Source organism: Streptomyces sp. GDS52 (genome assembly GCF_052246875.1).
Classification (GTDB): domain Bacteria; phylum Actinomycetota; class Actinomycetes; order Streptomycetales; family Streptomycetaceae; genus Streptomyces; species Streptomyces cathayae.
On the sequence record NZ_CM125966.1, the window covers coordinates 1,932,511 to 2,843,946 of the forward strand.

A 911,436-nucleotide genomic window follows, 5' to 3' on the forward strand; every position below is an offset into this window, starting at 1 on the left:
GAAGCTGCGCCGCATGGCGGCCGTCTGGGCCGGGGAGAGGCGGTCGGGCTCGTACTGCTCCATGCGCGTGGTGCCCTTTCGGGAGAGGGGCCGCGGGTCGGGCGGCCCGGCTGCTATCGGTCCCCGAAGATCGTGCGGTGCCAGTCCTTGCGGACCACCGCCGTGTTGTCGAACATGACGTGCTTGATCTGGGTGTACTCCTCGAACGAGTACGCGGACATGTCCTTGCCGAAGCCGGACGCCTTGGAGCCGCCGTGCGGCATCTCGCTGATGATCGGGATGTGGTCGTTGATCCACACGCAGCCCGCCTTGATCTCGCGGGTGGCACGGCCCGTCCGGTACACGTCGCGGCTCCACGCGGAGGCGGCGAGCCCGTACGGCGTGTCGTTGGCCAGGGCGATGCCCTCGTCATCGGTGTCGAAGGGCAGGACGACGAGCACCGGCCCGAAGATCTCGGACTGCACGACCTCGCTGTCCTGCGGCGCGTCGGCGATCAGGGTGGGGCGGTAGTACGCGCCGTGCTTCAGGTCCCCCTCCGGGGCCTCACCGCCGGTCACCACCCGCGCGCAGGCGCGTGCCCGGTCGACGAATCCGGCCACGCGGTCGCGGTGGGCGTGCGAGATCAGCGGGCCGAGATCGGTGCCGGGAGCGAAGGGGTCGCCGAGCCGCACGGTCTCCATCAGCGCGGCCGTGCGCTCGACGAACGCCTCGTAGAGGGGCCGTTGCACGTACGCGCGGGTGGCGGCCGTGCAGTCCTGGCCGGTGTTGATGAGCGCGCCCGCGACCGCACCGTTGACGGCGGCGTCGAGGTCGGCGTCGTCGAAGACGACGAAGGGGGCCTTGCCGCCGAGTTCGAGGTGGATGCGCTTGACGGTGGCGGTGGCGATCTCGGCGACCCGCCTGCCCACGGCGGTCGAGCCGGTGAAGGAGGTCATGGCGACGTCGGGATGACCGACGAGGTGTTGGCCCGCCTCCTTGCCGGTGCCGGTGACGATGTTGATCACGCCGTCCGGGATGCCCGCGTCGGTGGCGGCCCGCGCGAACAGGAGGGAGGTCAGCGGGGTGAGCTCGGCGGGCTTGAGGACGACGGTGTTGCCCGCCGCGATCGCCGGGAGGATCTTCCACGCGGCCATCTGGAGGGGGTAGTTCCAGGGCGCGACGGAGCCGACGACGCCGAGGGGCTCGCGGCGGACGTAGGAGGTGTGGTCGCCGGAGTACTCGCCGGCCGACTGGCCCTGCAGTTGCCGTGCGGCACCGGCGAAGAAGGCGATGTTGTCGACCGTCCCCGGGACGTCGAACTCACGGCTCAGCTTGAGCGGCTTGCCGCACTGCAGGGACTCGGCGCGGGCGAAGTCCTCGGCGCGCTCGGCGACGACGGCTGCGAACCGGTGCAGGGCGTCGGAGCGCTCCCCGGGGGTGGCGCCGGCCCACGCCGGGAACGCCTCGCGCGCCGCGGCGACGGCCGCGTCCACGTCGTCGGTGCCGGCGAGCGCGTAGGTGTGGACCTCCTGCCCGGTGGCGGGGTCGACGACCGTGTGCGTACGGCCCGAGGTGCCCTTCGCCGGGCGTCCCGCGATGAACTGCGCCCCGTCCGCGAACCGGTCCTGGGCCGGGAATCGTTCCGGGGTGGCGTTGCCCGGGTTGTGCATGTCGCTCTCCTCCGTCTCCCCGAGGGGGCGGCGTGGCTCCAGCTCGATTTGAGTGCCGATCCTGACAGAGCAATGGGACTCCAACAAGTGATTCCGTTGTTGCCTTTTGGTTACGCGACGGAATCTGTCGACCGGGCGTCGAGGGGCGGCGGAAAAGACAGGACGGGGTGTCAGTGATGCGTGCCAGACTCGCGCGGGCAGGAAGGGTTCACGGGGGGTGGCGATGAACGGGACGGCGGGAACCATCGGTTCCAGGGAGACTCTGGTCGAGGCGCTGCGGGCCGACCGGCGGGTCAAGTACCTGTACTTCTGGGGGCACCGGCCGCTGCCCGACGGCCGGATCGGGGCGAGCTGCCTGAGCCAGTGGTGGCCGTCGCCGTTCACGGTGGACGGGGCGCGGTACGCGACCGCCGAGCACTGGATGATGGCGGCCAAGGCCCGGCTGTTCGCGGACCCGGAGGCCGAGCGGCGGGTGCTGGCCGCGGGCCATCCCTCTCAGGCGAAGGAGGCGGGGCGGCTGGTGCGGGGCTTCGACGAGGAGACATGGCGACGGGAGCGGTTCCGTGTCGTCGTCGAGGGCAGCGTGCACAAGTTCGCGGCCCACGCCGACCTGCGCGCCTTTCTGCTGGGCACAGGCGAGAGGGTGCTGGTCGAGGCGAGTCCGGTGGACCGGGTGTGGGGCATCGGGCTCGCGGCCACCGACGAGCGGGCGACGGACCCCGAGCAGTGGCGCGGCCCGAACCTCCTGGGCTTCGCCCTGATGCGGGCCCGCACCCGCCTCCGGGAGGGGTCCGGGCCGGGGCTCCGAAGCGGTGTCCGGGGTCAGTAGGAGGACGTGAACAGGACGAGCGCGCCGAAGCCGGTACCCAGGAGGATGCCGACCGCGCCGCAGATGAGGCCGGCCAGGGCGTGTCCCGGGTTCGTGGCCTCGCCGCGGGACGCCTTGCCCCGGCCCAGCGCGCTGAAGATCACGGCCATGACGCCGAGCCCGATGGCCAGCGGCCAGAAGCAGAAGAGCACGGCCGAGATGATGCCGAGCACGAGTCCGGTGATGCCCATGCCGTTGCTCGGCAGGGGCGCCATGCCGGTCCAGCCGTGGTAGCCCGGGTCGGGGGCGCCGTAACCGGGGGTGCCGTAACCGGATGGCTGCGGGGCCGGGTGGCTGTAGCCGCTCTGGGGGCCGCCCGGGTAGCCGTACGGAACCTGGCCGGGGCCGTCGGGGGCGATGGGCGGCGGCGGGAGCGGGTCGGCGGCCGGGGGCGCGAAGGGGTTGGGGACCGCCGCGCCGGGGCCGACGGGCGGTACCGGCGCCTGGGGGGTGCCGGGGCCGGCCCAGGGCCGGGCGGGCGGCACCGGGGTGGCGGTGGGGTCGCCCTGCGCGGGGAAGGACGTCATCGTCTGCTGCTCGTGCACGGAGGAGGCGCCGGGGGGCGAGCCGGCGGCCGGCGCACCGGCCGGGCCCGCTCCGGAGACGGGCGGGTCGAACTCCGGGAGCGCCCACGGGTCGACGGCTCCGGTGGAGTCCGGCGGGCCGGGTGCGACCTGTCCGCCCAGGTCGATCTGCGTCATCGGGGGCGCCACGTCCCGCGGCGGGGCCTGGGGCGGCTGCGCCCGAGCGGCCCCGCTGTCGGCCGGTGCCGCCCACACGTCGTCATGGTCGTGCGGGTTGTGGGGCGGTGTGCCGCCCGCCGTGCTCCCCGGCGCCTCCGGCACCTGCGCGTCGTCGGACATGCGCTGGACCCCCTCCGTCGAACGTCCCGCCATGTTACGACCCCGGCGCCCCGTCGGACGCATCCGTCCTACGATGATCCCCGATCCACCGATCAGCCGATCACCCGCGTTCCGCCGCACACCGGCCGAGGACGCCGCTTGGGGGAGGAACCATGACCGACCACCTCGTCACGGCCACCGCAGCACCGGGCCGTGATCCGCGTGCCTTCATCGCCGGACTGCCCAAGGCCGAACTGCACGTGCACCACGTCGGCTCCGCCTCCCCCCGCATCGTCTCGGAGCTGGCCGCCCGCCACCCCGACTCCAAGGTCCCCTCCGACCCCGAGGCGCTCGCCGACTACTTCACCTTCACGGACTTCGCGCACTTCATCGACGTGTACCTGTCCGTCGTCGATCTGGTCCGCACGCCCGAGGACGTCCGGCTGCTCACCTTCGAGGTGGCCCGCGAACTGGCCCGGCAGCAGGTGCGGTACGCCGAGCTGACCATCACCCCGTTCTCGTCGACCCGCCGCGGGATCGACGAGCGTGCCTTCATGGACGCGATCGAGGACGCCCGCAAGGCGGCCGAGTCCGAGTTCGGGACGGTGCTGCGCTGGTGCTTCGACATCCCCGGCGAGGCGGGTCTGGAGTCCGCCGAGGAGACGGTGCGGCTCGCCACCGACGACCGGCTGCGCCCGGAGGGCCTGGTCTCCTTCGGCCTGGGCGGTCCCGAGATCGGGGTGCCCCGGCCGCAGTTCAAACCGTACTTCGACCGTGCCATCGCCGCGGGCCTGCGCTCGGTGCCGCACGCCGGTGAGACCACCGGTCCGGAAACGGTGTGGCACGCCCTGCGCGACCTGCGCGCCGAGCGGATCGGGCACGGCACCAGCGCCGCCCGGGACCCCGAGTTGCTCGCGCATCTCGCCGAGCGGCGCATCGCGCTGGAGGTGTGCCCCACCTCCAACATCGCCACCCGCGCGGTCACCACCCTCGACGAGCACCCCATCAAGGAGTTCGTCCGGGCCGGTGTCCTGGTGACCGTCAACTCCGACGACCCGCCGATGTTCGGCACCGACCTCAACCACGAGTACCTGATCGCCGCGCGACTGCTGGACCTCGACGAACGGGGCCTGGCCGAGCTGGCGAAGAACGCGGTGGAGGCGTCCTTCCTGGACCGGCCCGCCAAGGCCCGGCTGGCCACCGAGATCGACACCTACACCACGTCCTGGCTCGCCCGCTGACCGCCCGGCGAACCGGCCACCCCGTGACGAACCGACTGTACGAAGGGCCGCCATGCACCACGTGACCGCCGTGGCCCACCGCGGCGACCCCTACCGCGTCCGCGAGAACACGCTCGCCTCGCTGCGTTCCGCGCTGCACCGGGGCGCGGACGCGGTCGAGTTCGACGTACGCCTCACCCGGGACGGCCTGCCGGTCCTGCTGCACGACGAGACGCTGAAGCGGCTCTGGGAGCACGACCGCCCGTTGCGGTCGCTGTCCTGGGAGGAGGTGCGCGGCCTGACCGACGGCGGCGTGCCGCCCCTGTCGGACGCGCTGTCGGCGACCGAGGGCAGCAGGGTCCTGCTGGACCTGCCGGGCGCCCCGCACCCGCGGGCGGTGCGCCGGATCGTGGACGTCGTGCGGGAGCACGGGGCCCGGGACCGCGTGTACTACTGCGCGGGCGCCGCCACCATGCTCGCCGTGCGCGCGGCGGACCCGTCCGCCGAGATCGCCCTCACCCTCACGACGCTGGCCCCGCCGCGCGCCGGCCTCCTGGAGGCGATCCGCCCGCGCTGGCTGAACTACCGCTTCAGCCTGGTCGACCGGGCCCTGGCCGACCGCGTCCACCGCGACGGCTACCTGCTGTCCGTGTGGACCCCGGACACCCGCCGTTCCATGCGCCGCCTGCTGGCGCTGGGCACCGACTCGATCACGACCAACCGCATCGACATCCTGCACACCCTGCGCGCCGGGCCACCCACGGCCATGAACACCCAGCCGTGACAGTTCCCGCGCCCCTGAAAGGGGCGCGGGGAAGTGTCGATATGCGACTCCGTCGCGTGGTCGCGACCAGCCACGAACGACCCGCAGCCTCCGTCCGACGGAACCCGAACGGTGCCCAGGAGCCATTTCCTTCGGCTCCCCCAGCGGAGCGCTAAGCGTCCAGCGACGTCATCACGTGCTTGATCCGCGTGTAGTCCTCGAAGCCGTACCCCGACAGGTCCTTGCCGTAGCCCGACTTCTTGAAGCCGCCGTGCGGCATCTCCGCGACCAGCGGGATGTGGGTGTTGATCCACACGCAGCCGAAGTCGAGCTTCTTGGACATGCGCATCGCGCGGGAGTGGTCCTTGGTCCACACCGAGGAGGCCAGCGCGTACTCGACGCCGTTGGCGTACTCGACGGCCTGGTCCTCGTCGGTGAAGGTCTGGACGGTGATGACCGGGCCGAAGACCTCCTTCTGGATGATCTCGTCGTCCTGCCTCAGGCCCGAGACGACGGTCGGCGCGTAGAAGAAGCCCTGGTCGCCGACGCGCTTGCCGCCGGCCTCCACGCGCGCGTGCGCGGGCAGTCGCTCGATGAAGCCCTCGACCTGCTGGAGCTGGTGGGGGTTGTTGAGCGGGCCGAACAGCACGTCCTCGTCGTCCGGCAGGCCGGTCTTGGTGTCGGCGGCGGCCTGGGCGAGCGCGGAGACGAACTCGTCGTGGATCGACTCGTGGACGAGGACGCGGGTGGCGGCCGTGCAGTCCTGGCCGGCGTTGAAGAAGCCCGCGACGGAGATGTCCTCGACGGCCTTGGCGATGTCGGTGTCCTCGAAGACCACCACCGGAGCCTTGCCGCCCAACTCCAGGTGGACGCGCTTGAGGTCCTTGGACGCGGCCTCGGCGACCTGCATGCCGGCGCGCACCGAACCGGTGATGGACGCCATCGCCGGGGTCTCGTGCTCGACCATCATGCGGCCGGTGTCGCGGTCGCCGCAGATGACGTTGAAGACGCCCTTGGGCAGGACCGAGCCGAGGATCTCGGCGAGCAGGACGGTGGAGGCCGGCGTGGTGTCGGACGGCTTCAGGACGACCGTGTTGCCCGCCGCAATCGCCGGGGCGAACTTCCACACGGCCATCATCATCGGGTAGTTCCAGGGGGCGACCTGGGCGCAGACGCCGACCGGTTCGCGGCGCACGATGGAGGTCAGGCCCTCCATGTACTCGCCGGCCGAGCGCCCCTCCAGCATCCGCGCCGCACCCGCGAAGAAGCGGATCTGGTCGACCATCGGCGGGATCTCCTCGGTGCGGGTCAGCCCGATGGGCTTGCCCGTGTTCTCCACCTCGGCCGCGATCAGTTCCTCGGCGCGCTCCTCGAAGGCGTCCGCGACCTTCAGCAGGGCCTTCTGCCGCTCGGCCGGCGTGGTGTCGCGCCAGCCGGGGAAGGCCTCGGCGGCGGCCGCCATCGCGGCGTCCACATCCGCCTGTCCGGACAGCGGCGCGGTCGCGTACGCCTCACCGGTCACGGGGTTGACCACCTCGGTGGTCCGTCCGTCGGCGGCGTCGCGGAACTCACCGCCGATGTAGTTGCGCAGACGACGCAGCTCGGTACTCACTGCAGGCCCTCCTGGTGTTCCTCGCGGGTGTCCGAGGTGTCCAACCTCTGAGACACCCACCCTAGACGGGCCGCTGCTGTTTTCAACACCCCCACCCGCCTCATGCCTGCGAAATCCGCACACTGAAACCTTCGAGACAACGGATTTCATCGAATATGCCTTGCTAAACAGTCGAGACGTCGTGCACAGTGACCGTGTGGCCAGTCGAAGCGCAGAACCGAGGGACTCCCGCGAGTCCAAGCACGGCGGCGGTCCCCACCTGGACGCCGTCTCCCTCGCCATCATCGAGCAGCTCCAGGAGGACGGCCGCCGGCCCTACGCCGCGATCGGCAAGGCCGTCGGCTTGTCTGAGGCGGCCGTGCGCCAGCGCGTCCAGAAACTGCTCGACCAGGGTGTGATGCAGATCGTCGCCGTCACGGACCCGCTCACCGTGGGCTTCCGCCGGCAGGCGATGGTCGGCGTCAACGTCGAGGGGGACGTGGAGTCCGTCGCCGACGCGCTGAGCGCCATGGACGAGTGCGAGTACGTGGTGATGACCGCGGGCTCCTTCGACCTCATGGTCGAGATCGTCTGCGAGGACGACGACCACCTTCTGGAAGTCATCAACCGACGCATCAGGGCCGTGCCCGGGGTGCGCTCCACCGAGAGTTTCGTCTACCTCAAGCTCAAGAAGCAGACCTACATGTGGGGAACCCGATGATCGTGAGCACCGACAGCTCCAAGGAACCCAGCGACCTCAGCAGGTCCGCGTACGACCACCTGTGGATGCACTTCACCCGCATGTCCTCGTACGAGAACTCCCCCGTCCCCACCATCGTCCGCGGCGAGGGCACCCACATCTACGACGACAAGGGCAAGCGGTACCTCGACGGTCTCGCCGGCCTGTTCGTGGTCCAGGCGGGACACGGCCGCGTCGAACTCGCCGAGGCTGCCTTCAAGCAGGCACAGGAACTGTCCTTCTTCCCCGTCTGGTCCTACGCCCACCCCAAGGCCGTGGAGCTGGCCGAGCGGCTCGCCGACGAGGCCCCGGGCGACCTGAACAAGGTCTTCTTCACCACGGGCGGCGGTGAGGCGGTGGAGACCGCCTGGAAGCTCGCCAAGCAGTACTTCAAGCTGATCGGCAAGCCGACCAAGTACAAGGTCATCTCCCGCGCGGTGGCCTACCACGGCACCCCGCAGGGCGCCCTGTCGATCACCGGACTGCCGGCTCTGAAGGCCCCGTTCGAGCCGCTGGTGCCGGGCGCGCACAAGGTGCCGAACACCAACATCTACCGGGCGCCGGTCCACGGCGACGACCCGGAGGCGTTCGGCCGCTGGGCCGCCGACCAGATCGAGCAGCAGATCCTCTTCGAGGGCCCGGACACGGTCGCCGCGGTCTTCCTGGAGCCGGTGCAGAACGCGGGCGGCTGCTTCCCGCCGCCGCCCGGCTACTTCCAGCGGGTCCGGGAGATCTGCGACCAGTACGACGTGCTCCTCGTCTCCGACGAGGTCATCTGCGCCTTCGGCCGTCTGGGCACGACGTTCGCCTGCGACAAGTTCGGCTACGTCCCGGACATGATCACCTGTGCCAAGGGCATGACCTCGGGCTACTCGCCCATCGGCGCGTGCATCGTCTCGGACCGCCTCGCCGAACCGTTCTACCGGGGCGACAACGTCTTCCTGCACGGCTACACCTTCGGCGGCCACCCCGTCTCGGCCGCGGTGGCCGTGGCCAACCTCGACCTGTTCGCGCGCGAGGGCCTCAACCAGCACGTCCTGGACAACGAGGGCGCCTTCCGCTCGACGCTGGAGAAGCTGTACGACCTGCCGATCGTCGGCGACGTCCGCGGCAACGGCTTCTTCTACGGCATCGAACTGGTCAAGGACAAGCACACCAAGGAGACCTTCGACGACGAGGAGACCGAGCGCGTCCTGTACGGCTTCCTGTCCAAGAAGCTGTACGAGAACGGCCTGTACTGCCGTGCCGACGACCGCGGCGACCCGGTCGTCCAGCTCGCCCCGCCGCTGATCTCCGACCAGGGGACCTTCGACGAGATCGAGCAGATCCTGCGCGCCACGCTGTCGGAGGCATGGACGAAGCTGTGACCCACCGCTGCGATCCGCCGCTGTGATCCACCGCTGTGATCTTCGGCTGGAATGATCAATTACGGCCCCGGTGCCGCCCGTTCGAGTGAGAAACGGCGCTCCGGGGCCGCGTGCTGTCCGGCCTCCCGCCGCGTCCTGCCTAGCGTGCCCAGTGACCGATCGGCCTTGCCTTCGTTCCCCCGCATGGGGGGTCTCACAGATCTCGCACGGCATTCCTGATCCGAACCGAGGTGTACGCCATGGTGGCCCCACCGGACAACGACGTGCTCTGGGCACGCGCCCTGCACTTCCGGCACAAGGACGGTTCCCCCGGGCTGAGCGGGGTCTCGCTCGGCGTCAGGGAGGGCGAGATCCTCGCCGTCGGGGGCCCGCGCGGCAGTGGAAAAACGACCCTGCTGCGGTGTCTCTCCGGACTGGTGCCCGTGCGCGGCGGCGAGGTCTGGTTCAACAGCACGCCCGTGCACACGATGACCCCCGCCGCTCGCGAGCGGCTGCGCCGGGAGCGCTTCGGCTGGATCGATCCGGAACCGGTGCTCGTCCCCGAGCTGAACGTCTGGGAGAACACCGCTCTCCCCCTGATGCTGCGCGGCACCGCCCGGCGCCGGGCCAAGTCGACGGCCATGGAGTGGCTGAAGCGCCTCGACATCGGCGACCAGGCCCGCAAGCACCCCGCGGACCTGGTGCACGCGGAGCGCCAGCGGGTCTGCATCGCCCGCGCCCTCGCCCCGGCCCCCACGGTGCTGTTCGCCGACGAGCCGACCGCGCCGCTGCACCGCATCGACCGCCGGCACGTCCTGCGCACGCTCACCACGGCGGCCCGTTCGCACGGCATCACGGTGCTCCTCGCGACCGCCGACTCGGACATCGCGGCCCTCGCCGACCGCACCGTCTCGCTGCTCGACGGGCGTCAGGTGCGCACCGTACATCTGCCCCCGGTCTCCGAGACCGTCGAGACGAAGGGCCGGGCCACGTGCTCGCTCTCCGTCTGACCCGAGGCGCCCGTCCCGCCGTGTGGCTGCGCCGCCTTCTGGTCGCCGCCGCCTCCGCGGGCACGGGCTTTCTGTTCCTGTGCACTCTCGGCCACGCGCTCGGCCACCCGGACACGCCGTCGGTCTCACTGCTCCGGCTGGCCTGGTGCGCGGCCCCGCTGGCGGCCACGGTGTACCTCGCCGTCGCGGTGGCCCGGACCGACCCGGCGACCAGACCCCGGCCCGGGCTCTCGGCGATCGGCCTCGGCCCCGTCCGGCTGATGGCCGTCTCCGCGACGACCACGGCCCTGGCCTGCACCCTGGGGTCGCTGGTCGCCCTCCTCGTCTTCCTCCAACTGCGCGGCGACCTCACCTCGATGCCCTTCACCGGGGCCGGGTCCGCCACCGAGTTCCTGGCCACGGGCAGGCCCCTGCCGCTCCCGGCGGCCCTGACGCTGCTGGCGCTGCTGCCGGTGAACGCGTCGGCGGCGGTGGCCTGGGCGCTGCGGCCACGCGAGCAGGCCGCGGACGCGTCCCCCGCGGGGCGGGCCGCGGACGCGTCCCCCGCGGGGCGGGCGTACGGCCGCTTCGGTGCGTACCGGAGCACCGCGGAGCGGGAGACGTTCGGGGCGTACGGACGCTTCGGCAGGCACCTGGCGACGGCGTCCCACGGCCGGGGGCCGGGACCGGAGGCCGCCCCGGAGGAGACGCGGGCGCCGGCACACGGGCCGGACGGTGCGGGCGACGGCCCCGCGCCGGCCGCCGGGGAGTCGGCCGCCGGGGAACCGGCTACTGGGGAACCGGCCGGCGCCCGCTCAGCACCGTCCGGTCTGCCCTGGGGCATCGCCGCGCTGGCCGCGGGACTGGCCGCGGGACTGGCCGTGGAGACCTACGCGAGCGGTGGCGGTAGCGGTGTCGCCGCCTCCCCCGGGGACCGGCCCGGGGCCCTGGCCGCACTGGCGCTGACCGTCGTCGGCCTCACCCTGATCGGCCCCGGTCTCACCCATCTGTGCGGCCGTCTGCTGCAGTCGGTCCGCCCGGGTGCCCTGCGGCTGCTGGCCGGCCGGGTCCTCATGACGGAGGCCACCCGGATCGGCCGTCCGCTGGGTGTGGTCTGCGCCGTGCTGTCGGCCGTGTACGCCATGGGCCGGCACTCCTACGCCGACGGCCTGTCGGCAGGGCCGCTCACCCTGCTCGGGGTGCTGGTGGTGACGGGGTGCACCGTGGCGACCCTGCTGACGGCCGCCGTCGAGGCCAAGCACGCGCACGCCGCCACCACGGCCGCGCTGCTGCGCCTGGGCGCTCCCGCCTCGACCCCGCGCCGGGCCGCGATGCTCAGGGCCGGCGCGCTCCTCGCCCTGTTCGGGCCGCTGACCGTGACCGCGGCCGGGCTGTCGGCGCTTCCCCTGTCCGTCTGAGAGGCGGGAGAACCCGAAGGGGATCTCCCGCCGGGCGATGAGTTCCGGGCCGGCCCCCGGTCCACCCGTCGAACGCCACAGAACCCGGCACCACTCGGCTACCGGGTTTCGTTCGCAGTGCTCCGGCCTTCAGGCCGGGGGTGAAGCGAATCGTGTGACTGCGGCGCGGAGCGTCGCGGTGGCGTTCCGGCGGAGCCGGACAGTGCGGCCACCGAGGGTGAGGCGGGGAACGGATGTTCCCGGCGACATCCGGTGTGGATCGTTCGTACGCTCCTCGCATGCAGCTTCGGTACGCCTTCAGGTTGTACCCGCAGCCCGGTCAGCGCGCCGCGTTGGCGAAGGCGTTCGGGTGCGCCCGCGTCGTGTTCAACGACGTGGTGCGTGCCCGTGAGGACGCCCGCACGGCGGGCGGGATGTTCCCGACGATCGGCGAGCTGTCCCGGAAGCTGATCACCGAGGCCAAGCGGACAGCCGGGCGGTCCTGGCTGGGCGAGGTCTCCGCGGTGGTGCTGCAGCAGTCCCTGCGGGACGCCGAGAGCGCGTACCGCAACTTCTTCGCCTCCCTCAACGGCACCCGCAAGGGACCGAGGCTGGGCCCGCCCCGCTTCAAGTCCCGCAGGGACGCCCGGCAGTCGATCCGGTTCACCGCCAACGCCCGCTGGAACATCACCGACAGCGGCCGGCTGCACCTGCCGAAGATCGGCGCGGTGAAGGTGAAGTGGTCCCGCACGCTGCCCACCACCCCCACCTCCGTCACCGTCATCAAGGACGCGGCCGGACGGTACTTCGCCTCCTTCGTCATCGACACCGACCCCGCCGCCGACACGGCCCGGATGCCTCAGACCGACCGCACCATCGGCATCGATCTCGGCCTGACCCACTTCGCCGTCCTGTCCGACGGCACGAAGATCGACTCCCCGCGCTTCCTTCGGCGCGCGGAGAAGAAGCTGAAGAAGGCCCAGCGGGAGCTGTCCCGCAAGCAGAGGGGAAGCAAGAACCGCGCCAAGGCCCGCCTCAAGGTCGCCCGCGCCCACGCCAGGGTCGCCGACGCGCGCCGCGAGTTCCACCACCGGCTCTCCACGAAACTGATCTCCGAGAACCAAGGGATCGCCGTGGAGGACCTGCCGGTGGCGGGACTGGCCCGCACCAGGCTGGCCAAGTCGGTGCACGACGCCGGATGGTCATCGTTCATCAGCATGCTGGAGTACAAAGCAGAACGGTACGGCCGGACCCTGGTCAAGATCGGCCGGTTCGAGCCGACCTCCCAGACCTGCTCCACCTGCGGCGTCAAGGACGGACCCAAACCCCTGAACGTGCGGGAATGGACCTGTCGCGCCTGCGGCACGCTCCACGACCGGGACCACAATGCAGCGATCAACGTCAAGACGGCCGCCGGACTGGCGGTATCGGCCTGCGGAGCGCCGGTAAGACCAGGAGCAATCCCGGCACGGCGCGAAGAAACAGGAAGCCACGGAAGCCCGCCCGACGCCCGTGCCGCGTAGCGGCACAGCACCGAGCGAGCAGGCCAGAATCTCCCTCCTTCAGGACGGAGAGCAAGTCAAGCGGAGTTCACGAAGAAGGAGATCGCCGACTCCGTGAGGACCAGTGAGGTGCTGCTGGCCCTGAGTGCCGAGAGCCGCGAGAAGGTCGACGAACTGGTCGAGAAGGCCGTCGCGGCGGGCGGCTCGGTCAGCGGCGAGACCCAGGACCAGGGCTTCATGTACGGCCGCGCCTTCGACGACCTGGACGGCCACACCTGGGAGATCGTCTGGACGGATTCGTCCTCCGTGGAGGGCTGAGGCGGCTTCAGGGACGTTGAAACGCCCGGGTGGGCAATAAATGGGCAAAGCCCTGCCCTGCCGTCGGCATATGCGTTGACACTACTTATGCGCCGCTTATAGACCTGGGATCCTCACAGGAGGGCTGATGTTCCGTCAGCCCTCCCTCAACCCCCCGCACTTGAGTATCCCGTAAAGGACAAACGTGCCAGTTCTGTCCGTATCACGCCGTACGGCCTCGCACCGTACCGTCGCACGCACCGTGCGCGCTCTCGGCATCGCCTCCGCGTCGGCCGCGCTCACCGTCGGTCTCGCAGGCAGCGCGGCCGCCTGCGAGATCAAGGATTTCTCGGCCGAGGCCAAGTGCGTCGGTGACAACGGTGTCATCACCGTCACCGATGTGGACCCGGCCGGTGTTCCCGCCACCGTCACCGTGTTCCTGGAGAACAACGGCGCCGACGAGAGGAAGGTCGGCGAGCAGGTGGTCAGGGGCTCCCGCAAGGGCGTCACCATCACCTTCGAGGAGGACTGGAAGCCCGACGCCGAGTACCGCGTCCACGTCAAGGCCGCGCCCTACGTGGACGAGGACATCACGCCGAACCTGACCACCCCGGCCGCGGCCTGCCAGAAGGAAGAAGAAACCCCGGCTCCGGAGGAGCCCACCCCGTCGGCCTCCGCCCCGACCCCGACCCCGGCCGAGGACTCCGAGGACTCCGAGGAACCCGAGGAGCCCGGCGCGCCGAATCCGTCGGAGTCGGCGTCCGAGTCCGAGGGCGCCGCCCCGGCGGACACCTCGGACAACGCTCCGTCGCCCGCCGTCGGTGACTCGAACCTCGCCGAGACCGGCGCGGACTCCCACACCGCTCTGATCGCCGGTGTCGCGGTGGCCCTGGTCGCCGTCGGCGGCGGTGCGGTCTTCCTCGGCATGCGCCGTCGCGGGACGGGCAAGGACAGCTGACGCCCCACGCACAGCAGGACGGCCCTCCCCCGGACTCCGTCCGGGGGAGGGCCGTCGCGCGTCCGCCGCGGGTCAGTCCAGTACGACGACCTCGGCCGCGTCGAACTCCACCCCGACCTCGTCCCCGACCTCCGGTGCCGTGCGGAGCGCGCAGGCGGCCTCCAGCCGGGGCGCCTGCTCGGGCTGGAGGCGGACCGCGACATGGGTGCCCCGGAAGGTGCGCGCGGTCACCGTGCAGCGCAGGCCCGTCTCGGCCGGGACCAGCCGGACCCCGGTGGGCCGGACGAGCAGGGTCCGCGTGCCCTGCGGGGCGTCCGCCGGCACCGGGACCTTGCCCCACGGCGTCACCGCGACGTCCGCGCCGACCGTCGCCCCGACCACGTTCTCGAACCCCAGGAAGCGGGCCACGAACGCGTCGGCCGGACGCTGCCACACCTCAAGGGGCGTACCGGACTGGGCGATCCGTCCGTCCCGCATCACCACGACCCGGTCGGCCAGCGCGAACGCCTCGCCCTGGTCGTGCGTCACGGCGAGCACGGTGGTGCCCAACCGGCCGAACAGCTCACGCAGTTCGACGACCAGCCGCTCCCTGAGCGTCCGGTCGAGCTGGCCGAGCGGTTCGTCGAGCATCAGCAGCCTCGGGCTGGGCGCCAGCGCGCGGGCCAGGGCGACCCGTTGCTGCTCTCCGCCGGACAGCGCCGCCACCGCCCGCCCGGCCGCCCCGGGCAGTCCGACGAGGTCCAGCAACTCCTTCACACGGTCGGCCTGTTCGGCCCGTGACGTGCCGCGCATCCGCAGCCCGAAGGCCACGTTGCCGCCCACGTCCCGCTGCGGGAACAGCTGGTGGTCCTGGAACATCAGCCCGACCCCGCGCCGGTGCGCGGGCACGTCCGCCTGGTCACGTCCGGCCAGCGAGATCCGCCCGGCGTCGAGGGGCTGCAGCCCGGCCACCGCCCGCAGCAGCGTGGACTTGCCGCTGCCGCTGGGCCCGAGCACACACACGATCTCGTGCTCGGCGACCTCCAGGTCGACGGCGTCCAGCACCGCCCGGCCGCCGAAGCGGACGGTGGCGGCCTCCAGGCTCAACAGCATCTAGAACTCCCCGGATCGGTCGGTCCGCAGCCGCTCCAGCGCCAGCAGCGCCACCGCGCACACGATCATCAGAATCGTCGACAGGGCCATCGCCTGACCGTAGTTGAGGTCCCCCGGCCGGCCGAGCAGCCGCGCCACGGCCACCGGCAGGGTCGGATGGTCCGGCCGCGCGATGAACACCGTCGCACCGAACTCGCCCAGCGACACCGCGAAGGCGAACCCGGCCGCGATGAGCATCGCCCGCCGCACCATCGGCAGGTCCACCTCGCGCCAGGCCCGCCACGGCGACGCCCCGAGCACCGCCGCCGCCTCCCGCAGCCGCGCGTCCACGGCCCGCAGCACGGGCAGCATGGTCCGTACGACGAACGGGACACCGACCAGTGCCTGGGCGAGCGGCACCAGGATCCAGGAGGACCTCAGGTCCAGTGGCGGCTCGTCGAGAGCGATCAGGAACCCGAAGCCGACGGTCACCGCGGACACCCCGAGCGGCAGCATCAGCAGGGCGTCGAAGCCGCGCACCAGCCGTCCCGCGTCCCGCCGGGTGAGCGCGACGGCCGCCAGGGAGCCGATCACCACGGCGATGACGGTGGCCGCGGCCGCGTACTGCAGGGAGTTGCCGACCGCCTCGATCGGCGCGACCAGGAACACTCCCCCGTCGTCCCGGGTCAGCGCCCGGTAGTAGCCGGCCCCGACGTCGCCGAAGGAGCGTTCCACCAGCACCGCGAGGGGCAGGAGCAGCAGCACGACGACGGTGGCGACGACCCCGGCGAGCAGCGCCCACTGCCCGGCACCGCGCGGCCGGCGTGCGGTCGTGGAGGCGTCCACCAGGCGCAGCGCGGTCTCCCGCCGCCGTACGGTCCAGGCGTGCAGGGCGAGGATCGCGCCCACCGCGGCGAACTGGATCATCGTCAGGACGGCGGCGGTGGACAGGTCGAAGATCTCCGAGGTCTGCCGGTAGATCTCCACTTCGAGGGTGGCGAAGGTGGGCCCGCCGAGGATCTGCACCACGCCGAAGGAGGTGAAGGTGAACAGGAAGACCATCAGCGCCGCGGCGGCCACGGCGGGCGCGAGCGCGGGCAGGGTGACGGTCCGCCAGGCCGTGAACCGGGAGGCGCCGAGCATCCGCGCGGCCTCCTCCTGCCGCGGGTCGAGCTGCCCCCACAGTCCGCCGACGGTCCGCACGACGACGGCGTAGTTGAAGAACACGTGCGCGAGCAGGATCGCCCACACGGTGGTGTCCAGCCGGACGCCCCACAGCTCGTCGAGGAGGCCGCCGCGCCCGACGAGCGCCATGAACGCCGTGCCGACGACGACGGTCGGCAGCACGAAGGGGACGGTGACCACCGCCCGCAGCAGGTGTCTGCCGGGGAAGTCGAAGCGGGCGAGGACGTACGCGCCGGGCAGGGCGATCAGCAGGGTGAGGGCGGTGGAGACCAGCGCCTGCCAGGTGGTGAACCACAGCACCTGGCGGACGTCGGACTGCGCCAGTACGTCCCCGATCCGCCCGAGCTGCCAGACCCCGTCGGCCTTCAGGCCGCGCGCGACGATCGCGGTGACGGGGTAGGCGAAGAAGACGGCGAAGAACGCGACGGGCACGGCCATCAGGCCGAGCCGCGCCGCGGTTCCGCGCCACCGCCGCCGTCCGTTCCCTCGCACGGCGGCGGTCCGGCTCACCTCGGTCCGGCTCACTTCAGTACGAGCGAGGTCCACGACTTGACCCACTGGTCACGGTTGTCGGCGATCCTCGCCGGGTCCATCGTCTCCGGGTCCTTCGCCTGCGGCCCGTACTGCGCGAACTCCTCGGGCACCTGGGCGCCCTCCCGCACCGGGTAGACGAACATGTTGAGCGGCATGTCCTCCTGGAACTCCTTGGTGAGCAGGAAGTCGAGCAGTGCCTTGCCGCCCTCGGGGTTCTTCGCGTTGCTGAGCAGCCCCGCGTACTCGACCTGACGGAAGCAGGTGCCGTCGGCGACACCGGTGGGAGCGGTCGTCGGCTTCGGGTCGGCGTAGATCACCTCGGCGGGCGGGGAGGAGGCGTAGGACACCACCAGCGGCCGGTCCCCCTTGGCCTGCTTGCCGCCGGCCGAGCCGGAGAACTCCTCGTTGTAGGCCTGCTCCCAGCCGTCGACCACCTTCACGCCGTTGGCCTTGAGCTTCTTCCAGTAGTCCTGCCAGCCTCCCCCACTCTCGGCTTCGCTCGAGCGGGAGGTACCCCCACCGCCGTACTTCGCGGCGGTGCCGAGGAGGAAGCCGAGGCCGGGCGAGGAGGTGGAGGCGTTCTCCACGACGAGGAGGTTCTTGTACTCGGGCTCGACCAGGTCGTCGAAGGTCTTCGGCGGGGTCAGGTCGCGCTCGCTGAACCACTCCTTGTCGTAGTTGACGCAGACGTCACCGGTGTCGACCGGCGTGACCCGGTGCTTGCCCTCGTCGACGCGGTACTCGGGAAGGACCAGGTCGGAGCCCTCGGCCTGGTACGGCTGGAACAGCCCGTTGTCGAGAGCGCGGGACAGCAGGGTGTTGTCGACGCCGAAGAAGACGTCGCCCTGCGGGTTGTCCTTGGTCAGGATCGCCTTGTTCACGGCCGATCCGGCGTCGCCGTCCTCCAGGACCTTGACCTGGTAGCCGGACTTCTTCTCGAAGGCGGCGATGACGTCCTTCGAGGCGGCCCACGAGTTGTGGCTGACGAGAGTCACGGTCTTGGACCCGCCGGACCCGGACCCGGACTCCTCGGTGCCGCCGCCGGACGAGCCGCAGGCGGACAGGGTGACCAGGCCCAGCCCGACGGCCAGGGTCGTGACCTTCTTGGTGATGTTCAACGGATTCCTCCTGGGGGTGACCAGGAAGAGACGCGGCCCTGTCCGGGACCCCTCACGGGTGTCCCGGACAGGGCACAACAGCTCGAGTGATGACCGATCTCCCTACCCAGAATGACCTGGGCGAGGTTCGGAGGGTCTGCGGCCGATGCCGCACTCTCAGCGCTGTGGCGCTCCCCTGTCGGAATATGAACGTGTGTGGTGACCGGATATGAAGTTGTTGTCCTTGCAACGTCCTCTACGGCGGCCAGGCTACCTCTCGCTCGCGGCGAGCTGGCCACAGGCCCCGTCGATCTCCTGTCCACGGGTGTCCCGGACCGTCACCGGCACACCGTGCGCGGCGATCGCCTCCACGAACGCCTTCTCGTCCTCGGGCCGCGAGGCGGTCCACCGGGAGCCGGGCGTCGGGTTGAGCGGGATGAGGTTGACGTGCACGGGCCTGCCCTTCAGCAGCCGCCCGAGCCGGTCACCACGCCACGCCTGGTCGTTGATGTCCCGGATCAGCGCGTACTCGATGGACAGCCGCCGCCCCGACCTGGCCGCGTACTCGAAACCGGCGTCGAGGACCTCGCGCACCTTCCACCGCGTGTTCACGGGGACGAGGGTGTCGCGCAGCTCGTCGTCGGGCGCGTGCAGGGAGATGGCGAGGCGGCACTTGAAGCCCTCGTCGGAGAACCGGTGGATCGCCGGCACCAGCCCGACGGTCGAGACGGTGATCCCGCGCTGCGACAGCCCGAGCCCGTCGGGCTCCGGGTCGGTCAGGCGGCGGATCGAACCCACCACCCGGTTGTAGTTGGCGAGCGGCTCGCCCATCCCCATGAAGACGATGTTGCTCAGCCGGGCGGGCCCTCCGGGAACCTCGCCGTCCCGCAGCGCCCGCATGCCGTCCACGATCTGGTGCACGATCTCCGCCGTGGACAGGTTCCGGTCGAGCCCGGCCTGCCCGGTCGCGCAGAAGGGGCAGTTCATGCCGCAGCCGGCCTGCGAGCTGATGCACATCGTCACCCGGTCCGGGTACCGCATGAGCACCGACTCGACGAGGGTTCCGTCGAACAGCCTCCACAGCGTCTTGCGGGTGGTGCCCTGGTCGGTCGACAGATGCCGGACCACCGTCATCAGCTCGGGAAGCAGCGCCTCCTGGAGCTTGGCGCGGGAACCGGCGGGGATGTCGGTCCACTGCTCCGGGTCGTGCGCGTACCGGGCGAAGTAGTGCTGTGAGAGCTGCTTGGCGCGGAACGGCTTCTCACCGGCCGCTGCGACCGCCTCCTTGCGCTCGGCCGGTGTGAGGTCGGCAAGGTGCCGCGGCGGCTTCTTGGCTCCGCGCGGCGCGACAAAGGTGAGTTCTCCGGGCTTAGGCATGGCGGTACCAGTGTCGCAGATCCAATCGGGTGACCTGGGACTGTCGCTCGCGACGACTGTCGTGAGGAGTCGTCACCGGTCGTCACTGAGCGGCCTCGGACGGCCCAGAGACGGCCCAGAGCTGATCACGAGGGACCGGCCGGTTGACCGACGGCAGCCTGCATCACTCGTCTGCACTGCGGGGATCGACAGCGAACGGTTGCCCGCTGAGGCTGGGAGTGGCACGGGGCCGTCCCGTCGCCTGTTCGAGAGCCAGCCAGAGGTGACTGTGGCGCGACAGGTTCCCCGGCCCTGAATGAAGGAGAAGGTGCCCTCGCATGTCACACCGCACTGCCGTGGTGCCGGAAGCCACCTGGGTGGCCCGGTGGGCGGGATCTCTGCTGTGCCTTGTGGTGGCCGGTATCCACGTGGTGGACCAAGGCGGCATCACGGCAACGAGGGACCCCTCCTACATAGGCATCGCCTACCACGTCCTGGAGATCGCGGCTGTGGTCGCGGCGGTACTGCTTCTCCTCGGCCTCGTACGACTGGGATGGCTGCTGGCGGTCGGGGTCGCCCTCGGCCCCCTGGTGGGTTACATCCTCTCCAGAGGGCCAGGACTGCCCGACTACAGCGATGACATCGGCGATTGGACAGAGCCGCTCGGGCTGGTCAGCCTGGCCGTCGAAGGAGCCCTGCTCCTGTTGTCGGTGCCGCTCTTCGTGCGGAGCTTGCGCCCGGAACCAAGAGCTTCGGGAAGCATCGGAGACTAGTTGGGAAGATCGCGTACGCGGGTTGGCGTTGACCTGGAGAGACGGTGACCTGCGCGTCCCTGGGATGCTCACCGCCGTTCCCCGGTGTTCCCCGCCGGTCGCCGGTGTTCCCCGCCGGTCGCCGCTCGGTCGGGCACGCAAGGGGCACGGTGCCCACCTCCCACGCTTGTGGCGATCCGGAGCCGCCCCTGGGCCTGAATGAGCCCCCGTCGGCGCTTTCCTGGGCGATGAGGTCACCGGAGGCGATGTTCGTGTGCCCCGATGCCGCCGGGAGGGGCGATGAGCTACGTGGTCCTGTTGGCGTTGACGGCCAGCGCTCTGGGCGTGGTGGGATGTGGCGTGGCGGGGCTCGCCACCGGCTGGATCCACCCATGGGAGCGAGGCCGGGTCCTGCGCCCCGGAGCCCACGGGCTCGGCCACATCCTTTCGGGAAGTGGCTTCTTCTGTGTCTGCGTGTTCTTCCTCATGGCGTCGGACGGTGGCTCGCTGTGGGGAGGCGTCTCGCTGGAACTGCTCCTGGTGGGGATCGTCCTCTTCTTGATCGGAACCGTCCTGCGCGGCGTGGCTGCCTTCCCGGACCGCCAGGTCGGATCGCGAGTGGCCGCAGACTCCCGTCCAGATGGCACCCTGAGGTCGGCGGAGTCTCAAGGGCCGAGTCAAGCCGGTGGGTCGCCGCCCATCGGGTGAGGGCGGCGACCACCCGGGACAGGTTCGAGCCGCATCCTTGTCAGGTCGATCACGGGAAGCCGGCGATCCTGGTTGCTCCGGCCTACGCCTGGACTCGTCGTCCACTGGGCTCCGGCATCGACCGCCTCTGTTCGCACCTGTCGGTGTCAGACGTCGATGTCAGAGCATCGGGACGCCCTTGCCAGATCCAACGACGTTGCTATGGCAAGGCAACCACGGCGTAGGCCATGCCGATGACGACAACCAGGCAGACGACAACGGCGGCCATCACGGCGATACCCAGCAGCCCCGCCATACCTGCGATCACTCTCCAACCGATCCGGGCCATCCGCTCGGCCTGCTCGACTGCGTCCTCGTAGTCGCTGTCGTCGTACCAGTCCCGATGGGTCATGACACCCCCGGCCTCGAAGCATAGAAGGCACAGCCGAACCCCTTCCCCCGCCCACCACTCACCCCGGCTCCCCTCCCCTCCGCCGTCGACCCACACACCGTGGAACGGGCGTGGTTCCTGGCGTCCAGGTGGAGCGCACCACCGTACGAACGACCTCGACGCCCCTGGACCGCGTCTGCTCGGCTCTGCCTGGGGGGGACGGCGGACGGGAGGGGAGCATCCCGCTTCCACTACAGGCCCGCAGTCGGCGACGGTGCCCCCTCCATCCCGGTGCCGGCCGATCCCCCGCCGGAGGCATCATCTGCCGGCTCTCCGGGCTCAGGCATGGCGGTACCGGTGCCGCAGAGCCAACCGGGTGGCCGCGCGAGGCGTCCGAGGGCACCCGGAAGCCCTCAGGGCAGCCCTCTCCCGGGCCAGAGCCACGGCTCAGGAGCCCGTAGGCAGCCGGGCCCTTCCTTCGACACGGGTCGAGCCCCCGTGTCCGGCGGGACGCGGGGGCTCGACGAGGGCCGGGATCGGCGGGGTCAGCTGCCGACGAACAGGACCAGCAGCAGCCACACCACCGGGGCCGTGGGCAGCAGGGAGTCCAGGCGGTCCATGATGCCGCCGTGGCCGGGGAGCAGGGTGCCCATGTCCTTGATGCCCAGGTCCCGCTTGATCATGGACTCGCCCAGGTCGCCGAGGGTGGCGCTGACGGCGACCGCGAGGCCGAGCAGCAGCCCCTGCCACCAGGTGCCGTCGTCGATCAGGAACTGCATGCACAGCGCGCCCGCCGCCATCGCGAACCCGACCGCGCCCAGCAGGCCCTCACGGGTCTTGCCGGGGCTGATGCGCGGGGCGAGCTTGTGCGTGCCGAAGCGCCAGCCGACGGCGTACGCACCGGTGTCACTGATGACCGTGAGCAGCAGGAACACCAGGACCCGCCAGTGCCCGTCGTCCGCGGCCAGCATCATCGTGACGAAGGTCGCCAGGAACGGCACGTAGAACGCGGCGAAGACCCCCGCCGTGACGTCCCTGAGATAGTTCTCGGGCGGTTGGGTCATCCGCCAGACCAGCACCGCCAGCGCGGTGAACGCCATGGCGACCCACGCGCCCTCGGCTCCCCGGACGTACCCGGCGACGACCATGGCGGCACCGCCGAGCGCCAGCGGCACGAGCGGCGCCAGGATCCCCTTGCGTTCCTCCAGCCGCTTGGTCAGCTCCCACAGGCCCACCACGACGGCGGCCGCGACGACACCGACGAAGGCCGCCTTGACGACGAACAGCGACACGGCGATCAGCGCGCCGAGCCCGATACCGACCCCTATCGCGGCACCCAGGTCGCGTCCCGCGCTCTTCTTCTGCGGCGGGGGTGCCGGCTGCGGGGCGTCGGGCATGGGCTCCGGATTCTGCGGCATCTCCCCCGGATGGGGGCGCGCCCGCGTCGTCTCGTCTGGGAACAGAGGGCCGCTCAGCCGAGCGGTCTCCCGGTCCATGTCCTGATCGGCGCCGTGTTCGGGCAGGTCGGGCACGATGGGCATGGGGCGAGTCTGCTGCGCGTAGTGCGCATCGTACGGGGGACCCGCCGGGACAGCTCCCTGGACGGGCCCCTGCTCGGGCGGCCCCCAGTACCCGGCCTGCGGCGGCGCCCCCCAGGAAGAGTCGTTCATCAGACTTCGAGCAGTTCCGCTTCCTTGTGCTTCAGGAGCTCGTCCACCTGCGCGACGTACTTCGCGGTGGTGTCGTCGAGCTCCTTCTCCGCACGGCGGCCCTCGTCCTCGCCGACCTCGCCGTCCTTGATCATCTTGTCGACGCCGTCCTTGGCCTTGCGGCGCACGGCGCGGATGGAGACCTTGGCGTCCTCGGCCTTGGCCTTGGCCACCTTGATGTAGTCGCGGCGGCGCTCCTCGGTGAGCTCGGGGAACACCACGCGGATGATGTTGCCGTCGTTGCTCGGGTTGACGCCCAGGTCGGAGTCGCGGATGGCCTGTTCGATGTTGCGCAGGGCGCTCTTGTCGAACGGCGTCACCACGGCCATGCGCGGCTCGGGCACGGAGAACGAGGCCAGCTGGTTGATCGGCGTCAGCGCGCCGTAGTAGTCGGCCACGATCTTGTTGAACATCGCCGGGTGCGCACGACCGGTGCGGATCGCGGCGAAGTCCTCCTTGGCGACCACGACGGCCTTCTCCATTTTCTCCTCGGCCTCGAGGAGGGTCTCTTCGATCACCACTTGCTCCTGCGTGTCTTGAGTAGGCCCGGCCGCGGTTCCCTGGCGGGGCGGCGGCCTGCTGCGTCGCGTCTTCTTCCTGCACGGTTCCCGACCGGCGGGACATTGTCCATCCCCCGGCCCGGTCCGTCCCGTCCGTCCCCAGGAGTGTCCTGGTGCGGGCGGGTGGTTCTGGTCCGGTCAGTTCCGGTCCGTCTGGTCACCCACAAGTGTGCCGATCTTCTCACCCTTGACGGCGCGCGCGATATTGCCCTCCGTCAGCAGCTCGAAGACGACGATCGGGAGCTTGTTGTCGCGGCACAGGGTGACGGCCGTGGCGTCGGCGACCTTCAGGTCACGCGTGATGACCTCCCCGTACCCGAGGTGGTCGAACTTCACCGCGTCGGGGTTGGTCTTCGGGTCGGAGTCGTAGACCCCGTCCACGCCGTTCTTGCCCATCAGCAGCGCCTCGGCGTCGATCTCCAGGGCGCGCTGGGCGGCGGTGGTGTCGGTGGAGAAGTACGGCATGCCCATACCGGCGCCGAAGATGACCACGCGGCCCTTCTCCAGGTGCCGTACGGCTCGCAGGGGGATGTAGGGTTCCGCGACCTGGCCCATGGTGATGGCGGTCTGCACCCTGCAGTCCACGCCCTCCTTCTCCAGGAAGTCCTGGAGCGCCAGGCAGTTCATCACGGTGCCCAGCATGCCCATGTAGTCGGAGCGGGCCCGGTCCATGCCGCGCTGCTGCAGTTCCGCGCCGCGGAAGAAGTTGCCGCCGCCGATGACGGCGGCGATCTGCGCGCCGTCCCGGACGACCGCCGCGATTTCGCGTGCCACGGCGTGCACCACGTCGGGATCGACGCCAAGGCCGCCGCCACCGGAGAATGCCTCTCCGGACAGCTTCAGCAGAAACCGGCCGCGTACTTTGCCGTCGTCGCTCTTCTCGGCCCTGGTGGTCATGGGGATCCCGCCTCTTTCACCTGTTGCACATACGAAGGAGGCCACTGCCGGCGGGGTGTGCTTCGCATCCCATGCGGCAATGGCCTCCTCGTCAGATCTGCTGTCACCCGGCACGCGCACGTGCGTGACGGCGTGTCCGGACGACTGCTGACGACCCTATCGGGGTCGCGCGCCCGTCGCGGTACGGACTCAGACGCCGACCTTGATGCGCGTGAAGCGCTTCAGGGTGACACCGGCCTCGTCCAGAACCTGCTGGACGGACTTCTTGTTGTCCAGCGCGTAGGGCTGGCCGAGCAGCGTGGCGTCCTTGAAGAAGCCGTTGAGGCGACCCTCGACGATCTTCGGCAGGGCGGCCTCGGGCTTGCCCTCGGCGCGGGTGGTCTCCTCGGCGACACGGCGCTCGGTCGCGATGACCTCGGCCGGCACGTCCTCCTTGGAGAGGTACTGCGGCGCGAACGCGGCGATGTGCTGGGCGACGCCCTTGGCGACCGCGGCGATCTCGTCGGTCTGCTTGTCGAACTCGACGAGGACACCGATCTGCGGGGGCAGGTCGGGCATCGTGCGGTGCATGTACGCCGCCACGTAGCCGTCGGCGAACAGGGCGAAGCGGTCCAGGACGATCTTCTCGCCCAGGTTGGCGTTGGCCTCGTCCACGAACGCCTGGACGGTCTTGCCGGCCTCGATCTCGGAGGCGAGCAGGGCCTCGATGTCGGCCGGGGAGGTCTTGGCGACGTGCTCGACGATGGTGGTGGCCACGCCCTGGAACTTCTCGCCCTTGGCGACGAAGTCCGTCTCGCACTTCAGCTCGACGAGGACGCCGGAGGAGTTGTCGTCGGCGATGATCGAGACCACGGCGCCGTTCTCGGCGGAGCGGCCCTCGCGCTTGGCGACGCCCTTCTGGCCCTTGATACGGAGGGCCTCGACGGCCTTCTCGACGTTGCCCTCGGCCTCGTCCAGCGCCTTCTTGCAGTCCATCATGCCGGCGCCGGTGAGCTCCCGGAGCTTCTTGACGTCGGCGGCGGTGTAGTTCGCCATGAGTCTGTGAGTCTTTCTCGAAGTCTGGAGGTTCGGAGATCCGCGGGTCCGCGATCTACGGGTGGACGCAGATCGCGGACTCAGCGCTGACCTACGGGTGTACGGCGGGAGCGGACTTCAGATGGCCCGCTCCCGCCGTATCCGCACGGACGGGCCGGTCAGGCCTGGTCGGCCTCGGCGACCGGGGCGGCGTCGGCCGCGGGGGCCTCGGCAGCAGGAGCCTCAGCCGCGGGGGCCTCGGCAGCGGGGGCCTCGGCGGCGGGAGCCTCAGCCGCGGGGGCCTCGGCAGCCTCGGCCGGCTTCTCGGCCTCGGCGGCGGCCGGGGTCTCGTCGGCCTTCTTCTCACCCTCGAGCAGGTCGCGCTCCCACGCGGCGAGGGGCTCGCCGGCGGCCTTCTCACCCTTGCCCTCGGTCGCGACACCGGAGCGGGAGATGAGGCCCTCGGCCACGGCGTCGGCGATCACGCGGGTGAGCAGGGTGACGGAGCGGATCGCGTCGTCGTTGCCCGGGATCTTGTAGTCGACCTCGTCGGGGTCGCAGTTGGTGTCGAGGATGGCGACGACCGGAATGTTGAGCTTCCGGGCCTCGCCGACCGCGATGTGCTCCTTCTTGGTGTCCACGATCCAGACGGCGCTGGGCACCTTCTGCATCTCGCGGATACCGCCGAGGGTCTTCTCCAGCTTGGCCTTCTCGCGGGAGAGGACCAGCAGCTCCTTCTTGGTGAGGCCGGAGGCGGCCACGTCCTCGAAGTCGATCTGCTCGAGTTCCTTGAGGCGCTGCAGACGCTTGTAGACGGTCGAGAAGTTGGTGAGCATGCCGCCCAGCCAGCGCTGGTTGACGTAGGGCATGCCGACGCGGGTGGCCTGCTCCGCGATGGCCTCCTGCGCCTGCTTCTTCGTACCGACGAACATGACCGTGCCGCCGTGGGCGACGGTCTCCTTGACGAACTCGTAGGCGCGGTCGATGTACGACAGCGACTGGAGCAGGTCGATGATGTAGATGCCGTTGCGCTCGGTGAAGATGAAGCGCTTCATCTTCGGGTTCCAACGGCGGGTCTGGTGACCGAAGTGGACGCCGCTCTCCAGCAGCTCCCGCATCGTGACGACGGCCATGGCCGTATCTCCTTGTGTTTCTCGGTTGTGCCGCGGGGACCGGCGGTTCCCGCGCCTGACGCCCACGACGCGCCGTTGCCACAGAGGACCGAGGGGCGCTGACACCCGGAGCGATCTCGACCGTGCGGTCGTGACCGGACCTGATGTCGGGGCGTGCGAAGTCGACCCGGTGACCCGGATCGCCACCCAGAAGTGTACGGGACCCGCAGGGCACCGGGTGACGTCGTTGTCCACAACCGGCCGGTGATCCACAGGTCCCGGCGGTGATCACGGATCTCGGGGAGGCTCCCCGCATGCGAGTGAGCCGTTTTCCGGGGACGTGTGCGCGCCTGGCCGTCCTGCTGGTCCTGACGCCTACGGTGCTGCTGTCACCACCGCCGCCTTCGCTTCCGTCGCTCGTGGCTCGGACGGGTGACACGGCTCCGCCGGATGCCGACGCCGATGCCTCTGGTGCCGGCCGTACCACCGGTACCACTGACACCGCCGGTACCGGTTCCGGTGCCGGTTCCGGTGCGGCGGCCCCCGGGCCCGGAGTGCCGGCCGTCGGGCGGGTCTGGCCCGTGGGGGTACGACCACGGGTGCTGCGCGGCTGGGAACCACCGGAGACCAGGTACGGGCGCGGACACCGCGGTGTGGACCTGGCTGCGGCTCCGGGGACACCGGTGCGGGCGGTGGCGGCGGGCCGGGTCTCCTACGCCGGCCGGGTGGCCGGCCGGGGCGTCGTCTCGGTGGAGCTGTCCGGCACGGGCGCCCCGCCTCTGCGTACGACCTACGAGCCGGTCCTGCCATCGGTGGAGGAAGGAACCGAGGTGGCGCCGGGCGAGGTGATCGGCACGGTGGCGGCCACGGGCTCCCACTGCACGGCCCCCTGCCTGCACTGGGGCCTGCTGAGGGCGGACCTCTACCTCAACCCGCTCGACCTGCTCCCTCCCCACCTGCTCGGCGGCCCCTCAAGACTCCTCCCGGTGCTCGGCGTACCGCTGCCGGAGTGACCGGGACACCGGAGAGCGGGGGCCGGGGCCGGAGGGGCCGGAGCCGGGCTGGTCAGGGCCGCACTGGTCAGGGCCGGACGCCCCGGAGGGTCATGGCGACCGCCGCCTCTGTGATCGTCTCCGGGTTCTCCGCTGCGCCCAGTTCGATCCGGCGCACGGCGGCGTCGACCACGCCCTGGAGCAGCATCGCCGCGAGCCGGGGCTGTTCGTGGCCCAGTTCGCCCAGCGCCTCGACGATCATCGCGACGAGTCCGCCGTGCGCCGCGCGGATCTTCTCCCGGGCGCCCGCGTCGAGTTCACTCGCGGAGATGGCCACCACCGCACGGTGACGCCGGTCCCCCACCAGTGCCAGCTGCTTGCGGACGTACGCCTCGATCTTGGCCTCGGCGCCGTCGGCCGCGGCCATCGCGAACTCGACCTCGGCCGCCCAGACCGGGAAGTCGACCTCGCACAACTCCTCGACCACGGCCGCCCGGGAGCGGAAGTACTCGTACACGGACGAGCGCGCCAGGCCGGTGCGCTCGGCGAGGGCGGGGAAGGTCAGCGCCTCCGTACCGCCCTCGGACAGCAGGGAGCGTGCCGCGTCCAGCAGGGCGGCTCGCTGCATCGACCGGTGCTCGGCCACGGAGGCCGCTCGAATCCTTGGCACGCCCACCACTTTACGGACGCCCCGCGCGAGGGGGGAGCCCTCGGGCCGAAACCGCAGGTGGCGCGGGTGCACCCGCAACCCGCCGGGCGGTCGGCTCAACCGCCGAAGCTCGCCAGCTTCGCCCTCAGCTGGAGTACGGACTTGGTGTGGATCTGGCTGACCCTGCTCTCCGTGACCCCCAGCACATGGCCGATCTCGGCCAGGGTGAGCCCTTCGTAGTAGTACAGCGTGACCACGGTCTTCTCGCGTTCGGGAAGCGTGTTGATCGCCCGCGCGAGGAACCGTCGCAGCTCCCGGTCCTCGGCCACCTCCACCGGGTTGTCGGCGGCGGTGTCCTCCAGGGTGTCCATCAGGCTGAGCCGGTCGCCGCTGTCGCCTCCGGCGTGCAGCAGCTCCTCCAGGGCGACGACGTTCGCGAGGGACAGCTGGCTGAAAACCGCGTGCAGTTCCTCCACGGCGATCCCCATCTCGCCGGCGACCTCGCTCTCCGTCGGCGTACGCCTGAGCCGGGCCTCCAGCGTCGCGTACGCCCGCTCGACGTTGCGTGCCTTCTGCCGCACCGAGCGCGGAATCCAGTCCAGGGCCCGCAGCTCGTCGATCATCGCGCCCCTGATGCGGGTGATCGCGTAGGTCTCGAACTTGATCTCCCGGTCGACGTCGAACTTCTCGATCGCGTCGATCAGCCCGAACACCCCGGAGGAGACGAAGTCCGCCTGATCCACATTGGGCGGCAGCCCCACGCTGACCCGGCCCGCGACGTACTTCACCAACGGCGAGTAGTGCAGGATCAGCTGTTCCCGCAGCCGCTCGTCCCCCGTCGCCTTGTACGACCGCCACAGCTCGTCGAGCGTCGAGGGAGCGGGCGGCCGCACGCTGCCACCGTCACGGGCGGCTGGGGGGATCGCCGCCCGGTCGGACCCGGAGGTGTGCTGGGGCATTCGTCGCCTTGTGCCGTTCTGCGGCGGACCGTTGCCGCCTGCGTGAGCTGTCCGTCCGATGCCGAGCCGCCCGTCTGTGCCTGCCCGGATCGCCTGCCGTGGTGCCCTTCCGTGCTGTCTTTCCGTATCGGGACGCCTGTGAGCGTAGCGTGACTGAGGGGTCGCGGTGCGCGAAGAAGTGAGGTCGGGGCGCGCGTGGAGGTGCCCCGACCCAGGCCCCGCCGGGTCGTACTCGTCGCTCTGCGTGTTCACCCGGGTGTCCCAACTGACGTATTTTCCAAGGTGCGTGGACGTTCCCCCGGACGGCCGAACACACTCCGTCAGTGGTCATCGGAGCCACCCCCGACCGGAATCACCGCCTGGCGTGTCAACTTCCAGTCGTCGCCGTGTCGTTCGACGTATCCAAGTGCTCGCAGTTCGTACAGTCTCGCGATCGCGTCGTCGCGGGTGGTGCGCGCGCCGCACGCGATGCCGTCCACGCCGGCCGCCGCCCGCGCCGGCAGCGCGTCGAGGACCTGGCGGGCGGCCGGATCCAGCAGGTCGCGGGGCAGTACCGGGCCGCGCCGGTCCGGTGCCAGTTCGCCCATGTCTCCGACCAGTTCGATGACCTCCGCGGCGTCGGTGACCAGCACCGCCTCCTGCCGCAGCAGTTCGTGCACCCCGGCGGAGCGCCCGCTGGTGGCCGGCCCGGGCACCCCCATCGTGTGGCGTCCCAGGCGCCGGGCCGCCCTGGCGGTCACCAGGGAGCCGCTGCGGTGGGCGGCCTCGACGACCACGGTGCCCCGGGTGAGCGCGGCGATGACCCGGTTGCGGAGGATGAATCTGCTCGCCGTCGGGTGATCACCGGGCGGCAGCTCGCCGATCACCAGCCCCTGTTCCGCGATCCTGGTGATCAGTCCGGTGTGTCCGCGCGGGTAGGGCCGGTCGACCCCGCAGGCGAGGACGGCGACGGTGGCGCCGCCCGAGCCGAGCGCACCGCGGTGGGCGGCGCCGTCGACCCCGTAGGCGCCGCCGGAGACCACGACCCAGCCGCGTTCGGCGAGTTCGGCGGAGAGGGTGGCGGCCATGTGGGCCCCGTAGTCGGTGCAGGCGCGGGCACCGACTACGGCGACCGAGCGCAGCGCCCACATCCGCAGGTCGGCGGGGCCGCGCACCCACAGCCCGAGGGGCCGGCCGTCCCCCAGGTCGTCGAGCTGCCGGGGCCACTCGGCCGTCCCGGGGCACACGAACCGCGCCCCGGCGTCCCGCGCGACGGCGAGATCCCGGTCCGGTACGGCCCGCTCGGCCCGCGCCAGCAGTCCGGCCCACCGCCGGCCGCTCACCCCCGGCAGCGGCTCGGCTCCGTCCTGCAGCCGTGACACCACTTGCCGTGCGCCCAGTTCCCGCACCCACCGCCCACCGGTCTCGTCGCCGGGTTCCAGGACGCGGGTGAGGAAGATCCGGGCGAGGAACTCGTCACCGCGGCCGCCGGCCGGTTCACGGCCGGGCCGCCCGTCCGCGGGCTCGCCGGCGCGGCTCATGTCAGCGCTCCGATGGCCATCGGCACGCCGCGGGGGACGCCGGTGCGCAGTTGCAGCGCGAGGGCGACGTCCCTGGCGTCGGGCCGGTCGTGGCCGACCAGGTCGGCGACGGTCCAGGCGACCCGCAGCACCCGGTCGAGCCCGCGGGCACTGAGCACACCGCGCTCCAGGCTCCGCTCGGCGTCCTCCAGCGCGCCGGGTGCCGCGTGCCAGCGGCGGCGCAGCTCCCGTCCGGGGACGTCGCCGTTGGTGCGCCACGGGGTGCCGGTGAGCCGCGCGGCGGCGCGTTCGCGGGCCGCGCGCACCCGGTCGGCGACCGTGGCGGTGGATTCACCGCGGGCTCCGTCGGCGGTCAGTTCGGCACGTGTGACGCGCTCGGCCTCGACCCGCAGGTCGACCCGGTCGAGCAGCGGGCCGGACAGCCGGGCCTGGTAGCGGCGGATCAACGAGGGCGGACACTCGCACAGGGCCTCCTTCGTCGAGAAGCGGCCGCAGGGGCAGGGGTTGGCGGCGAGCACCATCAGGAACCTCGCCGGGAAGCGCACCACGCCGGAACTGCGCGCGATGACCACGTGCCCGGCCTCCAGCGGCTGGCGCAGGGCGTCCAGGGCACGGCCGCCGAACTCGGGGGTCTCGTCCAGAAAGAGCACGCCCCGGTGCGCGAGGGACACCGCTCCGGGCCGGGCGGTTCCGGGGCCGCCGCCGACGAGCGCCTGCATCGTGGCCGAGTGGTGCGGGGCGCAGTAGGGAGCGGTGTCGATCAGGGGCTTGCCCGGGGGCAGCAGGCCGGCCACCGAGTGCACCGCCGTGACCTCCAGCGACTCCTGCCGGCCGAGCGGGGGCAGGAGCGAGGGCAGCCGCTCCGCAAGCATCGTTTTGCCCGCGCCCGGTGGTCCTTCCAAGAAAAGGTGGTGCCCGCCGGCCGCCGCCACCTCCACCCCGGTCCGCGCCGGAAGCTGGCCGACGACGTCGGCGAGGTCGGCGAGGTCGCAGCCGGGGCCGTAGTGGGCCGCGCCGACGCTGTGCATGCCGGTGGCCGCGCCGGTGCCGGGGACCCGCAGCCCTGCCAGGAGCGGATCGGGCCGCCCCTGGCCGCCCTGTTCCTCCTCGGGCACGGGTTCGTCGGTGAGGAGGGCGATCAGCTGGCGCAGGCTGCGGACGCCCAGGACCGACACGCCCGGCACCAGCGAGGCCTCGGCGGCGGCGCACTCGGGCACCACCACCTGCTCGTACCCCGCGTCGGCCGCCGCGATGACCGCGGGCAGCGTGCCCCGGACCGGTCGCACCCTGCCGTCCAGTCCCAGCTCACCGACCATCACAAGGTCGGCGAGCACCCGCGGATCGATCCGCTCGGCGGCGCCCAGGACGGCGCTGGCGACGGCCAGGTCGAAGCCGCTGCCGGCCTTCGGCACCGATGCCGGGCTGAGCCCCACGGTGAGCTTCTTCTGCGGCCACTCCGCACCGGAGTTGACCACGGCGGCCCTGACCCGGTCCCGGCTCTCCGTCAGGCTCTTGTCCGGCAGCCCCACCAGGGTGAACGCCGCCACTCCCGGTTCCAGGTCGGCCTGGACCTCCACGACCACGCCCTCGACGCCCACCAGCGCCACCGAGCAGGTACGGGCGAACCCCATCTCAGGCCACCCCCCGGACGTGCTCGACCCGGGGCGCGCCCCGCTCCGGCAGCAGGACGCCGATCAGGTCGATGCGGACGCCACCGGGCGGTGCTCCCCCGTGTACCTGGAGCCAGCGCTGTGCCAGGTCCCGCAGGCGGCTCGCCTTGGCGGCGTCGACGGCCGCCATGGGGTGCTGGAAGGACACGGCCCTGCGGGTCTTCACCTCGCAGACGACGAGGACGTCTCCGTCCCTGGCCACGATGTCGATCTCGCCGGTTCTGCCGCAGCGCCAGTTGCGTTCCAAAACCGTCATTCCGGCCTGCGCCAGCCGCCGCGCGGCCAGCGCCTCGCCGTACCTGCCGAGTGCGCTGCGTGCCTGCTGGGTGTTCATGTCGGCACCACCTCCGGCGCCAACCGTCACGCAGTCGGCCGCCCGAAGTGGATCTTGGTGGACAACCCGGCGGTTGTGGACAACTCCGTCACCCGCCAGGGGCCCCCGTCACCCGCCCAGAGCTCCTGTCACCCGCCGGGCAGCTCCAGATCGCTCTTGTTGAGCTCCTCGATGTTCACGTCCTTGAAGGTGAGGACGCGCACCTGTTTCACGAACCTGGCCGGCCGGTACATGTCCCAGACCCAGGCATCCGCCATGGACACCTCGAAGAACACCTCGCCCTGGACCGAGTGCACCTGCATCTCGTAGTCGTTGGTCAGGTAGAAGCGACGCTCGGTCTCGATCACGTATTTGAACAGACCGACGACGTCGCGGTACTCCCGGTAGAGCTTGAGCTCCATCTCGGTCTCGTACTTCTCGAGGTCCTCGGCGCTCATGGCATGTTCCCCTTCACCCGTGCGATCCCACCATTGTGCGCCAGCCCCAGGGGCCCCCGTTCCCCGAAGCCGGTCTGCCCTGCCGGACAGGTCTTGGGGCCTTTCGCTAGACGATCTCGGTGTCGAGGGTCACGGGTCCGGCCGGAGGGCCCTCCTCGAGCAGCGTGCGCAGCAGTTCGGCGAGTCTGGTCGGATACACCGTCTCATGTGCCCGCGCCAGTTCCGGGTACGTCCACCAGCGCACTCCGGCGACACTGCGCCGCTCCAGTTCGGTCAGCGCCGTGGCTCCGGTGGCCGTCCGGGTGGTACGGGCGAGGTAGTACCACTCGTCCTGGTGCCAGCGGCGGCCCGCGAACGGGAAGGAGCACTGCCGCCGCCACAGCACGGGCCCCAGCTCCACCTCGGTGATGCCGGTCTCCTCCGCGAGTTCCCGCAGCGCGGCCTGTTCCCGGGTCTCGTCGCCCTCCAGGCCGCCACCGGGTGTGAACCACCAGTCGTCGGCCGGGTCGTCCGGCTCGTGGCCGTGCAGCAGCAGGATGCGGTCCCGCGGGTCGAGCAGCACCACGCGGGCGACCCTGCGCGGCCCGCCGTCGTGGGAGTCCCCGGCCGGGCGGGCCGGCTCAGCGGCCACCGGACACCCCCGCGTCCGCCTTCCGCGCCCGGGAGGCTCCGGCCCGCCCGGCGAGGGGGCCGTACGCGGCACCGCCGAAGATGAGTACCGTGCCGGCGATCACCAGGGCGACGACCGTCCGCAGCGGCCCCGGCGAAGAGAGGGCGCCGAGCTCCTCGAAGCCGGTGGGGGCCTTCAGCATGCCCTCCATCGGCCAGACCACGGCGTCGACCCTGGCCTGGACGGCTCCGCGGGAGACGGTGCCGTGCGCGGCGTCGGTGAGACGGGAGGTGGAGTCCACGGAACCGGCGCGCTCGTCACCGAGCAGGAACAGCCGGCCCTCCGGCACGGTCACCTCCGGGAAGCCGCCGAACCCGGCCACCTCGTCCTCGGAGAGGTACGGTTCGTCGATCTTCGTGCCGTTGACCTTCAGCCGACCGTCCTCACAGCAGGAGACGGTGTCCCCGCCGACGGCGACCACCCGCTTGAGGACCGGTACGTCCGCCCAGTTCGTGTCCTGGAAGACCACGACGTCACCGCGGCGGACGTCACCGCTGTCGATGCGCTGGGCCAGCACCCGGTCACCGGCGCCGATCGTCGGCGCCATCGAGGTGGTGGGCACGGTGTACGGCCGGTACACGACCGCTCCCCAGGCGAACCCGCCGAGGAAGAGCACCATGCCCAGCGCCACGGCCAGCGAGGACAGCCGCTGCCCGGTCCGGCCGCCCGCCGGGCCCCGGCCCGCACCGCCGCCCCGCGAAGCCGTACGCGTCGTGCTCCGACCAGTCATGGACGGCACCCTACCCGGCGGTACCGAGCCGGGTCAGCCCTCTTCTCGGCGGCGCTCAGCGCTCGCCGCCACCACCGGACCTGCGCCGCCACAGCACCAGTGGCACGGCGCCCACCAGCGCGACCCCCTGGGGCGCCACCGACAGGGCCGCCCCGGCCGACGCCTCGTTGTTCAGCGCGGGCTGGTCGAAGGTGTCCGGGACCTCGAGGTAGTCCCAGCGGTTGACCGGCCAGCCGATGACGACGGCACGGCCGACGACTTCCCGCACCGGGACCATGCCCTTGTTCTTGTCGGCCTGGTTGTACCGGGAGTCCCGGGAGTTCTGCCGGTGGTCGCCCATGACCCAGATGTGGCCCTCGGGCACCTCGACCCTGAACTGGCCGCCCTGGTCGTCCTGGCTGCACGGGGTGTTGCCCGGGTAGACGTACGCCGCCTCGTTCAGGGCGACGCCGTTGACCGTCAGCGGCCCGGTGCCCTTGCACTCGACGATGTCCCCGCCGACCCCGACGACCCGCTTGATCAGGTCCTTCTCCTCCGCGGACGGCATCAGACCGATCCAGCTGAGGACCTTCTGCAGCGCGTTGGGGTCCGGCGTCGGCTCGCCCGCCAGCCAGTTGTCGGGGTCGTGGAAGACCACCACCTCGCCGCGCTCGGGCTCGGAACCGAACCAGGGGGTGAGCTTGTCGACCATGACGCGGTCACCCTGCTGGAGGGTGTTCTGCATCGAGTCCGACGGAATCGAGAACGCCTGCAGCAGGAACGTCTTGATCAGCAGCGCCAGCACCAGCGCGATACCGATCAGGATGGGCAGTTCCTTCCAGAAGGAGCGTGGCTTCTTCTCCTGGCGGGGCGGTTCGCCCGGCCCCTGGTCCCCGTTCCTCGTGCGGTAGTCACTCACGCTGTCCTCCTCGGCCGCCGGGGAGTCATTCCCGAGGGCCGCGGCGCTGTCCTCGGCCGGGACGTCCGGCCCCGCGGACCGATCGCGGTGCTCCTCGCCGTCGGCTCCGGATCGTGCGCCAACCGCCACATCCCCCACGCCAGCTCCTCACGCTGTGCCGCCGCCTGCCCCATGCGCGGCGCAGGCCCACCACTCCCATAACGAGCGGGAGTTCCGCAGGAGTCGGGAGCTGGATCATTCCGTTCGAATGGTCCTGGGCAACCCTATGCGACAGCGGAGCGGCAGTGGTCGACCCGCGTGTCGGGTCCGCCACGGACGCATAGGTTTTCGGCTCGTCCAGAGTGTTCCAGTGAGCGAACGGCCAGGCGATGACCATGGCCCGGCCCACCACCTCCTCCTCGGAGACGGTACCGCCGTAGTCGGTGTCCTGGTGGGAACGGGAGTCGGCGGAGTTGGACCGGTGGTCGCCCATCACCCACAGGCGCCCCTCGGGCACGGTGACCTCGAACGGCGTCGTGGACGGGGCGTTGCCCGGGTAGAGGTAGTCGCCCTCCTCCAGGGGTACGCCGTTGACGGTGACCCGGCCCTGTGTGTCGCAGCACTTGACCTGGTCGCCGCCGACTCCGACGACCCGCTTGATGAGGTCCTTCTCGTTCTCCGACGGCAGCAGCCCGATGAAGGTGAGCCCGTCCTTGACCTGCTTGACGCCGACCGGGTCGTCCCTCGTGGGAGTGGTCTGCTCGTCCTCCAGCCAGCCGCCGGGGTCCTTGAACACGACGACGTCCCCGCGCTGCGGCTTGGAGCCGAACCACGGGGTGAGCTTGTCGACCAGGACGCGGTCGCCGATCTGGATCGTCTGCTCCATGGAGCCGGACGGGATGACGAAGGCCTGGACGAGGAACGTCTTCAGCACCAGCGCGATCACGACGGCGACCCCGATCAGCAGCGGTATCTCCTTGACCGCGCTCTGCCTGCGCCGCCGCTTGACCTTCCGCTGGAGCTTGCGCCGGTCGGCCCGGCTCCGCCCGTCGGCCGCGCTGACCGTGCGGCGTACGCCGGTGGGCAGCAGGTTCTCCGCGGCGCTCACCGGGCCGCCGCGAGGTTTGCCGCGGTTACCCATGGGCCCCCTCCCCGAGGTGCGCAGCGTTCGTCCCCGGTGCCGGCACGCGCGCGTAGGCGTCGGGGCGGTGCAGCCGGGTGGTGCGGTCGAAGGGCGAGACGATCCAGTCGGCGCGGCCGATCACCGCGCTCACCGGGACCATGCCGCCGCCGGGCGATCCGAGACGGTCGCGGGAGTCGCTGGAGTCGCCGCGGTGATCGCCGAGGACGAACAGACGTCCCTCGGGCACGACGACGTCGAAGGGTACGGTGGACGCGCTCTCGCCGGGGAACAGGAAGCCCGACTCGTCGACCGACCGGCCGTTCACCCGGATCCTCCCCTCCCTGTCGCAGCAGACCACACGGTCTCCGCCCACACCGACAACGCGCTTGATGTAGTCGGTGTCCCCGAAATACCCGGTGCCGTCGAACACCACCACGTCGCCGCGTTGCGGCCCGGCTCCGAAACGGTATGCCAACTTCAGTACGAGAACGCGGTCCCCGTCCCTCAACGAGGGTTCCATCGATCCGCTGGGGATCTGGAACGGCCGCGCCACGAACGTGCTGAGCACGAACAGGAGCAGCAGCACCGACAGCAGGGTCGCGGTGATCCACCCTCCGGGGAGCCCGCCCACGAGACGCGGCGCCAACGAGGAACGCGACCGTTCCTCCTGACCCGGGGCCTCCGAGGTGTCCTCGGGTCCGGCCGGGTGGGAGGAGCGGTCGCGCTCTGTCGGCTGTGCTTCGGTGTCCATCGAGGCCAGATGTTATCCGGCCCCGGGCTCACCTCGGAAAAACGCTCAGTTCTCGCGCTTCTCCTTGATCTTCGCCGCCTTGCCGCGCAGCTCGCGCAGGTAGTACAGCTTGGCGCGACGGACGTCACCCTTGGTGACGAGCTCGATCTTCTCCACGATCGGGGTGTGCACCGGGAAGGTGCGCTCGACGCCGACGGAGAAGGAGACCTTGCGGACCGTGAAGGTCTCGCGCACGCCGGCACCCTGGCGGCGGATCACCACGCCCTTGAACTGCTGCACACGAGTGCGGTTGCCCTCGATGACGCGCACGTGGACGTTGACGGTGTCACCGGGACGGAAGGCCGGGATGTCGCTGCGCAGCGACGCGGAGTCGACGGAGTCGAGCAGGTGAGACATTTCGTCTGCTTTCTTCGCTGATGCCGCAGGTCATCAACGGCAACTAGAGGTTCGGATCTCGGGTGTGCGGTGCGGGGCGGGCGTCGTGTCCCCCTGCGGCAGGGGCGCACGCCGGACGGCGCACAACAGCGGCCTATTGTTCCACGCCGCCGGTCCTGCGCCAAAATCGTCCGTGGGGTTCCCCCTCCGGGTCCGGTTCCCAGCCCAGGATGGAGAGCATCTCGCGGTCCTTCTTGTCGAAGGCCCCCGGATCGCAGCGCTCGATGAGGTCGGGCCGGTGCGCGGTGGTGCGCCTGAGCGCCTCGTCGCGCCGCCAGCGGGCGATCTTCCCGTGGTGCCCGCTGAGCAGCACCTCGGGGATCCCCCGGCCCCGCCAGACGGGCGGCTTGGTGTGGACGGGCCCTTCCAGGAGGCTCGCCATCGCGCCCGGGGCGAAGGAGTCGTCCCGGTGGGACTCGGCGTTGCCCAGGACACCGGGCAGCAGCCGGGCCACCGCCTCGGTGATCACGAGGACGGCCGCCTCGCCGCCGGCCAGGACGTAGTCGCCGATGGACACCTCGTGGACGGGCACACGGGTCGCGTACTCGTCGACGACGCGCCGGTCGATGCCCTCGTAACGGGCCGGGGTGAAGATCAGCCAGGGGCACTCGGAGAGCTGGACAGCGAGTTCCTGGGTGAAGGGACGGCCGCTGGGAGTGGGGACGATCAGGGCGGGTTCGTGGGCACCGGCCTCATAGCCGTCCGCCAGGACCTCGTCGAGCGCCTCGCCCCACGGTTCGGTCTTCATGACCATGCCGGGGCCGCCGCCGTACGGGGTGTCGTCGACGGTGTGGTGCCGGTCGTGGGTCCACGAGCGGAGGTCGTGCACCTGGACGTCCAGCTGTCCCCGTGCGCGTGCCTTGCCCACGAGGGAGACGTTCAGCGGTTCGAGGTACTCGGGGAAGATGGTGACGACGTCGAGCCGCATCATGCCTCGTCCCGCGACGAGACGCCGTGGTCAGCACCCTGTTCAGCGCCGTGGTCAGCGCCGTGGTCATCAGCGAACTCGTCCTCGGCACCCCGGTCGTCGATCAGGCCCGGCGGCGGGTCGATGACCGCGCGCTGCTCCTCGAGGTCGATCCCGGTGACGATCTGCTCCACGAACGGCACGAACACCTCACTGCCGTCGGGGCGTTCCACCACGAACAGGTCCTGCGTCGGCAGGTGGGAGATCTCGGTGATCCGGCCGACGTGCTGCCCGTCCTCGGTGACGACGTCCAGGTCGATCAGCTGATGGTCGTAGTACTCGTCCTCGTCCTCGGGCTGCTCGTCCGGGTCGACCTCGGCGATGAGCAGGGTGTTGCGCAGCGCCTCGGCACCGGTGCGGTCGCGGACGCCCTCGAAACGCAGCAGGAGACGACCGCTGTGCACCCGGCCGGTCTCGATGGTGAGCGGACCGGCGGTGGCGGGATCGGTGGCCAGGACGGCGCCGGGCCCGAGCCGCAGCTCCGGCTCGTCGGTGCGGACCTCCACGGTGACCTCGCCCTTGATGCCGTGAGCACGGCCGATGCGAGCGACTACCAGCTGCACTGTGCTTGATCTCCTGTCGTACGACGACGGGCCGGGGACGGCCCTGAGGCCCTCCCCGGCCCGAGCCGGTTGCGCTGAGCGTCAGCGGACGTGGTCCACGTCGACGAGGTCGACACGGACACCGCGGCCGCCGATGGCGCCCACGACGGTCCGCAGAGCGCGTGCGGTGCGGCCGTTGCGGCCGATCACCTTGCCGAGGTCGTCCGGGTGGACCCGGACCTCGAGCACCCGCCCGCGGCGCAGGTCGCGCGAGGCGACCTGCACATCGTCAGGATGGTCGACGATGCCCTTCACGAGGTGCTCGAGAGCCTCCTCGAGCATGCTCAGGCCTCGGTCGACGCAGACGAGGAGGACTCAGCGGCGGCCTCGTCCTTCTTCTCCGCCTTCTTCTTCTGGGTGATCGCCTCACCCTTGCCCTCGTCCTCGCCGCCGAACGCGTCGAACGACGGGCGCTCGGCCTTCTCGGCCGGCTGCAGCAGCGGGGCCGGGGCGGGCTCGCCCTTGAACTTCTGCCAGTCGCCGGTCTTCTTGAGGATGGCCATCACGGGCTCGGTCGGCTGGGCGCCGACACCGAGCCAGTACGCCACACGCTCGGCGTCGACCTCCATCACCGACGGGTTGTACGTCGGGTGGTACTTGCCGATCTCCTCGATGGCCCGGCCGTCACGGCGGGTACGGGAGTCGGCGACGATGATGCGGTAGTGAGGCGAACGGATCTTGCCCAGACGCTTCAGCTTGATCTTGACTGCCACGGGAGTGAGTTCTCCTGGATTGACGTGGTGGGGCACGGCGGGACGGCCGCGTGGGGTTGCGGTACCCGAGTGCCCGATGGACGCGTCAGCCGGAGGCGAGAGGGTTCCTGTGCGGCTGTCGAGTACAGCTAGTCATTGTGCCACACCCCGCGGGGCGCCCGGGACCGCGGGCCCGCACGCGGGCAGCCCTCGGCCCCGCCCGGCGCGACGCGGTGGCGCCGTCACGCCGGGCGGGGCCGCCCTGCGGCACGACCGGCCCCGAAGCGGCGTGCGGAACGACACCCGCACGCCCCCGGAGCCCGTCCCGACGCGGCCGGCACCCACGAGATGCCGGGTCGTCGTCAGCTCGCCGCCGAGGCCACCGCCTCAGGGATCCTGAACGGCTTGCCGCAGCCGCCGCAGACGATGGGGGCCTGGGCCAGCACCGACGGGACGACGCGCACATTGCGACCGCAGTCGCAGACGGCCTTGACGCGCACACCACCGCCGGACGAACCGTGCCGTGCCGCCGGACCTCGGAAGCTGCGGGCGGTGTCGCCCGCGGTCGCGGCGGAATGTGCCTTCAGGGCGCGCTGGAGACGCTCCGTCGTCGGGCGGTAGCGGCGCTTCGCCTCCGGGGTGAGTGCGACCAGCGAGAAGCCGCTGCTGGGATGTGGCTCGTCGGGATGGTCCAGGCCCAGTTCCTCGGCGATCGCGAGGAAACGACGGTTGTGGTAGCGGCCGGCGCGGGAGGTGTCGCGTACGCCGCGCGCGGCGGCGACGCCATGGACTGCCTCATGCAGCAGTCGTTCGAAGGAGAGTTCGTGACCGCACGCGGACGACGACTCCCCGATCAGGGACTCGGGCGCGGCAAGATCGGGCAGCTCGGAGTGGTACCGCTGAATATCGGCCCACGCCTGCGCCAGTTCTGCGGCGAGTACAGGTGGTGTCTGTGTCGTGCTCACGTAATGACAACGAGCCGGGGTGCCTCTGTGTTCCGATTCCGGGGCATCCCAAATATTTTGCCCTTACCCGTCAGTACCCGCTCATGCGTCCCGACCACGGGCGGGTGCGCTGATCTGCGGAGAAGCCTCGCAGCTCACCTCAAGGTGGTGCGTAGGCCGACGTACAGCGCCCTCCGGCCCGGCGCGTACGCGGGGCCCGCGCGCCGGTGCGTCTGCGGTCCACGGGTACGCAAGGGGCGTTTCGGCCGCTCTCCCGCGGCGGAGCACCCCGGTCCGGTGGACGGGTGCCACGACGCCCGGTGGACGGGTGCCACGACCGTGACGTTACCGGGTCCGCCGGCGGCACCCGACACCGGCCCGGACCTTATGGGCGGACGCGACCGGACACGGCCGGACACGACCTCGATCAGGGGTTTGCGGACCTTGGCCGGAACCGGCTCATCGCCCCGTGATTGCCGGAATGTGAGTTCTTGCCACTGGCACGAGCGACTCCCAAACCACCGCCCCGTTCCACTGGACGCCGGGGCGGGGGCGGAGTTTCCTGGCATACGGGGGAACGCTGGCGCACTGCACGGGGGTCACGTAGTCAGGCATGGCGGCAACTCTCGGCTGATTGGGGCGCTCACCTATGACACCTACGCTCGTGGGGCAGCACCTTCCTCGTACGGGACACGGTCCTGTCGGACACGGTCCTACGGGGCACGGTCCTCGCGTGGACCGGCGGGCACGCGCGCGCGACTGGTCCGAGATACAGGAGAGGATGCTCGTACCGCTCTACGAGGCCGTCTACCGGCGGCTGGACGTGGGGCCCGCGACACGGCTGCTCGGCCTCGGCTGCGGTTCGGGGCTCGCCCTGCTGATGGCGGCCTCCCGGGGCGCCGCGGTCACCGGTGTCGACACCTCGTCCGACCGGCTGGCCCACGCGCGCGAACGGCTGCGGCCCGCCGGGCGGAAGCCACGCGCACCTGGGCGCGCGGACACCCGGATCGTTGACGGCTCCCCCGGGGCGGCCCGGACGGACACCACCGGGTACACCGTGGTGACCGCCTTCGAACCGATCGGCTGCCGCGCCGGCGACGCGGAGGAACTGGGGGCGCTGCTCGCCGAGGCAACGCCGCTCGCCGGACGCGGAGCGGCCGTGGTCCTCACCGGCTGGGGCCCGCCGGAGCGGTGCGCCACGGCGTCCGTGCTCCGGGTCGCCACCCGGCTGGCGGAACCGGTGCGCGGCACGGGCACCTGGCGCCCCGCGCACCGCGACGATCTGGAGCAGGTCGCCCAGCGCGCGGGCCTTCGGCCGGACGGCTCGGGAAGGGTGGCATGCCCCTTCGGGTACGCCGACGTGAACAGTGCCGTACGGGGACTGCTCTCGACGGGACTGTTCGACCCGGCGATCACCGCGACGGACCAGGTGCAGGTGCACAAGGAACTCGCCGAGGCACTGCACCCGTACCAGCGGCAGGACGGCACCGTGTGGATGCCGAACGTGTTCCGGTACCTGATCGCACGGACGCCCTGACACCGGCACGGGGCCGCCGGCCGCGGACTTCTCAGCCCATGAACTTCTTGAACTCGTCGGGCAGCTCGAAGTCCTGGCCGCCCTGCTGCGGCAGCCCGAAGGCGTTGCCGCCCTCCGCGGCCGCCGCGCGGCGCTCGGCCTCCTCCTGCTCCTGCTGCTTGCGCTTCATCGGGTTGCCGGAGCGCTGCTTGCCCTTGGCCTGCTTCTGCTTCTTCTTCTGCCGGCCGGGACCGCCGCCCATGCCCGGCATCCCGGGCATCCCCGGCATGCCGCCGCCCTGGGCCATGCGGGACATCATCTTCCGCGCCTCGAAGAACCGCTCGACCAGATTCTTCACGGCGCTGACCTCGACACCGGAGCCCTTGGCGATACGGGCACGGCGCGAGCCGTTGATGATCGTCGGCTCCTGGCGCTCGGCCGGGGTCATCGACTTGATGATCGCGGCGGTGCGGTCGACGTCCCGCTCGTCCAGGTTGTTGATCTGGTCCTTGATCTGCCCCATGCCGGGCAGCATGCCGAGCAGCTTCGAGATGCTGCCCATTTTCCTGACCTGCTCCATCTGGGCCAGGAAGTCGTCCAGGGTGAAGTCCTGGCCCTTCTTGGACGCCAGCTTGGAGGCCATCTGGGCGGCCTCTTCCTGGCTGAAGGTCTTCTCCGCCTGCTCGATCAGGGTGAGCAGGTCACCCATGTCGAGGATGCGGGAGGCCATCCGGTCCGGGTGGAAGGCGTCGAATTCGTCGAGCTTCTCACCGTTCGACGCGAACATGATCGGCTTGCCGGTGACCTGACGGATCGACAGCGCCGCACCACCGCGGGCGTCACCGTCGAGCTTGGAGAGCACCACGCCGTCGAAGCCGACGCCGTCGCGGAACGCCTCGGCGGTGTTGACGGCGTCCTGACCGATCATCGCGTCGACGACGAACAGGATCTCGTCGGGGCTGACGGCGTCCCTGATGTCCGCGGCCTGCTGCATCATCTCCTGGTCGACGCCCAGGCGGCCGGCGGTGTCCACGATCACGATGTCGTGGACCTTGGTCTTCGCGAACTCGATGGAGTCCTTGGCGACCTTCACCGGGTCGCCCACGCCGTTGCCCGGCTCGGGCGCGTAGACGGCGACACCCGCGCGCTCGGCGACGACGCTCAGCTGGTTGACGGCGTTGGGGCGCTGGAGGTCGGCGGCGACCAGCACCGGCGAGTGCCCCTGGTCCTTGAGCCACTTGCCGAGCTTGCCCGCGAGGGTGGTCTTACCGGCACCCTGCAGACCGGCCAGCATGATCACGGTCGGCGGCTGCTTGGCGAAGCGCAGCCGACGGGTCTCGCCGCCGAGCACGTGGACGAGCTCGTCATTGACGATCTTGAGGACCTGCTGGGCGGGATTCAGCGCCTTGGAGACCTCGGCGCCGAGCGAGCGCTCCTTGACGTTCTTGATGAACGTACGGACGACCGGCAGGGCCACGTCCGCTTCCAGCAGAGCGATGCGGATCTCACGCGCCGTGGCGTCGATGTCCGCTTCGCTCAGCCGGCCTTTTCCGCGGAGGTTTTTGAAGGTCGCGCTGAGGCGGTCGGAGAGAGTATCGAACACGGCGGCGTCGGTCCTCGGGGTCGGGAGCGGAACTGGGCTGCCCTCCAGAGTATCCGGCCCGGCAAGCAAATCGTCCCTGCCCGCTACGGAGAGCGGTCAGGGACGAAATCCCCGCATCGGCGGGGAGCAGAGAATTCCGAGCAGGTTGGACATCGAACCCATCGGACCATCCCCGCGTCGGCGGGGAGCACATCCGGTGAACGCATGACCTGACCAGAAGGTCACGCCCGCAACGTCTCCTCCAGCTTCCGGGCCACGGCCACCGCCTCCTCGCCGGGCAGGGGCGTGCCCTCCGGGCAGGTCACGTAGAAAGCGTCCACCGCGTTCGCCCCCAGCGTGCTCGCGTGCGCGCTACGCACCCGTACCCCCGTGTCCTCCAGCGCCCGCCCGATCCGGAACAGCAGTCCGGGGGCGTCCTGCGCCCGGACCTCGATCACCGTGGCGTGCCGGGAGGCGGCCGGGGCGACCGTCACCCGGGCCGGGGGCGCGACCACGCCCCGCCGCCTCGGGTACGCGGCGTCCCGTTCGGCGAGCCGGCCGGCGATGTCGAGGGTGCCGTCCAGGGCCCGGACCAGGTCGGCGCGGAGCCGGGTGGCCTGGGGCAGGGAGCCGTACTCGGCGGCGACCCGCCAGTCCAGCAGCAGCACCGAGCCGTCGACACCGGCCGGGAGGTCCAGCGCCCGCAGCTCCGCGGTCCGTACGGTCAGCCGGTGCAGGGCGAGCACCCCGGCCACCGCGGGCAGCACGCCCTCCTGGTCGGGCACGGCGATGCGCAGTTCCACGCCCAGCGGTTCGGGGTCGCCGGAGGGCTCGGTGGGCGGTTCGGTCCGGGCCCGCAGGGACAGCACCGGCCCGCCCGTGGCGACCGCCTCGACGGCGAGGCGTTCCTGTTCCGCGGTGGGCGTGGTCTCCTCGGGGCCGGCCGAGAGGTCCCCGGACAGCACGGCGGCGACCCGTTCCGCGAGGTCGGCGACGAGTGAGGCGCGCCAGGACGACCAGGCGGCGGGTCCGGTGGCGAGGGCGTCCGCCTCGGTGAGGGCGTGCAGCAGTTCGAGAGTGCTCCGGGAGCCGACGGCCTCGGCGACCGCGCGCACGGCGGCCGGGTCCTCCAGATCGCGCCGGGTGGCGGTCTCGACGAGCAGCAGGTGGTGGCGTACGAGGGCGGCGATCACCGTGACGTCGTGCTGGTCGAAGCCGATGCGGGCGGCCACGTCCCTGGCGATGACCTCGCCGCCCGTCGCGTGGTCGCCGGGCCACCCCTTGCCGATGTCGTGCAGCAGCGCGGCGACCAGGAGCAGGTCGGGCCGGTGCACGCGTCGGGTGAACTCGGAGGCGCGGACGGCGGTCTCGATGAGGTGCCGGTCCACGGTCCACAGGTGCACGGCGTTGCGCTGGGGGCGGCAGCGGACCCGTTCCCAGTCCGGGAGCAGGCTGTCGACCAGGCCCTCCGCCTCCAGCGCCTCCCAGACCTGGACCGTGGGCCGGCCGGAGCCCAGCAGGGTCACCAGCTGTTCCCGCGCCTCGGCGGGCCAGGGGATGGGCAGGGGGTGCGCGGTGGCCGCCATGCGCCGTACGGCGTGCAGGGAGAGCGGCAGCCCGGCCTGGGCGGCGGCGGCCGCGGCGCGCAGCGGGAGCACGGGGTCGCGTTCGGGGCGTGCGGTGCGGGCGAGCACCACCTCGCCGTCCTGTTCCACGACCCCTTCGGCCAGCGGGGACCGCTCGGGCGCCGCTTTCCCGCCGCCCAGGAGGGCGCGCAGTCTGGGCCGTACCGCGCGGGAGCGCAGCACGCGCGCCACTTCGCGCCAGGTGACGTCACTGGCGTACGCGATGACGCGCGCGGCCTCGTAGACCTGCCGCAGCAGCACGTCCGCGTCGAGCATGCCGAGTTCGGCCGCGACCTGGTCCTGTTCCTGCAGCGCGAGCCGGTCGGTGGCGCGCCCGGTGGCCAGGTGCAGGGCGTCCCGTACGTCGAGGAGGCGGCGGCGGGCGTCGGCCAGGCCCTCGCGCGGGGCGTCGGCGAGCCAGGAGGCGGCGACGGCGCGCAGGGCGGTGGCGTCGCGGAGCCCGCCGTGGGCCTCCTTGAGGTCGGGTTCCAGGAGGTACTGCAACTCACCTGTGCGTTGGGCGCGTTCGGCGCACAGCTCCTGGAGGGCGGGGAGCCGCTTCGGTGCCTGGTTGCGCCAGTCGGCGAGCACCGCCGTGCGCAGTGCGGTGGTGAGGCCGAGGTCGCCGGCGATGTGCCGGGCGTCCAGCAGGCCGAGCTGGACCTTCAGGTCCTCGCCCGCGGTCCTGCGGGCCCCGGCCGGGGTGCGGACGGAGTGGTCGAGGTCCAGGCCCAGGTCCCAGACGGGGTACCAGAGGCGGTCGGCGAGGGCGGTGACCGCCTCGGGGTCGCCGCCGTCGTGCAGCAGGAGCAGGTCGAGGTCGCTGCGCGGGGAGAGTTCCGCGCGCCCGTAGCCGCCCACGGCGACCAGGGAGACCCCGCGCGCCCCCTGGGCACCCGCCGCGAAGAGCCCGGCGAGCCAGTCGTCCGTGAGGTGCGCGAGGGCGGCGCGGCGCGGCGGCCCGGACCGCGTCTCCCCGGTGAGGAGGTGCAGCCGGGCCGCCGCGTAGCCGCCGGGCCCCGAGTCCTTCGTCCCGTCGTCCGTGCCCGTCCCCGTCATCCGGTGGCTCCTGTTCCGTTCGCCCTGCTCAGAGCGCGTCCGGGCCGCGTTCACCGGTGCGGACCCGGACGGCGGTCCCGACCGGGACCGACCAGACCTTGCCGTCGCCGATCTTGCCGGTGCGGGCCGCCTTGACGATCACGTCGATGAGCTGTTCGGCGTCCTCGTCCTCGACCAGCACCTCGATGCGGATCTTGGGCACCAGGTCGACGGTGTACTCGGCACCGCGGTAGACCTCGGTGTGGCCGCGCTGGCGGCCGTAGCCGCTGGCCTCGGTGACGGTCAGGCCGTGCACCCCGAAGGTCTGCAGGGCCTCCTTGATCTCGTCGAGCCGGTGCGGCTTGACGACGGCGGTGATGAGCTTCACGCGTCCACCTTCTTGTTCTCGGCCGGGGCGAGGGGCGCCTGGGCGGCGTTGCGGGCGGCACCGCCGCCGGCGCCGCTGAAGTCGTACGCGGTCTCGGCGTGTTCGGCCCGGTCGATGCCGGCCACCTCGTCGTCCTCGGAGACGCGCATGCCGATCGTCCGGTCCAGGAGGAGGGCGAGGACCGCGGAGACGACCAGGGAGTAGGCGAGGACGCCGAAGACTCCGGCGCACTGCTTCCAGAACTGGTCGAGGCCGCCGCCGTAGAAGAGTCCCTGGACGTCCGACTGGCCCTTGCCGCTGGCGAGGAGGCCGACGAGCAGGGAGCCGATGACGCCGCCGACCAGGTGGACGCCGACGACGTCCAGGGAGTCGTCGTAGCCGAACCGGTACTTCAGGCCGACGGCCATGGCGCACAGCACACCGGCGACGGCGCCGACCGCGATCGCGCCGAGCGGGGAGACCGCGCCGCCGGCCGGTGTGATGGCGACCAGACCCGAGACCGCGCCGGAGGCGGCGCCCAGCGTGGTGAACGCGCCGTGGCGGATCTTCTCGTAGGCGAGCCAGCCGAGTACGGCGGCGGCGGTGGCGACCTGGGTGTTGACGAACATCAGCGCGCCGACGCCGTCGTCGTTGCCGAGCCAGGAGCCGGCGTTGAAGCCGAACCAGCCGAACCACAGCAGCGCGGCGCCGAGCATGACCAGCGGCAGGCTGTGCGGACGCATCGGGTCCTTCTTGAAGCCGATGCGCTTGCCGATCACCAGGATCACGCCGAGGGCGGCGGCACCGGCGTTGATGTGGACGGCCGTCCCGCCGGCGAAGTCGATGACGCCCAGTTCGAAGGCCCAGCCGCCGGCGCCCCAGACCCAGTGGGCGACCGGGAAGTAGACGAGGGTGGCCCACAGGGTGATGAACAGCGCCCACGCGGTGAACTTCACGCGGTCCGCGAGCGCTCCGCTGATCAGGGCGGGGGTGAGGACGGCGAACATCAGCTGGAAGACCAGGAAGACGAGGACGGGGATGGTGTAGCCGTCCCAGAGTTCGGTCAGGCCGATGCCGGTCAGGCCGATCCAGTCGGAGTTCCAGCCGATGACGCCGCCGGAGTCGGTGCCGAACGCCATGGAGAAGCCGTACAGCACCCACAGGACGGTGACGATCCCCAGGCTGATGAAGCTCATCATCAGCATGTTCAGGGTGCTCTTGACGCGGACCATGCCTCCGTAGAAGAAGGCCAGGCCCGGGGTCATGAGCATCACCAGGGCGGAGCAGATGAGCATGAACCCTGTGTTGGCGGCAGAGAGCGTGGGCGTCTCCGCGGCAAGGGTGATGGCTGCTGCCATCGGCGTCTCCTCGTCGTCGGTACGGCCCCGTGCGGGTGGAACCCGAGCGGGTCGTGAGGGGCGGGCCGGTTCTGCGCCACGAGACTCGCGCAGCGCCGTTTCGGTGGAGGCCCCTCGCTGTTTCGCCGCCGTGACGAAGGCACCCGGTGTGTTACGGACCGATGAACCGCCGGATCCGGGGAGTGCCGGTCCTGGCCGTGACCCGGTCTTCGCCACAGGGCACCGCAACCATCAATTGAGCAACCCCGACGGCGAGCACCACATCCGCGAGAGCGGCGCCGGTTTAGGCGCAAAGGGGGGTACCGACCGCGGCGGGCCTTCCGATGACCTGGCATGGGGGAGCCGAGTCGGGCAGTTCGGGAGGGCCGGCCGCGGCCGGGGTCTGGGGTTTTCCCGGAGGTCCCTGCGGTCCTTCGGGGGTTCCTGGCGGGTTTTAGGGGTCAGACCGCTTCGGGGGTCAGACCGCTTCGGCGGTCTCCGGCAACTCGATGGCGAGCCGCTCGGTGAGGTCGACGACCTCGGCGAGGTCGCCGAAGTCACGGACGGCCGTGTCGACCGTCTTTCGGATACGTGTGTTGACCCGCTCGGAGCGGACCTTCTTGGCCGCTCCGATGGCCTCGGTGGCGAGGACCGCGCCCCGCTCGGGCTCACGCTGCAGGAGGTGCACGGTGGCCATGCCGATCAGGTTGAGCGCGTACGACCGCTGGTAGTCGGCGCGCTCCTGGGCGAACAGCTCCACGGCCCGCTCCATCAGCGGCTCGGCGAGGGAGGCGTACGTGGGGCTGCGGCCAGCGACGTAGGCGAGGTCGCGGAAGGAGTGGGAGTTCTCGCCGTACAGCTCGGCCTCGGAGAAGAAGCGGATCCAGTCGGGGTCCGGTTCGTCCCACTCGCCGACCTCGGCGAAGGTGTCCTCGGCCATCCTGACCGCGCGCTTGCACCGGCCGGGCTGGCCCATGTTGGCGTAGGCGCGGGCCTCCATCGCGTACAGCATCGACTGGGTGCGCGGGCTCGCGCAGTCACGGCTGCCGTACTGCGCGAGGTGGATGAGTTCCAGGGCGTCCTCGGGCCGGCCGAGGTGGATCATCTGACGGCTCAGGTTCGACAGGATGTACGAGCCCAGCGGCCGGTCCCCCGCCTCCTTGGCCGCGTGCAGGGCGAGCACGAGGTACTTCTGCGCGGTGGGCTGGAGCCCGACGTCGTACGACATCCAGCCGGCCAGTTCGGCGAGTTCGGCGGCGACCTTGAACAGCCGCCGCCGGATCGGGTCGGGCTGGGGTTCCTGGAGCAGGTCCGTCACCTCGTGCAGCTGCCCGACGACGGCCTTGCGGCGCAGGCCGCCGCCGCACTGGGCGTCCCACTGCCGGAACATCACGGTGGTGGTCTCCAGCAGGTCCAGCTCCGGCTGGGACAGCCGGCCGCGGGTGTGCCCCGGGACGGCCGGCTCCGACTCCGGACGGGGCTGGGCGGCGGACGGTGTGGGGACGAGCCAGCGCTGCATGGGCTCGATGAGGGACGGGCCCGCGGAGAGGGCCAGCGAGCTCCCGAGGAAGCCGCGCCGCGCGAGCATGAGGTCGCTGCGCGAGAACTCGCTGAGCAGGGCCACGGTCTGCGGGCCCGTCCAGGGCAGGTCGACGCCGGTCGCGGAGGGCGAGGGCCGGCTGGTGCGCAGCCCCAGGTCCTCGACGGACACCACGACGCCGAAGCGCTCGGAGAACAGCTCGGACAGGATGCGCGGGATGGGCTCGCGCGGGTTCTCGCCGTCCAGCCAGCGGCGCACCCGCGAGGTGTCGGTGGAGATGTGGTTGGCGCCCAGTTGGCGGGCTCTGCGGTTGACCTGGCGGGCGAGTTCGCCCTTGGACCAGCCGCTGCGGAGGAACCACGAGGTGAGCAGCTCGTTCGGACGCTTCTCCGTACCCGCAGCGCTCGTCCCGCCACCGCCGTTGCCGCTCACTGGAACGCCCCCATCCCTGAAACCACTCGCCGCTGAGTGCGCCAAGCCCTATCAGAATGCCGGTTGCCGGGGCCGCCGTCCGGCGGATGCCACCCACCGAACGGAAAGCCGAGTTGCCTCCGGCATACCCGTGTGTGCATGTGCCCCAAGAAGCCGTGCACACAACGTAGCGCTACGATCACCCGTCCAGCCATGGCGAACCGGTAATCGCCACCATTCGCCACCCCATCGAATGAACTCACGGTGGCCGACTCACGATTCACTTGACACAGGGCGGCCGCAGTGGATGCGGCGATGCACTCGGGAGCGCGGGCCACCCCGCACACCACCCCGGGTGCTTCCGGGCGCCGACTCGGGTCGCGCGGCACGGGGAAGTCGAGAACAGAGAGTCACGCGTCGCGCCCGCTGCGTAACCACCGGTGCGTCGGACCCGTTGGAGGGGGCATGGGCTTCACGATCGGCATCAGCCGGGGCATCCGCGACATCCGGTCCGGCTCACGCCGCCGGGGCCGCGCGTCGGACGGCACCGTGGTGGCGGAGTACACCGGGCTCTGGGGCTGGGACGTGGTGCCGGGCGCCCGCGCCGCGGCCGGCGCCTGCTCCTGCGGCCGGGCGGGATGCCGGGCCCCGGGGGCGCATCCGCTCGACCTCGCCCCGGAGATCCCCGCCGGGGCTCCGCTGGACGACGTGACGGAGATCTGGGCCGGTTACCCGGGTGCCGCGATGATGCTGCCGGTCGGGCGGGCGTTCGACGTGATCGAGGTGGCCGAGCCCGCCGGGTGCCGCGCCCTGGCCCGGCTGGAGCGCATGGGCCTGCCCGTCGGCCCGGTCGCCGCCACCCCGGACGGCCGGGCCCAGTTCTTCGTCGCCCCCGGCGCCGCCGCCGCGCTCCCCGAGCTGCTCTACCGCATGGGCTGGGACGACCCGGCCGCCCTCGATCTGCGCGGCCTCGGCCCCGGTACGCACATCACGGCACCGGCCTCGGACCGGGGCGGCCTCGGCCCGGTGCGCTGGCTGCGCTCCCCCGCCCTCGACTCGGTTCCCCGCCCGCCCGAGGCCCGTCTGGTCCTGGGCACGCTGGCGTACGTCGTGCACCGGTCGCAGGCGTAGACACCGGGGCCGGGGCCGCAGGTACGGGCCCCGAAGCCGTACGCGGGGTGGCACGGCGAAGCGCCCGTTTCCGGCTTTCCGGAAGCGGGCGCTTCTTCGCGTCGGTGCGGATGCCGTCCGGCGGCCGCCTCGGGGTCACTCCCCGATGAGCGCGTCCACGAACGCCTCGGGCTCGAACGGTGCCAGGTCGTCCGCGCCCTCGCCGAGACCGATCAGCTTGACCGGGACGCCCAGTTCGCGCTGGACGGCGATCACGATGCCGCCCTTGGCCGTTCCGTCCAGCTTGGTGAGCACGATGCCGGTGATGTCGACGACCTCGGCGAAGACCCGGGCCTGGACCAGGCCGTTCTGACCGGTGGTGGCGTCGAGCACGAGCAGCACCTCGTCCAGCGGGGCCTGCTTCTCCACGACCCGCTTGACCTTGCCGAGCTCGTCCATCAGGCCGGTCTTGGTGTGCAGTCGGCCGGCGGTGTCGATGAGCACGACGCCCGCACCCATCTCCTTGCCCTCCTTGACCGCGTCGAACGCGACGGAGGCCGGGTCGCCGCCCTCCGGGCCGCGCACGGTGTGGGCACCGACGCGCTCGCCCCAGGTCTGGAGCTGGTCGGCGGCGGCGGCGCGGAACGTGTCCGCGGCGCCGAGGACGACGGTGTTGCCGTCGGCGACCAGCACACGGGCGAGCTTGCCGGTGGTGGTGGTCTTGCCGGTGCCGTTGACCCCCACGACCATCACGACGCCCGGACCACCGGTCTCGGTCTCGGTGCGCACGATGCGGTCCATCGTGGGATCGACCAGGGTGATCAGCTCCTCGCGGAGCAGCCCGCGCAGTTCGACGGGGGTGCGGGTGCCGAGCACCTTCACGCGCTCACGCAGCCGCTCGACCAGCTCCTGGGTGGGCCGCACGCCGACATCGGCGGTGAGCAGGGTGTCCTCGACCTCCTCCCAGGTGTCCTCGTCGAGGTGCTCTCGGGAGAGCAGGACGAGCAGGCCCTTGCCCAGGGCGTTCTGTGAACGGGAGAGACGGGCTCGCAGCCGGACGAGACGGCCGGCGGTGGGCTCCGGGATCTCGATCGCGGGAGCCTCGGCGAGCGGCTCCTCGACGACGACCGGGGCGGAGCCGTCCGGAAGATCAACCTCCTCGATGGTGCGCCGCGGTTCCTCCCGCGGCGTCTCGGCCTCGTCGCCGACGTGCGGCTCGGCCGGGGGGGCGGTGATGTCGGGCGTGGTGGGCGGCGGCGGGGGCGGCTGCTTCTTGCGGCGGCTGCCGACGATGAGCCCGCCGAGCACACCGAACACGACCACGGCGATGACTACAGCAAGGATGACGATGTCCATAACGGGTCCAGTATCAGTCATGGGCGGCCCGGTCCAGCCGATGTCGGCCCCCGCAGAACGGTCCGTGCCGTCCCGGGCCGTCGGCCCGGTGGCCGGCGGCCGGCGACGCACCGGTCAGGACGTGCGGCACACGGTACGGACACACCACCGCCCCGGCCCGGACGGTCGTCCGGAGCGGGGCGGCGATGTACGAGGAGAGGGGCAGCGGGGACTTGAACCCCTCTCCTCGGGCTCGGGCGGGACGGGTCCGTGGACCGTCGGTCCCGCGGGCGCGGTCAGCCCATTTCCTCCAGGGCCTTGCCCTTCGTCTCCTTGACGAACTTCAGGACGAACGGGATGGAGAGCGCCGCGAAGAACGTGTAGATCATGTAGGTGGTCGACAGGTTCCACTCGGCCAGCGACGGGAAGCTCGCGGTGATGGCCCAGTTGGCGATCCACTGCGCGGCGGCGGCCACGCCCAGCGCGGCGGCGCGGATCCGGTTCGGGAACATCTCGCCGAGCATGACCCAGACGACCACACCCCACGACAGGGCGAAGAAGAGCACGAACATGTGGGCGGCGACCAGCGCGACCCAGCCCTGGGTGGCGGGCAGCTTGCCGTCGACGAGGTCGAAGGAGAACGCCCAGGCCTCCAGCGCGAGGCCGATCACCATGCCGGAGGAGCCGATGATCGCGAGCGGCCTGCGGCCGATGCGGTCGACGAAGATCATCGCGATGACGGTGCCGACGATGTTGATGATCGACGTGGTGAAGGAGTAGAAGAACGAGTCCGCCGGGTCGACGCCGACCGACTGCCACAGCGTCGCCGAGTAGTAGAACGCGACGTTGATGCCGACGAACTGCTGGAAGACCGACAGGCCGATACCGACCCAGACGATCGGCTTGAAGAAGAAGCTGCCGCCGAGGAGGTCCTTGAAGCGGGACTTCTCCTCGCTGTGCATCGCCGTCTCGATCTCGCGGACGCGGGTGTCCAGGTCGACGTTCTTGCCCTCGACCTCTTCGAGGATCTTCCGGGCGCGCTCGTGCTTGCCGACCGAGATCAGGTAGCGGGGGGACTCGGGGATGGCGAAGGAGAGCAGTCCGTACAGCACGGCCGGGACGACCATGACGCCGAGCATCAGCTGCCAGGCCTCCAGGCCCAGCAGCTTGCCGCGCTGGTCGCCGCCGGCGGCGTTCAGGATGCCCCAGTTGACCAGCTGCGACACGGCGATGCCGACGACGATCGCGGCCTGCTGGAAGGAGCCGAGCCGGCCGCGGTAGGCGGGCGGGGCGACCTCGGCGATGTAGGCCGGGCCGATCACCGAGGCCATACCGATGGCGACACCGCCGACGATCCGCCAGAAGGCGAGGTCGTAGAGGGAGAAGGGAACGGCGGAACCGATGGCGCTGACGGTGAACAGGACCGCGGCGATCTGCATGACCCGGATGCGGCCGACACGGTCGGCTATGCGGCCGGCGGTCGCGGCACCGATGGCACAGCCGATCAGCGCGACGGCGATGACCTGGGCGAGCGTGGCCGAGCCGATGTCGTAGCGGTCCCGGATGGCCTCGACGGCGCCGTTGATCACGGAGCTGTCGTAACCGAAGAGGAAGCCGCCCATGGCAGCTGCCGCTGTGATGAAGATGACGTGCCCGAGATGCTCGGGGTGAGCCGTCCCGGCTCCTGACGTCTGTGCCTGCGCTGGGCTGGTCACGTGTAACTCCTCGGGCCACCGGCAACATCACCGGATGGGGGGTCAGCCCTTCGAGGTCCACCTGAAGGTACCTGAAGGTAAAAGCAACATGGCGAAGACTATGCGTTCAAGTTCTGAAGTCAACAGAGGGTTATGAAACAGATGCCGACAGATTCACGTGAAGCTGGCTTCAAGAGTCGAAGGTACGCACGCGGGACGCAGATGGACGATCATGAATGCGTACAGGGTGCGCCGGCCTGGCGGAGGCGCTGGCTGATGACCTTGGAGACGCCGTCGCCCTGCATGGAGACGCCGTAGAGCGCGTCGGCGACCTCCATCGTGCGCTTCTGGTGGGTGATCACGATCAGCTGCGATGCCTCCTGCAGTTCCCGCATGAGGCCGATCAGCCGTTGGAGGTTGGTGTCGTCGAGAGCGGCCTCGACCTCGTCCATGACGTAGAACGGACTCGGCCGCGCCTTGAAGATCGACACCAGCAGCGCCACGGCGGTCAGGGACCGCTCACCGCCCGAGAGCAGCGACAGCCGTTTGACCTTCTTGCCCGGCGGACGCGCCTCGACGTCCACGCCCGTGGTGAGCATGTTGTCGGGGTCGGTCAGCACCAGCCGCCCCTCACCGCCCGGGAACAGCCGGGAGAAGACGCCCTCGAACTCCCGGGCCGTGTCCCGGTAGGCCTCGCTGAAGACCTGCTCGACGCGCTCGTCGACCTCCTTGACGACCTGGAGCAGATCCGCGCGGGTCTTCTTCAGGTCCTCCAGCTGCTCGCCGAGGAACTGGTGGCGTTCCTCCAGTGCCGAGAACTCCTCCAGCGCGAGCGGGTTCACCTTGCCGAGCTGCTGGTAGGCCCGCTCGGCGGCCTTCAACCGCTTCTCCTGCTCCGCCCGTACGAAGGGGCGAGGCGCGTTGCGCGGGTGCTCGGGGTCGTCCGGGAGGTCCTCCCCGGCGGCGGGGGGCGAGGGCGGCACCAGTCGGTGCGGTCCGTACTCCGCCACCAGCCCGGCCGGTTCGACACCCAGTTCCTCCAACGCCTTGGTCTCCAGCTGCTCCACCCGCAGCCGCTTCTCGGCGCCGAGTACCTCGCCCCGGTGAACTGAATCCGTCAACTTGTCGAGTTCCGCCTTGAGATCGCGTCCCTCGGTGCGTGCCCGGGCGAGCTCCTGCTCGCTGCGGGCCTTCGCGGCCTCGGCGGCGGTGCGCTCCTCCTCGGCGCGCGCGAGGGACACCTCGACGTGCGCGAGCAACTGCCGGGCGCCGCCCGCGACGGCCTCGGCGACGGCTGCCTCGTGCCGCAGCCGGGCCCGCCGCTGCTCGACGCGCGCGCGTGCCTCGCGTTCCGCGCGGGCGGCCCGGTCGAGGGAGTCGGCCCGCCCCGCGAGCCCCTTGACCCGCTCCTCGTGCGTACGCACCTGGAGCCGGGCCTCCATCTCGGTCTGGCGGGCGTTGGCCCCGTCGGCGGCGAGCCGGTCCCGCACGGAGGAGTCGGGCTCCTCTCCCTCCCCGAAGGGGACGCTCTCCTCGGCGACGGCGAGCCGTTCGGCGAGTTCCTCCACATCGGTGAGCGCCTTGTCCAGGGAGTCCTGCGCCCTGGCGGCCGCGGCGGCGGAGCGCTCGGCCTCCCCGGCCGCACCCCGTGCCTGCCCGGCGAGCCGGCCCAGTTGCTGGGCGACGGAGGACTTCTCCCGGTCGGCGGCCCGGCGCCGCTCCCCCAGCTCCTCGACGAGGGCCGCGCACCGGCCGCGCTCCTCGGCCGCCGTGTGCTGGGCCAGGGTCAGCTCCTCGCACCGCACGCCGAGCTCTTCCAGCTCGGCTGCGGCCTCGTCCACGGAGGCCCGCACCTCGAGCAGGCTCGGGGCTCCCGCCGAGCCGCCGTGCGCGAAGTGCGCGCCCAGCAGGTCCCCCTCGGCGGTCACGGCGGTCAGCTCGGGCCGCGCGTGCACCAGTTCCTCGGCGTCCTCCAGGGTGCCGACGACGACGACGTCCCGCAGCAACCGGCGCACGGCGGGCAGGAGTTCGGCGGGTCCGCGCACCAGGTCGGCGGCGTACGGGGGGCGGTCGGGAGCATTCGCGGGCTGCTCGTGCGGTGCGTCGGCGGGTGCTTCTCGCGGTCCGTCGTCGAAGGCGCCGGTGAGCAGCAGGGTGGCGCGGCCCGCTTCCTGTTTGCGCAGCAGGCGGATCGCGTCGGCGGCGGTGGCGGGGCCGGTGACGGCGAGGGCGTCGGCGGCGGCCCCGAGGGCGGCGGCGAGGGCGGCCTCGTGACCCGGGGGCACGGTGAGCAGTTCGGCGGCGGGGCCGAGCAGTCCGGCGAGCCGGTCCCGCGCCGCGAGCAGCGCGCCGGTGCCGTCCTTGCGGCGCAGGCCGAGAGCGAGGGCATCGTGGCGGGCCCGGGTCGCGGCGCGCTCGCGTTCGACGGCGGTGACCGCCTCGCGGGCGGCGGTGAGGGCGGCCTCGGCCCCGGCGAGCCGCTGTGCGGCCTCCGTGTGCCGTCCGGCGAGTTCCGCGTCGCCGGCGTCGAGGCCGTCGACCTCGGCCTGCAGGGCCTCGTACTCCTCCTGGGCGGCGACGGCCCGTTCCTGGGCCTCGTCGCGGGCCGCGGCCAGGCGCTCGATCTCGGCCTGGGCCGCCGCGGCACGCGAACGGGCCGCGCCCACCTGGCCCGTGAGCCGGGCTAGCCCCTCGCGCCGGTCGGCGAGGGCACGTGCGGCGTCCTTCAGCCGCCGTTCCTCCAGGGCGAGCTCGCGTTCCAGCTCGGCGCGGTGCGCGACCGTGTTCTCCAGGGCGTGTTCGGCGGCCTCGAGGGCGGCCTCCAGCTCGGCCTCCTGCTCGCGGACGCGGGCGGCCTCACGCTCCATATCCTCCGGGTCGCGTCCGCGGCGCTCCTCGGGCGGCGCGGAGGTGGCGCTCTTCACCCGTGCTTCGGCCAGCGAGACGGTGCCGCGCACCCGTTCGGCGAGCTGGGAGAGCTCGTACCAGGTCTGCTGGGCGCCGTGCAGACGCGGAGTGAGCCGGCGCACCTCGTCCTCGAGGGCCGCCTCCCGCTGGAGCGCCGTGCGCAGTTCCTGCTCGGCGGCGCCCTTGCGCTCCTTGAGGGTGGCCTCGTCGGCGATCTCCGCCGCGACCGCGTCGCGCAGCCGCACGAGGTCGTCGGCGAGGAGGCGCAGGCGGACGTCGCGCAGGTCGGCCTGGATGACGGCGGCCCTTCTGGCGACCGCGGCCTGTCGGCCGAGGGGCTTGAGCTGGCGGCGCAGTTCGTCGGTGAGGTCCTGTACGCGCGCGAGGTTGGCCTGCATCGCGTCCAGCTTGCGCAGCGCCTTCTCCTTGCGCTTGCGGTGTTTGAGGACACCGGCCGCCTCCTCGATGAAGGCGCGGCGGCCCATCGGGTCGGCGTGCAGCACGGAGTCCAGTTGGCCCTGACCGACGATGACGTGCATCTCCCGGCCGATGCCGGAGTCGGAGAGCAGTTCCTGGATGTCGAGGAGGCGGCAGGTGTCGCCGTTGATCTGGTACTCGCTGCCGCCGTTGCGGAACATGATCCGCGTGATGGTGACCTCGGCGTACTCGATGGGAAGGGCCCCGTCGGCGTTGTCGATGGTCAGCGACACCTCGGCGCGGCCGAGCGGCGGGCGGCCGGTGGTGCCGGCGAAGATGACGTCCTCCATCTTGCCGCCGCGCAGCGACTTGGCACCCTGCTCTCCCATGACCCAGCTGAGCGCGTCCACGACATTGGACTTGCCCGAGCCGTTGGGACCGACGACGCACGTGATGCCCGGTTCGAACCGGAGCGTGGTCGCCGAGGCGAAGGACTTGAAGCCTCGGAGGGTCAGGGCCTTGAGATGCACGTGGCCGGACTTTACCTGTCCGGGATGTCCCACTCCATGAACCGGCGGTTTCACAGGTGAACGCGCAGGGCACACCAAACGTTAAAGACGGTGAAAGGATGCGCGAGTCAAGGAACCGGGGGGAACCGGGCGGCGCAGGGGGTGCCAGGGGGACGCAGGCAGGGGGAGGCAAGAAAGAAGGGACGCCGGGGCGTCCCTTGCACTTCTGACGACGTGGCGGTGGTGACGGGCGAACCGACCGCTGCCCTGCCGGGGTGGAGCGGTACAGCGATCAGGTCAGCGCAGGCTCCGCCTGGTGTGCGTCAACGCTCTCCATGATCCTGTCCTGAGAAGCGGCAGCCGCGAGCTCGTCGTTCTCCGCCTGGATCCGTACGAGTTCGGATTCCAGGTCCTGGACGCGCCGCTGAAGCCGTCGCATCTCGGCGAGGAGTCGAGGGTCGGAGCCGCCGACGTAACCGAGAAGCGCCTTTGCCATGATGGATGGTCCTCCACAATGCGTGACCGACCTGTGCGGTGTGGGTCGTGAGGGATGAGCACCCGCGATGCTTGGCAGACCTGGAGTTGTGCTGCCGTTCAGCCATGCCAAACAGCTAAGGTGCGCGGGGCTTTCAGCGTCTCACCAAAAAGTTTGACGGTCAACACGATCACGCCCCGTATCGGCGGATGGCCGAGCGTGCACGGCCGTCGGGCGAGGGCGGCGCTTCTCGTGCCGACCCTCGGGGTGTGGTGGACCGGATGCGCGGGGAAGCCTCCCATGACGGGGGGTTCTTGGCAATCACCAGGAGCTTTCCGCGTTTTCGGACCGACCGGGACGCGCTCCCCGGGTCCCCGGGGATCCGGGAGCACGGCGGGATCAGCGGATGGCGAAGCCCTCGTAGCCGCCACGGGGTGTGTCCCATATCTCGGTGACCCCGTCCACATGCCCGGGCGTGTCGCCGTCCTGGAGCCAGTCGAGCAGGCCCTCGCAGCGTTCCCGGGAGCCCTCCGCGACCACTTGGACCCTCCCGTCCCCCAAATTGAGAGCAAAGCCACTCAGGCCGCCGATCTCCAGCGCCTTGGCCCGGGTGAACCAGCGGAAACCCACACCTTGGACCCTCCCCCGCACCCAGGCGACCAGTCGCACATCCTCACTCATGACTGCAACCTAACCGGACAATGTCACTCGGGGCACTCCCTCCCCTTGCGCCATGCGGTACCGTCCCGATCGAACGAATCTCATATGAAACTCACTCGATCGTGTGAGTTTCGTGTTGATCGCGAGGACGAGTCGACCGCAAGGATCAGGAAGGCCAGGACATGGGACGCCACCGACGCTCCGACGCCGGCCGCGCCGCCACGGGCCGCGCCGCCACAGAGGTCACTCAGCACGACGGCCGCTACGACGAGAGCCACGGCCCGCTGAGCGCACACGCGGCGGACGCCCCGACGATGGGTATCGCCCCCTACCTGAATCCGGAGGCGTACGCCGAGACGTCCGCGAGGAGCGAGGCCTACCTCTTCGCGACGGAGGACGGCCTCGGCGACGGTCACCCCGCCGGCGACTTCGCGCAGGACGGCTTCGCACAGAACGACTTCGCTCAGGGCGACTTCGCTCAGGACGGCTTCGCGCAGGGCGACCACTCCGGAACCGCCTTCCGGGCACACCACGGGAACGACCACCCCGGCGGCTTCCCGGCCGGTCCCGACCGCTCCATGGCCGCCGCCGAGACGGCTGTCTTCGCGAGCGACGGCCTCCCGCCCAGGGACGCCCCGCGGGGCGGTTTCCCCGACGACGGCTTCACGCCCGGCGGGGGCGAGCGGCACTCGGGCGGCTCGGGCGGGCGGCGCCGGAAGAAGAAGGCCGCGACGCCGGTGCGCACCGGACTGCTCGGGGTCTCCGCCGCGGTGGCCCTCGGCACGGTCGCGGTGGCCACGGGCGCGGTGCCGGGCCTCGAGAACTACAAGCTCGGCGGCGACAGCTCCCCCGGCGAGACGGTGGAGGCCGCGGGCACCCCGACCAACACGCCCGGCGAGCAGGGCGGCACCTCGGGCAGCCTCGAGAGCCAGAGCCGTGAGGCCGGCGCCCCCGCCAGCCGCGACGGCGAGCGCTCCACCTCGCCGAAGCCCTCTCCGTCGGCCCCCTCGGCCGAGCAGTCGAAGACGCCGGAGACGAAGGCGCCGGAGAAGGCGCCGGAGAAGCAGAAGCCGGCGGTGACGCCGAGCGAGAAGACCGAGACGACGACACCGCCCCGCAAGACCGTCCCGGAGCCGGAGAAGCCGGCGCCGAGCAGCCCGGTGGACATCTCCGAGGAGGCCGCCGTAGGAGCCCAGGTGCTCCAGCTGGTCAACCAGGAGCGGGCCAAGGTGGGCTGCAGCCCGGTCGCCGCGAACAGTGCGCTGACGGGTCTGGCCGCGGCGTTCAGCCAGGACATGGCCGAGCGCAACTTCTTCGACCACACCGACCCCGACGGCGACACCCCGTGGGACAGGGCGAAGGCCGCCGGGATAGCCGACCTCGGCGGGGAGAACATCGCCCGTGGCCAGGCGACCGCCGCGGCCGTGATGGAAGCCTGGATGGACAGCCCCGGCCACAAGGCGAACATACTGAACTGCGACTTCAAGACGCTGGGCGTGGGCGTGCACTTCGGGCAGGGCGGCCCGTGGTGGACCCAGAACTTCGGCTACTAGCCGGACATCGGCGGTACGCACCGCGTGTGGCGTGGACGGCGGTCCGGGGCTTCCCGGGCCGCCGTCCGTGTTTCTCGGTGCCCCTTGGCACGTCTCGGCACTAACTTCCGGTGAGCGCATTCTGCTGGTAAGCGCTGCGCTGAAGTACGCTGACCGTATGACGACCACGCGGCGGTACCCGGGGGATCCGGAGGATTCGGGTCTTCCCTACAACGCGTTCGCCAAGGAGTGCCCCTCACGCGGCACGCTGGAGCATGTGACGGGGCGCTGGGGCGCGCTGACGCTCGGGGCGCTGTCCGGGGGTTCGCTGCGCTTCAACGAGCTGCGCCGCCGCGTCGGCGGGGTGAGCGAGAAGATGCTGTCCCAGACACTGCACGCGCTGGAACGCGACGGCCTGGTGCACCGCGAGGCGCAGCCGACCAACCCGCCCCGGGTGGACTACGAACTCACCCCGCTGGGCCACGAGGCCGCGCGGCGCGTGCTGTCCCTCATCCACTTCCTGGAGGACAGCATGGACGACGTGCTCCTGGCGCGGGAGAGTTACGACGCGCGCGGAGCCCGCTGACACCTCGGGCAGAAGTAGCTGGACCGGTTCATCCAGGGCCGCCGGCGTATCGGCGTACCGCAGCGACGGCAGGGCAGCTCCTCCCGCCCGTAGGCGTCGAGGGACCGGTCGAAGTAGCCCGACTCGCCGTTGACGTCGACGTAGAGGCTGTCGAAGCTGGTGCCGCCCACCGCGAGGGCGGCGTTCATCACGTCCCGCACATGGTCCAGGAGGAGCTGGGAGCGCGGGCGGGTGAAGGTCTCCGTCGGGCGCTCGTAGTGGACGCGGGCCCGCCACAGCGCCTCGTCCGCGTAGATGTTGCCGACGCCGCTGATCAGCGACTGGTCCAGCAGGGCCCGCTTGACTGTGGTGCGCTTGCGGCGCAGTGCCCGGTGGAAGGCGTCGTCGTCGAAGAGCGGGTCGAGCGGGTCGCGGGCGATGTGCGCGATGACGTCGGGCAGGCCCTCGGAAGTGTTCTCGTGCAACGACAGCCCGCCGAAGGTGCGTTGGTCGACGAAGCGGAGCTCGGTGTCCAGGGCGTCCGTGAAGCGGACCCGGACCCGCAGATGCTTCTCGTCCACCGCCGTGTGCGGCTGGACCAGCAGCTGGCCGCTCATGCCGAGGTGGGCCAGGACGGACTGGTCCGTGCCCTCCAGGGGCAGCCACAGGTACTTGCCGCGGCGGCTGGGGACACCGACACGACGGCCCTTCAGACGGTGTGTGAAGTCCTCGGCGCCGGCGACGTGGCGGCGTACCGCACGCGGGTGCAGCACCTCGGCCTCGGCGACGGTCCGGTGGGCGACCCACCGCTCCAGTCCCCGCCGTACGACCTCGACCTCGGGCAGCTCGGGCATCGTTCCCCCTCCGAGGATCGGTCCACGAGTGCGACCCGAGCGCCCGCCCCCGGCGGGGTGGGTACTCGGGTCGCGCTCGGCGTGTGTGGCGTCAGGCGGAGGCCGACGGTGCGCCGGCGGCCGGTTCGGCATCCGCGTCGACGGCGACGTCGGCGGCGACGTCAGCAGCCGGCTCGTCCGTCTCGGCCTTGGCCGCCGCCGCAGCGGTGCGCTCGTCGGCCGCGGTCCGGATGGACCGCCAGGCGGACTCGGCGGCCTGCTGCTCCGCTTCCTTCTTGCTGCGGCCGGTGCCGGTGCCGTACGAGACGCCTCCGACGCGGGCGGCAGCAGTGAAGGTCTTCTCATGGTCGGGGCCGGTCTCCGTGACCAGGTACTCGGGCACGCCGAGCCCTTCGGTCGCGGTGAGCTCCTGGAGGCTGGTCTTCCAGTCCAGGCCGGCACCGAGGTTCGAGGACTTCTCGATCAGCGGGTCGAACAGGCGGTGCACCAGTTCGGAGGCCGCCTCGAGGCCCTGGTCGAGATAGACCGCGCCGATCACCGCTTCGAGGGTGTCGGCGAGGATGGACGCCTTGTCCCGGCCACCTGTGCCCTCTTCACCGCGGCCGAGCCGGATGAAGGAACCGAGATCGAGCCCGCGGCCCACCTCCGCCAGCGCACGCGAGTTGACCACCGCGGCCCGCAACTTGGCCAGCTGGCCCTCGGGCAGGTCGGGGTGGGTGCGGTACAGCGTGTCCGTGACGACGAGGCCGAGCACGGAGTCCCCGAGGAACTCCAGCCGCTCGTTCGTCGGCAGACCGCCGTTCTCGTACGCGTAGGAACGGTGGGTCAGCGCACGCACCAGAAGGGCGGTCTCGAGCCGGTAGCCGAGCCGCCCTTCCAGAAGCGTGTGGGACGAGGCCTGGTTGTTGTCCGCCGATTCGCTCCCGCTCACACGGGACGACTGCTTCTTGGGCGTGGACACAGTGCCTCTCACCAGCCGCTCAGACCTCGAGGACCTGGCGCTTGTTGTAAGTGCCGCAAGACGGGCACGCGATGTGCTGCTGCTTGGGCTCGTGGCAGCGCTCGCACGCAACCAGGGTGGGGACCGCAGCCTTCCACTGCGACCGGCGGTGGCGCGTGTTGCTGCGCGACATCTTCCGCTTCGGAACAGCCACGGCTACTTCTCCTGCTTCTCGGCGGCGTCCGCAGGTCCTGGCCCGTCGCCGCTCATCTCGTCCTTCTCGCCATCTTCGAGTGAACCGGCGAGTCCCTGCAGTGCCGCCCAACGGATGTCGACGGCGTCATGGTGGTGGTCCGGGTCGTCCGCGAGCCGGGCTCCGCATGCGGAACACAGGCCGGGGCAGTCGTCCTGGCACACCGGCTGCATCGGCAGTGCGAGCACCACCGCGTCACGCAGCACGGTCTCGAGGTCGAACATGCCGTCCTCGAGGAAGAACCTGTCCTCGTCGTCCTCGGCGTCGTCGCCCGGCTCCGCAGTCACACGGCCCCGGTCGTCGGCGTCAGGGTACGAGAACATCTCCTGGAAATCCGCCACGAGCTCCAGCTCGAGCGGCTCCAGACACCTTACGCACTCCCCCTCGGCCGTCGCACGGGCGGTGCCCGTGACGAGCACCCCTTCCATGACCGACTCGAGCCGGAGCTCGAGCTCCACCGGGGCGCCTTCCGGCACTCCGACGACTCCCTGGATACCGAGGTCCCTGGGCGCCTCGACCGTGCGGGTCAGCCGCTGCAGCGCGCCCGGCCTCCGTCCCAGCTCGTGCGTGTCGAACACGAGGGGATTGCGGTGGTCGAGGCGGGCGTTCAGAGCCATTCCTGCTTTCGATCTTCGAGCTTGGGGGAACGCCGACCCGTGAAGTTCGCGGGCAGCGCGGATCGCGGATGTCCACACGACCGAGGAGCCAGGATACTGGACCTTCGGCTCTCCGCCCAATCCGGTGCCGCGACGGCCGGCGACGGGCCGGTCAGCCGTTGCCGCGGCCCTGCTCGTAGGCCCGCAGCTGTTCGGCACTGATCATGCTGGTGTCGAAGAGGCTGGTCTCGTCGAGGGTGCCCGGGGTCTGCTCCTGCGGGACGTAGCCCTGCTGGGCCTGGCCGGGGTCGTACGCCGGCTGCTGCGGGGCCTCGTAGCCCTGGTAGGCGGCGTACGGGTCCTGCTGGGCGGCCTGCTGCTGGTAGCCGTACGGGTCCTGCCCGCCACCGTACTGCTGCTGGTAGCCGCCGTACGGGTCGGGCTGCTGGTAGCCGTACGGGTCGGACTGCTGGGCGTAGTCCTGCTGCTGCGGGTCCCGCAGGGGGGCCTGCGGAGCCTCCTGCGGCGGCTGCGGGGCCCGCTGGGCCGGGAGGTCCGGCATGGCCGCGAGGTCGGCGAGGTAGTCGGCGTCGCTGGAGTGCTGGATCGTGGTGGGGTCCTCGGCGAGGGCACCGAGGTCGTCACTGGCGATCCGGCCGTGCAGGGTCTGACGGCCCCGGCCCACCGCCTCCAGGGTCTTGGCGAGGACCGCCTCGAAGGCACCGAGCTTGACGTCGACGTACTCGTCGGCGCTGCGGCGCAGGGTCTCCGGGTCGTGGCTGCGCTCGGGGGCGTCGTCATCCTCGTAGCCCTGCTCGTCGAGGCCGGGCCCGGTGCCGAGCAGCTTCTCGCGGCCGCGGCCGACGGAGCCGAGTGTCTTGGTGAGGACGACCTCGAAGTTGGCGAGCTTGGAGTCGACGTAGTCGTCGGCCTCCGCCCGGACCTCCTCGGCCTCCTTGCGGGCCTCGTCGAGGATCCGGTCGGCCTCGGACTGGGAGCGGCGGGCGACCTCCGTGCCGGAGATCAGGGAGCCGCGCTCGGCGTGCGCGCCCTCGATGATCCGCTCGGCCTCCTGGCGGGCCTGCTCGACCATCTGCTCGCGGTCGCCGATGAGTTCCCGGGCCTGGGCCAGGGAGTCGGGCAGCGCCGCGCGCACCTCTTCGAGCATCGAGAGCAGTTCTGCGCGGTTGATCACGCACGAGGCCGACATGGGCATCGACCGGGCACCGGAGACCGCGGCGACGATCTCGTCCAGTTTCTTCTGCACGTCCACCGTGTGCTCGCCACTCTCTACAGCTGTGTTGGAGACGGACGCAACGACTGTACGGCCCTGGGCCGGGCGGGGAACACCGGCCGTCGGATTGCCGGGGTCCCCGAGGCCGCGGCGGCGCTCAGTCCCTGCGCAGCCGCTCGGAGAGGGCGGAGAGGACTTCCGGGGGCACCAGGTGCGAGACGTCACCGCCCCAGGTGGCGACCTCCTTGACCAGGGAGGACGACAGGAAGCTGTAGGTGGGATTGGTGGGGATGAAGAGGGTCTCCACACCCGAGAGGCCGTTGTTCATCTGGGCCATCTGCAGCTCGTAGTCGAAGTCGCTGACCGCGCGCAGGCCCTTGACGATCGCGGGGATCTCACGCTGCTTGCAGAAGTCGACGAGGAGGCCGTGGAAGGCTTCGACCCGTACGTTCCCGTACTCGGCGGTGACCCGGCCGATCAGGTCGATCCGTTCCTCGACCTCGAACAGGCCCTTCTTGGACTGGTTGATCATCACCGCGACGTAGACCTCGTCGTAGAGGCTGGAGGCGCGGCCGATGATGTCGAGATGTCCATTGGTGATCGGGTCGAACGACCCGGGGCATACGGCGCGGCGCACTGGCGCTCCCTCGCTCTCCGGTCCGGTCATCGTGCGGCTTCGCACGTAGAGGCGGCGCGACCGTACCAAAACGTTCCCTCGCCGTAGCGACGGGCCCGGATCGCGTCGAAACCGGGCGGCCACCCGAACTCACCGCCTCTGGTGCTGCGCTCCACGGTGACGACGGCTTCCTCCGCGAGCCACCCCCCGGAGCGGAGTGTGAGCAGGATCTCGCGGAGATCGTCGTCGGAGACGTTGTACGGGGGGTCGAGGAAGACGAGGTCGTACGGCCCGGCCGCCGGCGGGGGTGTGCGGACGATCTGTTCCGCTTTGCCCGGTCTGATGTCGGCGCCGGGCAGTCCCAGCGCCCTGATGTTGTCCCGGACCGTGCGGACGGCCCTGGCGTCGGCCTCGACGAGGAGGGTGTGCCCCGCTCCCCGGGACAGGGCCTCCAGGCCCACGGCGCCGGAACCGGCGTACAGGTCGAGGACTCGCTCGCCGTCCAGCGGGCCGCCGAGGAGGGCCTGCCAGGTGGAGAACAGGCCTTCGCGTGCACGGTCGGAGGTGGGTCGGGTGCCGTTGCCCGGCGGTACGCCCAGGCGGCGCCCGCCGGCCCGGCCGGCGATCACGCGGGTCATGTCCTGGTCCTCGTCACTTGTCGGTGTGCTCGGGATGTGGGTCGGTGCGTTCGGGGTGCGTTCCCGTCCGTGGCCGGGTACCGCGGGCCCGAAGGGGGTTCCAGTCTGTCAGCCCTTCTCCAGGTACTGCTCCCGCTCGTCGTCCAGCAGGGCGGCCAGGGCCGTGCGCAGCCCCGGCAGGCGCTCCAGGTCGGGGTCGGCCGCGACGACCGCGGCCGCCTCCTCGCGGGCCTCGGCGATGATCTCCTCGTCCTCGATGACGGCGAGCATGCGCAGGCTGGAGCGGGTGCCGGACTGGGCCTGGCCCAGGACGTCGCCCTCGCGGCGCTGCTCGAGATCGATGCGGGAGAGCTCGAAGCCGTCCAGGGTGGCGGCGACCGCGACCAGCCGCTGCCGGGCCGGGCTCGCCTCGGGCATCTCGGTGACCAGCAGGCAGAGGCCGGGGGCCGAGCCGCGCCCGACCCGGCCGCGCAGCTGGTGGAGCTGGGAGACACCGAAGCGGTCCGCGTCCATGATCACCATCGCGGTCGCGTTGGGGACGTTGACCCCGACCTCGATGACGGTGGTGGCGACCAGGACGTCGGTCTCGCCCGCGGCGAAGCGGCGCATGACGGCGTCCTTGTCGTCGGGCTGCATCCTGCCGTGCAGGACCTCCACCCGGAGGCCCCGCAGCGGGCCCTTCGCCAGGTGGTCGGCGACGTCGAGGACGGCGAGCGGCGGACGCTTCTCGGCGTCGGCCTCCCCCGCGGCCGCCGGGGACTTCCTCTTCCCGGCCTTCGGGTCGTCCTCCTCGTCGCCGATGCGCGGGCAGACCACGTACGCCTGGTGGCCGCCCTCGGCCTCCTCGCGCACCCGCTCCCAGGCGCGGGCCAGGAAGTGGGGCTTGTCGGCGGCGGGGACGACATGGCTGGCGATGGGCGAGCGGCCGGCCGGGAGCTGGTCGAGGACGGAGGTCTCCAGATCGCCGAAGACGGTCATCGCGACCGTGCGCGGGATGGGGGTGGCGGTCATGACGAGCAGGTGCGGGGGCTGCTTGCCCTTGCCGCGCAGGGCGTCGCGCTGTTCCACGCCGAACCGGTGCTGCTCGTCGACGACCACCAGGCCCAGGTCGTGGAACTGGACCTTGTCCTCGATCAGCGCATGGGTGCCGATCACCAGGCCGGCCTCGCCGGTGGCCAGGTCGAGCAGGGCCTGGCGGCGGGCCGCCGCGCCCATGGAGCCGGTGAGCAGCACCACCTTGGTGGCGTTCTCCGCCCCGCCCAGCATTCCTCCCTCGGCCAGCTCGCCCATCATCTCGGTGACCGACCGGTGGTGCTGCTGGGCGAGCACCTCGGTGGGCGCGAGCATGGCCGCCTGCCCCCCGGCGTCGACGACGGCGAGCATGGCGCGCAGGGCGACCAGGGTCTTTCCGCTGCCCACCTCGCCCTGGAGCAGCCGGTGCATCGGGTGCTCCGTCGCCAGGTCGTCGAAGATCTCCTTCGAGACCTTCTGCTGGCCCTCGGTGAGCGTGAAGGGCAGGCGGTCGTCGAACGCCGTGAGCAGGCCGTCCGGCCTCGGTCTGCGGGCGACGGCGGGAAGCAGGGCGTCGGCATGGCGGCGGCGGGCGAGGGCGACCTGGAGGACGAAGGCCTCGTCCCATTTGAGGCGGGCGCGGGCCTCCTCGATGTCGGCCCTGGTCTGCGGACGGTGGATCTTCAGCAGGGCCTCGGGCAGCGGGACCATGCCGCGCCCCTCGCGCAGTGCGCCGGGGAGGGGGTCCACGGCGTCCCGGGCGCCGGGCAGGACGGTCTGGAGCGCCTTGCCGATCTTCCAGGACTCCAGCTTGGCGGTGGCGGGGTAGATCGGGATCAGCGCGCCGGCCCAGGTCTCCACGCTCTCCTCCGCACCACCGTGCAGCAACTCATAAGCGGGGTGGGCGAGTTGGAGACGGCGGTTGAAGACGGAGACCCTGCCGGCGAACATCGCGCGGGTGCCCGGCAGGAGCTCCTTGTGCGGTTTGTGGACGCCGTTACCGAAGAAGACCAGTTGGAGCCGGCCGCTGCCGTCCGTGATGGTGACCTCCAGGCGCTGGCCCTTGCCGCGCGGGGCCTTGGAGGAGGCGAAGGTGTGCAGGCGGGCGTCGGCGACCTGGGCGACCACGGTGACGTGCTCGTCCATGGGGAGGTCGGCGAGGTGCGTGAGCTGGCCGCGCTCCTCGTACCTGCGGGGATAGTGGTGGAGGAGGTCGCCGACCGTGTGCAGGCCGAGGTGCTCGGCCATCACCTTCGCGGTGGGAGGGCCGAGCACCGACTTCAGCGGCTGTTCCAGTGGTTCTCGCAGTGCGGGCACGAGATCCATTGCACACCAAGGCGCTGACAAAGCGGGAACGCGGGAGCCGAGACACTCCTGGCCGTCTCGGGAAATCCCTGGTCAAGGAAGTCACCGGGGCTTCGGGACGACGTGCCCCGGCACGCGCCGGGCATGCGGGCCGGTCCACGGCGGCCGCGCTCACGACGACGGGAGGGACCCGGTGTTCACTCCACGCCGATGAGGAGCAGGGCGCCCTGCCTGCCGCCGTGGTAGAGCACCGTGTCGACGGCCAGGTGGTTCTCACGGACCCGGGCCTCCAGGTGGGCGGCGAGGGCCTGGGGGGTCTCGTCGCCGAGGACCAGGGTGACCATCTCTCCGCCCGCGGCGAGCATCCGGTCCAGGACGGCCGCGGCGGTGGCCGTGACATCGTCGCCGATCACGGCCACATCACCCTCGATGAGGCCGAGGACGTCGCCGGCCTGGCAGATGCCGGCCATGGTCCAGGACTGCCGTTCGGCGACGGTGACCTCGGCGTACCGGGTCGCGCCGGCCGCCGAGGTCATCTCCACCACGTCCTCGTCGAAGCGGCGCTCCGGCTCGTGCACCGCGAGCGCCGCGATGCCCTGGACCGCGGAACGGGTCGGGATGAGCGCCACCCGGAGCCCTTCGGCGCGGGCCTGTTCGGCCGCCGCGGCGGCGGTGTGACGCAGCTCCTCGTCGTTGGGCAGCAGCACCACCTCACGCGCGTGCGCCCGCCGCACGGCCTCGACGAGCTCACCGCTGGCCGGCGGCTCACCGGGCCGGGCGAGCACCGTGGTCGCACCGGCCTCGGTGTACAGGCCGGCCAGCCCCTCTCCGGGCACCACGGCCACCACGGCCCGCTGGGCGCGTTCCTGGAGCGGACGCCCGGCACCGGGGGCGTGTGCGTCACCGGCGCCGAAGTGCGTGATCCGGATACGATGCGGACGCCCGGCCTCGACCCCCGCCTCCACGGCGGCTCCGGCGTCGTCGACATGGACGTGGACGTTCCACAGCCCGTCGCCGCCGACGACGACGAGCGAGTCCCCGAGACCGTCGAGCCGCTGCCGCAGCCGCTCCACGGCAGCGTCCGAGGCCTCCAGGAGGTAGATCACCTCGAAGGCGGGCCCGACGGGCCCCGTCGCGCCCTCACCGTCGGCGCACTCCGCGGACCCTGCGGACGGGCCGTGCTCCTCGCGCGCCCGGCGCACGGGACCGGGCGCCGGGCTTCTCGGTGTCTCCCCCGTGAACGTCTCCACCAGCGCTCCGAGCACCGCCACCAGTCCCCGGCCGCCCGCGTCCACCACTCCCGCCTGCCGGAGCACGGCCAGCTGGCCCGGTGTCGCGGCGAGGGCCGCGCCGGCTCCCTCGTAGGCCGCCCGCGCGACCGCCCCGCAGTCGCCCTCCGTGCCGTCGGCCGCATCGGCGGCGGCCGCGGCGACGGTGAGCACGGTGCCCTCGACGGGGTGGGCCACGGCCTGACGCGCGGAGTCGGCCGCGGTGCGCAGGGCCTGCCGCAGCCCCCGGCCGTCGGCGTGGGCCTCCGTCTCGTCCCCGGCCAGCACCTGTGCCATCCCCCGCAGCAGCTGCGCCAGGATCGTCCCGGAGTTGCCGCGGGCACCGATCAGCGCACCGTGTGCCATCGCCCGTGCCGCGTCGGCCAGCGTGGGCCCCTGGGTCCCGTCGTGGCCTTCGCCGTCATGAGCCCTGTCGATCCGCTCGGCCGCGTGCCCCGCGAACACCGCCTCGACCGCCGTGGCGGCGGACTCGACCGTCAGATAGAGATTCGTACCGGTGTCGCCGTCCGCCACGGGGTAGACATTGATCGCGTCGATCTCCTCACGCGCCCGGCCGAGGGCGTCGAGCGCGAGTCCGCACCAGGCACGCACCGCGAGAGCATCGAAGAATGTCTGCGGCACCTGCGCCACCTGCGCCTCCCTGAGCTGCCGGCCGTGGCTCGCAGCGTAGACCTTGGGGTGCCGGGTGGCGGAAGCGGGCCGGGACGGGCCCCTGAGCTGGCATGGTAGTTTCGTTCTGCTGGTGCAGCCGTTGTATGCTGCTCCGGTTGCCCGATCCGAATCGGGCCTCTCCCTGGCAAAGCCACTCAGATTCCCAAGGGCTCCTGGAGCCCCGGCATCCTGATCCCGGCCGTGCCGGGATCAACCGTAAGTGCATCTGAAGTCTTTGGAGTGACCCGTGGCTGCCAACTGCGACGTCTGCGGCAAGGGGCCGGGCTTCGGCAACAACATCTCGCACTCGCACCGCCGTACGCCCCGTCGCTGGAACCCGAACATCCAGCGCGTGCGTACCGTGGTGGGCGGGACGCCGAAGCGCGTGAACGCTTGCACCTCGTGCATCAAGGCCGGCAAGGTCTCGCGCTGACGCTCTCACTGAGCGCGCGGCCACAGCTGGTCCACCGCACTGAGCCGGTCCACCTTGGGTGGACCGGCTTTTTGCCGTGCCCGTACGCACGCCTGCCGCACGTACATCTGCCGCACGCACACCTACAGGTCGCACGCCTGCCGGCCGGACGCCCTCAGCTCCCGTCGGACCGCGTCAGCGCCCATCCGTGATCCACCGGCCCGATTCCGCCACCCAGCGCGAATCCGGCCGCGATCGCCCCCGTGACGTACTCCTTGGCGGCCGTCACCGCCGCCGGCACCGGCCTGCCCTGTGCCAGGTGTGCGGCGATCGCCGAGGCCAGCGTGCAGCCCGTGCCGTGGGTGTGCCGGTTGTCGTACCTCGGGGCGCGCAGCCAGTGCTCCTGCGAACCGTCCGTCAGCAGGTCGACGGCCTCGCCCATGTCCCCGGCGAGGTGACCGCCCTTGATCACGACCCAGCGCGGCCCGAACTCCAGCAGCGCCTCCGCGGCCCGGCGGAAGTCCTGTTCCGACTCCACCCGCACACCGGTGAGTTGCGCCACTTCGTCCAGGTTCGGCGTGGCCACGGTGGCGACCGGCAGCAGTCTCGTCCGTACGGAGTCCAGTGCGGAGGGCGCCAGCAGCGCGTCCCCGTGCTTGGAGACTCCGACCGGGTCGACGACCACCGGCGCCCGGGTCCCGGAGAGCAGGTCGGCCACCGCGTCGACGAGTTCGGCGGAGGCCAGCATGCCGGTCTTGACCGCCTGGACGCCGATGTCGTCGACGACGCTGCGGTACTGGGCCCGTACCGCCTCCACCGGCAGCGGCCAGGCGCCCTGTACCCCCAGGGAGTTCTGCGCGGTCACCGCGGTGACCACGCTCATGCCGTGCGTGCCCAGCGCGAGCATCGTCTTCAGGTCGGCCTGGATTCCCGCGCCCCCGCCGGAGTCCGAGCCGGCCACGGTCAGCACCCTCGGTGGAGCCGTCCCGGCGCTCATGACTCGATACCCCCGAAGTGGTCCCAGCCGGCCTGAGCGGTCCAGGGGGCCCCGTCGACCGTCACCTGGGGCAGCGCCGAGAGGTTGAGCACCTCGCCTATCACCTTCCAGCGGGCGGGCAGTTTCACGTCCGGCGGGAAGGTGGCCACGATCGCGTGGTCCTCTCCCCCGGTCAGCACCCACTGCATGGGGTCGACACCGACGGCCTGACCGATGTCGTTCATCTGGGAGGGGATGTCGATCGCCCCGGAACGGATGTCGATGCGCACCTTGCTGGCCTCGGCGATGTGCCCGAGGTCGGCGATCAGCCCGTCGCTCACGTCGCACATCGCCGTCGCGCCCAGCCCCGCGGCCGCCGGGCCCGCGTGGTAGGGCGGTTCGGGGCGGCGGTGCGCCTCGACGAAGGCGCGCGGCGAGCGGAAGCCGCGCGAGAGCACCGCGTGCCCGGCCGCGGACCAGCCGAGCCAGCCGGTCACCGCGACGAGGTCGCCGGGCCGTGCGCCGCCCCGGGTCACCGCCTCCTGGTTGCGCAGGTCACCGAGCGCGGTGATCGACACCATGATCGTGTCACCGCGGACGACGTCTCCGCCGACCACCGCGGCGCCCGCGACCTGGCACTCGTCGCGCAGGCCGTCCATCAGCTCCGAGGGCCAGGTCACCGGCAGTTCCGCGGGGACGACCAGGCCGAGCAGCAGCGCGGTCGGTACGGCGCCCATGGCGGCGATGTCGGCGAGGTTCTGGGCGGCGGCCTTGCGGCCGACGTCGTAGGCCGTGGACCAGTCGCGGCGGAAGTGGCGGCCCTCCAGCAGGATGTCGGTGCTGGCCACGACCCTGCGGTCGGGTGCGGCGACCACCGCGGCGTCGTCGCCGGGGCCGACCCGGACCGCCGGTGTGGTGGTGAGACGGGAGGTGAGCTCCCTGATGAGCCCGAACTCCCCGAGCTCACCAACAGTGCCCTTCATTTCCCCAGCTCCCCTTCTTTCCCTGTCCGTTCCCGGTTCCGTTCCTGGTTCCGTTCCCGGTCGCGAGGCGTCTGTGTCCTCGCTGCGGTCGAAGCGACCGTCGGCTTCCGCCCGGTCCGGGCCCCGGCGCGCGGAGTCCGGGTCCCGCAGGTCTCCCCGCGAAGAGCGGCGACGCGATACCGTGGCGTTCCTTTTCCCCACATGATCCTCGTGGCCGCTCTGGAGGTTTCGTGGTACAGGCGTACATCCTGATCCAGACGGAGGTCGGCAAGGCGTCGACCGTCGCCGATCTGATCGGCAAGATCCCTGGAGTCATCCAGGCCGAGGACGTGACCGGACCCTATGACGTCATCGTGCGCGCCCAGGCCGACACCGTCGACGACCTGGGACGCATGGTGGTCGCGAAAGTCCAGCAGGTGGACGGCATCACCCGTACTCTGACCTGCCCGGTCGTCCATCTGTAGCCCCCGTCTACCCTGTGCCGGTGAGTTCCTTCCGTCACCGTCACGCAGTCCTGTCCGCACTCGCCGCCACCGTGCTGGTCGCCACCGCGGGCTGTTCCTCGGCAGACGACAGCGCGTCGACGGCGGTTCCCAGCCCGGACGCGAAGACCACCGGGCTGTGCCGGAACCTGGACGAGGCCCTGCCGGCGACGGTGGACGGTGAGGATCGCGACGATCCCGAACCCGCGTCCGAACTGACCGCGGGCTGGGGCGGCGTGGCGATCATACTGCGGTGCGGTGTCGGGCAGCCGCCGAAGATGATCGACCCCAAGGTGGCGAACGGCAACGACCCGGGCGCGATGGCGGGGGGCGTGGACGGCGTCGACTGGCTGATGGAACAGCAGGACGACGAGACGTACCGCTTCACGACCGCCAACCGAGAGGCCTACGTCGAGGTGCGGGTGACCGACGGACGGGACAGCACGGGCGTACTGATCGACCTCGCCCCGGCCGTCAAGAAGGCGATCCCCAAGGGGATCGCCTCTTAGGGCCTGCCGTCGCCTTCCCGGGTGCCGGCCGGGGCTCAGCGCAGTCCGGTCGGGCGGCGGAGCGCCGCCTGCACCAGCCGGTCCACCAGCTCCGGGTACTCGACACCGGTGGCCTGCCACATCTTCGGGTACATCGAGATGGGTGTGAAGCCGGGCATCGTGTTGATCTCGTTGATCACGAACTCGCCGTCCTCGGTGAGGAAGAAGTCCGCGCGCACCAGTCCCTCGCAGCCGGCCGCCTCGAACGCCTCCACCGCCAGCCTGCGCACCTCGGCCGTCTCCTCCTCGGTCAGCGGTGCGGGCACCAGGCCGGGCGTGGAGTCGATGTACTTGGCCTCGAAGTCGTAGTAGGCGTGTGCGTCGGGCGGCGGGATCTCGGCGGGGACCGAGGCACGCGGGCCGTCCTCGAACTCCAGTACGCCGCACTCGATCTCACGGCCGCGCAGGGCCGCCTCCACCAGGATCTTCGGGTCGTGCCGCTGGGCCTCGGCGATCGCCTCGTCCAGGCCGGAGAGGTCGTCGACCTTGGTGATGCCGATCGAGGAGCCCGCCCGTGCGGGCTTCACGAACAACGGCCAGCCGTGCTCACCGGCGAAGTCGATGATCTGCTTGCGGGCGGCGGACTCGTCGCGCTCCCATGCGCGCGGCCGGATCACCACGTACGGGCCGACCTTCAGCCCGAAGGAGGTGAACACCCGCTTCATGTACTCCTTGTCCTGGCCGACGGCCGAGGCCAGCACCCCGGAGCCCACGTAGGGGACGCCGGAGAGCTCCAGGAGACCCTGCAGGGTGCCGTCCTCCCCGTAGGGGCCGTGCAGCACCGGGAAGACGACGTCGACCTCGCCGAGCGCCTTGGGCACCGAACCGGGCTCGCTGTAGACGACTTCACGGTTGCCGGGATCGAGGGGGAGCAGCACCGCGCCCTCGGTCGAGTCGGCGAGCTGGTCCACGCTGGGCTGCCGACGGTCGACGATGGCCATGCGGTCCGGCTCGTCGGCGGTGAGCGCCCACCGGCCGTCCTGGGTGATGCCGATCGGCAGGACCTCGTACTTGGTCCGGTCGATGGCCTTGAGGACGGCGCCGGCGGTGACCACGGAGATCCCGTGCTCGGAGCTGCGCCCGCCGAACACAACGGCCACACGCGGCTTGCGCGGCGGCTGCTCGGGGCTCTGGGGAAGGTTCTCGGTGCTCATATGGCGATGAGAGTACCCGGTGGTACAGCCACGTTGAAGCGCCCGTGACGTGGCAAACGGAGGGTCGCCCGCGCTGCCGTCGCGCCGCGGTCGCACGGACGCCGCTCCTGGTCGCTCAACGTCGCTCGGGTTTCGCGCTGCGCGACATCAGCTCCTTGACGGCGACCACCGGCGACTTGCCCTCGTGCACGATGCTGACGACCGTCTCGGTGAGCGGCATGTCGACGCCGTGCCGGCGGGCCAGGTCCAGCACCGACTCGCAGGACTTGACGCCCTCGGCGGTCTGCTTGGTGACCGCGACGGTCTCCTCGAGGGTCATGCCCTTGCCGAGGTTGGTGCCGAAGGTGTGGTTACGCGAGAGTGGTGAGGAGCAGGTGGCCACCAGGTCGCCCAGGCCGGCGAGTCCGGCGAAGGTCAGCGGGTCCGCGCCGAGCGCCACACCGAGCCGGGTGGTCTCGGCGAGCCCGCGGGTGATGAGCGAGCCCTTGGCGTTGTCGCCGAGCCCCATGCCGTCCGCGATGCCGACGGCCAGCCCGATCACGTTCTTCACCGCGCCGCCCAGTTCGCAGCCGACGACGTCGGTGTTGGTGTACGGGCGGAAGTACGGCGTGTGGCAGGCGGCCTGGAGCCGCTGGGCCACGGCCTCGTCGGTGCAGGCGACGACGGCGGCAGCCGGCATCCGGGCGGCGATCTCCCGGGCGAGGTTGGGTCCGGTGACCACGGCGATCCGGTCGGCGCCGGCTCCGGCGACCTGCTCGATCACCTCGCTCATCCGCATGGCGGAGCCGAGTTCGACGCCCTTCATCAGCGACACCAGGACCGTGTCCGGGGCGAGCAGCGGTTTCCACCCGGCGAGGTTGCCGCGCAGCGTCTGCGAGGGGACCGCGAGGACGGTGAAGTCGGCGTCGCGGGCGGCGTCGGCGGCGTCGGTGGTGGCCCGCAGGTTCTCCGGGAGTTCGACTCCGGGCAGGTAGTCGGGGTTGGTGCGGGTGGAGTTGACCGCTTCCACGAGTTCGGGGCGCCGTGCCCACAGCACGACGTCGCATCCCGCGTCGGCGAGCACCATGCCGAAGGCCGTGCCCCACGATCCGGTGCCGAAGACGGCGGCCTTGACCGGTTTGCTCACGTGCCCAACCCCTCTTCCCGCGCGGCGGCCCGTTCGCCGGGCCTGCGCTCCTCCTGCCGCCGGTCCTCCGGCGATCCGTGCTCAGGCGATCCCTGCTCCGGCAACCCGTGCTCCGGCGCCCCCTCCCGTCGCCTCGGCCGGGTCTGGGCCCGGGTCTTGCGGCCCTGCTCCGAGCGCTCGCGGCGCGGGTCGTAGGGCACCTCGGGGGCCTTCTCCCCGCGGATCTCCTCCAGCAGCCGGGTCACCGCCGCCATGATGACCTCGGTTGCCTCCTTGAGCAGTTCCGGGGTCATCTCCCGGTCGTAGAAGCGGTCCAGGTCCACGGGCGGTCCGGCCAGCACCCGGTGGGTCTTGCGCGGGAAGAAGCGGGGCCTGCCGGCGTACGGCGGCAGCACCTCGTTGGCGCCCCACTGCGCGACCGGGACGACGGGGCACTTGGTCTGCAGGGCCACTCGCGCGGCACCGGTCTTGCCGGTCATGGGCCAGCCGTGCGGGTCACGGGTGAGGGTGCCCTCGGGATAGAAGGCGACGCACTCGCCGCGCTCCACGGCGTCGATCGCGGCCCGGAAGGCGCTGAGCGCGTCCGTGCTTTCCCGGTAGACGGGAATCTGCCCGGTGCCCCGCATCGCGGCACCGACGAATCCCTTACTGAAAAGCCCGCTCTTCGCCAGGAAGCGCGGAACGCGACCGGTGTTGTATTGAAAGTGCCCATAAGCGAAGGGGTCGATGTGCGAATTGTGGTTCACCGCGGTGATAAATCCGCCCTCGGCCGGAATGTTCTCCATTCCGCGCCAGTCCCGCTTGAGCAGAACCACCAGCGGTGGTTTACAGAGAACCGCGGCGAAGCGGTACCAAAAGCCGATTCTGCGGCGCGGCACAGGGACACCTTCCTCTAAGTCCTGGAACCGGGGGCCAGGCGGGCCGCACAAGTGTCGCCCCGGGCCGCCGGTCTGTCGAGAACACCGTACGCCCCGCCCCCCTGGCCACCGGGTGCCACGGGGGACAATGGCGACGACAAGAGAGGGACGTAACACGCGTGCAGTGGACCCTGGTGGTACCCCTGAAACCACTGGCCGAGGCCAAGAGCAGGCTCGCGGACACCGCGGACGACGCGGTGCGTCCGGGGCTGGCCCTGGCCTTCGCGCAGGACACGGTCGCGGCCGCGCTGTCCTGCCGCGCCGTGCGCGACGTGGTGGTCGTCACGGGCGACGCCCTGGCCGGCCGCGAGCTGGCCGCGCTCGGGGCCCACATCGTCTCCGACGAACCGGGCGGCGGCCTGAACGCGGCACTCGCGCACGCGGCCGTCGCCGCACGGGCCCTCCGGGGCGCGGGGCCCGTGGCGGCCCTCAACGCCGATCTCCCGGCGCTGCGCCCGGCCGAACTGGCCCGCGTCCTCGAGAGGGCCGCCGTATTCCCGCGCGCGTTCCTCTCCGATGCCGCGGCCGTCGGCACCACGCTGCTCTCCGCGGCACCGGACGAGGAATTGCGTCCTTCCTTCGGCCCCGGCTCCCGGGCCCGGCACCGGGCGTTCGGAGCCGTGGAACTCCACCTCGACGCGGTGGATTCCGTACGGCAGGACGTGGACACGGGCGACGATCTGCGGGCGGCGCTGGCGCTGGGCGTGGGGCCCCGCACGACGGCCGCCGTCGCGCGGCTGCTGATCGCGGAGCAGTAGGCTGCCGACATGCAGGCGACCGCGTACACCTACGACCCCGAAAGCCGCAGCGGCCAGGTGCTGCTGGACGACGGCACACCGGTGCCCTTCGACGCGCGGGCTTTCGACGCCGGGGGCCTGAGGCTGCTGCGCCCCGGGCAGCGGGTGCGCGTCGAGACCCAGGGCGAGGGCGAGGCCCGGCGGATCACGCTGGTGACGCTGCACACGTTCTGACTCGCCGCGGCGCACGTTCTGACCTGCCGCGGCGCGCGGCGGGGACGCCGGGCACACCGCGGGCCGGGCTCCGTGACGGAGTCCGGCCCGGCGCGTGAGTACCGTTCGGCCGCCGTTACTTCTTGCGGGCGGTGGTCTTCTTGGCGGTGGTCTTGCGGGCGGTCGACTTCTTCGCGGGCGCCTTGGTGGCCGTGGCCTTCTTCGCCGGGGCCTTCTTGGCGGTCGTCTTCTTCGCCGCGGCGGTCTTGGCGGCCGGCGCGGCCTGCTTGGCGGTGGTCTTCTTCGCCGCGGTGGTCTTGGCGGTGGTCTTCTTCGCCGTCGTCTTCTTGGTGACGGCCTTCTTCGCGGCGGCCGACTTCGCGGTCTTCTTGGCCGCGGCCTTCTTCACCGTCGCCGAAGCCCCGCCGGACAGGCTGCCCTTGGGCGCCTTCTTGACGGCGACCTCGCCCCCGCGCGGAAGCTTCTTCGAGCCGCTCACCAGGTCCTTGAACCCCTGTCCCGCGCGAAAGCGCGGCACCGACGTCTTCTTGACCCGGACCCGCTCGCCGGTCTGGGGGTTGCGGGCGTAGCGGGCCGGACGGTCGACCTTCTCGAACGAACCGAAACCGGTGACGGAGACCCGGTCCCCCGCGACCACGGCGCGGACGATGGCATCGAGGACCGCGTCGACGGCGTCGGCGGCCTGCTGTCGACCGCCCATCTTGTCGGCAATCGCTTCTACGAGCTGCGCCTTGTTCACGTCTTCCCCTTCGGAGACATCGCCCGAACGAATCCGTTCAAGCGTTTTCGCACGTTAGGCAGATATATACCGCAAATCAAACACGAAACGGGCTTATCACCCTTGTGCCGCAATGAACTCGGCTGCCGTGACCGATTCAGCGTTCCTCGTCGGGGAATCGCCCCTCGTCGAGATCCGTGATGAACAGTTCCAGCCGCCTTGCCGCGTTGGCGAGATCGTGCTTGGCCGCGGCCGTAATGACCAGCAGCTTCCGGGTCAGCGCCATCCGTACGCCCTCCGGTACTTGCAGTGCGCGCACTTCTGCATGCGCTTCTTTGAGCCGGGCCGCGACCAGCGTGTAGAGCTCGAGTTGGCCGTCGCGTTCCATGCACAGATTGTGCCATCTGGGGCGAGTTGTCGCCTGCGCAGGGGGCAACTACCGCCTCGGACGGCGGTCCGAGCACATTCGGAGACCACGCGCACGTGACACGTGTACCCCGGCAACCACCTTCATAACGTGGGAAGTTGCAAGGCCTCAAGAGGGCGCGCAGAGCCGAACGGGTGCAGAGACGGCCGTACCCCCGATCAGTCCGATCGGGGGTACGGAAGGGGGTTCGGTGTGGCCGAAAGTCGACCTGCCGCGAGGACTTCGCGTCAGGCGGCCGGGGCCGGGATCGTCTGCGGCTTGTACGACGGGCGCTTGGCCTCATACGCGGCGATGTCCGCCTCGCTCTGCAGCGTGATGGAGATGTCGTCGAGACCGTTCAGCAGCCGCCAGCGGGAGTTCTCGTCGAGCTCGAAGGGCGCGGTGATGCTCCCGGCGCGCACCTCGCGGGCCTGGAGGTCGACGGTGATCTCGGCGGTGGGGTCGGCTTCCGTCAGCTCCCACAGCGCGTCCACGGTCTGCTGGTCGAGGACCACGGTGAGCAGGCCGTTCTTCAGCGAGTTACCGCGGAAGATGTCGGCGAAGCGGGAGGAGATCACGGTTTTGAAGCCGTAGTTCTGCAGCGCCCAGACGGCGTGCTCGCGGGAGGATCCGGTGCCGAAGTCGGGGCCGGCGACCAGCACGGTGGCGCCCTCGCGCTCGGGGCGGTTGAGGACGAACTCCGGGTCCTTGCGCCAGGCCTCGAACAGCCCGTCCTCGAACCCGTCCCGGGTCACCTTCTTGAGCCAGTGGGCGGGGATGATCTGGTCGGTGTCGACGTTGCTGCGGCGCAGCGGGACGGCCCGGCCGGTGTGGGTGGTGAATGCTTCCATGACTGATCAGACTCCAGCGGGCGTGGGGGCGTCGGCGTCGAGGTCGGCCGGGGAGGCCAGGTGGCCGAGGAGCGCGGTGGCGGCGGCGACCTGGGGGGAGACCAGGTGGGTACGGCCGCCCTTGCCCTGCCGGCCCTCGAAGTTGCGGTTGGAGGTGGAGGCGCAGCGCTCACCGGGGGCGAGCTGGTCGGGGTTCATGCCCAGGCACATCGAGCAGCCCGCGTGCCGCCACTCGGCGCCCGCCTCCTTGAAGACCACGTCCAGGCCCTCGGAGACGGCCTGCAGGCCCACCCGGGCGGAGCCGGGGACGACCAGCATCCGTACGCCGTCGGCGACTTTGCGGCCCCTGACGATGTCGGCGGCGGCGCGCAGGTCCTCGATCCGGCCGTTGGTGCAGGAACCTACGAACACGGTGTCCACACCGATGGAGCGCAGCGGCTGGCCGGCCGTCAACCCCATGTATTCCAGGGCCTTTTCGGCGGCCAGGCGCTCCGAGGCGTCTTCGTAGGCGGCGGGGTCGGGCACGTCGGCCGACAGCGGAGCGCCCTGGCCGGGGTTGGTGCCCCAGGTGACGAACGGCGACAGCGCGGCGGCGTCGATGACGACCTCGGCGTCGAACTCGGCGTCCTGGTCGGTGCGCAACGTCTTCCAGTAGGCCACGGCCGCGTCCCAGTCCTCGCCCCGCGGGGCGTGCGGGCGGCCCTCGAGGTAGGCGAACGTGGTCTCGTCGGGGGCGATCATGCCCGCGCGGGCGCCGGCCTCGATCGACATGTTGCAGATGGTCATCCGGGCCTCCATCGAGAGCTTCTCGATGGCCTCGCCGCGGTACTCCAGGACGTAGCCCTGGCCGCCGCCGGTGCCGATCCGCGCGATGACCGCCAGGATCAGGTCCTTGGCCGTGACCCCGTCGGGCAGTTCGCCCTCGACAGTGATCGCCATGGTCTTGGGGCGGGTCATCGGCAGGGTCTGGGTGGCCAGCACGTGCTCGACCTGGGAGGTGCCGATACCGAAGGCCAGGCCGCCGAACGCGCCGTGCGTGGAGGTGTGCGAGTCCCCGCAGACCACGGTCATGCCGGGCTGGGTCAGCCCCAGCTGTGGCCCCACCACGTGCACGACGCCCTGCTCGACGTCGCCCAGCGAGTGCAGCCGGACACCGAACTCCGCGCAGTTCGCCCGCAGCGTCTCCAGCTGGACCCGGGAGACCGGGTCGGCGATGGGCTTGTCGATGTCCAGGGTCGGGGTGTTGTGGTCCTCGGTCGCGATGGTCAGGTCGAGCCGGCGCACCCCGCGGCCGCTCTTGCGCAGGCCGTCGAAGGCCTGCGGGCTGGTCACCTCGTGCAGCAGGTGCAGATCGATGAAGAGGAGGTCGGGCTCGCCCTCGGCGCGCCGGACGACATGGTCGTCCCAGACCTTCTCCGCCAGTGTCCTACCCATCGCTTTCCCCTTTTTTGGTGCGCTCGCCTCCGGGGCGGCCCTCCGGCTCGCTCACCACTGTTCTCGGGCTTCTGTGCCGGCCCCGTGGATTACGGGCCGTGTTCCACCCAGGGTGGCGCGTTCCCCCGAAAATTGAACTTGCGTTTCACAGAGTGAGACGCAAGTATCGTTGCATGGACAACAGTAGCGGCGTCGGCGTTCTGGACAAGGCGGCCCTCGTCCTGAGCGCTCTGGAGTCCGGCCCGGCCACCCTCGCGGGGTTGGTCGGTGCGACCGGACTGGCACGACCCACGGCCCACCGCCTGGCCGTGGCACTGGAACACCACCGCCTGGTGGCGCGCGACATGCAGGGCCGGTTCATCCTCGGCCCGCGCATGGCCGAACTGGCCGCGGCGGCGGGCGAGGACCGGCTGCTCGCCACGGCGGGCCCGGTGCTCACCCATCTCCGCGACGTGACCGGCGAGAGCGCCCAGCTCTATCGCCGGCAGGGTGACATGCGCATCTGCGTCGCCGCGGCGGAGCGCCTGTCGGGTCTGCGGGACACGGTCCCGGTGGGCTCCACGCTCACGATGAAGGCCGGCTCCTCCGCGCAGATCCTGATGGCCTGGGAGGAGCCGGAGCGCCTGCACCGCGGCCTGCAGGGCGCCCGCTTCACGGCGACGGCCCTGTCGGGTGTCAGGCGCCGTGGCTGGGCGCAGTCGATCGGGGAGCGGGAGCCCGGCGTCGCCTCCGTCTCCGCGCCGGTGCGCGGCCCCTCGAACCGCGTGGTGGCCGCCGTCTCGGTGTCGGGGCCCATCGAGCGCCTGAGCCGTCACCCGGGCCGTATGCACGCCCAGGCCGTCATCGACTCCGCGGCCCGCCTCTCCGAGGCACTGCGCCGCTCCTGACCCCATTCCCGCCCCTCGGGGACGGGCCCGCCTCAACGCCGCGGCAGGCCCTCCCCCGGGCTCCTGTCCCCGCACCTCGGTACCCCGTGCCGGGACACGAAGAAGCCCCCCACCGAGGTGGAGGGCTTTTCTTCTTCCTGCCTGTGTACCCCCGACCGGATTCGAACCGGCGCTACCGCCTTGAGAGGGCGGCGTGCTAGGCCGCTACACAACGGGGGCGTGGACACTGCGTTTCCGCAGGTCCGAGCTGGTCTACCTGGACTCGAACCAAGACTAACTGAACCAGAATCAGTCGTGCTGCCAATTACACCATAGACCAATGATGGTTTAGACCAGTTCAGTACCCCCGACCGGATTCGAACCGGCGCTACCGCCTTGAGAGGGCGGCGTGCTAGGCCGCTACACAACGGGGGCCCTGGCGATCCTCACCCGGCCGGAGCCGGATGGTTTCACCGTGAGGACAGTGGGCGCTACCCGGCCGCCCTCGCGGGATGGATCTGTACCCCCGACCGGATTCGAACCGGCGCTACTGCCTTGAGAGGGCAGCGTGCTAGGCCGCTACACAACGGGGGCTTCGCGGATGAGATCCGCAGGTGCAGATGAGCTCTGCGAGCTGGCCTACCTGGACTCGAACCAAGACTAACTGAACCAGAATCAGTCGTGCTGCCAATTACACCATAGGCCACTGGAACGCAATCCCCGGAGGGTCATTGTTCTAGCAGTGCGCTTGAGGTTGGTGGCCTTCCGGCCCGGTCCCCCGCGGCGCAGGAAGAACATTACCCGATGCCGGACCCGGCTCCAAAACGGGTATCCGTGCCGAGGATCGCGGGGAGTTCACCGAGGGAGGCGATCCGGCGCGGCCCGACGGGCGGCTCCAGGGTCGCGTACGCGCCGCCCCGGTCGATCCACACCGACAGCAGACCGGCCTCCGCCGCGCCCCGGCCGTCGATCTCCGGATGGTCCCCCACGTACGCGACCTGGGCGGGAGGGAGCGCCAGGGCCTCGCAGGCCGCCAGGAAGGCGCCGGCCTCGGGTTTGGAGACGCCCAGCTCGGCGGCGCACAGGATGGCCTCGAAGCGGTCGTGGACGCCGAGGACACGCAGCTTGCGGTCCTGGAGGTGGATGCTGGAGTTGGACAGCACCGCGTGCCGGTGGCTGGCGGCGAGCGCGTCGAGGACCGGCAGGACGTCCGGGAACAGCGACCAGGCCGCCTCGTAGTGCACGACGTAGCGCCGGAACCAGGCGTCGGCCTCGTCGTCGGTCAGCTCACGCCCCAGGAAGACCCGGGTGCGGTCGCGCCGCTGCGTCTCGAAGTCGACCTCGCCGGCGGCGAACCGGGCCCACTGGAGGTCGGTCACCTCCCGCCACCGCACCAGCGCCTCCTCCACGGAGGCGTGCCCGACCGGCAGCTCCTCGGCCAGCAGATGCGCCCGCATCCCCTCGCGGTCGGCGGAGGTGTAGTCGAAGAGGGTGTCGTCCACGTCCCAGACGACGGCTCGGATCGCCATGGGACCGACCGTACCCAAGAACAGCGAGGGGCGGCGCCCGAATACTCCGGGTGCCGCCCCTCACCTGTGGTCGGACCGGGTCACCCGGCGAGCTTCGCCAGGGCCGCGTCGATGCGGGTCAGGGTCCGGTCCTTGCCCAGGACCTCGAGGGACTCGAAGAGGGGCAGGCCGACCGTGCGGCCGGTGACGGCGACGCGGACCGGGGCCTGGGCCTTGCCGAGCTTGAGGCCGTGGGCCTCGCCGGCGGCCAGGACGGCCTCCTTCAGGGACTCGGGGGAGGTCCAGTCGGCCGCGTCCAGCTTCTCGCGGGCGGTGCGCAGCAGGGCGTCACTGCCCTCCTTCATCGCCTTGTTCCAGCTCGCCTCGTCGAAGACCGGCTCCGGGAGGAACAAGAAGTCGACGTTGTCGGTGATCTCGGAGAGCACCTTCAGGCGGGTCTGCGCGTGCGGGGCGATGGCCTGCCACTTGGCCTCGTCGAAGGCCTCCGGGGCCCAGGGGGCGACGGGCGCCTTCAGCCAGGGGCGGCAGCGCTCGGTGAAGTCCTTCACCTCCAGCAGGCGGATGTGGTCGGCGTTGATCGCCTCGCACTTCTTCAGGTCGAAGCGGGCCGGGTTCGGCTGCACGTCGGCGACGTCGAAGGCGGCGACCATCTCCTCCATCGTGAAGATGTCCTGGTCCGCGGAGAGCGACCAGCCCAGCAGGGAGAGGTAGTTGAGCAGTCCCTCGGGGAGGAAGCCGCGCTCACGGTAGAGGTTGAGCGAGGCCTGGGGGTCGCGCTTGGAGAGCTTCTTGTTGCCCTCGCCCATCACGTAGGGCAGATGGCCGAAGGCCGGGGTCTGCTTCGCGATGCCGAGTTCGGTCAGCGCCTTGTACAGGGCGATCTGGCGCGGGGTGGAGGAGAGCAGGTCCTCGCCGCGCAGGACGTGGGTGATCTCCATCAGGGCGTCGTCGACCGGGTTGACCAGCGTGTACAGCGGGGCGCCGTTGGCGCGGACGATGCCGTAGTCCGGGACGTTCTCCGGGGTGAAGGTCAGCTCGCCGCGGACCAGGTCGGTGAAGGTGATCGTCTCGTCGGGCATGCGGAAGCGGACGATCGGCTCGCGGCCCTGGGCCGTGTACTCCTCGACCTGCGCGTCGGTGAGGTCGCGGCAGTGTCCGTCGTAGCCGGAGGGCTTGCCGGCGGCGCGGGCGGCCTCGCGGCGGGTGTCCAGCTCCTCCTGGGAGCAGTAGCAGCGGTAGGCGTGGCCGGCCTCGAGGAGCTGGGCGGCGACGTCCTTGTAGATGTCCATGCGCTGCGACTGGCGGTACGGCGCGTGCGGGCCGCCGATCTCGGGGCCCTCGTCCCAGTCGAAGCCGAGCCAGCGCATCGAGTCCAGCAGCTGGGCGTAGGACTCCTCGGAGTCGCGGGCCGCGTCGGTGTCCTCGATGCGGAAGACCAACGTGCCCTGGTGGTGCTTGGCGAACGCCCAGTTGAACAGGGCGGTGCGGACCAGGCCCACGTGGGGGTTGCCGGTCGGAGAGGGACAGAAACGGACGCGTACGGGGGATCCGGGTGCGCTAGCCACGCTTGACAACCTTGTTGGTGAGAGTGCCGATGCCTTCGATGGTGACGGCGACCTCGTCGCCGACGGTGAGGGGGCCGACGCCGGCCGGGGTGCCCGTGAGGATCACGTCGCCCGGGAGCAGCGTCATCGCCTCGGAGATGTTGACGATCAGGTCCTCGATGGAGTGGATCATCTCGCTGGTACGGCCGAGTTGGCGCTGCTCGCCGTTGACCGTGAGCTGGACGGTGAGGTCGCCGGCGGCGGCGAGGTCCAGGTCCGTCTCCACCCAGGGGCCGAGCGGGCAGGAGGTGTCGAAGCCCTTGGCCCGCGCCCACTGCGTCTCCCGCCGCTGGACGTCGCGGGCGGTGACGTCGTTGGCGCAGGTGTAGCCGAAGATCACGTCCTTGACCCGGTCGCGCGGGACCTCACGGCACATCCTGCCGATCACCACGGCCAGTTCGGCCTCGTGGTGCACCTCCTGGGAGAAGGAGGGGTACTGGATGTCGTCGCCGGGGCCGATCACCGAGGTGGCGGGCTTGAAGAAGGCGAACGGGGCGTCGGGCACCTCGTTGCCCGTCTCCCTCGCGTGTTCGGCGTAGTTGCGGCCGAAGGCCACCACCTTGTTGGGGAGCACCGGGGGCAGCAGCCTGACCTTGTTCACCGGGACCTTGGTGCCGGAGAGTTCGAAGTCCGTGAACGGGATGCCCTTGATGATGTCCAGGACGAGCTCGTCCTGCTGGTCGCCCTCGACCGCGCCGAAGGCGACGTTCCCGTCGATGGAGAATCTGGCGATGCGCACGGGATTCTTGGCCCCTTGACCTTGACTGAACTGGCTGGAGTCTGACGCTCCAGGCTAGCGCGGCAGGGCACGCACGCCTCGCGCACGACCGGCGGCGCCCCCTGGAAGAGGGGGCGCCGCCGGTGAGCGCGGGACCGGCACAGGACCGGCCGGGCCCGTGCGCCTTGAGCGTTTCGGGGCCGGCGCGCGTACTGGTCCGTACTGGTACCGGGAAAGAGACTGGGGAGGGTGCTAGTTCGCGGCGGCGGCCGCGACCGGGATCTCCATGAGGACGGTGCGCCTGGGGTTGGCAGTCTGGGCCGGGAGTTCGACGGTGTGCTCCTGCTGGACCGGCGTCTGCAGTTCGGCAGCGCCGTCGAGGTGCGCCAGCGTCGTGCGTCGCGGGTTGGCGATCTTGTGGAACATCATCGTCGTCTTCACTGTTTGCTCGAACCTGTCCTGTTCATGGGGCGTCCGACGGGGTCCGGGGACCGTCCGTCGGACGCGGGTTGTCTGTTTCGCCATCCCTGTAAAGCGTCAGGCTAAACATCTGATTCCCCGCGGACCTCGGCGAGGAGCCACGATCACCGTGTGAGTTTGCTCACGAACCGACAGTCAAACAGGGTAAACCGGACCGGCGCGCCAACCCGCCGAAACGGACATTGCACACCTGAATGGATCATTCCGCTCCTGATCATCGCGACTGGGACACCCCTCGAGCCCCCTCGAATCAGACCCATTCGCCCCCTTTGCGTGAGATCACTTTCTACGCCGGGTGACCCCGCACTCACTCGCCGTCATGTAAGTCACGGCATGACCCGTGGGCCTTGTTGGGGCATCCCGCACTGTGCTGGAATTCCCCGGACCGCCGCAGTTATCGATCCGGCGCACAGGGGGCGCACAAACGCGCCATCGTGGCGGTGAGCAAGGGGGAACCCACGCCGGTCACTCACGACCACCACGGGGGCGTATTCAGGGCGCCCCTATGACGCCGACACCGTGTCCCGCCGTTCGCGCGGAGGGGCGCCTGGTCCAGAGGTTGCGACGCTAGTGCAGGGACGTTTCAAGAGGGATGGCAGCGCTTCGGCCGAGCCGGAGCAGCACGGCGGGACTGGCCCCCGGGCCGTCGGCTCCTCGCCCCAGCACGCCCAGAACCAGAACCCGGCCGCGAACGGTGACGGCGGCGAACGACCCGGCCGCCCCGGAGCCGCACCCGCGGGAACGGCGGACACGCCCCCCGTTCCGCCGAAGCCCCCGAAGGGTCCCGACGGCCCGGGATCGCGCATGGCGCTGCGCAACTGGCGTATCTCCACCCGCCTGGTGTCGCTGCTCGCGCTCCCGGTGGTCGCGGCCACCTCGCTGGGCGGTCTGCGTATCAGCCAGTCGATGGACGACATCCAGCAGCTCGACAACATGAAGCTGCTGACGGACATCACCCAGGAGGCCACCGAGCTCGCCGCCGCGCTCCAGGAGGAGCGCGACCAGTCGGCCGGCCCGCTGGCGCACGGCGGCAAGGCCACCGACTTCGGAGTCAAGGGTCACCGCGAGAAGACCGACCGCGCCCGGAAGAACTTCCTCGACAGCTCCGAGGAGATCAACAGCGCGAGCCAGGACGGCGACCTCAAGGGCATCCGCGACAACCTGGTCCAGCTCGCCGGCGACCTGGGTGACCTCGAGAAGATCCGCAACACGGCCTATGTCTCGAAGGACAACTCCACCCAGACCGTCGAGGGCTACCACCGTCTGATCGAGAACCTGATCGACCTCTCCCAGGACATGGCCGAGGCGACCAGCAACCCCGAGATGATCCAGCGCACCCGCGCCCTGGCCTCCTTCTCCGCCGCCAAGGAGTACGCATCGATCCAGCGCGCGGTCCTCGCGGCGGCGCTGCCCGCCGGCAACAGCACCTACGGCAACCTCTCCGAGAACGACCGGCTCTACGCCGAGTCGGCGCTGGAGAGCCAGAAGTCCGAGCTGCGCAGCTTCCGGAGCATCTACGGCGAGGACAAGGCCACCGAGCTGCTGCTGCCCATCGAGGACGGCAACGCCATCATCAAGGCCGCCGACAAGTACGCGAGCCGTGCCCTGGTGTCGGACGACGGCCTGGAGTCGATGGCCAAGCGGTCCTACCGGGACTGGCTGGACGACAGCTCCACCAAGATCCAGCAGATGAAGAACGTCGAGCTCCGGCTGCTCGAGGAGATGGAACAGAAGGCCCGTGAGCTGCGCAGCGCCACCGAGCGCGACGCGATCATCTCCGGTGCGCTGATCCTGCTCGTGCTCGGTGTGTCGCTGGTCGGCGCCTTCGTCGTGGCCCGCTCCATGATCCGCTCGCTGCGCCGGCTCGAGGACACCGCGACCAAGGTCGCCCAGGAACGCCTGCCCGAGCTGGTCAAGCAGCTGTCCGAGTCCGACCCGCAGGACGTCGACACGTCCGTGGAGTCGGTCGGTGTGCACTCCCGGGACGAGATCGGCCGGGTGGCCGCGGCCTTCGACGACGTGCACCGCGAGGCGGTCCGTCTCGCCGCCGAGCAGGCCCTGCTGCGGGGCAACGTCAACGCGATGTTCACCAACCTCTCGCGCCGCTCCCAGGGTCTGATCCAGCGCCAGCTGTCGCTGATCTCCGAACTGGAGTCCCGCGAGGCCGACCCGGACCAGCTGTCCTCGCTGTTCAAGCTGGACCACCTCGCCACCCGCATGCGCCGTAACGGTGAGAACCTCCTCGTCCTCGCGGGTGAGGAGCCCGGCCGGCGGTGGACCCGCCCGGTCCCGCTGGTCGACGTGCTCCGTGCCGCCGCGTCCGAGGTGGAGCAGTACGAGCGCATCGAGCTGACCGCCGTGCCGACCACCCAGGTCGCCGGCCGCGTCGTCAACGACCTCGTGCACCTGCTCGCCGAGCTGCTGGAGAACGCGACCTCGTTCTCCTCCCCGCAGACCAAGGTCAAGGTCACCGGTCACGCGCTGCCCGACGGCCGCGTGCTGATCGAGATCCACGACACCGGTATCGGTCTGTCGCCGGAGGACCTGGCGGCGATCAACGAGCGGCTCGCCTCGCCGCCCACCGTGGACGTCTCCGTCTCCCGCCGCATGGGTCTGTTCGTGGTCGGCCGGCTGTCGCAGCGGCACGGCATCCGCATCCAGCTGCGCCCGTCCGACTCCGGTGGTACGACCGCGCTGGTCATGCTGCCCGTCGATGTCGCCCAGGGCAACAAGAAGCCCCAGGGCCAGCCCGGTCAGCCGGGTGTCGGCGGCCCCGCCGCCGCGCAGGCCGCGGCCGGTGCCTCGGCGGCCCGCCGGTCCGCCGAGGGCGGTCAGTCCGGTGGCGGTGCCCTCGGTGGCGGTGCTCCCGGTGGTGGCAGGCTCGCCGCCGGCCAGGGTCCGCGGGCCGCGCTGCCCGGGCGGGACGGGCAGGGCCGGCCGGGTGCCCCGGGCGGGGCACGTGGTCCGCAGGGCCAGCCGGGCAGGTCTTCGGCACCGTCGCTGTTCGAGCAGGGCGGTCCTCCCTCCGCGCAGGGCCAGGGCCGTCCGGCCCCCGCGGGCGCGGGTGCCGGCTACGGCGGTCAGGCTCCGGGCGCCCCGCAGGGGCTGCAGTCCTCGGGCCAGGGCGGAGCGCAGGGCCAGGACCTGTTCGGCGGCCGGGGTTCCGTGCCGCCGCAGCGGGGCAACGGCAACGCCGAGCGCGGCCGTCGTCCCCAGCTGCCGCCGCGCGGTGGTCCGCGCGCCGAGCTGCCCGGTGGCGACCAGCAGCAGCCGCGGGTGCCCAGCTGGAGCGACGAGAACGCCCAGCCGCCGGTGCCCCGTGCCCCGCTGGACGCTCCGCGCGGCCACGAGGAGCCGGACGTCTCCCGCACCAGCCCCATGCCGCGGTTCGACAACCACCAGGCTCCCGACGCGACGGCCGAGATGCCCCGCTTCGACGACCGGCAGAACCCCGGCTCACCCGCCGCCTACGGCACCCCCGGTGCCGGCGCTCCGCAGAACACCGGCCAGTACGCCCGGCCCGACGCGAACAACGCCCAGTTCGCCCGCGGCGACGTCTACGGCACGCCCTCGGACCAGTACAACGGACAGAACCCGTCCGGCACCGGCCAGTTCGCCGCCCCGCAGGGCTACGACAACGGCTCCGCCGGCCGGTACCCGGCTCCGGAGCGGAACGGCGGCGCTCCCGCACGGCACGCCCTCCCGGAGCGCCCGAACCTCGCGGACCCGGCCTCCACCGGCCAGTTCGAGCGTCCGCAGCCGAACGGACCGCAGGGAAGGGCGGGCGCCGACTTCGGTGCCCAGCGCCCCGCGGCGCCGCAGCGGCCCGGTGACGGCCGCGCGCCGAGCGACGCCTGGGCACTGCCGCCGGCGTCCGGCCCCGGTGACGGGCGCACCCCCCTCTACGACACCCTGGAGACCAACTGGTTCCACGGTGCCCGGGAACAGGAGCAGGGCAATCCCCCGGCTCCTGCCCAGCAGCAACAGCAGCCGCAATCTCAGCAGCAGCCGCAGCAGCAACCTCAGCAGCCGCAGGGGCCCACCGGCCCGCAGCGGGCCGTCACCTCCACCTGGCGCAGCTCACCCAACGACGAGCTGGTCCGGCAGGCCGAACGCGTCCGGCAGCCGGCCGCGGGCGGCGTCACCACTTCCGGCCTTCCGCGCCGGGTGCCCAAGGCGAACCTCGTCCCGGGCACAGCACAGGAGCAGACCCACCAGAGTGGCCCGCAGGTCTCACGTGCGCCCGACGACGTGCGTGGACGGCTGACCAATCTCCGTCGGGGTATCGCACAGGGTCGTCAGGCCGGGTCCAACCAGACCGGCAGCTTCCCTCGACCCACTCACCAGCAGGAGCGTTAGTTGAGCCCGATGAGCCAGGCGGCACAGAACCTCAACTGGTTGATCACCAACTTCGTGGACAACACCCCCGGGGTGTCCCACACCGTCGTCGTGTCCGCCGACGGTCTCCTTCTGGCGATGTCCGAGGGCTTCCCGCGCGACCGCGCGGACCAGCTCGCGGCCGTGGCCTCGGGACTGACCTCCCTGACGGCCGGCGCCTCCCGCATCTTCGAAGGCGGCAAGGTCGCACAGACGGTCGTCGAGATGGAGCGGGGTTTCCTCTTCCTCATGTCCGTCTCGGACGGCTCCTCGCTGGCCGTCCTCGCGCACCCCGAGTGCGACATCGGCCTCGTCGGCTACGAGATGGCACTCCTGGTCGACCGTGCGGGAGCGGTCCTCACCCCGGATCTGCGCGCCGAACTACAGGGAAGTCTGCTCCACTGACCGGCCCCGGCACCACCCGTCTCACCAAATCACCGTCCGGCCGCCACAATCCCCCCACCGGCCCTGTCAGACGGCTTGACTGACCGACTTGCTGTCCCGTCCGGAGGACCCATGACCCCGCCCACCGCCTCTCATGATCCGTACGCGGAGCCGTACGAGGACGAGGGCGACCAGCCACTGGTACGTCCGTATGCGATGACCGGTGGCCGGACCCGGCCCCGCTATCAGCTGGCCATCGAGGCACTGATCAGTACGACGGCCGACCCGGCAGCGCTCATGGGGCTCCTCCCGGAGCACCAGCGCATCTGCCATCTGTGCCGTGAGGTGAAGTCGGTCGCCGAGGTGTCGGCGCTTTTGAACATGCCGCTGGGCGTGGCCCGGATTTTGGTGGCGGACCTCGCCGAGGCGGGTCTCGTCGCCGTTCACCAGCCGGGCGGCGACGAGACCACCGGCGCACCGGACGTGACACTGCTCGAAAGGGTGCTCAGTGGACTTCGCAACCTCTAGCGGCGAGGCGGTCTCCGAAAGCCGCGCCACCACCTCCGCGAAGATCGTGGTGGCGGGCGGCTTCGGCGTGGGCAAGACCACGTTCGTCGGCGCTGTCTCGGAGATCAATCCCCTGCGCACCGAGGCCGTCATGACGTCCGCTTCGGCGGGTATCGACGACCTGACCCACACCGGGGGCAAGACCACCACCACGGTGGCCATGGACTTCGGCCGTATCACCCTGGACCAGGACCTGATCCTGTACCTCTTCGGTACACCCGGCCAGGACCGCTTCTGGTTCATGTGGGACGACCTGGTCCGCGGCGCCATCGGCGCGATCGTGCTGGTGGACACCCGCCGGCTCGCCGACTGCTTCCCCGCGGTCGACTACTTCGAGAACAGCGGCCTGCCGTTCGTGGTCGCCCTCAACGGCTTCGAAGGACAGCAGCCGTACCAGCCGGAGGAAGTGCGCGAAGCGCTGCAGATCGGACCCGACACCCCGATCATCACCACCGACGCCCGGCACCGTTCGGACGCCAAGAGCGCGCTGATCACCCTGGTCGAGCACGCGCTGATGGCGCGGCTCCGGTAGTCAATGTCGTAGCTGCATACGGCAGTTGCTGTAGATATGCCGACGCCGGCTGTGTCCTTGGACACGGCCGGCCTCGGCGTTCATAACGTTTCGGCAGAGGAATCGAGCCATGCCGACACGCGACGCGTTCGGACCGTTCCCCTATGCGCACAAAGGCCACGCCTTTTGGCGGGGCTCACTCCTTTTGCCCCTTTTATCTGCGGCTTACATCACGCCGGAACCTCCCCGTCCGCTGTTTGGAAGAGCACTGCTCGGCATGCTGGAATGCCTGAACTGCCCATTGGTCAAAGACGCACTCAGTAGTCGTTGGCATGCCGGGCTCTGAGAAACCGCGGCACAGCGTTGGTGCCGACCGCCGAGAGGTTGTTGGTCGAGTGAGGCGAAGCACGAACAGTCCCGAGCCATCGGCCCGGGGCAACTTCACCCCGCCGCCGCGCGCAGCGGCGCCCACCCCCGGGCACGACGCGGAACCGACGGCCCCGCCCGCTCCGAGCGGCGGGCGCTTCTCCCCGCGCAACTGGCGGGTGGCGACCAGGCTGAACGCGATCCTGCTCGTGCCCGTGATGGTCGGCCTGGTCATGGGCGGCTTCCAGGTGAAGGGCTCGATCGACACCTGGCAGGAGGCCGAGGACGCGGAGAACACCGCGCGTCTGGTGCAGGCCTCCCTCACTTACGCCAACGCCCTCTATCTGGAGCGGGACCTCACCGCGGCCCCGCTGCTGCAGGGCAAGGGCGAGGACGACCCGACCGTCGTCAAGGCCCGTGCCGCCACGGACGAGGCGGCCGACGCGTTCGACGCGGCCGCGCAGAACGTGCCGGCCAAGCCGGGCCTGCAGCGTCGGCTGGAGGTGCTGCGCGAGGCCGAGCCCAAGCTCACGGCGCTGCGCACCGCCGCGTACACCTCCAAGCTCAAGGGTGTGGAGACCGAAGAGGGCTACGTCGAGGTCGCCAACCCTCTGATGCAGTTCGCCAACGAGCTCGGTCTGGGCACCGGCAACATCACCAGCTACGGCCGTACGGTCTACGCGATCTCGCTGACCAAGGCGGCGGTGTCGCTGCAGCGGTCCATCGGCACGCACCTGCTGGTGAAGCCCGGTCCCACCGACAGTCAGCTCGCCAGCCAGCGCGTCGCGCTCTCCTCCTACGCCTACCTCGAGGGCATCGCCGTCCAGGAGTACATCGGCGGTGGCACCGCGGCCGACGCGGCCAAGCTGGACCAGCTCGAGCAGGAGATCAAGGCCGACGGGGCGGAGCAGGCCAAGGAGGCGGCGTCCCAGGATCCGGACTACGTCCCGCCGCCCTCCGACCCGCGCACGATGGTCTCCGAGGTCGCACGTCTCGGCTCCACCGATCCGGCCGCCCGCGCCGAGATAGCCGGCCGCGGCGTCACCCCCGAGAACTGGTGGGCGGTCAACACCCTCAAGTTCGACGGCTACCGCCAGATCGAGTCGGACCTCGCCGACAGCGCGGTGGAGGAGGCCGCCACCATCGCCGGCGACGCGCAGCGCGACGCCTTCGTCACCGGCAGCGCCGTCGTGCTCGCCCTGCTCGCCGCGTTCATCCTGGCCGGCATGGTGGCCCGCCAGATGAGCCGCTCCATGCGCAAGCTGCGCCACGCCGCCTTCGGTATCGCCGAGCAGCGGCTGCCGACGCTGGTCGACCAGCTCTCCCGTACCGACCCCGGCCGGGTCGACACCCGGGTCACCCCGATCCCGATCACCTCGACGGACGAGATCGGCGAGGTCGCCCGCGCCTTCGACCAGGTCCACCGCGAGGCCGTCCGGCTCGCCTCCGAGCAGGCACTGCTGCGGGGCAACATCAACGCGATCTTCACCAACCTCTCGCGCCGCAACCAGTCGCTGATCGAGGGTCAGCTGACCCTGCTCACCGGCCTGGAGAACAACGAGGCCGACCCGGACCAGCTGGAGAACCTCTTCAAGCTGGACCACCTGGCCACCCGTATGCGCCGTAACGGCGAGAACCTCCTCGTCCTCGCCGGCGAGGAGCCCGGCCGCCGCTGGGACCAGCCGGTGCCGCTGGTCGACGTGATCCGCGCCGCCTCCTCCGAGGTGGAGCAGTACGAGCGTGTCGAGCTGTCCGGTGTCCCCGAGGCCGAGATCCACGGCCGTGCGGTGACCGACCTCGTGCACCTGCTGGCCGAGCTCCTGGAGAACGCCACCACGTTCTCCTCCCCGCAGACCAAGGTCCGTGTCACCGCGACCCGTCTCCCCGACGGCCGCGTGATGATCGAGATCCACGACAAGGGCATCGGCCTGACCGCCGAGGACTTCGCGGACATCAACCACAAGCTGGCCAACCCGCCGACCGTGGACGCCGCGATCTCGCAGCGCATGGGTCTGTTCGTGGTCGGCCGGCTGTCCGACCGGCACGGCATCCGCGTCCAGCTGCGCCCCTCGGGCGAGCAGGCCGGTACGACCTCGCTGGTCATGCTGCCGGACGCGATCACCCACGGTGGTGGTGGCGAGGTACAGGCCGGCCCCGACGAGTTCACCGTCTCCCAGATCATCCCGGAGCAGGACTACCCGGGCGAGGACTTCAGCCAACAGCAGCAGCAGCCGATGCGCACCGCTGCGGAACTCGGCTTCGACGACAGCCGTTACGAGGTCCCGGACGACATCCGCGGCCTGAACCCGATCGGCCGTACCCGGATGCGCGAGGAGCGGCGGGCGGCCCTGGACCCGCAGAGCCCGCAGCCCGCGCTGTCCGGCCCGGAGCAGCAGCCCGGCGCCGACGAGTTCGCCGCCCCGCAGGGCTACGACAACGGCCAGGGCTTCGACGGCGGTCCGGCCGGTTACCCGGACCAGACGCAGCCCGCCGGATACGACCAGCAGGCGTACGGCGACGGACAGCAGTCCGCGTACGAGGGACAGCAGCAGCCGGCGTACGACGAGTCGTACTACCAGCCGAACGGCGGGCTGCCGCAGGGGGACGGCTTCTCGTCGAACGGCGGCTACCCGGACCCCTCCTACGCCCAGCCGGCCCAGGACGACTGGCCTCAGCAGGGCGGTTACCAGAACGGCTACCCGGCGCAGTACCCCGCGACCGCCCCGGAGCCGGAGCCCGCCCCGACCGCTGACGCGAGCGCGCAGGACAGCGTAGGCTTCGACCGTCCGGGACCGGCCCCCACCGCCTCCCACGCACTCACCGACGCCGGACTTCCGCGGCGCGGGTCCACCCCGAGCGACACCGGTGGAGCGCGGCGGGCGAACCAGGAACCGACGGTCCCGGCACCCTCTTCCGCTGCGGCGCCGGCTCCGGCTCCGCAGGGCGACGGCGACAACTGGCGTTCGGCGAACGACGAGCGCTGGCAGCAGGCGTCCTCGCTGCGGAAGCCCAAGGCGGGCGGGGTGACCTCATCCGGTCTGCCGCGGCGGGTACCCAAGGCCAACCTGGTCGAGGGCGTCGCCGAGACCACCCCTCAGGGAGGCCCTCAGGTCTCCCGCGCCCCGGAGGACATCCGGGGCAGGCTGAGCAACCTGCGGCGCGGCGTCCAGCAAGGCCGCAACGCAGGCAGTGAATCGAACGGCCAGGCCACCGGTAATCACCGCAGTGGGCCTGACAGCACCTACAACCAGGAGCGTTAGTGTGAGCCCGATGAGCCAGGCGGCGCAGAACCTGAACTGGTTGATCACCAACTTCGTGGACAACACCCCGGGGGTGTCCCACACGGTGGTGGTCTCCGCCGACGGACTCCTTCTGGCGATGTCCGACGGATTCCCCCGCGACCGCGCGGACCAGCTCGCGGCCGTGGCCTCCGGTCTGACGTCGCTGACGGCAGGCGCTTCCCGGATCTTCGAGGGTGGCAGCGTGAACCAGACGGTTGTGGAGATGGAGCGGGGATTCCTGTTCCTCATGTCCATCTCCGACGGTTCCTCCCTCGCGGTTCTCGCACATCCCGATGCGGACATCGGTCTCATCGGCTACGAGATGGCCCTTCTGGTCGACCGAGCCGGTACGGTCCTGACTCCGGACCTTCGTGCGGAACTCCAAGGGAGCCTGCTCAACTGACGAACGGACGGTGCGGTTCGGCGTCCCGTGGCCGTAAGGTTTCGGGACGCGGCTACCACGCGATGGGTGCCAGGCACAGTCGGAGGAGGAGAAAGTGGTAACACCACCGGGCGGATCGTCTTCGGGCAACTGGTCGTACGACCCTGCGCAGGGTCACAACGACGGTTCCCAGAACCGATACGGCTACTCCTCCCCACCGGACCACCGGCAGCCGTACGCGCCGCAGGGCCCCGGCCCTTCGCCGTACGACCAGCCGCGCACCCAGCCCGTGCAGCCGCAGCGCCGTGCCCCCGAGCCGACGCCCGCCGGGGCGTCGAACAATCCCCTGGTGCGCCCGTACGCGATGACGGGCGGCCGCACCAGGCCGCGGTACCAGCTCGCCATCGAGGCGCTGGTGCACACCACCGCGCAGCCGCACCAGATGCAGGGCCAGTTGCCCGAGCATCAGCGGATCTGCCACCTCTGCCGGGAGATCAAGTCGGTGGCCGAGATCTCGGCCCTGCTGACCATCCCTCTCGGTGTGGCCAGGATTCTCGTCGCCGACTTGGCGGAGGCAGGACTGGTCGCCATCCATCAGCCCGGCGGCGACGAGAGCGCCGGCGGCCAGCCAGACGTGACACTGCTCGAAAGGGTGCTCAGTGGACTTCGCAAGCTCTAGCGGCGGTCCTTCCCGCTCCACCACTTCCGCGAAGATCGTGGTGGCGGGCGGTTTCGGCGTGGGCAAGACCACGTTCGTCGGCGCTGTCTCGGAGATCAATCCCCTGCGCACCGAGGCCGTCATGACGTCCGCTTCCGCGGGTATCGACGACCTGACCCACACCGGGGACAAGACCACCACCACGGTGGCCATGGACTTCGGCCGTATCACCCTGGACCAGGACCTGATCCTGTACCTCTTCGGTACACCCGGCCAGGACCGCTTCTGGTTCATGTGGGACGACCTGGTCCGCGGCGCCATCGGCGCGATCGTGCTGGTGGACACCCGCCGGCTCGCCGACTGCTTCCCCGCGGTCGACTACTTCGAGAACAGCGGCCTGCCGTTCGTCATCGCGCTGAACGGCTTCGACGGCAACCAGCCGTACAACCCGGACGAGGTGCGGGAGGCGCTGCAGATCGGGCCCGACGCCCCGATCATCACCACCGACGCCCGGCACCGTTCGGACGCCAAGAGCGCGCTGATCACCCTGGTCGAGCACGCGCTGATGGCGCGGCTGCGGTAGCTGCTCCGCGCCGGATCGCGCACTGCCCCCTGCGGCCATCGGGCTGCCGGGGGCTGTTGTGTGCCCGGGTGCGGGTGTCACCCCGACGGTGCCGACGGTGCCACGAAAAGAGGCCCCTCCTTCACAAGGAGGGGCCTCTTCGCGTGTGAGGTCAGCGCCAGCTGTGCGGGGCGCGGAAACCCGGCTCGCGTTCGAGGCGGCGCCAGCCGGCCCTGGCGCGGCCGCGGTGGGCCCGGGCGTCGGAGGTGGGGCGGGTGGCCGCGCGGGCCAGGAGGATCGCCGTGATGGCGGCGACCTCCTCGGGCTCCGCGTGGCCCTTCTCGACACGGATGTCAGATGTGCTCATGGGTGTCAGTCTCCCTGGGAGAGAGGTCCGCGGGGTTGCCGCGATGGGTCCGCCCGGTTACTGCGGCGGGTTGCCGTGCTTACGGGAGGGCAGGTCGGCGTGCTTGTTCTGGAGCATCGCCAGGGACCGGATCAGCACCTCGCGGGTCTCGGCGGGGTCGATGACGTCGTCGACCAGACCGCGTTCGGCCGCGTAGTAGGGGTGCATCAGCTCGGACTTGTACTCCTTGACCATGCGCGCCCGCATGGCGTCCGGGTCCTCGGCCTCGGCGATCTGGCGGCGGAAGATGACGTTGGCCGCGCCCTCCGCGCCCATCACGGCGATCTCGTTGGTGGGCCAGGCGTAGGTGAGGTCGGCGCCGATGGACTGGCTGTCCATGACGATGTACGCGCCGCCGTACGCCTTGCGCAGGATCAGCGAGATGCGCGGCACGGTGGCGTTGCAGTACGCGTACAGCAGCTTCGCGCCGTGGCGGATGATGCCGCCGTGCTCCTGGTCGACGCCCGGGAGGAAGCCGGGGACGTCCAGGAAGGTGAGGATCGGGATGTTGAAGGCGTCGCACATCTGCACGAAGCGGGCGGCCTTCTCGGACGCCTCGATGTCGAGCACGCCCGCCAGTGTCTGGGGCTGGTTGGCGACGATGCCGACGACCTGGCCGTCCATCCGGGCCAGCGCGCAGATGATGTTGCGCGCCCAGCGCTCGTGGACCTCGAGGTACTCGCCGTCGTCGACGATCTCCTCGATGACCTTGGCCATGTCGTACGGGCGGTTGCCGTCGGCCGGGACCAGGTCCAGCAGGGTCTCGCCGCGGCGCTCCGCGGGGTCGGTGCTCTCGACCCGCGGGGGGTTCTCGCGGTTGTTCTGCGGGAGCAGCGAGAGGAGGTAGCGCACCTCGGCGATGCACGTCTCCTCGTCGTCGTAGGCGAAGTGACTGACACCGCTGGTCCCGGCATGCACGTCCGCGCCGCCCAGGCCGTTCTGGGTGATCTCCTCACCGGTGACGGCCTTGACCACGTCCGGGCCGGTGATGAACATCTGCGAGGTCTCGCGGACCATGAACACGAAGTCCGTCAGGGCGGGGCTGTAGGCGGCGCCGCCCGCACACGGGCCGAGCATCACGCTGATCTGCGGGATGACACCGGACGCCTTGGTGTTGCGCTGGAAGATGCCGCCGTAGCCGGCGAGCGCCGAGACGCCCTCCTGGATCCGGGCGCCCGCGCCGTCGTTGAGGGAGACCAGCGGCGCACCCGCCGCGATGGCCATGTCCATGATCTTGTGGATCTTGGCGGCGTGGGCCTCGCCCAGCGCACCGCCGAAGATCCGGAAGTCATGGGCGTAGACGAAGACCGTACGGTCCTCCACCGTGCCCCAGCCGGTGATCACACCGTCGGAGTAGGGCTTCTTGGTCTCCAGGCCGAAGCCGGTCGCCCGGTGCCGGCGCAGCTGCTCGACCTCGCGGAAGGAGCCCGGGTCGAGCAGCAGTTCGATGCGCTCCCGTGCGGTCAGCTTGCCCTTGGCGTGCTGCGCCTGGGTGGCCTTCTCGCTCGGGCCGGCCAGCGCCTGTGCGCGAATCTCGTGCAGTTCGGCCACGCGTCCGCGCGCGTCGGCCGGCTCACCCGGCGCCTCATCCAAAACGGTCATGTAGTGACCTTACGAAGCTCACCCGGGAATGCGAGCCGTCGACTCCTCACAGTCTCCGGGGCGTTTTCCTGGTGCCACTGAACAGAACCGAGGCGACATGCAGGCGTTCCGACTGCCTGGAGGGCCTGAAGCTTGTAGGGTTTCCATAAAAATGGAAGCCGAGGCACCCCTCACGCCCCCGCATGGCGCACACCTCCCCGAGAGTGCGGCCCGACTGCGGCCGGGGCGCCCCGCATCCGGGGATCCGGCGGGCCGACGGCGGTTGCCCGTCCGCACTCCGGGGCGTTCCCGGATGTTCTCCCGGGGTTCGCCCGTTCGGGTCGTTCCGCCCCGCAGAGAGTAGCGGTTCGGGAGGGCGGACGGGCACGGGGCATGAAGGACGGGGCCGGAGGGGACTCGTCTCGGGCACTTTCGAGAAGACCCCCGAAAGATGTTGAACATTAAAGGGAATGTGTCTACAGTAGGCCTTGTTGAAAGTGATTGAACGTTCAACGGGATCAGCCGATCCCCTGTCCCCAGGAGGAACGCACCATGGGCATCTTCAGCCGCAAGAGCAACCAGACCGCCACCGCGACCGCCCCGGCCGCCGTGAACCCGGACCTGGCCGCCCTGACCGGTGACTACACGATCGACCCCGCGCACACCACCCTCGGCTTCGTCGCCCGGCACGCGATGGTCACCAACGTCAAGGGCAGCTTCCAGGACTTCACCGGCACGCTGCACCTGGACGGCTCCGACCCGTCCCGCTCCACCGCCACCCTCGACGTGGTGATGGAGAGCATCGAGACGGGCAGCGCCGACCGTGACGGTCACCTGAAGAGCTCGGACTTCTTCAAGATCGAAGAGTTCCCGAAGATGACGTTCCGCTCCACCAAGGCCGAGGCCCTCGGCGGGGACGACTACCGCATCACCGGTGACCTGACGATCCTCGGCACCACCAAGCCGCTCACCATCGACCTGGAGTTCAACGGCGCCGCCACCGACCCGTTCGGCAACCAGCGCGTCGGCTTCGAGGGCAAGGCCGAGATCCTGCGCTCCGAGTGGGGCCTGACCTGGAACGCGGCGCTGGAGACGGGCGGCGTCCTGGTCTCCGACAAGATCAAGCTGAACTTCGACATCTCGGCGATCCGCAACGTCTGATCAGCCGACGGCGCGGCCCTGACCGCCGCCACCCCTGAGCGCGCCCGCCCCCCGTCACCCCCGTACGGGAGGGCGGGCGCTCGGCGTCCTCGGGCCTGACCTCGAACCCGGCCGTGGGCACGGACCCGGTGTCCGGAGTTTCCCCGGGGCCCGGCGTTCAGAACCCTCCGCCGAAGTCCCCGCCGCCGAAGCCGCCGCCACCGCCGAAGTCTCCCCCGCCGAAGCCGCCGCCGAAGTCCCCGCTGTCGAAGTCGGCGCCGGAGACGTCTCCGCCCGTGTAACCGCCGAAGTCTCCGTAGCCGGAGCCGTAGTCGGCCGCGTAGGAGGGGCCGGCCATCATGCCGCCGAGCACCGTGCCGACCAGCAGACCGGGCAGCAGGCCGCCGCCGAAGTAGCCGCCCGCCCAGGGGCCGTAGGCCGGGCCCGCCTCCCAGTAGGGGCGGCGGCCCAGGTCGGTGTCGACCTCGCGGACGGCCGGCTCGTGGCCGTCGGCCAGGCGGGCCCGGTCCGCCGCACAGACCGGGACCTCCCGCTCGGTGCCGCCGGCGGGCCTCCAGAGGGCGTCGGCGACCGAGGGGCCGTGGCGCGGGTCGAAGAAGCAGGGCGGCCTGCGCTCCGGCAGCGGCCGGCCCGCACGGCGGGCGTCGAGCCGTGCCAGCGCGAAGCGGCCGTCCTCCACGGCCTGGGTGACCGCGCGGACGTCCTCCGGCCTGCCGGCCGCGTCCATCAGTTGCTTGGACTGCTCGTAGGAGTCCAGCGCGCGCCCGTAGTCGGCGCGCATGGCGTCGTCGGCGCCGGGCTCACCGGGGCGGAAGTCGAGCCGGTCGAGTTCCTCGCCGAACGCGGTGATGTCCTCGTCGACCACCACCCGCAGCTTCTCCAGCGCGGCCCGCTGCTCCTCCTCATGACGGCGCCGGTTGCGCCGGGACACCGCGTACACGCCCGCGCCGCCGGCGGCCAGCAGGGTGCCGACGGTGATCAGCCCGCCGACGGGGGCGCCGTCGGACCCGCCGCTCCAGGAACTCGGCGCCGAACCGCCGACGTTGCGCAGCGCGTCGTCGACGAAGTCGTTCAGCTGGGCCTTGGCGTCGCCCGCGTCCTGCGTGGCCGTGACCAGGTTCTGCACGCCCTGGCGGCTCAGCACGCCGCTGTCGGCGCGCGCGTCGAACGCGTCGCCGAGCCGGATGCCGTACAGGCCGGTGACGCCGGTCTCGGTACGCAGGTTCCGGAAGAGGTTCCCGGTGGGGTAGCCGGCCGGGAGGACCGCCACGAGGACGGGTTTGTCCGCGTCCTCGATCTTGTTCGCGAGGGCCTCGGCGTCCGCCTCGGACAGGATGTCCCTCGCCGCGGGGTCGACGTAGACGGGACTCTCGCGCAGAGCCTGGGCCACGGTGGAGAGGTCGGTGGCCGCGTGCGCACCCGGCGCCCCGGCCATCAGGACCGCCAACGCGGCGGCCACGGGCACGATCAGCAGGCGTACGAGGGTACGCGTCAGCGCGTCCTTCATATGTTCGAAGCTACCCGAACCGGCCCGGAAACGGGCATCCGGGCCCGGCAGGGATTCCTCCGCGACGGCGCGAAGTCCCTGCCGGGCCCGGTCCGCTCAGGCCGCCGGTTCGACCCCGGCCCGCAGCAGGCCGTAGGTGTACGCGTCCTCCAGTGCCTGCCAGGACGCGGCGATGACGTTGTCCCCGACGCCCAGGGTCGACCACTCCCCCGCGCCGTCGGACGTGGAGATCAGGACCCGGGTGGTGGAGTGCGTGCCGTGCTTGCCCTCGAGGATGCGGACCTTGTAGTCGACCAGTTCCAGCTTGGCGAGCTGCGGGTAGATCCGCTCCAGGGCGACGCGCAGGGCCCGGTCCAGGGCGTTGACCGGGCCGTTGCCCTCCGCCGTGGCGACGATGCGCTCGTTCTCGGCCCACAGCTTCACCGTGGCCTCGTTGGCGTGGGTGCCGTCGGGGCGGTCCTCGACGATCGCGCGCCAGGACTCGACCTCGAAGTACTTCAGCTGCCGGCCCTCGACCTCCGCGCGCAGCAGCAGTTCGAAGCTGGCGTCGGCGGCCTCGTACGTGTAGCCCTTGAGCTCGCGTTCCTTGACCCGCTCCACGACCCGGCCGACCAGTTCGCGGTCGTCTCCCAGGTCGATGCCGAGTTCCTTGCCCTTGAGCTCGATGGAGGCGCGGCCGGCCATGTCGGACACCAGCATCCGCATGGTGTTGCCGACCCGCTCCGGGTCGATGTGCTGGTACAGGTCCGGGTCGACCTTGATGGCGGAGGCGTGCAGGCCGGCCTTGTGGGCGAAGGCGGAGACACCCACGTAGGGCTGGTGGGTGGAGGGGGTGAGGTTGACGACCTCGGCGATGGCGTGCGAGATGCGCGTCATCTCCCGGAGCCGGCCCTCGGGCAGGACCTTCTTGCCGTACTTGAGCTCCAGCGCCGCCACCACCGGGAACAGGTTGGAGTTGCCGACCCGCTCGCCGTAGCCGTTGGCCGTGCACTGGACGTGGGTGGCGCCCGCGTCGACGGCGGCGAGGGTGTTGGCGACCGCGCACCCGGTGTCGTCCTGGGCGTGGATGCCGAGCCGGGCGCCGGTGTCGGCGAGCACCGTGGAGACCACGGCCTGGATCTGGGCGGGGAGCATGCCGCCGTTGGTGTCGCACAGGACGACGACGTCGGCACCGGCCTGTGCGGCCGCGCGGACGACCGACTTGGCGTACTCGGGGTTGGCGCGGTAGCCGTCGAAGAAGTGCTCGCAGTCGACGAACACCCGGCGGCCCTCGGCTTTGAGGAAGGCGACGGTGTCGCGGACCATCTCCAGGTTCTCGTCCAGGGTGGTGCGCAGGGCGAGCTCGACATGCCGGTCGTGGGACTTGGCTACCAGCGTGATCACCTGCGCGCCGGAGGCGAGCAGCGCCCTGACCTGCGGATCCTCGGCGGCGGTGGTGCCGGCGCGACGGGTGGCGCCGAAGGCGACCAACTGGGCGTGCCGGAACTCGATCTCCTGCTGGGCACGGGCGAAGAACTCGGTGTCCCTCGGGTTCGCGCCCGGCCAGCCGCCCTCGATGAAGCCCACACCGAAGTCGTCCAGGTGCCGTGCAATGGCCAGCTTGTCGGCGACCGTGAGGTTGATGCCCTCGCGCTGGGCGCCGTCGCGCAGGGTGGTGTCGAAGACGTGGAACGAGTCGTCGGGCTCGCTGGTTGCGGTCATGGTCTGAAGGCTCCTGATGTTGGATCTCGGTCTACCGGAATGACCGGTTCCACCGTCCCCCCATGGTCCCTCGCGCCGGCTCCCCGGCTTCTGGTGGGCCAGGAAACAGAAAAACCTCTCGCGGGTGCGAGAGGTCTGCGCGCGGGTCGAGGACGACGATGTCCGCCCGTACGTTGTCGTACGGACGGTCACTGCGGACCGGCGCGCCTGCTGCCAATAATCGTGGCGAACGAGAGCACGGGGGCAGTGTGGCACAAACCGGCCCGACGATCACCGTCCGTCTCAGGATACGGGCGCCGGGTGTCCGCTCTGCAGCGCCCTGACCTCACCGCCCCCGCCGCCCCCGCCGGACGGGCCGCCGCGGACGTGGGGTCCGGGCGGCCCTGACGGCCCTGACGGCCCTGACGGGGCGGACGGGGCGGACGGGGTCAGCCCAGGGGGTGCATCCAGCCCTGCTTGTCCTCGGCCGTGCCGCGCTGGATGTCGAGCAGGGCCTGACGCAGGCGCATGGTGACCTCGCCGGGCTCACCGCCGCTGTGCTGCCACTCGGCGCCGGCCCGCTTGACGGTGCCGACGGGCGTGATGACGGCCGCGGTACCGCAGGCGAACACCTCGGCGAGGGTGCCGTTCTCGGCGTCGCGCTGCCACTGGTCGACGGAGACCCGCTCCTCGACGGCCTCGTAGCCGAGGTCGCGGGCGACGCTCAGCAGGGAGTCACGGGTGACGCCCTCCAGGATGGAGCCGGTGAGGGTCGGCGTGACGATCTTGTTGCCGTACACGAAGTACAGGTTCATGCCTCCGAGCTCCTCGACCCAGGTGTGCTCCACGGCGTCGAGGTAGCAGACCTGGTCGCAGCCCTTGGCCGCGGCCTCGGCCTGGGCGAGCAGCGAGGCGGCGTAGTTGCCGCCGGTCTTCGCGTCGCCCATCCCGCCGGGGACGGCGCGGACGCGGTCCTCGGAGACCCAGATGGAGACCGGCTTCACACCGCCGGGGAAGTAGGCGCCGGCCGGGGAGGCGATCACCAGGAACAGGTACTCGTTGGCGGGCTTGACGCCCAGCCCGACCTCGGTGGCGATCATGAAGGGGCGCAGGTAGAGGGATTCCTCACCGCCGTGCGCCGGCACCCACGCCTTGTCCTGGCCGACCAGCGCGTCGCACGCCTCGATGAACGTCTCCACCGGCAGCTCGGGCATCGCGAGGCGGCGGGCGGAGCGCTGGAAACGTTCGGCGTTCTTCTCGGGGCGGAAGGTGGCGACGGACCCGTCGGGCCTGCGGTAGGCCTTCAGGCCCTCGAAGATCTCCTGCGCGTAGTGCAGGACGTGGGTCGCCGGGTCGAGGGGGATCGGCGCGTACGGGACGAGCTGTCCGTCGTGCCAGCCGCGGCCCTCGGTCCACTTGATCGTCACCATGTGGTCGGTGAAGTGGCGGCCGAACCCCGGATTGGCCAGGATCGCCTCCCGCTCGGTGTCCGAGAGGGGGTGGGCGGAAGGCTTGAGCTCGATCGTGGGCGTCGTCATGAGTGGTTGTCCTTCACCGGTTGTAGTGACGGGCCGCGCTCACGCCCGTACGGCCGTGGCCAGTGGTAGGACGTCCGAGCATTCCCTCATTCCGCGGCTCCGCGTTCGATTATCGCCCGGAGGCGGCGGCGGAGGGAATACGGGGTGAATGCGGCCCGGTGGTCGATGGTGGCACCCGGCGGGGACAGGGGGAAGCCGCCGGGCGGTTGCGACCGGCGGCTTCGAGTGGTGTCGAGTGTGCGCGCCCGGTCAGCCGGCTACGCGTACGGCGAGCGCGTCGCCGATCTCGGAGGTGCTGCGCGCGGGCAGCCCGCCGCGCTCCGCGAGGTCGGCGGAGACGGCCTCCTCGATGCGGGCCGCCTCGGCTTCGTGGCCGAGGTGGCGCAGCAGGAGGGCGACGGAGAGAACCGTGGCGCTCGGGTCCGCCTTGCCCTGGCCGGCGATGTCCGGGGCCGAGCCGTGCACCGGCTCGAACATCGACGGGAACGCGCCGGACGGGTTGATGTTCCCGCTCGCGGCGACGCCGATGCCGCCGGAGACGGCCGCGGCGAGGTCGGTGATGATGTCACCGAAGAGGTTGTCGGTGACGATCACGTCGAACCGGGCCGGGTCGGTGACCAGGTAGATCGTCGCGGCGTCGACGTGGATGTAGTCGGTGGTGACCTCGGGGAACTCCGCGGCCACCTTGTGGAAGACGTTCGTCCACAGGTGTCCGGCGAAGGTCAGCACGTTGTTCTTGTGGACCAGCGTGAGCTTCTTGCGCGGGCGGGCCTGGGCGCGGGCGAAGGCGTCACGGACCACGCGCTCGACACCGAAGGCCGTGTTGACGGAGACCTCGGTGGCGACCTCGTGCTCGGTGCCCTTGCGGATGGTGCCGCCGTTGCCGGTGTACGGGCCCTCGGTGCCCTCGCGGACGACGAGGAAGTCGATCTCCGGTTGCCCCGCGAGCGGCGTGGCCACGCCCGGCAGGAGCTTCGACGGCCGCAGGTTGACGTGGTGGTCGAAGGCGAAGCGGAGCTTGAGCAGGAAGCCGCGCTCCAGGACGCCGGAGGGGACGCTCGGGTCGCCGATCGCGCCGAGCAGGATGGCGTCGTGCTGCTTCAGCGCGTCGAGGTCGGCGTCGGTGAGGGTCTCACCGGTGGCGTGGTAGCGCCGCGCGCCGAAGTCGAACTCCTTGGTCTCCAGCTTCACATCCTGCGGAAGGACGGCGGAGAGGACCTTGAGACCTTCGGTCACGACCTCCTGGCCGATGCCGTCACCGGGAATCACTGCGAGATTGATGCTGCGAGACATGCGGGCACCCTACTCCTCGTCCCATGCTCTGACACGAGCCGTCCGGGATGCGGACACCCGCATGGGGGAACCGTCGGCCGGCACCGCGCGGAGCGGCTCAGTGGCCGGTCGACCCGCCGTTGTCCCGGCGGTCGAGGGCCCGCTGGAGGGCGGCTGCGGCGTTCTTGCGGTCGGACTCGCTCGTACGGGAGGCGTGACGGACGCGGCGGCGGACAGCGGTCTCGGGCATGGGGATCGACTCCTTCGACAAGCCTGGTGCGACGGGAACGGCGGGAAGCCCGGGAACCATGGGACCCATGGAAACCACAGGAACCACAGGAACCACGGAAATACCGTGAGGAAAACGCGTCACCGGAAGGGGCGGGGAGCGGGGGCCGCAGGGATTGCCTGCACGGGGCCCGGCTCACGACCGCCGTTCGCTTGATCGAGCGAGACGTTCGGCTCCTACAAAAATAAGGGCGCGCGGGGCATCTGTCTGCACAATTACTCGGACTTCCTACTATCTGAGACGGTGGACCGCGTCACACCGCCACGACCTGCGAAAACGTCGGACGGGCCAGGTCCCTGCGACCTGGCCCGTCCGACGGGGCAGCGGCAGCGGGTACGAAGGTCCCGCTGCCGGGGGGCGTCAGCCCATGTGCGGGTACGGGTAGTCGGTCGGCGGGACCAGCGTCTCCTTGATGGCACGGGTCAGGGTCCAGCGCATCAGGTTCTGCGGGGCGCCGGCCTTGTCGTTGGTGCCGGAGGCGCGACCGCCGCCGAAGGGCTGCTGGCCGACGACGGCACCGGTCGACTTGTCGTTGATGTAGAAGTTGCCGGCCGCGTAGCGCAGCTTCTCCATCGTGTACGCGGCGGCCGCGCGGTCGTTCGCGATGACCGAGCCGGTCAGCGCGTAGTCGGACACCGACTCCATCTGGGTCAGCATCTCGTCGTACTTCTCGGCGGAGCTGTCGTCGTAGACGTGCACGGCGAGGAACGGGCCGAAGTACTCGGTGCGGAAGACCTCGTTGTCCGGGTCGTCGCACTCGACGACGGTCGGACGGACGAAGTAGCCGACGGAGTCGTCGTAGCTGCCGCCCGCGACGATCGTGCAGGACGGGTCCGCCTCGGCGCGGTCGATCGCGGCCTTGTTCTTGGCGAAGGCCCGCTCGTCGATGACGGCGCCGATGAAGTTGGACAGGTCGGTGACGTCACCCATCTTGATGCCGTCGATCTCGGCGGCGAACTCCTCCTTGAACCCGGAGTTCCAGATGGACGCCGGGATGTACGCGCGGGAGGTCGCCGAGCACTTCTGGCCCTGGTACTCGAAGGCACCGCGGGTCAGGGCCGTCTTGAGGATCGCGCGGTCGGCCGACGGGTGGGCGACGACGAAGTCCTTGCCGCCGGTCTCACCGACCAGCCGCGGGTAGGTGCGGTACTTCTCGATGTTGTTGCCGACCGTCTTCCACAGGTGCTGGAAGGTCTTGGTCGAGCCCGTGAAGTGGATGCCCGCCAGGTCCCGGTGCTCGAGCGCGACCTCGGAGACCTCGATGCCGTCACCGGTGACGAGGTTGATGACGCCCTTGGGCAGTCCGGCCTCCTCCAGCAGCCGCATCAGCAGCACGGCGGCGTGGGTCTGGGTCGGGGACGGCTTCCAGACCACGACGTTGCCCATCAGCGCGGGCGCGGTGGGCAGGTTGGCGGCGATCGCGCTGAAGTTGAACGGCGTGATCGCGTAGACGAAGCCCTCCAGCGGGCGGTGGTCCATGCGGTTCCACACGCCCGGCGAGTTGGCCGGGGGCTGCTCGGCCAGGATGCCGCGCGCGTAGTGGACGTTGAACCGCCAGAAGTCGATCAGCTCGCAGGGGCTGTCGATCTCGGCCTGCTGGGCGGTCTTGGACTGACCCAGCATGGTGGAGGCGGCGATGGTCTCGCGCCAGGGGCCCGAGAGCAGTTCGGCGGCGCGCAGGATGATCGCCGCACGGTCGTCGAAGGACATCGCGCGCCAGGCGGGGGCGGCGGCCAGGGCGGCGTCGATCGCGTCCTGGGCGTCCTGCCGGGTGGCGTTGGCGTAGGTGCCCAGGCGCGCCTTGTGGTTGTGCGGCTGCACGACGTCGAAGCGCTCGCCGCCGCCCATCCGCTTCTCGCCGCCGATGGTGCAGGGCAGGTCGACCGGGTTGTCGGCCAGCTCCTTGAGCTTGGTCTCCAGTCGGGCCCGCTCGGGCGTGCCGGGGGCGTAGCCGTGCACCGGCTCGTTGACGGGCGTGGGGACCTGGGTCACAGCGTCCATTGTGTGCGTACTCCTTGACTTGAGCGGTGAGTGGGTGAGCGGTGCCGCTCGGGCTCAGCCCTTGCTGACCATCGAGCGCAGGAAGAAGCGCAGGTTCGCCGGCTTCTCCGCCAGACGGCGCATGAAGTAGCCGTACCAGTCGGTGCCGTAGGCCGTGTAGACCCGCATGCGGTGGCCTTCGGCGGCCAGGCGCAGGTGCTCGTCGCCGCGGATGCCGTAGAGCATCTGGAACTCGTACTCGCCGATCTTGCGTCCGGCGGTGCGGGCGAGTTCCTGGGTGATGGAGATCAGACGAGGATCGTGGGACCCGATCATCGGGTACCCCTCGCCCTCCATCAGCGTCCGCAGGATGCGCACGTACGCCTTGTCGATCTCGTGCTTCTGCTGGTGGGCGACCTCGGCGGGTTCCTTGTAGGCGCCCTTCACCAACCGTACGCGGCTGCCGTCGGCGGCGAGGCGGCGCGCGTCGGCCTCGGTGCGGAAGAGGTAGGCCTGGATGACGCAGCCGGTCTGCGGGAAGTCCTTCCGCAGCTCCTCGTGGATGGCGAACATCGAGTCGAGGGTGGTGTGGTCCTCGGCGTCGAGGGTGACGGTGGTGCCGATCGCGGCGGCGGCCTCGACGACCGGGCGGACGTTGGCGAGCGCCCGTTCGTGGCCGCCGGGGAGCGCCTGGCCGAACATCGACAGCTTCACCGACATCTCGGCGCGGGTGCCGAGCGCCAGCGGCCCCAGCCGGTCGATCAGCTCCAGGTACGCGTCGCGTGCGGCGGCGGCCTGCTCGGGGGTGGTGATGTCCTCGCCGACGACGTCCATGGTCAGTTCCAGGCCGCTGCCGGTGAGTTCCCGGACGATCGGCAGGACCTCGTCGACGGTCTCACCGGGGATGAAGCGGTCGACGACCTGCTTGGTCACCGGGGCCGCCGAGACCAGGCGTCGCATCCGGTCGCTGCGCGACGCGGCGAGAATCACGGGACCCAGCACGGGGCACCTCCACAAGCTGCGAAACGGCCGTCACCCGACGTTTCGGGTACGGCACGGAGAACCACCGTGAAACCTAGGGATTCCTCCGAGCGTGGGCCATCGACAGCTGTCACGCATCCGCGCCGCCGATCTCAGACAGGTGTATGAAGGCCGCGCGGTTCTGCGGGACAATGCGGGGGTGACGTCGGAACGCAGGGGCGACTACCAGGAGCTGGTGGACGAGATCTCGGAGCTGCTGGGCGCTCCGGCGACCCTGGAGAACCGCGACTTCGAGCTGATCGCGTTCGGGGCGTACGACAGCGAGGGCGACCTCGATCCGTCCGCGCTGGACCCGGTGCGCACCCGCTCGATCCTGACCCGCCGTTCGACGGTCGCCGTCCGCACCTGGTTCGAGGGTTTCGGCATCACCCGCGCGACCGGTCCGGTGCGCATCCCGCGCACCCCGGAGGCGGGTGTGCACCGCGGACGCATCTGCCTGCCGGTACGCCACAAGGGTGTCGTCCTCGGCTATGTCTGGCTGCTGGACTACGACCCGGGCCCCTCCGAGGTGCAGCTGAGCGCGGCCATGGGAGTGGCGGCCCGGATCGGGGCGCTGCTCGCCGACGAGGCGCAGCACGGCGCGGACCTGACCCGCGAGCTGCGGGCCGTCCTCGGTGCGGAACGCGACTGGCAGCGCGGCATGGCGGTCGCCGAACTCCGTACCGCCCTCGGTGGCCGCGCCGACGGCCCGCACGTCATGGTCTGTGTGGCCCCGTGGCCCTCCGCCGATCCCGACGACGCCCCGTCGGTCCGTACGGTGCCGGGCGCGACGGCGCTGTGCACCCTGCCGTGGGGGGCCGCGGACGTGTCGCTGGCGCTGCTGCTGCGGCTGCGCGCGTCCGACGTGCTGGCCCCGGCGACGGCGGCCGCCTCGCGGCTCCTGGAGCGGGCGCACGGCAGCGGCTCCGGGCCCCGGGGCGGGGCGGTCGGCGCGCGGGAGGGCTCGGGCGGCCGTTCCGGTCCCGCCGTGGCCGCCGGGATCGCCGCGCCCCGCGCCGGCCTCGCCGAACTCGACGTCGCCTGGGGCGAGGCGTCGGCGGCGGCCCGCGCCGCCCTGGCCGAGCCCCGGTTCGGCCCGGCGGCCCGGTGGACCTCGATCGGCCCCTACCGGCTCCTGACCGCACTCCCCGCGCGGGCCGCCCACGACCCCGTCGTCGGCCCGCTGCTCGCCCCGGCGCACCGGGAACTCGCCCGCACCGCCGAGACCTACCTCGACTGCGCGGGCCGGGCCGGCCGCACGGCCGGCGAGCTGGGCGTCCACCGTCAGACCCTGTACTACCGCCTGTCCCGCATCGAGCAGCTGACCGGCCTCGACCTGGACGACGGCGAGGACCGGCTCCTGCTGCACATGGCGCTGAAGGCGCACCGCCTGTGATCTGATCACCGGGAGCCGCGTCGGCGCCGGGGACGGCCTTGCTCTCCCGGCCGACGAAAAAGACAGGAAAGACGGGCAGGACGGGTAAGGCGCCGGGCAGCCGAGACGGTTCTCGGCCGCCCGGCGCCTTTCAGTCCGGACGGGGGCCCGGGGGCGGGGCTCCCGGGGACGGCGGGATCAGACCAGCTCCACCGACCGGGCCGACGTCGCCCCGATCTCCGCCGAGAGCTCACCCAGCACCGCGGGGGACACCGTGTCGTCGACCGTCAGCACGGCGAGCGCCTCGCCGCCGACCGTCGCACGGGCGACCTGCATGCCGGCGATGTTGATGCCCGCCTCGCCCAGGATGCGGCCCACGGTGCCGACGACACCCGGACGGTCCTCGTAGCGCAGGACAACCATGTGGTCGGCGAGCGCGAGGTCCACGTCGTAGTCGCCGACCGCGACGATCTTCTGGACGTTCTTGTGCCCGGCCAGCGTGCCGGAGACCGCGATCTCCTCGCCGTCGGCGAGGGTGCCGCGCACGGTGACCACGTTGCGGTGGTCGGCCGACTCGGAGCTGGTGGTCAGCCGCACCTCGACGCCCCGCTCCTGGGCGAACAGGGGCGCGTTCACATAGGACACCGTCTCGTCGACGACGTCCTCGAAGACGCCCTTGAGCGCCGAGAGCTCCAGCACCTTCACGTCGTGCTGGGTGATCTCGCCGTACACCTCGACGTCGAGGCGGACCGCGACCTCACCGGCGAGCGCGGTGAAGATCCGGCCGAGGCGCTCGGCGAGCGGCAGGCCCGGCTTGACGTCCTCGGCGATGACCCCGCCCTGCACGTTCACCGCGTCCGGGACCAGCTCACCGGCGAGCGCGAGGCGCACCGAACGGGCGACGGCGATGCCGGCCTTCTCCTGGGCCTCGTCGGTGGAGGCACCGAGGTGCGGGGTGCAGACGACCTGGTCGAACTCGAACAGCGGGGAGTCCGTGCACGGCTCCTTCGCGTACACGTCGAGGCCCGCGCCGGCGACGCGGCCCTCCTTGAGCGCCGCGTACAGCGCCTCCTCATCGACGATGCCGCCGCGCGCGGCGTTGATGACGCGCACGCTCGGCTTGACCTTGCGCAGCGCCTCGTCGCCGATCAGGCCGAGCGTCTCGGGGGTCTTGGGCAGGTGGACGGTGATGAAGTCGGAGACCTCGAGCAGCTCGTCCAGCGTCAGCACCTTCACCCCCATCTGCGCGGCCCGCGCGGGCTGCACATAGGGGTCGTAGGCGACGATCTTCATGCCGAAGGCGGACATGCGCTGCGCGACGAGGGCGCCGATCCGCCCCAGACCCACGACGCCGAGGGTCTTCTCGGCGAGCTCGACGCCCGTGTACTTGCTGCGCTTCCACTCGTGGTTCTTCAGCGCGGCGTTGGCCTGCGGGATGTTGCGCGCGGTGGCGACGATCAGTCCGCAGGCGAGTTCCGCGGCGGTCACGATGTTCGAGGTGGGGGCGTTGACCACCATCACGCCCGCCTTGGTGGCGGCGGAGACGTCGACGTTGTCCAGGCCGACTCCGGCCCGCGCGACGACCTTGAGCTTCTTCGCGGCGGCGATGGCCTCGGCGTCGACCTTGGTGGCGGAGCGGATCAGGATCGCGTCCACGTCGGCGATGGCGGGCAGGAGCTCCGCCCGGTCCGCGCCGTTGCAGTGGCGGATCTCGAAGTCCGGGCCGAGCGCGTCCACGGTCGCGGGCGACAGTTCTTCGGCGATGAGTACGACAGGTTTCGAGCTCACGTGAGTCCTCACATGTCCATGGGGGCTACCACCCGTGCACGGGTGGCGCCACGAGGGAGGACGGCCGTCCCGACGGCCGCATGCGGTGGAGGGGAGCGGCGCCGGGGTGGCCTGCATTCCTCGGTGTCGCTCAGCCGCGTGGAAGACGCACGACGCTGTGGGCCTGACGCGTATGTCTCAGCAGTGTAGTGGCGCCGGGGCCCCGTCCTGCGTCACCGCAAAAGGATCATCCGGAAGTGGCCGGGCAGGCCTGTCGGCGAAGAATCCAGCCCCTGTGGCGTGGGAGATACGGGGGTGTGGGGCGAAGCCTCCGCGACGGCGCCGGCGGGGCCGGGGCGGCCCGGGCGCGGCACCGTCGCGGAGTGCTCGGCTCACGCGTCTTCGTCGACCCAGCTCATGAGCTTGCGCAGCTCCTTGCCGGTGGTCTCCAGGAGGTGCTCGGAGTCCTGCTTCTTGTACTCGTTGTACTTCTTCAGACCGCCGTGGTACTCGTCCATCCACTGCTGGGCGAAGGTGCCGTCCTGGATCTCGGCGAGGACCTTCCTCATCTCGGCCTTGGTGGCGTCGGTGATGATCCGCGGGCCGGTGACGTAGTCGCCCCACTCGGCGGTCTCGGAGATCGACCAGCGCATCTTCTCCAGGCCGCCCTCGTACATGAGGTCGACGATCAGCTTCAGCTCGTGCAGGCACTCGAAGTAGGCGATCTCCGGCTGGTAGCCCGCCTCGGTCAGGGTCTCGAAGCCCGCCTTGACCAGCGCCGCGGTGCCACCGCACAGGACGGCCTGCTCACCGAACAGGTCGGTCTCGGTCTCCTCGGTGAAGGTGGTCTTGATGACGCCGGCGCGGGTGCCGCCGATGCCCTTGGCGTACGACAGGGCCAGCGCGAAGGCGTTGCCCGTGGCGTCCTGCTCGACGGCCGCGATGCAGGGAACGCCGCGGCCCTCCTCGTACTGGCGGCGCACCAGGTGGCCCGGGCCCTTGGGGGCGACCATGCAGACGTCCACGCCGGCCGGCGGCTTGATGAAGCCGTAGCGGATGTTCAGGCCGTGACCGAAGAACAGGGCGTCGCCGTCCTTCAGGTTGCCCTTGATGTGCTCCTCGTAGACCTGGGCCTGGATCGGGTCCGGGACGAGGATCATGATGACGTCGGCCTCGGCCGCGGCCTCGGACGGGGTCACCACGCGCAGGCCCTGCTCCTCGGCCTTGGCCTTGGACGTGGAGCCCTCGTGCAGACCGACGCGCACGTCGACGCCGGAGTCGCGCAGCGACAGGGCGTGGGCGTGGCCCTGGCTGCCGTAACCGATGACCGCGACCTTGCGGCCCTGGATGATGGACAGGTCGGCGTCGGCGTCGTAGAACAGCTCGGCCACTTTGGGTTCTCTCCTTGTGTGCGGGTGTCGCGTCCCACCGTATGACGGCGAGGGGGCGGGAAGTTTTGGAGTCTCGGAATACGGGCGGCCGGGAGTGTCGCCGACCGCCCGGTCCGTCTTACGCCGATCGGTCGAGAGCGCGCAGCGACCGGTCGGTGATCGAACGGGCACCGCGCCCGATCGCGATCGTCCCGGACTGGACCAGCTCCTTGATGCCGAACGGTTCCAGCATCTTGAGCATGGCGGACAGTTTGTCGCTGCTGCCGGTGGCCTCGATGGTGACGGCCTCCGGGGAGACGTCCACCGTCTTGGCGCGGAACAGCTGGACGATCTCGACGATCTGGGAACGCGTCTCGTTGTCGGCGCGCACCTTCACCAGAACGAGCTCGCGCTGAACGGCCTGGGCCGGCTCGAGTTCGACGATCTTCAGCACGTTGACGAGCTTGTTGAGCTGCTTGGTCACCTGCTCCAGCGGGAACTCCTCGACGCTCACCACGATGGTGATACGGGAGATGTCGGGGTGCTCGGTGACACCGACGGCGAGCGAGTCGATGTTGAAGCCGCGGCGGGAGAACAGCGCGGCGATCCGGGCCAGGATGCCGGGGGTGTTCTCCACCAGGACGGAGAGCGTGTGCTTGGACATGATCTCTTGGGTCTCTCTCGCTCAGTCGTCTTCGTTGTCGCCGAAGTCGGGTCGGACGTCGCGGGCGGCCATGATCTCGTCGTTGGAGGTGCCGGCGGCGACCATCGGCCACACCATGGCGTCCTGGTGGACGATGAAGTCGATGACGACCGGGCGGTCGTTGATCGAGTTCGCCTCCTCGATGACCTTGTCGAGGTCCGCCGGGTCCTCGCAGCGGATCGCGTGGCAGCCCATGGCCTCCGACAGCTTGACGAAGTCGGGGACGCGGGTGCCGGCGCTCCGCTGCGTGGCCGGTCCCACGGCGGAGCCGCCGTTCAGGCCGGTGGGGGCGCCGTTCGTCTCGACGGGGCCGGAGCCCAGCACGGTGTTGGAGTACCGCTGGTTGTAGAACAGGGTCTGCCACTGGCGGACCATCCCGAGAGCGCCGTTGTTGATGACGGCGACCTTGATCGGGATGTTGTTCAGGGCGCAGGTGGTGAGTTCCTGGTTGGTCATCTGGAAGCAGCCGTCGCCGTCGATCGCCCAGACGGCCCGGCCGGGCTGTCCGGCCTTGGCGCCCATGGCCGCCGGGACGGCGTAGCCCATGGTTCCGGCGCCGCCGGAGTTCAGCCAGGTGGCGGGCTTCTCGTACTGGATGAAGTGCGCGGCCCACATCTGGTGCTGGCCGACGCCCGCGGTGAAGATCGTGCCCTCGGGCGCCAGCTGTCCGATGCGCTCGATGACCTGCTGCGGGGAGAGCGAACCGTCCTCGGGCTGGTCGTAGCCCAGCGGGTAGGTGTCGCGCCAGCGGCTCAGGTCCTTCCACCAGGCCGCGTACTTCGACCTGGCGGCCTCGCCCCAGTGCTCCTCGGCGTGCTCCTTCTGGACGGCCTGGACGAGGTCGGCGAGGACCTCGCGGGCGTCACCGACGATCGGCACGTCGGCGGCGCGGTTCTTGCCGATCTCGGCCGGGTCGATGTCGGCGTGCACGATCTTGGCGTACGGGGCGAAACTGTCCAGCTTGCCGGTGACGCGGTCGTCGAAGCGGGCTCCGAGGGCGACGATCAGGTCGGCCTTCTGCAGCGCGGTGACGGCGGTGACCGAACCGTGCATGCCCGGCATTCCCACGTGCAGCGGGTGGCTGTCGGGGAATGCGCCGAGTCCCATCAGGGTGGTGGTGACGGGAGCACCGGTGAGTTCCGCGAGGACCTTCAGCTCGGCCGTGGCGCGGGCCTTGATGACGCCCCCGCCGACGTAGAGGACCGGCCGCTTCGCGGCGGTGATCAGCTTGGCCGCCTCACGGATCTGCTTGGCGTGCGGCTTGGTGACGGGCCGGTAGCCGGGCAGGTCCATGATGGGCGGCCAGGAGAAGGTGGTCTTCGCCTGGAGGGCGTCCTTGGCGATGTCCACCAGCACCGGGCCGGGGCGGCCGGTGGAGGCGATGTGGAAGGCCTGCGCGATCACCCGGGGGATGTCCTCGGCCCTGGTGACCAGGAAGTTGTGCTTGGTGATCGGCATGGTGATGCCGACGATGTCCGCTTCCTGGAAGGCGTCCGTGCCGATCGCCTTGGAGGCGACCTGGCCGGTGATCGCGACCAGCGGCACGGAGTCCATGTGCGCGTCGGCGATCGGGGTGACCAGGTTGGTGGCACCGGGGCCCGAGGTCGCCATGCAGACGCCCACCTTGCCGGTGGCCTGCGCGTACCCCGTGGCCGCGTGGCCGGCGCCCTGCTCGTGCCGGACCAGGACGTGACGCACCCGGGTGGAGTCCATCAGCGGGTCGTAGGCGGGAAGGATCGCACCGCCGGGGATGCCGAATACCGTGTCGGCGCCGACCTCCTCGAGAGAGCGAATGAGGGACTGCGCGCCCGTGACGCTCTCGGGGGCGGACTGCTGTCCTCCGGATCGGGGCCGCGGCTGCGGATGGGCCCCGGTGGCCTGCTCGGTCATCGGCTTCTCTTCTCGATGCTGAGGGTTCTTGCGAGGTTTGTGCGGTGTGTGCGGGCGGTGCGGCAGGTGCTGGTGCAACAAAAAACCCCTCGTGCCAGAAGGCAAGCGAGGGGAGCGCGCCGGGCGGGGGCGCCGAGCAGTCGTTGCTCAGCGTCAGCCGACGCGCTTTCCAAGTACGAGAATTCGGGTGCGCATGGCATTGACCCTCCCCCCGGCGTGCATCGACTGTCAAGTGGGTGGGACAGGCGTCTCACCATGTGAGCGCAGAGCCGTGCCACCTCTGAGCATGGTGGCCACCCCCGACGCGTACCCGCCGGAGCCGCCGCCCGCGAACACGGGCTCGGCCGGTCCGTGCGGCATCGGACAGCGGCCGGCGCCGAGCGCCCTGCGCAGCCGGTACTCGTCCAGGGGTCCGGAGAAGGCCACACCCTGCCCGTGCGTGCACCCCATCGCGCGGAGGGCGACGACCTGCTCGGGCAGGTCCACCCCGTCGGCCACGGACTGCATCCCGAGGTCGCCGGCGATCCGCAGCAGCCCGCTGGTGATCTTGTGCAGCCGCGCGGACTCGACCACGCCCTCGACCAGGCTGCGGTCGAGTTTGAGCACGTCCACGGGGAGCCGCCGGAGAGCGGTGATCGCCGCGTAGCCGTCGCCGAAGCCGTCCAGGGCGATGCGGACGCCGACGCGCCTGAGGGCGGCCAGGCGGCGCTCCAGCTCGTCCAGGCAGACCCGCGGGTCGGTTTCGGCCACCTCGACGACCAGCGAGCCGGAGGGCAGTCCGTACCGGGTGAGCAGGGCCTCGATCGAGCTGAGCGGCAGCGAGCGGTCCAGCAGCCGACGGGCACCGAGCCGGACGGTCACGGGCACCGACACCCCCGTCGCCTGCCGTTCGGCGGCCTGTTCGACCGCCTCCTCCAGCAGCCAGCGGTCCAGCTCGGCGGTCTTCTCGCTGTCCTCGGCGACGCGCAGGAACTCCGCGGGGGTGAACAGCACACCCTGCGCGGAACGCCAGCGCGCCTGCGCGCAGACCGAGGTGATCCTGCCGTCCTCCAGGGACACCACCGGCTGGTGCAGCAGCGCGAACTCCCCGTGGTGCAGCGCGGCGCGCAGCCGGGTGGCCAGCTCCGCCCTGCGGACGACGTCCTGCTGCATCTGCGGCCGGTACAGCTCCACCCGGCCCTTGCCGCCGGCTTTGGCCCGGTACATGGCGAGGTCCGCGTTGCGCAGCAGTTCACCCGCGCCGAGGGCCGGTTCGGCGAAGGCGACACCGATGGAGGCGTTGACCCGGACATCGTTGCCGTCGATGAGGTAGGGCTGGGACAGGGTCACTCTGAGACGGTCGGCGAGCTCCAGGATGTGCCGCTCGCGGGCCTCCCGGTCACGGGCACCGTCGCCCACGATCAGGGCGGCGAACTCGTCGCCGCCCAGCCGGGAGGCGGTGTCGCCCTTGCGGACCGCGTCCCGGAGTCTGCGGGCGGCGTGGATGAGCAGCTCGTCCCCGGCCTGGTGGCCGATGGTGTCGTTGACCGCCTTGAAGCCGTCGAGGTCGATGAAGAGCACGGCCGTGCCCCTGAGGGCGGCACCCCGGTCGGAGGCCCGGCGGCCGGACAGGGCCTGCTGGACGCGCCGGGTGAACAGGGAGCGGTTGGGCAGGTCGGTCAGCGGGTCGTGTTCGGCGTTGTGCTGGAGCTGCGCCTGCAGGCGCACTCTCTCGGTGACGTCCCGGCTGTTGAAGATGAGACCGCCGTAATGCCGGTTGACGGTCGACTCCACGTTCAGCCAGCCTCCCCCGCTCTCGGCTTCGCCCGAGCGGGAGGACCCCCCTGAGCGGGAGGTGCCCCCACCGCCGGAGCGGAAACGGCACTCGATGCGCGTGGTGGGCTCCTCCACGGGGCTGGCGGCGAGGAAACGGCGCACCTCGTGCACGACGCAGCCCAGGTCCTCCGGGTGGATGAGCTGGGCCAGTTCCGTACCCACCAGCTCCTCCGCGGGACGGCCGTACACCCCGGCGGCGGCCGGGGAGACGTAGCGGAGCATGCCGCTGGGCGCGGCGATCATGATGACGTCGCTGGAGCCCTGCACCAGGGAGCGGAAGTGGTTCTCCTTGTGCGCCAGTTCCTGGGTGAGGGTGAGGTTGTCGAGCAGCATGATGCCCTGGCGCACGACGAGTGCGAGGACCACGGTGCCACCGGTGAGCAGGACCACGCGGTCGACGCTGCGGCCGTTGAGGACGGTGTAGAGGATGCCCAGGGTGCACACGGCCGCGGCGAGGTACGGGGTGAGCGCGGCGAGGGAACCGGCTATGGGCCGGGAGACCGGATAACGGCCGCGCTCACCACCGGGCCCGGGGAGATGGTGGTGGCCGGGCCCGGGGAGATGGTGGTCGGGTCCGCCGCGCTGGCCGGGCAGGTGCTCGTGCACCACGCGCGGGTGCCCCTCGTCCTCGGACCGGTCGCTCCTCGGTCCGGTCCAGGGGGCGTACGCCAGGAGCAGCGAGCCGGCGAACCAGCCCGCGTCGAGCAGTTGCCCCGAGCGGTAGGTGTCGTGCAGCAGCGGGGAGGTGAACACGGCGTCGCACATCACGGTGAGCGCGAGCGCGCCGATCGCGGTGTTGACCGCGGAGCGGTTCACCGCCGACCGCCGGAAGTGCAGGGCGAGCACCATGCTGACCAGGGCGATGTCGAGCAGCGGATAGGCCAGGGACAGCGCGGTACGCGCCACGTCCTCACCGCCGGCCTGCGCGGCCTGGGCGAGCGCGAGGCTCCAGGCGAGGGTGAGCAGGGAGCCGCCGATCAGCCAGGCGTCCAGCCCGAGACAGACCCAGCCGGCCTTGGTCACGGGCCGTTTGGCGAGCACCAGCAGTCCGACGATGGCGGGGGGCGCGAAGCACAGGAAGAACAGGTCCGCGTAGCTGGGGCTGGGCACGGGAACGCCGAGAACGACCTCGTACCACCCCCAGACCAGGTTGCCCAGGGACGCCATGGCGGAGGAGATGCCGAACAGCATCCAGGCGGGCCGGAAGCCGACACGGCGGCCGCGCGCGTGGAGGAAGCAGGAAACGGCCGCCGCGGCCGCGGCCGCGCTCAGCCCGAAGTCACCCATGATCAGAGCGAGCCGGTCCGATCCCCAACCGAGCGCGGCCCCGATGGCATAGGCCGCGCAGACGAAGGCCAGGACGAGTTGCGGGACCAGACCCGTCCGGCGGTCCACGGCCGCCGGACGGGCCGGTGCCGCTCCGGGGGCGGACTGTGCCCGCACCGCTTCCTCGAGCGTGGACGTGGAGGCCGGCGCGCTCACCGGTCCCTCCCGGTCCGCGCTGCCTCCACGTCCCTCGGGTACCGCGACACCCCCGCGCCCTCCGGGTTGCGGGGCTCGGGGCAAAGCGGCCACTCGCCGCGGCGCCCCCGGCTGCGCGCAGTCGTGCGCCAGGGTCGCCGACGGTGGCTCCGTCGCGTCGGATCGCTCGTCCATAGGCCGTGCATCGCCCGTCGCCCCCCTCACAGTCCGCAATGTCAAACCCCCGCGCCGATCGGTCAGCGGCGCAGCCCCTGTCGGGACGATACACCAGTATCGTCACTCAGGGACATAGCTTCTCTACGCTCCGTAACGATCACTTGGTGCGCGGGCACTCATCGCATCCGAACGGTAGCGGACCGTACTCGAAGTGGACTACGTGCTTGCCGCCCCCGTCACCAGGATCACGTTCCGGAGCTCCTCCTGGTTCAGGAAACGGTTCAACTGGTCCACCAGCAACCGCTCGGCACGCGGCCGGAAGGCGGAGGTGGGCCCGCCGGCGTGCGGGCTGATGAGGACGCCCGGCGTCCGCCACAGGGGGTGCTCCGCGGGGAGGGGCTCGGGATCGGTGACGTCGAGGGCCGCGGTGATGCGGCCGCTCTGCACCTCGGTGAGCAGGGCCGAGGTGTCGACGACGGGCCCTCGCGCCATGTTCACGAGCAGGGCGCCGTCCTTCATCCGGGCCAGGAAGCCGGCGTCCACGAGGTGCCGGGTGGAGTCGGTCAGCGGGGTGGCGAGGACGACGACGTCCGCCTCCGGCAGCAGCGAGGGCAGTTCGGTGAACGGGTGCACCGGGCCGCGCGCCGTGGTGCGCTCGGAGCGCGCAACGCGCGCCACCCGCGCGAGCTCGAACGGAGCGAGCCGGTCCTCGATCGCCGCGCCGATCGACCCGTACCCCACGATGAGCACGCTCCGGTCGGCGAGCGCGGGCCGGAACCCCCCGAGCCACTCCCCCTTGTCCTGCGCCCGCACGAAATCGGGCAGGCCGCGCAGCGAGGCCAGGATCAGGGCGAGCGTCAGCTCCGCCGTGCTCGCCTCGTGCACACCGCGCGCGTTGCACAGCCGCACACCGGGGCGCAGGTGCCGCAGACCCGGCTGCACGTGGTCGATGCCGGCGGACAGGGTCTGCACGACCCGGACGGAGCTCATCAGCGGCAGCGGGCGCACCCCGACCTCGCTGGGCTTCATGTACGGCACGACGTAGAACACGCAGTCGGCCGGATCGGCGGGGAAGTCCTCGTCGCCGTCCCAGAAGCGGTACGCGGGCCCCTCGGGAAGGCCCTCGATCTCGTCCGGCGGAAGGGGAAGCCATACGTCAGCAGTCATGGCCAGGAGGCTATGTCAGGGGCGTACGGCGGCAGAGGTTAGGTTGGTGGCCGGGAGAGGGAGGGTCACGACCAGGTGGAGCGCAGGACGATCGGCGCGACGGCACTCGCGGTGGGGGCCGTCGGACTCGGGTGCATGCCGATGAGCTGGGCCTACAGCACCTCGCGGCAGCGCGGCGAGGACTCGCTCAGGGCGGTGCACCGGGCACTCGACCTGGGTTCGACGCTGCTGGACACGGCCGACATGTACGGCCCGTTCACCAACGAGCTGCTGCTGGGGCGGGTGTTGAGGCAGCGGCGCGGTGACGCCTTCGTGTCGACGAAGGTCGGTCTGCTGGTGGGCGATCAGCACATCGTGGCCAACGGCCGCCCCGGGTACGTGAGAAGAGCCTGTGACGCGTCCCTGCGGCGGCTCCAGACGGACGTCATCGACCTCTACCAGCTGCACCGCGCGGACCCGGAGGTGCCGGTCGAGGAGACCTGGGGCGCGATGGCCGAACTCGTCCAGGCCGGAAAGGTACGGGCGTTGGGGCTCTGCGCGGTCGGCGCGCGGTCGGCGCGGCGGCCGGGGGCGCGGCTGCATGACATGACGATCCGGCAGTTGGAGCGGGTGCAGCAGGTCTTCCCGGTGAGCGCGGTGCAGGCGGAACTGTCGGTGTGGTCGCCGGAGGCGGTGGAGGCGCTGTTGCCGTGGTGCGGGGCACGCGGCGTGGGTTTCCTGGCCGCGATGCCGCTCGGCAACGGCTTCCTGACCGGCACGCTGACGCCGGGGGAGGGATTCGAGGCGGACGACCTGCGCGCCCGGCACCCGCGCTTCACGGCCGAGATGATGGCCGCGAACCAGCCGATCGTGGTCGGCCTGCGCCGTATCGCCCGCCGGCACGGCGCGGACGTCACCCCGGCGCAGGTGGCCCTGGCCTGGGTGTTGTCCCTGGGCGGGCAGGTGGTCCCGGTGCCGGGCGCCAAGCGGGAGCGGTGGGTCGCCGAGAACGCCGGGGCGGCGGAGCTGCGCCTGACGGAGACCGACCTGGCGGAGATCGCGGCACTGCCCGCGGCACAGGGATCGTGGGACTGAGGCAGGTCTGGGGCAGGGGCTGAAACCGGACTGGGGCAGGGGCCGAGCCCGGACCGCGCGGTGATCGGCGGTTCGGACCCGCGTGATCGGGAACCTGTGGGGCGCGAGCGGGGTATGACTGGGAGAACCTGCCGCGTCGAAGGGACAAGATCGTGCATCATCGAGCCGTTACGGCTGTGCTGACCGCCGCGCTTCTGCTGACGGCCGGATGTTCCTCCGGCGACGGAGGGGCGCCGGAGGGAGGCGACAGCCCGTCGAGCCGTGCGACGGGGCAGTCCTCGCCCGCGGAGCGCGGCGCCGAGGAGACACCGCCGGCGAAGGGCTCGGTGAAGGTGCTCCGCACGGTCACCGAGGACCTGAACACCCCCTGGGGTCTCGCGCCCCTGGCCGACGGCGATCTGCTGGTGTCCTCCCGGGACGAGGCGACGATCACCCGGGTCGACACGGAGACGGGCGAGAAGTCCGAGCTGGGCGAGGTGCCGGGGGTGGCGCCGGGCGGCGAGGGGGGCCTGCTCGGCATCGCGCTCTCCCCCGAGTTCGCCTCGGACCACATGGTCTACGCCTACTTCACCTCGGCCTCGGACAACCGCATCGTCCGGATGATCTACGACGAGAAGAAGCCCGCGGGCAAGCAGCTGGGCGCACCCGACACCGTCTTCCGCGGCATCCCCAAGGGGATGGTCCACAACGGCGGCCGGATCGCGTTCGGCCCGGACAAGATGCTGTACGTGGGCACGGGCGAGAGCGGGGACACCGGGCTCTCCCAGGACAAGGAGTCCCCGGGCGGCAAGATCCTTCGGCTGACCCCGGAGGGTGAGCCGGCACCGGGCAACCCGTTCCCCGACTCCCCGGTGTACTCGTACGGCCACCGCAATGTGCAGGGCCTGGCCTGGGACGGCAAACAGCGCCTGTTCGCCTCGGAGTTCGGCCAGAACACCTGGGACGAACTGAACGCGATCAAGCCCGGTGACAACTACGGCTGGCCCGAGGCCGAAGGCTCGTCCGACGACGGCTTCCACGATCCGGTGGCCCAGTGGAGGACGGACGAGGCATCCCCCAGCGGCATCGCGTACGCCGAGGGGTCGATCTGGATGGCGGGCCTGCGCGGCGAGCGTTTGTGGCGGATCCCGCTCAAGGGCACGGAGGTCTCGGCGGAACCGCAGGCCTTCCTCGAGGGTGAGTACGGCCGGCTGCGCACGGTGGCGTCGGCCGGCGGCGACAAGCTGTGGCTGGTCACCAGCAACACGGACGGCCACCTCACCCCGAAGAAGGGCGACGACCGCATCCTGGAGGTACGGGTGAGCTAGGGGCCCTCGTCCGGTTCCGGTTCCTGTTGCGGTTCGGCCGGTGACGGGCGGACGACGACCTTTCCGGACGCGAGGTCTATCGGGCCGCGTCCGGGGTCGGCGTCACCGACGTCCTCCCGGGACAGCTCCAGCCGCTTCTGCTCGTCGCGGGTGTGTGTGCGGCCGGGTGCGAACAGTTCCTCGAAGGCGTTGAACATCGCTCCCCTTTCCAGGGCCGCGTGGGCATGGCACCCATCATCCCGCGGCCTGCCTCTTCCCTGCCGAGGCCGGGAAGAGGCCCAGCCGATGGGCCAGCGCCGCCGCCTCGCCCCGGCCGGAGACGCCCAGTTTGGCGAGGATGTTGGACACGTGGACGCTGGCCGTCTTCGGCGAGATGAAGAGCTGCTCGGCGATACGGCGGTTGGTGTGGCCGGCGGCCACCAGGCGCAGGACGTCGCGTTCCCGGCCGGTGAGGCCGAGGGCGTCGGCCGGATCCGTGGACGCCGGGGCGGGCTCCCGAGCGGCGGTGGCCGGGGCGAGGCGGGCGCGCCGGGCCAGCTGGGCGACCGACCGGGCCAGCGGGGCGGCTCCGAGGTGCTCGGCGACGGCTCCGGACAGCCGCAGCAGCTCCGTGGCGCGGGCACGCTCGTCCTCGCCCGCCCCGGAGGCGAGCAGCGCCTCGGCGAGCCGGAAGCGGGCCCGCGCGAGGTCGTAGGGCCGCTCCAGCGGTTCCAGCGCGGCGACGACGGCGGCCCACTCCTCCGGCGCCGGCCGGCCCTCGGCGCGCAGCAGTTCGGCGCGCAGCCATATGTCGTACGCCTGCCATACGGGGACGCCGGTTGCCAGGGTCTTGGCCGCCGTACGGAGGTGTTCGAGGATCTGGGGGCGGTCCGGTTCAGTCGCCGGGTTGCCGTAGGCGTCGGCTTCGGCGGTCGTGGCGGCGAGCAGAAGCGGCCAGCCGTAGCGCTGGGTGCCGGGCGGCAGGCCGGTGTCGAGGGCGGTGAGCAGTTCGGCCCGGGCGTCGGGGAGGCGGCCCTCGGCGGCGGCGATGCCGATGGCGACCGAGGCCATCGGCAGGGAGTACTGCGGCATGGGGTCATGGGTGCCGAAGGAGGCACGGGCGGTGCTCAGATGGCGTTCGGCCGCAGCCATCTCGCCCCGGCCGAGGGCGAGATGAGCCAGGAGCATCCAGGCTCCGGCCCGCGGTTTGGCGCTCTGTTCCAGGTGCTGGGCGTTGGCCACGGCCTCGGCTGCCTCGTCCCAGCGGCCGAGGGAGTGGAGGGATTCGGCGAGGTTGCACCACACCCAGCCCTCGGTGTCCAGCAGTCCGAGCCTGCGGGTCAGCCGGACGCCTTCGCGGAGCAGGCCCACCGCCTCCTCCGAGCGGCCGACGCCTTCGAGGACGGACGGCAGGTTCACATGGCTGCGGCACACCACCGTGATCACGTCCAGTTCGGTCGCCCGGTCTTTGACGCCGTACAGCTCGGCGAGGCCGCGGTCGATGTCGCCGGCGTCGACCATGAGGCCGCCGAGGGTGAGCCGGGCGTTGAGCTCGATGTCGTGGGCACCGACCATGCGCGCGTACTCGACAGCCCGTTCGGCGGCGGCCATGGCTTCCGGGCCCGGTTCGTGCAGCATCCACCAGCCGGCGGCCACGGCGAGGACGTCGGCGTGCACCTCGGAGGGAGGCAGGCCGCGCACCAGGTCCTGTGCGGTGCTGAGTTCGGCCCAGCCGTCACCGCGGGCGAGGGACTGGGTCAGCCGGGAGCGCTGCACCCAGAACCAGGCGGCGCGCAGGGGGTCCGGATCCTCGTCCAGGAGGCGCAGGGCGCGCTTGGTGATCTTCATGGCGCGTTCGCGTTCCCCGCAGAACCGTCCGGCGACGGCGGCCTCGGCCATCAGGTCGAGGTAGCGCAGGGGGGTGGTCTCGGGGTCGCAGCCGCAGGGAGGGTAGACCTCGGCGTAGTCGAGGGGGCGCAGGGTGGCCCGTATGTCGTCGGGGACGGCGTCCCAGAGCTCCATCGCCCGCTCCAGCAGGCCCAGTTGCTCGGAGTAGGCATGGCGTCGGCGGGCCTCGACGGAGGCGTCGAGGACGGCGGGCAGCGCTTTGGCCGCGTCGTGGGCGTGGTACCAGTAGCTGGCCAGGCGCGTCACCCGCTCGTCGGCGGGCACCGGCGTGGGGTCGGCCTCCAGGGCCTCGGCGTAGCGGCGGTTGAGGCGGGAGCGTTCGCCGGGCAGCAGGTCGTCGCTGACGGCCTCGCGGACCAGGGAGTGGCGGAAGCGGTAGCCGTCGCGCTCGGGCGCGGGCGTGAGGATGCCGGCGTTCACCGTCGAGCGCAGCGCGTCGAGGAGGTCGTCCTCGGCGAGCCGGGCGACGGCGGACAGCAGCCGGTACTCGACCGTGGAGCCGCCCTCGGCGACGAACCGGACCACCTGCTGGGCGCTCTCCGGCAGGCGCTCGACCCTGACCAGGAGCAGATCGCGCAGGGAGTCGGTGAGACCGGTGCGGTGGCCCTCGCGGGAGGCGACGGCGAGTTCCTCGACGAAGAAGGCGTTGCCGTCGGAGCGTTCGAAGATCTCGTCGACGCGGTCCGGTTCGGGTTCCCGGGCGAGGATGCCGGCGATCTGACGGCCGACCTCCTCGCGGTTGAAGCGGGGGAGTTCGATGCGGTGGACCGTGCGGAGCCGGTCGAGTTCGGCGAGGAGGGGGCGCAGCGGGTGGCGTCGGTGGATGTCGTCGGAGCGGTAGGTGGCGAGGACGACGAGACGGCCGGTGCGCAGGGTGCGGAAGAGGTAGGAGAGCAGATGCCGGGTGGAGGCGTCCGCCCAGTGCAGGTCCTCCAGGGCGAGGACGACGGTGTGCTCGGCAGCGACGCGCTCCAGCAGGCGGGCGGTGAGTTCGAAGAGGCGGGCCATGCCCTGTTCGTCGCGCCGGGCCTCGGGAGCGACGGTGCCGAGTTCGGGCAGCAGGCGGGCCAGTTCCTCCTCCTGTCCGGCGGCCGCGGCGGCGAGCCGGCCGGGCAGTTCGCGGCGCAGCCCGCGCAGGGCGGTGGAGAAGGGGGCGAAGGGCAGCCCGTCGGCGCCGATCTCGACGCAGCCGCCGGGCGCGACGACCGCGCCCCGGCGGCGGGCCTCGGCGGCGAACTCCTCGACGAGGCGGGTCTTCCCGACGCCGGCCTCTCCTCCGATGAGCAGCGCCTGCGGCTCGCCCGCGCCTGCGGTGGCGCGGGCGAGCGCGGTGTTCAACGCGTCGAGTTCACCGGCACGGCCGACGAACACGGGACTGACGGTCCTGGTCTCCACAGCCCCGAGCATCGCACGGGGGTCCGACATCGCGGCACCGGTTTTCACCGAGCGGGGCACCACCGGACGGCGCCCGTCGGCAGCGGGAGCAGGCCGGAGTCCTCTGTTCCGCTCGGTGTTCACACGGCTCGGGTGAACCGGTGCCGGCGTGGGCCGCGGCTATGGCTCCCGGGTTCGGCGCCCCGCGCCGCTGCTTTGCGGCGGGCGGCGCGCTCGAGGCGGACGGCCTCGCGGGCCTGATGCTCCTGCTCGGCCTCGCGGATGAGCTCGGCGGAACGGTACGTGTGGATCTCGTACTCGTACATGGTGTGTTCCCTCGGAGAGTGGGTGTCGGACATCGCTTTCCGCGATGCCTCCACCTTCGTCTCCCAGGCGGGCCGGCCACATCGGAAGAGTTCCGCATCTTCGGCGGCCGTCGGGGCCTTAGACATGCGGCGGGACACGGGTGAGGGGCCTTAGGCCGCCCATGGGGCCCGTGAACGGCCTAAGGCCCCGTGATCGCGGTGCGTCCCGGATCCATCCCGGATGCGGCCCGGACGACTCCGGGGCGCGGGCGCTATCGGTCCGCACGGGCGCGGGTCCGCCGCCATTCGGGGGCCAGGACCGACCACACCTCCAGGTCGTGCCGTACGCCGTGGTGGAGATGGGCCTCGCGGCGCACCCCGTCCCGGGTCATGCCGAGCCGGCGGGCGGTGTTGAGGCTGGACTCGTTGCCGGCGGCGGCGACCCACTCCACGCGGTGGATGCCGCGCTGTTCGACCGCCCAGTCGATCAGCACCCGCATCGCGCGGGTGACGAGCCCGCGTCCGGTGGCGGCGGGCTCGAGCCAGCAGCCCACCTCACAGGTGCCGTTCTCGGCGTCGAAGTGGAGGGTGAGCACCCCGCCCACGAGCCTGCCGTCCAGCCACAGGCCGTGCAGCGAGGCCGTGTCGGCGGCGCGGAGGTCGGCGTACCGCTGGAGCGCCTCCCGCGCGGTGGGCACGTCGGTGGCCCGGGAGCCGAAGGGGACGTACTGGTTGATGAACTCCCGGCCCCGCTCCAGATGGGCGAGGAACTCCTCCGCGTGCCAGGGCTCCAGGGGGCGCAGTTCGGCTCCGTCGTCACCCAGTCGTATCGCGTACATCCCGGTTCCGCCCCTCCTGCTGCGCGGGCACGGTCGCCACCCCGGCGTCCGTGGTCGTGGCCGTGGCCGTGATCAGCTTTTCATGGGCGGCGCGGGCCTCGGGAGGCTCGATGCTGATGCGCGGCAGGATCCGGTCCAGCGAGCGCGGCAGCCACCAGTTGGCCCCGCCGAGCAGATGCATGAGCGCGGGGACCAGCAGGGTCCGCAGCACGAAGGCGTCGATGGCGACGGCCACGGCGAGCGCGATGCCGAACATGGCGATCACGCGGTCGCCGGTCAGGACGAAGGCGAGGAAGACCGAGATCATGATCACGGCCGCGGAGTTGATCACCCTGCTGGTCTCCGCGAGGCCGACCCGTACCGCGCGCCGGTTGTCACCGGTCTCCAGCCATTCCTCGTACATGCGGCTGAGGAGGAAGACCTGGTAGTCCATGGAGAGCCCGAAGAGGACCGACACCATGATCACGGGAAGGAAGGGTTCTATGGGGCCCGCGCTGCCGAGGCCGAGCAGTTCGCTGCCCCAGCCCCACTGGAAGATCGCCACGACCACGCCGAAGGCGCCGGCGACGGCGGCCACGTTCATCGCGGCGGCCTTGAGCGGGATGGCGATGGACCGGAAGGCGAGCAGGAGCAGCAGACAGCCCAGGCCGACGACGACGCCCACGAACACGGGCAGCTTGCCGACGATGACGTCGGCGAAGTCGTCGTAGCCGGCCGTCACCCCACCGACCTGTACATCGAGGGTGGTACCGGTCTCGGCGCGCGGCAGCACGTCCTGGCGCAGCCGGTCGACGAGGTCGCTGGTCTGCTTCGACTGCGGGGAGGACTCGGGCACCACGGTGAGGTACGCGGTGTCACCGCCGGAGCTGTGGACCACCGGTCCCACGGACGCGATGCCCTCGGTCGCGTTCAGCGTGGGGCCGAGCCGGTCCAGGGCGAGCCGGTCGGCGGCGCCGTCGACCTCGGTGACGAGGGTGAGGGGGCCGTTGACCCCGGGCCCGAAGCCGTCGGCAAGGAGGTCGTAGGCCTGGCGGGTGGTGGACGTCTTGGGTGCGTTGCCCTGGTCGGAGGTGCCGAGGTGCAGGGAGAGGGTGGGCAGCGCCAGTACCGCCATCACGACCAGTGCGAGCGCGCCGAGCAGCCTGGGGTGGCGCTCGACGAAGACCGACCAGCGGGCGGCGAAGCCGGTCGGCAGGTCGGGCTGGGGGCCGAGTTCCGCCAGTCGGCGCCGCTCGCGGCGGTTGAGCGCGCGCATGCCGATGAACGACAGCAGGGCGGGCAGCAGGGTGATGGAGGCGGCCACGGTCAGCACGACGGTGAGTGAGGCCGCGACGGCGACGCCGTTGAGGAAGTTCAGCCGGAGGATCAGCATGCCCAGCAGGGCTATGCACACGGTGGCACCCGCGAACACGACCGCGCGTCCGGTGGTGGCGACGGCCTCGGTGGCGGCCTCGGTGACGGACAGCCCGCGCTTCAGTCCGCGCCGGTGCCTGGTCACGATGAACAGCGCGTAGTCGATGCCGACGCCCAGTCCGATCAGCATGCCGAGCATGGGCGCGAAGTCGGCGACGGTCATCACGTGCCCGAGCAGCACGATTCCGGCGTAGGCGGTGCCGACCCCGACCAGCGCGGTGGCGATGGGGAGCAGCGAGGCGGCGAGCGAGCCGAAGGCGAGGAAGAGCACGACGGCGGCGACGGCCACACCGACGACCTCGGCGAGGTGCCCCTCGGGGGCCTCGGTCAGTGCGGCGGCGCTGCCGCCCACCTCGACCTGGAGTCCGTCGCTCTCCGCGGTCTGGGCCGCCTCGAGCACGACGGCCGCCTCGGCCGGGTCGATGTCCTTGGCCGGGTCGTCGAAGGTGACGGTGGCGTAGGCGGTGCGGCCGTCGGCACTGATCCGGCCGGGGCCCTGGGCGTCGTACGGGCCGGTCACGGCGGTGACGCCGGGCAGTTCCTCGATCCGGTCCAGGGTGCGGGTCATGGTCTGTTCGACGCCGGGGTCCCGGACGCTGCCGGACGGGGTGTGCCAGACGAGGGTGTCGCTGTCACCCCCCAGGGCCGGGAAGCCCTCGTGCAGCAGTGTGGCGGCGTGTCCGGACTCGGTGCCGGGCACGTCGTAGTCGTTCGAGTACGTGGATCCGGTAGCGAAGGCCCCCGCCGCGACCCCGCCGAAGGCGAGGAGCCACAGCAGGACCGTGATCAGACGGCGTCGGACACACCAGCGTGCGAGGGCTGCCACGAAACGTGCTCCCATGGTGACGGTGTGGATCTTTGACCGGGAGCAGTCGATATGACCGGAACAACCCGCAAAGAACGCATGAGCAATGCAATGCAACTGTTACAGGCAAAAGTGATCGATAGTCGCTTTCGTGTCCTTATTCACAGCGCTGAGGAACGACTCACCGGACAGACACACCGCCTCCGCCGTCGGACATGACCCGGCTCACCCTTCACCCACCCGCTTCGACCCGCGGCTCAGCCGAACCAACCGCATCAGACGCATCAGACGCATCAGACGCATCAGACGCATCAGACGCATCAGACGCATCAATCGAATTGATCCCCCAGCGCCATCACCATCAGCCCCGCGACCAACAGCCACAGCGCCCTGCGGGTCCGGCCGCGTGAGCCCAGTACGGCGGCGAGGGCGCAGCCGCCGGCCCCGCAGGCGTAGGCCGCCGGGACGAGGAGCGGAGCGGAGCCGGTGAGCCGGAGCAGGGCGGCGGCCAGTCCCGCGAGGGCGAGCACCGCGCCGGTGCAGACCGCGGCCCACCGTGCCCTGCGCGCCTCCCGCTCGTCGGCTTCGGCGTCCTCTTCCTCGGTGTCCTCATCCTCGACGGTCTCGGCGTCCTCGCCGGGACCGTCGACCCCGGCGGTCCCGGCGGCGCTCGTCTCCTCGTCGGCATCGGCGTCCTGCGGCGCTTCGGCCGGCTCCCCCCGGGTCTTCAGGGGTATGTCGGAATCTGCGCGTCCACTCATGCCGCGGGAGCGTATCGCCTCGGCCTCGGAAACCCTGATGCGGGGGCGGCGCCCACCTGTTACCGTCCGTCGGTCCGACGTTCCGCGGCAGCCCGCCGCCGACCGAAGCAGGTGCTTTGATGCCGGTCCGCCCGGTTCCCGACGCAGTACTTTCCCCTTACACGGACCCGAGGAGCCCGTTCACCCATGTCGGACATCACATCGCACCCCCCGCACGACGACCTCACTGACCGCCTGGCCCTCCCCCACTACCCCCGCAGCAGCGCCTACGACGTCCGCTGGACCATCGAGAACCAGATGGGCCCGCACGCGCTGTGGCTGCTGGAATGGCTGGCCCCGGCCCTCGGCCTCGACACCCTGCGCCCCGGCGCCCGCGTGCTCGACCTGGGCTGCGGACGGGCGATGACGTCCGTCTTCCTGGCCCGGGAGTACGACGTTCAGGTCACCGCCGCCGACCTGTGGATCAAGCCCGACGAGAACGCGCGCCGCATCGCCGAGGCGGGCGTCGCCGACCGGGTGCTGCCGGTTCTCGCCGAGGCGCACGACCTGCCCTTCGGGGAGGAGAGCTTCGACGCGATCGTCTCCATCGACGCGTACCACTACTTCGGCACCGACGATCTGTACCTGCCGACGCTGACCCGGCTGCTCAGGCCGGGTGGGCGGATCGGTGTCGTCGTCCCCGCGACCCGCGAGGAGCTCGAGGGCACCGAGCCGCCGGAGCATCTGAAGCCCTTCTGGGAGCCCGCCTTCTGGTCCTTCCACTCCCCCGGCTGGTGGCACCGCCACTGGTCCCGCAGCGGGGCGGTGGCGGTCGAGGCGGCCGACTGGCAGCCGGACGGCTGGCGGGACTGGCTGCTGTGGAGCGAGGTGTGTGCCGAGGAGAGCTCCAGCGACTTCATGGCGGACATGGCCCGGACCTCGGCGGAGATGGTGCGCGCGGACCGCGGGCAGACACTGGGCTTCACCCGCGTGGTGGGCCGGCGCGTCTGACCGGCCGCCGCCGACCGCATGCCGAGGGGGTGCACCGGAGACCGGTGCACCCCCTGGCCGCTGTGCGGGATCAGCCCTCGACGCCCAGCTGCTGAAGGATCAGCTCCTTCACGCGGGCCGCGTCCGCCTGGCCGCGGGTGGCCTTCATGACGGCACCGACCAGCGCGCCGGCCGCGGCGACCTTGCCGCCGCGGATCTTGTCCGCGATGGCCGGGTTGCCGGCGATGGCCTCCTCCACGGCCTTGGTGAGCGCGCCCTCGTCGGAGACGACCTTCAGACCGCGCTTCTCGACGACCTCGTCCGGCGTGCCCTCGCCCGCGAGGACGCCCTCGATGACCTGACGGGCCAGCTTGTCGTTGAGGTCCCCGGCGTTCACCAGCTCGGTGAGGCGGGCGACCTGCTCCGGCGTGATCGCCAGCTCGTCGAGCGCCTTGGCGGACTCGTTGGCGGCGCGGGCCAGCTCGCCCATCCACCACTTGCGGGCGGAGGCCGCGTCCGCGCCGGCGTCGATCGTGGCGACGATCAGGTCCAGCGCACCCGCGTTGAGGATCGACTGCATGTCGGTGCCGGAGACCGCCCACTCCTCGCGGAGCCGGTTGCGACGCACCAGCGGCAGCTCGGGCAGCCCGGCGCGCAGTTCCTCGACCCACTCGCGGGACGGCGCCACCGGGACCAGGTCGGGCTCCGGGAAGTACCGGTAGTCCTCGGCCTCCTCCTTCACGCGGCCGGAGGTCGTCGACCCCGTGTCCTCGTGGAAGTGCCGGGTCTCCTGGATGATCGTCCCGCCGTCGTTCAGCACGGCGGCGTGCCGCTGGATCTCGAAGCGGGCCGCGCGCTCCACGGACCGCAGCGAGTTGACGTTCTTCGTCTCCGAGCGGGTGCCGAACTTCTCCCGCCCGTGCGGGCGCAGCGACAGGTTGACGTCGCAGCGCATCTGGCCCATCTCCATCCGGGCCTCGGACACGCCGAGCGCCCGGATGAGCTCGCGCAGCTCACGCACGTAGGCGCGCGCGACCTCGGGGGCACGCTCGCCCGCTCCCTCGATCGGCTTGGTGACGATCTCGATGAGCGGGATGCCGGCGCGGTTGTAGTCGAGCAGGGAGTGGGACGCGCCGTGGATACGGCCGGTGGCGCCGCCGACGTGCGTCGACTTGCCGGTGTCCTCCTCCATGTGGGCGCGCTCGATGTCCACGCGGAAGGTCTCGCCGTCCTCCAGCTGCACGTCGAGGTAGCCGTCGAAGGCGATCGGCTCGTCGTACTGGGAGGTCTGGAAGTTCTTCGGCATGTCCGGATAGAAGTAGTTCTTCCGGGCGAAGCGGCACCACTCGGCGATCTCGCAGTTCAGCGCGAGGCCGATCTTGACGGCGGACTCGACGCCGATCGCGTTGACGACGGGGAGCGCGCCCGGCATGCCGAGACAGGTGGGGCAGGTCTGGGTGTTCGGATCGGCGCCCAGGGTGGTCGAGCAGCCGCAGAACATCTTGGTCCTGGTGCCGAGCTCGACATGGACCTCGAGGCCCATGACGGGGTCGTACGACGCCAGCGCGTCCTCGTACGACACCAGGTCGATCGTGGTGGTCACGGTGAAACTTCCCTCTCAGCCCAGCAGGACGTCGTCGTCGCCCAGCCGCTTCAGCTCGCGGTAGAGGAGGGCGAGGTTGGTGACGACCGCGGTGGCGGTGACGACGGCGTCGATCAGCCGCAGCGTGTCGTTGTCGCCACGCGCCTTCTTGATCTGCTTGTAGACACCCACGGCGCCGAACGCCGAGGTGGCCATCGAGACGTACAGACCCGACTTGGACTTCTTGAAGCCCTTGGCCTTGGACAGTGCGCTCACAGCGACGGAGCCTCCTCGATCAGCGGGTGGCCCCACTTTTCCACGAAGGCGGCCTCGACGGCAGCACCCACCTTGTAGAGGCGGTCGTCCTTCATGACCGGGGCGATGATCTGCAGTCCGACCGGCAGGTTGTCCTCGGGCGCGAGGCCGCAGGGCAGCGACATGGCCGCGTTGCCCGCCAGGTTGGTCGGGATGGTGCACAGGTCGGCCAGGTACATCGCCATCGGGTCGTCGGCACGCTCACCGATCGCGAAGGCGGTGGTGGGGGTCGTCGGCGAGACGATCACGTCGACCTGCTCGAACGCCTTGTCGAAGTCCTGCTTGATGAGCGTACGGACCTTCTGGGCGCTGCCGTAGTACGCGTCGTAGTAGCCGCTCGACAGGGCGTACGTGCCGAGCATGATGCGGCGCTTGACCTCCGGGCCGAAGCCGGCCTCGCGGGTCAGCGAGGTGACCTCCTCGGCGGAGTGCGTACCGTCGTCGCCGGTCCGCAGGCCGTAGCGCAGGCCGTCGAAGCGGGCGAGGTTGGAGGAGCACTCGGAGGGGGCGATCAGGTAGTACGCCGACAGCGCGAGGTCGAAGGACGGGCAGTCCAGCTCGACGATCTCGGCGCCCAGTTCCCTGAGCAGTTCGACGGACTCGTCGAACCGCTGGATGACGCCGGCCTGGTAGCCCTCGCCGCGGAACTGCTTGACCACGCCGACGCGCATGCCCTGGACCGAGCCGTTGCGGGCGGCCTCGACGACCGGCGGGACCGGGGCGTCGATGGAGGTGGAGTCGAGCGGGTCGTGTCCGGCGATCACCTCGTGCAGCAGGGCCGCGTCCAGGACCGTGCGGGCACAGGGGCCGCCCTGGTCCAGGGAGGAGGAGAACGCCACCATGCCGTAGCGGGAGACCGCGCCGTAGGTCGGCTTCACACCGACCGTTCCGGTGACGGAGGCCGGCTGGCGGATGGAGCCGCCGGTGTCGGTGCCGATGGCCAGGGGGGCCTGGAAGGAGGCGAGCGCGGCGCTCGAGCCGCCGCCGGAGCCACCGGGGATCTTGGTGAGGTCCCAGGGGTTGCCGGTCGGGCCGTAGGCACTGTTCTCGGTCGACGACCCCATGGCGAACTCGTCCATGTTGGTCTTGCCGAGGATGACGACGTCGGCGGCCTTGAGCCGCTGGGTGAGCGTCGCGTCGTACGGCGGGATCCAGCCCTCGAGGAGCTTGGAGCCGACGGTGGTCGGGATGCCCTCGGTGGTGAAGATGTCCTTGAGCGCGAGGGGCACGCCGGCCAGCGGGCCGAGCTTCTCCCCCTTGGCGCGCTTCTCGTCGACGGCACGGGCCTGGGCGAGGGCGCCCTCGCGGTCGACGTGCAGGAAGGCGTGCACCTTCTCGTCGACGGCCTCGATCCGGGCCAGGTGTGCCTCGGTGACCTGGACGGCCGTGAGCTCGCCGGAGGCGATCTTCGCGGCGGTGTCGGCGGCCGTGAGCTTGATGATGTCCGTCATGGGATTCAGTCCTCCCCCAGGATCTGCGGCACCTTGAAACGCTGCTGCTCCTGGGCCGGGGCGCCGGAGAGCGCCTGCTCGGGGGTGAGCGAGGGACGGACCTCGTCCGGGCGCATGACGTTCGTCAGCGGCAGCGGGTGCGAGGTCGGCGGTACGTCTTGGTCGGCGACCTCGCTGACGCGGGCCACCGCGCCGATGATGTCGTCGAGCTGGCCTGCGAAGTGGTCGAGTTCTTCGGGCTTCAGCTCCAGACGCGCCAGCCGGGCGAGGTGGGCGACCTCCTCGCGCGTAATGCCAGGCATGCAGCGATCCTCTGGGGTGAGTGTGCGGTTCGGGACTAGGCCGTCGCGATCCGGGCCAGGCGTGGAGCGGCGGGCGGGAAGGTGACGACAGGCCCCAATCCTATGGGGCACCGCCCCGTACCCGTGAAACGGTTTCCCCCGCCACCGGAATCACGGCACACCGGTGCCGTGATCGACACGCCGGAACCCGGGCCGGCACCGCCCCCGACACCGCACCGGCCGCACCCGCACGGCCGGCCCGGGGCGGTGTCAGGCCGGGCGGGTCGAGTCGTCGGACGCCGCCACCGGGAGGGCCGCCGGGCGCTGCCAGCCTCGGGAGCCGCGGGCGAGGAGCCAGGCCGTGGTCTCCTCGGGCGGCATCGCGGCCGCGACCAGCCAGCCCTGGACGGCGTCGCAGCCGAGGTCGCGCAGGCGTTCCCAGGTCTCGTCGTCCTCGACGCCCTCGGCGACGACGAGCAGGCCGAGCGAGTGGGCGAGGTCGACGGTGCAGCGCACGATCTCGGCGTCCTCGGTGTCGACGGCCAGCCGGGCCACGAAGGAGCGGTCGATCTTCAGTTCGCTGACGGGCAGCCGCCGCAGGTGCACGAGGGAGGAGTAGCCGGTGCCGAAGTCGTCCAGGGACATCTTCACGCCGTGGCCGGTCAGCGCGTTGAGGGTGTCGGCGGCGCGCTGCGGGTCCTCCAGGAGGACGTGCTCGGTGATCTCCAGCTGGAGCGCCCCCGCCGGCACGCCGTGCCGGGCCAGTCGCGCCGCGACGGAGCCGGCGAAGCCGGGGCTGTGGACGTCGCGCGGGGAGACGTTGACCGCGACCGGCACGAACAGGCCCTGGGAACGCCACCGGGCGACCTGCCCGAGGGCGGTCTCCAGCACGTACTCGGTGAGGTGCGGCATCAGACCGGAGGACTCGGCGATCGCTATGAACTCGTCCGGCGGGACCCGGCCGCGCTCCGGGTGCACCCAGCGGACCAGGGCCTCCAGGCCCGCCACCTGTCCGTCGAAACGGACCTTGGGCTGGTAGTGGAGCTGGACCTCGTGGGCGTCCAGGGCCCGGCGCAGGTCGCCCAGGAGCCCCAGCCGGTCGGGGGTGTTGGAGTCCCGCTTGGACTCGTAGACCTCGACGCCGGTACGGCCCCGTTTGGCCTGGTACATCGCCACGTCCGCCCGCCGCAGCAGCCCCTCGGCGTCGAGGGCGTGGTCGGGGAAGACGGCGACGCCCGCGCTGGCCTCCAGCACGAGGGTGAGCCCGTCGAGGTCGAGCGGCGAGCTGAGCGCGGAGACCAGACCGCGGGCGACCCGGGTCGCGGACGTCGTGGAGCCGGCGACCGGCAGTAACACGGCGAACTCGTCGCCACCGAGCCGCGCGGCCTCCGCCCCGCGCGGCAGGGCCAGCCTCAGCCGGTCGGCGATCTGCAGCAGCAGCCGGTCACCGGCGAGGTGACCGAGAGTGTCATTGACCGATCGGAAACGGTCGAGGTCGATCAGCATCAGGGCGGCACGGGCGCCGACGCGCTCGGCGTCGTCCAGCGCGGTCCAGATACGTTCCAGCAGCCACTGGCGGTTGGGCAGCCCGGTCAGCGGATCGCGCAGCTGCTCCTCCGCCCGGGCCCTGGCTATCCACAGGGTGGAGTCGAGCGCGATCAGCGGGATGGCGAACAGCGGCAGCAGGATCGGCCGGGCGTACGCGACCACGCAGATCAGCGGCGCTATGCCGAGCAGCGCGACCGCGACCAGGCCTTGTCTGACCAGGTCGGTGCGGGCGACGGTGGGCAGTCCGGCGCGCGGGGTGCGCAGGTACCACAGGAGGGTGCGGGTGACCACGAGGTACGCGGCGGCGGCCAGCACCACCTCGGCAGCGGTGTGCAGGCCCCAGGTGTCCGGGGTCGAGGGGGACTCGACGGACGGTACGGACCCGAAGAGGGCCGGCACCAGCGCGCCGGCGCTGATGCCGAGCAGGTCCACCGCGCCGTGCAGGATGCCCTGGCGCCAGCGGCCCCGCCTGGCTACGCCGACCAGTACGACCACGGTGAGGCTGACCAGGCCGGCCGGGACCCAGCCGTAGAGCAGCAGCACCGCGAGGGTGAGGGCGCTGCCCGAGCCGGTGCCGCCCCACCACCGGGAGCGGCCCAGCATCACCAGGTGACCGACGATGATCCCGGTCAGCACGGCCAGCGACCAGCCGACCCGGCCGGACGGGAAGAGCGCGTGACCGCCGGTGAACGCCCGCAGGAAGCCGACGCCCAGGACGAACGCCGCCGCCCCGACGACCGCGGTGGGCAACGCGGGCCAGGACGGGTGGCGTTCGGCGTCCGCTCCGGGCAGTCCGGTGCGGTGCGGGGGCAGCCCGGTGCCCGGCGAGGACGCCCGGGGACCGCGCGGCGACCGTCCCGAACCCCGCGGGGGCCGCCCGGGAGTGCGTCCGGCCCCAGGCCGCCCGCCGGCCGCCTGCCCGGCGACCGGCTGCCCCACGGCCGGCGGTCCGGCGCCCCGCGCGTCCACGGTGTACGCCACCGGGCGCCCCTGGGCGGCCGGGTGCCCCGCGGACCGCCCGTCCCCCCGTCTGCATCGCCCTACGGCCGCCATGCGGCGCAGGCCCAGGCGCAGCCGTGAGCCCGGGGCGGCCCTCTCGGTGGGTTCCATTCCCGTCCCTCTCACAGCCGGCGGTGCCCACGCCACACGGCTCGATACCCGACTGTCCTCAGCGCTCCGTGACAGAAAGCCCTTCCACGGCCCCGTCATGAATACAGGGATGCCCCGACCGCAACTGGGCACGGCAGGCGCACATCCCAACACTAGGCCGCAGAGGGCTGTCAGGGGCACCGGTCGCCGACGGTTGCCCGAATGCGCCCCAGCCACCCGTATGCATCTGATATGCACCGATCGGGTGGCCTCCCACCCCTACTCCTCGGCCTGAAGTGCCATGTCGGAGGCTGCTTCCGGCCCTTCCTCGAGAAGGACGGTGAAGCCCTCCTCGTTCAGAACCGGCACCTTGAGCTGCATCGCCTTGTCGTGTTTCGACCCGGGGTTGTCTCCCACGACCACGAAGGACGTCTTCTTCGAGACCGAACCGGTCACCTTCGCTCCCCGGGCCTGCAGCTCCTCCTTCGCGCCGTCCCGGGTGTGGTGCTCCAGGGTGCCGGTCACCACGACCGTCAGTCCCGCCAGCGGACGCGGGCCCTCGTCCTCGCCGGACCCCTCGTCCTCCATGCGGACACCGGCCGCCCGCCACTTGCGGATGATCTCGCGGTGCCACTCCTCGGCGAACCACTGCTTGAGGGAGGTGGCGATGATGCCGCCGACGCCCTCGGTACCGGCCAACTCCTCCTCGGTGGCCTGCTCGATCCGGTCGATGGACCGGAACTCCCGGGCCAGCGCCTCGGCCGCGACCGGGCCGACGTGCCGGATGGACAGGCTGGTGAGGACGCGTGCGAGCGGGCGCTCCTTGGCCGCCTCGATGTTCGCCAGCATCGCGACCGCGTTCTTCCTCGGCTCGCCCTCCTGGTTGGCGAAGACCGTGGCGATCTTCTCCTCGCCCGTCTTCGGGTCCCGCTTGGGCAGACCGCTGTCCTGGTCGAGGACGTACGCCTTGATGGGCAGCAACTGCTCGACGGTGAGGTCGAACAGGTCGCCCTCGTCCCTCAGCGGCGGGTCCTCGGGCTCCAGCGGCCTGGTGAGCGCCGCCGCGGCGACATAGCCGAAGTGCTCGATGTCCAGCGCCCTGCGGCCCGCGAGGTAGAACAGCCGTTCCCTCAACTGGGCTGGGCAGGCCCGGGCGTTGGGGCAGCGCAGGTCGACGTCGCCCTCCTTCATCGCGCGCAGCGGCGTGCCGCACTCCGGGCACTCGGCCGGCATCACGAACTCACGCTCGCTGCCGTCCCGCAGGTCGGCGACCGGGCCGAGGATCTCCGGGATGACGTCACCGGCCTTGCGCAGCACCACCGTGTCACCGATGAGGACGCCCTTGGCCTTGACCACGTCCTGGTTGTGCAGCGTGGCGAACTCCACCTCGGAACCGGCCACGGTGACCGGCTCGACCTGCGCGTACGGCGTGACCCTGCCCGTACGGCCCACCCCCACGCGGATGTTGACCAGCCTGGTGTTGACCTCCTCGGGCGCGTACTTGTACGCGATGGCCCAGCGCGGGGCGCGCGAGGTGGAGCCGAGACGGCCCTGGAGCGGGATCTCGTCGAGCTTGACCACCACTCCGTCGATCTCGTGCGCCACGGAGTGCCGGTTCTCGCCGTAGTACGCGATGAACTCCCGTACGCCGGCGAGACCGTCGACGACCCTGTTGTGCGGGGAGGTGGGCAGGCCCCAGGTCTTCAGCAGGTCGTACGCCTCGGAGAGCCGGGTCGGTCCGGTGAACCCCTCCAGGGCACCGATGCCATGGACGACCATGTGCAGCGGACGGCCGGCGGTGACCCGCGGGTCCTTCTGGCGCAGCGAACCCGCCGCCGCGTTGCGGGGGTTGGCGAAGGGCTTGTCACCGGCCTCCACCAGACGGGCGTTGAGCCCCTGGAACTTCTCCATCGGGAAGAAGACCTCGCCGCGGATCTCCACGAGGCCGGGGACCTCGTCGCCCTCCAGCCGGTCCGGGATCTCGGCGATGGTACGGACGTTGGGCGTGATGTCCTCGCCGGTGCGGCCGTCGCCCCGGGTCGCCGCGCGGACCAGCCGGCCCCGCTCGTAGGTGAGGTTGACGGCGAGGCCGTCGACCTTCAGCTCGCACAGGAAGTGGAACCTCTGCTCGCCCAGCTCCTTGTGGATGCGCTCGACCCAGGCGGCGAGGTCGTCGTCGTTGAAGGTGTTGTCGAGGGAGAGCATCCGCGAGACGTGCTGCACGGAGGTGAACTCCGTCTCGTACGCCCCGGCGACCTTCTGGGTCGGCGAGTCGGGCGTGCGCAGCTCCGGATACGCCTCCTCCAGCGCCTCCAGCTCCCGCAGCAGCCGGTCGAACTCGGCGTCGCTGACGACGGGCGCGTCGTTCACGTAGTACCGGAAGCGGTGCTCCTCGATCTGCTCAGCGAGCTTGGCGTGCCGCTCCCGTGCCTCGGCCGGCACGCTCGTCGTCTCCGCCTGCTTGTCACCCGCCACCGTGTGTCCTCCCGTTACTCTGGGTTGTCCGCCAGGGATCTCGCCGCCCGGACGCAGTGCGCGTAGGCCTTGCGCGCGTACTCCGGGGAGACCCCCGCGAGTCCGCACGCCGGGGTGACCGTGACCGCCTCCGGGAGAAGGTCCGGCCGCAGCCCCAGCCTGCGCCACAGCGTTCTGACCCCCATGACGCTACCGGCAGGGTCTGACAACGGGCCGTCCGTGCCCGGCACGACGCCGGTGAACAGCCGGGTGCCGCTCTCCACCGCCTCCCCGATCGTGTCGTCGTCACGTTCGGTGAGGAGCGAGAAGTCGAAGGAGATCGCCTGTGCGCCCGCCCGGCGCAGCAGGGCGAACGGCACGTCCGGCGCGCACGAGTGGACCACGACGGGTCCGCCGTCGTGCATCCCGACCACGTCCCGGAGCGCGGCCTCGACCAGCTGCCGGTCCACCGCGCGGTGGGTGCGGTAGCCGCTGGCGCTGCGCACCCGGCCGTGCAGGACGTCGGTGAGGGACGGCTCGTCGAGCTGGAGGACGAGCCGCGCGCCGGGCACCCGGCGCCGCATCTCGTCGAGGTGCAGACGCAGCCCCTCGGCGAGCGAGGCCGTGAGGTCACGGCAGGCGCCGGGGTCGGAGAGGGCGACCTCCCCGTTCTTCAGCTCCAGCTGGGCGGCGAGCGTCCACGGGCCCACGGCCTGCACCTTCAGCGGGCCCTGGTACCCCTGGGTGAACTCCTCCAGGGCGTCGAGGTCCTCACCGAGCCAGGAGCGGGCCCGCCTGGTGTCCCGCCCCGGCCGGTCCCCGATCCGCCAGCCGCTGGGCTCCACGCGCGCGTACAGCTCGACGAGCATCCCGGCGGTCCGTCCGATCATGTCCGCGCCGGGCCCCCGGGCGGGCAGTTCGGGCAGGAACGGAAAGTCCTCGAAGCTTCCGGTGACGGTCTTGACGGCCTCGCGGGCGTCCCCGCCCGGCATCGACCCGATACCGGTCGCGGCCCCGAACCTGAACTGGCTGTTATCGCTCACCGGAGAAGCGTACGGAACGGGCCGGGCGTCCCGCGTCCCGGTCCGTACGCCTGGGGGGTCAGCGTCCCGGTCGTACCGTCAGATCGTTGACCTCCGCGTCCCTGGGCAGGTCGAGGGCCATCAGGATGGTCGTGGCGACCGACTCGGGGTCGATCCACCGGTCGGGGTCGTACTCCTTGCCCTCCTGCTGGTGGACCTTGGCCTGCATGGGGCTGGCGGTGCGGCCGGGGTAGACCGAGGTGACGCGGACGCCGTTCTCGTGCTCCTCCCCGCGCAGCGAGTCGGCGAGCGCCTTCAGGCCGTGCTTGGAGGCCGCGTAGGCGCCCCACCGGGCGTGGGCGTTCAGGCCGGCGCCGGAGTTGACGAAGACCACGTGGCCCCGGCTCGCGCGGAGCTGGGGCAGGAAGTGGCGGGTGAGTTCGGCGGGGGCGACGAGGTTGACGTCGAGCTGGTGACGCCAGGTCTTCGGGGTCAGCTCGCCGACCGTGCCGAGGTCGACGACGCCGGCGATGTGCAGCAGGGAGTCCACCCGGTCCGGGAGCGACTGGTGGGAGAAGGCCCAGCTGAGCCTCTCGGGGTCCGCCAGGTCGCCGACGAGGGTCCGCGCCCCGGGGAACGCGGCCGCCAGTTCCTTCGCCCGCCCCGCCTCACGCGCGTGCAGCACGATTTCGTCACCGCGCGCGTGCAGCCTGCGGGCGACGGCCGCGCCGATGCCGGAGCCCGCTCCGGTGATCACATGTGTAGCCATGCCGCCATGCTCGCATCACCGGTGGATCACTCGATGCCCTGGCTCTCCTCCAGGTACGCCAGGGCCCCGACGGGCTCCTCGGCGAAGAACACCAGGTCGGTGAGGGCGCGGGGCAGGAAGCCCTCGTCCTCCATCCGCCGGAACTGCGTCTTGAGGCCGTCGTAGAAGCCCGCGGTGTTCAGCAGGACCACCGGTTTGTCCGTGTGCCCGTGCTTCTTCAGCTCCAGGATCTCGGTGGCCTCGTCCAGGGTGCCGGTGCCGCCCACCATGATCACCACCGCGTCGGCCTTCTCGAGGAGCAGGCGCTTGCGCTCCGCCAGGTCGGGGGCGATCACCATCTCGTCGGCATCCCGGCGCGCCTTCGCCGCCAGGAACTCCACCGAGACGCCGAGGAGCCGCCCGCCCTCCTCCTGCACCCCGTCGGCGACGACCTTCATCAGGCCGACGTCGGAGCCGCCCCACACCAGGGTGTGGCCGCCCTTGCCCAGCAGCCGGGCGAACTCCCGCGCGGGGCCCGTGTAGCGCTCGTCGAGGTCGGCCGCGGAGAGGAAGACACAGATGTTCACGGGCCCACAGTACGGGCCCGGCCCGGCGCCCCTGCCGAGCCCCCGGGGGGAAGAACCCGGGGCCGGTGTGCGCTGTACCGGCAACAGGCGAACGGCCGAGGAGGAGCGATCGTGACCCGAGAACCCCGAGAACCCCGAGGGCACCGCATCACCGTAGAGCGGAGCGACCGGCCCGTGCGCGTGGTGCACGGCGGAGAGGTCCTGGCCGAGAGCGACCGGGCGCTGGTGCTGCGCGAGACGGGTTGTCCCGCGCGGTACTACATCCCGCCCGAGGACGTACGGCTCGACCTGCTGACTCCATCCGAGAGCCACACCCACTGCCCCTTCAAGGGCACCGCGTCCTACTGGTCCCGCCCGGACGCGGCCGATCTCGTCTGGGCCTACCCGGACCCGAAGCCCGCCGTCGGCGACATCAAGGACCACCTGTGTTTCTACGACGTGGAAGTCCGATGATCGGATAGAAGGGTTGCGATCGGCGGACGCGCGGCCCGCCTCACCCAGGATCGGGCCGCGGTGCGGCAGTCTGCGGGGATATGGACAAGAACATCGTTTCGCGTGACGGCACCCTCATCGCCCACGAGAGCGCCGGACGGGGTTCCGTGGTCGTCCTCGTCAGCGGCGCGATGTCGACGGGCGCCACGGTGGCGCCGCTGGCCGCACCGCTCTCGGAGCGGTTCCGGGTCGTCGTCTACGACCGCCGGGGCCGCGGGGCGAGCGGGGACACCCCGCCGTACGCGGTGGAACGCGAGGTCGAGGACCTGGCGGCGCTGATCGCCGCGATGGGCGGGGAGGCGTCGCTGTACGGCGTCTCCTCGGGCGGCGCGCTGGCGCTGCGCGCGGCGGCGAGCGGGCTGCCGGTGCACCATGTCGCCGTGTACGAGACGCCGTACGCGACGTCCGAGGAGGACCTGCGCGAGCGCGCGCAGTACACCGAGCGCCTGGCGCGGGCACTCGCCGAGGGGCGCCGCGGGGACGCGGTGGAGCTCTTCCTCCGTCTCACCGGGCTCGGCGAGGCGGTGATCCAGAGCGCCCGGCAGTCCCCCCTGTGGGCCGGTATGGAGTCGATGGCGCCGAGCCTCGCCCACGACGACGCCGTCATGGGCGACGGTGGTGTCCCCGTGAAGCTGCTGGCGTCGATCCCCGTGCCGGTGCTGTCCATCGCGGGCGACGCGAGCCCGGCCTGGATGCGCGAGGCCGCCCGGGCCATCGCGGACACCGTCCCCCGGGGCACCTGCCGCACCCTGGCCGGCCAGACCCACATGGTCGAGCCGGACGTCCTGGCCCCGGTCCTGACGGAGTTCTTCGCCCGCTGAGTCCCCGGAGGCACGGGCTCGCGCCGTGGAGCCCCACGGCGCGGATGCGCTCACGGGGCTCCACGGCACCTGGGGGAGACGAGAGGCCGCGGGGTCAGCGCTGGGTGCGGAAGCTCGACTCGAAGCGGTGGAAGGCCCCTTCCTGCTCCCACTGTGCGGCGGCCTTCGGGCTGGACTCCAGCAGGTCCCGGCAGTCCGCACCGGGGCCGGCGGCACCGAGGTCGACGTCCTGGCAGGCGGCGGCCGGACGGTAGCCGTCACGGGTGGGGTTGCCCTGCCAGAGGCTCGCGCCCGGGAGGAAGGCGTACTCCAGGGAGGCGCGGGCGAGCTCCTTCAGCTCCGGGTAGGACAGGCCGTAGGTGTCTGCGGCGTACCGGTACTCGTGGCTGATGTCGATGCGGCTGACCCCGGGGTCGTCGGTGGCCAGTACGACGGGCACGCCGTGGGCGCGGTAGGTCTCGAAGGGGTGGTCGTCGCCGCGCACACCGAGGATCTGGGCGTTGCTGGTGAAGGGGACCTCGACGGCGGTCTCGCGGGCGGCCATGGTGCGGGCGGTGCGCTGCCAGTCGTCCTCGTGTACGAGGTCGACTCCGTGACCGATGCGGTCGGCGCGGGCGACGTCCACGGCCTCCTTGATGTGGAACGCGAGGTCGGCGGGCTTGACCAGGCCGGGCCACAACTCGCCCGCGTGCAGGGTGACGTGCGCTGCGGGGTAGACACCGCGGAGGTACTGCACCATGCGCATCTGCAGGCTGTAGTCGCGCAGCGCGCCCTCCGAGTCCTCGGGCTGGACCAGGTTGACCGCGACGAACCGTGGATCGCGTTCGGCCAGGCGCATGCCGAGGGCCATCTGTGTGAAGACCCGTTCCGGTGAACTGCCGCGCGAGACCTGGGAGATCCAGCGCACCGGGAGACGGCAGGCGGGCTGGGGGGCACCGGTGTCGCAGCCTGCGGCGGCACGGAATTCGACGTCGGCGTCGTCGGATTCCTTCCGGGCCTCGGTGACCAGCCCGTCCAGCCTGCCCCCGGCCGTCAGCTTCTCGTGCAGCCGGGCAAGGTCCGCGTCCCAGCCGACCTCCGCCGCGAGGTTCTTCGCCCCGTCGGAGGCGGGGGTGACCATGGTCTCGAGGTAGAACTGGTTCTGCGCGGCGACGTCGTTCGCGACCTCGGCGAGCAGTTTCCCGCGGTGGCGCCACGTCACCTCGCCGAACTTGCCGAAGGTGTCGAAGAAGTGGTCGTGGCCGTTGCCGTCGGCCGGGAAGTCCTGCATGGACCAGGCGCGCACGATCGCGTCGTGGAAGGCGCGGTCGGTGCGGGCGTCCGCGGCAGGGCGGGTGCCCGCACCGCACGGGGGCGGGACGGCGGTCATCGTCGAGGTGTCGACGCACAGCCCGTCCTCGGCGGCCAGTTCGACGAGGTACTCGGTGGAGACCGCGCCGGAGAGGTGGTTGTGCAGATCGCCGCCCTTGGGCAGCCGGCGGAAGAAGTCCGCGGCCAGGCGCGGGTCGTCGCGGATCGCGTCCAGCCGGGCGGCCGTGTCCGCCTCGGTGGCGGTCGCCGGGCGGGGCGGCGGTGCCGTCGTCCTGGCCGGAGCGGACGCGTGCGGGTCGGCGTGGGCGGCGGGCAGGACCGCCGGGGAGGACAGCAGTGCCAGGGCGCTGAGGCCGGTGGCAGCCACGGTGCGGGTGCGGCGTGAGAGGCCGGGGATCCGATGAGTCACACCCGGTGATCGTCGCAGCGGGCGTCCGGGACACGGGTCCGGGGCGTTGTGCGCCGCGTGATCACCCGGATGGAGGAATCACGTGTCCCCGGGCGCGTGCCGCCGGCCGCCGTCCCGCCGGGACCGGCACCGGATCCCACGGGACGGGTCGCGGGAACGACCGCCACAGGCTCCGGCCGCATGCCCCCGCGATCGCTCCGCCGCTGCTGGAACCGGCCGACGGCCTTCACTGTGCGGGAGCCGTGCCGGTTCCCTCGGGTGTTCCGGGGTCAGACGGTCGTGGGGGTTCTCGTCGTGCGGGAGGTCGTGGCGATGGTGGCGGAGCCGACGACTCGGGTGCCCGCGTAGAGGACGACGGCCTGGCCGGGGGCGACGCCGCGGACCGGTTCCGTGAACGACACCTGCAGGGTGCCCTCGACGAGTTCGGCGGTGACCTCGGTCTCGTCGCCGTGGGCGCGGAGCTGGGCGGTGTAGGTGCCGGGGCCGGTCGGGGCGGTGCCGCACCAGCGGGGGTTGACCGCGGTGAGGGCGCCGACGTCGAGGGCGTCCGCGGGGCCGACGGTGACGGTGTTGGTCACCGGGGAGATGTCGAGGACGTAGCGGGGCTTGCCGTCGGGGGCGGGGGTGCCGATCCGCAGGCCCTTGCGCTGGCCGATGGTGAAGCCGTACGCGCCCTCGTGCGTGCCGAGCCGGGTGCCGGACTCGTCGACGATGTCGCCCTCGGCCCGGCCCAGGCGGTTCGCGAGGAAGCCCTGGGTGTCGCCGTCGGCGATGAAGCAGATGTCGTGCGAGTCGGGCTTCTTGGCGACCGCGAGTCCACGCCGCTCGGCCTCCGCGCGGATCTCCTCCTTGGTGGTGACCGTGTCGCCGAGCGGGAACATCGCGTGGGCGAGCTGCCGGTCGTCCAGCACGCCCAGGACGTACGACTGGTCCTTGGCCATGTCGGAGGCGCGGTGCAGCTCGCGGGTGCCGTCCTCGCGCAGGATCACCTGGGCGTAGTGGCCGGTGCAGACCGCGTCGAAGCCGAGCGCGAGGGCCTTGTCGAGGAGGGCGGCGAACTTGATCTTCTCGTTGCAGCGCAGGCACGGGTTGGGGGTGCGGCCGGCCTCGTACTCGGCGACGAAGTCCTCCACCACGTCCTCGCGGAAGCGGTCGGCGAGGTCCCACACGTAGAACGGGATGCCGATGACGTCGGCGGCGCGGCGGGCGTCGCGTGAGTCCTCGATGGTGCAACAGCCCCGCGCGCCCGTGCGGAAGGACTGGGGGTTCGCGGAGAGCGCGAGGTGGACGCCGGTCACGTCGTGTCCCGCCTCGGCGGCACGGGCGGCGGCCACGGCGGAGTCGACTCCGCCGGACATGGCGGCCAGTACCCGGAGGGGGCGGGGGCGGGAGGGCTGCGGGATTTCAGTCATAACCCCTCCAGGGTACGGGGCACGGGAACCGGAGCCACCGGATATCCGTTGTTGTGGGCATGGGGGAAAGAAGAGCTTCCAAGGACGGCGACCGGCGCATCGGGCGGCGCGCTCTGCTCGTCGGCGGGGTGGCGGCCGCCGCGGGCACCGCCGTGCTGGCGCGGGACGAGTTGGGCCGCCTGTGGTGGCGTGTGCCCGGCATCGAGAAGCCGCGCGAGCCGGGTGTGGTCGACTTCTCGGGCGCCCGCTGGGTAGCGGCCTCGGACGCCAACTGGCGGCGCGCGGACCGGCCCGACGACTTCACCGTCGACATGGTGATCGTCCACGTCACCCAGGGCAGCTTCGACAGCGCGGTGCGGGCGTTCCAGGACCCCGGGCACCGGGCCGCCACGCACTACATCGTCGGACAGGACGGGCGGATCACCCAGATGATCCGCGAGCTCGACGTGGCGTACCACGCGGGGAACCGCGACTACAACGAGCGCAGCATCGGCATCGAGCACGAGGGCTTCGTGGACCGGCCGCAGGACCTCACGGACGAGATGTACGAGGCCTCGGCCCGGCTCACGGCCCGGATCTGCGCGCGCTACGACATACCCGTCGACCGGAAGCACATCATCGGCCACATCGAGGTGCCGGGGACGGATCACACCGACCCGGGTCCGCACTGGGACTGGGACCGCTACATGAAGCTCGTACGTCAGGCGCGCACGGCGACGGCCTGACCCCATCACTCGAAAAAGTGGACAAAAACCTCCATACCCACTTCCCCTTCCCGCGAGGGCGTTCTAACCTGGGAACAGGCCTACGAGACGAGTGAGGGAGTTCGACCGGAGTAGCCGACTTCAGCGTGAGGTTGCGGCTTCCGCTGGTGCCGACGTCGACGGTCGGGCTGAGAGGCCGGAAGGTCGCATTTTGGACCGGAAGGCGACCCCTAGTCACCTGATCCGGGTCATACCGGCGAAGGGAACCCGCCTCGTAGGTCGTTGTCGTGCCCGGCCTGATCCGAACGAGAAGCCCTAGCTGAGCCCCGCCGCCCGGGCCCGTTCGACCGCCGGGCCGATGGTCTTGGCCAGGGCTTCGACGTCGGCCCGGGTGGAGGTGTGGCCGAGGGAGAAGCGCAGGGTGCCGCGGGCCAGGTCCGGGTCGGTGCCGGTGGCCAGGAGGACGTGGCTGGGCTGGGCGATGCCCGCCGTGCAGGCGGAACCGGTGGAGCACTCGATGCCCTGGGCGTCGAGCAGGAGCAGCAGGGAGTCGCCCTCGCAGCCGGGGAACGCGAAGTGGGCGTTGGCCGGGAGCCGCCCCCCGGGTGCGGGGTCGCCGCCGAGAAGCGCGTCCGGGACGGCCTCGCGGACCGCGGCGACCAGGTCGTCGCGGAGGGCTCCGACCTCGCGGGCGAACCACTCCTGCCGCCCGGTGGCCAGCTGGCCGGCCACCGCGAAGGAGGCGATCGCGGGCACGTCGAGCGTGCCGGAGCGCACATGGCGCTCCTGGCCGCCGCCGTGCAGCACGGGCACGGGGGTGTGCTCGCGGCCCAGGACCAGCGCCCCGATGCCGTACGGGCCGCCGATCTTGTGGCCGGACACGGTCATCGCGGCGAGCCCCGAGGAGGCGAAGTCCACCGGCACCTGGCCGAAGGCCTGGACCGCGTCGGAGTGCAGCGGAACGCCGAACTCGGCGGCGACCTCGGCGAGTTCACGGACCGGCAGCAGCGTGCCGATCTCGTTGTTCGCCCACATCACGGTGGCCAGGGCCACGTCGTCGGGGTTGCGGGCGATCGCCTCGCGCAGCGCGTCCGGGTGGACCCGGCCGTAGGGGTCGACCGGCAGGTACTCGACGGTGGCGCCCTCGTGTTCGCCCAGCCAGTGCACGGCGTCGAGGACGGCGTGGTGCTCGACGGGGCTCGCGAGGACGCGGGTGCGGGCCGGTTCCGCGTTCCGGCGGGCCCAGTACAGGCCCTTCACCGCGAGGTTGTCGGCCTCGGTCCCGCCGGCGGTGAGGACCACCTCGCTGGGGCGGGCGCCGAGGGCTTCGGCGAGGGTTTCGCGGGCCTCCTCGACGCTCCGGCGGGCGCGCCGGCCGGCTGCGTGCAGGGAGGAGGCGTTGCCGGTGAGGCTCAGGTGCGCGGTGAGTGCCTCGACTGCCTCGGGAAGCATCGGGGTGGTCGCGGCGTGGTCGAGGTATGCCATGGTGAGCCCGATTCTACGGGCCCCGTCCGACGGGCCCGGGGGCGCGGTCGGCCGGAAAACGACGCCGGTTCGAGCGTCCCGGCCCACAGGCTCCCCCGAGCGGCGTCGCTCACCTGCGGGAACGCCGGCCGGGCCGGCGGATGCGGGTCGCCGGGGCCGGCGGTCACATTGAGGACAAGCGGACCCGGCGGGCCCGGCACGGTGCCGGCCGGGCCCCTCAGGGCAGCCGTACGCGGGCGAGCTGGCGGGACTGGGCCACCAGTCGGTCCGCGCTGTCCCAGACCTCGGCGTCCTCCTCCAGGAAGCCGCCGGCGAGGTTGCGGGTGGTGATCGACACCCGCAGCGGGCCGGGCGCCGGGCGGGAGCGGACGTGCGCCGTCAGCTCGACCGTGGGGACCCAGCCGGTGAGCCCGATCTCGAAGGCGGTGGGCGGCAGCGCGTCCACGGCGAGCAGCAGGGAGAACGGATCGGCGTCCCGGCCGTCGGCGAGCCCGAACCAGGCCCGCATCTCCCCCTTGCCGGAGGGCTGCCCGAGGGCCCAGCCGAGGGTCGACGGGTCGAGCTTGAGCATCAGCCGCTCGGTGATGGCGGAGCTGCCGTCGACGGGGGCCGGACCGTCCTCGGGGCCGAAGCACTGCTCCATGGGCGGCAGCGCGGGCGGGCGGGCCGCCGTGCGGACGTCGTCGGGGAGGGTGTCCAGGTCGCCGTAGGAGGCCAGCACGCGGATGCGTTCGACCTCGCGGCCCTCGTCGTCGTATTGGAGGAGGGACGCCTGACCGGTCGACAGGGTGCGCCCGGTGCGCACGGTCTCGGTGCGGACGACCGCCGGGCCCGGCTGGGAGGCGGTCAGGTAGTGCGCGGAGATGGTGAAGGGGTCCGGGTGCGGCAGGGTGTCGGCGAGGGCGCGGCCCAGGACGGCCAGCAGATAGCCGCCGTTGACGGCGTTGATGATCGTCCAGCCGGCGGAGAGGCCGATGTCGTAGACGCCCGGCGTGCGGAGCGTCACCGCGGTGTCGCGGTCGAACTCGCTGTCGCCGACGGTGGCCCGGGTCGCGACCTGGGCGGAGGCTGCTTCTGGCATGGATGAAGAGTACAAGAAGTGGCTACTAAGCGGTAGCTTTGCCGAATCCCCTCCCCGTCTCCCTCCCCCGCGCCGGCCCGCCCTACTCCTCCTCGCGGGCCGTCGAGCGCCGCTGCCACGCGCGGGGCGCCCGCCAGTGGTACCGCAGCGCCAGCAGCCGCAGCGCGAACGCCGTGAGCACGGCAAGGGTGCCGGTGAACGCGTTCAGCACGTCCAAGCGTATGCACAGCGCCACCATGGTCGCGCCGACCATCGCCGGTACCGCGTAGAGATCGCGGTCCCAGCGCAGCAGCGAGGGCACCTCGTTGGCGAGCACGTCCCGCACCACGCCGCCGCCCACCGCGGTGACCAGGCCCAGGCAGGCGGAGGCGACCGGGCTGAGCCCGTAGTCGTACGCCTTGGCGGTGCCGACGACGCAGAACAGACCGAGCCCCGCGGCGTCGAAGAAGTTGACGGCGTTCTGGATGCGCTCGACCTGCGGGTGGAGGAAGAAGACCAGTGCCACGGCGAGCAGCGGGGTGACGAAGTACCCCAGGTCGGTGAAGGCGGCGGGCGGCACGGCGCCGATCACCACGTCACGGAAGAGTCCGCCGCCGAGGGCGGTGGCCTCCGCGAGGACCGCGATGCCGAAGACGTCGAGGTTCTTGCGCACGGCCAGCAGGGCGCCCGAGATCGCGAAGACGAAGATGCCGATCAGGTCGAGCGCGTGCAGGAGCGACGGGCTGAAGAGTTGCTGGAGCACTTTCACATTCTTACTCAGCAGGAACCCCTCGCCTTGTAAAGCAAGGCGAGGGGTGGCACGGACGTGCGGCCCGAGGAGCTCTCGGAACACCGGACGGTTCCGCTCCGTCCGGTGCTCCGGGATTCCGAGGGGCGCGACGGACCGTCAGTCGGTCGTGGCCGGACCCTTGTCGGACGCGTCCGGCGCCGCGGTGTCCTGGTCCTTCGCGACGGCGTCGGCCGTCGGGTCGCTCGGGACCTCGACCGCTGCGGGGACCTTCTCCTTGACCGCCGTGGCGTCCGGCTTGGTCGTCGAGTCGGCCGGCAGGAGCGCGGCGGGGACCTCCGCCTCGCCCTCGGTCTGCTCCAGCACCGCGTCCTCGGTGGCCTCGGTCTCCGTGACGGCCTCGATGCCCGTCGGCCGGGTCGGCTCCAGCTCTCCCGACGCGATCTCGGCGGCGTAGTGGCAGGCCACCCGGTGACCGCCGCCGACGTCCTTCAGTTCCGGCCGTTCGGTCGCGCACCGCTCGGCCTGCGCCCAGGGGCAGCGGGTGTGGAAGCGGCAGCCGCTGGGCGGGTTCGCCGGGGAGGGCAGGTCGCCGGTGAGCAGGATGCGCTCGCGCTTGTCCTCCACCTCCGGGTCCGGCACCGGCACGGCCGACATCAGGGCCTTGGTGTACGGGTGCTTGGGCTCGGCGTACAGCACGTCGCTCGGCGCCTCCTCGACCAGCGAGCCCAGGTACATCACGCCGATCGTGTCGGAGATGTGCCGGACCACCGCGAGGTCGTGGGCGATCACCAGGTAGGTCAGGCCGAGTTCCTCCTGGAGGTCCTCCAGCAGGTTGATGACCTGGGCCTGGACCGACACGTCGAGCGCGGAGACCGGCTCGTCGCAGATGATCACGTCGGGTTCGAGGACCAGGGCGCGGGCGATGCCGATGCGCTGGCGCTGACCGCCGGAGAACTCGTGCGGGTAGCGGGCGAGCGCGTTGGAGGGCAGGCCGACCTTGTCCAGGATCGACTTGATCTTCTCCCGGCGCTCCTCCTGGTCCTTGCCGATGCCGTGGGCGACCATGCCCTCGGACAGGATCGACTCGATGTTCTGCCGGGGGTTGAGCGAGCCCAGCGGGTCCTGGAAGACCATCTGGAGCCGGCGCCGGAAGCGGCGCATCTCCTCGCTCGGCAGCTTCGCGAGGTCGGTGCCGTCGAGGACGACGGACCCCTCGGTGATGTCCACCAGCCGCAGCACGGACCGCCCGAGGGTGGTCTTGCCGCAACCGGACTCGCCGACCAGTCCGTAGGTCTCGCCGGCCTCGACCTTCAGGGACACCCCGTCCACGGCGTAGACGTGGCCGACCGTACGGTCGAACAGCACGCCCTTCTTGATGGGGAAGTGGACCTTGACGCCGTCCAGTTCGAGCAGGCTCATGCGGGGACCTCCTCGGCCTTCGCGTCGTCGAGCACGGGGTTGACGCACCGCGCCTGGTGACCGGCGGTGCGGGGCTCGGTGAGCTGCGGGGTGCCGGTCAGGCAGCCCATCTCGTACCGGTCGCAGCGGGGCGCGAAGGCGCAGCCGTCGGCCCAGGCGATGCGGTCGTTGATGGAACCGCGGATGGGCTTGAGGGTCTCGCCCCGGGGCGAGTCCAGACGCGGGATGGAGCCCAGCAGTCCGTGCGCGTAGGGGTGGGTGGGGTGGGCGAACAGCTCGCGGCGCCCGGCGGACTCCACGACCTTGCCCGCGTAGAGCACGTTGACCTGGTCGCAGAGGCCGGCGACCACACCGAGGTCGTGGGTGATCATCAGCAGGGCGGTGCCCTCCTGGTCCACGAGCTCCTTGAGCAGCTCCAGGATCTGCGCCTGGATCGTCACGTCGAGGGCCGTGGTGGGCTCGTCGGCGATGAGCATGCGCGGAGCGCAGGCCACCGCCATGGCGATCAGCGCGCGCTGGCGCATGCCGCCGGAGAGCTGGTGCGGGTACTCCTTGAGCCGCCGGGTCGGGTCGGGGATGCCGACCCGGTCCAGCAGGTGGGCGGCCTCCTTGCGGGCGGCCTCCCCCTTCATCCCGCGGTGGCGCTCCAGGATCTCGGTGACCTGCACGCCGACCGGAACGACCGGGTTGAGCGAGGACAGCGGGTCCTGGAAGATCATCGCCATTTCGCTGCCGCGCAGGTCGCGACGGGCGGACGGGTTCATGGTGAACAGGTCCGTGCCGTCGAACAGGGCGCGGCCGCCGACCGTGAGGCCCTTGGCCGGCAGCAGGCCCATCAGGGCCAGGGAGGTGACGGACTTTCCGCAGCCGGACTCACCGACCAGGCCCACGACCTGGCCCTGGTCGACCTCGAAGGAGACGCCGTCGACCACCCGGGACTCCTTGCGGCCGCGGCCGCCGAAGGTGACGGTCAGTTCGTCGACAGTGAGCAGAGACATGGTGGTTCAGCCCCTCAGCTTCGGGTCGAGGGCTTCCCGCATGGCCTCACCGAGGAGGGTGAAACCGAGGGCGGTGATGATGATGCCGACGGCGGGGTAGACCGCCATCATCGGCGCGTTGTCGAAGAAGCGCTGCGCCTGGGCGAGCATGACGCCCCACTCGGGGACGGCCGGGTCGGGGTTGCCCAGGCCCAGGTAGGACAGGGCGGCCGCCTCGATGATCGCGGTGGCCAGGGAGAGCGTGGCCTGCACGATCACCGGGCTGAGCGAGTTGGGGATGATCTGCGAGATCACGATGCGCCGCTTGCGCACGCCCAGGGACTGGGCCGCGAGCACGTATTCCGCGCCGCCCTGCACCAGCATGGAGCCGCGCAGCAACCGGGCGAACACCGGGATCTGGACCACACCCACGGCGATCATCACGGTGGTCAGCGACTGGCCCATGATGGCCGCGATGGACACGGCCAGCAGCAGCGAGGGCATCGCCAGCATCATGTCGATGAAGCGCATGATGACGGAGTCGACGCGCTTGCCGGCGTCGCCGCCGAGGGTGGCGGCCGCTCCGGAGACGCCGCCGATCAGGAAGCCGACGGTCAGGCCGATGAGCGTGGCGACGACACCGACGAGCAGCGTCTGACGGGCGCCGACCATCATGCGGGAGAACATGTCCCGGCCGAGGTTGTCGAGCCCGAACCAGTTGCCGCCGCGCGGGCCGACGAACTCGCCCCGGTTGGGGAAGACTTCACCGCGCCAGGTCTGGGCGGTCGGCCCGTAGGGCGCGAGGTAGGGTCCGACGACCGCGAGGACGACGAACAGGGCGATGATGATCGCGCCGATGATCGCCATCTTGCTGTGCCGGAGGCGGCGGAAGGCTTCCTTCCACAGGCTGGCGCCGGTGCTGGTCTCCCTGGTCGCGGTCAGTTCCGCGAGCCGCTGGATCTTCTCGGTCTTGGTGGCGACACTCATGTCAGTGCACCCGCACTCTCGGGTCGATGAGGCTGTACGCCACGTCCACCAACAGGTTGATCAGGACGTACACCATCGCGATGAACATGATGAACCCGACGAGCACGGGGTAGTCGCGTCCGTCGATCGCCTGCCGGATGAAGGAACCGATGCCGCCGAAGGAGAACACGGACTCGGTCAGGACCGCCCCGGACAGCAGGGAGCCGGTGAGCAGGCCGACCGCGGTCACCACGGGGAGCATCGCGTTGCGCAGCACGTGCCGGCTGCGGACGACGCTCCGCTTGAGGCCCTTGGCCTCGGCGGTGCGGACGTAGTCCTCGTCCTGCACCTCGAGGACGCTGGCGCGGGTCATGCGCACGATGACCGCGAGCGGGATGGAGGACAGGGCGAGGGCGGGCAGGATCAAGTGCATGATCGCGTCCCAGGCCGCGTCGAGCTCCCCGGTGAGGACGCCGTCCAGGACGGCGAAGCCGGTCACGCTGGTGGCGTCGATGCCGGTCTCCTGGCGTCCGTAACTGGGGAAGATCCCGAGTTCGACGGCGAAGATCTGCTTGAGGATCAGGGCCAGGAAGAAGACCGGGATGCAGATGCCGACGAGCGAGCCGGAGACCGCGGTGACGTCGAGCCAGCCGCCGCGGTGGCGGGCGGCGAGGTAGCCGAGCGGGATGCCGACGGCCACGGCGATCAGGATCCCGAGAAGGGACAGCTCCACGGTGGCGGGGAAGCGCAGGACGAACTCGTCCCACACCGGCTGTCCGGTCTGGGTGCTGGTCCCCAGGTCGAGTTCGGCGATGCGCTTGAGGAAGCGCCAGTACTGGACGTACACGGGCTGGTCCAGCCCGAGCGCGCGGTTGATGCGAATTACTTCGGCCTCGGTGGCCTTTTCCCCCAGGATCGCTGAGGCGGGTCCGCCGGGCAGCCGGTCGAGCCACAGGAAGAGCAGTACCGACAGGCCGAGCAGCGTGGGTATGAGCTGGAGAAGTCTTCGTACGACGAGACGCAGCACCCCGCATGCCCCTTTCTTGCGTGATGTCCTACATGAATGGGCCCGTCCGGCCGCCGAGTTCCGACGGCCGGACGGGCCCCCCGTTTTTTGTTTCTTCGTTTTCTGCCGACTGCTCGCTTACTTGAACGAGGCCTCGGAGAAGACTTCCTGCGTCAGCGGGGAGACATTCGGCGGGTTCACGTTCTTGGCGAAGGCGATGGCCGGCGGGGAGGACGAGACCGGGACACCCGGCAGGTAGTCCATGACGACCTCGTTGGCCTTCGTGTACGCGGCGATGCGCTCGTCGTGGTTGCCGAGCTTCGAGCCGGCGTTCACGGCGTCGAAGACCTTCTTGTCCTTGAAGCCCCACTGCTTGTCGTACCCGGAGAACCAGGTGCCGATGAAGTTGAAGCCGTCGTTGAAGTCACCGGTCCAGCCGAGCATGTGCAGGTCGCAGGAGCCCGACTCGGTGGCGTCCAGGTAGTCCGGGGCCCACTTCATCGCCTTCGGCGTGACGGTGATGCCGGACTTCTCCAGGTCGGCCTTCATCAGCTCGAACAGGTCCTGCGGGGCAGGCATGTACGGGCGGGTGACCTCGGTCGGGTAGCAGAAGTCGACCTTCAGCTTCTCCTGACCGGCCTTCTTCAGGAGCGCCTTGGCGGCGTCCGTGTCGAAGGGGTACTGCTTGACGCCCTTGGAGTAGCCCTCGATCGTGTCGGGCATGAACTGGTCGGCGACCTTGCCGCCCTCGGGCAGCTGGGTCTTGACCAGGTTCTCCTTGTCGATCGACTGCGCGATCGCCTGGCGGACTTCCTTCTTCTTGAGCGCGGGGTTGGCCTCCTGGCTCATGCCCACGTAGAAGAGGTTGAAGACGCCACGGGTCGGGACGACGTAGCCCTGGTCCTCGAGGGTCTTGACGTCGGCCGGGGCGACGAGGTCGTAGCCGTCGATGTCACCGGCCTGGAGCGCCTGGCGGCGGCCCTCTTCGGTGTCGATGGTACGGAAGACCAGGTTCTTGACCTTGGCCTTCTCACCCCAGTAGTCGTCGAAGCGCTCGAGGGCAACTTCCTTGTTGCCCTTGTTCCACTTCGTGATCTTGTACGGGCCGGTACCGGCGACCGTGCCGGCCTCCTGGCTGTACTTGGGGTACGTGATGGCGTCGCCCTTGGCGGAGGCGTCCTGCTTCTTGTACTCCTCGATCGCCTTCGGCGAGTGGATCGCCAGGGCGTTGAGGGAGAAGCCGCCGGGGAGGTTCGCGGAGGGCTCCTTGACCTCGATGACGGCGGTGCTCTCGTCCTTCGCGGTGCAGGACTTGTAGTTCGCCTCGGGCGTCTCCTTGTCCTCGTTCTTCGCGAAGCCGCCCATGATGGTCTGCCAGTAGTAGGAGACCGCGCTGGACTGGTAGGTACCCGTCCAGTTGAACCAGTGGTCGTAGTTCGCGCAGACGGCCTCGGCGTTGAGCGCCTCGCCGTCGTGGAACTTCACGTTCTTGCGGAGGTCGAAGGTCCAGACGGTGCCCTCGTCGTTGCTCGACCACTTCTCGGCGAGGCCGCCGACGAGCTCGCTGCCGCCGGACTCGTGCTCGAGGAGAGCCTCGAACGCCTGCCGCGTCACACGGAAGGTTTCACCGTCACTCGCGAGGGAAGGGTCCAGGGAGCCAGGGTCACCGGCGCCGGCGAAGACGAAGGTGTCCTTCTTGCCGTCGCTCTTGTTGTCACTGTCCCGGTCGCTGGAGCAGCCCGTGGCGATCAGAGCGACCGCCACCGCGGCCGTGATCGCCCGAGCCGCTCGGGACTTGGTTATGCGCATATTGGGGCCACTCCGGGTCCGCTATGTGGATGCATCTTGACCGGCCGAACACTACAGATGTTCACAGCGAGTCGAGAACAGTCCGGATACCGGTGATACCTACCTGAGATCTGAACAGTTGACATAAGGGACGCATCAGGCGGCCCCCCGCCGGGAAGTGACCGTCCCGAGACCTCCGGCACCTCCCCGGCGGCTGTCCGAGAAACACCGGACGGTGTGAAGATCAGGTGAAACCGCAGGTGACAGGCGGTCAATCGGCCATAGCTGAGCGCGCACGGCCGAAAAACTGACGTGACATCAGTCTCGCCGACGGCACGGACGTTCACCATCGGCACTCACGTCCACCATCCGGACACCGTCACACTGAGTCAGGAACCTCGGGCACGAGGGCCCCGGCCGCCCCGGTCTCCCGCGGATACGGCCCGGTCAGCGCTGGTGCGCCGGCGGGTAGCCGGAGCCGGCGACGGGGGGCGGAACGGCCCCGTGGGCCTCACGGTCGTAGAACGGGCGGGCGTTGGCCCGCAGCCACATGGCGACCGGGTCGTGCTCGTCGGTCATCGCGACGGTCGACACCGGGAGCCCGTCCGGGACGGCGCTGATGGACTGCTGCATCATCGCGCGCACCGCGTCGACGGCCGGCGGCGAGGTGTCGTACACGTCCAGCCCGATGGCGAGGTACGGCGCGCCCAGCGCCGGCTGCACCCAGGCGCGGCGCAGCGCGCGCACGGCGGGCGTACGGTGCGCGTTCTGCGTGAGCAGGGCGTAGAACTGGGGGATCTCGATGGCGGGTTCGGACAGCCGCAGGGGCCCGGCGGGCTGCCGGTCGAGGCCGGTGGCGAGCCGGCGCAGATCGAGCCACGGGATGCCGAGGCCGCCGCCGGGGGCGTGCGGGTTGAGCCAGAGGCCGTAGCGGTCGGGGTAGAGCGCGCGGGCCGCCTCGAGGCCGTCGACCACCTCGTACGACCGGTTCCAGCCACTGGCGGACAGCTCCTGGGCGGAGGTCACACAGGGCGCGTAACCGAAGCCGTCGACCTCCATGTTCCCGTACTGGGCGTCCGGGGAGCCGGCCTGACCGTGCCACAGCAGCATCCAGACATGACCGGAGGAAGGGGTCGCGAGCGCGCGAAGCAACGCCTCATAGGCGTCGTAACGCCCGGGGGTCACCTGGCGCAGCATGTGCTCGACCTGCCCGGCCGCCGCGGTGCCAGCGCTCACTTTGTATCGCCCCTCCGTACAACACCCTCGCCCCAGCCAACGAACCTAGCTTAAGCCGCCCGCGGCCCGGAGGGCTCCGCCCGTCCGCCGGGCACCGGCGGGCCGACGAAGGGGCGGCTTCCCGCTCGCTCCGCCGGGCGGGTCAGCCCTCGCGCTGATAGAAGGGGCGGACGCGGTCGCGCATCCATTGGCCGACCGGGTCCTGGGCCACGTCCAGGAGGACCAGGTTGACGGGCCACTTCACCGGCCGGAGGCCCAGCGCGCGGCCCAGGGCGTCGCCGGGCAGGGTCCGCAGATCGCCCTCCCACTGGGACAGTTCGACCCCGACGAACAGCACCGGGTCCGCGGTCTCGATCTCGGCGAGGCAGCGGCGGGCGGTGCTGACGACACCGATCGACTCGAACTCCGCGCCCGCGGCGGCGAGGAAGTCCACCGGATCGTCCTGCCAGTCCGGCTCGAACAGCTTGACCCGGCCGCCGCCCGCCGGATCCTCCAGCGGGCCGCGGCCGGCGCGGCACAGTTCGGCCACGGCGGGCGGCGGCAGCGGGACGCCGACCACGCCGCCGGGGTTCACCACGATCCCGGCCTGCGGCGGCAGACCCCGCGCGAACTCCACCGCGGGCGCGACGGTGAACGACATGTGGGGGCCGACGACCCGGCGGAACTGTTCCTCGGAGCTGAAGACCGGGACGTACGCCTGCCCCTCGATCTCCAGGGTGGGCAGGTCCAGCGGGCCGCTGTGCGGGCCGCCGCCGTTCGGCAGCGGGACCCAGAGCGGGCTCCTGCCCAGCACCTCGATGATCCGGCCGTCCGCCGAGGGGACGCCGAGGGAGGCGGAGAGCACCTCCTCCAACTCGTTGCCGGGCCATCCTCCGTGCGGATGGGGGTGAGTCTGTGCCGGGAAGTCCGCGGAGAAGCCCGCCGGGAAGTCCATCTGCCTACCGCCTGCCTGGAACCACTGCTGTGGCTGAAAAGGCTAACCGCTGCCGCGCCGCGGCCGGCAGCCCGTGTCACCGACCGCCCGTGCGGCCGTCAGCCGGTGAAGTCGATGCGGCGCAGCCTGTCCGCCGCGTCCCGGTCGACCAGGACCGCCGAACCGCAGCCCGCGGGCAGGTCGCCGCGCTCCACGGACCGCAGCAGCCGGTCGACGGCGGTGCGGTGCCGCAGGAAGGCGTACCGGGAGACGCCGCGGCCGCGCTCACGCTGACCGTCCAGCGCCTGCTCCGGGGGGACGTCGAGCAGCAGCAGATGCAGCCCCGTGCCCCGGCGGCGGGCCTCGCGGGCCAGCCAGCGGCGCACCCAGGCGTGGGTACCGCAGTCGTGCACGACGACCCCCTCGCCGGTGCGCAGGGCGCGGCGCAGCCCGGCGTAGTGGTCGAGGCGGACCAGGGGCCGGTACAGCGCGTACGGCAGGAGGCGCGGCATGCGGCGGTCCCAGCGGTCGCGGGTGTCCTGGGAGTCGATCCGGGTGCCGCGCACCGCGCGCCGCATCAGGGTGGACTTGCCGCTGCCGGGCAGTCCGGTGACCACGACGAGGTCGCGGGGGCCGAAGAGCAGGACGTGCGGACCGCGGCCGGCGCACTCGCGCAGGTCGCGGACGACGGGCGCCGGCAGCACGCCGTGGGCCTCCCTGTCCGAAGGGGCCTGCCGCCCCGGCGGCGCGACACCCGTGGTGGCGTACGCCGTGGTCCTGTTCACCGTGAGTCCTCCCCTGGGGCAGACGCCCGAGCGCCGTCCCCGCCGAGTGTAAAGAGACGGTAACGGCGGACGCCTCTTCATTCGGTCCGTTTCCCGATACAGACCTGTCACAGCCCTCCGTACAGACCTGAGCACCCTGTGCGTACGAAGGTAAGGTCCCCCTGCCGAAGCCTCACAATGCGTGCAATGATGAGCGCGCCAACTGCATACCGGCCGTTTGAATCCGCGCGGGAGAGTCCCTGGCACGTTTCGCCGGGGCGCCGAAGGAGCAAGTCCCTCCCTTGAATCTCTCAGGCACCGTTACCGCGCGGGCCAGGCACATCTGAAAAGCGGGCCGCCGTGCGAGTTCCCGGTGGCTCCACCCAAGGTGCAAGCCGTGACGTCCCCTGCGCGGACGGTCATGGCGAACCTCTCAGGTTCCGATGACAGATGGGGAGGAACGTCCTCACCCTCCCCGTGCCCGGCCCCGGCCGACGGGGGACCCCATCGCCCTGGGAGACCGACCGATGAGCAGTACCGAACTCCGCCGGACAGCGCTCGACGCCCTGCATCGTTCGCTCGGCGCCACGATGACCGACTTCGCCGGCTGGGACATGCCCCTGCGCTACGGCTCCGAGCGCGACGAGCACAACGCCGTGCGCACGAAGGCGGGCCTCTTCGACCTCTCGCACATGGGCGAGATCACCGTCACCGGCCCGCAGGCGGCGCGGTTCCTGGACTACGCCCTGATCGGCAACATCGGGACCGTCAAGCCCGGCCGCGCCCGCTACACCATGATCTGCGACGAGGACGGCGGCATCCTGGACGACCTGATCGTCTACCGGCTCGGTGCGGCCGAGGCCCCCGAGTACCTGGTCGTCGCCAACGCCTCCAACGCCCAGGTGGTGCTGGACGCCCTCGTGGAGCGGTCGGCGGGCTTCGACGCCGAGGTCCGCGACGACCGCGACGCCTACGCGCTGATCGCGGTGCAGGGCCCCGAGGCCGCCGGCATCCTCAAGTCCCTCACCGATGCCGACCTGGACGGCCTGAAGTACTACGCCGGCCTGCCCGGCACGGTCGCCGGCGTCCCCGCGCTCATCGCCCGTACCGGCTACACCGGCGAGGACGGCTTCGAGCTGTTCGTCGCGCCGGAGCACGCGGTCGGGGTGTGGCAGGCGCTGACCGGGGCGGGCGAGGGCGTGGGGGTGACCCCGTGCGGGCTGGCCTGCCGGGACACGCTGCGCCTGGAGGCCGGCATGCCGCTGTACGGCAATGAGCTGAGCGCCTCGCTGACGCCGTTCGACGCCGGGTTCGGCCGGGTCGTGAAGTTCGAGAAGGAGGGCGACTTCGTGGGCCGTGCCGCCCTGACCGAGGCCGCCGCCCGCGCCGAGCGGACCCCGCCCCGCGCCCTGGTGGGCCTGGTCGCCGAGGGCCGCCGGGTCCCGCGCGCCGGGTACCCGGTGGTGGCCGGCGGCGAGGTGATCGGCGAGGTCACCTCCGGCGCGCCCTCACCGACGCTGGGCAAGCCGATCGCGATGGCGTACGTCGACGTGGCGCACTCGGCGCCGGGTACCCCGGGCGTGGGGGTGGACATCCGCGGCAGCCACGAGCCCTACGAGGTCGTGGCCCTGCCGTTCTACCAGCGGCAGAAGTGACACCGTCGTAGGACGTGGGCCGTGTCCGCGGCCACGGCCGCACCGGCCGGTCCCGTGCCCCCGGACTCTTCCCACCCCTCCCTTTCATCCCCTTCATCTCCTTCGTCCCCCCCCTTTCCTCGCCGTCGATCCCGGCGGTCCCTCGCACACAGGAGGATCCAGATCATGAGCAACCCCCAGCAGCTGCGTTACAGCAAGGAACACGAGTGGCTGACGGCCGCCGAGGACGGCGTGTCGACGATCGGCATCACGGAGCACGCGGCCAACGCGCTCGGCGACATCGTGTTCGTCCAGCTCCCCGGGGTCGGCGACACCGTGACCGCGGGTGAGACCTGCGGCGAGCTGGAGTCGACCAAGTCGGTCAGCGACCTGTACTGCCCGGTCACCGGTGAGGTCACCGAGGTCAACGAGGACGTGGTGAGCGACCCGTCGCTGGTGAACTCGGCCCCCTTCGAGGGCGGCTGGCTGTTCAAGGTGCGGGTGAGCGACGAGCCGGCCGACCTGCTCTCGGCCGCCGAGTACGACGCCTTCATCCAGGGCTGAGGAGGCCTGAACCCCATGTCGCTTCTGAACACCCCGCTGCACGAGCTCGACCCGGCCGTCGCGGCGGCGGTCGACGCCGAGCTGCACCGTCAGCAGTCCACCCTCGAGATGATCGCCTCGGAGAACTTCGCCCCGGTCGCGGTCATGGAGGCCCAGGGCACGGTCCTCACCAACAAGTACGCCGAGGGCTACCCCGGCCGCCGCTACTACGGCGGCTGCGAGCACGTCGACGTGATCGAGCAGATCGCCATCGACCGGGTCAAGGAGCTCTTCGGCGCCGAGCACGCCAACGTGCAGCCGCACTCGGGTGCGCAGGCCAACGCGGCCGCGATGTTCGCGCTGCTCAAGCCCGGCGACACGATCATGGGCCTGAACCTCGCGCACGGCGGGCACCTGACCCACGGCATGAAGATCAACTTCTCCGGCAAGCTCTACGACGTGGTCGCGTACCACGTCGGCGACGACGGCCAGGTCGACATGGCCGAGGTCGAACGGCTGGCCAAGGAGAGGAAGCCGAAGCTGATCGTCGCCGGCTGGTCGGCGTACCCGCGTCAGCTGGACTTCGCCGCGTTCCGCCGGATCGCGGACGAGGTCGGCGCGTACCTCATGGTCGACATGGCGCACTTCGCCGGTCTGGTCGCGGCGGGCCTGCACCCGAACCCGGTCCCGCACGCCCACGTCGTCACCACGACCACGCACAAAACCCTCGGCGGTCCGCGCGGCGGGGTGATCCTCTCCACGGCCGAGCTGGCCAAGAAGATCAACTCCGCGGTCTTCCCCGGCCAGCAGGGCGGCCCGCTGGAGCACGTGATCGCGGCCAAGGCGGTGGCCTTCAAGGTCGCCGCGTCCGAGGACTTCAAGGACCGGCAGCGCCGCACCCTGGAGGGTGCCCGCATCCTGGCCGAGCGCCTGGTCGAGGACGACGTCAAGGCCGCGGGCGTGGACGTGCTGTCCGGCGGCACGGACGTGCACCTGGTCTTGGTCGACCTGCGCGACTCCGCGCTGGACGGGCAGCAGGCCGAGGACCGTCTCCACGAGGTCGGCATCACCGTCAACCGCAACGCGATCCCGAACGACCCGCGTCCCCCGATGGTCACCTCGGGTCTGCGGATCGGCACGCCCGCCCTGGCCACCCGCGGCTTCACGGCCGAGGACTTCGCCGAGGTGGCGGACGTGATCGCCGAGACGCTGAAGGCGCCCTCCCCCTTCGAGGCCGCCCACGTCGACGCGCTCCGGGCCCGGGTGACGGCGCTCGCCGAGAAGTACCCCCTGTACCCCGGTCTGAAGTAATTCCGCACGCTCTGCGCCGCACGACCGTACGGGGCATCACGCACACTGGGAAGTGAGCGTGATGCCCCGCGTCGTGGCGGCCCGCTCCGAACCACCCCCGCCGGCGGACAGCGGCGTCCGTCAACCCCTAGGAGTCCTCCCGTGGCCCTCTCGGTCTTCGACCTCTTCTCGATCGGCATCGGCCCGTCCAGCTCGCACACGGTCGGCCCGATGCGGGCCGCCCGCATGTTCGCCCGGCGGCTGGACCACGAGGGCCTGCTGGACTCGGTCGCCTCGGTCCGGGCGGAGCTGTACGGCTCGCTGGGCGCCACCGGCCACGGCCACGGCACCCCCAAGGCGGTGCTGCTCGGCCTGGAGGGCGACTCGCCCCGCACGGTGGACGTGGAGACGGCCGACGAGCGGGTGGAGAGGATCAGGGAATCGGGCCGCCTGCGGCTGCTCGGCGACCACGGGATCGCGTTCTCCTTCGACGACGACCTGGTGCTGCACCGCCGCAAGGCACTCCCCTACCACGCGAACGGCATGACCCTCCAGGCCTTCGACGCGGCCGGCGCCGAGGTGCTGTCGAAGACGTACTACTCGGTGGGCGGCGGCTTCGTCGTCGACGAGGAGGCGGTGGGCGCGGACCGCATCAAGCTCAACGACACGGTCCTGAAGTACCCCTTCCGCACGGGCGACGAGCTGCTGCGCCTGACCGGGGAGACGGGCCTGTCCATCTCCGCCCTGATGCTGGAGAACGAACGCGCCTGGCGGACGGAGGAGGAGGTCCGCGAAGGGCTGCTGGAGATCTGGCGGGTGATGCAGGCGTGCGTGGCGCGCGGCATGTCCCGCGAGGGCATCCTGCCGGGCGGGCTGAAGGTGCGCCGCCGCGCCGCGAACACGGCGCGCAAGCTGCGCTCCGAGGGCGACCCGCAGGCCCTCGCCATGGAGTGGATCACGCTCTACGCCATGGCCGTGAACGAGGAGAACGCCGGCGGCGGCCGCGTCGTCACCGCCCCGACCAACGGCGCGGCCGGCATCATCCCCGCCGTCCTGCACTACTACATGAACTTCGTCCCCGGTGCCGACGAGGAGGGCGTGGTCCGCTTCCTGCTCGCGGCCGGCGCGATCGGCATGCTCTTCAAGGAGAACGCCTCCATCTCCGGCGCCGAGGTCGGCTGCCAGGGCGAGGTCGGCTCCGCCTGCTCGATGGCGGCGGGCGCCCTCGCCGAGGTGATGGGCGGCTCGCCGGAACAGGTGGAGAACGCCGCGGAGATCGGCATGGAGCACAACCTCGGCCTGACCTGCGACCCGGTCGGCGGCCTCGTCCAGATCCCGTGCATCGAGCGCAACGGCATGGCGGCGGTGAAGGCGGTCACCGCCGCGCGCATGGCCCTGCGCGGCGACGGCTCGCACAAGGTCTCCCTCGACCAGGTCATCAAGACGATGAAGGAGACCGGCGCGGACATGTCCGTCAAGTACAAGGAGACGGCCCGGGGCGGGCTGGCGGTCAACATCATCGAGTGCTGAGGGAACGGGCGCCCGGCCCGAAGACCGCGGGCCGGGCGCCCGTTCCGTCCGGAGTTCTACGGCGCGCGCACGGCCGCGGCGAGGGCCTCGCCGACGGCCCGGGCCCCCGGGGCGTTGGGGTGCAGCGGCGCGGCCGCACGGGTGGGGATCAGGCCCTCGATGTAGCGGTCGCCGGGAGCGGCGCAGATGTCGTGTCCGATGCTCAGGGTGCGGGTGCCGACGAAGGTGGCGCCGTGCTTCTCGGCCGTCCGCCTCAGTACGGCGTCGAGGTGGTCGATGGCGCCCTGGAGGTGGTTGGCGTCCTGCTTCCAGAAGGGCTGGGCGGGGTGGCAGCCGTCGGGGCGGAAGTAGGTGCCGTAGCCGACGACGAAGACCTCTGCGTGCGGTGCCCGGCGGGCGATCTCGTCCAGGACGGCGGCGGAGGCCGGCGCCCAGGCGTCGATGCGCGCCCGGACCTTGTCGGTGCCGCCGGCGGTGTTCTCCTTCGCGCAGCTGGTGCCGTAGGGCGGGGGCAGGATGTTGACGCAGCCCAGCACCTCGTCGAAGAGACCGGTGTCGTTGCCGCCGATGGTGACGCTGACGAGGTCGGTGTCGGGCGTGAGCGCGTCGTACTGGGGCGCGGTTCCCGGGTGCTGGGCGGTGCTCAGATGCTTGCTGGTGGCGCCGGAGCAGCTGACGTCGGTGAGTTCCGCTCCGAGGGCCTTGGCCGCGATGTGGGGATAGTCGGACAGGGAGCGCAGGCACCTCAGGTCGGCCGGGTCGACGGGCGGTACCAGCGGTGCGGCCGCGTAGGAGTCGCCGAGCGCGACGTACCGCGGTGGTTCGGCCGCGGCCGGCGCGGCCTGGGCCGATGCCGTGGCCCCTACGGTCCCGGCGGACAGGACGGTGGCCAGGGCCAGGCGCAGGGCTGTTCTCAAGGATGCCTCCATTCGGCACGTGCGCGGACGGGGTCCCACCCCGCCATGAGCTTGCTCGAGTGGACGGGGCCCCGCACGGCGGCCCGCGGGAACCGGTTTTTCCGGGGGCAGGACGCCGCAGGACCCCTGTCCACCGGACTTCCCCGGCGTGCAGGAGGTTCCGGTCGGCCGGTCAGGGCGGCGGCGAAGCCTCCGGTTCACCTGTTCGGCCGCCGCCTGTTCGGCGTACTCTTGACTGCCGGGACTCCGGTCCGGGCATGGGGTCCGGGCAGGGGACCCGAGTACGGGGTCCGGTGTTCTGCTGGGGGTTGGAATCATGGTTGCTGGTCGTGTGGTGCGGTTCGACGCCGTACGGGGTTACGGGTTCATCGCTCCCGAGCACGGCGGGGAGGACGTCTTCCTCCACGTCAACGACGTACGGATCCCGGAGCACCAGCTGCGTCCCGGGATCGCCGTGGAGTTCGAGATCGAGGAGGGCGACCGGGGCCTCAAGGCCTCGGGCGTACGGCTGGCCCAGGGGGCCGGCGGGGTGTCCTCCGCCGTGGGCAGGCATCCCGACGGGGACGGCGACGACTCGCTGTGCGATGTGCTCACCGCCGAGGAGTACCTCCAGGAGGTCACGGAGGTCCTGCTGTCCGCCGCTCCCACGCTGACCGGCGAACAGATCCTCCAGGCGCGCCGCGGACTGCTGCAGTTCGGCAAGACCCACGGCTGGTGCGACGGCTGAGCCCGGGCGCACCGCCCGGGCAGGCGCGGTGCGCCCGGACATCCGGTCGAGACGGAGTGGCCGGGCGGACCGCAGCAGCCGGTGAGGACCGGGCGGGCGTCGAGGATCCCTACGCCCGGAACTCCGGCTTGCGTTCCGGGGACGCCTCGGCCAGAGCCTTGGCGACGGACTCGGTGTCCCCCCGCAGGCCGTAGACCGGGGTGTCGGGCTGCTGGCGCCAGGAGTCGTCGATGCCGCCCGCGTCCACGGTGTCGAAGCCGAGCTCCTCGATCAGGGCCCGGACCTTCCGCTTGGCCGCCTCGTCGTCACCGGCGACGGGCAGGGCCATCCGGTCGGAGGCGCCGGCGGGGCGGTGGCGGTCCAGGATGTCCTGGGCGTACGTGCCGTTGAAGGCCTTGATCACGGGGTGGCCGATCTGCCGTTCCGTCCAGCGGCTCTCCGTGAGGCCCTCGTCCTCGATGCCCTCGATTTTCCCGTCGCGCTGCCGGGGATAGTAGTTCCCGGTGTCGATGACGGCCACGTCCTCCGCGGCCTCGTCGAACAGGCCGGACGGCAGGTCCGGTACGGCCTTCAGCGGGACGGTGACGACGACGACCTCGGCGCCGCGCGCCGCGTCCTCGGCCCGTACCGGGGTCGCGCCGGTCTCCTCGGCCAGACCGCCGAGCGTGTGGGGGCCACGGGAATTGGCGACGGAGACGTCGTGGCCGAGGGCGGTGAGCCGCCGTGTGAGGTTGCCCCCGATGTTGCCCGCTCCGATGATGCCGATCTTCATGTCCGCTCGCCTCGCCCTTCCGGGGGTCGGTGTCCGCTTCGGTTCCCTTCGGGAACCACCATGGTCGACACCAACCGCCCGGGGCGGGCGGGCTATTCCCCGTTTGTCCGTCAACGGTCCGACACGCGCATTTCGAACCAGGTCGTCTTGCCCCGCGGGAGCAGGTCGACGCCCCAGCGGTCGGCGAGGGTGTCGACGAGGAAGAGGCCGCGTCCGCTGACGTCCAGTCCCTGGACCGGCATGAGACAGGGCAGGCCGCGGGACGGGTCGCGGACCTCGACGCGGATCCAGCGGGGGCGGCGGCGCAGCCGGAGGCCGAAGACGCGGGCACCGGTGTGGCGTACCGCGTTGCCGACGAGCTCGGAGACGAGCAGAACGGCGTCCTCGGTGGTCGCGGCGGTGAGACCCCACTGGCGCAGGAGCACGATCTGGGTGAGCCGGCGTGCGGTGGCGGCGGACTCGGGGAGGGACGGCAACGGAACCTCCGCCTCCGTCGGGTTGCCGAATAACTCCAGCGCCTTCCGGGCGTGTTCGTCCTCGACCGTCGGCGACCAGCGCGACGCGGTCGCACGTCCGTCTCCCCGCGGCTGTTCCATCCCATCCAGCCCCGCCATGGCCCCATCATGGCCGCCCGGTGGGGCGCCCGGGGAGGTTCCGGGGGAATGCGCCCCCTGCACGCCCCCGCTCCGGGCCGGGCCACCGGCATATGCCTCAGGCACCTCGGGGTGGTCAGCGGACCCTGCTACCTGCGGCAACGGCTCGCTGTGCGGCAATCGACGGACTCCCTCGACGCGGCAGACTTAAGGGCCCGTTAAGGCTCCCATAAACCGCCCCGCCGAGGGACTCGAATCAGACATCGTGTCAATTGCAATACTCCGAAAGAGGGTTCAGAGGAACTTTGCCTTGCCGGGGCCGTCCTCCACGAAGCTGCGCATCCCCCGTTCACGGTCCTCGGTGGCGAACAGGCCCGCGAACCAGTTGCGCTCGACGGCGAGGCCGGTGTCGATGTCGGTCTCCAGACCGGTGTCGATCGACTCCTTGGCCGCGCGCAGCGCGATCGCCGGCCCCTTGGCGAGCCGCGCGGCCCACGCGTGTGCCTGCTCGTAGACCTCGGCGGCGGGGACCACGCGGTCCACCAGACCCAGTGCGAGCGCCTCGTCGGCCTTCACCTGACGGCCCGTGAAGATGAGGTCCTTCGCCCTCGACGGGCCGATGAGGCGGGCCAGGCGCTGCGTACCGCCGGCCCCCGGGATCAGCCCGAGCAGGATCTCCGGCTGGCCCAGCTTGGCGTTCTCCCCGACGATGCGGAAGTCGGCGCAGAGCGCGAGTTCGCAGCCGCCGCCGAGCGCGTAACCGGTCACCGCGGCCACCACCGGCTTGGGGATGCGGGCCACGGCGGTGAAGGAGTCCTGCAGGGCGCGGGCGCGCAGGACCATCGCGGCGTGGTCCATCGCCTGCATCTCCTTGATGTCCGCGCCCGCCGCGAACACCTTCTCGCCGCCGTGGATCACGACGGCGCGTACGTCCTCGCGGCGCGTGATCTCCTCGGCGAGTTCCTTCAGCCGGTCCTGCGTGGCGACGTCCAGTGCGTTCATGGGAGGGCGGTCCAGGCGCAGCGTGCCGACGCCCTCGGCGACTTCGAGATGTACGGTCATGCCAGCAGGTTAACGGCGACTAACGGCAACTGGGCCGGTGCGGTCGATCACACCCGGCCGACGGCAGCGGCCCCGGTGCCCTGTCGGGCGCCGGGGCCGCGTGTGCCGTGACGGGCTGGGCCGGTCGGGTCGGACCTGACCTGACCTACGCCTTCCACTCCTCCCAGGACATGTTCCAGCCGTTGAGGCCGTTGTCCGGGGCGATGGTGGCGTCGTTGGAGTTCTTCACGACGACCACGTCGCCGAGCATGGTGTTCTCGTAGAACCAGGCGCCCGGGGCCTTCTTGTCCCAGCCGCCCCGGGTGTCGCGCAGCCCGATGCAGCCGTGGCTGGCGTTGTAGTTGCCGAAGGCGCCGCCGCCCCAGTAGTTGCCGTGGATGAAGGTGCCGGAGGTGCTCAGCCGCATGGCGTGCGGCACGTCCTTGATGTCGTACTCGCCCTTGCCGTCGGCGTCGGTGAAGCCGACGGTCGCACCGTTCATCCGGGTGACCTTGAGCCGCTCGCTGACGACCATCTTGCCGTTCCAGGTCTCGGTGCCGGGGGCGCCGGCGGTGATCGGGATGGTCTTGATGACCTTGCCGTCCCGCTCGACCTTCATGGTGTGCTTCTTGGCGTCGACGACGGAGACCTGGCTGCGTCCGATGGTGAAGGAGACGGTCTTGGACTGCTTGCCGTAGACGCCGGGGCGGCCCTCGACGCCGTCGAGGTCGAGGTCGACGGTGACCTTGGTGCCGGCCTTCCAGTACTTCTCGGGCCGGAAGTCGAGCCGGTCGTTGCCGAACCAGTGGCCCTCGACCTCGACGGGCGGTTCGGTCGTGATGCGGATGGCCTTCTCGACGTCGTCCGGCTCGGTGATGCCCCGGGTGAAGCGGAGCGAGAACGGCATGCCGACGCCGACCTTGGAGCCGTCCTCGGGCGTGAAGGTGCCGGCGAAGGTGTTCTTCGGCGTCAGGGTGGTGAAGCTGGAGTCCTCGGCGGCGGTGCGGCCGGCGGAGTCCTTGGCGACCGCGTGCACCGTGTACTTGGTGGCGGCGGCCAGGTGGGCCGACGGCGTCCAACTGGCGCCGTCACCGGATATCTCCCCGTCGACCTTCTTGCCGTCCGGGGCCTTGACGACGACCTCGGTCAATTTCCCCTTGGCCGCGTCGACCTTCAACGCGCCGCTGGTCTTCACGGACTTGGCGCCGTCCTCGGGCGCTATGCCGATGACCGCCTCGGACTGCTTGCTCTGCGCCGCGACGGAGTCCTTGCCCTTGCCCCCGGCCGACCCGGAGCCCGGGCCCGTCTCCCCGCCGCCGCACGCGGTGACCGCCAGCACCACTCCGAGTGCCAGCGCCGCCGGCTTCCTGCCGCCATACCTCCGCGCGTCAACCGACGCCCCCGGAATCGGCCCCACGTTCACTTGTTTCTCCCCTCGGCGGGCCTGGCCGGACCCGCGCCCCGCGCGCCCCTCGCGCGCTTCGGCGCATAGTAACCACAGGCCAGGGGCGTTGAACGCGGCAGGTTTGTCACCGTTCCGTTCCAACTTCAATGGCCTGCGGCGTACAACCGGGAGGCCCTCCCGGCGGTCCGCGCGAGGGGGTCACTACGAGGAGTCACCTCAAGGAAACACTGCGAAGGGGAACCTCGAAGAGACACCGCGAAGAGACACCGCGAAGGGACACCGCGGGAGGTCACTTCACGGCGCTGCCCTGCGTCCACTCCCTCCAGCCCATGTTCCAGCCGCCGAGGCCGTTGTCGGGGGCGACCGTCGTGTCCTTGCTGTTGACCACCTCGACGACGTCACCGATGAGGCTGCGGTCGAAGAACCAGCCCGCCGGGGTGTCCGCGCCGCCGCCCTTCACGTCGTGCAGTCCCACACACCCGTGGCTGACGTTGGTGTCGCCGAAGATGTCCTTCTCGGCCCAGTAGTTGCCGTGCAGGAAGGTGCCGGACGCGGTCAGGCGGATGGCGTGCGGGACGTCGGGGATGTCGTACTCGCCCTTGCCGTCGGCGTCGGTGAAGCCGACGGTCGCACCGTTCATCCGGGTGACCTCGAGCATCTCGCTGATCACCATCTTCCCGTTGTACGTGGGGGTCTTCGGCGCCCCCGCCGTGATCGGCACCGTGGCCAGTTCCTCACCGTCCCGGCTCACCTTCATGGTGTGCCGGCCCGCGTCGACCACCGAGACCTGGCTGCGGCCGACGGTGAAGGAGAACGTGCGGTGCTGGAGTCCGTACACGCCGGGCGCGCCCTCGACGTCCCGCAGGTCCAGCTCGACGGTGACCTCGGTGCCGGGCCGCCAGTACGTCTCGGGCCGGAAGTCGAGCCGGTCCTTGCCGAACCAGTGCGGGCGGACGTCGACGGCCGGGCGGGAGGTGACCCGGACGGCCCGTTCGACCGCCGCGCGGTGGACGATCTCACGGTTGAACGCCAGGGAGACGATCATCCCGGTGCCGACGACGGTGCGGTGTTCCGGGGTGACGTAGCCGATGAAGCGTTCCTCGGGGACGTATGTCGTGAACGTGGTGCGGCGGGAGGAGCGGCGGCCGGCGTCGTCCCGGGCCACGGTGTCGACCGTGTACTTCGCGGCGAGTGCCAGCCGTTCGTCGTCGGGCTTCCAGCTCCGTCCGTCGGCGGAGATGCGCCCGGGGACCGGGGACTCCCGCGCGTCCTGCGATCTGACGACCTCCACCGACTCCAGCCGCCCCTCGGACGCCCGCACCCGCAGCATGTCGCCGGGGCGCACCTCCTTGCTGCCGTCGGCGGGCGCGACCCGGATGACCTCCTCGGGCACCGGAGGGCCGAACGCCCCTCCGATCGCGCCGTCCGAGGTACAGCCGACGGCTCCGGTCAGCAACAACCCTGTCCATGTCAGTACGGCGGCCAGTGCGGCCCTCGCGCGCCGTGCGCGCCCTTGTACGTGGCTCACGCGGTACCCAACGACGGTGCGCGCCGTCGGGAAACGACCATGCGCCCCCTCGGGGCACGCGAGGGTACGCCTTCTGGAGGAATCCGCGGGTGCGCCCCCGCTCCGGGTGTGCTGTCACGCGGGCGGGTCGTGCTCTCGGCCGCACGTGAGTGCGCGGCATGCTCTGGGCAGAACTGTGGGGAGGACGACGCGCCGGGGAGCCGCGGCCACTCTCCCTGCCCGCCGTCGTCCCACGAGCCGCGGGAGGCTGACAGGTGTCCAGCGCAGCCGAGCAGGAGGCGGTGGCCGGGGAACGGGCCACCGGCGACGGGCGCCCGGTCGTCGCCGTGAACGGCGCGCGGGCGGCGGTACCGCCGCCGGCGACCGTGCCCGTGCGGCCCGGCCCGCCGGCCCCCCTGGGCGCCCGCTTCCGGGCCGGCCCGGACGGGGTGGCGGGGACCGACTTCGCCCTGTGGGCGGGCGGCGCGGAGGGGGTCGAGGTGTGCCTGTTCGACGAGGGCGGCGGCGGGGAGGTCCGGGCCCGGCTCACCGAACTGACCGACGGCGTCTGGCACGGCTTCGTCCCCGGCGTCCTGCCCGGCCGGCGCTACGGCTACCGGGTCCACGGCCGCTGGGATCCGTGGACCGGCGCCCGCTGGAACCCGGCGAAGCTGCTGCTCGACCCGTACGCCCGCGCGGTGGACGGCGACTACGCCACGCACGGGCTGTCGCCCGAGGTGTACGGGCACGTCCGGGACTGGCCGGAGCAGCATGTCGCGGACACCGTGCGCGACGACCGGGACTCCGCCCCGTACGTGCCCAAGGCCGTCGTCGTCCACGATCCCGACGACGGCACCGGCACCGGCACCACCGCCGCGGCGGCGGCCGACCGCCGGCCCCGCACCCCGTGGGCGGACACGGTCCTCTACGAGCTGCACGTCAAGGGGTTCACCCGACGCCACCCCGGCGTCCCCGAGGAGCTGCGCGGCACCTACGCGGGGCTCGCGCATCCCGCCGCGATCGAGCACCTGGTGAAGCTGGGCGTGACGGCCGTGGAGCTGCTGCCGGTGCACCAGTTCGCACACGAGGACCATCTGCTGCGGCACGGACTGCGCAACCACTGGGGGTACAACTCCATCGGCTACTTCGCCCCGCACGCCGGCTACGCGGCCTCGGGGACGGCCGGCCAGCAGGTCGGCGAGTTCCGGCGGATGGTGCGCGCCCTGCACGCGGCGGGCATCGAGGTCGTCCTCGACGTGGTCTACAACCACACCGCCGAGTCGAACGAGCTGGGCCCCACGCTGTCCCTGAAGGGCGTCGACAACCGCGGCCACTACCGGCTCCAGGCCGACGCCCGCCGGTACGCCGACTACACCGGCTGCGGGAACACCCTGGACCTCGTCCAACCGCACGTCCTGCGCCTGATCACGGACTCCCTGCGCTACTGGGTGACCGAGATGGGCGTGGACGGCTTCCGCTTCGACCTGGCGGCGGCGCTGGCCCGCTCCGCGCACGAGGTCGACATGAACTCCCCGTTCCTCTCGGTGATCGCCCAGGACCCGGTGCTGCGCGGGGTGAAACTGATCGCCGAACCGTGGGACGTGGGCCCCGGGGGCTACCGGGTGGGGTCGTTCCCCCCGCTGTGGTCGGAGTGGAACGACCGGTACCGCGACGCCGTGCGGGACTTCTGGCGGCCCGCGGCGGCGGACCTGCGGGAGATCGGCTACCGGCTCTCCGGTTCGAGCGACCTCTACGACTGGGGCGGGCGGCGCCCGTACGCCTCGGTCAACCACGTCACCGCGCACGACGGGTTCACGCTGCGCGACCTCGTCTCGTACGACCGCAAGCACAACGAGGCCAACGGCGAGGGCAACCGGGACGGCACCGACGACAACCGTTCCTGGAACTGCGGCACCGAGGGCGAGACCGACGACCCGGACGTCCTGGCCCTGCGACGGCGGCAGCTGCGCAACCTGCTGACCACGCTGCTGCTGTCGACGGGGGTGCCGATGCTGGTCGCCGGTGACGAGATGGGGCGCACCCAGCGCGGCAACAACAACGCCTACTGCCAGGACAACGAGACCGGCTGGGTGGACTGGGAGCTGCTGGCGGAACCGGGGTGGAAGGCCCTGTTCGACCTCACGTCCCGGCTGATCGCCCTGCGCCGCCGCCATCCGGTGCTGCGCCGCCGGACGTTCTTCTCCGGACGGGCGCACGGCGCCGACGGCCTGCGCGACCTGGCCTGGTTCACCGCGCGGGGCACGGAGATGACCGAGGAGGACTGGTACGCGCCCGCCGCCACGCTCGGCATGTACCTCTCCGGGCGGGACATCCCGGACCACGACGAACTCGGGGAGCCGCTACGCGACGACAGCTTCCTCACCGTGCTGCACGCCGGTGACGCACCGGTGGACGTGCTGCTGCCGGGGCCTCCGTGGGCCCGGCGCTACGAGGTGGTCCTGGACACCGGCCGGGAGGACCAGTCGGCCGCACCGGCCACGGTCCACCCGGCGGACACGACGCTCACGGTGCCGGGGCGGACGGTGCTGCTGCTGCGGGCGGTCGGCTGACGGCCCGGTCAGCCGAGGATGCCGCGGTCGTAGGATCTCGCCACGGCCGCGGCACGGTCCCTGACGCCCAGTTTGGCGTACAGGTGGGTGAGGTGGGTCTTCACGGTCGCCTCGCTGATGAAGAGCTCACGGGCGATCTCCCGGTTGGAGGTGCCCCGGGCGACCAGCCCGAGGACCTCGCGCTCCCGCGCGGACAGCGGTTCGCCGCCGGCCGAGCGGGGGGAGCGGACCGCGGAGACCAGGCGGGAGGCCACCGCCGGGGAGAGGACCGTACGGCCTTCGGCCGCCGCCCGCACGGCCGTGAACAGCTCCTCGCGCGGCGCGTCCTTCAGCAGATAGCCGGTCGCGCCCGCCTCGATCGCGGGCAGGGTGTCGGAGTCGGTGTCGTAGGTGGTCAGGACGAGCACCTTGGCCCGCGCGCCCCGGCGGGACAGCTCCCGGATGGCGTCCACGCCCGAACCGCCCGGCATGCGCAGGTCCATGAGCACCACGTCCGGGTCCAGAGCGGCGGCCCGCTCCAGTGCCTCGACGCCGTTCGCCGCCTCGCCGAGGACGCGGAAGCCGGGCGCGGACTCGAACATGCCGCGCAGGCCGTCCCGTACGACGGGGTGGTCGTCGACGATCAGCACGGAGACGGCCGGGGGCTCCGTCGCGGCCGGGTGGTCCGTCGAGGCCGGGGTGTCAGTCATGGCGGACCAACGGTACGCGAGCCGACACCGCCGTGCCGTGGCCGGGCTCGGACTCCACGGCGAGGGAGCCGGCGATGCGCTCCGCGCGGGCGCGCATCCCGTCGAGGCCGAAGCCGCCGCTGCCGGTGCGGGCGGGGCGCACCCGCGGGTCGAAGCCGCGGCCGTCGTCGCGGATGTCGAGGGTGACCTCGTCCCCGATGTAGGAGAGCGTGACGCCGACGCGGGTGGCGCGGGCGTGCCGGGATGTGTTGGACAGGGCCTCCTGGGCGATCCGCAGCAGGGTGGCGGCGACCTCCTCGTGGAGGGGCTCGACGGTGCCGGTGACCGTGCAGTCGGCGCGGGCTCCGGTGCGTTCGCCCCACTCCGCGACCGTCTTCTCCAGGGCCTGCGGCAGTCCGTCCCGGTCGAGGGCGACCGGGGCGAGGTTGTGCACCGAGCGGCGGGCCTCGCCGAGGTTCTCGCGGGCCAGGTCGGTGGCCCGCACCACGTGGACGCGCGCCAGCTCCGGGTCGCGGGTGTTCGCGACGACCTGGAGCTGGGCGATGATGCCGGTCAGGCCCTGGGCGAGGGTGTCGTGGATCTCGGCGGCCAGCCGCCTGCGTTCGTCGGCGACCCCCGCCTCCCGTGCCTGGACCAGGAGTTGGGTGTGCAGGGCGGCGTTCTCGTCGAGGGCCTGCTGCAACGCGGCGTTGGTGCGCTCCAGTTCGGCGATGGTGACGGCCTGCGCGCGGGTGCGCTCCTCCTCCAGTTCGCCGAAGTGGGCGAACAGGGCTACCAGCAGGCCGTTGACCAGGAGGACCGCGCCGAAGAACACCCAACCCTGGCCGTCGCGCGGCGGCAGCCCGCCCGACTGCGAGCCCGCCGTGGTCACCGCGGTGGCGAGCAGGCCCCATCGGACCAGCCGTCTCGGGAGCTGGCGCCCGACGCCGAAGTAGCCGATGACCGCGTAGAAGGCGAACAGCGGGCTCATCCAGGTGAGCGCGAACCCGATACCCCAGCGGACGGCGTAGTAGCAGACACTCTCGGTGGACGGCCCGGGGCGCCTGCGCTCCGCGCTGCCCCAGGCCAGTTGCAGGGCGGCGGCCGCGACGACCAGCACACCGCTCGCCCACCGCTCACCGCGGGTCATGCCGACCTCGTCGGCGACCGACACCGAGAGCAGGGTGCCGGCCGCGAGCAGCACGTACGGCCCCCAGCGGTGGAACACCGCCCAGCGCTGCTCGACCACCGCCCCGTCCGGCACGGTGCCCTCTCCGGTCGCACGCGCGGACGCCCGGGGCTTGATCCCCCACGTGGACGCCCCGCCCGCGGACCGGCGCGCGCCCGTCCCCGCCCCGTCCGACATGGCTCCATTCTCGGTGGTCCCGGTGGTCTCGGTCACCCGTCCGGTCATCCGCTCACTCCCAGCGGAACCAGCGTGCGGAGGCGGCCGTCAGCAGCAGGGTCCAGGCCGCCAGGACGGCCAGGTGGGTCCAGTCGGGCCAGGCTCCGGCGGCGGCCTGGTTCAGCGCCTCGGCGGCGGCGCCGAACGGAGTCCAGCCGACGATGTCGGCGAGCAGGTCCGGCATGGCCTGCACCGGCAGCCACACCCCCGCGCAGAACATCGCCGGGAACAGCGCGGCGGAGCCCACCGCCCCCGCGATCTTCGTCGTGCGGGACAGCGCGGAGAGCACGGCGCCCAGGGCGAGGGCGACGAGCACGGCGAGGACCAGGGCGAGGAGGTAGCCGAGGGGCTGGCGCGGCAACCGCACGCCGAAGGCCAGCCGGCCCACGGCGAGCGAGAGCAGCGCCGAGAGCAGGGCGGCCCCGCCGTACACCAGCATCTGCGCGCCGAGCAGGGCCGTGGCCCGTACCGGGGTGGTGGCCATCCGGCGCAGGATGCCGTGTTCGCGGTAGCCGGTGAGGGTCTGCGGCATGCCCTGCAGGCCGCCGAAGAGCAGGCCGAGCAGCACGGCGACCGGGACGTACGCGTCCACCGGGCGCAGTCCGCCGAAGGACGGGTCGGCCTCGCGGAAGGACGGGATGGAGCCGAGGACCGCCAGCAGGAGGGTGGGGAAGAGCAGGATCCAGAAGATCCCGCCGGGCTCACGGCGGAAGAGGCGGATCTCGCTGCGCAGGACGGCTGCGTTGAGGACAGGGGTGAGGACGGAAGTGGTCACGCCGGGACCTCCTCGGTGGGGCCGGGCCCGGGCATGGGGTCGTACTCGGGCATGGCGTCGGACTGCCCGGTCAGGTCCAGGAACGCGTCGTCCAGGGTGGCGTCGGTGACCCGGAGCTGGTGGGCGGTGACCCGGGCGCGGGCGAGGAGGGTGATGACCGCGTTGACGGTCTCGTCCGTGCCGGACAGGGTGACGCGGCCGTTCCGGTGCTCGATCGAGGCGAGGCCGGGCAGGCCGTTCAGGTCATGTTCGTCCAGGGGCACGGAGGGCGTGAAGCTGATGACCGTGGCGCCCGCCGAGCGGCGGATCAGCCCGGCCGGGGTGTCCAGGGCAGCCACCCTGCCCTTGTCGATCACCGCGATCCGGTCGCAGAGGCGCTGGGCCTCCTCCATGAAGTGGGTGACGAGCAGGACGGTGACGCCGTCCGCGCGGATGTCCTCGATGAGCTGCCAGGTGTCGCGGCGGGCGCGGGGGTCCAGTCCGGTGGTGAGTTCGTCGAGGACGACGATCCGGGGGTCGCCGATGAGGGCGAGCGCGATGGACAGGCGCTGTTGTTGCCCTCCCGAGAGCTTGCCGAAGCGACTGTTCAGGTGGGGGGTCAGTCCGAGGCGTTCGGCCAGGGGCCACCAGTCGGCGGGCCGCGGGTGGAAGGCGGCGTACAGCTCCAGGGCCTCGCGGACGGTGAGTTTGGCCTGGAGCCGGCTCTGCTGGAGCTGGGCGCCGAGGACCTGGGCGACCTGTCCGTGGTCGGCGACCGGGTCGAGGCCGGTGACGCGGACGCGGCCCGTGTCGGGGACGCGCAGGCCCTCGACGCATTCGACGGTGGTCGTCTTGCCGGCGCCGTTGGGGCCGAGGACGCCGAAGATCTCGCCCTCCTCGACCGTGAAGGAGACGCCGTCCACGGCGGGCCGGCCCCCGTAGGACTTGCGCAGATCGGTGACTTCGATGACAGGCATGGCACCAAGCGTCCCGGTGGGCGGGGTGCCCGTACATCGACCGTCACGCTCGAGACGCATCAACCGATCGGCTGATGGGGAGGTACGACTCGGTGCCGGTACGGTCCCGCGACTTCCGCGTACGGCCGGTCGGAGCCGCAGGTCGTAGGTCCGAGGACCGAGTCCGGTCCGGCCTAAACTCGGTGGGCAGCGTCAGTGGCGTTCCGTAGGCTCACTGCTGATGGCCATCACACCCCCGCTCCTCGAAAAGCGCGAAGCACGCGAAGCGTCCGAAGTGCCCGAAGCGCGATCCACGGTCCGTACGTTGCTGCGTCTGTGGCCGTACGTGCGGCCCGTGCGGGCGCGGCTGTTCACCGCCGCCTTCATCGCGATCCTCGCCTCGTGCATCGGCCTGGTCATCCCGCTGGTCCTGAAGTGGATGGTGGACGGCCCGATCGCCGACCGGGACCCGGCGGGCGTGTGGCTCGGCGCGCTGTACCTGCTGCTGCTCGGGCTCGCGGAGGCCCTGCTGTTCGGGTTCCGGCGGTGGCTGGTGGCGCGCCCGCTGGCGGGGGTCGAGGCGGGGATGCGGGCGGACCTGTACCGGCGTCTGCAGCGGCTGCCGGTGGCGTTCCACGACCGGTGGCCGTCGGGGCAGTTGCTGTCCCGGGGGACCACGGACCTGATGCTGCTGCGCATGTTCCTGGCCTTCCCCCTGACGTTCCTGCTGGTCAACGGGGTGACGATCCTTGTCGGTGTGATCATCATGCTGGTCCAGGACTGGGCTCTGGGACTGGTGGTCCTGATTCCGGCCGTGCCGGTGATGGTCATCTGCGTGGCCTTCGAGAAGCGGTACTCCAAGGCGTCCCGGCTCGCCCAGGACCAGGTCGGCGACCTGACGACGGTCGTCGAGGAGAGCGTGCTCGGCATCCGCGTCATCAAGGGGTTCGGCCGCCACCGCAGCCAGGCGCGGGCGTTCCGGGAGCTGTCGAAGGGGCTGCGCGGGACGGAGCTGTACAAGGCCCGGCTGCTGGCCTCCATCATGAGCGTCATCGTGACGCTCCCGGAGCTGGCCATCGGCACGACACTGGTGCTGGGGACCATGCGGGTGGCCGACGGGGACCTGTCCGCGGGCACCCTGGTGGCGTTCCTGTCGACGGCCCTGGCGCTGCGCTGGCCGGTGGACTCGATCGGCTTCCTGCTGGCGATGAGCCAGGAGGCGGCGACCGCGACCGAGCGGTACTTCGAGGTGATGGACGCCGAGGAGGAGTCCCCGGGCCCCGACGACGACGCGCGGGCGCCGGCCGCTCCCCAAAACGACGGCTACGGCGACGGCGGGCTGCGCTTCCACGGCGTCACCTTCCGCTACCCCGACGCCCCCTCCGGCTCCCCGCCCGTCCTGGACCGTGTCGACCTGCACATCCGGCCCGGTGAGTCGATGGCCCTGGTCGGCGCGACCGGCAGCGGCAAGACCACGCTCACCGCCCTGGTCCCGCGGCTGCACGAGGCGACCTCGGGGCGGATCACCTTGAACGGCACGGACATCACCGCGCTCTCCCGCGAGGAGCTGCGCAGCAGGGTCTCCGTCGCCTTCGAGGAGCCCACCCTGTTCTCGGCCGCGGTCGGGGAGAACGTGCTGATGGGCGCGGGGCCCGGGGCCGGGGAGGCCGAGCTGGAGCGGGCGCTGGGCGTGGCGCAGGCCGGCTTCGTGGACGCGCTGCCCCAGGGCACCGGCACCCAGGTCGGCGAGCAGGGGCTCAGCCTCTCCGGCGGGCAGCGGCAGCGTCTCGCACTGGCCCGCGCGGTGGTCGGGCAGCCCGAGTTCCTGGTGCTGGACGATCCGCTGTCCGCGCTCGACGTGCACACGGAGGCCGCGGTCGAGGCCGCCCTGCGCCGGGTACTCGCCGACACCACCGCCCTGATCGTGGCGCACCGCCCGTCCACGGTGCTGCTGGCCGACCGCGTCGCCCTGCTCTCCGGCGGCCGGATCACGGCGGTCGGCACCCACCACGAACTGCTGCGCACCCACCCCGAGTACGCCCACCTCATGGCCGGCGACCCGGCGGGGGAACAGGAGGACCAACGATGACGGCGGCCCCCACCGCGCCCGCGCAGGACAAGGGCGGCGAGCACGGCAAGGACGGCGAGCACGGCGAGCCGCATCCCGGCGACCCCTTCGACCGGGACGTACTGCCCACTCCCCCGGGTGCCACCGGTGTCCTGCTGCGTTCCCTGCTGACCCCGATGCGGGGCAGGGTCGCCCTCACCGCGCTCCTGCTGCTGCTCCAGCAGGCGGCGGTGCAGGCGGGTCCGCTGCTGGTGGCGTACGCGATCGACCGGGGCGTGCCCGCGTTCCGGGCCGCCGACCACGGGCCGCTGATCGCGGTCGCGGTGGGCTACCTGCTGTGCGCGGCGTCGGGCGGGGTGCTGCAGTACGCGTTCATCGTCACCGCCGCCCGGGTCAGCCAGGACGTGCTGCTGGATCTGCGCGGCCGGATCTTCCGGCACGCGCAGGCGCTCAGCGTCGACTTCCACGAGCGCTACACCTCGGGCCGGCTCATCTCCCGCTCCACCACGGACGTCGAGTCGCTGCGGGAGCTGCTGGAGGAGGGCCTGCAGGAGCTGGTCACGGTCATCGTGTCCTGCGTCTACGTCGCGGGGCTGCTGCTCTGGCTGGACCTCGGGCTCGGCGCGCTGGCGGTGGCGTCCTTCGTCCCTCTGTACGCACTCGTACGGTCGTACCGGCGGCGCGTCACGGAGGTGTACCGGCAGCGGTCGACGGCGATCGCCGCGGTGATCGTGAAGTTCGTCGAGACGATGAACGGCATCCGCCCGGTGCGCGCCTTCCGCCGCGAGGCCGCCAACGACGCCGACTTCCGCGCGCTGAACCGGCGGCACGAGCGGACCAACGGGAACGCGCTGCTGGAGATGGCCCGCTATGTCGTCGGTTCCCGGGTGGTGGCCAACACGACGGTCGCGCTGATCGTGCTGTGGGGTGCCTACCGGGTCGCGGACGGGACGCTCGCGCTCGGTGTGCTGGCGGCGGCGGTGCTGTACCTGCGGCGGCTGTACGACCCGATCGACCGGCTGGGCATGTTCCTCAACGCGTACCAGTCGGCGGCCGCCTCGCTGGAGAAGATCGCCGGACTCCTGGCACAGGTCCCGTCCGTGCCGGAGCCCGCGGCCCCCCGGGAGCTTCCGAAGGCGCCGTCGCACCACCCGGGGCGCGAGGTCGTCTTCGACGCGGTCCGTTTCGCGTACCGCACCGGCGGCGAGGTGCTGCCCCGCTTCGACCTCACCCTCCCGGCCGGGCAGACCGTCGCCGTCGTCGGCTCGACCGGCGCCGGCAAGTCGACGCTGGCCAAACTGCTCGCCCGCTTCTACGACCCCACCGACGGCCGGGTCCTGCTGGACGGCGTCGACCTGCGCGACCTCGCGGGACCCGAACTGCGGCGCGGGGTGGTCATGGTGACGCAGGAGGCGTTCCTGTTCTCCGGCACGGTCGCCGAGAACATCGCCATCGGCCGCCCGGACGCCACCCGTGCGGAGATCGAGCGGGCCGCGAAGGAGATCGGCGCGCACGACTTCATCGCCGCCCTGCCCGACGGCTACGACACCGACGTGCGCAAGCGCGGCGGCCGCATCTCGGCCGGCCAGCGCCAACTCGTCGCCTTCGCCCGGGCCCTGCTCGCCGACCCGGCGGTACTGATCCTGGACGAGGCGACCAGTTCCCTGGACATCCCCGGCGAGCGGGCGGTGCAGCGGGCGATGGCGACGGTCCTGCGGGGGCGCACGGCGGTGGTGATCGCCCACCGCCTGTCCACCGTGGAGATCGCCGACCGCGTCCTGGTGATGGAACACGGCCGCATCGTGGAGGACGGCACCCCGGCCGACCTCATCGCGGGCACCGGCCGCTTCGCCGACCTCCACCGCGCCTGGCGGGACAGCCTGGCGTAGGGCCTGTCCGGCGGTCCAGGGCCTGTCCGGCGGAGCGGGCCGCCGGACAGGCCCTGGACCGCAGCAGACACACGCGAAGTCACCACCGCCGTCGCCGTCACCGCCGCCATCACGGTCATCGCGGCCATCGCCGCCATCGCCGCCATCGCCGTCACACCGGCGAAACGCTCCGTTTATCGAACGTGAACTCCCGGACAACGGACTGTTTTCGGCCAATGTATTGACGCGCTCCTGACAGAAACCGCGATCTCCTGCGACTCTTCCCAAGGCCGTCGCGCGGCAACCCCACAGCGCCGTCGAACCGTCGTGCCCGGCCACCGCTCCAGCACAGCAGCACGTGGTACCGCGTACCGCCCTGTTCTGCCCGGCCGGCTCACCAGCCGGCCGGTCTCCCCTGGCCGCACAACCCGCGGCCGCGCAGAAGGAGTCAGTGTTGAGAAGCAGGTCCTCCCACAGACGCACCCCCCACACCGCACGCCGTCGCACCGCCGCCGTCGCCCTCGCCGGGGTCGCCGCGCTGGTCGCCACGGCCGTGCAGTCCGGCAGCGCCACCGCCGCGCCGGACGACACCCCGTCGGCCGCGAGCCGGGCGAACCCGGCCGCCGAGTCGGTCCGGCTCACCCCCGCCCAGCGCGCCGAGCTGATCCGCGAGGCGAACGCCACCAAGGCGGACACCGCCGAGGCCCTCGGCCTGGACGAGAAGGAGCAGCTCGTCGTCCGCGACGTCCTCAAGGACCGCGACGGCACCGTCCACGTCCGCTACGAGCGCACCTACGACGGCCTGCCCGTCCTCGGCGGCGACCTCGTCGTGCAGGGCGAGAAGCCCGGCGGGACCGAGTCGGTCGTCAAGGCCACCCGGACCACGGTCAAGCCCGCCACCACCAAGGCCGCGGTGCCCGCCGCCAAGGCGGAGCAGCAGGCCCTCGGCGCCGCGAAGGCCGAGGACGCCAAGAACCCCGACGTCGAGAACGCCCCGCGCAAGGTCGTCTGGGCCGCGGACGGCAAGCCGACCCTCGCCTACGAGACCGTCGTCGGCGGGCTCCAGCACGACGGCACCCCGCAGGAGCTGCACGTCGTCACCGACGCCACCACGGGCGAGAAGCTGTACGAGTGGCAGGCCGTCCACACCGGAACCGGCCACACCGTCTACAGCGGCACCGTCGACCTGACCACCACCCGGTCCGGGTCGTCGTACAACCTCACCGACGGAGCGCGCGGCAACCACAGGACGTACAACCTGAACCGCGGCACCTCCGGCACCGGCACGCTGTTCTCCGGCGCCGACGACGTCTGGGGCAACGGCAGCTCCTCCAACACGGAGTCGGCCGCCGCCGACGCCCACTACGGGGCCGCGCTGACCTGGGACTACTACAAGAACGTGCACGGCCGCAACGGCATCCGCGGGGACGGTGTGGGCGCCTACTCCCGGGTCCACTACGGCAACAACTACGTCAACGCCTTCTGGTCGGACAGCTGCTTCTGCATGACCTACGGCGACGGATCGGGCAACGCCAACCCGCTGACCTCGATCGACGTGGCCGCGCACGAGATGACCCACGGCCTCACCTCGAACACCGCCGGCCTGCGCTACAGCGGGGAGTCCGGCGGCCTCAACGAGGCGACCAGCGACATCTTCGGCGCGACGGTCGAGTTCTACGCCGGCAACTCCTCCGACGTCGGCGACTACCTCATAGGCGAGAAGATCAACATCCGCGGCAACGGCACCCCGCTGCGCTACATGGACCGGCCGAGCAAGGACGGCTCGTCCAAGGACTCCTGGTACTCCGGGCTCGGCTCGATCGACGTGCACTACTCCTCGGGCCCCGCGAACCACTTCTTCTACCTGCTGAGCGAGGGCAGCGGCGCCAAGACCGTCAACGGCGTCAGCTACAACTCGCCCACCTCGGACGGGCTGCCGGTCACCGGCATCGGCCGGGCCAAGGCGGAGAAGATCTGGTTCCGCGCGCTGACCACCAAGTTCACCTCGACCACCAACTACGCCGGCGCCCGCACCGGCACCCTGGCGGCGACCGGTGAGCTGTACGGCACGAGCAGCGCCGAGTACAAGGCGGTGCAGAACGCCTGGGCCGCCGTCAACGTCGGCGCCCGCGCCACTGGCTGAGGGCGCGGCACGGTGAAGGGGCGCCCGCACCGGAGGATCGGACTCCGGTGCGGGCGCCCCCGTGCCACCGGGTGCGCGGGGCCGCCCTACCCTTGGGTCCCATGTCTTCGGCGGACTTCACCTACGACCACGTCGGCGCGACCCGTGAGCCGGGTTTCTGCCCTCCCGGGTTCCATCCCCTGCACGTGCGCACCCGTCTCGGCGAGGGCCAGGCGGTCTTCCGCCAGGGCGCGGAGGCGGTGCTCACCTGGGAGCTGCACCGGGCCCTGGGCGTCGGCCTCGACACCACCGCCGACCGCGCGGCGCCCGGTGTCGACGTCACCGTCACGCTCGCCGGGGTGGTCAGGGCGCCGTGCCGGGTGGTCTGGACGCTGGAGGAGGAGCGCAGGGCCGGCTGGGCGTACGGCACCCTGCCCGGTCACCCGGAGTGCGGCGAGGAGGCCTTCGTCGTGAACCGCACCGGTGACGGAACGGTGTGGCTGACCGTCTCCGCGTTCAGCAGGGCGGCCCGGTGGTACGCCCGGGCGGCCGGTCCGGCGGCCCGCGGAATGCAGCACGCCTACGCCCGCCGCTGCGGCACGGTGCTGCGGCGCCTGGCCACGAAGGGCCTCGAGGAGTTCTGAGGCCCTTCGCGTCACCCGACGTCCGTCCGGCCGACATCCGTCCGGCCGACATCCGTCCGGCCGACATCCGTGGCCGGCGTCCGTCCGCCGGACCACCGGCCTATCGCATCAGCGGCCCCGCCGCCTCGGAGACCTCCTCCGAGGGCACCGCGACCAGGCCCATCTCGGTGCCGTGCGCCAGCAGCGGATGGCCGGGCAGGATACGGACCGTGTAGCCGAAGGGCCCGGTGCGGTCGAGGGAGAGCGGGCCCTCGTACACCCAGCGGCCCTCCAGGTCGGCGGCCCCCACCGGTTTCAGCGGGACGGGCGTCGCGCCGGTGATGCGGTCCTCCTCGTCCACCCGCCCGGAGACCGCCTGGACCTCGACGTCGTCCGGGTCGAGGTCGCCGAGGCCGACGCGCACCCGCAGCGCGAGGGTGGTGCCGAGTTCCGCGGTGGCCGTCGTCGTCCCGGACGTCTCGACGTGGTCGACGCTCACTCCGTGCCAGGCGGCGCGCACCCGGGCCTTCCACCGGGCGAGGTCGCGCGCCCGGTCGGGTCCCATCGCCCGGTGGGCGCGCGCGGCAGGCGCGTACAGGCGCTCGACGTACTCGCGGACCATGCGGCCGGCCAGCACCTTCGGACCGAGCAGGCTCAGGGTGTGCCGGACCATCTCCAGCCACCGGTCGGGCAGCCCGCTCTCACCGCGCTCGTAGAAGCGCGGCGTGATCCGCTGCTCCAGCAGGTCGTACAGCGCGGCGGCCTCCAAGGCGTCGCGCCGGTCCGGGTCGTCCCCCGCCGCCGAGAGCGTGGAGGCGCCCCCGCCCGCCCCGTCCGCGGTGGGGACGGCCCAGCCGAAGTCGGGCTGGAACCACTCGTCCCACCAGCCGTCCAGCACCGAGAGGTTGAGGCAGCCGTTGAGGGCGGCCTTCATGCCGCTGGTCCCGCACGCCTCCAGCGGCCGCAGCGGGTTGTTCAGCCAGATGTCACAGCCGGGGTAGAGCTTCTGCGCCATCGCCATGCCGTAGTCGGGCAGGAAGACGATCCGGTGCCGCACCCGCGGGTCGTCGGCGAACCGGACCAGTTCCTGGATGAGCCGTTTGCCGCTCTCGTCCGCCGGGTGCGCCTTGCCCGCGACCACGATCTGCACCGGCCGCTCGGGGTGCAGCAGCAGGTCCGTCAGCCGGTCCCGGTCCTGCAGCATCAGCGTCAGCCGCTTGTACGAGGGGACCCGCCGGGCGAACCCGATGGTCAGCACGTCCGGGTCGAGCACCCGGTCGATCCAGCCGAGCTCCGCCGTCCCCGCGCCGCGCTGCCGCCACGAGGCGCGCAGCCGCTCCCGCACCTCCGTCACCAGTTGCGAGCGCAGGGAGCGGCGCAGCTCCCAGATGTCCTCGTCGGGGATGTCCCCGACAGATTTCCAGTGGTCCGAGCGGTCCGAGCGGTCCGAGCCGCCGACGGTCAGCGCCTCCTCGGCGCGCTCGGCGCCGATCTGGCGGGCGCCGAGCCGGAACACCTCGGGGGCGACCCAGGTCGGCGCGTGCACCCCGTTGGTGACGGAGGTGATGGGCACCTCCTCGGGGTCGAATCCGGGCCAGAGCCCGGAGAACATCTCCCGGCTGACCCTGCCGTGCAGCAGGGAGACGCCGTTGGCGCGCTGGGCCAGCCGCAGGCCCATGACGGCCATGTTGAAGAGGTCGGGCTCACCGCCGGGATACGTCTCCATGCCGAGCCGGAGGATGCGGTCGACCTCGATGCCCGGCAGTTCGGCGTCGGGGCCGAAGTGACGGGCGACCAGCCCGCGGTCGAAACGGTCGATGCCGGCCGGTACGGGGGTGTGCGTGGTGAACACGGTCCCCGCCCGGACCGTCTCCAGCGCGGGGCCGAACTCCATTCCGTCGGAACGCAGTTCGGCGATGCGCTCCAGGCCGAGGAAACCGGCGTGGCCCTCGTTGGTGTGGAACACCTCGGGCGGTGCGTGCCCGGTCAGCCTGCAGTACGCGCGCACCGCCCTGACCCCTCCTATGCCGAGCAGCATCTCCTGGAGCAGGCGGTGCTCGCTGCCGCCGCCGTAGAGCCGGTCGGTGACGCCGCGTTCGCCGAGGTCGTTCTCCTCGACGTCGGAGTCCAGCAGGAGCAACGGCACCCTGCCCACCTGGGCCAGCCAGATCCGGGCGCGCAGCGAGCGGCCGCCGGGCAGCGCGAGGATCACCAGGGCGGGGGTGCCGTCGGGCTCCTTGAGCTGGGTGAGGGGCAGTTCGTTGGGGTCGAGGACGGGGTAGTGCTCCTGCTGCCAGCCGTCCCGGGACAGCGACTGGCGGAAGTAGCCGTGCCGGTAGAGCAGACCGACGCCGATCAGCGGGACGCCGAGGTCGCTGGCGGCCTTGAGGTGGTCGCCGGCGAGGATGCCGAGCCCGCCGGAGTACTGCGGCAGGGCGGCCGTGATGCCGAACTCCGGGGAGAAGTAGGCGACGGCGGCGGGCAGCCGGTCACCCTGCGCCCGGGGGCCGGACTGCTCCTGGTACCAGCGGTCGCCGGTCATGTACGTGTGCAGGTCGCCCGCGACGGCGTCGAGACGGTCCAGGAACGGGCGGTCCCCGGCCAGTTCCTGGAGCCGGTCGGGCGGCACACTGCCCAGCAGCCGTACGGGGTCTCGGCCACCGGCCGCCCAGCGTTCGGGGTCGACGGACCGGAACAGGTCGCCGGTCGGCGTGTGCCAGGACCAGCGCAGGTTCCGGGCCAGTTCGCTCAGGGGCCGGAGGGGGTCGGGGAGCACGGGTCGGACGGTGAATCGACGGATCGCCTTCAAGTTCCACCTCGGCGCGAGTCGCGGTGCGGAAGGACGGCTGTGTGCGTCCGGTCGTCGCGCACGACAGTACCGGCGGCAACGGCCTCCACGGTGGAAGCCGGGCAATCCGGCCCCGCTGCACCCTCACCCAAACGATTCACCTCATGGCGGATATGGCCGATTCCCCACCCACAGGCGTTCTTGTGGCACTTCGTTCCGCACGAGACGCTGCCACGGTGGCGTACCGGCCCGCGCCGGGTGCAACCCCGGCCCACGATGCCGTACGCCGATTCGCCGTACGCGGATTCGCCGTACGCGGATTCGCCGTACGCGGAGTGAGGGAGGGGAACTCGGACCATGGCACGGACGCGAACGCGGCGTCTGCGCCGGGCGGGGGTCATGACGGCGGTCCTGTGCGCCGCGACGGTTTCGACCGCGACCCTGCCCGCGCACGCCGCGCCTGAGGGGCGGATATCCGGCGCCGGGGCACCCGGCTCCGTGACCGGCAGCTACCTGGTGACACTGGAGAAGGGGACCGCGGCACGCTCGGCGGCCGGCCGGGATCTCGTGCGGCGCTACGGGGCGAGAATCAGCCATACCTACGGCACCGTGCTCAACGGCTACGCCGTCCGGGCCGGCGCGAGAGCGGCCGCGCGGCTCGCGGCCGACCCCCGGGTCGCCTCGGTCGCCCAGGACACCCGGGTGACACCGGCCCGGACACCGGAGAAGCCGAACCACGCGCAGCAGAACCCGCCGTCCTGGGGACTGGACCGCCTGGACCAGCGGAACCTGCCGATGGACGGGCGGTACACCGCTCCGGCCACGGCGGGCGCGGGGGTGACGGTCTACGTCATCGACACCGGCGTACGGATATCGCACCGCGACTTCGGCGGGCGGGCCCGGCACGGCTGGGACTTCGTCCAGAACGACCGGACCGCCCAGGACGGCAACGGTCACGGCACTCATGTGGCCGGCATCATCGCGGGCAAGGGTCACGGCGTCGCGAAGCGGGCCGACATCGTCTCCGTCCGCGTGCTCGACGACAACGGGTCGGGCACCACGGCCCAGGTGATCGCGGGCATCGACTGGGTGACCCGGAACGCGGTCGGGCCCGCGGTCGCCAATCTCAGCCTCAGCGGCTTCCACAACGCGCAACTGAACGCCGCCGTACGGAAGTCCATCGCGTCCGGCGTCAGCTACACGGTCGCCGCGGGAAACGAGGGAACGGCGGCGGCGCTGTACTCGCCCGCGGGTGTGCAGCAGGCGATCACGGTGGGTGCGACCGACCGGCAGGACAAGAAACCGGCCTTTTCCAACCACGGTTCCGCCCTCGATCTGTTCGCCCCGGGGGTGTCCATCACCTCGGCGTCGGCCGCGAGCGACACCGGGCACGTCACCGCCTCGGGTACGTCGATGGCCTCCCCGCACGCGGCGGGCGCGGCGGCGCTGTACCTCGCCGAGCATCGGCGGGCCACCCCGGCGCAGGTGGCGAACGCCCTGGTCAAGGGGGCGACGGGCGGGAAGGTGAGCGGTCGCGGGCTCGGTTCGCCGGACCGGCTGCTCCGGACGCCACCGCGGTAGTGCGCACCCGCCGGGCCCCCGCGCCACGATCACCCGGGCACCCGCGGGGAAGCGGGAGGGGGCCGGGAACGGGCTCGTCGAGGACCGGCTCCGTCCCTCACGGACGGGGCCGGTCTTGTATGTCGACATACGCACGAGTAGTTAGCAAAGCGCCGGATTGCCCACCCGAACAGTGTGGGAAGGCTCCTGCGGTACACCCCTCAGGAACCCCACGCAGCGTCAAGCAGGACCCACCTCCCCACAGTCATCCGCCCACCCACGTTGACGCGGACAGGAGCGGTCATGCCCGCCACACATCATTCGTCGTCGGCCCCTTCGACGCCTTCTCCACAGCCCGCCGCCGGAACGCCCCCACCGGCCGCGGCGAACTCGACCTCCCTGGGGCGCATTCCCGTCCTCGACGTCCGGCCGATGGTCCATCAGGGGCGCCGGCCGGCGAAGGCCGTCGTCGGTGAGACGTTCGAGGTGACGGCCACCGTGTTCCGTGAGGGGCACGAGGCGGTGGCCGCCCATGTCGTCCTGACGGATCCCGAGGGCCGGCCGGGGCCCCTCGTCCCGATGCGGGAGCTGGCGCCGGGCACGGACCGGTGGGGGGCGACCGTCTGCGCCCGTGCGACGGGGCGTTGGACGTACACCGTCGAGGCGTGGAGCGATCCCGTCACGACCTGGCGCCGCCACGCACGGATCAAGATCCCGGCGGGCACGGACACGGAACTGGTGCTGGAGGAGGGCGCCCTGCTCCACGAGCGGGCGGCGGCCGGAGTGCCGGAACCGGACCGACGGGGCGTACTCCTCGCCGCGGTGGACGCGCTGCGCGACGAACGACGGCCGACGGCCTCCCGGTTGGCGGCGGCACTGACGCCGGAGGTGGACGCGGTCCTGGCCCGCCACCCCCTGCGCGAACTGCTCACCACCGGCGACCCGATGCCCCTGCTCGTGGAACGCGAACGCGCCCTGTACGGCTCCTGGTACGAGTTCTTCCCCCGCTCCGAGGGCACCCCCCAACAGCCGCACGGCACCTTCACCACCGCCGCCCGCCGGCTGCCCGCCATCGCCGCCATGGGCTTCGACGTCGTCTACCTCCCCCCCATCCACCCCATCGGCACCACCCACCGCAAGGGCCGCGACAACACCCTCACCGCCACCCCCGACGACGTCGGCGTGCCCTGGGCCATCGGCTCCCCCGAGGGCGGCCACGACACCGTCCACCCCCAACTGGGCACCCTGGCCGACTTCACCCGCTTCGTCACCCGGGCCGGCGAACTCGGCCTGGAGGTCGCCCTCGACCTCGCCCTGCAGTGCTCCCCCGACCACCCCTGGGTGCACAAACACCCCCAGTGGTTCCACCACCGCCCCGACGGCACCATCGCCCATGCGGAGAACCCGCCCAAGAAGTACCAGGACATCTACCCGCTCGCCTTCGACACCGACCCGGACGGCCTGACCGCCGAAACCGTGCGGCTGCTGCGGCACTGGATGACCGCCGGCGTGCGGATCTTCCGGGTGGACAACCCGCACACCAAACCGGTGGCCTTCTGGGAACGGGTGATCGCCGACATCAACCGCACCGACCCCGACGTCATCTTCCTGGCGGAGGCCTTCACCCGCCCGGCGATGATGCACACCCTGGCGGCCGTCGGCTTCCAGCAGTCCTACACCTACTTCACCTGGCGCACCACCAAACGGGAACTGACCGACTACCTCACCGAACTGTCGGGGGAGGCGGCCTGCTCCATGCGGCCCAACCTGTTCACCAACACCCCCGACATCCTGCACGCCTACCTGCAGCACGGCGGCCGGCCCGCCTTCGAGGTCCGCGCCGTGCTGGCCGCCACCCTCTCGCCGTCCTGGGGCATCTACAGCGGCTACGAACTGTGTGAGAACACCCCGCTGCGGGAGGGCTCGGAGGAGTACCTGCACTCGGAGAAGTACCAGCTCACCGCCCGCGACTGGGAGGGCGCCGAACGCCGGGGCGAGACCATCACCCCCCTGATCACCCGGCTCAACACCATCCGACGGGAGAATCCGGCGCTGCGCCAGCTGCGGGACCTCCACTTCCACCGGGCGGACCAGGAGCCGGTGATCGTCTACTCGAAGCGGAAGGGGTCGAACACGGTCCTGGTGGTCGCCAACCTCGACCCGCACCACACCCAGGAGGCCACCGTCTCGTTGGACATGCCGCAACTCGGCCTGGAACGGCACGAGTCGGTGCCGGTGCACGACGAGCTCACCGGCGAGACCTATCACTGGGGCAGCACCAACTACGTGCGTCTGGGACCGGGCGGCGCGCATGTGCTCGTCGTCGGCCGGGAAGCCGACGGCCGCACGGCACCGACCACCACCGCCGCGGCCCCGGATGAGCACGGCACGACTCTGCGACCGTCCACCCCGCAGATCGGAGGGTCACCCGCATCATGATCGTCAACGAGCCCGTACCGGACACCTTCGAGGACACACCGGCGAAAGACCGCGACCCGGACTGGTTCAAACGGGCCGTCTTCTACGAGGTCCTGGTCCGTTCCTTCCAGGACAGCAACGGCGACGGCATCGGCGACCTGAAGGGGCTGACCGCCAAACTCGACTATCTGCAGTGGCTCGGCGTCGACTGCCTGTGGCTGCCCCCCTTCTTCAAGTCACCCCTGCGCGACGGCGGTTACGACGTCTCCGACTACACCGCCGTACTGCCCGACTTCGGTGACCTCGCCGACTTCGTCGAGTTCGCCGACGCCGCGCACCAGCGCGGCATGCGCGTGATCATCGACTTCGTCATGAACCACACCAGCGACCAGCACCCCTGGTTCCAGGAGTCCCGCAAGGACCCGGACGGCCCCTACGGCGACTACTACGTCTGGGCGGACGACGACAAGCAGTTCCAGGACGCGCGGATCATCTTCGTCGACACCGAGGCGTCCAACTGGACCTACGACCCGGTGCGCGGACAGTACTACTGGCACCGGTTCTTCTCCCACCAGCCGGACCTCAACTACGAGAACCCGGCCGTGCAGGAGGAGATGATCTCCGCGTTGAAGTTCTGGCTGGACCTGGGGATCGACGGTTTCCGGCTGGACGCGGTGCCCTATCTCTACCAGGAGGAAGGCACCAACTGCGAGAACCTGCCCGCGACGCACGCGTTCCTCAAGCGGGTGCGCAAGGAGATCGACAGCCAGTACCCGGACACCGTGCTGCTGGCCGAGGCGAACCAGTGGCCCGAGGACGTGGTCGACTACTTCGGCGACTACACCGCCGGCGGCGACGAATGCCACATGGCCTTCCACTTCCCCGTCATGCCCCGCATCTTCATGGCCGTACGCCGCGAATCGCGCCACCCGGTCTCCGAGATCCTCGCCAAGACCCCCGCCATCCCCGCCGGCTGCCAGTGGGGCATCTTCCTGCGCAACCACGACGAACTGACCCTGGAGATGGTCACCGACGAGGAACGCGACTACATGTGGGCCGAGTACGCCAAGGACCCCCGCATGCGCGCCAACATCGGCATCCGCCGCCGGCTCGCCCCGCTGCTGGACAACGACCGCAACCAGATCGAACTCTTCACCGCCCTGCTGCTGTCCCTGCCCGGCTCGCCGATCCTCTACTACGGCGACGAGATCGGCATGGGCGACAACATCTGGCTCGGCGACCGCGACGCGGTGCGCACCCCGATGCAGTGGACCCCCGACCGCAACGCCGGCTTCTCCTCCTGCGACCCGGGCCGGCTGTTCCTGCCCACCATCATGGACCCGGTCCACGGCTACCAGGTCAGCAACGTCGAGGCGTCCATGGCCTCCCCGTCCTCGCTGCTGCACTGGACCCGCCGCATGATCGAGATCCGCAAGCAGAACCCCGCCTTCGGCCTGGGCACCTACACCGAGCTGCCCTCCTCCAACCCCGCGGTCCTCGCCTTCCTGCGGGAGGCCCCCCCGAACGGGGAAAACGGAGACGACCTGGTGCTCTGCGTCAACAACTTCTCCCGCTTCGCCCAGCCCACCGAACTCGACCTGAGCGCCTTCGCGGGCCGCCATCCGGTCGAGCTGTTCGGCGGGGTGCGCTTCCCCGCCGTCGGTGAACTGCCGTACCTGCTGACCCTGGGGGGCCACGGCTTCTACTGGTTCCGGCTGCGCGGGGACGCCGCGTAGCACCCGTCTCTCCCCCCGGGCGGGGCGGTTTCCCCCGCGCCGCCCGGGGCACGCATCAGTAACACCCCGACGATCCGGGGAAAGGACGCGACTGAAATGTCGGAAACCGTCATACGCACGGTCGCACCGCCGCCCGGCCTCCTTGCGTCACTGGATCCGCTGCTGAGGGAATGGCTGCCACGACAGCGCTGGTTCGCGGGCAAGGGGCGCCCGGTCACCGGGTTCACTCTGGTCGCGGCCACCGAGTTACTTCCGCCCAGCGCCAGGCTGGGCCTGTACCACCTGCTCGTCCGCGCCCACCAGCCCGCCCTGTCCGCCCGGGGCGGCGCCGACCGCCCCGGTGACTGCTACCAGCTGCTGCTGGGGGTGCGCGAGGCACTGCCGCCCAGGCTCGCGCCCGCGCTGATCGGTCACCCGAGTCAGGGCCCGCTGGCCGGGCGGACGGTGTACGAGGCCCTGTACGACACCCGGCCCGCCGAACTGCTCCTGGAAGCCCTGCGCGCCCGGGCCCGGATCGGCGGGCTGCGCTTCGAGCGGGACCCGGGGCAGGAGATCGGGTCCGGTCTGGTGCCGCGGCTGATGACCGTCGAGCAGTCGAACTCGTCCGTCGTCTACGGAGATACGTTCATTCTGAAGCTGTTGCGCCGGATCGTGCCCGGTACCAACCCCGATCTGGAGCTGCCGCTGGCGCTGGCCCGCGAGGGCTGCCCCCGGGTGCCCCCGCCCACGGCCTGGCTGCTGGCAGACCCTGACGAGACCGGCGCCACCGACGGCACCGGCGCTCATGGTGCCGCCGGGGCGCCGACCGCATCCGAGCCGTATGTGCTGGGTGTGCTCCAGCCCTTCGTGCGGGGCGCTGCGGACGGCTGGGAGCTGGCGCTGCGGGAGCTGGCCAAGGGCGAGGACTTCGTCGCCGAGGCGCGGGCGCTGGGGCGGACCACCGCCGAGGTGCACACCGCGCTGGCCCGCGCGCTGCCGACGGTCACCCTGGGCCGGAGCCGACTGCGGCACATGGTCGCCGGTATGGCCGAGCGGCTGGAGGCGGCGGCGCAGGCGGTGCCCGCGCTGCGGCCGTACGCGGACGGGCTGGGCTCGGCGTACACGGCGCTGGCCGACCTGGCCGCCGAGGGGCAGACCTGGACCGCTCAGCGCGTGCACGGCGATCTGCATCTCGGCCAGTGCCTGCGGTCCCCGGCCGGGGGCCCCTCCCACGCTTTCGGCAGTGGGGGACAGTGGTCGCTGATCGACTTCGAGGGCGAACCGGCACGGCCGCTGGCCGAGCGGCGGATGCCGCAGCCCGTGGTGCGGGACGTGGCCGGGATGCTGCGCTCCTTCGACTACGCGGCACGTTCCGCGGACCCGCCGCAGCCGGACTGGGCCGTGCGGTGCCGGGCGGCGTACTGCTCCGGCTACGCGGAGACCGCGGGCCGGGACCCGCGCACCGATCCGGTGCTGCTGCGCGCGTACGAGACGGACAAGGCCGTCTACGAGGTGCTGTACGAGGCCCGGCACCGCCCCGAGTGGCTGCAGGTCCCGATGGCCGCCGTCCGCCGGCTCGCCGCATCCGGGCCAGGGTGATCCGGTGATCCACACGATCCACTCCCGTCTGCCCCGCACGTCGACCAGGAGGCTCCGTCCGTGACCCCCCGTCCCGAGTCCAGCGGTTCGCGTCCGGAGCAGCCGGCCGAGCAGATGTCCCGGAAGGCCACGGCGGAGAAGACCGCCGTGAAGAAGGACGCGGCGGTGAAGCGGACCGCCGCCGCGAAGACGACCACCGAGAAGACGACCGCCGCCGAGACGACCGGGGCCGAGAAAGACGGGGCGGCGAAGGCCGCCGAGAAGAAACCCGGGACGAGGGAACCCGGGACGAGGAAGGCCGCAACGAAGAAGGCCAGGGCGCGGAAAGCCAGGGAACGGAAGGCCGGAGCGCGGAAGGCCAGGACGCAACAGGCCGTCGGCAGGCCCTCCGCCGTCGGGCGGCCCGCGCCGCCCGAGGCGGAGACCGCGGTCTCCCCCGCCGTGGGCCCCGACGACCGGGAGCGGCTGCTGAACGGCACGCACCACGCCCCGCACTCCGTGCTCGGCGCGCACCCGGTGCCCTGCGGGGTCGTGTTCCGGACGTTCAAGCCGTACGCCCGGGCCGTGTCCGTGGTCTCCGGGGGCCTCACCGCCGACCTGCACGACGACGGGGACGGGTTCTTCTCGGCACTGCTTCCGTTCCGGGAGGTCCCGGCGTACCGGCTGCTGGTGACGTACGAGGAGGCGGTGCGGGAGATCGAGGACGCGTACCGTCTGCTGCCCGCGCTGGGCGAGTTCGACCTGCATCTGATCGGCGAGGGCCGCCACGAGGAGCTGTGGACCGCGCTCGGCGCGCACCCCATGACCCACCAGGGCGTGAGCGGCACCCGCTTCACCGTGTGGGCGCCGAACGCGCGCGGGGTGCGGGTGGCGGGCGGCTTCGACTTCTGGGACGGCACCGGGCATCCGATGCGGTCGCTGGGCTCGTCCGGGGTGTGGGAGCTGTTCGTGCCGGGGATCGGCGAGGGCGAGCTGTACAAGTTCGAGATCACCCGTCCCGACGGTTCGCGGACCCTGCGCGCCGATCCGATGGCGCGCCGCACGGAGGTCCCGCCGGCCACCTCGTCCGTCGTCACGTCCTCGCGGTACGAGTGGGACGACGCCGAGTGGCTGGAGCGCCGCGCCGAAGCACCCGCGCACCGCAGCCCGTTCTCGGTGTACGAGGTGCATCTGCCGTCCTGGCGACCCGGACTGACGTACCGTCAACTGGCTGATCAGCTCCCCGCGTACGTGAAGGACCTCGGGTTCACCCATGTCGAGCTGATGCCGGTCGCCGAGCATCCCTACGGTCCGTCCTGGGGCTACCAGGTCACCGGGTTCTACGCGCCCACGGCCCGGCTCGGCACCCCGGACGACTTCAGGTACCTGGTGGACGCGCTGCACCGGGCGGGCATCGGGGTGCTGATGGACTGGGTGCCGGCGCACTTCCCGCGCGACGAGTGGGCGCTGGCCGAGTTCGACGGCCGGCCGCTGTACGAGCACGAGGATCCGCTGCGGGCGGCCCATCCCGACTGGGGGACCCTGGAGTTCGACTTCGGGCGGCGCGAGGTGCGCAACTTCCTGGTCGCCAACGCCGTGTACTGGTGCGAGGAGTTCCACATCGACGGACTGCGCGTGGACGCCGTCGCCTCCATGCTCTACCTCGACTACTCGCGCGAGCCCGGCCGGTGGACGCCGAACGAGCACGGCGGCCGGGAGAACCTGGACGCGGTGGCGTTCCTGCAGGAGATGAACGCGACGGTGTACCGCAGGGTGCCGGGGGTGGTGACGATCGCGGAGGAGTCCACGGCCTGGGACGGGGTCACCCGGGCCACCCATCACGGGGGCCCGAGCGGTTTCGGCGGGCTCGGTTTCGGCCTGAAGTGGAACATGGGCTGGATGCACGACTCGCTCCGGTACATGAGCCACGAACCGGTCCACCGCAAGTACCACCACGGCGAGATGACGTTCTCGATGGTGTACGCCTACAGCGAGAACTACGTCCTGCCGATCTCGCACGACGAGGTGGTGCACGGCAAGCGGTCCCTGGTGTCGAAGATGCCCGGCGACTGGTGGCGGCAGCGCGCCGACCTGCGCGCCTATCTCGGCTTCATGTGGGCCCACCCGGGCAAGCAACTGCTGTTCATGGGGCAGGAGTTCGCGCAGGGCGCCGAGTGGTCGGAGGCGCACGGCCCGGACTGGTGGCTGCTGGACCCGGCCTACGGCGCGGAGGCCGACCACCGCGGGGTGCGCGATCTGGTGCGCGACCTCAACACCGAGTACCGGCGCACTCCCGCGCTGTGGCGGTGCGACACCGAGCCGTCCGGCTTCCGCTGGGTGACCGGGGAGGCCGCCGACGACAACGTGCTGGCGTTCCTGCGGTACGACTCCGACGGCTCACCGCTGCTCGCGGTGTCCCACTTCGCCCCCGTCGTCCGGCACGAGTACCGCATCGGTGTCCCCGACGACGTGCCCGCCTGGCACGAGGTCCTGAACACCGACACGGCCCGCTACGGCGGCAGCGGCGTGGGCCGGCCGGACCCGGTCAAGCCGGAGCCGCAGGGGTGGCACGGCCTGCCGGCGAGCATCCGGCTGACCCTGCCGCCCCTGGCGACGGTGTGGCTGCGCCCGGCCTGAGAGCCTGGGGGCGGGCTCTGCGCCCCGGCGGGTGCGCTACTGCGCCAGGGCGTCGGCCAGCGGCTTCGGCAGCGGCCCGGTGTGCAGGACGCCGAGCCGCTGGGTGGCGCGGGTCAGTGCCACGTACAGGTCGCTGGTGCCGTAGCGCCCCGGCTCGACCACCAGGACGGAGTCGAACTCCAGCCCCTTGGCCTGGCGCGGGTCGAGCAGGACCACGCCCTGCGTCAGATCGGGTTCGGCGCCGGCCGTCACCCCGTCCAGCCGGGCGGCCAGCGCGCGGTGCAGGTCGCGCGGGGCGACGACGGCGAGCCGGCCCTCCTGCGGCACGCCGAGTTCCGCGACGGCCTCGGCGACGGCGCCGGGCAGGTCGTCGGTGGCGCGGGCCCAGGGGCGTACGCCGGTGGAGCGGACCGACCCGGGCGGCTCGAAGCCGGGGTGCTCGGCGCGGACCACGGCCGCCGCGACGTCCATGATCTCGGCCGGGGTGCGGTAGTTGACGCCGAGCCGGGTGTGCTCCCAGCGGTCCTCGACGTACGGGGCGAGGATGTCCTCCCAGGAGCCGACACCGCCCGCCTCCGAGGTCTGCGCGGGGTCGCCGACCAGGGTCATCGAGCGGGTCGGGCTGCGCCGCATCAGCAGCCGCCAGGCCATCGGCGACAGCTCCTGCGCCTCGTCGACGACGATGTGCCCGAACGCCCAGGTGCGGTCGGCGGCGGCCCGTTCGGCGGCGCTGCGGTGGTCGTCCTCCTCGTGCCGTTCGGCGAAGCGTTCGGCGTCGATGATGTCGTGCGCGGACAGCACCTCGGAGGACTCGGGGTCGTCCTCCTCCTTGTCCTCGAACTCGTAGGTCCGGGAGGCGTACGACACGTCCAGGACGCCCTGCGCGTAGGCGATCTGCGTGCGCCGCTCGCGGTCGGCCCGTTCCCGGGCCGGCCGGTCGTCCTCGCCGAGGAGTTCGGCGGCCTCGTCGAGCAGCGGTACGTCGGCGACGGTCCAGTGCCTGGTCACCGGGCGGCGGACCGCGGCGGCGTCCTCGGCGGGCAGGAAGTCCTCGGGCTCGGCGAGGAAGTCGGCGACCAGCCGCTGCGGGGTGAGCAGGGGCCACAGCCGGTCGACGGCGGACCACACCTCGGGGTTCTCGGCGAGTTCGTCGCGGATCTGGGTGATGTCGCTGGGATCGAGCAGATTGGAGCCGTCGTAGGGGTCGGTGCCGATGCGTTCGGCGACCATGTCGGTGAGCGTGTTGAGGATGTGCCCCTCGAAGTACTCGCGGGACACGTTGTGCGGCAGCTTGGCGGCGCGGGTGCGTTCCCGGGCGACCCGGACCAGACCGTCGTCGAGCATCAGGATCTCGCGGTCGTGCTCGATGGTGATCACCGGGTCGGGCAGCGCCTGCCGGCCGCGGACGACCTCGGCGAGGACGTCCGCCATGTCCGCCCGCCCCTTCACGGCGGCGGCCTCGGGGGTGTCCGCCCGGGTGGCCCGCACACCGGGGAACAGTTCGCCGACGGTCGCCAGGAGCACCCCGGTCTCGCCGAGGCTGGGCAGCACCTCGCCGATGTAGCCGAGGAACGCCGGGTTGGGTCCGACGATCAGGACGGCGCGGCGGGCCAGCAGTTCGCGGTACTCGTAGAGGAGGTAGGCGGCGCGGTGCAGGGCGACCGCGGTCTTGCCGGTGCCGGGGCCGCCCTCGACCACCAGCACGCCCCGGTGCGGGGCGCGGATGATGCGGTCCTGGTCGGCCTGGATGGTGCGCACGATGTCGCCCATGCGGCCGGTGCGCGCGGAGTTGAGCGCGGCGAGCAGCACGGCGTCGCCGGTCGGGTCCTCGTGGCCGGTGCGGGTCTCGTCGCCGAGGTCGAGGATCTCGTCGTGCAGGGCGGTGACCGTGCGCCCCTCGGAGGTGATGTGCCGGCGGCGCCTGAGGCCCATCGGGGTGTGGCCGGTGGCCAGGTAGAAGGGGCGGGCGACGTCGGCGCGCCAGTCGATCAGGACGGGGGTGCGCTCGGCGTCGTCGGCGCGTAGACCGATCCGGCCGATGTGGTGGGTGCGGCCCGAGGAGAGGTCGATCCGGCCGAAGCACAGCGAGCCGTCCACCGCGTTCAGCGCGGCGAGCAGCCCGGACCGCTCGGCGACGAGGATGTCCCGCTCCAGCCTGGCCTGCATGGGCGTGTTGCCCTGCTCGAGGGCGTCCGTGAGAGACACCTCGGTGTCACCGCGCAGGGCGTCCACCCGTGCGTACAGTCCGTCGATGAATTCCTGTTCCTGCCGGAATTCATGGTCCGGAAATTCGCTGTTTGACAATTCCGCTCCCGCCCGGATACACTACGCCCAGTGAACTTTACTTGCGACTTGCCATAATCGAAGTCGCAAGTCAATGAATATACGCAGTGAAAACCCCCGGGCGCAATTACCCGGGGGTTTTCTTGTGTCTGCGGCCAAAAGTGCCGGAAAGGTCAGGAGGACCGGAAGGGCCGAGCGGCCGGGCTCACGGGGGAAGGAGTCCGGCCGCTCGGCGGCGGGGGAAGCCCGGGGGGGCTGGGTGCGTCAGGCCTTGGCGAGTTCCTTCTCGCTGCCCGCTGCTGCGGGGGCCTCGGCGGGGCCGGTGTCGTCGTGGTCGTCCAGCAGGGTGGTCTCGTCGAAGGGGAGGGCCCCGGAGAGGACCTGGTTCACCCGCTCCTTGTCGATCTCCTTGGTCCAGGTGCCGATCAGCACCGTGGCGACCGCGTTGCCCGCGAAGTTGGTCAGGGCGCGGGCCTCGCTCATCAGGCGGTCGATGCCGACGATCAGGCCGATGCCGTCCACCAGGGCCGGCTTGTGCGACTGCAGACCGCCGGCCAGTGTCGCCAGGCCGGCACCGGAGACACCGGCGGCGCCCTTGGAGGCGATCAGCAGGAAGAGCAGCAGCGTGATCTGCTCGCCCACCGACATCGGCGTGCCCAGGGCGTCGGCGATGAACAGCGAGGCCATGGTCATGTAGATCATGGTGCCGTCGAGGTTGAAGGAGTAGCCGGTCGGGACGGTGATGCCGACCACCGGCTTGCTGACGCCCACGTGCTCCATCTTCGCGATGAGCCGCGGCAGCGCCGACTCGGACGAGGAGGTGGACAGGATCAGCAGGAACTCGCGGCCCAGGTACCTGAACAGGCTCCAGACGTTCAGCCCCGCGACGATCCGCAGCAGCGCGCCGAGCACCACGAAGATGAACAGCGCACAGGTGATGTAGAAGCCGAGCATCAGCACCGCGAGGCTCTTCAGCGCGTCCAGGCCCGCCGAGCCGGTGACCGCGGCCATGGCGCCGAACGCACCGACCGGGGCGGCCCACATGATCATGGCGAGGACCCGGAAGACCAGCCGCTGGATGTGCTCGATACCGCGCAGGACCGGCTGGCCGGCGTTGCCCATGGCCTGCAGCGCGAAGCCGCACAGCAGGGCGATCAGCAGGGTCTGCAGGACCTCGCCCTGGGTGAAGGCGGACACGATCGTGGTCGGGATGATGCCGAGCAGGAACTCGGTGGTGTCCTTGGCCTCCGCGTCGACCTGGGCCTGACCGGTCTCCTTGACCGCGTCGGTGACCGCGAGACCCGTCCCGGGGTCCAGGATGTTGCCGACGATCAGGCCGATGCCGAGCGCGACCAGCGACATGATCAGGAAGTAGACCATGGCGATACCGCCGACGGCGCCGACCTTGGCGGCCTTCCGCACGGAGCCGATGCCCAGCACGATGGTGCAGAAGATGATCGGCGAGATCATCATCTTGATCAGGCTCACGAAGCCCGTGCCGATCGGCTTCAGCTCGACCGCGAAGTCGGGGGCCAACAGACCGACGGCGATACCGAGGGCGACCGCGATGATCACCGCGATGTAGAGATAGTGCGTGCGGTCCCGCTTCACTTGGGGAGCGGCAGGTGCCGTATCGGGGGTGCTGGTCACGGCGGCCTCCTTGATGACGTCGTCGGCATCGACCGGCGTGCGGCTCACGTCCGGGGGATGAGAATTCGGGGAACGCCGTGACTATGTCCCGTCTTGTGAGCGTGGTCACCCTTCCGTTCATTTAGTTCACGCCCGTGCGGCGGGCACACTGTCGGGATGCGCATCGCCCTCCCCCGGCCCCGCAGCCTCGCGGGCCAGCTCTTCGCCATGCAGGCGGTGCTGGTGGCGGTCCTCGTGGTGGGATACGCCCTGTTCAGCTACTTCAGCGACCGCAGCCAGGCCGAGGAGGCGGCGAGCCACCAGACACGGGCCGTGGCCCTCTCGGTGGCCGACTCCCCCTCGGTACGCGAGGCGATCCGTACCCCCGACCCCTCGGCCACGCTCCAGCCGTACGCGCTGGCGGTGGTGCGCGACACCGACATCGACTTCGTCACGATCATGGATCCGCGGGGCATCCGCTGGACCCACCCCGACCCGGACCAGCTCGGCCTGCCCTTCCGCGGCCACACCGGGCCCGCCCTTCAGGGCCGGACGTTCACCGAGACCTACACCGGCACCCTCGGCCCGTCCGTCCGCGCGGTCACCCCGGTCCGGGACGGCGACCGGATCGTCGGCCTGGTCAGCGCGGGCATCCGGGTCGAGGAGATAAGCCAGCGCGCGCAGGCCCGGCTGACGGCCCTGCTCGCGGTCGCGACCGGCGCGCTCGGACTGGGCGCGATCGGCACGTACGTCATCAACGCCCGCCTGCGCCGGCACACCCACGGGATGAACGCGAGGCAGCTCAGCCACATGCACGACTACCATCAGGCCGCGCTGCACGCCGTGCGCGAGGGGCTGCTGATGCTGGACGGGCAGTACAGGGTGGCGCTGATCAACGACGGTGGCAGGGAGCTGCTGGGGGTGGCCCCGGAGGAGGACGTGGTGGGCAGGTCGGTCGCGGAGCTCAGTCTCCCGGCACCGCTGACGGGCGCGCTGCTCGCCTCGGAGCCCCGGGTGGACGAGGTGCATCTCACGGCGGACCGGGTGCTGGTGGTGAACACCTCACCGGTGTCGGGCGGTGAGCGGCGCGGTTCCGTGGTGACCCTGCGCGACGTGACCGAGCTCCAGTCGCTGATGGGCGAGCTGGACTCGGAGCGGGGCTTCACACAGGCCCTGCGCTCGCAGGCGCACGAGGCGGCGAACCGGCTGCACACCGTCGTCTCGCTGATCGAGCTGGGCCGGGCCGAGGAGGCGGTGGACTTCGCGACCGCCGAGCTGGAGCTCGCCCAGGCGCTCACCGACCAGGTGGTGGCGGCGGTGGGCGAGCCGGTGCTGGCCGCACTGCTGCTGGGCAAGACGGCCCAGGCCCACGAGCGGGGCGTGGAGCTGGTGGTCTCACCGGCCAGCCGACTGGACGACGGGCTGCTGCCGGAGAGCCTGCCCGCCCGCGACCTGGTCACCATCCTGGGCAACCTGATCGACAACGCGGTGGACGCGGCGCAGGGCGGCCTCAGTGCCCGGGTGACGGTCACGGCCCTCACCGACGCCGGTACGGAGCTGATCCTGCAGGTGTCCGACACCGGCCCGGGCGTGGCCCCGGACCACACCGAGGCGGTCTTCCAGCGCGGCTTCACGACCAAGCCGTCGGGGCCGGACGGCCGGGGGCTGGGTCTGGCGCTGGTACGGCAGACGGCGCACCGGCACGGCGGCACGCTGACGGTGACCTCGGCGCAGGAGGGCGGCGCCCACTTCGAGGTACGGCTCCCGCTGCGGGCCGTCGGCGCGGTCACGGCCGGCAGCGGTGCGGACGCCGAGGGCGTCGGCTCCGGCGCGGGAGGCGGGGCATGACCGACAGACCCATCCGCGTCCTGGTGGTGGAGGACGACCCGGTCGCCGCCGACGCCCATGTGATGTACGTCGGCCGGGTGCCCGGGTTCGTCGTGGTCGGCAAGGCGACCACGGGCGCCGAGGCCCGCCGGGCGCTGGAGCGCACCCCCGTCGACCTGCTCCTCCTCGATCTGCACCTGCCCGATGTGCACGGACTGCAGCTGGCCCGCTCGCTGCGGACGGCCGGACACCACGCGGACGTCGTCGCGGTGACCTCGGCACGGGACCTCGCGGTGGTGCGCGAGGGGGTGTCGCTGGGCGTCGTCCAGTACGTGCTGAAACCGTTCACCTTCGCGACGCTGCGGGACCGCCTGGTGCGGTACGCCGAGTTCCGCGCGTCCGTGGGCGAGGCCAGCGGCCAGGCCGAGGTGGACCGCGCGCTGGCCGCTCTGCGCGCCCCCGGACCGGCCGCCCTGCCCAAGGGCCTGAGCGCGCCGACCCTGGAGCGGGTGACCGTGGTCCTGCGGGACGCCGGGGAGGGCCTGACCGCGAGCGGGGTGGCGGAGGCGGTGGGCATCTCCCGCATCACCGCCCGCCGCTACCTGGAGCACCTGGTGGACGCGGGCCGCGCGGCCCGGCACCCGCAGTACGGGACCGTGGGACGGCCGGAGTTGCAGTACCGGTGGGTGACGGGGCGGTGAGGTGCTGAGGCGCCGAAGCCTTCACCGGGTACGGCGCCCTGCCCCGCGCCTCGCACCGCGCGTCCCGCCGGCCCGGGTGGTACGGGCGTCTGCGGCCTGCCCGCTCTCCCGTTTCCGCTCCCCCTGGACCGGCTCGACCGGATCGACCGGCCGTCCCCGCTGACGGTCCTCTTCGCGCCGAGTCAGCCGACCACCGCGTTCACGGTGCCGGTTTCGACGCCGGGCGGGGCGGCCGGGGCCGGCGCGGGCGGGCCCGCGCGCGTCTCCTCCCCGGCCGCCGGGGCCGGTCAGAAGACCGACTCGGCCTCGTCCATGCGGTTCTGCGGGACCGTCTTCAGTTCGGTGACGGCCTCCGCGAGCGGGACCATCACGATGTCGGTGCCGCGCAGCGCCGTCATCTTCCCGAACTCCCCGCGGTGCGCGGCCTCCACCGCGTGCCAGCCGAAGCGGGTGGCGAGCACCCTGTCGTACGCGGTCGGCGTGCCACCGCGCTGGGTGTGGCCGAGGATGACCGGCCTGGCCTCCTTGCCGAGGCGGCGCTCCAGTTCAGCGGCGAGCGCCGTGCCGATGCCCTGGAAGCGCTCGTGGCCGAACTTGTCGATCTCGCCCTTGCCGTAGTCCATGGTGCCCTCGGCGGGGTGGGCGCCCTCGGCGACGCTGATCACCGCGAACTTCTTGCCGCGGGCGAAGCGCGCCTCGATCATCTTGACCAGCTGGGCCGGGTCGAAGGCCCGCTCGGGCAGGCAGATGCCGTGGGCGCCGGCGGCCATGCCGGACTCCAGGGCGATCCAGCCCGCGTGCCGGCCCATGACCTCGACGACCATCACCCGCTGGTGGGACTCGGCGGTGGTCTTCAGCCGGTCCATCGCCTCGGTGGCGACGCCGACGGCGGTGTCGAAGCCGAAGGTGCGGTCGGTGGAGGAGATGTCGTTGTCGATCGTCTTCGGGACGCCGACCACCGGCAGTCCCGCGTCCGACAGCATGCGGGCGGCGGTGAGCGTGCCCTCCCCGCCGATCGGGATGAGCACGTCGATACCGAAGTCGCGGATCATGTCCGAGGCGTTCTCGCAGGCCTCGCGGAGCCGGTCGCGCTCCAGCCGGGAGGAACCGAGGATGGTGCCGCCGCGGGCCAGGATGCCGCTGACCGCGTTGAGGTCGAGGGTCCGGTAGTTGCCGTCGAGCAGGCCCGCGTAGCCGTCCTCGAAGCCGATGACCTCGTCGCCGTAGTTGTCGACCGCTCGGTGCACAACCGACCGGATCACGGCGTTCAGGCCGGGGCAGTCGCCGCCTGCGGTGAGAACTCCGATGCGCATCGTGTTGTCGTCTCCTGGTCGCTGTGGATACCGGTGAGCCAGCTCCGATTGTTCCATGCCGCCCGGCCCCGCCGGGCCCCCCGTCCCGGCCGCCCACCGGTTCCCCGCCCCGGCCGCTCGTCGGGTCCCCGGTCCGGCCGCTCGCCCGGCCCTGTCCGAAAACCGCCCCGGCCCCGCGCCCCGGGCCCGGGGCCGCATCCCACAGGCGGGCCCCCCACCAGCGCCGGAGGTACTGTCGAGGGGGATCAGCCCGCTCCGGCGAGCGCGGCGTCCGGGCCGGATCCCGCAGGGCCGACAAGCGCCGCGAGACCCCCGACGAAACGGAGCACGCGTGACCCGCAGTGTGTACGTGACCAGCATCGACCGAGGCGACGGCCGCCAGGTCGTCGAACTGGGGGTCATGGAACTCCTGACCCGGCAGGTCGACCGGGTGGGCGTCTTCCGTCCCCTGGTGCACGAAGGCCCCGACCGCCTCTTCGAACTGCTGCGCGCCCGCTACCGGCTCACCCAGGACCCGGCGACCGTCTACGGCATGGACTACCAGGAGGCGTCCGCCCTCCAGGCCGAACGCGGCTCCGACGAACTGGTGTCGACGCTGGTCGACCGGTTCCACGCCGTCGCCCGCGACTACGACGTCGTCCTCGTCCTCGGCACCGACTACGCCGACACCCAGTTCCCGGACGAGCTGTTCCTCAACGCCCGCCTCGCCAACGAGTTCGGCGCCTCGGTGATCCCGGTCGTGGGCGGCCGCAGGCAGAGCTCCGAGTCGGTGCGCGACGAGACCCGCAACGCCTTCCGCGCCTACCAGACGCTGGGCTGCGACGTACTCGCCATGGTGGTCAACCGGGTGGCCGTCGAGGACCGGGACGAGATCGCCGAGCGGCTCGCCTCCCGGCTGCCGGTGCCCTGCTACGTCCTGCCCGACGAGCCCGCGCTGGCCGCCCCCACCGTGGCCCAGATCGCCCACACCCTGGGCGCGAAGGTGGTGCTCGGCGACGACTCCGGGCTGGCCCGCGACGCCCTGGACTTCGTCTTCGGCGGCGCCATGCTGCCCAATCTCCTCGCCGCTCTGACCCCGGGCTGCCTGGTCATCGCTCCGGGCGACCGCGCCGACCTGGTCGTCGGCACGCTGGCCGCGCACAGCACCAACACCCCGCCGATAGCCGGGGTGCTGCTGACCCTGGACGAGGTGCCCGACGACCGCATCCTCACCCTCGCCGCCCGCCTCGCCCCCGGCACCCCGGTCCTGTCGGTGCCCGGCAACAGCTTCCCCACCGCCGAGCAGCTGTTCTCCCTGGAGGGGAAGCTGAACGCGGCCACCCCGCGCAAGGCGGAGACCGCGCTCGGCCTCTTCGAGCGGTACGCCGACACCGCCGACCTCACCCGGCGGGTCTCCGCGCCCAGCAGCGACCGCGTCACGCCGATGATGTTCGAGCACAAACTGCTCGAACAGGCCCGCTCCGCCCTCAAGCGGGTCGTCCTGCCCGAGGGCGGCGAGGAGCGGGTGCTGCACGCGGCCGAGGTACTGCTGCGCCGAGGCGTGTGCGAGCTCACCCTGCTGGGGCCGGTCGACCACATCCGCAAGAAGGCCGCCGACCTCGGCATCGCCCTCGGCGACACCCAGCTGATCGACCCGGCCACCTCCGAGCTGCGCGACGCCTTCGCCGAGAAGTACGCCTCCCTGCGCGCCCACCGCGGGGTCAGTGTCGAGTTGGCCTACGACGTCGTCTCGGACCCGAACTACTTCGGCACGCTGATGGTGGAGGAAGGTTTCGCCGACGGCATGGTGTCCGGCTCGGTGCACTCCACGGCCGCGACCATCCGGCCGGCCTTCGAGATCATCAAGACCCGGCAGGACTCCTCCATCGTGTCCTCCGTCTTCTTCATGTGCCTGGCCGACCGGGTCCTGGTGTACGGCGACTGTGCGGTCAACCCCGACCCCGACGCCGAGCAGCTCGCCGACATCGCCGTGCAGTCGGCGGCCACGGCCGCGCGGTTCGGGGTGGAGCCGCGGATCGCGATGCTGTCGTACTCGACGGGCACCTCCGGCTCCGGCGCCGACGTCGACAAGGTGCGCGAGGCGACCGAGCTGGTGCGGGCCCGCCGCCCCGACCTCCGGATCGAGGGGCCGATCCAGTACGACGCGGCCGTGGAGCCGTCGGTCGCGGCGACCAAGCTGCCGGACTCCGAGGTCGCCGGGCAGGCGACCGTGCTGATCTTCCCCGACCTGAACACCGGCAACAACACCTACAAGGCCGTGCAGCGCTCGGCCGGCGCGATCGCGGTCGGCCCGGTGCTGCAGGGTCTGCGCAAGCCGGTCAACGACCTGTCCCGGGGCGCCCTCGTCCAGGACATCGTCAACACCGTCGCCATCACGGCGATCCAGGCCCAGTCCGTCGCCGGGTCCCCGGCCCCGAACGAGAAGGCAGCCACCCAGTGAGCGCCCGTCCGTCCCCCACCACCGCCCTGCCCGACGAGCCGCACTCGGCCGCCCCCTCCCGGGTCCTCGTCCTCAACTCCGGCTCCTCGTCGGTGAAGTACCAGCTGCTGGACATGCGGGACCGCAGCCGGCTCGCGTCCGGCCTGGTCGAGCGGATCGGCGAGCAAACCTCGCTGGTCCGGCACACGCCGCTGGCGTCGGGCGGGAGAACACGCGAGCGGACCGGCCCGGTCGCCGGCCACGACGCCGCCCTGAAGGCGATGGCCGAGGAACTGGCCCTCGACGGGCTGGGGCTCGACTCCCCCGAACTGGCCGCGATCGGGCACCGGGTGGTGCACGGCGGGATGCACTTCACCGAGCCGACCGTCGTGGACGACGCGGTGCTCGCCGAGATCGAGCGGCTCATCCCGGTCGCCCCGCTGCACAATCCGGCCAACCTGACGGGCATCCGTACCGCCATGGCGCTGCGCCCGGACCTGCCGCAGGTCGCCGTCTTCGACACCGCCTTCCACACCACGATGCCGGAGTCGGCCGCCCGCTACGCGATCGACGTAGAGACCGCCGACCGGCACCGCGTCCGCCGCTACGGCTTCCACGGCACCTCGCACGCGTATGTGTCCCGGGAGACGGCCCGGCTGCTGGGGAAGGCACCCGAGGACGTGAACGTGATCGTGCTGCACCTGGGCAACGGGGCGTCCGCCTCGGCGGTGCGGGGCGGACGGTGCGTGGACACCTCCATGGGGCTGACGCCCTTGGAAGGGCTGGTGATGGGTACCCGGTCCGGAGACATGGACCCGGCCGTCATCTTCCATTTGATGCGTGTGGGCGACATGTCCGCCGACGAGATCGACACTCTCCTCAACAAGAAGAGCGGACTGGTCGGCCTGTGCGGTGACAACGACATGCGGGAGATCCGCCGCCGGGTCGACGCGGGCGACGAACAGGCGAAGCTCGCGTTCGACATCTACATTCACCGTCTGAAGAAGTACATCGGCGCCTATTACGCCGTTCTCGGACGAGTGGACGCGGTGGCGTTCACCGCCGGGGTCGGCGAGAACGCCGCTCCGGTACGGGAGGCGGCCGTGGCGGGCCTGACGGAACTGGGTCTGGCGGTCGACGCCGAGCGCAACGGCGCGCGCGGTGACGGGCCGCGGCTGATCTCGCCCGCGGGTGCGCGGGTCGCGGTCGCCGTGGTACCGACGGATGAGGAAATGGAGATCGCCACACAGACCTACGCACTGGCCGGAAAGCGCAACTGAGCAGCGACTTTCTCATATGTATCTTCCGCCAGACGGAATATTCCGGAGCGAAACAAACCGATAGGATCGCCCCATGCGCCGTTCCAAAATCGTCTGTACTCTCGGCCCCGCGGTCGACTCCCACGAGCAGCTCGTCGCCCTGATCGAAGCCGGCATGAACGTGGCCCGCTTCAACTTCAGCCACGGCTCGCACGCCGAGCACCAGGGCAGGTACGAGAGGGTCCGTGCCGCCGCCAAGGAGACCGGCAGGGCCATCGGCGTCCTCGCCGACCTCCAGGGCCCGAAGATCCGTCTGGAGACCTTCGCCGAGGGCCCCGTCGAGCTGGTGCGCGGTGACGAGTTCACCATCACCACCGAGGACGTCCCCGGCGACCGGACCATCTGCGGAACGACCTACAAGGGCCTGCCGGGCGACGTCTCCCGCGGCGACCAGGTCCTGATCAACGACGGCAACGTCGAACTGAAGGTGCTGGACGTCGAGGGCACCCGGGTGCGGACGATCGTCATCGAGGGCGGTGTCATCTCCGACCACAAGGGCATCAACCTGCCCGGCGCGGCCGTGAACGTGCCCGCGCTGTCCGAGAAGGACATCGAGGACCTGCGGTTCGCGCTGCGCATGGGCTGCGACATGGTCGCGCTGTCCTTCGTCCGGGACGCCAAGGACGTGGCCGACGTCCACCGCGTGATGGACGAGGAGGGCCGCCGGGTGCCCGTCATCGCCAAGGTGGAGAAGCCGCAGGCGGTGGCGAACATGGAGGACGTCGTGATGGCGTTCGACGGTGTGATGGTCGCCCGCGGCGACCTGGCCGTCGAGTACCCGCTCGAGAAGGTCCCCATGGTGCAGAAGCGCCTGATCGAGCTGTGCCGGCGCAACGCCAAGCCGGTGATCGTGGCGACCCAGATGATGGAGTCGATGATCACCAACTCCCGTCCGACCCGCGCCGAGGCCTCCGACGTGGCCAACGCGATCCTGGACGGCGCCGACGCGGTCATGCTGTCGGCCGAGTCGAGCGTGGGCGCGTACCCGGTCGAGACCGTGCGGACGATGTCGAAGATCGTCCAGGCGGCCGAGCAGGAGCTGATGTCCAAGGGCCTGCAGCCGCTGGTGCCCGGCAAGAAGCCGCGTACCCAGGGCGGTTCGGTGGCGCGTGCCGCCGCCGAGATCGCCGACTTCCTCGGCGGCAAGGGCCTGGTGGCCTTCACCCAGTCCGGCGACACGGCCCGGCGGCTGTCCCGCTACCGCACCGGCCAGCCGATCCTGGCGTTCACCACGGACGAGTCCACCCGCAACCAGCTCGCGCTCAGCTGGGGTGTGGAGCCGCACGTCGTGCCGTTCGTGAACAGCACCGACGAGATGGTCGACCTGGTCCAGCAGGAGCTGGTCCGGCTCCACCGCTTCGACGAGGGCGACATCGTGGTGATCACCGCCGGCTCGCCGCCCGGCGTCCCCGGCACCACCAACATGGTCCGCGTCCACCACATGGGCGGACCCCACAGCTGACCCACCCGCGTGCACGACGTCGAGGGCGCCCTCTCTCCAGGGGGCGCCCTCGGCGGTGTGCGGCTCCCGGAAGCCGGAAGGGGCCGACGCCGGTACTCAGGTGACGTACTGCCGCAGTCCCGGTACGTGCAGGGTGCCGCCGAACTGGCCGGCCTGCTGGACCGTCACATCGGTGAAGTAGATCAGGGGGATGTTGAGCGGCGGCGGGTTCTCGGGGTCGAAGGTGACGGGGATCAGCCCGAGCAGCTTGCCGGAGATGCGCTCCGTGTACATCACGGTGTCGCCGTCGCGGATGGTGGACATCGACCCCTTGGCCGCCTGCACGTGGTGGGTCTTGCCGATCGACCTGTCCTCGACCGTCTGGTGCAGGTCGCCGATGTCGGTGCCGTCGGAGACCACGTACTTCAGGACCTTCTTGACCTTGCCGCTCGCGGTCCGGACCTCGACGATGCCCCGGTAGTCGGCGCCCCTCAGCAGCAGCGAACTGGCGTTCAGGAACCAGGGGTCCTCGGGCAGCGGGACCCTGTTGTCGACCCCGCCCTCGGCGTCGGTGGCGATCGGACAGCCGTCGAGGTCGGTCGCGGCACTCCCGGACGGTGCGGGCGGTGCGGCCGACGCGGAGGGGCTCGGCGAGGTGGTGACGGGATCCGTCGGGTCCGGGGCCGCCGGGGTTTCCGGAGCCTCCGGGGCCGCCGGGGTCTCGGCCGCCTCCCCCGCGCCCTCCGCCGCCCCGGCCGCCGTGTCGGCGGCTTCCCCGGCGGTGTCCTTCGCGGCTTCGGTGGCCTTCTCGACGGCTTCGACGGCGGAGGCCGACGGGGTGGGGCTCGGGCTCTCCTCGGCCTTCCTGTCCTGGGGGGTGAGGACGTCCTTGACGGCGTCCCCGATGTCCTCCAGGAGGTTGCGCCCGGTCTCCGAGGGCGTGGGCGCGGGTTCGCTCTGCCCTCCGGAACCCCGCGCGCCCGAGGCCGCGGACGGAGCGGGCGCGGGCTCCTCCTCGTCGCCGGAGTCACCGGAACCCGGACCCGGACCCGAACCCGGACCCGGCCCCGACGAAGGAGGTGAAGAGGACGAGCCGTTGTCCGTGCCCTCGCCCGTGCCCGGGTTCGCGGTCCTGCCGTCCCCGGCGGAGGCCGAGGGGCTCGGCTCCGTGGTGGCGTCGGCGCCGGGGGACGGAGCCGCCGTGTCGCTCGCCGGGGAGGACGCGTCGTCCTCGGACTCCTCCAGGGCCTTCAGGCAGTCCTTGTACTCGTCTGCGGTCAGGTTCTTCGCCTGCGGCCGGTCCTCGGCCTGGGCGAGCGTCGGCGTGAACCCCATTCCCATGAGGACCGCGGTCGGCATCGCCGCGAGGGCGATCGCTTTCCCGGCAGGCATGTGGAGTCTGGTGAACAGCGGCTTCTTGGGTGCCGCGTGGCGCGGCCCGGTTCTCACACGGAACGTCTCCCCATCGGTCCCGCGGGTCACCTCGTCAGCCGGCACTGTGCCTCCCGTTCGCCCCGTTCGCCGGGCTCGTTCCTGACAGATCGTTCTCGCCCTGTGCCTCAGGAGCCCGGGAGGGACCCCCGTCCTCCCTTGCCGTGGTGTCCTTCACGCGTCCCGTGGCCGTGGTGCCGGGTTCCGCGCTCTGCGGAAAGCCGCCCCGGCCCGGGGGAGCCGTCTGCACCTCCTGCTCGGGCGGGACGCCCGGCGCCCACGCGACGGCCATCGCCCCGCCGACCAGCGCGAGCAGGAAGCCGATGCCGAGGCCACCGAAGTTGGACACCGGAATGGAGACGAGCCCCAGCAGGATCGCCGCGACACCCGCGAAGACCCGGATGTGCTCCTGGACCCACAGACTGACGCCGAGGACCACCAGCAGCACCCCGATGATCAGAGACCCCGCGCCCGCGGTGGTCGCCATGGTCAGCGTCAGATGGCCGACCCGGAGATTCGCATACGGGAAGTACATGATCGGAAAGCCGCCGAGCGCGACGAACAGGCCGGCCCAGAACGGCCGTGCGCCTCGCCAGGCACGGAACTGCTGCCTGCGGCGGGTGAACTGGCCGGAGGCGGCAGGAGTCTCGGCGCTCATGGAAAACAGCTCCCTGGTACGGCTTTGCTGTGGTCGTGATGTGCACCGCGTGTGAAGACGCGGCAAGAAGGTGGACGGGCGGGGGCGCCACCGGCTCCCCCGCCCGTCAGCGAGTGCTTAGTAGCACTCCTTGACACCCGTGGACAGCGACATCTTCAGCCCGCTGAGCTTGAAGGTTCCGGCGGTGGTGGCCCACGCCGTCTGCTTCACCTTCTTCAGCGTGGCCGAGTCGGCCTGCTGCGCGAAGCCGTACGGGTTCGCCTGCTCGTTGCCGCCCTTCATGCCCGGACCCTTGTTGGCGTCCTTGGCTGCCACACCGATGTCGATGTTGTGGAAGGTGGCGTCGGCCTCGAGGTTCGCGACGTCGATGTACAGGTTCTCCGCACGGACCGGGGTGCCGCCACCGCCGGCCCTCAGTATCAGACTGACCGAGCCGAGCCCCGGGATGCCCGGGGTCACCACGGACTGGCACATGTTCGTGATCTCCGCGGTCCGGAACGCCGAGACCGCGACGGGGTGAGCCGTCTTCTCGCCCTTGAGGGTGTGCCCCTCGTCGAGCGCTCCGTACTGGGCGAAGCCCGTCCCGTCGAGCTGGTCCGCCGTCACCTTGAACGACTGGCCGGAGACACTGAACGACGCGGCGAGAGCACCCTGCGCCATCGCGATGCCTATACAAGCCGTGGCGGCCACACTGGGCACCATCACCACGGCGAACCGCTTCCATCTGGTCCCGCCACGCACCTGGGACTCCATATTTCCTCCTTCTCGGACGTACATCTCCTGCTCCGACGCACCGTCAACAGGCGGGCAGCCGGGCAGGGATGGGAGAAGTGCTACGTCCTCGGGAAGGGGAGCGCCGTGCTCGGCAGCGCACGAAGCGTCCGAATCACCGGCGATCACCCCCGAGCGACAACCACTGGTCGCGCCTGACACGCATCACGCACAACCTGCCGGACAGGCTTCGCCGGGTGGGCGAAGACCCCCCTGTCCGAGAACCGGCTCCACTGCCGCCGGTCCTGCCCGGTGGGGACCCAGGGCGCCCGCGGCCCCGACCGGCTGTCGGAGGACGGGCGATGGACCGAGCGTCGCCGATCGTGGTGCATTCTCGCCGCCCGCACAAGGGGCTTCATTACTCGCTGGTAACGGCTGGACAACCGGAGAGCGACCCACCGGCGCCGGACGGCGACCCTCGGTGCCCCGCAGGGGATGGACAAAACAGTTGACACCCGGACGGGGTCCGACAGATCAACGTGCGCGACTTACTCGCAGTAACAGCGGCCGCGATTGCCAAGTTTCGGCAAAGCGCGGCCGCACAGGCCTTCGGTCGGCCAACCTTCCACTCGGGCACCACCGGCCCGGAAACCGCCTCGGGCGGCCGGACAAGGTACCCCCGATCCACTCAGAACAGGGCACGCGCCAGCGCTCTGCGCGCGGCGATCACACGCGGATCCTCGGCCCCGACCACCTCGAACAGCTCGAGCAGGCGCACCCGCACGGCCTCGCGGTCGTCGCCGGCCGTGCGCCCCACCGTCTCGATGAGCCGGCCGAAGGCGTCCTCGACATGACCGCCCACCAGATCCAGGTCGGCGGCGGTGATCTGCGCCTCGATGTCCTGCGGCTTCCCGGCGGCGTCAGCGCGCACCCGCTGCGGGTCCAGACCCTCCACCCGCCGGAGCAACTCGGCCTGGGCGAGGCCCAGCTGGGCCTCCGGGTTGCCCGGGTCGTCGGCGAGCACGTTCTTGTACGCCTGGATCGCGCCGCCCAGGTCACCGGCGTCCAGCGCCTGCACGGCGGCCTCCAGCAGGGCGTCGTACGGGCCGACGGGCACCTCGGCGTCCGACGCGGCACCGCCGCCGCCCGGCACGGCGTCGGGGTCGACGGTGAGCCCGGTCAGACCGAAGCGCTCCTCGGCCACCTGCACCAGCTGGTCCAGGGTCTGGCGGATCTGCGTCTCGCCCGCGGCCCCCTGGAAGAGCGGCAGCGCCTGCCCGGCCACCACCGCGAACACCGCGGGAATTCCCTGGATGCCGAACTGCTGCATCAGCATCTGGTTGGCGTCGACGTCGATCTTGGCGAGCAGGAAGCGCCCGTCGTACTCGACGGCGAGCCGCTCCAGGACGGGGCTCAGCTGCTTGCAGGGCTCACACCATTCGGCCCAGAAGTCGATGACGACCGGGACCTCGGCGGACCGCTGCAGGATGTCGCTCTCGAAGCCGGCCTCGTCGACGTCGATGACGAGGTCGGCCGGGGAGATCGCGCCCCCGCCGCCCTGCCGGACCGCCTCCGCGCGGGCCTGCTCCGCCTTCGTCTTGGCCTCCTGGGCCGCCTTCACCGCGCCGAGGTCGACGACTCCGCTCATGGACATGTTCCGTGGCTGCATACGTCTATCCTCCCCCGTACCCCGCGTGTCTGTGAAAACGCCGGGAAACCCGGGCGCCCGCGTCCTCTTCGGCGCGGGGTCCCCACCCGCGCCCGTGGTCGTCGCTCGAGCGGGCCGGCCGTTCCGTGCGGGCCACCCCACTTTCGCTACGGGTCGTAGCGTAACGCCCGGCATCACGCACGAGCCGGGCCACTCCGGTGATCTCCCTCACGCTCCCCGCACGGCGGCACGGGAACCGGCGGATAGGGTCGTGTCCATGCAGAGCAGTACCGGTCGGCCCCCCGCCACACGCACCGGACGCCCGCGCAGCGCGGCGGCGGACACCGCGATCCTGGCCGCGACACGGGAGGCCCTGGTCGAACTGGGATGGTCCGGGCTCACCCTGGGGGACGTCGCGAGCCGCGCGGGCGTCGCCAAGACCACCCTCTACCGGCGCTGGGCGGGCAAGAACGAGCTGGTCGTGGACGCGGTCGCCGAACTCTTCGACGCACTCGAACTCCCCGACCGCGGCAGCCTCGCCGCGGACATCGAGGACGTGGTCCTCCAGCTCGCGGTGCTGCTGTCCCGCCCGGAGGCCAGGTGCGGGCTGATGGCGGTGGTCGCCGAATCCACCCTCGACGAGGCCCTGCGCGAACGCATCCGCACCTCGATCGTCCAACGGCAGAAACGCCTGGTCCACACCGGCCGCGTCCGCGCCCAGAGACGCGGCGAACTGCCGCCCGACCCCGACCCGGCCGAGGCGGCCCGCACCGTGGACCTGACCTTCGACATGGTCGCCGGCGCGGTCCTGCACCGCACGCTGGTCAGCGGGCGCCCGGCGGACGAGGAATGGGTCCACGACCTCACCCGCGTCCTCCTCACCGGCCTCACCACCCCCGGCCCCACCCCGTAGCCGGGGCGGGGTGGGGGCGGGGCCGGGCCGGGGCGGCGGTCAGAAGCCCGCGGGCTCGGTGTACACCCCCCACTCGTCCCGCAGCGCGTCGCAGATCTCACCGAGGGTCGCCTCGGCGCGTACGGCGTCCAGCATCGGCCCGATCATGTTGGCGCCGGAGCGGGCCGCGTCGAGCATGGCGGCCAGGGCGGCCCGTACCGCCGCGTCGTCGCGGGCGGCCTTGCGCTCACCCAGCGCCCTCACCTGCTCGCGTTCCACCTCGTGGCTGACCCGGAGGATCTCCAGGTCACCGGTGACCGAGCCGGTGTGGACGTTGACCCCGACGACCTTCTTGTCACCCTTCTCCAGCGCCTGCTGGTAGCGGAACGCCGACTCGGCGATCTCGCCGGTGAACCAGCCGTCCTCGATACCGCGCAGGATGCCGGAGGTGATCGGCCCGATGGGGTGCTGCCCGTCGGGGTGCGCGCGCAGTCCCCGTTCCTTGATCTGCTCGAAGATCTTCTCCGCGTCCGCCTCGATCCGGTCCGTCAGCTGCTCCACGAACCAGGAACCGCCCAGCGGGTCGGCCACGTTGGCGACGCCGGTCTCCTCCATGAGCACCTGCTGGGTGCGCAGGGCGATCTCGGCGGCCTGCTCGCTGGGCAGGGCGAGCGTCTCGTCCAGGGCGTTGGTGTGCAGGGAGTTGGTCCCGCCGAGGACGGCGGCGAGCGCCTCCACGGCCGTCCGTACGACGTTGTTGTACGGCTGCTGCGCGGTCAGCGAGACGCCCGCGGTCTGCGTGTGGAACCGCAGCCACTGCGCCTTCTCGCTCTGCGCGCCGTACACGTCCCGCATCCAGCGGGCCCAGATGCGGCGCGCGGCGCGGAACTTGGCGATCTCCTCGAAGAAGTCGAGGTGCGCGTCGAAGAAGAAGGACAGGCCGGGCGCGAACACGTCCACGTCGAGCCCGCGGCTGAGCCCCAGCTCCACGTACCCGAAGCCGTCCGCCAGCGTGTACGCCAGCTCCTGGGCGGCCGTCGAGCCGGCCTCGCGGATGTGGTAGCCGGAGACGGAGAGCGGCTTGTAGGCGGGGATGCCGGCCGCGCAGTGCTCCATCAGGTCGCCGATCAGGCGCAGATGCGGCTCGGGCGTGAAGAGCCACTCCTTCTGCGCGATGTACTCCTTGAAGATGTCCGTCTGCAGCGTGCCGTTGAGCACGGCGGGGTCCACGCCCTGGCGCTCGGCGGCGACGAGGTACATGCAGAAGACGGGCACGGCGGGCCCGCTGATCGTCATGGAGGTCGTCACGTCCCCGAGCGGGATGTCGTCGAACAGGACCTCCATGTCGGCGGCCGAGTCGATGGCCACCCCGCAGTGCCCGACCTCGCCCAGGGAGCGCGGGTCGTCGGAGTCGCGGCCCATGAGCGTCGGCATGTCGAAGGCGACGGAGAGCCCGCCGCCGCCGTTGCCCAGGATCATCTTGTAGCGCTCGTTGGTCTGCTCGGCGTTGCCGAACCCGGCGAACTGCCGGATCGTCCACGTGCGCCCCCGGTAGCCGGTCGGATACAGGCCGCGGGTGAAGGGGTACTCCCCCGGCCAGCCGATCCGCTCGAACCCCTCGTAGGCGTCCCCGGGCCGCGGCCCGTACACCGGCTCCACGGGATCGCCGGAGAGCGTGGTGAAGTCTGCGTCGCGCTTGCGCGCGGCGTCGTACCGGGCCTGCCAGCGACGGCGGCCTTCCTCGATGGCGTCAGCGTCCATACCTTCGAATTTACTAGGACGTCCTAGTAAATGATAGTGGTGCAGGCCAGGACGGGGGCACGGGACGTCACAGCGGACCGGATACCCTCGACGGCATGAAGAAGAGCGTCTTGACCCGGTACCGGGTGTTGGCACATGTCACCGCAGTCCTTCTGGTTCTGCTGACCGTCGGCGTGATCGGCAAGCGCGTACTGGGCATGGACGGCTTCGACGGCTTCGTCTCGGTGGTCGGCATCGCTCACGGCTGGCTCTACGTGCTGTACCTGGTCTTCGCGTTCGACCTCGGCAGCAAGATGAAGATGCCCGTGGGACGGCAGCTGTGGGTGCTGCTCGCCGGAACCGTCCCGACGGCGGCCTTCTTCGTCGAACGCCGGGTGACCCGCGAGGCGGAACCGCTCATCGCGAAGGACGCCGACACCACGCCCGCGACAGCCTGACCACCGGCGCGGGGCGCCACCTCACTTCGTGATGTAGTGGCACTGCGTGGCACGCAGCCTGCCGTTGACGAACAGCTTCGCGCAGGCCTTGCCGTAGGCCGGCAGCGTCCGGGCGCCGGCCCGGCGCAGCGGGGCACCGTCGCACTCGGCGTGCGTGGCGCCCCGCGCGGTCCGGTACGCCCTGCCGGCCGTGTCGGCGTAGGCGAAGTCGATGCGCCAGTTGCAGAACCGCGAGAAGGTCGCGGCGGCACCGACGCAGTCGACGCCCGCGAGCTGGCCGGAGACCCGTTTCCCGGAGCCGTCGATCCGGTGGGTCAGGAAGCATCCGACAGGGACCTTCACCGCGGCGCCCCGCACCTCGTAGGTGAAAGTACCGATGGCGGTGGACCCCAAGGCGCCGGCGTGCGCCGGCCCCGCCACGCCCATGGGGCCGACTGCGGCGAAACCCAGCACAGCGGCGGCGACCAGCACGCCACGGACAGAACGACGAAGACTCACGCGCGAGCCCCCACCCGAAGAAAACGGACGCCGACCCTCCGCATGAGGGCCGATCGGCAGGATCTCAGCCGGAGATGAGTGCCTGAGCGTTTCTGCGGGCCGCCGGAGAGAAAACCACCGTCACGTGGTAACCCCTGGCCCGGTGCTGACGGGCTTCACTCCCCCTGGAAGTCCCCCGCCGCGAGCCGGAGGGGGCGAAGGACGGCGAAGAGTTCGGCGCATTCCTCGGCGTCGTAGGCGCTGAGGCCGAAGTCCATGGCCATCAGGTCGCGGGTGGCCGCCTCGACGACCTCGCGTCCCTTGTCGGTGATGCTCGCGAGGGTGCCGCGGCCGTCGTTGGGGTTGGGGCGCTTGGCCACCAGGCCGGAGCGCACCAGCCGGTCCACGGTGTTCGTCACCGAGGTGGGGTGCACCATGAGGCGCTCGCCGATCTTGGACATCGGCAGCTCGCCGGACTTCGAGAAGGTGAGCAGCACCAGTGCCTCGTACCGGGCGAAGGTGAGCCCGTACGGCTTGACCACCGCGTCGACCTCGGCCAGCAGGATCTGGTGGGCGCGCATGACCGAGGTGATCGCGGCCATGGACGGCACGTTTCCCCAGCGCTGCTTCCAGAGTTCGTCGGCGCGGGCGATGGGATCGAACGAGAGACTGAGCGGCTTCGGCACGCAGCCGACCCTACCGGCCGGTCATATGGTGGTCAGCCCCGTCTCGCCCTTCGGTCCGCGCCGGTACGTCGCCGCCCGCGCCGGACGGCGGTGCCGTCCGGCGGTCGGGCGGTCTACTGCCGCGCGTTCTGCGCCAGGTGCCGTTCGACGGTGTCGACCTTGGCGGTGAGGCCGTCCTCGACTCCGGGGCGGAGGTCCGCCTTGAGGACGAGCGAGACCCGCGGGGCGCGTGCCTCGACCGCGGCCACGGCACGCTTCACGACGTCCATCACCTCGTCCCAGTCCCCCTCGACCGAGGTGAACATGGCGTCGGTGCGGTTCGGCAGTCCGGACTCGCGGACCACCCGCACGGCGTCGGCGACGTACTCCCCCACGTCCTCGCCGACGCCCAGCGGCGTCACGGAGAAGGCGACGATCACGCGCCCACCACTCCCTCGGCGCGAGCCCGGGAGGCGATGACCGCGTCCTCGGCCTCGGCCTTCAGACGGCGCTCGGCGAAGAAGCCGCCGGTGGGCAGCACCGACATCAGGAAGTAGAAGGCGGCGGTCTTCAGCGACCACTTGGCGCGGTTCCAGGCGTCGGCCCAGAAGAGCACGTACACGACGAAGAGGAACCCGTGGATCGCGCCCAGCGCCGGGACGGCGTTGAACTCCGTGGTCCGCTTCAGGACCGAGGCGACGAGCAGCAGCAGGAACGAGATCGCCTCGGGGGCCGATACCAGGCGGAGGCGGCGGAGGGCACTGGCGGTCTTGAGGTCCACGGATCACCTTCGGGTGGGAGAGACGTTTGTGAATGCACGCACAAGCGTTTGTCCATTGTGACAAACCCCGTCCGCGATCACTGGAGCGGGTCAGCCCCTAAGGGGATCTTCCGGGTGCGACTCACCCCACAGGGCCTGTCGGCGGGGCGGGGCGGCGGTTAACGTCGCAGATGTGGCGATGTTCCGACTTCAAAGCAGCAAGGTGCTCGTCGTCGACATGACCGGGGATGCCGTGAAGGCGAAGAACGGCTCGATGGTCGCGTACGACGGCGAGATGGCGTTCAAGAAGCTCACGGGCGGTGGGGACGGCATCCGGGGGATGGTGACCCGGCGGCTGACCGGTGAGCAGATGACGATGACGGAGGTGAAGGGGCGCGGGACCTGCTGGTTCGCCGATCGTGCCGCCGACATCAACCTCATCGGTCTCCAGGGGGACAAGCTCCATGTGGAGTCGAGCAACCTGCTGGCGACCGACGGCGGCCTGCGCACCGGGACCACTTTCACGGGCCTGCGCGGGGCCTCACAGGGCAACGGGCTGTTCACGACCACCGTCGAGGGGCACGGCCAGGCGGCGGTCATGTCGGACGGGCCGGCCGTGGTGCTCCGGGTCGGTCCGCAGTACCCGCTGACCGTCGACCCCGGTGCCTACGTCGCCCACCAGGGGAATCTGCGGCAGTCCCTGCAGTCCGGGGTGACGTTCCGCACACTGCTCGGGGAGGGCGGCGGCGAGGCGTTCCAGATGAGGTTCGAGGGCGACGGGCTGGTCTACGTGCAGCCCAGTGAGCGGAACACGATCGCGGGGGATGTCTGACATGGGCTTCCGGGAGATCAACTCGAAGGTGGTCGAGGCGACCGTGGTGCCCGGCCGGCGGCTGTTCAGCCAGCGCGGCGCGATGCTCGCGTACCGGGGGGAGGTCGGCTTCACCCCCAACATGACGGGTGGTCAGGGCGGCCTGCGGTCGATGATCGGCCGGCGGGTGGCCGGGGAGGCCACGCCCCTGATGAGCGTCGAGGGCGACGGCACGGTCCTGTTCGGGCACGGCGGCCACCACATCCAGGTGATCAACCTCTCCGGGGACACCCTGTACGTCGAGGCGGACCGCCTGCTGGCGTTCGAGGGCACGCTGGAGCAGGGCACGGTGTTCCTGGGCTCGCAGGGCGGGGTGATGGGCATGGTCCGGGGCCAGGTCTCCGGGCAGGGCCTGTTCACCACCACGCTCAGGGGGCACGGTTCCGTGGCCGTCATGGCGCACGGGGGCGTGATCGAGCTCCCGATCACCCCGCAGCGCCCGGTGCACGTCGACCCGCAGGCCTATGTCGCCCACCACGGCGACGTCCGCAACAGGCTGTCCACCGCGCTCGGCTGGCGGGACATGGTGGGGCGCGGCTCCGGTGAGGCGTTCCAGCTGGAGCTCAGCGGCAGCGGTGCGGTGTACGTCCAGGCCTCGGAGGAGAAGCTGTGAGCCCCTACGGATTTCAGGGCGGCGGCCCCGGGCCCGCCGTCACGGTCTTCGACCCGACGACGCTGCCGTCCGACGACAACGTCGACGCCTACACCTTCTGCGTGGAGCTCCGGGGGAGCCGGTGGTTCCTGCAGAAGGGGAAGATGATCGCCTACTACGGCACGATCGAGTTCAACGGCATCGGGCACGGCCGACTCGACCGGCTTGTCCGTACGTCGTTCCATTCGCCACTGCACGCGAGCGACTGGGTCGTGGCGGAGGGCTCGGGCAAGATGCTCCTCGCCGACCGGGCCTTCGATGTGAATTCGTACGACCTCGAGGACGGCAATCTGACCATTCGCTCGGGCAACTTGCTCGCTTTTCAGCCAAGTCTGTCGCTGAAGCAGTCGATCGTGCCGGGTTTCCTGACCCTCATCGGAACCGGAAAGTTCGTGGCCGCGTCGAACGGTCCGGTGGTGTTCATGGAACCCCCGCTCCGGGTGGACCCGCAGGCGCTGGTGGGGTGGGCCGACTGCCCCTCCCCGTGCCACCACTACGACCATGGCTACATGACCGGTGTCCTGGGCGGTCTACGTGCGATGACGGGCTTCGGCGGGGCTTCCGGCGAGGAGCACCAGTTCGAGTTCGTGGGGGCGGGCACCGTGCTGCTGCAGTCCTCCGAGAGCCTGATGGCGGAGCAGGCCACGGGGGCCGTTCCGCAGGCGCCGGGGGTCCCCGGCGGCGGGGCTTCCGGAGCGCCCGGGCAGGCCGCGGGGGCACCGCGCCTTCCCGGACAGCTGGGAGACCTCCAGCGTCGCTTCGGGCTGTGAGCGGTAGTCTGCGGAGTGTGACGTCGAACGCGTGCACGCCGCCACTGTCACGGAAACCATCACTAGTTCGCCTTTCAACTTTTTAGGTAGACTTCATTCATGGAGACCGAGACGGCCACACGCTGGCTGACCAATGCGGAGCAGTGCGCCTGGCGTACCCACCTGGAGGTCAACAGGCTGTTGACGTACCAGCTCGAGAAGGACCTGCAGCCCTTCGGCCTGACAATGAACGACTACGAGATCCTGGTGAACCTGTCCGAGTCGGACGACCGCCGGATGCGGATGAGCGACCTCGCCTCCGCCACCATGCAGTCCAAGAGCCGGCTCTCGCACCAGGTCACCCGGATGGAGAACGCGGGCCTGGTCCGGCGGGAGCACTGCGAGTCCGACCGGCGCGGCCTCTTCGCCGTCCTCACCGACCACGGCATGGAGACCATGCAGAAGGTCTCGCCCCATCACGTGGCGTCGGTGCGACGGCACTTCATCGACCTGCTCTCCCCCGAGAACCTCGGTGAGCTGGAGAAGGCCCTCAAGCCCATCGCGGAGCACCTGCGCGGCCAGCGCGGGCGCCTCTGACCCACCGGTCCCCCTCCCGCGAGCGGGACCACCGGTTCACCTCAGGCGAGCGGCAGGCGGAGTTCGAACAGGGCTCCGCCTGCCGGCGCCGCACCGGCTGTGAGCGTCCCGCCGTGCCGTGCGGCGACGTCCCGCGCGATGGCGAGGCCCAGGCCGGCCCCGCCGTCGTCGCGGCTGCGGGCGTCGTCCAGCCGCACGAACCGCTGGAAGATCCGCTCCCGGTCGGCCTCGGGCACCCCGTCGCCGTCGTCGGCCACGCCGAGCACCGCCCAGTCGCCCTCGCGCCGCACGGTCACCGAGACCGTCTCGCGGGCGTGCCGGCGGCCGTTGTCCAGCAGGTTGCCGAGCACCCGGCCCAGCTGCCCCCGCGACCCGGCCACCTCCGCCGTCTCCGCGTCCACCGTCACACCCGTCCGTCCCGCCGCTTCCTCGCGGGCCAGCGCGGCCAGGTCCACCCTGCCCTCGACGGGCCGCTCCCCCGCGTCCAGCCGGGCGAGCAGCAGCAGGTCGGCGGCGAGGTGCTGGAGCCGCACGGTGTCCTGGACGGCGCCGTCCAGGTCCAGCAGCTCGGGGTGGGCGGCAGCCACCTCCAGCTGGGTGCGCAGGGAGGCGATCGGGCTGCGCAGTTCGTGCGAGGCGTCGGCGACGAAGCTCCGCTGCCGCTCCACGGACGTCTCCAGGGCGGCGAGGGTCTCGTTGGTGGTGCGGGCGAGCCGCGCGACCTCGTCGTGGGTCGCCGGTTCCGGGACGCGGCGCGTGAGGTCCTCGGACGCGGTGATCGCGGCCATCTCCTCACGGATCGCGGCGACCGGACGCAGGGCACGCCCGGTGAGCACCCAGGTCATGCCGGCGACGAGCGCCGCCAGCAGCGGAAAACCGATCAGCATCACGGTCAGCGCGGTCCGTACGGCACTGTGCTCGGCGGCCAGCGGAGCACCGGCGTAGACGGTGAGCAGGCCCCGCTCGTGGGTCCGCACGTCGACGGCCGCGAAGCGGTAGTCGGCGGTGTCGTCGCCGATCGTCGCGGCGCCGCTGCCGTAGGTGGCCTGCCGACTGGTCTCGCCGGGGGCGAGGGAGGGGGCGTCGTCGTCGGCGTCCTGCGACTCCTCCGCCTTGTCCGAGTCGCCGGCGCCCTCCGTTTCGTCCGCCTCGTCCTCGTCTTCCTCGTCCTCGTCCTCGCCGTCCTCGCCGTCGTCGTCATCGTCGTCGTCCTCACGGGTCGAGGGCGAGGGTGCGACCGAGACGGAGGGGGAGGGTGAGGGCGACGGTCTGGGTGTCACCTCGTCGGTGGCCGTGCCGTTGATCCACCGCAGGCCCGCGGCGGCCTTGACCAGGTTCCCGTCCTCGTCGACGATCTGCACCGGTCCGGCCTCGCCGTCCAGCCCCGACAGCTCCTCGTACGGGGTCCGCGCGGCGAGCTCGGAGGCGACCGACCGCGCCTTGCGCTCCGCCTCGGTGCCCGCCTCGGCGGTCAGGTTGGAGCGCAGCGCCTGCAGGACCGCGGTGCCGGTCATGACCAGCGCGACCACGACCACGAGCGTGGCACCGAGCGTCGCCCGGGAACGGACCGAGCCGAACAGCCGCCTCATGGCGCCGTCTCCAGCCGGTAACCGGCGCCGCGCACCGTCCGGATCAGCGTGGCGCGGAGCTTGCGGCGCAGGGCGCTGATGTAGACCTCGACGATGTTCGGGTCGCCCTCGTAGGCGAAGTCCCAGACGTGCTCCAGGATCTCCGCCTTGGAGACCACCTCACCGGCCCGCAGCACCAGCTGCTCCAGCACGGAGAACTCCTTGGCGGTGAGCGTCACCTCGTCCTCGCCGAGGAAGACCCGGCGAGCCGCGGTGTCCACCTTGAGGTCCCCGTGCACATGCACCGGGGAGGCCCCGGCGCCCTGGCCCCGGCGGCGCAGCAACGCCTTCACCCGGGCGACGAGGACGACGTAGGAGAACGGCTTGGTGAGGTAGTCGTCGGCGCCGGTGTCCAGCCCCTCGGCCTCGTCGTACTCACCGTCCTTGGCGGTGAGCATCAGGATCGGCACCTCGTGGCCGGCGGCGCGCAGGGCGGCGCAGACCCGGTAGCCGTTGAGGCCCGGCAGCATGATGTCGAGGATCACGAGGTCGTAGGTGCCCTCGGTGGCCCGGTGCAGGCCCTCCCGGCCGTCGTGGACGACGTCCACGGCGTACCCCTCGGCGGTCAGACCCTTGGCGAGGGACAGGGCCAGGCGTTTTTCGTCCTCGACTATCAAGATCCTGAAGGTGCGGCGCGCAGCGCCTCCTGCAGGGTGGTGGTGAGTGACAGGTGGGTGCATGCGCACAAGGGTCGCAGAGCGAACGTCAACTACCCGGGACTGAAGTCCCGGGCTTGCTGCTCGGTTCCGTCGATGGCTTCGACGGAACCGGCCGCGTCCAGCTCTTCCCCCTGTGCGTGTCGCGGTGCGTCAGGCGATGAGGGGGAGAGCGGGGGCCTGTGACTCGGCCCCGCGAACCCACACGTACCAGCCACGGTGGCTGATGTTGTGGGACGCGTTGTGGTCTGCGTGCTCAGCGAAGCCGCACGACCCGCAGGTGAACACGGCCTGGGAGGGCCGGTTGGCTCTGGCGATGTGATGACAGCGGGAGCATTCCTGGCTGGTGTGGGCCGGGTCGACGTGGACCACCGGCACCCCGGCGCGTCTCGCCTTGTAGGCGATGAACGAGCCGAGCTGGTGGAACGACCAGGAGTGCAGCGTGACGCGCTGGGGCTTCCTCAGCCGTGCCCGCTCACGGATACCGCCCAGGTCCTCCAGGGCGATGCCGCGACCGGTGCGTTGAGCCTCCGCCACGATCTGTTTGCTGATCTTGTGGTTGATGTCGCGGGCCCGTCTGGCTTCCCTGCCCGCGTGTTTCCTCGCCCGCCGCTTCGCCGACTTCGTGCCCTTCTTCTGCAGCTTGGCCCGCAGGGCCCGGTCGGCCGCGCGGCGGCGGTTGAGGTGCCGGCCACTGTGCCGGATTCCGGTGGAGGTGGTGGCGATGTTGACGATCCCCAGATCCACCCCGACGAACCCGGCCGGATGCGTGTCCGGTTCGGCCTCGGCGATGTCGCAGGTCACCAGCAGGAACCACTGTCCGTCCCGGCACAGCAGATCGGACTCGCCCCGCCGGTGTGCGGCCACCACCGTCAGCTGACCGGCCTGGCCGGTGAACGCCACCTTCTTCATCCGCCCGGACGTCGTCCAGATCGACACCGTCTGGTCCTCGTGCTGCCAGGACAGCATCCGGTCGTCGTACGGCTGCGCCGCCCGCTGACGGAAGGCGACGGGCTTGCCCGAGGCCCTCTCGTACCGCTTCGAACCCGGCCTGCCGTGGTGGCCCGCCCGGAGGTTGGCGCGCAGCGTGGTGTACGCGTCGCAGGTCTTCTTGATCGCATGCTGGGCGGCCTGCGCCCCGAGTCCCCACCGTGTCTTGATCTGCTGGTAGGTGTGCTTGCGCAGGGCCAGCGGTTTCATCGCCTTCTCGGCGAAGGCGACCCCGGCCGCCCAGGAGGCTGCCTCATTGCAGGCGCGCAGGGTCGCCTCCAGCGCCGCCGCCTGCTCGGGCGTCGGCAGGAGTTTGACCCGCACGACCAGCTTCACGATCACCGAGCGTAGACACCCGCACGACGCCGCACCACGCGTTCCCCACCGGCCACCCCATCGAGTGAAACCGTCACTCCTGGGGCCTACCCGCCCTGCCCTGTGAGCGAGACCCGGACACTGTGTAGCCGGACGGCCACAGCGGCAGCGCGGCGCTGCACGAGGATGAGATTCCTCCCGGGGCTGAAACCCCGGGGTTCCTCACAAGAACCCGCTGAAGATCACTTCAGGTCGTTTCAGGTTCTCCTCAGGATCGATCAGCGAGATTGAAGACGTCGAAAACGAAGCGACCGGGGAGGAACCACCATGAAGCGCAACATCGTGATCGCCGTCGTCACCGCCGCGGCACTGATCGGGGGAGGCACCGCGACGGCCATCGCGATCTCGGGGGACGACGAAACGCCGACGACGACGCACCCGGCGGAGGCGCTGGGCTCGGACGACGACCGCGACGACCGGCGTGACGACGACCGGGACGACGACGGTGACGACCGGGACGACCTCGATGACGACGACGCTCTGGCGCTCGCCGCGAAGGTGAACGCGGCCGACGCCGTCGCCGCCGCCCTGGAGCACCGGCCGGGCACCGCGGTCTCCGTCGAGATGGACGATGACGACGGCGACGACGACCGGAACCACCGCTCCAAGGCGGCCTGGGAGGTCGACATCCTCGGCAAGGGCGACACCCGGTACAGCGTGTGGATCGACCCGAACACCGGCAAGGTGCTGGGTTCGGAGGTCGACAACGACGATGACGACGACGCCGGCGAGGTGCGGGCGGCGCTGAAGGGCACGTCGGTGACGGCCGGGCAGGCCGCGCAGGCGGCCGCCGCCAAGGGCACGGTGACCTCGGTGGACCTGGACGACGACGACCGCGACGACCGGGGCTGGGAGGTCGAGACGGTCACCGCCGGCGACGACGACCGGGAATGGCTGGTCGACCTGAACAGCGGCAAGGTCACGGCGGACGATGACGACGACCGCGGTGACGACGAGGACGACCGGGACGACCGCGGCGACCGCTGAACGGACCGGTGAGCGAAGGGGCGGTGCGGGCGAACTCGCCCGCACCGCCCCTTCCCGTCAGCTCTCCGTCAGCCCTCGGTCAGCCCCGCCACCAGTTCGTCCGCCGCGCGGTACGGGTCCAGCTCGCCGCCGACGATCCGGTCCGCCAGCGCGCCCAGCCGGCGGTCGCCGTGCAGGTCGCCGATGCGCTGCCGCAGGGCCGTGACGGCGATCGTCTCGATCTCGCGGGCGGCACGGGCCCGCCGGCGCTCCGCCAGGACCCCGTGCTCCTCCATCCACGCGCGGTGCTTCTCCAGGGCCTCGACGACCTCGTCGACGCCCTCCGCGCGCGAGGCGACCGTCTTGACGATCGGCGGGCGCCAGTCACCGGGGGCCCGGGCCTCGCCCAGGCCCAGCATGTGGTTCAGGTCACGGGCGGTGGCGTCCGCGCCGTCGCGGTCGGCCTTGTTGACGACGTAGACGTCGCCGATCTCCAGGATTCCGGCCTTGGCCGCCTGGATCCCGTCGCCCATGCCAGGCGCCAGCAGCACCACCGAGGTGTCGGCCTGGGAGGCGATCTCCACCTCCGACTGGCCGACGCCGACCGTCTCCACCAGGACCACCTCGCAGCCCGCCGCGTCCAGGACGCGGATGGCCTGCGGCGCGGCCCAGGCGAGGCCGCCCAGGTGGCCGCGGGTCGCCATGGAGCGGATGTAGACGCCGGGATCGGAGGCGTGCTCCGACATCCGGACCCGGTCGCCGAGCAGCGCGCCGCCGGAGAAGGGCGAGGACGGGTCGACGGCCAGGACACCGACCCGCTTGCCCCGCTTGCGGTACGCGGTCACCAGCGCCGAGGTGGACGTCGACTTGCCGACGCCCGGTGATCCCGTCAGCCCGACCACGTACGCGTTGCCGGTCAGCGGTGCCAGGGCCGCCATGACCTCCCGCAACTGCGGGGACGCCCCCTCCACCAAGGAGATCAGCCGGGCCACGGCCCGCGGCCTGCCGTCCCTGGCCTGGGCCACCAGAGTGGAGACGTCCTGCATCACAGCTCCGTTCACGAGAGAGAAACCGGTCGGCCGTCCGAGCCGGGTCAGGCCTTGGCCACCCGCACGATCAGGGCGTCGCCCTGGCCGCCGCCGCCGCACAGCGCCGCCGCGCCGACGCCGCCGCCGCGCCGCTTCAGCTCCAGCGCCAGGTGCAGCACCAGCCGGGCGCCGGACATCCCGATCGGGTGGCCGAGGGCGATGGCACCGCCGTTGACGTTCACCTTTTCCGTGGACACCCCGAGATCCTTCATCGACTGCACGGCCACCGCGGCGAAGGCCTCGTTGATCTCGATCAGGTCGAGGTCGGAGACCTCCAGGCCCTCCTTCTTGAGGGCGTGGGCGATCGCCTGGGACGGCTGCGACTGGAGGGAGTTGTCGGGGCCGGCCACATTGCCGTGGGCGCCGATCTCGGCGATCCACTCCAGGCCCAGCTCCTGCGCCTTGGCCTTGCTCATCACGACCACGGCCGCCGCGCCGTCCGAGATCTGCGAGGAGGTGCCGGCGGTGATCGTGCCGTCCTTGGCGAAGGCGGGGCGCAGCTTGCCGAGCGACTCGGCGGTGGTGTCGCCGCGGATGCCCTCGTCCTGGTTGAAGAGGACCGGGTCGCCCTTGCGCTGGGGGACCTCGACGGGGGTGATCTCCGCCGCGAAGACGCCGTTCTTCTGCGCGGTGGCGGCCCGCTGGTGGGACAGGGCGGCGATCTCGTCCTGCTCGGCGCGGCCGATGCCGAGGCGCGTGTTGTGCTTCTCCGTGGACTCGCCCATGGCGACGTTCTCGAAGGAGTCCGTCAGACCGTCGTGCGCCATGGCGTCGATCATCTGGACCGCACCGTACTTGAAGCCCTCGCGGGACTTCGGCAGCAGGTGCGGGGCGTTGGTCATGGACTCCTGGCCGCCGGCGACGACCACGTCGAACTCCCCGGCCCGGATCAGCTGGTCGGCCAGCGCGATCGCGTCGAGACCGGACAGGCACACCTTGTTGATCGTGAGCGCCGGGACGTTCATCGGGATGCCGGCCTTGACGGCGGCCTGACGTGCCGGGATCTGCCCCGCCCCGGCCTGGAGCACCTGCCCCATGATCACATACTGGACCTGGTCGCCGCCGATCCCCGCACGGTCGAGGGCGGCCTTGATCGCGAAACCGCCGAGGTCGGCCGCGGAGAAGGACTTCAGCGAGCCGAGCAGCCGGCCCATCGGGGTCCGGGCGCCCGCGACGATGACGGACGTCGTGCCGTTTGTGCCGTTCGTGACGGAAGGCGCTGATGATGCGGTGGATTCAGAAGCTGCGGAAGTCATGAGCTGCGATCCCCTTCCGGCTGCACAGCCGAGGAGTGAACGAGGGTTTACTTCGAATGTACTGAGCTGCGGTCCGCCCCGTCACCGGGCGTACGGTGTGATCGCGCGCACGTTGCGTAACCGCCCCGGTGGCGCTCCACTGATTCCATGCTGACGCGAATCGACCACATCGGGATCGCCTGCCACAACCTCGACGCGACCGTGGAGTTCTACCGGTCCACGTACGGCTTCGAGGTGTTCCACTCCGAGGTCAACGAGGAGCAGGGAGTGCGGGAGGCGATGCTCAGGATCAACGGGACCTCGGACGGAGGCGCCTCCTACCTCCAGTTGCTCGAGCCGACCCGGGAGGACTCCACCGTCGCGAAGTGGCTCGCGAAGAACGGGGAGGGGGTCCATCACATCGCCTTCGGTACGGCGGACGTCGACGCCGAGGCCGCCGGCATCAGGGACAAGGGCGTACGCGTGCTGTACGAAGAGCCCCGGCGCGGCTCCATGGGGTCACGGATCACCTTCCTGCACCCCAAGGACTGCCACGGCGTACTGACCGAACTGGTCACTTCGGCGCCCGTTGAGTCACCTGAGCACTGACCCACGTACATAAGGGCCGGTAGGGTTGGGTGCGGTCGCCGCTCGATGAAGGGCGATCAGGTCCTGCCGTCAAAAAGGTGACGATTTCCTCCGTTCGGGTGAACGTCGTCCTTCTTGACTGCAGGATTTACCGGGGTCCGGGTTTCGGGGGCGAGCGCGGGGGCAGGAGCGCATGCTCCCCCGACGATCTGACACCATTCCCCGGGGGCCCCGTTCGGCGGATGGGCGGGGCTCGGCCAGAGTTGCGACCAGGGGACGGATGGGACCGCGCAGTGCGGGGCTACGAGAGCCAGGAGCGAGAGCCGGCGGCTGACGTCGACCACCTCTCTCGGTTCGAAGCCGAGATGAAGCGGCTGAAGACCGAGCGGGAAAAGGCGATCCAGCACGCCGATGACCTCGGCTACCAGGTCGAGGTGCTGCGCGCCAAGCTGCACGAGGCGCGGCGCACCATCATGTCCCGCCCCACCTACGAGGGCGGCGACATCGGCTATCAGGCCGAGCAGTTGCTGCGTAACGCGCAGGTGCAGGCCGACCAGCTCCGCGCGGACGCCGAGCGTGAGCTGAGCCAGGTGCGGGCGCAGACCCAGCGGATCCTCCAGGAGCACGCCGAGCAGGCGGCCCGGCTCCAGTCGGAGCTGCACCAGGAGGCCGTGACGCGGCGCCAGCAGCTCGACCAGGAGCTGGCGGAGCGCCGGCAGACCGTCGAGTCGCACGTCAACGAGAACGTGGCGTGGGCGGAGCAGGTGCGGGCCCGCTCCGAGCAGCAGGCCCGCCGGCTGCTCGACGAGTCTCGCGCGGAGGCCGAACAGGCCCTGGCCGCCGCCCGCGCGGAGGCCGAACGGGTGACCGCCGAGGCCCGCCAGCGGCTGCGCAGCGAGGCCGAGGCGGCGCGCACGGAGGCCGACCAGGCCCTGCGCCGGGCCCGCGCGGACGCCGAGCGGCTGCTGAACGCCGCCTCCGCGCAGGCGCAGGAGGCCACCGACCACGCCGAGCAGCTGCGGACGTCGACGGCCAGTGAGTCGGAGTCCGCCCGCCGCGAGGCCCAGGAGCTCGCCAGGGCGGCCGAGCAGCGCATGGCGGACGCCGAGGCGGCGCTGCGCGAGGCCCGTGCCGAGGCGGACAAGGTGCTCGCCGAGGCGAAGGAGGCCGCGTCGAAGGCGCTCTCCTCCGCCGAGGCCGCCAACGAGACCCGTACCCGCACGGCCAAGGAGCAGGTCGCCCGGCTGGTCAGCGAGGCCACCAAGGAGGCCGAGTCCACCAAGGCGGACGCCGAGCAGGTCGTCGCGGACGCCCGTGCGGAGGCCGAGAAGATCGTCGCGGAGGCCTCCGAGAAGGCCCGCACGATCACCGCCGAGGAGAGCGCCACCCAGCTGTCCAAGGCGGCCAAGACCGCCGAGGACGTGCTCAACAAGGCGTCGGAGGACGCCAAGCGGACCACCAGGGCGGCGGCCGAGGAGGCCGAGCGGATCCGTGGGGAGGCCGAGGCCGAGGCGGACCGGCTGCGGGCCGAGGCGCACGACATCGCCACCCAGCTCAAGGGCGCGGCGAAGGACGACACCAAGGAGTACCGCGCCAAGACGGTCGAGCTGCAGGAGGAGGCCCGCCGGCTGCGCGGCGAGGCCGAGCACCTGCGTGCCGACGCGGTCGCCGAGGGCGAGAAGATCCGCGCGGAGGCCCGCAAGGAGGCCGTGGCGCAGATCGAGGAGGCGGCCCGGTCCGCCGAGGAACTGCTGGCCAAGGCGAAGGCGGACGCGGACGCGCTGCGTTCCACCGCGCAGACGGACAGCGAGAAGGTCCGCACCGAGGCCATCGAGCGCGCCACGACGCTGCGCCGGCAGGCCGAGGAGACCCTGGAGCGCACCCGCAAGGAGGCCGAGCGGCACCGCGCGGAGGCCACCGAGCAGGCCGACGCGCTCAAGGAGGACGCCGAGCGGGCCGCGCGCGAGCTGCACGAGGAGACCGAGCGGGCCGTCGCGGCACGCCGCGCGGAGGCCGCCGAGGAGCTGACCCGGCTGCACACGGAGGCCGAGGAGCGGCTGGCCTCGGCCGAACAGGCGCTGAGCGAGGCCCGCGAGGAGGCGGGCCGCATCCGCCGGGAGGCCTCGGACGAGGCCGAGCGGCTGCGCGCCGAGGCGGCGGAGCGGGCTCGCACGCTCCGTGGGCAGGCGGAGGCGGAGGCCGAGCGGCTGCGGACCGAGGCCGCGGCGGACGCGGCGGCGTCCCGCGCGGAGGGCGAGTCGGTCGCCGTGCGGCTGCGTTCGGAGGCCGCGGCGGAGGCGGAGCGGCTCAAGACGGAGGCGCAGGACAGCGCCGACCGGATGCGGGCCGAGGCACTGGCTGCCGCCGAGCGGCTCGGCGCGGAGGCGTCCCAGGCGCTGGCCGGCGCGCAGGAGGAGGCTGCCCGGCGGCGCCGCGAGGCCGAGGAACTGCTGGGCTCGGCCCGCCAGGAGGCCGACCAGGAGCGCGAGCGGGCCCGGGAGCAGAGCGAGGAGCTGCTGGCCGCGGCGCGTACCCGCGTGGAGGAGGCGCAGGCCGAGGCCGTACGGCTGGTCGAGGAGGCCGACCGGCGTGCCACCGAGATGGTGTCGGCGGCCGAGCAGCACGCGCAGCAGGTCCGGGATGCGGTCGCGGACCTGCACGAGCAGGCGCAGGAGGAGATCACCGGGCTGCGCAGCGCCGCCGAGCACGCGGCGGACCGTACCCGGCGCGAGGCCGAGGAGGAGGCGGACCGGGTCCGGGGCGACGCCTACGCGGAGCGGGAGCGGGCGAGCGAGGACGCGAGCCGGCTGCGGCGCGAGGCGCAGGAGGAGACGGAGGCCGCCAAGTCGCTCGCCGAGCGCACGGTGTCCGAGGCGATCAGCGAGGCGGAGCGGGTCCGTTCGGAGGTCTCCGAGCAGGCCCAGCGGATGCGTACGGAGGCGTCGGACACGGTCGCCGAGGCCGAGCAGAGCGCCGCGCGCACCCGGGCCGAGGCCCGTCAGGACGCCAACCGGATCCGTTCGGAGGCGGCGACGCAGGCGGACACCCTCATCACCGAGGCGCGGAGCGAGGCCGAGCGGCTCACCACGGAGACGGTCGTGGAGACCGACCGGCAGCGCGCGGAGTCGGTCGCCAAGGCCGAGAAGCTGATCGCGGACGCGACCGGCGACGCGGAGCGGCTGCGGGCCGAGGCGTCCCGGGCGGTCGGCTCGGCGCAGCAGCACGCGCAGCAGGTCCGGGGCGAGAGCGAGCGGCTGCGGGCCGACGCGGAGCAGACGGCCGAGCGGCTGGTGACCTCGGCGCGCGAGGAGGCCGAGCGTGCCCTGGACGAGGCCCGCAAGGACGCCAACAAGCGGCGTTCCGAGGCGGCCGAGCAGGTGGACACGCTCATCACGGAGACCGCCGCCGAGGCGGACAAGCTGCTCGCCGAGGCGCAGCAGCAGGCGCAGAAGACCACCGCGGACGCGGAGGCCCAGGCCGACTCGATGGTGGGCGCGGCCCGCACCGAGGCCGACCGGCTCGTCTCCGAGGCGACCGTCGAGGGCAACTCGCGGGTGGAGAAGTCCCGTACGGACGCGGACGAGTTGCTGATCGAGGCCCGCCAGGACGCGACCCGGATCCGGGAGCGCGCCGAGGAGCTGCGGGACCGCATCACCGGCGAGATCGAGGAGCTGCACGAGCGGGCCCGCCGTGAGGCGGCCGAGACGATGAAGTCCACCGGTGACCGCTGCGACGCGCTCATCAAGGCGGCCGAGGAGCAGCTCGCCAAGGCCCAGGCGAAGGCCAAGGAACTCGTGTCCGAGGCCAACTCCGAGGCGGGCAAGGTGCGTATCGCCGCGGTGAAGAAGGCCGAGGGGCTGCTGAAGGAGGCCGAGCAGAAGAAGGCCACGCTCGTCAAGGAGGCCGAGGAGCTCAAGGCCGAGGCGATCCGCGAGGCACGGGCCACGGTCGAGGAGGGCAAGCGCGAGCTGGAGGTCCTGGTGCGGCGGCGCGCGGACATCAACGTCGAGATCTCCCGAGTGCAGGACGTCCTGGAGGCGCTGGAGTCGTTCGAGGCTCCGGGCGGCGGCAAGGACAACGGGGTGAAGGCCGCCGCGGCGGCCGGTCCGCCGGGCCAGCGGAGCAAGTCTTCGGACAGTTAGGGCGCCGTATAACGAACCGGTCAAACTCTTCGAGGGCGCGGAAAACCCCTTGTCGGCATGGCAAATCCCGTGCCTACAAGGGGGTTTGAGTACCCACTTGGCAAGCGCTCCAGGTACCGGCCACCCAAAAGGGGTGTCATTCTCCGTATCAAACGTGCATCCACTCGATGACACAGCGCTTCGACGCCTAGGATTCCCCCTATCACCTCACCGGTCCTCATTCGACAGGAATCCCATGAGCGACACTTCCCCCTACGGCTTCGAGCTTGTGCGGCGTGGATACGACCGCGCTCAGGTGGACGAACGCATCTCCAAGCTCGTCTCCGACCGTGACAGCGCTCTCGCCCGCATCACCGCTCTGGAAAAGCGCATCGAGGAGCTCCACCTCGAGACGCAGAACGCCCAGTCCCAGGTCACCGACGCCGAGCCGTCGTACGCGGGGCTCGGCGCGCGCGTGGAGAAGATCCTGCGGCTGGCCGAGGAGGAGGCGAAGGACCTCCGTGAGGAGGCCCGGCGCGCGGCCGAGCAGCACCGTGAACTCGCCGAGTCGGCCGCCCAGCAGGTGCGCAACGACGCGGAGTCGTACTCCGCCGAGCGCAAGGCGAAGGCCGAGGACGAGGGCGTCCGGATCGTCGAGAAGGCCCAGGGCGAGGCCTCTCAGCTGCGGTCGGACGCGCAGAAGGACGCGCAGTCCAAGCGCGAGGAGGCGGACGCCCTCTTCGAGGAGACCCGCGCGAAGGCCGCACAGGCCGCCGCCGACTTCGAGACGAACCTGGCCAAGCGGCGCGAGCAGTCCGAGCGCGACCTGGCCTCGCGTCAGGCCAAGGCCGAGAAGCGCCTCGCCGAGATCGAGCACCGCGCGGAGCAGCTGCGCCTGGAGGCGGAGAAGCTGCGCACCGACGCCGAGCGCCGGGCCCGCCAGACGGTGGAGACCGCTCAGCGCCAGGCCGAGGACATCGTGGCCGACGCCAACGCCAAGGCCGACCGGATCCGTTCGGAGTCCGAGCGGGAGCTGGCGGCGCTCACCAACCGCCGCGACTCCATCAACGCCCAGCTGACCAACGTCCGCGAGATGCTGGCGACGCTCACGGGTGCCGCGGTGGCCGCGGCCGGTTCGCCGGCCGAGGACGAGTCCGCCTCCCGCGGGGTTCCGGCCCAGCAGACCCGGTAACCGGCCGGGATACAGGGACCGAACATCGGTGAAGCCCTCTGCCACGGAGTTGGCAGAGGGCTTCGTCCCGTTCTAGCGTGGCGGCATGATCGAGCTCGAGGGGCTGACCAAGCGGTACGGCGAGAAGATGGCGGTCAACAACCTGACCTTCACGGTCAGGCCGGGCATCGTCACGGGGTTCCTCGGTCCCAACGGCGCGGGCAAGTCCACCACCATGCGGATGATGCTGGGCCTGGACCGGCCCACGGCCGGCGACGTCCGCATCGACGGCCGGCACTACGACCGGCTCAAGGACCCGTTGAAACACATCGGCGCGCTGCTGGACGCCAAGGCCGCGCACGGCGGCCGCAGCGCCTTCAACCATCTGCTGTGTCTCGCCCAGAGCAACGGCATCCCCCGGCAGCGGGTGCACGAGGTGCTGGACACGGTGGGGCTGACCTCCGTCGCGAGGAAGAAGACCAAGGGGTTCTCGCTCGGCATGGGCCAGCGGCTCGGCATCGCCGGCGCGCTGCTCGGCGATCCGCGCATCCTGATGTTCGACGAGCCGGTCAACGGTCTCGACCCCGAGGGCATCCACTGGATCCGCACCCTGATGAAGTCGCTCGCCGCGCAGGGCCGTACGGTCTTCGTCTCCTCCCACCTGATGAGCGAGATGGCGCTGACCGCCGACCACCTCGTCGTCATCGGGCAGGGCCGGCTGCTCGCCGACACCTCCATGGCCGACTTCATCGAGCACAACTCCCGTTCGTACGTCCGGATCCGCTGCCCGCAGCGGGAACGGCTGCTGGACGTGCTGCACGAGGCCGGGATCACGGCCGTCGAGAGCGGCGAGGTGCTGGAGGTGGACGGCGCCAAGGCCGAGCAGGTCGGGGAACTGGCGGCCGCCCACCAGCTGGTGCTGCACGAACTGAGCCCGCAGCAGGCCTCCCTGGAGGAGGCGTTCATGCGGCTGACCGCGGAGTCGGTGGAGTACCACGCGCACTCCGGTACGTCCGCGCCCCCGCAGCAGTGGGGCGACGGCTGGAAGAGGGGCTGAGCATGGCGGCGGCACAGGTCGTCCGGTCCGAGTGGACCAAGATCCGGTCGGTGGCGTCCACGGTGTGGACGCTCTCCCTGGCGGTGGTCGTCACCATCGCGCTCGGCATGCTGATCTCGGCACTGTCGGCGCGCGAGTTCGACACCATGAGCCCGCGGAGCCGGCTCTCCTTCGATCCGACGTTCATCAGCTTCGCCGGGATGAGCCTCGGCCAGCTCGCGATGATCGTGTTCGGGGTGCTGGTGGTGTCGAACGAGTACAGCACCGGCATGATCCGCACCTCGCTGGCCGCGGTACCGCAGCGCGGTGCCTTCCTGGCCGGCAAGCTCGGCGTGGCCACCGCGCTCGCGCTCGTCGTCTCCATGGTCACCAGCTTCGCCGCCTTCTTCCTCGGGCAGGCGATGCTCGGCGAGCACAGCGCGTCCCTCGGGGACGAGGGGGTGCTGCGGGCCGTCCTCGGCGGCGGTCTCTACATGACCCTGATCGCGGTGTTCTCGATGGGCGTCGCCACCATGCTGCGCTCCCCGATGCTGTCGCTGGGCATCCTGATGCCGTTCTTCTTCCTGATCTCCAGCATCCTGGCCAACGTCGACGCGACGAAGAAGATCGGCTGGTTCCTGCCCGACCAGGCGGGCAGCAGGATCATGCAGGTGGTCGCACCGCTCGACGACGACATCCCGTACGGGCCCTGGGGCGGCCTCGGCATCATGGCGCTGTGGGTGGTCGCGGTGCTCGCCGGCGGATACCTGGTGCTGAGGAAACGCGACGCGTAGGGCCTGTCCGGCGGATCAGGTCGCAGGAAATCGACGGTGCCTCGTCGGCGCGGGTGAGCGGGGCGCCGGGGCCCCTGCTCGAAGAGCTCGGGGGAGGGCGTGCCGGCCCCCGCGTCTGCGGCGTGATCCTCCGGACAGGCCCCAGGGGCAGGACTCGGGCGGGCGAAGGGGGCGCCCGGCCCGGTCCGGAAGGTGGGGTGGGGCGGGGCCGGTTTTCCACCGTCTTTACCTCCCCTTGGGTGGAACCGTCAGCCTCTCGATATCCTCCTAACCCTTACGGGGGGCGTGTGCCCTCGTTGTCCTGAACCTCTCGATGGGCGGAGCATGATCGAGGCAGTCGGCCTGACCAAGCGGTATGGCGACAAGACCGCTGTGTACAACCTTTCCTTCCAGGTGCGCCCCGGTGCCGTCACCGGCTTCCTCGGCCCCAACGGTTCGGGCAAGTCCACGACGATGCGGATGATCCTCGGCCTGGACAACCCCACCGCGGGCCACGTCACGATCGGCGGCTACCCCTACCGCAGGCTGCCCAACGCCGCCCGGCAGGTCGGCGCGCTGCTGGACGCCAAGGCCGTGCACGGCGGCCGGTCCGCCCGCAACCACCTGCTGAGCCTGGCCCAGCTGTCCGGCATCCCGGCCCGGCGGGTGGACGAGGTGCTCGGTGTGGTCGGGCTGCACGAGGTGGCCGGGCGGCGCTCCAAGGGCTTCTCCCTGGGCATGGGCCAGCGGCTCGGCATCGCCGCCGCGCTGCTCGGCGACCCCCAGGTGCTGCTGTTCGACGAGCCGGTCAACGGCCTCGACCCCGAGGGCATCCTCTGGGTGCGCACCCTGATGAAGTCGCTCGCCGCGGAGGGCCGTACGGTCTTCGTCTCGTCCCACCTGATGAGCGAGATGGCGCTGACCGCCGACCACCTCATCGTGATCGGCCGGGGACAGCTCCTGTCCGACATGAGCGTGAAGGACTTCATCTCGGCCAACTCCGCCGACTTCGCACGGGTGCGCACGCCCGACACCGAGCCGCAGCAGCGCGAGAAGCTGTCCGCCGCGCTCAGCGAGGCCGGCGGCCAGGTGCTGCCCGAGCAGGACGGCGCGCTGCGGGTGATGGGACTGCCGCTGCCGCGCGTCAGTGAGATCGCCCACGAGGCCGGCGTACGGCTGTGGGAGCTGTCACCGCACCAGGCCTCGCTGGAGGAGGCGTACATGCGGATGACGCAGGGGGCGGTCGACTACCGCTCGACCGACGACCAGAAGGCAGGGCTCCAGCAGCCGCTGCCGCCGGGCATGCAGCCGCCGGTGCCGGTGCCGGGCCAGGGTCAGCCCGGCTGGTACGCCCCGCCGCCGCCCCAGCAGGGCGCCCAGCAGTTCGGGGCGGCCCCGGGCGCACCGCAGGCTCCCGCGGGCCCGTACGGCGCTCCGGGCGCCCCCGGAGCCGCCCCGGCGGCCCCTCCGGCCAACCCGTACGCCCAGCCCGTCCCGGCAGCCGCTCCCCCGGCGGCCGCGCCGCCCGCCGCCCAGCCCAGCCCGCCCAGCCCGTCCAGCTCCGACGTGGCCAAGCCCGAGGACGCCCGATGAGCACGCCCCAGCCCCCGACCCAGCAGGCCGCGCCCGTGTGGCAGGCGGCGGAGCCCGGCTACCACTCGCCGATCCCGGTGGTGCGCACGCACCTGGGGCACGCGCTCGCCTCCGAGTGGACGAAGATCCGGTCGCTGCGCTCCACGATGTGGACGCTGGGCGTGTTCGTGCTGCTCGTCGTCGGCATCGGACTGCTGACCGGTGTGGTGGTGGCGAGCACCGACACGGACCTGAACGGTGAGAGCGCCCTGTCCCTGGGCTTCTTCGGACTGCTCCTGGGCAGCATGTGCCTCGTCTCGCTGGGCGTGCTGACCACGGCCACGGAGTACGGCACCGGCATGATCCGCACCACCATGGTGGCCTGCCCCTCGCGCGGGCGGGTGCTCGCGGCGAAGGCCCTGGTGTTCTTCCTGATCGCCTTCACGGTGACGCTGCTGTCCGCGACGGCCGTCGCGTTCCTGCACATGGTGATGCTGGAGGGCAACAACGCGGGACAGCCCACCGGCGACGAGTGGCTGAAGGCCACCGTCGGCATCTCGCTCCACCTCGCCCTGCTCGGCACGCTCTCGCTGGCCGTCGGCTCGATCGTCCGGCACTCGGCGGGCGCCATCACCCTCATGATCGGCGCCCTGCTCGCCCCGCTGGTGATCGCGATGTTCATGTTCGCCTCCTCGCTGGAGGGCGTGCGCGACGCCCTGTTCGAGTACTCCATCCCGAACCAGTTGAGCGTCTTCTACTCCAACTCCCTGAGCACGTCCGGACCGTCCGGCTGGGACCCGCTGTGGATCATGCTCGGGGTCACGGCCGCGGCGCTCGGCGGCGCCTTCCTCCTGCTGGGGGAGCGGGACGTGTAGGGGCCGGCCGGAACAGCGACCGCCGGGCTCAGAACCTCGGCGCGTTACGGGACCGCTGCACCCGCGTGGTGCGGCGGTCCTTCGCGTTCCAGCAGGCCTTGTGCCAGTGCCGGCGGTCGTCGGCCCCCGCGTGCGCCGGCCAGGCCACCACGTGCGGCACCCCGTCCGGGATCAGCTGGTCGCAGCCGGGGCAGCGGTACGCCTTGCCCTGGGCACTGGAGCCCGCCACGTGCCGCACGCTCCATTCCTCGCCCTGCCAGTTCTCGGTGGACTGCCAGCCGCCGTACCGCCCGGAACGGTCGTCCCCGGCGCTCCGGCCGGACGAACCGGCTCCCTTGGGTCGGTTGCGACGCGGGGACACAGAACACCTCACGGGGCTATACAGGATGCGGGACCGCTTCCAGCCTACGCGGCGCCGACCGGGGTACGCGTAGGGAACCAAACATCACAAGCTTCCCTTCACAAGAGCGCAACACTCGTTCCAGAACCGCCCATTCTGCAGACAATCCGTAAAATTCCCCTCCCAGCCGTGTCCTCGGCACGTGTCAGACGGTTATGCCCTGTGGGGGAGCTCCGCGTCGGAGCCAAGGAAGCAGGAAAGCAATGCGCGTGGGAAGTTTCGTGTTGGCCGCCCGGTTCCCCGGGCAGGGCGAAGGGGAGGCACTGCACCGAGCGGTCCGTTCGGCCGAGGTGGCCGAGGAGGCCGGGCTGGACGCGGTCTGGCTGGGCGAGCACCACTTCGTGCCGTACGGCACCTGCCCGTCGGCGGTCACCCTGGCGGCGTTGCTGCTGGGCCGCACCCGCCGCATCCGGGTCGGTACGGCGGTCAGCGTGCTGCCCACCGTCCACCCGGTGGCGCTCGGCGAGCAGGCCGCGCTGCTGCACGTCACCAGCGGCGGGCGGTTCTCGCTGGGCGTCGGGCGCGGCGGACCGTGGGTCGACCTGGAGGTCTTCGGGTCCGGCCTCGAGGCGTACGAGAAGGGGTTCCCCGAATCACTCGATCTCCTGACGCGCTGGCTGCGCGACCCCTCGGTCGCGGCCGCCGGGGAGCGCTTCCGGTTCCGTGAAGTGCCCGTCGTCCCGCGCCCCTCGGAGTGCCTCACCGAGGTGGAGGGCCCCGAGGTCGTGGTCGCCTGCACCTCCCCGGCGAGCGTGCGGCTCGCGGCCGAGCGCGGGCTGCCGATGCTGCTCGGCATGCACGTGGGGGACGAGGAGAAGGGCGAGATGGTCGCCCTGTGGCAGCGGCACGCGCGTGCCTGCGGACGGCCGGCGGCGGAGGTCCACCGCGCGGCCCATGTGTCGGCCGGCGTCGTGCAGATCGCCGACCGGCGCACCGACGCGGCGGAGACGCTGCTCAAGGCGCTGCCCGGCTGGCTGCGGCAGGGACTCGAGGCCCATGTCACGGTGGACGGCCGGGAGCGGCGGATGCGCGACCCGCTGGCCTACACCGAACTGCTCTGCGGGCTGCACCCGGTGGGCTCCCCGCGGCTGTGCGCGGACCGGCTCGCCGCGACCAGCGAGCGGACCGGCATCTCCCGGTTCGCCCTGCTCGTCGAGGGGTCCGGCGACCTCGCGGCGACCGAGGAGAACGTACGGCGGCTCGGTGCCGAGGTGATCCCCCAACTCGTCTGAACGAGCGGGGGATTCCGGTGAGACTTGCCGCCCCGGTACAGAGCGCACCTCCCGCGTACGGAGCGGCAAGCTACGTGGCGCGTCAGCAGTCGCGCAGTTCCGGCGACTGGTTCAGCAACTGCCCGCGGACCGAGGTGAACTTGGTCAGCCTCTCGTCGACCGAGGAGTCGAGCGGGAACACGGCCACCCGGTGGCAGTTCTGGAAGGCCAGCCGGACGCCGAAGTGCCGCTGCAGCGCGCCGCGTATCGCGTCACTCGCGAGCGCACGCAGCAGCTGACCGCGAGCCTGCTCGTCCGGCGGAGGCGTCTGGTTGTCGGCGAACTCTCCGCCGTCCACCTTCAACTGGGCCACCAGGGAGCTGATCATCTCCCACGCGTAGGGCAGGGAGGTCCGGACGCAGTCGACGAAGTCTGCTTCGTCGACCTCGCCTCGCTCGGCCTGTTCGAGTAGGGCCGGTGAGACGTCGAGCGACATGGGTTCTCCTCTCGCACCCCCGCCGGGCGGGGGTTGCCTGACAGATACGGGAGTTCGCAGAATCCGACACGCTGCGTGCACACGTCGCGACCTCCCGTTCACTACCGTAAGCAACTGACCGGGGCCGCACCAGGAGAATCCCAGGATGGGGGACTTGCTGTGGGCCGGGAATCGGCCATCGCCGAACACGCGCTTTCCAGGAGATACAGGACACGCCTCGAGGGTCTGGAGTGGCTCCTGCGACCTGGTTCCGAGTCGTTCGCGGGAGCGGGCGAATCGCCTCGACCGCGGCCCGTCGAGTAGCGTTGCCGACCATGCGTCTCGTCATTGCCCGCTGCTCCGTGGACTACGCCGGGCGGCTCACCGCGCACCTGCCCTCGGCACCCCGCCTGATCCTGGTCAAGGCGGACGGAAGTGTCTCGATCCACGCCGACGACCGGGCCTACAAGCCCCTGAACTGGATGTCGCCGCCCTGCACGCTCAAAGAGGGCAGCGGTGACGAGGAGGGGATCTGGACCGTCGTCAACAAGGCGGGCGAGAAACTCATCATCACGATGGAGGAGGTCCTGCACGACTCCTCGCACGAACTGGGCGTCGACCCCGGCCTGATCAAGGACGGCGTGGAAGCGCACCTCCAGGAACTGCTCGCGGACCGCATCGAGACCCTCGGCGAGGGCTACACCCTCATCCGCCGCGAGTACATGACCGCCATCGGCCCCGTCGACATCCTCTGCCGCGACGCCGAGGGACAGACCGTCGCGGTGGAGATCAAGCGGCGCGGTGAGATCGACGGCGTGGAGCAACTCACCCGCTATCTGGAGCTGTTGAACCGCGATCCGCATCTCGCCCCGGTGCGCGGCGTGTTCGCGGCCCAGGAGATCAAGCCGCAGGCCCGGGTGCTCGCCGCCGACCGGGGCATCGGCTGCCAGGTGCTCGACTACAACGCCATGCGGGGCATCGAGGACGACAAACTGCGCCTGTTCTGAGCGGCGTCACGGCATGTGTGGAGGGCCGGCCCCCCCGTCGGGGAGCCGGCCCTCCACACATGCCCGAAAGTGTTCCCGGGCGTCCGCGGACGCCCGGGGTGTCAGATCACCGCTGTTCCGGAGCTGCTCGGTGTGCCCGCCTCGCTGCTCTGCGGGGCGCTCGCCGAACTGCTCGCCCCCGACTCCGTCTGGGCCGGGGTGGAGGAGGTGGGGCCGCTCGCCGAGTCGGACGTCTCCGGCGGCGGCGGGGTGTAGTCCTCCGTCGGGCCCGTCGTCGGGGCGGGCGGATCCGGCGTCGAGGTGGTCGGGGCCGGCTCCGGATCGGTCGTCTCGTCGACGGGATCGCTCGGCTCGGTCGTCTTCGGCGGCTTCGCGGACGAGGACGACGCCGACGGCGTGGAGGGCGTGGTCGTCGAGTCGTCCGGCTTGTCGGTGTCGCCCGGGTCGGCCGAGGCCTCGCCCGACTCCGTGGCCGTCGGCGTCGGGTCGTCGGAGGTGCCGAGGGTGCCGTCCGGGCCGGGGTCGGCGGGCCGGCTGGTGGCGTCACCGGTGTCACCGCCCTCCTCGGTCCGCCGGTCCGCACCCAGGCTGCCGTCGTCGGCCCCCTGGCTCGCGGACGGGTTGACGCCGACGTTCTCCGACGGGGTGCCGGGCTCGTTCTCCGAGGTCGCTCCGAGGGTGACCACCGTGCCCAGCACGGCGACGAGCAGCGCGCCCGCGCCGGCCGCCACGAGGTTGCGCCGGGCCAGGCCCTTCAGCCCGACGCCGGCCTTGGGCGTGGCCTTGGGCGCGAACACCGGCACGGGCGCGGTGTGGTGGACGACCAGGCCGGTGTCGGTGGGCGGCTGCAGCTCCGGGAAGGCCATCGGCACCCCGCGGGGCGGCGAGGCCGACTCCTCGTACCGGGCCTCCGGCACCTCCTCCCCCGCGGTCGGCGCGAGCGCCGCCGGGATGCCGGAGCGGTCGCTGACCAGGGCCAGCGCCCGGCGTCCGGCGATGGCGCCGCGCTTGTCGGCGACGGCCCCGCGCAGGCCGACGGAGGCCTCCAGTTCGGCACGGGCGCGGTCCAGCTCCCCCACGCACAGGGCGTGGATGCCGAGCTCGTGGCGGAAGTAGGCCTCCTCCGCCACGTCTCCGGCGAGCCGGGCGGCCTCCGCGCCGGCCCGCAGGGCCCGCTCCCAGGCGTTCCAGTGCAGGCCCGCGGCGAACGCGGGGGCGGCGGTGCGGGCCAGCTGCACCGCCACGTCCTCCTCGCCCTCGTCGGCGGCCGAGGCGAGCGGCGCCACCACGGCGAGCGCGGCGAGCACCGCGTCGGCCTCGGCGCAGACCCGTTCCGGGGTGACCGAGGGGTGCCCGGCCCACCAGGCGTAGTGCTGGGCGGCGGTGCGGGCCTGCGCCTGCGCCCCGTCGGCGTACCCGGCGGCCTCCAGCTGGGCCGGTACGCCGGCGGCGAGCCGGTAGCGGGAGCCGGCCGGGGCGGCCAGCCCGCAGGCGGCCAGCTCACCGAGCGCGGCGTCGGCGTGGGTGTCGCCGACCAGCGCGGGCAGGTGCGCCTGGTGCGGGAGTTCACCGCCGAGCGCGACGGCGAACCGCAGGGTGGCGCGGGCGGAGGCGCTGAGCCGTGCCGCGAGCAGCGGGGCGGGAGCGGCCGCCTCGCCGAGCGAGGGCAGCGGGACCTCGTCACCGTCGACGGCGTCGACGGCGTCGGCGGGCAGTTCGTCGGACGGGTCGCCGGGCCAGACGTCCTCGAAGACGCCGAACTCGTCGACGGCGCTGGTGCCGGCGCGCAGCCGGTCGCGCTGTCGCAGCAGGGCACCGGCCTGGACGAAGCGCAGCGGCAGGCCCTCGGACTCGAACCAGAGGTCACCGGCCCAGTTCGACTCGTCCTCGGTGAGGTCCCGGTCGACGGCGCGCGCCAGCAGGTCGAGACCGGCCGCGCGGTCGAGTCCGTCGAGGACGACCTCCTCCACGGCGGAGTCGGCCGACGGGGCGGGCACGTCCGGGGTGGCGCCGAGCAGGAAGGCGCACTCGGGTGTCGCGTCGAGCAGTTCGTCGAGGGCGGCGCCGCCGAACCCGAGGTCGTCGATGACGACGACCGCGCCGACCTCACGGAGACAGTCGGCGAGTTCGTCCCGGCCGGGGCGGTACAGCGGCGCGCTGTGCACGGCGTGGAAGAGGTCGTACAGCAGATCGTCGGCGCTGCGGCGGTGGCCGTCCAGGCGGACCACGCCGTCGGGGGCGAGGTCCGCGCAGTCCTCGGCGACGACGTCGAGCAGCCGGGTACGGCCGGCGCCCGCGGGGCCGGTGAGGCGCACGGAGCGGCCGCGGGCGAGCAGCCGGAGCAGCTTCTCCCGCTCGTCCTGGCGGGCCGTCAGCGGCAGCTCCGGCCGGGACGGGCCGGGCGGGACGGGCGGCCGGGCGGCCTGCTCGGCCTCGGCGCGCTCGGCCTCCGTCAGCTTCACGGGGCGTGCGGGCCGCTCGGCGGGCGGGCAGGGTTCTATCTCACTGCCGTCGACGGGATTGACGGTCAGCAGGAAGTCGCCGGAGACGAGCTGCACCGTGCGGGCGAGCACGGGCGTGGGCTGCCCGAAGTCGGATGTGAGGGATTCCCTGGGCGGGCGCTGGCGCGGCGCGTGTCCGTCGCCGTCACGACCGTACTCCTCGGGTCCCGGGTTGTTCGGGTCCATAAGGTCCTAGCCCCCCAAAAGCGTCGTGTGCCTGGGTCCAAGCCCCTCCCGGCCTTGCTGCACACCGCGCTGTCGCTCTTGGCCCGGGCCCGCTCGAGGGTGGATGAGGCAGCGGGCAGCCGAACCCTAAACCTTCTCCCAGTATCTACGACAGTCCGGGGTGGCGTCCGGTCCGGGACATCACAGTCTCGTGAGGATTCTGCGCACGTCGCACGGGTCGCCGGGGGCTCTCACCGGGCCGGCCGGATCCTGCCGGCCGTCGGGTCCGTCCGGCGCATCCGGTTCACCCCGTGCATCCGGTTCGTCCGGCGCGTCCCCCGTACGGACCTCACACACGGGGCGGCGTGTCCACCCCGATGCCCCCCTCGATCGCCAGGATCCGGTGCAGCCGGGTGGCCACCAGCAGGCGCTGCAGCTGTGGCGGTACGTCGCGCAGCACCAGCCGCCGGCCGCAGCGGCCGGCCCGTCGGTGGACCCCCATGATCACGCCGAGTCCGGTGGCGTCCCAGGAGTCCAGCTCGGACAGGTCCAACAGCAGATCACCGACTCCGTCGTCGACGGCCGAGTGCAGGACCGTACGGGCGTCCGCCGCGTTGCGGACATCGAGGCGGCCCCCGACGACCAGTTCGGCGTGGTCGCCCCTGATATGCATATGCGCTCCCGTGCGTGCCGTGCTCCGTTTTTAAGGTGTACAGGTTCTTGAGGTGTTCGGGCTTCTCACGTTTTTGGCGACGGTGATGCACCCTCTGACTGCGTGGAGCCCGCAGAGGTTGCTCCGTGTGAGCGAACCGACACCGAATTCACCCCGGTGCGTGATGAGCACCGAGGTGTTCGGGGTGATCAGTACGCGTAGAAGCCCTGCCCGCTCTTCCGGCCGATGTCACCGGCGTCAACCATCCGGCGCATCAGCTCGGGCGGGGCGAACTTCTCGTCCTGGGACTCGGTGTAGATGTTCCCGGTGGCGTGCAGCAGGATGTCGACGCCGGTCAGGTCGGCGGTGGCCAGCGGCCCCATGGCGTGACCGAAGCCCAGCTTGCAGGCCAGGTCGATGTCCTCGGCGCTCGCCACACCCGACTCGTGGAGCTTGGCGGCCTCGACGACGAGGGCGCTGATCAGGCGGGTGGTCACGAAGCCGGCCACATCGCGGTTGACGACGATGCAGGTCTTGCCGACCGACTCGGCGAACTCGCGCGCGGTGGCGAGGGTCTCGTCGCTGGTCTTGTAGCCGCGGACCAGTTCGCACAGCTGCATCATCGGCACCGGCGAGAAGAAGTGCGCGCCGACGACCCGCTCCGGGCGCTCCGTCACGGCCGCGATCTTGGTGATCGGGATGGCCGAGGTGTTGGAGGCGAGCACGGTGTCCTCGCGCACGATCCCGTCGAGGGCGCGGAAGATCTCGTGCTTGACCTCGAGCTTCTCGAAGACCGCCTCGACCACGACGTCCGCGTCCGCGCAGGCGTCCAGGTCGGTGGTCGTGGTGATCCGGGCGAGGGCCGCGTCGGCGTCGTGGGCCTCGAGCCTGCCCTTGCCCACGAACCTGTCGTACGACGACTTGATCCCGTCGACACCTCGCGTGAGCGCCTCGTCGGTGACGTCGCGCAGGACGACGTCCCAGCCCGCCTGAGCGGAGACCTGGGCGATTCCGGACCCCATGAGGCCGGCCCCGATGACGGCGAGCTTCCGTGCCACTGTGCGACTCCCCTTCGAAACACTCACACACTGTTCCTGTACGTCACTCGCGGACACTAGCGCCCGCGGGCGAATGTGTGAGGGGTTAGTAATGCGTGTCACGTCTCACGCAGTGAGACACCCATCACTCCCGCCGCCTCCGAGGTTCCTCAGGTTCGGCCACCAACCCTCCTGACCGTCAACTCCAGTCATTCACCCACTGATTGTTGACGCGCGTAGCACCGTGCCGCACGCTGGTCGGCGGGCGCCGTCCGGGCGGGCGGCACCCCTCCATCCAGCGACGGACGGTCGGGAGGCCGGAATGCTGAGACGCGCGACACGCACCCTCCTCTCATTTGTCATGATCATGGCGGGTATGGCCCTCGGGGTGGGCGCCACCGCCGGCACGGCGCACGCCGACTCGTGCTACACCTGGAACCGCACCCTGTCCCAGGGCACCTCCGGCAGCGATGTGACACAGCTGCAGATCCGGGTCGCCGGCTGGGTGACCTCGGGCGAGCGGCTCTCCTACGACGGCCAGTACGGTGCCCGCACCACCGCCGCCGTCAAGAAGTTCCAGTCGGCGTACGGACTGCCCGCCGACGGTGTCGCCGGTCCGCAGACCTTCAGCAAGATCTACGCGCTCCAGGACGCCGACTGCACGCCCGTCCACTTCAGCTACGCCGAACTCAACAAGTGCAACTCCACCTGGTCGGGCGGCGCGGTGTCGGCCGCCACCGCCAAGGCGAACGCGCTGAAGACCATGTGGAAGCTGGAGGCACTGCGGCACGCGCTCGGTGACGTGCCGATCACCATCTCCAGCGGCTTCCGCTCCTACGCCTGCAACAGCGCGGTCGGCGGCTCGTCGACCAGCCGTCACCTCTACGGCGACGCGGCCGACCTCGTCGGCTCGCCGAGCTTCTGCACCCTCGCCCGCCAGTCCCGGGTCCACGGCTTCTCCGAGATCCTCGGCCCCGGCTACCCCGGCCACAACGACCACACCCATGTGGCCTTCGACCCGTCACCGTACTGGTCGGCACCCAGCTGCGGGATCTGACCGGCGCTCCACCCCACGCGAGACCGACCGTCACGGCGGGCCGTGACGGTCGGCACACCGGTGTCCGGAAAGCCTGGGCGTCACTAGGCTGGCCGCATGGTCAATCTGACACGCATCTACACGAAGACCGGCGACAAGGGCACCACCAACCTCGGTGACATGAGCCGGGTCGCCAAGACCGACCTGCGCATCGCCGCCTACGCCGACGCCAACGAGGCGAACGCGGTGATCGGCACCGCGATCGCGCTGGGTGCCCTGGACGAGGAGGTCGTCACGGTCCTCACCCGCGTGCAGAACGACCTGTTCGACGTGGGCGCGGACCTGTCGACGCCGGTGGTGGAGAACCCCGAGTTCCCGCCGCTGCGGGTCGAGCAGTTCTACGTGGACCGGCTGGAGACGGACTGCGACCACTTCAACGAGCGGCTGGAGAAGCTGCGCTCCTTCATCCTCCCGGCAGGCACGGCGGGCGCCGCCCTCCTCCACCAGGCCTGCACGGTGGTCCGCCGCGCGGAGCGCTCCACCTGGGCGGCCATGGAGGCGCACGGCGACACCATGAACCCCCTCACCGCCACCTACCTCAACCGCCTCTCCGACCTCCTCTTCATCCTGGCCCGCATCGCCAACAAGGAGACCGGCGACGTGCTGTGGGTACCGGGCGGGGAGCGCTAGCACCCGCCGGCCTTCTCCCCGGGGAGCGGCACGGAAGCCGTCACCGCCGTCAGCCCGTGTGCCCGGAACCGATTGGTCCCTGATCACACGGGCCGACGGCGGCACCCGCCGTTCAGCCCTCCGCACCTCCGAGGAAAGCACCCCAGGCGGAAGGGGAGACCGCGAACCGGGGCCCGTCCTGCTGCTTGGAGTCGCGTACGTGCACGACTCCGGGGGCGAGCGCGACCTCCACACAGTCGTCGCCCTCGGATCCGCTGTAGCTGCTCTTGAACCAGTCCAGCTCGTTGACGGTGTTCATAGCGCTCCTCGCATCCTCTGCAACAACTCCACCGAGTCCGCCGGGGACAGGGCCTGCGAGCGCATCTTGGCATAGCGCATCTGCATCACGCTCACTGCTTCCCGGTCAGAAACCAGCTGTCCGGTCTTCTGACCCTCCGCGTACCCGACCCACTGGCGTTCCGGGGTCTCCAAAAGACGCATGGGCCCATCCGTGCCCGCGTGGTACGGCTGCCGCTGCGGCATGATCTGCAGCTCCACGTTCCACGGTTCCGTGCAGGCGAGGAGATGGCCGAGCAGCTCCCGGGTGACCTCCTCGCCTCCCGTGTGCCGCAGCAGCACCGACTCCTCGACGATGAAGCTGAACGCGATCGGCGGTGTACGCCTGAGCAGGTCCTGCCGCGCCCGCCGCGCGGCGATCCGCTGCTCCAACTGCTCCTCGGTGGGCGGGGGCGGCACGTTGAGCATCACCGCCCGGGTGTACGCCTCGGTCTGGAGCAGCCCGGGCACCACCCGGCACTCGTACGTGCATAGACCGACCGCGGACTCCTCCAACTGAGCCCACTCCCGGAACCAGACCGCCAGTCCCCGCTGCCGCCCGAGGTGCCGGACCATGGCCCGCAGCACCCCGAACGCCTCCAGCGCCTCCTCCGCCCGCTCGACGAAGGCGGCGGTCGGCATCCGTCTTCCCTGCTCGACCGAGGCGACCGACGCGTGCGAGTAGTTGAGCCGCTCGGCGAGCTGCTCCTGGGTGAGCAGGGCCCGTTCCCTGAACGTCTTCAGGGCCGCGCCGAACGCCTTGAGACTGTCGGACGACTCGACTGCTGTACTGCTGCTGTTCGCCATGGACGACCCCCTTGTCGCGCTTGCGGCACACCGTGCAGCCGCACAACGGCAAGACGGCCGGAAGTGGTTACGCGCAAGTCCCAGCCGGACCCCGTACAGGACGACGTGTACGGGGCTCGGCACCGAGGGCTTCTGTGGGAACCGGTACCCGGTTGCTGGTCGATCCGGCGCCGGGGCAAGGCATCGATCCCCAGGGCGTTCAGGCCGGGCGACCGGGTCGTAAGGGATCTGGAGGTGGCGTCACGGGTCGGGGACGGTCGTGCTGCCCGGCGGGCGTGAGGTCGAGTGATGGCGCATCGGGTCTCGCCGGGGGCGGCCGGCTGCTCGTGCGGGTGGTGTTCCCCCCATCGTCCGGCGGGCCGGCGGCCTCGACGTGTGCGCTGCCGGGGCACTCGACCACGTCCCGGGGACGACACACCGCCCCAAAGCCGTGAGCACTTCGGCCATATCTGTCCTGATGCCGCTCATCTGAGGGCTTACGTGACACTTTCCCGTCGACTGCTCACGTTTTTCGGCAAGGCACCCGCCTCCGGCCCCCTTTCAGTGGCGGAGGTTCTCCTTCGCGGTGACGGGCTCTTTCGCCTGCGTGCCCGCCGGGGCCTTCTTCGGCCAGAGCCAGTAGGTCAGGGCGATCAGGCCGTGGATGCCGGTCACCTGCCAGGCGGTGGTGCGCCAGCTCTCCAGGGAGCCCACCCGGCTCGCGTCGCCGACGTACCGGATGGCGAGCTGGAGCAGGACGGTGGCCACGGCGGCCCCCGCCAGCGTGCCCAGCCACACCCTGGCCTCGTGCCGGGCGCGGGCCGTGCCGTAGCGGGGCGGGCCGGCCGGCTTCGGGGCACCGCCGAACCGGTGGGCGGCGTGGCCGTCGAGCCACTTCACGGTGCGGTGGCCGTGGCCCACGGTGTAGCCGATGTAGAGCGCGGCCAGACCGTGCGCCCAGCCCGGCTCGGCACCGTTCTTCAGGTCCAGCGCGGTGGCGACCAGCAGGACGACCTCCAGCAGCGGCTCGCACAGCAGCAGCGCCAGGCCGGTGCGCGGCATCTTCAGCAGGTAGCGGAAGGCCAGTCCGGCGGCCAGCAGCACCCAGAAGCCGATCTCGCATGCGGCGATCAAGGCGACGATCACGGTTCGCTCCTCTCGGTCACCCTTCCAGGCTCCCGTGCGGGGCGGCCCGGGGCGTCGTCGCCACCGATGAACTCGCGGTACATCGAAAGATGCAGTCCAGGACCGTCCGCGGGGATCAGGCGCCGGGTGTGCGCACCGTGTTGGATGGTGCCATGGCCCTGCGACCGTCCCGCCCGCCCCGCTTCGACGTGGGGGTCGCGCTCGCCGGACTCGCCGGCGGGCTGCTGCTGTGGGGCTTCGGGCTGGGCGTCCGGCCGGGCGACGACCCGACCGTGCTCTTCGACGGCCGCGGGCCGCTCCTCGTGCCGCTCGCCGTGATCGCCGGCTGCGAACTGCTGCGCCGCACCGCCCCGCGCACCGCCCTGGCCGTCGGCACGCTGGCGCTGGCCGCGGACGTCATGACGCAGGGCAGCATCGCCACGATCGTGATGTACACGGACCTGATGTACGCCGCCGTCGTGTACGGCACGTCCGCCACCGCCCGCCGTCTGCCGTGGATCACCGGCATGTTCACGATCGCGGCGACGCTGGTTCCCTACGCCGTGTGGCGGGTGCCGGAGGCCCTGCTCCTCGGGCTCGTCGTCGGCGCCGTGACGTTCACGCCCGCCTCGACCGGCCTCATCGTGCGCAACCACCGCGACGCCGCCGAGGCCGCCCGGCTGCGGGCCGAACAGACCGCGCTGCTCGCGGAGATGGACCGCGTCCAGGCTGTGACCGCGGAACGTTCCCGCATGGCCCGCGAGTTGCACGACATGGTCGCCAACCACCTCTCCGCGATCGCCATCCACTCCACGGCCGCCCTCTCCCTGGACGACCCCGGTACCTCCAAGGAGGCACTCGGCGTGATCCGGGAGAACAGCGTGCAGGGACTGTCCGAGATGCGACGGCTCATCGGCATCCTGCGCGACGGGGAGGACGACCGGGAACCGGCGGCGACCCCCACGCTCGACGGCCTCGGCACCCTGGTGGAGGGCGCCCGCGCCAACGGCCTGGACGTCACCCTCGACGCCACGTACAGCGACGTCCCCACACCGGTGGAACTCGCCGCGTACAGGATCGTGCAGGAGTCGCTGACGAACGCGTTGAAGCATGCCGCGCCGGGCAGGGTCACCGTGTGCCTGCGCCGGCCGGCCGACGCCCTCGACATCCGGGTGACCAGTCCCCACGGCGGCCGGGACGCCCCGCGCGCGCCGGGTTCGGGGGCCGGTCTCGTCGGCATGCGGGAGCGGGCCGCCCTGCTGGACGGCACGTTCGAGGCCGGTCCGCAGAACGGTCCGGAGGGCAAGCTGTGGGAGGTGCGCGCCACCCTCCCCGTCACCGACGTCGTGCGAGGAGACACCTGTTGACTTCCTCCCCCTCGTGAACGAGGGGAGTCCTACGGCTCGCGCCGTGGGGTTTTCTGCTTCGTCGCCGACCGCCCGCCCGGAGAACTCCGTTGAGGTCTTACACCGGCTCCACAGACAGACACGGCCAGCCCGGCCGCCAGAAGGTTCTTCGCCGCGTTCACGTCCCGGTCGTGGACCGTGCCGCAGTCGCAGGTCCAGGTGCGGACGTGCAGCGGCATCTTCTTCTGCAAGGTGCCGCAGGCGGAGCACAGCCTGGAGGAGGGGAAGAAGCGGTCGACCGCGATCACTTCCCGCCCGTACCAGGTGGCCTTGTACTCCAGCATGGAGCGGAACTCGCTCCAGCTCGCGTCCGAGATGGCCCGGGCGAGCGTGTGGTTCTTGACCATGTTGCGCACGGTCAGATCCTCGATCACAAGCGTTTGGTTCTCACGCACGAGTCGAGTGGTCAGCTTGTGCAGCAGGTCCCGGCGCCGGTCGGCGATCCGGGCGTAGATCTTCGCGACCCTGATCCGGGCCTTGCGCCGGTTGGCTCCGTCCCCTCTGCCCTTCTTCGCCAGAGCCCGCTGGGCCTTGGCAAGACGGGTACGGTCGCGGCGCTCGTGCCTCGGGTTGGTGATCTTCTCGCCGGTGGACAGGGTCAGCAGGTGCTCCAGGCCCACATCGATGCCGACCGCCGTATCCGTGGCGGGCAGCGGCTGCACGGTCGGATCCTCGCACAGCATCGACACGAACCAGCGCCCGGCCGCGTCCTGCGACACGGTCACCGTGGAGGGCGTCGCCCCCTCGGGGAGCGGACGGGACCACACGAGGTCCAGCGGCTCGGTCATCTTCGCCAGCGTCAGCCTCCCCTCGCGGAAGCGGAAACCGCTGGTGGTGTACTCGGCGGACCTGCGGGACTTCTTCCGGCTCTTGAAGCGGGGGTACTGGGACCGCTTGCCGAAGAAGTTGGTGAACGCGTTCTGCAGGTGGCGCAGCGTCTGCTGCAGCGGCACGGAGGACACGTCGTTGAGGTAGGCGAGTTCCTCGGTCTTCTTCCACGCGGTCAGCATCGCCGAGGTGGCGTTGTAGTTGACTCGCTCCTGTCGCGCCCATGCCTCGGTGCGGGCGGCGAGGGCGAGGTTGTAGACCTTGCGCACGCAGCCGAACGTGCGCGACAGCTCGGCCGCCTGCGCATCGGTCGGATGGAAGCGGTACTTGAACGCCCGCTTCACACACGTCGTGGTCACGCTCACAAACTAGCGCCACCGTGCCTTAAGCCCAAATCCGCGGGTCAGAGCACCGCGATCCGCCCTGACGGCGCATCACAGCCCGTTGCCCTGCTCCGCAGGAACTTCATTTCTCCCCCGCAAGCGGGCGGTACCCCCACCCCCGGCTGAAGCCGGGGGTATCCACGAAGGAGGCCAAATGATCCGCGTCCTGGTCGCCGAGGACCAGTCCGCCGTCCGCGCCGGGCTGGTGCTCATCCTGCGCAGCGCTCCCGACATCGGGGTGGTGGGTGAGGCGGCGGACGGTGAGCAGGCGGTGGCGCTCGCCCGTGAACTGCGCCCGGACGTGGTGCTGATGGACGTGCAGATGCCACGCCTGGACGGGGTGTCGGCCACCCGGCAGGTCGTCGCGGAGGGGCTCGCCGACGTGCTGGTGCTGACCACCTTCGACCTCGACGAGTACGTCTTCGGGGCGCTGCGGGCCGGGGCCTCGGGGTTCCTGCTGAAGAACGCGGAGGCGAAGGACCTCCTCGAGGCCGTGCGCACGGTGGCGCGCGGGGAGGGGATCGTCGCCCCGGCCGTGACCCGGCGGCTGATCGCCGAGTTCGCCGCGAAGCCCGTCCGCGGGTCCACGGCCGATCCGGCGGTGCTGGACTCCCTCACCCGGCGCGAGCGGGAGGTGCTGTCCTGTCTGGGCGAGGGCCTGTCCAACGCCGCCGTCGCGAAGCGCCTCGACATGGCGGAGGCCACGGTGAAGACCCACGTCAGCCGCCTGCTGGGGAAGCTGGGGCTGCGCAGCCGGGTGCAAGCCGCGGTCCTGGCGCAGGAATGGGGGATCTGACCGGAACGAGTGGGTGGTCCAGACCTATTGACCCGTGGTCCAGACCTTTCTATCCTCGCGGCACCGTGGGTGTGAAGGCTCAGTCATACCCACGGCGACATCCCTCACCCCACGAAGGAGGCGCGGTATGCGCTTCAGACACAGAGCCGTGGCAGGGTTCTCCACCCTGCTCCTCCCCCTCTCCGCTCTCGTCGCCCTCGCCACTCCCGCCCAGGCCGCGACCTCGGCGACCGCCACCTACGCCAAGACCCAGGACTGGGGCTCCGGCTTCGAGGGCAAGTGGACGGTGAAGAACACCGGCACCACGACGATCAACTCCTGGACCGTCGAGTGGGACTTCCCCTCCGGTACCAAGGTCACCTCCGCCTGGGACGCCGATGTGACGTCCTCGGGGAACCACTGGACCGCCAAGAACAAGTCCTGGAACGGCACCCTCGCCCCGGGCTCCTCCATCAGCTTCGGCTTCAACGGCAGCGGCTCCGGCTCCCCCACCGGCTGCAAGCTCAACGGCGGCGGCTGCGACGGCACCTCCGTCCCCGGCGACGCGCCACCCTCCGCCCCCGGCACCCCCAGTGCCTCGGGCGTCACCGACACCTCCGTGCGGCTGTCCTGGTCCGCGGCCACCGACGACAAGGGCGTCAAGAACTACGACGTGCTGCGCGACGGCGCCAGGGTCGCCACCGTGACCGGCACCTCGTACACGGACACCGGTCTGGCCAAGGGCACCGACTACTCGTACACCGTCCAGGCCCGTGACACCGCCGACCAGACCGGTCCGGTCAGCGGCGCGGTGCGGGTCCGCACCACCGGCAACACCGAGGAACCGCCGCCCACCGGCGGCAAGATCAACCTCGGCTACTTCACCGAGTGGGGCGTCTACGGCCGCAACTACCACGTCAAGGACCTGGTGACGTCCGGCTCCGCCGCCAAGATCACGCACATCAACTACGCGTTCGGCAACGTCGTGGGCGGCCAGTGCAAGCTCGACGACGCCTACGCCGCCACCGACAAGGCCTACACCGCCGACCAGTCCGTCAGCGGCACCGCCGACGCCTGGGACCAGCCGCTGCGCGGCAACTTCAACCAGCTGCGCCAGCTCAAGGCCAAGTACCCGCACATCAAGGTGCTGTACTCGTTCGGCGGCTGGACCTACTCCGGCGGCTTCGGCCAGGCCGCGCAGAACCCGGCCGCGTTCGCCAAGTCCTGCAAGGGCGTCGTGGAGGACCCGCGCTGGGCCGATGTCTTCGACGGCATCGACATCGACTGGGAGTACCCGAACGCCTGCGGCCTCACCTGCGACACCAGTGGTCCGGCGGCCTTCAAGAACCTCTCCCAGGCCCTGCGCGCCGAGTTCGGCAAGGACTACCTGGTCACCGCCGCCATCACCGCGGACGGCTCGAACGGCGGCAAGATCGACGCGGCCGACTACGGCGGCGCCGCCCAGTACCTCGACTGGTACAACGTGATGACGTACGACTACTTCGGCGCCTTCGACAAGGACGGCCCCACCGCCCCGCACTCGCCGCTGACCGCGTACAACGGCATCCCGCAGGACGGCTTCAACTCGGCCGCCGCCATCGCCAAGCTGAAGGCCAAGGGCGTCCCGGCGGGCAAGCTGCTGCTCGGCATCGGCTTCTACGGCCGCGGCTGGACCGGCGTCACCCAGGCCGCACCCGGCGGCACCGCCACCGGCCCGGCGCCCGGCACCTACGAGGCCGGCATCGAGGACTACAAGATCCTCAAGAACAGCTGTCCGGCCACCGGCACCATCGCCGGCACGGCGTACGCCCACTGCGGCAACAACTGGTGGTCCTACGACACCCCCACCACCATCAACAGCAAGATGGCCTGGGCCAAGGGCCAGGGCCTGGGCGGGGCGTTCTTCTGGGAGTTCAGCGGTGACACCACCAACGGTGAACTGGTCGGCGCCATCCACAACGGCCTGAAGTAGGCCACCGGCACCCGACCGCGAGCAACGAGACGAAAAATGCGCCCCCGGACGTTCGTCCGGGGGCGCACCCGCGTCTCCACACGTCTACGCGACGTTCACCCTCCCCCAACAGCTCCGCTGTCGGGGGGACCCCCATCCAGCGGGGCCCTGAACGTCGCTCTACGCGACGTTCACCCGCTGGCCGGGCGGTGCCGCCTCCAGCCAGGCGAGGAAACCGGTCAGCGCGTCGTCGCTCATCGCCAGCTCCAGCCGCCTGCCCCGGTGCAGGCAGGCCAGGATCACCGCGTCCGACAGCAGCGCCAGCTCCTCCTCGCCCTCGGGCACCCGGCGGCCGGCCACCTCGATCGACGCACGCTCCAGGACGCGGCGCGGACGCAGCGCGTAGGAGAAGACGCGGAACCACTCCACCCGGTCGCCGTTGTAGCGGGCCACCCCGTACGCCCAGCCCTTGCCGCCGGTGTCGCCCTCCTCCGGGACGTCCCAGCGCAGGCTGCAGTCGAAGGTTCCGCCGGAACGCTGGAGGAGGCGGCGGCGCAGGCCGAACACGAAGAGGCCCACCACCACGAGCGCCACGACACTTCCGCACACAGTCAGAGCGAGGACCATCGACACCGACCTCCTCGTCTCCTAGGTAACGGAACGGAAAAATCATCCAGATCTGCCTCAGCCGCGACCGGGTCCGGATCGCTCCGGTCCCAGCCGCGGCTGAGTCACGTCATTGCACGGCTCCCCCAGAGCCTAGACGGCCTGGAGGGCTCCTCGGGTCGTTCAGTGCCCCGCCGCCGCGCGCAGTCGTACGTCCGCGCGCCGCTCCGCCGAGGCGTCCGCCTCCGACTTCGCACGGTCCCGCGCCCGCTCCGCGCGCTTGACGTCGATCTCGTCCGACAGCTCGGCGATCTCGGCCAGCAGCGACAGCTTGTCGTCCGCGAACGAGATGAAACCGCCGTGCACCGCGGCGACGACCGTCCCGCCGTCGTTCGTACGGATGGTCACCGGTCCCGACTCCAGCACACCGAGCAGCGGCTGGTGACCGGGCATGACGCCGATGTCGCCGGACGTGGTGCGCGCGACGACCAGAGTGGCCTCGCCCGACCAGACCTCTCGGTCGGCCGCGACCAGCGCGACGTGCAGCTCAGCAGCCAAGATGGCTCCTCGGGTCACCACCCGGCAGGTCCGCCGGGTGTGGGGTACAAGTCTAATGGGCGGGGGTCAGGGGGCGGGACGGTGCCCGCCCCCCGACTCGAGCGCGAGGCTCAGGAGACGCCCAGCTCCTTCGCGTTCTTCTTCAGGTCCTCGATGCCACCGCACAGGAAGAACGCCTGCTCCGGGAAGTGGTCGTACTCGCCGTCGCAGATCGCGTTGAACGCGGTGATCGACTCGTCCAGCGACACGTCCGAACCGTCCACGCCGGTGAACTGCTTGGCGACGTGGGTGTTCTGGGACAGGAAGCGCTCCACGCGACGGGCGCGGTGGACGGCGAGCTTGTCCTCCTCGCCGAGCTCGTCGATGCCGAGGATCGCGATGATGTCCTGCAGGTCCTTGTACTTCTGCAGGATGTTCTTCACGCGCATGGCCGTGTCGTAGTGGTCCTGCGCGATGTAGCGCGGGTCCAGGATGCGGGACGTGGAGTCCAGCGGGTCCACGGCCGGGTAGATGCCCTTCTCGGAGATCGGACGGGAGAGCACCGTCGTTGCGTCGAGGTGGGCGAAGGTGGTGGCCGGGGCCGGGTCGGTCAGGTCGTCCGCGGGGACGTAGATCGCCTGCATCGAGGTGATCGAGTGACCGCGGGTCGAGGTGATGCGCTCCTGGAGGAGACCCATCTCGTCGGCCAGGTTCGGCTGGTAGCCCACCGCGGAGGGCATCCGGCCGAGCAGGGTCGACACCTCGGAACCGGCCTGCGTGAAGCGGAAGATGTTGTCGATGAAGAACAGCACGTCCTGCTTCTGGACGTCACGGAAGTACTCGGCCATGGTGAGGCCGGCCAGCGCGACGCGCAGACGGGTGCCCGGGGGCTCGTCCATCTGACCGAAGACCAGGGCGGTCTTGTCGATGACGCCCGACTCGCTCATCTCGTCGATGAGGTCGTTGCCCTCACGGGTGCGCTCACCGACGCCGGCGAACACGGACACACCGTCGTGGTTGTTGGCGACGCGGTAGATCATCTCCTGGATGAGCACCGTCTTGCCGACACCGGCACCGCCGAACAGGCCGATCTTGCCACCCTTGACGTACGGGGTGAGCAGGTCGATGACCTTGACGCCGGTCTCGAACATCTCGGTCTTCGACTCGAGCTCGTCGAAGTTCGGCGCCTTGCGGTGGATCGGCCAGCGCTCGCCCGTGTAGGACTCGTCGCTGTTCAGCACCTCACCGAGGGTGTTGAACACCTTGCCCTTGGTGAAGTCACCGACGGGGACGGAGATGGCCGAGCCCGTGTCGGTCACCGCGGCCTGGCGGACCAGGCCGTCGGTGGGCTGCATGGAGATGGTGCGCACCAGGCCGCTGCCCAGGTGCTGGGCCACCTCGAGCGTCAGCGTCTTGAGCTCGCCCGCGGTCGCCGGGTCGGCGACCTCGACGTGCAGGGCGTTGTAGATGTCCGGCATCGCGTCGACGGGGAACTCCACGTCGACGACCGGGCCGATGACCCGGGCGACACGGCCCGTGGCCGTCGCGGTCTCAACAGTGGTGGTCATTAATTGTCACTCCCCGCGTTTGCGTCGGCCAGAGCGCCTGCGCCACCGACGATCTCGCTGATTTCCTGGGTGATTTCGGCCTGGCGGGCCGCGTTGGCAAGACGGGAGAGCGTGTTGATCAGCTCACCCGCGTTGTCGGTGGCCGACTTCATCGCGCGCCGCGTGGCGGCGTGCTTCGAAGCGGCCGACTGGAGCAGCGCGTTGTAGATGCGGCTCTCCACGTAGCGCGGCAGCAGGGCGTCGAGGACGTCCTCCGCCGAGGGCTCGAAGTCGTACAGCGGAAGGACCTCGTCCTTGGCGGACGCGGTCTCCTCCGCGACCTCTTCGAGACGCAGCGGAAGCAGCCGGGAGTCGACCGCGGACTGCGTCATCATCGAGACGAACTCGGTGTAGACGATGTGGAGTTCGTCCACTCCGCCGTCCGCCGTCTCCTTCTCGATGGCCTCGATCAGCGGCGCCGCGACCGTCTTGGCGTCCGCGTACGAGGGCTCGTCGGTGAAGCCCGAGAACGACTCCGCGACCGTGCGCTCACGGAAGTTGTAGTGCGCCAGACCGCGGCGGCCGACGATGTACGTGTCGACCTCCACGCCCTGGCCCTCCAGGCGCGCGGTCAGCTGCTCCGCCGCCTTGATCGCGTTGGCGTTGAAGGCGCCGGCCAGGCCGCGGTCGCTCGTGAGGAGCAGGACCGCGGCACGGGTCGGGTTCTCCGCTTCCGTGGTCAGCGGGTGCTTGGCGTCCGAACCGGTGCCGACGGCCGTGACCGCACGGGTCAGTTCCTCGGCGTACGGCGTGGAGGACCGCACCTTGCGCTGCGCCTTGACGACGCGCGAGGCGGCGATCATCTCCATCGCCTTGGTGATCTTCTTGGTCGCGGTGACGGATCGGATGCGACGCTTGTAGACCCGGAGCTGGGCTCCCATGAGTCAGGTCCCTTCCTTGAACGTCACTTGGCGGCAGCGGCCGGAGCGTCCTCGCCGAGCAGCTTGCCGTCGCCCGTCTCGAACTGCTTCTTGAACTCCGCGATCGCGTCGCCCACGGCCTGGAGGGTGTCGTCCGACATCTTGCCGCCCTCACGGATGGAGGTCATGAGGCCCTGCTCACTGCGGTGCAGGTACTCCAGCAGCTCCTTCTCGAAGCGGCGGATGTCGGCGACCGGTACCTCGTCCATCTTGCCGGTGGTGCCGGCCCAGACGGAGACGACCTGGTCCTCGGTGGCCAGCGGCTGGTACTGCTCCTGCTTCAGCAGCTCGACCAGACGCTGACCGCGCTCCAGCTGCGCCTTCGACGCGGCGTCCAGGTCGGAACCGAAGGCGGCGAACGCCTCCAGCTCACGGTACTGGGCGAGGTCCAGGCGCAGACGGCCGGAGACCTGCTTCATCGCCTTGTGCTGGGCGGAGCCACCGACGCGGGAGACCGAGATACCGACGTTCAGGGCCGGACGCTGACCGGCGTTGAACAGGTCGGACTCCAGGAAGCACTGGCCGTCGGTGATGGAGATGACGTTGGTCGGGATGAACGCCGACACGTCGTTCGCCTTGGTCTCGACGATCGGCAGACCCGTCATCGAGCCGGCACCCATCTCGTCGGAGAGCTTGGCGCAACGCTCCAGCAGACGGGAGTGCAGGTAGAAGACGTCGCCGGGGTAGGCCTCGCGGCCCGGCGGGCGGCGCAGCAGCAGGGACACGGCGCGGTAGGCGTCGGCCTGCTTCGACAGGTCGTCGAAGATGATCAGGACGTGCTTGCCCTCGTACATCCACTGCTGGCCGATGGCCGAACCGGTGTACGGCGCCAGGTACTTGAAGCCGGCCGGGTCGGACGCTGGGGAGGCGACGATGGTCGTGTACTCCAGGGCGCCGTTCTCCTCCAGCGCGCGGCGGACCGACGCGATGGTGGAGCCCTTCTGGCCGATGGCGACGTAGATGCAGCGGACCTGCTTGTTCACGTCGCCCGAGCGCCAGTTGTCACGCTGGTTGATGATCGTGTCCACGGCCAGCGCGGTCTTGCCGGTGCCGCGGTCGCCGATGATCAGCTGACGCTGGCCGCGGCCGACCGGGGTCATGGCGTCGACGGCCTTGTAGCCCGTCTCCATCGGCTCGTGCACCGACTTGCGGTCCATGACCGTGGGGGCCTGCAGTTCGAGGGCGCGGCGGCCCTGGGTCTCGATCTCGCCGAGGCCGTCGATCGGGTTGCCGAGCGGGTCGACCACGCGGCCGAGGTAGCCCTCGCCCACGGCGACGGACAGGACCTCGCCGGTGCGGGAGACCGGCTGGCCCTCTTCGATGCCGCTGAACTCACCGAGGACGACGGCACCGATCTCGCGCTCCTCGAGGTTGAGGGCGAGGCCGAGGGTGCCGTCCTCGAACTTCAGCAGCTCGTTGGCCATGGCCGAGGGAAGACCCTCGACCTTGGCGATACCGTCGCCGGCGACGGTGACCGTGCCGACTTCCTCGCGCGAGGCCGCGTCCGGCTTGTACGACTGGACGAAGTTCTCCAGTGCGTCCCGGATCTCCTCCGGCCGGATCGTGAGCTCCGCCATCTGAGTTCCCTGCTCTCCTTGTTGGGCCCGAAGTTTCACTTGGGGGGTATTCCACGAGTCGGGACTCCCCCCGGAAGAGGTGAATCCTCTGCACGGCCCAACCAGGGCCGCAAGTACGTTCTTGGTGTTCAGTTGCTGCGTCGGTCGCGTCCGTCGCGCCGTGCGCGACCGCCGCGTCGGCGCTAGCTCGCCAGCCGGCGGCTCGCGTCCTCCAGCCGGTCCGCGATCGAGCCGTTGATGATCTCGTCACCGACCTGCACCCGGATTCCGCCGACGACCTCGGGGTCCACGGCGAGGTTGAGGTGCATGCGGCGGCCGTAGAGCTTCGCGAGGCCGGCGCCGAGGCGCTGCTTCTGCGCGTCGCTGAGCGGCACCGCGGAGGTGACGACGGCCACCATGCGGTTGCGGCGCTCGGCGGCGAGCTTGGACAGGGACTCGAGTCCCGCTTCCAGGCTACGTCCCCGCGGCGCGGTCACCAGACGCGTCACCAGACGCTCGGTGGTCGCGTTCGCCCTGCGTCCGAGCAGGCTGTGCAGCAGCTCGCTCTTGGCCGGGGCGGTGGCCTTGCGGTCGGTCAGCGCGGCACGCAGCTCGTTGTTCGCGGAGACGATCCGGCCGAACCGGAACAGCTCGTCCTCGACGGTGTCGAGCGTGCCCGCCTTCTGCGCGGCGGTGAGGTCGGCGAGGTCGGCCAGCTGTTCCAGTGCGTCCACCAGGTCGCGGGACTGCGACCAGCGGGAGCGCACCATGCCGGACACCAGGTCGGCGGCGCTGCCGCTGAGCTGGCTTCCGAGCAGTCGCTGGACCAGTTCCGCCTTGGTCTCGCCGGCCTGCGCCGGGTCGGTGAGGACCCGGCGCAACGACACCTCGCGGTGGAGCAGCGCGGTGACGGCGGCCAGCTCTTCGGCGAGCGAGCCGGCGTCGACGGACGTGGAGTCCGTCAGCGCGTCGAGACGCTCACGTGCGGCTGCCAGGGCCTCGCGGCTCGCTCCGTTCATCGTGCGGCCTCGGCCTTCTGGTCGAGGTCGTCGAGGAACCGGTCGATCACTCGGCTCTGCCGGGCGTGGTCCTCGAGGGACTCGCCGACGAGCTTGCCGGCCAGGTCGGTGGCGAGCTTGCCCACGTCCTGACGCAGCACCGACGCGGCGACCTTGCGGTCCGCCTCGATCTGCGAGTGACCGGCGGCGATGATCTCCTCACGCTGCCGCTGGCCTTCCGCGCGCATCTCGGCGATGAGCGTGGCGCCCTGCTCCTGCGCCTCCTGGCGCAGGCGCGCGGCCTCGTGCCGGGCCTCGGCGAGCTGGGCCTTGTACTGCTCGAGAACGCTCTGTGCCTCGGTCTGAGCGGCCTCGGCCTTCTCGATACCGCCCTCGATGGCCTCGCGACGCTGTTCCAGAACCTTGTTGATGTTCGGGAGGAGCTTCTTGGCGAGGAAACCGAAGACGATGACGAAGGCGAGCAGGCCGATGACGAGCTCGGGAATCGGCGGGACGAGGGGGTTCTGAAGCTCCTCGGCCGCGATATGAAGCATGGGGCTCATATCAGAGTGCCTTTCGTCTGGTGAGCCGGTCGCGGATCAGACGATCAGAGGCCGTAGACGAACGGCATGACCAGACCGATCAGGGCGAGCGCCTCACAGAAGGCGAAGCCCAGGATCTGGTTGGCGCGGATCAGACCGGCGGCCTCGGGCTGACGGGCGAGGGCCTCGGTGCCCTTGCCGAAGATGATGCCGACGCCGATGCCGGGACCGAGCGCGGCGATGCCGTAGCCGATGGAAGCAATCGAGCCGTGGACGGCAGCAAGGGTCTGGGACATTCCGGTTCTTCCTTTTCTTCACGGGCCGGTGGGGGTGGGCCACCGGTCGAATGGGGGCGGTGCGGGACGCTCAGTGCTGCTCGGCGAGCGCGCCCTGGATGTAGGTCACGGTCAGCAGGACGAAGACGTACGCCTGCAGGGCCTGGATGAAGAGCTCGAAGACGGTCATCACCAGGACCATCAGGAACGAGACGCTGGCGTAGGCGATCCCGATGCCGTTCAGCAGGTACCAGCTGGCGATGGTGAACAGCACCAGCAGGATGTGACCCGCGAACATGTTCGCGAAGAGTCGCACGGCGTGGGTGAAGGGCCGCACGAGCAGGTTCGAGAAGGCCTCGATCAGCATGACGACCGGCAGCGCGGCGCCGAGCGACTTGTCGTAGCCGGTGAAGTTCTTCAGGGCGCCGACGAAGCCTTGCCGCTTGAAGGTCAGCGAGATCCAGACGATGTAGACGAGCAGCGCGAGCCCCAGCGGGTAGGCGAAGATCGACGTCACCGGCATCTGGGCGAACGGGATGATGGACCAGAGGTTCATCATCCAGACGAAGAAGAACAGCGCGACGACGAACGGGACGTACTTCTCGCCCTCGCGCTTGCCCATCGTCTCGTAGACGACACCCCGACGGACGAAGTCGTAGCCGGCCTCGGCGACCATCTGGAGCTTGCCGGGGACGACCTGGGGCCGGCGGAAGGCCGCCCAGAAGAAGCCGATGATGATGATCGAGCCGAGCAGCGCCAGCAGCATTGTCTTGTTGAAGTACACGCTGCTGTCGCCGTCGCCCCACAGGGGCTCGAACAGGAACGAGTGCAGCCCGGGAGACGGGAAGCCACAGCCGTCGAAGATGTGGCAGTCGGTCTCGAAGGCGAGCACCTGTGTCGGGTCAGCACTCACCGCGGGCTCCTTCAGCGTGGCGCATGGATTCGGCAACCTCGTGGTGTCGGCGCGGCACGGGGCCGCGGTTCGGCACGGGACTGGTGTTACGGATGTGGGGGCGGCAGTGGGGCATCTCGCCTCGCGATGTGACAGGCGTCAGCTTGGATGCCCGCGCCCGCGATGCCGCAGTTGGCACCGGACGATAGCAGGGTCCGTCATGCGCCCTTATCCCGGCCCTACGCCTCACGACGGCCGCTCCGCGGAATCCTTCTTCCCCGCCGCGTTCCCGGCCGGCGTCGGCTCGGGATCCACGTAGAAGGTCTTGGCCTTCATCGTGGCCCGCGCCTGCGCGGCGACCCAGGTGAGGGTGGAGACGAGCAGCGAGAGGGCGAAGACCTTCGGGTGGAACAGGGTCGTGTCCTTGAAGAGCGCGATGAAGACGAAGATCAGCAGGATCTGCGTCATGTACATCATCAGCCCCATCGCCTGGAACAGATGCGGTATCGACCTGGCGATCCACTGCAGGACGTACAGCCCCGTGCCCATGAGCAGGATCACGAGCAGCGCCCCGATGACCGCTCCGATCACCCCCTGGCCGCCTTCGACGGCACCACCGACCGCAACCGCGACCGCACCGACGACAGCGGTGGGTACGGCGGACTGAATCAGGATCCGGACGTCGTTGGACGGCATGGCGGAACTCCGCATGTTTGTAACAGGGGGCAAAGGGCGGTCGTCGAGGACGAGCGTAGTCCCCCGGATGGAGTGTGATTTCCCCCCACCGACGAACCGTCGCACTGCGGTTCCCCGGCTCTCTCCGGCGAGACTCGTGAACGGTATCACAAACTATTTGATGGAGTCTTTACCTAATGGACGTGCGGAACATCACGCACGAGAGTGAAGCGGCGCACCTGAGCGCGCGCGGGGATGACTTGTCTGGTATTGGGGTGCTTCGCACCCCCAAGAGTGCCCCATCGCAGCCCCACGACTTGGCAATGCTCTAGTCGGATTCTTACCTTGACCGTGATATGCGCCCGGCACCCGTCGTGACGTCCCGTCAGCGGGAGCTGCCGGCCTTCCCCCGGTCGCCCAGACGTGCGTGGTGGCCGAGGGCCGTCGCGCCGTTGACGCCCGAGACACCGGCGGTGACCGGGGCACGGTGGCCGTCAGCGGCCTCTTCGGGGCCGTCGGGGGCGCCGGCGGCCCGTGACGACGCCGGGACGGGGTCGCCGGACGCCTCAGGTGCCCTTGCCGCCACCCGGGCCCTGCGGCGGCGGTAGCGCGGCGGGACGACCGCCTCCGCCCAGCGCGGGGCGCGCGGGGTGAACCGGGGCAGCAGGAGCAGCAGCAGGCCGAGGGCGCTCAGGATGACGACGCCCAGCACGATCCACATGGACGCCGAGTTGACCGAGTAGGCGAGCGCGCCGAAGGCGATCAGCGCCGACCAGAAGTACATGATCAGCACCGCCCTGCTGTGCGAGTGGCCGATCTCCAGCAGACGGTGGTGCAGATGGCCCCGGTCCGCCGCGAACGGCGACTGGCCGCGCCAGGTACGCCGCACGATGGCCAGCACCAGGTCGGCCACGGGCACCGCGATGATCGTCAGCGGCATGATCAGCGGGATGAAGACGGGCAGCATCGCATGGGTCGCCTCCCGGGTGCCGCCCAGGTCGACGTTGAGCGCCTCGACGTCCAGCTGGCCCGTGACGGACACGGCGCTCGCCGCGAGGACCAGACCGATCAGCATCGACCCGGAGTCCCCCATGAAGATGCGGGCGGGGTGCATGTTGTGCGGCAGGAAACCGATGCACATGCCGATCAGCACGGCGGAGAACAGGGTGGCGGGGGCCGCCGCCTCGGCACCGTAGCCGTACCAGATCCGGTAGCTGTACAGGAAGAACGCCGTGGCCGCGATGCCCACCATGCCGGCCGCGAGGCCGTCCAGTCCGTCCACGAAATTGACCGCGTTGATGGTGATGACGACCAGCGCCACGGTGATCAGGTTCCCCTGCCACGGGGTCACGGAGACCATGCCGACACCGGGGATGGGGAGCCACAGGATGGTCAGACCCTGAAGGATCATGACGCCGGCGGCGATCATCTGGGCGCCCAGTTTGATCAGGGCGTCGATCTCGAACTTGTCGTCCAGGACGCCGAGCAGCCAGATCAGGGCGGCCCCCGACAGCAGGGCGCGCGGTTCGTTGGACCTCTCGAAGACATCGTTCAGGTTCGTCAGGTGGCTGGCCACCAGCAGGCCCGCGCACAGGCCGAAGAACATGGCGATACCGCCGAGCCGCGGAGTGGGTTCCCGGTGCACGTCACGTGCCCGGATCTCCGGCATCGCCCCCGCCACGATCGCGAACTTCCGCACCGGCCCTGTCAGCAGATACGTCACCGCGGCCGTGATGCAGAGCGTCAGCAGGTATTCACGCACGGGCTTCCCCACAGATCTCGCTGGCCATCACAGCCCCACACCCTAGCGAGGCATGCATACGGGTGAGGACTTCCGGGTAGCGACGATGGTTGCACGAGTGACGGTGCGGCCGGTCCGGCATACGGGCGCGCCTACCCCGCATGCGCGCCGATACGGGTGCGAAACCCCGGCCGGAGTGACACGTCTCAGCCGGGATATGGCGGAAAGGCCGCGGTCAGTTCCCGTACGTCCTGGCGGGCCCGGGCGGGCTCGGTGCCGCCCCGCAGGACGCTCGCCAGCAGGCCCGCGATCAGCGTCATCTCCGGCTCCCCCATGCCCTGCGTGGTCACCGCGGCGGTGCCCAGGCGCAGCCCGCGGTCGTCGGCGTGCGGCAGCGCGCAGCAGTCCAGGACGATCCCGGCCCCCGCCAGCAGACCGCGGGCCGCGCGCCCGTCGACGCCGAGCGGGGCGGGGTCGGCGGTGATCAGATGGGTGTCGGTGCCGCCGGTGGTGACGGCCAGTCCCTCGTCGGCCAGTGCGGCGGCGAGCGCCCGCGCGTTGGCGACCACCCGGTGGGCGTACACGGTGAACGCCGGTGTCGCCGCCTCCCCGAACGCGACCGCCTTGGCGGCGATCGTGTGCATCTGCGCCCCGCCCTGGGTGAAGGGGAAGACGGCGCGGTCGACGCGCTCGGCCAGTTCCGCGCCGCACAGGATCATGCCGCCGCGCGGTCCGCGCAGCACCTTGTGCGTGGTGGCGCAGACGATGTCCGCGTACGGGACCGGGTTCGGGGCCGCTCCCCCGGCGACCAGGCCGATGGGGTGCGCGGCGTCCGCGATGAGGTAGGCGCCGGTCTCGTCGGCCACCTCCCGGAAGAAGGCGTGGTCGAGGTGGCGCGGGTAGGCGATGGAGCCGCACACGATCGCCTTGGGCCGGTGCGTACGGGCCAGGGTGCGGACCTGGTCGTGGTCGATGAGCCCGGTCTCCGCGTCCACGCCGTAGCCGATGAAGTCGAACCAGCGGCCGGAGAAGTTCGCGGGCGAGCCGTGGGTGAGGTGGCCGCCGTGGGGCAGGCCGAGGGCCAGGACGGTCTCTCCGGGGCGCAGCAGGGCGGCGTAGGCGGCCAGCACGGCCGACGAGCCGGAGTGCGCCTGGACGTTGGCGTGGTCGGCGCCGAACAGCGCCTTGGCGCGCTCCACGGCGAGGCGTTCGGCGGCGTCGGCGAACTCGCAGCCGCCGTGGTGGCGGGCGCCCGGATACCCTTCCGCGTACTTGTTGGCCAGCGGGGAGCCGAGGGCGGCCAGCACGGCGGGCGAGGTGAAGTTCTCGGCGGCGATCAGCTGGAGCGTGGTCGCCTGCCGCTCACGCTCGCCGAGCAGGATCTCGGCGAGTTCGGGGTCCTGCCGGCGCAGGACCCCGAACTCGCTCCCGAGGGCATGGGTGACCGTCATGGTGGACTCCCGCACGTCGACGCCGGCGTACGACCAATGTAGGCCCGCCGTCCCCGGGCCGCCCGGCGCCGCACCCTTCCGGGGCTGCCGGACGCCACCCGGAGGCCGGCGGGCGGACTCCTCGCAGCCACCACCCGACAGCTCGTACGGAGCCCGCCCGGACGCCCGGACGGCCCGCCGCACGGCGGCGCGGTGCGAACGGCCCGGACCGCGGCGCCCAGGCCGGGGAAGCCCCGGCGCCCCGGGCGGGGCGGTCGGGCGCGCGGCCCGGGCAAAGCGGTCAGGCCCGGGTCGGGACGCCGGTGAGGGCGGTGACGACCGGGTCCAGGGCCTGGTGTATCTCGTCGCCGATGGAGCGGAAGAGGGGCAGGGGCGCCCCGTACGGGTCGAAGACCTCGTCCGCCTCGGCGGTCGGGGCCAGCAGCCAGCCGCGCAGCGCGGCGGCGGCACGGACCAGGGCGCGGGCGCGCATGACCAGGCCGTCGTCCAGCGGGGGCAGCGTCGCCGGGTCGATCGCGTTCACCAGGCGCGTGAACTCCTTCAGGGTGAAGGTGCGCAGGCCCGCCGAGTGGCCCATGGAGATGACCTGGGCGCGGTGGTCCCGGGTCGCGGTCAGGACCAGGTCGGCGCGGATGACGTGCTCGTCCAGCAGCTCACGGCCGACGAAGCCGGAGGCGTCCGCGCCGAACTCGGCCAGCACGGTCTCCGCGTGCGTCTCCATCGGCGCGCCCTCGTGACCCCAGGTGCCCGCGCTCTCCACGATCAGGCCGCAGCCCAGGATGCCCAGCCGCTGGTTCACGAAATGCCGGGTCAGCCGCTCGGTGATGGGCGAGCGGCAGACGTTTCCGGTGCTGACGTGGAGGATGCGGAAGCTGTCGCGCGGGAACCCGAAGGTGGTCGTCTCCTCCGCGCCGCTCTCCCCGTCGCCTATGCCGCGCCCCGACTCGGGCGCCGTCAATTCGCCACCTCGAGGTCGGGTACCACTTTGCGCAGCTCCTCCGGGGAGACGGCGCCTTCGCGCAGCAGTACGGGCACGGGGCGCGTGACGTCGACGATCGACGAGGGGACGATGCCCGGGGTGGGCCCGCCGTCGAGGTAGACGGAGACGGAGTCGCCGAGCATGTCCTGCGCCGCGTCGCAGTTCTCCGGCGCGGGGTGCCCGGTCAGGTTGGCCGAGGAGACGGCCATCGGGCCGACCTCGGTGAGCAGTTCGATGGCGACCGGGTGCAGCGGCATCCGCACGGCGACCGTGCCCCGGGTGTCGCCGAGGTCCCACTGGAGGGACGGCTGGTGCCGGGCGATCAGGGTCAGCGCGCCCGGCCAGAAGGCGTCGACCAGTTCCCAGGCCTGTTCGGAGAAGTCGGTGACCAGCCCGTGCAGGGTGTTCGGCGAGCCGATGAGCACCGGCGTGGGCATGTTGCGGCCGCGTCCCTTGGCCTCCAGGAGGTCGGCGACGGCCTCCCCGGTGAACGCGTCCGCGCCGATGCCGTAGACCGTGTCCGTCGGCAGCACCACGAGTTCGCCACGGCGGACGGCGGACGCGGCTTCACGCAGACCGGTCGCGCGATCGGTCGCGTCGTTGGTGTCGTATCGCCGAGCCATCTGGCGGGCCTCCTCGTACACGTGCGGCTGGGGGTGGATGAAGTCTGCGGGGGGCTCACGGGACCGCCTTGCGGGCGGTGGCGAACCGGGGCCGGTTGTTCAGGTCCGGGTGGTCGGCGGCGTCGGTCCAGCCGCGGTCCTCGGCGAAGATCCACGGCACCTGGCCGCCCTGGGTGTCGGCGTGCTCGACGACGACCACCCCGCCGGGGCGCAGCAGCCGGTGCGCGGTGCGTTCCAGGCCGCGGATGAGGTCGAGGCCGTCCTCGCCGGAGAACAGCGCCATCTCGGGGTCGTGGTCCCGCGCCTCGGGGGCGACGTACTCCCATTCGGTGAGCGGGATGTACGGCGGGTTGGAGATCACCAGGTCGACCTGGCCGTCGAGGTCCGGGAAGGCCGTCAGGGCGTTCCCCTGGCGCAGTTCGACCCGTGACCCCTCCATGTTCTTGCGGGTCCACACCAGGGCGTCCTCGGACATCTCCACGGCGTACACCCTCGACCGCGGGACCTCCTGGGCGAGCGCGAGCGCGATCGCGCCCGAACCGGTGCACAGGTCGACGACGCACGGCTCGACGACGTCCATGGCCCGTACCGCGTCTATGGCCCAGCCGACGACCGACTCGGTCTCCGGGCGCGGCACGAACACCCCGGGCCCCACCTGGAGTTCGAGGTAGCGGAAATAGGCGTGCCCGGTGATGTGCTGGAGCGGTTCGCGCGCCTCGCGGCGGGCGACGACCTCCCAGTACCGGGCGTCGAAGTCCGAGTCCTTCACCTGGTGCAGCTCGCCGCGCTTGACTCCGTGCACGAACGCGGCGAGCTCCTCCGCGTCGGTGCGCGGCGAGGGCACGCCGGCGTCGGCGAGCCGCTGGGTGGCCTGGGCCACCTCGGTGAGCAGCACGCTGCGGGGGTTCGGGGGGCGCCCCCCAAATGGTTGCTGCACGCTGGTCCTCCGGACTGTCTACGAGAGTTACGCCGCGGCGAGCTTGGCAGCCGAGTCCGCGTCGACGCAGGCCTGGATCACCGCGTCCAGTTCGCCGTCCAGGACCTGGTCCAGGTTGTACGCCTTGAACCCGACGCGGTGGTCCGAGATGCGGTTCTCCGGGAAGTTGTAGGTACGGATCTTCTCGGAGCGGTCGACGGTACGGACCTGGCTGCGACGGACGTCGGAGGCCTCCCGCTCCGCCTCCTCCTGTGCCATCGCGAGCAGCCTGGAGCGCAGGATACGCAGTGCCTGCTCCTTGTTCTGCAACTGGCTCTTCTCGTTCTGGCAGGAGGCGACGACTCCGGTCGGCACGTGCGTGATGCGCACGGCGGAGTCGGTGGTGTTGACGGACTGGCCGCCGGGGCCGGAGGACCGGTAGACGTCGATCCGCAGATCGTTCGGGTTGATCTCGACGTCGATCTCCTCCGCCTCGGGCGTCACCAGGACGCCCGCCGCGGAGGTGTGGATGCGGCCCTGCGACTCGGTGGCCGGCACCCGCTGCACGCGGTGCACGCCGCCCTCGTACTTCAGCCGGGCCCACACGCCCTGTCCGGGCTCGGTGGCGCCCTGGCCGCCCTTGGTCTTCACGGCGACCTGGACGTCCTTGTAGCCGCCCAGCTCCGACTCGGTGGCGTCGATGATCTCGGTCTTCCAGCCGACGCGCTCGGCGTAGCGCAGGTACATGCGCAGCAGGTCCCCCGCGAACAGGGCGGACTCGTCGCCGCCCGCGCCCGCCTTGACCTCGAGGATGACGTCCTTGTCGTCGCTGGGGTCGCGCGGGACCAGCAGGAGCCGCAGCTTCTCGGTCAGCTCTGTCTGCTGCCGTTCCAGGTCCTTGACCTCGGCGGCGAAGTCCGGGTCGTCGGCGGCCAGTTCACGCGCGGTCCCGATGTCGTCGCCCGTCTGCTTCCAGGAGCGGTACGTGGCGACGATCGGGGTGAGCTCGGCGTACCGCTTGTTCAGCCTGCGCGCGTTGGCCTGGTCGGCGTGGACCGACGGGTCGGCGAGCTTCGTCTCCAGGTCGGCGTGTTCGGTGACGAGTTCCTCGACGGCCTCGAACATCTTGGGCTCCTGCTGCTGCGTGGGAAGGGGAAGGCGGGCGACCAAAAACGCCGGTCCCGGCGGGCGCCTCCGAAAGGAGACGCTGCCGCGGACCGGCGATAGGGCCTGCCTCGCGTTTCCGACAGGATCCGTCGGGCAGGCCCTGGGTGGCTCGCTACTTCTTGGAGCCGGAGGCCTTGCCGAAGCGGGCCTCGAAGCGGGCCACACGGCCACCGGTGTCGAGGATCTTCTGCTTGCCCGTGTAGAACGGGTGGCACTCGGAGCAGACCTCGGCCCGGACGGTGCCGGAGTCGATGGTGCTGCGGGTCGTGAACGACGCGCCGCAGGTGCAGCTGACCTGCGTCTCGACGTACGCGGGGTGGATGTCGCGCTTCAAGGTGTCTCCTAGATCGGGAGGGCGCCGGGTCGCCACCACGGGATGCGGGAGCGTGAACCGGAACCGACGTACCAGTCTGCCAGGACTGGGGCCATCCCCCCAAACCGAGGGTGGCCGTCGTTTGTTCCCGGGGTTTCCCCGAGGCGGGCCCGGCTCGGGGCGGCGGGGCCCGAGGGGGCCGCTCGAGGCGTGCTCACGAGGCGCTGACGACGTCCTTGGCCCCGCCCGTGGCCGTGCCCACCGTCGCCGCGCGCGGGATCGGCTCGTCGTTCCTCAGGGCCTCCCAGACCAGCCCCGCCTTCTCCTTCCACGGCAGGACGCGGTGGGGGGCGGCGGGGTCGTAACGCACCGGCATGGTCACCATGTGCATGCCGCCAGGCTCGATGCCCTTCAGGCCGTCGGCGAAGGACATCAGGGAGTTCACCGAGCCCAGGCCGGAGTCGGTGGTGACGGTCCGGGTGACCGTGTCGGCGACGTCGTAGAGCTTCTTGGGGTCGGTGAGGAGACCGAGGTCCTTCACCTGCCGGACCAGGGCCCTGAAAAAGGCCTGCTGGAGCTGTATGCGGCCCAGGTCGGAGCCGTCGCCGACGCCGTGCCGGGTGCGCACCAGGCCGAGGGCCTGCGCGCCGTCGAGCCGGTGGGTGCCGGCCGCCAGTTCGAGGTGGCTGTCGGGGTCGTCGATGTCCTCGGTGGTGGTGACCTCGACGCCGCCCAGTTCGTCCACGAGTTTCCGGAAGCCGGTGAAGTCGACCTCCAGGTAGTGGTCCATGCGCAGGCCGGTCATCGACTCGACGGTCTTCACCACGCAGGCGGCCCCACCGGTGGCGTACGTGGAGTTGAACATCACACCGTTCGCGGCGGGGCGGGTGCCGCCCCCGGGGTGGGCGCACTCGGGCCGGTCGACGACGGTGTCCCGCGGGACGGACACCACGGACGCCTTCTCGCGGCCCTCGTGGAGGTGCACGATCATCGCGGTGTCGGCGCGGGCGCCGCCGCCGTCGGCGCCGCCGCCGAGCTTCCGGTTGCCCCCGGAGCGGCTGTCGGAACCGAGGACGAGGACGTTCTCGGAGCCGTCAGCGGCCTTCTCGGGCCGGTCGGTGCCGAGGAGACGGTCGATGTCGACGCTCGTGAGGTTGCCGTCGAGTCCCGCGTACACGTATCCGGCGCCGGCGCCGCCCAGGACGAGGACGGCCGCGACGGTCCACGCCATGGCCTTCAGACCGCTGTACCGCCGGTCGTGCGGCGTGCGGCGCCTTCTTCCGTCCCGTGGGCCGGCCTCGGGTGTGCTCTCCGCGGACATGCGCTCCTCAGCTCCTGCCCGGTCGGTCACCCCCCGCGTCCGGCACCGGACGCGGGGGGTGACCCGTACAGCAACCATCGTCCCGCCGTATCCGTCGTCCCGCCGCCCGGCCGGAGGGGGAGTCCGGCGGGCGGCCGCACGGCAGCCGGGCCCGGCCGTCGCGCGGCCGGGCCCGGGGTGTTCTGCTCAGGAGCGGTGAGCACGGCGCTCACCTGCGGTGTTCCGCGCCGTCAGCCGAAGATGCCGTACTGCTGGAAACCGGTGCCGACGGAGATCCGGGTGGCGAAGATCTTGCTCGTGGCCTTCCCGGTGCCCTTGTACAGGTACAGGGTGCCGCCGGGGGTGCGGGCCAGGAAGTCCGCCTTGCCGTCTCCGCTGACGTCGCCCACGGCCGCGAAGGCGTTGTACGTCTTGTTGCTCCAGGTGCGGACCTTGACCCGGCCGGAGAAGGCGCCGGTGCCGGCCTTGCCGGTGCCCTTGTACAGGTACACCGCGCCGGTGCTCTTGTGGCGGGCGATCAGGTCGGTCTTCCCGTCGCCGTTGAAGTCGCCGTGGCCGCGCACCGAGTTGTACTGGTTCCAGCCGGAGCCGGCCTTCACCCGGGCGGAGAAGGTGCCGTTGCCCTTGCCCGGGTAGATCCACAGCACGCCGGCGGAGTCCACGGACAGCAGGTCGGGCAGGTAGTCCCCGGTGACGTCGCCGGGGGCGACGATGCGGGTGCGGGTCTTCCAGTTGGCGAAGATGCGCTTGGTGGACCAGGAGTCGCTGGAGACCACGTACCGGGTCCAGTAGACGGCGCCGTCGCTGCTGCTCCGGTACACCAGGTCCTGGTACCCGTCCCGGTCGAGGTCGGTCTGCAGGACGGTGTTGACGCCCTTCCAGTTGCCCCAGGACCTGCGGGTGGCGAAGGAGGAGCCCTTGGAGTCCAGGGAGTAGCCGGTCGTCGTCGAGGACTTGCGCGCCCACAGGTCGGCGCGGTGGTCGCCGCTGATGTTGGTGTCGTCGACGCGTGCGTAGGCGGCCCCGACATAGCTGCTCACCTTGGCGAAGACGCTGTAGGCGCCCTTCTCGACGCAGTCCCGCACGCCCCAGGAGACGACGCCGACGATCCGGTTGTTCACGACCAGCGGGCCGCCGGAGTCGCCGTTGCAGGCGGAGGTGGTGCCGCTGTCGGCGCCGGTGGCGGGCTTGCCGGCGCAGACCATGTGGCCCTTGACGAAGTCGGCGCCGTAGGTACGGGCGCACGTCGCGTCGGACTGGAGGGGCAGCGTGGCCGCCTTCAGCGTCTCGGAGACGTCCTGGCTGGTGGAGCTGGTGCGGCCCCAGCCGTAGACCTTGGCGCTCTTTCCGGCGGCGTAGGAGGTCGTGTCGCCGGAGGTGGTCATGCGGATCGGGGTGGCCTTGACGCGGTCGGGCAGGGTGAGCACGGCGATGTCGTTGTCGATGGTCGTCGCGTTGTACGACGGGTGGTTCCACTGACGCCAGACACCGGAGACGGTGCCGCCACGCAGGTCTCCGTCGGCGGAGGGGAGCTGTGCGGTCCCCGTGACGACGGCGCCGTTGGCGTTCCAGTCGTATCCCTTGACGCAGTGCGCGGCGGTGAGGATCTTCGTCGGGGCCACGACGGCACCACCGCAGAAGAAGCCGATGTCGTCGCTCGTGCGGCTGGTGCCCCGGTCGTCGTAGTAGTGGAGCTGCGCCATCCAGGGCGCGGAGGTGATGGCGGTCGTGCTGCCACCGATGATCTTCGCGTCGATGACGGAGCCGCTGCCGCCGGCACCGGTGGTGGTGCCGGTGGTGGTGCTCTTGCTCAGCGACGACCGGTTCGCCTGGCCCGCGGTGTCGTCACCGGCGAGCGCGCCGGCGAGGCGCTTCTTCAGCTCGGCCGGTGACGGCGAGCTGAGCTCCGGGGCCGCGGTCGGCTGCGGCTGCGGCAGCGCGGTGGCGGCGCCGGCGGACGAGGTCAGCAGTGCGGCGGTGACGGCCGCGGCGACGCCGGCTGCGGCTACGGGCAGTGCGATTCTGACCCGGCGTCTGTGCCGACCGCCCCCGGACATGGAAGTACCCACTCAAGTCCCCCCTCGGGATCGGAAGTTCGGGTCTCGATGCGAAGATCGGCCCGGAACAGCGCGATCGTACACCTGTCCGAGTACAGGCAAAGGGCCGCTCCCCTCGGAGGGGAGCGGCCCTTTGCCGGGCGGAGCCGAGGCGGCGGGAGTGGCGTCAGTCGCCGTTGCCCGGTGTCGGCGTCGTCTTCTGGATCTGCAGCAGGAACTCGGCGTTCGACTTCGTCTGCTTCATCTTGTCGAGGAGCAGTTCGATCGCCTGCTGCGAGTCGAGCGCGTGCAGCACCCGGCGGAGCTTCCAGGTGATGGCCAACTCGTCGCTGCCGAGCAGGATCTCCTCCTTGCGGGTGCCGGACGCGTCGACGTCCACCGCGGGGAAGATGCGCTTGTCGGCGAGCTTCCGGTCGAGCTTGAGCTCCATGTTGCCGGTGCCCTTGAACTCCTCGAAGATCACCTCGTCCATGCGGGACCCGGTGTCCACCAGCGCGGTGGCGAGGATGGTCAGCGAGCCGCCGTCCTCGATGTTGCGGGCCGCACCGAAGAAGCGCTTCGGCGGGTAGAGCGCCGTCGAGTCGACACCACCGGACAGGATGCGGCCGGAGGCCGGGGCGGCGAGGTTGTACGCACGGCCCAGACGGGTGATCGAGTCGAGCAGCACGACCACGTCGTGACCCAGCTCCACCAGGCGCTTGGCGCGCTCGATGGCGAGTTCGGCGACCGTGGTGTGGTCCTCTGCGGGGCGGTCGAAGGTCGAGGAGATGACCTCGCCCTTCACCGACCGCTGCATGTCGGTGACCTCTTCCGGACGCTCGTCGACGAGGACGACCATCAGGTGGCACTCGGGGTTGTTGTGCGTGATCGCGTTGGCGACCGCCTGCATGATCATGGTCTTGCCGGTCTTCGGCGGGGCCACGATCAGACCGCGCTGGCCCTTGCCGATCGGCGACACGAGGTCGATGATCCGCGTGGTGAGGACACCGGGGTCGGTCTCCAGGCGGAGGCGGTCCTGCGGGTACAGCGGGGTGAGCTTGTTGAACTCCGGGCGGCCGCGGCCGTGTTCGGGCGCCATGCCGTTGACGGAGTCCAGGCGGACCAGCGCGTTGAACTTCTCGCGGCGCTCGCCCTCCTTGGGCTGGCGCACCGCGCCGGTGAGGTGGTCGCCCTTGCGCAGGCCGTTCTTGCGGACCTGGGCGAGGGAGACGTACACGTCGTTCGGACCGGGCAGGTAGCCGGAGGTCCGGATGAACGCGTAGTTGTCGAGGATGTCGAGGATGCCCGCGACCGGGATCAGGACGTCGTCCTCGGTGATCTGCGGCTCGGAGGCCATGTCGTCGCGCCCGCGGCGGCCGCGGCGGTCGCGGTAGCGGCCGCGCCGGCCGCGACGGCCACCGTCGTCGTCGTAACCGTCGTCCTGACCCTGGCCCTGACCCTGGCCCTGACGGCCGCCGCCCTGCTGCTGGCTCTGCTGACGGCCCTGACCGCCCTGGCTGCTCTGACCGCCCTGGCTGCCCTGACCGCCCTGGGTCTGCTGCTGGTCGTCGCCCCGGTGGCGACGGTCACCGCGGTCCGTCCGATCGCTCCGGTCGCTCCGGTCATTGCGGTCGCGGCCGCGGTCACGGCGGTCGCGGCGGCGCCCGTCGTGGCCGTCGTGGTCGGACCTGGCGTCGCCCTGCGACTGCTGCGACGGAGCCTCGGTCTTCGACTCGTCCTGCGGCTCGGGCTTCGACTCGACGGCGGTCTTCTCCGTCGCGGCGGCCGGAGCGCCCGCCTCGGCGGTGACGCGGCGGCGGCGCTCGACGGGGGCGGCCGCCTCGGCGGCGGGAGCCTGCTCGGCCGGGGCGCCGGCCTTCGGGGCCGTCTGGCCGGGAATGTCGATCTGCTGCTGGGCCGCGGCGTCTTCGGCGGCGGCCGGCTTCGTCTCGGCGGCCTCACCCGTACGGGTCCGGGAGGTGGTACGGCGCTTGGGCTTGCTCTCCGCCGCCTCGGCCGGGGCCTCGCTCTTCGGCGCGGCGGCGCCCGCTCCCGCCTGCGCCTCCTTGATGACCTCGATCAGCTGACTCTTGCGCATACGCGCGGTGCCCCTGATACCGAGGCCCGATGCGACCTGCTGAAGCTCGGCCAGCACCATGCCTTCGAGGCCGGTACCGCGGCGCCGCCGGGATCCGGCACCGCCGGCAGGCGCGGAGGCGTCCGTGGCGGGCGCGGCAGCGGTCTCCTCGACACGTGCGCCCATCAGATCGGTGGTGTCGCTCACGAAGGGTCCTTCCCTGGAGCGGACGTCGGCCTGTCTGGCTCGGCGACCGGTTGTGCTGTCCGGCTTCGGTCCTTACTGTGCGGACCGTGCCGGGGCGGTTGTCCGCCGGAACGGCGGGAGGAATTTCTGGTGATGGCGCTTGCCGAGCCGTGACATCCAGTGTCACGTGGCGCGGTCGCACCGGTTCCGGAGCGTGCTCGGGGGGCCGTTCAGTGTCCGCGTGTGCCGTACTGTGCGCGTACGGCGCAGAGAACACGGTGTGGCTTGGGGAGCTCCCGGAAGAATGTCTGTCCCGAACGGGGACACGAGGCACCTCGCCGTGGTGGGGTCGGGTGCAGACTTGAGGTTAACACTACCGGATCCAACAAACATTCCCCCTCTCCTCATCCGGCAACCGTGTCATCCGGCAACCGTGTGTCAGGCGGCAAGCGGAAGCACGCTCGCTCCCTGCAGATCGAGACGGAGCCGGTTGGCGGCCCAGTCGGCGCCGGCCAGTGCTTCGACCTTGTCTGCGGTGTCGGCGTCGGCCAGCGCCATGACGGTGGGCCCGGCACCGGAGATCACCGCGGGGACTCCGTCCGCGCGCAGCCGCTCGACCAGCGCCGCGCTCTCGGGCATGGCGGGGGCCCGGTAGTCCTGGTGCAGACGGTCCTCGGTGGCGGGCAGCAGCAGCTCGGGACGCCTGGTCAGCGCCTCGACGAGCAGGGCGGCACGGCCCGCGTTGGCGGCGGCGTCGACGTGCGGCACGGTACGCGGCAGCAGGCCGCGGGCGGTCTCGGTGAGGACGGGTTTACCCGGTACGAAGACCACCGGGACGATCGATTCGGCGGGCTCCAGCCTGATCGCGCGGGCCACGCCGCCCTCCATCCAGGAGAGGCTGAAGCCGCCCAGCAGGCAGGCCGCGACGTTGTCGGGGTGGCCCTCGATCTCGGTGGCGAGTTCGAGCAGCGCGGCGTCGTCGAGCTTGGCCTCCGCGCCTATGGTCACGGCGCGGGCGGCGACTATGCCGGCGCAGATGGCGGCCGAGGAGGAGCCCAGGCCCCGGCCGTGCGGAATGCGGTTGGCGCAGACGATCTCCAGGCCGCGCGGCTGTCCGCCCAGCAGGTCGAAGGCGGTGCGCAGGGAGCGCACGAGCAGATGCCTCTCGTCGCGCGGGAGGGTCTCACCGCCCTCACCGGCGATGTCGATGTGCAGCCCGGCGTCGGCCACCCGGACGACCACGTCGTCGTACAGGCCCAGCGCGAGGCCCAGGGCGTCGAAGCCCGGACCGAGGTTGGCGCTGGTGGCGGGGACGCGCACCCGGACGGCGGCGGCGCGGAAGGCGGGACCGGCCATCGCTCGTTGACTCTCCTTGAGCTGGTGACTGTCGTGGGATCTGGGCGACTGTCGATTGAGCTGGTGACTGTCGAATGACATGCGACGACGTACGAAACCCCGAGGTCGCCGCCGACCAGGAGGGCCGGCCGCTTTCCGCGCCTCTCGGCGGTCGCTTCCGGACCACGGGGACGACGCGGTACCGCGGCATATGCGGCGGGTGGGTTGACTACAGCCTATCGAAGGACGGTTCCGTGTCGACATAGGGCGCACGGGAGGCGCACGATGCGTGTCGTAAGCCCCTTGTGCACCCCCTGAGGGAGACCTCCCCCGGCAAGCGCCCTCTTACGCCCTTCCTGCCGTCCGATGCGGCGGCTGCGGGGCGCGGAGGGCGCCCGAAGGGGCCGGGGGCGCACGGGCCCGCCGACCCCGTCGCCCCCCTCGGTCCTGTCAGACCAGCCCGAGCCGCTCGGCGGCCGCGGCGGCGTCCACCGGGACGGTGACCGGCTGCGGGGCGCCGGCGACGGCCCAGTCCGGGTCCTTCAGACCGTTGCCGGTGACGGTGCACACGATCTTCTGCCCCGGGTCGACCTTGCCCTGCTCGGCGGCCTTCAGCAGACCGGCGACCGACGCGGCGGACGCGGGCTCGACGAAGACGCCCTCCTGCGAGGCCAACAGCCGGTAGGCGCGCAGGATCTCACGGTCCGTCACCTCGTCGATGAGGCCGCCGGACTCGTCCCGCGCGGCGAGCGCGTACTGCCACGAGGCCGGGTTGCCGATCCGGATGGCGGTGGCGATGGTCGCCGGGTCCTTGACGACCTCGCCGCGCACGATCGGGGCGCTGCCGGAGGCCTGGAAGCCCCACATGCGCGGGGTCCGGGTGGCCACGCCGTCGGCGGCGTACTCCCGGTAGCCCTTCCAATAGGCGGTGATGTTGCCCGCGTTGCCCACCGGGAGGACGTGGATGTCGGGGGCGTCGCCGAGCATGTCCACGATCTCGAAGGCGGCCGTCTTCTGCCCCTCGATACGCACCGGGTTGACCGAATTGACCAGCGCCACGGGGTAGTTGTCGCTGAGCGCGCGGGCGAGGGTGAGGCAGTCGTCGAAGTTGCCGTCGACCTGGAGGATCTTCGCCCCGTGCACCAGGGCCTGGCCCATCTTGCCGAGCGCGATCTTGCCCTGCGGCACGAGCACCGCGGAGACCATCCCGGCGCGCACCGCGTAGGCGGCGGCGGAGGCGGAGGTGTTGCCGGTGGAGGCGCAGATGACGGCCTGCGCGCCCTCCTCCTTGGCCTTGGAGATGGCCATGGTCATCCCCCGGTCCTTGAAGGACCCGGTCGGGTTGGCACCCTCGACCTTGAGGTGGACCTCGCAGCCCGTGCGCTCGGAGAGCACCTGCGCGGGCACGAGCGGCGTACCGCCCTCACGGAGTGTCACGACCGGCGTGGTGTCGGCGACCGGCAGCCGGTCCCGGTACTCCTCGATGATTCCGCGCCACTGGTGGGTCATTGCTGCTTACTCTCCTTCAACCCGCATGATGCTGGCGACACCGCGCACGGTGTCGAGCTTGCGCAACGCCTCGACGGTGCCGCCGAGGGCCGCGTCGGACGCACGGTGGGTGACGACAACGAGGGATGCCTCCCCGTCCTTGCCCTGCTGGCGGACCGTGTCGATCGAGACCCCGTGCTCCGCGAACACGGTCGCGACCTGGGCGAGAACACCCGGCTTGTCGGCCACGTCGAGGCTGATGTGGTACCGCGTGACGACATCACCCATCGGCGAGACCGGCAGCGCCGCGTAGGCGGACTCGCCCGGTCCGGTGGCCCCGCCCAGCCGGTTGCGGCAGACGGCGACGAGGTCGCCGAGCACGGCGGAGGCGGTGGGCGCCCCGCCGGCGCCGGGCCCGTAGAACATCAGCTGCCCGGCGGCCTCCGACTCCACGAACACGGCGTTGTAGGCACCGCGCACCGAGGCCAGCGGGTGGGTGAGCGGGATCATCGCCGGATGCACGCGCGCGGTGACGGAGGCGCCGTCCCCGGCCCGCTCGCAGATGGCGAGCAGCTTGATGGTGCAGCCCATCTCCTTGGCCGAGGCGATGTCGGCGGCGGTGACCTCGGTCATGCCCTCGCGGTGGACGTCGTCGAGCCGCACCCGCGTGTGGAAGGCGATCCCGGCGAGGATGGCGGCCTTGGCGGCGGCGTCGAAGCCCTCGACGTCGGCAGTGGGGTCGGCTTCCGCGTACCCGAGGGCCGTGGCCTCGTCGAGCGCCTCCTGGTAGCCGGCGCCGGTGGTGTCCATGGCGTCGAGGATGAAGTTCGTCGTCCCGTTGACGATGCCGAGGATCCGGTTGACCTTGTCGCCCGCGAGCGACTCTCGCAGCGGCCGGATCAGCGGGATGGCACCGGCGACGGCGGCCTCGTAGTAGAGGTCCTTGCCGTGCTCCTCGGCGGCGGCGTGCAGCGCGGCACCGTCCTGGGCGAGCAGCGCCTTGTTCGCGGAGACCACGGACGCGCCGTGTGCGAAGGCGGTGGTGATCAGCGTCCGCGCGGGCTCGATCCCGCCGATGACCTCGATGACGACGTCGAGGTCGCCCCGTTTGACGAGGGCGGTGGCGTCGGTGGTGACCAGCTCGGCCGGGATGCCCTCCCGCACCCGGTCGGGGCGCCGCACGGCGACCCCGGCGAGCTCCACCGGGGCGCCGATGCGGGCGGCGAGGTCGTCGGCCTGCGTCGTCATGATGCGCGCCACCTCTGAGCCGACCACTCCACAGCCCAGCAGCGCCACCTTCAGCGGACGCGTACGCATCATCCGACCTCGTTTCCCGATTACCGTCTCGATTGCACCAGTCTCACTCACCGGACGGAAGTTTCTGCCCTTTGTCCGGATCGTGAGACATCAATTTCATTGCGGAGCCCGCGAGAACCGAAGATCTTCCACCTCGCGGTGCCTCGCGGTGCCTCTCGTGTCTCACTCGTACCTCACCCGTACCTCACCCGACGTCGAGGCGGAGGAGGTCCTCCTCGGTCTCGCGCCGGACGATCACCCGTGCCTCGCCGTCCGCGACGGCGACGACGGGCGGGCGGAGAACGTGGTTGTAGTTGCTGGCCATCGACCGGCAGTACGCCCCGGTGGCCGGTACGGCGATCAGGTCGCCCGGCGCCAGGTCCGCCGGCAGGAAGGCGTCGCGCACCACGATGTCCCCGCTCTCGCAGTGCTTGCCGACGACCCGGCTGAGCATCGGCTCGGCGTCGGAGCGGCGGGAGACGAGGGCGACGCTGTACTCGGCGTCGTACAGCGCGGTGCGGATGTTGTCCGACATCCCGCCGTCGACGGAGACGTAGGTGCGCAGGCCGTCCAGCGGCTTGACGGTACCGACCTCGTACACCGTGAAGGCGGTCGGCCCGACGATGGCACGCCCCGGCTCCACGGAGATGCGCGGGACACCGAGGCGGGCGGCCTCGCACTCCCGGGTGACGATCTCGGTCAGCGCCTTGGCGATCTCGTGCGGCTCGCGGGGGTCGTCGTCGCTGGTGTAGGCGATGCCGAGGCCGCCCCCGAGGTCGATCTCGGGCAGCTCGACCCCGTGCTCGTCACGGATTTCCCTGAGCAGCCCGATGACCCGGTGCGCGGCGACCTCGAACCCCGACATGTCGAAGATCTGCGACCCGATGTGCGAGTGGATCCCGATGACCTCCAGCCCGTCCAGCCGGAGCGCCCGCCGCACGGCCTCGGCGGCCTGCCCGCCGGCGAGCGGGATCCCGAACTTCTGGTCCTCGTGGGCGGTGGCGATGAACTCGTGGGTGTGCGCCTCGACGCCGACGGTGACCCGGATCTGCACCCGCTGCCGGGTGCCGAGCGACTGCGCGATGTGCGCGACCCGGACGATCTCCTGGAAGGAGTCGAGCACGATCCGCCCGACACCGGCCTCGACGGCCCGGCGGATCTCCGCCACGGACTTGTTGTTGCCGTGGAAGGCGATCCGGTCGGCGGGCATACCGGCGGACAGGGCGGTGGCCAGTTCCCCGCCGGAGCAGACGTCGAGGTTCAGCCCCTCCTCGTCGAGCCACCGCACGACGGCCCGGGAGAGGAACGCCTTACCGGCGTAGAACACGTCGGCGTCGTTCCCGAAGGCACTGCGCCAGGCCCGCGCGCGGGCGCGGAAGTCGGTCTCGTCGAGGATGTAGGCGGGGGTCCCGAACTCCTCGGCGAGCCGCGTCACGGAGATCCCGCCGACGATGACCACACCGTCCTCGTCACGGCCGACGGTCTGCGCCCACACCTTCGGGTCGAGGGCGTTGAGATCGGCGGGCGGCGCGGAATAGTGCCCCTCGGGGAGGACGTCGGCGTAGCGGGGTCCGGCGGGGTGTGCGGAACGGCTCATTCTTCGCGTGCTCTTTCACAGATGGTCGGGTGCGTCGATGCCGAGCAGGAACAGGCCGCCGGCCAGCACCGTCCCGGCGGCTTCGGCGAGCGCGAGCCGGGCGCGGTGGGCGGCCGAGGGTTTCTCCTCACCGAGGGGCAGCACGGTGGGGAGCAGGGGCTGCGTGGCATCGGCGACGGTGACGAGGTGCCGGGCGAGCCGGTCGGGGGCACGGTGCCGGGCGGCAGCGGCCAGGACGCGGGGGTGGTCGGCGAGGGCGGCGAGCAGGGGCCGGGTTCCGCTCACGTCGACGGGGCCGGGCTCGGGAGCGAACCCGAGGTCGGCGGCGTTGCGCAGGAGGGCACGGGTACGGGCGTGGGCGTAGCGCACCCGGAAGAGGGGGTTGTCCTCCCGCTGGACCAGGTGCTCGCCGGTGATCCGGGGCCGGTCGTGCGCCGCGGGCCGGAGCAACGCCCACCGCGCGGCGTCCCGGCCGAGGGGCAGCGGGTCACCGGGAGCGGGCACGGGCCGGACCTCGACCCGGGGGGCGTCGTACGGGTCACCGTCGCCGGCGCCGTCGAGGACGACCCCCAGGCCGTCCAGAACGGCATCCCACTCGGGCGCGGAGACCGCCGCATCGCACCTGGTCCGCACCTCCACACCCTGGGACCGCAGGATGCGCGCGAGGGCGTCGACCTGCACCAGGGCACGCACCTCGGCGGCCCCGTGCAGCAGCACCCGCTCCCCGCTCGCACCGTACCGATGCCCGTAAGGAGTGCTGCCGGCGCTCCCGGCCCGCAGGATCTCCTCCACGAGGGCGGCGGGAGCGGCCCCCCGCAGACTGATGTTGATGAACCCGGGCCCGGTGACGACGACGTCACTGATGCCGCCGTCCTGGCCGTCCTGAAGGAGCCGGGCCCGCAGCACCTCGGCGACGTGCCGGGGCGTGTGCCCGGCCGGGCCGGCCAGCTGAAGCGCGACGTTGGTGGCGTACTCCCCGCAGCCCCCGGGTCCCGGCGGCGCGAGGGCGACCCGCTCGGGAACGGTCACCCGCAGCTCCCCTGCGTCGACAGCACGACGCACCGCGTGCAGCACGGTGCGGGAGAGCTCGACGGGGGTCACGGGACCAGCGTAGGGGAGGAGGGGGGTGGGTGGGCGAGCCGTTTCCCCGGGAGTCCGCCATGTGGACGCCTTGCCGGACAGGTCCTACCCCCCGGCGTGCCCGGCGGCCCGCTCGGCGCCCCCGGTACCACGACCACCGCTCCTGCCCCCGTCGCCCCCGTTACCCCCGCATCGCCGCCGCTCGATCAACTGCCCGACGACGCGTACGAGTTCACTGGGCTCGAAAGGCTTGGCGAGGAAGGCGTCGACCCCGACCTCGAGCCCGCTCTCGACCTCGTACTGGGTACAGGCACTGATGATGGCGAGCGGAAGCTCACGGGTACGGGGATCGGAACGCAACCGGGCCGCCGTCCTGAGCCCGTCCAGCCGCGGCATGGCGACATCGAGGGTGACGAGGTCGGGCCGCACCTGATGGACGACTTCCAGACACTCGGCACCATCGGCCGCGGTCACGACCTCGATGCCCTCAAGCTCGAGATTGACCCTGATCAACTGCCGGATGACCTTGTTGTCGTCCACAACAAGAACCCGGCGCGACGCCCCTGGCACCACTCGAGAGTAGGTCGAGACCGGCCACCGCGTCCGCGTTTTCCGCACTTCCACCCCCAGGGGTGCCCCGCGAGCACCCAGGGTGACGCCCTCCGGGAAACGGGTTCCTACCCACCCCTCCAGAACTGGTACTGTTCTACCCGTCGAAGCGATCACCGCAACCGACACGCCCCCGTAGCTCAGGGGATAGAGCAACGGCCTCCGGAGCCGTGTGCGCAGGTTCGAATCCTGCCGGGGGCACCCAGTATGAGGTGCCCAAAGACCCCGTCACCAGCGGAAACGCTGAGGCCGGGGTCTTCGCGTATGTGCATCCGGGTGCGTCAGCCGGCGTTCGGCCACTCCTCAGGGGGCGGAGGCGGCGCCGGGTCGTCCCGCCGCTCCACTCGCCGCGTGTTCTCCCCTCGCAGGCTCGTCAACCACGGCCACAGATCCGGCAGAGGCCGTGCCGGGCAGACGAGACCGTGCTCGACGCGGCACCGCTGGAACTGATCCGGCGGACACACTCCGTAGACCGTCACCCGCCCGTCGAACAGCTCGATCCACCGATGCTCCGGCGGCACCGTATGGGCCGGCGGGCGCAGGTCCGGCTCCAGCAGCACCCAGTCCTGTTCGAGTGTCGCCACCCGGTCCTGCGGCAGCCCGCAGTACGGGCAGCGGGACTGCCCACCACCCAGTCGCCGCGGCCCCTCTCCCGAAAGCCTCATACCGTGAGGGTCGCCAGCGCGCCGGCCCGGGCGTAGAGCGCGAACCGGACGGAATCCCTGGGGCAGCCGTCCGGCAGGGGGACGGGAGACGACGCGGCAGGTCCGGCCGGCAACCCGCGGCCGACGGCACACGGCCGAGACACGGCGAAGCCCCTCGGGCCGCGCGGGCTGGAGGACCGACGGCCCACGCGCGTGATCACTCGTGCTCGCGCAGGAGTTCCTCGATCTCGCGGTTGACGATCTGGCCGGGGATGAGCGCCGGTTCCCGAGCCTGCTTCTTCCCCGCGGTGGGCTGGGTCTCCGTCAGCTCGACACGACCGCGGTGCCTGCCGCAACCCCGCCGACCTTGCCGGGCGAGCCTTGCCGTTCGCATTGCGGATGTCATGGCTTCACACACCCCCACGCGTCATGACTACAAGTCATATCACCCTTACGCATCGTTACTTCATCACGCGCCAAGGGGAGATCTACATCACAGTGGCCCGACATGAAAGCCCACCGATCGCTGCGCAGGTTTCCTGGCGAGAGCAACAACCGGAGGGCGGGCACCCAGGAGGTACTGCTATGAGTGTGACCTCGGCAAACTCACTTTCGATCCCCCGACTGCGCGACCGGGCTGCCGTCCTCGTCGTCATCGTGGTCGTCTACGTCCCCGTCGCACAGATCCAAGACGTGCTGACCAGCCTGATCGCGCTGTCAGCGGTCCTGGTCTGTGGCTCCGCGGTGAGCGCCGTATCAGCCCGACGGCCGCAAGCGACCGCAGACGGCCACGTGACCGTCGGCTAGACCCGAAGAGACACTCTCCCCCGGCCTCCCTCACCGGGAAGCCGGGAGAGCCGCCCGCGCCCCGGCGTGCCCGATCGAGCGGGAAACCACGGGGAACACGGGGCAGTCACAGGAGCCGGACACGAGAACGGCTCCGACCGGACACCCGTGCCAGGAGGCTTTGGAGGAGGCCTCCTGGTGTTGGCCTGGTCATTGACCGCAGGAAATCTCAGCCAGCCATTCCGGGGTGTGGCACTCAGCGAATGACCACTTCCGGTCCGAGTAGCGGTCGTCCGTGCTGTCGGTGTACACCTCAAGCCCGCCCTGCGGCGTCAAGCGGTAGTACTCGCGGATCGGGTCACCTTCCACAGTGGGATGAGTCACCTTCAGTTCCGCGCTCTCACCACTCTTCAGGGCTCGCCGGAGACAGACGATTTCCCGCACCGCCTGCTTCTGTATCTCCTCACCCTGGGCCAAGCTCACTTCGCCACAACTTGAAAACTCGGTTCTGGACTCCCAGTGGTCCTTGACCGGATCGCCCAGCATCCCGCAGCCTGCCCCCAGCAAGGACATGGTCGCCACCGCAACGAGCCGCGCGCGGACCGAAACGGCCGTCCCCCAGCGACGACAGGCCCTGTTCCGGCCTGTCGTCCGCGTCAGGTCCGCCGACCCCACCCGTCGCAACCGGTCCGGCACATCGTTGCCGACGTACGCGAGTAGACCCGTTTCCGTTCCCAAAGCCCCTCCCCGAATCCAGTACTTGATCGCGGCCGCACCACACCCGTCAGCTCCGGCACGAGATGCACCGATGCCGCTTCTCCGGACCGTTGGTCCGGCCGACCGCGGTGAGGATGCCCGCCTCGGCGAGGGTCTGCACATCACGAGTGGCCTGCTGGGAGTCCAACCCTTCGCTCTTCTCGTAACGGGAGCGGCACACGCGTACGGCCAGGGCCACTTCGTGGAGGGCGGCGACCTGCCGTTCGCTGACACTCAGGGCGTCAGCGTGCCGGTCGAGCAGCCATGGAACAGGAAGGGTCCAAGAACTCGAGGATGGAGCGCCTCCCTGCCCTGACAGTGTCCGGGCGCCGTGAAGTCAGTACAAGGCCTCGGCGGCTTTGGTCAGTGGCCCACCCGCGTCACCTGTGTTGAGGACCCCTGCCGGTTCCAGCAGCAGGATGGCGGTCTCCTCGTCGGCCACCGGGGCAGTGTTCGACACCGCGGGGCACCACGAACAGCTCGCCCGGTTCGAGCGTGACGTCGCCGTCCCTGAGCTGGATGGTGAGCCGGCCGCTGATGCCGAGGAACAGTTCGTCGGTGTCCTCGTGGGTGTGCCAGACGAATTCACCCTTCAGCTTGGCCAGCTTGACCTCGTAGTCGTTGGAGAGGGCACACCGTCCCGAAGTCGTGAGCACTTTGGAGACTGCTGTCCTGGTGTCGCTCATGTGAGCGCTTGAGTGACACATGCCCGCTGACTGTTCACGGTTTTCGGCATGGCACCCGTCGCCGACGCCGACCCCGCAGCACAGGGGCCGCACAGCTCTCCGCACCACCCGGCGGGCGCCGTTCTGGGCAGTGGCTCGTGCCGGGAACGCCGTCGACGCCATGCTCGGCCTCGCCGCCCTCGCCGCCCCGGGCCCGGGGCGGTTCGTACCTCGGCACCCGAGGGTCTCACCGCCCTGTGCGGCTCCCGCGTCACCGTCATCAAGGTCTGACATCGACGTCGGGGCGGGGTGCCCGGCCGGGGGCTCCCTCCGGGAGGAGCCGCAGCGGCTGAAGGGGAGGGCCGGATTGTCCGGCCCTCCCCTTGTGTGTGCCGGGAGTTACTCGGTGACCTCGTGGCCGTGGCCCTCGTGCAGGCCGCCGCCGCTGCCCGCCGAACCCTCGGTGTTCCGCGGCGCCACCGGCTTGCTCAGCGGGCTGGTGTCCCAGGCGTACCGGCCCACCGCGTTGGCGATGACGTCGATGTTGACGTCGAACGCCTTCATGCTGATGTTCTTCAGGTTGTCGCAGGCGGCGTGGTAGCAGGCGTCGTACGCGACACCGGCCTTGCCTCCGTACGCCTTCGCCTGCTCGGCCGTCTTGATGCCCTCGGCGCCGGTGAAGGTGCCGCCCGAGGGGATGCCCACCTCGATGAACGGCCCGTAGTCCGACCGGCCGGTGAAGTCGGTGCCCTCGTACGGGATGCGCCGGCTGTCCAGGTAGTCGGTGATCTGCCGCTCCAGCTGTGCCGAGCCCTCCGGGCCGGGGCCGGCTCCGACCCGGTCGGAGTCGTCGCCGTCGTAGACGAACTGGGCGTAGTTGGGCGAGGCGATCATGTCGAAGTTCAGGTACAGCTTGATCTTCGCGCGGTCCGCCGCCGAGAGGCTGTCGACGTACGCCTCCGAGCCCAGCAGGCCGAACTCCTCGGCCGACCACCAGGCGAAGCGCACCTTGTTCCCGGTCTTCTCGTGGGCGAGGTTCAGGGCCACGTCGAGGATGCCGGCGGAGCCGGAGCCGTTGTCGTTGATGCCCGGGCCGTCCGCCACCGAGTCCAGGTGGGCACCGAACATCACCACGTTGTCGGCCTTTCCGCCCTTGGTCTCGGCGATCACGTTGTAGGTGCGCCGGGTCTCCGAGAAGGTGCGGATCTCCAGGTTGACGGTCACCTCGCCGGCGGCGGCCTTGGCCGCGAGCGCCTCGCCGTCCGCCTGGGTGACGCCGCCTGCCGGAATCTTGGCGACGGCCGGGTCTCCCAGGGTGCCGCTGAGCGCGCCCTCGGTGTTGTTGTAGATGATCGCGCCGGCCGCGCCCGCGCCGGCGGCGGCCTCCTGCTTCTCCGCGAAGGTGCAGCCGCCGCGCTTGATCAGCGCGATCTTGCCGGTGAACGTCCCGGAGGCGTAGTCCCCCGGCTCGCAGCCGGTGGTGTCGTCGACCGGCACCACCGCGACCGGTGCGGTGATGCCGCCGACCGGGCTGCTGGCGGAGTACGTCATGGCGGTCACCGGAACGTCCTGCTGCTGCGGCGACACCACCCGCAGGCTCTGCGCCAGCGTCTCGGTGAACGGGAAGTCGAACGCGTTCCGGGTCACCGAGTACCCGGCCTTCCGCAGCAGGCCTTCGACGTACTCGGCCGACTGCCGGTGCCCCTTCGACCCGGCCACCCGGGTGTTCCCGTTCTTGTCGGCGATCCGCTGGAACTGTCTCAGATGCTCGTGGGCATCCTTGGCGTCGCTCTTCTTGACGAGCTTCTTCGCGAGCTTGGCAGCCTCCTTGGCAGGGTCGCTGTGGGCGGAGGCGGTGCCCGAACCGATCAGCAGCAGCGGCGTTATGAGCCCTGCGACGGATACGGCGACTACCGTGGTGCGGCGGTTCCGAGCGTTCAAAGCGCTTCCTTCCGGTGGTCCATGAGGAATGGGTGTAGAACCGAAAACAGGCCGAACGACGTGCGGTGGTACTCCGGACAGGCGGGGATGGCTGGATCGCTCCACCCCTACCACCGGCAAGGAGAAAGGTATCTGCTCGATAAACGCTTGGTAATGGGTCGACGGGAATCTTCGGCGTCACCGCCACCCGTACGCACGATCGGCCGTCGCTCCAGTGGAGTTGACCGGAAGTCACCGGCGCCGCCCGGCGCCGCACCAGGCACGCGTTCGCACCGTGGCGACGTGTCACCCGGTTGCCGGGCCGGGCCGGGCGAGCCGGGCCGGGCCGGCCGGCGGGGTCGTGGGTCAGTGGCTGTCGGTGAGTTGTCCGGCCAGGCGTCGGCGCATGTGGGCGCTGGGCTCGTTGAGGCCCGTGACGGTGACCTTCTTGCCCCGTCGGGCGTACTTGGTCTCGATGGCGTCCAGGGCGGCCACGGACGAGGCGTCCCAGATGTGGGTGCCGGAGAGGTCGATGACCACGTCGTCCGGGTCGCCCTTGTAGTCGAACTGATGGACCAGGTCGTTGGAGGAGGCGAAGAACAGTTCGCCGGTGACCGAGTAGACGACCTGTGTGCCGTCGGGGTCGACCACCCCGGAGACGTCGGCCAGGTGGGCCACCCGCTTGGCGAAGATGACCATCGCGGTGACGGAGCCGACGACGACGCCGACGGCGAGGTTGTGGGTGGCGACCACGACGATCACGGTGGTCGCCATGACCACGGTCTCGCCCGGCGGCATGCGCTTGAGGGTCTTGGGCCGGACGGAGTGCCAGTCGAAGGTGGCCACCGACACCATGACCATGACGGCGACGAGGGCGGCCATGGGGATGTCGGAGACGACGGGCCCGAAGACGATGCACAGCACCATCAGGAAGGCGCCGGCCAGGAACGTGGACAGGCGGGTCCGGGCGCCGGAGACACGGACGTTGATCATCGTCTGGCCGATCATGGCGCAGCCGCCCATGCCGCCGAAGAACCCGGTGACGATGTTGGCGATGCCCTGGCCGACGGACTCGCGGGTCTTGTCGGAGTGGGTGTCGGTGATGTCGTCGACGAGCTTGGCCGTCATCAGCGACTCCATCAGTCCCACCAGCGCCATGGCGAGCGCGTACGGGGCGATGAGGGTCAGCGTGTCCATGGTGAAGGGCACGTCCGGCAGGCCGGGGACGGGCAGGGAGGACGGCAGTTCGCCCCGGTCGCCGACCGTGGGGACCGCGATGCCGGCGGCGACGGTGATCACGGTCAGCACCACGATGGAGACCAGCGGCGCCGGAACGGTCCGGGTGACCTTCGGGAAGAACACCATGAGGGCCAGGCCGGCGACGACGAGCGGGTAGACCGCCCAGGGGACGTCGCGCACCTCCGGCACCTGGGCCATGAAGATCAGGACGGCGAGCGCGTTGACGAAGCCGACCATCACCGAGCGGGGCACGAACCGCATGAGCTTCGCCACGCCGAGGGCCCCCAGAACCACCTGGAAGACACCGGCCAGGATGACGGCGGCGACCAGGTACCCCAGTCCGTGCTCGCGGTTGAGGGGGGCGATGACGAGGGCGACCGCGCCGGTGGCGGCGGAGATCATCGCCTTGCGGCCGCCCACGACGGATATGACGACCGCCATGGTGAACGAGGCGAACAGGCCGACGCCGGGGTCGACGCCGGCGATGATCGAGAAGGAGATGGCCTCCGGGATCAGGGCCAGGGCCACGACCAGCCCGGCCAGCACCTCGGTACGGAGGACCTTGGGGGAAGCGAGCCAGTCGGGCTTGGACATGCGCGGTTTGAGGGCCGCGGACAGCGGTGAGGACATACAACCGTTCCTGTTCGGGCGCACACGTCCATGCCGCTGGACGCACGTGCGCGTCGTACCGACTCCGCAAGGTGTGGAGTCTTCGGCGGTCCGGCCGCCTCGGCGGGACCCTGCCGGACAGGGCGGCAGCCATCCGGTGCCGGTCGGGCGTCATCGCCCGGAAGTCTTCGGGTGCCGTCCGGGTCCGATCGGGACCCCGCCACGGCGGTCGCGCTCCGGGCCGCACGCCGGAACGGCGGGGACGAGCGCAGCGGGAAACTCTACCCGGCAAGGGGCCCGGGCCCGCTGCGCGGCATCGCGCCCGGTGCCACCGTGGTGCCGGACCTGATGGGGGCGCTGAGGACGCACCCGAGGCCCGGCCCGAGGGGCGCCCCCCGTGCTGGTACCGGCGATCGGCGGTGGGCGGTTCGCGTGGCCCCTTCGGTGGCGTGTCACCTGCTGGAAGAGGACCCTGGAGGCAGGGGCGACGTGATGGAGAGACCCCATGACTCGGACCGGTACAGGCCACAAGGCGCACACGCCGTTCTTTTCCCGCCCGGGCGTCCGCCGCCTCGCGCCGTTCGTCCTGATCACCGCGATCGCTCTGATCTTCATCTTCGAGAACCGCGCGAGCGTCGAGATCCGGCTTCTCGTTCCGATGGTGACCATGCCGCTGTGGGGCGCCCTCCTGATCGCCTGGGCCCTCGGCATGCTCGCCTGCCTCTTCACCCTGCGTCGACGCTCGAACCGGCGCCCATGACGGACGGGGTGGGTTCAGGCGACGGCACCGCGTCCCTCCCGAACGGTTTGCCGCCGCCGGTACGGGCTACGCGGGCGGTGCGACGCACCGCCGACGCGGGAACCGGAGGTTTTCATGACCACGCGGATACGTGACGTGATGTCGCCCGGCACCGCCGCCGTCGAGCCCATGACCACGGTGGCGCGAGCTGCCCGGCTGATGCGCGAGCAGGACATCGGCGATGTCCTGGTGACGTACGACTGTGATCTGTTCGGCATGCTCACCGACCGGGACATCGTGATCCGGGCCCTCGCCGAGGGCCTCGACCCCGCCGCCACGTCCGTCGGCTCGGTGTGCACCCGCCCGCCGGTGGTGACCCTGGCGCCGGACGACAGCACCGATCACGCGATCGAGCTGATGCGGCGGTACGCGGTGCGCCGCCTGCCGGTGGTGGAGCGCGGCGGCTGCCCGGTCGGCATCGTCAGTCTCGGCGACCTCGCCACCACCGAGGACCCGCGTTCGGCCCTGGCGGACGTCAGCAGGGCCGCCCCCAACCGTTGACGGAGGCACATCGTGCGCGACGAAGACCCCGACGCGACCACTCGGGAGGCGCCGAGGGCGCGCTCCGGGGCGATCGGCCGGCGGTGGCCGCGGACGGGCACCGAACCGGTCACCGCCCGCAGTCCGCTCCGGCTGCGGCTGCTGCTGGCGGGTGCCTTCCTGCCGCTCTTCACCGCGGCGGCCGTGCTCTTCGGCCTCTGGGCCGCGGAATCCGGGCCCGGCGACAGCCCCGGCCGCGGCGCGCTGGTCATGCTCACGGTCGTCTGCGGTGTGCTCGCCCTGTCGGCGGCGGTCGATCTGTGGGTCGTGATCCGTCGGCTGCGGCGCGAGCGGGAAGCCGGCGCCTCACGGTAGCGGGGCAGCCGGGCAGCGAGGCAGCGAGGAAAAGGGTGAGGCCGATGATCTCCCGAGTGTGCACGGTGCCCGTCGGCGACATCGAGCTGACGGGCGACCTCGACGTGCCGGGGCCCGCACGGGCGGTCGTGCTGTTCGCGCACGGCAGCGGCAGCTCCCGGCACAGCCCGCGCAACCGCGCGGTCGCCGCCGAACTGCGTACCGCGGGGCTCGGCACCCTGCTGATCGACCTGCTCACCGAGGAGGAGGAGCGGCGCGACACGGTGACCGGCGAGCATCGCTTCGACATCGCCCTGCTGGCCCGCCGTCTGGTGGCCTCGATCGACTGGCTCGAGGTCCTGCCCGAGACCCTGGACCTTCCCGTCGCCCTGTTCGGCGCCAGCACCGGTGCGGGCGCGGCCCTGGTCGCCGCCGCCGAGCGGCCCGCCCGGGTGCTGACCGTGGTGTCGCGCGGTGGACGGCCGGATCTGGCGGGCGACGCCCTGGAGTCCGTACGGATGCCGGTCCTGCTGATCGTCGGCGGACGGGACGACCAGGTGATACGGCTCAACCAGGAGGCGGCCCGCAGGCTGGGCGGTCCGCACACCCTGCGGGTCGTACCGGGCGCCACCCACCTGTTCGAGGAGCCCGGCGCGCTGGAACAGGTCGCCGAGGCCGCCCGCCGGTGGTGCGACGAACGCCTGCGGTCCGCGGCCGGCTGAGCGGTTCCGGACAGCCGTTCACCTCGGCGCCGGGTTCGGTCGCCGACGTCGCGCAGGACGCGTGGGGCGTGCCTGATCACCCCCCTGAACGCGGTGCTCGCCGTCTTCGGCCTGGAGCCCGGCGAGTTCCTCAACTCGCCGGGCAGCTCACTGGCGTCCATCGCCTTCCTGGCACTGCAGCGCTCGTTCATCCGGGGGCTGACGTCGGTAGCGGTCGCGGGGGTCTTCAACTGCTGGTCTTCGAGGTCGGGTGAGTGTGCGTAACCATGTGTGAGTGAGTGTCGTTGTCAGAGCATGAATCTCACGGAATGGGCGAAGGCGCAGGGCGTGCATCCGCAGACCGCGTATCGCTGGTTCCGCGAGGGGACGCTGCCGGTACCGGCGGATGGGGGTCCCCCCGGACGGAGTCTGGGGGAGGGTCGGCCCGCGTACGATCCTCGTGAACGTGGGGGGCAACGCCGCGCCCGAGGCGGTCGGCGGGCTGGGCTTGTATGCCCGTGTCTCCTCCCATGACCAGAAGACCGACCTGGAACGGCAGGTCGCCCGGCTGTCCCGGTGGGCGGCGCAGGCCGGTCACCGGGTGGTGCGCGTGGAGGCGGAGATCGCATCCGGTATGAACGGTGCCCGTCCCAAAGCCAAGCGGCTGCTGGCCGATCCGGACGTGACCACTGTGGTGGTCGAGCACAAGGACCGGCTGGGCCGGATGAACACCGAACTTGTCGAAGCCGCCCTGTCCGCACATGGGCGCCGCCTCGTGGTCCTTGATGACGGCGAGGTCGAAGACGACCTGGTGCGCGACATGGTGGAGGTGCTGACCTCGTTCTGTGCTCGCCTGTACGGTCGCCGGTCGGCGAAGAACCGTGCCCGCAAGGCTTTGGAGGCCGCCGAGCATGGCTGACTCCACACTGCGCGCGATCGAGGCGCCGTTCGTTGCGCCGGGCCCGTCCGGGGTGGCGATCCGCACCAACATCAAAGGCATGTCCCAGCGGGACCGTGAGGTGTTGCCCCTGGTGGGCGCACATCTGGGTTCGCTGGCCTGTGCCGACCTCAGGGCACGTTGCCGGGCGGGTACCGATCACGACAGCGACCAGTGGGCGGAGCGCAAGCGGGCCCTGACCGAGGAGTCGTCCTCCCGCTGGGCCGGGATCATCACGAAGGCCACCCACGACCAGTGGGGCCTCTCGCGCCGTGCCCAGCTCGCCCACATCCAGAACCTTGAGGCCGGGGTGCGCACGATCGCGCACCGCCTGTCCCGGCCGGTCGGGGAGAAAGGCACGAAGCGAGCGCCGGGCGGCTACCGCACGAAGCAGGAGTGGTTCCAAAAGACCCGGCGCCTGCATGTGCTGGAAGACCGGCTGGAGCGCGAGCGGTCCGACCGTGGGGCCGGTGTCGTGCACGTGGTGCGGGGCGGGAAGCGACTGGCTCGCAGCCGGCACAATCTGGAAGCCGCCCAGCTCGCCGAGCACGAGTGGCGGCAACGCTGGGAGGCCGAACGCTGGTTCCTCCAGGCAGACGGGGAGTCGGGCAAGCGTTTGGGAAACGAGACCATCCGCGTGGGCTCCGACGGCGAGGTCAGCATCAAGCTCCCGGCTCCGATGGCGCACCTGGCCAACGCCCCGCGTGGCCGGTACGTGCTCGACGGCCGGATCGATTTCCGGCACCGCGGCGAGGAGTGGGCCGACCGCGTATCGGCGAACCGTGCTGTCGCCTACCGCATCCACCTGGACGTGGACCGGGGCCGCTGGTACCTCACCGCGTCGTGGACGATTCCCCCGGTCCAGACCGTTCCCCTGGCCGTAGCCAGGGCGAACGGGCTCATCGGTGTGGACACCAACGCCGACCACCTCGCCGCCTGGCGGCTGGACGAGCACGGCAACCCGATGGGTGAGCCCCGCCGATTCCTCTACGACCTCGACGGCACCGCCCAGCACCGGGACGCCCAGGTGCGGCACGCCCTCACCCGCCTCCTTCACTGGGCTCGACGCGAAGGCGTCTCCATCGCGGTCGAGGACCTGGACTTCGGCGCGGAGAAGACGCGAGAGAAGCACGGCCGCAAAAAGCGGTTCCGCAGGCTCATCAGCGGCATGCCCGTCGCCAGGCTGCGGGCACGGCTGGTGTCGATGGCGGCCGAACTCGGCATCGCCGTCGTCGTCGTCGACCCCGCCTACACCTCTCGCTGGGGAGCCGAGCACTGGCAGAAGCCCCTCACCTCGAAGAACCGCAGGACCACCCGTCACGACGCCGCCGGCGTCGCGATCGGGCGACGCGCTCTCGGGCACCGCGTCCGGCGACGGACGGCACCGCCCCCACACGACCAGAGCGATCGTGTGGGGCATCGGACCGCCCAGGCCGGACACGGCACCCGCGGGCGTGAGGAAACCCGCCCCCGCATCCCCGGACCACGGACACGATCCGTGTCGCCGGACGCGGCGCGAACGCGGGTGACCAGTGCATCCACAACCGTTCGGGATGCGCCAGTCGACCAGGTTTGGGTCCAAGACTCACTCCTGCTCACTGATTAGGAACGGTGGAGGTGATCTCGATGAGTTCGCCCTGCCGGATGCGGGCGTAGAACCACCGCGCGTCCTTGACGCTCAGGCCCAGCCAGCCGGTCTTCGCGCCGGGGACGCCCAGGGGCTTGGTGCCGCCGGCCAGGGCGCCCGCGTAGACGGGCGGCCGGTCGCCGGTCCGCAGTTCCACCACGTACGGGACCTCGGTGCCCCGGCGGTTCTCGGCGCTCGGGTCGCCCGGCAGCGTCACGGCCTTGTGCTTGGCGCGCACGGTCAGTAGGTGGCCGGGAGGCAGCGCGGTGACTGCGTACGAGTCGACACGCATGACGTGGCCGCCGATCGTGAGCGTGCGGCGGTCCAGGTCGAGGAAGCCGTCCGTGCCGGCGGCCGTCGGGGCACCGGAGGCCCGGGCGCCGGACGAGGCGGCCGGGAGGTGACGGTGGTGGCCGGGCTCCTCGGCGTGCACGGTGAGCCCGATCGTCGTCAGCACGCAGGCCGCCGTGGTCACCATGCCGAACCCGACCGTGGTCCGGCGACGGCGGGCACGGCGCCGTGCCCGGGTACGTACCTCGGCGGCCGGCACGGGCGGCGGCGCTTCGTGGTCCGCCGCCAATTCGCGCAACGCGGTGGCGAGTTCATCCGACACGGCCGCCCTCCCTCCAGGCCGGCTCCTCGGCCTCGTCCACCGCCAGCTCCTTGGCCAGTGCCGCCCGCCCCCGGAACAGCCGGGCCTTGACCGTCCCCACGGGCGCGCCGGTCTCGGAGGCTACCTGCTCGACCGTGAGGTCGCACAGATGGTGGAGGACGACGGCCATCCGCTGGGTTTCCGGCAGTCGGCGCAACGCGGTCACCAGCGCGGCGCGTTCGGGGCCGGGGCCGGGGGTCGACTCCGGCGGCGCGGAATGGCGCACCAGTTCCAGCCAGCGCTTAGCCCGTCGCCAGCGGCTGACCGCCAGACGCATGGCGACGGTACGGGTCCACGCCTCGGGTGCCCCGTCGGCCTGGAGCTTGTGGCGCCGGTCCCAGGCCCGCACGAACGCCTCCTGGACCACGTCCTGGGCCTCGCCCAGATCCCCGGTGAAGGCGAAGAGCTGCCCGGTCAGACGGGGGAACGCGGCCGCGTAGAAAGCGTCGAACTCGTCCTCGGTCATGCCCTCCGCCGGTGTCCTTGAATGTCCCTACGACCCGGCCGTACCTGTCATGTGCACAGATCCCGCAGATCCCGCACATGGAAGCACAGCCCTGAGGGAAGACGCCGAACACGGGTCCGAGGATCCATCGTCCGCCGTTCGGCCGACCGCACGCCGTCCCCGTCCGCTCTTCGCCGTCCACGGCGCCGCCGTACTCACCCCACCGAGATGCCGTCGGGTCACCGCCATGTCACGATCGAGGTGATTTATCACCTGATGATCATTCAAGGGTGCCGTTGCTCGTACCCAGTGCCCGGGGGTCCGGTGCGAGACGCCTGGAGGTAGTGATGCTGCTGAGTCTGCCGGAGCGGGAACGCCTGATGATCTACACGGCGGCCAAGCTCGCCCTGGAGCGCAGGGAACGCGGCCTGAGACTGAATCTCCCCGAGGCGACCGCGTTCATCGCCTCGTTCCTCCTCGAGGGCGCCCGCGACGGCCGCACCAAGGCCGATCTGCAGAACGCCGGCCGGGGTCTGCTGCGCCGGGAGGACGTGATGGAGGGCGTACCGGAGATGCTCACCCAGGTGCAGGTGGAGGCGACCTTTCCGGACGGCACGAAGCTGATCGCGGTGCAGGAGCCGATCCAGTGACCGGCCCTCGGCTCGGTCCCGGCTCGGGGGAGGAACTCGTACCCGCGTCCGGGAGGAGCGGGCATACGGGGATGATTCATTTTGACGCCGACTCGGGCGAGTTGGAGGGGTCGCCGGGGCAGATCGTCTATGCCGACGGACCCGTCACCATCAACGCGGGGCGGTCCGTGGTCACGGTGCGGGTGGACAACACCGCCGACCGGCCGGTCAGCGTCGGCTCGCACTACCACTTCGCCGAGGCGAACCCGGCCCTGCGGTTCGACCGGGACCTGGCCTGGGGCAGACATCTGAACATCCTGGCGGGCGCGATGGTGCGGTTCGCCCCGGGCGCCACCGTGGAGGTCGAACTCGTCCCGCTGGCCGGCCGACGCGTCGTCCTCGGCCTGCGCGGCCTGTGCGGAGGTGCTCTCGATGGCTGAGATCGACAGACGGCAGTACGTGGCCTCGCTCGGGCCGACCACGGGCGACCGCATCCGGCTGGCGGACACCAATCTGTTCATCGAGGTCGAGGAGGACCGCTGCGTCGGGGGCGACGAGGCGGTGTTCGGCGGCGGCAAGTCGGGCCGGGAGTCGCAGGGGCAGTCCCACGCCACCCGCGCCGAGGGAACACCGGACCTCGTGATCGGCGGCGTGGTGGTGCTGGACCACTGGGGCGTGGTCAAGGCCGACGTCGGCATCCGGGACGGCCGGATCGTCGCGCTCGGCAAGAGCGGCAACCCCGACATCATGGACGGTGTCCACCCCGACCTGGTGATCGGGCCGTCCACCGAGATGGTCAACGGCAGCGGGCTGATCATGACGGCGGGGACGGTGGACACCCACGTCCACTATGTCACCCCGGAGATTTCCGTGGTCGCGCTGGAGATGGGCACCACCACCCTGGTCGGCGGCGGCACCGGCGCCACCGACGGCTCGAAGGCGGCCCTGGCGACCCCCGGCGGCTGGTGGATGGAGCGCATGCTGGAGGCGTTCGACCCCTGGCCGGTCAACGTCCTGTTCCTGGGCCGCGGGACCACGGTGTCCGAGGAGGCGCTGTGGGAGCAGTTGCGCTCCGGGGTGGGCGGTTTCAAGGTCCACGAGGACTGGGGCGCCACCCCGGCCGTGATCGACACGGCGCTCCGGGTGGCGGACGCGGCCGGCGTCCAGGTCGCGATCCACAGCGACACCCTCAACGAGGCCGGCTTCGTGGAGGACCTGCTGCGCACCGTGAACGGCCGCAGCTTCCACGCCTTTCACACCGAGGGCGCCGGCGGCGGCCACGCCCCGGACATCATCCGGATCGCCGGTGAGCCCCATGTGCTGCCGTCCTCGACCACACCGACCCGCCCGTTCACCGTCAACACCGCCGACGAACAGCTCGACATCTGCCTGATCGCCCACCATCTGAACCCGAACGTCCCCGCGGAACTGGCGTTCGCCGAGAGCAGGGTGCGGGCCTCCACGATGGCCGCCGAGGACATTCTGCAGGACATCGGGGCCATCTCGGCGATGACCTCCGACGCCCTGGCGATGGGCCGGCTCGGCGAGGTGGCACGCCGTACCTGGCAGACCGCGCACGTGATGAAGGAGCTGCGCGGTCCGCTGCCCGGCGACAACCGGGCGGACAACCACCGTGCCCGCCGTTACATCGCCAAGTACACCATCGTCCCGGCGGTGATCCACGGGCTGGAACGCGAGGTCGGCTCCGTCGAACCGGGCAAACTCGCCGACCTGGTGCTGTGGGATCCGGCGCTGTTCGGGGTGCGCCCGGTGGCGGTGTACAAGGGAGGCATGCCGGCCATGGCGCTGGTCGGCGATCCGAACGCGGCGGTCCCCACGCCGCAGCCGGTGCTGCCGCGGCTGGGGTACAACGCGCACACCCGGGCCTCCGCGGCGACCAGCGTGGCGTTCGTCGCTCCGGCGGCCGTCGAGGACGGGCTGGCCGACCGGCTCCGCGTCGAGCGCCGGCTGGTCCCGGTGGAGAACATGCGCGGCCGGTCGAAGGCCGATCTGCCGGAGAACGACGCACTGCCGGACATCGAGGTCGACCCCGACACGTTCGCCGTACGCATCGACGGCCAGGAGGTCACCCACGAACCCGTGTCCCATCTGCCCATGTCCCAGCGTTACTTCCTCTTCTGACAGTCCGATGACACACCGGCAGACCCCTGACCCGGCCCCCGGACCGGCACCGGCACCGACCGCCGGTCTGTCCGCCCTGCTGGTGCTCGCCGACGGCCGGTTCCCCGCCGGCGGTCACGCCCACTCCGGCGGGCTGGAGGCCGCGGTCGCCGCCGGCCGGGTGCGCGACGCGGCCGACCTGGAGTCGTTCCTGCGGGGCCGCGTGGCCACCAGCGGCGCCACCGCCGCCGCGTTCGCCGCCGCCGCGTGCGGCCGGCCCGCCGATCCGTCCGGGGCGGCGCTGCGGGAGCTGGACGCCGAACTGGACGCCCGCACCCCCTCTCCCGCGCTGCGCGCCGCCTCGCGCAGACTGGGCCGCCAGCTCCTGCGCGCCGTCGGGGCGGTTCGCCCGCACCCGGAGCTGGACGTCCTCGCCGCCGCACTGCCCGAGGGCCCCCACCAGCCGGTCGGACTGGGGGTGGCCGCCCGGGTCCTCGGGCTCGGCCCGCACGCGGCGGCGACGGCGGCGCTGCACGAGGCGGCCTCGGGCCCCGCGACCGCGGCGGTGCGGCTGCTCGGGCTCGATCCGTTCGCCGCCCACGGCGTCCTCGTACGGCTCGGGCCACAGCTGGACGCACTGGCCCGCGACGCCGCCGCGTCCGCCTCCGCCGCTGCGGCGCGACTGGCCGCACTGGGAGCCCCGATGCTCGACATCTCCGCCCAAACCCACGCTGCCTGGGAGGTGCGTCTCTTTGCTTCCTGAACCCGCTGACCCGAGCCACCCGAACCCGACCCCCGTCCCCACCGCTTCCGATGCCACGCACCCGCGCCCCCATCCGCATCCGCATCCGCATCCGCATCCGTCGGAGGATTCGTCCCCGGTTCCCTCCGGTGGGCCGGCTCGCGAAGCCGGGCGGCCGCTGCTGATCGGGTTCGGTGGTCCGGTGGGGTCCGGCAAGACCGCGCTGGTGGCCGCGCTGTGCCGCTCGCTCGCCGGGGAACTGCAGGTGGCGGTGGTGACCAACGACATCTACACCACCGAGGACGCCGACTTCCTGCTCCGTAACGGCGTCCTGCCCGCTGAACGCGTCCGCGCGGTCGAGACGGGCTGCTGCCCGCACACCGCCATCCGCGACGACATCTCGGCCAACCTCGAAGCCGTCGAGGACCTCGAACGGAGTCTGCCCCCGCTGGACCTGGTCCTCATCGAGAGCGGCGGGGACAACCTCACCGCCACCTTCAGCCGAGGACTCGTCCATCACCAGATCTTCGTCATCGACGTCGCGGGCGGCGACAAGGTGCCCCGCAAGGGCGGTCCGGGTGTCACCTCCGCCGATCTGCTGGTCGTCAACAAGACGGATCTGGCCGGTCAGGTGGGCGCCGACCTGGCGGTGATGGCCCGCGACGCGAAGGAGCGGCGCGGCGACCGCCCCGTGTGCTTCCTGTCCCTGACCGAGGACCCCGCCGCCCGGGAGGTCACCGCGTGGGTGCGTACGCTGCTGGCTCCGGCCGGCGGCTGAGGAGCGGCGGTGCATTCCGCACGGGCCCGGCTGGCGACCGAACGCGACCCGCGGCGCGGCGGAGGGCCGCCGCGCACCCGCGTCCGGCTTCTCCACTCGGACTGGCCGCTGATGCTGCGGCGCACCCTGCTCGCGGAGCGCGCGGCGGTCATCGACTGGGCGGAACGCGAAGCCACCGCCACCGGCGTCCATCTCACGGCCGGCGGTGCGGGCCCCTGCGGCGGAGACCGGCTGGGGCTCGAGGTACGGGTCGGTGCCGGCAGCACGCTCGTCCTGGGCGAGGTCTCCGCCACCGTGCTGCTGCCCGGCCCGCACGGCGAGGAATCACGTCTCCACATCGACATCCGGGTCGAGGCCGGCGGAACGCTGGTCTGGCTCCCCGAACCGGTGATCGCCGCGCACGGCTGCCGCCACCGCACCCGGATCCACATCGCGCTGGCTCCTGGGGCGCGGCTGCTGCTGCGGGAGGAGGTGTTGTGCGGCCGGTACGGTGAACAGCCCGGCGCCTTCCGTCAGCGGCTGCGGGCCGTGGTCGGCGACCGACCGCTGTACGACCAGGAGCTCGCCGTCGGGCCGGACGCGCCCGGCTGGGCGGGCCCGGCCGTCACCGCCGGCCACCATGCCATCGGGTCCGTCCTCGTCGTGGACCCCGCCATGGACCTCCCCACAAGTCCCCCCGCAGGCCTCCGCTCCGGCGGTGGCGGGGCCGGTGAGGGCACGGTCATGCCGCTGGCCGGCCCCGGCCTCCTGGTCGGCTCGCTCGCCCCGGATTCGACGACACTGCGCCGACGGCTCGACGCCGCCCTGGACGACATCCTCACCGGCGTCCTCACCGGCCGACCGGCCGAAGGGCTGTCCCGTGGCCCCCGGCCGGTCTCCGCACCGGCTCGCGGCTGAGGAATCCCGCGGCGGGCCGCCGACGGCGTCGAGGCGTACGCCAGGACGTCCGGCTCGAAGGGGCTGCGTCTGCCGACCGTGCCTGCGGGACCACGGCGATCTGCCGGCGTCCCTGCCGGACCCGGAGCGGGCCGGGGCGCCGCCCTGAGCGGGCCCGCGCCCGAGCAGGCCGTAGCGGTCCACGGCTGACCACCACGGCTGCCCATCGAACCGGACACGGCCGGGCCCGTCCGGTCCGGCTCTCCGGCCGGCCCGGACGGCCCCCTCGGCCGGTGCCGCTTGTCCCGTTCACAGTCGGGCCCACGTGTTCCGGTCCCGTGCCACTGCGTGCAGGGCCTCCACGTCGGCCGGTTTCAGCACTCCCCCCAGGCGACCCAGGCTCTCCACGTCGCCGTCCGTCAGGACGCGCACCTCGCGCGGCGGGGCCGCCACCGTCACATGGGACGCGCCGACCAGCACCAGCACCGGACGGACCTCCGCGGTCAGGGCGTACGAGACCCGGTCGGCGTCGGCGCGGAGACGGCGCAGCAGGGAACGTGGCTCGCGGCGGCCGAGGGCCACCTGTGGGTCGGAGACCGTCACCCGCTGCCTGTGGGCGTACAGGGCGTGGACGGCGTACAGCCCGCCGGGGCCGATGAGCAGGTGGTGGACGCGGTCGCCGCCGGGGAGCGGCACCGAGTGCAGGGTGCGTACGCCCAGGCCGTCCATGCGGTCCAGGGCCTCCCCCACCGCCTGCTCCGCCGTGAGTGCCTGCCGCCGCGGGTCGGCGCGGAAGCGGCGGGCCGGGCCGGGGTCGCGGTCGAGGGCGATCAGCAGGGCCTCGCCCGGGCGGTTCGGCGCGAGATCGTCGTCGGGGTGCAGGGAGAGCCGGGCCAGTTCGACGGGGGTGGGGACGGGGGGCGGGCCGACCGAGACCGGGCCGGTGAGGAAGGGGCCGAGCGCTTCGAGCGCATCCGCCTCGTGCTCCTCGCCGAGCACGTTGACCCTGGCCGACTCGCGGTCGTACCAGGCGAGGTTCCTGCCGTCCGGGAGACAGACGTACAGCCGCTCCTGGCCGTGCCGCCAGGCCGGTATGACGCGCAGACCGTTCATGCACCATCACCCCGTCTTCCATGGGAACAGGCGGGTGCTCCCGGGGCAAGAACCCGGATACCTTTGAGAGGACCCGGATGGTGATGTCGGTGATGTCGGTGACGTGGGGAGGCACCGTTGCACACCCGTAGGAACCAGCCCGATGTACCGGCGCCGGACAGTCCGTGGAACGAGATCGCGCCCGGTCTGTGGATGGGCGGGCACGAGTTCAGGGGCCGGTCCGGGCAGCTGGAGCCCGCGGTGGTCCGACAGGAGTTCGATCTTGTGCAGACACTGCTGCGGCTGCCGGGGCACGGGCCCGGTCCCGGGGTCGAGCACCATGTGTGGCCCATCCCGGACGGGCCGCTCGACGGAACGCAGCTCCTGGGGGTCATGCGGCTCGCCGAGGCGGCGTGCGAGGCGCTGGACGACGACCGCAAGGTCCTGGTGCGCTGCCACCACGGGTACAACCGCTCCGGCCTGGTGGTCGCGCACGCGCTGATGCGCCGGGGCAGCTCCGCCGATGCGGCCATCCGGCTGATCCGGGTCCGCCGTTCGAGCTGGGCACTGCACAACGAGCTGTTCGCCGACTACCTGCGAGCGGGGCTGACGACGGCCCGGCTGCTGGAGGAACTCGCCGAGTGACAGCGCCGTCCCTGATGGCGCACCCAGGCAGGCGGGTGTGAAGGGCTGCTCCTAGTGTGGCGATCAGTCACCTTCGACTCTTTCGCCACCATATGGAGGTACTGCATGTCCTCGCACTCCTCACGTTCGGCGCGCTCGTCCCGCTCTCCTCTCATCCGCCGGCTACCCATATCCCTGGCCGTCGGCGCCCTCGCCCTCGCGACCGCCGTCGTCCCCGCCGTCGCGAGCGACGGAGGGGGCGACGGCGACCAAGCGAGTTGGAGCCAGCAGGGCGGCAACGGCCACACCAACGGGAACGGCAACGGCAACGGGAACGGAGGCAACCAGCAAGGCGGCGGAAACGGGTACGGCAACCAGCAAGGCGGCGGAAACGGGAACGGCTACGGCAACAACCAGCAGGGCGGCAACAACGGCAACGGCAACCAGCAAGGCGGCGGAAACAGCAACGGTGGCAACAACCAGCAAGGCGGTGGAAACCAGCAGGGCCACGGAAACGGAAATCAGCAGGGCGGTGGCAACGGCAACGGCCACGGCAACGGCAACGGCAACAACCAGCAGGGTGGCGGCAACAACAACCACGACGGGGGCAACCAGGCCGGCGGCAACCACGGCGACCAGGGCAAGTTCAAGGGCGTCGTCACAGCACCCTCGCTGGCCCTGCGCAGCTCGCCGGACCGCGGTTCACGCATCATCCGTTACGCCCACAAGGGCGAGATCGTCTCGATCTACTGCAAGGTCGGCGGGGACTCCGTGCAGGGCAATTCACTCTGGTACCTCCTCACCGACGGCACCTGGGCCTGGGGCCCCGCCCGCCACATCGACAACATCGGGCCCGCGCCACGCTGGTGCTGACGGGCACACCACGTAAGCCGTCTCATATGGGTAGGTTCCGCACATGAGCAAGGCCGGAATCTCCCTGGCGACGGCTGATCCGCCCACGCCCGCCGCTCCCCTCCCCCGGCGCCGTGGCATCGAGCTCGCCCTCATCGTCCTGGCCGTCCTGTTGTCGGTGTTCGGCTACTGCGCCGTCGGAATCGCCAGGAACGGCTCCGTCCCGCCCGGCGCCGCCGGTTACGGCGCCGGGCTCGGCGTGCTCGCCCTGCTCGCGCATCTCGCGGTGCGCTTCCGGGCCCCCTGGGCCGATCCGCTGCTGCTGCCCATCGCCGTCCTGCTCAACGGGCTCGGTCTGGTGCTGATCTACCGGCTCGATCTGGAGACACCCGGCGACCGGGCCGCCCCGACCCAACTGGTGTGGTCGACGCTGGGAGTGGCCCTGTTCATCACGGTCGTCCTGCTGCTGCGCGACCACCGGCTGCTCCAGCGCTTCACCCGTGCCTGTGCCGCCTCGGCGCTCGTCCTGCTCGCGGTGCCGATCCTCTTCCCGGCGGTGAACGGGGCCCGTATCTGGATCCGGGTCGCCGGGTTCTCCATCCAGCCGGGCGAGTTCGCGAAGGTGCTGCTCGCGGTGTTCTTCGCCGCGTACCTGGCGCAGAACCGGGCCGCGCTCACCTATGCCGGCCGCAGGGTCTGGCGGCTCCAGCTGCCCACCGGCCGGGTGCTCGGACCGATCGTCGCGGTGTGGCTGGTGAGCGTGGGTGTGCTGGTACTGGAGCGGGATCTCGGCACGTCGCTGCTGTTCTTCGGCCTGTTCGTCGTCCTGCTGTACGTCGCCACCGGCCGCACCGGCTGGCTCGCCGTCGGCCTGCTGCTGGCCTCGCTGGGCGCGGTGGCCGTGGGCCGGCTGGAACCGCACGTGCACAGCAGGATCGAGACCTGGCTGCATCCGTTCGCCTCGATCGAGGCGGGCGAGGGCCCGAACCAGCTCGCGCAGTCCCTGTTCGCCTTCGCGGAGGGCGGGCTGCTCGGTACCGGGCTGGGGCTCGGGAACTCCGTCCTCATCGGTTTCGCGGTCAAGTCCGACTTCATCCTGGCCACGGCGGGCGAGGAGCTGGGGCTGGCCGGACTCTGCGCGATCTTCCTGCTGTACGGGCTGCTGGTGGAGCGCGGCTACCGCACGGGGCTCGTGCTGCGCGACCCGTTCGGCCGGCTGCTCGCCGTGGGGCTCGCCGCGCTCGTGGCGCTCCAGGTGTTCGTCATCGCGGGCGGGGTGACCGGGCTGATCCCGCTGACCGGGATGGCGATGCCGTTCCTGGCGCAGGGCGGTTCGTCGGTGGTCACCAACTGGGCGATCGTGGCGTTGCTGGCCCGGCTGAGCGATTCGGCACGGCGCCAGGGGGACGGGTGCCTCCCGGGGGACGGAGGTGCCGGGTCGTGACGCGGTACATCCGGCACGCCGCCGTCTTCTGCGCGCTGCTGCTGCTCGCCCTGCTGCTGAACGCCCTGCGCGTGCAGGTGCTGCGGGCCGACGCCTACGAGGGCAACCCGGCCAACCGCCGTGACGCCATCGCCCGCTACGGCCAGCCGCGCGGCGACATCCTGGTCGACGGCCGCCCGGTCACCGGGTCGCGGGACACCGGGGAGCATCTGCGCTACGAACGGACCTACGGAGCCGGGCCGTTGTACGCGCCGGTGACCGGGTACGCCTCGCAGGAGTACGGGACGACCCTGCTGGAGGACACGGAGGACGGGCTGCTGTCCGGCACCGACCCGGTGCTCCAGCCGTTGCCGCTGTGGAACGACTTCACGCGCTCGCGCAACGCGGGCGGGAACGTCGTCACGACGATCGACCCGGCCGCGCAGCGGGCCGCGTACGAGGGGCTGCGCTCACGCAAGGGCGCGGTGGCCGCGGTGGAGCCGTCGACCGGACGGATCCTGGCGCTGGTGTCCGTCCCGTCGTACGACCCGGAGCTGCTGTCCGGGAACGGTACGGCGGCGCGCGGCGCCTGGGAGCGGCTGAACTCCGATCCGGGCCGGCCGATGCTGAACCGGGCGGTGCGGCAGACGTACCCGCCGGGGTCGACGTTCAAGGTGGTCACCGCGGCGGCGGCGCTGGACGCGGGCGCGGTCACCGACCTCGACGCGCCGACCGACTCCCCCGACCCGTACCTCCTGCCGGGGACGACGACACGGCTGACGAACGGGTCCCGGGGCTGTACGGACGCCTCGGTGCGGGAGGCGTTCACCTGGTCCTGCAACACCGTGTTCGCCAAGCTGGGCGTGGCCACGGGCCTGGCGGACCTGACAGCCACGGCCGAGGGCTTCGGCTTCAACGAGGACGGGCTGCGGATTCCGTTCCCGGTGGCGCGCAGCACCTTCGACACCACGATGGACCGGGCGCAGCTCGCGCTGTCGTCGATCGGGCAGTACAACACGCGGGCCACCCCGCTGCAGATGGCGATGGTCGCGGCGGCCGTCGTCAACAACGGGCAGGTGCGGGAGCCGTATCTGGTGGAGCGGACGACCCGGGCGGGCGGCGGCACGGTGTCGACGGCCGGCTCGCGTCCGACGCGGCGCGCCATGTTCCCGTCGACGGCGCTGCGGTTGCGGGAGCTGATGCGGGGGGTGGTGGAGGGGGGCACCGGCACGAACGCCGCCATCCGGGGGGCCGTGGTCGGCGGCAAGACCGGCACCGCCCAGCACGGCATCGGCAACTCCGGTACGCCGTACGCCTGGTTCGTGTCCTGGGCACAGGCCGACGGAGAGGCGGAGGCGAAGGTCGCGGTGGCGGTGGTGGTGGAGGACGCGGCGGCGAACCGCCGGGAGATCAGCGGCGGCGGAACAGCGGCGCCGATCGCCCGGGCGGTGATGGAGGCGGTGCTCAACTCGTAGGAACAGAAGCCTACTTGCTGAGACGTGGACTACCGGAGCATTCCGTTCCCGGCTTACCGTCCGGTTCATGACCGAAGCCGAGAGCACCCACGAACTCGCCCAGGTGAACATCTCCCGCCTCAAGGCCCCTGTGGACTCACCACGGTTGAAGGACTTCGTCGACCACCTCGACCCGGTGAACGCGGACGCCGAGGCCGCCGACGGCTTCGTCTGGCGTCTGAAGAGCGAGGAGGGCAACGCGACGGACATACCGGTCTTCGACGACGCGTGGCTGATCATCAACATGTCGGTGTGGCGGAACACCGACGCCCTGACCGCGTTCATGTACCAGGGACGGCATCGGGAGATGCTGGGCCGGCGGCGGGAGTGGTTCGAGCAGGTGCGGGAGGCGATGACGGCCCTGTGGTGGGTCCCGAAGGGGCACCGCCCCACGGTCGCGGAGGCCGAGGCACGGCTGCTGCACCTGCGCGCCCACGGCCCGACCCCCTACGCGTTCACCCTCCGGACGTCGTTCCCGGACGGCTCGGCCTAGCGGCGGCGGTCGACGGCGGTGAGGTCGATGTCGACGGGGAAGGGGACGGTGAGCTTGAGGCGGTTGTGGAAGATGCCCATGGGCACGTACGCCTTGGTCGCGGCGTCCAGCTCGTAGACGTAGACCACGGGGAGCCCGTCGCTCTCCTCGACGCGCCAGAAGTGTGCGATACCCGCGGCCGCGTACTTGCGGGGCTTGGCCTCACGGTCCCGCTCCACCGAGTCCTTGGAGACGACCTCGATAGCGATCACCACGTCCTCCGGCCGGTACCAGGTCTGACTCGGGCCGGTGTCGGCGCCTGCCCGGAACACCAAGACATCGGGCTCCGGCCGATTGCGCTGGTTGAGCTTGACGGTCATCTCACGGATGACGTCAAGCTCGTCCGGCACCTGAGCCAGCAGGGCGTTGTCCAGCAGGCGAATGACACGGGAGTGGAAATTGGTCTGCGGACTCACGAAGACAAGGCTCCCGTCGATCAGCTCCGTGTGCGGAGGCAGGTTGGGAAGCTCGTCGAGGTCGTCCGCAGTCCAGCCGCCCTCGGGCGGACGCGGCCACTGGTAGTCGTCGTCCAGTTCGGAGTCGCGTACGGCGCTCATGATTACTCCCATGCGCTGGAGTCTGACCGGCACAGTCAGCCTACCCAGGGGGAACGCCGATTTGCCGCTCCATGAGGTGATCCGGAGGGCGCGCCATTGACGCCCGCGAGAAGGGAGCCTCTGTCGACAAGCCGATCCCAGGGGATTGACGGGCCTGCTGACAAGCAGTCTCATAAGGGAGGTGAACCGCCGGTGACCCGATACACCCGCGAGGTGGAGCCGCCATGACACCCCAGAACCGGACCCTGACGGAAGCCGACGCGCTCGACGGGCCGCGCGACGCGCTCGGCCTGCTCAAGGACCGGGAACAGGTGGCCCAGCGACTGCTCGACGCCTCCGCCCGGCACTCCTTCGACCCGGACGCGGAGCTGGACTGGGACGCCCCGTTCGAGGAGGGCAAGTGGTTCTGGCCGCCGGAGCTGGTCTCCCTGTACGGCACCCCGCTGTGGAAGCGGATGGGCGAGGAGCAGCGCATCGCGCTCTCCCGGCACGAGGCCGCGGCGCTCGCCTCGCTCGGCATCTGGTTCGAGCTGATCCTGATGCAGCTGCTGGTGCGGCACGTCTACGACAAGGCCGCCACGAGCGCGCATGTGCGGTACGCGCTCACCGAGATCGAGGACGAGTGCCGGCACTCCAGGATGTTCGCCCGGGTGATCACGCGTGGCGGCACCCCGTGGTACCCGGTGAGCCGGTCCCACCAGCAGCTGGGGCGGCTGTTCAAGACGGTCTCCACCACGCCCGGCTCCTTCACGGCGACCCTGCTCGGCGAGGAGGTGCTGGACTGGATGCAGCGGCTGACCTTCCCGGACGAGCGCGTCCAGCCGCTGATCCGGGGCGTCACCCGCATCCACGTCGCCGAGGAGGCCCGGCACGTCCGCTACGCCCGTGAGGAGCTGCGGCGCCAGATGGTGACCGCGCCGAAGTGGTCGCGGGAGTTCACCCGGATCACCTCCGGCGAGTTCGCCCGCGTCTTCTCGGTGGCGTTCGTGAACCCCGAGGTGTACCCGAACGTGGGGCTGGACAGGCGCGAGGCCGTCGCCCAGGTCAGGGCGAGCGGGCACCGGCGGGACGTGATGCGGCAGGGGTCGAGCCGGCTGACGGAGTTCCTGGACGACATCGGCGTGCTGCGCGGGGTCGGGCGGAGGCTGTGGAAGTCGTCCGGACTGCTGGCCTAGGCGGCCGCCGGAAGCGGTTGGTTACGCTGCGGGGCATGACCCCGCAGGCTCCCACCCCCGCCTACCGGCGCCTCGGCGTCGAGGAGCGGCGCAGTCAGCTGATCGACGCCGCGCTGTCCCTCTTCGCCCACCGCGCGCCCGACGAGGTGTCGCCGGAGGACGTGGCGGAGGCGGCCGGGGTGTCGCGCCCCCTGGTGTACCGGTACTTCCCGGGCGGCAAGCAGCAGTTGTACGAGGCGGCGCTCAGGTCCGCCGCCGACGAGCTGCGGCACTGCTTCGACGAGCCGCGCGAGGGTCCGCCGCTGCCCCGGCTGTCCAGGGCCCTCGACCGCTATCTCGCCTTCGTCGACGGGCACGGCCCCGGGTTCAGCGCGCTGCTGCAGGGCGGGAGCGTCGTGGAGACCTCCCGTACGACCGCCGTCGTCGACGGTGTGCGCCGGGCCGCCGCCGAGCACATCCTCGGCCATCTCGAAGTCACCGAGCCGGGGCCCCGGCTGCGGATGACCATCCGGATGTGGATCACCGCCGTGGAGGCGGCCTCGCTGATCTGGCTCGACGAGGACCGGCTCCCGCCGGCCGACGAGCTGCGGGACTGGCTGGTGGAGCAGTTCCTGGCCGCCCTGGAGGTGACCGCGCGGCGGGACGCCCAGACCGAGGCACTCGTCCGGACCCTGCTGACGGACGCCTGACGGACGCCTGACCCACTGCCGCCGCCGGCGGACGGCCCGCGTGGGGCATGGCCGACACTGGAGGCGTGAAGAGTCAGGACACCCCCTTCGAGGGCGGACCCATGGACGGGCGCGTCCTGCCCGTGCTGCTGGGCATCACCGGGCACCCGCCCAAGACGTACCGCATTCCCGTCCCGGCCCCGGACGGCGGCCCGGCCACCGTGCTGGTCTACCGGCGGGTGCCCCGGGAGCGGGGCGGGCGGATCGGGCTGACGCGGGGGTGGAGGTACCTGTACGACCCGAGCGGGGCAGTGGGCGGCCGGCCGCGGTGGCCGTGGTCGGGGCGCGTCCGCGAGCCCGCCGCCGGTCCGGACGCCACGCCGGGTGGCAAACCGGACGACGCCGTCGGGTGACGTCGTTGCGCCGAACCGCGCACACCCGGCGAGCGGGCCCGGCCGGGCCGCCGGATGCTCACGGTGCGGAGCGGAGGAACCGCCCGCGTCGGAGGTGATGGCATGTCAGTAATGCTTCTGCGTCTGGTGTGTACGGCGGCGGTCACGGCCGGGACCGTTCTCGCGCCGGTGCCCGCGACGGCCGCTCCGAAGCCGCCGGAGAGGGCCGCGGTACGGCCCCCCGGGGCCTCCGGGAGCGACGACGGCGCCCCCGGACCGCCCGCGGGCACCGCGGCCGCACCCCGCGAGCGGTCCGTCGCCGAGTTGTTGACGGACCTTCAGCGGCTGTACCGCGCGGTGGGGAGAGCCACCGAGGCCTACGAGGCCACCGAGGAGCGGCTGACGGAGCAGCGCGCCGAGACCCGGCGGCTGGAGAGCGCCCTCGCCCGCGCCCGGCTCTCCCTGCACGACAGCCGGGGCGCGGCCGGACGGCTGGCCCGGCACCAGTACCAGAACAGCACCGGGGTCTCCCCGTACGTACGGCTGCTGCTGGCACGCGATCCGCAGCACGCGCTCGACCAGGGGCATGTGATCGGGCGGCTGGCGCGCAACCGGGCGGACACGGTGGGCCGGCTGGCCGGCGGTGAGAAGCGGGCCGACGTGCTCGCCCGGCGGGCCCGCAGGGCACTCGACGTCCGGCTCGCCCTCACCGAACGGCGCAGGAAGGAGCGGGACGCGGTGCGTGAGCGGCTCGGCGAGGTCGAGGAACTGCTCGCCTCGCTCAGCCCCGGGGAACTGGCCGCCCTCGCCGCGCGGGAACGGGCCGAAGTGGCCCGGGACCAGGCGGAGTTCCTGGCCTCCGGCGCCCTGGGCGCACCCGGTGCCTCCGGTGCCCCCGGCGGCGGGCGCACCCCCTCCGCGGCGGGCGGCCGGGCCGTGCGGTACGCGGTGGAGCAGATCGGCAAGCCGTACGAGTGGGGCGCGGAGGACTCCGGGGCGTACGACGGTGCGGGGCTGACGTCCGAGGCGTGGGGTGCCGCCGGAACGCCCGTCCCCCGGACCAGCCGGGAGCAGTGGGCCCGGCTGGAGCGGGTCGCGCTGGACGAGCTGCGGCCGGGCGACCTCGTCGTGTACTTCCCCGAGGCCACGCATGTCGCCCTCTACCTGGGTGACGGCATGGTGGTGCAGGCACCCCGGCCCGGCGCACGGGTCAAGGTCTCCCCGATCGCGGCCAACCCGGTCCTGGGCGCCGTACGCCCCGACCCGGCCGGGGAGCCCCTGCGGCACCATGTGCCGCCGGAGCTCCCCGAGGGGGCGACCGAGGGACCCGACCAGGGCTACGCGCGCGCCTACGCGCCGCCCGCCGCTCCCGAGACCTCCGCCAGGTAGGCCCCGGCCTTCTCCGGGTCGTAGAAGAAGTTCTCGAGGTCGGCCGGGTCGTCGAAGCAGTTGACGAACCGGTCGGCGACGGGCTGGAGGCTGCCCGCGGCGCCGAGCACCTCGAGGACGTGCGCGGGCGGCGGGGCCAGCATGGCGTTGGTCCACTTGGTGACGTGCTGGGCGGTGGCCCAGTAGCGGTCGAAGGTCTGCCGCATCCACGCCTCGTCGAACGGCTGCTCACCGTGCTCGACGATCGAGGCGAGGTAGGAGGCGGCGCACTTGGAGGCCGAGTTGGAGCCCTGGCCGGTGATCGGGTCGTTGGCCACGACCACGTCGGCGACGCCGAGGACCAGGCCGCCGCCGGGCAGCCGGCCGACGGGGTTGCGGACGGTCGGGGCGTAGCGGCCGGCGAGGGTGCCGCCGGCGTCGGTCAGTTCGACCTTGCTGGTCCGCGCGTGCTCCCAGGGGAGGAACTTCTCCATGAGTTCCAGGGTCAGGGAGAGGTGCTCCGCCGGGTCCTTGACGTCCTTGAAGGCGTCCAGCGGGCCGCCGGGTATGCCCTCCCAGAACAGGATGTCGGCACGGCCCGACGTGGTGAGCGTCGGCATGATGAACATCTCGCCGACGCCGGGGACGATGTTGCAGCGGACCGCCTCGGTGTCCGGGTGCTCCGGACGCGGGTCCATCCCGTGGACGTAGGCCACCGCGAGCGCCCGCTGCGGCTCGGCGTACGGGGAGCGCGAGGCGTCCCGGCCGAACATCTGCACGAGCTCGCCCTTGCCCGCGGCGACGAGCACGAGGTCGTACGTACGGGAGAAGTAGTCCAGGTCGCCGACGGCCGCGCCGTGGATGACCAGCTGGCCGCCACGCTGTGCGAACGTGTCCATCCAGCCCGCCATCTTCACCCGCTGGTCGACCGACTGCGCGAACCCGTCGAGCAGGCCCAGCCAGTTGATCGCGCGTTGCGTCGGGCCCGGGTCGTGCGAGCCGGGGGCCGCGACCGAGACACCGAGCCCCTGGATCTTCGGGGCCTGGGACTCCCAGAAGTTCAGCTGGAGATCGCGCTCGTGCTGCAGGGCCGTGTGGAACATGCACTGCGTCGACATCACCCGTCCGGTGCGGATCTCGTCCGCGGTCCGGTTGGACATCAGGGTGACCTCGTACCCGTGCGACTGAAGGCCGAGGGCGAGCTGGAGACCGGACTGACCGGCTCCGACGACGAGTATTTTCCGCATACGGGGGTTCTCCTAGGGGACGAGGACTTCCGGGCTACTCCGGGGTTTCCTCGAGCGCGTGACCCACCAGGGACAGGAGGGTCTCGATGACCGAGATCCGGTGCCGGGCGTCCATGATCATGACAGGTATGCGGTCCGGGATGGTGAGCGCCTCCCGCACGTCGTCCGGCTCGAACCGCTCGGTCTCGTCGAAGTGGTTGACCGCGACGACGTACGGCAGTCCGCAGCTCTCGAAGTAGTCGAGCGCCGGGAAGCAGTCCTTGAGCCGGCGGGTGTCGGCCATGACGACCGCGCCGATCGCGCCGCGCACCAGGTCGTCCCACATGAACCAGAACCGCTGCTGCCCCGGCGTGCCGAAGACGTAGAGCACCAGGTCGTCGTCGAGCGTGATGCGGCCGAAGTCCATGGCCACGGTGGTGGTCAGCTTGTCCGGCGTGGCGGTGAGGTCGTCGGTCTCGACGCTCGCCTCGGTCATCAGCGCCTCGGTCTCCAGAGGCTTGATCTCCGAGACGGTGGAGACCAACGTGGTCTTGCCGACTCCGAAGCCGCCGGCCACCACTATCTTCGTGGCGATCGGGGCGCGGGTACGGTCCGTCTGCCAGGGCTGCAACTGCTCGTCGTCCTCGACGAGCGGGGAGACGCCTTGAACTGCGTCAGAGACGGCGGAGTCCACTCAGCACCCTTTCCAGCAGTACGCGGTCCGGGCGGCCCGTGCCGTGGCCGGTTCCCGTTCCGTAGACACGGATCCTTCCCTGGTCCGCGAGGTCGCTCAGGAGCACCCGGACCACGCCGAGCGGCATCTTCAGCAGCGCGGCGATCTCGGCCACCGTGCGCATCCGGCGGCACAGTTCGACGATGGCCCGCATCTCCGGCATGATCGTCGACTTGAGCGAGCCCTTCGTCAGCTCCTTGCGCTGCCCGGCGGCCTCCAGTTCGGCGGTGGCCGCCACGAACGTCTCGACGAGGAGCACATGGCCGAAGCGGGTACGGCCGCCGGTGAGCGAATAGGGGCGGACCCGGGCGGGTTTGCGGTCCCCGCCGCGGATCGGGAGGTTCTTCCTGGTTTTACCGCTCAACGGGGGCTCCCGGTGGACTCGTTCTCCAGGGTCTTGTTCTCCAGGGTCTTGCGCAGTTCGCTGCGGAGCTCGGGGGTCAGGACATGGCCGGCCCGGCCCACGAACAGAGCCATGTGGTACGCGACCACGCTCATGTCGCACTCCGCGGAACCGTGCACACCGAGCAGCGAGCCGTCGCTGATCGACATCACGAACAGACTGCCCTCGTCCATCGCCACCATGGTGTGCTTGACCTGGCCGTAGTCCATCAGCTTGGCGGCGCCGACGGTCAGGCTGCCGATGCCGGAGACGACGGTGGCCAGATCGGCGGCGGAGCCGCGCGGGCCGGCACGTTTCCCGGTCCGCACCTCGAGCGCCCCGGCGGCGGCCTCGCTCTGGTGCGTCCGGGCGTGCGCGAGGTCGGGGTCGGAGGAGAGCAGCAGCAGCCCGTCGGAGGAGACCACGGCGACCGAGAGGATGCCGGGCACCTCCTCGACGAGGTTGGTCAGCAGCCAGTGCAGGTTGCGGGCCTCACTGCTCAGTCCGAAGGTACTGGGCGCGGTCAACTGCTTGCCTCCTCGACGGTGCCCCCCGTGACTTCTTCGGACGGTGCGGCCGCGGGGGACGGCGGTCGGTGCGGTCCCGTCTCCTCGGCGATCTCCACTTCGACGTCCCGGCGTCCGGCCTCCGCCCCCTGGCGGAAGCCGCCGAGGCGGCGCCGCAGGGCGTCGGCGTCCACCGAGCCGGTGCGCTGCCTGGGGGGCTCGGTGCGCGCGGCGATCTTCGGTGTGCGTTTGGGCAGGCCCTTGGCGGTGACCGGGTCCTCCTCCGCCTCCGGGCCGTCGGGCACGCGCGCGTGCTCGGCCTCGGGGGCGGGCGCGGGTGCGGGCACCGACCGGGCCGGCGGTGTGGCCGAAGCCGCGGGCCCGGTGTCCGGCTGGGCACCCGGGGCCTTCGTGTCCGCCGCCGCGGTCGCGTCGGGCGCGGGCGAGGGGATCAGCAGTTCCATGGTGGTCTCGGCGGGCCGCTGATGCGTCCCGTCCGCGGCCTCGGGAGCACCGGCGCCGGCGCCGTCGCCGGCTTCGGCTTCGGCTTCGGCTTCGGCTTCGGCTTCGGCTTCGGCTTCGGCTTCGGCTTCGGCTTCGGCGGGAGGCTCGGCGACGGCCTCGGCAGGGGCCTTCTCCGCGGGCTCCTTCGGCGCGTCGCCCGCGGGCTCCGGCGCGGCAGGGGCCTTCGTCTCGGCGGGGGCCTCGGCGGCCGGCGCCTCCGCGGCGGGCTGCTGCTGCTCCACCGCCTGTTCCGCCAGGGCGACCAGCGGATCCTCGTTCTCCGTGCCCTCTGCGCCCTCTGCGCCCTCCGTGCGGCCGTGCAGGACGTTGGCGTTGGCCTCGGCGTCCGCGCCCGGCAGGGAGACACGCTGCTCACCGGCCGTGCCGGAGGCGGGCACGGCGGTGGGCGGGGCGGGCTTGGCGGCCAGCAGGGTCGTGGGAAGGACCACGACCGCGGCGACGCCGCCCTGCTTCTGCTCCCGCAGCCGCACCCGCGCCCCGTGCCGCTGGGCGAGCCGGGCCACGACGTACAGGCCGAGCCCGAGGCCGTCCTCGCCCTCGTGCTCGTAGGGCGCCTCCGGGTCGAATCCGGCCAGACGGGTGTTGAGCCGCTCCAGCCGGTCCTTGGTCATGCCGATGCCCTCGTCCTGCACGGAGAGCATGACCTCGCCGCTCTCCAGCAGCCAGCCGGAGACCTCGACGGGCAGGTCGGGCGGGCAGAACGAGGTGGCGTTCTCCAGGAGTTCGGCCAGCAGATGGCTGAGGTCGTCGGCGGCGAAACCGGCGATGTGGGCGTGCGGCGGCAGCGAGGCGATCCTGACCCGCTCGTACCGCTCGATCTCGCTGACCGCGGCCCGTACGACGTCGACGAGCGGCACCGGTCCCGCCGCGTGCTGGACGTGTTCGGTGCCGGCGAGGACGAGGAGGTTCTCGCTGTGCCGGCGCATCACCGTGGCGAAGTGGTCGAGCTTGAACAGGGTGGCCAGGCGGTCCGGGTCGTCCTCGCGCTCCTCCAGGCCCTCGATGACGCCGAGTTGCCGTTCGACCAGGCCGAGGGTGCGCAGCGCCAGGTTGACGAAGGTGCCGCCGATGCTGGTGCGCAGCTGCTCCAGACGGGCGGCGGACTCGGTGAGTTCGGTGCGCAGCTCCTCGCGGGCGTCGGCCATCCGCTGCCGCTGCGCGACGAGGTGCTTGCGGTCGGCCTCGAGGGTGGCGATCCGCGTGGTGAGCTGCGCGGCGTGCGCGTGCAGGGTGTTGACGGAGCGGACGACCTGGGCGAACTCGTCGTTGCGTCCGGTGAAGGTGACCGGCTCTTCGGCGCTCGGGTCCTCGGCCCCGGCGAGGCGGGCCGAACCGCGGCGCAGCACGGACAGCGGGCGGGTGAGGGTGCGGGCCATGGCGGTGGCGACGCCGACCGCGAGCAGCATGAGAGCGCCGAGGACGGCGATGTGGATCTCCAGCGCGGTGACGTCGTCGTCACGCAGCTGGGCCAGGTCCTTGGTGCGCTTCTCGAAGAGGGCGGACTCCACCCCGCGCATCGTCTCGACGCGGGCGGTGAGCGCGGCCTCCAGCTTCTTGACGTCGGTGGCGAGTTCCTCGTCCGAGAGGGACGGCTGGTCGGTGAGGCTCGCGAGGTACTTCTCGGCGGAGTCGACCTCGGGTCCGGTCACCGTGGAGTCGTAGGACGCGCGGGCCGCCTTGGGCGCCGTGTCACGGAAGTCGGCGAGGGCGGCGTCGGAGCGCAGGCGGGCCTGGAGGGCGGCGGCGGTCAGCTCGTCGCGCAGCTCGGCGTCGGCCTCCGAGGAGGCGGTGGAGGTGGCGGGCAGGCCGGTGATCGGGTCGATGACGGTCTGGGTGGTGCTCGGCACGTTGAGTGCGGCGAGCAGCAGCCCGCGGGTGGCGGCCGCCTGCTGGACGGCGGAGTCCAGTTCGGCGAGCGCGTAGGCTCCGGCGCCCGCGCGGGGCGGGGTCCGCTCCGCGAGCTGCTCGGCGAGCCGGTGCAGCTGGGTGACGGCGGTGGAGTACGCCTGGTGCGCCTCGAGCGCGCTGCTCTTGCCGGTGAGCGCCGCCCTGCGCACGGCCGCGATGGCGTCGAGGCCGTCGCGCATGGCCTGCGGGATGCCGGTGTCGGCGCGCAGCTCCTCGACCTGCCGGTCGACGCGGGCACTGTCCTGTTCGGCGGGCGCCTTGGACTTGGGACGGCCGGCCGCGATGTAGGACGTGACCTCGTCCCGTTCGTCGGCAAGGGAGTGCGCGAGTGTCAGGGAGTCCCGGGTCCGCTCGGCGTGGGTCACCAGGTTCTGGGAGTCGTTCAGTTGCCCGGAGGCCGCCAGCACGGACGGTGTTCCGGCGCCCGCGATCGTGGCGGCCACCACCGCGACGGCCACGATGAGCCGGTTGCGCACATGGGTGGGGCGGCCCTTGCCTACGGTGGGCTTCTGGTCGGCGTCCCCCGTGGGGGCCGTCTGCTTGCCTGTGCGACGAGGCCGCGTCTTCTGCACCGGTGCTCGCATTCCTGACTCGTGTACCCGTGGGTCGGGGTGACGTTCCGTCAACGGACGTCCACGCCCTGCTCGTGACAGGCACCTGCGTCCTGCCCGGACCGTCGACCGCGCTGGGCCCGTGAGACGCCCCCAGCGCCTCCCGACCCTCCCAGCGCCTCTGGACGCTGGATACGCATCACCTGACCCGCCACTCGAAGGAGTGAACATCGGAGGCGAGTTGAGGGGCAAGTTCCGACACGCCCCGCAGCGGCCGTGCACGGCAGGCCGGTTGGACGTCTGCGGCGGCCGATGGCAGGATTCGCCGCCACGCGCGCCCGGAGCACGGCATTCCCACCCAAACTCGGCTCCTGACCTGCACGGTCCCGGGAAATCAGCGGCCGTGTCCGGCCTCCGGCGGTCCCTGTGGAGGCCTCGTGCAGACTAGGGGAATGCGTACTGAACTCGCCTCGGAACCCGGCGACGCGGACCGCCCCAACGAGGACTTCGCCGGTGTCGGACTTCCGGCCTCCGGGCAGGGCGGTTCACTGGTGGTACTGGACGGCGTCACGCCGCCGCGGGGCGGGGCGGGCTGCCGGCACTCCGTCCCCTGGTTCACCGCGCGGCTCGGCGGGGCACTCTCCGAACTGACCGTTTCACTCCCGGATGTCCCCCTGGCCGACCTGCTGTCCCGGGCCCTTGTGCGTACCGCTGACGCGCACGTCGAAACCTGTGACCTTTCTCACCCGCGTACTCCTCAGGCGACGGTGGTGCTGGCCCGCTGGTCACCGGAGTCCGTCGAGTACCTGGTGCTGTCCGACTCGGTCCTGCTCGTCGAGTCCCCCGACGGGGCGGTCACCCCGCTGCTGGACGACCGGCTGGCCCTGCTGCCCCGCTCGGCCCTGGCCACCGACGCGCTGGTGGACGCCACGGTGCGGAACAAGGAGGGCGGCTTCTTCACCGCGGCCGCCGATCCGTCGGTCGCGGCGCGCGCGGTCACCGGCACCCTTCCGCGTGCCGAGGTGCGCGCCCTGGCCGCGCTGACGGACGGGGCGGCGCGCTGGGTGGAGAAGTTCCGCGAGGGCGACTGGACGGAGTGTCTCGCCCTCGTCCGCAAGGAGGGGTCGCGGGCGCTGGTGGATCGCGTACGGGCCCTGGAGCGGGCGGACACGGACCGGGTGGTGCTGGGCCGGAGCAAGACGCACGACGACGCGACGGTGGTGTACGTGGAGTTCTGACTCCCCGTACACCACCCCGCCCACCCGTCACCGTCCCGCCCACCCGCACGCACCGGGCTCCCCGTGCCCGCGGGGTTTCCCGTACCCGCCAGGTCTCCCGTACGCCGGATTCCCGTACCCACCGGGTCCCCGTACGCCGGATCCTCGTACCCACCGGATTCCCGTACCCGTCGGGTCTCCCGTACCCATCTGATCCCCATACGCGCCGGGCCCCCGTACGCACCTGACCCCCCGTACGCCGCCGGGCCCGATCGCTCCGGTACGCCGAACGGTGCGCCGCTTCCCCCGAACGGCGTCCCGCTCACTCCGGTTGCCCGGATCACTCCGAGGAGCGCCCTGCGTCCCCCGGACGGCCCCGGGTCGCCCCGGACGGCGCTCCGGTCACCTGTCCGTCCCGCGGTTCAGCTGGTGCAGCAGCCGGGCGAGTTCCGTGACCTCGCCGGCATCCCAGTCGGCGAGGCTGCGGGCGTAGCGCGCGCGGCGGGCCTCGCGAACCCTGCTCACCCGGTCCCGGCCCTCCGGGGTGAGGGCGACCAGCCAGGCGCGGCCGTCGGCGGGGTCCGGCTCACGGGTGACGAGCCCGAGTTCCTCCAGGGCGTGCAGCTGACGCGACATCGTCGCCTTGCCGACGCCGATGTAGGCGGCGAGTTCGGTGGCCCGCTGCTCGCCGCACTCATCCAGACGGACGAGCAGACCGTACGCGGACGGTTCCAGGTCCGGATGGACCTCGCGGGACATCTCGCCCTGGCTGGCCCTGGCGCGGCGCAGCAGCACCGTCAACTCCCTTTCCAGAGCGAGGAATCCGGGCTGTTCCACACCGCTCGCGGGCGCCTCGGACGGGGTGTCCGCCGCGCCTCCGTTTCCGCCTTCGTGCACGTCAGTTCCTGCCTCGGTTTTCCCGGTCGTCCGTGTTCCCGCCAAGTGGCGACGCCGCTGCGGCTCCGCAAGTATTTCGCAGACGCGGCCCGGCGGCGGTTTCCGAACCCCCGGGGAGCCCCGGTGAGCCCCGGGGCTCACGTCGCGGTCCGCGTGCGTCGCCTCCCTTGCGTCCCCTCCTCAAGGGTCCCGCACCACGTTCCTCGGAGACACGTCATGCCCGTGCACAGATTCGGCTTCACCCGTCTACGCGCGTTCACGACCGTCGCGGCGGTCCTGCTCGCGCTCCTCTCGCTTCCCCGCGCGACACCCGCGGCCGCGGCGGCCGCCCCCGACGTCCCCCCGCGCGGCTCCGCCCACATGGGCATGGGCGTCCTCGCCCATGACGGCCGGGACGGCACGCCCACCAGCCGCGCCACCCGGACGGAGGGCGTGGACGTCTCCAGCCACCAGGGCGACGTGCCCTGGTCGACCCTCTGGGACAGCGGGGTCAGATGGGCCTACGCGAAGGCCACGGAGGGGACGTACTACCAGAACCCCTACCACCCGCAGCAGTACAACGGTTCGTACGACGTCGGCATGATCCGCGGCGCGTACCACTTCGCGACCCCCGACAGGACGAGCGGCGCCGCCCAGGCCGACTACTTCGTCGACCACGGCGGCGCCTGGTCACCCGACGGCATGACGCTGCCGGGCGTGCTCGACATCGAGTGGAACCCCTACGGGGACGCCTGCTACAGCATGTCGCAGAGCGCCATGGTGAGCTGGATCGGCGACTTCCTGGACCGGTACCGGGAGCGCACCGGCCGGCACGCCGTGATCTACACGGCGACCAGCTGGTGGAAGCAGTGCACCGGGAACTACACCGGGTTCGCCGCCGACCATCCCCTGTGGATCGCCCGGTACGCCTCCACCCCGGGCGAGCTGCCCGCGGGCTGGGACTTCTACACGATGTGGCAGTACACCTCGACCGGGCCGACGGTCGGGGACCACGACCTCTTCAACGGCACGGTCGACCGGGTGCGGGCGCTGGCGCTCGGCTGACGCCGCCGCCTCGCGCCTCGCCCCCGCCCCGCCCGGTGACGGCCCGGGCCTCCCTCACGGGACCCGGGCCGTCGCCCTTGTGGTGGCGGACGGCGATCAAGCCGCCACCGGGACCTCCGGCACCGCGCCGTCCGCCGCCGGCGCGAGCGCCAGCTCCAGGACCTGGCGGACGTCGGTGACGGCGTGGACGTCGAGCCCGTCCAGCACCTCGGCGGGGACGTCGTCCAGGTCGGGCTCGTTGCGCTTGGGGATGATCACGGTGGTGATCCCCGCCCGGTGCGCGGCGAGCAGCTTCTGCTTCACCCCGCCGACCGGCAGCACCCGCCCGGTCAGCGAGACCTCGCCGGTCATCGCCACATCCGTGCGGACCAGCCGCCCGGAGAGCAGCGAGGCCAGAGCGGCGGTCATCGTGACGCCGGCGCTGGGGCCGTCCTTGGGCACCGCGCCCGCCGGGAAGTGGATGTGCGCGCCCCGTTCCTTCAGGTCGCCCACCGGCAGCTCCAGCTCGGCGCCGTGCGACCGCAGGAAGCTCAGCGCGATCTGCGCCGACTCCTTCATCACGTCACCCAGCTGTCCGGTCAGGGTCAGTCCGGCGGCGCCCGTCTCCGGATCGGCCAGGGACGCCTCCACGTAGAGGACGTCCCCGCCGGCGCCGGTCACCGCCAGCCCGGTGGCGACACCGGGGACGGCGGTACGGCGCTCGGCCGGGTCCTGGGCGGACTCGGGCACGTGGTGCGGCCGGCCGATCAGTCCGCGCAGATCACCTTCCGTGACGGTGAACGGCAGCTCCCGCTCGCCCAGTTCGTGCTGGGCCGCGACCTTGCGCAGCAGCCGCGCGACGGTCCGCTCCAGGGTGCGTACGCCCGCCTCACGGGTGTACTCGCCGGCCAGCCTGCGCAGCGCGCCGTCGTCGAGGCCGACCTCGTCCGCGGCGAGCCCGGCCCGCTCCAGCTGACGCGGGAGCAGGTGGTCGCGCGCGATGACGACCTTCTCGTCCTCCGTGTAGCCGTCCAGCCGGACGATCTCCATCCGGTCCGCCAGCGCCTCCGGGATGGCTTCCAGGACGTTGGCGGTGGCGAGGAAGACGACGTCCGAGAGGTCCAGCTCGACCTCCAGGTAGTGGTCCCGGAAGGTGTGGTTCTGCGCCGGGTCCAGCACTTCGAGGAGGGCCGCCGACGGATCGCCCCGGAAGTCCGAGCCCACCTTGTCGATCTCGTCGAGCAGCACCACCGGGTTCATCGACCCGGCCTCCTTGACCGCCCGCACGATCCGGCCGGGCAGCGCGCCGACGTACGTACGCCGGTGGCCGCGGATCTCGGCCTCGTCGCGGACACCGCCGAGGGCGACCCGGACGAACTTCCGGCCCATCGCGTGGGCGACGGATTCACCGAGGCTCGTCTTGCCGACACCGGGCGGTCCCACCAGGGCGAGCACGGCACCGCCGCGGCGGCCCCCGACCACGCCGAGTCCGCGCTCGGCGCGCCGCTTGCGCACCGCCAGGTACTCGGTGATGCGTTCCTTCACGTCCTCCAGGCCCGCGTGCTCGGCGTCGAGCACGGCCCGGGCGCCCCGGATGTCGTGCCCGGCGGCGCTGTCATCGGTTCGCTCGTTCCACGGCATCTCCAGCACCGTGTCGAGCCAGGTGCGGATCCACGATCCCTCGGGCGACTGGTCGGAGGAGCGCTCCAGCTTGTCGACCTCCTTGAGCGCGGCCTCGCGCACCTTCTCCGGCAGGTCGGCGGCCTCGACGCGGGCCCGGTAGTCGTCGGACTCCTCGGCGGAGTCCTTGCCGTCCTCTCCGTTCAGCTCGCGCAGTTCCCTGCGCACCGCCTCCAGCTGGCGCCGCAGCAGGAACTCGCGCTGCTGCTTGTCGACGCCGTCCTGGACGTCCTTGGCGATGGACTCGGCGACCTCCTGCTCGGCGAGGTGGTCGCGGAGCTGCTGGGTGGCGAGCTTCAGCCGGGCCACCGGGTCGGCGGTCTCCAGCAGCGCCACCTTCTGTTCGGTGGTCAGGAAGGGCGAGTAACCGGAGTTGTCGGCGAGGGCGGCGACGTCGTCGATGGCCTGGACCCGGTCGACGACCTGCCAGGCGCCGCGCTTGCGCAGCCAGGCGGTGGCGAGCGCCTTGTACTCCGTGACCAGTTCGCCGACCTGCCCGGGATTGGGGTATCCCCTGTTCGAACGGAGTTGAGAACTTGGGGAAGGGTCGGGCACGGTCTCCTCGATCCGGGCGCCCTCCACCCACAGCGCCGCACCCGGCCCGGTGGTCCCGGCGCCGATCCGCACGCGGCTCCGGCCCCGGATCAGGGCGCCCGGGTCGCCGTCGGCCAGCCTGCCGACCTGCTCGACCGTGCCCAGGACACCGGTACCGGCGTAGGTCCCGTCGATACGCGGCACCAGCAGGACCCGGGGCTTGCCCGGCGCGGACGCGGCGGCGGCCTGGGCGGCCTCCACCGCGGCACGCACCTCGGAGTCGCTCAGGTCCAGCGGAACCACCATTCCGGGCAGCACGACCTCGTCGTCGAGCGGCAGCACGGGCAGGGCGAGCGGTGTGGACTCAGCAGCCATGATCTCCCCTTCGGCAGTCAAGTTGAGCTACACCGACTCAATGCTGGTGAGCCACCGAATGTTCCCCGGACCATGTTCGCCCTCAGCGATCACCCGCGAGGGCCACGGAGGGAACTCCCGTACGGCACGACCCGCACGACCCCCCGAACGGGAAGTGCTGCCAGGATGAACGCATGACCACCCCGTACGACATTCCCGAAATCCTGGACCGCCGCGAGGGCCCGTACGGGGAGGTGGCGCTCCGCCGGCACGGCCACCTGCTGCAGATCATCGCGAACGGCTGCTTCCTGATGGACACCTCCGACGGCCGTTCGGAGCGGCTGCTGATCGACGCCGCCCTGGCCGCACTCGACGCCGCCGACACCCGCGCGAAACACGGCCCGCGACCGGGCCCGCACGTCCTCATCGGCGGGCTGGGCGTCGGCTTCTCGCTCGCCCACGCCGCCACCCAGCCCCGCTGGGGGCGCATCACCGTGGTGGAGCGCGAACCCGCCGTCATCGACTGGCACCGCGCGGGCCCGCTGCCCCCGTTCGCCGAGGTCTCCGCCCCCGCCCTCGCCGACCCCCGCACGGCGATCGTCGAGACCGACCTGGTGGCGTACGTCAAGGAGACGTCCGACACATTCGACGCGCTCTGCCTCGACATCGACAACGGGCCCGACTGGACCGTCACCGAGGGCAATGAAGGGCTCTACTCCCCCACCGGACTCCTGGCCTGTGCAAGGGTGTTGAACCCCGGCGGGGTGCTCGCGGTGTGGTCGGCCAAGCCCTCTCCGGATTTCGAAGAAACCTTGCGTAATGCCGGATTCCAGCAGGTGCGTACCGAAGAGGTCCCGGTTGCCCGGGGCGTTCCGGACGTCGTACACCTCGGCGTCCGCCCTGGATAGCAAAGGCACGGCGCCTCCCCGTACGCTGCTGCCCTGGCGCCGATCACTCAAGCGCCGATCGCAGTCATGCGCAGGAACGGATCACCCCACGGATTCCGGAAAGCACACTTCAGGGGCGGGCGATGGAGCAGACACACACCTCCCACAACGGCACGGCGGCGGCCACTCCGGGCGCACAACGCCGGGTCCTGGTGGTCGAGGACGACGCGACGATCGTGGACGCCATCGCGACCCGCCTTCGTGCCGAGGGATTCCTGGTGCAGACGGCGGGCGACGGTCCGTCCGCCGTCGACACGGCGGAGGCATGGCAGCCCGACCTGCTGATCCTCGACATCATGCTGCCGGGCTTCGACGGCCTGGAGGTCTGCCGGCGCGTGCAGGCCCAGCGGCCGGTGCCGGTCATGATGCTGACCGCGCGTGACGACGAGACCGACATGCTGGTCGGCCTGGGCGTCGGCGCCGACGACTACATGACCAAGCCGTTCTCCATGCGGGAACTGGCGGCCCGCGTGCACGTACTGCTGCGCCGCATGGAGCGGGCGGCCCTGGCGGCCACCACACCGCGCAGCGGCATCCTGCGCCTGGGCGAGCTGGAGATCGACCACGCGCAGCGCAGGGTGCGGGTGCACAGCGATGACGTCCACCTGACGCCCACCGAGTTCGACCTGCTGGTGTGCCTGGCGAACACGCCCCGCGCGGTGCTCTCCCGGGAGCAGCTGCTGGCCGAGGTCTGGGACTGGGCGGACGCCTCCGGCACCCGTACCGTCGACAGCCACATCAAGGCGCTGCGCCGGAAGATCGGCGCCGAGCGCATCCGTACCGTGCACGGCGTGGGCTACGCCCTGGAGACGCCGACGCCGTGAGCGACGGGCCCGCCGCACGGAGAGGCCCCGGGGACCGCGGTCCCCGGGGCGGTGTCCGCCCGTTCTCGATCAAGACCAAGCTGGGCGCGCTGGTCGTCATCTCGGTGCTGATCACCACCGGTCTCTCGGTGGTCGCGGTGCACACCAAGACCGAGCTGCGCTTCATCACGGTCTTCTCGATGATCGCCACGCTGCTCATCACACAGTTCGTGGCGCACTCGCTCACCGCGCCGCTGGACGACATGAACGCCGTGGCCCGGTCCATCTCGCACGGCGACTACACCCGCCGGGTGCGGGAGAACCGCCGGGACGAGCTGGGCGACCTGGCCCAGACCATCAACGTCATGGCCGACGAGCTGGAGGCCCAGGACCATCAGCGCAAGGAGCTGGTGGCCAACGTCTCGCACGAGCTGCGCACCCCGATCGCGGGGCTGCGCGCGGTGCTGGAGAACATCGTCGACGGCGTCACCGAGGCCGACCCCGAGACGATGCGCACGGCGCTGAAGCAGACCGAGCGGCTCGGCCGGCTGGTGGAGACGCTGCTCGACCTGTCCCGCCTGGACAACGGTGTCGTCCCGCTGAAGCGGCAGCGCTTCGAGGTGTGGCCGTACCTGTCCGGCGTGCTCAAGGAGGCCAACATGGTCGCCTCCGCGCGCGCGGGCATGGCCACCGGCTCCGGCAGCCACACCCGTACGGACGTCTATCTGCGCCTCGACGTCTCGCCGCCGGAGCTCACCGCGCACGTCGACCCGGAGCGCATCCACCAGGTGGTCGCCAACCTCATCGACAACGCGGTCAAGCACAGTCCGCCGCACGGCCATGTGACGGTCAGGGCGCGGCCCGGAACGCAGCCGGATTCGCTGCGGCTGGAAATCCTGGACGAGGGGCCCGGTATTCCGCGGACCGAATGGCACCGCGTCTTCGAGCGCTTCAACCGCGGCAGCGTCAATCTGCCGCACGGCCCGGGCAGCGACGGCGGCACCGGTCTCGGTCTGGCGATCGCCCGCTGGGCCGTCGATCTCCACGGCGGACGGATCGGGGTGGCCGAATCCGAGCGCGGTTGCCGGATTCTTATCACTCTTCCGGGAGCCTCTCCCACGTCAGGTTGACGTAAGGTTCGAAACCGAGCCGCAAGATCCACACGCGTTCGCCCTGACGGGCACGTGTGATCAGGCAAAGACCCGGGTCGCGAGTGCGCCGGGCCGCGGTCGACGCATGCCCGACATGTGTCTGACGCGACCCGAAGAAGTGGAACCAGGCTTGTTTCCCGCCATTTCCCCCGCCGAAACGCCCTCCGCGATGTGACTTACACGACGTTGAACGGGCCCGACCTGACCTTCCCGCTCTTGGAGGCGTAGCCTTAATTTCCGCTGTCCATCATCTTGTGAAGCGGAAGAGGGCGGTTGACGCCGTGTCGCCACAGTCCCCCAGTAACTCGAGCATCTCGACCGACACCGACCAAGCGGGCAAGAACCCCGCTGCGGCCTTCGGTGCCAACGAATGGCTCGTCGACGAGATCTACCAGCAGTACCTCCAGGACCCGAACTCGGTCGACCGGGCCTGGTGGGACTTCTTCGCCGACTACAAGCCGGGGGCGCCTCAGGCCTCCGCGCCGGTGAGCAACACGTCGACGGGGACCGCGGGCACCACGACGGCTCCGCCGGCCACCCCGGCCCAGCCGGCCGCCGCGCCCGCGCCGCCCGCCGCCCCGCAGCCCGCCGCCGCGGCGCCGGCCGCCAAGGCCCCGGCGCAGGTGCCCGCTCCGGCGAAGGCCGCCCCGGCCCCCGCCCCGGCCGCCCCCGCCAAGCCCGCCGCCGCGAAGGCCCCGGCCGCCAAGGCGCAGCCCTCCGGCGAGGCCAAGCAGGGCCCCGAGCAGGTGACGCTGCGCGGCCCGTCCGCGGCCGTCGCGAAGAACATGGACGCCTCGCTGGAGGTGCCCACGGCCACGTCCGTGCGCGCGCTCCCGGTGAAGCTCCTGTTCGACAACCGCATCGTCATCAACAACCACCTCAAGCGTGCCCGCGGCGGGAAGATCTCCTTCACGCACCTCATCGGCTACGCGATGGTCCAGGCCATCAAGGCGATGCCGTCGATGAACTGGCACTACACCAAGGTGGACGGCAAGCCCACCCTGGTGAAGCCGGAGCACATCAAGTTCGGCCTCGCCATCGACCTGGTCAAGCCGAACGGCGACCGCCAGCTGGTCGTCGCGGGCATCGAGAAGGCCGAGACGCTGAACTTCTTCGAGTTCTGGCAGGCCTACGAGGACATCGTCCGTCGCGCCCGCGACAACAAGCTGACGATGAACGACTTCACCGGCGTCACCGTCTCGCTGACCAACCCCGGTGGCCTGGGCACCGTCCACTCCGTGCCCCGCCTGATGCAGAACCAGTCGGTCATCCTGGGCGTCGGCTCCATGGACTACCCGGCCGAGTTCCAGGGCACCAGCCAGGACACCCTCAACAAGCTCGGCATCTCGAAGGTCATGACGCTCACGTCGACCTACGACCACCGGGTGATCCAGGGTGCCGCCTCCGGCGAGTTCCTGCGCGCGGTCGCGAACCTCCTGCTCGGCGAGAACGACTTCTACGACGAGATCTTCGAGGCGCTGCGCATCCCCTACGAGCCGGTCCGCTGGCTCAAGGACATCGACGCCTCCCACGACGACGACGTCACGAAGGCCGCCCGCGTCTTCGAGCTGATCCACTCCTACCGGGTCCGCGGCCACGTCATGGCCGACACCGACCCGCTGGAGTACCGCCAGCGCAAGCACCCCGACCTGGACATCACCGAGCACGGGCTCACCCTGTGGGACCTGGAGCGCGAGTTCGCGGTCGGCGGTTTCTCGGGCAAGACCCTGATGAAGCTCCGCGACATCCTGGGTGTGCTGCGCGACTCGTACTGCCGCACCACCGGCATCGAGTTCATGCACATCCAGGACCCGAAGCAGCGCAGGTGGATCCAGGACCGCGTGGAGCGCACGCACTCCAACCTGGAGCGCGAGGAGCAGCTGCGCATCCTGCGCCGGCTGAACGCCGCGGAGGCGTTCGAAACCTTCCTGCAGACCAAGTACGTCGGCCAGAAGCGCTTCTCCCTGGAGGGCGGCGAGTCCGTCATCCCGCTGCTGGACGCCGTTCTGGACTCGGCCGCCGAGTCCCGTCTCGACGAGGTCGTCATCGGCATGGCCCACCGTGGCCGGCTGAACGTGCTGGCCAACGTCGTGGGCAAGTCGTACGCGCAGATCTTCCGCGAGTTCGAGGGCAACCTCGACCCGAAGTCGATGCACGGCTCCGGCGACGTGAAGTACCACCTGGGTGCCGAGGGCACCTTCACCGGTCTCGACGGCGAGCAGATCAGGGTCTCCCTGGTCGCCAACCCGTCCCACCTGGAGGCGGTGGACCCGGTCCTGGAAGGCGTCGTGCGCGCCAAGCAGGACATCATCGGCAAGGGCGGCACGGACTTCACCGTCCTGCCGGTGGTGATCCACGGCGACGCGGCCTTCGCGGGCCAGGGCGTGGTGGCCGAGACCCTGAACATGTCGCAGCTGCGCGGCTACCGCACCGGCGGCACGGTCCACGTCGTCATCAACAACCAGGTCGGCTTCACCGCCGCCCCCGAGTCCTCGCGCTCGTCGATGTACGCGACGGACGTGGCCCGCATGATCGAGGCCCCGATCTTCCACGTGAACGGCGACGACCCGGAGGCCGTGGTCCGCGTCGCGCGGCTGGCCTTCGAGTTCCGCCAGGCGTTCAACAAGGACGTGGTGATCGACCTCATCTGCTACCGCCGCCGCGGTCACAACGAGTCGGACAACCCGGCCTTCACGCAGCCGCTGATGTACGACCTGATCGACAAGAAGCGCTCGGTGCGCAAGCTGTACACCGAGTCCCTCATCGGTCGCGGCGACATCACCCTGGAAGAGGCCGAGCAGGCACTGCAGGACTACCAGGGCCAGCTGGAGAAGGTCTTCACCGAGGTCCGCGAGGCGGCGTCGCAGCCGACGGCCGTCGAGCCCTCGGAGCCGCAGGCCCAGTTCCCGGTGGCGGTGAACACGGCGGTCACCTCCGAGGTCGTCAAGCGGATCGCCGAGTCGCAGGTCAACATCCCCGACCACGTCACCATCCACCCGCGTCTGCTGCCGCAGCTGCAGCGCCGGGCGGCGATGGTCGAGGACGGCACGATCGACTGGGGCATGGGCGAGACCCTCGCGGTCGGCTCGCTGCTCCTGGAGGGCGTCCCGGTCCGGCTCTCCGGCCAGGACTCGCAGCGCGGCACCTTCGGCCAGCGCCACGCGGTCGTCATCGACCGTGAGACGGGTGCCGAGTTCACGCCGCTGATGTACCTGTCCGAGGAGCAGGCCCGGTACAACGTCTACAACTCCCTGCTCTCCGAGTACGCGGTGATGGGCTTCGAGTACGGCTACTCGCTGGCCCGCCCGGACGCACTCGTGATGTGGGAGGCGCAGTTCGGCGACTTCGTCAACGGCGCGCAGACGGTCGTGGACGAGTTCATCTCGTCGGCCGAGCAGAAGTGGAACCAGACCTCCGGTGTGACCCTGCTCCTGCCGCACGGCTACGAGGGCCAGGGCCCGGACCACTCCTCGGGCCGCCCGGAGCGGTTCCTGCAGCTCTGCGCGCAGAACAACATGACGGTCGCGATGCCGACCCTCCCGTCGAACTACTTCCACCTCCTGCGGTGGCAGGTGCACAACCCGCACCACAAGCCGCTGGTCGTCTTCACCCCGAAGTCGATGCTGCGCCTGAAGGCGGCGGCCTCGAAGGCGGAGGAGTTCACCACGGGTCAGTTCCGCCCGGTCATCGGCGACGACTCGGTCGACCCGGCCGCGGTCAGGAAGGTCGTCTTCACCGCCGGCAAGGTCTACTACGACCTGGACGCCGAGCGGCAGAAGCGCGGCATCACGGACACGGCGATCATCCGCCTCGAGCGCCTGTACCCGCTGGCGGGTGCCGAGCTCCAGGCGGAGATCAAGAAGTACCCGAACGCCGAGAAGTACCTGTGGGCCCAGGAGGAGCCGGCGAACCAGGGTGCCTGGCCGTTCATCGCGCTCAACCTGATCGACCACCTCGACCTGGCCGTCGGCGCCGACGTCCCGCACGACGAGCGTCTGCGCCGCATCTCGCGTCCGCACGGCTCGTCCCCGGCCGTCGGTTCCGCGAAGCGGCACCAGGCCGAGCAGGAGCAGCTGGTGCGTGAGGTGTTCGACGCCTGACCGACGCCGTCACGGGTCGTTCCCGGCCGGGCCGCACCCCCTCTTCGGGGGGTGCGGCCCGGCCCGTTTGCGCGCACATATCCTTGTTCTCATGTACTTCACGGACCGTGGCATCGAGGAACTGGAGAAGCGGCGCGGCGAGGAGGAGGTCACCTTCGAGTGGCTCGCCGAGCACCTACGGACGTTCGTCGACCTCAACCCCGACTTCGAGGTGCCGGTGGAGCGCCTGGCGACCTGGCTGGCCCGGCTGGACGACGAGGACGACGACGAGTAGCGGGATTCCAGCCGCACGGGCCTTCCAGCCGCGCGGGCCCCTCGGGCGTTTCACCCCTTCTGCATGAGGACTGATCACCAGAACGAGTGTCTTGACTTTCCCCGACCGCGATATATCGTGAATTACGTGAGACGCGATATGGCGCGTCGGGGTTCTTGCGTGCCGGGCGTCCGCCGCCGGCGCCACTCCCGGTCGGCCGTCCCGTCGCCTCGCCGTCCGGCAGTCAGGCAGTCCGGCTCAGGAGGTTCCACCATGGCCGAAAGGCCCGCAAGGTCCGAAAGGTCCGTCTCGGAGGCCACGAAGCTCACCTTCGACGAGCCAGTGAGCGAACTCCGCATACGCATCGTCAACGGAACGGTGAACGTGGTGGGGACGGACGAAGGTTCCGCCCGCCTGGAGGTCTCCGAGATCGAGGGGCCACCCCTGGTGGTCACCCAGCAGGGCGGCACCCTCACGGTGGCCTACGAGGACCTGCCCTGGAAGGACTTCCTCAAGTGGCTGGACAGCAGGGGCCGGCACCGCAGCGCGGTGGTCTCACTGACGGTTCCGGCACAGGCGCGGGTCGAGGTGGGGGTGGTCGGTGCCGGGGCCGTGCTCTCCGGGGTCAAGGGGCCGGCGGTGGTGCGGGGAGTCACCGGCGACACCACTCTGGTGGCCCTCTCCGGCCCGGTCCGCGCGGACACGGTGTCGGGGAACGTCGAGGCCCAGTCCGTCACCGGTGACCTGCGGTTCCACTCGGTCTCCGGCGACCTCACCGTGGTCGACGGGTCCGGGCCCACGGTGCGGGCGGACTCGGTCAGCGGCTCCATGATCGTGGACCTCGCTCCCGAGGGCCCCACCGACATCCGGCTGGCCAGCGTCTCCGGCGAGATCGCGATCCGGCTGCCCGATCCGGCGGACGCGGAGGTCGAGGCCAACACGGCGAGCGGCGCCGTCTCCAACGCCTTCGACGGCCTGCGGGTGCACGGCCAGTGGGGCGCCCACAAGATCACCGGCCGGCTGGGCGAGGGCAACGGCAGGCTGCGGGCCACCACCGTCTCCGGTTCCATCGCCCTGCTGCGCCGCCCGCCCCGCGAGGAGGAGAGCGAGCCGCGGGACGCGCCTGCCGACGCCACGGCCCGCGGAACGACCGACGGCACGACCGACAAGAAGGTGCTCTGACATGGCCCCCGTCTTCGCTCACGGACGTCTCCGTCTCTACCTGCTGAAGCTGCTGGACGAGGCCCCGCGCCACGGCTACGAGGTGATCCGCCTCCTCGAGGAACGCTTCCAGGGGCTGTACGCACCGTCGGCGGGCACGGTCTACCCGCGCCTGGCCAAACTGGAGGCGGAGGGCCTGGTCACCCACGCCACCGAGGGCGGCCGCAAGGTGTACTCCATCACGGACGCCGGCCGCGCCGAACTGGCCGACCGCAGTGGTGAGCTGGCCGATCTGGAGCTGGAGATCCGGGAATCGGTCGCCGAACTCGCCGCCGAGATCCAGGCCGACGTCCGCGGCGCGGCCGGCGACCTGCGCCGCGAGATGCGGGCCGCCGCCGGCCAGGCCCGCCAGGGGCGGGGCGCGGGGACGGAAGCCGGACCCGGCCCTGAACCCGGCCCCGGCCCCGGCCCCGGCGACTTCACGGGCCCCGAAGAGAAGGACGCCTGGCAGGCCGCCAAGGAGGAGATGCGGCGCGCCAAGCAGGAGTGGAAGGAGCAGGCCCGGCGCGCCAAGGACGAGAGCCGCCGCGCCCGCGACGAGGCCCAGCGCGCCCGCCGTCAGGCCAAGGAGGCCCAGGACCGGGCCACCGCCCAGGCCCAGGAGGAGGTGCAGCGCATCGCCCGGCGGGTGCAGGAGCAGATGCAGGACCGCTTCTCACGCGGCGACTGGCCGACCGGCCTGCGCGAAGGGCTGGGGGAACTGGTCAAGGAGGTGGGTGAGTTCGGCAAGGACTTCGGCTTCGGCCGCACCGAGGCGGAGAGCGGTACCCCGGCGTCCGGGCCGTCGTACTCCCGGACCCCGGAGGACTTCCCGGCCGACTACATCCCGACCTGGGCGCACGAGGGCGCCACGGACTCCACCGGCGATGCCGCGCGGGACCTGGACCGGCTGCTGGACCGGTTCCGGGACGACATCCGCGACGCGACCCGCGACCACGGCATCACCCCGGACCAACTCCGCGACGCCCGCCACCACCTGTCCACGGCGGCAGCCCAGATCGGAGCGCTGCTGCGCACCCCGAAGCCCTGAGCCCGACAACGGGCCGGGCCCCGGCGATGCCGGCCGGCCCCGGCTCGTACGGCCGGGGCCCGGTGGTACGGCCGAGGAGCCTCACCGTGCCGTCGGACGGGCCGCGCCCTCCTCAGGCACACGCCTCCCCCGGGCCGGCGAGCACTCTGGTCAGTGACTCGTGGGTCACCCCGTGGTCGGCGAGCACCTCGGCCGGGACGCCGGGGCGGAGGGTCAGGGCGAGAAGGATGTGCTCGTCCCCGATGTGCCGCTCGCGCCGGGCGAGGGCGACGCGCAGGGCCTTCTCCAGCACCTCCTTGGCGTCCTTGCCGAAGCCGGGGCACCCCGACCACCGGTCCCTGTCCTTCCGGTCGCCGGACATCGCCCCGACCCCATGGGTTTCCTCCACCCGGGCGACGATCTCCCGGACGTCGATCCCCAGCTCCGCAAGGGCGTCGGCCTCGGCCCGTGACAGACCGGCACGGCGCCGCGCCTCCTCCAGGGCCCGCCGCACCGACTCCTTGCGTTCGTCGGCCCCGAGCGCCGCCAGCGCGAAGGAGGCACGGCTGCCCTCACGGTCCAGCAGGGCGAGCAACAGGTGCTCGGCGCCGACGGTCCGCGCCTGCGTCCCTTCGGCGTGCTCAACCGCCCCTTTCACCACCGCACGGGCGTCCTTCGTGAACCGCTCAAACATCACTGCCTCCCGTACTTCTTGTGCACGGCCTGCCTGCTGACTCCGAGCTCGGCAGCGATCTCCTGCCACGACCAGCCCTGATGGCGCGCGTTGCGCACCTGCACGGCCTCCAGTTGCTCCAGCAGCCTGCGCAGCGCGGCGACGGCCCGCAGGCCGACCCGTGGGTCGCGGTCGCCCGCACGCGCGGCGAGGTCGGTTGCCTCAGTCATGACGTCAACTTATGTTGACACCGGGGCAGCGTCAACCCCAGTTGACAAAACGACGGCCGGCCCGGAGATCCGGACCGGCCGTCGTGAGGTGGGCCGCACTCCATCGTCAGGGGTTCGTGAGCACGATCTTGCCGAACTGTCCGCCGCTCTCCATCCGTTCGAAGCCCTCCCGCGCCCGGTCCATGGGCAGTACCTCGTCGATGACGGGCCGTACACCGGTGGCGGCGCAGAAGGAGAGCAGGTCCTCCAGCTCGTCCTTGGTGCCCATCGTCGACCCGACGATCCTGAGCTCCAGGAAGAAGACCCGGGTGAGCTCGGCGTGCGAGGGCCGGTCGCCGCTGGTGGCGCCGGAGATCACCAGCGTGCCGCCGGGCCGCAGCGACTTCACCGAGTGGGACCAGGTGGCGGCCCCCACGGTCTCGATGACCGCGTCGACCCGCTGCGGCAGCCGGGCTCCGGGCTCAAGCGCCTCCGCCGCGCCCAGTTCCACGGCCCGCTTGCGCTTGGCCTCGTCCCGGCTGGTGGCGAAGACCCGCAGCCCCGCGGCCTTCCCCAGCACGATCGCGGCGGTGGCGACGCCCCCGCCGGCCCCCTGCACCAGGACGGAGTCACCGGGCCGCACCCCGGCGTTGGTGAACAGCATCCGGTAGGCGGTCAGCCAGGCCGTGGGCAGGCAGGCCGCCTCCTCGAAGGACAGCTCCCTCGGCTTGGGCAGGATGTTCCAGGTGGGCACGGCGACCTGCTCGGCGAACGTGCCGGGGTAACGCTCCGTCAGGATCGACCGGGGCTCGTTCGGACCCACCCCATGACCGGTCTGTCCGATCACGGAGTGCAGGACGACCTCGTTGCCGTCCTCGTCGATCCCGGCGGCGTCGCAGCCGAGGATCATGGGCAGTTTGTCCTCCCCGAGGCCCACGCCCCGCAGGGACCACAGGTCATGATGGTTGAGGGAGGCGGCCCTCACGGTCACGGTGCTCCAGCCGGGACGGGCCTCGGGAGCAGGACGCTCTCCCAGCTCCAGACCGGAAAGCGGCTGGTCACGGTCGATTCGGGCGGCGTAGACAGCGAACATGGCCTTGACGATAGGCCGCCCGTCCCCCCGGCGGAACAACGCGGCGCTGTGAGACACGCCTTCTTGCCGGCACGCCGCACCGCTCCCCGGCGCCCCACCCGCTTCCCGGTGCCCGGCCCGCGCGGTGCGCCCGGCCGCCGGGAAAAGCAGTCGGCCCCGTCCACCCGAGGACGGGGCCGACCCGGTTCCGCGCGTCTCAGCGGCGGGCGACGCCCTCCGCACGGGCGGCCGCGGCCACCGCCGCGGTCACCGCCGGAGCGACCCGCTCGTCGAACGGGGACGGAATGACGTAGTCGGCGGAGAGGTCGTCCCCCACCACCGACGCCAGCGCCTCGGCCGCCGCCAGCTTCATCCCCTCGGTGATCCGCGAGGCACGCACCTGCAGCGCGCCCGCGAAGATCCCCGGGAACGCCAGCACGTTGTTGATCTGGTTCGGGAAGTCCGACCGCCCGGTGGCCACGACCGCCGCGTACTTGTGCGCGATCTCCGGGTGCACCTCGGGCTCGGGGTTGGCCATGGCGAAGACGAAGGCGCCCTTCGCCATCGACGCCACCGCCGATTCCGGCACCGTGCCGCCGGAGACGCCGATGAAGACGTCGGCCCCGTCCAGCGCGGTCTCCAGCGAACCGGAGAGGCCGGTCTTGTTCGTGAACTCCGCCACTTCCCGCTTGATCGGCGTGAGGTCATCGCGCTCGCGCGAGAGGACGCCCTTGCGGTCGGCCACCGCGACATCGCCGATCCCGGCCTCGACCAGCATCTTGGCGATCGCGACACCGGCCGCGCCGGCGCCCGAGATCACGGCCCGCAGCTCGCCCAGCGCCCGCCCGCTCAGCCGCGCCGCGTTGCGCAGCGCCGCCAGCGACACGACCGCCGTGCCGTGCTGGTCGTCGTGGAAGACCGGGATGTCCAGCTGCTCCTGCAGCCGCCGCTCGATCTCGAAGCACCGGGGCGCCGAGATGTCCTCCAGGTTCACCCCGCCGAAGGACGGAGCGAGCCGGACCACGGTCTCGATGATCTCGTCCACGTCGGTGGTGCTCAGCGCGAGCGGGACCGCGTCCACGCCGCCGAACTGCTTGAAGAGGATCGCCTTGCCCTCCATCACGGGGAGGGAGGCCTCGGGGCCGATGTCACCGAGTCCCAGCACGGCCGTACCGTCGGTGACGACGGCGACGACCGAGGACTTCCAGGTGTAGTCGTGGACGAGTTCCGGCTGCTCGGCGATCGCGCTGCACACCTTCGCGACGCCGGGCGTGTAGGCCAGGGACAGATCGTCCCTGTCACGGAGCGGCACGGTGGCCTGCACAGCCATCTTGCCGCCGCGGTGCAGCGCGAATGCCGGGTCGATGGACTCCAGGGGCTCGGCCCCGCCGCCCTGTTCCGTATGACCGTTCTGGCTTTCGCTGTCGCTGCGAGGATTGACAATCTCCGCTGCCACTTGGTTGACCCCTTAATCGTTCTTGGTCTGAGGGTTGCCGCTCCGGGTGAGGAGCGGGCGGGACCGCGCAGGGCCCGGTGGGTTGATGCGTCGGGCACAGACGCGACGGGCGCGCCGCACACGCGCCCTGGATCCCCGGATGAGGGGTGTAAAGCACCTTCTTACCGGACGGACGCCTTCGGCGACGAGTCCATAACGCAAAGGTCACATGCGGGCGCCGGGGTTCATCATCTGATTTCAGGACAATCCACCGGCAGATGGTTGACAAACGCTCGAGACATGGCAAACACCATGGCCGGGCGACCAATACCACGTCATGAACCGAAGATCCTCCGGTCGGAACGGAGCATTCCCGCAGACCGTCCGGCCATGTTGGAACGAATCAGTGCGGTTCGAGCGTCACCCGTTATCCGATTTTGACATGGCGACCCCACTGGATGGAGCAGTCCGAATGGCAAGATGCGGTCATCACACGAGGTCGCGACACTCGAAGACGTGTGCTCTCGTCGACCCGCGGCACTGCCGGTCCCCATCGGCAGTGGCCGAACCCATCGGCATTCCACTCATCCGCCGGAGGAACCACCATGGCCGCACGCACCACCCGTCGTACCCCCGCCGCCAAGTCCCGACTGGCAGCGGTCGGCGCGATCGCGGTCGCAGCCACCCTGCTCGTCACCGGCTGCGGTGACCAGACCAAGGACAGCGGCGACACCGGGTCGACGAGCGCCGCCCCGCTGGCCGACAAGCTGCCCCAGTCGATCCGCGACAAGGGCGTCGTCAAGGTCGGTTCGGACATCGCGTACGCCCCGGTCGAGTTCAAGGACGACTCCGGCAAGGTGGTCGGCATCGACCCCGACCTCGCGGCCGCCATGGGCAAGCAGCTCGGCGTGACGTTCGAGTTCGAGAACGGCACCTTCGACACCCTGATCACGGGCCTGCGCTCCAAGCGGTACGACGTCGCCATGTCCGCGATGACCGACACCAAGGACCGCCAGGAGGGCATCGACGCCGAGACCGGCAAGAAGGTCGGTGAGGGCGTCGACTTCGTGGACTACTTCACGGCCGGCGTGTCGATCTACACCAAGAAGGGTGACGACCAGGGCATCAAGACCTGGGCCGACCTGTGCGGCAAGAAGGTCGTGCTGCAGCGCGGCACGGTCTCGGAGGACCTCGCCAAGGCCGAGAACGAGAAGTGCCCGGCCGGCAAGAAGATCGCCATCGAGGCCTTCGACAACGACCAGCAGGCCCAGACCCGGCTGCGTGCGGGCGGCGCCAACGCCGGTTCCTCCGACTTCCCGGTCGCCGCGTACGCCGTGAAGACCTCCGGCGGCGGCAAGGACTTCGAGCTGGTCGGCGAGCAGGTCGAGGCCGCCCCCTACGGCATCGCGGTCGCCAAGAGCAACACCGAACTGCGGGACGCGCTCAAGGCCGCGCTGGACGCGCTGATCGAGAACGGCGAGTACCAGAAGATCATGGACAAGTGGGGCGTCGCGGAGGGCTCCATCGACAAGGCCACCATCAACGGCGGCAAGTGACCGCGGGCCCGCGGCACTGAAAGGCAACACCCGTGACTGTTGACATCGACAAGACGACGGGGCCGGGCGGCACACCGCCGGTCGGCCCGGAGGCCATCAAGGCCATCCCGGTCCGGCACTACGGCCGGTACGTCTCCGCCGTCGTCGCGCTCGCCCTGCTGGGCGGGGTCGTGTACGCGTTCTCCCAGGGCAAGATCAACTGGGACACGATCCCGGACTACTTCTTCGACGACCGCATCCTCAGCGGTGTCGGCAAGACGCTGCTGCTCACCGTGCTGGCCATGACGATCGGCATCGTCGGCGGCATCCTGCTGGCCGTGATGCGCCTGTCGAAGAACCCGGTGACCTCGTCGATCGCGTGGTTCTACATCTGGTTCTTCCGCGGCACCCCGGTTCTGGTACAGCTGATCGTCTGGTTCAACCTGGGCCTGGTCTTCGAGTACATCAACCTCGGGCCGTTCTACAAGGACGAGTGGTCGGACTTCATGACCCCGTTCCTGACGGCGTTGCTGGGTCTCGGTCTCAACGAGGCCGCGTACATGGCGGAGATCTGCCGGGCCGGTCTGCTCTCGGTCGACGAGGGGCAGACCGAGGCGTCGCACGCGCTGGGCATGAGCCACACGAAGACGCTGCGCCGTATCGTCGTCCCGCAGGCGATGCGCGTGATCGTGCCGCCGACGGGCAACGAGGTCATCAACATGCTGAAGACGACCTCGCTGGTGTCGGTCGTCCAGTACCCCGAGTTGCTCCGCGCCGCCCAGGACATCGGCCAGACCTCCGGCGCCCCGGCCGAGATGCTGTTCCTGGCCGCGGCCTGGTACCTGCTGCTGACCTCGGTCTTCAGCGTCGGCCAGTACTACCTGGAGCGTCACTACGCCCGCGGCTCCACCCGTACGCTGCCGTCGACACCGTGGCAGAAGGTGAAGGCCAACATGCTGGCCCTCGGCCGCCCGAAGGGAGGCGCGGCATGACCGACAAGCTGAGCAAGGCCGGCAGGCCGGGCGGGACGGACGCATCGGTGAGGGATTCCTCCGTTCCCATGGTCAAGGCCGAGGGGGTCCACAAGTCCTTCGGCCCCGTGGAGGTCCTCAAGGGCATCGACCTGGAGGTGAAGTCCGGCGAGGTGTTCTGCCTCATCGGCCCCTCCGGCTCCGGCAAGTCCACCTTCCTGAGGTGTATCAACCACCTCGAGAAGATCAACGCCGGACGTCTGTACGTCGACGGGCAGCTGGTCGGCTACCGCCAGAAGGGCGACAAGCTGTACGAGCTCAAGGACAGCGAGGTCGCGCTGAAGCGCCGGGACATCGGCATGGTCTTCCAGCGCTTCAACCTGTTCCCGCACATGACGGCGCTGGAGAACGTCATCGAGGCGCCGGTGCAGGTGAGGGGCGTGAGCAAGAGGCAGGCCCGGGAGCGCGCGGGGCAGCTGCTGGAGCGCGTGGGCCTGGCCGACAAGGCCGGGAACTACCCCTCCCAGCTCTCCGGCGGCCAGCAGCAGCGGGTGGCGATCGCGCGGGCGCTCGCCATGGATCCCAAGCTGATGCTGTTCGACGAGCCGACCTCGGCACTCGACCCGGAGCTGGTCGGTGACGTCCTCGACGTCATGCGCGACCTGGCCGAGTCGGGCATGACCATGATCGTCGTCACCCACGAGATGGGCTTCGCCCGCGAGGTGGGCGACAGCCTGGTCTTCATGGACGGCGGCGTGGTGGTCGAGTCCGGTCACCCGCGCGACGTCCTGACCGACCCGCAGCACGAGCGCACGAAGTCGTTCCTGTCCAAGGTGCTCTGACACCGCGCACGGTACGCACGGGGCGACGGCCCATGGCGAAGGGGCGGCACGGAGATCCGTGCCGCCCCTTCGCCATGGATCCGCGTGGCTCACCTGAGCGCCAGCAGCAGGGTGTCCGAGGGGGAGCACCACACCGGGCGGGCCTCGGCGAACCCCTTCTCGCGCAGCACGCGCGCGTGCCACGCCGCAGACGGCATGTCGCCGTCGGCGTGTTCGCCGTAGATCTCGAAGCGGCGGGCGGTGGGCTCGGCGAGGACGGGGTCCTCGGCGGCGAGCTGCCACCATTCGGCCCAGTCGAGGACGCCGTCCCGTTTGGCCCGGTCCATGCCCGCGTGGCGCAGGGCGCGCTCGGCCGCGTTGATGCCGGGGGTCGTCTCGTCGATCATGCGGTCCGCGTTCATGAAGACACCGCCGTCACGAACGAGGCCGGCGACCTGTCCGTAGAGATCCGCGAGGGGTTCGTTGTGCAGCCAGTGGAGGGCGGTCGCGGTCAGCACGGCGTCGTAGGAGTCGTGGGGAAGCCCCGCCGGCCAGTGGGGGTCCTTCAGGTCGGCCGTCACGAAGGTGACCCGCGGGTCGCCCGCGAAGGTGCCCTCGGCGATGGTGAGCAGCGCCGGGTCCAGGTCGACGCCGGTGCTGGTGGCGTCCGGGAACCGGGCGAGCAGGCGGGCCGTGATGGTTCCCGTGCCGCACGCGAGGTCCAGCACGCGCGGGGAGCTGCCGACGACGGCCTCCACCATGTCGAGCATGACCCGCAGCCGCTCCTCGCGGTCGGGCATGTACCACTCCTGCTGCCGGTCCCAGCTCTCCTGCCAGGCAGCCCAGTCGGCGGTGGTGGTCCCGGTGCCCGCGTCCGTCATGAATCCGCTCCTTCACCCGCATCACGTAATACCCTGTAAGCGCGATCGCCTGTTACCCGACCGCTGACACGACCATAAAGCCACCACGTAAGGACTACAAGTGGAACTGGCCTATTACTCGGATTACGCCGTGCGTCTCGTCAACACCGAGGAACCGGCCCGGGGCAAGGACACCCTGACCTCGGTGGAGGCCGTGCGTGCCCTGTTCGGTGCCAACCAGTCCGCGGCGCGGCGCGCGACCGACGCGGACGTGACCCGGTTCCGCTCGGTCCGGGCCCGGCTGCGCGCGGTCTTCGAGGCGGCGGACGGCGGCGACGAGACCCTCTCCGTCGACCTGCTGAACTCGCTGCTGCTGGAGTTCCCGGTGAGCCCGCAGATCTCCGGACACGACGTCCGTGACGACGACGGCCGGCCGCTGTGGCACATGCACCTGGCCGACCATCCGTCCAACGCGACCGCCGGCTACGCCGCCATCGCCGCGATGGGCCTCGCCTTCCACCTCACCGAGTACGGCGTGGACCGCCTCGGCCTGTGCGAGGCTCCGCCCTGCCGCAACGCCTACCTCGACACCTCGACCAACCGCTCCCGGCGCTACTGTTCCGACCGCTGCGCCACCCGGGCCAACGTGGCCGCCTACCGTGCCCGCAAACGCCTGGAGGCCGAGCGGGCGGAGAACACCGGCCGCACCGCCGACAGCGCCCAGCCCGCCAGCGCCGTCGGCGACCGGCGGCCCGGTCTGCGCGGCCGGTAGCGCAGACGGACCCGGCCGAGCACCAGATCGTCGGGCACCACCCCGTAATCGGTGCTGTCACCGCCGGCGTACGTGTTGTCCCCCCGCACCCACCAGCCGCCCTCGCGCCGTTCGGCGGCCCGCTTCACCACGAGCAGGTCCTGCTGGAACGGGTGCCGCAGCACCACCACGTGGCCCGGCTTGATCCGGGCCCCGTAATGCACCAGGAGCCGGTCCCCGTGGTGCAGCGTGGGCACCATGGACGGCCCCGTCACCTCGGCCACCCCGAAGGGCAGCGGCGCCCCCGCCCGTTCGGCGTCCTGCGACAGCTCCGGCATCACCCGGCACCTCCCCGGTTCTTCCTCCACCAGTCTCAGTCTGTCCCCCGACTTTTGTCCTAGGCCCCCGGGGGCACTCGCCAAATCCACTCCTCCACGGAGTAATGTCCCCTGTGAGAAGACGATCACGAGGAAGGATTGCTCCATGCTTTCCCGCCTGTTTGCCCCCAAGGTCAAGGTCAGCGCCCACTGCGACCTGCCCTGCGGCGTGTACGACCCTGCCCAGGCCCGCATCGAGGCCGAGTCGGTGAAGGCCGTCCAGGAAAAGATGGCCGGCAACGACGACCCGCACTTCCAGGCCCGCGCCACCGTCATCAAGGAGCAGCGCGCCGAGCTGGCGAAGCACCACGTCTCCGTGCTGTGGAGCGACTACTTCAAGCCCCCGCACTTCGAGAAGTACCCGGAGCTGCACCAGTTGGTCAACGACGCCCTGAAGGCCCTGTCGGCCGCCAAGGGCTCGACCGACCCGGCCACCGGCCAGAAGGCGCTGGACTACATCGCCCAGATCGACAAGATCTTCTGGGAGACGAAGAAGGCCTGATCTTCGATCATGCCTGTTGACCAGCGCTGTTCTCAGCCGCCCGGTCCTCTACCCGCACCCGGCCGTCAGACCGCCATCCCGGCGCTCTGACGGCCGGGTGCGGTCGTCTTCAGCCGGCGGGACGGGCCGGAGGCGGTCGTCTTCGCGCCGCTCGGCGGGCAGCCGCGGGCGCGGGTCAGGGCGTCGAGCGCGGGCCTGGTTCCGGGGTGGGGTCCGTGTTCTCGGCGGGCTCGGTCCGGAGGGGGCCGGTGGGAGGGCCGGCGACGGCGTCGTGGTCCGGGCACCGCTCGCACTCCCGGTTGCCGCACGGTCCGTGGACCCAGGTCGGGACCCATGCGCCCAGCGTCTTGTGGCGCCGGACGACCATCTCCACTGGCTGTCCGCAGGCGGGACAGACCGGATCATTGCTGCCCATGTCCCCCAGGGTAGGTCCGTCGGCGGTTCCGCGCTTCCTGCTGTGCGTCCGCACCGGCACGCCGTTCCGGAACGCGCGCACCGACTCGAGCGCGCACTCCGTCACCGCGAAGTCCGCACCGACCCGGCAGCCGGCACAGCAGGCACAGCAGGCACGGCCTCGCGTTCGGCGCCCGCGGGCCAGACGATCTCGACCGGGATGCCCCGGGCGCGGGCGTACGTCACCAGATGCGCGGTGGCGTCGCGGCCGTTGGACGGCGACCCGTCCCAGACCGCCAGGAGGAGGCCGCCGGAGGCGACCATCCGCTCGTCCGCACCGACACAGGAATCACGGTGGTACGGGTCGTACTCCAGCAGCCGCGCCTGGTCGGCGAGGTTCAGCAGCTCACCGGCGGCCATCCGGTCGCGCCTGGGCGGCATGGCGGGAATTCCGTTGTCCGTGGGGATGACGGCGATCAGGCGGCGGCCCGACGCACGCGCCGCGCGGCCGAACGCCAGCGGCGCTCCCGCCCCGCACCGCACCATGGCCGCTCCCGGCGCGCAGCGTTCCTCCAGACGCTGCCGCAGCTCGCACTCCACCAGCTCGAGCGTGCGCGGGGTGAGATCGGCGTGCCCGACCAGCACGATCTCCCCGACCGCCCCTCCGTCGTGTCCCGCCCCGTCGTCACGCGTCGTTGTACTCATCTCGCCCCTGACAGTCCTCGGCCTCCGGTGCCCGGCCCGGTCCCTGGCCAGTGAAGCCGGGGCACGGACCGGTGACCAGGGCCGAACGTCCCTGGCTCGGGAAGGGAGGCGGAAAAAGGGAGAAGCGGGGCGGTCAGGCGTGGTCGAAGGACGGGCCGGCCGCACGAGTGCGAGGTTCGCGCCACATCGGCCACATGTGGGGGCCGTCCGGGAGGAGCAGGGGCTCGCCGGCCGGGGCGAAGCCGAGGCGTTCGTACAGCACGCGGCTGCGGACGCTGCTCGCCTCCAGATAGGCCGGCACCCCCTCCCGGTCGCAGCGGTCGAGAACCGAGCCGATGAGCGCGGTGCCGAGTCCCTCGCCCTGCCGGGCGGGCGTCACGCCGATCATCCACAGGTACGCGTGGGCCCGCCCTGAGGGGTGGATGCCCGCCGTCAGCCGGCCGATCATCTCCACCCGATCGTTCTCCGGGTCGACGGCACGGCGCACCTGGGCCGGCCCCTCGTCGTCCTCGGGTGTCCCGTCACCGTGCTCGGCCGCCGGCACCGACAGCCACAGCGCGCAGGCCGAGCCGTCCTCCGTGACGTCGACGCGTCCCTCGGCGAGCACGAGGTCGGTGAAGGCGGCCATCAGCCTGTGGTGCGTCGTACGGCGGTACTCCTCGCCGGGGAAGACCCAGCTGCTCACCGGGTCGTCCTGGAACGCCTCGTCCAGAAGCCGGACCAGTAGTTCCCGGTCTCCGTCCCCCGCCGTCCGGATCGCCACGCCCATGTCCGCCCCTTCGCCTCAACTCTCGCCGACCATACGGGTGTTGAGCCTAACGGGAGGGCGGCGGCCGATGCTTGCCGACATCTCCCCCGGCCACGCCGCATGCGCGGTGGGTCCCGCACACCGTGGGGAAGTGCGGGACCCACCGGGCGGTCTACGCGGTGCGCCGGGTCACGAACTCGGCGAGGGCCAGCAGGCCGCCCGCCGCCTCCGGGTCGGGCACCGCGCGAGCGAGTTCCTGCATCACCCGAGCCATGCGGTCGGCCGCCTGGGCCTGCGCCCAGTCGCGGCCGCCCGCCCGTTCCACGGTCAGGGCGATGTACTCCAGGTCCTCCTCGTCCGCGTGCGGAGCCCCGTACAGTCCGGCGAGTTCGGACGCGGCCGGGGTGCCGGAGGTGAGCGCGGCGACCACCGGCAGGGACTTCTTGCGGGCTGCCAGATCCGCGCCGGCGGGCTTGCCGGTGTGCCGGGGGTCGCCCCATATGCCGATCACGTCGTCGATGAGCTGGAAGGCCAGTCCCGACTCGCGGCCGAACGCGTCCAGTGCCGCCACGTCCGCCGCCGCGGCACCCGCGTACAGCGCGCCGAGTGCGCAGGCGCAGCCGAGCAGCGCGCCCGTCTTGGCCTCGGCCATGGCGAGGGTCTCCTCGAGGGTGACCTCGCCGGGGTCGCGCCGCTCCATGGCCGTGTCCGCCTGCTGTCCGGCGCACAGTTCGACGACGCAGTCCGCCAGCCGGGCCACCGCGGCCCGGGACGCGGGGTGCGGGTCCTCGGCGAGCAGCCGCAGGGCGAGCGCCTGGAGGGCGTCTCCGGCGAGGATCGCGTCGTCGTCACCGAACACGGTCCAAACGGTGGGCCGGTGGCGCCGGGTGGTGTCCCGGTCCATCACGTCGTCGTGCAGCAACGTGAAGTTGTGGACCAGTTCCACCGCGGCGGCTGCCCGTAACGCCGCCGCCCGGGCCGCGGGCCCGCCGAGGGCGGAGGCCGCGGCGAGCACCAGTGCGGGGCGGATGGCCTTGCCGGACCCACCCGTGGCCGGGGTGCCGTCCGCGTTCTCCCAGCCGAAGTGGTAGAGACCGATCCGGCGCAGCGGGCCGGGCATCGAGCCGATGGCGGCCCGCAGCACGGGGACGACCTCGGCCCGCGCCCGCTCCAGCAGGATCGTCGCCTCGTGACACTCGGCGGGTCGGTACTCGCTCTCCGTCTTCGGCTCGGTCATCGATTCCGTCATGGACTCACCCCTGGACCCGTCTCTGAGGAGGAGCGGAGGTGGTACTTCCGCCGGCGTCACGCGCGTACCCCCAGGGTGTACCCGCCCGGGTGGGCGGGGACACGGCGTACGCGCCGAAAGATCGCGGATGGTCACCGCCAGCGACCGATCTCGACGTTCTCCAGGACGCCGAGCGCGTCCGGCACCAGGACGGCAGCCGAGTAGTAGGCCGTGACCAGGTACTTGATGATGGCCTGTTCGTTGACGCCCATGAAACGCACGGACAGGCTCGGCTCGATCTCGTCGGGGAGGCCGGACGCCCGCAGTCCGATGACGCCCTGCTCCTCCTCGCCCGTACGCAGCGCGATGATGGAGGTCGTACGCTCCTCCGTCACCGGGATCTTGTTGCACGGGAAGATGGGCACCCCCCGCCAGGTGGGGATGCGGTTGCCGGCCATGTCGATGGTCTCGGGGACGAGTCCGCGCTTGTTGAGCTCACGGCCGAACGCGGAGATCGCGCGCGGGTGGGCGAGGAGCAGCTTGGTCCCGCGTCGCCTGCTGAGCAGTTCGTCCAGGTCGTCGGGGGCGGGTACGCCGTCGTGCGGCTGGAGCCGCTGGTCGTACTCGCAGTTGTGCAGCAGGCCGAAGCCCCGGTTGTTGATGAGTTCGTGCTCCTGGCGTTCCTTCAACGCCTCGACGGTCAGCCTGATCTGCTGCTCCGTCTGGTTCATGGGCTGGTTGTAGAGGTCGGCCACGCGCGTGTGGATGCGCAGCACGGTCTGGGCGACGCTCAGTTCGTACTCGCGGGGCCTGGCCTCGTAGTCGACGAAGGTGTGCGGGATGTCCGGTTCCCCGCTGTGGCCGGCCGCGAGATCGATCTCCCGCTCGCCGTACTTGTTGGCGGGCCGGTTCGGGACGGAGCGCTGCTCCTGGAGGTGACCGCGCAGTGTCTCGGACCGCTCGGCGACCTGCTCGACGGCGTCACGCGGCAGGACGAGCACGGTGCAGGCGGTCAGGGTGCGGGTGGTGTACTCCCAGATGGCGCCCTCGTCCAGGAGCGCCTGGTCGCCGAAGTAGGCGCCGTCGGCGAGGATTCCGAGGGACTCGTCACCGCCGTAGGGGCCGGTGCCGACCTTCTCGACCCTGCCGTGGGCCAGCAGGAACACCTCGTCGGCCGGGCTGCCGAACGAAGTGATCACCTGGCCGGCCCCGATCTCCCGCTGCCTGCAGCGGGAGGCCAGCTCCGCGAGCACTTCCTCGTCCTCGTACGACCGCAGGGCCGGCAGCTCGCCCAGCTCCGCCGGGATCACCTCGACGCGGTCACCGGTCTTCACGAAGGTCACCCGCCCGTCCCCGACGGCGTACGTCAACCGTCGGTTCACCCGGTACGTACCACCCTGCACGTCCGTCCAGGGCAGCATGCGCAGCAGCCAGCGCGAGCTGATCTCCTGCATCTGCGGTACGGACTTGGTGGTGGTGGCCAGGTTCCGCGCCGCCGCCGTGCCGAGGCTCTGCTGCTGCCGGGTCTGCTCCGTGCGGACCTCTTCGCCTACCGACATAAGGAATTGCCCTCCCAGTTGTGACCGGCGCCCATCCGTGCCGGGCGTCGGTCTCCGCGACAGAGCCTTCCTCACGGAACGTGGCTGCGGTATTACCCGAATGAGCGGGAATGGATCTTCAATTCCATGGGCATTCATGGGGGTTCCGTCCAGCGGCGGCCCGGCGACCGGACATTGTCCGGATCGACTCGCACGGGGTCCGGGCGATGGGTTGCGCTCGCTCCGTTCAGGTACAAGCACCGGTACGAGGTGGCCGCGACCGGCGGCCGTCACGGTGCGAGAAGGAGGGCGGCCATGGCCCCACCCATGTCCGCGAGCGCGTTCCTGAGTGCTCTGAAAGCGGAGGGTCTCAAGGTCGTCGAGGTCGGCGACTGGCGCGATCACAACCGCAATCACAAGGGCCCCTGGGGCCCGGTCCACGGCGTGATGATCCATCACACGGCCACCCGGGGCAGCGCCCGGACCGTCGAGCTGTGCCGCGAGGGCTACGCGGGCCTGCCGGGGCCGCTGTGCCACGGCGTCATCACCAAGGACGGCCGGGTCCACCTCGTCGGCTACGGCAGGGCCAACCACGCGGGCCTGGGCGACGACGACGTGCTGCGCGCCGTGATCGCGGAGAGGGCGCTCCCCGCCGACAACGAGCAGAACACCGACGGCAACCGGCACTTCTACGGCTTCGAGTGCGAGAACCTGGGCGACGGGGACGACCCCTGGCCCGCGGTGCAGCTGGAAGCCATCGAGAGGGCCGCCGCCGCAGTCTGCCGCCGCCACGGGTGGAACGAACGATCGGTGATCGGCCACCGGGAGTGGCAGCCCGGAAAGGTGGATCCGCGCGGGTTCACGATGGCGTCGATGCGGACGCGCATCCGTGACCGGCTGAAGTGACGCGGCGTCCTGGGGCGTACGCGGGTGTACGGGGCACCGGGCCGGGCCTGGCGACAATCCGTCGGAAGCTGGCGCCCGGCCCCCTGGGGACGCGGGAGACCCGCTTCTAGCGTGGTGGGCGACCCCGGACCCACCCAGGAAAAGGCCCCGCCATGCAGTACGTCGTCCCCGTCGGCATCGGTGTTCTCTACGCCCTGCTGATGTCCCTCGTCCGCGAGCCGCACCGGCGGCGGCTGAACGCCGTCATGGTCGCCGGCGCGGGCGCCGCCTACCTCAGCGGGGGCGGCCTGGGCGGCTGGGAGTTCGCCTTCACGGCGCTGATCACCTATGTCGCGTTCCGCGGCCTGGACTCCTGGACGTTCATCGGCGTCGGCTGGCTGCTGCACACCGCGTGGGACGTCGTCCACCACCTCGAGGGCAACCCCATCATCCCGTTCGCCCCCACCTCGTCGCTGGGCTGCGCGATCTGCGATCCGGTGATCGCCCTGTGGTGCCTGTGGGGAGGCCCGTCCCTGATCGACCTCGTCCGCCACCGGGGCCGCGGCCACCGCCACGACAGCACAGAACCCGCCCCCGCGGAGGCCGCCGGGCTCCCCGGCACCGGGGAGCCGACCCCGAGCGGTAGTTCGAACTGACGAAGAGAGTCGGCCACGCGTTCGCCCGCGGGGCGACCGGCGGCGGCGAGATTCAGCCATGCTCGCTCCCGACGGCCGGCGCCCGCCCCACCCGGCGCTCAACTCCCCCCGCCGGGCGACAATGGCCCGGTGACCAGCCCGGACACCCCCGACCCCGCATCCGCCGCCCCTTCCGCCGACCGCGCTGCCCGCACGGACCTCACGGCCCTGCGCCCCCGCCTGCCCTCGCCGGCGCAGGACATCGTGGACGAGCGGTTCGAGCGGCGCGGGGTCCGGCTGCTGCTGAAACGGGACGACCTGATCCACCCGGAACTGATCGGGAACAAGTGGCGCAAACTCGCGCCGAACCTCGCGGCGGCAGCCGGCCGGACCGTGCTCACCTTCGGCGGCGCGTACTCCAACCACCTGCGGGCCACCGCCGCCGCCGGCCGGCTGCTCGGTCTGCGCACGGTCGGCGTGGTGCGAGGCCAGGAGCTCGCCGACCGCCCCCTCAACCCCTCGCTGGCCCGGTGCGCGGCCGACGGCATGCGGCTGCACTTCGTCGACCGGGCGACCTACCGTCGCAAGACCGCGTCCGACACCCTGGCGGCCGTGCTGCGCGCGGCGGGCGCCGAGGACGCGTACGTCGTCCCCGAGGGCGGCAGCAACCCTCTGGCCGTGCGCGGTTGCCGGGCACTCGGCGAGGAGCTGGCCGGCCGGGCGGACGTCGTCGCGGTGGCCTGCGGCACCGGCGGGACGCTCGCCGGGCTGGCCGCCGGATTCGGCTCCGGCACTCGCGCGCTGGGCGTTCCGGTACTGAAGGGCGGCTTTCTGGCCACGGACGTAGGTGCCCTTCAGGCCGAGGCGTTCGGCGGTCCGCGCGGCGACTGGAGCCTGGACGACCGCTTCCACTTCGGCGGTTACGCCCGGACCGCCCCGGCGCTCGAGGAGTTCGCCGCGGACTTCGAGCAACGCCACGGCGTACCCGTGGAACGTGTCTATGTCGCCAAGTTGCTTTACGCCCTTGTCTCCCTGGCCGAGGAGAACGCGTTCCCACGCGGGAGCACGGTCGCGGCGGTCGTCACCGGCCGCCCCTTCCCGTGAGCACGTGAGCACGTGAGCACGTGAGCACGTGACTACAGGAGCACGGTGGCAGACTGGTTCCAGCATCTCGTCGAGCACGTCCCGGTGTGACACGAGAGGACTCCGGCAACGGACGGTTCGACCGTGTGACGTCTGGGTACGTCAATCCGGCGCGCGCTCTTCCCTTTCGGGCCCGCAGACCCCTAGCCACGGAGCGTATCCGTGGCTTTACTATGAGTGACAGCATGGGTCGGGGTCCCGGGGACAGGACCGTCGGGAGCGCGGTAGCGTCACCGCTGAACCACGTATCGCGTTGCCCGGGGCGGCCCCGGTCCTGTAACGCTTGTACCACCTTGGAGGTGAGGGTGTCCCAGATCGCAGGCGAGCCCGCGACCCAGGACTTCGTGGAAGTCCGGCTGCCGGCCGCAGGTGCCTATCTGTCGGTGCTGCGTACGGCCACGGCCGGTCTCGCGGCCCGGTTGGACTTCACCCTCGACGAGATCGAGGACCTGCGCATCGCGGTCGACGAGGCCTGCGCGATCCTGCTTCAGCAGGCCGTGCCGGGTTCGGTGCTCAGTTGTGTCTTCCGCCTCGTCGACGACTCGCTCGAGGTCACGGTCTCGGCGCCGACCACGGACGGTCACGCTCCCGCGCGTGACACCTTCGCGTGGACCGTCCTGTCCGCTCTCGCGGGCAAGGTCTCCTCCGCCGTGGACGACGACAAAACCGTTTCGATCAGCCTCTACAAACAGCGCGGCGCGGGACCCGGGCCGGCGTGAGGAACGAGGACGGGCCGGTGCGGGACGAAGAACGCGGCACACGGGGGCTGCCTGCCGAGCGGATGCCGGGCGGTATCGACGGCATCGACGCCATCCCGGAACAGGCCCGGCCCCATCCGGAGGACGACTCCGCTCAGGCCGGCCCGCCGGGCGGCGGGCAGTCCGGCGGTGCCGCACGGAGTACGCCCGAGGCCGGGCGGCGGCCCGGGGCCTCCCCCGGACACCAGGAAGCCCCGGCACGGGCGAGGCCGACGGCGGGGGACGAGGCGAGCGCTCGGGGAAGGGCGACGGGCGGGACGATGAACGAGCACGAGCGACACGCCGAGAGCGAGGTGCCGCGGACGCCGAGCGCACAGGGCGTCCGGCACACCCCGGTGACGCACGGCGCGCAGCGCGACCCGCAGGACCGCAGCGGGGCACGCGCCTTGTTCCTCGAGCTGCGCACCCTGCCGGACGGCAGTCCCGAGTACGCGGAGCTGCGCAACCGGCTGGTCCGCATGCATCTGCCGCTCGTCGAGCACCTCGCGCGCCGTTTCCGCAACCGCGGGGAACCGCTGGACGACCTGACCCAGGTCGCCACCATCGGTCTGATCAAGTCGGTCGACCGCTTCGACCCGGATCGCGGCGTGGAGTTCTCGACGTACGCGACCCCGACGGTCGTCGGCGAGATCAAGCGGCACTTCCGCGACAAGGGCTGGGCGGTGCGCGTGCCGCGCCGGCTGCAGGAGCTGCGCCTGTCGCTGACGACTGCCACCGCCGAGCTCTCGCAACTGCACGGCCGGTCCCCCACGGTGCACGAGCTCGCCGAGAGGCTGGCGATCTCGGAGGAGGAGGTCCTGGAGGGCCTGGAGTCCGCCAACGCGTACTCCACGCTGTCCCTGGACGTCCCCGACACCGACGACGAGTCCCCGGCGGTCGCCGACACCCTCGGCGCCGAGGACGAGGCGCTGGAGGGCGTGGAGTACCGGGAGTCGCTCAAGCCGCTGCTGGAGGATCTGCCGCCGCGCGAGAAGCGGATCCTGCTGCTGCGCTTCTTCGGCAACATGACCCAGTCGCAGATCGCCCAGGAGGTCGGCATCTCGCAGATGCACGTCTCCCGGCTGCTGGCCCGCACGCTGGCGCAGCTGCGCGAGAAGCTGCTCGTGGAAGAGTGAACGAGGAGTGAGCGAGGAGTGAGCCGCCCCGCGGTGGAACGAGCCGCCGCACGGCGGGAGCGAACAGCAGCGGCGCCCGGACGGCAACGGCGGCTCGGGAGGCGGGGAGCTACTTCTCGGCGCTTCCGGGTCCCCGGATGCCGAGGGCCCGGGTCGTCTCGGGGTTGAGCAGCAGCACCAGGGCCGTCACGGCCACCACCGCGAGCACGATCCCCGCCGGGATGGCCACACTGTCGGACTGCAGCAGGTTGTAGGCCACCGGCAGCGCCAGGAGCTGGGTGATGACGGCCGGGCCGCGGCTCCAGCCCTTGCGGCCGAGCAGCCCGCGCGCGGCGAGCAGCGGCAGCAGTGCGAGCAGCACCAGCGTGAGTCCGCCGGTGACGGCCTGCTGTCGGTCGTCCGGCTGGCCGGTGAGCCCGCGGACCAGCATCCAGACCCCGCCGGCCAGCAGGCCCAGCCCCTCCAGGGCGGTGAGCCCCGCGGCGTACGTCAGTCGGCGCGGGCGGGGGCCCGCGGCGTCCGGAGTGGTGGGGGTCTGCTCGCTGCTCACCCCTGAAGGGTAGCCCTCGCCCGTCCACGCCCCCGTGCCGAGGTGCGCGCCCCGGTGCCACCCGCATCCGTTCCCGATCACCCCTCGGCCTGGGCTCCGGTACCACCCAGTAGGTACCCTGCACCCCATGCGTGCACTTCTCGTGGTCAATCCGGCGGCAACCACCACGAGTGCGCGTACGCGTGACGTGCTGATCCACGCGCTCGCCAGTGAGATGAAACTGGAAGCGGTGACCACGGAGTACCGGGGTCACGCGCGGGACCTGGGCCGGCAGGCCGCGGAGAGCGACGACATCGATCTGGTGGTGGCCCTCGGCGGTGACGGCACGGTCAACGAGGTCGTCAACGGCCTGCTGCACAACGGCCCCGACCCGGAGCACCTGCCCGGCCTCGCCGTGGTCCCCGGCGGCTCCACCAATGTCTTCGCCCGTGCCCTGGGCCTGCCCAACCAGCCCGTGGAGGCCACCGGCGTCCTGCTGGACGCGCTGCGCGAGAGCCGTGAGCGCACCGTGGGTCTGGGCCTGACGTCGGGCACGCCGGGGACGGACGACGAGGGTGTGCCGCCCCGCTGGTTCACGTTCAACGCGGGGCTGGGCTTCGACGCCGGGGTGGTCGGCCGGGTGGAACAGCACCGTGAGCGGGGCAAGAAGTCCACTCACGCGCTGTACATGCGTCAGGTGGTGCGCCAACTGCTCGGCGAGCCGCGCCGCCGGCACGGAGTGATAACGCTGGAGCAGCCGGGCGAGGAACCGGTCACCGATCTGCTGCTCTCCATAGTGTCGAACGCCTCCCCGTGGACGTTTCTCGGCAATCGCCCGATCTACGCGTCACCTAAGGCCTCGTTCGATACCGGCCTCGACATCTTCGGTCTGAAGCGGTTGTCCACCGCCGCCGTTGCCCGGTATGGCACCCAGTTGCTCACTTCGTCCCCCGAGCGCGGACCCCGGGGCAGGCATGTGGTCGCCGGACACGATCTGACCCAGTTCACCTTGCATTCGAAGGTTCCACTGCCCCTCCAGATGGACGGTGACCACCTCGGACTGCGTACCAGCGTGACGTTCACAGGCGTTCGCCGTGCACTGCGTGTGATTGTGTGAGCGGAAAAGGCTAAAGTCCTTTCACTCGAACGTTTAGGCCAGGATCCACCCCATGGAAGTACGGCTGTGACCTAGTCGACACCGATGAATCAAAAAAAACTTTCCGGAAGGGGTTGTATCCGCCGCCGAGGTTTGCGAGTCTCTACATGGCGATCGGGACGGCCCGCAGCATCGGCCTCCACGAACCGCCGGAACCCCCCTTCAATCCAAGGACCACGCCAGCGAACCTGGCGCTCGGCCCTTCACTTGTTGGGGGATTCGTGAAAGCGTTCACATTCACAAGCCATCGTGTAGTTCACACCAAGGAGAGGTAGCAGCCATGGACTGGCGTCACAACGCCGTTTGCCGCGAGGAAGACCCCGAGCTCTTCTTCCCCATCGGCAACACCGGTCCTGCGCTGCTGCAGATCGAGGAAGCCAAGGCCGTCTGCCGTCGCTGCCCGGTCATCGAGAGCTGCCTTCAGTGGGCACTCGAGTCCGGTCAGGACAGCGGCGTCTGGGGTGGTCTCAGCGAGGACGAGCGCCGCGCAATGAAGCGCCGCGCCGCCCGCAACCGGGCCCGTCAGGCATCCGCCTGACAACCCACCCCTGCTGACAGCCTGAGCTTGGCGGCGCGTACAGCGCGTACGCATCTCCCGCCCCCGAGCCGCAGCACGCAGTTCCCCCGATGCTCCCCCGAGTTCTCGGCTCACCTCGAGCCGGAGGGGAACGCCATCAAACAAGCGAAGAGCCCCGGACCGTTTCCCGGTCCGGGGCTCTTCGCTTGTCACTGTGCGTCACTTGTTCATGTCCACCGGGATGTCCAGGATCACCCGGGTGCCCCCTTCCGGGGCCGGGAGCATGTCGAAGGTGCCGCTCAACTCGCCCTCGACCAGGGTCCGCACGATGTGCAGACCCAGGTTGCCCGCGGTGTGCGGGTCGAAGCCCTCGGGCAGGCCGACGCCGTCGTCCTGGACGGTGACCAGCAGGCGGGTCTCCTTCGTGGTGCCGCCGCGGACCGCGGTCACCTCGACCGTGCCGGTCTCCCCCTCACGGAAGCCGTGCTCCAGGGCGTTCTGCAGCACCTCCGTCAGCACCATCGACAGCGGGGTGGCGACCTCGGCGTCGAGTATGCCGAAGCGGCCGGTGCGCCGGCCGGTGACCTTGCCCGGGGAGATCTCGGCGACCATCGCCAGGACCCGGTCGGCGATCTCGTCGAACTCCACGCGCTCGTCCAGGTTCTGGGAGAGCGTCTCGTGCACGATCGCGATGGACCCGACCCGGCGCACCGCCTCCTCCAGCGCCGCGCGGCCGCGCTCGGAACCGATCCGCCGGGCCTGGAGGCGCAGCAGCGCCGCCACCGTCTGGAGGTTGTTCTTCACCCGGTGGTGGATCTCCCGGATGGTCGCGTCCTTGGTGATCAGCTCGCGTTCGCGGCGGCGAAGTTCGGTGACGTCCCGGAGCAGGACCAGTGAACCGATGCGGGTTCCCTTCGGTTTGAGCGGGATCGCCCGGAACTGGATGACCACGTTGGTCGCCTCGATCTCGAACTCGCGCGGCGCCCAGCCACTGGCGACCTTGGCGAGCGCTTCGTCCACCGGCCCGCGGGAAGGGGCCAGTTCGGCGGTGGTCCGGCCGAGATGGTGGCCGACGAGGTCGGCCGCGAGGCCCAAGCGGTGGTAGGCGGACAGTGCGTTCGGGGAGGCGTACTGGACGATGCCCTCGGCGTCGAGCCGGATCAGCCCGTCACCCACCCGGGGCAGGGCACCCATGTCGAGTTGCCGGTCCGCGAACGGAAAGGCTCCGGTGGCGATCATCTGCGCCAGGTCGGAGGCGCTCTGCAGGTAGGTGAGCTCCAGCCTGCTGGGGGTGCGCACCGTGAGGAGGTTGGTGTTGCGGGCGATGACGCCGAGGACGCGGCCTTCACGCCGTACGGGGATGGACTCGACGCGGACCGGAACCTCCTCGCGCCACTCCGGGTCGCCCTCCCGTACGATCCGTCCCTCGTCCAGGGCCGCGTCCAGCATGGGCCGGCGGCCTCGCGGGACGAGATGGCCGATCATGTCGTCCTGGTGCGAGGTCGGGCCGGTGTTGGGCCGCATCTGGGCGACGGAGACATAACGGGTGCCGTCCCGGGTGGGGATCCACAGAACCAGGTCGGCGAAGGACAGGTCGGAGAGCAGTTGCCACTCCGAGACCAGCAGATGCAGCCACTCGAGGTCGGTGTCGTCGAGCGCCGTGTGCTGGAGTACGAGTTCGTTCATGGAGGGCACGTCAGCGAGCGTACCGGGGCGTCGCACCCTCCCCCGGAGACACCCGCGGGCCGCGGCGCCTGAGAGGGACCCTCAGCCCTCCCGGCACCGCAGCCCGGAGCGACATCGGCCGTGGGGTGTGCGGTCCCGGTCGGCCGAGGGTGAGGAACCGGGGCAGTCAGGGCAGAGAGCTCCGGGTCCTCGGTCCGCCTTCCTGTGCGGGGAAGGCAGGCTGGTGTGCACTGGTACGCATTGTGGACTAGACCACTACCCGTGTCCATGCGTCGGGTACTGTTCGCTGTTGTCTTTTCCCGTGCCGGCTTCTCACGTCGACTTCCTGCGTCGACTTTCGGCGGTGACGTGCAGCGTCGGCTTGCGGCGTCGACTTTCGGCGTCGCGTTTTCCGTGTCGCGCGGAGGCGGGTCCGCGGTCGTCCACCGTGCAGCCTATCCCGCGGGAGCGCGGTACGGGACCGGAAAAGCACGGTGATTTCGGCGAGCGGACCGCGACCGTCCCGTCCTGGGATGCTGGGGTGGGGCCGAGGGCCCGGCATTCGCGGCCTGGGCCCGGGACGGAACCCCGGCTCTGTTAAATTCATATTGGTCTAAACCACACGACTCGCCCGTCCCGTCCGGGGCCGGTCACCAGTCGAGTCCCCTCTCAGATCGGCAGGCTCAGCGTGGAAGTTGTCATCGTTCCGGACGCCAAGGCCGGCGGCGAACTCATCGCCGGGGCCATGGCGCAACTCCTGCGGCGCAAGCCCGACGCCCTGCTCGGCGTGGCCACCGGCTCCACGCCGCTGCCCGTCTACCAGGCACTGGCCGACCAGGTGCGCTCCGGTGCCGTGGACACCTCCCGGGCGAGGATCGCCCAGCTCGACGAGTATGTGGGGCTGCCCGCCGATCACCCCGAGTCCTACCGTTCGGTGGTCCGGCGCGAGGTGCTGGAGCCGCTCGGGATCGGGCCGGACGCCTTCATGGGCCCCGACGGCTCGGCTGAGGACGTGCAGGCCGCGTGCGAGGCGTACGACAAGGCACTGGGCGAGGCCGGCGGCATCGACCTGCAACTGCTCGGCATCGGGACGGACGGGCACATCGGGTTCAACGAGCCGTGCTCCTCCCTCGTCTCGCGCACCCGGATCAAGACGCTGACCGAGCAGACCCGGGCGGACAACGCGCGCTTCTTCGAGGGCGACGTCGACCAGGTCCCGCACCACGTCATCACCCAGGGCATCGGCACCATCCTGGAGGCCCGCCACCTGGTGCTGCTCGCCACCGGCGAGGGCAAGGCGGACGCGATCGCCGCGACCGTCGAGGGTCCGCTGGCCGCCGTGTGCCCGGCGTCCGCGCTGCAGCTGCACCCGCACGCCACGGTCGTCGTCGACGAGGCCGCCGCCGGCAAGCTCAAGTTCGCCGACTACTTCCGGCACGCCTATGTGAACAAGCCGGACTGGCAGGGGATCTGACCGCAGTCCCCGGAAGCGCCATGGGCGTCGTGGGCGCCGGACGCCCGCGGGCCGCCCTGCTGGACTAGACCAGCCCCTGCCCCGAGGGTATACAGAGGGGATCACGGAGCGTGCGGGGAACATCCCCGCCCGCAGCCGTGCCACGATGTGAGCCGGGGCCGATGGGGTGTCGGTCGTTCGGCACTCGGAGCCGGGAAGGCAGAACATGAGCACCGACGTCAACAGCACGGAGAGCGAGGGCGGAACCACGGTCCGGACGGCCCGCGTGCCCAAGTACTACCGGCTGAAGAAGCACCTGCTGGACATGACCGAGACGGCTCCGCCCGGCACGCCGGTCCCGCCCGAGCGCACCCTGGCGGCGGAGTTCGACACCTCGCGCACCACCGTGCGCCAGGCACTCCAGGAACTGGTGGTCGAGGGCCGTCTGGAGCGCATCCAGGGCAAGGGCACCTTCGTCGCCAAGCCCAAGGTCTCGCAGGCGCTGCAGCTCACCTCGTACACCGAGGACATGCGCGCCCAGGGCCTGGAGCCCACCTCCCAACTGCTGGACGTCGGCTATGTCACCGCCGACGACGGGCTCGCCGAACTGCTCGACATCACCCCCGGCGGCCGGGTGCTGCGCATCGAGCGGCTGCGCATGGCCAACGGTGAGCCGATGGCCATCGAGACCACCCACCTGAGCGCGAAGCGCTTCCCGGCGCTGCGCCGCAGTCTCGTCAAGTACACCTCCCTCTACACCGCCCTCGCCGAGGTGTACGACGTCCACCTGGCGGAGGCCGAGGAGACCATCGAGACCTCGCTGGCCACCCCGCGCGAGGCCGGCCTGCTCGGCACCGATGTGGGACTGCCGATGCTGATGCTCTCCCGGCACTCCCGGGACCGGGACGGGCAGCCGGTGGAGTGGGTGCGGTCGGTGTACCGGGGCGACCGGTACAAGTTCGTCGCCCGCCTGAAGCGCCCGCAGGACTGAACCCGTAGAACCGATCCCGCAGAACTGAGTCCACAGAGCTGAGCCCGCAGGACTGAACCCGGAGGGATCGGCGGGGGTTTCGCCGAAGAGTCCGCCGCTGTCCGGGCGAGGTTCCGTGGAGTTTAAGTACGCAATCCCCGCGAGGGGTTCCGCCCCGGTCCGCCGCCACCTAGATTTCCTGCGCGTCAAACAGGCGATCAGTGAGGGGACGGAACCGTTTCTATGTCGCAAGCCCCAGAAACCAGCAGACGGCCGGTGGTGACGCCGATGCGCGTCGTCATCGCCGTCTGCCTCCTGGCACCGTTCGTGGCCCTGATGTGGGTCGGCTCGTACGCGAAGACCGACCCCGTCCTCATCGGCATCCCGTTCTTCTACTGGTACCAGATGCTGTGGGTGCCGGTCTCCGCCTTATTGACGGTGACCGCGTACGCGCTGTGGCGGCGTGATCAGCGCGCCCGCGCGGCCGCGAAGGGCGGTGCGCAGCGGTGAACGACGGCGTGAACGGCGTGGCACTCGCCGTCTTCATCTTCTTCTTCGTCCTCGTCACGGCGATGGGCTTTCTGGCCGCCCGCTGGCGCAGGGCCGCGAACGAGCACAGCCTCGACGAATGGGGCCTGGGCGGCCGGTCGTTCGGCACCTGGGTCACCTGGTTCCTGCTCGGCGGCGACCTGTACACGGCGTACACCTTCGTGGCCGTACCGGCGGCGATCTACGCGGCCGGCGCGGCGGGCTTCTTCGCGGTGCCGTACACGATCCTCGTGTACCCGCTGATCTTCACCTTCCTGCCCCGGCTGTGGTCGGTTTCGCACAAGCACGGCTATGTGACGACGTCCGACTTCGTGCGCGGCCGGTTCGACTCGAAGGGGCTGTCGCTGGCGGTGGCGCTCACCGGCATCCTGGCGACGATGCCGTACATCGCGCTCCAACTGGTCGGTATCCAGGCGGTGCTGGACGTGATGGGGGTCGGCGGCGGAGAGAGCACCCACTGGTTCGTCAAGGACCTGCCGCTGCTGATCGCCTTCGGCGTGCTGGCGGCGTACACGTACTCGTCGGGTCTGCGGGCCCCCGCGCTGATCGCTTTCGTGAAGGACACGCTGATCTACCTCGTGATCGCGGTGGCGATCATCTACATCCCGATCAAGCTGGGCGGCTTCGACGTCGTCTTCGCCAAGGCCAGTGAGGCGTACCGCGAGACCAACCCGGCCACCGGCGCACCGCGCGGTTCGCTGGTGCCGGGCGAGGCGGGGCAGTGGACCTACGCCACGCTGGCGCTGGGTTCGGCGCTCGCGCTGTTCATGTACCCGCACTCGATCACCGCGACGCTGTCCTCACGCAGCCGTGAGGTGATCCGCCGCAACACCACGATCCTGCCGCTGTACTCGCTGATGCTGGGCCTGCTGGCGCTGCTCGGTTTCATGGCGATCGCGGCCGGGGTCGATGTCGACAACGGGCAGCTGGCGATCCCGCAGTTGTTCGAGAACATGTTCCCGGACTGGTTCGCCGGGGTGGCCTTCGCGGCGATCGGCATCGGTGCGCTGGTACCGGCGGCGATCATGTCGATCGCGGCCGCGAACCTGTTCACCCGCAACATCTACAAGGACTTCCTCAAGCCCGACGCGACACCCGCGCAGGAGACCCAGGTCTCCAAGGTGGTCTCGCTGCTGGTGAAGGTGGGTGCACTGGTCTTCGTCCTCACCATGGACAAGACGGTCGCCATCAACTTCCAGCTCCTCGGCGGCATCTGGATCCTGCAGACCTTCCCGGCGCTGGTGGGCGGCCTGTTCACCCGCTGGTTCCACCGCTGGGCGCTGCTCGGCGGCTGGGCGGTCGGCATGGTCTACGGCACGGTCGCGGCGTACGGGGTGGCCTCGCCGACGCAGAAGCACTTCGGCGGGTCCGCGAAGGAGATCCCGGGGATCGGCGAGATCGGCTACATCGGCCTCACCGCCTTCGTGCTCAATGTCGTGGTCACGGTCGTGCTGACCTTCCTCATGAGGGCACTCAAGGCGCCCGAGGGCATCGACCGGACCAGGCCGGAGGACTACACGGCGGACGCGGGCGACCCCGGCGTCGAGGTGGAGCTCCCGCCGGCCACGGCGGGCAGCGCCCACTGACGCCGTACAGCGCGCTCGGGGCAGCGGGCCGCCGGAAAAAATCGGCGGCCCGCTGCCCTGCCCGTCGGGCACACTCGCGCCATGGACATCATGATTCGGCCGGTGCAGCCCGACGAGTACAAGACACTGGGTGAGATCACCGCACAGACCTATCTGGAGGACGGTCTGCTCGACTTCGGGGAGAACGACCCGTACCTCGGCGAGCTCAGGGACGTCGCCAAGCGGGCCGCCGCCGCCGAGGTGCTGGTCGCCGTGGACGGCGGCCGGGTGATCGGCGGGGTGACGTTCGTTCCGGACGGCGGGCCCATGGCCGACCTGGCCGGGCCCGGCGAGGCCGAGATCCGGATGCTCGTGGTCGCCCGTGCGGCCCGGGGCCGCGGAGTGGGGGAGGCCCTCGTCCGCACCTGTGTCGACCGGGCGCGGGCCACACCGGGGTGTGAGGGGATCGCGCTGTCGACCCAGCGGATGATGCACTCCGCCCACCGCATCTACGAACGTCTCGGCTTCGTCCGCGCCCCCGAGCGTGACTGGAACCCGGTTCCGCACCTGGACGACATCGACCTTCTCTCCTGCACATTGGCGTTCTGACCCCACCGCGACACAACATATGGGCCCGCTGGCGCCGTCCGGCACAAGATGTATGCTCATGCTTGCTGTCGCCGCAGGGGAATCCGGTGCGAATCCGGAACTGTCCCGCAACGGTGTACTTGTGCGTGTCCGCGTTTCTTGCGTTTTCCGCATTTTTCGCGTGCCCGCACGGGCTTCAGTCCGAGGACCTGCCGACAGTGCGCCCGGCCGTCCGGTCCGGGTGCCTGACGTCCGGGCCTCGTGGAATGGGCCGGTGGACGCGTGGCGCGTGCGCGTGCCCGTGTGCTGCCCCCTCCCCTCTGCGAGGCCCCGTGCCGAGCGAGGGAGAGCCCCACGTGACCATCGCGCCAGCCGATCCTGCTTCAGCGGTCGACCTGACCGACGTGAGCGACGTGAGCGAGGGCCCCGGTGCCGCGCTGCTGCGGACCCTGACCGGGCTGACCGCCGACCTCTCCGACGCCGACCCCGGACGGGTCGCCGCCGCCGCGCTGCGCGGCCGGTCCGCCCGTGCGGACGGGACCGAGCTGCGGGAGCTGGCCACCGAGGCGGCGGCCGGGCTCATCTCCGAGGACCCCGCCTACTCCCGGCTCGCCGCGCGGCTGCTGACGCTCGGCATCCGCGCCGAGGCCGCCTCGCAGGGGGTCACGTCGTTCACCTCCTCGATCTCGACGGGTCACCGCGAGGGCCTCGTCGCGGACCGGACCGCCGAGTTCGTCCTGCTGCACGCGGCCCGTCTCGACGCGCTGATCGACCCCGGCGCGGACGACCGTTTCGGCTACTTCGGCCTGCGCACCCTGCACAGCCGCTATCTGCTGCGGCACCCGGTCACCCGCAAGGTCGTCGAGACACCGCAGCACTTCCTGCTGCGGGTCGCCGCCGGCCTCGCCGAGGACGACAGCGCCCGCTCGGTGGACGAGGTCGCCGCGCTGTACGGCCTGATGAGCCGCCTGGAGTACCTGCCCTCCTCCCCCACCCTGTTCAACTCCGGCACCCGGCACCCCCAGATGTCGTCCTGCTACCTCCTCGACTCCCCCAAGGACGAGCTGGACTCCCTCTACGACCGCTACCACCAGGTGGCCCGCCTCTCCAAGCACGCCGGCGGCATCGGCCTGGCCTACTCCCGGGTCCGCTCCCGCGGTTCGCTGATCCGCGGTACCAACGGGCACTCCAACGGCATCGTCCCGTTCCTGAAGACCCTGGACGCCTCGGTCGCCGCCGTGAACCAGGGCGGCCGGCGCAAGGGCGCGGCAGCGGTCTACCTGGAGACCTGGCACTCGGACGTCGAGGAGTTCCTGGAGCTGCGCGACAACACCGGTGAGGACGCCCGCCGTACGCACAACCTGAACCTCGCGCACTGGGTGCCGGACGAGTTCATGCGCCGGGTGAACGCCGACGCGCCGTGGTCGCTGTTCTCCCCGTCCGACGTCCCGGACCTGGTCGACCTGTGGGGCGAGGAGTTCGACGCGGCCTACCGGGCCGCCGAGGCGGCGGGTCTGGCGACGAAGACGCTCCCCGCGCGGGAGCTGTACGGACGCATGATGCGCACCCTCGCCCAGACCGGCAACGGCTGGATGACCTTCAAGGACGCCGCCAACCGCACCGCCAACCAGACCGCCGAGCCGGGCCACGTCGTCCACTCGTCCAACCTGTGCACGGAGATCCTCGAGGTCACCAGTGACGGGGAGACGGCGGTCTGCAACCTGGGGTCGGTCAACCTCGGCGCGTTCGTCGACCGGGCGAACGGCGCCCTCGACTGGGAGCGGCTGGACGCCACCGTCCGCACCGCCGTCACCTTCCTGGACCGGGTCGTCGACATCAACTTCTACCCGACCGAGCAGGCGCGCCGTTCCAACGCCCGCTGGCGCCCGGTGGGGCTGGGCGTGATGGGCCTCCAGGACGTCTTCTTCCAGCTCCGGCTGCCCTTCGACTCCCCCGGGGCGAAGGCCCTCTCGACCCGTATCGCCGAGCGGATCATGCTCGCCGCGTACGAGACGTCCGCCGGCCTCGCCGAGGCCCACGGCCCCCTGCCGGCCTGGGAGAAGACGCGTACGGCCCGGGGCGTCCTGCACCCCGACCACTACGGCGTGGAGGCGGCCTGGCCCGAGCGGTGGGCCGCGCTGCGCGCGCGCATGGCCACGAGCGGCCTGCGCAACTCGCTGCTCCTGGCGATCGCGCCGACCGCCACCATCGCGTCGATCGCGGGTGTGTACGAGTGCATCGAGCCGCAGGTGTCCAACCTGTTCAAGCGCGAGACGCTGTCCGGCGAGTTCCTCCAGGTCAACTCGTACCTGGTGGACGACCTGAAGCGGCTGGGCGTCTGGGACGCGCGGACCCGTGAGGCGCTGCGCGAGGCGGGTGGCTCGGTGCAGGACGTCACCTGGATCCCCGAGGAGGTGCGCGGTCTGTACCGCACCGCGTGGGAGATCCCGCAGCGCTCGCTGATCGACATGGCCGCCGACCGCACCCCGTTCCTGGACCAGTCGCAGTCGCTGAACCTGTTCCTGGAGACGCCGACCATCGGCAAGCTCTCCTCGATGTACGCCTACGCCTGGAAGCGGGGCCTGAAGACCACGTACTACCTGCGCTCGCGCCCCGCGACCCGCATCGCCCGCGCGGCCCAGGGCCAGGCGCACACGCAAGCACAAGCCCCCGTCCGGCAGCCGGCGCCCGGCCCCGAAGCGGTCGCCTGCTCCCTTGAGAACCCCGAGTCCTGCGAGGCCTGCCAGTGATGTCCACCACCGCCGCCACCGCCACCGCCCGGTCCCAGAACCTCCTCGACCCGGGCTTCGAACTCACCCTGCGCCCCATGCGCTACCCCGACTTCTACGAGCGCTACCGGGACGCCATCAAGAACACCTGGCACGTGGAGGAGGTCGACCTCCACTCGGACGTCGCCGACCTGGCGAAGCTCAGTCCGGAAGAACAGCACCTGATCGGGCGGCTGGTGGCCTTCTTCGCCACCGGCGACTCGATCGTGGCGAACAACCTGGTGCTCACCCTCTACAAGCACATCAACTCCCCGGAAGCACGGCTGTATCTCTCCCGGCAGCTGTTCGAGGAGGCGGTGCACGTCCAGTTCTATCTGACCCTGCTGGACACCTATCTGCCCGCCCCGGAGGACCGCGCCGCCGCCTTCGCCGCGGTGGAGAACATCCCCTCCATCCGGGAGAAGGCCGAGTTCTGCTTCAGGTGGATGGACTCGGTGGAGAAGCTCGACCGGCTGGAGACGCGGGCCGACCGCCGCCGTTTCCTGCTCAACCTGATCTGCTTCGCCGCCTGCATCGAGGGCCTGTTCTTCTACGGGGCGTTCGCCTACGTGTACTGGTTCCGCAGCCGGGGCCTGCTGCACGGTCTCGCGACGGGCACCAACTGGGTGTTCCGGGACGAGACGATGCACATGTCCTTCGCCTTCGACGTGGTCGACACCGTGCGCAAGGAGGAGCCGGACCTGTTCGACGACGAGCTTCAGCAGCAGGTGACGGACATGCTGCGCGAAGCGGTCGAGGCGGAACTGCAGTTCGGGCGCGACCTGTGCGGTGACGGGCTGCCGGGCATGAACACCGAGTCGATGCGGCAGTACCTGGAGTGCGTCGCCGACCAGCGTCTCGTCCGTCTGGGCTTCGCGCCGGTGTACGGCTCGGACAACCCGTTCTCCTTCATGGAACTGCAGGGCGTCCAGGAGCTCACGAACTTCTTCGAGCGGCGTCCGTCCGCGTACCAGGTCGCCGTGGAGGGCACGGTCGACCTGGACGAGGACTTCTGAAGAACTCCGAACAGAACGGGCGCCCTGATCGCCCGGCACCTGCCGGCGAGAACGGGCCGGACCATGAACACGGCCACGGCCCCGACCACCTGCCGGCGGGACGGTTCAGCGCGCGACCGGCCTCAGCAGCAGCCGGTTCGGCCGCAGAGTGATGCCGACGTGGGGGGCGTCGTCGGAGCCGGACACCTGCTCGAAGCGGTACCGCGTCGCCAGCGCGGCCGTGACCAGGGTCAGCTGGGCCATCGAGAAGTGATCGCTCGGGCACTTCCGGTTGCCGACGCTGAACGGCCTCATGGCGTACTTCGGAATGTCCTTCACCCGCTCCGGGAGCCAGCGGTCGGGATCGAACTCCAGGTGGCGCTCGTACGACTTCGGATCGCGCTGGATCGCGTACGGACTGTAGATGATGTCCGCCCCGGCCGGAATGCGATAGCCACCGAGTTCCTTGTCGGCGACCGCCCTGCGCGTCAATATCCAGACGGCCGGCCGTAAACGCATGGCCTCGACGACGACATTGTTGGTGTGGGCGAGCTTGCGGACGTCCTCGAATGCCACCGGACGCCCACCGGTGACGTCGAGGACTTCGTTTCGCACCCTGTCCCCGTGTTCCGGATGCGCGGCGAGCGCCTGAAGCAGCCACATGATCGTGGAGGCGATCGTCTCACTGCCGGGAGTGAGTATCGCGACCACCTGGTCGTGGATCTCCTGCTCCCCGATCGGGTCGCCGTTGTCGTCCTTCGCCGTCAGCAATGCCGTCAGCAGATCGTCCGGCTTCTGACCGGACGCACGGCGCTCGGCGACGATCTCGTCGACCACGCGGTGCAAATCGGCCAGGGCCCGGTTGAATGCGCGATTGGCCGGCAGCGGCAGCTTGTACAGCGGGCCGAGCGGCACCACCATCCGCCGGTACATGCCGCGGAAGACGGTGGCGAGCGCGGCGCACAGCCGCTCCGCCCGCTCGTCCATGTACTCACCGCGCAGCAGACAGCGCGCCGCGACGCGCACGGCGATCCGGAACGACTCGGAGGTGCAGTCGACCGTCTCCCCCGTCGCCCAGCGTTCGGTCAGCGCGTGGACCTCCTCCTCCATGATCGGGCCGTAGGCGGGGATGGCGTCGAGCTTGAAGGCGGGCTGGATGATGCGCCGCTGGCGCCGGTGCAGCGGGCCGTTGGCCGTGGCCACGCCCTCCTTGCCGAGCAGGCCCTCCAGGGACTCCCACAGGGGGCCGGAGATGATGTAGTCGGGATCGAGCGCCAGCGCCCCGGTGAGGGCGGGCGTGGTGACGGCGTACACCGTCTTGGGGCCGAGCTTCAGTCGCACGATGTCGCCGTGGTCGCGCAGCTGCGCCATGAAGGCCAGCGGATCGCGGACCAGTTTGAGGCCGTGGCCCAGGCCGGGGACCCCGCCGCCGGCCACCGGAGGCTCGCGCAGTTCGGTCACCCCCGACACGTCGGACACGTCGGACGCGTCGGACGCGTCGGGCTTCACCGACTCGACGGTCATTTCTCACCTGCCGCTTCGTTGTTGACGTACGGGGGCGTGGAGCGGTCGTCCCAGCTGTCGACCATGTACCGGCCGGACTCGTGGTGGAACCAGTAGACGGAACTGAACCAGTTCCGCATGTTTCCGAGGCAGACCCGTACGGCGACCCCCAGTTCCTTTCCTCCAGTCGTTCCGTCGTCGAGGCTGTCGGCGAACTTCAGGGCGCTTCGTTCGGCGTCCAGGAATTCCTTGACGCATTCCTCGACGCGGTGCCGCACATCGGCGACCGCCTCTTCGAGGGTCAGCCCTTCATGGGTGATGAGACTGATTCCGAGATTGTGCACTTCACTCCCCGCTATTTCCTTCGGGAGCGAGCAGAGGTCGTTGTACCAGGCGGCGAATTCCTGGCTGAGCAGGGCCGCTTTCCGATAGGACGGGTTCTTCCGTACGACGTCCGGGAGTTCACAGCCCGCACTCGGCTCCAGGAGGTCGGTCCAGATCCAGTGCGCGAAGGTGAGCCGACGCAGTTCGAGGTACTCCTCGACGGTGGGGACGATCCCCTCCGTCCGGTTGCGGAACTCCCGGTCGTACGCCTCGATCACCGCGTGGAAGTGCCGGGCGAACCGGACGTTCCAGGTGTCCGGAAGGAACGAGTACAGCCGCCGCACACTGTCCGCGAGCCCGGCCACCAGTGGATCCTCGTGGCGCAGGTGGTCCGTGGGGCTGTCGAGAGCCGCGTGCAGCAGGCCCTTCAGCCGCCGCCAGGCGGCGGGCCGGCCGTGCACGATGTCGCGGTCGTGACGGTCGTCCCAGACGAAGAACCACGCGCTGTAGTCCGCTATCGCCTGCAGGACCTCGTCGGCGGCGTCCGTGTAGTAGCCCGCCATGAGGTCCGTGTAGCACAGGCCATCGGCATATTCCACCACCTTGTCGGGCGGCATCAGCCGCTTTTCGAGCAGCCATGCACGGGTTTCCTGCTGGAGCTTCGGCCAATAAGGATGGATCTGCCGGGGAAACGCCGCCTCGATCAGCGGGAGAGACAGCGCCTGCGGTACCGCGACGGTGGTCGGTTTCGATGTGGTGCCGTGTGACAAAGCATGCACGAACAATCCCCTCTCGGCCGCCGGTTGACATGTGCCCGGCCCTCTCCGCCGGGCGTGCGCCGGTGCGTATCCACCCCTCCATTCAGCACCACAACTGACCACCCTGGGAACGCGTTTGCTTCATTCACTACCCCACGATGCCGAGATTCTCCCCTTGTGCGGCTGATTTCAGGGTTGATGACCCGTCGAGGAGTCGAACATGTGACGGAAAAACGAACGGCGTCCGGTCCGGAAGGGAATCCGGACCGGACGCCGTGCGCAGGGGAGGCCGGTGCCCCGTGGGGCCTTGAGCGGCGACAGGGGCCACCGGACTCCAGAGGAGGGCGAGGGCCCCGGCGGTCAGTCGTTGGCGACCACGGGGTAGCGCGGCTCGTTCTCGGCCATCTGCCGCAGCGCGTCCTTGCGTTCCCGCTTGGACAGCCGGTCGATGTAGAGGTAGCCGTAGAGGTGGTCGGTCTCGTGCTGCAGACACCGTGCGAAGTAGCCGGTGCCGCGCACCTTGACCGGGTTGCCCCGCTCGTCCTGACCGGTCACCTCGGCGTAGTCGGGCCGGGCCAGCGGAGCGTACGCGGTGGGCACCGACAGGCAGCCCTCGTTGGTGTCGTCCAGCCGGCGCTGCTCGGCGGGCAGTTCGACCAGCTCGGGGTTGCAGACCACTCCGGCGTGGCGCACGCCCTCGTCATCCGGGCAGTCGTAGACGAAGACCTTCAGGTCGACGCCGATCTGGTTCGCGGCCAGCCCCACGCCCTCCGCGGTGCGCTGGCTGGCGAACATGTCCGCGACCAGCTGCTGGAGTTCGGGGCCGAAGTCGGTGACGTCCCTGCACTCCTTGTGCAGCACCGGGTTGCCGACCACGGTGATCGGTCGCGAGGTGCCTCGCTCGACCCAGGCGGCCTCGCGCTCGGCGCAGTCCTCCGTGTCGATGACGTACCCCTCGTCGTCGACGGGGAGCACGCCCGCGTGCTGCTGATCGGTGTCCTGCTGAGCCATGACCGACGTACGCCTTCCTGGAAAACATGGGGGTGCTGCTGATACAGGGTACGGTGACCGGCCGCCCCACCGGGCCCGGTGCCCGCTCCGCCGGACCCGGTGCACGGTGTTTGTCCGCGCCCGGCGCGCGGACCCGGCGATCGGCCTAGCAGACCTCTTCCAGGTCCCGCCAGTCGCGTGAGTCCGGGCTGTCCGCGACCCAGCCGTCCAGCAGGCCGCGGACCAGCGAGGCGGGCGCGGCGAGCCCGCACTCCCGCTCCGGCACCCACAGCTGCCCGTCGGTGCGGTGGCCGAGCGGCCCGGGGTGCCCGGGCTCACTGTGGTCGTGCGGGTCGAGGTGCTCGCCCTCGCCCTCGTCGGAGGGCATCCGGGACTCCGAGCACATCCGGCACAGCAGCCGCACCGAGGACGACCAGTCCTCGGCGGCGAACCCCGCGTCCGCGGCCAGCTGCTCCAGGGCGTCCCGGTCGGCCTCTCCGGCGGCCTCCAGCAGGACCACCCAGGTCGGCACGGGGGAGGGCGCCCACAGCTCGATCTCGTCGAACACCGGGTAGGTGTGTCCGGCGGCCGTGCTCCGCTCGCCGTGCGGCACCCCGTCGTGCAGGACGACCTCGCCCCAGCGGCGGCCGGAGGACGGCAGCGGAATGGACAGCACCTCGATCCGCGCGGGGTCCAGCCGCCGCCCCCAGACGACCTCGGCCTCCCCCTCCGGGGACAGCCGTACGGCCGCACTGCCCAGGTCCATGCCGAGCGGCTCACCCGAGCCGGTGGGGCTCCCGGGCACCCGGAGCCCGTAGGCCTGCCAGGCGCGGCGGGCCAGCGGCCAGTCCTGCAGGGCGGTGGCGGCGATCCCGACGTTCCACCAGTCGGGTGCCCCGGTGTCCCGGTCGAGCAGCGCGACGGCCCTGAGGCCCGCCGCCCGTGCCTGCTCCCAGTCGTGCCGGAACTTGTGCAGCAACGCGAGGTTGAACCAGGACTCCGACAGCCAGGGTTCCAGATCGGCGGCCCGAGTCAGCAGCGCGCCCGCGTCCTCGTACCGGCCGTCGCCGATGAGTGTGAACGCGCGGTCCGTGGCCTGCCGCCAGGAGGCGGAGGGCCGGTTCCGTCCCTTGCCGAAGATCCTCACGATTCCCGCCTGCCAGTTCCGTTCGGTGGGCGGCCTAGCCCCCCGGACACCGTCTCCTTCGCATCCAACCACGTACGGCCGGAACGGCGCTCATTACCCATGGGTTACCCAGCCCCGGGCCGGGTAAGACCGTCCCGTTCCCGGGTCTCCCGGGACAGCACCCGGGCCAGCGACTCGACGACCTGGGGCGCGTACTCCCCGGCGCCCAGCCGCAGTTCCTCCAGTGCCGTGAGCGGCCCGCCGGGCCCTCCTGTCCGGGACTTCTCGTCGTACGCGTTCACCACCCGGACGATCCGCGCGGCCAGCGGCTGCTCCCGGTGGGGATCGGCCTGCCGCTCCACGATCCCCGCCACCCGCGGGTCCACCCCGGTCTGGCGGACCACCGCGCCGCCGAGGAGGGCGATCCGCCGCTGTTCCGGGACGGGCAGGGCGGCGGTGGCGCCCACGGGCACCGGGTCGACGAGGCTGAGCTGGCCGATGTCGTGCATCAGGGCGGCGTACTCCAGGACCGTCAGCTCGGGTTCGGTCAGCCCCAGGTCCCGGCCCACCGACTGGCTGAGTTCGGCGACCCTGCGGGCGTGCCCGGCCGGGGTGCAGCCGGCGATCTCGGTGGCCCGGGCGAGGGAGGTGATGGTCTGCCGGTAGGTCGCCCGGACGGCGGCGTACCGGCGGTAGGACAGCTGGGCGAGCAGCAGCGGCACGGACAGGAGGGGCAGCGCCCACAGTCCCACGACCGCGACGCCGAGTGCCATCACCGCGCCCGTCGCGACGACGGCGGCCCCGATGCCGGGCAGGGCCCGCAGTTCGTCACGCAGCACCGGCGGGAAGGGCCAGCCGGTGCGGGAGTGGGCCAGCGCGGCGGCGAGCACGGCGTCGCAGAGCGTGGACAGGGACAGCAGGGCGAGCAGCAGCAGCGCGTGGGCGGAACCGCCCCAGTCGTCGAACGTCCCGCGGGCGTAGAGGGGCTGGAAGCACACGGCGACGAACCCGACGGTGAGCGTCCGGCGGGCCAGGTGGTCGCGGGCGGGACCGGGGCCGCGCCCGACGTGCGGCACGCTGCCGAGCAGGGAGCCGGCGAGGACCACCGTGACGATCTGGGCCGCGTCGTGGTGGGTGGGCCTCCCGCCGGCCTCACCGAGCAGCGCGTACGCCAGTGCCCCGGCGGCGGCGAGCGGTGCGGTCTGCCGGACTCGCGGCCCGTTGTGCCGGGTGAGTTCGCCGACGGCGACGAGCACCCCGAAGGCGAGGGCGATGCCGCGTTCCGCGATTCCGTTCCACAGGGTGGCGCCGAGACAGCCGGCGGCGAGCACGACGGCGCATGCGTGCACGAGGGTGTGCAGCCGGAGGCTCATCGGCGGGCCCGGGGCTGATCGGCGACGGGCCCGGCGGGGTCGGGGGCGACAGGGTCGGGGCCGGTGGGACCGGGGGCGGGGTCGGGGGCCGGTGCGGGAGCGGACGGGCCGGAGGACCGGACGTCCTCGGCCGTCACCGCGGGATGCCAGCCGGCCCGGCCGATCACCCGTACCAGCGCTTCCACCATGCGCGGGTCGAAGTGGGCGCCCGCACACCGCTGGAGCTCCTCCAGCGCCACGGGCACCGGCCGGGCCCTGCTGTAGGACCGGGTGGAGGTCATCGCGTCGAAGGCGTCGGCGACGGCCACCACCCGCGCGGACTCCGGGATCTGACCGCCCGCCAGCCCGTAGGGGTAGCCGCTGCCGTCCAGCCGCTCGTGATGGTGCAGCACCGCCGCGCGGGCCTCCCCCAGGAAGGAGATGCCCCGCACCATCTCGTGCCCGTACTCGGGGTGCAGTTCGATCACCCGCCGCTCCTCGGGGGTCAGCGGTCCGTTCTTGGTGAGCAGCCGGGTGGGCACACCGAGCTTGCCGACATCGTGCAGGATGCCCGCGAAGCGCAGCACCTCGGTCCGTTCGTCGTCCATGCCGAGCTCACGCGCGATCATCGTGGAGGCCTGCCCGACCCGCTCGCTGTGCCCGCGCGTGTACCCGTCCTTGATGTCGACGGCCTGCACGAGCGCGCGGATCGTCGCCTGGTGGGCGGCCCGCTCCCGGTGGTACTGGGCGAACGCCCACCACGAGACGCACATCGGCAGCAGTACGAGCAGCGCGGCCACCGGCCCGTAGGGGCTGCGCCACAGCAGGGCCATCATCAGTCCGGCGAGCCCGTGCACGGTGATCGGCGCGAGCGACCGCAGGAACAGCCGCCGCCAGGTGGCCGGCCGGGAGGCCGGCCTCCCGCGCCACAGCGGCACGCCGGCCGTGAGCGCCACGATGCCGTGGTCCAGCAGGGTGAGGAGCAGGCAGAACACCAGCACCGAGGCGCCGACCGCGCCCAGCGCCGCCGGCACGTCACCGGCCGCGACCGCGTCCCGGCCGCCGGCCGCCTGGTACGCCCGGCTCGCGGCCCACACGGCGAGCGTCAGCTGACCGGCCCGCCAGATCCGCCGCGCGAGGAGCGGCCGCCGCTCCACCGGAGTGAGCAGCGCACCGGGCAGTGCGACCAGCGCGGCAGCGGACGGCGGCAGCAGGAAGGCCGCGGCCAGCAGCACGGGGTGGAAGGTGCCGCCCGGATTCGGGACACCGAGGTACCGGGACCGGACGAGGTACTCACAGCACGCGTACAGCACGGCGAGCGAGGCGAGTTCACGCCAGGGGACGTGCGGCATCTGCAGGCCGTGCACGATCTGCGCGACGTGCGGCGACAGCAGACAGAGCAGGCCCGCTGCGGCGACACCGGCCACATACACGCGGGCCCGCGTCGGTAACGCCTCCATGAGCCCCTCCCCCCGACCGTGCCTGTCGCGCTCGACGGCCTGCCGTACGTCAGGTTCCGGAGCCTAAGGGGGTGAACGACGCCTCCGCGGGCCCTGGGCCTGCGGATTAGCACGTACGGGTGACGCCGCTCCCCTTTCGGGGGACTTTTTCGGGGAACGGTTTCCAGGTCGGCAAGAGCCGGACGGCCGTACGACCGATCGGCTCGGTCTCAGGACTCCTGCGGCGTGGCCTGCGGGGCCTGGGACGGCTCGGCCACCTGGGGGGCCTGGCCCGGTGAAGCCGGGGAAGCCGTGACGTCCTGATCGGGAACGGCCTGACCGGAGCGGATCAGGTCGAGCCGGCCCATGACCTTGGAGCGCAGGTCGCCCGGTACGTCGTCATGCCCGCAGCACCGCTTGACCAGCTTCTTCACCGCTTGCTCGAGTCCGTACTTCTCGAGGCACGGCGAGCATTCCTCGAAGTGGTGCTCGAACTTCACGCAGTCGGCGTCCGGCATCTCACGGTCGAGGAACTCATAGAGATGGTCGAGGATCTCGCTGCAATCCGTCTCATGCGGCTCTCCGCAGCTCATGACCCCGAGCCTTTCGCTTCGTTCGACTGTCCGGCGCCCGCCGGGACCAGTCCGCGCTCGCGCGCGTAGTCCTCGAGCATGCCGCGCAGTTGGCGGCGACCACGGTGCAGCCGGGACATCACGGTACCGATGGGTGTGCCCATGATGTCGGCGATCTCCTTGTAGGCAAAGCCCTCGACGTCCGCGAGATACACGGCGATGCGGAACTCCTCGGGAATCGCCTGGAGCGCTTCCTTGACGTCCGAGTCGGGCAGGTGGTCGAGCGCCTGCGACTCCGCCGAGCGCAGACCGGTCGACATGTGCGACGCGGCACGCGCGATCTGCCAGTCCTCGATCTCCTCGGCGCCGCTGCGCTGCGGTTCACGCTGCTTCTTGCGGTACGAGTTGATGAAGGTGTTGGTGAGGATCCGGTACAGCCACGCCTTGAGGTTCGTGCCTTCGCGGAACTGGTGGAAGGACGCGTACGCCTTGGCATACGTCTCCTGGACCAGGTCCTCGGCGTCCGCCGGGTTGCGCGTCATGCGCAGTGCGGCCGAGTACATCTGGTCGAGGAACTCGAGGGCGTCCCGCTCGAAGCGCGCGTTGCGCTCCGCGGGCGATTCCGTGCTCTTCTCGCCCCTGCCGCCCCGGCCCTCGGGCTGCTCCGCCTGGCCGTGTTCGGTCCCTGCGCCGGTACCGGGAACCGGACCCACCTCCTCCAGAGTCGTGCGACCCAAAACGGCCCCACTCGAATCGGAGGATAGACGACGATCCGGTCCGTCCGCCGCCCGAACAGGGGCGGTCCTGGCCGCGTGCAGCACCGTCCAGTCCAGGTCGGCACGGCTGCTGCGCCTCGGGCAATACGTCGACCCCATGCGGCGGACTCCCTCTCCTACGACGTCGGTGCCGGTGACCGGCGGATATGTCGGGGTCAACAGCGTGGAGGGCCGGGACATTCCCGAAGCTTTACCCGAGAGGGCCGGGCCGCCGCCGTCCGAGTTCGGCGACCCACCGCACGACCGCGTCGGTGACGACCGTCAGGGCCTCGTCCTGCGTGATGTCCGCCCGCTGGGGAACGGCGAGGCCGTGGTCACCGTGGGCCACCTCGACCAGTTCGTACGCCCACCCGTCTCCCACCACCGCCCTCGCACCGGCGCTCCCCCGGAGCTGAACGCCCGGGGGGACCCCCGACGCGCGGCCCCTCCCGTACTCGGGGAACTCCCCGGGCCTGCCGAACGGGTCGTTGCCACCCTGGACGACGAGGGTGGGGACCGCGGCGCCGAGCAGTTCCCCGGCGCGGGACTTCTCGGGCCTGCCCGGCGGGTGCAGGGGGAAGCTGAGGGCGAGTACGGCATGGGCGCCCAGTTCACCGGCCGTGCGGCAGGCGACGCGGGCCCCGGCGCTGCGCCCGCCCGAGATCACCGGCAGACCCGGCTTCGTCAGCGCGGGCCAGATGTCCCGCCAGGCGAGGTCCAGGGTCTTCGGTGCGGGCGCCACCTTCTTTCCGGCCACCCGCCAGGGCTGCTCCACCAGGGCCACGGTCACGCCGTGCGCGGGGAGCACTGCGGCCAGGGCCTTCAGGTCGCGCGCCTCGATGCCGCCGCCGGCACCGTGGCCCAGCGCGAGGACGAGGCGTGGGACGCGCCGGGCGGGGTGCCAGGTGATGCGGGCGGGACCAACCCCCGTCTCGACGGCCTCGGTGGCTTCGACCGCCTCGACGGCCTCGACGGCCTCGACGGCCTCGACTGAAGGCTCCTCGTTCACGTTCGTCACATCAGAAGAGTGTGCCCTCTTCCGGTGCGGCCAGTTCGTTCAGCAGCTCCGGGCCGTTGTTGCGGACGCTGCTGACCGCCGTGGAGACCGGGAAGGCGCGCATCAGACCGGAGGGCGGCGGGGCAAGCAGCCCGCGCAGCTCCTCGGTGTCGGTCCGGGAGGGATCCAGCCAGGCGTCCCATCGGTCCGGCGTGAGCATCAGCGGCATCCGGGGGTGGATGTCGGCCAGGGCCTGCGGGCCTTCCGCCGGGGGCACCGCGAGCGGTGTGCTCTCCGCCTCGGTGGTGATGACGGAGCACGTCACCCACCAGGCCCGCGGGTGGTCGTCCGGCAGGGTCCGGTCCCGCCAGAACTCGTACAGTCCGGCCATCGCGAACACCGAGCCGTCGGCCGGCGTCACGAAGTACGGCTGCTTGCGGGGGCGCTTCTTCTTGCCCTCGACCTCCAGCTCCCGCTCCTGCGTGCCGGTGACCCACTCGTAGTAGCCGTCGGCGGGCAGGATGCAGCGGCGGGTGGCGAAGGCGCGGCGGTAGGACGGCTTCTCGTGCACGGTCTCCGCGCGTGCGTTGATCATCCGGGCCCCGCCCTCGGGCGTCTTGGCCCAGGACGGCACGAGGCCCCATTTCAGCTTCCGCAGCTGCCGAACCGGCCGCGGGTCCTCCGCGTCCTTCACCACGCGGTCCAGGACGGCGAAGACCTCTTTGGTGGGGGCCACGTTGTAGTCGGGCTCCAGGGTCTCCTCCGGCTCCCACTTCTGGATCCCGAAGATCTCCACGAGCTCCTCGGGCCTGCGACTCGCTGCATACCGTCCGCACATACGTGCAACACTGCCAGGCCCGCCCGTCTCCCGGCCACCACCCCTCAACGAGGCGCTCCGCGCCGCCCCCTCCGGTCCGCGATCCCGAGGAGCCCCCACCGTCCATGGACAGCACCGCATCCGCCTCGTTCGCCTCGCTCTGGGACGAGGTGTCCGGCACCCAGCCCGACCCGGATCTGTGGGTGGTGATCGCCACACTGGCCGCCGCGCTCGTCGTCGTCACACCGCACGGGCTGTGGCGGCTCTCCCGCAACGCCATCACCATCGCCCACGAGGGCGGCCACGGCCTCGTGGCCCTGCTCACCGGCCGCACGCTCACGGGGATACGTCTCCACTCGGACACCAGCGGCCTGACCGTCAGCCGCGGCAAGCCGACCGGCATCGGCATGATCCTCACCGCCGTGGCCGGCTACACCGCTCCCCCGCTGCTGGGGCTCGGCGGCGCGGCGCTGCTGGGCACCGGTCGCATCACCCTGCTGCTGTGGCTGGCCACGCTGTTGCTGCTGGCGATGCTGGTGATGATCCGCAATGCGTACGGGGCGTTGACGGTGCTGGTGACCGGCGGCACCTTCGTCCTGGTGTCCTGGGTGGCGGGCCCCCAGGTGCAGGCGGCGTTCGCGTACGCCGTGGTGTGGTTCCTGCTGCTCGGCGGGGTGCGTCCGGCCTTCGAACTCCAGGCGAAGCGGGCGCGCGGGGGTGCGGGGGACTCGGATGCGGACCAGTTGTCCCGGCTGACGCACGTACCGGCGGGGCTGTGGCTGTTCCTGTTCCACGCCGTGTCGCTGTCTGCGCTGCTCGGCGGGGGGCGGTGGCTGCTGGGGCTGTGACGCCGGCGGTGCCGGGGAACCCGACCCGCAGGTACCGGGCACGCCCGGCGGACAGGACCCCCACTAAAGTGGGGCGCATGACCGCTAACCCTGCGCACACCGCCCTTTGGCCCGCCCCGCACGCGAGCGGAGCCGTCGACGCGACGGTCCACGTGCCCGGGTCGAAGTCGGTCACCAACCGTGCCCTCGTGCTCGCCGCCCTCGCCTCCGAGCCCGGCTGGCTGCGCCGTCCGCTCCGCTCCCGCGACACGCTGCTGATGGCGGACGCGCTGCGGGCCATGGGCATCGAGATCGAGGAGGGGGTGGGCCCCGACGGCACCGGGGAGGCCTGGCGGGTGCTGCCCACGGGCCTGCGCGGCCCGGCCACCGTCGATGTCGGCAACGCCGGCACGGTGATGCGGTTCCTCCCTCCGGTCGCCGCCCTCGCCGACGGTCCCGTCCGTTTCGACGGCGACCCCCGTTCCTACGAGCGCCCGCTGAACGGCGTCATCGACGCGCTGCGTCACCTCGGGGCCCGGATCGACGACGACGGCCGCGGCACGCTGCCGCTGACCGTGCACGGCGGCGGTGCCCTGGACGGCGGCACCGTGTCGGTGGACGCGTCCTCGTCGTCGCAGTTCGTCAGTGCCCTGCTGCTGTCCGCGCCGCGCTTCAACCAGGGCGTCGAGGTCCGGCACACCGGTTCGACGCTCCCCTCCGTGCCGCACATCCGGATGACCGTCGACATGCTCCGCGCGGTGGGCGCCCAGGTGGACAGCCCCGAGTCGGGCGGTGAGCCCGACGTCTGGCGGGTCACCCCGGGGGCCCTGCTCGGCCGGGACCTGACGATCGAGCCGGACCTGTCCAACGCGCAGCCGTTCCTCGCGGCGGCCCTGGTGACCGGCGGCCGGGTCGTCGTCCCGGACTGGCCCGCCCGCACCACCCAGGGCGGTGACAGGCTGCGGGAGATCTTCACCGAGATGGGCGGTTCCTGCGAGCTGACCGAGTACGGGCTCGTGTTCACCGGTTCCGGATCGGTGCACGGCATCGACGTGGACCTCGGCGACGTCGGCGAGCTGGCGCCGGGTGTCGCCGCCGTCGCGGCGCTCGCGGACTCGCCGTCCACCCTGCGCGGTGTGGCCCACCTCCGGCTGCACGAGACGGACCGCCTGGCCGCGCTCACCAAGGAGATCAACGAGCTCGGCGGCGACGTCACCGAGACCGCCGACGGTCTGCACATCCGCCCCCGCCCGCTGCACGGCGGTGTCTTCCACACCTACGAGGACCACCGCATGGCGACCGCCGGCGCGGTCATCGGCCTCGCCGTGGAGGGCGTGCGGATCGAGAACGTGGCGACGACGGCGAAGACCATGCCGGACTTCCCCGACCTGTGGACCGGGATGCTCGGGGCATAGGAACGCAGACGATGCGCCGCTACGGCAAGCACACCGACGAGGACGACATCCGCTCCCGCCCGAACCGCAAGGGCAACCGGCCGCGCACCCACATCCGGCCCAAGCACGAGGACGCCGCGGAGGGCCTGGTCCTCACCGTCGACCGGGGCCGGCTGACCTGCCTCGTCGAGGACCGGATCGTGCTCGCCATGAAGGCCCGGGAGCTGGGCCGCAAGGCGGCGGTGGTCGGTGACCGGGTGGCGATCGTCGGCGACCTCTCGGGCAGGAAGGACACCCTCGCGCGGATCGTCCGCATCGCCGCGCGGACGTCGGTACTGCGCCGTACCGCGGACGACGACGACCCCTACGAGCGGGTCGTCGTCGCCAACGCCGACCAGCTGGCCGTCGTCACCGCCCTCGCCGACCCCGAGCCCCGCCCGCGCCTGATCGACCGCTGTCTGGTCGCGGCGTACGACGGCGGGCTGACCCCGCTGCTGGTGCTGACCAAGTCGGACCTCGCCCCGCCCGACAAGCTGCTGGAGCTGTACGGCGACCTCGACATCCCGTACGTCGTCACCAACCGGGCGGAACTGGAGAGCGGCGCGGCGGCCGACCGGGTGCGGGAGCAGTTGGAGGGCCGGATCACGGCGTTCGTGGGGCACTCCGGGGTCGGTAAGACGACGCTGGTGAACGCGCTGGTGCCGGAGGAACGGCGGCGTTCGACCGGGCACGTCAACGCGGTGACGGGGCGCGGGCGCCATACGACGACGTCCGCACTGGCACTGCCCCTGTCGGGTGCGGAGGGATGGGTGGTCGACACCCCCGGGGTGCGGTCGTTCGGCCTCGCCCATGTCGATCCGTCCCGGGTCATCCACGCCTTCCCCGATCTGGAGCCGGGTACGGAGGGCTGTCCTCGCGCGTGCAGTCACGACGAACCGGACTGCGCGCTGGACGCCTGGGTCGCCGAGGGGCACGCGGGCCCGGCGCGTCTGTACTCACTGCGGAGGCTGCTGGCGACGCGGGAGCGCACGGAAGGCGACTGACCCTCGCGTGTTTGTCATGGCCTGCGGACGGTAAGTGCATAATCGCACCGAGTCGGATCCGAAGCCGTCGAATCCGGCGAAACGGCCACTGACGGGACAACGGGAGGACGACACATGGCGTGGCTCATGGTCGTGGTGGCCGGGTTGCTGGAGACCGGGTTCGCCGTGTGCCTGAAGCTGTCCCACGGTTTCACCCGGCTGTGGCCGACGGTCGCCTTCTGCGCGTTCGCGCTGGGCAGCTTCGGCCTGCTGACCCTGGCCCTGAAGAAGCTCGACGTCGGGCCGGCGTACGCCGTGTGGACAGGGATCGGGGCGGCGGGGACGGCGATCTACGGGATGGTGTTCCTGGGGGACCTGGTGTCGACGCTGAAGATCGTGTCGATCTCCCTCGTGATCATCGGAGTGATCGGACTGCAGCTGTCGGGATCGGCGCGGTGAGCGCGGAACGCCGACTCTCATGAGCATGCGCCGCGTGTGCCGCACGCGGCGCACGCTTCGCTACGGCATCGGCTGACGGCTCAGGGCCCTGCGGACCAGGTCGGCGATGCCGCCCTCGGTCGGCGGCGGTGCGGCGACACAGGACAGAGCCAGGCGTACCACCAGCTCGCAGGAGCGGGCCAGTTCGGCGGTGTCGGTTCTGGGCACCCCGGGGCCGGCCAGGACGGCCACGGCTCGGTCGCGGACGAGGGCCACCAGGTCGGCGGGCGAGGGCAGCGGGCCGTCGGCGCGGCGCTGGGCGGGCACGGCGGAGCCGGACCGGATCCGCACCAGGGTCGGGGAGGGCAGTCGCTCGCTCCAGCAGCCGGTGAGCAGGGCGCGGACCAGGGCGTTCCCGGCGGCCGCGGCGACGGTCCACTCGGCAGCCGCGGTGAGCCGGTCGCGGGGGTCACGGGGGTCGTGGTGGACGGTGAGGGCACGGTCGAAGCCGGCGAGGTAGCCGTCGGCCTCCCGGCGGACCAGGGCCCTGGCGAGTCCGTCCTTGCTGCCGAACTCGTTGTAGAGGGTCTGCCGGGACACCCCGGCGGCCGCGGCCACGTCCACCATCCGCACCGCGGACCACGGGCGACGCGTGAGTGCCGCGTAAGCGGCGTCCAGCAGAGATTCCCGCGCTGCGGGCATCATCGCCTCCCTCGGGGCGGGCGAGCGGCTCTGCGCTTCAGATTTGACGCGCCGCCGGGCACTGTCAAGGGTTCGCGTGGGGTGTGGAGTTCGTGGTGCCGCGGGAGGTGTCCCGGCCGCCCGGCGCATACGTGGATCGCGCGCGGGGCGTAGGCGACCCGCGCACTCCCCGCGCGCGATCCGCACACAGCGGCGCACAGCGGGCGCACAGCCCGCGAACCCGAGGTAGCCCCGGCCCCACCTCGGCGGATACGGTTCTCGCATGCCCGACTACCTTGACGACCTGCGTCTCGCCCACGTCCTCGCGGACGCCGCCGACGCCGCGACGATGGACCGGTTCAAGGCCCTCGACCTCAAGGTGGAGACCAAACCGGACATGACGCCGGTGACCGAGGCGGACAAGGGCGCGGAGGACATCATCCGCGGCCACCTGAAGCGTGCCCGTCCGAGGGACGCGGTCCTCGGCGAGGAGTACGGGGTGGAGGGCACGGGCCCGCGACGCTGGGTGATCGATCCGATCGACGGCACCAAGAACTACGTGCGCGGCGTCCCGGTCTGGGCCACGCTGATCGCCCTGATGGAGGCCGGAGAGGGGGGCTTCCAGCCCGTCGTCGGGCTGGTCTCGGCTCCCGCCCTGGGCCGCCGCTGGTGGGCCGCGCAGGGTCACGGCGCCTTCACCGGCCGCAGCCTGTCCCAGGCCTCCCGGCTCCAGGTGTCCGGGGTCTCCAAGCTCTCCGACGCCTCCTTCGCGTACTCCTCGCTCAGCGGCTGGGAGGAGCAGGGGCGCCTGGACGGCTTCCTCGACCTCACCCGCGAGGTGTGGCGCACGCGCGCGTACGGCGACTTCTGGCCGTACATGATGGTCGCCGAGGGGTCGGTGGACATGTGCGCGGAACCGGAGCTGTCCCTCTGGGACATGGCGGCCACCGCGATCGTGGTCACCGAGGCCGGCGGCAGCTTCACCGGACTCGACGGTCGTCCCGGACCGCACAGCGGCAACGCCGCCGCCTCGAACGGGTTGCTGCACGACGAACTGCTGGGCTATCTCAACCAGCGCTACTGACGTCCGGTCCGAGGGCACGCCCCCCGTTGCGCCGCACACGCCCTCTTGTTGGCTCCCGCTTTGCCTGCGACTGTGAGGGTCCCCCCACTTGTGAACTTGTGAAACCGTGAACTAGCGGATCGGCCCAAGGTCCGCCGGCACGGTTTCCGGTAGGAGGTGGCTCCATCCCATGCTCGTCCGCGACGCCATGAGCACGGTGGTCCTCACCATCGGCCCCGCTCACACACTCCGCCAGGCCGCCACCCTGATGTCCACCCGCCGCGTCGGCGCGGCCGTGGTCCTCGACCCCGACGGCACCGGCATCGGCATTCTCACCGAACGCGACATCCTCGACTCCCTGGGGCTGGGTCAGGACCCGGACTCCGAGCACGCCCACTCCCACACCACGACCGACGTCGTCTTCGCCGCCCCGTCCTGGACGCTCGAGGACGCCGCGCACGCCATGACACGGGGCGGCTTCCGCCATCTGATCGTCCTGGAGCGGGACGAGCCCATCGGCATCGTCTCGGTCCGCGACATCATCCGCTGCTGGGCTCCCGTACGACGACAGGCCGCCCGGCACACACCGGCATAACCGACGGGCCGGGCCCCCTGAAGGGGGCCCGGCCCGTCGCAACGGCAAGCGGTCCAGCGCTGGAATCAGCCGCGCAGGGCCTGGACCGCGGCTTCCAGCCGCTTGCCGAAGTATTCACCCTTGGCTAAAGCCAGCACTGATCCTACAATGGACAATGTCTAAGTCAAGCAATGCTCCAAAGTCACACCTGTTCGGGACCTGGTCCCTCCGACTGTTAGGCTGGTGTCCATGAGCGACCTTCTGGAACGACTGCGCGGACGTGGATGGCGGATGACCGCACAGCGTCGTGTGGTGGCCGAGGTCCTCGACGGCGATCATGTCCATCTGACAGCCGACGAGGTGCACGCCAGAGCTGCCACCAGGTTGCCGGAGATCTCCCGGGCGACCGTCTACAACACCTTGGGCGAACTGGTCACCCTCGGTGAGGTGGTGGAAGTCGCCACGGACAAACGAGCCAAGCGTTACGACCCGAACGCCCACCGGCCGCACCACCACCTGGTGTGCGCGCAGTGCGGCGCGATCCGGGACGTGCACCCGACGGGCAACCCGCTGGCCGACCTCCCCGACACCGAGCGCTTCGGCTTCACGGTCTCGAGCGTCGAGATGACGTATCGGGGCGTCTGCCCGAACTGCGCCGCGGCGTAGGCACCCGGCCCGCGCCGCCCTTCTCCCAGCCGCGCACGAAAGCCCCCGGCAGCACGCCGGGGGCTTTCGTGCGCTTGAGGGACTTTCGGGTGCGTCCAGGAGCCCGACCGAGGACATACGCCGAGGGCCGGAACCCTTTCGGATTCCGGCCCTCGGCCTTCAGTAGCGGGGACAGGATTTGAACCTGCGACCTCTGGGTTATGAGCCCAGCGAGCTACCGAGCTGCTCCACCCCGCGGCGATGAATGCAACGTTACGTCAAGGATGCGGACAGAAGCAAATCCCTTTCGGTGGGGGCCGTGAGCCCTTGAGGTGCGCGGTCTCCGAGGGCTGCGATCTCTTGAGGTGCGCGGTCACGCGGACAGTTCCTCGCGGAGCGCGTCGCGCAGGCGGATCGCTCGTTCCGTGACCGCCGTCGGGCCCAGCGCCGCCGCACGGTCGGCCCAGCGCTGGCCCTCGACGAGCTCGCCCCGGCGCGCGTAGACCAGGGCGAGCCGCAGAGCCGCGCGGCCGTGTCCGGCGTCGGCCGCGCGGGCCCACCACACGGCCGCCTCGGGCTCGCTGCCCTCCCGGGCCAGCAGCAGGCCCAGGTTGAAGGCGCCGTTGCGGGAACCGGCCTCGGCCGCCTCCCGGTACCAGCGGGCCGCCTCGACCACGTCACCGCGGGCCGCGGCGAGCATGCCGACGCGCACCTGCGCGCGCCGGTGGCCCTGGGAGGCGGCACGTTCGTACCACTCCTCGCACTCGCTGCGCCGGCTCACCGGTTCGCCCAGTTCGTGCGCGGGCTCCGGCGGGCGACGGGCGTCCAGGACGGTGGCCAGGCGGTAGGCGGCCTCGGCGCTGCCGCCGCCCGCCGCGCACCGCAGGAACCGCTCCGCCTCACCCTCGTCGCCGCCACGCAACCGGGCCATGCCGACCTGGAGTGCGGCTTCCGTGTGCCCGGCGGCCGCCGCCCGCTCGTACCAGCGCAGCGCGGCCGCGTTCTCCTCCCGGCCCGCGTGCAGAATGCCGAGGTTGAAGGCGGCGTCCACGCTCCCCGCCTCCGCGGCCTTGGAGAACCAGGGCTCCGCACCCGTCTCGTCCCCGGCCGTCAGCAGCAGGATCGCCAGTGCGTTGGCCGCCTCGCGGTGACCCGCGTAGGCGGCCCGGCGGTACCACTGCTCGGCCTGTCCGGTCCGGCCCTGCTCGGCGCAGAGCAGGGCGAGGTTGTACGCGCCGTTGACGTCGCCCGCGTCCATCGCGGCCCGGTACCAGCGTTCGGCGGTCTGGGTCTCGCCGCGCTCGGCGTGCAGGGCGCCCAGCGCGTTGGCGGCGTTGCCGTCGCCGTTCTGGGCCGCGCGCAGCCACCAGACGGCGGCGTTGTCGGTGTCTCCGGCGTCGCGCAGCAGGAAGCCGAGCGCACAGGCGGCCCGCGCTTCCCCGTCCTTGGCGGACGTCAGATACCAGCGGCCGGCCTCCTTGAGCTCGCCGCGCCTCTCCAGGATCACGCCGAGGTGCAGTGCGGCCCGGCGGTGCCCCCGCGCGGCGGCCTGCCGGTACCACTGCTCGGCCTCCTCCACTAACGGGTGGCCTCTGTCGTCGGTCTCCTCCGCGGCCTTCCGGTCCAGCGCCCTGGCCAGCCGGTAGGCGGCCTCCCGGTGCCCCCGCTCGGCGGCGGCCCGCATCCAGCGCTCGGTCCCGGCCGTGTCCCCGCGGTGTTCCAGCAGGTCGGCGAGTGCGTAGGCGCCCAGTACATGGTCCTGCTCGGCGGCCTGGCGCAGCCAGTACTCGGCGGCGGGCTCGTCACCGCGCTCGCGGTGGTGCCGGCCGAGTGCGTGGGCCGCCGGGGCGGAACCGGCGACGGCGGCGATCCGCCACCATCCAGCGGCCTCCTCCGCGTATCCCCGCTGGAACAGGAGGACGCCCAGGTTGTTGGCGGCGGCGCGGTCGCCCGCGGCGGTGGCGGCACGCAGCTGGGGCTCGGCTCCGGCGAGGTCGCCGCGGCGCAGCAGCATGGCGCCGAGGACGCTCATCGCCTCCACGTCGCCGGCTTCGGCAGCGAGCCGCCGGCGCAGCTCCTCGGCTGCCTCGTCGGCGGCTTCCCCCGTCTCGTCGCGGGGCTCCTCCCGCAGAGAGGACTGCTCAAAACGCCCTGTCTCGTACAGAGTTGCCCTATCCCCCATAACGTCCATCGTCGCACCACCCGCAACCTGGGTACACCTGACATGCCGCAGTCAGTGAGGTCACTTCAGCGTTTTGTCGACATGCCCACAGAGAGACAAGTCAAACACAGATCGGCCAACTCCCGCCGCCGGCGCGGCCGTCGCCGGGCTCGGCACATGCGTTCGCACACCACAAAGGCCCGGATTCCTCAAGGAATCCGGGCCTTTGATGTCGCCTCATCGCGACTTCAGTAGCGGGGACAGGATTTGAACCTGCGACCTCTGGGTTATGAGCCCAGCGAGCTACCGAGCTGCTCCACCCCGCGCCGTTGTGTTGCAACCGTACCACGGCGCGGGGTGGGCCTTTGACCAGGCCGCTTGCTAACTGCTCGGGCTCGGGTCGGGGCTGGGACTGCTCTCCGAGGCGTCCGAACCGCCTCCGCCGGAGCCGCCGCCCCCGCCCTCCGCGGACTGGGCCTTCTCAGCCCGGCGCAGGGCCTCCTCGAGATCCTTCTGCGCCTTGCCGTAGGCCTCCCAGTCGTTCTTCTTCAGGGCTTCCTGACCGGCCTCGAAGGCATCCTGGGCATCGTTCAGGGCCGCTTGGACCGACGGGACCTCGGACGTCGGCGGCTGCTGCGTGCCTTCGTTCCGGCCCGGCGGCTGCTCGTTGGCCGACCCCTCGGTCCCGAAGACCTTGTCGAGAGCCTGCTCCAGCGTGTCCTCGAAGGCCGTCTGGCCTCCGTAGGTCACCAGCACCTTCCGCAGCAGCGGGTACTTGAGTCCACCACCGCGTACGTAGACCGGCTCCACGTACAGCAGTCCGCCGTCGAGCGGGACGGCCAGCAGGTTGCCGTACTCGACCTCGGAGTCGCCGCCTCTCAGCAGCCTGATCGACTCGGCGATGTCCTGTTCGGAGTTGAACTGGCTCTGGACCTGCTTGGGTCCGGCGGCCGTGGTGCTCGTCGGCAGCTTCAGGACTCTGATCTTGCCGTACCCCTCGCTGCCCGCCTCGGCGTCGACCGCCATGAAGGCACTGAGGTTGTCACGGCCGTTCGGAGTGAACGTCGTGGTGAGCGAGAAGGCCTGTTCCTTCTGGTCGGGCATCTTCATGCTCTGGTAGTACGGCGGTACCGCGTCGCCCGTCTTGTTCGTCGGGTCGGCCGGCACCTGCCACACCTCGCTGCCACTGAGGAACGTGGTGGCGTCCTTCACGTGGTAGCGGGTCAGCAGTTCGCGCTGCACCTTGAACAGGTCCTGCGGATACCGCAGGTGGTCCATCAGGCCCTGGGAGATCTCGCTTTTCGGCTCCACCGTGCCCGGGAACGCCTTCATCCACGTCTTCAGGACGGGATCCTTGGTGTCCCACTGGAAGAGCTTGACCTCGCCGCTGTACGCGTCGACGGTCGCCTTCACCGAGTTGCGGATGTAGTTGACCCGGTTCTCCTGGGCCACCACCGCGCGGTTGTCGTTGGTGGCGGTCAGCGAGTCGGCCGTGGTGTCACCGAGCGTCGTGCGCGACGCGTACGGATAGCCGTTGGTGGTCGTGTAGGCGTCGACGATCCACTGGATCCGGCCGTCCACCACCGCGGGGTAGGCGTCGCCGTCGATGGTCAGCCACGGGGCGACCGCCTCGACGCGCTCCTTGGGCGTGCGGTTGTACAGGATCCGCGAGCCCTCACCGATGGCACCGGAGTACAGGATCTGCGGCTCGCTGAACGCCGCGGCGTAGGCCGCCCGGTTGACCGGGTTGGCCAGGTTGACGCCGCTGTCGCCCTCGTAGCTGGTCGTCTTCTCGCCGCTGTCGTCGGAGTAGTCGATCTCCTTCTGGGGACCGCCGACGATCGAGTACGTCGTCGTCCGCTCGCCGTAGTAGATGCGCTGCTCGTACGTGCCGAGGTCACCCTTGGAGGGCAGGTCGGACTCGGTGAACACCGGACGGCCGTCGTCGGCGCTGGTGCCCTTGGCTGCGACGGCACCGTATCCGTGGGTGTACCGGAAGTGGTCGTTGATCCAGTTCCGCTTGGGGATGCCGCTGAGGTTGATCTCGCGCAGACCGATGACGGTGTCCTGCTCGGCGCCGGTCTCGGGATCGGGGTAGCGGTCCACGTCCAGGTTGGTCGGGAACGCGTAGTAGTTCCTGATCTGCTGGAGCTGCTGGAACGTCGGCGAGACGATGTTCGGGTCCATGATCCGGATGCTCGCCGTCTCGGAGACCTGGTCCCGGAGCTTGGTCTTGTCCTCGGTCTGGCTGGTCCCCGGGTACTCGTCGACCTGGGCGTCGGCGATGCCGTAGGCCTCACGCGTCGCCTTGAGGTTCTTCTCGACGTACGGCGCTTCCTTGGCCTGCTCGTTCGGCTGGACCTGGAACTTCTGCACGATCGCCGGGTACAGGCCGCCGATGAGGATCGCCGACAGCACCATCAGGCCGAAGCCGATCACGGGCAGCTGCCACGTGCGCCGCCACAGGGTGGCGAAGAACAGCAGCGCGCAGATCACGGCGATGCAGAACAGGATCGTCTTGGCCGGCAGGTAGGCGTTGGCGTCGACGTACCGCAGACCGGTCCAGTTGTCGGTCGCCTTGAAGTCGCTGGACTTGACCGCCAGGCCGTACCGGTCGAGCCAGTACGCGACCGCCTTCAGGGTGACGAAGATGCCCAGGAGCACCGACAGGTGCCCGGTGGCGGCCGCCGTGGCCCGCGCGCCGGGGCTGGTGACCCGCAGCCCGCCGTACAGGTAGTGCGTCAGCCCGGCGGCGATCAGCGACAGGATCGCGGCGGCGAAGCCGAACCCGAGCATGAACCGGTACCAGGGCAGGTCGAAGGCGTAGAACGCGACGTCCAGCTTGAACTGCGGGTCCTTCTGGCCGAACGGCACACCGTTGACCCACATCAGCCAGGTCCGCCACTGGCTCGACGCCGAGGCGCCGGCGATCAGCCCCACCAGTGCGGTGACGCCGAGCAGCAGCCACTTCTTGTACGGCGCGATCCCCATCCGGTACCGGTCGAGGTTCTGCTGCTCCAACGACATGGCACTCAGCGGCGGCCGCATCCGGTGCGCCAGCCAGACGTTGAAGCCGACCGCGAAGGCCATCAGCAGGCCGAAGACGAAGAAGAGTCCGATCTTGGTCCACAGGGTCGTCGTGAACACCGACGAGTAATCGACCGAGCGGTACCACAACCAGTCAGTCCAGAACCCCGCGAACATGGTGAACACCATGAGAAGGACGGCCAGGACGCCCAGGGTCATGAGCAGGGTCCGGACCCGCCGGGACGGGCGGCCCACTCTCATCCGTGGCCCTGTCGGGCCTCCGCCACGGTCCGGCATCTGGAAAGCCAAGGTAGGCACCTCGAAGTTCGCTGTTGATTCGTCAGGTCCGCGAGTTCGTGGACCGTGTGCGGACCCGCGCATTCGCGGGCCCACACCTATGCAACTTACTCACCCTTTACTCAGTTCCCGATTCCGGTCCTGAACGAGAGAGGATTGTGACCATGTCCAACACACCCATGGCGGCGAACCCGCTCACCCGGGCCGTACTCGAGATCGACGAGTACGTCTCCGGCCTCGGCTGGGACCAGCCTGCCCGTCTCTTCGCCCTCGTAGACACCGCACGGCTCCGTGCCGAACAGCCCTCGCTGGCGGACCGGCTCGGTCTGGGCGACGAGCAGGAGAACACCGCCCTCACCCCGATCGAACAGGACGAGATTCCGACGGGCAAACCGCTCGACGAGTTCCTGGGCACCATCGCCTGGCCCGGCTCGGTGGCCGGCTGCGCCCTGACCGTGGAACGTCTGATGCTGCCGCCGTCCGCGGAGGCCCAGGTCCCGCAGGATCTGGACGAGGCCGCGCTGGCGGCGTGGGTGGCGAAGCACCCGGAGCGCCAGGAGGTCCGTATGACGGTCGCGGTCCTGCGCGACGGTACCCGTGATTCCGCACTGCGGCTGCGGGAGAAGGACTCGCCCACGGAGGTCCTCACCGGGTCCGCCCTGGTGCCGGGCCTGGCGGAGGCGCTGTCGGCGACGTTCGCGGAGTAGCCCGTACGGGACGGCGAGAAGCATGACCGCGCGGGCAGCAGGCGTGCTCGCGCGGTCAGGAAGCCGTGCACGTCGGCAGGTCCGCGGTGTCGCCGGAGCCGAGGTCCTGCATCGCTTCGAGGGCGTCGTCGATGGTGTCCACCTTGATGAGGGTGAGACCTTCGGGGGTGTCCTCGGCGGCCGCCGCACAGTTGTCCGCGGGCGTGAGGAAGTACCGGGCGCCCTTGGCGCGCGCGCCGACCGTCTTCATCTGGATCCCGCCGATCGGCCCCACCTTGCCAGCGTCGTCGATCGTGCCGGTGCCGGCGACGAACGCGCCGCCGGTCAGGCTGCCCGGGGTGAGCTTGTCGTAGATGCCGAGTGCGAACATCAGACCGGCACTCGGCCCACCGACGTCAGCGAGCTTGATGTCGATGCTGAACGGGAAGGTGTGGTCGGTCCCGGCGGCGATTCCGACTATGGCGCGTTTGCCTCCCGCGTCGTCGGAGGCCGCAGTGGTGATCGTGACCTTCTCGGTCCGCGTCGGCGTCCGGTTCTCCTTCTCGGCGGCGGCCTGCTCCTTGGCGGGCACGATCGTGAATTCGACGTCGTCGCCGGGCTTGTGCTCGGTCACGAGTTCGGCGACGTCGGCCGGCTTGCGCACCGCGCTGCCGTCGACGCTCTTGATCACGTCGCCGGCGTGCAGCTTGCCCTCGGCGGGGGATCCCTTGACGACACTGGCGACGATCACCCAGGACTTCACCGGGACGTCGAGCGCCTTCAGCGCCGCGACCTTGGCGCTCTCCTGGGACTGGCTGAACTCCTCGGCGTTCTCCTGGGTGGACTGCTCCTCCGTCTTGCCGTCGGGGTAGAGCGTGTCGTGCGGCACGACCTTGTTGTCGTGCGCGAGCCATCCGTAGACGGCCTCGACCAGGTTCATCCGGTAGTCGGCACTCGTGACCCGCACCGTGGTCATGTTGAGGTGGCCGTCGGTCGGATAGGTCTTGCGCCCTTCGATGTGCAGCACCGGCTCGCCGTCGTGATCGCCCAGAGTGTTCACCGTCGGCCCCGGGGACATCTCCGAGTACGGCACGGGAAGGAACACACCCGCGCACAGGAGTGCGATCAGCATCAGGGTGGAGGCGAGCATCGTCGCGGTGCGGCGTGGCATGCACCGACAGTACGGGACGGGGCTGTCAGCGCACCGTCAGGGCCGCCCGACCGGGCGTCCCTGACCTCGTCGCACGTCGGTGACCTGCGGTTCCCGGTCCTCAGTCACCCGAGGACCGGGGCTTCTCCATGGCTTCGCGAAAGCGGGCGTACCCGACGAGCTCGGGGCCGTCGCTCCGCGCTCTGCGCGTGCGGTTGGCCCAGCTCCCCCACACTCCCGCGCCGACCGCGGTCAGCAACGGAATCAGCAACCAGGCAAGAGCGGCCATGCCGACCTCCCAACCCCATGAGCGTCCGCGACTGAATGATCAGCAGATTAACCATCCGCAGTGATAACGCTCATACCCGGGGGGTGGTTACGCAACCGGAGTGACGACGCCACGCGCCGACCCGCCCACCACCCCGACGACGGCGCTACACGCCGACCCATTCCTCTGTTCCGTCCGAGAACTTCTGGTGCTTCCAGATGGGCACCTCGTGCTTGAGGTCGTCGATCAGCTTCCGGCAGGCCTCGAAGGCCTCGCCCCGGTGCGGGCACGACACGCCGACGACGACGGCCAGATCCCCGACCCGGAGGTCCCCCACCCGATGCACGGCGGCCAGCGCCCGCACGGGATACTCCGCGGCGACCTTCTCGGCGATCCGCCGCATCTCGTCCTCGGCGCTCGGATGGCACGCATATCCCAGCGCGTCGACGTCGGTCCCGCCGTCGTGATTGCGCACGGTCCCCACGAACAGCGCCGTCCCGCCGGCCGCGTCATCGCCGACGGCCCGGAAGATCTCGTCCACGGACAGTGGTGCGTCCCGGATCGCGATCAGCTTGATCGGATCCTGTGCCGCCTGCTCACCGGGGTGATCATTCGTGGATGCCATGCCCCCATCGTGCCGCACGCCCACGCCGGTACGGAACAGCCCCACCGCCCCGTTCCCGGATCCGTCAGATCCGCCGGCGGGTCTTCCGCGCCCGCCGCACCACCGCGGCCGCGCCCAGCAGAGCCACCGTCGCTCCCGCGGCGCCCGCCGCCGTCGCGTCCTTGCGGCCGAGCCGCCGCCCGGCGACCGTGTGCCGGCCGGAGACCTCCTCGAGCAGTTCGGCCAGCACCTCCTCGTTGGTGTGGGCGGGCCGCCACCCCGCGTCGTGCAGCCTGCTCCCGCTGACCACCCAGGGGTGCATCGTGTACGCCAGGTCCCCGGCCGGGGACGGGGTCAGCCCGATCCGGTGCAGCCGTGCCGCCGCGCCCAGCGCGACCGCCGACGGCAGCTCCATCCGCCGGATGCCGCTGAGCTCCTCGACCTCCTCCTGCTCCAGCCATCCGTCGCACCCGACGGCCAGCTCGCCCTCGACCTCCTCCCGGACCGCGTACTCCAGGGCGCTGCACAGATCATCGACGTGGCAGAACTGCCACGCGGGCCGCGAGCCGGCCACCACGAGCAGTCGCGGTGACTCGAAGTACCTGGTCAGCGCGGTGTCGGTGCCTCCCACCAGCACAGCGGGCCGGACCACCGTGACATTGAGCCCGGGGTGCGCGCGGGGCGCCCGGCGCGCGAGCCGCTCGATCTCCAGGAGATCGCCCACGCCGGTGGCCTCGGCCGTGGCCCGCAGTTCCGCGTCCTCGGACAGCGGCAGCTCGTTGTCCGGGAGCGCCCCGTAGACCATCGTCGAGGTGCACAGCACCACCCGGCGCACCCCGGCCGCCGCGGCGGCCGTCAGCACGGTCTGCGTCCCCCGGACGTTGTAGGCCGTTCGGGCGGCGGCGTCGGTCTCCAGGTCGAGGTCGAGTGCCAGATGGACCACGACATCGGCCCCGCGCAGCTTGTCCGCGATGGCCGGATCCCGTACGTCCAGGATGTGCCAGTGCGCCTCGGCGCACTCGCCGCGGCGCTCGTCGATGGCGATGACCTGCTTGATCTCCTCCGAGGCGGCGAGCCGCTCGGTGAGCAGAGCGCCGACACCGGTCGCGGCGCCGGTGACCGCGACGACGGGCCCGCGCGGGGACGGCGGGTGGGCCGACTGGTTTCGCGCTGCGCGAACCTGCGGATCTGGGGAACTCACCGGGCGTCTCCAGCGGTTGTCTTCAGTACGAGCGCATGCGAAGCATGTGTACCAGGTGGCATCCATCCTGCCGCAGGCTTTCTGTCGGCGAAGCATCGAGGCCCGAACCGCTTCAGGTGTCTACGCTGGGTGGTGTTGTCGGGCAACCGTGCCGCCGGAAAGAACCGGTGGCCCTACCAGCCGAGGAATCCCGTGAGTGACACCCCATTCGGATTCGGCCTTCCGCCGGAGGAGCCGGACGACGGCGACGAGGGCAAGAAGAAGGACCCGCAGAGCGGTGGCGGTCAGGACCCGGCCAACCCGTTCGGTTTCGGCATGCCCGGGGCCGGCGGCTTCGGCGGCCCAGGCGGTCCCGGCGCCGATAATCCGTTCGCCGCGATGTTCGGTTCCCTGAACCCCAACGACCTGGGCGCCGCGTTCCAGCAGCTCGGACAGATGCTCTCCTACGAGGGCGGTCCGGTGAACTGGGACATGGCCAAGCAGATCGCCCGCCAGACGGTCTCCCAGGGCACTTCGGACGGCACGAAGGACGCCAGCGTCGGCCCCGCCGAGCGCAGGGCCGTCGACGACGCCGTCCGGCTGGCCGACCTGTGGCTGGACGACGCCACCTCGCTGCCGTCCGGTGCGGCCTCCTCGGTGGCGTGGAGCCGTGCGGAGTGGGTCGAGGCGACCCTGCCGGCGTGGCGGGAGCTCGTCGACCCGGTCGCCGAGCGCGTCGGGGTCGCCATGGGCGACGTGCTGCCGGAGGAGATGCAGGCCATGGCGGGCCCGCTGATCGGCATGATGCGCTCGATGGGCGGCGCCATGTTCGGCACGCAGATCGGCCAGGCCGTCGGCGTGCTGGCCGGTGAGGTTGTCGGCTCCTCCGACATCGGCCTGCCGCTCGGCCCGGCCGGCAAGGCCGCGCTGCTGCCGGTGAACATCGCGGCGTTCGGCAAGGACCTGGGCGTCCCGCAGGAGGAGGTGCGGCTGTATCTCGCCCTGCGCGAGGCCGCCCACCAGCGCCTGTTCACTCACGTGCCGTGGCTGCGCTCGCACCTGTTCGGCGCGGTCGACGGCTACGCGCGCGGCATCAAGGTCGACACCGCCAAGCTGGAGGACGTCGTCGGCCAGTTCGACCCGCAGAACCCGGAGCAGCTGCAGGAGGCTCTCCAGCAGGGCATGTTCCAGCCGGAGGACACCCCTCAGCAGAAGGCCGCCCTGGCCCGTCTCGAGACGGCGCTGGCCCTCGTCGAGGGCTGGGTGGACGCCGTGGTGCACGCGGCGGCGAAGCCCCGGCTGTCGTCCGCGGACGCGCTGCGCGAGACGCTGCGCCGCCGGCGCGCCTCGGGCGGCCCCGCGGAGCAGACGTTCGCCACGCTGATCGGTCTGGAGCTGCGCCCGCGCCGGCTGCGCGACGCCTCGCGCCTGTGGGCCTCGCTCACCGACGCGCGCGGGGTCGACGGCCGGGACGCCCTGTGGGCCCACCCGGACATGCTGCCGACGGCCACCGACCTGGACGATCCGGACGGTTTCGTGCACCGCGAGCAGATCGATTTCTCCGAGCTGGACAAGATGCTCGGCGAGGCGGCCGGCAAGTCCGACCTGAGGAAGAAGGACGAGGACAGGAGCGGTGGCCCGGACGAGGGCACCGGCAAGGACAAGGGTGACGGCACCGAGTGAGCCTGTACGACGACACGGTTCTCGTACTCAAGGGGTACGAGAACCAGCCGGAACTCCGCCGGACCTACCTCGACCACCTCACCGCGCACCAGGACGGCATGTGGAAGGCCTGCGACGCCGGCCACATCACCGCGAGCGCCCTGGTCGTCGATCCGGAGCGCGGCCGGGTGCTGCTGACCCTGCACCGGAAGCTGCGGATGTGGCTGCAGATGGGCGGTCACTGTGAGCCGGGTGACACTTCGCTCGCGGCTGCGGCCCTGCGGGAGGCCACCGAGGAGTCGGGCATCACGGGGCTGACCCTCCTGAGGGGCGGACCGGTGCGTCTGGACCGGCATGCGATCCCGCCGCCCTGCCACTGGCACTTCGACGTCCAGTACGCGGCCGTGGCCTCCCCTCACGCCGCACACGCCATCAGCGACGAGTCGCTCGACCTGCGCTGGTTCCCGTACGACGAGGTGGCGGGTGTGGCCGACGCGTCGGTCGTCCGTCTGCTGGAAGCGACCCGGACGAGACTGGGCGTCTGACGCACGCGTGAGGGGCGCCCCCCGTGACGGGCCGCCCCTCATCACCTCTGTTCCGGCCGAAGGCTCAGCTCCAGACGTTGCCCTGGTTCTGTCCACGGGCGCCCTGCTGGCCCATTCCGTACTGCGCGGCGAGGCCGGAGCCGATCTGGGCGTTCTGCGGCGGCAGCAGCTCGCTGGGCTGGACGAGTACGAAGCCGCTGCCCATGAAGCTGAGCTCCCAGCCCTCACCGGTGCTGCCGCGGCGCCGCCACACCCCGGAGGAGTGGGTCTGGGCCTGCATCTGCACGCGCAGCCCCGTGGACCAGGCGACGATCGCGTCGGCGTCGCAGTTGACGTACGTGTCCGGCGTCACCTGCATCAGCAGCGGCATGCCGGAGGTCATCAGCGCGACCTTGCCCTGGCCGGTGATGTTGAGCTGGTACTTCCCGGAGCCGGAGATGCCGTACAGGCTGTCGACGGCGATGACCTCGTGGTGCAGTGAGGAGTCCGTCGCGAGCACATAGCTGCTGTCGACGGTCAGCCCCCCATGGTCCACGTCCATGAGATGGATGTGCTGGGCGAGGTTGGCGAGGTAGACCGTGCCCTGCCCGTGGCAGCGCATCAGGTCCAGTCCCTCACCGGTGCGCGCACGGTTGAGTGCCTGACCGTGGCTCTGGTACTCGGCGTCGAACTCGACGAGTCCCTGGTAGGCGATCATGCTGCCCTTGCGGGCGAGGATGTCGTCGTGACCCTCCAGGGCGACCCGGAGCATCTGCTTGTTCTGCAGGCTCCAGCGTTCCTGGGTCTGCTGGTCGTTGTGGGCGAAAAGCGGGCTCTGCATGGTGTGGTTGCTCCCCCTCAGCCCCGGACCCGGAGACGGTCGGTGCTGTCCTCACTGGGCTGGACGACGACGATGCCCTGGCCGGAGAACGCCATCTGGTAGGCCTCGCCGCTGCCGCGGCCGATCAGCGACTGTGCCCGGAAGCTGCGCTTGCCCTTCACCTTGAGGTTCGGGGACCAGGCGACCAGAGCGTCCGGGTCGACGTACGTCTCGTCCTCGCCACCGCCGCAGTCGACGACGATCGGCTTGCCCCGGGAGGTCAGCGCGACCCAGCCCTGCCCGGAGATCCTGGTGTTCCACAGGCCCTGCCCGGCAAATTTCGCCAGGCCCTTCACCCGCTCCACGCCCCACGACAGATGGGCGTCGAAGGCGAGCAGATTGGTGGCGTTGACGGAGATGCCGTCGCCGTTGAGGTTGATCACGACGACGTTCGCACCGTAGTCGGCGAGGTAGAGCAGGCCGTCGCCGGAGCACTTCATCAGCGGCGCGCCCTCCCCGGTCATCCAGTCCCGCGCGATCTGGCGCACGGCCGACGGGTTCGGCTCGTACTGGACGAACCCCTCGTAGGCGACCATGGACCCCACGCGCGCGAAGAGGTCGTTCCCGGTCTGCAGGGCGACCTTCAGCATGTGGTCGCCGTGGTTCTCCATGCGCGCGGTGACGGGGGCGGGGGCGTAGCCCGCGAGTGGCTGGTTCATGACGGGCTCCCTCAGATCTCGTACGGCTGGACGACGATGAAGTTGCCGGGTGCTCCCCGGAACTGGAGGTTGACGCTCTCCCCGGTGTCGCCGGGGTAGGAGTTGCGGCGCATTCGCACCTGGCTGGAGACGATCACCTGGGAGGCGGCCGACCAGGCGACCACGGCGTTGCAGTCGGCGAACGTGGTGGGCGTCACCGGCAGCACCACGGGCACGCCGTGCGTCTTCACGACGATGGTGCCGGTCCCCTGGAACTGCATCGTGAACAGCGCGCCACCGGGAATGCCGTGCCCCTCGACGCGGCGGACCTCGTACTGGAGGCCTTCGTCGAAGGCGAGGACGTTCTCGGCGGAGACGCACACGGCGTCGCCCTGGAGCTCGATCGGGTGCAGCATCGTGGCGTCCTCGGCGAAGAACACCTGGCCCTGGCCCGTGCAGCGCATCAGCTGCATCTCCTGGCCGGTCGCGTTGCCCACGATCCGGCCGGTGAAGCCGGCGCCCTTGTAGTTGAAGTCGACCTTGCCCTGGTAGAGGACCATGCTGCCCTGTCGGGCCAGCACGGGCTGACCGCCGATGCCGAGGTCGACGCGGACGAGCTTCTGGTTCTGCTGGGTCCAGCGCTGCCCGGTGGGCGTCTCCTTGAACATCTGGAGCGCACCGAGCACACCCGGGGCCTGCGGTGCACCCTGGGGTGCGCTCGGGGGAGCGCCCTGCGGAGTCCCGTAGGGGGCCGGCGGGCCGGGCACCTGACCCGGCATCTGTGCGGGCGGCGGCTGGCCGTAGCCGGGTGGGGGTGTCGGCCCGCCGTAACCGGGCGGCGGGGCGGGTGCCTGTGGTGCCTGCGGCTGCGCGCCGTAGCCGGGGGGCGGCGGGGCGCTCGGAGCCGGCGGGCCGGGGGGCGGTGGCTGCTGGCCGGGCCGGCCGAAGGGCGCGGGCGCCGGAGCCGGAGGCGGCACCGGGGAGCCCCCGGGCGGAGTGTTCAGGGGCGCGACGATCGTCTGCGCGGCGTGCACCGACGGCGCCGGGGGCGGGGGCGGAGTGGCGCCGGGGGGAGGGGCGAAACCCTGTGCCGCGGGCTGAGGGGCCGGCGCGGGGGCGGGAGTCGGCACGGCGGTGCCGGGGACGGCGAACGCGGGCGGCGCGAAGCCAGGAGCGGCGCCGCTCGCCTGCGGCTGCTGCGGGGCGGCGGGCTCCTCCTCCGCCACCTCACCTCCGAAGTTCTTCAGCAGCGCTTCGAGCCCACCGTCGAAGCCCTGACCGACGGCGGCGAACCGCCACACGTCCTTGAGGTAGAAGTCACCCAGCATCACCGCCCGCTCGGTGGAGAACTCGGAGCCGTCGAAGGGGTAACGGGCCACTTCCTCGCCGCCCGCGACGATGCGGATGTATCCGGGACCGATCTGGGACATCTGCCCGGCGCCGTCGATCGTCGCCGTGAAGGACAGCTTCTTGATCTGCTGCGGGATCCGGTCCAGCGTCACCCGGAAGGATTCCGTGTCGCCGGCCTGCGCACCCAGGAGCTGGAGGGACTCCTCGGGGGACTTCGGCTGGTTGAAGAAGACGAAGTACCGGTCGTCCGAGAGCCGTTCGTCCGCGTCGAGACCGAAGCAGCTGATGTCGAAGGTGAGCCCGGGGCCGGAGATCTGCACGCCTACGTACAGATCCGTGCCAGCGGTGAGATCACTGATCCTGGCCTTGTGGCCGCGTTGGAATTCCCTGGCCATGCGTACGACCGTCCCCCATCCCGAATGTGAGTGCGTCGCGCCAGGCTAACGGCAAATCCGGACAACCGACGATGTCGGTACAGACCCGGTACACAACACGCGCGTGCCCCTACGGTGCGCTCACTGCGGACGGCGTTCCCTCGTCGCGGGTGCCGGGCGGATGCGGCAGCCGCTCGGCCGCGACCACGCCTTCGAGGTAGCCCCGGGCCCGTTCCGTCTTCGGATACGCCTCCAGCAGACGCCAGAAACGGGGTCCGTGACCGGGCACCAGCAGATGCGCCAGCTCGTGGCAGAGGACGTAGTCGACGACGTACTCGGGCATGCCCTGCAGCCGGTGCGACAGGCGGATGCTGCCCTCGGACGGCGTGCACGAGCCCCAGCGCGTGTTCTGGTTGGTCACCCACCGCACGGAGCGGGGCAGGGCCCGCCCGTCGAAGTACTGGGCCGACAACCGCTCGGCCCGCTCGGTCAGTTCGGTGTGCCCGAGTGTCCGCCTGCTCTCCTGGGCGGCCAGCTTGTCGAGCATGACGTTCACCCAGCGCTGTTCCTCCGCCTCGGACATCCGGGCGGGAATGAGCACGACGGTGCGATCACCCTCGCGGTACGCGGACACCGTTCTGCGTCGGCGGGAACTCCGGCGGACCTCGATCGCGCTCGCCCGTGAGCCGTTCGTCGACTGGCTCGTCGTGCTGCGCTGTGGTGGGGCGGCGCGGTGCGGTGGGTCGGCGGGCACGCCCCGACGTTACCCGCTGTCCCCGGGGAAGTCCCGGTTCCAGGACGCTTCGATGTCGATCCCCTCACCATGCGCAGGATTTATAGGATCATTCCTCACCCCTGTGGACAACTTTCCGCACACTTCCCCGAAGCGGTGCATGCTGGCACTCGTCGACCGCCCCACGAGCGGGTCGACGGCACTGAACTTCAGCGGCACTACGGCACTACGGCAGCGATCAAGGGCATACGGGGGACCTGGCATGCATCCGATGGTGAAACCCGCGCTCCGGCGCGGATGGCGCGACCTCAACACCGTGCAGTTCGGGATGACACCCGCGCACGCGTTGACCCTGGGGCCGGTGGACACGGCGACGGGCAGTTTCCTCGACCTGCTCAACGGCACCCGCGGACTCGCCCACCTGCGGGAGGAAGGCCGGCGCATGGATCTGCCCGACGGTCATGTCGACCGGCTCGTGACCAGACTGTCGCGGGCCGGGCTCCTGGACGACTCCCGGGGCGGCGGTCCGGCCGCCGATGCCCTGCGCGAGAAGCGGGAGGTCCTCGACCGGCTGCGCCCCGACCTGGCCTCGCTGACCCTGACCACCTCCGCACCGGGCGACGCGCTCGGGCGACTCGCCGCGCGCCGCGGCGCGCGGGTGCAGGTGAGGGGAGCCGGCCGGGTGGGCGCGATGCTGGCGGCGCTGCTGGCGGCAGCCGGCGTGGGTGAGGTCGACGTGCGTGACATCGGGCGGGTCGAGCCCTGGGACGTCGCACCGGGCGGCCTGCCCGCCGAAGCCGTCGGCGACCGCAGGGACGAGGCGGCCCGCCGCGCCGTGCGCCGCGCCGCACCGGACCGACCGCGGCGCCGTACCGCCCGGTCGCCGTTCGTGGGTGGCGATCCCGGGTTCTCCCTGGTGATCCTCGCTCCCCGGGACGATGTCGCCGTGCACGCACCCGACCCGTCGGGGACCGAGCCCCTGGTGGCCTCCGGAACACCCCACCTCTACGCGGGAGTGGCGGAGGGAACCGGTGTCGTCGGACCGCTCGTCCTGCCCGGTGAGACGGCCTGCGCGGGCTGCCTCCAGGGCAACAGGACCGACCGGGACCCGGCCTGGCCCCGTATGGTCGCCCAGTGGCGCTCCGGACGGCAGCGCCAGGTGGGAGCCTGCGACATGGCTCTGGCCGCGACCGTGGCCGGACTGGCCGGTGCCCATGCGTTGGCTCACCTGGACGGCCATGTTCCGTCCAGCGCCGGCACCCGTTGGGAGGCATCCCTCCCGGGCCTGCACTGGCATGCACGGCCGGTCCGGGCGCGTCCCGGCTGCCCGTGCGGAGCGGCGGAGGGGGACGCGGTGAAAGGCATGTCGGAACACACCTCCGAGTACGGCCGGGCGCACGAGACAATGGCCTCGCAAGGGCCGTCGAAGGAGTCGTGCCGTATGGCGGACGCGGAGCGGCCGGCAGGGACTTGGAGGGCGCATGTCTGATCTTCCCCGGAAGGCGGTCACCCGGACCGCCAAGCTGGCCGCGCTCCCGCTCGGCTTCGCCGGGCGGGCGACCTGGGGGCTCGGCAAGCGGATCGTGGGCGAGTCCGCGGAGATCGTCGGCCGGGAGTTGCAGCAGCGCACCGCGGAACAGCTGTTCAAGGTGCTCGGCGAGCTCAAGGGCGGCGCGATGAAGTTCGGCCAGGCCCTGTCGGTGTTCGAGTCGGCCCTGCCGGAGGAGATCGCCGGGCCCTACCGCACGGCGCTGACGAAGCTTCAGGAGGCGGCCCCGCCCATGCCGACCCGTACCGTGCACACGGTGCTGGAGGAACGGCTCGGCGAGGACTGGCGCGACCTGTTCCTCGAGTTCGAGGACAAGCCGGCTGCCGCGGCCTCGATCGGCCAGGTGCACCGGGGAGTGTGGCACGACGGCCGCGAGGTGGCGGTCAAGGTCCAGTACCCGGGCGCAGGCGAGGCCCTGCTGTCCGACCTGAACCAGCTGAGCCGGTTCGCCCGCCTGCTCGGCCCGCTCATCCCCGGCATGGACGTCAAACCGCTGATCACCGAGCTGAAGGACCGGGTCTCGGAGGAACTGGACTACGCCCTGGAGGCCCGGTCTCAGCAGGCCCACGCCGAGGAGTTCACGGACGACCCCGACGTCGTCGTACCGGCGGTGGTCCACCAGGGCGAACAGGTGCTGGTCACCGAGTGGATGGACGGCGTCCCCCTGTCGGAGATCATTTCGGACGGCACGGAAGCGCAGCGCGACCGAGCCGGTCAGCTCCTGGCCCGTTTCCTGTTCTCCGGACCGGCCCGCACCGGGCTGCTGCACGCCGATCCTCATCCGGGCAACTTCCGTCTGCTGCCCGGCGGTCCGGACGGCGAGGACGACTGGCGTCTGGGCGTACTGGACTTCGGCACGGTCGACCGTCTCCCGGGCGGGCTGCCCCACCCCATCGGCGAGGCCCTGCGGATGGCAGTGGACGGCGAGGCGGAGTCCGTCTACCGGATGCTGTGCGCGGAGGGGTTCGTCAGGGAGACCATCGAGCTGGATCCCGACGCGGTCCTCGAGTACCTCCTGCCGATCATCGAGCCGGCGCGGGTCGAGGCGTTCACCTTCACCCGTGGCTGGATGCGCGGCCAGGCCACACGCATCGGCGATCCCCGCTCCCCGGCCTACCAACTGGCCAAGCAGCTCAACCTCCCTCCGGCGTACCTGCTGATACACCGGGTGACCCTGAGCACGATCGGTGTGCTGTGCCAGTTGGGCGGGACGGTACGGCTCCGCGACGAACTGCAGGAGTGGCTGCCGGGGTTCCTCCCGGAGGAACCGGAGCCGGAGGAACCGGAGCTGGGCGCGGAGAGCACTGAGAACACGGCGGACGCGGAGGCGGCGGACGCGGACGGCGCGGGGGCCTCGGCAGAAGAGAAGTCGGCGGAGGAGAAGTCGGCGGCTCAGGCGTGAGACGCGCGGGCCGCGACCGTCGTCGCGGCCCGCTCGGTGCAACGCACCACGGGGGCCGGTCCGTTCGGCACGGACCGGCCCCCGTGGTGGAGAAGGACCGCCGGGTCGGCCGGATCGGAAGAACGGGCCGGCCCGGAGAATCGCTACTGCACGGCTACTGCATGACGGCCATGGCGAGCGCGCGGCGGGCGCGCCGGGAGGCACGCTCGGCGCGGCGCTGCATCCGCTGAGCGGTCACCAGGCGTACAGCCTGGCGCTCCCGCTCGGCCTCGTGCAGCCGCTCGTGCATATGCGCACGGGCCAGGGCTTCTGGGATGAGTTGCATCTCACGGGTCCTGTTCTGGCGCGAGTCGTTCGCGCCGCTGGTGGTGAAGTCTTCGGTCGCGGAGCCTGCGGGCTCGTCGGCGGTCGGCATCATCGGGGCCTGCTTCTGCGGGTCGTGCGTGAGGGGATGGTCGATCGTTCCTGGGGTGTTCATGCCGTGACCGGGTTCTTGCGCGGCCGGCCACGCGGCCGCTTCCGGGCGACGACGACGCCCTGGACGAACAGCTCCCCGCCCCAGACGCCCCACGGCTCACGCCGCTCCTTGGCACCGGCGAGGCAGGCCTCCATCAGCGGGCAGGTACGGCAGAGGGACTTGGCGTACTCCACGTCCGCCGGCGACTCGGCGAAGAAGACCTCCGGGTCGTAGGAACGGCACGGGACGGGCACGCCGAGGTTCTCGATGGCGTCGTCGAGCGCGGTGAGCGCGGTGAGCGGAGTCAAGGTCGGGTCCTCCGTGGAGCCAGGCTTGGGGATCGTTTCGGAAGGCGGTACGGACGGGGCGTGCGCTTCGAGTTGCACGGTTCGTCTTCCTCGTCTGTTCGTTCCGGCCGGTGGGCCGGGTGTCGGCTGGTACCGGGTTCTTGTCCTGTCCCGAGGCGCTTCGGTCCGTCGTCCCCGTTCGGGGACAAACAGAAGGGCCGCGGATCCCGGATGGGGTTCCGCGGCCCTGAAGGCGCCGGCCTGATCGCATCAGGCTGGATGACTCCAGGGTTCTGGCCCACGGAAGGCCCACATCAGGTGGTGCTGTGTCGTCTGCTTCCGGAATCCGGCACCGGCCGCCGCAAAGGCATAGGTCTGCACCTGTGCCTCTACCGCTTCCAGTGCCTTGATCGGTCGCTCATTGCGCTCACGGAGGGAAAGACCCGCGGGAGCAGCAAAGGACGCCGGACCTGCGGCAGGGATGCCGGACAGACCAGTGCCCTGATGCGAGGCGCCGAGCATGCACAGGGAGACGGCCGAGCGATCGGTCGTTTTGACGACGGAGCTGGTGTTGATGCTGATCACAGGACTCGCCTCCTCTCGGCGTATCAGGGGACCGGGGTCTACCGGTCCGGCGAATATGCAAGTACAACACGGATCCAGGGCCTGTGAGAAGGCCGCCGTTCCCGTGCCTAAGAACCTATGGGGCTTCCCCGGGCATGCGCAAACTATTTTCCCGACGAGTTGGAATCAGTCCTGATCCTTGCCATGCGCCCCGTCCCCGCCTGCGCATATGGCCAGTACGTCGGTTCCGTAGCGCCCCAGCTTGCGCATCCCCACCCCGGGGATGCGGGCGAGCCCCGCCGCGTCCTCGGGGACCGCCTCGGCGATGGCCATCAGCGTCTTGTCCGTGAAGACGCAGAAGGCCGGCTGTCCGCTGCGCCGCGCCTGCTCGCCGCGCCAGTCGTGCAGCCGCTCGTAGAGGCCCTCGTCCATGTCCGAGGGGCAGTCCTCACAGCGCATCAGCTTCATCTCGCCCGCGTCCGTCAGGGTGCGGCCGCAGACCCGGCACCGGGCAGGGCTGCGCTGCCCGCGTCGGGGGCCCGACGCCGCAAAGGGGGAGGCCGCCGCTCCGGACACACCACGCTCCACACCTCCCACTCCTCCCGCACCGCCCCGGCCGACCGCGGCCGCCGAGCCGGAACGCAACCCGTCGAGGAAGCGGCTGGCCCGGCGATTCGCCCTCCCGCCGGGCGAACGGGAGAGTGCCCAGGAGACATGGAGACGCTCACGCGCCCGGGTGACACCGACATAAAGGAGCCGACGCTCCTCCTCGATCTGCTCGTCGGTCTTTGCGTAGGTGATCGGCATCATCCCCTCGGCGACACCGACCAGGAAGACGACGTCCCACTCGAGGCCCTTGGCCGAGTGCAGCGAGGCGAGCGTGACGCCCTCCACGGTCGGCGCGTGCTGGGCGCCGGCCCGCTCGTCGAGCTCGGCGACGAGGTCGGCGAGGGTCGCACCCGGCCTGGCGGCGGCGAAGTCCTGGGCGAGGTTCACCAGAGCCGCCAACGACTCCCAGCGCTCCCGCACCGCACCCGAGCCCGCCGGCGGCTGGGCCGTCCAGCCCTGGCCGGACAGCACGGCACGCACCTGGGAGGGCAGGTCGACGACGTCGTCGAGGAGACTGTCGTTACCGCCGAAACGGGCCGCCCCACGCAGGGCGACGCCCGCCTTGCGCACCTCCGGGCGGTCGAAGAAACGCTCGGCACCACGCAGCTGGTACGGCACCGAGGCGTCCGCGAGGGCCTGCTCGTAGGTCTCGGACTGGGAGTTCGTGCGGAACAGCACGGCGATCCCGCTGGCCCGGACACCCGCGTCGATCAGTTCGCGGATCCGGCGCGCGGCGCCCTCGGCCTCAGCGGGTTCGTCGGGGTACTCGGTGAAGACCGGCTCGGGCCCCGGGCCGCGCTGGGAGACCAGTTCCAGCCGGTGGTCGGCGGCCCGGCCACGCGCCTGGGCGAGCAGACCGTTGGCGAGGTGGACGACCTGGGGGGTGGAGCGGTAGTCACGGACCAGCTTCACGACGGTGGCACCGGGATGCCTGGTGCGGAAGTCGAGCAGGTGGTCGGGCGTTGCGCCCGTGAACGAGTAGATCGTCTGGCTGGCGTCACCGACCACGCACAGGTTCTCCCGGTCGCCGAGCCAGAGCTCCAGCAGCCGCTGCTGGAGCGGACTGACGTCCTGGTACTCGTCGACGACGAAGTGCTGGTACTGGGCGCGGACCTGTTCGGCGATGTCCCGCCGGTCCTGCAGGACGGCCACGGTGAGCAGCAGCACGTCCTCGAAGTCGATGACCCCGCGCTCCCGCTTGAGGTCCTCGTAGGCGGCGTAGAGCTGCGCGATCTCGGCGGGGTCGCGGGGCGCCTCACGCGCGGCCTTGGCCGCGGCGGGCGGGTAGTCGGCGGGAACGGTCTGGGTGACCTTGGACCACTCGATCTCGGCGGTGACGTCCCGCAGCTCGCCCCGGTCGAGGCGGATGCGGCAGGCCGCGGCCGCGTCGGCGACGAGCTGGACCTTCCGGTCGACCAGCCGGGGCAGGGAGCCACCGACCGCTTTCGGCCAGAAGTACTGGAGCTGGCGGAGCGCCGCCGAGTGGAAGGTGCGGGCCTGGACCCCGGCGGCGCCGAGCTGGCGCAGCCGGCCGCGCATCTCCCCGGCGGCGCGGTTGGTGAAGGTGACGGCGAGCACGCTGGAGGGATGGAGGATGCCGGCGCGCACCCCGTAGGCGATCCGGTGGGTGATCGCCCTGGTCTTGCCGGTACCGGCGCCCGCCAGCACACACACCGGGCCGTGCAGGGCGGTGGCCACCTCGCGCTGCTCGGGGTCGAGCCCTTCGAGCACCGCGTCGGCCGAGTCCGGTACCCGCGGGAAGAGAGGGGAGGGCGTTGCTGCTGTCACACCGCCATGCTGCCAGGTCGCCGGAGGCGGATGAGCCGGGTTGTCCACAGGCAGCACCTCGCGGTCGTACTGATACGACGGGCTGATACGTCGGAGATCACACCAGGAGGACCGGGCGGGCCGGGACGGACGCGGGGCGGGCCCCGCCGCAGGGGAATGCCTGCGCTTTCAAGTACGTTCCTCTCACATCGAGGACTTCCCCCGAGCAGCCGAAGGAGCACGAGAGACATGCCGGGCACTGTGACGATGTACAGCACCACGTGGTGCGGTTACTGCCGCCGCCTGAAGGGCCAGATGGACCGCGAGGGCATCGCGTACACCGAGATCAACATCGAGCAGGACCCGGACTCCGCGGCCTTCGTGGAGAAGGCGAACGGGGGAAATCAGACAGTCCCGACCGTGCTCTTCCCGGACGGCTCGACGCTCACCAATCCGTCGTTGGCGCAGGTGAAGCAGAAGGTCGGCGGCTGAGCGAGCGGCTCGCTGGAAGCGGGGCGGGCGTCCCCGGTCGAGGGACGCCCGCCCCGCTTCCGTGTGTCAGAAGGCGCTGCGGGTCGGAAGGGGCTTGCCGTACCAGCGCTCGATCAGACGGGCCGCGATCGAGATGCCGTAGGGCGGGAGCACCTCGCCGGACTCGAAGGCGGCGCCCAGTTCCTCCCGGGAGAACCAGCGGGCCTCGTGGATCTCGTCGCCGTCGACGGTGATGTCGGTCGAGGTGGCACGGGCGAAGAAGCCCAGCATGAGGCTGGAGGGGAACGGCCAGGGCTGGCTGGCGATGTACTCGACCTCGCCGACGCTGATGCCGACCTCCTCGTGGACCTCGCGGCGCACCGACTGCTCGATGGCCTCGCCCGGCTCGACGAATCCGGCGAGGGTCGAGAAGCGGCCCTCGGGCCAGTGGACCTGGCGGCCGAGCAGGATGCGGTCCTGCCGGTCGACGACGGCCATGATCACGGCGGGGTCGGTGCGCGGATAGTGCTCGGCGCCGCAGGCGGGGCAGCGGCGGATGTGGCCGGCCGCGGCGATGACGGTGCGCTCGCCACAGCGGGAGCAGAAGCGGTGCAGGCGCTGCCAGTTCTCCAGGGCGACCGCGTGCACCATCAGGCCCGCGTCGCGTGAGGACAGGAACAGGCCCGCCTCGCGCAGTCCGGCCGGGCGGGCGGAGTCGTCCATGCGGCCGGGCAGGACGTCCTTCTGGAGGGCGAAGTAGCTGACGCCGTCCTCGTCGGTGCCGAGGAAGTAGCGGTGTGCCTCGGTGAGCGGCGCCTCGAAGGAGGGTGTCATGACGAGTTCGGTGCTGCCGTCCGCCGTCTCGTCGATGAGGACCTGGCCGCCGGAGACCACGAAGCAGCGCGTCGAGGGGTGGCTCCAGGCTGCCGCGAGCCATGCTTCGTCGAGCCGGTGGTGGGCGGCGCGGTTGATGCCGCTCGGGGCGGTGAGCGAGACGGGGCGATCGGCGATGTGGTCGGTCCTGGTGGTCACGGGTGCTTCCAACTCCCCCGGTGAAACGGATTGGGTCGGCGGTTGGTTCGGCTGGACGTACGGCGGGAGGCGACCGGGTCCGGCGGCACGCCCGGCGACGGGGGTGCTTCCAGTGTGCCCCGTCGCGGGCGCCCGGGGCCGGACGGCCCCGGGCGTTCAGGGCACGGGCCGCCAGTGCTCGGCGAGGTCGCTCCAGAGGTGTGCGGTGGTCTCGGCGCCTTTGAGGAGGAGGTCCAGTTCGACCTTCTCGTCGGGTGCGTGCCATCCGTCGGACGGAATGGAGATGCCGAGGAAGAGCACCGGTGCGCCGAGCACGTCCTGGAGGTCGGCGGCCGGTCCGGAGCCGCCCTCGCGGGTGAAGCGGACGGGTGTGCCGAAGGCGCGGCCCATGGCGCGGGCCACGGACTCGAGGGCGGGGTGGTCGAGCGGGGTCAGGCACGGGCGGGTGGCGGGGCGGAAGGTGATCTCGCAGCGGATGCCCTCGGGGATCTGCCCCGCCGTCCAGTCGCGGACGGCTTTCTCGATGTGGTCGGGGTCCTGGCCGGCGACCAGCCGGAAGGAGAGTTTGACCGTCGCCGAGGAGGGGATGATCGTCTTGCTGCCGGGGCCCTGGTAACCGCCGCCGATGCCGTTGACCTCGGCGGTGGGGCGGGCCCAGATGCGTTCCAGGGTGCTGAATCCGCTCTCGCCGTGGGTGCCGTGCGACCTGGCGGTGCGCAGCCACTGCTGTTCGTCGAAGGGGAGCTCGGCGAAGAGCTCGCGTTCGCGGTCGGTGAGTTCGACGACGCCGTCGTAGAAGCCGGGGATCGCCACGCGCGCGTGTTCGTCGTGCAGGGCGGCGACCAGGCGGGCGACGGCGGTGGCCGGGTTGGGTACCGCGCCGCCGAAGGAGCCGGAGTGGATGTCCTGGTCCGGGCCGTACAGCCGGATCTCGCACTCGGCGAGACCGCGCATGCCGGTGCACACGGTGGGGGTGTCCGCGGACCACATGCCGGTGTCGGAGACGATCACCGCGTCGGCGGCGAGCCGGTCGGCGTGCTGCTCGACGAGTGCCCGGAAGTGGGGTGAGCCGGATTCCTCCTCGCCCTCGATCAGCAGCTTCAGGTGCACGGCGGGGGTGGTGCGGCCGGTGGTGGCGAGGTGGGTCCGCACACCGAGGGTGTGGAAGAACACCTGGCCCTTGTCGTCGGCGGCCCCGCGCGCGTAGAGGCGGTTGTCCCGTACGACGGGTTCGAAGGGCTCGCTGTGCCAGCCGTCCTCGCGGGCGGCGGGCTGCACGTCGTGGTGGCCGTAGACCAGCACGGTGGGTGCCCCGGGGTCGGCCGAGGGCCATTCGGCGTAGACGGCGGGGGCGCCCGGGGTGGGCCAGACCTCGGCGGTCGGGAAGCCGGTCTCGGTGAGTTTGGCGGCGAGCCAGTCGGCGCTGCGGCGCACGTCGGGTGCGTGGTCGGGCTGGGCCGACACCGAAGGGATGCGCAGCCACTCGACGAGGTCGTCGAGGAAGGCGGCGCGGTGCTGCTCGATGTACGTACGGACGGCGCTGACGGCACTGTCAACGGGCTGGCTCATGGTCTCGAGCCTATCGGCCCGCGGAGGTGTCCTCGGAGTGCGGTATCTCACCGGACGGTTCCTCCAGCAGCAGCCGCTCCAGCGCCTCGCGGTCCGGCAGCGCGTCGGGGCGTACGACCTCGCCGGTGCGTACGTACAGGAAGGCGGCGGTGACCGACCCCAGGGGGACGCCCTGCTGCTCGGCCCAGGCGATCCGGTAGACGGCGAGCTGGAGGGGGTCGGCGGTGCGGTTGCGGTGGGTCTTCCAGTCGACGATCTCGTACGTCGTCCCGTCGCCGGCGTCTCCCTCCCCTCCGGCGGCCTTCTCTCCGGTGGCCTGCCGGTAGACGGCGTCGATGCGGCCGCGTACGACGCGGCCGGCGATCGCCAGCTGGAAGGGAGCCTCCACGCGGTAGGGCGTGCGGCGGGCGTACTCGGTGCGTTCGAAGGCGTCCTTGAGGGCCGCGAGGTCGTGTTCGTCGGCGATCTCGGCTTCGCTGCCGGGAAGCTCGTCGGGTTCGAGCATGGGCAGTGTCAGTTCTTCGAAGCGGCTCTCGACCCAGGCGTGGAAGCGGGTGCCGCGGCGCGCGGCGGGTTGCGGCGGTCGGGGCATGGGGCGGACCAGTTCCTGGGCGAAGCCGTCCGGGTCGGCGGCCAGGCGCAGCAGCTGGGACGTGGTCAGCGACGCGGGCAGCAGGACCTCGGTGACGCTGTCGCGGGCGCGCAGCAGTTCGCCGGTGAGGGCGTCGAGGTCGCGGTCCCAGGAGGCGACGGTGCGGGCTTCCTCGGGGGTGAGCCGGGGTGGGGCGGGCTCCGGAGGGGGCGCCTGGTGCGGGATCCGGAGCGGGACGACGGGCCGGCCGCCGTCCGGACGGCCGTCGTCGGGACGGCCGTCGTCGGGACCGCCGTCGTCGGGACCGCCGTCGGTGGTGGGGCGGTCGGTGGTGGGGCGGTCGGTGGTCCAGGAGTCCCAGTCGCCGGAGTCGTCGTCCGTGAAGGGGTCGCCCTCCTCGGGCGGGAGGTGCTCGTCGTCCGGCGGCGGGGGCCAGTCCGGATCGGCGTACGTGCCGGGAGCGTGGACGGCCGTGGGGTGGCCGTCCGGGTCGCCGGCGAGGCTTTCCAGGTGGGCCAGGACGGTCTCGGCGGCGGCGCGGCGGCGGGCGAGGGCGTCCTCGTCCAGCGGGAGGGGCCACGCCTGGTCCTGGGCGGCCCGGTGCAGGGCGGGGTTCTCCTCGCCCTCGGCGGGCGCGTCCGCCCAGGCCTCGATCTCGCCGTGTCCGGCGGCGCAGTGGTCGTGGAGGGCCTGCAGGAAGGCGGACGGCCCGCGCGGTTTCTTCTGCGAGGGCCCCCACCAGTGGCCGGAGCCGAGCAGCAGCGAGCGGGGGCGGGTGAAGGTGACGTAGCCGAGGCGGAGCTCCTCGGTGTGCTGGTGCTCCTTCATGGCGTCGTGGAAGGCCTTCAGGCCCCTGGAGTCCCAGGACCCGACATCGGGCAGGGTGTCGGCGTCGCCGCGCAGTCCGTGGGGCAGCACCTTGCCCTGTGCGGTCCACTTCTCGCGCCCCTGGCCGCTGGGGAACGTACCGGTGACCAGTCCGGGGACGGCCACCACGTCCCACTCCAGGCCCTTGGACTTGTGGGCGGTGAGGACCTTGACGGTGTTCTCGCCACCCGGCAGCGCGTTGTCGAGGCCCTTCTCGTACTGGGCGGCGGTGCGCAGGAAGCCGAGGAAGGCGAGCAGGGTCGCCTCGCCGTCCCCGGCGGCGAAGGAGGCGGCGACGTCGAGGAAGTTGGACAGGGTCTCGCGGCGGCGGGCGGCGAGGGCGTGCGGGGACGCCGACAGTTCGATCTCCAGACCGGTGACGGCGAGGACGCGGTGCAGGACGTCCATCAGCGGGTCGGCCAGGGAGCGGCGCAGGTCGCGCAGTTCGGTGGCCAGCCGGGCGAACCGCACGCGCGCGTCCGGTGAGAAGGGCAGCCCGTCGTCGCCCGGCCCGTCCAGGGGTGTCTCCAGGAACGTGTCGAGGGCGTCGGCGAGTGAGATCACTTCGGCCGGGTCGACCCCTTCGACGGCTGCGGCGAGACGGCGGTCGGGGTCGTCCTCGCCGTCCACGCGCGCGTGGGTCACGAGCAGTCGCGCACGGCGGCCGAGCAGGGCGAGGTCGCGGGGTCCGATGCGCCAGCGCGGGCCGGTCAGCAGGCGGACCAGGGAGGCGTTGGCCCCGGGGTCCTGGAGGACCTCGCAGACGGCGACCAGGTCGGCGATCTCGGGCAGGTGCAGCAGCCCGGACAGGCCGACGACCTCCACGGGGACGTCCCGGGCGACGAGGGCGCCCTGGATCTGGGCGAAGTCGGTCGCCGTGCGGCACAGGACGGCGATCTCGCCGGGTGCCTTCCCGGTGCGTACGAGGTGGGCGATGGAGTCGGCGATCCAGTCGAGTTCCTCGGCATGGGTGTGCAGCAGGGCGCAGCGGACGGTGCCGTCGCGTTCGGCTCCCGGGGCCGGGCGGAGGGCTTCCACTCCGGCGTGCATGGCCCGCAGGGGGTCGGCGAGGCCGTTGGCGAGGTCCAGCAGGCGGCCGCCGCTGCGGCGGTTCTCACTGAGCGACTGACGGGTGGCGGGGCCGCCGTCGGCCCGGGCGAAGTGCTCGGGGAAGTCGTCGAGGTTGGCGACGGAGGCGCCGCGCCAGCCGTAGATCGCCTGGCAGGGGTCGCCGACGGCGGTCACCGGGTGGCCGGTGCCGCCGCCGAACAGGCCGGCCAGCAGGACGCGCTGGGCGACCGAGGTGTCCTGGTACTCGTCGAGGAGGACCACGCGGAACTCGTCGCGCAGGACGCGGCCCACGTCGGGGATCCGGGCGAGCCGGGCCGAGAGGGCGATCTGGTCGCCGAAGTCGAGCAGGTCGCGTTCGCGTTTGGCGGCCCGGTAGCGCAGGACGAGGTCGGCCAGTTCGCGCCGGGCGGCGGCCGCTTCGGGCACTTTGCGCAGGTCGGCGTTGGTGAGCCGGGTGTTCTCCAGGGTGCGCAGCAGTTCGGTGTCGTGGTCGCGCAGGTCCTCGGGCCGTACGAGGTGCTCGGAGAGTTCGCCGTCGAGGGTGAGGAGGTCGCCGACCAGGTCGGGGAAGGAGCGGGTCAGTGCCGGGTAGAGGCCGGGAGCCTCGCGCAGCACCCGCGCGGCGAGCTGGTAGCGGGTCGCGTCGGCGAGGAGGCGGGAGGTCGGTTCGAGGCCGAGGCGCAGCCCGTGGTCGGTCAGGAGGCGGCCCGCGAAGGCGTGGTAGGTGGAGATCACCGGTTCGCCCGGCGGGTTGTCCGGGTCGAGAGGGTCGGGGTCGGTCACGCCGGCCTTGACCAGTGCCTTGCGGACGCGTTCGGCGAGTTCGCCGGCGGCCTTGTTGGTGAAGGTGAGGCCGAGCACCTGCTCCGGGGCGACCTGGCCGGTGCCGACCAGCCACACCACGCGCGCCGCCATCACCGTCGTCTTGCCCGAGCCGGCTCCGGCCACGATCACCTGGGGGGCGGGCGGCGCGACGATGCAGGCCGTCTGCTCCGGGGTGAAGGGGATGCCGAGGAGTTCCTTGAGCTGATCGGGGTCGGTGAGAGGTGCGGGCACATCGCAGAGGCTAACGGTGATCGCTGACACCCGGGGCCGGACGGCGCTCCGGGGGCGGTGAACCGCGGGCCGGTGCGGGCGGCGCGCTGCGTGAGGCCCGTCACTCGACCACGTGCCGCCCCTCGGGCCGGGCGCTGCACGAGGCCTGGAAGGCGCAGTGGGCGCAGTGCTGGCCGGTGCTCGGGGTGAAGCGTTCGTCGAGGACCTTGCCGGCCGCCGTGGCGAGCAGGTCGCCGACCCACTCCCCCTCCAGCGGCTGCTGGGCCTGCACCTTGGGCAGGGTCTCCCCGCCGTCCCGTCCGGCGGCGCCCTGGCGCAGCTGGACCAGCTCGGCACCCCCCGTCTCGGGGCGTTTGCCGTCGAACACCTCGTCGACTGCGCCCTCCTGGACGGCGAGCTGGTAGACGGCGAGCTGGGGGTGGCGGGCCACCTCGGCGGAGCTGGGGGCCTGTTTCCCGGTCTTGAAGTCGACGACGTAGGCGCGGCCCTCGCCGTCGGTCTCGACGCGGTCCATCTGGCCGCGGATGCGGACCTCGTAGTCGCCGGCCGCGAGGCTCACGTCGAAGTCGTGCTCGCTGGCCACCGGGGTGCGTCCGGCGCGGTCCATGACGTGCCACTGCAGGAAGCGTTCGAGTGCCACGCGCGCGTTCTGCTTCTCCTGCTGCGACTTCCACGGTGCGTCGAAGGCGAGCGCGTTCCACACGGAGTCGAGGCGTTCCATGAGGACGGCGAGGTCGGCCGGGGTGTGCCCGGAGGCCACCTCGTCGGCGAGGACGTGCACCACGTTGCCGAAGCCCTGGGCGGCGGTCGCGGGTGCGTCGGCCTTCACCTCCCGGCCGAGGAACCACTGCAGGGCGCAGGTGTGGGCGAGCTGGTCCAGGGCGCTGCCGGAGAGCACGACGGGCTGGTCGCGGCTGCGCAGCGGCACCTTGCTCCGGGTGGGTTCGTACATGCCCCACCAGCGGTAGGGGTGGGCGGACGGCACCAGGGGGCGTCCGTCCTCGTCGGCGAGGGCGGCGAGCCGGGCGAGCCGGTGGGCGGCGGCCTCCCTGAGGGTGTCGGAGACGCGCGGGTCGACCGTGGTGGCGCGCAGTTCGGCGACGAGCGCGGCGACGGACAGCGGGCGGCGCGGGCGGCCGGTGACGTCCTTGGGCTCGACGCCGAGTTCGGTCAGGAAGCGGGAGGGCTGGTCGCCGTCGTCGGCGGGGGCCTTCACGGCCGTCACGACGAGGCGTTCCCGCGCGCGGGTGGCCGCCACGTAGAACAGCCGGCGTTCCTCGGCGAGGAGCGCGCCGGGGGTGAGCGGTTCGGCGAGTCCGTCGCGGCCGATGCGGTCGGCCTCCAGCAGGGAGCCGCGGCGGCGCAGGTCGGGCCAGAGGCCCTCCTGGACGCCGGCCACGACGACCAGCCGCCACTCCAGGCCCTTGGCGCGGTGCGCGGTCATCAGGCGTACGGCGTCGGGGCGTACGGCGCGTCGGGTGAGGGTGTCGGCGGCGATGTCCTCGGCGTCGATCTCCTCCAGGAAGTTCAGGGCGCCCCGGCCGCCGATGCGTTCCTCGGCGCGGGCGGCGGTCGCGAACAGGGCGCACACCGCGTCGAGGTCCCGGTCGGCGTGGCGTCCGGCGGCGCCGCCCCGGCGGGCGGCGCGTTCCAGGCGTGCGGGCCACGGGGTGCCGTCCCACAGGTCCCACAGCGCCTCCTCGGCGGTGCCGCCGTCGGCGAGGCGTGCGCGGGCCGTGCGCAGCAGCGCGCCGAGCCGCTGGGCGCCGCGCGCGTACGTGGGGTCGTGCACGACCAGCCGCTCGGGTTCGGCCAGCGCGCGTGCGAGGAGTTCGTCCGAGGGCGGTGGCAGGGGGTTGCCCGCGGCCCGCTCCTCCTCGCGCAGGGCCCGGCCGAGGCGGCGCAGGTCCGCGGCGTCCATGCCGGCGAGGGGGGAGGTGAGCAGGGTGAGGGCGGTTTCGGTGTCGAGCCAGCGGGGCTCTTGCCGGACCTGCTCCTGCGGCTGCTCCTGCTCCTGTCCCTGCCCCTGCCCCGGCTCCGGGTTCCGTCCCCTCTCCTGCTCCTGCTCCCGCTCTCGTCCCGGGCCGTCGGCCGCCTCCGCCGTCGCCACCGCCCGCAGGGCCGTCAGCAGCGGGGTCACCGCCGGTTCGTGGCGCAGGGGGAGGTCGTCGCCGTCGACGTCCACCGGGACGCCGGCCGAGGTGAGGGCGCGGCGGACGACGGGGAGGGTGCGGGAGCCGGCCCGCACCAGGACGGCCATGTCGCTCCAGGCGACGCCGTCCTCCAGGTGGGCCCTGCGCAGGATGTCGGCGATGTTGTCCAGTTCCGTACCGGGGGTCGGGTACGTGTAGACCTCGGCCCGGCCGCCGTCCCGGGCCGGTGTGAGTTCCCGGTGGGCGCGGACCTTCTCGGCGGGGAGGCGGGTCAGCGGCATGCGCTGGGTGACCAGGCGGGTGGCGGACAGCAGGGCCGCGCCGGAGCGGCGCGAGACCCGGAGCACCTCGACCGGGGCCGGGCGGCCGTCCGCGCGGGGGAACGCCTCGGGGAAGTCCAGGATGCCGTTCACGTCCGCGCCCCGGAAGGCGTAGATCGACTGGTCCGGGTCGCCGAACGCGACCAGGGTGCGGCCGCCGCCGGCCAGCGCGTGCAGCAGTCGCACCTGGGCCGGGTCGGTGTCCTGGTACTCGTCGACGTACACGGCGTCGTACCGCGCGGCGAGCTGCCGGGCGATCTCGGGGCGGCGGGCGAGGAGCACCGCGCGGTGGACCAGTTCGGCGTAGTCGAGCACGCCCTGCAGGTCGAGGACGTCGAGGTACTCGGCGAGGAAGGCGGAGGCGGCACGCCAGTCGGGGCGTCCGATGCGGCGGGCGAAGGCGTCCAGGGCGTCGGGGCCGAGGCCCAGTTCACGGCTGCGGGCGAGCACCGCGCGGACCTCGTCGGCGAAGCCGCGGGTGGTCAGGCAGGCCCGCAGTTCGTCCGGCCAGCGCACGTGTGCCAGACCGAGGCGTTCGAGGTCCGTCTGGCCGGCCAGCAGCTCACGGACGGTGACGTCCTGTTCGGGGCCCGAGAGCAGGCGCAGCGGTTCCACGAAGAGATCGCTGTCCTGGTGGGCGCGGATCAGGGCGTAGCAGAACGAGTGGAACGTGGTCGCCTGCGGGGCGCGTGCGGCTCCTGTCCGCAGGGCCATGCGGTCGCGCAGCTCGACGGCCGCCCGGCGGCTGAACGTCAGCACGAGGATGCGTTCGGCATCACCTCCACGGGCGATACGCGCGGCCACGGACTCGACGAGCGTGGTCGTTTTCCCGGTGCCCGGACCTGCGAGAACGATCATCGGTCCGGTCTCGTGGTCAACCACGGAGCGCTGCGCGGCGTCCAGTCGTGGGGGAGTCTTGCGAGCCGGCGGGGTACGGACCAGCCGATGAGCGCCACGGGCCCCCCGCCGCACCTGGGGGTGCGACAGGCCGTTGGTGGAGAAAGAGGAGCTCACGTGGTTCGCCGGTCCTGGTGGGTGTGCTGGTTGCCGTTCCACCGTGTGGGGTGGGCGGTGGCCGCGGGGTCGGAGAGACACCTGCTGGTGACGCTAGACCGACGGGGAGTGCGGAAGCAGGGCCTCCGTATTTTCCCTCCCGACGCTCGCGGCACGCGTGTCACTCGCCCCACGAACGTACGTCATGGCACGGTCGTGCCCCGTTTCCCCCATACGGATCACAGGTCGCACGGCGGTGTGTCCGATGCCGGAAGCTGGCTGGTGTGACCCTCCCCGTGGCCGCCGTCCCACCGTGCGCGCCTCATCTCGAGGCGCGGCTGGTGTCCTTCCGCGGCCCGGCTCGCCTCCTTGAGCGGAGTGCCCTCCGCGCGGTAGTGGCCGAGGGCTCTCAGCTCGTGTCCCGGCAGCAGCACACCGTCCGCGCGGACGACACGCCACCACGGGACGGCTCCGCCGTAGAGCGCCATCACACGTCCCACCTGGCGCGGGCCGCCCTCCCCCAGCCACTCGGCCACGTCGCCGTACGTCATGACGCGGCCCGGCGGGATCCGCTCGGCCACCTCGAGGACCCGCTCGGCGTACTCGGGCAGGGCGTCCGCGTGCCGGGGGCCGGTGCCGGACGGGAGGCTCTCCTGACTCATCCGACCCATCCTGCACCACCCCACCGACAACGCGGCCGACCGTGTGACGGGTACGCGCGCGTGCGTATGCCTCGCCCGGGGACCGCGCTTCGGGCAGACTGTGCGGCTCCGCAGGGGGACCCTGATGCCCCCTTGTGGCGGTACGGCATGCCACCATCGTGCGGGTGGTGACTGGTGATACGAGAGCAAGAAGAGGCGATGGAACAGCAGGGTGCGCACCCCGGGGACGCGGCGGGCACCTCTGACGCCTCGTCGCATCCGGACACCGGGAACACCGGCCCGCAGGACGCCGACGCGCAGGCCGCCGGCACCGAGGCGGTGGGAAAGCAGGCCGCTCCGGGCCCTCCCGACGGCACGGACAGGACAGACAAAACGGAAGGGGCGGGCGGCGCCGGCGTCACCGATCCGGCGCACAGCGACGAGGTCGAGGGCGACGAGCCCCTGCTCCCCGCGCGCGTGCACCGCCCGTCCGATCTCATGCGACTGCTCGTCGGTGTACTCGCCGTCGGGGCCCTGCTGGCGGTCGCCGCCTTCGCCCACGGCACCACCTCGGGGCTGGAACAGGACATCACCAAGGGCACCGGCCAGGCGCCCGACCTGCTCATCAAGATCGCCGGTCTGGCCTCCAGCATCGCGATCCTGCTCGTACCGGTGGCCTTCGCCATCGAACGGCTGATCAAACGGGACGGACTGCGCATCGCCGACGGGGTGCTCGCCGCCGTCCTCGCGCACGGCGTGACACTCGCCACCGACCTGTGGGTCGCGCGGGCCGCACCCGGCTCGATCCAGGATGCGCTGACCCAGCCCTCCCCCGGCGACATACACGTTCTCACCGACCCGGTGCACGGCTACCTGGCTCCGGTCATCGCCTACATGACGGCCGTCGGCATGTCCCGCAGACCCAGATGGCGCACGGTGCTGTGGGTCGTGCTGCTTCTCGACGCCTTCTCGATGCTCGTCACCGGGTACACGACTCCGTTCTCCATCATCCTGACGGTGCTGATCGGCTGGACCGTCGCCTACGGCACCCTCTACGCGGTCGGTTCGCCCAATGTGCGCCCCACCGGACAGACCCTGATGGCGGGCCTGCGGACCGTCGGCTTCCGTCCCGTGAGCGCGTCCCGCCAGGAAGCCCCGGACGCCGTCGAGGCCGGGGACCGGGGCCGCCGCTACTTCGTCACCCTGGAGGACGGTCCGCCGCTGGACGTGACGGTGGTCGACCGTGAGCAGCAGGCACAGGGCTTCTTCTACCGCACGTGGCGCAATCTGACCCTGCGCGGCTTCGCCACCCGCAGCAGTCTCCAGTCCCTGCGCCAGGCGCTGGAGCAGGAGGCGCTGCTGGCGTACGCGGCCATCGCGGCCGGTGCCAACGCGCCCAAGCTGATCGCGACCTCCGAGCTCGGCCCCGACGCGGTGATGCTCGTCTACGAGCACAGCGGCGGGCGCGCCCTGGACTCGCTGCCGGACGAGGAGATCACCGACGAGCTGCTGCGCGGCGCCTGGCGTCAGGTGCAGGCGTTGCAGTCCCGCCGGATCGCGCACCGCAGGCTGGTCGGTGACGCGATCCTGGTGGATCGTTCCGGCAAGGTGATCCTCACCGACCTGCGCGTCGGTGAGATCGCCGCCGGCGATCTGCTGCTGCGCATGGACGTCTCCCAGCTGCTGGTGACCCTCGGGCTCAGGGTGGGCGCCGAACGGGCGGTGGCCTCCGCGCTGAGCGTGCTCGGCCCCGACGCCGTGGCGGACTGCCTGCCGATGCTCCAGCCCATCGCGCTGAGCCGCTCCACCCGCGGGACCCTGCGCCGGCTCGCCCGGGAACGGGCGCACCGCGACCGTGAGGCGGTCCTGGAGGCCTCCCGGCAGGCCAAGCTGCTCCGCGCGGAACAGGCCGCGGCGGACCAGGCCGAGGGGCCTGCGACCGGGTCCACCGCGGCCGGGAAGCCGGACAAGAAGACCGTGCGGGCGGAGCAGCGGGCCGAGAAGCGGGCCATCGACGAGGCGCTGGAGGAGGCCCGCGAGGAGGACCTGCTCACGCAGATCCGGCACGAGGTGCTGCGGATCAGGCCGCAGGCGCCGGTGGAGCCGGCCCGGCTGGAGCGGGTGCGTCCGCGCACGCTGATCAGTTTCATCGCCGGTGCCATCGGCGGGTACTTCCTGCTGACGCAGCTCACCCACATCGAGTTCGGGCCGCTGATCTCCAACGCGGAGTGGGGCTGGGTGGTGGCGGCCGTGCTGTTCTCGGCGGCCAGCTACTTCGCCGCCGCCCTGGCGCTGCTGGGGTTCGTCCCGGAGCGGGTGCCGTTCGTCAGGACGGTGGCGGCGCAGGTCGCCGGTTCCTTCGTGAAGATCGTCGCCCCGGCGGCGGTGGGCGGTGTCGCCCTGAACACCCGGTTCCTCCAGCGTGCCGGGGTGCGGCCGGGACTCGCCGTGGCCAGTGTCGGCGCCTCGCAGTTGTTCGGGCTGGGCTGCCACATCCTGATGCTGCTGGCGTTCGGTTATCTGACCGGGACCGAGAAGACGCCCTCACTGTCGCCGTCCCGCACGGTCATCGCGGGTCTGCTGACGGTGGCGGTGCTGGTGCTCGTGGTGACCTCGGTGCCGTTCCTGCGGAAGTTCGTCGTCACGCGCGTGCGGTCGCTGTTCGCGGGTGTCGTGCCGCGGATGCTCGACGTGCTGCAGCGTCCGCAGAAGCTGGCCACCGGCATCGGCGGCATGCTGCTGCTGACCGCCTGCTTCGTGCTGTGCCTGTACGCCTCCGTCCGGGCGTTCGGCGACGGGACGACGTCGGTCAGCCTCGCCGGCGTGGCGGTGGTCTTCCTCGCGGGCAACGCGCTGGGGTCGGCGGCTCCCACCCCGGGAGGTGTGGGCGCGGTCGAGGCGACTCTGACGGTCGGTCTGATCGCGGTCGGTCTGCCCAGCGAGGTCGCCGCGCCGGCGGTGCTGCTGTTCCGGCTGCTGACGCTGTGGCTGCCGGTACTCCCGGGCTGGCTGGCCTTCAACCACCTCACCCGCAAGGAAGCGCTGTAGTCCGCTGTCAACCGCTGTGGTCCGCTGCGGCTCAAGGAGGCGCGCCAAACGGGGACCGTCTGCTCCTGTTCCCCGCGAAATAGCAGGTCAGAGGGTTATCCACAGGTTTCCCGCACGAACCCGGGATCTGCCTACCATGGCCTGACCGCCATCCGCCGCACGGCGCGGACGGCCCGCGAGGGGGATGTGGCACATGACGCGTTTCGCACGGTGGACGGCTCTGGCGGTCTCCGCCGCGCTCCTGGCGGCGGGGTGCAGCGGCGGCTCGTCCGATGACGAGAGGGACGGGACGGCGTTCGGCTGGGGGCGCTGCGAGGCCTCCGACGGCGCGCCCGCACCCGGCGCCGACTGGCAGTGCGGCACGCTCGAGGTGCCGCTCGACTGGGCGAAACCGGACGGCGAGACGATCGAACTGGCCCTGATCCGGGCGAAGGCCACGGGGGACGACCGCCTCGGGTCACTGCTGTTCAACTTCGGCGGTCCCGGCGGCTCCGGCGTGTCGATGATGCCCGCCTACGCCCCGAACGTCTCGAAGCTGCGTGAGCGGTACGACCTGGTGAGCTGGGACCCGCGGGGAGTGGCCGCCAGCGAGGGCGTCCGCTGCCGGGAGGACGAGGAGATCCAGGCGGCCGAGTCGGTGGACACCACCCCGGACACCCCGGCCGAGGAGCGGGCCTACTTCCGGGACGCCGCGGACTTCGGGCAGGGCTGCCAGGAGGCGGCCGGAAAGCTGCTGGCACACGTGTCGACCACCGACACCGCCCGCGACCTGGACCGCATCCGGCGGACGCTCGGCGACGACAGGCTGAACTACTTCGGGATCTCGTACGGCACCGAGCTCGGCGGGGTCTACGCCCACCTGTTCCCCGAGAAGGTGGGCCGGATGAACCTCGACGCGGTCGTCGACCCGACCGCCGACACGATGGGGCACGCCAAGAACCAGGCGCGCGGTTTCCAGCGCGCGCTGGAGAACTATCTGAGGTCCACCGGCCGGGATCCCGAGCAGGGGACCCGTGAGATCGCCCAGCTGCTGGACCGGATCGACGCCGAGCCGCTGCCCACGTCCTCGGCCGGCCGGGAACTGACCCAGACGCTGGCGCTGACCGGCATCGTCCTCCCGCTGTACACCAAGGAGGGCTGGCCCGCGCTGACCGGTGCCCTGCAGGCCGCGGAAAAGGGAGACGGCTCGGCACTCCTCGCCCTGGCCGACGGCTACAACGAGCGCGACGCGTCGGGCCGCTACAGCACGACGACCCACTCGCAGCGGGTCATATCGTGCTCGGACGCCAAGCAGCGGCCGACGGCGGCGCAGACAAAGAAGCTGCTGCCGGAGTTCGAGCGGATCTCGCCGGTGTTCGGGCCGTTCCTCGGCTGGGACACGGCGGGCTGGTGCCACGACTGGCCGGTGCCGGGCCGACACGACACCCCGGAGGTGAGCGCGCCGGGCGCGGCGCCGATCCTGGTGATCGGCAACACCGGCGACCCGGCCACCCCGTACGAGGGTGCCCGGCGGATGGCGGACGAGCTGGGCGAGGACGTGGGGGTCGTGCTCACCTGGAAGGGCGAGGGCCACGGCGCGTACGGCAGTGGGAGCGACTGCGTCGACTCCACCGTGAACGCGTATCTGCTGGACGGCACGGTGCCGAAGGACGGCAAGGTCTGCTCATGACGACGGCGGGGGTCTCACGCACCCGTGGTGCGCGAGACCCCCGCCTCGGTCTCTCGTCCGGATCAGGCCGGCATCGCGGTGGTGGACCGGGGTCAGTAGATCGGCTTCGACGGCTCGATCTGGTTGACCCAGCCGACCACGCCGCCGCCGAGGTGGACGGCGTCGGCGAAGCCCGCGGACTTCAGGACCGCGAGGACTTCCGCACTGCGGACACCCGTCTTGCAGTTCAAGACGATCTTCTTGTCCTGCGGCAGGCTCTCCAGGGCGTTGCCCATGAGGAACTCGTTCTTCGGGATCAGCCGGGCGCCGGGGATGGAGACGATCTCGAACTCGTTCGGCTCACGGACGTCGATGAGCTCGATGTTCTCACCCTCGTCGATCCACTCCTTGAGCTGCTTGGGAGTGATCGTGGAGTCGGCGGCCGCCGCCTGGGCCTCCTCGGAGACGACGCCGCAGAAGGCCTCGTAGTCGATGAGCTCGGTGACGGTCGGGTTCTCGCCGCAGACCGCGCAGTCGGGGTCCTTGCGGACCTTGACCTGGCGGTACTGCATCTCCAGGGCGTCGTAGATCATCAGGCGGCCGACCAGCGGCTCACCGATGCCGGCGAGGAGCTTGATGCCCTCGTTGGCCTGGATGGAGCCGATCGACGCGCACAGCACGCCCAGGACGCCGCCCTCGGCGCAGGAGGGGACCATGCCGGGGGGCGGGGGCTCCGGGTAGAGGCAGCGGTAGCAGGGACCGTGCTCGGACCAGAAGACGGAGGCCTGGCCGTCGAAGCGGTAGATCGAACCCCAGACGTAGGGCTTGTTCAGCAGCACGCACGCGTCGTTGACCAGGTAGCGGGTCGCGAAGTTGTCCGTGCCGTCGATGATCAGGTCGTACTCGCTGAAGATGCCCATCACGTTGTCGGACTCGAGCCGCTCTTCGTGCAGGACCACGTTCACGTACGGGTTGATGCCCTTGATCGTGTCCCGTGCGGACTCGGCCTTCGGCCGGCCGATGTCGGCCTGGCTGTGGATGACCTGCCGCTGCAGGTTCGACTCGTCGACCTCGTCGAACTCCACGATGCCGAGCGTGCCCACGCCCGCCGCGGCCATGTACATCAGTCCTGGCGAACCCAGGCCGCCGGCGCCGACGAACAGCACCTTGGCGTTCTTCAGCCGCTTCTGCCCGTCCATCCCCACATCGGGGATGATCAGGTGGCGGGAGTACCTGCGAACCTCGTCTACGGTGAGCTCGGGGGCCGGCTCGACCAGGGGTGGCAACGACACGGGGACTCCGTTGGTCGGTCAATCACTACGGTTGTTCTCCCCCCAACACTGCCACGGCCTTTTTCATTCCGAGACACCCATCCCGATGCGCGAGACGAGATCGTCCCAGTAGCCGGGCAGCGGTTCCCAGGGGTCGGTCCGGCCGTCACGGGCCGTGCGGTCGGTGAGGTAGACGGTCGCGGCGCCCTGCCAGCGGGCGATGCGCAGCGCCTCCTCCAGGTGCGGTCCGGGCACTCCGTGGACGAAGTGGCAGAACCGCTCGGGCGGATGGTCGGCGGTCCACTCCGCCACCTGCGACCAGCGGTAGTCGCTCCACGGGCCGGAGAAGGTGACCAGTTGGTCCGCGATCTCGGCGTGGCCCGGGTACGGGTGGGTGCCGTGGCCGAGGACGATGTGGGCATCGTCACGGATCACGCGGAGTGCGCCGACCGTCCGCCGGACCTCGGGGAGCGCGGCCCGGTCCGCGGGGCAGCGGTCCAGGAGGAATCCGTCGACCTGGTACCAGTCGATGAACCGGTGGGCCTTGGAGATCAGCTCGCCGGAGCCGCTCAGACCGTAGGCCGAGTCGAGATGGCCCAGGACGCGGACACCGGCGTTGCGCAGCCGGCCGGCTGCCTCCAGGCAGTGCGGGTCGGGTCGCACGCCGGGACCGTTGGCCACGTTCAGAACGACCCAGTGCAGAGGGCCCCCGGCCCCCGGGCGGGTGAGCGCGTTCCACTCGGCCGGGGCGAGGAGGGGGTGCGCCAGACCGGGGACGCCGAAGCCGGTACGGACGCCGGTATCAGTGCCGGTGCCGGCTCCGGCCTCGGGGATCAGATACGACACGCCGCCTCCATCCAGATGTCGGCGAGGGACTCCTCGAGGTTGATCCTGGGGCGCCAGCCGAGCCGGTCGCGCGCGGTGCGCACGTCCGCCTGCTGCCAGCTGCCGCAGCCGTCCGGGTACGGGTACGCGACCGACGCCGCGTGGTGGTCGGACTCGCTCCGCGGGTGGCCGATGCCCGGCCTGAGATGCGGGGTGTGGGCGGTATGGCCCGTGTGGGTGGCGTGGGTGGTGTGGATGCCGTGGGCGGCCTGGACACCGGGCGGGCCGTCGAGTTCGTGGAGGACCCCGCCGTATCCGGCCACGCGGGCGAGGACCGCGGCGGCGTCCCGCAGGCGGACGGCACGGCCCGAGCCGATGTTGATGACCCCCTGCGCGGCGGAGAGCGAGGCGGCGTGCACGGCACGGGCCACGTCCCGGACGTCGACGAAGTCGCGCTGGGCACCGAGACCGCCGAGCTTCAGCTCGCCCTCGCCGGACTGCATGGCGCGCCGCATCGCCTCGGCGAGGCGGCCGAGCGGGGAGCCGGCGGGGGTGCCGGGCCCCGCGGGTGAGAAGACCCGCAGGACCACGGCGTCCAGCCCGGAGCCGAGAACCAGTTCGGTCGCGGCGAGCTTGCTGACGCCGTACGGGCCACCGGGACGGGGGACGGCGTCCTCCGCCGTGGAGGAACCGGGCTGGCTGGGGCCGTACTCCGCGCTGCAGCCGATCTGCACGAGGCGGGCGCCGCAGCCGCTGCGGCGCAGGGCCTCGCACACGGTGGCGACGGCGACGGTGTTGTGCCGGGTGAGTTCCCGGGCCCCGCCACGGGTGGCACCGGCGCAGTTGACCACCACACCGGGGTGGACGGCGTCGAGGAACCGGGTGAGCGCGCCGGGGCTGCCGGTGGCGAGGTCGAAGCGGACGTCGGCGTCGTCGCCGCGGCCGAGGACGGTGAGCTGGACGGCCGGGTCGGCGAGCAGACGGTCGGCGACGAAACGGCCGATGTACCCGTTGGCTCCGATCAGCAGGACTCTCATCGGGCGGCTCCTGTGGCGGCCGGGGCCGCTGGGCGGGTGGTCATGTGGGATCTCCTTGCAGGGGTGCCTGCGGCCGGACGTGCGCCGAGGCTCGGGGGAGTGTGCGGGTTGCGTGGATCAGGAGGGTCAGGGCCGCCGCGCCACAGGTGAGGGCGGGGACCGCGGCGGGACCCCAGGCTGCGACCAGGCTTTCCACGGGGGTGGCCAGCGCGCCGCAGCCGGGGAGGCGGGCCGCGAAGACCGTGGCCGGGGCGGCTGCCTGGGCCAGGACGGCGGCGACGAGGACCACCTTCGGGGCACGGGTGAAGCCGTGGAGGGCGAGGAGGCGGGCCAGGAAGAGGAGGGCGCCCAGGGAGAGCACCTCGAAGGGGGTGAAGGGCTCGTCCAGGGCCGTGGCGCAGAGGGAGAGGAGAACGGCCAGAGCACACAGGAACAGTGCGAGGACGCCGAACAGCAGGGGGCGGACCGAGGCGGTGAAGTCTTCGAGGCCTCGGCTGGTCGCGAGTCCGCGGCGGGCCCGTGCGGTGAACAGGCCCGCGCCCCAGGCGCCGGGAGCGCAGGCCAGGGTGAGCGCCAGGACCGGGGCGACGGTGAGCGGCCAGTCTCCGTCGACGGCGCCGGTGGGCGGGCCGTCGGGGCCACCGGCGATCGCGGTGTGGAGCAGGCCGTCGCCCAGGACGGCGTAGCCGATGAGCCAGCAGGTCCACGTCGCCGTACCGGGGGCGGGTGGGCGGGCGGCGCCGAGCGGGCCCCGGCGCAGGACCGCGCGTGCGGCCAGGGCGACGGCGAGCACGCCCACGGCGACCGCGTAGAGGCGGGTCTGGCCGTGGGTGAGGCGCAGGGCGGTCACCGACGCCACACCGAGGGCCCCGGGGAGCAGCGTGAGGGCGATCCAGCCGACGCGGATCTCGGGGGCGGCGGTGGCGGAGGGGCCGGGGGCGTCGTGGTCGCGGGGGATCCGGGCGTACAGCTCCTCCGCGAGGGAGAAGACGTCCCGGTGCCGGAAGCGTGCGGCGGTCCGGTCGGTGACGCCGTGCGCCTCCAGGCCCGCCGCGATCTCCAGGGGGTCCACGGCACGTTCGCACAGCTCTCGGTGGCGGTGCAGCAGCGCCTTCACGGGGTCGGCGGTGCCCGGGCGGGTGGCGGCGGGCCGGGCCGGGTCCCGGTCCAGTTCGTCGAGTCCGGTCATCGTGCCGCCTCCGTCGCGGGGACCAGTGGAGTGGCCGGCACCGGGGTGGCCGACGCCGGGGTGGGCGGCCTCAGGACGTCCGTGGCCCGCTCGGGGGTGCCGGTGGCCCAGGCGGGGGCGGTGCGGAACGGCGGGCGGGAGGCGGGGCCGGTCCGGTCGACGGGGACGTGGACCTCGGCGGGGGTGGCGAAGGGCAGGGGGTCACCGGTGTCGTTCAGCAGGACGCGGTGGACCGGGCTGTGCGCCGCGATCTCCAGGTACAGGTCGTGGAACGCGGCGACGTTCTGCTCGACGGTGAACAGTTCGAGTGCGCGGGCGCGCGCGGCGGCGCCGAGGCGCGCCCGGCGCTCGGGGTCGCGCAGCAGCGCGACGCATGCCTCGGCGAGCGCCCGCGGGTCGCGGGGCGGTACGACGAGACCGGTTCCGCCGATGACCTCGACCACCGCGCCGACGTCCGTGGACACCGTCGCGCGGGCGGAGAGCATCGCCTCGACGAGACCGTCCGGGAACCCCTCGACGACACTCGACAGGACGATCACGGCGCCCGAGGCGTACGCCTCGGCCCGGACGGCGGGTTCCGGGCCGCCGATCTCCTCGAAGGACACCGGACCGGTGCCGGCGGGGTGCGGGCCGCCCTCGGCTCCGCCCGGGAAGAGGCGCGCGGCCAACGCCCGGCAGTGCTCCAGGTAGGCGGCGCCCACCGGGCCGGCCGGTCCGCCGATGATCCGCAGGCGGGCTCCGGGCACCTCGGCGCGGATGCCGGAGAACGCGTGCAGCAGGGAGACCAGGTCCTTGGCGGGCTCCACCCGGCCGGTCCACACGAGGGTGTCCGGGTTCGCGTGCTCCGGGGACTCCTCCGCCTCCACGAAGGGCGTGGCGTCCATTCCGGGGTGGACGGTGCGGATCCTCGCCCGGTCGGCACCGCAGCGTTCCTGCCAGCGACGGGCGTGGGTGTTGCCCGGGGTGACGAACGCGGCCCGCCGGTAGGTCTCGGCGGCGAGCCGGCCGTGGAAGGCCGCGAGCAGGGACCGGACCGCCGGTGGGGCGTCCGGGCGGGTCAGGTAGTGCGTGCGCAGCCGCACGCCGTACTCGGTCACCAGCAGGGGGACGTCGAAGAAGTGTCCGGCGAGCAGGCCCGGCAGGGCGGCCGTGCCGCCGGAGGCGGCGTGACACAGGTCGACCGCGCCGAGCCCGTCCTCCTCGTACCAGTCGAGCGAGAGGGGGCGCAGGGCGTGCTGCAGACGGGCGGCCACGGTCAGCAGGTCCGGTACCCGGGCCTCCCGCGCGGCGCGCAGCACGCGGGGCGCGCGACAGGCGCGTTCCAGGATGCGTACGGCGGTCTCGGAGCGGAGGGCGGCGTCGAGACCGCCCTCGTCGTGGGCCAGTTCGGCGAGGCCGTACAGAGCGTGGGCGAAACGGTCCGCCTCGGCCGGGGCGCGGGTCGCCGCGGGGTCCGCCGCGCTGAGCACGGCGGCGAGTTCGCCGTAGTGCTCGGTGAATCGCCGGCGCGCGCGCCTGCCGTGCACCACCCCGTCGTCCTCGGTCGTCCACAGCGGCGCGGTGCGCACCCTGGTGACCTGCGGCGGCAGCGGTACCCAGCCGGCGTCTTCCTGGGCCTGGCTGCGGCTGAACGCGTAGACGTCGAACTCGTGGTGCCCGAGTCCGCGCACGAGACGGTCGCACCAGAGTCCGGCGTCACCGCCCACATACGGATAGCCACCCTCCGTAAGCAGTCCGATGCGCACGAGTGCACCCCCGATCTCCCGTATGGGGAGCCGCCGTTGGTCCGACGGCTCGCAGCGGGACGAACGTATGCGGACAAGGTGGGGGTGTGATGGACGGTTGTCCGTCGCACCATCAAAAGGGGTGAACGGTCGTAACTTTCCCGCACGGGACGCGTTCGGTCGCGCTATGCGATCAGATGTGCGATCGACCGGCGCCGGACGCGACCGGCGTGCCTGGCCGGGGCGTCAGCCCTTCGGATAGGGCCAGGGGTTCGGCCGGCAGCTGATTCCGCCGTGGTCGAGGAACTTGGTCTGCTGCTGCATGACCGGGGCCAGATCGCCGTCCTTGTCGCAGGTGAGGTGGTTGTACCCCAGGCGGTGGCCGATCTCGTGGTTGATCAGCATCTGCCGGTAGGCGAGAAGCTCCTCGCCGTACGTCTCGGCGCCCTGCGCCCACCGGAACGCGTTGATCATCACGCGCTCGGTGGCCGCCGAGTCGCAGGAGACGTTGTCCACCGTGGTGTCGAGTCCGGACCTGGCGCACCAGTCGGCGGTCGTCCCGGGGCTGGCGAGCGTGATGACGAAGTCGGGGCGGCCCGAGTGGATGCGCTCGAAGGCACGGGCGCCGTTGTGCGACCAGCTGCGGTTGTCGTCGAGCGTCCGCCGCACCGCCTCGGCGAAGAGTTCGCCGTCGAGGCCGAGCCCCTGCTCCACATCGACGCGGTAGGTGAGCTTCTGCCCCGTGCCCCGCGCCTTGTCGATCCCGGGGATCGCGTCGAACTTCCCCGAACCCGCGAGGGAGTCGGCGATCGGGTACTTCTTCTCCATCTTCTGCTCGTACGTCAACGGCACGGCGTCGGACGGCGCCTCCGAGGCCTCGTCCCGCCCGGCCCCGCGCGAGCCGGAGTCCCGGATGTCGCGCGCCGACTGGTCGATGGCGGACTGCGCCTGTACGTCGTCGGCGGCGGCGTCGGGTTCGTCGGCGACCTGGCCCGCCACGACGACGGCCAGCACGGTGGTCACGGCGGCGGCCGCGATCCCGGTGAACGCGCGCCCCTTGGCGCCCTTGGTCTCCGCCGGCGCTCCGGCGGGTGACGCGTCGTCACGGTCGGCCGGGGCACGGGCTGCCGACGCGGTGTCCCCACCGGTGACGGCGGCGTAGGGGTCCGTCGCGTACGCGGAGTCCGTCGCGAAGGTCCGGTGGGCCGGGTCGCGGGGCGTGAAGAGGCCGCCCTCCTCGCCGAAGGCGTCGAGGTAGTCCTGTCGCGGTCCGCGCGGATCGCGGGGTCCGCGCGGACCCCGCGCTTCCCACGGCCCCTCGAAAGGCGCCTGGCGCTGTCGCGGCAGGGACACGCCCCCGTCGGCCGGCCCGGGATGCCCCGGGTACCCGGGATACCCGGCTCCCGGGTGCGGCCCCCTCAACTCGCCCCAGCCACCGCCGGGTTCCCGCTGCTCGGGATGCCCGCCATCACGGACGCGCGGAACGCCGTGGACGGGGGTGCCGTCGGGCATGCGCGGCACTCCGGGCGCGGGTGTCCCGTCCGGGAGCCACCCGTCCGGCAGACGTGGCGCCCCGTGAACAGGAGGCCCGTACCCCGCGGGCGGACCGTGGTCCGGCGCTCCACGGCTCGGCGGAACCAGGCCGTCCGGGCGGGCTCCTCCCCGGCCGTCACTGCCCCGGCCGCCCCGGGACCTCCGGTCGGCACGTGCCGCCGGATCCGCGGCGCCCCCCTTGGGGGCGGGTCCGCGACGGCTGTGGCGTCCCACCTGGTGCCTCAGCCCCTCAGGTTCTCGGCGGTGGCCCCGCCGTCGGCGGCCTCGTCCGCAGCGGTGCCGGCGGCCGAGCCCGAAGCGCCCTTCGCGCCTGGCTCCAAAGTATCCCCCTTGACCGCTGAATCCGTTGCATCCGCGAGGAGTTCACGGAAAGCAGCGGCCACGACCTCGGGGTATTCCATCATCGCCACGTGCCCCGCGTCGGGCAGGGTGACCAGTCTGGAGTCGCGGAACGCACGGGCCGCGCGCCCGGCCATGCGGAAGCCGACGAGTTGGTCCCGGCCGCCGTACAGCAGCAGCGTCGGCGCGAGCACCCGCTCGGCCTGGCGCCACAGACCGTGCTGACCACCCAGGGTGTACGCGTTGACGAGTCCCCGCGCGGAGCGCGCCATGGCGTCCCAGAAGTACGGCAGCCGCAGTCGCCGCTCCATCTCCTGCACGGCGTTGCCGAACGCCTCCGGCGACACCTGCGCGGGGTCCCCGTAGCAGAGGGCGACGACGCCGCGGACGCGCTGCTCCGCCGACCACTCCTGGGTGATCCGGGTGAAGAGCCGGGCGACTCCGGGCACCGCCAGCAGTCCCGTGGGCACCGCGGTGCGCTGCACCCGCAGCTCGGGCAGGGCCGGTGACACCAGCGTGAGCGTGCGGACGAGGTCGGGGCGTACCGCGGCGACGCGGGTGGCGACCGCGCCACCCAGCGAGTTGCCGAAGAGGTGGACGGAGCCGCGCCCGGAAGAGTCGAGATAGCGGATCACCGCGCGCGCGTGCGCCGAGATCGAGTAGTTGCCGTCGTCCGGGGGCGGCGAGTCGCCGAAGCCCGGAAGGTCGACCGCCTCGCTGTCGACGACGTCGTCCAGGTGCGGCATCAACGCCGACCAGTTCTGCGACGATCCTCCCAGCCCGTGGATGTGGAGCGCGGCCGGCAGGCCCTCACGTGCGGGGGGCCTCGACCGCACCGACAGGGTGACGCCGGGCAGTTCGACCGATCTGAGGCGCTCGCCCTCCGCGACCCTGACGGCGGCCACCCTGGGCAGCACGGTCGCGGGCGGCACGGACGGCAGGTCGGTCGAGGACATGCCGCAATGTTACGAGACGATCACACGGGAACTCGTGTGTTCGCGATCACAGGGGAAGCTCCGGACATCGGCCGGCCACCGCGGGCCCCGACTGTGCGCACCGTGTCACAACCCGATCGCGGATCGCATAGCGCCCGGATCGGGTGTCTCCTAGGCTCATACCGAGGGCACCCGTACGTGGCCCCGCATTTTCCGGGGACGTCCATAGGAAGGGAGCCCAGCCATGGCCATAGATCCCACCGACCCCGAGACGTTCGAGGAAACCGAGGACGCTCTCGAGGACCAGGAGTACGACGTCGAGGCACCCGAGGTCGACGCGGCCGAGCAGCGCGCGGACCTCGAGCAGGACCGCGACGACCCGCTGACCGGAGCCGACGCCGACCGCGCCAACGAGGCGGACCTGGCCGAGCAGGCCAGGGTCGTCTCCCTCCACGAGGAGGACTACCGGTGAAAGTGACGACCACCGGTGAAGGCGACAGTGCCGGAACAAGGCGGCACCGTCCGGGAGGGAGGTCCCATCCTGCCCTCATTGTCAGGCTTTGAAACGGTCCGTGACTCTTTCACCACAGTCCGGTCCGTGAAATTCTGCGCCCTCAGCGCGCACACCACGGTTACCGAAAAGTACGATGGCGGCGCGGCTCACACCGCACGTGGACGAGAAGGGGAGGCGGCGTGACAGCCATCGAGCAGACAGAGGCCGTGCGCCCGAGGGGCACACGCCTGCCGCGCCGTGCCCGACGGAACCAGTTGCTGGGCGCCGCCCAGGAAGTATTCGTCGCGCAGGGCTACCACGCGGCGGCGATGGACGACATCGCCGAGCGTGCGGGCGTCAGCAAGCCGGTGCTCTACCAGCACTTCCCGGGCAAACTCGATCTCTACCTGGCCCTGCTGGACCAGCACTGCGAGGCGCTGATCCAGTCGGTGCGCCACGCGCTCGCGTCGACGAACGACAACAAGCAGCGCGTACGGGCGACCATGGACGCCTACTTCGCGTACGTGGAGGACGACGGCGGGGCCTTCCGCCTGGTCTTCGAGTCGGACCTGACGAACGAGCCCGCGGTGCGCGAGCGCGTCGACCGGGTCACCAACGACTGCGCCGAGGCGATCTGCGACGTCATCGCCGAGGACACCGGCCTGTCGCGCGAGGAGTCGATGCTGCTCGCCTCGGGGCTGGGCGGTCTGGCCCAGGTGGTGGCGCGGTCCTGGCTGCACAGCGACCGCACCGTGCCCCGCGACCAGGCGGTGCAGTTGCTGGCCTCGCTGGCCTGGCGGGGCATCGCCGGATTCCCGCTGCACGGCAACGAGCAGCAGTTCTGACGGCTCCCGGGGGCGTCGCCGGGTGAACGGGGAGCATTTTGTTCCCCTCGGCTGTTCGCTCCTGGCGTTGCGGGGGCTGAGCGTGCACATCCCCTCACCGGGCTAATGTGTGCTGGGTACGGCGCGGAAGGTCGCGCACTTCACTGACCGTCGGAGGGACATAGCCGTGGAGGTCAAGATCGGCGTGCAGCACGCGCCCCGCGAGATCGTTCTGGAGAGCGGTCAGAGCGCCGAGGAGGTCGAGCGCGTGGTGGCCGAGGCGCTGGCCGGAAAGTCGCAGCTGCTGACTCTCGTGGACGAGCACGGCCGCAAGGTCCTGGTCCCGGCCGACCGTCTCGCGTATATCGAGATCGGTGAGCCGGCCCCGCGCAAAGTGGGCTTCGGCGCGCTGTAGGCGACGACCGGCAGACAGCGGAAGGGCCCGGCGGTCTCGGATTCTCGACACCGCCGGGCCCTTCCGTGTCCCTCTCGGCCCTTCCCGGACTCTCCTCGGTACCTCTCGGCGCCTCCCGGCACCTCTCGGCCCTTCCCGCACCGTTACCCGTTCGGCCCTTCTCCCCTTGCCGTTCCCCCCGGCGTCGCCAGCCTTCTTCCCCGCCGCCTCCCGCCGCCCCGCCCTTCACCGATGGAGCACAGGTCGCGTACAGAGGAGGGTTGGGTTTCGCAGGTCAGGGGTAAGTCGGGCTACGACCGATGCGCTCAGGCCGGCCATGTGGGAGGGACCCCCGACATGTTCTTGGAAACGCTCAGCTCAGCGATCCTCGGCCTGGCCCTGGCCTGGGCGGCCACGCGCCGTCTCCCGCACCGCCTCCCCGCCCGCGCGCTGGTCCTGCCGACGGGCGTGGCCGGGGCCGTCTTCGGCGCGCTGATCACCCACAGCGCGCTGGACGCGGGCGGCCCGCTGACGGTCCTGTCCGGCGCCGCGATCGTCTCCGTGGCCTCGATGTCGCTGCTGCTGCGTCCCGCGGGCAGACTCCGCGGCCGGTCGGCGACCGCCTGACCGGCCGCCGACGTCGGCACGGGAGCTGACCGGGGCGGCTCCCTCAGGCCGCCAGCCCCAGGGCGGCCATCCGCTTGGTGTGGGCCTCGGTGATCCGGGAGAACATCCTGCCGACCTCCGCGAGGTCGAAGCCGTCCGCGACACCGCCGACGAGCATCGTCGACAGCGCGTCCCGGTCGGCCACCACCCGCTGCGACTGGGACAGCGCCTCACCCATCAGCCGGCGTGCCCACAGCGCGAGCCGTCCGCCCAGGCGCGGGTCCGCGTCGATCGCCGAGCGCACCTTCTCCACGGCGAAGCCGCCGTGCCCGGTGTCGTCGAGCACGGTCAGCATCAGCGCCCGGGTGTCGGAGTCCAGCCGGACCGCGACCTCCCGGTAGAAGTCACTGGCGATGGAGTCGCCCACGTAGGCCTTGACGAGCCCTTCGAGCCAGCCGGAGGGCGCCGTCTGCTTGTGGAAGCCCTCGTACGCGGCGACGAACGGCTCCATGGCGGCAGTCGGCTCCTCGCCGATCTCGGCCAGCCGGTCGCGCAGCCGCTCGAAGTGGTGGAACTCGGCCGACGCCATCTTGGCCAGTTCCGCCTTGTCCGCCAGCGTGGGAGCCAGCTTGGCGTCTTCCGCGAGCCGCTCGAACGCCGCGAGCTCTCCGTACGCGAGCGCGCCGAGCAGATCCACGACGGCGGCGCGGTACTGCGGCTCGGCGGAGGCGGCCGTCCAGTCCAGGGCGGCGATGCCGGTGGGTGCGGCCGGGGTGTCGGGGGTGTCCTCGGCGGGGTCAGGCTTGTCAGAGCTCGTCATAAACCGCACAATAGCCCGCTGATCGAGGGCCGGAAGGTGCTGGTCAACAGGTGTGACGACGACTACGTGGCCAAATCGGCCATGGCGTGTGCGCGAATTCGGGGTATGGTGGTAATGCGCCTGCCGAATACTTTGTCGTGTTCGACGGGGCGTATGTATGAGGATGCCCGGTCGGAGGCCCGATCGGCTCCGCCCCGACCGCTCTCCCTGACCGTACGGCACAGTGCGTACGACGATCGGAGGGACCCTCAGCGGTACGAGCGCTAGAGCGTCGGTAGTGGTCCCGTGCCCTACGGCATTCCCGTAAGGCAGCCGACGTCCCCGGCACGGTCCATAGACGACCCCCGCGCTCGCCTCGCACCGCGTACACAGAAGAGGCAGCACCCTGACTACGTTCCGAGAGCTCGGGATCCTCCCCGAGACCGCCGAAGCCCTGGAAGCCGTCGGCATCACCACCCCCTTCCCCATCCAGGAACTGACGCTCCCCGTGGCCCTGTCGGGCACGGACGTCATCGGCCAGGCCAAGACCGGCACCGGAAAGACGCTCGGCTTCGGCCTTCCGCTCCTCGAGCGCGTGACCGTCCCGGCGGACGTGGAGGCCGGGCGCGCGAAGCCCGAGGACCTCACCGACACCCCGCAGGCGCTGGTCGTCGTCCCCACCCGCGAGCTGTGCACGCAGGTCACCAACGACCTGCTGACCGCCGGCAAGGTGCGCAACGTACGCGTCACCGCGATCTACGGCGGCCGGGCCTACGAGCCCCAGGTCGAGGCCCTGAAGAAGGGCGTCGACGTGATCGTCGGCACCCCGGGCCGGCTGCTCGACCTGGCGGGGCAGAAGAAGCTGAACCTGAAGCACGTCAAGGCCCTCGTCCTCGACGAGGCCGACGAGATGCTCGACCTGGGCTTCCTGCCCGACGTCGAGAAGATCATCAACCTGCTTCCGGCGCGCCGCCAGACCATGCTGTTCTCGGCCACCATGCCGGGCGCGGTCATCGGGCTGGCCCGCCGCTACATGTCGCAGCCCACGCACATCCGCGCCACCGCGCCGGACGACGAGGGCGCGACGGTCGCGAACACCACGCAGTTCGTCTACCGCGCGCACAACATGGACAAGCCCGAGATGGTCTCGCGGATACTGCAGGCCGACGGCCGGGGGCTGGTCATGGTCTTCTGCCGCACCAAGCGCACCGCCGCCGACCTCGCCGACCAGCTGGGGCAGCGCGGCTTCGCCTCCGGCGCGGTCCACGGCGACCTCGGCCAGGGCGCCCGTGAGCAGGCGCTGCGCGCCTTCCGCAACGGCAAGGTGGACGTGCTCGTCTGCACCGACGTCGCCGCCCGCGGCATCGACGTCGAGGGGGTGACGCACGTCATCAACTACCAGTCACCCGAGGACGAGAAGACGTATCTGCACCGCATCGGCCGGACGGGCCGCGCGGGGGCGAAGGGTACGGCGATCACCCTGGTCGACTGGGACGACATCCCGCGCTGGCAGCTGATCGACAAGGCACTGGACCTGGGCTTCAGCGACCCGCCGGAGACGTACTCCACCTCCCCGCACCTGTTCACCGACCTCGGCATCCCCGAGGGGACGAAGGGTGTCCTGCCGCGCTCGGAGCGCACCCGTGCCGGGCTCGACGCGGAGGAGCTGGAGGACCTGGGTGAGCCGGGCGGCCGTGGTCCGCGCGGCGGTCGCGGTGCCCGGAGCGAGCGGAACGACCGGAACGGTCGGGGTGACTCCGAGCGTGAGCGTCCGGCCCGTACGCCGCGCCGCCGGCGCCGTACGCGCGGTGGTGCCCCGCTGGACGAATCGGCGCAGCCGGCGGCCCCGGCCGTCGAGGGCACCGATGAGGCCGACACCGGTACGGCACCCCGCACCCCGCGCCGTCGGCGCCGTACGCGTGGTGGGGCGGCCTCCGAGGCGACGACCGCCCCGGTGACCGCGGTCGAGTCCACCGGGCCCGCGCGGTCCGCCGAGTCCGCCGCCGAGCACGTCGATCCCGCCGAGTCGGCTGTCGCGACGGTCGAGGGCAGCGCGGTCGAGGGCAGCGCGGTCGAAGACGCTCCGGAGGCGCCGGCAGCGCCGCGCCGCCGCCGGACCCGCAAGGCCACGGCTGCCACGGCCCCTGCGGCCGAGGCAGTGGTGGACACCGTCGAGGAGGCCACCGAATCCGCCGCGGAGGCGACCGGGACGAAGCCCCGGCGCACCAGGACGCGGAAGACGGCCGCCGCCGCGACCACCGAGGCCGGTACGACCGCGACCGGCATCCCGGCGCAGACCGCCCCGGAGGCGGAGGCGGAGACCGCCGAGGCGAAGCCCCGGGTCCGCCGCACCCGCAAGACCGCCGCCCCGGCCGAGACGGGCGTGGACACGGCCGAGGCCGCCGAGGTCAAGCCGCGCCGCACCCGCAAGGCGGCCACCGCCGTGCAGGAGCCGGAGGCCGCGGTGGACGCCACGGCCGAGGTCAAGCCCCGGCGCACCCGGAAGACGGCAGCCGCCGCGACCGTGCTCGACACCGCTGAAGCCGTCGAGGCCGCCGAGCCCAAGCCGCGTCGCCGCACCCGCAAGACCGCCGCGGCCACCGAGGCCGGTACGACCGCGACCGGCATCCCGGCGCAGGCCGTGCCGGAGGCGGAGACGGCCGAGGCTAAGCCCCGGGTCCGCCGCACCCGCAAGACCGCCGCCCCGGCCACCGCGGAGCCCACGGAGGCCTGACGCACCACACCGACGGCCCGGTCCCCCACCCGTGGGGCCGGGCCGTCGGCGTCGGCCGGCCCCTGCTGCCCGCTACCCTCACCCCGTGACCAGCCACCCCACCCCCGCTTCCGTTCCCCCTCCGACCCCGGCCCCAGCCTCCGCCCCACCCACCGGCGCGCGGGCGTACCGGCTTCGCACGTCCCGTGGGGAGTTCGCCGTCGTCGACGTGCCACCGGCCGACGGGGCCCAGCCGAAGGGGGTCGTGCTGGCACTGCCCGGGTTCACGGGCAGCAAGGAGGACTTCACGCTGCTGCACGGGCCGCTCGCCGCACACGGATACCGCAGCATCGCCGTGGACGGGCGGGGACAGTACGAGTCGGACGGCCCCGCTGACGACGAATCCGCTTATGCCCAGGCCGAGTTGGCGCAGGATGTGCTCGCGCAGGCGGAGGCGCTCGGCGCGGCTGCGCCGCTGCACCTCGTCGGGCACTCGCTCGGCGGCCAGATCGCCCGTGCGGCCGTGCTCGAGGACCACTCCCCGTTCCGTTCGCTCACCCTGATCTCGTCGGGCCCCGCCCGGATCTCGGTCTCCCAGGAGCAGCGCGTGAAGCTGCTGCGGGAGGCGCTCGACCGGATGTCGATGGCGCAGTGCTGGGAGGCGATCCTGGCCATGGGCCCGCCGGAGGAGGTCGGCGGCCCCGCCCGTGGGCTCGGTGGCCAGGAGCACCTGCGCCGCCGCTGGTTGGCCACCAGGCCTGCACAACTACTGGCCACCGGCCGGCAGTTGTGTACGGAGCCGGACCGGGTCGCCGAACTCGCCGCCGTGCCACTGCCGTTCCATGTGCTGTCGGGTGCGCACGACGACACCTGGCCGGTGCCGGACCTGGACGCCATGGCCGTACGGCTGAACGCGCACCGCACGGTCGTCGCCGGCGCCGAGCACTCCCCCAACGTCGACCGGCCCGCGCCCACGGCACACGCCCTCGCCGCGTTCTGGGACCGGCTCCACGACGACGGCGACGACACCCCGCACCACGGCCGGCACGGGCCGGGGCGTGCCGTCTAGTACTGCGCCTGGAGGTGGGACCAGAAGCCGTCGCGCAGCGCGCGTCTCAGGTCCGCCTGGCCGCGCAGGGAGTACTGCAGCAGGCCCTCGGCCTCCACCAGCAGGTCCTGGTCGACCGAGCCGGGCAGGTAGGGGTGGCCGGGCAGCAGTTCCACCAGCGTGTCCCGGCCCCGTTCGGCGAGCCACTTCGCGGCGATCTGCGCACCGACGAAACGGACGTCCTCGCGGGTGGGCCGGCCTGTCGCGGGCTCGTACGCGGGGGCCGTGCGCCGGGAGACGTACGGCTTGAAGAAGTCGAGTTCGAAGGTGCGCTGGCTGTCGACCTCCCAGAGCAGGGGCTCGGCCTGGTTGCGCCCCTCGGGGGCCTCGATGCCCCAGAGGTGGACGCGGGCGCCGTACCCCTGGGCGGCCTCGACCGCCGGGACCAGGTCCTCGTCACCGCCCAGCAGGGCCGCGTCGCTGATGGCGCGGTACCGGGCCAGTGACTCCAGGTCGGAGCGGATCAGGGAGTCGACGCCCTTCTGCTGGTTGTTGGCGTTGAGGTTGCCGAGGCGGACCTTGACGTCGGGGAGCTCCGCGATGGTCTGCTGCTCGGCGGTGTGGATGCGGCGCCGGGCCCCGTCGTACCAGTAGACGCGCAGCAGCCTGCTGTCCGCGAAGATGGTGCGGGCCCGGTCGATGAGCGCGTCGATGAATCCCTCGGCGTCGAGGTCGAAGGCCCTGCGGTCCTCCGTCCCGGCCACCAGCCGCCCCGCCGCCGCGTACAGGTAGCCGGCGTCGACGAAGATCGCGTGTGTCGAGGGCGTCTTCGCCACCTCGGCGAGCATGCGCTGCAGCAGCTCGTTCGTGCGGTCGATACGGGAGTTCAGCTCCGCGAGGTCATCGTTCATCATCTCTATTGTCCTGGCGGTCACTGTGCGAACACAACCGGTCCCGGTCGGTCCCCTTCGAAACACCCATCCGTCGGTGCCCGATCAGCCCGCGGTCGATCGAATTATTCCCTTGACGTAGGGAATGTTCTGCGGATTTCACTCGTTTATTACTGACGGCACACGAGCCGGTCCGGCCCGTGGCCGTCCACCCCGTCGTCCTCCCTCGGGAGGACGGCCAATGAAGGGAGAAGTGCTTGCACTTCGAGATCATGCGACTCGACGACATCGACGGCACCGCCGTGGACAGCACCGTGGTGGAGGCCGCCTCCGTCAACCGTATCGTCCAGCAGGCCGCCGCCATCGGGCAGCGCCTGTGGATCCGCCCGGCCGGCACACCCGCTCCATGACGCGGGACGTGCACCCCGGGACGGTCAGCCGCCCTGGATCACCTGTGTGACCCCGTTGATGATCTGCTGCACGGCGATCGCGGAGAGCATCATGCCCGCGAGGCGCGTCACCAGGACCACCCCGCCGTCCTTGATGACCCGGATGATCAGCAGCGAGTACCGCATGACCAGCCACAGCACGACGTGGACGGCGAGGATCGCCGCCCACACCGACACCTGGGCGGTCGTGCCGTCCGCCTCCTGCACGGCGAGGATGACCGAAACGATCGCTCCGGGACCGGCCAGCAGCGGCATGCCGAGCGGGACCAGCGCGACGTTGACGTCCTTGGTCTGCTGGGGCTCGTCGGTCTTGCCAGTGAGCAGGTCGAGCGCGATCAGCAGGAGCAGCAGCCCGCCCGCGATCATCAGCGCCGGTACGGACACGTGCAGGTAGTCGAGGATCTGCTGCCCGACCAGCCCGAACAGGACGATCACCCCACCGGCCACGCAGACCGCCTGGAAGGCCATCCGCCTCTGCACCTTGGCGGGCCGCCCCGCGGTCAGGGCCAGGAAGATCGGGGTGATCCCCGGGGGATCCATGATGACGAAAAGGGTCAGGAAAAGGGAGCCGAAGACGGCGACGTCGAACATGAGTGCCTTGCTGAGAACGAGCGAGCGCGGAGCGCTCGAGGGAAGAGCCCGATGAACGAGCCGGAGGAACGAGTGGGGCGAGTGGGCGTGGGACTCAGGCTCCGCCGGCCCCCGGCACCGGGAACGCGCCGGTCGCGCGCCGCGTGATCTCGCCGTACACCTCGGGGTCCGTCGTGAACTCGCCGAGCTCGCAGCTCTTCCGGCTGCCGTGGTAGTCGCTGGACCCGGTCACCAGCAGTCCCAGTTCCTTCGCGAGGCCGCGCAGTCGCGCCCTGGTCTCGGGGTCGTGATCCATGTGGTCGACCTCGATGCCGTCGAGGCCGGCCTCGGCCAGCGCGGCCAGCGCGGACTCCGGTACGGTCCGGCCGCGCTTGGCGGCGGCCGGGTGGGCGAACACCGCGACCCCGCCCGCGCCCTTGATCAGCCGGAGCGCCTCGAAGGGGTCCGTCTCGTGCTTCTCCATGTGGGCCCGGCCGCCGTCGGCCAGCCACTGCGGGGTGAACGCGTCGCTCACGCTCGCCACCACGCCCAGTTCGACGAGTGCGGTGGCCACGTGCGGGCGGCCCACCGAGCCGTCGCCGGCGATCCGCGTGATCTGCTCCCAGGTGACGGGCACACCCAGGGCGTTCAGCTTGGCGACCATGCCCCGGGCCCGCGGCACCCGGTCGTCCCGGACCAGCTCGCGCTCGGCGAGCAGGGCCGGCTCCGCGGGGTCGAAGAGGTAGGCCAGCATGTGCATGCCGATACCGTCGAGCCGGCAGGAGAGCTCGGCGCCGGTCACCAGCGTGAGCCCCGCAGGGAGCGCGGCGAGGGCCTCGGCGTGACCGCGGGTGGTGTCGTGGTCGGTCAGCGCGACGACGTCGAGACCCGCAGCGGCGGCCTTGCGGACCAGACCGGCCGGGGAGTCCGTGCCGTCGGACGCGGTGGAGTGGGTGTGCAGATCGATACGCACGACGCGTTCCTCCAAGCGGTGGCCGACGGACAGGGACGCCTCAGGATAACCGTATTTCCGGACACCCCGGTCACACCCGAACCCGCCCTGCGCCCCCTACCGCATCCCACCGCGCTCCCACCGCGCGAGGACCTACGGTCTCGTCTCCATCAGCCGCGGTGACAGCGCCCCGCAGGGCACCAGTCCCACCTCGGCCCCGGCGTCCCGGAGGTCGGTGAGGACCAGTTCGTCGTACATCAGGAGCCCGGACTGCTCGGGCCAGAGCACCGCCCACAGCCACATCCCGAGCGCCTCGCCCGCGAAGACCGCCCGGTCGTCCGGCGCCTTGGAGACGTGCCAGAGCGGGGTCGGCCGGCCGGCGGCCAGCACCTTGGTCTCGGCGGGCTTCTCGACGTTCAGATACGGGCCGGGGTCCGGGCCGTCGACGCCCGCGTACCGCGCACCCAGCCCGACGCCGAGTTCCTCGGCCACGAGGACGAGTTCACCCATGCCGCCGAGCGGTCCGGGCCCGGTGCAGGCGACGGCGGTGGCCCGGCCGCCGCTGCGGTCGTCACCCGCCGAGGCCACACCGGTGAACAGCCAGCCCACCGGCAGCGGCCACGGCATCCACACCGGCACCCGGGTGCGCCGCACGACGACGTTGAGGGCGTCGACGCTCGGCGGTATCACGGGCTGGACCGGATGCACCACACCGTGCACATCACACTGCCACGCATCGGAGAAGAGGCCGGGAGCCCTGACCCGGCCACCACACTTCGGGCAACTGGGTTCGCCCCTCATAGGGCCCCACGGTCCTACCCCGGCACCCTCACGTCAAGGACGATCACCCGTCCGGACCGAACCGGTCACCCGGAACCGGACACTCCCCGCTCGGCCCGTCCGGTCGTCCGCTCCGGCCCACCGGCCCGGACGACACTCTGAGCCCTCCCGTCAACGTCGTCCAGGAAGCGGCCAGTTGGCGAGGAGGAGCGGGGTGAGCTTGCTCACTCCAGCGAGACGGAGGCGCGGGCGGGATGCCGCAGGTCCGTGCCCCGGGCCAGCCAGCGCTCCTGGAGCGCCTGGGCGCCGTGCACCCGCTTCCAGGCCGCCTCGTTCGGAGTCATCGGCAGCAGCGGCAGGAACCGTACGGGATCCAGGGGCTCGTCGAGCTCCAGGTCCTCCACCAGACCGCCCGGCTCGGCCACCAGCACCGAGGTGAACGGGGCCCCGGGCCACAGCGGTTCACCGACGTCGAGGGAGGCGCCGGGGGCCACGACCACGCCCTCGACCTGCGGGGACGCCGCGAGCACGGCGAGCGGACGGAGCACCTTGTCGGTGTCGGCGAGACCGTCCCGTACGGACAGCAGCAGCTCCACGCGCGGGCCCGCGACGGGGTCCGCGACCACCGCCGTGGGGTCGGCCATGGGCTGCGCGGACATGCCGAGGGTGGCGTAGCGCACGATGCCTCCCTCGCGGAAACGCAGCACCTCGAAGCGGTCCGTACCCAGGAAGGTGACCGCCGCGCGTGCGTCCGGTTCGCCCAGAGTCGTACGCAACCGGGCCTCGACCAGAGGAAGAACATCAGCCATACGGCGAGCATAGAACTCGCCGGTAGCAGGCGAAGCGGCGCCTTGACACATCGGTCGGCTGCTACCCTGGCCCGGTGGTTCGGGGCAGCACGCAGGAGGCCGCCCAGGCACCGCCCAGGCCTTGAGGGCCTCACCTCAGGGCGTCGCCTCAGTGCGCTGGGAGAGTCGGTCCGCGTCCCGAACCCCGATGTGACGCTTCCCCCCGCGGGGGACTCCCCTGAATCCCCTCAGGGGATGAGGATCGTCCCTCACGAGGGACCGGCCGGAGGAGGTGGGGCTGGCATGGACCGAAGTCGACCGTGCAGTAGCACCCGCTCTTCCACTCGCTGACGCAGCCACTCCGTACCGGCTGCCACCCCTCACCATCGCGTCTTCACCGGAAGAGCATCTCGTTTCGTTGTGCCTGATCTGCCCCAGCAGCTGTATCAGCGACGGAACTCGCCACCGCGACGGTTCGGTGCTCCCCGCTTTGTGGACGTGCCAAACATCCTGCGCCTCAACTCTTCTCCGAGGCAGGGAGAATCCCTGGTCAGGACGTCCTCATTCCGGGTGGTTCCACCCGTCGTACCGGCGCCTTTCGTTGCCCGTTCCGCGAAGGAGCCCGCCTTGTCGATGATCCGCGACCTGCGCGCCGTGGTCCGCCCCTCCCGTGTCTCGCCGCGCAAGGAGAGCAGCGCCCCCTACGACAGCACCCGCGATCCGGCGACGACCACCGCGGTCGTCGACTGCGCCATCTACCGCGACGGCCGGCGCGTGGCCACCGAGAGCCCGCTCACCCCACCGGAGGCCATGCGCCTGGTGCGCCGTGACGCGGGCTTCGTGTGGATCGGCCTGCACGAGCCGACCGAGGACGAATTCGCGGGTATCGCACGCGAGTTCGGGCTGCATCCGCTGGCCGTGGAGGACGCGGTCCAGGCCCATCAGCGGCCCAAGCTGGAGCGCTACGACGACTCGCTCTTCACGGTCTTCAAGACCATCCACTACCTCGACCACGACCGGCTCAGCTCCAGCAGCGAGGTCGTCGAGACCGGCGAGGTGATGTGCTTCACCGGCCGGGACTTCTTCATCACCGTCCGGCACGGCGGCCAGGGCTCCCTGCGGGCCCTGCGGCACCGCCTCCAGGAGGACCCCGAACTGCTGGCCAAGGGCCCCTCGGCCGTCCTGCACGCCATCGCCGACCATGTCGTCGACGGCTACCTCGCGGTCGCCGACGCGGTGCAGGACGACATCGACGAGGTGGAGACGGAGGTGTTCTCGCCGGGCCGGGGCGGCACCCCGCGCGGCACGGACGCCGGCCGGATCTACCAACTCAAGCGCGAGGTACTGGAGTTCAAGCGGGCGGTGTCGCCACTGCTGCGGCCCATGCAGTTGCTCAGCGAGCGGCCGATGCGGCTGGTCGACCCGGAGATCCAGAAGTACTTCCGGGACGTCGCCGACCACGTGGCCCGGGTGCACGAGCAGGTGATCGGCTTCGACGAGCTGCTCAACTCCATCCTCCAGGCCAATCTCGCGCAGGCGTCCGTGGCGCAGAACGAGGACATGCGCAAGATCACCTCGTGGGCCGCCATCATCGCCGTGCCGACGATGGTCTGCGGGGTGTACGGCATGAACTTCGACTACATGCCGGAGACCCACTGGAAGTACGGCTATCCGCTCGTCCTCGGCGTCACGGTGGCCCTCTGTCTGGGCATCCACCGCATGCTGAAGCGCAACGGCTGGCTCTGAACGGCCGGCCCCGGGGGGAACGTCCGGCCCCGAGGGAACGTCCGGCTCCGGGAGAAGCCCTGCCCCCGGGCGGGCCCTGGATAGGCTGGGGCCCATGACAAGTGCGACCAGTGCGCTGTTCGACCGGGCCCTCATCGAGGAGGCCACGAAGAAGTCCGGCCTCGTCTGGGTCGAGGGGCCCGGCGCCCCGGCCCGGCCGCTGTGGCACGTGTGGCACGAGGACGCGATGTGCCTGGTCGGCGACGGGCCCGGGGAGCAGCCGCTGCCGGGGCTGGCCGACGGGGTGTCGGCCGAGGTGACGGTACGCAGCAAGGACAAGGGCGGTCGGCTGGTCTCCTGGGCCGCGAAGGTCGTGGAGCTGCCGCCCGGCTCCGAGGAGTGGGACGCGGCGGTCGCCGTGCTCAAGGGCAAGCGCCTCAACGCACCCGACGGCGAGGCGATGACGGAGCGCTGGGCCCGTGAGTGCCGCGTCCTGCGTCTGGAGCCGACCGGGGCGACGGCGCCGTTGCCCGACGGCTCGCTGGCCGGGCCCCCGCTGCAGACCCCGGTGACGACCCGGCGTCCGCTCCCCGCGGGCCTGCCCCGGCTGCTGGCGGGCCGGCGGGGCTCGAAGAAGCGCCGTTAGGGCCTGCCCCGGCTATGAGGCCGGGAGCTGTCCGCCGTAGTCCAGGGTCTCGCTCTGGGCCGGTTTCTCCAGGGCGAAGTCACTGCCCCAGGCCGAGAAGGTGAGGGTGCCCGCCTCGCCGGCCCGCACCAGGCGCAGCGGATACGGCTTGCCCTCCAGGGAGACGTCCAGGGTGCCGCCGGAGCCCTGGTCGCCCGCGATGCGGATGCACCGGACGCCCCCCTGCTCGTGGTGGCCGTCCGTGGCCAGCTTGCCGTGCAGGGTCAGCAGGGCGCCGAGGAGTACATCCTTGTCCGCGAAGCCGATGAACTTCTTGTACGACGGGTCGCCCTCCGGCACCTTCACGTACTTCTCGGCGAGCTTGCCGGCCGCCGCCGTGTCCGACGCGCCGCCCTCGCCCTCGCCCTCCGCGGCGTTCTTGTCGCCCTTGCCGTTCGCCCAGAACTCCGCGTCGGCCTTCAGGAAGAGCTCGTCGTCGACCTTCAGCAGCCTGAACGTCTGCTCTCCGGCGGTGACCGAACCGATGCCGCCCTCGGGTTTGAGCCGCATGTCGAGCTTGTAGGTGCTCCCGCTGGTGACCACGCTTCCGTGCAGCCGCACGGTCTCGACCGAGGTGGCGGCCGCCAGGGTTCTCTTCTGGATCTCGGCGGCGGTCAGTCTGCCGACACCGTTGGTGCCCTCGTTCGGGTCCACTTCCTCGGAGCATCCCGTGAGCGTCATTCCGGTCACGAGCAGCACGCACACGGCACGCGCCAGCGCGGCGGTGCGGGACCGGCCCTGGGAGATCGGAGTCACAGGTTGCGCTGCCTCTCTGATGGGGACCTGAACGGCGTACCGCAGATTACCGGGGCCGCAGCACCCCGGCGGAGGCAGTCCGTCCGGACCGGCCCTCGGGCACCGACGATCAGGACGGGCTAGCCTGAAACCCGCTTGAGCAGGGCATCCGGGCACCGAAGACGGAAAGGGAACGGAACGGAAAGAGAACGGAAAGGGACAGGAACAGAGCAAGCAGCATCACGCACGGCACGACCCCGTAGGAAAAGGAGCCGCCGCCATGGCAGCGGGCGCCCCCCGGTTCTTCGTCTCGCACCTCTCCGGTGTCGCCGCCTTCGATCCGGCCGGCGACCAGGTGGGGCGCGTGCGCGACCTGGTCGTCATGCTGCGGGTCGGCCGGCGTCCACCGAGGCTGCTCGGTCTGGTGGTCGAACTCCCCACCCGGCGCCGCATCTTCCTGCCCATGAACCGGGTGACCGCCGTGCAGTCCGGTCAGGTCATCACCACCGGTGTGCTCAACGTCCGGCGCTTCGAGCAGCGGCCCACCGAGCGGCTCGTCTTCGGTGAGCTCCTGGACCGCAGGGTGACGCTGGTGGAGACCGGTGAGGAGGTCACCGTCCTCGACCTGTCGGTGCATCAGCTGCCGGCCCGTCGGGAATGGGAGATCGACCGGGTGTTCGTCCGCAAGGGCAAGAAGGGCGGAACGTTTCGGCGCGGCAAGGGGGAGACACTGACCGTCGAATGGTCCGCGGTCACCGGTTTCTCCCTGGAGGAGAAGGGACAGGGCGCCGAGAACCTGCTGGCCACCTTCGAGCAGCTGCGCCCCGCCGACCTGGCCAACGTCCTGCACCACCTCTCCCCCAAGCGCCGCGCCGAGGTCGCCGCCGCCCTGGACGTCGACCGCCTGGCGGACGTGCTGGAGGAGCTTCCCGAGGACGACCAGGTGGAGATCCTCGGCAAGCTGAAGGAGGAGCGCGCCGCCGACGTCCTGGAGGCCATGGACCCCGATGACGCCGCCGATCTGCTCTCCGAACTGCCCGAGGCGGACAAGGAGCGGCTGCTCGACCTGATGCAGCCCGCCGACGCGGCCGACATGCGGCGCCTGATGTCGTACGAGGAGCACACCGCGGGCGGTCTGATGACGACCGAGCCGATCGTGCTGAGGCCCGACGCGACCGTCGCCGACGCGCTGGCCCGCATCCGCAACCCCGATCTGTCACCGGCGCACGCGGCCCAGGTCTACGTCTGCCGACCGCCGGAGGAGACCCCGACCGGCAAGTACCTGGGCACGGTCCACTTCCAGCGCCTGCTGCGCGACCCTCCGTACACCCTGGTCGGCTCGATCCTCGACGACGACCTGCAGCCGCTGGAGCCGGACGCGGCGCTCCCCGTGATCGCCGGGTTCTTCGCCACGTACGACATGGTGGCGGCGCCCGTGGTGGACGAGGCGGGCGCGCTGCTGGGCGCGGTGACGGTGGACGACGTACTGGACCACATGCTGCCCGAGGACTGGCGGGAGACCGAGTTCCATCTGGACGACGACAACGGCGACGACAACGCCGGCTACGACAGCGACAGCGACGCGCGCGACACCGACGACACGAACGGCAGGGCCGCCGAGGACCGCGAGGACGCCGAGGGGGGTGGTGACCGGTGACTCCTGAGCGAGAGGGCGGGCGCGAGCGTCTGCCGGCGGGCGCCACGGCCGCCGGGCGCCCGCGTACGCCGCGGCTGGACCAGCCGCGCGCCCCTCGGCGCCGGCTCCTGCCCGAGTGGGACCCGGAGGCCTTCGGGCGGCTGTCGGAACGGATCGCGCGTTTCCTGGGCACCGGGCGGTTCATCGTCTGGATGACGGTCGTCATCATCGTGTGGCTGCTGTGGAACGTGTCCGCGCCGAAGGAACTGCGCTTCGACGAGTACCCGTTCATCTTCCTGACCCTGGTGCTGTCCCTCCAGGCCTCGTACGCGGCCCCGCTGATCCTGCTCGCGCAGAACAGGCAGGACGACCGCGACCGGGTCAACCTGGAGCAGGACCGCAAACAGAACGAGCGGTCGATCGCGGACACCGAGTACCTGACCCGGGAGATCGCCGCGCTGCGGATCGGGCTCGGGGAGGTCGCGACGCGGGACTGGATCCGCTCGGAACTGCAGGACGTGGTGAAGGATCTGGAGGAACGCCACAACGGACACCGGGACCACCACGGCTCATTTCCCGCGATGCGGGCGCAGCGGCCTCCGGGACGTGACGCAGACGACCACTGACGGGCTTACCGGGGAATGTACCGGGCGCCGTACCATCGACATCATGGCTACGGAAGACGCGGTGCGCGAAGCACTGGCGACGGTGAACGACCCGGAGATCAACCGGCCCCTCACCGAGCTGGGCATGGTCAAATCTGTGGAGATCGGTGCGGACGGCGCGGTCGCGGTCGCCGTGTACCTGACGGTCTCCGGCTGCCCCATGCGGGACACCATCACGCAGCGGGTGACGGACGCGGTCGCCGGGGTCGAGGGCGTCACCCGCGTCGACGTCACGCTGGACGTGATGAGCGACGAGCAGCGCAAGGAACTGGCGAGCGCCCTGCGGGGCGGTCAGGCCGAGCGCGAGGTGCCGTTCGCCAAGCCGGGCAGCCTGACCCGGGTGTACGCGGTCGCCTCCGGCAAGGGCGGTGTCGGCAAGTCGTCGGTGACGGTGAACCTGGCGGCGGCGATGGCGGCCGACGGGCTGAAGGTGGGCGTCGTGGACGCCGACATCTACGGTCACTCGGTGCCGCGCATGCTGGGTGCCGACGGGCGTCCGACCCAGGTCGAGAACATGATCATGCCGCCGTCCGCGCACGGCGTGAAGGTCATCTCCATCGGCATGTTCACCCCGGGCAACGCGCCGGTCGTGTGGCGCGGCCCGATGCTGCACCGCGCGCTGCAGCAGTTCCTGGCGGACGTGTACTGGGGCGACCTGGACGTGCTTCTGCTGGACCTGCCCCCGGGCACCGGTGACATCGCGATCTCGGTCGCCCAGCTGGTTCCGAACGCCGAGATCCTGGTGGTCACCACGCCTCAGCAGGCGGCGGCCGAGGTGGCCGAGCGGGCGGGTTCCATCGCCGTGCAGACCCACCAGAAGATCGTCGGCGTGGTCGAGAACATGTCCGGCCTGCCGTGCCCGCACTGCGACGAGATGGTCGACGTCTTCGGCACCGGCGGCGGCCGGTCGGTGGCCGAGGGGCTGACCCGGACCACGGGCGCCGAGGTCCCGGTGCTCGGCTCCATCCCCATCGACGTGCGCCTGCGCGAGGGCGGCGACGAGGGCAAGCCGGTCGTCCTGTCCGACCCGGACTCCCCCGCCGGTTCGGCGCTCCGCTCGATCGCCGACAAGCTCGGCGGCCGTCAGCGCGGCCTGGCGGGCCTGTCGCTGGGCATCACACCGCGCAACAAGTTCTGAGCGCTCCGACGGCCCGTGAGGGGCCGGGAGCCGCCGCAGCGCACTCACACGAGGGGCGCCGTCCTCCGGGGCGGCGCCCTTCGCCGTACGGGGCGGCCGCACGGGTCCGTACGGGACGTCCGCGCGGTCCGCGGCTCAGGACCCGGTGTAGGCGCTGATGTCCTTGACCACGGCGAAGCCCAGGCCGTACGCGCTCATGCCCCTGCCGTACGCGCCGACGTGCACACCCGCCCGCGTCGATCCCGCGAGCACCCAGCCGAACTCGGACTCCCGGTAGTGGAAGGGCGTCGGCACCCCGTCCACGGGGAGGGAGAGCGTCGACCAGTCCGGCCCGGCGAGGTCGTCCGCGAGCACCCAGGCCGTCTCCGTCTGCTGCTCCAGCCAGTCGTCGCGCAGGGAGTGGTCCATCTGGCCCGGCCAGGTGAACGACAGCAGTCCCACACCGGCGAGCCAGGCGGCGGAGCAGACCGAGGTGGCCTCCAGCAGGCCGGTGCCGTCCGCGCTGCGGCGCACCGGGTGGTCGGCCACGGTCACGGTGACCGCGAACTTCTCCTTGGTCTCCTGGCCGGTCCCGGCCGTGTACTCGCTGCGCACCGAGGGCTCGTCGCCGTGTCCGACCGATCCGTGTCCGACGACCCCGTCGGCCGTGGCGGCGACCTGCATCAGCCAGCGCCGCCCCGTGAACGCCTCGTCGAGGCCGTACCAGGGAAAGGGCGCGCTCAGGTAGCCGTCGACCGTACGCCAGGCGGAGGAGGCTTTTCCTCCGTCCTCCACGGCCGTCGCCTGCGCGACTGCCCGACTCGTCGTCTCCATGCCCGGACGCCTCCTCGCTCTGGTCGGACCGGAGGCGGCCCGCCCCCCTTCGGGCGTACTCGTCCGGACCGCACAACAACTCGGGCAGCATAGCCACCTCGTCGGCGCGGTCCGGGAAAAGTGTCCGGCGCGTGGGTCGTGCGGTTGTCCGGTTCAGGCCGTGCGGGGCCCTGGTGGAGTATGAAACGCGTCACGTGCGCGGGGGCCGTGCCTCTGCGTGTCCGCACCTGCGCGCCAGGGGTGCCTCAGGTGGCGTCCGCGTCGAACGGCGGGCGGTCGTCGGCGGCCGACGGCTCGGGCTTCTTCGTCATGTCGATGCGGCCCCCCCTAGAAGACGCAGCAGACGCAGCAGACGCAGAGGACGCAGCAGACCCGGCGGCGGACGACGTGGAGTCACGGCCGTTGACGGCGTCCGTGACGTCGGCCATCTCCTTCTTCAGGTCGAAGCCGCTGCGGATCTCCTTGAGCCCCAGTTCGTCGCTGTCCAGCTGCTTGCGGATGAACGTCTTGGGGTTGAGGTCCTCGAATTCGAAGTCCTTGAACTCCGGGCCCAGTTCCTCGCGGATGTCCTGCTTGGCGCTGTCCGAGAAGTCACGGATCTTCCGGATCGTCCTGCTCACGTCCTGGATGACCTTGGGGAGCTTGTCCGGACCGAAGACGAGCACGGCGAGGACGACGAGCGTCACCAGCTCGAGCGGTCCTATGTCATTGAACACCTGAAGCTCCTTGCGATGTTCGCGGTCCTCGGCCCTCGGCCCTCGGTGGTCGGTGCGTCGACTCGTCCGGGCGCCCGTGCGCCCGTACATCCGTGCGGCCCTCCGTGGTCCGGGCCGGGTCCACGGTACCCGCCGCCCCGTACGACCGGTACCGTCCCGCGACTTCCGGGCGCGTACGGCGGGGGCCCTTCCCCGCCCGTTCGCCTTCTCGTGGCGTGCGGTACGCCTCGGCCGCCGCCCCGCTCAGTCACCGCCGGAGGACCCGAGCACCAGCGAGACCTCCCGCTCCTCGCCGTCCCGTTCCAGGATGAGTTCCAGCCGGTCGCCGGGGCGGTGGGCGCGGGTCTTGACGATGAGTTCCTCACCCGAGTGGACGCGTCGGCCGTCGACCTTCGTGATGACGTCGCCGGCCTTGATCCCGGCCTTGTCGCCGGGCCCGCCGGTGCTGACCGGGGGCCCGCCGTCGCTGCTCCTGGCGCCGACGCGGGCTCCGTCGCCGGCGTAGTCCATGTCCAGGGTGATGCCGATCACCGGATGGGTCGCCCTACCGGTGTTGATCAGTTCCTCGGCGACGCGCTTGCCCTGGTTGACGGGGATGGCGAACCCGAGCCCTATGGAGCCCGCCTGGCCGCTCTCCCCCTCGTCGCCACCGCTGCCGGCGGAGCGGATGGCGGAGTTGATGCCGATCACGCGGGCCTGGGCGTCGAGCAGGGGGCCGCCGGAGTTGCCGGGGTTGATCGGCGCGTCGGTCTGCAGGGCGTCGACGTAGGACACGTCGCTGCCGTCGCCCCGTCCGCCCCCCGCCGTGATGGGGCGTTCCCGCGCGCTGATGATGCCGGCGGTGACCGTGCCGGCCAGGTCGAAGGGGGCGCCGATGGCGATGACGGGATCGCCCACCCGCACGTTGTCCGAGTTGCCGAGGGGCAGGGGGTCCAGTCCGCTGACGCCCTTGACCTTCACCACGGCGAGGTCGTAGCCGCTGTCCCGGCCGACGAGCGTGGCCTTCGCGGTGTCGCCGCTGTGGAAGGTGACGGTGATCTCGCCGTCGCTTCCGGCGGGCTGCACGACATGGTCGTTGGTGAGGATGTGCCCGCGGCCGTCGAGCACGAACCCGGTACCGGTGCCCGCCGACCCGGCGCCGCTGACGTGCAGGGTGACGACGCTGGGCAGCGCCCGCGCGGCGATCCCGGCGATGCTCCCGGGTTCCCGTCCGGCGGGCTCCTCCCCGGCCTGCGGCAGTTCGACGGCACCCACACCACCGTTGCGCTCCAGGTGGGCACCCACGATTCCGCCGACACCGCCGGAGGCGAGCGCGACCACCAGCAGGAGGCCGACGAGCCCCCTCCGGGCGCGCTTGCGCCGCTGGTCCTTCGTGGGCTCGGCGACCCCGGTCTGCTGCAACGGCGCACTCGCCCCGGCGGCGGGCGCCGCCCAGGGGTCGTAACGCTGCCAGGGGTCGGCTGCCGCCGTGACGTCCGTGGCAGCCGGGGCGTCCGTGGCGAAGACGGCCGGGGGGCCGGGCTCGGGCACGGCGGGAGCGACGGACGCGGCGGGCACGGTGGGAACGGCGGTGGCCGGGGCGGGCGCGCCGGGCGCCGGCGTGTCCGGGGCCGGGTGCGGCGCCGGGGGCGGGGCCGCCGTGCCCTGCGCGGGAGTTGCCGCCGGATGCTGGACCGGGGGCGCGGGAGCCCAGGGCCCCGGCTCACCGTACGGCGGGGTGCTGTAGGGGTCGGGATCGTGCAGCGGCCGGGGCTGCTCGGTCTGCCCCACGCCGTATCCGGCCCCGGCGGGTTCGACGACCCCGGCAGGAGGGCCTGTCACCGCTGCCCCACCGGTCTCCGTGGCCGTCGTGGCTTCCGTGGCTTCCGTGGCTTCCGTGGCCTCGGGGCTCAGGGGCCGGTGCAGTTCGTAGTCGCCCCCGGGGGTGGTCGCGGGTGCGGCAGGTCGCGCGAGCTCGAAGTCCCCGTCGGCCTCCCGTGCACGCTCCCGGTCGGGCGCCGCGTCCCGGTTCGCCGCCTCGGCCGGGGTGGCTCCGGCCACCACCGGCCCGGCGGGCTCCTCCTGTTCCCCCGTCGGGCCCGCCTTCGTGGGCTTCCCCTCGTTCATGCTCTCCCCACAGCTGGCCGCAGATCGTCGACTCCGTGGCTCCGTACGCCTCCGCGCGTCAGAGCCGGTCCGGCACCCGGCTGCAGTCGGCCTGGGCGCGCCCCTGGATTCAATCAGGTTCGCACGCCCGTGCGCAGCGGACGGGATCGGTGCACGGGTCAGCGGAGCATGCGGGAGGACGCCGAGGAAACGGAGGAACCCGAGGAACCCGAGGAAGTCGAGGAGTCCGAGGCCGCCGAGGACACAGCGGGGGCCGGAGTCGCGGTCGCACCGACCGTGGAACCGGTCGCGGCGGAACCAGGAGCTGCGGACACGGGGGCGGTGGGGAACGCACCGGGCGTCATGAGCCCGGTGGTCGTCTCCCACGTGGACAGCACGAGCGGCGGGGCCGTGCTGAGCGGCGGTATCAGCGGGGACACCAGGACCGCGTCGACCATGACCGGGGCCGCCAGGGCGCTGTGGTGCCGGTGGGCGGGCGGCGGCACCCCGGGAAGCAACGGCGCGGAAGCCTGTGCCGGAGCGTCGTCCGGGGCGCTCTGCCCCTGCGGCTGACCGACCGACGGTGCGGCGCCGCGGCGCCGCTGGGAGTCGGGCGCCGTCGCCGCCGCACTGCCCTGGGTGCGCATCGGGATCGCGTTGCTGCCGCTGCCCGAGCCGCGGGCCACCGTGTCGGTGGGCGTGACCCCGGCCACACCGCCGAGGGCGATCGCGGCCAGCGACACCGCTCCGGCGGCAGCGGCGGCGAACCGCAGCCCGCGCGAGGCGGGCCGGTCCGGCTCCGGCCGGCTGACGTCATGGATGCGGAAACCCCGGTCGGCTCCGATCGCGCCCGCCGGCAGCGGAGCGTGCCGCCGGGAGGGCGCGTAGGCGAACTCGAACCGCTCGTCACGACCGCCGGTCCCGAAGACTCCGGAGATCCGGCCGTGCGGTCCGGACGGGTCGCCCGGCAGCCCTCCTCCACCCAGCGGTGAGCCACCTCCGAGGTCACCGCCCGCGGGCAGGCCCTGGAGGCGGGCCAGGAAGCTCTCGGAGGGCGGTGGCGGGGCCGCCTTCGCGAAGACGTTCTTCAGGCGGCGCTGCGCGTCCACCTCCGTTCTGCATTTCGCGCAGGTGGCGACGTGCGCCAGTACGCGCTCTCGCGCGTCATGACCGAGCTCTCCGTCCACCAGGGCGGAGAGTCGGTCTCCCAGGTGCTGCTCTGCGAGGTGTCCCTCGGCAGGTTTCGGCCGTGACCCACTCACGCGCTCGTGCCCCCTCCTCCCAGTGCGGGAACACGCGGCACGAAGGAGCGGCGCTCCGCGCGCGCCTGGGGCGAGCGGTGAGCGAGCGCCTTGCGCAGCTGGGAGCGCCCGCGGTGGATCCGGGACCGGACCGTGCCGAGCTTGACGCCGAGGGTCGCGGCGATCTCCTCGTACGACAGTCCCTCGATGTCGCAGAGGACGACCGCGGCGCGGAACTCCGGAGCGAGGGTGTCGAGGGCCTGCTGGACGTCCGCGTCGAAGTGGGTGTCGTTGAAGATCTGCTGGGGGCTGGGCTCCTTGCTGGGCAGCCGCTCGGCCGCGTCGTCACCCAGCGAGTCGAACCGGATCCGCTGCTTACGGCGCACCATGTCCAGGAAGAGGTTGGTGGTGATGCGGTGCAGCCAGCCCTCGAAGGTGCCCGGCGTGTACGTCGACAGGGAGCGGAAGACGCGGACGAAGACCTCCTGGGTGAGGTCCTCCGCGTCGTGCTGGTTACCGGTGAGACGGTAGGCGAGCCGGTAGACCCGGCCGCTGTGCGTGCTGACGATCTCCTCCCAGGTGGGCGGAGTCCACGCCTGCCCGTCCGCGTCGGTGGAGAAGCTCGCGGTCTGGGCCGGCCCGGCGGCGTGGATGTGGTCAGCAACGGTGTCGTTCACGGATTTCGGCCTGCCCGCCGATCCGAGGAAGCGCCTGAGCACTCCGCCCCGATCCACAGGCGCAGCCGCACCTCCCCTATCGGCTCTGGTGGTGTCCAGTGGAGCCCCTACCATAGCCACCTCGCCCGTTAGCTCCGGATAAGCGGTTTTACGAGAAGTTGATCTGGGCCGGCGCGGCTCGCGGGCCCGCGCCGGCATCTGCTCGGTGTCCTCACTCATCCGCCTGCCCCCTCACGGCACACGCCGCCTGCTCTTCCTCTTGAACGACCGGTCCCATCAGTGGGTTCCCGGCGCCAACGGATAAAGTCACGCCGAGGCAACCACGGGGACAGGAGAGGGTCATTACCGCCAACCGGCAGACGAGCTGGGCGTTCTCGGACGCCTATGTCGCCGAGGACGAGGCGCTGCACTGGGCCCGGGACCGGGCTCGCGAGGCAGGGCTGCGCTCGGTGGCGCCCGGCACGGGCGCGGCTCTGCGGTTGCTCGCGGCCACCGTGGACGCCAAGGCGGTCGCGGAGATCGGCACGGGATGCGGAGTCTCCGGGGTCCACCTGCTGCACGGCATGCGGCCGGACGGGGTGCTGACCACCGTCGACCAGGAGCCGGAGCACCAGCAGTCGGCCCGTCAGGCCTTCCGCACGGCGGGCTTCGCCGCCAACCGGGCCCGCTTCATCCCCGGCCGGGCCCTGGACGTCCTGCCCCGTCTCGCGGACTCCGGTTACGACCTCGTCTTCTGCGACGGTGACCGGCTCGAGTACCAGGACTATCTCGCCGAATCGTTGCGTCTGCTGCGCCCGGGAGGCCTGGTCGCCTTCGAAGGGGTCTTCGCGAGCGGCAGGACGGTGGACTCCGGTCCGCAGCCCACCGAGGTGCTGCGGCTGCGGGAACTGGTGCGGACCGTGCGTGAGAGCCAGGAGCTGGTGTCGTCACTGCTGCCCGTGGGCGACGGACTGCTCTGCGCGGTGAAACGGTGAAGCCGTCAAGTGGTGAAGCGGTCAAGCCGTGAAGCGCTGAGCAGACCCGCAAACAGGCCCTGACCTGCACAAACAGTCGCCCCGGTACCGCGTGCGGTACCGGGGCGACTGTGAACTGAAACCGAAAGGGTATGGTCGCTTGCGCGTCAGCCGACGACCTTCTTGAGGGCGTCGCCGAGCGCGTCGGCCTCGTCCGGGGTCAGCTCGACGACGAGCCGACCGCCGCCTTCGAGCGGAACGCGCATGACGATGCCCCGCCCCTCCTTGGTCACCTCGAGCGGGCCATCACCCGTCCGCGGCTTCATGGCCGCCATGCTCGTTCCCCTTCCTGAAACCCAGCTAAACCGTCTGAAGCCGACGGCCCACTGAAGGGCACCTGCGGTCCTTGAAGCAGGACACACGCCACCGGCATCGAACACATTGCTTCCAGGCCATTATCCCGCATCGCACGACCCGATGACCAACATCAGTCGGCATCGCTTGGGCAACGCGCGCGAGCAAAACCACCCAATTCGGCGATGTGGCTGCGATACTGCGCCACCTCACGCTGTTCCGTCGAACGAAAACGACCGGTAATTCTTTGACGCAGGTCACATACGGGCATCGCCCCACCCCCGGCGATCTCCGTCATGCTGTCCTGCACAGGGGCGTACCGGCCGGTACGCCCCGAGCCGCCACGCGGAGGGGACACACCATGGCCGACACCGTGCTCTACGAGGTGCGCGACGGACTCGCGACGATCACGCTGAACCGCCCGGAGGCGATGAACGCGCTGAACGTGGCGGCGAAGGTCGCGCTCCGGGACGCGGTCCGGGCCGCCGCGGACGACGACGCCGTGCGGGCCGTGCTGCTGACCGCCGCCGGTGACCGGGCGTTCTGCGTCGGGCAGGACCTCAAGGAGCACATCGGGCTGCTGGTCGCCGACCGCGAGGACGGCACGGGGCGGACGATGGAGACGGTGCGCGAGCACTACAACCCGATCGTGAAGGCGCTCGCCGGGGCCGCGAAGCCGGTGGTCGCCGCGGTGAACGGGGTCGCGGCCGGGGCGGGCTTCGGCTTCGCGCTGGCGGCGGACTACCGGATCGTGGCCGACACGGCGGCGTTCAACACGTCGTTCGCCGGGGTCGCGCTGACCGCGGACTCGGGGATCTCCTGGACCCTGCCGCGGGTCGTCGGCCCCGGTCGCGCGACCGACCTGCTGCTCTTCCCGCGCACCATCCCGGCCCAGGAGGCGTACGACCTCGGGATCGCGAACCGGCTGGTCCCCGCCGCCGAGCTGCGCGCGGAGGCGGAGAAGACGGCGCGGGCGCTGGCCGCGGGGCCGACGGTGGCGTACGCGGCGCTGAAGGAGTCGGTGGCGTACGGGCTCGGCCACTCCCTGGAGGAGACGCTGGAGAAGGAGGACGAGCTCCAGACCCGGGCGGGCGCCTCCGAGGACCACGCGATCGCCGTGCGCGCCTTCGTCGACAAGGAGAAGCCGAAGTACCTGGGCCGCTGACCGACGGCCCGGGGACCGGACTCCAGAACCGTCCGGCGGCTCAGGGCCGCCGGGCGACGCAGTCCTTCAGGTGGTCGTCGACCAGGCCGCAGGCCTGCATCAGCGCGTAGGCCGTGGTCGGGCCGACGAAGCGCAGGCCCTGTTTCTTCAGCGCCCTGGACAGCGCCGTCGACTCGGGGGTGACCGCGGGGACGTCGGCGAGGGTCCTCGGCGCCGGGCGGCCGGCCCGGTCCGGGGCGTGGGACCAGATCAGGGCGTCCAGGTCGCCGGGCGCCCACCCGGCCAGCAGGCGTGCGTTGGCCAGGGTCGCGTCGACCTTGGCGCGATTGCGGATGATGCCGGTGTCGGCCAGCAGCCGCTCCCGGTCGTCGTCGGTGAACTCCGCGACGGCCGCGATCCGGAAACCGGCGAAGGCGGTACGGAAGCCCGGACGGCGGCGCAGGATCGTGATCCAGGACAGGCCGGACTGGAAGGCCTCCAGGCTGAGCCGCTCGAAGAGGGCGTCGTCTCCGTGGACCGGGCGGCCCCACTCCTGGTCGTGGTAGGCGATGTAGTCCTCGGCGGACAGGGCCCAGGGGCAGCGCGGGGCGCCGTCCGGGCCGGCGAGGGCGGCGCCGCCGGTCACGGCTGCTCGCCCTCCGGGTGCGCGGCGGGCTTCTCCATGGAGATGTGGGCCGCGGCGGCGCGGGCGCCGACGAGGGCGGACTCCAGGTCGGCGATCCGGGCGTCGCGCTCGGCGAGCTCGGCGCCGAGACGGCTGAGGGCGTCGTCCACGTCGGCCATGCGGTAGCCGCGGACGGCGAGCGGGATGCGCAGACCGTCCACGTCCGCGCGGCCGACCGGGCGGTCCAGCGGCAGGGAGTCCGTCAGACGGTCGGGGACCGCCTCGGGCAGCGGCCCGTTCTCTCCGCCGCCCACCACGGCGAGGGTCACCGCAGCGACCACTACGGCGAGCGCGACGACCAGGAACAGGAACATAACCATCGCTGGGGCCCCCACGGTTGGATCGGGTCGGATACGGACCGGAGTCGGGTGTGTGGCTCCGATCGTGCCATGCGAGTCTGACAGTCAGGGTCACAGGCGGTCATGGACGGCCGCGGACCGGACGGAACCCGGGCCACACCTTATAAACCATCACGGACTCTTACGAACGAGGAGAGGTCACAGGGGATGTTCAGGCTGGGCAGGCGGGAATTCGCACCGCACGAGCCGGTGATCATGGCGATCGTGAACCGGACCCCGGACTCCTTCTACGACCAGGGCGCGACCTTCCGCGACGAACCGGCGCTCGCGCGCGTGGAACAGGCGGTGGCGGAGGGCGCCGCGATCATCGACATCGGCGGGGTGAAGGCCGGGCCGGGCGAGGAGGTCTCCGCCGAGGAGGAGGCACGGCGGACCGTCGGTTTCGTCGCCGAGGTCCGGCGGCGCTTCCCGGACGTCGTGATCAGCGTGGACACCTGGCGGCACGACGTGGGCGAGGCCGTGTGCGAGGCCGGGGCGGATGTGCTCAACGACGCGTGGGGCGGGGTCGATCCGCGGCTCGCGGAGGTCGCCGCGCGGTACGGGACGGGACTGGTGTGCACCCACGCGGGGGGCGCCCGGCCGCGGACCCGGCCGCACCGGGTGACGTACGAGGACGTGATGGCCGACATCCTCGAGCGGACCGTGGCACTGGCGGAGCGGGCCGTGGCGCTGGGGGTGCCGCGGGAGTCGGTGATGATCGATCCCGGGCACGATTTCGGGAAGAACACCCGGCACAGTCTCGAGGCGACGCGGCGGCTGGACGAGATGGTCGCCACCGGGTGGCCGGTGCTGGTGTCGTTGTCCAACAAGGACTTCGTCGGGGAGACGCTGGACCGGCCGGTGAAGGAGCGGGTGCTGGGGACCCTGGCGACGACGGCGGTGTCGGCGTGGCTGGGGGCGCGGGTGTACCGGGTGCACGAGGTGGCGGAGACACGGCAGGTGCTGGACATGGTGGCGTCGATCGCGGGACATCGCGATCCCGCGGTGGCCCGGCGGGGGCTGGCGTAGGGGCGTAGGACCCGCCCTTGTCGGGGGGGCGGGAGGCTCCCCCCGGCAGGGGGCGGGAGGCTCCCCCCGGCAGGGGGCGGGAGGCTCCCCGGCAGGGGCGGAGCCTCCCGCACGCACCCTCACGCCCTACCGCCTCAGCGGCCCGCCTCCTTGGACACCAGGGCCACCGCTTCGTCGACGTCGTCCGTGACGTGGAAGAGGAGCAGGTCCTTGTCGGCCGCCTTGCCCTGGGCGATGACCGTGCCGTGCAGCCAGTCGACCAGACCGCCCCAGTAGCCGGTGCCGAACAGGACGATGGGGAACTGGGTGATCTTCTGCGTCTGGACCAGGGTCAGGGCCTCGAAGAGTTCGTCGAGGGTGCCGAGTCCGCCGGGCAGGACCACGAAGCCCTGCGAGTACTTGACGAACATCAGCTTGCGCACGAAGAAGTACCGGAAGTTCAGACCGATGTCGACGTAGCTGTTCAGCCCCTGCTCGAACGGCAGCTCGATGCCGAGGCCGACCGAGACGCCCTCGGCCTCGCACGCGCCCTTGTTGGCCGCTTCCATGGCCCCGGGGCCGCCGCCGGTGACCACCGCGAAGCCCGCCTCGACCAGTCCCCGGCCCAGCCGGACACCGGTCTCGTACTCCGGTGAGTCCAGCGGTGTGCGCGCCGAGCCGAAGACGCTGATGGCGGGCGGCAGCTCGGCGAGCGCGCCGAAGCCCTCGATGAACTCCGACTGGATGCGCAGCACCCGCCAGGGGTCGGTGTGCACCCAGTCCGAGGGCGCGCGCCCGTCCAGCAGCCGCTGGTCCGTGGTGGTCGTCTGGACCTGGCTCCGCCTGCGGAGCACCGGGCCCAGGCGCTGTTCCTCCGGTGGGCTCTTCTTGCCCTCGGGGTTGCCAGTAGCCATATGTGCTCCCTCCTGTTGCCGTCTCCCCGCTCGGGGGACGCCGAGGCGCCGGGGAGAGATCGTTCCATTTCAGCGTAGATCTACGCGGGTTACGCGCGGGGGACGTCAGCATGTCCGCGGGACAGCGTTCCGAAACTCCCTCACGCGGTCAGCCAGGACCGCAGCCGTTCCTCCCCCGCCAGGATCTTCGCCGTGTCCACGCGTTCGTCCCGCTTGTGCGCCAGGTGCGGGTTGCCGGGACCGTAGTTGACCGCCGGGACGCCGAGCGCCGAGAAACGGGAGACGTCCGTCCAGCCGTACTTGGGCTGGGGGGTGCCGCCCACGGCCTCGATGAAGGCCGCCGCGGCCGGGTGGGACAGGCCGGGCAGGGCCGCACCGCTGTGGTCGTCGACGACGAACTCGGTCACGCCGCAGTCGGCGAAGACCTCCCGCACGTGGGCCAGCGCCTCTGCCTCCGAACGGTCGGGCGCGTAGCGGAAGTTCACGGTGACGACGCACTCGTCGGGGATGACGTTGCCGGCCACGCCCCCGGAGATGCCCACCGCGTTCATGCCCTCCCGGTACTCCAGGCCGTCGATCACCGGGTGGCGCGGCTCGTAGGCGGCGAGGCGGGCGAGGACGGGGGCCGCCGCGTGGATCGCGTTGGAGCCCATCCAGCTCCGCGCGGAGTGGGCGCGCTCGCCCGTGGTCCTCAGCAGCACCCGGAGGGTGCCCTGGCAGCCGCCCTCCACCTGGCCGTCGGAGGGCTCGAGGAGCACCGCGAAGTCGCCCTCCAGCCAGTCGGGGTGCTGCTCGGCGACGTGCTTCAGCCCGTTGAGGTCCGCGGCGACCTCCTCGTTGTCGTAGAAGACGAAGGTCAGATCCCGGTTGGGGGCGGGGACGGTGGCCGCGATGCGCAGCTGGACCGCCACACCCGCCTTCATGTCACAGGTGCCGCAGCCCCACAGCACGCCGTCCGCGTCGAGCCGGGAGGGGAGGTTGTCCGCGATCGGGACGGTGTCGATGTGGCCGGCGAGGATCACCCGCTCCGCGCGTCCGAGGTGCGTCCGGGCCACGACGTTGTTGCCGTACCGGTCGACCGTGAGGTGCGGCAGGTCGCGCAGGACGGACTCGATCGCGTCCGCGAGCGGCTTCTCGGTGCCGCTGACGGAGGGGAAGTCGACGAGCCGCGCGGTCAGTCGTGCCGCGTCCAGGGTGAGGTCAAGCGGGATGTCGGCCATGACGTCGACCCTAACGCGCGGGTCCGGGCACACTGCCCACACCCGGCACACACGCCTCGTACTCTCCAGTACCTTGTACGCGTGTCAGAGCCACCTCTTCCTTCCAGGCGCCGGGGCCGTCTCCTCCGCTTCGGGGCGGCCTCCGTGGTTCTCCTCGGAGTCGCCGGCTACCTCGCGGTCCAGTACGACTCGGGGGGCGGCAGCGGGCCGGGCTGCCGCGTCGTGTCGGGCAAGGGCGACGGAGCCACGTACGAGTTCACTCCGGAGCAGGCGGTGAACGCGGCGACGATCACCGCCGTGGGCACCGCGCGCGAACTGCCCGAGCGGGCCGTGACGATCGCGCTGGCGACGGCCCTCCAGGAGTCGGCGCTGCGGAACATCGACTACGGCGACCGCGACTCGCTCGGCCTGTTCCAGCAGCGGCCCTCGCAGGGCTGGGGCACACCGGAGGAGATCATGGACCCGGTGTACTCGGCGGAGAAGTTCTACGAGGGCCTGGAGAAGGTGCCGGGCTACACCCGGCTGCCGCTCACCGTCGCCGCGCAGCGGGTGCAGCTCAGCGGCTTCCCGCAGGCGTACGCCAAGCACGAGCCGGACGCCACCCTGCTGGCCGCCGCCCTCACCGGTCACTCGGCGGCCACCCTGACCTGCAAGGGCCGCCCGGGGACGACCCGTGCGGCGGGTACCGACGCGGTGCGCGCGGCGCTGGCCCGGGACTTCGGAGGGGGCACGCTGGAGCCCGCCGGTGCCGAGGTGAGCGACACGGCGGACCCCTCGGCCCCCTCCCCCGTGCCGTCCGCGCCGCCCGCGTCGTCGCCCCCGCCCGACGCTCCCGACGCGCCCTTGGCGGATGCCGACGTCGACTCCGACGGGCGGACCGTGACGCTGTCGGTCCGCGCCGACGCCGACGCGGGACGGAAGGCCGGGGCACAGGGCTGGCAGCTCGCGCACTGGGCCGTGGCCAACGCCTCCGAGTTGCGCCTGGAGCGGGTGGCGTACGCCGGACGGGAGTGGACCGCGGGGAACGCCGGCCACCAGTGGCGCACGCTCGACGGCGAGACCGCCGGTGAGAACGACGGCGAGACCGACGGCAAGAACGGTGGAAAGAACACCGGGGCCGCGGGCGACGGCGCGGGCGAGGTCCGGATCACGACCGCGCGGTAGCCCCCACAGGGGCGCCGCACAGTGGTGCGAGAGGTCGCCCCCAGGGGTTGTCCGGAGTGCGGGCCGCTGACGGCGTGCGCGAGGTGTCGCGTCGTCAGCCCCGGTCCGGCGGTGTCCCTTGGGGCCGCGCCGCCGTAACCATTCGCCAGCCCGCCGGACCGCGCACCGTTCGTCCGCTTTTACGCCCAGCCGATCATGCGACGCATTGCCAACTCTTTACGTCGCCCTGCCGCAACCTTCCCTGCCCTCGAGCGGTATTCACTGCGTCCGAGCCCGGGGATCGACCGCCGGGTCCGGACGGACACGCCATCGTCCCCTCCCGCTCAAGGAGCACCATGTCCCTCCCCCTGACCCGCCGGATCGCCCGTGCCGCGCTGCTCGTCGCCGCCGGAGCGGCCGCCGGGGTCGGTGCGGCCGGTTCCGCCGTCGCGGCCCCGGCGCTGCCGGCCACCCCGAACGTCGGCGGGCTGACCGCCCTGGACGGGTCGAACCTGGCCTCCCCCGTGAACGACACGACGCAGGTCGTCAACGACGCCACGGGCACCACCGGCTCCCTCCCCCTGGACGGCGTGCCGACCGCCCGGACCCTGCCGGCCGCGTCGCTGCCGATCGGCTGAGCCCACCCCCACCGCCCCGGCCCGTACGCCGGTGCGTGCCCCCCACCACGCGGACGGGGCCCGGGTTCCCCCGGGCCCCGTCCGCGCACGTCGTGCACTCCACGGCGTCACGCCCGCCGCGTCGTGTTCGCCGCGTCACGCCTTCAGTCGCTCCACCGCCGCGCGGACGCGCTCGTCCGTGGCGGTCACGGCGACGCGTACGAACTTCTCGCCCGCCGGGCCGTAGAAGTCGCCCGGCGCGACCAGGACGCCGCGCTCGGCGAGGCGGCCGACGGTGTCCCAGCAGGACTCGTCGCGGGTGGCCCACAGGTAGAGCCCGGCCTCGCTGTGCTCGATCCGGAAGCCGTGCCCCAGAAGGGCCATCCGCAGGGCGGTGCGGCGGGCCGCGTACCGCTCGCGCTGGACGCGCACGTGCTCGTCGTCGCCCAGGGCCGCCACCATGGCCGCCTGGGTGGGCGCCGAGGTCATCATGCCGCCGTGCTTGCGGATCTGCAGCAGCGGCCCGAGGACGTCGGGGTCACCGGCCAGGAAGGCGGCGCGGTAGCCCGCGAGGTTGGACCGCTTGGACAGCGAGTGCACGGAGACGATGCCCTCGTACGAGCCGCCGTTGACGTCGGGGTGCAGCACCGAGACCGGTTCGGCGTCCCAGCCCAGTTCGAGGTAGCACTCGTCGGAGAAGACGAGGACGCCGTGTTCACGGGCCCAGGCGACGATCCGGGTCAGCTCCGCCTTGGAGAGCACCTTGCCCGTCGGGTTGGACGGGGAGTTCAGCCAGAGGAGCTTCAGGCCCGCCGGGTCCAGTGCGGTCGGGTCGTCGTACGCCTCGTGCTCCGCGCGGGCCAGGCGGGCGCCGACCTCGTACGTCGGATAGGCCAGGCGCGGGTACGCCACCCGGTCGCCGGGACCGAGGCCCAGCTGGGTGGGGAGCCAGGCGACCAGTTCCTTGGAGCCGACGACCGGCAGCACATGGCGGTGGGTGATCTCACGGGCCCCCAGGCGACGCTCCACCCAGTGGGTGAGCGCGTCGCGCAGTTCCGGGGTGCCCCAGACCGTGGGATAGCCCGGGGAGTCCGCCGCGGCGATCAGGGCTTTCTGGATCCGTTCGGGGACCGGGTCGACGGGGGTGCCGACCGAGAGGTCGACGATGCCGTCGGGGTGCCCGGCGGCCGTCTTCTTGTAGGGCTCCAGCTTGTCCCAGGGGAAGGTGGGCAGCCGGTCGGAGACTGCGGACACGGGTTCTGGCTCACTTTCTGGTGCGGCACTGCTGCCGCGCTGCTGCACCGGTACGGCAAACGCCTCGGCCCCGTACGGCGATCGGATGCGATCGGACCGTACGGAGCCGAGGCGGCACGGACGTGCGGGCCGCGCGCAACGGCAGACCCCGGATTCCGGGGCGCACCGCCGGTGCGCGATCAGCGCGTTCTAGGCCTGCGGCGGCAGCGCGGCGATGAACGGGTGGTCTCGCTCGATCAGCCCCAGCTTGCTGGCACCGCCGGGCGAGCCGAGGTCGTCGAAGAACTCGACGTTCGCCTTGTAGTAGTCCTTCCACTCCTCGGGAGTGTCGTCCTCGTAGAAGATGGCCTCGACCGGGCAGACCGGTTCACAGGCGCCGCAGTCGACACATTCGTCCGGGTGGATGTACAAGGACCGCTGGCCCTCGTAGATGCAGTCGACCGGGCACTCCTCGATGCACGCCTTGTCCTTCACGTCGACACAAGGCTGCGCGATGACGTAGGTCACGCTGTCGTTCCTCCTCGATTGGGCGCCGGCGGGCCTCCTCAGGCTCCGCCGCCTGGCGCGCGGGAGCGCGGCGTCGTCGATGCCCGCCCCTAGTATCTCCGTTCCGGGGCAAGATCCGAACAGGAGGGGTGAACTGACCTGTGGAAATATCTGCGGCCGGGCGTCTCGAGGTCCGCATCACCGCTGCTGACGTGGGCAAACGGGTCTCCGTACGAAGCTTGATCCCACACGGTCCACCGGGTGAGAGGTTCACCGACACGGTCGGGGTTCTCACATCATGGGACAACGGTGTGCTGCGGATCACACGGAAGAGCGGGGAAAGCATCCGCATCGCGGAATCCGCCCTGGTCGCGGGCAAGGTGGTGCCGTCCGCCCCGGCCCGCAGGCGCGGCCCGGCCGCCTCGTACGAGGAACTGGCGCGGGTGGCCGCGCGGGCGTGGCGGCCGGTGGAGAGCGAGCGGCTGGGCGACTGGGAGCTGAGGGCGGCGGCCGGCTTCACCCGCCGGGCCAACTCCGTGCTGCCGCTCGGCGACCCGGGTGTGCCGCTGGACGAGGCGCTGACGGCCGTACGCCGCTGGTACGCCGACCGGGGGCTGCCCGCCTACCTCCAGACGGCGACCGGCGCCGCGGGCGCGCAGGAGCAGTTGTGCGCGGAGCTGGAACGGCGGGGCTGGGTGCGCGAGGTGACCGCCGAGCTGTGGATCGGCGGCCTCGCCCCGATCGCCGACCCGGCCGACCCGGCCGAGGGCTCCGAGGTCGTGCTGTCCCGGGAGGCCGACGAGGCGTGGCTCAGGCGCTACCGGCGCAGGGGCGTGAGCGAGGTGGCCCTGGAGGTCCTGAACAGCGGCCCCTCGGTGTGGTTCGCGACCGTGCCGGGCGGGTCCGCGCCGGACGCGATCGGGCGGTGCGTCGTCGACGGGCGGTGGGCGGGCTTCGCGGCGGTCGAGGTGGACCCGGCGCGGCGGCGGCGCGGGCTCGCGACGGCCGTGATGGCGGCGCTGGCCCGGCGGGCGCTGGACGAGGGCGCGTCGGCCGCGTGGCTCCAGGTCGAGGAGGACAACGTGGAAGCACGCGCCCTGTACGACAGGATGGGCTTCGCCACGCATCACACGTACCACCACTACCGCGCGCCCGGCTCACCGGCTCCGGCAGGTGACGGATCGCCGTGAGAGGGCACTGACCGGTTATGCGCTCCCCCCGCCCCCCGTCCCCGGAACGGTCCGCCGAGCTGCGACGGCGGTTCACCGAGGAGGCCCGCTCCGAGCAGCCGGACCTGTCCGCGCTCTGCCTGCTGGTCGGTGCGGAGGCGGACGGCACGCTGGACGAGGCGGGCATGGACACCGCGCAGATCGAGCTGGACGCGCTGGCCGGCCGGCTCCCCTACCGGCCCGGCTCCCCGCACGCCTGGGCGACGGCGCTGCGGGAGCTGCTGGGCGAGCGGTACGGATTCCACGGCACCCCGGGCGACTACCGGCGCCTGGAGTCGTCCCTGCTGCACGAAGTGCTGCGCCGCCGGCGCGGGCTGCCGATCCTGCTGTCGGTGGTGTGGCTGGAGGTGGCCCGGCGGGCGGGCGCCCCGGTGTACGGGGTCGCGCTGCCCGGACATTTCGTGGTGGGCCTCGGAAAGGCGGAGCAGCGGGTGCTCGTCGATCCCTTCGACGGGGGGCGGGTGCTGACCGGGGCCGACGCGGATCTGCTGGTCGCCGGGGCCACGGGGGCACCGCTGGACGCGTCGATGCTGACGCCGGCCGATCCGCTGGACGTCGTCCTGCGCATCCTGAACAACATCCGGGCCTGGGCGTCCGCCCGCCCGGAGCGGTCGGACGTGGCGCTGTGGGCGGTGGAGCTGTCCCTGCTGCTCCCCTCCCGGCCGGCCCGGCTGCGGTACGAGCGGGCTCAGCTGCTGGTGCAGCGCGGTGACTTCGCCGACGGCGCGGACGAGCTGGAGGCGTACGCCGAGGTGGTGGCCGCGGTGGACGAGCCGACCGCGGAGCGGATCCGGGGCCAGGCCCGAGCGGCACGGGCCCTGCTCAACTAGGGGGCGATCTCGGCCAGGGGGTCTGGAGCACCGATCGCATGACTATCTTGACATAGGTATGCCCGGATACTTATCATCTTCTGGTGTCCAGCAGCAGTGCCCCCGAACAGCGCGTCGCGCACGTGAGCTCCGAGCTCGCGGCGTGCCTGCCCGCGCTGCACCGGGCCCTGGACCGGCGGGTGGCGAGCGAGTATCCGCACCCGAAGCCGTCCGAGGGGCAGCTCGCCCTGCTGAGGTTCGTCGCCCGGCGTGAGGGCGCCACGGTGCGCGAGGCGGCCGAGGCGCTGCTGATGAAGCCCAACAACGTCAGCGCGCTGGTCTCCCAGCTCACGGAGCGGGGAGAGCTGGAGCGGCGGCAGGACGGCGCCGACAAGCGGATCGCCCACCTCCACCTCACCGAGGCCTCGCGGCAGCGCATCGCCGAGGTGGACACTCTCGAGCAGAGCCATCTCGGCCGGGCACTGCAGTCCCTCACCGACGGTGAGCTGGACGCACTCGGTTCCGCCGTCGGCGCGCTGAAAGCACTGGCCCGGCACCTCCACCCGGCCGCCCACTGACGAGGGCCTCACCGCTCCTCTCCCTTTCCCCAGGGCAGTCCGTCCCCCCGAAGCAGTGCTGCTTCGGGGCGGTTCCCCGTGGGCCGACCCGCTCACGGCCCGGCCCCGCACACCCGACTGCCCGGCTGCCCGGCTGCCCGGCTGCCCGGCTGCCCGCCCGCGGTCGTGCGCCGCGCGGTTCGTTCGTCCCCTTCAGAGAAAGAAACGGCTTCCTTCATGGCGTCCACACCCGTGGATCACTCCGCCCCCGCCCCCGGCACGGCTGCCTCCCCGCAGTCGACGCTCGAGCGGCTCCGGGCCAACCCCTGGCTCGCGCTGATCGCGGTCTCGTTCGGCCTGCTCATGGTGCAGCTCGACGGTTCCGTCGTCGCCATCGCCAACCCGGCGATCGGCAAGGACCTCGGGGCCAGCACCGCGGAACTGCAGTGGGTCACCAACTCCTACCTGATCGCGCTCGCCGCCTCGATGATCCTCGGCGGCAAGCTCGGCGACCGGTTCGGCCGGCGCTTCTACTACCTCGTCGGCATCGGCGGCTTCGTCGTCACCTCGGTCGCCATCGGCCTGGTCGGCAGCATCGAGGGCGTCATCGTCTTCCGCGCCCTGCAGGGTGTGGCGGGCGGCATCCTGATGCCCAACACCCTGGGCATCCTGCGCGCCGTCTTCCCGCCGAAGCGGTTCCCCCTCGCGGTGGGCATCTGGGGCATGGTCTCGGCCGTGTCGACCTCGCTGGGCCCGATCGTCGGCGGTCTGCTCGTCGAGCACGTCAGCTGGGAGTCGGTTTTCTACCTGAACGCGCCGATCGGTGTCGTCGCGCTGCTGTTCAGCATGGCGGTCCTCGCCGAGTCCAAGAACCCCATCGGCCGGCACCGCTTCGACATCCCCGGCGTCATCCTGCTCGCCGCGGGCATGGTCGCCCTGGTCTTCGGCATCGTCAAGGGCGAGACGTGGGGCTGGACCTCTGCCGGAACCCTCGGCGCCATCGTCCTCGGTCTGGCACTCCTGGTCGTCTTCGGCTGGTACGAGACCCGGCAGGAGCACCCGCTGCTGCCGATGCGCCTGTTCCGCAACCGGTCGCTGACCACCGGCGCGGTCATGACCCTGCTGAACTTCTTCGTGATGCTCGGCGGCATCTTCTTCATCATGCTGTATTTGCAGAACGTGCGGGGCTACACGCCGGTCGAGGCCGGTGTCAGCACCCTGCCGATGTCGATCGCGTCGCTGTTCGCCTCGCCGATCGGCTCCCAGCTGACCGCCCGCTTCGGCGCACGCGTCACGATCCCGCTGGGTCTGACCCTCTCGGCCGCCGCCATGTTCTCCATGCTCACCTGGACCGTCGACTCGTCCTACGCGACGATGTGGCCGCCGTTCGTCGCGATGGGCCTCGGCGTCGGCATCGTGCTGCCCGCCACCGCCGCCGCGATCATCGGCAACGCGCCGGTCGAGGACGGCGGTGTGGCCTCCGGCCTGCAGTCCACGATGCTGCAGATCGGTGGCGCGCTCGGCACCTCGGTGCTGGTCACCGTGATCGCCGGCCGGGTCGGCTCCACGCTGTTCGGCGAGCTGACCGCCGCGGGGGTCCCGACGGACACCGCGCACGGCCTGCAGCAGGCCGAGGACGCCGTCACGATGGGCATCGCCCCGGTCGCCGGCGACATGCCGGCACAGCTCAGGGCCGCCGTCGTCGAGGGCAGCGGCCAGGCGTTCGTCAACGGTCTGCACTCCGCCGTCACCGTCACCGGCGTCCTGTGCGTCCTCGGTGCCGTGGCCGCCGTCATCGGCATCAAGAGCCGCGCCGAGGAGGCGAGGAACATGCGTGCCCGGTCGGCGGACGCCCCGGAGCCCGCGGTGACCGTCGCCGCTCACTGACCCCACGGCGCCCGCGCGTACGGGCGCGCAGGCCCGGGAGGCGGCGCTGCCGGAGCCGAGTTCGGCTCCGGCAGCGCCGCCTCCGTGTCTTCCCGGGCCGCCCCCGCGCGGACACCGCCGCGGCGCGCGGGGCGGGGCCGACGCTGGGATGCTGGAAGGTGAAGCGCCGCGCGTGAGGCGGCCGACGGTGGGTGGTGAGCGCCATGGCCATCGACGACGTCCCGGAGCGGGACACCCCCGACCTCCCTGATGTCGATCCCCGGGGGGACCCGTTCCTGCGGACCCGGTACGCGGTCCCCCCGAGACCGGTCACGTTCCTGCGCCGGGAGCGTCTGATCCGGCATCTCGACGGTGCCCTCGCCACACCTCTGACGATCGTCAACGGGGCGGCGGGAGCCGGCAAGACCCTGCTCGTCGCGGACTGGGCGGCCGGCCTCGGCCGGCCCGTGGCCTGGCTCACCACCGACGCGCCGCATCTGCGGCCCGGCGTGTTCTGGGCGTACGTGCTGCGGGCCCTGCACACCGCCGGGGTGCCGGTCCCCGCGGCGGTGGGCTGCCCCGCCGACCCGAGCCGGGTGGACGAGGGGCTGCTGAACCGGCTGGCCGCCGAACTGAGCGGCCCGGCGGCGGCGCGGCGGCCGGCGGTCCTCGTGCTCGACGAGTTCGACCGGGTCGCCGCGCCGGAGACGGCCGCCCAGCTGGACTTCGTCCTGCGGCACGCGGGAGGGGGCCTGCGTCTGGTCGTGGTGTCCCGTACGGAACCGCTGCTGCCGCTGCACCGCTACCGGGCCGCCGGAGAGCTGACGGAGATCCGGGACGCGGAACTGGCGTTCACCGCGCGGGAGGCCGGTGAACTCCTCGACCGGCACGGGCTGTCCCTGCCCGCGTCCGTCGCGCACGCCCTCGTGGACCGTACCGGGGGGTGGGCCGCCGGGCTGCGGCTGTGCGCGCTGGCCGCGCGGGAGAGCCCCGACCCGGAGACGTATCTGAAGGAGTTCGAGGCCGGGCAGAGCACGGTGGCCGACTTCCTGCTGGCCGAGGTGCTGAACATCCAGCCGCCCGACACGCAGGACCTGCTGCTGCGGGTCAGTGTCCTGGAGCGGTTCTGCCCCGACCTCGCGAACGCGCTGACGGGGCGCTCGGACGCCGGGCCCGTGCTGCACTCCCTGCACCAGCGCAACGCCTTCGTGCAGCATCTCGGGCACTGCTGGTACGGCCTGCACCCGTTGTTCGCGGAGATCCTGCGGGCCCATCTGGCGATGCGGCACCCCGGTCTGGCACCGGAACTGCACCGGCGGGCCGCGCGCTGGCTGAAGGGCGCGGGATTCCTGCCGGAGACGCTCGTCCACGGCGCCGCCGCCGGTGACTGGGACTTCGCCGCCGGCACCCTGGTCTCCGATCTGGCCATCGGCCAGCTGTTCACCGGGCTGCGCTCGGCCGGTCTGGACGACCTGTTCTCCCGTATGGCGCCCGACGCGACGGGCCCCGCGCCGGAACTCGTCCGGGCGGCCCGCGACCTGGCCCACGGCGATCTGGACCGGGGGCCGGCCCGGCTGGAGCGCGCCGGGAGGCAGGTGGCCGAGGGGGCCGCCCCGGACCCGGTGGCGGCGCGGCTGTGCTGGGCGCTGCTGGAGGTGCTGGCGGCCCGGCTGACGGGGTCCCCGGCGCGTGCGGAGCGGGCCGCCCGGCTGGCCGGGGAGCTGCGCGGTGCCGTACCCGCCGACCTGCTGGACCGGCATCCCGAGCTCACCGCGCTGCTGCTGACCCACCTGGGCTCGGCCCGGCTGTGGGCGGGCCGCTTCGAGGACGCCCGGACGGCCCTGACCGCGGCCGCCACCGGGCCCGAGGGGGCGTCGACCGCGCTGCCCAGACAGGACGCCCTGGCCCAGCTCGCGCTGATCGACCAGCTCAACGGCTGGCCCGGCCGGGCGGAGCACAAGGCGTCCCAGGCGCTGGCCGAGACCGCGCGGTACAGCCTTCCCGGCCCGCCCGGCACCGGCATGGAGCGGCTGGTGCTGGCGGCGGTGGCGGTGGACCGCGACGAGCTGGACCGGGCGCAGGAACTGCTCGACGAGGCGGTCACCCCCACGGAGGGGGACGCCTCGCACGACCCGGTCGCGCTGGCGGGGCGGGCCGTCGCCACGGTCCGGCTGCTGCTGGCCCGCGGTGACGCGCGCGCCGCCGTCCGGGCGGCCCGGCCGGACGTCACCGCCGAGGTGCCCTCCCCCTGGGTGCGGGGCCACGCGGCGCTGGCGGAGGCCGCCGCGCACCTGGCCGAGGGACGGCCGCAGACCGCCGCCGAGGCGCTCCGCGAGGTGCCCCTCGACCAGCCGGCCTGTGTCGTGGAGGCCGCCAGGCTGCAGCTCGCCGCGGGCCGCCCCGGTGAGGCGGCCGCACTCCTCGACGCACTGCAGGGCGCGGCCCGCACCGGCCCCGGCGTGTCCGTGCGGGCCGCCCTGGTACGGGCCTGGAACGGGCACCTGACGGGCGATCCGGCCACCGCCCGCCGGTGGCTCACCACGGCGCTGCGCGGCGCCCGGCACGGGCATCTGCGCCGCCCCTTCGTGGACGCCGGCCCCTGGATCGCACCGCTGCTGGACACGGACCCGCTGCGGGGGCTGGCCGCGGGCTGGCTCGTCACCGGCTCCGCCGACGTGCCGCCGCCCCCCGTGCCGCCCGTGGTGGAGGAGCTGAGCGGCCGGGAGCGGGACGTGCTGCGGCGGCTGGCGCGGATGATGACGACCGAGGAGATCGCCGCCGACCTGTACGTGTCGGTCAACACGGTGAAGACCCACCTCAAGAGCGTCTACCGGAAGCTCGACGTCAACCGCCGCGCCGACGCCGTCCGCCGGGCCCGCGATCTGCGGCTGCTGTGAGCACGGCCGCCGCGCGCGGGCCGTTCACCGCCCCGCCCGCCGCCCCGCTCACCTGCCACGGGTGAGGGCGGGGCGGCCGGGCGGGGTGGACGATCGCAGGGTGGCAGCACGTCTGCCGCCGCTCCCGAGCCGTGGGAGGAGGGCGCATGCACTACGAGATCCGCGTCGACGGCCACATGTCGGACACGCTGACCGAGACCTTCCCCGAGCTGGACCATGTCGTGATGCGGGGCCAGACCGTGCTGTTCGGCCAGGTCGTCGACGAGGCACACCTGTACGGACTCCTGGCCCGCCTGCGCTCCCTGGGCCTCCGCGTCGTCGAAATGCGCCCGACCCCCCAGTGACCCCTACAGCGCGTCGAACGGCGGCACGATACGGACCACGATGATCAGCGGGTCACGTGGCGCCACCAGGAAGTAGAACCAGCCGCCGGCGGCATCCATGCGCCTCAGACCGCCCGGTCGAGGGCCGTTGCCGATGTCGCTGAGGTCGATGCCCATACCGGCAAGGTCGACGAGCTGGTCGGTCAGGCGTTCCACTTCAGCCACGACGTGAACGGGGATGCCGGCTACCACGTGGTCGTGGTCGGGGTCGTATTCCCAGCGCCAGTCCGTGCTCACAGGGCCGGGAGACCGATGGCCGCGTGGGCCGTGTCCAGGATTCGGCCGATCTCAGAAGCGGCCTCTCGTGCTTGAGCCGCGTCGCCGGACTCGACGGTGTCTTCCCAGCGTCGGAGGTCTGCTGCCAGCTCGGGCCAACGCTGGATATGGACATAGACGGCCCACTGGCCGATGAACCGCTGGAGCGGCGTCAGGTCGCAACTCTGCCGGGACTGGTCAGCCGCCTGATCCAACTCCCGGGTGAAGGCCGGCAGTGCCGCGGGCGCGATCTGGCTGACCGCCTGGCGCAACGCGGCAACCGTGGCAGGCGGCTGGGGGATGAGTGGTTGCCCGGCGGCGAAGGTGGTCATGGCTGCTCCCATGGGCACGATTCTGATCCCGGGCGTCAGCGTATCGGGCATGGGCGCTTTCTCACCGCTCGAACGAGTGAGGGAGAAGCGATTCTTCGACGCGTCCGTGACGTCTGAGGTGGGTATGGCGCCGGTCGGGCGCACTCCCCGTTCGCTCATACGACCGCCCGCGCGTCAGAGGCTCTCGGCGGTGAGCCTCCCGGAGCGTACGGCGGTCCGGAGTTCCTCGAAGTCCCGCTCGTTGCGGTCGGCGTAGGCCTGGGCGAAGTCGGGGAGGGCCTGGTCGAAACGGTCGCTCGTGCCCAGGTAGGCGGCGATCGCGAGGGGATCGCCGGAGCGGGCGTGGGCGCGGGCCAGACTGCCGCCGCACCAGCCCCCGAAGAGGGCGAGCGTGCGGGCGTCCATGGTCTCCGGGCGCGCGATGCCCTTCCAGTCCCGCAGCTGGCGCACGTAGAAGTCCCGCTGCCGGTCGTCCAGGCCCCGTACCCGGGTCCAGCCCAGGAAGATGTCGCTGCTCGTCTGGATCAGGCGCTGCCCGGTCACCACGCGGCGGCCCTGGTTGTCGAAACGTTCGGCGTCCGTGTACGGCTCGAGCACCGACTCCTGCGCCTCCTTGGCCTGGAGCAGCAGCGGATCGTCGTCGTCCCGGCCGAGCAGGAGCAGGACCCAGCAGCGGGTGCCGACGCTGCCGACGCCGACCACCTTGCGGGCCGTGTCCACGAGCCGGTACCGGCGCAGCAGATGCCGGCGCTCGGAGGACAGGGTGTCCGCGTATCCCTTGAGGACGGAACGCAGTTCGCTCTCCTCGTCGCGGCCGGGCGCGTCGGCCAGCAGGTCGCGCAGCGGGGTGATCAGGGGCGGGTCCGGGGTGATCCGCCGGCCCTCGGGGGTGAGCCGGGTGAGCCGGTCGACGGCCTGGAGGTAGGTGTGGGCGCGGGCCCGCTCGGCGGCCCGTTCGGTACGGCGCCGGACGGACCGGTCGAGGGAGGAGGCGAGGAGTTCCCGCATCCGGTCGACGTCGTCCTGGGCGTACCAGATGTCCAGGGTGCGCATGCCGGCGAAGTCCCGCATCCGTTCGCGGTACGCCCGTGCGCAGGCGATGACCGTCTTGTTCTGCTCCCGCGCGGAGAAGCCGTTGGCTCGGCCGGCGATGACGAGGCTGGCGGCGAGCCGTTTGACGTCCCATTCGAAGGGGCCGGGGAAGGTCTCGTCGAAGTCGTTGATGTCGAAGACGAGATGCCGTTCCGGTGAGGCCAGCAGCCGGAAGTTCAGCAGGTGCGCGTCGCCGCACAGCTGCACCTCCAGCCCGCTGTGCGGCAGCGTGGCGAGGTCGGCGGCCATGATCGAGGCGGCGCCCCGGTAGAAGCGGAACGGCGACTCCAGCATGCGCCCGTACCGGATCGGGACCAGTTCGGGCACCCGCGTGGCCGACTGGCGCGCGAGCACGTCGACCGGGTCGAAGCGGTCGGGGCCGGGCGCGAACCGACTGTGCGCCGAGCGTGCGACGCGTTTGCGGGCCAGTCGGCCCCGCTCGGTCCGCTCGGCCGGGGAGAGGGCCGCGGCGACGGCGCTCGGTGCGGTCATGGTCCGGCCTCCTGGCTTCTGCCGGCTTCGGCCGGCTTCGGCGTACGTCCGCTCTCCAGCGCACCGCACTCCGTACCCCGCCGGGATCACCCGTCGGGGGTGAGGCGGCACGGTCGTCGCCGTGGGCAGCCTGGAACCGGCGCGCATCCCCGCGCCGGACGGAGGAGAGCCATGAGTCCCGTGACGTACCTCGCGTACGACTACCCCCTGCTCGGAGCCTTCTGGACCATGCTGCTGCTGTTCCTGTGGGTCATGTGGTTCGTGCTGCTGTTCCGGGTCGTCGTCGACATCTTCCGGGACGACTCGATGAGCGGCTGGGCCAAGACCGGCTGGATGATCTTCGTCATCGTGCTGCCCTTCGTCGGCGTGTTCGTCTACGTCATCGCCCGCGGCAAGAACATGGGGCGGCGGGAGATCGCGCAGGCCCGCGCGCAGCAGGAGGCGTTCGACAGCTACATCCGGGAGACCGCGGCGGGTCACGGCACACAGACCGGCACCGCCGACGAACTGCACCGGCTGTCCGAGATCCGCTCGCGCGGCGACCTCACCGACGAGGAGTTCAACCGGGCCAAGGAACTGGTGCTGAGCGGCCACGGCTCCGGGCACGCCCGCTGACCCGCCCCGGACCCGCCCCGGACCCACACCGGACCCACACCGGACCCACACCGGGCCCGCCCCCACGCCCCGCACCCCGACCGCACACGACGGAATGAGGTGGCGACATGGCCACACACGCTCCGCACGCACACGCACGCACCCGCACACCGTCCGCGAAACACCAGGTGGCCGGTGGAATGACCGTCTTCGGCGGCGTCATGCTGCTGCTCGCGGGGATCCTCGGCATCGTCCGGGGCATCTCCGCGATCGCCCAGGACGACGTCTTCGTCACCACGCAGAACTACGTCTTCAAGTTCGATCTCACGTCCTGGGGCTGGATCCACCTGGCCCTGGGCGTGCTGGCCGTGCTCGTCAGCGCCGGGCTCCTCCAGGCGAAGACGTGGGCGCGGGTGGCCGGGGTGGCGATCGGCGGGCTCATCATGATCGCCAACTTCATGTCGCTGCCGTACTACCCGGTCTGGTCGGTCGTGATGATCGGACTGTCCGGCTTCATGATCTGGGCGCTGTGCATGGTGCGTCCCAGGGACGTCTGAGGCGGGGACCCTCCGGGTGCGCCCCGGAAGCACTCGGCCCCGGCCGCCGCGTGACGGAGGTCACGCGGCGGCCGGGGCCGGTCCCGATCAGCTGGGGTCGGTCTCGATGACGGCGACGCGGTCGCCGGTGCTCGTCAGTGCCTGACGCAGGGCGGCGTAGACGTCCTGGGGCGTGACCGGTGTCTTCTCGCCGTTGCCCCGGGTGATCACCACACCGTCGAAGGTCTGGCCGTAGAGCTCCTCCAGGGCTTTCAGGTCGGGCTTGTCGACCAGCTTGCCGTCGACGGCCTCCACCCTGAGGAACTTCCACAGCGACTTCTGCGGACTCATCGCCACCGAGTGCGCCGCATCGGTCTGCACGGTCACATTGGCCGACATCGCCGGCTCGGCGTACTCCTTCATCATCCGGTCGACCTCGGCCTTGGAGACCGTGGGCTCCTGGATGGTGGTCGGGACCTTCACCGGGGAGGAGGAACCGGTCTCCACCTGGGTCCGGTACGCCGCCTCGATCGCGTCGACCGACTTGTCGACGTCGATGCCCGCGCCGGGCTCGCCGTAGACGGCGACGGCCTTGCCGGACTCGAACGTGATCGTGCCGTCGTTGCCGGAGCCGCCGCCCGCGGCCTCCAGGGCGGCCTGCAGCTTCTCCTCGTCGACGGGGATCTCGGGGTCGACGACGCGGCTGTTGCCGAAGAGCGAGCCGATCACGGAGACCGGGTTGTAGTCGCTCTTCGCCGCGGCGCTGACGGTGGCGTCGGTGTCGAGCTGCAGTCCGGCGTTGTCCGGCTGCAGTTCGACGGTCTTGTCGCCGACGGCCAGCTCGAGCGGCTTGTTCAACCGGTCGGCGAGGGCCTTGTCGAGCGTCTTCACGGCCTCGTCGCGGGTGCCGCCGCCGATGTCGACGCCGAGCACGGTGGTGCCCTTGGGCACGTCGGAGTGGTTCATCAGCAGACCGGCGCCGTAGGCGACCCCGAGGAGGAGGACGACGCCGCCGCCGAGCAGGGGGAGCTTGCTGCGTCCCTTCTTCTTCGGCGCCTTCGAGGACGCCGCCGGGGGCGGGGTCGGGGCGGCCGGCTCGGGGAACCTGGAGGGCGTGAGCGAGCCGCGGCCGCCGGCGGGGGTGTCGTCCGCGTCGAAGGCCGCGCTCGCCGGGACGACCGGGGCGTTCCTGGTGCCGGTGTACCCGGTGGCGCTGTCGTAGTGGGCGTCGTAGCCCGGGGCGTCCGGGTCGGGGGCGTGGATCTGCGGGGTGAGGCTCGCGGTGTCGTCGCTCAGCCCGCTGCCGGGGCCGCCCGCGCCGCGGGGGCCGCTGCCGCGCGGCGGGATCATCGGCCCCCGGCCGGTGACCGGGCCGGTCGTGGGCCCTTCGGGCCCGCCCTGGTACAGCGCCGGCCTGGACTGGCCGGGCTGACCGGACTGACCGGGCGGTCCGAACGGACCGGACGGGCTGGAGGGGCTGGACGCGCCGGGCTGCTCGGGAGCGCCGGAGTGCCCGGCCTGGCCGCCGCCGGCCAGCGCCTCGGTCACGTCGAAGGAACCGGTGCCGCCGCCGCGCCCGGGGGCCACCGGGCCGCCGGTCGCGCCGGAGAGCCCGCCGGCGCCGGGTGCGGAACCGTTCGTGCCGGTGGGGCCGCCGGGCCGGGCGCCGCTCGTCACACTCATGCCGCCGACCACGCCGGCCGGACGTCCACCCGGCCGCGCACCACCGGGCGCACCGGCGCCAGGGGCACCGGGGGCACCGGCGGGGCTGCCCGCGGGGGCCGCGGAACCCGAACCGCTCGGCGCACCCGCCCCGTTGCCGGAGCCGCCGCCCGTACCGCCCTTGCCCGCGCCGGACTTGCGGGGTGCGAACCAGTCACTGGTCGGCTTCTCCGCCGGGGCCGACTGCTGCGGGGCCGGCTGCTGCGGAACCAGCTGCCCCGAGCCGCCGGACGGCGCGCCCGGAGCCGCCGGCGCGGGCGGCTCACCGGAACCGGAGCCGGGCCCGACGCCCGTACCGGTGCCCGCGGACCCGGGCGTCGGCGCCCGCCCCTCGGCACGGGTGTCGGACTGGGTTCCGCCGTCGTCCGTGCCCTCGCCGTCCGTGACGGGCTTGCGCACGACGACCGGCGGAATGGGCCTCGATCCGGGGATGTTGATCCGGATCCTGGTCGTCAGGGTGGTCTCGGTCTTGCGTTCGTCCGGACGCCGTTCGTCCGACCGCGCGGCCGGCCGGCCCGCGGCCGTCGCCTCGTCCGGAATCGCCGGAATCCCGTAGGGCGGAGTGCCCGACGGGTACGCGGCTCCGCCGCGCCCGTTGGGCCCGGTGGACGGAGTGTCAGTTTCACGACTCAAGGCAGGTTCTCCCGGTTGGCTCCGCCGCCCGTCACGACCTCACGGTGGGGTCCCCCCCGACTCGACCGGAGCCGAGAGTTCGGGGAGGCTCAGCGGCGCGCGCACCACCATACTGGCCACGTACGGCCCGTTTCTCAGGACCGCCGGGGAAACCCGCACGGGACCCGCACGCGCGTACCCCGGCGAAGTGGTACGTCACTTCCCAAGTCGGACGGTACGGCCGTTCGGTTGCCGCACCGGCGCGAGGGTGGCACAGATCACAGCGACGACGATGCCGCCGAGCAGGAAGAGATAGGACCCGGCTCCCGCGGCGAACAGGAAGTCGCCCTCCGGGCGGTTGGCGGTGAGCAGGAGGACGACGAGCACCCAGCCACCGGCGGCCGACGCGGCCCCGGCCCGGCTGCGGAGGACGATGCCCGCCGCGAGGCAGAGCCCGGCCTCGCCCGCGAGGGCGAGCAGCAGCCCGCCCGGGAACCAGGCGGGCTGCACCAGCGTCCCCGCCACACCCACCACGGCACCGAGGGCGAACAGCCCCAGGCAGGCGGCGAGCCGCCCGGCGGAGGGCAGTCGCAGCGGCTGGGCCAGCACCGAGACGGGCCGGTCCTGGCCGCTCCGGTCGCTCACGACGCCTCCCCCGCCCCGACTCCGGTGTCCACTCCCGCGAACAGGTCGCTCTCCCTGCCGACGGAGCGTTCTCCGCGCACCAACTCGTAGTACTCGGTGGTGAACAGCGGCTGCGCGAGTGCGTTGGAGAGCACGAAGTACGGCTCGGCCACCGTGATCTGGGTGGCGTGCGCCCGCATCGCGGCGGCCTTGGCGGCGGCGTACGCCGTGCCGTCGACCTCGGCGGTGACGTGCACCTCGGAGACGACTCCGGGCAGGTCACCGATGCTGCCTGCCTTGTCGAACGGCAGCCCGGAGAGTTCGTCCTCCAGACGCGCGAAGGCCGCCTCGGCGACGGGGCGGGGCATCCGGTTCCAGTACACCTTGGGAACGTCCCACCCGTCCGCCTCGTCCGCTCCGGCCCCCGCGGCCAGCTCGACGGCGCGCATGGCGACGCGGTGCGCCTGGATGTGGTCGGGGTGCCCGTAGCCGCCGCGCTCGTCGTACGTGACGAGGACCTGGGGCCGGACCTCGCGGATCACCTCGGCGAGCAGACCGGCGGCCTGGTCGACGTCGGCCTGCCAGAAGCAGCCGGGATCGTCGTTGTCGGGCAGGCCCATCATCCCGGAGTCGCTGTAGCGCCCGGCACCGCCGAGCAGCCGGAAGTCGTCGACCCCGAGCGCGCGCATCGCCTCGGCCAGCTCCCCCATCCGGTGCTGCCCGAGGGCGGCACCGCTCAGGTGGGCCAGCTCGGGCGGAATGACCTCGCCGCGCTCACCGAGCGTGCAGGTGACCAGTGTCACGTGCACCCCCTCGGCGGCGTACCGGGCCATGGTGGCGCCGTTGTTGATCGACTCGTCGTCCGGATGGGCGTGCACGAGCATCATCCGCCGAGCGGAGCGAGAGGGGGGTCCCCCCGGCCGGAGGCTGGAGGAGGGCAGTTCCGTCATGGGGCCAGCCTACGAGTCGCCCGGCGGCCCCGCGGGCACGGCGCCGTCCCGCCCCCTGCCGGGCGGGAGTACCGTGAAGGCATCGGGAGAGTCGTCGCCGCCGACTCGAGTGTCGCGGCCGCTCTCGATCGAGGACGGGGCCGGAGGTGATCGCCTGTGATCATGAGGCGTATGCCCGGCGAGAGGGCCCGTGCCCGGCGCTGACGAGTCCTCCCGGAGTCCGGTCGGAGCGATCGGAAGGATCACCGTGGGGATTCCTCCGGACGGACCGGGTGAGGTCCTGGTGGCCGTACGCGGGGGCTCGGAGACCTACGCGGCGTGGTCGCGCACCAACACCCCCCTCGCAAGGAACGCACGGGTCGTCGTCGTCGACTCCCTCTCGGCACGCTCGGTGATCGTCGAGCCGCTACCGTCCTGAATCGCCCTGAATCGCCCTGAACGGCCCTGCAAAGGCCTTGAAAACATGTTGCGTCCCGCTGCTCGACGGGAGTTCTCCCATGCTGTTCTGGCAGGTCCCCGCGCCCAATGAGGCCATGCTCATATCCGGTACGAAACGGCAGGCGCAGGGCACGCAGTTCCGTATCGTCACAGGTCACGGCAGTTTCGTACTGCCGGTGATGCAGAAGGCCCGCATGCTGTCCCTGGCACTGCGGGAAGCGGAGATCGCGGAGGACTGCGTCACCCAGCAGGGCATCCAGCTGCATGTGCGCGCGGTCTGCGTGTTCAAGGTCGGCGACGACGCGGTCTCGATCGCCAATGCGGCCCGCCGCTTCCTCTCCGAGCAGGAGCAGATGGAGGAGCTCGTCGGCCGGATCTTCGCCGGACACCTCCGGTCCATCGTCGGCGGACTGACCGTCGAACAGATCATCCGGGAACGTGACCGGGTCGCCCAGGAAGTGATGGCGGGCAGCCACAGCGAGATGGAGAAACTCGGCATCGTCGTCGACGCGCTCCAGATCCAGGAGATCGAGGACGCCACCGGCTACATCAACAACCTCGCCGCCCCGCACGCCGCCGCGGTCGCCAGCCAGGCGCGCATCGCCCAGGCCAAGGCCGACCAGGAGGCGACCGAACGCGAACAGCAGGCGGCCGCCCTCAAGGCGGAGTACGAGCGGGACACCGCGATCAAGCGGGCCGGGTTCCTCGCCGAGACCGAGCAGTCCAAGGCCCGAGCCGCCCAGGCCGGCCCGCTCGCCGAGGCCACGGCGTCCCACGAGGTCATCGAGGAGCAGACCGCGCTCGCCAAGCGCCGGGCCGAACTGGCGGCCCAGCGCCTCGAAGGAGAGGTCAGGCGCCCGGCGGACGCCGAGGCGTACCGGCAGCGCACCCTGGCCGAAGCCGCCCGGGACAGGGCCAAGTTCGAGGCGGACGGCAACGCCTACACCGAGCGGACACTCGCCCAGGCCCAGGCCGACGCGAACACCGCCCGCGCCCGCTCGCTGCGCGACGGCAACCAGGAACTGATCGCCGCCAACCGTGTGGTGGAGAACCTGCCGGCCCTCGCCGACGCGGCCGCCCGCGGCATGGCGGGCGCCCACCTCACCGTCCTCAACGGCACCGAGGGCGTCAGTCAGATGGCCGCGGGCCTGGTGAGCCAGGGCCTGGCCATTCTCGACACCCTCCAGAACACGAAGGACCCCACCGTCAACGGAAAGAGCAACCTGCGGATCCCCGGCCCGACCGCGTAGCGCCGGTCCTGCGGCCGGACCCGTCCACGGTCCGCGGCGGCCGGAAGGCTTCACTCACGCACGACGCGGCCGTCACCCTCGCATCACTCCTGAGGCGGGCGTGACGCTGCGGCGGCGACTTCTAGCAGCCCGCTCCGACGCCGCTGTTCACGAACGAGTGGACATTGATCGAGTAGCCGGCCCCGGTGGTGAGGTCGGGACGGCTTCCGTGACCGTCCTCCTCGAGGCCCTCGGCGGTGAGGAAGGAGATGTGCAGGGACATTTCCTCTTTGACGAAGCACAGGTCGTCGGGCACGGCTTCGGGGTCCGGTTTCCATCCGTCCCGTGCCACTGCCGTCCGGTAGTGTGCGGCCACTTCGCCCTGCGTTCCGGGGAAGGCGTAGGTCCGGTCGGCGTACACCGCGACATCGCCGCTGTCCGCCCAGCAGCCGGCGTCGACCTTCTCGAAGCCCCGGGCGACGGTGGCCTCGGCGGGCCGGGAGTCGAGGATGTCGAGCGCGGCCATCTCCTTCACCCGGCCGTCGGTCCCCCCGCAGTCCCTGGCGAGTTCCTGCAGCATGCAGCCGGTGAGCGTTCCGGCCGCGAACACGGTCGACAGGAGCAGGGATATCGGGCGGACGGTACCTGTCCGTAAGGACACGGCGGGCTCCAGGAGGATGGCCGGGGCGGAAGTGACCCGCCGGGCGAGGTGGCTGTCCGTGCCACTCCGGAGCGGCACGGCCCAGTTCTACCAGGAACCGTCCTCCTCCTCCGCAGGCATCCCCACGTTCTTCACGGCACCGCGAGCCGGGCCAAGCCCCTTTCCCGAGGGCGGGGCCGAGTGCCCGGCCGCCCGTTCCAGCAGTGCCCGCGCCGGGTCCGCGGAGCGGAGGGCGGCCCTCTTGCCGATGACGTCTGCCTCGGTGATCTCGGATGTGCCCGGGACGGTGCCGGTGTCGTCCGTCGACCGAACGGCATCCCGCACGGCCCGGTGGAGGCGGGAGGCGCCCTGACGCACGCTCATGCCGGCCCGGCCTCCCTGCGTTCGGTTCCGGCAGTCGCGGCAACGGTCGGGGGCCCGGGAGGGGGGGTTGCTGTCCCGCCGGGTGGTGCAGGAGTCTTTGCGGTGCCGATGCTGCGGGGCCGGAGACGGATGTTCCGTGGAAAAGCGTGAGCACTCGGCGTCCAGGTGTCAGGCAAGCGCTCACATGAGCGACATCAGGACAGCGGCGGCCGAAGCGCTCACGCTTCGGGACGGTGTGTCAGGCCCGGGCGCGGGCACCTGCCCCGCCATCGCGCCCGGGAGCGGCATCAGGACTCCGGGTCCGGGCGCCCCCGGCGCAGGACGCTGGTGCACCAACTGATGATCGCGGCGTTGACCGCGGCCCCGATGACGAGCGAGGCGAAGAACATCGAGCCGTGTTCCGGCAGGACGAGGACGACGAGGCTGCCGGGGGCCGTGACGAGGAGCGGGAAGACGAGCGCCATCGCCTCGCCGGAGTCGTCGGTCACGCTCGCCACCACCGCCCACACGAGCACGGCCGCGCAGAGCCCGAGGTAGGCGAGCGCGACGAGACCGACGCGGTCGCGCAGCCGGCGCGGGAGGGACGGGCGGGAGTCCCCGTCGGTACCGGTCACGGGCACGCTCCCGGAGTGGGTCGAGCGGTCAGAGACGGGTGCCGGGCGGGTTCGGGCGGGCGGGGCGGAAATGATGCGCTTGGACATGGGAAATCCCCCTGGAATCGCGTGTGGTGGAGCATCGGACGCGCCCGCTCACCCAGGTACGACGTGTACGACGGGCAAGGACCGCTGAACGCGGCGAAGGCGCTGGTGGGGCGTGTTCGGGGAGGCGGTGGTCGGCCGCCTTCTCGATGTGATCGAGCCTAGGCCCGGGCACCCGGCGCGGTCGTCGCCCTGCGGGATGACCGGCGGATGGAACCGCGGGCAGAGCCTCTGCAACCCGGGTAAGAGACGGGAATCCGCCTTCAGCGGGAGCCGGGCCCCGCGTCCGCGGTCATAGCCTTGTCCAGCCATGAACCGAACCGACGACCGGTTTCTCCCGGTCCTGCTGCTCTGTGCCCAGGCCCTGGTGTGGCCGGGGGCACCGTTGGTGCGCGGGGCGGCCCCGTCCCCGGGCGCCCTCCTGGTGGCGGTGCTCGTCGCCGTGCCGGTGACGGCCGCGCTCGTCCTGCGCCGCAACCGTCCGGTGGTCGCCCTCCTCGTGGTCGTCGCCGCCTGCGCGCTGGGCGCCGGCCCGCTGCCCGCCGGGGCGACGGCGGTGCTCGGCACGGCCGGGGTGGGGCTGGCCCTGTTCACGGTGGCGGCCCGGCGGGACGCCTTCACCGCGGTGCTGTGCGTCCTGACGCTCACCGTCTGGCAGCCGCTGTACAACGTCAGCCTGCACGGGATCAGCAGCCGCGAGAGCCTCCACCTCGCCCTGACGGCGCTGCTGTACGCCGCCGCGTGCGGCGCCGGTGTCCGCGTACGACGGACCCGCCGTGCGCGCCGCGCCGCCGAGCGGTTGCGGCAGCGTACGGAGGCCGAGCGCCACCGCCTGCCGGCGGTCGAGCGGCGGCGCATGGAACGGGAGCTGCACGACGTCAGCGCCCACCATCTGACCGCCGTGGTCGTCACGGCGGGAGCTGCGCTCGGGCTGCGCGACCGCCGCCCCGAACTCGTGCGGGAGGCACTGGACTTCGCCGTCGGCACCGGTCACGAGGTGACCCGCGCGCTCCGTGCCGTACGGGCCCCGGCGCCCTCCCGCGAGGACGTTCCCTCACCGGAGGAGCGGCTGCAGGATCTGGTCGCGGGCTTCCGGCGCCTGGACCAGCGGATCGACTGTGAGATCGACCCGCTGCCGGACGGCACCGTCGCGGACGCGGCGTACGGCATCGTGCGCGAGGCGCTGACCAACGTGGCGCGGCACGCTCCCGGCGCGCGGACGACGGTGCGCGTCCGGTACGGCGACACCGGCACCGACGTCACGGTCACCAGCTCGGCAGCGCCGGCCGGTGCGGCGGCGCACGGCGCGGGACTCGGCGGCGGACGCGGCCAGGACTTCTTGCGCTCGCGGGCCCGTGAGGCGGGCGGCACCCTCGTCACCGGCCCCACGGCGGAGGGCGGTTGGGAGGTGCGCGCGGCTCTGCCGGGCCGGACCGGAGCCCCGGTGGAACGTTCCGTCCCGCGCGGTTACCGCCTGGCGCAGCTGACGGCCGCGTTCGGCCTGGTCGTCCAGCCGACGCTGCCGATGCTGGTGCTCCACCGGGAGGAGGCGCTGCAGCCCGGTGCGACGGTGCCCGCGGGCGTGTTCTTCGGGCTGCTCGCCGTGGCCCAGGCGGTCGCCCTGCTGTGGCTGCGCAGGTCGCCCCGCGCGGCCCGGGGTGCCCTGCTCGCCCTGGTCCCGCTCTGGCCGGCGGCGATGTCCGCGGGCCACTACACCGGCCCGGTGCTGCTGCCTCTCGCGCTGAGCCTGCCGGCCACCTGCGCGGTGCTCGTGGCGGACGCCGCCCGGAGGGCCGCCGCCCCGTCCCGTGCCGGAGCCCGCCCCCCGCACCCGGACGCGCGGGTCGTCGAGCGGCTGCGCGACCGGTTCGCCGAGATCCGCCCCCCGCACGCGCGGGCAGCGGACACCGCCGGTCCGTCCGCCGTGGGCACCGGCATCCACTCGCGCCCGACTCCGCCCGCCACCCGGCCGGTGAGGCACCCGGTTCTCCCGGTCGCCGCCGTGTCCGTGCACGCGGGGGCCGCCACGGCGGCGGTCCTGGACCGGGGCACCGCACTCCCCGTCGTGGCGGTCGTCGCCGGGACGACGGCCGCGACGGCTCTGGTGGTCGGCGCGAGCCGCTGGGCCGGGACCCGGCGCGGCCGGCGCGAGCGGGCCGCCCGGGGCACCCATCAGGACCGGCTCGTCACGTGGACCGAGGAGGCCGTCCGGGACGCGTGGGCCGAGCGTCGCAGGATCGCCGCCGGACTGGAGACCACCGTCCTCTCCCGCACCGCCGACATGGTCGCGGAGGCGGAGGCGGGCCGCCTCGACGCGACCGCCGACCGTGCCCGCGAGGCCCTGGCCGCGATGCGCGCCCTGCTCGACGCGGTCCGCGACGAGCAGGCGGAGCCCGCCCTGCGGCCCCAGCCCACCCTGCAGGCGCTCGACCTGCTCGCCCACCAGTGCCGGGCCACCGGCCGGGACGTGGAGATACGGCTGACCGACCGCGTACCGGCACGTCTTCCCACCGCCGTCGACCTGGCCGCCTACCACGCCGCCGAGACGGTTCTGGCCGTCGGCGGGGACGAACCCGCCGTTGTCGAACTGGACGCGGAAGCCGATACGTTGACGCTCACCGCCACCGGAGTGCCCGACACCGCGGACACGGCCGCCGACGAGCGGCTGGCCACTCGGGTGACCGCACTCGGCGGCACGCTGACCACCGGCCCCCGGGGCACCGTACGGATCCGGCTGCCCCTCGCGGGCGCGCCGGGCATCGAGGAGGGACAACGATGAGCCTCGACGTGCTGGTCGTCGACGACCAGGGCATCGTGCGGGCGGGATTCGCCGCCGTGATCGACGCCGAGGAGGACATGACGGTCGTCGGTGAGGCCGCCGACGGCGCCGCCGCGGTACGGCTCGCCCGGGAACTGTCGCCCGACGTGGTCGTCATGGACGTCCGCATGCCCGAACTGGACGGCATCGCCGCCACCCGCATCATCACCGGCCGCGAGGACGCGCCCAAGGTCCTGGTCCTGACCACCTTCGACCTCGACGTCTACGTCTTCGACGCGCTGCGCGCCGGCGCGTCGGGCTTCCTCCTCAAGGACGTCCACCCCGCCGAACTGCTCCGGGGAATCCGGGTGGTGGCGGCGGGGGAGAGCGTCCTCGCGCCGTCCGCGACCCGCCGCCTCATCGGCCACTACGCGTCCGGACGGGGCCCCGCGGTCCCGGCAGGCAGCTCCCCCGGGCTGGACAGCCTGACCGGCAGCCAGCGCACCGTCCTCACCCTGGTCGCCTCCGGCCTCACCAACGGGGAGATCGCCGAGCAGCTCGGCATCACCGTCGGCACCGTGAAGTCCCACGTCAACGCGCTGCTGCGGAAGCTCGGCCTGCGGGACCGCGTCCAGGCGACGATCCTCGCCTACGATCTCGGCCTCGCCCGCCCGAACCCGCCCGGCACCCGTCCCTGACCACTCGCCCCACTCCGGGAGGGCGCCCGTGACCGGTACCGACGGGGACTCCCGCCCGCCCCTCCCACGCCGGCTGCGCGACCGCGTCGGCCTCGTCGCGCCCGCCTACGCGGAGGGGATCCGCCGGGCAAGATGGCTGTCCGTGCCACTCCGGAGCGGCACGGCCCAGTTCTACCAGGAACCGTCCTCCTCCTCCGCAGGCATCCCCACGTTCTTCACGGCACCGCAAGCCGGGCCAAGCCCCTTTCCCGAGGGCGGGGCCGAGTGCCCGGCCGCCCGTTCCAGCAGTGCCCGCGCCGGGTCCGCGGAGCGGAGGGCGGCCCTCTCGTCGATGATGCCTGTCTTGGTGCTCGCGCATGTGCCCGGGACGGTGCCGGTGTCGTCCATCGACCGAACCGCATCCCGCACGGCCCGGTGGAGGCGGGAGACGCCCTGACGCACGCTCATGTCAACCGACCTCCCTGCATTCGGTTCGGCAGTCGCGACAGCGATCGGGGCCCGGTACCGGGGCGCGGAAGCCGCGGTCGCAGCCGTCGCAGTTGCGCATCTCGTACCGGCCGGGTGAGGGCTCGGCCGGTGCGCGGAACGGGGGCGGGGACGGCAGCTGGGCGGTGAGGCGGTGGGCCAGGATCGCGGCGGGGCGGCGTACGCCCTCGGGCGGCAGGTCGGCGGTCAGGGCGTGGCGTACGGCGGCGGGGGTGACGTCCCGCTCCAGCCAGGCGGCGACGCCGGGGGCCAGGTGGGCCGTGTCGCAGGCGGAGAGGAGCAGCCGGGGGTCGTGGCGCTGAAGGCCGGCGAGGAGGTCGGTGGCGGCCTGGAGGAGCGCGGGGGCGGGGTACCCGGGGCCGGGTACGGCAGGGAGCTGCTTGCGGGGAGCTCGTTCCTCACGCGCCGCGCGCGGCGACTCCCGCTCCTCGCACGCTTCCTGCCGCTCCTGCTGTTGCGGTTCCGCCGCCGGACAGGTGGGTGTCCCGGCGTGGTGGCGGGCCGCCTCCGGCTGGTTGCAGGAGGTCGTGCGGGTGACGATCCGGCCGGAGGAGGTGCGTACGCGCTCGCGGCGCAGGTAGCCGTGGGCCTCCAGCTCGCGCAGGGCGGCGGCGATACGGGTGGCCCCCTCGGGGAACCGGGCGGAGAGGGTCTTGATGTCCGCCGGGGCGCCCTTCGGCAGCGACTGGAGGTGCGTACCGAGCCCGATGGCGAGCAGCGAGAGCTTCTGGTGCTGGGCGAGGTGGTTGCCGATGACCGTGAAGCGGGTGGTGTGGCGGGAGTTGTCGTGCTGGAGCCCACCGGTGCGGTGGCCCCGGTTCGGGCGCTGGTTGCCCGCGATACGGGCCTGGGCGCGCGGGTGCGCGCTAGGGTTCTGGGTACCCATCGGGAAGTCCTGTCTTCCTCGGTGGTCAGGCCCTCGCACTGGGATTGCAGTCCCGGCGGGGGCCGTCGCATGTCTGCTGTTGTCCTGCGCTGAGCGTCGGTCCTCGACGGCCCGAAAATCCAGCCGAACCGGAGATGTTCACCCGCCCGAGTGAGTGCACGCCACGGGCGGGAGGGGTGGGGCTTGGTGGGGTTCTTTCCCCCTCGTTCTTTGTCTTTTCAGCCGTCGACGCCGCCGGAACCCGCGATGTCGCGTTCCGGTGGCGTCAGGCTCAGTTCGGCCCATACGGTTTTCCGCGGGAACCGCCCCTCGACCACTCCCCAGCGGTCGGCGAGCGCCTCGACGAGCAGCAGCCCACGCCCCGACTCGGCCCCGTCATCGGGCGCTTGGAGTGCGGGCAGCCGCTCGCCGCGCGTGTCTGTGACCTCGATGCGGAGCGTGCCTCCGACCACGTAGAGCGTCAGGCGGAAGCTGCGCCCGGGAAGCCGGCCATGAGTGGCCGCGTTGGCCGCCAGCTCCGCCACGACATGGCTCGCCGCCTCCTGCGGAAGCCCCCAGTCCCGGAGCGCGTCCGCCGCGAGCAGACGGGCGAGGCGGGCACCGCGCGGGGTGGACGACAGCAGCACGGTGAAGTCGCGGATTCCGCTGTCGGGTTGGGATCTGGTCTCGGCAATTTCCTGATTCACGTCACTCAGCGTGGCCGACCGGACATACCGTGATGAGTAATCACGGCGCTGCGTAGGGTGACCGTCCACGGCTTGCCCGGCCTTGTCCGAACTGTCGACGCGGCCCCTCACCCGCACGTCGTGACGATACTGCGCGGCACAACGGAGGAGCGCGACATGTCGGTGAACGGCGAGGCGGTGCGGGTCACGACCGAGGCGGACCAGACGGATGAACCGGGATGGGAGGTCGACCCGGACGACGACTGGGCACTCGCGGTAGTGGCCACCGTGGGACGGCAGTTGAGGCTCCGCCGGGAGGCGGCGGGCATGAGGGTCGGCGACTTCGCGGTGGCGGTCGGTTACGGCGACGACCTCGTGTACAAGATCGAGAGCGGCAAGCGCATCCCCCGGCCCGAGTTCTTGGACACGGCGGACGAGCTGTTCAATGCCGGTGGCCTCATCTCGGCGATGAAGGAGGACGTGAAGAAGGTCCGGTACCCGAAGAAGGTGCGGGACTTGGCGCAGATGGAAGGGCGGGCGGTTGAGCTCCAGCTGTATGACCCCGTGAACATCCACGGCCTCTTGCAGACGCCGGATTACACGCAAGCTCTGTTCCGGATGCGGCGACCTCGATACTCCGAGGAGGAAGTCGAACGAGGTGTAGCTGCTCGCATGGCCCGTAAATCTGTCTTCGAGCGCGACTCGGCACCCGAACTCAGCTTTATCCAGGACGAGTGGACGCTCAGGAGGCGGCTCGGGGGGACAATGGTGGTACGCCAGCAGCTCGAACACCTGCTTGAGCTGGGGAAGTTGCCGAACGTCGAGATCCAGGTGATGCCGGTGGACCGCGAGGAGCACGCCGGTGTGGACGGGGCGATCGAAGTGCTGAAGTTCGAGGATGGAACGGCGGTGGGCCGCTCACCGGGCGTTGCCCACGGCCGAGCGGTTTCCGACCCGAGGCAACTCCGTATCCTTGAACTCCGTTATGGCATCATCCGGGCGCAGGCTCTCACACCACGCGAGTCGGCCGTGTTCATCGACCAACTGCTGGGGGAGACATGATCCGCAACACCTCGTCCAGGGACGCTAGCGACCTGACGTGGTTCAAGAGCAGCTACAGCAGCGGGGCGGAGACGGACTCCTGCGTCGAGATCGCCACCCAGCCCGGCACCATCCACGTCCGTGACTCCAAGGACGTGGACGGCGGCCGGCTGGCCTTCGCCCCCTCCGCGTGGGCCGACTTCGTCCCGTACGCGGTAAGGGGCTGACCCAGCGACCCGCTGCTCGACCTCCAGTACGCCCACTTCGCCGCCCAGGAAACGGGCGATGGCGGTGAACTCGTCGAGGGCGGACTGGAGGTCGCAGACGATCACCTCGGGCGGGGCCCTTCATTCACGTGATGTCGAAGTTGACCTTGTCGCGAGCGGTCAGATCCTCGTAGCCGAACGGATTGCATGCCTGCACCCAGTGGGCCCGCGTCCACTCCGGAACCCACCCGGACAAACGGTGGTGAACCGTTGCTGGACGCTTGTTCACCGCGCCCCACAGCCAGGACGCATCAAATCGACCCCCTCGCATCGATACAGGGGTGCCATTCGATACATGACCGCTATGGAAAACCCCTGCTTGGAGCGGCGGCTGGCAAGCCGCTCTCCCACGTTCACTACGGCACAGGCACGCCAGGCACTGTTCTCTCCCCGCGACCTGGCGTCCTTGGTCGCTGAGGGGGAGATAGACGAACTGTCCCGTGGTATGTACCGACAGGCCGACGCACCCGAGACCGCACACACGGACCTGCTGGCCGTGTGCACTCGGGCACCCCGTGCCGTCGTGTGCGGTGAGTCCGCTCTGGCCCTGCACGAGCTGATCGACGACATCCCCACGGCGGTACACATCGCCGTGCCACGCGGTTCACGCCGCCCCACGATTTCCTATCCGCCGACCGTAGTGGCGCAGTACGCCGCCAAGACCTTCGGTCTCGGCGTCGAACGGTTCGAAGCAGCCCCCGGAGAGACCATCCCCCTTTACAGCGCTGCCCGCAGCACGGTCGACGCCATGCGCCACCGCAACCGCATCGACGAGACCCTCGCCCTGTCCGCACTCGGCCGCTACCTGCGCCGCAACGGACGCGGCGGGGTCAGCGAACTCCAGCACATCGCCCACGAACTGGGCGCTCTCTCCGTCATCCGCCCCGCAGTAGAGGCGGTGCTCGCCTGATGGCCAACCCGACACGCGACACCACTGCCGGGCGCGTCTACAACGACCTGCGCAACCTGGCCCGCCGCAACAACCGGTCCACGGACGAGGTAATGGTCGAGTACGTCCTCGAACGGTTCCTCTACCGACTGGGGACATCACCCCTCGGCCGGGAGCACTTCGTCCTCAAAGGCGCCCTGCTGCTCGCCCAGTTCGGCGCCCGTCGGACGACCCGCGACATCGACATCCTCGGCCGCGCGTTCCCCGCCGAAGAGACCGAGATCATCCGCAGGATCGCCGCCACCACCGACCTCGCCGAGCGCCGCCAGACCTCCTACACCGCATGGCGCCGCCGACAAGGTCCCGCCACGATCGGCTACCCCGAACGCTTCACTGACGTCGTCCGGCAGGTCACCGCCTTCGCAGACCCGCTCCTCAACGGCGATTCCGCCAACCGCACATGGGATGCAGCGAACCTCGCATGGTCGTGAACCAGCCCGTCCAATGATCAGCCGTGCGGACTGGAGGTCGCGGACGATGTGTTCTCGACGCGCCTAGTACTCCAGCAGGATTTCGCTGTCTGACCTGCGAGGTTCACCGGGCGGCTGGAATACTGGTATGCCTTTCCATCTTCTTCCCCCGAGGGAGGCTCTGATGACAGACACCGACGAGTGGTCCTTCACCGTGGACGAGGACGGCATGGTCTTCGCCGTCGCACCCTCCGGTGTGCCGGAGAACGTGCGGCTCGCCGTCGAGACCTTGCTGGTTCCCTTCAGCGACTCGGCCGTCGCCGTGGAGGGCTATCTGCGCGAGTGGCGGCGGATGGCGGAGGAGTTCGGCGACGACTACGCCCTGTCGACCACGAGTGCGCAGGTCAGCCGCGTGGGGCCGGATGAGATCGAACTTGGGGACATGTACGGGCAGTTCGAGGACTGTCGGATGAGTGCCCATGAGTTCGAGAGGATGCTCGGACAGCTGATCGGCTTCCTGAAGTCGCTCCACCGCGAGGGCGAATCGCACAGATTGATCACGACCCGATAAGCCCCCTAGCAGGGCCGCCGGCATTGCGGCTGACCGCCCATCCAGGGGGAGATCATCTACCGAGACCGGGGGGTCGCCTGTCACCTGGACTGGTCGGTGCCCCGCCGGGTGGTGTGGGGGATCCCCACGGCCCCGACGCTGCGAGGCCGGAGGGGGGTGCCCTATGGAAAAGCGTGAGCACTCGGCCGCCAAGTGTCACTTAAGCGCTCAAACGAGCGGCATCAGGACAGTGGCGGCCAAAGTGCTCACGGTTCTGAGACAGTGTGTCCTCCCCCGGGCATGGACGCGTGTCCCGGCGCCCGCGTCGAGCCCGCCGGGCAGGCTGATGCCGAGGCTGTCCGGCTACGGCGCCGTCGTCAGGTGGGGGGGGAAGAGAATGAGCGGCATGGTCATCGTGAAGGGCGTCGAGGCCCGCGGCATGCAGCACTGTGAGACGACGGCGCTGGGCGTGCTGCTGCGGCACGAGGGGATCGACCTGTCCGAGCCCATGCTGTTCGGGCTCGGCTCCGGGCTGTCCTTCGTCTACTGGGACAGCAAGGCCATGGGGTTTCCCTTCCTGGGAGGCCGGGTCAAGCCGTTCGAGCTCACCAGGAACCTGGCCGCCACCCTCGGGCTCGAGCTGCTGGTCGAAGAGACCACCTCCCCGCGCAAGGCATGGCGGAACGTGGCGGCGCCCATCGACGCCGGCCGGCCGGTCGGCCTGCAACTCGACAGCTACCACCTGGACTACTTCAGCACCGAGGTGCACTTCGGCGGGCACGTCGTGGCCATGTACGGCTACGACGAGCAGGACGCCTACCTGGTGGACACCGACCAGCAGGGCGGGGCCGTCTCCACCGGCCTCGACGGGCTGGCCAGGGCCAGGGCCGCGCGCGGCCCCATGACCGCCAGGCACCGCTCTTTCACCCTCACGGCGCCCGGCGGCCCGGCGTCACCGCGGGACAGGGTCATCCCCGCGATCAGGACCTGCGCCGACGCCTTCCTGAACCCGCCCATCGCGAACCTGGGCCACCGGGGCATCGAGAAGACCGCCGGGCAGGTGCCGAAGTGGCTGCAGCGCAGCGACGATCCGCGGGAGGACCTGTCACGGACCGCCGTCCTCATGGAGAGGGCCGGTACCGGCGGCGCCCTGTTCCGCACTCTCTACCGGGACTTCCTCGCCGAGTGCGCCCAGCTGATCGGCAGCGGTCACCTGCGCACCGGCCACGCCCTGTACGCCGAGGCCGCCGCCCTCTGGACGCAGGTGGCCGCACTCGTCGCGGCAGCGGGCGAATCCGGTGACGCGAGGAACCTCGTACAGGCCGGCTCCGTCCTCCACGACCTCTCGCGCATCGAACGCGAGGCGATGCAGGCACTCAGCCTGCTCTAGGTCAGGGCGGGGGGCAGGGCGACGGCCCGGAGGAAGTTCTGCGCGAAGACCTCGATGGCCTCTTCCATGGAAGGCAGCTCCGCGCCGGGCAGGTGCGCGGCGGCGGGGCGCAGCAGGAAGTGGGAGAGGACGGGGCCCGTCATCTGCTGGATCAGCAGCAGCAGGGGGAGGTCCCGGATCCGTCCCGCGGCGATCTCTTCGGTCAGCCACTGCCCGACGCCGTCGAGTACCCGCGGGAAGAATCGCCGGTACACGGACTGGACCAGCGGGTCCTCGGGGCGTGAGAGGGCGTCGGCGAGCATGGCGGGCAGGACCCGCGGCTCACGACCGAGGGCATCGGCCAGCAGACGGTAGACCCTGCGGACCGTCTCCGGCAGGTCCTCGTGCGGGCCGGCGAGGACGGCTTCGACGTCCAGGATCGGGCCGTAGCGCTCGTAGACCGCCTGCAGCAGTTCGTCCCGTCCGCCGAACGCCGCGTACAGGCTGTGCACGGAGCACCGGGCGTCGGCGGCCACGCGTTCCAGGGTGGCCGCGGTCAGGCCGTGCTCGCTGATGAGCCCGGCCGCGGCCTCCACGGCGCGCAGCCGGACCGGCTTCTGGCCTCCGGGATCCACTCCGGCCGCCCGTACCGCCTCGTCCAGCGCACGACGGGTGCCACCGAGCCGTCGCATCAAGGTGCTGCGGGAGATGCCCGCTTCCTCGGCGACGGCCAGCAGCGGGACGTCGGCCACCGGCACACCCCGGGTGCGGGAGACGCGCAGTGCCGCCCTTACCACTTCTTCCGGCACCGCTCCTGCAGAGAACTCGCTGATACTTGACACATGGATAAGGTTACCCTGTAATCGAGTTTCATTCCAGGGTGGTGCCGCCCGTGCGGGGCGGCGCGAGACCACCGATTCCCGTCACCGCCCTGCCCGGCGCCGGTGCCTGTGCCCGGCGACGCGTCCGCAGGCCGGAAGGAGACCGCGACCGCCATGTCCGATCACCCCACCCCTCCCCCCGCGCCCCCGACGGGGACCGAGGCCCCGCAGCCCGGCGCCGCACGGAAACTGGTCGCCGCCCTGCTCGGTCTGACGGCCGTGGTCACCCTGATGCTCTGCGCGTTCGCCCTGCCCAGCGTCAACGGCGGCCCGCACAAGGTCCCGATAGGCGTCTCGGGGCCGCAGGCCGCCGCCCGGTCACTGGAGAAGACGCTCGACGGGGACGAGTGGGACGTCACCGTCTACGACAGCGCCGAGGCCCTCACCTCCGCCGTCAAGGACCGTGAGATCACCGGCGGCCTCGTCCTGGCCCCCGAGGGGGTCGCCGTCTACACGGCCACCGCGGGCGCCCCCCTGGCCGGCGGCGCGCTGACCGCCATGGCCCACTCCGTCGCCGCCGAGCAGCAGACGAAGCCCACCGTCCACGAACTCGCGCCCTTCCCCGAGGACGACCCCCGCGGGGCCGGGTTCTCCGCCGCCGCACTGCCGCTGGTCTTCGGCGGGATGATCCCCGCAGTCCTCCTCGCCCGGCTCTTCCCCGGCCGCACCGGCCTGCGCACACGGCTGGCCGGTGCCGTGCTCTTCTCCCTGTTCGCCGGAACCGCGGTCACCGCGTTCCTCCAGTGGGGGACCGGCTCGCTGGCGGGCGACTACTGGATCACCGCCCTCGGGCTGAGCCTGGGCCTGGCCGCCCTCTCCATGACCTTCGTCGGTCTGGAGGCCCTGACCGGCATGGCCGGCTTCGGGATCGGCGCGGCCGTGATGATGCTCCTGGGCAACCCCCTGTCCGGTCTGGGCACCGGCCCGTACTGGCTGCCCGGTGGCTGGGCGGCCCTCGGGCAGCTCCTGCCGCCGGGTGCGTCCGGCAGCCTGCTGCGCGCCAACGCCTTCTTCGACGGCACCGGAGCGGGGGCCCCTGGCCTGGTCCTCACCGCCTGGGTCGTGCTCGGTCTGGCCCTGATCCTCATCGCCGACCGCCGCGGCGCCAGGACCGTCCGCACCGGTGCGGCATCCGCGGAACCGGCGCCCGCCGCGGCCTGAACCGCCCGAAGGCGCCGCCCAGGCGGACCACAGGCGCGTCCACCTCAGCGGACGCCAAAAAGCCGGCGCCCCGCGGTCAGGTCCGTGGCCGCGGGCGCTCCCCCGATCAAGCGGGCGAGCCGGGCGGTGCCGAACCACAGCAGTACGGCGGTGGCGAGCAGCACGAAGGCGGCGCAGTTCGCGATGGTCGGGTTCACCCAGGCCGGGACCAGGTCGTAGTGCGCGTTGCACTTGTTGCTCAGCGGGAACAGCTCGCTGAACGCCTCGGGGTGGGCCTCCAGGTAGGCACTGTCGTACGTCTGATGGTGGGCGTGCGCGCATGTCTCGCCGACGTCGAGTCCGCCGCTGAGCAACCCCCGGAGCCAGGCCGCGAAGCCGACGAACAGCGCCAGGGACCACAGGCGCGCCCACCACAGCGGGCGCCGCCACGATCCGTCCCGCAGGCCCGTGGGGATGCGGTCAGCCCCATGACGGCGAGCAGCCCGGCTTCCTTCACGTGCACCTGTCGGTCCCAGCGTGTCGCGTCGGTGCCCCCGCGGGGCGTGGAGTCGGGCCGGACGGGGCCGGCCGGCTCAGAAGCTGATGCTGCCGATCATCCCCGCGATGTTGGTCGTCAACTCACTGATCGTGGGCGCGATCGTCGACGACGCCATGTAGAAGCCGAGGAGCATGCAGACGACCGCATGCCCGGTCTTGAGGCCCGACTTCTTGATCAGCAGGAAGACGATGATCGCCAGCAGCACCACCGCCGAAATCGAGAGTGCCACGGCGGTTCACCTCCAAGGACCCCAGGACTCGGGGGGGGTAGGGATATGGGGGCAGATACATCCACACAGCAGCCAGCAGGTTCATACCCACTATGCGCTAACGATCATAACTATCCGTACGTGCGCATCGGTCGGCGCACGGCCGCACAAGGGGGCGCATGGCCAATATGGTCATGGCATGACGACCGATGCTGACTCCTTCCCCCGACGGCACGCCCGCACCCAACGCTTCACGCTCGGCGCGCCGCGTGCGTTCACCGTGGCACCCGACGGCTCCCGGGTGGTGTTCCTGCGCTCGGGTTCCGGTACGGACCGGGCGAATTCGCTGTGGGTCCTCGACCCGGAGGGCGGCGGGGAGCGCGTGGCGGCCGACCCGCGGGCCCTCCTGGGCGGCGCCTCGGAGCACCTGTCGGCCGAGGAGCGGGCCCGGCGCGAGCGCAGCCGCGAGGGGGGCGCCGGCATCGTCGGCTACGCCACCGACGCGGCCGTGGAGTTGGCCTCTTTCGCCTTGTCAGGGCGGCTTTTCACGGCCGAGCTGCAGGCCGGGACGGCACGTGAACTGCCCACGCCGGGACCGGTGATCGACCCCCGTCCGTCGCCCGACGGGCGGCACGTCGCCTATGTCGCGCAGGGTGCGCTGCGGGTCGTCGGGGCGGAGGGGCAGGACGACCGGGCGCTGGCGACGCCCGAGGCGGACCATGTCACCTACGGTCTGGCGGAGTTCATCGCGGCCGAGGAGATGCACCGGCTGCGGGGCTTCTGGTGGGCGCCGGAGTCGGACCGGCTGCTGGTGGCGCACGTGGACGACACGCCGGTACAGCGGTGGTGGATCTCCGACCCCGCCCATCCGGGACGTGAGCCGCACCCCGTCCGCTACCCGGCGGCGGGCACCCCGAACGCGGACGTACGGCTGTTCGTGATCGGGCTGGACGGGACGCGCACGGAGGTCTCCTGGGACCGTGCGCGGTATCCCTATCTGGCGCATGTGCACTGGTCAGCGGCGGGTGCGCCGCTGCTGCTCGTACAGGCGCGCGACCAGCGCGGGCAGTTGGTCCTGGCGGTGGACCCGGACTCCGGGGCGACCCGGATGGTGCACGCCGACGAAGATCCGGATTGGCTTGAACTTTTCCCCGGGGTGCCCTGCTGGAGCCCCTCCGGGCAGTTGGTCCGGATCGTGGACGAGGGGGGCGCACGACGACTCGCCGTGGGTGAACGACCGCTCACCGGAGGGCAGTTGCACATCCGGGCCGTGTTGGACGTCTCCGACGACGAGGTGCTGGTCTCGGCGTCGGCGGGCGAGGAGGCAGGCGAGCCGGAGATCGGCGAGGTGCACGTCTACCGGGTGAACGAGCTCGGCGTGGAGCGCGTCTCGCAGGAGCCCGGCGTGCACTCCGCGGTACGCGCCGGGGGCGTCACCGTGCTCGTCTCCGCGACACCGGATCGGCCAGGTTCCCGGGCGGTGGTGCTGCGTGACGGGAAACCGACGGCGACTGTCCCCTCGCACGCCGAAGATCCCGGTATGTCCCCGCGGGTGACCCTCACGCAGGGGGGCGCACGCAAAATCCCGTGCGCCGTGCTTATGCCCCGGGACTACTCCGGTGACGCTCCGCTCCCCGTCCTCATGGACCCCTACGGCGGTCCGCACGGCCAGCGGGTGCTGGCCGCCCACAACCCCCATCTGACCTCGCAGTGGTTCGCCGACCAGGGCTTCGCAGTGGTCGTCGCCGACGGCCGCGGCACCCCCGGCCGCTCCCCGGCCTGGGAGAAGGCGGTCCACCACGACTTCACGCTCACCCTGGACGACCAGATCGAGGCGCTCCAGGACCTCGCCGCCTCCCACCCCCTCGACCTCTCCCGGGTGGCGATCCGCGGCTGGTCCTACGGCGGTTACCTCGCGGCGCTGGCCGTGCTCCGCCGCCCCGACGTCTTCCACGCCGGCATCGCGGGCGCCCCGGTGACGGACTGGACGCTGTACGACACCCACTACACGGAGCGGTACCTGGGCGACCCGGCCGCGCACCCGGAGACGTACACGAAGAGCTCGCTGGTCACCGCCGAGGGCCTCTCCTCCCCCGCCGACCGGCACCGCCCGCTGATGATCGTGCACGGTCTGGCCGACGACAACGTGGTCGCCGCCCACTCCCTGCGCCTGTCCTCCGCCCTCCTCGCCACCGGCCGCCCCCACGAGGTCCTCCCCCTCTCGGGCGTCACCCACATCACCCCCCAGGAACAGGTCGCGGAGAACCTGCTTCTGCTCCAGGTGGACTTCCTCAAACGCTCACTGGGCCTCACGGGCTGATCCCCGAAGGGGCCTGCGCCGGGCGGGCGCACCTCACTTGTCCGCCTGCCCGGCGACGGGCCGAAGCCGCCACGTCATCACCGCGCGCCCCGCCAGGGCCACCAGGGCGGTGATCGCTGCCAGCCGTACGACGGTCCATGTCGCACCGACCACGGGGTCCTGCAGCGGCGCTTCGACGCCGAGTCGCTCCGACATCTCGACGACGGCCAGCAGGGGAACCAGCATCCGGAAGGGCAGGCCGCGCGGTCCGGGATTCCGTGCCAGGTTCCCGGCCAGCCCCAGAACGGGCCCCGTGACACAGGCGACCCCGCACCAGAGCAGCGTCTTCGAGGCGAACGCGCTCCAGAGGACGTAGGGCGCCGCCCCGGTGGGGTCGTCCAAGTCCACTGTCAGGTACGTTCCTTGGCCCAGCTTCGTCAGGTAGTACGCGATCACCGCGGTGACCAGGGACGCGGTGGCCAGGAGGACCGCCTCACCCCTGGACTTCCGGGCGAGGCCGACGCAGAACGCCAGTGCGGCCCAGGACCATCCGGCGGACAGGACCAGATGGACGGCGTGGCCGACCGGATGGGTGACGTCGATCAGAAGGGGCCCGAGCACCCCGACCACCACACCGACGGTCAACGCGACCGAGAAGACCAGGGTGCGGGAACGGAGGCGGGAGCCTGTGAGTAAAGCCGACACGGTGTCCGGAGGGTCCTTTCACTGACCGGGGCAGGCGTGTGGAGCCCCTGCCCGCCCGGAGCCTACGGACGGCCGCCGCCGGAAGACACCGGCAGCACGGTTTCAGGACTCCGAGGAACATCTGGTGGCCGCAGCACCACGGGGGCGGCCGGTGCGTCACCCCCTCCCTCCCGGCGCTCGCCCCGGTGGCAGACTTTCGATCTGCCGCACTGGCGCGAGGGGCGTCAGGGGGCGAGGGGGTGTGGCTTGTGCACGGGCGGGTGCATGACCTGGTGTGGGGGACGGTTCGAGTCGTGGTGGCCGTCGTGCTGCTCGGTTCGGCCTGGCAGATGGCACGGATCTCGGAGCGCGCAGGCGCAGCCGACCTCGCCTTCCGACACCTGGAGATACACGATGCCGAAGGGGGGACACGGGCGGTCTGAAGGTGTGCGGGGACCGGTACCAGGAGCCCTTCTGCCTGCGGGCGGAGCACGTCACCGTGGACGACGTGCTGCTGAAGCTGAACAAGAAGACCGGGGCGGCCCGCTACCGGTTCGAGTTCGGCCGGTCCGACGGGCGCACGCTGGATCTGTCGCTGGACGTCGACAGCGAGGACCGGGACGTCGTCGAGGCCGCCGGTGGGCGTGGGAAGGCGACCCTGTACTGGTGGCGTGACTCGTTGCGGCTGCTGAAGGTGTCGGCCGACGGTCACGAGCGGACGATCCGCGCAGCGCACTACCCGGGTCGGGAGTTCGCGCCGCCCGCCGCGTTCGGCTCGGTCCTCGTCGGGCTGGGCGTGGCGGCCCTGTGGGCGGGGCTGTGGCGGATCGTGCGCGGGGGCGCGTCCCGGCTGAGCTGGCCGTGGCAGACGACGGCACCGGGGGTGACCTTCGTCCTGGCAGGGCTGGGCGGGGCCCTGGGCGCGCTGTTCGCGACGCACTCGCACTCGGTCCGCACGATGGTGTGGACCGCGGGTGCCGTGGGTGCGGTGAGCGCGGTGGGCATGGCCTGCTGGGCCTACCGGTGGACGCGGCGCAGCTTGCCGGAGGTGGACCGGATGGAGCCGGTTGTGCCGGTGGACGAGCACCGCTTCCCGGGTGTCGTGTGGGGACCGGGTCCGTGGAAGGCGCTGTCGATCGGGTGGCTCCGGGCGGGCCCGCGGGGACTCGCCGCTGTGCCCCCCGGACCGGCCATCGGTACCGGCACCTTCGGAGTCCAGCCGTTCCCCGGGCCGTTGCGGCTGGTCCGGGTGCGGACACCGCACAGGGACGACCCGCTGCGCATGCGGTTCAACAACTCCTGGCGTCAGTCGGACGGGGCGGCTCAGGGGTCGTTCGTGGTCGTCGCCGAGTGCGAGGCCCTGGGCGGGCCGGTGCCCGGGGCGCGCGTGCTGATCGGCGCGGGCAGGGACGACATGCCCTACGTGCTCGGTGCGCTGTCTGCGGCCATGTCGTTCCGCCCCGACCGGGACGACCAGGACAGCCCCGGCGTCCAGGGCTCGTCGCGCGACGGCAGTACGGCGAGCCCGTAGGGCATGGCGGTCCCTGCCGGTCCCGGGATCGACCCGGTCCGGGCATCCTGCCGCTTCACGGGCCCGGAGCGGTCTCCGGTGGCACCACCTGTTTCTCCTCGGCGAAGTGGCAGGCCGAGGGGTGGGCCGCCGGGCCGCCGGCGGTGCGGAAGGCCTCGGGGACCGCGAGCAGGGGGACCTCCGTCGCGCAACGTTCCCGGGCCTTCCAGCAGCGGGTGCGGAAGCGGCAGCCGGAGGGGATGTTCGTGGGGGACGGGACGTCTCCGGTGAGGATGATCCGTTCGCGGTGTGCGCGGGCCTCCGGGTCGGGGACGGGGACGGCGGAGAGCAGGGCCTGGGTGTAGGGGTGGGTGGGATGGTCGTAGATCTGGGTGTCGGTGCCGGTCTCGACGATCCGGCCGAGGTACATCACGCCGACCCGGTCGGAGATGTGCCGGACGATCGACAGGTCGTGCGCGATGAAGACGAACGCCAGGTCGAACTCGCTTTGGAGCCGGTCCATCAGGTTGACGACCTGGGCCTGGACCGAGACGTCCAGTGCGGAGACCGGTTCGTCGGCGACGATCACCTCGGGGCGCAGCGCCAACCCGCGGGCGATGCCGATGCGCTGGCGCTGGCCGCCGGAGAACTGGTGCGGATAGCGGTTGATGTACTCCGGGTTGAGGCCGACCACGTCGAGGAGGTCCTGGACGCGTCGGCGCCGCTCGCCCTTGGGGGCGATCTCGGGGTGGATCTCGTACGGCTCCCCGATGATGTCGCCCACCGTCATCCGGGGGTTGAGGGAGGTGTAGGGGTCCTGGAACACCATCTGGATGTTGCGGCGGACGGCCTTGAGGGCCTTCCCGGACAGCCGGGTGACGTCCTCGCCCTTGTAGCGGATCGCGCCGGCCGTCGGGCGCTCCAGGTGGACCAGCATCTTCGCGACGGTGGACTTGCCGCAGCCGGACTCGCCGACGATGCCCAGGGTCTCGCCCCGGCCGAGGGCGAAGTCGACGCCGTCGACGGCCTTCACGGCGCCGACCTGCTTGCGGAACACGATGCCCCGGGTCAGCGGGTAGTGCTTGACCAGGCCGGACACCTCCAGGAGCGGCTCAGTCATCCAGGCACTCCCGCCAGAAGTGGCAGGCGCTCCCCCGTGCCTGCGAGACCTCGTACAGCGGGGGCTCGTCGGTCCGGCAGACGTCGCGGGCCATCGGGCAGCGGGGGTGGAAGGCGCAACCCGGCGGGATGTTCATGAGGTTGGGCGGCAGGCCCTTGATGGCGTAGAGCTGCCGGCCCTTCTGGTCGAGGCGGGGGATGGAGTCCAGCAGGCCCCGGGTGTACGGGTGGGCGGGGGACTTGTAGATGTCGTGCACGGGGGCCGACTCGACGATCCGGCCCGCGTACATGACGACGATCCGGTCGGCGACGTCGGCGACCACACCGAGGTCGTGGGTGATGAGGACGAGCCCCATGCGGTACTCGCGCTGCAGCTCCGCGAGGAGTTCCATGACCTGGGCCTGGACGGTGACGTCGAGGGCGGTGGTCGGTTCGTCGGCGATGATCAGGGCCGGTTCCAGGGCCAGCGCCATGGCGATCATGATGCGCTGGCGCATGCCTCCGGAGAACTGGTGCGGGTACTGCCCGACCCGCTCCCGGGCGGCCGGGATGCGCACCCGGTCCATCAGCTCGACGGCCCGGGCCCGCGCCGCCTTCTTCGACATCCCCCGGTGCACGACGAACATCTCGCCGAGCTGGTCGCCGACGGAGAGCACGGGGTTGAGGGAGGACAGCGCGTCCTGGAAGATCATCGCCATCTCGGCGCCCCGGACCCTGCGGCGCTCGTTCTCCTTCAGCTCCAGCAGGTCGCGGCCCCGGAAGACGACCTCGCCGCCGGTGATCCTGCCGGGCGGCGTGTCGAGGATGCCCATGACGGCCTGCGCGGTCACCGACTTGCCGGAGCCGGACTCGCCGAGCACGGCGAGCGTCTCGCCCGCGTCGACGCCGTAGCCGACGCCGTTGACGGCCCTGGCGACCCCGTCCCTGGTGTGGAACTCCACGTGCAGGTCGCGCACTTCGAGCAGCATGACGGCGGCTCACCTCAGCTTCGGGTCGAGGGCGTCGCGCACCGCGTCGCCGAGCATGATGAACGCCAGGACGGTGATCGCGAGGGCGCCGGAGGGCCACAGCAGCGCGTGCGGGGCGTTGCGGACGTAGGGGGAGGCGGCGGAGATGTCGATGCCCCAGGAGACGCTGGGCGGCTTCAGGCCGACGCCGAGGTAGGACAGGGTCGCCTCCAGCGAGATGTACGTGCCGAGCGCGATGGTCGCCACGACGATGACCGGGGCGATCGCGTTGGGCGCGATGTGCCGCAGCACCAGGCGGGAGTTGGAGGCGCCGAGCGCCCGCGCGGCCTGGACGTAGTCGTTCTGCTGGGCGGTGATGACCGAGCCGCGGGCGATCCGGGACAGCTGCGGCCAGCCGAGCAGCACGATGAAGCCGATGACCGGCCAGACGGTGTTGCTGGTGGTGACGGACAGCAGCACCAGACCGCCGAGGACGACGGGGATGGCGAAGAAGACGTCCGTGACGCGGGACAGGACCGAGTCCCACGCCCCGCCGAAGAACCCGGCCAGCGCGCCGAGGACGCTGCCCAGCACCGCGACGCCGAGCGTGGCGAGGACGCCGACCGCGACGGACGTGCGGGCGCCGTAGACGGTGCGGGTGTAGACGTCGCAGCCCTGGCCGTCGAAGCCGAAGGGGTGGCCGGGCTGCGAGCCCTCCTGGGCCTTGGCGAGGTCGCAGGTGAGGGGGCTGCCGGGGGCGATCAGCGAGGGCCACAGGGAGATGAGGACCAGGAAGAGGATGATCAGGGCCGAGACGACGAAGACGGGGTTGCGGCGCAGGTCGCGCCAGGCGTCGGACCAGAGGGACCGCGGCTTGCCCTGCGGGCCCGTTCCCTGCGGGCCGTCCGGGGTGCGCGCGAGGGTCTCGGCCTCGTCGACGCCCAGGTCCATGCCGCCGCCCATGCCGGTCCCCGCGACGGCGCGGTCGGGGTCGTAGTGCTGCTCAGGCATAGCGGATCCTCGGGTCGAGCACGGCGTAGAGGAGGTCGACGACGAGGTTGGCGACCAGGAACACCAGCACGAGCACGGTCACGAAGCCGACGACGGTCTGGGTGTTCTGCCGCAGGATGCCCTGGTAGATCTGGTAGCCGACGCCGTGGATGTTGAAGATCCGCTCGGTGACGATCGCGCCGCCCATGAGGAAGCCGATGTCCGCCCCGATGAAGGTGACCACGGGGATGAGGGAGTTGCGCAGCAGGTGCCGGGTGATCACCCGGTGCCGGGGCAGGCCCTTGGCGACGGCGGTGCGGACGTAGTCGGAGCGCCGGTTCTCGGCGATGGAGGTGCGGGTCAGCCGGGTGACGTAGGCGAGGGAGACGGAGGCCAGCACCAGTCCGGGCAGGATCAGTTCGTCGAGGGGCGCCGCGGAGGAGACCGACGGCCTGATCCAGCCCCACTTCACCCCCAGCAGCAGCTGGAGCAGCAGACCGGTGACGAAGGTGGGGACGGAGATGACGACGAGGGTGAGCAGCAGGACGCCGGTGTCGACGGGGCGCCCCCGGCGCAGCCCGGTGACCACGCCGAGGGCGATGCCGATGACGATCTCGAAGAGGATCGCGACGACCGTGAGGCGGATGGTGACGGGGAACGCGGTCGCCATCAGCTCGGTGACCTCCTGGCCGTTGAACGCCGTACCGAAGTCGCCGGTGAAGACGTTCCCCATATAGGTCAGGTACTGCTGCCAGACGGGCTTGTCGAGGCCGAACTCCTTCTTCAGCTGGGCGGCCGTCGCCGGGTCGCAGCGCCGTTCGCCGCAGAGTCCGGCGATGGGGTCGCCCATCACGTTCACCATGAGGAAGATCAGCAGCGTGGCCCCGACGAACACCGGGATCATCTGGAGCAGACGCCGGACGACGTAGCGTCCCACGGCGGGTCAGCTCACCTTGATCTGGTCGTACACGGGGACGCTGAAGGGGTTGAGCTTCACGTCGGACAGCCGGTCCGACCAGCCCGCGCTGCCGTTCTGGTACCAGAGCGGGATGGCGGCCATGTTGTCGCGGACGACCCCCTCGGCCTGCTGGAACAGGCCGACGGCCTTCGCGTTGTCGGTCTCGCGGTTGGCCCGGTCGACGAGGTCGTCGAACTGCTTGTCGGACCACTTGCCGTCGTTGGAGGAGGCGTCGGTGTAGTAGAGCGGCTGGAGGAAGTTCTGGATGAGCGGGTAGTCCATCTGCCAGCCGGCCCGGAACGGGCCGCTCATCTTCTGCTGGGTGATCTGGTTGCGGAAGTCGGCGAAGGTGCCGACCGGGTTGCCGGTGCAGGCGCGTTCGTCGTCCAGTGCGTTGTTGATGGAGTTGCAGACGGCGTCGATCCAGTCCTTGTGGGAGCCGGTGTCCGCGTTGTACGTGAGGGTGAAGCGGCCGCCGGGCAGGCCGCCGCCCTCCTGGATGAGCTTCTTGGCCTCGTCGGGGTGGTACTCGCAGGCGTCCCCGCACAGGCCGGCCTGGTGGCCGCCGTCCTTGCCGAGGACCGGGGAGGTCCAGTCGGTGGCGGGGGTGCGGGTCCTGGCGAAGATGGTCTTGGTGATCTGGTCCCGGTCGATCGCCATGGACAGGCCCTTGCGGACCTTCTCCGAGCCTGAGGTGTTCCAGGCCTCGTCGTAGAACGGGAAGGCGAGGGTCTGGATGATGCCGGCGGGGGTGTTGAGGTAGCGGTCGCCGAGGTCGTTCCTGACGTTCTTCAGCTGGGCGGCGGGGACGTCGTCGACCAGGTCGAGGTTGCCGGCGATGAGGTCGGTGTAGGCGGTGTTGTTGTCGGTGTAGACCCTGAGGTCGACGCCGCCGTTCTGCGCCTTGTCGTCGCCGGGGTAGTCGTCCCACCGGCGCAGGGACATCTGCGAGCCCTTGGCGTACGAGTCGACCAGGTACGGGCCGTTGCCGACCGGCTTGGCGACCCAGGCGGCGTGGTCCTCGAAGAAGGCCCGGGGCAGCGGGGCGAAGGCGGCGTAGCCGAGGGTGTCGGGGAAGGTGGAGAACTTCTGGGTGAGCTTGACGGTGAAGGTGCGGCCGTCGACGACCTTCAGGCCGGAGAGGGTGTCGGCGCTCTGCTCGCCCTCCTCGGGGTGGACCTTGTCGTAGCCCTCGATGTAGCCGAAGAAGTAGGCGTTGCGCTGGTTGTTCCTCAGGCCGGCGCCGTAGTTCCAGGCGTCGACGAAGGACTTCGCGGTGATCTTCTCGCCGTTGCTGAAGGTCCAGCCGTCCTTGACGGTGATGGTGAAGTTCTGCGAGTCCGAGGTCTCGATCTTCTCGGCGAGCATGTCCTGGGCCTCGCCGGTCTCGGGGTCGTAGCGCTTGAGCCCCCGGAAGATCATGTCGAGGACCTTGCCGCCCTGCACCTCGTTGGTGTTGGACGGCTCCAGCGGGTTCTGCGGGTCGCCCCAGGAGGCGCTCAGCACCGCGCCCGCGTCACCGCTGCCGCCGCCGTCCCCGCCGCCTCCGCAGGCCGTCGCCGCGAGGGCTGCCGCCACCGCGCACACGGCCCATCTGGCGTGCGTGGCTCCGCGCATGGAGTGCCTCCTCGTACGTACGCGGTGGTGCACCGATCCGTCGCACCCATATCAACGCAAAAGGAGCATCGCGTGGACGTGTGACACCTGCGCGGACGGAACTCCAGCCGTATGTACGTATGAGCGGTTCTCCGTACGGGCGGATGTCTGTACGGAGGAGGGGGCGGGTCCGGGAACGCCGGAACCCGGCACCCCCGTGCGGGGGTGCCGGGTTCCGGGCAGGCGGTCGGGCGAGGACGTCAGCCCGCGTGGACGACGTCCTTCTCCTCGGCGAAGTGGCAGGCCGACTCGTGGGCCGCCGGGGTGTCCGATCCCTTGAAGCGCTCGGGGACCGCCAGCAGCGGGATCTCCTCGGCGCACTTGTCCTGCGCCTTCCAGCAGCGGGTGCGGAAGCGGCAGCCCGACGGCGGGTTGGCCGGCGAGGGCACGTCACCGGTGAGGATGATCCGCTCCCGGCCCTCGCGGGCCGCCGGGTCCGGCACCGGGACCGCCGACAGCAGCGCCTGGGTGTAGGGGTGCGTCGGGTGGTCGTAGATCTGGGTGTCGGTGCCGATCTCGGCCATCTTGCCGAGGTACATCACGCCGACCCGGTCGGAGATGTGCCGGACGATCGACAGGTCGTGCGCGATGAAGAGGTACGACAGGTTGAACTCGTCCTGCAGCCCCTCCATCAGGTTGATGACCTGGGCCTGGACCGAGACGTCCAGCGCGGAGACCGGCTCGTCGCAGATGATGATCTCGGGGTTCAGGGCCAGGCCGCGGGCGATGCCGATGCGCTGGCGCTGACCGCCGGAGAACTGGTGCGGGTACCGGTTGATGTACTCCGGGTTGAGGCCGACGACGTCGAGGAGGTCCTGGACCTTCTTGCGCCGCTCGCCCTTGGGGGCGACCTCGGGGTGGATGTCGAAGGTCTCCCCGATGATGTCGCCCACCGTCATCCGGGGGTTGAGGGAGGTGTACGGGTCCTGGAACACCATCTGGATGTTCCGGCGGACCGCCTTCAGCGCGCGCCCGGACAGCTTGGTGATGTCCTGGCCCTTGTAGAAGACCTCGCCGGCGGTGGCCCGCTCCAGGTTCATCAGGAGCTTGGCCACCGTGGACTTGCCGCAGCCCGACTCGCCCACGATGCCCAGGGTCTCGCCCTGGTACAGGTCGAAGGAGATGCCGTCGACGGCCTTCACCGCGCCGACCTGCTTCTTGAACAGGATGCCCTGGGTGAGCGGGAAGTGCTTCACCAGGTTGCGCACCTGGAGGATCGGCTCACCGCGCTCCACCGGCACCTCGAGCGCGGCGACCTCCTCCGCCTCGGTCCGGGCCTCGACGACCTCCACCTCGGAGACGTTCGGCGTGGCGTCGACCGGCGCGTCGTTCTTGCTGAGCTCAGCCATGGAGCGTCTCCTTCCAGAAGTGGCACGCCGAGCCACGGCCGACCAGCTCGGTTCCGTCCGGCCCGGTGACCGGGTGCAGCGGCGGGACGTCCGTACGGCAGACGTCCTCGGCCCTGGGGCAGCGCGGGTTGAACGCGCAGCCGCTCGGGATGCGCGTCAGGTTCGGCGGCAGACCCTTGATCGCGTACAGCTCCTGGCCCTTCTGGTCCAGGCGCGGGATCGAGTCCAGCAGGCCCCTGGTGTAGGGGTGCGCCGGCTTCTTGTAGAGCTCGTGCACCGGGGCCTGCTCCACGATGCGGCCCGCGTACATCACCGCGATCTTGTCCGCGACGTCGGCGACCACACCGAGGTCGTGGGTGATCAGGATGAGCCCCATGTGGTACTCGCGCTGCAGCTCCGCCAGCAGGTCCATCACCTGGGCCTGGACGGTCACGTCCAGGGCGGTGGTGGGCTCGTCGGCGATGATCAGGTCGGGCTCCAGGGCCAGCGCCATGGCGATCATGATGCGCTGGCGCATGCCGCCGGAGAACTGGTGCGGGTAGTCGTTCACCCGCGCCGCGGCGGCCGGGATCTTCACCCGGTCCATCATCTCGACGGCCCGGGCCTTGGCCTCCTTCTTGGACAGGCCCTGGTGCACCCGGTACATCTCGCCGAGCTGGTAGCCCACCGAGAGCACGGGGTTGAGCGAGGAGAGCGCGTCCTGGAAGATCATGGCGATCTTCCGGCCGCGGATCCTGCGCCGCTCCTCCTCGGACATCTTCAGCATGTCCTGGCCGCGGAACATGATCTCGCCCTGCGGGATGCGCCCGGGCGGCATGTCGAGGATGCCCATGACCGCCTGCGCGGTCACGGACTTGCCCGAGCCGGACTCGCCGAGCACGGCGAGGGTCTCGCCGGCGTTCACGGAGTAGTTGACCCCGTTGACGGCCTTGGCGACGCCGTCCCGCGTGTGGAACTCCACGTGCAGGTCACGGACGTCCAGCAGGGGGCCGTCGAAGCCCTCGGCACTGGGCTCGAGGACGACGTCCTTCTTGTCGATGATGCTCATGTACGCCTCCCTCAGCGCAGCTTGGGGTCGAGGGCGTTGCGTACCGCATCGCCGAACATGAGGAACGAGAGCACCGTGATCGACACCATCACCGAGGGGATGATGAGCGTGAACGGCGCGTTGCGCAGCTGCTGGCGGCCGGTGGCCACGTCCACGCCCCACGACACGGTGGGTTCGGCGAGACCGACACCGAGGAAGGACAGCGTGGCCTCGGCCGCGATGTAGCCGCCCAGGGCGATGGTCGCGACGACGATGATGGGCGCGAGGGCGTTCGGCAGGATGTGCCGGAACATGATGCGGCTGGTGGACGCGCCCAGCGCCTTGGCGGCCATGACGTAGTCGGCCTGCTTGACGGTGATCACCGAGCCGCGGGCGACACGGGCGATGGAGGTCCAGCCGAGGAAGGCCAGGGCCAGGATCACGACCCAGATGGTGCGGTTCTCGAACGTCGTCAGGATCACCAGGGCACCCAGCAGGAAGGGGATGCCGAAGAAGACGTCGGTGACACGGGACAGCAGGCTGTCGATCCAGCCGCCGAAGTAACCGGCGATCATGCCCATGAGCGTGCCGAACACGGTCACCAGGACGGTGACGCCGACACCGACCACGATCGAGGCGCGGGCACCGTAGATGATGCGCGCGTAGATCGAGCGGCCCTGGCCGTCGTAGCCGAGCCAGTCCTCGGCGAAGAAGTGGCTCCAGTTCGGCGGCTGCAGGTAGTGCGTGGCCAGGTCCGCGTCGCGCGGTGAGGCGCTGGTGAACAGGCCCGGCGCGAACGACATGACCAGAAGCAGCAGGATGAGCGCGGAGGAGATCAGGAACATGGGCTGACGCCGCAGGTCGTACCAGGCGTCGCTCCACAGGCTGCGCGCCTTGTCGGGCGCGGGGCCGGCTTCGACGGCGGCGGCCGGTGCGGGGCCCGCGGCGGTCGTCTTGTCGGCGAGGGTCTTCTCGGGTTCGGCGGTCTTCTCAGGCATACCGGATCCTCGGGTCCAGGACCGCGTACAGCAGGTCGACGAGCAGGCTGGTGGCGAGGTACACCAGAACGATCAGCGAGGCGATGCCGACGACGGTCGCGCCCTCGCGGCGGATGAGCGCCTCGAAGACGGCGTTGCCGACGCCCTTCACGTTGAAGATGCCCTCGGTGACGATGGCACCCGTCATCAGGTTGCCGATGTCGGTACCGAGGAAGGTGACCACGGGGATGAGCGAGTTGCGCATCAGGTGGACGCCGACGACACGGCGCTTCGGCAGGCCCTTGGCGACCGCCGTGCGCATGTAGTCGGCACGCAGGTTCTCCGCCATCGACGTGCGCGTCAGACGCGCGACGTAGGCGAGCGAGAGGGAGGCCAGCACGATGGCGGGCAGCAGGAGTTCGCCGAAGTTCTCGGAGTCGCGCACGTTGGGCTGGGTGATCTGCCACTGGAAGGCGAACAGGTACTGCATCAGGAAGCCCAGCACGAAGGACGGCATCGAGATGAGGACCAGGGTCAGCGCCAGCAGTCCGCGGTCCTGCAGCGTGTTCGGGCGCAGACCGGCGACGACGCCGAGACCGATACCGACGAGCACGATGAAGGCGAACGCGAACAGCGTGAGCCGGATGGTGACCGGGAACGCGTCGGCGATGATGTCGGCGACGGGACGTTCACTGACGATCTCCGTACCGAAGTCGCCCTGGACCAGACCGCCCAGATAGTTGGCGTACTGCTGCCAGAGGGGCAGGTCCAGCCCGAGCTCCTTTCTCTTGTTGGCGACGACCGCGGGATCGAACGCCTGATCTCCCATGAGGGCCCTGACGGGATCGCCGGGCAGGACGTACATCATGAGGAAGATCAACAAGGTTGACCCGATGAATACCGGGATCATCTGGAGCAGTCGTCGTACGACATAACGCCCCATGCGTGCCTCCGTGAGGGGTGTGCTACGGCCGAAGGGGCCGTCCATGAGGGGACGGCCCCGGTCGGCCCCCGTCACCGCCGGGAACCGGCGGTGACGGACAACGGCCGAGAGTGTTGAGGCCCGTGGCCTCCTTACTTGACGGTGACCTCGGTGAGCGTGATGTCACCGTGGTAGTCGACGCTGACGTTGTCGACCGCCTCACCGTGGCCGCCGTTGATGCGGTAGTACCAGAGCGGGATGGCCGGCATCTTCTCGAGGAGCTTCTTCTCGACGTTCTGGTAGGCCGCCACGGCCTCCTCCAGGGACTCCGCCTTGTCACCCTCGGCCATCAGACCGTCGATCTCCTTGTCGGAGAAACGACCGTTGTTGGACTCGGCCTTGGAGTGGTAGAGCTCCTTGATGAAGTTCACGTTGACCGGGTAGTCGGCCACCCAGCCGCCACGGTACATGCCCTTGACCTGGTTGTTGTCACGGGCCTCGAGGTCCGTGGGGAAGTCCGGCTTCGCGTCGCCGACGCAGTCGATCCCGGTGGCCTTGCGGATGGACTCGCAGACCGCGGTCACCCACTCCTTGTGGCCGCCGTCACTGTTGTACTGGATGGAGAACTTGTTGCCCGGGACGCCGCCGCCGTCCTTGATGAGCTTCTTGGCCTTCTCCGGGTTGTACGTGAACACCTCGGTGTCCAGGTCCTGGTTGCCCTTGACCTCCGGCGGGGTGAAGCTCGTCGCCGGCGTACGGGTGTTGTTCAGGACGGTCTTGGTGATCGTGTCACGGTCGATCGCCATGGACAGACCCTGGAGCACCTTGGGGTCGATGTCCTTGAACGTCTTGGTGTAGAACGCCGGCACCAGTGTCTGGATGGCCGCGTACGGCTGCTCGATGGCGCCGGCACCGAGGTCCGACTTGTACTTCGGCAGGTCCGTCGGACCGACCTGGCGGATGATGTCCAGGTTGCCGGAGACGACGTCCCGGTAGGCCGCCTCGACGGTCGAGTAGTTCTTGAACTGCAGACCCTTGTTCTGGGCCTTGTTCGGACCCTGGTAGTCCGCGTACGCCTTGACCTGGATGAGCTTCTTGTGGTCCCACTTCTCGAACTCGTAGGGACCGTTGCCGACCGGCTTCTGGCCGAAGGCCTTCGGGTCGTCGAAGAAGACCTTGGGCATCGGCGCCCAGGTGGTGTACCCCAGCTTGTAGTTGAAGTACGGGACGCGCTCGTTCAGCTCGATCGTGAAGGTGTGGTCGTCCACGACCTTCAGACCGGACATCGCGTCGGCCTTCGGCTCACCCTTCTCCGGGTGGACGTCGGCGTAGCCCTTGATGTCCGAGAACCAGAAGGAGTTCTGCTGGTTGTTCTTGATGTTGGCGTACCAGTTCCAGGCGTCGACGTACGACTTCGCCGTGACTTCCTCGCCGTTGTGGAACTTCCAGCCCTTCTTGAGCTTGACCGTCCAGCTCTTCGAGTCCTCGGTCTCGACGGACTCGGCGTTGGTGTAGACCAGCTCACCCTTGGCGTCGAAGTCGAGCAGCTGGGTGAACAGCGACCGGATCACGTAGGCGCCGTTGGACTCGTTGGTGTCGGCCGGCATCAGCGGCTTCTGCGGCTCACCGACGTCGATCGAGACGTAACCGGCGGGGGCGGAGCCCTTCGCCTTCTCCTTGTCACCGCCGTCGCCGCCGCCACAAGCAGTGGCAGCCAGCGCCACGACTATCGCACCCGCGACCCACTTGGCGCTCTTGGCACCGCGCATGGGTTCCTCCTCATGAGTCCATTGGTTCACCGCAAAGAGGAGCACACGACATATCACCGTCCACCGCCCGTCGCCGGTGTCGGAGATCGTCAAGTGCCCCCGCGCTCGTGAGTCGGCGCCTTCAGCGCGTGACCCGTTCGTCCGAGCTCTACGCGCCTAACTATCTGCCATGCGCCAGGAGCGAACCACACCCACGAGGTCTCGGTTCGATCACAGCTGAGGCCTACATCTTCCAAAATCCGGACAAAGGGTTTGGTGAAAGATCCCTGCGAAACGGACTTGTTACACATCTATCGGGGGTGCGTGTCCGCATATCGGACGCGAATGCGGGGAAAACCCGTTGCAGATAGCGTGGCCGCCGTGCACGCTACCCTTCAGGGTTGCCGTGCGTTCAACATGCTTGGCCGGCAAAGCCGTTGGCCGACGAGACGCGGCTTCCGCCTTTCCCGGACATCGCCGGGCGCGTCGGCCGTCGCAACTGGCCCGCCTCCAGAGCAGAGTAGTGCGAGTCAGCCAGTTCAGGGTCGCCTCCCAGCCAGATCGAGGGTTATCCCTACCTTTCCCTTCCGGGATTCCGGCGTGCGATTCCGCACACGCACAAGAACGGCGCCGGGCACCCCTGCAATAGGGGTGCCCGGCGCCGTTCTCACGTGTGCGGCGTTGCGGGTCAGCCGTGCTTGGCGCGGCTCGCGGCGCGGGCGCGCTCACGGCCGTCCAGGTTCACCTTGCGGATGCGGATGGACTCCGGGGTCACCTCGACGCACTCGTCGTCGCGGCAGAACTCCAGCGACTGCTCCAGCGACAGCTTGCGCGGCGGGACGATCGCCTCGAACGAGTCGGCCGAGGCCGACCGCATGTTGGTGAGCTTCTTCTCCTTGGTGATGTTGACGTCCATGTCGTCGGCACGGGAGTTCTCACCGACGATCATGCCCTCGTACACCTCGGTGCCGGGATCGGTGAACAGCACACCGCGCTCCTGCAGGTTGGTCATCGCGAACGCGGTGACCGCGCCGGCCCGGTCGGCGACCAGGGAGCCGTTGTTACGGGTCGTGAGCGGCCCGAACCAGGGCTCGTGGCCCTCGTGGATGGAGTGCGCGATACCGGTGCCGCGGGTCTGGGTGAGGAACTCGGTGCGGAAGCCGATCAGTCCGCGCGAGGGCACCACGAACTCCAGGCGCACCCAGCCGGAGCCGTGGTTCGACATGTTGTCCATGCGGCCCTTGCGGACGCCCATGAGCTGCGTGACCGCGCCCATGTGCTCCTCGGGCACGTCGACCGTCATCCGCTCGACGGGCTCGTGCACCTTGCCGTCGATCTCCCGGGTGACCACCTGCGGCTTGCCGATGGTGAGCTCGAAGCCCTCCCGGCGCATCTGCTCGACCAGGATCGCCAGCGCCAGTTCGCCTCGGCCCTGCACCTCCCAGGCGTCGGGACGGCCGGTGTCCAGGACGCGCAGCGAGACGTTGCCGATCAGCTCGCGGTCCAGGCGGTCCTTGACCTGGCGGGCGGTGACCTTGCGGTCCTTCACGGCCGCCTTCGCGTCGGCGCCCTTGCCGGTGCTGCCGCGGCCGACCAGCGGCGAGGTGTTGGTGCCGATGGTCATGGAGATCGCGGGCTCGTCCACCATGATCAGCGGCAGCGGAACCGGGTTCTCCGGGTCGGCCAGGGTCTCGCCGATCATGATGTCCGGGATGCCGGCGACCGCGCAGATGTCACCGGGGCCGGCCTTCTCGGCGGGCTTGCGGGTGAGCGCCTCGGTCATCATCAGCTCGGAGATCCGCACGTTCTGCACGGACCCGTCGCGCTTCATCCAGGCGACCGTCTGGCCCTTCTTCAGCTCGCCCTGGTGGACGCGGAGCAGGGCGATCCGGCCGAGGAAGTTGTCGGCGTCCAGGTTGGTGACGTGGGCCTGGAGCGGGGCGCCCTCGTCGTAGGTGGGGGCCGGGATGTGCGACAGGATGGTGGAGAAGAACGGCTCGAGCGAGTCCGAGTCCGTCGGGACCGTGCCGTCCGCCGGCTTGGTCAGCGAGGCGATGCCGTCCCGGCCGCAGGCGTAGACGATCGGGAACTCGATCTGGTCCTCGTCGGCGTCCAGGTCGAGGAAGAGGTCGTAGGCCTCGTTGACGACCTCGTCGATGCGGGAGTCCGGCCGGTCCGTCTTGTTGATGCACAGGATGATCGGCAGCCTCGCCTGGAGCGCCTTGCGCAGCACGAAGCGGGTCTGGGGCAGCGGGCCCTCGGAGGAGTCCACGAGCAGCACGACACCGTCGACCATCGACAGGGCGCGCTCGACCTCGCCGCCGAAGTCGGCGTGGCCGGGGGTGTCGATGATGTTGATCGTGATCGGGTCCCCGCCGTCCTTGGGGTGGTACTTCACCGCCGTGTTCTTGGCGAGGATCGTGATGCCCTTCTCACGTTCCAGGTCGCCGGAGTCCATCATGCGCTCGTCGACCTGGTCGAGCTGGTGGGCGGCGAAGGCACCTGCCTGCTTGAGCATGCCGTCGACGATGGTGGTCTTGCCGTGGTCGACGTGGGCAATGATGGCGACGTTGCGAATGTCGTGACGCTGGATGGACGAAGCCATGGGTTGGCGTACTCCCGAAATGGTGAGAAGCGCCCTGCGCAGACGGCTGTGGTGCGCGGGCCCTGCCGGGCTGAACACGCCACGGCCTCTCCCCATGTTACGGGCCCGTGGAACCGGACACTCGCGCCTCCTCCGCCCGGGGCGCTTCGAGGGGCCGGTGACGTTCCCGTCGTCATGGCCGCTCCCCGCGCTCAGGGGCGGCCCGGGGCCCGTGCGGCGGGCGTCGTCAGGAACCCCGTGGTCCGGCCCCGTCGCAGTTCAGCAGTGCGGGAAACCGTCCCCCGCGCCCGCCCCGTCCGCGGGCCGCCCGTGGTGGGCGCCCCGCCGGGGGCGGGGCGTGCGAAAAAAGTGCCGAGATCTCCCTCACGTCGGCGCGGTGGCCGGGACTACCGCGCCGAGGAGGAGACCGAGGGCTTCCTCGTCTTCTCCGCCGGTGTCCCGGCCGGGCCCCGCGCGCTCTTCTTCAGGAAGCCCATGTCCTCGTAGACGGGGGTGCGGAAACCGAAGGCGCCCGCGTTGGCCAGGCCCTTCCGGGCCGCGGTGAGCTGGGGGCGCTGGTAGAGGGGGATCGATCCGGCCGCCGCCCAGATGCGGGAGTCGGCCTTGCGGAGCAGCTCGGCGCGTTTCGCGTCGTTGAGCGTCGTGAGGGCCTGGTCGAAGAGCTGGTCGACCTGGTCGGTGCCGACACGGGTGTAGTTCTGCCCGACGTTCAGCGAGCCGTCGGCGGACGGGACCGGCTTGGCGTAGACCGGGCGGGCGTCGGTGGCGGGGAAGGCGGTCGCGGGCCAGGAGTAGAGGGCGAGGTCGTACTCACCGGCGGCGATGTGGTCCGTGAAGTAGCTCTCGTCGTCGACCGTGGAGATGTCGGTGCGGATACCGACCCGCTCCAGCATCCGTGCGATCCGGTCGGCCACGGCGCCCAGGATCTGGGAGCCGGGTCCGGAGGGGAGCACGAAGTCGAGCGTGAGCGCCTTGCCGTCCTTGGCGAGCGGGGCGTTCTCCGCCTGGGCGGGGGCGGCGGTGCCCTTGGGTGCGTAGGCGCCGGGGGCGCTGTCCCGGTGCAGCCGGGTGTGCTCGGTGCTGTCCTGGGCGAGGTGCTCCGCCGTGCCGCCGTCACCGCTCTTGTCGTCGTCCGCCGCGTCGTCCTTCGCCGCGTCGTCCTTCGCCGCGTCGTCCTTCGCCGCGTCGTCCTCGCCGACGGTGTACGTGCCGTCGTCGTCGCGCTTCGACCCGCTCTTGGAGCTCTTGTCGGACGACCCGGCCTTCTCGCCCTCCGCACCGGCCGCCTTCTCGCCGTCCTCTTCCTCCGTGTCCCCCTCCTCCTTGTCCCCCTTCTTCTCGTCCTTCTCGTCCTTCCCGTCTTTCCCGGCCTTCCCGGCCTTCTCCTCCTTCTCGGCCTTCTCGGCCTTCTCCTTCTTCTCGTCCTTCTCCTGGTCGACCGGGCCCCCCGGCACCCAGCCGGCGTCCGCAAGCAGGGCGCGCGCCTCCGCGGTGTCCTGGGCGCCGAGGGCGCCGCTCCCGTCGGCGTAGGCGGCCTGCCCGGACAGCGCGACATGGCTGCCGACAGGCTCGGCGGGCAGGTCGAGCGGTTCGAGGACCGCCTTCGCCAGGGCCTCCCGGTCCAGGGCGCGGGCCACGGCGCGGCGGACCCGCTCGTCGGCGAGCGGGCCTTCGTCGCCGTTGAGGGCGAGCTGGGTGTAGGCGGGCTCCAGCGACTTGCGCACCTCGAACCCGCTGAGGGTCTTCTGCTGACGTGCGTGCGTCGCGGCGGCCTTGCGCTGCTGCTTGCGGGCGGAGATCTCCTTGTCGGCGGCGTCCTCGTCGGAGCCGTTCGCGACGGCCCAGGAGCGCAGGGCGTGGGCGGCGGACCGGCCGGCGGCGAGCGGGCCGGCCAAGGGCGCGCTCACCCGTTCGGCCTCTCCCTTCCCGTCCGGTTCGCTCTTCCGCTCGCCGCCCTCCTCGCTCCCGCGTGCGCTTTCGCCCCGCGGGCCGGCGGCGACGATGCGGCGGGCGCCGGTGGCGTCGATCTCGGCCAGGTCCAGGGTGCCGGCGGTGAGCGCGGCGATCCGTTCGTCGCGGGGCACCGCGCGCAGCACGATCGTCGAGAGCCGGGGCGGCTCGCCCCACCAGCGGGCGTTGCGGGTGAGGGTGACCTCGTCGCCCTTACGGTCGACCTTCTTCACCTCGAACGGGCCGGCGGTGACCTTCAGCTTCTTGCGGGCCCCGTCGTTGAAGGAGTCCGGGGCACCCATGACGTCCTTCGGGTACAGCGGGGTGAACAGGGACTTCCAGTCGGCGTAGGGGCGGCTGAAGGTGACCTTGACCTCCAGGTCGTCCTTGCCGCGCTCGATCTTCTCGATGCGGTCGTAGCCGGCGTTGCGGGCGGTCCAGTAGGCGGTGTCCTCGCCGGACAGGGCGCGCCACTGGGCGGCGAAGTCGGCGGCGCCGATCTCGCGGCCGTCGCTCCAGACGGCCTGCTGGTTGAGCCGGTAGAGGACGACCTGCCGGGGCTCGGTCTCGACGACCTCGGCGGACTCCAGGTAGTCGGCGTTGCGCACCGGGCGGCCCCGGTCGTCCATCCGGTACATCGACGGCAGGACGGCCTGCGCGATCCGGGTGGTGGTGGCGTCGGCGTCCGACTGGAAGGTGTTCAGGGTGTCCGGGACGGTGTCCACCGCCCAGCGCAGGGTGCCGCCGTCGGCGATCGACGTGCGGTCGGCGCGGGCGACGTCCCCCGCGGCGAGGGGCCGGCCGGCCGGGTCGTCGGAACTGCATCCGGCCAGCGCGGGCACCACGAGAGCGCCCGCGGTGAGGAAGACGACCGAGCGCATGACCGCGCGCGGGGCGACGCCGTCGTGGGACATCTCTGGTTACCTCCGGGGAGCCACGGACGTTATGATCACTTTTGTCTGTATCTTTGGTGTTCATCTGATGTATGCGGCCACTGAAGAGGAAAGGGTTCGGCAACCGAGAGCGACACGACGACCACGGGCGGGAAGCTCACCCGTACGGAGCAGCGCACCGCACGATGCACCCCTGCGCCTCGGCCAATCGGTGCACATCCCTTCACAGCGCAAGGTGTGACGCGCGACACTCTCAGGCGCATGAACGTTGCCGCCTTGGGCCTGAAGGACCCTGAAGGACCCGCGGGAAGTGAGGGCAAGTCATGTCCGTGCACGACGAACTGGCATCCGTCCAGCGCAGCCTCGACGACCTGATCCGGTCGGTGGGACGCCTGGAGAAACAGCTCGGCAGCGGCGGCCTGGAGATGCGCCGCGTCCGATCCGACACCAATCATCTGCGGGAGAGCGTCGCTCTGCTGCGGGAGACGGCCACGGCCGGGACCACCGCACCGAAGCGGCCCGATCTCGTCACCATCTCCGACACGCCGTACGACCCCTCCCTGTGGGTGGACTCGGACGACGAGGGCCTCGGCGTCCGCGACCGCCGCGCCCCCTGACCCCCGCCGGACCCGCAGTGCCCCCCTGACCCCTACCGGAGCGGACAAGTGGCCACTGGTACGGAACCCCCTGCCACCGAACCCCACCCCCGACGTACCGGTGTGCGCACCGGTACCCGCGCCGCGATCGCCGCTCCGCATCTGCGGACCGACCGCTGGTGGCTGGCCCCGGCCGCCACCGCGGCCGGTCTGCTCGCCTTCGTCGTCTACTCGACCTGGCGGGCCTTCGCGAACGCCGACTACTACGCGGCGCCGTACGTCTCGCCGTTCTACTCCCCGTGCCTCGCGGAGAACTGCGAGACGATGCGCTCCGGACCCAACTGGGAGCTGTTCGGCGGCTGGTGGGGCATCTCACCGGCGATCATCATCCTGGTCTTCCCGCTCGGCTTCCGCCTGACCTGCTACTACTACCGCAAGGCCTACTACCGGGGCTTCTGGGCCGCACCGCCGGCCTGCGCGGTGGCCGAGCCGCACCGGAAGTACTCCGGGGAGACCCGCTTCCCGCTGATCCTGCAGAACGTCCACCGGTACTTCTTCTACGCGGCGCTCCTGGTCGCCGGGGTGCTGACCTACGACACCGTCCTCGCCTTCCGCGACGAGCACTACGCGTGGGGCCACATGGGGCTCGGCACCCTCGTCTTCCTGGTCAACATCGCACTGATCTGGCTGTACACCATCTCCTGTCACTCCTGCCGGCACATCGTCGGCGGAAAACTCAAGCACTTCTCGAAGCATCCCGTGCGCTACCGGATGTGGCAGTGGGTGAGCCGGCTGAACGCCCGGCACATGCAGCTCGCCTGGGCGTCGCTGGTGAGCGTGGCGGTCGCCGACTTCTACGTCTATCTCCTCGCGTCCGGCGCCTTCGACGATCCGCGCTTCTTCTGATGAGTGGGGCCCTTTGAGATGACCGTGGTCGACCGGCAGGAATGGGACGTCGTCGTGGTCGGTGCGGGCGGCGCCGGGCTGCGCGCCGCCATCGAGGCACGCGAGCGGGGGGCGCGTACGGCGGTGATCTGCAAGTCGCTGTTCGGCAAGGCGCACACCGTGATGGCCGAGGGCGGCATCGCCGCCGCCATGGCCAACGCCAACGAGCACGACACCTGGCAGGTCCACTTCCGCGACACCATGCGCGGCGGGAAGTTCCTCAACCAGTGGCGGATGGCCGAGCTGCACGCCCGGGAGGCGCCGCAGCGGGTGTGGGAGCTGGAGACCTGGGGCGCCCTGTTCGACCGGACCAAGGACGGCCGGATCTCGCAGCGCAACTTCGGCGGCCACGAGTACCCCCGCCTCGCGCACGTCGGCGACCGCACCGGCCTGGAGCTGATCCGCACCCTCCAGCAGCGGATCGTCGCGCTCCAGCAGGAGGACTTCCGGGAGACCGGGGAGTACGAGTCCCGGCTGAAGGTCTTCCAGGAGTGCACGGTCACCCGGGTGCTGAAGGACGGGCCCCGTGTCTCCGGCGTCTTCGGCTACGAGCGGGAGTCCGGCCGTTTCTTCGTGCTGGAGGCGCCCGCCGTGGTCCTCGCGACGGGTGGCATCGGCAAGTCGTTCAAGGTGACGTCGAACTCGTGGGAGTACACCGGGGACGGCCACGCGCTGGCGCTGCTGGCCGGGGCCCCGCTGCTCAACATGGAGTTCGTGCAGTTCCATCCGACGGGCATGGTCTGGCCGCCGTCGGTGAAGGGCATCCTGGTCACCGAGTCGGTGCGCGGCGACGGCGGGGTGCTGCGCAACTCCGAGGGCAAGCGGTTCATGTTCGATTACGTGCCGGACGTCTTCAAGGAGAAGTACGCCGAGTCCGAGGAGGAGGGCGACCGCTGGTACGACGACCCGGACCGCAACCGGCGTCCCCCCGAACTGCTCCCCCGCGACGAGGTCGCCCGCGCGATCAACGCCGAGGTCAAGGCGGGCCGCGGCTCCCCGCACGGCGGGGTCTTCCTGGACGTGTCCACCCGGATGCCCGCCGACGTCATCAAGCGCCGGCTGCCGTCGATGTACCACCAGTTCAAGGAGCTGGCGGACGTCGACATCACGGCGGAGGCGATGGAGGTCGGGCCGACCTGCCACTACGTGATGGGCGGCATCGCCGTCGACTCCGACACGGCGGCGACGCGCGGGGTGCCGGGGCTGTTCGCGGCCGGTGAGGTGGCCGGCGGGATGCACGGCTCCAACCGGCTGGGCGGGAACTCCCTGTCCGACCTGCTGGTGTTCGGGCGCCGGGCGGGCCTGCACGCGGCCGAGCACGCGGGGGCGTACCCCGCCGGGCGGGATGCCGGGGCAGGCGCCGGGCGGCCCCGGGTGGACGACGCCCAGGTCGACGCCGCGGCGGCGGAGGCCCTGCGCCCCTTCTCCGCCGAGGCCGGGGCCGGGGCCGGGGAACCGGCGAAGGGGCCGGCGCCCGCTCCGGAGAACCCGTACACCCTGCACCAGGAACTCCAGCAGACGATGAACGACCTGGTCGGCATCATCCGCCGGGAGCACGAGATGGAGGAGGCCCTGCACAAGCTCGCCGAGCTGCGGGGACGGGCGCGCCGGGCCGGGGTCGAGGGGCACCGGCAGTTCAACCCGGGCTGGCACCTCGCCCTGGACCTGCGGAACATGCTGCTGGTCAGCGAGTGTGTGGCACGGGCCGCGCGGGAGCGCACCGAGTCGCGCGGCGGGCACACCCGCGAGGACCACTCCGCGATGGAACGCGCCTGGCGCAACGTCAATCTGCTGTGCGCGATGACCGATCCCACCGGCGGCACCGCGGCCACCGCCCCGGAGCGCGGCCAGATCACCCTGATCCGGGAGACCACCGAACCCATCCGCCCCGACCTGCTCGCCCTCTTCGAGAAGGAGGAGCTGGTCAAGTACCTCGCCGAAGAGGAGCTGTACGAGTGAGCAGTTATGAGGCCCGCTTCAAGGTGTGGCGGGGGGATGTCGGGGGCGGCGGTCTGGAGGACTTCCGGGTCGAGGTGAACGACGGCGAGGTGGTCCTCGACATCGTCCACCGGCTCCAGGCCACCCAGGCCCCCGATCTGGCCGTGCGCTGGAACTGCAAGGCCGGCAAGTGCGGTTCGTGCTCGGCGGAGATCAACGGGCGTCCCCGGCTGCTGTGCATGACCCGGATGTCGGTGTTCGACCGGGACGAGACGATCACGGTGACCCCGCTGCGGGCCTTCCCGGTGATCCGCGACCTGGTGACCGACGTCGGCTTCAACTACACGAAGGCCCGTCAGGTGCCCGCCTTCGTACCGCCGGAGGGCCTCGGGCCCGGCGAGTACCGGATGACGCAGGAGGACGTGGACCGCTCCCAGGAGTTCCGCAAGTGCATCGAGTGCTTCCTGTGCCAGGACGTCTGCCATGTGGTCCGCGACCACGAGGAGAACAAGCAGGCGTTCGCGGGGCCGCGGTTCCTGATGCGGGTGGCGGAGCTGGACATGCATCCGCTGGACGCCGCCGAGGACACCGGCCTGGACCGCGGGGCCACGGCCCAGGACGAGCACGGACTCGGCTACTGCAACATCACCAAGTGCTGCACGGAGGTGTGCCCCGAAGGCATCAAGATCACGGACAACGCGCTGATCCCGCTGAAGGAACGGGCGGCCGACCGCAAGTACGACCCGCTGGTGTGGCTGGGATCGAAGATCAGGCGGCGTTAGAGTCGTCAGGGGGTCACCCAGCCCTCCCGGTACTCGTCCCAGTTCGTCTCCGTCGCCGCGAAGTCGATGTACGGGGCGACACCGAAGAGCTTCCGGTCGGCGTCCGTTCGGGAGAGGCCGAGGCGGACGCCGCGCACGGCGGCGGCGACGGTCTCGGCATGGCCCCAGTGGCTGAAGTTGCTCTCGTGGTAGAAGGGCAGGCCCATCAGCAGATGAGTGGTGGGCGGGGTGACCTCCAGGGCGAGGGAGGTCTGCAGGGCCACGTAACCGCCGTACGTGCCCTCCAGCGGCTGCGCCGTGTCGTACGACATCACGGCGATCTGGTCGACGCGCCGGGCGACCTGGCCGAAGAACTCCTGGGACCACCACTTGGGGTGCTCGGCGAAGAGACCGGCGACGGTGTGCAGGGCCGGCAGCGGGTCGATCTGGTGGGCGGCCACGGACAGTTGCGCGTCCCGGGCACGGGTGACGGCCCGCAGGTCGTCCAGGAGGGAGAGGTAGTCCCGGTCGCCGGAGTGCAGGGGCTCCAGGTCGAGGTGGACGCCGTCGTAGCCCACGTCCAGGACCTGACCGGCGCTGCGGACGACGGCGGCGCGGGTGGCAGTGCGTTCCAGGCGCATGCCGTCGGGGCCCTCGGTGGCGAGGACGTCGCCGAGGAAGGCCTGGACGCGGACGCCGGGCAGCTCGCGGTGCACGGCGTCGATCAGCCAGCCGGCCTCGGGGTACCGGGACTCGGGCAGGGTGCCGTCGTGCTCCATGGGTCCCGTGTGGACGTACAGGTCGCGGATGCCGGTGCCGTCGAGCCGACGGGCCAGCGCGGTGACGTCGGCGTCCTTCTTCCGCCCGTCGACCCAGGCGTGCCCGAGCCAGAGGGCGTCCCGGCCCCGGGTGTACGTCCCGTCGGCGGGGTCGCCGGCGAAGTTGACCCGCAGCACCGCCCCGGCGGTCAGCAGCGGCACCAGGACGACGAGCACGACCGCGAGCGCGGCCCACATGAGCCGGCGCTTCCAGCTCCGGGGCCGTCCACCCGGCCGGTCCCGGGTGTGCTCCGCGTCAGCGGGTCCGGGGGCGGCCGACTCCGCGGGTTCAGTGGGCTCCGTGCGTTCAGTGGACTTCGTGGGCTCCGTACCTGACATCGCGCGTCCCCTCCGCCGCCGGCCCGTCCGGGCCGCACGGCTGATCTTGCGGAGGAGGACGAGGACGGGGGGCCCGCGGTTGCGTTTCAGGCGTCGGGGGAAGCGTGCCGTTCGTGCACGTGTCCGTCCAGGGGGAAGGCGGGTGGTGCGGCCGGGAGGACACCGGTCCGTGCGAAACCGGCCTTCTCGGCGACGCGGCAGGACGCCATGTTGTCGGCCTGGTGCACCAGTTCCAGGCGGGTCAGGCCTTCCCGGGCGAAGGCCTCGAACGCCCAGTCGGTCAGCGCCGTCAGAGCCCGGTGGGCCACTCCCCGGCCGCGGGCGTGTGCCGCGGTCCAGTAACCCACCTCGGCACAACCCGATCCCCTGGCCGCGTACTTGAGGACGACGTGGCCGACGAGCCGCGGCGTGGAGCCGGGAACTCCCGTCTCCCGCACGGCGAACGCGAACCTGTCCCCCGTCTCCCAGCCCCGCTGCTGTTCCGTCACCCAGCGCGTCGCGCTCGCCTCGTCGTGCACGTCGGCGCTCGTCCAGCGGCGCATCGCCTCGTCCTGGAACAACTCGGCCAGGCCGGCGGAGTCCTCCGGGTTCCAGGGCCGCAGGGTGAGGGTGTCGGCTGCCAGGCGTAACGGGATCGAGGACACGGGTGCGAGCGTAGCCGGACGGCGGTCGGTCGACGTGTCGGGGTCAGTACAGGCTCAGCAGGGCTTCGGAGGGGTCGGGGAGGGGGGTTTCGCCGTTGGGGAGGGGGAGTTCGAACCAGACGGTCTTGCCGCGGGGGGTGCGGCGGGAGCCCCAGGCCGCGCTGAGCAGGCCGACGAGCTGGAGGCCGCGGCCGCCCTCGTCGGTGTCGCGGGCGCGGCGGCGGCGCGGCTGGACCAGGCCGGCGTCCCAGACCTCGCAGACCAGGGTGCGGTCGAGCAGGAGGCGGAGCCTGATCTCTCCCTCTCCGTACCGCAGGGCGTTGGTGACCAGCTCGCTGACCAGGAGTTCCGCGGTGTCGACGAGGGGTTCCAGGCCCCAGGCGAGCAGGCGCGTGCGGGCGTGCTCGCGGGCGCGGCCCACGCTGCGGGGCTCGCGCGGCAGCGTCCAGTCGCCGACGGAGTCGGCGGGCAGTCCCTGGACCCTGGCCATCAGCAGCGCGATGTCGTCCTCGCCGTGGTGGGTGTCGAGGGTGTTGAGGACGTGGTCGCAGACGTCCTCCAGGTCCCGGTGGGTGCCGGCGTGCGGTGCCGTCGTCGCGGGGTGGTGGCCGGACGGCGGGTGGGGCGGGTCGGTGAGGGCGCCCACGAAGGCCTGGAGGCCCTCGTCGAGGGGGTGGTCGCGGCTTTCGACCAGCCCGTCCGTGTAGAGCGCGAGCAGGGCGCCCTCGGGCAGTTCGACCTCGACCTCCTCGAAGGGCTCCCCGCCGACGCCGAGCGGCATGCCCGGCGGCACGTCCAGCATCAGGGCGGCCTCCCCCGGTTCGACCAGGACCGGGGGCAGATGGCCCGCGTTGGCGAAGGTGCACCGCCTGGTCACCGGGTCGTAGACCGCGTAGACGCAGGTCGCCAGGTAGACCTCGGAGAGGTCGGCCTCCCGGGGGCGGCGGGCGGCCCGGGTCGCCTGCTGGACCCCCCCGGGGGCGCCGAGCCCCTGGACGATCTCGTCCAGATGGGAGAGCACCTCGGCGGGTTCGAGGTCGAGCTGGGCCAGGGTGCGGACGGCGCTGCGCAGTTCGCCCATGGCCACCGCCGCGCGCAGTCCCCGCCCCATCACGTCCCCGACGACCAACGCGGTGCGGTGGCCGGGCAGTTCGATGACGTCGAACCAGTCGCCGCCGACCTCGCCGGACCGGCCGGTCGCCGCGCTGCCGGGCAGGTAGCGGCAGGCGATGTCGAGGCCGGAGGCCTCCGGGTCGCCGGGCGGCAGCAGGGACCGCTGCAGCAGCAGGGCGCGTTCGTGCTCGCGCCGGTAGAGGCGGGCGTTGTCGATGCAGACGGCGGCGCGCGCGGCCAGTTCCACGGCGAGGTCGCGGTCGCGGTCCCCGAACGGCTCGCTGCCCTTGGTACGGGCGAACTGGGCGAGCCCGACCACCGTGTCGTGGGCGACCATCGGCACGGCGAGCGTGGTCCGCACCAGCCCGCCCTCCTCGCCCGGCACCAGTCGCGGGCGGCCGGTGCGCAGGGCGTCCGCGCACGGCGAGTTGAACGCGTAGTTGTGGACGGCGCCCAGCTTGACGGGTTCGCCGGTGACGCTGAACGGAGCTCCGGAGACGGCGCTGGCGAAGGCGACGCGGCGCACGTCCGCACTGCCGTCGGCCAGTCCCGGCGGGGTCTCGTCGCCGGCCAGCAGCCCCTGGTAGAGGTCGACGGTGGCCAGGTCGCAGAAGCCGGGGACGACCACGTCCAGGAGTTCACGGGCCGTGGTCTCCAGGTCGAGGGAATTGCCGATCCGGGCGCCGGCCTCGTTGAGCAGGGCGAGGTTGCGCCGTGCCGCGGCGGCCTCGCGGGCGGCGGCACGGCGGGCGGTGATGTCGATTCCCAGCCAGGCGATGCCGATGGGACGGCCGCTGCCGCTGTGCACGCGGTAGAGGTTGACCGACCAGTGGCGGTGCCCGTCGGTGTCCGGGACGAATCCGGTGACGTGCATGTCCGTGATGGACTCGCCGGTCTCCAGCACCCTGCGCATGGTCGCGGCCACCCGCTCGGCCTCGGCGCGCGGCAGGTAGTCGTGGACGCCCTTGCCCCGGTGGTCGTCGGGCACGCCGCCGAAGGTGGACGCGAACTGCTGGTTGGCGCGGCGCACCCGCAGGTCGGGGTCGATCAGCAGGAAGCCGAAAGGAGATTGGCCGAATATGGCCTGCGAGGCGGCGAGATCGGTCTCGATGCTGCGCAGGGTGCGCACGTCGACGACGATGCAGACGGCTGCCTTCTCGCCGTCCTCGGTGCGCGTCGGCATGACGTAGACCTCGGCGACCCCCTCCCGGTCGGGCTCGTCGTCCACGGTGTCGGGGATCCGGAAGGGCACGACTCCGGTCCACTCCCGGCCGTCGAGGATCTCGGCCATCTTGCGCTGGCCCCGCTCACGCCGGTCCGGGTCGACGAACGCCGCGATGGGGTCCATGCCGACGGCCCGCGCCGCCGGGATGCCGAGGAGCTGTTCGGCGCGCAGGCTCCACTGGTCGACCAGTCCGTCGGGGCCGATGGAGAAGGACGCGACCCTTATGTAGTCGTACATGGAGCCGGGAGGGCTGCTCTGCCACATCCCGTCGACGGCCGGACCGCCGACGGAGGGAGGAGTGCCGGAAGGGGCGACGGAAGAGGCGTCGGCGGCCAGGGCCTCGACGGGAGAAACGCCGGCGGACGGAACTCCGCCGGACGTGGGATCGCCTGAAGTGAGGCCGTCAGTGGCCTCGGCCCTTGCGCCGTCCGACGGGTCCTTGGACTCCGTGGCCTTCGCTGGTATCTCGCTCACGCGAACCGTCCCCTCCAGCTCACCGCGTCCGGCACCGGTCGCCGGGGGCGGCTGCCCGCAGTATCCAGCACTACGGCGCCGCACAACACGGTGTTCACGATCACAGCACGCTCCCGATGCTTTTCGGTCCGAACTGTGAGAACACTCCCAGTCTTCTAACCAGCGGACACGTCGTCGAACCCCCTTCTTCGACAACCATCAGGGGCCGGAACCGGCCGCTCGACAGGAGTGGCCCGCGCGTACACGGGCGAGGCATGGCACAGCGCCTCGTTTCAGCCGGGCGCGAACGCCTCACTCGGGCACCGTGAGTTCGAACCACACGGTCTTGCCGACCTCGCCCGGCCGGGTGCCCCAGCGGCGGGCGGTGCGGGCGACGAGCTGCAGCCCGCGCCCGCCCTCGTCCTCGGCCCGGGCGACCCGCTCGTGCGGGAGGTCCGGCAGCGGGTCGGAGACCTCGACCCGCAGGACGCCGTCCGGTCCGGAGGAACGCGACAGGCAGACGCCGATGGGACCGGTTGCGTGCCGCAGGGCGTTGGTGACCAGCTCGCTGACCAGCAGGGCCGCCAGGTCACCGACGCCGTCGAGCCCCCAGCCGTGCAACTGCGCGCGGACCGTGGAGCGCGCGGCACCCACGGCACCCGGCTCCGCGGGGAAGGTCCACGTGACCCGGTCGCCTTCGGTGTCGATCACGCGGACCACTTCCGTCACTCGGGGCTGACAACAGGCTCCCCATATCAGCCTTCATGGGGCCAATAGGCACATACCCGGGATACCGGTCCGAGTACCGCGCGTACGGGCATCGGTCATCGGGCACCGGTCATCTGGCACCGGGCACCGGGCCGTCAGCTCATCGGGCCGTCAGTTCGCCGGTTCGTCAGTTCGTCACCTCGAACGCACCGCGGGCCCCGCGCTCGGCGTCGCTCATGATGTGCGAGACGAACGGATAGGTACCCGCCTCGGGGAAGGTGAGTTCGACGAATCCTCCCGATCCCGGGGCCAGCGAGAGGATCTGCGCGCCGCCGTCGCCGGGATCGTCCGGGCGGAGCCGGTGGGCGCCCTCCTGGTACACCGTGTCGAACTGGCCGCCGACCACGTGGAAGGCGCTCGACCGGTTCGGTCCGGCGTCGAGCACCCACACCCGTACCCGCTCACCGGTGCGCGCGGTCAGCCGGTCGCGGGCGTACTGGTGGGCGTATCCGTTGAAGACGACGGCGTCGGGCCGCTGGGCCGTCAGTTTGTCCGGGTCGGCGGTCCCGCCCTGCGGACCGAGGTAGAGCTCCGACTGGACCAGCAGGTACTCGCGGTCGGCCTCCGGCAGGTCCGGCGGATCGATGACGACGGCCCCGAACATGCCGTTGGCGATGTGCAGCGACATGGGCATCGTGGAGCAGTGGTACATCCACACACCGCTGCGGGTGGCGGTGAACCGGTAGGTCAGCGACTCGCCGGGCGGGATCGTGCGCATCGGCCGGTCCGGCGCCAGGGCTCCGGCGTGGAAGTCGACGGAGTGGCCGATCGTTCCGCTGTTGACGAGTTCGATCTCGAAGACGTCGCCGACCCGTCCGCGCAGCACGGGCCCGGGAGCGGTCCCGTCGAACGTCCACAGCCGCTGCCTGACGCCCGGGGCGACCTCGCGTACGGCGTCGCGCACGGTCAGGGTCCTGCGGTGTGTCCGGGGAGCGGTGTCCTCGCGTGCGGGCGGCAACTGCGCGTCACGGCCGGTGAATCCGGCGGGCGGTTGGGCCATGGGGTCGAAGGCCTCCTCGGCGGAGTTCCGCGCCGTCTCCTCGCCGCCGCTGCCGTCGGCGGCCGAAGCGCTCCCCTCGTGACTCTCGTGTCCCTCATGCCCCTCGCGCCCCTCGCGCCCCGCCGTGCCCTCCGCGGCCGGCCCGGGGGAACCGGTGGCCTCGACGGTGAGCACCATGCCCATCTGCCGGTGGCCCACCACGGAGCACCATCCGTCCAGGTCCCGTCCGACGACGCCCGCGTCGAGCGTGCCCTGCTTCCCCGGGGCCAGCCGGGCGGTGCGGGCGCCGGTCTCCAGGACCAGGTCGTGCTGGTCGGTCCCGAGGTTGTGCACCTCGATCACCAGCCGGTCGCCCGCGGGCACCTCGACGGTGTCCGGTGTGAAGCGCATGCCGCGAACGGTGACCGTCACCGTGGTGGTCCGGCCGGTGGGCGGCACCGCCTCGCCGTCCTCGGTGGCGGCCGCGGCATCGTCGGACGAGCCGGTCACGGGCAGGGAGCGTACGTCCGCCGCACCGCCGCCGGCGACGGCCAGCACCGCCACCGCCACACCGACGGCCACACCGCCCAGCACCCGGTACGGGCGCTGCCGCGGCACCGCGGGCCGGGCCTCCGGCTGGGGCGCCGACCGGGCCGCCGTCCGGGCCGTCGCCCTCGTCCGTACGGCTGTGACCAGCAGCGTCAGGAAGGCCACCAGCGCCCCCAGCAGCACCGTCGAACTGATCACGCGCACCACGCTCGGCACCGGCAGCACACACAGCAGCAGCGACAGGTTGACGAGGGTCAGCCGGGCCGGGCCGCCTCGCTCCAGTGCCGCGGTGGTGGCCCGTACGGCGGTGGGCCCGCCCCCGAGCACCACCGGCACCAGGAAACTCAGCGCGCCCATGAGCACCTGTGCCATCCAGCCCCCGGCCAGCGGGGCGGTCAGCGACGCCGTCCGCTCCACCACCGCGGGCCAGGACGGCGAGGTCAGCAGGATCGCCGTGAGCGCGGCCAGCGCGCCGAGCAGCCAGACCGTTCCCGCCGCCACCGACCAGGCCGCGAACGACGACGGCGTCCGTACCCGCGCCTCGCGGACCCGGGGGACGCCCCCGAGCACCAGCCCCGCCACGAAGACGCCGACCCCGGCCGCGGTCGGTGCCGGCGGCAGTGTGAGCGCCGCGAGGACGGCCGCGCCGAGGCCGCCGAGCAGGACCGGCAGGGCGGTGCGGGCCGCCTTCTCCGCGCCGTCCGCCACCCGGGTGCGCAGCATCGTCGGCCACAGGGTGACGAGGGTTCCGGCCACCGTGAGACCGAGCCAGCCGAGGAGGTTGACCATCTCGTGGGCGATCAGCAGGCGGGCGGCACCGTGGTCGGAGAGATCGCCGCGGGCCATGATCACGCCCATCGCCGCTCCCGCCGGCAGCAGCGCGGCGGCCGCGACGTAGTAGCGCACGGTCAGGGCGAAGCGGCTGGGCAGGGCCCGCCGCAGCAGGCGGACCAGCCAGACGGCGTGGACCGCGACGGCGGTGGCGACCAGCGTGCCGCCCGCGAGCACGACGGGCCAGTGGCCGGTGAGCAGGCCGGTGATCACGGCGACGGCCCCGGTGTTGAGGCCGGCCAGCCGCAGCGCCGCCGGGGCTCCCCGGTCGGCCTCGGGCAGCCGCAGTACGGAGGCGGCGAAGTGCCCCGACCAGATGACGACGGCGTTGCTCACCGCCCCGAGCAGCAGCAGATGGACGAGCAGCCAGCGGGCCGCCGGTACGAAGGGGTGGACCAGCGCGGCGACGGCGAAGAGCACCAGCCAGCCCACCACCACGGCGTTCACCCTCAGGTGCCAGGAGGCACGGGGTGGTCGCGACCGCCCGGACGACGGCATCCCTACGGGGATCCCGAGTGCTCCGGGGACTCCGGGTGCTCGAGGGGTTTCAGGTGCCCCGGGTGTATCGGGTGCCTCAGGCGTCTCGGGTGTCTCAGGGCTTCTGGAGGAGGGGTTCACGGTCATTGGGCCTGCTTCTCCGCGGGTCGTGGCTCGGTGCGCGGCGCCGCGCCGGCGGTCAGGAACAGGGCCGCCGCCGTCCCGACGAACAGCAGGACGGCGACGATGTCGAGGACCCCGCCCACCCGCCAGGCCGAGGGGGAGTCGCGCAGGTCACCGAGGAGGACGCGTAGCGCCAGCGAGAGGTGCAACAGCCAGGCGGGGACGGCCAGCACCGGGCGGTACGGCAGCGGGCGGCGCAGCACGGCGGGCAGGATCACCGGGGCGTGCGCCATGATCATCGAGATGACGAAGCCCAGGAAGACGCAGTGCACCAGGGCGTCGTAGCGGGGGCCGTCGGCGATCGGCCCGTCCAGCAGCCACAGCGCACCCGCCAGGCCGAGCCAGGCGTACCCGGCCAGCAGGCAGGCGGCCGAGAACCGGGGCAGCCCGGTCGAGCGCAGCATGCGGCGGGCGACGTCGTACGTGGTCAGCCAGGCGACCAGGGCGAGCAGTGCGACGGCGAGCAGCAGGGTGCCGGGGGCGGGCCACAGCAGGGTGGCGGCGGTGCCGGCCAGGACGGCCCCGACGCAGGCGAGGAAGGTCTGCTCGGTGCGCGGTGCCAGGAAGGCCACCCTGGCCAGTTCCAGCCGCTCCCCCGCGATGGTCAGCACCAGGAAGGCGACCAGCCAGGGCAGCAGCCGGGGCACGTCCAGTCCGCCCAGCCACAGCAGGGCCGCGCCGAGTGCCGAGACCGCGCCCGCGGCCTGGCCCGCCAGGGCGGGGCCGGGTTGGCGGCGCCAGAAGCGGACGTACAGGGCGAGCAGCAGGGCGGTGCCGAGGACGAACAGCCCCTGCCCGACGCGGAGGTCCGCCGGGCTGATCAGCAGCAGGCCGCCCGCGCCCAGCGAACCGGGGGAGAGGTACCCCCAGGGGCGGCCCAGCGCGACGGCCCGTTCGAGCGCGATCAGCGTCCCGACGAACCCCAGGACCATGAGCACGCCGTGGACCTCCGGCAGCCGGTCGGCGGTGACCGGGGCGGGCAGCCCGAGCAGCAGCAGCGCGGCGTCCAGCCCGGCCAGCAGGGCGAGCCCGGCCGGCAACAGCAGCACCGCCCGACGAGCACCGGCCCGACGGGCGGCCTGGGTCGGGGTCGGGGTCGGGGTCGGGATCGGGGTCGGGATCGGGTCCGGAGCCAGGTCCGGGTCCGGGTCCGGAGCCAGGTCCGGGTCCGGGGTCGGGTCCGGGTCCGGGTCCGGGGTCGGGGTCGGGTCCGGGTCCGGAGTTAGGTCCGGGTCCGGGGTTGGCTCCGGGGCTTCGGTGGGGGTCATCCGAGGTCCCCGTCCGGGTCGGTCGCGGCCTTCGGGCCTCCCCCTGCCGGGTCCGGGCCGGTGGCGTCCTCCGGGCCGGTGGCGAAGTGGAGGCGGCAGGCACCCGGCTCGGCGAAGGGGTGCAGGGAGACCCCCTCCGGGTCGCCGCCCAGCGCGGCGTAACCCGCCCGGGCCAGCCCCGCGTGGACGTTGCAGATCACACCGGGGTACTCGAGGGCGACCTCGATGAAGGGGCATCGCGGCAGCCGCACCCGTTCCTCGCCCTGCAGCCGCCCCGCCTCGTCGGCCTCCGGTGCGAAGCCGATCTCGTCGAGCAGCGCCAGCACCCGCTCGCGGGCCTCCGCCGGGCTCGCGGGAGGCTCCTGGCCGGCCGTCAGGGCGCGGCCCCACTCCTCCCCGGCGGCCAGGGCGTCCGCTCGCGGATCGGCGCCGGTCCGGGCGATCTGCGCGGCGAGCACGGCGGCCAGACCGGCGTACTCCCGGACGGCGGACCGCTGCGGCGGCTGGGAACGGTAGCGCCAGGCGGGTCGGCCGCGCCCGGCGGCCGGCGCCCGCTCGCGGACCGCGAGCCCGATCTCCACCAGCGCGTCCAGGTGTTCCCGGACGGTGTTGACGTGCAGCCCGCACTCGCGCGCGAGCGCGGTGGCCGTGGTGGGCCGCGGCTGACCGCGCAGGTGCTGGAGGACGGCGTTGCGCTGCCGGGACACGGGCGGCCGGTCATCGGCTCCGCCGCCCGGGAGTGGCGGCTTATTTTCCACGGACATGTCCGTAGTATATTCGAGGCGCAGCGTCCGTCCGGCCGCCCGGCTCGATCCGAGCCGCACGGCGCACCTCAACCGCTGGAGACTCCGCATGAGCACTCTCACCATCGCGTCGGACCCCGAGGAGGCCGCGGCCGTCGAAGCCGTCGAGGCTCACCACGCCCAGCTGGCAGGCGAGTTGGGCGGGCGGGTCACGATGCTGCTCGACGCGCTGGACCGCGACCCCGCCTCGGCCGAGGACATCCGGGCCGGCCTCGTCGCCTTCTGCGACCGGCAACTTCTCCCGCACGCCGAGGCCGAGGAGTCGGCCCTCTACCCCGCGGCGCACAGAACCGCGGAGGCCCGTCTGCTGATCGAGGGCATGCTCGCCGAGCACCGCAGGATCACGGAGCTGGTGGAGGCGCTGCGCTCCGCTCCCTCCCCGGCCCGCGCGGCGGGCGACGCCCGCGCGCTCCAGGTGCTCTTCGAGGAGCACCTGGACAAGGAGAACGACCTCGTACTGCCGCTGATCGCGGCCTCTTCCGAGGTCTCCCTCGCCGGACTGCTCGACGGGATGCACGACCTCCTGGGCGGCCATGACGACACCGAGGGCCACGCGGCCGCGGAAGGCGGGCAGCAGTCCGGCGGCGCCTGCGGCTGCGGTGGCCACGACGAGGCCGACGTGCCCGAACTGGACGCCCGCGCCGTCCCGCACGCCCTGCGCCACGCCACGGTCTTCGGCGCCCTCGACGCCGTTCCCGCGGGCCGCGCCATGGTGCTGATCGCCCCGCACGACCCGCTGCCACTGCTGGGCCAGCTCGAGCGGCGCAACCCCGGCGTCTTCGCGGTCGAGTACCTGGAGCGGGGCCCGGATGCCTGGCGCCTGCTGCTCACCCGCCGCTGAGCGGGCAGAACGGCGTCCGGGGCCTCACCGCGAACCGGCGGTGAGGCCCCGGACGTGCGCGCGAGGGCGGGCGGAGGGTGCGAGGTCCGGGCGGGCTAGGTGAGTTCGCCGGTGGCGGCCAGGTCGTCGAAGAGCAACTGGTCCACGGGGGGCACCAGCTCCCGGTCGGCGTACGAGAACCAGGCCATCTCCTCGATCTCGCTGCTCGGCTCCGGCTCCCCCTCGCCCTCGGCGGTGTAGCAGGCCATCCGGACGACCGCGCCCTCCGGAAGGCCGGGGGTCCCGAGGGTGCCGGGGATCGCCGCCTCGTACGTGCCCACGTGGACGGCCGTGTCCGGGTCGAGTACGACCGCGAGCTCTTCCTCGATCTCCCGCAGCAGCGTCTCGACGTCGCTCTCCGCCCCCTCGCGCTTGCCGCCGGGGATGTAGAAGACGTCCTTTCCGCGCGGGCGCGCGCACAGGATGCGGCCCTTCTCGATCCGCACCCAGGCCACCGTGTCGATCAGCACCGAACCCGTCCCGTTTCCGCTCGCCCGAACCGCAGTCGAACGGGACCCTACCGGGACGCGTGAGATCAGTCGGCGGCCGTCGCGTTCTGCCCGATGCGCTCGACCCAGTACAGCTGCTGGTGTCCGCGGGCGTCGAGACTGTCCGCGATCTTCTGTGCCTCGGCCCGGGTGGCGTACCGGCCCACGCGGTACCGGTTGCCGTTGTCGTCCTGCCGCACCACCAGCCAGGGAAGTGTGGCCGTGCCGTCGCTCATCGCGCCCCTCCACTTCCCGCCCGCGACCTGCGCCGCGCCCAGCCCGGTAAGGAAACCCCAATCCGCATATGCCCGAGCCTACGCCTTGCCTTTACGCAGCGAACATGGGTTTGCACAAAGAGGTACGCAACCGGCCAGTACCCAGGGGGCGCACGGTGGCGAACGCGCCGTACGCAAGCCCGACGTATCCGGTCAGCGGCATGCCGCCCCGGCCTCCCCGGCTCGGGGGCCACCTGCGAGAACGGCCAGATTTCTACGCTGCCCGACCGGGTACGCCGCCGCCCCTCCCCCCTCCCGGACGCGGGGACGGGGCGCAGGGGGAGCGCTTCGTGCCCGGCGGCGGCTCCGGGACGATCTCCCGGGACCTCCGCCCGCCATCTCCCGGAGCCGCCGCCCACGCTCTCCCGGGACGGGGCGGCTACTTCACCGGAAGGTGGTACGCGACCCGGTAGCGGTCGGCGGGGATCACCACGTCGGCCGTCTCGACCGGGCGGCCCGAGGCGTAGTACGTGCGCCGGACGACCAGGACGACGTGGCCGGGGACACCGCCCAGCGACGCCAGTTCCTCGGCGAGGCCGGGGCGGGCGCCGACCTCCTCGGTGACGTTGTCCACGATCACGTCGATGGCGCGCATGCGCTCGACCACGCCCATGCCGCCGAGCGGGCCCTCCTCGGGCAGCATCACGGGCGTCCGGCCGGTCAGGGCGAGCGGCTCCCAGGAGGTGGAGAGCATCATCGGCTCGCCCGCTTCCCGGAAGAGGTACCGGGTGCGCATCACCCGGTCGCCCGGCTCGATCTCGAGCCGCTCGGCGACGGCCCCGCAGGCATCGGCCTGCGCACTGCTCGACTCCCAGGTGCCCTGCACGCTCCCGTCCGCCTGCTCCTGCCGGAACGGGGTGGCGCCACGCTCCGGACGAAACCCCGAACGGGCGATGCGCCGGGGGACGGGCCGCTCCCGGACGTAGGTACCCGAGCCGGAGCGGCCCTCGACCAGGCCCTCCGCCATGAGCACCTTGCGCGCCTCCAGCGCGACCGTGTCGGAGACGCCGTACTCCTCGCGGATCCTCGCCTGGGACGGGAGACGGGTGTGCGGGGGCAGCCGACCGTCGACGATCTTCTTACGGAGATCACCCGCGACACGCAGATATGCCGGCTGCTCACCGAATGTCACTGGCCGCTCCCGTCAGGTTGTACAGATAGCGACAGGGTGGCAACCGCAGGTTGTACCGGGCAAGCGAAGGCCAGAGAATCACTCGAAGTGATGAAGGGTCCGCGCCATGGTCTTTACCCAGGCACTTTCTCCCCGTTACGGGAGCCCTCACACCTCGATACTGCCCTCGTCGGTCCTGCCGCCCCCGCCCCCGGTCCCGCCCTCGTCCTCGTCGTACTCCTCGTCGTACTCCTCGAACGTCGGCTGGGTGGTGGCCAGGTCCAGAGCCTTGCGTGCGGCGACCGTCTTGCGGGAATCGATGAGCTCCCACCCCTGAGCGGAGTGCTCGTAGAAGGCGTCCAGGCCGTCGGCCTCGGCGGCCTTCGCCCATACGGCCTCGGCCCTCTCGAGCTCCCCGGCGAGTTTCGTCACCGGCTCCTCGGCGCCGGCCGGCCACGGGTGGTCCCGCAGCATCCCGCTCTGCTCGGCGAGCGCCTCGGACATCCGCCCCGCCCACTTCTGATGGCCGGGCAGGTCCTCCTCGGCCTCCGCCAGGGGGATCTGGTCCAGCACCGCGTTGAGGACGTGCGTGGCCTTCAGATAGGCCACCTGGTCCGCGTCGAGCGTGGTCTCGTCCCGGCGCAGTGACCCGGTGAGGGTGGCGTCCGCGTCCCGGTTGCCGAACACACAGGTGATCGTGCGGTCGCCGTAGTCCCAGCCCTCCCGGGACGGCGTGAGGTAGTACACGTCCACGTCGGACGGCAGGGCCCAGGCGTCCATGGCGTAGGTGTCCCTGAGGGCGTAACACCGGTCGTCGGCGGTGTCGACGAGGCTGTCGTCGCCCGGGAAGGCGCCCTCGGGCAGGGTGACGAGGGCGAAGACCTCCCCGTCGTGCTCCTGAGAGCAGGGCACCTGGTCGGCCTCGATCGCCCAGCCCACCAGGCCGTCGGGCGAGTCGAAGCAGTCGCCCTTCTCCAGGACGAGGATCGTGTTGCCGCGCGCCCCCTCCTTGAAGCCCTCCCAGAAGTCGGCCACGGCGCCGGTGGAGAGCGACAGCACCCACAGCGCCAGCCCGACGGAGGACAGCACGGACCCGGCGATCGCCATGCCCCGGCCGCGCTCCGGGCGCCGCCGGATCTGCCACAGCGCGATCAGCCCCAGCACGAGTCCGACGGCCGGCAGGAAGCACAGCAGGCCGCACACCAGGGCCGCGATGGCGACTCCGTTAACAGCGCCGCCGGCGCTGCCGGCCGGGGGCTGGAACCCGTAGGGGCCGTACGGTGAATAAGGGCCGTGAGGGCCGTGAGGGCCATGGGGACCTTGGGGCCCGTAGGGGAACTGCGGTGGCGGAGGGGCCCCTTGCGGCTGCGGAGCGGCGAACGGACCCTGGGGGTGCTGCCCCTGGGGGTGCGGGCCCTGGAAGCCCTCGGGCTGACGGGGCCCGGGAGGCGGGGGTATGGACACGGGTGCCGTGCTCCTGGTTCTGCCGTGCTGACGCGGAGAGGTGCATACGCTGGACGCGGGCCGACATACGGCTCCGCGCGCATCGTAAGCGGGCCGGACCGGGCCGGGCCCGCGGGGCTCTGCACCTCCCAGGACCTCCCGAGCCCCTCAGCACCTCTCCCCCGCATGCCACATGCCCCGCCCCCGCGGCGGGCGGCCGGGTCACCGACCCGGAGCCCGACCACGGGGACGAGGCACAGAACAGCACTGACGCGGGGTCAGGCCTGTGTCAGAACTGCAGGGCCCAGCCGTTGAGCCGGCCCGAGTCGAACCAGGCGTTGTCGCTCACCCGCAGCTTCCACGTGCCGTTCGCGGTCTCCGAGGAGGCGTCGACCGTGTACGTGGTCTTGATGTTGTCCGTGCTGCCGCCGGTGCCGTACGACTTCAGCGTGTACGCCGTGCCGTCGGGGGCGATCAGCTGGACCTGGAGGTCACCGATGTAGGTGTGGGTGATGTCCACGTCGACGGCCAGGTTCGAGGGTGCGTTGCCGGAGATACCCGAGACGGTGATCGGGGACTCGACGGTGGACCGGTCGGGGACGGCCACGCCCTGGGTGCTCTCGAAGCGGTCACCGGTGGGCGGCGGGGTGGTGCCGCCGCCCTCCCCCACGTTCAGCAGGAGGTTGGGGGAGCCGCTGCCCGGGTTGCCGACGACACCGGTGGTGGCGGCGGCCGTCAGCGCGGAGGAGACCTGGGCGGGGGTGGCCGAGGGGTTGGCGGCCAGGTGCAGGGCGGCCGCTCCGGCGACGTGCGGGCTCGCCATGGACGTACCGGAGATGGTGTTGGTGGCCGTGTCACCGGTGTGCCAGGCGGAGGTGATGGAGGAGCCCGGCGCGAACACGTCGAGGATCGAACCGTAGTTGGAGTAGCTGGCGCGGGCGTCGCCGGAGGTGGTGGCGCCGACGGTGATCGCCTCGGCGACGCGGGCCGGGGACTTGGTGGAGGCGTTGGTGGACTCGTTGCCCGCCGCGACGACGAAGGTGACGCCGGAGGCGACCGCGTTGCGCACGGCCGCGTCGAGGGCGCTGTCGGCACCGCCGCCGAGGGACATGTTGGCGACGGCGGGCTTGACCGCGTTCCGGGCGACCCAGTCGATGCCGGCGACGACCTGGGCGGTGGTGCCGGAGCCGGAGTTGTTCAGCACCCGGACGCCGACGACCTTCGCCTTCTTGGCCACGCCGTAGGCGTTGCCGGCGACGCTGCCCGCGACGTGGGTGCCGTGGCCGTTGCCGTCCTGGGCGGTGTTGTCGTTGTCGACAGCGTCGTAGCCGTAGGAGGCACGGCCGCCGAAGTCGCTGTGCGTGATGCGGACGCCGGTGTCGATGACGTAGGCGGTCACGCCCTCCCCGGCCGAGTCCGGGTAGGTGTACGCGTTGTTCAGCGGCAGGCTCCGCTGGTCGATGCGGTCCAGGCCCCAGGAGGGCGGGCTGGGCTGGGTCGCGGTGGTGTGGAAGGTGCGGTTCTGTATCACCGAGGCGACGGCCGGGTCGGCGGCGAGACGTTTCGCCTCGGCCTCGGAGGCCTCGACCTCGTAGCCGTTGAGAGCCTTGGTGTAGGTCCGCTCGATCTCGGCGCCGTACTTCTTCGCCAGGGCACGGCCCTCTGCGGAGCCGGCCTTGGCCTCGTCCGCCTTCAGGGTCACGATGAAGCTGCCGGCGACGGCGTTCGCCGCGCCCTCGTACTGGATGCGGCCTTCGGCAGCGGTGGGGGCCGCGCCGGCGGGGAGTGCGGCGACGAGCCCCGCCACGAGCGCCGCGCTGGTCGCGACGCCGAGGGTGGTCATTCTTCGCCGGGGATGACGCATCACTGCCATGTGAGGGTTCCTCCTCAGTCGGTGGTGCGCTGCTGTGGGGGGGTGGTGCGGTCGACGCACGTGCTGCGCGGGTGGCACAGCGAACCCAGCAGTGACCTGCCCATGACAACTCTCGGTGACCGGTCAACTCCGTGCGCCAGATGAAAGATTGAGGGTTCCACAGGAATCGCACAAGGGTCCTGCACGAACGAAACAGACCTGCCGTGCGCGCGTCATATTCCGCCGGGGCCGGAAACCGTCGTTGTCCCCCGTGCGAGCTACCCGCGGATGTCCACCTCGTGGTGACGACCCCGGGCCCCCGGATCCGTAGCGTTCCGGGCACCGCGGCACTCCGGCCGCGGATGTGGCGAAGAACCGTTCGAAGGATTGTTCATGAGACTGGTCTGGCAGTTCCTGGCCGTCGCGGCGGTCGCCCTGGTCGGCGGCCAGGCATCCCTGGCACTGGAGGACAAGCCGTGGCTGCTGTTCCCCGTCGGCCTCCTGACCTCCGTGCTCGCCCTGCTGGTCTACGCGTGGGTGGTACGGCGGACCGAGCGCCGCCCGGTCACGGAGCTGGCCCGCGAGGGCGCCTGGGCCCCGGTCCTGCGGGGGACGCTGATCGGCGTCGCGATGTTCGGGGCCGTCATCGCGAACATCACCTCCTTCGGGTACTACGACGTCCACGGCCTGGGCTCGCCGGCCGGCGCGGTGGGCCTGTTCGGTTTCATGGCCGCCGCCGCCGTGACCGAGGAACTGCTGTTCCGCGGCATCCTGTTCCGGTTCGTCGAGAAGCTCACCGGCTCGTGGATCGCGCTGCTGCTGACCGGCGCGCTGTTCGGGCTGATGCACCTGCCCAACAAGAACGCCACCCCCGCGGGCGCCCTCGCCATCGCGGTCGAGGCCGGCCTCATGCTCGCCGCCGCGTACGTCGCCACCCGCACTCTGTGGGTGCCGATCGGCGTGCACTTCGGCTGGAACTTCGCCGCGGCCGGCGTCTTCAGCACCGAGGTCTCGGGCAACGACACCGCGCAGGGTCTGCTGGACTCGTCGGTCTCGGGCTCGACGCTGATCACCGGCGGTGACTTCGGCCCCGAGGGAAGCGTCTACGCGGTGCTGTTCGGCCTGATGCTGACGGCGGTCTTCATGGGGCTGGCCCACCGGCGCGGCACCATCGTCCCCCGGCGGAAGCGGCGCACCGACCGGGACGGCCGTGACGGCCGCACCGACCGTGCCGACCGCTCCGGGACCTCCTCTACAATCCCTCGGTGACCGACATCCGGCGGGTCCCGGAACTGTGGCGCGGGTTCGACGTCACGGTCCGGGACCTCCCGCTCGCGCTGCTGCTCCTCACCCTGTCGCTCGTGCCGGCGTTCCACACGCACGGAACGCAGCTCGGCGGCCTGCCGGGCCGTTCGTTCGACGCGGTGGCCGCCGTGGCGGTCGTCCTCGAATGCCTCCCGCTCGCCGCGCGCAGACGGTGGCCGGCCGTCTGTCTCGCCCTGGTCTCGCTCGGCTTCGCCGTCGACCAGCTCCAGGGCTACCACACGGTCGCGGGCACGGCCCTGCCCATCGCGCTGCTGAGCGTGGGCTCCCATCTGGAACGGCACCGGCGCGTCACCGCGGTGGCCTTCTCCGCGGCGTACGCGGTGCTGGCGATCACCCTCCACCGGATCGGTCCGGGCGAACCACAGGGCGGGTTCGTGACGTTCTACCTGGTGCTGGCCCTCGCCTGGGGCATCGGGGCGTGGCAGCGCTCCACCCGGGCCGCGGAGACCGAACGCCGTCTGCGCCTCGCCGAGGACACACTCGTCGCCGAACGCACCCGGATCGCCCGCGAACTCCACGACGTGGTGACCCACCATGTGACGGCGATGGTCGTACAGGCCGAGTCGGCACGCTATCTGACCACCGCGCCCGAACGCCTCGACCAGGCCCTGAACGCCGTCGCCGACACCGGCCGGCACGCCATCACCGACCTGCGGCACCTGCTCGACCTGCTCAGCCCCGACCACGACACCGGCCACGGCACCGAGGCCAGGCACCCGCCCGCCGGCCGGCTCCGCACCCTCGTGGAGCAGACCCGCCGCGCCGGACAGCCGGTGGAGTTCACCGAGCAGGGCACTGCGGCGACCTCGCCCGGCAGCGCCGACCTGGTGGCCCACCGAGTCGTGCAGGAGGCCCTGACGAACGCCCTCAAGTACGCCCACGGCAGCCGTACTTCGGTCGAGGTGCTGCACGGTGAACGCGAGATCACCGTGGAGGTGGGCACGGACGGCTCCGGCTCGCGGGCCGGTTTCCCCACCGGCAGCGGGCGGGGCCTCGCCGGTCTCCGCGAACGGGTCGACGTCCTGGGCGGCGACTTCAGCGCGGGCCCGCGGGCGGACGGCGGCTTCGTCGTGCGGGCCCGCATCCCCGCGGGACGGCCGTCGTACCGCTCCCCCGGGTGAGCGGCCGTACCGGCGCCGCTCACCCGGCCCCGGCCACGTCGTCCGGGGTCAGGGCAGGGGCGTGCCGCCCGTCGCGTTGAGGATCTCCGCGGTGATGAAGCTCGCCTGCTCCGAGGCCAGATAGACATAGGCAGGTGCCATCTCCGCGGGCTGGGCGGGGCGGCCGAGAGGACTCTGCTTGCCGAACTCGGCGGTGTCCTCCAGCGTCGCGGGGATCAGCGGGGTCCACACGGGCCCGGGAGCCACGGCGTTCACCCGGATCCCGTCGGACACGAGCATCTGGGCCAGGCCCTGCGTGAACGTGACGATCCCCCCCTTCGTCATCGCGTAGTCGAGGAGATGAGGGGTGGGCTTGTAGGCCTGGACGGACGTGGTGTTGATGATCGAGCCGCCCGCCGGGATGTGCGGCAGGGAGAACTTGCAGAGCCAGAACATGCCGTGGAGGTTCGTGCGCACGACCCGGTCGAACTGCTCGGTGGAGATGCTGCCGATGCCCTTCGGCTGAGCCATCTGGTAGGCGGCGTTGTTGACGAGGACGTCGATGCGCCCGAACTCCGCCACCGCCCTCTCGACCAGCGACCGGCACTGGGACTCCTCGCGGATGTCGCAGGCGACGGCCACGGCGCGCCGGCCCGCCTCCTCCACGAGCCGCGTCGTCTCGCGCGCCTCGTCCTCCTCCTCCTCCGGCAGATGGGTGAACAGGACGTCGGCGCCCTCCCGGGCGAACGCGAGGGCGACCGACCGGCCGATACCGGAGTCGCCTCCGGTGACCACGGTCCTCCGGTCCCGCAGCAGCCCGCTGCCGCGGTAGGAGTCCTCGCCGTGGTCGGGCGGCGGGTCCATCGGGCCGGTCCAGCCCGGGTGCGGCTGGTCCTGCGAGGGAAAGTCCGGCTGCGGGTGCAGGCTGGTGGGGTCCTGCGGTGCGTCGTTCCCGTTCGTCATCGTGTCGCCTTCCTGTGCACGTCGTCCTCCTGTTCGTGCCGCCCGCTGTCCGCACCGCACCCGGCCGTCACACGGGACGCTGGTTGTACGCCCGTGACGCGCGGTCGTTGAGCGCGCTGCCCCACGCGCGGACCTTGCGCGCCACCGGGTGGGACGGGGGCCCGACCTCGGCGCCCTTCCGGAGCCCTCGACGGCCGTCCCCGGCGGACGGCAGCATGCGGGTGGCCAGGGTGGCGGCCCGGGTGGTGAGCGCCGGTGCCACACCGTGCGCGAGGCCGGCCACACGGGCGGCGGGCGTGAGCACGATGCGCGTACGGCGCCGCTGGACGCCGCGGACGATGGCCTTCGCCGCCCGGCCGGCGTCCATGGACACCAACGGCATGCCCGCCACCGTCGAGAACCAGGCGAACTCCTTCTCCCGCTCACCCCCGAAGACGGCGTGCAGGTGTGAACCGGTGCGCATGAGGCCCGGATGGACGGCGGTGACGGTGACCCCGTCGCGGGCGGCTTCGGCATGGAGCCCCTCCGCCAGCGTTCCCACGGCGGACTTGGCGCAGGAGTACGGCAGCAGATGCGGGGCGGCGAGCAGCCCGCCGACCGAACCGATCAGCGCGAGCCGGCCGCCGGCCGGGCTCCTGCGCAGATACGGCAGCGCCTCCAGCGAGGTGTGCAGCGCACCGTGGAAGATCGTGTCCATCGCGGACCGGAACTCCTCGGCACCGACGGCCTCCACGGGCGCCACCTGGATGATCCCGGCGTTGGCGATCACCAGGTCGACGCCTCCGTGTTCCCGGGCGGTGTCGCCGAGCACGTCCCGCACGGCCGTACGGTCCCGCACATCGCACACCGCGGTGCGGATGCGTGCCCCGCGGCGCCGGCGGATCAGGTCCGCCGCCCGGGTCAGCTCTTCGCCGTCCCGGGCGACTATCGTCACCGCGCAGTGCCGGGCCGCCAGCTCGTCCGCGAGGAGCAGCCCCAGCCCCCGCGAGCCGCCGGTGACCACGGCTGACAGTCCCTGGAGGGACGGGGAAGCGGTCAGAGGTGACATCACGGCCTCCTTCTACGGTGCGCGGCCCGCGCGGCTTCCTGTCGTCGCGGACCGGGGTGCCTCGCGGCCGAGTGCCCCTGTCGGGCGCGGTTAACGCCTGCGGCACGGTGCGCTGCGGCGGCACGGTGTGGCATGCCGCTGGTCGCGGGTACCCGCAGAGCACCGGTGCCCGTGTGACATCCGTGTGGGACATGCGCGATGCACGAGACAGACACGAGACAGAGGAGACGCGTCATGCCGTCCGGATCGAACGCCAAGCGAGAGCGGCAGTACGAGCACATCAAGGAGAGCGCCGAGGAGCGCGGCAGGTCCGAGGAGCGCGCGAAGGAGATCGCCGCGCGCACGGTGAACAAGGAGCGTGCACGCTCGGGTGAGGCCAGGACCTCGAGCAGGACCTCCACCCAGGACCCGAAGTCCGCCTCGCAGCGGGGCGGAGAGCGTTCCCACAGGGGTGCCCAGGGCCCCACGAAGGACCAGCTCTACGAAGAGGCGAAGAAGAAGAACATCGAAGGCCGTTCGTCCATGAACAAGCAACAACTGCGCAAGGCCGTCGGGCGCTGACCCTCCTGGCCCTCCTGCCCGTCCCGCCCGACAGGCCGCCCTGCCGACGCCGCGCGTCCGCCGCTACCGCTCCGGTGCGGGCGCGCCGCGACGGCGTTCGGCCGCGTTCGCCAGTTCGCACAGGAGCTGGTGCGTCTCGACGACGAGTTCGCCGCCCGTGGCGACCGCCGCCCCTTCCTCCCGCCGGATGTCCGTGGTCAGCGCGTCGTGGGCGGCCAGCGCTTCCCTCAGGGCGGTGTCCCGCCGGTCCGGCTGCGATGCGGAGGAGGGCCGTCCGGTCTTCTCCAGCATCTCCGCGTCCACGCGGCACACGGTCGCCGCCCGCCCCAGTACTTCGGCACAGCGGGCCAGGTACGCGGAGGAGGGGGCCACCAGGCGCGGCTCGTCGCCGGCCGCGCCCTCGAGGGTGCGGGTGATGGCGACGAGATGACCGCTGATCCGCTCCCAGGCCGTGTCCGCTTCGGCCGGGGGCAGCGCGGGACCGTTGCGGCGCATCCGCCACCCGGGGTTGAACCGGTAGCTCTCCGAGGTCCACCGCCTGGCGTCGGCCAGGGCCCGCACCGTCCCGCCCAGCCGCCAGGCGCGGTCGTGCCACTCCGCGGCGTCCGACAGCCCGTCCTCCGCACGGAGCCCCTCGGCCACCGAGGCCAGGAGCTCCCCACTGTGGTGGACCAGCGCATGGAGGTTCTCCCGCACACTGCGCAGGTGCACCGGCGGCAGCACGAACGCGTTGACCGCGACACCGACCACGGCACCGATCAGCGTCTCGAGCAGCCGGTGGCCGACGGCTCCCGCCGTGGACGCGCCGTAGGTGATGACGAACAGGGCCGTGGTGGCGCCGTAGATGCCCTGGTCGCCCAGTCGGCGATAGGTGCCGATCAGCACCAGGGGCGGCAGGGTGAGGGCCATCGCGCCCAGGGTGGAGTTCCCGGTGACGGCCAGCGCCGCCGAGGCCCACAGCGTGCCCACCACGATGACGGCGAACTGCTGCACCCCCGAGTGCACCGACCGGTAGACGGTGCTCGCCACCAGCACGAGGGCGGTCCAGGGTGCCAGCAGGGCCATCGGCGCTTCGAGCCACCACCCGGTCAGCGCCCAGGCGGCGATCGCCGCGCCGGCGGCCTTGAGCGACTGCACCATGGTGTCCCGTTCGGCACCCGGGTGCCTCAGCGCGGAGCAGGCGCTGCGGCCCACCGCGGCGAGCTCCCACCCCAGCCGGCGAGCCGTCCTCGGAAGCCACGCTGCCAACCGGTCCTCCTCCCGTCCCACGTCCGCTCCCCCGGCCGCCGCCACGGTGCGGCCCGCGCCCCGCTTCTTCGCCTCGGCACGAGTACCCGACGCGGCACAGGGCACGCGCCGAGGCGAAGGGGCCGGGAGCCAGCGTTTTCCCCGTCGCTCACCCGGGTGCCGGGGGCCGCTCGTCGGTCATGCCCAGGCGTGCCTGTTCCTCCTCGACGATCCGGCGCGCCAGCTCGGTGTCCGAGACGTCGACCGCGTCCGGGGTGGCTTCGGCCACGGCGCTGCGGCGGGCGTAGGCGTCGAACAGGCGGGTCTTGTCCTCCAGCATCTTCACCATGCGCTCGTCCACTCCCCCGGTGGCGAGGAGGCGGTGCACGCAGACCGGCCTGACCTGGCCCATGCGGTGGGCCCGGGCCACCGCCTGGTGCTCGAGGGTCGGCTTGATCTGGGGTTCGCAGAGGACGACGACCGAGGCGGCCTGCATGTTGAGGCCGACGCCCGCCGCCTGGATCTGCGCCAGGAGCACCGCGGGGCCCGGGACAGCGGCGAAGTCGTCGACGATCTGCTGCCGCCGTCCGGCCGGGACGCTTCCGGTGAGCGGACCGAACACCGCGGTGCCGTCAGCGGGCGCCGCGTCGGGTGCCGCGTCGAGTGCCTCCCTCACCACGCCCAGGACGTCCTTGAAGTAGGAGAAGACCACCGTCTTCTGCCCGTTCTCACCGGCCTCCTGGACGATCTCCCGGAGCCGTTCCAGCTTGGCCGACTTCCCGGGGCGCGCGTACGCGGCCCTGCGCATCGCCATGAAGTTGCCGGCGCGCACGGCCTCGCGGTACGCCTCCTCGTCCGAGGCGCTCGGTTCCTCCCACTCGTCGGTCTGCTGGAGGCTCGGCAGTTCCGTCAGCACGTCCTCCTGGTTGCGTCGCAGGTAGACCGGGGCGACGGCCTTGCGGAAGGCGACCGATCCGGCCGGCGCGTCCCCCTCGCCGAGGGACTCCGCGACGTCGCCGTCGAGCATCCGGACCAGGTTGCGGAACTCCGCGACCCGGTTCTCCATCGGGGTTCCGGTCATGAAGAGGACGCGCTCGCAGTGTTCCGCCCACAGGGCGACCGCCTGGGACCGCTTGGCCTTCGGGTTCTTCACGGAGTGCGCCTCGTCGACCACGAGCAGCCCGACCTCGCCCCCTCCCGGCGCGGGGAATCCGCGCAGTGCGTCGAACGTGGTCACCCCGACCCCGCCCCGCCCCTTCCAGTCGGCGAACGCGTCGTGCCGGTCGGGGCCGTGGAGCACGCTGCCCCGCAGGGCGCTGCGGCTCTCGATCTCCCGGGTCCAGTTCACCAGGACGCTCGCCGGGCAGACGACCATGAAGTGGCTCTGCCCCTCGGCGGCCAGATGGGCCAGCACCGCGATCGCCTGGATGGTCTTGCCGAGCCCCATCTCGTCGCCGAGTATCACCTTGTGCTGCGCGAGGGCGAACCGCGCGCCGAACGCCTGGTAACCGCGCAGGGAGACCCGCCGATGGGAGTCGTCGAGCCACAGGGTCCGTACCCGCTCGGCGATCTCGTCGGGCAGGAATCCCTCGGTGGCGGCCGCGTCGGGCGACCGCCCGGAGATCTCGGCGAGCAGGCTGTAGTACTCGGCCGAGCGGAGCTCGAAGTCCACCCAGGCCGCGACGTCGGAGGGGGGCCCGCGCAGCAGGTCCACCGAGGCCTGGGCGAGCAGTCCGGGCAGGCCCGCCTGCTCCTCCTCGTCCACCAGCACCCGGATCGCGGTGACCGCGGCCAGCGCGCGGGCCCTCTTCTCCCGGCCCGCCACGAGCATCCCGAGACGCCCGGCGGCGGGCCTGGCATCGGCCAGCGGCGGAGCGAGCCGCTCCGCCAGTGCGGTGGCCCTGTCGACGGCACGCCGGGTGTCCGGACCGGCCTCCACCAGTACGTGCAGGGCCCTGACGAGCGCGGTGGTGCTCGGTTCCGGCCGGTCCACGTCGATGTGGACGGCCACGCTCTCGTGCACGGCCTCGGACAGCCGGCGAGCGGCGGCGAGCATCCGGTCGACGGTGCGCTGCCCGACGCCGGGGATCTGCCGCAACCGGTAGGGGCCCGCTTCGAGCACGCTGCCCACGGTGCGCAGTCCGCTCTTCTCGACGCCTCCCAGCCGGAGCCGTCCTTCGGTGACGTCCTGCAGCCGGGCGACGGGGATGGCGTCGAGTTCCCGCTGCACCGCCGCGTCGTGCATCGGCTTCAGTGCCGCCCGCACCGCCTCGACGGCCCTGCCGTGGTCACCGGCCAGCGCCCGCGCCGCCTCGTGCAGTCGCGCTCCCCTCGCGACCGTCTCCCGCTCACCCCGCCCCACGCTTCCCGCCCTTCTCCTGCCCTCCCCGCATCCTCCCACCGCCCCCACCGGACCCCGTCGGACGCCCGCGGTGCGCTGCGGATCATCCCGACCCCACGCGCTCTCGGCCCCGGGCCCGGGTGCGGCCCGGGTGTGTAAGTGGCAGGAGAGCGGACAAACGCGCGGAATGAGCAACTATCCCGAGAGGACCACCCCGAGCGACAGCAGGTTCCCGTCCGCGGTCTCGTGGCGTGGCCCGTCCCGGGGTGGGGTTCCGGGTGGGGCTCCGGGTGCGGGTCCGTCCCCGATGCAGCCCCGGCGGGACGGCGACGGCAGCCTCGCCCACGTGGTGGAAACCCTGCTGGACAAGGGCCTCGTGCTCAACGCCGACATCATGGTCTCGGTGGCCGGGGTGGAGCTGCTGGGCATCCGTCTGCGCGCGGCGCTGGCCTCTTTCGAGACGGCTGCCCGCTACGGGCTGGAGTTCCCGTCCGGCACGGACACGGAGACCGCCGCGTGACGCCACACACGCGAGGAGAAGGAGACCTGCCCGGCCTGCGGCAAGCGCGCCCCGGTCGAGCAACTGCTGGACGAGTGGTGCCCCTGGTGCGGGTGGCGCAGCGCACAGGCCCAGGTGCGGAACCGCCCCGAGCACACACTCCCGGCGGCGGGGTCCGAACGCCGGGAGGAGCCCACCACCACCGCCGCCGATGACGATGACGAGGGTGAGGCGGAACGGCCTGACGGCTGACCCGGCACCGATGCGCCCCACCCGGGATCCGCGAGTCACCTTGGACGACCTGCGCATCGTGACGAGGTTCCGCCGGTCCTGGCAGGTGGCCACGGGCCCGGCCGATCCGGCCGTCATCGTGACGGTTTCTCACGCACCCGTCCGGACAGTTCTGCGCGGGCCCCGGGACGGTCGGCCCGTCCCGGGGCCCGCGCACGCTCGTCGTGGTCCGGGCCGTCGTGGTCCAGGCCGTGACGGTGTCAGTCCCGGCGGGTCTCCACGATGCGCAGGTCGTCGCTGACCGGGACAGTGCGCACCACGCGCAGGCCCGCCCGCTCGGCCAGGGCCCGGTAGTCCGACTCCGGCCGGTCCTGCCCGCCCACCAGGACGGTCAGCAGCAGGCCCCGGAACAGAGCCTCCTGGTCGGACTCCTCGTCCACCACGCCCTCGATGATCAGCAGGACGGAGTCCGGCCGCATCGCCTCCTTGATCTGCTCCAGGATGCGCACGATCGTGTCGTCGTCCCAGTCGTGCAGGGCGCGCTTGATCGTGTAGAGGTCCGCACCGGCCGGCACCTGTTCGAAGAAGTCCCCGGCGACGATCTCGTACCGCCCGGCGACGTCCGCCGCCTCCAGTCGCGCCTGTGCGAGCGGCACGATTTCGGGGCGTTCGAGGATCGTGCCGAACACCTCGGGGTGCTCGGTGAGGATCGCGGCCAGGAGACTGCCGAGCCCGCCGGCGACGTCGACCACCGTCCGGACCCCGGAGAAGTCGTACGTTCTGGCGACCCCGGTGCTCTCCTCCCGCGACACGGCGTTCATGGCCTCGTTGAACCGCTCCTTGGCCTCCGGATCGCTCTTGGTCAGCTCCCAGAACGACACCCCGTGGTTGGCGACCTCGAAGGAGGAGTCACCGGTGCGCACCGAGTGCAGGAGGTCGCCCCACGCGGCCCAGTGCCAGTTCGCCGCCATGAACCGCGCGTCGGTGGACTCGGCGTTGCCGGGCTCGGAGACGAGGACGGCCGACAGCGGCGACTGGGAGTAGGTGTGGCCGTCCGCGTGCCGCTGGAAGACCCCGAAGGTGGACAGTGCGCGCAGCAGGCGGCCCAGAGTCCGGGCGTGCGTGCCGGTCAGCTCGGCCAGTTCGGCCACTGTGCGCTCGCCCCGCTCCAGCAGGTCCGGCAGGCCCAGCTCGGTGGCGACGTGGATGGCGCGCGCCCGCCACGCTCCCTGGAGCAGTTCCACCATCTGCTTGTTCGGGCCCTTGTCCGCTGTGTCGACGTGCTCGTTCATCAGAGTCCTCTCGGGATACCCCCGGCTTCAGCCGGGGGAGGAACGAGACTCCTGCGGAGCAGGGCAGGAAGCGGAGTTTCGCCGTCAGGGCGAAACTCCGTGCTCTGACCCGCAGGTTTGGTCTTAAGCCGCGACCCCGCTAGTTTGCGAACGTGACCGCGACGTGCGTGAAGCGGGCGTTCAAGTACCGCTTCTCTCCAACCGATGCGCAGGCGGCCGAGCTGTCGCGCACGTTCGGCTGCGTACGGAAGGTCTACAACCTGGCGCTCGCCGCACGCACGGAAGCGTGGGCGCGGCAGGAGCGGGTGAACTACAACCAGACCTCGGCCATGCTGACCGCGTGGAAGAAGACCGAGGAGCTGGCCTACCTGTCCGAGGTGTCGTCGGTGCCGTTGCAGCAGACGCTGCGGCACCTGCAAGGCGCGTTCACCCACTTCTTCGCCAAGCGGGCCAAGTACCCGCGCTTCAAGTCGCGCAAGAAGTCGCGGAAGTCGGCGGAGTACACCACCAGTGGTTTCCGCTTCCGTGACGGCGAGCTGACCCTGGCGAAGATGGCCGATCCACTCGACATCGTGTGGTCCCGGCCGCTGCCCGAGGGGGCGTCGCCGTCCACGGTGACCGTTTCCCAGGACGCGGCCGGGCGCTGGTTCGTCTCCCTGTTGTGCGAGGACACCGGTGTGAAGCCGCTTGCCGCCACGGACAGCGCGGTCGGCGTGGATGTCGGCCTGGATCACCTGCTGACCCTGTCCACCGGCGAGAAGATCGCCAATCCGAGGCATGGGCGCTGCGACCGCGTGGCACTGGCCAAGGCCCAACGGAGACTGGCGAAGAAGGCCAAGGGTGACGGAGCGAACCGGCGCAAGGCCCGGCGCAAGGTCGCCAGGATCTACGCCAGGATCACCGACCGTCGCCGCGACGGCCTGCACAAGCTGACGACTCGTCTCGTTCGTGAGAACCAAACGATCGTGATCGAGGACCTGACCGTGCGCACCATGGTCAGGAACCGGAGTCTCGCCCGCGCCATCAGTGACGCGGCGTGGTCGGAATTCCGGAGCATGCTGGAGTACAAGGCAGCCTGGTACGGGCGGGAAGTGATCGCGGTTGACCGCTTCTTCCCCTCCTCCAGGCTGTGCTCCACCTGTGGCACCCTGCAGGAGAAGATGCCCCTGCACGTCCGCACCTGGACGTGTGACTGCGGAACGACCCACGACCGGGATGTGAACGCAGCACGCAACCTTCTGGCCGTCGGGCTGGCGGTGACAGTCTGTGGAGCTGGTGTAAGACCTCAACGGAGTTCTCCGGGCGGGCAGTCGGCGACGAAGCAGAAAGCATCACGGCGCGAGCCGTGAGAATCCCCCTCGCTCACGAGGGGGAGAAGTCAACCGTGTCTCCGTATCGCTCGGCTGGCTGGGTCGGCTGGTGAGCAGAGGAGGGGCGTCCCGAGGGCGGGCGGTTCCCGGGTGTCCCGGGGACCGCCCTGGGAGGTGAGGGGAGCTACACCTCTGTGGAAACCGGTGGGATGTTGTGGTTGACCCGGAACATGTTGCCGGGGTCCCACGTGGTCTTCAGGGCGCGCAGCCTCGCGTACGCCTCAGGGGTGTACGCCTGGCTCACATAGGCGGCGTCGGTGTGGGCGACGCCGGCCATGAAGTTGAGCATCCGGGTGCCGCTGTCCCAGCGCTCGAAGAGTTCCCCGACCCGGTCCTGGTCCGCCAGTACGGCATCGTCCTCGCCGACGCCCAGCACTCCGGCCGCGTACACCTGGAAGGGGGCGTCGACGTGGGCGACGGCGTTGGGCACCTTCGGGGGGCGGGCCAACGCTCCGCCGAGCTGGCGGAGTTCCAGGCCCACCGCGCTCTTCTTGCCGGGCCCGACCTGTGCGAGGACGGCGTCGACCACCTCGTGGTCGAAGCGGCTGAGCTGGAAGGTGTTGATGTGGTAACAGCCGGGCGTGGGCGGGTCGTTGTGGATGGTGCCGACCTCGGTGTACGGCATGTCGACGACCGTGTCGAGCAGCGTGGGGGCGAGGTCGCGCAGCGGCTGGACGAGCCGCTCGCCCTCCTCGGGCGAACCGAGGTAGCACAGCCGCAGGTGCAGGGCGAACTTCCCGCGCAACTCCTGCGGCACCCCGTCGGCGTCGGGCCAGTCGAGCATGAAGAACGAGGAGCTCATCTCCTCGGGCATCCCGGCGGCCCACTCGCTGTAGAAGTGCAGCGCCTCGGCGGCGGACTCGGCCGGGAAGAAGAGGCCGCCCCCGTAGATCCGCGACACCTCGAAGAGCTCGACCTCGATGGCGGTCACGACGCCGAAGTTGCCCTTGCCTCCGCGCAGCGCCCAGAAGAGGTCCGCGTTCTCCTCCTGGGTGGCGACCCGCAGTTCGCCGTCCGCGGTGACGACCTCGATGCGCCGTACGTGGTCGGCCGCGTACCCGTGGCGCCGCGACAGGACGCCGATGCCGCCGCCCAGTGTGTAGGAGACAGCGCCGACGAAGGGCGCCGAGCCGTTGAGCGGCGCGAGGCCGTGCTCGGCCGCGGCCGGCAGGACCTCCTCCCACAGCACCCCGGCCTCCAGCCGTGCCACGCGCCGCTCGGGGTCCACCTCGACCCCGTTCATCCCGCGGGTCGCCAGGAACAGGGTGTTCTCGTCGGCGGGCAGGGCCGCGCCGTGGCCCGTGGTCTGGACCGCGACCGCCCAGTCGTGGTCGCGCGCGAAGCCGACCGACGTCACGACGTCCTGCGCGTTCGCCACGGCGACGACCACCGCCGGGCGGTGCTCGACGGCGCGGTCGAAGCCGTTCACGCGCTCGGTGTATCCGGGCTCGTCCGGCAGGAAGACCTCACCCGTCACACTGTCAGCGAGTTTGCGCACCTCTTCGGGGGACAGGGCCGCCTTGTCCGACTCGCTCCTGTGCTCGCTCACTTGTCGCCCTTCTGTTCCGTGGTGCTGTTCGTGTGTTCCTCGCCCTGCCGCCACCCGCTCCGGTGATACAAACAGGGGTACAACAAGTACCGCGTGTCGGCGCGACAGTACTGAAGCCGTAGGGGCCCACAGGCCGGAACGAGCCACGACGACCGGCGCCGGTCCGGGTGCGCCGGCGTCGCCACGGACGTGTCGGTGGCCCCGCCCGCGCATCCGTTCGCGCGCTTGTCCGCGAGAAGGACGTTTCCCCTCACGCGAGTTCGCGCCGCTTGAGCAGGTTCATCAGTTCCGTCACCGACTCCTCGGCGCTCTGCCGGTACGCCGGAAGGGTGAGGTCGCACCGGGCGGGCGCCGCGTACGGGTCGTCCGCCCGGTCGGATCCGGTGGCGACGTGCACCTCCAGGCAGGTGGTGGCCGACCGGGTGTGGCGACGGCGGACGGCGTCCGTCTGCGTCGCGTCGGCGGCGGTCACCGCCACCAGGGCGAGGACGCCGTTGCGGGCCAGCACCTCGGCGACCAGGCCGACCCGCTGGACATCGGCGGCGCGCCGCACGCGGCCGGGTGCGGGGTCCGTGCCGAACAGGGTGTGCTGCTCGTCCCCGTCCAGGACGTGCACGCGCCGACCGGCCGCCTCCAGACGGCGGGCGAGCCCCGTCATGACGGTCGTCTTGCCCGCGCCCGGTGCTCCGGTGAGCCACAGGGTGGCGCCGGGCCAGCAGGTGCAGAAGGGGCGGTGGGATGTCATGGACCACTCCGAAGGGTCAGTGGTGGGGATTCGGCGCCGTCCGGGAGCGGGGAGACGATGGCGCGTACCACCGACGCCAGCCGCTGGTGGCGCAGGGCGTCGTGCGGAGGCTCGGCCGACTCGGCGCGCCAGGCCACGAAACCGTCGGGCCGCACCAGCAGGGCGCCACCGGGCCCCGTACCGCAGGACCGCGCGAAGTCGGCGGGCGAGGCGGGGTCGGTCAGGACGGTGTGGGCGGTCACCGGGACGCCGAGTTCGCCCGCGACCCCGGCGGCCGTGCACCCCCACCGGTCGTCGGTGGCGAGCAGGGTGAGGTGGGAACCGTCCGGGGTCGGCCCGCACAGGTCGAGGGTGGAGACCGGCTCCGCCCCCGGGTCGTGCGCGAGCCGTACCGGCAGGTGCGGCAGCCGGGTGCCGGGGGCTCCCGACAGGTCGAACTCGGGCGGGAAGGCTCCGTCGGGTGCCGCTTCGGAGCCGGGCACGGCCGTCGAGTGGTAGCGGTAGCCCATGATGATGAGGCGGGGGTCGCAGGGGACCGCGCCGTCGAGCCGTTCGGAGGGCACCCCGTCGAGGAGGAGGGTCTGCTGGGCGGTGGCGAAGCCGACCGGTCGCCGTTCGGTGTCGTAGGTGTCCAGGAGGCCGGGGGCGGCCCAGCCGCGCAGCACGGCCGCGATCTTCCAGGCCAGGTTGTGGGCGTCCTGCATCCCCATGTTGGAGCCGTAGCCGCCGGCCGGGGGGTGCAGGTGGGCGGAGTCCCCGACGAGGAAGACGGGGCCGCGACGGTAGCATTCGGCGATCTTGTGCCGGGCCTGCCAGCGCAGGGTCCCGGTGAGGTCCGCGGCCACCCCCGGGTCGCCGATCGCGGCGCGCACCAGGCTCAGGCACCGACCCGGGTCCGGGGGGCCCTCGCCGACGGCCCGGCTCTCCACGGCGGCCGCCCAGGTGTGTGCGCCGTTGAGCTGCATGACCGCCCCGGTGAACTCCGGATTCTCGATCATGCTCATGAAGAACCGGCGGCCCTTGACCAGGCGGCTGAGGTCCGCCCGGAAGAAGATGCTGGTGCGGGAGGCGACCGTGCCCAGCCCCGTGTCGGCGATGCCGACCCGGTCCGCGATCGTGCCGTGTGCCCCATCGGCGGCGATCAGGTAGCGGGCACCGAGCGTGTCCGTCCCCCCGTCCGGGCGGCGCACCCGGGCCAGCACCTCGTCCTCACGGACCGTCAGGCCGGTGAGTTCGTGACCGAAGCGCACGTCCGCGCCCTCCCGTACGGCGGCCTCGCGCAGCAGCGGCTCCATGCGGTCCTGACCGCACCAGTAGGGCGGGCAGGGGCCGGGGATCGCGAGTTCCTCCGCGCCGGTCTCCAGCACCTGGGCGCCGTCCAGCTCGCTGAGCGAGCGGACGGCGACCACCGTGCGGGGCAGCACGCGCTCGGGCTCGGTGTCGACGCGCGGGTCGTGGCCCGTGACGACCTCGAAACCGGCCTCGGCGACCGCGTCCTGCAGTCCGGCCTCGCGCAGCAGTTCGGCAGTGCGCCGGGTGACGTGCGTGGCGCGGGGCAGGGTGGACGTGCCGGCCCTGCGGTCGAGGAGGACGACCGGGACGCCGGCGCGGGCCAGGAACAGAGCGGCCGACAGCCCCGCCGGTCCGCCGCCGACGACCAGTACGGACATGGAGGCGGCCTCTCCGCTCAGCCCTTGCTCACCAGTTGGTCGCCGACCACGAGGTGGTCCAGGTTCATGGACGCGAAGGCCTCGACCGCCTCTTCGGGGGTCTCGACGATGGGCTGGCCGGCCACGTTGAAGGAGGTGTTGAGGATCACCGGACAGCCGGTGAGCCGCTCGAACTCGCCCAACAGGCGGTGGACGGAAGGATTCTGGTGCTCCTCCAGCGTCTGGTGCCGGGCCGTGCCGTCCACGTGGGTGGCGGAGGGGATGGCGTCGGGCCGGGTCACCTTCGTGACGATGAGCATGTACGGGGAGGGCTGGCCGAGGTCGAAGAACTCCGCGCTGCGCTCGGCGCGGATGACGGGGGCGTACGGGCGGAACCACTCGCGGAACTTGACGTGATCGTTGAGGTGGTCGCGCACGGAGGCCGGGAAGGGGGCGGCGAAGATGCTGCGGTGGCCCAGCGCCCGGGGCCCGAACTCGCTGCGGCCGTCCCACCAGCCCACGATCTTGCCGTCCGCCAGCAGCCCGGCGACCGTCCCGGGCAGGTCCTCGGGGGTGCGGGCGGGCAGCCCGGAGTCGGCGACGGCCCGCTGGGCCCGGGCGCGCGGGTACTCGGGGCCCAGATAGGCGTCGCGCAAGGCCGGCAGGCGGTCCATGGGCACGCCTTCGAGTTCGTGCAGCCCGTAGTAGGCGCAGCCGAGGCTGATGCCGTTGTCGCCGGCGGCGGGGACCACGAAGATCCGCTCGAAGGGAGTCTCCTTGAGGATGCGGCCGTTGGCGACGCTGTTGAGGGCCACTCCCCCGGCCAGGCACAGGTCGGTCAGACCGGTCCGCTCGTACAGGGCCCGGGCGCAGTGCACCAGGGCGTGTTCCAGCACCTCCTGGGCCGCCCGGGCGATCGCCGCCTTCGTGTCGAAGTCGGCGCCCTCGGCGAGCCGGGAGAGGACGTGCGTGGTCTTGCTCGCCGAGATGCTGACCCTGCCCTCGGGCAACAGCGTGACCAGTTCCGACAGTTCGTCGACGAAACGCTCGTCGCCGTAGGGGGCGAGCCCCATCGTCTTGCCGTCCTCGCTGACCGGGAACCGGGTCTTGGGACCCGTGTAGGCGAGGCCGATGGCGATGCTCGCGGTGCGGTAGAAGTGGCCGAGCGAGTTGTCGGTCTCGCCGGGCTGGTAGTAAGCGCTCTCCGAGCCCGCGTCCACGAGGTGGGTGCCGCTGACGCGGTCGACCAGCCGGATACCGTCCTCGTCGGCCACGTACGAACTGATGGTCTCGGCCTCGCGGGCACCGGCTCCGGTCTTGTCCCCGGTGGTCAGACTGCCGGAGTTGTCGCACACCAGCACGGCGGCGCGGGTCATGCCCGAGGCGCCGAACGCGCTGTAGGCATGGGCGAGATGGTGGTTGATCACCCGCACCCGGCGGCGGAAGGAGTGGTAGAAGGGGCGCGGCACCAGTTCGCAGGCGACCACGTGCTCCACATCGGCCGCGGTGGTGTCCATCTGTTCCAGGCACGCCCGGCGGCTGACGCCGGCCAGCAGGTCGGCGCCCAGACCGTACTTGCTGCGCATCAGGCGTTCCTCGTCGACCGCGACGAGACGCTCGCCGTCGGTGGCGCACGCCGCCCAGTCGTGACCTGATCCGCCGAGGCCCAGCACGGACATATCGCGTCCTTTCCCTTGGGGGACATCGATTCCATCGGGGGACATCGACCGAGACCTGCCAGAGCCCTGGCCCGGTGATGGAAGAACAAGCAGCGGCGGACCCCGCCCCGCGTGGCACGTGTGCCTCGCTCGTCAGCGGACGAGCTGAAACGGAACGGGTGCGAGAAGCGCTCTGAGAAGCGACAGACGTCGTAACGGATCTCTGAGAAGAAGGAGTTCAGGAAGCCGGAGCGGTGCGCAACTCTAATCAACCGGCGTCGCGCACTGTCAAGAACGGGGGCACCCCTCCACGGGCGGTTGTCCGAAATGCCGTCACCGCCCGGCCGAGGCCCCCGTCCGTCGCGCTCCGGCCCGGACACCGGCGCGGCCACCGGAACCGGAGGTGGTGCGCCGCGCCGCCCCTCCCGTTCAAGCTCCGTTCGGCCCGTGTCCTCCCCACTGCTTTCGGTCATCATCATCCAGAGGCAAGCAGGATAAATCCGGAGCATGTACGGTCACACCGTGCTATCGGCGGGGTCCCCGCGTCCCGCGGACCTCCTCTGCCGCGCCGCCCGGAACACAACGCACCACCGACATCCCGTACATGGCATGCCTGTATCCCCTGGACCGCCGGACGAGGGAGTGCTGGGTGACAAAGCAGCAACGTACGATCGTCATCATCACGGAGGGCGCGGCACCCGCACTGCTGGATCGCTGGTGTGCCGCCGGTCTCCTGCCCGGATACGCCCGGCTCCGTGCCGAGGGTTCCCACGGAGCGGTCTCCGCCGAGGGAACCCCCTACGAACCCCCGGGCCTGTTGAGCGTCCTCACCGGTCAACGGGCCGCCGACCACGGCTACTTCTCCTACTGGACCTGCCACGATCCCGAGTACGCGCCGCAGGTGCTCGGTTCCGCCGACCGCCGGCATCCGCTGCTGTGGCAGCAGGAGTCCTTCGCGGGTCTGCGCTTCGCCTCCATCGGCCTGTTCGGCACCCATCCCGTCGAGCCGATGGACGGGGCGGTGATCAGCTATCCGATGCGTGCGACCCTGCACGCCTGCCACCCGCGCGACCTTCAGCGCCGGCTGGCCAAGGAGGGCATCCGCCCGGTCCACGACGTCTCGATCTTCTGGACCGGCCAGCCCCGCGAACAGCTGCTGCCACACCTGCTGGAGGCGGACCGTCAGCGGGGCAAGGCGGCCCTCGCGCTGCTCCCCGAGTCGAACGTGGTGATCGTCAACCTCACCAGCATCGACCGCACCTCGCACATCTACTGGCAGGAACTGGAGCACGGGCCCGAACACGAGCAGGAGAGCGCGGTGTTCGCCGCGTACCGCACGAACGACCAGGTCATCCAGGACGCCCTCGCGCTGGCCGACGACCACACGGACGTGCTGGCCTTCTCCGAGATCGGATTCGGGCCGCTGCGCGACTACTGCTCCATCAACGACGACCTCGAACGGGCCGGTCTGCTGGCCAAGACCCCGGACGGGGGCATCGACTGGGCGCGCACGACGGCCTTCGAGGCGGTGCAGGGCACGCACGGGATGAACATCAACGTCCGCGGCCGCTACAAGCACGGCACGGTCCGCAAGCAGGACTACGAGCGGGTGCGCGCCGAGGTCGTCACGGCGCTCATGGAGACCCTCAACCCCCGGACCGGGCTCCCCTTCTTCGCCGCGGTGCACACCCGCGAGGAGGTGTACCCGGGCACCGCCACGGCCGGTGCCCCCGACCTGATCATGGAGCCGGCGGACTGGCGCTACCTCCCGCTGGGCGACCCCCGCTGGGCCACCCATGTGCACCGGACCTGGCAGAGCGGCTGGCACCGCCGCGAGTCGTTCTGGGCCGGCCTCGGCCCCGGCTTCGCCGCCGGCCACGCCGACGCGGCCGTGGCCTCGCCGGTCGACATTCCGGTCACCCTGAGCCGGCTGCACGGACGTGCCACCCCCGAGGGCTGGCCGGGCCGCGCGCTCGGGACACCCGCCTGACCACGCCCTTCCGTCACCGTTCGCGCCCTGTCTCCCCCCGCCACCGCGACTGCGCCGGCCGTCACCTTCGTCGCCGCGCCCGCCCCGCCTTCCCTTCCGTTTCCGCACTCTCACATTCTGTGGAGGTCTGACGTGCCCGAGGTACGAGCGCCAGAACGACGGCGTGAACAGCGCAGGTCCGTGGCCGAGCCGGGCGCGGGGACGAACCGGCGGGAGCTGGCCGACACGGCGCGGTTCACCGAGTGGCGGCCCGCCACCCCGGACGCGCTCTCCTGGGAGGGGCCGCAGGAGCAGGCTCCCGCCGAGCTGCTGCGCGCCGCGCTGGCGGAGGGACGGATCGGGCACCCCTGGGCCCACGGCTTTCCCCGGTACGCGTGGCACCGGGACGGCGACGTGGTCCACGAGTTCCGGCTGACCGGGCGGGCGCCCGGCGAGTACACCGGCTACACCCTGCACCCGAGCGAATGGCCGGAGGGCATCGCGTGAGCACACTTCCCGACCTGACCCTCAGCTGGAAATGGCAGCCGCCGCCCGCCGGGACCGAGGGCGAACTCGGCGCCACCTGGGCCGACCTGGAGATGTCCATCGGTGACCTTCCGCCACTGACGACGGTGGAGGACCCGCGGGCCGGCACCATCAGGCCGTACACGGTGGGCTCGCTGTACCCGCTCGCCGAGTGGATCGCCTTCAACTGGTGGTCGCTGCTGGCCGACGCGCGTCCCGGGACACAGATCTCGCAGCTGCGCTTCGCCTACCGCAACGGCGTCGGCGACTCCCGCGGCTCCTGGTGGTCGCGTTCCCGGCGGCACATCCTGCGCGCCGCCTGCGACGGCTTCCGCTGGCCCGACGTGCTGTTCGTGCCCGAGGGCCACCAGACCCGGATCGTGTGGATGCCCGACGGCGGCCCGGACCCGCGCGAGGGCACCCGCTTCCTGGGCCGGGGCAACGCCGTCGTCGGCAGCGCGTCCCTCGCCGAGACGCTGCACGGCTTCGTCGACGCCGTCGTCGCCCGGCTGGTCGAACGTGAGGTCAGCGGCACCCCGCTGCAGCAGGAGTGGGCCGCGATCCGGGCCACCGGCGAGGAGGAGGCGGAGTTCTGCCGCTGCGCCGCCCGCCTCGGACTCGATCCGTACACGGAGTCCGCCCCCTACGCACAGGCCATCGCACGGGCCCGCGGGGAGCTGCCCGAGGTGATGGGCCTCGACTTCTTCAACTCCGTCCACCCGGACCGGATCACCGACCAGCTCCAGTGGATCGAGCGGGCCCGGCGGGTCGCCGGCGACCCGCCGCCCGGCCGTCCCGCCGACTCGGCGATCGCGGAACTGCGGGACATCTGCGCGGACGTGCGTGAGCTGTTCTACGACCCGGACCGCCTGGAGAACCCCTGGCAGCTGGGCTACGAACTGGCCCACCGGGTCCGCGCCTGGGCCAAAGTGGCGGACACCGAGCGCTTCGACCCCGACACCCTGCTCACGTACTACACGGAGCCGGTGCCCTACGTCGACCGCGGGCTCGTGGCGTACGGCAGCCGGAACGCGGCGGCCGGCCCGGTCCTGGTCTCCAGCCGTCGCTACACCGAGCGGCCCCGGCGCTTCCTCCAGGCCCGCGCCCTGTGCCACTTCCTCTTCGACAACGACGAGGACTTCCTCATCGTGGCCTCGCACACGCACCGCCAGCACCTGGCCCGCGGCTTCGCGCTGGAGATCCTGGCCCCCGCCCAGGGCATCGCCACCCTGCTGGGCCGGCCGACCGGCCTGGTGACCGCCGAGGACGTGGAGCAGATCGCCGAGGACTACGGCGCCGGCACCATCGTGGTGGAGCACCAGCTCGACAACCGGGTGCTGGCCCAGGACTTCCCGTTCGAGCCGGTGGCACCGTCCGTGCGCAAGCTCACCGCCTACCCGCGAGGGGCGGGCCGGTGAGCGCGGCAGCGGGCGACGTCTTCCCCTATCCCGCGGGCCCGGGCGGCACCGTCCCGCCCCAGTACGGCCGGCTGCTCGCCGAGGACCCCGTCTCCCGGGTACGCCTGGCCGACGGGGGCGAGCTGTATCTCGTCACCCGGGACAGCGACGTACGGACCGTACTGACCGACCCGGTCTTCAGCCGGTACGCGGCGGCGGTCCTGCCCGGCAAGGGCTTCGGCCGGGGGCAGGGCACCGGGATCGTCGACCTCGACCCGCCGCAGCACACCGTCCTGCGCAGTCCGGTCGTCTCGGCGTTCGGCCCCGGCCGGGTGGCGCGCTGGCGCCCGCGCATCGAGGCGATCGCCGGGGAGCTGCTGTCCGGGCTGGGCGACGAGCCGGGCCCGGTGGACCTCGTGAGCTCCTACACCGCGCCGTTCGCCGGCCGCGTCGTCGTCGAGCTGCTGGGTTTCGAGGGAGCGCGGTGGCAGCGCGTCACCGGTGACGTCGAGACGCTGCTGATGTCCGGGGGCGCCGAGAGCCCGGAGGCCGCCGCCTGCCGGGACCGGCTCGGGGACGCCTTCACCACGCTGCTCAAGGAGCGCGACCGGGAACCGGGCGACGACGTCGCCACCGTGCTGCTCGGCCACGACGACCCGGAGGCGGGCGGCGGAGCGCTCACCGAGGCCCAACGGGTCACGCTGCTGCACGGACTCGTCATCTCCGGCTACATCGGCATCCGCGACCTGCTGGCGCGTCACCTGTACGGGGTGCTCACCACGCCCGGGTTCCGGGACCGGCTGGTGGCACAGCCCGAGCTGGTGCCCGGCGCCGTCGTGGAGTTGCTGCGGTTCTACCCGTCGAGCAACGACGGCCTGCTGCGGCTGGCCACGCGGGACGTGGAGCTGTCCGGGCGCACCGTGCCGGCGGGCAGCCCGGTGCTCCCCCTGGTCTCGGCCGCCTGCCGCGACCCGCGTCTCGTGGAGCGGCCCGATCAGCTCCTGGTGGACCGTGCGCGGACGCCGACGCTCGCCTTCGGCGCCGGGCCGCACCAGTGCCCGGCGGCCGACCTCGCCACCGTCCAGCTCGCCACCGGCATCGGGCGGCTGCTCGCCGCGTACCCCGGTGCCCGGCTCGCGGTCCCGGCCGAGGACGTGGAGCACACCTCCCGGCTGCTGCCGCTCGGCGTCACCGAGCTGCCCGTCCTGCTCCGCGCCCCGGCATGACCGCGGCGCCCGCCCGCGTGCTCCTGTGGTGCGTGTCCACCGAGGCCACGGCCCGGGTGACGGCCCGCGCCCGGGAGCTGCTGCCGGCCCAGGACCGGGAGCGGATGGCCCGGCTGCGGTCGGCCGCGGACCGGGACGAGTTCGCCCTCAGCCACGCCGTGCTGGCGCGCTGTCTGGGCGCGCTGACCGGGGTGGCCCCGACCGCGCTGCGCTTCGCCGTACGCGGTGAGGGCAAGCCCGAGCTGCTCGGGCAGGGGCCCGGTGCCCGGCCGGCCTTCAGCCTCTCGCACACCGCGGGGCTGACCCTGCTCGCGGTGACGTGGGGCAGCGCGGTGGGGGCGGACGTGGAGCGGGTGCGGCCGGTGGCCGCCGCGAAGATCGCGCGGCGGTACTTCCCGGCCGAGGAGGCGGCGGCGGTGGCGGCCCGCCCCGTACGCACGGCGCCGGAGCTGTTCTTCCGGCTGTGGGTGCGCAAGGAGGCGAGCGTCAAGGCGTGGGGCGGGCGCCTCGTCCAGGGGCTGCGCACGCCCGTGTGCCCGACGGCACGGGAGTGGCCCTGCGACGTCACCACCCTGGGCGGCGACGGGCGCTCGTGGCGTGTGCGGGACCTGACCGGGGTGGCGGCGCCCTACCTCGCGGCGGTGGCCGTGCCCGGGGAGGAGGCGCGGGGGCGGATCGAGGTCCGCACCCTGACCGTCGACGAGTTCCTCGACCGGGGGCCGACGGCCGGTCGTGCCCTTCGGGAGTGACCTGCCCGCCGCGTCGCGAAGGCGGCCGCCCGGCGGGCGGGCAGCGTGAGCCGGATCCGGCGACCATGATCGAACTGGACCAGGAGGGCCCGATGGCCGAGCACTTCCCGAGGTACGTGGACGGCCGGCCGGCGCAGGCGTCCGACGGCGCGACCTTCCGGTCGTTCGAGCCGGCCACCCGGTGCCACCTCGCCGACGTGCCACGCTGCGGCGAGAGTGACGTGCACGAGGCGGTGGCCGCCGCGCGCCGGGCGTTCGACGAGGGCCCCTGGCCCCGGATGGAGCCCCGGGAGCGGGCGGCGGTGCTGCGACGGGTCGCCGAACGCCTCACCGAGGAGTCCGGGCGCCTGGCCGAACTGGAGGTGCGCGACAACGGCACGACGCTGCGCAAGGCACTGGGCGCGGACGTCCCCGGCGCCCGCGCGGCCTTCGCCTGGAGCGCCTGGTGGGCCGAGCGGCTGCCCGAACGGCTGGCCCAGGGACACAGCGGGGCCGGCGGCGGAGCGGACGCGCGGTATCTGCGCTGGCATCCGCTGGGCGTGGTGGCCGCGATCGTCCCGTGGAACCTGCCGCTGCTGCTGTCCGCGTGGCGCATCGCGCCCGCCATCGCGGCGGGCAACACCTGTGTGGTCAAACCGGCTTCGTTCACCTCGGTCACCGCGCTCGAACTGGTCCGGCTGCTGCACGAGTGCGGGCTGCCGCCCGGCGTGGTGAACGTGGTCACCGGGCCCGGTGGCACGACCGGGGACAGTCTGGTGCGGGCTCCGGGCGTGGACCTGGTGGCCTTCACCGGCTCGGACGCGGTGGGCGAGAGCGTCCGGCTCGGCGTCTCGGGCACGGGGGCCGCGCCCCGGCTGGACCTGGGCGGCAAGTCCCCGAACGTGGTGCTCCGGGACGCGGACCTCGATCAGGCGGCCGCAGGGGCGGCCTGGAGCATCTTCCTGCACAACGGGCAGATCTGCAGGGCCGGTTCACGCGCGGTGGTCCACACGGACGTGTACGAGGACTTCGTGGAGCGGGTGCGCGGGCTGGCCGGGCGGCTGCGTCTGGGCGACCCGCTGAGCCTGGAGACGGATCTCGGCCCACTGGTCTCGCGCAACCAGGCCCGCACCGCCCAGCACTTCGTCCGGGTCGGTGTGTCGCAAGGGGCGGAAGTGGTGTGCGGAGGCAGCCCCCCGGACGCCGGCGACCTGCCCGAGGGCCTGGACCCGGGCGCCTTTTTCCTGCCGACCGTCCTGAGCGGGGTCGCCCCCGACAGCACGGTGGCCCAGGAGGAGATCTTCGGGCCCGTCCTGTCGGTGATCAGGGCCGGCGACGACGCGGAGGCCGTGCGCATCGCGAACGGGACGCGGTACGGGCTGAGCGCCGGCGTCTGGTCGGCCGACCCGGGGCACGCGCACTCGGTCGCCGAGGCCCTGCGCGCCGAGCAGGTGTGGGTGAACGACTACCGGCTGGTCGACCTCGAACTCCCGCCCGAGGACGGCACCTCGGCCGATGCCGTCTGGGAACGGCTGACCAACGAACTCGACGGCTACCGCCGCCGCCAGTCCGTCACCGATGCCTCGTACGGGCCGGCGGCGCCCGCCGTGCCCCCCTACCGGCTGCTGGGGCTGTGATGCCCCCGCCCACGCCCCCTCTCCCCCGCCGCGGAGTCCACCCATGAAGATCGGTATCGCGTTCCCCAACACCGTCCCCGGGGCCTCCGGGAGGCTCCAGATCGACTGGGCCGTCCGGGCCGAGAGCCGGGGCTTCTCCACCGTCGCCGCGACCCAGCGCCTGTGCTACCCCGGGCACGAGCCGCTGGCGGTGCTGGCCGCGGCCGCCGCGGTGACCTCGCGGATCACGCTGACGACCAACATCCTGGTGGCTCCCCTCACCACGGCGGCGGTGCTCGCCAAGGAGGCGGCGACGGTGTCCTCGCTCGCGGGCGGCCGCTTCCTGCTGGGGCTCGGCCCGGGGGTGCGCGCGGACGACTTCGAGGCGGCGCGGCGCGACTTCGGGTCCCGGGGCGCGGCCTTCGACCGGCAGTTGGCGGAGCTGGCACGGCTGCGGGAGCACCACGACCCGGGCAGCCTTCCCGCCCCCGTACCGCCCTTGCTCATCGGAGGGCTCAGCGCCGCCGCGGTACGGCGCACCGTGCGCTGGGCGGAGGGCTGGACCGCGCCGGGGCTGACACCCGACCGGATCGCGCCCGCCGCCGAGCAGGTGCGCGAGGCGTGGGCGGCCGCGGGCCGGGAGGGCCGGCCGCGACTGGTCGCGCTGTCCCGGTTCTGGCTGGGCGAGGAGGTGGCGCGCGAGGCCGCCGGTTTCGTACGGGAGTACTTCGGCGTCCTCGGGGACGAGGCGGACGCCTTCGTGGCCAAGACACCCCGTACACCGGAACAGGTGCGCGAGCAGGTCACGGCGCTCGCCGCCGCCGGCTTCGACGAGGTGGTGTTCCACCCGACGGCGGCCCACCTGTCCCAAGTGGACCGGCTGGCCGACGTCCTGATTCCCTGAGCGCTTTTCCCCTGGCCGTTTCCCTTCTTCCGCCCCTATGACGCGTGCTGATAAAGTTGCCGCATGTATGCGACCGTCACAGGAAGCAAGCAGAAGGCCATAAGGGATCTTCAGGAATTCGGTTATTGCATTCTTGAATCCCCCCTGTCCAGGACAGAGTTCAAACTGCTCAGCACCCGTCTCACCGAAGTGGCGGAACAGGAGCGCGAGGACGGCACCGCCTTTCTCTACGACGGTGGAAACCAGCGGGTCTTCAGCCTTCTGAACAAGGGCGAAGAGTTCGAGCACTGTGTGCAGGAACCCTCGACGCTCGACGTGATGGAGGAAGTGCTGGGCTTCAATTTCCTGCTCTCCAGCACCCACGCGAACATCGCGGGCCCCGGCGGTTCCCCGATGAACGTGCACGCCGACCAGACGTTCGCCCGGCCACCCTGGCCCCCGTACGCACTCGTGGCCAACAGCATGTGGATGCTCGACGACTTCACGGAGGAGAACGGCGCCACCCGCGTGGTGCCGGGCAGTCATCTCCTGGGCCGCCAGCCGGACTACGACCGGGGCGAGGGGGACGTCGAGACGGTTCCGGTCTGCGGCCCGGCCGGCAGTGTCATGATCTTCGACGGGCGGCTGTGGCACCAGACCGGGGCCAACGTCACCGGGCGGGCGCGGCACGGCATCCTCAACTACTACTGCCGCGGGTACGTGCGTCAGCAGCAGAACTTCTTCAACGGCCTGAAGCCGGAGGTCGCCGAGCGCAGCGGGCCCCGGATGCGCAGGCTGCTGGGCTTCGAGAACTACTTCTCGCTCGGGCTCACGGACGGACTGTCATGAGCACCGCCCCCTTCGACACGCGCCAGATCCTCCAGGCCCCGGGGCCGCGTCCCGTGCTGCGGCTCCTGGTGGCCGACCCGGCGGGTGTCGTCGGCGGCCCGCTGCTGCGGGAGTTCGCGCCCGAACTGACCGTGGTGACGGCCGATCCCGGCAACCCGCTCGCTCCCTCGGCGACCGAAACCCCCGCCCTGGCCTGGGCGCTGCTCGCGATGGCGAGCGGGGCGCCGGGGGCGGGTGCCGCCGTCCTCGCCCGCGCCGTGCGCGCGGCGCGGATCGGGCCGCCGCCGGCCCATCTGCTGCTCTGCCCCGGCCCGTTCGCGGAACCGACCGGGTGCGACGGGTTCACCGAGGCCGTCCTGGCGGACGTGGACGCCGGCGCGCTGCCCTGTCCGGTCACGGTGCTGCTCGCCGAGGATCTGCCCTCGGGCGGACGCACCGGCCACACGGGCGTCGCGGCCTCCTGGCTGCGGCTCTCACCGGACGCGTTCACCGTGCGGCTGCTGGGGCCCGACGCCTGGAGTCCCGGGCCGAACGGCGCTGTCACCGCGCGGATCGTCAAGGAGGAGTTGCGCGTCTGGCCCGCGTGAGGGGCCGCTCACCCGCCCCCCGTACGGGCGCGGGTGGGGCCCCGCCCGGCGCTCAGGCGGCGAACGCGCCGTACAGCTCCATGGGGCTGGAGCGGCGCAGATCGACGTCGGAGGGCAGGTCCAGGCCCAGCTCCTCCTCCAGCACGATGGCCAGCTCGATCATGCGGGCGGAGTCCACGGACAGCTGGACGCCCAGCGGCACGTGCGGGTCGAGTTCCGTGCCCTGTGCCCCGAGCCCGTTGACGACGGCGGAGAGGAACTCCGCCAGGCTCAGCTGATTCTTCCGCGCTTCACTGATGGCCCGTGTCTCCTTTCGTGCGCGGACCGGCCGCACCCCGCCCACCGAGGCTCGCGGTGCGCGCAGGGGCAGGTCCTGGTCGTAGTGGAGCCCCAGCCGCAGGGCGGTCTCGGCCTTGGTCAGTTCACCGCCGAGGTAGCCGGCGTGCGAGGGCTCGGTGATCACCCCGGCGTCCAGCAGGCCGAGCAGCATGGACTCGGCCCGGACCCCGGTCATCTCGTGCCGGGGCGTGAGGTCGTTGTCGTAGTGGCGCAGGACGATGCGCCGGGCCCGGTGGTCGAGGCTGATGACCACGAAGCCGTCCAGCGAGCCGCTGATGCCGGTCCGCCTCCCGCCCGCCCGCAGCCGCCGGAATCCGCTCCCGTCGCCGTGCGCGGGCTCCGGTGTCCGTGCGGCGGCCCGCTCCGGGAGGGCCGGGCCCGCGCCGGGGCGCTCGCGCGGGCTCAGCTTCGCCACCAGCTCGCGCAGCACCGAGGGGTCGCACTCTCCCAGCGCGTCCACCGGCTCCACCCGTGAGCGCACCCGCTCCACATCGGCCAGCGAGACGGTGGGCAGTACCGGGAGGTAGCCGGCGGCGCCTCGGATGCGTCGGCAGCCGGCGTCCACGCCCCCGCGGAAGAGGGCCAGCAGGCTCTGTCCCGCGTGGAAGCGCGGCGATTCGCGGCCGCAGACGACCAGTATCCGGATCGCGGGCCGGCACGCCAGGGTGCGCACCAGCTCCTCGATGCCGAGGTTGGCGGTCATCAGTGTCCCGGCCAGTGCCACGCCCGGCAGTACCGAGAGCGGCTCCAGCAGCTCCCGGCTGCTGAGGCTGCACACCGCGATCCGGTTCTCCTCGGCCGCCGGACGTTCACCAGGTGGCACCGGACCCCTCCCCGGTGTAGTTGCGGGGCAGGCCGCCGGGCCGGACAGGCGGCAGGGTGGAGCTGATCTCCGTGACCCTGGCCCCCAGCCTGGCGAGACGCTTGCCGACCCGCAGCTGCTCCGAGCGCAGCCGGTCGAGCCGGTCGCGGAAGTACTCCTCCACCTCGACCACCTGGCGGGCCTGCTTCTCGGTGTCGAGGGCGTCGTTCATCACGGCTTCCAGATTCGACATGAAGAAGCTGTAGTTGAACTGGCCCATCTCCTGGCGTACTTCGTGGACGGTGTCCTTGAAGCCCTCCATCACCTCGTTGACGCCCGCGAGCGGGGCGAAGCGGCGTTGCAGTCGCGAGATGAAGGTCTGCAGCACGACGTTGTACGTCTCGAACTCGAAGACCGCCGACTGATCGGTGATCACCCCGTGGTGGTGGTAGTCCTCGTTGTTGTAGAGCCGGGCGAAGTGCCGGGCGAGCTTTCCGACCCGTTCGTCCGCGAACTCGTAGCCGTAGGGGTCCAGGTCCTCCTGGTACGTCGGCGACAGCAGGCCGTCGCCCTCCATGCGGCGGACGATGGAGGTACCGGGGTAGATCTCCAGCCGTTCGGTCATCCGGCGCAGGTTGTGCCCGGCGTTGTCCCGCAGGAACCGGGCGTTGGCGATGAGGGTCTCCACGGTGGCGTACGGGTGGAAGGGGAGGAAGCCCATCGCCAGGTAGATGCCGTGCTCGCGGAGCATGCGGATGATGGTGACGTTGTCCTCGACCGTGGCGCGCTTCTCCCACAGCAGGAGCTCCTCGGCCGTGCCGGACTCGATGCCGACGTTCACCTTCTCCAGGCCGGAGCGGGTGAGCAGGTCGAGCAGGGCGTGGTCCTCGGGGGTGTCGTGCCAGTTCTCCGCCCGCATGCAGACGTTGTAGTAGATGTCGAGGCCCCGGTCGAGGATGCCCTGGGCTATCGCGCCCGCCCGTTTCTTGCCGACCCGGCCGCCGTCGGGGTCCTCGAAGGTGGAGTCGACGAAGTCGAAGGTGCGGAACTGGTGGCGTTCGACGATCTGCGCCACCTCCTCCACGATCTGCTCCGGGCCGCGCCCGCGCCACGCCTTGCCCGCCTGCACCCGGTTCTTCAGATGGGGGGCCGAGCAGAAGGTGCAGTTGGCGACGCAGCCCCGGCTGGTGCTGACCCGTACGTACTCCAGCTTGTCGCCGTGCTGGCTGAGCTGGTCCCGGGCGGGAAAGGGCAGCGCCTCCAGGTCGTGGATCAGGGGGCGTGCGGGATTCTGCCGCAGCTCGCCGTCGGCGTCGCGGTAGCAGACCCCGGGGCAGTCGGCGAGGGATTCCTTCAGGTACAGCCGCTGGACCAGGTCGAGGATGGTGGGCTCGCCCTCGCCGACGGCGACGATGTCCGCGTAGGGGTTGTTGCGCAGGACCTCGAGGCCGGCGAAGGTCCCGGCCGGGCCCCCGCAGGCGATCGGGGTGTCGGGACAGGCCTCGCGCAGCTGCCGGCAGAGGCTGAGGCAGCTGGACAGGTTGAGGCTCATCAGGGTGAAGCACACCAGGTCGGGCTGGTACTCGCGCAGATGGGCGACGACGGAGGCGTGCGCCTGGTCACCGTGCTCCACCTCGCGGATCTCGGCGGTGAAGCCCGCGGTGCGCAGGACACTCACCATGTACGCCACCCCGAGGTGCTCCGGCGACATCACGAGGTCGCCGTCCAGCAGGATCAGGAAGCTGACCTTGAAGGACGCGGGGTCGGTGATGCGGGAATCCAGAGTCAGCTCGAACTCGCCGGGTTTTTTCCGGGCGGTGGCCCGACCGATGGTGATGTCTTCGATCATCAGCCCTCCTTGGGGGCGGCGCCCGCTCCGTCCTCGCCGGCATCGTGCTCGGGGTCGAGCCGGGTCTGCGGTGGCTCGGCCCGTGGGGGAACGGCTCGGGCGGTAGCGGGCATTCGATGCTCAACCGGGCTGTTCAGCCAGGGACTCGTCCTGCTTCATCCGGCTCTTGACGTAGTCGGCGAGGAGGTCGAGGTCGTCGATCAGCTTGATCGACAGGTCCTCGTCGTCGATCTCCACGCCGAACTCGCTCTCCACCCAGATGAGGAACTCGATGGTGTTGATGGAATCCAGCCCCAACGCCTCCACGAGCCCCCGGTCGGGCACCTCGGACGGCGCGATCGACAGTTCGAGGGAGTCCACCAGCACCTTGCGCAGCCGAGCCTTGATCGCCCCGGTCTCCTCCATGATCGTCTTCCCTTCCTCGGTGTCGCGGCGACTCAGAGGTATCCCATCTCACGGAGTCGGCTGCTCGTGTAGTCGTCTTCGTCCGCGGTGTCCCCGGCCGGCTCGGCCTCGGGCACCCTCTCGTTGCGGGCCGTCACCCGGGGATCGGGGGCGGGAACCGGGAGGTCCTCGGTGAAGATCTCCGTCCGGGGGCTCCCGTCGATGTCCGAGGGCCAGGAGGCACCCAGGTCCATCAGCAGGGTGGGCAGGGCGTCCACGAGCGGCACCGTGCCCGGGGTGCGGCCGGGGCGCACCCGCGGCGAGCGCTGCGCCCAGATCCCCTGGTGCCGGTGCAGGCCCGTCTGCGCGCTGGGCGCCCACAGGTCGCCGGTGAGGTCGGTGACCGGCAGGACGGACTCGTCCGCGGGCACCATGAGCAGGTCGGGGGCCCGGCCGCGCTGCTGTCCCGGATAGGCCTCCGCGCTCGGCAGGACGGCCTGGAACACCGGGTCGCCGGTGGGTCCCCTGAGGCCGCCGAGAAGGTCGACGACCTCGGCCGTGACGCGGTCCCGGTCCCTCGGGGCGACCTTGCCCCGGGCCTGCCTCGCCCGGAGGTTGAGGTTGAGCCCGTAGCTTCCGGGGACCGGCATGTAGACCGCGGTGCGGGCGAAGTCGACACGCCGGCCGCCGTCGGCGAACCAGCGGGCCTCGCCGGCCGCGGGTTCGTCGCCCGGCTCGGTCGCGAGCAGGCCGGCCTCCTCCAGCAGCTGGTGCACGGCGAGGGCGTGCGCGCCCTGGCCGAGGCCGTGGTCGGAGACGAGCGTGACCACCGTGTCCTCGTCCACCAGGGAGAGCAGTTCGCCGACCGCGGTGTCGATGGCCCGGTGGACCCGAGTGTTGGCCCGGTCCCAGCCGGAGCCCGCGGGAGCCTTCTCGTGGCGGGGGTGCGTCGTGTCCTCGTAGTGCCAGTAGTGATGTCCGACGCGGTCCGCCTCGGTGAGGACCACCATGACCACGTCGGTGGGCCGGGTGTTCATGAGGTGGCGCACCGAACGGACCCGGGCCTCGACATTTCGTTCGGCCTGCTCCAGATAGCTCATGTCACCGCGGAACATGGTGGCGAGATCGGACTGGAAATGGGCCTTGGCCGCCGCCAGTTCGCGCAGCAGCGAGTCGGGGCGGCAGTGCCGCAGAGTGCGTTCGAGCGGCCAGGTGATCTGGTAGCCGGGCAGGTCGGCCGGCGGGTGGGACATCGGGATGTTGACCAGCCCGAGGGTGTACTCCTGCGCCGCCAGCCAGTCCCAGGCGTTGGTACGCCCCAGGTCGCCGGCCCGGGTCAGCCGTGCTCCGTAGGCGGGGTCCTGGGTGTCGTAGAACTGGTAGATGCCGTGGTTGCCGGGGTGGCCCGCGGTGACGAAGGTGCTCCATCCCGGGGCTGTGTGGGCCGGCCAGGTGCAGGTCGTTCTGCTGCTGGCCGAGGAGCGCAGCAAGCGGTCGATGTTGGGCAGCAGCCCACGGGCTGCCAGGGGATCGATGACATCAAAAGTCCCCCCGTCTATACCGATGACGAGGGCATGCGGCGAAGGCGGCATCAGTCGTCTCCAACTGTGGACAACACCTGCGACAGAGGGCGGCGGCAAGACGGCCGTCGGTGATCCGGGTGACCGTAACACCGAACGCATACCCTCCTCCACGGAGACACCGATTCGGATCTTGGGACTGTCCAAAAGGCGCGCCGCACCACTGCGGCACCCGCATACCCCTCCCCCTTGTCTGCTTTGCCGGAACGCCCCTGCACAGGGGCTCTTCTGCCGCCGTTCTCGCCGCGCCCGAATATCGATTGAGGGCTCTGCGGTATGGCCGGAACAGTTCGATGAACCGGCCACGACCTCCGCCGGCCACATCGATCACGGGTATCCCATGCGATCAAGAAGGCAGTGTTGACTTGCCTCGCTTCCGTGGTGGAGCCTCATGTGGCAAGCCGTACGAGAGCGCCTTTGGCATAAGTCTGTCCTTTTCTCGTTCGGCTCCTCTCATTTCCGGTGACGCCCCATGGTTCCTCCCTTCGGGAAGGGACGAGGAAATGCGAAGGGCAGCGCACATTCGCCCCGCTGATGGAGAGGCCGACCGCAGATGTCTCCGCCCGCGCCTTCCGCCCCCTTGACCCTGACCGTAGTGGTCCCCACCCGGGGCGACCACGAGCAACTGCGGCTCACCCTCGCCTGCCTCGCAGCCCAGGCCGGCGCACCGCCCCACGAGGTGGTCGTGGTCGACGACAACGACCGCGGCGGTGAGGACTCCCGGGCCCTGACCTCCGTACTGGAGGAGGTGCGCGGGCTCCTGCCGGTGCGCGCGGTGGCCGGTCCCGGACGCGGGCGCGCCGCGGCGCGCAACACCGGCGCGGCGGCCGCCGGCGCACCCTGGATCGTCTTCCTCGACGCCGATGTGGTGGTGGGGCCGGGCTTCCTGCGCGCGTACGGCGAGGCGGCCCGGCCCGGCCGCTTCCTGCACGGCCGGATGCGTGAACTCCCGTCCGCGAGGAGGCTGCTGGGTCGGCTGCGGAGCGCGCCGCTCGCCGAGGTCCAGGAGAGCGGGGCCGCGCTGCACACCGCGCCCGAGGAGGGCGCCGAGCGCGGCCCCATGCGGCGCACGATGACCAACGCGCTGGAGCGCGCGATCGAGTCGATGGCCGGGGGCGCGCTGCCGGACGTCGCTCCGTGGCTGGGGCTGGTGGGCGCCAACTCGGCGGTGAGCAGGGAGTCCTGGTGCCAGGCGGGGGGTTTCGAGGAGAGCTTCGGCCGGGTGTGGGGCTGCGAGGACCTCGAGTTCGGTCTCCGGCTGCACGAGGCGGGCCTGCGGCGCCACCTCGTACCGCGGGCCCTGGGCATCCACCTCAGCCACGTCCGGCGCGACCGGTGGGAACAGCACAGTGTGAACATGGAGCGCTTCACGGCTCTGCACCCCCTGCCGTCCGTGCGCGCGCTGTCCGCCCTGCTCGGCGCCGACGGGAGCCCCGAGCGCTATGTGGCCGCCGTCCGGGCCGACACCCCGGCGCCCGGTTTCGTGGACACGCCGTGAGCGGGGCGGACGGCGCCGGCGCGCACGTCGTGGTCTCCCCGCATCCCGACGACGCGGTCTGGTCCCTCGGGGGGCGGCTGGCCCGCTGGGTCGCCCGGGGCGTCCCCGTCACCGTCGTCACCGTCTTCGACGGCCCGGCGATCGCGGGTGCGCGGGGCGACGGTGTGCCGGCCGGTGACGTACGGGCCGGGGGTGCGCGGGCCGACGGCGCGCGAGCGGCCGCCCCGGCGACAGACGGCGCGCGGCCCGCCCGGGACGCGGCCGACGCCAAAACGCCCGGCGCCACGCACGACCGGGACGCCTGGCGCTCGATCGCGCGGCCCGCCCTCCGGCGCCGTGAGGACCGGGCCGCGCTGACGCTCCTCGGCGCCGCACACGTCTCCCTCGGCTTCACCGACGCCGCCCTGCGCACCTCGGGCGACCGCTACCGGTACAGCTCCGCACTCCGCGTCCGCGGCCCCCGGCACGCCGACGACGCTCCTCTCGCCGACGAGTTGGGCGCGGCGCTGCGCTCCTGTTGCCCGCCCGGGACCCGAGTGCACGGGCCGTTGGCAGCGGGCCGGCACGTGGACCACGTGCTCGTCAGGGAGGCCGTGGAGCGGCTGGGGCGGCCGGACACGGCTTGGTACGAGGACTTTCCCTACCCCCTGCGCCACCGCGACCACGAGGGCATGGCGGCGGGCTTCACGCCGCTCACGTCGGCCGAGATCGACACCTGGCTGGCCGGCGCGGCGGTGTACGCGAGCCAGGCGCAGGCACTCTTCGACGGGACGGACAGGCTGCGCGAGACACTCCTCGCCCGGGTCCGGGCCCATGGCACCGCAGCACGACTCCCTTACGCCGAGCGCTTCTGGCTGCGATCCGCACACGTCGCGACGGACGCCGGCCACCGGCCGCCGGGAGAGCCGCCACCTCCACCGGACGACCGGAACACCCCCGCGCCCCTCGGACGACCGTGAAAGGAACCCTTCGTGCCCCCCTACACTCCGTTGCCGCTGATCGGCAACGACCTCGTGATCAACGAGGACTCGTGCAACCTGAGTTGCACCTACTGCCTCACGGGACAGAGCAACCTCAAAGAGGGCCACTCGCTCCAGCTCATCTTCGACCCGCCCAAACGTGACGACTATTCACCGACCACGGAGCTGGGCAAGCGCATCAACACGGTGGCCGACCAGATCAACGACCGCTTCAACCTGCCGCTGTTGAAGGTGACCGGCGGTGAGATCTTCCTGGTCCGCGGCATCATGGACTTCCTGGAGGAGCAGTCCCGGCACTACGAGGTGCTGGTTCTGCAGACCAACGGCGTCCTGGTCACCGAGGAGCATCTGGAGCGGATGCGCTCCTGGGGCAACGTGGTGCTCCAGATCTCGCTGGACAGCCACCTCTACCAGGGCAACAGCTACCGCGTGCAGTCCGAGTCGCTGCACGGAAAGGTGCTGCGCTCGATCACCCGGGCGCTCGACTCCGGTCTCCCGGTGGAGATCTACGGCGTGCTCAACGACCGCAGCGTGGCCGAGCTGACCGAGTTCGCGGGCTGGCTCAACGAGTTCGAGCACCCGCCGACGTTCTTCCCGTTCCCCGTGCGAGGCCCGGACTCCGACCATTTCAAGATCCGGCCCGAGCAGATCAGCCACATCGAGGAACTGGCCGCGCGTTACGACGAGTTCAGCGGCATCCTGCCGCCGTACCCGTACTTCGACCGGCTGCTGAGCTTCTACCGCGAGGGCAAGCGGACCTTCCGCTGTCATCTGCCCCGGCTGGTCGTCTCCAGCTTCAGCGACGGCGTCATCACCCCCTGCCCCAACATCTGGTTCTCCGACATGGGCAACATGCTGGGCGACAAGGCCGGGCAGGTCCTGGACAAGCTCGGCAGCAGCGGGCTCTACCGGGCGCTGCTCGCCCCGAAGCCGAGGCTGAGCGCCTGCCACGGCTGCTTCACGCCCTGGGACACGCTCTCGATGTACTTCGAGGACGAGATCACCCTGGACGAGCTGTGCGCCGCGCCCACCTACGCCCCGCCGCGCATCCGCGGCATGATCGAGAACGCCAAGGCCGACTACCTGGCGGGCGCCGGTGCCTGAGGTCACCGCATCCCCCGGCACGCTCCTCGACGCCGTCCGCCGCTTCGACCCCGGGCACCCGGTGCTGGAGGGGCTGACGTGCGGCGAGCTGACGTCGAGGGCGCAGGCGGTCGCCGAGGCCGTGCGGGCCCACGAGGCCGTCGGCGAGGCGGTGGTCCTGCGGATGCCGAACGGGCCCGACTGGGTCGTCGCCTTCCTCGGGCTGCTCGCGGGCGGCTCCCTGCCGCTCCCCGTGGCGCCGGACACCCCCGGCCCCGAGGTGCGGCGGCTGCTCGAACTCGCGGGCGGCGGAAGGGTGCTGGCCTACCCGGAGCGGCCCGGCGAGAAGATCGAGCTCACCGGTTCGCCCGGGGTGCGCGTCGACGGCGGGCCGGGGGTGCTGCTGCCCACCTCCGGCTCGACCGGCTCACCCAAGCTCGTACGGCGCGACGAGGCGAGCTGGCTGTCGGAGGCCCGGCGCTACCGCGACGGAGTCGGCGTCACCGAAGAGGACACCGTCGTCCTGCCGGTGCCCCTCTCCCACGCGTACGCGCTCGGCTGGCTGTGCGGCGGGCTGCTGTCGGGCGCGGCCCTGCGCCCCGTGCCGCCCACGGCCCTCGGGCAGACGGCGCGGGAGCTGGCCGAGGGCGCCACCGTCATCACGCTGGTGCCCGCCACGGCCCGGCTCCTGGCCACTCGGCAGCAGGTGCGCGCCCGGCGCGCCCGCCCCGGCTCCCCCGCGCCGGCTCCGCGCCTGCGGATCGCCATGGTCGGCGCCGGCCCCGTCGACGCCTCGCTCGACACACTGTTCACCGAGGCCTACGGGATCGGTGTGGCCCGCAACTACGGCTCCACCGAACTGGGCGCGGTCTTCAGCGGCCCCGCGGGCCTTCCTCCGCTGTGTGTGGGCGCGCCCCTGCCCGGTGTCGAGCACCGGCTGGTGGACCCCGCCACGCAAGAGCCCGCGCCGCAGGGCCCCGGGGCGCTCCAGATCCGTACCGATGGGGTGCCCGACTGGCACGACATGGGCGACCTCGCGGTGCCCGACGGGGGCTCGTTGCGGATTCTCGGCCGCGAGGGCACCGCCGTGCGCCGGGGCGGACGCTGGGTCGCCCCCCTGGAGATCGAGGCGGTCTTCCGCGCCCACGACGCCGTGCGCGAGGTGCGGGTCACCGGCAGGCCCCGGGTCCACCAGGGCGAGGACGGGATCGCGGCCGAGGTGGTGGTCGCCCCGGGAGGCCCCGACGAGACGGAGCTGCGCGCCCACGCGGCCCGCCATCTCGCTCCGTACAAGGTCCCGGACACCATCGTGCTGCGCAGCGCCCTGCCGAGGACCGCGAGCGGGAAGACGGCGGCCGCGGCCCGGTACCGGCTCACGCCCCGCGCGATCGAGGCGGCCCGCGCCTACAAGACGTCCGAACTGCTCTTCGCCCTGCACGAACTGGGCGCCCTCACCGCCCTGGCCGAGGGCACCGCCCTGGCCCCGCTCAGCGCGGAACTCGGCTGCGACCCGCGGGCCCTGGAGGTCCTGCTGGACACGGCGGCCTCGCTGGGCCTGCTGTCCACCGCCGCGGAGTCCGAGAGCGCCGCCGCCCGTGTCCCGCTCGCCGAGCTGACCGCCTTCGTGCGCCTGGAGGAACGGCTGTCCCGCGACCTGGTGACCCGGGAGGCGCTCGCCGCCGTCGCGCGCTCCGGGCAGGCCCGGCGGCCGTTCGAGCGCCGGCCCGAGGACGCGGACCACGCGGAGCTGGTCACGGTGTACCAGGGGGCCATGAGCGGCCCCTCGGCCCTGGCCCGTACCGCCCTCGGTCTGCGTCTGCTGCGTCCGCGCCCCGGCGCCCGGCTGGTCGAGGTGACCGCGGGGCCGGGCCGCTATCTCGACCGGCTGCTGGCGAGGGACCCTGCGGCGGGCGGCCACCTGTGGCAGGCCGGCCGCCTCAGCGGTCCGGCGGCCGGCCGGGTGGCCGAGGCCGTCGCCGCCGGCCGGGTGAGCACCGGCCCCGGCCTGCCGGTGGGCCGGGCCGACTTCTGCGTGATCTCCAACGCCGTGCACGACCCCGCGTCGGGCGCGCTGCTGTCCGCCGTGCTGGCCTCCCTGAAACCGGGTGGCCTGCTGCTGGTGGACGACGTGTTCCTGCCGTCCGGCAGGCCGGACGGCGAGGACACCGGGCCCGCGAGCGGCGCCGAGCTGGCGCTGGACTGGCTCACCCACGGCGGCACCGCCTGGACCAGCGTCGAGGCTCTGACCACCGGACTGGCCGAGGCGGGCGCCGACGTCGTGCGCCATCTGCCGTTCGATCACTCTCCCTGCCATCTCGTCATCGCGAAGGAGGCCGACTGATGGGCGAACTCTCCGCCCGCATCGCGGAAAACATGGGTCAGCGTGGCCGGGTCGTCGTGGTCTCCGGGGCTTCCGGGGACATCGGCAGCGTGTGCGCCCGCCAACTGGCCGAGCTGGGCGCCACGGTGGTGGCGGGCTACCACCAGCGCGAGGAGAGGACACAGAAGCTCGCCGTCGAGGTCGAGGCGGCCGGCGGGACCCTCGTGCCCGTACAGGCGGACCTGTCGGCACCGGGCGGCCCCGCCCAGCTGGTGCGCGCGGCCGTCGAGCGCTTCGGCCGCGTCGACGGCCTGGTCGCCGCGGCCGGGCTGCGCACCCGGCGGCTGGCGATGGCCACCGACGCGGCGGCGCTGGACCGGCTCCTCCAGGTGAACCTCGCGGGGACCATCAACCTCGCCAAGGCGTGCCTGCGCCCGATGATGCGCGCCAAGTACGGCCGTATCGTGCTCTTCGGCTCCCGGGCGGGCACCAGCGGCCTGCCGGGCCACGCCGCCTACGCGGCCACCAAGGGCGCCCTGCAGCCCTGGGCGGCCTCCCTCGCCGGCGAGGTGGGCGGGCACGGCATCACCGTCAACGTCATCGCGCCGGGCGCGATCCGGGCGGAGGTCATGGACTTCTCCCCCGAAGAGCGCGACCTGGTCATGAAGTTCATCGGCGCGGGCCGGCTGGGCGAGCCCGAGGAGGTCGCGGCCGCGGTCTCCTTCCTGCTCTCCCCCTCGGCCTCGTACGTCAGCGGCAACACCCTCGTGGTGGACGGCGGTGCGCGCTTTTGAGCCCCGACGCGTCCGGTGCGCCGCCACTGCGCATCGCGATCCTGGGCGCCGGCTGGGTGTCGCGCACCGTGTGGCGGCCACTGCTGGAGGCGCACCCCGCCTTCGAGGTGGCCGCGGTCGTGGACACCGATCAGGCGGCGGCCCGGAAGGTGGCGGCCGGGGGCCGGGAGGTCCCGGCCCTGTCCCGGACGGCGGAGCTGGCGGACCTGGAGCTGGACGCCGCGGTGATCGCGCTGCCCAACCACCTGCACGTGCCCGCCGCCTGCGAACTGCTGGACCGGGGCGTGCCGGTGTTCGTCGAGAAGCCGGTGTGCCGCACACTCGCCGAGGCACGGACCCTGGCCGCCGCCGCCCTGGAGGGCGGGGCGGTCCACGCCTGGAGCGCGGCCCGGCACCGGGGTGACGTCCGGGCGCTGGCCGGGCTGCTGCCCCGGCTCGGCGAGGTCCGGGCGCTCGGCCTGAACTGGACGCGGGCCTCCGGGGTGCCCCAGCGCGACGGCTGGTTCGTCGACCGCGGCCTGGCCGGCGGCGGCTCCCTGCTCGACCTGGGCTGGCATCTGCTGGACGTGGGTCTCGACCTGCTGGGCTGGCCGCAGGTGACGCGGGCGCTGGGCACCCTGTCGCTGGACTGGATGGGCCGTGCCGAGGCGACCTCCGACTGGCGCGCCCAGGCCGATGACGCCGGGCCCGGCGCGGTGCGCGCCGCACTCGTGGAGGACACCGCGCGCGGCTTCCTGCTCACCGATACGGGGGTCGCCGTCTCCCTGGAGTCGCGCTGGGCCTCGCACCACGCCCTGGACAGCACCACGTTCACCGTCGAGGGGACCGAGGGCGTCGCGGTGCTGCGCTGCACCTTCGGCTTCAGTCCGCACCGGGTGGACCGCTCCTCGCTGACCCTGCTGCGCCACGGCGAGGAGACCGGGGTGCCGCTGCCCGAGGAGCCCGTCGGCGTCGAGTACGAACGTCAGGTCGCCGAACTGGCGGCGCGGCTCACCGGCACCCGTGCCGAGGGGACCCCGACCCGGGCGGACTCGCTGGCCGAGATCACCTCGCTGGCCTCCTGCGTCGACCGCCTGTACCAGGCCGCCCGCGGCCCCGGGCCCGCCGTGCCCGCCCCCTCCCTGGAAACCACCCGCCCTCGGCTCCGGAGTCTCTGATGGAATCCGCGTACTTCACCCATGTCTGGGGACGGGAGAACGTCACCGTCCGCGAGCGCTACGAGCAGTTGTGGCAGGAGCTCGAGGCCGCCGACCGGCTGGGCTTCGACTACGCCTTCTCCGTGGAGCACCACTGCACCCCGCACGAGAGCTGGATGCCCTCGCCCGCGGTGTTCTGTACCGGTGCGGCCCTGCGCACGGAGCGCATCCGGGTCGGCCCGATGGGCTGGGTGCCGCCGCTGCGGCACCCGCTGCACGTGGTCGAGGAGGTCGCCACCCTGGACCAGCTCCTCGGCGGGCGGCTGGAGGTGGGGCTGGCCTCGGGCGTCAGCGAGCAGCCCTTCCTTCCCTTCGGGGCGGACTTCGCGGGCCGGAAGGTGCTGAACCGGGAGTGCGCGGACCTGCTGCGCACCGCCCTGACCGCCGAGGGCCCCTTCGACTTCGACGGTCCCGCCCACCAGCTCAAGAACGTGGAACTGTCGTTCGGGGCCCGTCAGCGGCCGCATCCGCCGCTGTGGATCCCCACGACGGACCGCAACACCCTGCGCTACCTCGCCCGCACCGGGGGGCACACCTCCTCGACGATGATCGTGCCGCGCGCGGCCATGGGCCTCGTGTACCGCCACTACATCGACTGGTGGCGCGAGGAGGGACAGCCCGGCCTGCCCCGCATCGGCTACTGGAGCCTGGTACACGTGGCCGAGACGGACGCGGAGGCGGAGGCACGCGCGGCCGAGCAGGTGACCGACACCTTCGTGAACACCCTGCGCTACGGCTCGGTGAAGAGGTCGGGCACACCGGCGGCCCCCGCGAGCCGGCTGAGCACGCCCGACATCCTGGCCGGCAGCGGCGACTTCCGGTTCCTGATGGACCAGAACCTGGTGTTCGTCGGCTCCCCGCGCACCGTCGCCGAGCGCATCAGGGCGGCCGCGTCCGAGGGCCTCTTCAACACCGTCCTCGGCGAGTTCACCTTCGGCGACATCGCGGGCGCGGAGTCCATCGCCTCGATGGAGCTGTTCTCCCGCGAAGTGATGCCCCTGCTGGCCGAGTTCACCCCCTACCAGCCCGAGCAGACGGACGAGTCCCACGTCGCCGTCTCCCGAACGACAGGAATACGCGTTCCATGACTTCACCGGAGAGTGTCCTCATCGGGTTCCCGGGCGGCGACGACGACGCCGGCCGTACCCTCGCCCGGCGCCTGGCCGACGCCGTGATCGAGCGGGGTGGCCGGGCCGCCGTGCTCAGCGGTGACGCGGTGCCCGACGGCGTACGGGCGGCCGCCCGTCCCCCGGAGGGCCGGCCCGCCCTCGCCGTCGAGGTGACGGGCGGGCCCCGGGCGGACGAGCCGCTGCTGGTCGGCCCGGCGGAGCCGGACCCGGTGGGCAGGCTGCTGGGCGAACTGGAGCGGCACGGGCTGCCGGGGGGCGCCCCCTCGACGCCCTACAGCGCGGAGGAACAGGACGAGGTCGCCCGCCGCCTCGAGGCCCTCGGATACATCGACTGAAAGCAAAGGACTCCGTGATGGTGACGTCCGTCGGTGGCGCGACCCGTGAGGCCCCCACCCCGGCCCCACTCGACGACCTCGTGCGGCGGCTGCGCCAAGTGCCGGACCGGCACCGCCGGTTCGCGGTCACCGCGGCCGGGGTGCGCCGTCTGTACCGCATTCGCCCCGAGCTGCTCGGCGAACTGATCGGCGCGGGGTTGCCGTACATCGGCGAGGGCGCCGACCGGCTGTACGACGGGTACGACCTCGGCAACGCGGCCCTGCACCTGGGACTCGTCTCGGTGCAGAGCCGCTCCATGCGGTCCTGGGCCAAGGCGCTGCAGTCGGCGGCCGCGCACGACCCGCGCTACCGCATCGAGGTCGTCTCCTCCTGCCCGGTGCCCGGGCACCCGGGGCCGTGCCCGTACTCGGTGCTGCTGCCGGACGGCACCCGGCTCGTCGAGGGGCCCGCGGCCGATGCCCGCCTGGCCGCGTTCGAGGTGTCCCCCTTCTCCGGCTGGCCCGCTTTGCCCGGGGCGGTACGCGAACTGCTGCGCGAGGTGGACGGGATCGGGTTCTTCCTGCTGCCCGAAGCGGTGCGCTGGGACCCCGAGTTCATGTGGCGCACCCGGATGGCGGACTGCGGGGGCGCTGCCGCGTGGCTGGTCGCGGAGGGCGCGCGCAGAGGGCTGGCGGTCCGGTTCTCCTTCGGGCTGCTGGTGGCCAGGCCGTACTCCACACCGCACTGCTGGGCCGAGTTCCTGGTCGACGGGGTGTGGGTGCCGGTCGATCCCCTGCTGGTGCGGGCGCTGAACCAGTGGGGCGGGCTGGACGCGGGCGCCTTCCCGCCCGACGGCCGGCCCGGGGCGCTCTTCCACCGGCTGACGGACCGCTTCACCAAAGTCGTCAGCCACGGCGGGATCTGGGCCCACACGTCCCTGCCCACCGAGCCCGCAGGCTGAGGGACCTCCTCCGCGTCTGCGGGGAGAGCGTCCTTTTTCAGCCTTCCTGGTGAGTCGGTTGTGGCACGGCGGTGGCCACCCGGATCACGCCCTAGGGTGGTCCATGTCCCTGGAGCCTTGTGGGCCCCACCGCTCCTTCGACGACGAGAGGACGGGCATGACCCCGCAAGAACTGGCGCACCACGCACTGGAGTTGCCCGGTACCACGGACGACGAGGCCTTCGGGCCCGGCGCCACGGTGTTCAAGGTCGAGGGCAAGGTCTTCGCGATTCTCCAGGACCCGACGGAGGAGCAGCCGGCGCAGGTCACTCTCAAGTGTGAGCCGAACCTGGCCCTGCATCTGCGGGACGAGTACCCCGCGGTGGGCCCCGGTTACCACGTCAACAAGCGCCACTGGAACACGGTCGTCCTCGACTCCACCGTTCCCGCGCCCGCTGTGCGGGAGATGGTGGACCACTCCTGGGACCGCGTGGTCTCGGGAATGCGGAAGGCCGACCGCGAGCGGCTGACACTCCAGCGCGGCTGAGTCGGTCGCGGCCCGCCACCCCGCCCCACCTCGCTCCGCTCCGCACCATCGCACCCACCAAGAGAGAGAGCACCACTCATGGCAGTTCCCAGGCTGACCCTGTTCGCGATCGTGTCGAAGGACATGGGCGAGTCCCTGGCGTTCTACCGCCGGCTCGGGCTCGACATCCCGGCCGACGCCGACTCCGCCCCGCACGTCGAGACGGTGCTGCCCGGCGGCATCAAACTCGCCTGGGACAGCGTCGAGACCGTCCGCAGCTACGACCCCGACTGGAGCGCCCCGACCGGCGGTCACCGCTCCGCCGTGGCCTTCGAGTACCCCGACCCCCAGGCCGTCGACACCGCGTACGCGGAGCTGGTCGACGCCGGTTACGTCGGCCACATCAAGCCGTGGGACGCGGTCTGGGGCCAGCGCTACGCGATCGTCCTCGACCCCGACGGCATCGCGGTGGACCTCTACGCCCCCCTGCCCGCCTAGGAGCGACTCACCGGAGGTGCCGAGCCGTTGTCGTACCTCGGGATCGACATAGGCGGAACCAAGACGGCACTGCTCCTGGAGCGGCCCGGCGCCCGCCCGGCGTACGCCCGGTTCGACTGGCCCGCGGAAGCGGACGCCGACGCGGACCTGGCCGCTCTCGCCGGGGCCGTCTCCCGCCTCGTAGGCACGGGCGGCCCCCGCACGGTACGGGCCGCGGGCATCGCGCTGCCGGCCACCGTCCGGGACGGACTGATGGTCGCCTGGCCCTCCCGCCCCTCCTGGGCAGGGCTGCGGGTCGGCACCCTCCTGGAGCGGGTGCTGCCGGGTGTGCCGGTCGCCCACGAGGACGACGGCAGTCTGGCCGCCCTCGCCGAGGCCGCCGCGACCGGGGCGCGGGATCTCGCGTATCTGGGCGTGGGCACCGGTATCGGTGGCGGCCTGGTGCTCGGCGGCGCGCTGCACGGCGGACCGCGTGGCGGGGCCGCCGAGATCGGCCACATGGTGGTCGACCCCGGCGGCCCCGTCTGCGTGTGCGGCCGTGTCGGCTGCCTCCAGGCGGTCGCGTCGGGCCCGGCGACCCTGGCGCGGGCCGCGGCCCTGCTCGGGGCACCGGTCGCCCCGGACGCCTTCCGCACGGGCCTCGCGCAGGAGTGCGCATGGGCCAGGGATGCTCTGCGTCCGACCGTCGCGGCCCTGTCGGTCGCGGTGGTCAACCTGGGCGAGCTGGTGCAGTGCGCCGAGGTCAGGATCGGCGGCGGCTTCGGCCACGGGGTGCCGGGCCTGGTGGCCGCGGTGCGCGAGGGGTCCCGGCGGCTGGCCCGGCCGGGCGCCCCTCCCCCGGCCGTGCGCAGGGCGGCCGCCGGCCCGCGCGCCTCCCTGCGCGGGGCGCTCCTGCTGGCCCGCGAGACGGCGCCGGAGCCGGCGGCCGGGGCCGCCGGCTGAGCGGACGGGGCGCTTGTCCGGGCCCTCCCGTGCCTCAGCCGGGCAGTCGGCCTCCGCCGGGCAGACCCAGCAGCTCGCGCAGCGCGGGAGCGACGTCGTACAGGGACAGGTCGTCGGCCGGGCCCGGCGTGAGGCCGGGGTGGCTGAGCATGAAGATCCCGGTGTCCCCGTGGTTGGCGTGGTCGGGGCCGGTGTCGTTCTCGGTGGTGTAGAGGCCCTGCCCCATGCCGAGGGTGGCCAGCGCGCGCCAGCGCAGATCGCCCACGTAGACCAGCAGGTCGGGGGCGATCCCGTTGACCTCCGGATAGAGCTGGTCCGGGCGCATGGCCCGGGTGCCCATCGGCTGTCCGGCGTCGTCGTCCATGCCCTCCAGGGCCCTGGCGATCTTGTCGAGGGTGCTCTCGTACTCCTTGGCCGGCACGATGCCCTGGGGTTCGCGGCCCTCCACGTTGAGGAAGACGCGGCCGTAGTAGCCGCCCTCCGCCCAGGCCGTGGTCCGCTTCCAGTCGACCTCGGCCCGGGCCATCGGCGTCGGGCCGGCGGGCTCCTTGGCGAGGACGAGCAGACCCTCCTGGCGCAGCCACTCGTTGATGAACAGTCCGCCGACCATGGGCTGGGCCCCGTGGTCGGACACGACCATGACCGAGGTGTCCTCGGGGAGGCATTCCAGGAACTCGCCGATGTGCCGGTCCAGGGACCGGTAGTAGTCGCGGAAGAGGTTCTCGTACGGGTTGCCGGGCTCGTGGCGCGGGTGGGAGGGGTCGCAGTACTTCCAGAAGCCGTGGTGGAGCCGGTCGGGCCCCATGTCGACGAAGGAGAGGAAGTCCCAGTCCTGGCTGGTGGCCAGGTGCCGGGCCACCTGGAAACGCTGCTCGCTCATGTCGAAGATCTGCTGGGACACCCGGTCGAGCTCGGGCGAACGGAAGTTCTCCACGTCGAGCATGTATCCGCCGGTCAGCTTCTCCAGGTCGTCGCGCAGACCGGGCGGTGAGGTGTACCGGGCGCGGGTGGACGGCGCCAGGAAGCAGGAGACCATGGCGCCGCGGATCGGCGTGGTCGGATAGGTGCCGGGCACACCGAGCACCACGCTCTCGCGGCCGGCGGCCGACATCTCGTCCCAGATCCGGGGCGCCTTGATGCTGTGCGACGTCGCGAAGGCCAGGGGCCCGTAGTCGTGGGCCGCGCGATCGCGGAAGCCGTACACCCCCAGTTCGCCCGGGGTCCGGCCGGACATCATGCACGACCAGGCGGGCATGGTGATGGGCGGGTCGACGCTGCGCATCGGGCCCCACAGCGAACGCTGCCGCAGGCCGCTCAGGACGGGCATGTCCTCGGCGAAGCGGTCGAAGAGGAGTTGGGGGGTGGCCGAATCCAATCCGATCACGGCGACCCTGCCGGCATGTGGCATCTGGTTCTCCCTCTGTCGTACGGGGCCGGACGGTCAGGAGGCGGTCACGAGCCGGGTGAGCGCGCCGGCGGCCAGTCGGTAGCCGAGCGCCCCCATCCCCATGACCACGCCCGCGGAGAGCGGTGCGGTGACGGACATGTGGCGGAACCCCTCGCGGGCCCAGACATTGGAGAGGTGCACCTCGATCCAGGGCGGCGCGTAGTCGGCCAGCGCGTCCCGCAGTCCCCAGCCGGCGATCATCAGGGCACCGGGGTTGACGATCGCGCCGAGCGCGTCGCCGTGTTCCTGGAGCAGGTCGATGAGTTCGCCCTCGCCGTTGCGCTGCTCGGACACCAGCTTCCAGCCCCGGGCGGAGATCTCCCCGGCCACCGTCTCCTCGATCTCCGCGAGGGTGGTGGTGCCGTAGATCTCCGGCTGCCGGGTGCCGAGCGTGCCGAGATTCGGGCCGTTGAGCAACAGCACATGACTCATTCCCGACCCCCGTCCGCCACGCCGAGGACGAGATCCCCGTCCAGCCCCAGCGGCCGCACCCCGATCGAGGCCAGCACGGTCGGGGCCACGTCCACCATGTCCATGGGGGTGTCGCCGTCGGGGGCCAGTGCGGCGCGGCGGTAGAAGAGGGCGTTGTCGCGGGTGTGGGTGCCGGTCAGCATCGCGTCGGCCCGCACGACCCCGCTCCCTCCCCAGGCGCCGCGCAACTGCACGCCCTCGGCCGGCAGGACCAGCAGATCGGCGGCCTGGGACAGCAGGGGCCCCTCGTACAGGGCGTCGGCGCGCAGCACCTGCGAGACCAGCAGCGGACCGTCCACGTCGGTGCCCGCCCGCGCCCCGTCCGAGCGCAGTCGCAGGAGTTCGTCGGCGATCTCCGCCGACATGTCCTCCGCCTCCGCGTCGGAGAGCCCGCCGCCGGGGAAGCGGCTCTTGCGGTTGAGATAGATGCGGGCCGGGTCCAGTGCGAAGGCGGTGCTGCGGGAGTCGAGGCCGGTGAGCTTCTTCGTGGAGTCGAGGTCGGCCAGGTAACCGGACTCCCGCAGCCAGGTGTTGACGTAGCACTGCCGGTCGGCGGGGCCGAATCCGTGGTCGCTGACCATGAACAGTTCGTCGTCCGGGCGCAGCAGGGCCACGAGCCGGCCCACACACTCGTCGACCAGACCGTAGAAGTCCCGTACCGCCTGGTGCAGGGGGTCCTCGGGGTCGGCCACGGCCCGCCACAGGAAGTGGTGCACGCGGTCGGTCTCGGTGAAGACCGCCACGCCCAGCTCCCAGGGCTCGTGGGTGAGCAGGTACTCCATGGCGTCGGTGCGGGCGCGCAGGGCCCGGATCGCGCGGGTGAGGAACCCCTCCGGGTCGGCGACCACGTCGCCCACCTCGACGTCGAGTTCGTAGCCGAGGCGGCGCAGTTCGGGCAGGAGCCGGGCGGGGGTGACCGCCCGATTGAAGTGGGGGGCGACGAACCCGGCGACCAGGACGCTGTCCATGGCGACGGCCGGGTAGGTACCCGGCACGTTGACGCACACCGTCCGCCGTCCCGCCGCCGCGGCCAGCGCCCAGAGGGCGGGCTCGCGCAGGTGCAGCAGGTTGGGGAAGTGCACGCGGTAGCCCTCACCGGGGACCAGGTCGGTGAAGCCGAAGATCCCGTGGCGAGCCGGATTGGTGCCGGTGAGGAAAGTGGCCCAGGAGGTGGAGCTGATCTCCGGTACGGGGGCCCGTAGTTCTCCGCAGAAACCCTCGGCCAGCAGGTCCGCGACATGGGGCAGCACCCCTTCGGCGGCGAGCTGGGTGAGCAGAGTGCGGGGCATACCGTCGAGCCCGATGATCAGGGCGCGCTCTGCCATGTGTCCCGTCTCCTCTCGTCAGGCGATAGGGGTGCCGGCGGGGGCGATGCGCCGGTTGACGTACTCGGCGAGGAGGTCGAGGTCGTCGATCAGCTTGATCGACAGGTCCTCGTCGTCGATCTCCACGCCGAACTCGCTCTCCACCCAGATGAGGAACTCGATGGTGTTGATGGAATCCAGCCCCAACGCCTCCACGAGCCCCCGGTCGGGCACTTCGGACGGCGCGATCGACAGTTCGAGGGAATCCACCAGCACCTTGCGCAGCCGAGCCTTGACCTCATCCACAGTGCAACGTCCTTTCACGGGACCGAGCGAGCCGGAAGGGTGACGGAATCCACGGCGGTACGGGGGTGCGTGCGGCGGGCGAGACGCCGGGGAGGGCATGAAACCGGAACGTACGGAAGACCGCCGGAAAAAGAGAGCGAGCAGGTGTCACATGACAGGACTCGAACATCATCTTGGTGCCAACGCCGATTCACAGTAAGCCACATGACGGTGCCCTGGGCATTCCCTTCTGGCCATTCCCCGAAGAACGTGCCCGGAAAGCAAAAGCCGGCAGCCGGGGCGCCGGTCCCGTGTTTCGGTGCGTTGTCGCACGTCCGGCGGCCGCGGGGCCTCGCCGCCGCCGTGCTTTCCCTTCAGTACACGGACCACGGCGCGGTGTTGACGTGCTTCGCGGGGGCTTGCTAGATCTGGACCCCCAAGGGCGGCGAGCGGCATTCCCCGCCGCCGTTCCCTCACAGGACCGCGCGCCACAGCCCAGACCGTCGGGTCTCCACGTCGAGCACCACGCCCGGCCGGTCCTCGGTGACCCCCGCCGGCGTGAATCCCCGTCACCGCGACCGGACCGAACGCACGCTTTCCCCCAGCGGCCGGCCCCCTCCCGCCCACGACCGAGAGGCACGTTCATGTCATCCAACCGGGTCGACGAGGTTCTGACGTTCCCCGCGTGGCCGCAGCACGGTCCCGAGGAGCGCGCGGGCCTGCTGCGGGCACTGGACCAAGAGGGCTGGTGGCGCAACGGCGGAAGTGAGGTCGACTCTTTCGAGGAGGAGTTCGCCGCTCTGCACGGAGCGCCGCGGGCGCTCGCGACCACCAATGGGACGCACGCCCTGGAGCTGGCCCTGTCGGTGCTGGGCGTCGGGCCGGGCGACGAGGTCCTCGTCCCCTCCTTCACGTTCATCTCCTGTTCGCTCGCCGTGCAGCGCACCGGTGCCGTGCCGGTCCCCGTCGACGTGCGGCCGGACACCTACTGCCTCGACGTCGACGCGGCCGCGCGCGTGATCACCCCGCGCACGAAGGTCGTCATGCCCGTGCACCTGGCCGGGCAGTTCGCGGACATGGACGCGCTGGCGGAGCTGAGTTCGGCCACCGGCGTGACCGTCCTGCAGGACGCGGCGCACGCGCACGCGGCGCGCTGGCGCGGGCGGCGGGTCGGCGAACTCGGCTCGATCGCTGCCTTCAGCTTCCAGAACGGCAAGCTGATGACGGCGGGCGAGGGCGGGGCCCTGCTGCTGCCGGACGAGGAGAGCTACCAGGAGGCGTATCTGCGCCACGGGTGCGGCCGACCGCCGAAGGACCGGCTCTACGAGCACCGCACCCAGGGCTCCAACTACCGTATGACCGAGTTCTCGGCCGCGGTGCTGCGCGCGCAGCTCTCCCGGCTGGAGGAGCAGGTCGCCGTGCGTGAGGAGCGTTCGCGCCATCTCATGGCGGCCCTGGCGCGCATCCCCGGTGTGGTCCCGCAGGGCAGGGACGAGCGCGGTGACGTCAAGTCGCACTACATGGCCATGGTCCGGCTTCCCGGCACGACGGCGGAGCGCCGTCTGGCGCTGGTGGACAGGCTGATCTCGCACGGCGTCCCGGCGTTCGTCGCCTTCCCCCCGGTCTACCGCACCAGTGGTTTCTGGGAGGGCCCGCACACCGGCGATGTCGACGACCTCGCCAAGCGCTGCCCGGTGGCCGAGGAGATCGGCAACGACTGCCTGTGGCTGCACCACCGGGTCCTGCTGGCCGACACCCCGGTCCTGGACCGGCTCGCTGAGGTGTTCGCCTCGGCCGTCGCCGCCGGCTGAGTCCCGGGCAGGGCGCGGCGGCCCTTTCCCCGCTCGCCACTCCCCTCGCTCCCCCTTCTTCCTCGCCTCCCGTTCCCTCCCGTCCCCTCCCTCATTTCGACCGACGCTGGAACACGCAGCGGCCTCCCGTAAGGAAACGTGAGTACATGACGGTGCGTCATGGGTACCGCACGGTGGTCTTCGATCTGGACGGCGTGCTCATCAACAGCTTCCAGGTGATGCGCCAGGCGTTCGCCCTCGCCCATCACGAAGTGGTGGGCGAGGGCGAACCGCCCTTCGACGAGTACCGCACCCACCAAGGTCGCTACTTCCCCGACATCATGCGCCTGATGGGGCTCCCCCTCTCGATGGAGAAGCCCTTCGTCGAGGCGAGCCGGAGCCTCATCAAGGAGGTGGAGGTGTACGAGGGCGTCCCGTGGTTACTGCAACGGCTGCGCGCGTCGGGGATCGGTACGGCCATCGCCACCGGGAAGTCCGGTGAGCGGGCGCGCGAGGTGCTCGACGTGGTGGGCCTGCTGCCGCTGCTCGACGCCGTCGTCGGCAGCGACGAGGTGCCCCGCCCCAAACCCGCCCCCGACATCGTTCTGGAGGGCCTGCGCCGACTGGACGCGGAGCCGCAGCACGCGGTGATGGTGGGCGACGCGGTCATCGACCTCCAGGCGGGCCGGGCCGCGGGCACGGCCACGGCGGCGGCCCTGTGGGGCGAGACCACCGCGGGGCCGCTGCGCGGGGAGCGGCCCGACCACGTACTGCACCAGCCGACGGAACTGCTCTCCGCCGTTCTCGACGAGGCGTCCCGGTGAGCGCCCCGGTGGCGGGGCCGCGCCGCAGCGTCCTCGCGCCGCAGGGCGCCCGTCTGGAGCTGGCCGGGCTCAGCGGGGCGCAGGCGTGGCGGACCCTGGTCGAGACGGCCGAGCTGGTGCGGGTGTCGGGGTACGACACGCTGTGGCTGGAGGACCGCACGGACACCGTGCCACGTCGTGAGCTGCAGCCGGTGATCGAGGGGTGGACCGCTCTCGGCGCCCTCGCGGCGACCGTCGCCGACATCGGGCTCGGTCTCCTGAGCGCCGTACCGCCGCACCGCAATGCCGTCGTCCTCGCCAAGCAGGCGGCCTCGGTCGACATCGTGTCCGGCGGGCGGTTCCAGCTCGGCCTGCCCACCACCGACCATCTCGCCGAACACGCCGCGGCGGGGAGCACGCCCCTGGGCGCCGACACCGCGCCGGCTCTCGCCGAGACGGTGGAGGCCCTGCGGATGCTGTGGTCCGGCGTCCCCGCCGTTGTCGACGGTGACGTGGTGAAGCTCGCCGGGGCACACGCGGTGCCCGTTCCGGCCCGGTCCCCGCTGCCCCTGGCGGTACGCGCGGACGCGGCGCACCCGGACGCGGCCGCCCTGCTGCCGGAGGCCGTGGTACGCGCCTGCTCGTCCGTCCAGTGGCAGGGTGAGCCGGAAGAAGTAGCCCACGCGGTAAGGGAGTTCGGGCGGCGCCGGGAGTCCTTGCGACTGGACCCCGCAGGCGTGCGGCACGCCCTGGTCGCGGAGTGCCGTGTCTTCGACGACCGGCTCGGGCTGGAACGCTGGTTGTCGAGCCCGCACGTGGTGGTGTTCTGGAGCCACCACCCCGACCTGCTGGCCCGGCGCAGCCTGTACGGGACCGTGGACCGGCTCGCCGAACGCGCGGGTCAGTACACCGCGAGCGGGATCGAGGAGTTCGTCCTCTGGTTCCGCGACTACCCCGCGACCGAGAGCCTGCGCCGCTTCGCCGAGGAGATCGCGCCCCGGGTCCCCACGGCACGGCCCGCGGGGGTGTGAGCGATGACGTCCGGCACCGACACCACGACCCGTGCCCTCCTCTCCGCCGACTGGCTGGCCACCGCCGGGCGGCTGCCCGCTCCCGACCCGGCGCCGCGCAGTACGGTCGCGTACCGGCTGACGGTCACCGACCCGCCGCCCGGCACGGCGCCCGTCACGGACGTCCTCGTCGACCTGGCGGGCGGACGACTGGGGGTGAGCCGGGCCGCCGGGGAACCGCCCGGGCTGCTGATCACCGCGCCGTACGCCGCCGCGTACGACCTGCTGCTGGGCCCCGCCCGGGCCAGGGTGGAGATCCTGGAACGCGGTGACGTACGGGTCGTCGGCAACTTCAGTCTGCTGTTCTTCATCGACGCCGCTCTGGAACGCGACCGCGCGGGGCAGGTCGCGGCACTGCGCGAGGGCACCGCCGTGCCGCCCGGAGCCGTACGCGCGCCCGGAGCGCGGGGCGTGCCGCGGGAGCACGGCGACGGCGTCGCGGCTTCCCCCTCGGATGCCGAGGCGGTGGAGCGGGCGGCGCAGAACCTGCCCCGGACGGTGCGCGAGCTGCGCCGTGAGGTGGGCGACTCGACGCCCGGGGCGCAGTTCTACGTCTCGCTGGACGGCAAGACCGTGGCCGACGCCGGACTGGGTACGGCCCGCCCCGGCGTCGCCATGACAGCCGACTCCATGCCGCTGTGGTACTGCTGCGCCAAACCGCTGCTCTCCGTGGCGCTGGGCCGGCTCTGGGAGCGGGGGGACTTCGACCCCTACCTGCCGGTGGCCCACTACCTGCCCGAGTTCGCGGCCGGCGGCAAGACGGCGATCACCTCGATGGAGCTGCTCACGCACACGGCGCCCGTCCCGACCGGCCAGGACCCGCTGCACGGTGTGGTGGGGGCGGCGGACGAGGTGCGGCTGCGACGGGCGTTCGAGGCGGTGGTGCCCCAGCGGGAGCCGGGCACCCCGGCCGGTATCAACTACAGCCAGTGGTGGGCGTGGTTCGTGCTGGCGCGCCTGCTGCCGGTGCTCGACGGACGCGACTACGGCGCCTACGTCGAGGAGGAGATCCTGCGCCCCTGCGGGATGGACCGCACCCGGGTGTACCTGACGCCCGAGGACTACGACGCGTACGGGGAACGGCTCCCGCTGATCCACGTGAGCAACCTGGGCGACACCCCGCAGCCCACGTGGTTCTGGTCGACCCGGGGCGCCACCACCCACTGCATCCCCGGTGTGAACACCCGGGGGCCGCTCAGCGACCTGGGCCGGCTCCTGGAGATGCTGCTCGCCGCAGGGGCCGCGCCCGGCGGGCGCGTCCTCTCCCCGACGAGCGTGGCCGCGCTGACCGGCCGGCACCGCACCGGAGTGCGCGACCGGTACGGGAACGCCGACTGGGGCTTCGGCCTACGCCTGGAGTGCGCCTCGCTGGGAGAGGAGTTCGTCAGCTTCTCCCGGCACGCCTCACCGCGTGCCTTCGGCCACGACGGGCTGTGGACCGCCACCGCCTTCGCCGACCCCGAGACGCGCCTCGCCGTGGCACTCCACCTGAACGGCAAGGTGGAGCACGAACGGCACCAGGAGCGCATGTTCCGCATCACCGACGCCGTCCACCAGGATCTGGGACTCGTCTGATCCCCACCCCCTGCCGCTCCGCCCGGCACCGGGTGTCGGCATATCGCGTACGAGAAAGGCGCCCGATGGCACAGCAGCCCGCTCCTCCCTCTCTCCCCGTGTCCGACGAGGTCGGCCGGCTCTACGACCGCTACACCGACCTCGGCAGTGTCACGCTGGGGGAGAACCTGCACTTCGGCTACTGGGACAGCCCGGACAGCACCACGCCGCTGGACGAGGCCACCGACCGCCTGACCGACCTGATGACCGACCGGCTGCGGATCGGGCCGGGCTCCCGCGTCCTCGACCTCGGCTGCGGCACCGGCGCCCCCGGCAGCCGGATCGCCCAGCGCACCGGCGCCGACGTGACCGGTATCTCGGTGAGCCACAAGCAGGTGGAGCTGGCCAACAAGCACGCCGCCTCGCTGAACCTGGCGGACCAGGTCCGCTTCGAGCGCGCCGACGCGATGGACCTGCCGTACGCCGACGCGTCCTTCGACGCCGTCATCGCGCTGGAGTCCATCATCCACATGCCCGACCGGGCGCAGGTGCTCAGCCATGTCGCAAGGGTGCTGCGCCCCGGCGGCCGGCTGGTGCTCACCGACTTCTTCGAGCGCGGCCCGATCCCCGACTCGGGGCGCCCGGCCGTCGAACGCTATCTGCGCGAGTTCATGATGACCATGGTCCAGGCGGAGGACTACCCGCCGCTGCTGCGTGGGGCCGGTCTGTGGTTCGAGGAGCTGACGGACATCAGCGTGCCCACGCTGCGCCGCACCTTCGTCGAGCTGTCCGCCCGCCTGACCGGCTCGGCCCCCGAGCTGTCCGCCGACTACGGCAGCGAGCTGGTCGACCAGTTCAATCCGGGCGACCTCGTCGACGTCCAGGAGTTCGGCCATCTGCTCGTCGTCGCGGTGCGCCCCGATGCCTGAGGCACCGGAGCCCAGAAGCGGCGTCGGTGATTTCTACGACCGGATCAACGACGCGATGGCCGAGGCCATGGGCGGCTTCCTGCACGGCGGCTACTGGAGGGGGGCGGACGACCCCAGCAGCGTGGAGGAGGCCGGCGTCCGGCTGACCGACTTCGTCTCCGACCGGCTGCGGCTCACCCCCGGGGACCGGGTCCTGGACGTGGGCTCGGGCAACGGCAAGGCGACGGTGCACATCGCACGCCGCCACGGGGTGAACGTCACCGGCATCACGCTCAGTTCCCACCAGGCCCGGCAGGCGACGGAGCTGGCCGAGGACTCCGGGCTCGCCGGCTCCGTGGAGTTCACGGTCCACGACATGCTCGAACTGTCTTTTCCGGACGCGTCCTTCGACGCGGCGTACGCCATCGAGACGGTGTGCCACGCCCAGGACCGCACCGACGTCTTCTCCGGGCTGGCCCGGGTGCTGCGGCCGGGCGGGCTGGTGACCGTGACCGACTTCCTGCTGGTGCGGCCGCTGGAGAGCGAGGACCACCGCTCGCTCGTCGAGGGCGCCATGAAGAACTACCAGCAGGGCCCCATGCTCACCCGGAGCGAGTACGAGGAGTGCGTGCGCGCGGCCGGCCTCGAAGTCGTCGAGTTCCTCGACATCGGCGAGTTCGTGCGCCCCTCGTACCGGATCGTCGGCGGCGCCCTCGCCCGGTCCGGGGAGGCGCTGCGCAAGCTCGTGACCGAGGAGGAGTTCCAGTACATGGTGAACGACCTCGGCCGCTTCGGGGACATCACCGAGCTGGGTTACGCCGTGGTGACCGCCCGCCGGCCCAAGGCGCCGGCCGCGAAGGGAAGGAGCTGAGCCATGTCCCATACCGAGACGAAACCCGCCCCCGCGGGCCGGTGGTCGGTGGCGTCCGCGCCCGGCCGGCTGCCGCTGCTGGGACACCTGGTCCCGATGCGGCGGCGCCCGCTGGAGTTCTTGACCTCGCTCCAGTACGAGGCCGACCTGGTCCGGCTGGAGATGAAGGGGCAGCCGCTGTACATGGCCTGCCACCCCGAACTCATCGACCAGATGCTGAAGGAACCCCGCACCTTCGACCGGGGTGGCCCCTTCTACGAGAAGACCCAGCTGCTCATGGGCAACAGCCTGGGCAACTGCCCCTACTCCGACCACCGGCGCCAACGCCGCCTGGTGCAGCCCTCGTTCCGGCGTGAGCGCATCGCCTCGTACCCGGAGGTGATGCGCGAGGAGGTGGAGGCGGAGACGGCCCGCTGGCGGCCGGGCGGGACGATCGACGCCAACGCGCGGTTGCACGCGGTCACCGCCCGCATAGGCGCGCGCGTGCTGCTGTCCACCGACATCGGCACGGACCACGTCGAGCAGATCGTGCGCTGCCTGCCCGTCGTCCTCAAGGGGATCTACCGGCGGATGGTCGCGCCGATCGATCTGCTGCACAAGCTCCCCGGGCCCGAGCGCCGCGCCTTCGAGAGCGCCCTGGAGGAGCTGCGCGCCCTCATCGACACGGTCATCCGCGACTACCGGGCCGCCGGGGTGGACCACGGGGACCTGCTGTCGGGGCTGCTCACGGCCCGCTACGACGACGGTGACCGGCTCTCCGACCAGGAGATCCACGACCAGGTGATGAACTTCCTCACCGCCGCCACCGAGACCACCGCGACCGCCCTCGCGTGGGCCCTGCAACTCCTGGGCCGGGAGCCGGAACACGAGCGAAGGCTCCAGGAGGAGGCGGACGCCTGGGCGGCGCGGGAGGGGCCGAAGGGGCACGGCCGGGACGATCTGCCCTACACCGGGCGGGTGATCACCGAGGTGCTGCGGATGTATCCGCCGGGCTGGTTCGTGACGCGGGTCGTCTCCCGGGACACCGAGCTCGGGGGGCAGCCGCTGGCCGCGGGAACGGTCGTCTTCTACAGTTCCTACGCCCTGCACCGCAACCGCTCCCTGTTCCCCGACCCGGAGCGCTTCGACCCGGACCGGTGGGCGCCGGAGCGCTCGGGAGAGGTGCCGCGCGGCGCGATGATCCCGTTCGGCTCCGGCAGCCGCAAGTGCATCGGCGACGACTACGCGATGGCGGAGACGAGCGTCGCGCTGGCCACGATCGCCTCCCGCTGGCGGCTGCGGCCCATCTCCACGACCGACGTCCACCCGACCCCGCGTGCCCTGGTGGGCATGGGGCCGCTGCCCATGCTGACGGAACCTCGCACCTGAACGGGGCCGGGTGCGGGCCGGGCGGCCGGGCGGCTGTGTCACCTACCCGACGTCGAGGACCCGTTCGGGCACGAGACGGACGAACACGAGGTCCTCCTCGGCGGGGACGTTCCCGCCGAGGAACTCCGCGTGCGGCAGCCCGGTGTACTTGCGGGAGATCGCGTCCATCAACCCCGGGTGTCTCTCGTGTGGTTCGAGTTCCGCGGCGCCCCACAGCGACACATAGGTGTACGGGGCCTCGGGCGGGTGAAGCAGGACACCGACCCGGCCGGAGCGCGTCAGCTCGCGCTCCTTCCGGCTGCCGCGCTCGATGCCGAACAGCAGGTGCGAGCCGTCATGGGTGACCCACACGACGGACTGGTGCGGTGTCCCGTCCGGCCCGACGGTGGCCACGACGGCGAAGACCGGCGCGTCCAGCAGGGCTCTGACCCGCTCCGTGAGCGGGACGCCGGTCATCGTGCCTCCGGGCCGCGCATCGGGCGCCGGCGCAGGTGCGGATCGGACAGCACGCGCGGCACGTAGTGGTTGTCCGCCCGGTTCAGGTCGGTGCCGGGCGGCACGATGGCGTCCAGCCGGTCCAGGACGTCGTCGTCCAGCACCACATCCGCACCGGCCAGCAGATCCGCCAGCTGTCCGGGAGTACGGGGGCCGATGACCACGGCGGTGACGGCGGGGTGGGCGCGGACGAAGGCCAGGGCGAGGTGGGCGAGGGAGACACCGGCCTCCGCCGCGACCTTCTTGAGCGCCGTCACCGCGTGTACCTTGGCGACGTTCTCCGGCACCGACAGGTCGAACCTGCGCGCCTCCAGGACGGCGCGGCCCACCCCTGGCCTGATGTCCTTGCCGGTCAGCCAGCCCGCGCCCAGCGGCCCCCAGGCCAGCACGCCCATGCCGTGCCGTCGCGCGGCGGGCAGGATGTCGGTCTCCGCACCGCGCGCGAGGAGCGAGTACTGCGGCTGCTCGCTGCGGAAGCGGACGTGGCCGCGACGCTCCGCGGCCCAGTGCGCCTCGACGAGCTGGTCGGCCGGGAAGTTCGACGTGCCGATGGCCAGGACCTTTCCCGACCTCACGAGATCGGACAGCGCGGAGAGCGTCTCGTCGATGTCGGTGTCCGGGTCGACCCGGTGCACCTGGTACAGGTCGAGGCGGTCGGTGCCGAGCCGGCGCAGCGAGCCCTCGACGGCCTGCATGATCCAACGACGGGAGTTGCCCTGGTGGTTGGCGTCCTTGCCCATGGGGCTGTGGAACTTGGAGCACAGCACGAGGTCGTCCCTGCGCCCCTTGATCGCCCTGCCGACAATGCGTTCGGAGCCTCCCTCGCCGTAGATGTCGGCCGTGTCGACCAGATTGATCCCGGCGTCCAGTGCGAGCTGGACGACTCGGGCGGCCTCGGCCTCGTCGGTGTTGCCCCAGGAGCCGAACATCATGGTGCCCAGGGCGAATTCGGTCACCGAGATGCCGCTTCCACCCAATATCCTTCGCCGCATGCGACGTACGCCTCTCTGCCGGCCAACAGATGAGCCATGGTCGTACCACTGTGACCCCCCGCCTCCCGGTCGCACCAGAGCGCGTCCCCGGCACGACCTGTTCGCCCGTACGCGGCCCATGACATGTGCCGCCCCGTCAGGTGCGTCGCCCGACGGCCGGACACGGCCGCGGCGCCGACCGCAGAGACCCACCACGCGAGGTACCCATGCCTGCATCGCCCAGGATCATCGACCGTGCGGAGCGGTTCATCTGGCTCTCCGCCCGTGTGCTGGAACAACACCGCTTCTCCTACCACTTCCTCGGGGGTGAGGCGGACGCCGTGGAACGGGCCCTGGCGGCCTACGCCCGGCCCGACGGCGGCTACGGCTACGCCCTGGAGGCGGACGTGCGCGGTCCCGCCCCGCAGCCGCTGCACGCCGCGACGGCCCTGCTCGTCCTGGACGAGATCGGGCGCTGCGACCCGGCACACACCGCCCTGCTCCTCGACCACCTCCCCTCCCTCACCTCGCCGGACGGCGGTGTCCCCGCGATCCACCCCGGGGGCGCCGGGTACCCCTCGGCCTCCGTGCTCCCGCTGCGGGACGACCCGCCGGGGGCGCTGCTGTCCACCGGCGTGATCGTCGGAACCCTGCACCGCAACGGCATCACGCACCCGTGGCTGGAGGCTGCCACGGAGTTCTGCTGGGGGGCGGTGGACTCGCTGGAGGGCTCCCATCCCTACGAGGTGGAGGCGGCGGTCACCTTCCTCGACGGTGTCGCGGTGAGGGACCGCGAGCGCGCCGCCAAGTCGGCCGAGCGGCTGGGGACGCTGGTGCGCGACGAGCGGCTCGTGGTGACCGACCCGGACCGCGCCGCGGAGTTCCCCGTGCACCCTTCGTACGCGCCGGGCGAGTACCACTACGTGTACGACGTCGCGCGCACCCCCGGTTCGCTGGCCCGCGGCTGGTTCTCCGACCGGGAGGTCGACCGGGCGCTGGAGCATCTGTGCGCCTCGCAGGAGAGCGACGGGGGCTGGCCCGTCCTGTGGCGGGTGTGGGCGCCCGGCACGCTCGCCGAGTGGCGCCCCATCGTGACGCTGAACGCCGTGCGCACGCTCCGGGCGTACGGCAGGATCTGAGCGCGCCGCTCGCCCGGGGCGCCCCCGGCTCCGCTCGCGGCCCATCAGCTCCGCTCGCGCCCCATCTCGGCGAGGGTGGACACCACCACGCTCTCGGGGACGTCCTCGACCCGTTCCACGCCGGACGGGCCGTCGAGTACGAAGGTGAGGCCGGTCGTCGCCTTCTTGTCCTGGCGCATGAGCGCGACCAGTTCGGCCGTCCGCACGTCCGCGGGAAGCCGCTCCCGCAGCCCGTAGGCGCGTACGGTCTCCAGGTGCTCGGTCACCCGAGCCCGGCCGACGCGTCCCAGGGCGCCCGCCAGCCGGCCGGCGAACACGGTGCCGATCGCGACGCCCTCGCCGTGGCGCAGCGCGAAGTCGGTGGCGCGTTCCAGCGCATGGCCCAGGGTGTGACCGTAGTTGAGGATGTGGCGCAATCCGGCGTCCCGTTCGTCGGCAGCCACGACGGACGCCTTGAGCGCGACGCTCGCGGCGATCTGTTCGTGCACCGGCAGGCCCCGCAGGTCACCGGCGCCGATGAAGTGGCAGCGGGCTATCTCGCCGTACCCGTTGGCCCACTCCTCCCGGGGGAGGGTACTCAGCAGTTCGGTGTCGCACAGGACCGCCCGGGGCTGCCAGTAGGCGCCGACCAGGTTCTTGCCCTCGGGCAGGTTCACCGCCGTCTTGCCGCCGACCGCCGCGTCGACCTGTGCGAGGAGTGTGGTCGGCAGGTGCACGACCGCGACCCCCCGGTGGTAGAGGGAGGCCGCCAGTCCCACGACGTCCGTGGTGGTGCCGCCGCCGCAGGAGATGACGAGGTCGGCCCGGGTGAGGCCGAACTCGGCGAACCCGCGGCACAGTTCGTGCACGGTGGCCAGCGTCTTGCGGTGCTCTCCGTCCTGGGCCCGGATCACCCGGTGCGCCACCCCCGGGTCCGGTACGGTCCCCGCGGGCCGCGCCGACACCACCACCGCCCGCGCCGCGCCGGTGCGTGCCACGATCCCGGGGAGCAGCGAGCGCGCACCGGGGCCGATGTGCACGGGATAGGAACGCTCACCCAGCTGTACGTCGATGCGCCGCGCAGTCGTCATGCGGCCAGTCTGCGGTTCGCAGCGCGCACCGAACAGACCACCACCGGCCAGGGGTTCCACCGGCCCGTGGCCGGGTCACCCCGACGCGGCGCGCTGCTGCCCGGGCAGCAGCGCCACCATGGACGTACCGGCCAGGATGGTCAGTCCGGCCACCGGGAAGGCACGCCCGTACCGGAGGCGAGTGCCGGGGCGCCCTCGCCCGCGTGGGCCGCGCGGGCTGGTGGAGATCGGCGCCGGCAGCGAGCGGCCGACGGCCCCGCCGCTCCTCGGTTCATCCCCGGCGAGCAACGGAGCACCGGTGAACTCGGTCCGGGGCGCGGGGGGAGGGGCGCGGCGGCTCACGGTCGAGCACCACCGGCTCACCGAGCGTGTCGACGATGCCGGCCAGGTCAGAAATAGCCGTCACGCTTCCGGTCCTCCATCGCGGTCCCGGAGAGCCTGTCGTCGGCCCGGGTGGCTCCCCGCTCCGACAGCCGGGACGCGGCGATCTCGGTGATGACCTTCTCGATGGTGTCGGCCGCGGACTCGACCGCGCCCGTGCAGGACATGTCGCCGACCGTGCGGTAGCGCACCCGGCGCTTCTCCAGGCGCTCCCCCTGTTCGGGCCCGCCCCACTCACCCGGCGCCAGCCACATGCCGCTCCTGGCGAACACCTCCCGCTCATGTGCGTAGTAGATGGCGGGCAGTTCGATCTTCTCGCGCCGGATGTACTGCCAGACGTCCAGTTCGGTCCAGTTGGACAGCGGGAAGACCCGGACGTGCTCACCGGGCGAGTGACGGCCGTTGTACAGCTGCCACAGCTCGGGGCGCTGGCGTCGGGGGTCCCAGCCGCCGAACTCCTCACGCAGGGAGAAGATCCGTTCCTTGGCCCGCGCCTTCTCCTCGTCGCGGCGCGCGCCGCCGAGCACGGCGTCGAAGCCGTTGCGGTCGATGGCGGCCAGCAGTGGCACGGTCTGCAGGGGGTTGCGTGTCCGGTCGGGCCGCTCCTGGAGCTCCCCGCGGTCGATGAACTCCTGCACCAGGGCCACGTGCAGGCGCAGCCCGTGACGGGCGACGGTGCGGTCCCGGTAGTCCAGCACTTCGGGGAAGTTGTGCCCGGTGTCGACATGCAGCAGCGGGAAGGGCACGGCCGCCGGTGCGAAGGCCTTCAGCGCCAGGTGCAGCATCAGGATGGAGTCCTTGCCGCCGGAGAAGAGGATCACCGGCTGTTCGAACTCGCCGGCCACTTCCCGCAGAATGTGGACGGCCTCCGACTCCAGCAGTTCGAGATGGGACAGGACCGGGTCCGTGCTCAACAGCGTCCTCCACAAGGTCAAAGCGGCTTCGAAACGTCTTGCGCCGGGGCATCAGGCGGTCGGGGGCACGGGCGCCCGGCCCTGTGCTCTTGTGGTCCTGAGCGATGGTGCGGTACGTCGCGTGGGCGGCTCCGGGAAGGACCGCGAGGCGCCGGCCCGCCGGCCGGCGGGTCGCTCGATCGTCGCCCGGCGTCGGGCCCGGCAGCCGCGTGGCGCGGTAGCGGGAACAGCTGCGCAAGCCCTCGGGCGGGACTGGCAAACTGTGACAACCACCACTACGCAGAGTCAAGTTGGCCTCCGGTCGCCACGACGATCTGACCGAAAGTCCCCCCTCCGCCCGCTCCTTCGGCCGGCTCCCGGCCCTCCGGTGGCCCTCTGGAAAGACCCGCGTCCCGCTGCTAGCTTGACGCCGCACGCACTGAGGGGGCGCCTGCGTCCGGGGCCCGTTCGCGACGCGACAGGGGGAGCGAGTGGACGAGACGGCGACACCCGCCATCAGCGGCACCACCCGCCTGTTCGCGGTCGTCGGCGATCCCGTCGCCCAGGTCAAGGCGCCCTCCCTGCTCAATCCGCTCTTCGCCCGCCTGGGCCTGGACGCGGTTCTCTTCCCGGTGCACGCCGAACCCCGGCACTTCGCGCACGTGATCACCGGGTTGCAGCGCACCACGAACGTGGACGGCCTGCTGATCACCGTCCCCCACAAGATCAGGGCGTGCGCGTTCGCCGACGAACTCGGTCACAGCGCCGCGCTGTCCGGCAGCGCGAACGCGATGCGCCGCGACGAGGACGGCCGGTGGCGGGCGGAGAACTTCGACGGGCGGGGGTTCGTCGCGGGGCTGAGCGCCCGCGGCCACGCGCCGAAGGGAAAGGTCGTCCGCCTCTCGGGCGCCGGGGGCGCGGGCCGCGCCATCGCGGCGGCGGTCCTCGAAGCCGAAGCGGCCCAGCTGCTGGTGCACGACCCGGACCGGGCCAAGCGCGAGGTGCTGCGCGGCCGGCTGGAGGAACACTGGCCCGGCAGGGTCACCGTGCTCGACTCGGCCGACGGGGCACCCGGCTGCGACATCGCCGTCAACGCCACTCCGCTCGGCATGCGCCCGGCGGACCCGCTGCCCTTCGACCCGAAGTCGCTGGGCGAGGGCACACTGGTCGCGGACATCGTCATGGAACCGCGCGACACACCCCTGCTCCTGGCGGCGTCCGCACGCGGCCTCCCGACCCATCGCGGCCACCACATGCTCGACCACCAACTGAGCCTCTACCGAACGTTCTTCGGGCTCCGGAGGGAAACCTCGGCGGGGCGCCGGGCCCGGCGCCCAAGCCCGGGTGACGCGGCCGACGCGAGCGGCGGGTGAGCGTCCCGCGCGGGCCTCAGAGGCCGCTTCTGCCCGTCGCCCAGTGCACCTGCGTGCGCACCGCGTAGCGGGGCCAGGCCCGCTCGCCGCACAGGTGGCGCACGACAGCGCGGCAGGTCGTCGCCTCCCCCGCGACATAGGCGATGCCCGCCTGGGGCGGCAGCTCCAACCGCCGTACGGCATCCAGCAGCAGGCGCGAGGCCACGGCGGACCCGCGGCCGCGGTGCACCCAGGGCAGAGAGCGGGCGCCGTACGGGGCCGAGAACTCCTCCTCCGGCCCGGTGGTCTCCAGCACCCCGTGGGCCTCGGCCTCGGCCGGCAGCGCGGCCAGCATGGTCAACAGGGGTACGGCGCCCGTCTCTTCGCCGACGAAGACGTGGTAGCGCGCCTTGGGGTCCAGCGAGATCCGGTTCCTCGGCGCGCCCACCCTGGTCCGGGTCCCCGCCTCGACGGAGTCGGCCCACCGGCTGCCCGGTCCGCCCGGCCGGTGCAGGGCGACGCGTAACGTCAGCCTGGCCCGTGAGGGGTCGGCCGCCCAGACGGAGTACGTCCGCAGCTGCGGGACACCCGCCTCGTCCGGCACCTCCACCGGCAGGTGTGCGCCCGGTTTGCTGCGCAGGACCGTGAGGGCGGGGCCCACGAGGGTCAGCTCCCGCAGGTGCGGGGTGACCCCACGCACCTCGGCCACCTTCACGTCCACCATCCGGGTGTCCTGGAACCGGTGCCGCTGACCCGTACCCCGCCTGGACATGCCAGAGAAACTCACCCGTCCGCCCCTTCCTGATCCGCTCGCCATCGATCCGCCCGGTCGTCCGGCGCCGCTCCGCGCCCCGCGCACTCCGCAGGCTTCCGCCGACGCCCCGTCACCCTACCCACGCACGTCCCACGCCCCGGCCACGCGCCACTCACGCTCGGTGACGGTCGGCCTGGGGCCGTAAGCACAGTCGGCGCCCCCTCCACATGCCGGCATGTCACTCAGCGTCACTTCCGCGGCAGGGAGGACTGCGCCGAGCCGATCGTCATGCGGGGGGGCGTCCTCACCGACACCGAGTCCGCGCTCCGCACGGCATGGCTGACGGCCTGCGACCGGACGGAACGGGAGCTGCGCGCGCTCGCCGGCGACCGTCTCGACCTCCCGGCCGGCGAGCCGGGGGTGCGCACCGCGGTCGTGCGGGTGCTGGACGAGCACCTCGGCGCAGCGGTCCTGGCCGGCACCGACCTGACGGAGTTCGAGGACGTCGCGGCTCTCTCCCGGCGCCACGCCCACGCGATCCGCACGGCCACCGGCGGCGCCGTCGGCAACCCGTCGCACAGGAACGACTCGCCGGGACCCCCTCCCGCGGGACGCCCCCGTCGCCGCGTCGGAGATCGACGACGCCGGGCAGGCAGAGATTTTTCCCGCAACGGGCGTTCACCCTGTGAAGAACATGCGCTGGAGGCCCGATCGGCTGAGTCAGCCGCCCCGTCGCACGGCACGCACGCCCCGTGGTGCCCGCGCGACTCGTCGGCGTCCAGCACCTCTCCGGAACGGTAAGAATCCAGGGGTCTGACGCCGAAGAGTCAGACCCCATTTGACCTGCATGTCTGCCAGATCAGCGAAGTGGTTTGAACTCCAGCCCTTGACCCGGCAGGCGGTACGTGCCAGTTTCACCACCTGTACGGGATGGCCGGCGGAGCACCCCAAGAGGCGGACCGGGACACCCGTCCGGGCGAACAGAGCCTTGGCCGACGCCCGGTCGTGCTCATCCGAGGGGTGCACCGACCAGGGGCAGCGGCAGGGGCCACCCGGCCCTTGGCGCGTACCGGTGCCGACCGGCCGCGCCCGCACCAACGCCACCTGTTCCGCCCCCACTGGGGGACCGGCTCAGTGACGACGACAGAGAATTCAGTAGCGATAGCGGGCCGCGAGGATCACGATCCCCTTGTCCGTGACCAGGTAGGCCAGGCGGTGCTCGTCGTCGATCCGCCGCGACCAAGCACCCGGCAAGTGGTACTTGAGCGGCTCGGGCTTACCGATTCCAGTGAAGGGGTCGCGTTTGACGTCCTCGATGAGCTTGTTGATCCGAGCGAGCATCTTGCGGTCGTTCTTGAGCCAGGACGTGTAGTCCTCCCAGCCCTGATCTTCGAAGACGAGTCTCACTCAGCACCCTCACTGGCCGCATCCGGCGAGTCAGGGTCGATCAGCTCTCGCTCCGACACGTTGATGTCGGCCAAGGCATTCTCGTACGCCTTGAGCAGTCGGCGAGCGTTCGCCGGAGAGCGCAGCAGGTACGAGCCTTCGCGCAGGGCTGCATAATCCTCGGCCGAGACGAGTACGGCATTGCCGTGCTTGGAGACGATCTCGATGGCCTCGTGGTTGTCGTTGACCTTCTTGATCAGCGGAAAGAGAGCCTTGCGGGCTTCGCTCGCAGTTATGGACATGACCTGCCCCTCTCCATCAGTGGTACTGAATAACGTACCACTCTCACTGCTCATGAACAGAGCAGACGCCCAGCGAAGGGGCAGACCTCCCGGCATGAGCAACAACAAGGGGCCAGCCCTCGAAGGGACCAGCCCCCAGCCGCTACGGACTCGACGAAACCATCGACTCACGGCAATGAACCGCTCACACATTGAAGCGGAATGCCTGCGGGTCACTCCTGACCTGCGGCGGAGCACCGTCCAAGGCGCTGGCCAGCACTTTCACCGTTTGGGTGCGTTGGCCGCCGACGGGCGCCTACGAGCATCCTGCGGACTGTTTACGGACTGGCGGGTCCTCCACCGGTCGGGAAACTCATGGCACCGGGACCAACTCGTCGATGAGACTGCGTCGGCGAGCCGGGCAAAGGGACATCACACCGCCACGAGCCGGACGCGATCGCCGCACAGCTTGACCATGTCGTCGATATCGGAGGTCAACATGACCACGGGGCGGTACTGCCGCAACGCGGCCTCGGCGACCGCAGCATCGATCGCATACTTGTGACCGTGCAAACCGGCATCCATCAGCAGCTTCGAGGCCGCCTTCGCCTCCTCGTCGCCCACGGGGACTACGCGCAGTCCGGAGAGCACCCAGTTCAGGCGGGGCTTGTTCGTACGGACATGGACGACCTCGATGATGGTGAGCGCACTGATCACGACCTCCATGCCTCGCGAGCGCGCCTCAGCCACCAGAGCCACCACCTGCTCGTCGTCGGCGAGGAGCTTCGAGAGCCCCTCACTGTCGAGGACCAGTGTCCCCTCGTGACTCAGCTTGCGGCGGGCCACTCGGCCTCCTCTGCGAACACCTCGTCGAAGACCTGCCGCGCCCGCTGACGAGCCTGCTCGGAGACCGGTCCCTTGCGGTTCTCGTAGTCCGCCAGGTACTCGTCCAGCACCTGGCCGCGCAGCTCACGCTCGACCGCCGCGGCGATGAACGCGGAGAACTCCCGCTTGCCCACCCGCGCACGGATCGCCTCCGCGGTCCCCTCCGGAAGCGACAGGCTCACCCGCGTCGCCGGCCCTTCTCCGATGCTGTACGTCGTCTCAGCCATGACCCAAGTGTGTCAAACAAGTAGGAAAAGTGCTACGGCCCGCGCCCCCGCCGCCCACGCGGGAGCCACCCGGAAGAGACCGGGGAAGAGTCGCCCGCCCCGCCCCCTCTCGTCGCACACCGCACAGTCCGCGACCCGCACAGAAGCCAACCACCATCCCCGGCACAATCTCAGCACGGTAGGGATGACCAGGGATGATGACAGGTGAAGACCAGGCAGGTTTCCCAGCACGGAAAACAACCAGGGGCCCGCCCCCGAAAGGTCGGACCCCTCCTGACTTGCATGTTTGTTAGATCAGTGACGTTGCGGCACAGCGCCTACTACACGTTGAAGCGGAACTCCACCACGTCGCCGTCCTGCATGACGTAGTCCTTGCCCTCCATGCGGGCCTTGCCCTTGGCGCGGGCCTCGGCGACCGAGCCGGTTTCGACGAGGTCGGCGAAGGAGATGACCTCCGCCTTGATGAAGCCCTTCTGGAAGTCGGTGTGGATGACTCCGGCGGACTCGGGGGCGGTGGCGCCGCGCTTGATGGTCCAGGCGCGGGATTCCTTCGGGCCGGCCGTGAGGTACGTCTGCAGGCCGAGGGTGTTGAAGCCGACGCGGGCGAGGGTGGCGAGGCCGGGCTCCTCGGCGCCGACCGACTCCAGGAGCTCCATGGCGTCCTCCTCGTCCAGCTCGGCGAGGTCCGCCTCCAGCTTGGCGTTGAGGAAGATCGCCTCGGCGGGGGCGACCAGGGCGCGCTGCTCGTTCTTGAAGTCCTCGTCGGTCAGCTCGTCCTCGTCGACGTTGAAGACGTAGAGGAAGGGCTTGGTGGTGAGCAGGTGCAGGTCGTGCAGGGGCTCGGCACGCTCGCTGCCCTGGAGGATGCCGTGCGCGAAGAGCGTGTCGCCCTTCTCCAGGATCTCCTTGGCCTCCTCGACCGCCTTGACCTTGGGCGCGATGTCCTTCTTGATCCGCGACTCCTTCTGCAGGCGCGGCAGGACCTTCTCGATGGTCTGCAGGTCGGCGAGGATCAGCTCGGTGTTGATCGTCTCGATGTCGTCCTTCGGCGAGACCTTGCCGTCGACGTGGACGACGTTCTCGTCCTTGAAGGCACGGATGACCTGGCAGATCGCGTCGGACTCGCGGATGTTCGCCAGGAACTTGTTGCCGAGTCCCTCGCCCTCGCTGGCGCCGCGCACGATGCCCGCGATGTCGACGAAGTCGACCGTCGCCGGGAGGATCCGCTGGGAGCCGAAGATCTCCGCGAGCTTCGTCAGGCGGGCGTCGGGGACACCGACCACGCCGACGTTCGGCTCGATGGTGGCGAACGGGTAGTTGGCCGCCAGCACGTCGTTCTTGGTCAGGGCGTTGAACAGGGTCGACTTGCCGACATTCGGCAGGCCGACGATTCCGATCGTGAGCGACACGTTGCGACTTCCCGTACGTGAGGTTGGGGGACGAGGACCCGACGACTGGTCTGCGTGGGCCGATCCACCAGTCTACGGCGTGCCCGCCCTCCTCCCCGGCGACCTGTCGAACGTCTGGACGGTCTTCGCTTTCCGGCGTGTCTGACGGGCTATTCGGCACATAAACAGACCTAAGTTGGTCCAGTGGAGCAACCCAGGACGCGAGCCGCCCGGTACGGACCGCGACGCGACAGGCCGCCCAGGCCTCCCCGGCCGCCGCTGCCCCCGCAGGCGGGGCGGGCACCCGGGGGCGGGGTCGCGCGGTCCGCCCGGCCCGCCGCCCGCCCGGTGCCGGGGCGGTCGGCGCCAGGTCGCCCGGCGCCCGGAGGGCCGGCGCCGGGCCGTCCGGCCCGGGCCCGGCGGCCCGTTCTCCCTGCCGCCCGGAACCTGCCGAACCCCCGGCTCACCGGGCTGGGCGGCGGGCTGTTCTGCGGCTTCGTGATGCTGACGCTCGGGTTCCTCGTCGCGCTGCTGTTCGGGTCGGTCCAGACCGTGTACGGCGTCCTGTTCCTGCCGGTGTGCGTGCTGACGGCGCTGTGGGTGCGCGAGGAGGACCTGCTCACCGCGCCCGTGATCGTCCCGATCGCCTTCGCCCTGGGGCTGCTTCCCCTGGTCGACGACGGTGGGAGCGGCGGCTGGCTGATGGGCATGGTGACCGGCCTCGCCACCCAGGCCGGCTGGTTGTACGGGGGCACCCTCGTCGCCGGTGCGATCGTGCTCGGCCGGAGGATGCGGACGGTCCGCGTACTCAACCGCCGGGCCGCCGCCGCCCGCAGCCGACTCCGGGCCTGAACTGCTCCGGGCCGGAACTGCTCCGGGCCGGAACTGTTCCGGGCCTGAACGGCTTCCGAGCTCGAGCGGCGGACCGGACCCGGCGCACGCTCCGGGTCCGGAGCAGACTCCGGACCCGGTCCGCCGCGGGGCGTCACACGCCCGTGGCCGCCCGCATCGCCGCCCCGACGATGCCCGCGTTGTTCTGCAGCCGCGCCGGGACGACCTCGGCCTTGATGCCGTGGATGTGGTGCAGGAACCTGTCGGACTTGCGGCTGACGCCGCCGCCGATGACGATCAGCTCCGGCGAGAACAGCATCTCCACATGGGCCAGGTACTTCTGCACCCGTCGTGCCCAGTGCTCCCACGTCAGCTCGTGGTCCTCCTTGGCCTTGCTGGAGGCCCGCTTCTCCGCCTCGTGGCCGTTCAGCTCCAGATGGCCGAGCTCCGTGTTGGGGACGAGGAGGCCGTCCACGAACACGGCGCTGCCGATCCCCGTGCCGAAGGTCAGCAGGATGACCGTGCCCCGGCGGCCCCGGCCGGCGCCGAAGTGCACCTCGGCGATGCCCGCCGCGTCCGCGTCGTTGACCACCGTCACGGGCATGCCGCCCAGTCGGTCGCCGAGCAGCATGCGCGCGTCGGTGTCGACCCAGCTCTTGTCGACGTTGGCCGCCGAACGGACCGTGGTGCCGTCGGTGACCACGCCGGGGAAGGTGACCCCGACCGGTCCGGACCAGCCGAAGTGGTCGACGACCTCCTTGACGCCGTCGGCCACCGCGTCCGGCGTGGACGGGTGCGGGGTGAGGACCTTGTGGCGCTCCTGCGCGAGGTCCCCCTTGTCCAGGTCGACCGGGGCACCCTTGATCCCGGAACCGCCGATGTCCACACCGAAGATCTGCATGGACCTACGGTATGTCGGACGGCGGACGGTCACCGCACCGGATGCCGCCGCCCTCCGGAACCCTCCGGAACCTTCACGGGGGTCACCCCGCGGAGTGCGCCCCCGGCCCGTCCGACCCGGTGCCGCCGCGCTCCGCCACCAGCGCCGCCGCCTCGTCGCGCAGGTCGCGACGGAGCTCCTTGGGCAGCGAGAAGATGATGGACTCCTCGGCGGCCTTGACGATCTCGACGTCCTCGAAGCCGCGCTGCGCGAGCCATTCCAGGACCTGCTCGACCAGGACCTCCGGCACCGAGGCGCCCGAGGTCAGGCCGACCGTGGAGACGCCCTCCAGCCATGCCTCGTCGATCTCGTCGGCGAAGTCCACCAGGTGGGCGTCGCGGGCGCCCGCGAGCTTGGCGACCTCGACGAGCCGTACGGAGTTGGAGGAGTTCCGGGAGCCGACCACGATGACCAGGTCGGCCTCGGCGCCCATCTGCTTGACCGCGAGCTGACGGTTCTGCGTGGCGTAGCAGATGTCGTCGCTGGGCGGGGAGATCAGCTGGGGGAACTTGCCCTTGAGGGCGTCGACGGTCTCCATGGTCTCGTCCACCGAGAGGGTGGTCTGGGAGAGCCAGACCACCTTCGACGGGTCGCGGACCTCGACCTTGGCGACGTCCTCGGGGCCGTCGACGAGCTGGATGTGGTCGGGCGCCTCGCCGGAGGTGCCGATGACCTCCTCGTGGCCCTCGTGCCCGATCAGGAGGATGTCGTAGTCCTCCTGGGCGAACCGGACCGCTTCCTTGTGCACCTTGGTGACCAGCGGGCAGGTCGCGTCGATGGTGGCGAGCCGGCCGCGCTCGGCCTCCTCGTGGACCACGGGGGCCACTCCGTGCGCGGAGAACATGACGATGTTGCCCGGGGGCACCTCCTCCGTCTGTTCGACGAAGACGGCTCCCTTCTTCTCCAGGGTCTGCACGACGTATTTGTTGTGCACGATCTCGTGCCGGACGTAGACGGGGGCCCCGTACTGCTCGAGGGCCTTCTCGACGGCGATCACGGCGCGGTCCACGCCCGCGCAGTAGCCCCGGGGGGCGGCGAGCAGGACACGGCGGCCAGACGAAGCGGTCATGCGTCCCATCGTAAGGGCCACGTCCGGCGGGCCGGTGATCGCGTCCGGGGAAGGGGAAGGGGAAGGGGTGCGGGCCGGTGGACGGGAGGGCCCGCGTTGTCGACAGGCGGGAGGGCCCGCGTTGTCGGTGGTGCGCACTACTCTCGCGGCATGGCTCTCAACACGTCTGCGGAAGCGCCGATCCCGGTCGGTGAGGTGTCGCGGCTCATCGGGGGGTGGATCGACCGGCTCGGCGCGGTGTGGGTCGAGGGGCAGATCACCCAGCTGTCGCGGCGCCCGGGCGCCGGGGTGGTGTTCCTGACGCTGCGGGACGCCTCGCACGACATCTCCGTCGGCGTCACCTGCTACCGGCAGGTGTTCGACGCCGTCGCCGACGTGGTGAGCGAGGGCGCGCGCGTCGTGGTGCACTGCAAGCCCGAGTGGTACGCCCCGCGCGGGCAGCTGTCGCTGCGGGCCGCCGAGATCAGGCCGGTCGGGGTCGGGGAACTGCTCGCCCGGCTGGAGCAGCTGAAGAAGTCCCTCGCCCGGGAGGGTCTTTTCGCGCCGGAGCTGAAGAAGCCGCTGCCGTTCCTGCCGCGGCTGATCGGGCTGGTCTGCGGACGCGCCTCGGCCGCCGAGCGGGACGTGCTGGAGAACGCCCGGCGCCGCTGGCCCGCCGTCCGCTTCGAGGTGCGCAACGTCGCCGTGCAGGGGGTACACGCGGTGCCGCAGGTCGTCCAGGCCGTGAAGGAGCTGGACGCGGTCGACGAGGTGGACGTGATCGTCGTCGCGCGGGGCGGGGGCAGCGTGGAGGACCTGCTGCCGTTCTCCGACGAGCAGCTGGTGCGGGCGGTGGCGGCCTGTCGTACGCCGGTCGTCTCGGCGATCGGGCACGAGCCGGACAGCCCGCTCCTGGACCACGTCGCCGACGTACGGGCCTCCACTCCGACGGACGCCGCCAAGAAGATCGTCCCGGACGTGGGTGAGGAGTACGAGCGGGTGCGGCTGCTGCGCGACCGCGCGCGGCGCTGCGTCCAGGCGTTCGTCGACCGGGAGGAGCGGGGACTGGCCCATGCCCTGGCCCGGCCGTCGGTCGAGGATCCGTACCGGATGGTCGACGCGCGGGCCGGGGAGGTCACGGCGCTGCTCGACCGGGCCCGGCGCTGTCTGCGCCACCAGCTGGACCGGACCGACTCCGAGCTGACGCACACGCACGCGCGCGTGGTGGCCCTGTCCCCCGCCGCGACGCTCCAGCGCGGGTACGCCGTGCTGCAGCGGGCCGACGGGCAGGCGGTGCGCGATCCGGGCGGGGTGGAGCCCGGTGAGGTGCTGCGGGCGCGGGTGTCCGAGGGTGAGTTCACAGTCCGAGTCGATGCGTAGGGTGGGCGGATGACCAGCAAGAAGGACCAGTCGACGGCGGCCTCGGCCGAGGCCGAGGCGCTCGGTTACGAGCAGGCGCGGGACGAGTTGATCGAGGTCGTGCGCCGCCTGGAGACGGGCGGTACGACGCTGGAGGAGTCGCTCGCGCTCTGGGAGCGGGGCGAGGAGCTGGCCAAGGTGTGCCGCCGTCGGCTGGACGGGGCGCGGGCCCGGCTGGACGCGGCACTCGCACAGGAGGAGACCGGGGGCTCCGGGGGCTCCGAACGGTGAGGTGACGACTGACCGCGGCTGTGAAGTGGGTCACCGGATTCCGCACTTAATTGAACGTTGAACTTTATTGGCGTAACGTCGTTCCCGTCAGCCGATACGTGGCACCCCCACGGATTTGGCTCATGAATCCGACGTATACCCCGAGAAGGTTCACCCCATGTCTTTCGTTCTTGACCCCGCCGCCCAGGACCTCCTGTTCCGCGAGGCTCGCACCGCCAACACGTTCACCGACGAGCCGGTGACCGACGAGCAGATTCAGGCGATCTACGACCTGGTCAAGTACGGCCCGACCTCCATGAACCAGTCGCCGCTGCGCGTCACCCTGGTCCGTTCCCCCGAGGCCCGCGAGCGTCTCGTCCAGCACATGGCCGAGGGCAACGCGACCAAGACGGCCGCCGCCCCGCTGGTCGCCATCCTCTCCGCGGACAACGAGTTCCACGAGGAGCTGCCGCAGCTCTTCCCGCACTTCCCCGGGGCCAAGGACATGTTCGCCGGCGACCGCTCGATGCGGGAGGGCCAGGCTTCCCTGAACGCCGCCCTGCAGGCCGCGTACTTCATCATCGGCGTCCGCGCCGTCGGCCTGGCCGCCGGACCGATGACCGGCTGCGACTTCGAGGGCATCCGCAAGGAGTTCCTCGACGACGACCACACCCCGCTGATGGTCGTCAACATCGGCCGTCCCGGTGAGAACGCCTGGTTCCCGCGCAGCCCGCGCCTGGAGTACGACAAGGTCGTCACCACCGTCTGACGGTCACCGGCATGCGGAAGGACCCCCCGACAAGATTCTGTCGGGGGGTCCTTCCGCATGCCGGTCCGTCGTACGCCCGTCAGCCGGACGCCGGTGCGGCGGGGTCGACGCGCAGCGCCTCGGCCATCCGCGTCAGCTGGTCGAAGGAGGCCGTGCCGGTCACCACCGTGGTCGAGCCCTCGGGGTCCTCGTGCACCAGCGCGTCGTAGTGATCGCCCTCGTACCGGGTCCAGGTCCTGCCGTCGATCTGCTGGGTGGTCCCGGTCTTCTCCGCGCCCTGGGTCGCGTCCTCGATGAAGACCACCGGCTTCTCGGTGGACTGCTCGACCGCCACGTACTGCCCGTCGGGGGCCCGGTAGCCGAGGTGCCAGGACTCGAAGTCCTTGCCCCGGTAGCGGACGGAGGTGGGCTTCCACTCCTCGGGCAGCCCCTCGGGCGCGGCCACCGGGTAGGAGGCGGCGCGGCGTGCGGTCAGCAGGTCGACCCGGTAGTCGACCCGCTGAAGATCGGGCTCCGACTCGTCATGCGGGCTGAACAGCCAGATCACTCCCGCGGCGAGCAAGATGAGGCCCAGGGAGAGAACCATGTCCCGGGCCGATTTCTGCGTGCTGTTCGTTCCTGCCACGCCTCTATCGTCGCAGGTCCCCGTCGCGCTCATCCGTGGGGTCCCCTGCTCATTTTGTCATCCCGGCGCTAGAGTCACCCCATACCCTCATCCGGCCGTCGTCGTACAGAAAGGTGCGCTCCGATGACCGAGCACCATCAATTGCCGTCCGAGCTCGATGTGCCCTCCGAAGCTCCCGACCGCAACCTCGCCCTGGAACTCGTCCGGGTCACCGAGGCGGCGGCGATGGCCGCGGGGCGCTGGGTCGGGCGGGGCGACAAGAACGGCGCCGACGGTGCCGCGGTACGTGCCATGCGCACCCTCGTCTCCACCGTCTCGATGAACGGCGTCGTCGTCATCGGCGAGGGCGAGAAGGACGAGGCCCCGATGCTCTTCAACGGGGAGCGCGTGGGCGACGGGACGGGACCCGAGTGCGACATCGCCGTCGACCCGATCGACGGCACCACGCTGACCGCGAAGGGCATGACCAACGCGATCGCCGTGCTCGCCGCCGCCGAACGCGGCTCGATGTTCGACCCGTCCGCGGTGTTCTACATGGACAAGCTGGTCACCGGGCCGGAGGCGGCCGACTTCGTCGACATCGACGCGCCGGTGTCCGTGAACATCCGCCGGGTCGCCAAGGCCAAGCGGGTCACGCCCGAGGACGTCACCGTGGTGATCCTCGACCGGCCGCGGCACGACGGCATCATCAAGGAGATCCGGGAGACCGGGGCGCGGATCAAGCTGATCTCCGACGGCGACGTGGCCGGCTCGATCCTCGCCCTGCGCGAGGGCACCGGCATCGACCTGCTGCTCGGCATCGGCGGCACCCCCGAGGGCATCATCTCGGCCTGTGCCGTGAAGTGCCTCGGCGGCACCCTCCAGGGCAAGCTGTGGCCGCAGGACGACGCGGAGCGGCAGCGCGCGATCGACGCGGGGCACGACCTCGACCGGGTGCTGACCGACGCCGACCTGGTCACCGGGGAGAACGTCTTCTTCGTGGCCACCGGCATCACCGACGGCGAGCTGCTGCGCGGGGTGCGCTACCGCTCCGAGACCGCCACGACCGACTCCATCGTGATGCGCTCCAAGTCCGGCACGGTCCGCCGGATCGACTCCGAGCACCGGCTGAGCAAGCTGCGCGCCTACAGCGCGGTGGACTTCGACCGGGCGAGGTAGCCCCGCGGGGTTCGCCAGGGGTTGTTCCGGGGGGTCACGGGTGTGCGGTCCGTGGCCCCCTCCCGGCCCCATGGGGCTCGTCGAACGGTGCGGGTCCGATGGGACCGGGCGCACAGCTCCCCGCGCCCCTTCCGGCACACGGTGACGCAGGGAGCGCCCCGCGTTGCGGTACAGGGGCGCAGTTCCCCGCGCCCCCGTCGAGTCCGATCAGCCCGCTGCGGCTATGGGGCCGCCGGTGTGCGCCGTCTTCTGCAGCTCCAGGTCGCGGCGGCGGCGCCGGGCCAGGACCACCCGGCGCTCGGCGGCGGTCAGGCCGCCCCAGACGCCGTAGGGCTCGGGCTGGAGCAGCGCGTGCTCCCGGCACTCGACCATCACCGGACAGCGGCCGCAGACCCGCTTGGCGGCCTCCTCGCGGGAGAGCCGGGCGGCCGTGGGTTCCTTCGAGGGGGCGAAGAACAGCCCTGCCTCGTCACGCCGGCACACCGCCTCGGTGTGCCAGGGCGTGTCCTGATCCCTGTCTCGCGTCGGCACCCGCTGGGCCGGAACGGCAGCTACCTGCAGGGACGAATGCGGCGGTTGCGGCACGGGTCTACTCCTGACGACGGCTTCGCGAGCGAGAGACGATGCAGCAAGGCCTACCCGCTGTGCGCACGCCTATGCACTGAGTTCCGAACCGCCGCTTCCGGCACCGGAATTCGGCACGGACCGCCTCCGCACCCCGCGGACGCCGCACCTCTGCCCACCCCGCCGTACGAGCACCGGGGCATCAGCCCGCCACACGAGCAGCGGAGCATCAGAACGCCGGGGCAACAGAACGCCGGGGCAACAGGGCTCCGGGGCAGCAGGGCGACAGAGCGCCGGGCCATCGGAGCGGCAGCACGCCGGAGCCGCAGAACGTCAGTGGTCCAGGCCCCTGCGCTTGTCCACCGAGCGCTGCACCCGGTCGAGGATGTCCGCCACCAGCTTGCCCCGCTTGGGCCGCGCCTCGACATTGCCCAGCACCGCCCAGCCGTCCACGTAGACCACCGGGGCCTCGGGGTCCTCCGCGTCCAGCGAGGCCACCTCGAAGTTGCCGAGCACGCCACCGCCCATGCCGCGCAGCGACACGTTCTGCGGGACGCGGACCTCGACGTTGCCGAAGACCGAGAAGGCCTTGATCACGACCTGCTGGTGGTCGAAGAGCGCCTCGCTGAGGTCTATCTCGACGTTGCCGAAGACCGCGTACACATGGATGCGGCGGCCGGCCCGCCAGCGGCCCTTGCGGGTGGCGGAACTGAAGACCGCCACCACGTTCTCGTCGGGGTCCACCGGGATGGCGCCGGCGGTGGGGCGGCTCGGCGCCGAGGCGTGGGCCACGCGCCCCTGATGGGCGGCCGGCAGGTCCCGGACGAACACCTCGAGCTCGCCCGCCGTCTTGGCGGCCAGCACGCCCTCGACACGCTCCGCGTGCTCGTCGGCGGTCAGCCGTCCCTCCGCGAGGGCCTCGCGCAGGAGGTCGGCGACGCGGTCACGGTCCGCGTCCGAGACGCGCAGGTCGGCGGCCGGCGCGGCGCCGTCCCGGGGCTGGGCGTGCTTCTGAAGGTCCACGACAGCAGCGTACCCAAACGCGATAGATCGCGACCAGCCCCTGTCGGGAACTACTCGTGAACGCGTCCGGAAGCCGTCGGAAACCCGCCCCGCGCCCCCCCACGCCCCCCGCGAGAACCCGCCGGGAGCCTCGGGAACCACTGAGGACAACCTCACAAGCCCACCCGCGGCGACAGGCCATACGCTGGTGAGCGCCCGCCGACGGAGGCGGGCGGCCGTCTGTCGAGTGAGGAATGGGCGAGATGCCTGAGTTCGAGTACGCCGATCTGCTCCCCATGGGAGAGGACACCACCCCCTACCGGCTGGTGACCTCCGAAGGTGTCTCCACCTTCGAGGCCGACGGGCGGACCTTCCTCAAGGTGGAGCCCGAGGCGCTGCGCAAGCTCGCCGAAGAGGCCGTCCGCGACATCCAGCACTACCTGCGCCCCGCGCACCTCACCCAGCTGCGCCGCATCATCGACGACCCCGAGGCCTCGTCCAACGACAAGTTCGTCGCCCTGGACCTGCTGAAGAACGCCAACATCTCGGCGGCCGGCGTGCTCCCCATGTGCCAGGACACCGGCACCGCGATCGTCATGGGCAAGCGCGGCCAGAACGTCCTCACCCGGGGCGGCGACGAGGAGGCCCTGTCCCGGGGCATCTACGACGCCTACCGGAAGCTCAACCTGCGCTACTCCCAGCTGGCGCCGCTGACCATGTGGGAGGAGAAGAACACCGGCTCCAACCTCCCCGCCCAGATCGAGCTCTACGCCACCGACGGCGACGCCTACAAGTTCCTGTTCATGGCCAAGGGCGGCGGCTCGGCCAACAAGAGCTTCCTCTACCAGGAGACCAAGGCCGTCCTGAACGAGGCCTCCATGATGAAGTTCCTGGAGGAGAAGATCCGTTCGCTCGGTACGGCCGCCTGCCCGCCGTACCACCTGGCGATCGTCGTCGGCGGTACGTCCGCCGAGTACGCGCTGAAGACCGCGAAGTACGCCTCCGCGCACTACCTCGACGAGATCCCGGCCGAGGGCTCCCCGCTGGGCCAGGGCTTCCGGGACAAGGAGCTGGAGGAGAAGGTCTTCGAGCTGACGCAGAAGATCGGCATCGGCGCGCAGTTCGGCGGCAAGTACTTCTGCCACGACGTGCGCGTGGTCCGCCTGCCGCGGCACGGCGCGTCCTGCCCGGTCGCCATCGCCGTCTCCTGCTCCGCCGACCGCCAGGCCGTCGCGAAGATCACCGCCGAGGGCGTCTTCCTGGAGCAGTTGGAGAAGGACCCCGCGCGGTTCCTGCCCGAGACCACGGACGAGCAGCTGGAGTCGGACGCCGGCAACCCGGACGTCGTCGAGGTCGACCTGAACCAGCCGATGGACGCCATCCTGGCGGAGCTCACCAAGTACCCGGTCAAGACCCGGCTCTCGCTCACCGGCCCGCTGGTGGTGGCCCGCGACATCGCGCACGCCAAGATCAAGGAGCGGCTGGACGCGGGCGAGGGGATGCCGCAATACCTCAAGGACCACCCGGTGTACTACGCCGGTCCGGCCAAGACGCCCGAGGGTTACGCGTCCGGCTCCTTCGGCCCGACGACGGCCGGCCGCATGGACTCCTACGTCGAGCAGTTCCAGGCGGCCGGCGGCTCCAGGGTGATGCTGGCCAAGGGCAACCGCAGCAAGCAGGTCACCGACGCGTGCGAGGCGCACGGCGGCTTCTACCTCGGCTCGATCGGCGGCCCGGCCGCCCGGCTCGCCCAGGACTGCATCAAGAAGGTCGAGGTCCTGGAGTACGAGGAGCTCGGCATGGAGGCGGTCTGGAAGATCGAGGTCGAGGACTTCCCGGCGTTCGTGGTCGTCGACGACAAGGGCAACGACTTCTTCCAGGACCCGGCGCCGGCCCCGACGTTCACGACGATCCCGGTGCGGGGACCCGGGCTGGCGTAGCGCCCCGGGGGCGGCGGTCGAGGGCTTCGGCTCCCGCCGCCCCTTCCCCTTTCCGGCCCCCGGGCCGCACCCCGAACCCCCTCCGGCCCCGGAAACGCCCGTGAGGGCCGCCACGGGGTTCCGCATGCCCGGATAGCGGACGCCGTGTTCTTTTTTTGGACAACCTGCCCGCGCGGGCCCCGCTTCCGTTGACTCCTTCAACCTCCGCTGTGAGTCTTCTCGCCAATCTGACATGCACGCGCCATGTCGGACTCCCTGTGGCCCACCCCACGGCCACTTCCCGAAGGAGACAGTGTGAGACGACGATTCGCCGTGGCGAGCTTCTCCCTCGCCGTCGTGCTCGGCTGCGGAACACTCCCCGCCGCGGCCGCCGCTCCCGCGGACACGAGCCCCTCCGCCCCCGCCGTGGAGGCGCTCGCCGCGCCCGACGTCGACGTGACGAAAGTGCGGGCGCACCTGAGCGAACTCAGCGCCATCGCCGGCCGCAACGGCGGCAACCGCCGCTCCACCACCCAGGGGTACCGCGACTCCGTCGCCTACGTGAAGGGCAAGCTGCAGGCGGCCGGTTACACCGTCACCGAGCAGGCCTGCACCTCCGGCTGCACCAGCGGAGCGGGCCCCAACCTGATCGCCGAGTGGCCGCGGGGCGACGCGAACAACGTCTACCTGTTCGGCGCCCACCTCGACGGCGTCTCGGCGGGCCCCGGCATGAACGACAACGGTTCCGGCTCGGCCGCGCTCCTGGAGAACGCCCTGACCCTGGCCCAGCAGAACCCGGCCATGCGCAACCGGGTCCGCTTCGCCTGGTGGACCGACGAGGAGCAGGGCCTCAACGGCTCGAAGTTCTACGTCCGTTCGCTGTCCTCCACCCAGCGCTCCCAGATCCGGGCGTACTACAACTTCGACATGGTCGCCTCGACCAACGGCGGCTACTTCATCAACCGCATCACCACCTCGGCCGCCGCGCCGATGAAGGCGTACTGGGACGCGCTGGGCCTGCGGCCCGAGGAGAACACCGAGGGCGCGGGGCGCAGCGACGACTACCCCTTCCAGCAGGCCGGCATCCCCACCTCCGGCTACGCGATGGGCGCCAGTGCCCGCAAGACAACCGCCCAGGCCGCCAAATGGGGCGGCACGGCCGGTTCCGCCTACGACCCCTGCTACCACCGGTCCTGCGACACCCTCACCAACGTCAACACCACCGGCCTGAACCACGCGGCCGACGGCATCGCCCACACCCTCTGGCAGCAGGCCGTCTCCTGACGCCGGTCCCCCACCCGGTACTCCGCCCCGCCGCCCCCGCGCGGCGGGGCGGAGTCCGTTCCGGGTGCCCGCGCGCGATGCTGGCAGGGGGACGGCGGGAATACCCCCGGCCCGCGCCACTGCTGTGATCTTCGGAGGTACGACGATGACGACCACGGACGACAACCGGCACCACCGCATCGAGCACGACTCCATGGGAGAGGTGAAGGTACCGGCCGACGCCAAGTGGCGGGCGCAGACGCAGCGGGCCGTGGAGAACTTCCCCGTCTCCGGGCAGCGCCTCGAACGCGCCCACATCGAGGCCCTCGCCCGGATCAAGGGCGCCGCCGCGAAGGTGAACGCGGACCTCGGGGTGCTGGACGAGGAGATCGCCGGGGCGATCGGCACGGCGGCCGCCGAGGTCGCCGAGGGCACCTGGGACGAGCACTTCCCGGTCGACGTGTTCCAGACCGGCTCGGGCACCTCGTCCAACATGAACACCAACGAGGTCATCGCCACCCTGGCGACCGAGCGGCTCGGGCGGGCCGTGCACCCCAACGACCACGTCAACGCCTCCCAGTCGTCCAACGACGTCTTCCCGTCCTCGATCCACATCGCCGCCACCGCCGCCGTCACCCGGGACCTGATGCCGGCCCTGGAGCACCTCGCGGCCTCGCTGGAGCGCAAGGCCGAGGAGTTCGCCGACGTGGTGAAGTCCGGGCGGACGCACCTCATGGACGCCACGCCCGTGACGCTGGGGCAGGAGTTCGGCGGGTACGCCGCCCAGATGCGGTACGGGGTGGAACGGCTGCACGCCTCCCTGCCCCGGCTGGCCGAACTGCCCCTGGGCGGAACCGCCGTCGGCACCGGCATCAACACCCCGCCCGGATTCTCGGCCGCCGTCATCGCGGAGGTCGCCCGGGTCACCGGGCTGCCGCTGACCGAGGCCCGCGACCACTTCGAGGCGCAGGGCGCCCGGGACGGGATCGTGGAGACCAGCGGTCAGCTGCGCACGATCGCCGTCGGGCTGACGAAGATCACCAACGATCTGCGCTGGATGGCCTCCGGCCCCCGCACCGGCCTCGCCGAGATCGCCCTGCCCGATCTGCAGCCCGGCTCCTCGATCATGCCCGGCAAGGTCAACCCGGTCGTCCCGGAGGCCGTCCTCATGGTCTGCGCGCAGGTCATGGGCAACGACGCGGCGGTCGCCACCGCGGGCGCCTCCGGCAACTTCGAACTCAACGTGATGCTGCCGGTCATCGCGAAGAACGTCCTGGAGTCGATCCGGCTGCTCGCCAACGCCTCCCGGCTGCTCGCCGACCGTACCGTCGACGGGATCGTCGCCGACCGCGAGCGGGCCCGCGAGTACGCCGAGTCCTCCCCCTCCGTGGTCACCCCGCTCAACAGGTACATCGGCTACGAGGAGGCCGCGAAGGTCGCCAAGAAGGCACTGGCGGAGCGGAGGACCATCCGCCAGGTGGTCCTGGAGAGCGGGTACGTCGAGCGCGGCGACCTCACCCTGGAGCAGCTCGACGAGGCCCTGGACGTCCTGCGGATGACGCGCCCCTGAACCGTGCGGCTCAGACGTGTGTCCCGTCACGTCCTCGCCCTGCCGCACGGGTGAACCGTGACGGGGACCGCAGCGTCAGGTGCCATGGGCACCTAATATCTGCCCATGGCAGAGGGCGGAGCGACAGGACACGGGAGAGCGGGCGGCCCGCGGCACCCGGACGGAGCGGCGGGCGCCGCGGCGAGCACCCCGAAGGGCTCCGGCGGTCCCGCGGGCCGTTGGGCGCCCGGGACGCAGGTGCTGTGGCGTTACCGGGAGAACGGCGGCGCGCACATCCACATCGCGCGCCCCGTCACGGTCGTACGCGACGATCCGGAACTGCTCGCCGTGTGGATGGCGCCCGGCACCGAGTGCGTGAAGCCGGTGCTCGCCGACGGTACGCCCGTGCACCGGGAACCGCTCCCCACCCGGTACACCAAGCCCCGTACGGTGCGGCACGACCGCTGGTCCGGGACCGGTGTGCTGAAGCTGGCCCGGCCCGGCGACCCCTGGTCGGTGTGGCTGTTCTGGGACACGGGCTGGCGGTTCAAGAACTGGTACGTGAACCTGGAGGAGCCGCTGGCCCGCTGGGCGGGCGGGGTGGACTCCGAGGACCACTTCCTGGACATCTCCGTTCACCCCGACCGCAGTTGGCACTGGCGTGACGAGGACGAGTTCGTCCAGGCCCAGCGGGACGGGCTCGTGGACGCCGCCCTGGCCGGAAGGGTGCGCCAGGCCGGCCGGGACGCGGTGGACGTGATCGCCCGGTGGGGTGCGCCGTTCTCGGACGGCTGGCAGAACTGGCGCCCGGATCCGGCCTGGACGGTACCGTCACTGCCACCGGACTGGGATCACACTCCCGCGCATCTGTCGTCATGAGACTCTTGATGCACCCCGGGGCAAGAAACGTAGGATCGTCCTCCGCAAGGCACGGAGCGGCAGTAACTTCCGTAACACGCGCTGGGCTTGACCGGGCGTCACCGAGGGGCGGCAGGACGTGAGCGAGGGGTACGGCACCACCGGTGCGGGCCGGGGACGGTCGGCGGGCGGCACAGGAACGACCTCCGACCACGCGGGAGTTCCGTTCCGGGGCCACCCGATCCGGGTATCGGAGTTCCGGCGGGACGCACCGCGCGCACGGCGTACGCCCCTGCCCGTTCCCTCACGGGGCAGGCGGGAACACGAGTACTGCGAGTACCACGGGCACCCCGAGTACTTCGGGTACAACAAGTGCTACGAGTACGGCGAGGACAGGGACATGGCCCCGGACGGATGGACTCGACACGCGTGACGGAGCAGCCGACCTCCTACGAGCGCCCGGAACCGGGCGTCACCCCCGCGGATGCCCGCGGGGCGCTCCTGCCCGCCTCGACACCGACTCACGGGCCGGGCATGACATCGTCGTCAACGCCACCCTCGGCATCGGCGTCGGGCCCGGCGGGCGGACCCGCCGCCGAGCACTCCCAGCCGGGCGCCGGGCAGGACGCCGAACCGGACGCGCACCGGCCCCGGCCCACGCCCGAGGGCATCCCGCACCAGCCGGCCGGGGAGTCCGGAACCCCCGGAACCCCCGGAGCCCCCGGAGCCCCCGGAGAACGGGACCACCGGCCCGACGCGCCGGCCGGCCCGGCATCGGACGGCCCGGCCCAGACCCCCCCGTCGCAGGACCGCTCCGCGCGGCTCCCCGACGGGCTGGAGCGGCGCACCGGGCAGGTGACGTCCCCCGGGCGGCCCACGCCGATGCGGCGGGACGGTGACCGGCTGAGGTTCGTCGGCGCCGCGACCCGGCGGATCGCCCGCGGCATCGATCTCGAAGAGATCGTCATGGGGCTGTGCCGGGCCACCGTGCCCACCTTCGCCGACACGATCCTGGTCTATCTGCGCGAGCCGCTGCCGGTCGGCGACGAGCGGCCCACCGGTCCGCTGGTGCTGCGGCTGCGTCGCAGCGACCGGATCCCGGTCGCCCGCGACACCGAGAACGGGTTCGTGCCGGCCGTCCCGCCCGAGCCGTCCGCGCTGGACTCGGTCGGCGCGGAGCGGTGCACGGTGCGGCCCGGCAGCGCGCTCGCCGAAGTGCTGCGCGGCGTACGGCCGGTGTTCACGGACGCGCCCGCCGCCCGGGCCGCGCTGCCCGAACTCCTCGGCGAGCAGGGCGGGTCGGCCGTGCCCGACGGGCAGCGGGCGATCCTCGCGCCGCTGCGCGGCCGGCGCCGGGTGATCGGCGCGGCCCTGTTCCTGCGCGGCCCCGAGCGCACCGCCTTCGAGGCCGACGACCTGCTGGTCGCCGCCCAGCTCGCCACGCACAGCGCCCTCGGCATCGACAAGGCGGTGCTGTACGGGCGGGAGGCGTACATCGCCGACGAGTTGCAGCGCACCATGCTGCCGGAGAACCTGCCGCGCTGCACCGGTGTGCGGCTGGCCTCCCGCTACCTCCCGGCCGCGGAGACCGCGCGGGTGGGCGGCGACTGGTACGACGCCATCCCGCTGCCCGGCAGCAGGGTCGCGCTGGTGGTCGGCGACGTCATGGGGCACTCCATGACCTCCGCCGCGATCATGGGTCAACTGCGCACCACCGCCCAGACCCTGGCCGGGCTCGACCTGCCTCCGCAGGAGGTGCTGCACCACCTGGACGAGCAGGCGCAGCGGCTCGGCGCGGACCGCATGGCGACCTGCCTGTACGCGGTGTACGACCCGGTCGCGCACCGCATCACCATCGCCAACGCCGGTCATCCGCCGCCCATCCTGCTGCCCCTGGGCGGCCGGGCCGAGGTGCTGCGGGTGCCCGCGGGTGCCCCGATCGGGGTCGGCGGCGTGGACTTCGAGGCCGTGGAGCTGGAGGCTCCCGCCGGGGCGACGCTGCTGCTCTACACCGACGGGCTGGTCGAGTCGCGGCTGCGGGACGTGTGGACCGGCATCGACCAGTTGCGCGACAAGCTCGCCGCGACCGCGCAGCTGACCGGTCCGGATCATCCGCCGCCGCTGGAGGCGCTGTGCGACGAGGTGCTCGACATGCTCGGTCCGGGCGACCGGGACGACGACATCGCGCTGCTCGCCGCCCGCTTCGACGGGATCGCGCCGAGCGATGTGGCCTACTGGTTCCTGGAGCCGGAGGACGCCGCTCCCGGCCGGGCCCGCCGCCTCGCCCGCAAGGCGCTGTCCCGGTGGGGTCTGGAGGAGCTGACCGATTCGGTGGAGCTGCTGGTCAGCGAGGTGGTGACCAACGCGGTGCGGTACGCCACGCGGCCGGTGACCCTGCGGCTGCTGCGGACGGACGTCCTGCGCTGCGAGGTCGGTGACGACGTGCCGCAGCTGCCCCGGCTCCGGCAGGCGCGCGCCACGGACGAGGGCGGGCGCGGCCTGTACCTGGTCAACCGGCTGGCCCGGCGCTGGGGCGCGACCCGGCTGAGCACCGGCAAGGTGGTGTGGTTCGAACTGAACCACGGCGGCTGAACGACGGCCGTAGGGCACGAAGAGGCCCGAAAAGACCCGAAGAAGCCCGAAGAGGTGGGGGGCACCCGGTGTTGTCACCGGGTGCCCCCCACCTCTTCCTCGTCCCGTCTACTCCTCCGCGCGGTCCGTCGGCTTGCCCGAGTCCTCCGGGACCTCGATCGTCGGCGGGGTGAAGGGCGGAGACGTCGGCGCCTCGGTCGTCGGCTCCTCGGTCGGGGGCTCGGTGGTGGGCGCCTCCGTCGTCGGCTCCTCGGTCGGGGGCTCGGTGGTGGGCGCCTCCGTCGTCGGCTCCTCGGTCGGGGTGTCCGACGGCGTCGGGCTGGAGGACGACGGCGACGGGGGCGGCTTGACGGCCGCGCCCTGGCTGGTCTCCAGGTCGAACCTGCTGGTCTTCTCCATCACGCCGAAGGTGTACGCGGACCAGATCTGCGCCGGGAAGCCACCGCCGTTGACCCGCTCCTCGCCGCCCGCGCCGTACATCTCGACCTGCGGGTGCGGGGGCTTGTCGTCCTCGCCGAACAGACCGACCGTGGTGACCAGGTCGGGGGTGTAGCCGGCGAACCACGCCGACTTGTTGTTGTCGGAGGTACCGGTCTTGCCGGCGACCTGCTGGCCGGCGCGCAGCGGATGCTCCCGGACGGCCGCGCGGGCCGTGCCGTCGTCGACCACGCCGGTCAGGACCGAGGTCACGGTGTCGGCGGCCTCGCGGCTGATGACCTGCTCGCCGACCGCGTCCGGGACGGTGACGGTGCGGTCGAGGTGCTCCGCCGACTTCAGGATCGTCGGGGTGGTCTTCTTGCCGTGGTTGTCGAGAGTGGCGTAGACGCCGGCCATCTCCAGCGGGCTCGCGCCCATCGAGCCCAGGGTCTGGGCGGGCACCGCCTCCAGCTTCTCGACGTTCATGCCGAGCTTGCCGGCGGTCTCCATCACCTTCTCCATCCCGATGTCGACGCCCATCTGCGCGAAGACGGAGTTGACGGACTTGTTCATGCCCGTCTGGACGGTGATGTCGCCGTAGTCGACGTCGCCCTGGTTCTCCGGGGTGAACCCGACCTTCCTGCCGTTGTCCTCGACGGGGCGCTTGCTGGTGCCGTCGTAGACGGTGTTGGCCGTGATCGGCTCGCCGTCCTGGGTCTCGGCCTGCTCCTCGATCGCGGCGGCCAGGATCACCGGCTTGAAGGTGGAGGCGGGCTGGTAGTCGGCGCGGGTGGCGTTGTTCATGTAGTGCTTGAGGTAGTCCACGCCGCCGTACATCGCCACGACCGCGCCCGTCTTCGGGTCCACGGACACGGCGCCGGCCTGGACGTCGGCGTCGACCTTGCGTGCCTTCGGGTCCAGCTTGTCGGTCAGCTGGGCCTTGACCGCCTTCTCCAGCGCCGCCTGCTTCTTCTTGTCGATGTTGAGCGTGATGGTCCAGCCGCCGAGGTCCACCAGGGCATCGGCCTGCTTGGCGTCCTCGACGGCGCCCTCGGCGACCAGCTGCCGCTTCAGGGCGTTGTTGGCCGCCTCCACCAGGTAGCCGGTCTGGCCCGCCATGCCCGGGTTGCCCTTGGGGTTCTCCGGCACCGGGAACTCCATGCCGGACCGCTCGGAACCGTCCAGCCAGCCCTGCTCGACCATGTTGTCCAGCACGTAGTTCCAGCGGTTCTTGACCAGCTTCTTGCCGGTCTCCGAGGCGACCGCCCAGTCGTACTGGCTCGGTGCCTGGAGGAGCGCGGCGAGGTAGGCGCCCTGCTCGACCTCGAGGTCCTCGCTGTCGACGCCGTAGTAGGCCTGCGCGGCGGCCTGGACACCGTAGGCGCCGCGGCCGTAGTAGCTGGTGTTCATGTAGCCGGCGAGGATGTAGTCCTTGGACTTCTCCTGGTCCAGCTTCAGGGAGATGACGAGTTCCTTGAACTTGCGGGAGACCGTCTGGTCCTGGGTCAGGTAGTAGTTCTTCACGTACTGCTGGGTGATCGTCGAACCGCCTTGCGCGCCCTTGCCGGAGACGGTGTTGAGCAGTCCGCGCGCGGTGCCCTTGAGGTCGACACCGGCGTCCTTGTAGAACGTCTTGTTCTCGGCGGCGACGAAGGCCCGCTGGACCTCCTTGGGAACCTGCGCCAGGTCGACGACCTCACGGTTGACCTTGCCGTTGCGGGCCATGATCGAGCCGTCGCTGTACTTGTAGACGCTGCTCTGCTCCTGGGCGTCGGCGTTCCCCTCGGGGATGTCGATCACCATGTACAGCACGATGAAGGCGCCCATGCCGAGCAGGCAGAGCCCGAAGAACGTGCCGAGGATCTTCCTCCAGGTGAACAGGCGGCGTATCCGGCCCTGGCCCTGCCCGCCCGACGAACGGCCCTCGGATGCCGCACGGTGCCCCCCGCGCTGTCGTGCGCGTCGTTCTTCCGCTCGTCCCATGGGTCCGCTCTGCTCCGCTTCGTTCATGTGTGCGTGACTGCCACACGGATTCGCCACTCAGGTCAACTCCGCAAGCTAACACCGAGAGGTATGACAAACGGCTGCCGATCCGGTCTTTACGGACGTGACAATCAGCACCCGCCCCACTGGAACCGACGTGCGAAGGGTGGCCAAGGTTGCCATGACCCGTTAAAGTGATATCACTTGGATAGGCAGGCGCTAGCGGCACGAAACCGTGCGGCGGGCGCCCCGAAAGGCGGGGGAACACCCATGTCCACACATGACGCGCAGGTCACGGCCGTGGTGCCGGAGATGCCGGCACCACGCGTACGGGAGAAGGCGGCGCACAGCATCGGCGGCGGGCTGGCCCTGATCCTCGGACTGGCCGGGCTGCTGCTCGGCATCGGGCTGGCCGTCAGCGCCGCGGCGGTCACCGGGGACGGACTGAAGGCCCTGCTGATCATCAGCGGCATCCTGATCGCCATAGCCGCGTTCCTCGCGATGTGCGGGCTGAACATGGTGGCGCCGGGCGAGGCCCGCGTGGTCCAGCTCTTCGGGCGGTACCGGGGCACGATCCGGCAGGACGGCCTGCGCTGGGTGAACCCCTTCACCTCGCGCACCAAGATCTCGACCCGCGTACGCAACCACGAGACCGCGGTCCTCAAGGTGAACGACGCCTACGGCAACCCCATCGAGCTCGCCTCGGTCGTGGTGTGGCGGGTGGAGGACACCGCGCAGGCCACCTTCGAGGTGGACGACTACGTCGAGTTCGTCTCCACCCAGACCGAGGCCGCCGTCCGGCACATCGCCATCGAGTACCCCTACGACGCCCACGAGGAGGACGGCCTCTCGCTGCGCGGCAACGCCGAGGAGATCACCGAGAAGCTCGCGGTCGAGCTGCGCGCCCGGGTGGAGGCGGCCGGCGTCGAGATCATCGAGTCCCGCTTCACCCACCTCGCCTACGCGCCCGAGATCGCCTCGGCGATGCTCCAGCGGCAGCAGGCGGGCGCGGTCGTGGCGGCCCGGCAGCTGATCGTGGAGGGCGCCGTGGGCATGGTCGAGACGGCACTGGCCCGGATCACCGAGCACGACATCGTGGAGCTGGACCCCGAGCGCAAGGCCGCGATGGTGTCCAACCTGATGGTGGTGCTCTGCGGCGACCGCGCCCCGCAGCCGGTCCTCAACACGGGGTCCCTCTACCAGTGACCACCCCCTCCGATCCCCCCTCCGAGGGCAAGGCCCCTCGGCGCAGGCCGCAGCAGCAGCGCAAGCAGGTGCTGCTGCGGCTGGACCCGCTGGTGTACGAGGCGCTGGCGCGGTGGGCCAACGACGAGCTGCGCTCGGCCAACGCGCAGATCGAGTTCCTGCTGCGCCGCGCCCTCGCGGAGGCGGGCCGCCTCCCCGGCGAGGCGGGCCCCCTCCCCCGCCGAGGCCGCCCCCCGGCCCAGCCGCCCGGCACACAGCCTCCCGCCCAACCTTCTGGCGACACCCCTCCCGGGCCCACGCCACCTCAGTGACAGAACCGTGACAACGGGCCCCCACCTGGGCTTCCGCACCCTCTCCGGCGCTCTGCACACGCGGTGTATACACGGAGCGTATACACCGTGTGTAGAGTCCTTCGCATGTCCATCGGTCACACCCTCCTCGGGCTCCTGGAGTCCGGCCCCCGCCACGGTTACGACCTGAAGCGGGCCTTCGACGCGACGTTCGGTCACGACCGGCCGCTGCACTACGGCCAGGTCTACTCGACGATGTCCCGCCTGCTGAAGAACGGGCTCGTCGAAGTCGACGGCATCGAGGCCGGCGACGGCCCCGAGCGCAAGCGGTACGCGATCACCGAGGCCGGCGTCACCGACGTCGCGCGCTGGCTCGCCACACCGGAGAAGCCGGAGCCGTACCTCCAGTCGACGCTCTACACCAAGGTGGTCCTCGCGCTGCTCACCAGCCGCGACGCCGCCGACATCCTCGACACGCAGCGTTCCGCGCATCTGCGCGGCATGCGCGTCCTCACCGAGCGCAAACGCCAGGGCGACCTGGCCGACCAGCTCATCTGCGACCACGCCCTTTTCCACCTCGAGGCCGATCTGCGCTGGCTGGAACTCACCGCCGCGCGCCTCGACAAGCTCCGTGAGGCGGTCACCCGATGACGATCCCCGCCGGATCCCTGCTCGTCGCCCGGGACCTGCGCAAGGCGTACGGTCCGACCACCGCGCTGGACGGCGCCGCGTTCTCCATCCACCCCGGCGAGGTGGTCGCCGTGATGGGTCCCTCCGGGTCGGGCAAGTCGACCCTGCTGCACTGCCTCGCCGGGATCGTCACCCCCGACTCCGGCTCCATCACGTACGACGGGCGCGAACTGACCGCGATGAACGACTCCGAGCGCAGCAGGCTCAGGCGCTCGGAGTTCGGCTTCGTCTTCCAGTTCGGCCAGCTCGTGCCGGAGCTGACCTGCGTGGAGAACGTCGCCCTGCCGATGCGGCTGAACGGCACGCCCCGCAAGGAGGCCGAACGGGCCGCCCTGTCCTGGCTCGAACGCCTCGAGGTGGACGACGTGCGCAGGAAGCGGCCCGGTGAGGTCTCCGGCGGTCAGGGCCAGCGGGTCGCCGTGGCCAGGTCGCTGGTCACCGGCCCGCGGCTGCTGTTCGCCGACGAGCCGACCGGCGCGCTGGACTCGCTCAACGGCGAGCGCGTGATGGAACTGCTCACCGAGGCCGCCCGGTCCACCAACGCCGCCGTCGTCCTCGTCACCCACGAGGCGCGGGTCGCCGCGTACTCCGACCGCGAGATCGTCGTGCGCGACGGGAAGTCCCGGGACATGGAGCACGCCGTATGAGCGAGACCGAGGAGCGGGTCCGCACCGCCCCCGCCGTCCCCGCGGCCCGCACCGAGCCGAAGCTCCGTGCCGTGGCCCGGGACCTGGGCATGGGCCTGCGGTTCGCCCTGGCCGGCGGACGGGAGGGATGGGTCCGGGCCCTGCTCACCGGCGTCGGCGTCGGCCTCGGGGTGGCACTGCTGCTGCTCACCGCCGCCCTGCCCGGCGTACTGACGGAGCGGGACCGGCGGGGGGAGGCGCGGCTCGACTGGCCCTTCAGCACGGAGGTCGTACCACAGGCCGACGACACGCTGCTCATCGCGCGTACCGACACCGAGTTCCGGGACCAGGACATCCGCGGCCGGCTTCTTGAGGCGGAGGGCCCCCAGGCCCCGCTGCCGCCGGGTCTGAGCAAGTTCCCCGCGGTCGGCGAGATGATCGTCTCCCCCGCGCTGAAGGACCTGCTCGCATCGGACGACACGGGTCTGCTGCGTGAGCGGCTGCCGCACGACATCACCGGGACGATCGGCGAGCAGGGGCTCATCGGTTCGCAGGAGCTCGCCTACTACGCGGGCGGCGCGGGGCTCGCCGGAGAGATCAACTCGTCGGCGGTGCGCCTCGACACCTTCGGCACCCCGGCCGGGCAGGCCTCCGAGGAGGAGAACGACCCGGTGCTCATGCTCCTGGTCCTGGTCGTCTTCGTGGTGCTGCTGACGCCGGTCGCCGTGTTCATCGCGACCGCCGTACGGTTCGGCGGGGAGCGGCGCGACCGCAGGCTGGCGGCGCTGCGGCTGGTCGGCTCCGACGCCGCGGCCACCCGGCGGATCGCGGCGGGCGAGGCGCTCGCCGGGTCGTTGCTCGGACTGGTCCTCGGTACGGTCTTCTTCCTGATCGGACGGGAGGTCGCCGCCTCCGTCGAGATATTCCGCATCAGCGTGTTCCCGAGCTATCTGAACCCCTCGCCGCTGCTGGCGCTGCTGGTCGCGGTGGCTGTTCCGGCCGCCGCGGTGCTGGTCACGCTGCTCGCGATGCGCGGGGTCGTCATCGAACCGCTGGGCGTGGTGCGCACGGCACGGCCGGCCCGGCGCCGGCTGTGGTGGCGGCTGCTGCTGCCGCTGGCCGGCGTCGTGATGCTCTATCCGATGGTCGGACAGGGCCGCGAGAACGGGGAGTTCAACGAGTACCTGGTCGCCGGTGGTGTCCTGCTGCTGCTCATCGGGATCACCGCGCTGCTTCCGTGGATCGTGGAGGCGGTCGTCTCCCGGCTCGGCAAGGGCAGCGTGTCGTGGCAACTGGCGGTACGCCGCCTGCAGTTGAGTAGCGGCGCGGCGGCCAGGATGGTCAACGGGATCGCGGTGGCGGTGGCCGGCGCGATCGCGCTCCAGATGCTGTTCGCCGGCGTCGAGGGTGACTACACCGAGGACACCGGGCTCGACGTGTCGCTGGCCCAGGCGCAGGTGAGTCTGCCGGACGGTCAGGAGCTCGCCCCCGCCGCCGACAGGCTGGCGGACACCAAGGGGGTGAGCAAGGTCTACGCGCTGTCCTACGGCTACGTCGCCGAACGGCCCTGGGAGGAGCAGGAGCCGGGTGAGGTCGCCGTCGTGACCGTCGCCGACTGCGCGACCCTGCGCACGGTGGCGGAGTTCCCCTCGTGCGAGGACGGCGACGTGTTCGCGGTGTCGGGCGCCGAGTACGACACCGGCACCGCGGTGCTGAACCGGCCGGGCCAGGACCTCCACTTCGAGGTGTCCGACCCCTCGACCGCCTCCGGCTACGGCAAGGGCTTCCGCTGGGCGGTCCCCGGGGGCGTCAAGCAGGCCCGGTCGATTCCGGACCCGGCGAGCCATGAGCGCGGTGGCTTCCTGCTGACCCCGGGCGCGGTGCCGGCGGGGATGACGGCCATGCTCTCCGCCGAGCTCTACCTCGAGGTCGACGACTCGGTGCCGTACGCCATGGAGCACGTGCGCAACACGGCCGCCGCGATCGACCCGTTGACGGACACGGCCAGGTGGACCGCCCTCAAGCGTTCCTCCTCCTACGACACCATCCGCACCGGCCTGTTCGTCGGCGCGGCCTGTGTCCTGCTGCTGATCGGGGTGAGCCTGCTGGTCTCCCAGCTGGAGCAGTTGCGCGAACGCCGCAAGCTGCTGTCGGCGCTGGTCGCCTTCGGCACCCGGCGGCGCACGCTGAGCCTGTCGGTGCTGTGGCAGACGGCCGTCCCGATCGGTCTGGGGCTGCTGCTGGCCGCGGCGGTGGGCGTCGCGCTGGGCGCGGTCCTGCTGCGGATGACCGGGACGTCGGTACGGGTGGACTGGGCGAGCCTGTTCCAGATGACCGGCGTCGGGGCGGGCGTCGTCCTGGCGGTGACCCTGCTGAGCCTGCCGCCCCTGCTGCGCATGATGCGCCCGGACGGCCTCCGCACGGAGTGACCGGCGCGGCGGCCGGTCCCGGGCAGCCACGGGGTGCCCGGGACCGGCCGCCGCCCCTGGCAGCATGGAACGCGTCCGGCCCACGGGAGGCCCGGGAAGCCCGGGATGCCTTCGCCGCCCAGAGGAGCGTGTCCGCCATGTCGTTCGAGTCCCTCAAGTCCCGCCTCCCCGACTACGCCCGGGACCTGACGCTCAACCTGGACGCGGCCATCGGCCGCTCGGACCTGCCGGTCCAGCGGCTGTGGGGCACGGTGCTGTCGACGGCGATCGCCTCGCGCTCGGCCGTCGTCCTGCGCGAGCTGGAGCCGGAGGCGCGGGCGGTCCTGTCGCCCGAGGCGTACCGGGCGGCGAAGACCACCGCCTCGGTGATGGCGCTGAACAACGTCTTCTTCCGGACCCGCCACCTGCTGTCGGACAAGGAGTACGGCAACCTGCGCACGGGCCTGCGGATGAACGTCCTCGGCGACCCGGGCGTCGACCGGGTCGACTTCGAGTTCTGGGCGTTCGCGGTCTCCGCGGTCAACGGCTGCGGACTGTGCCTCGACGCGCACGAGTCGGTGCTGCGCAAGGCCGGCGTCGAACGCGAGGTCGTCCAGGAGGCGATCAGGATCGCCGCGGTGGTCCAGGCCGTCGCCGCCACGCTGGAAGCGGAGGCGGCCCTCGCGGAGTGACTCCGCGGACCCTCCTTCCCCCTCCCCGGCGGGCCCGGTCACCCCGAAGGTGTCCGAGCCCGCTGTCCCGCACCACCACCGTGCCGTTCCCGCCCTACCGTTCCTGAAGACTGAGCAGGAGCGAGCCCACTCGGTCGCACGCCCCGAACGGTCTTGGGCGCACTGGTCCCCGGCGTATTCGACCCCGGGGCGGCGACACGCATCCTGTGCGTGGTCCGGGCCCGGGAGGCCGGTTCCCTCACGACCTGGCCATATGGGTGTGGCCAGAGGCGACGGGGAGGCCCCGAACCATCACTCCGGTGGAGCGGGGGCCCCGCACGCTGACGCCACACCCGGCGTCCCAGATCGCACGCTCACGCTAGCCCAGTCGGCCCAGGGCACCACAAGCTCACGAACGAACCATCACACGATCGAGCTAACGCGACCTCGTGCGCACTCCCCGGCGAGCAGTTACCCACCCCGTGGATCCTCCGGCGGCACCGGACCCGGCGGCTCCGGAGGCGCCGGGGGCACCTGCGGTACCGGCGGCCCGTGGTGGCTCATGGCCGCCGAGACCGCCGTGGCGCCCCGGGGCCTGGGAGCGAGACGTACGGACGTCTCCCGCGCGTACGCGTTCAGATAGCCCACGACGGTGTTCGTCACCGCGACCAGCGGTACGGCGACCACCGCACCGCCGATCCCGGCCACCATCCCGCCGGTCGCGACCGCCAGTACCACCGCGAGCGGATGGACGCGCACCGCGCGTCCCAGGATGAACGGCTGGAGGATGTGGCCCTCTATCTGCTGCACCGCCAGGACCACCACCAGCGTCATGACCGCCGTGAACACGCCCTGGGTGACCAGCGCGACGACCACGGCCAGCGCCCCCGACACCACCGCGCCGACGAGCGGGATGAAGGAGAACAGGAAGATGAAGACGGCGAGCGGCACCGCCATCGGCACGTTCAGGAAGTAGATGCCGAGACCGATGAAGATCGCGTCGATCAGCGCCACCACCACCGTGCCGCGCACATACGCCGTCAGCGTCCGCCAGGCGGCCGGCCCCGCCCCGGCGACACCCGGGCGGGCGGCGGCGGGCACCAGCTTCAGCGTCCACTCCCAGATGCGCTTGCCGTCGTAGAGCAGGAAGAGCGTCGAGAAGACCGCGAGCAGGATGCCGGTGAGCGCCTCGACGACGACCGTCACGCCCTCCAGGCCCGCCGAGGTGATCTGCTCGGTGTTGGCGCCGACCGCCTCACGCAGGTTCTTGGCGATCTCGTTGATCTGCTTGTCGGTGACGTGGAAGGGGCTGTTGAGCAGCCAGTTGCGCAGCTCGTCGATGCCGTCCTGGATCTGGTCGGAGAGGGTGTCGATGTTCTCCATGACCTGCCAGGTCACGAACCAGCCGATGAGGCCGATGACGACGAACCCGAACAGCGCGGTCAGCGCCGTGGCCGGGCCGCGCGGCAGCCCGAGCTGCCGCAGCCAGGCCACCGTCGGCTGCAGCAGCGCCGTGATCAGCAGCGCGGCGACGAAGGCCAGCACCACCAGTTGGACGGCGCCGATGATCCGCATGAGCACCCAGACCGTGCCCGCGAGCACCAGCAGGCGCCAGCCGGCCTCGGCGGCGACCCGTACGCCCCACGGCACGGCCTGGGCGGGGTCGGGACGGGAGGGAACGACAGGAGCCGGAGGGACAGCGTGTCCGGAATCGGCTGCGGGGGTGTGGCCGCCGGGCAGCGCGGGGGCCCGGTCGGCGGGTGCGGCGGCCGGTCCGGCCGGCTCGGTCGTCCCGGCGTGCCCCGGAGTGTCCCGGCTCTCCCGTTCCATCTCGGCGCGGCGCTCTTCCAGCCGCCTGCTCGCTTCGGTCAGTCGGGTTCCGACCCGGCCGAGCCATCCTGGCACTCGTGACATGAACCGTCCCCTGCCCCCGTTGCGCACCACCACTCCCCCTGGAGTCGTCGCACCGACCGTACAGGGCGAGAGCCCCACACCTTGAGGACGGTGTGGGGCTCTGCCGAGGTTGAGCGGGACCGCGGGACGGCGGGTCCGGCACGATCCGGAAGGATCTCAGTACCAGTGGTTGGCCTGCCAGAACGACCAGGCGCCGCAGGGGCTGTCGTAGCGGTCGTTCATGTAGTTGAGGCCCCACTTGATCTGGGTGGCCGGGTTAGTCTGCCAGTCGGCGCCGGCCGAGGACATCTTGGAGGCCGGCAGCGCCTGGACGAGACCGTAGGCGCCGGAGGAGGGGTTCATGGCCTTGTAGTTCCAGGTGGACTCGCGCTGCACGATGTTGCTGAAGCACTGGAACTGGTCGGCCGGAATCATCTGCCGGGCCATCGCCTGGACCTGGGCGACGGTGTACGAGCTCTGGACCGCGAAGTCGGAGGCGGAGGCGGACGCCGTCTTGGAACGGCTGGCGGCCTTCTCGGCCTCCGCGCGCTCCTTGGCCTCCTTGGCGGCCTGGGCCTCCTTGGCCGCCTGATCGGCGGCTTCCTTCTTCTTGGCGATCGCGGTCTCGGCGGCGGCCTTGCGGGCTGCCTCCTCCGCGTCCTTCTTGGCACTCGTGTCCGCGGCGATGGCCATGGTTTCGGCCTGCTGCGTCAGGGATGCGGTCTGCACCTGGACCTGCTGGCCCGCGGGGATGTCCGCGAGCAGCGTGGCGCCGGCTGCCGTCGCTTCGAGGTCGTCGTTGGTCTGCGCGGTACTGCCCGACGCAACACCGACAACGCTTCCGACAGCGGTGACCGCCGTGGCCGAGGCCACTGCGAATCCCCGGACCGAAATCCGGCTCACACGGTTTCCTTCCAGCATCGACCGCTTCGGTGACCCTCGCGGACGCAATCGTGCCCCCTGGCACTGGCCTCCCCAACTCGGGTCACGGAAGGCACGGGCCCGACGGGCAACTCCCGAACGGGAGCGCCGTGTGGTGCTCGGGCGGCATACGACGACGCTATGCAGTTGGCGCTGGTGCCTGTGTGGCGTCTCACCGCTGGGGGTGAGACTGTGTCGCATGCGGGGCCTGACAGGAGTGAGACTCTGCCGTAATCCGGAGGCGCGAGGCAATTCCATCGCGCGTGTGAAAGCTCACATCTCGTTTGCCCTTGGAGATTCCCGGAAAGCCGCACGCGCGCCGACGCCGCCCGGCTAGGCTCTTCGCCTTTCCGGACGGCGTCAACTGCCGTGCTGTCGAACCCTGTTCGGAGACGGGGCCAAAAAGGTCCAGCCACCCCACAGGGTCCTTTGAAGAACCCTCCCGGCCTATCGGACCAAGGGGAGCGACAGGCCGCGAAGCGCCCCATACAACCCGTACGGCCCATCGGGTTCAAATCGGGCACGTATCGGGAGTGGACGTGTCAGAGCTGTCCGTCCTCCAGCATCTCGGTCACCAGGGCGGCGATCTGGGACCTCTCGGACCGGTTCAGGGTCACGTGCGCGAAGAGCGGATGTCCCTTCAGCTTCTCGACGACGGCGACCACACCGTCGTACCGGCCCACCCGGAGGTTGTCCCGCTGGGCGACGTCGTGGGTCAGGACGACCCGCGAATTGGCGCCGATCCGGGACAGCACGGTCAGCAGTACGTTCCGTTCCAGTGACTGCGCCTCGTCGACGATCACGAACGCGTCGTGCAGCGAGCGGCCCCGGATGTGCGTGAGCGGCAGGACCTCCAGCATGCCGCGCGCGGTGACCTCCTCGATGACCTCGCGGCTGGTGACCGCGGACAGCGTGTCGAAGACGGCCTGCGCCCAGGGGCTCATCTTCTCGGCCTCGCTGCCGGGCAGATAGCCGAGCTCCTGCCCGCCCACCGCGTACAGCGGGCGGAAGACCATCACCTTCTGGTGCTGCCTGCGCTCCAGCACCGCCTCCAGTCCCGCGCACAGCGCCAGCGCCGACTTGCCGGTGCCGGCCCGGCCGCCCAGGGACAGGATTCCCACGTCCGGGTCGAGCAGCAGGTCGAGCGCGATCCGCTGCTCGGCGCTCCTGCCCTTGATGCCGAACGCCTCCCGGTCGCCGCGCACCAGACGGACGTCACCCTCGGGCGTGACCCGGCCGAGGGCCTTGCCGCGCTCGGAGTGGATGGTCAGCCCCGTGTGCACGGGCAGGTCGGCCGCTTCGGGCACGTAGATGTGCCCCTCCTCGAAGAGGATGTCCACCTGCTCGGCGGCCAGGTTCAGTTCGGACATCCCGGTCCAGCCGGAGGCGTCCGTGACGGCGAGCTCCGCACGGTACTCCTCGGCGAGGAGACCCACGGAGGACGCCTTGATCCTGAGCGGGAGGTCCTTCGACACCACGGTGACGTCGAATCCCTCGGCCTGCAGATTGCGGGCGACCGCGAGGATGCGGGAGTCGTTGTCCCCCAGGCGGTAGCCACTGGGCAGCACGCTGGGGTCCGAGTGGTTGAGCTCGACACGCAGGGTTCCGCCGAGGTCCCCGATCGGGAGGGGAGCGTCGAGACGGCCGTACCGCACCCGGTAGTCGTCGAGCAGGCGCAGCGCCTGCCGGGCGAAGTAGCCGAGTTCGGGATGGTTCCGCTTGGCCTCCAACTCCGTCACCACAACGACGGGAAGCACGACCTCGTGCTCGTCGAAGCGGCTCAGGGCGTTGGGGTCGGCCAGCAGAACGCTGGTGTCGATGACATAGGTGCGCCGGTCGGGCTTGTGGCGCTGTGTGCTGGTCACCACGGAAGGACGTACCCCCTCGGAAGAGGTCGGGGAGCGACGGAGCGGAGCTGGACCGGTCGACGGCGCCGATGCACGGGCCGAGAACCGGCCCCCCGCTGCTTCGTCCGTGCCGTGACCGCACGGTCGGGCTGGTGCAAAGGGCCTCCCGGGCGGACGGCCCCGGGCCGCCCGCTGAGATCCGACACCCGTGGTTCGGGTGTCGACCTGTCTGAGTTATGCCCTCTAACAATCGCCGTCATGCCAGACCGTACGGCGGCGCCCCGATGAACTCCCCGTTACGCGGGGACGGCCTCAGCCGCCGAAACGCCGGTGACGAGCGGCGTAGTCGCGCAGGGCCCGCAGAAAGTCGACCTTGCGGAAGGCCGGCCAGAAGACCTCGCAGAAGTAGTACTCCGCGTGAGCGGTCTGCCAGAGCATGAATCCGGACAACCGCTGTTCACCACTCGTACGGATGACGAGGTCCGGGTCGGGCTGGGCCTTGGTGTACAGGTGACGCCCGATCATGTCGACGTCGACGGCCTCGGCGAGCTCCTCCATCGAGGTGCCCTTCTCGTGGGCCTCGAGCATCATGGAGCGCACCGCGTCGGCGATCTCCTGGCGACCGCCGTACCCGATGGCGACGTTGACCACTATGCCGTCGACCTGCGCGGTGGCCTCCTCGGCCCCCTTGAGCGTGGCCTGCATCGCGGGCGGCAGCAGGTCCGGCGTGCCGACATGGTGCACCTGCCAGCGGCCGTCGGCGGCGAGGGTGCGGACGACGTCCTCGATGATGCCGAGGAGCGGGACGAGTTCGTCCTCCGGCCGGTCGAAGTTGTCCGTCGACAGCAGCCAGAGCGTGACGACCTCGACGTCGGTCTCGGTGCACCAGCCGAGGAACTCCCCGATCTTGTCCGCGCCGGCCCGGTGGCCGTGGACGGTGCTGGAGCCGGAGGCCTTCGCCCAACGGCGGTTGCCATCCATGATGACGCCGATGTGCTTGGGCACCTGAGCGGGGTCCAGGTGGCCTTCCACCCGGCGTGCGTACAACCTGACCAGTAGGCCGCGCAGCTTGTCGCGCAGGTTCACGTGATCGTCAGCCCCTCCGTACGGATCGGACAGGAGCGGCACCCGCAGCGATCCACGGCATGCGGCACGCTCTCGGCCGCGGGCGAATCCTGTCCCTCTGGCAGCCCCCGGACGCGAAGCCTACCCCCGTAGGGGGAGGGCCCAGAAAAACGGGCCGGTCCGTGGGGGGGGATACGGACCGGCCCGAGGGGGGGTTTCCACCATAACCCTTCGTGAGTGATGCTGCGCGCATCGGCGGGCAACAACTACTCTCCGAAACCACCCGGCGACGCCCCGACGGCTATGGAATCCCGCATTCCGGGCAGGTCGGCGGCCGAAATGAAGCCGTTTCGCCGGGAAGAAACAGGTGATATACGGACATCGAGCCCGGCGTGGCGCGGCCCCACCCGCGACCGACCCCACCACACCCACCCTTCCGGCCGTCCCTCCCACGGGTGACCCCACCGGGAACGCCCACTTGACCCCGCCTCCATGACGGAGCGGCGGGACGGAGGAGTGGACGGCGCCGAAGGTGCAGGAGACGCTGAAGGTGAGGGAGGGGTCGCGCAGTCCCCCCCACTGCGCGACCCCTCCCGCGCAGCTTTGCCCACGCGAATGTCGACAACGTGAACACAGTCCGGCCGACGGCCCACAACCGAACCACACGGTGTCGGCCGGAGCCCTGGGTCACAGTCCGCAGGAGCCGCGGTCGAGGTGGAAGTACCGGGCGTTGGCCCAGCGGCACAGCCCGATACCGACGGCGACGCCGACGAGGGTGACCAGGGCGGGCAGGTATCCGCTGGCGACCTGGACGATCGGGATCGCCGGGCAGCCACCCGAGATCGCCCAGCCCGTACCGAACAACACCGCGCCGGGGATCACACCGGCGTGGATGCGCCCCGGGGTGCGGCGGACCCGCAGCAGAGCGAACACGCACACGATGATCCCGACGGCGCCCGCGAAGGAGAAGAACATGCGCAGGTCCTGGAAGGTGAACATGCGGTTCAGCTCGGCGTAGTCACCGAAGCCGATGTTGGTGACGGTGAAGCCGAGGGCCAGTCCGGTGATGATGTTGGCCAGCAGGATCGTGCCCCGGGTGCGCATCAGATCACCTTCCACAGGAGGAACGACACCGCGACGGCGGTGCCGAAGAAGACAGCGGTCGCCACGATGCTGACCGGGCGCAGACGGCCGCAGCCGCTGAGTCCGTGGCCGGAGCTGCACCCGCCGGCCAGTCGGGTGCCGAAGCCGACCAGCACGCCGCCCAGGAACAGCAGGCCGATCATGGCAGCCGGGTCGGCGGTGACCAGGTCCTTGAAACCCGGGCCCATGTCGAAGCGGAGCTGGAACCGTCCGGAGGCGACCGCGGCAATCAGTCCGCCGAGGAAAATCGACACCAGCAGGGCGGCCTGGGTGACCAGCGGGACCGGACGCAGGCTCGCGGCCGACGGGCTCTCACTCGGCGTCGGCTCGCTGTCCGACTCGAGCGGCTGCGGCTTCCCGTACGCGACCGGCGGCGAGGTGGTCACGCCGGAGCCGGAACCGGAACCGGGGCGGGTACCGAAGTGCTCCGCGGTGGCTGCGGCGAGCGCGTCGGCGAGAGCTCGATCGTCGGCGAACTCCTCGTCCATCCGCTCGATGCGGCGTTCGCTGCGCCAGTGCAACACGCGGTCCCACGCCGACGACACCCCGAAGGACCGGTCGGTGAGGAGGGTGTAGGTGACGGTGACCAGAGCAAGTCCGACAGCGCCTGCCCACCAGGGCCAGTAGGTACTCATGCGGGGCCTCTCATCCAGTCGGCGAACCGGGCCCACCAGCCGCGCTTCGGGCGGGTGGCTCTCCGCGTGTGCCGAACGACGTGCTCCGGTGGGTGGGGCGTCCGTGCGCGTGGTGACGGTTGGTCATGCAGGGCGGAGGCCGACGGGGGTACCGGTTCGAACGGGGGCACGCTCCCCGGAGCCGTCGGCGGGGTGTGCCGGGGGGCCTGGCTCGGGGTCGTCATGCCGAGCTCGTTCGCGTCGGCCACGGGTTCGAGATGCCGTGCACGGGCTCCATTGGGCAGCAGGCTGATGGGCACGGGCTCGCCGGTGAGCGCCAACTGGTAGCGCGCACAGTCGTGCCACTCGCCCACGCTGTCGCAGTAGTAGTCGCGCCAACCCTGCAAGCTCGCCCTGAGGAGCGGGAACAGGGGACATCCTGCGGCGTGCGAGCAACTCACGTCGCTCCCTCCTGACCGGCAAGCAGCGCCCGTTCGGGGTGGGCGGTTGCCGTTCTCGGTGTTTGTCCTGGCTGCGCTCGGTCGACGATCTCAAAGAATCAAGAATGCAGGCGCAGCGCCATACTTCGACTTTCCGTCGCCACGTTCAGGCGCGATGCAACCACTGTTCCGGCATCATGGGCAACTTCAGGAAGCTTTTCCCGCAGACCAGTTGACAGCACACGGCCAGTTGCGCGAAGCGACCAATACTCTCGCCCCTCTCTCTTGTCCGGACATTCGGGGGCATCGGCGAGGTCATTTGGATCACTATTCGGCCCGACAATCGCACTCCCGTCGAAGAAATTCGGCCACTTATGGAGAGGCTGCAAACACTGAAGTCATTTATGGCGCATGTGTGAATGTCTCAGTCGGCCATCGTGACCGCCGGGGCGGCCCCGGCCGTCCCCCCGTCCCGCACGTGCTCAGGAGCTGACTTCCGAGGCCTGGCGGGAATAGGTTCGGTGCGGACGGTTGATCGTTCGGTGGTGGAGCGAAGGGGCGGGGTGGGTCGGTGATGGCGCGCTGGTATGACGGGCGTGGGGAGTTGGTCGTCCCCGGCGACGACGACCGGCCTGCCGTACGCGTGCCGCTGGAGATCGCCGGCTCCTATCGGGCGCGCACCAAGGGACTGTTGGGGCGGGATGCCCTCGACGGCGCGCTGCTCCTCTCCCCCGCCAACAGCATCCACACCTTCCGTATGCGCATGCCCATCGACGTCGCCTACCTCGACCGGCGTCTTTGCGTCATCGCCGTGCGCACCATGCCGCCGGGGCGGCTCGGGCTGCCGAGGGTCCGGGCGCGGCATGTCATCGAGGCCGAGGCGGGGGCGATGGCGGGGTGGGGGTTGCGCGCCGGAGTGCAGGTGACGGTGTCGCCGGACGCCGGCGGAGGTGGTGACGGCGGGGGTGGTGACGGCGGGCGCCTTTAGGGCTCCCCGGCCGCGTACGCCCGCGCCCCCGCCCTGGGGAGCACCGCCCACATACGGGTTCCTCCGCCCGGTTCCCTCGCGTCCCCGAAGCCCCAGTCACCGGAGCACGCCTTGACCACGCAGGCGAGTACCCGCAGTGCGGCTCGTCGACGTGCGTCGCAGGCCGCGGCCAGCCGGGGGTGCGTGTGGCGGGAGTGGGCGTCGTAGAGGACCACGCGGAGGGTGCCGTCCCGGTAGCGGAGGGAGAGGTACACCTCGGCGGCGGGCGTCAACCGGCATGAGCACGCGGCCAGTTCACCGACCACCTGGACCGCCGCGTCCATGACGTCGGCCAGGCCGTGGGCCCGCAGGATCGTCCGGGTCGCGGCGCGGGCGATCGCGGGACTCTGCGGCGCGGCGGGGAGCGTGAAGCTGTAGGCGAGGGCGTCGGGAGACGGCGGGGCGGTCGGCCGGTCGGCAGTGGCCTCGACCGGGCAGAGGGATGTGGATTTGTGCATGGCAACTCCCTGGGAATGACGGCTGATTCGGCTCCGGCCGGTGGCTTGTCTCCCTGACGCGGACACACCCCTCCCAGGGCAGGAGGGCACGGGTGGGCTCGCGTGATGCGCTTCCGGTCGGTACGGATCGTGTCTGACCTGTCGCCAACAGTAGAAGAGCGTGGTGGCACATTGCCACCCACTTGCCGTATTTGCCACCCGTATGGGTGGACCTGTCGGGCGGCCAAGGGGCAGACTGACGCCGCGACTACCGGAGGAAGTGAGAGATGCCGCCGAGGGCGATGCCCACTCAACGCCAGAGACGACTGGGCGCGGAGCTGCGGAAGATGCGTCTCGCAGCAGAGGTCTCGACGGAGTACGCCGCCGGGCTGCTCGGCCTCGACCGGACGAAGATCTCCAACATCGAGGCAGGGGTACGGACCATCACCCCCGAACGCCTGCGGACCCTCGCGTGCAACTACGACTGCCGCGACGAGGCGTACGTCAACGCCCTCGCCGACATGGCCGGTGACCGGACGCGGGGCTGGTGGGAAGCGTATCGGGGCCAACTCCCTGCAGCGCTGCTGGACATTGCCGAGATGGAGTGGCGCGCCAGAAAGGTCCGGGGCGGCCTGGCTCTGCACGTGCCGGGCCTGTTGCAGACCGACGCCTACGCGCGCAAGCTGTTCGCCGCCGCTCTGCCGCCGCTGTCACCGGCCGAGATCGAACTGCGAGTGGCACATCGCATGCAGCGTCAGCAGGTCCTGCATCGGGAGAGCCCGATCGCGTACGTCGGCTACGTGCACGAGGCCGCGCTACGCATCGAGTTCGGTGGCGTGAAGACCATGCGGGCACAGCTCGATCACCTCTGTGACCTGTCGGAGCTCGCGAACATCGACGTGCGGGTGATCCGCTTCAAGGCAGGAGCCTTCCCCGGCGCCGGTCAAGGCCTCACCTACGCGGAGGCAGTGGTGCCCCTGCTCGACACGGCAGAACTGGACTCGGCCCACGGTCCGGAGTTCCTTCACGGCCAGTCCCAACTTGCCAAGTACCGTGCCCACTTGGACTGGATGGATCAGGCTTCACTCTCGTCAGCCGATTCACGCGACTTCATCCACGACATCGCCAGCGATTTCTGAGGAGCGAACCATGGCGGACATCGCCTGGGAAGAGCCGTACTGCGCCGAGGGTGCCAACTGCTTCCGCATAGGCACCGACAGCGAGGGCAACGCCTACATCGCCGTCGCCGGCCAGGAGGACCAGCCCCTCACCGACACGCGGGAAGCCCTCCGCAACCTCATCCTGGAAATCAAGGCAGGCAAGGCGGACCACCTGCTGTGAGCCGTAAGGCGGCGAATCATCGAAGAGGGGCGTCCGATGCCCGTCAGATCCCGCACGAGTAGGGGTGCGGTACCGCTGGAAAGGCCGGCCTTCGAGTCCGAGCTGCGATGGTGTCCTTGCGGGTGGCGCACGGGATCTGAAGGTGGTGCCGCAGGTCGGGGCCGGTCGTGCTGCCCGGCGGGCGACGTTCCGCGACCGCTCGGTGGGGCGGCGGCCTCGACATGGGTGCTGCCGGGACACTCCCCCACGCGCGGGGAGGACACACCGTCCCGAAGTCGTGAGCACTTCGGCCGCTACTGTCCTGATACCGCTCATCTGAGCGCTTAAGTGACACATGCCCACCGACTGCTCACGGTTTTCGGCAAGGCACCCGTCTCCGGCTCCGCAGCCCCGGGGCCGCGGAGATCCCCTGCGCCCCCGGCAGAACACCATCCGAGCTGCCCCCGAGCAGGGCCCGGGGGGGTGGTGTTCCAGCTGGGTCTCGGGTCGTCAGCTCTCCGTGCGGGGGAAGGAGATCTCGACCCTGCGGTTCTTCTTGCGGCCGGCCTCGGTGGAGTTGTCGGCGATCGGGTACTGCTCGCCGTAGCCGCGCACCTCGTAGGTGACGCCGGGGTCGTTCAGCTCCTGGCCCAGGACGGTGTGCACGGCGTTCGCGCGTTTACGGGACAGGACGTCGCCGTGGGCCGAGGAGCCCAGGTTGTCCGTGAAGCCGAAGACGCGGATCTTCGTGGCGTTCTGCTTCTTGATCTCTTCGGCGATCGTGCCGATACGGGACTTCGCCTGCGCGCTGAGCTTCGCGCTGTCCTTGCCGAACAGCACCTCGGCCTGCAGCGCGAACGTCACCTCCGTGTTGGTGTCCTCCCGTCGCTCGTCACCGCTCTGCTCCTCGACGACCTGCTTGATGTCGAGCACCTTCGGTTCGGCGAGGGTGGCACCGTCGGGGAGCTTCAGATCGGGATCGTTGGGGTCGAGCTCGACCGGGGCAGAGGCGGTGGCCTCGGTGCCCGGGGGAACGCTGGGACCGTCGTCGGCGACGGCGCCGGTGGCGCCGAGAGTGCTCGCGGCGATGAGGACGGTGGCGGTAGCGGCAACCACTGCGAGACGTGGGGCCCCAGATCGGGTGCGCAAGTGGGTCATCGCCGCCTCATCCAGTGATCGCGATGTCGCCAGAGGCGAACATCGGCAACTGGAAGGTCACTTCGGTCGTCTCGTTCGGAGGTGACGGGAACTGCATGAAGACAGGCACAGTCTCACCTGACTTGACACGGCTGATCCCCGTTGTGGTGAGGGGGCGACCGTCCGTGTCGCGGAGAACGTAATAGCGCTTCTTTCCCTTGGAATCGATCAGTGCTGCCCCACCGAGAGACTGTCCGTTCCTGATGACCTCGGTTTCATTACCGCTCAGTTGCGCAGGCAGTGTGAGCGTACTGTCGCTTTCATTCTTCAGAGTGCCATTGACCGTGACGAAGCCCCCAGCGTCCCGCTCGGCAGAGGTGATTTGGAGCAGCAGGCCGCCAGGCCCCTTCAACTCGGCTTGGATCTCTTCTGCCGGGCCCTCTTGAGCACTCGGGTTGGACCCTTCGCCCTTAGAAGCGGACGCTGACGTTTTTGGACTCTTACCGTCATCACCGCCCCCACCACAGCCAGCCACCCCGAGGGCCAGTCCGGCCGCAACGGTCAGCGCGACCATCCCCCTCTGAGCCTTCGTTGTGAACCAAATGCTCATGCCTCTGCTTCCTTAGTCACTCGTCGTTCGTCGGTCAGTCGGCCAGGTGGACATCGAAAAGGTCCTCGGGCTGTGGGAGGAGTTCCACCGGTCCTTCGGGATCCAGTTCCCACTCGATGCCCTTACAGGTGAGCAGAGGCAGGGTGCCCTCGGGAGCATCTTCAGCCAGAGGGTCGAAGGTACAGCGAGGATCAATCACCGCAGTGGCTGTTTCCTTCGACTTCATGCTCTCGGTGCCGGGCACAATGGAGTCCCCCACGGTGTCGGTCGTCTGGACCTCGACGGTGTAGCCCAGCAACCCGTCCGGATCGCACCCCTGGACGGCTGCATCATTCTGCGCAGCGAGTTGTTGTGCGCGCCAGCACGAATCGTCGAGTCCTTCCGCAGCGCCGTCGAAGATCGCCTTCCACTTGGTTGGATCCAGGAGGTCCTCGATCCAGGCCCCCGTGAGCTGGTCACGCCTGTCCTGAGCCGCCGCGAGCGCGGCCGCGTCCGCAGCTGTCTGGGCACCGTTCCTGTTGGCCGCTGCCTGCCCGACCGCCAAATACGCGAACGCGAGAAAGAGCAGACCCCCCACCACCGTGATGTAGATGGGGAAGGCCTGCCCGGCGTCGCCGTACTTGTGGAACTTCCTCAACCGCCGGTTACCTCGGTGATCTTGTCGGTGATCGCATTGAGAATCGTCTGACCGATGCTCGTCCCCGTGATCGCCAGCACGATTGCCACCACCACCGCGATGATGCCCAGGTACTCCACCGCCGTCTGGCCCCTGTCGTTGCGGGTGGTGCGGGAGTGGAGGTAGGTGATCGTGGTGTTGATCCAGTTGCTCATGGTGTTCCCCTCCGGCTGACGCGGTTGCGGCTTGCTTCAGGGCGCCGCAGTCGATGTCAGCAACGTACGGCGAGGTTTTCGGTTCGCCAGAGGGCCCCAGGGCCCATTTCCGGGCCCAGTCACCGGTCCGCCGCTTCCTCTTCCCTGTTGTCACCGCAGGTCACCCCAGTCCTCGCGTCGAGTCCGGGGCCGTGCCGAGCCACTTCGCGGCGGCTTCGGAACGGCTGGTGCTGTGGAGCTTCGCGAAGATGCGGTTGATGTGGTTCTTGACCGTCTTCTCGCTGATGAAACAGGTGGCGGCGATCTGCTGGTTGTTCATCCCGGATGCGATGTGGTCCATGATCTCCGCCTCCCTTGCGCTCAGTTGGAACCTCGACCTGTCGGGGGCGGCCGGACGACCGCTTGTCCACCCGGACGACGACTGTCCCACAATCGGTTGCAGTTGCGAAAGGTTTTGTGAAGAAATGACGGCGGGAGACGGCTGGATCTGTCTCAGTTCGCCTGGTGGTGTGGCGGGTTGGGGATTTGTATACGGCAACGCGACTACGGAATCTGCGTATGCAGTCGCATCCTTCCGGGCGTCTCCCAGGCCGTCGGGTAACGGTGGACCCGGGGGTGCCTTGCGGAGCTGGGCCAGGAGCGCTCCGGCCGGTGTGGGGGTGAAGTGGGCTCGGCCCTGCCCGATGTCCCGTACGGCTGTGACCAGTTCGTCCGCCGTGAACTCGCCGTGGACCAGGTAACCGCCCGCTCCCCTGCGCAGTGCCTCCTGGACGATCTCCGATTCTCCGCTGTACGTCAGCATCATGACCGGGGCGATGCGTGCCAGGTACGGGAGTGCCGTGATGCCGTCCGTGCCCGGCATGCGGACGTCGAGGAGGATGACGTCGGGGTGGTGGTCCCGGGCGGCCCGGCATGCCGCGTCGCCGTCTGCCGCCTGGGCCACGACCGTCAGCTCCTCGTGGACGGAGAGCAGTGCGGTCAGGCCCGCGCGGACCACCGGGTTGTCGTCGGCGACGAGGATCCGCAGGGCGGTGGGTGAGGGTGCCTTCGGGGCAGGGCTCGGCAGCGTGCTCATGGGGGTGTCGTCCTCGCTGTCGCAGGGGTGGCCGGTGGCGCCGTGGCCGGCAGGGGGAGTTCCAGGCGGACTTCGGTGCCTCGGGGATGGGTGCCGCGGCCGATGCGGATGCGGGCGCCGATCGCGGCCGCGCGCTCGACCATGCCGACCAGGCCGAAGTGGCCCTCCCGGCGGAGTTGTCCGAGGTCCGTGTCCGGGGGCAGGCCGCTGCCGTCGTCGTGGACGCTGATGCGGAGCAGGCCGCCGTGGACGCCCGCGCTCACGTCGACGCGGGTCGGCGCCGCGTGGCGGTGGGCGTTCTCCATCGCCTCTTCGACGATGGTGAGCAGCTGGCGTGCCATGGCGAGGGGAACGGTGGGCGGGTGGTCGCCGGTTCGGCGGAAGGCCGTGGGGAGACCGGTGCGGGTGCTGAAGGTGCGGGTGTGCGTCGCCAGTTCGGCCAGTACGTCCGTGTCCGTGTCCATGCCCGTGTCCGGCTCCGTGCCGGCGGACGGGTGCGGCTCGCGGCGCAGGTCGGTCAGGAGTTCGCGGGACTCGGCGGCGGCGCGGCGGGCCGAGCGGGCGACGAGTTCCGCCTGCTGCCGCACCAGCGCCGCGTCCAGGTGCCCGGCGCTCGCGGAGGCGGCGAGGCCGTCGGCGGCCAGGGCGACGCCGTACAGGGTCTTGGCGACGGAGTCGTGCATCTCGCGGGCCAGGCGGGCGCGTTCCTCGCTGACCGCCTCCGTGGCGGCCAGCCGGGCCCGGACCTCCGTGAGGGCCCGGGTGGCCGTGCCGAAGCGGAGCATGAGGTTGCGGAGGCTGGAGCCGACCGCGCCGGCGAGCACACACGTGCCGGGCAGGAACAGGGTCTCCGTGAGGCCCGCCCGCGGGTCCGCCAGGGTCGCGTAGACCAGGAGCAGGATCAGGCCCTGGAGCGAGGCGAAGACGGCCGCTCCGCGCCAGCCGTAGACCAGGCCGGCGAGGAGCGGGGTGCAGACGCTGACGTAGGCGAGCAGGCTGTCGGGGCCCGCGGAGAGGAGGAGCAGGGCGCCGAAGAGGGTGTCCGCGGCCAGGAGGGTGGGGTGGCGCAGGAGGAGGGGGCCGAAGCGTTCCCAGTCCCGGAACAGGACGTAGGACGCCATGAAGGTGACCACCACGGCGATGCCGACCAGGCGGGTGCCCCAGCCCGGCCCCGCGTTGAGGAGGGCGGCGGGGGCGGCCAGCGCGATCATCGCCAGCCGGAAACCGAACACCTGCCGGCACAGGGCCTGGAGGGCGTTGATCTGGATGTCGATGTCCGGCGCGGGCACGGCGGCAGCCCCGGCCCGGTCCGTGGCGGGGCGGCCGCCGTCGTCCACGGGCGGCACCCGAAGGTGCGGCGCGTCCGCCCGGGGCACGGTGCTCCCGGGCCGCCGCGGGCGGCACCGCAGCGCCTTGCGCGTCGCACGTCCCGTACGTTCCCCGGTCGTCGTCATGGCAGCACCGCGTCCCCGTCCTACTCGCCCGTGATCGAGCCGAAGTCGGTGCCGGAGCCCAGGATCAGGCCCGCGCCGAGGAGGATCATCGTGGCCGGGACCATGAACGTGGTGATCATCATGGTGGCCTTGGGGACGGCGCGGGCGGCCTTGCGACGGGCGTTCTGCGCGTCCGTGCGGCGCATGTCCTTGGCGAGGGCGACCAGGGTCTCCACGATGGGGGCGCCCAGTTCCTCGCCCTGCTGCAGCGCGGTGACGAACATGGCGACCTGCTCGGAGTCGTTGCGGCGGCGGAGCTCCGCGAAGGCCTCGCGGCGGCTCATGCCGAGGTCCATCTGGCGGAGGGTGATGCGCAGTTCGTCCGCCCACGGGCCCTCGTACCTGGTGGCGACCCGGTCCAGGGCCTGGCGGAAGCCGAGGCCCGCGCTGACGACGACGGCGAGGACGTCCAGGAAGTCCGGCAGCGTCCGCTCGATGACGTCGCGGCGGATCCGGATCGCCGACCAGATGCCGACCTCCGTCCAGAACGCGCCGAAGGCGAGCAGCAGCAGCGCGACGAAGAACTGCCCGCGCAGGAGGAAGACCAGGCAGCCGAGGCCGCCGAGGAAGCCGTAGACCGCGCGGCGGGCGGCGTAGCGGTCGATGGTGAGGCCGCCGGGGTTGCCCGCCAGGTCGATCTTCCGGCGGTACCGGGCGACCCGCTGGGGGCCCATGAGGCGCAGGACGGCCGGGGCGTAGCGCATACCCATGCGGTCGACGAGCGAGTCCACCGCGCCGGTGCGGGTGGCGCCGACCTCCAGGGCGAGGACCAGGTCGGCGGGGAGTTTCGCCTCGGCGCGGTACATGCGGAGGCCGGCGAAGACGCCCCAGACGGCGATGGCCATGGCCAGTGCGAGCAGGAGTCCCATGTCAGTCGTTCCCTTCCCGTCCCTCAGACGTCGATGCGGGACAGGCGGCGGATGAGGACGAAGCCGATGGCGTAGAGGCCGAAGGCGACGATCACGGCGCCCTGGCCGACCGGGGAGCCGGTCATGCGCTCCAGTGCGCCGTCCTTCACCCCGTTCATCAGGAACAACGAGCCGACCCCCAGGACGGGAACGGCGTAGGACGTCATGCTGACCTGGGAGAGCTGGGTGCGGACCTCGCGCCGGGTCTCCTTGCGTTCCTCCAGGGTGTCGGTGAGGTTCCGCAGCGCGCCGACCACCTGGCCGCCGGCCCGGTTGGACAGCACCAGCGTGGTGACCAGGACGACCAGTTCGCGGGAGGGGAGCCGCTCGGCGAGTTCGCCCAGGGCGTCGTCCATCGAGGCGCCGAGCGCCAACTGGTTGTCGACCTTGGCCAGTTCCTCGCCGGCCGGTGCCTCCAGCTCCTCCGCCGCCATGCCGATCGCCGTCCGCAGGGCCAGGCCGGCCTGGGTGGCGTTGGCCAGGATGCGGGCCAGTTCGGGGAGTTGGTTGATGAACTTCTCGATCCGTTTCCGGCGCTGCCAGTCGAGGAACTGGAACGCCAGCCAGATGCCGAGGATCCCGGCGAGCGGGCCGAAGAACGGGGCGAGGACAGCCTGGCCGGTGAGGTGGAGGCCCAGGACCAGGGCGAGCATGCAGACGACGAACTCCCCCGGGGTGATGTTCAGGCCGGTCGCCACCAGCCGCAGTTCCAGTTTCCTGCCGAACGCGGTGCGGCGCAGCCTGCGGTCCAGAGTGGGAAAGCGGCGCCCGCGTCCGCCGCCCGGGACCTGGCCGGTGGCCGCGAGCCGGTCCACCAGCGCCTGCCGCTGTGCCCTGCCCGCGGCGTACAGGTGTACGCCGACGACCGCGAGGACGCAGGTCAGCAGCGCGATGCCGGTGGTCAGCGTGATCAGGTTCTGCAGCTCCATGGCGGCGGTCCTACCTGGCTTCTCGGGTGGTCAGCTGGTCGAGGGAGCGGGCGATACCGAAGGCCTGCGGGACGGGCTGACTCGCCATGTAGAGGCGTTCGGCGGTGCGGCGCGGGAGCGGGTGGTGCTCGTACGCGCCGTGGATGCGGCCGTCGGGGGCCATCGGCCGGGCGTTGAAGCGGGCGACGGTGGCCAGTCGGTACGGTTCCCCGCCGTGGCTCTCCAGCAGGGCGATCTCGGTGATGCGGCGGGCGCCGTCGGCGAAGCGGGTCAGCTGGACGAGGACGTCGACGGCGCTGTTGATCTGGTCGTGCAGCGCGGCGAAGGGGATCTCCACGTCCGCCATGGAGGCCAGGGTCTGGAGCCGCATCAGGGCGTCCTCCGCGCTGTTGGCGTGGACGGTGGCGAGGGAGCCGTCGTGGCCGGTGGACATCGCCTGGAGCATGTCGAGGGACTCGCCGCCGCGGACCTCACCGACGACGATGCGGTCGGGGCGCATGCGCAGCGAGTTGCGCACCAGGTCGCGGATGGTGATGCGGCCCTTCCCCTCGACGTTCGGCGGGCGGGCCTCCAGGCGGACGACGTGCGGCTGCTGGAGCTGGAGTTCGGCGGAGTCCTCGATGGTGATGATGCGTTCGCCCTCGGGGATCAGTCCGGAGAGGGCGTTGAGGAGGGTCGTCTTGCCGGTGCCGGTCGCGCCCGACACGATCACGTTGAAGCGTGCCCGCACCAGGCCCGCCAGCAGGTACAGCATGTGCTCGTCGAGGGAGCCGAGGCCGATCAGCTCGTGCAGGGTGAAGGAGCGCGGGAAGCGGCGGATGGTGAGGACGGCGCCGGTCAGGGAGAGCGGCGGGATGATGACGTTGACGCGCTCGCCGGAGGGCAGGCGCGCGTCGACCATCGGATTCGACTCGTCCACACGGCGGTTGACCGTCGAGACGATGCGCTCGATGGTCTGCATCAGCTGGTCGTGGGAGGCGAAGCGCATCGGGAGCTGCTCGACCCGTCCGCCGCGCTCGACGAAGATCGCGTCGGGGCCGTTGACCATGATCTCCGTGACGGAGGCGTCCTCCAGGAGCGGCTCCAGGATGCCGAGGCCGAGCGCCTCGTCGACGACCCTGCGGATCAGCTGGGAGCGCTCCACGGTCGACAGGACCGGGCCCTCGCGGCTGATGATGTGCCCGAGCACCCGCTCCAGCCTGGCCCGGCGCTCGGCGGCGGCCAGCGAACTCATCTCCGCGAGGTCGATCTCCTCGAGGAGCTTGGCCCGGTAGGAGGCGACCAGATGGCCGTCCTCACCCCGGTTGCCCTTCTCCTCGGGGGTGTTGATGCGTGCCCGCAGGCTCATGAGTCCGGTACTCCTCGGTCGTGGTTCGTGGTTCGCGGTGCCTGGTGCCTCGGTCGGTGAGCGGTGGTCAGCGGTCGGTGGCCGGTGGTCAGTGGTCCATGGGCATCGTGGCGGTCTTCCGGGCCTCGCCGAAGTCCCAGCCCGGCACGATCGACGGAATGGGGATCGTGGCCGTGACGGTGACCTCGTCACCGCCCCCCGACGGACCGCAGACGGTACGGCCGGCCAGCCAGCCGCTCACCGCGACGGCGCAGGCGCCCTGGGCGGACTCACCGAGCGAGGCGCTGCGGGCCCCCGCGCGGGCCGCGGTACCGGCCTGCTGCGCGGTGTACGCGATGAGGCCGAGCTGTACGCCGGCCATGGCGACGATGACGAGGATCGGCAGGAAGCCCAGATACTCGATCGCCACCTGGCCGCGATCCCGGCTCCGGCCCCGATCCCGGTCCCGACGCCGGCCACGATCCCGATGTCGCCGGGGATCCCGGCCGCGTCGGAGCCCGTCCCGCCTGTCGTCGTACGGCATCTCAGTCCCCCACCTCCTCCTCCACCGCGCCCGCGTGGCCCTTCACCTCGAAGGGAAAGTCGGCGGTCCCGGGGAAGAGGACGGGGACCTTCAGCGTCACGTCGGCGGTGACATAGCCGCCCCCGGTCACGCAGTTCACCGTCGCCGCTCCCTCCCAGGCACCGGGCAGCTTGTCCAGCCCCGCCGCCCGGCAGGCGCCCTGGCGTGCGCCCGGGTCCGCGGCGGTGGCCGCCCGTACCGCCTCGTCCGCAGCATTCCCCGCGAGGGTGAACGTGTATCCCACGAGGACGAGTTGCCACAGCACCACCAGCGTCACGAGGATCGTCGGGATCATGCCGAGGAACTCGATGGTGACCTGGCCCCGGTCCCTGCCCCGATCAGCGTGCTTCTCCTCCTTCTTCACCTCATCCCCCTCCGTCCCTGCGCCGTCGGATGCTCACGGCTCCCCGGTCGCCGCGCAGCCGGTCGCCGCGCAGCCGTCCGGCCTTGTGGGCGCCCTCGGCGGGTTTGACCAGACCGAGTTCTCCGGCCAGGCCCCACAGGGCCTGTTTCACCGTGCTCTTGCTCTCCAGTTCGTGGACCCGGCCCGCGTCGACGACCCCCTGCAGTTCCTTGAAGTGGGCCGGGATCACGGTGGCCGCGACCGCGGTGCCGGTGATCTTCTGGATGAGCGGGGGCTGGATCTCCGTACTCCGGGTGTGGCGGTTGACGACGACCGTGGTCTCCTCCGCCTTGCGGATCTGCAGCCGGTCCCACATCCGTACCGTCCGTTTGGCGCCCCGGACGGACACCACGTCGGGGGTGGTGACCAGGAGCGCCGTGGCGGCGGTCTCGACGGCCGCCGCGCCGGCTCCGCCGAGCTGGGCGCCGGTGTCGATGACGACGACCTCGTAGCGGGAGCGCAGGGCGCCGACGATGTGGCGGGCGGCGCGGTCGGTGACGTCCTCGCCGCGTTCGCCCTCGCCGGGGGCGAGGAGCAGGGTGAGGCCGGTGTCGTGGCGGAAGACGGCGTCGGCCAGGACCCGCGGGGAGATGTCGCTGATCGTCGCGAGGTCCACGACGGACCGGCGGAACTGGACGTCCAGGAAGGAGGCGACGTCGCCGGTCTGGAGGTCCATGTCGACCAGGGCGGTGCTGCGCCCGGACGCCTGGGCGGCGAGGGCGAGCTGGATCGCCGTCAGGGTGGTGCCCACCCCGCCCTTGGCACCGCTGACGGTGACGACCGTGCCGCCGGCTCCGGTGAACACGTCGCCGCCGGAGCCCAGATGACGGCGCACACCGGACGACCACTGGGCGACCGCGTGGACGCGGCTGGCGAGTTCCTCGTAGCTGAGCGGCAGGGCGACCAAGCCGCGGGCGCCGTAGTCCATGGCGGCCTGGAAGAGGCCGGGGCTCGCGTCGGAGGTGACGAGGATGACGCCGACGGCGGGGAAGCGCAGGGCCACCTCGCGGATCAGTTCCAGCGCGGGGACCGGGCCGATCCGCTCGTGCACGACCACGACCTCGGGCAGCTCGTCGACCGACTCGGCGGCCAGGCGCGCGAGGGTGTCGACGAGCTGGGTGGAGTCGGCCACCGGGGGCACCGGCTCGGCGTCCGGGAGCTGGCTGAGCAGGGTGGTGACGGACCGGGCGGCGTCCGCGTCACCGACTGCCGGGAGGATCCTCGTGGGCATGCGGGCCTCTCACTTGTCCTTCGCGAGTTCGTACGTACGGTCCTGCTCGGGGACCGTGGTGTCGCCGCCGGGCGCGACGAGCGCGAGCCTGACCCGTTGGGCGAACGACTCGGCGTAGGTGATGCGCTGGGCGTCGATGGTGGACAGCGCGAAAGTGATCGGGACGGCGTCCGTGGGCTGCCGGCCGCGGTCGCCCTCGTCGGGTTCGAGCGCCGTGATCCGGCCGACGTCGAGGACCTTGGCGTTGGTCACGATGATCTTGGACTGGGCGGGCGCGCCCTCGCGCTCCCCCTCGAAGGTGGCGTAGACGTTGACCGACGAGCCCGGTGTGATCTTGCCGGCGACGCCGGTGGCCGCGTCGATCATGATGGCGACCTCCTGCTGCCCCGGTTGCAGGGCGGGCTGGTTCACGATCATGTCGCTCTGCAGCAGGGAGCCCTCGCGCAGCGTGGTGACGGCGATCTTGCCCCGGATGTCGCCGAGATCGGTGACCGCGTTCTCCGACAGCCAGCGCTCGGGCATCTCGATCTTCTCGAACTGGCCCGTACTGAGCGGCGTGTAGGGCGCAACGTCGGATTTCAGCCGGTACGCGGTGACTTCGGGGCCGACCTTGGACTCCACGTCGTCGATGACGGAGAGCACGCCGGCGAACGCGGCGAGGGCGCACAGGATCGACAGGAGCAGGAGTATCACGCCGCGGCGCTGACGGGAGTTCATAGACCGTGCAACCTCATTGGGGGGTGTGGGCCGAGCGGATTCGATGGAGGGCGGGCGGTGAGCGGAAGGCGGACGGTGAGCGGAGGGCGGGCGGTGGGCCGGCCACCGGTCAGGTGGTGCGGCGGGCGAGGGCTCTGCGGCCGTCGTGGACGGGTACGGACGGCGGTGTGGCCGAACAGAACACGCACCGGTCACCGATGACGTCGATGCCGCACCAGTGGCAGATGCCGCGCCGCACGGAGGTGACCAGCTGGTAGAGGACGGACAGGTCGGGCAGATAGCTGCAGAACTCGATCATCTTGCCGGTCCCCCACCAACCCGGGGACTCGGCCGGAAGCGGTGCCTCGCGCAGCCCCTGCACCTTCCAGGACGGCGCCAGGGTGCCGGTGACCCAGTCGGACTGGAGCTGCCCCTTGGCGACGAGCATCCAGGTGCCGAACTCCGGTCCGTCCAGGGCGGCTTCGGGGCCGAGGCGGACGAGTTGCGGCTGAGGGTGGGCGAGTACCGCGAACTGGCTGCCGGGCAACCAGGACTTGGCGTGCTGCTTCAGGTTCACGGGGATCCGGTCGAGCCGGGCGACGGAGCCCAGCAGGGCACCGGAGTGGAGGTAGTGGACCAGCAGCCGGCCCGCCGAGGCGAGCACGCCGGGGCTGAGGTCACAGGAGCCCAGTTGCCGTAGCTGGCGGGCCAGTACGGCCACCGCGAGCGGCGGCAGGTCGGGGGTGAAGAGCGCGATGCGGTCGCTCTCCAGCAGGGAGCGCAGGGTGTGCAGCCGCCGCAGGACGGTGACAGGTGTCGCCTTGGAGCAGACGACGATGACGTACCCGTGCTGCTCGACGAGCGACTGGAGCTCGGTCAGCGCCTGTTCGAGCGGCAGGGTGTCGATGTCCCGTAACACCACGGCGGGCAGGGTTCGTTCGTCCTGCGGTGGCAGTGCCAGGTCGGCACTGGTCACGGCAATGGCTGTTGGCACGCGCGGCTCCCCGTTCTCCCCATGCCCGTCGGCCCGCCGGGGGCTGCTCCGGCGCACCGTGATGACTTCGCTGCGTGACTATGCGAGCACTGTAACCACGGCTCTGTTGCCGGAGAACAGCGTTTGTCCACCTCGTAGGCAACGAACGTTGCACAAGTTGCTCCAAAACGGGGCAGGTCGATCATCTCGCCGGTCTCGATACGGCCCACGGGGTGGAGATCCCGTGCACCGCCTTGACTCCCCCCTCCCGTCCCGGGGGCTACCGGCGGGTCGGAGCGTCGGCGAACCGGAGGCAGCCCCACTCCCCGCAATTGGTCTGGACCCATTGACAAGGCGATTGGTCTGGACCACGTTGTTGCTTCAACGACGGCCACCTTCACCCCCACGCTCCCCCCTTCTCGCGCCGACCTTCCCCTTCCCCCCTCTCTCTTCCCCCCTTCTCTCCTTCTCCCCCTTCCCCCCCTTCTCCCCACCGGAGGCTTCAGTGGACCGCACACCGGCTACGAAAGAACGCAGAAGCAGCAGAGGCAGCGGCCGCCTCTGGGCGGGCGCCCTCGTCTCCGCCCTGGCTCTCACCCTCCCCCTCGCGGGCGCGGGCCAGGCGGCCGCGGCGGACGTCAACAACGTCAAGAACGGCGGCTTCGAGGCGGGCCTGAGCAACTGGACCTGCTCGGCGAACAGCGGGACGACCGTCTCGTCCCCCGTGCACGGAGGTACGGCCGCGCTCAAGGCCACGCCCGCCGGGCAGGACAACGCCCGCTGCACGCAGACCGTCGCGGTGCGGCCCGACTCCACGTACTCCCTGAGCACCTGGGTGCGGGGCGGCTACGCCTACCTGGGCGTGACCGGCACCGGCACCACGGACGTGTCCACCTGGACCCCGGACTCGACCAGCTGGAAGCAGCTGACGACGAGCTTCCGGACCGGCTCCGCGACCACCTCGGTGACGGTCTACACCCACGGCTGGTACGGGCAGCAGGCCTACTACGCGGACGACCTGTCGGTCTTCGGCCCCGACGGGGGCGGGGGCGGTGACCCGGAGCCCACGGTCCCGGCCACGCCGGGCGGCCTCGGAGTCTCCGGCACGACGTCCTCGTCGGTGTCCCTGGCGTGGAACGCGGTCTCGGGCGCGACCGGTTACACCGTCTACCGCGACGGTACGAGGGTGACGGCGGTGTCGGGCACGTCGGCGACGGTGTCCGGCCTCGCGGCCTCGACGTCGTACTCCTTCCAGGTGGCCGCCACCAACGCGGCGGGCGAGTCGGCGAAGTCGACGGCGGTGACGGCCCGGACGAGGGAGAACGGCGGCGGAAACAACGGTCTGCCCAGACACGCGGTGACCGGCTACTGGCAGAACTTCAACAACGGCGCGGCGGTGCAGCGCATCTCGGACGTCCCGGCCCAGTACGACATCATCGCGGTCGCCTTCGCGGACGCGACGGGCACACCGGGAGCGGTTACCTTCAACCTGGACACGGCCGGCCTGAACGGTTACACCGTCACCCAGTTCAAGGCGGACGTGCGGGCCAAGCAGGCGGCCGGCAAGAAGGTCGTCATCTCGGTGGGCGGTGAACTGGGCACCGTGTCGGTGAACAACCCCACCTCCGCGACGAACTTCGCGAACTCCGTGTACGCCGTGATGCAGGAGTACGGCTTCGACGGCGTCGACATCGACCTGGAGAACGGCCTCGACGCGACCTATATGACGCAGGCGCTGCGGTCGCTGTCCGCGAAGGCCGGCCCGGACATGATCCTGACGATGGCCCCGCAGACCATCGACATGCAGTCCACGTCCAACTCCTACTTCCGGACCGCGCTGAACGTGAAGGACATCCTCACGGTCGTCAACATGCAGTACTACAACAGCGGTTCGATGCTGGGCTGCGACGGCAAGGTCTACAGCCAGGGCTCGGTGGACTTCCTGACCGCGCTGGCCTGCATCCAGCTGGAGGGCGGCCTCGACCCGTCCCAGGTGGGCCTCGGCCTCCCGGCCTCCACCCGCGGCGCGGGCAGCGGCTACGTCTCCCCGAGCGTGGTGAACAACGCCCTGGACTGCCTGACGCGCGGCACCCACTGCGGCACCTTCAAGCCCTCCAGGACCTACCCGAGCCTGCGCGGCGCCATGACCTGGTCCACCAACTGGGACGCCACCGCCGGCAACGCCTGGTCCACCGCGGTCGGACCGCACGTCCACGCCCTGCCGTGACCTCCAGCCGATACGGCGCCGCCCCCGGCCACGTCACCGTGGGCGGGGGCGGCGCACTGACCACGGTCAGGCGACAGGGACGGCCGCCGGCTCACGCCGTGCGGCCCGCGCCTGCTCGTACGGCGCGTCGAGCTCCTCGGTCGAGAGCCCGGCCGTCTCACGCATGAAGTAGACCGCGGTACCCGAGACGATGGCCACGACGACGCCGAAGCCTGCCACGGGCAGCCACCCCAGCGGTCCGTCCCAGAGCAGGGCGGTGGCGATCAGCGGGGCGAATCCGGCGATCACATTGCCCAGCTGGTTGCCCATCGCCATGCCGGAGTAGCGGACCGGGGCCGCGAACTGCTCGGCGTAGAAGGCCGGCCACACGCCCTCACGGCAGGCGTAGAGCAGCGCCATGAACACGATCGTCATGACGGCGATGCCCGGAACGTTGCCGGTCGAGACGATCCACAGGTAGGGGACGATCGTCACCCCGCAGCCGATCGAAGCGGTGAGAGTCACCGGTCGCCGGCCGAACCGGTCGGACAGATGCGCCGCGGCAGGCGACGTGAACATCATCAGGGAGACCGCCACCGCGCTGATGATCAGCATCGTCGACCGCTCCACGCCGACCTCCTGCGTCGCGTAGGCCAGGACGAACACCGTCGACAGCGACTGCATCATGGCCAGCATCGTCGCGCCCGCGACGCGCACGACCGACCCGGACTGGTAGCGCAGCACGTCCTTCGCCGGCAGGCTGCGCACCTCGTCGTCCTCGGCTATCTCCTGGAAGACCGGGGTCTCCTCCAGGCGGGTACGCACCAGGTAGGCGATCAGGACGACGACCGCCGAGAGCCAGAAGGGCACCCGCCATCCCCAGCTGTACAACGCCTCGTCCGGCAGCGCCGCGACCGGGATGAACACCAGGGTCGCCAGCACGTTGCCCGCCGCGATGCCGACCGAGAGGAAGCTGCTGAAGAAGCCGCGACGTTCGTTCGAGGAGTGCTCGACGGTCAGCGTCGCCGCACCGGCCGATTCCGCCCCGGCCGAGAAGCCCTGGAGCAGCCGCAGGATCGTCAGCCCGATCGGGGCCAGAACCCCGGCGGAGTCGTAGGTGGGCAGGCAGCCGATCAGGAAGGAGCTCACGCCCATCAGGACCAGGCACCCGAGCAACGCCCGCTTGCGGCCGATCCTGTCGCCGAAGTGACCGAACACCAGGCCGCCGAGCGGTCGTGCGACGTATCCCACGCCGAACGTCGCGAACGAGGCGATCAGGCCGACAGCCGGGCTCACGTCGGGGAAGAACAGGTGGTTGAAGACCAGCGCAGCCGCGGCGCCGTAGATGAAGAAGTCGTAGTACTCGAGCGTGCTGCCCAACAGTGACGCCATCGCGGCCTTGCGTGGCGTCTTCTGTCTCTGCGTGACCTGCTCCATGGTTCTTGCCGTCCTTGCGTCGTGCACGAGGCGTTCGTGTCAGGGCGGGGAACGTGACGGACGCCTACCGCTCCGTCGCGCTGGAACGGCATTCCAACATGAAAAGCAGTTCGATACAAGATAAAGTTGGAACGACATCTCATATGGAGACGGCGATCCGGGTTTTGGTGGCAGGATGAGCCGCAGATCGGCGGCACCACCGGCAAAGACCCTCGCTGAGAAAGGGAAACGACTCATGGCTCCTGCGCTCGCGCGCGGCCTCGGCATCCTCGAAGTCCTCGCCGGCGTCGAGAAAGGCCTGCAGCTGCACCAGATCGCCGACTCGCTCGGCATACCTCGCAGTGCGGCTCACCGGTTGCTCGCCGAGCTCAGCGACGCCGGCTACGTACGCCAGGACGGCGCGCTCGGCAACTACATGCTGAGCCTCAAGCTGGTCTCCCTGGGCCTGAAACATCTCGCGGGCAACGACCTGGTCGGCCTGTCCCGGCCCGTACTCGAGCAACTCGCCAGTGACACCGCCGAACTCGTCCGCCTGGCCGTCATCGACCATGAGGACATGGTCTGGGTCGCCGCCTACCAGGGCGCACGCTCCGGGCTGCGCTACGACCCCGACTCGGGCAGCACCGTCACGCTCAGCTGCTCGGCCACCGGTTTCGCCTGGATGGCGCACGTACCCGAGGAGATCGCGCTGCAGAAGATCCTGCGCCAGGGCATCACCAGCCGGGAGGACGGCGGGCCCCGCGCACCCCAGACGATCGACGAGATCCGCGCCGAGCTCACGAAGACCCGCGACAACGGCTTCGCCATCGCCATCGACACCTACTCCCTGGGTATCGGAACCGTGGCCGCACCCGTCTTCGTCGCCGGTGAGGTCGCCGGGGTGATCAACATCACCGCCCCGACGCCACGGCTGACCGAGGAACGACTGGCGCAGCTCGCGCCGCGCCTGCTCCGGACCACGGCCGAGGTCACGAAGATCCTGGAAGCCGCCGAAGGGCGTCTGCAGACCGTCGCCCGCGCCTGAGGGCGGACGGATACGGGACCGCGTACGTGCCGGGCAGCAGCAAAGTGTGCGGCCCGGCACGACAGGAACCGGCGGAAGACGGCGTGCAGTCGTCACGTGGTCGGCAACGGCACCGCCGTCCCTCAGCCGGTGGACCGGGGCCGGGTCTCGCCGAAGAAGTCGAGCATCGGCTCCAGTTGGGCCGCGAGCATGTGACGGCCTTCGTGCGTCGCATGGCCCAACCGGTCCGCGTGCTCCAACCACGCGGTGCGCGTCGGGTCCATCACGATGTCCGCGACCACCGCGCCCGGTGCCAGCGAGGTACGGCTCAGATCCAACGGCAGCGGGTCGTCCGGTGACAGCCCCAAGGGGGTGGCGTTGACCACCAGATCACACGCGTGGCCGTCGACACGGTCGAGGACCTGGACCTCGGTGCCCGCAGCGCCCAGCAACGAGGCCACCGCCGCACGGCGGTCCGCGTCGATCTCCCCGATCCGCACCTCGGCACCCTGCGCGTGCAGGGCGAAGGCGATGGCGACGCCGGCACCTCCGCCGCCGATGATGTCGACCCGCGGATGATCGGGCAGCCGGTGCCGGGCACGCAGCCCCGCGACGAACCCCAGGCCGTCGACGTTGTCCCCGTGCCAGCCGCCGCGCTCGGTACGGCGCACGACGTTGACGCTGCCGCACGCCTCGGCCGCCGGCCCGAGACTGTCGCACATCCCGGCGACGTTCACCTTGTGCGGCACCGTGACGACGACCCCGGTCACCTGCTCTGCCCCGGACAGGCCGGCCATGACGTCGGACAGGCTGTCCGCACGACAACGTGTCATGACCATCAACGAGTTCAGGCCGACCTCACGCGCCCGGTCGTTGAACAGGTCGGGCAGTTTGACCTGCTTGATCGGATCGCCGAGCAACACGAAGAGCTTCATCGCGCGGCAGCCTCCAAGGCTATGTGTGAGGCCGCGACGCGGCCGAAGATCAGGCCCTTGCTCAGCGCCGTGCCGGTCACGTACGCCTTGCCGTGGAATCCGCCGACGACCTCGCCCGCGGCGTACAGTCCGGGCACGGCCGCCCCGGACTCGGTCAGCACCCGGCCGACGGCGTCGACGGCCACGCCGCAGTACGTCGACGTCATCAACGTCTTCGCGGGGTAGGCGTAGAACGGAGCCTTGGCGACGGGCACGAGACGCCCCACCCCGTTGCACAGTCCGGTGCGGCCGAAGGCGTCCGAGCGGTCACCTGCCACCACCGCGTTGTACTCGTGCACCGTGCGCTCCAACCGTGCCGCGTCGATGCCCGCCGCCTCGGCGAGCTCCCGCAACGAGTCGGCCCGGTGCACATGCCCCTTGTCCTCGAGGGCGTCGATGTCCGAGAGGGGAACCCCCGGCTGGGACTGCGCACGCACGTCCGCGTCGAACACCTGGAACGCGATCTGCCGGGGCTGCTCCAGGCACTCGGCGCCCAGCGTCTTGTACGAGGCCGACTCGTCCACGAAGCGCCGGCCCTCGACGTTCACGATGACGGCACCCATGTAGAACGCGGTCAGCAGTTCGTGTTCCTCGATGGTCGTCTCGGGGTGGGACCCGAACGTGCCCGAGACGTACTCCATGTCACGCAGGGCCGCTCCTCGAGCCGCGGCGAAGCGCAGGCCGTCGCCGGTGTTGCCCAGGCCCCCGTACGGCATCGCGTCGACCTGCCGCGGAGCGTACCGGCCGATGATCTCCGGGGAGCGGGTGAAACCGCCTGTCCCCAGCAGGACGCCGTGGGCGTGCACACTCTGCCGCGTGCCACCGTCCAGCTCGACCTCCACACCCGCGACGGCCCCTCCGTCGTCGATGAGGTCCACCACGCGGGCACCGGTGCGCAGGACCACGGTGGACGCGGCCTCGACACGGGCGAGCAGGGCGGCCAGCACGGTCTCGATCGGCGCGTGGTGCGAGCGGGGGACGCTCTGGCCGGAACTGAGCTTGACCACGTCGAACTCCAGCCCCAGCCCGCGCATCCAGTCGTAGGCGTCGTGCTGCTCGCGCACGTACGCCTCCAGCAGCGCCGGATCAGCGACCCCGCCGGAGGCGGCGAGCATGTCCGCCACGAAGGTGGCGTCGTGGTCGGCGATGCCACGCCGCTGCTGCTCGTCGGTGCCCGAGAAGGCGAACCATCCGCCGCTCATCGCGCTCGTGCCACCGATCTCCGGCTGCTTCTCCAGCAGGACGGCACGTACCTGGTGCTCGGCGCACCACGCCGCGGCCGCGAGGCCGGTGATGCCGGCCCCGACGATGACGACGTCCACCTGGGACGGCACCGCACTTCGGTCGTGGCTCATGACGCCACCTCGACCCGAGCACCCTCGGCGGCCGGACGACGGACCGCACGCACCCGTGGAAACCCGGACAACCGTCTCACCGCCCGTGCACGTTCGTGATGTCGGCGAAGACGGGGGCGCGCTTCTCCAGGAACGAGGCCACGCCCTCCATGCCTTCCTGCCCGCTGAACGTCTCGTCGATGAGCACGGAGAGCGCCTCACGGACCACCGGCAGCGACTCGGTCAGCATCGTGTGGTTGGCGAACTTCTTGCTCAACGCGGTGGCCCGCGGGGCGTTGCGCGCGATCCTGGCGGCGACCTCCCCGCCCACGCGCTGCAGATCGTCCGGCGCGACGACGCGAGTGATGAGACCCGCCTCGAGGGCTTCCCGTGCGCTGACGGGTTCGCCCGTCAGCGCCAGGTACTGCGTCATACGTCGGCTGGTCGTGTAGCTGGCCGACCCCAGGAAGACGGTGGCCCACAGGCCGATGCTCGTTTCCGGAAGGCGGAAGACAGCGGCGTCACTGGCGACGACGACGTCGCAGAACTGGAGGAGTTCCATGCCGGCGCCGAGCGCCATGCCCTGGACCTCCGCCACGATCGGCAGCCTGCTGCCGGCCATCGCCGTGATCGTCGGAACCATCAGGTCCAGGAAGTAGGCACGTGTCTGCGCCCTCGTGGTGAAGGCGTTCGTCTCCTTGATGTCGTTGCCCGCGCAGAAGGCACGCCCTTGCGAGCGGAGCAACAGCACACGGATCGACGGGTCGTCCTCGGCCGTGCGCAGCTCACGCAGCAGGTCCGTCCACGCCTCGCTGTTCATGGCGTTGAGCTTTCCCGGTCGATCAAGGGTGAGGATCCGGATCGGTCCGTCGGTCTCAGACTTCACGGCTGTCCTTTCGGGTGAAAAGCTCGGCCGCCATGGGCGACACGTCGTCGAGCACAGGGGTGAAGGGGCAGTGGTCCAGTACGTCGGCCTGTACGTCGACACCGGGTGCGACCTCGCGCAGGGCCCAGCCCTGCGAAGTCAGCTGGAAGACGGCGCGTTCGGTGACGAGGTGCACGTCCTGTCCCCGTTTGACCGCCTGCTCGCCGCTGAAGGTGATCTGGTCGACGTCACGGACGAACTTGTCGACGGAGCCTTCGCGGGCGATGCCCAGCGTTCCGTCGCCGATGTCGGGCTTGAATCCGGCGGCGGTCAACGAGCCGCAGAAGACCACGCGACGGGCGTTCTGGGCGATGTCGATGAACCCGCCGGCCCCCATCACCTCGCCGTTGTAGAGCGATACGTTGACGTTGCCGTGCCGGTCGGCCTGCGCGAAGCCCAGGAAGGTGACGTCGAGCATGCCGCCCTGGTACAGGTCGATGATGTTCGTCATCGTCAGCAGGGCGTCGTAGTTGCTCGACGCGCCGAACGTCATGCCGAGCGACGTGACCCCGCCGATGACCCCGTGCTCGTTCGTCATCGTGATCTGCTCGCTCATGCCGGTCTCCTGCAGCACGGACGCCACGCCGTCGGGCACCCCGACACCGAGGTTCACCACGTCGCCCGGCTGGACGAAGCGGGCCGCCCGCTCGGCGATGATCCGCCGCCACCCGTGCGGCAGCTCGGGGAACTCGTCGATGCGCACATCACCGGCGAAGGCGTCGTTGCGCTCCGCCACATAGGTCTGCCACTGCTCCGGGTACTCCACGACCGCGCCGACGAGCGCCCCGGGGATGTGCACGCGCTTGGGATGGAAGCGCTCGGACGCGACCTCCTTGACCTGCACGAAGGTACGCCCCGGACCGGGACGGGTCGCGCCGCCCCGGTAGCCGGCCATGCTGATCTCCAGCGTGTCGAGGTACGACGGTTCGTCGTCGTACACCACGTTGCCCAGGACGTCGGCCCGGCTTCCTCGCACGAAGGCGAAGTCGATGGGGATCGCCCGGTAGAAGAGGTACTCCTGCCCGTCGATCTCCATCACCTCGACGAGGCTGTCCTTGGAGATCGAGTTCAGGCTGCCTCCGCCGAGCCGCGGATCGACGAACGTGCCGAGGCCGGTCCTGGTCAGCAGCCCGGGCCGGCCCGCAGCGGTGTCGCGGAAGAGCTGGCTCAGCACACCGAGCGGGAGGTTGTAGGCCTCGACCTGGTTGTCACGGATCATCTTGCCGACGGCGGGGCTGTTGCCCATGTGGCCACCGATGAACTTGGCGACCAGACCGGGCTTGGCCAGGTGGCTCATGCCTCGCAGCGCCTTGTCGCCCACACCCACGCTGTGCACGATCGTCAGATCGCGCGGGCTCCCCTCAGCCTCGAAGCGGGCCGCCAGAGCCATGATCAACGCATCCGGCTCGAGCACCCCGCCCCCGCCTCCCGAGATCGCGAGCGTCGCGCCATCGGTGATCTCACGCACTGCCGCGGCTGCGCTGATCGACACGCCACCCACTGCGACGTCCTTCACTGAAGCCACCTGCCCTCTTCCCTCCCGCCGACCTTTGGCCGGAAGTGCACACAAAGTAGCATGGCTGGAATGGCGTTCCAAGGAGGAACATAATTTCATTCAGAGCACTCAATCCTTGACCACCTGGGCCTTTCGCCGACAGTTGCCCGGCGATGCGGGAGGGGGCGGTGCCCCTCCCGAAAGCGTGAGCACTTGGCTGCCACTGTCCGGATGCCGCTCTTCTGAGCGCTTCCGTGACAGCCGGCCGCCAAGTGCTCACGCTTTTCAGCGACCTGCCCCGAGGGGCGGGGCACCTCGACGGCGGGGGCGCAGGGGCAGGTGGACTGCCGTACGACCTCACGCCCGCGCTGGGCGGGGCGGCCCCGTACGAATACCGCCACCTTCGTGAACTGACGGGCCACCTCGGTCAGTTCGCTCACCGCTCGCAGGGCGGGGCCACCAGGTCCGCCGACTCGTGCACCCCGGCACCTCCCACGGTGCCGCTCTCACCACCAGGTGAAACATTTTCCCGGGTCCGGCGCATCAATGAGGTGAGAGCCGTGGGGTGAGCCGAGGGAGAGGCGCGGATGGTGCAGGACGGTGGCGGGGGCGACTACGGGGAGTTCGCGGCGGCGCGGGCCGGGCATCTGTACCGGTCCGCGTGTCTGCTCACGGCCGGGGACACGCACCTCGCCGAGGACCTCGTCCAGGAGACCCTCGGGCGGGTGTACGCGCGCTGGGGGCGGGTCTCCCGAGTGGGCAACCCCGCCGGCTACGCGCAGACGGTCCTCACCCGCGCGTTCCTCGCCCACCGGCGGCGGCGCAGCAGTACCGAGCGCTCGACCGCCGCGTTGCCCGACCTGCCGGGCACCGACGCCGACCCGTCCCTGCGGCTCACCCTGCTGGACGCCCTCGCCCGGCTGCCCGCGAAGGACCGCGCGGTGATCGTCCTGCGGTACTGGGAGGACCGCTCGGTCCAGGAGACCGCCAAGGCGATGAACGTCAGCTCGGCGGCGGTGCGGACGCGCAGTGTGCGCGCCCTGGCCCGGCTGCGGGAACTGCTCGGCGAGGAGCTCGGTGAGTACGCCCGGTCCTGACCGGCTGCAGGCAGTCCCCTCCTCACTTCTTCTTGTTCACCTCAGCTCACCTCACGGAAGCGGTGGTTCGTCATGTCCGTAGACCAGCACAGCGATCCCTTCGAGGAGCGGCTCTCCTCCGCTCTGCACGACACCGGCAACGCCTTCGAGGCCGACCGGGGCGCCCTCACCGACGGGGGGCGGGTCCGGGGAAGGCGGATGCGGGTGCGGCGGCGGGCCGCCGTCCTCGGGGGTGCGGCCGGGATCGCGCTCGTGGGAGTGGGCGGGGTGCTCCTCCTGCCGGGCGGGGGCAGCGGCGGGGAGGACGGGCGGACGTCGGCAGCCTCGGCAGCCTCGGGAGCGGAGGTCACCGCCGACGCCCAGGACACTCCGGCACCCGTCTCCGGTGAGGAACTCATCCGCACACTGAAGGGGCTCCTCCCCGACGGGGAGTTCAGCGGGGAGCAGGGGCGCGGGGCCGACTCGGTCGGCGGGCCGTTCGCCCAAGTCGTGTACGACGACGGCAAGGGGCCCGCCGTCGTCGGCGTCTCCCTCTCCCTCGTCGGGCCGGGAAGCCCCCAGGCCCATGAGGCCACCCGATGCCCGGACAAGATCCTCATCCCGCACGACAGTTGCGACACCAGCACTCTGACGGACGGGTCGAAGTTCATGGTGCTCAAGGGGTACGAGTATCCGGACCGGCGGGTGGACACCAGGAGGTGGATCGCCGTGCTCGTCACGCCCCAGGGGCAGCAGATCAGCGTGAGCGAGTGGAACTCGGCCGCCGAGAAGGACGCGCCCATCAGTCGGCCCGCGCCCCCGCTGTCCGCCTCGCAGCTCGAGGAGATCGCCACGGCTCCGCAGTGGCGGGCCGCCATCGGCGCCGTTCCGGAGGGGGCCGAGACTCCGTCCGCGGAATCGAGCGCACCGCCGCCGCACGCCGACGACCCGGCGCTCCGGGAGATGTTCGCCGAACTCGTCCCCGACCGTGTCGAGGTGGTGTCGAAGGGCGGCCAGGGGTCGGGGTACGCCTATCTCGTCCTCGACGACGGCAAGGGGAAGAGCTTCGTCCAGGTCAACGTCCAGCCCGACATGTCCGATGTCGCCCACCAGCTCTACGGCTCCGCCGAGACGCTGGACGACGGCACGATGGTCGCCACCCGGCAGGGGCCGGGTGATGAGCGCTCCGCCGGGGTCGTCATGTGGACCGTCGACACCATGCGGGCCGACGGCAGGCGCGTGGTGGTCAGCGCCTTCAACACCGGTGCTCAGCACGAGGACGCCACACGCGACACCCCCGCGTTGAGCATGAAGGAACTCCGGGCGATCGCCCTCAGCCCGCGGTGGGACGACCTGAACTGACCTGCCCCGACCGCTAGAAGAACTCCGCCCAGGGCTGGTCCCAGATCTGTTTGACGCACAGGAGCAGGAAGAGGAGGCCCGCGATGGCGAGCATGGTGTTGCTGAGGGGACCGTTGCGCCATTCGCGGGGGGTGCGGGCGGAGTTGAGGAGCCAGACCAGGGTGAGGGCGAGGAAGGGCATGAAGGCGGCGCCGAGGACGCCGTAGATGATGATCAGGCGGAACGGCTGGCCTTCGAAGAGGAGGATCATGGGCGGGAAGGTCAGCCACAGCAGGTAGGCGCGGAACGGCCAGGACCTCTCCGGGCGACCTGAGGCGATGGCCTCGCCCGTCGACGGCTTCGCCTTCTTCCGGCCGCGCGTCACGAAGTCGGCGAACATCAGGCTCACCCCGTGCCACACGCCGATCAGTGAGGTGAACGAGGTGGCGAAGAAGCCGATCAGGAAGAACCTGGCCGTCGTGGCGCCGTACTTGTCCTCCAGGATGTCGCTCAGCTGGATCAGGCCCTTGTCGCCGCCGGCGATCGCGACACCGGCGGAGTTCAGGAGTTCGGCGCCGACGACGAGCATCGCGACCACGAAGATGCCGGTGGTGAGGTACGCGACGCGGTTGTCCAGCCGCATCACCCTCATCCAGCCGGAGTCGGTCCAGCCCTTGGCGTTGATCCAGTAACCGTACGCGGCCAGCGTGATCGTGCCGCCGACGCCGCCGATCAGGCCGAGGGTGTAGAGGACCGAGTCGTCCGCGTCGGGCAGGACCGGGAGCAGTCCGGCGAAGGCGTCGCCCAGGTTCGGGACCACCCTGGCCGCCAGGTAGACCGTCACCACGAACATGACGCCCACCAGGACCGTCATGACCTTCTCGAAGACCGCGTACCGGTTGAACCAGACGAAGGCCAGGCCCACCAGGGCGCAGGCGATGCCCCACCACTCGAGGTCCATCACGCCCGGGAAGAGGGCCTGCAGGGGCAGGGCGCTCGACGACATCGCCGCCGCGCCGTAGACGAAGCCCCAGATGACGACGTAGACGCCGAAGAAGTACGTCGTCCAACGGCCCAGGCTCACCCAGCCGTCGAACAGGGTGCGGCCGGTGGCCAGATGCCAGCGGCCCGCGGCCTCGGCGAGGGAGATCTTCACCAGGCAGCCGATCACCGCCGCCCACAGGAGGGTGTAGCCGAAGCTGCTGCCGGCGATGAGGGTGGCGACCAGGTCGCCGGCGCCCACCCCGGTCGCGGCGACGACGATGCCGGGGCCGATGTGACGCCAACTGGACTTGCGGGGCTGGGGGCCCGGGCCGTGGAGTGGCGCCCCGGTGCCCTGGATGTTTCCCGTGCTTCCCGTGGTGTCCGCCATGAAGGCAAGAAAGCCGATGAAGGCCGGTCGGACAAGGGGGCGTGCGGGGATCTTCACCGGATGCACCTGGTCGGGTGGCCGAACGCCCGAGTGGCTGAACGGCTGAGCGGTCGACCGACATGACGGTATTGACCTGATCATGTCACGCGCGCAGGATTGCGACACCGCACACCGCACAGCGCGTTAGGCACGTCGCCATGGACAACCCCACCTCCCACAAGGAGTCTTCATGCGACTTCGCACACGCGGCAGACGCTCCGCCGTGCTCGCCGCACTCCTCGCCCTCGCCCTCGCCGCTCCCGTGTCGATGACGGCCACCCAGGCCGACGCCGACAGCGCGAAGCCGGCGGCGGCCTCGTCCGACGACATCCGCCAGTACGAGATCCACCTGCGCACGACTCCCGTGACCCGTACGGAGATCCAGCGGGCCGGGGTCACCGTGGACGAGGCCGACGAGGAGACGGTGGTCGTCTCCGGCCGTGCGGACCAGATCCGCACCCTGCGCCACAAGGGGTACGAGGTCACGCCGTTGGGCTCCGCTCCCGACCGCTCGACCGCCGCCGACGGTCTGCGGCTGTTCGACTTCCCCTCGGCCGACTCCCGCTACCACAACTACGCCGAGATGAACGCGGAGATCGACCAGCGGCTGTCGGCGTACCCGGACATCATGAGCAAGCGGGTGATCGGCCGCTCCTACCAGGGCCGGGACATCGTCGCCATCAAGATCAGCGACAACGTGACGGCGGACGAGAACGAGCCCGAGGTCCTGTTCACCCACCACCAGCACGCGCGTGAGCACCTGACCGTGGAGATGGCGCTGTACCTGCTGCGCGAACTCGGCGCGGGGTACGGCAGCGACTCGCGGATCACCGACATGGTCGACGGCCGGGAGATCTGGATCATCCCGGATCTCAACCCGGACGGCGGCGAGTACGACATCGCCACCGGCTCCTACCGCTCCTGGCGCAAGAACCGGCAGCCCAACTCCGGTTCGTCGTACGTCGGCACCGACCTGAACCGCAACTGGGACTACCGCTGGGGCTGCTGCGGCGGTTCCTCCGGCTCCAAGTCCTCCGACACCTACCGGGGTTCGGCCCCCGAGTCCGCGCCCGAGGTGAAGGTGGTCGCCGACTTCGTGCGCAGCCGGGTCGTGGGCGGGGTGCAGCAGATCAAGGCCGGCGTCGACTTCCACACCTACAGCGAACTGGTGCTGTGGCCGTTCGGCTACACCTACTCCGACACCACGACCGGAATGACGGCCGACGACCAGGCCGCCTTCCGGACGGTCGGTCAGAAGATGGCCGCAAGCAACGGCTACACACCGCAGCAGTCCAGCGATCTGTACATCACGGACGGGTCGATCGACGACTACCTGTGGGGCACGCACAAGATCTTCGGCTACACCTTCGAGATGTATCCGAGGTCCTCGTCGGGCGGCGGTTTCTACCCGCCCGACGAGGTCATCGAGCGGGAGACGTCCCGCAACCGGGACGCCGTCCTGCACCTCCTGGAGAACGCTGACTGCATGTACCGCTCCATCGGCAAGGAGGCACAGTACTGCCGCTAGCGCGGCCTGACCTCGGTGCCGCGGAGCGGCGCCGCCCGCCGTGGAGTAGGCGTGGCGCCTACTCCACGGGGGCGGTATCGGACTTGGGCTCGGACTGGGACTTGGGCTTGGGCTTGCCCTTGTCGGCATCCGGCTCGGGCTCGTTCACGTCGGCGCTCGGCTCGGGCTCGTCCAGGCCGGCCTCCGACGTGGACTCCCCGGCCTCGGCATCCGGCGCGGACTTGCCCTTCTCGGCCTCCGACCCGGGCTGGTCCGCGTCGTCGGACGCGTCCACGTCGGCGCCCGCGTCAGACGCGTCCGCGTCGGGCGTCTCCGGCTCGGCGGCCTCGTCGTCGAAGTAGGCGTCCAGGACCGCGTCCAGCTCCGTGTCCCACTCGGCGAAGCGGCTTCGGGACCCGGCCTCGATCTCCAGCGGGTACCAGCGCCTCTCCGTGGTGTGGACGGTGACCGTGTACCGCTTGCCGAAGCGCGCGGTCTCCGTCTCCACCGCGCCGATCTCGTCCCAGCGGAACTCGCACTCCTGGTCGTCCAGTCTGAGCCGTACACCGCTGTGGTCGGCGACGATCCTGGCGCGGCGGTCGGACGCCTCGAAGACCGGGCCGTCGGGGGCGGGCTCCTCCTCGGAAGCGTCGGAGGCGTCAGGGGCGTCGGACCGGTCGGACCCGTCGGAGGCGTCCGAAGCACCGGAGGCGTCCGAGGCGTCGGCGGCCTCGGGCTTCTCCGGTGAGGTCTTCTCCTCGGACTCCGCCGCCGTGTCCGCGTCCGCCTGCTCCGACGCCGCCTTCGAGTCCTCCGGCTCCACCTCCTCCTTCACGTCCGCCTTGCGGTCGGACGCGGGGGCGGTGAGCCCGGGGATGAAGGCCGGGTCGAATCCGGCGCCTTCCAGGGGCTGGCTGCTCGAACCTATGCGCTGCTCCACACCGGAGGAGTATGGTCGACGATCCTGTGCGGAACACAGCCAGCCCCTGTTTTCGTTATCAGACGCCTACCTGGGAGCCACCGTTCGTACCAATTGGACGATGATCCGACAGGGTCCGCGGGCCGGATTCAGCGGGCCGAGTTCAACGGGCCGGGTCCAGCGGGGAGTCAGACGGCCAGGCTGAGCGCCGCCGCCACCACGAAGCCGGCCACCGACAGGACGCTCTCCAGCACCGTCCACGTCTTCAGGGTGTCCCGCTCGCTGATGCCGAAGTACTTGGCGACCATCCAGAACCCGCCGTCGTTGACGTGCGAGGCGAAGATGGAGCCCGCCGAGATGGCCATGATGACGAGGGCCACGAACGCCTGGGAGTAGTCCCCCTCGGACAGCAGCGGGGCCACGATGCCCGCCGTCGTGACGATCGCCACCGTCGCCGAACCCTGCGCGACCCGGAGCACCACGGAGATCAGGTACGACAGGACGATCACCGGCAGCCCGACGTCGTTGAACGTGTCGGACAGCGCCTGGGCCACCCCGCTCCCCTTGAGGACCGCGCCGAAGACCCCGCCGGCACCGACGACCAGCAGGATGTTGCCGACCGGCTTCAGCGAGGACGTCGAGACGGTCTCCAGGGACTTGCGGGACCAGCCGCGCCGGATGCCGAGCAGGTAGTACGCCATGAACAGGGCGATGGTCAGCGCGACGAAGGGGTGGCCGAAGAACTCGACGACCGAGCGCAGCGTCGACTCCTCCAGGGCGATCGAGGAGAAGGTCGCGGCGAGGATCAGCAGGAGCGGCGTACCGATGATGCCGAGGACTGTGCCGAGCGGCACCGGCGTCTCGCGCGGCTCGACGCCCGAGGCACGCTGCTCGTCGATGACGGCCTGCCTGGACTCCTCGGCGGCCTCGACCATGTCCTGCGGTACGGCGACGAAGATCCGCCTGCCGATCCAGGCGGAGTAGACCCAGGCGGCGATGACGGCGGGGATGCCGGTGACGACGCCCATGAGGATGACCCAGCCGAGGTCGACGCCGAGCAGTCCGGCGGCGGCCACCGGGCCGGGGTGCGGGGGCAGGAAGGCGTGGGTGACGGAGAGGCCCGCGAGCAGCGGCAGGCAGTAGAGCAGGATCGACTTGCCGGAGCGCTTGGCGGCGGCGTACACGATCGGCGCGAGGACGAAGATGCCGACGTCGAAGAAGACCGGGACACCGAAGATCAGGCCGGTGAGGCCCATGGCGAGCGGGGCCCGCTTCTCGCCGAACACGCCGAGCAGCCGTGAGGCCAGTACCTCGGCGCCGCCGCTGACCTCGAGGATCGCGCCGAGCATGGTGCCCAGGCCGATGATGATCGCGACATGGCCGAGGATGCCGCCCATCCCGGACTCGATGGTGGACACCGCGTCCGAACGCTGGACCGTGCCGAAGAGTTCGGTGACCGACAGACCGGCCATCAGGCCGACGGCTATGGAGACGCCGAGCAGCGCGACGAAGGGCTGCACCCGCGCCTTGATGATCAGGAAGAGGAGCAGCGCGATGCCGATGGCGGCGACGGTCAGCAGACCGGCGGTGCCGTCGATCAGCAGGAGCAGCCCTCCGGTGTGCGGGGGTGCCTCGGCCGCGGCGCCGGCGGCGAGCGAAAGGGACGGTGGGGACATTCGGGGGTCCTCTGCTTGAGCACACGGAGCTTTCGGGCATGGGGGACCGCGGCACGGCGTCCCGGGGGTGGCGGACGCCGTGCCGTGGCAAAGAGGTGAGGAGATGTGGGGGGAGGCCGAGCGGAAGGGGGGCGCGCGTCAGCCCAGTACGGCCAGTGCGTCGATCTCGATGAGGAGCCCCGCGGGCAGGCCGACGTAGACGGTCGTGCGCGCGGCGGGCGGCTGGGTGAGGCCCTGCTCCTCGAAGTAGGTGTTGTAGATCTGGTTCATCTCGGCGAAGTGGTCCACGTCGGTGAGGTAGACGCGGATCATCATCGCGTCGTCCCAGGTCGCGCCGCCCTCTTCGAGGATCGCCTGGACGTTGGCGAGGGTCTGGAGGGTCTGCTCGCGCAGGGTGGGACCGGCGGGCGTGGGTGCCTTGCCCTCCTCGGCGGGGAGGAACCCGACCTGTCCGGCGACCTGGAGGATGTTGCCCTTGCGCACCCCGTGGGAGAACTTCGCGGGCGGGGCGGTGTGGGTCTTCGGGGTGAGCGCGATCTTGTCGGTCATGCGGTTTCCCTGTCGGATCGTTGCACGGGTGTCCTGCCGGAGTACTCGCCGCTGATCGCGTCCGCGGTGCGGCGGACCAGCGGGAGCAGGGTGAGGAGTTCGTCGGCGGTGACGACGACGTTCGGCGCGGAGACCGACATCGCGGCGATCACCCGGCCGTCGGCGCCGCGGATCGGCGCGGCGACGCAGTTGATGGACTCCTCGTGGCCGCCGAGGTCGGTGGCCCAGCCCTGTTCGCGCACCTTCTCCAACTCCCGCAGGAAAGCGGTCGGGTTGGGTGTCGAACGGGACGTGTACATGGGGTAGTCGAGCTGCTCCGCGAGGGCGCGGCGCTCGGGCTCGGGCAGGTCGGCGAGGAGCAGCTTGGCCACGGCGGCGACGGTGATCGCGACGGGCTTGCCGATCCGCGAGTACATGCGCACCGGGTAGCGGCTCTCCACCTTGTCGATGTAGAGGACCTCGTTCTCCTCGTACACGGCGAGGTGCACGGTGTGGCCGCACCGCTCGTTGAGGCGGGCGAGGTGGGGGTGGGCGATCTCCCGGACGTCGAGGTTCTCCATCGCCTCCTGGGCGAGGGCGAAGAGGCGGGCGCCGAGCCGGTAGCGCTGGTCGGACTGGCGGTAGACGAGTCCGTGCTCGTGCAGGGTGCGCAGCAGCCGCAGCGCCGTGGACTTGTGCACGCCCAGGCGGTCGGCGACCTGCCCGAGGTCGGCGGGGCCCTCGGCGAGCAGCGGCAGGATGCTCAGCGCACGGTCGACGGTCTGGCTCATGGGGTGCGTGCCTCCTTCTCGGGCCCTCTGTGTTCTTCGGGTTCTTCGGCTCGTGTCCAGCCGGGGCCGAGTCGCAGTCTCCCCCACGCGGTGTCGTCGAGGGCGGCGAGGCGGTCGGCGTGGGCGCGGGCGGGGGGAGGGGCGAGGTCGCCGGGGACGGTGAGGGCGGCTGCGGCGGTGAGGTGGCCGTGGCGGAGGCGGTCCCGTACGGGGAGGTCCCGGAGGGTCGCGGAGAGGAAGCCCGCGGCGAAGGCGTCGCCGGCGCCGACGGCGGCGACGACGGCGACGTCCAGGGCGCGCACGAAGGTCGCGGTGCCGTCCGCGTCGTCGCACGGGAGGCCGTCGGTGTCCTTGCCGAAGGCGACCGCTCCGCCCTTGCCCTGCTTGACGACCACGATCTCCGGTTCGGGCAGCGCGTCCCGTACCGCGCGGGCACCGTGCAGCCCCCACGCCTGGCGGGCCTCGTCGTCGCCGACGAAGACGATGTCCGCCCCGCGCGCCAGTTCCAGCAGGACCTCCGGGCCGTGACCGTCGCGCCACAGGGCCGGGCGGTGGTTGACGTCGAAGGAGATCAGGGGACGGTCGGGGTGGGGAGCGGTCAGCACCCGCATCAGGTCCAGGCAGTCGGCGGAGAGCGCCGGTGTGATGCCGGACAGGTGCAGGACGCGGGCGGCGCGCACCGCGTCCAGGTCCACGCCGGACGGCGACATCGCGGACGCCGCCGAGCCCGCCCGGTAGTACGCGACCTCGTGGGCGTCCGTCGACCGGTCGCCCGCCGTGCGGAAGTAGATGCCGGTCGGGCGGGCCGGGTCGCGGCGGACGTGCGACACGTCGACCCCGTATCCACCGATCGTCTCGACGAGGTGGTCGCCGAACCCGTCGTCGCCGACCCTGCTGATCCACCGTGCGGAGTGCCCCGCCGCCGCGAGCACGCACGCCACGTTGGACTCCGCGCCGCCGATCCCCCGGTCGAAGGAGGGGACGTCGGCGAGGGGGCCCGGCCGGGAGGGCAGGAACGTCACCATGGACTCGCCCAGCGCGACGACGTCGACGACCTCCACGACGTCGGGGGCGGTGCGGGGTCCGGTGGCGGTCACGATGGCGGGGCTCCTCGGCGTGGCGGGGTCGGGCGCGGTGGGCCGGGCGGTGGGGCCGGCGGCGGGGTCGGTTGCGGTGGCCGTGGAGACGCGTTTCCGTTGACCCCGCGTGGCCGAGATGTTAGACAGCCGTAAGCGACATACGCAATGGGTGTTGCAGATAGTGCAACACACCAGATCAGGGAGGTTCTGATGGTCCTCGACCCCGGCTCCGACAGCTACCGGCACCTCACCGAGGAACACGTCGACCACCGTTTCAAGGGCCTCCCGCCGGACGCCGCCGGGCTGACCGTCGGCGAGCTGGCCGCCCAGCGCCGCAACCTGTTCACCGGCGGTTTCACCACCCCGGTGCTCGCGCTGTCCGCCGAGCGCCTGGAGCACAACCTGAGGCTGATGGAGACGTACGCGGCCCGGCACGGCCTCGCCTTCGCCCCGCACGGCAAGACCTCCATGGCCCCGCAGCTCTTCCGGCGCCAGATCGAGCACGGCGCCTGGGGCATCACGCTCGCGGTGCCGCACCAGGCGCGGGTGGCGCGGGCGTTCGGCGTCCGGCGGATCTTCCTGGCCAACGAGGTGGTGGACGCGGCGGCCCTGCGCTGGGTCTCCGGCGAGCTGGACGCCGACCCGGACTTCCGCTTCGTCTGCTACGTCGACTCCGTGCGCGGTGTGGAGCTGATGGACGCCGCCCTGGCCGGGTCCGACCGCCCGGTGGACGTGGTGATCGAGCTGGCCGCCGGTGAGGGCGCCCGGACCGGGGTGCGCACGGAGGCGGAGTGCGCCGCCGTCGCCGACGCGGTGGCGGGCGCCCGCAGACTGCGGCTGGCCGGGGTCGCCGGGTACGAGGGCGAGGTGCCGGACGCCGACCCGGAGCGGGTGCGGGCGTGGCTGCGGCGGCTGGTGGCCCTGGCGGTGGACTTCGACAAGGCGGGCCGGTTCGCGGGCCTGGACGGGATCGTGGTGAGCGCGGGCGGCAGCGCCTGGTTCGACGCGGTGGCCGACGTCTTCGCCGAGATCCCCGAACTCTCCGCCCCCGTACTGAAGTTGCTGCGCTCGGGCGCGTATGTCTCGCACGACGACGGGCACTACAGCGCGGTGACGCCGTTCAACCGGGTGCCGGAGGAGGGCGCGCTGGAGCCGGCGTTCCGGCTGTGGACGCAGATCGTGTCCCGCCCGTCCGCCGACCAGGCCTTCGCCAACGCCGGCAAGCGGGACGCGGCCTACGACCTCGACCTGCCGTTCGCCCAGGTGGTCCGCCGGGACGGCGCCGAGCGCCCGGCGACCGGTGTCTCGGTGGTCTCCCTCTCCGACCAGCACGCCTGGCTGCGCACCACCCCGGAGGCCGACCTGGAGGTCGGCGACTGGCTGGGGCTCGGACTGTCGCACCCGTGCACGTCGTTCGACAAGTGGGTACTCATTCCCGTGACGGAGCCGGACGGCACGGTGGTCGACTACATCCGTACGTTCTTCTAGGAGGGCCGGGGCATGGAAGAACTCGTCATCCGGGACGCCGACGTCGTGGACGGCTCCGGCGACCTCTCCTACCGCGCGGACGTGGTCGTCGACGGCGGCCGGATCGTCTCGATCGTGAAGGAGGCGGCGGCAGCGGGCTGTCAGCGCCCGAAGGCCCGCCGCGAACTGGACGCCGAGGGCCTGGTCCTGGCCCCCGGCTTCATCGACATGCACGCGCACAGCGATCTGGCGCTGCTGCGCGACCCCGACCACAGCGCCAAGGCGGCGCAGGGCGTCACCCTCGAGGTACTGGGCCAGGACGGCCTGTCGTACGCGCCGGTCGACGACCGCACGCTCGGCGAGGTGCGTTCGGCCATCGCCGGCTGGAACGGCGGCGGGGACGACATCGACTTCGACTGGCGTTCGGTGGGCGAGTACCTGGACCGGCTCGACGCGGGCATCGCGGTCAACGCCGCGTACCTGATCCCGCAGGGCACGGTCCGCGCGCTCGCCGTCGGCTGGGAGGACCGGGAGGCGACGCCCCGGGAGCTGGACCGGATGCGGCAGTTGGTCGCGGAGGGCCTGGAGCAGGGCGCGGTCGGCATGTCCTCGGGGCTGACGTACACGCCCGGCATGTACGCCGAGGAGGCCGAACTCACCGAGCTGTGCCGGGTGGTGGCGCGGTACGGCGGCTACTACTGCCCGCACCACCGCTCCTACGGCGCGGGCGCCCTCGAGGCGTACGCGGAGATGGTGGCGCTCACCCGGGAGGCGGGCTGCGCGCTGCACCTGGCGCACGCGACGATGAACTTCGGCGTGAACAAGGGCAGGGCGCCCGAGCTGCTGGCCCTGCTGGACGAGGCGCTGGCCGCCGGCGCCGACATCAGCCTCGACACGTACCCGTACACGCCGGGCTGCACCACCCTCGTCGCGATGCTGCCGGGCTGGGCGAGCGAGGGCGGCCCCAAGGAGACGCTCAGGCGGCTCGCGGACGACGGGACGGCCGAGCGGATCCGGCACCACCTGGAGGTGACCGGCTCGGACGGCTGCCACGGGGTGCCCATCGAGTGGGACACCATCGAGATCTCCGGGGTGGGGGATCCCGCGCTCGGCGAGTACGTGGGCCGCACGGTGCGGGAGTCGGCCGCGCTGCGCGGTCAGAGCCCGTGGGCCCTCGCGCGTGAGCTGCTGCTCAAGGACAGGCTGGCCCCGTCGATCCTGCAGCACGTCGGCCACGAGGAGAACGTGCGGGCGATCATGCGGCACCGGGTGCACACCGGCGGCTCGGACGGCATCCTCCAGGGCGCCAAGCCGCACCCGCGCGCGTACGGCACGTTCCCGCAGTATCTCGGGCGGTACGTGCGGGAGTTGGGCGTGCTGTCGCTGGAGGAGTGCGTCGCGCACCTGACCTCCCGGCCGGCCGCCCGGCTGCGGCTCGCGGACCGCGGACTGGTCCGCGAGGGGTACCGGGCCGACCTGGTGCTGTTCGACCCGCGGACGGTGGCCGCGGGCTCCACCTTCGAGCAGCCCCGGGCGCTCCCCGTGGGCATCCCGTACGTGCTGGTCGACGGGCGGTTCGTGATGGAGGACGGGCGGCGCACCGACGTCCTGGCGGGGCGGTCGGTCCGCAGGTCCCCCCGCTGACCGCCCGCCCGCGCCGGGTGTGTCACGGCTTGGGCAGGGTGCAGCCGCTCGCGTACAGGTCGAGCTTGCTGTCCAGGCCGAAGCAGGCGGTGAACGGGTGGGTCTGCTGGGCGTAGTTGATGCCCCGGCGGACCGTGACGGCACCGTTCTCGTCGACCTCGCACGGGTTGTTCATCGTGCAGCGCCCGCCGTCCGTGTTGCCGGTGTTGTTGACGGCGACCACCTTGCCGGTGGCGTCGTCGACGACCGGCGAGCCGGAGGTGCCGCCGATGGTGTTGCAGGCGGGGGTGTAACGGACCGAGTCCTTGAAGGTCCAGCCCGCCTCCTTCAGCCGGTGGGCGAACCCGTCGACGGCGCAGGCGTAGATCCGCTTCCAGTATCCGGAGGGCACGCTGACGGCCGTACCGGCTGCCGGGCGGGTGTCGGCGAGCGTGAGCGCCTCGATGCCGTACGCGCTCTTGATCTGCGCGTAGGTGGTGCCGAGGCGGTAGACCGCCGCGTCGGTGTCGGTCATCGTCGCGTAGACCAGCCGGTCGGCGCGCAGGGTGGTGACCTTGGCGCCGGAGGCGTTCAGCAGTCCGAAGCTGCGGCCGGACGCCCGGTCGACGAGCACCTCGCCGGCCCCGGGGAAGCCGCTCTCCAGGCAGTGGCCGTTGGTGAGGACGAGCGCGGGGTCGTCGGCCGCCGAGTCGGGCATGCGGACGACGGAGCCGGAGCAGTTGCTGAGCGAGACGGTGCCCGCGAGGTTCACCGCTCCGGCCCGCGGTGCGGTGAGTCCGGCCACGGCCTCCGACGCGGCGTCCGTCACGGTGGAGACGACGCCGCCGACCACGCCGCCGACAGGGTCCGGCACCGCGGTCGAACCCGCGCCCGCGCCGGTGCCCGCTGCCGTGTCCGCGCCCGTGGGGGTGGGCGCGGCCGCGACCGCGGGCGTCGCGCCGGCCGCGGCCAGGGCCAGGGCGCAGAGCGCGACGACGAGAGGTTTTCTCATGTGGGGGTCCCCTCTTGCGACGGAGGTGGCCCGGATTCCTCCGGCCACCCGCAGAATTGTCATGTGCATTTTCAGCACGTCCGCGCCGAGGGGGCAAGGCCTTGTTTCCGACCAGTAGGTTCGCGGGGCCACCCAGCCTGCCCCCGCGCCTACTTGGGTCCCTTCGGACCTCCCCGACCCCATCCGGGATGGTCACGGGAATTGTCCGAGCCAGGGTCTCCCGGACCGGCGGAGGGGGAGGCGGTCGGCGTGGGGAGGGTCGGTGTGGAGGTGGTGGAGGCACCGGCCGACGGCCCGGACGGCACGTCGTCCGCCCGCCCCTCCCCGCCGGAGACACCGGCACCGGGGGCACGGGAGCCCTCACCGGCGGAGCCCTCACCGGCGGATTCCCCACCGGGCGACGGGCCGTCGGAGGGGGCCGCACTCGTGGCGGGCGGGTCGGCGGGCACGGAGTCCTCCGCCGCCGGACGGGTGCCGTCCTCCGCGCCCGGAGAACCCCCCGGAGAGCCGCCCGGCGAGGACCCCGGCGAGGACCCCGAGAGGGAGAACCCGGCGATCAGCGCCGCCACCGCCACCGCTCCCAACGCACCGGAGGCCACCACGACCCGACGCGAACCCCGGGAGCCGGAGCCCGAACCGGAGCCGGGGAGGCGGCGGGCGTGCCGGCCCGCACCCCGGCGGGCTCCCTCGGCACCGGACCCGTCGGCGGCCGCACGCTCCTCGCCGTCCCCCGGTCCCGACCCCGGGGCGGGACCGGGCCCCGGCACCACACCGGGCCGGGGTGGATCGCCGATCACCGGCGGCAGTTCGCGAGTCTCGTCGTACGCGTTCTGCCAGCCGTGGGCGGTCGCCGGATCGGCGTACGCGTCGTACGCCGGGGGCGGGGTGGCCGGAGGAAGGTACACGTTCGGCGGAACCTGGGGTTCCTGAACGTCGTGCCCCCCTTGGGCCTCGTGAGGAAACTGGGACATGGCGGCGGATTGTAGGGAAGCGGGCGATCGCGGGGACAGCGGGCGGACATAACCCCCGAATCGATCCGTCTCACGTGGCGGATGGCGCGGCGCGGGGCATTACCGAGTCGTAAGCTCCCAGCATGCAGGTGATCCAGTCGACCAAGCTCGCCAACGTCTGTTACGAGATCCGGGGCCCGGTGCTCGAGGAGGCGATGCGGTTGGAAGCCGCCGGTCACCGCATCCTCAAGCTGAACACCGGCAACCCGGCCGCGTTCGGCTTCGAGTGCCCGCCCGAGATCCTCGAGGACGTCCTGCGCAACGTCTCGTCGGCGCACGGCTACGGCGACGCGAAGGGGCTGCTGGCCGCGCGCCGCGCGGTCGTCATGCACCACCAGACCCTCGGCATCGAGACCGACGTCGAGCACGTCTTCATCGGCAACGGCGTCTCCGAGCTGATCGTGATGGCGATGCAGGCACTGCTGGACGACGGCGACGAGGTGCTGGTCCCCGCGCCCGACTACCCCCTGTGGACGGCCGCCGTCTCGCTCTCCGGCGGCACGGCGGTGCACTACCGCTGCGACGAGCAGTCCGACTGGATGCCGGACCTCGCCGACATCGAACGCAAGGTCACCGACCGCACCAAGGCGATCGTGATCATCAACCCGAACAACCCGACCGGCGCGGTGTACGACGAGGCGATGGTCAAGGGCCTGACCGACATCGCCCGCCGCCACAACCTGCTGGTCTGCTCGGACGAGATCTACGACAAGATCCTCTACGACGACGCCGTCCACGTCCCCACCGCCTCCGTCGCCCCCGACCTGCTCACCCTCACCTTCAACGGCATGTCGAAGGCGTACCGGGTGGCCGGCTACCGGGTGGGCTGGATGTCGATCTCCGGGCCCCGCGCGCACGCCGACTCCTACATCGAGGGCCTGACGATCCTGGCGAACATGCGCCTGTGCGCGAACATGCCGGGCCAGCACGGGGTGGTCGCCGCGCTCAGCGGGCGCCAGACGATCAACGACCTGGTGCTGCCGGGCGGCCGGCTGCGCGAGCAGCGGGATGTGGCGTACGAACTGCTGACCCAGATCCCGGGCGTGACCTGCGTGAAGCCGAAGGGGGCGCTGTACCTCTTCCCGCGCCTCGACCCGGACGTCTTCAAGATCAGGGACGACCGGCGGATGGTCCTGGACCTGCTGCGCAGCGAGAAGATCATGGTCGTGCACGGCACCGGCTTCAACTGGCCGGAGCCCGACCACTTCCGGGTGGTGACCCTGCCGTCGACCGACGACCTGCGGGACGCGGTGGGCCGGATCGCCCGCTTCCTGGACGGCTACGGCCAGCTCTGACGGGGCGCGCCCTCACCCTGCGTGTCTCATCTGTCCGATCTTGTGAGCAACTCAACTTTAGACGAAATCTAAGCTAGGATGGCTTCCTGTCAGCCCCCAGGAGGCCATCCATGTACGAACCGATCCGCAGTAAGTCGGTCCACCGCACGATGGCCGGCACCCCCCACGACTTCCCCCACCGCTCCCGCGAGGAAGAGCTGGACATCCAGCTCGGAGGTCATCTCGCCGCGCTGCTCGCCGTCACCGACGAACTGCGCGTCGCGGCGCCCTCGGCCGATCTGGACACCGCGGCCGAGCGGCTCGCCGAGCAGGTGACCCGTTTGCGGGGAGGACGCAAGCCGGCCCGCGCGTCGGCGACCACGAGGGGCCGCCAGGCGAACGCCACGGCCCTGCACCGACAGGCGCACGCCCGCGCGGGCCGCGCCCTGGTCGTCGCCGCCTCCCGCGCCGACACGGTGGCCGCGATCCTGGCCGCCGAACGGATGGACGCGCACGCCGCGGCCCTCGAGCCGCTCGAACTCGCGCCCCGCTGAGCCCACCGGGCTCCCCCAGACGGCCCCGGTCCGTGTGCACCCGCAGCGACGCACGGACCGGGCGCCACGCACCGCGCACCCCCGACGGGGCACCCCGGGCAACCCGCCCGGGGTGCCCCGTCGGCGCTTCCCCGCGGGATCGGCTCACGTACGCGGGTCGGTCCGCGTCCGCCCTCTCAGCCCGCGTACTCCGACGCGCCCGCCGTGCGGCGGATCTCCGGCAGCGCCGAGTAGAGCGCGACACCCGGGCAGAGCGTGCCGAAGCCGTCGCGGTGGCCGGAGACGGTGTTCAGCGTGGCCTTCTCACCGTTCTTCCAGACCCTGGTGTCAGCCGCGGCGGTGAGGGTCACCTTCGCCTCCGGGTCGACGCCGTGCAGGCCGAGCTTCCAGGCGGAGATGTCGGCGATCGCCTGCTTGGCCGCGGCCGTCGGCGTGCCGCCGTTCTCGTAGTCGCCGAGCAGCGAGACACCGGCCGAGGAGCCGTTGAAGCCGTACGTGTGAGCGCCCCGGACCGGCTTGTCGGTGCCGCCCGCGCGGCCCTCGAAGACCGTTCCGCACTTGTCGACGAAGAAGTTGTAGCCGATGTCGTTCCAGCCGTTGCTCTTCACGTGGTACGTGAGGATCCCCCGGATGATGGCCGGTGAATCAGCGCACTCGTAGCTGTTCGTACCGGCCGTGTGGTGCACGAAGACCGCGTCGACCTTGTCCAGGTAGTCCGACGGGTCGGCGACGAGCGACTCGTCCGCACCCCAGTCGGCGCGACTGACGACCGCCGGTGCGGCGGGAGCGGCCGGCGTCGTCGACTCGGCCGGGTCCGGCTGGGCGCTCGGCTCCGCCGTGGGCTCGGTGGTCGGGTCGGCGGTGGGCTCCTCCGTCGGCTCCTCGCTCGGAGCGGGGGCGCTCGGTTCGGCCGTCGGTTCCTGTGTCGGGTCCTGCGTCGGCTCCTCGGAGGGCTCCGGCGCCGTCGGCTCCTCGCTCGGGCCGCCGGGCTCCGCGGTCGGCTCCTCGCTCGGGACGGGAGCGCTCGGTTCGGCCGTCGGTTCCTGTGTCGGGTCCTGCGTCGGCTCCTCGGAGGGCTCCGGCGCCGTCGGCTCCTCGCTCGGACTGCCGGGCTCCGCGGTCGGCTCCGAGGACGGCCCGGCCGACTGCTCCGGGGCGCTGCTCGGCTCAGTTTCCCCGCCGGACTGCGACGGGTCCGGGGCGGCGGTGCCGGAGTCGCCGGGCTCGGCGGGCGTCTTGCCGTTGCCCTTGCCGTTGCCCTTGCCGTTCTCGTTCCCGTTGCCCTTGCCGTTCTCCTGTCCCTTGCCGGTTTCCCCCTTCCCCTTGCCCTTGCCCTTGCCGCCCTTCGTCTCGCCCGGGTCGATCATGTCCAGCCGCAGCGCGTCCGGCACGGCGGTCTCCTTGCCGCCGGCCACGACACGGGCCTCGACGGCGTCCGACGGCCCCACCCACAGCGGCTCGGACGCGCCCCGGACACCGGTGGCGTCACCCTCCTGCGTCTCGGGCGCCCGGATGTCGAAGTCGAGGTCGCGCCAGTCGGTCCACGCGCCGTCCTCCGCACCGCGGGTACGGATCTGCGCGGTGCCCTCGAACTCGTCGGCGCTGTCCTCCCAGGAGACACCGACGAGTGAGAACAACTGTGTGTCTGTGCGCGGCAGTTCGCGCTTCTTCGGATCCTTGCCGGTCAGCGCCAGCGTATGGGCCTGCGCGGGACGCGCGGCCTCGTCGGCGCCGCCGCCGCCCTCGGAGCCTCCGCCCACAGCCACGGCCGTCACTCCGGTACCTGCGATGACCACAGCCCCGGCCGCCAGCCAGATCGTGCGCTTCGACGTTCTCGTACGCCGCGCGCGGGTTCCTCTTGGACTCATGCCCACCCCTTGTGAACCTTGTACGTGAAGATCAGTTGTCGTTGACGGGGAGCTCGCCGACACCGGTGGCACGGCTGAACACACCCATCGCAGTGGCCCGTTGGACGTGCCCGCTGCGGACCGCGAGCGTGCACGCCGCCCGGCCGCCCTGCTCGCCGAGGGCGAGCGCCACCGCTCGCGCCCTTGCTCGCGTTCTTGCCCGCACCGTTCTGCGCACCGGTGGTCTCGGCTCCGACCGCCGCCGCATCCGCCCCCACACCGCCCCGGCTTCCGCGTGGTGCGGCCCCTCGGACGTGCTCTCCGGCTCTTCGCTCTCCACGGACTTCATGGATTCCGCGGATTCCTTCGATGACACGAAAAGGGCCCGGTTCTCGATGTGACGGATCAATGCGGCATGCAACTGAAGTCGAACCCGGGCGGTTATACACCACGCGGAGCGCACCGTGCGACGGAGAGATCAAAAGGGGCGAATCGACCGCTTTTCGGTGGGGTGAATTCCCTGAATGTCCTTGGGCTTGACGAACCCTCGATCCGTTGGTCGATAATTCGCCCGCGCACCCGCGAGCCGGCCTTTCACCTGCTCGCGGGCTACTGAACCTGGCTGCCTTCCGGGCTTGATACGCCGGCAGCAGGCCGTCTGCGGGGTCTGGTTATTGCACTTCCGGCTTGGTTCTGCCTCGGGTTCGTACACCTGCATCGGCGTCCGCTGACGCGCTGAACGGGCTGCGGTAGGACTCACAGCAGTCCCAGTCCGAGAAAGGATGGAATCGAATGTCGGTCCCCCCTCCGCCGAATTCTCACGAGCCGCCCGGCTCGTGGCCCCCTCCTGGGCCGCAGTGGCATCCGGCACCCATGCCCGCGCCACCGGCGTTGAACGGCCTGGCGATCGCCTCCCTGGTGACGTCGTTGCTCTGCCTCGCGCCCCTGGGGCTGGTCCTCGGCTGCGTCGCGCTGTGGCAGATCCCCAGACGGAGACAGCGGGGCAAGGGCCTCGCGATCGCCGGTGTCTCCGTCTCCGGAGCGATCCTCCTGCTCGCCGCCGTCGTCATCCCGGTCGTCGACTTCAGGGTCTGGACACTTCCCGCTCGCAGCGACAGCGGCGACGTCACAAAGCCGGGCTGGACCACGATCCAGTCGATCCGCGCCGGTGACTGCTTCACCCCGCGTGGCGGGCTGACGGAACCGGGGACGCCGCCGCTGGGCGGAAGTGTGGAACTGACCCCCTGCGACACGCCGCACCGCGCGGAGGCCTACGCCTCCTTCGCCCTCCCCGAGGGTGACTTCCCGGGGCTCGACGGCATCGCGGCGACCGCCTGGCCACAGTGCGCGAGGCTCTTCACGGACTACGCGCTCGATCCGCTGGCCTTCGGACGGCTGCAGACCTACTACTTCCATCCCGACGAGGAGGGATGGGCGGCCGGGCGGCGCACCGTGGTGTGCTGGGTGGCCCGGCCGGACAACACCGAACTCGACGTCTCGGTACGCGGGAACGCCTCCGATCTGGACGCCGCCCAACGGGAGTTCCTCGCGGCGATGAAACCGCTGAACACCGCCGGCGCACTCCGCCCGGCGAAGAGTCCGCAGCAGGACCTCGCCGGCGCCACCGCCTGGGCCGGACACATGGCCCAGGCGCAGGCCGAGACCATCCGGCTGCTCAAGGACGCCGACCTTCCGGGCGCGGAAGCGCCCACCGGCCGGCTCGTGGCGGAACTCGAAGCGGGACTGCCCTTCTGGCAGCAGGCAGCCGAAGCACCCGACGCCGACACCTTCCTCAGCCATCTGCGGTCCGTCGACCAGCACGACGGAGAACAGCCCCACCGCCGGATACGCGGCCTGCTGGATCTCCCCCTGCCCACGTCCGAACCGACCCAGGAACTCGAGCGCACCGCCGCCTCCACAGCCGATCGGGTCCGCCGGGCCGGCAGGGATCGCAGTTGAATCGTCAGTGAGCAGGGACGTTGCGCCCGGCGGGGGCAGCAGCGATCACCGTCACCCTGGTGGCCGCATGCGCCATTGGCTCTGTCCACGTGTTTCGACGGCGTCCGAGGCAGCCGTTCAGGCCGACCAAGCCTCACCGGAGTGCCACTGCCGCACCCACTGCTCGAAGCCCCATGCGTCATCCCCGGGCACCGGGCCGGCTCCCACGTCGGCCACCATCCAGACCTCGCCCCGGCGGGGCCCCGCGGTCACCAGCACCCAGAACAACTGCCCGTCCTCCGAGCCGAGAACGACCGACCCCTTGGTGTACACGGCATCGGTGCGTGGATCGCCCTCAGGATCGACCGTCTCGTCGTCCTCCCACTGCCAGGACGCCTCCAGGGGGAACAGTTCTCCCGGCTGCCGCGGACCGAGGTCCGGCCAACTCTCCGGCAGCCACCCGAGCGGCTGCAGACCGCCGTCTTCTGCGGGACCGAGGCTGCACCCGTTGCTGATCTCCGCAACGAAGGTTCTGTACGGCTCCGGGAGCGTCACCCGGTTCTCGGTCTCCCACACGGCTACGCCCTCATGGCCGAGGGGAGGCTCACGCCACTCGGGCCCGAACGCGGAACGCAGGAAGTCGAGGGTGGCCTCGACAGGACGCTGATCAGGCGCGGCCGTCACGGCAGCGTGCTGTTCGACGGTGAGTCGACATCGGCTGGTGCGGGGAGTTCACCGGCGCAGGTGGCGCGGCCGTAGGTGCCCGACGCGGTGGCGCTCTGGACGTGAGCGCCGCGGATGGCGAGGGCGCAGCGGGCCTGGCCGCCCTTGCCGTCGAGGACGATGCCGATGATGGGCGACCGGCCGAGCGGGACCTGGACGGTCTTCTTCCAGGGCAGTGCGATGTCCTTCTCGACGGTTGCCCTGCCCTCCTCGCTGCGGGCGAGATAGCTGACGTCGACACGGCCCTCACCGGTCACCTGGTACGTCACGGCGGCCGTCGGGGCCTTCGGCCGTTCGGGTTCAGTGTCGCCGGTCGTGCCGAGGGTGCCGTACAGGACGAGCCCCAGACAGACGGCGAGGACCGCTCCGGCGGCGAGGAATCCGGCCCGGTCGCCACCTCGACGCTTTTCGGCCGATTCGCCGGCCGGGGTGGCCGCATTCTTTCCGGGGTTTTCCGGGCCGGCCGTTTCCGCTGCTTCTGCTGTGTTTTCCGTCGTTGGCATGGAGCCGGCTTTCGTCGGGCACTGTTTTGCACGTGCCTCCCGCAGGGAACCGGGCGGTTATACCGCATGCCGACCCGCCGGGTCCACCCCCCGGACAAAGCGGACATAAATTCAACGTTCGGAACGGCGCCCTTCCGGATCATCAGCCAATCGACCGAAATGGGAAAGTGGTTGACGCAGCCTTTCGCGCGTGATTAGACATGCCCCGCTTCACCTGATTCCGCGAAGCGGTCCGGTCGGGAATTCCCGTCCGGTGGTTCGGCATGCCCGGATTCCAGACTTCCTGGGAGGCGGGTGCGTCGCGAAGGGAAGGGCATGGGACGTGAAAGTCCGATACGGGAGATGGATCTCCTGTCTTGTGGCTGCTGCGGTGGTGAGTACCACGCTGCCGCAGGTCGCGTATGCGTCGTCCGGCCCGTCGTCGGACGGTGACGGCAAGGGCGTGCTCGAGTCGCTCACCGACTGGCTGGGCGGGGACGACGGCGAGGAGGCGTCGCCGTCGGCCCCGCCGCCCTCGGACGCGGGTGTCGCCGACCGGCAGAAGCTGCCGAAGGGGAAGAACGCGCCGAAGGCGAAGCGGGTCAAGGAGCTGACGGACCGGCGCACCGAGAACGCCCGGTACTGGCAGCTGTCCGACGGCCGGACCGAGATGGAACTGTCGGCGGTACCGACCGCCTACCGCCACGGCAGTGGCAAGAAGGCCGCGTGGAAGGCGATCGACACGTCCGTGCGGGCGTCGCGGGCGAAGGGTTTCGACTTCGCGAACACGACGAACACGCTGCACAGCCGGTTCGGTTCGGACGCCGACAGGCTGCTGCGGGTGGAGGCCGGTGACGGCCGGTCGGTGACGATGGGCCTGCCCGGCGCGGACGCGCTGAAACCGGTGGCCAAGGGCAGCACGGTCACCTACCGGGACGCGGTCGACGGCGCGGACCTCACCTACGAGGTGGGGGCCGGGCGGGTCAAGGAGAACATCGTCCTGGACGAACGGCCGTCCGGGCCGGTGACGTTCACGTTCAAGCTGGACGTGGACGGGCTGAGGCCGAAACAGACCAGGGACGGCGCGGTCCACTTCTACGGCGAGTCCGCCGACCCCGTGCTGGTGATCCCGGCCGGGTTCATGACGGACTCGAAGAAGGACGCCTCGTCGCCGTACGGCACCACGTACAGCACCGCGGTCGGGCAGAAGCTCACCAACGCCGGGGGCGGCTGGATGCTGACCCTCACCCCGGACGAGAAGTGGCTGGCCGCGAAGGAACGCCAGTACCCCGTCACGATCGACCCGACGATCGAGATCGCTCCCACGCCCACGACGGCGCAGGACGTGATGATCTCCTCGGACGGTCCGGCGTCGAACTACGACAACAACTGGCGTCTGTCGGTCGGCAACACGTCGAGTGGTTCCTCGCGTGCGCTGCTGCGGTTCCCGCTGTCCCAGATACCGGCCGGGACGCGCGTGGAAGCGGCCGACCTGCGGCTGTACTACGACCAGACGCACACCACCTCCGGTGGCGAGGTACGCCTTGAGGCGCACCGGGCCACCCAGGAGTGGAGCGAGGAGACGGCCACCTGGGACAACGCCCAGGACATCACAGGCGAGCTGTCCGGCACGTCCGTCGTCGTGGACGACGGGGACGCGGGCCGCACCGCGGCGGTGGGTGCGTGGCCGGCGTCGGGGAACACCGACTACACGCAGTACGCCGTCAACGGCGACTACCTGTACAACAAGGACTCGGTGGCCGGTGATGCGTACACCTGGCAGCCGAGTCTGCCGGAGGACGGCACCTACCAGGTCGAGGTGCACAACGTGCCCGCCGTCGACCGGGCCACCGACGCCCCGTACACGGTGACCTACGAGGGCGGGTCGAAGCAGTACACCGTCGACCAGAAGTCCGGCAGCGGCGGGGTGTGGAAGACCCTGGGGTCGCATCCGTTCACGGCGGGCACGACCGGCAAGGTCGTGCTGGGCGACGGCCCGGCCTCCGCGTCGACCGCGGTCGTCGCGGACGCGGTGCGCTTCACCAAGGGCAGCGTCGTCACCAAGAAGCCGGGCGAGGTGAGCACCTGGCACTCGTTCCCGGTGGCCAGGACGGTCCAGCAGTGGATCGACGGCACGTACGAGAACCACGGTTTCGTGGTCAAGGCCGGCGACGAGAGCAGTAACGGTCCCCAGGGCGGCCCGCGGTACGAGGGCAGCGAGTTCGGCTACGGCGGTGAGACGGCCACCTACCCGCGTCTGGTACTGACCTTCGGCCGCCAGGGCGTGAACCTGGACAGCCCGTCGGTGATCCACTCCACGGGCGCGGAGCTGCACTGGTCCGACTACCGGGACCCGGACGCCGGTTCCACGGCCGACGACCTGGTCGAGTACCAGGTCCACCGCTCCGTCTTCCAGTCGTTCACGCCGTCGGCGGCGACCCTGGTGGCTCCGGTGGACGCGTCGGCGAACGGTTTCACCGACACCACGGCGGTGCCCACCGCGGTGGGCAGCGCCGACCCGTTCGGCCGGGCCTACTACTACATGGTCGCGGTGAAGACGAAGGACGGCCAGGTCATCGCCTCGCCGACCCAGCTGGTGCGGCTGCCGAAGGCGGGCCGCACCACCAAGGTGATCACCGCCGGCCAGGACACCACCCTGACCTCCGCCCAGCCGACCACACCCCACGACACGTTCGAGGAGTACGGGCCTCAGCCCTGGCTGACGGTCGGCAACAACTCCACCCCCTACGGCAACACCCGCACCCTGCTGGACTTCGGCGACCTGGACCTCCCCGCCTCCTCACGGGTCCTGCAGGCCACCGTCCGCCTCTGGGGCACTCAATCGACCCGGAGCGCCGCCGGAGCGGTCTACGAACTACGCCCGTTGACACGGGACTTCGACGAGTCGGCGACCTGGAACAGGGCCACCGCCGCCACCGCCTGGACCACCCCCGGCGGTGACGTCGGCGAGGCGGTCTCCGACATCGGCGCCATCAGCAACGACCCGTCCCGCCACGACTGGGACGTCACCTCCCTCGCGCAGGGCTGGGTGAGAGACCCGGACACCCGGCACGGCGTCGCGATCAAGACGGTCGACGAGGCCGCCGCACAGGAGCGCTCGGTCTTCCTGTCCTCGGAGGCACCCGAGCAGCGGCTGCGGCCCGAGCTGGTCGTCACCTACATCGACACGACACCCGAGTCGACGTACCACGCACCGGGCACGCCGGCCCGGATGACGCCGAACACCACCTACACCGTCGACGTCACCCTCACCAACACCACCGACCAGGAATGGACGGCGGCCGGAAACGAGCTGACCTACCGGTGGGAACTGCCGGACGGCACCGACGTCACCACCGGCGGCAACCAGATCCGCACCGCGCTGCCGCAGGATCTCGCTCCCGGCGCCTCCGTCACCATTCCCGCACAGGTCAAGACGCCGATCAACTCCGCCTCCGGCAACAAGCGCACCGAGTACACGCTGACCTGGGAGGTCCAGAACACCGTCGGCTGGTCACGCAGGATGCCGAGGTCACGGATTGCTTCGCCGCCGTCGGCGAGCATCACGGCTATGTCCACGGCGATCCGCCCGGGGCGTGTCCGGTACCCCGTGGCCGCAGCCTGCGCAGCACGTCGTTGAAGGCGGCGGCCAGGCCGGTGGCATCGGCCAGAGCGGCCAACAGGCGGGAGCCGGCGTGGCTGACCACTCCATGGCCGTCGGCCGAGACGACGAGCCGGAGACGCGAGGCGGTGGTGTGCACGCAGAAAGTGCCTTCCTGCTGGAACGACAGAAGCCTTAGACAAGCCCTGTCGTCCCAGGTCAGAAGGCACTTTCGTGTTCTCGCCCAAGATCCGGACACCGCTCAGGCGAAACGGCGGGGCTAGCGGCAGCTCAAGCGGCCGGGCGGCCAGGCCTCTGACACGCGAGTCATGGGCGAGCAGCATCACCTGCAGCCGCATCGCTGCGGCCCCGTAGCGCACCAGCCGTCCCGTGGTGGCCGGCCACCACCATCCCGTCGCCAGCCGCTTGCCCCGACGGGCTGGGAACGGCTTCAGCGACGGACAGTTTTCGAAGACGACGCATGGCACGTGAAAAGGTTGTACCGGTTTCGCGGGACTTCATGTGGGATTCCGCACGTCCGTGACCCGTGATGCTTCCAAGGCCGGATCCGCTTGATCTGATGGGGGACGGCGGGAGCTCTCCCCGAATCGAGTGGAGGGGGAGCGGTCCTGTGAGTGATGTGAGCGATCGACTTCCGCGTGCAGAGGACATGCGGACATGCGCAGGGACCTTCGTCAGTCGCGTCACCACCCGCAAGCGGCTCCCGCTGGACTACTCCGTGGCCAGCCTCCGCCTCGTCGACTTCCTGGTCGACGGGCTGCGCAGGGACGGCGTGGACGAGGCGCGGGTGAGCGGTGCGCTGTTAGGGCTCGGGGCCTACGTCGGTGAGGTGCTGGTCCGCCGTGCGGACGCGCAGTGGGTCGACTTCGACGCCGCCCAGCAGGCCTATTTCGGGCAGCCGGTCGGCGTACGGATGCCGGACGGGCGGGTGTGGAACCCCCTCGGCAAGGTCCGCAACTGCTTCACGGCGGGCAGCTCACAGGAGTCGCTGCGCACCTTCTACCTGACCCTGCACGGACGGGGCCGGCGTACCGCCGCCTGACGCCGTCCCGTCACCGCCGGGACGTCAGTGCCGTCCTCGGCCCTGACCCCGTAGCGCCCGCACCCGGCCGCCCACCACTCGGGTGCGGGCAGGGAACTCCGCGTCAGCGCACGTCCGCCGGAAGCTCGATCTTCCCCCGGTACGGGCCCTGGTTCGCCTCGCTGACCTTCTGCTCGAACGTGATGTCCTGGCCGTTGTACGGGATCAGGAAGCCGAAGTCGAGACGGTGGCTCTCGATCCGGTACGACGTCGCATCCAGGACCAGCACCTCCTCCAGGCCGGAGAGCGTCACCTGCCCGTCCTCGACCGGGACGCCCGCCACGCGGAGTTGCTCGGCCGTCGGGTCGAACTCGCGCTCGGCCTTCTTCGCCCACGCCCGGTCCTGGACGGCACTCAGCTTCTGCTCGCCGCTCACCACACGGAGTTCGACCGTGTCGCCGCCCTCCGTCTCGGTCACCTTCACCTCGCCGTCGGCAGTCCGCGCGTACGTCCGGAACGCGTCGACGACCGCGATCGGGTCCTCTACCTTGTTCCGCATCTCGGGGGCGACGGGAGACACGGCCTTCCAGCCGGCCGCACCCTCCTTCAGATACCCCGCGTCGCCGACGACGTAGAGCTCCTCGGTCTTCTTCGTGCCCTTGCTGTTGGTGCTGACGCCCTGCGAGTGCAGTGCCACCCGCCCGACAGCACGCCGGAGGCTGCCCTCGTAGGTCGCCGCGCTCTTCTGCCCCTGGAGCGTCAGCCCCTCCTCGCCCGTCACGGAGAAGCTCCAGGCGGGCTCCTCGGCCATCGCCTTCTCGGCGAGGTCGAGGAAGTCCTCCGCGGACTCGGGCGCCCGGGGCTGCTCGGACGCCTCACGGGCAGGCGGCGAGGTCGTCTCCCGGGTCTTCGCGTCGTCCGTCTCCGCGCCGCACGCAACCAGCGTGAGGGCGATCGGGAGGGCGAGCGCGGCGGTGCGTCCGGGACGAGTTCGCATGGACCTTTTCCTTACGTCACGACGGGGGCGCGGACTGTACAACAGCGCCCACCCCTCGATCACCCCGGCGGACAATCCCGACATCCGGTGGCGTCATGCCCGGCCACCACGCCGCCGAGCGACTGGCCTCGGCGCTACGTGCCCTCGTCGGCGTCGAGGACCCCGAAGCGCTCGCCACCGCATTCGTGGAGAACCAGGGAGCACCCGGGCCCTCCACCTGGTCCGTGCGAGGGGACGGTGTCCGCATCAACGACGGCGAGTACTCCTACCGCAATCCCGCCGACCATTTCGCCCTGCCGCCCGCCCGGCTCGACCGGGTGTCCGCTGCGCTCGCCCCCTGACGGCTGCGCCGCCAGTTCACACCACACGGTCTTGCTGCGGGGCCCCCGCGTCACGCCCCGCCGCAGCGCCAGCGCGTCGAGCAGGGCGAGCCCCCGGCCGGACTCGTCGTCGACGGTGACCGCCTCGCGGAGGACAGGCAGGGCGCACGGGTCGGGGTCGGTGACCTCCAGTCGCGTACGGCCGCCGTCACAGGACACCCGCACGGTGACGGGGAGGCCCTCGCCGAGGTGCCGGATCACGTTGGTGACGAGCTCGCTCGCGCAGAGCTGGACGTCGACGCCGTAGTCGCGCAGGGCGCGGCGCACTCCGGACACGGCCGCCGGGGTGGCGAGCAGTTCCAGTGTCAGGGGTGGTCGCCTCACGCGTCCCCCTTGCGGAGGACGGCGGTCAGGGCGCGGGCGGTGAGCAGGTTGCAGTTGCCGAGCGCGATCAGCGGTCGGGTGGGGTAGCGGGCCGCGAAGGTCGGGATGTCGACGCCGAGGGACGGGAGCGTGATGCCGTGCGCGGCGAGCGCGTCCCGCAGCTCCTCGACGCAGGCATCGGCCGAGGCGGGGTGGTGGTCGTGCATGGGGAGTTCACACCTTCCAGTGCGTTGTGTGACGAACCGCTCACACTCTGACGCCGGATTCCGTAGCGTGACAGGGGTCCGGGCTCCCGGCCCTGAACTGCACGTATGCCCGGCAGGAGTCGGCATGGGCCGGGGAACGCCGGGCAGCGGGCGGTAACGGCACACCAAGGACGGTGAACGATGGGGCAGCGCAAGGACATCGACGGCTCGACGGGCGTCCCGACCTTCTACGGCAGCGAGTTGCGATGGAAGCGGGAGGAGGCGGGGCTGACGCTCCAGCAACTGGTCGAGGGCAGCTTCTACGGCCCGAGCCACCTCAGCGAGATCGAACGGGGGACGCGCCGGATGCCGGCGGAACTCGCCGACCACGTCGACAAGGTGCTCAGCACGGACGGCTTCTTCCGACGCCGCTGCGAGGACGTGCGCAGGGCGAAACGGCGGGGGCATGCGAGCTACTTCGAGCGGGTGCTGGAGGCGGAGAAGCACGCGGAGACCATTGAGGAGTGGTGTCCGACCCTGGTCCCGGGCCTGTTGCAGACTGATGCGTACGCGCGGGCCGTGGTGCGAGCGACGCACCCACTGGCACCGGACGAGGAGGTGGAGGAGAAGGCCACCGCCCGGCTGGTGCGCGCTCGTCTCTTCGAGGAGGACCACAAGACCCCGGTGTACTGGGTCATCCTGTCCGAGTCGGTGCTGCGCCAGCCGATCCTCCCGCCGGAGCAGGCGGCGGAGCAGTTGGAGCACATCGCGACGCTGGCCCGACGGCACCGGATCGTTCCCCAGATCCTTCCGTGGAACTGCGGGGCACACCCCTTCATGCTGGGCACAGCAAAGATCATGACCTTCCCCGATGCCCCGCCCCTGGTCTACACGGAGGCACTGCACAGCGGGGACACCATCGACGATCCGGGCCTCGTGAAGGAGTACCGCAGGTCGTACGATCTGCTCAGGGCCGCCGCACTGCCTCCGAAGGCGTCCCTCGCCCTGATGGACCAAGTGGCTGAGGATGACCGAAATGGCAAACCACGGAACTGACTTGAGCACGGCCGTCTGGCGCAAGAGCAGCTACAGCAACGGCAGCGGCGGAGACTGTCTCGAAGTGTGCGACGCCCACACCGGCGTCGTCCCCGTCCGCGACTCCAAGGTCCCGCACGGACCGGTCCTCACCGTCACGGCCCCGGCCTGGACGTCGTTCGTCACGTTCCTCAAATAGCACGGCTTCAGCGCTGGTTCACCGGAAAAACGGCTGCGCGGGCAGGCCGGTGAGCTGCCCCCGGCGGCCCCTCAGGCTGCGTCGGTGTCGTGAGCGGTGAAGGTCACGTGGGTGTCGTCGTTGCCCAGGGCGATTTTCAGCGTCGCGTCCAGGGCCTTTGCCAGTTTGGCAAGAAGCGGCAGCGTGGGGACGGTGTCGGAACCCTCGATCCGGGAAATCTTGGCCTGGGTGAGGCCGGCGCGGTCGGCCAGTTCGGTCTGGGTGAGCCCGAGCTCCGTCCGCCGGTCGTACACAGCCTTCGCCAGTGCCATGGACAGGCGGATCTCGCGCCGCGCCTCGGCCACGTCCTCCGGCTCGGTGAGGCCCTCCGCGAGCTTCCGTTCACGCAGGCTCTTCCAGCGGCTGTGGCTCATCGCTCCACTTCTCCCTCGTCGACGGTACGAATGAACTCCTCGTGGGCCGGTTCGTGTTCCGCCTCGCAGACCTTCTGCGTAGTTTCGCGCGCCTGGCCTCGGCGTCCTCCCGCATTCTCGTCTGGCGGAAGACGGTCAGCAGGACCGCGGTGCGGTTCGGGGTGAGGCGTATGGCAGCGTCGACAAGCGTCGGGCACAGCTCCCGGCCCCTGGCGCCTTCCGGAAGGCCGATGAGTTCCTCTGGGGCGTTCAGGACGGCTCACGCCCGGCGGTTGCCCTTCCACGACCTGCCGGGCGGGCCCGGTACGGTCCCGGCATGGACCTCTTCGTCGCTGACCGGTTGCGGCTGGTCGAAGCCCTGACACCTCAGCTGTCGCCGGAGGACCGCCGGGCCATGGACGCTGCCTGGGATGCGGCGGTCCGGGTCAACCCTGCCCTGTTCGACGGGCCGGTGGCCGGGTGTACGGGCCTGGAACACGACGCACGTGACGGCCTCGTCCTGACCTGGGTGCGGGCGACGTACCGGTTCTACGTCCTGCGCAGAGTGCCCGGCGCGTCCGTGCGGCTGCCGTCCCTGTTCGTGGCCGTCGCGCAGCCGGCGGACGACGGGCGCCTGCTGGTGGGGCGGATGGCGTCCTGGACGACCGCACCCGGCCGCTGGCAGCTGCCGGGCGGCTCGGTCGAACCCCCGCCGGACGGCGAGCCCCTCGACCTGGCCGCCCTCAGTCGGCATGCGGCCCGGGAGCTGGCCGAGGAGACCGGTGTCGACACCCCTGCCGACGACCTCACCCCCTGGCAGGTCACCCGGGGCGCGAACGGCAGTGTCGGCGTCCTGTTCCAGGCCCCGCCCCGGCCGGAGCCCTGGCTGCACGAGCGCTTCGCCGCCCTCACCTCCGCCGAACACGCCCTCGGCCGCGTCCCGGAACTGGACCGCCTCGCCCTCGTCCGCTCCCGCACCGACCTGACCGGCCTCGGTGGTCCGCGGGTGGCCTACCTGGAACCGGTCCTCCGTCTCCACGGCCGGTTCCGGCCCACCGGTCGGACGGGCGGGCCCGTCACAGGTCGCGGGGCACCGCGACCTCGGCCAGGTGGTGGATGAACCCGAGGCCGGCCTCCGGCCGTGGCAGGCGAGGTGGGCCTCGGCGGTCACGTCTCCCCGGGCTCGGCCGAGGGTGGAGTCGATCCGCACCAGCCGTCCGATGGTCGCTGCCGTCACCTGGTTGGGCGAGCCCGCCGCTCAGCGCCGGTCGGCGGGGCAGCGCCGGCCAGGGTTGTGATCCGCGCTGGTGAACCGGTCGTGCTCGCTGCCGTGCGGGTGCCGGGCCCGGCCACTGTCGCGGGTGCCGGCGGTGTGCGGCGCGGTTAGCGTCGAGGAGCACGCTGAGCGGCCGGGGAGGCGTTCCACGCCTGGCAGCGTGGTCATGGGTACCGGTCGACGGAAAGAAGGAGCGTGGTCGGTGTGGCCCGGAATCGCCGGTTGATCCTGAGCTCGCCGTCCAGGGTCTGGGACCTGCTGTCCGACGGCCGGCGCTACGGGGAATGGGTCTCGGGGACGCAGCAGGCCACCGCCGCGGACCCGCACTGGCCGGAAGTGGGCGCCCGCCTGGAGGTCCGGGTCGGGCTCGGCCCTCTGACCCTCGAGGACGTCTGCGTCGTACGCATCTGCGAGCCGCGACGCCGCCTGGAGCTGGAGGCGAAGGCGGATCCCTTCGGAGCGGCCCGCATCGCCATGCACCTGATCCCCTGGGGCGAGAGCACCCTTTTCCTTCTCGACTGGCATCCCCTGCGGGGCCCCGGCACCCGGATGCACGGGCTCCCCGTGGACTACCTCGTCTCGATCCGCAACGGCATGATGCTGACGAAGCTGGCCCGGATCGCGGTACGCGAGCATCACGGCAGTGCCGGTGGTGCTCTGCAGAGCACCCGGAGCGGATGAGGTTCCAGGTTGCTGCCGCTCGGGGAGCGTGCCCTTTCCTATAGGTTCGATCACAACCCGTCGGAGGACGGGCTCCGGACCTACGCCTGAGGAAGCTCGCATGGCCTTAATCCACCGCACCACCATGACGCCCACCAAGCGGGAACTGCTCACCGAGTGGCTACCGAAGCAGAGTTGGTACGTGGGCGACGCGGGAACGCCGGAACTGGTCAAGGCCGGCGGATTCCGTCTGGACGATCCGGAGGGCGCGGTCGGGATCGAGTTCATGGTCGTGGTGGACACCACCGCGCGGGAGCCGGTGGCGTATCTGGTACCGATGAGCTACCGCGGTGCGGCGCTGGAGGGCGTCCCGGGCGAGGCGCTGATCGGCACCGCGGAGCACGGGGTGCTCGGCACCCGTTGGGTCTACGACGGCGTCCACGACCCGGTGGTGACGGCGCAGCTGCGTGCACTCCTGCGCGGCGAGGCGATGCCGCAGCACCAGAGCGAGAGCGACGCCCCTGACCCGACCGTCACCGTGCACGGCGCCGGCCTCGACGACGCGTTCGACGTTCACGTCAACCGCGTCCTGCAGCCGGCGGAGGCCGTGCAGAGGCCGTCCGGACACCTCGTCGCCGGATGGACCTGGCCGAACGGAACGGCTGCGCGGGGTGTGCTCGCCGCTGTGGAGCCGCGGTAAGGGGCCACACGCACAAGCGTGAGCGTGCGGGCGGCCGCCTTCGTGCGCCTTCGGGAGTGACCGGGGCCGGTTCGTCTCGTTGTTAGAGGTGTACTTCTAAGAGGTACGCCTCTAAGAGGGGTGCGCCTCCGAGATCAGGGAGGTGCCCGATGGCCCGGCCCCCAGCACGCAGTCTGCCAAGACCGCCGGACATGTTCGACCGGGAGTGGGAGTGGAGCGAGCTGACCGCCTTCGCGACCGGTGAGGGCGCGGGGCCCCGGCTCGGTGTGGTGTCGGGCCGTCGGCGTCAGGGCAAGAGCTTCCTGCTGCAGGCGCTGGCCGACGCCACCGGGGGCTTCTACTACGCCGCGGTCGAGGCGTCGGCCACCGAGTCCCTGCACCTGCTGGGCGAAGCGGTCGCGCGCTTCACCGGGACCGCCGTCCCCCCTCGGCCGGCGAACTGGGGCGAGGCGCTGGAGATGCTCTTCGGGCTGGCGGAGGAGCGGCCACTGCCGGTGGTGATCGACGAGTTCCCGTACCTGGTGCGGAACGCCCCCGCCCTCCCGTCCCAGCTGCAGGCCGCCCTCGGCGTACGTTCCGAGCGCCACCGCACGGAGCGGCCCCGGATCCTGCTGTGCGGCAGTGCGATGTCGTTCATGGGCGGGCTGCTCTCCGGGGCCTCCCCGCTCTACGGCCGGGCCGGTCTCGACCTCGTGGTGCATTCGCTCGGTTTCCGGGAGGCCGCCGAGTTCTGGGGCATCGACGACTTCCGGCTGGCGGTCCTCGTCCACGCGATCGTCGGCGGGACCCCCGCGTACCGGAGGGAGTTCGTCGACGACGACGTACCGGACGGTCCCGACGACTTCGACGCCTGGGTCTGCCGGACCGTGCTCAACCCGGCGCGCCCGATCCACGGTGAGGCGCCGTATCTGCTCGCCGCCGAGCCGGACCTGCGCAACCGGTCGCTGTACCACTCGGTCCTGGCCGCGGTCGCGGGCGGCAACCGCACCAGTGGCGGCATCGCGAGCGCGGTGGGTCGCAAGGCCACGGACATCTCGCTGCCCCTGACCGTCCTGCGGAACTGCGGTCTGCTGACCGCCGAGCCCGACGCCTTCCGCGGCAACCGCACCACGTACCACGTCGCGGAGCCGCTGATCAGTTTCCACCATGCGGTGGTACGGCCCGAGACGGCTCTCCTCAGCCGCCGGCGAGGGGCCGCCAAGGTCTGGGAGCACAGCCGTTCCACGTTCCTCAGCAAGGTCGTGGGCCCGCACTTCGAGCGGCTGTGCCGCGAGTGGGTCGAGTGGCACGCGGACCCCGGGACGTTCGGGGGCATGCCGATCCAGGTCGCCTCGGGAACCGTCGCCGACCCGGTGAACCGCACCGGCCTCGAGGCCGATGTCGTGGTGCACGGTGCGATCGGCCAGGACCAGGGCATCCTGCTGTCCGTGGGCGAGGCGAAATGGCACAAGGTCATGCACCTCGGGCACCTCCAGCGCCTGCGCCGCATCCTGGAGTTGCTCGCCGCACAGGGCGTGGACACCCGCCACGCCAGACCCGCCTGCTACAGCGGCGCGGGCTTCGCCCCCGAACTGCGGGCGGCCGCCGACCGGGGCGAGGTGGTGCTCGTGGACCTGGAGCGGCTGTACCGGGGGGCGTAGCAGGACCGGGTTGGACGTGGCCGGACATGGGCGAAGGCCTGCCGTCGCCCCGGTCCGCCGGGGCGGGCGGGAGGGTGACGACAGGCCCAGGGCTCCGCACGCCGTTGTACGGGGCCTCGCCGGTGTGTCCCGCGGCCGGTCGTGACGATCGCTGGTCAGGGCATCCCATCCCAACCGGCCGCGGAGTCTGTGTGCCGGGCGCTCAGCCCAGGCGCTGCACCAGGGCGTGGTACTGGTCCCACAGCTCGGTGGGCGTGTGGTCGCCGAAGGTGTTGAAGTGCTCGGGGATGAGCGCGGCCTCCTCGCGCCACACCTCCTTGTCGACGCTGAGCAGGAACTCCAGGTCGGCGTCGGCCAGTTCGAGGCCGTCCGTGTCGAGGGCCTCCTTGGTCGGCAGGACGCCGATCGGGGTCTCGACGCCGTCCGCCTTGCCCGCCAGGCGCTCCACGATCCACTTCAGGACGCGGCTGTTCTCGCCGAAGCCGGGCCAGACGAACGTGCCCTCGTCGTTCTTGCGGAACCAGTTGACGTAGTAGATCTTCGGCAGCTTGGACTGGTCCTTGTCCTTGGCGACGTCGACCCAGTGGCCCATGTAGTCGCCCATGTTGTAGCCGCAGAACGGCAGCATGGCGAACGGGTCGCGGCGCAGCTCGCCGACCTTGCCCTCGGCGGCGGCGGTCTTCTCGGAGGCCACGTTGGCGCCGAGGAAGACGCCGTGGTTCCAGTCGAAGGACTCGGTGACCAGCGGTACGGCGGTGGCGCGGCGGCCGCCGAAGAGGATCGCGGAGATCGGTACGCCCCTGGGGTCCTCCCACTCGGGCGCGATGATCGGGCACTGCGCGGCGGGCGTGGTGAAGCGGGCGTTGGGGTGGGCGGCGGGCGTGCCGGACTCGGGGGTCCAGTCGTTGCCCTTCCAGTCGGTGAGGTGGGCCGGGGTCTCCTCGGTCATGCCCTCCCACCACACGTCGCCGTCGTCGGTGAGGGCGACGTTGGTGAAGACGGAGTTGCCCCACAGGGTCTTCATCGCGTTGGCGTTGGTGTGCTCGCCGGTGCCGGGCGCGACGCCGAAGAAGCCGGCCTCGGGGTTGATGGCGTAGAGGCGGCCGTCCTCGCCGAACCGCATCCAGGCGATGTCGTCGCCGATCGTCTCGACGGTCCAGCCGGAGATCGTGGGCTCCAGCATGGCGAGGTTGGTCTTGCCGCAGGCGGAGGGGAAGGCGGCGGCGACGTACTTCGACTCGCCCTGCGGCGGGGTGAGCTTGAGGATGAGCATGTGCTCGGCGAGCCAGCCCTCGTCGCGGGCCATGACGGAGGCGATGCGCAGGGCGTAGCACTTCTTGCCGAGCAGGGCGTTGCCGCCGTAGCCGGAGCCGTAGGACCAGATCTCGCGGTCCTCGGGGAAGTGCGAGATGTACTTGGTCTGGTTGCAGGGCCAGGGGACGTCCTGCTGGCCGGGCTCCAGGGGGGCGCCGACCGAGTGCACGGCCTTGACGAAGAAGCCGTCGGAGCCCAGCTCGTCCAGGACGGGCTGCCCCATGCGGGTCATGGTGCGCATGGAGACGGCGACGTACGCGGAGTCGGTGATCTCGACGCCGATCGCGGACAGCGGCGAGCCGAGGGGGCCCATGCAGAAGGGCACGACGTACATCGTGCGGCCCTTCATGGAGCCGCGGAAGACGCCCTTCTCACCGGTGAAGATCTCCCGCATCTCGGCGGGGGCCTTCCAGTGGTTGGTGGGGCCGGCGTCCTCCTCCTTCTCGGAGCAGATGAAGGTGCGGTCCTCGACGCGGGCGACGTCGCTGGGGTCGGAGGCGGCGTAGTAGGAGTTGGGGCGCTTGATCGGGTCGAGCTTGCGGAACGTGCCCTTGGCGACGAGCTCCTCGCTCAGCCGCTCGTACTCGGCCTCGGAACCGTCGCACCAGACCACACGGTCCGGCTGGGTCAGCTCGGCGATCTCGTTGACCCAGGAGATCAGTCCCTGGTGGTCGGTGGGGACGGTGGGAGCCGCGATGTCGCGCGCCACGATTGCTCCTAAGTGAGGGTTTCTGGTGGAGAGGCCCCGTGGGGGCTGCGGCCCGGATGCTTCACGGTGGGTGTTCGGCGCTCATCCGGTGCCGACCGCACTCATTTGATCCTCTGATGCGAGTGCCCATCTGTCCAGAGGGATGCACAGGTGAGCAAAGTGACGCTGACCACGCTTTCCGGGGGCCCGCGCACGTACGCCGGGTTCCTTTACGTTCACGTTGCGTACGCATGACGTGCGGCAGGCCGCCCCTTTGCGGGTTCTTTGCGGGCCCTTTGCGCGGCCGGTCACTCCCGTGCGGCGTGAGAGGATGACCACCACGTCACGGCCAAGCAGGCGCACCGCTCCGCAACTTACGGTTCCGTAGGTACGATGCGGTCATGACAGCGTTCGCCTCCGACGCACCCGCGGACCCGCAGGCCGAAGGCCGCGGTCCGGTAGAGACCTCCCTCCCGCACCCGGTCAAACCCAAACTGCGCGGGTGGCTGCACCTGGGCATGTTCCCCGCCGTCCTGGTCGCCGGGCTGGTGCTCGTCGCCCTCGCCGACTCGACCCGGGGCCGCATCGCCTGCGCGGTCTTCGCGCTGACGGCCTGCCTGCTGTTCGGCGTGAGCGCCCTGTACCACCGGGGCGACTGGAGTCCGCGCATGGACGGGGTGCTGCGCCGCCTCGACCACGCCAACATCTTCCTGATCATCGCCGGCACCTACACCCCGCTCACCCTGCTGCTCCTGCCGGAGGCCAAGGGCCAGTGGCTGCTGTGGGGCATCTGGGCGGCCGCCCTCGCCGGGATCGCCTTCCGGGTGTTCTGGGTGGGCGCCCCGCGCTGGCTCTACACCCCGTGCTACATCGCGATGGGCTGGGCCGCCGTCTTCTACCTGCCCGACTTCATGCGCACCGGCGGCATCGCCGTCCTGGTCCTGGTGATCGTGGGCGGGGTGCTCTACAGCGCGGGCGGGGTGATCTACGGCATCCAGAAGCCCAACCCGTCACCGCGCTGGTTCGGCTTCCACGAGGTCTTCCACTCCTTCACCCTGGCCGCCTTCATCGCCCACTACGTGGGCATCTCCCTGGTGGCCTACCAGCACGGCTGAACCGGGAACACCCGGAAAACCCCGGGGCCGCGCACCGCGCTCATGACATCCTGAGCAGGTGAACGGTCCCGAGATCCACGTCGAGTTCGCCCCCGAACTGCTCGTCTTCGTGCCCCGGGCACGGTCCACCGGCGCCACGCAGGCCGTCATCGACGGCGTCTCCACCCTCGGTCACGTCGTCGAGTCGCTCGGCGTCCCGCTGACCGAGGTCGGCACGCTGCTCGTGGACGGCCGCGAGGTGCCCGTCTCGCACACCCCGGCCGCCGGCGAGTCGGTGACCGTCCGCTCCGTCGCGCTCCCCCAGCGGGTGCCCGGCGCCCCGCTGCGCTTCCTGCTCGACGTGCACCTCGGCACGCTGGCCCGCCGGCTGCGGCTGCTGGGCGTGGACACGGCGTACGAGTCGACGGACATCGGCGACCCGGCGCTGGCCGCCCGCTCGGCGGCCGAACAGCGGGTGATGCTCAGCCGCGACCGCGGCCTGCTGCGCCGCCGGGAACTGTGGGCCGGCGCGTTCGTCTACAGCACCGGGCCCGAGGAGCAACTCCCCTACGTACTGGACCGCTTCCAGCCCGAACTGCGCCCCTGGACCCGCTGCACCGCCTGCAACGGCCTGCTGGGCCCCGCCACCAAGGACGAGGTCGCCGACCAGCTGAAGAGCGGCACGCACCGCTCGTACAAGGTGTTCGCCCGGTGCGCCGACTGCGGCCGCGCCTACTGGCGGGGCGCCCACCACGACCAGCTGGAGGCGATCGTGGAGCGCGCGCTGAGCCGGAGCACTCAGGGCCGCTGAGTACCCCGGCCGATGTCCGGGCGCCGGCCGGCGCGGTGGGATGACGGCATGAGCACGAACGCACCGCCGCCGCACTCCGCCACCCGCACGCTGACCGTATGGTCCGTCGCCGGACTCGTCCTGCTGCTGCCCACCGTGGTCCTCGCCTGGATCGTCGTCCTGTCCACCGAGCGGGGCAGCCGCTGCCTGGCCTACGGCGAGCAGTGCTCCGGCGTGCCGGACGGGCTCACCCCGGGTTTCTTCGTGACCGCCCTCGTGGCCGGGGTACTGGCCACGGCGTGGCCCCGGACCCGGTGGCTACCCGCCAGGTCCGGGGCCGTCGCCGTGCAGTGGGCCGCCATGCTCACCATGGGCGCGCTCATCCTCAGCGGCGCCTGATCCCCGTCCGCCACGGCGCCCGGCCCACGTCCTCGGCGGCACCCGGCGCCGGACCGGCCGAGCCGTGGCACCGGCCTCAGCCCGGGAGACCGGGCGGCGGCCCCGACGGTGGACCGGTCGACGGTGCTCCGCCGGGTGCCGGCGTGGTCCCACCCGCCGTCGACCGGTGAGCCGAGCACACGCCGCCCCGACACGTCCGCCGCCTCAGCCGCCCAGGGCCGTGCTCAGCCGGTCGGGGTCGGTGGTCGGCGCCTCGCAGGTGAAGTTACGGCAGACGTACGCGGCCGGTTCACCCCCCACCAGGGGCCGGTCGGCCAGCAGCGGGAACTCGTCGCCCTCCGGCGCGCCGACGGCGACCACCGCGCCCGGGGCGACCCCCAGAAGCGCCCTGCGGTGCAGGGCCGCCGTGGCCGGGTCGTCGAGCGCCGGGCCGACCACCGCGACCTCCCGCGGACCGTCCAGCGCCGCCTCGGCGACCGCGAGACCCCAGCCGACGAACCGCGGCACCCGCGGACCGAGCGACTTCACCACGCCCAGCGCCCGCTCCGCGGCGGTGCGGTGCGGCGCGGATCCGGTCTGCGCCGCGTACCCCAGCAGCGCCCCGGCGGCGGCCGTCCAGCCGGACGGCACGGCGTTGTCCGTCGGGTCCTGCGGGCGCCGGATGAGCCGCTCGGCGTCGGAGGCCGTGTCGTACAGGGCGCCCGTCTCCGGGTCGGTGAAGCGGGCCAGCACATGGTCGAGGAGCAGACCGGCGAACTCCAGCCACACCCCCTCCCCGGTCACCGAGGCCAGCGCGAGGAAGCCCTCGGCGACATCGGCGTAGTCCTCCAGGACACCCGCGTTGGCGCCGACCCGGCCGTCCTTGCTGGTCCGGGCGATCCGGGCGTGGTCGTCGAGGTGCACCCGGACCAGCAGGTCGGCGGCGGCGACCGCGGCCTCGGTCAGGTCCGGCCGGTCGAAGTAGGCGCCGGTCTCGGCGAGCGCGGCGATCGCCAGCCCGTTCCAGGCGGCCACGACCTTGTCGTCCCGGCCGGGGGCCGGACGGGCGCCCCGCGCCGCGAGCAGCCGCTCCCTGACCCCGCCGGCCCCGCCGATCCGGTCGGCGTCGAACACCTCGTCCTGCTGCGGCAGTTGCAGCACCGAGGCACCCTCCTCGAAGGTGCCCTCCTCCGTCACCCCGAAGTACCGCGCGGCGAGTTCGGCGTCCTGCTCGCCGAGCACCTCGCGCAACTGCTCCGGCGTCCAGACGTAGTAGGCGCCCTCGACGTGCTTGCCACTCCCGTCGTCGCTGTCGGCGTCCAGCGCGGAGGCGAACCCGCCCTCGGGCGTGCCCAGTTCGCGGACCATGAAGTCGGCGGTCTCCAGTGCGATCCGGCGTGCGAGCCCGGAGCCGGTGGACCGCCACAGATGGGCGTAGACGCGGCAGAGCAGGGCGTTGTCGTAGAGCATCTTCTCGAAGTGCGGCACCGTCCAGTCCCGGTCGACGGAGTAGCGGGCGAAACCGCCGCCGAGCTGGTCGTAGATGCCGCCGCGGGCCATGCGCTCGGCGGTGTCCCGCGCCATCTGCAGGGCGCCTTCGGCGCCGGTGCGGGCGTGATGCCTGAGCAGGAACTCGAGCACCATGGACGGCGGGAACTTCGGCGCTCCGCCGAACCCGCCGCGCTGCGCGTCGTACTCCCGGGTGAGCCCGAGCAGCGCCTGCGCCTGCTGCTCCTCGCCCGGGAGTTGTGCGTCGCCGTAGGAGATCTCCCGCCCGGCCAGGTCCCGCACGATCTTCCCGGCGACCTCGGTGACCTCCTCCCGGCGCTCCTCCCAGGCCTGGTGCACGCCCTGGAGCAGCTGCCGGAAGGACGGCATGCCGTGCCGGGGCTCGGGCGGGAAGTAGGTGCCGAAGTAGAACGGTTCGGCGTCCGGGGTGAGGAACACGGTCATCGGCCAGCCGCCCTGCCCGGTCGCCGCCTGCACGGCCTCCATGTAGACGGCGTCCACGTCGGGGCGCTCCTCGCGGTCCACCTTGACGCTCACGAAGTGCTCGTTCAGATAGTCGGCGGTGGCCCGGTCCTCGAAGGACTCGTGCGCCATGACATGGCACCAGTGGCACGAGGCGTAGCCGACACTGAGCAGGATCGGCACATCCCGCCGCCGCGCCTCCTCGAACGCCTCTGGCGTCCAGGGCCACCAGTCGACGGGATTCTCAGCATGCTGAAGCAAATAAGGCGAGGTCACACCAGCCAGCCGATTCATGCGCCCAGACTCTCACACCACCCCTGCCTAGCCTGTGGAACCCGCACGCCCCGTCCTCTTGACCGAGGTGTGCCCACCCGCCGTTGCTCGGCATGAGGGTATGTCCAGCCCAGAAGAGGGCGACATGGATGCGCACCATAATGCCGGAGACATGGTGCACGACGACATCACGTATCTCCGGCACCAGACCCAAGCGTTGGTCTCGCCGAACGACCGCAGCAGCCCGGCAGCGACGGTCCAGGAAGCACATGACGAGCCCCTCGCCGAATCCAGCAAACAGCCCTGGAAACCGAGGAGGAAGTGAGTGATGTCCGAGTGATCCTCGCTTCCTGCCGCGACCTCCGGGGCTCCGACACCGCGGCAGAGTGACGTGAACACACAGGATCGCGTCGTGCCGCTGGGCGTCGAGTCAGGGTAGGGAAATCCCCGTTGTGCCTTCGAGGCTGTACAAGCCTGGACTCGCTGACCCTTACTCTGTGTCGATATCGGCCTCCCCGACCTCCGTGTCCGCCGACTTGATGCCCAGGCTCTCGATGAACTGCCGCTCCCGCGCGGCCAGCTCGTGCTGGCGCGCAAGAATGAAGTCGGTAAACTCGTCGGCCTTGAGGTGCTCGATGGACGCGAGACTGACTCCGTGTGAGTCCAGGATGTCGGTCCTCCCCTCCTCTGCGAGTCTGATAAGCGCCTGCCGAATCGACACGCCTGGCGGTGTCGTCATGACGATCCGGTTGGCGGGGCTGGACGCCCCTGGGACCCCACTCTGAGTGATGATGTGTCGATAGGTCTCGCTGTGTGCCGTCGCAAACTGCTCCAGTACGTTGGCGGTGCCGCCGTCGAGGTTCTTCCGCTCCGGGAACGTCTGCAGATCCCAGAGGAGGTAGGCGCGCACGCGCGCGCTGCGCAGGTCGAAGCGCTCGGGGAAGGAACGGGCCCGCTCACCGGAGTAGCTGAGCCCGCCCTTGCCCCGGGCGAAAGCCTTCATCTCCATGATGAAGTTCCGGACCTGGGTGGTGGTGGACCCGGCGAAGGTGCCCGCCAGCGACGTTGTCCAGAACCAGTTCCGGAGCTTGACCCGCTGCTCCGCTTCGACCTTGCCGGAGAAGTGGAAGAAGACGGCGAGCAGCATGATCTGGATGTTGTAGGGAACCAAGCGGGCCAGCGGGACTCGGACCTCGTTCTGCAGGAACTCGACTACCTGCTGGAGGGTCAGGTCTGTGTCCGTCACTGCGGTCATGAGCTGGCCCTGTACCTTGCGGGCCATCGTCTCCCAGGATGTGTCCCGCTGCACGTCCTCCTCGCCGGACAGCGCAAGGACGGTCTGAAAGATCGTCATGATCGGGATCTCGCCGAAGCCAGAAGCGGCGACCCGTCCCTTGATCTCCTCCATCTTGTCGCTGAGCGTCTCCGAGCCGATGGTCCCGTAGGTCAGAGCGGAAACCATCTGGTCGGGACGCATCTTCTGGCCACTACTGTTGATCCTGGAAAAGACCTCGATGGCCTGCTGGAGAGTGCCGCCCTCCATACGCACCACGGAGACCTTGTAGTTTTTCACCCGCTTCGCGATGCGCTCGCTCTCCGTGGTGAGGCGGTCGGCCTCCTCACGAGAGGCGGAGACATCGGACAGCTTCCGTGCGTATTCGAGGAAGTCCAGAGTCCCCAGCACGGACCGCATAGGCAGGAAGTGGCTGGGCACCTCCTCGCCACTCTTCCAGTGGCGGTAACGCAAGCCGTCGTGTTCCGACCGGACGAGCGGCCGGTAGACCCACCACATCCAGTCCTCCTGCCGCGTGGACCGCGGAGCGTCAGCTGAGCGGTGGAGTACGCCGAAGAGCGTCGAGAGCCGCTGATGACCGTCCAGCACATAGGCGACCTTCGCCCCCCCTGGTGCCGGCGGAATTCTGCGCCCACCAATGGTGTCGAGGCTTTCGAGCGGCATGGTGGTCTCCCAGATGAGCAGGCTTCCCATCGGATAGCCGCGCTCCATGCTGTCGAAGAGCTGAAGCATCTGCTCGGGGCGCCACAGGAAAGGGCGCTGGAACTTCGGCACCCGCAGCTCGCCCTGTGAAATCCGCTCCAGCACCTGCTCCAGGAAATGGACCTCCGGCACCACCGAGATATCCTTAACCACCTCGACATCTCCCATGCTCAGATCACGCCCCGAATCGTCTCGAACATCGATTGCAATTCCTGCTTCGCTCCGGGTCCCAGGCCATCCAGGTCCCGATCCGATATGCCGCCGCGCATCACCTCTTGCAGGAACAGATCCGGCAAGTCCGTCCCGAATCCATCCTGGAGGGTGATGAGATCCTGCTCCGCCACTTCTTCGTACAGATCACCGTGGCGCGTGGGAATGACGTAGGTCGCCCCCACCTTCCCGGAATGCCGCCCCTTCCTGTCGGGGCCCTTCTGCGGTTTCCCTTTGAATCCATGCTTCATGTCGAAGTGGGCGCGCTGCTCGGTCGAGAAGTTTTTGAGGGACTCCAGGCGCTTGGCCATGGAGGACATTCCTACGGTCTTCTTCGGCTGGCGGGCCAGGACCCGGTTGGGAATGTAGTTCTCCATCTCCCGGAAGCTGAGGACGTGCGAATTGACGCCTTCGCGGGCCGCGACTTCAGCCTTCTCATGATTGGCGGTCCGGTCCGTGGGGTGGAAACTGTCACTGTCGATGACTAGGACCACACGCTTGGTCCTGGAGAACTGCGCGGCCTGATCGACGGCATGCCGAGTCGCGCCGTCCTTGCCGCCTCCGTTGTACACACCGAGGCGGCTGTCTTCCTTGGCGTCGACGACGTCCTCGCAGCCCAACAGGCGCGCGAGCGCCTCGATCATCTGCCAGTCGTAGATCGCGTTCTCCACGACCAGCACAGCTGGCCGCTCCAAGTCGCGGATGTCTGCTGCCAGCGTCTCGCCAGTCACCCTGACCACGCCGGTGGTACCCCCGTGCGGCGCCCAAGCCTGAGCCATGCTCGCCTTCTGCGCGAGCAGCAGGTAGATCTGCGCCAGGACCGGGACGTGACGCTCCAGGAACGCATGGACGGCCTCCACATCACGGGGGGGAGATCACCCACTCATGCCGCGCCTCCCTGAAGAACGCGATCAGCTTCAATATGAGCTCTGCGTTTTCGTCACCCTGACGGTCTGTCAGCAGCTCGACCGGAATCTCAACGCGCATCGTTGATCCGATTCGCCTGCGCGTCCGCGAGGGCGCGAACCTCCTCAAAGTCCTCTGCGAAGACTCCCCGCGGCCAGTAGTCGAGGTTGCCGAGGGCATCCACTTCGATCTTTCGCAGGGTAGCGGCCCCCTCGGTCTGCTCGACGAAGTAGATCTTCACGTCTTCCGGCGCCAGCTTCCGCTCCGCAACCCGTCGACGCAGCCTGAGGAGGAAGTTCTCGCTGTGCGTCTCCACCAGGAAGCGCACCTGCGACTCCTGCACGGCGTCAACATAGAAATCGGCGATCGCGGCGTGCGCCGAAGGATGGAGATGGAGTTCGGGCTCCTCCACGATCTCGATCACAGGTCCGGCAGGCGACTCCACGCGGTCTGCGGCTCGCTGGATGACTATCGGCAGGAACTGGACCACACCGGTGCCGACGTCATCGATGTGGACGAGGAGATCGGGGTCGCGCAAGGAACGCAGCTTGGGGATGTACATCCCGGAGCCGACATCGGTGACTTCGAGGCGCCAGCCAGGCAAGATGCTTTCCAGCAGAGTGTTCGCCTCACGGCCGATCAGACCGCGCCCGTACATCTCATCCGCGGCGAGTACGCCGAGGGCCCTCTCCCCCCTGTAGCCGACGCTGCCCAGGGTTCTGACCGGAGACCGGAAGAAGCGCTCCGGACTCTTCCTGAACGGACCCAGATACCGGATCTCGTCAAGGCCTTCCCGAATCAGCCCGGTGACTCCGCAGACACCGCCGACGGAGTCCGGCCAGTCGGCCGGATCGGGCAGCAGCCCGCTAAATCCAACTTTGCCCTCATGGCCGTCGATAAGATAAGCGCGCTTCTCGGGAGAGTAGGCGTCGATGCCGGGAATCCAGGAGATGTTCGCGACCTCCGACCCGCAGGATATCTCCAACGAGGAAACCAGCTGCATTCCCTGGTTGGCGATGTTCTGGACCTCGGCGGTGGCACTGACGACCTCGCCACCCTCGATGCCGATCGATGCGCCCAGGCGAATGTGCCCATGGGGTGACGAGCCGTGGATCAGATCGGCGAACGAGGGAGTGAAGCCCTGAACCAGCTCCAGGTCCAGAGGATACGAGGAGTCGCCGCGGATACCGATGGACAGAAGCGGGAGCGCTCGCACGACAGCGCTCTTGCCGGAATTATTCCGACCCAGCACGATGGTAATCTTGCCGAGCTCCACCTCCTGCTTCTCTCTGAAGCAGCGATAGTTCTCCAGCGAGAACCTCTCCAACGACACCTGGGCTCCGTTCCCTCACACCACGTCCAGCGCACGCCGCCCCGACGACGCGTCGGCGTAGCTGCGGCAATACTCTCAGACGCCGGAAGCCCGGCACCCGAGTTTCGCTCTTCCCGCTGCGCAGATGCCCGACGTCTGCCTCGGAATTCCAACCAGCAGGACGGGCACGTTCCGCTCGCGCGCCTGTGGGAAGGCCTCGTCCGACCAGGGCCACCAGTCGACGGGGTTGTCGGCGTGCTGAAGGAGGTACGGGGACGTCTCGTGGGCCGGTCGGTTCGCCATGTGCTCCATCCTGCCGTCACCGAGACCGTAGCCAGGTCTCGGCCTTCCGGGCATTTCGGTCCGGAAGGTCCGTCTCGTCACCAGAGCGTCAGGGGCTCGGTTTGAGGACGGTCTCTCGTTTCCGTCTGCCGCTGCTGCGGCAGGGTTGCGCCACCTGCCCGCCCCGTCACCGTCTCGCGACGGGTGCGGGTGGCGCGGGTCTTCTGGTCGGCTCCACGAGGCTTCGACACCGCCGGGGCGGTGTCCTGGTCTCCGGCCACTCCGGTACCAGTCACGCAGGCCGTCGCGAGGGCGGCGAGGTTGAGTGCGGCGTTGTCGTCCCGGTCGATGACCAGGCCGCAGGCGTCGCACTCATAGCTCCGCACGTGCAGCGGCAGCTTGGCTTTCACCGCGCCGCACCCGGAACAGGTCTTGGAGGAGGGGTACCAGCGGTCGGCGACCACGAGGCGGGTGGCGTGGCGCCGGCGGGTCTTGTACGTGAGCTGTCGGCGGATCTCGCCGAATCCGGCGTCGGCGATCCTACGGGCCAGACGCCGGTTGCGGAGCATCCCGGCGACGTTCAGGTCCTCCACCACCACGGTGCCGTACTCGGCGGCCACGCTGGTGGTGAGCTTGTGCAGGGCGTCCGCGCGGAGGTTCGCCACCCGGTGGTGCACCTTGTTGCGCTGGGCGTTGGCCTTCTCCCACCGCTTCGACGGCTGCCGTCCGGTGCGCCGGTCGGGGCCCTGGCGTCGGGACACGACGCGGGAGACGCGGCGCAGCTGCTTGCGCGCCCGGTCGTAGTGGCCGGGATTGGGCGCGGTACGGATCTCGCCCGTCGAGTCGGCCATGACCGCGAGGGTCTTCACGCCGAGGTCGATGCCGACGGCCACGTCCGGGCGTGCCACGCGTTCGAGGTCGCGCTTGACCTCGGCCTGGAAGGACACGAACCAGCGTCCCCGCTCGTGCCGCACCGTGGCGGACAGGATGCGTGCCGTTGCGGCCTGGACGCGGGCGAGGAGCCCGGCGGTGGGCTCGTGGGCACGGAGCGTGCCCAGCCGGGGCAGCGTCACATGCCGGCCGTCCGTGTTCACGCGGATGGTGCCGGTGGTGAACCGGCAGGCAAGACGCGTCTTCCGCTTCGACTTGAACCGCGGCATACCCATCGCACGGCCACGGCGCTTGCCCCGCTTCGACTTCGCGTAGTTGTCGAACGCGGCAGCAGCGTTCGCGAGACCGGTGGAGTACGCCTCCTTGGAATTCTCCTCCCACCAGGCCGCGAACCGCGGGTCGGTGTGCTTGGCCTCGTTGAACGCCTTCCGCAGGACGGGCAGCGACCACGGCCGCCATTTTGTCAGCTGCTCCTCGGCGACGCCGTAGGACTCCTCCGCGCGGCGCTGCCACCACGACGCGGTCACCCAGCCGACGGCCCAGTTGTAGGCGGCCCGCGCGGCACCGCAGTGCGACCGCAGCGCATGCTCCTGGGTGACGTTCGGGTCGAGTGCGAACCGGAACGCCTGCACGGCGAACCCGGGCTGCGCCTGGAACTTCTTCACTCGGCGGCCTCGCCGGTCGCCACGGCCACCGCGCGGGCGGCGCGGTTCTTCGCCGCCCGCCGCCCGTACAGGCGGGCGCACATCGACGTGAGCACCTCGGTGATGTCCCGTACCAGGTCATCGGTGGTCTCGGTGGGGTCGAGGACGACCAGGCGCCGCCCGGACGCCGACAAGACGGCTTCGAGATGCTCGACGCCGAACCGGGCCAGCCGGTCCCGGTGCTCGACCACGATCACCGCCGTCTGCGGGTCGGACAGCAGGCGGTGCAGCTTGCGGCGCCGCCCGTCCAGCCCCGAGCCGACCTCGGTGACGACCTCGGCGACGGCCAGGCCGAGCCCGTTCGCGCCGGCCACGACCCGGGCCGCCTGCCGCTCGAGGTCGGCTTTCTGGTCGGTGGACGACACGCGGCAGTACGCCACCACCCGCCCCGAGGCCACCGAGACGGCCGGAGCGGGCTCAGTGACCAACCATGTTCCGGACGGCGCCTGGCGGACCGGAACGGGCATCTTCCCGTCCTTCACCCATCGCCAGGCGGTCTGGTAGCTCACGCCCTGCTGCCGGGCCCACTCCGAAAGCTTCACAAGGCCAAGATATTCGACATCCGCGACTAGAGATGACTAGGAATGACTAGAAAATTTGTAGCAGCTTTCACCCCTAGTAGCCTCGCGGAGGGGGTGTCACCGGCCTCCGGCGGGGCCCGGCGGCCCGGCGGGCGTCCGCCGATCGGGGCACGCCGGCACACCGGTACGCCGGCCTGTCCGCCCGCGGTCGGGGAGCGGGTCCACGGCGGCGGCCCGGCCGGCTCCCGGAAGCATCCGGTTCCTCTCCCCGCCCCGCCGCGCTCCCGGGTTTCGTCCTGTCTCCTCCTCTCCAAGAGGCTTTGTGCACAGGACACTTGGCCGACGCATAACCGGCAGGGGTCTCGGGGATGGGTCGGAAGGGACCCGAGGACTTCCGGGCACACCGGGGGCGACCGGGGCCGCCGGAGGGGGACGTGACATGCGGGACGCTCATCGTGCGGACGCGGAGCGGCTGTTGGCGCGGGCTGTGGAGGAGGAGGTACGCCGGTCGGGCGGGCGTGCCGACGGGAAGGTGCTGCTCTCCCGGGCGCGCGGGACGCTGGACGCGATCGCGCGGCCGGCGGCCGAGGAGTACGAGGCGTACATCCGCGCGCTGGACGAGGCGTCGGCCGGGCAGCTCACCCTCCGCCAGCGGTACGCCCGCGAGGGCGCCGGGACGCCGCTGCTGGTGGCCGGGGTGGCCGGGCTCACGGCCGTGGTCGCCGACCTCGCCCTCGGTACGGGGACCGGGACGGCGCTGGGCGCGGGCGTGGCCGTCGGCGTGGCCGGCGCGGCGGCGACCGTGGTGAAGGTGGTGGGCGCGCATGTGCCCGCCGCGCACCACCGGGCCGGCGCGGCGAGCCAGCCGGGCGGGCCGGAGCAGTTACGGCTGCAGTGGCTGACGGCGCTGGAGGTGCGGGGCATCCGGCCGTTCCTGGACCAGCAGCGGATGCTCGCCGCGTCCACGGGCTCCCGGCAGACGGGGCCGCGGCTGCGCGGCGCGGACAAGAGCGCGGCAGCCCGCGGGCGGAGTGTGCTGGAGCAGTCGTTCGGGCAACTACCGGAGCCGGTGGGGCCGTTCGCCGGGCGGCGGCAGGAGATGGCGCGGATCCGGCAGTGGGTGCGGGCGGCGCGCGCGAGCACGGAGACACAGCCGACGGTGGTGGTGCTGCACGGGGAGCCCGGCAGCGGCCGGACCACCCTCGCGGTGCGCGCGACGCACGACCTGAAGGACTACTTCCGCGGCGCCTGCGTGGTCGATCTGCGCGCCGACAGCCCCGGTGAGCCGCCGCTGTCCACCCGGGACGCGCTGCTGCATCTGCTGAACCGGCTGGGGGCGCCCCGCGAGCAGCTGCTGTTCCGCGAGCGGTCCTCCCCCGACCAGCAGGTGAGACGGCTGAGCGAGCTGTACCACCAGCATGTGACGGGCATGCCGGTGACGGTCGTCCTCGACGACGCGGCCGATCCGCAGCAGGTCCGCACCCTGCTGCCGGAGCGGTCCGACAGTCTGGTCCTGGTGACCTCCCGCGCGCCGCTCGGCCTGCCCGACGACCTGCCGGCCCGGGTGCACCAGCTGCCGGTACGGGCCCTGGACGCGGCGGGCACCGGGGAACTGCTGGCCGCCGTCGCGCAGGACCCGTCGGTGACCGGCAGCGAGGCCGCCGACTCCGCCGACCGGGTCCGGGAACTGTGCGGCGGGCTGCCACTGGCGCTGCGGATCGCCGGTTCCTCCCTGGGCCCGCGCTCCCCGCGCGCGCTCGCCGCCGACCTGGGCGCCTACGGCCCGGTGGGCCCGGTCGAGCGCGCCCTGTGGCTGCGCTACACCGACCAGCCGGAGCCGTTGCGGCGGCTGCTGCGCCGGCTGGCGCTGGCCGGCCGGGTGTCGCTGGGCGCCGCGGCGGCGGCCGCGTTGCTGGCCACCGACGAGGCCGAGGGGACCCGGCATCTTCAGGCACTGGCCCGGGCCGGCCTGATCACCCCGGTGCGGTCCGGCCGGTACCGGCTGCACGACCTCGTACGCGCCTTCGCACTGGCCCGCCTCCTGGACGAGGAGGACCCGGCCGAGCGGACCGCGGCGCAGGAACGGCTGATCGTGAACTACGCCGAGCTCGCCGACTCGGTGCTGCGGCTGGTCGACGGCAACATGTCGACCCGCTCGGACCGCTTCGGCCCGTACGGCTTCACCTCGCTGGACGAGGCGCTGCGCTGGCTGGACGACGAGTCGAGCTTCATCACGGCGGCGCTGCGGCACTCGGAGGGCGTGAACCAGGCGGCGGTGCTGAACCTCCTCGGCGCGCTGTGCGACTACTGCCTGCTCCGCGGCGACCTGTACCGCCTCGGTGAGATCAACGAGCTGGCACAGACCGTGGACAAGGGTCTGCTGAGACGTTCGGTGCAGTGGCGCACGGGTATCGCGGCACGTCAGCTGGGTGAACTGGACACGGCGCGGACGACGCTGTCCTCGGTGGTCGACCTGTACCGGGAGACCCATCACGACGCGGGGGCCGCGCGGGCGCTGACCTCCCTCGGCATCACGCTGCACCACCAGGGCAATCTGACGGAGGCGTCGGCGAGGCTGCGGGAGGCGATGGACCTGCAGTCCGCGCCCCAGCTGGCCGCCGACCGGGCGTGGACGATGCACGCGCTGGGCGCGGTGGAACGCGACCGCGCCCGGCTGTCCGAGGCGCTGGACCTGCTCACCGAGTCGCTGGTGCTGCACCGCGCGGGCGAGTCCGTGCACGGTCAGGCCTGGGCGCACTTCCAGCTCGGGCAGCTGAGGCTGCGCACGGGGGACGTCCCGCACGCCGAGTCCGAGCTGCGCGAGGCGCTCGAGCTGTACGGCCGTACCCGGGACGCCCGGGGCGAGGCGTGGGCGCTGACCCAGCTGGCCCGGGCCCGGCTGCTCGCCGGGGACGCCTCCCCGGCGGTGGAGGAGCTGCGGCAGGCCGCCGCCCGGCACCGGGACAACGAGGACGCGCGCGGGGAGGCGTGGACGCTGTACTACCTGGGCCAGGCGCTGGAGGAGACCGGGGACCTGGACCGGGCGGTGCGCGAGCTGGAGCGGTCCCGCACCATGTTCTCCCGGATGCGGGACGTCTACGGGCTGGCCTGCGCCCGGCACCATTCGGCCCGGGTGACCCGCGACCAGCGGGCCGCGCGGACCGGTTCGCTGCGCAACTCGGGCTTCGCCCGTCAGCTGCTGGTCGACGCCCGCGCGGACTTCCAGCGGATCGGGGTGGCCCACGGCGAGGCGTGGACGTGCCTGGAGCTGGCGGTCGTCGACGCGGGCAACGCCCGCACCCAGCAGGCGCTGGCCCTGTGCGACGAGGCGACGGCGCTGTTCGCGTCCTACGGGGACCGGCGCGGCGAGGACTGGGCCCGGTTCCTGCGCTGCACGCTTTTGCCGTACGCGGCCCCGGGCGGTACCGAGGTCGGTACGGCGGTGGCCCAGGAGGACCTGGCGCAGCTGGCCCGGACCGCGCACGCCGCCCGCGACGAGAAGCTGGGCGACTACGTGGACGCCTACCAGCTCCTGCTGGAGCGCGGGGTCAGCCTGGAGGCGGGCTGGCAGGCCTGGCACCTCGGCATGGTCCCCAGCCTCCACGCCCGCGAGGTGATGGGGGTGCCCACGGGGTCAGCCGCGTAGGGGCACGGGCCCAGCGGGTGCTGCCACAGGACCGGCAGGCTGCCACAGGCCCGGCAGGGTGCTGCCGCGTAGCCCTCCGGGGGGCGGAAGGCTCACGCGTTTCCTTTGGTGTCCGTAGTGAGGGTGTCATCTGGTGATGTCGTGTCGTGCGTCCGGTACCGGTTTCGGTATGGCAGGCGAGTGTGAGGTTCGCATGTGTGACCTTTGCGCGGGTGTGTCGTTGATCGGATGACAGCATCACGGGTGAAGGAGGGCTGGTGAGCCGGAAGCTGCCGGTCGGCGAGGGCGAGACCTCCCGCACAGCGTGCGCTCGTGGCCTGCTGCGCGCGGCGGTCGACGAGAAGACCGGTGAACTCGTGTCCGCCTCCTTGCTGGCCGAGCGGGTCGGCTGGGCCGTGGACCTGGTGTCCGGCATGACAAGCGAGCTGACGGCCGAGCGCTGGAACACCACCGACGTGGACATCCTCGCCTCCGGTGAGGACGCGAGCGGCCGGAAGCTTCCGTCGAACGCCTGGATGGCGCTGCGCCGCCTGGGCTGGACCGTGACCGCTCCCAAGGGTGTGAAGGTCAACGACCGGATCGTGCGCATGGCCCAGGAACAGGCCGGCCGCACGCTCCGCTGTGCGAAGTGGCGCGCGGACCTCACCTGCGGTGTCCTTGGGGCCTGGCCCGCCGATCCGGCCAGGCGGACCGCCCAGGAGTGGGACGCGGTCCGCGAAGCGGTACCCGGCGGGCAGCATCTGCCGTCCAGCGTCATCAAGTCCCGCACCCGGCAGATCGCCGCGTTCGCCAGGAAGCACGGGCGGATGCCGACCGATGTGTTCCAGCTGGAGGCCGCGCCCCGGGTGGCCCGGATGCTGCTGCTGTCCGCCTGCGACAGACAGCAGGCCACCATCGAACGGCACGAGAGCGATCCGGGCCGGGCACTGCTGCGGCTACAGCTTCCCACCCGGCCCGACCCGCGGTCCTACCGGGACTGGACGTGGATCGCCTGCCCCGTTGCGCTGCCGCCGACGATCCCCAAAAGCGCGGTGCTGCACCTGCCCATCCTGCGCATCCACCAGGGCACGGTACGGGCTGATCTCGCCTACACCCACGCCGTCCCGAAGACCCGGCGTACCGGACACACCGTCGCGCTCGGGGTGGACTGGGGCCTGAACACCCTGCTGTCCGCCGGCACCGCCCGCCTCCACGAGGACGGGCGTATCACCGCTCCCGGCTCCGGGGGCATGTTCCGTACGGCCGGCGTGCTCGCGAAACAGCACCGCCTGCGCCGCCTGTTCGAGCACCTGCAGGCGAAGGCCGACCACTACCAGCGGCTCATCGGCGACGACACCGACCATCCGCTGGCGGCCAGGACGCTGGCCCTCACCGACGAGATCCGGCGCGTGTCCGCCCGCAGGTCGAACCTCAATGACGCCCTCGCACAGGCTGCCGCCCGCTGGGCCGTCGACCAGGCCGTCACCGCCGAAGCGAGCGTGATCTACGTCGAAGACCTCCGCTCGATGGAGGCCCTCGGCATGGGCCGCACGATGAACACCCGGCTCTCCCAGCAGGTGCGCGGGCGGATCGTCGACCGGATGCGGCACCTGGCCGCCGAAGCGGGGATCGCCGTCATCACCGTGCCGGCCCGCAACACCTCCAGACACTGTCCCCAGTGCCTCGTGCCGCTGCGGCACCGCAAGGCACCGGACCGGCCCACCACCCCGGGCTGGAAATGGGCGCTCTGCCCGTCCTGCGGATACCAGGGCGACCGCGACACGGGCGCGTGGAAGCGTATCGCCGCACGCGGCCTGACCCACCAGGCCAAGACCGTCACAGGCCGCACCGGCGGCGCCATGGCCATCCGCTCCGTGGTCGACGACCTCGAAGCCGAAGCCGCCATCACCCCGACCACCAGCACCGGCCGGGACCGGTCCAAGACCGGGCCCACCCGGCCTCAGACGGCACGTCCGACGCCCAGGCGACGCCGGACACCCTCCCCCACCAGACCGCAAGGCCCGGCGGGCAAGCGTCCGGAGGGACACGCTCACACGGACCGGACCCGGCTGCCCCGCGCAGCCCACCGGCACCAGGACGTGACGACGACCAGCACACCCACCACCGGCCACCGGCCGCGAGGGGCAGCACTGGGCGCGGGCTTCCACCTGCACGCTCACGCTTCCCCGCCCAGGTGGGCAGAACCCCCACCGGACCCCACGGTTCGCACAGGTTCGCTCAGCTGATCAGAGACGCTACGCGGCTCAGCTCTGCTTCTTCTTCTCGGCCGCGCCGGACGACGCCGGCTCCGTGGCGTCGTCGGATCCGGTCCGGCGGGCCGCGGGCTCGTCGAAGTCGACCCGGTTCATGTGGCGGGTCATCGACTTCATCAGGCCCCAGACCGCCAGGGCCATCACCGCGAAGACGATGAAGCCGAGGACGCCGGGGGTGACCTTGTCCTTGTCGACCTCGGCGAGGGTGACCAGGTGGCTCATTGCCAGGCTTGCGCTAGCGCTCATGTCAGGCATTGTCCCGGATGCCCGCGAAGAGGTCGTCCTCGGGGAGGGATGTGTCGACGAGCGACTTCGCGAGCTCGTACTCCTCGGTGGGCCAGACCTCCTTCTGGATCTCCATCGGCACCCGGAACCAGCCGCCGTCGGGGTCGATCTGGGTGGCGTGCGCGATCAGGGCCCTGTCACGGACCTCGAAGAAGTCCCCGCACGGGACGTGCGTGGTGAGCGTGCGCTCCTTGCGCTCGAACTCCGCCCAGCGCTTGAGCCAGTCCCCGTACGGCGACTCCAGGCCGCGGTCCAGCAGCGCCCGGTGCAGCGCCTCGGTGCGGGGGCGGTTGAAGCCCTGGTTGTAGTAGACCTTCAGCGGCTGGTGGGCCGGGCCGAACTCGCTCTCCGGGTACTTCTCGACGTCCGTCGCGCCCTCGAAGGCCACCATCGTGATCTTGTGGGTCATGATGTGGTCGGGGTGCGGATAGCCGCCGTTCTCGTCGTAGGTGGTGATCACCTGGGGACGGAACGCGCGGATCCTCCGCACCAGCTCACCGGCCGCCTTGTCGACGTCCTCCAGGGCGAAGCAGCCCTCGGGCAGCGGGGGCAGCGGGTCGCCCTCGGGCAGGCCGGAGTCGACGAAGCCGAGCCAATCCTGCTGCACACCGAGGATCTCCCGGGCTTCGTCCATCTCCTTCCTGCGCACCTCGTGGATGTTCTCCTCGATGTACGGGTCGCCCTGCAGCTTGGGGTTGAGGATGGAGCCGCGCTCCCCGCCCGTGCAGGTCACGACCAGCACGTCCACCCCCTCGGACACGTACTTCGCCATGGTGGCCGCGCCCTTGCTCGACTCGTCGTCGGGGTGGGCGTGCACGGCCATCAGTCGCAGCTGCTCGGTCAAGACTCATTCCTCAAGTCGGTAGGCGCCCGGGTGCCCGGTGCGGTTCCCCCGGCTGTCGTCCCCTTGGGACGTCGCGGTGGGGTGGCGGTCGGGCGAAGGACGGAAGACTTCTATAGTGACCCAAGCCGGGGGCGAATAATTCCGGAGCCCGGCACCGGGCACCGCCCGGGACAGGCGTCCCCACCTTCCCGCCGAGGAGACGATCATGAGTACGGCGAGTACGCGACCGCCCGAGGGCCGGTACGGCCGCACCTCGGACGAACGTGCCGACCGCACCCTCAAGATCGTCGGTGCGGGCCTGGGCGCGGTGATGCTGGCCCTGATCGGCTGGTTCGGCTACCACTACGTAGCGGGTAGCCAGATCAGCGGCGAGATGATCGGTTTCGACACCTCGCAGGAGAGCGTGCAGGTGCGCCTGGAGGTCCACAAGGACGCGGGCGTGGACGGCTACTGCACGGTGCGCTCCCAGACCGTGGACGGCGCCGAGGTGGGCCGCGCCGACTTCCGCTTCGACGGGGACGGCACACGCTTCGACGAGGTCGTCACGCTCCGCACGACCTCCCCGGCCGCGACGGCCGAGCTGCTCGGCTGCCACGCCGGCTGACTCCGGCCCGCTCCGGACGGCTCCGCCGCTGCCGGGGGCCGGTGTCGCACACGGCACAGGGCCGCTGACCTGCGAAAAAACGGCTCCGATGGCATATGTCCTCCCCCTTTGGCCGCTGAATTGTTAGGCTCGTGGTTTCGCCCATCCGTGGAGGAACATCCTTCAGGGAGGGCGTTGCTTTGTATTCCAGCACCTACGAGGAGCACCAGTGACCCAGACCAGCGAGAACGCCACCTGGCTGACGCAGGAGGCGTACAACAAGCTCAAGGACGAGCTTGACTACCTTACTGGTCGCGCGCGTACGGAGATCTCCGCCAAGATCGCCGCTGCGCGAGAGGAGGGCGACCTGCGGGAGAACGGCGGGTACCACGCGGCCAAGGAGGAGCAGGGCAAGCAGGAGCTCCGCGTGCGGCAGCTCACCCAGCTCCTCGAAAGCGCCAAGGTCGGTGAGGCGCCGGCGGCCGACGGTTCGGTGGCGCCGGGCATGGTCGTGACGATCGCCTTCGACGGCGACGAGGACGACACGCTGGCCTTCCTCCTCGCCTCGCGCGAGTACGCGAGTGCGGACATCGAGACGTACTCCCCGCAGTCCCCGCTGGGTGCCGGGGTGACCGGCCACCGGATCGGCGAGACCGTGGAGTACGAACTGCCGAACGGCAAGACGGCCTCCGTGAAGATCCTGAAGGCCGAGCCGTACAAGGGCTGACCCACGACCCACGGCTCAGGACCGTGAGGGTGCCCCCGGCGCCATGCCCGCCGCGGGACGCGTGAGCGTCCCCGCCGCGGCGCCGGGGGCCTCGTCATCCCGTCGCCGGGCCGCACGGGCCGGGCGCCCGGGCCAGTCCATGAGCGGGCCAGTCCATGAGCGGGTCAGTCCATGACCGTGTGGCCCGCGTTCCGCAGAGCTTGTTCGACCTCGGCGCAGTGCTCCGGGCCCTTCGTCTCCAGGTGCACCTCGACCTCCACTTCCGTGAGCCCGAGCCGCGGATCGGTCCGTACATGGCTCACGTCGAGGACGTTGGCGTCCACCACCGACAACGCCCTGAGCAGCGACGCGAGAGCGCCCGGCCGGTCCGTCAGTCGCAGCCGGACGGCCAGGTAGCGGCCCTGTGCCGCCATGCCGTGCCGCAGCACCCGCTCCATCAGCACCGGGTCGACGTTGCCACCGGAGAGCACCGCGACGACCGGGCCCGCGAACGCGTCGGGGCGGCTCAGCAACGCCGCCACCGGGCTCGCCCCGGCCGGTTCGACGACCAGTTTGGCCCGCTCCAGGCAGAGCAGCAGGGCGGCGGACAACTCGCTCTCGGTGACCGTGCGGACCTCGTCCACCAGGTGCTCGACGATCCCGAACGGCACATCGCCGGGCCGCCCCACCTTGATGCCGTCGGCCATCGTCGCCGGATCGCGCACCGACACCGGATACCCGGCCGCCAGCGAGGGCGGATACGCCGCCGCGCCCGCCGCCTGCACCCCGATGATCCGGACGTCCGGCCGCAGCGCCTTCACCGCGACGGCGATCCCGGCGATCAGCCCGCCGCCGCCCATGCCGACGACGATCGTGCGCACCTCGGGGCACTGCTCCAGGATCTCCAGGCCCACGGTGCCCTGGCCCGCGATGACGTCGGGGTGGTCGAAGGGGTGGATCAGCACGGCGCCCGTCTCGTCCGCGTACTCCTCGGCGGCGGCCAGTGCCTCGTCGACCACCTGGCCGTGCAGGCGCACCTCGGCGCCGTACTCCCGGGTGGCGCTGATCTTCGGCAGCGGGGCGCCCTTCGGCATGAACACCGTCGACCGCACCCCGAGCAGCGAGGACGCGAGCGCGACGCCCTGCGCGTGGTTGCCGGCGCTCGCCGCGACCACACCGGCGGCGCGCTGCTCGGGCAGCAGCCCGGCGATCCGGACGTACGCGCCGCGCAGCTTGAACGACCCCGTCCGCTGGAGGTTCTCGCACTTGAGGTGCACCGGTGTGCCCACCGTCCGGGACAGGTGCCTGCTGCTCTCCATCGCGGTCATCCTCGCCACACCCGAGAGCATCTTCCGGGCACCGCGCACATCGTCGGCCGTGACGGTACGCAGGGATTCGGCCATGCCGTGGTTCATGACTCCAGCATCGCAGTTCACGGCCGTCGGCGATCGCGGTGACCGATCCACGGATACGGCTTTGCGCAGCGCCGGTACGACGGGGCCCCCGGCCGCGTACTCTGTCCCCCAATAAAGCAGCCCTCCACGAAGTGAGCCTCCGGCCATGCCCACTACACCTGACATGTCGATGGACATGACGACCGGCGGTGACACCGGTCTTCTCGACACGCTGCAGCACGAGGTGGCACTGTTCGCCCGGCGCGCCGAACAGACCCGGCTGGGCGGCGTCGGCCAGGTACGCAACTCCATGGACCGTGCCGCCTACCTCCTGCTCAACCGCCTCGACAAAGAAGGCCCGATGGGTGTCAAGGCGCTCGCCGCCGGCATGGGCATCGACTCGTCGACCGTCACCCGGCAGGTGGCCCCGCTGGTGGACACCGGACTGGTGAAGCGCACCTCGCACCCCGAGGACGGCCGGGCGGTCGTGCTCCAGCTCTCTCCGCGCGGACAGGCGCGCCTGGAGGAAGTGCGCTCCTCACGGCGCCAGTTGATGGCCGACCTGACCCACGACTGGGAACCGGGGGAGCGCGAGGTGTTCTGCGCGCTCCTCACGCGCTTCAACGGCGCGCTCTCCGCGCGGATGTCGGTTCCGGGGGGACAGGGACCGGAGGACGGTCAGCCGGAGTCCTGACCCGGCCGGCCCGGCTTGATCCGGCCGGCCCGGCTTGATCCGGCCGGCCCGGCTGATCCGGCTGACCCGTACGAGAGGCCCTGCGCGCCGGGCCGTGCGCGGCTCTTGACCGCGGGGTGGGCCCTGCCCTGAGATGAGATGCGGGTCCCGTCGCACGCGTCGCCGAAGGCCGTTCGCGGCCGGGACCGGTCCGGGCAGAGGCGTGCGGGAGGCGCGGTTGATCCAAGGACATGCGTCCCGGGACGCCCGCCGGGCCCGCGAGTTCGAGGCGTTCGTCGCGGGCGCGGGCGGGCGGCTGCTGCACGCCGCCACCCTGCTCACGGCGGAGGCGCGGGACGACAACCCCCGCGCGCGGCGCCTGCTGACCCTGGCGCTGGCCCACACGTACGCGTGCTGGGACCGGCTGCACGGTGACGATCCCTACGACCGGACCCGCCGGTACCTGGCCACCCGCTTCGCCCGTACCGCCTGGCACGAGCGCGGCGGCCTGCTCCGCTCCCGTCCGCACCCCGCGGGTCCGCTGGCCGGGCTCGGCCCGCAGGAGCGTCTGATCCTGGTGCTGCGGCTCCACGAGGACGTCACCGAGGAGCAGACGGCGGCCCTGCTCGGCCTGTCCGCGGACCGGGTCCACGCGATCTGCAACCGCGCGACGACCGCGGTACTGGACCGGCGGCGGCGTGCGCCGACTCCTTCGGTGCGGGGCGTCGGGACGGTCTCGTCATGAGCCGGGGCCGTGCCGCGGCCGTCCGGCGGCTGCTGGAGCAGGCACCGCCACCGGTGCCGCCCGACCTGCCCGCGGAGGCCGCGCGCCGCGGTGCCCGGATGCTGCGGCGCAGGGCGCTCGCCCGCCGCCTGGGGTGGCTGGTGCTGCTCGCGGCGAGCCTGGCCTTCGTGATCTGGGCGTTGACCACGCACCCGTGGGTGGAGCCGCCGTCACGGACGACTCCACCCCTGACGGGCTGGTGAACCGGCCGGGCGCGCACCCCGCCGGCCCCTCCGCGCGGCCTTACCGGCCGAGGGCCTGCTGGAGGTCTTCGAGCAGGTCGTCGACGTTCTCGATGCCCACCGAGAGGCGCACCAGGTCGCCGGGGACCTCGAGCGCGGAGCCGACCACCGAGGCGTGCGTCATGCGCCCGGGGTGCTCGATCAGCGACTCGACGCCGCCCAGGGACTCGCCCAGCGTGAACACCTCGGCCCGGTTGCAGACCTCGACGGCCGCCTCCTCGCCGCCCTCCACGCGGAAGGAGACCATGCCGCCGAAGGACCGCATCTGCTTGGCGGCGACCTCGTGGCCGGGGTGCTCCGGCAGGCCCGGGTAGAGGACGCTCGTCACGCGCGCGTGCCGGCTGAGCATGTCGGCGACCTTGGTGGCGTTCTCGCTGTGCCGGTCCATGCGCACCGGGAGCGTCTTGGTGCCGCGCAGCACCAGCCAGGAGTCGAACGGTCCGGCGACCGCGCCCATCGCGTTCTGGTGGTAGGCCAGCTCCTCGCCGAGCTCCGGGTCGCCGGTGATCAGGGCGCCGCCGACGACGTCCGAGTGGCCGCCCATGTACTTGGTCAGGGAGTGCACGACGACGTCCGCGCCGAGCGCGATCGGCTGCTGGAGGTAGGGCGTGGCGAAGGTGTTGTCGACGACGAGGCGGGCTCCGGCGTCCCGGGCGATCTGGGCGACGGCGGCGATGTCGGTGATGCCGAGCAGCGGGTTGGAGGGGGTCTCCACCCACACGACCTTGGTCTTCGGGGTGAGGGCGGCCCGGACGGCGGCCGGGTCGCTGGTGTCGGCCACCGACCACTCCACTCCCCAGCGGGCGACGACCTTGGCGAACAGCCGGAACGTGCCGCCGTAGGCGTCGTTCGGGATCACCACGTGGTCGCCGGGGCTGAGCAGCGTACGCAGCAGGCAGTCCTCGGCCGCCAGCCCGGACGCGAACGCGAGGCCGCGGCGGCCGCCCTCCAGGGCGGCGAGGTTCTCCTCCAGCGCGGTCCTGGTCGGGTTGGCGCTGCGGCTGTACTCGTAGCCGCCGCGCAGGCCGCCGACGCCGTCCTGCTTGTAGGTGGACACCTGGTAGATCGGCGGGACCACCGCGCCGGTCAGGGGGTCCGCGGTGTTGCCCGCGTGGATCGCGAGTGTCTCGAAGTGTTGACTGATGTGCCTGTCGCTCATGGGCCCCGAGGGTAGTCCGCGCACGGTGGGCGACGCGTCAGGGAGTTCCCCGCACGCCCGGGGGTCCCCCCGCGCGCGGGAGTTTTCCACAGATCGGACGGCAGGTTCGCCAATCGTCGACGCGATCTGGTTCGCTTGTGGCATGGAGATTCTCTTGGTCCTGCTCGGGCTGGTCATGATCGGCTTCGTGCTGGTGCCGTTCCTCAGGCGCACGCGCGGCGGGATCGCGCAGGTGCCCCCCGGCCATCCGGACGCGGCGGACCCGGCGGCCTACGGCTTCGCCCTCGAGGAGCAGCTGGACATCCGGATGCCCGGCCCCGACCAGGACCTCCTGGATGTCCTGGAGCTGGTCCAGCGCACCCAGGACTACCGCGGGGCGCAGCAGTTGCTGGCCGGTACGGACGCGAAGAGCGAGCTGCGCTGGCAGCGTGTGCAGGCCTTCGCGGGCGCCGCCGCGCTGGAGCTCGCCGCGCGGCCCGGCGGGGCCGGTGAGGCGCCGGGCGGGCAGTGGCTGCGGGCGTGGCGCGCCGAGGCGCCCAAGGACGCGGGCGGTGCGGCGGTGCACGCGGAGTTCCTGGTGCAGCAGGCGTGGCGGACGGCGACGCGGGGGACGGACGAGTTCCGGATCATCATGGAGGAGGCGCGGGCGGCGTGCGGCGATGCGGCGCTGCTGGCGCCCGGTGATCCGGTCCCGTACATCGTGGAGCTCTCGGTGGCCCGTGGACTGGCCTACGAGCAGAAGGACTTCGAGCAGGTCTGGCTGAGGATCCTGGACCGGGCGCCGGCCCACATGGGGGCGCATCTGGCCGCGCTGCACTACTGGTGCGAGAAGTGGCACGGCTCGCGGGAACTGGCGAACTCGTTCGCGGAGGCCGCGGCGGCGCGCGCACCGCAGGGTTCGCTGCTGGCCGCGATGCCGCTGTTCGCCGTGTTCGAGCATCTGCCGGAGGTGAACCTGGTCAGCGGTTTCTACCAGAGCCAGGTGGTGACCAGGGCGGTCCACGGCGCGCTGCACGCGGTGCACTCGGCCCGCCCCGACGACCCGATGGCGGCGCACGTCCGGCATCTTCTGGTGTTCTTCCTGGTCCGGGGTGAGCGCTGGGCGGAGGCCATGGACCAGCTGATACACATCGACGGCCATGTCGGCGCGCTGCCCTGGACCCTGTCCCCGGATCCCGCCGCGGAGTTCGCGGTCTACCGGGCCCTGGCGGTCGCGGGCTACGAGGCCAACGGCGGCAGCCCGGCCACGCTGCCGCACTGAGGACCGTCCGGCGCGGCGGCTGCGCGGCCCGCAGACCGGAGCGGTCCGCGAGAGCCGCGCGTGCGGGCCGGGAGGTCCGCGGGCCGGGCGTCGCGCATGCGGAGGGCCCGCCGGAAGCCGTGCTTCCGGCGGGCCCTCGCCCGGTGCTCAGCAGTGGGCCGGCGGGCGGCTCACTTGCCGTGGTAGGCGTTGTAGATCGAGACCGTCGACTTGTTGCCCTTCTTGTCGACGATGTTGGCGCGGAAGGAGATCGCCTTCTTCTTGGCGGGGTTCTTGACGGTGATCTTGCCCTTCTTGACGGTGGTCTTCTTCCAGGTCTTCCCGGAGTCGTAGGAGACGTACACCGTCAGGGACTTGAGGTTCTTGCCCTTGGCGGCGCCCTCGACGGTGACCGGGAAGGTGGCCTTCTTGCCCGCCTTGACCTTGCTGTCCAGTCCGGTGACCGCCTGGAAGCGGGCCGTGGAGACGGGCAGCTTCTTCACGTCGGAGGTCTTCTTGGAGCGGAAGGTCCAGCTCGCGTCGATGCGGGTGGAGGCGGCGGAGACCTTGGCGCTGCGCTTGACCGAGGTCGTCAGCTTGTAGGAGGCGTCCCCGGAGGGAACCGTGAACCCCTCTCCCCCGAGCAGCGGGTCGCCGTGGGAGCCGACCTTGGTGCCGTTGCGGTAGAGGCTGGTGGTGGCCGAGGTGAACAGGGAGACGCCGGGGTTGCCCTTGCCGTCGGCGAACAGCGGGAGGAACCCGTAGATGCTGTTGCCGTCGCGGAAGAGACCGGAGTCCGAGGTGACACGCGGCCCGAAGACGGCCGTGTTCACGGTCCGGGAGTACTTCTTGCCGGCCTTGAGGACCAGTGAGTCACCGACGGTGTAACCGGCCTCGATGATCGGCCAGCCCTCCGCGTCGACACCGCCGTGCTGGTCGAAGCCGAGGTCCCACTTCACCCCGCCCTGAGTGGACAGGTAGAGGGTGCGGGTGCCGGGCAGGGTCTGCGGGATGGCGACCGAGGAGGCGGAGAAGCCTCCCGGCAGCCAGCCGGTGGCGCCGACCGCGCCCTTCTTCTTGCCGCTCGCCGCCGAGCCCATGCCGACCTTCACCGTGGCCAGTTCGGACGCCTTGTAGGCCCGGGTGAAGCCGGTGGCGAGCTTCTTGACCTTGCCGCCGGTGGTGGTGCTGTACTGCTCCTTGGTGCCCTTGCTCCAGTGGGCGTCCCACTGCTGGGTCAGCGAGCCTCCGGTGAACTGCGGGCCGAGGTGGGCGGAGCGGAAGTTGTCGTACGACTCCAGCCACCAGCCGGAGCCGGTGATGTAATCCTTCGTCTCCACGGTGTAGTCGGCCGCGGCGAACTCCGGCTTGGCCGCCTTGTCCGGCGCGGTGATCTTCACCGGCTTGGTCTTGCGGGCGTCCAGGGTGACCGTGGTGTTCTTGGTGACGCTCAGCTTCGGCTGGGAGAGCCAGTCGGCGCCCTTCCACTTCTCCGATTCGGAGTCGACGAAGACCGCGGCGTCCATGACGTAGTCGCCCTTGGGCACCCGGACGGTGACGGTGCCGTCGGCGTCGTAGGGCATGAACCACTCGCCGGCCGCCACGCCGGAGAGGGCGTCCAGGCTGGCCATGTAGTCGCCGGTGGCCTTGCCGTTGCGGCCGAGGACCTTGAGCGTCACGTCGTAGGACTCGACCTCCCGCTCCACACCCGCGGCCGTGCGGACGCTCTGTCCGCCACCGGTCGCGATCACGTACGCCGAGTACGCGCCGTCGACCGTGCCGCCGAGCCGGGTGTCGGCGGTGAAGTCGACGGAGGCCTTGCCGCCCGCCGGGACCGTCACCGTGGTGGCGCCCAGGGTGAAGAAGCCGGCCGGGGCCGCCTTGCCCTTGGGGTCGGTGGCGGTGGACGTCAGCTTCAGGGTGACGTCCTCGGTGCCGAGGTTGCGGTAGGTCAGCTGCTTGGTGACCGGCTTGTCGTCGGTGTGCGGCCACTGCTGGACGCCGAAGCTCACCGAGACCGGGTCGGCGATCACCGTCTGCTGGATGGCCTTGTCGACCTGGACCCGCCCGGAGCCCTGCTGGAACGCCGTGTACGCGCCGCCCTTCGTGGAGCCGGTGAGTGCGCCCTTCAGCTCCGTGTAGGCCCAGTCGGGGTGCTGCTGCTTCAGGAGCGCGGCCGCGCCCGCGACATGGGGGGTCGCCATCGACGTGCCCGAGATGGACATGTAGCCGGCCGGCTTCTCGCCGACCTCCTCGGCGATGAAGTTGCCCTTGGCCGAGGCGGCCGTGATGTCGACGCCGGGCGCGGTGACGTCCGGCTTGACCGCACCGTCGCCGGTACGGGGGCCGGTGGAGGAGAAGTCGGCGAGCTTGTCCTTGTCGTCGACGGCGCCCACGGTGAGGGCGGCGTCGGCGCTGCCGGGCGAACCGATCGACTTCGGGCCCTCGTTGCCCGCCGCGATGGCGAACAGGATGCCCTGGTCCGCGGAGAGCTTGTTGACCGCCGCTTCCAGCGGGTCGATCTCGGCGGTGTCTCCGCCGCCCAGGCTCATGTTGACGACGTCGGCGCCCTGTGCGGCCGCCCACTCCATGCCGGCGAGGATGCCGGAGTCGTCACCGAAGCCGGCGTCGTCGAGGACCTTGCCGTTGAGGACCTTGGCGCCGGGAGCGACGCCCTTGTACTTGCCCCCGGCCTTCGCACCGGTACCGGCCGCGATCGACGCGACGTGGGTGCCGTGGCCGACCTTGTCGCCCGTGCCCGACGAACCGGTGAAGTCCTTGGACGCGGTCACCTGGCCCTTCAGGTCCGGGTGGGTCGCGTCGACACCGGTGTCCAGGACGGCGATCTTCACGCCCTTGCCGTCGTAGCCGGCGGCCCACGCCTTGGGGGTGCCGATCTGCGCGACGGACTTGTCGAGGGCCACCTCGCGGACGCCGTCGAGCCAGACGTGGGCGATGCCGGACGCGGTCCGGTCGCCGTCGGTGACCGCCTTCCACAGGTCGGGGGTGTCCTCGTGCGGGGTCTGCACCGCGTCCGCGTTCAGGGTGCCGAGGGTCCGGCGGAGGTCGGCCGCCTCGCGGACGTCGGACTTCGCGGCGGTGGCGCGTCCCTGGTACCCGACGATGACCTTCAGGCCGCGCTGCTGGGAGCGGCGGGTGGCGTCCTTGCCGAGTTCGGTGATGTCGAAGAGCCGCCGGTCGAGCTTGCCGCTCGCGATCAGCCGGGCGGCGTCCGCCGGAAGCACGTGGGTGTGGCCGCCGGACCTGCTGATCTGGACGGGTATGTGCTCCCTCCCCTTGGCCCGCTCCAGGCCGACCACGCGGCCCTTGGCGTCCACGGCGACCCGGTCACCGGTGATGAGGGTGATGCGGTGCTTGGTCTTCGCCGAGGACGGCGCCTTCGACTGCGCCGCGTTCGTGTACGTCGTACCGGCCGCGGTGCCCGCCGCCGTCCGTTCCCCGTTCGCCGCGGCCGGGCCGGTCATGCCCGCCACGAGCGCCACGGCGGCTGCCGTGGCGACCGTGGCCGCGCCCGTCGCGCGCGCGCTCTTGAATTGTCTGCGCAAGGTTCCCCCCTAGCGGAGTTTCCGGGCGAATTCCCCTTCACCCGACCGGGGGTGGTCTCGTACGCATGTGCGCACCCCCCGGATCACGCAGTATGCCGAGTGGTGTTCAAACGCCTCAAGAGGCTCAGGAGAAGAACACCGAGTCGACGGGTATCTGTGACACCACTGCCGGAACTCCGTTACCTGATCGACGGGTTGAGGCCGCCCGGATGCCCGGACGCCTGCCCGGACGCCCGCGTGGACGTCCGGGCAGGCGTCCGCGCGGACCGTGCGCCGAACGGCGGCCACACCCAGACCCTGCTGCGCACCGAGCTCGGCGGCGGCACCGTCGCCATGGCACTCGCCCAGCCGAAGATCGCCGAGCCGCGCAGCACCGTCGTGTCCCTCACCTGCCGTGAGCCGGAGGACCTGGCCATCCTCAACACAAGTACCTGCACGGTGTGGTCGAGTCGCGCAGCAAGAAGCAGGGCGGCTCCTGGACCGAGTTCCTGGAGGGCTGCCGGGGCGCGTCGCCGCACGCTTTCCGCGTGCCCGGTCAGGCGGCCGGGTTCTCCTTCACCGTGATGCGGCCCTTGCGGATGGTCGCCACCCGCGGTGCCCGTTTCGCCAGGGACGAGTCGTGGGTGACCATGACGAAGGTGAGCCCCAGCTCCTTCCACATGCGGATCAGCACGTCCATGATCTCGTCGCGCATCGACTCGTCGAGGTTTCCGGTGGGTTCGTCGGCGAGCAGCACCTTCGGCTCCTTCACCAGCGCCCGCGCGATGGCCACCCGCTGCTGCTGCCCGCCGGACATCTCGGCGGGCAGATGCCCGAGCCGTTCGCCGAGCCCGACCGACGCCAGCGCCTCGGCGGCCTTCTCCCGCCGCTCCTTGGCCCGCACCCCGAGCGGTACGAGGGCGGTCTCGACGTTCTCCTGCGCGGTGAGGGTCGGGATCAGGTTGAAGGACTGGAAGACGAAGCCGATGTTCTCGCTGCGCACCCGGGTGAGCCGGGCCTCGGGCAGGGTGGCGAGGTCGGTGCCGTCGAGGACGACCTCGCCGGAGCTGGGCCGGTCGAGGCCGCCGAGCATCTGCAGCAGCGTGGACTTGCCGCCGCCGGTGGGTCCCTGGATGACGAGCCGGTCTCCGTCGGGGATCGTCAGATCGACGCCGTCGAGGGCGTGGACGGTTTCCCTGCCGCGGGTGTAGCGCCGGGTGACGCCTCTGAGTTCGTACATGGGTGTGGGTCAACTCCTGGAGTGCTTACGGGCGTGAGGGCCCCGGACCTGCGCCGGGCCTGCCCCGGACGGGCGCCGGGCGGGTGCTATGCGACGCGGCGCAGCGCGTCCGCGGGCCGGAGGCGGGAGGCGCGCCAGCCGCCGAAGGCACCGGCGACGAGACCGCCGGCCACCGCGAGGCCGACCGCGAGGGCGATGGTGATGAGGCTGACCGGCGCGGTGAGGGCGACGTCGAGGGTCTTGGTGGCCGCCTGCCGTACGGGACCGGCCATGCCACCACCGCCGGGACCGCCGGCGGGGCCGCCCGCGCCGCCGCCTCCGCCGCCGAGCTGGGCCTGCAGGGTGGGGCTGACCGCGGTGACGGCGTACGCGCCCGCCAGCCCGAGCGCGATGCCGAGGGCCCCGCCGACCAGGCCGTGCACGACGGCCTCGCCGACCACCTGCCGGGTCACCCGGCCCGACGTCCAGCCCAGCGCCTTCAGCGTGCCGAACTCGCGCACCCGGCGGGAGACCGCCGAGGAGGTGAGCAGTCCGGCGACGAGGAACGCGGCCGCGAGCACCGCGACCGACAGCCACTTGCCGACGCCGGTGGCGAGGGAGGAGGCGGTGGACAGCGAGCCGGAGACGGTGTCCGCGAGGTCGGCGGAGGTGGTGACCGTCGTCCCCGCGACGTTCTTCTGGATGCCCGACTTGACGGCGTCGAGCTGCTGGGAGTCGGTCGCCCTGACGTAGATCGTGGTGACCTTGCCCTTGGCGTCGGCGAGTTCCTGAGCCTGCTTCAGCGGGATGTAGAGGTGGGCGGCGGCGTCCCCGCTGTCGGCGGTGGCGATACCGATGATCTTGTACTTGGTGCCCTTGACCGTGACCGTGTCACCGGTCTCGAGCTTCTTCTCCTTGGCGTGGGCGGAGTCGACGACGGCCACCTTCGCGTCGGTCTCGCTCGCCTTGAAGGTACGGCCGCTGGTGATCCGGGAGGAGGTCAACGGGCCGAGTTCCGGTTCGGTGACGTCGGTGCCGTAGACGGAGTAGCTGTTGACGTCGAAGTCGGCGCCGCCGCCCTGCACGCGCCCCTCGGGAGCCGGCTGGGCTCCGCCCGGCCCTCCCTTCTGACCGCTCCGGCCGTCCTGGCCGCCGTCCTGCTGGAAGCGTCCGCGGGTGAACTCGCCGCTGACTTTGACGACCTGGAGGCTCAGACCGCCCACCGCGTCGGCGACACCGCTCTGTTCGCCGACCTCGCCCACGGTGGAGCTCGCCAGGGTCTGGAAGCCCTGCACCATGACGTGGTCGGTGCTCTGCTCCTCGCCGGAACCGTCCTCCTGGGCGTCGAAACGGAAGCGTGGCCGTTCCTGGGCCGCCGAGGCCTCGGCGGCCTTGGTGACCGTCATGTCCGTGCCCAGTCCGTACAGCGACTGCAGGACCTTCTCCTGCGCCTTGCCCATGCCCGCGGACACGGAGTTGACCACGATGACCAGCGCGATGCCGAGTGCGAGACCGGAGGCGACGACGAGGGCCGCCTTTCTGCGGCGGCGCAGTTCGCGCCTCAGGTAGGTGAAGAACATGACGGCACGCTAGGGACGGTCCCTGATGAACTGTTGAGTCCGCGCTGAGAGCCGGATGAGAAGACCCCATGAAAACGACGATGCCGCCGCCCGCCCCCTCGGGGGCGGGCGGCGGCGTCGTCCAGGTGGAGCGGGCTGCGCCGGGCGGCCGGTGTCAGACCGCCGAACCCGCCTTCCACTGGGCCCAGTCCATGTTCCAGCCGTTGAGGCCGTTGTCCGGGGCGATGGTCTTGTCACCGGTGTTCTTCACGACGACCACGTCACCGACGATGGAGTTGTCGTAGAACCAGGCGCCCGGCGTGTTCGGGTCGCCCGCGCCCTGGGTGTCGGACAGGCCGATGCAGCCGTGGCTGGTGTTGGCACTGCCGAAGATGGACTTGGCGCCCCAGTAGTTGCCGTGGAGGAAGGTGCCGGAGTTGCTCAGCCGCATGGCGTGCGGCACGTCCTTGATGTCGTACTCGCCCTTGCCGTCGTCGTCGGTGAAGCCGACGGTCGCGCCGTCCATCCGGGTCTCCTTGAACTTCTCGGAGACGACCATCTGGCCCTCCCACGTCTTGTTCTCGGGGGACCCGGCGGAGATCGGGATGGTCCGGACGGTCTTGCCGTCCTGCGTGACCTTCATCTGCTTGGTGGCGGCGTCGACGATCGAGACCTGGTTGCGGCCGATCTTGAAGTTGACCGTCTTCTGCTGGACGCCGTAGACACCCTCGGCACCCTCGACGCCGTCGAGCGCCAGCTTCAGGGTGACGGTGGAGTCCTCCTGCCAGTAGTCCTCGGGACGGCAGTCCATCCGGTTGGCGTTGAACCAGTGACAGGCGACCTCCTGACCACTGGTGCTGGAGACGGTGATGCCCTTCTGGACCTCGGCCTTGTTGGTGATCGCCTTGTCGAAGTTGATCGACACCGGCATGCCGACGCCCACGGTCGAGCCGTCGTCCGGGGTGAAGGTGCCGATGAAGCTGTTGTCCGGGGCGACCGTGGTGAACGACGCGTTCTCGTGGGCGGCGCGGCCCTCGGAGTCCTCCGCGCTGACCGACAGCTTGTAGGTGGTGGCGCGCTCCAGCTGGCCGCTGGGCTTCCAGCTCTTCTTGTCGGCAGATATCTCGCCCTCGACGGCGGTGCCGTCGGTGGTCGTCATCTTCACCTCGGTGAGGGTGCCCTTGGACACGGCCACCGTGGCGGAGTTGTTGATGGAGGCGCCGCTCGAGCCGTCCTTCGGCGTGATCTTGATCTGGGCCTCGGAGGTCTTCTTGGCCGCCGCCTCGTCGACCTGGGCCTGCGACCCGCCCTTGCCTCCGTCCCCATCGGAGGCGGTGTCGCCGCCGGAGCATGCCGAGAGCACCATCACTCCACCGAGCAGAGCGGACGCAGCCATCAGACCCCTGCGCCGCTTACCGTCCGTCATCACACGCTTCTCCATCATCGCCGCTTCCCCGAACCCCGCGGTTTCCCGCGCCCGAAGCCGGGAGTCCCCGTCAATCACTTCAACGCTACGACCGGTGGGTCCCGTTCCCCATGGGGCACGAATGTGGGGCGCACCACGTCCAGCGCGGCCGGGCGGGGTTTCAACCCGTGCCCCGACCAAGACGACATGACCCCGGGCCGCGGTTGCCGCCCGAGGTCACGATTTCCCCCACATCGCCTCGTCCAGTCACGTCGACCTGGCGCGACTCACCTTTTCCGGACCGCCCCCGCCGACCAACTCCCCCCATTCCACCGCTTAATCACCATCATGCGTTTTATCCTAATTGCCCGAGTTACCCGCATCATCCTGTTCGCCCCTGTCATCGCTTTTGTCTGACACGTCGTAAAGCTCGTAGCCGTCACCCTCGCCGAGGTCCCACTCCGGCGAGTCCGGGTCGTAGTCGATCTGCTCGCTGCTCCACGAGGCCTGCTGGAGTTCCACCCCCGGCACGTCGCCGACCAGGTTGAAGGGGTCGACGAGATACGCGAGGGCCTCGGCCGCGTCCTCGTTCACCGTGTTCCGGGCGGGCAGCCGTTCGTCGTCCGTCATGTCGCCGTCGTCCGCGATCCTCGCCAGCGCGGCGCTGGTCACCGCTTTCTCGTCGTCGACCTGGAGGACGAGGTCGACGCGAAGCCTCACAAACCGTGACGTCTCTGGAGTGCTCATGCCCGGAGCGTACGGCTCCGGGACCCGTGACTTTCCCGTGACCCGCGACTTTCACTAACATCAGCCCACACGGCCAATTAGCCAGCGCCACAAGGGGATCGATATTCCGTGTCATCCGCTCTCCGTCCGTTGCTGACCGCCACCGCCGCGGGCACCCTGCTGTGCGCCCTGTGGTTCGTCCCGTCCGCCAACGCGACCTCCGACCTCCCGGCGGGAGGTACGCCCTCGACAAGCCCGTCTCCGCAGGTCACGGAGCAGGCGAGGGTCCTGTCCAGCACCTCGTCCATAGCGCCGACGACTGCGGCTCCGTCCGCGGTGTCAGCGCCGTCCGCGACGGAGGTCTCGCCGGCAACGGAGGTGTCGTCCGTGTCGGCGGCGTCTTCGGCGTCCTCAGGGGGTGTCGACGCCGCCGACGGGCAGGTCAGACTCGCCGCCACCGGCAGCTTCGACAGCACGCCGTACATCCTCGGCGGCACCGCCTGCCTCACCCTCGGCGCGGGCTTCGTCGCCTACTCGGTGCGCCGGGAGCGCCTGGACTTCTGACTCCCTTGGCCGTTCACCGAGATGAGCCCGCCTCCGGCGCCCCGCCCCCTGTGAACCTCACCGCAGCGGGCCGGTGACCTCTTCCACCGCCGCCAGCAGCCGGCCGTCGCGCACGAACGCCTCCGCCGCGGCGAGGTCGGGTGCGAGATGACGGTCCGGGCCGGGACCGCCCACGCCCGCCTTCCGCGCGGCCTCGACGACGGCCCGGGTCGCGGGCGCCGGCCTCAGCCCCTCGCGCAGTTCGACGGCACGCGCGGCGGCGTACAGCTCCACCGCGATGACCCGGGTGAGGTTGTCGACGGAGGTCCGCAGCTTGCGCGCGGCCGACCAGCCCATGGAGACGTGGTCCTCCTGCATCGCGGAGGACGGGATCGAGTCCGCCGACGCCGGTACGGCGAGCCGCTTCAGCTCGCTCACCAGCGCGGCCTGCGTGTACTGAGCGATCATCAGACCCGAGTCGACACCGGCGTCGTCGGCGAGGAACGGCGGCAGTCCGTGACTGCGGTTCTTGTCCAGCAGCCGGTCGGTGCGGCGCTCGGCGATGGAGCCGAGGTCGGCGACGGCGATGGCGAGGAAGTCCAGCACGTACGCCACCGGGGCGCCGTGGAAGTTGCCGTTGGACTCGACGCGCCCTCCCCCGGAGCCGGACGCCCCCGGTCCGGTGTCCGCGGGCAGCACCACCGGATTGTCGACGGCGGCGGCGAGTTCGCGCTCGGCGACCAGCCGGGCGTGGGCGATGGTGTCCCGTCCGGCGCCCGCGACCTGCGGGGCGCAGCGCACGGAGTAGGCGTCCTGGACCCGCGGGGCGTCGTCCTGGTGATGCCCCGTCATCCCCGAACCGGCGAGTACGGCCAGCATGTTGGCGGCGCTGGCGGCCTGGCCCGGGTGCGGGCGAAGGGCGTGCAGTTCGGGGGCGAGCACCTTGTCGGTGCCGAGCAGTGCCTCCAGGCTCAGGGCGGCCGTGACGTCGGCGGACCGGTACAGGACGTCGAGGTCGGCGAGGGCCATGACGAGCATGCCGAGCATGCCGTCGGTGCCGTTGAGGAGGGCCAGCCCTTCCTTCTCGCGCAGTTCGAGAGGCCGGATCCCGTGCGCGGCGAGCAGTTCACCGGCGGGGCGCAGGGTCCCGTCGGGCCCCTCGGCCTCCCCCTCGCCCATCAGCGCGAGGGCGCAGTGGGACAGCGGGGCCAGGTCACCGGAGCAGCCGAGCGAGCCGTACTCGTGCACGACCGGGGTGATCCCGGCGTTCAGCACGTCGGCCATGGTCTGCGCGACCTCGGGGCGTACGCCGGTGTGCCCGGAGCAGAGGGTCTTCAGCCGCAGGAACATCAGGGCGCGCACGACCTCCCGCTCGACGCGGGGGCCCATGCCGGCGGCGTGCGAGCGGACGATGTTGCGCTGCAGCCGCCCGCGCAGTTCCGGGCCGATGTACCGGGTCGCCAGGGCACCGAAGCCGGTGCTCACCCCGTACACGGGGTCCGGCTCGGCGGCCAGGGCGTCCACGATCCCGCGGGACGCGGCGAGGGCGGCCAGCGCCTCGCCGGAGAGCTCGACACGGGCACCGCCACGTGCCACGGCGAGCACGTCGGACGCGGTCACCGCGGACGCCCGCCCGTCTCCCAGCACCACCCTTCCCAGGCCGTGCCGCGCGCCTTCCCCGTTCACCACAGTGTGCATATCCATATTCAGGAGAGTACGCAGTGAATTCGATGATGTCATCACTGGAACCCGCGCTCACCCCTTACAGGTTCAGTACGCCTAAGGCGAGTGCCGGCCCCGGAAACGGCGGCGCTCTCCGTCCGCGTTCCGCGCGGGCTCGTCCGCCAGCCGTACGACCGGGTCGCCCGGTCCCGCACGCCCGGCGACGACGGGACGGGTGGCCCGCTCGGCCTTGGCGCGGTACTGCGCCGCGTCGGCCAGCCGGAAGAGCCGCCGGGCGGAGAGCACCGGCCCGATGGGGTCGCCGGTGGAGGCCACCCCGCAGGCCACCCCGTCCCCGATCCCCGACTCCACCGCACGGCGGCACACTTCGTCGGCCACCTTGACGACCTCTCCGGCGGACGGCCCCACCACCAGCAGACAGAACTCGTCCCCGCCGAGCCGCGCCGCCAGTGCTCCCGGCAGCATGGCCCCGCACAGGGACAGCACGCTCCCGAACCGCTCCAGCAGCCGGTCACCGACGGCGTGCCCCTGCGTGTCGTTGACCCGCTTGAGCCCGTTGACATCGCACACGACGAGGCTGACCACCGCCCCGTCCTCGCGATGCCGCTCGATCGCCTCGTCGAGGCGCACGTCCACCGCCCGACGGTTGGCGAGCCCGGTGAGCGCGTCCGTGTACGCCAGCCGCTGCGCCTCCTCCAGCCGCTCGCTCTGCGCGAGCCCGGCGGCGACGACGGCGGCCAGCACCATCGCGAAGTCGGCGTCACCGCGCCCGAAGACGGGCGCCCCCACCGGCCGGGCCACGTACAGCTCCCCCCACGCCCTCCCGTGCAGCACGATCGGGGCGACCACGCAGCAGCCGCGCCCGCGCCGCCGCAGAGCCGCGACCCGCTGATGACAGGCGCCGGGACTTGCCTCCGCCGACCCCTCGGCGGTCTCCACCCAGGCGTCGGGCTCGCCGCCACCGGCCCACCGCTCGTGCAGGAACTCGGCGATCTCGGCGAACTGGTGCACGGGATAGGCCTCGCCCTCCGGGAACTCCTCCTCGCCCGGTGCCAGCTCGCCGACGTTCACCAGGACCCGCAGCCGCCCCAGCTCCCGCTCCCACACGGACAGCGCGGCGAAACCCCCGCCGAGCGCCCGGCAGGCTCCGAGGGCCGCGGCCCGCCAGACCTCCTGCGAGCCCTGCACGGCGGCCATGCCCTGCGCCAGTGCCACCACGGCCGCCAGCCGGCTGTCCTCACCCATCCCTCCAGGCTAGGGACGTTCCGCACTAATCGGGAGATTTACGGAGCGAATGGGGAGCCGCCGAGGCGAGTCGCCGCAGGTGGGCGGGGCTCCGCCCACCACCGCCCGTCCACCACCGCCCGCCCGCCGCTCGTCGCCCGCCCGTTGCCGGACCGTCACCGCCCTGACGCCCGTCACCGCCCCGGCCAGTTCGGCTTGCGCTTCTCGTTGAAGGCGGCGACGCCCTCCGCGCGGTCGCCCGAGAACGCCACCGACCGCCAGGCGGCGTCCTCCACCTCGAGCCCGGCGGGCAGATCCAGCCCCTGCCCCAGACGCAGTGCCCGCTTGGCGGCCCGCAGGCCCACCGGTGAGTTCGCGGCGATCCGGGCGGCCATGGCCAGCGCCGCCTCCCGGTCCCGCCCCGCCTCCACCAACTCGTCGACGAGGCCCAGTTCACGGGCTTCGGCGGCCTCCACCCGACGCGCCGTGAAGATCAGCTCGGCGGCCCGGGCCGCCCCCACCCGCCTGGGCAGCAACTGCGTGCCGCCGCCGCCCGGAATCACCCCGACGGACACCTCGGGCAGTCCCAGCACGGCGGTGCGGTCGGCCACGATCACATCGCAGGACAGGGCCAGCTCGAAACCGCCCCCCAGCGCGAACCCGTGCACCGCCGCCACGGTCGGCACCGGCAGCTCCAGCACACCGGTGTAGGCCCCGCGCGCCACCGGCCGCTGACGGACCAGATCGGCGTCACTGAAGGAATTGCGCTCCTTCAGGTCGGCCCCGACGCAGAAGGCCCGTTCGTGCGACGAGGTCAGCACCACCGCCCGCACCTCCGGGTCTCCCCCCAGCTCCGCGCAGGCTCCGGCGACGGACCGGGCCATCTCGGTCGAGACCGCGTTCATGGCCTTGGGCCGGTCGAGGACGAGCTCCGCGACATGCCCCTGCTCATGCCGCCGCACCAGCACGAACTCCCCGAACCGTTCCTCACTCATGACACCCTCCGGTTAACGCGGGTTAACATCCGTCGCCCCCGATCATCGCAGCCGGAACCCACCCGGCAAAAGGGCGTACGTCCAGTTCCCTCCTCACCCCCCGTCCACCCGTTCGAGTGATATCCCGCCCGCTCCGGCCCGGACCCGGGCCGGAACGCATAACGTGCGCAGCACCGCGGCGCGTTGGGGGCGCGTCCGCAGGGGGAGGAATCGCATGACGACGAACACGCCGACCAGGCCACAGCCCACCGCACCGGACGCGGCCGACCGGGCACCGGCACACACCGGATTCGCCCTCTTCAGCGCGCGCATCCGGGGCCGGCACCGCAGACCGCGCCCCCGGAAGCTGCTGCTGGCCGTCGGCGGTCTGACCCTGGCGATCGGCGCCCTGAGCCTCGTACGCCTGGCGTCCGACCCCGGCCCCGGGGACATCGGAGCCGAGGCCGGCCCCCGCCCGGTCCCGGACACCGCGAATGCCGCAAGCCCCGGCCCGGCCGACGCCGACGGTTCCGACAGCACCGCCGGCGCCCCCACCGCGGGTCCGGCATCCCCCGCCCCGGAGGCGAGCCCTTCCTCGCCCACCGTCCTGGGTGGTGCGAGCGGCTCACCGCTCGCACCGTCCGCTCCGGCGGGCAGAGCCGCCGCACCGACCGCCACGACACCGGCCCTCACCGCCCCGACCCCGGCCGCACCGAACGCACCGAACGCACCGAGTACTCCGAACGGGCCGAACGCCCCCGGAGCGCCGCCCCCCGTCGACGCCGCACCGGGCGGGCCCCCACCGGGCCCTCCGGGCGGCACACCGTCTCAGCCGAAGCCACCACACCCGAAACCGAAGCCGCCACCGGACCGGCAGACACCACCACCCCCGCCGGCGGACCGGCCGGGCCAAACGGACGACGGCCCTCTCCTCTGCGTACCGATCATCGGCCTGTGCGTCGACGCCGACCTGGCTCTCAGCGGCTGAACAGACCGAACAGGCAGGACAGGTCGAACAGACAGGACCGGTTGAACAGGCAGGACCGGCCGGGGCGGCCGGCAGGAAGCGTCAGGAGCCGTCCCGGCGGGTGAGCAGCCAGGGTTCCACCACGCCCAGACCACGCACCGGCCGCTGATACATCGGCTGCAGCGCGAAGCGGTACGCCGGAGGCTTCTCGCCCTCCTTCTCCGCCGAGGCCGCCGCCTCGGCAGCGGCCGCCTCGGAGGCGGGGGCGTCTTCGGTGCGGATCAGCTCCTCGGCGAACGCGGTGTCGATGAGCACGCCGTCACGAGGAGCTATCGAGGTGAGCCGGGAGGCGAGGTTCACCGTCGTACCGAAGACATCACCCATCCGGGTGGTGACGGTGCCGAAGGCCATGCCGACCCGCAGCTCAGGCATCGTCTCGTCGTTCGCCATCGTCTCGATCAGCAGCATGGCGATCTCCGCGGCCGTCCCCGCGTCGTCGGCGGCGTAGAGCACCTCGTCGCCGAGGGTCTTGATGAGCCGCCCGCCGCGCGCGGCCACCAGGTCGGCGGCGGTCGTCTCGAAGGCCTCGACGAGCTCGCCGAGTTCCTCCTCCTCCATCCGCCGGGTGAGCCGGGTGAACCCGACGAGGTCCGCGAACGCGACGGCGAGCCGCCGGTCCACCATCTCCTCGTCGTCTGCCGCCTGGAGCACCCGCCCGGCCGAGGCGGCGAGTTGCCGCCGCCAGACGTAGACGAGGAACTCCTCCAGCTCGGGCAGGAGCAGCTCGATGATGGGATACGTGACCTCGGTGCGGGTCATGCCCAGCTCGGGCGGCTCGGTCAGCCCTTCCAGGAAGGAGTCGATCTGCCACTCGGCCAGTCGCGCGGTGGTCTGTCCCGTGGACCGCGCCACCTGCACGGCCATGGCCTCGCTGAGCAGCCCCGCCTCCACCAGACCGGCCAGCCGGCGCAGGGCCAGGACGTCGGCCTCGGTCAGCGCCTTGGCCTGTCCTACGTCCGCGAATCCCATGGCCCGCCAGAAGCGCGTGGCCGTTTCCACGGTGACGCTGGCGCTGCGCGCCGCCTGAAAAGGGGTGTAACGGCGCTCGGCGCCCAGGATGAGCTGTTCGAGACGCAGAGCGAGCGGGTCCTCGCCGTTGTCGGCGGAACGGGAGTCGTCCCCCCGTCGGCTCCTCCGATCAGGGGACTCCTCCCGATCAGGAGGACTCGAGGGCTGGGGAGGCTCCGCGCGGCCCTGCGCTTCCGTACCGGAGCCCGAGTCGTCGACGGTCACGCGTTGCTGCCCTTCCGATCTGCCACGGCCATGTATCGACCGCCCTCAACTCTACGGCAGGTGTGCGCCAGCTCACTCCGCCCGGTCGGCTCGACAGGTGGCACGACCGGCGCATTCGTCATCGGTGTACCCACCGTGGGCACCCGCATCCGCATCCGCGTGCGCCCACCGCGCCCCCGCCCGGGCCCGCCCCGGACCCCGTCACCCGCCCTCGACGGGGCGCACGTGCACGATGTCCCCCGCTCCCACCGGTTCCTGCACCCCGGCCTCCGTCGCCAGCACCAGCCGCCCGTCCCCGTCGACCGCGACCGCCTCGCCCACCAGCGCCCTGCCCCCCGGCAGCTCGGCCCGCACCGTCCGCCCGAGCGTCGCGCACCCCGCGGCGTACGTCTCCTGCAGGCCGCTCACCGCCGGATCGCCGCCCGCGGCCCGCCAGCGCCCGTACCACTCCTCCAGCGACCGCAGCACCCCGCGCAGCAGCGGGTCCCGGTCGGTGTTCACCGCGCCCGCCAGCGCCAGCGACCCGGCGGTGGGCACCGGCAGCTCGTCGGCGCGCAGGCTGACGTTGATGCCGACGCCGATCACCACCCCGTCGGCACCGGCCAGCTCCGCGAGGATGCCGCCGGCCTTGCGCTCCTCGCCGCCGACGGTGACGAGCAGGTCGTTGGGCCACTTCAGGGCGGTGTCGACGCCCGCCGTCCGGGACAGTCCGGTCGCCACCGCGACGCCGGTGAGCAGCGTCAGCCAGCCCCAGCGGGCCACGGGCACCTCGGTGGGCCGGAGCAGCACGGAGAAGGAGAGTCCGGAGCGGGCCGGGGCCGTCCAGTGCCGGTCCAGGCGGCCCCGCGCGGCGGTCTGCTCCTCGGCGACGAGGACGGTCCCCTCCTCCGCCTTCCCCGCGGCGGTACGGGCCACCAGATCGGAGTTGGTGGAGCCGGTGCGCTGCACCACGTCGACCTGCCGCCACAGCCCGCCGGCGCGCACCAGCCCCCTGCGCAGGCCGGCGGCGTTCAGCGGGGGGCGGTCGAGGTCGGACCAGCGCTGCGACCGCTCCGGCCGCGGCGGACGCTGCCCGCCGGGCGTACCTTCGTCATCAGGTGACTGAGTCATGCGGGCAACCCTAGGTTCGGCGGTCTTCCTCCCGCAGCGCGGGCGGACCCGTCGTCCGCCGGCCTGCGACCGCCGGCACGGAATCGCGTTCTCCGGTCTGGGAAGAGGCCCGGCGTGTGGGATAGACCGCACTGCCGACCCCGGGAGCCCGCACTACGCTACGGATGAGTAACCGTCCCCCCTTATGGGCCTTATGAGCAGGCAGGGAGCCGCATCCCGATGTCCGAGCCGGAAGAGCAGCAGCCTGACATGCGTACGACCGCGGGGAAGCTCGCGGACCTGCAACAACGTATCGACCAGGCCACGCACGCCGGCTCGCAGCGCGCGGTGGAGAAACAGCACGCCAAGGGCAAACTGACCGCCCGGGAACGGATCGCCCTGCTGCTGGACGAGGACTCCTTCGTGGAGCTGGACGAGTTCGCCCGGCACCGCTCCACCGGCTTCGGCCTGGAGACCAACCGCCCCTACGGCGACGGCGTCATCACCGGCTACGGCACCGTCGACGGCCGCCCCGTCGCCGTCTTCTCCCAGGACTTCACCGTCTTCGGCGGCGCCCTGGGCGAGGTCTACGGCCAGAAGATCGTCAAGGTGATGGACTTCGCCCTGAAGACCGGCTGCCCCGTCATCGGCATCAACGACTCCGGCGGCGCCCGCATCCAGGAGGGCGTGGCCTCACTGGGCGCCTACGGCGAGATCTTCCGCCGCAACACCCACGCCTCCGGCGTGATCCCGCAGATCTCCCTGGTCCTGGGCCCGTGCGCGGGCGGCGCGGTCTACTCCCCGGCGATCACCGACTTCACCGTCATGGTCGACCGGACGTCGCACATGTTCATCACCGGACCGGACGTGATCAAGACGGTCACCGGCGAGGACGTCGGCTTCGAGGAGCTGGGCGGCGCCCGCACCCACAACACCGCCTCCGGGGTGGCCCACCACCTGGCCGGCGACGAGAAGGACGCCATCGAGTACGTCCAGCAGCTGCTGTCCTACCTGCCCTCCAACAACCTCGCCGAGGCGCCCGCCTTCCCCCAGGAAGCCGACCTGGAGCTGACCGGCACCGACCGGGAACTGGACGTCCTGGTCCCGGACTCCGCCAACCAGCCCTACGACATGCACACCGTCATCGAGCACGTGCTGGACGACGGCGAGTTCCTCCAGACCCAGCCGCTGTTCGCCCCGAACATCCTCACCGGCTACGGCCGCATCGAGGGCCGCCCCGTCGGGATCGTCGCCAACCAGCCGCTGCAGCTGGCCGGCTGCCTGGACATCACCGCCAGCGAGAAGGCCGCCCGCTTCGTGCGCACCTGCGACGCCTTCAACCTGCCGGTGATCACCTTCGTGGACGTGCCCGGCTTCCTGCCCGGGGTGGACCAGGAACACGACGGCATCATCCGCCGCGGCGCCAAACTGATCTTCGCCTACGCGGAGGCCACCGTCCCGCTGATCACGGTCATCACCCGCAAGGCGTTCGGCGGCGCCTACGACGTGATGGGCTCCAAACACCTGGGCGCCGACCTGAACCTGGCCTGGCCCACCGCGCAGATCGCGGTGATGGGCGCCCAGGGCGCGGTCAACATCCTGCACCGGCGCACCATCGCCGGCGCCGAAGACCCCGAGGCCGCCCGCGCCCAGCTGATGCGGGAGTACGAGGACGCCCTGCTCAACCCCTATGCCGCGGCCGAGCGCGGCTACGTGGACGCGGTGATCATGCCCTCCGAGACCCGCCGCCACCTGGTCCGCGGACTGCGCCAGCTGCGCACCAAACGCGAGACGCTGCCGCCCAAGAAACACGGCAACATCCCCCTCTGACCCCCGCCGACCCCCCCAGCCCTCTTCCAACCCGCCTCTTCCAGCCCGCCTTCTCGCCCCCCCAGGAGCCGCTGTGATCAAGGTCGTACGGGGCAACCCCACCCCGGAGGAGCTCGCCGCCGCACTGGCGGTGGTCCGCGTCCGCGCCGCGGCGGCGTCCGCCTCGCCGTCCGGCGCGGACGCCCCCCGCGACTCCTGGTCCGACCCGTCCCGCATCGCCGCCCGCCACCTGCCCCAGCCGGGGCCGACGGCCTGGTCACGGACGTACTGGCCGGGCGGGTAGGGCCGTCCGACGCACCGGCCGGCGGTGACGCCCGGGGAAGTTGAGTACGCGTACTCAGGCACCCCGGGGGTCGCCGCCGGAGCATGGAGGACATGCTGTGGTCCGACCCCGAGAACGAGCCGCCCAAGGAACTGCGGGACACCCAGGACATGCTGCGGCGGCTGGGCGTTCTCGTGGCGCTGGCCATGGTGCTCGCGATGCTCGTGATCGGCGTGAGGTGAGGCATCCGGCCCACGCCGATACGCTGACCGCATGACAGATCAGCTCCGCCGCCGGCTCGTGCTCGCCTCCCAGTCCCCCGCCCGGCTCGGGCTGCTCCGCCAGGCCGGACTCGACCCCGAGGTGGTCGTCAGCGGTGTCGACGAGGACGCCGTCACCGCGCCCACCCCTGCCGAACTGGCACTCGCCCTCGCCGAGGCGAAGGCCTCCGTCGTCGCCGCGAAGCCCGAGGTCAAGGGCGCACTGGTGATCGGCTGCGACTCGGTGCTCGAACTGGACGGCCGGGCCCTCGGCAAGCCGAGCGACGCCGAGGAGGCCACCGCTCGCTGGAAGGCGATGCGGGGCCGTGCGGGCATCCTGCAGACCGGCCACTGCGTCTACGACACCCTCGCCGAGGGCAGTCGGTACGCCTCCGCCACCGCGTCCACCGTGGTCCGTTTCGGCGAACCCACGGACGAGGAGATCGCCGCCTACGTCGCGTCCGGCGAACCGCTCCGGGTCGCGGGGGCGTTCACCCTGGACGGCCGCTCGGCCCCGTTCATCGAGGGCATCGACGGCGACCACGGGAACGTCATCGGCATCAGCCTGCCGCTGGTGCGGCGCCTGCTGGCCGAGCTGGGCGTCGGCATCACGGAGCTGTGGGCGCCGCCGGAGGCGTGACCGGGGCCCCGTCGGCACCGCGGGGCGCAAGACCGGCGGGCACGGGAGCGGCAGATACGGGGGCGACGGGCGCGTCCGGGTGGTCGTGCGTCATCAGCAGCAGGACGACGAGGCCCAGCACCACCACCATGTACAGGAAGGCGTGCGGGCCGACCAGGCCCCACCCGAGCGCGCCGAGCAGCGCGTGCACCACGGCGGCGCTGATCAGCAGCGCCCTGCCCGGTCCGGCGGGGGCGCGGTCGCGCAGGGCGACCAGCAGCGCGACGAGGCCGCACAGCGCGAAGTGGAGCCCGAGGACGATGCCGCCGGCCTTCGAGGACACCGACATCAGGTGCGGGTCGAGGCCGGCCAGCGACATGTGCTGCCGGTCGACGACCACCCCGAGGAACCAGTTCACCGCCCCGACGCCGAGCGCCTCGACGCAGAGCACGAGCGCCACGATCCACGCCACCGGTCTGCGGACCACCGGCCCCCACCCACTTTCGCGCACGACTGTGGTTACCCCGAGTACGTTCGAGGCAGCGCGAACGCTACTGGCAAGTAAAGCCGGGGACAAGGGTCCCGCGAAGGGCAGAGAACCATTGGGCCATTCGTAGGGACTCGACAAAAAAACGTAGTGGGCCGCAGCACGCTCTCACAGAGACCTTGAGCACATGAGAAGGCTAGGGTTTCCCGAAGGAGTCTTGCGTACCAAGGTGCGACATGGGATTTCGCGGGTCGAGCGAGCACCGGATCACACTCCGTGTGGGCAAGCTCACCCATGGGGACAGGTCGTAGTGCCGTGTCGGCAGTCCCTAAACTCGGCTTGTTTCAAGGAGGGAGCCTCAATCGTGCGCAAGGTGCTCATCGCCAACCGTGGCGAAATCGCTGTCCGTGTGGCCCGGGCCTGCCGGGACGCCGGCCTCACCAGCGTCGCCGTCTACGCCGACCCGGACCGGGACGCTCTGCACGTCCGCGCCGCGGACGAGGCCTTCGCCCTGGGCGGTGACACCCCGGCCACCAGCTACCTGGACAGCGACAAGGTCCTCAAGGCCGCCGCCGAGTCCGGCGCGGACGCCATCCACCCCGGCTACGGCTTCCTCTCCGAGAACGCCGACTTCGCCCAGGCCGTCCTGGACGCCGGCCTGACCTGGATCGGCCCGCCCCCGGCCGCCATCCGCAACCTGGGCGACAAGGTCGCCGCCCGGCACATCGCCCAACGCGCCGGCGCCCCCCTGGTGGCCGGCACCCCCGACCCGGTCACCGGGGCCGAGGAGGTCCTCGCCTTCGCGAAGCAGCACGGCCTGCCCATCGCCATCAAGGCCGCCTTCGGCGGCGGCGGCCGCGGCCTGAAGGTCGCCCGCACCCTGGAGGAGATCCCCGAGCTCTACGACTCCGCGGTCCGCGAGGCCACCGCCGCCTTCGGCCGCGGCGAATGCTTCGTCGAGCGCTACCTGGACCAACCCCGGCACGTGGAGACCCAGTGCCTGGCCGACACCCACGGCAACGTGGTGGTCGTCTCCACCCGCGACTGCTCGCTGCAGCGCCGCCACCAAAAACTCGTCGAGGAGGCCCCCGCCCCCTTCCTCTCCGACACCCAGGTGGCCGAGCTGTACGCCTCCTCCAAGGCCATCCTCAGGGAGGCCGGCTACGTCGGCGCCGGCACCGTGGAATTCCTGGTCGGCGCCGACGGCACCATCTCCTTTTTGGAGGTCAACACCCGCCTGCAGGTCGAACACCCGGTCACCGAGGAGGTCGCCGGCCTCGACCTGGTCCGCGAGATGTTCCGCATCGCCGACGGCCAGCCGCTGGGCTACGACGACCCGCCGCTGCGCGGCCACTCCTTCGAGTTCCGCATCAACGGCGAGGACCCGGGCCGCAACTTCCTGCCCGCCCCCGGCACGGTGACCGCCTTCGCCCCGCCCACCGGACCCGGCGTGCGCCTGGACGCCGGGGTGGAGTCCGGCAGCGTGATCGGCCCGGCCTGGGACTCGCTGCTGGCCAAACTGATCGTCACCGGCCGCACCCGCGCCGAGGCCCTGCAGCGCGCCGCCCGCGCCCTGGACGAGTTCACCGTCGAGGGCATGGCCACCGCCATCCCCTTCCACCGCGCGGTGGTGGCCGATCCGGCCTTCGCCCCCGAGCTGCACGGCCAGGACGGCCCGTTCAGCGTGCACACCCGCTGGATCGAGACCGAGTTCGTCAACGACATCAAGCCGTTCACGGCCGGCACCGACGCCGAGGCCGACGAGGAGGACGCGGGCCGCGAGACCGTGGTGGTCGAGGTCGGCGGCAAGCGCCTGGAGGTCTCGCTGCCCGCCTCGCTGGGCATGTCGCTGGCCCGCACCGGGCTGGCGGCCGGCGCCCGGCCCAAGCGGCGGGCGGCCAGGAAGTCCGGCCCGGCCGCCTCCGGCGACACCCTGGCCTCCCCGATGCAGGGCACCATCGTCAAGATCGCCGTCGAGGAGGGCCAGCAGGTCCAGGAGGGCGACCTGGTGGTGGTGCTGGAGGCGATGAAGATGGAACAGCCGCTGAACGCGCACCGCTCGGGCACCGTCAAGGCGCTGAGCGCCGAGGTCGGCGCGTCCGTCACCTCCGGCGCGGTCATCTGCGAGATCAAGGACTGATCCGCACCACACCGGACCCGCGCCTGTACCCCCGGGCGCCCGGCGGAGCCGCACAGGCCCCGCCGGGCGCCCGGCGTCATCACCGCCTGCGCAGGTCCGCGACGCGCGCCCGCTCCGCGCTCTGGGCCTGTTCGGCCGCTCCCAGGGCCACGGCCGAGCGCAGCCCCGGACCCTGTCGGCGCGGCCCCGGCAGCGGCATGTCCCGGCGCTGCTGCTGACGTGCCGGGGCCGTGTCACCCCCCGGGCCCGCGGCACCTCCCGGCGCCCCGGCCACGGCGATCTGCACGCCCCGGTCGGCGAGCGCCTGCAACTCGGTGCCGGCCCGGTCGTCGTGCGCGGGCGGCTCGTCCGTCACCAGGCGGGTGATGACGTCCGTGGGCACGGTCTGGAACATGGTGTCCATGCCGAGCTTGCCGTGGTCGGCGAGGACCACCACCTCCGCGGCGGCCTGCACCAGCGCCCGGTCGACGGAGGCCGACAGCATGTTGGACGTGGACAGCCCCCGCTCGGCGGTCAGCCCGCTCCCGGAGAGGAACGCCCTGGACACCCGCAGTCCCTGGAGGGACTGCTCGGCCCCGCTGCCGACGAGGGCGTAGTTCGAACCGCGGAGCGTACCGCCGGTCATCACGACCTCCACCCGGTTGGCGTGCGCCAACGCCTGGGCCACGAGCAGGGAGTTGGTGACGACGGTCAGACCGGGCACCCGGGCCAGCCGGCGGGCCAGCTCCTGCGTGGTGGTGCCCGCACCGACCACGATGGCCTCGCCCTCCTCCACGAGACCGGCGGCGAGGTCGGCGATGGCGGTCTTCTCGGCGGTCGCGAGATGCGACTTCTGCGGGAAACCGGACTCCCGGGTGAACCCACCCGGGAGTACCGCACCGCCGTGCCGGCGGTCGAGGAGTCCTTCTGCCTCCAGCGCGCGCACGTCCCGCCGTACGGTCACTTCGGAGGTCTGGACGACGCGGGCGAGCTCACGGAGCGACACGGCCCCGTTCGCTCGCACCATTTCGAGGATCAATTGGCGACGTTCTGCAGCGAACACGAAACTGACAGTAACGCCAGCGACCGTCGGCTTTCAGCACTTTGCGCTGAATAGCAGAAGTTGTTCGTACACCCGACCGCCGAGTGGTATAAGCCCTAGTCGTCCCGCATATGCCGAACACCTATCCGGCAACTCCCCGTGACCCACCGGGAGTTGGTTTAAGACGTCAGGACTCTCCCGTCACCTTGCGCGTGTGCAGCTGCCGTGCCACCTCGGCGATCGACCCCGACAACGAGGGGTACACGGTGAAGGCGTTCGCGATCTGCTCGACCGTCAGGTTGTTGTCGACCGCGAGCGAGATGGGGTGGATGAGCTCCGAGGCGCGCGGCGCCACGACGACGCCGCCCACCACGATCTCGGTGCCCGGCCGGCAGAAGATCTTGACGAAGCCGTCGCGGATGCCCTGCATCTTCGCGCGGGGGTTGCGCAGCAGCGGCAGCTTCACGACCCGCGCGTCGATCTTCCCGGAGTCGACCTCGGCCTGGCTGTAGCCGACGGTGGCGATCTCGGGGTCGGTGAAGACGTTCGACGAGACGGTCTTCAGGTTCAGCGGAGCCACCGCGTCGCCCAGGAAGTGGTACATGGCGATCCGTCCCTGCATCGCCGCCACCGACGCCAGCGCGAAGACGCCGGTGACGTCGCCGGCCGCGTACACGCCCGGAGCGGTGGTCCGGGACACCCTGTCGGTCCAGATGTGCCCCGACTCGCGCAGCTTGACCCCGGCCTCCTCGAGCCCCATGCCCGCGGAGTTCGGGATGGCGCCGACGGCCATCAGGCAGTGCGACCCGGTGATGACCCGCCCGTCGGCGAGGGTCACCTCCACCCGGTCCCCGACCCGCTTGGCGGACTGCGCGCGCGAACGCGCCATGACGTTCATGCCGCGCCGGCGGAAGACGTCCTCCAGCACCGCGGCGGCGTCCGGGTCCTCACCCGGCAGCACCCGGTCGCGCGAGGACACGAGCGTCACCTTCGACCCCAGCGCCTGGTAGGCACCGGCGAACTCGGCACCGGTCACACCGGAACCGACCACGATGAGCTCCTCGGGGAGCTCGTTCAGGTCGTACACCTGCGTCCAGTTGAGGATGCGCTCGCCGTCGGGCCGCGCGTCGGGCAGCTCGCGGGGGTGACCGCCGGTGGCGATGAGCACCGCGTCGGCGGTCAGCGTCTCCTCGGATCCGTCGGCGGCCCGGACCACGACCTTGCGCGACCCGTCCAGGGCCTGCATGCCCTCGAGCCGCCCCCGCCCGCGCAGCACCCGCGCACCGGCCCGTGTCACGGACGCGGCGATGTCGTGCGACTGGGCCAGGGCCAGCCGCTTCACCCGGCGGTTCACCTTCCCCAGGTCCACGCCCACCACCCGGGCGGCCTGCTCCACGTGCGGGGTGTCGTCGGCCACGATGATGCCGAGTTCCTCGTAGGAGGAGTCGAAGGTGGTCATCACCTCGGCCGTGGCGATCAGGGTCTTCGAGGGCACGCAGTCGGTGAGCACCGACGCCCCGCCCAGACCGTCGGAGTCGACGACGGTCACCTCCGCGCCGAGCTGCGCGGCGACCAGCGCCGCTTCGTATCCGCCGGGTCCGCCACCGATGATCACGATCCGAGTCACGTGCTCCATTGTCCCGCACACTCCACCGTGCGACCGTCCGGGGGCCGTCCCCGTGGCTCCTCCGTTACCGGAGAGGCCCGCGGTACGGCTGCCGTACGCTCTCCCTCATGTCGCTCTACGCCGCGTACGCCGGCAACCTCGACGCGCGGCTGATGTCCCGCCGCGCCCCGCATTCGCCGCTGCGCGCCACCGGCTGGCTGAACGGGTGGCGGCTGACCTTCGGGGGCGAGAACCTCGGCGTGCACTGGCCGAGCGGGCCCACCGACCCCGCCGAGCCCACCGACCCGGCCGAGGGAGGCGGCGCGCTCGCGACGATCGTCGAGGACCACTTCGCCCAGGTCTTCGTCGCGCTGTACGACATCGCCCCCATGGACGAGGAGTCCCTGGACCACTGGGAGGGCACGGGCCTGGACATCCACCGGCGCACCCGCGTCCGCGTCCACACCCTGGACGGCGAGGAACCCGCCTGGACCTACGTCCTGAACGCCTACGAGGGCGGCCTCCCCTCGGCCCGCTACCTCGGCGAGATCGCCGACGCGGCGGAATCCGCGGGCGCCCCGCACGACTACGTGATGGAACTGCGCAAACGCCCCTGCTGAACCCGCGCCCGAACCGGGCCGCCGAAACCCGCCCGCCCTGGAGTCTGTCCGGCCTGGAGCCTGTCCGGCCTGACGCCTGCCCGGCGGATCGGACCCGAGCCGGCAGGGCCTCGTCGGAACCGATCCGGCAAGGTCTGCTCGGAAACGACAAGACAACGATCGCAAGCCCGTGAGCTTTGACATCTACGCGCGTAGGCGAAGACCGGCTACCCTCATCCGCGTGAACGCTTCTCTTCTTCCGGACGACATCCAGGGCGACCCCCACGCCGCAGCCGACGCCGCAGCCGCGCGCCTGCGCGAGCTCACGGGCGCCGAGACCCACGACGTCGCCCTCGTGATGGGCTCCGGCTGGGCGCCGGCCGTGGACGCCCTCGGCTCGCCCGACGCCGAATTCCAGGTCACCGAGCTGCCCGGCTTCCCGCCGCCGGCGGTCGAGGGGCACGGCGGCAAGATCCGCTCGTACCGCCTCGGCGCCAAGCAGGTCCTGGTCTTCCTGGGCCGCACCCACTACTACGAGGGCCGCGGTGTGGCCTCCGTCGCCCACGGCGTGCGCACCGCCGTCGCCGCCGGCGCCAAGACGATCGTCCTGACCAACGGCTGCGGCGGCCTGCGTGAGGGCATGCGCCCCGGCCAGCCGGTCCTGATCAGTGACCACATCAACCTCACGGCCACCTCCCCCATCATCGGCGCCAACTTCGTCGACCTCACCGACCTCTACTCCCCCCGGCTGCGCGCCCTCTGCAAGGAGATCGACGCCACCCTGGAGGAGGGCGTCTACGCCCAGTTCCCCGGCCCGCACTACGAGACCCCGGCGGAGATCCGCATGGCACGGGTGATCGGGGCGGACCTGGTGGGCATGTCGACGGTGCTGGAGGCCATCGCCGCGCGGGAGGCGGGCGCGGAGGTGCTCGGCATCTCCCTGGTCACCAACCTCGCCGCCGGTATGACCGGTGAACCGCTCAACCACGAGGAGGTCCTCCAGGCGGGCCGGGACTCCGCCTCCCGCATGGGCACCCTCCTGACCCAGGTACTGGGCCGCCTGTAACCGCCCGCGGCCCCCGGCGGCGGGGGCGGGACGGGACGACTCAACCGACCACTCGAGAGGCTGACCGACACGTGCACGACGACCTGACCGCTCGGGCCCGCACCTGGCTCGCCGAGGACCCCGACCCCGAGACCCGTGCGGAGCTCGCGGCACTCCTCGAAAGGAGCACCGGGAGCACCACGGACGGCGCCGACGCCGAACTGGCCGCCCGCTTCAGCGGCACCCTCCAGTTCGGCACCGCCGGTCTCCGCGGCGAACTGGGCGCCGGCCCGATGCGCATGAACCGCGCCGTCGTCATCCGCGCCGCCGCCGGCCTCGCCGCGTACCTCAGGAAGCAGGGGACCCCCCACGGGGACGACACGGCCGGCCTCGTCGTGATCGGCTACGACGCCCGGCACAAGTCGGCGGACTTCGCCCGGGACACCGCCGCCGTGATGACCGGCGCCGGTCTCCGGGCGGCCGTCCTCCCCCGCCCCCTCCCCACCCCGGTGCTCGCCTTCGCCATCCGGCACCTCGGCGCGGTCGCCGGGGTCGAGGTCACCGCCAGCCACAACCCGCCCCGCGACAACGGCTACAAGGTGTACCTCGGCGACGGGTCCCAGATCGTCCCCCCGGCCGACGCGGAGATCGCCGCCGAGATCGCCGCCGTCGGGTCCCTGGACGACGTGCCCCGCCCCACCACCGGCTGGCAGACCCTCGACGACTCCGTCCTGGACGCCTACCTCGCCCGTACGGACGCGGTCCTGGCCGAGGGCTCCCCCCGCAGCGCCCGCACGGTCTACACCGCGATGCACGGCGTCGGCAAGGACGTCCTGCTCGCCGCGTTCGCCCGGGCCGGCTTCCCGGAGCCGGTCCTGGTCGCCGAGCAGGCCGAGCCCGACCCCGGCTTCCCCACCGTCGCGTTCCCCAATCCGGAGGAGCCCGGCGCGATGGACCTGGCCTTCGCGAAGGCCCGCGAGGTCGAACCCGACCTGGTCATCGCCAACGACCCGGACGCCGACCGCTGCGCCGCGGCCGTCAAGGACCCCGGCGGGGAGGGCACCGGCGGCGGGGACTGGCGCATGCTGCGCGGTGACGAGGTCGGCGCCCTGCTCGCCGCCCACCTGGTCCGGCGCGGCGCGACCGGCACATTCGCCGAGTCGATCGTCTCCTCGACCCTCCTCGCCCGTATCGCCGAGCAGGCGGGGCTGCCGCACGAGGAGACCCTGACCGGCTTCAAGTGGATCGCCCGGGTGGAGGGCCTGCGCTACGGCTACGAGGAGGCGCTGGGCTACTGCGTCGACCCGGAGGGCGTGCGCGACAAGGACGGCATCACGGCCGCGCTGCTCCTGGCCGAGCTGGCCTCCGAGCTGAAGGCGGAGGGCCGCACCCTCCTGGACCTCCTCGACGACCTCGCCGTGACCCACGGCCTGCACGCGACCGACCAGCTGTCGGCCCGCGTCGAGGACCTGTCGCTCATCGCGGACGCCATGCGCCGCCTGCGCGAGAACCCCCCGACCGCCCTGGCCGGCCTGCCCGTCACCCGGGCCGAGGACCTGACCCGCGGCACGGACACCCTCCCGCCCACCGACGGCCTGCGCTACACCCTCCAGGGTGCCCGCGTCATCGTCCGTCCGAGCGGTACGGAGCCGAAACTGAAGTGCTACCTGGAGGTCGTCGTCCCGGTCACCGACCGGGCCGGCCTGCCCGCGGCCCGCGCCAGGGCGACCGCCCTGCTGACCGCGCTCAAGCAGGACCTGAAGACGGCGGCCGGTATCTGAGCGACCGGAAACCGGCCGGAACCGGCTGGAACCGAACGACGGGAGGGGGTCCACAGTTCTGCGGACCCCCTCCCGTCGTTCCCGTCGTTCTGCCGGGCTCAGGTGACGGCCAGCAGGACCGTCAGCAGGATCACCCCGGCGAGCGTCGGGGCCAGGATCTCGTAGGACCAGCGCACGCTCACCTCGCCCTGCGCGCTTTCCGCGGTCTGCCGGTTCTCGTGCAGCTCGCGCAGTTCGTCCATCGCGCGGTCGCTCGGCGCCCGCTCCGGTGCCTCCGTCCCGCCCGGCGCGGACCCGGCGCCCCCGCGCCGGGACACGCCGCCCGCCCCCGGGGCCTGCCCCGCGGTGCGGACGTCGACGCCCTGCGCCCGCTCGCCCGTGGCCCGCATCTTCCGCCGCGCGGCCCGCTTACGGGCCCGCAGGGACACGGGCAGGGCCCACAGCTGGTACTTGGTGCCGGCGTCGGAGACGACCTCGTTGGTGTAACCGGCGCGCAGCGTGGCGACCCGGCCCCAGGGCAGCACGATCGTGCGGAAGGGGTTGCGGACGCGCAGCCGGTCGTCGCCGGCGTACACGGCGGGCAGCAGGGTGTAGGCGACCACCGGGGGCACGATCGCCAGCAGCGTGGCGAGCGCCAGCCACGGGGCCCGGCCCTCGCCGGTGGCCACGGCGTCGACGCAGAGCCAGCCGACGATCGCCAGCAGCAGCACGCCACCGGCGATGCCCGAGGTCGACCGGTACACCCGGTCCTTGACCTCGGGGCCCTCGGACTCGTGCCCGCCCTCGGGCTCCGGGCCGGACGGCTGCTGCGCTGGGGTGTTCATGCCCCCGATTCTGCCCGACGGGTCCGCACGCACCGGCGGGTGGTGGGCGGACCGGAAACGGGTGGGAGGGCTGTACAGCCGCTACGCGCGTAGATATGCTCGGCTGGTGACCATGTCCTCCACTGCACCACACGCTCTCAGTGACGTCACCGCGTCCGACGGCACGCTGCGCCGCTTCCTGCACGGGCTGCCCGGTGTCGACGCGGTCGGCCTGGAGGCGCGCGCCGCCTCGCTCGGCACCCGCTCGATCAAGACCACCGCGAAGGCGTACGCCATCGACCTCGCCATCTCGATGGTCGACCTGACGACGCTGGAAGGCGCGGACACCCCGGGCAAGGTCCGGGCGCTCGGCGCGAAGGCGGTCCGCCCCGACCCGACCGACCGCACCGCCCCGGCCACGGCCGCGGTCTGCGTCTACCCCGACATGGTGGCCACGGCGAAGGAGGCCGTCGCCGGCTCCACCGTCAAGGTGGCCTCCGTCGCGACCGCCTTCCCGGCCGGCCGCGCCCCGCTCTCGGTCAAACTGGCCGACGTCCGGGAGGCCGTCGCCGCCGGTGCGGACGAGATCGACATGGTCATCGACCGCGGGGCGTTCCTGGCGGGGAACTACCTGAAGGTCCACGACGAGATCACCGCCGTGAAGGAGGCCTGCGGGACGAGCGCCCGCCTCAAGGTCATCTTCGAGACGGGCGAGCTGTCGACGTACGACAACATCCGCCGGGCGAGCTGGCTCGGCATGCTGGCCGGCGCGGACTTCATCAAGACCTCGACCGGCAAGGTGGCGGTGAACGCCACGCCCGCGAACACCCTCCTGATGCTGGAGGCGGTCCGCGACTTCCGCGCGCAGACCGGGGTCCGGATCGGGGTGAAGCCGGCCGGCGGCATCCGCACCAGCAAGGACGCGATCAAGTTCCTCGTCCTGGTCAACGAGACCGCCGGCGAGGACTGGCTGGACAACCACTGGTTCCGCTTCGGCGCCTCCTCCCTGCTGAACGACCTGCTGATGCAGCGCCAGAAGCTGGCCACCGGCCGCTACTCCGGCCCCGACTACGTGACGGTGGACTGATCACCATGGCACCTGTTTTCGACTACGCGCCGGCGCCCGAGTCCCGCTCGGTCGTCGACATCGCCTCCTCGTACGGCCTGTTCATCGACGGCGAGTTCACCGAGGCGGCCGACGGCAAGGTCTTCAAGACCGTCTCCCCCTCCACCGAGGAGGTCCTCTCCGAGGTCGCCGAGGCCGGTGAGGCGGACGTCGACCGCGCCGTGAAGGCCGCCCGCAAGGCCTTCGAGAAGTGGTCGGCGCTCCCGGGCTCCGAGCGCGCGAAGTACCTCTTCCGCATCGCCCGGATCATCCAGGAACGCAGCCGCGAACTCGCCGTCCTCGAAACCCTCGACAACGGCAAGCCGATCAGGGAGACCCGCGACGCGGACATCCCCCTGGTCGCCGCGTACTTCTTCTACTACGCGGGCTGGGCGGACAAGCTCGACCACGCAGGCTACGGCGCCGACCCGCGCCCTCTGGGCGTCGCGGGCCAGGTCATCCCCTGGAACTTCCCCCTCCTCATGCTGGCGTGGAAGATCGCCCCGGCGCTGGCGACCGGCAACACGGTCGTCCTGAAGCCCGCCGAGACGACCCCCCTCTCGGCGCTCTTCTTCGCGGACATCTGCCGCCAGGCGGGTCTCCCCAAGGGCGTCGTCAACATCCTCACCGGCGACGGCCGCGCCGGAGCCGCGCTGGTCGCCCACCCGGACGTCGACAAGGTCGCCTTCACGGGCTCCACCGCCGTCGGCAAGCAGATCGCGCGCACGGTCGCGGGCACCCGCAAGAAGCTCACCCTCGAACTGGGCGGCAAGGGCGCCAACATCGTCTTCGACGACGCCCCCATCGACCAGGCCGTAGAGGGCATCGTCAACGGCATCTTCTTCAACCAGGGCCAGGTCTGCTGCGCGGGCAGCCGCCTGCTCGTCCAGGAGTCCATCCACGACGAGCTGCTGGACTCCCTCAAGCGCAGGCTCACCACGCTGCGCCTCGGCGATCCGCTGGACAAGAACACCGACATCGGCGCGATCAACTCCGCGCAGCAGCTCGAACGCATCACCTCGCTCGTCGAGCAGGGCGAGGCGGAGGGCGCCGAGCGCTGGTCGGCGGCCTGCGAACTCCCGGAGAACGGCTACTGGTTCGCTCCGACGCTGTTCACCGGCGTCACCCAGGCGCACACGGTCGCCCGCGACGAGATCTTCGGCCCGGTGCTGTCGGTGCTCACCTTCCGCACCCCGGACGAGGCCGTCGCCAAGGCCAACAACACGCCGTACGGCCTGTCGGCGGGCATCTGGACGGAGAAGGGTTCCCGCATCCTGGCGGTGGCGAACAAGCTCCGCGCGGGTGTCGTCTGGTCCAACACGTTCAACAAGTTCGACCCGACCTCGCCGTTCGGCGGTTACAAGGAGTCGGGCTTCGGCCGCGAGGGCGGCCGCCACGGCCTGGAGGCGTACCTCGATGTCTGACGCACGACTTTCCGTACTGAAGACCTACAAGCTGTACGTCGGCGGGAAGTTCCCGCGTTCGGAGAGCGGCCGGGTGTACGAGGTGACCGACTCCAAGGGCAACTGGCTGGCCAACGCCCCCCTCTCCTCCCGCAAGGACGCCCGTGACGCCGTGGTCGCCGCGCGCAAGGCGTTCGGCGGCTGGTCCGGCGCGACGGCGTACAACCGCGGCCAGATCCTCTACCGCGTCGCGGAGATGCTGGAGGGCCGCAGGGACCAGTACGTCCGCGAGGTGGCGGCCGCCGAGGGCCTGTCGAAGTCGAAGGCCGCCGAGCAGGTGGACGCGGCGGTCGACCGCTGGGTCTGGTACGCGGGCTGGACCGACAAGATCGCCCAGGTGGTCGGCGGCGGCAACCCGGTCGCGGGCCCGTACTTCAACCTGTCCTCCCCCGAGCCGACCGGTGTGGTCGCCGTCCTGGCGCCCCAGGAGTCGTCCTTCCTGGGCCTGGTCTCGGTGGTCGCCCCGGTGATCGCCACCGGCAACACGGCGGTCGTGATCGCGAGCGAGCGGTCCCCGCTGCCCGCCCTCTCCCTGGGCGAGGTCCTGGCCACCTCCGACCTCCCCGGCGGCGTGGTCAACATCCTCTCCGGCCGCACGGCGGAGATCGCCACCCCGCTCGCCGCCCACATGGACGTCAACGCGATCGACCTCGCGGGCGCGGACGAGGAGCTGGCGAAGGAGCTGGAGATCGCGGCGGCGGACAACCTCAAGCGCGTCCTGCGTCCACAGCCTTTGGACAACTGGTCTGCAACCCCGGGCACGGACCGCATGACGGCCTTCCTGGAAACCAAGACCGTCTGGCACCCGACCGGCTCCCTCGGCGCCTCGGGCTCCGCCTACTGACGCCCGTCAGGTCCCCGTCCCCACCAGGACGGGGACCCGACGACCGACTGCCGGAAGGGAACGGACTCCCCTCCCCGGCAGCTCAGGGCGGTTAAATGCTCAGGTGACGAACTGGGCACAGATGTACGACTCCTACGGTGACGTCGATCGCGTCCCCGAACTCCTGGCGCGGGCCGAACGCGAGGACGACGCCGCGGCGTGGGACGAGTTGGGTTACCGGCTGAACCTCGAGTCCGACTTGGTGTTCCCCGCCAGTTTCGCCGCGCTGCCGCGTCTGGTGCGTCTGGCGTCGGAAAATGCCCGGGCGCGTGGGCTGGCGGGGGCGATCATCCGGTGCGGGGCAGGAGACCACGGCTGCGACGAGTTGCTGGCAGGCTGCGCCGAGGCGATCACGGAGTTCCGCGGGCTGCTCGATCGGCACCTGCGTTCACGGCCGGACGACTACCTCACGGCCTTCCGTGACTTGATCGCAGCCGAAGGGCACTACCACTGGAGTGCGGTCCTGGGCGACTTCTCGGACGACTTCTACGAGGTCGCGTGCCCTCACTGCGCTGTAGCGGTAACGATCGCCATCGGTGGGTACGGACGCTATTCAGCGATCCGGGACTGGAACCTGGGCGACGTGGACCGACGTGACCTGAAGCCGGCACTCTCGGAGATGATCTCCGGCACCGGTCGTCGGATGCACGAGATCGCCGTCCGTGACGGACAATCCAGGCTCGCCGACGGAATCGCCCATCTCTACGGCCGGGCCGAATGCCCCCGCTGTGCCAGCGTCTTCATCATCGCGGACGAGTACGAGTCCGCCCATCGCCCTCTCGTCTGAGCGGCGCAGCCGAACTCGGGTCACGAACAGCAGGCCACAACTCACGTACGGAGCAGCCCGGACTCCGGCGACGTCGCCCGAGGGACGGCAATGTCACTCCCACCGCCCCGAGCGCGTGGCGCAGCTCCCCACACGCTCGTTCGGCGTCTTCCACCTCGTCCGTGGCCGCCGCCGTCAGAGAACCTCCCCTCTGCTGCGGGCGTTTGCCCTGGCGATCCGGGTCCGCAGCAGTGGCTCCGCACGTTCCCGGACATGCAACGGTCGCACGTCGGCGGGCAGCACCGCCCGCTCAGTGCCACCACCTTCGGGGCGCAGCCATACGAACCCGTCCTGGTGGCCCATGACGATCCCGCGCCTGTCCTGCCGTACGTCGTGGGCGAGTTCACCGAGCGGGAGCCGGGTCTCACCTGGTGCGACCTGCCGCCGCTCACTGTTCACACCTCAAGCGTCACGGTGAGCGACGGTCGCCGACCAGGGTGACGGTGTTCCCAACCGGGTTACGGAACAGCCGCCACCTGCACATACTCACCGTTCGCCCGCACACCGTCACCCAGCACGACTACCGCTGACGGACGGCCCGTTCTCCCGGAGATGCGGAACGAGTCGGCACACCCGACACGGCACCCGGCGAAGGAGCACCGACCGCAATGACCCAGCCCGCCCGGAACCTCGAACCCGTCGGCTCCACCCGCGACCTGTACGGCATCGAGTTGCGCCGCCAACACTGGCGCAAGTCCTCCTACAGCGACGGCCAGGTGGGGGGTGAATGCGCCGAAGTCCGCGACGACTTCCCCGGCGCGGTTCCCGTCCGCGACAGCAAGAACGCCACCAGCCCCGTCCTGATGCTGGACGGAGCGGCCTGGCAGCGTTCACCGATGGCATCAAGGACAGCTCCCTGCAAGGCGGACGAGAGGTCAGCCCCTCAGCGTGTCCGTCGCCTCCCCCGCCACCGGGATGCTGCCGACCGACGGTGCCTGGGTGACCGGGCCGGTGACCGATCGGGAGTCCACCGGCTGGAAGTCGGCGACCTGGGTGCCGACGCCGTTGTCGAGCGGGTCGACGCCCGTGCCGGCGAGCGGGTTGGGCTTGAGGTCCGCGACCGTGCCGACGACTTGGCCGGCGTCGTCGAGGACCGTCTCGGAGCCTGCGGCCGACGCCGTGGCCGCACCCAGGCCGAGCGCCGCACCCGCTGCCGCGAGGACTGCCAGCGCGCGTGGGGCGGTCGGCGTCTTGGGTGCCTTGTGTCGGGCCATCGCAGTGCCACCTATCGCCTTCGCTGGGTGATCAGTTCGCTGCGAAGCGTAGTTGATGTGTGATGCGTGCTTCAAAGCCGTACCGCGCGGCGTCCGCCGCCCGGCTGATGCATCAGACTGGTGTCCCGTGAGTTCCCAGTCGCCCATACCCGCGCGAGTCGTGCTGCTCTGCGGCCCCTCCGGCTCCGGCAAGTCCCTTCTCGCGGCCCGCGCCGGCCTTCCGGTGCTGCGGCTCGACGACTTCTACAAGGAGGCCGACGACCCGACTCTCCCGCTGGTCGCGGGGAGTTCCGACATCGACTGGGACCATCCGGACTCCTGGGACGCGGACGTCGCCGTCGCCGCGATCGAGCGGCTGTGCCGTGCGCGCCGTACGCCGGTTCCCGTCTACGACATCTCACTGAGCGCCCGTACGGGTGAGGTCACCGTCGACATCGGCGGGACTCCGCTGTTCATCGCCGAGGGCATCTTCGCCGCGGAGATCGTCACCCGCTGCCGTGAACGGGGACTGCTCGCCGACGCCCTGTGCCTGAGCCGGGGCCCGGTGAAGACGTTCCGGCGGCGGTTCCTGCGGGATCTGCGGGAGGGGCGCAAGTCGGTGCCGTTCCTCCTGCGGCGCGGCTGGCGGCTGATGCGGCAGGAACGGACGATCATCGCCCGCCAGACGGAGCTGGGCGCGTACGCCTGCGACCGGGACGAGGCGCTGAGCCGCCTGGCGGCGGCGGGGGCCGGCGGCGGGGCGAGCACACGCACCGAGGACTCCGGCGCGGACGCGGGCGCGAGGTCGGCCGCGCAGTCGGCGTAGCCGGGGCGGTTCCGGCGCGTACGCACGAAAGCGGGACCGGAAAGGCCCCCCGGCCCTCCAGTCCCGCCCCTTCGTGCTCCCCCGTCGTCCCCCGTGCTTCCCCCCTGTGTCCCCCGGTCCCCTCGGAGATCCCCCGATCCCCTCGGTTCCCGGTTTCCCCCGTTCCCCCGTACCTTCAGGCGACCAGTTCGCCGAAGGCGTCCTCCCGGTCACGGCCGAAGCTGAGGACCTCGTCCTCGCGCAGCCGGCGGAGCGACCGCCAGATGCTCGACTTCACCGTGCCGACACTGATGCCGAGGATGTCCGCGATCTCCGGGTCCGTGCGGCCCTCGTAGTAGCGCAGGACCAGCATGGTGCGCTGGAGTTCGGGCAGCCTGGCCAGCGCCTGCCACAGCACCGCGCGCAGCTCGGTGCCGCGCATCGCGTCCGTGTCGCCGACCGTCTCCGGCAGCTCCTCGGTCGGGTACTCGTTCAGCTTGCGGCGGCGCCACGCGCTGATGTGCAGGTTGGTCATGGTGCGGCGGAGGTATCCGCCGACCGCGGCCTTGTCGCTGATCCGGTCCCACGCCCGGTAGGTCGAGAACAGCGCGCTCTGCAGCAGGTCCTCGGCCTCGAAGCGGTCGCCGGTCAGGTGGTAGGCGGTCGCGTACAGGGAGGCGCGTCGCTCCTGGACGTAGGTGGTGAACTCCACCTCCGACAGCGAACGGCGCTCCCCCTCTGCCTCCCCGTACCCGCTTCCCCCGTGCGCCTCCCCCGTGTTCGTTTCCCCCGTGGGCGCGTCGATCACCGCCCTGTAGGCGGTGTGACGCCCGGCACCGCGAGCGCACCCCCGTTTGCCCAGGGCACCGGACTTCTCACCGGCTCGGTGCACGTCGTGCAGACGCGTGACAACTGCGCTGGAGCTGGTGCCGTGCAGCGTGTTCATCTCGCGCCCCCCGTCGTGGACTTCCGGTGTCTTCGTGTGCTGTTGTGCTGGTGACGAAAATCCTGCCCGGGCGACTTCATGGCCGTGTCCGCCGACTGTCACAGAGCTGTCACAGGGGCCGCCACGCCGGGCTCCGGTGGTCGACCACGGCGCCCTGACGGGTGTCGGCGCACGTGGCCGTCCCTGTGCGGGTCGCACGGGCTTCTGCCCCCACGGGTCGAACCGGGAGCCCTCCATGGGACAGAATGAGCCCGTGCCTTCCCTGTTGCTGATCGAGGACGACGACGCCATCCGCACGGCCCTGGAGCTCTCACTCACGCGCCAGGGCCACCGAGTGGCGACCGCTGCCAGCGGTGAGGACGGACTGAAGCTGCTGCGCGAGCAACGGCCCGACCTGATCGTGCTGGACGTGATGCTGCCCGGCATCGACGGATTCGAGGTGTGCCGGCGCATCCGGCGCACCGACCAGTTGCCGATCATCCTGCTGACCGCGCGCAACGACGACATCGACGTGGTGGTCGGCCTGGAGTCCGGTGCCGACGACTACGTGGTCAAACCCGTGCAGGGCAGGGTGCTGGACGCCCGGATCCGGGCGGTGCTGCGCCGCGGGGAGCGGGAGTCCAACGACGCGGCGACCTTCGGCAGCCTGGTCATCGACCGCTCGGCGATGACCGTGACGAAGAACGGCGAGGACCTCCAGCTGACCCCGACCGAGCTGCGGCTGCTGCTCGAACTGAGCCGGCGGCCCGGCCAGGCGCTGTCCCGGCAGCAGTTGCTGCGGCTGGTGTGGGAGCACGACTACCTGGGCGACTCGCGTCTGGTGGACGCCTGCGTCCAGCGGCTGCGCGCCAAGGTCGAGGACGTGCCGTCGTCCCCGACCCTGATCCGTACCGTGCGCGGTGTCGGCTACCGACTGGATCCCCCTCATTGAACCCTCCCCCGGCCACCGCAGAGGGGTTCCCGGCTCGAGCAGCTCGTCCGCTCGGCGAGCGGACGAGTCCGGCGCTCTCCGCACCGGCCGGGACGGGACCTGCCCGGTCACCCGTCAGGACACAGGGTGCGCGTGCCCGGCTCGCGCACCGCGCACGGGTCACCCTGCCCGACCAGGTGGGCGGCCTTTCGCCTTCGGGGCGACAGCCTGTTCCTTGCCCTGCCCCGCAAGAGCCCGATTCCTTCCCTGGCTGCAGCCGGGAGCGTCCCCGGAGGTTTCCGTGACACAGGAGCGCCACGTGCCACAGGAGCACCAGAAGGGCTCCCGCGGCTGGTCCGCAGCGCGCAAGGGGGTCTGGTCCCGGCTGCGCTTCACCAGTCTGCGGCTTCGGCTGGTGGTCGTGTTCGGGCTGGTCGCGCTCACCGCCGCGGTGTCCGCGTCGGGCATCGCGTACTGGCTCAACCGCGAGGCGGTGCTCACCCGCACCCAGGACGCGGTGCTGGGCGACTTCGAGCAGGAGATGCAGAACCGGGCGGGGGCGCTGCCGGAGCATCCGACGCAGGAGGAACTGCAGCACACCGCGGGCCAGATGGCCAACAGCAGTCAGCGGTTCTCGGTGCTGCTGATCGCCGAGAACCCGCAGGGCCGTACGGTGTACGGCAGTTCGGGCGGGCTGAGCGGCTTCTCGACCCAGGACGTGCCGGCCTCGCTGCGCAAGGCGGTGAACGAGCGGCAGAAGATCACCTCGACCAACAAGCACCCCTACCGCCTGTACTGGCAGCGGACCGTCCACGGCGGCACCCCCTATCTGGTGGCGGGCACCCGGACGATCGGCGGCGGGCCGACCGGCTACATGCTCAAGTCGCTGGAGCCTGAGGCCAAGGACCTCAACTCACTGGCCTGGTCGCTGGGTATCGCCACCGGTCTCGCCCTGATCGGCTCCGCCCTGCTGGCGCAGGCCGCGGCGACGACCGTGCTGAAGCCGGTGCAGCGGCTCGGGATCGCCGCCCGGCGGCTCGGCGAGGGCAAACTGGACACCCGGCTGAGGGTGTCGGGGACGGACGAACTGGCCGATCTGTCCCGGACGTTCAACAAGGCGGCCGAGGCGCTGGAGAAACGGGTGGCCGACATGGCCGCGCGGGACGAGGCGTCCCGCAGGTTCGTGGCGGACATGAGTCACGAACTGCGCACTCCGCTGACCGCGATCACGGCGGTGACAGAAGTCCTCGAGGAGGAGCTGGAGTTCGAGGGCGGCGGCATCGACCCGATGATCGAGCCCGCCGTACGGCTCGTGGTCAGCGAGACGCAACGGCTCAACAACCTGGTCGAGAACCTGATGGAGGTGACCCGTTTCGACGCGGGCACCGCCCGCCTCGTGCTCGACGACGTCGACATCGCCGACCAGATCACCGCCTGCATCGACGCCCGTGCCTGGCTGGACGCGGTCGAGTGGGACGCGGAGCGCGGCATCCACGCCCGGATCGACCCGCGCCGACTGGACGTGATCCTGGCCAACCTCATAGGCAACGCCCTCAAGCACGGCGGCTCGCCGGTACGGGTGTCGGTGCGTGTGGACCGTGAGGACGGCGGCGACGGCGCGGTCCCCGTGAACGACGAGGCCGGTGAGGGCGGTTCGGACGGCGGGGAACGCAAGGACGGCGGGACCCGCGAGGGCGGCGTCGGGGAGGACCTCGGTACGGGCACCGAGGACGGAGGCACCCTGCCCGGAGGCTCGGTGGTCATCGAGGTACGGGACCAGGGGCCGGGCATCCCCGAGGACGTCCTGCCGCATGTCTTCGACCGCTTCTACAAGGCCAGTGCCTCCCGGCCGCGTTCCGAGGGCAGCGGTCTGGGCCTGTCCATCGCGCTGGAGAACGCCCACGCCCACGGGGGTGAGATCACCGCGGTCAACTCCCCCGAGGGCGGGGCGGTGTTCACGCTGCGGCTGCCGCGGGACGTCTCCGCCCTGACCGAGCGGGACGACGGTTCCGCCGAGAACACCCAGAACACCGAGAACACCGACAACGCAGAGGACGCCGAGGACGCCCGATGAACATACGCCGGACGGCTCCGCGCCCGACGAACACCAGCGGCATACGCGGTGCACGAGGTGCACGAGGTGCACGCGGCACACGGCGGCTTCCGGGGCTGCTGGCCGTCACCACGCTCGGTGTCCTGCTCGCCGGGTGCGGGATCCGGGCCACCGAGGTGCCGACCGACTTCGGTCCGGCACCCTCCCGGGTGCGCTGCTCGCAGGCCGAGACGGGCGGGGCGGCGCAGCCCGCGCGGGGCCTGCCGGTGCGGGTGTTCCTGCTCTGCGGCTCGTCGCTGACGGCCGTCGACCGGACCGTACGGGTGCCGGAGGGCTCGGCGGACTCCGGGCAGCGGCGCGCCCTGGTGGCGCAGGGCCTGCTGGACCAGCTCTCGGCGCCGCCGACGCCCGCCGAGAAGGAGGCCGGGTACACGACGAACGTACGGGGCGGGATGACCGTGAGCGGTCCGCGGTCCGGCGACCCGGAGGACACGCTGCGCCTGAGCTCCGCGCCGGGGAGCCTGACGTCCTACGCGCTGGCGCAGATCGTCTGCACCTTCTCCGACTCGGCGGCGGCCGAGGGCGACGGCTCGGTGGTGCTGGGCGACCGGGACGACGGACCGCCGCGCCGCTACCGGTGCACGGACGAGGTCCGGGCCCGTCCGGGCGGCACGGAACCCCCGTCCACGGCGGTCACCGGGGGATGACCCCGCAGGCGGGTGCCACGGGCCGCGGCCGGCGAGGCTGTGGCGCATGCCTCACCCGGCGAACGGGGCACTTGCCGGAACCGATCCCGCCGGGCACCGCGTCTAGGGTTTCGTGCAGCGTCAAGGCCCCGTCGGCGACACCGCCGCGTCCCGTGTCCGTGTGACAGGAGGTCTCCTCCTGGCCGCGTACCTCGTGTTCGTCGCCTGGTGCACGCTGCGCCCCCTGAACGTCCCCTGGGTGATGCCCACCAACCTGCGGCTCTTCGACGGCATCCGGGCCGACTTCGCGCTGGGCTGGGGTGCCGGGGCCCGCCGGGTCGGCGAGGGGCTCGCGCTGCTCGCTCCGCTGGGTGTGCTGCTGCCGATGGCGGGGGGCAGGCTGGCCGTCTCGCCACTGGGTTCGCTGGTCCGCACCATGGCCGCGGCGGCACTGCTGTCGCTGGGCATCGAGATGCTGCAGACCGCGGTGCCCGGCAGGGTCGTGGACGTCGACGCGCTGTTGCTGAACACGGTGGGCGCGGCGCTCGCGCATGTCGCCGTGGTACCGGCGGGCCGTGCCTGGCTGCGCCGCCGGGCCGTGCACCGGGCCGGCGCCGGAACGCTCCGGGAGGAGCCGGCTCAGGGTCGGACCCCGACGATTCCCAGGGTCGGGATCGCCCCATGGAGTGACGCTTTGCCCCCTTCGTCTCCGTAGTGTGGAGAGCGGTAGAACAACCGACGGAAGCCGACACGGCGCCGTGGGTCACCGCACCGCACACCACCGAGGAGTCCACGATGTCCCGCCTCGTCCGCCCCACCAGCAACCGTGTGATCGGCGGCGTGTGCGCCGCGCTGGCCCAGCGCTTCGGCACCTCCGCGACCACGATGCGCGTGATCTTCCTGGTCTCGTGCCTGCTCCCCGGGCCGCAGTTCCTGGTCTACATAGCGCTGTGGATCCTGTTCCCGTCGGAGGACAAGACGCGCACGGCCTGGTGAGCCCGTGCACCGCTCCGCGCGAACGCCGATGGGGCGCGCCCCAGGCTCGGGGCGCGCCCCATCGGCGGGGTCCGCGCGGGTGGGCCGGCGTGAGGGGGTCAGCCGAGCGGCGCCCCGTTGACGGAGACACCCTGCGTGGGCAGTCCCTTCGTCGGCAGCCCCCCGAGCAGACCGCCGACCTGCTCCTGGGGCCCCTCGGCGGTCAGCTGCTCGGTGACCGGCCGCGCGGTCGTCATGCCCGTGCCGACCACGTCCCCTCCCGTCTGCAGGGCCCGGTCCGCACCCGGCGCCATACCGGAGACGTTCTCCGCCGGAAGGCTCTGGGCGACGGTGTCCAGCGCGGCATCGGCGTTCGGGACGGCCGGGGCGGCCGGGGCTGCGCTTGCGGCACCCGCACCGACGGCGGCGAAGGCGGCCCCGAGAACGGCGACACCGAGGGTCTTGGCAGCAGACTGCTTCATGAAATGCGTCCTCGAAATGGAATGGGGGGAACGAGCGGTCCTCGACCGTAAACACCCGCCACCGCACGCCGCAAACCTCGAAATGCGGACGAACGGTGAAGGCCGCCTGCCCTCCCGGAATCCACGAACGCCCCGGTCAGTCCTCTTCGGTCACAGAACCGCTGGTGGCGGCGGTCTGCCGAAACAGCCATTCGGATTTCAGCTCGGCGTATCCGGGCTTGATGACGTCATTGATCATGGCCAGCCGTTCATCGAAAGGAATGAACGCCGACTTCATCGCATTGACGGAAAACCATTGCATGTCGTCGAGCGTGTAAGCGAACGTCTCGACCAGGTGCTCGAATTCCCGGCTCATGCTGGTGTGCGACATCAGGCGGTTGTCGGTGTTCACCGTGACCCGGAAGTGCAGCCGGCGCAGCAGGCCGATGGGGTGCTCGGCGTACGAGGCCGCCGCCCCGGTCTGCAGGTTGGAGCTGGGGCACAGCTCCAGCGGGATGCGCTTGTCCCGGACGTAGGAGGCGAGCCGGCCGAGTTCGACCGAGCCGTCGTCGTGGACCTGGATGTCGTCGATGATGCGCACCCCGTGTCCGAGCCGGTCGGCGCCGCACCACTGGATGGCCTGCCAGATGGACGGCAGCCCGAAGGCCTCGCCGGCGTGGATGGTGAAGTGGTTGTTCTCCCGCTTGAGGTACTCGAAGGCGTCGAGGTGCCGGGTGGGCGGGTGACCGGCCTCGGCGCCCGCGATGTCGAAGCCGACGACACCCAGGTCCCGGTAGCGGTTGGCGAGTTCGGCGATCTCCAGGGACCGTGCGGCGTGCCGCATCGCGGTGAGCAGGGCGCCGACGCGGATGCGGTTTCCGTCCTCCCGCGCCCGCCGTTCCCCTTGCCGGAAGCCCTCGTTGACCGCCTCGACGACCTCTTCGAGGGTCAGCCCGCCTTCGAGGTGCTGCTCGGGGGCGTAGCGCACCTCGGCGTAGACGACACCGTCCGCGGCGAGGTCCTCGGCGCACTCGGCGGCGACCCGCACCAGGGCGTCACGGGTCTGCATGACCCCGACGGTGTGCGAGAAGGTCTCCAGGTACCGCTCCAGGGAACCGGAGTCGGCGGCCTCCCGGAACCAGAGGCCGAGCTTGTCGGGGTCGCTCTGGGGAAGCCCGGAGTAGCCGGCCTCGCGGGCCAGGTCGACGACCGTGCCGGGGCGCAGGCCGCCGTCGAGGTGATCGTGGAGCAGCACCTTGGGCGCCCGGCGGATCTGGTCCGGGGTCGGGGTGTTCGCAGTGGTCTGGCTCGTCATTGCCGCACTCTAGCGCCTACGCGCGTAGATCACCGGTGTGCGCATCCGTCGATACGTAACGGTGACCGCACGCGAGGGTGGCGTGCACCGGGGCTTCTGACACTCTGCTGCCATGTCACAGCAAGCGACGCCGGTGCGCACGGCCCGGCTGGGGAGGGTGTTCGGCCCGAAGCCGAGAGCGGTGGGCGGCGCGGTGCTGCTGCTCCCCGGCGGCGAGCCGGTCTCCAGCCGCAGGCCGTCCCCCGTGGTGGCGGCCGCCTCCGTACGCGCCCTGGGACACCGTCTCGGCCGCGCGGGCCGGACCGAGGGTCTCGCCACCCATGTCGTCCACTACCGCTACCGGGGCTGGAACGGCAGCGAGGCGCACCTCGCGCGTGACGCCACCTGGGCCGTGGACGAGATCGTGCGGCTCTACGGGGACGTCCCCGTGTGCCTGGCCGGTCTCGGCATGGGCGGCCGGGCGGCGCTGCGCGCGGGCGGCCACGAGGCCGTCAGCTCCGTACTGGCGCTGGCTCCCTGGCTGCCCGAGGAGGACGTGGCCGCGGCCCCCGAACCGGTGAAGCAGCTGGCCGGGCGGCAGGTGCTGATCGTGCACGGCACGCAGGACGCGCGGGCCGACCCGGAACTGTCCTTCCGGCTGGCGGCGCGGGTCAAGAAGGCGAACCGGAACGTGTGCCGCTTCGAAGTGCACGCCGACGGACACGGGTTGAACCAGTACCGAGGCGAAGTGCTGGCGCTGTGCGAGGACTTCATGATGGGAACGCTGTTCGGGCGGGCGTTCTCCCGTCCGGTGCAGGACGCCCTGGCGGCGCCCCCGCCCCTGGGGCTGCGGATGCCGCTGGCCTCGGGGTTCGGCGCGTCGTTACGCCGGTAGGCGGTAGACGGTGGGTGACGGGCGGCGGACCACAGGGGTGTTGTTCAGTCCGGGAGCAGGTGGCCCCTGCGCGACAGCAGGAACTTCTTGAAGGCGGCCACCGGCGGGGTGTCCGGGCGGCCGGCCAGCCAGGCGACGCCGATCTCGCGGGCCGCCCGCGGGGAGGTGACGGTCAGTTCCACCACCCCGGGGCGCGGCACGGCCGGCGGGGGCAGCAGTGCGACGCCCAGCCCTGCGGCCACCAGGCCCCGCAGGGTCTCCGCCTCCTCGCCCTCGAAGGCGACCCGGGGCCGGAAACCGGCCTGCGCGCAGAGTGCGTCGGTGATGCGGCGCAGGCCGTAACCGGGTTCCAGGGTCACGAAGGTCTCGTCGGCGGCCTCGGCGAGGCGGATGCGGCGGCGGCCGGCGAGCCGGTGGTCGGCGGGGACGACCAGGCGCAGTTTCTGCTCGTCCAGGCGGCGGGCGACGAGGTCGGGGGCGTCCGGGACCGGGGAGGTCAGGCACAGGTCGAGCTCGCCCGCGCGGAGGCCCTCCAGCATGGCGTCGCCGTGGTTCTGGACGAGGCTGAAGCGGATGCGCGGGTGGTCGGTGCGGAAGGCCTGCAGCAGGCCGGGCACGGTCTCGGCGCCCATGGTGTGCAGGAACCCGAAGGCGACCTTGCCGGTGGCCGGGTCGGCGTCGGCGCGCACCTCGTCGGCGGCCCGCTCGACCTCGGCGAGGGCGCGTTCGACGGAGGCGAGGAAGGTGCGGCCGGCGGGGGTCAGGGAGAGGGTGCGGCCGTGCCGGGCGAACAGGTCGACACCCAGGTCGTGTTCGAGGCGAACCATGGACCGGGAGAGCGTGGACTGCGGGACCTGCATCTCCTGGGCGGCCCGGGTGACGTGCTCCGTGCGGGCGACGCCGGCGAAGTGAACGAGACGTGGCGCGAGCAGCGCGACGATGTCTTCTGTGTCACCGGACGGTGACAGCTGACCCTGCGACCTCTGCTGATGCACCATGGGAACGATTATCGCGATTCCATGCATTGGACGGATGAGCGGGGCCCTCCTTAGGTTCGAGGCATGTCTTCCGTCAGTACCAGGGCGTCCACCCGCGTGGACGCCGGCCCGTCCGTCACTCCCCCTCCCTCCAGCGCTCCCTCCACCGCTCCCTCCGCCCCGGCCTCCCCGGGCGGCCCCGACTCCCGGATGGCCCCCGGCGGCCCCGGTTACCGGCGGATGAGCCTCGCCCTCTTCCTGGCGGGTGTCGCGACCTTCGCGCTGCTGTACTCCACCCAGGCCCTGCTGCCGCTGATCTCCGGGGACCTCGGGGTGAGCGCGGGCGACGCGAGCTGGACGGTGGCGGCGGCCACCGGCGGTCTGGCGCTGTTCGTCCTGCCGATGAGCGCGCTGTCGGAACGCTACGGACGCCGTACGGTCATGACGGCCTCCCTGGCCGTCGCGGTGACCGTCGGACTGCTGGTCCCCTTCGCCCCGTCGCTGGGCGCCCTGGTGGCGCTGCGGGCGCTCCAGGGGGCGGCCCTGGCCGGGGTGCCCGCGTCGGCGACCGCGTATCTCGCGGAGGAGGTCAGGCCCAGGGCCCTGGTGACCGCGATCGGACTGTTCGTCGCGGGCAACAGCGTCGGCGGGATGAGCGGCCGGGTCGTCACCGGATGGGTGGCGCAGGAGTGGGGCTGGCGGGTCGCCGTCGGCGTGGTCGGGGTGCTCGCGGTGGCGTGCGCGGTGGCGTTCCGGCTGCTGCTGCCGGCGCCGAGGCACTTCCGGCCGGGTTCGCTGCGCCCGCGCGTGCTGGCCGGCGCGGTCCGGAACCACCTCGCCAACCCGCTGCTGCGGCGCCTGTACGCGATCGGCGCGCTGTTCATGACGGTGTTCGGCGGGGTCTACACCGTGATCGGCTACCGCCTGAGCGAGGCGCCCTTCTCGCTCCCCCAGGGCGTCGTCGGCTCGATCTTCCTGGTCTACCTGGTCGGCACGGTGTCGGCGTCGGCGGCGGGGCCGCTGGTGAGCCGGCTGGGCCGCCGGGGCGCGCTGTACGCGGCGGGCGGGACCACCACGGCGGGCCTGCTGCTGTCCCTGGCCGGCTCGCTGTCCCTGATCCTGCTGGGCCTGGTGCTGATCACCGGAGGCTTCTTCGCGGGTCACGCGGTCGCGTCCTCGGCGGTCGGCCGGACGGCCACCGAGGGCCGCGCCCAGGCGTCGGCGCTGTACCAGTCCGCCTACTACGTCGGCTCCAGCGTGGGCAGCACGGTCGGCGCGCTCGCCTTCCACTCGGAGGGCTGGGCCGGAACGGTGGGGGTCGGCCTGGTGGCGGTGGCCGGCGTCGTGACCATCACGGTGCTGGGCACCCGGGCGGCCCGGGTGGAGCAGCGGCGGCTCGCCCTCGCGTGAGGCCGCGCACGCCCGGTCCGGTGGGCGGAGGATGTCGTTCCGCCCGCTGAACCCACCTCTTCGACCTGCGCGTTCGTCCACTCGGAGGGCCGTTGTCAGTGGGCTGCGGTAGCTTCCGAAGTGCCGGGTGCGAAGGCGCACCGCGGACAGGCCACAGGGGTGGGTGGACGATGACGAACGGCACGGCGACGACGACCGGTCTCGACGCCAGGCTCGAGGCGCACCGCGTCGAGCTGACCGGGTACTGCTACCGGATGCTCGGTTCCTCCTTCGAGGCGGAGGACGCGGTGCAGGACACGATGGTCCGTGCCTGGCGCGGCTTCGAGAAGTTCGAGGGCCGTTCCAGCCTGCGCTCCTGGCTGTACCGCATCGCGACCAACGTCTGCCTGGACATGCTGACGGCGGGCAGCAAGCGCGCCCGGCCGATGGACCTGACGGAGTCGACCCCGCTGGCGCGGGCGGCCCTCTCGCCGCGGCCGGACCACACCTGGCTGGAGCCGATGCCGGACTCCCGGGTGCTGCCCACCGTCGAGGACCCGGCGGAGGCGGCGGTCGCCAAGGAGTCCGTGCGGCTCGCCTTCATGGCCGCGCTCCAGCAGCTGCCGCCCAGGCAGCGGGTGGTGCTGCTGCTGCGGGAGGTGCTGGCCTGGCGGGCGAGCGAGGTGGCGGAGCTGCTCGACACCTCGGTGGCGTCCGTCAACAGCGCGTTGCAGCGGGCCCGGGCGACGCTCGCGGAGCGGCGGCAGCCGGGCGCCGACGCGTCCGTCTCCGACCCGCTGGACGAGGAGCAGCAGAAGCTCCTGGAGCGCTATGTGGCGGCGTTCGAGGGGTACGACATGACGGCGCTGACGGCGTTGCTGCACGAGGACGCCATCATGACGATGCCGCCGTTCGACCTGTGGCTGACCGGCACCGCCGACATCACGGGCTTCATGACGACGCTGGGCGCCTCCTGCGCGAACTCGCGGCTGCTGCCCCTCCGGGCCAACGGCCTGCCCGGGTTCGCCCACTACAAGCCGGACCCGGAGGCGGGCGGTTTCACGCCGTGGGCGGTCCAGGTGCTGGAGATCTCAGACGGCCGGATCACCGGGTTCCACTGCTTCCTCGACACCGGGCGCTGGTTCCCGCTGTTCGGGCTGCCCCTCCACCTCGAAGCGGAGGCCGACCAGGTCGAGCAGGGAGCATAGGGCGGGGTCGGGGTCGCGCAGCCGTATCCGCCCCCCGGTCCGGCGGGCCAGCAGCTGGAGACGGGCGAGCAGGTCCACGGCGGCGAGCCCCGGCGGCCCCAGCCCTCCCACGTCACAGACGACGATCCCGTCGCCCTGACCGCCTCCGCCGCCGTCGCCGCCGTCCAGTAGCGCCCGCAGCGCATCGCTCGGCCCGCTCACCCCGTCCCGGGTGACGGGGCCGCGCAGCACGATCACGGGCGGTGTCCTGTCGTCCACGAGCGGTAGACCGGGCACGGGCGCGTAATTCATCGCGGCGTCCCGCCTGCGTGCGGGCACCGCCCCACCTGCAGGCGGACACCATGAAGATCATATTGACCCGGGCATGACCTTCCCGCGAGGGTTGGGTGTATGCGCCACAGACCCTCTCCCTCCGCGACCTCCGGTGTTCGCCGCCCCGGCGAGGAGCCGCCGTGCAGGGGGTGCTGAGCGGTTTCGCGGTGATCGCGGTGGTCATCGGCGTCGGCTATGTGATCGGCCGCCGGGGGTATCTGGGCCGGCAGGCCCACGAGGTGCTGACGAAGCTCGCCTTCCACGTGGCCTCACCGGCCCTGCTGTTCACCCTTCTCGCCGAGGCGGACCTGTCGGTGGTCTTCTCCGGCCGACTGCTGGTCACCGCGCTGAGCACGGCCGCGGTGGCAGGCGTCTTCGTCGCGGTGGGCGTGGTACGCCGCTGGGGCGTGGGCCGCACCACCATCGGCGCCCTGTGCTCCAGCTACGTCAACTCCGGCAACCTCGGCATCCCGATCGCCGTGTACGTCCTCGGCGACGCCTCGCTGGTGGCGCCGGTGCTGCTGTTCCAGCTCGTGATGGTCACCCCGGTCGCGCTGACGGTCCTGGACCTGGCGACCGCCGGGGAGAAGCTGCCGCTGTGGCAGCGGCTGCTCACCCCGCTGCGGAACCCGGTCGCGCTGGGCTCACTGGCGGGGGTGGCGGTGTCGGCGTCCGGACTGGAGATCCCCGGCCCGGTCATGGAACCGGTGACGCTGATCGGCAACATGGCGGTGCCGGCGGTCCTGCTCGCGTTCGGCATCTCGCTGCGCGGCAGCGCCCTGCCCCTGCGGGGCGGTGAGCGCGGTGCGGTGCTGCTCGCCGTGGCGCTGAAGTCGGTGGGCCAGCCGGTGGTCGCCTGGGCGCTGGCGGCGGGGGTCTTCGGGTTGCGCGGGGCGCAGCTGCTCGACGTGGTGGTGACCTCGGCACTGCCGGCCGCGCAGAACATCTTCACGTACGCGAGCAGCTACCGCGTCGGCGAGACCCTGGCCCGGGAGGCGATCCTGGTGTCGACCCTGCTCTCGGTACCGGTATTGGTGGTGACGGCGACCCTCCTGGGGTGACTCAGGTCTCGGGGAACTCGCTGGTGTCGATGACGAGGTCGAACGGAGCGGGGAGCTTGATGGGCTCGCCGAACTTCACGAAGTCCAGCGGACGGTAGACATCACCCTGTGGTTCGCCGAAGAGCGTCACGGTCGGGCCGTCGGGAGCCCAGCGGTCGACGAGGAGGTACAGCGGGATGCCCGCTGTGGCATAGGCGGCGGGCTTACTGACGCGGTCGTGGCGCGCGTTGGACTTGGAGGTCACCTCGACGACGAGCTCGGCGAGGGCAGCGGGAATGTGGGTGTCCGACTCCGAGTCCGGTCGCCTCGGGGCCACCACGAGATCCGGGATGAGCATGCCCAGACGCGAAGGCACGGCGATCGCCAGTGTCTGGAAGATTCCCCAGTCCTCGGGGATCACGGAATAGAGGCGACGCTGGATTCCTTCCGCGATCAGGTTGTGGCGGTACGCGGGAGCAGGTGACACGGTGACGATCCCCTCGATGATCTCCACCTTGCTGCCCTCGGGCCATTCCATCTCCTCCCAGAACCGGACGAGGTCGTCCCAGCTCTGTTCGGGGTCCTGGCTCACGGTGAGTGCGCTCATGGCGGTCTCCAATCGGTGCGTCACCGACTACAGCATGCCGAACGGGGCCGGTGGTGGTCCACCGGCCCCGTTCGCCCAGAAGAGGGAACCGCAGGTCAGGCGATGCGTTCCCGGACCACCGGGGTGGCCGTGAAGGGGGTGCCGGGGGACGCGATGTCGTAGGAGTCCGTCACCGCGTCGAGGGCGTAGGCGAAGCGGTCCGGGGTGTCGGTGTGGAAGGTGAGGAGGGGCTGGCCCTCGGTGACCGTGTCGCCGGGCTTGGCGTGCAGTTCGACGCCGGCGCCCGCCTGCACCGGGTCCTCCTTGCGGGCGCGGCCCGCGCCGAGGCGCCAGGCGGCGACGCCGATGTCGTAGGCGTCCAGGCGGGTGAGGACGCCGGAGGCGGTCGCCGTCACCACGTGCTGTTCGCGCGCCGTCGGCAGGGGCGCGTCCGGGTCGCCGCCCTGGGCGGCGATCATGCGGCGCCAGACGTCCATCGCGGAGCCGTCGGCCAGGGCCTTCGCCGGGTCGGCGTCCTTGAGGCCGGCCGCGTCGAGCATCTCGCGGGCCAGGGCGAGGGTGAGTTCGACGACGTCGGCGGGGCCGCCGCCCGCCAGGACCTCCACCGACTCGCGGACCTCCAGGGCGTTGCCCGCGGTCAGGCCGAGCGGGGTCGACATGTCGGTGAGCAGGGCGACGGTCTTCACGCCGTGGTCGGTGCCGAGGCCGACCATCGTGGACGCCAGTTCGCGGGCGTCCTCCAGGGTCTTCATGAAGGCGCCGCTGCCCGCCTTCACGTCCAGGACCAGTGCGCCCGTGCCCTCGGCGATCTTCTTCGACATGATCGAGGAGGCGATCAGCGGGATCGCCTCGACGGTGCCGGTCACGTCGCGCAGGGCGTAGAGCTTCTTGTCGGCGGGGGCCAGTCCGTCGCCGGCCGCGCAGATGACGGCGCCCACGCCGTCCAGCACGGACAGCATCTCCTCGTTGGACAGCAGCGCGCGCCAGCCCGGGATCGCCTCCAGCTTGTCCAGGGTGCCGCCGGTGTGGCCGAGGCCCCTGCCGGAGAGCTGGGGGACGGCCGCACCGCAGGCCGCGACCAGCGGGGCCAGCGGCAGGGTGATCTTGTCGCCGACGCCGCCGGTGGAGTGCTTGTCGGTGGTGGGGCGGGACAGCGAGGAGAAGTCCATGCGCTCGCCGGAGGCGATCATCGCGGCCGTCCAGCGGGCGATCTCGGTCCGGTTCATGCCGTTGAGCAGGATCGCCATCGCGAGGGCCGACATCTGCTCGTCGGCCACCTCCCCGCGGGTGTACGCGTCGACGACCCAGTCGATCTGCTCGTCGCTGAGTTCGCCGCGGTCCCGCTTGGTGCGGATGACGGAGATGACGTCCATGGCCATGGCTGGCATTCCTTCCGGAGTGCGGAGAGTACGGCGCGGCCCCTCCGGCCGACGGTGGTGGCAGTCGACCGGAGGGGCCGCAGGGGGTTACTTGGCGAGGTGCTGCGGGCCGAAGGCCTGGGGCAGCATCCCGGACAGCGGCAGGACGCCCGCCGGGGTCTCCAGGAGCAGCTCGGGGCCGCCGAACTCGTACAGCAGTTGCCGGCACCGGCCGCACGGGACGAGGATCTCGCCGCCGCCGTCCACGCAGGTGAAGTGCGTGAGCCGGCCGCCCCCGGTGCGGTGCAGCTCCGAGACCAGCCCGCACTCGGCGCACAGGCCGAGCCCGTAGCTGGCGTTCTCGACGTTGCAGCCGGAGACCGTGCGTCCGTCGTCGACCAGGGCGGCGGCACCGACCGGGTAGCCCGAGTAGGGGACGTACGCGTGGGCCATGGCCTCGCGCGCGACCGCGCGCAGGGCCTCCCAGTCGACGTCGGCCGTGGTGGCCCCGGGCGGGGTCATCCGCCTTGCCCCTTCCGGTAGGGCAGCCCGTCCGCCTTCGGCATGCGCAGCCGCTGTGCGGACAGGGCGAGCACCACCAGGGTGATGACGTACGGCGTGGCGGAGACGACCTGGTTGGGGACCTCGTTGGTGCCGGCGTACCAGGCGTAGACGAGGGCGCCGACGACCAGGGTGACGAGCGCGTGCGCGTACTTCTTGCGGACCACCAGCCAGATCGCGCCGATGACCAGCAGCAGCGCGCCGAGCAACAGCAGCGCGTGCACGTTGGCGGAGCCGCCGCGCAGGTTGAGGCTGTCGGTGTAGCCGAAGAGGCCGGCGCCGATGGCGAGGCCGCCCGGCATCCAGTTGCCGAAGATCATCGCGGCGAGGCCGATGTAGCCGCGCCCGCTGACCTGGCCCTCCAGGTAGAAGGGGTTGGCGACGATGGACAGGAAGACACCGCCGAGGCCGGCCAGGGCACCGGAGATGATCACGGCGATGTACTTGTACTTGTAGACGTTGACGCCGAGGGACTCGGCGGCCACCGGGTTCTCGCCGCAGGAACGCAGTCGCAGGCCGAAGGCGGTGCGCCAGAGGATCCACCAGGTCGCGGGGACCAGCGCGAGGGCGACGAGGGTCAGCCAGGAGACGTTGGTGACCAGTCCGCCGAGCAGGCCGGCGATGTCGGAGACGAAGAACCAGCCCTTCTCGTTGAGGTCGCGCAGTCCGTCGGAGAGCCCCGGCACGGTGAAGTGGCCGAGCGACTCGATCGCCGGGGACTGCTTGGCGGAGCCGCCCTGGTGGCCCTCGAAGGCCAGCGGGGCGAGGTAGCGGGTGGCGCCGAGGGCGAGGATGTTGATGGCCACACCGGAGACGATGTGGTTGACGTTGAAGGTGACGGTGACGAAGGCGTGCAGCAGACCGCCGAGGGCGCCGCCGATGAGGCCGACGAGGACGCCGGTCCACGGGCCCCACTGGAAGCCGGCCCAGGCGCCGAACCAGGTGCCGAGGATCATCATGCCCTCGAGACCGATGTTGACGACGCCCGCGCGCTCGGCCCACAGACCGCCGAGTCCGGCGAGGCCGATGGGCACGGCCAGCTGGAGGGCGGTGGACATCTGGCTGACGTTGGTGATGCCGTCCGCGCCGGTGATGATGCGGACGATCGAGACCAGGGCCAGGGCGCCGGCGATGACCAGCAGCAGCACGGGCCACGACATGCGGCGGCCGGTGGGTGCCGCGGGCTGCAGCGAGGGCTGGTTGACGTCGGTCGCTGTGGTCGGAGCGGTCATCGGCCGGCCACCTCCTTCGTGGAGTTGTTGTCGGCGCCGAGGACGAGACCCGCGGCGAGTTCCGCGCCGACCCGGCGCTGCTGGCGGCGCAGGCCCCACTCGCGGACGGCCTCGTAGGAGACGACGACCGAGAGCACGATCAGGCCCTGCATGATGACCGCGATCTCCTTGTCGTAGCCGTGGAAGTCCAGCTCGGGCGAGGCCTTGTCGAGCCAGGCCCACAGCAGGGCGGCGAAGGCGATGCCGACCGGGCTGTTGCGGCCGAGCAGGGCGATGCCGATGCCGAGGAAGCCGATGCCGGTCGGGAAGTTCAGGCTGTAGGTGTGGGTGTCGCCGAGCAGGATGGGCAGGCCCGCGAGGCCCGCGAGACCGCCGGAGATCAGCATGGCGCTGAGCACCATGCGCTTGGGGTTGACCCCGCTGGCCGCGGCGGCGGTCTGCGAGGCGCCGGAGGCGCGCAGGTCGAAGCCGAAGCGGGTGCGGTTGAGGACGACCCAGTAGCCGATGCCGAGGAGCGCGGCGAGGACGACCAGGCCGTAGATCTCGCCGGCCTCGCCCATGTCGATGCCGGGGACCCAGCCGGACTCGTGCATCACGCCGGTGGTGTTGTTGTTGCCGACCTTGACGCCGAAGACGGTCGGCAGCCACAGGTAGCCGATCACCGAGGTCGCGATCGCGTTGAGCATGATCGTGGCGACGACCTCGCTGACCCCGCGGGTGACCTTGAGGACACCGGCGATGCCGGACCAGAAGGCGCCGGTGAGCACGGCGGTGAGCAGCAGCAGCGGGATCTGCAGGGCGGCCGGCAGGTTGGCGTGGGCGCCGACGATGGCGGCCATCATGGCGGCGAGCTGGTACTGGCCGTCGACACCGATGTTGAAGAGGTTCATCCGGAAGCCGATGGCCACCGCGAGGGCCGCGATGTAGTACATCGAGGCCTGGTTGATGATCAGGACCTGGATGTCGGAGAACATCGCCTGTTCGAACATCAGGGCGAACGGCTCGACCGGGCTCTTGCCCGAGGCGAGCAGCACGATCGCGCTGAGCACGAAGGCCACGGCGAGCGCGATGACCGGGCCGGCCACCGCGAGGAGCACGCGCTCCTTGTCGAACTTCTTCATCAGCGGGCCTCGTCTTCCGGAGACCGGGGGGCGTCGGCCCGGGTCTCGGGGGTCTCTTCGTGTTCGAGGTGTCCGGTGGCCGCACCCGTCATGGCGGTGCCGAGCTCCTCCGGGGTGATGGTCGTGGGGTCGGCGTCCGCGACCAGCCTGCCGTCGTAGATCACCCGGAGGGTGTCGGACAGACCGATCAGCTCGTCCAGGTCGGCGGAGATCAGGAGAACGGCGAGGCCCTCGCGGCGTGCTTCCCGGATGTGGTCCCAGATCGCGGCCTGCGCGCCGACGTCCACACCGCGGGTGGGGTGGGAGGCGATCAGGAAGCGGGGCCGGTGGCTCATCTCCCGGCCGATGATCAGCTTCTGCTGGTTGCCGCCGGAGAGGGAGGCGGCGGTGACGTCGATGCCGGGGGTGCGCACGTCGTACTTCCTGACGATGCGGCGGGTGTCCTTCTGGGCGGCCTTCAGGTCCAGCCAGACGCCCTTGGCGTTGGGCTTCTCCGTGACGTGGCCGAGGATACGGTTCTCCCAGAGGGGGGACTCGAGCAGCAGTCCGTGGCGGTGCCGGTCCTCGGGGATGTAGCCGATGCCCTCTTCGCGCCGCCGGCGGGTGGGCCAGGCGGTGATCTCCTCGTCGGCCAGCCGGATGACACCGGAGTCGGTGGTCCGCAGGCCGATGAGCGCGTCGACCAGTTCGGTCTGGCCGTTGCCCTCGACGCCGGCGATGCCGAGGATCTCGCCCTCGTGGATGGTGAAGCTGATGTCGTCGAGCAGGGCCTTGCCGCTGGGGGCCGCCAGGCGCAGCCTGTCGACGGTGAGCACCGGGCGGTCGGTGACCGTGGACTCGGCGGTCTGCGGCGTGGGCAGTTCGCTGCCGACCATCATCTCGGCGAGCTCGCGCGGGGTGGTCTCGGCGGGCACGGCGGTGCCGACGGTGGTGCCGCGGCGGATGACGGTGATGTCGTCGGCCACGGAGAGAACTTCGCCCAGCTTGTGGGAGATGAAGATGACCGACAGGCCCTCCGCCTTGAGCTCGCGCAGGTTGTCGAAGAGCGCGTCGACCTCCTGCGGGACCAGGACGGCGGTGGGCTCGTCGAGGATCAGCGTGGTGGCGCCGCGGTAGAGGACCTTGAGGATCTCCACGCGCTGGCGGGCGGCGACACCGAGCTCCTCGACCAGCAGGTCGGGGCGCACGCCGAGGCCGTAGCGGTCGGAGATCTCCTTGATCCTGCGCCGGGCCTTCGCGCCGATGCCGTACAGCTTCTCGCTGCCGAGCACCACGTTCTCCAGGACCGTGAGGTTGTCGGCGAGCATGAAGTGCTGGTGGACCATGCCGATGCCGCGGACGATGGCGTCGGCCGGCGAGGAGAAGGCGACCTGCTCGCCGTGGATCGCGATGGTGCCCTCGTCCGGCTTCTGCATGCCGTAGAGGATCTTCATCAGCGTCGACTTGCCGGCCCCGTTCTCACCGACGAGGGCGTGCACGGTGCCTTTGCGGACCGTGAGGTGGATGTCGTGGTTGGCCACGACGCCCGGGAAACGCTTCGTGATCCCGGTGAGCTCGACGGCGGTCACCGATTCGTTGACCGCAGCGGCCGGGGGGCTGCTGGACGCGTTGATGGCGCACTCCTGGGGACGGGGGTCGTCTACGCGCGTAGCGCCCCGACGGCATCAAAAGGGGCGGCGCACCGAACAGACAGGGTGCGGGGAGCTTACTCCCCGCACCCCGTCGAGCGGTCGCAGCCCCAGGGGTTACACGTTGCTCAGGACTTGCGGGCTCAGCTCGACTTGACCTTGATCTTGCCGCTGATGATGTCCTTCTTGGCCGTCTCGATGACGTCCTGGAGCTTGGCGTTGTCCGCGAACTTCGGGTTCGAGTTCGACAGGCTCACCTCGCCCGACTTCAGATCGCCCGTGAGGACACCGGTCCGGGGGCTGCGGTCCTCGACCGACTGCGCCAGCTTGTACACGGACTTGGCGACGTCCTTCATCGCCGAGGTGAGGATCCAGTCCTTGTACTTCGCCAGGGCTTCATGCTGGTACTGGTCGGAGTCCACACCGATCGCCCAGACCTTGTTGGCGGCGGCGGCCTGGATGACTCCCTGACCGGACAGACCGGCCGCCGCGTAGACGACGTCGGCCTTCTTCTCGATCTGGCCCTCGGCGGCGGCCTTGCCCTTGTCCGGGCTGGAGAAGCCACCCTCCTCGGCGGTCTGCGTGAGGAACTGCGAGATGACCTTGACGTCCGGGTTCGTGTCCTTGACGCCCTGCTCGAAGCCGGCCCGGAACTTGTGGATCAGCGGGATGTCCACACCGCCCACGAAGCCGACCGTCTTCGTCTTGGTGGTCTCGGCGGCGGCGACACCGGCGAGGTAGGAGGCCTCCTCCTCGGCGAAGACCAGGTCGGCCACGTTGTCGGCCTCGACGGTGGAGTCGTCGACGATGCCGAAGGTGGTGTCCGGGTACTTCTCCGCGGCCTGCTTCACCGCGGAGGAGTAGAGGTAGCCGATGCCGATGACGGGGTCGTAGCCCTGCTTGGCCAGCGAGGTCAGCCGCTGCACCTTGTCCGCGTCGGTCTCACCGTCGGTGGGCTCGACGTCGGTGGTCTTGTAGCCGAACTCCTTCTGCGCCTGCTGCAGGCCCGCGTACGCGGCGTCGTTGAAGGACTGGTCACCCCGGCCGCCGACGTCGTACGCGATGGCGATGCCCTTGTCGCCCTCGGAGTCCGACGAACCGGAGGAGGTCGAGGTACCGCCGCAGGCGGAGAGCGCGAGGGCCAGAGAGGCGGTCGCTGCGCCTGCGACCGTGATCCGGGAAAACCGGCGCATGTGGGGTGCTCCTTCGTACAAGCGCCGGAAGATTCGGCTACGGCGCTGCTCGCCGCAGATTAACGCGCGTAGACCTCCCAGGAAAACCCTTCTGTCCACCTTGTTATAGGCCCGTGGCCGATCCGCCCGCCCGCCATGCCGTTCCATTTCCGATCGCAAACAAGGGAAGGGGTGTGCGCGGCACGGGAGTTGACGCAGCCGGGCGGGCACCTGTTCAGGTGCCCGCCCGGTGCTCGACGCGACGGTCGACGTTCCCTTATTGCCGGCCGCTATCGTCGGCCGACCCTGATCACCCGGATCACCCGAGTTACTCAGATCACTCCGACTTGACCTTGATGGAGCCGTCGACGATGCCCTCCTTGGCCTTGGCCACGGCGTCCGTCAGGCCCTCGATCTCGGCCATCTTCGGGTTGCTCTCGGAGAGGCCGACGCCCTCCACCTTCAGGTCGAAGACCTGGGTGCCGGTCCGCGGCTTGCCGTCCTCGACGGACTTGGCGAGGGCGTACACCGAACCGCCGACCTCCTTGGTGGCGGAGGTGAGGATGAAGTCCTTGTACCCGGCGAGGGCTTCCTGCTTGTACTGGTCGGAGTCGACGCCGATCGCCCAGACCTTCGCCTTGGCGGCTGCCTCGATCACGCCCTGCCCGGAGAGACCGGCCGCCTGGTAGACGACGTCGGCCTTCTTCTCGATCTGGCCCTCGGCGGCGGCCTTGCCCTTGTCCGGGCTGGAGAAGCCACCCTCCTCAGCGGTCTGCGTGAGGAACTGCGAGATGACCTTGACCTTCGAGTCGGTGTCCTTGACACCCTGCTCGAAGCCGGCCCGGAACTTGTGGATCAGCGGGATGTCCACACCGCCCACGAAGCCGACCGTCTTCGTCTTGGTGGCCTTGGCGGCGGCGACACCGGCCAGGTAGGAGGCCTGCTCCTCGGCGAAGACCAGGGAGGCCACGTTCTCGCCCTCGACCACGGAGTCGACGATGCCGAAGGTGGTGTCGGGGTACTTCGCGGCCGCGGCCTCCATCGCCGCCGTGTAGGCGAAGCCGACGCCGATGACGGGGTCGTATCCCTGCTTGGCCAGCGAGGTCAGCCGCTGCTCCTTGTCGGCGTCGGTCTCGCCGTCCGTAGGCTCGATGTCGGCGGTCTTGTAGCCGAACTCCTTCTGCGCCTGCTTCAGGCCGGCGTACGCGGCGTCGTTGAAGGACTGGTCGCCCCGGCCGCCGATGTCGTAGGCGATGGCGAGGCCGAGGTCTTTCTTGGTGTCGCCGCTGTCGCCCTTGCTGCCACTGTCACTGCTGGTGCCGCCGCAGGCCGTGGCGGCGAGTGCGAGCGACGCGACGCCCACCGCGACGCGAGTCAGTCTGGATATCCGACGCATCTGAAGTTCCCCATTCCGCAAAGCCCCGCATCGGGTGCTCGGTCCGGCGCAGATTAACGCGCGTAGACACTCCTGGGAACGGGGGGTCGCGGGGCTGTTATCCATTCGTGCCGCCACCGTGGCACGCGCACCCCCGCGCCCCTCCCCCGTCGCACGCGCGGGGGAGAGCTCGAGTGGAGCACAAGGGGAACTCAAAGGGAACTCAAGTGGAAGAGAACCAGGGGCAGTTACCGCAGGGCGTCCAGCAGGGCGGCGGCGGTGAAGAGTTCGACTCCGACGGTGATGGCGTGCTCGTCGACGTCGAAGTCGCCCTGGTGCAGATCACGCACGGTGCGCTCGCCCGGAGGGCGGACCCCGAGACGGGCCATGGCACCGGGAACCCGCTCCAGGTACCAGGAGAAGTCCTCGCCGCCGAGACTCTGCTCGGTGCTCTCCACGGAGTCCGAGCCGCGCCGGGCGATCATGGCGTCCCGCAGGAGCTCGGTGACACCACCCTCGTTGACCACCGGCGGGACCCCGCGCACGTAGTTGATCTCCGACTTGGCACCGTGCAGGTTGGCCACCTCGTCGATCGCGGCGACCACGAGGTCGGGGGCCAGCAGCCAGGTGTTCAGGTCGAGGCAGCGCACGGTGCCGGAGAGTTCGGCGTGCTGCGGGATGACGTTGGGCGCGTGGCCCGACTCGATCCTGCCCCAGGTCACGGCGAGCCCGCTGCGGCTGTCGACCCGCCGGCCCACCAGGGCGGGCACGTCGGTGACGACCCGGGCGGCGGCGGTGACCAGGTCGGTGGTCAGATGCGGGCGGGCGGTGTGGCCGCCGGGGCCGTCCAGGGCGATCTCCAGACGGTCGCAGGCGGAGGTGATGGGGCCCTGGCGCAGCCCGATCCGCCCGGCGTCGACCCGGGGGTCGCAGTGCACGGCGATGATCCGCCCGACCCCGTCGAGCGCGCCGTCCACGATGGCCTCGGAGGCGCCGCCGGGCAGCACCTCCTCGGCGGGCTGGAAGATCAGCCGCACCGGCCGGGGCAGCAGGCCCTGGCGGTGCAGTTCGGCGAGGACCAGCCCGGCGCCCAGCACCACGGTGGTGTGCACGTCGTGGCCGCAGGCGTGCGCGCGGTCGGGCACGGTGGAGCGGTACGGGCACCCGGTCTTCATGTCGGGGATGGGCAGGCCGTCGATGTCGGCGCGCAGGGCGAGTATGCCCGTGTCCGTGCCGATGTCCGCGGGTGTGTCGATGTCCGCGGGTGCGTCGGCGGCGATGCCGGTGTCGTCCGTCACCCCGATGTCACAGATGATCCCGGTTCCGCTGGAGAGCACGCGGGGCGCGAGGCCGGCCCGCTCGAGCCGCTCCTTGATCGCCGCGGTGGTGCGGAACTCCTGGTTGCCCAGCTCGGGGTGCATGTGCAGGTCGCGCCGGAACGCGATGAGCTCGGTGCGCAGCATCTCAGGGAGGGCGCCCGGAAGCACCGCCCCTCCGGGCAGATCGACCTCGGACTCCAGTGACATCAGTTGCTTCACCCTTTGAAGGGTAGGACGCCGGGGCGGTCCGCTGCTCCCCGATCAAGAAAAATCAGCCCGTCAGGGGAAGAAAAACCGGCGGCCCCGCGCATAGCCGTACATCGGGATGGGTAAACTCGCCGCTCTTGCGCGGAGCATGAGGCCGCCCGATCCGCCGATACGTGACATCGGTCACAGCGGCCGTTCCGCTGCGCCTCCGTCGTCGCTCCGCCGCTCTCCGGCACCCTTTTCACCGCACTTCACCTCTCCCCGGTGTACCACGCATCGCCCGGGGCACGCCGACCGGTTCAGGTGCCGGACCCGGCGCCCGCACCACCGTCGCCGCCCACGCGTACGGGTGAAAGCGTCTTCAGAGCCCCGGGTTCCGCCGATAGGGTGCGGGGCCATGCGCGCCGATCCGCCGGAGTTCCTCCGCGCCACCCGTGTCTCGTACGACGCCATCGCCGACGAGTACACCGACCGGTTCGCCGACGGACTGGCCGATCTGCCCCTGGAACGCGCCCTGCTCACGGCCTTCGCGGACCTCGCCCGGACCGCCGGGGCAGGCGAGGGGACCACCCGGCTGCCGGTCGCCGACCTCGGCAGCGGTCCCGGACACGTGACCGCGCGGCTGCACCGGCTCGGCCTGCCGGTCTTCGGGGTCGACCTCTCCCCCCGCATGGTGGCCCTGGCTCACGCGGCACATCCGGGTCTGCGGTTCCACGTGGGCTCCATGACCGCGCTGGACCTGCCGGCCGGGACGCTGGGCGGCATCGTGGCGCTGTACTCGGTCATCCACATCCCCGACGACCACCTCACCGGCCTCTTCGCCGAGCTCCACCGCGTCCTGGCACCCGGCGCCCCGGTCCTGCTGGCCTTCCAGACGGGCGACGAGGACGGCGGCCTGCACCTGGACGAGCGTTTCGGCCACCCCGTCTCCCTGGACTACCACTGGCGCTCCCCCGCCACCGTCATCACCCACCTGACCGAGGCGGGCCTGGAACTCACCGCCCAGACCCTGCGCGAGCCGACCCCCGACGAAAAACGCCCCCGCGCCCTCCTCCTGGCCCGCAGACCGGAGACGGCACAAGACTGACGTCGGCCCGGCCTTCACTCAGGCGGCACGAACCCCCGTGATCCGACAATCGACGGTGGCTCTTCAGCACCTCGTCCGGCATGGGCCGCGGCCTATGTACCCAAGCCGGGAACGCCTTCCATCGGTCAATATGGGGCAGGCCCGGGGTGACAGCTGGAAAAGCCCCCGGTCTACGGAAACGACGCGTACCAGACTGGCGACATGAGCACTGAAGCACTGCACCTGACCGCCGCGATCACCCACGAGGGCGACTGGTACGTGGCACGCTGCCCCCAGGTCGAGGTCACCTCGCAGGGAGAAACCATCGAGGAGTCCCTGGAGAACCTCCGCGAGGCACTGGAACTGCACTTCGAGGAGGCGCCTGCCCCGAGGTCACCGACGTGATCACCGCGCCCGTCGAAATCCGGCGCGCCGCATGAGTCCTGCCGTCCCCTCCGGCCTCTACGGCCCGGCTGCCGCGAAGGCCCTCGAACGGGACGAGCCGCACCGGCAGCGAGAAGCCCCCTCGTTCACGAGGGGGAGGAGTCACCCTCCGCCAGGCCGACCGGACCAACGCTGAGCTGATCAAGGATCACGAGACCGTGGCCGAGTGCATCCAGGTTCGTGGCCTGCTCCGGGCCTCCGCCGTCCACCGCATCGGGCACAGGTCCTGACTCAGCAGGGAGCAACCAAGTACGAGAAGCGCGGGCAGCGTTGGGTGTGCCCACGTAGGTGCCCCGCACCTGTTTCCACTCGGCAGACGCCGACACCTCAGCGCAGCTCGCGGACCATGCAGTCGTACAACGGCGCCTCGTCCCACGGATGAGAGACACCCACCTTCCGATACCCCCACGCTGCGTAGGCGGACTGCGCGGGCGCGGCCTCCGGCTCGGGCCGCACCGTCAGAGTGACCCGCTCGGCGTCCAAGCCCTCAAGGAGCCGCGTATGCAGCGTGGCGGCGATGCCGTGCTGCCGCCACGCCTTCCGTACGGCCAGCTCGATGATGACGAACGTGCGCCGGCCGTCCTCCTGCGTGAAGGTGCCCGGCAGCCGGATGTCCTGGAGGTTCTCCCACCAGCGGGTGTCAGCAGCGAGAAAGTAACCATAGGTGAAGCCCACGACTTCCTCCCCGTCACGGGCCAGGACGAGACGGAAGCCGGGTCGCCGTGTGTGGACCTGGTATGTGTCGATGAACTCGGCGATGTCGCACGGCCCCTCACGGTAGGGCGGCTCGGCGTACACCTCCTCGTAGGCGGGGAGGAAGGCATCGAGTCGGCGAGCGCCCTCCTGACCCTCGTACCGCTCGTACGTTTCCCCGGCCATCACACGACTCCCTTCAGCTCGGTGTACTCGGTCAGCTCCTCGGCGGCCTCGCGGGCGCTCACCGCGTCGATGCTTCGAAGCAGGTCGCGTACGTCGGCCACACGTCGGTTCACACGGCCGGACTCCACCTCTTCGAGGTGGGTGAGGCTGGTGGCTGCCTCAGCCGCTCCTTCGTCGACCTCACCGGCCTGGACCAGACTGCGGGCCAGGGTCATCCGGTAGAGGGCTCGGTTGCGTCCGTACGACCGGTCCTGGTGGGCGAGCGCTGCGCGCAGGAAGGGAACCGCCGCCTTGTGGTGCCCGGTGTCGGAGTACAGCAGGCCCTGGGCGTAGTCCAGTTCGGCTGGTCCGTGGAAAGCGGCCCAGTCCGGGGCCGGGCGTCCACGACCGGAGCGGTCCACCATCCGCATGGAGTCGGCGAGCCGTTTGCGTGCGCTGCTCCGGTCCTTCATGAGCGCCAGAGCGCGAGCCTCGCGAGCGGCAATCAGGGACAGCAGTGCCGGACAGCCGAAGGGCACAGCGAGCGAGTGGGCCGCGCGAGCGAGGTCGTAACCGTCACGCGGTCGGCCTTCGTAACTGGCCTGCATGCTCAGCGAGACGAGGACCAGGATCTGGAGTCCGGCGTCGTGAAGCATGGTCGCGGTGGTCAGGGCCTCGCCCCAGTAGCGACGGGCGGTGTCCTGCTCGTCGGCGTCGTAGTACAGCCAGGCGCATTGCTCCGCGGTTTCGCCGACGAGAAGCTGGAGTTGACGTCCGACGGTGTCCGGGTAGTCACTGGTGTTGATGATCCGGCGCACTCGCCGGAGATGGCGGACGGCGAGGGAGCGGACGTCGCCCCCTCCGTACGCGTCGTCGAGGGTGTACAGCGAGCGGAGGCCCTCACGGAGTTCGAGAAGGTGAGCCGTGCCGACGGCTTCCGGGATTCCGATGCCCTTCCGAGGCCCTACCGCCACGCCGGCAGTTACGCCGATCGCGTCGGCCACGAAGGTCCTGCGGTCCACGTTCACCTCTCCCGACGGCGCGTGCGGCCCGTCCACCGTCGTGCTCGGCCCTGGCCCCGGGAAGCCGAGGTCAACGGGGTTCACGCCGAACATCGCGTGCAGCACGCGCCAGGCCGGCGGATGCGGTCTGGGCGGATGCGTCCGACGCCACCGCCGGACCTGGCGGTCGGTGATGGTCACCTGCTCCCCGACCAACTCGGCGGTCGCCTCGAAGGCCGGGATGAACGTCGACGGCTTGGCCCATCCGCGCTCTGTGCAGGCTTGCGCGAACGGCGTCGGCGTCTCATCCACCCTGGCCTCCCGAAGGGGTTCTGCTTTCGTCGACGGTAGCCCTCTCGCCCGGGGGAAAAGTCCGGCAGTTGAGAAAAAGTCCGCGGGAAGGTCCGCCCACAAGTCCGGTGACGGAGTGTGAAAAACAGTTTCCTCTAGGTGACAGCGCAAGACGCTGTCGAGGCCGAACCCGAGCACCACCATTGAAGGACGCGACCATGACGATGTCCGCGGCACCAGTAGGACCACAGCGCTACCAGGAGCGCTATCCGGCGACGTTGGAGGCCGCCGGACAGGCGCGGCGAGACATGACGCTGGCCCTGGAGACCTGGGGCCTGATCGAGCTGGTGGACCTGGCCAGGCAGGTCGTCACGGAGCTGATGGCCAACGCGCTGGAACACACGGACTCGGCCACGGTCGGCGCTTCCATCACCCGCACCGGAGCACGGTCCGCGCGGATCGTCGTCACCGACTCCTGCCGCACCAGACCCACCACGGGCACGCCGTCTCCCGACGACGAGCACGGCCGCGGCCTCCTCCTCGTCGACGCGCTCGCCCACGCCTGGGGCAGTGAACTGGTGCACGGCGGGAAACGGGTGTGGGCCGAACTGCATGTGGACAGCGAGCAGTGAGCACGTCGCCCGTGGCGGAGTTGCCACGCGTCGATCACCTCAGCCCTCGACAGCAGGCGGCCATCGACTGCGCACCGGACTGCAACGCCACCTGTCGCCGTCGGCGCCCTTTGAGGCAAGGCCGGGAAGCTCCTCGCCAGCCCCTTTGGGCGTGGGCGAGATGAGCAGCAGTCCGATGGCTCACCTGGAAATCGGCCTCTGCTTGGATCTCCACATGACGGACTGGTCTCAGCTCCACCACGCCTATGGGACCGCGGAAGACATTCCCGCCCTGCTCGACGCAGTCGGCCCGGACCCTCGGGATCCCGGCTGGGACGCTCTGGCCTCCCGCCTGTACCACCAGGGCGGTGTCTACTCAGCCAGTTACGCCGCCTTGCCGGAACTGGCGGAGAAGGCCCGGCAGTGGTCACTCGCTGAACGGCGCATGCCGCTCTACCTGGCCGGCCAGATCGTGGCCAGTCGCGACATCCGCGACGAGGTCGTGGATCCCTTCGTCACCCATGCTGCCGATATCGCCGAACTGCTGGCGCTGACAGAGGAAGCACTGGGCGACCCCGCCCTCGTCGATGACTCCCTGAACTACGTTCAGCTCCTGTCGACCTTGCTCAGCTTCGAGGGAGTCGAAGGCTGGGGCGAGCACCTCGACCAGGTGAACGGAGAGGAGTACGAGGTCCCCTGCCCGGCCTGCTTCTCGGAGAACTTCATCGTCTTGGGAGAGGGCTGCCGCTACTCCACCGCCGATGAGATGTACTTCAAGCGGCCACCGGCTCACACGATCCCGCTCCAGCCTCAGGACCCGACCACCGCTGACGGACTGCTACCCAGGCTCCACACACGCGCCCTCTCCGATGGGCATCCCGAGGTCGCAGGCAAACTCCCCTACGTGTTCGGCCATGCCCATTGCGTTCACTGCGGTGAACTCTTCAGCGTCCCAGAAGCAATCCTCGCCCGCTGCTAGACCAAGCACTTCCCTCGCCCACCCCCTTCCTGAGCTTGTTCTACAAGGGCTGGCCGACCTCGAAGGTTGGCCGTATCGAGGCTCGCTTCCGGGAGCTCGTTCGGCACAATGATCGTGTGACGAAAAACGAGGACGCCGGAGTACCGTCCAACAGCACAGGGCTTGTTGCAGGCATGCTGATCGGCATCGCAGTCGGGCTCGTGCTCGGGCTGACTGTCTTCGACAACATGGCGATGGGCCTGGTGCTCGGCAGTGGAGCAGGCGGAGTCCTCGGTGTCACTCTCCTCTCGGCATGGCGCTCGCAGCGCCGGTCCTCCTGAGGACTCCACAAGGCTGCTCAGCTTGTTCTTTTAGCCTCCGGCGTCGAACGGCATCTCGGACCGGGTCGCTCACCTGGGCATTTTCCGGACACTGAGGCGGCCTTCGTCTGATCATGTGCTCCGCCCAAGGCGCACGTGATCACGACGAAGGCGTTGTCGCCGGTCGTTCGCCGGCCCGGGGTCGGCTCAGTGGCCGCGGGCGATCCATTCGGCCAGGTGCGGCGCCTCGGTGCCGATCGTGGTGCCGTCCCCGTGTCCGGTGTGGACACGGGTCTCTTCCGGCAGCGCGAACAGCCTGTCGCGGAGGGACCCGATGATGGTGGGGAAGTCGGAGAACGAACGGCCCGTGGCTCCGGGGCCGCCCGAGAACAGCGTGTCCCCGGTGAACAGCACCCCGGCCTCGGGCAGGTGCAGGCAGACGGACCCGGGAGAGTGCCCCGGGGTGTGGATCACCTCGAGCGCCGTGCCAGCCACGTCGAGGCGCTGCCCGTCGCTCACGTGCTCGAAGGCCCGGCCGGGGTGGGTCATCTCCCACAGCTCCCGGTCACCGGGGTGCAGCAGGACCGGCGCCTGGAGCTCACGGGACAGCTGCGGTGCGACGGTAACGTGGTCGTTGTGACCGTGCGTGCACACGACGGCCACCACGTTCCGGTCTCCCACCGCCTTGATGATCGCTCGCTCGTCGTGCGCCGCGTCGATGATCACGACCTCGTCGTCGTCGCCGACGAGCCAGACGTTGTTGTCGACGTCCCACGTGCCGCCGTCGAGGGCGAAGACGCCGGAGGTGACCACGCGCTCGATCCGCAGGCCGTTCACAGGACCACCACCGAACGCAGCACCTCGCCGGCCTGCATGGTGTGGAAGGCCTTCTCGACCTCGTCGAGCGCGATGCGCTCGGAGACGAACTTCTCCAGCGGCAGCCTGCCCTGCAGGTGCAGGTCGACGAGCATCGGGAAGTCGCGCTCCGGCAGACAGTCGCCGTACCAGGACGACTTCAGGGAGCCGCCGCGGCCGAACACGTCGAGGAGCGGCAGTTCGAGCTTCATCTCCGGCGTGGGCACGCCCACCAGCACGACGGTGCCGGCGAGGTCGCGCGCGTAGAACGCCTGCTTCCACGTCTCGGGCCGGCCGACCGCGTCGATGACGACATCGGCGCCGAACCCGCCCGTCAGCTCGGCGATCGCGGCGACGACGTCGGTCTCCCCGGCCTTGACCGTGTGGGTGGCGCCCAGGTCGGCAGCCCAGGCCAGCTTCTTCTCGTCCCGGTCCACCGCGATGATCTTCGAGGCGCCCGCCAGCCGCGCCCCGACGACGGCCGCGTCGCCCACGCCGCCGCAGCCGATGACAGCCACCGAGTCCCCTCGGCCCACCCCGCCGGTGTTGACGGCGGCGCCCAGGCCGGCCATGACACCGCAGCCGAGCAGACCCACGACGGCGGGGTCCGCGGACGGGTCCACCTTGGTGCACTGTCCGGCGTGCACCAGGGTCTTCTCCGCGAAAGCGCCGATGCCGAGCGCCGGGGTGAGTTCCGTCCCGTCGGTCAGAGTCATCTTCTGGCTCGCGTTGAACGTGTCGAAGCAGTACTGGGAACGCCCGCGCCTGCAGGCCCGGCACCGCCCGCACACGGCACGCCAGTTCAGGACGACGAAGTCGCCGGGCTGCACCGAGTCGACCCCTTCGCCGACACTCTCCACGGTGCCGGCGGCCTCGTGCCCGAGGAGGAACGGGAAATCGTCGTTGATACCGCCTTCGCGGTAGGTCAGATCGGTGTGGCACACGCCGCACGCGGCGACCGCGACGACGACCTCACCCGGTCCCGGATCGGGAATCACGATGTCGGTGAGCTCGACCGGAGCTCCCTTGGAACGGGCGATCACACCGCGGACCTGCTGGGGCATCTGAGTTGGTTCCTTCATCAGTCGTTCGGAAACGCATGCGCACCGGCGCATGTCCTCCACGACGTTAGCTCCGGGCCGGGGACGGGCGGCCTGTGCGACGGACCAGTAGAACCTCGACTTCCGGCCAGGGCGGCCGGACCGGCTATGGTGCGTGGAATGCTCGACATGAAGGCACTGCCGGAGACCGACCTCCTCGCCCTGCGAGAGGTCATCGAGGGTCCGCTGCACGAGATCGCACGCCGGTTCTCCCGCTTCCTGTCGGACCGGTGGCCGCACACCGCGCTCGTCGTCTTCACCAAGGAGTGCACCGGCCGGCCGCGGAAGGTCTCCGGTGCGACCGAAATGGTCAACAAGGTCACGATCGACGAACTCGAACAGCTGAAGGCCCTCGTCGAGCCCGGCCGGCCGATCGGCACCACGGCGGCGATCGGCGGGGCCGCCCGCACCGTCTGGGCCGTCCGCGACCCGGTCGGCACGCTGCTCGTCCTCGTGCCGCGCGGCTCCCGGAAGCAACTCCCGCGGCCCGCCGCCCTGTCGGCCCTCTTCGGGATCGTCGCGACCTCGATCAGCCAGCAGGTCGCGCAGGCGAGCCCGGACTACCTCGCCGAGTCACGCGCGGCCTCCAGTGAGCGGGCCCGCACCATCACCGAGATGGCGACGGCGCACGAGAGCGCGCTGGTGGCCATCCTGAACACGCTGCGCGCCACCGCACTCGACGATCGCCGTGCCCGCGTGGCCGCGACCGAGTCCGCCTCCGTCGCGCTGGTGGCGTTGCGCTCCGCCCAGAAGTCCGATCTGGCCCTGAGCGAGGAACCGGCCCCGGCCGCGTTCACGAAGCTGCGCAGGGACGTCCGGCACCTGCTCAAACACCACGAAGCGAGCGTCGAGTTCGTGCCGCCGGCCAAGGCGGCGCGTCCGCTGCCCGGAGAAGTCGCCTACGCCGCCCGCGCGATGACCCGGACCGCGGTGCTGGCCCTCACCGCGCAACCGGGTCCGTCACGCCTGCGCGTCGCCTGGACCTGTGACGACACGTCACTGCGGATCGACGTGCGGGAACAGGAATCCGGGAGCGTGGACGTGCACGCGCTGTCACGCCAGCTCGAGGGCCGCGCCCGCACGCTCGGCGCCACGGTCAGCCTCGACGCCGTGCCGGGCTGGGGAAGCCGGGCCGGCATCGTCCTTCCTTTCGACCCGCCGGCCGTCAGGACCGGGGAGACCAGGCTGTCGAGCCTCAAGGCGCGGGAGCAGGAGGTTCTGCACCTTCTCGCGCAGGGCAAGCGGAACAAGGCCATCGCCGACACACTCGGAATCACCGAGAGCACCGTCAAGTTCCACGTCACCGGAGTGCTGAGGAAACTCGAGGTCAGCTCACGGGGCGAGGCCGCGGCGCTGGCCCTGAACGGGCACGAGCAGGGCCCGGTGGCCGGGGGCCGGGAGGGGCGGTGACCGTCGCCGTCGTCCGTTCACGCCGTCGCCACCGCCGACAGGCGGTGGACGTCGCGGGCGGTGCCGGTGACGCCGGAGAGGAAGCCCTGGGCGCGGGGGGAGGCGTTCTCGGTGAGCCAGGCGGGGTCGATGTCGCAGACCGCGATGCGCACCTCCGTGCCGGACAGGGCGAGGGGGAGGGTGTGGACGACGGTCGACGGGAAGCTGAGGACGGTGCCGCCGATGGGGCCCCGGCGGGCGATCAGCTCCAGCGGGAGTTCAGGGCGGACGATCTCCAGGCCCGTCTCGACCGCGAGCCGGTGGAGTTTCTCGGTGCTCTCGCGGCGGTGGGCGAAGTAGCGGGTCGCGCCGTGGGTCTTGGCGAGGGAGCGGACGGCCTCCAGGTAGGCGTCGGCGTCCACCACGCCGGTCTCCACCAGGGAGGTGCCCACCATGTCGGCGGTCCGGGTGATGCGGGGCGGGCCGAACCGGGCCCGGGTCCAGGCGAAGGCGTTGGCGCTGACGGTGACTCCGGGCGGGATGTCCGCCACCGGCATCGAGGAGAAGACCTCCACCCGGCGACTGCCGCCCGGGGTGAGCCTGCGCCGGGCGACGCCGGACACCGGGGCGAGGAGCAGGTCCCGGGGGCCGCGCCGGCCGCCCTTGCGGTGCCAGCGCACCAGGCGTTCGCCGCGGGCGAGTTGGCCGACGAACTCCATGGTCGCCGTGCCGTCGTCGACGACGACGAGGTCGCGGGCCCGGGTGATCGTCAGCAGGAGTTGTACGTACCGGGAGAAGGGGTCCCCGAGGAGGACGCGGTCGGCCCGGCGCAGCGGGCCGGCCAGGCCGGCGATGGTCCGGAAGGGTGCGCCGGCTCCGCCGCGCGCCTCCTCCCAGCGGACCACATGGCCCTCCTCGCGGGCCAGTTCGGACATGCGGCGCAACTGGCCGCGGGTCATGGGGTCGACGGGGGACAGCACCACGAGGGTGAGCCCCGCGCCGGGCGCATGCGCGTGCGCCCACTCCAGCACGTTCAGCAGTTGTACCGGGCTCTCGACGAAGGCGAGAGTGTGGGAGCCGGCGTTCCCGGCGCGGGGGCTCATCTACGTACGACCGTTCCCGTCGTCGAGGTGATGGTGGGTGGAGGGAAGGTCAGACGGTCAGCGGCTCGCCGGCGGCCGCGGCGATCTCCGCCTCGGCGACGACGCCGGGGACCCGGCGGAGCTTCTTCATCGGGCCCAGCTCGGACTCGTAGACCTTCTTGACGCCGTCGCCGAGGGAGGCCTCGATGGTGCGGATGTCGCGGACGAGGCGGGTCAGGCCCTGCGGCTCGACGGACGCGGCCTGGTCGGAGCCCCACATGGCGCGGTCCAGGGTGATGTGGCGCTCGATGAAGGTGGCGCCGAGTGCGACCGCGGCCAGGGTGGTCTGCAGGCCGGTCTCGTGGCCGGAGTAGCCGATCGGGACGTTCGGGAACTCCTGCTGGAGGGTGTTGATCATCCGCAGGTTCAGCTCCTCCGCCTTCGCCGGGTAGGTGGAGGTGGAGTGGCAGAGCAGGATGTTCTCGCTGCCCAGGACCTCGACCGCGTGGCGGATCTGCTTCGGGGTGGACATGCCGGTGGAGAGGATGACCGTGCGGCCGGTGGCACGCAGGGCGCGCAGCAGCTCGTCGTCGGTGAGGGAGGCCGAGGCGACCTTGTGGGCGGGGACGTCGAACTTCTCCAGGAAGGCGACGGCCTCGGTGTCCCACGGGGAGGCGAACCAGTCGATGCCCTTCTTCCTGCAGTAGGCGTCGATCTGGCCGTACTCCTCCTCGCCGAACTCCACGCGGTGGCGGTAGTCGATGTACGTCATCCGGCCCCAGGGGGTGTCGCGCTCGATGTCCCACTGGTCGCGCGGGGTGCAGATCTCGGGCGTGCGCTTCTGGAACTTGACGGCGTCGCAGCCGGCCTCGGCGGCGGCGTCGATCAGCTTGAACGCGTTCTCGATGTCGCCGTTGTGGTTGATGCCGATCTCACCGGTGACGTACACGGGGCGGCCGGGGCCGGCCTCGCGGGTACCGAAGCTGCGGACGCGGGAGTTGGAGTTCACAGTGCTCATGACGGTGTTTCCTTACTTGGGGAGGGAATCGAGAGAAGGGCCGAGGATCCAGCCGGCGATCTCCCGGACGGCGCCGTCGCCACCGGGGAGGGTGGTGACCGCGCGTGCGGCGCCGCGCACGACGTCGTGGGCGCTCGCGACCGCCACGGGCCAGCCCACGAGGGCGAAGCACGGGAGGTCATTGACGTCGTTGCCGACGTAGAGCACGCGCTCGGGCGCGATGCCCTGTTCCTCGCACCACTGCTTCAGGGCGAGGTCCTTGCGGTCGATGCCGTGCAGCACGGGGAGCCTGAGCTTGCGTGCGCGGGCGGCGACGACCGGGTTCTGTTCCGTGGACAGGATCAGCATCTTCAGGCCGCTGCGGCGCAGGGCCGCGATGCCGAGTCCGTCGCCGCGGTGCACGGCGACGACTTCCCGTCCGTCGGCGTCGATCAGCACCCTGTCGTCGGTCTGGGTGCCGTCGAAGTCGAGGACGACCGCGTCGATGTCGTCTGCGGTCGGGAGTGCGCCGGGCCTCTCCGCGTCGAAGAGCGGGGCGAGGGCGCGGGCGCGGGCGAGGTCGTGCGGGTCGTCGATCTCCAGGACCCGCGCGGGGTCGGTGCGGACGAGTTCGGTCCGGCCGAAGAAGCGGTGCCGGTGCTCGCGGAAGCCGGCCGCGTCCATCGCGTAGGCGGCGCCGGTCTCCAGCAGGTCCTGGGGGCGGTCCTGGCGGCGGGGGCGGAACGACTTGTCGTGGTTGACGCCGAAGCCGCCCGTCGCCGGGTCGGTGTCCGGCGTCGCGTCCGTCGCGTCCCGCCAGACGAAACCGTGGAAGGGGGCCACGGTCACCGCCGTGTCGGCGCCCTGTTCGGCGACCGCGCCGGCCACCCCGTCGATGTCCTCGCGGACCAGGAAGGGGCTGGTGCACTGGACGAGCAGGACGACGTCCACCGCGGCGCCGTGCAGGGCCTCGTGGGCGTCCATGGCGTGCAGGACGGCGGCCTCGGAGGTGGCGAGGTCGCCCGCGATGGCGGCGGGGCGCAGCACGATCTCGGCGCCGGCCTGCCGGGCGGCGGCGGCGATGGCCTGGTCGTCGGTGGAGACGACGACGTCCGTGACGTGGCGTGCGGCCCGGCACTCGCGGACGGCGCGGGTCACCAGGGGGACGCCGCCGACCGGCGCGAGGTTCTTCGCGGGCACGCCCTTGGAGCCACCGCGTGCGGGGATCACGGCGAGCACCCGGCGCACCGGCGCTCCGCCCCGGTCCACTTGCGGTTCGTTCATCGGATCTCCTCCGAGTAGACCCCGTCCTTCAGGGCGGGGGTGATTCGGGCCCCTGCGGAGCAGGGCAGGGGAAGACGAATGACCGTCAGGGCGGTTCGTCGTCCGGCAGTCATGGCCTCCAGATGGGCGATAGGTTCCGAATTGCCCGGTCGGCGAGAACCAAGTCGGCCGGGTCTACCGCCGGGCTGGCGGGATGTCAGGTCTGTGGAGCTGGCGTAAGACCGATGGCTGGCACACCAGTCCTCGCCGTTTGTTCGGGTCGGCTGCTGTCGATGAAGCAGAAAGCTCAACCCGTGAGGGTTGAATCCCCCTGCTTCAGCTGGGGGAGATGTCAAGGGATCAGCTCCTCGAGCAGGAAGGGAGGCGGTCACAGTTCGCCCATCCGACGGATCACCGGGGCCACCCGCTGGACGCCGTGCCGGTAGGCGCCGCGTGCCGCGCGGCGCACGATCTGCCGGACCGGTCCGGGCTCCTTGTCGGCGGCGGGGGCGCCGGGCAGCGGGGTGCCGTCCGGGCCGAGGTGGTGGCGGGCGAGCAGGCCGGGCAGGTAGCCGGGCGCGGTGACGGGTGTGTAGTACGGGGCCAGCGGCGGCAGGCCGCCGGGGCGGTCGAGCAGTCCGGCGACGCGTGCGCGGGCGGCGTCGAAGGCGGTGGCGTACGAACCACCGGTCGCGACGCCCTGCCGGGACACCCACTCCTCGTCCGGCACCGGTCGGTGCCCGGCGTCGAGCTGGTCCCAGGAGGCGAGGCAGCCGGAGCCGACGAAGTGGTGGTTGCCGAGCGCCTCGCGCACCCCGAGGTCGGTGAGGACGACGGTCGGGATACGCCGGTGCAGGGACTCCAGGGCGGCCGTGGAGCTGATCGTGACCAGCAGGTCGGTGCGGTCCAGCACCTCGCCCATGTGCCCGTACACCAGGCGGAAGTTGGCCGGCGGGTCGAACCGCTGGGCCAGCTTCTGGTACGGCAGTTCCTCGATGTGCGTGGTGTGCTCGCCCGGCTTGGAGCGCAGCTTGAGCAGCACCTCGCGCTCGGGGTGCCGGCGGGCGTGCTCGATCAGCCGGTTCAGCAGGTAGGTGCGGTCCTTGCGGCTCTCCGGGACGGAGGGCTGGGCGGCGAAGACGACCGTGTAGGGGTCGTGCTCGCCCGTGTGGGCGGCGCCGCCGAGGAAGGGCAGCGCGACCTCGGTCACCGAGCCGGCGTCGGCGCCCACTCCTTCGTACACGGTGCGGAAACGGTCCGCGTCCTGGCGGGAGTTGGCGAGGACGAGGTCGGCGCCGTGGCGCAGCAGCAGGCCGTCGGCGAGCTTCTCGTAGACGACGCCCACGTATCCGGTGACCACGACGGGCCGCTTCGGCCGGCCGGCCGGGCCGTCCTGCCAGACCCGTCCGAGTCCGTGCAGCATCGCCTGGACGCCGCCGCCGACCAGGGCGAGGACCAGGACGTCGTACGGCTCCTCCCGCATGGCGTGCAGGAACTGGACCGCGGTCACCTCGTGGAGGGCGTCCGCCCGGACGCCGACCTCTTCGAGCTGACGGGCTGTGGGAGTCGCACGACCCCGCAGGAGATAACCGTCCAGCCGGATGTCCGGGTTTTCCGGGTTCCCCGGGGCGATGCGGTTCGCGGTGAGCGCGCCCCATTTCCACCGGGTGTCGGAATCCGCGAGGACGGCGACTCGCAGGGTCTTCGTTGCACTTACTGGCACGACGAAGACGCTAGGAAGCAATTTCCAGCAGCGGCCCAACCGGAATCCAACAAATGGTTAACAGAAGATCGCCGAATGACGAATCGGCCCGCCCGGCGCCCGGAAAAATGTTCGCTTCACCGCTTCGACACGCGTCGTTCACCGCGTATCAAGGTTCGGGTAAAGACGAATGACGGGCCGCCGCCTAACGTCACTGACGTGCCCAAGCTCTCCGTCATCGTGCCGTTCTACAACGTGCGCCCATACGTCCCCGATGCCCTGCGAAGTCTGCGCGCCAACGCGCGGGAGGACTTCGAATTCATTCTCGTCGACGACTGTTCGACCGACGGAACCGCGGATCTCCTCGCGCGCGCGGAGCGTGAACTGCCGGGGGCGGTGCTGGTGAGACACGAACAGAACGGCGGTCTCGCGACCGCCCGCAACACCGGCATCGACCGGGCCCGCGGCGCGTACCTCACCTTCCTGGACGGTGACGACTGGCTGGCGCCCGGCTACTACGCCCGGCTGGTCTCCGCGATCGAGGAACTGGACTGCGACTTCGTCCGCACCGACCACGTGCAGTGCACGGCGCGGGCCCGCACCGTGCAGCGCGTCCCGCACGGCCGGCGCAACGTGCCGCTCGACCCGCGCGACGCGATCCTCCCCGCCCACCGGACCACCTCCGTCGACTACGCCTATGCCTGGGCGGGCGTCTACCACCGCAGGCTCGTCGAACGGGGCCTGCTGCACTTCACCGACGGACTGCGCACCGCCGAGGACCGGCCCTGGATCTGGAAGCTGCACCGGGAGGCGGAGTCCTTCGCGGTGACCAGCCTGCTCGGGGTGTTCTACCGGCGCGGTGTCTCCTCGTCGCTGACCCAGATCGGTGACGCCCGGCAGCTCGACTTCATCCGCGCGTTCGACCAGGTGATCGAGGAGACCGCGCGGGACGCGGATGCGGCGACCCTGCTGCCGAAGGCCGTGCGGACCTACTGCGCCATCATCTCCCACCACCTGGGATCCATCGAGAGGTTCGAGCCGTCCGTGGCCCGGAAACTGAAGGACATGGGCACCGCCGCGCTGCGGCGCATGCCGCAGGACGTGCTCGACGAGGCACTCGACTCGATGGACTCCGAGCGCGCCACCCGGCTGCGCCGGCTGCGCCGCCGTCCGGTGCCGGCCTCGGAGGTCGCCGCGTGACCACTCAGATCTTCATGGCGTCGACCCTCTACGGGGCGGCCACCCTCGCCGCCGCCCTGGACTCGGGCTGCTTCGCCCCGGCCGGCCGGCGGATCCTGCTGGTCTCCAACAACGCGACGACGCCCGAGACGACGCCCGCCGTGGACGAGATGCCCGGGTTCGAGCACCTGCGGCCCCGGTTCGACGACGTGCTGTCGTGGAACGAGGCGATCTTCCCGTTCCACCCCGGCGGCTGGGAACCGCGCCCGGACGACGTGCCCCTGTGGGAACGGTATCTGCGCCTCGCCTGGGAGATCGGCGACGACGACGTGGCGCTCGCCGTGGAGTCCCTCCAGGTCAACCCGGCGCTCGGGGTGGCGCAGATCTTCACCGACGCGCCCGTCACCGTCTACGCGGACGGTCTGATGAGTTACGGCCCCACCCGCAACAAGATCGACCCGCTGGTCGGCACCCGGGTGGAGCGGCTGCTCCACCTCGACCTGGTGCCGGGTCTCGAGCCGCTGCTGCTCACCGAGTTCGGGGTGGCACCGGAGGTGGTGCCGACCCCGGCGTTCACCAAGGTGCTGGCCGAACTGGTCGACACCGGCGTCGAGTTGCCCGATGTGACGGAGCCCGCGCTGCTGCTGGGCCAGTACCTCTCCGCGCTGAACATCCTCTCCGCCGAGGAGGAGGAGAACCTGCATGTGCGGATGCTGAAGGGCGCGGTGCACCTCGGTCACCGCCGGGTGGTGTTCAAGCCGCACCCCACGGCCCCGGCTCGCTTCACCCGCACCCTGGAGGAGGAGGCCGAGCGGCTCGGCGTCGACCTCGCGGTGGTGGACACCCCGGTCCTGGCCGAGGTGCTGTACCAGCGGATGCGCCCGGCCCTGGTCGTCGGCTGCTTCTCCACGGCCCTGCTGACCGCGTCCGCCCTGTACGGCCTGCCGGTCGCCCGGGTCGGCACGGACACCCTGCTGGACCGGCTGACGCCCTACGAGAACAGCAACCGGATCCCGGTCACCGTCGTCGACGCGCTGCTGCCGGAGCCGACGGACCCGGCGGCGGTCGCCGGGCGGCGCGGGACCATGACCGCCGACGCGCTCGGCGACCTGGTCCGCGCCGTCGGCTTCACCATGCAGCCGAGGATCCTGCCGGGGCTGCGGCCCGAGGCGGAGCGGTACCTGTCGACGCGGCTGGACGGCGGCACCCGGCGGTACTTCAGGAAGAAGCGGCTGACGTCCCTCGGGCTGCCCGGCGGGGTGCCGCACCGGCTGGGTTTCCTGCCGCGCAACGCCACGGTCCGCAAGGTCGCGCGCAGGGCGCGCAGGCTGCGCCGGACGATGGCCCGCCGCTGAGCACTCCTGCGCACGAGCACGCCTGCGCACGAGCACTCCTGCGCATGAGCGCGTCTGCGCACCCGCACGCGGGAGCCCCCGCGGCCCGTCCCGGAGCGTCCTGGGACCGGCCGCGGGGGCTCCCCCCGTCTCACGCGCCGAGGATCACCCGCAGGTCGGCCGTGTTCTCCTCGGTGACCTTCCACAGCGTCCGCTGACGCTCGTGGACGTCGGCCACGGTCGCCGCGTGGGCGTCCAGGATGCCGATCGCCCGCTCGGTGAGGACCGCGCCCAGGTTCCGGTCGTGCACGGAGACACCCCATTCGGGGCGCTCGATGTCGGCCAGGAAGTACGCCATCTTCGGGTGCGAGATCAGGCTGATGATCGGCGTGCCCACCCCGAAGGGGATCATCCCGGCGTGCCCGCGCATGCCGATGACCAGCCGGGTCCTCGCGTACAGGTCCCGGATGGCGTCGTTGTCGAAGTCGTACATCGGGATCACCGGCAGCGAGATGCCGTGCTCGCGGCGCAGGTCGAAGGCGATCCGCTCGTCGTCCAGCGAGTGCGCCACGCACCGGACCTCGGTGTGTGCGCCGATGCCCCGCACCGCCTTGGCGATCTCCGCGAGGAAGTGCCCGTAGTCGTGTCCGAAGCGCAGACCGGCCCGGTCGTAGGCGGCGTTCAGCAGGACGGTGTCCTCGCGCCCGGCGGGGTCGGTCCAGCCGGGCACCAGCTGGCGGCTGACCGTGGTGGGGCAGGGCTGGAAGCGGACCCTGTCGTGCAGGTGGTCCGGGAGCATGGCCCGTACCTTCGCGATGGAGCCGTGGTTGCGCAGGCCGAAGAACGAGGACCTCTCCACCAGCAGGCGCAGGCTCTCGCGGAACCGCCCGGCCCGGTACGACTGGCCGTCGAAGGCGTTGAAGCCGACCGCGTACACCATGATCGGCACGTCGATGCCGCGCAGGTGCTCGTCGGGCACGTTCCACTGCCAGGCGCTGTTGCCGTTGGGCATGGTGTCCGGGATGAACAGTCCGCCGCCGCCGATGACCAGGCCGCGCCGGGCGTTGACCCGCTCGAGGGCGGCCCGGTCGAACAGCCGGTGGGCGTGCACGGAGTGCCAGCGGCGGGAGGTGGTGTCGGGGCCGAAGCCCAGCCGGACCGTCTCCGGCAGCAGCTTGTCACCGGCGTTGCCCTGGCGGTCCATGTAGAAGGCGACGTGCGCGAGCTGGTCCTCGGCACCGCCCAGCTCCTGCTCGGGCACGGAGGCGGCGCGCTGGGCCCACAGCCGGCTCGAGCGGTGGGTGGGGTCGACGGAGATGCCGGCGGTGGCGTGCCGCAGCGCCTCGGCGTCCTCGCCGTGCACCCAGGCCATCTGGGCGAGCCGGGCGTAGGCGGTGGCGGCCCGGTTGGGGGCGGCGGCGGCCAGCAGCAGCTGGGCCCTGGCCTCCTCGTGGCGGGAGACGCTCATCAGGGCGTGGCCGAGCACCTCGTGCGCCCAGGCCTCGTCGAGCGGGAGGTGCACGCTGCTCAGGATGTCGACGGCGTCCTGGTAGTCGCCGGCCGCGATGTGCGCGGCGGCCACCTTGCGGGCGCTCTCCACGTCACCGGTGCGCGCGACGTGCGGGGTGCCGAGGTGCACCAGCAGGTCGTGGTGGAGGGTGCCGGACAGCGCCAGGTAGGCGGCCTGGAAGTCGGCGTCGGACAGCTCGAACTCGCGCCAGCGCTCCTCCGCCCGGCCGTATCCGGCCTCGCCGCCCTGCCAGGGCTTGTGGCGGCCGGTGAAGTGCAGGATCGCGGTGTCGTCGGGGACCGGCAGGTCGCCGGAGAGCCGCCGCTTGACGAAGTTGTAGCGGGCGTCGAGGCGGACGAAGTCGCCGTCCAGCACGGCGTTGAGGATGCCCTGGTCGTGCTTGTCGAGCTCGTAGTCGCCGCTGCGTCCGGTGGCGTCGAGCTCGGCGCAGAACGCGTCGCTGAGGTACTCGCGCTGGATGACCAGCAGCCCGGAGTTCAGCTTGTGCTGCCCGTAGAAGAACTGCGGGACGGCCGCCAGGCCCTCGCGCAGCCGCAGCAGTTCACCGAGGTCGTCGAGGACGACCATGTCGGTGTCGAGCGTGATGACGGTGTCGTACTCGCGCAGCCGGAAGACGTCGAGGATGAAGTACGCCTTGCGGACCAGGTAGTTGTCCTGGTCGCCCTTCTTGTACGTGTCGTAGTGCTCGGTGTTCACCCGGCGCAGCACGATCCGGGGGTGCAGGGCGCGGATCCGGGCGATCGAGCCGGGGCGCAGGTCGTCGTGGAGCACGACGAAGTCCTCGCACACGCCCGGGTTGGACAGCGCGAGGCTGCGCAGCAGGGCGAGGAAGCCGGGCAGGTAGTTCTCGTCGACGTAGGCGGCGAAGGCGACGCGGCGCTTGCCGGTGAGCGCCTCCGACGAGAGGGCCGGCGCCTGGGGGGCCGTGGTCGCGGTCCCGGGGGTGGTGGTCATCGCAGGGATATCCTCATGTCGGTCACTCGCTGGGCCCGCTGCATGACCCATTCCTTCTCGCTGGTGTACTCGTGCACGGAGGTGATCGGCATCTTCATGGCTTCCGGCACGCGGTAGGCGCCGCTCTCGTAGAAGTCGAAGCCGATCAGGTCCAGGGTCGGGCTGACGTCCAGGAAGTCCAGCAGGAACAGCATGTTGAAGCCGGTGGTCGGGATGCCCGACCAGACGTCGGCGCCGAGCCTGCCGATGTTGCGCACGGGCCAGCGCAGCGACTCGTCGCCGAGGAACTGCTGGGCGCCGGGCACCAGGCGGTTGCGCAGGGAGTACTTCCAGTCGCCGGAGACTCCGCCGAACACGAGCCGGGTGGTGACCTGCTGGTCCCAGTTGAATCCGTGCTTGTGGATGGTGGCGTGGATGTCGGTGCGCCCGCCGGTGTGCCTGGCGTCGATGCGGTACGAGTTGAAGCGGACCACCAGGTCGTAGGCGTCGATCTCGGCGCCCAGGGAACTGGAGCCGACCCTGCCCGAGTTGGCTATGAGGCAGACGGACTTGCCCGCCACCTGGTTGCGGAACTCGCCCAGGCCGATCCACTGCACGCCGCCGATGGTGGGGTCGGCGACGGGGCCGCGCATCCGGTTGCGGCGCTGTTCGGCGTAGAGGGCGAGGACCTCGGTGAGCGCGGGCAGGTCGACGTCGCTGCGCGCGGCGCGCAACTCCAGGTACTGGCCGAGCAGTTCCTGCCGGTCCGCGACCGGCGCCCCCTCGGCGGCCAGCGCGAGGAGCGCTCCCACCATGCGCGGCTCGGCCTCGGGCCAGTCCCCCACGGCGTGCGCGGTCAGGCCCTCGGCCCATACGTCGGTGGCGGGACCGCGGGCGAACTCCTCGGCGCGCGGGCACTGGCGCCGCAGCAGGGCCAGCAGCTCCCGGTCCCTCTCCCCCGCCACACGCAGTCCGGCGATCTTCGCGGCGACGCCGAACCCGTCGCTGTCGGTGAGGCCCAGGTACCGCTCGTAGGCGGGCACGGCCTCGGTCTCGTCGCCCAGGGCCTCCATCAGCCGGGCGCGCAGCCGCCAGCCGGCGCGGGAGTTCCTGCGCTGGGCGAGGACGGTGTCGCTGATGACCAGCGCGAGGTCCAGTTCGTCGTCGTAGCCGCACTCCAGGGCCTTGTTGGCGACGGCGAGCAGGGCGTCCAGCACGTCGTTGGGGATGCCGGAGGCCGGGGTCGACGCCCCCTTGACGACCCGCTTGAGACGGGCGGCGGCACCGCTCGGCGCGGCCGGCGCGGCGGTGGTGGTGGCGGAACCGGTCGTGACCACGACGAGCAACCTGCGGAGCTGCTCGGCGAGCTCGACTCTACGGCGGTCCACACTGCCCACGAGTTTGCCGCTGTGCACCGCACAGGCACGCAGGCAGTCGTCCAGCTCCCCTCCGCTCACACGTGCCCGTCTGTTCTGAACCGTCGTCATGGCACTCCTGTTTTGCCGAACCAGCTGCTCGCGCACGGTGCGACAGCATTGGCTGCTTTTCTTCCCCGTAAGGAAGATGTTGGGAGAATTTAGAAATCCAAAACGACATCCAGGTGAACTCGCCTCTACCGGAGGGGGAATCGTTGGTCCGGTGTCCGGTTGTCCTCCGTCCGTCGGACTAGCGTGCTGACGTATCCGCGGCCGAAACCGGCCGGAATCATGAAACCCTGGGGTTTTCCTTGACCAGCGCGCTCGCCCGTCCGGTACCCGGAACGACCCGGCAGGCAGAGAAGGGAGAGCCACGCGGGCGGCCCCGGCTGCGCGCCCTGGACGGACTGCGACTGCTGGCCGCCTTGATGGTCGCGGCCTACCACTACGGCGGGCGGGGCGGCGATGTCACCACCGCCTGGGGAAGCTCGCCGAAGGAGCAGTTCCCCACCCTGCACGCGTATTTCTCGTACGGCTGCCTCGGCGTCCAGGTCTTCTTCGTGATCAGCGGATTCGTCATCTGCATGAGCGGCTGGGGCCGTCCGCTGCGGTCGTTCTTCGCCTCCCGCGCCTCCCGGCTGCTGCCCGCATACTGGGTGGCGGTCCTGCTGGTGACGGCGGTGTTCGCCCTGCCGGTGGTCGTCCACGAGGCCGTCTCACCGAGCGACGCGCTGGTGAACCTGACGTTGCTCCAGCAGCCGCTCGGCGTGGACCGGGTGCTGGGCGTGTGCTGGACGCTGTGGGTGGAGATCCGTTTCTACGCGCTGTTCGCCCTGTTCGTGGTGATGCCCGGGGCGAGCAGGCAGCGGGTGATCCTGTTCTGCGCCGTGTGGACCATGGCCGCCGCGATCGCCGACGCCGCGAACGAGCCGCTGCTCGACCTCGTCCTCATGCCCGAGTACGCGCCGTTCTTCCTCGGCGGCATCGGCCTGTACCTCGTCCACCGCGACCGCGGGGACGCCTACGCCTGGGGCATTGTCGGGGTGAGCTGGCTGATCGGCCAGCACTACGCGGTCCAGGACCTGTGGCACGCGCCGGGCCCGGACGCCTTCTCCCACCGGACCTCGTTCGGCATCGTCCTGATCGTCACGCTCGGCTTCGTCGCGGTCGCCGCCATCGCGCTGGGCCGGCTGGACTGGGCGAACTGGCGCTGGCTGACCGTCGCGGGCGCCCTCACCTACCCGTTCTACCTGGTCCACGAGCACCTGGGCTGGGTGGTCATCCACGCCCTGCACCGCGGCCTGGGCATCGGCTCGGCGGAGACCTTCGCCCTGACCATCGCCACGATGCTGCTGCTGGCCTGGCTGCTGAACCGGTACGTGGAGGACACCCTGACCCCGAAGATCCGGGCCCGCCTGTCCCGACCCTCCCCCGAGCCGCTGCCCGAGGCGGCCTGAGCCCCGGCAGCCACCGGCCCGCCGAGCGGGACGGGCGCGGCCGCGGCCCTACGCGCTCGCGAGCGTCAGCTTCGCCGCGAAGCCCAGGAACAGCGCGCCGGCTGCCGAGGTGGCGCCCGCCGACAGGGCACGGCGGCGGCGGAAGGCGGCGGCGAGCTTGGTGCCTCCGAAGATCAGCGCGCTGAGGTAGAGCACGCTGGCGATCTGCGCGAAGACGCCGAGGACGACGAAGGAGAGCGCCGGGTAGGCGTAGGCCGGGTCGACGAACTGCACGAAGAAGGAGATGAAGAACAGGATCGCCTTCGGGTTGAGCAGGCTGATGACCAGCGCCCTGCGGTACGGACGCTCCGCCGGGGCCGCGTCGGCCGCGGCCGCCCCGGTGACGCTCTCGAGGGCGCTCTGCTCGCGCCGGGTCCGCCACATGCCCCAGGCGGCGCGCAGCATGCCGACCGCGAGCCACGTCAGATAGCCGGCGCCCGCGTACTTCACGATGCCGAACAGCACGGCGTTCGCCTGGAGCAGCGAGGCGACTCCCGCCGCGGACAGCGTCATCAGCACGGCGTCCCCGCACCAGACCCCGGCCGCCGCCCTGTAGCCGACCCGCACCCCGCGCCGGGCGGCGACGGACAGCACGTACAGCGAGTTGGGGCCGGGCAGCAGCACGATGAGGATCAGGCCGGCCAGATAGGTGGGGAGGTCGATGACGCCGAACATGGAGGGAGTGTCGCACGGGGGTACGACACTCGGGCCCCTCTGTTCGCAATATGGTCAGCCGTCACCGTCGAGGAGCGTGTCGACGGACAGGCCGATGGTGATCCCGACGGACTCCGGGACGGGGACGGACCGGCCCCGCCCGAAGTGCTGGGGGTCGGGGTACTTGCCGTCCTTCGGGTCGGTGTAGAGCAGGACCTCGTCGTGGTGGCGGTCCGCGACGAGGTAGGCCGGGATGCCCGCCCTGGCGTAGGTCCCGACCTTGATGGCCGTGTCGTTGGACCAGTTGGTGGAGGTCACCTCCAGCACCAGGCGGAAGACATGCGGCGCGTAGCAGTTCTTCTCCACGAGCGCGTCCCTGTAGTCGTCATCGACCACGGAGAAGTCGGGGACCGCGTAGTCGTCGGGTCCCGTCGGCAGCCACAACCCGATGCCACCGATGTATCTGAGGCCCGCCCGCCTGGCTCCGATCCGCGAGAACTCCTCGACGAGCCAGGTCAGCGACTCTTGGTGCGGACCGTCCGGCGGCGGTGTCACGACGATGCTCCCGTTGAGAATCTCTACCCGGTGGCCGGGCAGCTCCTCCCAGAGATGGTCAGCAGCATCGGCAAGCGACGACTCGTGCAGCATCACAGCCAGGCACCCTCCTTACGGGAACACCCTCCACGAGCGTAACCGGGGATGTGCGGTTTTCCCCCTCGATCACCCTTTTGAGGTAATGACCCAGCTCAGAAGGCGTCCGAGGGCACGTAAGTCCCCCACACCTCGCGCAGCGCGTTGCAGACCTCGCCGACGGTGGCGCGTGCGCGCAGGGCGTCCTTCATCGGGTAGAGGACGTTGTCCTCGCCCTCCGCGGCCTTCTTCAGGGCGGCGAGCGCCGCGTCCACGGCGTCCTGGTCGCGCTCCGCGCGGAGCTTGGCCAGGCGTTCGGCCTGCTGGGCCTCGATCGCCGGGTCGACGCGCAGCGGCTCGTACGGCTCCTCCGCGTCGAGCTGGTAGCGGTTGACGCCGACCACGACCCGCTCACCGGAGTCGGTCTCCTGGGCGATGCGGTAGGCGCTGCGCTCGATCTCGCCCTTCTGGAAGCCCTGCTCGATGGCGTCGACCGCGCCGCCGAGGTCCTCGACCTTCTGCATCAGCTCCAGCGCCGCGGCCTCCACCTCGTCGGTCATCTTCTCGATGACGTAGGAGCCCGCGAAGGGGTCGACGGTCGCCGTCACGTCCGTCTCGTAGGCCAGGACCTGCTGGGTGCGCAGGGCGAGGCGGGCGGACTTGTCGGTGGGCAGCGCGATGGCCTCGTCGAAGGAGTTGGTGTGCAGGGACTGGGTGCCGCCGAGCACCGCCGCCAGGCCCTGGACGGCGACCCGGACCAGGTTGACCTCGGGCTGCTGGGCGGTCAGCTGCACACCGGCGGTCTGCGTGTGGAAACGCAGCATCAGGGACTTCGGGTTCTTCGCCCCGAAATCCTCCTTCATCACCCGCGCCCAGATCCGGCGGGCCGCCCGGAACTTGGCGACCTCCTCCAGGATCGTCGTCCGGGAGACGAAGAAGAACGACAGGCGGGGTGCGAAGTCGTCGACGTCCATGCCGGCCGCGACCGCGGTCCGCACGTACTCGATGCCGTCGGCCAGGGTGAACGCGATCTCCTGCGCCGGGGAGGCCCCCGCCTCGGCCATGTGGTAGCCGGAGATCGAGATCGTGTTCCACTTCGGGATCTCGGCCCGGCAGTACTTGAAGATGTCCGCGATCAGCCGCAGGGAGGGCTTGGGCGGGAAGATGTAGGTGCCTCGGGCGATGTACTCCTTGAGTACGTCGTTCTGGATGGTGCCCGTCAGCTTGCCGGCCGGTACGCCCTGCTCCTCGGCGACCAGTTGGTACAGGAGCAGCAGGAGGGCGGCGGGCGCGTTGATCGTCATCGACGTCGAGACCTGGTCCAGCGGGATGCCGCCGAACAGCACCCGCATGTCGTCGACCGAGTCGATGGCGACGCCCACCTTGCCGACCTCCCCGGAGGCGATCGGGGCGTCCGAGTCGTGGCCCATCTGGGTGGGCAGGTCGAAGGCGACCGACAGGCCCATCGTGCCGTTGGCGATCAGCTGCTGGTACCGCGCGTTGGACTCGGTCGCCGTGCCGAAACCGGCGTACTGGCGCATCGTCCAGGGACGGCCGGTGTACATCGTCGGGTACACGCCCCGGGTGAACGGGTACGCGCCCGGGTCGCCCAGCTGCTCGGCCGGGTCCCAGCCCTCGAGGGACTCCGGCCCGTAGACCGGTTCGATGGGCAGTCCGCTCTCGGTGGTCCGGGCACTGCCCGACTCGCGCGCCATGGTGTGATGCCTCCCGCTGGGCGGTGCTGCTCGGACCGCTCGCCTGTTACCCGTCAGTTACCGTCAACTACCCGCCAGTAAAGACCCGACGCTCCGACGGACTGTAGCCGTGCGGGTGCGGCCCGGTGCAGAGGCGCACGCTGGGACCTTGCTCACAGGGCCGGTGGGACCGCGCTCACAGCACACGCCGCCCCGGCCGTCTTCCCGTCACCCACCACCATGCCCCGTGGTTCGGAAGCGGTCACGTCCGGGGAACATCTCAGGGAAAAAAACCTGAAGGATGACCGACCACGACCGGTGGGACGACCCGGGGGGCCACATGTGCAGTACGGGCAGGGGGACGGGGAGGGCGGTGGCCGTGTTCCTGGCGCTGGCCGCCCTGACCGGCGGTGCCGTGGGGTGCACGGTGCAGCCCGTCGACGCGGACGGCGGGCGGCGGTCACCGATACGCATCGAGAGACCGAGCGGGACGCCGCCCGCGGACCGGTCCCCGGACTCCGGTTCCGGTTCCGGTTCCGACGGCGAGGGGAAGGGCGGCCGTGGCGGCGCCAAGACCGCCGTGCCGCCGCGGCCGCCCGCGCGGGTGCTCTGGTCGCCCGGTGACTCGGGGCGTGACGTCCGCGAGCTCCAGGCCCGGCTGCGTCAGGTCGCCTGGCTGTTCGACGGCCCCACCGGGACGTACGACGACCGGACGAGGGAGGCGGTCGAGGGGTTCCAGGGCAAGCGCGGACTGCCGCGGACCGGGAGGACCGACACCGTCACCTGGCAGCGGCTGCTCGGTATGACGCACGAACCGGGCACGTGGGAGCTGTACCTGATGGGCGGCCAGCCGGCCGCCGCACCCGACGTCCGGTGCCGGACGGGCCGGGTGCTGTGCATCAGCAAGGCCACCCGCACCCTGCGCTGGATGATCGACGGGCGGACCGTGATGACGCTGCCCGTCCGTTTCGGCGCCGACCCGACACCGACCCGTGACGGCGTCTTCCAGGTCTACTGGAAGTCCCGCGACCACTGGTCGACGCTCTACGACTCACCGATGCCGTACGCCATGTTCTTCAGCGGCGGCCAGGCCGTGCACTTCTCGGCGGACTTCGCCGCGCGGGGCTACGCCGGTTCCTCGCACGGCTGCGTCAACGTGCGGGACGAGGCCGCCATCGCCCGGCTGTACGGGCAGGTGCGCAACGGCGACAAGGTCGTCGTCCACGGGTGAGCGCCGCACGGGCGCGCCGGGCTGGCGCGCCGGGCTGGGAAAGGGCGCGGGCGGGACCGGGGGAACGTGTCCCGCCCGCGCCGAGATGCACGAGCCACAGGTACGGGGGGAACCCTGGCTCCGTGCAAAAGCCGATGACCAGTCGGCTCACTCATTACTGCGCCCCGGCGGCCGAAAACGTCACACCGGGCGGCCGAGAGGTGACCGAAGCCCGCGAAGCCGCAGGTCAGCCGGATTTGTCGGCGCCCTTGCCGTTGTTGTTGCCGTTGTTGCCGTTGCCCGTGCCCTGGTTGCCGTTGTTGCCGTTGCCCGTGCCCTGGTTGCCGTTGTTGCCGTTGCCCGTGCCCTGGTTGCCGTTGTTGCCGTTCCCGTTCCCGTTGCCCCTGTTCTTGCCCTTGCCCTTGCCGCGGGTGTCGGGGTCGCCGTTGTTCTGCTCCGTGGAGCCGGGACCAGAGCTGTCGTCGGAGCTCGTGCCGCCTCCTGAGCCGGTTCCCCTGTCCCGGGCGGCCAGGACGTTCTCGCAGTACGGCCCGACCTGGGAGGAGCCGCCCGCGGCGTTCTCCAGGACGCGCTTGCGGTGGCCCTGGAGCTTCTTGCCGTCACGCAGCGCACGGCAGGCCGAGGCGATCTGCCCGCGGCCGGCACCGACCGCCGGGTCGCCCGGCCGCGCCGCCGTACCGCCGTCCTCGCCGGCACCCGGTCCGTTCCCCTGCCCCGTCACCGTTTCGCCGTCCCCGGGCCGCTTGCCCAGGTCGCCCTCCGGTGGGGCTCCGCCCCGCGGGTCCTCCTCCGGCGGGGGCGACGGCCGGGGGCGTTCGGGGGTGGCGGTGGCCGGGGCGGAGGCCGCGGGGTCGGAGCCCGAGGACCCCGCGGACGACGCCGGCAGGACGCCGGTCGCGGCCACGACCGCCGCTCCACCGAACATGCCCACGGTCAGCGCGGCCGCCAGCCCGTAGCGCACGGGGCGCGCCCAGCGGAGCCCCCGCCGGGCTCCGGAACCGTCCGCACCCGGGGCGCCGATACGGATCAGCCCGGCGTCGGCGGACCGCGTGGTGGCCCTGTCCCCGGCGGACGGGGCGGACGGGGCAGCGTGTGGCCGTCCTGCGCGTTCCTCGCGCGCCTTGCGGAAAGCAGCCAACGCGGCCGCCTCACCGGGGAGTTCCTCACCGGCCGACGGGGGCGGGGAGGAGAGTGCGCCGAGCGTTCGGGCGAGGCGTTCTGCCTGGTCACGGGTGGCCGGGTCGGCAGCTTCGGGTGGCTCTCCGTTCAGCAGTCGCTCCGCGGTTTCGCGGTTCAGCCACCTGTACTGCTCGTCGGCCATCACATGTCCTTCTGCGTCCGCGCTCGCATATGCGTCACACTCGCGGACGTCACCGCGGGGCGGCGCGGTTCTCTCTGGAGGGGGAGGGCATCGAGTGCCCCGGCGGATTCCGGATGTGCCTCCGGATCGTCGTCGAGCATCTCGGCCAGCCGTTTCAGGCCCCGGTGCGCGGCCGTGCGGACGGCGCCCGGCCGTTTGCCCAGCGTCTCGGCGGCGGTCTTCGCGTCGAGGCCCACGACCACCCGGAGGACGACGGCCTCGGCCTGGTCCTGCGGCAGTCGGGAGATGAGGGCGAGGGCGCCGTCGGTGGCCATCGACTCGATGGCCCGGTCGGCGGTGTCGAACGCCGCGGCCCGCCCGGTCAGTTCGGTCTCGTCCCCGCCGATCGCGGGGCGGCGCCCGCGCATGCGTATGTGGTCGAGTGCGCGGTTGCGGGCGATCCGGGCGGCCCAGCCGCGGAACCGGTCCGCGTCACCGCTGAACCGCTGCAGGTCCCGGGCGATCTGCAGCCATGCCTCGGACGTCACGTCCTCCGCGTCGGGATCGCCGACCAGTGTGCGCACGTATCCCAGCAACCGCGGATGCACGGCTCGGTACACGGTCCGGAACGCGGTCTCGTCCCCGTCCTGTGCCGCCCCCACCGCGGTGGTCAACTCCGCGTCGTCCCCCAACACCGCGCGCGCCCTTCTGCGCCTCAGCCGGCACCGCTTCCGCGGACCGGGTACTCGCCGTCGTGGTTTCTCGATCGATTACGGACTCCAGGACCTGCCCCGCGGCCCGTGACGGTGGTGGTCGTCCCCCTTCACGGCCTGGCGCGAAAGGCACGTTACGACCTGAAACCTCTCGCCGTCCATGCCCGGCGACGCTTGGTGATGATTTTCGTGCATGGTTCAACAGACCTGTGACCGGCCGGTGTGACAGAAAACGCAACCATGGCGCTGTAGGAGTTACGGGCCGCCGCGCGGCCCGTGCCGCGCGACGGCCGGGGCCTCTCCTGTGGGGGGTGGCGGCCTCGGCCGTTGCCTTGGCGGCTGACGGGACGGGGTTACGGGTTCTTCCCGCCGCCCGGCTGAGCGGGCCTGCCCTGACTGTCGCTCGCACCGTTGCCCGCGCCGTTGCCCGAAACACCGTTGTCCGCGCCGTTGTCCGGAGCACCGGTGCCGCCGGGTTTCGCCTCGCCCGTCGCCGGTCGCGACCGCTCGGCGCAGTACGCCTCGACGTTCACCGCGCCGCCCGCCGCCTCGACGAGCCGCTTCCAGGCGACCGACTCCAGCGCCTTGCCGCGCCCTTCGACCCGCTCGTACGCCCGGCAGTGGGCCTCGACGTCCCGGGCCCGGGCAGGGCGCTCCGGCGCGGCGGAGCCGGAACCGGGCCGGGAGTCCGCACCGGCGTCGGGGGACCGGTCGGCGGACGGCCCCCCGGACGTCGAGGTGCCGGCCGGAGCCGTGGCGTCGACCGGGGCCGTGCTCTCGGCCGGAGCCCTGGTGGGGACCCGGTTCCCGTCGTCACCGGGGCCGTCCACCGCCGAGCCGGCCGCGCCGATCCCGGCGACGGCGACCCCGCCCAGGCTGAGACCGGCGATCAGGACGGAGAGGGTGGCCTTCACCGAGAGGCGGCCGAGGCGCCGCTCCCGCGGCCGCCAGTCGTCCCGGCGCCGGGTGGGGGCGGTGCGGTGCGCGCCCGTCTCCCGCGCCTCCCGGAACGCGGCCACGGCCCGCTGCTCGGCCCCGTCGTCGACGTTTTCCCGGACCAGTGCCCGGACGAGCAGCGCCTCGAGTTCCTCGGTGCCACGGACAGCGTGCGGACCGGAGCCGGGGCGGCCCCGGTCCGCGCCCTCGGGGTGCCCGTGCCGACGGCCGGACGGCGTGCCGTCGCTCCTCCGCTCACCCATGTCCGTTCCCGTCCCTGCTCGATCCACTCGATCCACTCGATGCACCCCCGGCCCCGCCCGGCACGGCCGGTCCGCGCCGCCCGCGCACTCGGGCGGTACGGCCTGACCGACGCATACGTTCCGCGCGTCCGGCCTGTTCAGACCGCCCGGCGGGCCGGAGACCGCGGGTCACCCGGGTCGGCCGGGCCGGTCGGGGCGCCGCCCCGTCCGCCGTCACGCGCCGCCCCGGGCGCGGGTCACTTCGACTCACCCAGCGTCCGGGAGGCATCATCCGTCACACTGTCGCCGCCCAGTTGTGCGGCCAGGCGTTTCAGCCCCCGGTACGCGGCCGTCCGTACCGCGCCCGGCCGCTTTCCGAGGACGCGGGCGGCGGCGGGGCCGTCGAGGCCGACGACCACCCGCAGCAGTACGGCCTCGGCCTGGTCCCGGGGCAGTCCCGCGACCAGGGCCAGGGCGTGCTCCGTGGACATGGCCTCCAACGCCATCTCGTGCGTGCTCTGCCGGCCGGGGAGGTTCCACACGTCCTGTTCCAGCGCCGAGGTGCGGGGCCGCACCCGTTGCCGTCGCAGGTGGTCCAGCGCCCGGTGCCGGGCGATGGTCGCCGTCCAGCCCCGGAACCCCGCCCCGTCGCCCTTGAACCGGCCCAGGTCGCGGGCTATCTCCAGCCAGGCGTCCGACGTCACGTCCTCCGCGTCGTCACCGACCAGCCCGCGCACGTACCCGAGCAGTCCGGGCTGGACGAGCCGGTAGGCCACGGCGAAGGCGGCCTCGTCCCCGTCCTGGGCCCGCGCGACAGCCGCGCCCAGCTCCCCGTCGTGCGCCCTCGCACGACGGGGTTCCCCTCCCTTGCCCAAGAACCGTCCTCGTCCGTACCGAGTTCGTGGGGCGACCGCTTGGTACGACACATCGGGTCGTAGCCCGCCCCACGGTCATCAGCGTCCGGCGCCACGAAAGTGTCACAGCTCGTCAACCGCCCTGTACGCCCCTCCCGTCGCGAGGGGCCGAGGGTCCACGGACCGGCCGGACGCCGTGTCCGCACGTGCCGCGCGTCACGTCCGCGACGCGTCCCGGCACAGCAGGCGCAGTGATCCGTCTCCCGTGTAGCAGCGGCGGGCCTCCTCCATGGGGTCCCAGAAGCGGCCGTCGGGGGTGCGGACCCAGTGGTCGCCGCCCGAGACCCACCACTCTCCTCCGGTCCGGCGCACGATCACCTCACCGGCATAGGCACCGAATCCGCGCAGCACCGTCTCCACGGCGGCGTACGGGGCCGCCTCCCGGCGTATGTCCGCGATCGTGCGGTCGACGCTCCACAGACTGCGCGCCGAGTAGTCGAGTCGCAGCCGTGCCCCTTCACGCATCGTCGTCACGGTGTCCGCCGCCCACCGCGCGGGCTTGGTCGCGGCCGAAGGCCTGGTCTCCTGCTGTGTCGTCACAGTCGTCGCAGTCGTCACACTCGGTAGAGCGCTCGGGCCGCCGGATTCGTCACCGCGGTTCCGCCCGATCCCGCACCCTGCGCAGAACCGCCCCAGGGCCGCCGCACCGCGGTCACAGACCGTGCTCGTCCGGTCGGGGAGGTCGACCCGAGGGTGACGGATCGGGGGCCCGCCGCGCTCCTGTCTTCGATGAGTACGTACTTCCATCTGCGCGCCGTACCGGCCCCGGCCCTGCGCAACAGCCCCGCCTGGCTGCTGCGGCTGTTCGAGGACGACTGGGAGGCCGTGCGCGAACGCGTCGGCCGGCATCGTGAGGAGATCCTCGACCAGGGATATCTCGACCAGGAGTTCCTCTACACCGGCCCGGCCCCGCGGCACACTCCGGACGGCCCGCCCGCCCACGTGGTCCTCGGCGGCCGTCCGGTCACCCCGCCCGGCCCGGACCGGCCGCCCTTCCTGCTGCTGACCTCGGCCCAGGCCGGCCGCGTCGCCGGCTTCCTGGAGACCGCCGACTTCGACGCGCTGTGGCGACGGGCCCGCGACCGGATCCTCCCGCGCTACGGCGGACCCGGCCTGGAGCCGCAGGCACACGACGCCTTCGCGGCGGCCCACCGCGACCTGACCGCGTTCTACACGCGCACGGCACGGCAGCGGGAGGCGGTGGTGAAGTGGCTCCTGCCCTGACCCGGAACGACCACCCCTGCCGGTCGCCGATGCCCGCGGTCACCGGTGCCCGGCGGTCGCCGATGCCCGCCGGTCGCCGGGGCCCGGCGGTCGGCCGTCCCTCAGCCGTCCCTGCGGCTCCGGCGGGACAGTGCGGCGACCAGTACGCGGCGGCCCTCCGTCGACACCTCGAGCGCGCGGCGCAGTCCGGCCGGGCCGTGACCGGCCAGGACCTCCAGAACGGTGATCTGGCGGCGCAGTTCGGCGGCGGCGAGCGGCGACAGCGGCAGCCCCTCCGTACGGCCCCTGCGGGCTGCCTCGATCCCGTCCGCCACGTCCTCGTGCGGAGCACCGCCGTCCAGGATCCGGTGGATCCGCAGCGCGATGACGGAGCAGGCGTGGGCCCACTCCTCCAGTGCGGGGGCGGAACGCTCGGCGGGGGCGGTGGCGAGCATCCGGTGCGCGAGCGCCACGGCGGCCCCGTCGGCGGCCCCGTCGAGCTTGCCCCGCGTCTGCTCCAGCCGCTGCGCCCAGTCGTCGGCGGCGGCACCCTCGGCGAGGCTCCCCCACAGGGGGCGCAGCGTCTCGTCGTCACCGCCCAGCAGCGGTACGCACCGGTCCAAACAAGCCAGTCCGCTCGCGGCCAGCCCCCGCTCGTCCGCCTGCGCGATCAGTTCCACCAGACTCATCAACGTCTCCCTCAGCGGGTCTTCCCAGGCCCCTGACAAGGCCCCCTTCACGGACCTCACGGGGCGGAGGCCGCATTTCCCCTTACTGCGTGCGACGGCCCGGGAGTGTCACAGAGGCACCACTCCGAGCCGGTCGAGTAAGTGGAAGAAGAGGTTTTCGGCCACGGGCCCGGGACCGGGGCCGGGCTCGGCGGTCAGGATCTCGACCAGCGCCTCGGCGGACACGGTGTGCCCGGCCTCGGCGGCCCATTCGACGGCACGGTCCGCGGCGTCACGGGGCTCGAGGAAGTAGTCCTCCAGCCTGAGCCCCTCCCGCTGGACACCGTCCTGCTCCCCGCCGTCCGGCCCGCCGTCCGGCCCCGCGCCGAGGTGACCCGCCATCACGGCGCGCGCCAGGCAGGTGGTCCACGCGCCGCTCTCCGGCGCCGCCGCCTCCACCACCACGCAGGCGCTGTCCATCACATAGCCGAACAGCGCGGGCGCGCCCGTCTGTCCGGCGAGGTCGTTCATGCTCCCGATGCCGCCGTCGCCGCTCGGGTACTCCCAGAGCTGCCAGCCGCCCGGTGCCGACGTGCGCAGGGTCATGCCCCGGGCGCCGGCCAGCGCGTCCAGTTCGGCGAGCGGCCGCTCCCCGCGACCCACGACGAAATACCCCCAGTAGCCCATGTGCCGGTATTCCCCCCGTGTCGGTCTCGGCTCGACAGAAGACCACCACAGTCGCACGGGGGTTCGCAGGAATACGCCGCAATCCGTCCGTTCGTGACCTTGTCGCAACCGCCGGCTCAGTCCAGCTTGTCCGCCAGGGCCCGGAACTCCGCCCAGGACAGCTCCGGTTCGCCGTCCGGGTGCCAGAGTTTCTGCACCGTCGCCCGCAGCGGCATCCGTATCCCGGCCGCGACCTGCTCCTGGGTCTGGGAGTTCGCCAGGTCGCACCAGACGGCGAAGGACCCGCCGAGGATCTGCCCGTCGTACTTGGCGGGCACCGCGGTGGTGCCGCGCAGCACCAGCGGCGTCCACTGCTCGTAGATCCGCTCGCCCGTCGGGTAGACGAAGGTGTGCGGCTCCCCGAGCACGTAGTAGAGGAACTCGTCGTTGTAGTTGACGACGTCGCGGCCCTCGCTCAGGTACTCCACCGGCTGGCGGGCACCGATCTCCTTGCCGGTCCAGTAGGCGATCTGGACGTCCTCGGCCGCCTGCACCGAACCGCCCTTGAAGAAGCCGTCGTTCCAGGCACGGGGCGTGCGGTCGTGGGCGCGGACCGTGTCGGCGCGGTCGTTGAGCCAGCCGGTGGCCAGGTCCTCGACGGTGGCGCCGGAGCCGTACTTCTTCCGCGCGGCGGCGGCCAGGCCCGGGAACGACGCCTCCGGGTCGGAGACCACCAGCGCCTGGTACTCGTCGGCGCCGAGGTGCCACTGCCCGCCGGGGAAGAGCCCGGCGTACTCGTCCAGCAGGTCGTCGACGATCTCGGCGGACTTGGCCTTGGAGATGTCGATCGCGCCGCGCACCACACCGCCGTTCACGTTGCGCAGCTGGAGGTCGGGGTGGGCGGCGATGACCGCGCCGAGGTGTCCGGGCGAGTCGATCTCGGGCACGACGGTGATGTGCCGGCTCGCCGCGAGGTCGACGATCCGCTTGACCTGCGCCTTGGTCAGGTGCTGCTCGGAGACGATCTCCGGGTGCGCGTCGGACTCGATGCGGAAGCCCTGGTCGTCGGAGAAGTGCAGCCCCAGCTCGTTGAACTTCAGGTCGCCGAGCTCGCGGACCCGGTCCTCGATCCAGTCGGCGGTGAAATGCTTGCGCGCGACGTCCAGCATCATCCCGCGCCGCTGCTTGGCGGGCTCGTCGCGCACCACGCCCTCGGGGGCGGTCTCGGCGCCGCGTATCTGCTGCTTGAGGGTGCGGGTGCCGTAGAAGACGCCCGCCTCGGCGGGAGCGCTGACGGTCACCCGGCCGCCCCGCACGGTCATGGTGTACGACTCGGGGTTCGCGCCCTTGCCCTTGTTCAGCACCAGGCGCAGGTCCCCGGCGCGCTCGTCGTCCTTCTCCCCCGCGTACGTCAGGCCCAGCTCACCGGCTATGAGGCGGCCCTCGTCGGCCAGCGCCGGATCGCCGACGACCACCCGGTGGCCGCGCTCGGGCCGCCATCCGGGGCCGCGCTCGGCGCTGTGGTCGCGGACGGCGGGTATGGTCCGGGGCGCCTGGGACAACGGGTAGGAGCGGGTGGGGCTCGGCTCCGGCGGCGAGCCCGCCAAGTCCCCGGACCGGGAGGCGGTGGAACCGGCGTCGTCCGAGGTCGCCCAGAGCCCGAGGCCCACCCCGGACGCCGCGACCACCGCGCCCGCGGCCAGGGCCACGAGCAGTGTCCGCCGCTGCTTCTTCCGAACCGGTGCCCGACGTGCCCCACGACCCCGACGCCTGCCCTGCCTGTGCTGACTCACACGGCCAACCTACGACCCGTACGAGTGAAGGGCATCGACGGGCTGTTCCGAAACTCTCCCGTCCGGGTGAATTTCGGATATCGATCGGACACGCCATGGACTCACTCGATAACGTGACGACACAACTCTCACACCACTCACCGTCCGATCCCTCACCACCCCACCACCTCGTCACCTCGTCACCACGTCCACCGACAGACCCACCCACCGACACCCGTGACACCCCCGAGGACTCACGCTGCCTGCGCACCGTCTCCCGCATCGCCCCGGCCGTGTCGCCATACCCGGACAGTCGCGCGGCACGCCCACGCCCGACACGCCCGGACCGACCGACACGCCCGGCGGCGCCCCGTCCCCGCTGGAGCGCTTCAACGCCGCGTCCGCCGAGGACGCCGAGCGCGCCCTCCTGACCTGCCTGCACAGCCCCGGCTGGGCGGTGCGCGTCGCGACCCACCGTCCGTACCCGGACCTGGACTCCCTCCTCGCGGCAGCGGACGAGGCGGCCTACGACCTGCCCCGCGCGGAGCGCCTCGCCGCCCTGTCGGCGGAGGCCCTCCCCGGCCTCCCGGAGAACGCGTACTCCGCCGCCCACACGGCGCTGAACGCCGCCAACGCGGCCTACGAGAGCCGGTTCGGGCACCCGTTCGTCATCTATGTGGACGACCTGAAGCCGGACGAGGTCCTGGACCACGTACTCGAAGGCATCCGGTCACGATTGGCCAACGATCCGGAGGAGGAGCGTCTGGTCTCGGGGGAGGAACTCCGGCGCCTGGCACGGGGCCGCCTGACCGCCCTCCTCTCGGACGGGAACCGCTGACAGGCCGCGGCATCCGCCCCCTCGGCGCACTCCCCGGCGCACCCTCCCGGAGCGACACCGGGCATTCCGCCCCATAAGCCGCCTCTCTAGCCCGTAAGCGTGCCAGTTCGATCACAGCGGCAGGGCCCCTGTCCGCCTCACGGCCACACGTGGCTACGATGCTGGGGGCCGGTGGACCGTACCCGGCCGGGCCCGACCGACACGGAGAAAGCCGGCGCGGCCCCGACCCCCGCGCTCCCGGAGGAAAATTCCGTGCCGGCTGGAACGCTGTACCGCGGCCGGGAAGGAATGTGGTCCTGGGTGGCTCATCGAGTCACCGGCGTCCTCATCTTCTTCTTCCTGTTCGTTCACGTGCTGGACACCGCCCTCGTGCGAGTGTCCCCGGAGGCCTACGACACCGTCGTGGCCACGTACAAGACACCGATCGTCGCGCTGCTGGAGTACGGCCTCGTGGCCGCCGTCCTCTTCCACGCGCTCAACGGCCTGCGTGTCATCGCCGTCGACTTCTGGCTCCAGGGCGCCCGGTACCAGAAGCAGATGCTCTGGACCGTCGTCGCCGTGTGGGTCGTGCTGATGCTCGGGGCGATCTACCCCGTGCTCGGCCACGCCGCTCGTGAACTGTTCGGGAGCTGACGCCAATGTCCACGACTGATTCCACCGCCTCGGGCATCGGCCCCGTCGAAGGCGCCTCGCTCTACTCGGTCGACAACCCGGCGCCCGTCATCGAGCCGCCCCGCGCCCGCACCAAGAAGACCCCGAAGAGCACCCGGGGCAACTTCGAGATGGCCGCCTGGCTGTTCATGCGCCTGTCCGGCGTCGTCCTGGTCGTCCTGGTCATCGGGCACCTGCTGATCCAGCTCGTCCTGGACGGCGGCGTCTCCAAGATCGGCTTCGCCTTCGTGGCGGGCCGCTGGGCCTCTCCGTTCTGGCAGGTCTGGGACCTGCTGATGCTGTGGCTCGCGATGCTGCACGGAGCGAACGGCCTGCGCACGGTCATCAACGACTACGCGGAACGCACGAACACCCGGCTGTGGCTCAAGGGCCTGCTCTACACCGCCACGGTGTTCACCATCCTGCTGGGCACGCTGGTGATCTTCACCTTCGACCCGAACATCCGCTAGGCACGGGGTTGCGAGAAACATGAAGATCCACAAGTACGACACCGTCATCGTCGGCGCCGGTGGCGCCGGCATGCGCGCGGCCATCGAGTCGACCAAGCGCAGCCGCACCGCCGTCCTGACCAAGCTCTACCCCACCCGCTCCCACACGGGCGCCGCGCAGGGCGGCATGGCCGCCGCGCTGGCCAACGTGGAGGAGGACAACTGGGAGTGGCACACCTTCGACACGGTCAAGGGCGGTGACTACCTGGTCGACCAGGACGCCGCCGAGATCCTGGCGAAGGAGGCCATCGACTCCGTCCTCGACCTGGAGAAGATGGGCCTGCCGTTCAACCGCACCCCGGACGGCACCATCGACCAGCGCCGCTTCGGCGGCCACAGCCGCAACCACGGCGAGGCCCCGGTCCGCCGCTCCTGCTACGCGGCCGACCGCACCGGTCACATGATCCTTCAGACGCTGTACCAGAACTGCGTCAAGGAGGGCGTGGAGTTCTTCAACGAGTTCTACGTCCTGGACCAGCTGATCACCGAGGTCGACGGCGTCAAGAAGTCGGCCGGTGTGGTGGCGTACGAGCTGGCCACCGGCGAGATCCACATCTTCCAGGCGAAGTCCGTGATCTACGCCTCCGGCGGCAACGGCAAGTTCTTCAAGGTGACGTCCAACGCGCACACCCTGACCGGTGACGGCCAGGCGTCCGTGTACCGGCGCGGGCTGCCGCTGGAGGACATGGAGTTCTTCCAGTTCCACCCGACCGGCATCTGGCGCATGGGCATCCTGCTGACGGAGGGCGCCCGCGGTGAGGGCGGCATCCTGCGCAACAAGGACGGCGAGCGCTTCATGGAGAAGTACGCGCCGGTCATGAAGGACCTCGCCTCCCGTGACGTCGTCTCCCGGTCCATCTACACGGAGATCCGCGAGGGCCGCGGCTGCGGTCCCGAGGGCGATCACGTCTACCTGGACCTGACCCACCTCCCGCCGGAGCAGCTGGACGCCAAGCTGCCCGACATCACGGAGTTCGCGCGGACCTACCTGGGCATCGAGCCGTACAACGACCCGATCCCGATCCAGCCGACCGCGCACTACGCCATGGGCGGCATCCCGACGAACGTCCAGGGCGAGGTCCTGGCCGACAACACCACCGTCGTGCCGGGCCTGTACGCGGCCGGCGAGGTCGCGTGCGTGTCGGTGCACGGCGCCAACCGCCTGGGCACCAACTCGCTGCTGGACATCAACGTGTTCGGCAAGCGGGCGGGCATCGCGGCGGCCGAGTACGCGCACACGACCGACTTCGTCGAGCTCCCGGAGAACCCGGAGTCGTTCGTCGTCGAGCAGATCGAGCGGCTGCGGTCCTCCACCGGCACCGAGCGGGTGGCCGAGCTCCGCCGCGAGCTGCAGGAGACCATGGACGCCAACGTCATGGTGTTCCGCACCGAGCAGACGATCAAGACGGCGGTCGAGAAGATCGGGGAGCTGCGCGAGCGCTACCGGAACGTCGCCATCCAGGACAAGGGCAAGCGGTTCAACACCGACCTGCTGGAGGCCGTCGAGCTGGGCAACCTGCTCGACCTGGCCGAGGTCATGGCCGTCTCCGCGCTGGCCCGCAAGGAGTCCCGCGGCGGTCACTACCGCGAGGACTACCCGAACCGCGACGACGTCAACTTCATGCGCCACACCATGGCGTACCGCGAGGTGGGCGACGACGGCACCGAGTCCATCCGTCTCGACTACAAGCCGGTCGTCCAGACCCGCTACCAGCCGATGGAGCGTAAGTACTGATGGCTACCCCTGTTCTGGACAAGGCGGACGCGGCCGGATCGCCCGAGCCCGGTTTCGCCGACTCCCCCTACATCACCGTCACCGTCCGGGTCCGCCGTTTCAACCCGGAGGTCTCCGCCGAGGCGACCTGGGAAGACTTCCAGCTGGAGATCGACCCCAAGGAGCGTGTCCTCGACGCGCTGCACAAGATCAAGTGGGACCTGGACGGCACCCTGACCTTCCGCCGCTCCTGCGCCCACGGCATCTGCGGCTCCGACGCCATGCGGATCAACGGCACCAACCGCCTGGCGTGCAAGACGCTGATCAAGGACCTCAACCCCGAGAAGCCGATCACGGTCGAGCCCATCAAGGGCCTCACGGTCCTCAAGGACCTGGTCGTGGACATGGAGCCGTTCTTCCAGGCGTACCGGGACGTGATGCCCTTCCTGATCACGAAGGAGACCAACGAGCCGACGCGTGAGCGGCTGCAGTCCGCCGAGGACCGTGAGCGCTTCGACGACACGACGAAGTGCATCCTGTGCGCCGCCTGCACGTCCTCGTGCCCGGTCTTCTGGAACGACGGCCAGTACTTCGGTCCGGCCGCGATCGTCAACGCGCACCGTTTCATCTTCGACTCGCGTGACGAGGCCGGCGAGCAGCGCCTGGAGATCCTCAACGACCGTGACGGCGTCTGGCGCTGCCGGACGACCTTCAACTGCACGGACGCGTGCCCGCGCGGCATCGAGGTCACCAAGGCGATCGCCGAGGTGAAGCGGGCGCTCATCACGCGCCGCTTCTGACGCTCTCCCGGCGCTCCGCGCCGTGACGGCCGAGGGCCCCGATCCAGTGGATCGGGGCCCTCGGTCCGTTCGTGCCGCCGGTCAGGTCCTGGACGGCGGCAGCCGCCCAGCACACGGCCCCCTGGTCGGTGCGGTCGTTGCCGACCAGGAAGACGATGCCGTCGACCAGCGACCGGACGCCGGCGCCACCGATGCCGTGGTCACACGTGTCACCGGACGATGTTGCGGGCCACCGTCCAGGCCACCGCCGTCAGCAGGATCAGCACCTGGACCCGGGGGGCGAGCCGGGGAGCCCAGAAGCGGCCCCGCAGGCCCTCGATCGTCCAGCGCCCCCAGAGCACCAGCACGAACGGCGCGGCGAGCAGCAGGGCCCGGTTGTCCAGCCAGGCCGCGGCGAAGTGACCGTGCATCAGGTCGTACGCCATGCGGGTACCGCCGCAGGCGGGGCACAGCAGGCCGGTGACGGCCCGGAACGGGCACTGGGGCAGGACATGGCCGGGCTCGTGCGGGTCGGTGCCCCACAGGTAGGCGGCGCCCGCGACGCCCGCGGCCAGCAGCGCGACGGGGGGCACCGCGGGGTGCCACCGCGGTCGCCGCCCCCCGGCCGACGCGGAACGAGCCGCGTCAGCCACGCAGGATCCGCCCCTGCTCGTCCGTGCGGTCGTTGCTGACCAGGTACATGATGCCGTCGACCAGCGACCAGATGCCGAAGCCGCCGCAGGTGAGCAGCTGGGCGACGCCGATGCCGACCGAACCGACGTAGAACCGGCCGATGCCCAGGCCTCCCAGGAAGAGCTGGAGGACACCGGCGACGATCTTCGACTTGTCGGAGTAGGGGCGGCCGTAGGGGTCGTACCCGTAGGGCGCGTGAGGGTCGCCCTGAGGGAACCCCGAGGGCTTCTGGTAGCCCGCCTGCTGGTAGCCGGGCGGCGGGTAGCCGCCGGGGGGCTGCTGCGGGTAGCCGTAACCGGGCTGGCCGGGCTGGCCTGCCTGCGGGTAGCCGTAGGGGCCGGACTGACCGGTCGCGCCCGGGTTCGGAGGGCCGAAACCAGGCGGCTGGGACGGCTGCTGCGGCTGCTCGCTCACGGTGGTGTCTCTCCTGGTGAATACGGAAACTGCCAGTCATCTTGCAGGACACGGACGGCGAAGAGAAGCCGGGGGCCCGCCCCGGTCACCGAGGGGTCCGTTCCCGCCGGGAACGGACCCCTCGGGCATATGCCACACCATCGGGTGAATCCTGCCGCAAGGGCCGTGAAGGCGTCGTCCGCCCTACGATGATGGTCTCGACAACCAGCCCCTGGGAGGCACGTGATGTCCGCAGCATCCGTCGAGCGGCCCCACGACGAGCGTCCGCTGATCGCGGAGGCGAACCGTCTCATGGAACGCGTTCCGGGCTACCGCGTCGAGATCATCGGAGGCCAGCTCCTCGTGACCCCGCCACCGGACGGCCCGCACGCCCGAGCCCTGACCAAACTCATGCGTCCGTTCATCGCGGCGGGCCTTGACGACGGCGAGACCGAAGTGCTCCAGGGCATCGGCCTCTGGCTGCCCACCGACATCGAGGACTACGCGGTCCCCGACCTCTCTCTCGTGGACGCCGACTTCGACGACCACCTCGTCGAGAACAACTCCTACGAACCGGTCTGCTTCCGCCTCGTCCTGGAGGTCACCTCCAGCAACTGGAAGAACGATCTGAAGACCAAGGTGGCCGCTTACGCCGAAGCCGGGGTTCCCGTGTACGTGGTCGTCGACCGCAGGCACCGACGCCTCCACGTCCTGACCGATCCGGTCGGCAACGATTACGCCACCCACCGCTTCCACTCTCCCGGTCAGCAGGTCACCCTCCCCGACTCCATCGGCGCCAAGGTCACCCTGGACGTGACCGAGATCCTCCGGGCCGGGCAGCCCCGGACGGACGACTGAGGAGCGCGGAGCTCCCCCAGCCGGCTCGGGATCGCCGCCGGCGTCCGGTTAGGCTCTCCTCCCGTGTGCGCGAAGAACGACGGCCCCGGCGAGGGTGCCGCACCCAGCAAGTCCGAACAGACCCGCGCCCTGATCCTGGAGACGGCCATGCGGCTGTTCCGGGAGCGCGGGTACGACAGGACGACCATGCGGGCCATCGCCACGGAGGCCGGGGTCTCCGTCGGCAACGCGTACTACTACTTCGAGGGCAAGGAACACCTGATCCAGGGGTTCTACGACCGGATCGCCGCCGAGCACCGGCTGGTGGTCCGGGAGATCCTGGACCGGGAGACCGAGCTGGAGGCCCGGCTGGCGGGCGTGCTGAAGGCATGGCTGGACATCGCCACGCCGTACCACGAGTTCGCGGTGCAGTTCTTCAAGAACGCCGCCGACCCGGACAGCCCGCTCAGCCCCTTCTCCCCCGAGTCGGAGCACGCGCGCTCGCAGGCGATCGGCGTCCACCGGGAGGTGCTGGCCGGGTCGGGGACCAAGGTCGCACCGGAACTGCGGGAGATGCTGCCCGAGTTGATGTGGCTGGCCCAGATGGGCCTCGTCCTGTACTGGATCTTCGACCGCACCGAGGACCGCGCACGCAGTCACCGCCTCGCCGAGCGCGGCGCCCGCATCACCGCGCGGAGTGTGGCCCTGGCCCGTTTCCGCGTGCTGCGCCCCCTGGTCCGCGAGGTCCACGAACTGTTCACGGACTTCCTGCCGGGCCTGACCAAGGCCCTGCCCGACCCGGCGAAGCCCCGCCGCACGGCCCCCGCCGAGCACGGCCGCCCCGCCCCGCTCGGCTGACCGGGCCCCGCGCGAAGGCGCCCGGGGCCGCCGTCAGGTCTGCTTCGACGCCAGTTCGATCACCGTGATGTCCGACGGCGCGCCGATCCGGGTCGGCGGGCCCCAGGCGCCGGCGCCGCGGCTGACGTACAGCTGGGTGTCGCCGTAGCGGTCCAGGCCCGCGAGGGTCGGGTTGGCGGCGGCGGCGAGGTAGCTGGCGGGCCAGAGCTGGCCGCCGTGGGTGTGGCCGGAGAGCTGGAGGTCGACGCCGTGGTCGACGGCCTCGTGGACCATCACCGGCTGGTGGGCCAGGAGCACGCACGCGCGGGCCCGGTCCCGGTCGCCGAGCGCCCGCGCGTAGTCGGGGCCCTGGCCGTAGTTCTCACCGGCCAGGTCGTTCACCCCGGCGAGGTCGAAGTACGGGAGTTCGGTGCGGGCGTTCTCCAGGGGGAGCAGACCGAGCCGGCGCACCTCCGCGACCCACTCCTCGGCGCCGGAGAAGTACTCGTGGTTCCCGGTGACGAAGAAGGAGCCGTGCCGCGCCGTCAGCTGCGCCAGGGGGGCCGCAGCCGGGCCGAGTTCCTTCACGTTGCCGTCCACCAGATCGCCGACGACGGCGATCAGGTCGGGCTGGGTCGAGTTGATCGTGTCGACGACCTTCTGCGCGAAGCCCCGGCCGAGGATGGGCCCCAGATGGATGTCGCTGACCACCGCGATCCGGTAACCGTGCGCCGCGCGGGGCAGCTTGGCGAGCGGCACGGTGACCCGCTTCACCCGCGGACCGCGCACCACGTCGGCCGTGCCGTACCCGACCGTCCCGACGGCCGCCGCGGCGGCGGCCCCGGCGACCACCCGGGAGACGAAGAGACGACGGGAGGGACCGGTGAGCCCGGAAGGAACGTCAGGAACGTCAGGGGCTTCAGAAGCAGCGGGAGTGTCCGGGGCATCGGAGTCGGGAGCGGCCGGGTCAAGGGTGCCGGGAGCCCCGGGAGTGCCGGTGAGGGCAGGGGTGTCCGACCCCGGTGCGGCGGCCGTCGCTCCCGCGGGTATCGGCGTCGGCTCCTCGTGCGCCGGTGCCGCCCGCCGCTCCAGGACCCGGCGCAGTACCGGGCGTACGACCTCGCCCGCGAGCACCGCCAGAAACAGGTAGAGGCACAGGGCCACCCAGAGGTAGCCGGGCCAGGCCAGGACCTGCTTGAGCCAGAACGGGGCACCGCTGCGCGTGGTGAAGAAGGCCGCGAAGGTCAGCGCCCAGCACCCGATGAAGAACAGGGCTCCCCAGCGGCGCACGGCGCCCGGCCCCCGGGTCGTGTCGTGGAACAGGCGGCGCCACATGTACCAGTTGCCCGTCACCAGTACGGCGAGGACCAGCAGTGGGACGAGTACGAAGAGGATGGGCACGGTGCGGTGTTCCCCAGTTTTCCGTTACGACGTCCGTGACGTCCGGCTCAGTGCGCGCAGACCACGCAACCCGATGACTCCGATGACCGTCCCCAGTACGAAGGAGACGACGGCCAGCAGCAGATGGACCCAGAAGTACGCCGTCGGCTCGCCGTCGTCGAACGCGAGCCCGCTGCCGTCCTTGACCAGGTTTCTGACGAAAGTGACCCAGATGATCCAGCTCCACACCCCGAAGGCGAGCAGGAACCAGGAGACGGGGCGGCTGAGCTTCACCAGATCGGACCTTTCATCGCGACGCCGGGCACCCGGAGGCGGCCAGAGGGCCGGGGATGGTTCCCCGGACGGGCACGGCATGGATCCAGTATCGCCGGACGGTGTCCGGTTCCGTTCGCGGGGTGGGGGCGGAAGGGGGACTTCCACGGGCGGGGCAGGTACGTTTCCGTCCGTGCCCGCACCCAAAAACTCCATCCGGCGATCGTTGCTGCTCACTTCCGCCGTTCTGTTGTCCACCGCGCTGACCGCTCCCGCAGCGCTCGCGGCGCCGAGCCCTTCGAGCAGTCCTTCGGCCACTCCCCCGGCGACCATGTCGTCGGTGGGCGGCGCCCGGCTCGGACAGCCGGGAACACAGGTCAACCTCGCGAGCGGGGTGCCGGTGCTGCCGAAGGAACTGTCGGCCCGTTCCTGGATCGTCGCCGACGCCGAGTCCGGCGAGGTGCTCGCCGCGCACAACGCGCACTGGCGGCTGGCCCCGGCGAGCACCCTGAAGATGCTGTTCGCCGACACGCTGCTGCCGAAGTGGCCCGGATCCGCCGAGCACAAGGTCGTCCCCTCCGACCTCGCCGGCATCGGCCCCGGCTCCAGCATGGTCGGGATCAAGGAGGAGGAGACCTACACCGTCCACGACCTGTGGCTGGGTGTCTTCCTTCGCTCCGGCAACGACGCGGTGCGCGTACTGGCGGCGATGAACGACGGCATCGAGAACACCGTCAAGGAGATGAACGAGCACGCCGAGGAGCTCCAGGCCCTCGACACGCACGCGGTGAGCCCGGACGGCTACGACGCCGAGGGCCAGGTCTCGTCCGCGTACGACCTGACGCTGATCGCCCGCTCCGGGCTGCAGAAGAAGGCCTTCCGGGAGTACGCCTCGACGGTCCGCGCCGACTTCCCGGGCGAGACGAAGAAGAACAAGAAGGGCAAGCGGGTCCGCACGTCCTTCGAGATCCAGAACACCAACCGGCTGCTGTCCGGCGACTACGACGTGCCCGTCTACAAGGGCATAGCGGGTGTGAAGAACGGCAACACCACCAACGCGGGCGCGACCTTCACCGGGGTCGCCGAGCAGGGCGGCACCGTGCTGCTCGTCACCGTGATGAACCCGCAGGAGGGCGGGAGCAACACGGTCTACAAGGAGACCGCGAAGCTCTTCGACTGGGGTTTCAAGGCGGCCGGCAAGGTCGAGCCGGTGGGTGAGCTGGTGGCGCCGAAGAGCGCCGTGCAGGCGGGCGCCCGGCCGGATGCCTCCGCCTCCCCCGGCGAGGCGGGCGGCGCCGGTGACGGCGCGCCCGGCGCCGCGGGTGCCGCGCCGGTGGCGAGCGCCGCGACCGGGGGCGGCGCCGACGGCATGGGGACCGCGCTCGCCGTCACGGGCGGGGTGCTGGTGCTGCTCGCGGGCGGGGCGTTCCTGGTCAACCGCCGCTGGCCACTGCCGGATCTGGTGCGCCGCCGCCCGCGTCCGTGAGCCCGGTCTCCCCGTTCTGCGCCGCCGCGGTCCAGGCGGCGCAGAACAGGACCAGTTTCATGGTGAAGTTGATCCACAGCAGCAGGGCGACGGGGACACCGAACGCGCCGTACATGCTCTTCGCGGCCACCCCCTGCATATAGCCGCTGAGCAGCAGTTTCAGCAGTTCGAAACCGGACGCGCCGATGAGCGCGGCCACCACCAGGGCACGGCGGGCGGGTTCGACGCCGGGCAGCAGGGTCAGGACGTACAGCAGGAGCAGGAAGTCGGCGCCCACGGCGACGGCGAAGGCCGCGACGTGCAGCACGATCCCGCCCCAGCCGCCCTCCTCCAGCCCGATGCCCCTGCTGATCCGGCCGACCATCGCGGAGGCGACGGCGGACGCGCCCAGGGTGATCAGGACCGCGCCGCCGAGCCCGACGAGGACGCCCGCGTCCTTGGCCTTGCGCAGGGCGGGGTTCTCCTCCACGTCGGGCAGCTCCCACACCGCGCGCAGGCACTCGCGCATGGATCCGGCCCAGCTGATGCCGGTGAACAGCAGGACGGCACCGGCGATGAGGCCCACGGTGCCGGCGTTCTGCACCAGGCCCCCGATGTCCAGCTGGTCGGAGATGCCGGGCACCTGCTGGGTGATCTTCTCCTGGAGGGTGTCCTGCTGCTCCTGGTTGAGCGTGGCGGCGCCGATCGCGGCGGCGACCGTGAGCAGCGGGAACAGCGCGACGAAGCTGGTGAACGTCATCGCGGCGGCCAGCCGCGTCCAGTGCACGCGGTCCATCCGCTCGTACGACCGCCACGCGTGCGTGCGCATCAGTCGCACCGCCCACGGGCCGACGACCGGGAGTTTCTTCAGCCAGTCCATGAACCGTCCCTGCCCCCGTCCCGGCGGGCCGGAAACCCGGTCAGTGCGCGGAGACGGAGCCGCAGTCCGCGCGCCCGGCCTGCGGCGGCACCACGAGCGAGCCGAACGGGAACTGCCGCAGCTTGCGCCACACCGCGTCGGCGCCCTGTTCGTAGAGCGCGAAGCCGGTGCAGGGCCAGTGCGCCTCGTAGTCGGCGAGTTCCTCGAAGGCGCGGTCCATCGCCGCCTCGTCGATCCCGTGCGCCACGGTGACGTGCGGGTGGTACGGGAACTGCAGCTCACGGGCGACGGGACCGGACGCGTCGCGGACCTGCTTCTGCAGCCAGGTGCAGGCCTCGGCGCCCTCCACGATCCGGACGAACACGACCGGCGACAGCGGCCGGAAGGTGCCGGTGCCCGACAGCCGCATGGGGAACGGCCGGCCGGTCGCGGCGACCTCGCTCAGATGCGCCTCGACGGCCGTCAGGTCGCCCTCGTCGACCTCCGTCGGCGGCAACAGGGTGACATGCGTGGGGATACCGTGAGCAGCGGCGTCGCCGAAGCCCGCGCGCAGCTGCTGAAGCCGGCTGCCGTGGGGCTCCGGGACCGCGATCGACACACCGATCATTACGGTCCCCACGTCGTCTCCTTCGTTGTGATGGTGATTCCGCCGAGCACCCGGTGACCGCCGAAGCGGTCACCCTCTCCCCGACTGTACGACCACGGCCCCGTCCCGGGCAGGCGCAGCAGGAGTGATGTACGGCGCTCGTCCGGTGGTACGGATCGGTGCCCGGGTCGCGTTCAGTACGGCCGGCGGCCCGGCCCGTTCAGTGCTTGGCGCTCAGGAAGCCCACCCGGTCGTAGGCCCGGGTGAGGGTCTCCGCGGCGACGGCACGTGCCTTCTCCGCACCCTTGGCCAGGATCGAGTCGAGCGTCTCGGGGTCGTCCAGGTACTGCTGGGTGCGCTCCCGGAAGGGAGTGACGAACTCGACCACGGCCTCGGCGAGGTCCGTCTTCAGCGCGCCGTAGCCCTTGCCGGCGTACCGCTCCTCCAACGCGGTGACACCCGTCCCGGTGAGGGTCGAGTAGATCGTCAGGAGGTTGCTGACGCCGGGCTTGTGCTCGCGGTCGAAACGGACCACCGTGTCGGTGTCCGTGACCGCGCTCCGGACCTTCTTCGCGGTGGCCTTCGGCTCGTCGAGCAGGTTGATCAGGCCCTTCTGGCCGGCCGCCGACTTGCTCATCTTGGCGGTCGGGTCCTGAAGGTCGTAGATCTTCGCCGTCTCCTTGAGGATGTACGCGCTCGGCACGGTGAAGGTGTCGCCGTAGGTCTGGTTGAAGCGCTCCGCGAGGTCGCGGGTCAGCTCCAGGTGCTGGCGCTGGTCCTCACCGACCGGGACCTGGTCGGCCTGGTAGAGCAGGATGTCGGCGACCATCAGCATCGGGTACGTGAACAGGCCGACGGTGGACCGGTCGCTGCCCTGCTTGGCGGACTTGTCCTTGAACTGGGTCATCCGGGAGGCCTCGCCGAAGCCGGTGATGCAGTTCATCAGCCAGCCGAGCTGCGCGTGCTCGGGGACGTGGCTCTGGACGAACAGCGTGCAGCGGTCCGGGTCGAGGCCGGCCGCGAGGAGCTGGGCGGCGGCGACCCGGGTGTTCTCGCGCAGCTGCTTCGGGTCCTGCGGAACCGTGATCGCGTGCAGGTCGACGACCATGTAGAACGCGTCGTGGGTGTTCTGCATGTCGACCCACTGGCGGACGGCACCGAGGTAGTTGCCGAGGTGGAACGAGCCGGAGGTCGGCTGGATACCGGAGAGCACACGGGGACGTTCAGAAGCCATGCTCACCATTCTCTCAGGCCGCGGGGAGCGGTCGGGAACCGACTGGGAACGGGTGGGAACCGATCCGTGCCCGGGGGTGTAACAAGAGTGTGAGGACGCGGGAGGGGGGCCGCATCGTCGATGAGACTGCGGTGATCGCACGCGTACGCGCCGGGGAGCCGGAGGCGTATGCGGAGCTGGTGCGGGCCCATACGGGCATCGCGCTCAGGGCGGCCGCCGCGCTCGGGGCGGGGGCGGACGCGGAGGACGTGGTGCAGCAGGCCTTCGTGAAGGCGTACTGCGCGCTGGGCCGGTTCCGGGACGGCATGGCGTTCCGGCCGTGGCTGCTGTCGATCGTGGCCAATGAGACGAGGAACACAGTGCGTGCGGCGGTGCGCCGGAACACCCTCGCCGACCGTGAGGCGGCGTTCACGGAAGCGCGACCGGTGATACCGGAGTCGGCCGACCCCGCGGTGGCGACGCTGGAGACGGAGCGCCGCGGGGCGCTGGTGGCCGCTCTGGAGAAGCTGAGTGAGGAGCACCGGCTGGTCGTCACCTACCGCTATCTGCTGGAGATGGACGAGCGGGAGACCGCACAGGCCCTGGGCTGGCCCCGGGGCACAGTGAAGTCCCGCCTGAACCGCGCCCTGCGCAAGCTGGAGCGCCTGCTGCCCGACTTCCGGCCCCGGGAGGGGGGTGAGACGGCGTGAGTGAGCTGTACGACGGTGAGGCCGAGCGGCTGCGGGAGGAACTGCGGGCCTTCGGCCGGTCCTTGGACGGGCCGGGTGGGGCTGCGGAGTCCGAGTCGATGGTCGAGCGGGTGCTGGGGCAAATACTCGCCGAGCAGGTGCCGGTTCCGGCGGCCGAGCCGACGGGCGCCGGGAAGCGGCTGTGGACGGTGCGGCGCTGGACGCGGGCGCGATGGCGGTCGTTGGTCGCGGCGGTGTGCGGGCTGCTGACGGTGCTGGCGTTGACCCCTCCGGTGCGGGCGGCGGTGACCGACTGGTTCGGCTTCGGCGGGGTCGAGGTGCGGTACGACCCGTCGGCGGTGCCCTCGCCGGGCGCGGAGGTGCCCGGCTGCGGGCGGTCGGTGTCGCTCGGCGAGGCGGAGCGGCGGGCCGGGTTCACGCCGTTGGTGCCGAAGGCGCTGGGCGTTCCGGACGCGGTGACGGTGAGCGGGCTGCCGCGGGGACGGTCCCTGGTGAGCCTGTGCTGGCGGGAGGAGGGGCGGACGATCCGGCTGGACGAGTTCCCGGGCCGCCTGGACATCACCTTCGTCAAGAGCGTGCGCGAGCAGCCGGAGTGGCTGTCGCTGGGCGAGGAGGACGGGGAGGACGGGGGTGCGGATCCGGTCCTGTGGTTCTCGCGGCCGCATGTGCTGAGCTTCTGGATGGTCGACGCGGACGGGCACCGGTTCACCCGGGCGGAGCGCACGGCAGGGCCGACGCTGCTGTGGTCCCACGGGGGTGCGGTGGGCGGTGAGGGGGCGGCCGCGGACGGGGTGACGCTGCGGCTGGAAGGGGTGGCCAAGGCGCGGGCGCTGGAGATCGCGGGGACGGTCGAGGAAGTCGAGGAGGCGGGTCGGTAGCCGGGCCGGCCGAAGTCGCGGAATCCGCGGTGGACCGAGTGGGAACCCCGGCGGCCCGGGCGGTGTACCAGAAGTGACAGGTGGCTCGTGGGCGGGCCGCACGGGGATCGACCGGCCGAGTGGGGGTCCGGATGCGCGGATGGAAGGGCATTGTTCGACAACTGACGGCGAGTACGGGGGCCTTGGCTGCCGCGCTGGCCCTGACGCTGTGGGGAGCGTCTCCGGCCTCCGCCGGGGGGCCGACGAGCGTGCTGGTGACCTCACCGGGGAGCGAGGAAACGGCGTCGCTGTACTACTCCGACAAGCAGTACGGCGAGCTGGAGCGGCTGCTCGGCCCGGTCGGCAAAGGCACACGAGAGCAGTTGCCGGAAGCCGCCTCGGGCTCGGCCCGGCTGATCAATGTGACGTGGATGGTGCACGACGTGGCGCCGTGGCGCGTGGACCGGGTCTTCCTGGGGGACGCGGGCCAAGACGTGTGGATATACACGGCGGCGCAGACCACCGGATCGCCGGACGGTCTCTGGCACCGTGCCGAGGACCCGACGGCTGTGCACAAGTTCCTGTTCACCCTGGGTGTGATGAGCGAGACGACAGGCACCGGGGTGGGCTCATGGACCTACCCGGCACCGTGGGAGACGGAAGGGGCCGGCCCGGAGACGGACCAGGGTGCGGCCGCGTCAGCCTCCGAGACCCGTCCCATGCCGGCGACGGACGAAGGCACCGACTGGTGGTGGGCCGTACCGGGCCTGGTGGCCGGAGCGGCACTGGCCCTGGTACTGCGCCCGTATGTGACACGGTGGCCGCCGATCCGCCGGCGGAAGGACGACCCGGGACCGAGGCAGGAGCTGCTGGACGCCTGATGACCGCACCCGACGGCAGCCCGGTACATGACCGGACCGCCATGGGACGGGTCGCGAAGGGGCTTCTCAGCCGAGGTCGATCTCCGGGTAGAGCGGGAAGCCGGCGACCAGGTCGGTGGCGCGGCGGGAGATCTCGTCGGCGGTCTTCGCGTCGAGGACGTGGGATGCCTTGGAGGGGGCACCGGACTTGGTGGTGCCGGGCTCCGCGGCGGTCAGCACGCGGTCGATGAGGGCGGCGACCTCGTCCATCTCGGCGGTGCCCAGGCCGCGGGTGGTCAGCGCGGGGGTGCCGATGCGGATGCCGGAGGTGTACCAGGCGCCGTTGGGGTCGGCCGGGATGCTGTTGCGGTTGGTGACGATGCCCGACTCGAGCAGGGCGGCCTCGGCCTGGCGGCCGGTGAGACCGTAGGAGGCGGCGACGTCGATCAGGTTGAGGTGATTGTCGCTGCCGCCGGTGACCAGGGTGGCGCCGCGGCGCATCAGGCCGTCGGCGAGGGCGCGGGAGTTGTCCACGACACGCTGGGCGTAGTCCTGGAAGGAGGGCTGCCGGGCCTCCGCCAGGGCGACCGCCTTGGCGGCCATGACGTGCGGGAGCGGACCGCCCAGGACCATCGGGCAGCCGCGGTCGACCTGGTCCTTGAGGGAGTCGTCGCACAGGACCATGCCGCCGCGCGGGCCGCGCAGCGACTTGTGGGTGGTGGTGGTGACGATCTGGGCGTGCGGGACCGGGTCGAAGTCGCCGGTGAGGACCTTGCCGGCGACGAGACCGGCGAAGTGGGCCATGTCGACCATGAGCGTGGCGCCGACCTCGTCGGCGATCTCGCGCATGATCCGGAAGTTCACCAGACGGGGGTAGGCGGAGTAGCCGGCGACGATGATCAGCGGCTTGAACTCGCGGGCGGAGGTGCGCAGCGCCTCGTAGTCGATCAGGCCGGTGGCCGGGTCGGTGCCGTAGGACCGCTGGTCGAACATCTTCCCGGAGATGTTCGGGCGGAAGCCGTGGGTGAGGTGGCCGCCGGCGTCCAGGGACATGCCGAGCATGCGCTGGTTGCCGAAGGCGCGGCGCAGTTCGGCCCAGTCGGCGTCGGAGAGGTCGTTGACCTGGCGGACTCCGGCCTTCTCCAGGGCGGGCACCTCGACGCGCTGCGCGAGCACGGACCAGAAGGCGACCAGGTTGGCGTCGATGCCCGAGTGCGGCTGGACGTAGGCGTGGCGGGCGCCGAAGAGCTCCTTGGCGTGCTCGGCGGCGAGCGACTCGACGGTGTCGACGTTGCGGCAGCCGGCGTAGAAGCGGCGGCCGACGGTGCCCTCGGCGTACTTGTCGCTGAACCAGTTGCCCATCGCCAGGAGGGTGGCCGGGGAGGCGTAGTTCTCGGAGGCGATCAGCTTGAGCATCTCACGCTGGTCGGCGACCTCCTGACCGATGGCGTCGGCGACGCGCGGCTCGACGGCGCGGATCACGTCGAGGGCGGAGCGGAAGGCGGTGGAAGCGGTGGAGAGGGGCTCGGCGGACATGAGGACCTCCGGACGTGGCGTTCGGCGTTCACGGCATGGCCCAGGCGCACGGCACATCTGCCGGTCCCGGCGGGACACGGTTCCGGGGGCCGCTTCCCGATGGTTGTTCCATCCCAGCGCGCCAGTCACGGCCCCCGGCCACATTACCGGGTGGCACGAAGTGCCACGGGGAGACGTCCACCATGCGGGCGACAGCGCCCGCCGGGTGGACGTACGTGTCACGGCCCCGCGCCCGTGGAGAGGTGCTTCCCCTGGGCCCTGTTCACAGGATCACGTGGGGCAGGAAGCGGGCGTACTCGTCGGTGATGAGGCCCGAGGACTCGCGGATGCCGAGGCCGGCGGACTCGTCCCCGACGGTCCAGGCGCCGAGGACGACGTGGTTGCCGTCGAAGGCGGGGAGCGGGGCCAACTGCTGGTAGCAGCAGGGTTCGTCGCGGAGGACGGGGGCGCTGCCCGGCTGATGGATCGTCACACCGGCGCCCTCGCGGCCGAGGAGGGGCTTGGCGACCCAGCCGGTGGTGTCCGCCAGCTCCCGCGGGCCGTCGAGGTGGGCCGGGAGGAGGTGGGGGTGGCCCGGGTAGAGCTCCCAGAGGATCGCCAGCAGGGCTTTGTTGCTCAGCAGCATCTTCCAGGCCGGCTCGATCCACAGGGTGCTGCCGGTGCCGCCGCCGTTGTCGAGGGTGTCGAGGACGTGGCCGGCGAAGCGGTCGGTGGTGAGCCACTCCCAGGGGTACAGCTTGAAGATGCTGCGGATGAACCGGAGGTTCTTGTCCACGAAGCGGCCGGAGAGCCGGTCCCAGCCGATCTCCTCCATGGAGAGCCACTCGGTCTCGAGGCCCGCCTGTTCGGCGGTCTCCTTGAGGTAGGCGACGGTCATGAGGTCCTCGCCGATCTCGTCGGCTGAGGAGTGGGCGAAGTGCAGGGGGCTGCCCGGCGGGAGGAGGGCGGCCTGTTTCCTCCAGGCCTCGACGAGGCGTTCGTGCAGCGAGTTCCACTGGTCGGCGCCGGGGAAGCGCTCCTCCATCCAGAACCACTGCGGCGAGGCCGCCTCCACGAGGGAGGTGGGGGTGTCGGCGTTGTACTCCAGGAGCTTCGCGGGGCCGGTTCCGTCGTAGCGCAGGTCGAAGCGGCCGTAGACGGAGGGGAGTTCGGCGCGCCGTTGCCAGGCCTCGGTGACCGCCTCGACGACCCGCGGGTCGGTGATGCCGAGGTCGGCGAAGCGGTCGGCGGTGACGATGTGCCCGGCGGCCGCGAGGCACATGCGGTGCAGTTCCTCGACGACCTCCTCCAGCGCCTCGACCTCGTCCAGGCCGAAGACGTAGTAGGCGCTCTCGTCCCAGTAGGGCACCCAGGCGTCGTCGGGGACGGGCATCCCCGCCTCCCGGGCGGGCTCGAGGGCCCGGGGGAGGGTGAGGGGGTAGATGAGCCCTTGCTCCTCGACGGTCTGCTGCCAGCCGGGGCGGGGCTCCATGGTGCGGCGTTCCACGGGCGGGTCCTTCGTTCCTTCGCTCGCCGGGGTGGTCAGCCGCCGCCGGTGCCGCCGCCGGAGGAGCCGAAGCCGTCCCGGTCGACGGCATCGCCGCGGCTGAAGGTGCCGTCGTGGGCCCGGCCGTCGCTGACCTCCGCGTCGTAGTACCAGGCGGCGTCGGACCGCTTCGATCCGGTGGATCTTCCCTTGCCCGCGGAACCGGAGGTCTTGCAGTTCTTGTCGGCGACGATCTTGTAGCCGTCGGGGAAGTCGTAGCTGTTCCGGTCCACGCAGCGGCGGTCCGGGTCCGAACCGCACGCGGACAGGGCGGCCGCGAGGAGGCCCACGCCACCGAGCATCACCGTGCCGGACCGCAGCCGTCGTCGTGTCTCCGCCATGTCCCCGTCTCCCCCTCGTGTCGCGTGTACCCGCCACCGGGTGCCTGCTCCCGGCTCGCGGCGGACAGCCTAGGCGCCGTCCGTCCGACGTGTCCGCGAGACCCCCGACGCCGGCCTCGCTCCCCCGCCGTTTCACGGCTTTTGACCTCCTGCGCACGCTTGGCGCGCCCCCGGGCCCACCGCGTTCGGTGGGCCCGGGGGCGCGCCTCGTGCCCGGCCCGGTCCGGACCGGACCGGCCGTCAGGACAGCCATTCCTTCCAGGTGGACTCGTGCCCGTCCACCCACTTCTCCGCCGCCTCCTGGGGCGTCAGTTTCTGGTCGGCGATCATCAGGGAGACCGCGTTCTGGTCCTCCGTGGACCATGTGAACTTCTTCAGGAAGTCCGCCGCCTCACCGCCGTCCTGCGCGAAGTCCGCGTTGAGGTACTTCTGGAGCGGGGCGGTCGGGTAGGCGCAGGCGACCTCCGCCGGGTCGGCGTCGCAGCCCTCCTCGTACGGGGGCAGCATCACCTCGGTCATCGGCACCTTCTCGAACAGCCAGTGGGGGGTGTTCCAGTAGGTGAGGAAGGGCTTCTTCTCCTTGGCGAACTGCTTGATCTGGGTGAGCAGCGCGGCCTCGGAACCGGCGAACACCACCTTGAAGTCCAGCTCCAGGTTCTTCACCAGCGCCTTGTCGTGGGTGAGGTAGGCCGGTGAGCCGTCCATCAGCTGGCCCTTGCCGCCGCTCTCCGCGGTGCGGAACCGGTCGGCGTACTGGTTGAGGTCCTTCCAGCTCTTCAGGTCGGGATGCTGCTCGGCGAAGTACGTCGGGATGTACCAGCCGATGTGCCCGGTGACCCCGAGGTCGCCGCCGCGCGCGATCGTCTTCTTCTCCTCGACGTACAGCTGTTCCTGTTCGGGGTGGCCCCAGTCCTCCAGGATCGCGTCGACCCGGCCCTGGCTGAGCGCGTCCCAGGCGGGCACCTCGTCGACCTGGACGACGTCGACGCGGTAGCCGAGCTCGTTCTCCAGCAGGTACTGGGCGACGGCCACGTTGGCCAGGGAGCCCACCCAGGACTGCACCGCCAGGTTCACCGTCCGGGCGCCCTTGGCGTTGGCGTACGGCGAGGCCTGCTTGGTCATGTCCGCGGCACCGCAGCCGGTGAGCAGCGCGAGCGCGAAGGCTCCGCCCACCGCGGAGGTCGTACGGCGTCGCATGTCAGGCTCCCTTCTGCGCGCGGCGTTCGGTGGGCTGGGTCACCCGGTCGAGCATCAGGCCCAGGCAGACGATCGCGGCACCGGCGACCAGTCCGGTCGCCAGGTCGCCCTGGGCGAGGCCGAAGACGACGTCGTAGCCGAGTGCGCCGCCGCCGACCATGCCGCCGATGATGACGACGGCGAGGACCAGGACCACGCCCTGGTTGACGGCGAGGAGCAGCGCCGGGCGGGCCAGCGGGAGCTGGACCTGGCGCAGCTGCTGGGTGCTGGTCGCGCCGAGCGAGCGGGCCGACTCCAGGGTCGCCGGGTCGACCTGGCGCAGCCCCTGCGCGGTGATGCGGACGACGGCCGGCAGCGCGTAGACGACGGCCGCGGCGACGGCGGGGGCGCGGCCGACGCCGAACAGGGCGACGACCGGGATCAGGTACACGAACTGCGGCATCGTCTGGAACACGTCCAGCACGGGCCGCAGCAGCCGGTCGACGCGTTCGCTGCGTGCCGCGGCGATGCCCGTCGCGAAGCCGACGAGCAGGGTGACGGCGACGGCCGCGATGACCTGGGAGAGCGTGTCGAGGGACGGTTCCCACACGCCGAGCACCCCGATGGCGGCCATGGCGAGGACGGCGGTGAGCGCGGTGCGCCAGGTGCCGATCAGCCAGGCCAGGGTGGCGACCACGAGCAGCACCGACCACCAGGGCAGCCACTGCAGTCCGTCGCGGACCGGGTCGAGGACCCAGGTGGTGAAGCGGGCGGCCCAGTCGGCGGTGCCGCCGACGACGGGGACGCCCGAGTACAGGTGGTCGGTCATCCAGCCGACGGCCCGGTTGACCGGTTCGACGAGGGGCACCACCCATCCGTCGGGCCATTCCAGGCGTGCCGTCAGCCGTCCGGCGGCGGCCACGACCGCGGCGCCGGCCACGACGTACAGCCAGTGCGTGCGGGGCCTGGGCTCCTGGCCGAGGTTCGCCCCGGCCGCACCGGTCACCCGGTCCAGGACGACGGCGAGCAGCACGATCGGGATGCCGGCGGCGAGGGCCGCGCCCACGTCGACGGAGGCCAGCGCCTGGTAGACGCGGTCGCCGAGACCGCCCGCGCCGATCACCGAGGCGATGACGGCCATGGACAGCGCCATCATGATCGTCTGGTTGAGCCCCAGGAGGAGTTCCTTGCGGGCCAGCGGGATGCGGGCGGTCAGCAGGCGCTGGCGGGAGGTGGTGCCGAGCGACTCGACCGCCTCCAGCACCTCCTTGTCGGCGCCCCGCAGACCGAGCGCGGTCAGCCGGGCCATGGGCGGCGCGGCGTAGACGACCGTGGCGAGGACGGCGGCCGGGACGCCGATGCCGAAGATCAGCACGACCGGCAGGAGGTAGGCGAAGGCGGGGAGCACCTGCATGGTGTCCAGGACCGGGCGCAGGACGCGGTTCATCCGGTCGGAGAGCCCGGCGACGAGCCCGAGCAGCGCGCCGACGACGACGGAGGCGGTGACCGCGACCACCATCAGGGCGAGCGTCTGCATGGTGGGCACCCACATGCCGAGCAGTCCGCAGGTGAGGAACGCGACGGCGGTGCCGAGCGCGAGGCGGATGCCCGCGACGCGCCAGGCGACGAGCCCCGCGAGAGCGGTCGCCCCCGCCCATCCGACGGCGAGGAGGGCGAGGTAGACGGCCCGTACGGTGACGACGACGACGTTGCTGACGTGGCCGAAGAAGTACAGGAAGAGGGGGTGGGAGTCCCGGTTGTCGATGATCCAGTCGCTGGCCCCGGCCAGCGGTCCGGAGAGGTCCACGGTCAGTGCCTCGGGCCAGCTGCCGCCGGCCCAGCGTGCGACGGCGAACGGGACGAGGACCGCTGCGGCCACAGTGAGCAGCAGGAGCTTGCGCACGGCGAGGTGTCCGAGCAGACCGGCCCGCCCGGTCCGGGGGACGATCGCGGTGACGGTCGCCATCAGACGGCCTCCCCGGACAGCTCCGTCCCGGCGGACTGCTCCGTTCCCGCGGACCGTCCCGTCCCGGCGATCACCGACAGCAGCGCGTCGGAGTCGACGACGCCCAGGCAGCGGCCCTCGTCGAGGACCCGGGCCGGTCCGCCCGCGCGGGCGACGGCCTCGATGGCCTCGGACACCGTGGCGTCCGGGCGGACGGCGGGGCCGCTGCCGGCCGCTTCCACCGCGGAGGCGGGGCGCATGGCCGTACGGACGGTGAGGACCTGTTCGCGCGGGACGTCCCGGACGAAGTCACGGACGTAGTCGTCGGCGGGCGAGCCCACGATCTCCTCGGGGGTGCCCAGCTGGACCACCCGTCCGTCGCGCATGAGGGCGATGCGGTCGCCCAGTTTCAGGGCCTCGTTCAGGTCGTGCGTGATGAAGACCATCGTGCGGCGCTCCTCGCGGTGCAGCCGGATCACCTCCTCCTGCATGTCACGCCGGATGAGGGGGTCGAGCGCGCTGAACGGCTCGTCGAAGAGCAGCACTTCGGGGTCGACGACGAGGGCGCGGGCGAGCCCGACGCGCTGGCGCTGACCACCGGAGAGCTGCGCGGGTCTGCGCTGCTCCATGCCCTCCAGGCCGACCTTGGCGACGACCTCGGCGGCCTTGGCGCGCCGCTGCGCCTTGCCCATGCCCTGGATCTCCAGGCCGTAGGCCACGTTGTCGAGGACGGTGCGGTGCGGCAGCAGTCCGAAGTGCTGGAAGACCATGGCGGCGCGGTGCCGGCGCAGTTCGCGCAGCCGGGCCCTGTCCATGGCGCGGACGTCCTCGCCGTCGATGGCGATGGTGCCCGCGGTCGGCTCGATCAGCCGGGTCAGACAGCGCACCAGCGTGGACTTGCCGGAGCCGGACAGGCCCATGACGACGAAGACCTCGCCCTTGCGGACGTCGAAGGAGACGTCCCGGACGGCGGCCGTGCACCCGGTGCGGGCGCGCAGTCCGGCCGGGTCGAGCGCGGCGAGTTCGGGGTCGCCGGGCACGCGGTCGGCCTTCGGGCCGAAGACCTTCCACAGCCCGTCGACGGAGAAGACGGGTGAGCCGGCCTCCGAGCCGGCGGAGGCGGCGGGAGCTGCGGGAGTCGCGGCGGTACTCATCACGCATCACTCCCGATCAGGTCGACGGCCCGCTCGCCGACCATCAGCACGCCGATCATCGGGTTCACGGCGGTCATGGTCGGGAAGACGGAGGCGTCGGCGATCCGGATGCCCTGCAGGCCGCGGATCCTCAACTCGGGGTCGACGACGGCTGTTTCGTCGTCCGCCGCACCCATCTTGCAGGTGCCCGCCGGGTGGTAGACGGTGTGGGCGACCTTACGGGCGTACTCGCTGAGCTCCTCGTCACCCGTGACCTCCGGGCCGGGGGCCACCTCGCGCTTGAGCCAGTGGGCCAGCGGCTCGGTCTTCGCGATCTCGCGGGCGATGCGGATGCCGTCGACGAGGGTCCGGCCGTCGTAGTCGTCCTCGTCGGTGAAGTAGCGGAAGTCCAGCGCGGGCTTGACCTCGGGGTCGGCGCTGGTCAGGTAGAGCCTGCCGCGGCTCTTCGGCTTGGGGATGTTCGGGGTCATGGAGACGCCGAACTCCGGCCGCTCATAGCCCAGTCGCTCCGGATTGTCCGTGAACGGGATCTGGTAGAAGTGGAACATCAGGTCGGGGCCCGCGTGTTCGGGGTCGCGGCGCACGAACAGGCCGGCGTCGGAGTCCATCGCGGAGTTGTCCGGGATGGGTCCGTCCGTCTCCCAGACGATCACCGACTCGGGGTGGTCGAGCAGGTTCTCGCCGACTCCGGGGAGGTCGTGCGCCACGGGTATGCCGAGCGCCTCCAGGTCGGCCTTCGGACCGATGCCGGAGTGCAGCAGCAGCCGGGGCGAGTCGACCGCGCCGGCGCACAGCAGGACCTCGCCCCGGGCCCGCACCAGGATCTCCTCGCCGTCCTTGGTGCGGACGTGGACGCCCTCGGCGCGGGTGCCGTTCAGCTCCAGCCGGTACGCCCAGGTCTCCAGCAGGATCGTCAGGTTGGGGCGTTCGTCCATCACCGGGTGCAGGTACGCGACCGACGCCGAGGAGCGCTTGTTGTTCTCCGGGTGGTAGGCGAGGTCGAAGAAGCCGACGCCGTCGTCGAACGGCTTCTTGTTGAAGCCCTCGACCCGCGGCACGCCCAGCGCGCCCTGGGCGGCGTCGACGAAGTCACGGGCGATGGCGTTGCGGTCCTTCTCGTCGACCGGGACGATGTTGTTCTCGAGCCGGGCGTAGTACGCCTCCATCTGCACCGCGCCCCAGCCCTCGGCGCCGGCCTGCTCCCACTCGTCCCAGTCGGACGGGAGCGGCTTGAAGGCGATCAGGGTGTTGTGCGAGGAGCATCCGCCGAGGACCCGGGCCCGGCTGTGCCGGATGTGCGAATTGCCGCGTGGCTGCTCGGTGGTGGGGTAGTCGTAGTCCAGCTCGCCGCCGAGCAGGCCCATCCAGCGGCGCAGGGTCAGCACGTCGTCGCGGCCGACGTCGCTGGGACCGCCCTCGATGACGGCGACGGTGACGTCCGGGTTCTCGGTCAGCCGGGAGGCGATGACGGACCCTGCGGTACCGCCGCCGATGACAACGTAGTCGTACGTGTGCTCGTGGACGTGTTCCGGCATGGAGGCTGCTCCTACGGGGAGGGTCGGGGACAGGACGGGTGACAAAAGGTATCGAGGGGGGCGAGGGGCACCGGGCAAGGCCGGCGGGGCCTCGGGCGGCGCCCCTGGCCGGGGCGCCGTTCGAAGCGGTACGGCGTCACGCGGTGCGTGCGGCCCTGGCCGCACGCACCGCGTCCGCTCCGGGTGCCGCTCGGCGGTGGCGGCTCAGCCCGCGAACCAACGCACCGGCTTCGGCGCGAGGTTCTGGTAGACGTGCTTGGTCTCGCGGTACTCGGCGAGGCCGGCCGGGCCGAGTTCACGGCCCACTCCGCTCTTGCCGAAGCCGCCCCACTCCGCCTGCGGGAGGTAGGGGTGAAAGTCGTTGATCCACACGGTGCCGTGGCGCAGCCGTCCGGCCACCCGCCGGGCGCGGCCCGCGTCGGCGGTCCAGACGGCGCCGGCCAGCCCGTACTCGGTGTCGTTGGCGAGGGCCACGGCCTCGTCCTCGGTGCGGAAGGTCTCGACGGTGAGGACCGGTCCGAACACCTCCTCGCGCACGACCCGCATCTCGCGGTGGCAGTGGTCGAGGACGGTCGGCTCGTAGAAGTAGCCGGCCTCGGGCCGGTCGGCGGACGGCTCGGGCCGCTTGCCGCCGGAGCGCAGCACCGCCCCCTCCTTCAGCGCGGAGGCGACATACGCCTCGATCTTGTCGCGCTGCTGCTCGGAGACCAGCGGTCCGCACTCGACGCCGTCCGCGGTGCCCCGGCCGAGCCTGATCTTCTCGGCGCGGCGGGCGAGTTCGGTGACGAAGCGGTCGCGGACCGACTCCTCGACGATGAGCCGGGCACCCGCCGAGCAGACCTGGCCGCTGTGGATGAAGGCCGCGTTGAGGGCCTGGTCGACGGCGGTGTCGAAGCCGTCCCGGGTCGCGCAGGCGTCGGCGAAGACCACGTTGGGGTTCTTGCCGCCGAGTTCGAGGGCGACCTTCTTCACGCCCGGCGCGGCGGCCTCGGCGACCTTGGTGCCGCTGACCAGTCCGCCGGTGAAGGAGACCAGGTCGACGTCGGGGTGCTCGGCGAGCCGGGCGCCGACGGTGTGACCGGGCCCGGTGACGATGTTGGCGATCCCGGTGGGCAGCCCTGCCTCGATCAGCAGGTCGATGAGTGCCACGGTGGTCAGCGGGGTGATCTCGCTGGGCTTGACGACGAAGGTGTTGCCGGCCGCGAGGGCGGGGGCGATCTTCCAACTGGCCTGGAGCAGTGGATAGTTCCAGGGCGTGATCATCGCGCAGACACCGACCGGCTCGTGCACGACGACGCTGTGGACGTCGGGGGAGCCCGCGTCGACGACCCGGCCGGGGGCCTCCCCGGCGACCAGGTCGGCGAAGTAGCGGAAGGCGTCGGCGACACAGTCGATGTCGACCCGCCCCTCCTCGACGGTCTTGCCCGCGTCCCGGCTCTCCAGCAGACCGAGCGTCTCCCGGTCCCGGACGAGGAGACCGGCGACGCGGCGCAGCAGCGCGGCCCGTTCGGCGACGGGGGTGTGCGGCCACGGGCCCTCGTCGAACGCCCGCCGGGCGGCGGCCACCGCCAGGTCGGTGTCCTTCTCGTCGCCCTCCGCGACCACGGCGAACGGCAGCGCGTCCGCGGGGTCGAGGATCTCGCGGGTGGCCCCCGAGAGGGCCGCCCGCCACTCGCCTCCCGCGTGGATCGAGGTGCGCACCTGAAGCTCTGTACTGTCCGCCATGACCGCCTGCTGCCTTCCGTTCCTGTTCAGCGCCCGTGAATGACACAGGTCCAGTGACCAGGTCGAGTCACACGGGCGTCATCCACGGAACGGGATGGCGCCTTCCCTCGAGTTCCGAATGCATGCGCGATTTCCTGCGGGAAGTGCGCAACGCCACACACCAGGAGGACAAAACAGCCGAAAAAACCCGTATGTCCGGCCTGGTTCGGTTCAGCCGGAGCTCGTGGCCGTCCCACAGGTGGTGTCCGGCGGGCAGAAGTGTTCGAGGGCGATCCGGATCAGCTCGCGCTCGTCCTCGTGGCCGTCGGAGTCGGCCCCGTAGGCGGCGAGCGCGTACAGCTTGCCGTCGGCGGCCTGGAAGCGCAGGTCGACGACGTGCCAGGTCCCGATGTCGGGCTCGTCCCTGAACGAGTCGGCGAGGTACTCCAGCCGGGAACCGGTGAAGTCGCCGTCGTCCAGCGTCTCCAGGGAGAGCTGCTCGAATCCGGGGGCCTTCGGGGTGGCGTCGGAGAGGAACAGTTCGTACGACGCGTCGGGCGAGGGCTCCGCCACCTCGAACACCTGGAGCCGCCTGCCGCCGTCGGCACTGCGGTAGTTGACCACGTCCATGCCGTACTGGGAGGACACGCTGCTACGGATCCATCCCGCGGGGCGGGCGATGGTGAAGCCCTCGGAGTCGGCGTACCGGTCGTAACCGGCGGGGACGGCGCCGTCCGGGTCCGGGGCGGACGGCGCGGACCGGTCGGTGGAGGACGGCGGCCGGCCCGGGGCGGGCGGCTCCTCCGGTCCGGAGGTCCCGGACCCGGCGGACTGTGACACGCCCGCCAAGGGGGTCCTGCCGCCTCCCTGACCGTGCGCCCCCTCGCCGCCTCCCAGGGTCTGGATCAGCACCAGTGCCACGACCACCCCGACCACGGCGGCCCCGCCCGTCACGGCCCACAGGCGCCTCCGGTCGAGCCCGTACCGGGCCGGGGCCGGGTGCCCGGGCGGGACGGGCTCCTCCCCGAGGGTGTGGGGCGGCTCGGGGGACGCCCACGCGTCCGGCGCGGGCGGCGGGGGCGGCGGGGTACCGCCGCCCGACCACTGGAGGCTCGTGAGGGTGGGAGCGCCGGAGGGCGGAGCAGCCGGGGGCGGCGGTGCGGCAGGGGGCGGCGGTGCGGCCGGTACGGCCGCGTCCTCCGTCCCTCCGCGTTCCCCCGCGCCCCTCTCCTCCCAGCGCTGGGCCTCCTCGTTCCAGTACCGCGGTCCTCCGCCCATCGCTTCCCCCTCGTTCCCCTCGCCCTTCGCGTTTCCCTCGTCGTGTCGCCCGTCGGCGTCACATCCCGAGCAGGCCCGCCACGGTCCCCGCCGAGGCGAGCAGTCCCGTGATGGTTTCGGCGTCCGCGAGCAGATCGCGCAGCCGCCGCCGGCGGCTCTCCGCGGCCGTACCGGTCCGGTCGATCTCCTCCTCGGTGTCCGCCAGGGCCTCGTCCAGGCGTGCGGTCTGCTCGCTCTGCCGCAGCCGGGCCAGATCGGCCCGCAGTTCCCGTACCGCGGCGAGCAGTTCCTCCGCGGTGGCGTCGCGCGGCGCCGGGGTGCCGTGGTGGCTCTCCGCGTGCGCGTTGCTGCCGATGGCGAAGGTACTGCCGTGGACGTCTCCCAGGCGGACGCCCGGCTCCTCACGTGCCGTCATCGTCAAAGGCTCCCCTCTGCGGCACGGGGCCGCCGGTGGTGGCGCTGGAGTTCTCACCGATGGCGAAGGTGGAGCCCTCGACCCGGTTGATGTTGACCGCGCCGTTGCTGATGTTCACGATCTTCTGGACGAACTCGCCGGTCTCGTAACCGGCGTCGGCGAGCGCCAGGCGCACCCCGTGCCCGACGCGGTCCTGAATGCTCCGGAGATAGCGGGCCACGTCCATCTCCTGGAACGTGGACTGCGCAGCCGTCGCGGCCAACTCCCGCACCGACAGGGCGGGCCCCTCGGGCAGCGCGCTCCGGTGTCCCCCGGTGAGCAGCCGCCACCCGAAGACCGCGCCACGGAACAGGGAGACCAGAGCCCGGCCCGCGGAACCGGGCATCAGGGTGGCCGCCGAGACGACCCTGTCCAGCGTCGGGCCGGTACGGACCGCGTGCGCGACGTGGTCGGCGCGTTTGAACTCCCGGCGCACCGGGGGCATGACGTGCGGGGCGATCTCCAGCATGAGCATGTGGCCCTGGGTGTGGACCCGCACGTACACCGTGACGCCCAGTTCCTCCCCCCAGGCGCCGACCCGGGTCCGCAGGAAGTGCCGCCGCTTCTCGCCGCCCTCCTCGACCGCCCGCAGCAGGTGCTGCTCGAACGCCTCCGGCGTGTGGGCGGCCTGGTCACGGTCGGTCAGTCCCTCCACGGGGAGGAACACGCACTCGTCGATCTCCAGCCCGCGCAGCCGGTCGCGCACAGGGGTGCTCGCGTGCTCGGCCGGTTCACGGAGCTGCTCGATCAGTGGCCGGATCCGGTCGAGGATCACACGGTTGCCGAGCGGCTGCCGGTGCTTCAGCTCCTCGTCCGGCCGGAGCTCCACGGCGAGCACCCAGGTGTCGTGCGCGACGCCCGATCCGCAGAACGGACGCTCCTCGTCGTACATGATCAGCGGAGTGTGCTGCTCCCGCCGGACGCGCCGCAACAGCCGGGCGAACCGCTCCCCCTCTCCCCTTTCCGCGGGGTCGTTCGCCACATCCGGGAAGTGCCGCGGGGACAGCTCCATGCCCAACACGCGGGCGAACCCCTCACGCTGGGCCGCCGCACACCACGCGACCAGGACGACGACACCGATGCCCAGCCAGGCACGCCAGGGCTCGACCGCCTCGACGAAGGGCAGACCCAGACCGTCGGGATCACTCGACCCGTACGAACCGGACGAGGAACCGGAGCCGCCGGGACCGGCCCCGAAGGCCGTGGCGACGACCAGCACCGCGTACACCGCGAAGAGGACGCGGCCTCCCCAGCTCAGCACGGATGCGAACAGCTGCCGGTACGGGGGCGGCGGCTGGGCCCCGCCCCTGGCCCAGGGCGCGAGGCCGAGCAGCAGGCCGGCCAGCAACAGGCCGGCCAGCGGCCCGCCGGTCACCGCCGTGCCCACCACCCAGAGCCCGGCGATCCCCGCGGACCAGCGCAGCTCCTGTCGGCGGGCCCGCAGCGCATGGGCGAGGACCCGGGCGGCGTCGATGCCCAGCGACGGCGCCACGAAGCGTTGTTCGTGGAGATACAGCTCGTCGATGACGCGGTCGCGGTACTCGGGGTCCAGGTAGACGCCCCCGCACAGCAGCCGGGTCGCCTCGCTCGCGTGCGGCGGGACGGACAGGACCTCCGGCGGGGCCGGGCCGTCCGGGTGGTGCGGTTGCTGTGGCACGTGGACAGTGCTCATACCGGTCCCCCCGATGCTGCGTGCGCCTTCGGTGACAGAAGGGTTGACGAGCCATCAGCATAGGGGAGGCATTAGGCCAAGGGGAACCGGTTTGTCAAGAGTGCGATCATGTGACACGCGTCAAGCTCTGGCCAGAACTCTGTCCCCCCCGCGCGGACGGGCCCCGCACCGGTCGGTACCGGTGCGGGGCCCGTGGTCCGTGATCGGACGGAGTGATCAGATGAGGCCGAGGCCGCGGACCGCCTCGCGCTCCTCCTCGAGCTCCTTGACGGAGGCGTCGATGCGGGCGCGGGAGAAGTCGTTGATCTCCAGGCCCTGGACGATCTCGTACGTGCCGTCCTTCACGGTGACCGGGAAGGAGGAGATCAGACCCTCGGGGACGCCGTAGGAGCCGTCCGACGGGATGCCCATGGAGACCCAGTCGCCGTCGGCGGTGCCGTTGACCCAGGTGTGGACGTGGTCGATGGCCGCGTTGGCGGCGGAGGCGGCCGACGAGGCGCCACGGGCCTCGATGATCGCGGCACCGCGCTTGGCGACGGTCGGGATGAAGTCCTCGGCCAGCCACTTCTCGTCGTTCACGACCTCGGCGGCGTTCTTGCCGGCGACGGTGGCGTGGAAGATGTCCGGGTACTGGGTGGCGGAGTGGTTGCCCCAGATGGTCAGGCGCTTGATGTCGGCGACCGTCGAACCCGTCTTCTTCGCCAGCTGGGTCAGCGCCCGGTTGTGGTCCAGACGGGTCATCGCGGTGAAGCGCTCGGCCGGTACGTCCGGGGCGGCGGCCTGGGCGATGAGCGCGTTGGTGTTGGCCGGGTTGCCCACCACCAGCACCCGGATGTCGTCCGCGGCGTGGGCGTTGATGGCCTGGCCCTGCGGCTTGAAGATGCCGCCGTTGGCCTCCAGGAGGTCACCGCGCTCCATGCCCTTGGTGCGCGGGCGGGCACCCACGAGCAGGGCGACGTTGGCGCCGTCGAAGGCCACGTTCGGGTCGTCCGAGATGTCGATGCCCTGCAGGAGCGGGAACGCGCAGTCGTCCAGCTCCATGGCCGTGCCCTCGGCCGCCTTGAGCGCGGGGGTGATCTCCAGCAGGCGCAGCCTGACCGGCACGTCCGCGCCGAGCAGCTGGCCTGAGGCGATGCGGAAGAGCAGGGCGTAACCGATCTGGCCGGCCGCGCCGGTGACGGTGACGTTCACGGGAGTGCGGGTCATGGCGTTCTCCGTATGACAGCTGGCGGTGGGGCGTCCCGGCCCCGGGGGTACGGATCCCGCTCCGGCGCGTGACCGGTGCCCGCCACGATGATCGATCACCGGTGCGGACGGGTCATCGTGGCGAGTACCGGTGATCGATCTCTTGGCGTCAAGAGATCCAGCGGTCAGGCTATCGCGGCATCCACGATCGTGGACGTCCAGGCTCCGTGTGGGCAGTCCCACAGAGTGACGAACGTGTACACGGGTGTGCCCGGGGGGAAGGCGGCCGCCTCTCCGGGAGAGGGTCGGAGGCGGCCGCCGATCGGGGGACCGATCGTGCCGGACTCCCGTGGGGGTGAAGTTCGCGTGCCCCGGTTCCGCCGCCTCATGCGCACACCGCGCCACGAACTTCACGGGCAGCCTCACGGCGCACCCGGTGCGTCGGCGGGTCGCCGCCTCGGCACACCGCCCTACTCCGTGCACCCCTCCTCGCCGGAGGCCAGTACCACGCAGGCCTTGGCCTGTGCGCCGCTCTCGACCGCCATCATCGGGGTGTAGGCGACCGTGTCGCCGACCTCGGTGATGCTGTCGCTCTGCTTCGACTTCCCGCCGGCGATCTCGACCTCGTCCCCCTGCGCGGCCTGGGTGATACGGCCCCACGCGGCACCGCAGGTCTCGCTGTAGCGGACCTCGACCACGGTGGCGCCGACGGTCGCCGTCTGCGTGGTGGTCACCAGGTCGCCGCTGCACCCCATGTTCTCCGCGTCCTTGCCGTCGCAGTCGTCGCCGCTGCACTTCACTCCGGCGGGCAGCTCCACGGAGGCGGAGGCGGTGGGCGAGGGGGACTTGCCTGCTTCACCCTTCCTGCCGTCGTCGCTCCCGGTGACGTAGAACGCGGCGGCGATCACCACCAGTACTCCGACCGCGCCCGTGAGGAACATCCCCGTCCGCCGCTTGCCGTCCGGACCGCCGGAGCCGGCCCGGCCGCCGCCCCGGGGCGGCGCGGGAGGGGCAGCGGCGCCGCCACGGCCCGACGGGGCGGGCCCGGCGTACCCGGCCATGCCCCAGGAGTTCGCCCCGGAGGCGTCACGGACGTCCGAGGCGGTCGGCTGCGGCGGCACGCCCGGTGAGACGCCGGCCGGTCCGGCGACGCCGGACCGGACCGGCTCGCCACCGCCCTTGCGGCCCCTGCCCTTCGACGACGGTCCGCCGGCGAGCTCGCTCAGCGCGGAGCGCGCCTGCGAGATCCTGATCGCCTCCATCGTCATGTCGTGCCGCATCTCCGAGCGGCTCCAGGCCCGCTCGGCCAGCTCCCACATGGTGGTCAGGTGCATCGGATTGGTTCCGGTGACCTCGGCCAGGGCCACGATCGCGCCCTTGGGCGCGAGCAGCCGTCCGTTCAGATAGCGCTCCCAGGACGTCTTGCTGTAGCCCGTGCGGTCGGAGACCGACGCGATGCTCAGGTCGCTGCGGTCCACGACGCGCCTGAGCTGGCTCGTGAACTCCTTGATCTGCGGATCGAGTTCATCCGGCAAGGCCTTCCAACGAGGCATTGCTTCCCCCTCTTCCCCCGGTCGTACTGGTATGTCCCTCGCGCGTGGTGGCCCTCTGCCGAGTCGCCGTTCCGGCTACCCACATGGATGCCGCCGGTCAGGATCTCAGTTCCCGGGGTGGGGGCGCACAGGAGCGCCAGGGCCGCGGGCATGCGCCGTCGCGCGCTCACCCGCTCGTGGCCCAGTCTCCCACCGGCAGCCCCCTCGGCCGACCAGAACCGGGCATATCCCGGGAGGGTGGGGCGGATTGTCCGGGATCACCGGGATCGCCCCGCCGACCCCACCGGTCGTCCGAGGTGCCCGCCCTGGCGTGCACGGCGGCCCGTCCTCACCCCCGTGAAAGGGCGGGCCGCCGGAAACAACCTTCCTGCACGGCGAACCTGCTGTTCAACGGCTGTCCGGGCGCTGTGGCACGGAAGTGACCGTTCCGCTACGTCCCCCGGATTCCCCGGATCATCCCGGGACGGGCCCCTACCGCTGGTCGCTGACCGTGAAGTGCAGGGTGTCCTCCAGGAACGGGATCTCCAGCCACGGCCTGGGCTGCATCATCAGCGCCAGCAGCACGATCGTCAGTCCCAGCGCGCCGTACGTGACGATGTCCGTGAAGCGGGAGCGCACGGCGAGCATGCCGACACCCGGCAGCGCCCAGCGGAGCACGCCACCCGCCAGCAGCGCCACGCCGATCAGCAGCGTGCCGACCCGGAACAGGTCGAACACGGTCAGCAACAGGCCGAGCCCGGCCGTGAGCAGCACGGCGAGGATCGGCCACTGCCGGGCGGGTGCGGGGGCGTCGCCGGGGGCGGCCCGGCCGCCGCCCTCCGGGCGGGCGGTGTCCCTGGTGAACCGCGGGAAGCGGCGGGTGGTGCGCCGCGGCTTCCCCTCGGCGTCGGGCGCGCTGACGGGGTCGGGGGCCTTGGCGAGGTCGAGGGCCTCGGCCGGGTCGGGAGCCGTGGCCGGGTCGGGAGCCGTGGCCGGGTCGGGAGCCGTGGCCGGGTCGGGAGCCGTGCCGTTCTCGGCCTGCGCCGAGGCCGGCTCCGGCTCCGACAAGGGCTCCGACGACGGCTCCGGCGCCGGCTTCGGCCCGGGTGCCCGCGCCTCGCGGGCCTCGCTGTCAGCCGACACTGCGCTCCGCCGCCTCCACCACGTTGACCAGCAGCTGGGCCCGGGTCATCGGGCCGACACCGCCGGGGTTCGGGGAGACCCAGCCGGCCACCTCGGCCACGTCCGGGTGAACGTCACCCACGATCTTTCCCTCGGCGTTGCGGGAGACCCCGACGTCCAGGACGGCCGCACCGGGCTTGACGTCCTCCGCACGGACGAGATGGGCGGAACCGGCGGCGGCGACGATGATGTCCGCGCGCTTCAGGTGCGCCGACAGGTCGCGGGTGCCGGTGTGGCACTGGGTCACGGTGGCGTTCTCACTGCGCCGGGTCAGCAGCAGCGGCATCGGGCGGCCGATGGTCACTCCGCGGCCGACGACCACGACCTCGGCGCCCTTGATCTCCACGCCGTGGCGGCGCAGCAGGGTGAGGACGCCGTTGGGGGTGCAGGGCAGCGGAGCCGGCTCGTTCAGGACGAGACGGCCGAGGTTCATCGGGTGGAGGCCGTCGGCGTCCTTGTCCGGGTCCATGAGTTCCAGGATGCGGTTCTCGTCGATGCCCTTGGGCAGCGGCAGCTGGACGATGTATCCGGTGCAGGCCGGGTCCTCGTTCAGGTCGCGGACGACCGCCTCGATCTCCTCCTGCGTGGCCGTTTCGGGCAGCTCCCGCTGGATGGAGGCGATGCCGACCTGGGCGCAGTCGCGGTGCTTGCCCGCGACGTACTTCTGGCTGCCGGGATCGTTGCCGACGAGGATCGTGCCGAGGCCGGGCGTGACGCCCTTCTCCTTCAGCGCCGCCACGCGGGCGGTCAGATCGGACTTGATCGCTGCTGCGGTGGCCTTGCCATCGAGAATCTGGGCGGTCATGGACCCATCCTCGCGGATGACCGGGCCCCGGTTCCAATCCGCACGCGTTCAGCCCGCACTCCGGGCGCGCTCGGCCCGTGCTTCAGCCGTGCTTCAGTTGCGCTTCAGCCGTGTCTCCGGACGCGTCCCCGGCTCGCTCCGGGCGACCGCGGGGGTTCGCAATCCCGTATTTCACCTTCGGTCCACCTTCCAACCAGCCATGTTTCACCTGTATCCGGCCAAGATCAGCAATGTTGCACTTGCACAACGCATACCGCCTGCGGCTGGACAACCGGCAGACCGGTCAAGAACGATGAACGGCACGGTGCCGCGGGCAAGAACCGGGGGGACGGACCGCGTCTGCAGAACTTCCTCCGAACTGCGCCCCGCGTCGTCCCCGCACCCGCAGCGACAACGGAGGAAGAAGCGCCATGAGTTTCGGCGACCCGAACAACCCCTACGGACAGCCGCCGCAGCAGCCCGGCCAGCCCGGCTACGGCTACCCCCAGCAGCAGCCCCCCGGTCAGCCCGGTTACGGCTACCCGACGCCGCCCGCGTTCCCCCAGCAGCCCTACGGTCAGCCGGGTCCCGTGGCGGTCATGCCCGGCAGTGTGAAGGCCGCGCGCGTGATGCTGTTCGTCCTCGGCGGCTTCCAGGCCCTCGGCGGCCTGCTGATGATGATCGCCAGCGCCTGGTTCGCCGAGATGTTCGAGGACGTCATCGCCGACGACCCGAGCATCTCCGCGGAGGACGCGGACACCGTCGCCGGCATCGGCGCGGGCGTCATGATCTTCTTCGGTGTGATCGTGCTGGCGTTCGCGTTCTGGGCGATCTTCACGGGCGTCAAGATGGCCACGGGCCGGGGCGGGGTGCGTGTCTCCGCGATCGTCTACGCCTCGTTCGTCACGCTGTTCAGCGTGCTCAACCTGGTCACCGGCAACCCCTTCGCCCTGTTCAGCCTGATCCTCGGCATCCTGATCATCGTGTTCTGCGCCAACAAGAACGGAAGCTACTGGTTCAACCGGCCCACGTACTGACTCCGTTCCGCCACGGCGCCTGTCGTGCGAGCTGCCCGACAGGCCGCGGGAAGGGGCCCCGGCCGACGCCGGAGCCCCGCACTCCGCTCAGTGGAAGAAGTGCCGCGTCCCGGTGAAGTACATCGTGACGCCGGCCTTCTTCGCCGCCTCGACGACCTGCTCGTCACGGACCGAACCGCCCGGCTGGACCACGGCCCTGACGCCCGCCTCGGTGAGGATCTCCAGGCCGTCCGGGAAGGGGAAGAAGGCGTCCGAGGCGGCGTAGGCCCCCTGGGCGCGCTCGGCTCCGGCCCGCTCCACCGCCAGCTTCGCGGAGTCGACGCGGTTGACCTGGCCCATGCCGACGCCGACCGAGGCGCCGTCCTTGGCGAGCAGGATCGCGTTGGACTTCACGGCCCGGCAGGCCCGCCACGCGAAGGCCAGTTCGGCCAGCTCCGCCTCGGAGAGTGCCTCGCCGCTGGCCAGCGTCCAGGTGGCCGGGTCGTCGCCCTCGGCCTGGAGGCGGTCGGTGACCTGGAGCAGGGCGCCACCGTCGATCGGCTTCACCTCGACGGGGGCGGCCGGGGCCTCGGGGGCCCGCAGCACGCGGATGTTCTTCTTCTTGCCGAGGGCTTCGAGGGCGCCGTCCTCGTAGTCCGGCGCGACGATGACCTCGGTGAAGATCTCCGCGACCTGCTCGGCCATCTCCTTGGACACCGGCCGGTTGACCGCGATCACCCCGCCGAACGCGGACAGCGGGTCACAGGCATGCGCCTTGCGGTGCGCCTCGGCGACGTCCGCGCCGGTCGCGATGCCGCACGGGTTGGCGTGCTTGATGATCGCGACGGCCGGCTCGGCGTGGTCGTACGCGGCACGCAGCGCGGCGTCGGTGTCCGTGTAGTTGTTGTACGACATCTCCTTGCCGTGCAGCTGCTCGGCCTCGGCGAGGCCGCCCGTGCCGGAGACGTACAGGGCGGCGGGCTGGTGCGGGTTCTCGCCGTAGCGCAGGGTGTTCTTGCGCTCCCAGGTGGCGCCGAGGAAGTCGGGGAACTCCGACTCGTCGACGGGGGCGTAGTCGGAGGCGAACCAGGAGGCCACCGCCACGTCGTACGCGGCCGTGTGCCGGAAGGCCTCCGCGGCCAGGCGCTTGCGGGTGGTGAGGTCGAAGCCGCCGTCACGGACGGCGGACAGGACGTCGGCGTACCGGGCGGGGTCGGTGACCACGGCGACGGACGGGTGGTTCTTGGCGGCGGCGCGGACCATGGAGGGGCCGCCGATGTCGATCTGCTCCACGCACTCGTCGGGCGTCGCACCCGAGGCGACGGTCTCGCGGAACGGGTAGAGGTTGACCACGACCAGGTCGAACGGCTCCACGCCCAGCTCGCCGAGCTGCTGCCGGTGGCTGTCGAGGCGCAGGTCGGCGAGGATGCCGGCGTGCACCTTCGGGTGCAGGGTCTTGACCCGGCCGTCCAGGCACTCGGGGAAGCCGGTCAGCTCCTCGACCTTGGTGACGGGGACGCCCGCGGCGGAGATGCGGCCGGCCGTGGACCCGGTGGAGACGAGTTCGACGCCCGCCTCGTGCAGGCCACGGGCGAGCTCCTCGAGCCCGGTCTTGTCGTAGACGCTGACGAGCGCCCGTCGGATGGCCCGCTTGTTGCTCTCGGCGGTCACTGGATAACTACCTTTCGTCCCTCGATGCGATAGCCGTTGCGGGCGAGCCGCCCCACGACCTCGACGAGCAGCCTTCGCTCGACTTCCTTGATGCGCTCGTGCAGCGCGCTCTCGTCGTCCTCGTCCCGGACCTCCACCACGCCCTGCGCGATGATCGGCCCGGTGTCGACACCGTCGTCGACGAAGTGGACGGTGCAGCCGGTGACCCTGGCGCCGTACGCGAGCGCGTCCCGTACGCCGTGGGCTCCGGGGAAACTGGGCAGCAGGGCGGGGTGGGTGTTGACGAACCGCCCGCCGAAGCGCGCGAGGAACTCCTTGCCCACGATCTTCATGAACCCGGCGGACACCACGAGGTCAGGTTCGTGGGCGGCGACCGCCTCGGCGAGCGCCGCGTCCCACTCCTGGCGGTCGGCGAAGTCCTTGACCCGGCACACGAAGGTCGGCAGCCCGGCGCGCTCGGCGCGGACGATCCCCTCGATGCCCTCACGGTCGGCGCCGACGGCCACGATCTCGGCTCCGTACGCCTCGGCGCCGGTGGCGGCGATCTCGTCGAGGAGCGCCTGCAGGTTGGTGCCGGATCCGGAGACCAGCACGACGAGGCGCCTGGGGCGCTCGGCCACGGGCTCGGCAGCCACGGTGGGGCCCTTTCTCGGGAGCGCTCGTGCGGTCGGAGACACAGCGCTTTGTATATTCGTACGAATGCTTCGCTCCCTCGGATACGGGGAAGCCTACGAAGCGGCCGACCGCCAGCAACGATACCGGCACAGGGGACGGCCCTCACGGGACGGGGGCGTGGCTGGAAGGTAGCGTCTGGGAAGAGCCGGTCCGGGAGTGTTCCCGAGCGTCCGGGAGCGCTCCCGGACGCTCGGGAACACTCGGGTCGCCCGGGAACGCCTCCTGTGCGCCAAACGTTCCCAGGAGGGGCCCGGGGGCCGGAGAACGGACGGAACACTCCGACTCGGCCGTGGAAGTCGTCCGTGGCCAGCCGTACTCGATCAGTCGCACTTCGTTAAAAGGGGAAGACGCTCACTTGATGCCGGACCGCAGCCCGCGATTCCTCACGTTCCCCCAGCCGTCGGCACAGGGAGGGGAGCGTGGCGCCGTGCTGCTGCGGGAGCGCCACCCCTCACCGCCCGAGACGCCCCGGGACGGGGGCGGGGGCGGCGGCGAGCAGCGCCGTGGCTCCGAGGAGAACAACCCGTTCGCGCCGCCCCCGGAGGGGACCCCCGACCAGCCCTGGCAGCCCCGGCACCCGTCCGGTGACGAGGGCGGTGACGGTGGCGGCCGGGGAGACGGCGGACGCTCCCCGTGGGGCGGGCGGTGGAGCGACCGGCAGCCCGGCCGTTCCTCGGGTGGCTTCGGCGATCGCCCGCGCAGCCCGGAGGGACAGAGCGGCAAGAACGGCGGCCCCCAGGGCCCCGGACCGCGCTGGGACCCGACGGACCCGATCCAGCGCCGGGCGCGTTACTCCCTGCTGTCCGGCATGTGGGCCTTCTTCTTCGCCCTGTTCAGCTGGCCCTACGTCGCACTGCTGCTGGGCGCGCTCGCCCTGTACTGGGCGATCAGCGCCCTGCGCGCCAAGCCCCGCGCGGCCTCCGACCCCGACACCCCGGCACCGGCCCAGTCGGGTCGTCAGCAGACCACGGCCGCGGTGAGCGGGCTGGTCACGGCCTCCCTGGCGCTCGTCCTGGTCGCCGCCAGTTTCACGGCACAGCTGGTCTACCGGGACTACTACACCTGTACGCAGGACGCCCTCACCCAGGAGGCCAGGCAGTCCTGCGACACCCTCCTGCCGGACGGACTCCGGAACTTCCTCGGGACGGCCGGCTGAGAGACCTGCCGACAACCGCTCCCGCACACCCGAGCCGCCCCCTCACAGCGCAGGGGGCGGCTCGGGTGTGTCCGGGGGTCCGGGAGCGCGGGGCGCGGGGGGAACCGCGGGAGCGCGGGGGGTCGGGAGGGCAGCGGGGGTCGGGGGAGGAGCGGGGACCGGGAGAGGAGCGGGTCCGGCCGGGGTGGGATCCGTGGGCAGGAGGTCGTAGGGGCTGGAGGCGTCCGGGGGCCGTCGCGCGCCCGTCGTGTGCGCCTCGCCCTCCGCCGGGCCCCTGCGCGGCCTGCCGATGTCCGGGATCCTCAGCGTCCTCGGCGTCCTCGGCTTCCGCACCCATGCCCGCGCCCGCGCCCATGCCCTCGCCCTGGTGTCTGGTCCCGCCCCCGCCCCCGCCGGTGCCCGTTCCGCCGGTTCGTCCCGAGGCGTGCGGCACCGCCGTGCCCGTACCGCCAGGGCCGTCGCCGCGGCCACCGGCCCGATCCACGCCAGCGTCGCGCCTCCCGTCTGCCACCACACCGGACCGAAGCGGGAGAGCGCCGCGACCCCCATCGGCCCGCCCGCCAGTGCGGCGGCCGACGCCAGCAGGGCCGCGCACAACACCGCCGCCGCCACGGCGGCGCCGACCGTCCGGCTCCGTGACCAGGCCGCGTCCGGCGCCCGCCCCGACCGCCGGCCCTCCCGTTCCGTCGGCGCCGGGCGCCCGGTCTCCGTGGCGCCCTTCCCGACGAACCACCCCGTCACCGCACCGGCCGCCAACGGCACCGCCCAGACCGCCCAGTTCACCGGCGTCCCCGGCCCCGCGTCCGGTACCGCCGCCAGCAGCGGGAAGGCGGGCAGCAGCGGCGCCGGGGCGGAGGCGAACGGGGTCACGGCGCTGCCGGCCCCGAGGAGAAACCCGGGGCCCAGCGCGTAGGCCGCCGCCCACACCGCAGCGTTCGGCAGCAGCATGACGCCGAGCAGCAGCACCGCGGCCCGCCCCGACCATCCCTCCGTCAGCCGCAGAAAGGCCGCCTGGGTCTCCCCGCCGTGCCACACCAGCGACACCGTCAGCAGCAGTGCCCCGCCGCCGACGAGCACCGCGGCCCCGGCCGCCGCCGCGCGTGCCGCTACCCCGAGGCGTCCGTCCGGGCCGAGGAGCAGATGACGCGCCCCCCTCGGCAGCAGTGCCCCCACGGCCTGTTCCAGCGGCCCGCTGGGGCAGCCGTACGCCCGCCACACCCCCGCCCCCGCGGCCAGCACGGCGACCAGCGGAACGCACACGCCCGCCGACGCCCACGCGGGCCGCAGCCCACCACCCGCGGCATAGAGCGCGGCGGGCACACCGACGGCCAGGTAGCCGAGGACGACGCCCGCCCATGCCGTCGGGCCGTCGACGAGCGGAGCGTCGTCCGACGCGTCCCCGTCCGTGGCGTCGCGGGCCGCCCGGTGCAGCAGCCACACCGGGACCGTGAGCAGCAGCAGCGGCGGAACGCCCAGGGGAGCCGGCACCCCGGAGAGCGTGTCGGTGCGGATCAGCTCGGTGCCGTGCGCCAGCAGCCACAGCGCCGCCGCGACGTGCAGCGCGCCGTCAGGTCCGTTGTCGGGGTAGGGCGAGCTGATCCACAGCAGGATCACGAGCATGGCGAACGCGGCGAGGCCGAGTCCCGCGGCGAGCGCGCCGGCGAGGAGACCGGAGGTCAGTCCGGGCCGGTGGTCACGCATCCGGGTGAGCAGCAGGGCCGGCGTCGGTCGGCGGGCAGTCGTCTGGATCACACCCGCCATGCTCCCAACGACACGCGCTTTCCCGGCGTAACGGGCGAAGCACCGCTGTGTCGCTCAATATAACTTTATGTGCCTTCTTGCGCGAAGGGGCGTCCTGTGACACGGAGCCCCGCCACCCCCCTCCCCTCGCCCGAGGAGCGGCGACGCCTGCGCGAGTCCCGCTCGCTGACGCAGGCTCAGCTCGCGCAGCGGATCGGCGTCAGCCGCGAGACGGTGCGTGCGTGGGAGTCCGGCCGCAGCACACCGCGCGGCCGGAAGCGGGAGACGTACGTGAAACTGCTGACGGCCACCCCGGCACCCGCGCCCACGGGGCGGCGGTCCGAGCGACCCGGTCGGCCCCTCGAACTCCCTGAACCCTCCGAATATCCCGAGTCGCCCTCCGTCCTGACGCCCACTCAGGCCTTCGACGCCCTGTACGCCTTCTGCGCCCCGGCGCTGGTACGGCAGGCGTATCTGCTGTCCGGTCGCCGCGGACTGGCACGCGAATCGGTCGAGCGGGCCTTCCAACTGGCCTGGGACCGCTGGCCCGAAGTGGCCCGCGACCGCGACCCGGCCGGTTGGGTGCGGGCGGCGGCGTACGAGTGGGCGCTGTCCCCGTGGCACCGGTTCCGGCCCCGCCACCGGCGTCCGGAACCGCCGCCCTCGGAGCCGTCCGAGCGGGAGCTGCTGGACGTCCTGCTGCACCTGCCACCGCCGTACCGCCGCACGCTCGTGCTCTACGACGGTGTCGGCCTCGACCTGCCGGAGACCGCGGCGGAGACGGAGGCCAGCACGCGGGCGGCCGCGAGCCGGCTGCTGCACGCGCACGAGATCGTCGCGGCCCGGCTGCCGGAGTTGTCGGATCCGCGGGTGCTGCACGAACGGCTGGCCGAACTGGCCTCCTCCGAGCACCTGCGGTCCGCCAAGCCGCCGGAGGTGCGGGACGGCAGCGAGCGCAGGGCCCGGTTCTGGACCCGGGCCGTCGTCGCCTTCACGGTCGCCCTGATCGGCGCCGTCGCGCTCACCCTGGCCACGGCGCCCACGCACTACGCCCCACCGCTGCCGCCCGGGGAGACCGTCCAGGGGGTGCCGCCGCAGATGGCCCCCGGGCCCCTCTCGAACAGGGAGCGGAAGCTGCGGAGCAAGCTCCGGGAGGAGCTGCAGCACGGCCCGCAGCGGCTGGCACCGCAGCCGCGGTGACGGAGCCGGAGACGACGGTGGGCCCGTCCCCCTGAGGGGACGGGCCCACCCGTGTGCTGCGGTCGCTCAGCCCGCGAGGAGCTCGCGCGCCAGCTTGGCCGTCTCGGTCGGCGTCTTGCCCACCTTGACGCCCGCGGCCTCGAGGGCCTCCTTCTTCGCCTGGGCGGTGCCGGACGAACCGGAGACGATGGCGCCGGCGTGGCCCATGGTCTTGCCCTCGGGCGCGGTGAAGCCCGCGACGTAGCCGACGACCGGCTTCTTCACGTTCTCCGCGATGTAGGCCGCGGCCCGCTCCTCGGCGTCGCCGCCGATCTCACCGATCATGACGATCAGGTCGGTGTCGGGGTCGGCCTCGAACGCGGCCAGCGCGTCGATGTGCGTCGTGCCGATGACCGGGTCGCCACCGATGCCGACGGCCGAGGAGAAGCCGATGTCCCGCAGCTCGTACATCATCTGGTACGTCAGCGTGCCGGACTTCGAGACCAGGCCGATCCGGCCCGGCTTGGTGATGTCGCCCGGGATGATGCCGGCGTTCGACTGACCGGGGCTGATCAGGCCCGGGCAGTTGGGGCCGATGATCCGGGTCTTGTCGCCCTTCTCCACGGCGTACGCGTAGAACGCGGCCGAGTCGTGGACGGCGATGCCCTCGGTGATGACGACCGCGAGCGGGATCTCGGCGTCGATCGCCTCGACCACGGCGGACTTCGCGAAGGCCGGCGGTACGAAGAGGACGGACACGTTCGCGCCCGTCTTCTCCATCGCCTCGGCGACCGTGCCGAAGACCGGGATCTCGTTGCCGTCGATGTCGACGGAGGTGCCCGCCTTGCGCGGGTTCACACCGCCGACGACGTTCGTGCCGTCGGCCAGCATGAGCTTGGTGTGCTTCATGCCCGTGGCACCGGTCATGCCCTGGACGATGACCTTGGAGTCCTTGTTGAGGAAGATAGCCATGGCTGTTCTGTCCCTCGTCCCTTACTTCGCGGCCGCGAGCTCGGCGGCCTTGTCGGCCGCGCCGTCCATGGTGTCCACGCGCTGCACCAGCGGGTGGTTGGCGTCGGAGAGGATCCGGCGACCCAGTTCGGCGTTGTTGCCGTCCAGACGCACGACCAGCGGCTTGGTGACTTCCTCACCCCGGTCCGCGAGCAGCTGCAGCGCCTGCACGATGCCGTTGGCGACCTCGTCGCAGGCGGTGATGCCACCGAAGACGTTGACGAACACGGACTTGACGTCCGGGTCGCCGAGGATGATCTCCAGGCCGTTCGCCATGACGGCGGCGGAGGCGCCGCCACCGATGTCGAGGAAGTTGGCGGGCTTGACGCCGCCGTGTGCCTCACCGGCGTAGGCGACGACGTCCAGGGTGCTCATCACGAGCCCCGCGCCGTTGCCGATGATGCCGACCTCGCCGTCGAGCTTGACGTAGTTGAGGTTCTTCTCCTTGGCGGCGGCCTCGAGCGGGTTGGCCGCGGCCTTGTCGTGGAGCGCCTCGTGGTCGGGGTGACGGAACTCGGCGTTGTCGTCCAGGGTGACCTTGCCGTCGAGGGCGAGGACGTCACCGGAGGCGACCTTGGCCAGCGGGTTGACCTCGACGAGGAGCGCGTCCTCGGCGATGAAGGTCTTCCACAGGGTGACGAGGACGTCGGCGACCTTGTCGGCCACCTCGGCCGGGAAGTTCGCGGCCTCGACGATCTCGCGCGCCTTCTCGGGGGTCACACCCTCGTTGGCGTCGATCGGCGTCTTGGCGACGGCCTCCGGACGGGTGGCCGCCACCTCCTCGATGTCCATGCCGCCCTCGACGGAGGCGATGGAGAGGAAGGTGCGGTTGGCACGGTCGAGGAGGAAGGAGACGTAGTACTCCTCGACGATCTCCGGAGCGGTCTCGGCGATCATCACCTTGTGGACCGTGTGGCCCTTGATGTCCATCCCGAGGATGTCCGTCGCACGGGCGACGGCCTCGTCCGGGGTGGCCGCCAGCTTCACGCCACCGGCCTTGCCGCGTCCACCGACCTTCACCTGGGCCTTGACGACGGACTTGCCGCCCAGACGCTCGGTGATCTCGCGCGCCGCCTCAGGCGTGTCGATGACTTCACCGGCCAGCACCGGTACATCGTGCTTGGCGAAGAGGTCCCTCGCCTGGTACTCGAACAGGTCCACGCGCTTCCGTCCCTATCAGTGATTCGCGATTCGTTGGATGCGTGGGCGTGCCGCGAAGGGCAACGTGACTACGTCCGCAGTGTCACAAGGGGAGCGCACACGGTGTCCGAGCGCGCGGCATGTCCGTCTCGCAGGTTATCCCCGGTTGCAAGGTGTCTCTAAATCGCAGGTCACATCTGAGCGGTGAGACCTGTCACATGATGCCGGAAACAGTGACACACCGTGCCATCCGCGGAGGGCCCCGCCGGGTCGGGACCGGCCCGGCGGGGCCTGCCCCGCACCCCGACGGGAGCCGATCACCCCGTCCGCGAGGTCACGGCCGGGCCCGACCCGACGGCGTTCGGCCGTCCGGATCCGGACAACCTCGCGAAGCTCTTGTCACCCGTAAGTCAGGTACCGCGTACGCGAGACGCACGGGACACACAGGGCACATGGGGCCTACGAGGCATACGGGATGCACGGGGTGCACGAGACGTGTTCGCGTCCGGGCCGCCGGGTGAAGGCCTGCGTGGGTGCGCGGCCTGCCTCTCGGTCCGCTCCTCCGGGCCCCTCACAGCGGATCCGGTATCGGCAGCGGCCGCTTCTCGATCGCCGCGGCCATCACCTCCGGGAACAGGTCGGGCGTGCAGGCGAACGCCGGCGCGCCCAGCGCGGCGAGGGCCGCCGCGTGCTCCCGGTCGTAGGCGGGCGCCCCCTCGTCGGACAGCGCCAGCAGCGTCACGAACTGCACGCCCGACGCCTTCATCGCCGCGACCCGCTTGAGCATCTCGTCGCGTATGCCCCCTTCGTAGAGGTCACTGATCAGTACGACCACCGTCTCCGCGGGCCGGGTGATCTGCGCCTGGCAGTACGCCAGCGCCCGGTTGATGTCCGTGCCCCCGCCGAGCCGGGTCCCGAAGATCACGTCGACGGGGTCGTCGAGTCGGTCCGTGAGGTCGGCCACCGCCGTGTCGAACACGACGAGCCGCGTGTCGACGGACCGCATGGACGCGAGCACCGCCCCGAACACCGAGGCGTAGACGACGGACGCCGCCATCGACCCGGACTGGTCGACGCAGAGGACGACCTCCTTCTTCACGGACGGCGCGGCCCGCCCGTGGCCGATGAGCCGCTCGGGCACGACCGTCCGGTGCTCGGGGAGGTAGTGCTTGAGGTTGGCCGCGATGGTGCGGTTCCAGTCGATGTCGTGGTGGCGGGGCCGGCTGACCCGGGCGCTGCGGTCGAGGGCCCCGGTGAGGGTGGCCCGGGTGCGGGTGGCGAGCCGCTTCTCCAACTCGTCGACGACCTTGCGGACGACGGCCCGCGCCGTCTCCTTCGTCGTGTCGGGCATCGCCTTGCCGAGCGACATCAGCGTGCCCACGAGATGGACGTCGGCCTCGACCGCCTCCAGCATCTCCGGTTCCAGCAGGAGGGTGGCGAGCCCCAGCCGGTCGATGGCGTCGCGCTGCATGACCTGGACGACGGCGGAGGGGAAGTAGGTCCGGATGTCCCCGAGCCAGCGCGCCACCGACGGCGCGGACGCCCCCAGTCCCGCCGAGCGCTCCCGCCCCGTCCGCGGCTTGTCCCTCTTGCCGTAGAGCGCGGTGAGCGCTCCGTCCAGGGCGGCGTCCTGGCCGGACAGCGCGCATCCGGTGCCGTCCGCCGCGTCCCCGCCGAGCACCAGCCGCCACCGCCGCAGCCGTTCCCGCGCCGGGTCCGTCACCGCTGCCGCCATACGTCCCCCTCCATCCCTTGCTCCTTCGCCCTTCGCCCCCTCGTCCGGTGGCCGGGGGCCGTCATCGTGCCGCTCCCACCAGGCCGGCGCCCGTGTCCTCGCCGCCCTCCTCCTTCTCGCCGCCCTCCCCGTCCCCGGCCGCCTGCTCCCCTCCCGGTCCCAGCCCCAGCAGCAGCCGCACCACAGGCAGGACCGCGTCCGCCCGGCCGGTGTCCGGGTTTGCCGCGAAGCCGGGTGTCCCACGACCGGCGCCCGCCGCGCCGCTCCGCGCCCCCGGTCCGCGCCGGACCAGCTCGCCGAGCGTGCGCCGCACCCCGGGCTCGTACGCCGAGAAGGTCCGCCGCAGCAGCGGGAGCACGTCCGTGAACGCCTCCGCGGGCACCCCCGTCAGCCACGCGTCGACCAGTGCGAGGAGCCGCTCGTCGTGGACGAGGAGCAGCCCGCCCCCCGAGCCGCCGACGAACCCCTCGATCCACGCCGCCGCGTCCGCCGGGGACGTACCCGGTGACGACAGCACCAGCCCCATCTGCCGGGCCGCCTCGTCCTGCGCCAGCTCCCCGTCGTCCAGCAGCAGGCGGGCCGCCCGCCCCCGTACGACACCGGGCACGGTGTCCCGCGTCGCCAGCTTCCGCAGTGCCGACGCCCAGCGGGCGCGCAGGTTCCCGTGGCCCGGCGCGGGAACGTCGCCGAGGAGCCCCACCGCCCCGTGCACGGCGTCGAGATGGCGCCGCATCTCCTCGGCGGCGTCCGCGCCCAGTCCGGCGCAGGCCGGGGGCAGGCCGACCAGGACCCGCTCCGCCAGCCCGGCGGCGACCTCGGCCAGGGCAGCGGTGCCGGTGCCGCGCACATCGCCGTAGCGCAGCGAGCGGACCAGGGCGGGCAGGGCCTGGGCGAGACGGCCGACGTCCGTGTCGAGGGCCGCGCGGTCGGCGAGTACCCGCATCACCGTGGGCAGCGCGTCGGGCAGTCCGGCCAGGAGGCAGTGCTCGGCGAGCCCGGTGACGGCGGCGAGGTCCCGCGCCGCGACGGCGTCCGCCTCGGCCCTGGCGGTCGCGGCGGCGAGTACGGTCGTCCCCCATATACCGGCCTCGGCGACCCGCACGGACAACTCCGGCTCCCAGCACAGCCGCCAGGTCTCCCGGAACGTGCCCGTACTCCCGTACGAGGCCGCCGGCTCCCCCCAGCCGATGCCGAGCAACCGCAGCCGGTGCAGCAGCCTGCTGCGCTGCCCGTCGGTCTCCTTGCGCAGGTCGAGTTCCAGTTCCCGCTCCGCGGCCTCGGGTTTCAGCCGCAGCCGGCGCTGGGTCCGGGTGAGGTCCAACTGCAGGGGCACCGCGGGAGCCGTCGCCGGCACCTCGCCGAGCACGTCACCGACGATCAGCCGGTCGTGCACCAGCGCCAGCGGCACGTCGGAGCCCTCGCACATCACCGCCCGCACCGCGTCCGTCGTCTCGCCCAGTCCGGGCAGGGGCCGGCCGCGCAGCGCGGCGAGCGTCTCCGCCAGCCGTACCGACTCGATGACGTGGGCGGGGGACACGGTCCGGTCCTCGGCGCGCAGCAGCCCCGCCACCTTCGTCATCCACCGCTCGACCGGCCGGTCCTCCGCGCCGAACAGATGCCCGTACCAGCCGGGCGAGTCGATGCCCGCGCCGTAGCCGCTGAACCGGGACAGCCTGCGGTTCGTCCACGGCACCCACGTCAGGTCCGTCCTGACCTTCGGCAGACCTCTGAGCAGGGCCCGGTCGGCGGCGACGGTGGCCTTCCGCCGCAACGCGGGCACGTGCCAGGCCCCGCAGACGACGGCCACACCGCTCCCGTACTCCCGCCGCGCCGCCCGGATCTGGAGCCGCATGTACGCCTCGCGCACGAGATCCCGGTCGTGTCCCCCGCTGCCGTACACCTCCCGCAGCGCCGTCATGGCCTCCTCCAGCGCGGTGAACGGGGCGAGCGCGTCGCCCTCCTCCCCCACTCCGCGGTGCTCGACGACGTCCTCCCACCACCGCTCGGCGTCGTCGTACCCGGCGGCCTCGGCCAGCGCCCGGAGCGGATCGATCCGCACGTCGCCCTGCTGCCCGGTGTCCGGCTTCCCCCCGTCGTCCGGCTGTTCTCCGTCGTGCGCCTCGTCCCTCCCCCGGGCCAGGGTGTGGGTGGCCGGCAGGTCGATGAAGCGGGCCGGGGCGCCGTGCTCCAGCGCCCAGTGGATCGCGACCCACTCCGGGGAGAACGCGGCGAGCGGCCAGAACGCCGAGCGGCCGGGTTCGTCCACCGCATGGGCGAGCAGGGCGACCGGCGGACGCATGCCGTCGTCCGCGGCGAGCGGAATCAGCTCGTTCGCCTCGGGCGGGCCCTCGATCAGGACGACTCCCGGACGGGCCTCCTCCAGGGCCGCCCGCACCGCCCGCGCCGACCCCGGTCCGTGGTGCCGTACTCCGAGCAGCAGCGGCCCCGCTCCCCGGCCGCCGGGCTGCTCCGCCTCGCTCACGCGCCCGCCTCCCTGCAGGCCCGGTAGAAGTCCTTCCAGCCGTCGCGCTCGCGGACGACGGTCTCCAGGTACTCCTGCCAGATGACGCGGTCCGCCGCCGGGTCGCGGACGACCGCGCCGCGCATGCCCGCCGCGACGTCCCCGGCCCGCAGCACGCCGTCCCCGAAGTGGGCCGCCAGCGCCAGCCCGCCCATGACCACGGAGATCGCCTCGGCGGTCGACAGGGTGCCGCTGGGCGACTTCAGCTTCGTCCGGCCGTCGGTGGTGACCCCGTCGCGCAGCTCGCGGAAGACGGTGACGACACGGCGGATCTCGTCGATGCCGTCCGGCACGGCCGGCAGGTCGAGGGAGCGGCCGATCTGGTCCACCCGGCGCGAGACGATGTCGACCTCCGCCTCGGGGGTCTCGGGCAGCGGCAGCACCACGGTGTTGAACCGGCGGCGCAGGGCGCTGGACAGGTCGTTGACCCCCCGGTCGCGGTCGTTGGCGGTGGCGATCAGGTTGAAGCCGCGGACCGCCTGCACCTCCTGGCCCAGTTCCGGTATCGGCAGCGTCTTCTCCGACAGGATCGTGATCAGTGTGTCCTGCACATCGGCCGGGATCCGGGTCAGCTCCTCGACGCGGGCCGTCGCCCCCTCCGCCATCGCACGCATGACGGGACTGGGCACGAGGGCGTCGCGGCTGGGGCCGTGGGCGAGCAGCCGGGCGTAGTTCCAACCGTAGCGGATGGCTTCCTCGGGGGTGCCGGCGGTGCCCTGGACCAGCAGGGTGGAGTCACCGCTGACCGCCGCGGCCAGGTGCTCGGACACCCAGGTCTTCGCGGTGCCCGGCACGCCGAGCAGCAGCAGGGCGCGGTCGGTGGCCAGGGTGGTGACGGCGACCTCGACGATGCGGCGCGGGCCGACGTACTTCGGTGTGATCACGGTGCCGTCCGGCAGTGTGCCGCCGAGCAGGTAGGTGGCGACGGCCCACGGGGACAGCTTCCAGCGGGCCGGCCGCGGGCGGTCGTCCTGCGCGGCCAGCGCGGTGAGTTCGGCGGCGAAGGCGTCCTCGGCGTGCGCCCGCAGTACCTCGGCCGCGGGCACGGAGCCGTTCCGGCCCGGGTCGACGGATGCCGGGGCGACGGGCGTCGGTTCGACAGATGCCGGTTCGACAGACGTCGGTTCGACAGACACGGACATGGCGGAGTCCCCCTCCAGCTCGGCCGGTTCGGATCTGGCACCCACCGTGCACCACCCCACTGACAATCGCTGTGACCTGGGAAAACGAAGATGCGAGGCCGATTGTCAGTGGGGGGACCTACCGTCGACGACATGACTCAGCAGGGGGTGCGCTGGACCGCGGACCAGGTGCTGGCCTTGGCGCCTGACCTCGCGTCGCGCACGGCGGGAAGCAAGCTCGGCGCGGCCGGTCCGTGGTCCGAGGCCGGCAGTTCGGGCGAGGGGGCGGTGTGGGGGCTGTGCGAGGGCAGCGGCGGCAAGCCGTACCGGACGGTGGTCGACATCGCGGACCCCTCCGGGCCCGCGTACCGGTGCAGTTGCCCGAGTCGCAAGTTCCCGTGCAAGCACGCCCTGGGTCTGCTGCTGCTCTGGGCGGGCGACGAGGGGGCGGTGCCGCGGGCGGAAGCGCCGGAGTGGGCCGGGCAGTGGATCACGGACAGGCGCGGGCCCGTGGGACGGAACGGGGCCGCGGGACGGAACGGGGTCGCGGGCCCGTCGGGCTCCCCGTCCGGACCCGCCGATCCGGAGGCGGCCCGGCGCAGGGCGGAGCGCCGGGCCGAGCGGGTCACCGCGGGTGCGTCGGAGCTGGAGCAGCGGCTGACGGATCTGCTCCGCGGCGGACTGGCCACGGCGGAGCGGTCCGGGTACGGCCTGTGGGAGGAGACGGCGGCCCGCATGGTCGACGCGCAGGCGCAGGGACTGGCCACCAGGGTCCGGGAGTTGGGGGCGCTCCCGGGCACGGGTCCGGGGTGGCCGGTGCGGCTGCTGGAGGAGTGCGCGCTGCTCCACCTCCTCGCTCAGGGCTGGCTGCGCCGTGATCGGCTGCCGGAGGGGCTGGCCGCCACCGTCCGCTCCCGCACCGGTCTGCCGACCCCGGCGGACGGCCCGCCGGTGCGGGACCGCTGGCTGGTCCTCGCCCAGTACGACTCGGCGGACGCGCGCCTGACGACCCGCCGGATCTGGTTGTACGGCACGGACTCGCGGCGCACCGCTCTGCTCCTCTCCTACGGAGCCGCGGGGCGCGCTCCGGAACTGACGCTGCCGGTGGGGCTGATCCTGGACGCGGAGCTGTCCGCCCACCCGGGTACCGGGCAGGCACGGGCGGCGCTCGGTGAGCGGTTCACGGCGCCCGCCCCCACGGCCGAGCGGCCCCCCGGGACGACGACGACCCGGGCCGCCGCCCGGTACGGCGACGCACTGCGCGACGACCCCTGGCTGGACTCCGTTCCGGTGACCCTGGACCGGGTGGTACCGGCCCCGGACGGCGACTCCTGGCAGCTCGCGGACGCCGACGAGGACACCGCCCTGCCACTCACCGCGACCGCGCGTTCCCGCCCCGGCCTGTGGCGTCTCGTCGCCCTCTCGGGCGGTGCGCCGGTCACGGTCTTCGGCGAGTGCGGCCACCAGGGGTTCACCCCGCTGGCGGCCTGGCCGGAGGGGCCCGGCGAGGTGGTGCCGCTGTGCTGAGCCGCCCGCACCTCACCGGCCCCGCCCACCCCCGGCCGCTCCCGGCCGTCCGACGGGAAGGAAGCCCATGAGCAGGACCTCCGTACCGGCCGCCTCCTCGGCCGCGTCGGTGCCGCACTCTGCGGACCCGTCCCTTCCGGGCGCCTGGGAGGACCTCGTCACCACGGCGCTGCTGGGGACGGACCGGCGTACCCCGGCCGGCGCCGCGCCCGGCGCGGACGCCCCGAAGACCCTGCTGGACGCGGCGGCCGTGGCGACCGTGCGGCGCCGTGCCGGACTGCGTCCCGCCAGGGCGGCGGAGCGCCCGCGACCAGCGCCCCGGGACCCGCGCCCCGCGCTGCCGCCCGCCGCCGCCCGCCGGCTCGCGATGCTGCTCGCCGACCGCCCCGGCACCTCCGGCGGCGGCCGCCGGGGTACGGCACCGGACCTGATGGAGCTGCTGCCCCAGTGGCTGGCGGCGGCGAACGCGCACGGCTTCGCGGCACCCGCCCCGGTGCTCCCCGCGCTGCTCGACGCCGCGCGGGGACGTACGGACCTGCGGCCGGCGGCCCTGCGGTTCGCGGGGCCGCGCGCGCTGTGGCTGGCCCGCCTCAACCCGGACTGGCGGTTCGCCCTGCGCTCGGCCCAGGGAAGGGGCATATCACTGCCGGGGACCGTGAACCCCGGGGACTCCGGGGGCCCCGAGGGTTCCGGGGGCTCCGATGCTCCCGAGAACGCGGAGTCGCCCCTGCGGCTCTGGCAGGAGGGCCTCTTCGCGGAACGGGTCGCCCTGCTCGCCGCCCTCCGTTCCCGCCGGCCCGCCGCCGCGCGTGAACTCCTCGCGACGACCTGGGCGACGGAGCGGGCCGAGGACCGGCTGATGTTCCTCGACTCGTTGCGCACCCGCCTCTCCCCGGACGACGAGCCGTTCCTGGAACTGGCGCTCGCCGACCGCAGCCGCACCGTACGGGCGACGGCCGCCGAGCTGCTGTCGGCGCTGCCCGGTTCGGCCTTCGCGGAGCGTATGGCGGTCCGGGCCGGGGTGTGCGTGGCCGTGGACCACACCCGGGACACGCCCACCCTCACCGTCGAGGCGCCGCACGAGTGCGACGCGGACATGGAGCGCGACGGGGTGACGGCCAAGGCTCCCGCGGGCCGGGGCGAACGGTCGTGGTGGCTGGGGCAGCTGGTGGAGGCGGCCTCCCTGGGCACCTGGTCGCGGCGGCTCGGCGGACGGTCGCCCCGGCAGATCGTGGCCCTCCCCGTGGCGGACGACTGGCGGAGCGAACTGCACGCGGCATGGTGCCGCGCGGCGGTGCGCCAGCGGGACGCGGAGTGGTCGCGGGCGCTGCTCGGCGAGCCCGCCGCGGTGGAGGCGGGCGGCCCGGGAGCGGTGTCCCTGGCCGAACGGGCCAAGCTGCTCGGCGCGCTGGACGCGACCGAACGAGCCGAGTGGGTGGCGGGGTTCATCGGGACACACGGACTGCCGGACGCGTTCCAGCTGCTCGGCGTGTGCGCGGTGCCGTGGGCACCACCGCTCGGCCGGGCCGTGGTGGACGCGCTCGACATCGCCCGGGACGCGGGGAGTTATCCCTGGAGTTTCAGCGGTGTCATGGGTCTGGCCGAGCGCTGCCTCGACCCCTCGGAGGCAGGCCACCTCGATGCGCTCCTGGCCGTACCGGACGAGCCGGAGGACGCCTCGCCGGGCTCCGGTGGCTACTGGTCGGAGGCGTTCCAGCGACTGGTCACCACACTGCGGCTGCGCGCCGCGATGCTGGCGGAGCTGACCCCGGCACCACCCGGCCGCTCCTGACCCCCCGGTTCCTTGATTCCCTGATCCCCACCACGACCACCACGCACCGTCCCCGCGGATGACCGCGGGGACGGCCGCGCCGACCGTGCCCGGTGCGGCCCCGCGGTCCGCGTCGGAGCCGGAGCCGGAGCCCGGCACCACCGGTTCCGAACCGGAGCCCGCGCGGTCGACGGGGACCGCCCGGGCCGGGGTCTACGGTCTACGCCTCCGCGGGATGCCGCACGGTCGCGCGCACCCAGTCCACGATCGACGCCGTCGTCGCCCCCGGGGTGAAGATCTCCGCGACGCCCTTCTCCTTCAGCGGAGCGATGTCCGCTTCGGGGATGATCCCCCCGCCGAAGACCAGGATGTCCGCCGCGTCCCGCTCCTTGAGCAGCTCGATCACCGCCGCGAAGAGCGTGTTGTGCGCGCCGGAGAGGATGGACAGACCGATCGCGTCGGCGTCCTCCTGGATCGCGGTGTCGACGACTTGCTCGGGAGTCTGGTGGAGCCCGGTGTAGATGACTTCCATACCGGCGTCGCGCAGGGCCCGCGCGATCACCTTGGCCCCACGATCGTGGCCGTCGAGCCCCGGCTTGGCCACCACCACGCGGATCGGACCGGCTGCCACACCCATTACTGCCTCCTGAAGCGACTACATCCATCCGTACCGAGAAATACCGCACATACAAGCCATGCCACACCCGTCACGTGCCGCACGCCTCCGCCGTCCACCGAATACGCCGCCAAGGTACAGACGTCCGGCCCGCACCGGACCGGAGAAGTGAGTGAACGGACGTTATCCCCAGCATCCCGCAACCGGCAGTTTCACGGTGCGGACCGAGGGGGAAATCACACAGAGGGACATGTTCACCGCGCACCGTCCCGGTGCCGCACGAGCCGGGCACCGCTGCCCGTGCGGCACACGGACAACAGTGGGAACATGCGTATAAGGGATTCGCCACGAGGTCGTTCCCACCACCGCGACCAGCCACAGCTCCTGCCGGACGCGGCGTCGACCGCTTTTCGCAGCGAACCCCATGAGGGCACACGGGGGACAGAGCTGTCTTTCGCGTGCCGACAGGAGGTCGGCCATGAAGGTCACGGAGGCAGTACTCCCCTTTCTGCCGCTCTGTCGGCGCCTGATGCCGAACCGGCTGGCAGGTCTGTCCACCGCCCTGCTGAAGGCCACCGCCCTGGAGCTCGCCATCCTGGTGGGCCACATGCTCCTCTATCCCGCCGGCATCGTGCAGGAGCGGCGGGACACGACGCCCGAGCTCCCCCCGCCGGACGGCACCGCGAAGCTGCCGACGGAGTACCGACCCCCGGTCGTGCTGCTGCACGGCTTCATCGACAACCGCTCGGTGTTCCTGCTGCTGCGCCGCAGTCTCGCCCAGCACGGCAGGCAACAGGTCGAGTCGCTCAACTACTCCCCACTGACCTGCGACATCCGCGTCGCGGCCGAACTGCTGGGCCGGCACATAGAGGAAGTGTGCGAGCGCACCGGCAGCAGTCGCGTCGACATCGTCGGGCACAGTCTCGGAGGGCTGATCGCGCGGTACTACGCGCAGCGCCTGGGCGGCGACGCCCGCGTACGGACCCTCGTCACCCTCGGCACCCCGCATGCCGGCACACGCGTCGCACCGCTGGCCAACGCTCACCCCATCGTGCGTCAGATGCGTCCCGGTTCACCGGTGGTCGAGGAGCTCGCCCGCCCCGCGCCCGGCTGCCGCACCCGCTTCGTCGCCTTCTGGAGCGACCTCGACCACATCATGGACCCGCTGGAATCGGCCTGCATCGAGCACCAGGACCTGATCGCGCAGAACGTGCGGGTGGGCGGTGTCGGCCACCTCGCCCTGCCCGTGCACCCCGCCGTGGCGACCGGCATACGGGAGGTCCTGGACGCGGCACACCCCGGAGAACCGTCCACCGGCCACGCGGGCGGCCTGACGGTGGCGTGACGGTGGCGTGACGAAAAGCGGGCGACACGCCCGAAACGCATGCTCCTCGACGACTGCGGCGGCAGCACTGTCCCACCCGAACAACAACCGCTCCGCCCGGCCGACTTGGCGACGTGAACGCACACACGTCTCGAACGAATTTCGAACACAAAGCCAAGACCGTGAATACCCGCCACCAAAACGCAACCGAATGCCCGTTTCCTGCGCGCGCGAAACCTGCGGAAGATTGTCGCGCCCGCGTACCGCCGGGTACAGTCGCCGCACTGCTCTGCCAGCCCCTGTTGTCGAGGCGAAAGAGAAGTTGGTGAACGACCGTCACCCGTCGGGGACAATGGCCCCGCCCCCGGCTTCCGACGCCGTCTCGGCGCACTACGCGCCCTACGGCACCCAGGAAGCCCCGTACGGCGACTTCACCACGTACAGCGGCTACGACACCAATGGTTTCGACCCCACGGGCTCCGGAACCAGCGCCCCGGCCACCGCCGCCTTCGCCACCGACCCCCTCTTCGGGGACCTCTCGGGCAGCGGTCACGACCCGGCTGCGTACGCCACCGGGGACTGGTCCGCGGGCGGCCACGGCACCGCGCACCACGACGCGTACCCGGCTCAGCAGCAGGCCGCCGCCTACGACACGGGCGGCTACGACGCGACCGCCTGGACCACCGGGCAGCAGCAGCTGCCGACGGTCCCGCCGCAGGCCACGGCACCCGACGCGAGCGGTCAGTGGGACGCCGGCGCCTGGCTCCAGCCCGACCAGGCCCAGAGCATCCCCGATCCGACCCAGCAGTGGCACTGGGGCACCCAGACCTTCGACACCGGTGCCTATGACGCCACGCAGTGGAACTCCGACGGCAGCGGCACGGCCACCCAGGTCTCCGAGTCCTACGAGGCCCCCTCCCACGAACACCAGGCCGTGCCGTTCGACCAGCAGGCCACCGCCACATTCGAGCGGCACCCGGACCTGCGGTCCTCCACCTCCACCCCCTCCCCTGCCTTCGATTCCCAGGAATCCGAACAGCATCTCCATGAGGTCCACTACGAGGGCCCCTACGAGTCCGCGCACGACACGCCGGACGACGCCGGTGAGCCGCCCGCGGTGGCCCCGCTGCTCGACGGGCAGGAGGAGCCGACCCCGCTGCCCGCGCCGCGCGCGGCGTCACGCGGCGGGTCCCGTTCCCGCCGCCGCACGCCCGCCAAGCGCTCCGCGCTGCTGACGGTGGCCGTGCCCTCGGTGTGTGTGATGGGTGTCGCCGGTATCGCGGCGGCCTCGGTCGGCGATCTGGCCGAGGACGGCGGCAGCCCGGAGACCAGGACGACCGCGGCGGACCCGCCGCCGGTACAGCCCGCCACCGTCAACAACGAACTCAACACCCAGCTCGAGAGCCTCTCCGCCGGGGCCAACGACTTCGCCGACCGGGCCAGTCGCACCCAGGAACGCATCGACCTGGAGGTCCAGCAGGAGGCCGACCGCAGGGCGGCGGCGGAGGAGGCGGCCCGCAAGGAGCGGCTGCGCCCGAAGTTCGCGCTTCCCGTCGCGCAGCACGGCCTCAGCGCCTACTACGGCCAGTCCGGCATCAACTGGATGTCCGTGCACAGCGGGATCGACTTCCCCGTCTCGTACGGCGCGCCGGTGATGGCCGCCACCGACGGCACAGTCCGCACCCAGTACAACAGCGCCTACGGCAACATGATGATCGTGACCGCGATGGACGGCACGGAGACGTGGTACTGCCACCTCTCCAGCTACCAGCTCCCCTCCGGTACGGCGGTGAAGGCCGGCCAGCCGATCGCGTTCTCCGGGAACTCGGGCAACTCCACCGGCCCGCACCTCCACTTCGAGGTCCGCCCGGGCGGCGGCTCGGCGATCGACCCGCTGGCGTGGTTCCGCAGCCACGGCCTCGACCCGACGTAGCCCGTCTCCGCCCCACCGCCCGGCGGCAGCGAAGGCTCACCGTCCGGCATCCGGATGCCGGACGGCCCTCACCCCGGGAACCGGGCGCCCCCGGCCCCCGGCTACAGCTTCTCGACCGGCGCGTACCGCAGCAGCAGCCGCTTCGGCTTGGTGTCCCCGAAGTCGATCGTCGCCTCGGCGTTGCCGCCCGTGCCCTTCACCGCGACGACGGTGCCGAGCCCGAACTGGTCGTGCGTGACCCGGTCCCCGGCCGCCAGCGACACCGTCGGCTTCTCGGCGGCCCGGCGCGTGGCGAAGCCGGACGCGCCCGACGCCGCCGAGCGGGAGCGGGACGACGACAGCGAGGCCGCCACCCCGGACACCGGCCCGGAGGACACCGGGGAACTCGCCCCCGTCCGCTTCCACTCCAGATGGGTGGCCGGGATCTCCTCCAGGAAACGCGAGGGCGGGTTGTACGAGGGCTGCCCCCAGGCGCTGCGCAGCGTCGACCGGGTGAGGTACAGCCGCTCACGCGCGCGCGTGATGCCGACGTACGCCAGGCGCCGCTCCTCCTCCAGCTCCTTGGTCTCCCCCAGGGCCCGCATGTGCGGGAAGACGCCGTCCTCCATGCCGGTCAGGAAGACGACGGGGAACTCCAGGCCCTTGGCGGTGTGCAGGGTCATCAGGGTGATGACGCCGGAGCCGTCCTCGTCCTCGTCGGGGATCTGGTCGGAGTCGGCGACCAGGGCGACCTGCTCCAGGAAGTCGGACAGCGCGACCGACTCGCCCTCACCCCGCTCCTGCTCGAACTCCAGGGCGACGGCGGCGAGTTCCTGGAGGTTCTCGATCCGGGTCTCGTCCTGCGGGTCGGTGGAGGCCTGCAACTCGGCGAGGTAGCCGGTGCGTTCGAGGACCGCCTCCAGGACGGTCGCCGGGCCCGCGCCGGACTCGACGATCGTACGGAGGTCCTCCATCAGCGTGTTGAACCGCTTGACCGCGTTGGTGGAGCGCGCGGCCATGCCGTACGCCTCGTCGACGCGCCTCAGTGCCTGCGGGAAGCTGATCTTCTCGCGCTGGGAGAGCGCGTCGATCATGGCCTCCGCGCGGTCACCGATGCCCCGCTTGGGGACGTTGAGGATGCGGCGCAGCGGCACCGAGTCCTCGGGGTTGGCGAGCACCCGCAGGTAGGCCAGGACGTCCCGGACCTCCTTGCGCTCGTAGAAGCGGACGCCTCCGACGACCTTGTAGGGCAGGCCGACCCGGATGAAGATCTCTTCGAAGACCCGGGACTGGGCGTTGGTGCGGTAGAAGACGGCGACGTCCCCGGCCTTGGCCTCGCCCGCGTCCGTGAGGCGGTCTATCTCGTCGGAGACGAACTGCGCCTCGTCGTGCTCGGTGTCGGCGACGTATCCGGTGATCTGCGCGCCGGTACCCGCGTTGGTCCACAGGTTCTTGGGTCGGCGGGACTCGTTGCGCTCGATGACGGCGTTGGCGGCGCTGAGGATCGTCTGCGTGGAGCGGTAGTTCTGCTCGAGCAGGATCGTCGTCGCGCTCGGGTAGTCCTCCTCGAACTGGAGGATGTTGCGGATCGTCGCGCCGCGGAAGGCGTAGATCGACTGGTCGGCGTCGCCCACCACGCACAGTTCGGCGGGCGGCAGCTCGTGCGCGCCCGGCTGGACGTCACCGGGGGACGCGGAGCTGCCGACCAGCTCGCGCACGAGTGCGTACTGGGCGTGGTTGGTGTCCTGGTACTCGTCCACCATGACGTGCCGGAAACGGCGGCGGTAGTGCTCGGCGACGTCCGGGAAGGCGCGCAGCAGATTGACCGTCGTCATGATCAGGTCGTCGAAGTCCAGCGCGTTCGCCTCGCGCAGCCGCGACTGGTAGAGCGCGTAGGCCTGGGCGAGCGTCTTCTCGAAGCCGTCGGCCGCCTGCGCGGCGAAGTCCTCCTCGTCGATCAGCTCGTTCTTCAGATTGCTGATCTTGGCGCTGAAGGACTTGGGCGGGAAGCGCTTCGGGTCGAGGTCCAGGTCACGGCAGACCAGGGCCATCAGGCGCTTGGAGTCGGCCGCGTCGTAGATGGAGAACGACGACGTGAAGCCGAGCTTCTTGCTCTCGCGGCGCAGGATGCGCACACAGGCACTGTGGAACGTCATGACCCACATCGCGTGCGCGCGCGGGCCGACGAGCTGCTCGACCCGCTCCTTCATCTCGCCGGCGGCCTTGTTGGTGAAGGTGATCGCGAGGATCTGGCCCGGGTGGACGCCCCGCGCGGCGAGCAGGTGCGCGATGCGGTGTGTGAGCACCCGGGTCTTGCCGGAGCCGGCGCCGGCCACGATGAGCAGCGGGGAACCGGAGTGCGTGACGGCGGCCCGCTGGTTCTCGTTCAGCCCTTCCAGGAGGGCGGCGGGGTCCAGCACCGGGCGCGGGGCGCCGTCGCGGTAGTGGGTGTCCCGGTCCGGCGGCACGTCGAACTTCCCGCCGAACAGATCGTCCGGAACCTCCTCCGGCGCATGATCGTCCTCGGGCGGCGGCGGGGGTTCGCCCCCGGGGCCCCGCTGGGCCTGGAGGTCCGCCAGGAAGCTGTCGTCAAAGAGGCTGCTCATCGCTCTCCGAGTCTAGGCCGCCCCACCGACAAGCCGTGGCCACCCCGGCAACATCGCCCCGCACCGCACCCCCCACCCTCCAGCATCACGGTCTCACCCTGCGTGACGTGACGAAGAAGGTCACGAAAACGTATCGGGCATATCACCCATCAACCTTCACACGAGCCACATGAGTTGGCTACGGTTCGGGCTGGCCGTGCGTCCCCCACCGGCGAACCCCGCCGGGCCGAGCGGCCTCCGCCGAGTCCGTCACCGCCGTCGCGGCAGCCGGTCCCTGGCCCTCCCCGGAGCGATGACGGCCTGGAAGTCCGCCTGCCGCCGCCCCGCAGGCGGAATGTTGGAAGGAGTCGCCTCCCTTGGCGTCGCACCGCAAGTCGCGCACCCCCGGTACGCGCGTGGCCGGCAAACGGACCCCGGCCATCGCCACGGCGGCCCTGACCTCCGTCGCCCTGCTGTCCCAGACCGCCGACGCCGCCCCCTCGGACGACGGCCGGCCGAGTCTGGAGGAGGTCGAGAAGAAGGTCGACGACCTGTACCGCCAGGCGGAGTCGGCGACCGAGAAGTACAACGCGGCCAAGGAGAGGACCACCAAGCAGCGCAAGCGCGTCGACGCCCTCCTCGACGACGTGGCCCAGCGCACCGAGACGCTCAACGAGGCGCGGGAGGAACTGGGCTCCCTCGCCGCCGCCCAGTACCGGACCGGCGCGGGCGTCCCGGACACGGCGACCTTCCTGCTCGCGGACTCCCCGCAGGACTTCTTCGACCAGAGCCGGCTGATGGACCGGATGACCGGCCGCCAGAAGGAAGCGGTCGACGACTACGTCACCCAGCAGTCCGAGACGATGGAGAAGCGGCAGGAGGCCGCCGAGAGCCTCGAGACGCTCACCGAGTCGCAGAACGATCTGAAGACCGCGAAGGCCACCGTCCAGAAGAAGCTCAGCACCGCGCGCGAGCTGCTGTCGAAGCTGGACGCCGAGGAGAGGGCGCGGCTCGCGGCGGCCGAGGAGAAGAAGCAGGAAGAGGCCGCCCGCAAGGCCGCCGAGCTCGCCCGGCAGCAGGCGGAACAGCAGCAGGCCGAGGAGAAGGCCCGGCAGGAGAGCGGCACGTCCGACGCCTCCGGCTCTTCCGGCTCTTCCGGCTCGACGACCGCCCCGTCGACCCCGCCGTCGACATCGACGCCGCCCTCGACCTCGACGCCTCCCTCGACCTCGACGGACTCCTCCTACGCCGCCAAGGCCGAGAAGGCCCTCGCCTTCGCCCGCACGCAGATCGGCAAGCCCTACGTCTGGGGTGCCACCGGCCCCGGCTCCTACGACTGCTCCGGCCTCACCCAAGCCGCCTGGAAGGCCGCCGGCGTCACCCTTCCCCGCACCACCTACGACCAGGTGGACGCCGGAACCACGGTCCCGCTGTCCCAGGCCCAGCCCGGCGACCTCGTCTTCTTCTACGACGACCTCACGCATGTGGGCGTCTACGTCGGCAACGGCATGATGATCCACGCGCCGAAGCCCGGCACCTACGTCCGCGAGGAGTCGGTCTTCTACGACGGCGAGTCGTCGATCCACAGCGTGGTCCGCCCGGCCTGACCCAGGACCGCCCCGTGCTCCGACCCGCGGCCTGGCGCGCCCTCGTACGCGACGGGTTCTTCTAACATCGCCCCATGCCCGCCTCCACCCCCTCACCCTCCTCCTTCCACGCCTGGTGGGCGCAGCGTTCCCCGGCGGCCGGTTCCGCCGTGATGGCGACGGGCGTCGTGTCCGTGGCCCTGCAGCTGGCGGGGTGGGAGGTCCTCTCCCTGGTCTTCCTCGTGGTCGCCTGCGCCGCCTGGCTGGGACTGGCGGCGGAGTTCGTCCTGCGGTTGCTGCGGGAACGGGAGCGGTGGGTCTCGGAGGCGGAGAGCCCGAGTTCGCTCACCGCGGTCGCCGCGACGGCCGTACTCGGCACGCGGATGTCCGCGCTCGGCCACGACGCCCTGGCCGGGGCGCTGCTCGCGCTGGCCACCGTGCTCTGGCCGGTGCTGCTCGTCCTCGTCGTACGACGCTGGCGTCCGCGCATGCCCGGCTCCGTGTTCCTGGCCTGTGTGGCCACGCAGGGGCTCGCCGTCCTGAGCGCCACGCTCGCCGGCGCCGAGTCGACGGCCTGGCTCGCGCGGGTGGCGCTGGTGCTGTTCTGGTCCGGGCTGGTGCTCTACGGGCTCGCCCTGTTCCGCTTCGACCCGCGGCAGGTGCTCGAGGGGGCCGGGGACCACTGGGTCGCGGGCGGCGCCATCTCCATCTCGTCGCTCGCCGGGGCCGGGCTGCTCACCGCCGACAGCTCCCGGCTGTATCTGTGGAACGACGACGACCTCGGTGTCCTGCGCCTGACGACCCTCGTCCTGCTGGTGCTCGACCTGGCCTGGTACGCGGTACTGCTGACCGCCGAGGCCGTCCGGCCGCGGCCGGCCTACGACACACGGCGCTGGGCGACCGTGTTCCCCGTCGGCATGACGGCGGCGGCGACGCTCTCCGCGTCCGCCGCCCTCGGTGTCCCATGGCTCGACGGCCTGGGGCGTGTGCTGCTGTGGGTCTCGGTGGCCGTGTGGCTGGCGGTCGCCGTCGGCGCGGTGGCCTCCGCGCGGGCCGCGATCACGTCCGGTCCACGATCGGCCTTTGTCAGGTCCAGAGCACGGCGATGAAGATGTTCGCCGTGGTCAGCAGTCCGACCAGCCCGAACAGGCCCTTGTCCACCTTCTCGTCGTCCCGCTTCACATAGACCAGGCCGAGGATCACGATCAGCAGGGCCAGCTTGACGCCGATCTTGATGTGGTCGACGGAATAGCTCTGCGCCTCGTTGAGCCCGACCAGAGCGATACCGGTGACCAGCATCGTCAGCGCGCCGTGCAGCATCGCGGGCACGAAGCGGGCGGTCCCCTGCCCCATGGCCTTCATCTGGGTGAGGAACCCACCGAGCAGCGACGCGATACCGATGATGTGCAGTCCGACAAATATGTGGATGAGTACGTCCATGAGCCGGAGCCTAACCACCCCCCACCCCACACCCGACACCGGCCCGATACGACGGCTACGGCCGTGGGGCTACGCCCTGACGTAAAGCCCCCGCCCCTCGAAGCTCAGGCTTCCGGTACGCGCATACGCGACGAAGGCGGCCCAGGCACCTCCGGCAACGGCGAACCGTGGGCTCCGGGGGCCGAGCTTCGAGTCCCGGACGTGGATGGTGTGGGGGGAGGGGGCAACTTCGAGGCAGGCACCGCCCTGACTGAGGCATTTCCAACCTGGCTGAACAGCGCGGCCGGCATTGCCCATCCCCGTACGCTTCCCCTCCGACGCGTTGTCGGGTACGAGTTCAACCGGACGGCGTGACCGGGGACCGCACGCCGAACCACTGCTCGGCGCCGAACTCCTCGAACCGCTCCACCTCGGTGAACCCCAGCTTCGCCGCGAGGCGCATCGAACGGTCGTTGGCGGTCTGGGTGCAGAGCACCACCGGCTCGCCGGGAAGCGCGTCGGCGAACCAGTCGAGTGCCGCCGCGCACGCCTCGGCGGCGTACCCACGTCCCCATGCCTCCGGCAGGAACAGGTAGCCGAGTTCGGCCTCCCCGGCATCCGGACGGAGGTGTCCCGGACGCTCCGCGTCGCGCCGGTCGAGCGTGACCGTGCCGATCACCGCCCCGTCGAGCTCGATCACGAAGAGACCGGGGCGCCGCCCCGGTCTCTCAGGCACCGCGCGCTCGAGCTCCTCACGCGGTCGAGGACCGCCGAGGTAGGTGCGCACCTCCGGCGAAGCGAACAGTTCGATGAACGCCGCACGGTCCCGGGCCTCGGACTCGCGGAGCACGAGCCGCTCGGTCCTGATCGGGGCAGGCGGCCAGGCGACGGGTCCGAGCTCGGCCATGGCGGGCAACCTATCCCACGCCCACCGGGCAGGAGCCTCAAAGTAGCCAGCCGGTTTGCACCCCCTCTACATATGCCACTGGATGACGTAAGGATCTTCGCGGTCCCGACGCTGCGGGGCCGAAGACGGACACCCTGCTGAAAAGCGTGAGCAGTCGGCAGGAAAGTGTCAGGTGAACGCTCAAACGAGCGGCATGAGGACAGTTGCAGCCGAAGTGCTCACACTTTTGTCAGACGGTGTGCCACGCCCGGGGCACGATTGCCCGTTCCGACACCGCACACGCCGAGGCCATGTCCCCCACGGGCTGTCGCAAACGACCGGCCCCGTGCGGAACGGGCCAGTGCGCCTCAGGAGTCGCACCGCGGGCGAAGTCGGCGACGGCTGTCGACACGGCAGCCGAAGTGCCGACCCTCACCCATGTGCGGACCGTATCCCGACCGCCCACCCTTCGGCGCCGCGCACTCCAGGACCGGCGTCACCGGACCTGGAGTGGTCGCGTGGGTGCCTACCGGGCGGTCAGACCAGGCGCCGGGCCGTCGCCCAGCGGGTGAGTTCGTGGCGGTTGGAGAGCTGGAGTTTGCGCAGGACCGCCGAGACGTGGGACTCGACCGTCTTCACGGAGATGAAGAGCTGCTTGGCGATCTCCTTGTACGCATAGCCGCGGGCGATCAGCCGCAGCACTTCGCGTTCGCGCTGGGTGAGGCGGTCGAGGTCCTCGTCGACCGGCGGGGCGTCGGTCGAGGCGAAGGCGTCGAGGACGAAGCCGGCCAGGCGGGGGGAGAAGACGGCGTCGCCCTCCTGGACCCGGAAGATCGAGTCGATCAGGTCGGTCCCGGTGATCGTCTTGGTCACGTATCCGCGGGCACCGCCCCGGATCACGCCGATCACGTCGTCCGCCGCGTCCGAGACCGAGAGCGCGAGGAAGCGGACCGGCTGCTCGGTGTCACCCATCAGCGGCGCGCAGCGACGGAGCACTTCCACGCCTCCCCCACCGGGCAGGTGCACGTCAAGGAGGACGACCTCGGGCCGGGTCGCGGTGATGACCGTGACCGCCTGGTCGACGTCGGCGGCCTCGCCGATCACCTCCACGCCGGTCTGGTCGGTCTGTCCGATCTCGGCCTGGACGCCCGTGCGGAACATGCGGTGGTCGTCGACGAGGACGACACGCACATGGCGTCCGGCGCCGTCGGCCGGTCCCGCCGTTCCGTTCGTCCCGGTCGGCTCGGTGGGCTCGCTCATGTCGTGTTCTCCGCCCTCTCCATCTCCAGCTCGACCTCCGTGCCGCCGTCCGGCACCGCGCGCAGCCGCGCCGTGCCGCCGTTGCGCTCCATGCGGCCGATGATCGATTCTCTGACACCCATACGGTCGGCGGGTATCGAGTCGAGGTCGAAGCCTGGGCCGCGGTCCCGGACGGACACGAAGACCGTCCTTCCCTCGACTTCGGCGTAGACCTGTACGGCACCCCCCTCGCCACCGTACTTGGCCGCGTTCACCATGGCTTCGCGTGCGGCCTGCATCTGCGGGCCGGTCTTCTCGTCCAGCGGGCAGTCGCCGACGACGACGACCTCGATGGGGACGCCGTGCTTGTCCTCCACCTCGGCGGCGTTGCGCCGCACGGCGTCGGCGAGGGTGGTGGGCTCCTCCTCCTCGTCCTTGCCGGTGCCCTCGGGCTTGTAGAGCCAGGTGCGCAGGTCGCGCTCCTGGGCGCGGGCGAGGCGGCGCACCTCCCCCGGGCTCTCGGCGTTGCGCTGGATCAGGGTGAGGGTGTGCAGCACCGAGTCGTGGACGTGGGCGGCGACCTCGGCGCGCTCCTGGGCGCGGATGCGCATCAGCCGTTCCTCGGAGAGGTCCTGGGTCATGCGCACGAGGTAGGGGCCGGCGAGGAGGGTGATCCCGACGAGGACCGCGAGGGCCGCCTGGAGCACCGACGCGAGGTGCGTACCGGAGCCCCGCAGGACGAAGATGCCCGACACGCCCGCCGTGACCAGCAGGACGCCGGCGCCGCCCCGCAGCAGGGTGACCGTACGGCGGCGGCTGCCGACCTCGACCCAGCGGGCCCGGCGTGCGTTGTCGGCCTGCCGCCAGACCAGGGCGACGCCCGCGCCGACCAGCACGGTCGGCCAAAGGTAGGCCTTGGCGCCGTTGGACGTGTCCACACTGCCGACGAAGCCCATGGCCACGACGACCATGAGGAGCAGGGCGACGATCTGGCCCTTGTCCGGTCTGCGGGTGACGAGTCTGCGCCGGCCGTCCGGCGAGGTCTCGGTCCCGACCAGCGGGGGCGGCTTCTGCGCGTCCACCCCGCCGACGCCGAGCGGTACGAAGAACCAGAACGCGGCGTACAGCAGCGCGCCGAGTCCGTCGGCCATGAACAGGCCGACGAACACGAGCCGTACCCAGATCACGGGCAGCCCGAGGTGTCCGGCGAGCCCCCGCGCCACACCACCGAGCCAGCGTCCATCACCGCTGCGGTAGAGCTTGCGCGGCGGCCGCGGCTCGACGAGTGGCGCTGCTGCGGCTTCCGACATGTCAATGATGGTCACACGGTCCCCGGTTCCGGGGCATCAGGGTCGGTCCCGGAGACTCCCCTGATCTCCGGTTCCGGGTCCTCGCGCGGCCCCCGGGCACCCCTCAGGGCCGATATCAGGGTCCGGCCAGGGTCGTCCCGACTGCCGTCGCGGCGGCTCGCCCGTCACCATGGAGCCATGACAGATCACCAGCACGCCGCGCCGGGCCCGGGGTCCGGCTCCGGCGCGGTCGGAGAGGCCGCTTCCGGCGGAGCCCCGCAGCCGCCCGGTGAGGCGGGCGTGCCCGAGCCTCCGCACCATTTCCGGCGCGACCGCCGTCACCAGATGATCGGTGGCGTGTGCTCCGGGCTCGGCCGGCAGTGCGACATGGACCCGGTGATCTTCCGCATCACGCTGGCGGTGCTCTCCGCCACCGGCGGCGTCGGCCTCATCTTCTACGGCTTCGCCTGGCTCATCGTGCCGTACGAGGGCGAGGAGGAGAACGAGATCCGCAGGCTGCTGACCGGCCGGGTCGGCGGCCACACCCTGGCGGCGATCCTTTTCGCGCTGGTCGGCTGCGGCGCCTTCCTCACCATGCTGAACAACGGCGGGGTGCTGAGCTTCGCCGTGATGCTCTCCCTGCTGCTCGCCGGTGCCGGGTACTGGTCCCGGCAGCGCGGTACCCCCAGCCCCGACCCCCTCGCCGCCCAGGCCGCCGCCGACGCTCCGCCGGAGCCCCAGGCGCCGCCGGTTCCCGCCGCCTACTCCTCCTGGTGGCGCGATCCCATCGTCAAGGACGGCACGCACATCGGCGGTACGGGCTATCTGTGGGGCCCGGGGAACTCCCGCGACCTGGACATCGCCGCAGTGGTCGACGTCCGCCTCGACCCCCACGGCTCCGGCCACGGCGCCGCGCGTCCCCCGCACCCCCGGCCGGCCAAGCCGCGAGGGCCCCGTGGGATCGGCGGCTGGGTCTTCCTGCTCGCCCTGCTCGCGGCCGGTCTGGGCACGGGCCTGACATGGCAGGAGCATCCGCTCGGCACCAGCCTGCAGACCGGTCTCGCGTGTGCGCTCGCCGTCTTCGGCCTCGGTGTGGCGGTCAGCGCGTTCCTGGGCCGTACCGGGGCGGGGTCGATCATCCTGGCGGTCATCACCGCGGGACTGCTGGCCGCCTCCACGGCCGTGCCCAAGGACATCGGCACCGAGTGGATGCGCACCAGCTGGGAGCCCGCCTCGGTCGCACAGATACGCCCGGTGTACAACCTGGGCACGGGGAGCGGCACCCTCGATCTGTCCAAGGTGCGGGTGGCCGAGGGGCAGACCGTGTCGACACGGGCCGACGTCGGCCTGGGCCGCATCCACGTGATCGTGCCCGAGAACGTGACCGTGCGGCTGAACGTCCAGGTCGGACTGGGCGACATCCAGTTGCCGGGCGACCTGCGGAAGGACGTGGACGTGGCACCCGACAAGCGCAAGGAGGCCACCCTGGCTCCGCCCGCGGGCGTCAAGAAGGTGGGCACACTCGAGCTGGACCTCCAGGTCGGCGCCGGACAGGCGGAGGTGAGCCGTGCTACGTCATGAGTTCCAGCCCGGCAGGCTGGTCGCCGGCGCCTTCCTCACTCTCGCCGGCGTGCTCTACGCCGGAGACGCGGGCGGCGCCTGGGACACCCCGTGGTTCGCCGTGTTCCCCGTCGTCGCGGGCGGCCTGTGCCTGGCCGCAGCGGTGGGCAGCGTGACGGGCCTGATACGCCGGAACAGACGGTCCGGCGACCGGGAGAGCCACGCGAAGTCACCGACCTGACGAAGGCGGCCGGCGGCCGGGCCGGCCCGCGGGTGGGGGCGGCCCTACCGGTAGTCGCTCACCCGCCGTCGGCGGCGCCCCCGGAGGGCGGCGTCCACGGAGAGCAGGGGTGCACCTGCCAGCACCAGCGGAATCCAGCCCATGAGATAGGGGAGGTCGTTTCCGTAGTAGTACGGTTCGGCGGCCCAGCTCACCGTCAGCCACAGGCTGAGGGAGATCAGCGCACCGCCGAGGGCGGCCGGCCGGGCGAGCAGACCGATGAGGGTGCCGATACCGACGGCCAACTCGCCGAAGGCGATGGCGTAACCGAAGGCGACGGGATTCTGCAGAGACATGTCGACCAGCGCGGGAATGGCCGAGGAGTCGCGGACGGCACGCATCATGTCGCCGATCGACCCGGCCCCGGCGTCCTTCATGAACGCGCTGTCGGTGAGTTTGTCCAGTCCGGCATAGATGAAGGTGACGCCCAGGAAGATCCGCAGAGGGAGGAGTGCGTACCGCGTGGCGGTGTCCCGCCAGTTCCTGCCGCCATCGAAGTGAGGGCTGTACGCATCCGTGCGCATACCGTGAATCATCGCCGTCTGTCACCTCTCGCCGCCGCCGTACCGAGACCTCCTCGACAGACCATATGTACGACAACCAAGGCCGGATCAATCCATTACCGCCCCGATTTTTCGGAACGTCACCTCGCCCGCTCGGCCGCGCCCACCGGTCCGGCTAGTCCGTCACGTCGATCGCGTACCGGTTCGTCTCCACCCCGGCTGCCGTGACGACCTGTACCTCCACCCGCCCCGGTTCCACCTCCACCGGGACCGGAACGGTCAGCAGGGCGTCCGTCGGGTTGTCGAAACCGCCCTTCACCGGCACCAGCGGCACATGGACGTGCACCGCTCCCACCCGGACCACCATCCGGGCCAGCCGGTCGGCTCCCTGCGCGCCCATCGGAACGAAGCCGGTGCCCCGGATCTCGATGTCGTCGCCGGTCCGGATCGGCGCGTCCAGGTCCCCGGCCTCCCGTGCCCGCACCACCGACAGGATGACCGGCCGGCCACCCTCCGCGTACTTGCCCGCGAGATAGGTCGCCGCCGACACCAGCACGACCACCGCGAGCCCCCACGGCAGATCGGGCAGCTGGTCCGGCCGCCGCGCCAGTCGTACCGCCGCGAACGCCAGCGCGACGGCGCTGATCACGACGTACTGGATGTCGGCGAAGCAGCCCCGTCCCGCGTCGTCGGTCAGCAGATCGGCCGCCCGGGGCCGGTCCGCGCGCACCTTCTGCAGCCGCTGCCCCTGCACCCGCAGTCCGACCACCCGCCGCACCACCACGGCGATCCCGCACACCACGGCGAGTACGGTCACCACGCCCGCACCGCGAGCCAGTTCCAGCCCCGCGATCAGCGCGTCGCGTTCCCGGTGCTCGGAGGCGACCGCCAGTTGCCCCGCCAGGACCAGCACCGCGTACGCCAGGAGCAGCACCCAGGAGGCCGCCACCGCGCGGGACGTGGAAAGACGGTTGTCCTCCCCGATCACCGGCGCCAGCACCCCGCCCCGCGCCCGGTGGAACCACGAAGCGGCGGTCAGCGCGCCGGCCACCACCAGCGCGGCCAGCAACCCGGCCGTGCGCGCGGCGCTCCAGCCCGAGCCGATCGCCGTGAACGCCTGGCCCAGAAGCAGCAGTACGACCGCCGCCCACACCACGACCGCCGTCCGACGCCACAGGCGCGTCAGCCAGGCCGCACCCTCGGCCCGGCCGCGCTCGGCCACGAGCTCCGCGGCCTGTGCCAGTTCCTCCGAGACCCACTGGCGGGAGGCGGACGCCGAGTGGGCGACCGCCGCGGGCAGCCCCTGCCCCGCCGCGAACTCCTCCCGCTTCAGCAGGAACGCGGCGACCGCGCGCCGGTGCCCCTCACGCACCCCGTGCGGACAGTCCCCGCAGGCACAGCCGCCCTCGTGGGCGCCCACGTCCGCGCCATACCTCGTCCCGGTAGGGTCCGCCTCCTGCACCGCCACGCCCGAAGCCCGCCTTTCCCATGTCCGCGCACACGTTGAAGATCACCATCGGTGCACGCAACTCCCCGGCAACGAATGCGAATTGTGCCCTACGTCCGACCCTCCCCACCCGGCAGGTCCGGTCAGTGGATGAAGTTCGAGGCGTCATGTTGACCCGGCCGTGAAATCCCCCGTGGCCGGCCGTGACCGACCGCCGTACGCCGCCTGCTGCTCCATCCGGAGGACACCGCGGATACCCGACACACGGTGTCCGCTATCCGCGCCACACTCGGCCCATGGACACGAACCCCGTGAACACGAACTGGGACGCCTTCACCTCCGCCGAACCCGAGCTCGCGAAGACCGTGGAGGAGCGCTTCGGCGCGCACACCCACCACGTCCTCGCGACCCTGCGCAAGGACGGGTCGCCGCGCACCACCGGCCTGGAGGTGCGCTTCCTGAACGGTGAGCTGTGGCTCGGCATGATGCCGGACTCGCTCAAGGCACTCGACCTGCGCCGCGACCCGCGCTTCGCGCTCCAGGCGAACCCGGGGGCGGGCACGGGCATGGGCGGCGGGGACGTCCGGATCAGCGGGCGCGCGTTCGAGGTCGACGACGCGGACACCAGGAGCGAGTACGCCGAAGAGGTGGAACCGCCGGAGCCGTTCCACCTCTTCCGCACCGAGTTGACGGAGGTCGTACGGACCTACGTGGAGGACGAGACGTATCTCGTCCTCCAGGTCTGGAAGCCCGGTGAGCCGGTGCGCACGCTCAAACGGACGTGAGCCCCCTCCGAACGGGGACCACCCCGACAGGGACCACCCGAACAGGGGCCACCCGAACGGGGACTACTCCCACTCGATGGTCCCCGGCGGCTTGGAGGTCACGTCGAGGACGACGCGGTTGACGTCCCGCACCTCGTTGGTGATGCGGGTCGAGATCTTGCCGAGGACGTCGTACGGCAGCCGCGACCAGTCGGCGGTCATCGCGTCCTCGGAGGACACCGGGCGCAGGACGACGGGGTGGCCGTAGGTGCGGCCGTCGCCCTGGACACCGACGCTGCGGACGTCCGCGAGCAGCACCACGGGGCACTGCCAGATGTCCCGGTCGAGTCCGGCCGCGGTGAGCTCCTCGCGGGCGATGGCGTCGGCCTCGCGCAGCAGGTCGAGCCGCTCCCTGGTCACCTCGCCGACGATGCGGATGCCGAGTCCCGGGCCGGGGAACGGCTGCCGCTGGACGATCTCCTCGGGCAGGCCGAGTTCCTGGCCGACCATCCGGACCTCGTCCTTGAACAGCTGGCGCAGCGGCTCGATCAGCTTGAACTCGAGGTCCTCGGGCAGGCCGCCCACGTTGTGGTGGGACTTGATGTTGGCGGTGCCGGTGCCCCCGCCGGACTCCACGACGTCCGGGTAGAGGGTGCCCTGGACCAGGAACTCCACGGCCGGGCCCGCGTCGGCGACGATCTCGGCCTGGGCCTGCTCGAAGACCCGGATGAACTCGCGGCCGATGATCTTCCGCTTCTCCTCGGGGTCCGAGACACCCTTGAGCGCGGCCAGGAACCGCTCCGACGCGTCCACGACCTTCAGCTGCACGCCGGTCGCGGCGACGAAGTCCTTCTCGACCTGCTCGGTCTCACCCTTGCGCATCAGGCCGTGGTCGACGTACACGCAGGTCAGCTGCGCACCGATGGCCTTCTGGACGAGGGCCGCGGCGACGGCGGAGTCCACCCCGCCGGACAGACCGCAGATGGCGCGCCGGTCACCGACCTGCTCGCGGATGACGGCGACCTGATCCTCGATGACGCTGCCGGTGGTCCAGCTCGGGCTCAGGCCCGCGCCCCGGTACAGGAAGTGCTCCAGCACCTGCTGCCCGTGCGTGGAGTGCATCACCTCGGGGTGGTACTGGACGCCGTAGAGCTTCTTCTCGTCGTTCTCGAAGGCGGCGACCGGGACGACGTCCGTGGAGGCCGTGACCGCGAAGCCCTCGGGGGCGGCGGAGCAGGCGTCGCCGTGCGACATCCACACGGCCTGCTCGTCCGGGGTGCCCTCGAAGAGAGTGGAGGACGACTTGGAGACGTGCAGGTCCGTACGGCCGTACTCACGCGCACCGGTGTTGTCCACCTGGCCGCCCAGGGTCCGCGCCATGAGCTGGAAGCCGTAGCACATGCCGAAGACCGGGACGCCGGCCTCGAAGAGCGCGCGATCGACGGTGGGGGCGCCCTCCTCGTACACCGACGAGGGGCCGCCGGAGAGAATGATCGCCGCCGGGTTCTTGGCGAGGATCTCCGCGACCGGCATGGTGCTCGGCACGATCTCGCTGTAGACCCGCGCCTCGCGGACGCGACGGGCGATGAGCTGGGCGTACTGCGCGCCGAAGTCGACGACCAGGACGGTGTCGGGCGCGTTGGCAGCGGAAGTCGCTGATGACACGAGGTGCCTTCCGGCGGTGGGCGGGTCTGGTGTCTTCCGATTCTAGCCGGTGGGCATGCGGCCCTCCCCGGGCTCCCGCAGCCGCGCACGGCAGGGGCCCGTCTCACCATGCGACCACCCGTGTTGGACGGCCGGGGCGAGCGCGGCATACTGGAACCATGCTCACGCACACGGCCTTCTCGGCTTTCTCCTTTACCTATGGCAACCGGCCCACCGGCTGCCATGGTCGTGCTGCTTGAGCAACTGACAAGCGACTTCCCAGGCGCCCCGGGCCGACAAGGTCCGGGGCGCCTGGCGTTTTCGGACCCGGTCGATCCGGGGCACCCCACACATCCAGCGAGGAGCCCCGCCATGACCACCCCCACCGACATCACCACCGCCGACATCACGGCCGCAGACGGCACGACCGCCGAGAAAACCGGCGCCCGCACCGCCGAGGCCGCCGATGTGATCACCGGTGCCCGCGAGCGGATCGACGCCCTGGACGACCGGATCATCGGTCTGGTCCAGGAACGGATGGCCGTGTCGGCCGTCATCCAGCGGGAACGGATCACCTCCGGCGGACGGCGTGTGAGTCTCTCCCGCGAGATGGAGATCCTCAGCCACTACAGGGAGGCCCTGGGCAAGCCGGGCACCACGCTCGCGATGACCCTGCTGGAGCTGAGCCGCGGCAAGATCTGAAGCGACCGGACACCGGGGCCGGGCATTGAATCCGCGTTCCGGGCACACACGTACGCATCCCTCCTCACCCGTCCGGCGCGTGACCGGAGCCGTGGTCGCGCCGTTGGTACGGGTGTCCGTGTCAGCCAGGGGCGGGCTCGAAAGAACCACGCGTGGCTCGCCGGAGCGATGAGACGTGCGGATCATGCCGTGCGTCGTGGGACCTCGTTCCGGACAGGTGACCGGACGGCAGGGGACAGCAGCCCGGTCACCCAAGAGAACGGTCGGCTCCGGGGACGCCCGGAGCCGATCGGCTGTCCCCCTCCTGCGGCCGACGCCCGTGCGGGACGTGGTGTCAGGTGCGGGTCACGACACCGCATTCCTCGGCGACCTCGTCCAGGCCCCGGCTCCGGTCGTACGGATCCCGCGCCTCCCCCGTCGGCATGGGGCCGTCTTCCAGGTCGGCGAGGAACTGCGGGCGGATCACTCCGTCGCCCTCGCGGCAGTCGTCGTTGCCGATCTCGCTGTTGCTGTCGGCGAGCCAGATGTGTCCGTCGGTCGCCTGGAACCTGGTGGGATCCACCGCCTCCGCCTCGATCACCCGACGCACGATCACCCGAGCCACCTCGCCGCCACCGGGGCGGACGACCGCGTACACGAAGGTGTAGTCCCCCTTGACCACGGCCCTCCCGGCGGTTCCGCGCACGGGCTCGACCGTCAGACGGCCGCGAACCCTCACATCGTCCACCAGTTCGACCTCGGCGGGATCGAACCGGGTGAACATCCACACCGGGTCGTTCTGCACCGTGGGCTTACGCAGCCCGGCGCGCAGCTCGGCGAGGTAGTCCTTCATCAACGGGTCGAGGAGGGCCAGCGCCTTCTTCGGCTCGGCCCCCATGATCACCTCATGGTCGAGGTTCGAGGCGATCAGGAAATCCCTCGCCCCTTCCAGAGCCGCCTCGACGGAAGCTGCGGAGACGCCGTTGACGGCCTTCGCCTTCCCCTCCGGCAACCGGATCGCCTCCGCTCCCGACTCCCACCGCACGGCCGGAGAGCCGGCGAACGGCCGCTCCCGGGTGGGCATGACGGGAAGGGCCTTGGAGGGGGCGCTCGTGGGGCGGGCGGTCTCGGGGGCCAGCGGTGCGGCGGAGGCGCCGTCCGCCCCCTCCGCCCCGTCCGACGTGTCCGAACCTGCACCGAGGCCGCCGGGCAGCCAGGAGAGCGCACCGGACGGGTTGACGGCGACCACGGCCACCGCCACGGCCACCAGCACGCCGACGACGCTCCAGCCCGTGCGCCGGCGCGTGGCCCGGCCGTCCATCTCCTGCCAGGCGGGCCCGGTGCGCCACCCCTCGGGCCGAGCGGGCGGGGCGGCGGGCTTGCTCCGGCCCCAACGACGCTTCCCACCGGCGCCGTTCGACCTGGCCTGTGCCTCGTCCATGGCGCGCAGCCGCTCGGTCACCATCCGTGCCCGCGCGGACGGTTCCTTCGGGGCGGTGGCGCGGATGTCGCGCTCACCGTCCTCGAAGAATTTTTCCCACACATCGCCAGGCGGGTTGGAGGACCCCGGTCTTGTGGGTTCTTCGGACGACTTCTCGGGCACGGGGTGACGCGCTTTCTGTCAAGGGGGGCGGATTCCGTCAACGCGGATCGAGGGGTGAGCGTACGCCCCCGCCGATCACTCCACAGGAGTGATCCACCTCACATAAAATTTCTGTCAGAGCCAGGACAACCATTTACAGGGTTCGGTGATCAAACCATCAGAACCACGGGCCACACCCCGCGCCCCACCGCGGAGGCCTCCCCCTGACGCGTACCGCAACCGGCGGTACACCTGACTTCCCGAGGTCTTCATGAAGCTCCGCCGCGCCATGGCTGTTGCGGCCGCAACAGCAGTGATCGCCCCGGCTGCGCTCCTCGCGGCTCCGGCCGCGTACGCCACCGACGAGACGACCCCGTCGCCGATCGCCTCCGAGTCGACTCCCGGAGAGACCGAGCCGACGAAGACGGACGACCCGGCTCCCGAGACGACCGCCCCCGAGGCGACCGACGACACGGACAACCCCGGCGAGCCCAAGCCCGAGGAGACCGACGAGCCCAAGCCCGAGGAGACCGACGAGCCCGAGCCCGGCGAGACCGACGAGCCCGAGCCCGGCGAGACCGAGACCGACGAGCCCGAGCCCGAGCCCAGCGAGACGGAGCCGGAGGAGTCCGAGACTCCGGACCCCGAGCCGTCCATATGCGAGGACACCAAGGTCGACGTCGGCTTCTCCGGCCTGCCCGGCAAGATCGCGGTGGGCAGCGGCTGGCACAAGTTCTCGCTGGACGTGGTGAACAACTCCGACTCCACCCTCGAGGACCTCGACTACTTCGCCGGGGCCTCCCCCGACAAGTACGGGGAGGACATGTTCCGGAGCAAGCACGTCCAGCTCCAGGTCTGGGACCCGGAGGACGAGATCTGGGCCGACCTCAACGACGGCGGCTACGCGGTCGGTTACATCGGCTACAGCACCGAGCTCGAAGCCGGCTACCAGGTCAACATCCCGATGCGGATCAATGTGAAGGCCTCCGCCCCGGTCGGCGCCGGCTTCTCGCTCGGCGCGACGATCTACGGCGACAGCGACGGCGAGTGCACCGGCTACGGCGAGGTGTCGTACAAGTTCCAGATCGTGTCCGCCGGTACGGACACGGACGGCACCAAGCCGCAGGTGGGCGGCAAGGCCCCCGTCACGGACAAGAAGCCGGCCGCCGACACCCCGAAGGTCACCGGCAGCCTGGCCGAGACCGGTGCCGGCTCCGCGCTTCCGATGATCGGCCTCCTCGGCGGTGCCGCCGTCGCGGCCGGTGCGGGTGCGGTGTTCGTGGTGCGTCGCCGCAAGGCCGGCGCGGTCGCGTAAGCACACCGTGAGCAAGGTGGCGTGAACACGCCGCAGACATAGGGAAGAGGACCTGCGCTCGGAGGGGGGCGCAGGTCCTCTTTCCTTTCTCGGCTCACCCGGCTGTCGGCGGCTGCTTCTTCGGCGGCACCGTCGGCATCCCCAGGAACGGCAGCCTCAGCGCGCCGAACGCGTCCGCCGGGACCGCCGGCGCCTTCGGCTCGACCGGCCGGAGCCGTTCGTAGGCCGCCCCCTGCCGCGGACGGGGGTCGGGTTCGCCCTTGTTGGGCCAGTACGACATGGCCCGCTCGGCCTGTGCCGTGATCGTCAGGGACGGGTTCACGCCCAGGTTCGCCGAGACCGCCGCCCCGTCCACGACCGAGATGCCGGGGTGGCCGTAGAGGCGGTGGTACGGGTCGACCACGCCGGTGTCCCGGGTGGCGCCGATGGGGCAGCCGCCCAGGAAGTGGGCGGTGAGCGGCATGCCCGACAGCTCGCCGATGTTGGAACCGGCGAACCCGTTGATCTCGGCCGCCAGGGCTGACGCCCCCTCCGTGGCCGCCTTGATCTGCTTGGGGTTGGCGGCGCCGTGGCCCTGCCGGGCGGTGAGCAGCCCGCGGCCCGCCCCGGACGGTTTCAGGTACGTCGTCAGGGAGTTGTCCAACGACTGCATCACCAGGCCGATGATGGTCCGCTCCGACCAGCGCCGGTTGGAGAGCGAACGCATCATCAGCCAGGGGTGCCTCGCCGCGTTGCCCAGCCAGCCCAGCACCCTGGCCGCGCCCGGACCCCCGCCCGCGTACGGGACCTGGAGGATCGACAGGCCGCCCATCGAGTTGGAGCCGCGACCGTAACGGACCGGTTCGATATGGGTGTTCTCGTCGGGGTGGATCGACGAGGTGATGGCCACACCGCGGGTGAAGTCGACCTTGGGTGCCCCCGTCGCCTTGCGATAGCGGCGGTCGTCGGTCTGCGCCCCGACCAGCGCCTCGGAGTTGGTGCGGGTCAGCTCGCCCAGCCGGTCCGAGAGGTGCGGGAGCTGACCGTTGGCCTTCATCCGGTGCAGCAGTGTCTGGGTGCCGTAGGTGCCGGCGGCCAGCACGACGCGGCGGGCCCGGAAGGTCCGCCCGCCGCCCTTGCGGCGGTTGTCGGTGGGGAGCGTGGCGACGGCGAATCCGCCCTGTGAGTCCTCCGTCACCGCCACGGCCGTCGTCATGGGGTGGACGACCGCGCCCGCCTTCTCGGCGAGGTGGAGGTAGTTCTCGTTGAGGGTGTTCTTCGCGCCGTGCCGGCAACCGGTCATGCACTCGCCGCATTCGGTGCAGGCCCGGCGCGAGGGCCCCGCCCCGCCGAAGTACGGGTCGGCCGCCTCCCGCCCCGGCTTCGCCTTCACCGTGCCGTCGGCGTCCTCGCCGTCACCGAAGAAGACGCCGACCGGGGCCATGTGGAAGGTGTCGCCCACTCCCATCCGCTCGGCCGCCGCCTTCAGGTGCACGTCGGACGGGGTCGTCGTCGGGTTGAGCCGTACGCCCAGCATGCGCCGCGCCTGGTCGTAGTACGGCCTCAGCTCGTCCTGCCAGTCGGTGATGTCGCGCCACTGCGGGTCGTCGAAGAAGGGCCCGGGCGGTACGTAGAGGGTGTTGGCGTAGTTGAGGGAGCCGCCGCCGACGCCCGCGCCGGCCAGGACCATGACGTTGCCCAGCAGATGGATGCGCTGGATGCCGTACATGCCGAGCCTGGGGGCCCACAGGTAGTTCCGCAGGTCCCAGGAGTTCTTCGGCAGGGAGTCGCGGGTGAAGCGGCGGCCCGCTTCCAGTACGCCGACGCGGTAGCCCTTCTCGGTCAGGCGCAGGGCCGTGACGGAACCGCCGAAGCCCGATCCGACGACGAGGACGTCGTAGTCGTACGCGGTGTCGGACACGGTGTCGGACACGGCGTCGTGCGCCGTGTCGTGCAGCGTTTCGTCCTCGCGTTCGTCGTTCCGGTCCTGGGCGGAGTTCTCCTGTGACACGTGCTCTCCTCGTCGAAAGCCACGGTGCCGGCTCGGCCCGGGCGGGGCGGGCTAGCGGAAACGGAATGCCTTCATCAGGCGCAGGCTCCGGCTCATCAACTCCGCGTACCGCTCGTCGTCCAGGCCGAGGGAGGGGGCCATCGGCAACAGCCGCTGGTGCGCGACGGTCTGGGCCTCCGTGTACTTGAGGATGCCCTCGGAGCCGTGCCGGCGGCCGAGGCCGGAGTCCTTCATGCCGCCCATCGGCGACTGGGCGCTGCCGTAGGCGGGCGCGTACCCCTCGTTGATGTTGACCGTGCCGGTGCGCAGCCGGGAGGCCACCGCGCGGCCGCGCCGGGCGTCCTTCGTCCAGACCGAGGCGTTCAGGCCGTACGGGGTGGAGTTGGCGCGTTCGACGGCCTCGTCGTCGGAGCCGAAGCGGTAGAGCGAGACGACCGGGCCGAAGGTCTCCTCCGCGCAGACGGTCATGGACTCCTCGACGCCGTCGAGGATGGTCGGCTCGTAGAAGTACGGCCCGACGTCCGGACGGGCCGTACCGCCCGCGATCACCTTCGCGCCCTTGCCGACGGCGTCCGCCACGTGCCGGGTGACGGCCTCCAGTTGGCGTTCGCCGACCAGGGAGCCCATGTCGGCGCCGTAGCTCAGGGAGGTGCCGAGGCGGATCGCGCGGGTCCGGGCGGCGAAGCGCTCCAGGAAGGCGTCGGCGACCGACTCGTGGACGTACAGCCGCTCGATGGAGATGCAGAGCTGGCCCGCGGAGGAGAAGCAGGCGCGGACGGCACCGGCGGCGGCCTTGTCCAGGTCGGCGTCCTCCAGGACCAGCATGGCGTTCTTGCCGCCGAGTTCGAGGGAGACGCCGACCAGGCGGGCGGCGGCGCTCCGGGCGACCTCACGGCCGGTGCGGGTGGAGCCGGTGAAGGAGACGTAGTCGGCGTGCCGGACGACCTCCGGACCGACGACCGGCCCCTCGCCGAGCACGACCTGGAAGACGTCGGCGGGCAGCCCGGCCTCGACCAGCAGGTCACGGGCCCAGAGCGCGGTGAGGCAGGTCTCCGTGTCGGGCTTCATCACGACCGCGTTGCCCGCGACGAACGCCGGGAGCGCGTCGCCGACGGACAGCTCCAGCGGGTAGTTCCAGGGCGCGATCTGGCCGACGACACCGCGCGGGTGGCGCAGTTCGGTGACCTTCGTGAGGGCCGGCATGGCGCCCGCGTGGCGCTTGGGCCGCAGATACGCGGCGGCCCGGCGGCCGTAGTGGCGGGCGGCGATGGCGACGGCCTGGACCTCCTCGTGGGCGTGCAGGCGGGCCTTGCCGGTCTCCAGCTGGATCAGGTCGAGCACCTCGGCCTGGCGCTCCAGCACCAGGTCGTGGAACCGGAGCAGGACGGCGGCGCGCCGCCGTACCGGGATCTGCGCCCACACGGCCTGGGCGGTGCGGGCCGCCGCGAAGGCCCGCTCCACGTCCTCGGGGGTCGACTCGGGGAGGTCCGCCAGCTTCTCGCCGGTGAAGGGCGTGTGGTTGGCGGTCCGCCCGGAACCGGCGACTCCCTTGGTGAGCTGGGCGACCAGTTCGGGAGTGACCACGTCGACCGCGGTGCGGGCGCCCGCCGGGGCGGGGGCGAGGGGGTTGGTACCGGTGGTGTCCCGGCTGGTCTGCACGTCCGTCATGAGCGGCAGGGTATGCCCACGCGGACACTTTGTGTACCCGCCGGTAACAGATTCACGGACCGCTCACACACCCTGCCAGTGAACGCTGGCAACAAACCCGCTGATCAGGGCGTTGATCGGTTCAGGGTGCGTCGACCGGCTCCTCGGCGGACTCCTTGGCGGATCCCTCGGCGGACTCCTCGATGTCCAGGTTGTCGATCACGGTCCGGGCCACCTCACGCCCGCGCTCCGTGAAGTCGCCCTTGCCCGGGTAGCTGATGGTGAGCTTGTACATGTCCTCGGCGGAGGTCCTGTAGTAGAAGATCCGCATCTCGCGCGGACGGGGGTTCTGGCTGTCGTCCGTGGTGTAGACGACGGTGTTCTCCGCGGCCTTCCTCCCCTTGTGGGTGAGGTTGGGCTTCGGGTGGGTCTTCGGGTTCGCCGGCATGTCGAGGGAGTAGTTGCCGGTCTCCTTGAAGCGCTTGTCGTCGTCGTACATCTCGGCGTCGGCGGAGCCCTCGATGGTGTTGCCGGTATCCTCGGCCTTCCGATCGAGTGTCAGGCCGACCCAGATGCTGCCGCTGTGGTCCGTGTACCTGACCCAGTGGTCCTTGTCCTTCTCCCGGTCGGGCACGGTTCGCTGATAGCCCTTCGGCACCGGCACGGACGCCGCGACGTCCTTCTCCTCGTGGATCTCCCAGCCGTCCGGCAGCGGCCCCGCGAAGGGGTCCGCGATCACCAGGTACGCGGCCACCGCTCCGGCGACGACCGCCGCCCCCAGACCGGCCAGCGTCCGGTAACCGATGCGGACACCACCCTTGCCGCCGGGCCCGGAACCGACCCCGGACCCGTCGCCGAGTCCCGGGGAGTGGACGACCTGCGTGGGCGGCGGCGCGGGCGGGTTGGCGACGGTTTCCAGCAGCGCCCGGACCTGCGCGGCGTTCGGGCGGTGCACCGGGTCCTTCTGCAGCAGTCCGGTGATGACCTCGGCCAGCGGCCCCTGCGCTACGGCCGGCGGCGCGGGCGCGGCATGCAGGATGGACTGGAGGGTCGCGGGCGTGTTGCTGCGCCGGAACGGCGAGACCCCCTCCGTGGCCGCGTACAGCACGACACCGAGGGACCACAGGTCGGAGGCGGGGCCGGGGCGCTGGCCCAGCACCCGCTCCGGCGCGATGTACTCGGGCGAACCGACGAAGCCGCCGGTGTCGGTCAGGTTGGTCTCGCCCTCGATCTGGGCGATGCCGAAGTCGGTGAGGACGACCCGGTCGTGCCGGCCGAGCAGCACGTTGTCCGGTTTCACGTCCCGGTGCAGGATGCCGGCCGCGTGCGCGGCCTCCAGCGCGCCGAGCACCTCCAGGCCGACCCTGGCCGCCTCGCGCGCGGAGAGGGTGCCCTCCTCCTGCAGTACGGCGCCCAGCGAGCGGCCCTGGACCAGTTCCATCACGATCCACGGCTGTCCGTCCACGACCGCGACGTCATGGACGTTGACCACCGCCGGGTGGTCGAGCCGGGCCGCGGCCCGGGCCTCGCGGCGCATTCGTTCGAAGGCGTTGGCGCGTTCGCGTTCGGGAAGGTGGTCCGGGACGCGGGGCTCCTTGACGGCGACCTCGCGGTCCACCGTCTCGTCCGCGGCCCGCCACACCGTGCCCATGCCGCCGTGCCCGAGCTTGGAGAGCAGCCGGTAACGACCGGCGATGAGCCGACCGACGCCGGGCTCCCGCGACGGCTGCGAGGAGGGCGGCGGTGAGTGGGGCGGCTGCGGCGGTTCCCGTCGGGTGTGCGCCTGCGGCGGCACCATCTGTGTGGGGGACGCGTACGGGTTGCCGGGATGCGGCATGGGCGCGGCCGGGTTCGGAACCCGGTCCGGGTGCGGGGTCGGCGGTTGCAGATCAAAACTCGTCGGCTCGTCTACCCCACCCTGGCGGGCTCCCCCGTGGCTGCTCATGCTCCATCCATATCGCGCCAACCCCTCACGGAGCCACTTCGAACAGCGTCCGGTCACAGACCCGTGACCCTGCCGGCGGCTTATCTCCGGTTTACGCCGCTATGCGGCCGGTGACGTCGCGCCGGACGTCACACCGGAGGGCGTGTCGGGCGGTATGTCGGACGGCGTGCCGGACGTGACGGACGCGCCGGGAGCCGTGGGGACGGTCGTGGGAGGCACCGCTGTGGGAGACGGCGTGGCCGACGGGCGACCCGTGCGGGACGGGCGTGGTGTATCGGACGGCCGGGGCTCCGGAGACTGGCTCGCGGGTGTCCGCGGTCCCGTGCTGGACGGCGTACCGCCGCCTCCGCTTCCGCCCCCGTCACCGTCATGGTCCAGGAGCAGCGCCGCCGCGGACACCCCGGCGCCCGCCATCGCGGCGACGGCCAGCGCGGCCACGAGCACGCTCCGCGTGGGCTGCCGGACCGGGTGTTCCCCGGCGAGGCCGTCGGCCGGGCGCCACCGCCCGACTCCTCCTCCGACAGCCCCTCTCCCGGCCCCGCTTCCTCCGGCCGTCCCCGCCCTGCCGGCCGCCCGTCCCTCGGTCTCCGTCGCCACGGCGTATCCGAGGGGCGGGTACTCCGGTGTGCGGCCCGTCTCGCGGAAGGCCCGCAGCATCCGCTCGGCCCGGTCCGCGTCCAGCCGCCGGTCGGGGTCGCGCTCCAGCAGGCCCCGTACGACGGGCAGGATCGGCCCGGCCTGCGCGGGCGGCCGTATCTCGTCGGTCACGACCGCGTGCACGACCCCGCCGATCGAGTCCCGGCGGAACGGCGACTCACCGCTGAGCACCGTGCACAGCAGGGCGCCGAGCGACCACAGGTCGGACTCGGGGCCGGTCCTGGCCCCGGACATCCGCTCGGGGGCGGTGTACTCGGGCGAGCCGACGAAGGAACCGGACTCGGTGAGCGTGGTGGCCCCCGCCACCTGCGCGATCCCGAAGTCGGTGAGGACGACCCGGTCGGTGCCGCGCTCCAGCAGCACGTTCGCGGGTTTGAGGTCGCGGTGCAGGACACCCGCCGCGTGGGCGCCGCGCAGCGCGCCGAGCAGATCGATGCCGATGCGCGCGGCCTCCGCGGCATCGACCGGGCCCCGCGTGGCGATACGGTCGGCCAGCGATCCGCCGTCGATCAACTCCAGCACGATGTACGGGCGTTCGTCGTCCTCGACGACATCGTGGACGATGATGATGTGCGGGTGGCTCAACTGGGCGAGCGCGCGTGCCTCACGGAGCGTACGGTCCCGCTGCCGCCGGGCCTCCGCCGCGGAGAGCGTCTCGTCGAGGGGGAGTTCCTTGACGGCGACGTCACGCCCGAGTAACTGGTCGGTCGCCCGCCACACCACGCTCATGCCGCCGCGGCCGAGCCTCTCCGCCAGCCGGTAACGGCCCGCTATGACACGGGCGTTGTTCCGTGCCGCCCCGTCTCCGGGCTCCCCCTCGGTCCCCATGGGCCCATCATGCCCCACCGGATGTGTCCCCTCCGGTGGGTCTATTCGGCCAAGCCTGCCCGCTACTGAGGTTCGCGCCATCCCTGCAGGATCGTTTCGAACTGCTTGCTCGTGGTGGCCCAGTCCTCGGCCGGGGCCGCCATGTAGAGCGCGTACTCGACCCCGTCGCGCGAGAGGTACATCTGGTCGACGGCCCGGTACGGCCCCGGGAACTTCGTGTCCTTGGGCAGCGCGGTCCAGATGTACTCGAGTCGCGCGCTCTTGCGGTCGCGGTAGACGCGGCGCTCCAGACCCACCTGCCGGTAGTCGACCAGCCGCTGCCCTATCTGCTGGTCCAGGTCTCTCAGGTGCTCGTACGGGTCGTCGAAGTCGGGGGAGTCGTCGGCGGCGATGCGGATGAAGTGCTTGCCGCCGTCGGGCGTGTAGTCGACCTGGCGGGTCTCCTCGTCGAAGACGACCCGCTCCCAGTCCTCACCGGGCAGGACGACGCTGAAGCCGAAGGGATCGGTGCGGCGCACCCAGCCCTCCGGCAGGTCGTCCGTCTGCTCGTCCCTCTGCCGTCCCGTCTGCTCGGTGTCGTCACCCGTGCCACCGGTCGTGTCGGGGGCGGGCTTGGGTCTGGTCGTGTCGAAAGGTGCCGCCGAGGTACCGCCACCGCCCCGTGCGTCGCCCTCGCCCTCGTGGAGCAGCGCCGCGGCGCTCCCGCCGACGAGTGCGGCCAGGACCACGACCAGGGCGATCAGGCGCGAGCGTCCGCGCCGCCCGGTCCCGGCGGCCACGTCCGCGGAAGGCGGTTGAACGGCCGTGGCACCCACACCGACCCCGGGCCCGTACGGCGAGGGCGACGGCGTCGGCACAGGGGCGGGAGCGGGAGCGGATACGGGCGCGGGTACGTCGACGACCTGCGTCGGCACGTACATCTGCGCCGAGTTCGGCCGACGCCCCTCCGCGGCCTCGGCGAGCATCTGCTCGGTCTCCGCCGCGTCGGGCCGCATGGCCGGATCCTTGCGCAGGAGCGCGCTGATGACGGGCGCGAGCGGGCCGGCGTACCGAGGTTCACCGGCCTCCTCCTCGACGACCGCCTGCATGGTGGTCAGCGGGGATGTCCGGCGGAACGGCGATCTGCCCTCCACCGCCGTGTACAGCGTGGCACCGAGCGCCCAGAGGTCGGAGGAGGGGCCGGGATCCTGGCCGCGGATGCGCTCGGGTGCGAGATAGTCGACCGAGCCGACGACCTCTCCGGTCCGGGTGATCGCCGTGTCACCCTCTATCTGCGCGATGCCGAAGTCGGTGAGCAGCACGCGCCCGTCGCCGCCGAGGAGCACGTTGCCGGGCTTGACGTCACGGTGCACCACACCGGCGGCGTGCGCGGCCCGCAGGGCGCGCAGCACCCACAGACCGATCCGTGCCGCCTCGCGGGGCTCGACACGCTCCCGCTCGTTGACGGCGTCGGCGAGCGAGTGGCCTTCGACCAGCTCCATGACGATCCAGGGGCGGCCGTCGTGCTCCAGTACGTCGTGCACCGTGACGACCGCGGAGTGGTTGATCCGTGCCGCCGCGCGCGCCTCGGCGCGGGTGCGCGCCAGCAGCCTGGCCTGCTCGCTCTCGGGGACGTAGAGAGCGGCGGTCAGCTCCTTGACCGCGACGGATCGGTGCAGCACCTCGTCATGCGCGTGCCACACCCGGCCCATGCCACCGCTGCCGATGGCTTCACCCAGCCGGTAGCGGCCCGCGACGAGCTGCCCCTGTATCTCATTCACCTTGCCCCGCAATGGTCTTGACAACCTCAGGGTAGGTACCCGGGTCGGCCCTGGGAACCGAAGAGGGGCCATGGAGACCGCACTGTGATGGTTGTCGCTGTACGGGACGGAAAGCAACCAAAGTGCCTGCGGAGGCGTACGCCCCTCGGGCTCCTCCCTTCCGCTTCCCCGCCGCTTCCCTTCCGCTTCCCCGCCGCTTCTCCGGTCAGCCGGTGAACCGGTATGTCGTCGACGCCTGCTCGAACAGCCGGCTCACCTCGTCCCGTTCGCCCTCCGGGCCCCGCACCTGCACGACGTGGTACCGGCCGTCGATCAACGCCGCGAGGTTACGGACGTACAGCTCGCCCCCGTCGCCGCCGGTCCAGGTGAACTGTCCCTCGGCCATGCTCCGTCCGCCCACCTCGATGGTCTTCAGCCCGGTGGACGTGGCCCAGCTGGAGTCGCGGTACGGCTGGAGCTCACGCTCGTCGTCCCGCTGGTAGGCCATCGGGTCGTCGCCGTACTGCGAGGCACTGTCCCGGCCCGGTACGACGATCAGCTCGAAGTCGCCGCTGGAGTAGACGACCTGGCCGCTGCCGTTCTTCCCGGTGCGCTGCCATCCCTCGGCGACGGCGACCCGGAAGCCCTCCGGATCCTTGCGCAGGGTGAAGCCCTTGGCGGCGTCGGGGCCGGTGGTCTGCGTCTCGTTCGACCCGGCCGACTCCTCGGCGCCGCCCTCCGGGCTCTTCGGGCTCTTCGGGTCGTCCGGTTTCGCCGAGGAGTCGTCGGCGCCCGGCGCTCCCCCGGCCTCCCGCGACGGAGACGCCCCGCCGACCTCTCCGGCGGCACCGGTACGGTCGGCCGCGCCCCCGGTCCCCTCTCCGGCCTTCGGCATGAACAGGACGGCGTACGCGATCGCCGCGGCCATGGCGAACAGCACCAGCAGGAGCAGGGTGCGGCCCAGCCGGCGCGGGGACCCCGACTCCTGTTTGGCCCGCTTGTGCCGTCCGTGGTGCGCGGGCAGCGCGGCGCGGCGTCTGCGCACCAGCTCGCCCCGGCGGCGCACGACGGGCAGCCGGCTGGTGTCGACCGGCGGTGCCGCTATGACGTGTACGCCGGCCTCCGGCTCGGGCGCCGACCGCACCAGTGAGCGCAGCCAGCCGCGCAACTCCTCGAAGTCCAGCCGCTCGGTGGGGTCCTGACGCAGCAGCGACTCCACGACCGGCCTGAGCGGTCCGCACTCCTCGGCGAACGCGGGGGGTTCGGCGCACACCATCTGCACCAGTTCGGCCGTCGACTCCTCCGGGTAGGGCGCGTGGCCCTGCACGGCCCGGAACAGGAGCGCGCCCAGCGCCCACAGATCGGTCGCGGGGCCGATGGGCGCGGCCAGCTGCCAGTTCTCGTGCACGGGCCCGGCCTGCTCCGGCGCCCACCGCTCCGTCACGGGGCCGACGACGGCCATCCGCGCCTGCCGTGCCCGCTCGGCGGCCAGCGCGGTGGTGGGGGCCCGGCGCGCGGGCGCGTGGGCCGCCGGATCGTCCCAGCGGGCGGGCGGGGCGGCCCCGCCGGACGGGGCGAAGCCTCCCGAATCCGCCGCATCGGTCGCGGGGGCGGTCGCCGGGCCGGTCGCCGGGCTGAGCGCGGGTGCTGACGTGGAACCGCCGGGCGGCAACGCGGCTGGGGGTCCCCCCTGCTCGAAGAGCTTGGGGGAGGGCCTGCCGGTGGTTCCCACGCCGTAGGGGTCGGCTATCTGCCCCGGCGGGACCGCACCGGTCTGCTGTGCCTCCTGCACCCGGGCGGCGGCGCGGGTGCCCGCCCGGTACGCGGCGATCGCCCCCGCGCGTGCGGCCCTGACCTCCCCGGCGCTGTCGACGGGCCGTGGGGCCGCCGCGGCGGAGGTGCCGTTGGCCGGGTTCGCCGTCCCGTCACCGGGCAATCGGCCGGCCCGCGCCTCGATGGCGGCCCGCCGTGCGGCGTCGGGGTTCGGGTCCGGCTCGGCCGTGAAGCCAGGGGGCCACGACGGGGTGCGCTGCGGAGCCGAAGCGCCCCTGCCCGCGCCTGTACCCGTGGGCGCCACCGGTCCCAGCTCCCCGAGCTCCCCCGCCCCCGGCACCCCGGCGTTCGGAACGACGGCATCCGGAACCTCCGTGCCCGAAACGGGAGCACCCGAAGCGGGAGGGGACGCGACGAGGGGATCCTCGGCAGGCACCGGGTCGTACCCGCACAGCGCCTCCTCCGCCGCGCCGACGGCGAGACCGGTGAGCATCACCCGGCCGTCGTCGCAGACCAGCACCGTGCGCGGGGTGATGTTCCGGTGCACCCAGCCGTGGGCGTGCAGGACCCGCACCGCCATCAGGACGTCCGAGGCGACCTCGGCCGCCCGGTACGGAGTCAGCGGCTGCTCGGCCAGCAGCGCCGCCAACGGTCGGGCGGACACCAGTTCGCTGACGATCCACAGGGAACCGCCCTCCGCGAACACGTCGAAGACCTGGTCCAGCCGCGGATGGTCGGGGATGGCCGCCGCGGCCTGCGCGGCCTCGACCGCGCGCCGCGCCACGGGGTCGGTGGGCCGCCGCACACCCGCGCGGTCGCCGGTACGTCCGGCGGCCCGCCGGACGCTTCCGTCACGCGCCGTGAAACCGTCGGGCAGCCCCTCCGCGTCGAGCACCTCGGCCTCGACGACCTCCGGCAACGGCACCTGCCTGACCAGGACTTCCTGCCCGCTGTAGGTGTCGAAGGCGCGGGTCTCGGTCAGTTCGTACTCGTCGGAGGGAGGCAGCGGCAGGCGGTAGCGATCGGCGAGAACTCGTCCCGCGTATTCGTCCACTGTGCCTCCCCCGGCGATATGGTCGGTCGGTTCCGCTCGCCCGGCGGCCCGTTCCGGCTGCGTACGGTCTGCGAACACTCACGATACGTGCCGGAGGCAACCCGCAGTGAGGGGATGCCAGATCTCACTCCCCAATCAAGCGGGCGTCCATGCTCAGGACTTGGGCTCGAAGGACTGCGTCAGCACCTGCCACGTCCCCTTGCGCTGCTCACCGTCCCAGTCGGCGGCCTTCGCCGAGTACATCAGCGCGTACCCGTACCGGCCGTCGACGACGAAGCCCCGGTCTATGGTCCGGTACTTCGTCCCCCCGTCCATGGAGGTGAACTCCCAGTCGGCGGTGTTCCACCCCCGGTAGTCCACCGCCTCTATGCGGATCCTCTCGTACTGCGGACGCACCATGCCGCGTTCCTGCCTCTTCCAGTCGGCCACCGGGTCGCCCTGCGGCGTGGACGTCCAGGCGACGAGCAACCGCTGTCCGTCGGGCCCGGTGAAGCGGTCGCCGGCCCCGTCCGTCGACCGGTACTGCCAGCCCTCGGGCAGTCCGATCGAGTAGCCCTGGCTCCCGTTGTGCGTCGCCTTCACCGCCGAGGCGCCGTCCCCGTCCCCGGCCGCGTCGTCGGCCTCGCTCTCCTCCGAACCGGCGTCGCCGGACTCCGGTTCCCCTCCCGCGCCGGTTTTCGGGTCCACCGACTCGTTCGCCGCACCATCGGTACCGGTTTCGTCCTCGGCGTTCTTGGTGCCGGTCTCGGCCCCGGTGCCCTCGGCGTTCTTGGTGTCGGCGCCGGGTGCCTGGCTGGAGGCGACCTTGTCCGCGCCGCCGCCCTTCGCCCCCGCGCCGTTCTCGTCGCCATCACCGCTGAGCACGATGGCCAGCACGGTACCGAGCACGGCGAGCACCACGACCGCCGCGATGACGACCAGCGTCCGCCGCGGCACCACGTCGGTGAGCGACGCCTTCGGCGCGGACCTCGCCGGCAGATCCGGCGGCGTCATCACGGGCCATCCCGAACTCCGCCCGCCGGGAGCCTGGTTCGACGCCTTGCCGGGTGCCGGGTGCGGCGTCGGACCCGAGCCCGCACCGGAGCCACGGGGTGAACCCGGTGTCGAGGCCGAGGCCGGCCCGGACCCCGAGGGGGACCCCACAGCCGGCCTCCCCTCGGCCCGGGTTCCGGCCGCCGCACCGGATGTCGTGCCGGCCGCCGAACTTCCGACGCCACCGCCGGACTTGGCGCGTGTCGTCGCCGCGGCGCCGGCCGAGCCGGCGGCCACCGCCGCTTTCCGCACGGAACGCATCGCACCGCGCAGTCGCTCCCCGGCCTCCTCGCCCCGCCTGCTTCCGCCACCGGCACGCCCATCGGGCTGTTCGGGCAGCGGCACGACCTTCGTCGCGTCCGCAGGTTCCGGGTCGCTCCGCTTGCCCCCGGGTGCGTGGATCACCGCGCTCAGCATGGCCCGCGCGCGGGTGTCGTCGAGCCGCTGGGCGGGGTCCTTGTTGAGCAGCCCGTAGATGACGTCCCTGAGCGGTCCCGCGTTCCTGGGCTCCTCGAGCGGCTCGGTCATCACCGCCGTGAGCGTCGCGATCGCGGAACCCTTGTCGTACGGCGGCGTACCCTCCACCGCCGCGTACAGCAGCCCGCCGAGCGACCAGAGGTCGGCCGCCGGCCCCGGCTTGTGCCCGCGGGCCCGCTCCGGGGAGATGTAGGAGGGGGCGCCGACGAGCATGCCGGTCGAGGTGATGGACGGGTCACCCTCGACCTGGGCGATACCGAAGTCGGTGAGCACGACCCGGCCGTCCTCGGCGATCAGCACGTTCGACGGCTTCACGTCCCGGTGCAGAATGCCCTCCCGGTGCGCGGAGCGCAGCACGTCGAGCACCGCGAGCCCGACCTCGGCGGCACGCCGGGGCTCCAGCAGGCCGTCCTCCCGGATGGCTTCGGCGAGCGACTTGCCCTCCACGAGCTCCATCACGATCCAGGGCCGGTCGTCCTCCTGGACCACGTCGAAGACCGTCACGGCATTGTTGTTGCGGATTCGAGCGATCGCCTTGGCCTCGCGCAGCGTCCGTGTGATCAGCCGCCGCTTCTCCTCCTCGTCGATGCTCGACGGGAACCGGAGTTCCTTGACGGCGACCGTCCGGCCCAGGGTCTCGTCCACGGCTCGCCACACCGTCCCCATGCCGCCGCGGCCGAGCACATCTCCCAGCCGGTACCGCCCGGCGAGGAGACGTGCGCTCTCGTCCTGACGGGGTGTCCCCGCCCGCTCCGGCTCCGACATGCGTCCCCTCATGCAACCCGCCCTGACAGAGACTTCATTGTCCCTCACCCGACAAGTGCTCCACGCCCAGGGTGCCCCTGACGACACCTCATACCCGGCGCACCCGGAACCCGGGGGAAGGACGTGTTCCGCCACCTTGCATGATGTCCCTCCGACGAGAGGGGAACCGGGATGCCGCCGCCTCGGACACTGCTGGCCATCGCTGTGTCCGTGGCTTCGCTCGCCCTGACCCCGACCGCTTCCTCGACTCTGCCGGCCCCGCCGGCGGACGCGCTCCTCCCGTTGCTGGTCACACAGGGTGGAGCCCCGGCGGCAGCCCTCCTTGCCCTGGAGGAGACCGGCTCGCGTTATGCCTCCGCCGGCGAGGGCATCACCCGGGCCGACCACTTCCGCGCCGGCAGCGTCACGAAGACGTTCATCGCGACGGTCGTCCTGCAACTGGCGGACGAGCACCGCCTGTCGCTCTCCGACACCGTGGAGAAACATCTTCCGGGACTGGTGCGAGGAGCGGGCAACGACGGTCGCGCGCTGACCCTGCGTTCCCTGCTCAACCACACCAGCGGCCTGTACGACTTCGCCGAGGACACCGGTGGCACCGTCCCCGTCACTCCACGTCAGGCACTGCGCATCGCACTCACCCACTCCCCGGCCGACCCCGGCCGCTTCACCTACTCGAACACCAACTACGCCCTGCTCGGCCTGGTCGTCGAACGCGTCACCGGCCACTCGTACGCCACCGAGGCCGAGCGGCGCATCATCTCCCCTCTGCGTCTGACGGGCACCTCCTTTCCCGGCTCCCGCACCTCGCTGCCCGCTCCACACGGCCGCGCCTACTCCACCGACGGAACCGACGTCACCGAACTCGACCCGCGGGTGGCCGGCGCCGCAGGCGAGCTGGTGACCACGCTCGCCGATCTGGACCGCTTCTACGCGAGTCTGCTCGGCGGTGGACTGCTCCCCCCGCGTCAACTGCGCGAGATGCTCGACACCCGTGCCGCACACGGCTCGTACGGCATGGGCCTGTTCCCCGTGAAGCTTCCGTGCGGCACCACCGTGTGGGGGCACAACGGATACATCTCCGGCAGTTACGTGCGCACCGCAACCACCGCCGACGGCGGGCATGCCCTCACCCTCCGGGTGAACACGGACGCGATAGCGGATCCCGGTCTCATATCCGCGGTGCTCGCGGCCGAGTTCTGCCCTCGCACCTGGTAGAACGCCCGGGTTCCGGACGGAGATCCCAGTTCACGACACTCGTTCGAGTGAAATTTGAGTGAAAGCAGCCTTCGGACCCGGGCGGCCTACATCGGAACGATGTCCGGCGCTCCCAGCCGTGCCGCGTCCGCCGTCAGGTCGTCCGGCTGGCGCTGCGACTCCCGTTCGGCCTCCACCCGCTTCTCGTAGTGCTGTACCTCGCGCTCGATCCGGTCCTTGTCCCAGCCCAGCACCGGCGCCATCAGCTCGGCGGCCTCCCGTGCGCTGCGCGTACCCCGGTCGAACGTCTCGATCGATATGCGGGTGCGCCGGGTCAGCACGTCGTCCAGGTGGCGCGCCCCCTCGTGCGAGGCGGCGTAGGTGATCTCGGCGCGCAGATAGTCGTCGGCCGCCTGCAGCGGTTCGCCCAGCGAGGGGTCCTGGGCGATCAGTTCCAGGACCTCCTCCGCCAGCGTCCCGTACCGGTTCAGCAGATGCTCGACCCTCACCACGTGCAGTCCGGTGCGCGCGGCGATCCGCGCCCGCGCGTTCCACAACGCCCGGTACCCCTCGGCGCCCACCAGCGGTGTGTCCTCGGTGACGCAGGCGGCGACGCGTACGTCGAGACCGTGCACGGCCTCGTCCACCGCGTCCTTGGCCATCACCCGGTACGTCGTGTACTTGCCGCCCGCGACCACGACGAGTCCGGGGACGGGATGCGCCACGGTGTGCTCCCGCGACAGCTTGCTGGTGGCGTCGGACTCCCCTGCGAGCAGGGGCCGGAGGCCGGCGTACACGCCCTGGACGTCGTCCCTGCCGAGCGGGACCGCGAGCACCGAGTTCACATGCTCGAGCAGATAGTCGATGTCCGCGCTGGACGCGGCCGGGTGCGCCTTGTCCAGGTCCCAGCCGGTGTCCGTGGTCCCGACGATCCAGTGCCGGCCCCACGGGATGACGAACAGTACGGACTTCTCCGTGCGCAGGATGAGCCCGGTCGTGGAGTGGATGCGGTCCTTGGGGACGACCAGGTGGATGCCCTTGGAGGCCCGTACGTGGAACTGGCCCCGCTCGCCCACCATCGCCTGGGTGTCGTCGGTCCACACCCCGGTGGCGTTGACGACCTGCTTGGCACGGACCTCGTACTCCCCGCCGCCCTCGACATCCCGCACCCGGGCGCCGACGACCCGTTCACCCTCGCGCAGGAACCCGGTCACCCGGGCACGGTTGGCGACTCGCGCGCCGTACGCCGCCGCGGTGCGCACCAGGGTCGCCACGAACCGGGCGTCGTCCATCTGGGCGTCGTAGTACTGCAACGCCCCGACCAGGGTGTCCTTCTTCAGACACGGGGCCACACGCAGTGCGTGACGACGGCTCAGATGCCGGTGCACGGGCAGCCCGCGGCCATGCCCCGGGGCCATCGACATGGTGTCGTAGAGCGCGACGCCCGCCCCGGCGTACAGCCGCTCCCAGCCCCTGTGCTGCAACGGGTAGAGGAACGGCACCGGCTTCACCAGATGCGGGGCGAGTTTCTCCAGCAGCAGGCCCCGCTCCTTCAACGCCTCCCGCACGAGGGCGAAGTCGAGCATCTCCAGATAGCGCAGACCGCCGTGGATGAGTTTGCTGGACCGACTGGAGGTACCCGACGCCCAGTCACGCGCCTCGACCAGTCCCGTGGACAGACCGCGGGTCACGGCGTCGAGCGCGGTGCCGGCGCCCACCACACCGCCGCCCACCACCAGGACGTCCAGCTCACGCTCGGCCATGGATGCGAGTGACTCGGCGCGCTCCGCCGGTCCCAGTGTCGCTGTCCTCACCGCTGCCTCCCGCTCGTCGGTCGCATCGGCCGCACCCGTGGGGCGAAGCCCGGTCCCCCTCCCTCATGCCCAAATTCTGGCCGGGTTGCCCGACTCCAGCCACCGCTCACTCCCAAGCCTGTGGACAACCCTCGCGGCGACTCGCCGAAACTCGACCGACCAATACAGCAAATCGGTCATATTTACTCCTAGTCTGACATTGCGCTCGCTCGTTCTGTCCACAGGGCTTGCGCGCCTGTCCCGCTTCGGTTACTGGGAAGGACGGCCCACGCCATGCCCGCAGATCTCGCCGTCATCGGACTCGGCCCGTACGGCCTGCCCCTGGCCCAGGCAGCCGTCACCGCCGGTATCCCCACCATCGGCTACCGGACCGGCCCGGAGGCCTCCTCCCTCAGCCCCGCCGAACTGCGCCGCATGGTCGCGCAGGGATTCCGGGTGATGACCAGCCCGGTCGAACTCGGCCGGGTACGGACGGCGGTCATCTGCGCACCGGCCCCACCCGGCGTGGAAGGCGGGCTGGACCTCAGCCAGGTGGAGACGGCCGCCCGCACCCTGGCCGCGCGGCTGCGTCCCCACACCACGGTGATCCTCGAGTCGCCGGCCCCACCCGGGACGACCGAGGGGCTCCTGCGCCCCCTGCTCGAATCCGGATCCGGGCTCCGCGCGGGCCGCGACTTCCACCTCGCCTACTCCCCCAGCCGCGTCGATCCCGGCAACCGCGACTTCACCCCCGCCAACACCCCACAGGTCATCGGCGGGCTCACCCCGGCCTGCACCGAGTCGGCCGCCGCGTTCTACGGGAGACTCACCGACAAGGTCGTACGCGCGCGCGGCCCACGGGAAGCGGAGACCGTGCAGTTGCTGGAGACCAACTTCCGGCACGTCAACACCGCCCTCGTCAACGAGATGGCCGTGCTCTGCCACGACCTGGGCGTCGACCTGTGGGACGTCATCCGCTGCGCGGAGACCAAACCCTTCGGTTTCCACGCCTTCCGCCCCGGCCCCGGCGTCGGCGGCCACGCCGTCGCCCAGGACCTGACCGCCCACACCGGCCGCACCCTGCGGATGGCGGAACTCGCCCAGC

General features: G+C 71.5%; 816 protein-coding genes, 8 tRNA genes, 7 pseudogenes and 4 riboswitches (2 of these 835 cut by a window edge). Of the genes and pseudogenes, 339 read left to right on the plus strand and 492 right to left on the minus strand.

Annotated features, from left to right (window positions below; all coding sequences use genetic code 11):
* Both ACTWJ9_RS08595 and ACTWJ9_RS08600 read right to left on the minus strand, forming a co-directional pair.
* Positions 1-63 carry the start of a polyamine ABC transporter substrate-binding protein gene (locus ACTWJ9_RS08595; protein WP_443295535.1) on the minus strand. The gene continues 1,185 nt to the left of window position 1, outside the view, so 63 of the gene's 1,248 nt are visible here — the first part of the coding sequence; its start codon is at positions 61-63; its stop codon lies beyond the left edge, outside the window.
* 50 nt (positions 64-113) lie between these two features.
* A complete protein-coding gene (locus ACTWJ9_RS08600; RefSeq protein WP_443295536.1) occupies positions 114-1,649 on the minus strand; it encodes a gamma-aminobutyraldehyde dehydrogenase in 1,536 nt (511 codons plus the stop codon).
* A gap of 223 nt (positions 1,650-1,872) precedes the next feature.
* Here ACTWJ9_RS08600 and ACTWJ9_RS08605 point away from each other — a divergent pair, with 223 nt between their 5' ends.
* The gene (locus ACTWJ9_RS08605; protein ID WP_387037355.1) at positions 1,873-2,478 is read left to right on the plus strand and encodes an NADAR family protein; all 606 of its coding nucleotides are present in this window, start codon (positions 1,873-1,875) and stop codon (positions 2,476-2,478) included.
* Here the strand turns inward: ACTWJ9_RS08605 and ACTWJ9_RS08610 are convergent.
* Positions 2,472-3,380 carry a hypothetical protein gene (locus ACTWJ9_RS08610; RefSeq protein WP_443295537.1) on the minus strand — a complete coding sequence of 303 codons (909 nt, stop codon included), beginning with the start codon at positions 3,378-3,380 and terminating at the stop codon, positions 2,472-2,474. The genes ACTWJ9_RS08605 and ACTWJ9_RS08610 overlap by 7 nt on opposite strands.
* Positions 3,381-3,532: 152 nt before the next feature.
* On the opposite strand from ACTWJ9_RS08610, the gene ACTWJ9_RS08615 reads away from it, so the two are divergent.
* Both ACTWJ9_RS08615 and ACTWJ9_RS08620 read left to right on the plus strand, forming a co-directional pair.
* Positions 3,533-4,600, plus strand: a complete 1,068-nt coding sequence (locus tag ACTWJ9_RS08615; RefSeq protein WP_443295538.1) for an adenosine deaminase — start codon at positions 3,533-3,535, stop codon at positions 4,598-4,600.
* Between the two features lie 52 nt (positions 4,601-4,652).
* Positions 4,653-5,363, plus strand: coding sequence for a glycerophosphodiester phosphodiesterase (locus ACTWJ9_RS08620; RefSeq protein WP_443295539.1), 711 nt, complete (start codon positions 4,653-4,655; stop codon positions 5,361-5,363).
* Positions 5,364-5,514: 151 nt separating this feature from the next.
* Here ACTWJ9_RS08620 and ACTWJ9_RS08625 read toward each other — a convergent pair whose 3' ends face one another.
* Complete coding sequence (locus ACTWJ9_RS08625) at positions 5,515-6,954, minus strand: gamma-aminobutyraldehyde dehydrogenase (protein WP_388705851.1); 1,440 nt, start codon at positions 6,952-6,954, stop codon at positions 5,515-5,517.
* A gap of 181 nt (positions 6,955-7,135) precedes the next feature.
* Here ACTWJ9_RS08625 and ACTWJ9_RS08630 point away from each other — a divergent pair, with 181 nt between their 5' ends.
* The 7 genes and pseudogenes from ACTWJ9_RS08630 (at position 7,136) to ACTWJ9_RS08660 (ending at position 14,161) form a co-directional block, all read left to right on the plus strand.
* The gene (locus tag ACTWJ9_RS08630; RefSeq protein WP_279333581.1) at positions 7,136-7,654 is read left to right on the plus strand and encodes an Lrp/AsnC family transcriptional regulator; all 519 of its coding nucleotides are present in this window, start codon (positions 7,136-7,138) and stop codon (positions 7,652-7,654) included.
* On the plus strand, positions 7,651-9,039 hold the full coding sequence (locus ACTWJ9_RS08635) for an aspartate aminotransferase family protein (RefSeq protein ID WP_443295541.1): 1,389 nt from the start codon (positions 7,651-7,653) through the stop codon (positions 9,037-9,039). Before ACTWJ9_RS08630 ends, ACTWJ9_RS08635 begins: the two co-directional genes overlap by 4 nt.
* Positions 9,040-9,278: 239 nt before the next feature.
* The gene (locus ACTWJ9_RS08640) at positions 9,279-10,028 is read left to right on the plus strand and encodes an ABC transporter ATP-binding protein (RefSeq protein ID WP_279333583.1); all 750 of its coding nucleotides are present in this window, start codon (positions 9,279-9,281) and stop codon (positions 10,026-10,028) included.
* Positions 10,010-11,425 carry a hypothetical protein gene (locus ACTWJ9_RS08645; RefSeq protein ID WP_443295542.1) on the plus strand — a complete coding sequence of 472 codons (1,416 nt, stop codon included), beginning with the start codon at positions 10,010-10,012 and terminating at the stop codon, positions 11,423-11,425. Before ACTWJ9_RS08640 ends, ACTWJ9_RS08645 begins: the two co-directional genes overlap by 19 nt.
* A gap of 278 nt (positions 11,426-11,703) precedes the next feature.
* Positions 11,704-12,927, plus strand: a complete 1,224-nt coding sequence (locus tag ACTWJ9_RS08650) for an RNA-guided endonuclease InsQ/TnpB family protein (protein WP_387037344.1) — start codon at positions 11,704-11,706, stop codon at positions 12,925-12,927.
* Between the two features lie 60 nt (positions 12,928-12,987).
* Positions 12,988-13,224: pseudogene (locus ACTWJ9_RS08655) on the plus strand (VOC family protein); the annotation flags it as partial.
* 241 nt (positions 13,225-13,465) lie between these two features.
* Positions 13,466-14,161 carry an LAETG motif-containing sortase-dependent surface protein gene (locus tag ACTWJ9_RS08660; RefSeq protein WP_387037342.1) on the plus strand — a complete coding sequence of 232 codons (696 nt, stop codon included), beginning with the start codon at positions 13,466-13,468 and terminating at the stop codon, positions 14,159-14,161.
* A gap of 72 nt (positions 14,162-14,233) precedes the next feature.
* On the opposite strand, the gene ACTWJ9_RS08665 is transcribed toward ACTWJ9_RS08660, so the two are convergent.
* The 4 genes from ACTWJ9_RS08665 to rlmN form a co-directional block, all read right to left on the minus strand.
* Complete coding sequence (locus ACTWJ9_RS08665) at positions 14,234-15,253, minus strand: ABC transporter ATP-binding protein (RefSeq protein ID WP_279333588.1); 1,020 nt, start codon at positions 15,251-15,253, stop codon at positions 14,234-14,236.
* On the minus strand, positions 15,254-16,963 hold the full coding sequence (locus ACTWJ9_RS08670; RefSeq protein ID WP_387037339.1) for an ABC transporter permease: 1,710 nt from the start codon (positions 16,961-16,963) through the stop codon (positions 15,254-15,256). It abuts the gene before it with no gap.
* Complete coding sequence (locus ACTWJ9_RS08675) at positions 16,939-18,069, minus strand: thiamine ABC transporter substrate-binding protein (RefSeq protein ID WP_387037337.1); 1,131 nt, start codon at positions 18,067-18,069, stop codon at positions 16,939-16,941. The genes ACTWJ9_RS08670 and ACTWJ9_RS08675 overlap by 25 nt, the downstream gene beginning before the upstream one ends.
* A gap of 249 nt (positions 18,070-18,318) precedes the next feature.
* On the minus strand, positions 18,319-19,425 hold the full coding sequence (rlmN, locus tag ACTWJ9_RS08680; protein WP_279333594.1) for a 23S rRNA (adenine(2503)-C(2))-methyltransferase RlmN: 1,107 nt from the start codon (positions 19,423-19,425) through the stop codon (positions 18,319-18,321).
* Positions 19,426-19,742: 317 nt separating this feature from the next.
* Here rlmN and ACTWJ9_RS08685 point away from each other — a divergent pair, with 317 nt between their 5' ends.
* Positions 19,743-20,177, plus strand: coding sequence for a hypothetical protein (locus ACTWJ9_RS08685; protein WP_443295543.1), 435 nt, complete (start codon positions 19,743-19,745; stop codon positions 20,175-20,177).
* Between the two features lie 279 nt (positions 20,178-20,456).
* Complete coding sequence (locus ACTWJ9_RS08690; protein ID WP_443295544.1) at positions 20,457-20,864, plus strand: hypothetical protein; 408 nt, start codon at positions 20,457-20,459, stop codon at positions 20,862-20,864.
* 199 nt (positions 20,865-21,063) lie between these two features.
* On the opposite strand, the gene ACTWJ9_RS08695 is transcribed toward ACTWJ9_RS08690, so the two are convergent.
* The 6 genes from ACTWJ9_RS08695 to rpsB all read right to left on the minus strand — a co-directional run bounded on the left by ACTWJ9_RS08695 (position 21,064) and on the right by rpsB (position 26,547).
* Positions 21,064-21,255: a hypothetical protein gene (locus ACTWJ9_RS08695; RefSeq protein ID WP_388705868.1), complete on the minus strand. Its 192-nt coding sequence runs from the start codon at positions 21,253-21,255 to the stop codon at positions 21,064-21,066.
* Positions 21,256-21,779: 524 nt separating this feature from the next.
* The gene (locus ACTWJ9_RS08700) at positions 21,780-22,904 is read right to left on the minus strand and encodes a phosphatidate cytidylyltransferase (protein ID WP_443295545.1); all 1,125 of its coding nucleotides are present in this window, start codon (positions 22,902-22,904) and stop codon (positions 21,780-21,782) included.
* Entirely contained in the window at positions 22,904-23,461 is a 558-nt protein-coding gene (frr, locus tag ACTWJ9_RS08705; protein ID WP_279333604.1) for a ribosome recycling factor, read from the minus strand. Before frr ends, ACTWJ9_RS08700 begins: the two co-directional genes overlap by 1 nt.
* A 180-nt stretch (positions 23,462-23,641) precedes the next feature.
* Positions 23,642-24,400, minus strand: coding sequence for a UMP kinase (gene pyrH, locus ACTWJ9_RS08710; RefSeq protein ID WP_279333607.1), 759 nt, complete (start codon positions 24,398-24,400; stop codon positions 23,642-23,644).
* Positions 24,401-24,589: 189 nt separating this feature from the next.
* Entirely contained in the window at positions 24,590-25,435 is an 846-nt protein-coding gene (gene tsf, locus ACTWJ9_RS08715) for a translation elongation factor Ts (RefSeq protein ID WP_279333610.1), read from the minus strand.
* Between the two features lie 158 nt (positions 25,436-25,593).
* On the minus strand, positions 25,594-26,547 hold the full coding sequence (gene rpsB, locus ACTWJ9_RS08720) for a 30S ribosomal protein S2 (protein ID WP_443295546.1): 954 nt from the start codon (positions 26,545-26,547) through the stop codon (positions 25,594-25,596).
* Positions 26,548-26,840: 293 nt separating this feature from the next.
* Here rpsB and ACTWJ9_RS08725 point away from each other — a divergent pair, with 293 nt between their 5' ends.
* Positions 26,841-27,539, plus strand: a complete 699-nt coding sequence (locus ACTWJ9_RS08725; RefSeq protein ID WP_423836081.1) for a M23 family metallopeptidase — start codon at positions 26,841-26,843, stop codon at positions 27,537-27,539.
* A 67-nt stretch (positions 27,540-27,606) separates the two neighbouring features.
* On the opposite strand, the gene ACTWJ9_RS08730 is transcribed toward ACTWJ9_RS08725, so the two are convergent.
* The 17 genes from ACTWJ9_RS08730 to ACTWJ9_RS08810 all read right to left on the minus strand — a co-directional run bounded on the left by ACTWJ9_RS08730 (position 27,607) and on the right by ACTWJ9_RS08810 (position 40,899).
* Positions 27,607-28,164: a TetR/AcrR family transcriptional regulator gene (locus ACTWJ9_RS08730; RefSeq protein WP_279337911.1), complete on the minus strand. Its 558-nt coding sequence runs from the start codon at positions 28,162-28,164 to the stop codon at positions 27,607-27,609.
* Positions 28,165-28,283: 119 nt separating this feature from the next.
* Positions 28,284-29,126, minus strand: coding sequence for an RNA polymerase sigma factor WhiG (gene whiG / locus ACTWJ9_RS08735; protein WP_279333615.1), 843 nt, complete (start codon positions 29,124-29,126; stop codon positions 28,284-28,286).
* Positions 29,127-29,446: 320 nt separating this feature from the next.
* Positions 29,447-30,646: a DNA-processing protein DprA gene (gene dprA / locus ACTWJ9_RS08740; RefSeq protein WP_443295547.1), complete on the minus strand. Its 1,200-nt coding sequence runs from the start codon at positions 30,644-30,646 to the stop codon at positions 29,447-29,449.
* Positions 30,643-32,277, minus strand: a complete 1,635-nt coding sequence (locus ACTWJ9_RS08745; protein WP_279333618.1) for a YifB family Mg chelatase-like AAA ATPase — start codon at positions 32,275-32,277, stop codon at positions 30,643-30,645. Before ACTWJ9_RS08745 ends, dprA begins: the two co-directional genes overlap by 4 nt.
* A 1-nt stretch (position 32,278) precedes the next feature.
* The gene (locus tag ACTWJ9_RS08750) at positions 32,279-32,680 is read right to left on the minus strand and encodes a YraN family protein (RefSeq protein ID WP_279333619.1); all 402 of its coding nucleotides are present in this window, start codon (positions 32,678-32,680) and stop codon (positions 32,279-32,281) included.
* A 98-nt stretch (positions 32,681-32,778) separates the two neighbouring features.
* Positions 32,779-33,087, minus strand: coding sequence for a DUF2469 domain-containing protein (locus ACTWJ9_RS08755; RefSeq protein ID WP_003965949.1), 309 nt, complete (start codon positions 33,085-33,087; stop codon positions 32,779-32,781).
* Positions 33,088-33,193: 106 nt separating this feature from the next.
* Positions 33,194-33,718 (minus strand): NUDIX hydrolase, encoded by a 525-nt coding sequence (locus tag ACTWJ9_RS08760; protein WP_279333647.1) that lies wholly within the window; start codon positions 33,716-33,718, stop codon positions 33,194-33,196.
* On the minus strand, positions 33,708-34,487 hold the full coding sequence (lepB, locus tag ACTWJ9_RS08765) for a signal peptidase I (RefSeq protein WP_279333648.1): 780 nt from the start codon (positions 34,485-34,487) through the stop codon (positions 33,708-33,710). Before lepB (ACTWJ9_RS08765) ends, ACTWJ9_RS08760 begins: the two co-directional genes overlap by 11 nt.
* Before the next feature lie 55 nt (positions 34,488-34,542).
* Positions 34,543-35,523: a signal peptidase I gene (gene lepB / locus ACTWJ9_RS08770; protein ID WP_279333649.1), complete on the minus strand. Its 981-nt coding sequence runs from the start codon at positions 35,521-35,523 to the stop codon at positions 34,543-34,545.
* Positions 35,411-36,505, minus strand: coding sequence for a signal peptidase I (lepB, locus tag ACTWJ9_RS08775; RefSeq protein WP_279333651.1), 1,095 nt, complete (start codon positions 36,503-36,505; stop codon positions 35,411-35,413). The genes lepB (ACTWJ9_RS08770) and lepB (ACTWJ9_RS08775) overlap by 113 nt, the downstream gene beginning before the upstream one ends.
* A complete protein-coding gene (gene lepB, locus ACTWJ9_RS08780; protein WP_279333652.1) occupies positions 36,498-37,238 on the minus strand; it encodes a signal peptidase I in 741 nt (246 codons plus the stop codon). The genes lepB (ACTWJ9_RS08775) and lepB (ACTWJ9_RS08780) overlap by 8 nt, the downstream gene beginning before the upstream one ends.
* 45 nt (positions 37,239-37,283) lie before the next feature.
* Complete coding sequence (rplS, locus tag ACTWJ9_RS08785; RefSeq protein WP_279333654.1) at positions 37,284-37,634, minus strand: 50S ribosomal protein L19; 351 nt, start codon at positions 37,632-37,634, stop codon at positions 37,284-37,286.
* A gap of 133 nt (positions 37,635-37,767) precedes the next feature.
* Entirely contained in the window at positions 37,768-38,601 is an 834-nt protein-coding gene (gene trmD, locus ACTWJ9_RS08790) for a tRNA (guanosine(37)-N1)-methyltransferase TrmD (RefSeq protein ID WP_279333656.1), read from the minus strand.
* Positions 38,601-39,203, minus strand: a complete 603-nt coding sequence (rimM, locus tag ACTWJ9_RS08795) for a ribosome maturation factor RimM (protein WP_279333658.1) — start codon at positions 39,201-39,203, stop codon at positions 38,601-38,603. The genes trmD and rimM overlap by 1 nt, the downstream gene beginning before the upstream one ends.
* 81 nt (positions 39,204-39,284) lie before the next feature.
* Positions 39,285-39,524 carry an RNA-binding protein gene (locus ACTWJ9_RS08800; protein ID WP_055597159.1) on the minus strand — a complete coding sequence of 80 codons (240 nt, stop codon included), beginning with the start codon at positions 39,522-39,524 and terminating at the stop codon, positions 39,285-39,287.
* A 2-nt stretch (positions 39,525-39,526) separates the two neighbouring features.
* Positions 39,527-39,955: a 30S ribosomal protein S16 gene (rpsP, locus tag ACTWJ9_RS08805; protein WP_279333660.1), complete on the minus strand. Its 429-nt coding sequence runs from the start codon at positions 39,953-39,955 to the stop codon at positions 39,527-39,529.
* 341 nt (positions 39,956-40,296) lie between these two features.
* A complete protein-coding gene (locus ACTWJ9_RS08810; RefSeq protein ID WP_279333661.1) occupies positions 40,297-40,899 on the minus strand; it encodes a hypothetical protein in 603 nt (200 codons plus the stop codon).
* 628 nt (positions 40,900-41,527) lie between these two features.
* Between ACTWJ9_RS08810 and ACTWJ9_RS08815 the strand changes: the two genes are divergently transcribed.
* On the plus strand, positions 41,528-42,415 hold the full coding sequence (locus tag ACTWJ9_RS08815) for a methyltransferase domain-containing protein (protein ID WP_279333662.1): 888 nt from the start codon (positions 41,528-41,530) through the stop codon (positions 42,413-42,415).
* A 31-nt stretch (positions 42,416-42,446) separates the two neighbouring features.
* Here ACTWJ9_RS08815 and ffh read toward each other — a convergent pair whose 3' ends face one another.
* The 5 genes from ffh to nsdA form a co-directional block, all read right to left on the minus strand.
* On the minus strand, positions 42,447-43,997 hold the full coding sequence (gene ffh / locus ACTWJ9_RS08820) for a signal recognition particle protein (RefSeq protein WP_279333663.1): 1,551 nt from the start codon (positions 43,995-43,997) through the stop codon (positions 42,447-42,449).
* Between the two features lie 221 nt (positions 43,998-44,218).
* On the minus strand, positions 44,219-46,660 hold the full coding sequence (locus ACTWJ9_RS08825; protein ID WP_443295548.1) for a [protein-PII] uridylyltransferase: 2,442 nt from the start codon (positions 46,658-46,660) through the stop codon (positions 44,219-44,221).
* Between the two features lie 28 nt (positions 46,661-46,688).
* The gene (locus ACTWJ9_RS08830) at positions 46,689-47,027 is read right to left on the minus strand and encodes a P-II family nitrogen regulator (RefSeq protein WP_202276222.1); all 339 of its coding nucleotides are present in this window, start codon (positions 47,025-47,027) and stop codon (positions 46,689-46,691) included.
* Positions 47,024-48,364 (minus strand): ammonium transporter, encoded by a 1,341-nt coding sequence (locus ACTWJ9_RS08835; protein ID WP_279333666.1) that lies wholly within the window; start codon positions 48,362-48,364, stop codon positions 47,024-47,026. Before ACTWJ9_RS08835 ends, ACTWJ9_RS08830 begins: the two co-directional genes overlap by 4 nt.
* Before the next feature lie 457 nt (positions 48,365-48,821).
* A complete protein-coding gene (gene nsdA / locus ACTWJ9_RS08840) occupies positions 48,822-50,315 on the minus strand; it encodes a transcriptional repressor NsdA (protein WP_443295549.1) in 1,494 nt (497 codons plus the stop codon).
* 444 nt (positions 50,316-50,759) lie between these two features.
* On the opposite strand from nsdA, the gene ACTWJ9_RS08845 reads away from it, so the two are divergent.
* The gene (locus ACTWJ9_RS08845) at positions 50,760-51,425 is read left to right on the plus strand and encodes a bifunctional DNA primase/polymerase (protein ID WP_279333669.1); all 666 of its coding nucleotides are present in this window, start codon (positions 50,760-50,762) and stop codon (positions 51,423-51,425) included.
* A gap of 135 nt (positions 51,426-51,560) precedes the next feature.
* Here the strand turns inward: ACTWJ9_RS08845 and ftsY are convergent, their stop codons facing one another.
* The 5 genes from ftsY to ACTWJ9_RS08870 all read right to left on the minus strand — a co-directional run bounded on the left by ftsY (position 51,561) and on the right by ACTWJ9_RS08870 (position 59,422).
* A complete protein-coding gene (ftsY, locus tag ACTWJ9_RS08850) occupies positions 51,561-52,760 on the minus strand; it encodes a signal recognition particle-docking protein FtsY (RefSeq protein WP_279333671.1) in 1,200 nt (399 codons plus the stop codon).
* Positions 52,761-53,035: 275 nt separating this feature from the next.
* A complete protein-coding gene (locus tag ACTWJ9_RS08855) occupies positions 53,036-54,454 on the minus strand; it encodes a sugar porter family MFS transporter (RefSeq protein ID WP_279333672.1) in 1,419 nt (472 codons plus the stop codon).
* A 209-nt stretch (positions 54,455-54,663) separates the two neighbouring features.
* Positions 54,664-58,287: a chromosome segregation protein SMC gene (gene smc, locus ACTWJ9_RS08860; RefSeq protein WP_443295550.1), complete on the minus strand. Its 3,624-nt coding sequence runs from the start codon at positions 58,285-58,287 to the stop codon at positions 54,664-54,666.
* A gap of 271 nt (positions 58,288-58,558) precedes the next feature.
* A complete protein-coding gene (locus ACTWJ9_RS08865) occupies positions 58,559-58,762 on the minus strand; it encodes a hypothetical protein (protein WP_279333674.1) in 204 nt (67 codons plus the stop codon).
* Between the two features lie 378 nt (positions 58,763-59,140).
* A complete protein-coding gene (locus ACTWJ9_RS08870; protein WP_279333675.1) occupies positions 59,141-59,422 on the minus strand; it encodes an acylphosphatase in 282 nt (93 codons plus the stop codon).
* Positions 59,423-59,583: 161 nt separating this feature from the next.
* Here ACTWJ9_RS08870 and ACTWJ9_RS08875 point away from each other — a divergent pair, with 161 nt between their 5' ends.
* Together ACTWJ9_RS08875 and ACTWJ9_RS08880 are read left to right on the plus strand one after the other, a co-directional pair.
* Positions 59,584-60,954, plus strand: a complete 1,371-nt coding sequence (locus ACTWJ9_RS08875) for a CAP domain-containing protein (protein WP_387038828.1) — start codon at positions 59,584-59,586, stop codon at positions 60,952-60,954.
* Positions 60,955-61,111: 157 nt separating this feature from the next.
* Positions 61,112-61,519, plus strand: coding sequence for a winged helix-turn-helix transcriptional regulator (locus ACTWJ9_RS08880; protein WP_387038830.1), 408 nt, complete (start codon positions 61,112-61,114; stop codon positions 61,517-61,519).
* Here the strand turns inward: ACTWJ9_RS08880 and mutM are convergent.
* The 9 genes from mutM to ACTWJ9_RS08925 all read right to left on the minus strand — a co-directional run bounded on the left by mutM (position 61,495) and on the right by ACTWJ9_RS08925 (position 70,864).
* Positions 61,495-62,352 carry a bifunctional DNA-formamidopyrimidine glycosylase/DNA-(apurinic or apyrimidinic site) lyase gene (gene mutM, locus ACTWJ9_RS08885; RefSeq protein WP_279333678.1) on the minus strand — a complete coding sequence of 286 codons (858 nt, stop codon included), beginning with the start codon at positions 62,350-62,352 and terminating at the stop codon, positions 61,495-61,497. The genes ACTWJ9_RS08880 and mutM overlap by 25 nt on opposite strands.
* A gap of 91 nt (positions 62,353-62,443) precedes the next feature.
* Positions 62,444-63,325, minus strand: a complete 882-nt coding sequence (gene rnc / locus ACTWJ9_RS08890) for a ribonuclease III (protein ID WP_279333681.1) — start codon at positions 63,323-63,325, stop codon at positions 62,444-62,446.
* Positions 63,326-63,332: 7 nt separating this feature from the next.
* The gene (gene rpmF, locus ACTWJ9_RS08895; RefSeq protein WP_003951102.1) at positions 63,333-63,506 is read right to left on the minus strand and encodes a 50S ribosomal protein L32; all 174 of its coding nucleotides are present in this window, start codon (positions 63,504-63,506) and stop codon (positions 63,333-63,335) included.
* A 2-nt stretch (positions 63,507-63,508) separates the two neighbouring features.
* Positions 63,509-64,162, minus strand: a complete 654-nt coding sequence (locus ACTWJ9_RS08900; RefSeq protein WP_279333682.1) for a YceD family protein — start codon at positions 64,160-64,162, stop codon at positions 63,509-63,511.
* Positions 64,163-64,313: 151 nt separating this feature from the next.
* Complete coding sequence (locus ACTWJ9_RS08905; protein WP_279333683.1) at positions 64,314-65,414, minus strand: cell division initiation protein; 1,101 nt, start codon at positions 65,412-65,414, stop codon at positions 64,314-64,316.
* A 118-nt stretch (positions 65,415-65,532) separates the two neighbouring features.
* Positions 65,533-66,012: a pantetheine-phosphate adenylyltransferase gene (coaD, locus tag ACTWJ9_RS08910; RefSeq protein ID WP_279333684.1), complete on the minus strand. Its 480-nt coding sequence runs from the start codon at positions 66,010-66,012 to the stop codon at positions 65,533-65,535.
* Between the two features lie 26 nt (positions 66,013-66,038).
* On the minus strand, positions 66,039-66,629 hold the full coding sequence (rsmD, locus tag ACTWJ9_RS08915) for a 16S rRNA (guanine(966)-N(2))-methyltransferase RsmD (RefSeq protein ID WP_279333686.1): 591 nt from the start codon (positions 66,627-66,629) through the stop codon (positions 66,039-66,041).
* A 108-nt stretch (positions 66,630-66,737) separates the two neighbouring features.
* Positions 66,738-68,966, minus strand: a complete 2,229-nt coding sequence (gene recG / locus ACTWJ9_RS08920; RefSeq protein WP_279333687.1) for an ATP-dependent DNA helicase RecG — start codon at positions 68,964-68,966, stop codon at positions 66,738-66,740.
* 176 nt (positions 68,967-69,142) lie between these two features.
* Complete coding sequence (locus ACTWJ9_RS08925; protein WP_279333688.1) at positions 69,143-70,864, minus strand: DAK2 domain-containing protein; 1,722 nt, start codon at positions 70,862-70,864, stop codon at positions 69,143-69,145.
* A 268-nt stretch (positions 70,865-71,132) separates the two neighbouring features.
* On the opposite strand from ACTWJ9_RS08925, the gene rpmB reads away from it, so the two are divergent.
* Positions 71,133-71,318 (plus strand): 50S ribosomal protein L28, encoded by a 186-nt coding sequence (gene rpmB / locus ACTWJ9_RS08930; RefSeq protein ID WP_004924906.1) that lies wholly within the window; start codon positions 71,133-71,135, stop codon positions 71,316-71,318.
* Positions 71,319-71,472: 154 nt separating this feature from the next.
* Here rpmB and thiD read toward each other — a convergent pair whose 3' ends face one another.
* Positions 71,473-72,294: a bifunctional hydroxymethylpyrimidine kinase/phosphomethylpyrimidine kinase gene (gene thiD / locus ACTWJ9_RS08935; protein WP_279333689.1), complete on the minus strand. Its 822-nt coding sequence runs from the start codon at positions 72,292-72,294 to the stop codon at positions 71,473-71,475.
* Positions 72,291-73,256, minus strand: coding sequence for a thiamine-phosphate kinase (locus ACTWJ9_RS08940; RefSeq protein WP_279333690.1), 966 nt, complete (start codon positions 73,254-73,256; stop codon positions 72,291-72,293). Before ACTWJ9_RS08940 ends, thiD begins: the two co-directional genes overlap by 4 nt.
* 230 nt (positions 73,257-73,486) lie before the next feature.
* On the opposite strand from ACTWJ9_RS08940, the gene ACTWJ9_RS08945 reads away from it, so the two are divergent.
* Positions 73,487-73,720 (plus strand): Lrp/AsnC family transcriptional regulator, encoded by a 234-nt coding sequence (locus tag ACTWJ9_RS08945; RefSeq protein ID WP_052579718.1) that lies wholly within the window; start codon positions 73,487-73,489, stop codon positions 73,718-73,720.
* Between the two features lie 20 nt (positions 73,721-73,740).
* Positions 73,741-74,247: a DUF3515 domain-containing protein gene (locus tag ACTWJ9_RS08950; protein WP_387038836.1), complete on the plus strand. Its 507-nt coding sequence runs from the start codon at positions 73,741-73,743 to the stop codon at positions 74,245-74,247.
* A gap of 35 nt (positions 74,248-74,282) precedes the next feature.
* Here the strand turns inward: ACTWJ9_RS08950 and ACTWJ9_RS08955 are convergent, their stop codons facing one another.
* The 3 genes from ACTWJ9_RS08955 to ACTWJ9_RS08965 all read right to left on the minus strand — a co-directional run bounded on the left by ACTWJ9_RS08955 (position 74,283) and on the right by ACTWJ9_RS08965 (position 77,444).
* Complete coding sequence (locus tag ACTWJ9_RS08955) at positions 74,283-75,440, minus strand: D-alanine--D-alanine ligase family protein (protein WP_279333692.1); 1,158 nt, start codon at positions 75,438-75,440, stop codon at positions 74,283-74,285.
* A 115-nt stretch (positions 75,441-75,555) separates the two neighbouring features.
* The gene (locus ACTWJ9_RS08960; RefSeq protein ID WP_279333693.1) at positions 75,556-76,566 is read right to left on the minus strand and encodes an NAD(P)H-dependent glycerol-3-phosphate dehydrogenase; all 1,011 of its coding nucleotides are present in this window, start codon (positions 76,564-76,566) and stop codon (positions 75,556-75,558) included.
* A complete protein-coding gene (locus ACTWJ9_RS08965) occupies positions 76,563-77,444 on the minus strand; it encodes a lysophospholipid acyltransferase family protein (RefSeq protein WP_279333694.1) in 882 nt (293 codons plus the stop codon). Before ACTWJ9_RS08965 ends, ACTWJ9_RS08960 begins: the two co-directional genes overlap by 4 nt.
* A 158-nt stretch (positions 77,445-77,602) precedes the next feature.
* Here ACTWJ9_RS08965 and cofC point away from each other — a divergent pair, with 158 nt between their 5' ends.
* Positions 77,603-78,241 (plus strand): 2-phospho-L-lactate guanylyltransferase, encoded by a 639-nt coding sequence (cofC, locus tag ACTWJ9_RS08970; RefSeq protein WP_279333695.1) that lies wholly within the window; start codon positions 77,603-77,605, stop codon positions 78,239-78,241.
* 9 nt (positions 78,242-78,250) lie between these two features.
* Positions 78,251-78,454 carry a hypothetical protein gene (locus ACTWJ9_RS08975; protein ID WP_202276163.1) on the plus strand — a complete coding sequence of 68 codons (204 nt, stop codon included), beginning with the start codon at positions 78,251-78,253 and terminating at the stop codon, positions 78,452-78,454.
* Positions 78,455-78,569: 115 nt separating this feature from the next.
* Here ACTWJ9_RS08975 and ACTWJ9_RS08980 read toward each other — a convergent pair whose 3' ends face one another.
* From ACTWJ9_RS08980 to leuC, 4 genes are all read right to left on the minus strand, one after another.
* A complete protein-coding gene (locus tag ACTWJ9_RS08980; protein WP_279333696.1) occupies positions 78,570-79,193 on the minus strand; it encodes an HU family DNA-binding protein in 624 nt (207 codons plus the stop codon).
* A gap of 136 nt (positions 79,194-79,329) precedes the next feature.
* Positions 79,330-79,560 carry a hypothetical protein gene (locus tag ACTWJ9_RS08985; protein ID WP_279333697.1) on the minus strand — a complete coding sequence of 77 codons (231 nt, stop codon included), beginning with the start codon at positions 79,558-79,560 and terminating at the stop codon, positions 79,330-79,332.
* Between the two features lie 266 nt (positions 79,561-79,826).
* The gene (gene leuD / locus ACTWJ9_RS08990; RefSeq protein ID WP_279333698.1) at positions 79,827-80,429 is read right to left on the minus strand and encodes a 3-isopropylmalate dehydratase small subunit; all 603 of its coding nucleotides are present in this window, start codon (positions 80,427-80,429) and stop codon (positions 79,827-79,829) included.
* A gap of 6 nt (positions 80,430-80,435) precedes the next feature.
* Positions 80,436-81,863 (minus strand): 3-isopropylmalate dehydratase large subunit, encoded by a 1,428-nt coding sequence (gene leuC, locus ACTWJ9_RS08995; RefSeq protein ID WP_279333700.1) that lies wholly within the window; start codon positions 81,861-81,863, stop codon positions 80,436-80,438.
* 173 nt (positions 81,864-82,036) lie between these two features.
* On the opposite strand from leuC, the gene ndgR reads away from it, so the two are divergent.
* The gene (ndgR, locus tag ACTWJ9_RS09000; protein ID WP_279333701.1) at positions 82,037-82,750 is read left to right on the plus strand and encodes an IclR family transcriptional regulator NdgR; all 714 of its coding nucleotides are present in this window, start codon (positions 82,037-82,039) and stop codon (positions 82,748-82,750) included.
* A 146-nt stretch (positions 82,751-82,896) separates the two neighbouring features.
* Here ndgR and ACTWJ9_RS09005 read toward each other — a convergent pair.
* The 9 genes from ACTWJ9_RS09005 to ACTWJ9_RS09045 all read right to left on the minus strand — a co-directional run bounded on the left by ACTWJ9_RS09005 (position 82,897) and on the right by ACTWJ9_RS09045 (position 87,021).
* A tRNA-Glu gene (locus tag ACTWJ9_RS09005) sits at positions 82,897-82,969 on the minus strand.
* A 28-nt stretch (positions 82,970-82,997) separates the two neighbouring features.
* Positions 82,998-83,069, minus strand: a tRNA-Gln gene (locus ACTWJ9_RS09010).
* Positions 83,070-83,091: 22 nt separating this feature from the next.
* Positions 83,092-83,164 (minus strand) — tRNA-Glu (locus ACTWJ9_RS09015).
* Positions 83,165-83,250: 86 nt separating this feature from the next.
* A tRNA-Glu gene (locus tag ACTWJ9_RS09020) sits at positions 83,251-83,323 on the minus strand.
* Between the two features lie 40 nt (positions 83,324-83,363).
* A tRNA-Gln gene (locus ACTWJ9_RS09025) sits at positions 83,364-83,435 on the minus strand.
* 91 nt (positions 83,436-83,526) lie between these two features.
* Positions 83,527-84,258 (minus strand): HAD family hydrolase, encoded by a 732-nt coding sequence (locus ACTWJ9_RS09030; RefSeq protein ID WP_279333702.1) that lies wholly within the window; start codon positions 84,256-84,258, stop codon positions 83,527-83,529.
* 80 nt (positions 84,259-84,338) lie between these two features.
* Positions 84,339-85,823 carry a glutamate--tRNA ligase gene (gltX, locus tag ACTWJ9_RS09035; RefSeq protein ID WP_279333703.1) on the minus strand — a complete coding sequence of 495 codons (1,485 nt, stop codon included), beginning with the start codon at positions 85,821-85,823 and terminating at the stop codon, positions 84,339-84,341.
* Positions 85,816-86,601, minus strand: a complete 786-nt coding sequence (locus ACTWJ9_RS09040; RefSeq protein ID WP_279333704.1) for a fumarylacetoacetate hydrolase family protein — start codon at positions 86,599-86,601, stop codon at positions 85,816-85,818. Before ACTWJ9_RS09040 ends, gltX begins: the two co-directional genes overlap by 8 nt.
* A gap of 231 nt (positions 86,602-86,832) precedes the next feature.
* A complete protein-coding gene (locus ACTWJ9_RS09045; RefSeq protein ID WP_279333705.1) occupies positions 86,833-87,021 on the minus strand; it encodes a hypothetical protein in 189 nt (62 codons plus the stop codon).
* A gap of 609 nt (positions 87,022-87,630) precedes the next feature.
* Here ACTWJ9_RS09045 and ACTWJ9_RS09050 point away from each other — a divergent pair.
* The 8 genes from ACTWJ9_RS09050 to ACTWJ9_RS09085 all read left to right on the plus strand — a co-directional run bounded on the left by ACTWJ9_RS09050 (position 87,631) and on the right by ACTWJ9_RS09085 (position 98,169).
* Positions 87,631-91,419: a nitrate- and nitrite sensing domain-containing protein gene (locus tag ACTWJ9_RS09050; protein ID WP_443295552.1), complete on the plus strand. Its 3,789-nt coding sequence runs from the start codon at positions 87,631-87,633 to the stop codon at positions 91,417-91,419.
* A gap of 9 nt (positions 91,420-91,428) precedes the next feature.
* Positions 91,429-91,842, plus strand: a complete 414-nt coding sequence (locus ACTWJ9_RS09055) for a roadblock/LC7 domain-containing protein (protein ID WP_086730004.1) — start codon at positions 91,429-91,431, stop codon at positions 91,840-91,842.
* 111 nt (positions 91,843-91,953) lie between these two features.
* A complete protein-coding gene (locus ACTWJ9_RS09060) occupies positions 91,954-92,349 on the plus strand; it encodes a DUF742 domain-containing protein (RefSeq protein WP_279333707.1) in 396 nt (131 codons plus the stop codon).
* On the plus strand, positions 92,330-92,920 hold the full coding sequence (locus ACTWJ9_RS09065) for a GTP-binding protein (protein WP_279333709.1): 591 nt from the start codon (positions 92,330-92,332) through the stop codon (positions 92,918-92,920). Before ACTWJ9_RS09060 ends, ACTWJ9_RS09065 begins: the two co-directional genes overlap by 20 nt.
* Positions 92,921-93,294: 374 nt before the next feature.
* Positions 93,295-96,525, plus strand: a complete 3,231-nt coding sequence (locus tag ACTWJ9_RS09070) for a sensor histidine kinase (RefSeq protein WP_279333710.1) — start codon at positions 93,295-93,297, stop codon at positions 96,523-96,525.
* A gap of 10 nt (positions 96,526-96,535) precedes the next feature.
* Positions 96,536-96,949 (plus strand): roadblock/LC7 domain-containing protein, encoded by a 414-nt coding sequence (locus ACTWJ9_RS09075; protein ID WP_279337912.1) that lies wholly within the window; start codon positions 96,536-96,538, stop codon positions 96,947-96,949.
* Positions 96,950-97,043: 94 nt separating this feature from the next.
* On the plus strand, positions 97,044-97,607 hold the full coding sequence (locus ACTWJ9_RS09080) for a DUF742 domain-containing protein (RefSeq protein WP_279333711.1): 564 nt from the start codon (positions 97,044-97,046) through the stop codon (positions 97,605-97,607).
* The gene (locus ACTWJ9_RS09085; RefSeq protein WP_109381174.1) at positions 97,588-98,169 is read left to right on the plus strand and encodes a GTP-binding protein; all 582 of its coding nucleotides are present in this window, start codon (positions 97,588-97,590) and stop codon (positions 98,167-98,169) included. Before ACTWJ9_RS09080 ends, ACTWJ9_RS09085 begins: the two co-directional genes overlap by 20 nt.
* Positions 98,170-98,320: 151 nt before the next feature.
* Here ACTWJ9_RS09085 and ACTWJ9_RS09090 read toward each other — a convergent pair whose 3' ends face one another.
* Positions 98,321-98,515 (minus strand): acyl-CoA carboxylase subunit epsilon, encoded by a 195-nt coding sequence (locus ACTWJ9_RS09090; RefSeq protein WP_279333713.1) that lies wholly within the window; start codon positions 98,513-98,515, stop codon positions 98,321-98,323.
* 57 nt (positions 98,516-98,572) lie between these two features.
* The gene (locus ACTWJ9_RS09095) at positions 98,573-100,156 is read right to left on the minus strand and encodes an acyl-CoA carboxylase subunit beta (protein WP_279333714.1); all 1,584 of its coding nucleotides are present in this window, start codon (positions 100,154-100,156) and stop codon (positions 98,573-98,575) included.
* 531 nt (positions 100,157-100,687) lie between these two features.
* Between ACTWJ9_RS09095 and ACTWJ9_RS09100 the strand changes: the two genes are divergently transcribed.
* The gene (locus tag ACTWJ9_RS09100) at positions 100,688-101,296 is read left to right on the plus strand and encodes a YceI family protein (RefSeq protein WP_279333715.1); all 609 of its coding nucleotides are present in this window, start codon (positions 100,688-100,690) and stop codon (positions 101,294-101,296) included.
* Between the two features lie 157 nt (positions 101,297-101,453).
* Here the strand turns inward: ACTWJ9_RS09100 and ACTWJ9_RS09105 are convergent, their stop codons facing one another.
* The 7 genes from ACTWJ9_RS09105 to ACTWJ9_RS09135 all read right to left on the minus strand — a co-directional run bounded on the left by ACTWJ9_RS09105 (position 101,454) and on the right by ACTWJ9_RS09135 (position 110,564).
* The gene (locus tag ACTWJ9_RS09105; protein ID WP_387041633.1) at positions 101,454-102,803 is read right to left on the minus strand and encodes a hypothetical protein; all 1,350 of its coding nucleotides are present in this window, start codon (positions 102,801-102,803) and stop codon (positions 101,454-101,456) included.
* A gap of 96 nt (positions 102,804-102,899) precedes the next feature.
* Positions 102,900-104,504 carry a citramalate synthase gene (cimA, locus tag ACTWJ9_RS09110; RefSeq protein ID WP_279333717.1) on the minus strand — a complete coding sequence of 535 codons (1,605 nt, stop codon included), beginning with the start codon at positions 104,502-104,504 and terminating at the stop codon, positions 102,900-102,902.
* A 428-nt stretch (positions 104,505-104,932) separates the two neighbouring features.
* On the minus strand, positions 104,933-106,021 hold the full coding sequence (locus ACTWJ9_RS09115; protein ID WP_387041636.1) for a branched-chain amino acid aminotransferase: 1,089 nt from the start codon (positions 106,019-106,021) through the stop codon (positions 104,933-104,935).
* A gap of 249 nt (positions 106,022-106,270) precedes the next feature.
* Entirely contained in the window at positions 106,271-107,314 is a 1,044-nt protein-coding gene (locus ACTWJ9_RS09120; RefSeq protein ID WP_279333719.1) for a 3-isopropylmalate dehydrogenase, read from the minus strand.
* A 97-nt stretch (positions 107,315-107,411) separates the two neighbouring features.
* Positions 107,412-107,543 (minus strand): hypothetical protein, encoded by a 132-nt coding sequence (locus ACTWJ9_RS09125; RefSeq protein WP_272932900.1) that lies wholly within the window; start codon positions 107,541-107,543, stop codon positions 107,412-107,414.
* Positions 107,544-107,942: 399 nt separating this feature from the next.
* Positions 107,943-109,583: an L-glutamate gamma-semialdehyde dehydrogenase gene (pruA, locus tag ACTWJ9_RS09130; protein ID WP_279333720.1), complete on the minus strand. Its 1,641-nt coding sequence runs from the start codon at positions 109,581-109,583 to the stop codon at positions 107,943-107,945.
* A 54-nt stretch (positions 109,584-109,637) separates the two neighbouring features.
* Positions 109,638-110,564, minus strand: coding sequence for a proline dehydrogenase family protein (locus ACTWJ9_RS09135; protein ID WP_279333721.1), 927 nt, complete (start codon positions 110,562-110,564; stop codon positions 109,638-109,640).
* A 178-nt stretch (positions 110,565-110,742) separates the two neighbouring features.
* On the opposite strand from ACTWJ9_RS09135, the gene ACTWJ9_RS09140 reads away from it, so the two are divergent.
* Positions 110,743-111,978, plus strand: coding sequence for a PucR family transcriptional regulator (locus ACTWJ9_RS09140; protein WP_279333722.1), 1,236 nt, complete (start codon positions 110,743-110,745; stop codon positions 111,976-111,978).
* A 177-nt stretch (positions 111,979-112,155) separates the two neighbouring features.
* Here the strand turns inward: ACTWJ9_RS09140 and serA are convergent, their stop codons facing one another.
* The 6 genes from serA to ACTWJ9_RS09170 all read right to left on the minus strand — a co-directional run bounded on the left by serA (position 112,156) and on the right by ACTWJ9_RS09170 (position 122,307).
* Positions 112,156-113,745, minus strand: a complete 1,590-nt coding sequence (serA, locus tag ACTWJ9_RS09145) for a phosphoglycerate dehydrogenase (RefSeq protein WP_279333723.1) — start codon at positions 113,743-113,745, stop codon at positions 112,156-112,158.
* A 371-nt stretch (positions 113,746-114,116) separates the two neighbouring features.
* Positions 114,117-115,115: a ketol-acid reductoisomerase gene (gene ilvC, locus ACTWJ9_RS09150; protein ID WP_279333724.1), complete on the minus strand. Its 999-nt coding sequence runs from the start codon at positions 115,113-115,115 to the stop codon at positions 114,117-114,119.
* Between the two features lie 118 nt (positions 115,116-115,233).
* Positions 115,234-115,758, minus strand: a complete 525-nt coding sequence (ilvN, locus tag ACTWJ9_RS09155) for an acetolactate synthase small subunit (RefSeq protein WP_279333725.1) — start codon at positions 115,756-115,758, stop codon at positions 115,234-115,236.
* A gap of 21 nt (positions 115,759-115,779) precedes the next feature.
* Positions 115,780-117,687: an acetolactate synthase large subunit gene (locus ACTWJ9_RS09160; protein ID WP_387036386.1), complete on the minus strand. Its 1,908-nt coding sequence runs from the start codon at positions 117,685-117,687 to the stop codon at positions 115,780-115,782.
* Between the two features lie 228 nt (positions 117,688-117,915).
* Positions 117,916-120,984 (minus strand): putative bifunctional diguanylate cyclase/phosphodiesterase, encoded by a 3,069-nt coding sequence (locus tag ACTWJ9_RS09165; RefSeq protein ID WP_279333727.1) that lies wholly within the window; start codon positions 120,982-120,984, stop codon positions 117,916-117,918.
* 372 nt (positions 120,985-121,356) lie between these two features.
* Entirely contained in the window at positions 121,357-122,307 is a 951-nt protein-coding gene (locus ACTWJ9_RS09170) for a 2-hydroxyacid dehydrogenase (protein ID WP_279333728.1), read from the minus strand.
* Positions 122,308-122,382: 75 nt separating this feature from the next.
* On the opposite strand from ACTWJ9_RS09170, the gene ACTWJ9_RS09175 reads away from it, so the two are divergent.
* Positions 122,383-123,381, plus strand: coding sequence for an aldo/keto reductase (locus tag ACTWJ9_RS09175; protein ID WP_279333730.1), 999 nt, complete (start codon positions 122,383-122,385; stop codon positions 123,379-123,381).
* A 152-nt stretch (positions 123,382-123,533) separates the two neighbouring features.
* Positions 123,534-124,688 (plus strand): PQQ-dependent sugar dehydrogenase, encoded by a 1,155-nt coding sequence (locus tag ACTWJ9_RS09180; RefSeq protein ID WP_279333732.1) that lies wholly within the window; start codon positions 123,534-123,536, stop codon positions 124,686-124,688.
* Here the strand turns inward: ACTWJ9_RS09180 and ACTWJ9_RS09185 are convergent.
* The 6 genes from ACTWJ9_RS09185 to ACTWJ9_RS09210 form a co-directional block, all read right to left on the minus strand.
* Complete coding sequence (locus ACTWJ9_RS09185; RefSeq protein WP_279333733.1) at positions 124,685-124,885, minus strand: DUF6191 domain-containing protein; 201 nt, start codon at positions 124,883-124,885, stop codon at positions 124,685-124,687. The two genes, ACTWJ9_RS09180 and ACTWJ9_RS09185, sit on opposite strands and share 4 nt — an antisense overlap.
* A gap of 37 nt (positions 124,886-124,922) precedes the next feature.
* Entirely contained in the window at positions 124,923-127,982 is a 3,060-nt protein-coding gene (locus ACTWJ9_RS09190; RefSeq protein WP_279337913.1) for a helix-turn-helix transcriptional regulator, read from the minus strand.
* 107 nt (positions 127,983-128,089) lie between these two features.
* On the minus strand, positions 128,090-128,275 hold the full coding sequence (locus ACTWJ9_RS09195; protein WP_279333734.1) for a hypothetical protein: 186 nt from the start codon (positions 128,273-128,275) through the stop codon (positions 128,090-128,092).
* Positions 128,276-128,526: 251 nt separating this feature from the next.
* The gene (locus tag ACTWJ9_RS09200) at positions 128,527-129,093 is read right to left on the minus strand and encodes a GNAT family N-acetyltransferase (RefSeq protein ID WP_279333735.1); all 567 of its coding nucleotides are present in this window, start codon (positions 129,091-129,093) and stop codon (positions 128,527-128,529) included.
* Positions 129,071-131,332 (minus strand): MMPL family transporter, encoded by a 2,262-nt coding sequence (locus tag ACTWJ9_RS09205; protein ID WP_443295553.1) that lies wholly within the window; start codon positions 131,330-131,332, stop codon positions 129,071-129,073. Before ACTWJ9_RS09205 ends, ACTWJ9_RS09200 begins: the two co-directional genes overlap by 23 nt.
* A gap of 308 nt (positions 131,333-131,640) precedes the next feature.
* On the minus strand, positions 131,641-132,072 hold the full coding sequence (locus ACTWJ9_RS09210) for a hypothetical protein (RefSeq protein WP_388705960.1): 432 nt from the start codon (positions 132,070-132,072) through the stop codon (positions 131,641-131,643).
* Positions 132,073-132,258: 186 nt separating this feature from the next.
* Between ACTWJ9_RS09210 and ACTWJ9_RS09215 the strand changes: the two genes are divergently transcribed.
* On the plus strand, positions 132,259-133,062 hold the full coding sequence (locus ACTWJ9_RS09215; protein WP_387036400.1) for an SAM-dependent methyltransferase: 804 nt from the start codon (positions 132,259-132,261) through the stop codon (positions 133,060-133,062).
* Between the two features lie 70 nt (positions 133,063-133,132).
* On the opposite strand, the gene gatB is transcribed toward ACTWJ9_RS09215, so the two are convergent.
* The 9 genes from gatB to ACTWJ9_RS09260 all read right to left on the minus strand — a co-directional run bounded on the left by gatB (position 133,133) and on the right by ACTWJ9_RS09260 (position 144,118).
* On the minus strand, positions 133,133-134,644 hold the full coding sequence (gene gatB, locus ACTWJ9_RS09220) for an Asp-tRNA(Asn)/Glu-tRNA(Gln) amidotransferase subunit GatB (protein WP_387036402.1): 1,512 nt from the start codon (positions 134,642-134,644) through the stop codon (positions 133,133-133,135).
* Between the two features lie 15 nt (positions 134,645-134,659).
* A complete protein-coding gene (locus tag ACTWJ9_RS09225) occupies positions 134,660-134,899 on the minus strand; it encodes a hypothetical protein (protein ID WP_279333742.1) in 240 nt (79 codons plus the stop codon).
* On the minus strand, positions 134,896-136,389 hold the full coding sequence (gene gatA, locus ACTWJ9_RS09230; protein ID WP_279333743.1) for an Asp-tRNA(Asn)/Glu-tRNA(Gln) amidotransferase subunit GatA: 1,494 nt from the start codon (positions 136,387-136,389) through the stop codon (positions 134,896-134,898). The genes ACTWJ9_RS09225 and gatA overlap by 4 nt, the downstream gene beginning before the upstream one ends.
* Before the next feature lie 5 nt (positions 136,390-136,394).
* Positions 136,395-136,691 carry an Asp-tRNA(Asn)/Glu-tRNA(Gln) amidotransferase subunit GatC gene (gene gatC / locus ACTWJ9_RS09235; protein ID WP_031117542.1) on the minus strand — a complete coding sequence of 99 codons (297 nt, stop codon included), beginning with the start codon at positions 136,689-136,691 and terminating at the stop codon, positions 136,395-136,397.
* 249 nt (positions 136,692-136,940) lie between these two features.
* A complete protein-coding gene (locus ACTWJ9_RS09240) occupies positions 136,941-139,328 on the minus strand; it encodes a putative bifunctional diguanylate cyclase/phosphodiesterase (RefSeq protein ID WP_387036405.1) in 2,388 nt (795 codons plus the stop codon).
* A gap of 258 nt (positions 139,329-139,586) precedes the next feature.
* Entirely contained in the window at positions 139,587-141,782 is a 2,196-nt protein-coding gene (gene ligA / locus ACTWJ9_RS09245) for an NAD-dependent DNA ligase LigA (protein WP_387036407.1), read from the minus strand.
* A 14-nt stretch (positions 141,783-141,796) separates the two neighbouring features.
* A complete protein-coding gene (locus ACTWJ9_RS09250) occupies positions 141,797-142,804 on the minus strand; it encodes a methionine synthase (RefSeq protein WP_279333746.1) in 1,008 nt (335 codons plus the stop codon).
* Positions 142,805-142,862: 58 nt separating this feature from the next.
* Positions 142,863-143,552 carry an SDR family oxidoreductase gene (locus ACTWJ9_RS09255; protein ID WP_387036409.1) on the minus strand — a complete coding sequence of 230 codons (690 nt, stop codon included), beginning with the start codon at positions 143,550-143,552 and terminating at the stop codon, positions 142,863-142,865.
* Between the two features lie 26 nt (positions 143,553-143,578).
* Complete coding sequence (locus ACTWJ9_RS09260; protein ID WP_387036411.1) at positions 143,579-144,118, minus strand: TIGR00730 family Rossman fold protein; 540 nt, start codon at positions 144,116-144,118, stop codon at positions 143,579-143,581.
* 111 nt (positions 144,119-144,229) lie between these two features.
* Between ACTWJ9_RS09260 and ACTWJ9_RS09265 the strand changes: the two genes are divergently transcribed.
* Both ACTWJ9_RS09265 and ACTWJ9_RS09270 read left to right on the plus strand, forming a co-directional pair.
* Positions 144,230-144,571 carry a DUF427 domain-containing protein gene (locus ACTWJ9_RS09265; RefSeq protein ID WP_279333749.1) on the plus strand — a complete coding sequence of 114 codons (342 nt, stop codon included), beginning with the start codon at positions 144,230-144,232 and terminating at the stop codon, positions 144,569-144,571.
* 80 nt (positions 144,572-144,651) lie between these two features.
* Positions 144,652-145,431, plus strand: a complete 780-nt coding sequence (locus tag ACTWJ9_RS09270) for an alpha/beta fold hydrolase (RefSeq protein ID WP_279333750.1) — start codon at positions 144,652-144,654, stop codon at positions 145,429-145,431.
* Positions 145,432-145,525: 94 nt separating this feature from the next.
* Here the strand turns inward: ACTWJ9_RS09270 and ACTWJ9_RS09275 are convergent, their stop codons facing one another.
* Positions 145,526-147,151 carry an adenosine deaminase family protein gene (locus ACTWJ9_RS09275; RefSeq protein ID WP_388705972.1) on the minus strand — a complete coding sequence of 542 codons (1,626 nt, stop codon included), beginning with the start codon at positions 147,149-147,151 and terminating at the stop codon, positions 145,526-145,528.
* Positions 147,152-147,420: 269 nt separating this feature from the next.
* Complete coding sequence (mnmA, locus tag ACTWJ9_RS09280) at positions 147,421-148,563, minus strand: tRNA 2-thiouridine(34) synthase MnmA (protein WP_387036415.1); 1,143 nt, start codon at positions 148,561-148,563, stop codon at positions 147,421-147,423.
* 59 nt (positions 148,564-148,622) lie between these two features.
* Here mnmA and ACTWJ9_RS09285 point away from each other — a divergent pair, with 59 nt between their 5' ends.
* Positions 148,623-149,288 (plus strand): N-acetylmuramoyl-L-alanine amidase, encoded by a 666-nt coding sequence (locus ACTWJ9_RS09285; protein ID WP_279333752.1) that lies wholly within the window; start codon positions 148,623-148,625, stop codon positions 149,286-149,288.
* A gap of 294 nt (positions 149,289-149,582) precedes the next feature.
* Here ACTWJ9_RS09285 and ACTWJ9_RS09290 read toward each other — a convergent pair whose 3' ends face one another.
* The 11 genes from ACTWJ9_RS09290 to ACTWJ9_RS09340 all read right to left on the minus strand — a co-directional run bounded on the left by ACTWJ9_RS09290 (position 149,583) and on the right by ACTWJ9_RS09340 (position 161,653).
* Positions 149,583-150,752: a cysteine desulfurase family protein gene (locus ACTWJ9_RS09290; protein WP_443295554.1), complete on the minus strand. Its 1,170-nt coding sequence runs from the start codon at positions 150,750-150,752 to the stop codon at positions 149,583-149,585.
* Positions 150,753-150,969: 217 nt separating this feature from the next.
* Positions 150,970-151,833 (minus strand): thioesterase family protein, encoded by an 864-nt coding sequence (locus ACTWJ9_RS09295; protein WP_279333755.1) that lies wholly within the window; start codon positions 151,831-151,833, stop codon positions 150,970-150,972.
* An 82-nt stretch (positions 151,834-151,915) separates the two neighbouring features.
* A complete protein-coding gene (locus ACTWJ9_RS09300; protein ID WP_387036420.1) occupies positions 151,916-152,575 on the minus strand; it encodes a trimeric intracellular cation channel family protein in 660 nt (219 codons plus the stop codon).
* Positions 152,576-152,719: 144 nt separating this feature from the next.
* On the minus strand, positions 152,720-153,982 hold the full coding sequence (locus ACTWJ9_RS09305) for an ABC transporter ATP-binding protein (RefSeq protein ID WP_443295555.1): 1,263 nt from the start codon (positions 153,980-153,982) through the stop codon (positions 152,720-152,722).
* Positions 153,979-154,980 (minus strand): ABC transporter ATP-binding protein, encoded by a 1,002-nt coding sequence (locus ACTWJ9_RS09310; protein ID WP_443295556.1) that lies wholly within the window; start codon positions 154,978-154,980, stop codon positions 153,979-153,981. The genes ACTWJ9_RS09305 and ACTWJ9_RS09310 overlap by 4 nt, the downstream gene beginning before the upstream one ends.
* Positions 154,981-154,986: 6 nt before the next feature.
* Positions 154,987-155,946 carry an ABC transporter permease gene (locus tag ACTWJ9_RS09315; protein WP_443295557.1) on the minus strand — a complete coding sequence of 320 codons (960 nt, stop codon included), beginning with the start codon at positions 155,944-155,946 and terminating at the stop codon, positions 154,987-154,989.
* A 1-nt stretch (position 155,947) separates the two neighbouring features.
* On the minus strand, positions 155,948-156,952 hold the full coding sequence (locus tag ACTWJ9_RS09320) for an ABC transporter permease (RefSeq protein ID WP_443295558.1): 1,005 nt from the start codon (positions 156,950-156,952) through the stop codon (positions 155,948-155,950).
* A 117-nt stretch (positions 156,953-157,069) separates the two neighbouring features.
* The gene (locus ACTWJ9_RS09325) at positions 157,070-158,740 is read right to left on the minus strand and encodes an ABC transporter substrate-binding protein (protein WP_443295559.1); all 1,671 of its coding nucleotides are present in this window, start codon (positions 158,738-158,740) and stop codon (positions 157,070-157,072) included.
* Between the two features lie 426 nt (positions 158,741-159,166).
* Complete coding sequence (locus ACTWJ9_RS09330) at positions 159,167-159,916, minus strand: enhanced serine sensitivity protein SseB C-terminal domain-containing protein (protein ID WP_279337915.1); 750 nt, start codon at positions 159,914-159,916, stop codon at positions 159,167-159,169.
* Between the two features lie 181 nt (positions 159,917-160,097).
* A complete protein-coding gene (locus tag ACTWJ9_RS09335) occupies positions 160,098-160,889 on the minus strand; it encodes an enhanced serine sensitivity protein SseB (RefSeq protein WP_279333763.1) in 792 nt (263 codons plus the stop codon).
* Positions 160,890-160,987: 98 nt separating this feature from the next.
* Positions 160,988-161,653 carry an AAA family ATPase gene (locus ACTWJ9_RS09340; protein ID WP_279333764.1) on the minus strand — a complete coding sequence of 222 codons (666 nt, stop codon included), beginning with the start codon at positions 161,651-161,653 and terminating at the stop codon, positions 160,988-160,990.
* A 218-nt stretch (positions 161,654-161,871) separates the two neighbouring features.
* A riboswitch (glycine riboswitch) is annotated at positions 161,872-161,969 on the plus strand.
* A riboswitch (glycine riboswitch) is annotated at positions 161,970-162,092 on the plus strand.
* A gap of 67 nt (positions 162,093-162,159) precedes the next feature.
* Between ACTWJ9_RS09340 and gcvT the strand changes: the two genes are divergently transcribed.
* From gcvT to ACTWJ9_RS09360, 4 genes are all read left to right on the plus strand, one after another.
* Positions 162,160-163,287 carry a glycine cleavage system aminomethyltransferase GcvT gene (gcvT, locus tag ACTWJ9_RS09345; RefSeq protein ID WP_387036429.1) on the plus strand — a complete coding sequence of 376 codons (1,128 nt, stop codon included), beginning with the start codon at positions 162,160-162,162 and terminating at the stop codon, positions 163,285-163,287.
* Between the two features lie 165 nt (positions 163,288-163,452).
* Entirely contained in the window at positions 163,453-163,830 is a 378-nt protein-coding gene (gene gcvH / locus ACTWJ9_RS09350) for a glycine cleavage system protein GcvH (RefSeq protein WP_202276001.1), read from the plus strand.
* Positions 163,831-163,845: 15 nt separating this feature from the next.
* A complete protein-coding gene (gene glyA / locus ACTWJ9_RS09355; RefSeq protein WP_279333766.1) occupies positions 163,846-165,120 on the plus strand; it encodes a serine hydroxymethyltransferase in 1,275 nt (424 codons plus the stop codon).
* A gap of 141 nt (positions 165,121-165,261) precedes the next feature.
* Positions 165,262-166,629, plus strand: a complete 1,368-nt coding sequence (locus ACTWJ9_RS09360) for an L-serine ammonia-lyase (protein WP_443295560.1) — start codon at positions 165,262-165,264, stop codon at positions 166,627-166,629.
* Between the two features lie 56 nt (positions 166,630-166,685).
* Here ACTWJ9_RS09360 and ACTWJ9_RS09365 read toward each other — a convergent pair whose 3' ends face one another.
* The gene (locus ACTWJ9_RS09365) at positions 166,686-167,546 is read right to left on the minus strand and encodes an SGNH/GDSL hydrolase family protein (protein WP_279333768.1); all 861 of its coding nucleotides are present in this window, start codon (positions 167,544-167,546) and stop codon (positions 166,686-166,688) included.
* A 316-nt stretch (positions 167,547-167,862) separates the two neighbouring features.
* Here ACTWJ9_RS09365 and ACTWJ9_RS09370 point away from each other — a divergent pair, with 316 nt between their 5' ends.
* Positions 167,863-168,273 carry a cold-shock protein gene (locus tag ACTWJ9_RS09370; protein WP_279333769.1) on the plus strand — a complete coding sequence of 137 codons (411 nt, stop codon included), beginning with the start codon at positions 167,863-167,865 and terminating at the stop codon, positions 168,271-168,273.
* A 109-nt stretch (positions 168,274-168,382) separates the two neighbouring features.
* Here the strand turns inward: ACTWJ9_RS09370 and ACTWJ9_RS09375 are convergent, their stop codons facing one another.
* From ACTWJ9_RS09375 to ACTWJ9_RS09395, 5 genes are all read right to left on the minus strand, one after another.
* Positions 168,383-169,159: an NADPH-dependent F420 reductase gene (locus tag ACTWJ9_RS09375; RefSeq protein ID WP_279333770.1), complete on the minus strand. Its 777-nt coding sequence runs from the start codon at positions 169,157-169,159 to the stop codon at positions 168,383-168,385.
* A complete protein-coding gene (locus ACTWJ9_RS09380; RefSeq protein ID WP_443295562.1) occupies positions 169,156-169,764 on the minus strand; it encodes an ATP-binding protein in 609 nt (202 codons plus the stop codon). The genes ACTWJ9_RS09375 and ACTWJ9_RS09380 overlap by 4 nt, the downstream gene beginning before the upstream one ends.
* 168 nt (positions 169,765-169,932) lie before the next feature.
* Positions 169,933-170,700 (minus strand): enoyl-CoA hydratase/isomerase family protein, encoded by a 768-nt coding sequence (locus ACTWJ9_RS09385; protein ID WP_443295563.1) that lies wholly within the window; start codon positions 170,698-170,700, stop codon positions 169,933-169,935.
* A 145-nt stretch (positions 170,701-170,845) separates the two neighbouring features.
* The gene (locus ACTWJ9_RS09390; RefSeq protein WP_279333773.1) at positions 170,846-172,102 is read right to left on the minus strand and encodes a L,D-transpeptidase; all 1,257 of its coding nucleotides are present in this window, start codon (positions 172,100-172,102) and stop codon (positions 170,846-170,848) included.
* 271 nt (positions 172,103-172,373) lie between these two features.
* Positions 172,374-173,612, minus strand: a complete 1,239-nt coding sequence (locus tag ACTWJ9_RS09395) for an Ig-like domain-containing protein (protein ID WP_443295564.1) — start codon at positions 173,610-173,612, stop codon at positions 172,374-172,376.
* Between the two features lie 254 nt (positions 173,613-173,866).
* On the opposite strand from ACTWJ9_RS09395, the gene glgX reads away from it, so the two are divergent.
* Positions 173,867-176,161, plus strand: a complete 2,295-nt coding sequence (gene glgX / locus ACTWJ9_RS09400; RefSeq protein WP_388705989.1) for a glycogen debranching protein GlgX — start codon at positions 173,867-173,869, stop codon at positions 176,159-176,161.
* Between the two features lie 8 nt (positions 176,162-176,169).
* On the opposite strand, the gene ACTWJ9_RS09405 is transcribed toward glgX, so the two are convergent.
* From ACTWJ9_RS09405 to ACTWJ9_RS09420, 4 genes are read right to left on the minus strand one after another with little or no spacing between them, the layout of a single operon-like run.
* A complete protein-coding gene (locus ACTWJ9_RS09405) occupies positions 176,170-176,850 on the minus strand; it encodes a response regulator (protein WP_443295565.1) in 681 nt (226 codons plus the stop codon).
* Positions 176,843-178,243 carry a sensor histidine kinase gene (locus ACTWJ9_RS09410; protein ID WP_443295566.1) on the minus strand — a complete coding sequence of 467 codons (1,401 nt, stop codon included), beginning with the start codon at positions 178,241-178,243 and terminating at the stop codon, positions 176,843-176,845. The genes ACTWJ9_RS09405 and ACTWJ9_RS09410 overlap by 8 nt, the downstream gene beginning before the upstream one ends.
* Positions 178,244-178,247: 4 nt before the next feature.
* On the minus strand, positions 178,248-179,009 hold the full coding sequence (locus tag ACTWJ9_RS09415) for an ABC transporter permease (protein ID WP_387041573.1): 762 nt from the start codon (positions 179,007-179,009) through the stop codon (positions 178,248-178,250).
* On the minus strand, positions 179,006-179,965 hold the full coding sequence (locus ACTWJ9_RS09420; RefSeq protein WP_388705993.1) for an ABC transporter ATP-binding protein: 960 nt from the start codon (positions 179,963-179,965) through the stop codon (positions 179,006-179,008). The genes ACTWJ9_RS09415 and ACTWJ9_RS09420 overlap by 4 nt, the downstream gene beginning before the upstream one ends.
* Positions 179,966-180,185: 220 nt before the next feature.
* Here ACTWJ9_RS09420 and ACTWJ9_RS09425 point away from each other — a divergent pair, with 220 nt between their 5' ends.
* The 4 genes from ACTWJ9_RS09425 to ACTWJ9_RS09440 all read left to right on the plus strand — a co-directional run bounded on the left by ACTWJ9_RS09425 (position 180,186) and on the right by ACTWJ9_RS09440 (position 186,646).
* The gene (locus ACTWJ9_RS09425) at positions 180,186-182,033 is read left to right on the plus strand and encodes an ABC transporter ATP-binding protein (RefSeq protein WP_387041579.1); all 1,848 of its coding nucleotides are present in this window, start codon (positions 180,186-180,188) and stop codon (positions 182,031-182,033) included.
* A complete protein-coding gene (locus ACTWJ9_RS09430) occupies positions 182,030-183,901 on the plus strand; it encodes an ABC transporter ATP-binding protein (protein WP_279333779.1) in 1,872 nt (623 codons plus the stop codon). The genes ACTWJ9_RS09425 and ACTWJ9_RS09430 overlap by 4 nt, the downstream gene beginning before the upstream one ends.
* Positions 183,902-184,334: 433 nt before the next feature.
* Complete coding sequence (locus ACTWJ9_RS09435; protein ID WP_279333780.1) at positions 184,335-186,023, plus strand: M4 family metallopeptidase; 1,689 nt, start codon at positions 184,335-184,337, stop codon at positions 186,021-186,023.
* Positions 186,024-186,124: 101 nt separating this feature from the next.
* Positions 186,125-186,646 carry a DUF1990 domain-containing protein gene (locus ACTWJ9_RS09440; RefSeq protein WP_279333781.1) on the plus strand — a complete coding sequence of 174 codons (522 nt, stop codon included), beginning with the start codon at positions 186,125-186,127 and terminating at the stop codon, positions 186,644-186,646.
* Between the two features lie 100 nt (positions 186,647-186,746).
* Here the strand turns inward: ACTWJ9_RS09440 and ACTWJ9_RS09445 are convergent, their stop codons facing one another.
* Positions 186,747-189,434: a glycosyltransferase family 1 protein gene (locus ACTWJ9_RS09445; RefSeq protein WP_279333782.1), complete on the minus strand. Its 2,688-nt coding sequence runs from the start codon at positions 189,432-189,434 to the stop codon at positions 186,747-186,749.
* A gap of 336 nt (positions 189,435-189,770) precedes the next feature.
* Here ACTWJ9_RS09445 and ACTWJ9_RS09450 point away from each other — a divergent pair, with 336 nt between their 5' ends.
* The 5 genes from ACTWJ9_RS09450 to glgB all read left to right on the plus strand — a co-directional run bounded on the left by ACTWJ9_RS09450 (position 189,771) and on the right by glgB (position 199,321).
* Positions 189,771-190,994 carry a S8 family peptidase gene (locus tag ACTWJ9_RS09450; protein ID WP_279333783.1) on the plus strand — a complete coding sequence of 408 codons (1,224 nt, stop codon included), beginning with the start codon at positions 189,771-189,773 and terminating at the stop codon, positions 190,992-190,994.
* A 282-nt stretch (positions 190,995-191,276) separates the two neighbouring features.
* Positions 191,277-193,412 carry an alpha-1,4-glucan--maltose-1-phosphate maltosyltransferase gene (locus ACTWJ9_RS09455; protein WP_443295567.1) on the plus strand — a complete coding sequence of 712 codons (2,136 nt, stop codon included), beginning with the start codon at positions 191,277-191,279 and terminating at the stop codon, positions 193,410-193,412.
* Complete coding sequence (gene treS, locus ACTWJ9_RS09460; protein WP_443295568.1) at positions 193,409-195,127, plus strand: maltose alpha-D-glucosyltransferase; 1,719 nt, start codon at positions 193,409-193,411, stop codon at positions 195,125-195,127. Before ACTWJ9_RS09455 ends, treS begins: the two co-directional genes overlap by 4 nt.
* A 96-nt stretch (positions 195,128-195,223) precedes the next feature.
* Positions 195,224-196,705 (plus strand): maltokinase N-terminal cap-like domain-containing protein, encoded by a 1,482-nt coding sequence (locus ACTWJ9_RS09465; protein ID WP_279333786.1) that lies wholly within the window; start codon positions 195,224-195,226, stop codon positions 196,703-196,705.
* 60 nt (positions 196,706-196,765) lie between these two features.
* Positions 196,766-199,321: a 1,4-alpha-glucan branching enzyme gene (gene glgB / locus ACTWJ9_RS09470; RefSeq protein WP_443295569.1), complete on the plus strand. Its 2,556-nt coding sequence runs from the start codon at positions 196,766-196,768 to the stop codon at positions 199,319-199,321.
* A 36-nt stretch (positions 199,322-199,357) separates the two neighbouring features.
* On the opposite strand, the gene ACTWJ9_RS09475 is transcribed toward glgB, so the two are convergent.
* Positions 199,358-201,643 (minus strand): HelD family protein, encoded by a 2,286-nt coding sequence (locus tag ACTWJ9_RS09475; protein ID WP_279337916.1) that lies wholly within the window; start codon positions 201,641-201,643, stop codon positions 199,358-199,360.
* A gap of 225 nt (positions 201,644-201,868) precedes the next feature.
* Complete coding sequence (locus ACTWJ9_RS09480; RefSeq protein WP_443295870.1) at positions 201,869-203,254, minus strand: cation:dicarboxylate symporter family transporter; 1,386 nt, start codon at positions 203,252-203,254, stop codon at positions 201,869-201,871.
* A 156-nt stretch (positions 203,255-203,410) separates the two neighbouring features.
* On the opposite strand from ACTWJ9_RS09480, the gene ACTWJ9_RS09485 reads away from it, so the two are divergent.
* Complete coding sequence (locus ACTWJ9_RS09485) at positions 203,411-205,081, plus strand: sensor histidine kinase (protein ID WP_279333788.1); 1,671 nt, start codon at positions 203,411-203,413, stop codon at positions 205,079-205,081.
* Positions 205,078-205,761 (plus strand): response regulator, encoded by a 684-nt coding sequence (locus tag ACTWJ9_RS09490; RefSeq protein WP_443295570.1) that lies wholly within the window; start codon positions 205,078-205,080, stop codon positions 205,759-205,761. The genes ACTWJ9_RS09485 and ACTWJ9_RS09490 overlap by 4 nt, the downstream gene beginning before the upstream one ends.
* A 287-nt stretch (positions 205,762-206,048) precedes the next feature.
* Here ACTWJ9_RS09490 and ACTWJ9_RS09495 read toward each other — a convergent pair whose 3' ends face one another.
* Entirely contained in the window at positions 206,049-207,074 is a 1,026-nt protein-coding gene (locus ACTWJ9_RS09495) for an ATP-dependent 6-phosphofructokinase (protein ID WP_384207478.1), read from the minus strand.
* Between the two features lie 331 nt (positions 207,075-207,405).
* Here ACTWJ9_RS09495 and pta point away from each other — a divergent pair, with 331 nt between their 5' ends.
* From pta to pyk, 3 genes are all read left to right on the plus strand, one after another.
* Complete coding sequence (gene pta / locus ACTWJ9_RS09500) at positions 207,406-209,514, plus strand: phosphate acetyltransferase (RefSeq protein WP_387039670.1); 2,109 nt, start codon at positions 207,406-207,408, stop codon at positions 209,512-209,514.
* Positions 209,511-210,773: an acetate kinase gene (locus tag ACTWJ9_RS09505; protein ID WP_279333794.1), complete on the plus strand. Its 1,263-nt coding sequence runs from the start codon at positions 209,511-209,513 to the stop codon at positions 210,771-210,773. The genes pta and ACTWJ9_RS09505 overlap by 4 nt, the downstream gene beginning before the upstream one ends.
* A gap of 73 nt (positions 210,774-210,846) precedes the next feature.
* Entirely contained in the window at positions 210,847-212,274 is a 1,428-nt protein-coding gene (gene pyk, locus ACTWJ9_RS09510; protein WP_279333795.1) for a pyruvate kinase, read from the plus strand.
* A 96-nt stretch (positions 212,275-212,370) separates the two neighbouring features.
* Here pyk and ACTWJ9_RS09515 read toward each other — a convergent pair whose 3' ends face one another.
* The 4 genes from ACTWJ9_RS09515 to ACTWJ9_RS09530 form a co-directional block, all read right to left on the minus strand.
* On the minus strand, positions 212,371-213,750 hold the full coding sequence (locus ACTWJ9_RS09515; RefSeq protein ID WP_443295571.1) for a hypothetical protein: 1,380 nt from the start codon (positions 213,748-213,750) through the stop codon (positions 212,371-212,373).
* Positions 213,740-214,342: a DUF6114 domain-containing protein gene (locus tag ACTWJ9_RS09520; protein ID WP_443295572.1), complete on the minus strand. Its 603-nt coding sequence runs from the start codon at positions 214,340-214,342 to the stop codon at positions 213,740-213,742. Before ACTWJ9_RS09520 ends, ACTWJ9_RS09515 begins: the two co-directional genes overlap by 11 nt.
* A gap of 117 nt (positions 214,343-214,459) precedes the next feature.
* Positions 214,460-215,095 (minus strand): DUF6230 family protein, encoded by a 636-nt coding sequence (locus tag ACTWJ9_RS09525; protein WP_279333799.1) that lies wholly within the window; start codon positions 215,093-215,095, stop codon positions 214,460-214,462.
* 646 nt (positions 215,096-215,741) lie between these two features.
* A complete protein-coding gene (locus tag ACTWJ9_RS09530; protein ID WP_279333800.1) occupies positions 215,742-216,722 on the minus strand; it encodes a tetratricopeptide repeat protein in 981 nt (326 codons plus the stop codon).
* A 256-nt stretch (positions 216,723-216,978) separates the two neighbouring features.
* Between ACTWJ9_RS09530 and ACTWJ9_RS09535 the strand changes: the two genes are divergently transcribed.
* Positions 216,979-217,614 (plus strand): TetR/AcrR family transcriptional regulator, encoded by a 636-nt coding sequence (locus tag ACTWJ9_RS09535; protein ID WP_279333801.1) that lies wholly within the window; start codon positions 216,979-216,981, stop codon positions 217,612-217,614.
* A gap of 39 nt (positions 217,615-217,653) precedes the next feature.
* On the opposite strand, the gene ACTWJ9_RS09540 is transcribed toward ACTWJ9_RS09535, so the two are convergent.
* Positions 217,654-219,354 carry an acyl-CoA mutase large subunit family protein gene (locus ACTWJ9_RS09540; RefSeq protein ID WP_279333802.1) on the minus strand — a complete coding sequence of 567 codons (1,701 nt, stop codon included), beginning with the start codon at positions 219,352-219,354 and terminating at the stop codon, positions 217,654-217,656.
* Between the two features lie 95 nt (positions 219,355-219,449).
* On the opposite strand from ACTWJ9_RS09540, the gene ACTWJ9_RS09545 reads away from it, so the two are divergent.
* A complete protein-coding gene (locus ACTWJ9_RS09545) occupies positions 219,450-219,791 on the plus strand; it encodes a DUF3817 domain-containing protein (RefSeq protein ID WP_279333803.1) in 342 nt (113 codons plus the stop codon).
* A gap of 21 nt (positions 219,792-219,812) precedes the next feature.
* On the opposite strand, the gene ACTWJ9_RS09550 is transcribed toward ACTWJ9_RS09545, so the two are convergent.
* The 4 genes from ACTWJ9_RS09550 to ACTWJ9_RS09565 form a co-directional block, all read right to left on the minus strand.
* Positions 219,813-220,262, minus strand: a complete 450-nt coding sequence (locus tag ACTWJ9_RS09550) for a hypothetical protein (protein WP_388708920.1) — start codon at positions 220,260-220,262, stop codon at positions 219,813-219,815.
* A 182-nt stretch (positions 220,263-220,444) separates the two neighbouring features.
* On the minus strand, positions 220,445-220,954 hold the full coding sequence (locus ACTWJ9_RS09555) for a MarR family winged helix-turn-helix transcriptional regulator (protein ID WP_384207453.1): 510 nt from the start codon (positions 220,952-220,954) through the stop codon (positions 220,445-220,447).
* A gap of 113 nt (positions 220,955-221,067) precedes the next feature.
* The gene (locus ACTWJ9_RS09560) at positions 221,068-221,373 is read right to left on the minus strand and encodes an MTH1187 family thiamine-binding protein (RefSeq protein WP_387041484.1); all 306 of its coding nucleotides are present in this window, start codon (positions 221,371-221,373) and stop codon (positions 221,068-221,070) included.
* A complete protein-coding gene (locus tag ACTWJ9_RS09565; protein ID WP_279333807.1) occupies positions 221,370-221,714 on the minus strand; it encodes a DUF3817 domain-containing protein in 345 nt (114 codons plus the stop codon). Before ACTWJ9_RS09565 ends, ACTWJ9_RS09560 begins: the two co-directional genes overlap by 4 nt.
* A 178-nt stretch (positions 221,715-221,892) precedes the next feature.
* Here ACTWJ9_RS09565 and ACTWJ9_RS09570 point away from each other — a divergent pair, with 178 nt between their 5' ends.
* From ACTWJ9_RS09570 to ACTWJ9_RS09585, 4 genes are all read left to right on the plus strand, one after another.
* On the plus strand, positions 221,893-222,525 hold the full coding sequence (locus ACTWJ9_RS09570; protein WP_443295871.1) for an AIM24 family protein: 633 nt from the start codon (positions 221,893-221,895) through the stop codon (positions 222,523-222,525).
* Position 222,526: 1 nt separating this feature from the next.
* Positions 222,527-223,177: an AIM24 family protein gene (locus tag ACTWJ9_RS09575; protein ID WP_279337919.1), complete on the plus strand. Its 651-nt coding sequence runs from the start codon at positions 222,527-222,529 to the stop codon at positions 223,175-223,177.
* On the plus strand, positions 223,174-223,986 hold the full coding sequence (locus ACTWJ9_RS09580; RefSeq protein WP_279333808.1) for an AIM24 family protein: 813 nt from the start codon (positions 223,174-223,176) through the stop codon (positions 223,984-223,986). The genes ACTWJ9_RS09575 and ACTWJ9_RS09580 overlap by 4 nt, the downstream gene beginning before the upstream one ends.
* A 99-nt stretch (positions 223,987-224,085) precedes the next feature.
* Complete coding sequence (locus ACTWJ9_RS09585; RefSeq protein WP_279333809.1) at positions 224,086-224,562, plus strand: MarR family winged helix-turn-helix transcriptional regulator; 477 nt, start codon at positions 224,086-224,088, stop codon at positions 224,560-224,562.
* A gap of 41 nt (positions 224,563-224,603) precedes the next feature.
* Here the strand turns inward: ACTWJ9_RS09585 and ACTWJ9_RS09590 are convergent, their stop codons facing one another.
* From ACTWJ9_RS09590 to ACTWJ9_RS09600, 3 genes are all read right to left on the minus strand, one after another.
* A complete protein-coding gene (locus ACTWJ9_RS09590; protein WP_443295575.1) occupies positions 224,604-226,151 on the minus strand; it encodes an ATP-binding protein in 1,548 nt (515 codons plus the stop codon).
* The gene (locus ACTWJ9_RS09595; RefSeq protein WP_279333811.1) at positions 226,148-226,870 is read right to left on the minus strand and encodes a response regulator transcription factor; all 723 of its coding nucleotides are present in this window, start codon (positions 226,868-226,870) and stop codon (positions 226,148-226,150) included. Before ACTWJ9_RS09595 ends, ACTWJ9_RS09590 begins: the two co-directional genes overlap by 4 nt.
* Before the next feature lie 129 nt (positions 226,871-226,999).
* Positions 227,000-228,172 (minus strand): RNA-guided endonuclease InsQ/TnpB family protein, encoded by a 1,173-nt coding sequence (locus tag ACTWJ9_RS09600; RefSeq protein WP_443295576.1) that lies wholly within the window; start codon positions 228,170-228,172, stop codon positions 227,000-227,002.
* Positions 228,173-228,478: 306 nt separating this feature from the next.
* On the opposite strand from ACTWJ9_RS09600, the gene ACTWJ9_RS09605 reads away from it, so the two are divergent.
* The gene (locus ACTWJ9_RS09605) at positions 228,479-229,198 is read left to right on the plus strand and encodes a PepSY domain-containing protein (protein ID WP_443295578.1); all 720 of its coding nucleotides are present in this window, start codon (positions 228,479-228,481) and stop codon (positions 229,196-229,198) included.
* Between the two features lie 68 nt (positions 229,199-229,266).
* Here ACTWJ9_RS09605 and meaB read toward each other — a convergent pair whose 3' ends face one another.
* Positions 229,267-230,223, minus strand: coding sequence for a methylmalonyl Co-A mutase-associated GTPase MeaB (gene meaB / locus ACTWJ9_RS09610; RefSeq protein WP_279333814.1), 957 nt, complete (start codon positions 230,221-230,223; stop codon positions 229,267-229,269).
* Between the two features lie 47 nt (positions 230,224-230,270).
* Complete coding sequence (locus tag ACTWJ9_RS09615) at positions 230,271-231,521, minus strand: acetyl-CoA C-acetyltransferase (protein WP_387040330.1); 1,251 nt, start codon at positions 231,519-231,521, stop codon at positions 230,271-230,273.
* 147 nt (positions 231,522-231,668) lie between these two features.
* Here ACTWJ9_RS09615 and mce point away from each other — a divergent pair, with 147 nt between their 5' ends.
* The 7 genes from mce (at position 231,669) to ACTWJ9_RS09650 (ending at position 241,636) form a co-directional block, all read left to right on the plus strand.
* A complete protein-coding gene (gene mce / locus ACTWJ9_RS09620) occupies positions 231,669-232,109 on the plus strand; it encodes a methylmalonyl-CoA epimerase (protein WP_279333816.1) in 441 nt (146 codons plus the stop codon).
* 272 nt (positions 232,110-232,381) lie between these two features.
* Positions 232,382-236,230 carry a polarized growth protein Scy gene (scy, locus tag ACTWJ9_RS09625; RefSeq protein ID WP_443295579.1) on the plus strand — a complete coding sequence of 1,283 codons (3,849 nt, stop codon included), beginning with the start codon at positions 232,382-232,384 and terminating at the stop codon, positions 236,228-236,230.
* A 235-nt stretch (positions 236,231-236,465) separates the two neighbouring features.
* On the plus strand, positions 236,466-237,401 hold the full coding sequence (locus tag ACTWJ9_RS09630) for a cellulose-binding protein (protein ID WP_387040326.1): 936 nt from the start codon (positions 236,466-236,468) through the stop codon (positions 237,399-237,401).
* Positions 237,402-237,486: 85 nt separating this feature from the next.
* Positions 237,487-238,437 carry an ABC transporter ATP-binding protein gene (locus ACTWJ9_RS09635; protein WP_279333819.1) on the plus strand — a complete coding sequence of 317 codons (951 nt, stop codon included), beginning with the start codon at positions 237,487-237,489 and terminating at the stop codon, positions 238,435-238,437.
* A 2-nt stretch (positions 238,438-238,439) separates the two neighbouring features.
* Positions 238,440-239,210 carry an ABC transporter permease gene (locus ACTWJ9_RS09640; RefSeq protein WP_388702636.1) on the plus strand — a complete coding sequence of 257 codons (771 nt, stop codon included), beginning with the start codon at positions 238,440-238,442 and terminating at the stop codon, positions 239,208-239,210.
* A 324-nt stretch (positions 239,211-239,534) separates the two neighbouring features.
* Positions 239,535-240,782, plus strand: a complete 1,248-nt coding sequence (locus ACTWJ9_RS09645) for an ABC transporter ATP-binding protein (protein ID WP_279333821.1) — start codon at positions 239,535-239,537, stop codon at positions 240,780-240,782.
* On the plus strand, positions 240,779-241,636 hold the full coding sequence (locus ACTWJ9_RS09650) for an ABC transporter permease subunit (protein WP_279333822.1): 858 nt from the start codon (positions 240,779-240,781) through the stop codon (positions 241,634-241,636). The genes ACTWJ9_RS09645 and ACTWJ9_RS09650 overlap by 4 nt, the downstream gene beginning before the upstream one ends.
* A 28-nt stretch (positions 241,637-241,664) precedes the next feature.
* Here the strand turns inward: ACTWJ9_RS09650 and ACTWJ9_RS09655 are convergent, their stop codons facing one another.
* Positions 241,665-241,997, minus strand: a complete 333-nt coding sequence (locus ACTWJ9_RS09655) for an ATP/GTP-binding protein (protein WP_279333823.1) — start codon at positions 241,995-241,997, stop codon at positions 241,665-241,667.
* A 242-nt stretch (positions 241,998-242,239) separates the two neighbouring features.
* Here ACTWJ9_RS09655 and ACTWJ9_RS09660 point away from each other — a divergent pair, with 242 nt between their 5' ends.
* Positions 242,240-243,268 carry an LLM class flavin-dependent oxidoreductase gene (locus ACTWJ9_RS09660; RefSeq protein ID WP_279333824.1) on the plus strand — a complete coding sequence of 343 codons (1,029 nt, stop codon included), beginning with the start codon at positions 242,240-242,242 and terminating at the stop codon, positions 243,266-243,268.
* Between the two features lie 82 nt (positions 243,269-243,350).
* On the opposite strand, the gene ACTWJ9_RS09665 is transcribed toward ACTWJ9_RS09660, so the two are convergent.
* Complete coding sequence (locus ACTWJ9_RS09665) at positions 243,351-243,743, minus strand: SCO5389 family protein (RefSeq protein ID WP_279333825.1); 393 nt, start codon at positions 243,741-243,743, stop codon at positions 243,351-243,353.
* A gap of 314 nt (positions 243,744-244,057) precedes the next feature.
* On the opposite strand from ACTWJ9_RS09665, the gene nucS reads away from it, so the two are divergent.
* Entirely contained in the window at positions 244,058-244,729 is a 672-nt protein-coding gene (gene nucS / locus ACTWJ9_RS09670; protein ID WP_279333826.1) for an endonuclease NucS, read from the plus strand.
* A gap of 101 nt (positions 244,730-244,830) precedes the next feature.
* Here nucS and ACTWJ9_RS09675 read toward each other — a convergent pair whose 3' ends face one another.
* The 3 genes from ACTWJ9_RS09675 to ACTWJ9_RS09685 all read right to left on the minus strand — a co-directional run bounded on the left by ACTWJ9_RS09675 (position 244,831) and on the right by ACTWJ9_RS09685 (position 249,105).
* Positions 244,831-247,416 carry an ATP-binding protein gene (locus ACTWJ9_RS09675; RefSeq protein WP_279333827.1) on the minus strand — a complete coding sequence of 862 codons (2,586 nt, stop codon included), beginning with the start codon at positions 247,414-247,416 and terminating at the stop codon, positions 244,831-244,833.
* Between the two features lie 328 nt (positions 247,417-247,744).
* On the minus strand, positions 247,745-248,068 hold the full coding sequence (locus ACTWJ9_RS09680) for an STAS domain-containing protein (protein ID WP_279333828.1): 324 nt from the start codon (positions 248,066-248,068) through the stop codon (positions 247,745-247,747).
* A gap of 188 nt (positions 248,069-248,256) precedes the next feature.
* Complete coding sequence (locus ACTWJ9_RS09685) at positions 248,257-249,105, minus strand: 3-hydroxyacyl-CoA dehydrogenase family protein (protein WP_279333829.1); 849 nt, start codon at positions 249,103-249,105, stop codon at positions 248,257-248,259.
* Positions 249,106-249,406: 301 nt separating this feature from the next.
* Between ACTWJ9_RS09685 and ACTWJ9_RS09690 the strand changes: the two genes are divergently transcribed.
* Both ACTWJ9_RS09690 and ACTWJ9_RS09695 read left to right on the plus strand, forming a co-directional pair.
* Positions 249,407-250,141 (plus strand): D-Ala-D-Ala carboxypeptidase family metallohydrolase, encoded by a 735-nt coding sequence (locus tag ACTWJ9_RS09690; RefSeq protein WP_279333830.1) that lies wholly within the window; start codon positions 249,407-249,409, stop codon positions 250,139-250,141.
* A gap of 96 nt (positions 250,142-250,237) precedes the next feature.
* Positions 250,238-250,810, plus strand: coding sequence for a cob(I)yrinic acid a,c-diamide adenosyltransferase (locus ACTWJ9_RS09695; protein WP_387039218.1), 573 nt, complete (start codon positions 250,238-250,240; stop codon positions 250,808-250,810).
* Positions 250,811-250,922: 112 nt separating this feature from the next.
* On the opposite strand, the gene ACTWJ9_RS09700 is transcribed toward ACTWJ9_RS09695, so the two are convergent.
* The 3 genes from ACTWJ9_RS09700 to ACTWJ9_RS09710 form a co-directional block, all read right to left on the minus strand.
* Entirely contained in the window at positions 250,923-251,108 is a 186-nt protein-coding gene (locus tag ACTWJ9_RS09700) for a DUF397 domain-containing protein (protein ID WP_279333832.1), read from the minus strand.
* Positions 251,105-251,932, minus strand: a complete 828-nt coding sequence (locus ACTWJ9_RS09705; protein WP_279333833.1) for a helix-turn-helix domain-containing protein — start codon at positions 251,930-251,932, stop codon at positions 251,105-251,107. The genes ACTWJ9_RS09700 and ACTWJ9_RS09705 overlap by 4 nt, the downstream gene beginning before the upstream one ends.
* Before the next feature lie 540 nt (positions 251,933-252,472).
* Positions 252,473-253,057: a hypothetical protein gene (locus ACTWJ9_RS09710; RefSeq protein WP_387039220.1), complete on the minus strand. Its 585-nt coding sequence runs from the start codon at positions 253,055-253,057 to the stop codon at positions 252,473-252,475.
* A gap of 152 nt (positions 253,058-253,209) precedes the next feature.
* Here ACTWJ9_RS09710 and ACTWJ9_RS09715 point away from each other — a divergent pair, with 152 nt between their 5' ends.
* Positions 253,210-254,403, plus strand: a complete 1,194-nt coding sequence (locus ACTWJ9_RS09715; protein WP_279333835.1) for a sensor histidine kinase — start codon at positions 253,210-253,212, stop codon at positions 254,401-254,403.
* A 29-nt stretch (positions 254,404-254,432) separates the two neighbouring features.
* On the opposite strand, the gene ACTWJ9_RS09720 is transcribed toward ACTWJ9_RS09715, so the two are convergent.
* On the minus strand, positions 254,433-255,635 hold the full coding sequence (locus ACTWJ9_RS09720) for an RNA-guided endonuclease InsQ/TnpB family protein (protein WP_443295580.1): 1,203 nt from the start codon (positions 255,633-255,635) through the stop codon (positions 254,433-254,435).
* A 172-nt stretch (positions 255,636-255,807) separates the two neighbouring features.
* On the opposite strand from ACTWJ9_RS09720, the gene ACTWJ9_RS09725 reads away from it, so the two are divergent.
* Together ACTWJ9_RS09725 and ACTWJ9_RS09730 are read left to right on the plus strand one after the other, a co-directional pair.
* A complete protein-coding gene (locus ACTWJ9_RS09725) occupies positions 255,808-256,449 on the plus strand; it encodes a response regulator transcription factor (RefSeq protein ID WP_279333837.1) in 642 nt (213 codons plus the stop codon).
* Positions 256,450-256,576: 127 nt separating this feature from the next.
* Entirely contained in the window at positions 256,577-258,400 is a 1,824-nt protein-coding gene (locus ACTWJ9_RS09730; RefSeq protein WP_279333838.1) for a glycoside hydrolase family 18 chitinase, read from the plus strand.
* A gap of 159 nt (positions 258,401-258,559) precedes the next feature.
* On the opposite strand, the gene ACTWJ9_RS09735 is transcribed toward ACTWJ9_RS09730, so the two are convergent.
* The 26 genes from ACTWJ9_RS09735 to ACTWJ9_RS09860 all read right to left on the minus strand — a co-directional run bounded on the left by ACTWJ9_RS09735 (position 258,560) and on the right by ACTWJ9_RS09860 (position 287,244).
* Positions 258,560-259,006, minus strand: coding sequence for a DUF2550 domain-containing protein (locus ACTWJ9_RS09735; RefSeq protein ID WP_279333839.1), 447 nt, complete (start codon positions 259,004-259,006; stop codon positions 258,560-258,562).
* Positions 259,007-259,168: 162 nt separating this feature from the next.
* Positions 259,169-259,543: a F0F1 ATP synthase subunit epsilon gene (locus ACTWJ9_RS09740; protein WP_202277415.1), complete on the minus strand. Its 375-nt coding sequence runs from the start codon at positions 259,541-259,543 to the stop codon at positions 259,169-259,171.
* Between the two features lie 110 nt (positions 259,544-259,653).
* Positions 259,654-261,090, minus strand: coding sequence for a F0F1 ATP synthase subunit beta (gene atpD, locus ACTWJ9_RS09745; protein WP_443295581.1), 1,437 nt, complete (start codon positions 261,088-261,090; stop codon positions 259,654-259,656).
* Positions 261,090-262,010, minus strand: a complete 921-nt coding sequence (locus tag ACTWJ9_RS09750) for a F0F1 ATP synthase subunit gamma (RefSeq protein ID WP_279333841.1) — start codon at positions 262,008-262,010, stop codon at positions 261,090-261,092. The genes atpD and ACTWJ9_RS09750 overlap by 1 nt, the downstream gene beginning before the upstream one ends.
* Positions 262,011-262,033: 23 nt before the next feature.
* A complete protein-coding gene (gene atpA, locus ACTWJ9_RS09755; protein ID WP_279333842.1) occupies positions 262,034-263,626 on the minus strand; it encodes a F0F1 ATP synthase subunit alpha in 1,593 nt (530 codons plus the stop codon).
* Between the two features lie 182 nt (positions 263,627-263,808).
* On the minus strand, positions 263,809-264,624 hold the full coding sequence (locus tag ACTWJ9_RS09760; RefSeq protein ID WP_279333843.1) for a F0F1 ATP synthase subunit delta: 816 nt from the start codon (positions 264,622-264,624) through the stop codon (positions 263,809-263,811).
* Entirely contained in the window at positions 264,621-265,166 is a 546-nt protein-coding gene (locus tag ACTWJ9_RS09765) for a F0F1 ATP synthase subunit B (protein ID WP_384201036.1), read from the minus strand. Before ACTWJ9_RS09765 ends, ACTWJ9_RS09760 begins: the two co-directional genes overlap by 4 nt.
* Before the next feature lie 44 nt (positions 265,167-265,210).
* Positions 265,211-265,441 carry an ATP synthase F0 subunit C gene (atpE, locus tag ACTWJ9_RS09770; protein WP_361462065.1) on the minus strand — a complete coding sequence of 77 codons (231 nt, stop codon included), beginning with the start codon at positions 265,439-265,441 and terminating at the stop codon, positions 265,211-265,213.
* A gap of 70 nt (positions 265,442-265,511) precedes the next feature.
* The gene (atpB, locus tag ACTWJ9_RS09775) at positions 265,512-266,333 is read right to left on the minus strand and encodes a F0F1 ATP synthase subunit A (RefSeq protein ID WP_384201034.1); all 822 of its coding nucleotides are present in this window, start codon (positions 266,331-266,333) and stop codon (positions 265,512-265,514) included.
* Positions 266,334-266,558: 225 nt separating this feature from the next.
* Positions 266,559-267,008 carry a hypothetical protein gene (locus tag ACTWJ9_RS09780; RefSeq protein WP_384201032.1) on the minus strand — a complete coding sequence of 150 codons (450 nt, stop codon included), beginning with the start codon at positions 267,006-267,008 and terminating at the stop codon, positions 266,559-266,561.
* A gap of 364 nt (positions 267,009-267,372) precedes the next feature.
* Positions 267,373-268,749 (minus strand): MraY family glycosyltransferase, encoded by a 1,377-nt coding sequence (locus ACTWJ9_RS09785; RefSeq protein ID WP_443295582.1) that lies wholly within the window; start codon positions 268,747-268,749, stop codon positions 267,373-267,375.
* A 185-nt stretch (positions 268,750-268,934) separates the two neighbouring features.
* Positions 268,935-270,179 (minus strand): serine hydroxymethyltransferase, encoded by a 1,245-nt coding sequence (gene glyA, locus ACTWJ9_RS09790; protein WP_279333848.1) that lies wholly within the window; start codon positions 270,177-270,179, stop codon positions 268,935-268,937.
* A gap of 280 nt (positions 270,180-270,459) precedes the next feature.
* Positions 270,460-271,137, minus strand: a complete 678-nt coding sequence (locus ACTWJ9_RS09795; RefSeq protein ID WP_279333849.1) for an arsenate reductase/protein-tyrosine-phosphatase family protein — start codon at positions 271,135-271,137, stop codon at positions 270,460-270,462.
* Positions 271,134-271,781, minus strand: a complete 648-nt coding sequence (locus tag ACTWJ9_RS09800; protein WP_279333850.1) for an L-threonylcarbamoyladenylate synthase — start codon at positions 271,779-271,781, stop codon at positions 271,134-271,136. The genes ACTWJ9_RS09795 and ACTWJ9_RS09800 overlap by 4 nt, the downstream gene beginning before the upstream one ends.
* Before the next feature lie 55 nt (positions 271,782-271,836).
* Positions 271,837-272,676 (minus strand): peptide chain release factor N(5)-glutamine methyltransferase, encoded by an 840-nt coding sequence (prmC, locus tag ACTWJ9_RS09805; protein WP_109378027.1) that lies wholly within the window; start codon positions 272,674-272,676, stop codon positions 271,837-271,839.
* Between the two features lie 69 nt (positions 272,677-272,745).
* Positions 272,746-273,822 carry a peptide chain release factor 1 gene (prfA, locus tag ACTWJ9_RS09810; RefSeq protein ID WP_279333851.1) on the minus strand — a complete coding sequence of 359 codons (1,077 nt, stop codon included), beginning with the start codon at positions 273,820-273,822 and terminating at the stop codon, positions 272,746-272,748.
* 154 nt (positions 273,823-273,976) lie between these two features.
* Positions 273,977-274,198 (minus strand): 50S ribosomal protein L31, encoded by a 222-nt coding sequence (gene rpmE / locus ACTWJ9_RS09815; protein WP_279333852.1) that lies wholly within the window; start codon positions 274,196-274,198, stop codon positions 273,977-273,979.
* Positions 274,199-274,391: 193 nt separating this feature from the next.
* Positions 274,392-275,498, minus strand: coding sequence for an LCP family protein (locus ACTWJ9_RS09820; RefSeq protein ID WP_443295583.1), 1,107 nt, complete (start codon positions 275,496-275,498; stop codon positions 274,392-274,394).
* Between the two features lie 230 nt (positions 275,499-275,728).
* Positions 275,729-277,555 carry a trypsin-like serine protease gene (locus tag ACTWJ9_RS09825; protein ID WP_443295872.1) on the minus strand — a complete coding sequence of 609 codons (1,827 nt, stop codon included), beginning with the start codon at positions 277,553-277,555 and terminating at the stop codon, positions 275,729-275,731.
* 166 nt (positions 277,556-277,721) lie between these two features.
* Positions 277,722-279,818 carry a transcription termination factor Rho gene (gene rho / locus ACTWJ9_RS09830; RefSeq protein WP_279333854.1) on the minus strand — a complete coding sequence of 699 codons (2,097 nt, stop codon included), beginning with the start codon at positions 279,816-279,818 and terminating at the stop codon, positions 277,722-277,724.
* 417 nt (positions 279,819-280,235) lie between these two features.
* Complete coding sequence (gene thrB / locus ACTWJ9_RS09835) at positions 280,236-281,153, minus strand: homoserine kinase (protein ID WP_279333855.1); 918 nt, start codon at positions 281,151-281,153, stop codon at positions 280,236-280,238.
* Between the two features lie 429 nt (positions 281,154-281,582).
* Entirely contained in the window at positions 281,583-282,641 is a 1,059-nt protein-coding gene (gene thrC, locus ACTWJ9_RS09840; protein ID WP_279333856.1) for a threonine synthase, read from the minus strand.
* Between the two features lie 6 nt (positions 282,642-282,647).
* Positions 282,648-283,940 carry a homoserine dehydrogenase gene (locus ACTWJ9_RS09845; RefSeq protein ID WP_384201015.1) on the minus strand — a complete coding sequence of 431 codons (1,293 nt, stop codon included), beginning with the start codon at positions 283,938-283,940 and terminating at the stop codon, positions 282,648-282,650.
* 181 nt (positions 283,941-284,121) lie between these two features.
* Entirely contained in the window at positions 284,122-285,513 is a 1,392-nt protein-coding gene (gene lysA / locus ACTWJ9_RS09850) for a diaminopimelate decarboxylase (protein ID WP_387036900.1), read from the minus strand.
* A gap of 15 nt (positions 285,514-285,528) precedes the next feature.
* Entirely contained in the window at positions 285,529-286,614 is a 1,086-nt protein-coding gene (nrtL, locus tag ACTWJ9_RS09855) for an ArgS-related anticodon-binding protein NrtL (RefSeq protein ID WP_279333859.1), read from the minus strand.
* Positions 286,615-286,698: 84 nt separating this feature from the next.
* Positions 286,699-287,244 (minus strand): response regulator, encoded by a 546-nt coding sequence (locus ACTWJ9_RS09860; protein ID WP_387036939.1) that lies wholly within the window; start codon positions 287,242-287,244, stop codon positions 286,699-286,701.
* An 87-nt stretch (positions 287,245-287,331) separates the two neighbouring features.
* Between ACTWJ9_RS09860 and ACTWJ9_RS09865 the strand changes: the two genes are divergently transcribed.
* Positions 287,332-287,403 (plus strand) — tRNA-Arg (locus ACTWJ9_RS09865).
* A gap of 80 nt (positions 287,404-287,483) precedes the next feature.
* On the opposite strand, the gene ACTWJ9_RS09870 is transcribed toward ACTWJ9_RS09865, so the two are convergent.
* Positions 287,484-287,867 (minus strand): DUF6083 domain-containing protein, encoded by a 384-nt coding sequence (locus ACTWJ9_RS09870; RefSeq protein WP_387036904.1) that lies wholly within the window; start codon positions 287,865-287,867, stop codon positions 287,484-287,486.
* A 196-nt stretch (positions 287,868-288,063) separates the two neighbouring features.
* Complete coding sequence (locus ACTWJ9_RS09875) at positions 288,064-288,240, minus strand: hypothetical protein (protein WP_387036906.1); 177 nt, start codon at positions 288,238-288,240, stop codon at positions 288,064-288,066.
* A gap of 191 nt (positions 288,241-288,431) precedes the next feature.
* Here ACTWJ9_RS09875 and ACTWJ9_RS09880 point away from each other — a divergent pair, with 191 nt between their 5' ends.
* On the plus strand, positions 288,432-288,653 hold the full coding sequence (locus ACTWJ9_RS09880; RefSeq protein WP_387036908.1) for a hypothetical protein: 222 nt from the start codon (positions 288,432-288,434) through the stop codon (positions 288,651-288,653).
* Between the two features lie 189 nt (positions 288,654-288,842).
* On the opposite strand, the gene ACTWJ9_RS09885 is transcribed toward ACTWJ9_RS09880, so the two are convergent.
* The 4 genes from ACTWJ9_RS09885 to ACTWJ9_RS09900 form a co-directional block, all read right to left on the minus strand.
* Positions 288,843-289,370: a hypothetical protein gene (locus tag ACTWJ9_RS09885; protein ID WP_443295584.1), complete on the minus strand. Its 528-nt coding sequence runs from the start codon at positions 289,368-289,370 to the stop codon at positions 288,843-288,845.
* 398 nt (positions 289,371-289,768) lie between these two features.
* Positions 289,769-290,074 carry a cupin domain-containing protein gene (locus ACTWJ9_RS09890; protein ID WP_388702671.1) on the minus strand — a complete coding sequence of 102 codons (306 nt, stop codon included), beginning with the start codon at positions 290,072-290,074 and terminating at the stop codon, positions 289,769-289,771.
* 378 nt (positions 290,075-290,452) lie between these two features.
* Positions 290,453-291,994 (minus strand): M28 family metallopeptidase, encoded by a 1,542-nt coding sequence (locus ACTWJ9_RS09895; protein WP_443295585.1) that lies wholly within the window; start codon positions 291,992-291,994, stop codon positions 290,453-290,455.
* A gap of 345 nt (positions 291,995-292,339) precedes the next feature.
* Positions 292,340-293,842, minus strand: coding sequence for a SulP family inorganic anion transporter (locus ACTWJ9_RS09900; RefSeq protein WP_388702675.1), 1,503 nt, complete (start codon positions 293,840-293,842; stop codon positions 292,340-292,342).
* A 484-nt stretch (positions 293,843-294,326) separates the two neighbouring features.
* On the opposite strand from ACTWJ9_RS09900, the gene ACTWJ9_RS09905 reads away from it, so the two are divergent.
* From ACTWJ9_RS09905 to ACTWJ9_RS09930, 6 genes and pseudogenes are all read left to right on the plus strand, one after another.
* Entirely contained in the window at positions 294,327-294,581 is a 255-nt protein-coding gene (locus ACTWJ9_RS09905) for a hypothetical protein (protein ID WP_279333867.1), read from the plus strand.
* A 114-nt stretch (positions 294,582-294,695) separates the two neighbouring features.
* Positions 294,696-295,121, plus strand: coding sequence for a CBS domain-containing protein (locus ACTWJ9_RS09910; protein ID WP_279333868.1), 426 nt, complete (start codon positions 294,696-294,698; stop codon positions 295,119-295,121).
* Positions 295,122-295,133: 12 nt separating this feature from the next.
* Positions 295,134-295,475, plus strand: a complete 342-nt coding sequence (locus tag ACTWJ9_RS09915) for a DUF6343 family protein (RefSeq protein ID WP_388702679.1) — start codon at positions 295,134-295,136, stop codon at positions 295,473-295,475.
* Positions 295,476-295,519: 44 nt separating this feature from the next.
* Positions 295,520-296,176, plus strand: coding sequence for a dienelactone hydrolase family protein (locus ACTWJ9_RS09920; protein ID WP_443295586.1), 657 nt, complete (start codon positions 295,520-295,522; stop codon positions 296,174-296,176).
* 294 nt (positions 296,177-296,470) lie between these two features.
* Positions 296,471-297,074, plus strand: a pseudogene (locus ACTWJ9_RS09925) (IS607 family transposase).
* Positions 297,067-298,698, plus strand: a complete 1,632-nt coding sequence (locus ACTWJ9_RS09930) for an IS200/IS605 family accessory protein TnpB-related protein (protein ID WP_443295587.1) — start codon at positions 297,067-297,069, stop codon at positions 298,696-298,698. Before ACTWJ9_RS09925 ends, ACTWJ9_RS09930 begins: the two are co-directional and overlap by 8 nt.
* Here ACTWJ9_RS09930 and ACTWJ9_RS09935 read toward each other — a convergent pair.
* Together ACTWJ9_RS09935 and ACTWJ9_RS09940 are read right to left on the minus strand one after the other, a co-directional pair.
* Positions 298,688-299,332 (minus strand): hypothetical protein, encoded by a 645-nt coding sequence (locus ACTWJ9_RS09935; RefSeq protein ID WP_443295588.1) that lies wholly within the window; start codon positions 299,330-299,332, stop codon positions 298,688-298,690. The genes ACTWJ9_RS09930 and ACTWJ9_RS09935 overlap by 11 nt on opposite strands.
* The gene (locus ACTWJ9_RS09940; RefSeq protein WP_384200979.1) at positions 299,322-299,837 is read right to left on the minus strand and encodes a SigE family RNA polymerase sigma factor; all 516 of its coding nucleotides are present in this window, start codon (positions 299,835-299,837) and stop codon (positions 299,322-299,324) included. The genes ACTWJ9_RS09935 and ACTWJ9_RS09940 overlap by 11 nt, the downstream gene beginning before the upstream one ends.
* A 326-nt stretch (positions 299,838-300,163) precedes the next feature.
* Between ACTWJ9_RS09940 and ACTWJ9_RS09945 the strand changes: the two genes are divergently transcribed.
* The 6 genes from ACTWJ9_RS09945 to ACTWJ9_RS09970 all read left to right on the plus strand — a co-directional run bounded on the left by ACTWJ9_RS09945 (position 300,164) and on the right by ACTWJ9_RS09970 (position 304,983).
* Positions 300,164-300,466, plus strand: coding sequence for an urease subunit gamma (locus ACTWJ9_RS09945; protein ID WP_279333875.1), 303 nt, complete (start codon positions 300,164-300,166; stop codon positions 300,464-300,466).
* A 71-nt stretch (positions 300,467-300,537) separates the two neighbouring features.
* Positions 300,538-300,885, plus strand: a complete 348-nt coding sequence (locus tag ACTWJ9_RS09950) for an urease subunit beta (RefSeq protein WP_279333876.1) — start codon at positions 300,538-300,540, stop codon at positions 300,883-300,885.
* Positions 300,878-302,587 carry an urease subunit alpha gene (locus ACTWJ9_RS09955; RefSeq protein ID WP_279333877.1) on the plus strand — a complete coding sequence of 570 codons (1,710 nt, stop codon included), beginning with the start codon at positions 300,878-300,880 and terminating at the stop codon, positions 302,585-302,587. The genes ACTWJ9_RS09950 and ACTWJ9_RS09955 overlap by 8 nt, the downstream gene beginning before the upstream one ends.
* A 7-nt stretch (positions 302,588-302,594) precedes the next feature.
* Complete coding sequence (locus ACTWJ9_RS09960) at positions 302,595-303,329, plus strand: urease accessory protein UreF (RefSeq protein WP_443295589.1); 735 nt, start codon at positions 302,595-302,597, stop codon at positions 303,327-303,329.
* A gap of 157 nt (positions 303,330-303,486) precedes the next feature.
* Positions 303,487-304,086, plus strand: a complete 600-nt coding sequence (ureG, locus tag ACTWJ9_RS09965) for an urease accessory protein UreG (protein ID WP_387036941.1) — start codon at positions 303,487-303,489, stop codon at positions 304,084-304,086.
* A 9-nt stretch (positions 304,087-304,095) separates the two neighbouring features.
* The gene (locus tag ACTWJ9_RS09970; RefSeq protein ID WP_279333879.1) at positions 304,096-304,983 is read left to right on the plus strand and encodes an urease accessory protein UreD; all 888 of its coding nucleotides are present in this window, start codon (positions 304,096-304,098) and stop codon (positions 304,981-304,983) included.
* 288 nt (positions 304,984-305,271) lie between these two features.
* Here the strand turns inward: ACTWJ9_RS09970 and ACTWJ9_RS09975 are convergent, their stop codons facing one another.
* Complete coding sequence (locus ACTWJ9_RS09975) at positions 305,272-306,075, minus strand: nuclease-related domain-containing protein (RefSeq protein ID WP_279333880.1); 804 nt, start codon at positions 306,073-306,075, stop codon at positions 305,272-305,274.
* A 117-nt stretch (positions 306,076-306,192) separates the two neighbouring features.
* On the opposite strand from ACTWJ9_RS09975, the gene ACTWJ9_RS09980 reads away from it, so the two are divergent.
* The 5 genes from ACTWJ9_RS09980 to ACTWJ9_RS10000 all read left to right on the plus strand — a co-directional run bounded on the left by ACTWJ9_RS09980 (position 306,193) and on the right by ACTWJ9_RS10000 (position 310,960).
* Complete coding sequence (locus ACTWJ9_RS09980) at positions 306,193-306,699, plus strand: protein-tyrosine phosphatase family protein (protein ID WP_443295590.1); 507 nt, start codon at positions 306,193-306,195, stop codon at positions 306,697-306,699.
* Between the two features lie 105 nt (positions 306,700-306,804).
* Positions 306,805-307,551: an SH3 domain-containing protein gene (locus tag ACTWJ9_RS09985; protein ID WP_443295591.1), complete on the plus strand. Its 747-nt coding sequence runs from the start codon at positions 306,805-306,807 to the stop codon at positions 307,549-307,551.
* Between the two features lie 43 nt (positions 307,552-307,594).
* Entirely contained in the window at positions 307,595-308,974 is a 1,380-nt protein-coding gene (locus tag ACTWJ9_RS09990) for an FtsW/RodA/SpoVE family cell cycle protein (protein WP_443295592.1), read from the plus strand.
* Positions 308,971-310,428, plus strand: coding sequence for a penicillin-binding transpeptidase domain-containing protein (locus ACTWJ9_RS09995; RefSeq protein WP_279333884.1), 1,458 nt, complete (start codon positions 308,971-308,973; stop codon positions 310,426-310,428). Before ACTWJ9_RS09990 ends, ACTWJ9_RS09995 begins: the two co-directional genes overlap by 4 nt.
* A 67-nt stretch (positions 310,429-310,495) precedes the next feature.
* Positions 310,496-310,960, plus strand: a complete 465-nt coding sequence (locus ACTWJ9_RS10000; protein ID WP_443295593.1) for a DUF3291 domain-containing protein — start codon at positions 310,496-310,498, stop codon at positions 310,958-310,960.
* Here ACTWJ9_RS10000 and ACTWJ9_RS10005 read toward each other — a convergent pair.
* Positions 310,957-311,568 carry a Uma2 family endonuclease gene (locus tag ACTWJ9_RS10005; protein ID WP_387036928.1) on the minus strand — a complete coding sequence of 204 codons (612 nt, stop codon included), beginning with the start codon at positions 311,566-311,568 and terminating at the stop codon, positions 310,957-310,959. The genes ACTWJ9_RS10000 and ACTWJ9_RS10005 overlap by 4 nt on opposite strands.
* A gap of 212 nt (positions 311,569-311,780) precedes the next feature.
* On the opposite strand from ACTWJ9_RS10005, the gene ACTWJ9_RS10010 reads away from it, so the two are divergent.
* From ACTWJ9_RS10010 to ACTWJ9_RS10025, 4 genes are all read left to right on the plus strand, one after another.
* Positions 311,781-312,731, plus strand: coding sequence for an AurF N-oxygenase family protein (locus ACTWJ9_RS10010; protein WP_443295594.1), 951 nt, complete (start codon positions 311,781-311,783; stop codon positions 312,729-312,731).
* 35 nt (positions 312,732-312,766) lie between these two features.
* Positions 312,767-313,420, plus strand: coding sequence for a TetR/AcrR family transcriptional regulator (locus ACTWJ9_RS10015; protein ID WP_279333887.1), 654 nt, complete (start codon positions 312,767-312,769; stop codon positions 313,418-313,420).
* Between the two features lie 65 nt (positions 313,421-313,485).
* Positions 313,486-313,812, plus strand: coding sequence for a hypothetical protein (locus tag ACTWJ9_RS10020; RefSeq protein WP_279333888.1), 327 nt, complete (start codon positions 313,486-313,488; stop codon positions 313,810-313,812).
* Positions 313,813-313,914: 102 nt separating this feature from the next.
* Complete coding sequence (locus tag ACTWJ9_RS10025; protein WP_443295595.1) at positions 313,915-315,180, plus strand: NlpC/P60 family protein; 1,266 nt, start codon at positions 313,915-313,917, stop codon at positions 315,178-315,180.
* Here ACTWJ9_RS10025 and ACTWJ9_RS10030 read toward each other — a convergent pair.
* The 5 genes from ACTWJ9_RS10030 to ACTWJ9_RS10050 are packed head-to-tail and all read right to left on the minus strand — an operon-like array spanning position 315,141 to position 321,023.
* Positions 315,141-316,406, minus strand: a complete 1,266-nt coding sequence (locus tag ACTWJ9_RS10030; protein ID WP_279333890.1) for a styrene monooxygenase/indole monooxygenase family protein — start codon at positions 316,404-316,406, stop codon at positions 315,141-315,143. The two genes, ACTWJ9_RS10025 and ACTWJ9_RS10030, sit on opposite strands and share 40 nt — an antisense overlap.
* A 34-nt stretch (positions 316,407-316,440) precedes the next feature.
* Positions 316,441-317,079, minus strand: a complete 639-nt coding sequence (locus ACTWJ9_RS10035; protein ID WP_279333891.1) for a GTP-binding protein — start codon at positions 317,077-317,079, stop codon at positions 316,441-316,443.
* Positions 317,060-317,482, minus strand: coding sequence for a DUF742 domain-containing protein (locus tag ACTWJ9_RS10040; protein WP_279333892.1), 423 nt, complete (start codon positions 317,480-317,482; stop codon positions 317,060-317,062). Before ACTWJ9_RS10040 ends, ACTWJ9_RS10035 begins: the two co-directional genes overlap by 20 nt.
* Positions 317,479-318,027, minus strand: a complete 549-nt coding sequence (locus ACTWJ9_RS10045; RefSeq protein WP_443295596.1) for a roadblock/LC7 domain-containing protein — start codon at positions 318,025-318,027, stop codon at positions 317,479-317,481. Before ACTWJ9_RS10045 ends, ACTWJ9_RS10040 begins: the two co-directional genes overlap by 4 nt.
* Complete coding sequence (locus ACTWJ9_RS10050) at positions 318,024-321,023, minus strand: nitrate- and nitrite sensing domain-containing protein (RefSeq protein ID WP_443295597.1); 3,000 nt, start codon at positions 321,021-321,023, stop codon at positions 318,024-318,026. Before ACTWJ9_RS10050 ends, ACTWJ9_RS10045 begins: the two co-directional genes overlap by 4 nt.
* A 419-nt stretch (positions 321,024-321,442) precedes the next feature.
* Here ACTWJ9_RS10050 and ACTWJ9_RS10055 point away from each other — a divergent pair, with 419 nt between their 5' ends.
* Positions 321,443-322,228, plus strand: coding sequence for a protein phosphatase 2C domain-containing protein (locus ACTWJ9_RS10055; protein WP_279333895.1), 786 nt, complete (start codon positions 321,443-321,445; stop codon positions 322,226-322,228).
* Between the two features lie 381 nt (positions 322,229-322,609).
* On the opposite strand, the gene ACTWJ9_RS10060 is transcribed toward ACTWJ9_RS10055, so the two are convergent.
* Positions 322,610-323,104, minus strand: a complete 495-nt coding sequence (locus ACTWJ9_RS10060; protein WP_279333896.1) for a MarR family winged helix-turn-helix transcriptional regulator — start codon at positions 323,102-323,104, stop codon at positions 322,610-322,612.
* Positions 323,105-323,320: 216 nt separating this feature from the next.
* Here ACTWJ9_RS10060 and ACTWJ9_RS10065 point away from each other — a divergent pair, with 216 nt between their 5' ends.
* Positions 323,321-324,148 carry a lysozyme gene (locus ACTWJ9_RS10065; protein WP_279333897.1) on the plus strand — a complete coding sequence of 276 codons (828 nt, stop codon included), beginning with the start codon at positions 323,321-323,323 and terminating at the stop codon, positions 324,146-324,148.
* 96 nt (positions 324,149-324,244) lie between these two features.
* Here the strand turns inward: ACTWJ9_RS10065 and lon are convergent, their stop codons facing one another.
* Complete coding sequence (gene lon, locus ACTWJ9_RS10070) at positions 324,245-326,716, minus strand: endopeptidase La (RefSeq protein WP_387042310.1); 2,472 nt, start codon at positions 326,714-326,716, stop codon at positions 324,245-324,247.
* A 173-nt stretch (positions 326,717-326,889) separates the two neighbouring features.
* Between lon and ACTWJ9_RS10075 the strand changes: the two genes are divergently transcribed.
* From ACTWJ9_RS10075 to ACTWJ9_RS10105, 7 genes are all read left to right on the plus strand, one after another.
* Positions 326,890-327,603: a spermidine synthase gene (locus tag ACTWJ9_RS10075; RefSeq protein WP_279333899.1), complete on the plus strand. Its 714-nt coding sequence runs from the start codon at positions 326,890-326,892 to the stop codon at positions 327,601-327,603.
* 122 nt (positions 327,604-327,725) lie between these two features.
* Positions 327,726-328,466 carry a response regulator transcription factor gene (locus tag ACTWJ9_RS10080; RefSeq protein ID WP_279333900.1) on the plus strand — a complete coding sequence of 247 codons (741 nt, stop codon included), beginning with the start codon at positions 327,726-327,728 and terminating at the stop codon, positions 328,464-328,466.
* Positions 328,463-329,575, plus strand: coding sequence for a HAMP domain-containing sensor histidine kinase (locus ACTWJ9_RS10085; protein WP_279333901.1), 1,113 nt, complete (start codon positions 328,463-328,465; stop codon positions 329,573-329,575). Before ACTWJ9_RS10080 ends, ACTWJ9_RS10085 begins: the two co-directional genes overlap by 4 nt.
* A 302-nt stretch (positions 329,576-329,877) precedes the next feature.
* Positions 329,878-333,696, plus strand: a complete 3,819-nt coding sequence (locus tag ACTWJ9_RS10090) for a multifunctional oxoglutarate decarboxylase/oxoglutarate dehydrogenase thiamine pyrophosphate-binding subunit/dihydrolipoyllysine-residue succinyltransferase subunit (protein ID WP_279333902.1) — start codon at positions 329,878-329,880, stop codon at positions 333,694-333,696.
* 91 nt (positions 333,697-333,787) lie between these two features.
* Complete coding sequence (locus tag ACTWJ9_RS10095; protein ID WP_279333903.1) at positions 333,788-333,970, plus strand: DUF6104 family protein; 183 nt, start codon at positions 333,788-333,790, stop codon at positions 333,968-333,970.
* Positions 333,971-334,222: 252 nt separating this feature from the next.
* Positions 334,223-335,131, plus strand: a complete 909-nt coding sequence (locus ACTWJ9_RS10100; protein WP_443295598.1) for a DUF4097 family beta strand repeat-containing protein — start codon at positions 334,223-334,225, stop codon at positions 335,129-335,131.
* Position 335,132: 1 nt separating this feature from the next.
* Positions 335,133-336,200 (plus strand): helix-turn-helix transcriptional regulator, encoded by a 1,068-nt coding sequence (locus tag ACTWJ9_RS10105; RefSeq protein WP_443295599.1) that lies wholly within the window; start codon positions 335,133-335,135, stop codon positions 336,198-336,200.
* A gap of 112 nt (positions 336,201-336,312) precedes the next feature.
* On the opposite strand, the gene ACTWJ9_RS10110 is transcribed toward ACTWJ9_RS10105, so the two are convergent.
* The 4 genes from ACTWJ9_RS10110 to ACTWJ9_RS10125 form a co-directional block, all read right to left on the minus strand.
* Positions 336,313-336,873: a Clp protease N-terminal domain-containing protein gene (locus tag ACTWJ9_RS10110; protein ID WP_443295600.1), complete on the minus strand. Its 561-nt coding sequence runs from the start codon at positions 336,871-336,873 to the stop codon at positions 336,313-336,315.
* The gene (locus tag ACTWJ9_RS10115) at positions 336,873-337,082 is read right to left on the minus strand and encodes a helix-turn-helix domain-containing protein (RefSeq protein ID WP_279333907.1); all 210 of its coding nucleotides are present in this window, start codon (positions 337,080-337,082) and stop codon (positions 336,873-336,875) included. Before ACTWJ9_RS10115 ends, ACTWJ9_RS10110 begins: the two co-directional genes overlap by 1 nt.
* Positions 337,083-337,188: 106 nt before the next feature.
* A complete protein-coding gene (locus tag ACTWJ9_RS10120; protein ID WP_279333908.1) occupies positions 337,189-338,154 on the minus strand; it encodes a zinc-binding dehydrogenase in 966 nt (321 codons plus the stop codon).
* A gap of 196 nt (positions 338,155-338,350) precedes the next feature.
* Entirely contained in the window at positions 338,351-339,589 is a 1,239-nt protein-coding gene (locus ACTWJ9_RS10125; protein ID WP_279333909.1) for an NAD(P)-dependent malic enzyme, read from the minus strand.
* A gap of 584 nt (positions 339,590-340,173) precedes the next feature.
* On the opposite strand from ACTWJ9_RS10125, the gene ACTWJ9_RS10130 reads away from it, so the two are divergent.
* From ACTWJ9_RS10130 to ACTWJ9_RS10140, 3 genes are all read left to right on the plus strand, one after another.
* Entirely contained in the window at positions 340,174-341,124 is a 951-nt protein-coding gene (locus ACTWJ9_RS10130) for an ABC transporter substrate-binding protein (protein WP_388702736.1), read from the plus strand.
* Positions 341,125-341,156: 32 nt separating this feature from the next.
* Positions 341,157-342,095: an amino acid ABC transporter permease gene (locus ACTWJ9_RS10135; RefSeq protein ID WP_443295603.1), complete on the plus strand. Its 939-nt coding sequence runs from the start codon at positions 341,157-341,159 to the stop codon at positions 342,093-342,095.
* Between the two features lie 68 nt (positions 342,096-342,163).
* Positions 342,164-342,916: an amino acid ABC transporter ATP-binding protein gene (locus ACTWJ9_RS10140; RefSeq protein WP_279337923.1), complete on the plus strand. Its 753-nt coding sequence runs from the start codon at positions 342,164-342,166 to the stop codon at positions 342,914-342,916.
* An 89-nt stretch (positions 342,917-343,005) separates the two neighbouring features.
* Here ACTWJ9_RS10140 and ACTWJ9_RS10145 read toward each other — a convergent pair whose 3' ends face one another.
* Positions 343,006-343,776, minus strand: coding sequence for a class I SAM-dependent methyltransferase (locus tag ACTWJ9_RS10145; RefSeq protein WP_388702739.1), 771 nt, complete (start codon positions 343,774-343,776; stop codon positions 343,006-343,008).
* A gap of 100 nt (positions 343,777-343,876) precedes the next feature.
* Between ACTWJ9_RS10145 and ACTWJ9_RS10150 the strand changes: the two genes are divergently transcribed.
* Entirely contained in the window at positions 343,877-344,527 is a 651-nt protein-coding gene (locus tag ACTWJ9_RS10150) for a CGNR zinc finger domain-containing protein (protein ID WP_279333913.1), read from the plus strand.
* Here ACTWJ9_RS10150 and sodX read toward each other — a convergent pair.
* Entirely contained in the window at positions 344,410-344,844 is a 435-nt protein-coding gene (sodX, locus tag ACTWJ9_RS10155; protein WP_279333914.1) for a nickel-type superoxide dismutase maturation protease, read from the minus strand. The genes ACTWJ9_RS10150 and sodX overlap by 118 nt on opposite strands.
* A gap of 145 nt (positions 344,845-344,989) precedes the next feature.
* Between sodX and sodN the strand changes: the two genes are divergently transcribed.
* Positions 344,990-345,385 carry a superoxide dismutase, Ni gene (gene sodN, locus ACTWJ9_RS10160; RefSeq protein ID WP_030928916.1) on the plus strand — a complete coding sequence of 132 codons (396 nt, stop codon included), beginning with the start codon at positions 344,990-344,992 and terminating at the stop codon, positions 345,383-345,385.
* Between the two features lie 175 nt (positions 345,386-345,560).
* Here sodN and ACTWJ9_RS10165 read toward each other — a convergent pair whose 3' ends face one another.
* The 5 genes from ACTWJ9_RS10165 to ACTWJ9_RS10185 form a co-directional block, all read right to left on the minus strand.
* Positions 345,561-345,800, minus strand: a complete 240-nt coding sequence (locus ACTWJ9_RS10165) for a hypothetical protein (RefSeq protein WP_443295604.1) — start codon at positions 345,798-345,800, stop codon at positions 345,561-345,563.
* Positions 345,801-345,901: 101 nt separating this feature from the next.
* A complete protein-coding gene (locus ACTWJ9_RS10170; RefSeq protein ID WP_443295605.1) occupies positions 345,902-346,483 on the minus strand; it encodes a hypothetical protein in 582 nt (193 codons plus the stop codon).
* 133 nt (positions 346,484-346,616) lie between these two features.
* A complete protein-coding gene (locus tag ACTWJ9_RS10175) occupies positions 346,617-347,252 on the minus strand; it encodes a GNAT family N-acetyltransferase (RefSeq protein ID WP_279333916.1) in 636 nt (211 codons plus the stop codon).
* A gap of 151 nt (positions 347,253-347,403) precedes the next feature.
* Positions 347,404-348,468 (minus strand): family 2 encapsulin nanocompartment cargo protein polyprenyl transferase, encoded by a 1,065-nt coding sequence (locus ACTWJ9_RS10180; protein WP_384205276.1) that lies wholly within the window; start codon positions 348,466-348,468, stop codon positions 347,404-347,406.
* 143 nt (positions 348,469-348,611) lie between these two features.
* Positions 348,612-350,018 carry a family 2B encapsulin nanocompartment shell protein gene (locus tag ACTWJ9_RS10185; RefSeq protein WP_279333918.1) on the minus strand — a complete coding sequence of 469 codons (1,407 nt, stop codon included), beginning with the start codon at positions 350,016-350,018 and terminating at the stop codon, positions 348,612-348,614.
* A gap of 294 nt (positions 350,019-350,312) precedes the next feature.
* Between ACTWJ9_RS10185 and ACTWJ9_RS10190 the strand changes: the two genes are divergently transcribed.
* From ACTWJ9_RS10190 to ACTWJ9_RS10210, 5 genes are all read left to right on the plus strand, one after another.
* Positions 350,313-350,903, plus strand: coding sequence for an N-acetylmuramoyl-L-alanine amidase (locus tag ACTWJ9_RS10190; RefSeq protein WP_279333919.1), 591 nt, complete (start codon positions 350,313-350,315; stop codon positions 350,901-350,903).
* Positions 350,904-351,055: 152 nt separating this feature from the next.
* A complete protein-coding gene (locus tag ACTWJ9_RS10195) occupies positions 351,056-351,538 on the plus strand; it encodes a DUF6010 family protein (RefSeq protein ID WP_279333920.1) in 483 nt (160 codons plus the stop codon).
* 207 nt (positions 351,539-351,745) lie between these two features.
* Positions 351,746-352,621 carry a 1-aminocyclopropane-1-carboxylate deaminase/D-cysteine desulfhydrase gene (locus ACTWJ9_RS10200; RefSeq protein ID WP_443295873.1) on the plus strand — a complete coding sequence of 292 codons (876 nt, stop codon included), beginning with the start codon at positions 351,746-351,748 and terminating at the stop codon, positions 352,619-352,621.
* Between the two features lie 344 nt (positions 352,622-352,965).
* Positions 352,966-353,379, plus strand: a complete 414-nt coding sequence (locus ACTWJ9_RS10205; protein WP_030784224.1) for an anti-sigma regulatory factor — start codon at positions 352,966-352,968, stop codon at positions 353,377-353,379.
* 17 nt (positions 353,380-353,396) lie between these two features.
* Entirely contained in the window at positions 353,397-354,533 is a 1,137-nt protein-coding gene (locus ACTWJ9_RS10210; protein WP_279333921.1) for an RNA polymerase sigma factor SigF, read from the plus strand.
* Between the two features lie 109 nt (positions 354,534-354,642).
* On the opposite strand, the gene ACTWJ9_RS10215 is transcribed toward ACTWJ9_RS10210, so the two are convergent.
* Complete coding sequence (locus tag ACTWJ9_RS10215) at positions 354,643-355,083, minus strand: hypothetical protein (RefSeq protein ID WP_279333922.1); 441 nt, start codon at positions 355,081-355,083, stop codon at positions 354,643-354,645.
* A gap of 127 nt (positions 355,084-355,210) precedes the next feature.
* Between ACTWJ9_RS10215 and ACTWJ9_RS10220 the strand changes: the two genes are divergently transcribed.
* Positions 355,211-356,179, plus strand: a complete 969-nt coding sequence (locus ACTWJ9_RS10220; protein WP_279333923.1) for a diacylglycerol/lipid kinase family protein — start codon at positions 355,211-355,213, stop codon at positions 356,177-356,179.
* Between the two features lie 319 nt (positions 356,180-356,498).
* The gene (locus tag ACTWJ9_RS10225) at positions 356,499-356,756 is read left to right on the plus strand and encodes a WhiB family transcriptional regulator (protein WP_030219886.1); all 258 of its coding nucleotides are present in this window, start codon (positions 356,499-356,501) and stop codon (positions 356,754-356,756) included.
* A gap of 198 nt (positions 356,757-356,954) precedes the next feature.
* Here the strand turns inward: ACTWJ9_RS10225 and ACTWJ9_RS10230 are convergent, their stop codons facing one another.
* Positions 356,955-358,430 carry a sensor histidine kinase gene (locus tag ACTWJ9_RS10230; protein ID WP_279333924.1) on the minus strand — a complete coding sequence of 492 codons (1,476 nt, stop codon included), beginning with the start codon at positions 358,428-358,430 and terminating at the stop codon, positions 356,955-356,957.
* A gap of 658 nt (positions 358,431-359,088) precedes the next feature.
* Here ACTWJ9_RS10230 and nagB point away from each other — a divergent pair.
* From nagB to ACTWJ9_RS10265, 7 genes are all read left to right on the plus strand, one after another.
* Complete coding sequence (nagB, locus tag ACTWJ9_RS10235; protein ID WP_279333925.1) at positions 359,089-359,874, plus strand: glucosamine-6-phosphate deaminase; 786 nt, start codon at positions 359,089-359,091, stop codon at positions 359,872-359,874.
* A 205-nt stretch (positions 359,875-360,079) separates the two neighbouring features.
* A complete protein-coding gene (locus ACTWJ9_RS10240; protein WP_279333926.1) occupies positions 360,080-360,844 on the plus strand; it encodes a GntR family transcriptional regulator in 765 nt (254 codons plus the stop codon).
* Between the two features lie 222 nt (positions 360,845-361,066).
* Complete coding sequence (locus tag ACTWJ9_RS10245; RefSeq protein WP_279333927.1) at positions 361,067-361,333, plus strand: DUF3311 domain-containing protein; 267 nt, start codon at positions 361,067-361,069, stop codon at positions 361,331-361,333.
* A complete protein-coding gene (gene mctP / locus ACTWJ9_RS10250; RefSeq protein ID WP_443295607.1) occupies positions 361,330-362,958 on the plus strand; it encodes a monocarboxylate uptake permease MctP in 1,629 nt (542 codons plus the stop codon). Before ACTWJ9_RS10245 ends, mctP begins: the two co-directional genes overlap by 4 nt.
* An 81-nt stretch (positions 362,959-363,039) precedes the next feature.
* On the plus strand, positions 363,040-363,546 hold the full coding sequence (locus ACTWJ9_RS10255; RefSeq protein WP_443295608.1) for a GNAT family N-acetyltransferase: 507 nt from the start codon (positions 363,040-363,042) through the stop codon (positions 363,544-363,546).
* 15 nt (positions 363,547-363,561) lie between these two features.
* Positions 363,562-363,756, plus strand: a riboswitch (cobalamin riboswitch).
* A gap of 125 nt (positions 363,757-363,881) precedes the next feature.
* Positions 363,882-366,275, plus strand: a complete 2,394-nt coding sequence (locus ACTWJ9_RS10260; protein ID WP_443295609.1) for a ribonucleoside-diphosphate reductase subunit alpha — start codon at positions 363,882-363,884, stop codon at positions 366,273-366,275.
* Positions 366,275-367,309, plus strand: a complete 1,035-nt coding sequence (locus tag ACTWJ9_RS10265; protein ID WP_387042557.1) for a ribonucleotide-diphosphate reductase subunit beta — start codon at positions 366,275-366,277, stop codon at positions 367,307-367,309. Before ACTWJ9_RS10260 ends, ACTWJ9_RS10265 begins: the two co-directional genes overlap by 1 nt.
* Positions 367,310-367,414: 105 nt before the next feature.
* On the opposite strand, the gene ACTWJ9_RS10270 is transcribed toward ACTWJ9_RS10265, so the two are convergent.
* The 10 genes from ACTWJ9_RS10270 to ACTWJ9_RS10315 form a co-directional block, all read right to left on the minus strand.
* Positions 367,415-368,812, minus strand: a complete 1,398-nt coding sequence (locus ACTWJ9_RS10270; RefSeq protein ID WP_387040113.1) for a bifunctional albaflavenone monooxygenase/terpene synthase — start codon at positions 368,810-368,812, stop codon at positions 367,415-367,417.
* The gene (gene cyc1, locus ACTWJ9_RS10275; protein WP_443295610.1) at positions 368,809-369,894 is read right to left on the minus strand and encodes an epi-isozizaene synthase; all 1,086 of its coding nucleotides are present in this window, start codon (positions 369,892-369,894) and stop codon (positions 368,809-368,811) included. The genes ACTWJ9_RS10270 and cyc1 overlap by 4 nt, the downstream gene beginning before the upstream one ends.
* 339 nt (positions 369,895-370,233) lie before the next feature.
* The gene (gene def / locus ACTWJ9_RS10280) at positions 370,234-370,884 is read right to left on the minus strand and encodes a peptide deformylase (protein WP_279333933.1); all 651 of its coding nucleotides are present in this window, start codon (positions 370,882-370,884) and stop codon (positions 370,234-370,236) included.
* A gap of 145 nt (positions 370,885-371,029) precedes the next feature.
* Positions 371,030-372,010, minus strand: a complete 981-nt coding sequence (locus ACTWJ9_RS10285) for a tetratricopeptide repeat protein (RefSeq protein WP_202277908.1) — start codon at positions 372,008-372,010, stop codon at positions 371,030-371,032.
* Between the two features lie 104 nt (positions 372,011-372,114).
* The gene (locus ACTWJ9_RS10290) at positions 372,115-373,362 is read right to left on the minus strand and encodes an HD-GYP domain-containing protein (RefSeq protein ID WP_279333934.1); all 1,248 of its coding nucleotides are present in this window, start codon (positions 373,360-373,362) and stop codon (positions 372,115-372,117) included.
* A complete protein-coding gene (locus tag ACTWJ9_RS10295) occupies positions 373,359-374,801 on the minus strand; it encodes an HD-GYP domain-containing protein (protein ID WP_387040106.1) in 1,443 nt (480 codons plus the stop codon). The genes ACTWJ9_RS10290 and ACTWJ9_RS10295 overlap by 4 nt, the downstream gene beginning before the upstream one ends.
* Before the next feature lie 209 nt (positions 374,802-375,010).
* Complete coding sequence (rsrA, locus tag ACTWJ9_RS10300; protein WP_279333936.1) at positions 375,011-375,373, minus strand: mycothiol system anti-sigma-R factor; 363 nt, start codon at positions 375,371-375,373, stop codon at positions 375,011-375,013.
* A complete protein-coding gene (locus ACTWJ9_RS10305; RefSeq protein ID WP_279337926.1) occupies positions 375,370-376,065 on the minus strand; it encodes a sigma-70 family RNA polymerase sigma factor in 696 nt (231 codons plus the stop codon). Before ACTWJ9_RS10305 ends, rsrA begins: the two co-directional genes overlap by 4 nt.
* Before the next feature lie 253 nt (positions 376,066-376,318).
* Entirely contained in the window at positions 376,319-377,017 is a 699-nt protein-coding gene (locus ACTWJ9_RS10310) for an alpha/beta hydrolase family protein (protein ID WP_387040115.1), read from the minus strand.
* 109 nt (positions 377,018-377,126) lie between these two features.
* Positions 377,127-377,942 carry an SOS response-associated peptidase gene (locus ACTWJ9_RS10315; protein WP_279333938.1) on the minus strand — a complete coding sequence of 272 codons (816 nt, stop codon included), beginning with the start codon at positions 377,940-377,942 and terminating at the stop codon, positions 377,127-377,129.
* Between the two features lie 104 nt (positions 377,943-378,046).
* Between ACTWJ9_RS10315 and ACTWJ9_RS10320 the strand changes: the two genes are divergently transcribed.
* The 4 genes from ACTWJ9_RS10320 to ACTWJ9_RS10335 all read left to right on the plus strand — a co-directional run bounded on the left by ACTWJ9_RS10320 (position 378,047) and on the right by ACTWJ9_RS10335 (position 381,623).
* Positions 378,047-378,769, plus strand: a complete 723-nt coding sequence (locus ACTWJ9_RS10320; protein WP_279333939.1) for a M50 family metallopeptidase — start codon at positions 378,047-378,049, stop codon at positions 378,767-378,769.
* A 77-nt stretch (positions 378,770-378,846) separates the two neighbouring features.
* Positions 378,847-380,163 (plus strand): 3-phosphoshikimate 1-carboxyvinyltransferase, encoded by a 1,317-nt coding sequence (gene aroA, locus ACTWJ9_RS10325; RefSeq protein WP_279333940.1) that lies wholly within the window; start codon positions 378,847-378,849, stop codon positions 380,161-380,163.
* Between the two features lie 11 nt (positions 380,164-380,174).
* The gene (rsgA, locus tag ACTWJ9_RS10330) at positions 380,175-381,185 is read left to right on the plus strand and encodes a ribosome small subunit-dependent GTPase A (protein ID WP_279333941.1); all 1,011 of its coding nucleotides are present in this window, start codon (positions 380,175-380,177) and stop codon (positions 381,183-381,185) included.
* Between the two features lie 114 nt (positions 381,186-381,299).
* Complete coding sequence (locus ACTWJ9_RS10335) at positions 381,300-381,623, plus strand: DMT family transporter (protein ID WP_279333942.1); 324 nt, start codon at positions 381,300-381,302, stop codon at positions 381,621-381,623.
* 60 nt (positions 381,624-381,683) lie between these two features.
* On the opposite strand, the gene ACTWJ9_RS10340 is transcribed toward ACTWJ9_RS10335, so the two are convergent.
* Positions 381,684-382,307, minus strand: a complete 624-nt coding sequence (locus ACTWJ9_RS10340) for a TetR/AcrR family transcriptional regulator (protein WP_279333943.1) — start codon at positions 382,305-382,307, stop codon at positions 381,684-381,686.
* Between the two features lie 259 nt (positions 382,308-382,566).
* Here ACTWJ9_RS10340 and hisN point away from each other — a divergent pair, with 259 nt between their 5' ends.
* From hisN to ACTWJ9_RS10355, 3 genes are all read left to right on the plus strand, one after another.
* Positions 382,567-383,367, plus strand: a complete 801-nt coding sequence (gene hisN, locus ACTWJ9_RS10345; protein WP_384207811.1) for a histidinol-phosphatase — start codon at positions 382,567-382,569, stop codon at positions 383,365-383,367.
* A 169-nt stretch (positions 383,368-383,536) separates the two neighbouring features.
* On the plus strand, positions 383,537-383,941 hold the full coding sequence (locus ACTWJ9_RS10350; protein ID WP_279333945.1) for a CBS domain-containing protein: 405 nt from the start codon (positions 383,537-383,539) through the stop codon (positions 383,939-383,941).
* Between the two features lie 228 nt (positions 383,942-384,169).
* Positions 384,170-384,586 carry a Fur family transcriptional regulator gene (locus tag ACTWJ9_RS10355; protein ID WP_443295611.1) on the plus strand — a complete coding sequence of 139 codons (417 nt, stop codon included), beginning with the start codon at positions 384,170-384,172 and terminating at the stop codon, positions 384,584-384,586.
* A gap of 163 nt (positions 384,587-384,749) precedes the next feature.
* Here the strand turns inward: ACTWJ9_RS10355 and ACTWJ9_RS10360 are convergent.
* From ACTWJ9_RS10360 to ACTWJ9_RS10375, 4 genes are all read right to left on the minus strand, one after another.
* Positions 384,750-384,823 (minus strand) — tRNA-Met (locus tag ACTWJ9_RS10360).
* A 115-nt stretch (positions 384,824-384,938) separates the two neighbouring features.
* Positions 384,939-386,756, minus strand: coding sequence for a tetratricopeptide repeat protein (locus tag ACTWJ9_RS10365; protein WP_279333947.1), 1,818 nt, complete (start codon positions 386,754-386,756; stop codon positions 384,939-384,941).
* Positions 386,757-386,978: 222 nt separating this feature from the next.
* Positions 386,979-387,052: transfer RNA gene (locus tag ACTWJ9_RS10370), tRNA-Met, on the minus strand.
* 55 nt (positions 387,053-387,107) lie between these two features.
* Positions 387,108-390,050 carry a UPF0182 family membrane protein gene (locus ACTWJ9_RS10375; RefSeq protein ID WP_279337927.1) on the minus strand — a complete coding sequence of 981 codons (2,943 nt, stop codon included), beginning with the start codon at positions 390,048-390,050 and terminating at the stop codon, positions 387,108-387,110.
* Positions 390,051-390,214: 164 nt separating this feature from the next.
* Between ACTWJ9_RS10375 and ACTWJ9_RS10380 the strand changes: the two genes are divergently transcribed.
* Entirely contained in the window at positions 390,215-390,757 is a 543-nt protein-coding gene (locus tag ACTWJ9_RS10380; RefSeq protein ID WP_279333948.1) for a PPA1309 family protein, read from the plus strand.
* A gap of 55 nt (positions 390,758-390,812) precedes the next feature.
* Here ACTWJ9_RS10380 and ACTWJ9_RS10385 read toward each other — a convergent pair whose 3' ends face one another.
* The 4 genes from ACTWJ9_RS10385 to ACTWJ9_RS10400 form a co-directional block, all read right to left on the minus strand.
* The gene (locus ACTWJ9_RS10385; RefSeq protein ID WP_279333949.1) at positions 390,813-391,907 is read right to left on the minus strand and encodes a YlbL family protein; all 1,095 of its coding nucleotides are present in this window, start codon (positions 391,905-391,907) and stop codon (positions 390,813-390,815) included.
* A 100-nt stretch (positions 391,908-392,007) separates the two neighbouring features.
* Complete coding sequence (locus ACTWJ9_RS10390; protein ID WP_279333950.1) at positions 392,008-392,175, minus strand: hypothetical protein; 168 nt, start codon at positions 392,173-392,175, stop codon at positions 392,008-392,010.
* A gap of 145 nt (positions 392,176-392,320) precedes the next feature.
* Positions 392,321-392,779 (minus strand): molybdenum cofactor biosynthesis protein MoaE, encoded by a 459-nt coding sequence (locus ACTWJ9_RS10395; RefSeq protein WP_279333951.1) that lies wholly within the window; start codon positions 392,777-392,779, stop codon positions 392,321-392,323.
* A 64-nt stretch (positions 392,780-392,843) separates the two neighbouring features.
* Positions 392,844-393,959, minus strand: a complete 1,116-nt coding sequence (locus tag ACTWJ9_RS10400) for an SDR family oxidoreductase (RefSeq protein WP_279333952.1) — start codon at positions 393,957-393,959, stop codon at positions 392,844-392,846.
* A 192-nt stretch (positions 393,960-394,151) separates the two neighbouring features.
* On the opposite strand from ACTWJ9_RS10400, the gene ACTWJ9_RS10405 reads away from it, so the two are divergent.
* The gene (locus ACTWJ9_RS10405; protein ID WP_279333953.1) at positions 394,152-395,621 is read left to right on the plus strand and encodes a zinc-dependent metalloprotease; all 1,470 of its coding nucleotides are present in this window, start codon (positions 394,152-394,154) and stop codon (positions 395,619-395,621) included.
* A complete protein-coding gene (locus ACTWJ9_RS10410; RefSeq protein ID WP_279333954.1) occupies positions 395,618-396,145 on the plus strand; it encodes an NUDIX hydrolase in 528 nt (175 codons plus the stop codon). Before ACTWJ9_RS10405 ends, ACTWJ9_RS10410 begins: the two co-directional genes overlap by 4 nt.
* Positions 396,146-396,209: 64 nt before the next feature.
* On the opposite strand, the gene ACTWJ9_RS10415 is transcribed toward ACTWJ9_RS10410, so the two are convergent.
* The 4 genes from ACTWJ9_RS10415 to ACTWJ9_RS10430 all read right to left on the minus strand — a co-directional run bounded on the left by ACTWJ9_RS10415 (position 396,210) and on the right by ACTWJ9_RS10430 (position 400,120).
* Entirely contained in the window at positions 396,210-396,965 is a 756-nt protein-coding gene (locus ACTWJ9_RS10415; protein WP_279333955.1) for an AIM24 family protein, read from the minus strand.
* A 17-nt stretch (positions 396,966-396,982) separates the two neighbouring features.
* The gene (locus tag ACTWJ9_RS10420) at positions 396,983-397,663 is read right to left on the minus strand and encodes an AIM24 family protein (RefSeq protein WP_279333956.1); all 681 of its coding nucleotides are present in this window, start codon (positions 397,661-397,663) and stop codon (positions 396,983-396,985) included.
* An 11-nt stretch (positions 397,664-397,674) separates the two neighbouring features.
* Positions 397,675-399,387 carry a TerD family protein gene (locus ACTWJ9_RS10425; RefSeq protein ID WP_279333957.1) on the minus strand — a complete coding sequence of 571 codons (1,713 nt, stop codon included), beginning with the start codon at positions 399,385-399,387 and terminating at the stop codon, positions 397,675-397,677.
* 109 nt (positions 399,388-399,496) lie between these two features.
* A complete protein-coding gene (locus ACTWJ9_RS10430; RefSeq protein WP_279333958.1) occupies positions 399,497-400,120 on the minus strand; it encodes a M48 metallopeptidase family protein in 624 nt (207 codons plus the stop codon).
* A 241-nt stretch (positions 400,121-400,361) separates the two neighbouring features.
* Here ACTWJ9_RS10430 and ACTWJ9_RS10435 point away from each other — a divergent pair, with 241 nt between their 5' ends.
* Both ACTWJ9_RS10435 and ACTWJ9_RS10440 read left to right on the plus strand, forming a co-directional pair.
* Positions 400,362-401,588 carry a ThiF family adenylyltransferase gene (locus ACTWJ9_RS10435; RefSeq protein WP_279333959.1) on the plus strand — a complete coding sequence of 409 codons (1,227 nt, stop codon included), beginning with the start codon at positions 400,362-400,364 and terminating at the stop codon, positions 401,586-401,588.
* Positions 401,581-403,050: an ABC1 kinase family protein gene (locus ACTWJ9_RS10440; protein WP_279333960.1), complete on the plus strand. Its 1,470-nt coding sequence runs from the start codon at positions 401,581-401,583 to the stop codon at positions 403,048-403,050. Before ACTWJ9_RS10435 ends, ACTWJ9_RS10440 begins: the two co-directional genes overlap by 8 nt.
* Positions 403,051-403,204: 154 nt before the next feature.
* On the opposite strand, the gene ACTWJ9_RS10445 is transcribed toward ACTWJ9_RS10440, so the two are convergent.
* The 4 genes from ACTWJ9_RS10445 to ACTWJ9_RS10460 form a co-directional block, all read right to left on the minus strand.
* A complete protein-coding gene (locus ACTWJ9_RS10445; RefSeq protein WP_279333961.1) occupies positions 403,205-403,528 on the minus strand; it encodes a hypothetical protein in 324 nt (107 codons plus the stop codon).
* Complete coding sequence (locus tag ACTWJ9_RS10450) at positions 403,525-403,893, minus strand: WhiB family transcriptional regulator (RefSeq protein ID WP_202277938.1); 369 nt, start codon at positions 403,891-403,893, stop codon at positions 403,525-403,527. Before ACTWJ9_RS10450 ends, ACTWJ9_RS10445 begins: the two co-directional genes overlap by 4 nt.
* 171 nt (positions 403,894-404,064) lie before the next feature.
* Positions 404,065-404,379 carry a hypothetical protein gene (locus ACTWJ9_RS10455; RefSeq protein ID WP_279333962.1) on the minus strand — a complete coding sequence of 105 codons (315 nt, stop codon included), beginning with the start codon at positions 404,377-404,379 and terminating at the stop codon, positions 404,065-404,067.
* A 165-nt stretch (positions 404,380-404,544) separates the two neighbouring features.
* Positions 404,545-406,755 carry an ATP-dependent DNA helicase UvrD2 gene (locus tag ACTWJ9_RS10460; RefSeq protein WP_279333963.1) on the minus strand — a complete coding sequence of 737 codons (2,211 nt, stop codon included), beginning with the start codon at positions 406,753-406,755 and terminating at the stop codon, positions 404,545-404,547.
* Between the two features lie 228 nt (positions 406,756-406,983).
* Between ACTWJ9_RS10460 and ACTWJ9_RS10465 the strand changes: the two genes are divergently transcribed.
* The gene (locus ACTWJ9_RS10465) at positions 406,984-407,226 is read left to right on the plus strand and encodes a mycoredoxin (protein WP_109376902.1); all 243 of its coding nucleotides are present in this window, start codon (positions 406,984-406,986) and stop codon (positions 407,224-407,226) included.
* A 66-nt stretch (positions 407,227-407,292) separates the two neighbouring features.
* On the opposite strand, the gene nudC is transcribed toward ACTWJ9_RS10465, so the two are convergent.
* The 5 genes from nudC to ACTWJ9_RS10490 all read right to left on the minus strand — a co-directional run bounded on the left by nudC (position 407,293) and on the right by ACTWJ9_RS10490 (position 417,520).
* Positions 407,293-408,237 (minus strand): NAD(+) diphosphatase, encoded by a 945-nt coding sequence (gene nudC, locus ACTWJ9_RS10470; RefSeq protein ID WP_279333964.1) that lies wholly within the window; start codon positions 408,235-408,237, stop codon positions 407,293-407,295.
* A gap of 156 nt (positions 408,238-408,393) precedes the next feature.
* Positions 408,394-409,806, minus strand: coding sequence for a dipeptidase (locus ACTWJ9_RS10475; protein ID WP_279333965.1), 1,413 nt, complete (start codon positions 409,804-409,806; stop codon positions 408,394-408,396).
* 10 nt (positions 409,807-409,816) lie between these two features.
* Complete coding sequence (locus tag ACTWJ9_RS10480) at positions 409,817-413,392, minus strand: UvrD-helicase domain-containing protein (RefSeq protein WP_443295613.1); 3,576 nt, start codon at positions 413,390-413,392, stop codon at positions 409,817-409,819.
* A gap of 100 nt (positions 413,393-413,492) precedes the next feature.
* Positions 413,493-416,879 (minus strand): ATP-dependent helicase, encoded by a 3,387-nt coding sequence (locus tag ACTWJ9_RS10485; RefSeq protein ID WP_443295614.1) that lies wholly within the window; start codon positions 416,877-416,879, stop codon positions 413,493-413,495.
* A 218-nt stretch (positions 416,880-417,097) separates the two neighbouring features.
* Entirely contained in the window at positions 417,098-417,520 is a 423-nt protein-coding gene (locus tag ACTWJ9_RS10490; protein WP_279333968.1) for an MGMT family protein, read from the minus strand.
* 198 nt (positions 417,521-417,718) lie between these two features.
* Between ACTWJ9_RS10490 and ACTWJ9_RS10495 the strand changes: the two genes are divergently transcribed.
* Complete coding sequence (locus ACTWJ9_RS10495) at positions 417,719-420,547, plus strand: lysylphosphatidylglycerol synthase transmembrane domain-containing protein (protein WP_279333969.1); 2,829 nt, start codon at positions 417,719-417,721, stop codon at positions 420,545-420,547.
* A gap of 193 nt (positions 420,548-420,740) precedes the next feature.
* Positions 420,741-422,216, plus strand: a complete 1,476-nt coding sequence (locus ACTWJ9_RS10500) for an alpha/beta hydrolase (RefSeq protein WP_279333970.1) — start codon at positions 420,741-420,743, stop codon at positions 422,214-422,216.
* A 92-nt stretch (positions 422,217-422,308) separates the two neighbouring features.
* On the opposite strand, the gene moeZ is transcribed toward ACTWJ9_RS10500, so the two are convergent.
* The 7 genes from moeZ to ACTWJ9_RS10535 all read right to left on the minus strand — a co-directional run bounded on the left by moeZ (position 422,309) and on the right by ACTWJ9_RS10535 (position 431,090).
* A complete protein-coding gene (gene moeZ, locus ACTWJ9_RS10505; protein ID WP_388702796.1) occupies positions 422,309-423,487 on the minus strand; it encodes an adenylyltransferase/sulfurtransferase MoeZ in 1,179 nt (392 codons plus the stop codon).
* A gap of 63 nt (positions 423,488-423,550) precedes the next feature.
* Positions 423,551-424,312 (minus strand): spherulation-specific family 4 protein, encoded by a 762-nt coding sequence (locus tag ACTWJ9_RS10510; RefSeq protein ID WP_387038565.1) that lies wholly within the window; start codon positions 424,310-424,312, stop codon positions 423,551-423,553.
* Positions 424,300-425,328 carry an NAD-dependent epimerase/dehydratase family protein gene (locus ACTWJ9_RS10515; RefSeq protein ID WP_279333972.1) on the minus strand — a complete coding sequence of 343 codons (1,029 nt, stop codon included), beginning with the start codon at positions 425,326-425,328 and terminating at the stop codon, positions 424,300-424,302. Before ACTWJ9_RS10515 ends, ACTWJ9_RS10510 begins: the two co-directional genes overlap by 13 nt.
* A gap of 40 nt (positions 425,329-425,368) precedes the next feature.
* The gene (locus ACTWJ9_RS10520) at positions 425,369-426,517 is read right to left on the minus strand and encodes a hypothetical protein (protein WP_279333973.1); all 1,149 of its coding nucleotides are present in this window, start codon (positions 426,515-426,517) and stop codon (positions 425,369-425,371) included.
* Positions 426,514-428,262: a DUF3492 domain-containing protein gene (locus tag ACTWJ9_RS10525; protein ID WP_387038560.1), complete on the minus strand. Its 1,749-nt coding sequence runs from the start codon at positions 428,260-428,262 to the stop codon at positions 426,514-426,516. Before ACTWJ9_RS10525 ends, ACTWJ9_RS10520 begins: the two co-directional genes overlap by 4 nt.
* A gap of 225 nt (positions 428,263-428,487) precedes the next feature.
* Positions 428,488-430,008, minus strand: a complete 1,521-nt coding sequence (locus ACTWJ9_RS10530; RefSeq protein ID WP_279333975.1) for a DUF3152 domain-containing protein — start codon at positions 430,006-430,008, stop codon at positions 428,488-428,490.
* 8 nt (positions 430,009-430,016) lie between these two features.
* The gene (locus ACTWJ9_RS10535) at positions 430,017-431,090 is read right to left on the minus strand and encodes an alpha/beta fold hydrolase (RefSeq protein WP_279333976.1); all 1,074 of its coding nucleotides are present in this window, start codon (positions 431,088-431,090) and stop codon (positions 430,017-430,019) included.
* A 223-nt stretch (positions 431,091-431,313) separates the two neighbouring features.
* Between ACTWJ9_RS10535 and ACTWJ9_RS10540 the strand changes: the two genes are divergently transcribed.
* The 4 genes from ACTWJ9_RS10540 to ACTWJ9_RS10555 all read left to right on the plus strand — a co-directional run bounded on the left by ACTWJ9_RS10540 (position 431,314) and on the right by ACTWJ9_RS10555 (position 433,407).
* A complete protein-coding gene (locus ACTWJ9_RS10540; RefSeq protein WP_279333977.1) occupies positions 431,314-431,541 on the plus strand; it encodes a hypothetical protein in 228 nt (75 codons plus the stop codon).
* Between the two features lie 221 nt (positions 431,542-431,762).
* Complete coding sequence (locus tag ACTWJ9_RS10545) at positions 431,763-432,407, plus strand: TetR/AcrR family transcriptional regulator (RefSeq protein WP_279333978.1); 645 nt, start codon at positions 431,763-431,765, stop codon at positions 432,405-432,407.
* A gap of 166 nt (positions 432,408-432,573) precedes the next feature.
* A complete protein-coding gene (locus tag ACTWJ9_RS10550; protein WP_279333979.1) occupies positions 432,574-432,801 on the plus strand; it encodes a DUF3107 domain-containing protein in 228 nt (75 codons plus the stop codon).
* 336 nt (positions 432,802-433,137) lie between these two features.
* Positions 433,138-433,407: a hypothetical protein gene (locus ACTWJ9_RS10555; RefSeq protein ID WP_279333980.1), complete on the plus strand. Its 270-nt coding sequence runs from the start codon at positions 433,138-433,140 to the stop codon at positions 433,405-433,407.
* A 43-nt stretch (positions 433,408-433,450) separates the two neighbouring features.
* Here the strand turns inward: ACTWJ9_RS10555 and ACTWJ9_RS10560 are convergent, their stop codons facing one another.
* Positions 433,451-434,206, minus strand: a complete 756-nt coding sequence (locus tag ACTWJ9_RS10560; protein ID WP_279333981.1) for a ferritin-like fold-containing protein — start codon at positions 434,204-434,206, stop codon at positions 433,451-433,453.
* Between the two features lie 487 nt (positions 434,207-434,693).
* Here ACTWJ9_RS10560 and ACTWJ9_RS10565 point away from each other — a divergent pair, with 487 nt between their 5' ends.
* Both ACTWJ9_RS10565 and ACTWJ9_RS10570 read left to right on the plus strand, forming a co-directional pair.
* Positions 434,694-436,919 (plus strand): DEAD/DEAH box helicase, encoded by a 2,226-nt coding sequence (locus tag ACTWJ9_RS10565; RefSeq protein ID WP_387038552.1) that lies wholly within the window; start codon positions 434,694-434,696, stop codon positions 436,917-436,919.
* A gap of 85 nt (positions 436,920-437,004) precedes the next feature.
* Entirely contained in the window at positions 437,005-437,967 is a 963-nt protein-coding gene (locus ACTWJ9_RS10570; protein ID WP_279333983.1) for an alpha/beta fold hydrolase, read from the plus strand.
* Here ACTWJ9_RS10570 and ACTWJ9_RS10575 read toward each other — a convergent pair.
* Complete coding sequence (locus ACTWJ9_RS10575; RefSeq protein WP_279333984.1) at positions 437,964-438,857, minus strand: NYN domain-containing protein; 894 nt, start codon at positions 438,855-438,857, stop codon at positions 437,964-437,966. The genes ACTWJ9_RS10570 and ACTWJ9_RS10575 overlap by 4 nt on opposite strands.
* Before the next feature lie 236 nt (positions 438,858-439,093).
* Between ACTWJ9_RS10575 and ACTWJ9_RS10580 the strand changes: the two genes are divergently transcribed.
* Entirely contained in the window at positions 439,094-439,246 is a 153-nt protein-coding gene (locus ACTWJ9_RS10580; protein WP_279333985.1) for a hypothetical protein, read from the plus strand.
* A 24-nt stretch (positions 439,247-439,270) separates the two neighbouring features.
* Here the strand turns inward: ACTWJ9_RS10580 and ACTWJ9_RS10585 are convergent, their stop codons facing one another.
* From ACTWJ9_RS10585 to ACTWJ9_RS10600, 4 genes are all read right to left on the minus strand, one after another.
* A complete protein-coding gene (locus ACTWJ9_RS10585; protein WP_279333986.1) occupies positions 439,271-439,876 on the minus strand; it encodes a MarC family protein in 606 nt (201 codons plus the stop codon).
* Positions 439,877-439,970: 94 nt separating this feature from the next.
* Positions 439,971-440,828 (minus strand): PHP domain-containing protein, encoded by an 858-nt coding sequence (locus ACTWJ9_RS10590; protein ID WP_279333987.1) that lies wholly within the window; start codon positions 440,826-440,828, stop codon positions 439,971-439,973.
* 132 nt (positions 440,829-440,960) lie between these two features.
* Positions 440,961-441,608: a DUF6758 family protein gene (locus tag ACTWJ9_RS10595; protein WP_384205608.1), complete on the minus strand. Its 648-nt coding sequence runs from the start codon at positions 441,606-441,608 to the stop codon at positions 440,961-440,963.
* A 203-nt stretch (positions 441,609-441,811) separates the two neighbouring features.
* On the minus strand, positions 441,812-442,396 hold the full coding sequence (locus ACTWJ9_RS10600; RefSeq protein ID WP_279333989.1) for a suppressor of fused domain protein: 585 nt from the start codon (positions 442,394-442,396) through the stop codon (positions 441,812-441,814).
* Between the two features lie 606 nt (positions 442,397-443,002).
* On the opposite strand from ACTWJ9_RS10600, the gene ACTWJ9_RS10605 reads away from it, so the two are divergent.
* Positions 443,003-444,121 carry a magnesium and cobalt transport protein CorA gene (locus tag ACTWJ9_RS10605; protein ID WP_279333990.1) on the plus strand — a complete coding sequence of 373 codons (1,119 nt, stop codon included), beginning with the start codon at positions 443,003-443,005 and terminating at the stop codon, positions 444,119-444,121.
* 94 nt (positions 444,122-444,215) lie between these two features.
* Positions 444,216-444,746: a hypothetical protein gene (locus tag ACTWJ9_RS10610; protein ID WP_279333991.1), complete on the plus strand. Its 531-nt coding sequence runs from the start codon at positions 444,216-444,218 to the stop codon at positions 444,744-444,746.
* A 12-nt stretch (positions 444,747-444,758) separates the two neighbouring features.
* Here the strand turns inward: ACTWJ9_RS10610 and ACTWJ9_RS10615 are convergent, their stop codons facing one another.
* A complete protein-coding gene (locus ACTWJ9_RS10615) occupies positions 444,759-445,541 on the minus strand; it encodes a hypothetical protein (RefSeq protein ID WP_387038548.1) in 783 nt (260 codons plus the stop codon).
* Between the two features lie 259 nt (positions 445,542-445,800).
* On the opposite strand from ACTWJ9_RS10615, the gene ACTWJ9_RS10620 reads away from it, so the two are divergent.
* The 3 genes from ACTWJ9_RS10620 to ACTWJ9_RS10630 are packed head-to-tail and all read left to right on the plus strand — an operon-like array spanning position 445,801 to position 448,959.
* Positions 445,801-447,177, plus strand: coding sequence for a magnesium transporter MgtE N-terminal domain-containing protein (locus ACTWJ9_RS10620; RefSeq protein WP_279333993.1), 1,377 nt, complete (start codon positions 445,801-445,803; stop codon positions 447,175-447,177).
* A complete protein-coding gene (locus tag ACTWJ9_RS10625; RefSeq protein WP_279333994.1) occupies positions 447,174-447,782 on the plus strand; it encodes a DUF1003 domain-containing protein in 609 nt (202 codons plus the stop codon). Before ACTWJ9_RS10620 ends, ACTWJ9_RS10625 begins: the two co-directional genes overlap by 4 nt.
* A 43-nt stretch (positions 447,783-447,825) precedes the next feature.
* Positions 447,826-448,959: an Mrp/NBP35 family ATP-binding protein gene (locus ACTWJ9_RS10630; protein WP_279333995.1), complete on the plus strand. Its 1,134-nt coding sequence runs from the start codon at positions 447,826-447,828 to the stop codon at positions 448,957-448,959.
* Positions 448,960-449,094: 135 nt separating this feature from the next.
* Here ACTWJ9_RS10630 and ACTWJ9_RS10635 read toward each other — a convergent pair whose 3' ends face one another.
* The 5 genes from ACTWJ9_RS10635 to sigE all read right to left on the minus strand — a co-directional run bounded on the left by ACTWJ9_RS10635 (position 449,095) and on the right by sigE (position 454,533).
* Complete coding sequence (locus tag ACTWJ9_RS10635; RefSeq protein WP_387038545.1) at positions 449,095-449,772, minus strand: hypothetical protein; 678 nt, start codon at positions 449,770-449,772, stop codon at positions 449,095-449,097.
* A gap of 245 nt (positions 449,773-450,017) precedes the next feature.
* On the minus strand, positions 450,018-450,488 hold the full coding sequence (locus tag ACTWJ9_RS10640; protein WP_279333997.1) for a sec-independent translocase: 471 nt from the start codon (positions 450,486-450,488) through the stop codon (positions 450,018-450,020).
* A 243-nt stretch (positions 450,489-450,731) separates the two neighbouring features.
* Positions 450,732-452,594 (minus strand): S1C family serine protease, encoded by a 1,863-nt coding sequence (locus ACTWJ9_RS10645; protein WP_279333998.1) that lies wholly within the window; start codon positions 452,592-452,594, stop codon positions 450,732-450,734.
* Between the two features lie 158 nt (positions 452,595-452,752).
* The gene (locus tag ACTWJ9_RS10650; protein ID WP_279333999.1) at positions 452,753-453,835 is read right to left on the minus strand and encodes a zf-HC2 domain-containing protein; all 1,083 of its coding nucleotides are present in this window, start codon (positions 453,833-453,835) and stop codon (positions 452,753-452,755) included.
* On the minus strand, positions 453,832-454,533 hold the full coding sequence (gene sigE, locus ACTWJ9_RS10655; RefSeq protein WP_279334000.1) for an RNA polymerase sigma factor SigE: 702 nt from the start codon (positions 454,531-454,533) through the stop codon (positions 453,832-453,834). The genes ACTWJ9_RS10650 and sigE overlap by 4 nt, the downstream gene beginning before the upstream one ends.
* Positions 454,534-454,766: 233 nt before the next feature.
* On the opposite strand from sigE, the gene ACTWJ9_RS10660 reads away from it, so the two are divergent.
* On the plus strand, positions 454,767-455,465 hold the full coding sequence (locus ACTWJ9_RS10660) for an O-methyltransferase (RefSeq protein WP_279337929.1): 699 nt from the start codon (positions 454,767-454,769) through the stop codon (positions 455,463-455,465).
* A 146-nt stretch (positions 455,466-455,611) separates the two neighbouring features.
* Here ACTWJ9_RS10660 and ACTWJ9_RS10665 read toward each other — a convergent pair whose 3' ends face one another.
* Positions 455,612-455,779, minus strand: a complete 168-nt coding sequence (locus ACTWJ9_RS10665) for a DUF3117 domain-containing protein (protein ID WP_003966491.1) — start codon at positions 455,777-455,779, stop codon at positions 455,612-455,614.
* 152 nt (positions 455,780-455,931) lie between these two features.
* A complete protein-coding gene (locus ACTWJ9_RS10670; protein WP_279334001.1) occupies positions 455,932-456,096 on the minus strand; it encodes a hypothetical protein in 165 nt (54 codons plus the stop codon).
* Between the two features lie 63 nt (positions 456,097-456,159).
* On the opposite strand from ACTWJ9_RS10670, the gene ACTWJ9_RS10675 reads away from it, so the two are divergent.
* The gene (locus ACTWJ9_RS10675; RefSeq protein ID WP_279334002.1) at positions 456,160-456,963 is read left to right on the plus strand and encodes an enoyl-CoA hydratase/isomerase family protein; all 804 of its coding nucleotides are present in this window, start codon (positions 456,160-456,162) and stop codon (positions 456,961-456,963) included.
* A 40-nt stretch (positions 456,964-457,003) separates the two neighbouring features.
* Here the strand turns inward: ACTWJ9_RS10675 and ACTWJ9_RS10680 are convergent, their stop codons facing one another.
* On the minus strand, positions 457,004-457,588 hold the full coding sequence (locus tag ACTWJ9_RS10680) for a DNA-3-methyladenine glycosylase I (protein ID WP_279334003.1): 585 nt from the start codon (positions 457,586-457,588) through the stop codon (positions 457,004-457,006).
* Positions 457,585-457,947 (minus strand): DivIVA domain protein, encoded by a 363-nt coding sequence (locus tag ACTWJ9_RS10685; RefSeq protein WP_279334004.1) that lies wholly within the window; start codon positions 457,945-457,947, stop codon positions 457,585-457,587. Before ACTWJ9_RS10685 ends, ACTWJ9_RS10680 begins: the two co-directional genes overlap by 4 nt.
* A gap of 186 nt (positions 457,948-458,133) precedes the next feature.
* Here ACTWJ9_RS10685 and folP point away from each other — a divergent pair, with 186 nt between their 5' ends.
* Entirely contained in the window at positions 458,134-458,994 is an 861-nt protein-coding gene (gene folP, locus ACTWJ9_RS10690; protein ID WP_279334005.1) for a dihydropteroate synthase, read from the plus strand.
* A gap of 134 nt (positions 458,995-459,128) precedes the next feature.
* Here the strand turns inward: folP and ACTWJ9_RS10695 are convergent, their stop codons facing one another.
* Together ACTWJ9_RS10695 and dapE are read right to left on the minus strand one after the other, a co-directional pair.
* Positions 459,129-459,887 (minus strand): TIGR00730 family Rossman fold protein, encoded by a 759-nt coding sequence (locus tag ACTWJ9_RS10695; RefSeq protein ID WP_279334006.1) that lies wholly within the window; start codon positions 459,885-459,887, stop codon positions 459,129-459,131.
* 140 nt (positions 459,888-460,027) lie between these two features.
* A complete protein-coding gene (dapE, locus tag ACTWJ9_RS10700; RefSeq protein WP_279334007.1) occupies positions 460,028-461,107 on the minus strand; it encodes a succinyl-diaminopimelate desuccinylase in 1,080 nt (359 codons plus the stop codon).
* Between the two features lie 81 nt (positions 461,108-461,188).
* On the opposite strand from dapE, the gene ACTWJ9_RS10705 reads away from it, so the two are divergent.
* Positions 461,189-462,271: a heavy metal transporter gene (locus tag ACTWJ9_RS10705; RefSeq protein WP_443295615.1), complete on the plus strand. Its 1,083-nt coding sequence runs from the start codon at positions 461,189-461,191 to the stop codon at positions 462,269-462,271.
* A 335-nt stretch (positions 462,272-462,606) separates the two neighbouring features.
* Positions 462,607-462,760, plus strand: a pseudogene (locus ACTWJ9_RS10710) (ATP-binding protein); the annotation flags it as partial.
* 263 nt (positions 462,761-463,023) lie between these two features.
* Here the strand turns inward: ACTWJ9_RS10710 and ACTWJ9_RS10715 are convergent.
* The gene (locus ACTWJ9_RS10715) at positions 463,024-464,121 is read right to left on the minus strand and encodes a bifunctional succinyldiaminopimelate transaminase/glutamate-prephenate aminotransferase (protein WP_279334008.1); all 1,098 of its coding nucleotides are present in this window, start codon (positions 464,119-464,121) and stop codon (positions 463,024-463,026) included.
* 189 nt (positions 464,122-464,310) lie between these two features.
* Complete coding sequence (fdxA, locus tag ACTWJ9_RS10720; protein ID WP_055572727.1) at positions 464,311-464,628, minus strand: ferredoxin; 318 nt, start codon at positions 464,626-464,628, stop codon at positions 464,311-464,313.
* A gap of 140 nt (positions 464,629-464,768) precedes the next feature.
* On the opposite strand from fdxA, the gene ACTWJ9_RS10725 reads away from it, so the two are divergent.
* The 6 genes from ACTWJ9_RS10725 to ACTWJ9_RS10750 all read left to right on the plus strand — a co-directional run bounded on the left by ACTWJ9_RS10725 (position 464,769) and on the right by ACTWJ9_RS10750 (position 472,309).
* The gene (locus ACTWJ9_RS10725) at positions 464,769-465,797 is read left to right on the plus strand and encodes a GNAT family N-acetyltransferase (RefSeq protein ID WP_387042270.1); all 1,029 of its coding nucleotides are present in this window, start codon (positions 464,769-464,771) and stop codon (positions 465,795-465,797) included.
* A gap of 17 nt (positions 465,798-465,814) precedes the next feature.
* Positions 465,815-466,666 carry a SirB1 family protein gene (locus ACTWJ9_RS10730; RefSeq protein ID WP_387042273.1) on the plus strand — a complete coding sequence of 284 codons (852 nt, stop codon included), beginning with the start codon at positions 465,815-465,817 and terminating at the stop codon, positions 466,664-466,666.
* Positions 466,667-466,749: 83 nt separating this feature from the next.
* Entirely contained in the window at positions 466,750-467,223 is a 474-nt protein-coding gene (locus ACTWJ9_RS10735; protein WP_279334011.1) for a MarR family winged helix-turn-helix transcriptional regulator, read from the plus strand.
* A gap of 216 nt (positions 467,224-467,439) precedes the next feature.
* Complete coding sequence (locus tag ACTWJ9_RS10740; RefSeq protein ID WP_388702842.1) at positions 467,440-469,089, plus strand: DHA2 family efflux MFS transporter permease subunit; 1,650 nt, start codon at positions 467,440-467,442, stop codon at positions 469,087-469,089.
* A gap of 203 nt (positions 469,090-469,292) precedes the next feature.
* Positions 469,293-471,965, plus strand: a complete 2,673-nt coding sequence (locus ACTWJ9_RS10745) for a LuxR C-terminal-related transcriptional regulator (protein WP_388702845.1) — start codon at positions 469,293-469,295, stop codon at positions 471,963-471,965.
* A 146-nt stretch (positions 471,966-472,111) separates the two neighbouring features.
* Positions 472,112-472,309 (plus strand): hypothetical protein, encoded by a 198-nt coding sequence (locus tag ACTWJ9_RS10750; RefSeq protein WP_202282804.1) that lies wholly within the window; start codon positions 472,112-472,114, stop codon positions 472,307-472,309.
* A gap of 3 nt (positions 472,310-472,312) precedes the next feature.
* On the opposite strand, the gene ACTWJ9_RS10755 is transcribed toward ACTWJ9_RS10750, so the two are convergent.
* The 3 genes from ACTWJ9_RS10755 to ACTWJ9_RS10765 all read right to left on the minus strand — a co-directional run bounded on the left by ACTWJ9_RS10755 (position 472,313) and on the right by ACTWJ9_RS10765 (position 474,519).
* The gene (locus tag ACTWJ9_RS10755; protein ID WP_443295617.1) at positions 472,313-472,585 is read right to left on the minus strand and encodes a hypothetical protein; all 273 of its coding nucleotides are present in this window, start codon (positions 472,583-472,585) and stop codon (positions 472,313-472,315) included.
* Complete coding sequence (locus tag ACTWJ9_RS10760) at positions 472,582-472,935, minus strand: DUF6247 family protein (RefSeq protein WP_384213332.1); 354 nt, start codon at positions 472,933-472,935, stop codon at positions 472,582-472,584. The genes ACTWJ9_RS10755 and ACTWJ9_RS10760 overlap by 4 nt, the downstream gene beginning before the upstream one ends.
* 174 nt (positions 472,936-473,109) lie before the next feature.
* Positions 473,110-474,519 (minus strand): DUF2252 domain-containing protein, encoded by a 1,410-nt coding sequence (locus ACTWJ9_RS10765; protein WP_387042239.1) that lies wholly within the window; start codon positions 474,517-474,519, stop codon positions 473,110-473,112.
* Between the two features lie 171 nt (positions 474,520-474,690).
* Here ACTWJ9_RS10765 and ACTWJ9_RS10770 point away from each other — a divergent pair, with 171 nt between their 5' ends.
* Both ACTWJ9_RS10770 and ACTWJ9_RS10775 read left to right on the plus strand, forming a co-directional pair.
* Complete coding sequence (locus ACTWJ9_RS10770) at positions 474,691-475,134, plus strand: SHOCT domain-containing protein (protein WP_279334016.1); 444 nt, start codon at positions 474,691-474,693, stop codon at positions 475,132-475,134.
* Between the two features lie 107 nt (positions 475,135-475,241).
* Positions 475,242-475,670 carry a DUF7144 family membrane protein gene (locus tag ACTWJ9_RS10775; RefSeq protein WP_279334017.1) on the plus strand — a complete coding sequence of 143 codons (429 nt, stop codon included), beginning with the start codon at positions 475,242-475,244 and terminating at the stop codon, positions 475,668-475,670.
* An 87-nt stretch (positions 475,671-475,757) separates the two neighbouring features.
* Here ACTWJ9_RS10775 and ACTWJ9_RS10780 read toward each other — a convergent pair whose 3' ends face one another.
* From ACTWJ9_RS10780 to mshB, 3 genes are all read right to left on the minus strand, one after another.
* Entirely contained in the window at positions 475,758-478,004 is a 2,247-nt protein-coding gene (locus ACTWJ9_RS10780) for a hypothetical protein (RefSeq protein WP_279334018.1), read from the minus strand.
* A 195-nt stretch (positions 478,005-478,199) separates the two neighbouring features.
* Positions 478,200-478,628: a DUF6113 family protein gene (locus tag ACTWJ9_RS10785; protein WP_279334019.1), complete on the minus strand. Its 429-nt coding sequence runs from the start codon at positions 478,626-478,628 to the stop codon at positions 478,200-478,202.
* Positions 478,625-479,557 carry an N-acetyl-1-D-myo-inositol-2-amino-2-deoxy-alpha-D-glucopyranoside deacetylase gene (gene mshB / locus ACTWJ9_RS10790; protein WP_388702854.1) on the minus strand — a complete coding sequence of 311 codons (933 nt, stop codon included), beginning with the start codon at positions 479,555-479,557 and terminating at the stop codon, positions 478,625-478,627. The genes ACTWJ9_RS10785 and mshB overlap by 4 nt, the downstream gene beginning before the upstream one ends.
* Positions 479,558-479,804: 247 nt before the next feature.
* On the opposite strand from mshB, the gene ACTWJ9_RS10795 reads away from it, so the two are divergent.
* Entirely contained in the window at positions 479,805-479,975 is a 171-nt protein-coding gene (locus ACTWJ9_RS10795; protein ID WP_202276381.1) for a hypothetical protein, read from the plus strand.
* 79 nt (positions 479,976-480,054) lie between these two features.
* Entirely contained in the window at positions 480,055-481,245 is a 1,191-nt protein-coding gene (locus ACTWJ9_RS10800) for an SPFH domain-containing protein (protein WP_387038030.1), read from the plus strand.
* A gap of 121 nt (positions 481,246-481,366) precedes the next feature.
* Here the strand turns inward: ACTWJ9_RS10800 and ACTWJ9_RS10805 are convergent, their stop codons facing one another.
* The 3 genes from ACTWJ9_RS10805 to ACTWJ9_RS10815 all read right to left on the minus strand — a co-directional run bounded on the left by ACTWJ9_RS10805 (position 481,367) and on the right by ACTWJ9_RS10815 (position 482,862).
* Complete coding sequence (locus tag ACTWJ9_RS10805) at positions 481,367-481,963, minus strand: hypothetical protein (protein ID WP_443295619.1); 597 nt, start codon at positions 481,961-481,963, stop codon at positions 481,367-481,369.
* A 9-nt stretch (positions 481,964-481,972) separates the two neighbouring features.
* Positions 481,973-482,248, minus strand: coding sequence for a hypothetical protein (locus ACTWJ9_RS10810; RefSeq protein WP_387038026.1), 276 nt, complete (start codon positions 482,246-482,248; stop codon positions 481,973-481,975).
* A gap of 287 nt (positions 482,249-482,535) precedes the next feature.
* Positions 482,536-482,862 (minus strand): SCO4225 family membrane protein, encoded by a 327-nt coding sequence (locus tag ACTWJ9_RS10815; protein ID WP_279334024.1) that lies wholly within the window; start codon positions 482,860-482,862, stop codon positions 482,536-482,538.
* A 394-nt stretch (positions 482,863-483,256) separates the two neighbouring features.
* Here ACTWJ9_RS10815 and ACTWJ9_RS10820 point away from each other — a divergent pair, with 394 nt between their 5' ends.
* Together ACTWJ9_RS10820 and ACTWJ9_RS10825 are read left to right on the plus strand one after the other, a co-directional pair.
* Positions 483,257-485,725: a histidine kinase gene (locus tag ACTWJ9_RS10820; protein ID WP_443295620.1), complete on the plus strand. Its 2,469-nt coding sequence runs from the start codon at positions 483,257-483,259 to the stop codon at positions 485,723-485,725.
* On the plus strand, positions 485,722-486,402 hold the full coding sequence (locus ACTWJ9_RS10825) for a response regulator transcription factor (RefSeq protein WP_279334026.1): 681 nt from the start codon (positions 485,722-485,724) through the stop codon (positions 486,400-486,402). Before ACTWJ9_RS10820 ends, ACTWJ9_RS10825 begins: the two co-directional genes overlap by 4 nt.
* A gap of 171 nt (positions 486,403-486,573) precedes the next feature.
* Here ACTWJ9_RS10825 and ACTWJ9_RS10830 read toward each other — a convergent pair whose 3' ends face one another.
* From ACTWJ9_RS10830 to ACTWJ9_RS10840, 3 genes are all read right to left on the minus strand, one after another.
* Positions 486,574-486,849 (minus strand): hypothetical protein, encoded by a 276-nt coding sequence (locus ACTWJ9_RS10830; RefSeq protein WP_387038022.1) that lies wholly within the window; start codon positions 486,847-486,849, stop codon positions 486,574-486,576.
* Position 486,850: 1 nt separating this feature from the next.
* The gene (locus ACTWJ9_RS10835) at positions 486,851-487,774 is read right to left on the minus strand and encodes a helix-turn-helix domain-containing protein (RefSeq protein WP_443295621.1); all 924 of its coding nucleotides are present in this window, start codon (positions 487,772-487,774) and stop codon (positions 486,851-486,853) included.
* Positions 487,775-487,992: 218 nt separating this feature from the next.
* Positions 487,993-488,460 (minus strand): ATP-binding protein, encoded by a 468-nt coding sequence (locus tag ACTWJ9_RS10840; RefSeq protein ID WP_279334029.1) that lies wholly within the window; start codon positions 488,458-488,460, stop codon positions 487,993-487,995.
* 156 nt (positions 488,461-488,616) lie between these two features.
* Between ACTWJ9_RS10840 and ACTWJ9_RS10845 the strand changes: the two genes are divergently transcribed.
* The 7 genes and pseudogenes from ACTWJ9_RS10845 (at position 488,617) to ACTWJ9_RS10875 (ending at position 493,045) form a co-directional block, all read left to right on the plus strand.
* Positions 488,617-489,501: a helix-turn-helix domain-containing protein gene (locus ACTWJ9_RS10845; RefSeq protein WP_279337931.1), complete on the plus strand. Its 885-nt coding sequence runs from the start codon at positions 488,617-488,619 to the stop codon at positions 489,499-489,501.
* Positions 489,498-489,707, plus strand: a complete 210-nt coding sequence (locus tag ACTWJ9_RS10850; protein WP_279334030.1) for a DUF397 domain-containing protein — start codon at positions 489,498-489,500, stop codon at positions 489,705-489,707. Before ACTWJ9_RS10845 ends, ACTWJ9_RS10850 begins: the two co-directional genes overlap by 4 nt.
* A 343-nt stretch (positions 489,708-490,050) precedes the next feature.
* Positions 490,051-490,188 (plus strand): annotated as a pseudogene (locus tag ACTWJ9_RS10855) (type IV toxin-antitoxin system AbiEi family antitoxin domain-containing protein); the annotation flags it as partial.
* Positions 490,189-490,191: 3 nt separating this feature from the next.
* Positions 490,192-490,656 (plus strand): type IV toxin-antitoxin system AbiEi family antitoxin domain-containing protein, encoded by a 465-nt coding sequence (locus tag ACTWJ9_RS10860; protein ID WP_279334031.1) that lies wholly within the window; start codon positions 490,192-490,194, stop codon positions 490,654-490,656.
* Positions 490,656-491,126 carry a nucleotidyl transferase AbiEii/AbiGii toxin family protein gene (locus tag ACTWJ9_RS10865; protein ID WP_387038016.1) on the plus strand — a complete coding sequence of 157 codons (471 nt, stop codon included), beginning with the start codon at positions 490,656-490,658 and terminating at the stop codon, positions 491,124-491,126. Before ACTWJ9_RS10860 ends, ACTWJ9_RS10865 begins: the two co-directional genes overlap by 1 nt.
* Before the next feature lie 163 nt (positions 491,127-491,289).
* Positions 491,290-491,676 carry a hypothetical protein gene (locus tag ACTWJ9_RS10870; RefSeq protein WP_279334033.1) on the plus strand — a complete coding sequence of 129 codons (387 nt, stop codon included), beginning with the start codon at positions 491,290-491,292 and terminating at the stop codon, positions 491,674-491,676.
* Positions 491,677-492,061: 385 nt separating this feature from the next.
* On the plus strand, positions 492,062-493,045 hold the full coding sequence (locus tag ACTWJ9_RS10875) for a BtrH N-terminal domain-containing protein (RefSeq protein WP_443295874.1): 984 nt from the start codon (positions 492,062-492,064) through the stop codon (positions 493,043-493,045).
* On the opposite strand, the gene ACTWJ9_RS10880 is transcribed toward ACTWJ9_RS10875, so the two are convergent.
* Entirely contained in the window at positions 493,042-493,866 is an 825-nt protein-coding gene (locus tag ACTWJ9_RS10880) for a TetR/AcrR family transcriptional regulator (protein WP_384207670.1), read from the minus strand. The genes ACTWJ9_RS10875 and ACTWJ9_RS10880 overlap by 4 nt on opposite strands.
* 153 nt (positions 493,867-494,019) lie before the next feature.
* Here ACTWJ9_RS10880 and ACTWJ9_RS10885 point away from each other — a divergent pair, with 153 nt between their 5' ends.
* Positions 494,020-495,066 (plus strand): hypothetical protein, encoded by a 1,047-nt coding sequence (locus ACTWJ9_RS10885; RefSeq protein WP_443295622.1) that lies wholly within the window; start codon positions 494,020-494,022, stop codon positions 495,064-495,066.
* A gap of 44 nt (positions 495,067-495,110) precedes the next feature.
* Here the strand turns inward: ACTWJ9_RS10885 and ACTWJ9_RS10890 are convergent, their stop codons facing one another.
* Both ACTWJ9_RS10890 and ACTWJ9_RS10895 read right to left on the minus strand, forming a co-directional pair.
* Entirely contained in the window at positions 495,111-495,419 is a 309-nt protein-coding gene (locus ACTWJ9_RS10890) for a hypothetical protein (RefSeq protein ID WP_443295623.1), read from the minus strand.
* 219 nt (positions 495,420-495,638) lie between these two features.
* Positions 495,639-495,833 (minus strand): hypothetical protein, encoded by a 195-nt coding sequence (locus tag ACTWJ9_RS10895; RefSeq protein ID WP_109376839.1) that lies wholly within the window; start codon positions 495,831-495,833, stop codon positions 495,639-495,641.
* Positions 495,834-496,011: 178 nt separating this feature from the next.
* Here ACTWJ9_RS10895 and ACTWJ9_RS10900 point away from each other — a divergent pair, with 178 nt between their 5' ends.
* Positions 496,012-498,132, plus strand: a complete 2,121-nt coding sequence (locus ACTWJ9_RS10900; RefSeq protein ID WP_443295624.1) for a prolyl oligopeptidase family serine peptidase — start codon at positions 496,012-496,014, stop codon at positions 498,130-498,132.
* 33 nt (positions 498,133-498,165) lie between these two features.
* On the opposite strand, the gene ACTWJ9_RS10905 is transcribed toward ACTWJ9_RS10900, so the two are convergent.
* The gene (locus tag ACTWJ9_RS10905; protein ID WP_279334039.1) at positions 498,166-498,816 is read right to left on the minus strand and encodes a DUF6518 family protein; all 651 of its coding nucleotides are present in this window, start codon (positions 498,814-498,816) and stop codon (positions 498,166-498,168) included.
* Positions 498,817-499,240: 424 nt separating this feature from the next.
* On the opposite strand from ACTWJ9_RS10905, the gene ACTWJ9_RS10910 reads away from it, so the two are divergent.
* Entirely contained in the window at positions 499,241-500,326 is a 1,086-nt protein-coding gene (locus tag ACTWJ9_RS10910; RefSeq protein ID WP_443295625.1) for a hypothetical protein, read from the plus strand.
* Between the two features lie 55 nt (positions 500,327-500,381).
* On the opposite strand, the gene ACTWJ9_RS10915 is transcribed toward ACTWJ9_RS10910, so the two are convergent.
* The 12 genes from ACTWJ9_RS10915 to ACTWJ9_RS10970 all read right to left on the minus strand — a co-directional run bounded on the left by ACTWJ9_RS10915 (position 500,382) and on the right by ACTWJ9_RS10970 (position 517,467).
* Positions 500,382-501,425: an ABC transporter ATP-binding protein gene (locus ACTWJ9_RS10915; RefSeq protein WP_279334041.1), complete on the minus strand. Its 1,044-nt coding sequence runs from the start codon at positions 501,423-501,425 to the stop codon at positions 500,382-500,384.
* Positions 501,418-502,392 carry an ABC transporter ATP-binding protein gene (locus ACTWJ9_RS10920; RefSeq protein WP_279334042.1) on the minus strand — a complete coding sequence of 325 codons (975 nt, stop codon included), beginning with the start codon at positions 502,390-502,392 and terminating at the stop codon, positions 501,418-501,420. Before ACTWJ9_RS10920 ends, ACTWJ9_RS10915 begins: the two co-directional genes overlap by 8 nt.
* Positions 502,393-502,401: 9 nt before the next feature.
* The gene (locus ACTWJ9_RS10925) at positions 502,402-503,382 is read right to left on the minus strand and encodes an ABC transporter permease (protein ID WP_279334043.1); all 981 of its coding nucleotides are present in this window, start codon (positions 503,380-503,382) and stop codon (positions 502,402-502,404) included.
* Complete coding sequence (locus tag ACTWJ9_RS10930; protein WP_279334044.1) at positions 503,375-504,298, minus strand: ABC transporter permease; 924 nt, start codon at positions 504,296-504,298, stop codon at positions 503,375-503,377. Before ACTWJ9_RS10930 ends, ACTWJ9_RS10925 begins: the two co-directional genes overlap by 8 nt.
* A 6-nt stretch (positions 504,299-504,304) precedes the next feature.
* Positions 504,305-505,936, minus strand: a complete 1,632-nt coding sequence (locus ACTWJ9_RS10935) for a peptide ABC transporter substrate-binding protein (protein ID WP_279334045.1) — start codon at positions 505,934-505,936, stop codon at positions 504,305-504,307.
* Positions 505,937-506,175: 239 nt separating this feature from the next.
* Positions 506,176-507,324, minus strand: coding sequence for an ABC transporter ATP-binding protein (locus tag ACTWJ9_RS10940; RefSeq protein WP_279334046.1), 1,149 nt, complete (start codon positions 507,322-507,324; stop codon positions 506,176-506,178).
* Positions 507,317-508,372, minus strand: a complete 1,056-nt coding sequence (locus ACTWJ9_RS10945; protein ID WP_279334047.1) for an ABC transporter ATP-binding protein — start codon at positions 508,370-508,372, stop codon at positions 507,317-507,319. The genes ACTWJ9_RS10940 and ACTWJ9_RS10945 overlap by 8 nt, the downstream gene beginning before the upstream one ends.
* A gap of 11 nt (positions 508,373-508,383) precedes the next feature.
* Complete coding sequence (locus ACTWJ9_RS10950; RefSeq protein WP_279334048.1) at positions 508,384-509,349, minus strand: ABC transporter permease; 966 nt, start codon at positions 509,347-509,349, stop codon at positions 508,384-508,386.
* Complete coding sequence (locus ACTWJ9_RS10955; protein WP_279334049.1) at positions 509,342-510,271, minus strand: ABC transporter permease; 930 nt, start codon at positions 510,269-510,271, stop codon at positions 509,342-509,344. Before ACTWJ9_RS10955 ends, ACTWJ9_RS10950 begins: the two co-directional genes overlap by 8 nt.
* 131 nt (positions 510,272-510,402) lie before the next feature.
* Positions 510,403-512,019 carry a peptide ABC transporter substrate-binding protein gene (locus ACTWJ9_RS10960; RefSeq protein WP_279334050.1) on the minus strand — a complete coding sequence of 539 codons (1,617 nt, stop codon included), beginning with the start codon at positions 512,017-512,019 and terminating at the stop codon, positions 510,403-510,405.
* Between the two features lie 667 nt (positions 512,020-512,686).
* Complete coding sequence (gene typA, locus ACTWJ9_RS10965) at positions 512,687-514,603, minus strand: translational GTPase TypA (protein WP_387039923.1); 1,917 nt, start codon at positions 514,601-514,603, stop codon at positions 512,687-512,689.
* Positions 514,604-514,989: 386 nt separating this feature from the next.
* On the minus strand, positions 514,990-517,467 hold the full coding sequence (locus tag ACTWJ9_RS10970) for an ABC transporter family substrate-binding protein (RefSeq protein WP_443295626.1): 2,478 nt from the start codon (positions 517,465-517,467) through the stop codon (positions 514,990-514,992).
* 302 nt (positions 517,468-517,769) lie between these two features.
* Here ACTWJ9_RS10970 and ACTWJ9_RS10975 point away from each other — a divergent pair, with 302 nt between their 5' ends.
* The 4 genes from ACTWJ9_RS10975 to ACTWJ9_RS10990 are packed head-to-tail and all read left to right on the plus strand — an operon-like array spanning position 517,770 to position 521,707.
* On the plus strand, positions 517,770-518,063 hold the full coding sequence (locus tag ACTWJ9_RS10975; RefSeq protein ID WP_109376825.1) for a hypothetical protein: 294 nt from the start codon (positions 517,770-517,772) through the stop codon (positions 518,061-518,063).
* 48 nt (positions 518,064-518,111) lie between these two features.
* Positions 518,112-518,948 (plus strand): hypothetical protein, encoded by an 837-nt coding sequence (locus tag ACTWJ9_RS10980; protein ID WP_443295627.1) that lies wholly within the window; start codon positions 518,112-518,114, stop codon positions 518,946-518,948.
* Between the two features lie 18 nt (positions 518,949-518,966).
* Positions 518,967-520,946 carry a fumarate reductase/succinate dehydrogenase flavoprotein subunit gene (locus ACTWJ9_RS10985; RefSeq protein WP_443295629.1) on the plus strand — a complete coding sequence of 660 codons (1,980 nt, stop codon included), beginning with the start codon at positions 518,967-518,969 and terminating at the stop codon, positions 520,944-520,946.
* Complete coding sequence (locus tag ACTWJ9_RS10990; protein WP_279334055.1) at positions 520,943-521,707, plus strand: succinate dehydrogenase/fumarate reductase iron-sulfur subunit; 765 nt, start codon at positions 520,943-520,945, stop codon at positions 521,705-521,707. The genes ACTWJ9_RS10985 and ACTWJ9_RS10990 overlap by 4 nt, the downstream gene beginning before the upstream one ends.
* A gap of 5 nt (positions 521,708-521,712) precedes the next feature.
* Here ACTWJ9_RS10990 and ACTWJ9_RS10995 read toward each other — a convergent pair whose 3' ends face one another.
* The 7 genes from ACTWJ9_RS10995 to ACTWJ9_RS11025 form a co-directional block, all read right to left on the minus strand.
* Positions 521,713-522,843 carry a glycoside hydrolase family 18 protein gene (locus ACTWJ9_RS10995; RefSeq protein WP_387039919.1) on the minus strand — a complete coding sequence of 377 codons (1,131 nt, stop codon included), beginning with the start codon at positions 522,841-522,843 and terminating at the stop codon, positions 521,713-521,715.
* 86 nt (positions 522,844-522,929) lie between these two features.
* Positions 522,930-523,487: a GNAT family N-acetyltransferase gene (locus tag ACTWJ9_RS11000; protein ID WP_443295630.1), complete on the minus strand. Its 558-nt coding sequence runs from the start codon at positions 523,485-523,487 to the stop codon at positions 522,930-522,932.
* Positions 523,488-523,530: 43 nt separating this feature from the next.
* The gene (locus ACTWJ9_RS11005; RefSeq protein ID WP_279334058.1) at positions 523,531-526,299 is read right to left on the minus strand and encodes a SpoIIE family protein phosphatase; all 2,769 of its coding nucleotides are present in this window, start codon (positions 526,297-526,299) and stop codon (positions 523,531-523,533) included.
* Positions 526,300-526,590: 291 nt separating this feature from the next.
* The gene (locus ACTWJ9_RS11010) at positions 526,591-526,998 is read right to left on the minus strand and encodes an ATP-binding protein (RefSeq protein ID WP_443295875.1); all 408 of its coding nucleotides are present in this window, start codon (positions 526,996-526,998) and stop codon (positions 526,591-526,593) included.
* 175 nt (positions 526,999-527,173) lie between these two features.
* The gene (locus tag ACTWJ9_RS11015; protein WP_279334059.1) at positions 527,174-529,852 is read right to left on the minus strand and encodes a multicopper oxidase domain-containing protein; all 2,679 of its coding nucleotides are present in this window, start codon (positions 529,850-529,852) and stop codon (positions 527,174-527,176) included.
* A 173-nt stretch (positions 529,853-530,025) separates the two neighbouring features.
* Positions 530,026-531,114: a hypothetical protein gene (locus ACTWJ9_RS11020; protein ID WP_279334060.1), complete on the minus strand. Its 1,089-nt coding sequence runs from the start codon at positions 531,112-531,114 to the stop codon at positions 530,026-530,028.
* A gap of 215 nt (positions 531,115-531,329) precedes the next feature.
* Positions 531,330-532,097, minus strand: coding sequence for a helix-turn-helix transcriptional regulator (locus ACTWJ9_RS11025; protein ID WP_279334061.1), 768 nt, complete (start codon positions 532,095-532,097; stop codon positions 531,330-531,332).
* Positions 532,098-532,185: 88 nt separating this feature from the next.
* On the opposite strand from ACTWJ9_RS11025, the gene ACTWJ9_RS11030 reads away from it, so the two are divergent.
* Positions 532,186-532,977 (plus strand): DUF2249 domain-containing protein, encoded by a 792-nt coding sequence (locus ACTWJ9_RS11030; protein ID WP_279334062.1) that lies wholly within the window; start codon positions 532,186-532,188, stop codon positions 532,975-532,977.
* 95 nt (positions 532,978-533,072) lie between these two features.
* On the opposite strand, the gene ACTWJ9_RS11035 is transcribed toward ACTWJ9_RS11030, so the two are convergent.
* From ACTWJ9_RS11035 to ACTWJ9_RS11055, 5 genes are all read right to left on the minus strand, one after another.
* Positions 533,073-533,486, minus strand: coding sequence for an NUDIX hydrolase (locus ACTWJ9_RS11035; protein ID WP_279334063.1), 414 nt, complete (start codon positions 533,484-533,486; stop codon positions 533,073-533,075).
* A 65-nt stretch (positions 533,487-533,551) separates the two neighbouring features.
* Positions 533,552-533,740 (minus strand): SPOR domain-containing protein, encoded by a 189-nt coding sequence (locus ACTWJ9_RS11040; RefSeq protein WP_279334064.1) that lies wholly within the window; start codon positions 533,738-533,740, stop codon positions 533,552-533,554.
* A 418-nt stretch (positions 533,741-534,158) separates the two neighbouring features.
* The gene (locus ACTWJ9_RS11045; RefSeq protein ID WP_279334065.1) at positions 534,159-534,911 is read right to left on the minus strand and encodes a GntR family transcriptional regulator; all 753 of its coding nucleotides are present in this window, start codon (positions 534,909-534,911) and stop codon (positions 534,159-534,161) included.
* Positions 534,912-535,058: 147 nt separating this feature from the next.
* Positions 535,059-536,354: a DUF4190 domain-containing protein gene (locus tag ACTWJ9_RS11050; protein WP_279334066.1), complete on the minus strand. Its 1,296-nt coding sequence runs from the start codon at positions 536,352-536,354 to the stop codon at positions 535,059-535,061.
* Between the two features lie 268 nt (positions 536,355-536,622).
* Entirely contained in the window at positions 536,623-538,206 is a 1,584-nt protein-coding gene (locus ACTWJ9_RS11055) for a S8 family peptidase (RefSeq protein ID WP_443295632.1), read from the minus strand.
* A 372-nt stretch (positions 538,207-538,578) separates the two neighbouring features.
* Between ACTWJ9_RS11055 and ACTWJ9_RS11060 the strand changes: the two genes are divergently transcribed.
* The gene (locus ACTWJ9_RS11060) at positions 538,579-539,454 is read left to right on the plus strand and encodes a type II CAAX endopeptidase family protein (RefSeq protein ID WP_279334068.1); all 876 of its coding nucleotides are present in this window, start codon (positions 538,579-538,581) and stop codon (positions 539,452-539,454) included.
* Positions 539,451-540,632, plus strand: coding sequence for a sensor histidine kinase (locus ACTWJ9_RS11065; RefSeq protein ID WP_279334069.1), 1,182 nt, complete (start codon positions 539,451-539,453; stop codon positions 540,630-540,632). Before ACTWJ9_RS11060 ends, ACTWJ9_RS11065 begins: the two co-directional genes overlap by 4 nt.
* Positions 540,633-540,680: 48 nt before the next feature.
* Here the strand turns inward: ACTWJ9_RS11065 and ACTWJ9_RS11070 are convergent, their stop codons facing one another.
* Both ACTWJ9_RS11070 and ACTWJ9_RS11075 read right to left on the minus strand, forming a co-directional pair.
* On the minus strand, positions 540,681-541,574 hold the full coding sequence (locus tag ACTWJ9_RS11070; RefSeq protein ID WP_388702931.1) for an SDR family oxidoreductase: 894 nt from the start codon (positions 541,572-541,574) through the stop codon (positions 540,681-540,683).
* Between the two features lie 67 nt (positions 541,575-541,641).
* On the minus strand, positions 541,642-542,622 hold the full coding sequence (locus ACTWJ9_RS11075) for an SDR family NAD(P)-dependent oxidoreductase (RefSeq protein WP_387040412.1): 981 nt from the start codon (positions 542,620-542,622) through the stop codon (positions 541,642-541,644).
* Positions 542,623-542,856: 234 nt separating this feature from the next.
* On the opposite strand from ACTWJ9_RS11075, the gene ACTWJ9_RS11080 reads away from it, so the two are divergent.
* Complete coding sequence (locus tag ACTWJ9_RS11080) at positions 542,857-543,183, plus strand: plasmid stabilization protein (protein ID WP_279334072.1); 327 nt, start codon at positions 542,857-542,859, stop codon at positions 543,181-543,183.
* A gap of 63 nt (positions 543,184-543,246) precedes the next feature.
* Here the strand turns inward: ACTWJ9_RS11080 and ACTWJ9_RS11085 are convergent, their stop codons facing one another.
* On the minus strand, positions 543,247-544,536 hold the full coding sequence (locus ACTWJ9_RS11085) for an FUSC family protein (protein ID WP_443295633.1): 1,290 nt from the start codon (positions 544,534-544,536) through the stop codon (positions 543,247-543,249).
* Positions 544,537-544,579: 43 nt separating this feature from the next.
* The gene (locus tag ACTWJ9_RS11090) at positions 544,580-546,772 is read right to left on the minus strand and encodes a DEAD/DEAH box helicase (protein WP_443295634.1); all 2,193 of its coding nucleotides are present in this window, start codon (positions 546,770-546,772) and stop codon (positions 544,580-544,582) included.
* 286 nt (positions 546,773-547,058) lie between these two features.
* Between ACTWJ9_RS11090 and ACTWJ9_RS11095 the strand changes: the two genes are divergently transcribed.
* Positions 547,059-547,271, plus strand: a complete 213-nt coding sequence (locus ACTWJ9_RS11095; protein ID WP_279334077.1) for a gas vesicle protein — start codon at positions 547,059-547,061, stop codon at positions 547,269-547,271.
* Positions 547,272-547,741: 470 nt separating this feature from the next.
* Here ACTWJ9_RS11095 and ACTWJ9_RS11100 read toward each other — a convergent pair whose 3' ends face one another.
* Positions 547,742-548,773, minus strand: a complete 1,032-nt coding sequence (locus ACTWJ9_RS11100) for a methyltransferase (protein ID WP_279334078.1) — start codon at positions 548,771-548,773, stop codon at positions 547,742-547,744.
* 152 nt (positions 548,774-548,925) lie between these two features.
* Here ACTWJ9_RS11100 and ACTWJ9_RS11105 point away from each other — a divergent pair, with 152 nt between their 5' ends.
* Positions 548,926-550,122, plus strand: coding sequence for an RNA-guided endonuclease InsQ/TnpB family protein (locus ACTWJ9_RS11105; RefSeq protein WP_279334079.1), 1,197 nt, complete (start codon positions 548,926-548,928; stop codon positions 550,120-550,122).
* 145 nt (positions 550,123-550,267) lie between these two features.
* Here ACTWJ9_RS11105 and ACTWJ9_RS11110 read toward each other — a convergent pair whose 3' ends face one another.
* The 4 genes from ACTWJ9_RS11110 to ACTWJ9_RS11125 all read right to left on the minus strand — a co-directional run bounded on the left by ACTWJ9_RS11110 (position 550,268) and on the right by ACTWJ9_RS11125 (position 555,765).
* On the minus strand, positions 550,268-551,692 hold the full coding sequence (locus tag ACTWJ9_RS11110) for an FAD-binding oxidoreductase (RefSeq protein WP_279334080.1): 1,425 nt from the start codon (positions 551,690-551,692) through the stop codon (positions 550,268-550,270).
* Positions 551,693-551,942: 250 nt separating this feature from the next.
* Positions 551,943-552,437 (minus strand): adenylyl-sulfate kinase, encoded by a 495-nt coding sequence (locus ACTWJ9_RS11115; RefSeq protein ID WP_279334081.1) that lies wholly within the window; start codon positions 552,435-552,437, stop codon positions 551,943-551,945.
* The gene (locus ACTWJ9_RS11120) at positions 552,434-554,107 is read right to left on the minus strand and encodes an FAD-dependent oxidoreductase (protein WP_279334082.1); all 1,674 of its coding nucleotides are present in this window, start codon (positions 554,105-554,107) and stop codon (positions 552,434-552,436) included. Before ACTWJ9_RS11120 ends, ACTWJ9_RS11115 begins: the two co-directional genes overlap by 4 nt.
* Before the next feature lie 17 nt (positions 554,108-554,124).
* On the minus strand, positions 554,125-555,765 hold the full coding sequence (locus ACTWJ9_RS11125; RefSeq protein WP_279334083.1) for a carbamoyltransferase family protein: 1,641 nt from the start codon (positions 555,763-555,765) through the stop codon (positions 554,125-554,127).
* Between the two features lie 628 nt (positions 555,766-556,393).
* Here ACTWJ9_RS11125 and ACTWJ9_RS11130 point away from each other — a divergent pair.
* The 9 genes from ACTWJ9_RS11130 to ACTWJ9_RS11170 all read left to right on the plus strand — a co-directional run bounded on the left by ACTWJ9_RS11130 (position 556,394) and on the right by ACTWJ9_RS11170 (position 565,524).
* Positions 556,394-557,734, plus strand: coding sequence for an alkaline phosphatase family protein (locus tag ACTWJ9_RS11130; RefSeq protein ID WP_279334084.1), 1,341 nt, complete (start codon positions 556,394-556,396; stop codon positions 557,732-557,734).
* A 132-nt stretch (positions 557,735-557,866) separates the two neighbouring features.
* The gene (locus tag ACTWJ9_RS11135; RefSeq protein WP_279334085.1) at positions 557,867-558,220 is read left to right on the plus strand and encodes a hypothetical protein; all 354 of its coding nucleotides are present in this window, start codon (positions 557,867-557,869) and stop codon (positions 558,218-558,220) included.
* Entirely contained in the window at positions 558,217-559,656 is a 1,440-nt protein-coding gene (locus ACTWJ9_RS11140) for a hypothetical protein (RefSeq protein WP_279334086.1), read from the plus strand. The genes ACTWJ9_RS11135 and ACTWJ9_RS11140 overlap by 4 nt, the downstream gene beginning before the upstream one ends.
* Positions 559,653-560,861, plus strand: a complete 1,209-nt coding sequence (locus tag ACTWJ9_RS11145; RefSeq protein ID WP_279334087.1) for a cytochrome P450 — start codon at positions 559,653-559,655, stop codon at positions 560,859-560,861. The genes ACTWJ9_RS11140 and ACTWJ9_RS11145 overlap by 4 nt, the downstream gene beginning before the upstream one ends.
* On the plus strand, positions 560,858-561,610 hold the full coding sequence (locus tag ACTWJ9_RS11150) for a 4'-phosphopantetheinyl transferase family protein (protein WP_387036121.1): 753 nt from the start codon (positions 560,858-560,860) through the stop codon (positions 561,608-561,610). The genes ACTWJ9_RS11145 and ACTWJ9_RS11150 overlap by 4 nt, the downstream gene beginning before the upstream one ends.
* A gap of 65 nt (positions 561,611-561,675) precedes the next feature.
* Positions 561,676-563,226 carry an aldehyde dehydrogenase family protein gene (locus tag ACTWJ9_RS11155; protein ID WP_279334089.1) on the plus strand — a complete coding sequence of 517 codons (1,551 nt, stop codon included), beginning with the start codon at positions 561,676-561,678 and terminating at the stop codon, positions 563,224-563,226.
* A 43-nt stretch (positions 563,227-563,269) separates the two neighbouring features.
* Positions 563,270-564,109, plus strand: a complete 840-nt coding sequence (locus ACTWJ9_RS11160; protein WP_279334090.1) for an LLM class flavin-dependent oxidoreductase — start codon at positions 563,270-563,272, stop codon at positions 564,107-564,109.
* A gap of 63 nt (positions 564,110-564,172) precedes the next feature.
* A complete protein-coding gene (locus ACTWJ9_RS11165) occupies positions 564,173-564,937 on the plus strand; it encodes a phytanoyl-CoA dioxygenase family protein (protein WP_279334091.1) in 765 nt (254 codons plus the stop codon).
* The gene (locus ACTWJ9_RS11170) at positions 564,934-565,524 is read left to right on the plus strand and encodes a hypothetical protein (protein ID WP_279334092.1); all 591 of its coding nucleotides are present in this window, start codon (positions 564,934-564,936) and stop codon (positions 565,522-565,524) included. Before ACTWJ9_RS11165 ends, ACTWJ9_RS11170 begins: the two co-directional genes overlap by 4 nt.
* Positions 565,525-565,576: 52 nt before the next feature.
* Here ACTWJ9_RS11170 and ACTWJ9_RS11175 read toward each other — a convergent pair whose 3' ends face one another.
* From ACTWJ9_RS11175 to ACTWJ9_RS11190, 4 genes are all read right to left on the minus strand, one after another.
* A complete protein-coding gene (locus ACTWJ9_RS11175) occupies positions 565,577-566,686 on the minus strand; it encodes a DUF4346 domain-containing protein (protein ID WP_279334093.1) in 1,110 nt (369 codons plus the stop codon).
* Complete coding sequence (locus tag ACTWJ9_RS11180) at positions 566,673-568,514, minus strand: B12-binding domain-containing radical SAM protein (RefSeq protein WP_279334094.1); 1,842 nt, start codon at positions 568,512-568,514, stop codon at positions 566,673-566,675. The genes ACTWJ9_RS11175 and ACTWJ9_RS11180 overlap by 14 nt, the downstream gene beginning before the upstream one ends.
* Positions 568,515-568,634: 120 nt before the next feature.
* Complete coding sequence (locus ACTWJ9_RS11185; RefSeq protein ID WP_279334095.1) at positions 568,635-568,919, minus strand: acyl carrier protein; 285 nt, start codon at positions 568,917-568,919, stop codon at positions 568,635-568,637.
* Between the two features lie 32 nt (positions 568,920-568,951).
* On the minus strand, positions 568,952-570,490 hold the full coding sequence (locus ACTWJ9_RS11190) for an alkaline phosphatase family protein (protein WP_279334096.1): 1,539 nt from the start codon (positions 570,488-570,490) through the stop codon (positions 568,952-568,954).
* A 583-nt stretch (positions 570,491-571,073) separates the two neighbouring features.
* Between ACTWJ9_RS11190 and ACTWJ9_RS11195 the strand changes: the two genes are divergently transcribed.
* From ACTWJ9_RS11195 to ACTWJ9_RS11250, 12 genes are all read left to right on the plus strand, one after another.
* Positions 571,074-571,976, plus strand: a complete 903-nt coding sequence (locus ACTWJ9_RS11195) for a glycosyltransferase family 2 protein (protein ID WP_279334097.1) — start codon at positions 571,074-571,076, stop codon at positions 571,974-571,976.
* Positions 571,973-572,935 (plus strand): PIG-L deacetylase family protein, encoded by a 963-nt coding sequence (locus ACTWJ9_RS11200; RefSeq protein WP_279334098.1) that lies wholly within the window; start codon positions 571,973-571,975, stop codon positions 572,933-572,935. The genes ACTWJ9_RS11195 and ACTWJ9_RS11200 overlap by 4 nt, the downstream gene beginning before the upstream one ends.
* A gap of 12 nt (positions 572,936-572,947) precedes the next feature.
* Entirely contained in the window at positions 572,948-574,060 is a 1,113-nt protein-coding gene (locus ACTWJ9_RS11205) for a radical SAM protein (protein WP_279334099.1), read from the plus strand.
* Positions 574,053-576,380 carry an AMP-binding protein gene (locus ACTWJ9_RS11210; protein ID WP_443295635.1) on the plus strand — a complete coding sequence of 776 codons (2,328 nt, stop codon included), beginning with the start codon at positions 574,053-574,055 and terminating at the stop codon, positions 576,378-576,380. The genes ACTWJ9_RS11205 and ACTWJ9_RS11210 overlap by 8 nt, the downstream gene beginning before the upstream one ends.
* On the plus strand, positions 576,380-577,153 hold the full coding sequence (locus ACTWJ9_RS11215) for an SDR family NAD(P)-dependent oxidoreductase (protein ID WP_279334101.1): 774 nt from the start codon (positions 576,380-576,382) through the stop codon (positions 577,151-577,153). Before ACTWJ9_RS11210 ends, ACTWJ9_RS11215 begins: the two co-directional genes overlap by 1 nt.
* The gene (locus ACTWJ9_RS11220) at positions 577,150-578,310 is read left to right on the plus strand and encodes a Gfo/Idh/MocA family protein (protein WP_279334102.1); all 1,161 of its coding nucleotides are present in this window, start codon (positions 577,150-577,152) and stop codon (positions 578,308-578,310) included. The genes ACTWJ9_RS11215 and ACTWJ9_RS11220 overlap by 4 nt, the downstream gene beginning before the upstream one ends.
* Entirely contained in the window at positions 578,310-579,437 is a 1,128-nt protein-coding gene (locus tag ACTWJ9_RS11225; protein WP_387036105.1) for an LLM class flavin-dependent oxidoreductase, read from the plus strand. Before ACTWJ9_RS11220 ends, ACTWJ9_RS11225 begins: the two co-directional genes overlap by 1 nt.
* The gene (locus tag ACTWJ9_RS11230) at positions 579,434-579,814 is read left to right on the plus strand and encodes a hypothetical protein (RefSeq protein WP_279334104.1); all 381 of its coding nucleotides are present in this window, start codon (positions 579,434-579,436) and stop codon (positions 579,812-579,814) included. The genes ACTWJ9_RS11225 and ACTWJ9_RS11230 overlap by 4 nt, the downstream gene beginning before the upstream one ends.
* A gap of 17 nt (positions 579,815-579,831) precedes the next feature.
* The gene (locus tag ACTWJ9_RS11235; protein ID WP_279334105.1) at positions 579,832-580,755 is read left to right on the plus strand and encodes a transglutaminase domain-containing protein; all 924 of its coding nucleotides are present in this window, start codon (positions 579,832-579,834) and stop codon (positions 580,753-580,755) included.
* Between the two features lie 157 nt (positions 580,756-580,912).
* Positions 580,913-581,281, plus strand: coding sequence for an MmcQ/YjbR family DNA-binding protein (locus ACTWJ9_RS11240; RefSeq protein ID WP_279334106.1), 369 nt, complete (start codon positions 580,913-580,915; stop codon positions 581,279-581,281).
* A gap of 78 nt (positions 581,282-581,359) precedes the next feature.
* Positions 581,360-581,758: a VOC family protein gene (locus ACTWJ9_RS11245; RefSeq protein ID WP_279334107.1), complete on the plus strand. Its 399-nt coding sequence runs from the start codon at positions 581,360-581,362 to the stop codon at positions 581,756-581,758.
* 27 nt (positions 581,759-581,785) lie between these two features.
* Complete coding sequence (locus ACTWJ9_RS11250) at positions 581,786-582,700, plus strand: ROK family protein (protein WP_443295637.1); 915 nt, start codon at positions 581,786-581,788, stop codon at positions 582,698-582,700.
* A gap of 34 nt (positions 582,701-582,734) precedes the next feature.
* Here ACTWJ9_RS11250 and ACTWJ9_RS11255 read toward each other — a convergent pair whose 3' ends face one another.
* Genes ACTWJ9_RS11255 through ACTWJ9_RS11270 form a run of 4 tightly spaced genes read right to left on the minus strand, consistent with a single transcriptional unit; the run spans position 582,735 to position 586,228 of the window.
* The gene (locus ACTWJ9_RS11255) at positions 582,735-584,108 is read right to left on the minus strand and encodes an alkaline phosphatase family protein (protein WP_279334109.1); all 1,374 of its coding nucleotides are present in this window, start codon (positions 584,106-584,108) and stop codon (positions 582,735-582,737) included.
* Between the two features lie 33 nt (positions 584,109-584,141).
* On the minus strand, positions 584,142-584,579 hold the full coding sequence (locus ACTWJ9_RS11260; RefSeq protein ID WP_279334110.1) for a type II 3-dehydroquinate dehydratase: 438 nt from the start codon (positions 584,577-584,579) through the stop codon (positions 584,142-584,144).
* On the minus strand, positions 584,576-585,943 hold the full coding sequence (locus ACTWJ9_RS11265; protein ID WP_387036096.1) for an alkaline phosphatase family protein: 1,368 nt from the start codon (positions 585,941-585,943) through the stop codon (positions 584,576-584,578). Before ACTWJ9_RS11265 ends, ACTWJ9_RS11260 begins: the two co-directional genes overlap by 4 nt.
* A gap of 18 nt (positions 585,944-585,961) precedes the next feature.
* The gene (locus ACTWJ9_RS11270; protein WP_279334112.1) at positions 585,962-586,228 is read right to left on the minus strand and encodes a phosphopantetheine-binding protein; all 267 of its coding nucleotides are present in this window, start codon (positions 586,226-586,228) and stop codon (positions 585,962-585,964) included.
* 623 nt (positions 586,229-586,851) lie between these two features.
* Here ACTWJ9_RS11270 and ACTWJ9_RS11275 point away from each other — a divergent pair.
* The 7 genes from ACTWJ9_RS11275 to ACTWJ9_RS11305 all read left to right on the plus strand — a co-directional run bounded on the left by ACTWJ9_RS11275 (position 586,852) and on the right by ACTWJ9_RS11305 (position 594,571).
* The gene (locus tag ACTWJ9_RS11275) at positions 586,852-588,018 is read left to right on the plus strand and encodes an aminotransferase class I/II-fold pyridoxal phosphate-dependent enzyme (RefSeq protein WP_279334113.1); all 1,167 of its coding nucleotides are present in this window, start codon (positions 586,852-586,854) and stop codon (positions 588,016-588,018) included.
* 146 nt (positions 588,019-588,164) lie between these two features.
* On the plus strand, positions 588,165-588,821 hold the full coding sequence (locus ACTWJ9_RS11280; RefSeq protein ID WP_279334114.1) for an HAD-IA family hydrolase: 657 nt from the start codon (positions 588,165-588,167) through the stop codon (positions 588,819-588,821).
* On the plus strand, positions 588,818-589,831 hold the full coding sequence (locus tag ACTWJ9_RS11285) for an LLM class flavin-dependent oxidoreductase (RefSeq protein WP_279334115.1): 1,014 nt from the start codon (positions 588,818-588,820) through the stop codon (positions 589,829-589,831). Before ACTWJ9_RS11280 ends, ACTWJ9_RS11285 begins: the two co-directional genes overlap by 4 nt.
* A 3-nt stretch (positions 589,832-589,834) precedes the next feature.
* The gene (locus tag ACTWJ9_RS11290; RefSeq protein ID WP_387036091.1) at positions 589,835-591,445 is read left to right on the plus strand and encodes a serine hydrolase domain-containing protein; all 1,611 of its coding nucleotides are present in this window, start codon (positions 589,835-589,837) and stop codon (positions 591,443-591,445) included.
* A 98-nt stretch (positions 591,446-591,543) separates the two neighbouring features.
* On the plus strand, positions 591,544-592,353 hold the full coding sequence (locus ACTWJ9_RS11295) for an SAM-dependent methyltransferase (RefSeq protein ID WP_279334117.1): 810 nt from the start codon (positions 591,544-591,546) through the stop codon (positions 592,351-592,353).
* Positions 592,346-593,203, plus strand: coding sequence for an SAM-dependent methyltransferase (locus ACTWJ9_RS11300; protein WP_443295638.1), 858 nt, complete (start codon positions 592,346-592,348; stop codon positions 593,201-593,203). The genes ACTWJ9_RS11295 and ACTWJ9_RS11300 overlap by 8 nt, the downstream gene beginning before the upstream one ends.
* A 3-nt stretch (positions 593,204-593,206) precedes the next feature.
* Complete coding sequence (locus ACTWJ9_RS11305; protein WP_443295640.1) at positions 593,207-594,571, plus strand: cytochrome P450; 1,365 nt, start codon at positions 593,207-593,209, stop codon at positions 594,569-594,571.
* A 42-nt stretch (positions 594,572-594,613) separates the two neighbouring features.
* Here ACTWJ9_RS11305 and ACTWJ9_RS11310 read toward each other — a convergent pair whose 3' ends face one another.
* Together ACTWJ9_RS11310 and ACTWJ9_RS11315 are read right to left on the minus strand one after the other, a co-directional pair.
* Positions 594,614-595,027, minus strand: coding sequence for a PPOX class F420-dependent oxidoreductase (locus ACTWJ9_RS11310; protein WP_279334120.1), 414 nt, complete (start codon positions 595,025-595,027; stop codon positions 594,614-594,616).
* Positions 595,024-596,058 carry an aldo/keto reductase gene (locus ACTWJ9_RS11315; RefSeq protein WP_279334121.1) on the minus strand — a complete coding sequence of 345 codons (1,035 nt, stop codon included), beginning with the start codon at positions 596,056-596,058 and terminating at the stop codon, positions 595,024-595,026. The genes ACTWJ9_RS11310 and ACTWJ9_RS11315 overlap by 4 nt, the downstream gene beginning before the upstream one ends.
* Before the next feature lie 206 nt (positions 596,059-596,264).
* On the opposite strand from ACTWJ9_RS11315, the gene ACTWJ9_RS11320 reads away from it, so the two are divergent.
* Positions 596,265-597,176, plus strand: a complete 912-nt coding sequence (locus ACTWJ9_RS11320; protein ID WP_279334122.1) for a hypothetical protein — start codon at positions 596,265-596,267, stop codon at positions 597,174-597,176.
* A gap of 44 nt (positions 597,177-597,220) precedes the next feature.
* Here the strand turns inward: ACTWJ9_RS11320 and ACTWJ9_RS11325 are convergent, their stop codons facing one another.
* The 3 genes from ACTWJ9_RS11325 to cysD all read right to left on the minus strand — a co-directional run bounded on the left by ACTWJ9_RS11325 (position 597,221) and on the right by cysD (position 599,541).
* Entirely contained in the window at positions 597,221-598,246 is a 1,026-nt protein-coding gene (locus ACTWJ9_RS11325; protein WP_279334123.1) for a 3-dehydroquinate synthase family protein, read from the minus strand.
* A gap of 75 nt (positions 598,247-598,321) precedes the next feature.
* Positions 598,322-598,588 carry a hypothetical protein gene (locus ACTWJ9_RS11330; RefSeq protein ID WP_443295642.1) on the minus strand — a complete coding sequence of 89 codons (267 nt, stop codon included), beginning with the start codon at positions 598,586-598,588 and terminating at the stop codon, positions 598,322-598,324.
* Between the two features lie 47 nt (positions 598,589-598,635).
* A complete protein-coding gene (cysD, locus tag ACTWJ9_RS11335) occupies positions 598,636-599,541 on the minus strand; it encodes a sulfate adenylyltransferase subunit CysD (RefSeq protein ID WP_443295643.1) in 906 nt (301 codons plus the stop codon).
* 470 nt (positions 599,542-600,011) lie between these two features.
* Here cysD and ACTWJ9_RS11340 point away from each other — a divergent pair, with 470 nt between their 5' ends.
* On the plus strand, positions 600,012-600,893 hold the full coding sequence (locus tag ACTWJ9_RS11340; RefSeq protein ID WP_443295644.1) for a shikimate dehydrogenase family protein: 882 nt from the start codon (positions 600,012-600,014) through the stop codon (positions 600,891-600,893).
* Between the two features lie 16 nt (positions 600,894-600,909).
* Here the strand turns inward: ACTWJ9_RS11340 and ACTWJ9_RS11345 are convergent, their stop codons facing one another.
* Positions 600,910-601,596, minus strand: coding sequence for a siderophore-interacting protein (locus tag ACTWJ9_RS11345; protein WP_443295645.1), 687 nt, complete (start codon positions 601,594-601,596; stop codon positions 600,910-600,912).
* A gap of 318 nt (positions 601,597-601,914) precedes the next feature.
* On the opposite strand from ACTWJ9_RS11345, the gene ACTWJ9_RS11350 reads away from it, so the two are divergent.
* The gene (locus tag ACTWJ9_RS11350) at positions 601,915-602,427 is read left to right on the plus strand and encodes a hypothetical protein (protein ID WP_443295646.1); all 513 of its coding nucleotides are present in this window, start codon (positions 601,915-601,917) and stop codon (positions 602,425-602,427) included.
* Between the two features lie 351 nt (positions 602,428-602,778).
* Here the strand turns inward: ACTWJ9_RS11350 and ACTWJ9_RS11355 are convergent, their stop codons facing one another.
* The 5 genes from ACTWJ9_RS11355 to ychF form a co-directional block, all read right to left on the minus strand.
* Positions 602,779-603,033 carry a Txe/YoeB family addiction module toxin gene (locus ACTWJ9_RS11355; RefSeq protein ID WP_443295647.1) on the minus strand — a complete coding sequence of 85 codons (255 nt, stop codon included), beginning with the start codon at positions 603,031-603,033 and terminating at the stop codon, positions 602,779-602,781.
* Positions 603,030-603,314, minus strand: a complete 285-nt coding sequence (locus ACTWJ9_RS11360; RefSeq protein WP_387036136.1) for a type II toxin-antitoxin system Phd/YefM family antitoxin — start codon at positions 603,312-603,314, stop codon at positions 603,030-603,032. The genes ACTWJ9_RS11355 and ACTWJ9_RS11360 overlap by 4 nt, the downstream gene beginning before the upstream one ends.
* Positions 603,315-603,725: 411 nt before the next feature.
* Positions 603,726-604,139 (minus strand): DNA-binding protein, encoded by a 414-nt coding sequence (locus tag ACTWJ9_RS11365; protein ID WP_443295648.1) that lies wholly within the window; start codon positions 604,137-604,139, stop codon positions 603,726-603,728.
* Complete coding sequence (locus ACTWJ9_RS11370; RefSeq protein WP_055570483.1) at positions 604,121-604,405, minus strand: hypothetical protein; 285 nt, start codon at positions 604,403-604,405, stop codon at positions 604,121-604,123. The genes ACTWJ9_RS11365 and ACTWJ9_RS11370 overlap by 19 nt, the downstream gene beginning before the upstream one ends.
* Positions 604,406-604,725: 320 nt before the next feature.
* The gene (ychF, locus tag ACTWJ9_RS11375; RefSeq protein ID WP_279334139.1) at positions 604,726-605,814 is read right to left on the minus strand and encodes a redox-regulated ATPase YchF; all 1,089 of its coding nucleotides are present in this window, start codon (positions 605,812-605,814) and stop codon (positions 604,726-604,728) included.
* Between the two features lie 183 nt (positions 605,815-605,997).
* Between ychF and ACTWJ9_RS11380 the strand changes: the two genes are divergently transcribed.
* On the plus strand, positions 605,998-606,645 hold the full coding sequence (locus tag ACTWJ9_RS11380; RefSeq protein WP_279334140.1) for a DUF6542 domain-containing protein: 648 nt from the start codon (positions 605,998-606,000) through the stop codon (positions 606,643-606,645).
* Between the two features lie 133 nt (positions 606,646-606,778).
* Here the strand turns inward: ACTWJ9_RS11380 and ppgK are convergent, their stop codons facing one another.
* Both ppgK and ACTWJ9_RS11390 read right to left on the minus strand, forming a co-directional pair.
* Positions 606,779-607,525, minus strand: a complete 747-nt coding sequence (gene ppgK, locus ACTWJ9_RS11385) for a polyphosphate--glucose phosphotransferase (RefSeq protein ID WP_279334141.1) — start codon at positions 607,523-607,525, stop codon at positions 606,779-606,781.
* 82 nt (positions 607,526-607,607) lie between these two features.
* Entirely contained in the window at positions 607,608-608,642 is a 1,035-nt protein-coding gene (locus ACTWJ9_RS11390) for a 4-hydroxy-3-methylbut-2-enyl diphosphate reductase (RefSeq protein ID WP_279334142.1), read from the minus strand.
* Between the two features lie 141 nt (positions 608,643-608,783).
* Here ACTWJ9_RS11390 and xseA point away from each other — a divergent pair, with 141 nt between their 5' ends.
* From xseA to ACTWJ9_RS11405, 3 genes are all read left to right on the plus strand, one after another.
* Entirely contained in the window at positions 608,784-609,992 is a 1,209-nt protein-coding gene (gene xseA, locus ACTWJ9_RS11395; protein ID WP_279334143.1) for an exodeoxyribonuclease VII large subunit, read from the plus strand.
* 9 nt (positions 609,993-610,001) lie between these two features.
* On the plus strand, positions 610,002-610,262 hold the full coding sequence (locus tag ACTWJ9_RS11400) for an exodeoxyribonuclease VII small subunit (RefSeq protein WP_279334144.1): 261 nt from the start codon (positions 610,002-610,004) through the stop codon (positions 610,260-610,262).
* A 157-nt stretch (positions 610,263-610,419) separates the two neighbouring features.
* Positions 610,420-611,010: a malonic semialdehyde reductase gene (locus tag ACTWJ9_RS11405; RefSeq protein WP_279334145.1), complete on the plus strand. Its 591-nt coding sequence runs from the start codon at positions 610,420-610,422 to the stop codon at positions 611,008-611,010.
* Between the two features lie 79 nt (positions 611,011-611,089).
* On the opposite strand, the gene ACTWJ9_RS11410 is transcribed toward ACTWJ9_RS11405, so the two are convergent.
* Positions 611,090-611,635, minus strand: coding sequence for a DUF4245 domain-containing protein (locus ACTWJ9_RS11410; RefSeq protein ID WP_388703041.1), 546 nt, complete (start codon positions 611,633-611,635; stop codon positions 611,090-611,092).
* Between the two features lie 123 nt (positions 611,636-611,758).
* Between ACTWJ9_RS11410 and glpX the strand changes: the two genes are divergently transcribed.
* The gene (gene glpX / locus ACTWJ9_RS11415) at positions 611,759-612,793 is read left to right on the plus strand and encodes a class II fructose-bisphosphatase (protein ID WP_279334147.1); all 1,035 of its coding nucleotides are present in this window, start codon (positions 611,759-611,761) and stop codon (positions 612,791-612,793) included.
* Positions 612,794-613,000: 207 nt separating this feature from the next.
* Here glpX and ACTWJ9_RS11420 read toward each other — a convergent pair whose 3' ends face one another.
* On the minus strand, positions 613,001-613,378 hold the full coding sequence (locus tag ACTWJ9_RS11420; protein WP_279334148.1) for a WhiB family transcriptional regulator: 378 nt from the start codon (positions 613,376-613,378) through the stop codon (positions 613,001-613,003).
* Positions 613,379-613,690: 312 nt separating this feature from the next.
* Entirely contained in the window at positions 613,691-614,380 is a 690-nt protein-coding gene (locus ACTWJ9_RS11425; protein ID WP_387041240.1) for a DUF1707 SHOCT-like domain-containing protein, read from the minus strand.
* A gap of 233 nt (positions 614,381-614,613) precedes the next feature.
* On the opposite strand from ACTWJ9_RS11425, the gene ACTWJ9_RS11430 reads away from it, so the two are divergent.
* The 6 genes from ACTWJ9_RS11430 (at position 614,614) to ACTWJ9_RS11455 (ending at position 622,540) form a co-directional block, all read left to right on the plus strand.
* Positions 614,614-616,299 (plus strand): fumarate hydratase, encoded by a 1,686-nt coding sequence (locus ACTWJ9_RS11430; RefSeq protein WP_387041243.1) that lies wholly within the window; start codon positions 614,614-614,616, stop codon positions 616,297-616,299.
* A 294-nt stretch (positions 616,300-616,593) separates the two neighbouring features.
* Entirely contained in the window at positions 616,594-617,562 is a 969-nt protein-coding gene (locus ACTWJ9_RS11435; RefSeq protein WP_443295649.1) for a M28 family metallopeptidase, read from the plus strand.
* Positions 617,563-617,707: 145 nt separating this feature from the next.
* On the plus strand, positions 617,708-619,111 hold the full coding sequence (locus tag ACTWJ9_RS11440) for a class II fumarate hydratase (protein ID WP_443295650.1): 1,404 nt from the start codon (positions 617,708-617,710) through the stop codon (positions 619,109-619,111).
* A 105-nt stretch (positions 619,112-619,216) separates the two neighbouring features.
* Entirely contained in the window at positions 619,217-619,969 is a 753-nt protein-coding gene (gene fomD / locus ACTWJ9_RS11445) for a cytidylyl-2-hydroxypropylphosphonate hydrolase (RefSeq protein WP_279334153.1), read from the plus strand.
* A gap of 118 nt (positions 619,970-620,087) precedes the next feature.
* Entirely contained in the window at positions 620,088-620,381 is a 294-nt protein-coding gene (locus ACTWJ9_RS11450) for a hypothetical protein (RefSeq protein WP_279334154.1), read from the plus strand.
* Positions 620,363-622,540 (plus strand): SpoIIE family protein phosphatase, encoded by a 2,178-nt coding sequence (locus ACTWJ9_RS11455; protein WP_443295651.1) that lies wholly within the window; start codon positions 620,363-620,365, stop codon positions 622,538-622,540. The genes ACTWJ9_RS11450 and ACTWJ9_RS11455 overlap by 19 nt, the downstream gene beginning before the upstream one ends.
* Positions 622,541-622,648: 108 nt before the next feature.
* Here the strand turns inward: ACTWJ9_RS11455 and ACTWJ9_RS11460 are convergent, their stop codons facing one another.
* Positions 622,649-624,940 carry a transglycosylase domain-containing protein gene (locus ACTWJ9_RS11460; protein ID WP_279334156.1) on the minus strand — a complete coding sequence of 764 codons (2,292 nt, stop codon included), beginning with the start codon at positions 624,938-624,940 and terminating at the stop codon, positions 622,649-622,651.
* A 270-nt stretch (positions 624,941-625,210) separates the two neighbouring features.
* Here ACTWJ9_RS11460 and ACTWJ9_RS11465 point away from each other — a divergent pair, with 270 nt between their 5' ends.
* The 6 genes from ACTWJ9_RS11465 (at position 625,211) to ACTWJ9_RS11490 (ending at position 630,852) form a co-directional block, all read left to right on the plus strand.
* The gene (locus ACTWJ9_RS11465) at positions 625,211-626,146 is read left to right on the plus strand and encodes an SPFH domain-containing protein (RefSeq protein WP_279334157.1); all 936 of its coding nucleotides are present in this window, start codon (positions 625,211-625,213) and stop codon (positions 626,144-626,146) included.
* Positions 626,143-626,457, plus strand: a complete 315-nt coding sequence (locus ACTWJ9_RS11470; protein WP_443295652.1) for a hypothetical protein — start codon at positions 626,143-626,145, stop codon at positions 626,455-626,457. Before ACTWJ9_RS11465 ends, ACTWJ9_RS11470 begins: the two co-directional genes overlap by 4 nt.
* A gap of 105 nt (positions 626,458-626,562) precedes the next feature.
* Positions 626,563-627,087, plus strand: coding sequence for a PadR family transcriptional regulator (locus tag ACTWJ9_RS11475; protein WP_279334159.1), 525 nt, complete (start codon positions 626,563-626,565; stop codon positions 627,085-627,087).
* The gene (locus ACTWJ9_RS11480) at positions 627,084-627,773 is read left to right on the plus strand and encodes an ABC transporter ATP-binding protein (RefSeq protein WP_443295653.1); all 690 of its coding nucleotides are present in this window, start codon (positions 627,084-627,086) and stop codon (positions 627,771-627,773) included. Before ACTWJ9_RS11475 ends, ACTWJ9_RS11480 begins: the two co-directional genes overlap by 4 nt.
* Positions 627,770-630,181, plus strand: coding sequence for an ABC transporter permease (locus ACTWJ9_RS11485; protein WP_443295654.1), 2,412 nt, complete (start codon positions 627,770-627,772; stop codon positions 630,179-630,181). The genes ACTWJ9_RS11480 and ACTWJ9_RS11485 overlap by 4 nt, the downstream gene beginning before the upstream one ends.
* Positions 630,182-630,318: 137 nt before the next feature.
* A complete protein-coding gene (locus ACTWJ9_RS11490) occupies positions 630,319-630,852 on the plus strand; it encodes a carboxymuconolactone decarboxylase family protein (protein ID WP_279334161.1) in 534 nt (177 codons plus the stop codon).
* Between the two features lie 450 nt (positions 630,853-631,302).
* On the opposite strand, the gene ACTWJ9_RS11495 is transcribed toward ACTWJ9_RS11490, so the two are convergent.
* The 6 genes from ACTWJ9_RS11495 to ACTWJ9_RS11520 all read right to left on the minus strand — a co-directional run bounded on the left by ACTWJ9_RS11495 (position 631,303) and on the right by ACTWJ9_RS11520 (position 638,335).
* The gene (locus ACTWJ9_RS11495) at positions 631,303-632,745 is read right to left on the minus strand and encodes an AI-2E family transporter (protein ID WP_443295655.1); all 1,443 of its coding nucleotides are present in this window, start codon (positions 632,743-632,745) and stop codon (positions 631,303-631,305) included.
* A gap of 156 nt (positions 632,746-632,901) precedes the next feature.
* Positions 632,902-633,627 carry a transglycosylase SLT domain-containing protein gene (locus ACTWJ9_RS11500; RefSeq protein WP_279334163.1) on the minus strand — a complete coding sequence of 242 codons (726 nt, stop codon included), beginning with the start codon at positions 633,625-633,627 and terminating at the stop codon, positions 632,902-632,904.
* Positions 633,628-634,187: 560 nt separating this feature from the next.
* Entirely contained in the window at positions 634,188-635,513 is a 1,326-nt protein-coding gene (locus ACTWJ9_RS11505; protein ID WP_387040272.1) for a PhoH family protein, read from the minus strand.
* A 291-nt stretch (positions 635,514-635,804) separates the two neighbouring features.
* On the minus strand, positions 635,805-636,578 hold the full coding sequence (locus ACTWJ9_RS11510; protein ID WP_279334165.1) for an isoprenyl transferase: 774 nt from the start codon (positions 636,576-636,578) through the stop codon (positions 635,805-635,807).
* A gap of 666 nt (positions 636,579-637,244) precedes the next feature.
* The gene (locus tag ACTWJ9_RS11515) at positions 637,245-637,661 is read right to left on the minus strand and encodes a YeeE/YedE thiosulfate transporter family protein (RefSeq protein WP_279334166.1); all 417 of its coding nucleotides are present in this window, start codon (positions 637,659-637,661) and stop codon (positions 637,245-637,247) included.
* Positions 637,661-638,335 (minus strand): YeeE/YedE family protein, encoded by a 675-nt coding sequence (locus tag ACTWJ9_RS11520; protein ID WP_388703063.1) that lies wholly within the window; start codon positions 638,333-638,335, stop codon positions 637,661-637,663. The genes ACTWJ9_RS11515 and ACTWJ9_RS11520 overlap by 1 nt, the downstream gene beginning before the upstream one ends.
* Positions 638,336-639,328: 993 nt before the next feature.
* On the opposite strand from ACTWJ9_RS11520, the gene ACTWJ9_RS11525 reads away from it, so the two are divergent.
* Positions 639,329-639,742 carry a DUF192 domain-containing protein gene (locus ACTWJ9_RS11525; protein ID WP_443295656.1) on the plus strand — a complete coding sequence of 138 codons (414 nt, stop codon included), beginning with the start codon at positions 639,329-639,331 and terminating at the stop codon, positions 639,740-639,742.
* On the opposite strand, the gene ACTWJ9_RS11530 is transcribed toward ACTWJ9_RS11525, so the two are convergent.
* Positions 639,739-640,239 carry an ATP-binding protein gene (locus tag ACTWJ9_RS11530; protein WP_443295657.1) on the minus strand — a complete coding sequence of 167 codons (501 nt, stop codon included), beginning with the start codon at positions 640,237-640,239 and terminating at the stop codon, positions 639,739-639,741. The two genes, ACTWJ9_RS11525 and ACTWJ9_RS11530, sit on opposite strands and share 4 nt — an antisense overlap.
* 266 nt (positions 640,240-640,505) lie before the next feature.
* On the opposite strand from ACTWJ9_RS11530, the gene ACTWJ9_RS11535 reads away from it, so the two are divergent.
* Together ACTWJ9_RS11535 and ACTWJ9_RS11540 are read left to right on the plus strand one after the other, a co-directional pair.
* Positions 640,506-641,357, plus strand: coding sequence for a helix-turn-helix domain-containing protein (locus ACTWJ9_RS11535; RefSeq protein WP_443295658.1), 852 nt, complete (start codon positions 640,506-640,508; stop codon positions 641,355-641,357).
* Between the two features lie 10 nt (positions 641,358-641,367).
* On the plus strand, positions 641,368-641,559 hold the full coding sequence (locus tag ACTWJ9_RS11540) for a hypothetical protein (RefSeq protein WP_443295659.1): 192 nt from the start codon (positions 641,368-641,370) through the stop codon (positions 641,557-641,559).
* Between the two features lie 489 nt (positions 641,560-642,048).
* Here ACTWJ9_RS11540 and ACTWJ9_RS11545 read toward each other — a convergent pair whose 3' ends face one another.
* The 14 genes from ACTWJ9_RS11545 to ACTWJ9_RS11610 all read right to left on the minus strand — a co-directional run bounded on the left by ACTWJ9_RS11545 (position 642,049) and on the right by ACTWJ9_RS11610 (position 653,737).
* Positions 642,049-642,696 (minus strand): OmpA family protein, encoded by a 648-nt coding sequence (locus ACTWJ9_RS11545; RefSeq protein WP_443295660.1) that lies wholly within the window; start codon positions 642,694-642,696, stop codon positions 642,049-642,051.
* Positions 642,697-642,703: 7 nt separating this feature from the next.
* A complete protein-coding gene (locus ACTWJ9_RS11550) occupies positions 642,704-643,285 on the minus strand; it encodes a hypothetical protein (protein ID WP_443295661.1) in 582 nt (193 codons plus the stop codon).
* A 34-nt stretch (positions 643,286-643,319) separates the two neighbouring features.
* Positions 643,320-643,922, minus strand: a complete 603-nt coding sequence (locus tag ACTWJ9_RS11555) for a pilus assembly protein TadG-related protein (protein WP_443295662.1) — start codon at positions 643,920-643,922, stop codon at positions 643,320-643,322.
* Positions 643,919-644,116 carry a Flp family type IVb pilin gene (locus ACTWJ9_RS11560; RefSeq protein WP_443295663.1) on the minus strand — a complete coding sequence of 66 codons (198 nt, stop codon included), beginning with the start codon at positions 644,114-644,116 and terminating at the stop codon, positions 643,919-643,921. The genes ACTWJ9_RS11555 and ACTWJ9_RS11560 overlap by 4 nt, the downstream gene beginning before the upstream one ends.
* Positions 644,117-644,276: 160 nt before the next feature.
* Complete coding sequence (locus tag ACTWJ9_RS11565) at positions 644,277-645,191, minus strand: response regulator (RefSeq protein WP_443295664.1); 915 nt, start codon at positions 645,189-645,191, stop codon at positions 644,277-644,279.
* The gene (locus ACTWJ9_RS11570; protein WP_443295876.1) at positions 645,188-646,402 is read right to left on the minus strand and encodes a sensor histidine kinase; all 1,215 of its coding nucleotides are present in this window, start codon (positions 646,400-646,402) and stop codon (positions 645,188-645,190) included. Before ACTWJ9_RS11570 ends, ACTWJ9_RS11565 begins: the two co-directional genes overlap by 4 nt.
* 263 nt (positions 646,403-646,665) lie before the next feature.
* On the minus strand, positions 646,666-647,553 hold the full coding sequence (locus ACTWJ9_RS11575) for a DUF5936 domain-containing protein (protein ID WP_279334177.1): 888 nt from the start codon (positions 647,551-647,553) through the stop codon (positions 646,666-646,668).
* A gap of 23 nt (positions 647,554-647,576) precedes the next feature.
* Complete coding sequence (locus ACTWJ9_RS11580; protein ID WP_387039764.1) at positions 647,577-648,521, minus strand: type II secretion system F family protein; 945 nt, start codon at positions 648,519-648,521, stop codon at positions 647,577-647,579.
* A gap of 10 nt (positions 648,522-648,531) precedes the next feature.
* Complete coding sequence (locus ACTWJ9_RS11585; protein ID WP_443295665.1) at positions 648,532-649,869, minus strand: CpaF family protein; 1,338 nt, start codon at positions 649,867-649,869, stop codon at positions 648,532-648,534.
* An 88-nt stretch (positions 649,870-649,957) separates the two neighbouring features.
* Positions 649,958-650,278, minus strand: coding sequence for a TadE/TadG family type IV pilus assembly protein (locus ACTWJ9_RS11590; protein ID WP_387039760.1), 321 nt, complete (start codon positions 650,276-650,278; stop codon positions 649,958-649,960).
* A gap of 115 nt (positions 650,279-650,393) precedes the next feature.
* A complete protein-coding gene (locus tag ACTWJ9_RS11595) occupies positions 650,394-650,726 on the minus strand; it encodes a pilus assembly protein (protein WP_443295877.1) in 333 nt (110 codons plus the stop codon).
* Positions 650,727-650,796: 70 nt separating this feature from the next.
* Positions 650,797-652,065, minus strand: coding sequence for an AAA family ATPase (locus ACTWJ9_RS11600; RefSeq protein ID WP_443295666.1), 1,269 nt, complete (start codon positions 652,063-652,065; stop codon positions 650,797-650,799).
* 9 nt (positions 652,066-652,074) lie between these two features.
* Entirely contained in the window at positions 652,075-652,782 is a 708-nt protein-coding gene (gene cpaB / locus ACTWJ9_RS11605) for a Flp pilus assembly protein CpaB (protein ID WP_279334183.1), read from the minus strand.
* Positions 652,783-652,891: 109 nt separating this feature from the next.
* Positions 652,892-653,737, minus strand: coding sequence for a hypothetical protein (locus tag ACTWJ9_RS11610; RefSeq protein ID WP_443295878.1), 846 nt, complete (start codon positions 653,735-653,737; stop codon positions 652,892-652,894).
* 502 nt (positions 653,738-654,239) lie between these two features.
* Between ACTWJ9_RS11610 and ACTWJ9_RS11615 the strand changes: the two genes are divergently transcribed.
* Positions 654,240-655,961 carry a chitinase gene (locus tag ACTWJ9_RS11615; protein ID WP_388703079.1) on the plus strand — a complete coding sequence of 574 codons (1,722 nt, stop codon included), beginning with the start codon at positions 654,240-654,242 and terminating at the stop codon, positions 655,959-655,961.
* Between the two features lie 66 nt (positions 655,962-656,027).
* On the opposite strand, the gene ACTWJ9_RS11620 is transcribed toward ACTWJ9_RS11615, so the two are convergent.
* Positions 656,028-657,377 (minus strand): MFS transporter, encoded by a 1,350-nt coding sequence (locus ACTWJ9_RS11620; RefSeq protein ID WP_279334185.1) that lies wholly within the window; start codon positions 657,375-657,377, stop codon positions 656,028-656,030.
* Positions 657,378-657,612: 235 nt separating this feature from the next.
* Between ACTWJ9_RS11620 and ACTWJ9_RS11625 the strand changes: the two genes are divergently transcribed.
* Positions 657,613-658,401: an IclR family transcriptional regulator gene (locus ACTWJ9_RS11625; protein WP_279334186.1), complete on the plus strand. Its 789-nt coding sequence runs from the start codon at positions 657,613-657,615 to the stop codon at positions 658,399-658,401.
* Between the two features lie 122 nt (positions 658,402-658,523).
* On the opposite strand, the gene ACTWJ9_RS11630 is transcribed toward ACTWJ9_RS11625, so the two are convergent.
* The 4 genes from ACTWJ9_RS11630 to ACTWJ9_RS11645 form a co-directional block, all read right to left on the minus strand.
* On the minus strand, positions 658,524-659,315 hold the full coding sequence (locus tag ACTWJ9_RS11630) for a shikimate dehydrogenase family protein (protein WP_279334187.1): 792 nt from the start codon (positions 659,313-659,315) through the stop codon (positions 658,524-658,526).
* A complete protein-coding gene (locus ACTWJ9_RS11635) occupies positions 659,312-660,709 on the minus strand; it encodes an FAD-dependent oxidoreductase (RefSeq protein ID WP_387039750.1) in 1,398 nt (465 codons plus the stop codon). Before ACTWJ9_RS11635 ends, ACTWJ9_RS11630 begins: the two co-directional genes overlap by 4 nt.
* A 76-nt stretch (positions 660,710-660,785) precedes the next feature.
* The gene (locus tag ACTWJ9_RS11640) at positions 660,786-661,574 is read right to left on the minus strand and encodes an enoyl-CoA hydratase/isomerase family protein (RefSeq protein WP_388703085.1); all 789 of its coding nucleotides are present in this window, start codon (positions 661,572-661,574) and stop codon (positions 660,786-660,788) included.
* Positions 661,564-663,129, minus strand: coding sequence for an acyl CoA:acetate/3-ketoacid CoA transferase (locus tag ACTWJ9_RS11645; protein WP_279334190.1), 1,566 nt, complete (start codon positions 663,127-663,129; stop codon positions 661,564-661,566). Before ACTWJ9_RS11645 ends, ACTWJ9_RS11640 begins: the two co-directional genes overlap by 11 nt.
* A gap of 566 nt (positions 663,130-663,695) precedes the next feature.
* Between ACTWJ9_RS11645 and ACTWJ9_RS11650 the strand changes: the two genes are divergently transcribed.
* Together ACTWJ9_RS11650 and ACTWJ9_RS11655 are read left to right on the plus strand one after the other, a co-directional pair.
* Positions 663,696-664,205 carry a SigE family RNA polymerase sigma factor gene (locus ACTWJ9_RS11650; protein WP_279334191.1) on the plus strand — a complete coding sequence of 170 codons (510 nt, stop codon included), beginning with the start codon at positions 663,696-663,698 and terminating at the stop codon, positions 664,203-664,205.
* A gap of 72 nt (positions 664,206-664,277) precedes the next feature.
* On the plus strand, positions 664,278-665,546 hold the full coding sequence (locus ACTWJ9_RS11655) for a hypothetical protein (RefSeq protein WP_443295667.1): 1,269 nt from the start codon (positions 664,278-664,280) through the stop codon (positions 665,544-665,546).
* Positions 665,547-665,559: 13 nt separating this feature from the next.
* Here ACTWJ9_RS11655 and ACTWJ9_RS11660 read toward each other — a convergent pair whose 3' ends face one another.
* On the minus strand, positions 665,560-666,897 hold the full coding sequence (locus ACTWJ9_RS11660) for an Nramp family divalent metal transporter (RefSeq protein WP_279337939.1): 1,338 nt from the start codon (positions 666,895-666,897) through the stop codon (positions 665,560-665,562).
* A 229-nt stretch (positions 666,898-667,126) separates the two neighbouring features.
* On the opposite strand from ACTWJ9_RS11660, the gene ACTWJ9_RS11665 reads away from it, so the two are divergent.
* Complete coding sequence (locus ACTWJ9_RS11665; RefSeq protein WP_387039745.1) at positions 667,127-668,464, plus strand: M14 family metallopeptidase; 1,338 nt, start codon at positions 667,127-667,129, stop codon at positions 668,462-668,464.
* A gap of 58 nt (positions 668,465-668,522) precedes the next feature.
* On the opposite strand, the gene ACTWJ9_RS11670 is transcribed toward ACTWJ9_RS11665, so the two are convergent.
* From ACTWJ9_RS11670 to ACTWJ9_RS11690, 5 genes are all read right to left on the minus strand, one after another.
* Positions 668,523-669,383, minus strand: coding sequence for a hypothetical protein (locus ACTWJ9_RS11670; RefSeq protein ID WP_341483684.1), 861 nt, complete (start codon positions 669,381-669,383; stop codon positions 668,523-668,525).
* 167 nt (positions 669,384-669,550) lie between these two features.
* Positions 669,551-671,038 carry a GntP family permease gene (locus ACTWJ9_RS11675; protein ID WP_279334194.1) on the minus strand — a complete coding sequence of 496 codons (1,488 nt, stop codon included), beginning with the start codon at positions 671,036-671,038 and terminating at the stop codon, positions 669,551-669,553.
* A 138-nt stretch (positions 671,039-671,176) separates the two neighbouring features.
* Complete coding sequence (locus ACTWJ9_RS11680; protein WP_279334195.1) at positions 671,177-671,587, minus strand: RidA family protein; 411 nt, start codon at positions 671,585-671,587, stop codon at positions 671,177-671,179.
* The gene (locus tag ACTWJ9_RS11685; RefSeq protein WP_202276570.1) at positions 671,584-672,357 is read right to left on the minus strand and encodes an IclR family transcriptional regulator; all 774 of its coding nucleotides are present in this window, start codon (positions 672,355-672,357) and stop codon (positions 671,584-671,586) included. Before ACTWJ9_RS11685 ends, ACTWJ9_RS11680 begins: the two co-directional genes overlap by 4 nt.
* Positions 672,354-673,454: a sugar kinase gene (locus tag ACTWJ9_RS11690; RefSeq protein ID WP_279334197.1), complete on the minus strand. Its 1,101-nt coding sequence runs from the start codon at positions 673,452-673,454 to the stop codon at positions 672,354-672,356. The genes ACTWJ9_RS11685 and ACTWJ9_RS11690 overlap by 4 nt, the downstream gene beginning before the upstream one ends.
* 192 nt (positions 673,455-673,646) lie before the next feature.
* Between ACTWJ9_RS11690 and ACTWJ9_RS11695 the strand changes: the two genes are divergently transcribed.
* Both ACTWJ9_RS11695 and ACTWJ9_RS11700 read left to right on the plus strand, forming a co-directional pair.
* Entirely contained in the window at positions 673,647-674,924 is a 1,278-nt protein-coding gene (locus ACTWJ9_RS11695; RefSeq protein ID WP_279334198.1) for an amino acid deaminase, read from the plus strand.
* Positions 674,925-674,936: 12 nt separating this feature from the next.
* A complete protein-coding gene (locus ACTWJ9_RS11700) occupies positions 674,937-676,547 on the plus strand; it encodes an N-acyl-D-amino-acid deacylase family protein (RefSeq protein ID WP_279334199.1) in 1,611 nt (536 codons plus the stop codon).
* 22 nt (positions 676,548-676,569) lie between these two features.
* Here the strand turns inward: ACTWJ9_RS11700 and ACTWJ9_RS11705 are convergent, their stop codons facing one another.
* Both ACTWJ9_RS11705 and ACTWJ9_RS11710 read right to left on the minus strand, forming a co-directional pair.
* Positions 676,570-677,538, minus strand: a complete 969-nt coding sequence (locus tag ACTWJ9_RS11705; protein ID WP_279334200.1) for a S1 family peptidase — start codon at positions 677,536-677,538, stop codon at positions 676,570-676,572.
* A gap of 149 nt (positions 677,539-677,687) precedes the next feature.
* A complete protein-coding gene (locus tag ACTWJ9_RS11710; RefSeq protein ID WP_443295669.1) occupies positions 677,688-678,509 on the minus strand; it encodes a hypothetical protein in 822 nt (273 codons plus the stop codon).
* A gap of 122 nt (positions 678,510-678,631) precedes the next feature.
* Here ACTWJ9_RS11710 and ACTWJ9_RS11715 point away from each other — a divergent pair, with 122 nt between their 5' ends.
* Both ACTWJ9_RS11715 and ACTWJ9_RS11720 read left to right on the plus strand, forming a co-directional pair.
* Positions 678,632-679,843 (plus strand): pyridoxal phosphate-dependent aminotransferase, encoded by a 1,212-nt coding sequence (locus ACTWJ9_RS11715; RefSeq protein WP_279334202.1) that lies wholly within the window; start codon positions 678,632-678,634, stop codon positions 679,841-679,843.
* 110 nt (positions 679,844-679,953) lie between these two features.
* Positions 679,954-680,376: an SCO4983 family protein gene (locus ACTWJ9_RS11720; protein ID WP_387041082.1), complete on the plus strand. Its 423-nt coding sequence runs from the start codon at positions 679,954-679,956 to the stop codon at positions 680,374-680,376.
* Positions 680,377-680,552: 176 nt separating this feature from the next.
* On the opposite strand, the gene ACTWJ9_RS11725 is transcribed toward ACTWJ9_RS11720, so the two are convergent.
* Both ACTWJ9_RS11725 and ACTWJ9_RS11730 read right to left on the minus strand, forming a co-directional pair.
* The gene (locus ACTWJ9_RS11725) at positions 680,553-682,244 is read right to left on the minus strand and encodes an N-acetylmuramoyl-L-alanine amidase (protein ID WP_443295670.1); all 1,692 of its coding nucleotides are present in this window, start codon (positions 682,242-682,244) and stop codon (positions 680,553-680,555) included.
* A gap of 31 nt (positions 682,245-682,275) precedes the next feature.
* Entirely contained in the window at positions 682,276-682,572 is a 297-nt protein-coding gene (locus tag ACTWJ9_RS11730; protein WP_279334205.1) for a hypothetical protein, read from the minus strand.
* A 524-nt stretch (positions 682,573-683,096) separates the two neighbouring features.
* Here ACTWJ9_RS11730 and ACTWJ9_RS11735 point away from each other — a divergent pair.
* Positions 683,097-684,182: a DUF4190 domain-containing protein gene (locus ACTWJ9_RS11735; protein ID WP_279334206.1), complete on the plus strand. Its 1,086-nt coding sequence runs from the start codon at positions 683,097-683,099 to the stop codon at positions 684,180-684,182.
* A 117-nt stretch (positions 684,183-684,299) separates the two neighbouring features.
* Here the strand turns inward: ACTWJ9_RS11735 and ACTWJ9_RS11740 are convergent, their stop codons facing one another.
* Together ACTWJ9_RS11740 and ACTWJ9_RS11745 are read right to left on the minus strand one after the other, a co-directional pair.
* Positions 684,300-684,845 carry an SMI1/KNR4 family protein gene (locus tag ACTWJ9_RS11740; RefSeq protein WP_279334207.1) on the minus strand — a complete coding sequence of 182 codons (546 nt, stop codon included), beginning with the start codon at positions 684,843-684,845 and terminating at the stop codon, positions 684,300-684,302.
* On the minus strand, positions 684,842-685,387 hold the full coding sequence (locus ACTWJ9_RS11745; protein ID WP_387038678.1) for a hypothetical protein: 546 nt from the start codon (positions 685,385-685,387) through the stop codon (positions 684,842-684,844). The genes ACTWJ9_RS11740 and ACTWJ9_RS11745 overlap by 4 nt, the downstream gene beginning before the upstream one ends.
* A 373-nt stretch (positions 685,388-685,760) precedes the next feature.
* Here ACTWJ9_RS11745 and ACTWJ9_RS11750 point away from each other — a divergent pair, with 373 nt between their 5' ends.
* Together ACTWJ9_RS11750 and ACTWJ9_RS11755 are read left to right on the plus strand one after the other, a co-directional pair.
* Positions 685,761-689,006, plus strand: a complete 3,246-nt coding sequence (locus ACTWJ9_RS11750; RefSeq protein WP_443295671.1) for a DNRLRE domain-containing protein — start codon at positions 685,761-685,763, stop codon at positions 689,004-689,006.
* Between the two features lie 631 nt (positions 689,007-689,637).
* Positions 689,638-690,030, plus strand: a complete 393-nt coding sequence (locus ACTWJ9_RS11755) for a hypothetical protein (protein ID WP_279334209.1) — start codon at positions 689,638-689,640, stop codon at positions 690,028-690,030.
* Positions 690,031-690,133: 103 nt separating this feature from the next.
* Here ACTWJ9_RS11755 and ACTWJ9_RS11760 read toward each other — a convergent pair whose 3' ends face one another.
* The 3 genes from ACTWJ9_RS11760 to ACTWJ9_RS11770 form a co-directional block, all read right to left on the minus strand.
* Positions 690,134-691,006 carry a hypothetical protein gene (locus ACTWJ9_RS11760; RefSeq protein WP_443295672.1) on the minus strand — a complete coding sequence of 291 codons (873 nt, stop codon included), beginning with the start codon at positions 691,004-691,006 and terminating at the stop codon, positions 690,134-690,136.
* Positions 691,007-691,140: 134 nt separating this feature from the next.
* Positions 691,141-691,710, minus strand: a complete 570-nt coding sequence (locus ACTWJ9_RS11765) for an ATP-binding protein (protein WP_443295673.1) — start codon at positions 691,708-691,710, stop codon at positions 691,141-691,143.
* A complete protein-coding gene (locus ACTWJ9_RS11770) occupies positions 691,707-691,916 on the minus strand; it encodes a hypothetical protein (protein ID WP_443295674.1) in 210 nt (69 codons plus the stop codon). The genes ACTWJ9_RS11765 and ACTWJ9_RS11770 overlap by 4 nt, the downstream gene beginning before the upstream one ends.
* A 180-nt stretch (positions 691,917-692,096) precedes the next feature.
* Here ACTWJ9_RS11770 and ACTWJ9_RS11775 point away from each other — a divergent pair, with 180 nt between their 5' ends.
* Together ACTWJ9_RS11775 and ACTWJ9_RS11780 are read left to right on the plus strand one after the other, a co-directional pair.
* Positions 692,097-692,951, plus strand: coding sequence for a helix-turn-helix domain-containing protein (locus ACTWJ9_RS11775; protein ID WP_443295675.1), 855 nt, complete (start codon positions 692,097-692,099; stop codon positions 692,949-692,951).
* A 1-nt stretch (position 692,952) separates the two neighbouring features.
* Positions 692,953-693,129 (plus strand): DUF397 domain-containing protein, encoded by a 177-nt coding sequence (locus tag ACTWJ9_RS11780; RefSeq protein ID WP_387038669.1) that lies wholly within the window; start codon positions 692,953-692,955, stop codon positions 693,127-693,129.
* 71 nt (positions 693,130-693,200) lie between these two features.
* Here the strand turns inward: ACTWJ9_RS11780 and ACTWJ9_RS11785 are convergent, their stop codons facing one another.
* Positions 693,201-693,542: a helix-turn-helix domain-containing protein gene (locus ACTWJ9_RS11785; protein ID WP_387038667.1), complete on the minus strand. Its 342-nt coding sequence runs from the start codon at positions 693,540-693,542 to the stop codon at positions 693,201-693,203.
* Positions 693,543-693,858: 316 nt separating this feature from the next.
* Between ACTWJ9_RS11785 and ACTWJ9_RS11790 the strand changes: the two genes are divergently transcribed.
* The 4 genes from ACTWJ9_RS11790 (at position 693,859) to ACTWJ9_RS11805 (ending at position 697,797) form a co-directional block, all read left to right on the plus strand.
* Positions 693,859-694,641 carry an NUDIX hydrolase gene (locus ACTWJ9_RS11790; protein WP_387038665.1) on the plus strand — a complete coding sequence of 261 codons (783 nt, stop codon included), beginning with the start codon at positions 693,859-693,861 and terminating at the stop codon, positions 694,639-694,641.
* 360 nt (positions 694,642-695,001) lie between these two features.
* Positions 695,002-695,478 (plus strand): SRPBCC family protein, encoded by a 477-nt coding sequence (locus ACTWJ9_RS11795; RefSeq protein ID WP_279334218.1) that lies wholly within the window; start codon positions 695,002-695,004, stop codon positions 695,476-695,478.
* 100 nt (positions 695,479-695,578) lie between these two features.
* Entirely contained in the window at positions 695,579-696,157 is a 579-nt protein-coding gene (locus ACTWJ9_RS11800) for a maltokinase N-terminal cap-like domain-containing protein (protein WP_279334219.1), read from the plus strand.
* Between the two features lie 191 nt (positions 696,158-696,348).
* Positions 696,349-697,797, plus strand: a complete 1,449-nt coding sequence (locus ACTWJ9_RS11805) for an AAA family ATPase (protein WP_443295676.1) — start codon at positions 696,349-696,351, stop codon at positions 697,795-697,797.
* 202 nt (positions 697,798-697,999) lie between these two features.
* On the opposite strand, the gene ACTWJ9_RS11810 is transcribed toward ACTWJ9_RS11805, so the two are convergent.
* Positions 698,000-699,820, minus strand: a complete 1,821-nt coding sequence (locus tag ACTWJ9_RS11810) for a phosphoenolpyruvate carboxykinase (GTP) (RefSeq protein WP_388703166.1) — start codon at positions 699,818-699,820, stop codon at positions 698,000-698,002.
* Between the two features lie 380 nt (positions 699,821-700,200).
* Here ACTWJ9_RS11810 and trhA point away from each other — a divergent pair, with 380 nt between their 5' ends.
* Genes trhA through ACTWJ9_RS11825 form a run of 3 tightly spaced genes read left to right on the plus strand, consistent with a single transcriptional unit; the run spans position 700,201 to position 702,082 of the window.
* Positions 700,201-700,914 carry a PAQR family membrane homeostasis protein TrhA gene (gene trhA / locus ACTWJ9_RS11815; RefSeq protein WP_279334222.1) on the plus strand — a complete coding sequence of 238 codons (714 nt, stop codon included), beginning with the start codon at positions 700,201-700,203 and terminating at the stop codon, positions 700,912-700,914.
* 58 nt (positions 700,915-700,972) lie between these two features.
* On the plus strand, positions 700,973-701,704 hold the full coding sequence (locus tag ACTWJ9_RS11820; RefSeq protein ID WP_279334223.1) for a Mut7-C RNAse domain-containing protein: 732 nt from the start codon (positions 700,973-700,975) through the stop codon (positions 701,702-701,704).
* A 48-nt stretch (positions 701,705-701,752) separates the two neighbouring features.
* Positions 701,753-702,082 carry a hypothetical protein gene (locus tag ACTWJ9_RS11825; RefSeq protein WP_279334224.1) on the plus strand — a complete coding sequence of 110 codons (330 nt, stop codon included), beginning with the start codon at positions 701,753-701,755 and terminating at the stop codon, positions 702,080-702,082.
* Between the two features lie 204 nt (positions 702,083-702,286).
* On the opposite strand, the gene ACTWJ9_RS11830 is transcribed toward ACTWJ9_RS11825, so the two are convergent.
* The 7 genes and pseudogenes from ACTWJ9_RS11830 to ACTWJ9_RS11860 form a co-directional block, all read right to left on the minus strand.
* Positions 702,287-704,326: a thioredoxin domain-containing protein gene (locus tag ACTWJ9_RS11830; protein WP_387038658.1), complete on the minus strand. Its 2,040-nt coding sequence runs from the start codon at positions 704,324-704,326 to the stop codon at positions 702,287-702,289.
* A 469-nt stretch (positions 704,327-704,795) separates the two neighbouring features.
* Entirely contained in the window at positions 704,796-706,469 is a 1,674-nt protein-coding gene (locus tag ACTWJ9_RS11835) for a DUF262 domain-containing protein (RefSeq protein WP_279334226.1), read from the minus strand.
* A 2-nt stretch (positions 706,470-706,471) separates the two neighbouring features.
* Entirely contained in the window at positions 706,472-707,371 is a 900-nt protein-coding gene (locus ACTWJ9_RS11840) for a hypothetical protein (RefSeq protein WP_443295677.1), read from the minus strand.
* Between the two features lie 116 nt (positions 707,372-707,487).
* A complete protein-coding gene (locus tag ACTWJ9_RS11845) occupies positions 707,488-708,750 on the minus strand; it encodes a DUF3696 domain-containing protein (RefSeq protein ID WP_387038654.1) in 1,263 nt (420 codons plus the stop codon).
* A 153-nt stretch (positions 708,751-708,903) separates the two neighbouring features.
* A pseudogene (locus tag ACTWJ9_RS11850) lies at positions 708,904-709,032 on the minus strand (DUF255 domain-containing protein); the annotation flags it as partial.
* Positions 709,033-709,109: 77 nt separating this feature from the next.
* Entirely contained in the window at positions 709,110-710,567 is a 1,458-nt protein-coding gene (gene tnpB / locus ACTWJ9_RS11855; RefSeq protein ID WP_443295678.1) for an IS607 family element RNA-guided endonuclease TnpB, read from the minus strand.
* Positions 710,564-711,148 carry an IS607 family transposase gene (locus ACTWJ9_RS11860; RefSeq protein WP_443295679.1) on the minus strand — a complete coding sequence of 195 codons (585 nt, stop codon included), beginning with the start codon at positions 711,146-711,148 and terminating at the stop codon, positions 710,564-710,566. Before ACTWJ9_RS11860 ends, tnpB begins: the two co-directional genes overlap by 4 nt.
* Positions 711,149-711,566: 418 nt before the next feature.
* Here ACTWJ9_RS11860 and ACTWJ9_RS11865 point away from each other — a divergent pair, with 418 nt between their 5' ends.
* Entirely contained in the window at positions 711,567-714,773 is a 3,207-nt protein-coding gene (locus ACTWJ9_RS11865) for a tetratricopeptide repeat protein (RefSeq protein WP_443295680.1), read from the plus strand.
* Between the two features lie 257 nt (positions 714,774-715,030).
* Positions 715,031-716,998 carry a zinc ribbon domain-containing protein gene (locus ACTWJ9_RS11870; RefSeq protein WP_443295682.1) on the plus strand — a complete coding sequence of 656 codons (1,968 nt, stop codon included), beginning with the start codon at positions 715,031-715,033 and terminating at the stop codon, positions 716,996-716,998.
* An 18-nt stretch (positions 716,999-717,016) separates the two neighbouring features.
* On the opposite strand, the gene ACTWJ9_RS11875 is transcribed toward ACTWJ9_RS11870, so the two are convergent.
* Together ACTWJ9_RS11875 and mca are read right to left on the minus strand one after the other, a co-directional pair.
* Positions 717,017-717,280 carry a hypothetical protein gene (locus tag ACTWJ9_RS11875; protein ID WP_279334233.1) on the minus strand — a complete coding sequence of 88 codons (264 nt, stop codon included), beginning with the start codon at positions 717,278-717,280 and terminating at the stop codon, positions 717,017-717,019.
* Positions 717,273-718,154 (minus strand): mycothiol conjugate amidase Mca, encoded by an 882-nt coding sequence (gene mca, locus ACTWJ9_RS11880; protein WP_279334234.1) that lies wholly within the window; start codon positions 718,152-718,154, stop codon positions 717,273-717,275. The genes ACTWJ9_RS11875 and mca overlap by 8 nt, the downstream gene beginning before the upstream one ends.
* Before the next feature lie 205 nt (positions 718,155-718,359).
* Here mca and ACTWJ9_RS11885 point away from each other — a divergent pair, with 205 nt between their 5' ends.
* Positions 718,360-718,758 carry a DUF4307 domain-containing protein gene (locus ACTWJ9_RS11885; protein ID WP_279334235.1) on the plus strand — a complete coding sequence of 133 codons (399 nt, stop codon included), beginning with the start codon at positions 718,360-718,362 and terminating at the stop codon, positions 718,756-718,758.
* Positions 718,759-718,966: 208 nt separating this feature from the next.
* Complete coding sequence (gene greA, locus ACTWJ9_RS11890) at positions 718,967-719,464, plus strand: transcription elongation factor GreA (protein WP_279334236.1); 498 nt, start codon at positions 718,967-718,969, stop codon at positions 719,462-719,464.
* A gap of 164 nt (positions 719,465-719,628) precedes the next feature.
* Here greA and ilvA read toward each other — a convergent pair whose 3' ends face one another.
* Positions 719,629-720,858, minus strand: a complete 1,230-nt coding sequence (gene ilvA, locus ACTWJ9_RS11895; protein ID WP_443295683.1) for a threonine ammonia-lyase — start codon at positions 720,856-720,858, stop codon at positions 719,629-719,631.
* Between the two features lie 163 nt (positions 720,859-721,021).
* Between ilvA and ACTWJ9_RS11900 the strand changes: the two genes are divergently transcribed.
* The 3 genes from ACTWJ9_RS11900 to ACTWJ9_RS11910 all read left to right on the plus strand — a co-directional run bounded on the left by ACTWJ9_RS11900 (position 721,022) and on the right by ACTWJ9_RS11910 (position 722,497).
* On the plus strand, positions 721,022-721,531 hold the full coding sequence (locus tag ACTWJ9_RS11900; RefSeq protein ID WP_279337940.1) for a MarR family winged helix-turn-helix transcriptional regulator: 510 nt from the start codon (positions 721,022-721,024) through the stop codon (positions 721,529-721,531).
* Positions 721,532-721,748: 217 nt separating this feature from the next.
* On the plus strand, positions 721,749-722,255 hold the full coding sequence (locus tag ACTWJ9_RS11905) for a sigma factor-like helix-turn-helix DNA-binding protein (RefSeq protein ID WP_443295684.1): 507 nt from the start codon (positions 721,749-721,751) through the stop codon (positions 722,253-722,255).
* Positions 722,252-722,497, plus strand: coding sequence for a hypothetical protein (locus tag ACTWJ9_RS11910; RefSeq protein WP_279334239.1), 246 nt, complete (start codon positions 722,252-722,254; stop codon positions 722,495-722,497). Before ACTWJ9_RS11905 ends, ACTWJ9_RS11910 begins: the two co-directional genes overlap by 4 nt.
* A gap of 40 nt (positions 722,498-722,537) precedes the next feature.
* On the opposite strand, the gene ACTWJ9_RS11915 is transcribed toward ACTWJ9_RS11910, so the two are convergent.
* Positions 722,538-723,695, minus strand: a complete 1,158-nt coding sequence (locus ACTWJ9_RS11915) for a cystathionine gamma-synthase (RefSeq protein ID WP_279334240.1) — start codon at positions 723,693-723,695, stop codon at positions 722,538-722,540.
* Between the two features lie 142 nt (positions 723,696-723,837).
* Between ACTWJ9_RS11915 and ACTWJ9_RS11920 the strand changes: the two genes are divergently transcribed.
* Positions 723,838-724,956: a hypothetical protein gene (locus tag ACTWJ9_RS11920; protein WP_279334241.1), complete on the plus strand. Its 1,119-nt coding sequence runs from the start codon at positions 723,838-723,840 to the stop codon at positions 724,954-724,956.
* Positions 724,957-725,126: 170 nt separating this feature from the next.
* Here the strand turns inward: ACTWJ9_RS11920 and ACTWJ9_RS11925 are convergent, their stop codons facing one another.
* Positions 725,127-728,501 (minus strand): S8 family peptidase, encoded by a 3,375-nt coding sequence (locus ACTWJ9_RS11925; RefSeq protein ID WP_443295685.1) that lies wholly within the window; start codon positions 728,499-728,501, stop codon positions 725,127-725,129.
* Positions 728,502-728,680: 179 nt separating this feature from the next.
* Positions 728,681-728,917, minus strand: a complete 237-nt coding sequence (locus ACTWJ9_RS11930) for a hypothetical protein (protein WP_279334242.1) — start codon at positions 728,915-728,917, stop codon at positions 728,681-728,683.
* On the opposite strand from ACTWJ9_RS11930, the pseudogene ACTWJ9_RS11935 reads away from it, so the two are divergent.
* Positions 728,871-729,010, plus strand: a pseudogene (locus ACTWJ9_RS11935) (ATPase); the annotation flags it as partial. The gene ACTWJ9_RS11930 and the pseudogene ACTWJ9_RS11935 overlap by 47 nt on opposite strands.
* 26 nt (positions 729,011-729,036) lie before the next feature.
* On the opposite strand, the gene ACTWJ9_RS11940 reads toward ACTWJ9_RS11935, so the two are convergent.
* The 4 genes from ACTWJ9_RS11940 to ACTWJ9_RS11955 all read right to left on the minus strand — a co-directional run bounded on the left by ACTWJ9_RS11940 (position 729,037) and on the right by ACTWJ9_RS11955 (position 733,410).
* The gene (locus ACTWJ9_RS11940) at positions 729,037-729,720 is read right to left on the minus strand and encodes an ABC transporter ATP-binding protein (RefSeq protein ID WP_109383279.1); all 684 of its coding nucleotides are present in this window, start codon (positions 729,718-729,720) and stop codon (positions 729,037-729,039) included.
* A gap of 86 nt (positions 729,721-729,806) precedes the next feature.
* Entirely contained in the window at positions 729,807-731,279 is a 1,473-nt protein-coding gene (locus ACTWJ9_RS11945) for an ABC transporter permease (RefSeq protein ID WP_443295686.1), read from the minus strand.
* Between the two features lie 154 nt (positions 731,280-731,433).
* A complete protein-coding gene (locus ACTWJ9_RS11950; protein ID WP_279337942.1) occupies positions 731,434-732,684 on the minus strand; it encodes a L,D-transpeptidase in 1,251 nt (416 codons plus the stop codon).
* A 339-nt stretch (positions 732,685-733,023) separates the two neighbouring features.
* Positions 733,024-733,410, minus strand: a complete 387-nt coding sequence (locus ACTWJ9_RS11955; RefSeq protein ID WP_443295687.1) for a hypothetical protein — start codon at positions 733,408-733,410, stop codon at positions 733,024-733,026.
* Positions 733,411-733,518: 108 nt separating this feature from the next.
* Here ACTWJ9_RS11955 and ACTWJ9_RS11960 point away from each other — a divergent pair, with 108 nt between their 5' ends.
* Positions 733,519-733,953 (plus strand): hypothetical protein, encoded by a 435-nt coding sequence (locus tag ACTWJ9_RS11960; protein ID WP_279334245.1) that lies wholly within the window; start codon positions 733,519-733,521, stop codon positions 733,951-733,953.
* A 57-nt stretch (positions 733,954-734,010) separates the two neighbouring features.
* Here the strand turns inward: ACTWJ9_RS11960 and hutH are convergent, their stop codons facing one another.
* The 3 genes from hutH to ACTWJ9_RS11975 form a co-directional block, all read right to left on the minus strand.
* Positions 734,011-735,630: a histidine ammonia-lyase gene (hutH, locus tag ACTWJ9_RS11965; RefSeq protein WP_387040227.1), complete on the minus strand. Its 1,620-nt coding sequence runs from the start codon at positions 735,628-735,630 to the stop codon at positions 734,011-734,013.
* Positions 735,631-735,711: 81 nt separating this feature from the next.
* Positions 735,712-736,860 (minus strand): GGDEF domain-containing protein, encoded by a 1,149-nt coding sequence (locus ACTWJ9_RS11970; protein ID WP_279334247.1) that lies wholly within the window; start codon positions 736,858-736,860, stop codon positions 735,712-735,714.
* A 173-nt stretch (positions 736,861-737,033) separates the two neighbouring features.
* Positions 737,034-737,834 (minus strand): enoyl-CoA hydratase/isomerase family protein, encoded by an 801-nt coding sequence (locus ACTWJ9_RS11975; RefSeq protein ID WP_279334248.1) that lies wholly within the window; start codon positions 737,832-737,834, stop codon positions 737,034-737,036.
* 214 nt (positions 737,835-738,048) lie between these two features.
* On the opposite strand from ACTWJ9_RS11975, the gene ACTWJ9_RS11980 reads away from it, so the two are divergent.
* Positions 738,049-738,801, plus strand: a complete 753-nt coding sequence (locus ACTWJ9_RS11980; protein WP_443295688.1) for a hypothetical protein — start codon at positions 738,049-738,051, stop codon at positions 738,799-738,801.
* A gap of 81 nt (positions 738,802-738,882) precedes the next feature.
* On the opposite strand, the gene ACTWJ9_RS11985 is transcribed toward ACTWJ9_RS11980, so the two are convergent.
* On the minus strand, positions 738,883-740,073 hold the full coding sequence (locus tag ACTWJ9_RS11985) for an adenylate/guanylate cyclase domain-containing protein (RefSeq protein ID WP_279334250.1): 1,191 nt from the start codon (positions 740,071-740,073) through the stop codon (positions 738,883-738,885).
* A gap of 201 nt (positions 740,074-740,274) precedes the next feature.
* Complete coding sequence (locus ACTWJ9_RS11990; protein ID WP_443295689.1) at positions 740,275-741,183, minus strand: biotin--[acetyl-CoA-carboxylase] ligase; 909 nt, start codon at positions 741,181-741,183, stop codon at positions 740,275-740,277.
* 219 nt (positions 741,184-741,402) lie between these two features.
* Here ACTWJ9_RS11990 and ACTWJ9_RS11995 point away from each other — a divergent pair, with 219 nt between their 5' ends.
* From ACTWJ9_RS11995 to ACTWJ9_RS12010, 4 genes are all read left to right on the plus strand, one after another.
* The gene (locus ACTWJ9_RS11995) at positions 741,403-742,992 is read left to right on the plus strand and encodes an acyl-CoA carboxylase subunit beta (protein ID WP_279334252.1); all 1,590 of its coding nucleotides are present in this window, start codon (positions 741,403-741,405) and stop codon (positions 742,990-742,992) included.
* A 73-nt stretch (positions 742,993-743,065) separates the two neighbouring features.
* Positions 743,066-743,275 (plus strand): acyl-CoA carboxylase epsilon subunit, encoded by a 210-nt coding sequence (locus tag ACTWJ9_RS12000; protein WP_279334253.1) that lies wholly within the window; start codon positions 743,066-743,068, stop codon positions 743,273-743,275.
* 92 nt (positions 743,276-743,367) lie between these two features.
* Complete coding sequence (gene mmpB, locus ACTWJ9_RS12005) at positions 743,368-743,496, plus strand: morphogenic membrane protein MmpB (protein WP_279334254.1); 129 nt, start codon at positions 743,368-743,370, stop codon at positions 743,494-743,496.
* Positions 743,497-743,527: 31 nt separating this feature from the next.
* The gene (locus ACTWJ9_RS12010; protein WP_279334255.1) at positions 743,528-744,154 is read left to right on the plus strand and encodes a Maf family protein; all 627 of its coding nucleotides are present in this window, start codon (positions 743,528-743,530) and stop codon (positions 744,152-744,154) included.
* Here ACTWJ9_RS12010 and ACTWJ9_RS12015 read toward each other — a convergent pair.
* Positions 744,123-744,620, minus strand: a complete 498-nt coding sequence (locus tag ACTWJ9_RS12015; protein ID WP_387042777.1) for a hypothetical protein — start codon at positions 744,618-744,620, stop codon at positions 744,123-744,125. The two genes, ACTWJ9_RS12010 and ACTWJ9_RS12015, sit on opposite strands and share 32 nt — an antisense overlap.
* Positions 744,621-744,984: 364 nt before the next feature.
* Between ACTWJ9_RS12015 and ACTWJ9_RS12020 the strand changes: the two genes are divergently transcribed.
* Entirely contained in the window at positions 744,985-746,760 is a 1,776-nt protein-coding gene (locus ACTWJ9_RS12020; RefSeq protein WP_443295692.1) for an acetyl/propionyl/methylcrotonyl-CoA carboxylase subunit alpha, read from the plus strand.
* A gap of 79 nt (positions 746,761-746,839) precedes the next feature.
* Here the strand turns inward: ACTWJ9_RS12020 and ACTWJ9_RS12025 are convergent, their stop codons facing one another.
* A complete protein-coding gene (locus ACTWJ9_RS12025) occupies positions 746,840-747,802 on the minus strand; it encodes a DeoR/GlpR family DNA-binding transcription regulator (RefSeq protein WP_279334258.1) in 963 nt (320 codons plus the stop codon).
* Positions 747,803-747,968: 166 nt separating this feature from the next.
* On the minus strand, positions 747,969-749,417 hold the full coding sequence (locus ACTWJ9_RS12030; RefSeq protein ID WP_279334259.1) for an NAD(P)H-quinone dehydrogenase: 1,449 nt from the start codon (positions 749,415-749,417) through the stop codon (positions 747,969-747,971).
* A gap of 98 nt (positions 749,418-749,515) precedes the next feature.
* Between ACTWJ9_RS12030 and ACTWJ9_RS12035 the strand changes: the two genes are divergently transcribed.
* The 3 genes from ACTWJ9_RS12035 to ACTWJ9_RS12045 all read left to right on the plus strand — a co-directional run bounded on the left by ACTWJ9_RS12035 (position 749,516) and on the right by ACTWJ9_RS12045 (position 752,812).
* Positions 749,516-750,007, plus strand: a complete 492-nt coding sequence (locus tag ACTWJ9_RS12035) for a gamma-glutamylcyclotransferase (RefSeq protein WP_387041648.1) — start codon at positions 749,516-749,518, stop codon at positions 750,005-750,007.
* Positions 750,008-750,227: 220 nt separating this feature from the next.
* Entirely contained in the window at positions 750,228-751,052 is an 825-nt protein-coding gene (locus tag ACTWJ9_RS12040; protein ID WP_279334261.1) for a purine-nucleoside phosphorylase, read from the plus strand.
* A 71-nt stretch (positions 751,053-751,123) separates the two neighbouring features.
* Positions 751,124-752,812 carry a phospho-sugar mutase gene (locus tag ACTWJ9_RS12045; protein WP_443295693.1) on the plus strand — a complete coding sequence of 563 codons (1,689 nt, stop codon included), beginning with the start codon at positions 751,124-751,126 and terminating at the stop codon, positions 752,810-752,812.
* 98 nt (positions 752,813-752,910) lie between these two features.
* Here the strand turns inward: ACTWJ9_RS12045 and ACTWJ9_RS12050 are convergent, their stop codons facing one another.
* On the minus strand, positions 752,911-753,636 hold the full coding sequence (locus ACTWJ9_RS12050; RefSeq protein WP_279334263.1) for a PH domain-containing protein: 726 nt from the start codon (positions 753,634-753,636) through the stop codon (positions 752,911-752,913).
* Positions 753,637-753,748: 112 nt separating this feature from the next.
* On the opposite strand from ACTWJ9_RS12050, the gene deoC reads away from it, so the two are divergent.
* The 4 genes from deoC (at position 753,749) to ACTWJ9_RS12070 (ending at position 757,853) form a co-directional block, all read left to right on the plus strand.
* Complete coding sequence (gene deoC, locus ACTWJ9_RS12055) at positions 753,749-754,702, plus strand: deoxyribose-phosphate aldolase (RefSeq protein WP_279337943.1); 954 nt, start codon at positions 753,749-753,751, stop codon at positions 754,700-754,702.
* A 5-nt stretch (positions 754,703-754,707) separates the two neighbouring features.
* Positions 754,708-756,144, plus strand: coding sequence for an aldehyde dehydrogenase family protein (locus ACTWJ9_RS12060; protein WP_279334264.1), 1,437 nt, complete (start codon positions 754,708-754,710; stop codon positions 756,142-756,144).
* A complete protein-coding gene (locus ACTWJ9_RS12065) occupies positions 756,137-757,027 on the plus strand; it encodes an aldehyde dehydrogenase family protein (RefSeq protein ID WP_443295694.1) in 891 nt (296 codons plus the stop codon). The genes ACTWJ9_RS12060 and ACTWJ9_RS12065 overlap by 8 nt, the downstream gene beginning before the upstream one ends.
* A gap of 121 nt (positions 757,028-757,148) precedes the next feature.
* Positions 757,149-757,853 (plus strand): hypothetical protein, encoded by a 705-nt coding sequence (locus ACTWJ9_RS12070; RefSeq protein WP_443295695.1) that lies wholly within the window; start codon positions 757,149-757,151, stop codon positions 757,851-757,853.
* Positions 757,854-758,027: 174 nt separating this feature from the next.
* Here ACTWJ9_RS12070 and ACTWJ9_RS12075 read toward each other — a convergent pair whose 3' ends face one another.
* Positions 758,028-758,291 carry a hypothetical protein gene (locus ACTWJ9_RS12075; protein WP_279334267.1) on the minus strand — a complete coding sequence of 88 codons (264 nt, stop codon included), beginning with the start codon at positions 758,289-758,291 and terminating at the stop codon, positions 758,028-758,030.
* Between the two features lie 209 nt (positions 758,292-758,500).
* On the opposite strand from ACTWJ9_RS12075, the pseudogene ACTWJ9_RS12080 reads away from it, so the two are divergent.
* A pseudogene (locus ACTWJ9_RS12080) lies at positions 758,501-758,707 on the plus strand (DUF397 domain-containing protein); the annotation flags it as partial.
* A gap of 60 nt (positions 758,708-758,767) precedes the next feature.
* Here the strand turns inward: ACTWJ9_RS12080 and ACTWJ9_RS12085 are convergent.
* Positions 758,768-759,106, minus strand: a complete 339-nt coding sequence (locus ACTWJ9_RS12085) for a hypothetical protein (protein ID WP_279334268.1) — start codon at positions 759,104-759,106, stop codon at positions 758,768-758,770.
* 127 nt (positions 759,107-759,233) lie between these two features.
* Between ACTWJ9_RS12085 and ACTWJ9_RS12090 the strand changes: the two genes are divergently transcribed.
* Positions 759,234-759,911, plus strand: coding sequence for a uridine kinase family protein (locus ACTWJ9_RS12090; RefSeq protein WP_387038197.1), 678 nt, complete (start codon positions 759,234-759,236; stop codon positions 759,909-759,911).
* A gap of 175 nt (positions 759,912-760,086) precedes the next feature.
* Here the strand turns inward: ACTWJ9_RS12090 and ACTWJ9_RS12095 are convergent, their stop codons facing one another.
* A complete protein-coding gene (locus ACTWJ9_RS12095) occupies positions 760,087-760,836 on the minus strand; it encodes a SigE family RNA polymerase sigma factor (protein ID WP_387038195.1) in 750 nt (249 codons plus the stop codon).
* Between the two features lie 253 nt (positions 760,837-761,089).
* On the opposite strand from ACTWJ9_RS12095, the gene afsQ1 reads away from it, so the two are divergent.
* The 5 genes from afsQ1 (at position 761,090) to ACTWJ9_RS12120 (ending at position 765,481) form a co-directional block, all read left to right on the plus strand.
* A complete protein-coding gene (afsQ1, locus tag ACTWJ9_RS12100) occupies positions 761,090-761,767 on the plus strand; it encodes a two-component system response regulator AfsQ1 (protein ID WP_279334271.1) in 678 nt (225 codons plus the stop codon).
* Positions 761,768-762,065: 298 nt separating this feature from the next.
* Positions 762,066-763,820 (plus strand): ATP-binding protein, encoded by a 1,755-nt coding sequence (locus ACTWJ9_RS12105; RefSeq protein WP_387038192.1) that lies wholly within the window; start codon positions 762,066-762,068, stop codon positions 763,818-763,820.
* Positions 763,817-764,506 carry a hypothetical protein gene (locus tag ACTWJ9_RS12110; protein ID WP_279334273.1) on the plus strand — a complete coding sequence of 230 codons (690 nt, stop codon included), beginning with the start codon at positions 763,817-763,819 and terminating at the stop codon, positions 764,504-764,506. The genes ACTWJ9_RS12105 and ACTWJ9_RS12110 overlap by 4 nt, the downstream gene beginning before the upstream one ends.
* A gap of 112 nt (positions 764,507-764,618) precedes the next feature.
* Positions 764,619-765,200, plus strand: coding sequence for a VanZ family protein (locus ACTWJ9_RS12115; protein ID WP_387038190.1), 582 nt, complete (start codon positions 764,619-764,621; stop codon positions 765,198-765,200).
* An 80-nt stretch (positions 765,201-765,280) separates the two neighbouring features.
* A complete protein-coding gene (locus ACTWJ9_RS12120) occupies positions 765,281-765,481 on the plus strand; it encodes a PspC domain-containing protein (protein ID WP_279334275.1) in 201 nt (66 codons plus the stop codon).
* 98 nt (positions 765,482-765,579) lie between these two features.
* Here the strand turns inward: ACTWJ9_RS12120 and ACTWJ9_RS12125 are convergent, their stop codons facing one another.
* Positions 765,580-765,942, minus strand: coding sequence for an ATP-binding protein (locus ACTWJ9_RS12125; RefSeq protein WP_279334276.1), 363 nt, complete (start codon positions 765,940-765,942; stop codon positions 765,580-765,582).
* Between the two features lie 136 nt (positions 765,943-766,078).
* Positions 766,079-767,236, minus strand: coding sequence for an adenosine deaminase (locus tag ACTWJ9_RS12130; RefSeq protein ID WP_443295697.1), 1,158 nt, complete (start codon positions 767,234-767,236; stop codon positions 766,079-766,081).
* A gap of 112 nt (positions 767,237-767,348) precedes the next feature.
* Here ACTWJ9_RS12130 and ACTWJ9_RS12135 point away from each other — a divergent pair, with 112 nt between their 5' ends.
* The gene (locus ACTWJ9_RS12135) at positions 767,349-768,110 is read left to right on the plus strand and encodes an alpha/beta hydrolase (protein ID WP_387038186.1); all 762 of its coding nucleotides are present in this window, start codon (positions 767,349-767,351) and stop codon (positions 768,108-768,110) included.
* Between the two features lie 44 nt (positions 768,111-768,154).
* On the opposite strand, the gene ACTWJ9_RS12140 is transcribed toward ACTWJ9_RS12135, so the two are convergent.
* Complete coding sequence (locus ACTWJ9_RS12140; protein WP_279334279.1) at positions 768,155-769,108, minus strand: LysR family transcriptional regulator; 954 nt, start codon at positions 769,106-769,108, stop codon at positions 768,155-768,157.
* A 63-nt stretch (positions 769,109-769,171) separates the two neighbouring features.
* On the opposite strand from ACTWJ9_RS12140, the gene ACTWJ9_RS12145 reads away from it, so the two are divergent.
* Complete coding sequence (locus ACTWJ9_RS12145; RefSeq protein ID WP_279334280.1) at positions 769,172-770,497, plus strand: MFS transporter; 1,326 nt, start codon at positions 769,172-769,174, stop codon at positions 770,495-770,497.
* A gap of 170 nt (positions 770,498-770,667) precedes the next feature.
* Complete coding sequence (locus tag ACTWJ9_RS12150; RefSeq protein ID WP_387038184.1) at positions 770,668-771,684, plus strand: sigma-70 family RNA polymerase sigma factor; 1,017 nt, start codon at positions 770,668-770,670, stop codon at positions 771,682-771,684.
* Here the strand turns inward: ACTWJ9_RS12150 and ACTWJ9_RS12155 are convergent.
* Positions 771,568-771,975 carry an STAS domain-containing protein gene (locus ACTWJ9_RS12155; protein WP_388704845.1) on the minus strand — a complete coding sequence of 136 codons (408 nt, stop codon included), beginning with the start codon at positions 771,973-771,975 and terminating at the stop codon, positions 771,568-771,570. The two genes, ACTWJ9_RS12150 and ACTWJ9_RS12155, sit on opposite strands and share 117 nt — an antisense overlap.
* Before the next feature lie 161 nt (positions 771,976-772,136).
* Here ACTWJ9_RS12155 and ACTWJ9_RS12160 point away from each other — a divergent pair, with 161 nt between their 5' ends.
* Positions 772,137-773,057 (plus strand): AEC family transporter, encoded by a 921-nt coding sequence (locus ACTWJ9_RS12160; protein WP_443295698.1) that lies wholly within the window; start codon positions 772,137-772,139, stop codon positions 773,055-773,057.
* Position 773,058: 1 nt separating this feature from the next.
* Here the strand turns inward: ACTWJ9_RS12160 and ACTWJ9_RS12165 are convergent, their stop codons facing one another.
* The 9 genes from ACTWJ9_RS12165 to ACTWJ9_RS12205 all read right to left on the minus strand — a co-directional run bounded on the left by ACTWJ9_RS12165 (position 773,059) and on the right by ACTWJ9_RS12205 (position 783,616).
* Entirely contained in the window at positions 773,059-773,643 is a 585-nt protein-coding gene (locus ACTWJ9_RS12165; RefSeq protein WP_279334283.1) for a Uma2 family endonuclease, read from the minus strand.
* A 95-nt stretch (positions 773,644-773,738) separates the two neighbouring features.
* Positions 773,739-775,016 (minus strand): thymidine phosphorylase, encoded by a 1,278-nt coding sequence (locus ACTWJ9_RS12170; RefSeq protein ID WP_388704848.1) that lies wholly within the window; start codon positions 775,014-775,016, stop codon positions 773,739-773,741.
* 93 nt (positions 775,017-775,109) lie between these two features.
* Complete coding sequence (locus ACTWJ9_RS12175; RefSeq protein ID WP_279334284.1) at positions 775,110-775,523, minus strand: cytidine deaminase; 414 nt, start codon at positions 775,521-775,523, stop codon at positions 775,110-775,112.
* On the minus strand, positions 775,520-776,794 hold the full coding sequence (locus tag ACTWJ9_RS12180; protein WP_279334285.1) for an ABC transporter permease: 1,275 nt from the start codon (positions 776,792-776,794) through the stop codon (positions 775,520-775,522). Before ACTWJ9_RS12180 ends, ACTWJ9_RS12175 begins: the two co-directional genes overlap by 4 nt.
* Positions 776,791-777,915, minus strand: a complete 1,125-nt coding sequence (locus tag ACTWJ9_RS12185) for an ABC transporter permease (RefSeq protein WP_279334286.1) — start codon at positions 777,913-777,915, stop codon at positions 776,791-776,793. Before ACTWJ9_RS12185 ends, ACTWJ9_RS12180 begins: the two co-directional genes overlap by 4 nt.
* Complete coding sequence (locus tag ACTWJ9_RS12190) at positions 777,915-779,483, minus strand: ABC transporter ATP-binding protein (protein ID WP_387038177.1); 1,569 nt, start codon at positions 779,481-779,483, stop codon at positions 777,915-777,917. Before ACTWJ9_RS12190 ends, ACTWJ9_RS12185 begins: the two co-directional genes overlap by 1 nt.
* A gap of 203 nt (positions 779,484-779,686) precedes the next feature.
* A complete protein-coding gene (locus ACTWJ9_RS12195; RefSeq protein ID WP_443295699.1) occupies positions 779,687-780,736 on the minus strand; it encodes a BMP family lipoprotein in 1,050 nt (349 codons plus the stop codon).
* A 316-nt stretch (positions 780,737-781,052) separates the two neighbouring features.
* Positions 781,053-782,111 carry a BMP family lipoprotein gene (locus ACTWJ9_RS12200; protein WP_443295701.1) on the minus strand — a complete coding sequence of 353 codons (1,059 nt, stop codon included), beginning with the start codon at positions 782,109-782,111 and terminating at the stop codon, positions 781,053-781,055.
* A 227-nt stretch (positions 782,112-782,338) separates the two neighbouring features.
* Complete coding sequence (locus ACTWJ9_RS12205) at positions 782,339-783,616, minus strand: amidohydrolase (RefSeq protein WP_279337947.1); 1,278 nt, start codon at positions 783,614-783,616, stop codon at positions 782,339-782,341.
* A 397-nt stretch (positions 783,617-784,013) separates the two neighbouring features.
* Between ACTWJ9_RS12205 and ACTWJ9_RS12210 the strand changes: the two genes are divergently transcribed.
* On the plus strand, positions 784,014-784,703 hold the full coding sequence (locus ACTWJ9_RS12210) for a class I SAM-dependent DNA methyltransferase (RefSeq protein ID WP_387038842.1): 690 nt from the start codon (positions 784,014-784,016) through the stop codon (positions 784,701-784,703).
* 201 nt (positions 784,704-784,904) lie between these two features.
* Positions 784,905-785,087: a type II toxin-antitoxin system HicB family antitoxin gene (locus ACTWJ9_RS12215; protein ID WP_279334291.1), complete on the plus strand. Its 183-nt coding sequence runs from the start codon at positions 784,905-784,907 to the stop codon at positions 785,085-785,087.
* Between the two features lie 366 nt (positions 785,088-785,453).
* On the opposite strand, the gene ACTWJ9_RS12220 is transcribed toward ACTWJ9_RS12215, so the two are convergent.
* Both ACTWJ9_RS12220 and ACTWJ9_RS12225 read right to left on the minus strand, forming a co-directional pair.
* The gene (locus tag ACTWJ9_RS12220) at positions 785,454-786,005 is read right to left on the minus strand and encodes a GNAT family N-acetyltransferase (protein ID WP_279334292.1); all 552 of its coding nucleotides are present in this window, start codon (positions 786,003-786,005) and stop codon (positions 785,454-785,456) included.
* Positions 786,005-787,297, minus strand: coding sequence for a hypothetical protein (locus tag ACTWJ9_RS12225; RefSeq protein ID WP_279334293.1), 1,293 nt, complete (start codon positions 787,295-787,297; stop codon positions 786,005-786,007). Before ACTWJ9_RS12225 ends, ACTWJ9_RS12220 begins: the two co-directional genes overlap by 1 nt.
* Positions 787,298-787,494: 197 nt before the next feature.
* Between ACTWJ9_RS12225 and ACTWJ9_RS12230 the strand changes: the two genes are divergently transcribed.
* The 3 genes from ACTWJ9_RS12230 (at position 787,495) to ACTWJ9_RS12240 (ending at position 789,186) form a co-directional block, all read left to right on the plus strand.
* Entirely contained in the window at positions 787,495-787,908 is a 414-nt protein-coding gene (locus ACTWJ9_RS12230; protein ID WP_279334294.1) for an ATP-binding protein, read from the plus strand.
* Positions 787,909-788,068: 160 nt separating this feature from the next.
* Positions 788,069-788,866, plus strand: a complete 798-nt coding sequence (locus tag ACTWJ9_RS12235; protein ID WP_279337948.1) for a hypothetical protein — start codon at positions 788,069-788,071, stop codon at positions 788,864-788,866.
* A gap of 116 nt (positions 788,867-788,982) precedes the next feature.
* Positions 788,983-789,186, plus strand: coding sequence for a hypothetical protein (locus ACTWJ9_RS12240; RefSeq protein ID WP_443295702.1), 204 nt, complete (start codon positions 788,983-788,985; stop codon positions 789,184-789,186).
* 186 nt (positions 789,187-789,372) lie between these two features.
* Here ACTWJ9_RS12240 and ACTWJ9_RS12245 read toward each other — a convergent pair whose 3' ends face one another.
* Both ACTWJ9_RS12245 and ACTWJ9_RS12250 read right to left on the minus strand, forming a co-directional pair.
* A complete protein-coding gene (locus tag ACTWJ9_RS12245; RefSeq protein ID WP_387038848.1) occupies positions 789,373-790,002 on the minus strand; it encodes an MBL fold metallo-hydrolase in 630 nt (209 codons plus the stop codon).
* A complete protein-coding gene (locus ACTWJ9_RS12250; RefSeq protein ID WP_387038850.1) occupies positions 789,999-791,084 on the minus strand; it encodes an S-(hydroxymethyl)mycothiol dehydrogenase in 1,086 nt (361 codons plus the stop codon). The genes ACTWJ9_RS12245 and ACTWJ9_RS12250 overlap by 4 nt, the downstream gene beginning before the upstream one ends.
* A 156-nt stretch (positions 791,085-791,240) precedes the next feature.
* Here ACTWJ9_RS12250 and ACTWJ9_RS12255 point away from each other — a divergent pair, with 156 nt between their 5' ends.
* Positions 791,241-792,530 (plus strand): helix-turn-helix transcriptional regulator, encoded by a 1,290-nt coding sequence (locus ACTWJ9_RS12255; protein WP_443295703.1) that lies wholly within the window; start codon positions 791,241-791,243, stop codon positions 792,528-792,530.
* Positions 792,531-792,547: 17 nt separating this feature from the next.
* Here the strand turns inward: ACTWJ9_RS12255 and ACTWJ9_RS12260 are convergent, their stop codons facing one another.
* The 4 genes from ACTWJ9_RS12260 to ACTWJ9_RS12275 form a co-directional block, all read right to left on the minus strand.
* Positions 792,548-793,612, minus strand: coding sequence for a hypothetical protein (locus ACTWJ9_RS12260; protein ID WP_279334299.1), 1,065 nt, complete (start codon positions 793,610-793,612; stop codon positions 792,548-792,550).
* A 49-nt stretch (positions 793,613-793,661) separates the two neighbouring features.
* Positions 793,662-794,600 carry an N-acetylneuraminate synthase family protein gene (locus ACTWJ9_RS12265; RefSeq protein ID WP_279337949.1) on the minus strand — a complete coding sequence of 313 codons (939 nt, stop codon included), beginning with the start codon at positions 794,598-794,600 and terminating at the stop codon, positions 793,662-793,664.
* A gap of 21 nt (positions 794,601-794,621) precedes the next feature.
* On the minus strand, positions 794,622-795,872 hold the full coding sequence (locus tag ACTWJ9_RS12270; protein WP_443295704.1) for a cytidylyltransferase domain-containing protein: 1,251 nt from the start codon (positions 795,870-795,872) through the stop codon (positions 794,622-794,624).
* Positions 795,873-796,239: 367 nt separating this feature from the next.
* Positions 796,240-797,574 (minus strand): DUF6716 putative glycosyltransferase, encoded by a 1,335-nt coding sequence (locus ACTWJ9_RS12275; RefSeq protein ID WP_388704465.1) that lies wholly within the window; start codon positions 797,572-797,574, stop codon positions 796,240-796,242.
* A gap of 198 nt (positions 797,575-797,772) precedes the next feature.
* On the opposite strand from ACTWJ9_RS12275, the gene ACTWJ9_RS12280 reads away from it, so the two are divergent.
* Positions 797,773-798,753, plus strand: coding sequence for a glycosyltransferase family 2 protein (locus ACTWJ9_RS12280; RefSeq protein ID WP_443295705.1), 981 nt, complete (start codon positions 797,773-797,775; stop codon positions 798,751-798,753).
* Positions 798,750-800,087 carry a polysialyltransferase family glycosyltransferase gene (locus ACTWJ9_RS12285; protein WP_443295706.1) on the plus strand — a complete coding sequence of 446 codons (1,338 nt, stop codon included), beginning with the start codon at positions 798,750-798,752 and terminating at the stop codon, positions 800,085-800,087. Before ACTWJ9_RS12280 ends, ACTWJ9_RS12285 begins: the two co-directional genes overlap by 4 nt.
* Positions 800,088-800,217: 130 nt before the next feature.
* Here ACTWJ9_RS12285 and ACTWJ9_RS12290 read toward each other — a convergent pair whose 3' ends face one another.
* On the minus strand, positions 800,218-802,551 hold the full coding sequence (locus ACTWJ9_RS12290; RefSeq protein ID WP_443295707.1) for a glycosyltransferase: 2,334 nt from the start codon (positions 802,549-802,551) through the stop codon (positions 800,218-800,220).
* Positions 802,548-804,017: a glycosyltransferase family 29 protein gene (locus ACTWJ9_RS12295; RefSeq protein ID WP_443295708.1), complete on the minus strand. Its 1,470-nt coding sequence runs from the start codon at positions 804,015-804,017 to the stop codon at positions 802,548-802,550. Before ACTWJ9_RS12295 ends, ACTWJ9_RS12290 begins: the two co-directional genes overlap by 4 nt.
* A 239-nt stretch (positions 804,018-804,256) precedes the next feature.
* Here ACTWJ9_RS12295 and ACTWJ9_RS12300 point away from each other — a divergent pair, with 239 nt between their 5' ends.
* Positions 804,257-805,402, plus strand: a complete 1,146-nt coding sequence (locus tag ACTWJ9_RS12300) for an acyltransferase family protein (protein WP_388704478.1) — start codon at positions 804,257-804,259, stop codon at positions 805,400-805,402.
* Positions 805,403-805,450: 48 nt separating this feature from the next.
* Here the strand turns inward: ACTWJ9_RS12300 and leuE are convergent, their stop codons facing one another.
* The 3 genes from leuE to ACTWJ9_RS12315 all read right to left on the minus strand — a co-directional run bounded on the left by leuE (position 805,451) and on the right by ACTWJ9_RS12315 (position 808,440).
* The gene (leuE, locus tag ACTWJ9_RS12305; RefSeq protein ID WP_279334307.1) at positions 805,451-806,116 is read right to left on the minus strand and encodes a leucine efflux protein LeuE; all 666 of its coding nucleotides are present in this window, start codon (positions 806,114-806,116) and stop codon (positions 805,451-805,453) included.
* A gap of 54 nt (positions 806,117-806,170) precedes the next feature.
* Positions 806,171-806,743, minus strand: a complete 573-nt coding sequence (locus ACTWJ9_RS12310) for a Uma2 family endonuclease (RefSeq protein WP_388704481.1) — start codon at positions 806,741-806,743, stop codon at positions 806,171-806,173.
* Positions 806,744-806,841: 98 nt separating this feature from the next.
* On the minus strand, positions 806,842-808,440 hold the full coding sequence (locus tag ACTWJ9_RS12315) for an acyl-CoA mutase large subunit family protein (RefSeq protein ID WP_388704484.1): 1,599 nt from the start codon (positions 808,438-808,440) through the stop codon (positions 806,842-806,844).
* Between the two features lie 319 nt (positions 808,441-808,759).
* Here ACTWJ9_RS12315 and ACTWJ9_RS12320 point away from each other — a divergent pair, with 319 nt between their 5' ends.
* A complete protein-coding gene (locus ACTWJ9_RS12320) occupies positions 808,760-809,650 on the plus strand; it encodes a L,D-transpeptidase family protein (RefSeq protein WP_388704854.1) in 891 nt (296 codons plus the stop codon).
* 226 nt (positions 809,651-809,876) lie between these two features.
* Here ACTWJ9_RS12320 and ACTWJ9_RS12325 read toward each other — a convergent pair whose 3' ends face one another.
* The 5 genes from ACTWJ9_RS12325 to ACTWJ9_RS12345 form a co-directional block, all read right to left on the minus strand.
* Positions 809,877-810,971 (minus strand): hypothetical protein, encoded by a 1,095-nt coding sequence (locus ACTWJ9_RS12325; RefSeq protein ID WP_443295709.1) that lies wholly within the window; start codon positions 810,969-810,971, stop codon positions 809,877-809,879.
* Positions 810,971-811,645: an RNA polymerase sigma factor gene (locus ACTWJ9_RS12330; RefSeq protein ID WP_279334311.1), complete on the minus strand. Its 675-nt coding sequence runs from the start codon at positions 811,643-811,645 to the stop codon at positions 810,971-810,973. The genes ACTWJ9_RS12325 and ACTWJ9_RS12330 overlap by 1 nt, the downstream gene beginning before the upstream one ends.
* A 371-nt stretch (positions 811,646-812,016) precedes the next feature.
* Positions 812,017-812,862, minus strand: coding sequence for a hypothetical protein (locus ACTWJ9_RS12335; RefSeq protein WP_443295710.1), 846 nt, complete (start codon positions 812,860-812,862; stop codon positions 812,017-812,019).
* A 236-nt stretch (positions 812,863-813,098) separates the two neighbouring features.
* On the minus strand, positions 813,099-813,716 hold the full coding sequence (locus tag ACTWJ9_RS12340; protein ID WP_279334313.1) for an RNA polymerase sigma factor: 618 nt from the start codon (positions 813,714-813,716) through the stop codon (positions 813,099-813,101).
* Between the two features lie 195 nt (positions 813,717-813,911).
* Positions 813,912-814,295, minus strand: coding sequence for a hypothetical protein (locus ACTWJ9_RS12345; RefSeq protein ID WP_279334314.1), 384 nt, complete (start codon positions 814,293-814,295; stop codon positions 813,912-813,914).
* A gap of 189 nt (positions 814,296-814,484) precedes the next feature.
* Here ACTWJ9_RS12345 and ACTWJ9_RS12350 point away from each other — a divergent pair, with 189 nt between their 5' ends.
* A complete protein-coding gene (locus ACTWJ9_RS12350) occupies positions 814,485-814,979 on the plus strand; it encodes a DUF1877 family protein (RefSeq protein WP_279334315.1) in 495 nt (164 codons plus the stop codon).
* Positions 814,980-815,080: 101 nt separating this feature from the next.
* Here the strand turns inward: ACTWJ9_RS12350 and ACTWJ9_RS12355 are convergent, their stop codons facing one another.
* From ACTWJ9_RS12355 to ACTWJ9_RS12365, 3 genes are all read right to left on the minus strand, one after another.
* Positions 815,081-815,647: a hypothetical protein gene (locus tag ACTWJ9_RS12355; protein WP_279334316.1), complete on the minus strand. Its 567-nt coding sequence runs from the start codon at positions 815,645-815,647 to the stop codon at positions 815,081-815,083.
* Positions 815,648-815,755: 108 nt separating this feature from the next.
* Entirely contained in the window at positions 815,756-816,313 is a 558-nt protein-coding gene (locus ACTWJ9_RS12360) for a hypothetical protein (protein ID WP_279334317.1), read from the minus strand.
* Between the two features lie 116 nt (positions 816,314-816,429).
* The gene (locus ACTWJ9_RS12365; RefSeq protein WP_443295879.1) at positions 816,430-818,007 is read right to left on the minus strand and encodes a beta-N-acetylhexosaminidase; all 1,578 of its coding nucleotides are present in this window, start codon (positions 818,005-818,007) and stop codon (positions 816,430-816,432) included.
* A gap of 316 nt (positions 818,008-818,323) precedes the next feature.
* Here ACTWJ9_RS12365 and ACTWJ9_RS12370 point away from each other — a divergent pair, with 316 nt between their 5' ends.
* The 5 genes from ACTWJ9_RS12370 to ACTWJ9_RS12390 all read left to right on the plus strand — a co-directional run bounded on the left by ACTWJ9_RS12370 (position 818,324) and on the right by ACTWJ9_RS12390 (position 822,576).
* On the plus strand, positions 818,324-818,902 hold the full coding sequence (locus ACTWJ9_RS12370; protein WP_387039040.1) for a 2-oxo-4-hydroxy-4-carboxy-5-ureidoimidazoline decarboxylase: 579 nt from the start codon (positions 818,324-818,326) through the stop codon (positions 818,900-818,902).
* 252 nt (positions 818,903-819,154) lie between these two features.
* Entirely contained in the window at positions 819,155-819,535 is a 381-nt protein-coding gene (sdhC, locus tag ACTWJ9_RS12375) for a succinate dehydrogenase, cytochrome b556 subunit (RefSeq protein ID WP_279334318.1), read from the plus strand.
* A 5-nt stretch (positions 819,536-819,540) separates the two neighbouring features.
* Complete coding sequence (locus ACTWJ9_RS12380) at positions 819,541-820,023, plus strand: succinate dehydrogenase hydrophobic membrane anchor subunit (protein WP_279334319.1); 483 nt, start codon at positions 819,541-819,543, stop codon at positions 820,021-820,023.
* A 19-nt stretch (positions 820,024-820,042) separates the two neighbouring features.
* The gene (sdhA, locus tag ACTWJ9_RS12385) at positions 820,043-821,797 is read left to right on the plus strand and encodes a succinate dehydrogenase flavoprotein subunit (protein ID WP_279334320.1); all 1,755 of its coding nucleotides are present in this window, start codon (positions 820,043-820,045) and stop codon (positions 821,795-821,797) included.
* Positions 821,797-822,576 (plus strand): succinate dehydrogenase iron-sulfur subunit, encoded by a 780-nt coding sequence (locus ACTWJ9_RS12390; RefSeq protein WP_109377786.1) that lies wholly within the window; start codon positions 821,797-821,799, stop codon positions 822,574-822,576. The genes sdhA and ACTWJ9_RS12390 overlap by 1 nt, the downstream gene beginning before the upstream one ends.
* A gap of 209 nt (positions 822,577-822,785) precedes the next feature.
* Here ACTWJ9_RS12390 and ACTWJ9_RS12395 read toward each other — a convergent pair whose 3' ends face one another.
* Positions 822,786-823,148, minus strand: coding sequence for a DUF2752 domain-containing protein (locus tag ACTWJ9_RS12395; protein WP_384201482.1), 363 nt, complete (start codon positions 823,146-823,148; stop codon positions 822,786-822,788).
* A gap of 52 nt (positions 823,149-823,200) precedes the next feature.
* Positions 823,201-823,662, minus strand: coding sequence for a TM2 domain-containing protein (locus tag ACTWJ9_RS12400; protein WP_387042839.1), 462 nt, complete (start codon positions 823,660-823,662; stop codon positions 823,201-823,203).
* 225 nt (positions 823,663-823,887) lie between these two features.
* Here ACTWJ9_RS12400 and ACTWJ9_RS12405 point away from each other — a divergent pair, with 225 nt between their 5' ends.
* Both ACTWJ9_RS12405 and ACTWJ9_RS12410 read left to right on the plus strand, forming a co-directional pair.
* The gene (locus tag ACTWJ9_RS12405) at positions 823,888-824,499 is read left to right on the plus strand and encodes a Uma2 family endonuclease (protein WP_279334323.1); all 612 of its coding nucleotides are present in this window, start codon (positions 823,888-823,890) and stop codon (positions 824,497-824,499) included.
* A 63-nt stretch (positions 824,500-824,562) separates the two neighbouring features.
* Positions 824,563-825,336: a TetR/AcrR family transcriptional regulator gene (locus ACTWJ9_RS12410; RefSeq protein WP_279334324.1), complete on the plus strand. Its 774-nt coding sequence runs from the start codon at positions 824,563-824,565 to the stop codon at positions 825,334-825,336.
* 33 nt (positions 825,337-825,369) lie between these two features.
* On the opposite strand, the gene ACTWJ9_RS12415 is transcribed toward ACTWJ9_RS12410, so the two are convergent.
* Together ACTWJ9_RS12415 and ACTWJ9_RS12420 are read right to left on the minus strand one after the other, a co-directional pair.
* The gene (locus ACTWJ9_RS12415) at positions 825,370-826,716 is read right to left on the minus strand and encodes a metallophosphoesterase (RefSeq protein WP_279334325.1); all 1,347 of its coding nucleotides are present in this window, start codon (positions 826,714-826,716) and stop codon (positions 825,370-825,372) included.
* A 24-nt stretch (positions 826,717-826,740) separates the two neighbouring features.
* Entirely contained in the window at positions 826,741-826,989 is a 249-nt protein-coding gene (locus ACTWJ9_RS12420) for an SCO4848 family membrane protein (RefSeq protein ID WP_279334326.1), read from the minus strand.
* Between the two features lie 172 nt (positions 826,990-827,161).
* Between ACTWJ9_RS12420 and ACTWJ9_RS12425 the strand changes: the two genes are divergently transcribed.
* The gene (locus tag ACTWJ9_RS12425) at positions 827,162-828,454 is read left to right on the plus strand and encodes a D-alanyl-D-alanine carboxypeptidase family protein (protein ID WP_443295711.1); all 1,293 of its coding nucleotides are present in this window, start codon (positions 827,162-827,164) and stop codon (positions 828,452-828,454) included.
* Here ACTWJ9_RS12425 and ACTWJ9_RS12430 read toward each other — a convergent pair.
* The 3 genes from ACTWJ9_RS12430 to trpS all read right to left on the minus strand — a co-directional run bounded on the left by ACTWJ9_RS12430 (position 828,402) and on the right by trpS (position 831,139).
* The gene (locus ACTWJ9_RS12430) at positions 828,402-829,313 is read right to left on the minus strand and encodes a YihY/virulence factor BrkB family protein (RefSeq protein WP_279334328.1); all 912 of its coding nucleotides are present in this window, start codon (positions 829,311-829,313) and stop codon (positions 828,402-828,404) included. The genes ACTWJ9_RS12425 and ACTWJ9_RS12430 overlap by 53 nt on opposite strands.
* Before the next feature lie 40 nt (positions 829,314-829,353).
* Positions 829,354-829,932, minus strand: a complete 579-nt coding sequence (locus ACTWJ9_RS12435) for a 2'-5' RNA ligase family protein (RefSeq protein WP_279334329.1) — start codon at positions 829,930-829,932, stop codon at positions 829,354-829,356.
* Between the two features lie 187 nt (positions 829,933-830,119).
* A complete protein-coding gene (gene trpS / locus ACTWJ9_RS12440; protein WP_279334330.1) occupies positions 830,120-831,139 on the minus strand; it encodes a tryptophan--tRNA ligase in 1,020 nt (339 codons plus the stop codon).
* A gap of 125 nt (positions 831,140-831,264) precedes the next feature.
* On the opposite strand from trpS, the gene ACTWJ9_RS12445 reads away from it, so the two are divergent.
* From ACTWJ9_RS12445 to ACTWJ9_RS12455, 3 genes are all read left to right on the plus strand, one after another.
* A complete protein-coding gene (locus ACTWJ9_RS12445; RefSeq protein ID WP_443295712.1) occupies positions 831,265-831,822 on the plus strand; it encodes an RNA polymerase sigma factor in 558 nt (185 codons plus the stop codon).
* The gene (locus ACTWJ9_RS12450; RefSeq protein WP_443295713.1) at positions 831,819-832,700 is read left to right on the plus strand and encodes a hypothetical protein; all 882 of its coding nucleotides are present in this window, start codon (positions 831,819-831,821) and stop codon (positions 832,698-832,700) included. Before ACTWJ9_RS12445 ends, ACTWJ9_RS12450 begins: the two co-directional genes overlap by 4 nt.
* Positions 832,701-832,882: 182 nt before the next feature.
* Positions 832,883-833,560, plus strand: a complete 678-nt coding sequence (locus ACTWJ9_RS12455; RefSeq protein WP_279334333.1) for a hypothetical protein — start codon at positions 832,883-832,885, stop codon at positions 833,558-833,560.
* A 66-nt stretch (positions 833,561-833,626) separates the two neighbouring features.
* Here ACTWJ9_RS12455 and ACTWJ9_RS12460 read toward each other — a convergent pair whose 3' ends face one another.
* The 15 genes from ACTWJ9_RS12460 to ACTWJ9_RS12530 all read right to left on the minus strand — a co-directional run bounded on the left by ACTWJ9_RS12460 (position 833,627) and on the right by ACTWJ9_RS12530 (position 852,563).
* Positions 833,627-835,075: a glycine hydroxymethyltransferase gene (locus ACTWJ9_RS12460; protein WP_388704509.1), complete on the minus strand. Its 1,449-nt coding sequence runs from the start codon at positions 835,073-835,075 to the stop codon at positions 833,627-833,629.
* A 31-nt stretch (positions 835,076-835,106) separates the two neighbouring features.
* Positions 835,107-835,214: riboswitch (ZMP/ZTP riboswitch) on the minus strand.
* Positions 835,215-835,337: 123 nt separating this feature from the next.
* Positions 835,338-836,561: a glutathionylspermidine synthase family protein gene (locus tag ACTWJ9_RS12465; protein WP_279334335.1), complete on the minus strand. Its 1,224-nt coding sequence runs from the start codon at positions 836,559-836,561 to the stop codon at positions 835,338-835,340.
* A gap of 35 nt (positions 836,562-836,596) precedes the next feature.
* Positions 836,597-836,941 (minus strand): hypothetical protein, encoded by a 345-nt coding sequence (locus ACTWJ9_RS12470; RefSeq protein ID WP_279334336.1) that lies wholly within the window; start codon positions 836,939-836,941, stop codon positions 836,597-836,599.
* Positions 836,942-837,181: 240 nt separating this feature from the next.
* Positions 837,182-838,138 (minus strand): ABC transporter substrate-binding protein, encoded by a 957-nt coding sequence (locus ACTWJ9_RS12475; RefSeq protein WP_279334337.1) that lies wholly within the window; start codon positions 838,136-838,138, stop codon positions 837,182-837,184.
* Between the two features lies 1 nt (position 838,139).
* The gene (locus ACTWJ9_RS12480) at positions 838,140-840,083 is read right to left on the minus strand and encodes an ABC transporter permease (protein ID WP_279334338.1); all 1,944 of its coding nucleotides are present in this window, start codon (positions 840,081-840,083) and stop codon (positions 838,140-838,142) included.
* Positions 840,083-841,216 (minus strand): quaternary amine ABC transporter ATP-binding protein, encoded by a 1,134-nt coding sequence (locus tag ACTWJ9_RS12485; protein WP_279334339.1) that lies wholly within the window; start codon positions 841,214-841,216, stop codon positions 840,083-840,085. Before ACTWJ9_RS12485 ends, ACTWJ9_RS12480 begins: the two co-directional genes overlap by 1 nt.
* Positions 841,216-842,751 (minus strand): GMC family oxidoreductase, encoded by a 1,536-nt coding sequence (locus tag ACTWJ9_RS12490; protein WP_387039947.1) that lies wholly within the window; start codon positions 842,749-842,751, stop codon positions 841,216-841,218. Before ACTWJ9_RS12490 ends, ACTWJ9_RS12485 begins: the two co-directional genes overlap by 1 nt.
* Before the next feature lie 204 nt (positions 842,752-842,955).
* Complete coding sequence (locus ACTWJ9_RS12495) at positions 842,956-844,476, minus strand: aldehyde dehydrogenase family protein (RefSeq protein WP_443295714.1); 1,521 nt, start codon at positions 844,474-844,476, stop codon at positions 842,956-842,958.
* Positions 844,477-844,686: 210 nt separating this feature from the next.
* Positions 844,687-845,733, minus strand: a complete 1,047-nt coding sequence (locus ACTWJ9_RS12500) for a hypothetical protein (RefSeq protein WP_443295715.1) — start codon at positions 845,731-845,733, stop codon at positions 844,687-844,689.
* Positions 845,734-845,791: 58 nt separating this feature from the next.
* A complete protein-coding gene (locus ACTWJ9_RS12505; RefSeq protein WP_384212885.1) occupies positions 845,792-846,148 on the minus strand; it encodes a hypothetical protein in 357 nt (118 codons plus the stop codon).
* On the minus strand, positions 846,135-847,859 hold the full coding sequence (locus ACTWJ9_RS12510; RefSeq protein ID WP_387035914.1) for a hypothetical protein: 1,725 nt from the start codon (positions 847,857-847,859) through the stop codon (positions 846,135-846,137). Before ACTWJ9_RS12510 ends, ACTWJ9_RS12505 begins: the two co-directional genes overlap by 14 nt.
* 216 nt (positions 847,860-848,075) lie before the next feature.
* Positions 848,076-849,065, minus strand: coding sequence for a malate dehydrogenase (locus tag ACTWJ9_RS12515; protein ID WP_279334342.1), 990 nt, complete (start codon positions 849,063-849,065; stop codon positions 848,076-848,078).
* A gap of 449 nt (positions 849,066-849,514) precedes the next feature.
* A complete protein-coding gene (locus tag ACTWJ9_RS12520) occupies positions 849,515-850,597 on the minus strand; it encodes a helix-turn-helix domain-containing protein (protein WP_279334343.1) in 1,083 nt (360 codons plus the stop codon).
* Positions 850,598-851,068: 471 nt separating this feature from the next.
* Entirely contained in the window at positions 851,069-851,719 is a 651-nt protein-coding gene (locus ACTWJ9_RS12525) for a DUF3017 domain-containing protein (protein ID WP_443295716.1), read from the minus strand.
* The gene (locus tag ACTWJ9_RS12530; RefSeq protein ID WP_279334344.1) at positions 851,709-852,563 is read right to left on the minus strand and encodes a bifunctional methylenetetrahydrofolate dehydrogenase/methenyltetrahydrofolate cyclohydrolase; all 855 of its coding nucleotides are present in this window, start codon (positions 852,561-852,563) and stop codon (positions 851,709-851,711) included. The genes ACTWJ9_RS12525 and ACTWJ9_RS12530 overlap by 11 nt, the downstream gene beginning before the upstream one ends.
* A 410-nt stretch (positions 852,564-852,973) precedes the next feature.
* On the opposite strand from ACTWJ9_RS12530, the gene ACTWJ9_RS12535 reads away from it, so the two are divergent.
* Complete coding sequence (locus ACTWJ9_RS12535; RefSeq protein WP_279334345.1) at positions 852,974-853,579, plus strand: hypothetical protein; 606 nt, start codon at positions 852,974-852,976, stop codon at positions 853,577-853,579.
* 87 nt (positions 853,580-853,666) lie between these two features.
* On the opposite strand, the gene purH is transcribed toward ACTWJ9_RS12535, so the two are convergent.
* Positions 853,667-855,229, minus strand: coding sequence for a bifunctional phosphoribosylaminoimidazolecarboxamide formyltransferase/IMP cyclohydrolase (gene purH, locus ACTWJ9_RS12540; protein ID WP_279334346.1), 1,563 nt, complete (start codon positions 855,227-855,229; stop codon positions 853,667-853,669).
* A complete protein-coding gene (gene purN, locus ACTWJ9_RS12545) occupies positions 855,226-855,864 on the minus strand; it encodes a phosphoribosylglycinamide formyltransferase (protein WP_279334347.1) in 639 nt (212 codons plus the stop codon). The genes purH and purN overlap by 4 nt, the downstream gene beginning before the upstream one ends.
* 398 nt (positions 855,865-856,262) lie before the next feature.
* Between purN and ACTWJ9_RS12550 the strand changes: the two genes are divergently transcribed.
* Entirely contained in the window at positions 856,263-857,060 is a 798-nt protein-coding gene (locus tag ACTWJ9_RS12550) for a hypothetical protein (RefSeq protein ID WP_443295717.1), read from the plus strand.
* 42 nt (positions 857,061-857,102) lie between these two features.
* Here the strand turns inward: ACTWJ9_RS12550 and ACTWJ9_RS12555 are convergent, their stop codons facing one another.
* Positions 857,103-858,821, minus strand: a complete 1,719-nt coding sequence (locus ACTWJ9_RS12555; protein WP_443295718.1) for a cell division protein PerM — start codon at positions 858,819-858,821, stop codon at positions 857,103-857,105.
* A gap of 96 nt (positions 858,822-858,917) precedes the next feature.
* Between ACTWJ9_RS12555 and ACTWJ9_RS12560 the strand changes: the two genes are divergently transcribed.
* Entirely contained in the window at positions 858,918-860,000 is a 1,083-nt protein-coding gene (locus ACTWJ9_RS12560) for a helix-turn-helix domain-containing protein (protein ID WP_279334350.1), read from the plus strand.
* A gap of 66 nt (positions 860,001-860,066) precedes the next feature.
* Here ACTWJ9_RS12560 and sucD read toward each other — a convergent pair whose 3' ends face one another.
* The 5 genes from sucD to ACTWJ9_RS12585 all read right to left on the minus strand — a co-directional run bounded on the left by sucD (position 860,067) and on the right by ACTWJ9_RS12585 (position 867,528).
* Entirely contained in the window at positions 860,067-860,951 is an 885-nt protein-coding gene (sucD, locus tag ACTWJ9_RS12565) for a succinate--CoA ligase subunit alpha (RefSeq protein WP_279334351.1), read from the minus strand.
* Between the two features lie 21 nt (positions 860,952-860,972).
* The gene (sucC, locus tag ACTWJ9_RS12570; protein ID WP_279334352.1) at positions 860,973-862,151 is read right to left on the minus strand and encodes an ADP-forming succinate--CoA ligase subunit beta; all 1,179 of its coding nucleotides are present in this window, start codon (positions 862,149-862,151) and stop codon (positions 860,973-860,975) included.
* 550 nt (positions 862,152-862,701) lie between these two features.
* Complete coding sequence (locus ACTWJ9_RS12575) at positions 862,702-863,865, minus strand: VWA domain-containing protein (protein WP_279334353.1); 1,164 nt, start codon at positions 863,863-863,865, stop codon at positions 862,702-862,704.
* A gap of 61 nt (positions 863,866-863,926) precedes the next feature.
* Positions 863,927-866,347, minus strand: coding sequence for a DUF5682 family protein (locus tag ACTWJ9_RS12580; protein WP_279334354.1), 2,421 nt, complete (start codon positions 866,345-866,347; stop codon positions 863,927-863,929).
* Positions 866,344-867,528 (minus strand): AAA family ATPase, encoded by a 1,185-nt coding sequence (locus ACTWJ9_RS12585; protein ID WP_387035897.1) that lies wholly within the window; start codon positions 867,526-867,528, stop codon positions 866,344-866,346. Before ACTWJ9_RS12585 ends, ACTWJ9_RS12580 begins: the two co-directional genes overlap by 4 nt.
* Before the next feature lie 132 nt (positions 867,529-867,660).
* Between ACTWJ9_RS12585 and ACTWJ9_RS12590 the strand changes: the two genes are divergently transcribed.
* Together ACTWJ9_RS12590 and ACTWJ9_RS12595 are read left to right on the plus strand one after the other, a co-directional pair.
* Positions 867,661-869,034 carry an SWIM zinc finger family protein gene (locus ACTWJ9_RS12590; RefSeq protein ID WP_443295721.1) on the plus strand — a complete coding sequence of 458 codons (1,374 nt, stop codon included), beginning with the start codon at positions 867,661-867,663 and terminating at the stop codon, positions 869,032-869,034.
* A gap of 67 nt (positions 869,035-869,101) precedes the next feature.
* Positions 869,102-870,826 (plus strand): DUF5691 domain-containing protein, encoded by a 1,725-nt coding sequence (locus ACTWJ9_RS12595; protein ID WP_279334357.1) that lies wholly within the window; start codon positions 869,102-869,104, stop codon positions 870,824-870,826.
* A gap of 199 nt (positions 870,827-871,025) precedes the next feature.
* On the opposite strand, the gene ACTWJ9_RS12600 is transcribed toward ACTWJ9_RS12595, so the two are convergent.
* Positions 871,026-871,442: a cobalamin B12-binding domain-containing protein gene (locus ACTWJ9_RS12600; protein WP_279334358.1), complete on the minus strand. Its 417-nt coding sequence runs from the start codon at positions 871,440-871,442 to the stop codon at positions 871,026-871,028.
* Positions 871,443-871,899: 457 nt separating this feature from the next.
* On the opposite strand from ACTWJ9_RS12600, the gene ACTWJ9_RS12605 reads away from it, so the two are divergent.
* Both ACTWJ9_RS12605 and ACTWJ9_RS12610 read left to right on the plus strand, forming a co-directional pair.
* Positions 871,900-872,766 carry an esterase/lipase family protein gene (locus ACTWJ9_RS12605; protein WP_279334359.1) on the plus strand — a complete coding sequence of 289 codons (867 nt, stop codon included), beginning with the start codon at positions 871,900-871,902 and terminating at the stop codon, positions 872,764-872,766.
* 190 nt (positions 872,767-872,956) lie between these two features.
* A complete protein-coding gene (locus ACTWJ9_RS12610) occupies positions 872,957-874,678 on the plus strand; it encodes a M23 family metallopeptidase (RefSeq protein ID WP_443295722.1) in 1,722 nt (573 codons plus the stop codon).
* Between the two features lie 101 nt (positions 874,679-874,779).
* Here the strand turns inward: ACTWJ9_RS12610 and pcrA are convergent, their stop codons facing one another.
* Entirely contained in the window at positions 874,780-877,263 is a 2,484-nt protein-coding gene (gene pcrA, locus ACTWJ9_RS12615; protein WP_279334361.1) for a DNA helicase PcrA, read from the minus strand.
* Between the two features lie 356 nt (positions 877,264-877,619).
* Between pcrA and ACTWJ9_RS12620 the strand changes: the two genes are divergently transcribed.
* Positions 877,620-878,849, plus strand: a complete 1,230-nt coding sequence (locus ACTWJ9_RS12620; RefSeq protein ID WP_443295725.1) for an NlpC/P60 family protein — start codon at positions 877,620-877,622, stop codon at positions 878,847-878,849.
* 74 nt (positions 878,850-878,923) lie between these two features.
* Positions 878,924-879,937 (plus strand): tellurite resistance/C4-dicarboxylate transporter family protein, encoded by a 1,014-nt coding sequence (locus tag ACTWJ9_RS12625; RefSeq protein ID WP_443295726.1) that lies wholly within the window; start codon positions 878,924-878,926, stop codon positions 879,935-879,937.
* Here ACTWJ9_RS12625 and ACTWJ9_RS12630 read toward each other — a convergent pair.
* The 5 genes from ACTWJ9_RS12630 to ACTWJ9_RS12650 form a co-directional block, all read right to left on the minus strand.
* Entirely contained in the window at positions 879,915-880,268 is a 354-nt protein-coding gene (locus tag ACTWJ9_RS12630) for a hypothetical protein (RefSeq protein ID WP_279334364.1), read from the minus strand. The two genes, ACTWJ9_RS12625 and ACTWJ9_RS12630, sit on opposite strands and share 23 nt — an antisense overlap.
* A 69-nt stretch (positions 880,269-880,337) precedes the next feature.
* Positions 880,338-880,565, minus strand: a complete 228-nt coding sequence (locus ACTWJ9_RS12635; protein WP_279334365.1) for a DUF397 domain-containing protein — start codon at positions 880,563-880,565, stop codon at positions 880,338-880,340.
* Positions 880,566-880,605: 40 nt separating this feature from the next.
* On the minus strand, positions 880,606-881,154 hold the full coding sequence (locus tag ACTWJ9_RS12640) for a GNAT family N-acetyltransferase (RefSeq protein ID WP_279334366.1): 549 nt from the start codon (positions 881,152-881,154) through the stop codon (positions 880,606-880,608).
* Between the two features lie 516 nt (positions 881,155-881,670).
* Positions 881,671-882,393, minus strand: a complete 723-nt coding sequence (locus ACTWJ9_RS12645) for a response regulator transcription factor (protein WP_279334367.1) — start codon at positions 882,391-882,393, stop codon at positions 881,671-881,673.
* Positions 882,390-883,682 (minus strand): ATP-binding protein, encoded by a 1,293-nt coding sequence (locus tag ACTWJ9_RS12650; protein WP_279334368.1) that lies wholly within the window; start codon positions 883,680-883,682, stop codon positions 882,390-882,392. The genes ACTWJ9_RS12645 and ACTWJ9_RS12650 overlap by 4 nt, the downstream gene beginning before the upstream one ends.
* Positions 883,683-883,859: 177 nt before the next feature.
* On the opposite strand from ACTWJ9_RS12650, the gene ACTWJ9_RS12655 reads away from it, so the two are divergent.
* Both ACTWJ9_RS12655 and ACTWJ9_RS12660 read left to right on the plus strand, forming a co-directional pair.
* A complete protein-coding gene (locus tag ACTWJ9_RS12655; RefSeq protein ID WP_387035875.1) occupies positions 883,860-885,242 on the plus strand; it encodes a PspC domain-containing protein in 1,383 nt (460 codons plus the stop codon).
* The gene (locus ACTWJ9_RS12660) at positions 885,229-885,462 is read left to right on the plus strand and encodes a hypothetical protein (RefSeq protein WP_279334370.1); all 234 of its coding nucleotides are present in this window, start codon (positions 885,229-885,231) and stop codon (positions 885,460-885,462) included. Before ACTWJ9_RS12655 ends, ACTWJ9_RS12660 begins: the two co-directional genes overlap by 14 nt.
* Positions 885,463-885,506: 44 nt before the next feature.
* On the opposite strand, the gene ACTWJ9_RS12665 is transcribed toward ACTWJ9_RS12660, so the two are convergent.
* Together ACTWJ9_RS12665 and ACTWJ9_RS12670 are read right to left on the minus strand one after the other, a co-directional pair.
* On the minus strand, positions 885,507-886,037 hold the full coding sequence (locus ACTWJ9_RS12665; protein ID WP_387035871.1) for a DoxX family protein: 531 nt from the start codon (positions 886,035-886,037) through the stop codon (positions 885,507-885,509).
* A 142-nt stretch (positions 886,038-886,179) separates the two neighbouring features.
* The gene (locus ACTWJ9_RS12670; RefSeq protein WP_387035868.1) at positions 886,180-887,472 is read right to left on the minus strand and encodes a hypothetical protein; all 1,293 of its coding nucleotides are present in this window, start codon (positions 887,470-887,472) and stop codon (positions 886,180-886,182) included.
* A 275-nt stretch (positions 887,473-887,747) separates the two neighbouring features.
* Here ACTWJ9_RS12670 and ACTWJ9_RS12675 point away from each other — a divergent pair, with 275 nt between their 5' ends.
* Positions 887,748-888,236 carry a pyridoxamine 5'-phosphate oxidase family protein gene (locus ACTWJ9_RS12675; RefSeq protein WP_279334373.1) on the plus strand — a complete coding sequence of 163 codons (489 nt, stop codon included), beginning with the start codon at positions 887,748-887,750 and terminating at the stop codon, positions 888,234-888,236.
* Between the two features lie 63 nt (positions 888,237-888,299).
* On the opposite strand, the gene guaA is transcribed toward ACTWJ9_RS12675, so the two are convergent.
* A complete protein-coding gene (gene guaA, locus ACTWJ9_RS12680) occupies positions 888,300-889,880 on the minus strand; it encodes a glutamine-hydrolyzing GMP synthase (protein ID WP_279334374.1) in 1,581 nt (526 codons plus the stop codon).
* A 351-nt stretch (positions 889,881-890,231) separates the two neighbouring features.
* On the opposite strand from guaA, the gene ACTWJ9_RS12685 reads away from it, so the two are divergent.
* Positions 890,232-890,561, plus strand: coding sequence for a chorismate mutase (locus tag ACTWJ9_RS12685; protein WP_279334375.1), 330 nt, complete (start codon positions 890,232-890,234; stop codon positions 890,559-890,561).
* Between the two features lie 334 nt (positions 890,562-890,895).
* On the opposite strand, the gene ACTWJ9_RS12690 is transcribed toward ACTWJ9_RS12685, so the two are convergent.
* Positions 890,896-892,083 carry a hypothetical protein gene (locus tag ACTWJ9_RS12690; RefSeq protein WP_443295727.1) on the minus strand — a complete coding sequence of 396 codons (1,188 nt, stop codon included), beginning with the start codon at positions 892,081-892,083 and terminating at the stop codon, positions 890,896-890,898.
* A gap of 310 nt (positions 892,084-892,393) precedes the next feature.
* Here ACTWJ9_RS12690 and ACTWJ9_RS12695 point away from each other — a divergent pair, with 310 nt between their 5' ends.
* Complete coding sequence (locus ACTWJ9_RS12695) at positions 892,394-893,437, plus strand: LPXTG cell wall anchor domain-containing protein (RefSeq protein ID WP_443295728.1); 1,044 nt, start codon at positions 892,394-892,396, stop codon at positions 893,435-893,437.
* A gap of 94 nt (positions 893,438-893,531) precedes the next feature.
* Here ACTWJ9_RS12695 and ACTWJ9_RS12700 read toward each other — a convergent pair whose 3' ends face one another.
* The 7 genes from ACTWJ9_RS12700 to ACTWJ9_RS12730 form a co-directional block, all read right to left on the minus strand.
* Entirely contained in the window at positions 893,532-895,337 is a 1,806-nt protein-coding gene (locus ACTWJ9_RS12700; protein ID WP_387035923.1) for a GMC oxidoreductase, read from the minus strand.
* A gap of 141 nt (positions 895,338-895,478) precedes the next feature.
* Positions 895,479-897,095, minus strand: a complete 1,617-nt coding sequence (locus ACTWJ9_RS12705) for a succinic semialdehyde dehydrogenase (RefSeq protein ID WP_443295729.1) — start codon at positions 897,093-897,095, stop codon at positions 895,479-895,481.
* A gap of 121 nt (positions 897,096-897,216) precedes the next feature.
* Positions 897,217-899,019: a serine/threonine-protein kinase gene (locus ACTWJ9_RS12710; RefSeq protein WP_279334379.1), complete on the minus strand. Its 1,803-nt coding sequence runs from the start codon at positions 899,017-899,019 to the stop codon at positions 897,217-897,219.
* Positions 899,020-899,118: 99 nt separating this feature from the next.
* Positions 899,119-900,504: a protein kinase domain-containing protein gene (locus tag ACTWJ9_RS12715; protein ID WP_443295730.1), complete on the minus strand. Its 1,386-nt coding sequence runs from the start codon at positions 900,502-900,504 to the stop codon at positions 899,119-899,121.
* Positions 900,505-900,566: 62 nt separating this feature from the next.
* Entirely contained in the window at positions 900,567-902,255 is a 1,689-nt protein-coding gene (locus tag ACTWJ9_RS12720; protein WP_387035920.1) for a serine/threonine-protein kinase, read from the minus strand.
* Positions 902,256-902,469: 214 nt separating this feature from the next.
* Complete coding sequence (locus ACTWJ9_RS12725; protein ID WP_443295731.1) at positions 902,470-905,070, minus strand: protein kinase; 2,601 nt, start codon at positions 905,068-905,070, stop codon at positions 902,470-902,472.
* A gap of 153 nt (positions 905,071-905,223) precedes the next feature.
* Complete coding sequence (locus tag ACTWJ9_RS12730) at positions 905,224-907,344, minus strand: serine/threonine-protein kinase (RefSeq protein ID WP_387035849.1); 2,121 nt, start codon at positions 907,342-907,344, stop codon at positions 905,224-905,226.
* Positions 907,345-907,515: 171 nt separating this feature from the next.
* Here ACTWJ9_RS12730 and ACTWJ9_RS12735 point away from each other — a divergent pair, with 171 nt between their 5' ends.
* Positions 907,516-908,559: a serine hydrolase domain-containing protein gene (locus ACTWJ9_RS12735; protein ID WP_387035847.1), complete on the plus strand. Its 1,044-nt coding sequence runs from the start codon at positions 907,516-907,518 to the stop codon at positions 908,557-908,559.
* Between the two features lie 86 nt (positions 908,560-908,645).
* Here the strand turns inward: ACTWJ9_RS12735 and ACTWJ9_RS12740 are convergent, their stop codons facing one another.
* Complete coding sequence (locus tag ACTWJ9_RS12740) at positions 908,646-910,352, minus strand: glycerol-3-phosphate dehydrogenase/oxidase (protein WP_279334384.1); 1,707 nt, start codon at positions 910,350-910,352, stop codon at positions 908,646-908,648.
* A 273-nt stretch (positions 910,353-910,625) separates the two neighbouring features.
* On the opposite strand from ACTWJ9_RS12740, the gene ACTWJ9_RS12745 reads away from it, so the two are divergent.
* Positions 910,626-911,436, plus strand: the 5' portion of a protein-coding gene (locus ACTWJ9_RS12745) for a nucleotide sugar dehydrogenase (protein ID WP_387035844.1). 398 nt of this gene lie beyond the right edge of the window; only the first 811 of its 1,209 coding nucleotides appear in the window; it begins with the start codon at positions 910,626-910,628; its stop codon lies off the right edge, out of view.

Excerpts from the sequence above, each read along its gene's own strand:
- ACTWJ9_RS11570 (WP_443295876.1), bottom strand. The coding sequence starts at position 646,402 with ATGATCGCGCTGGCCGCCCCCGCCGCCCTCCTCAACGCGGGGCCGGGC.
- ACTWJ9_RS10025 (WP_443295595.1), top strand. The coding sequence starts at position 313,915 with ATGTCAGTAATGCTTCTGCGTCTGGTGTGTACGGCGGCGGTCACGGCC.
- ACTWJ9_RS11760 (WP_443295672.1), bottom strand. The coding sequence starts at position 691,006 with ATGCGAACTCGTCCCGGACGCACCGCCGCGCTCGCCCTCCCGATCGCC.
- ACTWJ9_RS09420 (WP_388705993.1), bottom strand. The coding sequence starts at position 179,965 with ATGCCTGTCATCGAAGTCACCGATCTGCGCAAGTCCTACGGGGGCCGG.
- ACTWJ9_RS11930 (WP_279334242.1), bottom strand. The coding sequence starts at position 728,917 with ATGGCCAGGTCCTCCGGCTCACGGCAGGTGAGGGACACGACGGTGCTG.
- ftsY (WP_279333671.1), bottom strand. The coding sequence starts at position 52,760 with ATGGACATCGTCATCCTTGCTGTAGTCATCGCCGTGGTCGTGTTCGGT.
- nucS (WP_279333826.1), top strand. The coding sequence starts at position 244,058 with ATGCGTCTCGTCATTGCCCGCTGCTCCGTGGACTACGCCGGGCGGCTC.
- ACTWJ9_RS11095 (WP_279334077.1), top strand. The coding sequence starts at position 547,059 with ATGCAGCCCCGGCGGGACGGCGACGGCAGCCTCGCCCACGTGGTGGAA.
- ACTWJ9_RS11725 (WP_443295670.1), bottom strand. The coding sequence starts at position 682,244 with ATGAGTCCAAGAGGAACCCGCGCGCGGCGTACGAGAACGTCGAAGCGC.
- ACTWJ9_RS09825 (WP_443295872.1), bottom strand. The coding sequence starts at position 277,555 with ATGTCCGGGGGCGGTCGGCACAGACGCCGGGTCAGAATCGCACTGCCC.
- ACTWJ9_RS09730 (WP_279333838.1), top strand. The coding sequence starts at position 256,577 with ATGCGCTTCAGACACAGAGCCGTGGCAGGGTTCTCCACCCTGCTCCTC.
- pruA (WP_279333720.1), bottom strand. The coding sequence starts at position 109,583 with ATGGACGCTGTGACCCAGGTCCCCACGCCCGTCAACGAGCCGGTGCAC.
- tsf (WP_279333610.1), bottom strand. The coding sequence starts at position 25,435 with ATGGCGAACTACACCGCCGCCGACGTCAAGAAGCTCCGGGAGCTCACC.
- ACTWJ9_RS09240 (WP_387036405.1), bottom strand. The coding sequence starts at position 139,328 with ATGGAACCCACCGAGAGGGCCGCCCCGGGCTCACGGCTGCGCCTGGGC.
- ACTWJ9_RS11900 (WP_279337940.1), top strand. The coding sequence starts at position 721,022 with ATGTCGATGGACATGACGACCGGCGGTGACACCGGTCTTCTCGACACG.
- rpsB (WP_443295546.1), bottom strand. The coding sequence starts at position 26,547 with ATGGCCGTCGTCACGATGCGGGAGCTGCTGGAGAGCGGCGTCCACTTC.
- ACTWJ9_RS11455 (WP_443295651.1), top strand. The coding sequence starts at position 620,363 with ATGGACTCGACACGCGTGACGGAGCAGCCGACCTCCTACGAGCGCCCG.
- ACTWJ9_RS12675 (WP_279334373.1), top strand. The coding sequence starts at position 887,748 with ATGGACACGAACCCCGTGAACACGAACTGGGACGCCTTCACCTCCGCC.
- dapE (WP_279334007.1), bottom strand. The coding sequence starts at position 461,107 with ATGGCCGACATCCCGCTTGACCTCACCCTGGACGCGGCACGACTGACC.
- ACTWJ9_RS09990 (WP_443295592.1), top strand. The coding sequence starts at position 307,595 with ATGAGCAAGGCCGGAATCTCCCTGGCGACGGCTGATCCGCCCACGCCC.
- ACTWJ9_RS11990 (WP_443295689.1), bottom strand. The coding sequence starts at position 741,183 with ATGACTCAGTCACCTGATGACGAAGGTACGCCCGGCGGGCAGCGTCCG.
- ACTWJ9_RS08975 (WP_202276163.1), top strand. The coding sequence starts at position 78,251 with ATGCAGGCGACCGCGTACACCTACGACCCCGAAAGCCGCAGCGGCCAG.
- ACTWJ9_RS12170 (WP_388704848.1), bottom strand. The coding sequence starts at position 775,016 with ATGGACGTCATCTCCGTCATCCGCACCAAGCGGGACCGCGGCGAACTC.
- ACTWJ9_RS11310 (WP_279334120.1), bottom strand. The coding sequence starts at position 595,027 with ATGACCGGCGTCCCGCTCACGGAGCGGGTCAGAGCCCTGCTGGACGCG.
- ACTWJ9_RS12665 (WP_387035871.1), bottom strand. The coding sequence starts at position 886,037 with ATGATTCACGGTATGCGCACGGATGCGTACAGCCCTCACTTCGATGGC.
- prfA (WP_279333851.1), bottom strand. The coding sequence starts at position 273,822 with ATGTTCGAGGCCGTCGAGGAACTCGTCACCGAACACGCCGACCTGGAG.
- ACTWJ9_RS11560 (WP_443295663.1), bottom strand. The coding sequence starts at position 644,116 with ATGAGCAACTGGATCAACACCACGATCACCTACCTCCACTCCCGCACC.
- ACTWJ9_RS12595 (WP_279334357.1), top strand. The coding sequence starts at position 869,102 with ATGAGCAGGACCTCCGTACCGGCCGCCTCCTCGGCCGCGTCGGTGCCG.
- ACTWJ9_RS12325 (WP_443295709.1), bottom strand. The coding sequence starts at position 810,971 with ATGGCCGACGAGCAGTACAGGTGGCTGAACCGCGAAACCGCGGAGCGA.
- ACTWJ9_RS12110 (WP_279334273.1), top strand. The coding sequence starts at position 763,817 with ATGAACATACGCCGGACGGCTCCGCGCCCGACGAACACCAGCGGCATA.
- ACTWJ9_RS12535 (WP_279334345.1), top strand. The coding sequence starts at position 852,974 with ATGAGTTTCGGCGACCCGAACAACCCCTACGGACAGCCGCCGCAGCAG.
- dprA (WP_443295547.1), bottom strand. The coding sequence starts at position 30,646 with ATGAGCCGCGCCGGCGAGCCCGCGGACGGGCGGCCCGGCCGTGAACCG.
- ACTWJ9_RS08985 (WP_279333697.1), bottom strand. The coding sequence starts at position 79,560 with ATGGAACGCGACGGCCAACTCGAGCTCTACACGCTGGTCGCGGCCCGG.
- ACTWJ9_RS11100 (WP_279334078.1), bottom strand. The coding sequence starts at position 548,773 with ATGAACGAGCACGTCGACACAGCGGACAAGGGCCCGAACAAGCAGATG.
- ACTWJ9_RS12590 (WP_443295721.1), top strand. The coding sequence starts at position 867,661 with ATGACTCAGCAGGGGGTGCGCTGGACCGCGGACCAGGTGCTGGCCTTG.
- ACTWJ9_RS12175 (WP_279334284.1), bottom strand. The coding sequence starts at position 775,523 with ATGACCCCGCCCGGGGCCACCACGGCCGACGTCGACTGGGAGGCCCTG.
- ACTWJ9_RS09780 (WP_384201032.1), bottom strand. The coding sequence starts at position 267,008 with ATGCCGTCCAACGACGTCCGGATCCTGATTCAGTCCGCCGTACCCACC.
- ACTWJ9_RS09385 (WP_443295563.1), bottom strand. The coding sequence starts at position 170,700 with ATGACCGTACATCTCGAAGTCGCCGAGGGCGTCGGCACGCTGCGCCTG.
- ACTWJ9_RS10050 (WP_443295597.1), bottom strand. The coding sequence starts at position 321,023 with ATGCGAGCACCGGTGCAGAAGACGCGGCCTCGTCGCACAGGCAAGCAG.
- ACTWJ9_RS12255 (WP_443295703.1), top strand. The coding sequence starts at position 791,241 with ATGCTCGACATGAAGGCACTGCCGGAGACCGACCTCCTCGCCCTGCGA.
- cimA (WP_279333717.1), bottom strand. The coding sequence starts at position 104,504 with ATGACCGCAACCAGCGAGCCCGACGACTCGTTCCACGTCTTCGACACC.
- ACTWJ9_RS10095 (WP_279333903.1), top strand. The coding sequence starts at position 333,788 with ATGTACTTCACGGACCGTGGCATCGAGGAACTGGAGAAGCGGCGCGGC.
- ACTWJ9_RS09195 (WP_279333734.1), bottom strand. The coding sequence starts at position 128,275 with ATGTACGAGTACGAGATCCACACGTACCGTTCCGCCGAGCTCATCCGC.
- ACTWJ9_RS09525 (WP_279333799.1), bottom strand. The coding sequence starts at position 215,095 with ATGGAGTCCCAGGTGCGTGGCGGGACCAGATGGAAGCGGTTCGCCGTG.
- ACTWJ9_RS10350 (WP_279333945.1), top strand. The coding sequence starts at position 383,537 with ATGCTCGTCCGCGACGCCATGAGCACGGTGGTCCTCACCATCGGCCCC.
- ACTWJ9_RS12290 (WP_443295707.1), bottom strand. The coding sequence starts at position 802,551 with ATGACCACCACCCCCGGGACCGCGACCACGGCCCCCCAGGCGCCGGCC.
- ACTWJ9_RS08600 (WP_443295536.1), bottom strand. The coding sequence starts at position 1,649 with ATGCACAACCCGGGCAACGCCACCCCGGAACGATTCCCGGCCCAGGAC.
- ACTWJ9_RS10320 (WP_279333939.1), top strand. The coding sequence starts at position 378,047 with ATGGACAGCACCGCATCCGCCTCGTTCGCCTCGCTCTGGGACGAGGTG.
- ACTWJ9_RS11770 (WP_443295674.1), bottom strand. The coding sequence starts at position 691,916 with ATGCACGACCACCACCCCGCCTCGGCCGATGCCTGCGTCGAGGAGCTG.
- ACTWJ9_RS10335 (WP_279333942.1), top strand. The coding sequence starts at position 381,300 with ATGGCGTGGCTCATGGTCGTGGTGGCCGGGTTGCTGGAGACCGGGTTC.
- ACTWJ9_RS09115 (WP_387041636.1), bottom strand. The coding sequence starts at position 106,021 with ATGACGACGCCCACGATCGAGCTCAAGCCTTCCGCCCACCCCCTCTCG.
- ACTWJ9_RS10865 (WP_387038016.1), top strand. The coding sequence starts at position 490,656 with ATGGCCAACCCGACACGCGACACCACTGCCGGGCGCGTCTACAACGAC.
- glyA (WP_279333766.1), top strand. The coding sequence starts at position 163,846 with ATGTCGCTTCTGAACACCCCGCTGCACGAGCTCGACCCGGCCGTCGCG.
- ACTWJ9_RS09575 (WP_279337919.1), top strand. The coding sequence starts at position 222,527 with ATGGGCTTCCGGGAGATCAACTCGAAGGTGGTCGAGGCGACCGTGGTG.
- ACTWJ9_RS11950 (WP_279337942.1), bottom strand. The coding sequence starts at position 732,684 with ATGACGGACGGTAAGCGGCGCAGGGGTCTGATGGCTGCGTCCGCTCTG.
- pcrA (WP_279334361.1), bottom strand. The coding sequence starts at position 877,263 with ATGAGCAGCCTCTTTGACGACAGCTTCCTGGCGGACCTCCAGGCCCAG.
- ACTWJ9_RS12210 (WP_387038842.1), top strand. The coding sequence starts at position 784,014 with ATGCGCGCCGATCCGCCGGAGTTCCTCCGCGCCACCCGTGTCTCGTAC.
- ACTWJ9_RS12250 (WP_387038850.1), bottom strand. The coding sequence starts at position 791,084 with ATGCCCCAGCAGGTCCGCGGTGTGATCGCCCGTTCCAAGGGAGCTCCG.
- ilvN (WP_279333725.1), bottom strand. The coding sequence starts at position 115,758 with ATGTCCAAGCACACGCTCTCCGTCCTGGTGGAGAACACCCCCGGCATC.
- ACTWJ9_RS09680 (WP_279333828.1), bottom strand. The coding sequence starts at position 248,068 with ATGCATATCAGGGGCGACCACGCCGAACTGGTCGTCGGGGGCCGCCTC.
- ACTWJ9_RS10915 (WP_279334041.1), bottom strand. The coding sequence starts at position 501,425 with ATGACTGAGCCGCTCCTGGAGGTGTCCGGCCTGGTCAAGCACTACCCG.
- whiG (WP_279333615.1), bottom strand. The coding sequence starts at position 29,126 with ATGCCCCAGCACACCTCCGGGTCCGACCGGGCGGCGATCCCCCCAGCC.
- ACTWJ9_RS11190 (WP_279334096.1), bottom strand. The coding sequence starts at position 570,490 with ATGCCGCCTTCGCCGCATGCCCTCGTCATCGGTATAGACGGGGGGACT.
- ACTWJ9_RS12645 (WP_279334367.1), bottom strand. The coding sequence starts at position 882,393 with ATGAGCGAGCCCACCGAGCCGACCGGGACGAACGGAACGGCGGGACCG.
- ACTWJ9_RS09905 (WP_279333867.1), top strand. The coding sequence starts at position 294,327 with ATGACTCGGACCGGTACAGGCCACAAGGCGCACACGCCGTTCTTTTCC.
- ACTWJ9_RS09305 (WP_443295555.1), bottom strand. The coding sequence starts at position 153,982 with ATGAGCCTGCTCGAACTGGACGGCGTCAAGGTCCACTTCCCCATCAAG.
- ACTWJ9_RS10395 (WP_279333951.1), bottom strand. The coding sequence starts at position 392,779 with ATGGCATCCACGAATGATCACCCCGGTGAGCAGGCGGCACAGGATCCG.
- ACTWJ9_RS09455 (WP_443295567.1), top strand. The coding sequence starts at position 191,277 with ATGCCCGCCACACATCATTCGTCGTCGGCCCCTTCGACGCCTTCTCCA.
- ACTWJ9_RS10995 (WP_387039919.1), bottom strand. The coding sequence starts at position 522,843 with ATGTCAGGTACGGAGCCCACGAAGTCCACTGAACGCACGGAGCCCACT.
- ACTWJ9_RS08825 (WP_443295548.1), bottom strand. The coding sequence starts at position 46,660 with ATGACGGGGACGGGCACGGACGACGGGACGAAGGACTCGGGGCCCGGC.
- ACTWJ9_RS10730 (WP_387042273.1), top strand. The coding sequence starts at position 465,815 with ATGCGCTCCCCCCGCCCCCCGTCCCCGGAACGGTCCGCCGAGCTGCGA.
- ACTWJ9_RS11700 (WP_279334199.1), top strand. The coding sequence starts at position 674,937 with ATGGAAGAACTCGTCATCCGGGACGCCGACGTCGTGGACGGCTCCGGC.
- ACTWJ9_RS11125 (WP_279334083.1), bottom strand. The coding sequence starts at position 555,765 with ATGTCCGTGCTGGGCCTCGGCGGATCAGGTCACGACTGGGCGGCGTGC.
- ACTWJ9_RS09750 (WP_279333841.1), bottom strand. The coding sequence starts at position 262,010 with ATGGGAGCCCAGCTCCGGGTCTACAAGCGTCGCATCCGATCCGTCACC.
- ACTWJ9_RS09430 (WP_279333779.1), top strand. The coding sequence starts at position 182,030 with ATGACGGCGGCCCCCACCGCGCCCGCGCAGGACAAGGGCGGCGAGCAC.
- ACTWJ9_RS09410 (WP_443295566.1), bottom strand. The coding sequence starts at position 178,243 with ATGACCGGACGGGTGACCGAGACCACCGGGACCACCGAGAATGGAGCC.
- ACTWJ9_RS11305 (WP_443295640.1), top strand. The coding sequence starts at position 593,207 with ATGTCCCATACCGAGACGAAACCCGCCCCCGCGGGCCGGTGGTCGGTG.
- ACTWJ9_RS10645 (WP_279333998.1), bottom strand. The coding sequence starts at position 452,594 with ATGAACGAGGGGAAGCCCACGAAGGCGGGCCCGACGGGGGAACAGGAG.
- ACTWJ9_RS11405 (WP_279334145.1), top strand. The coding sequence starts at position 610,420 with ATGTCTTTCGTTCTTGACCCCGCCGCCCAGGACCTCCTGTTCCGCGAG.
- ACTWJ9_RS12655 (WP_387035875.1), top strand. The coding sequence starts at position 883,860 with ATGACAGATCACCAGCACGCCGCGCCGGGCCCGGGGTCCGGCTCCGGC.
- ACTWJ9_RS10375 (WP_279337927.1), bottom strand. The coding sequence starts at position 390,050 with ATGCCGGACCGTGGCGGAGGCCCGACAGGGCCACGGATGAGAGTGGGC.
- ACTWJ9_RS12640 (WP_279334366.1), bottom strand. The coding sequence starts at position 881,154 with ATGGCCGAGCTCGGACCCGTCGCCTGGCCGCCTGCCCCGATCAGGACC.
- ACTWJ9_RS09875 (WP_387036906.1), bottom strand. The coding sequence starts at position 288,240 with ATGCGAACGGCAAGGCTCGCCCGGCAAGGTCGGCGGGGTTGCGGCAGG.
- ACTWJ9_RS11495 (WP_443295655.1), bottom strand. The coding sequence starts at position 632,745 with ATGTCACGAGTGCCAGGATGGCTCGGCCGGGTCGGAACCCGACTGACC.
- ACTWJ9_RS09695 (WP_387039218.1), top strand. The coding sequence starts at position 250,238 with ATGGTCAATCTGACACGCATCTACACGAAGACCGGCGACAAGGGCACC.
- ACTWJ9_RS10190 (WP_279333919.1), top strand. The coding sequence starts at position 350,313 with ATGGCCCCACCCATGTCCGCGAGCGCGTTCCTGAGTGCTCTGAAAGCG.
- ACTWJ9_RS11955 (WP_443295687.1), bottom strand. The coding sequence starts at position 733,410 with ATGAGCACTCCAGAGACGTCACGGTTTGTGAGGCTTCGCGTCGACCTC.
- ACTWJ9_RS09920 (WP_443295586.1), top strand. The coding sequence starts at position 295,520 with ATGATCTCCCGAGTGTGCACGGTGCCCGTCGGCGACATCGAGCTGACG.
- ACTWJ9_RS12165 (WP_279334283.1), bottom strand. The coding sequence starts at position 773,643 with ATGAGCGCACTCACCGTGAGCCAGGACCCCGAACAGAGCTGGGACGAC.
- ACTWJ9_RS11600 (WP_443295666.1), bottom strand. The coding sequence starts at position 652,065 with ATGCCCACGAGGATCCTCCCGGCAGTCGGTGACGCGGACGCCGCCCGG.
- ACTWJ9_RS12585 (WP_387035897.1), bottom strand. The coding sequence starts at position 867,528 with ATGTCCGTGTCTGTCGAACCGACGTCTGTCGAACCGGCATCTGTCGAA.
- ACTWJ9_RS11345 (WP_443295645.1), bottom strand. The coding sequence starts at position 601,596 with ATGGTGGACGTGAAGGTGGCCGAGGTGCGTGGGGTCACCCCGCACCTG.
- ACTWJ9_RS12380 (WP_279334319.1), top strand. The coding sequence starts at position 819,541 with ATGTCCACGACTGATTCCACCGCCTCGGGCATCGGCCCCGTCGAAGGC.
- ACTWJ9_RS12195 (WP_443295699.1), bottom strand. The coding sequence starts at position 780,736 with ATGCGCCGGTTTTCCCGGATCACGGTCGCAGGCGCAGCGACCGCCTCT.
- ACTWJ9_RS11255 (WP_279334109.1), bottom strand. The coding sequence starts at position 584,108 with ATGCCACATGCCGGCAGGGTCGCCGTGATCGGATTGGATTCGGCCACC.
- ACTWJ9_RS12230 (WP_279334294.1), top strand. The coding sequence starts at position 787,495 with ATGACGATGTCCGCGGCACCAGTAGGACCACAGCGCTACCAGGAGCGC.
- ACTWJ9_RS10390 (WP_279333950.1), bottom strand. The coding sequence starts at position 392,175 with ATGGCCGCTCTTGCCTGGTTGCTGATTCCGTTGCTGACCGCGGTCGGC.
- ACTWJ9_RS12390 (WP_109377786.1), top strand. The coding sequence starts at position 821,797 with ATGGCTACCCCTGTTCTGGACAAGGCGGACGCGGCCGGATCGCCCGAG.
- ACTWJ9_RS10055 (WP_279333895.1), top strand. The coding sequence starts at position 321,443 with ATGCGTACTGAACTCGCCTCGGAACCCGGCGACGCGGACCGCCCCAAC.
- ACTWJ9_RS12605 (WP_279334359.1), top strand. The coding sequence starts at position 871,900 with ATGAAGGTCACGGAGGCAGTACTCCCCTTTCTGCCGCTCTGTCGGCGC.
- ACTWJ9_RS12550 (WP_443295717.1), top strand. The coding sequence starts at position 856,263 with ATGCCGGACCGCAGCCCGCGATTCCTCACGTTCCCCCAGCCGTCGGCA.
- folP (WP_279334005.1), top strand. The coding sequence starts at position 458,134 with ATGTTCAGGCTGGGCAGGCGGGAATTCGCACCGCACGAGCCGGTGATC.
- ACTWJ9_RS08880 (WP_387038830.1), top strand. The coding sequence starts at position 61,112 with ATGACGACCACGCGGCGGTACCCGGGGGATCCGGAGGATTCGGGTCTT.
- ACTWJ9_RS11775 (WP_443295675.1), top strand. The coding sequence starts at position 692,097 with ATGGGGCAGCGCAAGGACATCGACGGCTCGACGGGCGTCCCGACCTTC.
- mutM (WP_279333678.1), bottom strand. The coding sequence starts at position 62,352 with ATGCCCGAGCTGCCCGAGGTCGAGGTCGTACGGCGGGGACTGGAGCGG.
- ACTWJ9_RS10010 (WP_443295594.1), top strand. The coding sequence starts at position 311,781 with ATGACACCCCAGAACCGGACCCTGACGGAAGCCGACGCGCTCGACGGG.
- ACTWJ9_RS10555 (WP_279333980.1), top strand. The coding sequence starts at position 433,138 with ATGTTCTTGGAAACGCTCAGCTCAGCGATCCTCGGCCTGGCCCTGGCC.
- ACTWJ9_RS12710 (WP_279334379.1), bottom strand. The coding sequence starts at position 899,019 with ATGAGCAGCCACGGGGGAGCCCGCCAGGGTGGGGTAGACGAGCCGACG.
- ACTWJ9_RS11040 (WP_279334064.1), bottom strand. The coding sequence starts at position 533,740 with ATGAGCGACGGCACGGCCACACTTCCCTGGCTGGTGGTGCGGCAGGAC.
- typA (WP_387039923.1), bottom strand. The coding sequence starts at position 514,603 with ATGGCTTCGTCCATCCAGCGTCACGACATTCGCAACGTCGCCATCATT.
- ACTWJ9_RS12355 (WP_279334316.1), bottom strand. The coding sequence starts at position 815,647 with ATGAGTCTGGTGGAACTGATCGCGCAGGCGGACGAGCGGGGGCTGGCC.
- ACTWJ9_RS11785 (WP_387038667.1), bottom strand. The coding sequence starts at position 693,542 with ATGAGCCACAGCCGCTGGAAGAGCCTGCGTGAACGGAAGCTCGCGGAG.
- ACTWJ9_RS09705 (WP_279333833.1), bottom strand. The coding sequence starts at position 251,932 with ATGGCGAACAGCAGCAGTACAGCAGTCGAGTCGTCCGACAGTCTCAAG.
- ACTWJ9_RS12520 (WP_279334343.1), bottom strand. The coding sequence starts at position 850,597 with ATGCCTCGTTGGAAGGCCTTGCCGGATGAACTCGATCCGCAGATCAAG.
- ACTWJ9_RS12205 (WP_279337947.1), bottom strand. The coding sequence starts at position 783,616 with ATGTCACTGGAGTCCGAGGTCGATCTGCCCGGAGGGGCGGTGCTTCCG.
- ACTWJ9_RS11865 (WP_443295680.1), top strand. The coding sequence starts at position 711,567 with ATGCGGGACGCTCATCGTGCGGACGCGGAGCGGCTGTTGGCGCGGGCT.
- ACTWJ9_RS10695 (WP_279334006.1), bottom strand. The coding sequence starts at position 459,887 with ATGGCTACTGGCAACCCCGAGGGCAAGAAGAGCCCACCGGAGGAACAG.
- ACTWJ9_RS10825 (WP_279334026.1), top strand. The coding sequence starts at position 485,722 with ATGAGCCTCGACGTGCTGGTCGTCGACGACCAGGGCATCGTGCGGGCG.
- ACTWJ9_RS10585 (WP_279333986.1), bottom strand. The coding sequence starts at position 439,876 with ATGTTCGACGTCGCCGTCTTCGGCTCCCTTTTCCTGACCCTTTTCGTC.
- ACTWJ9_RS11525 (WP_443295656.1), top strand. The coding sequence starts at position 639,329 with ATGGCGCGCTGGTATGACGGGCGTGGGGAGTTGGTCGTCCCCGGCGAC.
- ACTWJ9_RS10140 (WP_279337923.1), top strand. The coding sequence starts at position 342,164 with ATGGTCAAGGCCGAGGGGGTCCACAAGTCCTTCGGCCCCGTGGAGGTC.
- ACTWJ9_RS11825 (WP_279334224.1), top strand. The coding sequence starts at position 701,753 with ATGAGCACGAACGCACCGCCGCCGCACTCCGCCACCCGCACGCTGACC.
- ACTWJ9_RS11720 (WP_387041082.1), top strand. The coding sequence starts at position 679,954 with ATGTACGAACCGATCCGCAGTAAGTCGGTCCACCGCACGATGGCCGGC.
- ACTWJ9_RS09725 (WP_279333837.1), top strand. The coding sequence starts at position 255,808 with ATGATCCGCGTCCTGGTCGCCGAGGACCAGTCCGCCGTCCGCGCCGGG.
- ACTWJ9_RS12295 (WP_443295708.1), bottom strand. The coding sequence starts at position 804,017 with ATGACGACGGTTCAGAACAGACGGGCACGTGTGAGCGGAGGGGAGCTG.
- ACTWJ9_RS11565 (WP_443295664.1), bottom strand. The coding sequence starts at position 645,191 with ATGAGCACGCTGCCGAGCCCTGCCCCGAAGGCACCCTCACCCACCGCC.
- ACTWJ9_RS10835 (WP_443295621.1), bottom strand. The coding sequence starts at position 487,774 with ATGGGTACCCAGAACCCTAGCGCGCACCCGCGCGCCCAGGCCCGTATC.
- ACTWJ9_RS10185 (WP_279333918.1), bottom strand. The coding sequence starts at position 350,018 with ATGTCGGTAGGCGAAGAGGTCCGCACGGAGCAGACCCGGCAGCAGCAG.
- ACTWJ9_RS10985 (WP_443295629.1), top strand. The coding sequence starts at position 518,967 with ATGACCGTGGTCGACCGGCAGGAATGGGACGTCGTCGTGGTCGGTGCG.
- ACTWJ9_RS10955 (WP_279334049.1), bottom strand. The coding sequence starts at position 510,271 with ATGGGGCGTTATGTCGTACGACGACTGCTCCAGATGATCCCGGTATTC.
- ACTWJ9_RS10465 (WP_109376902.1), top strand. The coding sequence starts at position 406,984 with ATGCCGGGCACTGTGACGATGTACAGCACCACGTGGTGCGGTTACTGC.
- ACTWJ9_RS10130 (WP_388702736.1), top strand. The coding sequence starts at position 340,174 with ATGGCCGCACGCACCACCCGTCGTACCCCCGCCGCCAAGTCCCGACTG.
- ACTWJ9_RS09645 (WP_279333821.1), top strand. The coding sequence starts at position 239,535 with ATGATCGAGGCAGTCGGCCTGACCAAGCGGTATGGCGACAAGACCGCT.
- ACTWJ9_RS12235 (WP_279337948.1), top strand. The coding sequence starts at position 788,069 with ATGAGCAGCAGTCCGATGGCTCACCTGGAAATCGGCCTCTGCTTGGAT.
- ACTWJ9_RS12180 (WP_279334285.1), bottom strand. The coding sequence starts at position 776,794 with ATGACCGCTCCGACCACAGCGACCGACGTCAACCAGCCCTCGCTGCAG.
- ACTWJ9_RS11170 (WP_279334092.1), top strand. The coding sequence starts at position 564,934 with ATGAGCACCGCCCCCTTCGACACGCGCCAGATCCTCCAGGCCCCGGGG.
- ACTWJ9_RS10950 (WP_279334048.1), bottom strand. The coding sequence starts at position 509,349 with ATGCCTGAGAAGACCGCCGAACCCGAGAAGACCCTCGCCGACAAGACG.
- ACTWJ9_RS09535 (WP_279333801.1), top strand. The coding sequence starts at position 216,979 with ATGCAGAGCAGTACCGGTCGGCCCCCCGCCACACGCACCGGACGCCCG.
- glpX (WP_279334147.1), top strand. The coding sequence starts at position 611,759 with ATGACCGAGCACCATCAATTGCCGTCCGAGCTCGATGTGCCCTCCGAA.
- ACTWJ9_RS08615 (WP_443295538.1), top strand. The coding sequence starts at position 3,533 with ATGACCGACCACCTCGTCACGGCCACCGCAGCACCGGGCCGTGATCCG.
- ACTWJ9_RS08865 (WP_279333674.1), bottom strand. The coding sequence starts at position 58,762 with ATGGCAAAGGCGCTTCTCGGTTACGTCGGCGGCTCCGACCCTCGACTC.
- ACTWJ9_RS09465 (WP_279333786.1), top strand. The coding sequence starts at position 195,224 with ATGTCGGAAACCGTCATACGCACGGTCGCACCGCCGCCCGGCCTCCTT.
- ACTWJ9_RS12475 (WP_279334337.1), bottom strand. The coding sequence starts at position 838,138 with ATGCGACGCCGTACGACCTCCGCGGTGGGCGGAGCCTTCGCGCTCGCG.
- leuD (WP_279333698.1), bottom strand. The coding sequence starts at position 80,429 with ATGGAAGCATTCACCACCCACACCGGCCGGGCCGTCCCGCTGCGCCGC.
- ACTWJ9_RS11240 (WP_279334106.1), top strand. The coding sequence starts at position 580,913 with ATGACCCCGCAAGAACTGGCGCACCACGCACTGGAGTTGCCCGGTACC.
- ACTWJ9_RS09760 (WP_279333843.1), bottom strand. The coding sequence starts at position 264,624 with ATGAACGGAGCGAGCCGCGAGGCCCTGGCAGCCGCACGTGAGCGTCTC.
- ACTWJ9_RS12030 (WP_279334259.1), bottom strand. The coding sequence starts at position 749,417 with ATGGAGCACGTGACTCGGATCGTGATCATCGGTGGCGGACCCGGCGGA.
- ACTWJ9_RS12460 (WP_388704509.1), bottom strand. The coding sequence starts at position 835,075 with ATGTCCGCCGAGCCCCTCTCCACCGCTTCCACCGCCTTCCGCTCCGCC.
- ACTWJ9_RS10560 (WP_279333981.1), bottom strand. The coding sequence starts at position 434,206 with ATGACGAGCTCTGACAAGCCTGACCCCGCCGAGGACACCCCCGACACC.
- gcvH (WP_202276001.1), top strand. The coding sequence starts at position 163,453 with ATGAGCAACCCCCAGCAGCTGCGTTACAGCAAGGAACACGAGTGGCTG.
- ACTWJ9_RS10265 (WP_387042557.1), top strand. The coding sequence starts at position 366,275 with ATGTCCACCACCGCCGCCACCGCCACCGCCCGGTCCCAGAACCTCCTC.
- ACTWJ9_RS12270 (WP_443295704.1), bottom strand. The coding sequence starts at position 795,872 with ATGAACGAACCGCAAGTGGACCGGGGCGGAGCGCCGGTGCGCCGGGTG.
- ACTWJ9_RS10885 (WP_443295622.1), top strand. The coding sequence starts at position 494,020 with ATGTCCGATCACCCCACCCCTCCCCCCGCGCCCCCGACGGGGACCGAG.
- ACTWJ9_RS09090 (WP_279333713.1), bottom strand. The coding sequence starts at position 98,515 with ATGAGCACATCTGACATCCGTGTCGAGAAGGGCCACGCGGAGCCCGAG.
- ACTWJ9_RS11920 (WP_279334241.1), top strand. The coding sequence starts at position 723,838 with ATGGAGATTCTCTTGGTCCTGCTCGGGCTGGTCATGATCGGCTTCGTG.
- sdhA (WP_279334320.1), top strand. The coding sequence starts at position 820,043 with ATGAAGATCCACAAGTACGACACCGTCATCGTCGGCGCCGGTGGCGCC.
- thiD (WP_279333689.1), bottom strand. The coding sequence starts at position 72,294 with ATGAGCGCCGGGACGGCTCCACCGAGGGTGCTGACCGTGGCCGGCTCG.
- ACTWJ9_RS11245 (WP_279334107.1), top strand. The coding sequence starts at position 581,360 with ATGGCAGTTCCCAGGCTGACCCTGTTCGCGATCGTGTCGAAGGACATG.
- ACTWJ9_RS11180 (WP_279334094.1), bottom strand. The coding sequence starts at position 568,514 with ATGATCGAAGACATCACCATCGGTCGGGCCACCGCCCGGAAAAAACCC.
- ACTWJ9_RS10105 (WP_443295599.1), top strand. The coding sequence starts at position 335,133 with ATGGCCCCCGTCTTCGCTCACGGACGTCTCCGTCTCTACCTGCTGAAG.
- ACTWJ9_RS12575 (WP_279334353.1), bottom strand. The coding sequence starts at position 863,865 with ATGGCGGCAGCGGTGACGGACCCGGCGCGGGAACGGCTGCGGCGGTGG.
- ACTWJ9_RS12530 (WP_279334344.1), bottom strand. The coding sequence starts at position 852,563 with ATGACCGCCCAGATTCTCGATGGCAAGGCCACCGCAGCAGCGATCAAG.
- ACTWJ9_RS10610 (WP_279333991.1), top strand. The coding sequence starts at position 444,216 with ATGACAAGTGCGACCAGTGCGCTGTTCGACCGGGCCCTCATCGAGGAG.
- ACTWJ9_RS09870 (WP_387036904.1), bottom strand. The coding sequence starts at position 287,867 with ATGAGGCTTTCGGGAGAGGGGCCGCGGCGACTGGGTGGTGGGCAGTCC.
- ACTWJ9_RS12130 (WP_443295697.1), bottom strand. The coding sequence starts at position 767,236 with ATGACGAGCCAGACCACTGCGAACACCCCGACCCCGGACCAGATCCGC.
- ACTWJ9_RS10845 (WP_279337931.1), top strand. The coding sequence starts at position 488,617 with ATGTCGGTGAACGGCGAGGCGGTGCGGGTCACGACCGAGGCGGACCAG.
- ACTWJ9_RS10295 (WP_387040106.1), bottom strand. The coding sequence starts at position 374,801 with ATGGAGGCGTTACCGACGCGGGCCCGCGTGTATGTGGCCGGTGTCGCC.
- lysA (WP_387036900.1), bottom strand. The coding sequence starts at position 285,513 with ATGAGCCGTTCCGCACACCCCGCCGGACCCCGCTACGCCGACGTCCTC.
- ACTWJ9_RS11735 (WP_279334206.1), top strand. The coding sequence starts at position 683,097 with ATGCCCGCGCCACCGGCGTTGAACGGCCTGGCGATCGCCTCCCTGGTG.
- ACTWJ9_RS11390 (WP_279334142.1), bottom strand. The coding sequence starts at position 608,642 with ATGGGACGCATGACCGCTTCGTCTGGCCGCCGTGTCCTGCTCGCCGCC.
- rsmD (WP_279333686.1), bottom strand. The coding sequence starts at position 66,629 with ATGACCCGCGTGATCGCCGGCCGGGCCGGCGGGCGCCGCCTGGGCGTA.
- ACTWJ9_RS08635 (WP_443295541.1), top strand. The coding sequence starts at position 7,651 with ATGATCGTGAGCACCGACAGCTCCAAGGAACCCAGCGACCTCAGCAGG.
- ACTWJ9_RS09595 (WP_279333811.1), bottom strand. The coding sequence starts at position 226,870 with ATGCACCCACCTGTCACTCACCACCACCCTGCAGGAGGCGCTGCGCGC.
- ACTWJ9_RS12140 (WP_279334279.1), bottom strand. The coding sequence starts at position 769,108 with ATGGTGCATCAGCAGAGGTCGCAGGGTCAGCTGTCACCGTCCGGTGAC.
- ACTWJ9_RS11275 (WP_279334113.1), top strand. The coding sequence starts at position 586,852 with ATGTCATCCAACCGGGTCGACGAGGTTCTGACGTTCCCCGCGTGGCCG.
- mshB (WP_388702854.1), bottom strand. The coding sequence starts at position 479,557 with ATGACGGAACTGCCCTCCTCCAGCCTCCGGCCGGGGGGACCCCCCTCT.
- ACTWJ9_RS09095 (WP_279333714.1), bottom strand. The coding sequence starts at position 100,156 with ATGACCGTTTTGGATGAGGCGCCGGGTGAGCCGGCCGACGCGCGCGGA.
- ACTWJ9_RS10240 (WP_279333926.1), top strand. The coding sequence starts at position 360,080 with ATGAGCACCGACGTCAACAGCACGGAGAGCGAGGGCGGAACCACGGTC.
- ACTWJ9_RS09100 (WP_279333715.1), top strand. The coding sequence starts at position 100,688 with ATGGGCATCTTCAGCCGCAAGAGCAACCAGACCGCCACCGCGACCGCC.
- ACTWJ9_RS08845 (WP_279333669.1), top strand. The coding sequence starts at position 50,760 with ATGGGCTTCACGATCGGCATCAGCCGGGGCATCCGCGACATCCGGTCC.
- deoC (WP_279337943.1), top strand. The coding sequence starts at position 753,749 with ATGTCCTCCACTGCACCACACGCTCTCAGTGACGTCACCGCGTCCGAC.
- ACTWJ9_RS11585 (WP_443295665.1), bottom strand. The coding sequence starts at position 649,869 with ATGAGCCTGCGGGCACGCATCAACACCCCCGAGGAGAAGGGCAACCGG.
- ACTWJ9_RS10535 (WP_279333976.1), bottom strand. The coding sequence starts at position 431,090 with ATGTCCTCGACCGACCTGCCGTCCGTGCCGCCCGCGACCGTGCTGCCC.
- ACTWJ9_RS09800 (WP_279333850.1), bottom strand. The coding sequence starts at position 271,781 with ATGGCTCGGCGATACGACACCAACGACGCGACCGATCGCGCGACCGGT.
- ACTWJ9_RS09405 (WP_443295565.1), bottom strand. The coding sequence starts at position 176,850 with ATGACTGACACCCCGGCCTCGACGGACCACCCGGCCGCGACGGAGCCC.
- ACTWJ9_RS11060 (WP_279334068.1), top strand. The coding sequence starts at position 538,579 with ATGAGACTGGTCTGGCAGTTCCTGGCCGTCGCGGCGGTCGCCCTGGTC.
- ACTWJ9_RS11620 (WP_279334185.1), bottom strand. The coding sequence starts at position 657,377 with ATGGAGCAGGTCACGCAGAGACAGAAGACGCCACGCAAGGCCGCGATG.
- ACTWJ9_RS11070 (WP_388702931.1), bottom strand. The coding sequence starts at position 541,574 with ATGACGAACGGGAACGACGCACCGCAGGACCCCACCAGCCTGCACCCG.
- pyrH (WP_279333607.1), bottom strand. The coding sequence starts at position 24,400 with ATGACCACCAGGGCCGAGAAGAGCGACGACGGCAAAGTACGCGGCCGG.
- mce (WP_279333816.1), top strand. The coding sequence starts at position 231,669 with ATGCTGACGCGAATCGACCACATCGGGATCGCCTGCCACAACCTCGAC.
- ACTWJ9_RS09650 (WP_279333822.1), top strand. The coding sequence starts at position 240,779 with ATGAGCACGCCCCAGCCCCCGACCCAGCAGGCCGCGCCCGTGTGGCAG.
- ACTWJ9_RS08955 (WP_279333692.1), bottom strand. The coding sequence starts at position 75,440 with ATGAGCACCGAGAACCTTCCCCAGAGCCCCGAGCAGCCGCCGCGCAAG.
- ACTWJ9_RS09255 (WP_387036409.1), bottom strand. The coding sequence starts at position 143,552 with ATGGCTACACATGTGATCACCGGAGCGGGCTCCGGCATCGGCGCGGCC.
- ACTWJ9_RS10170 (WP_443295605.1), bottom strand. The coding sequence starts at position 346,483 with ATGAGTACAACGACGCGTGACGACGGGGCGGGACACGACGGAGGGGCG.
- ACTWJ9_RS09985 (WP_443295591.1), top strand. The coding sequence starts at position 306,805 with ATGTCCTCGCACTCCTCACGTTCGGCGCGCTCGTCCCGCTCTCCTCTC.
- ACTWJ9_RS12490 (WP_387039947.1), bottom strand. The coding sequence starts at position 842,751 with ATGCCGGAACACGTCCACGAGCACACGTACGACTACGTTGTCATCGGC.
- ACTWJ9_RS09170 (WP_279333728.1), bottom strand. The coding sequence starts at position 122,307 with ATGACTGCTGACGTATGGCTTCCCCTTCCGCCGGACGAGATCGAGGGC.
- ACTWJ9_RS11715 (WP_279334202.1), top strand. The coding sequence starts at position 678,632 with ATGCAGGTGATCCAGTCGACCAAGCTCGCCAACGTCTGTTACGAGATC.
- ACTWJ9_RS09820 (WP_443295583.1), bottom strand. The coding sequence starts at position 275,498 with ATGTCCGCGGAGAGCACACCCGAGGCCGGCCCACGGGACGGAAGAAGG.
- lepB (WP_279333651.1), bottom strand. The coding sequence starts at position 36,505 with ATGGGTAACCGCGGCAAACCTCGCGGCGGCCCGGTGAGCGCCGCGGAG.
- ACTWJ9_RS11680 (WP_279334195.1), bottom strand. The coding sequence starts at position 671,587 with ATGACCGACAAGATCGCGCTCACCCCGAAGACCCACACCGCCCCGCCC.
- ACTWJ9_RS10500 (WP_279333970.1), top strand. The coding sequence starts at position 420,741 with ATGACGCGTTTCGCACGGTGGACGGCTCTGGCGGTCTCCGCCGCGCTC.
- ACTWJ9_RS10515 (WP_279333972.1), bottom strand. The coding sequence starts at position 425,328 with ATGAGAGTCCTGCTGATCGGAGCCAACGGGTACATCGGCCGTTTCGTC.
- ACTWJ9_RS11055 (WP_443295632.1), bottom strand. The coding sequence starts at position 538,206 with ATGGCAGTGATGCGTCATCCCCGGCGAAGAATGACCACCCTCGGCGTC.
- ACTWJ9_RS11490 (WP_279334161.1), top strand. The coding sequence starts at position 630,319 with ATGTCGTTCGAGTCCCTCAAGTCCCGCCTCCCCGACTACGCCCGGGAC.
- ACTWJ9_RS09665 (WP_279333825.1), bottom strand. The coding sequence starts at position 243,743 with ATGTCGCTCGACGTCTCACCGGCCCTACTCGAACAGGCCGAGCGAGGC.
- ACTWJ9_RS12065 (WP_443295694.1), top strand. The coding sequence starts at position 756,137 with ATGTCTGACGCACGACTTTCCGTACTGAAGACCTACAAGCTGTACGTC.
- atpD (WP_443295581.1), bottom strand. The coding sequence starts at position 261,090 with ATGACCACCACTGTTGAGACCGCGACGGCCACGGGCCGTGTCGCCCGG.
- ACTWJ9_RS10595 (WP_384205608.1), bottom strand. The coding sequence starts at position 441,608 with ATGAGGGGCGAACCCAGTTGCCCGAAGTGTGGTGGCCGGGTCAGGGCT.
- ACTWJ9_RS10850 (WP_279334030.1), top strand. The coding sequence starts at position 489,498 with ATGATCCGCAACACCTCGTCCAGGGACGCTAGCGACCTGACGTGGTTC.
- ACTWJ9_RS09630 (WP_387040326.1), top strand. The coding sequence starts at position 236,466 with ATGAGCGACACTTCCCCCTACGGCTTCGAGCTTGTGCGGCGTGGATAC.
- ACTWJ9_RS09640 (WP_388702636.1), top strand. The coding sequence starts at position 238,440 with ATGGCGGCGGCACAGGTCGTCCGGTCCGAGTGGACCAAGATCCGGTCG.
- ACTWJ9_RS09450 (WP_279333783.1), top strand. The coding sequence starts at position 189,771 with ATGGCACGGACGCGAACGCGGCGTCTGCGCCGGGCGGGGGTCATGACG.
- ACTWJ9_RS09200 (WP_279333735.1), bottom strand. The coding sequence starts at position 129,093 with ATGTACGCGATACGACTGGGTGACGACGGAGCCGAACTGCGCCCCCTG.
- ACTWJ9_RS11705 (WP_279334200.1), bottom strand. The coding sequence starts at position 677,538 with ATGAGAAAACCTCTCGTCGTCGCGCTCTGCGCCCTGGCCCTGGCCGCG.
- ACTWJ9_RS11975 (WP_279334248.1), bottom strand. The coding sequence starts at position 737,834 with ATGAGTGAGGAACGGTTCGGGGAGTTCGTGCTGGTGCGGCGGCATGAG.
- ACTWJ9_RS10440 (WP_279333960.1), top strand. The coding sequence starts at position 401,581 with ATGTCTGATCTTCCCCGGAAGGCGGTCACCCGGACCGCCAAGCTGGCC.
- ACTWJ9_RS08700 (WP_443295545.1), bottom strand. The coding sequence starts at position 22,904 with ATGAACGACTCTTCCTGGGGGGCGCCGCCGCAGGCCGGGTACTGGGGG.
- ACTWJ9_RS09880 (WP_387036908.1), top strand. The coding sequence starts at position 288,432 with ATGAGTGTGACCTCGGCAAACTCACTTTCGATCCCCCGACTGCGCGAC.
- ACTWJ9_RS11280 (WP_279334114.1), top strand. The coding sequence starts at position 588,165 with ATGACGGTGCGTCATGGGTACCGCACGGTGGTCTTCGATCTGGACGGC.
- ACTWJ9_RS12515 (WP_279334342.1), bottom strand. The coding sequence starts at position 849,065 with ATGACCCGCACTCCCGTGAACGTCACCGTCACCGGCGCGGCCGGCCAG.
- ACTWJ9_RS10100 (WP_443295598.1), top strand. The coding sequence starts at position 334,223 with ATGGCCGAAAGGCCCGCAAGGTCCGAAAGGTCCGTCTCGGAGGCCACG.
- ACTWJ9_RS12685 (WP_279334375.1), top strand. The coding sequence starts at position 890,232 with ATGACCACCCCCACCGACATCACCACCGCCGACATCACGGCCGCAGAC.
- ACTWJ9_RS09075 (WP_279337912.1), top strand. The coding sequence starts at position 96,536 with ATGAGCCAGGCGGCGCAGAACCTGAACTGGTTGATCACCAACTTCGTG.
- ACTWJ9_RS11580 (WP_387039764.1), bottom strand. The coding sequence starts at position 648,521 with ATGGAGCTGCAGAACCTGATCACGCTGACCACCGGCATCGCGCTGCTG.
- ACTWJ9_RS10670 (WP_279334001.1), bottom strand. The coding sequence starts at position 456,096 with ATGACGGAGATCGCCGGGGGTGGGGCGATGCCCGTATGTGACCTGCGT.
- ACTWJ9_RS11635 (WP_387039750.1), bottom strand. The coding sequence starts at position 660,709 with ATGAGCCACGACCGAAGTGCGGTGCCGTCCCAGGTGGACGTCGTCATC.
- ACTWJ9_RS10600 (WP_279333989.1), bottom strand. The coding sequence starts at position 442,396 with ATGGCTGATGTTCTTCCTCTGGTCGAGGCCCGGTTGCGTACGACTCTG.
- ACTWJ9_RS08815 (WP_279333662.1), top strand. The coding sequence starts at position 41,528 with ATGACACCTACGCTCGTGGGGCAGCACCTTCCTCGTACGGGACACGGT.
- ACTWJ9_RS10435 (WP_279333959.1), top strand. The coding sequence starts at position 400,362 with ATGCATCCGATGGTGAAACCCGCGCTCCGGCGCGGATGGCGCGACCTC.
- gatC (WP_031117542.1), bottom strand. The coding sequence starts at position 136,691 with ATGCCTGGCATTACGCGCGAGGAGGTCGCCCACCTCGCCCGGCTGGCG.
- ACTWJ9_RS12610 (WP_443295722.1), top strand. The coding sequence starts at position 872,957 with ATGCCCGTTTCCTGCGCGCGCGAAACCTGCGGAAGATTGTCGCGCCCG.
- ACTWJ9_RS11945 (WP_443295686.1), bottom strand. The coding sequence starts at position 731,279 with ATGTTCTTCACCTACCTGAGGCGCGAACTGCGCCGCCGCAGAAAGGCG.
- ACTWJ9_RS12150 (WP_387038184.1), top strand. The coding sequence starts at position 770,668 with ATGACGAACGGCACGGCGACGACGACCGGTCTCGACGCCAGGCTCGAG.
- ACTWJ9_RS10195 (WP_279333920.1), top strand. The coding sequence starts at position 351,056 with ATGCAGTACGTCGTCCCCGTCGGCATCGGTGTTCTCTACGCCCTGCTG.
- ACTWJ9_RS09060 (WP_279333707.1), top strand. The coding sequence starts at position 91,954 with ATGACCCCGCCCACCGCCTCTCATGATCCGTACGCGGAGCCGTACGAG.
- trhA (WP_279334222.1), top strand. The coding sequence starts at position 700,201 with ATGACAGCGTTCGCCTCCGACGCACCCGCGGACCCGCAGGCCGAAGGC.
- ACTWJ9_RS08610 (WP_443295537.1), bottom strand. The coding sequence starts at position 3,380 with ATGTCCGACGACGCGCAGGTGCCGGAGGCGCCGGGGAGCACGGCGGGC.
- rsrA (WP_279333936.1), bottom strand. The coding sequence starts at position 375,373 with ATGAGCTGCGGAGAGCCGCATGAGACGGATTGCAGCGAGATCCTCGAC.
- ACTWJ9_RS10245 (WP_279333927.1), top strand. The coding sequence starts at position 361,067 with ATGTCGCAAGCCCCAGAAACCAGCAGACGGCCGGTGGTGACGCCGATG.
- ACTWJ9_RS12505 (WP_384212885.1), bottom strand. The coding sequence starts at position 846,148 with ATGACGGCACGTGAGGAGCCGGGCGTCCGCCTGGGAGACGTCCACGGC.
- ACTWJ9_RS12035 (WP_387041648.1), top strand. The coding sequence starts at position 749,516 with ATGTCGCTCTACGCCGCGTACGCCGGCAACCTCGACGCGCGGCTGATG.
- ACTWJ9_RS11075 (WP_387040412.1), bottom strand. The coding sequence starts at position 542,622 with ATGTCACCTCTGACCGCTTCCCCGTCCCTCCAGGGACTGTCAGCCGTG.
- ACTWJ9_RS12430 (WP_279334328.1), bottom strand. The coding sequence starts at position 829,313 with ATGGACTGGCTGAAGAAACTCCCGGTCGTCGGCCCGTGGGCGGTGCGA.
- ACTWJ9_RS11315 (WP_279334121.1), bottom strand. The coding sequence starts at position 596,058 with ATGCGGCGAAGGATATTGGGTGGAAGCGGCATCTCGGTGACCGAATTC.
- ACTWJ9_RS09370 (WP_279333769.1), top strand. The coding sequence starts at position 167,863 with ATGGTTGCTGGTCGTGTGGTGCGGTTCGACGCCGTACGGGGTTACGGG.
- ACTWJ9_RS10760 (WP_384213332.1), bottom strand. The coding sequence starts at position 472,935 with ATGACCACCTTCGCCGCCGGGCAACCACTCATCCCCCAGCCGCCTGCC.
- ACTWJ9_RS12480 (WP_279334338.1), bottom strand. The coding sequence starts at position 840,083 with ATGGCGACCGTCACCGCGATCGTCCCCCGGACCGGGCGGGCCGGTCTG.
- ACTWJ9_RS10255 (WP_443295608.1), top strand. The coding sequence starts at position 363,040 with ATGGACATCATGATTCGGCCGGTGCAGCCCGACGAGTACAAGACACTG.
- rplS (WP_279333654.1), bottom strand. The coding sequence starts at position 37,634 with ATGTCTCACCTGCTCGACTCCGTCGACTCCGCGTCGCTGCGCAGCGAC.
- ACTWJ9_RS11215 (WP_279334101.1), top strand. The coding sequence starts at position 576,380 with ATGGGCGAACTCTCCGCCCGCATCGCGGAAAACATGGGTCAGCGTGGC.
- ACTWJ9_RS12335 (WP_443295710.1), bottom strand. The coding sequence starts at position 812,862 with ATGGGTGAGCGGAGGAGCGACGGCACGCCGTCCGGCCGTCGGCACGGG.
- ACTWJ9_RS11730 (WP_279334205.1), bottom strand. The coding sequence starts at position 682,572 with ATGAAGTCCGTGGAGAGCGAAGAGCCGGAGAGCACGTCCGAGGGGCCG.
- ACTWJ9_RS11030 (WP_279334062.1), top strand. The coding sequence starts at position 532,186 with ATGAGCACTCTCACCATCGCGTCGGACCCCGAGGAGGCCGCGGCCGTC.
- meaB (WP_279333814.1), bottom strand. The coding sequence starts at position 230,223 with ATGCAGGACGTCTCCACTCTGGTGGCCCAGGCCAGGGACGGCAGGCCG.
- ACTWJ9_RS08690 (WP_443295544.1), top strand. The coding sequence starts at position 20,457 with ATGAGCTACGTGGTCCTGTTGGCGTTGACGGCCAGCGCTCTGGGCGTG.
- ACTWJ9_RS10520 (WP_279333973.1), bottom strand. The coding sequence starts at position 426,517 with ATGACCGGACTCGACGAACTGGACCGGGACCCGGCCCGGCCCGCCGCC.
- ACTWJ9_RS10115 (WP_279333907.1), bottom strand. The coding sequence starts at position 337,082 with ATGACTGAGGCAACCGACCTCGCCGCGCGTGCGGGCGACCGCGACCCA.
- atpA (WP_279333842.1), bottom strand. The coding sequence starts at position 263,626 with ATGGCGGAGCTCACGATCCGGCCGGAGGAGATCCGGGACGCACTGGAG.
- ACTWJ9_RS10220 (WP_279333923.1), top strand. The coding sequence starts at position 355,211 with ATGCGTGCACTTCTCGTGGTCAATCCGGCGGCAACCACCACGAGTGCG.
- ACTWJ9_RS08725 (WP_423836081.1), top strand. The coding sequence starts at position 26,841 with ATGCGAGTGAGCCGTTTTCCGGGGACGTGTGCGCGCCTGGCCGTCCTG.
- ACTWJ9_RS10475 (WP_279333965.1), bottom strand. The coding sequence starts at position 409,806 with ATGAGCCAGCCCGTTGACAGTGCCGTCAGCGCCGTCCGTACGTACATC.
- ACTWJ9_RS10740 (WP_388702842.1), top strand. The coding sequence starts at position 467,440 with ATGGCGTCCACACCCGTGGATCACTCCGCCCCCGCCCCCGGCACGGCT.
- ACTWJ9_RS11360 (WP_387036136.1), bottom strand. The coding sequence starts at position 603,314 with ATGTCCATAACTGCGAGCGAAGCCCGCAAGGCTCTCTTTCCGCTGATC.
- pyk (WP_279333795.1), top strand. The coding sequence starts at position 210,847 with ATGCGCCGTTCCAAAATCGTCTGTACTCTCGGCCCCGCGGTCGACTCC.
- ACTWJ9_RS12120 (WP_279334275.1), top strand. The coding sequence starts at position 765,281 with ATGTCCCGCCTCGTCCGCCCCACCAGCAACCGTGTGATCGGCGGCGTG.
- ACTWJ9_RS11540 (WP_443295659.1), top strand. The coding sequence starts at position 641,368 with ATGGCGGACATCGCCTGGGAAGAGCCGTACTGCGCCGAGGGTGCCAAC.
- ACTWJ9_RS09910 (WP_279333868.1), top strand. The coding sequence starts at position 294,696 with ATGACCACGCGGATACGTGACGTGATGTCGCCCGGCACCGCCGCCGTC.
- fomD (WP_279334153.1), top strand. The coding sequence starts at position 619,217 with ATGGCAGAGGGCGGAGCGACAGGACACGGGAGAGCGGGCGGCCCGCGG.
- ACTWJ9_RS09960 (WP_443295589.1), top strand. The coding sequence starts at position 302,595 with ATGACACACCGGCAGACCCCTGACCCGGCCCCCGGACCGGCACCGGCA.
- ACTWJ9_RS10665 (WP_003966491.1), bottom strand. The coding sequence starts at position 455,779 with ATGGCGGCCATGAAGCCGCGGACGGGTGATGGCCCGCTCGAGGTGACC.
- ACTWJ9_RS12185 (WP_279334286.1), bottom strand. The coding sequence starts at position 777,915 with ATGAAGAAGTTCGACAAGGAGCGCGTGCTCCTCGCGGTGGCCGGCCCG.
- ACTWJ9_RS10110 (WP_443295600.1), bottom strand. The coding sequence starts at position 336,873 with ATGTTTGAGCGGTTCACGAAGGACGCCCGTGCGGTGGTGAAAGGGGCG.
- ACTWJ9_RS11875 (WP_279334233.1), bottom strand. The coding sequence starts at position 717,280 with ATGCCTGACATGAGCGCTAGCGCAAGCCTGGCAATGAGCCACCTGGTC.
- ACTWJ9_RS12260 (WP_279334299.1), bottom strand. The coding sequence starts at position 793,612 with ATGAGCCCCCGCGCCGGGAACGCCGGCTCCCACACTCTCGCCTTCGTC.
- ACTWJ9_RS11025 (WP_279334061.1), bottom strand. The coding sequence starts at position 532,097 with ATGTCCGTGGAAAATAAGCCGCCACTCCCGGGCGGCGGAGCCGATGAC.
- ACTWJ9_RS12500 (WP_443295715.1), bottom strand. The coding sequence starts at position 845,733 with ATGGGCGGAGGACCGCGGTACTGGAACGAGGAGGCCCAGCGCTGGGAG.
- ACTWJ9_RS11400 (WP_279334144.1), top strand. The coding sequence starts at position 610,002 with ATGACCAGCAAGAAGGACCAGTCGACGGCGGCCTCGGCCGAGGCCGAG.
- ACTWJ9_RS11475 (WP_279334159.1), top strand. The coding sequence starts at position 626,563 with ATGTCCATCGGTCACACCCTCCTCGGGCTCCTGGAGTCCGGCCCCCGC.
- ACTWJ9_RS09545 (WP_279333803.1), top strand. The coding sequence starts at position 219,450 with ATGAAGAAGAGCGTCTTGACCCGGTACCGGGTGTTGGCACATGTCACC.
- ACTWJ9_RS11800 (WP_279334219.1), top strand. The coding sequence starts at position 695,579 with ATGGCCTTAATCCACCGCACCACCATGACGCCCACCAAGCGGGAACTG.
- mnmA (WP_387036415.1), bottom strand. The coding sequence starts at position 148,563 with ATGACTGAAATCCCGCAGCCCTCCCGCCCCCGCCCCCTCCGGGTACTG.
- ACTWJ9_RS11805 (WP_443295676.1), top strand. The coding sequence starts at position 696,349 with ATGTTCGACCGGGAGTGGGAGTGGAGCGAGCTGACCGCCTTCGCGACC.
- ACTWJ9_RS10180 (WP_384205276.1), bottom strand. The coding sequence starts at position 348,468 with ATGACCGAGCCGAAGACGGAGAGCGAGTACCGACCCGCCGAGTGTCAC.
- ACTWJ9_RS11910 (WP_279334239.1), top strand. The coding sequence starts at position 722,252 with ATGAGCCGGGGCCGTGCCGCGGCCGTCCGGCGGCTGCTGGAGCAGGCA.
- sodX (WP_279333914.1), bottom strand. The coding sequence starts at position 344,844 with ATGCCGGAGCTGTCGCAGGACGCCGAACGGGCGGGGGCGCCGCTGCCC.
- ACTWJ9_RS10315 (WP_279333938.1), bottom strand. The coding sequence starts at position 377,942 with ATGTGCGGACGGTATGCAGCGAGTCGCAGGCCCGAGGAGCTCGTGGAG.
- ACTWJ9_RS12145 (WP_279334280.1), top strand. The coding sequence starts at position 769,172 with ATGTCTTCCGTCAGTACCAGGGCGTCCACCCGCGTGGACGCCGGCCCG.
- trmD (WP_279333656.1), bottom strand. The coding sequence starts at position 38,601 with ATGCGGCTCGACGTCGTCACCATCTTCCCCGAGTACCTCGAACCGCTG.
- ACTWJ9_RS09950 (WP_279333876.1), top strand. The coding sequence starts at position 300,538 with ATGATTCATTTTGACGCCGACTCGGGCGAGTTGGAGGGGTCGCCGGGG.
- recG (WP_279333687.1), bottom strand. The coding sequence starts at position 68,966 with ATGGATCTCGTGCCCGCACTGCGAGAACCACTGGAACAGCCGCTGAAG.
- ACTWJ9_RS09955 (WP_279333877.1), top strand. The coding sequence starts at position 300,878 with ATGGCTGAGATCGACAGACGGCAGTACGTGGCCTCGCTCGGGCCGACC.
- ACTWJ9_RS11120 (WP_279334082.1), bottom strand. The coding sequence starts at position 554,107 with ATGTCCGTACTGGTCGTCGGCGGCGGACCGGCGGGGCTGTCGGCCGCT.
- ACTWJ9_RS10875 (WP_443295874.1), top strand. The coding sequence starts at position 492,062 with ATGGTCATCGTGAAGGGCGTCGAGGCCCGCGGCATGCAGCACTGTGAG.
- ACTWJ9_RS11545 (WP_443295660.1), bottom strand. The coding sequence starts at position 642,696 with ATGACCCACTTGCGCACCCGATCTGGGGCCCCACGTCTCGCAGTGGTT.
- ACTWJ9_RS12320 (WP_388704854.1), top strand. The coding sequence starts at position 808,760 with ATGTGCAGTACGGGCAGGGGGACGGGGAGGGCGGTGGCCGTGTTCCTG.
- ACTWJ9_RS10490 (WP_279333968.1), bottom strand. The coding sequence starts at position 417,520 with ATGAGTCAGGAGAGCCTCCCGTCCGGCACCGGCCCCCGGCACGCGGAC.
- ACTWJ9_RS10800 (WP_387038030.1), top strand. The coding sequence starts at position 480,055 with ATGCTGTTCTGGCAGGTCCCCGCGCCCAATGAGGCCATGCTCATATCC.
- ACTWJ9_RS10290 (WP_279333934.1), bottom strand. The coding sequence starts at position 373,362 with ATGAGCCTCCGGCTGCACACCCTCGTGCACGCATGCGCCGTCGTGCTC.
- ACTWJ9_RS12350 (WP_279334315.1), top strand. The coding sequence starts at position 814,485 with ATGAGTACGTACTTCCATCTGCGCGCCGTACCGGCCCCGGCCCTGCGC.
- ACTWJ9_RS11185 (WP_279334095.1), bottom strand. The coding sequence starts at position 568,919 with ATGGAGGAGACCGGGGCGATCAAGGCTCGGCTGCGCAAGGTGCTGGTG.
- ACTWJ9_RS12095 (WP_387038195.1), bottom strand. The coding sequence starts at position 760,836 with ATGAACACGCTGCACGGCACCAGCTCCAGCGCAGTTGTCACGCGTCTG.
- ACTWJ9_RS08870 (WP_279333675.1), bottom strand. The coding sequence starts at position 59,422 with ATGAGTGAGGATGTGCGACTGGTCGCCTGGGTGCGGGGGAGGGTCCAA.
- ACTWJ9_RS08640 (WP_279333583.1), top strand. The coding sequence starts at position 9,279 with ATGGTGGCCCCACCGGACAACGACGTGCTCTGGGCACGCGCCCTGCAC.
- ACTWJ9_RS11260 (WP_279334110.1), bottom strand. The coding sequence starts at position 584,579 with ATGAGTCATGTGCTGTTGCTCAACGGCCCGAATCTCGGCACGCTCGGC.
- ppgK (WP_279334141.1), bottom strand. The coding sequence starts at position 607,525 with ATGCAGATCTTCGGTGTGGACATCGGCGGTTCCGGGATCAAGGGTGCC.
- ACTWJ9_RS11665 (WP_387039745.1), top strand. The coding sequence starts at position 667,127 with ATGCGACTTCGCACACGCGGCAGACGCTCCGCCGTGCTCGCCGCACTC.
- ACTWJ9_RS11970 (WP_279334247.1), bottom strand. The coding sequence starts at position 736,860 with ATGGGTGAGGACAGCCGGCTGGCGGCCGTGGTGGCACTGGCGCAGGGC.
- ACTWJ9_RS10770 (WP_279334016.1), top strand. The coding sequence starts at position 474,691 with ATGAGTCCCGTGACGTACCTCGCGTACGACTACCCCCTGCTCGGAGCC.
- ACTWJ9_RS12155 (WP_388704845.1), bottom strand. The coding sequence starts at position 771,975 with ATGAATTACGCGCCCGTGCCCGGTCTACCGCTCGTGGACGACAGGACA.
- ACTWJ9_RS09975 (WP_279333880.1), bottom strand. The coding sequence starts at position 306,075 with ATGAACGGTCTGCGCGTCATACCGGCCTGGCGGCACGGCCAGGAGCGG.
- ACTWJ9_RS08665 (WP_279333588.1), bottom strand. The coding sequence starts at position 15,253 with ATGCTGTTGAGCCTGGAGGCCGCCACCGTCCGCTTCGGCGGCCGGGCG.
- ACTWJ9_RS08900 (WP_279333682.1), bottom strand. The coding sequence starts at position 64,162 with ATGGCTCTGAACGCCCGCCTCGACCACCGCAATCCCCTCGTGTTCGAC.
- treS (WP_443295568.1), top strand. The coding sequence starts at position 193,409 with ATGATCGTCAACGAGCCCGTACCGGACACCTTCGAGGACACACCGGCG.
- ACTWJ9_RS10870 (WP_279334033.1), top strand. The coding sequence starts at position 491,290 with ATGACAGACACCGACGAGTGGTCCTTCACCGTGGACGAGGACGGCATG.
- ACTWJ9_RS12705 (WP_443295729.1), bottom strand. The coding sequence starts at position 897,095 with ATGACGGACGTGCAGACCAGCCGGGACACCACCGGTACCAACCCCCTC.
- ACTWJ9_RS11995 (WP_279334252.1), top strand. The coding sequence starts at position 741,403 with ATGTCCGAGCCGGAAGAGCAGCAGCCTGACATGCGTACGACCGCGGGG.
- ACTWJ9_RS10270 (WP_387040113.1), bottom strand. The coding sequence starts at position 368,812 with ATGACCGTCGAGTCGGTGAAGCCCGACGCGTCCGACGCGTCCGACGTG.
- ACTWJ9_RS11300 (WP_443295638.1), top strand. The coding sequence starts at position 592,346 with ATGCCTGAGGCACCGGAGCCCAGAAGCGGCGTCGGTGATTTCTACGAC.
- ACTWJ9_RS08800 (WP_055597159.1), bottom strand. The coding sequence starts at position 39,524 with ATGCTCGAGGAGGCTCTCGAGCACCTCGTGAAGGGCATCGTCGACCAT.
- ACTWJ9_RS10000 (WP_443295593.1), top strand. The coding sequence starts at position 310,496 with ATGACCGAAGCCGAGAGCACCCACGAACTCGCCCAGGTGAACATCTCC.
- ACTWJ9_RS09310 (WP_443295556.1), bottom strand. The coding sequence starts at position 154,980 with ATGTCTCTGCTCACTGTCGACGAACTGACCGTCACCTTCGGCGGCCGC.
- ACTWJ9_RS11830 (WP_387038658.1), bottom strand. The coding sequence starts at position 704,326 with ATGAATCGGCTGGCTGGTGTGACCTCGCCTTATTTGCTTCAGCATGCT.
- ACTWJ9_RS11480 (WP_443295653.1), top strand. The coding sequence starts at position 627,084 with ATGACGATCCCCGCCGGATCCCTGCTCGTCGCCCGGGACCTGCGCAAG.
- ACTWJ9_RS11675 (WP_279334194.1), bottom strand. The coding sequence starts at position 671,038 with ATGTCCCCACCGTCCCTTTCGCTCGCCGCCGGCGCCGCGGCCGAGGCA.
- ACTWJ9_RS10365 (WP_279333947.1), bottom strand. The coding sequence starts at position 386,756 with ATGGACGTTATGGGGGATAGGGCAACTCTGTACGAGACAGGGCGTTTT.
- ACTWJ9_RS10900 (WP_443295624.1), top strand. The coding sequence starts at position 496,012 with ATGACGACCGATGCTGACTCCTTCCCCCGACGGCACGCCCGCACCCAA.
- ACTWJ9_RS10065 (WP_279333897.1), top strand. The coding sequence starts at position 323,321 with ATGCCCGTGCACAGATTCGGCTTCACCCGTCTACGCGCGTTCACGACC.
- ACTWJ9_RS09900 (WP_388702675.1), bottom strand. The coding sequence starts at position 293,842 with ATGTCCTCACCGCTGTCCGCGGCCCTCAAACCGCGCATGTCCAAGCCC.
- ACTWJ9_RS12510 (WP_387035914.1), bottom strand. The coding sequence starts at position 847,859 with ATGAGCACTGTCCACGTGCCACAGCAACCGCACCACCCGGACGGCCCG.
- ACTWJ9_RS11520 (WP_388703063.1), bottom strand. The coding sequence starts at position 638,335 with ATGAGTACCTACTGGCCCTGGTGGGCAGGCGCTGTCGGACTTGCTCTG.
- ACTWJ9_RS09635 (WP_279333819.1), top strand. The coding sequence starts at position 237,487 with ATGATCGAGCTCGAGGGGCTGACCAAGCGGTACGGCGAGAAGATGGCG.
- ACTWJ9_RS09290 (WP_443295554.1), bottom strand. The coding sequence starts at position 150,752 with ATGGCATACCTCGACCACGCCGCGACCACCCCGATGCTTCCCGAGGCA.
- ACTWJ9_RS09570 (WP_443295871.1), top strand. The coding sequence starts at position 221,893 with ATGTTCCGACTTCAAAGCAGCAAGGTGCTCGTCGTCGACATGACCGGG.
- ACTWJ9_RS10675 (WP_279334002.1), top strand. The coding sequence starts at position 456,160 with ATGGCCGACACCGTGCTCTACGAGGTGCGCGACGGACTCGCGACGATC.
- ACTWJ9_RS12470 (WP_279334336.1), bottom strand. The coding sequence starts at position 836,941 with ATGGCGGAGACACGACGACGGCTGCGGTCCGGCACGGTGATGCTCGGT.
- ACTWJ9_RS08695 (WP_388705868.1), bottom strand. The coding sequence starts at position 21,255 with ATGACCCATCGGGACTGGTACGACGACAGCGACTACGAGGACGCAGTC.
- ACTWJ9_RS11710 (WP_443295669.1), bottom strand. The coding sequence starts at position 678,509 with ATGTCCCAGTTTCCTCACGAGGCCCAAGGGGGGCACGACGTTCAGGAA.
- ACTWJ9_RS10820 (WP_443295620.1), top strand. The coding sequence starts at position 483,257 with ATGAACCGAACCGACGACCGGTTTCTCCCGGTCCTGCTGCTCTGTGCC.
- ACTWJ9_RS09120 (WP_279333719.1), bottom strand. The coding sequence starts at position 107,314 with ATGTCTCGCAGCATCAATCTCGCAGTGATTCCCGGTGACGGCATCGGC.
- ACTWJ9_RS11440 (WP_443295650.1), top strand. The coding sequence starts at position 617,708 with ATGACGACCACGGACGACAACCGGCACCACCGCATCGAGCACGACTCC.
- ACTWJ9_RS12360 (WP_279334317.1), bottom strand. The coding sequence starts at position 816,313 with ATGGGCTACTGGGGGTATTTCGTCGTGGGTCGCGGGGAGCGGCCGCTC.
- ACTWJ9_RS10380 (WP_279333948.1), top strand. The coding sequence starts at position 390,215 with ATGTCCAACACACCCATGGCGGCGAACCCGCTCACCCGGGCCGTACTC.
- ACTWJ9_RS08755 (WP_003965949.1), bottom strand. The coding sequence starts at position 33,087 with ATGAGCGCCGAGGACCTCGAGAAGTACGAGACCGAGATGGAGCTCAAG.
- ACTWJ9_RS10495 (WP_279333969.1), top strand. The coding sequence starts at position 417,719 with ATGGAACAGCAGGGTGCGCACCCCGGGGACGCGGCGGGCACCTCTGAC.
- ACTWJ9_RS12600 (WP_279334358.1), bottom strand. The coding sequence starts at position 871,442 with ATGGGTGTGGCAGCCGGTCCGATCCGCGTGGTGGTGGCCAAGCCGGGG.
- hutH (WP_387040227.1), bottom strand. The coding sequence starts at position 735,630 with ATGCACACTGTGGTGAACGGGGAAGGCGCGCGGCACGGCCTGGGAAGG.
- ACTWJ9_RS09030 (WP_279333702.1), bottom strand. The coding sequence starts at position 84,258 with ATGGCGATCCGAGCCGTCGTCTGGGACGTGGACGACACCCTCTTCGAC.
- ACTWJ9_RS09440 (WP_279333781.1), top strand. The coding sequence starts at position 186,125 with ATGTCTTCGGCGGACTTCACCTACGACCACGTCGGCGCGACCCGTGAG.
- ACTWJ9_RS09660 (WP_279333824.1), top strand. The coding sequence starts at position 242,240 with ATGCGCGTGGGAAGTTTCGTGTTGGCCGCCCGGTTCCCCGGGCAGGGC.
- ACTWJ9_RS11370 (WP_055570483.1), bottom strand. The coding sequence starts at position 604,405 with ATGGCTGAGACGACGTACAGCATCGGAGAAGGGCCGGCGACGCGGGTG.
- ACTWJ9_RS12485 (WP_279334339.1), bottom strand. The coding sequence starts at position 841,216 with ATGAGTACCGCCGCGACTCCCGCAGCTCCCGCCGCCTCCGCCGGCTCG.
- ACTWJ9_RS10225 (WP_030219886.1), top strand. The coding sequence starts at position 356,499 with ATGGACTGGCGTCACAACGCCGTTTGCCGCGAGGAAGACCCCGAGCTC.
- ACTWJ9_RS12650 (WP_279334368.1), bottom strand. The coding sequence starts at position 883,682 with ATGTCGGAAGCCGCAGCAGCGCCACTCGTCGAGCCGCGGCCGCCGCGC.
- ACTWJ9_RS11515 (WP_279334166.1), bottom strand. The coding sequence starts at position 637,661 with ATGCGCACCCGGGGCACGATCCTGCTGGCCAACATCATCACCGGACTG.
- ACTWJ9_RS11080 (WP_279334072.1), top strand. The coding sequence starts at position 542,857 with ATGCCGTCCGGATCGAACGCCAAGCGAGAGCGGCAGTACGAGCACATC.
- ACTWJ9_RS08745 (WP_279333618.1), bottom strand. The coding sequence starts at position 32,277 with ATGGGGTTCGCCCGTACCTGCTCGGTGGCGCTGGTGGGCGTCGAGGGC.
- ACTWJ9_RS09325 (WP_443295559.1), bottom strand. The coding sequence starts at position 158,740 with ATGCGCATAACCAAGTCCCGAGCGGCTCGGGCGATCACGGCCGCGGTG.
- ACTWJ9_RS10960 (WP_279334050.1), bottom strand. The coding sequence starts at position 512,019 with ATGCGCGGTGCCAAGAGCGCCAAGTGGGTCGCGGGTGCGATAGTCGTG.
- mmpB (WP_279334254.1), top strand. The coding sequence starts at position 743,368 with ATGCTGTGGTCCGACCCCGAGAACGAGCCGCCCAAGGAACTGCGGGAC.
- ACTWJ9_RS09315 (WP_443295557.1), bottom strand. The coding sequence starts at position 155,946 with ATGAGTGTCGCCACCAAGACCGAGAAGATCCAGCGGCTCGCGGAACTG.
- ACTWJ9_RS10415 (WP_279333955.1), bottom strand. The coding sequence starts at position 396,965 with ATGCAGAGCCCGCTTTTCGCCCACAACGACCAGCAGACCCAGGAACGC.
- ACTWJ9_RS11230 (WP_279334104.1), top strand. The coding sequence starts at position 579,434 with ATGACTTCACCGGAGAGTGTCCTCATCGGGTTCCCGGGCGGCGACGAC.
- ACTWJ9_RS10165 (WP_443295604.1), bottom strand. The coding sequence starts at position 345,800 with ATGGGCAGCAATGATCCGGTCTGTCCCGCCTGCGGACAGCCAGTGGAG.
- ACTWJ9_RS09585 (WP_279333809.1), top strand. The coding sequence starts at position 224,086 with ATGGAGACCGAGACGGCCACACGCTGGCTGACCAATGCGGAGCAGTGC.
- ACTWJ9_RS11915 (WP_279334240.1), bottom strand. The coding sequence starts at position 723,695 with ATGAGCGACAGGCACATCAGTCAACACTTCGAGACACTCGCGATCCAC.
- ACTWJ9_RS11595 (WP_443295877.1), bottom strand. The coding sequence starts at position 650,726 with ATGATCCCGACGATCCTCGTGACGCTGGTGGTGCTGTGGCAACTCGTC.
- ACTWJ9_RS08875 (WP_387038828.1), top strand. The coding sequence starts at position 59,584 with ATGGGACGCCACCGACGCTCCGACGCCGGCCGCGCCGCCACGGGCCGC.
- gcvT (WP_387036429.1), top strand. The coding sequence starts at position 162,160 with ATGAGCAGTACCGAACTCCGCCGGACAGCGCTCGACGCCCTGCATCGT.
- ACTWJ9_RS11265 (WP_387036096.1), bottom strand. The coding sequence starts at position 585,943 with ATGGCAGAGCGCGCCCTGATCATCGGGCTCGACGGTATGCCCCGCACT.
- ACTWJ9_RS09530 (WP_279333800.1), bottom strand. The coding sequence starts at position 216,722 with ATGCAGCCACGGAACATGTCCATGAGCGGAGTCGTCGACCTCGGCGCG.
- ACTWJ9_RS10420 (WP_279333956.1), bottom strand. The coding sequence starts at position 397,663 with ATGAACCAGCCACTCGCGGGCTACGCCCCCGCCCCCGTCACCGCGCGC.
- ACTWJ9_RS09295 (WP_279333755.1), bottom strand. The coding sequence starts at position 151,833 with ATGCCAGAAGCAGCCTCCGCCCAGGTCGCGACCCGGGCCACCGTCGGC.
- ACTWJ9_RS09690 (WP_279333830.1), top strand. The coding sequence starts at position 249,407 with ATGCTGAGACGCGCGACACGCACCCTCCTCTCATTTGTCATGATCATG.
- ACTWJ9_RS11460 (WP_279334156.1), bottom strand. The coding sequence starts at position 624,940 with ATGGGACGAGCGGAAGAACGACGCGCACGACAGCGCGGGGGGCACCGT.
- ACTWJ9_RS08620 (WP_443295539.1), top strand. The coding sequence starts at position 4,653 with ATGCACCACGTGACCGCCGTGGCCCACCGCGGCGACCCCTACCGCGTC.
- ACTWJ9_RS11290 (WP_387036091.1), top strand. The coding sequence starts at position 589,835 with ATGACGTCCGGCACCGACACCACGACCCGTGCCCTCCTCTCCGCCGAC.
- ACTWJ9_RS09940 (WP_384200979.1), bottom strand. The coding sequence starts at position 299,837 with ATGACCGAGGACGAGTTCGACGCTTTCTACGCGGCCGCGTTCCCCCGT.
- lepB (WP_279333648.1), bottom strand. The coding sequence starts at position 34,487 with ATGACTGGTCGGAGCACGACGCGTACGGCTTCGCGGGGCGGCGGTGCG.
- ACTWJ9_RS10385 (WP_279333949.1), bottom strand. The coding sequence starts at position 391,907 with ATGCCACGCCGCACCGCGACGATGCTCGCCTCCACCCTGATGCTGATC.
- ACTWJ9_RS09160 (WP_387036386.1), bottom strand. The coding sequence starts at position 117,687 with ATGACCGAGCAGGCCACCGGGGCCCATCCGCAGCCGCGGCCCCGATCC.
- sucD (WP_279334351.1), bottom strand. The coding sequence starts at position 860,951 with ATGGCTATCTTCCTCAACAAGGACTCCAAGGTCATCGTCCAGGGCATG.
- ACTWJ9_RS09485 (WP_279333788.1), top strand. The coding sequence starts at position 203,411 with ATGCGCATCGCCCTCCCCCGGCCCCGCAGCCTCGCGGGCCAGCTCTTC.
- ACTWJ9_RS10620 (WP_279333993.1), top strand. The coding sequence starts at position 445,801 with ATGGCAGCGGGCGCCCCCCGGTTCTTCGTCTCGCACCTCTCCGGTGTC.
- ACTWJ9_RS12405 (WP_279334323.1), top strand. The coding sequence starts at position 823,888 with ATGTCCGCAGCATCCGTCGAGCGGCCCCACGACGAGCGTCCGCTGATC.
- ACTWJ9_RS09425 (WP_387041579.1), top strand. The coding sequence starts at position 180,186 with ATGGCCATCACACCCCCGCTCCTCGAAAAGCGCGAAGCACGCGAAGCG.
- cpaB (WP_279334183.1), bottom strand. The coding sequence starts at position 652,782 with ATGAACTCCCGTCAGCGCCGCGGCGTGATACTCCTGCTCCTGTCGATC.
- ACTWJ9_RS10630 (WP_279333995.1), top strand. The coding sequence starts at position 447,826 with ATGGCTACGGAAGACGCGGTGCGCGAAGCACTGGCGACGGTGAACGAC.
- leuC (WP_279333700.1), bottom strand. The coding sequence starts at position 81,863 with ATGGGTAGGACACTGGCGGAGAAGGTCTGGGACGACCATGTCGTCCGG.
- ACTWJ9_RS10120 (WP_279333908.1), bottom strand. The coding sequence starts at position 338,154 with ATGTTCGCTGTCTACGCCGCCCGAATCGACCGTGACCAGCCGCTTTCC.
- ACTWJ9_RS10445 (WP_279333961.1), bottom strand. The coding sequence starts at position 403,528 with ATGAACACCCCAGGAACGATCGACCATCCCCTCACGCACGACCCGCAG.
- ACTWJ9_RS10940 (WP_279334046.1), bottom strand. The coding sequence starts at position 507,324 with ATGGCTGAGCTCAGCAAGAACGACGCGCCGGTCGACGCCACGCCGAAC.
- ACTWJ9_RS09930 (WP_443295587.1), top strand. The coding sequence starts at position 297,067 with ATGGCTGACTCCACACTGCGCGCGATCGAGGCGCCGTTCGTTGCGCCG.
- ACTWJ9_RS12215 (WP_279334291.1), top strand. The coding sequence starts at position 784,905 with ATGAGCACTGAAGCACTGCACCTGACCGCCGCGATCACCCACGAGGGC.
- ACTWJ9_RS11530 (WP_443295657.1), bottom strand. The coding sequence starts at position 640,239 with ATGCACAAATCCACATCCCTCTGCCCGGTCGAGGCCACTGCCGACCGG.
- ACTWJ9_RS11155 (WP_279334089.1), top strand. The coding sequence starts at position 561,676 with ATGATCGAACTGGACCAGGAGGGCCCGATGGCCGAGCACTTCCCGAGG.
- ACTWJ9_RS11745 (WP_387038678.1), bottom strand. The coding sequence starts at position 685,387 with ATGCCAACGACGGAAAACACAGCAGAAGCAGCGGAAACGGCCGGCCCG.
- ACTWJ9_RS10030 (WP_279333890.1), bottom strand. The coding sequence starts at position 316,406 with ATGCGGAAAATACTCGTCGTCGGAGCCGGTCAGTCCGGTCTCCAGCTC.
- ACTWJ9_RS09190 (WP_279337913.1), bottom strand. The coding sequence starts at position 127,982 with ATGCTCGGGGCTGTGGAGACCAGGACCGTCAGTCCCGTGTTCGTCGGC.
- ACTWJ9_RS09540 (WP_279333802.1), bottom strand. The coding sequence starts at position 219,354 with ATGGACGCTGACGCCATCGAGGAAGGCCGCCGTCGCTGGCAGGCCCGG.
- ACTWJ9_RS09330 (WP_279337915.1), bottom strand. The coding sequence starts at position 159,916 with ATGCTGCGCCAGGTGACCCCCGGGCGTTACGACGCCTATGAGGCGTTG.
- ACTWJ9_RS11430 (WP_387041243.1), top strand. The coding sequence starts at position 614,614 with ATGGGCGAGATGCCTGAGTTCGAGTACGCCGATCTGCTCCCCATGGGA.
- glyA (WP_279333848.1), bottom strand. The coding sequence starts at position 270,179 with ATGACGGTCACCCATGCCCTCGGGAGCGAGTTCGGGGTCCTGCGCCGG.
- ACTWJ9_RS10355 (WP_443295611.1), top strand. The coding sequence starts at position 384,170 with ATGAGCGACCTTCTGGAACGACTGCGCGGACGTGGATGGCGGATGACC.
- ACTWJ9_RS09590 (WP_443295575.1), bottom strand. The coding sequence starts at position 226,151 with ATGAGGCGGCTGTTCGGCTCGGTCCGTTCCCGGGCGACGCTCGGTGCC.
- ACTWJ9_RS12715 (WP_443295730.1), bottom strand. The coding sequence starts at position 900,504 with ATGGGGACCGAGGGGGAGCCCGGAGACGGGGCGGCACGGAACAACGCC.
- ACTWJ9_RS10775 (WP_279334017.1), top strand. The coding sequence starts at position 475,242 with ATGGCCACACACGCTCCGCACGCACACGCACGCACCCGCACACCGTCC.
- ACTWJ9_RS11225 (WP_387036105.1), top strand. The coding sequence starts at position 578,310 with ATGGAATCCGCGTACTTCACCCATGTCTGGGGACGGGAGAACGTCACC.
- thrB (WP_279333855.1), bottom strand. The coding sequence starts at position 281,153 with ATGGCCGGTCCCGCCTTCCGCGCCGCCGCCGTCCGGGTGCGCGTCCCC.
- ACTWJ9_RS11655 (WP_443295667.1), top strand. The coding sequence starts at position 664,278 with ATGTCCGTAGACCAGCACAGCGATCCCTTCGAGGAGCGGCTCTCCTCC.
- ACTWJ9_RS11535 (WP_443295658.1), top strand. The coding sequence starts at position 640,506 with ATGCCGCCGAGGGCGATGCCCACTCAACGCCAGAGACGACTGGGCGCG.
- ACTWJ9_RS12735 (WP_387035847.1), top strand. The coding sequence starts at position 907,516 with ATGCCGCCGCCTCGGACACTGCTGGCCATCGCTGTGTCCGTGGCTTCG.
- ACTWJ9_RS12125 (WP_279334276.1), bottom strand. The coding sequence starts at position 765,942 with ATGAAGCAGTCTGCTGCCAAGACCCTCGGTGTCGCCGTTCTCGGGGCC.
- ACTWJ9_RS10075 (WP_279333899.1), top strand. The coding sequence starts at position 326,890 with ATGACCACCCCGTACGACATTCCCGAAATCCTGGACCGCCGCGAGGGC.
- ACTWJ9_RS11160 (WP_279334090.1), top strand. The coding sequence starts at position 563,270 with ATGAAGATCGGTATCGCGTTCCCCAACACCGTCCCCGGGGCCTCCGGG.
- ACTWJ9_RS11550 (WP_443295661.1), bottom strand. The coding sequence starts at position 643,285 with ATGAGCATTTGGTTCACAACGAAGGCTCAGAGGGGGATGGTCGCGCTG.
- ACTWJ9_RS09735 (WP_279333839.1), bottom strand. The coding sequence starts at position 259,006 with ATGGTCCTCGCTCTGACTGTGTGCGGAAGTGTCGTGGCGCTCGTGGTG.
- ACTWJ9_RS09125 (WP_272932900.1), bottom strand. The coding sequence starts at position 107,543 with ATGCCCGAGACCGCTGTCCGCCGCCGCGTCCGTCACGCCTCCCGTACG.
- ACTWJ9_RS10945 (WP_279334047.1), bottom strand. The coding sequence starts at position 508,372 with ATGAGCATCATCGACAAGAAGGACGTCGTCCTCGAGCCCAGTGCCGAG.
- ACTWJ9_RS11485 (WP_443295654.1), top strand. The coding sequence starts at position 627,770 with ATGAGCGAGACCGAGGAGCGGGTCCGCACCGCCCCCGCCGTCCCCGCG.
- ACTWJ9_RS09845 (WP_384201015.1), bottom strand. The coding sequence starts at position 283,940 with ATGATGCGTACGCGTCCGCTGAAGGTGGCGCTGCTGGGCTGTGGAGTG.
- ACTWJ9_RS08940 (WP_279333690.1), bottom strand. The coding sequence starts at position 73,256 with ATGAAGGGCACTGTTGGTGAGCTCGGGGAGTTCGGGCTCATCAGGGAG.
- ACTWJ9_RS11685 (WP_202276570.1), bottom strand. The coding sequence starts at position 672,357 with ATGAGCCAGACCGTCGACCGTGCGCTGAGCATCCTGCCGCTGCTCGCC.
- ACTWJ9_RS09335 (WP_279333763.1), bottom strand. The coding sequence starts at position 160,889 with ATGGACTTCCCGGCGGGCTTCTCCGCGGACTTCCCGGCACAGACTCAC.
- ACTWJ9_RS10830 (WP_387038022.1), bottom strand. The coding sequence starts at position 486,849 with ATGAGCGTGCGTCAGGGCGTCTCCCGCCTCCACCGGGCCGTGCGGGAT.
- ACTWJ9_RS12495 (WP_443295714.1), bottom strand. The coding sequence starts at position 844,476 with ATGGCGGACAGTACAGAGCTTCAGGTGCGCACCTCGATCCACGCGGGA.
- ndgR (WP_279333701.1), top strand. The coding sequence starts at position 82,037 with ATGGACAACAGTAGCGGCGTCGGCGTTCTGGACAAGGCGGCCCTCGTC.
- ACTWJ9_RS09055 (WP_086730004.1), top strand. The coding sequence starts at position 91,429 with ATGAGCCAGGCGGCACAGAACCTCAACTGGTTGATCACCAACTTCGTG.
- ACTWJ9_RS09615 (WP_387040330.1), bottom strand. The coding sequence starts at position 231,521 with ATGACTTCCGCAGCTTCTGAATCCACCGCATCATCAGCGCCTTCCGTC.
- ACTWJ9_RS09890 (WP_388702671.1), bottom strand. The coding sequence starts at position 290,074 with ATGAGCGACACCAGGACAGCAGTCTCCAAAGTGCTCACGACTTCGGGA.
- gatA (WP_279333743.1), bottom strand. The coding sequence starts at position 136,389 with ATGACGGACATCATCAAGCTCACGGCCGCCGACACCGCCGCGAAGATC.
- ACTWJ9_RS09285 (WP_279333752.1), top strand. The coding sequence starts at position 148,623 with ATGGGGGAAAGAAGAGCTTCCAAGGACGGCGACCGGCGCATCGGGCGG.
- ACTWJ9_RS12200 (WP_443295701.1), bottom strand. The coding sequence starts at position 782,111 with ATGCGTCGGATATCCAGACTGACTCGCGTCGCGGTGGGCGTCGCGTCG.
- ACTWJ9_RS11695 (WP_279334198.1), top strand. The coding sequence starts at position 673,647 with ATGGTCCTCGACCCCGGCTCCGACAGCTACCGGCACCTCACCGAGGAA.
- ACTWJ9_RS08685 (WP_443295543.1), top strand. The coding sequence starts at position 19,743 with ATGTCACACCGCACTGCCGTGGTGCCGGAAGCCACCTGGGTGGCCCGG.
- ACTWJ9_RS08605 (WP_387037355.1), top strand. The coding sequence starts at position 1,873 with ATGAACGGGACGGCGGGAACCATCGGTTCCAGGGAGACTCTGGTCGAG.
- ACTWJ9_RS09215 (WP_387036400.1), top strand. The coding sequence starts at position 132,259 with ATGTCGGACATCACATCGCACCCCCCGCACGACGACCTCACTGACCGC.
- ACTWJ9_RS09675 (WP_279333827.1), bottom strand. The coding sequence starts at position 247,416 with ATGGACCCGAACAACCCGGGACCCGAGGAGTACGGTCGTGACGGCGAC.
- xseA (WP_279334143.1), top strand. The coding sequence starts at position 608,784 with ATGGCTCTCAACACGTCTGCGGAAGCGCCGATCCCGGTCGGTGAGGTG.
- thrC (WP_279333856.1), bottom strand. The coding sequence starts at position 282,641 with ATGACCCACCAGTGGCGCGGAATCATCGAGGAGTACCGGGACCGGCTG.
- ACTWJ9_RS10745 (WP_388702845.1), top strand. The coding sequence starts at position 469,293 with ATGGCCATCGACGACGTCCCGGAGCGGGACACCCCCGACCTCCCTGAT.
- ACTWJ9_RS12085 (WP_279334268.1), bottom strand. The coding sequence starts at position 759,106 with ATGGCCCGACACAAGGCACCCAAGACGCCGACCGCCCCACGCGCGCTG.
- ACTWJ9_RS08650 (WP_387037344.1), top strand. The coding sequence starts at position 11,704 with ATGCAGCTTCGGTACGCCTTCAGGTTGTACCCGCAGCCCGGTCAGCGC.
- ACTWJ9_RS10925 (WP_279334043.1), bottom strand. The coding sequence starts at position 503,382 with ATGCCTGAGCAGCACTACGACCCCGACCGCGCCGTCGCGGGGACCGGC.
- ACTWJ9_RS09210 (WP_388705960.1), bottom strand. The coding sequence starts at position 132,072 with ATGAGTGGACGCGCAGATTCCGACATACCCCTGAAGACCCGGGGGGAG.
- ACTWJ9_RS10175 (WP_279333916.1), bottom strand. The coding sequence starts at position 347,252 with ATGGGCGTGGCGATCCGGACGGCGGGGGACGGAGACCGGGAACTACTG.
- ACTWJ9_RS12730 (WP_387035849.1), bottom strand. The coding sequence starts at position 907,344 with ATGTCGGAGCCGGAGCGGGCGGGGACACCCCGTCAGGACGAGAGCGCA.
- aroA (WP_279333940.1), top strand. The coding sequence starts at position 378,847 with ATGACCGCTAACCCTGCGCACACCGCCCTTTGGCCCGCCCCGCACGCG.
- ACTWJ9_RS10810 (WP_387038026.1), bottom strand. The coding sequence starts at position 482,248 with ATGAGCGTGCGTCAGGGCGCCTCCCGCCTCCACCGGGCCGTGCGGGAT.
- ACTWJ9_RS09520 (WP_443295572.1), bottom strand. The coding sequence starts at position 214,342 with ATGAGCGCCGAGACTCCTGCCGCCTCCGGCCAGTTCACCCGCCGCAGG.
- ACTWJ9_RS10145 (WP_388702739.1), bottom strand. The coding sequence starts at position 343,776 with ATGACGGACGCGGGCACCGGGACCACCACCGCCGACTGGGCTGCCTGG.
- ACTWJ9_RS11235 (WP_279334105.1), top strand. The coding sequence starts at position 579,832 with ATGGTGACGTCCGTCGGTGGCGCGACCCGTGAGGCCCCCACCCCGGCC.
- ACTWJ9_RS12220 (WP_279334292.1), bottom strand. The coding sequence starts at position 786,005 with ATGGCCGGGGAAACGTACGAGCGGTACGAGGGTCAGGAGGGCGCTCGC.
- rlmN (WP_279333594.1), bottom strand. The coding sequence starts at position 19,425 with ATGCCTAAGCCCGGAGAACTCACCTTTGTCGCGCCGCGCGGAGCCAAG.
- ilvA (WP_443295683.1), bottom strand. The coding sequence starts at position 720,858 with ATGAACCACGGCATGGCCGAATCCCTGCGTACCGTCACGGCCGACGAT.
- ACTWJ9_RS09185 (WP_279333733.1), bottom strand. The coding sequence starts at position 124,885 with ATGTTCAACGCCTTCGAGGAACTGTTCGCACCCGGCCGCACACACACC.
- ACTWJ9_RS10750 (WP_202282804.1), top strand. The coding sequence starts at position 472,112 with ATGCACTACGAGATCCGCGTCGACGGCCACATGTCGGACACGCTGACC.
- ACTWJ9_RS09605 (WP_443295578.1), top strand. The coding sequence starts at position 228,479 with ATGAAGCGCAACATCGTGATCGCCGTCGTCACCGCCGCGGCACTGATC.
- ACTWJ9_RS11835 (WP_279334226.1), bottom strand. The coding sequence starts at position 706,469 with ATGGGAGATGTCGAGGTGGTTAAGGATATCTCGGTGGTGCCGGAGGTC.
- ACTWJ9_RS11165 (WP_279334091.1), top strand. The coding sequence starts at position 564,173 with ATGTATGCGACCGTCACAGGAAGCAAGCAGAAGGCCATAAGGGATCTT.
- ACTWJ9_RS09270 (WP_279333750.1), top strand. The coding sequence starts at position 144,652 with ATGGACAAGAACATCGTTTCGCGTGACGGCACCCTCATCGCCCACGAG.
- ACTWJ9_RS12635 (WP_279334365.1), bottom strand. The coding sequence starts at position 880,565 with ATGGGCAATGCCGGCCGCGCTGTTCAGCCAGGTTGGAAATGCCTCAGT.
- ACTWJ9_RS11115 (WP_279334081.1), bottom strand. The coding sequence starts at position 552,437 with ATGACATCCCACCGCCCCTTCTGCACCTGCTGGCCCGGCGCCACCCTG.
- ACTWJ9_RS11150 (WP_387036121.1), top strand. The coding sequence starts at position 560,858 with ATGACCGCGGCGCCCGCCCGCGTGCTCCTGTGGTGCGTGTCCACCGAG.
- ACTWJ9_RS12555 (WP_443295718.1), bottom strand. The coding sequence starts at position 858,821 with ATGGCGGGTGTGATCCAGACGACTGCCCGCCGACCGACGCCGGCCCTG.
- ACTWJ9_RS09490 (WP_443295570.1), top strand. The coding sequence starts at position 205,078 with ATGACCGACAGACCCATCCGCGTCCTGGTGGTGGAGGACGACCCGGTC.
- ACTWJ9_RS12135 (WP_387038186.1), top strand. The coding sequence starts at position 767,349 with ATGTCACAGCAAGCGACGCCGGTGCGCACGGCCCGGCTGGGGAGGGTG.
- hisN (WP_384207811.1), top strand. The coding sequence starts at position 382,567 with ATGCCCGACTACCTTGACGACCTGCGTCTCGCCCACGTCCTCGCGGAC.
- ACTWJ9_RS11625 (WP_279334186.1), top strand. The coding sequence starts at position 657,613 with ATGGCTCCTGCGCTCGCGCGCGGCCTCGGCATCCTCGAAGTCCTCGCC.
- ACTWJ9_RS12310 (WP_388704481.1), bottom strand. The coding sequence starts at position 806,743 with ATGCTGCACGAGTCGTCGCTTGCCGATGCTGCTGACCATCTCTGGGAG.
- ACTWJ9_RS10015 (WP_279333887.1), top strand. The coding sequence starts at position 312,767 with ATGACCCCGCAGGCTCCCACCCCCGCCTACCGGCGCCTCGGCGTCGAG.
- ACTWJ9_RS11755 (WP_279334209.1), top strand. The coding sequence starts at position 689,638 with ATGCGGACATGCGCAGGGACCTTCGTCAGTCGCGTCACCACCCGCAAG.
- def (WP_279333933.1), bottom strand. The coding sequence starts at position 370,884 with ATGGCTCAGCAGGACACCGATCAGCAGCACGCGGGCGTGCTCCCCGTC.
- ACTWJ9_RS12060 (WP_279334264.1), top strand. The coding sequence starts at position 754,708 with ATGGCACCTGTTTTCGACTACGCGCCGGCGCCCGAGTCCCGCTCGGTC.
- ACTWJ9_RS12695 (WP_443295728.1), top strand. The coding sequence starts at position 892,394 with ATGAAGCTCCGCCGCGCCATGGCTGTTGCGGCCGCAACAGCAGTGATC.
- rsgA (WP_279333941.1), top strand. The coding sequence starts at position 380,175 with ATGCGCCGCTACGGCAAGCACACCGACGAGGACGACATCCGCTCCCGC.
- ACTWJ9_RS12070 (WP_443295695.1), top strand. The coding sequence starts at position 757,149 with ATGTACGACTCCTACGGTGACGTCGATCGCGTCCCCGAACTCCTGGCG.
- ACTWJ9_RS10425 (WP_279333957.1), bottom strand. The coding sequence starts at position 399,387 with ATGGCCAGGGAATTCCAACGCGGCCACAAGGCCAGGATCAGTGATCTC.
- ACTWJ9_RS12050 (WP_279334263.1), bottom strand. The coding sequence starts at position 753,636 with ATGAACACCCCAGCGCAGCAGCCGTCCGGCCCGGAGCCCGAGGGCGGG.
- lepB (WP_279333652.1), bottom strand. The coding sequence starts at position 37,238 with ATGGACACCGAAGCACAGCCGACAGAGCGCGACCGCTCCTCCCACCCG.
- ACTWJ9_RS11325 (WP_279334123.1), bottom strand. The coding sequence starts at position 598,246 with ATGACGACTGCGCGGCGCATCGACGTACAGCTGGGTGAGCGTTCCTAT.
- ACTWJ9_RS12625 (WP_443295726.1), top strand. The coding sequence starts at position 878,924 with ATGCCCGCCTCCACCCCCTCACCCTCCTCCTTCCACGCCTGGTGGGCG.
- ACTWJ9_RS10685 (WP_279334004.1), bottom strand. The coding sequence starts at position 457,947 with ATGGTTATGTTCCTGTTCCTGGTCGTCGCGCTCGCCGTAGTGGTCGCT.
- ACTWJ9_RS09700 (WP_279333832.1), bottom strand. The coding sequence starts at position 251,108 with ATGAACACCGTCAACGAGCTGGACTGGTTCAAGAGCAGCTACAGCGGA.
- ACTWJ9_RS10635 (WP_387038545.1), bottom strand. The coding sequence starts at position 449,772 with ATGGAGACGACGAGTCGGGCAGTCGCGCAGGCGACGGCCGTGGAGGAC.
- ACTWJ9_RS08835 (WP_279333666.1), bottom strand. The coding sequence starts at position 48,364 with ATGGCAGCAGCCATCACCCTTGCCGCGGAGACGCCCACGCTCTCTGCC.
- ACTWJ9_RS11790 (WP_387038665.1), top strand. The coding sequence starts at position 693,859 with ATGGACCTCTTCGTCGCTGACCGGTTGCGGCTGGTCGAAGCCCTGACA.
- ACTWJ9_RS12010 (WP_279334255.1), top strand. The coding sequence starts at position 743,528 with ATGACAGATCAGCTCCGCCGCCGGCTCGTGCTCGCCTCCCAGTCCCCC.
- ACTWJ9_RS11660 (WP_279337939.1), bottom strand. The coding sequence starts at position 666,897 with ATGGCGGACACCACGGGAAGCACGGGAAACATCCAGGGCACCGGGGCG.
- lon (WP_387042310.1), bottom strand. The coding sequence starts at position 326,716 with ATGGCTGCTGAGTCCACACCGCTCGCCCTGCCCGTGCTGCCGCTCGAC.
- ACTWJ9_RS11980 (WP_443295688.1), top strand. The coding sequence starts at position 738,049 with ATGACGACGAACACGCCGACCAGGCCACAGCCCACCGCACCGGACGCG.
- ACTWJ9_RS10765 (WP_387042239.1), bottom strand. The coding sequence starts at position 474,519 with ATGACCGCACCGAGCGCCGTCGCCGCGGCCCTCTCCCCGGCCGAGCGG.
- ACTWJ9_RS11350 (WP_443295646.1), top strand. The coding sequence starts at position 601,915 with ATGCGGGGGGGCGTCCTCACCGACACCGAGTCCGCGCTCCGCACGGCA.
- ACTWJ9_RS09715 (WP_279333835.1), top strand. The coding sequence starts at position 253,210 with ATGGCCCTGCGACCGTCCCGCCCGCCCCGCTTCGACGTGGGGGTCGCG.
- ACTWJ9_RS09765 (WP_384201036.1), bottom strand. The coding sequence starts at position 265,166 with ATGAGCCCCATGCTTCATATCGCGGCCGAGGAGCTTCAGAACCCCCTC.
- ACTWJ9_RS12315 (WP_388704484.1), bottom strand. The coding sequence starts at position 808,440 with ATGGCGCGCGAGTCGGGCAGTGCCCGGACCACCGAGAGCGGACTGCCC.
- leuE (WP_279334307.1), bottom strand. The coding sequence starts at position 806,116 with ATGTTCGGCGTCATCGACCTCCCCACCTATCTGGCCGGCCTGATCCTC.
- ACTWJ9_RS10005 (WP_387036928.1), bottom strand. The coding sequence starts at position 311,568 with ATGGGAGTAATCATGAGCGCCGTACGCGACTCCGAACTGGACGACGAC.
- ACTWJ9_RS11320 (WP_279334122.1), top strand. The coding sequence starts at position 596,265 with ATGCCTGCATCGCCCAGGATCATCGACCGTGCGGAGCGGTTCATCTGG.
- ACTWJ9_RS10920 (WP_279334042.1), bottom strand. The coding sequence starts at position 502,392 with ATGCTGCTCGAAGTGCGCGACCTGCACGTGGAGTTCCACACCAGGGAC.
- ACTWJ9_RS10975 (WP_109376825.1), top strand. The coding sequence starts at position 517,770 with ATGTCCGTGCACGACGAACTGGCATCCGTCCAGCGCAGCCTCGACGAC.
- atpE (WP_361462065.1), bottom strand. The coding sequence starts at position 265,441 with ATGTCCCAGACCCTTGCTGCCGTCCACGGCTCGATTGCTTCCATCGGC.
- sodN (WP_030928916.1), top strand. The coding sequence starts at position 344,990 with ATGCTTTCCCGCCTGTTTGCCCCCAAGGTCAAGGTCAGCGCCCACTGC.
- ACTWJ9_RS09105 (WP_387041633.1), bottom strand. The coding sequence starts at position 102,803 with ATGAAGGACGCGCTGACGCGTACCCTCGTACGCCTGCTGATCGTGCCC.
- ACTWJ9_RS11630 (WP_279334187.1), bottom strand. The coding sequence starts at position 659,315 with ATGAAGCTCTTCGTGTTGCTCGGCGATCCGATCAAGCAGGTCAAACTG.
- ACTWJ9_RS11575 (WP_279334177.1), bottom strand. The coding sequence starts at position 647,553 with ATGGGACTCCTGCTCGCACTGGCCATGGCCATCGCCGTCTGGGGCGTC.
- ACTWJ9_RS10080 (WP_279333900.1), top strand. The coding sequence starts at position 327,726 with ATGGAGCAGACACACACCTCCCACAACGGCACGGCGGCGGCCACTCCG.
- ACTWJ9_RS09495 (WP_384207478.1), bottom strand. The coding sequence starts at position 207,074 with ATGCGCATCGGAGTTCTCACCGCAGGCGGCGACTGCCCCGGCCTGAAC.
- ACTWJ9_RS10540 (WP_279333977.1), top strand. The coding sequence starts at position 431,314 with ATGGCCATAGATCCCACCGACCCCGAGACGTTCGAGGAAACCGAGGAC.
- ACTWJ9_RS12630 (WP_279334364.1), bottom strand. The coding sequence starts at position 880,268 with ATGGACGTACTCATCCACATATTTGTCGGACTGCACATCATCGGTATC.
- ACTWJ9_RS10575 (WP_279333984.1), bottom strand. The coding sequence starts at position 438,857 with ATGAACGATGACCTCGCGGAGCTGAACTCCCGTATCGACCGCACGAAC.
- ACTWJ9_RS11465 (WP_279334157.1), top strand. The coding sequence starts at position 625,211 with ATGTCCACACATGACGCGCAGGTCACGGCCGTGGTGCCGGAGATGCCG.
- ACTWJ9_RS11650 (WP_279334191.1), top strand. The coding sequence starts at position 663,696 with ATGGTGCAGGACGGTGGCGGGGGCGACTACGGGGAGTTCGCGGCGGCG.
- ACTWJ9_RS11940 (WP_109383279.1), bottom strand. The coding sequence starts at position 729,720 with ATGTACGAACTCAGAGGCGTCACCCGGCGCTACACCCGCGGCAGGGAA.
- ACTWJ9_RS09945 (WP_279333875.1), top strand. The coding sequence starts at position 300,164 with ATGCTGCTGAGTCTGCCGGAGCGGGAACGCCTGATGATCTACACGGCG.
- ACTWJ9_RS10860 (WP_279334031.1), top strand. The coding sequence starts at position 490,192 with ATGTACCGACAGGCCGACGCACCCGAGACCGCACACACGGACCTGCTG.
- ACTWJ9_RS11885 (WP_279334235.1), top strand. The coding sequence starts at position 718,360 with ATGAGTACGGCGAGTACGCGACCGCCCGAGGGCCGGTACGGCCGCACC.
- ACTWJ9_RS10935 (WP_279334045.1), bottom strand. The coding sequence starts at position 505,936 with ATGCGCGGAGCCACGCACGCCAGATGGGCCGTGTGCGCGGTGGCGGCA.
- ACTWJ9_RS10970 (WP_443295626.1), bottom strand. The coding sequence starts at position 517,467 with ATGTCCCACGACGGCGTCGCCCCGCGCGCGGTCATGCGCTCGGTCGTC.
- ACTWJ9_RS10340 (WP_279333943.1), bottom strand. The coding sequence starts at position 382,307 with ATGATGCCCGCAGCGCGGGAATCTCTGCTGGACGCCGCTTACGCGGCA.